At 67.0% G+C, this 718726-nt stretch carries 718 protein-coding genes, 4 tRNA genes, 13 pseudogenes and 2 riboswitches (1 of these 737 running past the window's edge); of the genes and pseudogenes, 299 read left to right on the forward strand and 436 right to left on the reverse strand.

What is annotated here, in order from left to right:
- Together EH231_RS22230 and EH231_RS22235 are read right to left on the reverse strand one after the other, a co-directional pair.
- Positions 1 to 790, reverse strand: the 5' end (the start) of a protein-coding gene (locus EH231_RS22230; RefSeq protein WP_277425613.1) for an ATP-dependent DNA helicase UvrD2. It extends 1334 nt beyond the left edge of the window; only the first 790 of its 2124 coding nucleotides appear in the window; it begins with the start codon at positions 788 to 790; the stop codon falls past the left edge of the window.
- 45 nt (positions 791 to 835) lie between these two features.
- Entirely contained in the window at positions 836 to 1591 is a 756-nt protein-coding gene (locus EH231_RS22235) for an SDR family oxidoreductase (protein WP_124713348.1), read from the reverse strand.
- Between the two features lie 73 nt (positions 1592 to 1664).
- Here EH231_RS22235 and EH231_RS22240 point away from each other — a divergent pair, with 73 nt between their 5' ends.
- On the forward strand, positions 1665 to 2141 hold the full coding sequence (locus EH231_RS22240) for an RrF2 family transcriptional regulator (RefSeq protein ID WP_124713349.1): 477 nt from the start codon (positions 1665 to 1667) through the stop codon (positions 2139 to 2141).
- Here the strand turns inward: EH231_RS22240 and EH231_RS22245 are convergent.
- Together EH231_RS22245 and EH231_RS22250 are read right to left on the reverse strand one after the other, a co-directional pair.
- Positions 2136 to 3014 (reverse strand): dihydrodipicolinate synthase family protein, encoded by an 879-nt coding sequence (locus tag EH231_RS22245; RefSeq protein WP_090432838.1) that lies wholly within the window; start codon positions 3012 to 3014, stop codon positions 2136 to 2138. The genes EH231_RS22240 and EH231_RS22245 overlap by 6 nt on opposite strands.
- A gap of 43 nt (positions 3015 to 3057) precedes the next feature.
- Complete coding sequence (locus tag EH231_RS22250) at positions 3058 to 3843, reverse strand: aldolase (RefSeq protein WP_124713350.1); 786 nt, start codon at positions 3841 to 3843, stop codon at positions 3058 to 3060.
- A gap of 182 nt (positions 3844 to 4025) precedes the next feature.
- On the opposite strand from EH231_RS22250, the gene EH231_RS22255 reads away from it, so the two are divergent.
- The gene (locus tag EH231_RS22255; RefSeq protein WP_124713351.1) at positions 4026 to 4367 is read left to right on the forward strand and encodes a hypothetical protein; all 342 of its coding nucleotides are present in this window, start codon (positions 4026 to 4028) and stop codon (positions 4365 to 4367) included.
- A gap of 33 nt (positions 4368 to 4400) precedes the next feature.
- On the opposite strand, the gene EH231_RS22260 is transcribed toward EH231_RS22255, so the two are convergent.
- From EH231_RS22260 to EH231_RS22270, 3 genes are all read right to left on the reverse strand, one after another.
- Positions 4401 to 4928, reverse strand: coding sequence for a helix-turn-helix domain-containing protein (locus EH231_RS22260; RefSeq protein WP_124713352.1), 528 nt, complete (start codon positions 4926 to 4928; stop codon positions 4401 to 4403).
- Between the two features lie 91 nt (positions 4929 to 5019).
- Positions 5020 to 6033, reverse strand: a complete 1014-nt coding sequence (locus EH231_RS22265) for an acyl-CoA dehydrogenase family protein (protein WP_124714354.1) — start codon at positions 6031 to 6033, stop codon at positions 5020 to 5022.
- A gap of 97 nt (positions 6034 to 6130) precedes the next feature.
- On the reverse strand, positions 6131 to 7273 hold the full coding sequence (locus EH231_RS22270) for an acyl-CoA dehydrogenase family protein (protein WP_124713353.1): 1143 nt from the start codon (positions 7271 to 7273) through the stop codon (positions 6131 to 6133).
- A 94-nt stretch (positions 7274 to 7367) separates the two neighbouring features.
- On the opposite strand from EH231_RS22270, the gene EH231_RS22275 reads away from it, so the two are divergent.
- Positions 7368 to 7616, forward strand: a complete 249-nt coding sequence (locus EH231_RS22275) for a mycoredoxin (RefSeq protein WP_170856455.1) — start codon at positions 7368 to 7370, stop codon at positions 7614 to 7616.
- Positions 7617 to 7619: 3 nt separating this feature from the next.
- On the opposite strand, the gene nudC is transcribed toward EH231_RS22275, so the two are convergent.
- On the reverse strand, positions 7620 to 8567 hold the full coding sequence (gene nudC / locus EH231_RS22280) for an NAD(+) diphosphatase (protein WP_090432826.1): 948 nt from the start codon (positions 8565 to 8567) through the stop codon (positions 7620 to 7622).
- Complete coding sequence (locus EH231_RS22285; RefSeq protein WP_090432824.1) at positions 8564 to 9658, reverse strand: potassium channel family protein; 1095 nt, start codon at positions 9656 to 9658, stop codon at positions 8564 to 8566. The genes nudC and EH231_RS22285 overlap by 4 nt, the downstream gene beginning before the upstream one ends.
- A 75-nt stretch (positions 9659 to 9733) precedes the next feature.
- Here EH231_RS22285 and EH231_RS22290 point away from each other — a divergent pair, with 75 nt between their 5' ends.
- The 3 genes from EH231_RS22290 (at position 9734) to EH231_RS22300 (ending at position 11511) form a co-directional block, all read left to right on the forward strand.
- A complete protein-coding gene (locus EH231_RS22290; RefSeq protein WP_124713354.1) occupies positions 9734 to 10123 on the forward strand; it encodes a DoxX family protein in 390 nt (129 codons plus the stop codon).
- A 147-nt stretch (positions 10124 to 10270) separates the two neighbouring features.
- Entirely contained in the window at positions 10271 to 10984 is a 714-nt protein-coding gene (locus tag EH231_RS22295) for a VIT1/CCC1 transporter family protein (RefSeq protein WP_090432820.1), read from the forward strand.
- 35 nt (positions 10985 to 11019) lie between these two features.
- Complete coding sequence (locus EH231_RS22300; protein WP_090432818.1) at positions 11020 to 11511, forward strand: DUF2231 domain-containing protein; 492 nt, start codon at positions 11020 to 11022, stop codon at positions 11509 to 11511.
- Here the strand turns inward: EH231_RS22300 and EH231_RS22305 are convergent.
- Together EH231_RS22305 and EH231_RS22310 are read right to left on the reverse strand one after the other, a co-directional pair.
- Entirely contained in the window at positions 11508 to 14825 is a 3318-nt protein-coding gene (locus EH231_RS22305) for an ATP-dependent helicase (protein WP_124713355.1), read from the reverse strand. The two genes, EH231_RS22300 and EH231_RS22305, sit on opposite strands and share 4 nt — an antisense overlap.
- On the reverse strand, positions 14822 to 17968 hold the full coding sequence (locus EH231_RS22310) for an ATP-dependent helicase (RefSeq protein WP_124713356.1): 3147 nt from the start codon (positions 17966 to 17968) through the stop codon (positions 14822 to 14824). The genes EH231_RS22305 and EH231_RS22310 overlap by 4 nt, the downstream gene beginning before the upstream one ends.
- Before the next feature lie 64 nt (positions 17969 to 18032).
- Here EH231_RS22310 and EH231_RS22315 point away from each other — a divergent pair, with 64 nt between their 5' ends.
- Together EH231_RS22315 and EH231_RS22320 are read left to right on the forward strand one after the other, a co-directional pair.
- On the forward strand, positions 18033 to 18806 hold the full coding sequence (locus EH231_RS22315; protein ID WP_090432812.1) for an alpha/beta fold hydrolase: 774 nt from the start codon (positions 18033 to 18035) through the stop codon (positions 18804 to 18806).
- Position 18807: 1 nt separating this feature from the next.
- On the forward strand, positions 18808 to 19104 hold the full coding sequence (locus tag EH231_RS22320; protein WP_124713357.1) for an MGMT family protein: 297 nt from the start codon (positions 18808 to 18810) through the stop codon (positions 19102 to 19104).
- A gap of 15 nt (positions 19105 to 19119) precedes the next feature.
- Here EH231_RS22320 and EH231_RS22325 read toward each other — a convergent pair whose 3' ends face one another.
- From EH231_RS22325 to EH231_RS22335, 3 genes are all read right to left on the reverse strand, one after another.
- Positions 19120 to 19974 (reverse strand): TIGR02569 family protein, encoded by an 855-nt coding sequence (locus tag EH231_RS22325; RefSeq protein WP_044516784.1) that lies wholly within the window; start codon positions 19972 to 19974, stop codon positions 19120 to 19122.
- 36 nt (positions 19975 to 20010) lie between these two features.
- Entirely contained in the window at positions 20011 to 21189 is a 1179-nt protein-coding gene (gene moeZ / locus EH231_RS22330) for an adenylyltransferase/sulfurtransferase MoeZ (RefSeq protein WP_124714355.1), read from the reverse strand.
- A 185-nt stretch (positions 21190 to 21374) separates the two neighbouring features.
- A complete protein-coding gene (locus EH231_RS22335) occupies positions 21375 to 22412 on the reverse strand; it encodes a DUF3152 domain-containing protein (RefSeq protein ID WP_090432808.1) in 1038 nt (345 codons plus the stop codon).
- Positions 22413 to 22613: 201 nt separating this feature from the next.
- Here EH231_RS22335 and EH231_RS22340 point away from each other — a divergent pair, with 201 nt between their 5' ends.
- Complete coding sequence (locus EH231_RS22340; RefSeq protein WP_055119841.1) at positions 22614 to 23270, forward strand: HTH-type transcriptional activator FasR; 657 nt, start codon at positions 22614 to 22616, stop codon at positions 23268 to 23270.
- Between the two features lie 2 nt (positions 23271 to 23272).
- Here EH231_RS22340 and EH231_RS22345 read toward each other — a convergent pair whose 3' ends face one another.
- Positions 23273 to 23512 (reverse strand): DUF3107 domain-containing protein, encoded by a 240-nt coding sequence (locus EH231_RS22345; RefSeq protein WP_044516780.1) that lies wholly within the window; start codon positions 23510 to 23512, stop codon positions 23273 to 23275.
- A 230-nt stretch (positions 23513 to 23742) separates the two neighbouring features.
- Here EH231_RS22345 and EH231_RS22350 point away from each other — a divergent pair, with 230 nt between their 5' ends.
- Positions 23743 to 24510, forward strand: coding sequence for a hypothetical protein (locus tag EH231_RS22350; protein ID WP_124713358.1), 768 nt, complete (start codon positions 23743 to 23745; stop codon positions 24508 to 24510).
- Positions 24511 to 24547: 37 nt separating this feature from the next.
- Here the strand turns inward: EH231_RS22350 and EH231_RS22355 are convergent, their stop codons facing one another.
- Positions 24548 to 25246 (reverse strand): ferritin-like fold-containing protein, encoded by a 699-nt coding sequence (locus tag EH231_RS22355; protein ID WP_090432804.1) that lies wholly within the window; start codon positions 25244 to 25246, stop codon positions 24548 to 24550.
- 294 nt (positions 25247 to 25540) lie between these two features.
- On the opposite strand from EH231_RS22355, the gene EH231_RS22360 reads away from it, so the two are divergent.
- On the forward strand, positions 25541 to 27046 hold the full coding sequence (locus tag EH231_RS22360; protein WP_124713359.1) for a DEAD/DEAH box helicase: 1506 nt from the start codon (positions 25541 to 25543) through the stop codon (positions 27044 to 27046).
- A gap of 31 nt (positions 27047 to 27077) precedes the next feature.
- Entirely contained in the window at positions 27078 to 28304 is a 1227-nt protein-coding gene (locus tag EH231_RS22365; protein WP_124713360.1) for an Rv3212 family protein, read from the forward strand.
- Positions 28305 to 28323: 19 nt separating this feature from the next.
- Here the strand turns inward: EH231_RS22365 and EH231_RS22370 are convergent, their stop codons facing one another.
- Complete coding sequence (locus EH231_RS22370; RefSeq protein WP_090432798.1) at positions 28324 to 29400, reverse strand: MerR family transcriptional regulator; 1077 nt, start codon at positions 29398 to 29400, stop codon at positions 28324 to 28326.
- Positions 29401 to 29445: 45 nt separating this feature from the next.
- Positions 29446 to 30273, reverse strand: a complete 828-nt coding sequence (locus tag EH231_RS22375) for a ParA family protein (RefSeq protein WP_044516768.1) — start codon at positions 30271 to 30273, stop codon at positions 29446 to 29448.
- Positions 30274 to 30301: 28 nt separating this feature from the next.
- On the opposite strand from EH231_RS22375, the gene EH231_RS22380 reads away from it, so the two are divergent.
- Genes EH231_RS22380 through EH231_RS22390 form a run of 3 tightly spaced genes read left to right on the forward strand, consistent with a single transcriptional unit; the run spans position 30302 to position 32486 of the window.
- On the forward strand, positions 30302 to 30913 hold the full coding sequence (locus EH231_RS22380; RefSeq protein WP_124713361.1) for an acid phosphatase: 612 nt from the start codon (positions 30302 to 30304) through the stop codon (positions 30911 to 30913).
- Positions 30910 to 31995, forward strand: a complete 1086-nt coding sequence (locus tag EH231_RS22385) for an isochorismate synthase (RefSeq protein ID WP_090432794.1) — start codon at positions 30910 to 30912, stop codon at positions 31993 to 31995. Before EH231_RS22380 ends, EH231_RS22385 begins: the two co-directional genes overlap by 4 nt.
- Positions 31992 to 32486, forward strand: a complete 495-nt coding sequence (locus tag EH231_RS22390) for a GNAT family N-acetyltransferase (RefSeq protein WP_124713362.1) — start codon at positions 31992 to 31994, stop codon at positions 32484 to 32486. Before EH231_RS22385 ends, EH231_RS22390 begins: the two co-directional genes overlap by 4 nt.
- Before the next feature lie 3 nt (positions 32487 to 32489).
- On the opposite strand, the gene ilvD is transcribed toward EH231_RS22390, so the two are convergent.
- On the reverse strand, positions 32490 to 34400 hold the full coding sequence (gene ilvD, locus EH231_RS22395; protein ID WP_124713363.1) for a dihydroxy-acid dehydratase: 1911 nt from the start codon (positions 34398 to 34400) through the stop codon (positions 32490 to 32492).
- A gap of 83 nt (positions 34401 to 34483) precedes the next feature.
- Between ilvD and EH231_RS22400 the strand changes: the two genes are divergently transcribed.
- Positions 34484 to 35323 (forward strand): helix-turn-helix transcriptional regulator, encoded by an 840-nt coding sequence (locus EH231_RS22400; RefSeq protein ID WP_124713364.1) that lies wholly within the window; start codon positions 34484 to 34486, stop codon positions 35321 to 35323.
- Between the two features lie 3 nt (positions 35324 to 35326).
- Here EH231_RS22400 and EH231_RS22405 read toward each other — a convergent pair whose 3' ends face one another.
- The gene (locus tag EH231_RS22405) at positions 35327 to 35704 is read right to left on the reverse strand and encodes a hypothetical protein (RefSeq protein ID WP_164480984.1); all 378 of its coding nucleotides are present in this window, start codon (positions 35702 to 35704) and stop codon (positions 35327 to 35329) included.
- Positions 35701 to 36096, reverse strand: coding sequence for a type II 3-dehydroquinate dehydratase (locus tag EH231_RS22410; protein ID WP_064871854.1), 396 nt, complete (start codon positions 36094 to 36096; stop codon positions 35701 to 35703). The genes EH231_RS22405 and EH231_RS22410 overlap by 4 nt, the downstream gene beginning before the upstream one ends.
- Positions 36097 to 36215: 119 nt before the next feature.
- Here EH231_RS22410 and EH231_RS22415 point away from each other — a divergent pair, with 119 nt between their 5' ends.
- From EH231_RS22415 to whiB1, 3 genes are all read left to right on the forward strand, one after another.
- On the forward strand, positions 36216 to 36605 hold the full coding sequence (locus EH231_RS22415) for a YchJ family protein (protein WP_090432788.1): 390 nt from the start codon (positions 36216 to 36218) through the stop codon (positions 36603 to 36605).
- 35 nt (positions 36606 to 36640) lie between these two features.
- Positions 36641 to 37603 (forward strand): diacylglycerol/lipid kinase family protein, encoded by a 963-nt coding sequence (locus EH231_RS22420; protein ID WP_124713366.1) that lies wholly within the window; start codon positions 36641 to 36643, stop codon positions 37601 to 37603.
- A 259-nt stretch (positions 37604 to 37862) separates the two neighbouring features.
- On the forward strand, positions 37863 to 38117 hold the full coding sequence (whiB1, locus tag EH231_RS22425) for a transcriptional regulator WhiB1 (protein WP_003882795.1): 255 nt from the start codon (positions 37863 to 37865) through the stop codon (positions 38115 to 38117).
- Between the two features lie 186 nt (positions 38118 to 38303).
- Here whiB1 and EH231_RS22430 read toward each other — a convergent pair whose 3' ends face one another.
- On the reverse strand, positions 38304 to 39803 hold the full coding sequence (locus EH231_RS22430) for a two-component system sensor histidine kinase PdtaS (protein WP_090432784.1): 1500 nt from the start codon (positions 39801 to 39803) through the stop codon (positions 38304 to 38306).
- A 46-nt stretch (positions 39804 to 39849) separates the two neighbouring features.
- On the reverse strand, positions 39850 to 40065 hold the full coding sequence (locus EH231_RS22435; RefSeq protein ID WP_003882798.1) for a biotin/lipoyl-binding carrier protein: 216 nt from the start codon (positions 40063 to 40065) through the stop codon (positions 39850 to 39852).
- A gap of 136 nt (positions 40066 to 40201) precedes the next feature.
- On the opposite strand from EH231_RS22435, the gene EH231_RS34845 reads away from it, so the two are divergent.
- Positions 40202 to 40294, forward strand: a complete 93-nt coding sequence (locus EH231_RS34845; protein WP_003882799.1) for a 50S ribosomal protein bL37 — start codon at positions 40202 to 40204, stop codon at positions 40292 to 40294.
- A gap of 82 nt (positions 40295 to 40376) precedes the next feature.
- On the opposite strand, the gene rsrA is transcribed toward EH231_RS34845, so the two are convergent.
- The gene (gene rsrA / locus EH231_RS22445; protein WP_090432782.1) at positions 40377 to 40682 is read right to left on the reverse strand and encodes a mycothiol system anti-sigma-R factor; all 306 of its coding nucleotides are present in this window, start codon (positions 40680 to 40682) and stop codon (positions 40377 to 40379) included.
- The gene (locus tag EH231_RS22450) at positions 40679 to 41323 is read right to left on the reverse strand and encodes a sigma-70 family RNA polymerase sigma factor (RefSeq protein WP_164480985.1); all 645 of its coding nucleotides are present in this window, start codon (positions 41321 to 41323) and stop codon (positions 40679 to 40681) included. The genes rsrA and EH231_RS22450 overlap by 4 nt, the downstream gene beginning before the upstream one ends.
- A 205-nt stretch (positions 41324 to 41528) precedes the next feature.
- On the opposite strand from EH231_RS22450, the gene ybaK reads away from it, so the two are divergent.
- The 6 genes from ybaK (at position 41529) to EH231_RS22480 (ending at position 48434) form a co-directional block, all read left to right on the forward strand.
- Positions 41529 to 42020, forward strand: coding sequence for a Cys-tRNA(Pro) deacylase (ybaK, locus tag EH231_RS22455; RefSeq protein WP_090432951.1), 492 nt, complete (start codon positions 41529 to 41531; stop codon positions 42018 to 42020).
- Between the two features lie 117 nt (positions 42021 to 42137).
- Positions 42138 to 43253 (forward strand): acyl-CoA dehydrogenase family protein, encoded by a 1116-nt coding sequence (locus EH231_RS22460; protein ID WP_124713367.1) that lies wholly within the window; start codon positions 42138 to 42140, stop codon positions 43251 to 43253.
- A 2-nt stretch (positions 43254 to 43255) separates the two neighbouring features.
- Positions 43256 to 44452: an acyl-CoA dehydrogenase family protein gene (locus tag EH231_RS22465; protein WP_124713368.1), complete on the forward strand. Its 1197-nt coding sequence runs from the start codon at positions 43256 to 43258 to the stop codon at positions 44450 to 44452.
- A 5-nt stretch (positions 44453 to 44457) separates the two neighbouring features.
- A complete protein-coding gene (locus tag EH231_RS22470; protein ID WP_124713369.1) occupies positions 44458 to 46878 on the forward strand; it encodes a CaiB/BaiF CoA-transferase family protein in 2421 nt (806 codons plus the stop codon).
- A 70-nt stretch (positions 46879 to 46948) separates the two neighbouring features.
- The gene (locus EH231_RS22475) at positions 46949 to 47869 is read left to right on the forward strand and encodes a LysR family transcriptional regulator (RefSeq protein ID WP_124713370.1); all 921 of its coding nucleotides are present in this window, start codon (positions 46949 to 46951) and stop codon (positions 47867 to 47869) included.
- Positions 47870 to 47888: 19 nt separating this feature from the next.
- Complete coding sequence (locus tag EH231_RS22480; RefSeq protein WP_164481240.1) at positions 47889 to 48434, forward strand: M15 family metallopeptidase; 546 nt, start codon at positions 47889 to 47891, stop codon at positions 48432 to 48434.
- A 1-nt stretch (position 48435) separates the two neighbouring features.
- On the opposite strand, the gene mymT is transcribed toward EH231_RS22480, so the two are convergent.
- Positions 48436 to 48585, reverse strand: a complete 150-nt coding sequence (mymT, locus tag EH231_RS34405; RefSeq protein WP_084621866.1) for a copper-binding metallothionein MymT — start codon at positions 48583 to 48585, stop codon at positions 48436 to 48438.
- A gap of 104 nt (positions 48586 to 48689) precedes the next feature.
- Here mymT and EH231_RS22490 point away from each other — a divergent pair, with 104 nt between their 5' ends.
- Complete coding sequence (locus tag EH231_RS22490; protein ID WP_090432770.1) at positions 48690 to 49538, forward strand: SDR family oxidoreductase; 849 nt, start codon at positions 48690 to 48692, stop codon at positions 49536 to 49538.
- 72 nt (positions 49539 to 49610) lie between these two features.
- On the forward strand, positions 49611 to 51152 hold the full coding sequence (locus EH231_RS22495; protein ID WP_241177790.1) for an HNH endonuclease signature motif containing protein: 1542 nt from the start codon (positions 49611 to 49613) through the stop codon (positions 51150 to 51152).
- Here the strand turns inward: EH231_RS22495 and EH231_RS22500 are convergent.
- Positions 51149 to 52312, reverse strand: coding sequence for an NDMA-dependent alcohol dehydrogenase (locus tag EH231_RS22500; RefSeq protein ID WP_124714357.1), 1164 nt, complete (start codon positions 52310 to 52312; stop codon positions 51149 to 51151). The two genes, EH231_RS22495 and EH231_RS22500, sit on opposite strands and share 4 nt — an antisense overlap.
- 92 nt (positions 52313 to 52404) lie before the next feature.
- On the opposite strand from EH231_RS22500, the gene EH231_RS22505 reads away from it, so the two are divergent.
- Complete coding sequence (locus EH231_RS22505) at positions 52405 to 53193, forward strand: class I SAM-dependent methyltransferase (protein WP_124713371.1); 789 nt, start codon at positions 52405 to 52407, stop codon at positions 53191 to 53193.
- 65 nt (positions 53194 to 53258) lie between these two features.
- Here the strand turns inward: EH231_RS22505 and EH231_RS22510 are convergent, their stop codons facing one another.
- From EH231_RS22510 to EH231_RS22525, 4 genes are all read right to left on the reverse strand, one after another.
- On the reverse strand, positions 53259 to 54104 hold the full coding sequence (locus EH231_RS22510; RefSeq protein ID WP_124713372.1) for an enoyl-CoA hydratase/isomerase family protein: 846 nt from the start codon (positions 54102 to 54104) through the stop codon (positions 53259 to 53261).
- Positions 54104 to 54655 carry a TetR/AcrR family transcriptional regulator gene (locus tag EH231_RS22515; protein WP_170856466.1) on the reverse strand — a complete coding sequence of 184 codons (552 nt, stop codon included), beginning with the start codon at positions 54653 to 54655 and terminating at the stop codon, positions 54104 to 54106. The genes EH231_RS22510 and EH231_RS22515 overlap by 1 nt, the downstream gene beginning before the upstream one ends.
- 81 nt (positions 54656 to 54736) lie before the next feature.
- The gene (locus EH231_RS22520) at positions 54737 to 56251 is read right to left on the reverse strand and encodes a DUF7782 domain-containing protein (RefSeq protein WP_124713373.1); all 1515 of its coding nucleotides are present in this window, start codon (positions 56249 to 56251) and stop codon (positions 54737 to 54739) included.
- Positions 56248 to 57039: an SOS response-associated peptidase gene (locus EH231_RS22525; RefSeq protein WP_206429605.1), complete on the reverse strand. Its 792-nt coding sequence runs from the start codon at positions 57037 to 57039 to the stop codon at positions 56248 to 56250. Before EH231_RS22525 ends, EH231_RS22520 begins: the two co-directional genes overlap by 4 nt.
- A gap of 66 nt (positions 57040 to 57105) precedes the next feature.
- Here EH231_RS22525 and aroA point away from each other — a divergent pair, with 66 nt between their 5' ends.
- The 3 genes from aroA to EH231_RS22540 all read left to right on the forward strand — a co-directional run bounded on the left by aroA (position 57106) and on the right by EH231_RS22540 (position 60272).
- Positions 57106 to 58407 (forward strand): 3-phosphoshikimate 1-carboxyvinyltransferase, encoded by a 1302-nt coding sequence (gene aroA, locus EH231_RS22530; RefSeq protein ID WP_164481241.1) that lies wholly within the window; start codon positions 57106 to 57108, stop codon positions 58405 to 58407.
- Positions 58408 to 58413: 6 nt separating this feature from the next.
- Positions 58414 to 59394: a ribosome small subunit-dependent GTPase A gene (rsgA, locus tag EH231_RS22535; RefSeq protein WP_124713376.1), complete on the forward strand. Its 981-nt coding sequence runs from the start codon at positions 58414 to 58416 to the stop codon at positions 59392 to 59394.
- A 71-nt stretch (positions 59395 to 59465) separates the two neighbouring features.
- The gene (locus EH231_RS22540) at positions 59466 to 60272 is read left to right on the forward strand and encodes an SDR family oxidoreductase (protein WP_124713377.1); all 807 of its coding nucleotides are present in this window, start codon (positions 59466 to 59468) and stop codon (positions 60270 to 60272) included.
- Between the two features lie 9 nt (positions 60273 to 60281).
- On the opposite strand, the gene EH231_RS22545 is transcribed toward EH231_RS22540, so the two are convergent.
- The 8 genes from EH231_RS22545 to EH231_RS22580 form a co-directional block, all read right to left on the reverse strand.
- The gene (locus EH231_RS22545; protein ID WP_090432751.1) at positions 60282 to 60704 is read right to left on the reverse strand and encodes a PASTA domain-containing protein; all 423 of its coding nucleotides are present in this window, start codon (positions 60702 to 60704) and stop codon (positions 60282 to 60284) included.
- A gap of 194 nt (positions 60705 to 60898) precedes the next feature.
- The gene (locus tag EH231_RS22550) at positions 60899 to 62137 is read right to left on the reverse strand and encodes a fatty acid desaturase family protein (protein ID WP_090432749.1); all 1239 of its coding nucleotides are present in this window, start codon (positions 62135 to 62137) and stop codon (positions 60899 to 60901) included.
- Between the two features lie 68 nt (positions 62138 to 62205).
- Positions 62206 to 63354 carry a ferredoxin reductase gene (locus EH231_RS22555; protein ID WP_124713378.1) on the reverse strand — a complete coding sequence of 383 codons (1149 nt, stop codon included), beginning with the start codon at positions 63352 to 63354 and terminating at the stop codon, positions 62206 to 62208.
- Between the two features lie 58 nt (positions 63355 to 63412).
- The gene (locus tag EH231_RS22560; protein WP_090432745.1) at positions 63413 to 64837 is read right to left on the reverse strand and encodes a metal-dependent hydrolase family protein; all 1425 of its coding nucleotides are present in this window, start codon (positions 64835 to 64837) and stop codon (positions 63413 to 63415) included.
- Positions 64838 to 64857: 20 nt separating this feature from the next.
- A complete protein-coding gene (locus tag EH231_RS22565) occupies positions 64858 to 65373 on the reverse strand; it encodes a DUF6912 family protein (RefSeq protein ID WP_124713379.1) in 516 nt (171 codons plus the stop codon).
- 9 nt (positions 65374 to 65382) lie between these two features.
- Entirely contained in the window at positions 65383 to 67188 is a 1806-nt protein-coding gene (locus tag EH231_RS22570; RefSeq protein WP_124713380.1) for a BCCT family transporter, read from the reverse strand.
- 61 nt (positions 67189 to 67249) lie between these two features.
- A complete protein-coding gene (locus tag EH231_RS22575) occupies positions 67250 to 68659 on the reverse strand; it encodes a WS/DGAT/MGAT family O-acyltransferase (RefSeq protein WP_090432739.1) in 1410 nt (469 codons plus the stop codon).
- Between the two features lie 128 nt (positions 68660 to 68787).
- Positions 68788 to 70641 (reverse strand): ABC transporter ATP-binding protein/permease, encoded by a 1854-nt coding sequence (locus tag EH231_RS22580; protein WP_090432737.1) that lies wholly within the window; start codon positions 70639 to 70641, stop codon positions 68788 to 68790.
- A gap of 154 nt (positions 70642 to 70795) precedes the next feature.
- On the opposite strand from EH231_RS22580, the gene EH231_RS22585 reads away from it, so the two are divergent.
- Positions 70796 to 71287 (forward strand): Rv3235 family protein, encoded by a 492-nt coding sequence (locus tag EH231_RS22585; RefSeq protein ID WP_124713381.1) that lies wholly within the window; start codon positions 70796 to 70798, stop codon positions 71285 to 71287.
- On the opposite strand, the gene secA is transcribed toward EH231_RS22585, so the two are convergent.
- The 8 genes from secA to EH231_RS22625 form a co-directional block, all read right to left on the reverse strand.
- Positions 71284 to 74130 carry a preprotein translocase subunit SecA gene (secA, locus tag EH231_RS22590; RefSeq protein ID WP_090432734.1) on the reverse strand — a complete coding sequence of 949 codons (2847 nt, stop codon included), beginning with the start codon at positions 74128 to 74130 and terminating at the stop codon, positions 71284 to 71286. The two genes, EH231_RS22585 and secA, sit on opposite strands and share 4 nt — an antisense overlap.
- Before the next feature lie 172 nt (positions 74131 to 74302).
- On the reverse strand, positions 74303 to 74986 hold the full coding sequence (gene hpf, locus EH231_RS22595; RefSeq protein WP_090432733.1) for a ribosome hibernation-promoting factor, HPF/YfiA family: 684 nt from the start codon (positions 74984 to 74986) through the stop codon (positions 74303 to 74305).
- Positions 74987 to 75282: 296 nt separating this feature from the next.
- A complete protein-coding gene (locus EH231_RS22600) occupies positions 75283 to 75912 on the reverse strand; it encodes a ComF family protein (RefSeq protein WP_124713382.1) in 630 nt (209 codons plus the stop codon).
- Positions 75913 to 75922: 10 nt separating this feature from the next.
- Entirely contained in the window at positions 75923 to 76822 is a 900-nt protein-coding gene (locus EH231_RS22605) for a hypothetical protein (RefSeq protein ID WP_124713383.1), read from the reverse strand.
- A gap of 100 nt (positions 76823 to 76922) precedes the next feature.
- Positions 76923 to 78683, reverse strand: a complete 1761-nt coding sequence (gene lpqB, locus EH231_RS22610; RefSeq protein ID WP_124713384.1) for an MtrAB system accessory lipoprotein LpqB — start codon at positions 78681 to 78683, stop codon at positions 76923 to 76925.
- Positions 78680 to 80341, reverse strand: a complete 1662-nt coding sequence (gene mtrB, locus EH231_RS22615) for an MtrAB system histidine kinase MtrB (protein WP_090432723.1) — start codon at positions 80339 to 80341, stop codon at positions 78680 to 78682. Before mtrB ends, lpqB begins: the two co-directional genes overlap by 4 nt.
- The gene (mtrA, locus tag EH231_RS22620) at positions 80338 to 81024 is read right to left on the reverse strand and encodes a two-component system response regulator MtrA (protein WP_019343547.1); all 687 of its coding nucleotides are present in this window, start codon (positions 81022 to 81024) and stop codon (positions 80338 to 80340) included. Before mtrA ends, mtrB begins: the two co-directional genes overlap by 4 nt.
- A gap of 52 nt (positions 81025 to 81076) precedes the next feature.
- Positions 81077 to 81709 carry a dTMP kinase gene (locus EH231_RS22625; RefSeq protein WP_090432721.1) on the reverse strand — a complete coding sequence of 211 codons (633 nt, stop codon included), beginning with the start codon at positions 81707 to 81709 and terminating at the stop codon, positions 81077 to 81079.
- A gap of 74 nt (positions 81710 to 81783) precedes the next feature.
- Between EH231_RS22625 and EH231_RS22630 the strand changes: the two genes are divergently transcribed.
- Together EH231_RS22630 and EH231_RS22635 are read left to right on the forward strand one after the other, a co-directional pair.
- Positions 81784 to 81993: a hypothetical protein gene (locus EH231_RS22630; protein WP_124713385.1), complete on the forward strand. Its 210-nt coding sequence runs from the start codon at positions 81784 to 81786 to the stop codon at positions 81991 to 81993.
- A gap of 191 nt (positions 81994 to 82184) precedes the next feature.
- Positions 82185 to 83030, forward strand: a complete 846-nt coding sequence (locus EH231_RS22635; protein WP_090432718.1) for a helix-turn-helix transcriptional regulator — start codon at positions 82185 to 82187, stop codon at positions 83028 to 83030.
- On the opposite strand, the gene EH231_RS22640 is transcribed toward EH231_RS22635, so the two are convergent.
- The 7 genes from EH231_RS22640 to EH231_RS22670 all read right to left on the reverse strand — a co-directional run bounded on the left by EH231_RS22640 (position 82985) and on the right by EH231_RS22670 (position 89519).
- Positions 82985 to 83875, reverse strand: a complete 891-nt coding sequence (locus tag EH231_RS22640; RefSeq protein WP_090432716.1) for an LLM class F420-dependent oxidoreductase — start codon at positions 83873 to 83875, stop codon at positions 82985 to 82987. The genes EH231_RS22635 and EH231_RS22640 overlap by 46 nt on opposite strands.
- A gap of 135 nt (positions 83876 to 84010) precedes the next feature.
- A complete protein-coding gene (gene ahcY / locus EH231_RS22645) occupies positions 84011 to 85471 on the reverse strand; it encodes an adenosylhomocysteinase (RefSeq protein ID WP_090432714.1) in 1461 nt (486 codons plus the stop codon).
- A 137-nt stretch (positions 85472 to 85608) separates the two neighbouring features.
- Positions 85609 to 86232 carry a TetR family transcriptional regulator AlkX gene (alkX, locus tag EH231_RS22650; protein ID WP_070187227.1) on the reverse strand — a complete coding sequence of 208 codons (624 nt, stop codon included), beginning with the start codon at positions 86230 to 86232 and terminating at the stop codon, positions 85609 to 85611.
- Between the two features lie 53 nt (positions 86233 to 86285).
- Entirely contained in the window at positions 86286 to 86471 is a 186-nt protein-coding gene (locus EH231_RS22655; protein WP_044516687.1) for a rubredoxin, read from the reverse strand.
- On the reverse strand, positions 86468 to 86641 hold the full coding sequence (locus EH231_RS22660; RefSeq protein WP_090432712.1) for a rubredoxin: 174 nt from the start codon (positions 86639 to 86641) through the stop codon (positions 86468 to 86470). Before EH231_RS22660 ends, EH231_RS22655 begins: the two co-directional genes overlap by 4 nt.
- A complete protein-coding gene (locus EH231_RS22665; RefSeq protein ID WP_234941323.1) occupies positions 86638 to 87801 on the reverse strand; it encodes an alkane 1-monooxygenase in 1164 nt (387 codons plus the stop codon). Before EH231_RS22665 ends, EH231_RS22660 begins: the two co-directional genes overlap by 4 nt.
- Positions 87802 to 88049: 248 nt before the next feature.
- Entirely contained in the window at positions 88050 to 89519 is a 1470-nt protein-coding gene (locus EH231_RS22670; protein ID WP_090432708.1) for an amino acid permease, read from the reverse strand.
- Between the two features lie 155 nt (positions 89520 to 89674).
- Here EH231_RS22670 and EH231_RS22675 point away from each other — a divergent pair, with 155 nt between their 5' ends.
- Complete coding sequence (locus EH231_RS22675) at positions 89675 to 90508, forward strand: class I SAM-dependent methyltransferase (RefSeq protein ID WP_090432706.1); 834 nt, start codon at positions 89675 to 89677, stop codon at positions 90506 to 90508.
- Between the two features lie 95 nt (positions 90509 to 90603).
- Here the strand turns inward: EH231_RS22675 and EH231_RS22680 are convergent, their stop codons facing one another.
- Positions 90604 to 91911 carry an AurF N-oxygenase family protein gene (locus tag EH231_RS22680; protein WP_090432704.1) on the reverse strand — a complete coding sequence of 436 codons (1308 nt, stop codon included), beginning with the start codon at positions 91909 to 91911 and terminating at the stop codon, positions 90604 to 90606.
- A gap of 295 nt (positions 91912 to 92206) precedes the next feature.
- On the opposite strand from EH231_RS22680, the gene EH231_RS22685 reads away from it, so the two are divergent.
- Positions 92207 to 93586 carry an FAD-dependent oxidoreductase gene (locus EH231_RS22685; protein WP_090432702.1) on the forward strand — a complete coding sequence of 460 codons (1380 nt, stop codon included), beginning with the start codon at positions 92207 to 92209 and terminating at the stop codon, positions 93584 to 93586.
- A 10-nt stretch (positions 93587 to 93596) separates the two neighbouring features.
- On the opposite strand, the gene manA is transcribed toward EH231_RS22685, so the two are convergent.
- The 4 genes from manA to EH231_RS22705 form a co-directional block, all read right to left on the reverse strand.
- Positions 93597 to 94823 (reverse strand): mannose-6-phosphate isomerase, class I, encoded by a 1227-nt coding sequence (gene manA, locus EH231_RS22690; protein WP_090432700.1) that lies wholly within the window; start codon positions 94821 to 94823, stop codon positions 93597 to 93599.
- 3 nt (positions 94824 to 94826) lie between these two features.
- Entirely contained in the window at positions 94827 to 95897 is a 1071-nt protein-coding gene (locus tag EH231_RS22695; RefSeq protein WP_090432699.1) for a TobH protein, read from the reverse strand.
- A complete protein-coding gene (locus EH231_RS22700; protein WP_090432697.1) occupies positions 95894 to 97282 on the reverse strand; it encodes a phosphomannomutase/phosphoglucomutase in 1389 nt (462 codons plus the stop codon). The genes EH231_RS22695 and EH231_RS22700 overlap by 4 nt, the downstream gene beginning before the upstream one ends.
- A gap of 96 nt (positions 97283 to 97378) precedes the next feature.
- A complete protein-coding gene (locus EH231_RS22705) occupies positions 97379 to 97798 on the reverse strand; it encodes a DUF3499 domain-containing protein (RefSeq protein WP_090432695.1) in 420 nt (139 codons plus the stop codon).
- Between the two features lie 129 nt (positions 97799 to 97927).
- Here EH231_RS22705 and EH231_RS22710 point away from each other — a divergent pair, with 129 nt between their 5' ends.
- Positions 97928 to 98350, forward strand: coding sequence for a metallopeptidase family protein (locus tag EH231_RS22710; protein WP_090432693.1), 423 nt, complete (start codon positions 97928 to 97930; stop codon positions 98348 to 98350).
- 46 nt (positions 98351 to 98396) lie between these two features.
- On the opposite strand, the gene EH231_RS22715 is transcribed toward EH231_RS22710, so the two are convergent.
- Entirely contained in the window at positions 98397 to 98660 is a 264-nt protein-coding gene (locus EH231_RS22715) for a WhiB family transcriptional regulator (RefSeq protein WP_170856463.1), read from the reverse strand.
- Between the two features lie 420 nt (positions 98661 to 99080).
- Between EH231_RS22715 and cofD the strand changes: the two genes are divergently transcribed.
- Genes cofD through EH231_RS22735 form a run of 4 tightly spaced genes read left to right on the forward strand, consistent with a single transcriptional unit; the run spans position 99081 to position 102807 of the window.
- A complete protein-coding gene (gene cofD, locus EH231_RS22720) occupies positions 99081 to 100064 on the forward strand; it encodes a 2-phospho-L-lactate transferase (RefSeq protein WP_090432689.1) in 984 nt (327 codons plus the stop codon).
- Positions 100061 to 101416 carry a coenzyme F420-0:L-glutamate ligase gene (locus tag EH231_RS22725; RefSeq protein WP_124713386.1) on the forward strand — a complete coding sequence of 452 codons (1356 nt, stop codon included), beginning with the start codon at positions 100061 to 100063 and terminating at the stop codon, positions 101414 to 101416. The genes cofD and EH231_RS22725 overlap by 4 nt, the downstream gene beginning before the upstream one ends.
- A 32-nt stretch (positions 101417 to 101448) precedes the next feature.
- Positions 101449 to 101961 carry an NUDIX hydrolase gene (locus tag EH231_RS22730; RefSeq protein WP_090432945.1) on the forward strand — a complete coding sequence of 171 codons (513 nt, stop codon included), beginning with the start codon at positions 101449 to 101451 and terminating at the stop codon, positions 101959 to 101961.
- Between the two features lie 9 nt (positions 101962 to 101970).
- Positions 101971 to 102807: an SDR family NAD(P)-dependent oxidoreductase gene (locus EH231_RS22735; RefSeq protein ID WP_124713387.1), complete on the forward strand. Its 837-nt coding sequence runs from the start codon at positions 101971 to 101973 to the stop codon at positions 102805 to 102807.
- On the opposite strand, the gene EH231_RS22740 is transcribed toward EH231_RS22735, so the two are convergent.
- The 4 genes from EH231_RS22740 to rfbD form a co-directional block, all read right to left on the reverse strand.
- On the reverse strand, positions 102804 to 103151 hold the full coding sequence (locus EH231_RS22740) for a DUF732 domain-containing protein (protein WP_124713388.1): 348 nt from the start codon (positions 103149 to 103151) through the stop codon (positions 102804 to 102806). The genes EH231_RS22735 and EH231_RS22740 overlap by 4 nt on opposite strands.
- 142 nt (positions 103152 to 103293) lie before the next feature.
- Positions 103294 to 104373: a mannose-1-phosphate guanylyltransferase ManB gene (gene manB / locus EH231_RS22745; RefSeq protein ID WP_090432682.1), complete on the reverse strand. Its 1080-nt coding sequence runs from the start codon at positions 104371 to 104373 to the stop codon at positions 103294 to 103296.
- Between the two features lies 1 nt (position 104374).
- A complete protein-coding gene (locus tag EH231_RS22750) occupies positions 104375 to 105265 on the reverse strand; it encodes a glycosyltransferase family 2 protein (RefSeq protein ID WP_164480986.1) in 891 nt (296 codons plus the stop codon).
- Positions 105262 to 106146: a dTDP-4-dehydrorhamnose reductase gene (gene rfbD / locus EH231_RS22755; RefSeq protein ID WP_124713389.1), complete on the reverse strand. Its 885-nt coding sequence runs from the start codon at positions 106144 to 106146 to the stop codon at positions 105262 to 105264. The genes EH231_RS22750 and rfbD overlap by 4 nt, the downstream gene beginning before the upstream one ends.
- 66 nt (positions 106147 to 106212) lie before the next feature.
- On the opposite strand from rfbD, the gene EH231_RS22760 reads away from it, so the two are divergent.
- Both EH231_RS22760 and EH231_RS22765 read left to right on the forward strand, forming a co-directional pair.
- Positions 106213 to 107694: an LCP family protein gene (locus tag EH231_RS22760; protein ID WP_090432677.1), complete on the forward strand. Its 1482-nt coding sequence runs from the start codon at positions 106213 to 106215 to the stop codon at positions 107692 to 107694.
- A gap of 23 nt (positions 107695 to 107717) precedes the next feature.
- On the forward strand, positions 107718 to 108422 hold the full coding sequence (locus EH231_RS22765) for a TIGR03089 family protein (protein WP_124713390.1): 705 nt from the start codon (positions 107718 to 107720) through the stop codon (positions 108420 to 108422).
- Between the two features lie 73 nt (positions 108423 to 108495).
- On the opposite strand, the gene EH231_RS22770 is transcribed toward EH231_RS22765, so the two are convergent.
- Positions 108496 to 109665, reverse strand: a complete 1170-nt coding sequence (locus tag EH231_RS22770) for an acyl-CoA dehydrogenase (protein ID WP_090432673.1) — start codon at positions 109663 to 109665, stop codon at positions 108496 to 108498.
- A gap of 134 nt (positions 109666 to 109799) precedes the next feature.
- Here EH231_RS22770 and EH231_RS22775 point away from each other — a divergent pair, with 134 nt between their 5' ends.
- Positions 109800 to 110456 (forward strand): TetR/AcrR family transcriptional regulator, encoded by a 657-nt coding sequence (locus EH231_RS22775; RefSeq protein WP_090432671.1) that lies wholly within the window; start codon positions 109800 to 109802, stop codon positions 110454 to 110456.
- 1 nt (position 110457) lies between these two features.
- Here the strand turns inward: EH231_RS22775 and purE are convergent, their stop codons facing one another.
- On the reverse strand, positions 110458 to 110970 hold the full coding sequence (gene purE, locus EH231_RS22780; protein WP_164480987.1) for a 5-(carboxyamino)imidazole ribonucleotide mutase: 513 nt from the start codon (positions 110968 to 110970) through the stop codon (positions 110458 to 110460).
- Complete coding sequence (locus EH231_RS22785; RefSeq protein ID WP_206429606.1) at positions 110957 to 112207, reverse strand: 5-(carboxyamino)imidazole ribonucleotide synthase; 1251 nt, start codon at positions 112205 to 112207, stop codon at positions 110957 to 110959. Before EH231_RS22785 ends, purE begins: the two co-directional genes overlap by 14 nt.
- 72 nt (positions 112208 to 112279) lie before the next feature.
- On the opposite strand from EH231_RS22785, the gene EH231_RS22790 reads away from it, so the two are divergent.
- Positions 112280 to 112942: a GtrA family protein gene (locus tag EH231_RS22790; protein WP_090432669.1), complete on the forward strand. Its 663-nt coding sequence runs from the start codon at positions 112280 to 112282 to the stop codon at positions 112940 to 112942.
- Between the two features lie 250 nt (positions 112943 to 113192).
- Here the strand turns inward: EH231_RS22790 and EH231_RS22795 are convergent, their stop codons facing one another.
- The 12 genes from EH231_RS22795 to EH231_RS22855 form a co-directional block, all read right to left on the reverse strand.
- On the reverse strand, positions 113193 to 113366 hold the full coding sequence (locus tag EH231_RS22795; protein ID WP_124713391.1) for a CsbD family protein: 174 nt from the start codon (positions 113364 to 113366) through the stop codon (positions 113193 to 113195).
- Between the two features lie 289 nt (positions 113367 to 113655).
- Positions 113656 to 114294, reverse strand: coding sequence for an SAM-dependent methyltransferase (locus EH231_RS22800; protein ID WP_241177791.1), 639 nt, complete (start codon positions 114292 to 114294; stop codon positions 113656 to 113658).
- Positions 114291 to 115070 (reverse strand): PIG-L deacetylase family protein, encoded by a 780-nt coding sequence (locus EH231_RS22805; protein ID WP_090432663.1) that lies wholly within the window; start codon positions 115068 to 115070, stop codon positions 114291 to 114293. The genes EH231_RS22800 and EH231_RS22805 overlap by 4 nt, the downstream gene beginning before the upstream one ends.
- On the reverse strand, positions 115067 to 116020 hold the full coding sequence (locus EH231_RS22810; protein WP_090432661.1) for an acyl-CoA dehydrogenase family protein: 954 nt from the start codon (positions 116018 to 116020) through the stop codon (positions 115067 to 115069). Before EH231_RS22810 ends, EH231_RS22805 begins: the two co-directional genes overlap by 4 nt.
- Entirely contained in the window at positions 116017 to 116766 is a 750-nt protein-coding gene (locus EH231_RS22815) for a glycosyltransferase family 2 protein (RefSeq protein ID WP_090432659.1), read from the reverse strand. The genes EH231_RS22810 and EH231_RS22815 overlap by 4 nt, the downstream gene beginning before the upstream one ends.
- Positions 116767 to 116853: 87 nt before the next feature.
- On the reverse strand, positions 116854 to 117372 hold the full coding sequence (locus EH231_RS22825) for a PH domain-containing protein (protein WP_090432657.1): 519 nt from the start codon (positions 117370 to 117372) through the stop codon (positions 116854 to 116856).
- Between the two features lie 9 nt (positions 117373 to 117381).
- Complete coding sequence (locus EH231_RS22830; RefSeq protein WP_124713393.1) at positions 117382 to 118191, reverse strand: biotin--[acetyl-CoA-carboxylase] ligase; 810 nt, start codon at positions 118189 to 118191, stop codon at positions 117382 to 117384.
- A gap of 31 nt (positions 118192 to 118222) precedes the next feature.
- Entirely contained in the window at positions 118223 to 119332 is a 1110-nt protein-coding gene (locus EH231_RS22835; protein WP_090432653.1) for a 3-ketosteroid-9-alpha-monooxygenase, oxygenase component, read from the reverse strand.
- A complete protein-coding gene (locus EH231_RS22840) occupies positions 119329 to 120873 on the reverse strand; it encodes an FAD-binding protein (RefSeq protein WP_090432651.1) in 1545 nt (514 codons plus the stop codon). The genes EH231_RS22835 and EH231_RS22840 overlap by 4 nt, the downstream gene beginning before the upstream one ends.
- A gap of 10 nt (positions 120874 to 120883) precedes the next feature.
- Complete coding sequence (gene casI / locus EH231_RS22845; RefSeq protein WP_124713394.1) at positions 120884 to 122581, reverse strand: steroid-22-oyl-CoA synthetase; 1698 nt, start codon at positions 122579 to 122581, stop codon at positions 120884 to 120886.
- Complete coding sequence (locus EH231_RS22850; protein ID WP_124713395.1) at positions 122574 to 123137, reverse strand: nuclear transport factor 2 family protein; 564 nt, start codon at positions 123135 to 123137, stop codon at positions 122574 to 122576. The genes casI and EH231_RS22850 overlap by 8 nt, the downstream gene beginning before the upstream one ends.
- A 154-nt stretch (positions 123138 to 123291) precedes the next feature.
- Positions 123292 to 124434: a PucR family transcriptional regulator gene (locus EH231_RS22855; protein WP_124713396.1), complete on the reverse strand. Its 1143-nt coding sequence runs from the start codon at positions 124432 to 124434 to the stop codon at positions 123292 to 123294.
- A gap of 126 nt (positions 124435 to 124560) precedes the next feature.
- Here EH231_RS22855 and EH231_RS22860 point away from each other — a divergent pair, with 126 nt between their 5' ends.
- The 4 genes from EH231_RS22860 to EH231_RS22875 all read left to right on the forward strand — a co-directional run bounded on the left by EH231_RS22860 (position 124561) and on the right by EH231_RS22875 (position 127472).
- Positions 124561 to 126189, forward strand: coding sequence for an acyl-CoA carboxylase subunit beta (locus EH231_RS22860; protein ID WP_044516635.1), 1629 nt, complete (start codon positions 124561 to 124563; stop codon positions 126187 to 126189).
- A 23-nt stretch (positions 126190 to 126212) separates the two neighbouring features.
- Positions 126213 to 126503: an acyl-CoA carboxylase subunit epsilon gene (locus tag EH231_RS22865; RefSeq protein WP_124714359.1), complete on the forward strand. Its 291-nt coding sequence runs from the start codon at positions 126213 to 126215 to the stop codon at positions 126501 to 126503.
- Positions 126504 to 127139 (forward strand): Maf family protein, encoded by a 636-nt coding sequence (locus EH231_RS22870; protein ID WP_124713397.1) that lies wholly within the window; start codon positions 126504 to 126506, stop codon positions 127137 to 127139. It abuts the gene before it with no gap.
- Between the two features lie 105 nt (positions 127140 to 127244).
- Positions 127245 to 127472 (forward strand): hypothetical protein, encoded by a 228-nt coding sequence (locus EH231_RS22875; protein ID WP_234927067.1) that lies wholly within the window; start codon positions 127245 to 127247, stop codon positions 127470 to 127472.
- A gap of 1 nt (position 127473) precedes the next feature.
- Here EH231_RS22875 and EH231_RS22880 read toward each other — a convergent pair whose 3' ends face one another.
- On the reverse strand, positions 127474 to 128211 hold the full coding sequence (locus tag EH231_RS22880; protein ID WP_124713398.1) for a DUF6199 family natural product biosynthesis protein: 738 nt from the start codon (positions 128209 to 128211) through the stop codon (positions 127474 to 127476).
- A gap of 104 nt (positions 128212 to 128315) precedes the next feature.
- Here EH231_RS22880 and EH231_RS22885 point away from each other — a divergent pair, with 104 nt between their 5' ends.
- Positions 128316 to 129212 carry a sulfurtransferase gene (locus EH231_RS22885; protein WP_124713399.1) on the forward strand — a complete coding sequence of 299 codons (897 nt, stop codon included), beginning with the start codon at positions 128316 to 128318 and terminating at the stop codon, positions 129210 to 129212.
- Positions 129209 to 129628, forward strand: coding sequence for a SufE family protein (locus tag EH231_RS22890; protein ID WP_164480988.1), 420 nt, complete (start codon positions 129209 to 129211; stop codon positions 129626 to 129628). The genes EH231_RS22885 and EH231_RS22890 overlap by 4 nt, the downstream gene beginning before the upstream one ends.
- Before the next feature lie 977 nt (positions 129629 to 130605).
- Here EH231_RS22890 and EH231_RS34850 read toward each other — a convergent pair.
- A pseudogene (locus EH231_RS34850) lies at positions 130606 to 130717 on the reverse strand (DUF6199 family natural product biosynthesis protein); the annotation flags it as partial.
- A gap of 252 nt (positions 130718 to 130969) precedes the next feature.
- On the opposite strand from EH231_RS34850, the gene EH231_RS22900 reads away from it, so the two are divergent.
- The 4 genes from EH231_RS22900 (at position 130970) to EH231_RS22915 (ending at position 135044) form a co-directional block, all read left to right on the forward strand.
- The gene (locus tag EH231_RS22900) at positions 130970 to 132769 is read left to right on the forward strand and encodes an acetyl-CoA carboxylase biotin carboxylase subunit (protein WP_090432636.1); all 1800 of its coding nucleotides are present in this window, start codon (positions 130970 to 130972) and stop codon (positions 132767 to 132769) included.
- Positions 132770 to 132860: 91 nt separating this feature from the next.
- Positions 132861 to 133193: a hypothetical protein gene (locus EH231_RS22905; protein ID WP_090432635.1), complete on the forward strand. Its 333-nt coding sequence runs from the start codon at positions 132861 to 132863 to the stop codon at positions 133191 to 133193.
- The gene (locus tag EH231_RS22910; RefSeq protein ID WP_090432633.1) at positions 133190 to 134185 is read left to right on the forward strand and encodes a malate dehydrogenase; all 996 of its coding nucleotides are present in this window, start codon (positions 133190 to 133192) and stop codon (positions 134183 to 134185) included. Before EH231_RS22905 ends, EH231_RS22910 begins: the two co-directional genes overlap by 4 nt.
- Positions 134186 to 134294: 109 nt before the next feature.
- Positions 134295 to 135044: an SDR family oxidoreductase gene (locus EH231_RS22915; protein WP_090432631.1), complete on the forward strand. Its 750-nt coding sequence runs from the start codon at positions 134295 to 134297 to the stop codon at positions 135042 to 135044.
- Positions 135045 to 135049: 5 nt separating this feature from the next.
- Here the strand turns inward: EH231_RS22915 and EH231_RS22920 are convergent, their stop codons facing one another.
- On the reverse strand, positions 135050 to 135595 hold the full coding sequence (locus EH231_RS22920) for a nucleotidyltransferase family protein (RefSeq protein ID WP_090432630.1): 546 nt from the start codon (positions 135593 to 135595) through the stop codon (positions 135050 to 135052).
- A 196-nt stretch (positions 135596 to 135791) separates the two neighbouring features.
- On the opposite strand from EH231_RS22920, the gene EH231_RS22925 reads away from it, so the two are divergent.
- A complete protein-coding gene (locus tag EH231_RS22925) occupies positions 135792 to 136214 on the forward strand; it encodes an STAS domain-containing protein (protein WP_090432628.1) in 423 nt (140 codons plus the stop codon).
- Here the strand turns inward: EH231_RS22925 and EH231_RS22930 are convergent.
- Together EH231_RS22930 and EH231_RS22935 are read right to left on the reverse strand one after the other, a co-directional pair.
- Positions 136185 to 136937 carry an RNA polymerase sigma factor SigF gene (locus tag EH231_RS22930; RefSeq protein WP_277425615.1) on the reverse strand — a complete coding sequence of 251 codons (753 nt, stop codon included), beginning with the start codon at positions 136935 to 136937 and terminating at the stop codon, positions 136185 to 136187. The genes EH231_RS22925 and EH231_RS22930 overlap by 30 nt on opposite strands.
- A complete protein-coding gene (locus EH231_RS22935; protein WP_090432625.1) occupies positions 136934 to 137368 on the reverse strand; it encodes an ATP-binding protein in 435 nt (144 codons plus the stop codon). Before EH231_RS22935 ends, EH231_RS22930 begins: the two co-directional genes overlap by 4 nt.
- 167 nt (positions 137369 to 137535) lie before the next feature.
- On the opposite strand from EH231_RS22935, the gene EH231_RS22940 reads away from it, so the two are divergent.
- Positions 137536 to 138081 carry a DUF6328 family protein gene (locus EH231_RS22940; protein WP_090432624.1) on the forward strand — a complete coding sequence of 182 codons (546 nt, stop codon included), beginning with the start codon at positions 137536 to 137538 and terminating at the stop codon, positions 138079 to 138081.
- Here EH231_RS22940 and EH231_RS22945 read toward each other — a convergent pair.
- On the reverse strand, positions 138049 to 139035 hold the full coding sequence (locus tag EH231_RS22945; protein ID WP_164480989.1) for an LLM class F420-dependent oxidoreductase: 987 nt from the start codon (positions 139033 to 139035) through the stop codon (positions 138049 to 138051). The genes EH231_RS22940 and EH231_RS22945 overlap by 33 nt on opposite strands.
- 50 nt (positions 139036 to 139085) lie before the next feature.
- On the opposite strand from EH231_RS22945, the gene EH231_RS22950 reads away from it, so the two are divergent.
- A complete protein-coding gene (locus tag EH231_RS22950) occupies positions 139086 to 139430 on the forward strand; it encodes a hypothetical protein (protein ID WP_090432622.1) in 345 nt (114 codons plus the stop codon).
- 63 nt (positions 139431 to 139493) lie between these two features.
- Here EH231_RS22950 and usfY (EH231_RS22955) read toward each other — a convergent pair whose 3' ends face one another.
- The 4 genes from usfY (EH231_RS22955) to EH231_RS22970 form a co-directional block, all read right to left on the reverse strand.
- Positions 139494 to 139802 (reverse strand): protein UsfY, encoded by a 309-nt coding sequence (gene usfY / locus EH231_RS22955; protein WP_044519284.1) that lies wholly within the window; start codon positions 139800 to 139802, stop codon positions 139494 to 139496.
- A 246-nt stretch (positions 139803 to 140048) separates the two neighbouring features.
- Complete coding sequence (locus EH231_RS22960) at positions 140049 to 140306, reverse strand: DUF7218 family protein (RefSeq protein WP_090432620.1); 258 nt, start codon at positions 140304 to 140306, stop codon at positions 140049 to 140051.
- 18 nt (positions 140307 to 140324) lie between these two features.
- Positions 140325 to 140480, reverse strand: a complete 156-nt coding sequence (locus EH231_RS22965) for a DUF6131 family protein (protein WP_090432618.1) — start codon at positions 140478 to 140480, stop codon at positions 140325 to 140327.
- 7 nt (positions 140481 to 140487) lie between these two features.
- Positions 140488 to 140721: a hypothetical protein gene (locus EH231_RS22970; RefSeq protein ID WP_090432616.1), complete on the reverse strand. Its 234-nt coding sequence runs from the start codon at positions 140719 to 140721 to the stop codon at positions 140488 to 140490.
- Positions 140722 to 140840: 119 nt separating this feature from the next.
- On the opposite strand from EH231_RS22970, the gene EH231_RS22975 reads away from it, so the two are divergent.
- Positions 140841 to 141467, forward strand: coding sequence for a maleylpyruvate isomerase family mycothiol-dependent enzyme (locus EH231_RS22975; RefSeq protein ID WP_124713401.1), 627 nt, complete (start codon positions 140841 to 140843; stop codon positions 141465 to 141467).
- Between the two features lie 305 nt (positions 141468 to 141772).
- Positions 141773 to 142201 carry an STAS domain-containing protein gene (locus EH231_RS22980; protein ID WP_090432612.1) on the forward strand — a complete coding sequence of 143 codons (429 nt, stop codon included), beginning with the start codon at positions 141773 to 141775 and terminating at the stop codon, positions 142199 to 142201.
- On the opposite strand, the gene EH231_RS22985 is transcribed toward EH231_RS22980, so the two are convergent.
- Positions 142198 to 142599 (reverse strand): ATP-binding protein, encoded by a 402-nt coding sequence (locus EH231_RS22985; protein ID WP_241177792.1) that lies wholly within the window; start codon positions 142597 to 142599, stop codon positions 142198 to 142200. The genes EH231_RS22980 and EH231_RS22985 overlap by 4 nt on opposite strands.
- A gap of 171 nt (positions 142600 to 142770) precedes the next feature.
- Here EH231_RS22985 and EH231_RS22990 point away from each other — a divergent pair, with 171 nt between their 5' ends.
- The 4 genes from EH231_RS22990 (at position 142771) to EH231_RS23005 (ending at position 145582) form a co-directional block, all read left to right on the forward strand.
- Positions 142771 to 143790: a DNA topoisomerase IB gene (locus EH231_RS22990; protein WP_090432610.1), complete on the forward strand. Its 1020-nt coding sequence runs from the start codon at positions 142771 to 142773 to the stop codon at positions 143788 to 143790.
- A 49-nt stretch (positions 143791 to 143839) separates the two neighbouring features.
- Positions 143840 to 144064 (forward strand): hypothetical protein, encoded by a 225-nt coding sequence (locus tag EH231_RS22995; protein ID WP_090432608.1) that lies wholly within the window; start codon positions 143840 to 143842, stop codon positions 144062 to 144064.
- Between the two features lie 22 nt (positions 144065 to 144086).
- Positions 144087 to 144299 (forward strand): hypothetical protein, encoded by a 213-nt coding sequence (locus EH231_RS23000; protein ID WP_124713402.1) that lies wholly within the window; start codon positions 144087 to 144089, stop codon positions 144297 to 144299.
- A 260-nt stretch (positions 144300 to 144559) separates the two neighbouring features.
- Entirely contained in the window at positions 144560 to 145582 is a 1023-nt protein-coding gene (locus EH231_RS23005) for an iron-containing redox enzyme family protein (protein ID WP_124713403.1), read from the forward strand.
- On the opposite strand, the gene EH231_RS23010 is transcribed toward EH231_RS23005, so the two are convergent.
- Positions 145559 to 145765: a CDGSH iron-sulfur domain-containing protein gene (locus EH231_RS23010; protein WP_124713404.1), complete on the reverse strand. Its 207-nt coding sequence runs from the start codon at positions 145763 to 145765 to the stop codon at positions 145559 to 145561. The two genes, EH231_RS23005 and EH231_RS23010, sit on opposite strands and share 24 nt — an antisense overlap.
- On the reverse strand, positions 145762 to 146439 hold the full coding sequence (locus EH231_RS23015; RefSeq protein WP_206429607.1) for a HemK2/MTQ2 family protein methyltransferase: 678 nt from the start codon (positions 146437 to 146439) through the stop codon (positions 145762 to 145764). Before EH231_RS23015 ends, EH231_RS23010 begins: the two co-directional genes overlap by 4 nt.
- Positions 146440 to 146618: 179 nt before the next feature.
- Here EH231_RS23015 and mbp1 point away from each other — a divergent pair, with 179 nt between their 5' ends.
- Positions 146619 to 146861, forward strand: coding sequence for a microaggregate-binding protein 1 (mbp1, locus tag EH231_RS23020; protein ID WP_090432602.1), 243 nt, complete (start codon positions 146619 to 146621; stop codon positions 146859 to 146861).
- 68 nt (positions 146862 to 146929) lie between these two features.
- Here mbp1 and usfY (EH231_RS23025) read toward each other — a convergent pair whose 3' ends face one another.
- The 3 genes and pseudogenes from usfY (EH231_RS23025) to EH231_RS23035 all read right to left on the reverse strand — a co-directional run bounded on the left by usfY (EH231_RS23025) (position 146930) and on the right by EH231_RS23035 (position 148277).
- Positions 146930 to 147238, reverse strand: a complete 309-nt coding sequence (gene usfY / locus EH231_RS23025) for a protein UsfY (RefSeq protein WP_164480990.1) — start codon at positions 147236 to 147238, stop codon at positions 146930 to 146932.
- A 37-nt stretch (positions 147239 to 147275) separates the two neighbouring features.
- A pseudogene (locus EH231_RS23030) lies at positions 147276 to 147530 on the reverse strand (flavodoxin); the annotation flags it as partial.
- Between the two features lie 60 nt (positions 147531 to 147590).
- Positions 147591 to 148277 (reverse strand): PAS and ANTAR domain-containing protein, encoded by a 687-nt coding sequence (locus tag EH231_RS23035; protein ID WP_090432599.1) that lies wholly within the window; start codon positions 148275 to 148277, stop codon positions 147591 to 147593.
- Between the two features lie 72 nt (positions 148278 to 148349).
- Here EH231_RS23035 and EH231_RS23040 point away from each other — a divergent pair, with 72 nt between their 5' ends.
- Positions 148350 to 148922: a restriction endonuclease gene (locus tag EH231_RS23040; protein ID WP_164480991.1), complete on the forward strand. Its 573-nt coding sequence runs from the start codon at positions 148350 to 148352 to the stop codon at positions 148920 to 148922.
- Here EH231_RS23040 and lat read toward each other — a convergent pair.
- Together lat and EH231_RS23050 are read right to left on the reverse strand one after the other, a co-directional pair.
- On the reverse strand, positions 148919 to 150250 hold the full coding sequence (gene lat / locus EH231_RS23045; RefSeq protein ID WP_124713405.1) for an L-lysine 6-transaminase: 1332 nt from the start codon (positions 150248 to 150250) through the stop codon (positions 148919 to 148921). The genes EH231_RS23040 and lat overlap by 4 nt on opposite strands.
- Before the next feature lie 52 nt (positions 150251 to 150302).
- Positions 150303 to 150767 carry an Lrp/AsnC family transcriptional regulator gene (locus tag EH231_RS23050; protein ID WP_164480992.1) on the reverse strand — a complete coding sequence of 155 codons (465 nt, stop codon included), beginning with the start codon at positions 150765 to 150767 and terminating at the stop codon, positions 150303 to 150305.
- A gap of 42 nt (positions 150768 to 150809) precedes the next feature.
- Between EH231_RS23050 and amaB the strand changes: the two genes are divergently transcribed.
- Complete coding sequence (gene amaB / locus EH231_RS23055) at positions 150810 to 152360, forward strand: L-piperidine-6-carboxylate dehydrogenase (RefSeq protein WP_124713406.1); 1551 nt, start codon at positions 150810 to 150812, stop codon at positions 152358 to 152360.
- A 14-nt stretch (positions 152361 to 152374) separates the two neighbouring features.
- Here amaB and EH231_RS23060 read toward each other — a convergent pair whose 3' ends face one another.
- From EH231_RS23060 to EH231_RS23070, 3 genes are all read right to left on the reverse strand, one after another.
- Positions 152375 to 152608 carry a hypothetical protein gene (locus EH231_RS23060; RefSeq protein ID WP_234927063.1) on the reverse strand — a complete coding sequence of 78 codons (234 nt, stop codon included), beginning with the start codon at positions 152606 to 152608 and terminating at the stop codon, positions 152375 to 152377.
- Between the two features lie 95 nt (positions 152609 to 152703).
- Positions 152704 to 153408 (reverse strand): Rieske (2Fe-2S) protein, encoded by a 705-nt coding sequence (locus EH231_RS23065; protein WP_124713408.1) that lies wholly within the window; start codon positions 153406 to 153408, stop codon positions 152704 to 152706.
- A complete protein-coding gene (locus EH231_RS23070) occupies positions 153405 to 153941 on the reverse strand; it encodes an RNA polymerase sigma factor (RefSeq protein WP_124713409.1) in 537 nt (178 codons plus the stop codon). Before EH231_RS23070 ends, EH231_RS23065 begins: the two co-directional genes overlap by 4 nt.
- Before the next feature lie 341 nt (positions 153942 to 154282).
- On the opposite strand from EH231_RS23070, the gene EH231_RS23075 reads away from it, so the two are divergent.
- The gene (locus tag EH231_RS23075) at positions 154283 to 154594 is read left to right on the forward strand and encodes a cupredoxin domain-containing protein (RefSeq protein WP_409544232.1); all 312 of its coding nucleotides are present in this window, start codon (positions 154283 to 154285) and stop codon (positions 154592 to 154594) included.
- Complete coding sequence (locus EH231_RS23080; RefSeq protein ID WP_124713411.1) at positions 154591 to 155511, forward strand: metallophosphoesterase family protein; 921 nt, start codon at positions 154591 to 154593, stop codon at positions 155509 to 155511. Before EH231_RS23075 ends, EH231_RS23080 begins: the two co-directional genes overlap by 4 nt.
- Here EH231_RS23080 and EH231_RS23085 read toward each other — a convergent pair.
- Genes EH231_RS23085 through EH231_RS23130 form a run of 10 tightly spaced genes read right to left on the reverse strand, consistent with a single transcriptional unit; the run spans position 155506 to position 164663 of the window.
- Positions 155506 to 156744, reverse strand: a complete 1239-nt coding sequence (locus tag EH231_RS23085) for an amidohydrolase family protein (RefSeq protein WP_124713412.1) — start codon at positions 156742 to 156744, stop codon at positions 155506 to 155508. The genes EH231_RS23080 and EH231_RS23085 overlap by 6 nt on opposite strands.
- A 7-nt stretch (positions 156745 to 156751) precedes the next feature.
- Positions 156752 to 157813 (reverse strand): acetamidase/formamidase family protein, encoded by a 1062-nt coding sequence (locus tag EH231_RS23090; RefSeq protein WP_124713413.1) that lies wholly within the window; start codon positions 157811 to 157813, stop codon positions 156752 to 156754.
- Positions 157813 to 158214 carry an allophanate hydrolase-related protein gene (locus tag EH231_RS23095; protein WP_124713414.1) on the reverse strand — a complete coding sequence of 134 codons (402 nt, stop codon included), beginning with the start codon at positions 158212 to 158214 and terminating at the stop codon, positions 157813 to 157815. The genes EH231_RS23090 and EH231_RS23095 overlap by 1 nt, the downstream gene beginning before the upstream one ends.
- A 41-nt stretch (positions 158215 to 158255) precedes the next feature.
- Positions 158256 to 158921 carry a GntR family transcriptional regulator gene (locus tag EH231_RS23100; protein WP_124713415.1) on the reverse strand — a complete coding sequence of 222 codons (666 nt, stop codon included), beginning with the start codon at positions 158919 to 158921 and terminating at the stop codon, positions 158256 to 158258.
- On the reverse strand, positions 158918 to 159805 hold the full coding sequence (locus tag EH231_RS23105) for a hypothetical protein (RefSeq protein WP_124713416.1): 888 nt from the start codon (positions 159803 to 159805) through the stop codon (positions 158918 to 158920). Before EH231_RS23105 ends, EH231_RS23100 begins: the two co-directional genes overlap by 4 nt.
- Positions 159802 to 161166: an allantoinase AllB gene (gene allB / locus EH231_RS23110; RefSeq protein WP_124713417.1), complete on the reverse strand. Its 1365-nt coding sequence runs from the start codon at positions 161164 to 161166 to the stop codon at positions 159802 to 159804. The genes EH231_RS23105 and allB overlap by 4 nt, the downstream gene beginning before the upstream one ends.
- A 48-nt stretch (positions 161167 to 161214) precedes the next feature.
- Entirely contained in the window at positions 161215 to 162267 is a 1053-nt protein-coding gene (locus EH231_RS23115; RefSeq protein WP_124713418.1) for an ABC transporter substrate-binding protein, read from the reverse strand.
- 34 nt (positions 162268 to 162301) lie between these two features.
- Positions 162302 to 163102 carry an ABC transporter permease gene (locus EH231_RS23120; RefSeq protein WP_124713419.1) on the reverse strand — a complete coding sequence of 267 codons (801 nt, stop codon included), beginning with the start codon at positions 163100 to 163102 and terminating at the stop codon, positions 162302 to 162304.
- Positions 163099 to 163857 (reverse strand): ABC transporter permease, encoded by a 759-nt coding sequence (locus EH231_RS23125; RefSeq protein WP_124713420.1) that lies wholly within the window; start codon positions 163855 to 163857, stop codon positions 163099 to 163101. Before EH231_RS23125 ends, EH231_RS23120 begins: the two co-directional genes overlap by 4 nt.
- The gene (locus EH231_RS23130) at positions 163854 to 164663 is read right to left on the reverse strand and encodes an ABC transporter ATP-binding protein (RefSeq protein ID WP_124713421.1); all 810 of its coding nucleotides are present in this window, start codon (positions 164661 to 164663) and stop codon (positions 163854 to 163856) included. The genes EH231_RS23125 and EH231_RS23130 overlap by 4 nt, the downstream gene beginning before the upstream one ends.
- A 144-nt stretch (positions 164664 to 164807) precedes the next feature.
- Here EH231_RS23130 and EH231_RS23135 point away from each other — a divergent pair, with 144 nt between their 5' ends.
- Positions 164808 to 165611, forward strand: coding sequence for an SDR family NAD(P)-dependent oxidoreductase (locus EH231_RS23135; protein ID WP_124713422.1), 804 nt, complete (start codon positions 164808 to 164810; stop codon positions 165609 to 165611).
- On the opposite strand, the gene EH231_RS23140 is transcribed toward EH231_RS23135, so the two are convergent.
- Together EH231_RS23140 and EH231_RS23145 are read right to left on the reverse strand one after the other, a co-directional pair.
- Positions 165591 to 167042: a lipase maturation factor family protein gene (locus EH231_RS23140; RefSeq protein ID WP_124713423.1), complete on the reverse strand. Its 1452-nt coding sequence runs from the start codon at positions 167040 to 167042 to the stop codon at positions 165591 to 165593. The two genes, EH231_RS23135 and EH231_RS23140, sit on opposite strands and share 21 nt — an antisense overlap.
- Before the next feature lie 79 nt (positions 167043 to 167121).
- The gene (locus EH231_RS23145; RefSeq protein WP_124713424.1) at positions 167122 to 168516 is read right to left on the reverse strand and encodes a cytochrome P450; all 1395 of its coding nucleotides are present in this window, start codon (positions 168514 to 168516) and stop codon (positions 167122 to 167124) included.
- 104 nt (positions 168517 to 168620) lie between these two features.
- Here EH231_RS23145 and EH231_RS23150 point away from each other — a divergent pair, with 104 nt between their 5' ends.
- Genes EH231_RS23150 through nei2 form a run of 4 tightly spaced genes read left to right on the forward strand, consistent with a single transcriptional unit; the run spans position 168621 to position 174805 of the window.
- The gene (locus tag EH231_RS23150; protein ID WP_124713425.1) at positions 168621 to 169274 is read left to right on the forward strand and encodes a TetR/AcrR family transcriptional regulator; all 654 of its coding nucleotides are present in this window, start codon (positions 168621 to 168623) and stop codon (positions 169272 to 169274) included.
- Positions 169275 to 169310: 36 nt separating this feature from the next.
- Entirely contained in the window at positions 169311 to 173828 is a 4518-nt protein-coding gene (locus EH231_RS23155; protein ID WP_124713426.1) for an ATP-dependent helicase, read from the forward strand.
- A gap of 41 nt (positions 173829 to 173869) precedes the next feature.
- A complete protein-coding gene (locus tag EH231_RS23160) occupies positions 173870 to 174049 on the forward strand; it encodes a hypothetical protein (protein WP_321201689.1) in 180 nt (59 codons plus the stop codon).
- Between the two features lie 3 nt (positions 174050 to 174052).
- The gene (gene nei2 / locus EH231_RS23165; RefSeq protein WP_090432554.1) at positions 174053 to 174805 is read left to right on the forward strand and encodes an endonuclease VIII Nei2; all 753 of its coding nucleotides are present in this window, start codon (positions 174053 to 174055) and stop codon (positions 174803 to 174805) included.
- Positions 174806 to 174836: 31 nt separating this feature from the next.
- Here nei2 and EH231_RS23170 read toward each other — a convergent pair whose 3' ends face one another.
- Both EH231_RS23170 and EH231_RS34635 read right to left on the reverse strand, forming a co-directional pair.
- Positions 174837 to 175640, reverse strand: coding sequence for an SDR family NAD(P)-dependent oxidoreductase (locus EH231_RS23170; RefSeq protein ID WP_277425641.1), 804 nt, complete (start codon positions 175638 to 175640; stop codon positions 174837 to 174839).
- On the reverse strand, positions 175553 to 175867 hold the full coding sequence (locus EH231_RS34635) for an FAD-dependent oxidoreductase (RefSeq protein WP_277425616.1): 315 nt from the start codon (positions 175865 to 175867) through the stop codon (positions 175553 to 175555). The genes EH231_RS23170 and EH231_RS34635 overlap by 88 nt, the downstream gene beginning before the upstream one ends.
- Positions 175868 to 175947: 80 nt before the next feature.
- Between EH231_RS34635 and EH231_RS23180 the strand changes: the two genes are divergently transcribed.
- On the forward strand, positions 175948 to 176463 hold the full coding sequence (locus EH231_RS23180; RefSeq protein ID WP_124713428.1) for a GNAT family N-acetyltransferase: 516 nt from the start codon (positions 175948 to 175950) through the stop codon (positions 176461 to 176463).
- Here EH231_RS23180 and EH231_RS23185 read toward each other — a convergent pair.
- Entirely contained in the window at positions 176453 to 177589 is a 1137-nt protein-coding gene (locus EH231_RS23185) for a fatty acid desaturase family protein (protein WP_090432546.1), read from the reverse strand. The two genes, EH231_RS23180 and EH231_RS23185, sit on opposite strands and share 11 nt — an antisense overlap.
- 28 nt (positions 177590 to 177617) lie before the next feature.
- The gene (locus EH231_RS23190; RefSeq protein ID WP_090432544.1) at positions 177618 to 178709 is read right to left on the reverse strand and encodes a ferredoxin reductase; all 1092 of its coding nucleotides are present in this window, start codon (positions 178707 to 178709) and stop codon (positions 177618 to 177620) included.
- Positions 178710 to 178780: 71 nt separating this feature from the next.
- Here EH231_RS23190 and EH231_RS23195 point away from each other — a divergent pair, with 71 nt between their 5' ends.
- Together EH231_RS23195 and EH231_RS23200 are read left to right on the forward strand one after the other, a co-directional pair.
- Positions 178781 to 179458 carry a TetR family transcriptional regulator gene (locus EH231_RS23195; protein WP_090432542.1) on the forward strand — a complete coding sequence of 226 codons (678 nt, stop codon included), beginning with the start codon at positions 178781 to 178783 and terminating at the stop codon, positions 179456 to 179458.
- Positions 179459 to 179467: 9 nt separating this feature from the next.
- A complete protein-coding gene (locus tag EH231_RS23200; protein WP_124713429.1) occupies positions 179468 to 180265 on the forward strand; it encodes an enoyl-CoA hydratase/isomerase family protein in 798 nt (265 codons plus the stop codon).
- On the opposite strand, the gene EH231_RS23205 is transcribed toward EH231_RS23200, so the two are convergent.
- From EH231_RS23205 to EH231_RS23220, 4 genes are read right to left on the reverse strand one after another with little or no spacing between them, the layout of a single operon-like run.
- A complete protein-coding gene (locus EH231_RS23205; RefSeq protein WP_124713430.1) occupies positions 180234 to 181004 on the reverse strand; it encodes an SDR family NAD(P)-dependent oxidoreductase in 771 nt (256 codons plus the stop codon). The genes EH231_RS23200 and EH231_RS23205 overlap by 32 nt on opposite strands.
- 29 nt (positions 181005 to 181033) lie before the next feature.
- Complete coding sequence (locus EH231_RS23210) at positions 181034 to 181876, reverse strand: pseudouridine synthase (protein WP_164480993.1); 843 nt, start codon at positions 181874 to 181876, stop codon at positions 181034 to 181036.
- Positions 181877 to 181929: 53 nt separating this feature from the next.
- Positions 181930 to 183687 (reverse strand): glycerol-3-phosphate dehydrogenase/oxidase, encoded by a 1758-nt coding sequence (locus EH231_RS23215; RefSeq protein WP_090432536.1) that lies wholly within the window; start codon positions 183685 to 183687, stop codon positions 181930 to 181932.
- A gap of 42 nt (positions 183688 to 183729) precedes the next feature.
- Positions 183730 to 185145 (reverse strand): NAD(P)H-quinone dehydrogenase, encoded by a 1416-nt coding sequence (locus EH231_RS23220; RefSeq protein ID WP_090432534.1) that lies wholly within the window; start codon positions 185143 to 185145, stop codon positions 183730 to 183732.
- A 41-nt stretch (positions 185146 to 185186) separates the two neighbouring features.
- Between EH231_RS23220 and EH231_RS23225 the strand changes: the two genes are divergently transcribed.
- Entirely contained in the window at positions 185187 to 185654 is a 468-nt protein-coding gene (locus tag EH231_RS23225) for a gamma-glutamylcyclotransferase family protein (RefSeq protein ID WP_090432532.1), read from the forward strand.
- Positions 185655 to 185724: 70 nt separating this feature from the next.
- Here the strand turns inward: EH231_RS23225 and EH231_RS23230 are convergent, their stop codons facing one another.
- The 3 genes from EH231_RS23230 to EH231_RS23240 form a co-directional block, all read right to left on the reverse strand.
- The gene (locus EH231_RS23230; protein ID WP_124713431.1) at positions 185725 to 186612 is read right to left on the reverse strand and encodes a type IV toxin-antitoxin system AbiEi family antitoxin; all 888 of its coding nucleotides are present in this window, start codon (positions 186610 to 186612) and stop codon (positions 185725 to 185727) included.
- Positions 186613 to 186767: 155 nt separating this feature from the next.
- On the reverse strand, positions 186768 to 187934 hold the full coding sequence (locus EH231_RS23235; protein WP_090432531.1) for a M20 family metallopeptidase: 1167 nt from the start codon (positions 187932 to 187934) through the stop codon (positions 186768 to 186770).
- Complete coding sequence (locus tag EH231_RS23240) at positions 187931 to 189115, reverse strand: M20 family metallopeptidase (protein ID WP_124713432.1); 1185 nt, start codon at positions 189113 to 189115, stop codon at positions 187931 to 187933. Before EH231_RS23240 ends, EH231_RS23235 begins: the two co-directional genes overlap by 4 nt.
- Positions 189116 to 189162: 47 nt before the next feature.
- Between EH231_RS23240 and EH231_RS23245 the strand changes: the two genes are divergently transcribed.
- The gene (locus tag EH231_RS23245) at positions 189163 to 189942 is read left to right on the forward strand and encodes a purine-nucleoside phosphorylase (protein WP_241177793.1); all 780 of its coding nucleotides are present in this window, start codon (positions 189163 to 189165) and stop codon (positions 189940 to 189942) included.
- Here EH231_RS23245 and EH231_RS23250 read toward each other — a convergent pair.
- Entirely contained in the window at positions 189939 to 190484 is a 546-nt protein-coding gene (locus tag EH231_RS23250) for a TetR/AcrR family transcriptional regulator (protein ID WP_090432525.1), read from the reverse strand. The two genes, EH231_RS23245 and EH231_RS23250, sit on opposite strands and share 4 nt — an antisense overlap.
- A 100-nt stretch (positions 190485 to 190584) precedes the next feature.
- On the opposite strand from EH231_RS23250, the gene EH231_RS23255 reads away from it, so the two are divergent.
- On the forward strand, positions 190585 to 191730 hold the full coding sequence (locus tag EH231_RS23255; protein WP_124713434.1) for an FAD-dependent oxidoreductase: 1146 nt from the start codon (positions 190585 to 190587) through the stop codon (positions 191728 to 191730).
- Between the two features lie 15 nt (positions 191731 to 191745).
- On the forward strand, positions 191746 to 191928 hold the full coding sequence (locus tag EH231_RS23260) for a hypothetical protein (protein WP_090432521.1): 183 nt from the start codon (positions 191746 to 191748) through the stop codon (positions 191926 to 191928).
- On the opposite strand, the gene EH231_RS23265 is transcribed toward EH231_RS23260, so the two are convergent.
- Positions 191883 to 193001 carry an AbrB family protein gene (locus EH231_RS23265; protein WP_090432519.1) on the reverse strand — a complete coding sequence of 373 codons (1119 nt, stop codon included), beginning with the start codon at positions 192999 to 193001 and terminating at the stop codon, positions 191883 to 191885. The two genes, EH231_RS23260 and EH231_RS23265, sit on opposite strands and share 46 nt — an antisense overlap.
- A gap of 109 nt (positions 193002 to 193110) precedes the next feature.
- Here EH231_RS23265 and EH231_RS23270 point away from each other — a divergent pair, with 109 nt between their 5' ends.
- Genes EH231_RS23270 through EH231_RS23280 form a run of 3 tightly spaced genes read left to right on the forward strand, consistent with a single transcriptional unit; the run spans position 193111 to position 196691 of the window.
- Complete coding sequence (locus EH231_RS23270; protein WP_090432517.1) at positions 193111 to 193557, forward strand: MarR family winged helix-turn-helix transcriptional regulator; 447 nt, start codon at positions 193111 to 193113, stop codon at positions 193555 to 193557.
- Positions 193554 to 195170 (forward strand): phospho-sugar mutase, encoded by a 1617-nt coding sequence (locus EH231_RS23275; protein ID WP_124713435.1) that lies wholly within the window; start codon positions 193554 to 193556, stop codon positions 195168 to 195170. The genes EH231_RS23270 and EH231_RS23275 overlap by 4 nt, the downstream gene beginning before the upstream one ends.
- A 12-nt stretch (positions 195171 to 195182) precedes the next feature.
- Positions 195183 to 196691 carry a hypothetical protein gene (locus EH231_RS23280; protein ID WP_090432514.1) on the forward strand — a complete coding sequence of 503 codons (1509 nt, stop codon included), beginning with the start codon at positions 195183 to 195185 and terminating at the stop codon, positions 196689 to 196691.
- Here the strand turns inward: EH231_RS23280 and upp are convergent.
- Positions 196673 to 197296 carry a uracil phosphoribosyltransferase gene (gene upp / locus EH231_RS23285; RefSeq protein ID WP_090432512.1) on the reverse strand — a complete coding sequence of 208 codons (624 nt, stop codon included), beginning with the start codon at positions 197294 to 197296 and terminating at the stop codon, positions 196673 to 196675. The two genes, EH231_RS23280 and upp, sit on opposite strands and share 19 nt — an antisense overlap.
- Positions 197297 to 197497: 201 nt before the next feature.
- On the opposite strand from upp, the gene EH231_RS23290 reads away from it, so the two are divergent.
- From EH231_RS23290 to EH231_RS23305, 4 genes are read left to right on the forward strand one after another with little or no spacing between them, the layout of a single operon-like run.
- On the forward strand, positions 197498 to 198124 hold the full coding sequence (locus EH231_RS23290) for a sigma-70 family RNA polymerase sigma factor (protein ID WP_090432510.1): 627 nt from the start codon (positions 197498 to 197500) through the stop codon (positions 198122 to 198124).
- 20 nt (positions 198125 to 198144) lie between these two features.
- On the forward strand, positions 198145 to 198879 hold the full coding sequence (locus tag EH231_RS23295) for an SDR family NAD(P)-dependent oxidoreductase (protein WP_090432921.1): 735 nt from the start codon (positions 198145 to 198147) through the stop codon (positions 198877 to 198879).
- A 46-nt stretch (positions 198880 to 198925) separates the two neighbouring features.
- Complete coding sequence (locus EH231_RS23300; protein WP_234927061.1) at positions 198926 to 199231, forward strand: type VII secretion target; 306 nt, start codon at positions 198926 to 198928, stop codon at positions 199229 to 199231.
- A gap of 2 nt (positions 199232 to 199233) precedes the next feature.
- Positions 199234 to 200301 carry an NlpC/P60 family protein gene (locus EH231_RS23305; RefSeq protein ID WP_090432508.1) on the forward strand — a complete coding sequence of 356 codons (1068 nt, stop codon included), beginning with the start codon at positions 199234 to 199236 and terminating at the stop codon, positions 200299 to 200301.
- Positions 200302 to 200308: 7 nt separating this feature from the next.
- Here EH231_RS23305 and EH231_RS34640 read toward each other — a convergent pair whose 3' ends face one another.
- Together EH231_RS34640 and EH231_RS23310 are read right to left on the reverse strand one after the other, a co-directional pair.
- Positions 200309 to 200443, reverse strand: coding sequence for a hypothetical protein (locus tag EH231_RS34640; protein ID WP_273545835.1), 135 nt, complete (start codon positions 200441 to 200443; stop codon positions 200309 to 200311).
- 139 nt (positions 200444 to 200582) lie between these two features.
- Positions 200583 to 200882 (reverse strand): annotated as a pseudogene (locus tag EH231_RS23310) (zinc ribbon domain-containing protein); the annotation flags it as partial.
- A 126-nt stretch (positions 200883 to 201008) separates the two neighbouring features.
- Here EH231_RS23310 and satS point away from each other — a divergent pair.
- Together satS and EH231_RS23320 are read left to right on the forward strand one after the other, a co-directional pair.
- The gene (gene satS, locus EH231_RS23315; protein WP_090432506.1) at positions 201009 to 202283 is read left to right on the forward strand and encodes a protein export chaperone SatS; all 1275 of its coding nucleotides are present in this window, start codon (positions 201009 to 201011) and stop codon (positions 202281 to 202283) included.
- Between the two features lie 45 nt (positions 202284 to 202328).
- On the forward strand, positions 202329 to 203147 hold the full coding sequence (locus tag EH231_RS23320) for an alpha/beta fold hydrolase (RefSeq protein ID WP_090432504.1): 819 nt from the start codon (positions 202329 to 202331) through the stop codon (positions 203145 to 203147).
- On the opposite strand, the gene EH231_RS23325 is transcribed toward EH231_RS23320, so the two are convergent.
- The 5 genes and pseudogenes from EH231_RS23325 to EH231_RS23345 form a co-directional block, all read right to left on the reverse strand.
- Positions 203144 to 203416, reverse strand: coding sequence for a hypothetical protein (locus EH231_RS23325; protein WP_090432502.1), 273 nt, complete (start codon positions 203414 to 203416; stop codon positions 203144 to 203146). The two genes, EH231_RS23320 and EH231_RS23325, sit on opposite strands and share 4 nt — an antisense overlap.
- 85 nt (positions 203417 to 203501) lie before the next feature.
- The gene (locus EH231_RS23330; RefSeq protein ID WP_090432500.1) at positions 203502 to 204590 is read right to left on the reverse strand and encodes an adenosine deaminase; all 1089 of its coding nucleotides are present in this window, start codon (positions 204588 to 204590) and stop codon (positions 203502 to 203504) included.
- Positions 204591 to 204626: 36 nt separating this feature from the next.
- Positions 204627 to 205088 (reverse strand): annotated as a pseudogene (locus tag EH231_RS23335) (dienelactone hydrolase family protein); the annotation flags it as partial.
- A gap of 125 nt (positions 205089 to 205213) precedes the next feature.
- The gene (locus tag EH231_RS23340) at positions 205214 to 206503 is read right to left on the reverse strand and encodes a thymidine phosphorylase (RefSeq protein WP_124713438.1); all 1290 of its coding nucleotides are present in this window, start codon (positions 206501 to 206503) and stop codon (positions 205214 to 205216) included.
- Between the two features lie 58 nt (positions 206504 to 206561).
- Positions 206562 to 206960 carry a cytidine deaminase gene (locus EH231_RS23345; RefSeq protein ID WP_164480994.1) on the reverse strand — a complete coding sequence of 133 codons (399 nt, stop codon included), beginning with the start codon at positions 206958 to 206960 and terminating at the stop codon, positions 206562 to 206564.
- Between the two features lie 214 nt (positions 206961 to 207174).
- Between EH231_RS23345 and sdhC the strand changes: the two genes are divergently transcribed.
- The 6 genes from sdhC to EH231_RS23375 all read left to right on the forward strand — a co-directional run bounded on the left by sdhC (position 207175) and on the right by EH231_RS23375 (position 212215).
- Complete coding sequence (sdhC, locus tag EH231_RS23350) at positions 207175 to 207591, forward strand: succinate dehydrogenase, cytochrome b556 subunit (protein WP_084621995.1); 417 nt, start codon at positions 207175 to 207177, stop codon at positions 207589 to 207591.
- Between the two features lie 47 nt (positions 207592 to 207638).
- Entirely contained in the window at positions 207639 to 208061 is a 423-nt protein-coding gene (locus EH231_RS23355; RefSeq protein WP_003882378.1) for a succinate dehydrogenase hydrophobic membrane anchor subunit, read from the forward strand.
- Positions 208062 to 208064: 3 nt separating this feature from the next.
- The gene (gene sdhA, locus EH231_RS23360; RefSeq protein WP_090432497.1) at positions 208065 to 209819 is read left to right on the forward strand and encodes a succinate dehydrogenase flavoprotein subunit; all 1755 of its coding nucleotides are present in this window, start codon (positions 208065 to 208067) and stop codon (positions 209817 to 209819) included.
- Positions 209819 to 210604 (forward strand): succinate dehydrogenase iron-sulfur subunit, encoded by a 786-nt coding sequence (locus EH231_RS23365; RefSeq protein ID WP_090432495.1) that lies wholly within the window; start codon positions 209819 to 209821, stop codon positions 210602 to 210604. Before sdhA ends, EH231_RS23365 begins: the two co-directional genes overlap by 1 nt.
- 139 nt (positions 210605 to 210743) lie before the next feature.
- Entirely contained in the window at positions 210744 to 211325 is a 582-nt protein-coding gene (locus EH231_RS23370) for a carboxymuconolactone decarboxylase family protein (protein WP_124713439.1), read from the forward strand.
- Between the two features lie 98 nt (positions 211326 to 211423).
- Positions 211424 to 212215 (forward strand): phosphatidylethanolamine N-methyltransferase family domain-containing protein, encoded by a 792-nt coding sequence (locus tag EH231_RS23375; protein ID WP_124713440.1) that lies wholly within the window; start codon positions 211424 to 211426, stop codon positions 212213 to 212215.
- 12 nt (positions 212216 to 212227) lie between these two features.
- Here the strand turns inward: EH231_RS23375 and EH231_RS23380 are convergent, their stop codons facing one another.
- The 11 genes from EH231_RS23380 to EH231_RS23430 all read right to left on the reverse strand — a co-directional run bounded on the left by EH231_RS23380 (position 212228) and on the right by EH231_RS23430 (position 222940).
- A complete protein-coding gene (locus EH231_RS23380) occupies positions 212228 to 212722 on the reverse strand; it encodes a PPOX class F420-dependent oxidoreductase (protein WP_124713441.1) in 495 nt (164 codons plus the stop codon).
- Positions 212722 to 213633: a sigma-70 family RNA polymerase sigma factor gene (locus tag EH231_RS23385; protein WP_090432488.1), complete on the reverse strand. Its 912-nt coding sequence runs from the start codon at positions 213631 to 213633 to the stop codon at positions 212722 to 212724. The genes EH231_RS23380 and EH231_RS23385 overlap by 1 nt, the downstream gene beginning before the upstream one ends.
- 33 nt (positions 213634 to 213666) lie before the next feature.
- Complete coding sequence (locus tag EH231_RS23390; protein ID WP_124713442.1) at positions 213667 to 214005, reverse strand: cupin domain-containing protein; 339 nt, start codon at positions 214003 to 214005, stop codon at positions 213667 to 213669.
- A gap of 16 nt (positions 214006 to 214021) precedes the next feature.
- Positions 214022 to 215440 carry an NAD(P)/FAD-dependent oxidoreductase gene (locus tag EH231_RS23395; protein WP_124713443.1) on the reverse strand — a complete coding sequence of 473 codons (1419 nt, stop codon included), beginning with the start codon at positions 215438 to 215440 and terminating at the stop codon, positions 214022 to 214024.
- A 30-nt stretch (positions 215441 to 215470) separates the two neighbouring features.
- Positions 215471 to 216559, reverse strand: coding sequence for an ABC transporter ATP-binding protein (locus EH231_RS23400; protein WP_124713444.1), 1089 nt, complete (start codon positions 216557 to 216559; stop codon positions 215471 to 215473).
- Positions 216549 to 217349, reverse strand: coding sequence for an ABC transporter permease (locus EH231_RS23405; protein WP_124713445.1), 801 nt, complete (start codon positions 217347 to 217349; stop codon positions 216549 to 216551). The genes EH231_RS23400 and EH231_RS23405 overlap by 11 nt, the downstream gene beginning before the upstream one ends.
- Positions 217346 to 218233 carry an ABC transporter permease gene (locus EH231_RS23410; protein ID WP_124713446.1) on the reverse strand — a complete coding sequence of 296 codons (888 nt, stop codon included), beginning with the start codon at positions 218231 to 218233 and terminating at the stop codon, positions 217346 to 217348. The genes EH231_RS23405 and EH231_RS23410 overlap by 4 nt, the downstream gene beginning before the upstream one ends.
- A gap of 12 nt (positions 218234 to 218245) precedes the next feature.
- Positions 218246 to 219370, reverse strand: coding sequence for an ABC transporter substrate-binding protein (locus EH231_RS23415; RefSeq protein WP_090432477.1), 1125 nt, complete (start codon positions 219368 to 219370; stop codon positions 218246 to 218248).
- Between the two features lie 74 nt (positions 219371 to 219444).
- On the reverse strand, positions 219445 to 220035 hold the full coding sequence (locus EH231_RS23420) for a type II toxin-antitoxin system RelB family anti-toxin (protein WP_090432475.1): 591 nt from the start codon (positions 220033 to 220035) through the stop codon (positions 219445 to 219447).
- Between the two features lie 238 nt (positions 220036 to 220273).
- Positions 220274 to 221422: an FAD-dependent oxidoreductase gene (locus tag EH231_RS23425; protein ID WP_241178194.1), complete on the reverse strand. Its 1149-nt coding sequence runs from the start codon at positions 221420 to 221422 to the stop codon at positions 220274 to 220276.
- 30 nt (positions 221423 to 221452) lie between these two features.
- Positions 221453 to 222940, reverse strand: coding sequence for a gamma-aminobutyraldehyde dehydrogenase (locus EH231_RS23430; protein ID WP_164480995.1), 1488 nt, complete (start codon positions 222938 to 222940; stop codon positions 221453 to 221455).
- A 123-nt stretch (positions 222941 to 223063) separates the two neighbouring features.
- Here EH231_RS23430 and EH231_RS23440 point away from each other — a divergent pair, with 123 nt between their 5' ends.
- The 3 genes from EH231_RS23440 to EH231_RS23450 all read left to right on the forward strand — a co-directional run bounded on the left by EH231_RS23440 (position 223064) and on the right by EH231_RS23450 (position 226032).
- Positions 223064 to 223576 carry an Lrp/AsnC family transcriptional regulator gene (locus EH231_RS23440; RefSeq protein WP_036440614.1) on the forward strand — a complete coding sequence of 171 codons (513 nt, stop codon included), beginning with the start codon at positions 223064 to 223066 and terminating at the stop codon, positions 223574 to 223576.
- Complete coding sequence (locus EH231_RS23445) at positions 223573 to 224943, forward strand: aspartate aminotransferase family protein (RefSeq protein ID WP_090432471.1); 1371 nt, start codon at positions 223573 to 223575, stop codon at positions 224941 to 224943. The genes EH231_RS23440 and EH231_RS23445 overlap by 4 nt, the downstream gene beginning before the upstream one ends.
- Before the next feature lie 90 nt (positions 224944 to 225033).
- Positions 225034 to 226032, forward strand: coding sequence for an SMP-30/gluconolactonase/LRE family protein (locus EH231_RS23450; RefSeq protein ID WP_124713448.1), 999 nt, complete (start codon positions 225034 to 225036; stop codon positions 226030 to 226032).
- Here EH231_RS23450 and EH231_RS23455 read toward each other — a convergent pair.
- The gene (locus EH231_RS23455) at positions 226029 to 226526 is read right to left on the reverse strand and encodes a MarR family winged helix-turn-helix transcriptional regulator (RefSeq protein ID WP_090432468.1); all 498 of its coding nucleotides are present in this window, start codon (positions 226524 to 226526) and stop codon (positions 226029 to 226031) included. The two genes, EH231_RS23450 and EH231_RS23455, sit on opposite strands and share 4 nt — an antisense overlap.
- 124 nt (positions 226527 to 226650) lie before the next feature.
- Here EH231_RS23455 and EH231_RS23460 point away from each other — a divergent pair, with 124 nt between their 5' ends.
- The 7 genes from EH231_RS23460 (at position 226651) to EH231_RS23490 (ending at position 234130) form a co-directional block, all read left to right on the forward strand.
- Entirely contained in the window at positions 226651 to 227589 is a 939-nt protein-coding gene (locus EH231_RS23460) for a helix-turn-helix transcriptional regulator (protein ID WP_164480996.1), read from the forward strand.
- Between the two features lie 366 nt (positions 227590 to 227955).
- On the forward strand, positions 227956 to 229191 hold the full coding sequence (locus tag EH231_RS23465) for a hypothetical protein (protein ID WP_090432464.1): 1236 nt from the start codon (positions 227956 to 227958) through the stop codon (positions 229189 to 229191).
- Between the two features lie 244 nt (positions 229192 to 229435).
- A complete protein-coding gene (locus EH231_RS23470; RefSeq protein ID WP_090432461.1) occupies positions 229436 to 230650 on the forward strand; it encodes a D-alanyl-D-alanine carboxypeptidase family protein in 1215 nt (404 codons plus the stop codon).
- 93 nt (positions 230651 to 230743) lie between these two features.
- A complete protein-coding gene (locus tag EH231_RS23475) occupies positions 230744 to 231373 on the forward strand; it encodes a TetR/AcrR family transcriptional regulator (RefSeq protein WP_090432459.1) in 630 nt (209 codons plus the stop codon).
- Entirely contained in the window at positions 231370 to 232641 is a 1272-nt protein-coding gene (locus EH231_RS23480; RefSeq protein ID WP_090432457.1) for a glycosyltransferase, read from the forward strand. Before EH231_RS23475 ends, EH231_RS23480 begins: the two co-directional genes overlap by 4 nt.
- The gene (locus EH231_RS23485; protein WP_039378287.1) at positions 232631 to 232879 is read left to right on the forward strand and encodes a F0F1 ATP synthase subunit C; all 249 of its coding nucleotides are present in this window, start codon (positions 232631 to 232633) and stop codon (positions 232877 to 232879) included. Before EH231_RS23480 ends, EH231_RS23485 begins: the two co-directional genes overlap by 11 nt.
- Positions 232880 to 234130, forward strand: a complete 1251-nt coding sequence (locus EH231_RS23490; RefSeq protein ID WP_090432455.1) for a glycosyltransferase — start codon at positions 232880 to 232882, stop codon at positions 234128 to 234130.
- Positions 234131 to 234231: 101 nt separating this feature from the next.
- On the opposite strand, the gene EH231_RS23495 is transcribed toward EH231_RS23490, so the two are convergent.
- Positions 234232 to 235083, reverse strand: a complete 852-nt coding sequence (locus EH231_RS23495) for a nitronate monooxygenase (protein ID WP_241177794.1) — start codon at positions 235081 to 235083, stop codon at positions 234232 to 234234.
- A gap of 31 nt (positions 235084 to 235114) precedes the next feature.
- Positions 235115 to 235179: riboswitch (guanidine-III (ykkC-III) riboswitch) on the forward strand.
- Positions 235180 to 235191: 12 nt separating this feature from the next.
- Between EH231_RS23495 and EH231_RS23500 the strand changes: the two genes are divergently transcribed.
- Complete coding sequence (locus tag EH231_RS23500) at positions 235192 to 235509, forward strand: DMT family transporter (RefSeq protein ID WP_044516464.1); 318 nt, start codon at positions 235192 to 235194, stop codon at positions 235507 to 235509.
- On the opposite strand, the gene yhjD is transcribed toward EH231_RS23500, so the two are convergent.
- From yhjD to EH231_RS23515, 3 genes are read right to left on the reverse strand one after another with little or no spacing between them, the layout of a single operon-like run.
- A complete protein-coding gene (yhjD, locus tag EH231_RS23505) occupies positions 235506 to 236522 on the reverse strand; it encodes an inner membrane protein YhjD (RefSeq protein WP_090432450.1) in 1017 nt (338 codons plus the stop codon). The two genes, EH231_RS23500 and yhjD, sit on opposite strands and share 4 nt — an antisense overlap.
- Positions 236523 to 236542: 20 nt before the next feature.
- On the reverse strand, positions 236543 to 237559 hold the full coding sequence (trpS, locus tag EH231_RS23510) for a tryptophan--tRNA ligase (protein WP_090432448.1): 1017 nt from the start codon (positions 237557 to 237559) through the stop codon (positions 236543 to 236545).
- A 24-nt stretch (positions 237560 to 237583) separates the two neighbouring features.
- Positions 237584 to 238006 carry a MarR family winged helix-turn-helix transcriptional regulator gene (locus EH231_RS23515; protein ID WP_124713450.1) on the reverse strand — a complete coding sequence of 141 codons (423 nt, stop codon included), beginning with the start codon at positions 238004 to 238006 and terminating at the stop codon, positions 237584 to 237586.
- Between the two features lie 51 nt (positions 238007 to 238057).
- Here EH231_RS23515 and EH231_RS23520 point away from each other — a divergent pair, with 51 nt between their 5' ends.
- Positions 238058 to 238675, forward strand: a complete 618-nt coding sequence (locus tag EH231_RS23520; protein ID WP_090432444.1) for a TIGR03086 family metal-binding protein — start codon at positions 238058 to 238060, stop codon at positions 238673 to 238675.
- Here EH231_RS23520 and EH231_RS23525 read toward each other — a convergent pair.
- The gene (locus tag EH231_RS23525; RefSeq protein WP_090432910.1) at positions 238666 to 239457 is read right to left on the reverse strand and encodes an exodeoxyribonuclease III; all 792 of its coding nucleotides are present in this window, start codon (positions 239455 to 239457) and stop codon (positions 238666 to 238668) included. The two genes, EH231_RS23520 and EH231_RS23525, sit on opposite strands and share 10 nt — an antisense overlap.
- A gap of 99 nt (positions 239458 to 239556) precedes the next feature.
- Here EH231_RS23525 and EH231_RS23530 point away from each other — a divergent pair, with 99 nt between their 5' ends.
- Positions 239557 to 240390: an epoxide hydrolase EphH gene (locus tag EH231_RS23530; protein ID WP_090432908.1), complete on the forward strand. Its 834-nt coding sequence runs from the start codon at positions 239557 to 239559 to the stop codon at positions 240388 to 240390.
- 128 nt (positions 240391 to 240518) lie between these two features.
- Here the strand turns inward: EH231_RS23530 and EH231_RS23535 are convergent, their stop codons facing one another.
- The gene (locus tag EH231_RS23535) at positions 240519 to 242756 is read right to left on the reverse strand and encodes an NADP-dependent isocitrate dehydrogenase (protein WP_124713451.1); all 2238 of its coding nucleotides are present in this window, start codon (positions 242754 to 242756) and stop codon (positions 240519 to 240521) included.
- Between the two features lie 277 nt (positions 242757 to 243033).
- Positions 243034 to 243153, forward strand: a riboswitch (SAM riboswitch).
- Between the two features lie 170 nt (positions 243154 to 243323).
- Between EH231_RS23535 and EH231_RS23540 the strand changes: the two genes are divergently transcribed.
- The 3 genes from EH231_RS23540 to EH231_RS23550 are packed head-to-tail and all read left to right on the forward strand — an operon-like array spanning position 243324 to position 246534.
- Complete coding sequence (locus EH231_RS23540) at positions 243324 to 244658, forward strand: bifunctional o-acetylhomoserine/o-acetylserine sulfhydrylase (RefSeq protein ID WP_090432439.1); 1335 nt, start codon at positions 243324 to 243326, stop codon at positions 244656 to 244658.
- Positions 244659 to 244678: 20 nt separating this feature from the next.
- Positions 244679 to 245809 (forward strand): homoserine O-acetyltransferase MetX, encoded by a 1131-nt coding sequence (metX, locus tag EH231_RS23545; protein WP_124713452.1) that lies wholly within the window; start codon positions 244679 to 244681, stop codon positions 245807 to 245809.
- A complete protein-coding gene (locus EH231_RS23550) occupies positions 245806 to 246534 on the forward strand; it encodes a class I SAM-dependent methyltransferase (protein ID WP_090432435.1) in 729 nt (242 codons plus the stop codon). Before metX ends, EH231_RS23550 begins: the two co-directional genes overlap by 4 nt.
- Here the strand turns inward: EH231_RS23550 and EH231_RS23555 are convergent.
- The gene (locus EH231_RS23555) at positions 246531 to 247037 is read right to left on the reverse strand and encodes a winged helix-turn-helix transcriptional regulator (protein WP_124713453.1); all 507 of its coding nucleotides are present in this window, start codon (positions 247035 to 247037) and stop codon (positions 246531 to 246533) included. The two genes, EH231_RS23550 and EH231_RS23555, sit on opposite strands and share 4 nt — an antisense overlap.
- Positions 247038 to 247117: 80 nt before the next feature.
- Between EH231_RS23555 and EH231_RS23560 the strand changes: the two genes are divergently transcribed.
- Positions 247118 to 247537, forward strand: coding sequence for a nuclear transport factor 2 family protein (locus tag EH231_RS23560; RefSeq protein ID WP_124713454.1), 420 nt, complete (start codon positions 247118 to 247120; stop codon positions 247535 to 247537).
- Here EH231_RS23560 and EH231_RS23565 read toward each other — a convergent pair.
- Both EH231_RS23565 and EH231_RS23570 read right to left on the reverse strand, forming a co-directional pair.
- Positions 247527 to 249071, reverse strand: coding sequence for an FAD-dependent monooxygenase (locus tag EH231_RS23565; protein ID WP_124713455.1), 1545 nt, complete (start codon positions 249069 to 249071; stop codon positions 247527 to 247529). The two genes, EH231_RS23560 and EH231_RS23565, sit on opposite strands and share 11 nt — an antisense overlap.
- The gene (locus EH231_RS23570) at positions 249068 to 249691 is read right to left on the reverse strand and encodes a TetR/AcrR family transcriptional regulator (RefSeq protein ID WP_090432427.1); all 624 of its coding nucleotides are present in this window, start codon (positions 249689 to 249691) and stop codon (positions 249068 to 249070) included. The genes EH231_RS23565 and EH231_RS23570 overlap by 4 nt, the downstream gene beginning before the upstream one ends.
- 210 nt (positions 249692 to 249901) lie before the next feature.
- On the opposite strand from EH231_RS23570, the gene erm reads away from it, so the two are divergent.
- A complete protein-coding gene (gene erm / locus EH231_RS23575) occupies positions 249902 to 250642 on the forward strand; it encodes a 23S ribosomal RNA methyltransferase Erm (RefSeq protein ID WP_090432425.1) in 741 nt (246 codons plus the stop codon).
- On the opposite strand, the gene EH231_RS23580 is transcribed toward erm, so the two are convergent.
- Together EH231_RS23580 and EH231_RS23585 are read right to left on the reverse strand one after the other, a co-directional pair.
- Positions 250639 to 250932, reverse strand: coding sequence for a DUF3017 domain-containing protein (locus tag EH231_RS23580; protein ID WP_044516441.1), 294 nt, complete (start codon positions 250930 to 250932; stop codon positions 250639 to 250641). The genes erm and EH231_RS23580 overlap by 4 nt on opposite strands.
- The gene (locus EH231_RS23585) at positions 250929 to 251780 is read right to left on the reverse strand and encodes a bifunctional methylenetetrahydrofolate dehydrogenase/methenyltetrahydrofolate cyclohydrolase (protein ID WP_090432905.1); all 852 of its coding nucleotides are present in this window, start codon (positions 251778 to 251780) and stop codon (positions 250929 to 250931) included. Before EH231_RS23585 ends, EH231_RS23580 begins: the two co-directional genes overlap by 4 nt.
- A gap of 37 nt (positions 251781 to 251817) precedes the next feature.
- Here EH231_RS23585 and EH231_RS23590 point away from each other — a divergent pair, with 37 nt between their 5' ends.
- Together EH231_RS23590 and EH231_RS23595 are read left to right on the forward strand one after the other, a co-directional pair.
- Positions 251818 to 253053, forward strand: coding sequence for an NADH:flavin oxidoreductase (locus EH231_RS23590; protein ID WP_124713456.1), 1236 nt, complete (start codon positions 251818 to 251820; stop codon positions 253051 to 253053).
- Between the two features lie 4 nt (positions 253054 to 253057).
- Positions 253058 to 253963 carry a diphosphate--fructose-6-phosphate 1-phosphotransferase gene (locus EH231_RS23595; RefSeq protein WP_124713457.1) on the forward strand — a complete coding sequence of 302 codons (906 nt, stop codon included), beginning with the start codon at positions 253058 to 253060 and terminating at the stop codon, positions 253961 to 253963.
- A 119-nt stretch (positions 253964 to 254082) separates the two neighbouring features.
- Here EH231_RS23595 and EH231_RS23600 read toward each other — a convergent pair whose 3' ends face one another.
- A complete protein-coding gene (locus tag EH231_RS23600; protein ID WP_124713458.1) occupies positions 254083 to 255852 on the reverse strand; it encodes a BamB-related PQQ repeat family beta-propellar protein in 1770 nt (589 codons plus the stop codon).
- Positions 255853 to 255928: 76 nt separating this feature from the next.
- Here EH231_RS23600 and EH231_RS23605 point away from each other — a divergent pair, with 76 nt between their 5' ends.
- The gene (locus EH231_RS23605; RefSeq protein ID WP_164480997.1) at positions 255929 to 258577 is read left to right on the forward strand and encodes an FHA domain-containing protein; all 2649 of its coding nucleotides are present in this window, start codon (positions 255929 to 255931) and stop codon (positions 258575 to 258577) included.
- A 77-nt stretch (positions 258578 to 258654) separates the two neighbouring features.
- Here EH231_RS23605 and EH231_RS23610 read toward each other — a convergent pair whose 3' ends face one another.
- From EH231_RS23610 to EH231_RS23630, 5 genes are read right to left on the reverse strand one after another with little or no spacing between them, the layout of a single operon-like run.
- Positions 258655 to 259218 carry a pentapeptide repeat-containing protein gene (locus EH231_RS23610; RefSeq protein ID WP_044516432.1) on the reverse strand — a complete coding sequence of 188 codons (564 nt, stop codon included), beginning with the start codon at positions 259216 to 259218 and terminating at the stop codon, positions 258655 to 258657.
- Positions 259219 to 259221: 3 nt separating this feature from the next.
- Positions 259222 to 259833 carry a GTP-binding protein gene (locus tag EH231_RS23615; RefSeq protein ID WP_036388873.1) on the reverse strand — a complete coding sequence of 204 codons (612 nt, stop codon included), beginning with the start codon at positions 259831 to 259833 and terminating at the stop codon, positions 259222 to 259224.
- Positions 259814 to 260179, reverse strand: a complete 366-nt coding sequence (locus EH231_RS23620) for a DUF742 domain-containing protein (protein ID WP_082448780.1) — start codon at positions 260177 to 260179, stop codon at positions 259814 to 259816. The genes EH231_RS23615 and EH231_RS23620 overlap by 20 nt, the downstream gene beginning before the upstream one ends.
- 34 nt (positions 260180 to 260213) lie before the next feature.
- Complete coding sequence (locus EH231_RS23625) at positions 260214 to 260621, reverse strand: roadblock/LC7 domain-containing protein (protein ID WP_029107096.1); 408 nt, start codon at positions 260619 to 260621, stop codon at positions 260214 to 260216.
- Positions 260618 to 263620 carry a HAMP domain-containing sensor histidine kinase gene (locus EH231_RS23630; protein WP_124713459.1) on the reverse strand — a complete coding sequence of 1001 codons (3003 nt, stop codon included), beginning with the start codon at positions 263618 to 263620 and terminating at the stop codon, positions 260618 to 260620. The genes EH231_RS23625 and EH231_RS23630 overlap by 4 nt, the downstream gene beginning before the upstream one ends.
- A 331-nt stretch (positions 263621 to 263951) precedes the next feature.
- Here EH231_RS23630 and EH231_RS23635 point away from each other — a divergent pair, with 331 nt between their 5' ends.
- Positions 263952 to 264416 (forward strand): tRNA (cytidine(34)-2'-O)-methyltransferase, encoded by a 465-nt coding sequence (locus EH231_RS23635; protein ID WP_124713460.1) that lies wholly within the window; start codon positions 263952 to 263954, stop codon positions 264414 to 264416.
- A gap of 113 nt (positions 264417 to 264529) precedes the next feature.
- Here the strand turns inward: EH231_RS23635 and EH231_RS23640 are convergent, their stop codons facing one another.
- Positions 264530 to 265183: a nitroreductase family protein gene (locus EH231_RS23640; RefSeq protein ID WP_090432407.1), complete on the reverse strand. Its 654-nt coding sequence runs from the start codon at positions 265181 to 265183 to the stop codon at positions 264530 to 264532.
- Positions 265184 to 265334: 151 nt separating this feature from the next.
- A complete protein-coding gene (locus EH231_RS23645; RefSeq protein WP_090432405.1) occupies positions 265335 to 265907 on the reverse strand; it encodes a forkhead-associated protein in 573 nt (190 codons plus the stop codon).
- 319 nt (positions 265908 to 266226) lie between these two features.
- Here EH231_RS23645 and EH231_RS23650 point away from each other — a divergent pair, with 319 nt between their 5' ends.
- Positions 266227 to 267138: a F0F1 ATP synthase subunit B family protein gene (locus tag EH231_RS23650; RefSeq protein ID WP_090432403.1), complete on the forward strand. Its 912-nt coding sequence runs from the start codon at positions 266227 to 266229 to the stop codon at positions 267136 to 267138.
- A 395-nt stretch (positions 267139 to 267533) separates the two neighbouring features.
- On the opposite strand, the gene EH231_RS23655 is transcribed toward EH231_RS23650, so the two are convergent.
- The 3 genes from EH231_RS23655 to EH231_RS23665 form a co-directional block, all read right to left on the reverse strand.
- Positions 267534 to 268250 (reverse strand): FadR/GntR family transcriptional regulator, encoded by a 717-nt coding sequence (locus tag EH231_RS23655; protein ID WP_234941146.1) that lies wholly within the window; start codon positions 268248 to 268250, stop codon positions 267534 to 267536.
- Between the two features lie 38 nt (positions 268251 to 268288).
- A complete protein-coding gene (locus EH231_RS23660; RefSeq protein ID WP_321180027.1) occupies positions 268289 to 268543 on the reverse strand; it encodes a Rossmann-fold NAD(P)-binding domain-containing protein in 255 nt (84 codons plus the stop codon).
- A 228-nt stretch (positions 268544 to 268771) separates the two neighbouring features.
- Positions 268772 to 272056, reverse strand: a complete 3285-nt coding sequence (locus EH231_RS23665) for an error-prone DNA polymerase (protein WP_090432897.1) — start codon at positions 272054 to 272056, stop codon at positions 268772 to 268774.
- Between the two features lie 90 nt (positions 272057 to 272146).
- Between EH231_RS23665 and EH231_RS23670 the strand changes: the two genes are divergently transcribed.
- Positions 272147 to 273292 (forward strand): acyltransferase family protein, encoded by a 1146-nt coding sequence (locus EH231_RS23670; RefSeq protein ID WP_090432399.1) that lies wholly within the window; start codon positions 272147 to 272149, stop codon positions 273290 to 273292.
- Here the strand turns inward: EH231_RS23670 and EH231_RS23675 are convergent.
- The gene (locus EH231_RS23675; protein WP_090432397.1) at positions 273205 to 274059 is read right to left on the reverse strand and encodes a helix-turn-helix transcriptional regulator; all 855 of its coding nucleotides are present in this window, start codon (positions 274057 to 274059) and stop codon (positions 273205 to 273207) included. The two genes, EH231_RS23670 and EH231_RS23675, sit on opposite strands and share 88 nt — an antisense overlap.
- Before the next feature lie 85 nt (positions 274060 to 274144).
- On the opposite strand from EH231_RS23675, the gene EH231_RS23680 reads away from it, so the two are divergent.
- From EH231_RS23680 to EH231_RS23695, 4 genes and pseudogenes are all read left to right on the forward strand, one after another.
- Positions 274145 to 274921: an SDR family NAD(P)-dependent oxidoreductase gene (locus tag EH231_RS23680; protein WP_090432395.1), complete on the forward strand. Its 777-nt coding sequence runs from the start codon at positions 274145 to 274147 to the stop codon at positions 274919 to 274921.
- 56 nt (positions 274922 to 274977) lie between these two features.
- Positions 274978 to 275880: a hypothetical protein gene (locus tag EH231_RS23685; RefSeq protein ID WP_090432393.1), complete on the forward strand. Its 903-nt coding sequence runs from the start codon at positions 274978 to 274980 to the stop codon at positions 275878 to 275880.
- Positions 275881 to 275907: 27 nt separating this feature from the next.
- Positions 275908 to 276168: pseudogene (locus tag EH231_RS23690) on the forward strand (3-hydroxyacyl-CoA dehydrogenase family protein); the annotation flags it as partial.
- Positions 276169 to 276178: 10 nt separating this feature from the next.
- A complete protein-coding gene (locus EH231_RS23695; protein ID WP_090432391.1) occupies positions 276179 to 277192 on the forward strand; it encodes a hypothetical protein in 1014 nt (337 codons plus the stop codon).
- A gap of 84 nt (positions 277193 to 277276) precedes the next feature.
- On the opposite strand, the gene EH231_RS23700 is transcribed toward EH231_RS23695, so the two are convergent.
- The 3 genes from EH231_RS23700 to EH231_RS23710 all read right to left on the reverse strand — a co-directional run bounded on the left by EH231_RS23700 (position 277277) and on the right by EH231_RS23710 (position 280708).
- Entirely contained in the window at positions 277277 to 278833 is a 1557-nt protein-coding gene (locus EH231_RS23700) for an APC family permease (protein ID WP_090432389.1), read from the reverse strand.
- Positions 278830 to 279723, reverse strand: coding sequence for a universal stress protein (locus EH231_RS23705; RefSeq protein ID WP_090432895.1), 894 nt, complete (start codon positions 279721 to 279723; stop codon positions 278830 to 278832). The genes EH231_RS23700 and EH231_RS23705 overlap by 4 nt, the downstream gene beginning before the upstream one ends.
- A 115-nt stretch (positions 279724 to 279838) precedes the next feature.
- Positions 279839 to 280708 (reverse strand): MaoC/PaaZ C-terminal domain-containing protein, encoded by an 870-nt coding sequence (locus tag EH231_RS23710; RefSeq protein WP_090432387.1) that lies wholly within the window; start codon positions 280706 to 280708, stop codon positions 279839 to 279841.
- A gap of 69 nt (positions 280709 to 280777) precedes the next feature.
- Here EH231_RS23710 and EH231_RS23715 point away from each other — a divergent pair, with 69 nt between their 5' ends.
- Complete coding sequence (locus EH231_RS23715; protein WP_124713461.1) at positions 280778 to 282805, forward strand: SDR family oxidoreductase; 2028 nt, start codon at positions 280778 to 280780, stop codon at positions 282803 to 282805.
- Between the two features lie 81 nt (positions 282806 to 282886).
- A complete protein-coding gene (locus tag EH231_RS23720) occupies positions 282887 to 283876 on the forward strand; it encodes a nucleoside hydrolase (protein ID WP_234927547.1) in 990 nt (329 codons plus the stop codon).
- A 17-nt stretch (positions 283877 to 283893) separates the two neighbouring features.
- Here the strand turns inward: EH231_RS23720 and EH231_RS23725 are convergent, their stop codons facing one another.
- Positions 283894 to 285447 (reverse strand): DNA polymerase Y family protein, encoded by a 1554-nt coding sequence (locus EH231_RS23725; RefSeq protein WP_205262759.1) that lies wholly within the window; start codon positions 285445 to 285447, stop codon positions 283894 to 283896.
- 39 nt (positions 285448 to 285486) lie between these two features.
- Complete coding sequence (locus tag EH231_RS23730) at positions 285487 to 286194, reverse strand: DnaE2-dependent mutagenesis accessory factor ImuA' (RefSeq protein ID WP_044516406.1); 708 nt, start codon at positions 286192 to 286194, stop codon at positions 285487 to 285489.
- Between the two features lie 292 nt (positions 286195 to 286486).
- Between EH231_RS23730 and EH231_RS23735 the strand changes: the two genes are divergently transcribed.
- From EH231_RS23735 to EH231_RS23785, 11 genes are all read left to right on the forward strand, one after another.
- Positions 286487 to 286768, forward strand: coding sequence for a hypothetical protein (locus EH231_RS23735; RefSeq protein ID WP_090432379.1), 282 nt, complete (start codon positions 286487 to 286489; stop codon positions 286766 to 286768).
- Between the two features lie 42 nt (positions 286769 to 286810).
- Positions 286811 to 288433 carry a S53 family peptidase gene (locus EH231_RS23740; RefSeq protein ID WP_409544236.1) on the forward strand — a complete coding sequence of 541 codons (1623 nt, stop codon included), beginning with the start codon at positions 286811 to 286813 and terminating at the stop codon, positions 288431 to 288433.
- A complete protein-coding gene (locus tag EH231_RS23745) occupies positions 288430 to 289638 on the forward strand; it encodes a zinc ribbon domain-containing protein (RefSeq protein WP_124713463.1) in 1209 nt (402 codons plus the stop codon). The genes EH231_RS23740 and EH231_RS23745 overlap by 4 nt, the downstream gene beginning before the upstream one ends.
- Positions 289635 to 290354 carry a hypothetical protein gene (locus EH231_RS23750; protein ID WP_090432373.1) on the forward strand — a complete coding sequence of 240 codons (720 nt, stop codon included), beginning with the start codon at positions 289635 to 289637 and terminating at the stop codon, positions 290352 to 290354. The genes EH231_RS23745 and EH231_RS23750 overlap by 4 nt, the downstream gene beginning before the upstream one ends.
- Before the next feature lie 142 nt (positions 290355 to 290496).
- Positions 290497 to 290784, forward strand: coding sequence for a hypothetical protein (locus EH231_RS23755; RefSeq protein ID WP_124713464.1), 288 nt, complete (start codon positions 290497 to 290499; stop codon positions 290782 to 290784).
- Positions 290785 to 290826: 42 nt separating this feature from the next.
- Positions 290827 to 292638, forward strand: coding sequence for a zinc ribbon domain-containing protein (locus EH231_RS23760; protein WP_164480998.1), 1812 nt, complete (start codon positions 290827 to 290829; stop codon positions 292636 to 292638).
- A 104-nt stretch (positions 292639 to 292742) separates the two neighbouring features.
- On the forward strand, positions 292743 to 293741 hold the full coding sequence (locus EH231_RS23765; RefSeq protein ID WP_090432372.1) for an alpha/beta hydrolase: 999 nt from the start codon (positions 292743 to 292745) through the stop codon (positions 293739 to 293741).
- Positions 293738 to 294592, forward strand: coding sequence for an SDR family NAD(P)-dependent oxidoreductase (locus EH231_RS23770; protein ID WP_090432370.1), 855 nt, complete (start codon positions 293738 to 293740; stop codon positions 294590 to 294592). The genes EH231_RS23765 and EH231_RS23770 overlap by 4 nt, the downstream gene beginning before the upstream one ends.
- On the forward strand, positions 294592 to 295512 hold the full coding sequence (locus EH231_RS23775; RefSeq protein WP_090432368.1) for a reductase: 921 nt from the start codon (positions 294592 to 294594) through the stop codon (positions 295510 to 295512). Before EH231_RS23770 ends, EH231_RS23775 begins: the two co-directional genes overlap by 1 nt.
- Before the next feature lies 1 nt (position 295513).
- A complete protein-coding gene (locus EH231_RS23780) occupies positions 295514 to 297034 on the forward strand; it encodes a flavin-containing monooxygenase (RefSeq protein WP_090432366.1) in 1521 nt (506 codons plus the stop codon).
- Positions 297034 to 297954, forward strand: a complete 921-nt coding sequence (locus EH231_RS23785) for a MerR family transcriptional regulator (RefSeq protein WP_090432364.1) — start codon at positions 297034 to 297036, stop codon at positions 297952 to 297954. Before EH231_RS23780 ends, EH231_RS23785 begins: the two co-directional genes overlap by 1 nt.
- Before the next feature lie 54 nt (positions 297955 to 298008).
- Here the strand turns inward: EH231_RS23785 and guaA are convergent, their stop codons facing one another.
- On the reverse strand, positions 298009 to 299568 hold the full coding sequence (guaA, locus tag EH231_RS23790; RefSeq protein WP_090432362.1) for a glutamine-hydrolyzing GMP synthase: 1560 nt from the start codon (positions 299566 to 299568) through the stop codon (positions 298009 to 298011).
- A gap of 129 nt (positions 299569 to 299697) precedes the next feature.
- Here guaA and EH231_RS23795 point away from each other — a divergent pair, with 129 nt between their 5' ends.
- The 3 genes from EH231_RS23795 to EH231_RS23805 all read left to right on the forward strand — a co-directional run bounded on the left by EH231_RS23795 (position 299698) and on the right by EH231_RS23805 (position 304413).
- A complete protein-coding gene (locus tag EH231_RS23795) occupies positions 299698 to 300468 on the forward strand; it encodes a beta-phosphoglucomutase family hydrolase (RefSeq protein WP_090432359.1) in 771 nt (256 codons plus the stop codon).
- A gap of 7 nt (positions 300469 to 300475) precedes the next feature.
- The gene (locus tag EH231_RS23800; protein ID WP_090432889.1) at positions 300476 to 302842 is read left to right on the forward strand and encodes a glycoside hydrolase family 65 protein; all 2367 of its coding nucleotides are present in this window, start codon (positions 300476 to 300478) and stop codon (positions 302840 to 302842) included.
- 116 nt (positions 302843 to 302958) lie between these two features.
- Positions 302959 to 304413: a catalase gene (locus tag EH231_RS23805; RefSeq protein ID WP_090432358.1), complete on the forward strand. Its 1455-nt coding sequence runs from the start codon at positions 302959 to 302961 to the stop codon at positions 304411 to 304413.
- Here the strand turns inward: EH231_RS23805 and EH231_RS23810 are convergent, their stop codons facing one another.
- Complete coding sequence (locus EH231_RS23810) at positions 304414 to 304998, reverse strand: TetR/AcrR family transcriptional regulator (RefSeq protein WP_090432356.1); 585 nt, start codon at positions 304996 to 304998, stop codon at positions 304414 to 304416.
- 73 nt (positions 304999 to 305071) lie between these two features.
- Between EH231_RS23810 and EH231_RS23815 the strand changes: the two genes are divergently transcribed.
- Positions 305072 to 305971, forward strand: a complete 900-nt coding sequence (locus tag EH231_RS23815) for a TauD/TfdA dioxygenase family protein (RefSeq protein WP_090432354.1) — start codon at positions 305072 to 305074, stop codon at positions 305969 to 305971.
- A 1-nt stretch (position 305972) separates the two neighbouring features.
- Here the strand turns inward: EH231_RS23815 and EH231_RS23820 are convergent, their stop codons facing one another.
- Both EH231_RS23820 and EH231_RS23825 read right to left on the reverse strand, forming a co-directional pair.
- Positions 305973 to 307877 carry a YhgE/Pip domain-containing protein gene (locus EH231_RS23820; RefSeq protein ID WP_090432887.1) on the reverse strand — a complete coding sequence of 635 codons (1905 nt, stop codon included), beginning with the start codon at positions 307875 to 307877 and terminating at the stop codon, positions 305973 to 305975.
- A 119-nt stretch (positions 307878 to 307996) separates the two neighbouring features.
- Positions 307997 to 308740, reverse strand: a complete 744-nt coding sequence (locus EH231_RS23825) for a P-loop NTPase family protein (RefSeq protein WP_234941285.1) — start codon at positions 308738 to 308740, stop codon at positions 307997 to 307999.
- A gap of 46 nt (positions 308741 to 308786) precedes the next feature.
- Between EH231_RS23825 and EH231_RS23830 the strand changes: the two genes are divergently transcribed.
- Entirely contained in the window at positions 308787 to 309413 is a 627-nt protein-coding gene (locus EH231_RS23830) for a TetR/AcrR family transcriptional regulator (RefSeq protein ID WP_090432352.1), read from the forward strand.
- A 4-nt stretch (positions 309414 to 309417) separates the two neighbouring features.
- Here the strand turns inward: EH231_RS23830 and phoU are convergent, their stop codons facing one another.
- The 4 genes from phoU to guaB form a co-directional block, all read right to left on the reverse strand.
- A complete protein-coding gene (gene phoU / locus EH231_RS23835) occupies positions 309418 to 310077 on the reverse strand; it encodes a phosphate signaling complex protein PhoU (RefSeq protein WP_090432350.1) in 660 nt (219 codons plus the stop codon).
- A gap of 67 nt (positions 310078 to 310144) precedes the next feature.
- Entirely contained in the window at positions 310145 to 311881 is a 1737-nt protein-coding gene (locus tag EH231_RS23840) for a GMC family oxidoreductase (RefSeq protein WP_124713465.1), read from the reverse strand.
- Between the two features lie 66 nt (positions 311882 to 311947).
- Complete coding sequence (locus EH231_RS23845) at positions 311948 to 313084, reverse strand: GuaB3 family IMP dehydrogenase-related protein (protein ID WP_090432346.1); 1137 nt, start codon at positions 313082 to 313084, stop codon at positions 311948 to 311950.
- Positions 313085 to 313113: 29 nt separating this feature from the next.
- Complete coding sequence (gene guaB / locus EH231_RS23850; protein ID WP_090432344.1) at positions 313114 to 314655, reverse strand: IMP dehydrogenase; 1542 nt, start codon at positions 314653 to 314655, stop codon at positions 313114 to 313116.
- A 147-nt stretch (positions 314656 to 314802) separates the two neighbouring features.
- Here guaB and EH231_RS23855 point away from each other — a divergent pair, with 147 nt between their 5' ends.
- Positions 314803 to 315207, forward strand: coding sequence for a DUF5319 domain-containing protein (locus tag EH231_RS23855; protein WP_003882245.1), 405 nt, complete (start codon positions 314803 to 314805; stop codon positions 315205 to 315207).
- Here EH231_RS23855 and EH231_RS23860 read toward each other — a convergent pair.
- The 3 genes from EH231_RS23860 to EH231_RS23870 all read right to left on the reverse strand — a co-directional run bounded on the left by EH231_RS23860 (position 315198) and on the right by EH231_RS23870 (position 317836).
- On the reverse strand, positions 315198 to 316367 hold the full coding sequence (locus EH231_RS23860; protein WP_090432341.1) for an anti-sigma-D factor RsdA: 1170 nt from the start codon (positions 316365 to 316367) through the stop codon (positions 315198 to 315200). The genes EH231_RS23855 and EH231_RS23860 overlap by 10 nt on opposite strands.
- On the reverse strand, positions 316360 to 316938 hold the full coding sequence (locus EH231_RS23865; RefSeq protein WP_090432339.1) for a sigma-70 family RNA polymerase sigma factor: 579 nt from the start codon (positions 316936 to 316938) through the stop codon (positions 316360 to 316362). The genes EH231_RS23860 and EH231_RS23865 overlap by 8 nt, the downstream gene beginning before the upstream one ends.
- A 100-nt stretch (positions 316939 to 317038) precedes the next feature.
- Positions 317039 to 317836, reverse strand: a complete 798-nt coding sequence (locus tag EH231_RS23870) for a hypothetical protein (protein WP_090432337.1) — start codon at positions 317834 to 317836, stop codon at positions 317039 to 317041.
- A gap of 436 nt (positions 317837 to 318272) precedes the next feature.
- Here EH231_RS23870 and EH231_RS23875 point away from each other — a divergent pair, with 436 nt between their 5' ends.
- From EH231_RS23875 to EH231_RS23890, 3 genes are all read left to right on the forward strand, one after another.
- Positions 318273 to 318563: a WhiB family transcriptional regulator gene (locus EH231_RS23875; RefSeq protein ID WP_029107049.1), complete on the forward strand. Its 291-nt coding sequence runs from the start codon at positions 318273 to 318275 to the stop codon at positions 318561 to 318563.
- Between the two features lie 315 nt (positions 318564 to 318878).
- Entirely contained in the window at positions 318879 to 319304 is a 426-nt protein-coding gene (locus tag EH231_RS23885) for an OsmC family protein (RefSeq protein WP_124713466.1), read from the forward strand.
- Between the two features lie 68 nt (positions 319305 to 319372).
- Positions 319373 to 319780: a nitroreductase family deazaflavin-dependent oxidoreductase gene (locus tag EH231_RS23890; protein ID WP_044516362.1), complete on the forward strand. Its 408-nt coding sequence runs from the start codon at positions 319373 to 319375 to the stop codon at positions 319778 to 319780.
- Positions 319781 to 319795: 15 nt separating this feature from the next.
- Here the strand turns inward: EH231_RS23890 and EH231_RS23895 are convergent, their stop codons facing one another.
- Together EH231_RS23895 and EH231_RS23900 are read right to left on the reverse strand one after the other, a co-directional pair.
- Complete coding sequence (locus EH231_RS23895; RefSeq protein ID WP_090432333.1) at positions 319796 to 320155, reverse strand: hypothetical protein; 360 nt, start codon at positions 320153 to 320155, stop codon at positions 319796 to 319798.
- Positions 320156 to 320188: 33 nt separating this feature from the next.
- Positions 320189 to 320737, reverse strand: a complete 549-nt coding sequence (locus EH231_RS23900; RefSeq protein ID WP_090432331.1) for a TetR/AcrR family transcriptional regulator — start codon at positions 320735 to 320737, stop codon at positions 320189 to 320191.
- A 131-nt stretch (positions 320738 to 320868) separates the two neighbouring features.
- Between EH231_RS23900 and EH231_RS23905 the strand changes: the two genes are divergently transcribed.
- Positions 320869 to 321273, forward strand: a complete 405-nt coding sequence (locus tag EH231_RS23905) for a hypothetical protein (RefSeq protein WP_090432329.1) — start codon at positions 320869 to 320871, stop codon at positions 321271 to 321273.
- Between the two features lie 18 nt (positions 321274 to 321291).
- On the opposite strand, the gene EH231_RS23910 is transcribed toward EH231_RS23905, so the two are convergent.
- Both EH231_RS23910 and EH231_RS23915 read right to left on the reverse strand, forming a co-directional pair.
- Positions 321292 to 322074, reverse strand: a complete 783-nt coding sequence (locus tag EH231_RS23910) for an enoyl-CoA hydratase (protein ID WP_124713467.1) — start codon at positions 322072 to 322074, stop codon at positions 321292 to 321294.
- Positions 322071 to 323105 carry a zinc-dependent alcohol dehydrogenase family protein gene (locus tag EH231_RS23915; protein WP_090432883.1) on the reverse strand — a complete coding sequence of 345 codons (1035 nt, stop codon included), beginning with the start codon at positions 323103 to 323105 and terminating at the stop codon, positions 322071 to 322073. The genes EH231_RS23910 and EH231_RS23915 overlap by 4 nt, the downstream gene beginning before the upstream one ends.
- A gap of 136 nt (positions 323106 to 323241) precedes the next feature.
- Here EH231_RS23915 and EH231_RS34410 point away from each other — a divergent pair.
- Positions 323242 to 323746: pseudogene (locus tag EH231_RS34410) on the forward strand (cytochrome P450); the annotation flags it as partial.
- 7 nt (positions 323747 to 323753) lie between these two features.
- On the opposite strand, the gene EH231_RS23925 reads toward EH231_RS34410, so the two are convergent.
- The 3 genes from EH231_RS23925 to EH231_RS23935 are packed head-to-tail and all read right to left on the reverse strand — an operon-like array spanning position 323754 to position 325335.
- The gene (locus tag EH231_RS23925; protein WP_090432325.1) at positions 323754 to 324557 is read right to left on the reverse strand and encodes a bestrophin-like domain; all 804 of its coding nucleotides are present in this window, start codon (positions 324555 to 324557) and stop codon (positions 323754 to 323756) included.
- Between the two features lie 37 nt (positions 324558 to 324594).
- The gene (locus EH231_RS23930; RefSeq protein WP_090432323.1) at positions 324595 to 324957 is read right to left on the reverse strand and encodes a heme-binding protein; all 363 of its coding nucleotides are present in this window, start codon (positions 324955 to 324957) and stop codon (positions 324595 to 324597) included.
- 45 nt (positions 324958 to 325002) lie between these two features.
- The gene (locus EH231_RS23935) at positions 325003 to 325335 is read right to left on the reverse strand and encodes a hypothetical protein (protein ID WP_090432321.1); all 333 of its coding nucleotides are present in this window, start codon (positions 325333 to 325335) and stop codon (positions 325003 to 325005) included.
- Between the two features lie 273 nt (positions 325336 to 325608).
- Here EH231_RS23935 and EH231_RS23940 point away from each other — a divergent pair, with 273 nt between their 5' ends.
- Complete coding sequence (locus EH231_RS23940) at positions 325609 to 327060, forward strand: amidase (RefSeq protein WP_090432319.1); 1452 nt, start codon at positions 325609 to 325611, stop codon at positions 327058 to 327060.
- 3 nt (positions 327061 to 327063) lie between these two features.
- Here EH231_RS23940 and EH231_RS23945 read toward each other — a convergent pair whose 3' ends face one another.
- Both EH231_RS23945 and EH231_RS23950 read right to left on the reverse strand, forming a co-directional pair.
- A complete protein-coding gene (locus EH231_RS23945) occupies positions 327064 to 327651 on the reverse strand; it encodes an HD domain-containing protein (protein WP_234941141.1) in 588 nt (195 codons plus the stop codon).
- Positions 327652 to 327739: 88 nt separating this feature from the next.
- Positions 327740 to 329197 (reverse strand): FAD-dependent oxidoreductase, encoded by a 1458-nt coding sequence (locus EH231_RS23950; RefSeq protein WP_090432317.1) that lies wholly within the window; start codon positions 329195 to 329197, stop codon positions 327740 to 327742.
- 152 nt (positions 329198 to 329349) lie between these two features.
- On the opposite strand from EH231_RS23950, the gene EH231_RS23955 reads away from it, so the two are divergent.
- Entirely contained in the window at positions 329350 to 330015 is a 666-nt protein-coding gene (locus EH231_RS23955) for a DUF6891 domain-containing protein (protein WP_241177795.1), read from the forward strand.
- A 415-nt stretch (positions 330016 to 330430) separates the two neighbouring features.
- Here EH231_RS23955 and EH231_RS23960 read toward each other — a convergent pair whose 3' ends face one another.
- Complete coding sequence (locus tag EH231_RS23960) at positions 330431 to 330913, reverse strand: hypothetical protein (protein ID WP_090432315.1); 483 nt, start codon at positions 330911 to 330913, stop codon at positions 330431 to 330433.
- 10 nt (positions 330914 to 330923) lie between these two features.
- Here EH231_RS23960 and EH231_RS23965 point away from each other — a divergent pair, with 10 nt between their 5' ends.
- Both EH231_RS23965 and EH231_RS23970 read left to right on the forward strand, forming a co-directional pair.
- On the forward strand, positions 330924 to 331526 hold the full coding sequence (locus EH231_RS23965) for a hypothetical protein (protein WP_124713468.1): 603 nt from the start codon (positions 330924 to 330926) through the stop codon (positions 331524 to 331526).
- 157 nt (positions 331527 to 331683) lie between these two features.
- On the forward strand, positions 331684 to 332196 hold the full coding sequence (locus EH231_RS23970) for a hypothetical protein (RefSeq protein WP_234941140.1): 513 nt from the start codon (positions 331684 to 331686) through the stop codon (positions 332194 to 332196).
- A 5-nt stretch (positions 332197 to 332201) separates the two neighbouring features.
- On the opposite strand, the gene EH231_RS23975 is transcribed toward EH231_RS23970, so the two are convergent.
- The 14 genes from EH231_RS23975 to pdxR (EH231_RS24040) all read right to left on the reverse strand — a co-directional run bounded on the left by EH231_RS23975 (position 332202) and on the right by pdxR (EH231_RS24040) (position 346543).
- The gene (locus EH231_RS23975; RefSeq protein WP_090432311.1) at positions 332202 to 332681 is read right to left on the reverse strand and encodes an SRPBCC family protein; all 480 of its coding nucleotides are present in this window, start codon (positions 332679 to 332681) and stop codon (positions 332202 to 332204) included.
- Between the two features lie 121 nt (positions 332682 to 332802).
- Entirely contained in the window at positions 332803 to 334299 is a 1497-nt protein-coding gene (locus EH231_RS23980) for an adenylate/guanylate cyclase domain-containing protein (RefSeq protein WP_090432309.1), read from the reverse strand.
- Between the two features lie 200 nt (positions 334300 to 334499).
- Complete coding sequence (groL, locus tag EH231_RS23985; RefSeq protein WP_090432307.1) at positions 334500 to 336119, reverse strand: chaperonin GroEL; 1620 nt, start codon at positions 336117 to 336119, stop codon at positions 334500 to 334502.
- A 96-nt stretch (positions 336120 to 336215) separates the two neighbouring features.
- Entirely contained in the window at positions 336216 to 336518 is a 303-nt protein-coding gene (groES, locus tag EH231_RS23990) for a co-chaperone GroES (RefSeq protein ID WP_036390082.1), read from the reverse strand.
- A 176-nt stretch (positions 336519 to 336694) separates the two neighbouring features.
- Positions 336695 to 337135, reverse strand: coding sequence for a nuclear transport factor 2 family protein (locus EH231_RS23995; RefSeq protein ID WP_090432305.1), 441 nt, complete (start codon positions 337133 to 337135; stop codon positions 336695 to 336697).
- Between the two features lie 87 nt (positions 337136 to 337222).
- A complete protein-coding gene (gene tsaD / locus EH231_RS24000) occupies positions 337223 to 338245 on the reverse strand; it encodes a tRNA (adenosine(37)-N6)-threonylcarbamoyltransferase complex transferase subunit TsaD (protein WP_090432303.1) in 1023 nt (340 codons plus the stop codon).
- Positions 338242 to 338703: a ribosomal protein S18-alanine N-acetyltransferase gene (rimI, locus tag EH231_RS24005; RefSeq protein WP_124713469.1), complete on the reverse strand. Its 462-nt coding sequence runs from the start codon at positions 338701 to 338703 to the stop codon at positions 338242 to 338244. The genes tsaD and rimI overlap by 4 nt, the downstream gene beginning before the upstream one ends.
- Positions 338700 to 339338: a tRNA (adenosine(37)-N6)-threonylcarbamoyltransferase complex dimerization subunit type 1 TsaB gene (gene tsaB, locus EH231_RS24010; RefSeq protein WP_090432874.1), complete on the reverse strand. Its 639-nt coding sequence runs from the start codon at positions 339336 to 339338 to the stop codon at positions 338700 to 338702. The genes rimI and tsaB overlap by 4 nt, the downstream gene beginning before the upstream one ends.
- Positions 339335 to 339802: a tRNA (adenosine(37)-N6)-threonylcarbamoyltransferase complex ATPase subunit type 1 TsaE gene (tsaE, locus tag EH231_RS24015; RefSeq protein ID WP_090432299.1), complete on the reverse strand. Its 468-nt coding sequence runs from the start codon at positions 339800 to 339802 to the stop codon at positions 339335 to 339337. Before tsaE ends, tsaB begins: the two co-directional genes overlap by 4 nt.
- Complete coding sequence (locus EH231_RS24020; RefSeq protein ID WP_164480999.1) at positions 339795 to 340883, reverse strand: alpha/beta fold hydrolase; 1089 nt, start codon at positions 340881 to 340883, stop codon at positions 339795 to 339797. The genes tsaE and EH231_RS24020 overlap by 8 nt, the downstream gene beginning before the upstream one ends.
- The gene (gene alr, locus EH231_RS24025; RefSeq protein WP_090432297.1) at positions 340880 to 342049 is read right to left on the reverse strand and encodes an alanine racemase; all 1170 of its coding nucleotides are present in this window, start codon (positions 342047 to 342049) and stop codon (positions 340880 to 340882) included. The genes EH231_RS24020 and alr overlap by 4 nt, the downstream gene beginning before the upstream one ends.
- A 69-nt stretch (positions 342050 to 342118) precedes the next feature.
- Entirely contained in the window at positions 342119 to 343501 is a 1383-nt protein-coding gene (gene gad, locus EH231_RS24030; protein WP_090432295.1) for a glutamate decarboxylase, read from the reverse strand.
- A gap of 14 nt (positions 343502 to 343515) precedes the next feature.
- A complete protein-coding gene (locus EH231_RS24035) occupies positions 343516 to 344964 on the reverse strand; it encodes an NAD(P)H-hydrate dehydratase (RefSeq protein WP_090432871.1) in 1449 nt (482 codons plus the stop codon).
- A 166-nt stretch (positions 344965 to 345130) separates the two neighbouring features.
- Complete coding sequence (pdxR, locus tag EH231_RS24040) at positions 345131 to 346543, reverse strand: MocR-like pyridoxine biosynthesis transcription factor PdxR (protein ID WP_090432294.1); 1413 nt, start codon at positions 346541 to 346543, stop codon at positions 345131 to 345133.
- A gap of 99 nt (positions 346544 to 346642) precedes the next feature.
- Between pdxR (EH231_RS24040) and EH231_RS34415 the strand changes: the two are divergent.
- A pseudogene (locus EH231_RS34415) lies at positions 346643 to 347380 on the forward strand (EamA family transporter); the annotation flags it as partial.
- 86 nt (positions 347381 to 347466) lie between these two features.
- On the opposite strand, the gene EH231_RS24050 reads toward EH231_RS34415, so the two are convergent.
- A complete protein-coding gene (locus EH231_RS24050) occupies positions 347467 to 348546 on the reverse strand; it encodes a zinc-dependent dehydrogenase (RefSeq protein ID WP_090432292.1) in 1080 nt (359 codons plus the stop codon).
- A gap of 192 nt (positions 348547 to 348738) precedes the next feature.
- Between EH231_RS24050 and EH231_RS24055 the strand changes: the two genes are divergently transcribed.
- Together EH231_RS24055 and EH231_RS24060 are read left to right on the forward strand one after the other, a co-directional pair.
- Positions 348739 to 350721 carry a PTS mannitol transporter subunit IICBA gene (locus EH231_RS24055; RefSeq protein WP_090432290.1) on the forward strand — a complete coding sequence of 661 codons (1983 nt, stop codon included), beginning with the start codon at positions 348739 to 348741 and terminating at the stop codon, positions 350719 to 350721.
- A 35-nt stretch (positions 350722 to 350756) separates the two neighbouring features.
- A complete protein-coding gene (locus EH231_RS24060; protein ID WP_090432288.1) occupies positions 350757 to 351515 on the forward strand; it encodes a DeoR/GlpR family DNA-binding transcription regulator in 759 nt (252 codons plus the stop codon).
- Here the strand turns inward: EH231_RS24060 and EH231_RS24065 are convergent.
- Together EH231_RS24065 and glmS are read right to left on the reverse strand one after the other, a co-directional pair.
- Positions 351479 to 352432 (reverse strand): alpha/beta fold hydrolase, encoded by a 954-nt coding sequence (locus EH231_RS24065; protein ID WP_090432286.1) that lies wholly within the window; start codon positions 352430 to 352432, stop codon positions 351479 to 351481. The two genes, EH231_RS24060 and EH231_RS24065, sit on opposite strands and share 37 nt — an antisense overlap.
- Positions 352432 to 354309 carry a glutamine--fructose-6-phosphate transaminase (isomerizing) gene (glmS, locus tag EH231_RS24070; protein WP_090432284.1) on the reverse strand — a complete coding sequence of 626 codons (1878 nt, stop codon included), beginning with the start codon at positions 354307 to 354309 and terminating at the stop codon, positions 352432 to 352434. The genes EH231_RS24065 and glmS overlap by 1 nt, the downstream gene beginning before the upstream one ends.
- A 141-nt stretch (positions 354310 to 354450) precedes the next feature.
- Between glmS and EH231_RS24075 the strand changes: the two genes are divergently transcribed.
- The gene (locus EH231_RS24075) at positions 354451 to 355302 is read left to right on the forward strand and encodes a dienelactone hydrolase family protein (RefSeq protein WP_090432282.1); all 852 of its coding nucleotides are present in this window, start codon (positions 354451 to 354453) and stop codon (positions 355300 to 355302) included.
- On the opposite strand, the gene EH231_RS24080 is transcribed toward EH231_RS24075, so the two are convergent.
- The 4 genes from EH231_RS24080 to gabT are packed head-to-tail and all read right to left on the reverse strand — an operon-like array spanning position 355292 to position 360533.
- Positions 355292 to 356431 carry a CaiB/BaiF CoA transferase family protein gene (locus EH231_RS24080; RefSeq protein ID WP_124713471.1) on the reverse strand — a complete coding sequence of 380 codons (1140 nt, stop codon included), beginning with the start codon at positions 356429 to 356431 and terminating at the stop codon, positions 355292 to 355294. The genes EH231_RS24075 and EH231_RS24080 overlap by 11 nt on opposite strands.
- Positions 356428 to 357900, reverse strand: a complete 1473-nt coding sequence (locus EH231_RS24085) for an aldehyde dehydrogenase family protein (protein ID WP_124713472.1) — start codon at positions 357898 to 357900, stop codon at positions 356428 to 356430. The genes EH231_RS24080 and EH231_RS24085 overlap by 4 nt, the downstream gene beginning before the upstream one ends.
- Before the next feature lie 28 nt (positions 357901 to 357928).
- Positions 357929 to 359146 (reverse strand): acyl-CoA dehydrogenase family protein, encoded by a 1218-nt coding sequence (locus EH231_RS24090; protein WP_124713473.1) that lies wholly within the window; start codon positions 359144 to 359146, stop codon positions 357929 to 357931.
- Positions 359147 to 359180: 34 nt separating this feature from the next.
- On the reverse strand, positions 359181 to 360533 hold the full coding sequence (gene gabT, locus EH231_RS24095) for a 4-aminobutyrate--2-oxoglutarate transaminase (RefSeq protein ID WP_090424912.1): 1353 nt from the start codon (positions 360531 to 360533) through the stop codon (positions 359181 to 359183).
- Between the two features lie 182 nt (positions 360534 to 360715).
- Here gabT and EH231_RS24100 point away from each other — a divergent pair, with 182 nt between their 5' ends.
- Entirely contained in the window at positions 360716 to 363856 is a 3141-nt protein-coding gene (locus EH231_RS24100; protein WP_164481001.1) for an NAD-glutamate dehydrogenase domain-containing protein, read from the forward strand.
- Between the two features lie 26 nt (positions 363857 to 363882).
- On the opposite strand, the gene EH231_RS24105 is transcribed toward EH231_RS24100, so the two are convergent.
- Both EH231_RS24105 and EH231_RS24110 read right to left on the reverse strand, forming a co-directional pair.
- Complete coding sequence (locus EH231_RS24105) at positions 363883 to 364638, reverse strand: cache domain-containing protein (protein WP_090424745.1); 756 nt, start codon at positions 364636 to 364638, stop codon at positions 363883 to 363885.
- A gap of 76 nt (positions 364639 to 364714) precedes the next feature.
- Entirely contained in the window at positions 364715 to 365467 is a 753-nt protein-coding gene (locus EH231_RS24110) for a FadR/GntR family transcriptional regulator (protein ID WP_205868559.1), read from the reverse strand.
- A 141-nt stretch (positions 365468 to 365608) separates the two neighbouring features.
- On the opposite strand from EH231_RS24110, the gene EH231_RS24115 reads away from it, so the two are divergent.
- The 10 genes from EH231_RS24115 to EH231_RS34420 all read left to right on the forward strand — a co-directional run bounded on the left by EH231_RS24115 (position 365609) and on the right by EH231_RS34420 (position 376349).
- Positions 365609 to 367117: an APC family permease gene (locus EH231_RS24115; protein WP_090424744.1), complete on the forward strand. Its 1509-nt coding sequence runs from the start codon at positions 365609 to 365611 to the stop codon at positions 367115 to 367117.
- A gap of 38 nt (positions 367118 to 367155) precedes the next feature.
- On the forward strand, positions 367156 to 368367 hold the full coding sequence (locus tag EH231_RS24120) for a cytochrome P450 (RefSeq protein WP_090424743.1): 1212 nt from the start codon (positions 367156 to 367158) through the stop codon (positions 368365 to 368367).
- Positions 368368 to 368416: 49 nt separating this feature from the next.
- A complete protein-coding gene (locus tag EH231_RS24125; RefSeq protein WP_090424742.1) occupies positions 368417 to 369802 on the forward strand; it encodes a glutamine synthetase family protein in 1386 nt (461 codons plus the stop codon).
- Positions 369799 to 370500 (forward strand): substrate-binding periplasmic protein, encoded by a 702-nt coding sequence (locus EH231_RS24130; protein ID WP_090424741.1) that lies wholly within the window; start codon positions 369799 to 369801, stop codon positions 370498 to 370500. The genes EH231_RS24125 and EH231_RS24130 overlap by 4 nt, the downstream gene beginning before the upstream one ends.
- Before the next feature lies 1 nt (position 370501).
- Complete coding sequence (locus EH231_RS24135; protein WP_090424740.1) at positions 370502 to 371218, forward strand: gamma-glutamyl-gamma-aminobutyrate hydrolase family protein; 717 nt, start codon at positions 370502 to 370504, stop codon at positions 371216 to 371218.
- On the forward strand, positions 371215 to 372045 hold the full coding sequence (locus EH231_RS24140) for a gamma-glutamyl-gamma-aminobutyrate hydrolase family protein (protein ID WP_234927026.1): 831 nt from the start codon (positions 371215 to 371217) through the stop codon (positions 372043 to 372045). Before EH231_RS24135 ends, EH231_RS24140 begins: the two co-directional genes overlap by 4 nt.
- Positions 372045 to 373001, forward strand: a complete 957-nt coding sequence (locus EH231_RS24145) for a PDR/VanB family oxidoreductase (protein WP_090424739.1) — start codon at positions 372045 to 372047, stop codon at positions 372999 to 373001. Before EH231_RS24140 ends, EH231_RS24145 begins: the two co-directional genes overlap by 1 nt.
- A gap of 22 nt (positions 373002 to 373023) precedes the next feature.
- Entirely contained in the window at positions 373024 to 374370 is a 1347-nt protein-coding gene (locus EH231_RS24150; protein ID WP_124713476.1) for an NAD-dependent succinate-semialdehyde dehydrogenase, read from the forward strand.
- 197 nt (positions 374371 to 374567) lie between these two features.
- Entirely contained in the window at positions 374568 to 375464 is an 897-nt protein-coding gene (locus EH231_RS24155; RefSeq protein ID WP_090424737.1) for an aminoglycoside phosphotransferase family protein, read from the forward strand.
- A gap of 378 nt (positions 375465 to 375842) precedes the next feature.
- Positions 375843 to 376349 carry a peptidoglycan recognition protein family protein gene (locus EH231_RS34420; RefSeq protein ID WP_241177796.1) on the forward strand — a complete coding sequence of 169 codons (507 nt, stop codon included), beginning with the start codon at positions 375843 to 375845 and terminating at the stop codon, positions 376347 to 376349.
- A 627-nt stretch (positions 376350 to 376976) separates the two neighbouring features.
- Here EH231_RS34420 and EH231_RS24170 read toward each other — a convergent pair.
- The 6 genes and pseudogenes from EH231_RS24170 to EH231_RS24195 all read right to left on the reverse strand — a co-directional run bounded on the left by EH231_RS24170 (position 376977) and on the right by EH231_RS24195 (position 384625).
- A complete protein-coding gene (locus EH231_RS24170; RefSeq protein ID WP_090424735.1) occupies positions 376977 to 377384 on the reverse strand; it encodes a hypothetical protein in 408 nt (135 codons plus the stop codon).
- A 43-nt stretch (positions 377385 to 377427) separates the two neighbouring features.
- The gene (locus tag EH231_RS24175; RefSeq protein ID WP_090424734.1) at positions 377428 to 379173 is read right to left on the reverse strand and encodes a GMC family oxidoreductase; all 1746 of its coding nucleotides are present in this window, start codon (positions 379171 to 379173) and stop codon (positions 377428 to 377430) included.
- Positions 379163 to 379619: pseudogene (locus tag EH231_RS24180) on the reverse strand (DoxX family protein). The gene EH231_RS24175 and the pseudogene EH231_RS24180 overlap by 11 nt, the downstream one beginning before the upstream one ends.
- A 34-nt stretch (positions 379620 to 379653) precedes the next feature.
- The gene (locus tag EH231_RS24185) at positions 379654 to 381207 is read right to left on the reverse strand and encodes a succinic semialdehyde dehydrogenase (RefSeq protein ID WP_090424733.1); all 1554 of its coding nucleotides are present in this window, start codon (positions 381205 to 381207) and stop codon (positions 379654 to 379656) included.
- Positions 381208 to 381369: 162 nt separating this feature from the next.
- Entirely contained in the window at positions 381370 to 383112 is a 1743-nt protein-coding gene (locus EH231_RS24190) for an acyl-CoA dehydrogenase family protein (RefSeq protein WP_170856216.1), read from the reverse strand.
- Positions 383113 to 383374: 262 nt separating this feature from the next.
- The gene (locus EH231_RS24195) at positions 383375 to 384625 is read right to left on the reverse strand and encodes a PucR family transcriptional regulator (RefSeq protein WP_090424732.1); all 1251 of its coding nucleotides are present in this window, start codon (positions 384623 to 384625) and stop codon (positions 383375 to 383377) included.
- Positions 384626 to 384922: 297 nt separating this feature from the next.
- On the opposite strand from EH231_RS24195, the gene EH231_RS24200 reads away from it, so the two are divergent.
- Positions 384923 to 386932, forward strand: coding sequence for a fatty acid desaturase (locus EH231_RS24200; protein ID WP_124713477.1), 2010 nt, complete (start codon positions 384923 to 384925; stop codon positions 386930 to 386932).
- A 235-nt stretch (positions 386933 to 387167) separates the two neighbouring features.
- Here the strand turns inward: EH231_RS24200 and EH231_RS24205 are convergent, their stop codons facing one another.
- On the reverse strand, positions 387168 to 388106 hold the full coding sequence (locus EH231_RS24205; RefSeq protein WP_090424730.1) for a LysR family transcriptional regulator: 939 nt from the start codon (positions 388104 to 388106) through the stop codon (positions 387168 to 387170).
- A 111-nt stretch (positions 388107 to 388217) separates the two neighbouring features.
- Between EH231_RS24205 and kdgD the strand changes: the two genes are divergently transcribed.
- The 9 genes from kdgD (at position 388218) to EH231_RS24250 (ending at position 398252) form a co-directional block, all read left to right on the forward strand.
- A complete protein-coding gene (gene kdgD, locus EH231_RS24210; RefSeq protein ID WP_090424729.1) occupies positions 388218 to 389186 on the forward strand; it encodes a 5-dehydro-4-deoxyglucarate dehydratase in 969 nt (322 codons plus the stop codon).
- Entirely contained in the window at positions 389183 to 390826 is a 1644-nt protein-coding gene (locus tag EH231_RS24215) for an aldehyde dehydrogenase (NADP(+)) (protein WP_090424728.1), read from the forward strand. The genes kdgD and EH231_RS24215 overlap by 4 nt, the downstream gene beginning before the upstream one ends.
- A 3-nt stretch (positions 390827 to 390829) precedes the next feature.
- Complete coding sequence (locus tag EH231_RS24220; RefSeq protein WP_090424727.1) at positions 390830 to 391675, forward strand: ABC transporter permease; 846 nt, start codon at positions 390830 to 390832, stop codon at positions 391673 to 391675.
- A gap of 120 nt (positions 391676 to 391795) precedes the next feature.
- Positions 391796 to 392728 (forward strand): ABC transporter substrate-binding protein, encoded by a 933-nt coding sequence (locus EH231_RS24225; RefSeq protein ID WP_234941138.1) that lies wholly within the window; start codon positions 391796 to 391798, stop codon positions 392726 to 392728.
- Positions 392729 to 392746: 18 nt separating this feature from the next.
- On the forward strand, positions 392747 to 393526 hold the full coding sequence (locus EH231_RS24230) for an ABC transporter ATP-binding protein (RefSeq protein WP_170856188.1): 780 nt from the start codon (positions 392747 to 392749) through the stop codon (positions 393524 to 393526).
- Between the two features lie 45 nt (positions 393527 to 393571).
- Positions 393572 to 395227, forward strand: a complete 1656-nt coding sequence (locus EH231_RS24235) for an aminopeptidase P family N-terminal domain-containing protein (protein WP_124713478.1) — start codon at positions 393572 to 393574, stop codon at positions 395225 to 395227.
- 5 nt (positions 395228 to 395232) lie between these two features.
- Positions 395233 to 395706 (forward strand): RidA family protein, encoded by a 474-nt coding sequence (locus EH231_RS24240; protein WP_164481002.1) that lies wholly within the window; start codon positions 395233 to 395235, stop codon positions 395704 to 395706.
- 232 nt (positions 395707 to 395938) lie between these two features.
- The gene (locus EH231_RS24245; protein WP_090424724.1) at positions 395939 to 396979 is read left to right on the forward strand and encodes an LLM class F420-dependent oxidoreductase; all 1041 of its coding nucleotides are present in this window, start codon (positions 395939 to 395941) and stop codon (positions 396977 to 396979) included.
- 142 nt (positions 396980 to 397121) lie between these two features.
- Positions 397122 to 398252, forward strand: coding sequence for a hypothetical protein (locus tag EH231_RS24250; RefSeq protein ID WP_090424723.1), 1131 nt, complete (start codon positions 397122 to 397124; stop codon positions 398250 to 398252).
- Positions 398253 to 398264: 12 nt separating this feature from the next.
- Here the strand turns inward: EH231_RS24250 and EH231_RS24255 are convergent, their stop codons facing one another.
- Positions 398265 to 398921 (reverse strand): TetR/AcrR family transcriptional regulator, encoded by a 657-nt coding sequence (locus EH231_RS24255; protein ID WP_090424906.1) that lies wholly within the window; start codon positions 398919 to 398921, stop codon positions 398265 to 398267.
- A gap of 79 nt (positions 398922 to 399000) precedes the next feature.
- On the reverse strand, positions 399001 to 399420 hold the full coding sequence (locus tag EH231_RS24260; protein ID WP_090424722.1) for a hypothetical protein: 420 nt from the start codon (positions 399418 to 399420) through the stop codon (positions 399001 to 399003).
- Between the two features lie 29 nt (positions 399421 to 399449).
- Between EH231_RS24260 and pdxR (EH231_RS24265) the strand changes: the two genes are divergently transcribed.
- Positions 399450 to 400871, forward strand: coding sequence for a MocR-like pyridoxine biosynthesis transcription factor PdxR (gene pdxR, locus EH231_RS24265; RefSeq protein WP_090424721.1), 1422 nt, complete (start codon positions 399450 to 399452; stop codon positions 400869 to 400871).
- Here the strand turns inward: pdxR (EH231_RS24265) and EH231_RS24270 are convergent.
- The 18 genes from EH231_RS24270 to EH231_RS24355 all read right to left on the reverse strand — a co-directional run bounded on the left by EH231_RS24270 (position 400864) and on the right by EH231_RS24355 (position 417383).
- Complete coding sequence (locus EH231_RS24270; RefSeq protein ID WP_090424720.1) at positions 400864 to 401055, reverse strand: hypothetical protein; 192 nt, start codon at positions 401053 to 401055, stop codon at positions 400864 to 400866. The two genes, pdxR (EH231_RS24265) and EH231_RS24270, sit on opposite strands and share 8 nt — an antisense overlap.
- 86 nt (positions 401056 to 401141) lie before the next feature.
- Entirely contained in the window at positions 401142 to 402614 is a 1473-nt protein-coding gene (locus EH231_RS24275; RefSeq protein ID WP_090424719.1) for a hypothetical protein, read from the reverse strand.
- Between the two features lie 3 nt (positions 402615 to 402617).
- On the reverse strand, positions 402618 to 402914 hold the full coding sequence (locus EH231_RS24280) for a type VII secretion target (protein ID WP_124713479.1): 297 nt from the start codon (positions 402912 to 402914) through the stop codon (positions 402618 to 402620).
- A 37-nt stretch (positions 402915 to 402951) separates the two neighbouring features.
- Complete coding sequence (gene glmM / locus EH231_RS24285) at positions 402952 to 404292, reverse strand: phosphoglucosamine mutase (protein WP_124713480.1); 1341 nt, start codon at positions 404290 to 404292, stop codon at positions 402952 to 402954.
- A 153-nt stretch (positions 404293 to 404445) separates the two neighbouring features.
- Positions 404446 to 404877 (reverse strand): hypothetical protein, encoded by a 432-nt coding sequence (locus EH231_RS24290; protein WP_234927022.1) that lies wholly within the window; start codon positions 404875 to 404877, stop codon positions 404446 to 404448.
- Positions 404878 to 405192: 315 nt separating this feature from the next.
- A complete protein-coding gene (gene rpsI / locus EH231_RS24295; RefSeq protein WP_409544395.1) occupies positions 405193 to 405657 on the reverse strand; it encodes a 30S ribosomal protein S9 in 465 nt (154 codons plus the stop codon).
- A gap of 8 nt (positions 405658 to 405665) precedes the next feature.
- Positions 405666 to 406109: a 50S ribosomal protein L13 gene (rplM, locus tag EH231_RS24300; RefSeq protein WP_090424717.1), complete on the reverse strand. Its 444-nt coding sequence runs from the start codon at positions 406107 to 406109 to the stop codon at positions 405666 to 405668.
- Between the two features lie 388 nt (positions 406110 to 406497).
- Positions 406498 to 406911, reverse strand: coding sequence for a hypothetical protein (locus tag EH231_RS24305; protein ID WP_124713481.1), 414 nt, complete (start codon positions 406909 to 406911; stop codon positions 406498 to 406500).
- Between the two features lie 15 nt (positions 406912 to 406926).
- A complete protein-coding gene (locus tag EH231_RS24310; RefSeq protein ID WP_124713482.1) occupies positions 406927 to 407184 on the reverse strand; it encodes a hypothetical protein in 258 nt (85 codons plus the stop codon).
- 101 nt (positions 407185 to 407285) lie between these two features.
- Entirely contained in the window at positions 407286 to 408572 is a 1287-nt protein-coding gene (locus EH231_RS24315) for an HAD family hydrolase (RefSeq protein ID WP_124713483.1), read from the reverse strand.
- A gap of 28 nt (positions 408573 to 408600) precedes the next feature.
- Entirely contained in the window at positions 408601 to 409374 is a 774-nt protein-coding gene (eutC, locus tag EH231_RS24320; RefSeq protein WP_206429608.1) for an ethanolamine ammonia-lyase subunit EutC, read from the reverse strand.
- Entirely contained in the window at positions 409371 to 410786 is a 1416-nt protein-coding gene (locus tag EH231_RS24325; RefSeq protein WP_124713484.1) for an ethanolamine ammonia-lyase subunit EutB, read from the reverse strand. Before EH231_RS24325 ends, eutC begins: the two co-directional genes overlap by 4 nt.
- The gene (gene eat, locus EH231_RS24330; RefSeq protein ID WP_090424713.1) at positions 410783 to 412198 is read right to left on the reverse strand and encodes an ethanolamine permease; all 1416 of its coding nucleotides are present in this window, start codon (positions 412196 to 412198) and stop codon (positions 410783 to 410785) included. Before eat ends, EH231_RS24325 begins: the two co-directional genes overlap by 4 nt.
- A gap of 221 nt (positions 412199 to 412419) precedes the next feature.
- Positions 412420 to 412716, reverse strand: coding sequence for a glycerol dehydratase reactivase beta/small subunit family protein (locus tag EH231_RS24335; RefSeq protein WP_241177798.1), 297 nt, complete (start codon positions 412714 to 412716; stop codon positions 412420 to 412422).
- Between the two features lie 52 nt (positions 412717 to 412768).
- The gene (locus tag EH231_RS24340; protein ID WP_124713486.1) at positions 412769 to 414628 is read right to left on the reverse strand and encodes a diol dehydratase reactivase subunit alpha; all 1860 of its coding nucleotides are present in this window, start codon (positions 414626 to 414628) and stop codon (positions 412769 to 412771) included.
- The gene (locus EH231_RS24345; RefSeq protein ID WP_090424710.1) at positions 414628 to 415224 is read right to left on the reverse strand and encodes a propanediol/glycerol family dehydratase medium subunit; all 597 of its coding nucleotides are present in this window, start codon (positions 415222 to 415224) and stop codon (positions 414628 to 414630) included. The genes EH231_RS24340 and EH231_RS24345 overlap by 1 nt, the downstream gene beginning before the upstream one ends.
- A 1-nt stretch (position 415225) precedes the next feature.
- Entirely contained in the window at positions 415226 to 416944 is a 1719-nt protein-coding gene (locus EH231_RS24350; protein WP_090424709.1) for a propanediol/glycerol family dehydratase large subunit, read from the reverse strand.
- A gap of 10 nt (positions 416945 to 416954) precedes the next feature.
- Positions 416955 to 417383, reverse strand: a complete 429-nt coding sequence (locus tag EH231_RS24355) for a diol dehydratase small subunit (protein WP_124713487.1) — start codon at positions 417381 to 417383, stop codon at positions 416955 to 416957.
- A gap of 125 nt (positions 417384 to 417508) precedes the next feature.
- On the opposite strand from EH231_RS24355, the gene EH231_RS24360 reads away from it, so the two are divergent.
- Positions 417509 to 418234: a (2Fe-2S)-binding protein gene (locus tag EH231_RS24360; RefSeq protein WP_090424707.1), complete on the forward strand. Its 726-nt coding sequence runs from the start codon at positions 417509 to 417511 to the stop codon at positions 418232 to 418234.
- Positions 418235 to 418236: 2 nt separating this feature from the next.
- On the opposite strand, the gene EH231_RS24365 is transcribed toward EH231_RS24360, so the two are convergent.
- From EH231_RS24365 to EH231_RS24380, 4 genes are all read right to left on the reverse strand, one after another.
- Positions 418237 to 418635: a GlcG/HbpS family heme-binding protein gene (locus EH231_RS24365; RefSeq protein WP_090424706.1), complete on the reverse strand. Its 399-nt coding sequence runs from the start codon at positions 418633 to 418635 to the stop codon at positions 418237 to 418239.
- Positions 418636 to 418763: 128 nt separating this feature from the next.
- Entirely contained in the window at positions 418764 to 419825 is a 1062-nt protein-coding gene (gene adhP, locus EH231_RS24370; RefSeq protein WP_234927020.1) for an alcohol dehydrogenase AdhP, read from the reverse strand.
- A 151-nt stretch (positions 419826 to 419976) separates the two neighbouring features.
- A complete protein-coding gene (gene adh, locus EH231_RS24375; protein WP_090424899.1) occupies positions 419977 to 421500 on the reverse strand; it encodes an aldehyde dehydrogenase in 1524 nt (507 codons plus the stop codon).
- 115 nt (positions 421501 to 421615) lie between these two features.
- Positions 421616 to 422920, reverse strand: a complete 1305-nt coding sequence (locus tag EH231_RS24380) for a helix-turn-helix domain-containing protein (RefSeq protein WP_170856186.1) — start codon at positions 422918 to 422920, stop codon at positions 421616 to 421618.
- Between the two features lie 282 nt (positions 422921 to 423202).
- Here EH231_RS24380 and EH231_RS24385 point away from each other — a divergent pair, with 282 nt between their 5' ends.
- Positions 423203 to 424609, forward strand: a complete 1407-nt coding sequence (locus EH231_RS24385; RefSeq protein WP_090424704.1) for a DEAD/DEAH box helicase — start codon at positions 423203 to 423205, stop codon at positions 424607 to 424609.
- Positions 424610 to 424675: 66 nt separating this feature from the next.
- Here the strand turns inward: EH231_RS24385 and EH231_RS24390 are convergent, their stop codons facing one another.
- The 4 genes from EH231_RS24390 to eccCa form a co-directional block, all read right to left on the reverse strand.
- Positions 424676 to 424972, reverse strand: coding sequence for a WXG100 family type VII secretion target (locus EH231_RS24390; protein ID WP_090424703.1), 297 nt, complete (start codon positions 424970 to 424972; stop codon positions 424676 to 424678).
- A gap of 12 nt (positions 424973 to 424984) precedes the next feature.
- Positions 424985 to 425308, reverse strand: coding sequence for a WXG100 family type VII secretion target (locus tag EH231_RS24395; protein WP_164481003.1), 324 nt, complete (start codon positions 425306 to 425308; stop codon positions 424985 to 424987).
- 78 nt (positions 425309 to 425386) lie between these two features.
- On the reverse strand, positions 425387 to 426514 hold the full coding sequence (locus EH231_RS24400) for a type VII secretion-associated protein (RefSeq protein WP_241177799.1): 1128 nt from the start codon (positions 426512 to 426514) through the stop codon (positions 425387 to 425389).
- A gap of 26 nt (positions 426515 to 426540) precedes the next feature.
- The gene (eccCa, locus tag EH231_RS24405) at positions 426541 to 430317 is read right to left on the reverse strand and encodes a type VII secretion protein EccCa (RefSeq protein ID WP_124714365.1); all 3777 of its coding nucleotides are present in this window, start codon (positions 430315 to 430317) and stop codon (positions 426541 to 426543) included.
- A gap of 122 nt (positions 430318 to 430439) precedes the next feature.
- Between eccCa and eccD the strand changes: the two genes are divergently transcribed.
- Both eccD and mycP read left to right on the forward strand, forming a co-directional pair.
- Complete coding sequence (eccD, locus tag EH231_RS24410) at positions 430440 to 431786, forward strand: type VII secretion integral membrane protein EccD (protein WP_124713489.1); 1347 nt, start codon at positions 430440 to 430442, stop codon at positions 431784 to 431786.
- Complete coding sequence (gene mycP / locus EH231_RS24415; protein ID WP_124713490.1) at positions 431735 to 433108, forward strand: type VII secretion-associated serine protease mycosin; 1374 nt, start codon at positions 431735 to 431737, stop codon at positions 433106 to 433108. Before eccD ends, mycP begins: the two co-directional genes overlap by 52 nt.
- Here the strand turns inward: mycP and eccB are convergent.
- Both eccB and EH231_RS24425 read right to left on the reverse strand, forming a co-directional pair.
- On the reverse strand, positions 433061 to 434464 hold the full coding sequence (gene eccB / locus EH231_RS24420; protein WP_124713491.1) for a type VII secretion protein EccB: 1404 nt from the start codon (positions 434462 to 434464) through the stop codon (positions 433061 to 433063). The two genes, mycP and eccB, sit on opposite strands and share 48 nt — an antisense overlap.
- 53 nt (positions 434465 to 434517) lie before the next feature.
- Entirely contained in the window at positions 434518 to 435069 is a 552-nt protein-coding gene (locus tag EH231_RS24425) for a CGNR zinc finger domain-containing protein (protein WP_044519240.1), read from the reverse strand.
- Between the two features lie 92 nt (positions 435070 to 435161).
- Here EH231_RS24425 and EH231_RS24430 point away from each other — a divergent pair, with 92 nt between their 5' ends.
- The 6 genes from EH231_RS24430 to EH231_RS24455 all read left to right on the forward strand — a co-directional run bounded on the left by EH231_RS24430 (position 435162) and on the right by EH231_RS24455 (position 440033).
- The gene (locus EH231_RS24430; protein WP_090424697.1) at positions 435162 to 436199 is read left to right on the forward strand and encodes an EamA family transporter; all 1038 of its coding nucleotides are present in this window, start codon (positions 435162 to 435164) and stop codon (positions 436197 to 436199) included.
- Between the two features lie 25 nt (positions 436200 to 436224).
- Positions 436225 to 436893: a cutinase family protein gene (locus EH231_RS24435; RefSeq protein WP_164481247.1), complete on the forward strand. Its 669-nt coding sequence runs from the start codon at positions 436225 to 436227 to the stop codon at positions 436891 to 436893.
- A 25-nt stretch (positions 436894 to 436918) separates the two neighbouring features.
- A complete protein-coding gene (locus EH231_RS24440) occupies positions 436919 to 437599 on the forward strand; it encodes a cutinase family protein (protein WP_124713492.1) in 681 nt (226 codons plus the stop codon).
- A 3-nt stretch (positions 437600 to 437602) separates the two neighbouring features.
- Complete coding sequence (locus EH231_RS24445; protein WP_090424695.1) at positions 437603 to 438328, forward strand: cutinase family protein; 726 nt, start codon at positions 437603 to 437605, stop codon at positions 438326 to 438328.
- Positions 438329 to 438437: 109 nt separating this feature from the next.
- On the forward strand, positions 438438 to 439085 hold the full coding sequence (locus tag EH231_RS24450) for a cutinase family protein (protein ID WP_090424694.1): 648 nt from the start codon (positions 438438 to 438440) through the stop codon (positions 439083 to 439085).
- Positions 439086 to 439148: 63 nt separating this feature from the next.
- A complete protein-coding gene (locus tag EH231_RS24455) occupies positions 439149 to 440033 on the forward strand; it encodes a hypothetical protein (RefSeq protein WP_241177802.1) in 885 nt (294 codons plus the stop codon).
- Positions 440034 to 440205: 172 nt separating this feature from the next.
- On the opposite strand, the gene truA is transcribed toward EH231_RS24455, so the two are convergent.
- From truA to infA, 8 genes are all read right to left on the reverse strand, one after another.
- Positions 440206 to 441075 (reverse strand): tRNA pseudouridine(38-40) synthase TruA, encoded by an 870-nt coding sequence (gene truA, locus EH231_RS24460; protein ID WP_164481248.1) that lies wholly within the window; start codon positions 441073 to 441075, stop codon positions 440206 to 440208.
- Between the two features lie 7 nt (positions 441076 to 441082).
- A complete protein-coding gene (gene rplQ / locus EH231_RS24465; RefSeq protein WP_090424693.1) occupies positions 441083 to 441628 on the reverse strand; it encodes a 50S ribosomal protein L17 in 546 nt (181 codons plus the stop codon).
- Between the two features lie 58 nt (positions 441629 to 441686).
- On the reverse strand, positions 441687 to 442739 hold the full coding sequence (locus EH231_RS24470) for a DNA-directed RNA polymerase subunit alpha (RefSeq protein WP_090424692.1): 1053 nt from the start codon (positions 442737 to 442739) through the stop codon (positions 441687 to 441689).
- 74 nt (positions 442740 to 442813) lie between these two features.
- Positions 442814 to 443419, reverse strand: coding sequence for a 30S ribosomal protein S4 (gene rpsD / locus EH231_RS24475; RefSeq protein ID WP_044516249.1), 606 nt, complete (start codon positions 443417 to 443419; stop codon positions 442814 to 442816).
- 14 nt (positions 443420 to 443433) lie between these two features.
- Positions 443434 to 443847: a 30S ribosomal protein S11 gene (rpsK, locus tag EH231_RS24480; RefSeq protein ID WP_004571524.1), complete on the reverse strand. Its 414-nt coding sequence runs from the start codon at positions 443845 to 443847 to the stop codon at positions 443434 to 443436.
- A gap of 5 nt (positions 443848 to 443852) precedes the next feature.
- The gene (gene rpsM / locus EH231_RS24485; RefSeq protein ID WP_044519236.1) at positions 443853 to 444227 is read right to left on the reverse strand and encodes a 30S ribosomal protein S13; all 375 of its coding nucleotides are present in this window, start codon (positions 444225 to 444227) and stop codon (positions 443853 to 443855) included.
- Between the two features lie 196 nt (positions 444228 to 444423).
- Complete coding sequence (rpmJ, locus tag EH231_RS24490; RefSeq protein ID WP_003879483.1) at positions 444424 to 444537, reverse strand: 50S ribosomal protein L36; 114 nt, start codon at positions 444535 to 444537, stop codon at positions 444424 to 444426.
- 85 nt (positions 444538 to 444622) lie between these two features.
- Positions 444623 to 444844 (reverse strand): translation initiation factor IF-1, encoded by a 222-nt coding sequence (infA, locus tag EH231_RS24495; RefSeq protein ID WP_003418601.1) that lies wholly within the window; start codon positions 444842 to 444844, stop codon positions 444623 to 444625.
- A gap of 331 nt (positions 444845 to 445175) precedes the next feature.
- Here infA and EH231_RS24500 point away from each other — a divergent pair, with 331 nt between their 5' ends.
- From EH231_RS24500 to EH231_RS24540, 9 genes are all read left to right on the forward strand, one after another.
- A complete protein-coding gene (locus EH231_RS24500) occupies positions 445176 to 445670 on the forward strand; it encodes an NfeD family membrane protein (protein ID WP_170856184.1) in 495 nt (164 codons plus the stop codon).
- A gap of 38 nt (positions 445671 to 445708) precedes the next feature.
- On the forward strand, positions 445709 to 447238 hold the full coding sequence (locus EH231_RS24505; RefSeq protein ID WP_090424690.1) for a flotillin family protein: 1530 nt from the start codon (positions 445709 to 445711) through the stop codon (positions 447236 to 447238).
- A 36-nt stretch (positions 447239 to 447274) separates the two neighbouring features.
- Positions 447275 to 448966: an NAD(P)/FAD-dependent oxidoreductase gene (locus EH231_RS24510; protein ID WP_164481004.1), complete on the forward strand. Its 1692-nt coding sequence runs from the start codon at positions 447275 to 447277 to the stop codon at positions 448964 to 448966.
- 33 nt (positions 448967 to 448999) lie between these two features.
- Positions 449000 to 450487, forward strand: a complete 1488-nt coding sequence (locus EH231_RS24515; protein ID WP_090424688.1) for an ATP-binding protein — start codon at positions 449000 to 449002, stop codon at positions 450485 to 450487.
- A gap of 72 nt (positions 450488 to 450559) precedes the next feature.
- Positions 450560 to 451423: an LLM class F420-dependent oxidoreductase gene (locus tag EH231_RS24520; protein WP_124713493.1), complete on the forward strand. Its 864-nt coding sequence runs from the start codon at positions 450560 to 450562 to the stop codon at positions 451421 to 451423.
- 24 nt (positions 451424 to 451447) lie between these two features.
- A complete protein-coding gene (locus EH231_RS24525; RefSeq protein WP_124713494.1) occupies positions 451448 to 452299 on the forward strand; it encodes an LLM class F420-dependent oxidoreductase in 852 nt (283 codons plus the stop codon).
- A gap of 25 nt (positions 452300 to 452324) precedes the next feature.
- On the forward strand, positions 452325 to 453320 hold the full coding sequence (gene rfbB / locus EH231_RS24530) for a dTDP-glucose 4,6-dehydratase (RefSeq protein WP_124713495.1): 996 nt from the start codon (positions 452325 to 452327) through the stop codon (positions 453318 to 453320).
- Complete coding sequence (locus tag EH231_RS24535) at positions 453317 to 453922, forward strand: dTDP-4-dehydrorhamnose 3,5-epimerase family protein (RefSeq protein WP_124713496.1); 606 nt, start codon at positions 453317 to 453319, stop codon at positions 453920 to 453922. Before rfbB ends, EH231_RS24535 begins: the two co-directional genes overlap by 4 nt.
- A gap of 90 nt (positions 453923 to 454012) precedes the next feature.
- A complete protein-coding gene (locus EH231_RS24540; RefSeq protein WP_234941134.1) occupies positions 454013 to 454363 on the forward strand; it encodes a hypothetical protein in 351 nt (116 codons plus the stop codon).
- On the opposite strand, the gene EH231_RS24545 is transcribed toward EH231_RS24540, so the two are convergent.
- Positions 454357 to 455478 carry a DmpA family aminopeptidase gene (locus tag EH231_RS24545; protein WP_090424682.1) on the reverse strand — a complete coding sequence of 374 codons (1122 nt, stop codon included), beginning with the start codon at positions 455476 to 455478 and terminating at the stop codon, positions 454357 to 454359. The genes EH231_RS24540 and EH231_RS24545 overlap by 7 nt on opposite strands.
- A 99-nt stretch (positions 455479 to 455577) precedes the next feature.
- Between EH231_RS24545 and EH231_RS24550 the strand changes: the two genes are divergently transcribed.
- Together EH231_RS24550 and EH231_RS24555 are read left to right on the forward strand one after the other, a co-directional pair.
- A complete protein-coding gene (locus EH231_RS24550; protein ID WP_090424681.1) occupies positions 455578 to 456198 on the forward strand; it encodes a TetR/AcrR family transcriptional regulator in 621 nt (206 codons plus the stop codon).
- A gap of 10 nt (positions 456199 to 456208) precedes the next feature.
- Positions 456209 to 457078: an EamA family transporter gene (locus EH231_RS24555; RefSeq protein WP_124713497.1), complete on the forward strand. Its 870-nt coding sequence runs from the start codon at positions 456209 to 456211 to the stop codon at positions 457076 to 457078.
- Here EH231_RS24555 and EH231_RS24560 read toward each other — a convergent pair.
- Complete coding sequence (locus EH231_RS24560) at positions 457075 to 457770, reverse strand: alpha/beta hydrolase (protein ID WP_090424893.1); 696 nt, start codon at positions 457768 to 457770, stop codon at positions 457075 to 457077. The two genes, EH231_RS24555 and EH231_RS24560, sit on opposite strands and share 4 nt — an antisense overlap.
- A gap of 83 nt (positions 457771 to 457853) precedes the next feature.
- On the opposite strand from EH231_RS24560, the gene EH231_RS24565 reads away from it, so the two are divergent.
- The gene (locus tag EH231_RS24565; protein ID WP_124713498.1) at positions 457854 to 458807 is read left to right on the forward strand and encodes an AraC family transcriptional regulator; all 954 of its coding nucleotides are present in this window, start codon (positions 457854 to 457856) and stop codon (positions 458805 to 458807) included.
- 3 nt (positions 458808 to 458810) lie between these two features.
- Here the strand turns inward: EH231_RS24565 and EH231_RS24570 are convergent, their stop codons facing one another.
- From EH231_RS24570 to EH231_RS24585, 4 genes are all read right to left on the reverse strand, one after another.
- Complete coding sequence (locus EH231_RS24570) at positions 458811 to 459890, reverse strand: AAA family ATPase (protein ID WP_090424678.1); 1080 nt, start codon at positions 459888 to 459890, stop codon at positions 458811 to 458813.
- Positions 459891 to 459901: 11 nt separating this feature from the next.
- On the reverse strand, positions 459902 to 460939 hold the full coding sequence (locus EH231_RS24575) for an aliphatic amidase (RefSeq protein WP_090424677.1): 1038 nt from the start codon (positions 460937 to 460939) through the stop codon (positions 459902 to 459904).
- Between the two features lie 30 nt (positions 460940 to 460969).
- Positions 460970 to 461599 carry an AmiS/UreI family transporter gene (locus EH231_RS24580; protein ID WP_090424676.1) on the reverse strand — a complete coding sequence of 210 codons (630 nt, stop codon included), beginning with the start codon at positions 461597 to 461599 and terminating at the stop codon, positions 460970 to 460972.
- Between the two features lie 83 nt (positions 461600 to 461682).
- Positions 461683 to 462720, reverse strand: a complete 1038-nt coding sequence (locus EH231_RS24585; RefSeq protein WP_090424892.1) for a substrate-binding domain-containing protein — start codon at positions 462718 to 462720, stop codon at positions 461683 to 461685.
- 167 nt (positions 462721 to 462887) lie between these two features.
- Between EH231_RS24585 and EH231_RS24590 the strand changes: the two genes are divergently transcribed.
- Positions 462888 to 463298, forward strand: coding sequence for a MarR family transcriptional regulator (locus EH231_RS24590; protein WP_090424675.1), 411 nt, complete (start codon positions 462888 to 462890; stop codon positions 463296 to 463298).
- 4 nt (positions 463299 to 463302) lie between these two features.
- Here EH231_RS24590 and EH231_RS24595 read toward each other — a convergent pair.
- Positions 463303 to 463640, reverse strand: a pseudogene (locus EH231_RS24595) (ABC transporter permease); the annotation flags it as partial.
- 98 nt (positions 463641 to 463738) lie between these two features.
- On the opposite strand from EH231_RS24595, the gene EH231_RS24600 reads away from it, so the two are divergent.
- The 3 genes from EH231_RS24600 to mmsB are packed head-to-tail and all read left to right on the forward strand — an operon-like array spanning position 463739 to position 467310.
- Positions 463739 to 465259: a CoA-acylating methylmalonate-semialdehyde dehydrogenase gene (locus EH231_RS24600; protein ID WP_124713499.1), complete on the forward strand. Its 1521-nt coding sequence runs from the start codon at positions 463739 to 463741 to the stop codon at positions 465257 to 465259.
- Positions 465260 to 465266: 7 nt separating this feature from the next.
- The gene (locus EH231_RS24605; protein WP_090424673.1) at positions 465267 to 466427 is read left to right on the forward strand and encodes an acyl-CoA dehydrogenase family protein; all 1161 of its coding nucleotides are present in this window, start codon (positions 465267 to 465269) and stop codon (positions 466425 to 466427) included.
- 10 nt (positions 466428 to 466437) lie between these two features.
- Positions 466438 to 467310 (forward strand): 3-hydroxyisobutyrate dehydrogenase, encoded by an 873-nt coding sequence (gene mmsB, locus EH231_RS24610; RefSeq protein WP_090424672.1) that lies wholly within the window; start codon positions 466438 to 466440, stop codon positions 467308 to 467310.
- 88 nt (positions 467311 to 467398) lie between these two features.
- Here the strand turns inward: mmsB and EH231_RS24615 are convergent, their stop codons facing one another.
- The gene (locus EH231_RS24615) at positions 467399 to 468196 is read right to left on the reverse strand and encodes an HAD family hydrolase (RefSeq protein ID WP_124713500.1); all 798 of its coding nucleotides are present in this window, start codon (positions 468194 to 468196) and stop codon (positions 467399 to 467401) included.
- Between the two features lie 104 nt (positions 468197 to 468300).
- Between EH231_RS24615 and EH231_RS24620 the strand changes: the two genes are divergently transcribed.
- Positions 468301 to 468963: a response regulator gene (locus EH231_RS24620; RefSeq protein ID WP_044516225.1), complete on the forward strand. Its 663-nt coding sequence runs from the start codon at positions 468301 to 468303 to the stop codon at positions 468961 to 468963.
- Positions 468960 to 470171, forward strand: coding sequence for a GAF domain-containing sensor histidine kinase (locus EH231_RS24625; protein WP_044516224.1), 1212 nt, complete (start codon positions 468960 to 468962; stop codon positions 470169 to 470171). Before EH231_RS24620 ends, EH231_RS24625 begins: the two co-directional genes overlap by 4 nt.
- Positions 470172 to 470283: 112 nt before the next feature.
- Here the strand turns inward: EH231_RS24625 and EH231_RS24630 are convergent, their stop codons facing one another.
- From EH231_RS24630 to secY, 11 genes are all read right to left on the reverse strand, one after another.
- Complete coding sequence (locus tag EH231_RS24630; protein ID WP_090424671.1) at positions 470284 to 470721, reverse strand: hypothetical protein; 438 nt, start codon at positions 470719 to 470721, stop codon at positions 470284 to 470286.
- Between the two features lie 56 nt (positions 470722 to 470777).
- Positions 470778 to 471281, reverse strand: coding sequence for a MarR family transcriptional regulator (locus tag EH231_RS24635; protein WP_090424670.1), 504 nt, complete (start codon positions 471279 to 471281; stop codon positions 470778 to 470780).
- 57 nt (positions 471282 to 471338) lie between these two features.
- On the reverse strand, positions 471339 to 472370 hold the full coding sequence (locus EH231_RS24640; RefSeq protein WP_090424669.1) for a pyridoxal phosphate-dependent aminotransferase: 1032 nt from the start codon (positions 472368 to 472370) through the stop codon (positions 471339 to 471341).
- Positions 472370 to 473431: a 3-oxoacyl-ACP synthase III family protein gene (locus EH231_RS24645; protein ID WP_090424668.1), complete on the reverse strand. Its 1062-nt coding sequence runs from the start codon at positions 473429 to 473431 to the stop codon at positions 472370 to 472372. Before EH231_RS24645 ends, EH231_RS24640 begins: the two co-directional genes overlap by 1 nt.
- A 9-nt stretch (positions 473432 to 473440) precedes the next feature.
- Positions 473441 to 474121, reverse strand: a complete 681-nt coding sequence (locus EH231_RS24650) for an SRPBCC family protein (RefSeq protein WP_090424667.1) — start codon at positions 474119 to 474121, stop codon at positions 473441 to 473443.
- Entirely contained in the window at positions 474102 to 475859 is a 1758-nt protein-coding gene (locus tag EH231_RS24655) for a thiamine pyrophosphate-binding protein (protein ID WP_164481005.1), read from the reverse strand. The genes EH231_RS24650 and EH231_RS24655 overlap by 20 nt, the downstream gene beginning before the upstream one ends.
- 208 nt (positions 475860 to 476067) lie before the next feature.
- On the reverse strand, positions 476068 to 476802 hold the full coding sequence (locus tag EH231_RS24660) for an anti-sigma factor family protein (RefSeq protein WP_124713501.1): 735 nt from the start codon (positions 476800 to 476802) through the stop codon (positions 476068 to 476070).
- Positions 476799 to 477326, reverse strand: a complete 528-nt coding sequence (locus tag EH231_RS24665) for a sigma-70 family RNA polymerase sigma factor (protein WP_090424665.1) — start codon at positions 477324 to 477326, stop codon at positions 476799 to 476801. Before EH231_RS24665 ends, EH231_RS24660 begins: the two co-directional genes overlap by 4 nt.
- A 114-nt stretch (positions 477327 to 477440) precedes the next feature.
- The gene (gene map / locus EH231_RS24670) at positions 477441 to 478238 is read right to left on the reverse strand and encodes a type I methionyl aminopeptidase (RefSeq protein ID WP_090424664.1); all 798 of its coding nucleotides are present in this window, start codon (positions 478236 to 478238) and stop codon (positions 477441 to 477443) included.
- Positions 478235 to 478780 (reverse strand): adenylate kinase, encoded by a 546-nt coding sequence (locus EH231_RS24675; protein ID WP_090424663.1) that lies wholly within the window; start codon positions 478778 to 478780, stop codon positions 478235 to 478237. Before EH231_RS24675 ends, map begins: the two co-directional genes overlap by 4 nt.
- Entirely contained in the window at positions 478777 to 480102 is a 1326-nt protein-coding gene (gene secY / locus EH231_RS24680; RefSeq protein ID WP_090424662.1) for a preprotein translocase subunit SecY, read from the reverse strand. Before secY ends, EH231_RS24675 begins: the two co-directional genes overlap by 4 nt.
- Before the next feature lie 324 nt (positions 480103 to 480426).
- Here secY and EH231_RS24685 point away from each other — a divergent pair, with 324 nt between their 5' ends.
- Together EH231_RS24685 and EH231_RS34855 are read left to right on the forward strand one after the other, a co-directional pair.
- The gene (locus EH231_RS24685) at positions 480427 to 481341 is read left to right on the forward strand and encodes a class I SAM-dependent methyltransferase (RefSeq protein WP_090424661.1); all 915 of its coding nucleotides are present in this window, start codon (positions 480427 to 480429) and stop codon (positions 481339 to 481341) included.
- A 106-nt stretch (positions 481342 to 481447) separates the two neighbouring features.
- A pseudogene (locus EH231_RS34855) lies at positions 481448 to 481927 on the forward strand (class I SAM-dependent methyltransferase); the annotation flags it as partial.
- On the opposite strand, the gene EH231_RS33975 reads toward EH231_RS34855, so the two are convergent.
- Positions 481881 to 481954: transfer RNA gene (locus EH231_RS33975), tRNA-Met, on the reverse strand. The pseudogene EH231_RS34855 and the gene EH231_RS33975 sit on opposite strands and share 47 nt — an antisense overlap.
- An 84-nt stretch (positions 481955 to 482038) precedes the next feature.
- Between EH231_RS33975 and EH231_RS33980 the strand changes: the two genes are divergently transcribed.
- From EH231_RS33980 to EH231_RS24700, 3 genes are read left to right on the forward strand one after another with little or no spacing between them, the layout of a single operon-like run.
- The gene (locus EH231_RS33980; RefSeq protein WP_164481006.1) at positions 482039 to 482305 is read left to right on the forward strand and encodes a hypothetical protein; all 267 of its coding nucleotides are present in this window, start codon (positions 482039 to 482041) and stop codon (positions 482303 to 482305) included.
- A gap of 8 nt (positions 482306 to 482313) precedes the next feature.
- Entirely contained in the window at positions 482314 to 483219 is a 906-nt protein-coding gene (locus EH231_RS24695; protein ID WP_090424659.1) for a class I SAM-dependent methyltransferase, read from the forward strand.
- 18 nt (positions 483220 to 483237) lie between these two features.
- A complete protein-coding gene (locus EH231_RS24700) occupies positions 483238 to 484158 on the forward strand; it encodes a class I SAM-dependent methyltransferase (protein WP_090424658.1) in 921 nt (306 codons plus the stop codon).
- A 20-nt stretch (positions 484159 to 484178) separates the two neighbouring features.
- On the opposite strand, the gene EH231_RS24705 is transcribed toward EH231_RS24700, so the two are convergent.
- Both EH231_RS24705 and sppA read right to left on the reverse strand, forming a co-directional pair.
- Positions 484179 to 485600, reverse strand: a complete 1422-nt coding sequence (locus EH231_RS24705; RefSeq protein WP_090424657.1) for an MFS transporter — start codon at positions 485598 to 485600, stop codon at positions 484179 to 484181.
- 208 nt (positions 485601 to 485808) lie between these two features.
- Complete coding sequence (gene sppA, locus EH231_RS24710) at positions 485809 to 487593, reverse strand: signal peptide peptidase SppA (RefSeq protein ID WP_124713503.1); 1785 nt, start codon at positions 487591 to 487593, stop codon at positions 485809 to 485811.
- Between the two features lie 85 nt (positions 487594 to 487678).
- Between sppA and EH231_RS24715 the strand changes: the two genes are divergently transcribed.
- Positions 487679 to 488605, forward strand: a complete 927-nt coding sequence (locus EH231_RS24715; RefSeq protein ID WP_090424655.1) for an LLM class flavin-dependent oxidoreductase — start codon at positions 487679 to 487681, stop codon at positions 488603 to 488605.
- 124 nt (positions 488606 to 488729) lie between these two features.
- Here EH231_RS24715 and rplO read toward each other — a convergent pair whose 3' ends face one another.
- The 20 genes from rplO to EH231_RS24815 all read right to left on the reverse strand — a co-directional run bounded on the left by rplO (position 488730) and on the right by EH231_RS24815 (position 502927).
- Complete coding sequence (gene rplO, locus EH231_RS24720; RefSeq protein ID WP_090424654.1) at positions 488730 to 489173, reverse strand: 50S ribosomal protein L15; 444 nt, start codon at positions 489171 to 489173, stop codon at positions 488730 to 488732.
- Entirely contained in the window at positions 489170 to 489352 is a 183-nt protein-coding gene (gene rpmD / locus EH231_RS24725; protein ID WP_044516182.1) for a 50S ribosomal protein L30, read from the reverse strand. Before rpmD ends, rplO begins: the two co-directional genes overlap by 4 nt.
- 2 nt (positions 489353 to 489354) lie before the next feature.
- Positions 489355 to 490011 carry a 30S ribosomal protein S5 gene (gene rpsE / locus EH231_RS24730; protein ID WP_084621991.1) on the reverse strand — a complete coding sequence of 219 codons (657 nt, stop codon included), beginning with the start codon at positions 490009 to 490011 and terminating at the stop codon, positions 489355 to 489357.
- A gap of 25 nt (positions 490012 to 490036) precedes the next feature.
- Positions 490037 to 490444, reverse strand: a complete 408-nt coding sequence (gene rplR, locus EH231_RS24735) for a 50S ribosomal protein L18 (RefSeq protein WP_044516179.1) — start codon at positions 490442 to 490444, stop codon at positions 490037 to 490039.
- A 2-nt stretch (positions 490445 to 490446) separates the two neighbouring features.
- A complete protein-coding gene (gene rplF, locus EH231_RS24740) occupies positions 490447 to 490986 on the reverse strand; it encodes a 50S ribosomal protein L6 (RefSeq protein WP_090424653.1) in 540 nt (179 codons plus the stop codon).
- A gap of 14 nt (positions 490987 to 491000) precedes the next feature.
- Positions 491001 to 491399: a 30S ribosomal protein S8 gene (gene rpsH / locus EH231_RS24745; RefSeq protein WP_090424652.1), complete on the reverse strand. Its 399-nt coding sequence runs from the start codon at positions 491397 to 491399 to the stop codon at positions 491001 to 491003.
- 98 nt (positions 491400 to 491497) lie between these two features.
- Positions 491498 to 491683 carry a type Z 30S ribosomal protein S14 gene (locus EH231_RS24750; protein ID WP_003883429.1) on the reverse strand — a complete coding sequence of 62 codons (186 nt, stop codon included), beginning with the start codon at positions 491681 to 491683 and terminating at the stop codon, positions 491498 to 491500.
- Between the two features lie 4 nt (positions 491684 to 491687).
- Entirely contained in the window at positions 491688 to 492251 is a 564-nt protein-coding gene (rplE, locus tag EH231_RS24755) for a 50S ribosomal protein L5 (RefSeq protein ID WP_044516174.1), read from the reverse strand.
- Positions 492251 to 492568, reverse strand: coding sequence for a 50S ribosomal protein L24 (gene rplX, locus EH231_RS24760; RefSeq protein ID WP_003883431.1), 318 nt, complete (start codon positions 492566 to 492568; stop codon positions 492251 to 492253). The genes rplE and rplX overlap by 1 nt, the downstream gene beginning before the upstream one ends.
- Positions 492569 to 492937 (reverse strand): 50S ribosomal protein L14, encoded by a 369-nt coding sequence (gene rplN / locus EH231_RS24765; protein WP_029106885.1) that lies wholly within the window; start codon positions 492935 to 492937, stop codon positions 492569 to 492571.
- 173 nt (positions 492938 to 493110) lie between these two features.
- A complete protein-coding gene (locus EH231_RS24770; protein WP_124713504.1) occupies positions 493111 to 494505 on the reverse strand; it encodes an amidase in 1395 nt (464 codons plus the stop codon).
- Entirely contained in the window at positions 494502 to 496016 is a 1515-nt protein-coding gene (locus EH231_RS24775; protein ID WP_124713505.1) for a permease, read from the reverse strand. Before EH231_RS24775 ends, EH231_RS24770 begins: the two co-directional genes overlap by 4 nt.
- A gap of 149 nt (positions 496017 to 496165) precedes the next feature.
- Positions 496166 to 496603 (reverse strand): RidA family protein, encoded by a 438-nt coding sequence (locus tag EH231_RS24780; RefSeq protein ID WP_090424650.1) that lies wholly within the window; start codon positions 496601 to 496603, stop codon positions 496166 to 496168.
- The gene (locus EH231_RS24785; protein ID WP_124713506.1) at positions 496593 to 498191 is read right to left on the reverse strand and encodes a gamma-glutamyltransferase family protein; all 1599 of its coding nucleotides are present in this window, start codon (positions 498189 to 498191) and stop codon (positions 496593 to 496595) included. Before EH231_RS24785 ends, EH231_RS24780 begins: the two co-directional genes overlap by 11 nt.
- A complete protein-coding gene (locus EH231_RS24790) occupies positions 498191 to 498544 on the reverse strand; it encodes a Rieske (2Fe-2S) protein (protein WP_036441185.1) in 354 nt (117 codons plus the stop codon). Before EH231_RS24790 ends, EH231_RS24785 begins: the two co-directional genes overlap by 1 nt.
- 12 nt (positions 498545 to 498556) lie before the next feature.
- The gene (locus tag EH231_RS24795) at positions 498557 to 499996 is read right to left on the reverse strand and encodes an aldehyde dehydrogenase family protein (RefSeq protein ID WP_206429609.1); all 1440 of its coding nucleotides are present in this window, start codon (positions 499994 to 499996) and stop codon (positions 498557 to 498559) included.
- Between the two features lie 26 nt (positions 499997 to 500022).
- Entirely contained in the window at positions 500023 to 501249 is a 1227-nt protein-coding gene (locus EH231_RS24800; protein WP_124713508.1) for an NAD(P)/FAD-dependent oxidoreductase, read from the reverse strand.
- On the reverse strand, positions 501246 to 501596 hold the full coding sequence (locus EH231_RS24805; RefSeq protein ID WP_124713509.1) for a Rieske (2Fe-2S) protein: 351 nt from the start codon (positions 501594 to 501596) through the stop codon (positions 501246 to 501248). The genes EH231_RS24800 and EH231_RS24805 overlap by 4 nt, the downstream gene beginning before the upstream one ends.
- 35 nt (positions 501597 to 501631) lie before the next feature.
- Positions 501632 to 502351 (reverse strand): iron-containing redox enzyme family protein, encoded by a 720-nt coding sequence (locus EH231_RS24810; RefSeq protein WP_090424645.1) that lies wholly within the window; start codon positions 502349 to 502351, stop codon positions 501632 to 501634.
- 123 nt (positions 502352 to 502474) lie between these two features.
- Entirely contained in the window at positions 502475 to 502927 is a 453-nt protein-coding gene (locus EH231_RS24815) for a GlcG/HbpS family heme-binding protein (protein ID WP_090424644.1), read from the reverse strand.
- 185 nt (positions 502928 to 503112) lie between these two features.
- On the opposite strand from EH231_RS24815, the gene EH231_RS24820 reads away from it, so the two are divergent.
- Positions 503113 to 504780 (forward strand): PucR family transcriptional regulator, encoded by a 1668-nt coding sequence (locus EH231_RS24820; RefSeq protein WP_090424643.1) that lies wholly within the window; start codon positions 503113 to 503115, stop codon positions 504778 to 504780.
- A gap of 9 nt (positions 504781 to 504789) precedes the next feature.
- On the opposite strand, the gene EH231_RS24825 is transcribed toward EH231_RS24820, so the two are convergent.
- The gene (locus tag EH231_RS24825; RefSeq protein ID WP_124713510.1) at positions 504790 to 506169 is read right to left on the reverse strand and encodes an MFS transporter; all 1380 of its coding nucleotides are present in this window, start codon (positions 506167 to 506169) and stop codon (positions 504790 to 504792) included.
- 429 nt (positions 506170 to 506598) lie between these two features.
- Between EH231_RS24825 and EH231_RS24830 the strand changes: the two genes are divergently transcribed.
- Together EH231_RS24830 and EH231_RS24835 are read left to right on the forward strand one after the other, a co-directional pair.
- On the forward strand, positions 506599 to 508188 hold the full coding sequence (locus tag EH231_RS24830) for a hypothetical protein (RefSeq protein ID WP_090424642.1): 1590 nt from the start codon (positions 506599 to 506601) through the stop codon (positions 508186 to 508188).
- 3 nt (positions 508189 to 508191) lie between these two features.
- Positions 508192 to 508920, forward strand: coding sequence for a YoaK family protein (locus tag EH231_RS24835; RefSeq protein ID WP_090424641.1), 729 nt, complete (start codon positions 508192 to 508194; stop codon positions 508918 to 508920).
- Here the strand turns inward: EH231_RS24835 and EH231_RS24840 are convergent.
- Genes EH231_RS24840 through EH231_RS24850 form a run of 3 tightly spaced genes read right to left on the reverse strand, consistent with a single transcriptional unit; the run spans position 508864 to position 512892 of the window.
- A complete protein-coding gene (locus EH231_RS24840; protein ID WP_090424640.1) occupies positions 508864 to 509745 on the reverse strand; it encodes a formylglycine-generating enzyme family protein in 882 nt (293 codons plus the stop codon). The genes EH231_RS24835 and EH231_RS24840 overlap by 57 nt on opposite strands.
- 36 nt (positions 509746 to 509781) lie before the next feature.
- Complete coding sequence (locus EH231_RS34425; RefSeq protein WP_241177803.1) at positions 509782 to 510483, reverse strand: hypothetical protein; 702 nt, start codon at positions 510481 to 510483, stop codon at positions 509782 to 509784.
- Between the two features lie 21 nt (positions 510484 to 510504).
- A complete protein-coding gene (locus tag EH231_RS24850) occupies positions 510505 to 512892 on the reverse strand; it encodes an arylsulfatase (RefSeq protein WP_090424639.1) in 2388 nt (795 codons plus the stop codon).
- Positions 512893 to 513066: 174 nt separating this feature from the next.
- Between EH231_RS24850 and EH231_RS24855 the strand changes: the two genes are divergently transcribed.
- The 4 genes from EH231_RS24855 to EH231_RS24870 are packed head-to-tail and all read left to right on the forward strand — an operon-like array spanning position 513067 to position 518035.
- Positions 513067 to 513840, forward strand: a complete 774-nt coding sequence (locus EH231_RS24855) for a succinate dehydrogenase cytochrome b subunit (protein WP_090424638.1) — start codon at positions 513067 to 513069, stop codon at positions 513838 to 513840.
- Positions 513837 to 515816 (forward strand): fumarate reductase/succinate dehydrogenase flavoprotein subunit, encoded by a 1980-nt coding sequence (locus EH231_RS24860; RefSeq protein ID WP_090424637.1) that lies wholly within the window; start codon positions 513837 to 513839, stop codon positions 515814 to 515816. The genes EH231_RS24855 and EH231_RS24860 overlap by 4 nt, the downstream gene beginning before the upstream one ends.
- Positions 515813 to 516562: a succinate dehydrogenase/fumarate reductase iron-sulfur subunit gene (locus EH231_RS24865; protein WP_090424636.1), complete on the forward strand. Its 750-nt coding sequence runs from the start codon at positions 515813 to 515815 to the stop codon at positions 516560 to 516562. The genes EH231_RS24860 and EH231_RS24865 overlap by 4 nt, the downstream gene beginning before the upstream one ends.
- Before the next feature lie 21 nt (positions 516563 to 516583).
- Entirely contained in the window at positions 516584 to 518035 is a 1452-nt protein-coding gene (locus tag EH231_RS24870) for an anion permease (protein WP_090424635.1), read from the forward strand.
- Here EH231_RS24870 and EH231_RS24875 read toward each other — a convergent pair.
- Positions 518019 to 519299: an MFS transporter gene (locus tag EH231_RS24875; protein WP_234941130.1), complete on the reverse strand. Its 1281-nt coding sequence runs from the start codon at positions 519297 to 519299 to the stop codon at positions 518019 to 518021. The two genes, EH231_RS24870 and EH231_RS24875, sit on opposite strands and share 17 nt — an antisense overlap.
- A 78-nt stretch (positions 519300 to 519377) precedes the next feature.
- Here EH231_RS24875 and EH231_RS24880 point away from each other — a divergent pair, with 78 nt between their 5' ends.
- Positions 519378 to 519923, forward strand: a complete 546-nt coding sequence (locus EH231_RS24880) for a TetR/AcrR family transcriptional regulator (protein ID WP_090424634.1) — start codon at positions 519378 to 519380, stop codon at positions 519921 to 519923.
- Here the strand turns inward: EH231_RS24880 and EH231_RS24885 are convergent.
- A complete protein-coding gene (locus EH231_RS24885; protein ID WP_090424633.1) occupies positions 519906 to 520577 on the reverse strand; it encodes a DUF2306 domain-containing protein in 672 nt (223 codons plus the stop codon). The genes EH231_RS24880 and EH231_RS24885 overlap by 18 nt on opposite strands.
- Positions 520578 to 520631: 54 nt before the next feature.
- Here EH231_RS24885 and EH231_RS24890 point away from each other — a divergent pair, with 54 nt between their 5' ends.
- Positions 520632 to 521333 (forward strand): TetR/AcrR family transcriptional regulator, encoded by a 702-nt coding sequence (locus EH231_RS24890; protein ID WP_090424632.1) that lies wholly within the window; start codon positions 520632 to 520634, stop codon positions 521331 to 521333.
- 7 nt (positions 521334 to 521340) lie between these two features.
- Here the strand turns inward: EH231_RS24890 and EH231_RS24895 are convergent, their stop codons facing one another.
- From EH231_RS24895 to EH231_RS24925, 7 genes are all read right to left on the reverse strand, one after another.
- Positions 521341 to 521985, reverse strand: coding sequence for a TetR/AcrR family transcriptional regulator (locus tag EH231_RS24895; RefSeq protein ID WP_234927012.1), 645 nt, complete (start codon positions 521983 to 521985; stop codon positions 521341 to 521343).
- A 140-nt stretch (positions 521986 to 522125) separates the two neighbouring features.
- On the reverse strand, positions 522126 to 522455 hold the full coding sequence (locus tag EH231_RS24900; RefSeq protein ID WP_090424630.1) for a cupin domain-containing protein: 330 nt from the start codon (positions 522453 to 522455) through the stop codon (positions 522126 to 522128).
- A complete protein-coding gene (locus EH231_RS24905) occupies positions 522452 to 523876 on the reverse strand; it encodes an NAD(P)/FAD-dependent oxidoreductase (protein WP_090424629.1) in 1425 nt (474 codons plus the stop codon). Before EH231_RS24905 ends, EH231_RS24900 begins: the two co-directional genes overlap by 4 nt.
- A gap of 91 nt (positions 523877 to 523967) precedes the next feature.
- Positions 523968 to 525065, reverse strand: coding sequence for a hypothetical protein (locus tag EH231_RS24910; RefSeq protein WP_206429610.1), 1098 nt, complete (start codon positions 525063 to 525065; stop codon positions 523968 to 523970).
- Positions 525066 to 525247: 182 nt separating this feature from the next.
- Positions 525248 to 525931, reverse strand: coding sequence for an anti-sigma factor (locus EH231_RS24915; RefSeq protein WP_124713511.1), 684 nt, complete (start codon positions 525929 to 525931; stop codon positions 525248 to 525250).
- Positions 525928 to 526491, reverse strand: a complete 564-nt coding sequence (gene sigK / locus EH231_RS24920) for an ECF RNA polymerase sigma factor SigK (RefSeq protein WP_090424882.1) — start codon at positions 526489 to 526491, stop codon at positions 525928 to 525930. The genes EH231_RS24915 and sigK overlap by 4 nt, the downstream gene beginning before the upstream one ends.
- A gap of 42 nt (positions 526492 to 526533) precedes the next feature.
- Positions 526534 to 528249, reverse strand: a complete 1716-nt coding sequence (locus tag EH231_RS24925) for a cytochrome c biogenesis protein DipZ (protein WP_124713512.1) — start codon at positions 528247 to 528249, stop codon at positions 526534 to 526536.
- Positions 528250 to 528382: 133 nt separating this feature from the next.
- Here EH231_RS24925 and EH231_RS24930 point away from each other — a divergent pair, with 133 nt between their 5' ends.
- Positions 528383 to 529027 carry a fasciclin domain-containing protein gene (locus EH231_RS24930; RefSeq protein ID WP_124713513.1) on the forward strand — a complete coding sequence of 215 codons (645 nt, stop codon included), beginning with the start codon at positions 528383 to 528385 and terminating at the stop codon, positions 529025 to 529027.
- 87 nt (positions 529028 to 529114) lie between these two features.
- On the opposite strand, the gene rpsQ is transcribed toward EH231_RS24930, so the two are convergent.
- From rpsQ to rpsJ, 11 genes are read right to left on the reverse strand one after another with little or no spacing between them, the layout of a single operon-like run.
- Positions 529115 to 529411: a 30S ribosomal protein S17 gene (gene rpsQ / locus EH231_RS24935; protein ID WP_044516145.1), complete on the reverse strand. Its 297-nt coding sequence runs from the start codon at positions 529409 to 529411 to the stop codon at positions 529115 to 529117.
- The gene (rpmC, locus tag EH231_RS24940) at positions 529411 to 529644 is read right to left on the reverse strand and encodes a 50S ribosomal protein L29 (protein WP_090424620.1); all 234 of its coding nucleotides are present in this window, start codon (positions 529642 to 529644) and stop codon (positions 529411 to 529413) included. Before rpmC ends, rpsQ begins: the two co-directional genes overlap by 1 nt.
- Positions 529644 to 530060, reverse strand: a complete 417-nt coding sequence (gene rplP / locus EH231_RS24945) for a 50S ribosomal protein L16 (protein ID WP_036441254.1) — start codon at positions 530058 to 530060, stop codon at positions 529644 to 529646. The genes rpmC and rplP overlap by 1 nt, the downstream gene beginning before the upstream one ends.
- Positions 530061 to 530062: 2 nt before the next feature.
- A complete protein-coding gene (gene rpsC / locus EH231_RS24950) occupies positions 530063 to 530896 on the reverse strand; it encodes a 30S ribosomal protein S3 (RefSeq protein WP_090424619.1) in 834 nt (277 codons plus the stop codon).
- Positions 530896 to 531360, reverse strand: a complete 465-nt coding sequence (rplV, locus tag EH231_RS24955; protein WP_044516137.1) for a 50S ribosomal protein L22 — start codon at positions 531358 to 531360, stop codon at positions 530896 to 530898. The genes rpsC and rplV overlap by 1 nt, the downstream gene beginning before the upstream one ends.
- On the reverse strand, positions 531357 to 531638 hold the full coding sequence (rpsS, locus tag EH231_RS24960; protein WP_044516135.1) for a 30S ribosomal protein S19: 282 nt from the start codon (positions 531636 to 531638) through the stop codon (positions 531357 to 531359). Before rpsS ends, rplV begins: the two co-directional genes overlap by 4 nt.
- A 21-nt stretch (positions 531639 to 531659) precedes the next feature.
- Positions 531660 to 532496, reverse strand: a complete 837-nt coding sequence (gene rplB, locus EH231_RS24965) for a 50S ribosomal protein L2 (RefSeq protein WP_044516133.1) — start codon at positions 532494 to 532496, stop codon at positions 531660 to 531662.
- Positions 532497 to 532524: 28 nt separating this feature from the next.
- A complete protein-coding gene (gene rplW, locus EH231_RS24970; protein ID WP_090424618.1) occupies positions 532525 to 532827 on the reverse strand; it encodes a 50S ribosomal protein L23 in 303 nt (100 codons plus the stop codon).
- On the reverse strand, positions 532827 to 533474 hold the full coding sequence (rplD, locus tag EH231_RS24975) for a 50S ribosomal protein L4 (protein WP_090424617.1): 648 nt from the start codon (positions 533472 to 533474) through the stop codon (positions 532827 to 532829). Before rplD ends, rplW begins: the two co-directional genes overlap by 1 nt.
- Positions 533474 to 534124, reverse strand: a complete 651-nt coding sequence (gene rplC, locus EH231_RS24980) for a 50S ribosomal protein L3 (RefSeq protein WP_044516127.1) — start codon at positions 534122 to 534124, stop codon at positions 533474 to 533476. Before rplC ends, rplD begins: the two co-directional genes overlap by 1 nt.
- Before the next feature lie 14 nt (positions 534125 to 534138).
- On the reverse strand, positions 534139 to 534444 hold the full coding sequence (gene rpsJ, locus EH231_RS24985) for a 30S ribosomal protein S10 (RefSeq protein ID WP_003883485.1): 306 nt from the start codon (positions 534442 to 534444) through the stop codon (positions 534139 to 534141).
- Between the two features lie 525 nt (positions 534445 to 534969).
- Here rpsJ and EH231_RS24990 point away from each other — a divergent pair.
- Entirely contained in the window at positions 534970 to 535443 is a 474-nt protein-coding gene (locus EH231_RS24990; RefSeq protein ID WP_090424616.1) for a hotdog fold domain-containing protein, read from the forward strand.
- A gap of 4 nt (positions 535444 to 535447) precedes the next feature.
- Here the strand turns inward: EH231_RS24990 and EH231_RS24995 are convergent, their stop codons facing one another.
- Positions 535448 to 535801, reverse strand: coding sequence for a nuclear transport factor 2 family protein (locus EH231_RS24995; protein ID WP_124713514.1), 354 nt, complete (start codon positions 535799 to 535801; stop codon positions 535448 to 535450).
- 5 nt (positions 535802 to 535806) lie between these two features.
- Positions 535807 to 537420, reverse strand: a complete 1614-nt coding sequence (locus EH231_RS25000) for a carboxylesterase/lipase family protein (protein ID WP_124713515.1) — start codon at positions 537418 to 537420, stop codon at positions 535807 to 535809.
- Positions 537421 to 537528: 108 nt separating this feature from the next.
- Here EH231_RS25000 and EH231_RS25005 point away from each other — a divergent pair, with 108 nt between their 5' ends.
- Positions 537529 to 538782: a cytochrome P450 gene (locus tag EH231_RS25005; protein WP_090424614.1), complete on the forward strand. Its 1254-nt coding sequence runs from the start codon at positions 537529 to 537531 to the stop codon at positions 538780 to 538782.
- On the opposite strand, the gene EH231_RS25010 is transcribed toward EH231_RS25005, so the two are convergent.
- The gene (locus EH231_RS25010; protein ID WP_124713516.1) at positions 538767 to 539399 is read right to left on the reverse strand and encodes a TetR/AcrR family transcriptional regulator; all 633 of its coding nucleotides are present in this window, start codon (positions 539397 to 539399) and stop codon (positions 538767 to 538769) included. The two genes, EH231_RS25005 and EH231_RS25010, sit on opposite strands and share 16 nt — an antisense overlap.
- 86 nt (positions 539400 to 539485) lie before the next feature.
- Between EH231_RS25010 and EH231_RS25015 the strand changes: the two genes are divergently transcribed.
- Positions 539486 to 541117 carry an MFS transporter gene (locus EH231_RS25015; RefSeq protein WP_124713517.1) on the forward strand — a complete coding sequence of 544 codons (1632 nt, stop codon included), beginning with the start codon at positions 539486 to 539488 and terminating at the stop codon, positions 541115 to 541117.
- Here the strand turns inward: EH231_RS25015 and mftG are convergent.
- From mftG to mftA, 7 genes are all read right to left on the reverse strand, one after another.
- Positions 541047 to 542462, reverse strand: coding sequence for a mycofactocin dehydrogenase MftG (gene mftG / locus EH231_RS25020; protein WP_124713518.1), 1416 nt, complete (start codon positions 542460 to 542462; stop codon positions 541047 to 541049). The genes EH231_RS25015 and mftG overlap by 71 nt on opposite strands.
- 6 nt (positions 542463 to 542468) lie before the next feature.
- Positions 542469 to 543881, reverse strand: a complete 1413-nt coding sequence (gene mftF, locus EH231_RS25025) for a mycofactocin biosynthesis glycosyltransferase MftF (RefSeq protein WP_090424611.1) — start codon at positions 543879 to 543881, stop codon at positions 542469 to 542471.
- Complete coding sequence (mftE, locus tag EH231_RS25030) at positions 543878 to 544621, reverse strand: mycofactocin biosynthesis peptidyl-dipeptidase MftE (protein WP_124713519.1); 744 nt, start codon at positions 544619 to 544621, stop codon at positions 543878 to 543880. The genes mftF and mftE overlap by 4 nt, the downstream gene beginning before the upstream one ends.
- Positions 544622 to 544754: 133 nt before the next feature.
- Positions 544755 to 545945: a pre-mycofactocin synthase MftD gene (mftD, locus tag EH231_RS25035; protein WP_090424609.1), complete on the reverse strand. Its 1191-nt coding sequence runs from the start codon at positions 545943 to 545945 to the stop codon at positions 544755 to 544757.
- 3 nt (positions 545946 to 545948) lie between these two features.
- Positions 545949 to 547151, reverse strand: a complete 1203-nt coding sequence (gene mftC, locus EH231_RS25040) for a mycofactocin radical SAM maturase (protein WP_124713520.1) — start codon at positions 547149 to 547151, stop codon at positions 545949 to 545951.
- Positions 547148 to 547462, reverse strand: a complete 315-nt coding sequence (gene mftB / locus EH231_RS25045) for a mycofactocin biosynthesis chaperone MftB (protein WP_090424607.1) — start codon at positions 547460 to 547462, stop codon at positions 547148 to 547150. The genes mftC and mftB overlap by 4 nt, the downstream gene beginning before the upstream one ends.
- Before the next feature lie 2 nt (positions 547463 to 547464).
- The gene (mftA, locus tag EH231_RS25050; RefSeq protein ID WP_019344466.1) at positions 547465 to 547560 is read right to left on the reverse strand and encodes a mycofactocin precursor MftA; all 96 of its coding nucleotides are present in this window, start codon (positions 547558 to 547560) and stop codon (positions 547465 to 547467) included.
- 92 nt (positions 547561 to 547652) lie between these two features.
- Here mftA and mftR point away from each other — a divergent pair, with 92 nt between their 5' ends.
- Positions 547653 to 548258: a mycofactocin system transcriptional regulator MftR gene (gene mftR, locus EH231_RS25055; protein WP_124713521.1), complete on the forward strand. Its 606-nt coding sequence runs from the start codon at positions 547653 to 547655 to the stop codon at positions 548256 to 548258.
- Here mftR and EH231_RS25060 read toward each other — a convergent pair.
- The gene (locus EH231_RS25060) at positions 548244 to 548975 is read right to left on the reverse strand and encodes a phytanoyl-CoA dioxygenase family protein (RefSeq protein WP_170856180.1); all 732 of its coding nucleotides are present in this window, start codon (positions 548973 to 548975) and stop codon (positions 548244 to 548246) included. The two genes, mftR and EH231_RS25060, sit on opposite strands and share 15 nt — an antisense overlap.
- A gap of 106 nt (positions 548976 to 549081) precedes the next feature.
- On the opposite strand from EH231_RS25060, the gene EH231_RS25065 reads away from it, so the two are divergent.
- A complete protein-coding gene (locus EH231_RS25065) occupies positions 549082 to 549594 on the forward strand; it encodes an RNA polymerase sigma factor (RefSeq protein WP_090424604.1) in 513 nt (170 codons plus the stop codon).
- Positions 549591 to 550871 carry a VOC family protein gene (locus EH231_RS25070; RefSeq protein WP_124713522.1) on the forward strand — a complete coding sequence of 427 codons (1281 nt, stop codon included), beginning with the start codon at positions 549591 to 549593 and terminating at the stop codon, positions 550869 to 550871. The genes EH231_RS25065 and EH231_RS25070 overlap by 4 nt, the downstream gene beginning before the upstream one ends.
- Before the next feature lie 61 nt (positions 550872 to 550932).
- Here the strand turns inward: EH231_RS25070 and EH231_RS25075 are convergent, their stop codons facing one another.
- Both EH231_RS25075 and EH231_RS25080 read right to left on the reverse strand, forming a co-directional pair.
- On the reverse strand, positions 550933 to 552120 hold the full coding sequence (locus EH231_RS25075) for an NAD(P)/FAD-dependent oxidoreductase (RefSeq protein WP_090424602.1): 1188 nt from the start codon (positions 552118 to 552120) through the stop codon (positions 550933 to 550935).
- Positions 552121 to 552218: 98 nt separating this feature from the next.
- Entirely contained in the window at positions 552219 to 552665 is a 447-nt protein-coding gene (locus tag EH231_RS25080) for an Rv2324 family transcriptional regulator (RefSeq protein ID WP_090424880.1), read from the reverse strand.
- 206 nt (positions 552666 to 552871) lie between these two features.
- Between EH231_RS25080 and ddaH the strand changes: the two genes are divergently transcribed.
- The 4 genes from ddaH to EH231_RS25100 are packed head-to-tail and all read left to right on the forward strand — an operon-like array spanning position 552872 to position 557306.
- Positions 552872 to 553645: a dimethylargininase gene (gene ddaH, locus EH231_RS25085; protein ID WP_241178196.1), complete on the forward strand. Its 774-nt coding sequence runs from the start codon at positions 552872 to 552874 to the stop codon at positions 553643 to 553645.
- Positions 553642 to 554892, forward strand: coding sequence for an ornithine--oxo-acid transaminase (gene rocD, locus EH231_RS25090; protein ID WP_124713524.1), 1251 nt, complete (start codon positions 553642 to 553644; stop codon positions 554890 to 554892). Before ddaH ends, rocD begins: the two co-directional genes overlap by 4 nt.
- Before the next feature lie 27 nt (positions 554893 to 554919).
- Positions 554920 to 556428: an amino acid permease gene (locus EH231_RS25095; RefSeq protein ID WP_124713525.1), complete on the forward strand. Its 1509-nt coding sequence runs from the start codon at positions 554920 to 554922 to the stop codon at positions 556426 to 556428.
- A complete protein-coding gene (locus tag EH231_RS25100; protein WP_124713526.1) occupies positions 556425 to 557306 on the forward strand; it encodes a universal stress protein in 882 nt (293 codons plus the stop codon). Before EH231_RS25095 ends, EH231_RS25100 begins: the two co-directional genes overlap by 4 nt.
- 14 nt (positions 557307 to 557320) lie before the next feature.
- On the opposite strand, the gene EH231_RS25105 is transcribed toward EH231_RS25100, so the two are convergent.
- The 12 genes from EH231_RS25105 to EH231_RS25160 all read right to left on the reverse strand — a co-directional run bounded on the left by EH231_RS25105 (position 557321) and on the right by EH231_RS25160 (position 569341).
- Positions 557321 to 558175, reverse strand: a complete 855-nt coding sequence (locus EH231_RS25105; protein ID WP_090424597.1) for a mycofactocin-coupled SDR family oxidoreductase — start codon at positions 558173 to 558175, stop codon at positions 557321 to 557323.
- A 65-nt stretch (positions 558176 to 558240) separates the two neighbouring features.
- Complete coding sequence (locus EH231_RS25110) at positions 558241 to 559488, reverse strand: arginine deiminase (RefSeq protein ID WP_090424879.1); 1248 nt, start codon at positions 559486 to 559488, stop codon at positions 558241 to 558243.
- Between the two features lie 25 nt (positions 559489 to 559513).
- A complete protein-coding gene (locus EH231_RS25115; protein ID WP_124713527.1) occupies positions 559514 to 560968 on the reverse strand; it encodes a basic amino acid/polyamine antiporter in 1455 nt (484 codons plus the stop codon).
- Positions 560969 to 561019: 51 nt separating this feature from the next.
- Positions 561020 to 561892 carry an SHOCT domain-containing protein gene (locus EH231_RS25120; protein WP_164481007.1) on the reverse strand — a complete coding sequence of 291 codons (873 nt, stop codon included), beginning with the start codon at positions 561890 to 561892 and terminating at the stop codon, positions 561020 to 561022.
- Between the two features lie 56 nt (positions 561893 to 561948).
- Positions 561949 to 562788: a cutinase family protein gene (locus tag EH231_RS25125; protein WP_090424594.1), complete on the reverse strand. Its 840-nt coding sequence runs from the start codon at positions 562786 to 562788 to the stop codon at positions 561949 to 561951.
- 149 nt (positions 562789 to 562937) lie between these two features.
- Positions 562938 to 564128: an elongation factor Tu gene (gene tuf, locus EH231_RS25130; RefSeq protein ID WP_090424593.1), complete on the reverse strand. Its 1191-nt coding sequence runs from the start codon at positions 564126 to 564128 to the stop codon at positions 562938 to 562940.
- Positions 564129 to 564216: 88 nt separating this feature from the next.
- Positions 564217 to 566268, reverse strand: a complete 2052-nt coding sequence (gene fusA, locus EH231_RS25135) for an elongation factor G (RefSeq protein ID WP_234927544.1) — start codon at positions 566266 to 566268, stop codon at positions 564217 to 564219.
- A 138-nt stretch (positions 566269 to 566406) separates the two neighbouring features.
- Positions 566407 to 566877, reverse strand: a complete 471-nt coding sequence (gene rpsG / locus EH231_RS25140; RefSeq protein WP_003881868.1) for a 30S ribosomal protein S7 — start codon at positions 566875 to 566877, stop codon at positions 566407 to 566409.
- Positions 566877 to 567251, reverse strand: a complete 375-nt coding sequence (gene rpsL, locus EH231_RS25145; RefSeq protein WP_003881867.1) for a 30S ribosomal protein S12 — start codon at positions 567249 to 567251, stop codon at positions 566877 to 566879. The genes rpsG and rpsL overlap by 1 nt, the downstream gene beginning before the upstream one ends.
- A gap of 270 nt (positions 567252 to 567521) precedes the next feature.
- On the reverse strand, positions 567522 to 568145 hold the full coding sequence (locus tag EH231_RS25150) for a TetR/AcrR family transcriptional regulator (RefSeq protein WP_090424591.1): 624 nt from the start codon (positions 568143 to 568145) through the stop codon (positions 567522 to 567524).
- Positions 568146 to 568226: 81 nt separating this feature from the next.
- Entirely contained in the window at positions 568227 to 568733 is a 507-nt protein-coding gene (locus EH231_RS25155; RefSeq protein WP_090424590.1) for a DUF3558 domain-containing protein, read from the reverse strand.
- A gap of 23 nt (positions 568734 to 568756) precedes the next feature.
- The gene (locus tag EH231_RS25160; protein WP_124713529.1) at positions 568757 to 569341 is read right to left on the reverse strand and encodes a DUF3558 domain-containing protein; all 585 of its coding nucleotides are present in this window, start codon (positions 569339 to 569341) and stop codon (positions 568757 to 568759) included.
- A 131-nt stretch (positions 569342 to 569472) separates the two neighbouring features.
- On the opposite strand from EH231_RS25160, the gene EH231_RS25165 reads away from it, so the two are divergent.
- Positions 569473 to 569862 (forward strand): DUF3060 domain-containing protein, encoded by a 390-nt coding sequence (locus tag EH231_RS25165; protein WP_090424588.1) that lies wholly within the window; start codon positions 569473 to 569475, stop codon positions 569860 to 569862.
- 31 nt (positions 569863 to 569893) lie between these two features.
- Entirely contained in the window at positions 569894 to 570310 is a 417-nt protein-coding gene (locus EH231_RS25170; RefSeq protein ID WP_090424587.1) for a DUF3060 domain-containing protein, read from the forward strand.
- Here the strand turns inward: EH231_RS25170 and EH231_RS25175 are convergent.
- From EH231_RS25175 to EH231_RS25205, 7 genes are all read right to left on the reverse strand, one after another.
- Entirely contained in the window at positions 570307 to 571074 is a 768-nt protein-coding gene (locus EH231_RS25175; protein WP_124713530.1) for a crotonase/enoyl-CoA hydratase family protein, read from the reverse strand. The two genes, EH231_RS25170 and EH231_RS25175, sit on opposite strands and share 4 nt — an antisense overlap.
- Positions 571071 to 571784, reverse strand: a complete 714-nt coding sequence (locus EH231_RS25180; protein ID WP_124714369.1) for a PaaX family transcriptional regulator C-terminal domain-containing protein — start codon at positions 571782 to 571784, stop codon at positions 571071 to 571073. Before EH231_RS25180 ends, EH231_RS25175 begins: the two co-directional genes overlap by 4 nt.
- Before the next feature lie 19 nt (positions 571785 to 571803).
- The gene (locus EH231_RS25185; protein WP_090424584.1) at positions 571804 to 572718 is read right to left on the reverse strand and encodes a crotonase/enoyl-CoA hydratase family protein; all 915 of its coding nucleotides are present in this window, start codon (positions 572716 to 572718) and stop codon (positions 571804 to 571806) included.
- Positions 572715 to 574370 carry an acyl-CoA dehydrogenase family protein gene (locus EH231_RS25190; protein WP_090424583.1) on the reverse strand — a complete coding sequence of 552 codons (1656 nt, stop codon included), beginning with the start codon at positions 574368 to 574370 and terminating at the stop codon, positions 572715 to 572717. The genes EH231_RS25185 and EH231_RS25190 overlap by 4 nt, the downstream gene beginning before the upstream one ends.
- Before the next feature lie 56 nt (positions 574371 to 574426).
- Entirely contained in the window at positions 574427 to 575590 is a 1164-nt protein-coding gene (locus EH231_RS25195; protein ID WP_164481009.1) for a hypothetical protein, read from the reverse strand.
- 94 nt (positions 575591 to 575684) lie between these two features.
- Positions 575685 to 576815 (reverse strand): phosphatase PAP2 family protein, encoded by a 1131-nt coding sequence (locus EH231_RS25200; RefSeq protein ID WP_090424582.1) that lies wholly within the window; start codon positions 576813 to 576815, stop codon positions 575685 to 575687.
- A 64-nt stretch (positions 576816 to 576879) separates the two neighbouring features.
- Complete coding sequence (locus tag EH231_RS25205; RefSeq protein WP_090424581.1) at positions 576880 to 577632, reverse strand: deoxyribonuclease IV; 753 nt, start codon at positions 577630 to 577632, stop codon at positions 576880 to 576882.
- 38 nt (positions 577633 to 577670) lie between these two features.
- Between EH231_RS25205 and EH231_RS25210 the strand changes: the two genes are divergently transcribed.
- Entirely contained in the window at positions 577671 to 578330 is a 660-nt protein-coding gene (locus tag EH231_RS25210) for a maleylpyruvate isomerase family mycothiol-dependent enzyme (RefSeq protein ID WP_241177804.1), read from the forward strand.
- Positions 578331 to 578379: 49 nt separating this feature from the next.
- On the opposite strand, the gene EH231_RS25215 is transcribed toward EH231_RS25210, so the two are convergent.
- From EH231_RS25215 to EH231_RS25240, 6 genes are all read right to left on the reverse strand, one after another.
- The gene (locus EH231_RS25215; protein WP_090424579.1) at positions 578380 to 582333 is read right to left on the reverse strand and encodes a DNA-directed RNA polymerase subunit beta'; all 3954 of its coding nucleotides are present in this window, start codon (positions 582331 to 582333) and stop codon (positions 578380 to 578382) included.
- Between the two features lie 35 nt (positions 582334 to 582368).
- Positions 582369 to 585878: a DNA-directed RNA polymerase subunit beta gene (gene rpoB / locus EH231_RS25220; RefSeq protein WP_090424578.1), complete on the reverse strand. Its 3510-nt coding sequence runs from the start codon at positions 585876 to 585878 to the stop codon at positions 582369 to 582371.
- Positions 585879 to 586436: 558 nt separating this feature from the next.
- Positions 586437 to 587522: an ABC transporter ATP-binding protein gene (locus EH231_RS25225; RefSeq protein ID WP_090424577.1), complete on the reverse strand. Its 1086-nt coding sequence runs from the start codon at positions 587520 to 587522 to the stop codon at positions 586437 to 586439.
- Positions 587523 to 587724: 202 nt separating this feature from the next.
- Positions 587725 to 588111: a 50S ribosomal protein L7/L12 gene (gene rplL / locus EH231_RS25230; protein WP_064932920.1), complete on the reverse strand. Its 387-nt coding sequence runs from the start codon at positions 588109 to 588111 to the stop codon at positions 587725 to 587727.
- 82 nt (positions 588112 to 588193) lie between these two features.
- Positions 588194 to 588721 (reverse strand): 50S ribosomal protein L10, encoded by a 528-nt coding sequence (gene rplJ / locus EH231_RS25235; RefSeq protein WP_090424576.1) that lies wholly within the window; start codon positions 588719 to 588721, stop codon positions 588194 to 588196.
- Positions 588722 to 589051: 330 nt separating this feature from the next.
- The gene (locus EH231_RS25240) at positions 589052 to 589507 is read right to left on the reverse strand and encodes an anthrone oxygenase family protein (protein ID WP_124713531.1); all 456 of its coding nucleotides are present in this window, start codon (positions 589505 to 589507) and stop codon (positions 589052 to 589054) included.
- Positions 589508 to 589580: 73 nt separating this feature from the next.
- On the opposite strand from EH231_RS25240, the gene EH231_RS25245 reads away from it, so the two are divergent.
- The gene (locus tag EH231_RS25245; RefSeq protein WP_090424574.1) at positions 589581 to 590015 is read left to right on the forward strand and encodes a winged helix-turn-helix transcriptional regulator; all 435 of its coding nucleotides are present in this window, start codon (positions 589581 to 589583) and stop codon (positions 590013 to 590015) included.
- Here EH231_RS25245 and EH231_RS25250 read toward each other — a convergent pair.
- From EH231_RS25250 to EH231_RS25265, 4 genes are read right to left on the reverse strand one after another with little or no spacing between them, the layout of a single operon-like run.
- Complete coding sequence (locus tag EH231_RS25250) at positions 589916 to 590812, reverse strand: ROK family protein (RefSeq protein WP_124713532.1); 897 nt, start codon at positions 590810 to 590812, stop codon at positions 589916 to 589918. The two genes, EH231_RS25245 and EH231_RS25250, sit on opposite strands and share 100 nt — an antisense overlap.
- 12 nt (positions 590813 to 590824) lie before the next feature.
- Positions 590825 to 591442, reverse strand: coding sequence for a DUF7158 domain-containing protein (locus tag EH231_RS25255; RefSeq protein ID WP_090424572.1), 618 nt, complete (start codon positions 591440 to 591442; stop codon positions 590825 to 590827).
- Positions 591439 to 595566, reverse strand: a complete 4128-nt coding sequence (locus EH231_RS25260) for a glycoside hydrolase family 38 N-terminal domain-containing protein (RefSeq protein ID WP_124713533.1) — start codon at positions 595564 to 595566, stop codon at positions 591439 to 591441. The genes EH231_RS25255 and EH231_RS25260 overlap by 4 nt, the downstream gene beginning before the upstream one ends.
- A gap of 18 nt (positions 595567 to 595584) precedes the next feature.
- A complete protein-coding gene (locus EH231_RS25265) occupies positions 595585 to 596337 on the reverse strand; it encodes an endonuclease/exonuclease/phosphatase family protein (RefSeq protein ID WP_164481010.1) in 753 nt (250 codons plus the stop codon).
- A 65-nt stretch (positions 596338 to 596402) separates the two neighbouring features.
- Between EH231_RS25265 and EH231_RS25270 the strand changes: the two genes are divergently transcribed.
- Entirely contained in the window at positions 596403 to 596951 is a 549-nt protein-coding gene (locus EH231_RS25270) for a hypothetical protein (protein WP_124713534.1), read from the forward strand.
- On the opposite strand, the gene EH231_RS25275 is transcribed toward EH231_RS25270, so the two are convergent.
- Entirely contained in the window at positions 596948 to 597916 is a 969-nt protein-coding gene (locus tag EH231_RS25275) for a helix-turn-helix transcriptional regulator (protein WP_090424569.1), read from the reverse strand. The two genes, EH231_RS25270 and EH231_RS25275, sit on opposite strands and share 4 nt — an antisense overlap.
- A gap of 61 nt (positions 597917 to 597977) precedes the next feature.
- Between EH231_RS25275 and EH231_RS25280 the strand changes: the two genes are divergently transcribed.
- Positions 597978 to 598514 (forward strand): DinB family protein, encoded by a 537-nt coding sequence (locus EH231_RS25280; RefSeq protein WP_090424568.1) that lies wholly within the window; start codon positions 597978 to 597980, stop codon positions 598512 to 598514.
- A 3-nt stretch (positions 598515 to 598517) separates the two neighbouring features.
- The gene (locus tag EH231_RS25285; RefSeq protein WP_090424567.1) at positions 598518 to 599126 is read left to right on the forward strand and encodes a DinB family protein; all 609 of its coding nucleotides are present in this window, start codon (positions 598518 to 598520) and stop codon (positions 599124 to 599126) included.
- Positions 599127 to 599172: 46 nt separating this feature from the next.
- Here EH231_RS25285 and EH231_RS25290 read toward each other — a convergent pair whose 3' ends face one another.
- Entirely contained in the window at positions 599173 to 599784 is a 612-nt protein-coding gene (locus EH231_RS25290; protein ID WP_090424566.1) for a TetR/AcrR family transcriptional regulator, read from the reverse strand.
- A 76-nt stretch (positions 599785 to 599860) separates the two neighbouring features.
- Here EH231_RS25290 and EH231_RS25295 point away from each other — a divergent pair, with 76 nt between their 5' ends.
- The 7 genes from EH231_RS25295 to EH231_RS25325 all read left to right on the forward strand — a co-directional run bounded on the left by EH231_RS25295 (position 599861) and on the right by EH231_RS25325 (position 607341).
- Entirely contained in the window at positions 599861 to 600856 is a 996-nt protein-coding gene (locus EH231_RS25295) for an oxygenase MpaB family protein (protein ID WP_124713535.1), read from the forward strand.
- Positions 600857 to 600908: 52 nt separating this feature from the next.
- On the forward strand, positions 600909 to 602285 hold the full coding sequence (locus tag EH231_RS25300) for an ABC1 kinase family protein (RefSeq protein WP_090424564.1): 1377 nt from the start codon (positions 600909 to 600911) through the stop codon (positions 602283 to 602285).
- A 9-nt stretch (positions 602286 to 602294) separates the two neighbouring features.
- The gene (locus EH231_RS25305) at positions 602295 to 603212 is read left to right on the forward strand and encodes an alpha/beta fold hydrolase (RefSeq protein ID WP_090424876.1); all 918 of its coding nucleotides are present in this window, start codon (positions 602295 to 602297) and stop codon (positions 603210 to 603212) included.
- 161 nt (positions 603213 to 603373) lie between these two features.
- Positions 603374 to 604252 carry a cyclopropane mycolic acid synthase family methyltransferase gene (locus tag EH231_RS25310; RefSeq protein WP_124713536.1) on the forward strand — a complete coding sequence of 293 codons (879 nt, stop codon included), beginning with the start codon at positions 603374 to 603376 and terminating at the stop codon, positions 604250 to 604252.
- 185 nt (positions 604253 to 604437) lie between these two features.
- On the forward strand, positions 604438 to 605298 hold the full coding sequence (locus EH231_RS25315; RefSeq protein WP_124713537.1) for a cyclopropane mycolic acid synthase family methyltransferase: 861 nt from the start codon (positions 604438 to 604440) through the stop codon (positions 605296 to 605298).
- A 114-nt stretch (positions 605299 to 605412) separates the two neighbouring features.
- Complete coding sequence (locus tag EH231_RS25320; RefSeq protein ID WP_090424875.1) at positions 605413 to 606108, forward strand: YciI family protein; 696 nt, start codon at positions 605413 to 605415, stop codon at positions 606106 to 606108.
- A gap of 6 nt (positions 606109 to 606114) precedes the next feature.
- A complete protein-coding gene (locus EH231_RS25325; RefSeq protein ID WP_124713538.1) occupies positions 606115 to 607341 on the forward strand; it encodes an RNA polymerase sigma factor in 1227 nt (408 codons plus the stop codon).
- 129 nt (positions 607342 to 607470) lie between these two features.
- Here the strand turns inward: EH231_RS25325 and rplA are convergent, their stop codons facing one another.
- From rplA to EH231_RS25390, 13 genes are all read right to left on the reverse strand, one after another.
- Complete coding sequence (rplA, locus tag EH231_RS25330; RefSeq protein ID WP_044516013.1) at positions 607471 to 608178, reverse strand: 50S ribosomal protein L1; 708 nt, start codon at positions 608176 to 608178, stop codon at positions 607471 to 607473.
- Between the two features lie 70 nt (positions 608179 to 608248).
- On the reverse strand, positions 608249 to 608677 hold the full coding sequence (rplK, locus tag EH231_RS25335) for a 50S ribosomal protein L11 (protein ID WP_044516011.1): 429 nt from the start codon (positions 608675 to 608677) through the stop codon (positions 608249 to 608251).
- A gap of 69 nt (positions 608678 to 608746) precedes the next feature.
- Complete coding sequence (gene nusG, locus EH231_RS25340) at positions 608747 to 609568, reverse strand: transcription termination/antitermination protein NusG (RefSeq protein ID WP_044516010.1); 822 nt, start codon at positions 609566 to 609568, stop codon at positions 608747 to 608749.
- 27 nt (positions 609569 to 609595) lie between these two features.
- Positions 609596 to 610063, reverse strand: coding sequence for a preprotein translocase subunit SecE (gene secE, locus EH231_RS25345; RefSeq protein ID WP_090424560.1), 468 nt, complete (start codon positions 610061 to 610063; stop codon positions 609596 to 609598).
- 70 nt (positions 610064 to 610133) lie between these two features.
- Positions 610134 to 610206 (reverse strand) — tRNA-Trp (locus EH231_RS25350).
- Between the two features lie 177 nt (positions 610207 to 610383).
- A complete protein-coding gene (gene hadC, locus EH231_RS25355; RefSeq protein WP_090424559.1) occupies positions 610384 to 610893 on the reverse strand; it encodes a (3R)-hydroxyacyl-ACP dehydratase subunit HadC in 510 nt (169 codons plus the stop codon).
- 13 nt (positions 610894 to 610906) lie between these two features.
- A complete protein-coding gene (hadB, locus tag EH231_RS25360) occupies positions 610907 to 611335 on the reverse strand; it encodes a (3R)-hydroxyacyl-ACP dehydratase subunit HadB (RefSeq protein WP_090424558.1) in 429 nt (142 codons plus the stop codon).
- Positions 611335 to 611799 (reverse strand): (3R)-hydroxyacyl-ACP dehydratase subunit HadA, encoded by a 465-nt coding sequence (gene hadA / locus EH231_RS25365; RefSeq protein ID WP_044516003.1) that lies wholly within the window; start codon positions 611797 to 611799, stop codon positions 611335 to 611337. The genes hadB and hadA overlap by 1 nt, the downstream gene beginning before the upstream one ends.
- A 9-nt stretch (positions 611800 to 611808) precedes the next feature.
- Positions 611809 to 611976, reverse strand: a complete 168-nt coding sequence (gene rpmG, locus EH231_RS25370; RefSeq protein ID WP_003881823.1) for a 50S ribosomal protein L33 — start codon at positions 611974 to 611976, stop codon at positions 611809 to 611811.
- 46 nt (positions 611977 to 612022) lie between these two features.
- Positions 612023 to 612096: transfer RNA gene (locus EH231_RS25375), tRNA-Met, on the reverse strand.
- A 39-nt stretch (positions 612097 to 612135) separates the two neighbouring features.
- Positions 612136 to 612208, reverse strand: a tRNA-Thr gene (locus EH231_RS25380).
- A 111-nt stretch (positions 612209 to 612319) separates the two neighbouring features.
- On the reverse strand, positions 612320 to 613555 hold the full coding sequence (locus tag EH231_RS25385) for a globin domain-containing protein (protein ID WP_124713539.1): 1236 nt from the start codon (positions 613553 to 613555) through the stop codon (positions 612320 to 612322).
- Positions 613552 to 614001 (reverse strand): RrF2 family transcriptional regulator, encoded by a 450-nt coding sequence (locus EH231_RS25390; RefSeq protein ID WP_090424556.1) that lies wholly within the window; start codon positions 613999 to 614001, stop codon positions 613552 to 613554. The genes EH231_RS25385 and EH231_RS25390 overlap by 4 nt, the downstream gene beginning before the upstream one ends.
- A 172-nt stretch (positions 614002 to 614173) precedes the next feature.
- Between EH231_RS25390 and EH231_RS25395 the strand changes: the two genes are divergently transcribed.
- From EH231_RS25395 to EH231_RS25410, 4 genes are all read left to right on the forward strand, one after another.
- Positions 614174 to 614899, forward strand: coding sequence for an MBL fold metallo-hydrolase (locus EH231_RS25395; protein WP_090424555.1), 726 nt, complete (start codon positions 614174 to 614176; stop codon positions 614897 to 614899).
- Between the two features lie 240 nt (positions 614900 to 615139).
- Positions 615140 to 616129: a phospholipase effector Tle1 domain-containing protein gene (locus EH231_RS25400; RefSeq protein ID WP_090424554.1), complete on the forward strand. Its 990-nt coding sequence runs from the start codon at positions 615140 to 615142 to the stop codon at positions 616127 to 616129.
- Between the two features lie 73 nt (positions 616130 to 616202).
- On the forward strand, positions 616203 to 617054 hold the full coding sequence (locus EH231_RS25405; RefSeq protein ID WP_124713540.1) for a DUF8453 domain-containing protein: 852 nt from the start codon (positions 616203 to 616205) through the stop codon (positions 617052 to 617054).
- Positions 617055 to 617077: 23 nt separating this feature from the next.
- Complete coding sequence (locus tag EH231_RS25410) at positions 617078 to 617788, forward strand: crotonase/enoyl-CoA hydratase family protein (protein ID WP_124713541.1); 711 nt, start codon at positions 617078 to 617080, stop codon at positions 617786 to 617788.
- A gap of 30 nt (positions 617789 to 617818) precedes the next feature.
- On the opposite strand, the gene EH231_RS25415 is transcribed toward EH231_RS25410, so the two are convergent.
- Complete coding sequence (locus EH231_RS25415) at positions 617819 to 618367, reverse strand: protease inhibitor I42 family protein (RefSeq protein WP_124713542.1); 549 nt, start codon at positions 618365 to 618367, stop codon at positions 617819 to 617821.
- 154 nt (positions 618368 to 618521) lie between these two features.
- Between EH231_RS25415 and EH231_RS25420 the strand changes: the two genes are divergently transcribed.
- Both EH231_RS25420 and EH231_RS25425 read left to right on the forward strand, forming a co-directional pair.
- On the forward strand, positions 618522 to 618998 hold the full coding sequence (locus EH231_RS25420) for a MarR family winged helix-turn-helix transcriptional regulator (RefSeq protein ID WP_164481011.1): 477 nt from the start codon (positions 618522 to 618524) through the stop codon (positions 618996 to 618998).
- Positions 618995 to 620245: an MFS transporter gene (locus tag EH231_RS25425; protein ID WP_090424549.1), complete on the forward strand. Its 1251-nt coding sequence runs from the start codon at positions 618995 to 618997 to the stop codon at positions 620243 to 620245. The genes EH231_RS25420 and EH231_RS25425 overlap by 4 nt, the downstream gene beginning before the upstream one ends.
- Positions 620246 to 620248: 3 nt before the next feature.
- On the opposite strand, the gene EH231_RS25430 is transcribed toward EH231_RS25425, so the two are convergent.
- Both EH231_RS25430 and EH231_RS25435 read right to left on the reverse strand, forming a co-directional pair.
- Positions 620249 to 621961 (reverse strand): PEP-utilizing enzyme, encoded by a 1713-nt coding sequence (locus EH231_RS25430; protein ID WP_124713543.1) that lies wholly within the window; start codon positions 621959 to 621961, stop codon positions 620249 to 620251.
- A 96-nt stretch (positions 621962 to 622057) separates the two neighbouring features.
- Complete coding sequence (locus EH231_RS25435) at positions 622058 to 622441, reverse strand: hypothetical protein (RefSeq protein ID WP_124713544.1); 384 nt, start codon at positions 622439 to 622441, stop codon at positions 622058 to 622060.
- 103 nt (positions 622442 to 622544) lie between these two features.
- On the opposite strand from EH231_RS25435, the gene recC reads away from it, so the two are divergent.
- From recC to recD, 3 genes are read left to right on the forward strand one after another with little or no spacing between them, the layout of a single operon-like run.
- Complete coding sequence (gene recC, locus EH231_RS25440; protein ID WP_124713545.1) at positions 622545 to 625730, forward strand: exodeoxyribonuclease V subunit gamma; 3186 nt, start codon at positions 622545 to 622547, stop codon at positions 625728 to 625730.
- Entirely contained in the window at positions 625727 to 628981 is a 3255-nt protein-coding gene (gene recB / locus EH231_RS25445) for an exodeoxyribonuclease V subunit beta (protein WP_124713546.1), read from the forward strand. Before recC ends, recB begins: the two co-directional genes overlap by 4 nt.
- Positions 628981 to 630642: an exodeoxyribonuclease V subunit alpha gene (gene recD / locus EH231_RS25450; protein WP_124713547.1), complete on the forward strand. Its 1662-nt coding sequence runs from the start codon at positions 628981 to 628983 to the stop codon at positions 630640 to 630642. Before recB ends, recD begins: the two co-directional genes overlap by 1 nt.
- On the opposite strand, the gene EH231_RS25455 is transcribed toward recD, so the two are convergent.
- The 3 genes from EH231_RS25455 to EH231_RS25465 form a co-directional block, all read right to left on the reverse strand.
- Positions 630639 to 630788, reverse strand: coding sequence for a hypothetical protein (locus EH231_RS25455; RefSeq protein ID WP_090424544.1), 150 nt, complete (start codon positions 630786 to 630788; stop codon positions 630639 to 630641). The two genes, recD and EH231_RS25455, sit on opposite strands and share 4 nt — an antisense overlap.
- 160 nt (positions 630789 to 630948) lie before the next feature.
- Positions 630949 to 631368, reverse strand: a complete 420-nt coding sequence (locus EH231_RS25460) for a hypothetical protein (RefSeq protein ID WP_124713548.1) — start codon at positions 631366 to 631368, stop codon at positions 630949 to 630951.
- Positions 631369 to 631441: 73 nt separating this feature from the next.
- Entirely contained in the window at positions 631442 to 633178 is a 1737-nt protein-coding gene (locus tag EH231_RS25465) for an alpha/beta hydrolase family protein (RefSeq protein ID WP_124713549.1), read from the reverse strand.
- A gap of 141 nt (positions 633179 to 633319) precedes the next feature.
- On the opposite strand from EH231_RS25465, the gene EH231_RS25470 reads away from it, so the two are divergent.
- On the forward strand, positions 633320 to 633961 hold the full coding sequence (locus EH231_RS25470) for a TetR/AcrR family transcriptional regulator (RefSeq protein WP_124713550.1): 642 nt from the start codon (positions 633320 to 633322) through the stop codon (positions 633959 to 633961).
- A gap of 10 nt (positions 633962 to 633971) precedes the next feature.
- Here the strand turns inward: EH231_RS25470 and EH231_RS25475 are convergent, their stop codons facing one another.
- Positions 633972 to 634853, reverse strand: coding sequence for an SDR family oxidoreductase (locus EH231_RS25475; protein ID WP_124713551.1), 882 nt, complete (start codon positions 634851 to 634853; stop codon positions 633972 to 633974).
- Positions 634854 to 634929: 76 nt separating this feature from the next.
- On the opposite strand from EH231_RS25475, the gene EH231_RS25480 reads away from it, so the two are divergent.
- On the forward strand, positions 634930 to 635490 hold the full coding sequence (locus EH231_RS25480) for a TetR family transcriptional regulator (RefSeq protein WP_124713552.1): 561 nt from the start codon (positions 634930 to 634932) through the stop codon (positions 635488 to 635490).
- A gap of 10 nt (positions 635491 to 635500) precedes the next feature.
- Here the strand turns inward: EH231_RS25480 and EH231_RS25485 are convergent, their stop codons facing one another.
- From EH231_RS25485 to EH231_RS25495, 3 genes are read right to left on the reverse strand one after another with little or no spacing between them, the layout of a single operon-like run.
- Positions 635501 to 637003: an MlaD family protein gene (locus EH231_RS25485; protein WP_241177805.1), complete on the reverse strand. Its 1503-nt coding sequence runs from the start codon at positions 637001 to 637003 to the stop codon at positions 635501 to 635503.
- The gene (locus EH231_RS25490; RefSeq protein ID WP_090424443.1) at positions 637004 to 637861 is read right to left on the reverse strand and encodes an ABC transporter permease; all 858 of its coding nucleotides are present in this window, start codon (positions 637859 to 637861) and stop codon (positions 637004 to 637006) included.
- 1 nt (position 637862) lies between these two features.
- A complete protein-coding gene (locus EH231_RS25495) occupies positions 637863 to 638732 on the reverse strand; it encodes an MlaE family ABC transporter permease (protein ID WP_044515848.1) in 870 nt (289 codons plus the stop codon).
- A gap of 727 nt (positions 638733 to 639459) precedes the next feature.
- On the opposite strand from EH231_RS25495, the gene EH231_RS25500 reads away from it, so the two are divergent.
- Positions 639460 to 640485, forward strand: a complete 1026-nt coding sequence (locus tag EH231_RS25500; RefSeq protein ID WP_044515846.1) for an NAD(P)H-dependent glycerol-3-phosphate dehydrogenase — start codon at positions 639460 to 639462, stop codon at positions 640483 to 640485.
- Positions 640486 to 640565: 80 nt separating this feature from the next.
- Here the strand turns inward: EH231_RS25500 and EH231_RS25505 are convergent, their stop codons facing one another.
- Positions 640566 to 641171 carry a helix-turn-helix domain-containing protein gene (locus tag EH231_RS25505; protein ID WP_241177806.1) on the reverse strand — a complete coding sequence of 202 codons (606 nt, stop codon included), beginning with the start codon at positions 641169 to 641171 and terminating at the stop codon, positions 640566 to 640568.
- A 117-nt stretch (positions 641172 to 641288) separates the two neighbouring features.
- On the opposite strand from EH231_RS25505, the gene EH231_RS25510 reads away from it, so the two are divergent.
- Both EH231_RS25510 and EH231_RS25515 read left to right on the forward strand, forming a co-directional pair.
- Positions 641289 to 642434 (forward strand): zinc-binding dehydrogenase, encoded by a 1146-nt coding sequence (locus EH231_RS25510; protein ID WP_090424442.1) that lies wholly within the window; start codon positions 641289 to 641291, stop codon positions 642432 to 642434.
- Positions 642435 to 642452: 18 nt separating this feature from the next.
- The gene (locus EH231_RS25515) at positions 642453 to 643892 is read left to right on the forward strand and encodes an APC family permease (protein ID WP_090424441.1); all 1440 of its coding nucleotides are present in this window, start codon (positions 642453 to 642455) and stop codon (positions 643890 to 643892) included.
- Between the two features lie 3 nt (positions 643893 to 643895).
- Here EH231_RS25515 and EH231_RS25520 read toward each other — a convergent pair whose 3' ends face one another.
- The 4 genes from EH231_RS25520 to EH231_RS25535 form a co-directional block, all read right to left on the reverse strand.
- On the reverse strand, positions 643896 to 644411 hold the full coding sequence (locus tag EH231_RS25520) for a hypothetical protein (RefSeq protein WP_090424440.1): 516 nt from the start codon (positions 644409 to 644411) through the stop codon (positions 643896 to 643898).
- A gap of 51 nt (positions 644412 to 644462) precedes the next feature.
- Positions 644463 to 644780, reverse strand: a complete 318-nt coding sequence (locus EH231_RS25525) for a hypothetical protein (RefSeq protein ID WP_044515841.1) — start codon at positions 644778 to 644780, stop codon at positions 644463 to 644465.
- Positions 644781 to 644899: 119 nt separating this feature from the next.
- Positions 644900 to 646420 (reverse strand): sensor histidine kinase, encoded by a 1521-nt coding sequence (locus EH231_RS25530; protein WP_090424439.1) that lies wholly within the window; start codon positions 646418 to 646420, stop codon positions 644900 to 644902.
- Positions 646421 to 646427: 7 nt separating this feature from the next.
- Positions 646428 to 647201 (reverse strand): response regulator transcription factor, encoded by a 774-nt coding sequence (locus tag EH231_RS25535; protein WP_044515838.1) that lies wholly within the window; start codon positions 647199 to 647201, stop codon positions 646428 to 646430.
- A gap of 477 nt (positions 647202 to 647678) precedes the next feature.
- Here EH231_RS25535 and EH231_RS25540 point away from each other — a divergent pair, with 477 nt between their 5' ends.
- Positions 647679 to 649844, forward strand: a complete 2166-nt coding sequence (locus EH231_RS25540; protein ID WP_124713553.1) for a SulP family inorganic anion transporter — start codon at positions 647679 to 647681, stop codon at positions 649842 to 649844.
- Between the two features lie 111 nt (positions 649845 to 649955).
- On the opposite strand, the gene EH231_RS25545 is transcribed toward EH231_RS25540, so the two are convergent.
- Positions 649956 to 650324 (reverse strand): VOC family protein, encoded by a 369-nt coding sequence (locus EH231_RS25545; RefSeq protein ID WP_090424438.1) that lies wholly within the window; start codon positions 650322 to 650324, stop codon positions 649956 to 649958.
- 59 nt (positions 650325 to 650383) lie between these two features.
- Between EH231_RS25545 and EH231_RS25550 the strand changes: the two genes are divergently transcribed.
- Positions 650384 to 650836 (forward strand): MarR family winged helix-turn-helix transcriptional regulator, encoded by a 453-nt coding sequence (locus EH231_RS25550; RefSeq protein WP_124713554.1) that lies wholly within the window; start codon positions 650384 to 650386, stop codon positions 650834 to 650836.
- A gap of 6 nt (positions 650837 to 650842) precedes the next feature.
- On the opposite strand, the gene htpX is transcribed toward EH231_RS25550, so the two are convergent.
- Together htpX and grcC1 are read right to left on the reverse strand one after the other, a co-directional pair.
- Positions 650843 to 651718 (reverse strand): zinc metalloprotease HtpX, encoded by an 876-nt coding sequence (gene htpX / locus EH231_RS25555; RefSeq protein ID WP_090424436.1) that lies wholly within the window; start codon positions 651716 to 651718, stop codon positions 650843 to 650845.
- 74 nt (positions 651719 to 651792) lie between these two features.
- Positions 651793 to 652800 (reverse strand): nonaprenyl/(2E,6E)-farnesyl/geranylgeranyl diphosphat synthase, encoded by a 1008-nt coding sequence (gene grcC1 / locus EH231_RS25560; protein ID WP_164481012.1) that lies wholly within the window; start codon positions 652798 to 652800, stop codon positions 651793 to 651795.
- 21 nt (positions 652801 to 652821) lie between these two features.
- On the opposite strand from grcC1, the gene menJ reads away from it, so the two are divergent.
- Complete coding sequence (gene menJ, locus EH231_RS25565; RefSeq protein WP_090424434.1) at positions 652822 to 654078, forward strand: menaquinone reductase MenJ; 1257 nt, start codon at positions 652822 to 652824, stop codon at positions 654076 to 654078.
- 6 nt (positions 654079 to 654084) lie between these two features.
- On the opposite strand, the gene EH231_RS25570 is transcribed toward menJ, so the two are convergent.
- From EH231_RS25570 to EH231_RS25585, 4 genes are all read right to left on the reverse strand, one after another.
- Positions 654085 to 654567: a TspO/MBR family protein gene (locus EH231_RS25570; RefSeq protein WP_090424433.1), complete on the reverse strand. Its 483-nt coding sequence runs from the start codon at positions 654565 to 654567 to the stop codon at positions 654085 to 654087.
- A gap of 87 nt (positions 654568 to 654654) precedes the next feature.
- The gene (locus tag EH231_RS25575; protein WP_124713555.1) at positions 654655 to 656088 is read right to left on the reverse strand and encodes a purine-cytosine permease family protein; all 1434 of its coding nucleotides are present in this window, start codon (positions 656086 to 656088) and stop codon (positions 654655 to 654657) included.
- A gap of 58 nt (positions 656089 to 656146) precedes the next feature.
- Entirely contained in the window at positions 656147 to 657565 is a 1419-nt protein-coding gene (locus EH231_RS25580) for a C69 family dipeptidase (RefSeq protein ID WP_090424431.1), read from the reverse strand.
- Positions 657562 to 658737, reverse strand: a complete 1176-nt coding sequence (locus tag EH231_RS25585) for a glycerate kinase (protein WP_090424430.1) — start codon at positions 658735 to 658737, stop codon at positions 657562 to 657564. Before EH231_RS25585 ends, EH231_RS25580 begins: the two co-directional genes overlap by 4 nt.
- Before the next feature lie 102 nt (positions 658738 to 658839).
- On the opposite strand from EH231_RS25585, the gene EH231_RS25590 reads away from it, so the two are divergent.
- A complete protein-coding gene (locus tag EH231_RS25590; RefSeq protein ID WP_090424429.1) occupies positions 658840 to 659499 on the forward strand; it encodes a GntR family transcriptional regulator in 660 nt (219 codons plus the stop codon).
- Positions 659500 to 659648: 149 nt separating this feature from the next.
- On the opposite strand, the gene ppnP is transcribed toward EH231_RS25590, so the two are convergent.
- The 4 genes and pseudogenes from ppnP to EH231_RS34430 form a co-directional block, all read right to left on the reverse strand.
- Entirely contained in the window at positions 659649 to 659930 is a 282-nt protein-coding gene (gene ppnP, locus EH231_RS25595) for a pyrimidine/purine nucleoside phosphorylase (protein ID WP_044515825.1), read from the reverse strand.
- A gap of 61 nt (positions 659931 to 659991) precedes the next feature.
- Entirely contained in the window at positions 659992 to 660930 is a 939-nt protein-coding gene (locus tag EH231_RS25600) for a CobW family GTP-binding protein (protein WP_420891976.1), read from the reverse strand.
- 46 nt (positions 660931 to 660976) lie between these two features.
- Complete coding sequence (locus tag EH231_RS25605) at positions 660977 to 662635, reverse strand: hydroxysqualene dehydroxylase (protein ID WP_241177807.1); 1659 nt, start codon at positions 662633 to 662635, stop codon at positions 660977 to 660979.
- Positions 662636 to 662690: 55 nt separating this feature from the next.
- Positions 662691 to 662759: pseudogene (locus EH231_RS34430) on the reverse strand (twin-arginine translocation signal domain-containing protein); the annotation flags it as partial.
- 315 nt (positions 662760 to 663074) lie between these two features.
- On the opposite strand from EH231_RS34430, the gene EH231_RS25610 reads away from it, so the two are divergent.
- The 12 genes from EH231_RS25610 (at position 663075) to EH231_RS25665 (ending at position 674622) form a co-directional block, all read left to right on the forward strand.
- Positions 663075 to 663887 carry an MlaE family ABC transporter permease gene (locus EH231_RS25610; RefSeq protein WP_124713556.1) on the forward strand — a complete coding sequence of 271 codons (813 nt, stop codon included), beginning with the start codon at positions 663075 to 663077 and terminating at the stop codon, positions 663885 to 663887.
- 23 nt (positions 663888 to 663910) lie between these two features.
- Positions 663911 to 664741: an MlaE family ABC transporter permease gene (locus EH231_RS25615; RefSeq protein WP_044519180.1), complete on the forward strand. Its 831-nt coding sequence runs from the start codon at positions 663911 to 663913 to the stop codon at positions 664739 to 664741.
- The gene (locus tag EH231_RS25620; protein ID WP_124713557.1) at positions 664738 to 666165 is read left to right on the forward strand and encodes an MCE family protein; all 1428 of its coding nucleotides are present in this window, start codon (positions 664738 to 664740) and stop codon (positions 666163 to 666165) included. Before EH231_RS25615 ends, EH231_RS25620 begins: the two co-directional genes overlap by 4 nt.
- Positions 666162 to 667214: an MCE family protein gene (locus EH231_RS25625; protein WP_124713558.1), complete on the forward strand. Its 1053-nt coding sequence runs from the start codon at positions 666162 to 666164 to the stop codon at positions 667212 to 667214. Before EH231_RS25620 ends, EH231_RS25625 begins: the two co-directional genes overlap by 4 nt.
- Complete coding sequence (locus EH231_RS25630) at positions 667215 to 668270, forward strand: MCE family protein (RefSeq protein ID WP_124713559.1); 1056 nt, start codon at positions 667215 to 667217, stop codon at positions 668268 to 668270.
- On the forward strand, positions 668267 to 669370 hold the full coding sequence (locus tag EH231_RS25635) for an MCE family protein (protein WP_124713560.1): 1104 nt from the start codon (positions 668267 to 668269) through the stop codon (positions 669368 to 669370). The genes EH231_RS25630 and EH231_RS25635 overlap by 4 nt, the downstream gene beginning before the upstream one ends.
- A 6-nt stretch (positions 669371 to 669376) precedes the next feature.
- Positions 669377 to 670432 carry an MlaD family protein gene (locus tag EH231_RS25640; protein WP_124713561.1) on the forward strand — a complete coding sequence of 352 codons (1056 nt, stop codon included), beginning with the start codon at positions 669377 to 669379 and terminating at the stop codon, positions 670430 to 670432.
- Positions 670429 to 671652, forward strand: a complete 1224-nt coding sequence (locus tag EH231_RS25645; protein WP_124713562.1) for an MlaD family protein — start codon at positions 670429 to 670431, stop codon at positions 671650 to 671652. The genes EH231_RS25640 and EH231_RS25645 overlap by 4 nt, the downstream gene beginning before the upstream one ends.
- Entirely contained in the window at positions 671649 to 672251 is a 603-nt protein-coding gene (locus tag EH231_RS25650; RefSeq protein WP_124713563.1) for an Rv1363c family protein, read from the forward strand. Before EH231_RS25645 ends, EH231_RS25650 begins: the two co-directional genes overlap by 4 nt.
- A gap of 31 nt (positions 672252 to 672282) precedes the next feature.
- The gene (locus EH231_RS25655) at positions 672283 to 673188 is read left to right on the forward strand and encodes an oxygenase MpaB family protein (protein WP_124713564.1); all 906 of its coding nucleotides are present in this window, start codon (positions 672283 to 672285) and stop codon (positions 673186 to 673188) included.
- Positions 673189 to 673289: 101 nt separating this feature from the next.
- A complete protein-coding gene (locus EH231_RS25660) occupies positions 673290 to 673892 on the forward strand; it encodes an oxygenase MpaB family protein (protein WP_241178197.1) in 603 nt (200 codons plus the stop codon).
- Positions 673893 to 673932: 40 nt separating this feature from the next.
- Positions 673933 to 674622 (forward strand): sensor domain-containing protein, encoded by a 690-nt coding sequence (locus tag EH231_RS25665; protein ID WP_124713565.1) that lies wholly within the window; start codon positions 673933 to 673935, stop codon positions 674620 to 674622.
- A gap of 76 nt (positions 674623 to 674698) precedes the next feature.
- On the opposite strand, the gene EH231_RS25670 is transcribed toward EH231_RS25665, so the two are convergent.
- Positions 674699 to 675391: a demethylmenaquinone methyltransferase gene (locus EH231_RS25670; protein WP_124713566.1), complete on the reverse strand. Its 693-nt coding sequence runs from the start codon at positions 675389 to 675391 to the stop codon at positions 674699 to 674701.
- 161 nt (positions 675392 to 675552) lie between these two features.
- Here EH231_RS25670 and EH231_RS25675 point away from each other — a divergent pair, with 161 nt between their 5' ends.
- Together EH231_RS25675 and EH231_RS25680 are read left to right on the forward strand one after the other, a co-directional pair.
- On the forward strand, positions 675553 to 676377 hold the full coding sequence (locus tag EH231_RS25675; RefSeq protein WP_090424858.1) for an SDR family oxidoreductase: 825 nt from the start codon (positions 675553 to 675555) through the stop codon (positions 676375 to 676377).
- A gap of 54 nt (positions 676378 to 676431) precedes the next feature.
- Positions 676432 to 677268 (forward strand): alpha/beta fold hydrolase, encoded by an 837-nt coding sequence (locus EH231_RS25680; RefSeq protein WP_124713567.1) that lies wholly within the window; start codon positions 676432 to 676434, stop codon positions 677266 to 677268.
- A 23-nt stretch (positions 677269 to 677291) separates the two neighbouring features.
- On the opposite strand, the gene EH231_RS25685 is transcribed toward EH231_RS25680, so the two are convergent.
- Entirely contained in the window at positions 677292 to 678419 is a 1128-nt protein-coding gene (locus EH231_RS25685) for a glycosyltransferase family 4 protein (protein ID WP_124713568.1), read from the reverse strand.
- An 89-nt stretch (positions 678420 to 678508) separates the two neighbouring features.
- On the opposite strand from EH231_RS25685, the gene EH231_RS25690 reads away from it, so the two are divergent.
- The gene (locus EH231_RS25690) at positions 678509 to 679201 is read left to right on the forward strand and encodes a DsbA family protein (protein WP_234941111.1); all 693 of its coding nucleotides are present in this window, start codon (positions 678509 to 678511) and stop codon (positions 679199 to 679201) included.
- Here the strand turns inward: EH231_RS25690 and EH231_RS25695 are convergent.
- The 5 genes from EH231_RS25695 to EH231_RS25715 all read right to left on the reverse strand — a co-directional run bounded on the left by EH231_RS25695 (position 679185) and on the right by EH231_RS25715 (position 683948).
- Positions 679185 to 679706, reverse strand: coding sequence for a DUF3592 domain-containing protein (locus tag EH231_RS25695; protein WP_164481014.1), 522 nt, complete (start codon positions 679704 to 679706; stop codon positions 679185 to 679187). The genes EH231_RS25690 and EH231_RS25695 overlap by 17 nt on opposite strands.
- Positions 679703 to 681328 (reverse strand): 2-succinyl-5-enolpyruvyl-6-hydroxy-3-cyclohexene-1-carboxylic-acid synthase, encoded by a 1626-nt coding sequence (gene menD, locus EH231_RS25700; RefSeq protein ID WP_164481015.1) that lies wholly within the window; start codon positions 681326 to 681328, stop codon positions 679703 to 679705. The genes EH231_RS25695 and menD overlap by 4 nt, the downstream gene beginning before the upstream one ends.
- Positions 681329 to 681344: 16 nt before the next feature.
- Positions 681345 to 682127, reverse strand: a complete 783-nt coding sequence (locus tag EH231_RS25705) for an alpha/beta fold hydrolase (protein WP_090424412.1) — start codon at positions 682125 to 682127, stop codon at positions 681345 to 681347.
- Between the two features lie 87 nt (positions 682128 to 682214).
- Positions 682215 to 682940, reverse strand: coding sequence for a DJ-1/PfpI family protein (locus tag EH231_RS25710; RefSeq protein WP_124713569.1), 726 nt, complete (start codon positions 682938 to 682940; stop codon positions 682215 to 682217).
- A 12-nt stretch (positions 682941 to 682952) separates the two neighbouring features.
- Positions 682953 to 683948, reverse strand: coding sequence for a GlxA family transcriptional regulator (locus EH231_RS25715; RefSeq protein ID WP_206429611.1), 996 nt, complete (start codon positions 683946 to 683948; stop codon positions 682953 to 682955).
- 100 nt (positions 683949 to 684048) lie between these two features.
- On the opposite strand from EH231_RS25715, the gene EH231_RS25720 reads away from it, so the two are divergent.
- Positions 684049 to 684396, forward strand: a complete 348-nt coding sequence (locus EH231_RS25720; RefSeq protein ID WP_090424855.1) for a type II toxin-antitoxin system HicB family antitoxin — start codon at positions 684049 to 684051, stop codon at positions 684394 to 684396.
- A gap of 145 nt (positions 684397 to 684541) precedes the next feature.
- Here the strand turns inward: EH231_RS25720 and EH231_RS34435 are convergent.
- From EH231_RS34435 to EH231_RS25745, 5 genes and pseudogenes are all read right to left on the reverse strand, one after another.
- Positions 684542 to 685225: pseudogene (locus EH231_RS34435) on the reverse strand (LLM class flavin-dependent oxidoreductase); the annotation flags it as partial.
- A gap of 45 nt (positions 685226 to 685270) precedes the next feature.
- Positions 685271 to 686239, reverse strand: coding sequence for an o-succinylbenzoate synthase (locus tag EH231_RS25730; RefSeq protein ID WP_420891977.1), 969 nt, complete (start codon positions 686237 to 686239; stop codon positions 685271 to 685273).
- 26 nt (positions 686240 to 686265) lie between these two features.
- Entirely contained in the window at positions 686266 to 687228 is a 963-nt protein-coding gene (locus tag EH231_RS25735; protein ID WP_090424853.1) for an esterase family protein, read from the reverse strand.
- A gap of 87 nt (positions 687229 to 687315) precedes the next feature.
- The gene (locus EH231_RS25740) at positions 687316 to 688881 is read right to left on the reverse strand and encodes a long-chain-fatty-acid--CoA ligase (protein WP_090424410.1); all 1566 of its coding nucleotides are present in this window, start codon (positions 688879 to 688881) and stop codon (positions 687316 to 687318) included.
- 29 nt (positions 688882 to 688910) lie between these two features.
- Entirely contained in the window at positions 688911 to 690530 is a 1620-nt protein-coding gene (locus EH231_RS25745; protein WP_090424409.1) for an amidohydrolase, read from the reverse strand.
- A gap of 169 nt (positions 690531 to 690699) precedes the next feature.
- On the opposite strand from EH231_RS25745, the gene EH231_RS25750 reads away from it, so the two are divergent.
- The 5 genes from EH231_RS25750 to EH231_RS25770 all read left to right on the forward strand — a co-directional run bounded on the left by EH231_RS25750 (position 690700) and on the right by EH231_RS25770 (position 695522).
- Positions 690700 to 691158: a YciI family protein gene (locus EH231_RS25750; RefSeq protein WP_044515782.1), complete on the forward strand. Its 459-nt coding sequence runs from the start codon at positions 690700 to 690702 to the stop codon at positions 691156 to 691158.
- Between the two features lie 205 nt (positions 691159 to 691363).
- A complete protein-coding gene (gene fadD8 / locus EH231_RS25755) occupies positions 691364 to 692974 on the forward strand; it encodes a fatty-acid--CoA ligase FadD8 (RefSeq protein WP_124713571.1) in 1611 nt (536 codons plus the stop codon).
- Between the two features lie 111 nt (positions 692975 to 693085).
- Positions 693086 to 694351 (forward strand): RNA polymerase sigma factor, encoded by a 1266-nt coding sequence (locus tag EH231_RS25760; RefSeq protein ID WP_124713572.1) that lies wholly within the window; start codon positions 693086 to 693088, stop codon positions 694349 to 694351.
- 22 nt (positions 694352 to 694373) lie between these two features.
- On the forward strand, positions 694374 to 695063 hold the full coding sequence (locus EH231_RS25765) for an HAD family hydrolase (RefSeq protein WP_090424406.1): 690 nt from the start codon (positions 694374 to 694376) through the stop codon (positions 695061 to 695063).
- A gap of 9 nt (positions 695064 to 695072) precedes the next feature.
- A complete protein-coding gene (locus EH231_RS25770) occupies positions 695073 to 695522 on the forward strand; it encodes a nitroreductase family deazaflavin-dependent oxidoreductase (protein WP_090424405.1) in 450 nt (149 codons plus the stop codon).
- A gap of 6 nt (positions 695523 to 695528) precedes the next feature.
- Here the strand turns inward: EH231_RS25770 and EH231_RS25775 are convergent, their stop codons facing one another.
- Positions 695529 to 695807 carry a hypothetical protein gene (locus EH231_RS25775; RefSeq protein WP_090424404.1) on the reverse strand — a complete coding sequence of 93 codons (279 nt, stop codon included), beginning with the start codon at positions 695805 to 695807 and terminating at the stop codon, positions 695529 to 695531.
- Between the two features lie 110 nt (positions 695808 to 695917).
- Here EH231_RS25775 and EH231_RS25780 point away from each other — a divergent pair, with 110 nt between their 5' ends.
- Entirely contained in the window at positions 695918 to 696835 is a 918-nt protein-coding gene (locus tag EH231_RS25780) for a 1,4-dihydroxy-2-naphthoyl-CoA synthase (protein ID WP_090424403.1), read from the forward strand.
- A gap of 56 nt (positions 696836 to 696891) precedes the next feature.
- Here EH231_RS25780 and EH231_RS25785 read toward each other — a convergent pair whose 3' ends face one another.
- A complete protein-coding gene (locus EH231_RS25785) occupies positions 696892 to 697386 on the reverse strand; it encodes a pyridoxamine 5'-phosphate oxidase family protein (RefSeq protein ID WP_124713573.1) in 495 nt (164 codons plus the stop codon).
- Positions 697383 to 698336, reverse strand: coding sequence for an AraC family transcriptional regulator (locus EH231_RS25790; protein ID WP_090424401.1), 954 nt, complete (start codon positions 698334 to 698336; stop codon positions 697383 to 697385). The genes EH231_RS25785 and EH231_RS25790 overlap by 4 nt, the downstream gene beginning before the upstream one ends.
- A gap of 73 nt (positions 698337 to 698409) precedes the next feature.
- Here EH231_RS25790 and EH231_RS25795 point away from each other — a divergent pair, with 73 nt between their 5' ends.
- Positions 698410 to 699405 carry an SDR family NAD(P)-dependent oxidoreductase gene (locus EH231_RS25795; RefSeq protein WP_124713574.1) on the forward strand — a complete coding sequence of 332 codons (996 nt, stop codon included), beginning with the start codon at positions 698410 to 698412 and terminating at the stop codon, positions 699403 to 699405.
- A 128-nt stretch (positions 699406 to 699533) separates the two neighbouring features.
- Positions 699534 to 700403 carry an SDR family oxidoreductase gene (locus tag EH231_RS25800; protein WP_124713575.1) on the forward strand — a complete coding sequence of 290 codons (870 nt, stop codon included), beginning with the start codon at positions 699534 to 699536 and terminating at the stop codon, positions 700401 to 700403.
- Here EH231_RS25800 and EH231_RS25805 read toward each other — a convergent pair whose 3' ends face one another.
- The 5 genes from EH231_RS25805 to EH231_RS25825 form a co-directional block, all read right to left on the reverse strand.
- A complete protein-coding gene (locus tag EH231_RS25805) occupies positions 700404 to 701255 on the reverse strand; it encodes a polysaccharide deacetylase family protein (RefSeq protein WP_124713576.1) in 852 nt (283 codons plus the stop codon). It lies immediately after the preceding gene.
- Positions 701248 to 702162: an agmatinase gene (speB, locus tag EH231_RS25810; RefSeq protein ID WP_206429677.1), complete on the reverse strand. Its 915-nt coding sequence runs from the start codon at positions 702160 to 702162 to the stop codon at positions 701248 to 701250. The genes EH231_RS25805 and speB overlap by 8 nt, the downstream gene beginning before the upstream one ends.
- A gap of 79 nt (positions 702163 to 702241) precedes the next feature.
- A complete protein-coding gene (locus tag EH231_RS25815) occupies positions 702242 to 703003 on the reverse strand; it encodes an SDR family NAD(P)-dependent oxidoreductase (RefSeq protein ID WP_090424397.1) in 762 nt (253 codons plus the stop codon).
- Positions 703000 to 703728 (reverse strand): SDR family NAD(P)-dependent oxidoreductase, encoded by a 729-nt coding sequence (locus EH231_RS25820; RefSeq protein ID WP_124713578.1) that lies wholly within the window; start codon positions 703726 to 703728, stop codon positions 703000 to 703002. The genes EH231_RS25815 and EH231_RS25820 overlap by 4 nt, the downstream gene beginning before the upstream one ends.
- The gene (locus EH231_RS25825; protein WP_124713579.1) at positions 703691 to 705187 is read right to left on the reverse strand and encodes an APC family permease; all 1497 of its coding nucleotides are present in this window, start codon (positions 705185 to 705187) and stop codon (positions 703691 to 703693) included. The genes EH231_RS25820 and EH231_RS25825 overlap by 38 nt, the downstream gene beginning before the upstream one ends.
- 166 nt (positions 705188 to 705353) lie before the next feature.
- Between EH231_RS25825 and EH231_RS25830 the strand changes: the two genes are divergently transcribed.
- From EH231_RS25830 to EH231_RS25845, 4 genes are all read left to right on the forward strand, one after another.
- Complete coding sequence (locus EH231_RS25830) at positions 705354 to 706730, forward strand: PucR family transcriptional regulator (protein ID WP_090424394.1); 1377 nt, start codon at positions 705354 to 705356, stop codon at positions 706728 to 706730.
- A 612-nt stretch (positions 706731 to 707342) separates the two neighbouring features.
- Positions 707343 to 707759: a GNAT family N-acetyltransferase gene (locus tag EH231_RS25835; RefSeq protein ID WP_234941110.1), complete on the forward strand. Its 417-nt coding sequence runs from the start codon at positions 707343 to 707345 to the stop codon at positions 707757 to 707759.
- 103 nt (positions 707760 to 707862) lie between these two features.
- On the forward strand, positions 707863 to 708702 hold the full coding sequence (locus EH231_RS25840; RefSeq protein WP_090424392.1) for a nucleotidyltransferase domain-containing protein: 840 nt from the start codon (positions 707863 to 707865) through the stop codon (positions 708700 to 708702).
- Positions 708703 to 708749: 47 nt separating this feature from the next.
- The gene (locus EH231_RS25845; protein ID WP_124713580.1) at positions 708750 to 709133 is read left to right on the forward strand and encodes a VOC family protein; all 384 of its coding nucleotides are present in this window, start codon (positions 708750 to 708752) and stop codon (positions 709131 to 709133) included.
- 47 nt (positions 709134 to 709180) lie between these two features.
- On the opposite strand, the gene EH231_RS25850 is transcribed toward EH231_RS25845, so the two are convergent.
- Genes EH231_RS25850 through EH231_RS25860 form a run of 3 tightly spaced genes read right to left on the reverse strand, consistent with a single transcriptional unit; the run spans position 709181 to position 711064 of the window.
- Positions 709181 to 709489 carry a DUF3349 domain-containing protein gene (locus EH231_RS25850; RefSeq protein ID WP_124713581.1) on the reverse strand — a complete coding sequence of 103 codons (309 nt, stop codon included), beginning with the start codon at positions 709487 to 709489 and terminating at the stop codon, positions 709181 to 709183.
- 8 nt (positions 709490 to 709497) lie between these two features.
- Positions 709498 to 709782 (reverse strand): hypothetical protein, encoded by a 285-nt coding sequence (locus EH231_RS25855; RefSeq protein WP_124713582.1) that lies wholly within the window; start codon positions 709780 to 709782, stop codon positions 709498 to 709500.
- A 25-nt stretch (positions 709783 to 709807) separates the two neighbouring features.
- Positions 709808 to 711064 carry an inorganic phosphate transporter gene (locus tag EH231_RS25860; RefSeq protein WP_124713583.1) on the reverse strand — a complete coding sequence of 419 codons (1257 nt, stop codon included), beginning with the start codon at positions 711062 to 711064 and terminating at the stop codon, positions 709808 to 709810.
- Positions 711065 to 711329: 265 nt separating this feature from the next.
- On the opposite strand from EH231_RS25860, the gene EH231_RS25865 reads away from it, so the two are divergent.
- From EH231_RS25865 to EH231_RS25875, 3 genes are all read left to right on the forward strand, one after another.
- Complete coding sequence (locus tag EH231_RS25865) at positions 711330 to 711692, forward strand: DUF3349 domain-containing protein (RefSeq protein ID WP_090424388.1); 363 nt, start codon at positions 711330 to 711332, stop codon at positions 711690 to 711692.
- 50 nt (positions 711693 to 711742) lie between these two features.
- Positions 711743 to 712828 carry an o-succinylbenzoate--CoA ligase gene (gene menE, locus EH231_RS25870; protein WP_420891934.1) on the forward strand — a complete coding sequence of 362 codons (1086 nt, stop codon included), beginning with the start codon at positions 711743 to 711745 and terminating at the stop codon, positions 712826 to 712828.
- Positions 712829 to 712895: 67 nt separating this feature from the next.
- A complete protein-coding gene (locus tag EH231_RS25875) occupies positions 712896 to 713510 on the forward strand; it encodes a pyridoxamine 5'-phosphate oxidase family protein (RefSeq protein ID WP_090424386.1) in 615 nt (204 codons plus the stop codon).
- On the opposite strand, the gene EH231_RS25880 is transcribed toward EH231_RS25875, so the two are convergent.
- Both EH231_RS25880 and EH231_RS25885 read right to left on the reverse strand, forming a co-directional pair.
- The gene (locus EH231_RS25880) at positions 713504 to 714364 is read right to left on the reverse strand and encodes a GNAT family N-acetyltransferase (RefSeq protein ID WP_124713585.1); all 861 of its coding nucleotides are present in this window, start codon (positions 714362 to 714364) and stop codon (positions 713504 to 713506) included. The two genes, EH231_RS25875 and EH231_RS25880, sit on opposite strands and share 7 nt — an antisense overlap.
- A gap of 52 nt (positions 714365 to 714416) precedes the next feature.
- Positions 714417 to 715079 (reverse strand): TetR/AcrR family transcriptional regulator, encoded by a 663-nt coding sequence (locus tag EH231_RS25885; RefSeq protein WP_090424384.1) that lies wholly within the window; start codon positions 715077 to 715079, stop codon positions 714417 to 714419.
- 190 nt (positions 715080 to 715269) lie between these two features.
- On the opposite strand from EH231_RS25885, the gene EH231_RS25890 reads away from it, so the two are divergent.
- The 3 genes and pseudogenes from EH231_RS25890 to EH231_RS34440 all read left to right on the forward strand — a co-directional run.
- On the forward strand, positions 715270 to 715695 hold the full coding sequence (locus EH231_RS25890; RefSeq protein WP_090424383.1) for an MmpS family transport accessory protein: 426 nt from the start codon (positions 715270 to 715272) through the stop codon (positions 715693 to 715695).
- A complete protein-coding gene (locus EH231_RS25895) occupies positions 715692 to 718595 on the forward strand; it encodes an MMPL/RND family transporter (RefSeq protein ID WP_090424382.1) in 2904 nt (967 codons plus the stop codon). Before EH231_RS25890 ends, EH231_RS25895 begins: the two co-directional genes overlap by 4 nt.
- A pseudogene (locus EH231_RS34440) lies at positions 718595 to 718726 on the forward strand (DUF732 domain-containing protein); the annotation flags it as partial. The gene EH231_RS25895 and the pseudogene EH231_RS34440, both read left to right, overlap by 1 nt.

Consider the following 718726-nt stretch of genomic DNA (forward strand, 5'->3'; position numbering starts at 1 on the left):
CGACAACGGTGAGGTCGTCGCGCTCCCCCAACCAGGCATCGAGCACCCGTTGCTGCAGCGGCGTGACGTCCTGGTACTCGTCGACGACGAAGCAGCGGTAGCGGTCGCGGAATTCCTGGGCGACCGCGGCGTCGTTCTCGATCGCCGCGGCGGTGTGCAGCAGCAGATCGTCGAAATCCAACAGCGCCGAGCCGTCCCTGCGGGCCTTGAGCGCCTCGTACCCCGAATAGACGGCCGCGACCTTGGCCGCATCGAACGGGATGTCGCGCCCAACCTTGGCCACCGCGGTGCTGTAGGCCTCCGGTGTGATCAAAGACGCCTTGGCCCACTCGATTTCACCGGCCAGATCACGGACGTCGTCGGTACTGGTCTGCATGCCGGCGCGGTTCGCGGCCTGCGCGACGACGGCGAACTTGCTGTCGAGCAGCTCCCACCCGGTGTCGCCGACCAGACGCGGCCAGAAGTACTGCAATTGCCGGCGCGCCGCGGCGTGGAACGTCACCGCCTGCACCGCAGCGGTGTTCACCCCGGATTCCTGGCCCAGGACCCGCAACCGGCCCCGCATCTCGCCGGCAGCGCGCGCGGTGAACGTCACCGCGAGCACCTGGCTGGGCGCGACGTGACCGCCGGCGACCAGGTGCGCGATCCGGCGGGTGATGGTGCGGGTCTTGCCGGTACCCGCGCCGGCCAGCACGCACACCGGGCCGCGGGCGGCCAGTACTGCCTCCCGCTGCTCATCGTCCAGATCGCCCAGGGCGGGCGAGGGAGCCTCCAACGGCATGCGGTCCATGATGTCAGGGACCGGTGACAGTCTCGGGCCCGGCGTGGCCCCGGCCTACTGCTGCCGGCTCAGCCACTGTTCGAAGGTGGTGGGCGCGATGCGCGCGCCGTCACCGGGCAGCAGCGCATTGCCCGCCATCTCGACACCGAAGATCGATGACCACGTCGGCACCAGCGTCACCTCCCTGCCACGCACCGCAAGGGTCCGCCGGGCCATGTCGACGAGATCCTGCGTCTGCGGGCCGGCCACGTCGGCATGGCGGCCCTGCGGGTCGCCCACCACGACCTCGGCGAGCACGTCCGCGATGTCGTCCGGATCGATGGGCTGCACCAACAGCGGCGCGATCGGCGCAGTGGCACCGTCGGGGCCGTCCTGTTCGGTCCAGCCCACCACCATCTCGGCGAAATCGTGGAACTGGGTGGCGGGCACGACCGTCCACGGCACCGGCCCCGCCTCGACCAGCCGCTCCTGCTCGCGTTTTCCGGCGTAGTGCGGATTGCCGTCGATGTCGTGGATCCCCACGATCGACAACAGCACATGATGCGCCACCCCCGCCCGGCCCTCGGCGGCGAGCAGGTTGCGGGTGGCAGTGCCCAGGTAATCCACGGTGGTGTCCCGGTCGGTGGGCGGGGCGCTGATCGCGTCGACGACCGCCTGCACCCCGGCCAGGGCCGCGTCCAGACCCTGGCCGGTGGACAGGTCCACCCCGTTCGAGCGGCTGATCGCCACCACCTCGTGTCCTGCGCCCTTCAGGGCGGCGACCACGCGCGCCCCGATGTTTCCCGTCGCGCCTGCCACTGCGATTCGCATGATGTCTCCCGTTCCGTGTGACCACCTATCTCGGACTATATAGGTCCGTAATATCTGTAATAAAGTACGAGTTGTGAAACTCCCCGTGGCCACCGAGTGGGCGCTGCATTGCGCGACGTCACTGGCGCAGCTCGAGCCGGGCGCCACCGCATCGGCCGCCGACCTCGCGGAGTACTTCGACCTGCCCGCCGCCTATCTGTCCAAGCAGCTGCAGGCGCTGACCCGTGCGGGTGTACTGACCGCTACAACCGGTCCCCGCGGTGGCTTCCGGCTGGGCCGGGCACCCACCGACATCACGCTGCTGCACATCGTCGAGGCCGTCGACGGCGCGGCGCCGCCGTACGAATGCCGCGAGATCCGCAGGCAGGGCCGCGGCGCCCTCCCCACGAGCTGGTGCCGCCACGAGTGCATCCTCTCGGTGAAAATGGCTGATGCCCACCAGGCGTGGCGAGCCAGCCTCGACGGCGTCACCCTCGCCGACATCCTCGCCGACATCCCGGCCGCGGCGCCTGCGCGCACCCGAAAGCTGTTGGGCAGGCCGGGCTCATAGCAGCAGCCGGCGCAACTCCTCGCGGCCGCCGTCGTCGAGCGGCAACAACGGGAGACGCGGGTCTCCGACGCCCTGACCCAACAGTTCGAGTCCACCCTTGATGGTGGTGGGCAGGCCGCCGGCCACGATGAACTCCAGAAAGGGCTTGAGTTCGGTGTAGATGGCATCGGCCTTCGTCCAGTCTCCGGCCCGTGCCGCTGCATAGAGATCCAGGCATGGCTGCGGCAGCAGGTTCGGCGCCGCTGTGCACCAGCCCTTGGCCCCGGCCTTGAAGGCCTTGAGAACCATCGGATTACTGCCGTTGTAGAACGGCAGTTGGCCCCCGGTGAGCTCGGACAGCCGCTCCATGCGGGTGATGTCGCCGGTGGATTCCTTGACCATGGCGACGTTGTCGATGTCCTTGAACATCTGAACCAGCAGTTCGGGCCGCATGTCGATGCCGCTGGTAGCCGGGTTGTTGTACACCATGATCGGAATGCCGATCGCGGCGCCGATCGCGGCGTAGTGCTGGGCGATCTCCCGTTCGGACAGTTTCCAGTAGGAAATGGGCAGCACCATCACCGCGTCCGCGCCGGACCGCTCGGCATACCGGGCCCGGCGAATGGTGTTGGCAGTGGTCAGATCCGAGGCGCCGATGATGACGGGCACCCGACGGTCGACCACGCCGATCGTGGTGTCGATGACGGCATCGAACTCGGCCTCGGTGAGATATGCCGACTCACCGGTGCTGCCGAGCGGGACGATCCCGTGGGCTCCGCCGGTCACCAAACGGTCGACCAGCGCGGCAAGCTTGTCCGTGTCGACCTTGTGATCTTCGGTGAAGGGCGTCACCGGATAAGCGAGAATTCCGTGGATCTCGGTGCTGGATGGCATGTTTCGGGTCCTTCTTTCGGAGGGATGGGGGCGGATCTCAGGGTCAGCTGGTCAACGCGTCGGGATGATTGCGGAGCGCGCGTCGGGCGTAATAGGCGAAGTTGGCCTGACTGCGTTTGGGCCGCAGCGTCCAGTCGTGGGCCTCGCGGGCCAGTCGCGGCGGCAGGTCGGCGATCGTCCCCGCTGCCATGGCGGCCAGTTGCAGTTCGGCACCGCGTTCGATCAGCATCGCCAGCGAGCACGACTCCTCGATGCTGGCTCCGGCGATCACGTGACCGTGGTGCGCCAACAGGATGGCCTTCTTGTCTCCCAGCGCCGCACTGATGATCTCGCCCTCTTCATTGCCGACAGGAACTCCCGGCCAGTCGGCAAGAAAGGCGCAATCGTCATACAACGGTGCGATATCCATCTGGGACACCTGCAACGGAACTTCCAGCATCGACAGCGCGGCGACGTGGAACGGATGGGTGTGCACGATGCACTGCACATCCGGCCGCGCGCGGTAGATCCAGGTGTGGAATCGATTGGCGGGGTTTGCCATTCCCCCGCCTTCGAGGACGTTCAGATCCTCGTCGACGAGCAGAAGGTTGTCTTCGGTGATCTCGTCGAAACCCAAACCGAGTCGCTGGGTGTAGTAGGTACCCGGCCTCTCGGCTCGTGCGGTGATCTGGCCGGCCAGGCCTGAGTCGTGGCCCGAGTCGAACAGGGCCCGGCACGTCAGGGCCAGCTTCTGCCGCGTCGTCAGCGTGGACTCCTCGATATGGGTCGACAGACCATCGAGTGCGCGCTGCATCAGAACTTGTTTCGAATCACCAAGCGTGGTGGTCATCTCGGCATACCTTTCACGTTGAGGGACCGGCGACACAATCTCGACGATAGGACACATCGTGTCTTTTCGTCAACACTCGATGCGAGAGCTACGCCCAACGGCACCTTTCAGGGACTCCGCTCCGGCCGCCCCGCCGAACCGGCAAGCATGTTTCCATTAGGACACTTTGTGTCCTATGATTGGTGGACGAAGCGAACGAACAGATGAAGAGGGAGCGAGAAGCCATGAAGCACTTCGCAATATCCACAGCGATTTCCATCGGCGCCGCCGCAGGCTGGCTCACAGCAGGAGCCGCTGTCGCCGCCGCGGCCCCAACCGGACCGTCGGCAGCCGAAACGATCGCGCGCCTACAAGCAGACGGCAAGCGGGTGATCATCAACAAAGTCGGCAGCGGCCCGCTCAGTGAGTGCACGGTGACCGATGTCCGTGCCGTCGTCGTCCGCCCGCAGGCGAAGACGGTCACCATTCACGGCCTGCCGGATTTCGAACCCATCCCGACGGTGCACGTCAACCTCAAATGCTGACGAACCGCGCCTGCGGCGAAAGGACGTCAGCCGTCAGCGGTTGCGGCTGTACTCGGTGTGGGTGATCACCAGAACCTCGCTGGGCGTGCTTCCCCGCTGCCGCAATTGGTGAGGCAAGGAGGCGTCGAAGTACGCGCAATCGCCGGCTTCCAAGGTGACCAACTCGTCCTGGTAGCGCAGCTCCACCACGCCTGCGTGGACGAACACCAACTCCTGCCCGGCGTGTTCTGGATGCGGGTGCTCGGCGAACTTGAGCGTTGGCCGCACGATGAACGGTGACATCGACTTTCCGAGCATGCCGGCGGCCACGGCCTGATACCGGTTGTCCCCCCGCTCGCCGGCGCGGTCGATCGACAACGTCGTGACCGCTGGATCCTCGGAAAACAGCTGTGCGACATCGACCTCGAGTGCACGGGCCACTTTCATCGCCACCGCGATCGACGGGGTGGATCGCTGCCGTTCGACCTTGGACAGGTAGCTCTTGGTCAGTCCGGTCGCCTCGGCGAGTTCCTCGAGGGTCATGCCCCGCTGTTGACGCACAGCACGCAAGAGAGCGCTCATAACACCTCCTGCTCACAACGCCCGCTGTTCCCATGGTCCCATAGGACAGCGGGTGTCATATCGTCGACATCCCGAATCGACGACGAGCCGATCAGTTGCCGGTGGCGGTGACCAACGCCCAGAGACCCTCCGCACCGGCGGCGGTGGCGTAGTCGGTGAGCACCTGGTCCCAGTGCGCGACCGAGCCGTACTCCGAGCGCCAGGACAGCGCGGGCATCGTGAACTCGTGCAACCGGTGTTCAACCGTGGTGCCGATCGCACCGTGCACCTGGTGGCCGTTGCGCACCACGACCGAGGTGGCATGTCCGACGCACGAACGTGCCACAGCGACAAGGAAATCCAGGTGCGGCGAGGACCAATCTGATCGCAGCGCCTCGGCCAGGGCGCCGTCGGTTGCGGCCCGGGCCAGTGCCGATTCGGCGGCGATGTCGGCCACCAGATTCTGCACAGCCTGAAACTTGGCCAGCGGACGGCCGAACTGAGTGCGTTCGCGGACATGCGCCACCGACAGCTCCAGGATCCGGTCCAGCGCGGCGCACACCTGGACGGCACGCACCAGAGCAGCCCGCTGCGTGAACTGTTCGACCACATTGTCGGGCACTGGGTTTCCGGTCAGGGCCCCGAGGTCCGCGCGGACCTCGTCGCGCGGCTCCCCCGCGTTGTTGTGTCCTGCAGTGACCGACAGCGACGCGGTGTCCGCATCGGTCACGCGGTAGCCGGTGCCGTCGCGCCAGAGCAGCACCACCCGCACGGAGTCCGCCGCCCAGGGCACACCACGTGCGACACCGGCGTCGTCGAGCAGACACGCGGTGCGTCGCGCGTCATCGACCCCCAGCCCCGCCGTCTCCAACAGCCAGCAGGCCAGCAGATCATGTTCGGCCAGCGGGATTCTCACCCCGTGCGAGGCAGCCGCGCGCAGCAGCTCGACGGCCTCGGCCCAGCCGGCGCCACTGCCCCCGGACTCCTCGGACCCGGTGAGCCGGACCAGCCCGAGTTCCCCCAGCCGGCCCCACAATTCGGCGATGCCCTCACCGGGCTGATGCTGTTCGCGGTGCGCGGCGAAGACCGCCGACATCATCTCGGCCAGTTCGGCGTCGACACTCATCAGGACCTTCTCTTCTTCGCGCAAGCGCTCATCAGTGCCCATCTCTTCTTCGCGCAAGCGCTCATCAGTGCCCATCTCTTCTTCGCGCAAGCGCTCATCAGCGCAACCCCAGTCCCCGCGCAATCACACCGCGCAGAACCTCGTTGGTACCGCCGCGCAGGGTGAATCCCGGACGTTGGACCACCGCATCAGCCAGCATGGACCGGTACCCCTCGTCATCGGTCTCACCGAGTACGTCGGCGAAATCGGCGATGTCACCTTCGGTGGAGGTGCCCAGCACCTTGACCACGGCCGCCGCGGTATCAGCCGGTTCGTGACGCTCCAGCGCACCGGCGACCGCCATCGACATCTGGTGCAGGCCGGTGATGCGGCCCAGATAGCGCCCCAGGTCGGTATGGCGGGGCAGAGATCCGTCACGCATGTGCGTGGCCATGTCGGCCAGCAGCGGGAACGTCGACAGGAAGCGCTCGGGCCCACTGCGTTCGAAGCTCAGCTCCGAGGTCACCTGCTGCCAGCCGTTGCCGATCGTGCCGAACACCAGGGCGTCGGGCACGAACACCTCATCGAGGATCACCTCATTGAAATGATGCTTGCCGTTCATCGAGATGATCGGCCGGATGTCGACGCCCGGTGCCCGCAGATCGACGATGAACTGGCTCAGGCCCTCGTGCCGGTGCGCAGGATCCACCGGCGCACTGCGGGCCAGGCAGATGAAGGCGTGCGCCAGATGCGCCCCGGACGTCCACACCTTGGCGCCGGTGATCGCCCAACCTCCGTCGACCTGGACCGCCTTGGTGCGCACGCTGGCCAGATCCGATCCGGAATCCGGCTCGCTCATCCCGATACCGAAGTAGCACTCGCCTTTGGCTATGGCGGGCAAGAACTTTCGCCGCTGTTCCTCGGTGCCGTACTTGAGCAACGACGGAACGATCTGACGGTCGGCGATCCAGTGCGCCCCGACCGGAGCCCCGGCGGCCAGCAGTTCCTCGGTGACCACGAACCGCTCCTGGTGACTGCGCCCGTGCCCGCCGTAGGAGACCGGCACCGTCATCCCCAGCCAACCGCGGGCCGCCAGCGCCCGGCTGAAGTCCTCGTCCCAACCGGTCAGCCAACTGTCCGCGTACCGGCCGATCTTGCCGGCCCGCTGCTGCGCGGCGACAAACTCCCGCACCTGCAATCGCAACTCGTCGAGCGCATGCGGGTCGCCGGCTACCGGCGGCACCAACCTGGTCATGTTCAGCTCCGTCCACTGCGGATTAGCAACTTACCGCCGCAGGCCGGAGACCTGCGTCACCGCGGGCATGGGACGGCGGTTCGGCTACGTTGTGTGCACTATGACTGCTACACCGACTGCTCTGACCATGTACACCACCACCTGGTGCGGCTACTGCTCGCGGCTCAAGACCGCGCTGAAGTCCGAGGGCATCTCGTGGACCGAGGTCGACATCGAGCAGGATCCGGCTGCAGCCGAGTTCGTCGGCTCCGTCAACGGCGGCAACCATGTGGTGCCGACCGTGAAGTTCGCCGACGGGTCGACGCTGACCAACCCCACCATCAAGCAGGTCAAGGCCAAGCTCAGCTGATCGTCAGTCCAGGGCCGCCCAGGACTCGATGATCTCGCGGGCAATGGAGATCGATCCGGGCAGCAGCAGCCTCGAAGGTGAATCGCCGTCAGCGGCGCTCCAGTCCCCCTGAGCGAGCGCCTCGCGGATCTCGGCCCGGGTGAACCAGTCGGCCTCGGCGATCTCGCCGTCGTTGAATGAGAACGGCTGTTCCGGGTCGCCGATGGCATGGAAGCCGACCATCAGCGACCGCGGGAACGGCCACGGCTGGCTGCCCAGGTACTGCACATCGGTCACCGTGAGGCCGACCTCCTCGGCGATCTCACGCGCCACACAGGTCTCGAAGGATTCTCCGGCCTCGACGAATCCGGCCAGGATCGAGAACAACCGTTCGGGCCACGCCGTCTGCCGGGCCAGCACCGCACGGTCGTGGCCGTCATGGACCAGACAGATCACCGCCGGATCGATGCGGGGGAACTCCTCGTGCCCGCTGACCGGGTCGACCCGCGACCAGCCGCCTTTCGCCGACCTCGTCGCCGCACCGTCCACCGCACTGAACCGGGCCCGGTCATGCCAGTTCAGCAGCGCGGTGGCGGTCGCCACCAACTGCGCGCTGACGTCGTCGAAGACCTCACCGGCCCGGCGTAGATCGAGCACCTCGGCGGCCGCATCGGGGTCGTCCGGCGCCTCCAGCGCACTGCGGACTCCCCAGACATGCCGCCCATCGCCCAGCCGGCCCAGGAACACCGCGTGTTCCGGCGGCTTGTCCGCACTCAGGCTCGAGGCCTTCCCGAGCACCACCTGGCCACCCGAGATCAGTACCTGGTTGCGTCGGTCGACCCGCAGCAACAGCGCGTCCTGCCAGCCCTCGGTTGCCGCATCGATATCGGTACGCAGCGCATCGGCACGATCGGCACCGACCCGCGAGAGCAGGGGGACGTTGCGCAGGCCGAAGGTGAGGCGTTCGGTCATCGCTCGGTGTCCGCACTGCGGATGTAGAGCAGCCGGTCCCCGGCCTCCAGCGCATCGACCTCCGGCGCATCGACCCGCACCAGACTGCCGTCACGCACCACACCCAGCACGATGTCGTGCAGGTGCCGTGGCGAGCCGCCCTCCTCCTTGGGCGTCACCTCACGTTCGGCGATGGCGAAGCCGGCATCGGGAGTCAGCAGGTCCTCCATCATCTCCACCACGCTGGGGGTCTGCGTCGCGAGACCGAGCAACCGGCCGGCGGTCTCGGAGGACACCACCGTGGAGTCCGCACCTGACTGCTTGAGCAGATGCAGGTTGTCCGATTCCCGCACCGCCGCGATGATCTTGGCCTTGGGCGCCAACTCACGGGCAGTCAGTGTGACCAGTACCGCACTGGCGTCATTGTCCGCCGCCACGATGATCGACTTGGCGTGCTGGGCCCCGGCCAGTCGCAGGACACCGGAATTGGTGGCGTCGCCGTGCACGGTCACCAGCCCGGCGGCCTTGGCGCGTTCCAGCGCGGCCGCGTTCTCGTCGACGACGACGATGTCGGCCGGGGAGACCTCATCGCCGACCATCGCCGCGACCGCTGTGCGGCCCTTGGTGCCGTATCCGACGACGACGGTGTGGTTACGCACTTTGTTCCTCCATCGCTGAATCTTCAGCGCCTGCCGGGATTGGGTGGTCAGGGTTTCCACGGTGGTACCGATGAGAACGATCAGGAAGGCCACCCGCAGCGGCGTGATGACGATGACGTTGACCAGACGCGCCGAATCCGTATACGGCGTGATGTCGCCGTAGCCGGTCGTCGACAGTGACACCGTCGCGTAATAGAGACAGTCCAGGAACGAGAGCGGATTGTTGGCATCCGGGGCGCTGTCGTTGTCCCGGTAACCGTAACGATCCGCGTAGACGATGAGCACCGCCGCGAACAGCGCCCCCAGCGCGTACAGCACCCGCATGAAGATCTTGCGCGCCGGACTGATGAACGGTTCGGGGATGCGCAACACATCCACGAGCGCGGCGTCCGGGCGCGAGGTCAGGTTCGAGTCCATCGCGGCGAGGCGGCGCCGCAGCCTGCCTTTAGCCACGCGACCCCATCATCGAGCAAAGCGCCCCGGGACGCGCCGGGATCAATCTGATCAGACGCACGCCACAATGTAACCATGACCGCACCTCAGCCTCAGCGGATCTCCGCCGCACCCGCCGCCCAACGCATGGCAGCCCTGCTCCTGGGCATGGGCACGCTGCACTTCGTCGCGCCCAAACCGTTCGACTCCATCATCCCGGCCGAGCTGCCGGGCAGCGCCCGCTTCTACACCTATGCCTCCGGGGTGGGTGAGCTGGCCACCGGCGCCTTGCTGGCCGTGCCCCGCACCCGGCGGCTCGGCGCGCTGGCCGCCGTGGCGTTGTTCATCGCCGTGTTCCCCGGGAACGTGAACATGGTCCGGCTGTGGTGGGACAAGCCGTGGCCCATGCGGATCGTGGCGATCGCCCGGTTGCCGCTGCAGATCCCGATGATCACCTGGGCCCTGCAGGTGTACCGCAACTCCTAGTCACCCACTCCTGGCCCACTGTGCGGCCAGAACACCTGGGCGGCAACCAGTTTCGTTGCCCGGATCGGGCCTGAGCCCCGCACAGGGCCAAGTTTGGCAAGGCTATCGTTGCTGGTGGCGTGCGGTTTTCGCCGATATGGTCGGACCGTGACGAATCCCAGCCATCCGTCCGAGCCGCACGTGGGTTCACTGTCGTCGAGACTGAACTGGCTGCGTGCCGGGGTTTTGGGCGCGAACGACGGCATCGTCTCCACGGCAGGCATCGTCGTGGGTGTGGCGGCCGCCACGGTGGAGAAGGCGCCGATCCTGACCGCCGGTATCGCCGGCCTGGCCGCGGGCGCGGTGTCGATGGCGCTGGGTGAGTACGTCTCGGTGAGCACGCAGCGTGACACCGAACGCGCATTGCTACGCAAGGAACGCCGCGAGTTGCGTGACGACCCCGCCGCCGAACTGGACGAGTTGACCGCGCTCTACCAGGCGAAGGGCCTGTCGACGACGACCGCGCGCACCGTGGCCGAGGAACTCACCGACCACGACGCGTTCGCCGCACACGCCGAGGTCGAATTGGGCATCGATCCCAAGGATCTGACGAATCCGTGGCAGGCCGCCGCGTCTTCTGCGCTGTCGTTCACCATCGGTGCGCTGTTGCCGTTGATCGCGATCCTGATTCCGCCAACGACGTGGCGCATCCCGGTGACCGTGGTGGCGGTGCTGCTGGCGCTGATGCTCACCGGGGCGGTGTCGGCCGGGCTGGGTGGAGCACCGAAGGGACGCGCGGTGCTGCGCAACGTGATCGGTGGCGGGCTGGCCCTGGTGATCACCTATCTGATCGGCCTGTTGGTGGGGACCGCCATCACCTGACCACTTCGCATCATCCCGACCAGCCAAGGAGTCCCGTGACAGTCTTCAATGGCCTGCCCGCCCACGTCCTACTCGTGCATGCGCTGGTGGTACTCGTGCCGCTGACCGCGGCGCTGGAGATACTCTGTGCGCTGTGGCCCGCCGCCCGCAGAGGTCACCTGTTGTGGCTCACTCTCGTCCTGGCCGTCGTGACAACGGTTTTGACACCGCTGACGACGTACGCCGGCGAATGGCTCTACGACCTGCGACCCGCTCACGAGGCGGTGCTGGAAGAGCACGCCGAGCGCGGCGACACAATGATCTACTTCTCGCTCGCGCTGCTGGTCGTCGCACTGGCACTGGTGGGATTGCATTTCGCCGAACGGCGCGACGACCGCCGACGGCTGACATACAACAGCGTTGTCGCGGTGATCGCCGTGCTGGTGGGAGTGACCTCGATCGTTCAGATCTACCGAATCGGCGATCTCGGAGCACAGGCGGTCTGGGGATCGGAGATCGCCAACCTGACCTCGGCCGGCGACGGCTAGGACTCCTGCGCGAGATCCGGCGAAGCGGTCGTGGGGTCGGTCAGCAATGCCACGAGCTCGTCCTCGCCGGGCAGCGACTCGGGGCTGACGGTCTGCCCCGAACGTACGTAATGGAACGCGGCCCGCACCGATTCCGGCGGGCACCCGCGCAGTGACGCCCACGCCAGGCGGTAGACCGCGAGCTGAACTGCCGCCTGCGCCATGGCTTCCGGTGTGGCCGGGGGTTCGCCGGTCTTCCAGTCCACCACGGTGGTGGTGCCGTCCTCCTGCGCGAAAACCGCGTCGATGCGGCCACGCACGACGGTGGTCCGGTTGCGCCCGATCGCCATGTCGAACGGCACCTCCACCTCGATCGGGGTGCGTGCGGCCCACGACGACATGACGAAGGCGTCCTGCAGTTCGGACAATTCGGCCGCACTGGCACGCCCGCTGTCGCCGTCCACCGCGCCCGGCAGGTCGTCGAGGTCGAAGAGCCGCTCGGAGTGGAAGAATCGCTGCACCCATTCGTGGAAGGCGGTGCCCAGCAGGGCATGTGGATCCGGGCGTTGGGGCAGCCGCCGGTGCAGCCGCTGCAAGGCGGCCTGCCGGTCGCGGCTGAGTTCCACCAAGGTGCTGACCGACAGCTGGCCGGGCAGTGCGGCCGGGGCGGCCTGCGGCGCGCGATCCCGTTCTGCCAGTAGCGCGTCGACGTCGGCGGCCCAGCCCTCCCCGTCGACCACGTCGTCTTGCGCGCTGCCGTCGTGGCCACCGTCGCCGGCCAGCGCCTGCGCCACCAGCGCCGCGCCCCGGTCGACGTCAGAGGCCCTGGCCGGAGCCGCGGGCCAGATCGCTTCGACAGCCTTGTCCCGCAATGGGTTTATTTCACCGGCCGGCGGATCCGGAGCCCACTGCTCGATCTCACCACACGGGTGTCCCTGCGCGGCGGCATCCTCCACGATGGCCTTGATCTCGCACAGGAATTCCGATGGGCCGCGCGGCTTGCTCTCGGTCGCACCCCAGTGGTGCCCTGAGATCAGCAAGGTGTCCTCGGACCGGGTGATCGCGACGTAGAGCAGCCGACGCTCCTCGTCGACACGACGTTGTTCGAGGCTCCGCTTGTGATCGGAGATCTTGTCCGACAGGATCTTCCGGTCGTTGATGTCCGAGGTGTCGAGGACCGGTACGCCGAGCTCTGATTCCGTCGCGCGATCGCCGCGCAGCAGCGGCGGCAGATCCGACGGGTCCGTGAGCCACGTGCGGGCCGACGCCGTCGACGGGAAGACCCGGCCACTCAGATGCGGAACGGCCACCACCTGCCATTCCAGCCCCTTGGCGGCATGCACGGTGAGGATCTGCACGCGGTCATGTGACACCGTCAATTCGGCAGGGGCCAGACCGTTCTCCACTTCGGCTGCCACATCCAGATAGGCGAGCAGCGCGAGCACCGACCCGCCCGGCCGGCCGGCGAAATCGGCCACGAGGTCACAGAACGTGTCGAGGTTCTCGGTCCCCGTCCAGCCCGCGGCCACGGGGCGCGCCGCGCGAGCCTCGGCGTCCAGGCCGGCGACGCGCCGCACCTCGGCCACCAACTCGGGCAGCGGGTGGCTCAGATGCGCACGCAGAGTGGTCAGCTCGCGCCCGAGTGCCTCGATCCGCCGATGACCGGCCGGCGAATAGTGTTCGGCGGCACCAGGATCGCAGATCGCGTCGGCCAGGCACGCCGAGTCGGCATCCGGGGCGGCCTGTGCCACGATCTCGGCCGGGCTGAGCTCCCCCACCGACCTGTCGTCCAATTCCCTGGCGCGCCGCCACAACGCGGCGATGTCCCGGGCCCCGAACCTCCATCGCGGCCCGGTCAGCACCCGCATCACCGCCGACCCCGCGGCGGGGTCGGCCACCAGCCGCAGCATCGCGACCAGATCGGCCACCTCGGGCACGGCCAGCAGTCCGGCCACCCCGACCACCTCGACCGGTACCCCGCGGGCGCTCAGCGCTTCGGCCATCGGCGCGGCGTCGGCATTGCGTCGCACCAGCACCGCAGCGGTGGGTGTGGCCGCACCCTGAGCCAGTGCGCCGTGATAGGCACGGGCCAGATGGTCTGCCACCCAGTCACGTTCGGTCTCGACATCGGACAGCAGTGCGCACCGGATGGTGCCGGGCTCGGCGTCAGGCCGGGGCCGCAGCTCGTGCACCGTCACCGAACGGCGGCGGGCCTCCGCCGACACCGCATTGGCCAGATGCAGGGCACTCGGCGGGTTGCGCCAGCTGGTCCGCAGTTCCAGGGTGGGGGCCGGCGTGCCGTCGGCGAGCGGAAAGTCCGTGGTGAACCGGGGCAGGTTCGTCGCCGACGCGCCCCGCCAACCGTAGATCGACTGGATCGGATCCCCCACCGCGGTGAGCGCCAGGCCATCGTCGACGCCGCCGCCGAACAGCGAGGACAACGCCACCCGCTGCGCATGCCCGGTGTCCTGGTATTCGTCGAGCAGCACCACCCGGAAACGTTGGCGCAGTTGCTCACCGACCTGAGGGAACTTCGAGGCGAGCCGCGCCGCCGCGGACATCTGCATCCCGAAATCCATCACTTTGTCGCCGCGCATCCGCTGGTGCAGCGCATCGATCAACGGCACCAGTTCGGTGCGCTCCGTCTGGGTGGCCAGCATTTTCAGCAGCCACTGGCTGGGCCCGCTGTCACGTTGATACGGCCCGGCGGGCAGGGTGTGCACCAGGCGCTCCAACTCCACATGGGTGTCACACAGCTGGTCGGTGTCGACCAGATGCTCGGCGAGCGCACCTGACAGGCGCAGAACCATGTCGGTGACGGCGGCCGGCGTCTTCTCGATGGCCAACTCCCCCGGGTGCGCGCACACCACCTCGAACGCCAACTGCCACAGCTCCGTTTCGCTGAGCAGCCGTGTGTCCGGTTCGACCGGGAGCAGCAACCCGTGCTCGCGCAGCAGCGTGCCGGCGAACGCGTGATAGGTGCTGACCGTCGCCGACTCCACCGACTCGTCGCCCGCCCCCTGTACCGGAGCCAGGCCGGCACCGGCGAGCCTGGCCAACCGGGTGCGGACCCGGCGCAACAACTGGCCGGCGGCCTTACGGGTGAAGGTCAACCCCAGCACCTGCGATGGCGTGGCATAGCCGTTGGCCACCAACCAGACCACGCGGGCCGCCATGGTCTCGGTCTTACCGGCGCCCGCGCCGGCGATCACCACAACTGGCCCAGGCGGTGCGGCGATCACAGCGGCCTGTTCCTCGGTCGGCGGGAACAGGCCCAGCGCGGTGGACAATTCGGCCGGGCTGTACCGCACGCCGGCCGGTGCGGTTTCCGTCATGACCGGTCCCCGACAGCCTGGGCCGGGCACGATGAACGCACCGGGCAGTTCGCGCAGCCGTCGTTGATCCGGGCCGCGAACTGCGGCCCGGCCGTTGCGGCCGCCGCATCGGCGACGGTGCCCAACCAGTCGGAACGGGAGTCAGCCGTCATCGGATCCTGTTCGCGTTCGGTGGCGCCGGCCGCCCCCGCCTTGCCCAGGTATACCAACCGGCCCCCGCCCGGCTCGTCGCCGTGCGGCAACAACCCCGCGGCCACCGCGAGCTGGTAGGTGGCCAGCTGGGCGTGCTTCTGCGCGTCGCCCTTGGTGACCGGGCTCTTGCCGGTCTTGAGGTCGACGACGACGAGCCGATCCGCCTGGTCGCGCTCGAGGCGGTCCAGCCGGCCCCGTACCTGAACGCCCGGCCCGTCAGGTCCCGGTTCGACGATCACGCCGTCGACGTCGATCTCGGTGGCGACCTCGGTCAACTGGTCCCGAGAGTCCGTGCGCCAGCGGGTGAAGGTCTCCAGCATCGCCCGGTGTCGCGACAACTCATTGTCCGAATACCACTTCGCCTCGAAAGGCAGGCCTTCCCAGACCTTTTGCAGGTCGTTGACCAGCTGGCTCTCGGTCTTGCCGGAGTCGGAGACCAACGCGTGCAGCAACGACCCGACCGTCGAGCGAACGTCGCGCCCGTCGCTGCCGCCGTGGCGCTCCAACAGCCAACGCAGCGGACAGTCGGTGAGCATCTGCAGCGTCGACGGCGACAGCTTCACCACGTGTTCGGGGTCCGACCACAGCGGCTCCTCGGTGGACAGCGCGGTCATGGTGTGCCACTGCGACGGGTCGGCCCCGGGCACCCCTGCGGCTGCCAGCCTGGCCAATTGAGTTGCCGCAGAAGACCGGGACTCGTCATCGACAGCCCCTTCCGGCGCGCACACCACCGCCCGCAGCCGACCGACCACCGCCGACGGCAGCAATACCCGCGGCGCGGCCAAGGGCGGCAGCGGTACGGATTCGGTCGCCACCTCGGCCAGTTCGGCACAGAACGGTGAGGGCAGCAGTGACTCGTCGCCACCGTCGCTGTCGACCGCGGTCACCAGCAGCCGGGTCCGGGCCCGGCCCATGGCGGCCATCAACAACCGTCGCTCCTCGGCCAGCAGCGGCGCCCGGGTCGACACCGCGCGGTCGTCCGGGGCGGCCACCCCGTCGAGCACATCCACGAGATTCTGCGTGCCCAGGATGCCGCCACGCGGAACAGTGTTGGGCCACAACCCTTCCTGCACGCCGGCGATCACCACGAAGTCCCATTCCCGGCCGAGGGCGGCATGCGCGCTGAGCACCGCGACCGCCTCGGTCTGCGGGCTCGAATCCGAAGCCGACATCGACGTTCCCAACGTCGCCACGTGGTCCACGAGCCCGCGCAGTGACGCCCCCGCGGTGCGGCTCACGTATTGGTCGGCCACATCGAACAATGCCGTCACCGCGTCCAGGTCCCGATCCGCCTGCGCTCCGATGGTGCCGCCCCGCTCGCTGGCGGCCAGCCAGCGCGGCTGCAGCCGGCACGCGTTCCAGGCCTGCCACAGGGTGTACCGCGGATCGGCGCCGTCGCGCCGGCCGCGGCGGGCGGCGGCCAACACCGAGCGGAGCCGGCGCAGCGGCTTGACGTGTTCGGCCGACAAACCGGCCGGCTCCGTGTCGATCGCGGCGACCAGTAGATCGGCGAAATCCCGTGGTGGCGTGGAGCCATCGGCCCGGCGCAGCGCCCGGCGCAACTGCCGCAGGGTCACCGGGTCGACCCGGCCGATCGGACCAGTGAGCAGGCCGATCGCGCTGTCACCGTCCAGGTGCCCGGACGCCGTCACTTCCAACACCGTCAGCAGGGCGGCGACCGCGGGCTGTTGCGCGAGCCCGAGATCGGCGCCCGTCGACTGCACGGGCACGCCTGCCCCGCTCAGCGCCCGCGCCAGCCCCGCACCCACCCGTGGAATCGAGCGCACGACCACAGCCATCTCCGACCACGGCACGCCGTCCATCAGGTGGGCGCGACGCAGGGCATCGGCGATGAAGGCGTTTTCGGCGTGCGGTGTGGCCGCCATCCGCAGCGTCACTTCACCGTGCCCGCGCTCCGGGTTGCCCTCCAGCACGCGGCCTGGCCCGACACCGGGCAGCCGGCGCGCGATACCCGAGATCGCCGACGCCACCGCGGGGGCACAGCGGTGCGAGTGCGTGAGGGTGATCGCCGGGGTGTCCTCGCCGCCGTGATCGCGCAACAACATCGGATCGGCGCCGCGATACCCGAACACCGACTGGTCGGGATCGCCGGCGATGACCGTCAGACCCGACCGGGCGGCCAACACCCGGACCAACAGGGCGGCCTGCGGGTCGAGGTGCTGAGCGTCGTCGACCAGCAGCAGGCTGATCCGCGCGCGCTCGGCGGCCAGCAGGTCGGCGTCGGTTCCGAGCGCTTCCAGCGCCGCACCGACGAGTTCGGCCGCACCCAGTGCCGGCACCGTGGCCTGCGGTGCGGCCATGCCCACCGCCGACCGCAGCAGCATGATCTGCTCATACGCCTGGGCAAACCGGCCCGCCGCCAACCATTCCGGACGCCCGGCCGAGCGGCCCAGCCGTTGCAGGGCACGCGGATCCACACCGCGCTCGGTGCAGCGAGCCAGCAGATCACGCAGTTCGGTGGCGAAACCCGCGGTGCTCAGCGCCGGCCACAGCTGCTCGGGCCAGCCCACGGGCGAGTCAGCACCGTCCTCCAGGTCGCCGGCCAGCAGCTCGCGGATGATGCCGTCCTGTTCGGCGGTGGTGATCAGCCGCGGCGGCGGATCACCGTTGCGCTGGGCCGCCAGCCTCAGCAGCGCGAAGGCATACGAGTGCACGGTGCGCACCAGCGGTTCCCGCACCACACCATGGGTCCCGGCCCCGAGCAGCCGCGCGGTGATGGCGGCCCTGGCCTCTGAGCGCAACCGGGCCGAACCGGTCAACAACAACACCGACTCGGGATCGGTGCCGGCCGCGATGTGCTCGACCGCGGTGCTGACCAACAGCGAGCTCTTCCCGGTGCCCGGGCCGCCCAGCACCCGCACCACACCGTCGCGCCCTGGTACCAGCAGCTCGGTGCCTTCCAGAGCGGGCTGGACGTGGTGTGCGGTCATGGAATGCATGACACCAGAAGGGACCGACAAGTAGCGGAGCGCGAGCTCTGGCAGCATCTATGGAATGTCAGCCGAGAAGTTGCACGTCTACCGCTACGGCCCCGACCAGCCGCCCCGGCTGTTGCTCATCCACGGTTTGACCGGGCATGGCCAACGTTGGAAGACTCTGGCCGAACAGCACCTGCCCGAGCTGGCGGTGCTCGCCCCCGATCTGCTCGGGCACGGCCACTCGTCGTGGGCTGCCCCGTGGACCCTCGACGCCAACGTCGAGGCCCTGGCCTCGCTACTGGACGGCCCCACCCTGGTGGCCGGGCATTCGTTCGGTGGTGCGGTGGCGCTCAATCTCGCTGCCGCACATCCGGATCTGGTCAGCGGACTGGTGTTGCTGGACCCAGCGGTGGAGCTCGACGGCGAATGGATGCGTGAGATCGCCGACAGCATGATTGCCTCGCCCGACTACCCCGACCGCGCCGAGGCACGCGCCGAGAAAGCCAACGGGTCGTGGGGCGAGGTGGCCCCGGAAGAGTTGGAGCGTGACCTCGACGAGCATCTCGTCGCACTTCCCGACGGCCGCTACGGGTGGCGGATCAGCATCCCGGCCATGATGTCCTACTGGAGCGAGTTGGCCCGCCCGGTTGCCCTGCCTCGCAAGGGCACTCCCACGGTCCTGGTCCGCGCCACCCGCACCACTCCGCCGTACGCGAGCGACGGTCTCATCGGCGCGCTGAGCGGGCACCTCGGTTCGGATTTCACTCTGCTGGACTGGGATTGCGACCATATGGTGGCCCAGGCCAAACCAGCCGAGACCGCGAAACTGATCCTCGAGCAATTGGGCTGACATGCCTGCCGTGACCGAGGAACAGGTGGAGACCGTGCGGGCGCTGGTCGCCGCGATCCCGTCCGGCAAGGTGTCGACCTATGGCGACATCGCCGATGCCGCACACCTTTCCAGCCCACGGATCGTCGCCTGGATCATGCGTACCGATTCGTCGGACCTGCCCTGGCACCGGGTGATTCTCGCCTCGGGGCGTCCCGCACCGCACCTGGCGACCAGACAGTTGGAACGATTGCGCGCCGAGGGGGTGCTGGCCGTCGACGGGCGGATACGCCTGTCCGAGTACCGGCACCGGTTCTGACCGCGAGCAGGCGAGTTACAGGATCAGCCGCACGAGCGAGGCGGTACGCGCAAGGCCCGGGAAGGCCGCCGCGGTGGACCGTGGGTGCAGCGCGTGCACGGCCAGCCGGAACATCAACGCCCGCAACAACATCTGCGGCCATTCCGGTAACGACTGCCATCGCTCGATCAAGCCGTCATCGGCATCGCCCCAGGACAACGCGTCGACCACCACCACGCCCGCGGCCCAAGGCGCCGGGCGCCAGTACGGCGTGATGTCGGTGATTCCGGGCGCCGCCGTCCCGGCGAAAAGCACTGTGCCGTAGAGGTCACCGTGAACCAGTTGACTCGCACTCCTGGTCGGCCTGCGCAGACCGGCCAACTGATTGATCAGCTCCACAGAACGTTGGCCGTCAGACGAGCCGGGTGAAACCCTGGCACCGGGCGGCAACGAGTGCAGCGGCCGGTCCTCCCACGCCGCCCGATCCGCGGCGATGAACACGTCGACATCGGCCCACGGTGCGACCGGGGGCTGGGTGAGGAAGCGCGGCCGCTCCAACTTCGCCGTGGCCTCGTGCAATCGCACTGCCGCCGATACCACCTCGTCATGGCGGGGTTCGGGCGTGCCCGCGACGAAGGTGTCCGCCCGCCACCCGGCGACCACGTAACGACCGTCCGTCGAGCGCACCGGGCGGGCGAGCCGCACGCCGTCGATGAACAGCGACTCCCGCACCTTCGCCGACCACGCCGCACGGGCGTGCTCGGGCACCATCGACATCACAACCTCGCCGCAGCGCCAGCCACCCTCCCAGCTAGAGCCGAGCGGTACCGGGCGCACCCCGGACAGGCCGAACGCCGCCAGCACATGTTCCGGCGGCCGTTCCACACTCACAGCCTCAGCCTAAGGTGTTGACCGGCAAACCAGCCGTCAGTACATCACCATGTCGGGCTCGAGTTGCTTGGCCCAGGCCACAATTCCGCCCTGCAGATGCAGCGCGTCGGAAAAACCGGCCTTCTTGACGATGGCGAGCACCTCGGCCGAACGGATCCCGGTCTTGCAGTACAGCACCGGTGTCCGGTCCACCGCGAGTTTGGCCAACGCGTCACCGGACTCGAACGTCGGCTTCGGGATGAGCTCGGCACCCTCGATGTGATTGATATCCCACTCGACGGGTTCGCGGACATCGATCAGCGCCAACGGTTTCCCGGAGTCGATGAGTTCCTTCAGCTCCAGCGGGGTGATCGTGGAGTCGGCCGCAGCGGCCGCGGCCTCGTCGGAGACAACACCACAGAAGGCCTCGTAGTCGATGAGCTCGGTGATCTTCGGAGTGGCCGGATCCTTGCGGATTCGGATGGTCCGGTACGACATCTCCAGTGCGTCGTACACCATGAGGCGGCCGAGCAGCGGTTCGCCGATGCCGGTGATGAGCTTGATGGCCTCGGTGCCCATCACCGACGCGATCGACGCGCAGAGTATGCCGAGCACCCCGCCCTCGGCGCACGAGGGCACCATGCCCGGTGGCGGCGGCTCGGGATAGAGGTCGCGGTAATTGAGGCCCAGCCCGTCGGGCGCGTCCTCCCAGAACACCGACACCTGGCCTTCGAACCGGTAGATCGAGCCCCATACGTAGGGCTTGCCGGCCAGCACCGCAGCGTCGTTCACCAGGTAACGGGTGGCGAAGTTGTCGGTGCCGTCCAGGATCAGGTCGTACTGGCTGAACAGCTCCACCGCATTGTCCGGCTCCAACCGGAACTCATGCAGGTTCACCGTCACCAGCGGGTTGATCTCCAGGACCGATTCCTTGGCGCTCTGCGCCTTGGAACGGCCGATGTCGGACTGGCCGTGGATGATCTGCCGCTGCAGGTTGGACTCGTCGACCACGTCGAACTCGACGATGCCGATGGTGCCCACACCCGCCGCGGCCAGGTACAGCAGGGTCGGCGACCCCAGTCCCCCGGCCCCGATCACCAGGACCTTGGCGTTTTTCAGCCTCTTCTGCCCGATCACGCCGACGTCCGGGATGATCAGGTGCCGGCTGTAGCGCGTGACCTCTTCGCGTGTCAGCTCGGCGGCCGGCTTAACCAACGGCGGTAACGACACGTCCAAATTCGCGGACACCGTATGTCTCCTCAGTTTTCCTGGTCAGTTCATCGTCCCAGCTGCTCGTATCCACAACGGTAATCCGGTGCCCAAGCTTCCCGCCGTCCGGCCACCGCGACCGTGCACAAGACGCTTCGGGCCCGGGTCACGACGTCGGCACAGCGGAGAGGATCGCACCGCAGGCCCGGCGGTTATGCGATCGGGTAGGGCCAGGGATTGAACCGGCAGGTCAGGCCGTCCGCCTTGACGGTTCCCGGGTCGAACTTGGCGGCGTCGTCGTTCGAGGTGGAGAACGTCTGCTGCATCATGATCGGCGCCAGCTTTCCGTTGGCCTCGCAGGCCTCGTGCCGCTGGTAGCCGATGGCGTGACCAACCTCATGGTTGATCAGGTACTGCCGATAGGAGCCGATGTCCCCCTGGAACGGCACCGCGCCGCGGACCCACCGGGCCTCGTTGACGAACACCCTGGGCTGGTTCCCGTCGTAGGACGGGTTGTAGCACGACGATTCCAGCTCGATGTCGTACCCGCAGCCCTCGCGCACCGTCATCGGGGAGGTCAGCGACACCCGGAAATCGGGTTCGACGCCACTGCCTGCATCCAGGCGGGTGAATGCGAACAGCCCGTTGTGCGTCCAGCTCTTCGGGTTGGCCAGGGTCTCACTGACCATGTGGGCGAAACCTTCGTCGCCGCCGAATGCGGTGGTGTCCACGCCGTCCTCGACCTCGACGGTGTAGGTGAAGGATTTCGTGGTGCCTTCACCGATCTTGGGGGTGGTACCCGGCACGATCCGCCAGGTCCGCGCCCCGGCCTCGGTGAACTGACCGCCTGCGGGCAGGATCCCGGTGGGCAGGTTCGCATCGAACTGGGTCAGGCCTTTGGGCGGTGCACCGATGATCGCGGTGCTGGCCACGTCGATGGTGGGCGGGCCCTGCACCGGACCCTCCTCCTCCTGGGCGGAGTGAGGGGCGCTGGTGCCCGTGATGGTCTGGTACATCACCACCACGGTCAGCACGATCAACACCGGCAACGCGTATGCGCGCCAGCCGTAGGTGGACACGAAGCGGCCGATCCACGTCTGCTTACGCCACTGCTGGTGGTCGTCCCGATTGGATCTCGCTCGTCCTGAATCGGCGGCAATCGGATCTCGCTGAGCGCGTAGCGGCTCCCGCCACTCATTGCGTAGCGCCGGGACACGGCCACCCCCGCGACGTCCCGGGTCGTAGGTCACCGGACCAGAATGGCACAGACTCCTGTGGATCGGTTCTCAGCGCAGCTATGCCGTGACCTCGCCGGTGTCATTTCGAAACTCGTGCTCGTTTCTCGAGCGACCGCGCGGCGAAAGTGGACCGCCACGGTAGTAGTGTCGGTGCGATCAGCGGCTCGGCAGAACATGTCCAAGTGCGCCAGAGCAATACAGATTGAGGACCTGATGAGCGATCTCGCCAACACCGCCGAGAGGAGAGGTGACAAGCCGGCGACCGGTGGTCGACGCGGCAACCGTCTGCCTCGTGATGAGCGGCGTGGACAGCTGTTGGCAGCCGCCAGTGAGGTGTTCGTCGAGCGCGGTTACCACGCGGCGGGCATGGATGAGATCGCCGAACGCGCGGGCGTGAGCAAGCCTGTTCTGTATCAACACTTTTCGTCGAAGCTCGAGCTGTACCTCGCGGTGCTGCAGCGTCACGTCGACAATCTCGTCTCCGGTGTGCGCCAGGCGCTGCGCACCACCACCGACAACCGGCAGCGGTTGCGCGCGGCAGTCGAGGCGTTCTTCGATTTCATCGAGCACGACAGCCAGGGCTACCGGCTGATCTTCGAGAACGACTATGTCAGCGAGCCACAGGTGGCGGCGCAGGTGAAGGTCGCCACTGAGGCGTGCACCGACGCGGTGTTCGATCTGATCAGCCGGGATTCCGGTCTGGAGGCGCACCGCGCCAGGATGATCGCGGTCGGATTGGTGGCCATCAGCGTCGACTCGGCGCGGTACTGGCTGACCAATGAGCGACCGATCGACCGGAACACGGCCGTGGATGGCACGGTGCAGTTCGCCTGGGGCGGACTGTCACACGTGCCACTCACCCGGTCCTGATCTCAGGCGGATTCCGCTCCGACCCCGAAACCAACCCGGCGCACATCCGCGGCGCCGATCTCGACGTAGGCGATCCGGCTGTTCTGCACCAGGAATCGCCGCCCCTTCTCATCGGTCAGCGCCAGCACACCCGAATCCTTGGCGAGTGCCTCGGTTACCTGCTGCTCCACCTCGGTGGGTGTCTGCGCGCTGTTGAAGGTGAGCTCGCGCGGGCTGTCCGTGACACCGATTTTGACCTCCACGCTGGACCCTTCTTTCTTTCTCGCGTCGTTTGTCGACTTCCCTGAGCAGGCTAGTGGACGGTGGGGACCCGCCGCCGCCAGCGGTCCGGCCCGGAGGTACGCCGTGCGCGAAACGCAGATACCGAACCGAGTCCGGACCGTGACCGACACGCACCGAGCTCAACCTCATCTGTCACTTCTGCCTCGATAGCATCAGTTCCGATATTGGACGAGACGACTGGGGCACCCGCATGACCAGGCATTATTCGCCGTACGACACCACCCCGACCGAGCGGTACGGGGACCGCCCGTATGAGCCGAGCGGGTACTCCGGCCACACCCCTGACTACAACACGGACTACTCGGCCGACGCCGAGACGGACTACGGGTACGACGCCGACTACGACGACGAGGTCACGTTCTACGAAGACCCCATCGACCGGCGCTGGATCTGGGTGGCCGCCGTGGCCGGCGCGATCCTGCTGGTCGCGGTGATCTGCACCGTGGTGATCCTGGGCGGCGGCGACAGCGGCTCGGTATCGGCCACGCTGACCTCGCCCTCGGCGCAGCCGACCCAGACCACCCAACCGGTCCAGGACGCCACCACGAAGCCGGTCCCGCCGCGGGCAGCGCCGACGGCGCCGCTGTCACCCGAGACCGTCACCACCTTGACGCCGGCACCCAGCGCGACGGCCGCACCCGCGCCCGCCGCGCCGCCCGAGGCGGCACCGCCCGCGGGCATGGCCACCCCGAACGCCGTCACCTACCGGGTGACCGGCAACCGCCAGCTCATCGACCTGGTGACCATCGTCTACACCGACGAACAGGGCGCGCTGCAGACCGACATCAACGTCGCGCTGCCCTGGGCCAAGACGGTGGTGCTCAACCCGGGTGTCACGCTCAAGTCGGTGACCGCGACGAGCGTCGCAGGGCAGCTCAACTGCTCGATCACCGACGCGTCCGGCGCCGTGCTCGTCGCCCAGGCCAACAACACCATGATCACCACCTGCACGCAGTAGCGACCGAACCGAGCAGTGCCGACTGGGTCTGGCGGAACTACGCCAGGCCCAGTTCCTGCATCCGGGACTGGTGGGTGTTCTGCAGCCGGCTGAAGAACTCGGCCAGCTGCGTCAGGCCCTCACCGCTGGACATCACGAGGTCGACGAGTTCGTCGTGATCGGCCAGCACGAACTGGGCCTGGGTGACTGCCTCTCCGAGGAGGCGACGCGCCCACAGTGCGAGCCGGTGCCGCTGACGATCGCTGGCCGTCACCGCGGCACGCACCTCGGCGACCACGAACTGCGAATGTCCGGTTTCGGACAGCACCGCACGCACCACCGTGGCCACCTGCTCGGGCAGTGCGTCGGCGATCTCCAGGTAGAAGTCCGCGGCGAGCGCGTCGCCGATGTAGGTCTTGACCAACGCCTCCAGCCACGTGCTCGGCGTGGTCATCCGGTGATAGTTCTCCAACGCCGAGGCGTACTTCGTCATCGCGGGAACGACGTCAACTCCCCTGTGCTCCAACGCATCCCGCAACAGCTCGTAATGGCCCATCTCAGCGGCGGCCATACTCGCCATGTTGATCCGGCCGCGCAGGTTCGGCGCCATGCGCGCTTCTTCGGTGAGCCGGTAGAACGCGGCGACCTCGCCGTAGGCCAGCACCGCGAACAATTCGTTGACCCCGGGATGATCCGCCGTCACGCCTGAGTCGACCGGTTCGACGATCTGGTCCGCGGCAGGCTGAGGCGAATTCATGAGGCCAACTCTAGACGCCGTCGGGGCACCGTGATCTGCTGGCAAATGGGTCCAGATCCCGCGACCAGCTACAATGGCATCTGGTAACGGCTTCGAGCCGACTGTTTCAGCGCCCGAACCGCTACCAGGAAATGTGCGTGCACGCAGTTGGCCCGCCCTGTGGAGCTGGGCCCAACGGATCGGCAGCGCCGACGGATATGAACCGTATCCGGGCGAACCCGACCGTTTCACCGTCAAACTCGTGTGCGCTGGATGCCCATGAGGTTTGACAGTGAAAGGCCACCTCCTCCAACCATGACTCATGTAAATAAAACGTTTGCCGAGCTCGGCGTCCGCGACGAAATCGTCCGGGCACTCCGCGAAACCGGTATCGAACATCCCTTTGCCATCCAAGAACTGACGCTCCCGCTGGCGCTGGCCGGCGACGACCTGATCGGTCAGGCCCGCACCGGTATGGGCAAGACCTACGCCTTCGGTGTCCCGCTGCTGCATCGCATCTCCACCGACGAAGCCCGCCCGCTCAACGGCACCCCCCGGGCCTTGATCGTCGTGCCCACCCGTGAGCTCTGTATTCAGGTCTATGGCGACCTCGCCGGAGCAGCCAAGTATGTGACCACGGGCGACCGGAAATTCGCGGTGACCTCGATCTACGGCGGACGCCCGTACGAGCCCCAGATCGAAGCGCTGCGCAAGGGCGTCGACGTCGTCGTCGGCACCCCGGGCCGACTGCTTGACCTGGCACAGCAGGGACACCTGCAGCTGGGCGGTCTCTCCGTGCTGGTGCTCGACGAGGCCGACGAGATGCTCGACCTGGGCTTCCTGCCCGACATCGAGCGCATCTTGCGGCTGACCCCCGACGACCGGCAGTCGATGCTGTTCTCGGCCACCATGCCCGACCCGATCATCACGCTGGCCCGCACGTTCATGAACCAGCCGACCCACATCCGGGCCGAGGCCCCGCACTCGGCGGCGACCCACGACACCACCGAGCAGTTCGCCTACCGGGCCCACGCCCTGGACAAGTCGGAGCTAGTCAGTCGCATCCTGCAGGCCGAGGGCCGCGGCGCCACGATGATCTTCACCCGCACCAAGCGCACCGCACAGAAGGTGTCCGACGAGCTCGCCGAGCGTGGGTTCAAGGTCGACGCCGTACACGGTGACCTAGGCCAGGGTGCCCGCGAGAAGGCCCTGAAGTCGTTCCGCACCGGCGCCGTCGACGTCCTGGTCGCAACGGATGTCGCGGCGCGCGGTATCGACATCGACGACGTCACGCACGTCATCAACTACCAGTGCCCCGAGGACGAGCAGGCCTACGTGCACCGCATCGGACGCACCGGCCGCGCCGGCAAGACCGGTGTCGCGATCACCCTCGTCGACTGGGACGAACTGGCCCGGTGGGAAACGATCGACAAGGCGCTGAGCCTGAATTGCCCCGATCCGGCAGAAACCTATTCCAGCTCACCGCACATCTACGAGGAGCTGGGCATCCCGAACGATGCCACCGGCCGGATCGGCGAACCGCTCAAGGCCAAGGCCAAGGCCAAGCGCAGCCCCGACGAGAAGCGCATCTCCTCGACGGACGAGGATCGTCCGGCCAGGACCAGGACCCGCAGCCGCCGGCGTACCCGCGGCGGCGAGTCGGCCACCGGGCATCCGGAGGGCACCACGGCTCCGGCGCAGGACAGCGCCGATGCCGCACCGGTGACCGAGTCGGACGACACCGCGGGCGAAGCGTCGACCGCCGCACGTCGTCGTCGCCGGCGCCGTCCCCGGAAGGCCGAGACCGCCACGGCCGGCTGACGCCGGAAGGAAGACCTGACGGCACCAGTCCATGGTCAAACCCGAACGCCGCACCCGCGGCGACATGGCCGCCGCGGCGGCAATCGTGGCGATCGTCGCGCTGGCGGCCGGCCTGATCTGGTGGACCAGTGATGCACGGGCCACCATCAGCCGGCCCGCCGCATCACCGGTTCCGTACCTGACTCCGGCGCGCGAAGTGCCTGCCGGTCTGCAGGAGCTGTGGACCACCGCAAGTCCGAAGACCACCGAACCCGTGCTCGCCGGCGGGTCGGTGGTGACCGGCGACGGATCCACCGTCGAAGGCCGCGACCCCGTCACCGGAGCGGTGTTGTGGAGCTATGCCCGCGACCTCGAACTGTGCGGTGTGACAGCGGTGTACCAGTACGCCGTCGCGGTGTATCCGGATGTCCGTGGCTGCGGACAGGTCAGCACCGTCGACGGCAAAACCGGCACGCGCGGGCCGGCCCGCACCGCCTACGCAGACCCCGAGGTCCGGCTGTCCTCCGACGGCTCCACAGTGCTCTCTGCCGGGGACAGCCGCCTCGAGCTGTGGCGATCCGACATGGTCCGGATGCTGTCCTACGGCGCGCTGGACGCGCGCATCAAGCCCGACGTACCGGCATCACCGGTGTGCCGCCAGTTGTCGGCGGCGGCGAGTTCCTCAGCGGTGTCGGTGCTGGAATCCTGCCCGAAGAGCAAGTTCATCCGGCTGACGCTGCTGCGCCCGGCCGACGAAGAAGACACTCCCGACGTGCGCTACGTCGAGTTGCAGGACATCACCGACGAATCCGGGGCCCAGGTGGTCGCGGTATCGGGCACCACCACCGCGGTGTACCTGCCCACCCCGAAGCCGATGGTGAACGTCATCGACGAAACCGGTAAGACGCTCGCCAGCCTGCCGCTGGCCAAACCGGCCGCGCCGCAGTCGACCACCACCCGCGCCGGGGACCTGATCAGCTGGTGGACCGGCGACTCGGTACTGGTCTTCAGTACCACCGGGACGGCCGGCCTTCAGTACAAGTTCACCGTGACCCCATCCGGACCGCATTTCCCCGTCGGGCCTGCCACGGTGATGGCCGGGCAGCTCCTGGTTCCGGTCAACGACGGTTATGACGTCTTCGATCAGCAGACCGGCACCGGGCAGCGCCACATCGCACTGCCCCGCACGCCCAGTGTGTCGCCCGTGGTACCGGTGGTGGCCGGAGACACGGTGCTCGAACAGCGCGGCACGCAGCTGGTGGCACTGGGCCCTGAATGAGGCCCGGCCTGGCCCCGGCTCAGCCGATGTCGATCACGATCACGGTCGTGTTGTCGCTGCCGCCGGCATCGTTGGCCACCTGAACCAACCGCCGTGCGGCAACCTCGGGTTCGTCATCGACGGCGGCACCTGCGATGTCGGCGTCCTCGGCTCCGGCGAACAATCCGTCACTGCTGATCAGGAACCGGTCACCGGGACGGCAGTCGAGATCGAACAGATCGGGCCTGATGAAGGGGCCGATGCCCAGCGCCCGGGTCAGCAGGTGACGGTGCGGGTGGAAACGGGCCTCCTCCCGGGTGATCTCACCGGCCCGCACCAGCTCACCCGAGACGCTGTGATCGTCGGTGAGCTGACACATCACCCCGTCGCGAATCCGGTTCAGCGGCGAATCCCCGATGTTGACGGCCATCGGTCCGCCCTGCTCGTCGCCGAAAATCGCCACCACCGTGAGCGTTGCGCCCGAGCTGGTACCCGACGCGCTGACGTGTGCGAAGACCTGCTCGTTGGCCCGCTGCACCGCGCCGATGAGCCCGTCGCGGTCAGGTGCGGCGGCGAATCCGGCGGCCAGTACCTCGACCGCGATCCGGCTCGCGTGCTCGCCGGCGGGCCCGAAACCGTCGGCGACCGCATATAGGATGCCGTCGGCGAGCAGTGAATCCTGGTTGCTCTCCCGTACCGGGCCCTGATCGGTGGCCGTCGCGGACCGTAACACCGAAGCCATCCAGATCGTCCTCTCGTCACTCCGGTGACCCCCTGCCACCAGAGAAGTGTGAGCGAGCAGCGCGCCGCGAGCCATCACGAGGGCCTCACGGCGGTGCGCATATTCATCATCGAGCGCCGTCCGCCAGGCAGCCAGTTGCTGCTCGGTGGGGTCCCGCAGGAATCCGGCGATCTCGGCGACCGGTATCCGGGCTCCACGGAGCAACCCCACCGTCCGAGCCTGAGCAATCTGGCCCCGCGAGTAGTACCGATATCCCGTGAGTTCATCGACTGCGGCCGGCACCAATGCCCCCGACGCCGCATACGAACGCAACATCTTCGCCGACAACCCGGTCCGGGCCGCGAACTCCCCGATGCTCAGCAGGTCTTCGTTCATGTCGTCAGCATCGGGTCTGCCCGTAGGAGAAGGTCAAATAGGGCCCTAGACCACCTCAGGCGTGAAAGTCGGAAGCTTCTTGCCGGACTTCCAGTGCTTGAGCAGGGCCTGGGCCAGCTCGCGGTAGGCCAGCCCGCCCTTGCTCTTACGCCCGGCCAGCACCGAGGACCCCGACGCGCTGGCCTCGGCGAACCGGACCGTACGCGGAATCGGCGGGGCCAAGACCGGCAGCTCGTACCGGTCCGCGACGTCCAGTAGCACGTCACGGCTGTGGGTGGTGCGGGAATCGTAGAGCGTCGGCAGCGCGCCCAGCAGCGCCAGCTCGGGATTGGTGATCTGCTGCACGTCGGTGATGGTGCGCAGGAACTGGCCGACACCGCGGTGCGCCAAGGTCTCGCACTGCAACGGCACGATCACCTCGTCCGCGGCGGTCAGGCCGTTGAGTGTCAGCACGCCGAGCGACGGCGGACAGTCGATGATCACCACGTCGAAATCGGATGCGACCTTGGCCAGGGCCCGCTTGAGCGCATACTCGCGCCCGGCCCGCATCAACAGCATGGCTTCGGAGCCCGCCAGGTCGATGTTGGCCGGCAGCAGCGTCATCCCCTCGGCCGTCTCGACCAGGGCCGCCCCCGGCTCGACGTCGCCGAGCAACACCTCGTGTACCGATACCGGCAGCTTGTCCGGGTCGTGTCCCAATGAAAACGTCAGACAGCCTTGCGGATCCAGATCGACCAGCAGCACCCGCCGCCCCTGCTCGGACATCGCCGCACCCAGCGACGCCACCGTAGTCGTCTTGGCTACCCCACCCTTTTGATTGGCGACCGCTAATACTCGCGTCACACCTTCATCCAAGCACGCTCTCGGCGGCATTGCCGGAACGTGCGGCAGAATCGCCGTTGTGAGCGACCGCCTGCACCGCCTGATCCTGCTCCGCCACGGCGAGACCGAGTGGTCGGCGACCGGCAGGCACACCGGCCGCACCGAACTGGAACTCACCGAGACCGGGCGCGAGCAGGCCGTACTGGCCCGTCCCGCACTTGCCGAGCTGCAGCTGACCGACCCGCTGGTGATCAGCAGCCCGCGGCGCCGCGCGCTGGCCACCGCCGAGCTGGCCGGCCTGCACGTCGATGCGGTCGACCCCGTGCTGTCCGAGTGGGATTACGGCGACTACGAGGGACTGACCACGCAGGAGATCCGGCAGACCGTGCCCGATTGGCTGGTGTGGACGCATGGCTGTCCCGGCGGGGAGACCGTCGCACAGGTCACTGAGCGTGCCGATCGGGCCGTGGCGACGGCGCTGGAGCATGTGCCCGACCGGGATGTGGTGTTCGTCGGGCACGGGCATTTCTCCCGCGCGATGTTGACCCGCTGGGTGGAACTGCCGGTGGCCGAAGGCATCCGGGTATCGATGGTGCCCGCTTCTCTCGCGGTGTGCGGTTTCGAGCACGGTGTACGCCAGATCACCGCGCTGGGTCTGGCCGGTCACCCCAACCCCTGCCTGTCGCAGTGAATCCGTCGTTCGTGTTGGCCGGTCCGTCCGGCGCCATCCTCGCCGAAGGTGTGCGCGCCGGATTCGCCGACATCACCGACGCCCAGGAAGCACTACGCGCTGGAACACCAATTGTGCTGGGCGCCTTGCCATTCGACCTGACATCGCCCGCTGCCCTCTACGAACCCGAGACGGTTCGGTTCACCGAGGCACTGCCGGGCTGGCACGCCAGCCCGCCTCCGGCAGTGGTGGATCGCGAAACCCTGCCGCCCGGCCCGGTGCACCGAGGGCGGGTGGCCGAGGCGATCCGTCAACTGCGCGACCCGCAGATCCCGATCGACAAGGTGGTACTGGCCCGCGCGCTGCGGCTGACAGCGGACGCCCCGTGGGACGTGCGAAGTGTGCTGCGCAGGCTGGCCGACGCCGACCCGGCCGCCACCGTCTACCTGGCGGATCTGTCCGCGGCCGGCGGTGCCCACACCGGCACCGCCCTGGTGGGTGCCAGTCCTGAGCTGTTGGTGGCGCGCGAGGGCGAGAAGGTGATCTGCCAACCGTTCGCCGGGTCGGCACCACGGTCGGCCGATCCGCAGATCGATGCGGCCAACGCGGCCGCGCTCGCCGCATCGGCCAAGAACCGCCATGAGCATCAGTTGGTGGTCGACGTCCTGCGCCAAGCTCTTGATCGGTTGTGCGTGGATCTGCGGATCGCCGAAGAGCCCGAGCTGCACGGCACCGACGCACTGTGGCACCTGAGCACCCCGGTGGTGGGTAGGTTGCGCGAAAAGCAAACCACAGCAATCGATCTGGCGCTCGCGCTGCATCCCACTCCCGCCGTCGGCGGGGTTCCGGCCGACCGCGCCGCGGCCTTGATCGGCGAACTGGAGGGCGATCGCGGGTTCTACGCCGGCGCCGTCGGCTGGTGCGACAGCCAAGGAGACGGGCGCTGGGTGGTCTCGATCCGCTGCGCGGTGTTGTCCGCGGACCGATACACGGCGCTGGCCAGTGCCGGCGGCGGTATCGTCGCCGAATCCGATCCAGATGACGAAGTCGACGAGACCACCACGAAATTCCGAACCATCCTGACTGGACTAGGGGCGACATGAGCGAGTTGATCCGCCGGGCGCGGCCCGGCGACGAGGTCGAGATCACCGCGATGATTCGCGAGCTGGCCGAGTTCGAACGGGCCGCAGACGAGTGCACGGTGACCGAAAAGCAGATGCACACAGCACTTTTCGGTGACCGCCCGGTGGCGTATGCGCACATGGTGGAGATCGACGGGCAGGTTGCCGCGACCGCGGTGTGGTTCCTGAACTTCTCCACCTGGGACGGCGTCGCCGGACTCTACCTGGAGGACCTCTACGTGCGTCCGGCATTCCGGCGTCGCGGACTGGCCCGGAAACTGTTGTCCACGTTGGCCGGTGAATGCATCGAGCAGGGTTACACCCGGATGACCTGGGCGGTGCTGAACTGGAACGTCAACGCCATCGCGCTGTACGACGCCGTCGGCGGCAAGCCGCAGACCGAGTGGACCACCTACCGGGTCTCGGGACCCGAGCTTTCGTCACTGGCCGGAGAGAGTCGCGGGCCGCAGTAGCCCTCAACATTGCGTTGTAGGCGCTCCCGTCGCTGCGAGCCGGACCGGAGCCCCGGCCCGGCTCGCAGCCTCGATCAACGACACGTCCCGCACCGCACCCTGATCCGCCGAGAGAGCCATCGCGGCGTAGGCCCGCAGTGCCGGGGACACCTCGCGGTCCCGGCGCCTGGGCCAATACCCACCGCCCTGCTCCAGCCCGCGTCGGCGCTTGTCGAGTTCAGCCGCGTCGACCTGTAATTCGATGCGGCGGGCCGGGATGTCGATGTCGATGCGGTCCCCGTCCTGCACCAGCGCGATGACGCCACCGGCCGCGGCTTCCGGGGAGATGTGCCCGATCGACAAGCCCGACGATCCGCCGGAGAACCGCCCGTCGGTGATCAACGCACACACCTTGTCGAGGCCCACGCCCTTGAGATACGAGGTGGGATAGAGCATTTCCTGCATTCCCGGCCCTCCCCGCGGGCCTTCGTACCGCACCACGACGACGTCGCCGGGCCGCACCCGGCCGGTCAGGATGACGTCTTGCGCCTCCTCCTGGGATTCGACGACCACCGCGGGCCCGCTGAAGCGCAGGATCGACTCGTCGACGCCGGCCGTCTTGACCACGCACCCGGCCTCGGCGATGTTGCCCCGCAGGATCGCCAGCCCACCGTCCGCGGAATACGCATGCGCGACATCACGGATACAGCCCGACTCCGCATCGAGGTCGAGGCTCTCCCAGCGGCAGGACTGCGAGAACGCCGAACTCGACCGCACCCCACCGGGCGCGGCGTAGAACAGGTCGACGGCGTCGTCCGAGACCGTGGGCGATCGCAGATCCCACTCATCGAGCCACGCGGTGAGCGAACCAGAATGGACCGCATGCACATTGGTATCGAGCAGGCCCGCGCGCAACAGCTCGCCCATCACAGCGGGGATGCCGCCTGCCCGGTGCACGTCCTCCATCAGATACCTGCCGTTGGGCGCGACCTTGCAGATACACGGAATTCGCGTCGAGAGGGCCTCGATGTCGGCGAGGTCGAAGTCAACCTCGGCCTCGCGTGCGGCGGCCAGCAGGTGCAGGATCGTATTCGTCGACCCACCCATGGCGATGTCGACCACCATGGCATTGGAAAAAGCTGCGGCAGAGGCGATGTTGCGCGGCAGAGCGCTCTCGTCGTTCTCGTCGTAGTAGCGCCTGGCCAGTTCCATGACCGTCGCACCGGCATCCTCGTAGAGCCGGCGGCGGGCGGTGTGGGTGGCCAGCGTCGTGCCGTTGCCCGGCAGCGCCAGCCCGATCGCCTCGGTGAGGCAGTTCATGGAGTTCGCGGTGAACATGCCCGAGCACGATCCACAGGTGGGGCACGCCGCGGCCTCAACGCGCTCCAGATCGGCGTCGGAGACTCCGGGAGCGACCGCGTCGGCCATCGCCGAGATCAGGTGCAAGCCGGTGCGCACCGTGCCGTCGACGAGCGTCGCTGTGCCGCCCTCCATGGGTCCACCGGACACGAACACCGTGGGCACGTTCAACCGCAGCGCGGCCATCAGCATGCCGGGAGTGATCTTGTCGCAGTTGGAGATGCAGACCAGTGCGTCCGCCCGGTGGGCATTGACCATGTATTCGATCGAATCGGCGATCAGGTCGCGTGAGGGCAGCGAGTACAACATCCCGCCGTGACCCATGGCGATCCCGTCGTCGACGGCGATCGTGTTGAATTCCCGCGCGATTCCGCCGGCTGCCTGCACAGCCTCGGACACAATGCGCCCTACCGGCTGCAAGTGCGTGTGGCCGGGCACAAACTCGGTGAAACTGTTGGCGATCGCGACGATCGGCTTGCCTATGTCGGCGCCGGACACACCGGCGGCGCGCAGCAAGGCCCGCGCGCCTGCCATGTTCCGGCCGTGGGTGACGGTCCTGGATCTCAATTCGGGCATGGCGCCCATGGTTGTGGATACTGCGCGCCGGGCGAAGACGGTCTTGGCTCTAGTACTGCCACTACCCGTCCTAACATTGAGCGATGTCCAATCAGGCCGCCCGCGCAGAACTGGGCGGGTTCCTGCGGATACGCCGGGAGTCGGTGGACCGCTCTGAGCACGGTCTGCCACCGATCAGGGGCCGCCGCAACGGCTTACGCCGTGAGGAAGTGGCGTTCCTGTCGTCCATCAGCGTCACCTGGTACACCTGGCTGGAACAGGGCCGAGACATCAACCCGTCGCGGCAGGTGCTCGACGCCATCGGGGAAACACTGCGGCTCTCCCCCGCCGATCAGACGTATCTGTTGTCACTGGCCGGGTTTTCGCCGAGTGGCGCACAATCGCCGCCCGACTCCGGCGAACCGCCAGAGCACCTGCACCGGTTGCTCGAGGCGTTCGGCCGTTCGCCGGCCTTCGCCATCGACCCGGATTGGGAGATCACCGCGTGGAACCGCGCATACGCGGCGCTGTATCCGAGGGTGCGCGCGGTGTCTCACGAGGACCGGAATTTGTTGTCACTGGTGTTCACCGATCCGTCGATCAGGGTGCTGATGCCCGATTGGGAGGTGGAGAGTCGACGGTTCGTCTCGGAGTTCCGTATCCAGAATGGCGGCCGACTCGGCGAACCCACCGTCGCCGGCCTGCTCGATCGGCTGCGCACGAGAAGTCCGGAATTCGATCGCATCTGGGATGACCACACCATCGAGGGCTTTCAGACCCGGATCCGGCGCTTCGATCACTCGGTGACCGGCGAAATCGAACTGGAGTATCACCGGCTCACCCCGGCCGACCTGCCGGACCTGAACATCGTCGTCTACACCCCTGCCGACGCTACCGCGGCCGGCCGGCTCGAGCGGCTCGTCGCCGCCGAAGGACAGGCGTGATGCTCAGTCGCGCCGGGTGATCCAGTCCACCGAGGACGGGCTGAACAGCAGACCCAGCGTCACCAGGGCGAGCAATCCGACCAGGACGCCGTACACGACGTGGTGCGAGGTGATCACGTACCAGGCCACGGGCAGCAACAGCAGGTTGGTCAGCACCGCGATCCCCCGGCCCCAGCGCCGAGCGGTGATCAGCGCCCAACCGCCGGCGAGCACCCCGGCACCGATCAGCGCGAACCAGATCGCGGTGCCGTAACCGCTCACGATGTGCTGGTCGGCACCGGCAACCGCGCGCACCAGGAGCACGACCGCCATGATCAGCGCGGCGACCCCTTCGGCGGCGGTCAGAAATCCTGCGTACCGGATGGAGGGAGGCTGGATCACGACTGCCGCTCCGCGAGGTAGCGCACCGCGTATTCGTATCCGGCCGGACCCGCTCCGGCGATCACCACCTGCGCGACGGCCGACACGTACGAGTGGTGCCGGAACGGTTCCCGGGTGTGGATGTTGCTCAGGTGCACTTCCACGACCGGTAGTTCGGCGGCACTCAGCGCGTCGCGGATCGCCACCGAGGTGTGGCTGTAGGCCGCGGGATTGATGATGATGCCCGCGCAGTCACCACGGGCCGCCTGGATCGCGTCGACGAGCACGCCCTCGTGGTTGCTCTGCACCGCGCGGACCTCGAAGCCGAACCCGGCGGCCACCTCGGCCACCCGCTGCTCGATCTGAGCCAGGGTGGTGGACCCGTAGATCTCGGGCTGCCGGGTGCCGAGCATGTTGAGATTCGGTCCGTTGACGAGCAACAGACAAGGCTTCACAGGGCGTTCGGTCACCTCCGTACGGTACCGGCGCAGGGGTCCCCGCAGGCAAGACGCAGGCCTGCCACACTGACCGCGTGTCGAGCGTCAACCTCTGCCCGTGCGGTACCGGCCGCGCCTACACCGACTGCTGCGGGCCGCTGCACGCCGGCGCCCGCCCGGCCCCGACTGCCGTCGCACTGATGCGGTCGCGGTTCAGCGCCTTCGCCGTGGGCGACGTCGACTATCTGCTGACCTCGTGGCATCCCGACACCCGTCCGGCCGATCTGACCCTCGACGGGACCATCACCTGGCGGCGATTACAGATCGTCGACACCGACGCGGGCGACGAGGCCGACGCCACCGGCGTGGTCGAGTTCCGCGCCCAATACGTTCACGGCGACGGCCGGCACATCCTGCATGAACGCAGTCGTTTCGAGCGGGTGAAAGGTGAGTGGCGCTACGTGGACGGAGAGATCTTCGAATAACGGCGGGACACCTCGCCCGGTTAGGCTCATGCCCCGTGCGTGCCGTGCTGATCGTCAACCCGAACGCCACCTCGACCACCCCGGCGGGTCGTGACCTGCTCGCCCATGCGCTGGAAAGCCGGGTGACGCTGACCGTCGAACACACCAACCACCGAGGTCACGCCATCGAGATCGCCAGTGACGCCGCCCGTGACGGGGTGGATGTGCTGATCGTGCACGGCGGCGACGGCACGGTCAACGAGGTGGTCAACGGCGTGCTCGGGGACTGTGGAACCCGCCCCGATGCCGGCCTGGCCCCCGCGGTGGCCGTCGTCCCGGGAGGTTCGGCCAACGTCTTCGCCCGGGCGCTGGGCATCAGCCCCGATCCCATCGAGGCCACCAACCAACTCGTCGACCTGCTCGGCGGCTATCGGATGGGTCGTCCGTGGCGCCGGATCGGCCTGATGGACTGCGGCGAGCGCTGGGGCGTGTTCACCGCGGGCATGGGCGTGGACGGTGATGTGGTGGCGGCCGTCGAGGCCCAGCGCGAGAAGGGACGCAAGGTCACCGCATCGCGCTACATCCGGGTGGCCATACGCGAGTTCCTGGCCAGCGCCCGCAAGGAACCGACCCTGACGCTGCAGCTGCCGGGCGCCGACCCGGTCGGCGGGGTGCACTTCGCGTTCGTATCGAACTCCAGTCCGTGGACGTATGCGAACAGCCGCCCGGTGTGGACGAACCCCGATACGACGTTCGACACCGGCCTGGGCGTGTTCGCGACCACGAGCATGAACGTCTGGGCGAATCTGCGACTGGTCCGGCAGATGGTGGCACGCAATCCGCGCCTGGAGGCCAAGCATCTGATCCGTGACGACAACGTCTCGTCGGTCACCGTGACGAGTAACACGCCTGCCGCGTGCCAGATTGACGGAGATTACATCGGCGAGCGCGAAACCATGACGTTCACGTCGGTCCCCGAGGCGCTGAGCGTCGTCGCACCGACGAAGAAAACTGATTGACCTGCGCAAACACACCGTTTAAGGTGGAATTAGGGCGCAGCTAGTTTGGAAGTGTAGTACACAGGAGCGAGGGGCTGGGACACCGACCCCGCCAGTGACTTTGCCCACGTGTTAACTCAATGCTATTGACATCTGTTCAGCCTGTGAAAGCATCAATGCAACAGTGCAGAAACATTCGTGTGCACGCGTTAACAGCCGAAGAAAATCTAGTGCGCTTCGCCGCGCACGCATGACATGTCTAACGAGGAGTTTGATCATTATGGATTGGCGCCACAAGGCCGTCTGTCGCGACGAAGATCCGGAGCTGTTCTTCCCCGTGGGAAACAGTGGCCCGGCGCTTGCTCAGATCGCTGACGCGAAGCTGGTGTGCAACCGTTGCCCCGTAACCACTGAGTGCCTCACCTGGGCCTTGGACTCCGGCCAGGACGCCGGCGTGTGGGGCGGGATGAGCGAGGACGAGCGTCGTGCGCTCAAGCGTCGCAACGCCCGCACCAAGGCCCGCACCGGAGTCTGACCCTTCGGTCCAGATCCCGACGCAAGCTATGGCCCCGACGAATGTCGGGGCCATAGCTTATTTTGGTGACAATTTCCGTAGCAAATTGCGTAATTGTCGTCACATTTCGTATTGACGCAACTTCGTAATTACTTCAGTGGTACTGACGTCCCACTGTGGAGGTCCTGTGAACCCCGCCGGCCGGCCTCACTGAATCCCGCGTCCGCGCCGCCCGATGGGCACCCGCAGCACCACATCGGTTCCTCCGGAAGCGACGTCGTGCATGCCCAGCGAGCCGTCCAATTCCGCCGTCACCAGCGTGCGCACGATCTGCAGACCCAACCGGTCGGACTTCTCCAGGCTGAACCCGTCGGGCATTCCCCGCCCATCGTCGTGCACCACGACATCGAGCCAGCGGGCCGACCGCTCGGACCTGATCGTCACGCACCCCTGCGGCGTATTGGCGTCGAAGGCGTGCTCGATGGCGTTCTGCACCAATTCGGTGATCACCATGATCAGCGCAGTCGCGCGATCGGCATCGAGCACACCGAGCGCACCGTCGCGGTTGATCCGGATCGGGGTGTCCACCGAGGCGACATCGTTCATGATCGGCAGGATCCGGTCGATCACCTCATCGAGGTTGACCTCCTCGTCGACCGACATCGACAACGCGTCGTGCACCAACGCGATCGAGGACACCCGCCGCACCGATTCGATCAGTGCCTCGCGGGCCTCCAGATTGTTGGTCCGGCGTGCCTGCAGCCGCAGCAGGGCCGCCACAGTCTGCAGATTGTTCTTCACCCGGTGATGGATCTCCCGGATGGTGGCGTCCTTGCTCAGCAACGCGCGGTCACGGCGTTTGACCTCGGTGACGTCGCGGATCAGGACAGCGGCACCGACCGCGTCGCCGTGCACGACCAGCGGCAGGGTCCGCAACAACACCGCCGCACCACCGGCGTCGACCTCCATACGCATGCTGGAACCGCCGGCCAGCGAGTCCCGCACGTGGTTGGCCAGTTCCTGGGCCTCGAACGGGTCGGAGATCAACGGACGGGTAACGGTCACCAGATTGTGCCCGTCGAGTTCGGAGGCCAGCCCCATCCGGTGATAGGCCGAGATGGCGTTGGGGCTGGCGAACACCACGTCGCCGACCCCGTCGAGGCGGATGAACCCGTCGCCCACCCGCGGGCTGGAACGCGACATGGCCAGATCGCCGACATTGGGGAAGGTGCCCTCGGACAGCATGTGCAGCAGGTCGCTCGCACAGTCCAGGTAGGCGCCCTCCAGCGGGCTGGCCATCCGGCGGGTGGCCAACGCGGTCTGGTGGGTCAGCACCGCCACCACGTGATCACGGTGCCGCACCGGCACCGCTTCCACGTTCAGACCGGGCAGATCGGGCGAATGTCGTTGTGTACCACCATTTCCCCGACCGATCGCCCCGGACTCGAAAGCCGTGGTGACGACGGGGAGGTCTGCGGCCGCCGCGAGCGTGCCGACCGAGTCGGCGAGCAATACGGTGGGGGCGGTGTTGGGGCGCACCTGCGCGACACACACCAGGACGCCGTCGTCGCGGCGCACCCACATCAAGTAGTCGGCGAACGACAGGTCGGCCAACAGCTGCCACTCCCCGACCACCGCATGCAGGTGGTCGACCGCGCTGCCGGGCAGCACGGTGTGCTCGGCGAGCAGGTCACCGAGAGTGGACATCAGCCACCGCGCACACGAGGAGCAGAACTGGGCACCGTCTCGCGGGTCAGTCGATCACCGCGATGAGATCGCCGGCCTGGATCACGTCACCCTCGGCGACGTTGACCTTGGTCACAGTGCCCGCGACCTCGGCGAGGACCGGGATCTCCATCTTCATCGACTCGAGCAGCACCAGGGTGTCCCCCGCACCGATCTGATCGCCCTCGTGAACCACGACCTCAAGCACACTGGCCACGATTTCGGCGCGAACGTCCTCGGCCATCTTCACCCCACTTCACTACGGCTGCTAACCCGACTACTTCTGCGGCCTATATCGAACCACAACCCCGGGTGGTCAGCGCCGCCCCCGGGTCATGAGACACTAGGGAGCAAGCTCTTACACCATCTGGAGGATCATCATGGCGAAGCGTGGCCGCAAGAAGCGGGACCGCAAGCACTCGAAGGCGAACCACGGCAAGCGCCCCAACGCCGGTTCGAAGTCAGTGCGCTAGCCACTCAGGCTGACTGTGACCGCCCGACTCCCTTCGGAGATCGGGCGGTTTGTCGTCGGGCCACCCGGGGCTACGCGCCCCGTCAGCCCCGGATGATCGTGGTCTGGCTGATCTGGATGCGCAGCCGCTCCCGCAGCCCCTCAGGGGCCTTCTCACCGCTGCACTTGGACGCGATGAGCCGCTTCACCCGCTCCTCTACCCCGTAATGACGGAGGCAGGCCGGGCATTCTTCGAGGTGATGCTTGAGCTTGTCGCGGCTTTCCGCTGTGCATTCACCGTCGAGCAGCGTCCATACCTCGGCGATCACCGCGGCGCAGTCCGGGTGCTCGGGATCAACGGGACCGATCGGCGGGGTCCAGCGTTCGTCCTCATCGTGCTTCTCGCTCATGACGACACCTCCTCCGGCGCACCAACCTGCTGACCTCGGATGAAGCCGCGATCCCTGGCCACGTCCGCCAGCAGTTCGCGCAGCTGCTTGCGGCCGCGGTGCAGTCGGGACATCACCGTCCCGATGGGAGTATCCATGATCTCGGCGATCTCCTTGTAGGGGAAACCCTCGACGTCGGCGTAGTACACCGCCATCCGGAATTCCTCGGGCAATGCCTGCAACGCCGCCTTGATCTCGGTGTCGGGCAGCGCCTCGAGCGCCTCGACCTCCGCCGATCGCAGACCGGTCGACGAGTGCTCGGCGTTGGCTGCCAGCTGCCAGTCGGTGATCTCGTCGGTCGGGTATTCGGCGGGTTGGCGCTGCTTCTTGCGGTAGCTGTTGATGTAGGTGTTGGTCAGGATGCGGTACAGCCATGCCTTGAGGTTGGTGCCCTCGCGGAATGACCGGAAGCCGGCGTAGGCCTTGACCATGGTTTCCTGCAGCAGATCCTCGGCGTCGGCGGGGTTGCGGGTCATCCGCAGGGCGCCACCGTAGAGCTGGTCCAGCAGCGGGATGGCATCGCGTTCGAACCGGGCCGTCAGCTCGGCATCGGTTTCGGCAGGCTGCGGCGTGTCAGGCTCAGCCTGCTCGACGTCAGTCATCGTGGGAAACACCTTCCCTTCTGTCACGGCGCCACCAAGAGCTCCGGAATACCACTGGGTATCCGGCGACCGTTCCAGGCATACGGTTGGCACCAGAATCCTCCTTACAGATCCTAGAGCGTGCTACCGACAAGTAGCGCTGAGCAGGTGTCGAGACCAATAACAGCATGCGGGGGCCATGATGTTCCCGGCTACGCTGAGCGCCGTGGCACGTGCAGCGACACCCGCGATCGCCGCTCTGGTGGCGGCAGGCATCGACCACGAGGTGGTCTCCTACCAGCACGACCCTCGCAACGAGTCGTTCGGCGACGAGGCCGTGGCCCAGTTGGCGGCCGACGGCATAGTCGCAGAGCAGGTGTTCAAGACGCTCGTCATCGCCCTGCCCAAAGGTTTGGCGGTAGCGGTCGTGCCCGTACCGCAGAAGCTGTCTCTCAAAGCCGCAGCGGCCGCGTTGGGCGTTCCGAAGGCGGAAATGGCCGACCCGGCCGCCGCTCAGCGGTCCACCGGGTACGTCGTGGGCGGGATCTCCCCGCTGGGCCAGCGCAAGCGCCTGCCGACAGTCGTCGACACGTCGGCGCTGGCCTTCGACAAGGTGCTCTGCAGCGCAGGCAAACGCGGCCTGGACGTCGCGCTGTCACCGGAGGACCTGATCAGCGCGACATCGGCGGTGACAGCCGATATCGGCGTTCCCGCCTGAACCGGCGAGACCGCGACATTGGCATGTCGCAATCGGAAACCTGTCGGTGTGCCGATCAGTGATTTACACCACGGCTCTGGCCGGATTGCATGGACCCGACGAGGAAGGCGGGTGCACATGACGATCAGCGTGGCCGAACGGGCGGAACTGGCCGCCGCGGTCTCCGAGTTGCTGCACGGCGAGTGCACCGAGCAGGACGTGCGCCGAGTGATCGGCACCGACGACGGTTTCGACCGCGATCTGTGGCGCAAGCTCGCCGCCCAGGGCGTCACCGGTCTCCTGGTCGACAGCGAGTACGGAGGGGTCGGCCTCGGTGCCCTCGAGCTCGAGGCCGTCGCCGAGGCGACCGGGGCTGCGCTGCTGCCTGCACCGTTCCTGTCCAGCGCGGTCCTGGCGTCGGCACTGATCGAGGCGGCGGGCACCGACGCCGACAAGCAGCGCCTGCTGCCCGGCCTGGTCGAAGGAACCTCGGTGGGGACCGTCGCGGTGACCGGTGCCCGCGGCACCTGGGCGCGGGAGGGCGTCGCGGTACGCGCCGCGGCCGCCGACGCCCCGGGCGACGCCGACTACACGCTGACCGGCAACGCCCACTACGTCATCCACGGACAGGTGGCCGACGTGATCCTGGTGGTGGCCCGCGTCAACGGAGACTTCGGCGTCTTTCAGATCGCACCCGACGCCGACGGCTTCGAGCGCACGGCCGCAACAGTTTTCGACCCGACCGTCCCCCTGTCGACGTACACGTTCGACGCCACCCCGGCCCGCCGGATCGGCACCGCCGGATGGGACGCGGTGCAGCAGGCCCTCGACCTCGCGGTGATCGCGTTGGCCGGCGAACAGGTAGGCGGGGCACGGCAGATCTTCGACATCACCGTGGACTACCTCAAGACCCGGATCCAGTTCGGCCGCCCCATCGGCAGCTTCCAGGCCATCAAGCACATGGCGGCCGACCTGCTCGTGCAGGTGGAATCGGCCACCTCGGCCGCCCAGCACGCCGCGGCCGAGCAGGCGTCCGGTGGCGAAAAGGCCGGCGGTGCAATAGCTCTGGCCGGATTCGCGTGCGCGGAGGCCTACCACACGACGGCCTTGTCGGCGATCCAGATGCACGGCGGTATCGCCTTCACCTGGGAGCACCCGGCACACCTGTTCCTGCGCCGCGCCCGCACCGGCCTGCAACTGCTCGGCGGCTCCGGGCTGCACCGCGAGCGCTACCTCTCGGCGAAAGGCGCCTGAAGATGACCGCCAACGACCTGCCCGGCGCCGACCAACTGCGCACCGAGGTGCGGGACTGGCTTGCCCAGAACTGGTCCGGGCTACCGAAATCCACCAATCCGTGGGTCAGCTCCCCTGAGCGGGTGGCCTGGCTGCAGAAGGTGCTCGACGCGGGCTACGCCGTGCCGACGTACCCCACCCAGTGGTTCGGACGGGAGTACCCGAGTGCACTGGCCGCGGTCATCGAACAGGAATTCCGGGCGGTCAAGGCGCCCGGTGCGCGCCAGGACAAATACAGCATCCCGGCCAACACCGCGCTCAAGTTCGGCACCGAACAGCTCAAGAACGACCTGCTGCGCGACTTCCTGACCGAACAGGCCCGCACCTGTCTGCTCTACAGCGAACCGGGCGCTGGATCGGATCTGGCGGCGGTGCGCACCACCGCGGTCCGCGACGGTGACGAGTGGGTGGTCAACGGCCAGAAGGTGTGGACGTCGGGTGCCACCACGTCGGAGTACGCGCTGCTGATCGCGCGCACCGACTGGGACGTGCCCAAGCACAAAGGCTTGAGCTTCTTCATGATTCCGATGCGTCAGCCCGGTATCGATGTCCGTCCGCTGGTCCAGATCACCGGCGAATCGCACTTCAACGAGGTGTTCATCACCGACGCGCGGGTGTCCGATGCCTACCTCCTGGGCGGCGAGGGCAACGGATGGCGGGTGCTGCAGACCGCGCTGGCCTACGAGCGGTCCATCATGGGCGACGGCGGGCGCGGCTCGCGCAACCGGACCCGGGCCGACGACCTCATCGGCCTGGCCCGCGAGCACGGCCGCCTGGAGGATCCGGCCGTCCGCAAGGAACTGGCGAACGTGATGGCGTTGCGTGAACTCAACTCCCTCAACAACGCCCGCGCCAAAGCCGCAGCGGCACAAGGTACTTCCAGCTCGATCATGTCGCTGGGCAAGCTGGCGATGTCGAACATCCTGCATGCCGAGGCACGTCTCAAGACCGAGATCATCGGTGCGGAAGCACTTTTGGCGGGCCCCGACAACCCCGAAGCCGACGATATCAACTTCCTTACCCTCAACGCGTTCTTCACGTCGATCGGCGGCGGCACCGACCAGATCCAGCGCAACATCATCGGCGAGCGGGTCCTCGGACTGGCCAAGGAACCCGAGGTCGATCGCGACATCCCGTTCCGCCAGGCCCGCCGGAGCTGACACCGATGGCCAACCCCGACGGCTACGACCCACCATTGGCCGAGGTTCGCATCCTCGACCTGTCGCGCGGCCCGATGACGGCGGTGGGACGCCTGCTGGCCGACCTCGGCGCCGCGGTGACCCAGGTGCACCTGCCGGGCGTCACCGACGAACCCGCAGGCCCCATCGCCGAGGGCGCCGGAGTCGATCCCGAATCGGTGGGCGTCGCGATCAACCGACACGGAGTGGACACCGTCGTCGTCGATCTTTCGACCCGAGACGACCAAGGCCGATGGGTGCAACTGCTGGCCGGGGCCGACATCCTGATCGAGGACACCCGGCCCGGCTCGGACGCCGAAAAAGCCCTGGCGGCACGCAACATTCACGCTGAACACCCGGGCCTGGTGATCCTGTCCATCAGCGATTTCGGCCGGGACACCAGCTACCGCGGCTGGCACGCCACCACCCCGGTGCTGCACGCACTCACCAGTGAGCTGTCCCGCTCGGGCATCCCGGGACGCGAGCCCCTGGTGCCGCCCGCCGCGCAACTGCCCTATCACGTGGCGGCGGCGCAGGCCGCGGTATTGACCATGAGCGTGTACCTGGACCGATTGCGCACCGGTGACGGCGATTTCATCGACTTCTCGATCCTCGACGGGGCCATGCAGACTCTCGATCCGCCGTACGGGACGGCAGGCACGGCCTCGGCCGGCGTGGCATTGAGCGCGCAGAGACGCGACTGGAACGCCGAACGCCTGCGGTACCCGATCATCGCGTGCAAGGACGGGCACGTGCGGATCTGTCTGCTGGCAAAACGCCAGTGGCACGGCATGTTCGAGTGGATGGGCCGCCCCGTTCAGTTCGCCGATCCGTCGTTCGACCGGCTACGGGTGCGGTTCAGCTCGCCGGAGCTGATGTCTGAGATCGGGCGCTTCTGCGCCGGGCAGACCCGGGCCGAGCTGGAGGTCGCCGGCCAGCGGCACGGGGTGCCGACAGCGGCGGTGCTGACCCTGGCCGAAACCCTGGGCACCGAACAGGTCGAGAGCCGCGGGTACTTCCACGAGGTCGACCTGTCCCCCGGAATGTCGGCACCGGTGCCGGCGGGTGTCATCGCGATCGACGGGCACCGGGCCAACCCGCTGAACGCGTCCGAACACCCAAGGGGCGGCCACCCCCGCCGCATCGATGTCGCACCGCTGCTCAGCGGTCGTCGACGACGCGACGAGGGCCTTCCGCTGGAAGGTGTGCGCGTGCTGGACCTCGGCGTGATCGTTGTCGGGTCCGACACCGGACGACTGTTCGGCGATCTCGGCGCCGACGTCATCAAGATCGAGAACTCGGCGTTCCCGGACGGTCTGCGCGGCAATCTGGCCTCGATGTCGCAGACCTACGCCGCCGGCCACCGCAACAAGCGCTCGATCGGCATCGACCTGCGGACACCGCAGGGCCGGGCTCTGGCGCACAGGCTGGTCGCCCAGTCCGATGTCGTGCTGACCAACTTCAAACCGGGCGTGGCCGACACGCTGGGAATGGACTTCCGGAGCTTGCGAGAGGTGAATCCGGGCATCGTGGTGGTCGACAGTTCGGCGTTCGGGCCCACCGGGCCGTGGGCGAAGCGGATGGGTTACGGCCCGCTGGTGCGGGCGGCAGCGGGGTTCACGGACCTGTGGGTGTACCCCGGCGAACCGGAATCGTTCTGCGACACGGTCACCGTCTACCCCGATCACGTGGCCGCCCGGATCGGTGCACTGGGCGCGCTGGCCCTGCTGCTGCGCCGTGAACGCACAGGTGCCGGCGGCTCGGTCAGCGTCGCGCAATCGGAGGTGATGCTCAGCCACCTGGCGGGCGAGATCGCGGCCGAGGTCCTGGTGCGGCGCGGGCACGAAGCCTCGATCCGCCCGGTCCACGATGCGCCATGGGGGCTGTTCCCGGCCGCAGGCGAGGACCGGTGGCTCGCCGTGACGGTGCGCGACGACGCCGATTGGCACGCGCTGTGCGAGGTGATCGACCGTCCGGATCTCGGCGCCGATGCACAGCTGGCGACCCGGACCGGACGGGATGTCCACCGCGTCCGCGTCGACGAGGCCGTGCGTGCCTGGACGTCACAGCGCCCGGCGACCGAGGCGATGGATCTGCTGCAGGCGGCCGGTGTTCCGGCCGGTGCCGCTCTGCGTGCCGCCGAGGTCGCCGACTGGGACTACTACGTGCAGCGCCGCGCCTTCCGCGAGGAACTGCACCCGCACGCCGACGAGCCGTTCACGATGGAGAACGTGCAGATCCATTCGGATCGCATCGCCGATCCGCCACTGCTTCAGGCACCGCTGCTCGGTGAGCACACCCGCGAGATCGCCGCCGAATTGCTCGGTATGGACGACGCCGCGATCGATGACCTGATCGCCGCGGGGGTCCTCGAAGTTCCACAGACCGTGCAAGCGGCGGGACGCTGATCACGCGTCTCGTACGATTCGTGGATCACACCCCGTCGAATACCGCCCTCGCACAGCCGGAAATGACCGCATGGACTTCACCAGACTCTCCTATTTCGTGGCGGTCGCCGAGGAACTGCACTTCAAGCGCGCCGCCGACCGGCTGATGATCACGCCGCCGCCGCTGAGCAAGCAGATCAAGCTGCTGGAGAAGGAGCTCGGCGGGCAGCTCTTCGAGCGCAACTACCACGAGGTCCGCCTGACGCCGCTGGGTGCCAAACTGCTCGGTCCCGCCCGTGAGATCCTGCGCCAGGTCGACGAATTGAAGGCCACCGCCGTCCGGCTCACCGAGGGAGCAGCGACGATCCGGGTGGGGGCAACGGCCTATGCACCGTCGGATTTCGTGGCACAGGTCGAGACCGCCGTCGCCGGCCTGGCAGTGCCGACCGAATTCAGCGTCCCCGGCTCGGCCGCGGAGGTGACGGCCAAGCTGGTGTCCGGGCACCTCGACCTCGGGCTGATCCATCTGCCCACCTCCGACAAACGGCTGCAGTACCGCGTGGTGGCCACCTTCCAGGGCGGGGTGGCGGTGCGTTTCGACGATCCGCTGGCCGCCAAGGATCTGGTGTCGATCGAGGAACTGCGTGATCGCGACGTCGTGATCGACTTCGCCCGGCCCAATCCCGTCATGCTGGCCGGCCTGACCCGTGCGCTCAACGCTCGTGGCGTGACCCGCATCGTGCGCACCACCAACCAGTTCGGCGGCGAACTGGAGATGGCCGCCCAGGTGTCCAACCGACACCTCGTCGCGCTGGTGCCCTATGCACCCGAATCGTTGATCGGCAAGATCTTCTCCCCGCCGGATTTCACGCTGGTGCCCATCGACGAGAGCACCTGGTCACCGGCCCGGATCGCGTTGGCCTGGGTGCCCGATCGGCTGAAGAACCCGGCGGAGATCGAGGCGATAGTGGCTGAATTGGCGGTGGTATTGACCCGTGCGCGGGCGCAGTAATGTGGTCCCGGTGATGCCGATGATGGTGGGGGCAAGTGTGGTCTCGAGCGTCGCCGCACTGGCGGCCCTGCTCGGCACGTCGGCACCCGCACCGCAGGTCCGTCTCGTCGACGACACCGTCCCGATGACCCAAGGCGACGGCTCACTGGCAGACGGGCAGGTCCTGACCCCGTTCGACGTGCAGAACCCGGCGATCGGCCGGCTGGATCCGCGGCTGCTGGCCGCCATCCAGAACGCCGCCAATGCCGCGGCTGCCGACGGCGTGACCATGACGATCAACTCGGGGTGGCGGTCGGCCGAATTCCAGCAGGCGCTGCTCGACCAGGGGGTGCAGACGTACGGCAGCCTCGCGGCCGCACGCCAATACGTCCAGACGCCGACTGCGTCCCGGCATGTGACCGGTGAGGCTGTCGACGTCGGCGGTCCGCAGGCCGATCACTGGTTGATCGCCAACGGTGCGCGCTTCGGGCTGTGCCAGATCTATGCCAACGAGTTGTGGCATTTCGAACTCGTCGCCGACCCGGCGGGCAACTGTCCCCCGCTGCAGCCCAACGCCGCGGGCTGACCTATTCGGTGACCGGCACCATATCGGCGCCGCACGTGCACTTGTAGCTGCTTTCCGGGCCTTCGCAATGGCACTCGGTCTCGACGCGGATCCGGCACCCACACCCCTGGTGAGCACAGGTCAGCACCGTCCCTGCCGGGACAACGCTCATGTCTCCTCCAATTTGTCGGCGGCCGGCGGGCTGGTCCCATCGTCCTCGCTTTCCGTGCGGTGAACCGGCGAAATCAATACAAATCGGTCGCATATCGTGTGTCTATGACTCTGTCCGGGAAGACCATGTTCATCTCCGGCGCCAGCCGCGGTATCGGCCTGGCCATCGCCAAGAAGGCCGCTGCCGACGGCGCCAACATCGCGCTGGTCGCCAAGACGGCCGAGCCCCATCCGAAGCTCGAAGGCACCGTCTACACCGCCGCCAAGGAGATCGAGGAGGCCGGCGGGCAGGCCCTGCCGATCGTCGGTGACGTCCGCGACGGCGACTCGGTGGCAGCCGCGGTCGCCAAGGCCGTCGAGCAGTTCGGCGGCATCGACCTCTGCGTCAACAATGCCTCGGCCATCAACCTCGGCTCGATCGAGGAAGTGCCGCTCAAGCGCTTCGACCTGATGAACGGCATCCAGATCCGCGGCACCTACGCGGTGTCGCAGGCGTGTATCCCGCACATGAAGGGCCGTGAGAACCCGCACATCCTCACCCTGTCCCCGCCGATCCGGCTGGAGTCCGAGTGGCTCAAGCCGACCGCCTACATGATGGCGAAGTTCGGAATGACGTTGTGTGCGTTGGGTATCGCCGAAGAGATGCGCGAGGCCGGGATCGCTTCGAACACGCTGTGGCCGCGGACCCTGGTGGCCACCGCAGCGGTGCAGAACCTGCTCGGCGGTGACGAGGCGATGGGCCGGGCCCGCAAGCCCGACGTCTACGCCGATGCCGCCTACACGATCTTCAACAAGCCGGCGCGGGAGTACACCGGGCAGAGCCTGCTCTGTGAGGACGTGCTGCTCGACAACGGCGTGACCGATCTGTCCGTGTACGACTGCGTGCCCGGGTCGGACCTTGGCGTGGACCTGTGGGTGGACACCCCGAACCCGCCGGGATACGTTCAGCCGTAGCCAGGCGCGGCGCCTTCAGCGACCACCTGAAAAACGTTGCTGGCGTGCAGGTTCACGACTATAATCGAACATGTGTTCGAATTGCTCGATCGGCAGGCGCTCGGTGAACTCACCGACGCCGCGCTGATCGATGCTGTCGAGCACCGCACCCGCGCCGAAGCGGTCGAGGCCGCCGGGCGGCTGGCCGTCATCGCCGAGATCGTGGCCCGCCACTGCGACGACGAAGACGACGCGTCCGCCCACCGGACGATCGACGGCTGGGAAACCGCGACCGCCGCTGTCAGCGCGGCCTGCAACCTCAGTCGCGGCGCCGCGTCCGCCCAGATGCGCATCGCCCAGGCATTGCGCGAACGGCTCCCCAAAGTCGCCGCCGTCTTCGCCCGCGGAGACATCTCGGCGAAAGTCGTCTCCACCATCACCTGGCGCACCCAGCTCGTCACCGACGATGACGCATTGGCACTGATCGACACCGCCCTGGCCGGCGCCGCCACCACCTACGGTGCGCTGACCGCGACCAAAGCCGAACAAGCCATCGACGTATGGGTGGAGAAGTTCGACCCCGCCGCCGTGCGGAAAACCCGTACCGCCGCCCGCGAGCGTGACATCCACTTCGGCGACCCTGACGATCCCAACGGCACCGTCTCCATCTGGGGACGGCTGCTGGCCACCGACGCGGCCCTGATCAAAAACCTGCTCAACACCATGACCCGAGGAGTGTGCGACAACGACCCGCGCACCATCGGGCAACGCCGCTCCGACGCACTGGGCGCCATCGGCGCCGGAGCCGATCACCTCACCTGCCAATGCGGCACCCCCGACTGCGAAGCCACCGGCATCGACCCCCGCTCCCGCGCTGTGGTGATCCACCTCCTCGCGGAAGTACTGCCCGAGTCCGCCACCAGCGCCCACAGCGATGAGGAGGCCCAGACACCCGCGGGCCCGGCACAACTACCCCGGGACCCACGCATCCACGGCAGACCCGACCCCAGCGACTACCCCGCCGATCGCACACCAGCCGTATCCGGGAGTCCCGCAGTCATTCTCGGCGGCGGGGTCGTGCCCGTGCCTCTGCTCGCCGAACTGATCGCCACCGGCGCCACCGTCAAACACGTCACCCACCCCGAGGACCTCACCGCCCAACCGCACTACCGGCCCTCGACAAAGCTGGCCACGTTCGTCCAAATGCGCGACCTCGTGTGCATGTTCCCCGGCTGCGGAGTAGCAGCCCACAATTGCGACCTCGACCACACCACTCCCTGGCCTGCCGGAGCCACCCACCCCGGCAACCTCGGACCGAAATGCCGAACCCACCACCTGATCAAGACCTTTGAGACCGGCGAAAACGGCTGGGCCGATGTTCAACACCCTGACGGCAGCCACACCTGGACCGCGCCGACCGGACACACCTACCAGACCACACCCTTCAGCCAGATTCTGTTCCCCGGCAGGACCAGCCACACTCCGTCTCCACCCGCGAAGTCGACCCCCACGCCCACCGTCGACCGGCACATGAGAATGCCGGTCCGTCAACGCACGCGCCAACAATCCCGCACCCAACGCATCAACACCGAACGCCGACTCAACGCCGAGCTCGACAAACCCCCTCCGTACTAGTCGAACTCGATCACCCCGCGGATGTTGCGTCCCTCGCGCATGTCGGTGATCGCGTCGTTGATCTGATCGAGGCGATACCGCCGGGTCACCAGTTCATCGAGCTTCAGGTGGCCGTTGCGGTACATGTCCAGCAGCATGGGCATGCTCGCGCGCGGGTTCATGCCGCCGTAGAGCGCACCCTGAAGCCGCTTGTGCGACAAGGTCATCTCGGCGAGCACCAGGGGTACCATCACCTCGCCATTCGGGACCAGGCCGGTGAGCACGCAGGTCCCCCCCTTGCGGGTCAGCATCATCGCCGGAGCGAGCAGATCGACGTGCACGACGCCGGCGGTGATGATTACCCGATCGGCCATCACACCGCGGGTCAACTCCTGTACCAGCGGGATGGCGGCCTCGACCGATTCGACGGTGTGGGTCGCACCGAATGACGGTGCCGCATCGCGCTTGAACTCGACCGGATCCACACCCACCACGTTCCCGGCACCGACCGCACGAGCACCTTGCAGGGCGTTCATGCCGACGCCGCCGGTGCCGATCACGACGACGGTGTCGCCGGGTTCCGTGCCTGCCGACACCGTGGCTGACCCCCAGCCCGTCGTGACCCCGCACGACACCAGCGACGCGGCGTGGAACGGGATCTCGTCATCGATAGGGATCAGCGATCGTTCGGGGCTGACGATGTATTCGGCAAAGGTGCCGAGTTGGGCAATGGCCATGGGTATTTCGTCGCCGACGTGACGGCGCACCGTGCCGTCGGTGACCATCTCCTTGGCGTATATCGCGGCGCCCTGGTCACACAGATACGTCAGGCCGGACGCGCAGAACCGGCACGTTCCGCACGACGGAATCCATGAAACTCCCACCCGATCACCAGGTTTCAGAGATCGAACACCGGGCCCGACCTCCGCGACCACGCCGGCGCCCTCGTGGCCGCCGATGAGGGGAAAGAAATCGGGCACCGCAATCCCGTTGGCCTCCATCATTGCCACGAACTCCGGGGACGGGACGCTGTCCCCGGACGCGAAATGGTCGTCGGTATGGCAGATCCCCGACGCCGCCATCTTCACCAGGACCTCACCCTCACGGGGTGGATCGAGCGTGACGTCGGTAATCTCCCAGTCCTGGCCGACGCCACGCAAGACTGCGGCCCGGCACGTCATCGGCTTTGTATGCGGCTCGGTCATTCACTCAGCATCCGCCCGCCGCCCGGGGAACGACAGCGTATCCGCATACCCCATCTAGGCTCGTCTGCATGCCTGACCCACAAGTCACCAACTGGGCCGCCGGCCGCTACCAGGCCGTCGCCGAACGCATCGCAGTCATCGCCGATGAGGTCGTCGGCGCAGCAGATGGATTACGGCCGGTGCGTGACACCGCGGTCGTCGACCTGGCCTGCGGTACCGGAAGCGCGGCGCTGGCAGCCGCAGAAGCCGGCGCCCAGGTCACCGGCGTGGATCTCACCGCCGAGTTGATCGCCATCGCCGCCGAGCGGCCCGGTGCTGACGCGGTGCAGTGGGTGGTCGCCGACGCCGCGCACACCGGCCTGCCCGACGGCGGGTTCAGCACGGTGGTGTCGAACATGGGCATCATCTTCGTCGAGCCCACGAGCCTGGTCGCCGAGGTCACCCGGCTGCTGACCCCGGGCGGGGTGTTCGCGTTCTCCACCTGGGTCCGCGATGAGGCGGGCAACCCGTTCTTCACCCCGATCGTCGAGACCCTGGGCCGGCCGCCGGCCGCTGTGTATTCGCCTGATCAGTGGGGCGACCTCGACGTCGTGCGGTCTCGGCTCGCCGCCGGGTTCGACGATGTGCAATTCGAGACCGGTTCACATACCTGGCAATTCGACTCCGTCGAGTCCGCGGCCCGCTTCATCGCAGACGAATCACCGATGCATGTGGACCTGCTGAGTCGGCTGGACGAGCCGATGCGGGGCCGTCTGCTCGACGCGTTCACCGTCGCGCTGGGCGCACAGGCCGACGATGAGGGCCGGGTGTCCTTCGACGCACCGTATGCCGTGGTCACCGCGCGCCGCAAGGCATGAAACATGCTGCATGACAAAGAAACTCTCGGCCGCCTGCGCGACGCACGGGAACGACAACGGAGGGCCTAGCTCGGACGCGTCCCGCCGGACAACATGGTCTCGACACTGTCGGCGAAGGACGCGGTGGTGAAGCAGGTCGGTTCGGCGAACTCCTCGAGCGTGAGCGCATCGTTCCAACTGGCATCGGCCGCTGCGCGCAACAGGGGTTTGGCCATCGCGACCGCGTGCGGCGGCAGCGCAGCGACTCGCGAGCACCACACATCTGCGGTTTCGAGCAGCTTCTCGTGGGCGACGACCTCGTGCACCAGCCCCAGCCGCTGCGCGGTTTCGGCGTCGATGTGCTCACCTTTGAGGTAGTAGGCAAGCGCGCCCTGATAGCCGAGCCGCCGAGTCAGCGCCCAGCTGGTGCCGACCTCCGGGATCAATCCGAGACGCGCGAAGGCGGGCACTATGACTGCCTTCTCACTGGCGATGGTCAGATCGCAGGTGAGCGCCCAGGCCAGCCCGACGCCGGCCGCGGGTCCGTTGAGGGCGGCCACGAAGATGGTGTCCGAACCCGCGATGAGCCGGGCGATGCCACCGAATTCACGCCGTATCCAGCGCCATACGTCCGCGGTGCCCTCCCCCTCATACCGGCTCTCGATGGCTGCCCGCATCATGCGCAGGTCGCCGCCCGCGCTGAAGCCCGGATCGGCGCCCGTCAGCACCACGGCGCGAATGTCGTTGTCGGCAGCCAGATCTTCCAGAGCCCGGCGCAACTGCCGGACCAGTGGTGCGGACAGTACGTTCAGCCGGTCGGGTTCATCGAGAGTCACCACCGCGCGATCACCGCCGCGGTCGACGAGAACCCGTTGTGGAGCGTCCGGGTCGTCCCCGTCGGCCACCATGCTGCGATACAAGGGCTTGTCCATCACGAGACCTCCTCAACTGGTCTGGCCTGCAGTGCTTTCCATGCCGCATCGGCGAATGTCTCGACGACGTCGCTGTCCATGTCGGCGGTATCGCCGGCTACCCAGTAGCGGGCGTACTCCTGTGCGGGACCGAGCCACAGGGCGGCCGTGATACCCGGCCGCATGTCCACCAGCGCCCCGTAGGCGTGGTGCGGGCGCCACCAGTCCCGGATGGTCGCGAAGAAGTTCTGGTTGGCAACGCGCAGCTCCGGGCTGTCCAGCCGATCGCCCAGCAGAAGAGCCGCCTCACCGCGGTGGGCCGCCACCCAGTTCAGATGGTTGCGGACACCGCCACGGATCCCGTCTTCGGCGGTGGCCTGTTCGCGCAGCATGGCCAGGAAACCCACCTGGTACTCGGCCATGAGCTGTGCGTAGACCGCCGCCGCCAATGCGGGCTTGTCGGGGAAGTGATGGTAGAGCGATCCGACGCTCACCTCGGCCTCACGCCGCACCTCATCCAGCGTCGGGGCGATTGTCCCCTCGGCCGCGAAACGTCGACGCGCAACCGATATCAATCGGTCTCGCGCACCTCGGGCCCTGGACGGCGGCACGAGAAATACTCTAGCAAAACCGAGGAATTCTCTAGAACCCCGTCACTCCGCCTGGTAGAGGATTCCGCGACCGATCGCCTCACGGACCTCTGGCAGCGCGGCCTGCGCCAGGGCATCGGAATCCACCCCGTGATGGGCGGCGAGCAGCTCGATCAACGTGCCCAGCGGCACCTCGCCGCGACAACCGGCCAGCAGCGCCCGCAGCACCTCGTCGACCCCGATCACCGCGGCCGGGCCGCCCGGGCGGCGCACCGCGGCCCCGACCTCCTGCCAGCCCTCTGGTCCGGGGAGCGACTGCTCCTCCAGGAAAACCGGCGCCGTGGACAGCCGGGCCGCCAGCAGCGCGTCGTCGGTGGTGTCGCGCAGGTAGGCCCGCCGGGCGAAGAACGCGTCCACCTCCGGGCCGGTGAGCGCCTCGTCGGCGCCGGTGATCTCCTCGAGGATCTGCTCGGGCCGTTCCCCGTCACGCGGGACCCGCAGCGAGATCATGCCCATGCCGATACCGGCGATGCCCTGCTCGGTGAACCAGTCGAGCCATTGCCCGCCCCGCTGCGCCTGCCGTTCGAGATCCTCGCCGGCATCGGCCAGCCACAGCGACACATAGCTGACCGGGTCGGCCAGTTCCCGCTGCACCACCCAGGCGTGCAGGCCGGTGCCGGCCAGCCAGCCAGAAACACGTTGGCGCCAGGTCTGGCCTTCTTTACCGTCCCGCACGATCCAGTTGGCCATGATGTGCGCGGTGCCGCCCGGCGACAGATGATCGCCGACCTGCTCGATGAGGCTCTGGCACAACGCATCCCCGGCAAGACCTGAGTCGCGGTAGATGTAGTCACGCGAACCGGAGCCCACCACGAACGGCGGGTTCGACACGATCAGGTCGAAACGCTCACCGGCCACCGGCTCGAACAGGCTGCCGTGCCGCAGATCCCACGACATGCCGCCCAGCCGCGCGGTCATCGCGGCCAATGCCAGCGCCCGCTCGTTGGTGTCGGTCGCGACGATCTCGTCGCAGTGCGCGTTCAGATGCAGAGCCTGGATACCGCATCCGGTGCCGAGATCGAGCGCGCGGCCGACGGGATTACGCGTGACCGCACGGGCCAGTGACACCGATGCCCCGCCGATACCCAGCACATGATCGTGGCGCAACGGCCCGCGCCGCACGGCGGCGTCCTGATCGGACACCACGTAGAAGTCGCGGACCCCGTCACTGTGCGGGCGGATGTCCAGGGCAGCCCGCACCTTGTCACCGTCGAACTCGAGAACCCCGTTGGCGGCCAGCGTCCGTAGGTCTGTCGACGGGAACGCCGCCTCGACCAGCTGCGGTGTTTCCCCGGTGCCCAACAGCAGCAGACGCACCAACACACCCAGCCGCTGACGACCGGCCGGCGCGGCGTGGGTCGCCCGCAGGGCCGGCCACCACACACCCCGGCTCAGCGCGGCGTTGGCATCGGCGCCCAGGAGTTCGGCCACGCCGTCGGTGGTGAAACCGGCCGAACGAAGGTCGGCACCGATCGCATCGACAAGGCCAGCGTCGACGCCTCCCCCAGTCCCGCTCAAAACAGCCCCATCTCTTCGGGTTCGGCCGGCTCGATGAGCTCCGGGCCGTTGTTGCGGACGCTGTTGACCAAGCGCGACACCTCGCGGACCGCGATCCGGTCCAGATCGCCATGACCGCGCAGCAGGCCCTCGTCGATCGGGGCGTCGGGATCCATCCAGCGGTCCCAGTCCGGCGCGCTGATGGTCAGCGGCATCCGGTCGTGGATCTCGGCGAGCGGGCCCGCGGCGTCGGTGGTGATGATGGTGCAACTGAGCAGCGGCGGGGCGTCCTTCGGCGCACCCTGGGGGCGCCACGTGGTCCACAGTCCGGCCATGAACAGCAGCTCACCGTCGGCGCCGTACATGTAGAACGGGGTCTTGGCAGTCTTCTTTCCGTCGCCACCGGGATTCGGTTTCCACTCGTACCAGCCGTCCATCGGGATCAGGCAGCGCTTGTTCTTCGCGGAGTTGCGGAATGCCGGCGACGTGGTGACCTTCTCGGCGCGCGCATTGATCAACAGCGGGCCCTTGGTGTCCGGGCCGCCGCCCTCGGCGGTTTTCACCCACGGCGGGATCAGTCCCCAGCGCATCGAGCGGACCCGGCGCGTCGACTCGTCCTCGGGTTCGGCGTGCCGTTTGACGACGCTGCTGATGGTCGTGGTGGGTGCCACGTTGTAGTTCGGGGCGGAGTTGCCGCCCGCGACATCCTTGTCCCCAGAGCTCGCCGTGCTCGACGCGCTCTCGTCGATGGCCTGGATTTTCTGCGCCAGCAGCGCCGGATCGGTGGTCACCGCGAAACGTCCACACATAGTGCCCATGGTTGCAGAGTCCGCGGACAAGGCAGGATGTAGAGCGTGAGCGGACGTCAGGAGCAATTGGAGCATTGGCCGGCGCCGTCGGCGACAACCCCGGTCGATGCCACGGTGACGGTGCCCGGTTCGAAGTCTCTGACCAACCGCGCGCTCGTGCTGGCCGCGCTGGCCACCCCGCAGGGCCCCTCGACGGTCCGGGGCGCGTTGCGCAGCCGCGACACCGATCTGATGATCGACGCCATCCGCGGCTTGGGCGTCACCGTGCAACCGGCCGAACACGACGACACCGAGTTGACGGTCAGCGGCGGTATCGCGCCGGCGGCCGATGCCCGGATCGACTGCGGGCTGGCCGGCACGGTGCTGCGGTTCGTACCGCCGGTCGCCGCGCTGAGTACCACCTCGGTGACGTTCGACGGGGACGAGCAGGCCCGGTCCCGGCCCATCGCCCCGCTGCTCGACGCGTTGCGCGGCCTGGGCGTGGATGTCGACGGTGACGCGCTGCCGTTCGCGGTGCGGGGCCGGGGCACCGTGGCCGGCGGCACGGTCGAGATCGACGCGTCGGGTTCGTCCCAGTTCGTCTCCGGGCTGTTGCTGTCCGGTGCGACATTCGCCGACGGGCTCACCATCGTGCACACCGGCACCTCGGTGCCCTCTGCCCCGCATGTGGCGATGACGGTGGCGATGCTGCGCGACGCCGGCGTGCAGGTCGACGACTCGGTCCCCAATCGCTGGCGGGTGTCCCCCGGCCCCGTCGCCGCACGGGACTGGAACATCGAACCGGATCTGTCCAACTCCACGCCGTTTCTGGCTGCCGCGATCGTCACCGGCGGAACGGTGCGGATCGCCGGCTGGCCGACGGTGAGCATCCAGCCGGCCGACACGATCCTCGACCTGCTCGCGAAGGTGAATGCGACTGTCCACCAGCGTGATTCACATCTGGAAGTCAGTGGCGCCGAAGGCTATGACGGGTTTGACGCCGATCTGCACGATGTGGGCGAACTGGCCCCTACGGTCGCGGCACTGGCCGCCCTGGCCCGCGACGGCGCGACATCGCGGCTGCGGGGCATCGCGCATCTGCGCGGGCACGAGACCGACCGGCTGGCGGCGCTGACCACCGAGATCAACGGGCTCGGCGGCGATTGCGCCGAAACCGAGGACGGCCTGCTCATCACGGCGCGGCCGCTGCACGGCGGGACCTGGCGCTCGTATGCCGATCATCGGATGGCCACTGCCGGGGCGATCATCGGTCTGCGGGTGCCCGGTGTGGAGGTGGAGAACGTCGAGACCACCGCCAAGACCCTTCCCGATTTCCCATTGATGTGGGTGCAGATGCTGGCGGGCGACGCCCAGGCGAGGGGGAAGTAAACCACCTTGGGAGCGCGGGAGTACGACGAGTCCGACGTCCGGATCAGGCCGGGTAAAGGCTCGCGCCCGCGCACCAAGACCCGCCCCGACCACGCCGACGCCCAGTCGGCGATGGTGGTGACCGTCGACCGCGGCCGCTGGGGCTGTGCGCTCGACCGCGACCCGCATCACCGCGTGGTCGCGATGCGGGCCCGCGAGCTGGGCCGCACCCCGATCGTGGTCGGCGACGACGTCGACATCGTCGGCGACCTGTCCGGGCGGCCCGATACCCTGGCCCGCATCGTGCGCCGGGGCGAGCGCCGAACCGTGTTGCGCCGCACCGCCGATGACACCGATCCCACCGAACGCGTCGTGGTCGCCAACGCCGATCAGCTGTTGATCGTGGTGGCGCTGGCCGACCCACCCCCGCGCACCGGATTCGTCGAGCGCACCTTGATCGCTGCCTACGCCGGTGGACTGAAACCCATTCTGTGCCTGACGAAGTCGGACCTGGCCGCCCCCGAGCCGTTCGCCGCGCAGTTCGAGGATCTGGACCTGACCATCGTCACCGCCGGCCGGGAAGATCCCCTGGAGGCAGTCGCTCCGCTGCTGAGCGATCAGGTCACCGTGCTCCTCGGCCATTCCGGGGTTGGCAAGTCCACCCTGGTGAATCGTCTTGTCCCAGAAGCAGACCGGGCAACGGGCGAGGTTTCCGGAGTGGGCAAGGGCAAGCACACCTCCACCCAGTCGGTGGCGCTGCCGCTGGACGGATCCGGCTGGGTGATCGATACCCCCGGGATCCGCTCGTTCGGCCTGGCCCACATCCAACCGGACGACGTGATCATGGCGTTCTCGGATCTGGCGGAGACCATCGAAGACTGTCCGCGCGGCTGCGGCCACATGGGGCCGCCCGCCGACCCGGAGTGCGCCCTGGATACGTTGTCCGGCCCGGCGGCCGGCCGCGTCGGCGCGGCTCGCCGCCTGTTGGCGGTCCTGCACGAAAGCTGACCGCCTACCCGCGTACCGCTGGGCGGCACATCGCGTCGTTCGGCGACCGCGCGGCGCTATGGTCGCTGATTGTGGCTACTTATGTTCTCACCGGCAGCGCCTCGGGACTCGGCGCTGCGACCAAGAAGCGGCTGGAGTCCGACGGACATCGGGTGATCGGCGTCGACCTGCGCGATGCCGACGTGAACGTGGACCTGAGCACACCGGACGGGCGCGCCGAGGCGATCGCGAAGGTCACCGAGCTGGCTGACGGCGGTATCGACGGTTTCGTCCCGTTCGCCGGACTGGCCGCCGCGACCGGCCGTCCGGCGCATCTGCTGATCGCCGTCAACTACTTCGCCGCGATCGAGCTGCTGGAAGGCCTGCGCCCGCTTCTGGCCAACCGCGAGAACGCGTCGGTCGTGCTGATCAGCTCGAATTCGACCACCACTCAGCCCAATTGGCCGGCCGAGCTGGCGGACGCGTGCCTGGCCGGCGACGAGGTGGGCGCCAACACCGTCGCCTCCACCTACGGCGACTTCGCGGCACTGCAGGCCTACCCGGCGACGAAGGCCGCGCTGGCGTACTACGCCCGCACCAAGTCCGCGGAGTACATCGCCGAGGGCATCCGGCTCAACGCGATCGCACCGGGGCTCATCGACACTCCGATGACCCAGGAGGGCCGCAAGGACCCGTTGACCGGCGCGGGGATGGAGCAATTCCTCAAGACCATTCCCGCCGGGCGCGGCGGGCGGCCCGAAGAGGTGGCCGCACTGGTGGCATTCCTGCTGGGCCCCGAGGCGAGCTACTTCGTGGGGTCGGTCATCTTCGTCGACGGCGGGATCGACGCAGCGGTCCGCGGCAGGGACTGGCCGAAGGTCTGGGAGCTGAACATGTGACGCGCAGCGTCAGTGCTTGGCCTTGGCCTGATCGGCCTCTGCCTGCTGTTGCTCTTCCTCGGCCTGCTGCTTGGCCGCTGCGATGGCGGCGCGTCCCTCTGGGCTGGCCGCCGAATTACCCGGCGTCTTGGCCGAGGCCACGCCTGCGCTGCAGTTGAGGTTGAGCAGCACGGTGTCGGTGACCGGCGAGAAGTTGTCGCCCTTGAGCCACGGCGCCTTCTCGGAGCTGGTGACGACGCAGTCGTCGTCGGCCTCCGAGTCGCCGGAGCGGGTCGCCACGACACCCTTCATCCCGGCGTCAGCCAATGCCGATTGCGCATCCGAGTACTTCTGCCCGGCGTAGTCGTCAGCCGCCGCGACACCGGTGGCCAACGCCCCGACCGGGACGGCGGAAGCGCCGAGCACCATGGCCGCCGCGAGCAGCTTCCTCATAACAACCTCCGATTCGCCTGTCCCCGCCCTGTGAGCCAGAAGGTTATTGGCGGCGTCTGCGAGGACCCTGGGAGTACGGCGGGTGGTTGCTTGGAATTTGGGCGATCGGGCCATGAACGAATGTGGGCTTGTGTTCTCAGATCTCGGCAGATCCTCGGACACAAGCCCACATTCGTTCGATAACCCAGTTGAAACTACTTGCGGCGCCAGCCTCGCACCGTCTCGATGGCCGTCTTCAGGCCACGACGACGCCCGGTCGCGGGATCGGTGACCCCGTACCCTTCGAGCTCGGTGAACATCCGCTCGCTGCGGGTCTCGGGTGCGTTGTCGGCCGTGTCCTTCAGGAACTTGTCAGGCAGCGACAACTTGGCGATGGTGCGCCACGTCTTGCCGTACTGCACCAGGAACGGTCCCGTGGTGTAGGGCAGGTCGTACTTGGCGCACAGCGCCCGCACCCGGACCGCGATCTCGGCGTACCGATTGCTCGGCAGATCCGGGAACAGGTGATGCTCGATCTGGTAGCTCAGGTTGCCGCTCATGAAGGCCAGCGCCGGACCCGAGTTGAAGTTGGCACTGCCCAGCATCTGCCGCAGGTACCACTGGCCGCGGCTCTCACCGACCATGTCGGTCTTGGTGAATTTCTCTGCGCCATCAGGGAAATGGCCGCAGAAGATCACCGCGTTGGCCCACACGTTGCGGATCACGTTGGCGACCGCATTGGCCTTCAAGGTGGACTTGAAGGTCGCTCCCGGCGACAGCGCCGTCAGCGCCGGCCACACCACGTAGTCCTTGGCCAGCTGATGCCCGGCCTTGACGCCGAACTCGCGCACGCGGACGAGCGTGGCGTTGCGGTCGTCGCGGCCCTTGAAGATCTTGCCGAGCTCCAGGTGCTGCAGCCCCACGCCCCACTCGAAACCGATCGCGAGGAGGGTGTTGAACAGCAGGTTGCCGTAGAGGTTGAACGGCTTCCACCTGGCATCCCGGGTGACGCGGATGACGCCGTAGCCCACGTCGTCGTCCATGCCGAGGATGTTCGTGTACTTGTGGTGCATGAAGTTGTGGGTGAACCGCCAGTGCTTGGACGCCCCGCTCATATCCCACTCCCACGACGAGGAGTGAATCTCGGGATCGTTCATCCAGTCCCACTGGCCGTGCATGACGTTGTGGCCGATCTCCATGTTCTCGATGATCTTGGCCACGCCCAGGGTTACGGTGCCCGCCCACCACGCGGAGCGCTTGGAGCTCGCCGCGAGCATGACGCGGCCGGCTACGTCGAGCGCACGCTGCGCCGCGATGGTGCGGCGGATGTAGCGCGCGTCGCGCTCACCGCGGGAGTCTTCGATGTCCTGCCGGATCGCGTCGAGCTCGATGCCCAGGTTCTCGATATCGGCATCGGTGAGATGCGCGAATGCGGGAACGTCGGTAACTGCCATCGTCAGCCTCCTCTCGATTACCTACGGTAGCGTAACCTACGATCCCGTAGGTTACCAGCCAGTAAAGTTTATACGTCCAGAACACAGTCGCCGGAAGCGGCCGAAACACACGTCTGGATCCGGGTGCCCGGGTCGTGCTCGACGCCGGTGCGCAGATCGCGCACGTGCCCGTCGACCAGGCCCACCACACACGACTGACAGATCCCCATCCGGCAGCCGAACGGCATCCGGATCCCGACCTGCTCCCCCGCGTCCATCAACGGCGTCGCGCCGTCGACCGTGACCTCCTTGCCGCTGCGCTCGAATGTCACCGTGCCCCCGGCGCCGTGCGGGGCAGCCCGCGACACCGCGAACCGTTCCAGGTGCAGGCTGTCGGCGATACCCGCGCCCGCCCACACCCGTTCGGCGTCATCGAGCATGCCTTCCGGCCCGCATGCCCAGGCTTGACGCTCACGCCAATCCGGGACTACGTCGCCGATGTGCGCCAGATCCAGCCTGCCTTCGGTCCGGGTGCTGCGCAACAGCAGCCGGTAGCCGGGATGCTCGTCGTGCAGCGCGGCCAGCTCCTGGCCGAACATCACGTCGGATTCCGTTGGCGCGGAATGCACATGCACGATGTCGGTGATCTGGTCGCGGCGCACCAGGGTACGCAGCATCGACATCACCGGAGTTATCCCCGAACCGGCCGTCACGAACAACACCGTCGCGGGCGCCGGATCGGGCATGACGAAGTTGCCCTGTGGGGCCGCCAACCGCACCACGGTCCCCGGCCGCAGACCATCGACCAGATGCGTCGACAAGAACCCCTCGGGCATCGCCTTGACCGTGATCGCGATGGTGCGCGCACCAGCCGCAGAGGCCTTCTCCGGTGTCGAGGTGAGCGAATACGACCGCCAGCGCCAGCGCCCGTCGATCAGCACCCCGATGCCGACGTACTGGCCGGGTTCGTAGTCGAACGAGAATCCCCAGCCCGGTTTGATCACCAGCGTCGCCGAGTCAGCCGTTTCCCGCCGAACCTCCACCACCCGGCCGCGCAACTCCCGCGCCGACCACAACGGGTTGGCCAGTTTGAGGTAGTCATCGGGCAGCAGCGGGGTGGTCACCTGGCCGACGATTCGGCGGACAACATTCCACGCGGGACGCCGTTCGGCGCCGGCGACGGCGGGACGGAGCGTGTCGGCCACATTGGCCGAGACCTTGATATCGTTCTTGGCCATGAACCTACGGTACCGTAGGTTACTGCCACGTAGCTAGTCGCACGACGGCTGTCGCAGGTCAGGAAGCCAAAGTGTTCTTGAAAGTTTTCCCGTCCTTCATGATCACTTTGAAGTTTCGTTCCGGATCGGCGACCAGGTCCAGCCGTGCCAACGGGTCGCCGTCGACCAGCAGCAGATCCGCGAGCGCACCCTCCTGAACCACACCCAGCTTGCCGGCGTACGGGTTGCGCTTGCCCGACATCGCCAGCAGTTCGGCATTGGTTCCGGTGGCCATCGTCAACGTCTCGGCGGGCGAGAACCACCTGCCGAGCCCCGCCAGCAGCGCCCCCTGTTTCGGTGCCAGCTGCGGCGAGAACAGGATGTCCGTGCCGAAGGCCGTCTTGAGCTTGTACTTGCGGGCCAACTGGTAGACGTTGTTGACGCCGTCGACGATCTCCTTGGCCTTGGCGGCCTCGTCGGAGCCCGGCGGGAACGCACCGATCATCTCGGCCGGGATCGGCTGCGTGCTCAGCCAGATGTTCTTGTCCGCCATCTGCTTTGCCGTCGCCTCGTCCATCAGATGAGCGTGCTCGATACACGTGACGCCGGCGCGGATCGCCTGCTGGATCGTCTGCGGGGTGTAGGCATGCACCGTCACATACGTGCCCCAGTTGCCCGCGGCTTCGGTGGCCGCCCGCAATTCGGACTCGGTGAAGGTGGTGACGTCGAGCGGGCTGTGCGGGGAGGACACCCCGCCCCCTGCGGTCAGCTTGATCTGCGACGCGCCCTGGAACAACTGCTCGCGGGCGCGCACCCGCACCTCGTCGGGGCTGTCGGCGACCATGGCGGCGCCGAGCTCCTCCTGGCGCGACGGCGGGCCACCCGGATTGCGCGGAAGGTCCGCGGGCGTACGGAAGTCACCGTGGCCGCTGGTCACCGTGATGATCGCGCCGGACGGGTAGATGCGCGGTCCGTCGATGACGCCTTCGTCGATGGCCTGCTTGAGACCGAAGCTCGGGCCGCCGAGATCGCGCACCGTGGTGAACCCGCGCATCAGGGTGTCGTTGGCCTCGGCGCCGGCCAGCAGGTTGAGGTACCCCGGATCCAAGGTCGTCAACTGTGTCACCGGCGGCCTCACCAGCATCGTGTGCCAGTGGTTGTCGATCAGGCCCGGCATCAACGTCCGGCCGCCGCCGTCGATCACCGTCGCCCCCGGCTCGTCCGGCAACGCCTCGGTGGAGATCCGCTCGATCCGGTTGCCCTTGACCCGCACGTTCGACGGTGCCGACAGCCGATCACTGTGGCCGTCAAAGATTTTGACGTTGCGGAAGTCCGTGGTGGCCACCCCGTCGGCAGGAGGTGCCGGAGGCGGCGGGGCCTGCGCGGAGTCCGCGGGGCGGCCCGGCTCTGAAGATCCGGCCGATGAGGTGTCTCCGTCACCGGCCGAACACGACACACTGGCCAGGATCACAGCCAACGACGCCAACAGCCCGAATGCGCGCATCAAGATCCTTGTCTGGTCGGTCAGAGCAGTTCGAGCAGGAACGGCAATTCTTGCGGCGCATACCACGCGAGGTCGTGATCCTGGGCGTCGCCCACCGTGAGTTCGGCGTCCTCGTCCCCCAGATCCGCGTCGTCGATGGCGTCGACAGCGGCCAGCACCGCCGGCTCCGCGTCTGCGTTGTCGACGTACACCGCGACGACCGTGTCGATCGGCAACGGCCCCGACAACCGCACTACGGCGTCGTCGAGGTCGGGCCGCACGGTGACTTCGACATCGGCCCCCGTATCGGCCACCACCACGGCACGGCGCGGCGGCAGGCCGGAACCCGGCTGCAGATCCGTACCCCCGAGCAAGCGCAGCGAGGCCAGTGCGGCCTCACGCAACGCCACCTCGGCGAGTTCGTCGTCGTCGCCCTCGGCGTAGGCCTCCCGCAGCGTCGGGGTGACCGCGAAGGCGGTCCCGTTCACGACGAGCAGGTGGCGGTCGGCGACAAGCTGTTGCAGGGCGACCAGAGTCGTCGGGATGTAGACGCGCACACCGCGAGATTAATCGGCTTCGGCGTCCTTTTCGGCGTCGGCCTGTTTCTCGTCGGCTTGCGGGTCCTTCTCCACCGAGATCACGAAGTCGTCGCCGTGCTGGATGACACCGCTGACCACGGCACTGCTCACCGCCTCCACCGCGTACTGCCGACGAACCACCAACGGATCCTGCCGGAGGTCGCGGACCAGTGCCACCGCGAGACCGATCATCACCAGCACGAACGGCACCGCGACGATGATGGTGATCGACTGCAGACCATTGAGGGCGTCGGCACCACCGACCAGCAGCATCACCGCCGCGACCGCACCGGTGGCGACACCCCAGAAGATCACCGTCGGGCGGGTCGGCTTGATGGTGCCGCGCTCGGACAGCGAACCCATCACGATCGACGCGGCGTCGGCGCCCGACACGAAGAAGATGGCCACCAGCACCATCACCACGACGCTGGTGACGGTTGCGATCGGATACTCACCGAGCAGGCTGAACAGCTGTCGCTCCTGGCTGCCCATTCCGGCCAGGTCCACACCGTTCTGCTGCTCGAAGATGGCCGCACCGCCGAACACACAGAACCAGACCAGCGACACCACGCTGGGCACCAGCAGCACCCCGGTCACGAATTGCCGGATGGTGCGGCCCCGCGAGATCCGGGCGATGAACATACCGACGAACGGGGTCCAGGAGATCCACCACGCCCAGTAGAAGATGGTCCAGTCCTGGAGCCAGGCGCTGACCTCGGGACCTTCCGCGCCGGTCCGGGCCGCCATCTGCGGGAGGTCTCCCACGTAACTGCCGATCGCCGTCGGGATCATGTTCAGCATGAACATCGTCGGACCGACCAGGAAGATGAACAAGGCCATCGCCACCGCCAGCACCATGTTGGTGTTGGACAGCCACTGAATCCCGCGTGCGACGCCTGACACCGCCGACAGGACGAACGCGATGGTCAGGACCGTGATGATGATGATCAAGATGGCATTGCCGGTTTCACCGATCCCGGCGACGATGTGCAGCCCGCTGCGGATCTGCAGCGCGCCGAGCCCCAGGGACGCGGCCGACCCGAACAGCGTGGCGAAGATCGCCAGCATGTCGATCACCTTGCCCCACGGCCCGTTGGCACGTTTGCCCAGCAGAGGCTCGAACGCCGCACTGACCAACTGCAACCTGCCCTTGCGGTACACGCCGTAGGCGATGGTCAGGCCGACGACCGCGTAGATCGCCCACGGATGCAGGGTCCAGTGGAACATCGTGGTCGCCATCGCGGTCTGCGCGGCCTCGGGATTGCCGGGTTCGCCGGTGCCCGGTGGCGGGGATGCGTAATGCGACAGCGGCTCGGAGACCCCGAAGAACATCAGACCGATGCCCATGCCGGCGCTGAACATCATCGCCACCCAGGACACCGTGCGGAACTCCGGTTCATCGTCGTCACGACCCAACGGGATGTTGCCGTAACGGCTCATGGCCAGCCAGATCACAAAGACCACGAACCCGGACGCTGTCAGGACGAACAGCCAACCGACATCGGCCATCACCCAACTGAGCGCGTTCGACGACGCCGTGGCGAGCGAATCCGTGCTGACGAATCCCCAGACCAGGAATGCGAGCGCGATGGCGGCGGTGACTCCGAAGACCACCCAGTCAACACCGGCTCGGCGGGTATAGGCCTTCTGCTCCACCGGAATGTCGAGCGCCGGATGGTGCGGCACCACATCGGTGACGCGCGACTTGAGCGCGCCCTGCGTTTTCTTTACTGCGGTTTCGTCGGCTTCTTGCGTGTTCTTGTCAGATCTACTTTTTCGTATCTCAGCTGGCATGATCAATTCATCAGACCGCGAATTGCAGCTCAGGTCAAACACGTCACGCGTTTTGCCAGGTCTACTTGGCGGCCTCGAGCAACTCATCCAGAGATTCACGGAACAGGCTCGGCAGGACGTCGACGTCGCTCATCGCGTCCCGGTCGGCGTTGATCCCGAAATACAACATGCCGTCGTATGACGTGACCCCGATGGCCAGAACCTGGTTCTGCAGCAACGGCGGCACCGCGTAGGTCTCCAGCAACTTGGTGCCCGCGATGTACATCTGTTTCTGGGCCCCGGGCACGTTGGTGATCAACAGATTGAACAGCCGGGCCGAAAACCCTGTCGCCACGCGAATACCCATGGCGTGCAACGTCGGCGGCGCGAACCCGGACAGCGTCACGATGGTGCGCGCGTCGACCAGGCTGGCCGCGGTGGAGTGCGATTCGGTGGCATGGGCGATCTGCGACAGCCGCACCACCGGGTTACCCTCTCCGACCGGGAGATCGACCAGGAACGGCGAAACCTCGCTGATGGCCTGCCCCGGGCCCGAAGAGTCCAGTTCGGCGTCCGGATACACCGACATCGGCGCCATCGCCCGCACAGTGGTGGTCGGGGTCACCGGCTCCCCACGCGACAGCAACCAGTTGCGCAGAGCGCCGGCCACCACGGCCAGCACGACGTCGTTGATGTCGCAGTTGTAGCGGGCCCGCACCAGCCGGTAGTCGTCCAGCCGGTGCTGGTCCACCGAGAACCTGCGGTTGCGCGAGACGGTCGTGTTCAGTGGGCTGCTCGGTGCCGTGCCACGCGCCACCGTGCGCGCCACATCGGCGACCCGCCGGCCCACCGCGGCCAGTTCGGTGGCGCTGGTGGCCACCTCGGTCACCGTGTCCCGCAGTGCGGTCAGCTGGCTGGTCGGCCGGGTGATCCACTCCCCGATCGCGCCGAGCATCAACTGGCGGTCGCTGGGTTCGCGGGCCGGAATCCAGATGTCCTCGCCGAACTCCGGCGGCTTCTGCGCGCGGTCGACGATCACATGCCCGATCTCGAGTGCGGTCATGCCGTTGACCAGAGCCTGGTGGGTCTTGGTGTAGATCGCGAGGCGATTCTTGGTCAGCCCTTCGACCAGGTACATCTCCCACAGCGGCCGGGTCCGGTCCAACGGCCGCGAGCCGAGCCGGGCGATCAGGTCGTGCAGCTGCGCATCGCTGCCCGGAGACGGCAGCGCCGAGCGCCGGATGTGGTACGTGATGTCGAAATCCCGGTCGTCGACCCACACCGGCCGGGCCAAGCCCAGCGTCACCTCACGCACCTTCTGCCGGTAACGCGGAATCTGGGGTAAACGGCGCTCGACGGTCTCCAGCAGGGTCTCGTAGCTCAAGCCGGCACGCGGCTTCCGCAGGATCGACAAAGACCCGACGTACATCGGCGTCGCGGTGTTCTCCAAGTGGTAGAACGCTGCGTCGGACGCCGACAGTCTGTTCACCATGCGGCGCCAACCTCCCCTTCTCGCCCCCCTGAACCCCGTCACGTTAACCGGCGATTCGGCCACCGCGCATCACGGGTGCTGCCGCGCGTCAATTTCGCGCCGGCGTTCATGTCGGAGGTCCCGGGCGTTCATGCCGAAATCGCCGAGAGCTCCCATCGCCCATCGCCCTCCAGGCTCAGCCGGGACCGATGATGACGGTCGATCGTGGACCGGTGTCCCACGCTGACCACCACACACCCGGGTAACCGCTCACGCATCAACTCATACATGGCGTCCTCAAGTCCCTCGTCCAACGCGGACGTCGACTCGTCGAGGAACACCACCCGCGGGCGCACCAACAGCACCCGCGCGATCGAGACCCGCTGTTGTTCGCCCAGCGACAGCACCGATGCCCAGTCGGCCTCCTCCTCCAGCCGTTCCGTCAGATGTCCGAGGGCCACCGCGCGCAACGTGTCCCGGAGTTCGCTGTCGCTCACGTCGGCTATCGGAAGCGGGTACACCACGGCGGCTCGCAGATCGCCGAGCGGCAGGTACGGCAGCTGGGGCAGGAACAGCGTCGCCCATCCGGGCGGATACTCGACCAGTCCGGATGTCCGCGGCCACAACTCGGCAAGGCTTCGCAGCAGGGTGGTCTTGCCGCATCCCGACGGACCCTTCACCACCACACTGTCCCCCGGGTTCAGCATCATCGTGAGGTCGGTGATCAGCGGGCGCCCCCGCAGGTCACCGACCCGCACATCGGTCAGCCCGAGCGAATCTCGCGTGGTGCCCACCGAGATGCGGGGTAGCTCCCTGGCCCGGTGATCGCTGTCGAGCATCTGGTCGACGCGCATCAGGGCGGCCCGGTACACCGTGAACTCGTCATAGCTGTCACGGAAGAACGCCATTGCGGCACAGACATTTCCGAAGGCCGCGACGGTCTGCAGCAGTCCGCCGAGAGTGATCTGGCCGCTGAAGAACCGGGGGGCCTGCACGATGTAGGGGATCATGCCGGTCGTCACGTCACCGACGCCGCGGTTCCAGCCGTTGAGCCGGAGCTGAGCGAACACGATGCGCCACATATTGGCGATCACCTCGGCGAACCGGGAGTGCAGCAGTTGCCGTTCCCGCTCGGAGCCCCGGTAGAAGGCCACTCGTTCGGCGCTGTCCCGCAGCCGCACCAGCGCATACCGGAAACTGGCGCTGAACCGTTCGTTGAGGAAGTTCAGCCGCACCAGCGGGCGGCCGATCCAGAATGCGATGACGGTCACCGTGATCGAGAAGATGAACGCCACGAACACCATGGCCCGCGGAATCACCCAGCCGCCCAACTGCAATGGCCCCGATAGTTGCCACAGCACGCCGGTGAACATCACGATCAGCAGTGACTTGCTCACCGCCCCGATGCTCAGGTCGACCGACTTGGTGGTGAAAGTCTCGACGTCGGTCTGGATGCGCTGATCGGGGTTCTCCACCGGCGGGTCCAGAAAGCGGTTGCGGTAGAACGCATCACCGGCCATCCAGTCGTCAACGAGTCGGGTGTTGAGCCAGACCCGCCAACGGATCGAGAAGACCCGGCGCAGGAACAGGTCGACCACCGTATAGATCACCGTGAGCGCCACCAGGATCCCGCTGATCGCGAACGACGTCATGAACGCGCTGCGCGCGGCATCCAGTTTGGCCGGGTCGTGGGTGGCCAGCGCCTCCGAACCGGCCTGCACCGCGTTCATCAGATCCGCGTACTGGTAGGTGAAGATCACCACCACCCGCGCCGAATACACGGTGTGCCACAGCATGAAGGCCAGCAGCGCCCAGGTGCGCCAACTGCCCCGGCCGCTGAAGAACGGTGCGTTGACCCGCCAGAACTGCCGTCCCCACCGGGTGAACCTCGCGATGAGCACCGCCACGGCGAGAAACACCACGAGGGTGATCACCCATGCCTGCAACGTCCACATCAGCGAGCGCAGCGGCTCCGCCGGCCAATCGATGCTGGGCTGAACCATCTGTCCCCCTGGTTCGACGACTCTCGCCACGCTAACCGGCGAAACTGGGTGCCCGATGATCCGTGCTTCCGGCACGCCGAACCCATGCGATCATGAGGAGGTCTGCACCTCTCCAGCAGATGTCGTCCGCAATGCCGACCGCTGGAGGTTGTCTGTGCCCATCCCGAAACCCGCCGCGCTGACCTCCCCGGTCATCGACTGCGAGCCGCCCGCGCTGCCGCTGGGAATGCCACCGGCTCCAGTTGTCGTGCCGGCCGCCTGCCAGGCACCGACAGTGCTGCACGGGCATACCCCGCGCCGGTCGCGCCTGGTCGGCGCCGAGCCGGAACGGCAAGTGCAGCCCGGTGCCGCGCAGTTCGCCGACATGGCACTGCGCCGGGTCCTCGAGGTCGTCGACCGGCGCAGGCCTCCGGCCCAGCTGAGGTCGTTGATGAGCCAACTGCTGGTCGACGCGGTCGTCGCCGCCGCCGGGGCACGCCACCGGACCACGGCGAGCCTTCGCCGGGTGGGACTACGCCCGGCAGCCTCAGCCGAGGCTGCCGAGCTGTTCGCCACCTACACCCGCGGAGCGCGGGTGCGCGCCATCGCAGGGCGTATCGAATTACGCAGTGGCCGTTGGCAACTCACTGCGCTACAGCTGGGCTAGCTCTTACGGTGCGATTTCGCCGGCCGGCCGGTCTTGGCCTGCTTGCGGGCCGCTTCGCGACGCTCGCGCCGGGTGCCACCGGACGAAGCGGAATGCCGTCCACTTCCGCCCGAGCGCTGCACCTCGGCGGTGCCGTCCTCGGACGGTCCGGTGTAGGTCAGCGGGGGTGCGTCGTTCTCGATGCCCTTGGCACGCAACGCAGGCGCCGGCCGCTCCTTGGTGGCCACCGCACCCGAATCCGCGTCAGCGGCCGTGGCCTCCCCGGCCTTCGCCGCGGCGGCCGCAGCGAACTCGGCCAGACCACTGGGCGCGGCCACCGGTGCGACGGCAGGCGCCGGCGCGGCCTCGACCTGAACGTTGAACAGGAATCCGACCGACTCCTCCTTCAGCGCATCGAGCATGCCGACGAACATGTCGTAGCCCTCGCGCTGGTACTCGACCAGCGGATCGCGCTGCGCCATCGCCCGCAGTCCGATGCCCTCCTTGAGGTAGTCCATCTCGTAGAGGTGCTCGCGCCACTTACGGTCGATCACGTTGAGCAGGACGTTGCGCTCCAACTGACGCATGGCGCCCTCGCCTGCCAGTTCTTCGAGCTGCTTCTCACGCTCGGCGTAGGCGCGGTCGGCATCCTTGATCAACGCGTCGAGCAGTTCCTCACGCGTCAGCTCACCGGGCTCGCCCACCGCATCGGTGTCGACCAGGTCGTGGTGGTCGATACCGACCGGGTACAGCGTCTTGAGCGCCTCCCACAGCTTGGCCAGGTCCCAGTCCTCGGCGTAGCCCTCGGCGGTGGCACCGTCGACGTACGCGGTGATCACGTCGACCAGCATGTCGTGGGCCTGCTCCTGGAGGTTCTCGCCCTCCAGCAGCATCCGCCGTTCCTTGTAGATGACCTTGCGCTGCTGGTTCATCACCTCGTCGTACTTGAGGACGTTCTTGCGGACCTCGAAGTTCTGCTGCTCGACCTGTGTCTGGGCGCTCTTGATGGCGCGGGTGACCATCTTGGCCTCGATCGGCACATCGTCGGGCAGGTTGAGCCTGGTCAGCAGCGACTCCAGCGTCGCGCCGTTGAACCGTCGCATCAACTCGTCGCCCAGCGACAGGTAGAACCGGGACTCGCCCGGGTCGCCCTGGCGGCCGGAGCGGCCGCGCAGCTGGTTGTCGATACGCCGGGACTCGTGGCGTTCGGTGCCCAGCACGTACAGCCCGCCGGCGTCGACGACCTTCTCGGCCTCCTTGCCGGCCTCCTCCTTGATGGTCGTGAGGGTGTCGTCCCAGGCGGCCTCGTACTCCTCGGGGGTCTCCACCGGGTCCAGGCCCTTTTCGCGCAGCCGCTTGTCGGCCAGGAAGTCGGCGTTGCCGCCGAGCACGATGTCCGTACCGCGACCGGCCATGTTGGTGGCGACGGTGATGGCGCCGAGCCGGCCGGCCTCGGCGATGATGTTCGCCTCCTGCTCGTGGTACTTCGCGTTGAGCACGTTGTGCGGAATCTTGCGCTTGGTGAACTGGCGCGACAGGTACTCCGAGCGCTCGACGCTGGTGGTACCGATCAGGACCGGCTGACCCTTTTCATAGCGCTCCGCCACGTCGTCGACGACCGCGATGTACTTGGCTTCCTCGGTCTTGTAGATCAGGTCGGACTGATCCTGGCGGACCATCGGCCGGTTGGTCGGGATCGGCACCACGCCCAGCTTGTAGATCTCGTGCAGCTCGGCGGCCTCGGTCTCGGCCGTACCGGTCATGCCGGAGAGCTTGTTGTAGAGGCGGAAGTAGTTCTGCAGCGTGATGGTGGCCAGAGTCTGGTTCTCGGCCTTGATCTCGACGTGCTCCTTGGCCTCGATGGCCTGGTGCATGCCCTCGTTGTAGCGCCGGCCCAGCAGCACACGGCCGGTGAACTCGTCGACGATGAGCACCTCGCCGTCGCGGACGATGTAGTCCTTGTCGCGCTGGAACAGCTCCTTGGCCTTGATGGCGTTGTTGAGGTAGCTGACCAGCGGCGAGTTGGCGGCCTCGTAGAGGTTCTCGATACCCAGCTGGTCTTCGACGAACTCCACACCCAGCTCGTGCACACCGATGGTGCGCTTGCGGATGTCGACCTCGTAGTGGGTGTCCTTCTCCATCAGCGGGGCCAGCCGGGCGAATTCGCTGTACCAGTTGGACGCTCCGTCGGCGGGGCCCGAGATGATCAGCGGGGTACGGGCCTCGTCGATGAGGATCGAGTCGACCTCGTCCACGATCGCGAAGTTGTGGCCGCGCTGAACCATGTCCTCGACCGAGTGCGCCATGTTGTCACGCAGATAGTCGAAGCCGAACTCGTTGTTGGTGCCGTAGGTGATGTCGGCGGCGTACGCCGCGCGGCGCTCTTCGGGGGTGAGCCCGGACAGGATGACACCCACGTCCAGGCCCAGGAACCGGTGCACGCGGCCCATCCACTCGCTGTCGCGTTTGGCCAGGTAGTCGTTGACCGTGACGACATGCACGCCCTCGCCGCCCAGCGCGTTGAGGTAGGCGGGCAGCACCGCGGTCAGGGTCTTGCCCTCACCGGTCTTCATCTCGGCGACGTTGCCGAAGTGCAGGGCCGCGCCACCCATGATCTGGACCTCGAAGTGCTTCTGGCTCAGCACCCGCCAGGCGGCTTCACGGGCGACGGCGAACGCCTCGGGCAGCAGGTCATCGAGGTCTTCCCCGTCGGCGATCCGCTTCTTGAACTCGTCGGTCTTGGCTCGCAGCTCGGCGTCCGAGAGCTTCTCCATGTCGTCGGACAAGGTGTCGACATAGTCGGCCACCTTCTTGAGGCGCTTGACCATGCGGCCTTCACCGAGACGGAGCAACTTCGACAGCACGCTATTTCCCCTGTGGGTTCGATGGATCCCGTGGGTGGGATCGGTCGGGCTTGTTGGCCTCCATCGTAGGTGACCGGTCGAAGTCGCTGGTTCTGCTGGCGCGAAGAAGCAAAAACGCACCCCGGAATGCTCCGAGGTGCGGTTTTGCTTCTTGGTCTCTGGCCGAGACGCGCTAAGCCAGGCGGATCAGCCCGTAGTCATAGGCGTGGCGGCGATATACCACCGACGGCCGGTCACTCTCCTTGTCGTGGAACAGGAAGAAATCGTGCCCCACCAGCTCCATCTCGTAGAGGGCGTCGTCGACGGTCATCGGCGTCGCCGTGTGTTCCTTGGTCCGCACGATCCGGCCCGGCTCATGGTCGTCGAGGCCGTCGGCCAGTCCGGCGTCGGCCGTCGCCGTCGGCTGGTTCTCGAAAAGCGTCTCGTGTGCGGTCGCTTCGGCCAGCGAGACCGGGGTTTTGTCCCCGTAGTGGATCTTGCGGCGGTCCTTGCTCTTGCGCAGCCTGCTCTCGAGTTTGCCGGCCGCTGACTCCAAAGCGGCGTAGAAGCTGTCGGCGCAGGCCTCGCCGCGCACCACCGGTCCGCGGCCGCGGGCCGTGATCTCGACGTGCTGGCAGTTTTTGCGCTGACGGCGGTTGCGTTCGTGGTCGAGCTCGACGTCGAACAGGTAGATGGTGCGGTCGAACCGCTCCAGGCGCGACAACTTCTCCGAGACGTAGATACGGAAGTGGTCCGGAACTTCGACGTTTCGACCCTTGACCACAACCTCTGCGTTCGGCTCCGGGGTGGCGTCGCCGACCTGCTCGTCGGGGTCGACCACCATGGTGGCGCTTGTTTCCGGGGAATGGGTTGACATACTCGGCAACTCGTTTCTCTCAGTTGTCACACGCATTGTGCGTGCCCTACTTCTCAACGAATCGTGATGGTGCCGATGGGCCGAATAGTTTGCTCCACCCATCGGCGAAAGGTGTCGGGTACTCACCTCCTACCGTTTGGCGGTGAAGTGGCGCTGCGTTGCGGGAGCGCCGCCGTGAGTCATTCACGGGTGGTTGCTGCCGACGGTAGTCCGTGTTCACCCACTCGTGCCACCAATTTCAAATACGTGTTTTCAGTTCTTCATGTGGGTTTGATCCCACCGAAATGACAGACGCGTCAGGCGTGCGAAAGCGCCAGCACAGCAGACACCTGCGCCCCGGCGCGGGTGAGCATCCGCACCGATTCGGCTGCCGTAGCCCCGGTGGTGACGATGTCGTCGACCAACACCACCTCGCCCTCGATCGGTCTGATCAGACGGACCCGGCCGGAGATGTTGCGTTGGCGTGCGGCGCCCGACAGGCCCACCGAATCACGCACCCACGGCCGCAGGCGCAGGGCCGCCACGACGTGGACGCCGGGCAGCCCGGCCGCCGCCGAGGTCGCGATCCGGCCGACCGGATCACCACCGCGACGACGCGCTGCGGCGCGCCGGGTGGGAGCCGGTACGACGGTCACCGGAGTGCCGATGATCCCCCAGGTCAGCAGGTGCCGCAGGCCGGTGTTCAGCGCGCCGGCCAGCGGGGTGATGAGGTCGGTCCGACCGTGCTCCTTGACCGCCACGATGGCGCGCCTGCGGGCACCGGCGTGGCGGCCGAGCGCGAAGACCGGGACTCCCGGATCGGCTCGCGGGGTGAACAGGTGCGGCTCGTCGTCACCGACCCGGAGTTGTCCGGCGCACGACGCGCACCATCTGGTCGAGCGCGCGCCGCAGCCGCCGCACTCCAGCGGCAGGATGAGGTCGAACATGCGACGGTGCTCAGCCCGTCAGTGCGGTGAGCACGTCGCCGAACGCCCCCTGGGCCAGTACCGAGATGGTCTGGGTCTGCGGGTCCAGCGAGGTGATCCGCTGCAGGTCACGGTTCCAGTGGTAGAGGTCGCCGCTGATCGGGCCCGGGTTGCCGGCACTGAGCGTCTGGCACAGGTGCGCCATGGCGTTCACCGCCGCGAGCAGCGGGCCCGCGGCGTGTATCGGATGGACCATGAGCAGGTTTCGCGACGGCGCGCCGACGATCGCGCCGTGCGGCGTCACCGGCAGGTAATCGGGCACCAAGGCCCCGATGTCGAGGATCTTCGAGCCGACGAACACCGATTCGCCTGCCAGGATCGAGAATTCCGCATCATCGTCACTGCGGCGGATGACCTCGTCGATCGGCTCGGCGACGGTGTTGCACCGACCCGCCTCGCGCAACCGGCCGGCGTCCCGGGCGCAGACCTGGTCGGTGTTGAGGTAGGCGACGACGTCCGGGTAGTCGATACACAGCACCTCGGTCAGGCCGTCGGCGACAGGCCATCCGTACGACAGCATGCCCCCTGGTGAGGACTCGACCTGTTCGGTCGACAGCACCCTGGCCCGCACCCGTTCGAGCAGTTCGGAGAAGTCCATGTCCTCGACCCTGGGGCGGTCCCGCGCGGCGAGCATGTCCGCGAAGTGCTTGTCCACCAGTGCGGGCCAATCCTGTTGCCCTGCCTTGCGACACGTGCGGACCAGGTTGTCGAGGCCGTAACTCGACCCGTCCGAACACTTCACCGTGGCGCCGTCCGCGGCGAACACCGCCTCGACCCGACGCGCCGCCAGCACCTGCAGCGTGAGGCGCCGAATATGCGCCATCTCGTCGGCCGTCATTGCCGGATACGCGTTGTCACGATCTTCTGCCATGCCGCCCCCTCGGTCGCCCTCAGCCTATGTCTGACCGTGAGCGGGTAACGACACCTCTTTTTTGCAGAGCCTCAGAGCCTCAGCCGATTTGGCCAATGCCTCAGCCGGGCAGCACGGGCAGCGAGCCGGGAACCATCAGTGGGCGCACCTCGACCCACCCGGGGTTGTCCTCACTGACCGACGCGGACAGCTGCATCACACCGCGTTGGTCGGCGACGTACACCGTCGACGGATTGGCGGCCACCGTGCCCACCGGGGCCACAAGATTTCGGCTGGGCCCGTCCGAATTCACCCCGTCGAGGTTGACGTACGACACCGGGTGCGCCGGATCGGTCCGGCTGACCACGATGTCATCGCCGGTGCGCCAGGACAGCGACACCACGGTGTTGCCCAGGCCGAAGCCGAGGCGCCGCGGGTAGGTCAGCAGGAACTGTCCCTCGGGGGTTCGCTCGACCCCGGCCAGGATCACCTGTCCGCCGATCACCATCGCCGCCCGGGTGCCGTCGCGAGAGAGCTGCAGTTCGGTTATCGGGCCCGGGAAGCGGGTGGCCACCGCGGCCACGTCGACCGGAATGCGGGCCGGCACACCGGATGCGTCACGGATGGCACGCACCACGTTGGCATCGTCGACCACCACCCATACCGCGTCGTCGAGGGACCAGCTCGGCCGGGTCAGGGTTCGGCCCTCGATGGCCATGGCGGTGGGCCCGCCCAGCGGTCCCATCCACAGTGAGGCGGCGGTCGCCTCCGGGGCATCGGGCAGCACGACCACCGACGCCGCGTTCTGACCGTTGCGCGACACCGCAGCCGACTTCTGATTGGGTGCCGAACCGAAGGCCCCGGGCACCCGGCTGGTGCTCTGCCCGTCCAGCGCCACCAGTGAGCCGCCCACCAGCGCATGCAGGCCCGCGGCGGCACCGGGCACCGCGCCCGGATCCGTGGCCGCGACATCGGAGGTTTCCCATCCGTCGGCGAAGCGGTCGTCCAGCGGCGCGCCGTCGGCGTTGATCACGTAGGGCCCGCTGATCCCGGCCCGCGACAGGGTCCAGATGACCTGTGCGGCAAGCAGTTGACGACTGTGCGGATCAGTGGTCGAGAGGTTCTGGAGATCGATCCGGGCACCGCCGTAACCGCGGCCCACCCCGGTCTTGCCACCGTCGGCCCGGGTTACCGGACCGCGTAGCTGCAGCGGCGCTTCGAGCAGGTTGCGCACCGCTCTGGACATCTCCGGACGTGGCCCGGCCACCAGTTTGGAGATCAGTTCGGTGGCCAGCTGGTCGGGGTCGGAGACCGCGACGTAGCGCGGGTCGGGCACGACGGTGGTTCCGGTCGGGTCGACGAAGTAGAGCGTGTTGCGCTTGTAAGTCGACTGAAACTGTTGCCAGTCGAGGAAAACTCCGTTGGGCAGCTTGTCGATGCGCCAGCCGCCCGGGGTCTGGACGAGCTCGATGGGACCGGGGTCGGGCAGTGCCCCCTCCCCTGTCTCGAACACTCCCATATCGGACAGGGACCCGAGGATGTCTGCCCGCATGTTCACCGAAACCCGGTCCGAGCCACGGGTTTCGACGAACACCACCCGGTCGAGCAGCAGCGCGCTGCCGGCGTCGTCCCATGAGCTGGACGCCGACTCGGTGAGGAACTGCCGGGCCGCCAGATGCCGGTTTGCGGGATCGGCAGTGGCCTTGAGGAATTCACGCAGGAGCACGTCGGGGTCCATCCCCGGCGCCGGCTTGGGCAGATTCGGTGGTGCCGGCTTGTCGACCGTGCCGATCGCCTGCGGGGAAGACGAATTCGGAATTCCCGCGCACCCGGACACCAGAACTACCAGACCGACGATCATCACCGTCAGCAGGCGCTTCACACGTTCTCCTCCGCATGCTCCCGGTCACGGTTGGGACGCTGCCGCTGCTTCTGCTGCGGTGCAACGGGTTTGAGTGGCAGCGGGCTGGTGGTCACCTTGTGGCCACGCACCAACGGAAGCGTCAGGCGGAAGCAGGCGCCCTTGCCCGGCTCACCCCAGGCCTCCAACCGGCCCTGGTGCAGGCGCGCATCCTCGATGCTGATGGCCAGGCCGAGCCCGGTGCCACCGGAACGCCGGACCCGCGACGGATCCGACCGCCAGAAGCGGCTGAACACCAGTTTCTCCTCGCCGGGACGCAGGCCGACGCCGTAGTCGCGGACGGTGACCGCGACGGTGTCCTCGTCGGCGGCCATCCGGATTCGGACCGGTTTGCGTTCGGCATGGTCGATGGCGTTGGCGATGAGATTGCGCAGGATCCGTTCCACCCGGCGAGGATCCACCTCGGCGATCACCTCGCCCTCGGGCATGTTGACGTCGAGCTCGACCTCGGCGTCGGCCGCCAAGTGCCCCACGTTGTCCAGCGCGCTCTGCACTGTGGAACGCAGATCGACCGACTCCACCGACAGCTCGGCGACACCGGCATCGTGACGGGAGATCTCCAGCAGATCGGCCAGCAGGGTCTCGAAGCGGTCCAGTTCGTTGACCATCAGTTCGGTGGACCGGCGCAAGGCAGGGTCCAGATCCTCACTGTGGTCGTGGATCAGGTCGGCCGCCATGCGCACCGTGGTCAGCGGGGTGCGCAGTTCGTGGCTGACGTCAGAAGTGAAGCGGCGCTGCAGGTTACCGAATTCCTCGAGCTGCTGGATCTGGCGCGACAAGCTCTCGGCCATGTCGTTGAACGACACCGCCAGCCGGGCCATGTCGTCCTCACCGCGCACCGGCATCCGCTCGGTGAGGTGGCCTTCGGCGAACCGCTCGGCGATCCGCGAGGCCGAGCGCACCGGCTGCACGATCTGCCGGGCCACCACCAGGGCGATGGCGGCCAGCAGACCCAACAGCACCACGCCGCCGGTCGCCATGGTGCCGCGCACCAGCGAGATGGTGCTTTCCTCGTTGTTCAGCGGAAAGATCAGGTACAGCTCAAGATTGGGCACCGACGAGGACGCCGGGCTGCCGACGATCAACGCCGGCCCGGACAACGCATCGGTATGCACCGTGGCGTACTGGTAACTGACCTGCCCGGCCTTGACGAAGTCCCGCAACGCCTTCGGCACCTGCTGCACCGGCCCGGCCGCGGCGGCTTCACGCGGGCCGTCGCCGGGAACGATGAGCACCGCGTCGAACGCCCCCGCCACATCCGCACGGGCGTCGGCCTTGCGATCGATCAGGGTGTTCCGGGCCAACTGCAGGCTGCTGTCGAGCGAGCGGCTCTCCTCACCACCGACGATGCCGCCGACGGTGATGCGGGCGCGCTCGACCTCCTCGGTGGCAGCCTTGACCTTGACCTCGAGAATGCGGTCGGTGATCTGGCTCGTCAGCACGAAACCGAGAACCAGGATGACGGCGAGCGACAGCCCCAGCGTCAGCGTGACCACCCGCAGTTGCAGCGAACGACGCCACACCATGCTCAGCGCTCTGCCGAGCGTCCCCAATCCGCGCAACAGTGGGCCGGAACCTCCCCAGCGACCACGGATGCGCCGTCTGGAGCTGAAGATCACGGGGGTCCGGCCTTGTATCCCACTCCTCGAACGGTCAACACCACCTGCGGGTTCTCCGGGTCTTTCTCAACCTTGGCCCGCAACCGCTGGACATGCACGTTCACCAAACGGGTGTCAGCGGGGTGGCGATATCCCCACACCTGTTCGAGCAGCACATCACGAGTAAACACCTGGCGTGGTTTGCGTGCCAGCGCCACGAGCAGATCGAACTCCAGCGGCGTCAGCGAAATCTGCTCGCCCTGACGGGTCACCTTGTGGGCCGGCACATCGATCTCGACATCGTTGATCGACAGCAGCTCGGCGGGCTCGTCCTCGTTGCGGCGCAGCCGCGCGCGCACGCGGGCGACCAGCTCCTTCGGCTTGAACGGCTTCATCACGTAGTCGTCGGCGCCGGATTCCAGGCCCAGCACCACGTCGACGGTGTCGGTCTTCGCCGTCAGCATCACGATCGGCACGCCGGAGTCGGCACGGAGCACCCGGCACACGTCGATCCCGTTCATGCCGGGCAGCATCAGGTCCAGCAGGACCAGATCGGGCCGTAGTTCGCGGACCGCGGTGAGTGCCTGGCTGCCATCTCCGATGACCGCCGTGTCGAATCCCTCACCACGCAAGACGATGGTGAGCATCTCGGCCAGCGATGGGTCGTCGTCGACGACAAGGATCCTTTGCCTCATAGTGTCCATGGTGTCACCCGATCGCGATAAAACCGGGGTACCACACGCGGGTTTCTCCGCTTTATCTGCTGCTTAGCCGACCCGCGAGGGCGTCCGGGTCCACATCCGGGCCCGCGATGGCCCATCGCCCGCACCAGTCGGCCGCAGCCAGCCCGGCGTAGACCTCACCGGTGCGCTGCTGCAGCCCGCCGTCGCGCTCGTACGCGTCTCTGGCGCGATCGGCCTCGGTGTTGGCCCGGTGCTCGGCGCGCTGCGCGGCCAGCTCGGTCGGGACGTCGAGCAGCACCTGCCAATCCGGCCTGGGCAGTTTGAGGCGGTCGAACTCGAGCTCACGCACCCAGGCCACCACTTCACCGTCGGCACCCTGGTGCGACCGGGCCGCGCTGTAGGCGGCATTCGAGGCGACGTAGCGGTCCAGGATGACGACGTCGTAGGCGCCCTGCAGGTGTTCGATCTCCTCACGCGCGCCGGCCCGGTCGAGCGCGAACAGGGTGGCCATCGCGTAGATCGAATCGGCCAGGTCCCCGTGCGCCCCGTGCAACGCCTCGGCGGCCAGATCGGCGGGCACCGAGTGGTGATAGCGCGGGAACGCCAGGCTGCCGACGGACTTGCGATCGGCCTCGAACGCCGCCCGCAGTCCGTTGGTCAGCGTACGTTTGCCTGCGCCGTCGACACCCTCGATCGCTATGAGCACGCGGGCAGCCTAACGCGGGCGTACGTTCCCGCAAAGATAGCCATGCTTAGCATTTCTTCCGGTACCGTCGCTCGGTGCCCGAGATCGCCGACGGTCGGCGTGCTGCTCGGCAGCGGATGGGACGACTGGGACGGCAAGGCCAATGCCCCGCCCCCAAGCCCCCGCTGTTCGGACTGCACCCGCTCGCGACGGGTGACGCGCTGAGCGTTACCGCACAAAGCGCCGGCGTCACCAAGCTGCGCGGCATGCTCAAGACCGCCGCCGTCAACGACATCGTCAAGTAGCTGCAGGGGTTGACCGCCGGCAGCAAGAGCAAGCACGACGACATGAAGTAGCCAAGCCGGAGTCACGACGGTGGGCCCCGCTCCGGAGGGGCCCACCGCGCGTTCGCACACCTCGTCCGAGCCCGATCCAGGTGGTGACACCACCAGGCCGACGCGCGCGCCGGCCCTGGCGGCACTTCTACGATCGATTTATGAAGCGCGAGCAGCTCAGCGATTTCTTGCGTACCCGGCGTGCCCGGCTCAAGCCGACCGACGTGGGGTTGACGGTCGGCGGCACGCGACGGACCCCGGGACTGCGCCGCGAGGAGGTTGCCCTGCTGGCCGGTGTCGGAACATCCTGGTACACGTGGCTCGAACAGGGCCGCGACATCAACGTGTCGTCGAGCGTGCTGGACGCGATCAGCGCTGCCCTACAGCTCTCGCAACCCGAACGGTCGCACCTGTATTCGCTGTCGGGGTTGAATCCCCCGCCGGCAGGTGAGCGCGCAACCGAAGTCACTCCCGAGCTTCTCCATCTGCTCGAGGCGTGGTCGCCGCGACCGGCCATGCTGCAGGACCGGTACTGGAATCTGCTCGCGGTCAACGAAGCGACCCGGCGGGTGTTCGGCTACGGCGCCACCGATCGCAACTGCCTCGTCACGTTCTTCACCAACAGCCGCTACCGCGACATGTACCTCCACTGGGCAGCGGCGGCGCCGGGGGTGGTGTCCGCGTTCCGCGCCGATGCGGCACGGTATCCCGACGATGTCCGGTTCGCCGAGATCGTCGATGATCTCGGCGCGGTCAGCCCCGAGTTCGTCGAGCTGTGGGAACGGCACGACGTGGGTCACCATTCACAGGCGATCAAGGCCGTGCTGCATCCTCAGGTCGGTGAGCTGGTGTTCGACAAGACAACCCTGGCCGTCACCGACCATCCGGGCCGGCACCTGGTGCTGTACAACCCGAGACCCGGGACCGGCACCGATGAACGGCTCGCTGCCCTGATGCAGGCTCAGTCGCGGAACGGCCTGGTCAGCTCGGCAAGTTCGTCGAGATAGCGCAACGCCTCGGTCTCCGCGGCCGCGGCATCGCGGAAGAACACGCAATGGTCGACGCCGCCGTCGGCCAACACCTCGAGCTCGCGACGGGTCAACGGCGTGATCGTGCTCTGCCGGTCGGGCCCCAGGTAGCCGCGCTGGTCGGCACCGATCAGCGTCACCGGAATCCGGTCACGTCCGCGCTCGCCGGCCCGGCGCCGAAGTTCCTTGACCCGGGTCACCAGCTCCTCAGGTGTGCCAACAAGATTCGGCGCCCACTGGTCACCGTACTCGAGCACCCGTTCCAACACGGTGGGGCCGTTGCCGCCGACCAGCACCGGCAGGTGGGGCCGCCCGACCGGCTTGGGCCATGAGTAGATCGGGTCGAAATCGACGAATTCGCCATGAAATTCGGCTTTCTCAGCGGTCCAGATCTCCTTCATCGCCAGCACCCGCTCGCGCATCAACGCCAGCCGGGTCCTCGGCTCGGTACCGTGATTGCGCATCTCCTCACGCAGCCAACCGGCGCCGACGCCGAGCTGGAAACGACCGCCGGAGAGGTGATCCACACTCGCCGCCTCCTTGGCGAGCGTGATCGGATCCCGTTGCACCACCAACGCAACCCCGGTACCGAGGATCAGTCGATCGGTGACGACGGCGGCCGCCGACAGCGCCACGAAGGGATCCAGCGACCGGTAGTAATCGTGCGGCGGCAGGTCGCCTTCGGGCGGTACCGGCCCAGCCACCGGCAGATGAGTGTGCTCGGCGACGAAAAGTGAGTCCAATCCCCGCTCTTCGAGGGCTATCGCCAGTTTCGTGGGCGCCAGGCCCCGGTCAGTGAGGAATGTGCTGACACCGAACTTCATGCCTCCACCCTGCCGCTCGGTCGCCGAACCGGAAAGGGCGCAGTCAACATGGGACCGGCACCACCACCAATGCAAAAGTCCCCGAAATCCTTGGATCTCGGGGACTTTCGCATCTGCTCGCGCAGAAGGGGTTACTCAGTAACGGTAGTGCTCCGGCTTGTACGGGCCCTCGACGTCGACGCCGATGTACTCGGCCTGCTCCTTGGTGAGCTTGGTCAGCGTGCCGCCGAGTGCCTCGACGTGGATGCGCGCCACCTTCTCGTCGAGGTGCTTGGCCAGGCGGTAGACCTCGTTGTCGTACTCGTCGTTCTTGGTCCACAGCTCGATCTGGGCGATCACCTGGTTCGAGAAGCTGTTGCTCATCACGAACGACGGGTGGCCCGTGGCGTTTCCGAGGTTGAGCAGACGGCCCTCGCTCAGCACGATGATCGACTTGCCCGAGTCACCGAAGGTCCACTGGTCGACCTGCGGCTTGATGTTGAGCCGGGTGGCACCCGACTTCTCCAGCGCCGCCATGTCGATCTCGTTGTCGAAGTGGCCGATGTTGCCCAGGATCGCGTGGTCCTTCATCGCCTTCATGTGGTCGAGCAGGATGATGTCGAAGTTGCCCGTGGCGGTCACCACGATGTCGGCGTTGCCGATCGCCTCCTCGACGGTCACCACGTCGTAACCGTCCATCAGCGCCTGCAGGGCGTTGATGGGGTCGATCTCGGTGACCTGCACGCGCGCGCCCTGACCGGCCAGCGATTCGGCACAGCCCTTGCCCACGTCGCCGTAGCCGCAGATCAGCACCTTCTTGCCGCCGATCAGCGCGTCGGTGCCGCGGTTGATGCCGTCGACCAGCGAGTGCCGGGTGCCGTACTTGTTGTCGAACTTGCTCTTGGTGACCGAGTCGTTGACGTTGATGGCCGGGAACGCCAGCTCACCCGCGGCGGCGAACTGGTACAGCCGCAGCACGCCGGTGGTGGTCTCCTCGGTGACACCCTTGACCGACGCGGCGATCTTGGTCCACTTGTCCTTCTCCGTCTCGAAGCGCTTGCGCACCAGGGACAGGAAGACCTTCCACTCGGCCGAGTCTTCCTCTTCGGCAGGCGGAACCACGCCGGCCTTCTCGTACTCCGCGCCGCGCAGCACGAGCATGGTGGCATCGCCACCGTCGTCGAGGATCATGTTCGCCGGCTCGCCCTCCCAGGTGAGCATCTGCTCGGCGGCCCACCAGTACTCCTCCAGCGTCTCGCCCTTCCAGGCGAAGACCGGGGTGCCCTTGGGATCTTCGGGGGTGCCGTGCGGGCCGACCACCACTGCGGCGGCCGCGTGGTCCTGGGTGGAGAAGATGTTGCAGGAGGCCCAGCGAACCTCGGCGCCGAGAGCCACCAGCGTCTCGATCAGCACCGCGGTCTGCACGGTCATGTGCAGCGAGCCGGAGATGCGTGCACCCTTGAGCGGCTGCACGTCGTGGTACTCACGACGCAGTGCCATCAGGCCTGGCATCTCATGTTCGGCCAGGCGGATCTCCTTGCGGCCGAAATCGGCCAGCGACAGGTCGGCGACCTTGAAGTCGATGCCGCCCCGGCTGTCAGCCTTCAACTCAGTCATGTAGAGCCCTCTTCCATTCGTGATTGCTTGCCAGCGCACGGGCACGCCGAAAAGCGACGCCACGTGCAGATACCTCTAGCCTGCGGGCTCGCGGGACAGGCGCTCATGTGTTTTTGACAGCGGCGGCGCTCTGACAGCTAGGGGGTATCTATGACACCGTAGCGCTCGGCGAATGGCGTCATGAGTCGGGCCAGGTCACCGGCCACGTCGTGGTCTGCTTCGGGCGGCATCGACACGTAGCTCATCGCCAGCCGCACGATCGCCCGGGCCAGTACCCCGGCGTCCTCGTCGCTGGCCTTCATCCAGCTGTTCTGGAAGGTTCCGGTCAGCCGTTGCGAGCAACGGGAGATGATCGGCCCGCTGCCGGTGGTGATGATCTGCAGTAGGTCGGGCTTGGAGGCACCGGTGAGCAACGAGATCACCAGTGGATCGGCGGCGGACTCGAGGAAGAACGCGCGGAAGCCCTCGAGAAACGCCGCGTGCACTTCGCCGACGTTGTTGTTGATGGCCTCGTCGACCGCATCGACGAGGCGGTCCGCCAGGCGCATGGCATATCCCTCGGCCAGGCCCTGGCGTGAACCGAACTCGTTGTAGATCGTCTGACGGCTGATACCCGCGACCTGAGCCACGTGCGAGAGCGTGATGGCCGACCAGTCACGGGTCAGCAGCAGCTCCCGCATGCCGTCGAGAATCGAATCGCGCAACAGCACTCGCGATGCCTCCGCATACGGGATGCGCTGCTTGTCTCGCGGCCGACTCACACGGGCGACAATATCGCTTTCCGGGCCGCTTTCGAGCGCGTCGCACGAAGCCGTCAAGGCCGAACGACCTCGACCATGTCGAAATCGGCTTTCGCCGCGCCGCAGTCCGGGCAGCTCCAGTCCTCGGGAATGTCGTCCCAGCGCGTGCCCGGGGCGATGCCGTCCTCGGGCCAGCCCTTGGCCTCGTCGTACTCGAATCCGCACTGCACGCAGACGAACAGCTTGTATGGCTCGCTCACGTCACTACTCCTATTGCCTCGAAATCGATCTTCTCCCGTACGGCACAGTCGGGGCAGCACCAGTCGTCAGGTACGCCATCCCATGCCGTTCCGGCCGGAAAGCCTTCGCGCGGAGCGCCTTTGGCCTCGTCGTAGATGTAGCCGCACCCGGGGCACCGGTAGGCGCTCATGCCGCGGCGCCCGTGTCGGAAGCCCCGTACCGGGCCAAGACCTTCTCCCGCAACCGCGGCTGGATGTTGACCTTGGTGATGTCGCCGTCGTAGTGCTCCAGCACCCGGTGGTCCATCACCTTGCGCCACAACGGCGGCAGATAGGTGAGCCCGATCAGCGACGCATACCCACTGGGCAGGTTGGGCGCACCGTCGATGCTGCGCAGGGTCTGGTACCGGCGTGTCGGGTTGGCGTGGTGATCGCTGTGGCGCTGCAGGTGATACAGGAACAGGTTGGTCACGATGTGGTCGGAGTTCCAGCTGTGCACCGGCGCGCAGCGTTCGTAGCGGCCGCTGGAGGCCTTCTGCCGCAGCAGTCCGTAGTGCTCGAGGTAGTTCACCGACTCCAACAGGCTGAAGCCGTAGATCGCCTGAATCACCATGAACGGGACCACACCGACGCCGAAGATCGCGATCAGCGCGCCCCAGAACACCACCGACATCGCCCATGCGTTGAGCACATCGTTGGACCAGTGCCACGGCGAGCGGTCCTGCCGGCGCAACCGCTGGGCTTCCAGCTCCCACGACGAGCGCAGGCTGCCGAACACGCTGCGCGGCAGGAATTCCCAGAAGGTCTCGCCGAAACGCGCCGACGCGGGATCCTCGGGAGTGGCCACCCGCACGTGGTGCCCGCGGTTGTGCTCGATGTAGAAGTGGCCGTACCAGGTCTGGGCCAGCGTGATCTTGGACAGCCAGCGCTCCAGCGAGTCACGCTTGTGCCCCATCTCATGTGCGGTGTTGATGCCCACCCCTCCGAGCACACCCACCGACAGTGCGATGCCGATCTTGGCCGGCCAGCCCAGCCCGCCGTCGAACCCGAGCCAACTGAGGTCGGACGCGGTGAACAGGTACGCACCCATCACGACGCTCGCGTACTGGAACGGGATATAGAGGTAGGTGCAGTACCGGTAGTACTTGTCGTTCTCCAGCCGCTCCATCATCTCGTCGGGCGGATTCTGGCCGTCGGGTCCGAACCCCAGGTCCAGCAGCGGCAGCAAAACGTAGAGCAGGATCGGGCCGATCCAGAGCGGCACCTGCGCCGCGGCATGCCAGCCGGCCTGATTGAGCGCCCAGACCAGCGGCAGCATCACGAAGATCGCCGTCGGGGCGATCAGCCCCATGAGCCACAGATGCCGCTTCTTGTCCCGCCACTGCCCGACGTCTGCGACGTCCGGTCCGTTCGAGAGTTCCGCCACCACGATGAGCCTCCTTGTGTGAGAGCTATCACTGCAATGGCTTGACTATATGCGGCAACATGTCGCCTGTCTAGACATTTGCCTATGTTTTGTAAAGAGCTGTGAGTGCGCGGCGTCACAGCCCGGGTACGCGGGTTGTCAATCAGAGTGGTCACGCCGCCCGGCAGGGGCGGTCAAACCGTGGCGACGTCCCGGTTGGCCAGGACCGAATGCCGCCGGCCGTAAGCGAGGTACACCACCACGCCGATCGCCATCCAGAGCAGAAACCGGATCCAGGTCAATCCGGTCAGGTTGAGCATCAACCACAGGCACGCCAGGATCGCCGCGATCGGCAACACCGGCACCCACGGCACGCGGAACCCGCGCGGCAGGTCGGGGCGGGTCCGCCGCAGCACGATGACGCCCGCCGAGACCAGCACGAAGGCGAACAGTGTGCCGATGTTGACCATCTCCTCGAGCCGGCCCATCGGAAACACCGAGGCAGCGATGGCCACCAGCACACCGACGATCACAGTGATGCGGACCGGTGTCCCGTGACTGCCCGTGACGGCCAGTTTGCGCGGCAACAGACCGTCGCGCGACATCGCGAACAGCACCCGGGTCTGTCCGAGCATCAGAACGATCACCACCGTGGTGAGACCTGCGAGCGCTCCGATCGAGATGACCTTCGCGGCCCAGTGCACACCGTTGGCCTCGAAGGCCGTGGCCAGGTTGGCGTGGCCGTCCGGCGCATCGCGCAGCACGGTGTAGGACACCATGCCCGAAAGCACCACCGACACCGCGACATAGAGCACGGTGACGATGCCGAGCGAGGCCAGGATGCCGCGGGGTACGTCGCGCTGCGGATCGCGGGTCTCCTCGGCAGTGGTCGCGACGACGTCGAACCCGATGAACGCGAAGAACACGATCGAGGCGCCGGCCAGCACGCCGTACCAGCCGTAATGACTGCCGGCGGCCCCGGTCAGCAACGAGAACAACGACTGGTCGGCGCCGGTGGCCCCCTCACCGGCCTCGTTCGGCGGGATGAACGGGGTGTAGTTCGCGGCCTTGATGTAGAACGCGCCGACGATCACCACCAACAGCACGACCGACACCTTGATGATCGTGATCACCAGGCTGAAGTGCGCCGACAACTTCGTTCCGACCACCAGCAGGACCGTCACCAGCGCGATGATCACCAACGCGCCCCAGTCGACCGCCAGACCGCCGAAATCCGCGATCCCGCCGCCGAACCCGAACACCGTTCCGAGATAGCTCGACCAGCCCTTGGCCACCACCGCGGACGCGACGGCGAACTCCAGGATCAGATCCCACCCGATGATCCACGCGGCGAATTCGCCGAACGTGGCATAGGAAAAGGTGTAGGCGCTGCCTGCCACCGGCACGGTCGAGGCGAACTCGGCGTAGCACAAGGCGGCCAAACCACAGGCCACGGCGGCGATCACAAAGGCGATCGAGATCGCCGGCCCAGTCAGATTGCCCGCCGTGGATGCGGTGATGGTGAAGATGCCCGCGCCGATCACGACCGAGACCCCGAACACCGTCAAGTCCCACCACGTGAGGTCCTTGCGCAGCCGCGTCGACGGCTCGTCGGTGTCGGCTATCGACTGCTCGACAGATTTCGTTCGCCGAAGGGCAGACATATTCGGTGTTGCCTCTCATCCTGTCCTGGGTCACGCAATGTTCCCACCACGGTGGCGGTGAAACAGGTAGGACTCTCAAACTTCGCCGAACCGTGCCCTGCCGCCCCAGTGGGGTCTACGTCACACTTGGCCCCGATCGTGATACGGTCCCGCGCATGGCTGAGCTCCCCTACTTTGACCTGCTGATCGATGAACGGCAGGACGGCGGCGAAACCGGCCAGCTGTGGGAAAACCAGGTGCACTGGGGCTACTGGGAGGACCCCAGGACCGCCAAGGGCACCCGGGCCGACTACATCGCCGCCATGGAGCAGATGGACCACGTCCTGTTCGCGGCAGGAAAGGTTGCCGACGGGCAGAAGCTGCTGGACGCAGGCTGCGGATTCGGCGGAACCATCCAGCAGATCAACGGCACCTACTCCAACATGGATCTCACGGGCCTGAACATCGATGCGCGCCAGCTCGCGGCCGCCGAGGCCCAGACCAAGCCGGCCAACGGCAACAAGATCGGCTGGGTCGAAGCCGACGCCTGCCAGCTGCCGTTCGAGGACAACTCGTTCGACCGCGTTCTGGCCGTCGAGTGCATCTTCCATTTCCCGTCCCGTGAGAAGTTCCTCGCAGAAGCTGCGCGGGTGCTCAAGCCGGGCGGTTACCTGGCGGTGTCCGACTTCGTCCCGACCCTGATGTTCTTCGGCAAGACACCGATCTGGATGGCGATCCGTCCCAGGATCGCGAAGTCCTACGGAACGCTCGGCAATGTGCCCCTACGAGGCTACAAGTCCATGGGCAAGCGAGCGGGGCTCGAACTCGCGGCGAAGCGCAACATCAGGAAGAACACGTTGCCGACGTATCCGTTCCTGCTCAAGTTCTTCCGTGAGCAGGGGTCGGCGGATGCCCAGAAGACGATGATCGTCGGCACCCGCTGGATGAAATGGCTGTCCAAGCTCGGCCTCATCCAATACCGGGTGTACACGTACCACAAGCCCGCCTGACGGCAGTCAGCTCGAACGAAACCCCTTGACCAGCGGCGCTTGTCGCCGCTTTGTCATGCGTGCGGTCAGCGGTGCGCGAAACGGTTCGGGCAGCGTCAGAGGGTGGGCATGAACTCGGCGAGCGCCAGGATCATGAACACCACCAAAGCGAGCCCGATCAGCCCACCTGCCGGAATCATGGCCACGCACACCGCAACCCACACGAAAAGCCGCGGCCATTCAAAAGGTTGATTGCCCATCACACCGCCACGACGTTCCCGCAGAGCGTGGTAGGCGGCCCACACGCCCGCGCCGGCAGCGGCACACGCGATGATCCGCAGTCCGTCCGGTGTCACCAGCAGGGCGACACCCGCCATGATCGCCACCGCTGTCAGGCGCGCCGTCACAGCGGTGTGAAGCCCGGCCACGCGTGTGATCGCCGAACCCCGATCCGGCTCACCCCGGTAGCGCGGTAACCGCCCCTCGATACCCAACATTCGCCAGATCCAGCGCGACCATGTCGTTCGCAGGCCGAGATCCTCGGCCACCCGCCGAACGTCGGCGGCCGATTCCGCCATCATCTGGCGCGACTGATCACTGCGCCAGAACGCCGCCTTGAAGACCTGGCGCGGAACCCCGAACTGCCGGGCGAAAGTGCGTGGCGGACCGATCATCTCCCCGATCAACCACCGGAGAAAGAATGGGAAAAGAATGGCATACCACGCCCGCTTCAATCGCGTGACGCGTTGCATCCGCTGAGCCAGGAGGTCGTCGGCAAACGAAATGTGGCGAGCTTCCTCGGCCAGATGAATGTAGGTGATCTTGTTCAGAAGCGGCGGTACGTGCGCCGCGCCGCGGTGCTGAAGCGTCTGCTGAAAGTGCAGCGGCTGTTCACCGCACAGCACCCCGATGAAATGGATGATGTTGGCATAACCGCCGATAAAGCCCAGGATCGGTCCAATGAACCGGGAGCCGCGCCGCATTCCTGGCACATCCTCGCCGGTGCGATTGACGAATTCCTGGAACATCTGGATGTGATTGCATTCGTCGATGAGCTCGTGGAGCAGATACTGGAATACCGGTGAACCGTTCGGCATCTTGCCGGCGTAATGCACCACTCCGCGAATCAACATCATTTCGAACTGGAGCGTGACTTTCAGGGTGTTCGCGGTGATCCAGCGGCCCATGTCAATTCGACGCTGCAACGGCTGTTGGGCATACCAGTCCGTCGCCGCGAGCGGGGCACTGTCTGGGTCCAGCTGCCAGCGCGGATCGTGCTCGTCCAACGCGTTCTCGGGTGCGTCCCAGTCGATGTCGACGTAGGGATCGAAGCGCCGACGGACCGTAGCACGAGAGAGGGCCTCCACTCGTTCGAAGTAAAGGTCCCCCGTTGCTGTGCCGTCCGCGTCGCCGACCGTTGTCATTTCCCCATCCGTTGATGTGTGAGTTTCCTTGCAGAGGGTATCAACCTGAGAGCCGTATCACGGCCCTAGCCACGGGATTGTGCCACGAGTTGTTGCAAGTCCGTTAGGTGGGCGGAACCAGCGCTGACGGCGGCATGGGCGCGGACCACCGACGAGAGAGCCGACCGGCGGCGAAGGCGACGCAAGGACCCGCGCGAGGGGCTGCCCGCAGACGATGACAGAAAGGCACACAGAATTGACGTTGCCTCTCATTCGGACCCGGTTCGTGCTCAGTTCGCAGTACCGTAGCCGTCATATGCGCAGGACTCACGAACTTTCGTCGAAACAAGCCGTTGTTGTCGGAGGGAGCATCGCCGGGCTGTGCGCAGCCCGGGTGCTCGCCGACCATTTCGACCGCGTCATCCTCTACGAACGTGACGAGCTGCCGGACCAACCGGTCAATCGCAGCGCCATACCGCAGGGCCAGCATGTCCATCTGCTGATGGCCCGTGGTGCTCAGGAACTGGAAGAGCTGTTCCCCGGATTGCTCCACGACATGGCGGCCTCCGGCGTCCCGGTGATACGCAACCGTCGCGAGTTGATCCACTTCGACGCGGCCGGCCACGTCCTCGAAACCGGACTGGACGACAAGTACGTCGCCTATGTGCCCAGCCGCGGCCACCTCGAATGGCAGATCCGCAAGAGGGTGAGCGCGATGCCCGGCATCGAGATCGCGCACCGAGCCGTCGCACATCCGCAGTACGACCCGGCAGCCGAGCGGGTGACCGGCGTCGTCCTCGACGACGGTGATGTCACGCCGGCCGATCTGGTGGTCGACGCGTCAGGCCGCGGCAGCCGGCTTCCGACGTGGTTGCAGCAGTGGGGATTCGAGCGCCCACGCGAGGATTCGGTACAGGTGGGCGTGACCTACGCCTCGCACCGCGTGAAGATCCCCGACGGCATGATGCCCCAGAAGATGGTCATCGTCGGCGCCACCCGAAACCGCCCACTGGGGATGGGCATGCTGTTCCACGAGGACGGCATCTGGATGGTGACGGCATTCGGGGTGGCCAAGGCCGAACCGCCGCGTGACTTCGCGGAGGTCTGCACGCTGGCCGACGAGCTGCTGCCGCCCGAGATCAGCGCAGCGTTGCGAGCCGGGACTCCCGTCGGCGAAATGAACGTGCACCGGTACCCGACGAGCAAGTGGCGCCGCTACGAGCGGATCAACAAATTTCCCACCGGCATCCTGCCGTTCGGTGACGCCATCGCCAGCCTCAACCCCACGTTCGGGCAGGGCGTGACGATGGCGGCACTGCAGGCCGGCAATCTGCGCCGGGCGCTGGCCCAGGGCATGGACAACGTGATGTGGCGGCTGGCGTTCCGCAACGCCAAGACGATCTGGCCGGTGTGGATGATGAACGGCGCGGCGGACCACACCGAACACGGGGCGCAGGGCGACCGCCCCTGGTGGTACCGGCCGGCGTACGAACTCTTCACTCAGTTTGTCGCCGCAGCCGAGACCGACCCCGTTCTGGCCGAATGGTTCTTGAGCAGAACCAGCTTGCTCGACAGCCTGTATCTGGTGCCGACACCCCGCCTGATCGGCCGTGCGATGCGCAACAACGTCAAGCAGTGGGTCGCCGGGCGCAAGAGCCGAGACGGCGAGGTCAACACCCTCGACACTGTGGCGTGACCGGTACCCGCTAGATCCCGATGGTCACGCGGAACAGTTTCGTCGGCTCGGCGGCGGTCAACCGGATGGGGCCGTCCTCGGCCGCCACCCAGGCCGCCGCGCCGCGCTGCATGGTCAGCTTGTCGTCGTCGGCATAGATCACCGCGGAGCCCTCGGTGCACAGCAGCAGCTGCGGACCATCGTGGTGGGAGTGCACGTCGATCTCGGCACCGATGTGTTCACCGTCGACCGCCAACACGGACACCGCGAACTCCTGTGCGGGCGTCTGATAGATGGTTTCCGCCCCGTCCGTGACGGTTTCCGGACGGAGCCGCTCCTCCGGGGTCGGGGTGAAGTCCAGCACCCGCAGCAGCTCAGGCACATCCACGTGCTTCGGGGTCAGCCCACCGCGCAGCACGTTGTCGGAGTTGGCCATCACCTCGACGCCGACACCGTGCAGGTATGCGTGCAGGTTTCCGGCAGGAAGGTAGATACCCTCCCCGGCGCGCAGGCTGATGCGGTTGAGCAACAGGGAGGCCAGCACGCCGGCATCACCGGGATAACGCTCACCGAGTTCCAGCACCGTCTTGACCTCGGCGGCGAATTTCTTTGCCCCGGAACGGATGTAATGGACCGCTCCGTCGAGAACGGCAGGCACCAGTACGTCGAGGTCAGGCTGCGGCGCGGTGATCCAGGTGGTGAACAGAGCCCGCAACCCGTCGGCGTCGGACTGATCGGAGAGCAGGTTGATGAACGGGTCCAGATCCGAGACCGCAAGTGCGCGCATCAACTCGACCGTGCGGTCCACGGTGCGGAATCCGGCGAGCGCATCGAATTGTCCCAGCGCAACCAGTAATTCGGGTTTGTGGCTCCGGTCGCGGTAATTGCGTACTGGGGAGGACACCGGGATGTCCAGCCGATCCTCGCGGTCGAAGCCCTCCCGGGCCTGCGCGGCGCTGGGATGAGCCTGCAACGACAACGGTTCGTCGGCCGCCAGCACCTTGACCAGGAACGGCAGCGCATCGCCGAATCGGCCGATCGCCACGCTGCCCAACTGACCCTCTGGGTCGTCGTGAACCGCCTGCAGCAGCGACTCTTCACCGTGTTCGGTCTGCAGCCAGGCCGGGTCGCCCGGATGTGCTCCGAGCCACAGTTCAGCCTCCGGATGGATTGTCGGACTGGGCCTTCCGGTGAAATCAGCGATTGCCGTACGCGAACCCCAGGCATAGGTCCGCACCGCGCCCCGTAGCAGATGCACTTCTTATCCTCGAACCAGTTTCAAATATACGGCCGTCATCTCCAAGCGGACAGCCAGAATCGCCAGTTGTTGTTCCGGGCGCCCGGCCGGCAGGGTCGTCTCCGCCGATTCCGGCACATCCTCGGCGCCGATCACCGCGATGTCGTCGAATCCGTTGACGCGTGCCGCCACCGCTTGTCGTTCGGTGTCGGTGATCAATGCGAACGTACGCATGCGGCGCGGCAGCGGTCCGTCGATCTCCTCGTCATGGAACAGCGACCTGGCCCCGGCCGGCCCCACGGCGCCACTGCCTATCGCAGCGAGCACGTCGCCCAGTCCGGCTGCCGCCACCACTTCCCCGGCCAGGCGCAGCATCACGGCTGCCCCGTGCCGGGCCAGCGCCAGGGTGGCCGGATTGTCGCCGGCCAGCACGACCGCGCTGTCCGACATCCGCTCGGCCAGCGTTTTGGCCGGGTTGGTGAACAGCTCTCGCCCGACGCTGTTGCGCAGCGCCTCGGCGTCCAGTTCATCGGCCAGCGCGGACAGATCCACGTGCATCCCCGGATCCACGACATGCAGCGCGGCCAGACCCGCGGCCAGGTACCTGGTCAGCCCGAAGTCGTCGGGCACCCACAGCCGGGGCGCCAGCACCACCGCGCGCCCGGCCGCGATGTCCCGCAACGGCCCCTCGTTGGGCGCCACGATCAGCACCCGGGCACCCCGGCGCACGCCGGTGGCCGCTGCGTTCACCAGGGCCGGATCACCCGGGTCGTCGCCGGCCACGATCAGCACGTCGAGCGCACCGAGCCACGGCGGGGTCTCGGCGGCCACCACGATGGGCGCCGAGATCGACGCGCCCAGTGCGGTGACCAACATGGCCCCGGCATTCTCGGCCGTACCGCGGCCGGCAACCCAAATGACCGTGCGCGGTGGGTAATCGGCGCGCAGCGGGTCGAGCAGACCCTCTGCCAACGCCGCGGCGGTGGCCCGAACCTGGGCTCCCGCCATGGCCGCGGCCCGCAGCAGACCGTTGCGATCGGCGGCGAGAAGTCCGTCGCCGTCGCCTAGATCGACCGTGGCGTCCACGGCGTTCACGGCACCGGCTCGCTCACCCCACGGATCTGTGCCGAAACTCTGTCGACGAGCGCGGCGACGTCCTCGGCGGTACGCGCTTCCACGTTGAGCCGCAACAGTGGCTCGGTGTTCGACGTGCGCAGGTTGAACCAGCTGCCGTCACCGAGATCGACCGTGACCCCGTCGAGGTGGTCGATGGACTGGATCGAGCTGCCGAAGGATCTGAGCACGGCCTCCACGCATGCCGGGGCATCGCTGACGGTGAAGTTGATCTCGCCGGAGGCCTCGTACCGCTGGTAGTCCGCCATGAACTCCGAAAGCGGGCGGTCCTGCTCGCCCAGTGCGGCCAGCACGTGCAGGGCCGCCAGCATGCCGGAATCGGCGCCCCAGAAATCACGGAAGTAGTAGTGCGCCGAGTGTTCCCCACCGAAGATCGCGCCGGTCTCGGCCATCAGCGCCTTGATGTAGGAGTGCCCGACCCGAGACCGCACAGGGGTGCCGCCACGCTCGATCACCAATTCGGGAACGGCGCGCGAGGTGATCAGGTTGTGGATCACCGTGGCACCGATCTCCCGCTTGAGCTCACGGGCGGCCACCAATGCCGTCACTGCCGACGGCGACACGGGACGGCCGAGTTCATCGACAACGAAGCAGCGGTCGGCGTCGCCGTCGAACGCCAGGCCGATGTCGGCACCGGTGGCCAGCACATGGGCCTGCAGGTCGATCAGGTTGGCCGGATTCAGCGGGTTGGCCTCGTGATTGGGGAAGGTGCCGTCGAGTTCGAAGAACAGCGGGAGCACGGTGGCGCCGGGGATCGGCCCGAGAACCGCGGGGGTGGTGTGGCCGGCCATGCCGTTGCCGGCATCGACCGCGATGCGCAGCGGCCGCAGCGTGCTCAGATCGACAAGGGACCGAAGGAAGCTGCCGTAGTCGTCCAGCACATCGCGATCGGAGAGGGCTCCGGCCGGGCCGTCATAGGTGGGCACCCCCGCGATCACCTCGTCGGAGATGACCGACAGTCCGGTGTCCTTGCCCACGGGCTTGGCCCCGGCCCGGCACAGTTTGATCCCGTTGTAGGCGGCGGGGTTGTGGCTCGCGGTGAACATCGCCCCGGGACAATCCAACAGGCCCGAAGCGAAATACAGCTGATCGGTGGAGGCCAGGCCGATGCGGACCACATCCAGGCCCTGGGCGGTGACACCATCGGCGAATGCCGATGCCAGCGTTGGCGAACTCGCCCGCATGTCGTAGCCGATCGCCACCTGCACGGCGCCTTCGCCACGGACCAGACGAGCGAATGCGCCGCCGACCTCGGTCACGAATGCCTCGTCGATCTGACTGCCGACCAGACCTCTGACGTCATAGGCCTTGATGACATCGTGAACAGCCGCCGCTGGCCTAGACATATAGCTCCTTGTGAAACGGAATCGTTGGCGCCAGCCTAACCGTCGGGCGGCGTCGACACGTTCACTACTCTTGGGCCGGTCGTGGTCTGTTCAGGGTTAATCGGTGGGATCCGGCAACACCCGCAGGTGCCCGCGACGACGTCCGTTGGTCTCCGCCGGTCGCGCCTGCGGTGCCATCACCGCGCTGGTACCCAGACCGGTGGCGGGATCGGAGAACCCGGCCACCACCCCACCCCGGGGAACCGCACCGGGCTGGCCTTCGCGGACCGCATCTGCCAACGCCACCAGATCGTCTTCATCGGGATGAGTGGGCAGCGGCCCGGCGTGCCGGACCAGCTCCCAGCCCCGCGGAGCCGTGATACGGCCGGCGTGGCCGACACACAAATCCCAGGAATGAGGCTCAGACACCGTGGCCAAGGGTCCGACCACCGCCGTGGAGTCGGAGTAGACAAAAGTCAGCGTCGCCACGGCATAGTGCGGGCACCCGGGCCGGCAGCAGCGACGGGGAACATTCACGCTCCAGAGATTACTTTGGACGATCGCTGTGCGCCGCCGGACACGCGGCCGTCGGGGCCCCGATCCCGAACCGTTACGATCATCGCCGTGGCCCAGCGGAACCCATGGCGATCGCGCCGCGGCCGCGATATGCGCGGGCCGCTGCTTCCCCGCTCGGTTCCCGGCTGGCGCAGCCGGGCCGAGCGGTTCGACATGGCGGTACTGGAGGCCTACGAGCCGGTCGAACGTCGGTGGGCGTCGCGCCTGCGAGAACTCGACGTCGCTGTCGACGAGATTCCGCGGATGTCTCCGAAAGATCCGGACAGTGTGCAATGGCCACCCGAGGTCATCGCCGACGGACCGATCGCATTGGCGCGGCTGATACCTGCTGGGGTCGACGTCAGAGGAAATGCGACCCGGGCTCGAATTGTCTTGTTCCGCAAGCCCATCGAGCGCCGGGTCAAAGGATCCGATGAGCTCGCGGACCTGCTGCATGAAATCCTGGTGGCCCAAGTGGCCACCTATCTGGGAGTAGAACCGTCAGTCATCGACCCGACGATCGACGACGACTGACACCGAGCGCCACACCCTGCGGTGAGCGCTCCATCGAGCCAGAGCGTCAGATGATGCCGCGTTTGAGCCGGCGACGCTCCCGCTCGGACAGGCCTCCCCAAATACCAAAACGCTCATCGTGCGCGAGCGCGTACTCCAGGCATGCGTCTTTCACTTCGCACCCCAGGCAGATGCGCTTGGCCTCGCGGGTTGACCCGCCCTTCTCCGGGAAGAACGCCTCCGGGTCGGTCTGCGCGCACAGCGCACGTTCCTGCCATTGGTCGTCTTCGGCTTCCGGATCAACATCAATGTGCTCGGGAACCAAACTCAGCTGAGGGCGTCCAGCCTCCCCCAGCGGTGCCGGTGCCGCATTGATGTGCGGTGCGTTGTCCAGTGAGCCGAGTAGCCGGTTGTCGAACCGGACCACACGATCGAAATCGCCGCTCTCATAAGACATTATCCCCCGCCTCCTCACTCGGTCTCGTAGATCCTAAGTGGAGCCCCACTATTGCGATATGCGGTCACCCCATTCGAACAAATGATCGAATCTCGGTCTGCGACACCGGAATCAGTCACCGACCGGGAAATGACACATCTGTGATTACACACGTGTTAGCTGCCGGGGTCAAGCGCCAGGGCGCGAATTCATACCATCTCGTAATGTCAAATCGGCGCGTCGCGACATCGGCGTGTCCTGCCCGTGACGACGTCGTTTCCATCCGCGAGCCTGGAACGCCTAGGGTCGGACGTTGTGAAGATCACCGTTCTGGTCGGCGGCGTCGGAGGCGCCCGGTTTTTGCTGGGGGTGCAGCACCTGTTGGGTCTCGGGCAGTTTGCCGGGAGCGACAGCAAGCACGAACTCACAGCGATCGTGAACGTCGGCGACGACGCCTGGATGCACGGAGTCCGGATCTGCCCGGACCTCGATACCTGCATGTACACCCTGGGCGGCGGTATCGACCCCGAGCGCGGTTGGGGCCACAAGGATGAGACCTGGCACGCCAAGGAAGAACTGGCCGCATACGGTGTGCAACCCGACTGGTTCGGTCTGGGCGACCGGGACCTCGCCACCCATCTGGTCCGCACCCAGATGCTGCGCGCCGGCTACCCGCTGTCGCAGGTCACCGAGGCGCTGTGTAAGCGCTGGTCACCCGGGGCGCAGCTGTTGCCCGTCACCGACGACCGCAGTGAGACCCACGTGGTGATCACCGACCCCGCCGACGGCGAACGCCGAGCCATCCATTTCCAGGAGTGGTGGGTGCGCTACCGCGCGCAGGTGCCCTCGCACAGCTTTGCGTTCGTCGGTGCGGAACAGGCAACCGCGGCGCCGGGCGTCGCCGAGGCCATCGCCGATGCCGACGTGGTGTTGCTGGCGCCGTCAAATCCGGTCGTGAGCATCGGACCGATCCTGCAGATCCCGGGAGTCCGGGGCGCACTGCGCTCGACCGAGGCGCCGGTGATCGGCTACTCCCCTATCATCAACGGAAAACCGTTGCGCGGCATGGCAGATGAGTGCCTCTCCATCATCGGTGTGGAGTCCACCTCACAGGCCGTCGGTCAGCACTTCGGCGCCCGGTCGGGCACCGGCATCCTGGACGGCTGGCTGGTACACGAAGGCGATGACGCCGAGATCGAGGGCGTGAAGGTGCGCGCCGTGCCACTGCTGATGACCGACCCGCCCACCACCGCCGAGATGGTGCGCGCCGGTCTGGATCTCGCAGGAGTCCCGTTGTGACCACCGACGCGAACACCGAGCACGGGTCCGCCGGCCGCGTCGAGATTCTGCCGGTACCAGGTCTTCCCGAGTTCCGGCCCGGGGATGACCTGGCCACCGCGCTGGCCGAGGCCGCGCCATGGCTGCGCGACGGGGACGTACTTGTCATCACCAGCAAGATCGTGTCGAAGTGCGAAGGCCGCATCGTCACCGCCCCTTCCGATCCGGAAGAGCGGGATACCTTGCGGCGCAAGCTTATCGATTCCGAAGCGGTCCGGGTACTGGCTCGCAAGGGCCGGACGCTGATCACCGAGAACGCAATCGGCCTGGTCCAGGCCGCCGCCGGAGTCGACGGGTCGAACGTCGACTCCAATGAATTGGCGCTACTGCCGGTGGATCCCGACGGGAGCGCTCGGGTCCTGCGCGAACGCCTGCGTGAGCGACTCGGCATCAACCTCGCCGTCGTGATCACCGACACCATGGGCCGCGCCTGGCGCAACGGCCAAGCCGATTTCGCGATCGGTGCGTCCGGGCTCACCGTCCTGCACGGATACGCCGGCGCACGCGACCGGCACGGTAACGAACTTCTGGTCACCGAGGTGGCGGTGGCCGACGAGATCGCTGCGGCAGCCGATCTGGTGAAGGGCAAGCTCACCGCGATCCCCGTCGCGGTGGTGCGTGGGCTGGAGCTGACCGACGACGGATCGAACGCCCGCACGCTGCTGCGCTCCGGCGAGGACGACCTGTTCTGGCTCGGTACCGCCGAGGCAATCGAGATGGGGCGCAACCAAGCTCAGCTCCTGCGTCGCTCGGTGCGCACGTTCTCCCACGAGCCGGTGGACCACGCGCTCATCGAAGCTGCCGTCAGCGAGGCACTCACCGCGCCCGCCCCGCATCACACCCGTCCGGTGCGCTTCGTCTGGGTGCAGGACAACGCCACCCGCACCCGGCTGCTGGACCGGATGAAGGATCGGTGGCGGACCGATCTCACCGGGGACGGCCGGGACCCGGAGTCCGTGGAGCGGCGCGTGAACCGCGGTCAGATCCTGTACGACGCTCCGGAACTGGTGATTCCGTTCCTGGTTCCCGACGGCGCCCACAGCTATCCCGACGAGGCCCGTACCCAGGCCGAGCACACCATGTTCACCGTCGCGGTGGGCGCCGCGGTGCAGGCCCTGCTGGTGGCGCTGGCGGTACGCGACGTGGGCAGCTGCTGGATCGGCTCGACCATCTTCGCCGGTGACCTGGTGCGTGCCGAGCTCGACCTTCCCCCCGATTGGGAGCCGTTGGGCGCCATCGCGATCGGTCATGCCGCCGATCCGCAACCGCCGCGCGACCCGGTGCCCACCGACGGCCTGCTGGTCGTGAAGTGAGCGCCGAGAGCCTGCACGCCTCCGCCGTCGAGATGCTGACGCATTGGCAGACGGCCGATCCCGGTCAGGACACCCTGCGGCACGCGGTGCTGTCGTTCCTGGCCGCCCGTCCCGATGCGTGCCTGCGCGCGTGCGTGCCCGGCCACATCACCGCGTCGGCACTGGTCGTCGATCACACCGGGACCCAGACGTTGCTCACCCTGCATCCCCGCTTCGGCCGCTGGCTGCAGCTCGGCGGCCACTGTGAGGAATCGGATTCCGACATGGCTTCGGCGGCACTGCGCGAGGCCACCGAGGAGTCCGGCATCGCCGGATTGACCATCGACCCGCAACTGGCGGCGCTGCACGTACATCCGGTGACCTGCTCACTGGGCGTGCCGACCCGCCACCTCGATATGCAGTTTGTGGTGCGGGCCCCGGCAGGCGCCGAGATCGCCTGCAGTGACGAGTCTTTGGACCTGCGCTGGTGGCCCCTGGATGCGCTGCCCGATGGCACCGACTTCGGCCTTCAACAACTCGCCGACTCTGTCACCGGGACCGTCTAGTCTGGGCCGGTGAACCCGGAGCGCAGGACCATCGTCATCACCGGCGCCAGTGACGGCGTCGGTGCCGCGGCCGCCCGCCAGTTGAGTCGGCGCGGCGACAATGTCGTGGTGGTGGGCCGGTCACCCGGCAAGACCGCGGCGGTGGCCGGTGCGCTGGGCGCCGACTACCTCGTCGCCGACTTCGCCGAACTCGGCCAGGTCCGCGACCTGGCCGCCCACTTGCTGGATCGGTATCCGCGCATCGACGTGCTGGCCAACAACGCCGGCGGCATCATGAGCGGAACCCGGCAGGTGACCGTCGACGGCTTCGAGAAGACCTTCCAGGTCAACCATCTGGCCCCGTTCCTGCTGACCACCCTGCTGCTGGATCGCCTGATCGCGGCCAGGGCATCGGTGATCAACACCTCCAGCGTCGGCAACCGGTTGTTCGGCCACATCGACATCACCGACCTGAACCACGAACGCGGGTTCAAGGCGCAGAAAGCCTACGGCGACGCGAAGCTGGCCAACATCCTGTTCACCAAGGAACTGCACCGCCGTCACCACTCGGACGGGATCTCCACGGCGGCATTCCACCCGGGTTCGGTGGCCTCGAACTTCGGCGCCGAGGCCAACAATCCCGCCCTGGAACTCCTCTACCGCACACCTCTGAAGAAGCTCATCCTGATCAGCCCGGACAAAGGGGCAGATCAGTTGGTATGGCTGGCCACGTCGACCCCGGGCACCGACTGGACCTCCGGACAGTACTACGCCCGGCGCAAGCCTGGTCGGCCGAACAAGCAGGCCAACGATCCTGTTCTGGCACAGCAACTCTGGGACCGCAGCCGGGAGATGGTCGGCGCCTAGCCCGGGGCCTGGGTGCAGTACGCCCGGCGGGCAGCCCGCAGCGCAACCGCGGTCTGCTGCGGTGTGGCCGCGTACTGGCCGGACATCTGGTCGATCACCGCTTGGGCGGGTGTCCCCGTGTAGAGCAGGCGGCACATCTCACGGCCCACCAGCAGCAACTGGTCGTCATCGCCGGGAAAGACCCCGCGCGTGGCCTTGAGGTAATTGGTGTCCTCCGCGGTCAGCGGTATCGGCCAGGCCGCCGCCTGAGGGGCGGTGACCCCAAAAAGCGTCCCCAGCACCATCGCCGCCGCGATCGACGCCGACACATTGCGCCGCAACCCGTTGAACAGTCTGTTGAACATGGCCCCTCCCCTTTCGCCGAATGAAGCCTAAGGCTCGATGGGGGCCGGCAAACACACTTTTATCAACGCCGAGACGACGCCTTTTGACCGCATTTCCGCCAATTCTCGTCAGAAAGCGTAGTTTCGGCGCAGCAGCCGGACCTCAGACGTCGGTGGAGTACCGGATACCGCCATCGGGAATGGTCACCCCGGGCCACACCCTGGCGCCGCGCAACAGCTCGCAGCGGGCACCGATGTCGGCCCCGTCGCCGATCACGCCGTCGCGGATCAGTGCCCGCGGGCCGATGCGGGCGCCGAAGCCGATGATCGAACGTTCAATCACCGCACCGGCTTCCACGCGCACCCCGTCGAAGATCACCGCGCCGTCGAGGCGTGCGCCGGCACCGATCTCGGCGCCGCGGCCCACCACGGTGCCCCCGATCAGCAGGGCACCAGGCGCAACCGCCGCACCTTCGTGGACCAGGGACTCGCCGCGACGGCCGTTGAGCGCCGGCGACGGTGCGATGCCACGGACCAGATCGGCCGACCCGCGCACGAAATCGTCTGGCGTGCCCATGTCCCGCCAGTACGAGGCGTCGACGTACCCGCACATCTTCAGTCCGCGGGAGAGCACCTCGGGGAAGATCTCGCGTTCGACCGACAGGGCCCGGCCGCGCGGGATCTGGTCGATGACGTTGCGGTTGAACACATAACAGCCCGCGTTGATCTGGTCGGTCGGCGGATCCTGGGTCTTCTCCAGGAACGCCGTCACGAGACCGTCGGCATCGGTGGGCACGCAACCGAACGCACGCGGATCACTGACGCGCACCAGGTGCAGCGTGACGTCGGCCTGGTGGGTGTCATGCGATTCGAGCACCGCGCCGAGGTCAGCGGCCGACAGCACGTCGCCGTTGAACACCATGGCCGTGTCGTAGCGCAGCTTGTCCGCCACGTTGGCGATGGCGCCGCCGGTACCGAGTGCCTCGGTCTCGGTGACGTACTCGATCTCGAGCCCGAGATCGGAGCCGTTGCCGAACGCCTCCTCGAAAACCTCGGCCTTGTACGAGGTGCCCATCACCACATGCTTGATGCCGGCAACGGAGATTCGCGCCAGCAGATGGGTCAGGAACGGAACGCCGGCGGTCGGCAGCATCGGCTTGGGCGCCGAGAGGGTCAACGGCCGGAGCCTGGTGCCTCGTCCACCGACGAGGACGACAGCGTCCACCTCCGCGGGATTGATCACGTCAGTGCCCTTTCGCCTGTTTACGTCGAGAACTACCGACCACCAGGCCCGCACGTGCTGCCAGCGCGCCCCGAATTGTCCACCGTAACGGCGCCTGCCAGGGCGCCGAGTATCGATCAGCCAAAAAAGTGTAGGTACTGCGGTGATGGGCGGCCAAGTTGCGCGCCGGATCGCGGCCCGTGGAATGCCCCTTGTCGTGGAGCACCTCAGCCGACGGCACGTAGACGTTCTGCCAGCCGGCCTGGGCGATCCGGTCGCCGAGGTCGACGTCTTCCATATACATGAAGTAGCGCTCGTCGAATCCGCCGACGGCGTCGAAGGCGGCCCGGCGCATCAGCAGGCACGAACCGGACAGCCAGCCGACCTCGCGCTCACTGGGCTCCTGACGGTCCTGGCGGTAGGCCGCGGTCCACGGATTCGATTTCCAGAACGGGCCGACGACGGCGTGCATGCCGCCACGGACCAGGCTGGGCTGATGGCGCGCCGACGGGTAGACCGAACCGTCGGGATCGCGGACCAATGGCCCGAGAGCACCGGCCGCCGGCCACCGCTGGGCCGCGTCGAGCAGCAGGTCGATCGACCCTGGCCCCCATTGCACGTCCGGGTTGGCGACGATAAAAAATTCCGAGCACTCCGCATCCGATATCTGCTCGGCGCCGCGGTTGACCGCGCTGCCGTAACCGAGGTTGCTGCCGGTACGGATCAGGCGCACGTTGGGGTAACGCTTTTCCGCTCGTTCAGGTGCCCCGTCGGTCGATCCGTTGTCGGCCATGATGACGGTCACCGGCCGGTCGGTGGCCAGGGCGAGCGAGGACAGGAAACGGTCCAGATGTGGCCCCGGCGAGTACGTCACCGTCACCACCACGAGCGGGCGGGCCGCATCCTCAGTCACGGCGTAGAGGGTAGCGGGCCGGACGGGCACTCTTTTCCAACCGCTGCCGCCAGGGCTTCTCGCCAATCCCGCAGCGGGGTCAGGCCCGCCTCGGCGGACCGGAGCGCCGACAGCACGGTGTAGGCCGGACGCGGTGCGGGCCGCGGGTGACGGCTGCTGTCGACCGGGCGGACCCGTTGTGGATCGGCACCGACAGCCGCGAAGGTCTCCCGCGCCTGGTCGAACCGGCTGGCCGACCCGGCGTTGGCGGCATGCAAAACGCCGGGCCGCACACCGCCGTCGGCGATCTGCAGCAACGCCGCGACCAGGTCACCGGTATAGGTAGGCGACCCGACCTGGTCGGCGACCACATCGACCGGGCCCTCCCCGGCGGCCAGCCGGCGCATGGTCGCCACGAAGTCGGTTCCGTCTCCGCCGCGGTACACCCAGGCGGTTCGGACGACGTAGGCGTCGGGTTTGGCGGCCAGCACCGCCTGTTCCCCGGCGAGTTTGGTCCGGCCGTAGACGTTGACCGGTCCGGTCTGGTCATCGATCTCATATGGGGTGCGACGTTGCGCGGAGGCGCCGAACACGTAGTCCGTGGAGATGTGCACCAGGCCGGCGCCGGCCTGCGCACACACCGCGGCGAGGTTGCCGGGACCGACGGCGTTGACGGCGCGGGCCCTGTCCTGGTCCGTCTCCGCAGTGTCGACCTGCGTGTATGCCGCGCAGTTGATCACCACGTCGCCGGGCTCGACGAACCCGCGCACCGTGTCAACGTTGGTGATATCACATTCCGCCGAGGTCAGGGCCAGCACGTCACGACCCTCGACACGGGCCTGATCAGCCAATACTCGGCCGACCATGCCGCCACCCCCGGTGATCACAATCCGTTGCGCCATGCGCCGAGTCTGGCACGCCGGTCTGCGTTACCCGGCTCACGTCCGAGCCGCAAGTAGCCTGGGCACGTGCCTTTCCCTGTCCTTCGCTCCCTCGCTGTCGCCACGGCGTCGGCCGTGGTGCTCGGAACCGGGGTGGCCTGGAGCCAGATCCGCTCCTTCGAATCCGGCATCAACCACATCAGCTCGGCGGCCCTCGGTGGTGGCGGCGAGGATGGTGCCATCGACATCCTGCTGGTCGGTATGGACAGTCGTACCGACGCCCACGGCAACCCGTTGTCGGCCGAAGAGTTGGAGACCCTGCGCGCCGGCGACGATGTCTCGACCAATACCGACACCATCATCCTGATCCGCATCCCCAACAACGGGAAGTCGGCCACAGCCATCTCCATCCCCCGCGACTCGTACGTCGAAGCACCGGGCTGGGGAAAGATGAAGATCAACGGCGTGTTCGGCGACGTCAAACTCGACCGGATGAAGCAGCTCGTCGAGGTCGAGGGTGAAGATCCCGCCGTGGCCGAGCCCAAGGCCACCGAGGCGGCCCGCGAGGAGCTGATCCAGACCGTCGCCTCGTTGACCGGCGTCACGGTCGACCACTACGCCGAAATCGGACTCCTCGGCTTCGCGCTGATCACCGACGCCCTGGGCGGCGTCAACGTCTGCCTCAAAGATGCAGTCTACGAACCCCTTTCGGGTGCAGATTTCCCGGCCGGCTGGCAGAAGCTCAACGGCCCGCAGGCGCTGAGCTTCGTTCGGCAACGCCATGACCTGCCGCGCGGGGACCTCGACCGGGTGACCCGCCAGCAGTCGGTGATGGCGTCGCTGGCCCACGAGGTGATCTCCAGCAAGACGCTGTCCAGCCCAGGCACGCTGGGGCGGCTGCAGGATGCCGTGCAGCGCTCCGTGGTGATCTCCGACGGCTGGGACATCATGAATTTCGTCGAGCAGCTGCAGAAGCTGGCGGCCGGCAGCGTCGCGTTCGCCACCATCCCGATCCTGCGCGAGGACGGCTGGAGCGACGACGGTATGCAGAGCGTGGTCCGGGTGGATCCCGACGAGGTCCACCAATGGGTGTCGAGCCTGCTGCAGGACCAGGACGCGGGCAAGACCGAACAGCTCAGCTATTCACCGGAGAACACCACCGTCGAGGTGGTCAACGGCACCGACATCAACGGCCTGGCGGCCGCGGTGTCGCAGGTGCTGAGCAACAAGGGGTTCCTGCCCGGCACCACCGGCAACCATGAGGGTGCCCCGCCGGTGTCCAGCCAGGTGCTGGCCGCCAAGAGCGACGACCTCGGCGCCCAGGCGGTGGCGAAGGACCTCGGCGGATTGCCGGTGAACGAGGATTCGTCGTTGCCGCCCGGCGCGGTGCGGGTGGTCCTGGCGGCGGATTACACCGGACCCGGCTCCGACGGCATGGATCCGTCCGCGGGCATCGTGGATCCGGCTTCGGTCGGCGACACCTACAGCGACACCGGCGAGCAGAGTCCGCCGCCACCGCCGTCGCCGATCCTCAACGCGGGTTCGGACGATCCCAAGTGTGTGAACTGATCGCCCTCGAGTAGAACGAGGCTATGAGCACAGTCAGCGCTGCCGTCCTGGATCCGTTGTTGGCAGCGGACCCGGCCGGGCCACGGATCACCTATTACGACGACGCCACCGGTGAGCGGATCGAGCTGTCGACGGTGACCATGGCCAACTGGGCCGCCAAGACCGCCAACCTCTTGCGCGACGAGATGGGGACCGGCCCGGGCACGCGGGTGGCGGTGCTGCTGCCCGCGCACTGGCAGACCGCGGCGGTGTTGTTCGGAATCTGGTGGATCGGCGCCGAGGTGGTTCTGGACGGGGAGGCCGACACCGCCCTGTGCACCCGGGATCGCCTCGATGAGGCCGACGACGCGGTTTCCGGCGGCGAGGTCGCGGTGCTGTCGCTGGACCCGTTCGGCAAGCCGGCCCCGGACCTGCCCATCGGCGTCACGGACTACGCCACCGCGGTACGGGTGCACGGCGACCAGATCGTGCCCGAGCGTGTTCCCGGCCCGGCCCTGGCCGGGCAGTCGGTCGCCGAAGTGCTGGAAGCTTCCCGGAATGCCGCGGCCGCACAGGGTTTCACCGCCGACGACCGCGTGTTGTCCACCGCGGGCTGGGCCACCCCCGACGAGCTCATCTCGAATCTGGTCGCGGTGTTCGCCGCCGGGGCGTCACTCGTCCAGGTGGCCAATCCCGATGCGGGCGCACAGGAACGGCGTCGCACGACGGAGAAGGTCACCCGCGGCTAGCCTCTTTCGCCGACCAGACAGAAAACTGCCCCTTTTCGCATGAAAAGGGGCAGTTTTCTGTCTGCTCGCGGAACTACTTGAGCAGGGCGCGGCTCATGACCACGCGCTGAATCTGGTTGGTGCCCTCGTAGATCTGGGTGATCTTGGCGTCACGCATCATCCGCTCGACCGGGAAGTCCACGGTGTAGCCCGCGCCACCGAACAGCTGCACCGCGTCGGTGGTGACCTCCATGGCCACATCGGAGGCGAAGCACTTGCTCGCCGCCGAGATGAACCCGAGGTTGGTCTCGCCACGCTCGGCGCGCGCCGCGGCGTGGTAGACCATCAGGCGCGCAGCTTCCAGCTTCATCGCCATGTCGGCCAGCATGAACTGCACGGCCTGGAAATCAGCGATGGCCGTACCGAATTGCTTGCGGTCCTTGGTGTAGGCGATCGCCGCGTCCAGCGCACCCTGGGCAACGCCGACTGCCTGCGCGCCGATGGTCGGGCGGGTGTGATCCAGGGTCGCCAGTGCGGTTTTGAAACCGGTCCCCGGCTCACCGATGATCCGGTCGCCCGGGATCCGGCAGTTCTCGAAGTACAGCTCGGTGGTCGGGCTGCCCTTGATGCCGAGCTTGCGTTCCTTGGGGCCGACGCTGAAGCCCTCGTCGTCCTTGTGCACGATGAACGCCGAGATGCCGTTGGCGCCCTTGTCGGGGTCGGTCACCGCCATCACGGTGTACCAGGTCGACTTGCCGCCGTTGGTGATCCAGCACTTGGTGCCGTTGAGGATCCAGTCATCGCCATCGGCCTTGGCGCGGGTACGCATGCCCGCCGCATCCGAGCCGGCCTCACGCTCGGACAGCGCGTAGGAGGCCATCGCCTCACCGGAGGCCAGCGATGGCAGCACCTGCTTCTTCAGCTCATCGGAGCCGCGCAGGATCAGGCCCATCGTGCCCAGCTTGTTGACCGCCGGGATCAGTGAGGCCGAGCAGTCCACCCGGGCCACTTCCTCGATCACGATGCAGGCCGCGACCGAGTCGGCACCCTGGCCGCCGTACTCCTCGGGGACGTGCACCGCGTTGAAACCCGAGGCGTTCAGCGCCTGCAGGGCTTCCTCCGGGAACCGGGCGTTCTCGTCGACGTCGGCAGCGTGCGGGGCGATTTCCTTCTCCGCCAGCGCCCGGATCGCCGCCCGAAGCTCCTGGTGCTCCTCAGGCAACTGAAACAAATCGAAAGATGGGTTACCGCCCCAGCCAGCCATGATCTTCTCCCTAGCTTTCAGCTCTCGGCTCTCTTGGATCAATCGTTGCGCGGACTGCACATCGAGTACATCGCCCTGCTACTTTTGGTACTCAGTACCATAGCATCGGCACTCAGTCCCACGGAAGGTGCATCATGCCCGACCTGCCAAGCACTCGTGAGCGTCTGGTGAGCGCGGCATTCGAACTGTTCGAAGAACGCGGGTACGAAGCCACCAGCGTCGATGACATCGCGGCACGGGCGCGGGTCGGACGCACCACCGCGTTTCGTCAGTTCGGATCGAAAGAGGCGTTGATCTTTCCCGATCACGAGGCGTTGCTGCGCCGCGCCGACGAGAGATTGTCGGCGGTGCCGCCCGAAACGCTCCCCGCCGAGGTCATCGCGGTGGCGACAACCTCGGTCTTCGAGAACTACCTCGCCGAGGGTGAGCGTGCGCGGACGCGGTATCGGCTCACCCGCTCGGTACCTGCCCTGCGCGACTTCGAAACAGCCGTGGTGTCCCGGTATGTCCGGCTGTTCACCAAACACCTGCGGAGCGCGCCGACCGAGGATTGGACGGCGGACCTGCGCGCCGAACTGTTCGCCAACGCCGTGGTCGTTGCACACAACCATGTTCTGCGCCGGTGGCTGCGCGGCGACGTGGCCAACCCACGGTCCGACCTGGCCCAGGCGCTGGCCGCGACATGGCCGATCTACCGGGGCGGCACTGGCCGCACCGCGGTTGTGGTGATGTCGACCGATGAACCGATCGAGTCGCTGACCCCCCGCATTCGCGAGCTGATCGGCGATTGACTCAGCCGTCGCCCAACAGGCGATCGCGCAGCGCCGCGTCCTTCTTCAACACCATGGTTTCCAGGTCTGCCTGGAATTTCACCATCCGGTCCCGCAACGCGGTATCGGATGAACCGAGGATCCGCACAGCCAGCAGGCCCGCATTACGCGCTCCACCAATGGAAACCGTGGCCACCGGCACCCCGGCGGGCATCTGCACGATCGACAGCAAGGAGTCCATGCCGTCCAACCGGGCCAGCGGTACCGGAACTCCGATGACCGGAAGCGGCGTGGCCGACGCCACCATGCCGGGCAGATGTGCGGCTCCTCCCGCTCCGGCGATGATCACCTCGATACCCCGGTCCGCCGCGGTCTTGGCGTAGTCGAGCATGCGCTGCGGGGTCCGGTGCGCGGAGACCACACCGACCTCGAACGGCACCTCGAACTCGGCGAGCGCGGTGGCCGCATCGGACATCACCGACCAGTCGCTGTCGCTGCCCATGATCAGGCCGACCCTGGCATTAGTTCCCGGCATGCTCATCCCATCCGTCGGTCCACTCGCCGTGTGACAACCAGTGCGCTGCCCGCACCGCACGCTCGCGAAGTTCGTCCATGTCCGTGCCGATGATGTTGACGTGCCCGAGCTTGCGCCCGGCCCGTTCACCCTTGCCGTACAGGTGCACCTTCGCGTCGGGAATCCGAGCGAAGAGGTGGTGCATCCTCTCGTCCATCGACATCGTCGGCGTCTGCGGCGCCCCGAGCACGTTGGCCATCACGGCAGCAGGCGCGATGGCCGAGGTGTCGCCGAGCGGGTAGTCCAGGACCGCCCGCAGATGCTGCTCGAACTGGCTGGTGACCGCGCCGTCCATGGTCCAGTGCCCGGAGTTGTGCGGACGCATGGCCAGCTCGTTGACCAGCAGCTTGCCGTCGGCCGTCTCGAACAGCTCGACCGCGAGCACCCCGACCACGCCCAGCTCGTTGGCCACCCGCAGGCCGAGTTCCTGTGCGGCCGAGCCGAGTTCGTCGGACAGTCCGGGCGCCGGGGCGTACACCTCGACGCAGATGCCGTCGCGCTGCACGGTTTCGACCACAGGCCACGCCGCACCCTGTCCGAACGGCGAGCGGGCCACCAGCGCGGCGAGCTCCCGGCGCATCGCGACGCGCTCCTCGGCCAGCACCGCCACCCCGTCAGCCAGGTAGCCGGCCACCACCTCGCGTGCGGAGTCGAGGTCGTCGGCCATGACCACGCCCTTGCCGTCGTACCCGCCACGCACGGTCTTGATCACCACGGGACCGTCGATCTGCCGCACGAATTCCTCGACGTCGGCGACCGAGGTGATCTCTGCGAAGCGCGGCACCGGGGCACCCAGGCTGTGCAGCTTGCGGCGCATCAGCAGCTTGTCCTGGGCATGCACCAACGCCTGCGGCGGCGGGTTGACCGTGACCCCTTCGGCCACGAGCGTCTCCAGGTGTTCGGTGGGCACGTGCTCGTGGTCGAACGTCAACGCCGTCGCCCCGTCCGCCGCCCGGCGCAGCGCGTCCAGGTCGGTGTGGGAGCCGATGACGACGTCGGGAGTCACCTGTGCGGCGGATTCGTCGGGCCCGGCGGACAGCACCCGCAGGGTCTGCCCGAGCGCGATGGCTGCCTGGTGCGTCATCCTCGCGAGCTGGCCGCCGCCGATCATCGCCACCACAGGAGGTTTCTTGGGAGTTGTCGGCACGCCCTCTATGGTGTCATGCGCGGATTCATGTCCTCGTCGTGACCGACTCATTGACCTGCGGTTAAGGTACGGCGTCCGCAGCGATGCGGCATCGGGCGGCGCATTTACGTACACTGCCTAGCTGTGTCCTTCGCCGATGCGACAATCGCTCGATTGCCGCGATTCGTCCGTCCCTACGCCGAGCGGCATCACGAACTGATCAAGTTCGCGATCGTCGGCGCGACGACGTTTGTCATCGATTCGGCGATCTTCTACACCCTCAAACTCACGGTGCTGGAGCCCAAGCCGGTCACCGCCAAGATCATCGCCGGCATCGTCGCGGTCATCGCCTCCTACATTCTCAACCGGGAATGGAGCTTCCAGAATCGCGGCGGCCGCGAGCGCCACCACGAGGCCCTGCTGTTCTTCGCGTTCAGCGGCGTGGGTGTGATGCTGTCGATGCTGCCGCTGTACTTCTCCAGCTATGTGCTGGGGCTCCGGGTTCCCGAGGTTTCGCTCACAGTCGAGAACATCGCCGACTTCATCTCGGCCTACATCCTCGGCAATCTGCTGCAGATGGCGTTCCGGTTCTGGGCGTTCCGCCGCTGGGTGTTCCCCGACGAGTTCACCGACAAGCCCGATCTGGCTCTCGAGTCCACGCTCACCGGCGGCGGCTTCGCCGAGGCGTTCGAGGATCACGCCGAGCGCAAGGCCGCCAACGTGACGCCGCTACGCCGGCCGAGCCGCCGTTCGAAGGCGCGTCAGCTCGGTGATTCTTCGGACCCCAGGGTGTCGAAGACTTCGTGATACCGCGGGGGTGACCCCACACGAAACGATGGGCCGGTTCAACGACGGTCGAGCCGCGCGAAGCGGGTTTCCGCGCCAGCAGCAAGATGGCTGCGGCGATCGGAATTACCAGTAGTGCACCGACGGTTGGCCGACGGCGTTGTTGTGCGCCGCCCGACCCACCGCCGTTGGTGACGAATCGTTTTCAGGTTCAAGCACCGGAACCTCCAGCACCTAGGCGAAGTGCGCCGTCAGTCCCGCATCGTTCCGGTCAGTTCTTGAAGGCGTCCTTGACCTTCTCGCCGGCCTGCTTGAGATTGCCCTTGGCCTGGTCCTTCTGTCCCTCTGCCTGGGTGTCCCTGTCGCCGGTGGCCTCCCCGACCTTCTCCTTGGCCTTCCCAGCCACTTCTTCGACCTTGTTCTTGGCCTTGTCTACGGCGCTCATGTGTTTCTCCCGTTTTTTGCGCTGGCCGTGCCGCGGACTCGCGACACGTAATGACGCAGCGTGCGAACGTTATTCGTCACGCTGCCACCACGGGATACCCATCCCGGCAATGTCTAACCACACCCTCGGGAGATCGGCGAGGACCATCGCGGTTTCGCGACTGGTCAATGCGGGTATGTCAGGGCGACACGAAGTTGAGCCATGCCGTCGGCGGCCGCAGTCATTAGCACTGGACCGCTACCCCGGCGGCGCACCCAAGTGCATTGGGGGCCAGTCCTATCCGCCTTGGTCAACCGGCACCCGGCACCCCGTCGCGCTCGGCAACGGATGCTGCGCGATGGGTGTCGAAAACCTCGATGACAACATCGCGGTCGCGGTAGCTCCCGATCGAAATGAGCCCCGGCGTCGCCGCGATGACCCTGTTGGCCTGATCACCGGTGTGCGGATAGTCGGCCACCTCGTGACGCCAGTGTGCCGCTATCACGGTCGCACCGCGGGCCAACTGCGGACACTCGCGGCGGAGCAGCCCGGCCAGCAACTCCTCCTCCAGGTAGTACGCCACTTCCGAGAGCACCAGCAGGTCGAAAGGTCCTGGAGGCCAAGGGTCGTCGAGCGATCCACGCACCAGAGTGACACGATCGCGCGGCCCGTCCCGGTCGCCATCGGCACGCAGTCGCACGTCGGCGATGTCCAGAGCGGCCCCCGCCACATCCATCGCGGTGACGTGATCGCAGCGCTCGGCGAGCATCGCCGTGAGAGTGCCGATCGAGCAACCCGGCTCGAAGGCATGCCGATAGCGCCGCTGCGGCAGCATTGCCAGCGTGATCGCGTACTTGCGTTGCTCATACCAGCGGGTGGCCAGTCGCCACGGGTCCGCCGAGGTCGCGTACATACGGTCGAAGTACGAGTCGGGCAGGCGCTCTGTCACCGGAACACCATCTCCCCGACCGCGAGCAGCCGAGGCAACACGAACGGCGGCAGTACCGGGTGCACACCCGGTGCCGATGGAAGGAACTGGCTGCGGAAGCATTGCGCGGCAGCTTGTTTACGCCCCACGGCGGAGGCCGTCAACGGCACCATGAGCGCCCGATCCCAGGGCACCGCGGAGTCTCCGGGCGTCGCCCAGTGCCACATCCAGACCGGGTACTCCAGCAGAACCGCCGCGGTGCGGTGCGCAGCCGCGGCAGCAGCCCGCCCAACCGCCTCGTGATCGGGATGCCCGTCGCCGCGCCACGTCGTTGCACACCAGGTGCCAGGCGGGCACTCCTCGAGTATCCCGGTCAGCAGATCTGCCAGCGAGTCTTGGTGGCCGGCGAGTTCACCGTCGGGCAATGCGAGGCTGATCGGCTCCCCCACACCGAGAATCCTTGCGGCCTTTCTCAACTCGGCGCTTCGGGTGCGCTCCAGCCGGATTCGGTCGAAGGGCGTGAGACCCTCATGGGCGGCCCCGCCGTCACTGACGGACACCACTCGGACCTCGATCCCCCGCTCCGCCAGCAGCGCCATGGTCGCCCCGAAGCCGAGGGTCTCGTCGTCGGGATGCGGTGCGACCACCACCAGGGCGGGACATGTCGTGAGGTCCAGCTCACCGAACGATCGGTCCCAGGTCGTCCAGGCGTGACCCGGGGTGCCACCGCAGCTCAGCGGGCGTGACCCGAACCGCGCTGCGTTGCCGCACGGTTCAGCGGGCTCTGCGGCTGTCATCGGCGCTCCCCCGCCAGTTTGCCGAGCGCGGCGAGGTCGCGCTCGGCATGGCTCTGCCGCACGTAGATCGTCAGATCCGCGACGCGACGTGCGTGTTGGGCATCCTGGCACAGCGGCGCGGGCCCGAGTGCGCGGCCCGTGCGGGTAATCGCCGCATCCACAGCGGTTTCGGCGACGGCGCGGGTTCGCCGGGCGAGTAACTGGGCGGACCGGGAGCGATCGAAAGGGTCAGCGTCGGTCGCCTCGGCCGCCGCGACCAGCATCGCTTCGGCCGCCGCGATCGCGGCGTCGACGGCACCGAGGTGGGCCAGTACGTGCGCATCAGCTGCTCCGCGGGCGGCGCGGTCATACAGCGGTGCGGCGACTGCGCGCGCAGCACCGACCCAACACGCCGCGACGCCGATCGCACCGTGCCAGAACCCGGGGCGATCCAGATAGTCACCGGGACTACCGACGGACACCGCGGGCGCGCCGCTGAATTGGACCGAGCGGGTATCGCTGGCCGCCATGCCCGGATTCCTCCAGGTGCTGGGCAACGGGCGCACCCCTTTGCCGCTCGTCTCCACCGCGTACAGCGCGCGTCGGCCGTCGTCGAGGCGGGCCGTCACCAACGCGTGTGTGCAGAGGCCCGCTCCCGAGCACCACGCCTTGGTGCCCGACAGTTTCACCGTGCCTGTTTCACCGCTTCCGGTGGTGTGCGCATTGAGGACGGCGTTCGGATCTTCGGCGGCCCACACCGCCCACAGCTGGCCTGGCGCAGGCGGTTTGGCACCCAGCTCGTCGAGGATCGCGACGGCGTCGACGTGAGCTTCCGCAAGTCGCCCGGCGACGACGTCGATCTCCGTCAGCTCCGCAAGCCGTTGCCAACGCCGCACCGTCGCACCTGAGCCCGGCAGCGGCAGGTCCAACCGGCCCGACTCCAGCCAGCTCCGAACCAAACCGGCCGTCATGCGGAATCCCTTTCGGCCGAACGAAATACCGACCGCGACACATCGCGGAGGTAGCCTGCGAAGCCGCCGGGCGCCCGGCCGTTTCTGCGCGCTGAGGTGGTCACCGACAGCGTCGAGTCCCGTTCTATCCGGTAGCCGGCGGTCTCGAACCTTTCGACCAACTCGACGTCCTCGCCGGTGGCCAGGGGGCGGAAACCCCCGAGCGTCCAGTACACGTCGGCACGAAAACCCATGTTGGCGCCATGGATGTGGTTGTGCCCCTTGGGTCCCCGCGCACCCGACTCGTAGGAACGCATGTAGTGCCGGACGAGCGCGACGGGGTGATGCCGCCAGTCGGTCACCCGCACCACGCCCAGCACCATGGCGGCCGCCGACGCGGTCTGCCGAAGCAGCCAGTCGGGATCCACCTGGCTGTCGGCGTCGGTGGTGGCGTACCAGGCGCGGGAGTCGTCGACGTGGTTGCACAGCGAGCGTGCATAGGCGAAACCGGCGGCCCGGCTCGCGCCGACGTTGCCCGCCTCCACGCTGACGAAGTGAACGTCGTGACCGAACTCGCCCACCAGCTCGGCGCTGCCGTCGTCACAGGAATCCAGGACGACGACGGTCAGCACCGGCATCGGGCAACAGGCCGCGGCCGTGGTCACCGCACGCAGGCAGCGGGGCAGAAGCGCCGCTTCATTGTGGGCCGGAATGACGATGATTGCCTGATCAAAGGCGGTCGCCAAGTGGTTCACCCGTGCTGTCATGGCTGATAGATAGCCATTTTCACCGGATTTCACACCCGCTGCCGCGGTGAGACCGCTACGCCGGCCGAACCGCCGGGCGCAGGCGCGTCAGCTCGGCGACTCTTCAGACCCCAGGGTGTCGAAGACTTCGTGATACAGCAGTGAATGCACCTGCTCCACGCGCGGAATATCGTGGAATTCCAGAGGATCCTGCGACGCCGATTCGATGATCAGCGTGCCGGTGCGCATCAGCCGGTCGGTCAGCCCGTGGCGGAATTCGACGCTGTTGATCCGCGCGAGCGGGATGTCGATGCCCGAGCGGGTCAGTACCCCGTGCCGGAACATCACCCGCCGGTCGGTGATGACGAAGTGCGTGGTCCACCAGTTGAGGAACGGCCAGACCGTCAGCCAACCGACCACGACTAGCCAAATCGCCCCGATCACGATGAACAGCACGTTCTTGGCGGTGGCCTGCCAGTCCATGGTGTTGACCACGGCGGCGACGAACGCCGATGCCGCGGTCGTCAGGACGAGGACGAGGACCGCACCGATCAGACGTTTCCAGTGCGGATGCCGGTGCAACACCACCTGCTCGTCGTTTGCCAGCACATTCTCCGGGTACCCCACGGCAGCACTCTACGGCGCATCGGGGCGCAGATGCGTGATGTCGCCTGCAGAAACCGTGGCCCGTTCGGCACCGGTGTCGATGATCAGCCGCCCGAGTTCGTCGACGTCGACGGCCATGCCCACCAACGCGTTGTCGCCGGGCAGGATCGCGCGGACCCGGCTGCCGATGGTGACGCTGCGAGCGCGGTAGTCGGCGGCCAGCCCCGGATCGGCATTGCGCCAGCCGGCGAACCGGGCGGCCAGATGCCGGAGCAGCGCCTGAGCCAGCGGGTTGCGGTCCACCGTTCCGGCTCCGAGCTGCGTCAGTGAGGTGGCCCGCGGGTCGGGGGCCTCGTCGGTGGTCATCGTCACGTTCAAGCCGAGCCCGACGACGACGACCGGCGCGGGCGACGCCACCTCAGCGAGGATTCCGGCCAGTTTCCCGCCACCCGGGCCGACCAGGACGTCGTTCGGCCATTTCAGGCCCACGCGTACGCCCGTGACCTCAGCGACGGCGTCGACGACGGCGACCCCGGTGGCCAACGGCAGCCATCCCCAGGTGTCCGCGGGAACCCCTGCCGCGTCGACTCCGACCGACAATGCCAACTGTGACCGTGGCGGCGCCGACCACTGCCTGCCATGCCGTCCGCGCCCCGCGTTCTGGTACTCGGCCAGCAACACCGCACCGGCGATCTCCCCACCGGCGGCCGCCCGCGCGATCAGATCGGCGTTGGTCGATCCGGTCTCGTCGACGACGTCGAGTTGATGCCACGGCGCGCTCAACGACTCCCGCAAAGCGGCGGCATCGAGCGGCGGGCGGTTCGGCTGGCGATCATCCATGGGCCGTCAGCTTATTCGCACCGGTAATGAGCTACCGATTGGCCAGGTTGGCCGCGACCTCCTCGTGCCACAGCTCGTTGGCGTGCGTGGTGTCGACCTCCTGCTCGAAGCGATCGGTCATGTCGGGCGTGACATCGGCGGCATCGACGTAGAACTGCTCGTACCACCGGCGATGGTGGTAGACCGGACCGTCCTCCTCGGTCAGCAATGGATTGTCGATCCGGGCCTTGTGCTTCCAGATCTCGACGTCCTCCATGAAGCCGTCGCCGAAGGTCCGGCTCATGGTCGCGGCGAGCTTCTCGGCCTTGTCCGCCGACAGCGCGGGATTCTGCTGGACCGCGACACCCCACTGCAGCACGAACGAGTCATGCGTCACCGGGTAGTGGCAGTTGATCAGGGCGATCTCCACGGTGAAGTCAGGGGCGAGGTCGTTGTGCAGCCAATTGATCATGTACGCCGGACCGAAATACGTTGCCTCCGAACGCAGGTAGGTGCCGTCCCAGAGCTCTCTGGTGGCGTAGTCCGGACGCGGCTTGGACTCCATGAACTGGCTTGCGGTGTGGCCTTCGATGACGTTCTTGAAGTAAGTCGGGTAGGCGTGGTGAATGTAGAAGAAGTGCGCCATGTCGACGTTGTTGTCGACGATCTCACGGCAGTGCGATCCCTCGATCAGGATCGAATTCCATTGCCACGGTGACCAGATGCCCTCGTCGTAGCCCTCGATCGTGGGCGGGGTCAGCTCGGCGGCCGGCGCGGAGCCTTCCGGGTCATGCCAGACCAGCAGCTGACCGTTGACCTCGGTGGTGGGCCACTTGCGGGTACGCGCCAGCCGCGGAGTGCGCTTGGCGTAGGGCACCAACTTGCACTTTCCGTCGCTGCCCCAGCGCCAGTCGTGGAACGGACACGCCAGGTTGTCGTCCTTGACCGACCCCATCGACAGGTCGCCGCCCATGTGCCTGCAGTACGAATCGAGCACGTGCAGTTCGCCGGCCGAGTCGGAATAGACGACGAGCTTGGTACCGAAGGCCTCGATGCCGTGCGGCTGCCCGTCACGGAATATCTCAGCGAGCCCGACGCAGTGCCAGCCGCGGGCGAACCGCGTCATCTCCGCGCCGGCGTCGATTTCCCGGATGTCACTCATACATCTCGTCCTAACATGTCTTTGACCGCCAGGTGGCTGAACAGCATGCTGGTTCCGATCGGATTTCCGCCGCCCGGATAGGCGGTGCCGCTGGGCGCGGCCATGGTGTTGCCCGCGGCATACAGACCGGCGATCACCTGTCCGTCGACGTCGAGTACCCGGGCCGCGGTATCGGTACGCAACCCGCCCTTGGTGCCGAGGTCGGAGATGCCGAACGCGGCGGCATGGAAGGGACCCTTCTCGATCGCTACGAGCGGGGATGCCCCGCCGGAGAAGGCGCGGTCGTAGGCCTCGTCACCGCGACCGAAATCCTCGTCCGATCCGGCGGCGACGAAGCCGTTGAAGCGTTCCACGGTGGCGGTCAGGTTCTCGGCCGGGACGCCGATCTTGGCCGCCAGCTCCTCCAGGGTGTCGGCGGTGTGCCACAACCCGGCGTCGATGTAGCGCTGTGCGTCGACCATCGAGACGTTCGTCGCCTTGACGGGCGGCACTTCTCCCTCGCGGTCGTCGTAGATCATCCAGTACGGCAACGTCATCGAACCGTCGGCCAGTCGCGGCAGGATCGCCCGGCCGATGCGGTCGTAGGCCGCCGACTCGTTGACGAAGCGCTGCCCGTTCTGGTCGACGAAGATGCCGCCGGTGAACCACAGCGCGAACGCGGAGCGCCCGTCGGGGTGCGTGAGGCCCGGCGACCACCAGGCCTGCTCCATCAGGTCGACGTCGGCGCCGACCGCCATCGCCGCCTGATGCGCGCGGCCCAGGTTCGCCGGCGGTCCCATGGTGTCGCGGGCGACGCCCGGCACGCCGTATTCACGGCGCAGTTCGTCGTTGCCTTCGAAGCCGCCGGCGGCGAGCAGCACGCCGCGCCGAGCCCGGATCGCCTGCCGCTCACCGCCGGATTCGACGATCGCGCCCGTCACGACGCCGTCCTCGACGACCAACTCCACCAGCGGGGTGTTACGCCGCACCGAGGCATTCGGGTACTGCTCAATGGCTTTGAGGAACCGGGCGATCAGCGCCCGGCCGCCGATGAAGTAGTCGTCGGGCTGTTCGGCGCCGAGCCGGTCGGCGTCGAGCGGGCCCCGCACCAGCTCGCGCAGGTGCGGGGCTTTCTCCACCTTGAGCGGCCGGGCCGCGATGTGGCGTTGACCGTCGGTGCGGGCCTTGGGCGCCTTGCCGAAATAGTCGGGCCACGGCATCGGCGCGAACTTCAGATTGTCGTCGGCTTCGAGATACTCGATCAGCCCGGCGCCGCCGCGGACGTAGGTGTCCTGCAGTTCCCGCGGGGTGCGGTCGCCGACGACGGCGTGGTAGTACTCCAGCGCGTCCTCGATGGTGTCGTCGGTGCCGGCCCGCTTGAGCACCGGGTTGCACGGGAACCACACCCCGCCGCCACCGGAATACGCTGTGGTGCCGCCGAATTTGTCGCTGGCCTCCACCAGGATCACCGACAGACCTTCGCGGGCGGCGGTGAAGGCGCCGGTCACGCCGCCACCGCCGGACCCGGCGATCAGCACGTCACATTCGTCTGTCCACTTCATGCGGCCCGCCTCATAGGTAACGCTGCCTCCCGTACTGCGCGAACTCATCGTCCAGCGACTTTTTGTCATCGTCGTCCATGGCCCGGTACACCGGCTCACCGCGTCCCGCCCACCGGTACACCACCTCGTCGGTGTGCCAGCGGTCCCGCTGCAGTTCGCGTTTGAGCACCTTGTTGGACCCGGTGACCGGCAGGTCCTTCGAAACCCGCAGGAACCGCGGAATTCCCTTGGTTCCCAGGTCATCCTGGCCGGCCAGGTAGGACACGAAGGCCGCGGCGTCGAAGCCGTCGGGATCGGCCACCTCGATCGCGGCCATCACCTGATCGCCCGAACGCGGATCGGGGACCGCGTACGCACCGGCTGCCACCACGTCGGGGTGGCGGCGCAGGACCCGCTCGATGTTCAGTGCCGAGGTGTTCTCACCGTCCACCCGGATCCAGTCACCGCGGCGGCCTGCGAAGTAGATGAACCCCGCCTCGTCGAGGTAGCCGAGATCGCCGGTCCAGTACCAGCCGTTGCGGATGCGTTCGGCATTGGCCTCGTCGTTCTTGTAGTAGCCCTCGAACGTGCGGGTGCCGAATTTGTCGACGATCTCGCCCACGGCGTCGTCGGGGTTGAGAACGCGGCCGTGTTCATCGAAAACCGCTGGCACACAGTCGTTCAGCGACTCGGGGTCGATGATCGCCACCCCCTGGTGGGCGGGGCGGCCCAGTGCGCCCGGCGGCATGTCGGGGGCCAGAACCACCGCCCCGCCGCCTTCGCTCGAGCCGTAGCCCTCGAACAGTTCGGCGCCGAAGCGGCGCCGGAACTCGTTCTGGTCGTCGGGTGAGGCCTCGGTGCCGAAGCCGCGGACCAATGGGTTCTCGGCGTCGTCGGGTTGTTCCGCGGTGGCCATCAGGTAGCCGAGCGCCTTGCCCACGTAGGTGAAGAACGTCGCGCCGAAATATCGCACGTCCGGCAGGAATCCGGACGCCGAGAACGCTGGTGTCAGGCACACGGTTGCGCCGACCGACAGCGCCGGAGCCCACAGCGCCATGATCGCGTTGCCGTGGAACAGCGGCATGCAGCAGTACTCGACGTCTTCACGCACGTGGCCGAACTTCTCCGCGGCCGCATAGGCGATGCGGGCCAGCCTGCCCTGGCTGCATTTGACCGCCTTGGACGCACCCGTCGTCCCCGAGGTGAACAGCAGCAACATCAGCGAGTGCTCGTCCACGCCCTCGCCAGCCGCGATTTGTGCACGGTTTTCCGCGCTTACCGCGGACTTTCGTGCACAAATCGCGTCTTGATAGGCCGGATCGTCGACAACGAGGAACCGATCGGGTTGCAGGCCGAGGTCCAGGCCGCCTAGACGCTCGGCACCGGCGGAATCGGTGACGATCAACTGGCAATCGGCATGGCGGATTTCTGCTGCCATCTCAGTGGCACCGCGGGTCGGGTTGATCCCCACGATCGTCGCCCCGGCGAGGGCGGCACCGCCCAGCCAGAACAGGAAATCCGGCACGTTGTCGAGAAGGACGCCGATGTGGAAAGGGCCTTCAATTGGGCATGAGCCGCGGAGCTCCGTCGCGTATGCCCCGCGCGCGGCGGACTCTGCGACCACCTCGTCCCAGGTCCAGTCCCGCTCGCGGGTGCGCAGGCCGAGATGCTGATCGCCGACGCGGTCGAGCAGCATCTCGGCGACCGAGTCGCGCACTGCGTCAGGCATGAGCCTCGGCAGCGGCGCGCTTCTGGTCGATGTAGGCCTGCGGCAGGTCTTCCTGGCTCAGCCTGGTCACGCTGACCGGGCCGGTCTGGTAGGCGTCCTCACCGATGATCAGGCCGTCGGCGTCTATCGGCCAGTTGATGAGCTGACGGAACAGCAGCAGGTAGTCGCCGTCCGGGTCGTCGACCTCGACGCCGATCGCCTGGGCGGCCGCGCCCGGATAGATCATCTTCATCCAGCCTTCCGTCATCACCAGATCATCGTCGACGGCAAGGCGATCGATCTCGAAAACGAGGTGGTTGGCACCACTGGCCACGAACGCCTCGTAATAGGCGCGCACACCCTCGGTGGTCTTGGGGCCCATATCGGCATTGGCGTACCAGAAGTGGTAGTCCGGATTCGGGCTCAGAGTCGCCATGAGCCGGTCCATATCGGGCTCAGCCTCGGCCTTCATGTGCGCGAGAACGACGCCGAGCACCTGCCGGTGCCGCTCGTTGGTGGTGACGGCGAGACGGTCTTCCACGGGGACCCAGGTTCGGGTCGGATCGATGATGGCCATATCGGCCTCCTTGTGTCGGTCGGCTTGCGGTGGCTGTTGTGGGCTGCAACGCAATCCTGGCCAATGACGTGACACCCGTCACCCGCCATACGTCGGTCGATTCGACCAATTCATCCGACAGTTGTCGGGCGGATGGAGCTCCGGAAATCCCCGCCTACAGCAGGTCCGCGTCGGCCAGTTCGGCCGACGAGATCGCGATGCGCCGCACCATGAGCACCAGCGTGCCCAGAAAGCGGTCCACCGGATCCTCGAAATCCCACCCCATCGCGGCCTGCATCCGCGCCAACCGGGCCGCGACCGTGCTGTGGTGCACGTGCAATTCGGCGGCCGTCCGCCGCAGCGAGCCGTAGACGAAGAACGCCTCGGCGGTCCGCACATCGAGGTCCCCGGCGGGCGTTGACGCAATCTCGTTGATACGGGCCACATCTCGGTTGCGTCGCACCCGGTCGATCGGGAGGTCGGCCAGCAGCTCCAGCGAGCTCAGCCGCTCGTAGGCCACCACGCGCCTGCCGAATCCGGTCGACGACGCGAATCGCAAGGCGCGCACGGCTTCGTGCCACGAGGTCGACGCGCTGAATGCGTTGCCCACCGATCCGATTCCGATCCACGGGCCCGACGCCGTGCCGGTGTTCACCACCGCCGGAAACTGTTCGACGATGAGGCGCTCCAGACGGTCCGAGAGCTCCCGCATGTCGAAGGATCCCTGGCACACGACGGCAGTCGCGTTGCCGATCACCGCCGACCGCACCGTCGGCGCGGCCAGTTCACCGGTGATGAGGCGCAGGGTCTCCCGCGGTGAATGCCCCGACGCAGCCAGCACACACGTCGGTCTGGTCTCGTCGAGGCCCAGGAGCCGAATGGCCCGGGCCCGGTCTTCGCGATGTTCCTTGGCCGACAGCACCACCTCGAGCAGCGCGGGATCGCCCAGGTGCGGAGTCCCGCTCACCCCGGTCCGCGCAGCGACGCGACTTATCAGTCGTCGCAGCCGATCGAGGAGCACCTCATCCAAGGGGTGCCCGGACCCGTCACGTTCCACCCAGACGACCGTCTCGTCGCGATCGCATGCCGGCGAGGCGCCGTCGTCGATCGGATCGAGACGTCCGGAGGCGTCGTAACGGACGACCGTGCCGCCCGGCCACCGGACACCCACGGGGCACCCCGCGATCAGCGCGGCAAACCGCACGGCCGCGTCGGCATTGACCTCTTGTTCCTCCAGCGCGTCGAACTGCGCGACGAGCCGCAGCACCGAGGCGGGATCGCTGCCCAGTTCAGAGAGCAGAACCGGCGCCGTGGTCATGATCGAGAGCGTAGGCCCAGAGCCCACCCCGGCGTCGAGCCACAGCACACTGCCCCCACCGGAGTGACGCGCGCCACGCCCACCTCTCTTAGACCAGTCTTAGGGTTACCGATAACATCGGGACCCATGACGAGCGTTACCGAGCCGTCCGCCGAGCACCAGGTGGACATCCACACCACTGCAGGCAAGCTGGCTGATCTCAAGAGGCGGGCCGAGGAGACGCTGCATCCTGTCGGCGAAGCCGCCGTGGACAAGGTGCACGCCAAGGGCAAGCTGACCGCCCGCGAGCGCATCCTGGCCCTGCTCGATGAGGGGTCGTTCGTCGAACTCGACGCGCTGGCCAAGCACCGCAGCACCAACTTCGGCCTGGAGAACAACCGGCCGCTGGGCGACGGGGTGATCACCGGCTACGGCACCATCGACGGCCGCGACGTCTGCATCTTCAGCCAGGACGCCACCGTGTTCGGCGGCAGCCTCGGTGAGGTCTACGGCGAGAAGATCGTCAAGGTCCAGGAGCTGGCCATCAAGACCGGCCGCCCGCTGATCGGCATCAACGACGGCGCCGGCGCCCGCATCCAGGAGGGCGTGGTCTCGCTTGGCCTGTACAGCCGGATCTTCCACAACAACATCAAGGCCTCGGGTGTCATCCCGCAGATCTCGTTGATCATGGGTGCCGCGGCCGGTGGCCACGTCTACTCCCCCGCGCTGACCGACTTCATCGTCATGGTCGACCAGACCAGCCAGATGTTCATCACCGGCCCGGACGTCATCAAGACCGTCACCGGCGAGGACGTCACCATGGAGGAGCTGGGCGGCGCCCACACCCACATGGCTAAGTCCGGCACCGCGCACTACGTCGCCTCCGGCGAGCAGGACGCCTTCGAGTACGTCCGCGACCTGCTTAGCTACCTGCCCCCGAACAACTACGCCGAGCCGCCGCACTACCCGGTGGCCCCGGCGCAGGGCTCGATCGAGGAGACCCTGACCGACGAGGACATCGAGCTCGACACGCTGATCCCGGATTCGCCGAATCAGCCGTACGACATGCACGAGGTCATCACCCGCATCCTCGATGACGACGAGTTCCTCGAGGTGCAGGCCGGTTACGCCGGCAACATCGTGGTCGGCTTCGGCCGGGTCGACGGCCGCCCGGTGGGCATCGTGGCCAACCAGCCCACCCAGTTCGCGGGCTGCCTCGACATCAACGCCTCGGAGAAGGCCGCCCGGTTCATCCGGACCTGCGACTGCTTCAACATCCCGATCGTCCTGCTGGTCGACGTCCCGGGCTTCCTGCCCGGCACCGACCAGGAGTACAACGGCATCATCCGGCGCGGCGCCAAGCTGCTCTACGCCTACGGTGAAGCCACCGTCGCCAAGGTCACCGTCATCACCCGCAAGTCCTACGGCGGCGCGTACTGCGTGATGGGTTCCAAGGACATGGGCGCCGATGTGGTGGTGGCCTGGCCGACGGCTCAGATCGCCGTGATGGGCGCCTCGGGCGCGGTGGGCTTCGTGTACCGCTCCGAGCTGCGCGACGCTGCCAAGAACGGCGAGGACGTCGATGCGCTGCGCCTGGAGCTGCAGCAGACCTACGAGGACACTCTGGTCAACCCCTACATCGCCGCTGAGCGCGGATACGTCGACGCGGTCATCCCCCCGTCGCACACCCGCGGCTACGTGGCCAACGCCCTGCGACTGCTGGAGCGCAAGATCATCCAGATGCCGCCGAAGAAGCACGGGAACATCCCACTGTGAGCGGGGCGAACGATTCAGCCACTGTGAGCGGGGCGAACGATTCAGCCACTGTGAGCGGGGCGAGTGTGGCCGACGAGACTGCGACCGAAGACGTCAAGGCTGACCACCAGGCACACATCAAGGTGCTGCGCGGCCAGCCCACCGATGCGGAGATGGCCGCGCTGATGGCCGTCCTCGGCACCGCCGGTGGCGGCGCTGCCGAACCCGTGGTGCGCGACCGCAACCTGTGGGGGCACCCGGTGGACAAGCTGCGCTACTCGATCTTCAGCTGGCAGCGGGTGACGCTCCTGGAGCGCACCCACATGCGGCGCTAGATGACCCGGGTCGTTCTCGGTTCGGCATCGACAGGCCGGCTTGGCGTTCTTCGCCAGGCCGGCCTCGATCCGTTGGTGGTGGTGTCCGGTGTCGACGAGGACGCCGTCATCGCGTCGTTGGCCGATGCCCCACCCGAGCAGGTGGTGAGCGGACTGGCCGCCGCCAAGGCCGACGAGGTGTTCACCCACCTGCCCGCGGCCGTCGTCGGGGACTGTGTCGTCATCGGCTGTGACTCGATGCTGTTTCTCGACGGGCAGTTGTGCGGCAAGCCCGGAGATGTCGATACCGCGCGCCGGCAATGGCAGTCGATGTCGGGCCGGACAGCTCAGCTGTATTCGGGCCACGCGGTGCTCGTCGTCCGTGACGGGGCCGTCGCCCATCGCATCGCCGATACCGGCATCACCGCAGTGCATTTCGGCTCACCGACCGACGCGGACCTGGAAGCGTATCTCGAAAGCGGCGAACCACTCGGTGTCGCAGGCGGTTTCACGCTCGACGGGTTGGGCGGCTGGTTCGTCGAAGGCATCGACGGCGATCCGTCCAATGTGATCGGGTTGAGCCTGCCGTTGCTGCGCCGGATGCTTGCGACCGCCGGGCTTTCCATCGCGGATCTGTGGGCAAGCCGGCCGGAGTGAGCGGCCGTGGCCCGGACTCCAGAGTGACCAAATTGCAACCTTTTGAATGGCGGCGCGCCGCGCTGATGTCCCGAATAGTCTCAACCACGGGTTGACACTGGGCCGATGCCAGTCGAAGAAACAATGTGGGATGTTCGCGTGGCACGCGACTTCGAGACATGCGACCTGGAGCGGCTGCGCGCCGCATTCGCCGACATCATCTCCAAGCGACTGTCGCCGGGTAAGCGATTGCTGCGTGTGGTGACCTGGTCACAGAACGGCGGCTCACTCTTCCGCGCCAACAACGGCGCCCGCCGTTTCGCCGTGGCCTACGAGGTCGCGTTCACCGCGTGACTCAGCGCCGAGGCGCCGCGTCGAGCTTCGGAATCACATTGCCGGGCTTGGCAGGTACGAGAACTGTTCCGTGTGGGTCGGCTATCGGTGAGTCGGTGATCAGTTCCGTCCCGGGATCGACATAGACGGTTTCCGATTTGATCTCGCTCGACCGCGCGATATCGCGAGTGGTACATGCGTCAGATGCGGCGCTGTCGACCTGCGGCACATCGGGTTCCCAGCTGAGATTGGCTTGCACAGGAACCGGATCGACACCTTGTGGCGCATATTCCGTGACGCGGGTGACGCACTGGTACCAGCCCTTGGGTGTGCCGAGGCTCTTGATATCGCCCGAAAAGATGTTCGGTGGTTGCAGGTAATACACCTCGTAGTCCACCCTGGGCGACTGCCCTTTCGCCTCCTCCACGTAGCCGATGATCGGTAGCGGGCCGCGGTTTTCGGGCGGCGGCGGCTGATACGCCGCGACGGCCTTGTCCCAATCGTCCTTCTTCTTCTGCTCAGCCTCTGCGGCCACCTTGTCACGCTCGGTCGACCACGCCAGCCCGGCGAGGATGACCGCCGCGAGGATGACGAACAGGCCGCCAAGGGCCTGCATTCCGTAGCCGGCCTCGCTGGGTTCGTTGGCTTCGGGGTCCTTGTACTTCCACGATTCGGTGGCCCACCAGATCTTCCTGGGCCGCAGCAGCATGAACAGGCCCAGCGGTATGCCGATCACCAGGCAGAGGATCGCAAGCGCCACGGTAAGCAGCGTAAGGCCGCACGCCGGGCCCCCGATGCGGCAATCTGCGCCGGTCGTGGGCACTGCCACGCCGCGGTTATCCGGACCGACGGTACGCTCTTGGTGTGCCGCTGCCTGCTGATCCCAGCCCCACTCTTGCCGAGTACGCCCATCCGGAGCGCCTGGTCACCGCCGACTGGCTGGCCAGCAATCTGGGCCGGCCCGGTTTGGCCATCGTCGAGTCCGACGAGGATGTCTTGCTCTACGACACCGGCCACATCCCGGGCGCCGTCAAGATCGACTGGCATCTCGACCTCAACGACCCCAACGTGCGTGACTACATCAACGGTGAACAGTTCGCCGAGTTGATGGACCGCAAGGGCATCAGCCGCGACGACACCGTCGTCATCTACGGCGACAAGAGCAACTGGTGGGCGGCCTACGCGCTGTGGGTGTTCACCCTGTTCGGGCACCCCGATGTGCGCCTCCTCGACGGCGGCCGCGACCTGTGGGTCTCCCACGGCCGCGACACCACCCTCGAGGTGCCCACCCGGCAGTCCAGCGGATATCCGGTCGTGGAGCGCAACGACGCCCCGATCCGCGCCTACCGGAACGACGTGCTCGACATCCTCGGCAAGCAGCCGTTGATCGACGTCCGCTCGCCCCAGGAGTACACGGGCGAACGCACCCACATGCCCGACTACCCGGAAGAGGGCGCACTTCGCGGCGGGCACATCCCCACCGCGAAGTCGATCCCGTGGGCCAAGGCCGCCAGGGACAGCGGGCAGTTCCGCAGCCGCGCCGAGCTCGAGGAGCTCTACGGCTTCCTCAACCCCGACGACGAGACGGTGGTGTACTGCCGGATCGGTGAGCGCTCGAGCCACACCTGGTTCGTGCTGACCCACCTGCTCGGCCTGCCCGGTGTGCGCAACTACGACGGCTCGTGGACCGAATGGGGCAATGCCGTGCGCGTGCCGGTCGCCGTCGGCCCGGACCCAGGTGACGCCCCGGGCGCCTCATGAGTTCGATGCCGGCCGCCTTGGCAGAGGTCGTCTCCGACTTCCAGGAGGTGGCCGGCCAGGACAAGTTGCAGCTGTTGTTGGAGTTTGCCAACGAGCTGCCACCCTTGCCGACTCATCTCGAAGAGGCGGCCATGGAACCCGTTCCGGAGTGCCAGTCTCCGTTGTTCCTGGATGTCGACGCGTCCGATCGGGGCAAAGTGCGGCTGTACTTCAGCGCTCCCCCGGAGGCCCCGACGACGCGCGGGTTCGCCGCGATCCTGGCCACCGGTCTCGACGGCCAGTCCGCCGATGACATCCTGGCGGTGCCCGACGACTTCTACACCGCATTGGGCCTGGCCGCCCTGATCAGCCCGCTGCGGTTGCGCGGGATGTCGGCGATGCTGACCCGGATCAAGCGGCGGCTGCGCGGAGCCTGATCAGCGCCGAGGCACCCGGTTCCCAGCCGTCGCGCCGGCAACCTCGGCACCTGTATCGGCCGCGATGGGGCCATCGGTGAGAATCGTTGCGCTGTCGGTGATTTCGCCCCATCGACTGGTCATCACCCGCACCCCCGAGCCTCCGATCCGGCACTCCGCCTCGCCGTTGCCTGGATGCCCACCGGCGTCGGACCAACGCAGCTTCACGTTCACTGTCACGGTGGGGGTGCCCAAGCCGGACACCGCTGGGACCACCTGGCAGCCCCCGGACGGACCACTCGACGAACTCCCGTCGTCAACACGGACGCCCTTAGGGACGAGGTACGACACGTCCAGGTATTGCGCCCCGTTATGGATGCCGCCGCTTGCGGCGCCGATGGCGTAGCCCACGATCGGCAGCACACCACGGTCTGACACGGCCGGAACGGAACCGTTCGCGTTGGGCACTTCGGCGAGCTGGGGAACGACATTGCCTACGGCCGCGGCCACCTCGGTGCCGTCTGCTGCGAGGATCGGGCCGTTGGTGGTGATCACCGGCGTGGCGGCCGGGAACGGACCGAGGAAAACCTTCTCCAGCTTGGCCCAGAGTCCGGTACGACAGGAGTCGTTCTGCTCCATGTCGCGGAGGTTCGCCGGGGCCCAGACGACCTCTACCGAGACGGCAAGTTGCCCGTCATCGCCAGGGGTCTGCTTGGGAACCGAGGTGCACGGATAGCTGAACCGTTCCGCCATCCGCTGGATGTAGTCCGGCACCGACCTGGGCGGAGCCGTGTAGTAGAGGTCCACAGCGACACCCTTGGGCACCTGCCTGGCTACGTAGCCGATCACCGGCAGCTGTCCGCGCTTCTCCGGCGCAGGGACGACAAAGGCGGCCTCAGCCGCCTGCCGCTGTTCCTCCGCTTCGCGGCGGTCCTTCCGCTGGAAGTCACTGTGGATGATCGACGCGCCCAGAAACAGCGCCAGCAGGATCACGAAAACCCCGCCGGCCCGGGTCATTCCGTAGGCCGCGTCGCTCGGTTCATTGGCCTCGGGATTGCGGAACTTCCAAGACTGGGTGGCCCACCAGATGCGCCTTGGTGAGGCTGCCATGACCCCGCCCACCAACACGCCCACGACAATCACCAAAATCCCCGCACCCACCGGCCAACAGTAATAGCGTCGGCCTGTCCGTCGAGACGGCAATTTCGTGCGTCAACAGGACCGATGTGTTCACCGACAGATTTCCGCCAAAACCTACTCGCCGGTAACCGATACCGGATTGGGAAGCCTCAAGGTGCGGCGCATAAACTGCCCGCGATAGATTCTTAAAGACGTTTCTTAGAGAACTGCCGAGGAGGCACCGTGGCCAACCACGCCAGCTCAAAGATCTCCAAGGTGCTGGTCGCCAATCGCGGGGAGATCGCGGTCCGGGTGATCCGTGCCGCCAAAGACGCTGGACTTGCCAGCGTGGCCGTGTATGCCGAGCCTGACGCCGATGCACCGCACGTGCGGCTCGCCGATGAAGCTTTTGCCCTGGGGGGACAGACCTCTGCCGAGTCGTACCTGGTCTTCGAGAAGATCCTGGACGCCGCCGCGAAGTCCGGCGCCAACGCCATCCACCCGGGTTATGGCTTCCTGTCGGAGAACGCCGACTTCGCCCAGGCCGTGCTCGATGCCGGGCTGATCTGGATCGGGCCGAGCCCGCAGTCGATCCGCGATCTCGGTGACAAGGTCACCGCCCGCCACATCGCCGCGCGCGCCCAGGCGCCGCTGGTGCCGGGTACCCCGGACCCGGTGAAGAACGCCGACGAGGTCGTCGCGTTCGCCAAGGAGTTCGGCGTTCCGGTCGCGATCAAGGCCGCCTTCGGCGGCGGCGGTCGCGGCATGAAGGTGGCCCGCACCATCGAGGAGATCCCCGAGCTGTTCGAGTCGGCGACCCGTGAGGCCGTCGCGGCGTTCGGCCGTGGCGAGTGCTTCGTCGAGCGCTACCTGGACAAGCCGCGCCACGTCGAGGCCCAGGTCATCGCCGATACGCACGGCAACGTGGTCGTCGCCGGCACCCGCGACTGCTCGCTGCAGCGCCGCTTCCAGAAGCTGGTCGAGGAGGCCCCGGCCCCGTTCCTGACCGACGCGCAGCGCAAGGAGATCCACGAGTCCGCCAAGCGCATCTGCAAGGAGGCCGGTTACTACGGCGCCGGCACGGTCGAGTACCTGGTCGGCCAGGACGGCCTGATCTCCTTCCTGGAGGTCAACACCCGTCTGCAGGTCGAACACCCGGTCACCGAGGAGACCTCGGGCATCGACCTGGTGCGCCAGCAGTTCAAGATCGCCAACGGCGAGGCCCTGGACATCACCGAGGATCCGACTCCGCGCGGCCACTCGTTCGAGTTCCGCATCAACGGTGAGGACGCCGGTCGCGGCTTCCTGCCCGCTCCCGGCCCGGTCACCAAGTTCGAGGCCCCGACCGGCCCGGGCGTCCGGATGGACTCCGGTGTGGAGAGCGGGTCTGTTATTGGCGGTCAGTTCGACTCGATGCTGGCCAAGCTGATCGTCACCGGCGCCACCCGTCTGGAGGCGCTGGAGCGCTCCCGCCGCGCCCTGGCCGAGTTCAACGTCGAGGGCCTGGCGACTGTCATCCCGTTCCACCGGGCCGTGGTCTCCGACCCCGCCTTCATCGGTGACGACGAGAAGTTCGACGTCCACACGCGCTGGATCGAGACCGAGTGGGACAACACGGTCGAGCCGTTCACCGGTGGCGATCCGATCGAGGAAGAGGACACCGTTCCTCGCCAGACCGTGGTCGTCGAGGTCGGTGGCCGCCGCCTCGAGGTGTCGCTGCCCGGCGATCTGGCGCTCGGCGGTGGCGGGGCAAGCGGAGGCGCCAGCGGCGTCCTTCGCAAGAAGCCCAAGGCCCGCAAGCGCGGTGGCGGCGGCGCCACGGCGGCGTCGGGTGACTCGGTGACCGCACCGATGCAGGGCACCGTGGTCAAGGTGGCCGTCGAGGAGGGCCAGGAAGTGGCCGCGGGCGACCTCGTGGTGGTTCTGGAGGCCATGAAGATGGAGAACCCGGTGACGGCCCACAAGGACGGCGTCATCACCGGCCTGGCCGTCGAGGCCGGTGCCGCCATCACCCAGGGCACCGTGATCGCCGAGATCAAGTAGCGCCCAGTCTTTTCCACGAGGCTGTAGTCACCACACCCGGTGGCTGCAGCCTCGTGGCGTTTCACGCGGCCACCTATGGAACGCTGGTCCTGTGGAACCTGTGGAGATCAACAACGGCCAGTGGTATCTGCGCGGACTGCGCGCCGACGACCGTGTCGACGACCGGCCCGCGCTCGTCGACCTGGGCGAGGACGACCTGGACTATGTTCACGACGCCGCGGACGGCTGGGCCGATGACACCCGGTACACCTGGGCGGTGTGCGAACCGACCAGCGGTGAGCTGCTCGCCGAGGTCATCCTCGATCCCGTCACCGGTTTTCTGAGCAGTCGCGGCCGCCCCGGCTTCGAGGACGCCGCTGCCATCTCGGAGGACACCGTGCGGCGTTATGCGACGCAGGTGCTCGGACTGGAGGTGCACACGTGAGCACGCCCGCGAACCCCAAGATCGTCACGGTGACCGGTGCGGCCGGCCAGATCGGCTACGCCGCGCTGTTCCGCATCGGGGCCGGCGCCCTGCTGGGGCGCGACGTCCCGGTGAAGCTGCGCCTGCTGGAACTGCCCTCAGCGGTCCGGGCGGCCGAAGGCGTGGTCATGGAGCTGGTCGACAGCGCCTTCGATGGGCTGGTCGACATCGAGATTCACGACGACCCGGTGCGGGCCTTCGACGGTGTCGACGTCGCGCTGCTGGTCGGAGCCAGGCCGCGCAGCAAGGGCATGGAACGCGCGGACCTGTTGGCGGCCAACGCCGCGATCTTCGCCGAGTCCGGCAAGGCCCTCAACGCCGGCGCGGCCAATGACGTGCGCGTCGTCGTGGTCGGCAATCCGGCGAACACCAATGCACTGGTGGCCGCGGCCCACGCCCCCGACATCCCGGCTGGGCGATTCACCGCGCTGACCCGACTCGACCACAACCGGGCCGTAGCCGCCCTGGCCACCCACGCGGGTGTTCACGTCACCGACGTGTCCCGGGTGACCGTGTGGGGCAACCACTCCCCGACCATGTACCCCGACATCTTCCACGCGGTGGTCGACGGGCGGCCCGGCTCGGAGTACGCGTCAGACACCGACTGGCTGACCAACGACTTCATCCCGACCGTCGCCACCCGCGGTACCGCGATCATCGAGGCGCGGGGCACCTCGTCGGCGGCGTCGGCCGCCAACGCCGCCATCGACCACGTCCGGGACTGGGTGGACGGCACCGACCCCGATGACTGGACGTCGGTGGCGCTGCCGTCCCCCGGTGTCTACGGGATCCCCGAGGGCGTGGTCGCCTCACTGCCGGTGCGCGCGGTCGACGGCGCGTGGGAGATCGTGGAGGGCCTGGAGATCAACGACTTCTCCCGGGCCCGTATCGACGCATCGGTGGCCGAACTGCTCGACGAGCGCCACGCGGTCGAACGGCTCGGCCTGCTGTAGCCCTTCGGCGGCTTTCACCCATCGTGAATCGTGCGGAATAAGCAGGCCGGCAACCCGAACTGCCCTGTGCGGGCGGCTCGGCCGGCCTGCGCGCTTCTAGCCTCGGCGCATGCCAACTCATCCTTCGGCGCACCCGTTTGCAGGCCGCAACATCGTCCTCGTCGGCGGTGGTTCAGGCATCGGTCTGGCCACCGCCCGCCTGGTCATTGCGGGGAAGGGCACGGTGGTCTTGGGCGGGCGCACGCCCGAGCGGCTGGCCTCGGCCGCGGCAACCCTCGGCCCACAAGCCGGGTGGCATCGGATTGACACCGCTGACCAGGATTCGATCGACGCGTTCTTCGATTTCGTCGGTACCAGGTTCGGCTCCGTCCACGGTCTGTTCACCACCGCCGCCGACTACCTGACCGGTCCGATGGCCCGGCTCAGCGTCGATCAGGCGGCCACGGCGTTCGACTCGAAGTTCTGGGGTCAGTACCGCGTGGTCAAGGCGGCGATTCCGGTGTTGAGCCCTGACGCCGCGATCGTGTTGATGTCGGGCGCCGCCAGCGCCCGCCCGGCAGCGGTCGCACCTGCGTACAGCGCGGCCAACGCGGCGATCGAAGGCCTGGCCCGTGGGTTGGCTGTGGAATTGGCGCCGGTGACCGTCAACGCGATTGCCCCGGGCACGGTCGAGGGGAATCTGTGGAACCAACGCGATCCCGCCATCCGGGAACAGGCGTTCGCGGCTTATCGCGACGCCTCCACCATCGGGCGGTTGGCCGACGAGGATGAGATCGCGCAGTCGGTGGGCTACCTGCTCAGCAGCCGGATCACCACCGGATCCACCCTCTTCCCAGACGGCGGGTACGCCTTCCGCTGACGTGGTCAGCGCTCGTCGATGTCGACACCGGTGGCAAGGTCACCGCATTCCACGGCGATGACGTCGTCGCGGCCACCGAGAAACGCTCGGGCCCCCTGGTCGCCGTGCAACGCGGCGCCGAGCGCCGCAAGGTGCCCGCGGGCCACGACGACGGGGTGACCCGGGCGGCCCTGGTAGATGGCGCGGGCCAGGCCGGAGTGCGAGCCGCGCGCTGCGCCCAGGACCCGGACCACGACGTCGGCGCCGACATCCGGGGTGTCGACGGTGTGCAGCACGACCCACTCGGCCGGGCCGACCGCCTCCAGCCCCTCGCGCACCGACGCGCTCATGCCGTCCGCCCAGCGTGTGGCCACCACCGCGCGAGCGGGCGCGGGGACGTCGACCACAGCGGCGCCGAGCACGACGATCACGTCGTCGCAGCCACCGCCGACGAGCGCGGTCACCGCCCTCGCCAGCCAATCACCACCTTCAGCAAGAACTTTCGGCATTCCGAATCGGCTGCCCGCGCCCGCGGCCAGGAGCACCCCGGCAACGGCGTCGGTGTTCGGCATGCGAACAGTTTGACCTTGAACTATAAGAATCCGCTCAGACAAATTGTCCGGTGACCTTGGTCGCGGTAGGGTCCGCTACAGGTTGAGTTCACAGCCGCAGCGAGCGTCATCGACATACGCGCGGGAACTCGTATCGTTGTCGATCGGCGCCGCACCAACAGTACGAATACACGTATTACGACTGATGGAGCCAAAAATGACCGCCCTCTCGACGAATGCACTGGTCGACCGGACCGGCGAATCGCCCGCGGCGTTTGCGACGCGCTGGCTACCGCCGTCAACAGCAGTGATCAGCGCCCGCGGTGAGATCGATGCCGTCAACGCAGCCGATTTCGCCGATTACGCGTTGCGAAACACCACCAAGGCCGAGCGGGTCGCAGTCGATCTCACCGATGTCGAATTCTTCGGTACCGCGGGATTCTCCGCCCTCATGGCCATCGAAGTGCGTTGCTCGGCAGCCAATATCGACTGGGTGCTGGTGCCCAGCAAGGCAGTAACGCGCCTGCTGCGTATCTGCGACCCGGATTCGGCGTTGCGCACGTGCTACAGCGTGGCTGCGGCACTGTCCAGCCTGAACGGCAAAACCCCGCTACTGCAGCTGGTCACGAAGTCGCGCTAGCGATTTCGCCAGAAGTCTGGATACGTGCATCTGCGAGACCCCGACACGTTCGGCGATCTGCGTCTGCGTCATGGATTCGAAGAATCGCAGCACCAGCACCGTTCGTTCCCGCTCAGGTAATTGGGCGAGCAACGGCCGCAACGTCTCTCGATTTTCGATCTGATCGAGGCCGTCATCCACATCGCCGAGGGTGTCGACGATTGCCGGCGCCTCCTCGTCGCCCCCGCCGCCGCTGTCGATCGACAGCGTGTTGTACGAGCTGCCCGCAACCAGTCCTTCGATCACCTCTTCGCGGTCCATCTCAAGTTCGACGGCAAGCTCAGAGGCCGTCGGGGCACGGCCCAACCGCTGAGAAAGCTCCGCTGTCGCGGCGCCGAGCCGCAGGTGCAGTTCCTTCAGCCGCCGCGGCACCTTCACCGACCAGCTGTTGTCCCGAAAGTGGCGCCGGACCTCCCCCATGATCGTCGGCACCGCGAAGGACACGAAGTCCGATCCGGTCTCGACATCGAATCGGTTGACCGCGTTGACCAGGCCGACCCGCGCCACCTGGATCAGGTCTTCACGCGGCTCACCGCGGCCGTCGAACCGCCGCGCGATGTGATCGGCGAGCGGCAGGCACCGCTGGACAATTCGCTCACGTTGGCGTTCGTAGGCCGACGAGTGCTCGGACAGTCCGGCGAGTTCGCGGAACATGTCGCGAACGTCCGCATATTCCGACGTCACCGCAGCAGGCTCGCTCGCCTCGTCATCAGGGTGATGCCGAATACCTGGCCGGTGTCGGGCCCGTCACCATCGGTGAAGGTCTTGACCTCGTCGGTCAGGGAACTCAACACATGCCAGCTGAAACTGCCCGGCTCGACCACTGCGGCACCCGTGCAGGTGGTGGAGGCGGTGATCACCACCGTCTCGTCACCGGGGTCGACAGTCAAACGCAGGCTCGATTCCGGGACCGCGGCCCGGATCAAGGCGGTGCAGGCCTCGTCAACGGCCAGTCGCAGGTCAGCGACGACGTCAAAGTCAAGGTCCTCGAATGCTGCGATCGCAGCGACCAGCGTTCGCACTACGGCCAGGTTCTCCAGCCTGGCACCGACCCGTATCTCCACCGACCGCTCCGCGCGGCTCAGCGGCTTGGATTGGCCCTGTTCCTCGGCCATCTCACCTCCCGACATCTCGGATCGACAGTATCCCAGTTGGGAGGCCTCGCCTTCGACACCGGCACTCCTTTCCCGCACCCTGACAGGGGCCCGCGTGAGGGCCCCGGCCAGGGATGCCCATCGCGGCGCAACCCGAAACCTGTGATGAACGTGGGATTATCGAAGTTATGGATCCGGACCGTCCCGAGCTGGATCAGCCTTGGGACCAGACCGCCCGCCACGAGACGGAAGCGGAGCGGTTGGATCGCAACTGGAGCAGTCTGCTGCAGGAACTGCGCGTCGTGCAGACCGGTGTTCAGCTGCTCACCGGCCTGCTGCTGACTCTGCCTTTCCAGGAACGGTTCTCGATGCTCGACGAGCCCATGCGGATCGTCTATCTCGTGACCGTCGCCTGTTCGGCCGCTGCCACCGCGCTGCTGGTCGCCCCCGTGGGCATGCATCGCATCCTGTTCCGGAGGCACCGGTTGAACCTGCTGGTCTCCGCCGCGCACCGGTGCGCGTTCATCGGGCTCGTGATGCTCGGACTCGCGATGACCGGGGTGACCGAGTTGATCTTCGACACGGTCGCCGGACGCGAGGCCGGGGTGATCGCCGGGGCGGTCGCCCTTGCGACCTTCACAGGGGTCTGGCTGGCGCTGCCGTTTGCGATGCGTCTGGGTCATCCGATGTCGACCGGACCCTCAGCCGAACTCGGCGCGCAGCGCGGCCAGTAGCGGCTTTGCCGCCTCGTCGAGGAACCGTTGCTGGCCCTGATCACCGACCTGGACTAGGGCGACATCGGTGTATCCCGCATCGACAAACGGAGCCACGGCCGCGACGATCGCATCCAGGTCCGGTCCACACGGGATGGCCGCGGCCACGTCCTCCGGACGTACATACCGGCTTGCCGCGGCGAATCCCGCAGGGGTCGGCAGGTCTGCGTTGACCGCCCAGCCGCCGCCGAACCAGCGGAACTGGTCATGGGCCCGCTCGACTGCCGCATCGCGGTCGGGGTCCCAACACACCGGAACCTGTCCGATGGCCCGCCCCTCGGGCAGCACGCCGGTGGCCTGCCGGCACTGATGCCAACCCTCGACGACCGCCCGGTCGGGTGCGACGTTGATCAGATGATCGGCGGCCACGGCCAGTCTCTCGACAGACTTCTCACCGGTCATCGAGACGGCGATGGTCACCGGGACCTCGGGCACATCCCAGATGCGCGCCGAGCTCACTTCGTAGAACTCGCCCCTGAAGTCGATCAGCTCCCCGCTGAGCAGCTCACGGATCAACTTGATCGCCTCGGCCAGCATGTCGAGGCGACGGTCCACCGTGGGCCAGCCCTGACCCACGACATGCTCGTTGAGGTTCTCACCGCTGCCGAGGCCGAGGGTGAACCGGCCGTCGGCCAGGATCTGCACGGTGGCTGCCTGCTGGGCGACGATCGCCGGGTGATACCTGATCGTCGGGCAGGTCACGTACGAGTACAGCTGCACGGTGTCGGTGGCGTGGGCGACCGCGCCCAGCACGGGCCATGCGTTGGGAGCGTGCCCCTGGCTGGCCAACCATGGGCTGAAGTGGTCACTACTCACCTCGAAGTCGAAGCCGGCCTGCTCTGCCGACACCGCGTAGTCGACGAGCTGCCGTGGGCCGCTCTGCTCGGTCATCAGGGTGTATCCGAATCTGGCCATGCCGCTGGAATACCCGTGCAGAAGTCCCCGAAACTGGGTATGCGGACGCCATGACCGAATCACAGGCTCTGCAGACAGAGCACAACGGCTGGCGCCGGACGCGGATTTCGCTGACCTGGGTACTGGTCCTGTTGACGGTGCCCGCTGCCGTCGCGGTGTACCTGTACGGCATGGCTGCGGTGATGGGCATGGCCGGTTGCACCGGTGAGGGGTGTGCGAGCAAGGGGCCAGGAGAATTCTGGTTCGGGATCCTGTTCTACGGCGCGCCCGTGGTGCCCGTCGTCACCATCGCGGTATCGATCTTCACCTCGCGGCTACGGTACGGCGTAGTGGTCCCAGTGGTCGGATTAGCGCTGCTGGCAATCGATTTCGCGATACTTGCGCTCACCTTCTGAACGCTCTCCGCATCACAAGACACGGACCCGGCCGCAGTGCGGCCGGGTCGGTCGGCTCGGGCCTCAGCTGCTGGGCCGCTGCCGCATCACCCCGGGATGGTCTGTGTACCAGCGATCCTCGATGCGGCGGACCCGCATGTGTTCGAGCGCCAGCCACATCGATCCGATGACGAACCCGGCCGCAGACAAGGTGCCTACGGTCAGGCCGACGTCGGAGTGACCGGTGGCGAACGCCGCCAGGGTACCGACGAACAGCACCAACCCGACGAAGATCAATATCAGCGCGGGCATGATGACGTTGTCCTTCATCGACTCGCCGGCATGCGGCCGGGTTGTCCGGGAATGGTCAACTGGATCTTTTGGGCCGTGCATGGCTGCTCCTTCCCGCCACTTCTAGCCCCACCTGCCGTGCATGGGCTGTCTCCACGGTAGATCTCCTGAGCAGGTCTGGCGAGGAAAACACCATGATCGTCTGCAGCCGACCCGGCCGGGGCCAGGCAAAGCGCCCTGAACAGGGCATACGTTCGCCCTGGATAGCCGGCGGCAGCCTCATCCCATGACACCACGACCCCGCTGCGTTGCAGCGGGGTCGTGGGCGCGCCCTTAGTAGCCTCGTGATCAATGGTTGCGGAGCATCCCTATCAGCTCGCGCTTGTTCTTGTCGGAATACCCTTTTATGCCAAGCTCTTTCGCGCGGCCGCGCAGATCATCGACCGTCCAGTCGTCATACGAACCGGACTCACCGCCCGAGCGTCCGACACTCGAACGCCCTCTGGCGGCGGCGGCGTTGGAGATCCGCGCGGCTTTCTCCTTCGAATTGCCTTCTTCTCGCAACTCCTCGTAGAGCTTCTCGTCCTTGATCGACGGATTCGGCATCAAACACACCTCCCTTGGTCAGTACCAGCTTCGCCGCCCCGCGACCGGCCGGCCGACCGCCCCGAGCAGCCAGAACACCCCTCCGATGACCAGCAGGATCACGCCAACCACCCAAAGCAGGTACACGTTCAAGATCAAGCCGAGGATGAGCAGAATTGCCCCGAGAACAATCATGGCTACCTCACTTCACGGCCGCGATGGAGTCCATCGCGCTGGGTTGCGGCAAACGGCACTCGTCCACCTTCGGATTGACGCCCGCATAGTTGAGCGGACCGGCAAGGACCGTCAGCGCTATGGCACCGGCGGTCGCGCAGTTAGTTGATCCACCATGGAAATAGTCGCGCTGCCAGGCCGCCACCACGCCGATGATCAGCCAGATGAGCACGAGTGTTCCGAACAATCCACCAAGTCTCATGGCATGCGATGTACCCCGCTGACGCGGGGGTCAAACATGGGAAACCGGCGGTCCAGTCCCTCTACCGGGCAGTTGGGAGAGCGTAGAGTTCACGATCAGGGCAGGCGAGGTGATACGCGATGACCGCCGACGAGCCGTCACTGATGAGCTTGGCACGCGATGAGCGAGCCGACCTTGCCGAATTCCTGGCCACCCTGACCCCCGAACAATGGCAGACCGAGTCGCTGTGCACCGGATGGACAGTGAAAGACGTTGTGGCACACGTGATCAGCTACGAAGAGCTCGATCTTGCCGGACTGATCAGGCGATTTGCGAAGGGGCGGGTGGTGCACGCCAACGAGGTCGGGGTGGCTGAATACTCGACCATGTCGACTGATGAACTGCTCGAGTTCCTCAACCGACATCTGCGGCCGCGGGGTTTGACCGCGGGCTTCGGCGGGATGATCGGCCTGGTCGACGGCACCGTCCATCATCAGGACATCCGCCGCGCACTCGGCCGCCCCCGGACCGTGCCGGTGCAGCGCCTGCAACGAATCCTGCCTCGGGTGCCCGGCAACCCACGACTCGGGGCGAGTCGGCGAATCAAAGGACTTCGACTGCGCGCCAACGACATCGAGTGGGAACACGGCAGCGGCCCCGAAGTCACCGGCACCGGCGAGGCGTTGCTGCTGGCCATGACCGGCCGCCGGCAAGCCGCCGAGGAACTGACCGGCACCGGCTCGGCAATCCTGCTCGACCGGCTGTGACGACCGGAGCCGATACCGTTGCCTCCCAAACCCTTCCGTCCAGCAGGCACCCCGCGGATGGCGAATGCGCTACCACTCGGCAGCGGTGTGGCGCATGTGGCCGACGCGACGGGAGGGTCATATGAAGCCCCGTCGTCGATTGTTCGAGCCCGTCGTGGGGGGTAGAGTCCAATGCAGGTTGAGTTCACAGCCGCCCCGGAATCGTCATCGGGTGCAGGGTCGTGACACTCCCTGTATCCAGGGGTTTTGAGCCAACAGAGCCTGAACAGTGACGTGACCACAGTATTTCTACTGAGGAGTCACCAATGTCCATCAATAACGTCGCGAAACGGGCTATGCCGTCGCACAACGACCGCACCCGCGCGCAATTCTGTGCCCAATGGCTGTCGCCGGCCACCGCGGTGATCAGCGTCCACGGCGAGTTGGATGCGTCCAATGCCGGCGAGCTCACGGAGTGCGGAATCCGGCACAGCAGAACGAGCGGGCAACTTGTCCTGGACCTGAGTGCCGTCGAGTTCTTCGGCGCGGGCTGTTTCACCTGCCTGCATACCCTGAACGTGCGGTGTGCCGGTGACAACGTCGACTGGGTGTTGATTCCCAGCACCGCCGTGTCCCGGGTGTTGGGAATCTGCGATCCCGCCTGCGCACTGCCAGTCTCTACCGAGCTTCCGGCTGCCCTGTCGATGCTGCACAATCAGCCACGGCAGCACCAGTTGGCGGAAGTACGTCCCTAACGTCGCGCCGGGGCCCCATGCCGCCAGATGGTCAGTGAAATGCCCAGCGCCGGCCTGGGGCCTCTGGGGTGCTCGACATCGACGTCGTCGACGAAGGTGTCTACGCGGTCGGTGAGCGCCTCCAGGACCCGGCGGCTGAAGCCGCTCAAGAGGGTGCTGCCAGGGTCGCTATGGACACTGTCGCAGACGGTGGACACCCGAACGTTGAGTTCGCGTACACGGGGATCTTCGATCAGCACAAGCGCAGCTCCGGCCGAAGCCATGCCGATCAGCACCGTGCACGCCTCATCTACCGCCAAGGTCAGGTCGGCAGCCGTATCGCTATCCAGTTCTTCATAGTCGGCCAGGGAGCACGTCATCGCTCTCACCACCGACAGCGCGTCGGTCCGGGCGGGCACCCGGAGCTCCACAGCTCGCGGTCCGCGTGTGTGGCCGGGTCGCCAGTGGGGTATTTGCCGACCGTGCAACACGGTGAGCGGCGGACCCGTCGGGAGGTGAGATGACATACCTGTCGCGTACCCACAGTCGTCCGGTCGCCAAACCGAAGGGGCGGACGCAATGAGGACACAATGAGACTGCGTCACAGCGTGGTCGACGGGCCTGGGTTGCGCCGGGTAAGCCGCGGCCGCGGATTCGGCTACCGCGACGAAGACGGTGTCGCCATCGCAGATTCAACGACGCTGCAACGTATCGAGGATCTGGTGATCCCGCCGGCATGGCGGAAAGTCTGGATCTGTCCACATCCCAACGGACACATCCAAGCCGTCGGTACCGATGCCGCGGGCCGGCGGCAGTACATCTATCACTCCCAATGGCAGGAAGACCGCAGCGAGGCGAAATTCGACCGGGTGCTTGAGTTGTCAGCGGTGCTCGCTGATTGGCGTACCGGCATCGCGAGCGATCTGCGCCGCCGCGGGCTGTCCCGCGATCGGGTGCTGGCACTCGGATTACGACTGCTGGACCTCGGGTACTTCCGGGCCGGTGGCGATCAGTACGCCGAGGAGAACAACTCATTCGGAATCGCCACCCTGCTGCGTGACCACATCACCATGCGTTCAGATGCGGTCGAGTTCGACTATCCGGCCAAGAGCGGCGTACGTCGCACACTGCTGGTGGAAGACCCGGCGGTGGTGCGTGCCGTCCGGTCCCTCCAGCGGAGCCGGAGCAACGGCGATCGCTTGCTGGCATTCCGTCAGTCGTCCGAATGGACGGAGGTGCACGCCGAGGATCTCAATCTACGGTTCAAGGAGATGGTCGGCGACGACTACACCGTGAAAGATCTACGAACCTGGCACGGCACGGTTTTGGCGGCCGAGGCGTTCGTCGATGCGGACCCTCCGGTAGACGACAAGGTGGTCAAACGCGTCGAATCCGCGGTGATGCGCGAAGTCGCCGAGGCTCTTGGTAATACACCGGCGGTCGCCCGCAGCGCCTACGTCGATCCACGGGTGGTGGACGCATATCGAGACGGGCTGACCATCGCCGCCGGCGCCCGCCGCGCTTCCCGCGTCCGCAACGGTGACAAACGCCAAGCGATTCTGGAGGCCAGCACGGCCCGGTTGATCCGGAAGGTGGCCAGACAGACATGACCGAACACGCACAGCGTTTGGCCAGGGGGCCACGGGGTATTCCCGCCACATGACACCGGAAGGCGTGCCGGACGACGTACCCGTTGCCGATGCTCTCGAGCAGCAACGTGAGCAGAGCGAACCGGTGCCCGACGCCGAAGTCCCGGTCTCCGACCTGGACATCCCGCCCCTGGAGGCAACCGGTCCCGACTGGCAGGAACAACGTCAGGCGCTCACGGATGACGCCGGCCGCGACGAGTTCGACCGCGAAGACGGCGAGACGCAGCCCGGCTGATCATCCGTCTGCGCCTGAAGTGGTGGGCCTGGTCGTAAGCCCCCGCACCCGCTCGTCCTATCTGGGCTACGAGCGCACCGGCAACAACGCACCAGCCCTCATCGCCGCGATCGCCAGGTGGCGGCATCGGGACACCTTCCTGGCCGCGTGGGGCGATGTGGGACGGATCGCGTCCGACCACATCACGCTGCGTGCTGGCTACAGGCGACACTCTCCGGGCCCGCGAAGCCAGTAACCGCATGTCCCGGGCGGTGCCAAACATATTCGGCAACAGCGAACTCGATCAGTGCGTATCTCCGCTGCCGGTCGATAACCTCGGCGATCCGCTCGAAGACGAGCTCGGACCCGAACCGCTCAGGTTGTGCTACCCCAGCCATGGTTGACCTCGATTCTCACACCCGATTCCGGGGTACCCGCACAGCTGCGAGAAAAACCAGGTGATCTCGCTCCGACCGACGGGTTTACATGCGGCCCGGACGGGAATACCTGATCGCGATGACGACCGTCCCAGCCACGACCCAACCAGGCCTGCCGTACGCCCATGGGCCGATCTCCCGGGCGGTGATCGAGCGCCTGGGCGACCGCGCCCCGGACAACCATCTTGAGCCGGTATGGGTCGCGCTGCGCGACGCCGATCCGCTCGGGCTCGATCTGCAACTGGCCCTGTACGTCTGCTATGAACTGCACTACCGGGGCTTCGCCGGCGTCGACCAGAACTGGGAATGGAACGCCGGTCTGTTGCACTTGCGTTCACAGTTCGAGCGGCTGTTCCTCACGGCGGTCCGCCGCGAAGTCGGCGACATCGGCCCCCATGACACCGCCGAGCGGGAAATGGCGCGGCTGTCGGTCGAACCGGCCGACGGGACCGGCCCGTCCTATCACCTGCGCGACGAGGGCACCTGGACCCAGATGCGCGAATACTTCGTCCACCGGTCGCTGTACCACCTCAAGGAGGGCGATCCGCACGCCTGGCTGATTCCACGACTGAGCGGGCAGGCCAAAGCCTCGTTCGTTGCCGTCGAATTCGACGAATACGGCGCCGGGTCGGGCGCCCGGGTACATCAACGACTGTTCGGCGACCTGATGAGCGCTGCCGGCTTGGACGACAGCTACCTGGGTTACCTGGACGCGGTGCCGGCCGAGGCCCTCGCGTTGGTCAACCTGATGTCGATGTTCGGGCTGCACCGTCGGCTGCGCGGCGCCGCCACCGGGCATTTCGCGGCCACGGAGATCACCTCGCCCCCCGGCTCCCAGCGCATGGTGACCGCATTGCAGCGTCTTGGAGCACCCGAGGCGTGTGTGCGTTTCTACCGCGAGCACGTCGAAGCCGACGCGGTGCACGAACAGGTCGTACGCCACGACGTCGTGGGCGATCTGGTCAGTCGCGAGCCCGAGCTGGACACCGACGTGGTGTTCGGGATCCGAGCCTTCGGCGCGTTGGAGGACCGGTTGGCTGCTCACCTGATGACGAGTTGGCAGGCCGGCCGCAGTTCGCTACGCCGACCGCTGGCCGCCTGATCGCGCGATCTTGCGGTGGCTTGTGTCGCAGAGCGGATACGTCTTGGACCGACGACACGTGCAGATCGCCACCATGAACCGATCCGACTCGACGGTGCTCCCATCGGGCAGTTCGATCCGCACCGGCCCCTCGACGAGGATCGGTCCGCCCTCGACCACCCGCACGGTCCTTCGCTCGCTCACAGCTTGTCCGCCCGAATGACGACCAGCTGTTCCTCGACACGGCCATGCCGCAACCGCCCGCTGTCCCGCAGCCAACGCATCTGCGCGTGCAGCACCGGCCCGAACGGAATTCGTTGATCGGCAACGACTTTTGCGTCCATCCCACTCATTCGCAGCGAGGCCAGCGATTGCTCGATGTCGGCGAATTCGGACTGAACGAGAAACAGTGATCCGCCCTCGGCCAGCATGGCGGCAGCCGAGCGGCACAGCGGGTCCAGCACCGACCGGCCGTCGGGACCGCCATTCCACGAGACCATCGGGCCGGTCGATGCGACCTCTCCCACGGAAGTCTCCGGACCGACCGGAACGTAGGGTGGATTGCACACCACGACATCGAACGGTCCATGTTCCTGCGCCTGGCTCCAGGAGCCGAGCACGACCTCGACATCGACCTGAGCGGCCAGGGCGTTGGCCTGCGTACTGCACACCGCGCTGGGCGAAATATCCAGCGCCGTAACCTCACGCGCCCCCAGCTCGGCGGCAGCAATGGCGACGACTCCGCTCCCGGTACAGAGGTCGACCACGCGGCGACCGGCCACCGCATTGCTGCGCTCAAGTGCTTCGATCAGCAACCACGAGTCGTACTGCGGCCGGTAAACACTCTCGGCGCCAACAGCAATGGTCTCAACTGACAATTCGCCCCCTTCCCGGGAAGTACCTCTAATCGGTACCCATCCATGCGCTCCGCAAACTTCGTGAGCGTCACACCGAAACTCGCCGCGTCACGTTTGGCGATGCCGCATCGGGGAATCCAGGGGGTGCGTGGAGAAGCCGCGTGGAATGACCAATCCACTCCAGTAGCGGAAAGGTAAGTATGACCGAGAAGAACTCAGGACCCGAAGAAGGCATCAAGGGCGTCGTCGAGGACGTCAAGGGCAAGGCGAAGGAAGCTGTCGGAACTGTCACCGGCCGCGACGACCTTGTGCGCGAGGGTAAAGCCCAGCAGGACAAGGCCGAGGCCCAGAAGGACGTCGCCAAGAAGGAGGCCGAAGCCGAATCGGCCCGGGCGGGCGCCAAGGCCGCCGAACAACGTGAGCAGGCCCACCAGCGGCCGTAGCGCGACCTGATTGACGAGATGGCCCAGCCACCCTTGGCTGGGCCATCTCTCGTTCTAAAGCCATCGGATCAACTGTTCGGAGCTTGCCTGATCACATCGGGATGCTCTGCGTACCAACGTTCTTCGATCCGTCGCACACGTAGGTGTGCGATCAAGAGCCACAACCCGCCGCCCACCAGACCGACGGCGGCCAGGATGGCGAGCAACACCCCGGCCCCGGTGTTCCCGGTTGCGAAGCCGACCAGACACGCGACGAACATCACCACGCCCAGTCCGACCAGCACCAGCGCCGGCATGTTGCGGTTGTCCTTCATCGCCTCGCCGGCATGCGGCCGGGTCGTTCTGGTGTGGTCGACAGGATCGTCGGGACCTTTCATCATTTCCTCCCTCTCACTCGTAGCGCGGGTATTGGGTCGCCACCTTGCCCGCCAGCACCGGGCGGCCGACTTCGTCGGTGTGGGACAGTTCGGCGTCGAGTCGTTCCAGGACGCGCTGCGCACTGCTTGATGGGTGGCCGAGCCACACCGGTGTCGAGAGCAGCAGGATGTCGGTTCCGCGCACACCCGGGTTCTCGCGGACCTGATCGGCGATCAGCTCGCTGCTGGAGTCGGCCGGCCGGCCCTTCAGACCGCAGACCAGGGCCAGCGCGGTCAGGGTCGGCGCCGTCATAGATCTGTCTCCCGGTTCGCTTCGGATCAGCGCCGGGAGACTTCCCTCGACGGGGTCGGGCTAAACCTCCGGGCTGACCCGCTGGTGGGCGGTGAGCAGCAATCGGTCCAGGACCGCACGGCTGGGAAGCGTCTCGCTGTAGTCGAGATTCAGGAAGTCTTCTGCCAGCTGTTCGGCCAACAGCCGCAGCTTGGTATTGGTCTCCTGCGACCGCCACCTCAGCAGTTCGAACGCCGCATCGGCATTGATCCGGTAGATCAGCATCAACATGCCCTTGGCCTGCTCGATGGCGCCACGGGCTTCGGCGATCTCGGCAACCGCCTCGGTGACGGCGTCCTCTCGTGCCTGCGTGATGGATGGCGAGACGTCGACGTAGAAACCGTGTGTTCCGATGATCGTGCCGGCGTCGTCGAAGAGCTGATCACCCACCACGACCACGTGGTGGACATCGCCGGCCGTATCGATGATCCGGTGCCGGGTGCTGAACGCGCCCGAAGTACGCCGGATCTCGAGCAGTGTCGCCGCCACCTGCCCGTAGTCCTCGGGGTGCTTGTGCGAGAGCACCAGTTCGGTCGTCGGATGCACGGTGCCCGGTTCGTACCCGTGCATACGCTCCACCTGCGGGGACCACTCCCAGCGTTCGTCGGCGAAGTAGAACCGGAACCAACCGACACGCTGCGCCTCGCCGCCGGCAAACGCATGCTCGATCGGCGACTCAGCGTCTCCGGTGGTGGGGTCACTCGTCACAGTTTGAGATTATCGCGCCCCGCTGATGGTGACTCACCAGATTTGTCACACGCGACATTTACATTCGGTGCCGTGCGACGGCTCAGGATCAAGCTCTTCATCGCTGCGGGCGCGGCGGCCGCGTTCGCGAGTCACCTCGCCGGCGTCGACGCGGCATGGAGCCTGGCCGTCGGTGTCGTGGTGCCACTGGCCCTGGCGGCCACCCCGCGGTTCCTGCTGGGCGCATTCCGGGGCGCGAGCACACCCAGCGCCCGCGAGCAACCGGCGACCGAGATGACCGGGCTGGAATTCGAGGACCACGTGGCCCGTGTGGCCCGAAGCTGTGGGTTGCCGGTGATTATGACGCCGCTCACGGGGGACTGGGGCGTGGATTTGATCGTCGGACACCGGCCGAACCGGATTGCCGTGCAATGTAAACGACTGTCACGGCCGGTGGGCGCGGGTGCCGTGCAGGAGGTTGTCGCAGGCGCACCGATGCAGGATTGCACCAGGACCATGGTGGTCACCAACAACGAATTCACCCCGGCGGCACGTAAACTCGCCGAGCTTCACGGTTGCGATTTGGTGGGCGGAGCCGACCTCCCCAGACTCAGGTCGATCCTGCGCCGCGCGGCGTCTTCAGAACCGGCCACCGACCAGCCCTAGTCCCCCAGCGGTGATCTCAGCGCCTCCCGCACGGCGTCGAGGCATTCGTCGATTTCCTTGCGCGTCACGTTCAGCGCCGGCCGGAACCGCACCGAGTCGGTCCCACTCGGCAGCATGATGACGCGACGGCTCCACAACCGTCGCACCAGTTCGTCGCGCTCGGCGGCGGTGGGCAGGCTGAACGCACACATCAAGCCGCGACCACGTGGAGCGAGCACCGTGTCGGGGAAATCCGTTGCCAGCGCCGACAACTGACCGAGAAGGTAGTCACCCGTCACCGCGGCGCTACGGAACAGGTCCTCGGACTCGATGACTTCGAGGATGCGCCTCGATCGCACCATGTCGACCAGGTTGCCGCCCCAGGTGGAGTTGATCCGCGAGCTCACGGTGAAGACGTTGTCGGCGACGTCGTCCACGCGGCCACCCGCCATCACCCCGCACACCTGCGTCTTCTTTCCGAAGGCGACCACATCCGGGACGACCCCCAATTGCTGGTAGGCCCAGGCGGTTCCGGTGATCCCGCACCCGGTCTGCACCTCGTCGAAGATCAGCAGGGCGTCGAACTCGTCGCAGAGCTCACGCATCGCGGCGAAGAACTGCGGTCGCATGTGCCGGTCACCGCCCTCCCCCTGGATCGGCTCGGCGATGAAGCAGGCGATGTCGTGCGGGTTGGCCTCGAACGCGGCCCTGGCCGCCCGCAGCGAATCAGCTTCGAGTGCAGCGATATCCGCACCGGGCCGCACGTAGGGAGCGTCGATCCGGGGCCAGTCGAACTTCGGGAAGCGAGCTACCTTGACCGGATCGGTGTTGGTCAGCGACATGGTGTAACCGCTGCGGCCGTGGAACGCTCCGCGCAGGTGCAGCACCTTGGTACCCAGCGCGGGGTCGAACCCGCGGGCCTCGTTGTGCCGGCTCTTCCAGTCGAATGCCACCTTGAGCGCGTTCTCGACCGCCAGGGCGCCGCCGTCGACGAAGAACAGATGCGGCAGGTCCGGATCGCCGAGCACGCGGCGGAAGGTGTCGACGAACCGGGCCAGCGGCACGCTGTAGATGTCGGAATTGCTCGGCTTGTTCACCGCGGCCTTGCCCAACTCGGCGCGGAAGTCGTCGTCGGACAACGCCGGGTGGTTCATCCCGAGCGCAGACGAGGCGAAGAACGTGAACATGTCCAGGAAGCGTTCGCCGGTGCGCGCATCCACCAGATAGGACCCCCGGGAGCGCTCCAGGTCGAGGACGAAGTCGAAGCCGTCGGTCAGGATGCTGCGCGCAAGGACCGCTCGCACCCGGTCAGGCGTTACGTGCGGCGTGGTCGTCAGCACTGCGGTCATGGCGCCATACTAACGGAATCTTTACGGTCTCCGCCCAACATGACCGTAACTGTTACGGAACGTAGTCTCGACCGCTGTAAAATGTCTGCAAAATGATGGTGCTTCGCGTCCGGACGTTGGCCGCGGTCCTGATCCGCTGGAGCAGGTCCTCCAAGGCTCGGGCCGAGGCGACCCGGACCAGCAGGACGTAGCTCTCCTCGCCCGCCACCGAGTGGCACGATTCGATTTCGGGGATGTGCTGCAACCGCGCGGGTGCATCATCGGGTTGGGATGGATCGAGAGGAGTGATGGCGACGAACGCCGACAGCATGTTGCCCAGCGCCTCGGGATTGAGCCGCGCGGCGTATCCGGTCACGACACCCCGCGACTCCAACCGGCGCACCCGCGCCTGCACCGCCGACACCGACAGCCCGGCCGCCGATGCCAGCTGCGCCAGCGTCGCCCTACCGTCAGCGGCAAGCGCACGGGCCAGCGTCCGATCGGTCTCGTCCAGCACGTATTCGTCGGCTTCACCCATGGCCCGCACTGTAACTCCTCGGCGACCTCAGAAAGGCACACGATGACCACCACCGAACGGACCGATCTCCCTACCGCAGAGGAACTGCGCCGGCGGGTACGTCAGGCCCTCGATGCCGTCGGCGCGAGGGCGGAACTCGGCGAGCCGGCCGCTCCGGGCAGTGGCCTGCATGCCAGCACACCGATCAGCGGGGATGTCCTTTTCACCCTGCTCGAAGACAGTCTCGAACAGGTCGATGCCGCGGTCTCCGATGCCGCACAAGCCTTCTCGACCTGGCGCACGACCCCGGCACCGGTGCGCGGCGCATTGGTGGCACGCCTGGGCGAGCTGCTCGTCGAACACAAATCAGATCTGGCGACCCTGGTGACGGTGGAGGCGGGCAAGATCACCTCCGAGGCACTGGGCGAGGTGCAGGAGATGATCGACATCTGCCAGTTCGCCGTCGGCCTCTCACGCCAGTTGTACGGCCGCACCATCGCGTCCGAACGTCCCGGACACCGGCTGATGGAGACGTGGCACCCGCTGGGCGTCGTCGGCGTGATCACCGCGTTCAACTTCCCGGTGGCGGTGTGGGCGTGGAACACCGCGGTCGCGCTGGTCTGCGGCGACACCGTGGTGTGGAAACCCTCGGAGCTGACCCCGCTCACCGCGATCGCCTGCCAGGCGCTGATCGAGCGCGCCGCAACCGATGTCGGTGCGCCCGTATCGGTGGCTCGGCTCATCCTCGGTGAGCGCGAACTGGGTGAGCGGCTGGTCGACGATCCACGCGTGGCCCTGGTCAGCGCGACCGGCTCGGTGCGGATGGGCCAGCAGGTGGGCCCGCGGGTGGCCGCGCGGTTCGGCAAGGCACTGCTGGAGCTCGGCGGCAACAACGCCGCGATCGTGACGCCCTCGGCCGATCTGGACCTCGCGGTGCGCGCCATCGTGTTCTCCGCCGCGGGGACCGCCGGACAACGCTGCACCACGCTGCGCCGGTTGATCGTGCACTCCTCTATCGCCGACGACCTGGTGTCCCGGATCGTCTCGGCCTATCAGAGCCTGCCCGTCGGTGACCCGAGCACCGATGGGACCCTGATCGGCCCGCTCATCCACACCCGCGCCTACCGGGACATGGTCGGGGCGCTGGAGCAGGCCCGTGCCGACGGTGGCGAAGTCTTCGGCGGTGAACGTCACGACCTCGGAGACGAGGGTGCGTTCTACGTCGCCCCCGCGGTGGTCCGGATGCCCGCACAGACGGCGGTCGTGCACACCGAGACCTTCGCCCCGATCCTGTATGTGCTGACCTACGACGCCATCGACGACGCGATCGCCCTGAACAACGCAGTACCGCAGGGCCTTTCGTCGGCGATCTTCACCACCGACGTGCGAGAGGCCGAGCGGTTCATGGCAGCCGACGGATCCGACTGCGGTATCGCCAATGTCAACATCGGGACCTCCGGCGCCGAGATCGGCGGCGCGTTCGGTGGAGAGAAGCACACCGGCGGAGGGCGCGAATCCGGGTCGGATGCGTGGAAGGCGTACATGCGCCGCGCAACCAACACGGTCAACTACTCCTCGGAGCTGCCGCTGGCCCAGGGCGTGCATTTCGGGTAGGCGACCAGCCTCAATCACCCGTCTTGTTGACACACGACGTCGACGTACACGGTGGTGAACTGCAGCGCGCTACGCGCCGCGGGCACTCCGTGCACGTCCGTCACCGTGCACAGCGACAACGGAACTCCGTTGTTGCCGTTGATCTGGACGGTGTAGCCGGCAGCGGTCAGGTCCCGCACCACATCCGGGGCTCTGGTACCGCCCGTGGGGGCTGCTGATGCCGGGGCGGCAGCAGCCAGGAGCCCCATCGCAACTGCCACAGCGCATATCGATCGGTTCATGTGGAGGCCCTCCCGCATCCGTAGGTTTTCACCTATCGATACGCACGGTGGTTACACCCGGTTCAGACCGGCCGCGGGGCCAACACCTCGATGTTCCCGTCGCGTTCGCGGACATCGAAGTGCGGCAGCGGTTTCGGAGCGATCGGGAGTTGGTGTGTGAGCACCTGGCCGGCCGGTGAGAACGACGTCACATGGCACGGGCAACGCAGGCTGTCCGCAGCACCGTCGAGCCACAGCTTGCACCCCTGATGAGTGCACACCCCCGACACCGCGTCGACCTTGCCTCCCGCCCGTCGGACGAATCCCGACACGGTGCCGAGGTCGAACGACAGCACCGAACCTTCGTCGAGATCGGCACTCCTCGCCACCGGCAGCCACTCACCGTCGTTGGGCACCAGGTCCGAACCGTCGGCCTGCGCGGGTTCGGCGGGCTGCTCCCGACCGGTGACCACATGGTCGATCGAGACGGCGGCGACGGCCGCGGTCGCCGCTGCTGCGGTACCCACGATGACCTGCCGGCGGGTGGCCGACGGCCCTTGCCGCGCAGGCGCCGGTTGGCCCGAGTCTCCCTGGGAAAGCTGTTGGGCGATACGGTTCTTGAGGTCCTCCACAAACTCGGGCCGTGGCTCGTCCGCGTCGGGCCCGACTGCCCGCAGTTCGATCGCCGTGCGGATCTGGGCAGCGTCGAAATCGTCGGCGGGGAAGGGTTCCGGCCGACGCCCGGCGAGTAGATCGTCGACGTATTTGCGTACCCCTCGCCTGGTCACCGTGACTCTCCCTCGTTGATCTGAGCCGCCAATCGCAACGCCCGGTGTTGCAGCACCTTCGCGTTGGCGACGCTGACTCCCATGTCTTTCGCCGATTCCCGAACCGAACGGCCCTGCAGGAAACGTAGTTCGAGCACCCGGCGGTACTGGGGCGGCAGCTGCGCCAGGACTGCGGCGACGCGTTGCGGGGCCGTACTGGTCTCGGCGTCCGGACCGGGGTCGGGCGCGGCCACGTCGTCGTCGATGACGGTGATCTCGCGTCCCATGGTGGCCCGCCAATGCGCCGCGAGCACGGTACGGGCGGTGGCACGCAGATACGAGCGGACTTCGGCCACGCTCGCCGAGAGCCGCAGCGGCCGAAACGCGGCCAGGAACACCTCGGAGGTGAGGTCCTCGGCGTCGGAACGGCTGCCCAGCCGTGCATAGAGCAACCGGTACACCCACGTCACGTTGTCGTCGTACACGGCTTCCCAGCTCGAGTAACAGCCCTCCGGCACGATTCGCAGTTCGGGGCGCTCACGTCCGGCCGGCATCGAGCATCCCCGCGATCTCCCGCACAGACCCCTGCACCATCACCGACCACCCGCCTTTCAACGCGGGAGCCCTGCGCAGAGCTCCCGCACACCTAGATAGGCCGGCGGGTTACACGCGAACGTCGTCCGCACCTGACCAGCATCCACCCGTGTAACCCGACGCGCTATCTCCTGGTGACTGCTTCGCACCGCTCCCTGACACAACGGAGGTCCCGATGGTCCGACGATTCCCGACATCTGCCGTCGTCGCCCTGGTGGTGACGGCATCCGCGTGCTCGAACACGCCGTCCGCCGCACCGCCGACGGTGGATTTCAGCGCCAATGCCGCCACCTCGGTCGGTATGGCCCCGATGCACGGTATGGCCCCGGCAGCACCGGCGAGCACACCGCAGGCTCCGGTGGCCGGCACTGCGGTGAGCATCGACAACTTCGCCTTCGCGCCCGCCATGCTGACGGTGCACCGCGGCGACACGGTGACCTGGACCAATCACGATGAGGAACCGCACACAGTCGCGGCCGAGGACGGGTCGTTCCGCTCCCCCGGTATGGGCGCCAACGCCACTTTCAGCTTCACCTTCACCAACCCGGGCAGCTACGACTACATCTGCTCGGTCCATCCCGTCATGCACGGCACCGTGGTGGTGACACCATGACCGATCCCCACACCATGACGCGCCGCCAGCTCATCCGGCACGGCGCCTGGTTTGGTGCAGCGGTCGGTCTCGCCGTGGTCGGCGGCGAGGTCATCTCCCACGCGGCCACCTCACGCACCGCCGACGTCGCGCGGCCGACGGTGCGTTTCGCTCAGATCAGTGACAGCCACATAGGATTCACCGGCGCCGCCAACCCCGACGTGGCCGGGTCATTCGGCCGGGCCGTCGAGCAGATCAACTCGCTGGACTACACACCGGATTTCGTGATCCACACCGGCGACCTCACCCACCTGTCGACCCCCGCACAGTTCGACGAGGTCAAGCAGATGATGCAGGGAATCGACACACCGCACGTGTTCACCGTGCCGGGTGAACACGACTCTGTCGACGATGCGGGCCAGAAGTACCGGTCGGTGTTCGGCGCGGGCACCCGCGGAGACGGTTGGTACAGCTTCGACATCGCCGGGGTTCATGTCATCGGGCTGGTCAACACGCTGAATCTGAAGAAACTCGGACACCTCGGTGTCGATCAGCTCGACTTCATCGAGAAGGACGTCGCCCCGTTGTCGTCGGACACGCCGATCGTGGTATTCAGCCACATTCCGTTGTTCGCGATGTACCCGGATTGGGGCTGGAGTACCGACGACGCTGCTCAGGCGCTGAGCCACCTGCGCCGGTTCGCCTCGGTCACCTGCCTCAATGGGCATGTCCACCAGCTGTTCTCGAAGACCGAGGGGAATGTGACGTTCTACAGCGGCACCACCACGGCCTATCCGCTGCCGCATCCCGGCGACGGACCCGCACCGAAACCTCTTATCCTTCCGGCCGGCCGCCTGCACGACGTCCTGGGGATCCGGGAGGTCAGCTATACCAGGGGCACCTCGGCACTGGCCCTCAAGGAGGATCGGCTGCTATGACGTGGCGACGCAGGACCGACTGGTCCGGCTGATCGACACGAACCTGCCGCGGCTCAGCACAATTCGATCCTGTGGTGCCCCGGCCACCGCCTCCTCCAGGCTCGACGACCGGATGGCCAGCAGATCCGCGGACAAGCCGGCAGCCGCCCCTGCCACCGGCAGACCCATGATGTCGCGTGCGCCCTCGCTGACGGCACGGTAGGCCTCGTCGACCGACAGATGCCCGGCCGTCACCAGCAACATCGCGGTCTCCAGCGCATCGCTACGGCCCAGCGGGTTGTACGGGTCACGCACATTATCGGCGCCGCCGGCGACGCGGACACCGGCGTCCAACAGCGCACGGACGGCGGTGAGCCCGCGCGGTGTGGCGACGGGATCGGCCCAGCCCTGCAGGTACAGATTTGTGATCGGGAGGCTGACGATCCCCACATCGCTGTCCTTCACCGCGCGGATCACCCGATCGAGCACGTCGGCTTGCACCATCCCCAGACTGACGCAGTGCCCGGCCGTCACCGGCATCGACTTCGGCCAGTCCCGCACCGAATGGGCGAGTTCTTCCAGCGTCAGCATCATCGGATTGAGTTGTTCGTCGGTATGCATGTCGACACCGACGTTGCGGGATCGCGCAATCGTCAACAATCGCTGCAGGTTTCCGCTCGGATCCGGGGTCTGGTGCGGATGACCGCCGACAAGATCGGCGCCCAGGTCCAGGGCCGCGTGCACGGCCGCGTCCTCGGCGAAGTACGGGGCCATGGCCACGATCTGGATGTCCATGACCGAGGCGAGTTCCGCTCGGACCTCGACCAGCGCACGGATGCCGCGCAGTGGATCGTCTCCGCGCAACAGGTTGACGTGCGACCGCACCGCGGTGGTGCCGTTGCCGAGCAACAGCAGCGCTGCCCTGCGGGCACGCTCCGCGATCCCCTCGACGGTCAGGGTCGGGGTGTGACGTTCCCATGCGGCGATCGCCGCACCCAGATCTCCCATCGGAGGCCGGATCTCGTCGAAGGACAGGGCTTTGTCCAGGTGGGCATGCGGCTCCGCGGGAGCGGTCAGCAGCAGATGTCCCGTGAGGTCGAGTTCGTCTCCGACCGCCAACCGTCCCGCTGCGGGGACCACCTCGCGCACTCTTCCCCGTTCGAGGTGCACGTCGACGACGCGGCCGTCCGGCAGCGTGGCGTTGTGCAGGACCGGCACGGCGCGCCCATGGGCTACCGGCGATGTTTGTTCCATGACACTCCTAGCAGAAGTCACTCTTGCGAATCGCGCAGTGCACACCCTTGACGATGTCGACCACCTGGGTGACCGAGAAGTCCCCGGCCGCACTGAGATAGAGGTAAGCCTCGCTGGGTGTCATCCCGGTGTGCGCCGACAGGAAGTCGACCGACAGTTGAGCACACTGACGCATCGCCTCGTCGAGGCTTTCGTTCATTCCGAGAATGATCCAGTGATCGTCGGTGTCGACGAACGGCATCGGCGCACGGGCCGGTGTCAGCGCGGTCACGACCGTCAGGCGGGCCGTGATCCGCAACGATCCTTCGAGGGCGGTCAGGGCGATTTCACCGTTGCCCTGCGCGAAGTGGGGGTCCCCGAGGTAGAACCCGGCGCCGGGCACCTGGACCGGTAGGTACAGGGAGCTGCCGACCACGATGTCCCGCACATCCATGTTGCCCCCGAACGGACCCGGCGGGATGGTGCTGCGTGCCTCCGGGCCCGCGGGGGTCACGCCGCACAGACCCATGAACGGGCGGACCCCGATTGTGGCTCGGCCACTGCCGAATTCGAACACGGCACGCGTTCGGGTTCCGTCGAGCCGGCAGAACTTGCTGAACACCGCGGGGATGCTGCCGTCGGACTCTCGCGGCAGCCGATCCGGCAGCGCACCGCGTTGATGCCGGCTGGAGACGACGCCGTAGGGGACGCGCGGTCGCAGGTCCAGGAAGTCGACGCGTAGCCAGTCGCCCGGCCGGGCACCGCGAACGTGCACCGGCCCGAGCACGATGTGCGGCGCCTTCGGCGGGACCGGCTTGCGCAGGTCGGACGCTGCCAGATCGATGGCGTCGGCGAGTACGTCGGTGCGCTCGACACCATGGCGGCCGAAGTAGGCGACCGGGTCACGGCCCTGGTCTTCCATCAGCCCTTCCTGCGACACTGTGTCGAAGGTGACGGTCCGGCCGCTGTCCACGGTGAGCACCGGTACCGTCTCGGGTGTGGGAAGCGTTCCCCAACTGATGGTTTCGCTGTTGCACCACAGATAGTGCTCGGCGGTCCGTGGGTCGATCCCGGCCTGCAGGATCGGCATCACCGCGATCCGGCGGGCTCGCCCAGGTGCTGTCGCCACCCACCGGGCGCGGTGATCTCACGTGCCAAGTCATCGCCGGTCGGCACCGAACGGCACACCATGCTCAGTGCACCTCGGCCGTCTTCGAGTTGAATCACCGATAGCTCGAGCTCGGCGGGCTCACGCGGCAACAGATTCTCACGCAGTTCGGCATAGGTCATCTCGTAGATCTCCCCGGGCACCGACCAGCCGCCGTCGCGTACCGGTGCCAGCCCGGGAAATACGTCACCGAAGGAGAAGAACCGGTATGCCGGGGCGGTGCGCACCGGACCGACGAAGCGGGCCGAGGCCAGGGCATCGTTGAGCGGCCCGCCGGTCATGGCCTGGCCGTTGACGAACATCAGGACAGTCTCGTGTGACATGGAAACTCCATCAGGGAAAGTAGGTTCAGCTCACCGTGGTTTCAGCTCAAACTGGTGTTGCCATGGCCGCGTAGCGCGTGCACGCGCATGGCGGTGGCGGCCCGATCGAGGTCGCCACTGGCGAGGTCGTCGAGCAGGGTTCGGTGCTGGGAGATCGGCTCATGGCCCGACTGCTGGACGTAATCGTCGGTCGGATACAGGAATGCCTGACGCTCCAGAAACGACGATGTGATCGGGCAGAAGGCGGCCCGGTTGATGGCCATGTGGAACTCCAGATGCGCCATCGCGTACTGCGGGCTGACAACGCCGTGCTCACGCAGCGCGGCCGCAAGCGGGTCCAGCCCGGCGTACAGCGAATCCCAGTCCACTTGAGCGCATTTGGCAGTGATCAGCTTGGCGGCGACCTGATCGAACGCCACCCGCAGTTCGTGCAGTTCGGCGCGGGCGGCGGCGTCGACCTCAACCACGACGAGCTGACCGCGCCTGACCCGTTCGACGAGTCCTTCACTCGTCAAGCGCTGCAGCGCCTCACGTATCGGCGTGCGGCTGACCCCGAGATCCTCGGCGATCTCCTCCTCGGTCAGCCGGATCCCACCCGCGTATTCACCGGTGGTGATCTGCTGACGGAGGTAGCGGTACACCCGCTCACGCACGCTCAGCGGTTCGCCGGTCGTGGAATCGGCGAGGGCAGTGTCCAAAGGGCTCATCTCATCCTCGCTTTCGACAATGCGGCGCGGCAGGCGTTCGTCGCGCGCTGCATGAAGGTGCCCGACATCACGTTCATACCCGCTTGCAGCGCCGATGTCTGCAAAGCGCTCACCCGGTTGTTCAGGTCGAAGAACTGGTTGCCGGGCGAGGTCAGCCGGCCGAGGTCGAAGGCGAACGGTGCGTCCTCCGAGGCGTCGGTCTCCCCCCAGGTCGTGGTGTTGACGAGCAGCGATGGCGACTCGTCTCCCAGCAGTTCGGCGAGCGCAGCCGGGCTGCTGTGCTCGGCGCCGAATCGCCGCGCCCAGGTGGAAAGTGCCTCGGCGTTGCGTGCCGAACCGATCAGCCGGGCCTGCGGCCAGGCCCGCCGGCAGGCCAGCGCCACCGAGTTCGACGAGCCGCCCGACCCCAGCACCAAAACCGACTCCGGAGTCCTGCCGCCCATCAGGGTTTCCATGGCTGCCTGGGACGCCCAGCTGTTGGTGTTGACTCCGACCGTGCCTTCGGCTCCGCGGACGATGGTGTCGACCACGCCGGTCTGGGCGGCCGACGGGGTCAAAGTCGGTATCGCAGGGGCGACCTCTTGTTTCCACGGGCTGAGTACCAGTGCCAGCGACCAGCGCGAATCACCCAATAGCTCAACAGGACTGTCGAAATGAACGGTGCCGGCCAGGTCGACCTTCTCGGCGAGCAGTGCGTCGTGCAGCAGCCTGCCCTTCAGCGCATGCGCGGCGGTGGTGCCGATTCCCGCGATCACGGTCTGATCCGGCCCCGCCGATCCGGATGACAATCCAGATGAAACGCTTCGTACCTCGTCGATGCACCGCGCCACCGCGGCACCGATCGTGGCCGCGCCGTCGGCCTCCAGGAGCGTCATCCCGGTCATCGCATGACCTCCCGTACCGGCTTCACCTGTCGCCCGGCCGGCGCACCGACCACCTCCCCCTTCTCGTAGACCAACTGGCCGCGCAGATAGGTGGCGACCACACTGCCGGTCAGTTCCCACCCGTGATAGGGCGTGACGTTGTGCTTGGAGTGCAGGCTGGCCTGGTCCAGGACCACCTCTGTGCCGGGATCGACGAGCACGAGGTCGGCATCGAAACCCGGTGCGATCCGGCCCTTGTCGGCCATCGACCAGCGCCGTGCCGGGGTGTAGGAACACAATCGCACGATGTCCTCGACCGTCAGCCTGCCCCGGGCGGCGGCGGTCAGCATCAGTGGGAGCATCGTCTCGACGCCGATGAATCCGCCGTAGGCCTTCCACACGTCGGTCTCGGCCTGTTCGGTGACGGTGTGCGGAGCGTGGTCAGTAGCGACCACGTCGACGTCACCCCGGTCGATGCCCGCCCACAGCGCGGCGACGTCGGTCGCCGGGCGGATCGGCGGGTTCAGCTTGATCAGGTTTCCGTAGGTGTCATAGGCACTTTCGTCGAGGAACAGGTGCGAGACCAGGGCTTCGATGCTGACCCGGTGCCCCTGAGCCCGCATGTCCATGACGCGTTGCAGGCCCGCGGCTGTGGACAGGTGGTGGATGTGCAGCTTGGTCTTGGCTTCGGTGGCCATGGTGATGATCCGGGTGATCGCCTCGACCTCCACGAACGCCGGCCTGCCCTCCAGATGGGCACGGGGATCCCGCCGGCCCTCGGCTTGCAGCCGGTCCCCGAACATCCGCAGCAGGTGGTCGTTCTCGGCGTGGACACCGACAACCAGATCCGCGTCGGCGGCTGCCTCCAGACCACGGAATATCGCGGCGTCGTTGGGGCAGCGGTTGTCGCCCGTCGTCTGTCCCATGAAGAGCTTGAATCCCATGGCGCCCAGCTCGGCCATACCCGCGATCTCGTCTGCGTTGTCGTGATCCAGCATTCCGTAGAGCCCGAAATCCACGTATGCCTTGTTCCGCACCAGATCGAGCTTCTGCTGATAGCGCTCCGCTGTGGCGACCGGCGGTTTCGTGTTGGGCATGTCCACGACGGTGGTCACCCCGCCCGCGGCCGCGGCCGACGTGCCGCTTGCGAAGTCTTCCTTCTCGGTCATGCCCGGTTCGCGGAGGTGCACGTGCACGTCGACCAGGCCGGGAAGCACCAGCAGCCCGGCCGCGTCGACCGTCGGAACCCCTTCCATCGCAAGGTCATCGCCAACGGCGATGACGCGTCCGTCGGCCACGGCGACGTCCTGGCGGCGGCGGCCATCGTGGGACACCACGGTGCCTCCGGTTACGACGAGGTCCGGGGTGGGTGGAGCGGTCATGTGACGACCTTTCTGTTCGGGCGGTCTTTCGATGCGTCGAGGCGCGAGCTAGGTCAGCGCCAGGTCCGGGTTCTGTTCGTAGACTTCGCGAATGGGGCCGAGCTCGAACAGGTCGTCGACGGACAGGTTCAGCCCTCCCGCGGCGATGGCCTCGACGTTCGCGGCCGCGGTTTCGTCGGAGATCGCCAGGATCTGCTGTGAAGACTTGCCATTGCGGATCAGTTCGTTGCCCGCCAGGCAGCAGTCGTAGGTGGCCTCGGGGTTCAGATGCAGGTCTTTGCCGTACTCGTTGACCGTGAGATCCGTTGCCAACTTGGGGTTGTCGAGGACGTCGCGCCACCCGCGAATCTCGGCGTGCAGGAACGCCTTGAGTTTGTCCCGGTTCTTCTCGATGTTCTCCTGGGTGGTGATGTAGGTCTGCCCTACGAGCGGGAATCCGACGTCGGCCAGCAGCATGGTGTTGATGTCGAACCCCTTGTGCCGGAGGTCGACAACCTGGCTGTTGATGAAACCGAGGTAGCCGTCGATCTCGCCGGCGGTCATACCGATGGGATCTCCCTGGACCGGGACCGTGTTGATTCGGGAGGAGTCCAGCTTCAGGGCCGACATGAAGTTCCGCCAGACGGGCTCGCTCGACGACGCACATCCGATTGTCTTGCCGTACAAATCCTCCGGATTCTTGATCGGCTTGTCCGCCATCGACATGATGCAGCCCGCATAGCGGCTGTAGACCGCACCGACGATCTTCAGCGGCGCCCCCTTGGCGACAGCCGATCCGACGATCGGCACCTGCGACACCCCCGCGAAGGTGCGCGACAGCACGTCCGACTCGATCGGTGGGGCGGTCGGTCCGCCGGAGACCAGGTCGGCACCGCTGAAGCCGGCGTCGGTGTAGTAGCCCTTCTTGTCGGCGATGAAGCTCCCGGCGAACTGGGTGTTCTTGATCCACGACAGCCGTTGGGAGGCCACGCCGAATCCGTCGGCAGCTCCGCTTGATTCGCCTGAGACACAGGCGGCCAGCGCCGCCGGTGCGGCCAGCGCGAGGCCGCCGAATGCGATGCCTCTGGTGAGGAACTGGCGCCGACCGAGAAGATTGTTCATCAGATACGTCCGTTCAGGGTGAGTGGTGGCGTGCTCAGCGAGGAGCACTCATGCGGGCGGTGACAGCGGCCTCGATGACGCTGACGATCTGGTAGACGAGGACACAGGCGACCGTGAGTACGACGACCGATGCCCACAGCCGTGCGAACTCGAATTCGTTGGCATCGCGCAGCATCTGACCGCCCAGTCCCTCGCCTGTGGCCAGCCATTCCGCCAAGAGCGCACCGACGACAGAGGTGGTCACCGCGACGCGCGCGGCGGCGAACCAGGTGGGAATCGCGTGGGGCAGGGCAACCTTCCGGAACGCCGACCAGGTGGAGCCGCCGTAGGCGACGATCATCTCGACGTCGGTCCGCGGTGTGCTGCGTATCCCGTGCAGCATGGTGAGCAACGCGGGTACCACGACGATGGCCGCTCCGATGACAGCGGTGCCGAGCGCACCGCGGTCGAAGATCAGCACAAGGATCGGAGCGATGGTCACCATCGGGATCGCATGCAGCGCCGTGACGGCCGGCAGGAACATGCTCTCGACGGTCCTGGAGAAATAGAACAGCAGCGAGACACCCGCCGCCAGAGCGAGTCCGAGGACGAATCCGTACGAGGCGTCGACAGCGGTCCTGGCGAGATTCGTCGCGATACCTGCCCGGTGCGCCGCAGCGTCAGCGTCCGCGAACAAGTAGTTCCAGACGTCGACCGGCGACTTGGCCACATACGAGCTCACATCGGCCAGACCGATGAACACCGTCCACACCGCGAGGATCGCGAGCACCGCGCCGCCCGAGGTCAGCAGCGTGCGTACGGCGCTGCGGGCCATCGGCCTCTGCAGAGTCGTCATGCTCTTCCTCCTGCCATCCCGGCAGCCCACGGCGTGAGGACCTTCTCGACGGTGTTGACGAAAACGAACGCGAGGCCCGCGATGAGACTCGACAGCAGGGTGATGCCCCAGGTCCGGACCACATCACTGGAGGATTGGGCGACCACGAGAGCAGCGCCGAGGCCACGCTCCTGCCCCATGAACTCACCGATGATCGCCCCCAGAATCGCCGCCGGGACAGCGACTTTCAGCGCGGTCAGGATGCTCGGCAACGCGGAGAGCAGCTCGACCTTGCGCAGCACCAGATACCTGCCGCCGCCGTAGGCGCGCACCAGATCCTTGCTGAGCGGATCCGCATGGCGCAGCCCGTTGATCGCCCCCACCAGCGTGGTGAAGAACACGGAGACGGCCGCCATGATGGCCGAGGTGACCATGCCGTCGAAACACGCGGCCAAGATGGGAGCGATCGCGATCAGAGGGATGCACGCCGACGCAATCCCGGCCTGCAGCACCAACTTCTCCAGTGCAGGCACGGTGGTCACGAGCGCGGCGCAGCCGATCGCGGCGAGGTTGCCCCAGAAGTACCCCACGGACGCCGACGCCAGAGTGACAGGTATGTGGATGCCGTAAAAGTCGGCACCGTCGGACAACACCCCTGCCAGGATCTCGGTCGGGGCCACGATTGCGGGTCCGAGAATGCCGGTCATTCCGACGAGTTGCCATACGGACAGCACGATGAGCGAGCCGGCGAGACCGGCATAACGGTTGTGGTTCATCGGCTCACCGGCACCCGTACCTCGGTCTCGTCAGAACGCGAGCCGAACAGGATGGAGGACAGCAGGTCGACGTACTCGTGAAACTCGCTGGTGCGCATCATCTCCGGCAGCCGGGGCCTGGGCAGGTCGATCTGGACCGACTTCACCACCCGGCCGGGCCGGGCGCTCATGACCACGACGGTGTCGGACAGGAACACCGCCTCGGCAATGCCGTGGGTGACCATCAGGGTGGTCGCGGGGCGTTCGGTCCAGATCCGGAGCAGTTCGACGTTGAGCGTCTGGCGGGTCATGTCGTCGAGGGCACCGAACGGCTCGTCGAGCAGTAGCACCCGAGGCTTGACGACGAGGGCCCGCGCGATGGAGACCCGCTGACGCATACCGCCGGACAGCTGGGCGGGCCGTGCCGCCTCGAAGCCGGTCAGTCCGACCAGATCGATGAGTTCCTGGACGAACTCGTCGGATACGGACTGTTTGGACACCTCGAGCGGCAGCCGGATGTTGGATCGGACGGATCGCCAGGGCAGCAGGGCCGAGTCCTGGAACGCGATGCCCAGGTGGTGATGCCTGCGCATGTCCTGCGGGGTTTCGCCGTGGACCAGGGCGGTGCCCGCGTTCTGCACCTCAAGTCCGGCCAGGATGCGCAACACGGTGCTCTTGCCGCATCCGGACGGCCCCAGGAGCGTGACGAACTCGCCTTGGTCGGACTGGATGTCGACTCCGTCGAGTGCGGTGACTACAGATCGGCCCACCTTGAACCGCTTCGTCAGTCCACCTATGTGAATCCCGGGTGCCGTCGGCGCGATCATGTGTTCTCCTCTGATGGGAAGCCGTTCATGTTCGGATCCAAGCTTGGATCCATAACCTAGGGACGCTTTGTTTCCGCTCGATGAACTCCGGACACGGTCGGGTTACAAGTGCGCTCGCCCCCGTTTTTCGGTAGGCAAGGGGCCATGGACATCGAACAGACGGTTGCGGTCATCACCGGCGCCGGATCAGGCATCGGCCGGGCGCTGGCTGAATCCTTCGCGGCGGAAGGCGCCCGCGTGGTGGCAGCCGACCTCGACGCGGAGTCGGCCGAACAGACCGCAGCTCAGATCCGTTCCGGCGGCGGGCAGGCGCTGGGAATCCGGGCCGACGCCGGTGTCACCGCCGACATCGAGGCGCTGACCGCCACTGAGTTCGGCCCCGTCGACATCTACGTCGCCAACGCCGGGATCATCGGCGCGCCGGGTCTCGGCACTGACGAGGACTGGAATTCGATCCTGGACATCAATCTGCGCTCCCACGTCCGGGCGGCGCAAGTGCTTGTCCCGCATTGGTTGTCGCGTGGCGGCGGTTACTTCGTGTCGGTCGCCTCGGCGGCCGGCCTGTTGTCCCAGATCGGCGCCGCCGGATATGCCGTCACCAAACACGCGGCAGTCGGATTCGCCGAATGGCTGGCCATCACGTACGGCGATGACGGCGTCGGGGTCAGCTGCGTGTGCCCGTTGGGGGTGAACACCCCGCTGCTCGACGCCGTGCGTGCTTCGGCGGATCCGGATTCCGCGGCCGGTGCGGCGTCGATCGTGCAGTCGGGCGAGGTGATCAGTGCCCAGGATGTCGCGGCGGCCACCGTGGCGGCCGTGCGGTCCAGCAGCTTTCTCGTCCTACCGCACCCCCAGGTGCTCGACATGTACCGCCACAAGGGCTCCGATTACGACCGCTGGATCGCGGGGATGCGCCGTTACCAACGGTCACTGCGCGCCGGCCGATGAGCGCCCGGCCGAGGGCAGCGTCTGCGGCGGGACGTACACACCGAGCGAGATGCGGTTCCACCAGACGTGATCGCGTCGCAGTTCGGTCCAGGTGCTGAACTCGTACCGGTACAGCCGGGCCCGTACGTAACGCGGCGGTTCGCCGGGGAATGGGTTGCACCGCAGCAGCTTCAGCGTGTCCCGGTCATTCTCCAGCAGCCGGGTCATCAGCATACGCAGCCAGCCGTGGGCATAGGCCGGCGAGATGGCCGCGAACCACATGAGCCAGTCCAGGCGCAGATGGTAGGGCGCGAACTGGCGCGGCCGCCGATGGACATCGCCAGGCTTGCCCTTGAATTCGTACTCCTTCCAGACGGTGTGATCACTCAACAGCGGGTCCGAGGTCCCCTCCAACACCACCTCATCGCGGGTACGGCCGACGGTGCCGAACGCCCCGTAGGAATTCACCAGGTGATAGTGGTTGTAGGAGGCGTTCATCCGCTGCCGTTTGGAGATGAGGTTGCGGGCCGGCCAGTAGCTCAGGCAGGCCACCGCGACGGTGAACCCGAGCACGACGACAACGAACCACACCGGGGTCTGGCTGAATTCGTGCTCAGGTAACGGAAGCAGCACCGCGGCGGTGGGATCCGAGAGGGCGCTGAACGCCAGGACGATGGTGATCCAGTTGAGCCAGGCGAAGTTCCCCGAAGCGACCAACCACAGCTGGGTGACGATTACGACGATCGCCGCCCCGCCGGCCACCGGCTGCGGGGCGAACAAGGCGAACGGTACGACGAGTTGGGCGAAGTGGTTGCCGGCCACCTCGATTCGGTGCAGTGGCTTGGGCAGGTGGTGGAAGAACCAGCTCAGCGGCCCGGGCATGGGCTGCGTCTCGTGGTGGTAGTACAGGCAGGTCAGGTTGCGCCAGCACGGGTCACCGCGCAGCTTGATCAGTCCCGCACCGAACTCGACACGGAACAACAGCCAGCGGGCCAGCCACAGCACCAGGAGCGGGGGCCCGACGTCGTCGTTGCCCAGGAACATCACCAGGAACCCGGCTTCGAGCAGAAGGGATTCCCAACCGAACGAGTACCACGTCTGGCCGACGTTGACGATCGACAGGTACAGCACCCACACCAGCAACCAGGTCAGCATCGCCGCCCACAACGGCACCAGGTCCCCGAAGCCCGCCAACAGGGCCGCGGAGATCACCGCCCCGGCGATACACACCGCGGCGAAAAAGCGGTCCGAGTAGTGGAACTGGAACAGGCTCGGGGCGCGCCGGAACGAGTTGACCGCCAGGAACCGGGGTATCGGGAGCAGCCCCCGCTCACCGAGGAGCCCGCGGAACTGCCGGGCCGCCACGATGAACGCGATCAGGTAGATTGCGGCGGTCCCCCGCTGCAACACCTGTCTGGCCAACCAATATTCGTCTGCGTTGAACCATTCCATACGCGGACCTGCCGACGTTGCGGGTCTGTCCACGATGACGGTACCCCGATTCGGGGCGTTTCACGCCTCGTACGGCGAGCTAGCGCCGTCGCAGACCCAGCCGGAAATTGGACGGCATCATGGTCAGGCGCTCCTGTATCTGCAGGGTGTAGTCCGGGTCAGCGGTCAGGTCATAGCGCCGGATCAGCACCGCCAGCATCAGGACGGCCTCGTGCAGTGCGAATTGCCTTCCGATGCAAGATCTTTCACCGGTACCGAACGGCTTGTACAGGCCGGCGGGTCGGGCCCGCATCTGTTCCGGGGCGAACCGGTCCGGATCGAATGCCTCCGGGTCGGGGCCCCAGCGCGGGTCGCGGTGCAAAGTCGACGTCAGCGCCAAGGCCCAGTCGCCCTTGCGCATCGGATGGATTCCGGCGAGCACCGTGTCCTGGCGGGCAGCGCGGTAGTACGCAGGCACCGTCGGCTGCAACCGCAGCGATTCGTCGAGAACCCGTCGGACGTACCGCAGTTTGGCGATCTTCTCGAACTCCGGCCGTGGGTCCGCGTCCCACACCTCGTCCACCTCGGCGCGGGCGCGGGCGAACACCTCCGGATGTTGCGACAAGAAGTACAGCGCGAATGACAGTGCTCCAGAGGTGGTTTCGTGCCCGGCTATCAGAAAATTGATCAGCTGATAGCGGATGTTCGCGCCGTCGAGATCGGACTCCAGCATGATCTGCAGCAGATCTTCGTGACCGCCGGATGGCTGCGCGCGACGGCGGGCGACGATGTCATCGGCCAGCTCGTGCAGATACCGCGCGTCGCCGCGGGCCCGACGCTCGTACCGCCGGTAGACGAACGCGGGGAGGAAGGTCTCGCGGAGCACCCCGAGGCGGTCGGACGCCAGCAGCGCCGACACCATGTGGGCGACGAACGGATGCAACGCGTCGTCCCGGAAGCACCCGAACGAATACCCGGCCGCGCACCGCCCGATCGTCTCCAACGTCACCCTGGTGGTGTCCGCCGAGACGTCGACGGTGCCGCCCCCGTCGGCCTGCCGATCCCAACGGTCGGTCAGCTCACCGGCGACGTCGAACATCACCCCGTGATAGCGGCGCATCGCGGCCTGGCTGAAGGCCGGCATCAACAGCTGATGGGCCTTGAGCCAGTTCGGTTCGTCGTTGTACGCCGTGAACAACCCGTCGCCGCCGACGATCCGCAGTGCCTCGATGTCGGGCCCGACATGCTTGCAGAACCGGGTCTCGTCGTTGAGGTCGGCTACCGCGTCGGCACCGGTGGCGACGACGTAGCGGGCACCCAGGAACCGGAATTCGCAGATCGGCCCGAGTTCGGCCATGCCCATCGCGTTCTGCATCGACGAGTCGGGCTTCAATCCGAGCACGTCACCGAGCAACGGCACCCGTCGCGGCGGGTGGGGCAGTTTCGGATACTTCACATTCTCGGGATATGAGGTCCGTGCGTCCGCGACGGTCATGACACCAGGATTCCGGCCTTGTTGTACATGTGTCAAGTAAGGGCTCACGGGCCGTCACCGCCGAGCCTCGCCGCGATGAACAGCCGTGAAGTTAAGCTGCACACGTGGGTGCCGAGTCGAGACGCCGGCTGTCCCCCGCCGACAGACGCAACGAGCTGCTGGCGCTGGGATCCGAGGTGTTCGGCCAACGACCGTACGACGAGGTCCGCATCGACGAGATCGCCGAACGCGCCGGGGTGTCACGGGCCCTGATGTACCACTATTTCCCCGACAAGCGAGCCTTCTTCGCCGCCGTGGTCCAGGCCGAGGGCGAGCGCCTGTTCGAGGCCACCAGCACACCTCCCGAGCCTGGCCAGAGCCTGTTCGGCCAGCTGCGCGCAGGCGTGCTGGCCTACCTGCGCTACGACGAGGAGCATCCGCACGGCGCGTGGGCGGCGTACATGGGCCTGGGCCGCACCGACCCGGTGCTGCGCGGCGTCGACGATGTCGACAACGATCGGCAGGCGGACCGGATCATGGGCCGGATCGCCGACGCGGTATCCGAACCGCTGGATGCCAAGGTCGAACGTGATCTGCGGGCCACCGTCTACGGCTGGCTGGCCCTGACCTTCGAGATGTGCCGGCAACGGCTCAAGGATCCGTCGATCGACGCGGGCTTCGTCGCCGACAGCTGTGCGCACGCCCTGCTCGACGCCGTCGGGCGGGTGCCCGGGCTGCCCGCCGAACTGGTCTGCGCTGCCGCTCCCGAACACCGCTGACGCCCACTTGTCGGTGCCGCGCGGCAGTATGGCTAGGTGGCCACCAAGCCCGTCGATCCGCTGGCCCGGTTCAGTGCACTGACCCGGGAGTGGTTCACGGCTGCCTTCCCAGCGCCGACGGCCGCCCAGGCGCAGGCCTGGTCCGCCATCGCCGAGGGGCACAACACCCTGGTCATCGCGCCCACCGGCTCGGGCAAGACCCTCGCCGCGTTCCTGTGGGCCATCGACGAGCTGGCCGGGGCGAGTGCCGAGCCGCGTTCGGGCACGACGGTGCTCTACGTGTCGCCGCTCAAGGCATTGGCCGTCGACGTCGAGCGCAACCTGCGCACCCCGCTGACCGGGATCACCCGGGTCGCCGAGCGGCACGGGGTGGCCGCCCCGTCGATCAGCGTCGGGGTCCGTTCCGGGGACACCACGCCCAGTCAGCGCCGGGCGATGCTGAGCAAGCCGCCCGACATCCTGATCACCACCCCGGAGTCCCTGTTCCTGATGCTGACCTCGGCGGCCCGCGAGACGCTGGCGTCGGTGCGGACCGTGATCGTCGACGAGGTTCACGCCGTGGCCGCCACCAAACGCGGTGCACACCTGGCACTCTCGCTCGAACGGCTGGATCAGCTTCTCGACAAGCCTGCCCAGCGGCTCGGGCTGTCCGCGACAGTGCGTCCGCCCGAGGAGGTGGCCCGGTTCCTGTCCGGGCAGGCTCCCACCACCATCGTGGCCCCGCCTGCCGCCAAGACCTTCGACCTCTCGGTGCAGGTTCCGGTTCCGGACATGGCCAACCTCGACAACAACAGCATCTGGCCCGACGTCGAAGAACGCATCGTGGATCTGATAGAGGCGCACCGGTCCTCGATCGTGTTCGCCAATTCGCGCCGGCTGGCCGAGCGGCTGACCTCGCGACTCAACGAGATTCACGCCGAACGGTCCGGCATCGAGTTGCCGTCCACCCACAATCCCCAGGTCGGGGGCGGTGCCCCGGCCCAGCTCATGGCCAGTGGCCAGGCCAACGGCGCACTGCCGCTGCTGGCCCGGGCCCACCACGGTTCGGTCAGCAAGGAACAGCGTGCCCAGGTTGAGGACGACCTCAAGAGCGGGCGGCTCCGCGCCGTAGTCGCCACCTCCAGCCTGGAGCTGGGCATCGACATGGGTGCCGTCGATCTGGTGATCCAGGTCGAGTCGCCGCCGTCGGTGGCCAGCGGGCTGCAGCGCATCGGGCGCGCCGGGCATCAGGTCGGAGAGATCTCCCAGGGTGTGTTGTTCCCCAAGCACCGCACCGATCTGATCGGCTGCGCGGTGACGGTGCAGCGCATGCGCTCCGGTGACATCGAGACCATGCACGTCCCGGCCAATCCGCTCGACGTGCTGGCCCAGCACACGGTGGCGGTGGCCGCCCTGGAGCCGGTGGATGCCGATGCCTGGTTCGACGCGGTGCGGCGCAGCGCGCCGTTCGCCACGTTGCCGCGCAGCGCCTTCGAGGCGACCCTCGACCTGCTGTCCGGGAAGTATCCGTCCACCGAGTTCGCCGAGCTGCGTCCCCGGCTGGTGTACGACCGCGACCACGGGACCCTGACCGCCCGCCCGGGCGCCCAGCGCCTTGCCGTCACCTCCGGCGGGGCCATCCCCGACCGTGGCCTGTTCACCGTCTACCTGGCCACCGATTCCGAAAAACCGTCCCGGGTAGGCGAACTCGACGAGGAGATGGTGTACGAGTCGCGCCCCGGCGACGTCATCTCCCTGGGTGCCACCAGTTGGCGGATCACCGAGATCACCCATGACCGGGTGCTGGTCATCCCGGCACCGGGCCAGCCCGCCCGATTGCCGTTCTGGCGCGGCGACAGCGTGGGCCGGCCCGCCGAGCTCGGCGCGGCCGTCGGGGCGTTCACCGGCGAACTGGCCGCACTCGGCCGCGCCGAGTTCGACGAGCGCTGCCAGACAATGGGTTTCGCCGGCTTCGCCACCGACAACCTGTATCAGCTGCTGCACGATCAGCGGGAAGCTACCGGTGTGGTCCCCAGCGACAGCACCTTTGTGGTGGAACGTTTCCGCGACGAACTCGGTGACTGGCGGGTGATCCTGCATTCCCCGTACGGGCTGCGGGTCCACGGGCCGCTGGCCCTGGCGGTGGGCCGACGGCTGCGGGAACGCTACGGCATCGACGAGAAGCCGACCGCCTCCGACGACGGCATCATCGTGCGGCTACCCGACAGCGGCGAAAACCCGCCGGGCGCAGACCTGTTCGTGTTCGACGCCGACGAGGTCGAGCCCATCGTCACCGCGGAGGTGGGCGGCTCGGCGCTGTTCGCCTCCCGGTTCCGTGAATGCGCCGCGCGTGCCCTGCTGCTGCCACGCAGGCACCCGGGCAAGCGGTCCCCGTTGTGGCATCAACGGCAGCGCGCCGCTCAACTGCTCGACATCGCCCGCAAGTACCCGGACTTCCCGATCGTGCTGGAAACAGTCCGGGAATGCCTGCAGGACGTCTACGACGTACCCGCCCTGACAGACCTGATGCGGCGGGTGGCTCAGCGCCGGCTGCGGGTGGTCGAGGTCGAAACCGCCACCCCATCGCCGTTCGCGGCCTCACTTCTGTTCGGGTACGTGGGCGCGTTCATGTACGAGGGCGACAGCCCGCTCGCCGAGCGACGGGCCGCGGCACTGGCGCTGGACACCGTGCTGCTGTCCGAACTGCTGGGCCGCGTCGAACTGCGCGAACTCCTGGATCCGGCGGTGGTGGCCTCAACCTCTGCACAGCTACAACACCTTACCGAGGAGCGGGCCGCCAGGGACGCCGAGGCGGTAGCCGACCTGCTGCGGATGCTGGGCCCGCTCACCGAGTCCGAAATCGCCGCACGCGCCACCACCGACACGATCGGCGGCTGGCTCGACGGGCTACACGCCGCCAAGCGCGCACTGCCGGTGACCTATGCCGGGCAGACGTGGTGGGCGGCGGTGGAAGACATCGGCTTGCTGCGCGACGGGGTCGGCGCACCGGTACCCGTCGGGGTGCCCGCGGCGTTCACCGAATCCGTCGACGACCCGCTCGGAGATCTGATCGGCCGCTATGCCCGCACCCATGGACCCTTCACCACCGCGGAGGTGGCCACCCGGTTCGGGCTGGGTCTGCGGGTGACCGCAGATGTGTTGGGCCGCATGGCTGTCGACGGCCGGCTGGTGCGCGGTGAGTTCGTAGACGATCTCCCCGGCGATCAGTGGTGCGACGCCGAGGTTCTCAGGATCCTGCGCCGCCGCTCCCTGGCCGCGCTGCGCGCTCAGGTCGAACCGGTCAGCACCGCGGCCTACGGACGCTTCCTGCCCGCCTGGCAACACGTCGGATCCACCCACAGCGCGGGGATCGACGGGCTGGCCGCGGTGATCGAGCAGTTGGCCGGTGCCCCCATTCCCGCATCGGCGGTCGAGTCGCTCGTCTTCGGTCAACGGGTGCGCGATTACCAACCGGCCATGCTCGACGAGCTGCTGGCCTCCGGTGAAGTCATGTGGTCGGGCGCCGGGCAGATCGGCGGCAGCGACGGCTGGGTGGCATTCCACCTGGCCGAGACCGCGCCGCTGACGCTGCCCGTGCCCGCCGAGATCGAGTTCACCGATACCCACCGGGCGATCATGGAGACGCTGGGACATGGCGGGGCGTACTTCTTCCGCCAGCTCACCGACGAGGCTGCCGAGTCCGAGCTGAAAACCGCGCTGTGGGAGCTGATCTGGGCCGGATGGGTCACCGGCGACACGTTCGCCCCGGTGCGGGCGCTGCTGTCCGGTCCGCGGCGGTCCGGGACCCCGGCGCACCGGCAGCGCCAACGACCGCCCCGGCTCAGCCGCTACAGCGTGGCGCGTCCACACGCCCGAGCGGCCGATCCGATGGTGTCCGGCCGGTGGTCGGCATTGCCTGGTGCAGAGCCGGATTCGACAGTGCGAGCCCACTTCCAGGCGGAGCTGCTGCTCAATCGGCACGGGGTGCTGACGAAGGGGGCGGCAGCAGCCGAGGGGGTGCCCGGCGGGTTCGCCACCCTGTACAAGGTGTTGAGCGCATTCGAGGACGCCGGCCGCTGCCAGCGGGGTTACTTCGTGGAGTCGCTGGGCGGGGCACAGTTCGCGGCGGCCTCGACGGTCGACCGGTTGCGGTCCTACCTCGACGGGGTTGACCCGCAGCGACCCGAGTACCACGCCGTCGTTCTCGCCGCGACGGATCCGGCCAATCCCTACGGGGCGGCACTGGCCTGGCCCGAGCGCGGCGGCGACGACACCCACCGACCCGGCCGGAAGGCCGGAGCCCTGGTCGCGCTGGTCGACGGGCAGTTGGTGTGGTTCCTGGAGCGCGGTGGCCGAACCCTGCTCAGCTTCACCTCGGACGCCGATACCCAGCGGGCCGCCGCGGGTGCTCTGGCCGAGCTCGTGAGCACCGGGCGCATGCCGTCGCTATTGGTCGAGCGGATCAACGGGGTCGAGGTGCTCGATCCCGGCGTCGACGCGGACCGTGCCGCAGTGCAGGACGCGCTGACCGGGGCGGGATTCTCCCGCACCCCGCGCGGCCTGCGGCTTCGCTAGCCGTAGGGAACAGTGCGTGGGCATGCGGTGCCGCCACCTCGGTGCTGCTGGCGGCGTCGCCACTGCTGGAAGGCATCGGCGGACGGTACTTCGACGATTGCAACGAAGCGAGAGTCGTTGATCGCCGCGATGAGTTCGGCATATCCGGTGTCGCCCGCTATGCGCTGGACCCGTCCAACGCGGAACGACTCTGGGAACATTCTCTGGGGCTGGTTGAATAGGGCATGCCCGAAGGCGACACCGTCTTCCACACCGCCACGGCGCTACGTGACGCGCTGGTGGGCAAGACGTTGACCCGCTGCGACATCAGGGTGCCCCGCTATGCCACCGTCGATCTGACCGGGCAGGTGGTCGACGAGGTACTCAGCCGAGGCAAGCACCTCTTCATCCGGGTGGGCCCGGCCAGCATCCACTCCCATCTCAAGATGGAGGGCAGCTGGCGCATCGGGTGGACCAAAGTCGCGCCACACCGCATCCGCGCCGTGCTGGAGACCGCCGACAGCCGGGCCACCGGGATCGACCTCGGCGTTCTCGAAGTCCTGGACCGGGACACGGACATGGCCGCGGTCGAGCACCTCGGACCGGACCTGCTCGGCCCCGACTGGGAGCCCCGCACCGCCGCGACCAATCTGACCGCTGATCCCGACCGTCCGCTGGCGCAGGCCCTGCTGGATCAACGCGTGATGGCCGGCGTCGGCAATGTCTATTGCAATGAACTGTGTTTCGTCTTCGGCCGGCTGCCGACCTCACCCGTCAATACCCTGACCGACCCGCTACGAGTCGTACAGCGCGCCCGGGACATGCTGTGGCTCAACCGGTCCCGTTGGAACCGCACCACCACCGGGGACACCCGGTCCGGCCGCCAGCTGTGGGTGTACGGCCGCGCCGGTGAGCCCTGCCGCCGCTGTGGGACATTGATCGAGACCGACGCCGGCAGCGAGCGGGTGACGTACTGGTGCCCGAGCTGCCAGACCTGATCCGTTTGCGGTCGCGCAGGCGCGCGCCCCACTACGGCCTACGTGGTACGCCGGCAACCCCCGCAATTATGCGATCACGCAGTGCTGCAGGGATATTTGTCATGATCGACGTCGAAAGCCTGCTTCCGAGACCGACCACATATCGAGCTCGTGGTCGACGCGCGGTCAGCGCCGCCTCGACCACCGCCACCACGTTGGAAGTCGGCACCGCCATCTTCTTCGACATAGGGATGAACTTCTTCATCCCGGCAATGTGCTTGTCGTACAGGGCGCGATGCTCCGCAGACATGGAGGTTTCCAGCTCCACCACCATGTCGTCGGCGGTGCGCCACATGTCGGTGTCGGTTTGCGCCGGCTCCACCACAGCCACCCGCACCCCCCACGGTCGTAGCTCGATCCTGAGCGCGTCGGCCGCTGCTTCCAAGGCAAACTTGGACGCCGCATATGCCCCGAGCAGCGGCGATGACAGTTGCCCGTTCACGCTGGAGATGAAGATGGCGCGGCCACGGGAGGCCCGCAACTTCGGCAGTACTGCCCGGGTCACCGCGAATTGGCCAATCACGTTGACGTCCAACTGTTTGCGCCAGTCCTCGGAGCTGAGCGTCTCGATCGGACCGGCCACCACGATGCCCGCGTTGTTCACCACCGCGTCGAGCCGCTGCGGGAGCGCAGCGGGCAACGAGGCGAGATGGTCCGCGTTGGTGACGTCGAGAATCACCGCCGAGATGCGTTGTGGGTTGAGTTCCGTCACCGCGGCACCGTCGGAGTGCGATCTGACTCCCGCGATGACGTCCCACCCGGTGGCGGCCAGATGCTCGACGATAGCCTTGCCGATACCGCGGGCGGCTCCGGTGACAAGAACTGAGGGCATGACGCGAGGGTACGTCCACCCACCAGGAGAAGTCGACGTTGGTCGCGAATGGGCGACAGCGCCTGGGCGACCTCCTGCGCCACGCGGAGGCCGGATTCGATCGCACCTTCGATGTAGCCCGGGTGATCGCTCGTGGTTTCGGTTCCCGTCCAGTGGATGTCGCCGACGTCGGTTGCTTTGGCACAGGCCATCGGAAACCCTCCCTCGACTGAGCGACAGCTCAGGAGAAAGTCAGACAACCGACCGGGTCGACGCCCCTTAGGGTGAAAACATGACCAACGCCGTCGTCCGCCCGTCGTCACCGGATGACCTTGACGCAATCAGCGTCATCTACGCCCACCACGTCGAGACCGGGGTGGCTACGTTCGAACTGATCCCACCGCATCGCGAGGAGTGGGAGCGCCGGCTGGCGACGGCCCGCGAACGCGAATTGCCGTTCCTCACCGCGACACTCGACGACGAGATCGTGGGCTATGCCTACTGCTCGCCGTGGAAGCTGCGCCCGGCCTATCGGCACACTGTGGAGAACTCGATCTACCTCACGCCGCAGTGCGCCGGCCGCGGCATCGGAACCCTATTGCTGCAAGGACTTCTGGACGGCTGCACCGCGGCAGGCGTCCGTGAGGTCATCGCCGTGGTGGTCGATACCGACGAGGCGGCGGCATCCCTTGCCCTGCACCGCAAGCACGGCTTCGCCGAGGCGGGGCGGCTGCGTGCGGTCGGCTACAAGCACGGACGATGGCTGGACACGGTGCTGCTGCAGTGCAGCCTGGGGGTCAGCAGTTGACGAGTTCCGGCTCACAGATCGGCCGCGAAGCCGGTTCCGGTGCAGGCTCATTGACTTCCGGCTCGGGATCCTTGGGAGTGCCGCCCCACGGGAACGCCAGCCGCACGATCTTGCGGACCACCGAGGCGAACTGCTTGTGGATCGGGCCGGTGTTGTAGGGCAGGCCGTAACGCTGGCAGATCTCCTTGACCTCATCGGAGATCTCGGCGTAGCGGTGTGCCGGGATATCCGGGAACAGGTGGTGTTCGATCTGGAACGACAGGTTGCCGCTGAAGATGTGGAACCACTTGCCGCCGGTCAGGTTTGCCGACCCCAGCAACTGGCGGAAGTACCACTGGCCGCGCGTCTCGTCCTGGGTCTCCTCGATGGTGAACTCGTGGGTACCCTCCGGGAAGTGCCCGCAGAAGATGATCGTGTACGACCACACATTGCGCATCAGATTGGCAGTCATGTTGCCCGCGAACACGAATGGCGCGAACGGGCCGGCCAGTAGCGGGAAGGCCACATAGTCCTTGACGGTCTGCTTGCGCACCTTTTCCCACATCTCACGCAGCATGTCCTTCTTGTCCCGCAGCTTGATCTCACCGGTGCGGATCCGCTCGGTCTCCAGCTCGTGCAGAGCCACGCCGTACTGGAAGAACACCATCAACAGGAATGCGTACACCGGGTTGCCCAGGTAGTACGGGCTCCATTTCTGGTCCTCGCTCATTCGCAGGACGCCGTAGCCGATGTCGCGGTCCATGTCGACGATGTTGGTGTAGGTGTGGTGCATGTAGTTGTGGGAGTGCCGCCACTGATTGGACGGGCAGGCCGAATCCCATTCGAAGTTCTGGCCGCGCAACGCCGGATCGCCCATCCAGTCGTACTGGCCGTGCATGACGTTGTGGCCGATCTCCATGTTGTCGAGGATCTTCGACAGTCCGAGCATCACCGTGCCGATCGGCCAGGCCGGCGGCACGAACAGCAGGGCCCGACCACCGATCTCGAGCTTGCGCTGCATCTTGATGATGTCGCGGATGTAGGTGGCATCGCGCTCACCGAGATCCGCGATCGCCTTTTCACGGATGGCGTCGAGTTCGGCGCCGAAGGTCTCGAACTGCTCGGGAGTAAGGGTGTAGTGAGTCATGTCTGAGCCTTTCAGGGGTCAATAGGTCTCAAAGGTCGATGACGACGTCACCGACGGGTGCGGTGACGCAAATTTCGATGTCTTCGCAGTCGGCGGTGGAGATCGCGCCGGTGATCAGGTTGCGGACGGCGCCGCTGGTCTTGAATCGGGTGCAGGTGTGGCAGATGCCCATCCGGCAGCCGCTTTCCGGCGTGAGGCCGGCGGCCTCGGCCTGCGCCAGCAGCGGTTGACCGTCGTCGGTCACCTCCACGTCGCTGTTGGCGAATCGAACGATGCCTCCGGTGGATCCAGCCGGAGCGGTGAACACGGGTGGGACGAAGCTCTCCGAAAGTGCGTCGGGACGCACCTCCCGTACCGCATCGACCAGTGCCTGCGGGCCACAGACGAACACCGCGTCCGGTTGGGCGCCGGGGAAGGCAGCGGCCAGGTGGGCGGGACCGAAGTACCCGTCCAGATCGCCGACGGCCCCGTCGCGGGTGTAGCCGTGCAGCACCCGCACCCGGGCCGAGCGCATGGCCGCCAGCTCAGAGCGGTAACAGGCCTCGTCGGCGCCGCGTGCGTAGTGCAGGAACGCGACCTCTCCGGTGAACGCCTGTGCACGCAATGTGCGCAGCATGGACAGCACCGGGGTGATGCCGCTGCCGCCGGAGACGAAGAGGATGCGCTGCGGCAGCGCCTCGGGCAGGACGAAATCGCCGCCGACCGAGTCGAGCCCCAGCACCATGCCCGGGTACGCGTGGTCACACAGGTAGGTCGAGACCAGCCCGCCGTCGTGGCGTCCGATGGTCAACTCGAGGTGGCCCGCCCTTTCGGCGTTGGCCGGCGAGTAGCACCGGGTGCGGCGCCGACCGTTGATCTCGACGGAGAGGTTGATGTGCTGACCCGCCCGAAATCCGGCGAAGGCCGCGTTCGGTTCCAGGGTCAGCGTGACGCTGCGCGGCGTCTGGCGCCGCACTGCCACCACCTTGGCCCGGGCGTCGCCGCGGGTCCAGGTCGGCTCGACCAGCTCGGTGTAGCGGTCGACTCCGTGGGGGCCGGTAAGCAGGTTCGCGAGAGCACTCATTCGCGGGCCGGACAGTAGCCGCCGGCCAACACCTTCAGCCAATGTTTGAGTGAACATGTGTACACAGTGCGCGTGCACACCCGACGCTGTCAACGATAAAAACCCAGCAAGTGGTAGGGTTCACACCAGTGAACACACGTACGCCCAATTCACGAACGCGACGGACAGAATCGTCGTCGCGGTCGCGGGACACGCTGTCGCGGGAAGAACGCAAGGCAGCCACCCGGCGCGCGATCATCACCGCGGCGCTGACCCTGCTGGAAGACCGCAGCTTCAGCGCGCTGTCCCTGCGGGAGGTCACCCGAGAGGCCGGCATCGTGCCCGCCGCGTTCTACCGGCACTTCGACTCGATGGATGCGCTCGGCCTGGTCCTCATCGATGAGTCGTTCCGATCACTGCGCGACATGCTGCGCGGTGCGCGCGCCGGCAAGCTCGACCCGCATCACGTCATCGAATCCTCGGCCGAGATCCTGATCGGCAGTTTCAACGACCGGCGCGAGTACTGGCGGTTCATCGCCCGCGAACGTTCCAGCGGTGTGTCGGTGCTGCGCTACGCGATTCGCACCGAGATCCGGTTGATCACGTCCGAGCTGGCGATCGACCTGGCCCGCTTCCCCGCCCTCAAGGAGTGGAGCAGCGAAGATCTCAACATCCTGGCCAACCTGTTCGTCAACTCGATGATCTCGATAGCCGAGAGCCTCGAAGATGCAGGGGATGCGGCGGCGGTCGAGGCCATCCACCGCACCGCGGTCAAACAACTACGGATGATCGCCGTTGGCGTCAACGGGTGGCACAGCACGGGCTAGGGTCCGCTCATGCCCCCTGCACAGCCACTCGATCTTGCCTACCCGCGGCCCGAAATCGCCGTCATCACGCTCAATCGTCCCGAGAAACTCAACGCGCTGTCGTATGAACTGGTCGAGGCCCTGCACGCCACCCTGGACGCGATCGCGGCGAACAACGAGTGCCGCGTCGTGGTGCTCACCGGCGCCGGTCGCGGCTTCTGCTCGGGGCTGGATCTGAGCGATCCCAATCCGCCCGAGGCCGGCGGCGGCACCGAGTTTCCTCGTTCGGGCATGCGGTGGCAGGAACGCATCGCGAACCTGACGGTCAGACTGCACCGGCTGCGCCAACCGGTGATCGCCGCGGTCAACGGCGCGGCATACGGTGGCGGCTTCGCCCTGGCGGCGGCCAGCGACATCCGCATCGCCGGACCGTCGGCGAAGTTCTGCACGCAGTTCATCAAGCTGGGCATCGGCGGCTGTGACATCGGGGTGAGCTACACCCTGCCCCGGATCATCGGGGCGGGCCCGGCGTTCGACCTGATCCTCACCGCGCGTGCGGTCGAGGCGCCGGAGGCACTGCGGCTCGGCCTGGTCACCCGCATCGTCGACGACACCGCGAACCTGCTCGACGCGGCCCTCGAAATCGCCGAAACCCTGTGCGGTTACGGGAAATTCGGGTTGGAGTCGACCAAGCAGGTGCTCTGGGCCAACCTCGACGCCGGCTGCCTGGAAACAGCGCTGCACGTGGAGAACCGCAGTCAGGTCCTGTCCGTCGGCACTGGGAGCCTGGCCGAGGTCAGCGAGGTGTCCCGCCACCGTCGACGATGACCACCTGCCCGGTCATGTAACTGCCGGCGTCCGAACACATCAGCAGGGCCGCGCCGACCATCTCGTCGGGCGTGGCCAGCCGCTTCATCAAGGTCCCGCCCTTCATGAGATCGATGGCCTCCTGCGGGTTGTTGCGCATCATGTCGGTGTCGACCGGCCCCGGGGCCATCGCGTTCACCCGGATGCCCAGCGGCGCGAACTCGGCGGCCATCGACCGAGTCACCGACATCAGCGCGGCCTTGCCCGAGGCATAGATGGACAGTGCGGGGGCGAAGTTGAACGCCCCGACCGACACCATGTTCAGTACCGACGCCTTCGGGCTGGCCTTCAGGTGTGGCAATGCGTGCTGCACCAGAAACACCGGCCCACGCAGGTTCACCTCATACGACTTCGCCCAGGCCTCCGGCGTCATCTGTCCCAACGGCTGCGCCAGCGCGTTGGCAGCGTTGTTTACCACCACGTCGATCCCGCCGAACTCGGCGACCGTGCGCTCCACCAGTGCGCCGAGGTCGTCGATGTCGCCGCTGTGCGCCGGAACCCCGATCGCCTGTCCCCCGAGCTCACGCAGATGCTCAGCCGCCCGCTCGCAGGCCTCGGGCTTGCGGCTGGCAACCACCACGCGGGCACCGGCCAGCGTAAAACCCTCGGCGAGAGCCAATCCGATGCCACGGGTGCCACCGGTGACGATCACGGTCCGGTCGGTCATGTCGAACAGATGGTCAAAAGTCTCACGGTTCACCCCGTCAGTAGAACATCACCGCGGTCCGGTCACGCAAGGCTTCGGCCCACTACGCGGGCACTGACGAACTCGCGGTCCTCACCGGTGATCGGGTCGGTGAACGCCAGGCGCTGGGCCAGCAGTTGCAGCGGGTTGCCGAAATCATCGGACGCGACGTCGATCACGTTGGGGTACAAGGAGTCACCGATGATCGGCAGCCCGATCGAGGCCATGTGCACACGCAACTGATGCGTCTGCCCGGTGCGCGGCGACAGCCGGTAGAGCCCGCTCCCCATGTCCTCGACATAGGTCTCGGCATTGGGCTCACCGGGTTCCTCGAAAGCCTGTAACCGACCGCGCTGCTTGATGATCCGGCTGCGCAGCGTGGCGGGTAACGACACCGTGGCCACTCCGTCGGCACGGGCCAGATACGTCTTGCGAACCCCACCCTCGGCGAACAGCCGCTGGTATGGGCCCCGGACCTCGGGGCGCACGGTGAACAGCAGCACGCCCGCGGTCAGCCGGTCCAGCCGATGCGCGGGGCTCAGGTCCGGTAGGTCCAGTTCACGACGCAGACGCACGAGCGCGGTTTGCGCGACGTGGCCACCACGGGGCATGGTGGCCAGGAAGTGTGGCTTGTCGACCACGACGATGTCGTCGTCGCGGTACAGCACCGGGATGTCGAACGGCACCTCCACCTCGTCGACCAGGTCACGGTAGAAGTAGACGTGCGCACCCGCGGGCAGTGTCGTCGTCGCATCGACCGGGGTACCGTCCGGCAGAACCACTTCTCCGGCAAGCACTTTCGCACCGATGCCGAACCGCGCCTGCAACTCGTCGTACACATTGCCGCCCAACAGCCGCAGCCGCGCCGGGCCGAGTCCGTCACGCACCGGCAGCGGCGGCGATGACCGCCTGCGCGAAGAGCGTTGGGAACCGGGCTTTCTCAATTCAACGGCACAGGCTCAAGGATCTCGGCGCGGGCCTCGGGCGCGGCCTGGCGCAGGGCATCGGCGGATTCATCGTCGGGCTGGGTCTGCGAAAGCACCTCGGCCTCCACCCGGGCGATGTAGGTGGCGACCTCGCGGTCGACGTCTTCGGCCGTCCAACCCAGCACGGGCGCAACCACTTCGGCGACCTCCCGGGCGCAATCGACGCCGCGGTGCGGGTACTCGATCGCGATCCGCATCCGGCGAGCCAGGATGTCCTCCAAATGCAGTGCCCCTTCGGCCGCGGCGGCATAGTAGGCCTCGACCTTGAGGTACACCGGGGCATCGGTGATGGGTTCAAGAAGGTCCGGCTTGGCCCCGGTCTCATCGCTGGCCATCTTGAGCACCTCGCCGATCAGCGAGCCGTAACGGTCCAGCAGGTGCCGGACGCGGTACGGGTGCAGCCCGTAGTGCTTCCCGACGAACTCGGTCTGGTTGATCAACGCGAAGTACCCGTCGGCCCCCATCAGCGGGACCTTCTCGGTGATCGACGGCGCCACCCGGGCCGGGATGTACTCCGCGGCAGCATCGATCGCGTCGGCCGCCATCACCCGGTAAGTGGTGTACTTCCCGCCCGCGATGGCCACCAGCCCCGGCGAGGGCACCGCGACGGCGTGCTCACGCGAGAGCTTGGAGGTTTCCTCACTCTCACCGGCCAGCAGCGGACGCAACCCGGCGTAGACGCCGTCGATGTCGTCATGGGTCAGCGGGGTGGCCAGCACGGTGTTGACATGCCCCAGGATGTAGTCGATGTCGGCCTTGGTCGCGGCGGGATGCGCCAGGTCGAGATTCCAGTCCGTGTCGGTGGTGCCGATGATCCAGTGCGTACCCCACGGGATCACGAACAGCACCGATTTCTCGGTGCGCAGGATGATCGCCACCTCGCTGACGACACGGTCGCGCGGCACCACGATGTGCACGCCCTTGGAGGCACGCACCCGGAACCGGCCGCGCTCCTTGGACAGGGCCTGGATCTCGTCGGTCCACACCCCGGTGGCGTTGACCACGACATGGCCGCGCACTTCGGTGATGGCGCCGTCCTCGGAATCACGCAGCGTCACGCCCACGACGCGATCACCCTCGCGCAACAACGCCACCACCTGGCTCGACGAGCGCACCACGGCCCCGTAGTGGGCGGCGGTGCGTGCCACGGTCATGGTGTGCCGGGCGTCGTCGACGACGGTGTCGTAGTAACGGATCCCACCGATGAGCGAGCTGCGCTTGAGCCCCGGAGCCAACCGAAGCGCCCCAGATTTGGTCAGATGTTTTTGCGCGGGAACGGATTTCGCGCCGCCGAGCTGGTCGTAGAGGAAGATTCCGGCCGCCACATAGGGCCGCTCCCACCACCGGTTGGTCAACGGGAACAGGAACGGCAGCGGTTTGACCAGGTGCGGCGCGAGCGTGGTCAGGCTCAGTTCACGCTCGTACAGGGCCTCACGCACCAGCCCGAACTCCAACTGCTCGAGGTAGCGCAGGCCGCCGTGGAACATCTTGGAGCTGCGGCTTGAGGTGCCGGACGCGAAGTCACGGGCCTCGACCAGGGCGACCTTGAGGCCGCGCGTCGCCGCGTCGAGCGCAGCGCCGGCGCCCACGACACCGCCGCCGATCACCACCACGTCGAATTGTTCACTGCCGAGTCGTTGCCAGGCTTGCGCCCTTTGCTGCGGTCCGAGGAAGGTTTGCCCGTCGCCCGGTGCTGAGATCGGGTCAGTCACGATCCCCAGGCTACGTGGACGACGTGGGATCCGCCCGATTCTCTAGTCCAGGTCGTCGTGTTTCATCAATTGGCGCGCCGCCTCGGTGATCGAACCGGACAACGACGGGTACACCGAGAACGTCTGGGCCAGCTCGTCGACCGGGATGCCGTTCTGCACGGCCAACGCGATCGGCAGGATGAGTTCGGAGGCGATCGGCGCCACCACCACACCGCCGATCACCACACCGGTGGCCGGACGACAGAAGATCTTGACGAAGCCCCGGCGCAGGCTGGACATCTTGGCCCGGGCGTTGGTGTTGAGCGGCAGGGTCAGGGTGCGGGCCGGCACGGACCCGTCGTCGATCGCCGCTTGCGGAACTCCCACCGCGGCGATCTCGGGGCGGGTGAACACCGCCGCGGCGACGGTTCGCAGCCGGATCGGGGCCACTGCCTCGCCCAGGGCGTGATACATCGCGATGCGTCCCTGCATGGCCGCCACCGAGGCCAGCGGCAGTAGGCCGGTGCAGTCCCCCGCCGCGTAGATACCGGGCACCGAGGTCCGCGACACGCGGTCGACATTGAGGTAATTGCCCGGCCCGAGTTCGATGCCGACACGCTCAAGCCCGAGACCACTCGTGTTGGGTACCGAACCGACCGTCATCAGCGCATGGCTGCCGTCGACGGTGCGGCCGTCGGCCATGGTGACCCGAACCCCGCTGTCGGTGCGGGTGACCGACTCGGCACGGGCGTTCTTGACGAGCGTGACACCGCGTTCGGAGAACACTTCCTCCAGCACCGCGGCAGCGTCGGAGTCCTCGTGCGGCAGGATCTGGTCGCGGCTGGCCACGACCGTCACCGTCACCCCGAGCTCGGTGTAGGCGTTGACGAACTCGGCGCCGGTGACACCCGACCCCACCACCACGAGGTGTTCGGGAAGCGCATCGAGGTCGTAGAGCTGGCGCCAGTTGAGGATGCGCTCCCCGTCGGGCGCGGCGTTGGGCAGCACCCGCGGGCTGGCACCGGTGGAGATCAGCACCACATCGGCGGTCAGCTGGCTGACCACGCCGTCCGGGCCGGTGACTTTGACCCGGTGCTGGGCCATGCCCGGGACGTCGTCGATCAGTTCGCCACGGCCCGCGATCAACTCGATGCCCTCGCTGCGCAACCGCTCGGCGATGTCGTCGGACTGCGCCGTGGCCAGGTTCTTCACGCGCTCGTTGATCTGCGGCAGGGAGATCTTGGACTGCTCGAAATCGAGCGAATAGCCCAGGTTGGGAGCACGCCGAAGCTCGGTGCGCACACCTGTGGAGGCGATGAACGTCTTGGACGGCACGCAATCCCACAGCACGCACGCGCCGCCGATACCGTCGCAGTCGACGATGGTGACGTGAGCGACCTCCGGGCCGCGGGCAGCGGCGACAAGTGCCGCCTCATAGCCGGCGGGTCCGCCGCCGATGATCACGATGCGGGTAGCCACGGGACTAACCTAACCAACTTCGCCGATTAAGCTGTCTTACCGTGCCGCTGTACGCCGCGTATGGATCGAATATGCACCCGGAGCAAATGCAGGAGCGGGCTCCGCACTCGCCGATGGCGGGTACCGGGTGGCTGCATGGCTGGCGGTTGACGTTCGGCGGTGAGGACATCGGCTGGGAAGGCGCGCTGGCGACCGTCGTCGAAGACCCGCTGTCGAAGGTGTTCGTGGTGCTCTACGACATGACGCCAGCCGACGAGCAGAGCCTGGACCACTGGGAAGGTTCCGAGCTGGGGTTCCACAAGAAGATCCGTTGCCGGGTGGACCGGCTGTCGTCGGACACCACCACCGACCCGGTGCTGGCCTGGCTGTACGTGGTCGACGCCTGGGAGGGCGGTCTGCCCTCGGCCCGCTATCTCGGGGTGATGGCCGACGCCGCGGAGATCGCCGGGGCGCCGGACGAGTATGTGCACGATCTGCGCACCCGCCCCGCCCGCAACATCGGTCCGTAGCTGACTTTTGCCCCGCGAGCGACCGTGTCTGTACGGCGACACGCCGCGTTTTGCGTACCGAAATGGTCGCTCACGCGGCTTGGGCAAGGCGCAGCTGCCGACTGATACGCGCCACCATCTCGCCTTGGCGATGACGAACGTCCTCGAACACGATCGCGATGACGCTCCAGCCGGCATCCATCAGAGCCGCGGTGCGTCGACGGTCCTTCCGCAATGCATCAGGATTGCCATGCCAGTCCACACCGTCATACTCGACAGCCAATTGCTGCTCGGGCCAGGCGAAGTCGAGGCGGCGCACCTGGCCGTTGCCGTCGACGACTTCGTACTGCAATTCCGGCACCGGGAGGCCGCCGTCGATCATGACCAGCCGGGCCTCACTTTCCATCGGCGACTCGGCACGTCCGTCGGCCAGCGCGATCAGATTGCGAACAGCGACGATGCCTCGTCGGCCGGCCTGATCAAGGGCTGCACGCCAAAGATCGGAACGGGCGCAGCTCCCGCTTCGTAACGCGGCGTCCAGTGTTGCCAGGGCGCGCGGACGGCGCAGTGTGCGGGCGACCTCGATCGCCGTCCAACTCGCTGTCGTCACCAGCCGCTCCTGCACGATTTTGAGCGGAGCGCCGTCACGCCGGTGCACCACCAGTCCGTCGCAGGAGCGCAATCGAGATCCGATCGGTTCCAATACATGCACGTCGATCGGCTGCTCGGTGTCGAACCCGTGGATTGCCGCGGCAGTTCCCAGGCATACGGGGACCCGGGCGCCGCAGGACAGGTCCAGGCCACGCAGACGTGTCGGCAAGTCGGGCCCGCCAAGGCAATAGATGCCCTGCCACATTCGTTCCAGCACAACGCAATTCACTGCCGACTGGAGTTGACGTCGGGATATGCGGGACAGGATCTGAGCATTGGTCGCGACGCCCCCCTGTGCCTGGAAGATCGTTTGCAGCTGCTGATCCATGACCACGATCGTGGGCATTCGTCATGGCGGAGCGATAGTCAAAGTTTATGAAGCTGTGGATAAGTGGCTTCGCCACCTGCGCGAGCGACCGCTGCGGTACACAAAATGCGGCGTGTCGCCGTACAGACACGGTCGCTCGCGGTGCAGGGAAACAGCTAGGCAGACGCGGCGATGATGTTGACCATCGTGCGCACGCCGACGCCGAGTGCGCGCTCGTCGATGTCGAACGTGGGTTGGTGCAGATCCAACTGTGGGCCCTGTCCACTCCACACGCCGAGTCGTCCCATCGCACCGGGCACATCTTCGAGGTACCAGGAGAAGTCCTCACCACCGCCGGACTGATGGGTGTCGGCCAGCACGTCGGGGCCGATCGCCTCGATGGCGTGGGTGAGGATGCGGGTGGACACCTCTTCGTTGACCACCGGGGGCACCCCGCGCCGGTAGTTGAGGCTGTGGTCGATGTTGAGCGGCGCCAGCAACGCGGTAACCGCCTCTTCCACAATCGATTCCAGGGTCAGCCAGGTGTCGCGGCTGGCGGTACGGATCGTCCCGGCCAGGGTGCCGATCTGCGGGATGGCGTTGGCGGCCACGCCGGCGTTGACCGCTCCCCACACCATCACGGTGTCGTGGCGCGGGTCGATGCGACGGGACAACACCCCGGGCAACCCGGTGATCAGCGTGCCCAGCCCATAGACCAGGTCACCGGTCAGGTGCGGCCGGGAGGTGTGCCCACCCGGCGAGTGCAGGGTGATCTCGATGGAATCGGCCGCCGAGGTGATCGGACCGGGCTTGGTGGCCACCCGGCCGACGGCCAGCCGCGGATCGCAGTGCAGGGCGAAGATCCGGCTCACCCCGGTCAGCACGCCGGCGTTGATCGCGTCGATCGCACCGCCGGGCATCAGCTCCTCGGCCGCCTGGAACAGCAGCCGCACCCCGACCGGCAACTCCGGAACCGACGACAGGGCCATCGCCGTGCCCAGCAGTATCGCGGTGTGCGCATCGTGCCCGCAGGCGTGCGCGACGTTGGGCACCGTCGAGGCGTAGGACGCGCCGGTCCGGTCGGCCATCGGCAGGGCATCCATGTCGGCACGCAGCGCGATGCGCGGACCGTCCTCGGGCCCGAAGTCACACGTCAACCCGGTGCCGCCGGGCAGCACCTTGGGGTTCAGCCCGGCCTCGGCCAGGTGGCGGGCGACGAACTCGGTGGTGGCGAACTCTTGCCGGCCCAGTTCCGGATGAGCATGCAGATGCCGTCGCCACGACACCATCTCTTCGTAGTTCGCCGACAACCAGCGGGCAGCGGCGTGCTGCAACACGCTCATGCGGCCGCCCTCCGGTGCAGCGCTTCCAACACTCGATCTCGCTCCGCCGGGGTCTCGGCCAACCGAACCACGGTGCGGGCCAACATGATTGCACCCTCCAACACGGCTTTGTCGGCGCTCGGGCCCGCTGCCGCGGCGGTGAACGCCGGCTGGTGGATCGCGGCCCCGCCCGAGTCGATCCCGACCACCGGATGAATGCCGGGCATCACCTGGCTGATGTTGCCCATGTCGGTACTGCCCAGCGGCACACTCGCCTCCACGTTCTCCGGCAACGGGTTACGGCCCAGTCGCAACATCTCGGCACGGATGGTCTCCGAGAGCCACGGGTCAGGCGCCAGCTCGGCGTAGGCCGGGGCGATCTCGGTGACCTGGTGCTCGCAGCCCGTCGCCAGCGCCCCCGCCGAAAAGCACCCGGCCATCCGGTCTTCCAGCTCACGCAGCGCGGACATGTCGGTGGCCCGCATGGTGTAACGCATCTCGGCCCGGCCGGGGATCACGTTGGTGGCCTGCCCGCCGTGAGTGACGATGCCATGCACCATCTGTCCCGGCATGAGCTGCTGGCGCAACAGGCCGATGGCCACCTGCGCGACGGTGACCGCATCGCCGGCGTTGACCCCCAGATAGGGCGCCACGGCCGCATGCGACTCCCGGCCCGTGTAATTGACCGTCACCTCGGACAGCGCCAGCGACCGGGCCGCGGCGATGTCCACCGGCCCGGGGTGCAGCATGACCGTTGCCGCGATGTCGTCGAAAACTCCGGCGTCGAGCAGCAACACTTTTCCGCCGCCGAGTTCCTCGGCCGGGGTACCGACGAGCACCACGGTCAGGCCGAGGACGTCGGCCACGTCGGCCAGGGCCAGCGCGGTGCCGACCGCCGAGGCGGCGATGATGTTGTGCCCGCAGGCATGCCCGATCTCGGGAAGGGCGTCGTACTCGGCGCAGATCCCGACGACGAGCGGGCCGCTGCCGTAGGAGGCCCGGAACGCGGTGTCCAGCCCGCCGGCCGCCTTGGTGATCTCGAATCCGTACTCGGCCACCAGTGCCTGGGTCTTGGCGCAGCTGCGATGCTCGGCGAAGGCCAACTCGGGCTCGGCGTGGATCGAGTGAGAGAGCTCGATGAGGTCGCCACGATGCCGGTTGACGGCTTCCTCGACGCTCAGCGAGGCGGTGGCAGACGGCATCCTCGCAGTATCTCACTGCGTGTTCATGGCCGTTAAGCTCGCCTATCGTGACCGATTCCCTGGCAGCCGCCGCCATCGCAGAACGCACCGGCGTCGAACGCCACGATGTCGCGGTGGTGCTCGGCTCGGGTTGGGCGCCCGCGGTGGCCGAGCTCGGTGACCCGGTCGCATCAGTGCCGATGGCCGACGTCCCGGGCTTCACGCCGCCGAGCGCGGAGGGGCACGGCGGCCAGGTGCACTCGGTGCGCATCGGCGACCATCGGATCCTGGTGCTGGCCGGACGTATCCATGCCTATGAGGGCCACGACCTGCAGCATGTGGTGCATCCGGTGCGGACCGCGGCGGCCGCGGGCGTGTCCACGGTGGTGCTCACCAACGCCGCCGGCGGCCTGCGCGCCGACTACCAGGTCGGCCAGCCGGTCCTGATCAGCGACCACCTCAACCTCACGGCACGGTCTCCGCTGGTCGGGGCGCAGTTCGTCAACCTGGTCGACGCCTACTCCCCCAGGCTGCGGGCTCTGGCGCGGGACATCGACCCTTCTCTGGCCGAGGGCGTCTACGCCGGGTTGCCGGGCCCGCACTACGAGACCCCGGCCGAGATCCGGATGCTGCGCACCCTGGGCGCCGACCTGGTCGGTATGTCGACGGTGCACGAGACGATCGCCGCCAGGGCCGCGGGTCTGCAGGTACTGGGAATCTCGATGGTGACCAACCTGGCCGCCGGGATGACGGGTGAGCCGCTCAGCCACACCGAGGTGCTCGAGGCCGGGCGTCGGTCCGCGACCCGGATGGGTGCGCTCCTGCGTTCGGTGATCGAACAGATCTAGCCGACCAGATACCGCTGCAGCGTGGGCCCGATCCAGTCGACGACCCGCTGCCGGGGCATCGACACCAAGGGCGGGAATTCCAGCACGTAGCGGCACAACGCCATCCCGAGCACCTGCGACGCCGCGAGGCTGGCCCGTACCGGGGTGTCGGGAGCGTTGCCCGTGGTTTCGGCGATGACCGGCGCGAGTTGTGCGGCGAAGATCGTGCGCATCCGTTCCGCGACGGCTTCGTTGGTCACGCCGGCCCGCAGCAGGATCAACAGCGCTTCGTCCCGCTCCCAGCGTTCGAGGAAGTGCGCGGCCAGCGCGGCACCGACCTCTTCGCGCGGCACCCGGGTCAGATCGGGTAGTTCCAGATCGAACTCGGCGGCCGCGGCGAACAGCCGCTCCTTGTTGCCGTAGTAGCGCATCACCATCGACGGATCGATGGCGGCATCCGCTGCGATGGCCCGGATGGTGGCCCGCTCGTACCCGTCGGCGGCAAATCGCTCACGGGCCGCGGCGAGGATGACGGACTTGGTCTCAGCTGCCGGTCGTCGCATGCCAACAAGTGTAGGCCAACAACCGTTGACATCGTGCCGGAAGGCTCCTAAGTTGATGTCAACAGTTGTTGACCAACAGTTGTTGACAAAGGAGTCAGAGATGCAAACGACCACTACAGACGTCCTGATCGACGGAGCCGGGCCCGTCGGCCTGACCGCCGCCATCGTGCTCGTCCAGCGCGGCCACGACGTGACCGTCGTGGACCGCCAAGCCGAGGGCGCCAACACCTCCCGGGCCGCCGTGGTCCACCCCCGGACCCTGGAATTGCTGGAGCCCTACGGTGTGGTCGACGAACTCGCACGGGGCGTCCACACCCCGACCTTCACCATCCGGGACCGAGACGATCTCCTGATCGCGGTGCCGTTTCACGAGCTGCCGACCCGCTACCCGTACACGCTGATGATCTCCCAGGCCGACACCGAGGCGTTCCTGCTCAACCGGCTGGAGGAATTGGGCGGCAAGGTCATCCGCCCCGCGTCGGTGAGCGGGATCCGGCAGACGGCCGAGTACGCGATCGCCACGTTCGCCGCCGGCGAGCAGATCCTGGCCAGGTATCTGGTCGGTGCCGATGGCATGCACAGCACGGTCCGGGACCAGGCCGGTATCGCGTTCAGCGGCGGCACGTACGGCGAATCGTTCGCACTCGCCGATGTCCGCCTGTCCGGCGGTGTGCCGGCCGACGAGGTCATCCTGTACTTCTCGCCGGCCGGGCTGGTGGTGGTCGCACCCTTGCCCGACGGGCTGTACCGCATCGTCGCCACGGTGGACGAGGCGCCGCAGCACCCCGACATCGCGTTCGTGCAGTCACTGCTGGACGAGCGCGGCCCGGTGTCGCGACCGGCGGTGGTCGAGGAAGTCGCCTGGGGATCGCGCTTCCGTGTGCATCACCGGATCGCCGACGCATTCCGCGACAACCGCATCCTGTTGGCGGGCGACGCGGCGCACGTGCACTCGCCCGCCGGCGGACAGGGCATGAACCTCGGTATCGAGGATGCCGTCATCCTGGGCGAACACCTCTCGCAGGTGCTGGACACCGGGGCCGACGAAGCGCTGCTCGACGAGTACGCCGCCACCCGGCGCCGCGCCGCACGCGGCGTGGTCACGATGACCAGCCGGCTCACCGAACTCGCCACCGCATCGGCCCGCCGCCGCCCCATCCGCAATCGCGTCATGCGCATGGCCGGCCAGCTGCCCGCCATCCGCAGGGCGCTGGCCTGGCGGTTGTCCGGCCTGAACCGACGTTGAGCAGAGGAGAAGCTGATGAAGCTCGTCAATGGTCAACTCGCAGTACCGGTCCGGCTCATCCAACCGGCGGACAACGGGCTGTTCCGTCGCACGTTCCGGTCGTTCGTGCTGGCCAATTTCAAGGCCAACGACGTGGCGGCCCAGCCGATCATCTACCGCCGGACGGCGGCGACCGGTTCTTCATCCCGCGGGCCGTGATGCAGGCTGCGCCGCCTGCCCATCCGGGCCATCACCCTGGCCATCAGCGGCGCCGCGAACAGCATCAGCAGGACCCGCAGCACCTGGGCGGCGATGATGAAGGTGACATTGGAACCGGTTTCGACCGCGGTGGCCAACACCGCGTAGACCCCACCGGGGCTGGTTGCGAGGTAGCCCTCGAGTTGGGTCATCCCGGTGACATTGGCCAGCACCACGCCGAGGCCTGCGGTGGCCGCGCCGAGCACCACGATCAGTGTGAGCGCCAGCGGAAGGATCCGCCCGATCGCGCGAAGTGATTCGCGAGTGAAGGCGACGCCGGCCTGCCAGCCGATCACCATGTAGGCCGCCTGCACCAACAGCACCGGGACCGTGAGCCCGAACGACAGACCGGTGAGTTGTAGTGCCACCGTCAGTGCCAGCGGGCCCAGGAGCCCGGCGCCGGGCAGCTTGGCCCAGCGCCCTCCGACGACGCCGACAGCGACGATGGCGGCCAACATCACCAGGCTGAGATACCAAGGTGCCGAATCGGTTTGATTCGGAGACCCGGCCGGGTTGGCTGCCGGATGCGACCGATCGGCATGAAACACCAGGGTCACCACGAGCGGAATGGTCGCGGTGACGAGCGCCACCCGCAGGTACTGGACGACGGAGACGACGCGATCGTCACCGCCGAGTTCGCGGGCGATGGCCACCAGCCCCGACGCGCCACCGGCGACCAGCGCCAGTGACCCGGTCAGCGGGCTGACATCGCGGTGAAAGCCGAGCAATCCACCGGCGAGCACGCTGAGCAGCAACGTGGCCACGGAGATCACGAGCACGATCAGCCAGTCCGAGCGGAGCGCGCCGACGGCGTCCTGATGGACCATCGTGCCGATGTAGACACCCAGCACTCCTTGGGCGATCACCCCGGCAGGCGGCGGCATCCGGTCCGGTGCCAGCGAGGCCAGGGCCAGTGCGACGCCCACCACCAGCCCAGCGAACAGGGCGGCCGAGGGAACGCCGACGAGATCGAGCGGGACGGTGACGGCGACAGTCGCGATGACCAGCAGCACCCACCGCAGAATCCGCGTCATCCCCTTCTGGCACCTCCTATTGAAATAATAAGGGCTACCTTTGCACTTTACGTGCCCGGGGCGGTGATTAGTGGCGCGATATGCGACAATACCAAGGTATAACTTGTCTATGGCTGCAACATCAGCGACTGAACTGCGTGAGTCGATGATGGCGGTGACCCGCCAGATGCGGCGGCACCGTCCAGATCACGGCCTGACCTTGAGCCAGCTGGAGCTTCTCGGCGAGGCCAGTCGCAGCGGAACCACCACTCCAGCCGAGATGGGCGCCCGGTTGCACGTGCGGGCCCAGTCGCTGACCGACAGCATCAACGAACTCGTCCGCCGTGGCCTGATCGCCCGGCGGCCCGACGACAACGACCGTCGCCGTCAGCTCATCGAGATCACCGCAGAAGGTACGGCGTTGCTGCAGGCCGACCGCGCCGAACGGGACGCCTGGCTGCACGCGACCATGCGGGAGAACCTGACGGATCTGGAGTTCGATCTGCTGATGCTGGTGGCACCGGTCCTGCGCAAGCTGGCGTACGCGGACGCCGCTGCGGGCACACTTGGATCATGACCTCCGTCGCGACCGCCGCCGCCGATTGGATCGCACATGACCCCGACCCGCGGACGGCGGCCGAACTGTCCGCCTGCAGTCCCGATGAGCTCGACCGCCGGTTCAGCCATCCGTTGACCTTCGGCACCGCCGGGTTGCGCGGACCCCTACGGGGTGGGCCCGATGCGATGAACCTGGCCGTCGTCCTGCGCACCACATGGGCGCTGGCCCAGGTCCTCAAGGACAGGTGCCTGGGCGGGTCGCACGTGGTGGTCGGCCGCGACGCTCGGCACCAGTCCGACGAATTCGCCCTCGCCGCCGCCGAAGTGCTTGCCGCCGAGGGTTTCGACGTCCTGCTCATGATGGCGTCGGTCCCGACTCCGGTGGTCGCGTACACCGTGCGGCACCTGCCCGCGGCGGCCGGCATCCAGATCACGGCATCGCACAATCCCCCGACGGACAACGGCTACAAGGTGTTTCTCGACGGCGGTATGCAGATCATCTCCCCCGCGGACCGTGAGATCGAGGCCGCAGTGGCCCGGGCTCCGCACGCCGACGAGATCCGCAGGGCCGCAGTGGAAACCAGCGGCCGGAAGCAGATCTACGGCTACCTGGAACGGGCCGCGCGGGTGCGCCGCAGCACCGGTTCCGTGCGGGTCGCCCTGACCCCGCTGCACGGCGTCGGCGGCGAATACGCCCTTGACGCACTGGCCCTGGCCGGTTTCGACGACGTGCATGTGGTCGAGGAACAGTTCAACCCCGACCCGGACTTCCCCACCGTCAGCTTCCCCAACCCCGAGGAACCCGGCGCGGTCGACGCACTGCTGGCCCTGGCCGACGACGTCGACGCCGAGATCGCGATCGCACTGGATCCCGATGCCGACCGGTGCGCCGTCGGGGTTCCGGGACCGGATGGGTGGCGCATGCTCAGCGGCGACGAAACCGGCTGGCTGTTGGGCGATTACATCCTGTCCCAACTCGAGCCCGGGCCGGTCAGCGAAGCGGCCCTGGTGGCGAGCACGGTGGTGTCCTCCCGGATGCTGGCCTCCATCGCCGCGTCGCACGGAGCCCGGCACGCCGAAACCCTCACGGGATTCAAATGGCTGGCCCGCGCCCAAACACCCGGCACCACCCTGGTCTACGCCTACGAAGAGGCGATCGGGCACTGTGTCGACCCCGCCTCGGTACGCGACAAGGACGGGATCACAGCGGCGATCCTGGCCTGCGATCTGGTGGCCGCATTGCGCGATCAGGGCCGCACGATGCTCGATGCCCTCGATTCCCTGGCCAAGGTGCACGGCGTGCACGTCACCGGTGCGGTCAGCCGCCACGTCGACGACGCCGAGACGGCGATGGCGCGCTTGCGCTCCGACCCGCCGACCGAGCTGGCCGGCATCGCCGTCACCGTCGAGGATCTGCTGGAGCGACGCGGGCAGCAGCGCACCGACGCGCTGATCCTCACCGGCAGCGACGCGGGCGCGTCGGTCCGGGTGGTGGTGCGCCCATCGGGGACCGAGCCGAAACTCAAGTCCTACACCGAAGTCCGCTGCGCACCGACCGATGATCTGAATACCGCCCGGGCTCATGCCCAGAAGCTCAGTCAGGACCTCGCCGACGCCGCGGCGCGCTGGTAGCACCGAACCTTCATGCCAGACTGGACTTATCAACCGCTTCGCCCCATCGCGTCCGCGGTCATCGGGGAACGGCGCACCCAGCGCTGGGCGCTGAGACTCCTGGCGATGCTGGTCCAGGCGGGCGGGTACCGCTGGATTCCGCGGGTGTTCGATCACCCACCGGTCCCGGCCGGGTGGGTCGGCCGGTTCGGTGCGGTGGTCCCGCCGTCCGTGGCTCGCGACGCCGTCCTGGTGTTGCCGGTCCAGGGCGCCGGCATCATCGAGATCGCTCCGGTCACAACCGCGGACGTCGAAACCGTCCGGCGGGCCGCAGCGGGTCGGCGCTGCCGGGTCGTCGCCAGGGTGGACTCCGCCACGGTCGGCGAACTGCTTGTCCACGACGTCGACGAGGTGGCCATCGGATCTGCGATCGACACCCGCTATCTGACCGATCCGGACGTGGCCGCCGCCGTCACCGCCCTGCGGGACGGCTCGGGCATCGTGCTGGCGCGGCCCAATGTGCTGCTGGCCACCGGACCTGGCTGGTTCAACCGGGTGATCGAGGCAGCCTCGCAGACGACGACACAGCCACCCAGCCTGGCCGATGTCGGACTCAACCCGTTCCGCTGGCCAGGGTGGCTGTGGGGTGTGCTGGCCGGGCTGGGCTTGATCGTGGCCGGTATGGGCGCGGGCGCCATCACTCTCGGGCCGGTGCTGCTGAGCTATGACCGGTCCTATCTCGGCCTCGGCGTCGATGACCTGCGCCGGATCAACGACAACCTGGTGCATTTCATCCAGCATGACCGGATCAGCATGGCGGGCAACATGATCGGCCTCGGCGTGCTGTACGCCGGATTGTGCTGGGGCGGTATCAGGCGTGGCCAGGTGTGGGCCCGCAATGCCCTGCTGATCTCTGGGCTGGTCGCGTTTCTCACGTTGTTCTATTTCGTCGGAACAGGTTTCGTCGATCCCTTGCACACCCTGGTGGTGGTGACCCTGTTCCCGATGCTGCTCGCCGCGGTGTGGAACCAACCGTCCCCACCCCGATGGCCGTCACTGCCGGACGGTCCGGAGTCGCAGCGCCGGCGCGCGCTGTGGGGCCAGCTTCTGTTCATCGGCCTGGGCGGCGGGCTCGCCGTGGCCGGGGCGACCATCTCGTTCGTCGGCTTGACCGACGTGTTCGTGTCCACCGACCTGGGTTACATGCACACGCACGGCGCGGCACTACGGACCGCCGACCCGCAGCTGGTCAGCTTCATCGCCCATGACCGGGCCGGATTCGGGGGCGCCCTGATCGGCTCGGGGCTTGCCATCGTGTTGATCGCGATGTGGGGATTCCGCAGGGGCGAACGCTGGGTGTGGTGGACGTTGCTGATCGGGTTCGTGACGGGCACGCTGCCGGCGCTGGCCGTGCACTACGCGATCGGCTACACAACGTTCATCCATCTGCTGCCGGTGTACGTGCTCGTGCTCACCACCGCGGCGGCACTGGTGCTGTCCCGGCCCTACCTGACGGCAGCGCCTCAGCGCGGGCCGAACTGACGGTCCCCCGCGTCCCCGAGTCCCGGGACGATGTAGGCAGCTTCGTTGAGGCCTTCGTCGATGGTCGCGGTGATCAGCCGCATTTCGGGGGCGACCTTCTCTATCGCGGCGATCCCCTGCGGCGCGCACACCACACACACCGCGGTGATGTCGACGGCGTTGCGTTCCCGCAGCAGCTCGATGGTGTAGGCCATCGACCCACCGGTCGCCAGCATCGGGTCGAGCACGAACACCGACCGCGCGCTCAGGTCTTCGGGCAGCGAGGCCAGGTACGGCGTCGGCTGATGTGTCGTCTCGTCGCGCGCCATCCCGACGAAACCCACCTGCGCTTCGGGGATCAGGGCGTGCGCCTGGTCGACCATCCCCAGCCCGGCCCGTAGCACCGGGACCAGCAGCGGTGGGTTGGCCAATCGCGAACCGGTGGTGTCCGTCACCGGGGTACGCACCGCGATCTGCTCGGATGCCGCGTCCCGGGTCGCCTCGTACACCAGCATGAGGGTCAGGTCACGCAATGCGGCGCGGAACCCCGCGTTGTCGGTCCGCTCATCCCGCAGCGTGGTCAGCCGCGCGGCGGCCAGGGGGTGGTCGACGACGCGTACATCCATGCGCTGACCTTAACGGTCGGCGCCGCTGCCGTGCAGGTGGATCCGGGCACGGTTCCACGGACCACGGACTACGGGTTTTCAAGGGTCCGCCGCGGAGTTCTACGAACCAGTCTGAAATGACGCTCATTCTTTCCCTGACTCTGGAGATCTGATCATGACGAAAGTCGCAGCCGCCCCGTCGACCGATGTCGCACCCGCCCGATGACCCTCAGCATCGGCGCCGGGGACCTCAGCGCCGAGTCTGACGAGCAACTGGCTGCCAGGTTCGTCCGGGAAGCCATGCCGTTCCACACCGTCCTGTTGCGCACCGCGCGGCGACTGACGCACAGCCATGCCGACGCCGAAGATCTGGTCCAGGACACACTGATGAACGCGTACACCGGATTCCGGGGGTTCGAGCCGGGTACCAACCTGCGGGCCTGGCTGTTCCGCATCCTGCACAACCGGTGGATCAGCGCGCACCGGATGAAGCAGCGCCGTCCGGATACCTTCGCGGTCGCCGAGATCACCGACAGCGACATGTTCGGCAACGCACTCCACTCCACGACCGCGGAGCGTTCCGCCGAGGACCGGGCGCTCGACGTGTTCTGCGACGACCGGATCCGGGATGCGGTGCTGACGCTGCCCGAGGGGTTCCGAACGGTCCTGTACTACGCCGACATCGAGGGCTTCACCTACGCCGAAACCGCTGCACTCATGGAAATCCCGGTGGGAACGGTGATGTCGCGCATCTCTCGCAGCCGCGAACGCCTGAGGGCGGCTTTGAGCGACTTCACCGACGACCTCTCGCCGACACACGAAGGCGACGACACCCGACGCGTCGCATGACCGAACAACGGAAGGACGCAATGGAATCCGGAGCAGAACTCACGGGGTACCGCGCGCTGGTCACCGGAGGCACCGCCGGCATCGGGCTGGCCTGCGCCGACCTGCTGGCCCGGGCGGGCGCAGCGGTGACCATCACCGGAAGGGACGAACAGCGGGGACGTGACGCCGCGGCCGCACTCGGCGGCGACGTCCGATTCATCGGCGCCGACCTCGCCGACCTGGATTCGGTGCAATCGCTTGCCCGGCAATGTGATCAGCTGGACATCCTGGTCAACAACGCAGCCGCCTTTCCCGGCGCACTCACTGTCGACCAGGACGTCGCCTCGTTCGAGCAGACCTTCGACACCAATGTGCGCGGCACCTACTTCCTGGTGGCCCAACTGGTGGGCGGCATGCTCGACCGCGGCCGCGGCAGCATCGTCAACGTCACCTCGATGGTCGCGTCGAAAGGGGTGCCCGGCGCCTCGGCCTACAGCGCCTCCAAGGCGGCCGTCGAATCGCTGACCCGCACCTGGGCCGCCGAATTCGGTTCCGGCGGCGTGCGGGTCAACAGTGTGGCACCGGGGCCGACCCGCACCGAAGGCGTCGAGGCCCAATGGGGTGACACCAACGAGCAACTCGGCCGCGCCCTGCCGCTGGGCCGCACCGCCGCTCCCGAAGAAATCGCCCACGCGGTGCTGTTCCTGTCTTCACCGCGCGCGGCGTTCATCACCGGCTCGACGCTGCACGCGGACGGTGGCGGCACCGCGATCTGAAGACAGATCAGGGGAACCGATCGGGTCCGGCGGGCGTCCTAACCACATGCCCGCCGAAACCCTGCGCGCCGACATGGCGGCCATCCGCACCCTTGGCGATGCCCTCAACGCGCATGCCGCCGATCTCAGCGCCGTGGCCGCTGCTCTGCGGTCGATTCCGTCACCGGGGGCTGCTCTCGGTCCGATAGGCGATCGATTCGCGGCCGCCTTCGCCGAGGCCGTCGGCGCCCACAGCGCTGCGGTCGCGGCGCTGGGTGCCTGTACCGGCGCTGGAGCTGTCAGCGCCGGGAACACCGCCGCCGGCTACGAGGCCGCCGGTCAGCGGGCCGCTCAGCTGTTGCCGCGGGTGTAGCCGTGCCCGCCTCCACCATGGCGCTGGCAGCGCCGCTCTACCAGCTGCGGGATCTGGTCGGTAGCGGCTGGCCGGCCGACAACCCCGCCGCGTCCGCACTGGACGGAGCGCACGCCGCCCTGTCGGATATCGCCGTCGCGCTCGTGCGGTCATGGGACCGCGCCGCGGGCGATTGGTCGGGCACATCGGCGACGGCGGCTGCGGACTTCGCCTCGGACGCCGCGGCGGAAGTCACGGGCCTGGCCTTGCGGGCGGAGACTTTGAGCGCCGCGGCCCGGGACGCGGGTTCGGCTGTGGCGCAGGCCCGGTCCCGGCTGCAGGCGATCATCGACCACTTCGAGGAACGGGCCGCGGCACTGACCCCTCACCTCGATGAACCGGGCGTGGCCCAAGAGTTGCAGGCCGAGGCGCGACGCGCGGTGTCCGAGGCCTCGGCCGTCGTCGACGAACTTCGTGCCGAACTGGACCGTCAGACGGGTGCGGTTGCCGCCCCGGCCGCCGGTTCGCCGGCGGCCGGAATGCGCCCGGCCTCAGCGGGGTTCTCGGCAGGCTCCGGCGGTATCGCGCCGGCCTCGGCCGGGCGGTCTTGGGGTGCGACGGCAGATCTCCCGGCGGCCTCGAGCGGTGATCGCGCCGAAGCCGCGGTCGGGCTACGCGACCCGGGCATGTTCGGCGACGGCGTGGCGGTGCGGCTGCCCGACGGCAGCACGGCCGTGGCACCCAATACCGTGGCGGCCAGCGCGGTACGGCACGCGCTCACCCAGTTGGGGGTGCCCTACCGCTGGGGCGGCACCACACCGGGCGTCGGCCTGGACTGCAGCGGGCTCACCCAGTGGGCCTATCACGAAGCCGGACTGGACATTCCACGGCTTGCCCAAGAGCAGGACATCGGCAAGGCGGTGTCACCCGGAACGCTACGGCCGGGCGATCTGGCGGTATGGGACGGGCACGTCGCGATGATCGTCGGCGCGAACACGATGATCGAAGCCGGCGATCCGGTGAAGCTGTCACCCGTCCGAACCACGAACGCCGGTCAGGGCTTTCAGGGATTCTGGCGGCCCACGGTGTGAGTGAGCGTCACGGCATCGCCGTGGCGAGCGCGATGTGTCCTCCGAAGTCCAGCTGTGTCGCCATCGTGCGATAGCGCTCCCGATAGTCGCCGTAGGTGGCCTCGTCGCCGCGCGCCCTGGCCAGTAGTGCGCGTACCCGCAACAGCCAGATGTCGCGGACCCCAGTGCGTCGTCGGCCGGCGCGGCGGCCAACCGATCGATCACGGCTTCGGCTGCGGCGAGATCGCCCTCGGCCGCACCATCGATCAGTGCCTCCGCGACAACAGCTGTGGTCGGGGTGCCCCATCGCCGGTGAAACTGCCGACGGTGCCGCCGTAGCGGCGCACCACCGCCGCTGACCGCACCACCAAGTCGGTCATGATCTCGCGCAGGCGTTCGGCACCCACCGCGGCAGCGATGTCCATCGAGTGCACGACGTCGGCGAATAACACAGTGACCTGCTTGTACTCGGCCAACTGCGCCGTGCGTACGATCGGCGCACCGCACTGACTGCAGAACTTGGCGGTCGCACCTACCTGAGCGCCGCATGCCCCGCAGGAGAGATCGGCGGCTGCCGGTTCGCGGTCCCCGACCTCGACCACGCCGATATTGTTTCACCGCAGGTCAGCCGTGTCCGCAGATTCGAACTCGGCCCGGCACCACCGAACCGCGCCCCGAAGGGGAGACAACCTGACTGGCGTCCAGGGCACCCCATTAGGCTGTGCCGCATGGCTGCTGACATCGTGCCGGTCCGGCTCGGGCTGACCAAGGGCGACCTTTACACACTGTGGGCTCCGCGTTGGCGGGATGCCGGCGACGAGTGGGAGGCCTTCTTGGGCGAGGGTGACGCCCTCTACGCGTTCGAATCGGTCGCCGACCTGGCGGCCTTCGTCCGCACCAACACCGACAACGACCTGGCCGACCACCCGGCGTGGGACAAGCTGACCGCAGCCAATGCGCACAAGCTGCAGCCGTCGGAGGATCGCGAGTACGACGTCGTCGGGGTGCCCGACCTGGTCGCCGACAAGCCGACCGAGGAGTCCGTCGCGAGCCTGCACCGCACCCTGGTGGTGGTGTCGTCGCTCGGCTCGGTGTGCGAACTGGCGGCCATCAGCAAGTTCTTCAACGGCAACCCCGTCCTCGGCACCGTGGGTGGCGGGCTGGAAGGTTTCACCGGTCGCTCCGGACGCAAGCGCTGGGCCGAGATCGAAGCCGTGGTCGCCCGCGGCTGGGACGGCGTGCTCGACGCCATCGACGAGATCGTCACCATTCCCGAGGAACTCGACGCCGACGCGGTCAAGAAGGCCGAGGCCGAGCTCGAGGAGCCGGCGCCGGAGGAGGACGAGGACGAGGACGCGGTTGACACCGACGCCGCAGAGGGCGACGACGAGGACGACACCGCGGACTCAGTCGAGCCTGTGCGCAGCGCTGCCGACACCGCCGTCCTCGGTGGCGACGAGGACTTCTGGCAGAAGGTCGGTATCGACCCGGTGCGCATCATGACCGGCTCGGGCACCGTCTACACCCTGCGCTGCTACCTCGACGACGATCCGGTCTTCCTCGGCCGCAACGGTCGCATCAGCGTGTTCAGCTCCGAGCGCGCACTGGCCCGCTACCTGGCCGACGAACACGACCACGACCTGTCGGACCTGGCCACCTACGACGACATCAGGACCGCCGCCACCGACGGTTCGCTGCGGGTGGACGTCGCCGAGGAGAACATCTACGTCCTCAGCGGCATCTCCGACGACATCGCCGACGGACCCGACGCGGTCGACCACGACCAGTTGGAGTTGGCCGTCGAGCTGCTGCGCGACGTCAGCGACTACTCCGAGGACAAGACGGTCGACGAGACCCTGGCGGGCACCAAGGCGCTCGGCAAGTTCGTGAACTACGTCCTCGGCGACGAGAACGCCCGCCAGCCCGAGGCCCCCTACGCCGAGGCCGTCGAGCAGTGGGAGGCGCTGGAGCGTTTCGTGGAGTCGCGCCTGCGGGCGGAGTAGCCGTTGGGGCGATGAGTTCTGGCCGCGGAAGCGGTCAGACCACTCATGACCGCATCGACCAGCCTCTCCACTCACACCGTCACGGTTCCCGGCGCCCGCCTGCACTACGAGGTGCGTGGGACCGGCCCGTTGTTGCTGATCCTCGGCGCCCCGATGGCGGCAGCCGAGTTCGCGCCGCTGGCACACGCACTGGCCGGTGACCACACCGTCGTGACCGCCGACCCGCGCGGCGTGGCAGGCAGTCCTCTCGACGATCCCGAGCGGGACTCGACGCCGGAACTGCGGGCCGATGACGTCGCGGCGATCCTCGATGACCTCGACGCTCCCTCAGCCGATGTGTTCGGCTCGTCCGGCGGTGCGGTGACAGGGCTGGCCTTGATGGCCAGACACCCCGACCGGGTGGGCACCCTCGTGGCGCACGAGCCTCCGTTGCTCGAGTTGTTGCCCGATGCCGCCGAGCAGCGTGCCGCCACCGACGACATCATCGCCACGTTCTCCCGCGACGGGATGTTCGCGGCATGGGCGAAGTTCATGGCCAACGCGGGCTTCGACATGCCAAGCGGCAGGCCGGAGATGCCCGCGCCGAGTGATCAGGAGCTGCGCGACGCGGCGCACTTCTTCACCCACGAACTGCGGGCCACCACCCGCTACCTGCCCGACCTCGAGGTGCTGAAGAACGGGCGGGTGCTGCTCGGGCTCGGCGAGGAATCGGGGCACCTGTTGACCCAGCGGACGACGACTGCGCTCGCCGATCTGTTGGGTACGCGTCCGGTGATGTTCCCGGGTGACCACGGTGGATTCATGGTCGCCCCAGGGGCTTTCGCCGACGCGCTACGTGCTGCGCTGCGCGGCGAACCGGTCTAGCAGGGGTCGCCGGGCGGCGTGAAGTAGGGCACGCCCTCGACGGTGTAGCACGGGACCTCTCCGGGCACGTACGGCACGTGTGCCGCCGCGACGGCAGCGCCGGTGGCGACGTCGCCGGCGACGTTCGTGCATCCACCGGCGGAGAAGTGGCGACCGTCGGCCCCGGCACATACGTCGGCACCGGCGTGGGGAGCCACGACGACCGGTAGGAATACCGCGGAGCAGGCCAGAACTGCACCTGACAACACGGTTGTGATGGGTCTGGTCATGGCTACTCCTCGTGGACCACCGCTGTTACCCCTACATCCTGAGCCAATGCCTGCCCCGGCGCGGCGATTTGGCCAACGCGGTGACTCAGCCGACCAGCACCGCGTACCGGGGTTTGATCACCTCGTCGATCAGCGCGAGGCGTTCGTCGAACGGGATGAAGGCGGACTTCATCGCGTTGATGGTGAACCGCTCCAGATCGCTCCAGCCGTAGCCGAATGCCTCGACCAACCGCAGCATCTCCTGGCTCATGGTGGTGTCGCTCATCAGTCGGTTGTCGGTGTTGACCGTCACGCGGAACCGCAGCCGTGCCAGCCGGTCGAACGGGTGCTCGGCGATGCTGGGCGCCGCCCCGGTCTGCACGTTGCTGCTGGGACACATCTCCAGCGGAATTCGCTTGTCGCGCAGGATGGATGCCAGCCGGCCCAGCTGCTGCGTCCCGTCGTCGAGTTCGGTGATGTCGTCGACGATGCGCACCCCGTGCCCGAGCCGGTCCGCCCCGCAGAACGCGATGGCCTCGTGGATCGACGGCAGGCCGAACGCCTCACCGGCGTGAATCGTGAAGCGCGCGTTGTTGCCTCGCATGTACTCGAACGCATCGAGGTGACGCGTGGGCGGGTATCCGGCCTCGGCCCCGGCGATGTCGAAGCCGACAACGCCCTTATCCCGGAACCGGATTGCCAGCTCGGCGATCTCACGGGAGCGGGCGGCATGGCGCATCGCGGTGACCAGGCAGCGCACCGTGATGGTGCGCCCCGCGGCCGAGGCTGCCTTCTCTCCGTCGGCGAAGCCGGCCAGCACGGCGTCGACCACATCGTCCAGCGACAGTCCACGATCGATGTGCAGCTCGGGAGCGAACCGGACCTCCGCATAGACGACGTTGTCCGCGGCCAGATCCTCGACGCACTCGAACGCGACGCGGTGCAGAGCCTCGGGGGTCTGCATGACTCCGACGGTGTGGGCGAACGGCTCCAGGTAGCGCACCAACGAGCCGCTGTGGGCGGCCGTGCGGAAGAACGTGGCCAGCTCGTCGACCTCGGTGGCCGGCAGATCGTCATAGCCCAGCTGACCGGCCAGGTCGAGCACGGTGGACGGTCGCAGTCCGCCGTCCAGGTGGTCGTGCAGCAGGGCCTTGGGAGCGTGCTGGATCTTGTCCAGACTCAGCGGCGTACTCATCACTCCATCATGCGCACAGCGAGCGGTCAGCACCGATCATTCAGGCTGCGACCCGCTCAATAATCGGTGACGAAACAGGTCGAGCACCTGGTCGAGCGCCGCTCGCGTACGTTGCCCGGGCTCATCGATGAGGTGTTCGGTGAGCACTGAGTGCGGCGACATCGTCGCGGCGGGGTTGGCGTCGGCATCGTCGAGTTCGACCGCCATGAATGCGTCACCGAGCTGCTCGCGCAAGAAGCCGAAGCGTTCCTGCGGCACCAACCGACCGCCGGTGAAGCGCAGCCCCAACACCGTCAGGCCGCGGGCGCAGCGTTGCTTGACGACGGCCAGGTCGTCCGCCGAGATGTCGATCGACCCGCGTTGACCGGCGGTCAGCCCGATCGGCGTCGACGGCTGCGACAGCACCGGAGCGAGCAAGACATCGTCGGTCGCCATTGCCAAGGCGTAACCACCGGTGAAGCACATGCCGACGGCGCCGACGCCGGGTCCGCCGCAACGCCGAAATATGGTGCGGGTCTTGGATTGGTGGGTGAACTCTGACCGTTGGAAATCCGAGAGATCGTCGTCGGGCACCATCTGTGCCTGGCAGCTGGGCACCCGATTGGCCAGAGCGTTGTGGATACCTACATGCGGTCGATGATCAACGGCCGCCGGGTGGGCGCGGTATCGCCGACCGTCCAGGCGCCGTCGAGTTCGGCGAGCGCCGCGGGCAGCCGCTCAGCGGTCTCGGTGTACAGGGTGAACAGCGCCTCGCCCGCGGCCACGGGCTCCCCCGGCGTGCGGTGGATCCGCACGCCGGCGCCGAACTGCACCGGTTCGCCCGGCTGAGCACGTCCGGCACCCAACCTCCAGGCCGCCAGCGCCACGCCCATGGCATCGAGATCGCCCATGAAGCCGCTGTGCGGGGCCGTCACGGTCTCGCTGGCCGCCCCGATGGGCAGCTCGCGACTCAGGTCCCCGCCCTGGGCCTCCACCAGCGCACGGAAGCAATCCATCGCACTGCCGTCCCGCAGGGTCTCCGCCGGGTCGGCGCCGTCGATGCCGGCCGCGTCGAGCATCTCCGTCGCCAGCGCCAGCGTCAGCGCGACGACGTCGGACGGCCCGCCGCCGGCCAGGACCTCCAGCGATTCGGCGACCTCCACCGAGTTGCCGACGGTCCGGCCCAGCGGGCAGTTCATGTCGGTCAGAAGGGCCCGGGTCGGGACTCCGTTAGCATTGCCCAGGCCGACCATGGTGGACGCCAGCTCACGCGACTCGGCCTCGGTCTTGAGGAACGCGCCGCGACCGACCTTGACGTCCAGGACCAGTGAGCGCGCGCCCTCGGCCAGTTTCTTACTCATCACCGAACTCGCGATCAGCGGCAACGACTCGGTGGTGCCGGTGACATCGCGTAGCGCGTAGATCTTGCGGTCGGCCGGCGCCAGCTCGCCCGCCGCGAACACCGCCGCACCGATATCCCGAAGTTGTTGCCGGATCTGGGCTTTCGACAGCTCCGCGGTGAATCCCGGGATCGCCTCCAGCTTGTCGAGTGTTCCCCCGGTATGCCCGAGCCCACGCCCGGCCGCCTGCGGAACACTGGCACCGCAGGCCATCACGACCGGCAGCAGCGGAATGGTGATCTTGTCCCCCACCCCACCGGTGGAGTGCTTGTCCACCAGGGCAAGCGGCTTTCCGTCACGACGAAGATCGGTGAAGTCGAAGCGCTCTCCGGAGTCGACCATGGCCGCCGTCCACCGGGCGATCTCGGCCGGTGCCATACCTTTCAGGAAGATCGCCATCAGCAGTGCCGACATCTGCTCGTCGGCGACGCGGCCGTGGGTGTACCCGTCGATCACCCAGTCGATTGCGGCGTCGGACAGCACACCGCCGTCACGCTTGGTCCGGATGACGGTCGGTGCGTCGAGATGAGGCATGGCCGTCAACCTACTCGCCGGTAACTAACGGGGCCCGGAGTTGTTGGACCACTTGGCCTTACCTGCGCATCAGATCATCGGGCCCGAAGGCGTCGGGCAGCAGCTCGCGCAGCGGTCGCGCGCCGCTCGGGTGGTCGATGAGCAGCTCCGGCCCACCGTGTTCGAGCAACACCTGTCGGCAGCGTCCACAAGGCATCAGCAGACCCCCGTCCGGGCCCACACACACCAGCGCGACGAGCCTTCCACCACCCCCGGAATGCAGGGCACAGGCCACAGCGCACTCGGCACAGAGACCTAGGCCATATGAGACATTCTCCACATTGCATCCGGTCACGATCCGGCCGTCGTCAACCAGAGCCGCCGCCCCCACCGGAAAGCCCGAATAAGGCGCATAGGCGCGGGTTGAAACTTCGATTGCCTTGTTACGCAATAGTTTCCAGTCGATGTCGATCGTCATGCGACAACCCCGGACGTAGGCTCTGAATGCATTCCGAAACCCCAATTCCCGACCCGCACATTAAGATAGGTAAGCCTAACTTTTGCGTGTTTAGCGGGTCGAACTGCTCAACCGTAATTCGTTCGCCACTACAAATGGGTTTAGAGTCGCCCCGAGGTTTGGGGCTAATTAACAGGCAGTCCCAGACGTCCCACCGATGGCGTTGGAGGGCCCGATGAGTACTCAGACGGAGGTACCGGCTCCGCAACCCAGGAAAGCACGACGGCGCACCCTTTATCGCGGTGATCCGGGAATGTGGTCCTGGGTGCTGCACCGTATTACCGGTGCCACGATCTTCTTCTTCCTGTTCGTACACGTCCTTGATACCGCGTTGGTCCGGGTGAGCCCGCAGGCCTACAACGAGGTCATCGAGACGTACAAGACCCCCATCGTCGGATTGATGGAGATGGGCTTGGTCGCCGCAGTGCTGTTCCACGCACTGAACGGCATCCGTGTCATCCTCATCGACTTCTGGCAGCAGGGTCCCCGCTACCAGCGGCAGATGCTCGCGGTCGCCGTCGGCGTCTTTGCCGTGGTCCTCATCGCAGCACTAGGAGTTCTCGGTATGCACATGGCGGAGCGGTTCCTGTGAGCGCGCCAGGAGCGGGCGAGTCGCGGTTGGGCCGTCCGGCACCGGTGATGGAACGTGAGCACGACCGGCCGGCCGCGCTGGACCACCCGCGCGCGCCCCGTCGTCCCCGCGGTATCCCCTACTTCGAGAAGTACGCCTGGCTGTTCATGCGGTTCTCGGGTCTCGCGCTCGTCTTTCTGGCGCTGGGCCACCTGTTCATCATGCTGATGTGGCAGGACGGCGTGTACCGCATCGACTTCAACTACGTCGCACAGCGCTGGGCCTCCCCGTTCTGGCAGATCTGGGACATGGCCCTGCTGTGGCTCGCGATGATCCACGGGGCCAACGGCCTGCGCACCATCATCGGCGACTACGCCCGTAAGAACGTCACGAAGTTCTACCTGAATTCGCTGCTTCTGCTGGCGACAGGGTTCACGTTGGTTCTGGGCACCTACGTCCTGGTCACCTTCGACCCGAATATTGGGGGCTAACCAATGATTCAGGAACACCGCTACGACGTCGTCATCGTCGGCGCCGGCGGCGCCGGCATGCGCGCTGCCGTCGAGGCCGGTCCGCGCGTCCGTACCGCCGTGCTGACCAAGCTGTACCCGACGCGATCCCACACCGGCGCAGCCCAGGGCGGCATGTGCGCCGCGCTGGCCAACGTCGAAGAGGACAACTGGGAGTGGCACACCTTCGACACCGTCAAGGGTGGCGACTACCTCGCTGACCAGGACGCCGTCGAGATCATGGCCAAGGAGGCCATCGACGCGGTGCTGGACCTCGAGAAGATGGGCATGCCGTTCAACCGGACGCCCGAGGGCCGCATCGACCAGCGCCGGTTCGGCGGGCACACCCGCGACCACGGCAAGGCCCCGGTGCGCCGGGCCTGTTACGCCGCCGACCGTACCGGCCACATGATCCTGCAGACGCTGTACCAAAACTGCGTCAAGCACGACGTCGAATTCTTCAACGAGTTCTACGCGCTGGACATCGCGCTGACCGACACCCCGACGGGCCCGGTGGCCACCGGCGTCATCGCCTACGAGCTGGCGACCGGTGACATCCACATCTTCCACGCCAAGGCGATCGTCTTCGCCACCGGCGGTTCGGGCCGGATGTACAAGACCACCTCCAACGCCCACACGCTGACCGGCGACGGCCTGGGCATCATCTTCCGCAAGGGACTTCCCTTGGAAGACATGGAGTTCCACCAGTTCCACCCGACAGGCCTGGCCGGCCTGGGCATCCTGATCTCCGAAGCCGTGCGCGGCGAGGGCGGGCGTCTGCTCAACGGTGAGGGTGAGCGCTTCATGGAGCGCTACGCCCCCACCATCGTCGACCTCGCGCCGCGTGACATCGTCGCCCGCTCGATGGTGCTCGAGGTACTCGAAGGCCGCGGCGCCGGACCGAACAAGGACTACGTCTACATCGACGTGCGTCACCTCGGCGAGGACGTCCTGGAAGCCAAGCTGCCCGACATCACCGAGTTCGCCCGCACCTACCTGGGTGTGGACCCGGTGACCGAACTGGTGCCGGTCTACCCGACCTGCCACTACGTCATGGGCGGCATCCCGACCACGATCCACGGCCAGGTGCTGCGCGACAACACCAACGTCATCCCGGGCCTGTACGCCGCCGGTGAATGCGCGTGTGTGTCGGTGCACGGCGCCAACCGCCTCGGCACCAACTCGCTGCTGGACATCAACGTGTTCGGCCGCCGCGCCGGTATCGCCGCCGCGGAGTACGCCGCCAACCACAATCACGTCGACCTGCCGGAGAACCCGGCCGAGATGGTCGTGGGCTGGGTCGGCGACATCCTGTCCGAGCACGGCCACGAGCGCGTCGCCGACATCCGCACCGCCCTGCAGCAGTCGATGGACAACAATGCCGCGGTGTTCCGCACCGAGGAAACGCTCAAGCAGGCGCTGACCGACATCCACGCACTCAAGGAGCGGTACAGCCGAATCACGGTGCACGACAAGGGCAAGCGCTACAACAGCGACCTGCTCGAAGCGATCGAGCTGGGCTTCCTGCTGGAGCTGGCCGAGGTGACGGTGGTCGGTGCGCTCAACCGCAAGGAGTCCCGCGGCGGGCACGCGCGTGAGGACTACCCCGACCGCGACGACACCAACTACATGCGGCACACCATGGCCTACAAGGAGGGCAACGAGCTGCTCTCCGATATCCGGCTGGATTACAAGCCCGTGGTCCAGACCCGCTACGAGCCGATGGAGCGGAAGTACTGATGAGCGCCCCAGTCATCGATAAGCCCGAAGCCGGCGACCCGGAGCTGCCGCCCGTCCCCGATGGCGCGGTCATGGTCACCCTCAAGATCGCCCGGTTCAACCCCGAGAACCCCGACGCCGCGGGCTGGCAGAGCTTCCGGGTTCCCTGCCTGCCCTCGGACCGGCTGCTGAACCTGCTGCTCTACGTAAAGGGCTACCTGGACGGCACGCTGACCTTCCGGCGCTCCTGCGCCCACGGTGTGTGCGGGTCAGACGCCATGCGGATCAACGGCGTGAACCGGCTGGCCTGCAAGGTGCTCATGCGGGACCTGCTGCCCAAGAAGGCGGGCAAGCAGCTCACCATCACCATCGAGCCGATCCGCGGCCTGCCCGTGGAGAAGGACCTCGTGGTGGACATGGAGCCGTTCTTCGACGCCTACCGCGCGGTGAAGCCGTACCTGATCACCAGCGGCAACCCGCCCACCAAGGAGCGCATCCAGAGCGCCACCGACCGGGCCCGCTACGACGACACCACCAAGTGCATCCTGTGTGCGTGCTGCACCACCAGCTGCCCGGTGTACTGGAGCGAGGGGTCGTACTTCGGCCCGGCCGCGATCGTCAACGCACACCGGTTCATCTTCGATTCGCGTGACGAGGCTGCCGCCGAACGGTTGGACATCCTCAACGAGGTCGACGGTGTGTGGCGCTGCCGCACCACCTTCAACTGCACCGAGGCCTGCCCCCGTGGCATCCAGGTGACCCAGGCGATCCAGGAGGTCAAGCGCGCGCTGATGTTCGCGCGCTGATTCTCTCAGGCGTCGACTCTGCTTGGCGGGCGTCGACTCTGCGCTCAGATCGTGTTTTCGAGGGGAATCACGATCTGAGCGCGGAGTCGGCGCCCGTTTTGCACTGTCACACATCGCCGGGCTGCCTCGTCTACCTGTTATGACCGAGACCAAGACACGAATCCCCGCTGTCACCCCCAAACAAGCCGGCCTGCTGACCCGCGCCATGTACTGGTACGCCAAGCGCCAGTTCGGTGAGGTGCCCGAGCCGTTCGCCGTAGCCGCAAACCATCCGCGGCTGCTCGTGGCCAACGGCGTGCACGAGATGCTGCTTCAGGGTGGCTCCAAGAAGCTGCCCGCCACGGTCCGCGAGCTCGCGGTGTTCTGGACCGCCCGCACCGTCGGCTGCTCGTGGTGCGTGGACTTCGGCTCCATGCTCATGCGGCTGGAGAACCTCGACGTCGAGCGGCTCAAGTCGATCGACGACTACGCCACCTCGCCGCTGTTCACCGACGACGAGCGCGCCGCCATCGCCTACGCCCACGCGATGACGACCGACCCGCACACCGTGACCGACGAGCAGGTGGACGACCTACGCCGGCGCTTCGGCGACGACGGCGTGATCGAGTTGACCTACCAGATCGGTGTGGAGAACATGCGGTCCCGGATGTACTCGGCCCTGGGTATCACCGAGCAGGGCTTCAACTCCGGAGATGCGTGCCGCGTTCCGTGGGCCCAGTGACCGTGTCGCTGGCCTGAGGCTGAGGCCGGGTGGTAGAACACGTTACAGAAATAGCGGTTGGCAGCCGCTGAAACCACCCGCTCACCTAGGAATCAGCCATGCACTGGTACACCGGCAACACGTTCTATGACACGGTGCTGACCGCGGCCTTCGCGTTCGCGGCGTTCGTGATCATCGGCGGGTTCTTCGCGCAGAGTTCCTACGGGCGCTTCTCGACGACGAAACTCGGCCTGAACCTCAACCCGAAGCTCGGCTGGTGGCTGATGGAGATCCCCGCGACCGTGGTGTTCTTGATCAGCTACCTGGCCGGGCCGAACCGGTTCGAGCCGACGTCCCTGGTGCTCGCCGGGATCTGGCTGCTGCACTACGCCAACCGCGGCTGGTTCTTCCCGCTCGCGATCCGCCAGGTGCCCGGCAAGCGCGGCACGTTCAACATCTCGGTGATCGTCATGGGCATGCTCGTCACCTCCATGCACGGCTACCTCAACGGAACCCTGTTCAGCCAGGACTTCTTCGGGCAGTACACCACCGGGTGGCTGACCGACCCCCGATTCCTGGTGGGGTTGGTGATCTACCTGGGTGGTTTCGCGCTGCTGGTCAACTCCGAATCGATCGTGCGGAACCTGCGCGACAAGAACAATCCAGGGGCTGCCGAATACCGGATTCCGTTCGGCGGCGGCTTCCGGTTCGTCACCAGCCCGGCCTATCTGGGCGAGATCATCGCCTGGTCCGGCTTCGCGATACTGACCTGGGCCCTGCCCGGGGTTGCCATCCTGTTGATCACCGCGGGCAACCTGATCCCCCGGGCGCTGGGCACCCACGACTGGTATCAGGAGAAGTTTCCCGAGTACCCCACCGACCGCAAGGCGTTGATCCCGTACGTCTTGTGACGCCGGAGTACGTCACGCCTGCGCGGGCGTGATCTCGATGTAAGCCGTTGGCATCCCGGCCAGTTCGCTGCCGTAGTCGAGACTGCGCTCGAACAGCTTCATCGGCGGGCTCCAGTTGGCGGCGATCACCGCCTCGGCATGCGCATGCTCGGCCTCGGGCAGGATGCGCGCCACGCCGGCCACCACGGGACCGCTGGGCTTGCCGCGCAGATTGCTCGCCACCACAAGGACTTTCGGATTGTTGCGGATGCGTTTGACCTTTCCGGTCGACGGATCCGTGCGCACATAGAGCTTTCCGTCGGCGACGCCATGGTTGATGGGGCTGGGCATCGGTTCGCCCGATTTCTTGAACGTCACCAGCACGATCTGCCGGTAGTTCTCGAACCCGGCGAAGGTGGTCCCCGTGGCCGGCCCGATGTCGAAGGCGTCGCGGTGACGCATCTTGTCCATGCCGCGGAACATCATTCGGCTGAACGTATGTGCCAGGGTTCCGGGCTCGTTCGGCATCACTGTGCACCTCCACGAAGAGGAGATCCGGTGAACTTGTCCGGATTGGCGACATCCCACACCGCGCAGACCTTGCCGTCGCGGACGGTGAAGATCGTGACGCGAGGCATCATCTCGGGGTAGCCGTCGCCGGCCGGCGCGCCTGCCGTGTAGGCACCGAGCTGACCGTTGACGAGCGCCAGCTGAGTGCCGGCCAGCCAGTTCGGCCCGTACCGCTTGGCCAGCCCGAGCAGGAACCGGGCCACCTTGTCCGGGCCGTGGATGACGCGGGCCGCGGTCGGGGCGCGGCGGTTCGAGTCGCCGGTGAAGGTGACGTCGGGATGCAGCAGACGCACGATGGCGTCGAGCTCTCCCGAAGCCAGGGCGGCCATCAACTCGCCTGCGACCTGATTGTGCAGGTCGTCGGCCGATGAGGGCGGAGGATTGTCGGCCACCGCCCGGCGCGCCCGCGACGCCAACTGGCGGGCCGAGGCGTCACTGACGCCCAGCACACCGGCGATTTCGGTGAACGGCATGCCGAACCCGTCGTGCAACACGAAGGCCACCCGCTGATCGGGGGTGAGCCGCTCCAGCACCACCATTGCGGCGAACCGAGCGTCTTCCCCCGCCACTACGGTGTTGAGCGGGTCGTTCGCGTCGAACCCGGTCACCACAGGCTCTGGCAGCCATTCTCCGTAATAGGCCTCGCGCCGGTGTGCCGCGGAGCGCAGCCGGTCGAGGCCGAGCCGACTCACCACTGTGGTCAACCAGGCCCGAAGGTCAGCGATCTGCGTGCGGTTGGCGTCCCAGCGGATCCACGCGTCCTGGACGATGTCCTCCGCGTCGGCGAAGGTTCCGGTGAGCCGATAGGCCACGGCCAGCAGATGTGGCCGCAGTTCCTCGAACTCGCCGACCCGAGCGCTCGCGGTCATGGCCCCAGTCTAGGGCGGGGCAGAGGGCACCCGTCAGGCGCCGACCATGACATAAGTCTTGCGGATCGCCTCCTTGACGAACCACGTCCCTCGCCACCCTTTGGGCAGGACCAGCAGCGTGCCGGGCCCGAGGTGAGCGCTGGTTCCGTCCTCGCCGACAACGGTGCCGGAGCCGGAGATGATGTGGCACACCTCGGTCGCGCTCGATCGGTCGGCAGTGAACTCACCCGGGCCGCATTCCCATACCCCGGTGTCGGTCACAGCATCGGCCCACACCCCGAGCGAGGACTCCAGCTGACCGCTGATACTCGTCGGTTTCGGTTGCGGCTCGGGCATTTCGACCGTGGCCGCGTCAACATGAAGCAGGTTCACCCTCGTCTCCATCGCGTCAGCGCCCGGTGATCTTGTTGGCAATACGCGCAAGCCCGCTCGTGCCGGCCAATCCGCGCGTGGACTCCCGGCGGTCAGCGGTCCGGTACAGGGCATACATCGCCTGAACCCCCAGCCACCGCAACGGCTCAGGCTCCCACTTGCGGACCCGGCGCCCCACCCAGGGCAACCGGGTGAGCGCGGTGTCGCGCTTGAGTACGAGATCGGCAAGGGTGTGGCCGGCCAGGTTGGTGGTGGTCAGCCCACTGCCGACATATCCACCCGCGGTGCCGAGCCCGCTCGCCCGGTCGAAGTCCACGGTGGCAGTCCAGTCACGGGGCACCCCGAGCACACCACACCAGGCGTGCTCGATCTGAACGTCGCGGGTCGCCGGGAACATGTCGCGAACCAGCGCCCCGAGAGCATCGATGGTCCACTGCTGGGTGGCTCCGCGATGGTCGAGTGCCGAACCGTACCGATAAGGGATCCCCCTACCGCCCAAGGCAATTCGATTGTCAGCTGTGCGCTGGGCATACATGTAGCCGTGCGCGTAGTCGCCCAGGAGCTCGGCCCCCTTCCAACCGACCTGCTGCAGAACGGAATCGGGAAGAGGTTCGGTCACCACCATCGACGAGTTCATCGGCAACCACGCCCGGCGCTGCCCCGGCATGGTCGCGGTGAAGCCCTCAAGGCAACGCAGGACGACAGGAGCCCGGACATCGCCACGGGCCGTGATGGCACGTCCCGCCTTGATGTCGGTCACTTCGGTCTGCTCGTAGATGGCGACGCCCATGCCCTCGACCACGCGGGCCAGCCCCTGAACGAGCTTGGCCGGCTGCACCCGTGCGCAGTGCGGGGTGAACAGCGCACCCATGGCGCGCTCGACCCGGATGCGGGCATTGGACTCGTCGCCGGTGAGGACCACGAAGTCGTCCTCGGTGGCACCCCAACTCCGCTCGTACTCCAGCGATTCGCGGAGCCGGCCCATCTGTGCCTGGTTGCGCGCCACATGAAGCACGCCGTCCTTGACGATGTCAGCGTCGATGCCTTCGGACTTCGTGACACCGATGACCTCGTCGACGGCACCCCGCATGGCCCTCATGAGTGCGACGACGCCATCGTGGCCGTGCGTGGAGGCATAGGCGTCGCGGGATCCGGCGAGTTCGGCGGACAGCCATCCACCGTTACGGCCGGACGCTCCGAACCCGGCGAACTCCTTCTCCAACATGACTATTCGGAGGTCAGGCTGTTCACGCTTGAGATAATAGGCTGCCCACAAACCGGTCAGCCCCGCTCCGACGATGCAGACGTCGGCTTCCAGCGAACCGGGCAGAGCCGGTCTTGATTCCGGCCAGCCCGCCGCGCGATACCAGAACGACACGCTGCCGTTCACGAAGTCATTGGCGAGACCGCTGGTCGTACGACCGTCGGGGGACATCTTGGTTCTCCTGTACTCGTGGCTGTTTGATTAGTTGTCGGCGGGCAGGATGGTGGCGACCTCGGGATCGAACGTCAACCAAACCTGTTGGCCCGCTTCGGTCGGTGTGATGCTGTCCGCGCTCTCGCGGACCAGTGCGACGGTGCCGTCGGGCAGACTGACCTCGACCTTGCGCGAACTGCCGAGGTAGATCTCCTGAATCACGGTGCCGGGTACCGCATTGACGACCCCGGGCTCGGCGTCACCCGTGACGATGCGGATGCGTTCCGGCCGCACCACGACGGCCACCGAATCACCGCGCGTCGATTCACCCTGGGCGGCCACGATCCGCCGGCCATAGGCGTTCACGATGCACTCGTCCTCGAGCTTTCCGTAGAACAGCGACGACTCGCCGAGGAAGCGGGCCACGAAGATGCTCTGCGGATGCTCGTAAAGCTCGGTCGGCGAGCCGATCTGCTCGATGCGCGCTTTGTTGAACACCGCGATGCGGTCCGACAGGACCAGCGCTTCGTCCTGGTCGTGCGTGACGTAGACGAACGTGGTGCCGAGTTCGCCGTGAATGCGCTTGATCTCGAGTTGCAGCGAATCGCGCAGTTTCTTGTCCAGCGCGCCGAGCGGTTCGTCCATGAGCAGCACGCGCGGTTCGTAGACCATGGCCCGCGCGAAGGCGACACGCTGCTGCTGACCACCGGACAGTTCCTTGGGCATCCGCTTGCCGTAGCCGTCGAGGCCGACCGTGCGCAACGCGGCGGCCACCTTCTCACGGCGCAGCGCCTTGGCCATCTTGCGCTGGCGCAACGGGTATTCGACGTTGTCGATCACCGTCATGTGCGGGAACAGCGCATAGTGCTGGAACACCATGCCGATGTTGCGCCGGTACGGCGGGAGATCAGCGACGGGCCGGCCGTCGATCAGCAGCTCGCCCTCGGTGACGTCGACGAAGCCGGCGATCATGTTCAGCGTGGTGGTCTTACCCGAGCCGCTGGGGCCGAGCAGGGTGAGAAATTCACCCGGCCGCGCATCGAGGTCTATGGCGTCGACAGCCTTTTCCGACCCGTAGGTCTTGGTCAGGCCGCGCAATGTGATCGACGCACCGTGCGGGGTGTTGTCAGCGGACACGATTCCTCCTGCGCGAGTAGATGGCCGCGACGACGGTCAGACATGTCGTCAGGGCGAGGATGAGAGTGGCGGCCGCAGCGATCGTGGGATCGGTGTCGCGCGTGACCGAGGCGTACATCTTTACCGGCAGCGTCTGCAGGTACGGGTTCTGGATGAACAGCGACAGAACGACCTCGTCGAAGCTCGTCGCGAACGCGAACAGCGCGCCCGAGAGCACTCCCGGGGCCACCAGTGGCAGGGTGACGGTCCGGAACGTGGTCCATCGGCCGGCACCGCAGATCGCGGCTGCGTCCTCCAGGCGCCGGTCGAATCCCTGCAGGCTGGCCATCACCGGCACGATGACGAACGGCAGCGCCAACATGGTGTGCGCGACGACAAAGCCGAACAGGGTCCCGAGCAGGTTCAGCCTCAGGAACAACGCGTAGAGGCCGACGGCTACCACGATCACCGGAACAACCATGGGAGCCAACAGGAATGCACGTATGCCCTGCCGCCCCGCCAACCGGGTACGGCTGAGCGCCACCGCCGCGGCCGTGCCGAACAAGGTGGCGAAGACTGCCACCAGGATCCCGACTTCCAGGCTTGCCTTCAGTGCGGCGATCCACGCGGGATCTTCGAAGAACGTGCGGTACCAGCGCGTCGACCATCCGGTCGGCGGGAAGGCGAACGACGGCCGATCGGTGAAGCTCAGCGGCACCACGATCAACGACGGTGCGACCAACCACAAGCCGACCCCCGCACAGAACAACCCGAGCAGGACGTTCCAGAACGTCTTCGCATACCGTGTCATGCCGTGCGCTCCTTACGGTTTCGGCGCAGCAGGTACAGCAGGGCGGCAAGCACCAGGAAGGTGACGAGGAGCAGGACCACTCCCATCGACCCTCCCCTGCCCCAGGCCAACAAGCTGGTGACCTGGACGTAGATCTGCTGACTGATCAGAGCGTCATCAGGAGCGCCGAGCAGCGCGGGTGTCACATAGAAGCCGAGGCTGCTGATGAAAACCATCAGGCAGCCGGCCCCGACGCCGGGGAGCGACAGCGGCACCCAGATCCTGGCAAACGAGATGACCGGTCGCGCACCAAGACTCGACGATGCGAGGACGAGCCGACGGTCGATGCCCGACATCACGGCATACAACGGCAGGACCATGAACGGCAACAGGATCTGACTCATGCCGATGACCACGCCCAGGTTGGTACGCAGTAGCGGCACACTGCCCAGCCCGACGAACGACAGCAGGGTTTGAATCGGCCCGCCGTCCTCCAACAGGATCACCCAGGCAAAGGTGCGCACCATCAGGCTGGTCCAGAACGGAACCAGCACGATGAGGGTCAGCGCGATGCGGACCGCGGGCCCGAATGCGACCATGGCGTAGGCGTAGGGATAGCCGAGCACCAGGCAGATCACCGTGACTTCGAGGCCCGTCGTGAACGTGCGCAACAGGACGCTGCGCTGCACGGAATCGCCCAGGTACCAGGCGAAATTGCCGAAGCCGAGTTCCGGGTCGCTGAATGCCTGCCAGAACATGATGGCCAGCGGCAGTCCGAACACCCCGACGACGAGCAGAATCGACGGCGCCAACAATCCGATGTCGCCCAGCCTCCGGCCGGAGGTGGTGGGGGTGGCCTGGGCCTTGGGTGGTGCTCCGCCCGCCAGAACGTCGACCATCGTCATGGAACGAACCTCCTAGCCCGCGAGCCAGGACGTGTACTTGTTGGCGATGTCTTCCTGGTGTTCGGCCCAGTACCCGAGATCAATTGGGAACCGGTCCTTTTCCCGCTCTGGCGTGGTGGTCAGGTACGACCGCGCCAGGTCGTCGAGTTGCGGCTTGGCATCGACGTTGATCGGGCTGTAGGACGTCAGTTCGGCAAGCTTGGCCTGCTGCTGGGCGCCGAGGTAGAAGTTGATGAGCGCCATGGACGCCTTGGGGTTCTTGGCGCCGACGGGAACGGCGATCGTGTCCGCCTCGGGCATCCACTGGTCCCAGATCGGGGCGAAGGGCGCCCCGTTCTTGACCGCCGAGTACGCGCGACCGCTCCACACCAATGCCATATCGACCTGGCCGGACTCGATGAGCTGTTGGGACTGCGCGCCGGTGGTCCAGAAGACCGTGTCCTTGCGGATGCTGTTCATCTTGGCCAGCGCCCGGTCCATGTCGATCGGGTAGATCGCGTCCGGGGCGACACCGTCGGCGAGCAGCGCACCCTCGAGGACGCCCGGGTCGAGTTCGCCGGGCACGCCTTCGATGGCCCGCTTACCGGGGAACTTCGCGGTGTCGTAGAAATCGGTCCAGTTCTTCGGCGGATTCGCCCCGTACTTCTTGGTGTTGTAGACCACGATCAGCCCGTAACCCATTGCGGGGACCGAACAGTCGTCGGTCTTGGTGCCCGGGGGCAGCTTGCTGATGTCGACGATGCTGGTGTCCAGCGGCATGAACAGCGTGCCGCAGTTCTTGGCGGTGAACACGTTGGTGCTGTCGACCACGTCCCAGGTCACGTTCTTGGAGTCGACCTGGGCCTTGATCTTCGAGTTCTCGGTAGGCCCGTCCTGCAACACCTTTGCGCCGGACTGCGCGGCGAACGGTTCGATCGCCGCCTTCGTCTGCCCGTCCTGGAAGATGCCGCCGTACGACACGAATGTCAGGGTCATGCCCTTGAGAGCGCCCTCTTTGACGGTGCCGGCCTGCGGCGGTCCGCTGCCCAGATCGACGTCGGCCGCTTGGCCGGGACCTGCAGGCGTACACGCGGTTGCCAGTAGGACCCCGGCAGCGATCAAGGCGGACACACTGCGAGCGGCAGGCGACATGTTCATTGTGGATCTCCTTTGGATCTGGGCGGAAAGGTGTTCGCGGACATGGGCACATCCGCAACGGGACGAGCGGCCCGTCAAGTCGGCCAGTCGGTCGGGGGGCTGACAATCCAGATGAGCTCGACTGGCGCGTCACTCAAGTTGTGCACGGTGTGCGGCATGGACGTGCGGTACTCCGCGCTGTCGCCCGGCTCGAGCACGTAGCGCTCACCGTCGAGCTCCAGGGTCGGGGTGCCTGCGATGACGATCAGGATCTCCTGCGCGTCACCGTGCACATAGGCCTCGCCTGCGCTCGACCCGGGTGACAGTTCACCGGCGTAGACCTCGAGGTTTCGCAGCGGCTTTTGCGACAGAAGGTATTTCGAGCTCAGCTCTGACACCTCGATGGTCGGCCGGGCCGCCTTCCTGAGAATGCGGACGTCGGTGACCTCGTCGTCGGTGAACAAGTCCGGGAGCACGATGCCCAGCGACTGAGCCAGGCGACGCAGGGTTCCGACACTCGCGTTGACCTGCCCGCGCTCCACCTGGCTGAGAAAGCCCGGGGAGATACCGGCGCGATCGGCCAACTGGCGAAGAGACATCTTCCGGGCGGCGCGGAACTGCCGGATCCGGGCACCGACCACGGTGTCTGCCGTCCCAGCGGGATCAGGCTCGACAGTCGCACTCATATCGAAACATCCGTTCGTCTCAAAAGAGCAAGAGGATTGTTTTAAGCGAACACTATGTTCGCTCAAGCCGAACTCTATGTCCGTTTAAGGGCGGTCCGCAAGGCTTCGATCACATCACTCACAAATTGTGATGCAGACCACATCTGCGTGGATATCGTCGATCACCCGGGGACAGACCCACGATTCCCGTTGCGGGAATCGCCTCTCACGACTGATCTCGTGGCACCCGTGCGGGCGCTCAATGCCTGCCGAGCACGTGTGGGCCGGTGCGCTCAGGCACGCCGGTCGCGAAGCGCGCCAACGACCACTGGCCGACATCCGGGTCCGGCGTGTGGCCCTCCGCCAGATCGGCGAGCACCTCGCCCATCAGTGCGGAGTATTTGAAACCCTCCCCCGAGTCGCCGCATGCAACGACGATTCCACCCTCAAGCCGGTCGACGATGAACGTGCCATCGGGAGAGTCGGTCCAACTGCAGACCTGAGCGTTGAGCACCGTTGGAACCACCGAACACATATCGGCGCGCACCCGGTCGCGGAGCACAGCAGTCCGCCCGGCATCAGGCGTCCGGTCGACATCGTTGGCCCGGTAGTCCCGCAGCGGTGCGTCCAAACCGACCTTGTAGCCCGCACCGGGCGACGGCATGGCGTAGATGCCCGGACGCTCGTTCGACGGCCCATCGAAAAGGCATGGAAAGTCATCGGAGGCAGCAGGATTCGCCAGATCGCCGAAGTACACCACCTGTTCGAGGTACGGGTGTAGCGACAGGTCGAGCCCGAGTGGCGACAGTAGGCGTCCAGCCCCCGGCCCGGCTGCGATCACCGCGACATCCGCGTCGATCACGTCGCCCTCGGCCAGCACCACCCGGACGCCATTGGCAGATCTCTCCACACTGGCCACATCACGTTCGAGAAGCGTTGCACCGGAGGCGCTCTGGAAGATCTTCAGCTGAGCCTGCAGCGATGCGGCGGCCAGCACGACGCCGGCCACCGGCTGCCAGAGAGCATCCCTCCCGTCGCTGCACAGACCCGGGAAGAACCGATCCACGTCGCCGGGAGCCACGCTCGTGTACGCGACCCCGAGGGCGTCCAGCGTCGACATCACGGCCGGCAGCGACTCGTCGTCGCGCCACAGCAGACCACGGGTGAGGAACACCGGGGTACCGACACGTTCGCCGAGGCGGTGCATCGCGTCGACACCACGCTGCGCCGTCCGCACCCGCAGCGGATCAGGGTCGGCCAGTCGCCACAACCGGGTCGATCCCGCCGATGACGACAGCGCATTGAGCGGGCCGTAGCGGTCGATCAACGTCACCCGGTGCCCGCGGCGGGCGAGTTCCGCCGCGGCGGGCAGACCCCAGGCACCCGCACCGATCACCACGCACGTCATGGTCACGGCTGCATACTTTCGAAGAGAAACTCAGCGCTTGCTGAAAATCGTGCGGTGCCACTCTTTTTCGGCCACGCCGGTGATGTCGCTCATCACGTGCTTGATGGTGAGGTATTCCTCGAACGAGTAGTCGCTCATGTCCTTGCCGAATCCCGACGCACCGACGCCGCCGTGCGGCATCTCGCTGATGATCGGGATGTGGTCGTTGACCCACACGCACCCGGCGTTGATCTCCCGCGAGGCGCGCTGTGCCCGGTATACGTCCCGCGTCCAGGCCGAGGCGGCCAGGCCGTAGACCGTGTCGTTGGCCTGCCGGATCGCGTCGTCGTCGTCGGCGAAGGCCCGCACCGTCAGCACCGGACCGAAGACCTCGTCGCGGTACACCTCGGAGGTCTCGGCGACATCGGCGATCAAGGTGGGCCGGTAGAACGCGCCGGGCAGATCGGGAATCACGCCACCGGTGACCACGCGGCCGCCCTGCTCGGGCGCCCGGGCCACCATGGCGGCCACCTTGTCGCGGTGCGCGAACGAGATCAGCGGGCCCAGGTCGGTGTCGGGATCGTGCGGATCGCCGACGACGATCTTGCTCATCACCTCGGCGACGCCGGCGACGAAGTCGTCGTAGAGGTCGCGCGCCACGATCGCCCTGGTGGCGGCGGTGCAGTCCTGGCCAGTGTTGATCAGGGCACCGGCCACGGCGCCCTGGATGGCGGCGTCCAGATCGGCGTCGTCGAACACCACGAACGGGGCCTTGCCGCCCAGCTCGAGCTGAGTGCGGTGTCCGTGTACCGCGGCGGCGGCCATCACCTTGCGGCCCACCGCGGTGGAGCCGGTGAAGGTCACGACATCGACGTCGCGGTGTCCGGCCAGCGCGGTGCCGACGTCGGCGCCACCACCGGTGACGACGTTGAACACACCGTCGGGCAGGCCGGCCTCGGTGGCCAGCCGCGCCAGGGTGAGGGTGGTCAGCGGGGTGATCTCGGCGGGCTTGATGACGACGGAACAGCCGGCGGCCAAGGCCGGAATGACCTTCCACACCGCCATCTGCAGCGGATAGTTCCACGGCGTGATGGTCGCGACGACGCCGACGGCCTCTCGCCGGATGCTCGAAGTGTGATCACCGGAGTACTCGGCGGTGGCCTTGCCCTCCAGGTGCCGTGCCGCGCCGGCGAAGAAGTCGATGTTGTCGACGCTGCCGGGGACATCGAATTCGGTGGCCAGGCGCACCGGCTTGCCGGTCTGGCTCACCTCTTCGGCGACCAGCTGGTCGGCGTGCTCATCAGCCAGCTTGGCCAGCTTGGCCAGTACCGCCGACCGCTCGGCCGGCGTCGCCCTCGACCAGGCGGGGAACGCCTTGCGGGCGGCATCGACGGCGTTGTCCACGTCCGCCGGAGTGGCCAGCGCGTAGTCGGCGACAGGCCGGCCGGTGGCGGGGTCGATGATTTGATGGGTAGCCCCGGCCGTCGCCACAGGTGCACCGTTGATCCAGCTGCTCGTCACATTCACTGCCACGCTCATGGAGCCCCACGGTAACCGATGGGCGATCCGATCTCTACGCAATCCCGCGCTTAGCCCGGGTTCAAACGAGGGATTTCATCGATTCGGTTGCCCTAAACGACGAATTCCGTGCACAATCGGTGCATGACCAACCCTGATGGTCCCGACCTTCAGGCCGTGCCGCTGCGCGTGAACAATTCTCGCACCGCCTTTCAACTCGATGAACTGTCGAAGGCGATCATCGAGAAGCTGCAGGCCGACGGCCGCCGTTCGTATGCCGGAATCGGCAAGGCCGTTGGCCTGTCCGAGGCCGCGGTGCGCCAGCGCGTCCAGCGCATGGTCGACGCCGGCGTCATGCAGATCGTCGCGGTGACCGATCCGCTGCAACTCGGGTTCGCCCGGCAGGCGATGATCGGCATCCGCTGCACCGGCGACACCCTCAAGTTGGCAGAGAAACTGTCCGCCATCGAGGCCGTGGACTACGTCGTGCTGACGGCCGGGTCCTTCGACGCCATCTGCGAGGTGGTCTGCGAGGACGACGACAGCCTGCTGGAACTTCTCAACACCCAGATCCGATCATTGCCGGGAGTGATAACCACCGAAACCCTCGTTTATCTGAAACTCGTCAAACAGCAATACAATTGGGGAACTCGATGAGCATCACCGAAAAGTCCGATCTAGGAACCAAAGCCAACCGCCACCTGTGGGGGCACTTCGCCCGCCACGGGGAGGGCATCACCCCGCCGATCATCACCCGCGGCGAGGGCGTCCACATCTTCGACGACAAGGGCAAGAGCTACATCGACGGCCTGTCCGGCCTCTTTGTCGTCCAGGTCGGCCACGGCCGCAAGGAACTTGCCGAGGCCGCGGCCAAGCAGGCCGAGAAGCTGTCCTTCTTCCCGCTGTGGTCCTACGCCACCCCGCCGGCCATCGAACTGGCCGAGCGCGTCGCCAACTATGCACCGGGTGACCTGAACCGGGTCTTCTTCACCACCGGCGGCGGCGAGGCAGTCGAGAGCGCATGGAAACTGGCCAAGCAGTACTTCAAGCTCACCGGAAAACCCGGTAAGCACAAGGTGGTTTCGCGTGCCATCGCCTACCACGGCACGCCGCAGGGCGCGTTGGCGATCACCGGAATCCCGGCGTTCAAGGCTCCGTTCGAGCCGCTGACCCCCGGCGGCTTCCGGGCACCGAACACCAACTTCTACCGGGCGCCTGCCGAATACGCGCACGACGAAAAGGTTTTCGGCCGCTACTGCGCCGACCGCATCGCCGAGGCCATCGAGTTCGAGGGCCCCGACACCGTGGCCGCGGTGTTCCTCGAGCCCGTGCAGAACGCCGGTGGCTGCTTCCCGCCGCCGCCCGGATACTTCGAGCGAGTCCGCGAGATCTGCGACGAGTACGACGTACTGCTGGTGTCCGACGAGGTGATCTGCGCGTACGGCCGCATCGGTTCGATGTTCGCATGCGACGATTTCGGCTATGTACCGGACATCATCACCAGCGCCAAGGGCCTGACGTCGGGCTACTCACCGCTGGGCGCGATGGTGGCCAGCGACCGGCTGTTCGAGCCGTTCAACGACGGCAAGACGACCTTCGGGCACGGCTACACCTTTGGCGGACACCCGGTTTCGGCCGCGGTGGCGATGGCCAACCTCGACATCTTCGAGCGCGAGGGCATCAACGCCCACGTCAAGGAAGCCGCTCCGGCGTTCCGGGCAACCTTGGAGAAGCTGTACGACCTGCCGATCGTCGGCGATGTCCGCGGTGAGGGCTTCTTCTACGGAATCGAGCTCGTCAAGGACAAGGCCACCAAGGAGACGTTCAACGACGAAGAGTCCGAACGGCTGCTGCGCGGGTTCCTCACCCCGGCACTGTGGGAGGCCGGCTTGTACTGCCGCGCCGACGACCGTGGCGACCCAGTGATCCAGCTGGCGCCGCCGCTGATCAGCGGCCAGGCCGAGTTCGACGCGATCTACGAGATCCTGCACGGCGTGCTGTCCGAAGCCGGAAAGCTGCTGTAACTCTGGCCTGAAGTCGCTCGAGTCTGCGGTGAGATCGCACTTTGTCGCCAAATGACGATCTCACCGCAGTCTCGGTACGAGAATGACCGGATGCCGCGCAAGCCCCCCATCGATCCGGTCCGTTGGACTCCACCTCCCATCGACCCGCTGCCCGACTTCGGTCCCGCCGAGCTGACCATCGTGCCGATGCCCGGGGAAGGACCCGAGGACGTCGTCGCGGATGCAGCCGGACAGCTGTGGACCGGACTGGTGGACGGGCGAATCGTGCGCGTCTCCCCCGACGGCGCCGCTACAGTCGTCGCCGATACGGGTGGACGCCCGCTCGGCATGCACGTCGCGCGCGACGGAAGGGTCCTGATCTGCGACAGCCTCCGCGGGCTGCTGGCGCTGGACGCGACCACCGGCACGATAACGACGCTTGTCGAGTCAGTCGATGGCAGGAAGCTGAAGTTCTGTTCGAATGTCACCGAAACATCAGACGGCACAATTTATTTCACCGAGTCGACAAGCCACTTTCAGTTCGAGCATTTCTCCGGAGCCATCATGGAGGCCCGCGGGCGGGGCGGCCTGTTCCGGCTGAGTGTCGATGGATCCGTCACCACGCTGCTGGACGGCCTGTACTTCGCCAACGGCCTGACCGTCACCGCTGACGAATCAGCGTTGGTGTTCGCCGAGACCCAGGGCCGCCGGCTGTCGAAGTACTGGCTGGGCGGGCCGCAGGCCGGCACCGCCACTCCGCTGGCAGTACACCTGCCGGGTTACCCGGACAACATCTCCACCGGTGCCGACGGCCGGATCTGGGTCGCGATGGTCTCCCCGCCGAACGCCGCGGCCGAATGGCTCGCGCCCCGGGCGCCGGTGATCCGAAAACTCCTGTGGCATCTGCCTGACCGGCTCCAGCCCAAGATCCGGCCGCAGGTGTGGGTCCTGGCTTTCGACGCCGACTCCGGGGCCGTGGTCGCGGGTGTACAGATGACGCATCCGAACTTCGGCACGGTCACCGGGGTGGTCGAATCCGCGGGCAAGCTCTGGATGTCGACGATCGCATTCCCGGCACTCGCCTACACCGAACTCGCCGCCCTGACTTAGTGCGTCGCGGCGCAGCCACTCTTCAAAGCATGGCTGACACGTCGGGCGCCGTCTCCCAATGCGGTCATCTGCTCCCGATTCAGCGGTGCGAGGTAGAACTGTCGCACCAGCATGGCGTACGTGCGCATCGCCGGGCGTAGGCACTCCTGACCGTGCCGGGTGATCCCCACGACGACGCCTCGCCCGTCTTCGCGGCTGCGAAACCTGCGGACCAGACCGCGTTCCTCCAGCCGACGGACCTGCCACGTCAGCCGGCTCGGCGCGAGAACCAGAGCATCGGCCAGAGCGCCCATTCGCACACGTCGGCGCGCGTTCTCGTTAAGGAGATTGAGTAGCTGCACATCGGGAACCGCGAGACTGTGCCTGGCGACGAGAGCGGCGTTGATCTCCCGGTAGAGCAACTCGGCGGACTCACCAAAGTTCCCCCAGTGCCGCCACTCTTCATCAGTGGCATTCAGTACTCCTCGAGAGTTTGGCGATTCAACTGCCAGCATCGACTCGAACTGCTCCTTTGCCCGGGGCCGCCGCCCCGGCGACCGCTGGGAAGATCACAGCCCAGCCAGAAATATCGGTCTATGCAGAATGGGACAGCCCGGTTGCGTCTTACACTGCCGATCCATGGACGTGCCGTTGGTCCGGACCCGGATCACCCAACTCGAGGACTTACGCAATGCGGTCAACGACGCCGGGCTGAGCGCGTTCCAGATGTCGCGTGAACCGCCGCGCGGCAGTCTGATTCATGCCGCCGACGGTGGAATCGCGTTCAGTTCCGGCCGCTTCGACAGCCGGGTACAGATCCGTGGGCCGTTGTCTGCCGATGGCGTCTCCATCGCCGTCGGCCTGCGGATTCCACCCAGGAACCGGCTGCTGTTGCGGGAAATCGACTCGGGCATCGTCACGATGTTTCGCCCCGGCGATGAGCACGAGGCCTTTCACGACGTCGACTCGCTCTACGCCGTCGTCACCCTGCGCGAGGAAACCCTTGAAAGCGAAGCCGAACGATATGGACTCAGCCTCTCCCCCAACGCTTTCCGGAGCACCGGTATCCACCCGCAACCCCTGGCGCGGACACATCTCGCCGCCATCTCGGCCCACCTGGCTCGCGTGCACCGTGACGGCGACCACGCGCAGCTCGGCTCGGCGGCACTGGCCGACATCGTCGCGGCATTCATCGGTCACTTCGCGCGGCAACCGGCGCCGCTGCCCGCTTTCTCGCTGCGGCAACGTCAGAGAATCGTCGAGGTGACCCGGGCATACATCGACCGGAACCTCGACAAACGTCTCGACATCGAAGGCCTCGCACGGCTCGCCGGGATCTCCCGTCGCACCCTCGCCCGGTCATTCCACGAAACCCTGGGTGAGTCGCCGCAGTCCTACATCGCACGGATGCGCCTGCATCGCATCCGGTCCGATCTCCTCGCCGGCAGTGATCCGGAAGCCACGATCGCCGACGTATCCAACAGGTGGGGCATCAGCGAACTTGGTCGCATGTCCGCCCGATACCGCAGCCTGTTCGGCGAGCTGCCGTCACAAACCCGGATGCGCGGCTCGCGCTGACAAGGCGCCGATTCCCCACTGGAACGGGTTGCAGTTCTGGCCTATAGCAAGGCTCCCGTAGCACCATATTTGAATCTTGAAGGTCTGTTCGCGTTGCTGTAGCGGCGCTAGCAGGACAGTATCTCCAGTTCAGAAAGCATATGAGCACATAGACGTGCGTCGCGATTTGAATTGAACTTTCTCCGACATCGCAGCCTAGAGCCTCTCGTTCCGCTACTTTTCTGGTCGTTCAGCCACGTTCCAGGAAGGATCTCATCGATGCAATTGGCGTTACGGCCATTCACGACGGCCGGTGTAGCACTCGTGGGGGCTGGCGTCATCGCCGTGTCACCGCTTGCGCCACCACCCGCGACAACGTCTACCCATATGTACACGGCGCCGGTCACACTCTCGGCGTCCGCTTCCTTCGTCGACCCGATCGCGTACTGGGGCGACGTACTCGAACTCACGGGCACCAAACTGTCGGCCATCTTCAACGAGGCCTCGGCAAGTCCATTTCCAGGTTTGAGTCAGGTCATCGAAAACCAGACGCGATACGCGAACACGATCGGCACCGCGCTAGCCACTACTGCTCAAAAACTGGAGGTGTATTTCACTTCTGATGCAGTAGGCGATTTCAATTGGGCCACCGCACAGGCCTGGGAGCTGCTAGCGCAAGGTGACGTAGCAGGAGCCACCTCCGCAATCAGCGGCAGCATTACTCGCCTCGGCGTCGCCGCGTACCCATTGCTCCCTATGCTGGCAATTCCCTATCAGATGGGCCAGAACGCGGCGAACATCCTGAAGGCGCTGTCACAGCAAGGTAGTGACTACGGCATCACAGCGAAAGTCGGCTTCGGCCTGCTTGGCGCGGCGCAGCAGGCGGCAGGTGCACTCGCGAACACCGTCCAAACTGTCATCGACGCCACCGAGACTGGCGATCCAATCTCGATCGCCAGCGCGATCGTCAATTCGCCCGCGCAATTCACTGATACTTGGCTGAACGGGCCGGTGATTGTCCTGCCAAACGGGAAGAAGGTGAGGGGAGCAGGATTTTTGAACCTCAGCAGTTACCAGTACGGCCTCAACTGGAATCCTATTAGCGCGCTGATCTTTGTGCCGCGGGCGATCGCTGCGGCGATAACCCCACCGTCGACGGCTCCTGCCACAACCGCCCAGCTCGATAGCTCTTCTGCTACAAGCAAAGTGAAGGTGCCCGCAGAATCGTCAACCGCCGAAGATGCGTCGGCGGCGCATCTGGCCGTTGCGGCTGAGGCCTCATCAACACCAGCGTCCGATCCATCGCCGGCCACCGAGTCGGACACCAGTGCCGCGGCCAACGTCAGTTCTCAAGACGCGACCGAGCTATCGGACGGCACCAAGGCTGGGCCCTCCGGGACCGGCGCCATCGCGTTGCGCCAGGGCCAGAAGCTGAAGGCCTCGCTGAAGAACGCGGCCGGTCAGGCCGAAAAGGGTCGCAACGGGGTGCGCAGCGACCTCGAGAAGACCATCAAGAAGGTCACCGACCGACTCTCGAAGGTCGGCAAGAATAAGCAAGCTGGCGTCACCAGCAGCAGTACCGACTCGTCCAAGAACAAAGACAAAACCGGCAGCGACGACTGAGACGCTCAAAGTACCGGTGACGGGACTTCCTCCGTGTCGGGGGACGCCGGGTAACCGGCAAGCATTCGGGCCCCATCCTCCGGTGGGGCCCGAATGTCTTCTCAGGCCACGTTCTGGCGCACGCTCAATCGTCACCTCTGTCTCGCCAGGGCGAATCGGAGGATTCCCATTTGTCACACAAACCACACACGTCACAGCGTGGCAAACCGGAAATCGGGCGACAATCGCCTAACCTTCGGACACGATGGCGACCTTGCGGAGGACTACCCGGCGCGCCGTGTCAGCGTTCGCGGCACTGGCGATGGTGACGGCACCCCTGATGACAGCCGGTGTGGCCAATGCCGACCCGGCACCCGAGTGCCCCTACAAGGTGACAACCCCGCCGGCCGTCGACGCCTCCGAAGCACCCAAGCCCGGCGAGGTCGCACCCGGCCCGCTACCTGTGCCCACCAAGACGATTGGTGGCGAGGCGCTTTCGGGTTGCGGCGTGATCACCGCGGCGAACACCCCGCCGCTGCCCAATGATGTCTCCGCCGAGGCCTGGCTGGTCGCCGACCTGGACACCGGTGACATCATCGCCGCCAAGGACCCGCACGGCCGCCACCGCCCGGCCAGCATCATCAAGGTGCTCGTGGCCACCGCCGCACTCAACGAACTGAACCTCAACAAGTTGGTCGCGGGCACCCAGGACGACGCCAACTCCGAGGGCACCCGCGTCGGCGTCGGCCCCGGTGGCCGATACACGATCAACGATCTGCTGCACGGACTGCTAATGCACTCCGGCAACGACGCCGCGCACGCACTCGCGGTCCAGCTGGGCGGGATGGACCCCGCACTGCAGAAGCTGAACATCTTGGCGGGCAAGCTCGGTGGCCGCGACACCCGCGCCGCCACCCCATCGGGCCTGGACGGCCCCGGCATGAGCACCTCGGCGTACGACATCGGGCTGTTCTACCGATACGCCTGGCAGAACCCCGCATTCGCCGACATCGTGGCGACCCAGACCTACGACTTCCCCGGGCGCGACGGCAATCCGTCCTATCCGGTGGAGAACGACAACAAGCTGCTCTACAACTATCCGGGCGCGATGGGCGGCAAGACCGGATACACCGATGACGCGGGCCAGACCTTCGTCGGTGCCGCCAACCGTGACGGCCGGCGCCTGGTTGCCATCCTGATGAAGGGCACGCGAGTGCCGATCGCTCCGTGGGAGCAGGCGGCGCACCTGCTCGACTACGGGTTCGCGACCCCACCGGGAACCAAAGTCGGAACCCTCGTCGACCCCGATCCGTCATTGATCACGCCCAAGGCCGACGAGCCGACCGCGGCTCAGGCGGCCTCGGTGCTGCCGCCGGCCGATTCACTGCCGGTGCGGGTCGGTGTGGCCGTCGTCGGTGCCGTGATCGTGTTCCTGTTGATCATGGGTGCGCGGTCGCTGAATCGCCGGCCCGCTCGCTGATCAGCACCTCCCGATAGGCCTCCAACCAGCCGGTATGCGCCGGCTCAGGGCTCCCCCTTGCCGATGTCTGACCGATCGGTCTAATCTCAGACCATGCGGTCAGAGCGGACGAAGACGTTTACCGAACAGGCTCGCCGTCGGCAGATTGTTGAGGGCGCCCTGGAGGTGATCGCCGAACAGGGCTATCCACAGGCGTCGCTGGCGCGCATCGCCGAACACATCGGCATCGCGAAAAGCGCTGTGTTGTATCACTTCACCAACAAGTCCGAAGTGGTCGAGGCGGTCTTCACAGAGATCTTCACCCTTGGCGCCGCGGTGATCGTCCCAGCGGTCGACGCCGAAACCACCGCAGCGGCAAAGCTGTCCGCCTACATCCGGGCCAACATCGCGTTCGTCGTAGCCAACCGGTCGGCGGCCGTGGCGATGCTCGAACTCATCTCCGGATACCGCGACGCGGACGGATTGCGGGTCGACCAGGCCGCGGCCAAGGCCGTCCAGGAGAATCCGCCGACCGGAGACCTGGCCGCTCTCGACCCGCAGAGCATCTTCGCCGCCGGGGTGGAAGCCGGTGAGTTCCGGGAACTCTCACCGCTGTTCATGAAGAACATCCTGCGCGGCGCGCTGGACAGCGCAGCCCAGGAGTACGCCCGCGACCCCGGCTACGACGTCGTCGCCCACGGCGAAGTGCTCGTCGACATCTTCGAGAAGGCCACCGCGCCGTGACCACCATCGTCATCGCGGCCTTCGGCACCCGCGGGGACGTCGCCCCATACACGGGTCTGGCGCAGAAGCTCGCCCAGCAGGGTTATCGCGTCGCCGTCGCCGCCCAGGAGCCGTACCGGGAACTGGTGTCCGGCTGCGGAATTGAATTCCGCTCACTGCCCGGGGATACCGAACGCGCGACCAAAGCCTCACCGGTCGCGCAGGCGTTCGTCGACGGCGCCAGGATGCGGCCGTCCCGGGAAATGCTCGACGAGATGCGCGAGGATCTGCGCCGGCTGGGCCGTGGCCTGATCGAGGCAGCGAAAGACGCTGACCTGCTACTGCTCCCGTCCGTCGCGGCGCTCCTCGGATACCACGTCGCCGAAGGACTCGGCATCCCCAGCGCAGGGGTGTTGCTACAGCCGACCGCACCCACCGGCGACTTCCTGCCGTCGGTGCTCAGCGCGCGATCGCTCGGCCGCTGGGGCAACCGCGTCATCGGCCGGTTGGGCGCGCTCGGCGAGAAGCCGCACCTGGCGCTGATCAACGAGCTACGCACCGAACTCGGGCTGCGCCCGACCACGTTGGCGGGGTATCAAAGCAGACGCGCAGCCACCTGGCCCATCCTGCACGGGTTCAGTGAGCACGTGGTGCCGCGGCCCGCGGACTGGCCGGCGCACTTGCAGGTCACCGGCTATTGGTGGCCGTCGGAGCCCGACAATTGGTCGCCGCCTGCGCAACTGGTCGACTTTCTGCAATCCGGTCCGCCACCGGTGTTCGTCGGTCTCGGCAGCACGGCAACGGCGCGGGGACCCGAGCTGTCCGACACCATCAGCTCAGCGCTGCGTGCCACCGGCACGAGGGCGGTGGTGCAGAGCGGCTGGGCCGGGCTGCACTGCACCGGCGACGACGTGCTCATGGTCGACGAGCTTCCGCATTCATGGCTGTTTCCCCGGGTCGCGGCGGTCGTGCACCACTGCGGTGCGGGCACCACCGCCGCGACGCTCCGGGCCGGTGTCCCGTCCATACCCGTCACCGGAATCATGGATCAACCGTTCTGGGCGAAGCGCCTGCGACTCCTGGGCGTCGCACCTGCCGCCCTTCCGCGCGCCAACGTGACCGCCCTCGAACTCGCCACCGCCCTGCGCGAAGTGTGCGGCGATCCGTCGTATCAGGCACGCGCTCAACAGCTCTCGACACTGCTCGCCGGCGAGGACGGAGCGGGGTCGGCAGCGCACCGCATCACCGAACTGCTCGATCGATCACAGGAGGTACACCATGGCCAGTGACGCACTGATGGGTAACGCCCTGCTGGCCGGGGCAATCGTGCTGGCCGGCGGAGCAATCGGCGCCGGCATCGGCGACGGGCTCGCCGGCTCGCAGTTCATCGCCGGTGTGGCGCGCCAGCCGGAAGCCCAAGCGCGCTTGTACACACCGTTTTTCATCACGGTGAGCCTCGTGGAGGCGACGTTCTTCATCAACATCGCGTTCATGGCGTTGTTCGTCTTCGCCACCCCAGGCGGATAGATGGCGACCATCGCGATCATCGCCATCGGCAGCCACGGCGATGTGGCACCGCTGACCGGGGTCGGTGCGCGATTGCAGCGAGCCGGGCATCGCGTGATCGTGGTGGCGTATCAGGCATTCGCCGAACTCGTCACCGGAAGCGGGCTGGAGTTTCGCGGACTGGCCGACGAACTCGACGGCAACTCAGCCGCTCTGTCGGACGTGTCAGCACGCCAAGCCGCCAAGGCCATGGCGGCATTCCTCTCACCACGCGGCATGCGAGTGCTGGGCGATCGCGTGCTGGCCGCCGTCCGTGACGAACCGGTGGACGCGCTGCTGCTGTCACCGTTCGCGGAGCTGGCCGGCCATCCGCTGGCCGACGCGCTCGCCGTTCCCGGCATCGGCGTTCGGTTGCAGCCTTTCTCGGCGACCGCCGACTATCCACCAGCCGTGCTGGGAGCCTGGTCCGCCGGGCGGTTCGGGAACAGGGCAGCCGCGCGGATCGGCGCGACCACGATCGACGGGCTGTATGGCAGGGCAGTCAACCACTTTCGTGCGCAACTCGGCCTCCCGACCGCCCCGGCCCGGGTGTTGCGACGCCGGCGCACTGATGCTGGTTGGCCGATTCTGTACGGGTACTCGCCCACGATCCTGCCCCGGCCGGCCGATTGGCGGCCAGGTATCGACGTCGTCGGGTACTGGTGGCCGGAGCGCGCGACCGGATGGCAACCGCCCACCGAGCTCGTGGACTTCCTCGACGCCGGCCCGCCACCGATCGTCATCGGCTTCGGCAGCACGGTCAACAGCCGCGCCCAGGCCCAGCAGCTGTCCACGCTTGTCGCACAGGCGATTCGGCGCGCGGGCGCGCGAGCGGTGATCCAGTCCGGCTGGGCGGGGCTCGACTTCGGCGGGGACGACGCGATCGCGGTCGGCGAGGTGCCCCACGACTGGCTGTTCGCGCAGGCGGCGGCCGTTGTGCACCACTGCGGTGCGGGCACTGCCGCGGCCGGACTACGTGCCGGTGTGCCGGCGATCGCGGCACCAGGCCCCTACGGCGACCAACCGTTCTGGGCGCGAAGGCTGTTCGACCTCGGAGTCAGCCCCCAGCCGATCCCGCAACGTCGACTCAGCGCCGACAACCTCAGTGAAGCGATACGCGATGTGTTGTCAGATAACAGCTTCGGAGACCCGGCGGCGAAGACGGCCGCAGCCATCGCTGCCGAGGACGGTGCGGGCGGGGTTCTCGCAGCCGTTGAGAAGCTGCTCGGCTGAGACTCAGCGAATTCGCGGGTTCGACTGACAAAGAATTGCCACTCAAGTTAAATACATCCCGGTCCTGCCAATCCGCCGCCGCTCTCGGCGGGTTGGCAGGCTCACCCATGCCAGCGCCCGAGTAGCTGGTCGGCCCCGTCGGACAGCGATCGGACGATCTCGGCCGCCCCGGCCGGCGTGCGCACCAGCCCCACACCCTGCCCCGCATTGACCGGCGATCCGCGCAGCACGCGCTCGGGGATGGTCTCCGGCCAACGATATCCGGCCGCGACGTCGTATTCGGTGGTCAGCTCGGTCGCCTCCCCCTCGGCGGCCAGTAGGGCGTCGCGCGCCGGCCCGGGCGTCAGCGCCTCGGCGCATGCGGCGAAGGCTGTGCCGACCCAGGCGGCGCCCGCCCCGGCGGCCAGCACTGCAGCGACCGCCCGGGGCGAGGAGATTCCGCCGGCCGCGAGCACGGGAACATCGACGGCGTCGAGCACCTCGGCCAGCAGCGGCAGCGTGCCCATCGCCGGCTCACCGTGGCCGCCGCCTTCGGCTCCGCGTGCCACCAGCACATCGACGCCGGCATCGACCGCGCGTCGGGCCGCGTCGACCGTGGCCACCTGGGTCGTCACCGTCAGGCCCGCATCGTGTGCCCGGCGCACCCAATCCCAGTCCTGCCCGAAACTCACGCTGAGCAACGCGGGCCTGGCGGCCAGCGCGACGTCGAACAGATCCGGCCGATCCTGGGCGACCCAGTGCACCAGGCCAATTCCGAATCGCCGCGCATCGAGCTGCGCCAGTTCGGCGGTCAACTGCTCGGCTGTCGCCGAACTGCCCATCCCGACCATGCCCAGGCCGCCGGCGGCCGAGACCGCGGACGCCAGCCGGCCTCCGGCCGCGCCGCCCATCGGCGCGTTGACGATGGGGACATCGATGCCGATCGACCGCGACCAGGTGGTTGCCAAGCTCACAGCCTGCAATGTTACGTCGTTGTTACAATAGGGATCGCCAGCACATGGCACCGGACGAGGCGCACCCGTACCCGGCCAGCGAAAAGACGGGGTGTTTGGAGGTGTGCCATGGCCTGGTTGATTCTCGTCATCTCAGGTGTCCTCGAAGCCGTATGGGCGACCGCCCTGAGCAAGACCGAGGGCTTCACCCGCCTGGTTCCGTCAGTCGTGTTCTTCGTGGCCCTTGCGTTCTCGATGGTTGGACTGGCCATCGCGATGCGCAGCCTGCCCCCTGGCACCAGCTACGCGATATGGGTGGGCATCGGCGCGGTGCTCACCGTCGGCTACGCAATGATCACCGGCGCCGAATCCGCTTCGGTGATCAAGGTGGTACTCATGCTCGGCGTCGTCGGCTGCATCGTCGGCCTGAAGGCCGTCAGCCACTAACGCCGCAGTAACCGCGAAAGCCCGAGAGCACCAATGGCTCCCATGGCGGCCGCGGCCAAAGCGCCGGACACCCCGATCCCCTCGTGGACCTGCACCCTGGTGACGATCTGCGCGGGGTTCGGTGGTGGCACGGGCGCCTCGGCCAGGCTCTCCGTGGACGTCGCCGCCCAGGCAGTCGCGAACAAGATCAGCCGCGCGGTGACGTAGGCGAACACCATCAGGCCCAGCACCGGGCCGAATGTCGCGCCCGCGGGCCCGCCCAGCACGGACTGCAGGTAGATCGACGCTACCTGCTTGAAGATCTCGAAGCCCACGGCGGCCAGGAGGCCGGCCCGGATCGACCGGCGGAAGGGCACCGGCTCGCGCGGCAATCGGGAGATGATCCAGCTGAACAGGAGCCACGAGATCGAGACCGAGACGACGATCGATATGACACGCAACCCGCCACCGAGCAGGGCGCCGTCGTGAACACCGAGCCAGCGCAACACCTTCCGCATCAACGCTGGGTCGCCGAGCACGGTCAGCCCGATGGTGATCACCATCGCCAGAAACGCCGACACCAGGGCCAGCAGGTCGGAGAGCTTGTTGCCGACAAAGTTGGACTCGGCGCGTTGCTCCCACATCTGGCTCAGCGCCTCGCGCAGGTTCGCCATCCAGCCCAGGCCGGCCCACGCCGCGGTCGCGAGACCGATCACGCCGACCGTGCCGCGCGAGGCAATGGCCGAGTCCATCAGGGTCACCAGTTGCTGGCCGAGATCACCCGACACCGCTTGCCGAATCCGCTGCTCGATCTCTTCGAGCAGATCGGGCCGCCGCGACAGCAGGAAACCGCCGGCAGCGAAGCCGACCATCAGCAGCGGGAACAGCGCGAAGATGGTGAAATACGTGATCCCAGCGGCATAGAAGTTGCCGTTGCAGTCGTTGTAGCGCTCCTGCGCCCGCATCACATGGTCGAACCAGGGAAAGCGCGCGCGCACACGGTCGAGCAGTCCCGGCTTCTCGGGCTCGTCCACCGCCAACCCCTCCCTGGCGCTTATGGTGTTTGCTGGAGAAACCCTATCCTGTCGTAAACCCGAGCGAGTGTCTTCCCGGCCACCTCCCGGGCGTGTTCCGCCCCTGCGGCCAGAACCGACTGGAGTTCGGCCGGGTCATCCAGCAATTCGTCGACGCGGGTCTTGATCGGCGTGACGAACTCCACCACGGCCTCGGCGGTCTCCTTCTTGAGATCGCCATAGCCACGGCCCGCATAACCTTCGACCAACTTGTCGACGTCGGTACCGGTCACCGCGGACTGGATGGTCAGCAGGTTCGAGATGCCCGGCTTGTTCTCCTGATCGAACCGGATCTCCCGCTCGCTGTCGGTCACCGCCGAGCGGATCTTCTTGGCCGTGGCCTTCGGATCGTCGAGCAGGCTGATCAGCCCGGCGTCACTGGCCGCCGACTTGCTCATCTTCGCAGACGGGTCCTGTAGGTCGTAGATCTTGGCGGTGGCCTTGGGGATCATCGCCTCGGGCACCACGAAGGTGTCCGGGAACCGGGCGTTGAATCGCTGCGCGAGGTCCCGGGCCAACTCCAGGTGCTGGCGCTGATCCTCCCCGACCGGGACCAGATCGGTGTCGTAGAGCAGCACGTCGGCGGCCATCAGCACCGGATAGGTGAACAGACCCACCGTGGTGGCGTCCGCGCCCTGCTTCTGCGACTTGTCCTTGAACTGTGTCATCCGCGATGCCTGACCGAAACCGGTGAAACATCCCAGTACCCAAGCCAATTGGCTGTGCTCGGGCACATGGCTCTGAACGAACACGGTGCTGCGCGTCGGGTCGATGCCCAGCGCCAGGTACTGCGCGGCGGTCACCAGCGTGCGCCGGCGCAGGATTTCGGGGTCCTGCGGCACGGTAATGGCGTGCTGGTCGACGACACAGAAGAACGCCTCGTAACCGTCCTGCAGCTGCGCCCAGTGCGTGACGGCACCCAGGGCATTTCCCAGGTGCAGGGAGTCAGAGGTGGGCTGGGCGCCCGAGAACACGACCTGTTTGCTTCCGCTACTCATGATGATCTGATTTTCGCACTGGCGTCATCCGGATTCTTCGCGGGTCAGCTGCTGCAGCACCCGCAGGAACACTTTCCGGTCGTCCGCAGTCAGCTCACCCAGCCAACGCTCCTCCCCGCGCTGGATGTCGCGCTGGACCGCGTCCTTGACCGCACGCCCCGCATCGGTGATGGCCAGCAGCCTCGCACGGCGGTCGTCGGGGTCGGCCTCGCGCTCGATGAAGCCCTGCTGTTGCAGGTCATCGAGGGTGCGGATGATGCGGGTCTTGTCGGCGCCGATCGCGTCGGCCAGGGCCGCCTGCGTCCGCACCGAGGAGCGGTCCAACGTGAGCAGGACGACGTAGCCCCACATCGACAGGCCATGGGCGTCGAGGACCGGCTGTTCGGCGGCGATCATCTCGCGCAACAACGGGGCGAGCATGGCCGCCAGGTCGGGGCGCTTCGACATTCGATCAGCGTAAGCGTTGCCATATGATGTGCTCGCGCTTATCGTAAGCGTATGCCTACTATTGAAACCGATGTACGCCCCCTGCACCGCGTCGCCGTCCTGCGCTCCGTCGATGTCGTCGACGCTGTCCGCACATCCGACCTGGACCGCCCCACCCCCTGCGCGGGGTGGACGCTGGGCGATCTGCTGGCCCACATGACCGTGCAGCATCGCGGGTTCGCCGCCGCTGCCCGCGGACACGGTTCAGATGAAGCGCACTGGAACGTCGAGACAGTGGCCGACGCCGTGCGTGCCGACCCCGTCGGCACATACACCGCGGCCGCGCACGACGTGCTCGACGCCTTCGCCGCCGACGGGATCACCGAGGCGACGTTCGCCCTACCCGAGTTCGGACCGGATGCGACGTTCCCTGGCGCGCTGGCGATCGGATTCCACCTCGTCGACTACGCGGTGCACGGCTGGGATGTCGCGGCCGCCCTCGGTGCGGCCTACGGATTGCCGGACGACGTCGTCGCCGCCGTCCTCCCGTTGGTGATGGCGATCCCCGACGGCGACTTCCGCGACAGTCCGGCCTCACCGTTCGACCGGGCCGTCAATGCCTCGGGGGCAACAGATTTCGACAAGGTCCTGCTACATCTGGGCCGGCGCCCGGACTGGCGTCAGCCGTAACTGACCGTCACCGGTGAGTGATCCGACCATCGCAGTGCGTACAGCTCGGCCCGATCCACCCATGCGGATGTGGCCCTGCCCGCCAGCGTCGGGCTGGCCAGGTGATAGTCGATGCGCCAACCGGCGTCGTTGTCGAAGGCCTTGCCGCGCCACGACCACCAGCTGTAGGGCCCGGCCACATCGGGATGCAGTACCCGCACCACGTCCACCCAGCCCGTTCCGAGCAGCTCGGTGAGCCACGCCCGTTCGCTGGGCAGGAAGCCGGCCTTCTTGACGTTGCCCTTCCAGTTCTTGATGTCGTTCTCGGTGTGCGCGATGTTCCAGTCACCGCACAGCACCGCGTCGCGACCATGCAGCTCGGCCATCCGCGCGGCGATGGTGGCCATGAACCGTTCCTTCTCCAGCTGCCGGTCCGTCTCGGCCTCCCCGGTCGGGACGTACACGCTGGCCACCGTCACCCCCGCGGTATCCACCTCGAGGTAGCGCCCGTGGGCCTCGAACTCGTCGGAGACCAGCAGCCGCGACGCCTCGATGGGATGCCGGGACAACACCGCAACCCCGTTGCGGCCCTTGACATGCGGTTCGGCCGAGGCGACGTTCCAGCCGTCGGCCAGGGCCGGCGCCAAGGCATCGCTGAGCTGCTCGTCGTCGGCGCGGGTCTCCTGCAGACACACGACGTCGGCCTCGGTTTCCTTGAGCCAGGGCAGCAGGCCGAGATTGTCTGTGGACCGCTGCTTGACCGCGGCGCGAATGCCGTTGACGTTGATGGTGCTGACGGTCAGAGGTCCCGGAGATGCCACGGCCAAGACCCTACCGACCGCCGCCGACACCCACCGACACCCTCTTGCGGTACCGGCGGTATCACCTTAATGTCGGGCGGCATGGCTGAACGTGCTCCCATCCACCTCGGCACCCCCGACGGCGACCCGATCCTGCTGCTGCATCCGTTCCTGTTGTCGCAGAGCGTGTGGAAGTACGTCGCACCGCAGCTCGCGCGGACCGGCCGCTACGACGTGTTCGCCCCGACCATGGCCGGCCATCACGGCGGCGCGCACGCGCCGATGCTCCTCGACGTCGCGACGCTGGCCGACGATGTCGAACGCCGGCTCGACGAGCTCGGCTGGACCACCGCGCACATCGTCGGGAACTCGCTGGGCGGCTGGGTGGCCTTCGAACTGGAACGCCGCGGCCGGGCCCGCACACTGACCGGCATCGCCCCCGCGGGCGGCTGGTCGATGTTCACCCTCGCCAAGTACGAGATCATCGCCAAGTTCATGGCAGCCCTGCCGGTGGTGCTGGCCACCGCGGCATTGCGTCAGAAGGTGCTGAAACTTCCGCTGTCCGAGCAGATCTCATACCTGGCCGTCAGCGCCACACCCGAGGTGCTCAACGCCGGTGACCGCCACGACCTGATCGACGACGTCGCGCACTGCCCCGCGTATTTCAAGCTCATGGTGAAGGCACTGACCACCCCGGGGCTGATGGAGATCGGCGATTCTCACACCCCGACCCAGCTGGTGATCTGCGAGAAGGACCGCGTGCTGCCGGCACCACGATTCACCCGGCACTTCACCAGGAGCCTGGCGCCGGACGCGGTGGTGACCACGCTCAAGGGAGTGGGACACGTCCCGATGTTCGAGGCGCCAGACACCATCACCGGGGTGATCACCGAGTTCGTCGACCGGCACATCGGTCAAACGCGCGCAACGGGGTGATCGACCATGCGCGCGGGACATCCAGTCTGCGCACAGATCGAGAATTCGGGCGTTTTGAGGATCTGAGCGCAGGCTCGGGGATCTGAGCGCAGGCTCGGCGCGGACGATTGCCGCGCCGAGCCCCGATCTCAGCCCTCGGAGGCCGCCAGCGTGTCGTTGAGCGTCTTGCTCGGACGCATCACCGCGGCGGTTTTCTCGGGGTCCGGGTAGTAGTAGCCACCGATGTCGGCCGGTTTGCCCTGCGCCGCATTGAGTTCGGCGACGATGGCCTGCTCCTGCTCGCCGAGCGCCTTGGCCAGCGGCGCGAAGTGCGCGGCCAGCTCCTTGTCCTCGGTCTGCTCGGCCAGCGCCTGCGCCCAGTACAGCGCGAGGTAGAACTGGCTGCCGCGGTTGTCCAGCTCACCGGTCTTGCGCGACGGGGACTTGTTCTCGTTCAACAACTCTCCGGTCGCGGTGTCCAGCGTGGCAGCCAGCACCTTGGCCTTCGCGTTGTCAGTCTTGTTGCCCAGATCCTCCAGGCTGGCGCCCAACGCGAGGAACTCGCCCAGCGAATCCCAGCGCAGGTGGTTCTCCTCCACCAGCTGATGGACGTGCTTGGGCGCCGAGCCGCCGGCACCGGTCTCGTACAGCCCGCCACCGGCCATCAACGGCACGATCGAGAGCATCTTGGCGCTAGTGCCCAACTCCAGGATCGGGAACAGGTCGGTCAAGTAGTCACGCAGGATGTTGCCGGTCACCGAGATGGTGTCCTTGCCGCGGATCAGTCGCTCCAGGGTGTAGCGCATGGCCCAGACCTGCGGCAGGATCGTGATCTCCAGGCCCTCGGTGTCCTCTTCCTTGAGGTACGCCTTGACCTTCTTGCGCAGTTCGTTCTCGTGCGGGCGCTCGTCATCGAGCCAGAACACGGCAGGCATTCCGGACAACCGAGCCCGATTGACGGCCAGCTTGACCCAGTCCCGGATCGGGGCATCCTTGACGACCGGCATCCGCCAGATGTCGCCCTCCTCGACCTCCTGGCTCAGCAGCACCTCGCCGGATTCGATGTCGACGATCTTGGCCACACCGGCCTGCGGGATCTCGAAGGTCTTGTCGTGGCTGCCGTACTCCTCGGCCTGCTGTGCCATCAGACCGACGTTGGGCACCGTTCCCATGGTGGTCGGATCGAACTGGCCGTGGGTCTTACAGAAGTTGATCACTTCCTGGTACATCCGGGAGAACGTCGACTCCGGGTTGACGGCCTTGGTGTCCTTGGTGCGGCCGTCGGCGCCGTACATCTTGCCGCCGAGGCGGATCATCGCCGGCATCGACGCGTCGACGATGACGTCGCTGGGCGAGTGGAAGTTCGAGATGCCCTTTGCCGAATCCACCATGGCCAGCTCCGGCCGGTGCTCATGGCAGCGGTGCAGGTCCTCGATGATCTCCTCACGCTGCGAAGCCGGCAGCGCCTCGATCTTGCTGTAGAGGTCCGACAGACCGTTATTGACGTTGACACCGAGCTCGTCGAACAGCTTCTGATGCTTGGCGAAGGCGTCCTTGTAGAAGACCTTGACGGCGTGGCCGAACACGATCGGGTGGCTGACCTTCATCATGGTCGCCTTGACGTGCAGCGAGAACATCACGCCGGTCTTGTAGGCGTCCTCGATCTGCTCCTCGTAGAACTCGATCAGCGCTTTCTTGCTCATGTACATCGAGTCGATGACGTCGCCCGCGTCGAGCTTGACCTCGGGCTTCAGCACGACAGTCTCGCCGGATGCCGTCTCCAGCTCCATGCGTACGTTGCGCGCCTTGTCCAGCGTCATCGACTTCTCACCGTGGTAGAAGTCGCCGGTCTTCATGGTGGCGACATGGGTCCGCGAGGCCTGCGACCACTCACCCATGCTGTGCGGGTGCTTGCGCGCGTACTCCTTGACCGCCTTGGGTGCGCGGCGGTCCGAGTTGCCTTCACGCAGAACGGGGTTGACCGCGCTGCCGAGGATCTTCGAGTAGCGATCGCGGATCGCCTTCTCATCGTCGGTCTTGGGGTCACCCGGGTAGTCGGGAACCGCGTAGCCCTTCTCCTGCAGCTCCTTGACCGCGGCCACGAGCTGCGGGACCGAAGCGCTGATGTTGGGCAGCTTGATGATGTTGGTTTCGGGCAGCTGCGTGAGGCGGCCCAGCTCACCGAGGTTGTCCGGGACCTTCTGGTCCTCGGTCAGATAGTCACCGAATTCGGCCAGGATGCGGGCCGCCACCGAGATGTCACTGGTCTGGATTTCGATACCCGCCGGCTCTGCAAAGGCCCGGATGATCGGCAAGAAGGAGTACGTCGCAAGCAGCGGCGCCTCGTCGGTCAGCGTGTAGATGATGGTCGGCTGCTGGGCAGTCATGGTTGCTCTCCCGGCGTCAGTCTGGGTTGGACGAGGATCACTCGTTGTCACCCGCGGTTTTTCGCTGCTCTGTATCGCGGGCCAGACTACAAGGGCGCGAACGGCCGCGAAGGAGCAGCTTTCATTACTGACCAGTAACTTTCGGTTACGGCGAGCCGTCCGGCGCCTCGGCGCGCCCACCGAACTGAACGTGTTTCAGTCCCGTCGGCGCAGAACCGGCAAACACTCCGAAGAACCGACTGGCACCGCCTCAGCGCGTTGCGATAAGCTGCAGACCGGTCATGAGTGTCAGCATCAAGCCCCGGCTTGCTGGCCGGCAACCCTCCAACCGCGGTGGGGTGCCCCGGGTGATGACCAGGTTGAGCAGTCGTTCGCGGCTGTAAGGCAAGCGCGGGTCCGAAGGTACGGGCCCCCAGACAGACAGGGAAACCTGATGGAGGCCAGCCATGTGTATGTGTCAGTGAACCCAAGGTGTCAGCCCGTCGTGATCGACGACAGGCCCGGCGCCCGGTAGCCGACCGCACTAACTACCTTCTTCATCCCCTTCACGGAGGAGACACCCCAGCCATGACAAACCCCGAAATCGTCGCGAACTGGTCGTTCGAGACCAAGCAGGTCCACGCGGGTCAGAGCCCCGATGCCGCCACGAAGGCCCGGGCCCTGCCGATCTACCAGACCACGTCCTACACCTTCGACAGCACCGACCACGCCGCCGCCCTGTTCGGGCTGGCCGAGCCGGGCAACATCTACACCCGCATCGGTAACCCCACCACCGACGTCGTCGAGCAGCGCATCGCCGCACTCGAAGGCGGCGTCGCCGCGCTGCTGCTGTCCTCGGGCCAGGCCGCCGAGACCTTCGCCATCCTCAACCTGGCCGGCGCCGGCGACCACATCGTGTCCAGCCCCAGGCTCTACGGCGGCACGTACAACCTGTTCCACTACACGCTGCCCAAGCTGGGCATCGAGGTCAGCTTCGTCGAGGACCCCGACAGCCTGGACAGCTGGCGGGCCGCGGTGCGGCCGAACACCAAGGCCTTCTTCGCCGAGACCATCTCCAACCCCCAGATCGACATTCTCGACATCCCGAACGTGTCCGCCGTGGCACACGAGAACGGTGTCCCGCTGATCGTCGACAACACCATCGCCACCCCGTACCTGATCCAGCCGATCGCGCTCGGCGCCGACATCGTCGTGCACTCGGCCACCAAGTACCTCGGTGGCCACGGTTCGGCGATCGCCGGCGTGATCGTCGACAGCGGCAACTTCGACTGGACATCGAGTGGACGCTTCCCTGGGTTTACGACACCGGACCCCAGCTACCACGGCGTGGTGTTCTCCGAGCTCGGTCCGCCCGCCTACGCGCTCAAGGCCCGGGTGCAGCTGCTGCGCGACCTGGGCAGCGCGATCGCCCCCTTCAACGCCTTTTTGATCGCCCAGGGATTGGAAACGCTGTCACTGCGTGTTGAACGCCATGTGGCCAACGCGCAGAAGGTCGCCGAGTTCCTGGCCGGGCACTCCGGCGTCACCTCGGTGAACTACGCCGGACTCCCCACCTCGCCCTGGTACGAGCTGGGCCGGACCATCGCCCCCAAGGGCACCGGCGCCGTGCTCGCCTTCGAGCTGGAGGGCGGGATCGAGGCCGGCAAGGCGTTCGTCAACGCCCTGACCCTGCACAGCCACGTCGCCAACATCGGCGACGTGCGGTCCCTGGTGATCCACCCCGCCTCGACCACCCACGCCCAGCTCTCTCCCGAAGAGCAGCTGTCGACCGGCGTCACCCCCGGCCTGGTGCGGCTGGCCGTCGGCATCGAGGGAATCGACGACATCCTGGCCGACCTGGAACAGGGATTCGCCGCCGCCCGTCCGTTCAGCGGCGTCCCGCAGACTGCGGCGACGGTGTAGGACGGCGAGAGAAGACCGGCATGACGATCACCGAAGAACCAGCCGTGTCCACCCTCCCTCTGCCTGCCGAAGGCGAGATCAGCGTGGTGCACATCGGTGCCCTGACGCTAGAGAACGGCACCGTCCTGCCCGACGTGTCGATCGCCGTGCAGCGCTGGGGTGAACTGTCACCCACACGCGACAACGTGGTGGTGGTGCTACACGCACTGACCGGCGACTCCCACGTCACGGGACCGGCCGGCGACGGACATCCGACCGCAGGTTGGTGGGACGGGGTGGCCGGACCGGGCGCCCCGATCGACACCGACCAGTGGTGCGCGATATCGACCAATGTGCTCGGCGGGTGCCGCGGGTCCACCGGGCCCGGCTCACTCGCCCCCGACGGAAAGCCCTGGGGCTCAAGGTTTCCCCAGATCACGATCCGCGACCAGGTCGAGGCCGACCGGGCCGCACTGGCAGCCTTCGGCATCACCGAGGTGGCTGCAGTGGTCGGCGGGTCGATGGGTGGAGCCCGCGCGCTGGAGTGGCTCGTCGGGCACCCCGACGAAGTCCGGGCCGGACTCGTCCTGGCTGTCGGTGCCCGCGCCACCGCCGATCAGATCGGCACCCAGAGCACCCAGGTGGCCGCGATCAAGGCCGATCCGGATTGGCAGGGCGGCGACTACTACGGCACCGACCGGGCCCCGCTGGCCGGCATGGAGATCGCCCGGCGCTTCGCGCACCTGACCTATCGCGGCGAGGAAGAGCTCGACGAGCGGTTCGGCAACGACGCCCAGGGCGACGAGGATCCGACCACCGGCGGGCGTTACGGAGTGCAGAGCTACCTGGAATACCAGGGCGGCAAACTGGCCCGTCGATTCGACCCGGGTACCTATGTGGCCCTCTCGGACGCGTTGTCCACCCACGATGTGGGCCGTGGCCGCGGCGGAGTCGCCAGTGCGCTGCGCGGTTGTCCCGTGCCCGTCATCGTCGGCGGGATCACGTCCGACCGGCTCTACCCCATCCGGCTACAGCAGGAACTGGCCGAGTTGCTGCCCGGCTGCAACGGCCTGGACGTCGTCGACTCGGCGTATGGCCACGACGGCTTCCTGGTCGAGACGGAAGTGGTGGGCAAGTTGATCCGCCGCACGCTGGAGCTGGCACAGCGGTGAGCTCGCCCAAGCAGCGTTCCCTGTCCTTCGGCTCAGAAGCCGCGGCATACGAACGCGGCCGGCCGTCGTATCCGCCGGAGACGATCGACTGGCTGCTCCCCGAGGGCGCCCAAGATGTGCTGGACCTTGGCGCAGGCACCGGCAAGCTGACCACCCGGCTCGTCGAGCGGGGGCTCGACGTGATCGCCGTCGATCCCATCCCGGAAATGCTTGAGCTGCTGTCGAACTCACTGCCGGACACCCCGGCACTGCTGGGCACGGCCGAGGAGATCCCGCTGGCCGACAACAGCGTCGACGCGGTGCTGGTGGCCCAGGCCTGGCACTGGTTCGACCCCGAGCGGGCCGTCAAGGAGGTCAGCCGGGTGCTGCGCCCCGGCGGCCGGCTGGGCCTGGTGTGGAACACGCGCGACGAAAGGCTGGGCTGGGTCAAGGATCTGGGCCGGATCATCGGCCCCGAACATGATCCGTTCAACAACGAGGTGACGTTGGCCGAGCCGTTCGGAGAGATCGAACGGCATCAGGTGGAGTGGACGAGTTACCTGACACCCCAGGCCCTCATCGATCTGGTGGCCTCTCGCAGCTACTGCATCACCTCACCGGAGAAGGTGCGCACCCGGACGCTGGAGCAGGTCCGCGAACTGCTGGCCACGCACCCGGCGCTGGCCAACTCGTCGGGGCTGGCGTTGCCCTACGTCACGGTGGGCATCCGGGCGACTCTGGCCTAGGCCGTTGAGCGGCCGAGGATGAACTCGCCGATGACGGCGGTGCCGGGGCCCGGCCGGGCGCCGGGGCCTGGGGCGGCCGTTGCCGTCGCCGCGTCGAGTTCGCCTCCGCACTGTGCGCACACGGTCTTGGCCGTAGTGACGCGACCGCATTCGCTGTGGACGATCAGCGCCGGCGGTCCGTCCGCGTCGGCCAGCCACTTGTCTCCCCAGGCGAGCAGTGTCGCGATCACCGGGTACAGATCGCGCCCTTTGTCGGTGAGCAGGTACTCATAGCGCGGCGGCGCACTCTGGTACCGGCGGCGTTCCACCACCCCGTGGCGTTCGAGTTCGTCCAGGCGCGCGGCCAGGATGTTCGACGCGATACCGAGATCGCGCCGGATGTCCTCGAACCGCGTCATCCCCGCGAACAGGTCGCGCAAGACCAGCGGCGTCCACCGCTGCCCCACCACCTCGACAGCACGTGCGATCGAGCACGAGATGTCGCTGAAGGACTGTTTCGGCACCCCTCAACCGTAGTCCATTGCAATTCGCAATGAACTGCGGTTGAGTAGGTTGCAAATCGCAATCCAGGTGAGGACAGGGCATGACAACGACTACCGATTCGGTCGCCGCGTTCTGCGACGCCACCCGCACCAACGACCTCGACGCGCTCGTCGCGACCCTCGCGCCCGATGCGGAGCTGGTCTCACCGCTCTCCGGCCGAATGGTGTTCCGGGGTCACCACGATCTTCGGCAGCTGCTCGCCGCGGTGTACGGCGACCTGCGAGACCTCACCTGGGACGAAGTGATCGGCGACGGTCCGACCCGCGTCGCGATCAGCGAGGGCCGGGTCGCGGGCGTCACCATCACCGATGCGCTGGTGTTCGAACTCGATGGAAGCGGGCGGATCCGACGCCTGCGTCCGCACCTGCGGCCGTGGCTTGCGACCACGGTGTTCGCCATGCGGCTCGGACCGAAACTCGTCCGCCATCCCGGCGTCCTGCGCCGCGCCCTCAGGCGCTGAGCGCGGACACCTCGGTCTCCGGGCCGAACCAGCGCTCCAGAGCCGCACGCAGCCCGTCGTGGTCGAATTCGTCTGCGGCCCAGGCGACGTAGCCGTCAGGCCGGATCAACAGCGCCGCGGCAGGCCGATCAGCAACGGTCGCCTCGACGACGTCGACCCGATCCCGCCAGCCCGAGGCCGCGTCGGCACAGCCGCCGCCGGACAGGTCGAGCAGTACGGGACGTCCGCGGTGCAACAGTTGCGCGATCCGGCGGCCGTCGGACAACGTCAACGCCGGGACGAAGCGCCCGGACAGCCTGTGCCCATCGCCGACGTCGTAGCGGACATCGGAACCGGCAAGCACGCCGGCGATGTGCGCCGAGCCGTCCGGCGTCGCCAGCAGCTCACCGAAAAGCGTTCGGAGCGCCGTGACTTCGGGACCGGCAGCCATCAGGGCAGCCTGAGCCATCGAATGCATCATCACTCGCTGCCCGGCCGGCCAGCGCTCACTGTGATAGCTGTCCAGCAAGCCGTCCGGCGCCCATCCCTGCACGGCGGCTGCGAGTTTCCAGCCCAGGTTCATCGCATCCTGCATGCCCAGGTTAAGGCCGGGCCCGCCCATCGCCGAATGGACGTGGGCGGCATCGCCCACCAGGAAGACATTGCCGGCGCGGTACTGCGAGGCCTGACGGGTGTTCTGACCATTGATCCGCCGCAGGGCGTGCGGCCCCGGCCCGCTCGGCGGTTCCACCGGCAGGTCGGCCCCGACCACCCGCTTCACGCTCTCGCGCAGTTCGTCGATGGTCAACTCAGGAGCGTCCTCGGGCAGGACCGAACCGTATTCGATGGTCCCGAGCATCGATCGGCCCGCTTGGAACTCCGCATAGATCAGCACACCGCCTTCGAACCGGTTGTGACCGAACGGGATTTGCCCGACACCCGGGACGTTCAGCGCACCGTAGCCGGTGCGTAACTCGTCCGGCAGGCTGATGTGGGCCACTCGCGCTATGACATCGGTGGTCAGCCCGGGAAAGTCGATGCCCGCCTTCTTCCTGACCGGACTGCGTCCGCCGTCGGCACCGACGAGGTAGGTGGCCGGCAACCGGTAGTTCCCCTCAGGTGATGAGACATCGAGGACCACGCCGTCGGATCCCTGCTCGAAATCGGTGAGTTCATGTCCCCACCGGATCTGCGCCCCCAGGCCCCGAACCCAGTCCGCCAGTTCGCGCACCACTCGGGGCTGCTGAATCAGCATGCCGTACATGGGGTTGTCCACGACGTCGGTGAACGGCACCTGCATGCCCGCGAAGATGTAGCCGTCCATTGGCTGCGGAGGCTCATCCGATCCACTCAACGTCTGATACAAGCCGCGAAGGTCGAGCACGCGATTGGCCTGTCCGACAATGCCGTTGGCCTTGAGCTCCGGGCTGGGCTCAGCCAGCTGCTCGAGCACCACGGGCCGCAACCCGGCCAGGGCCAACTCCCCCGCCACCAGCAGGCCGTTGGGACCCGCGCCCGAGATGACGACATCTACCTGATCTGTTGTGTGTTTCAATTCTTCCCTCCCGGTTCAGGCAGGCCCGCGGCCACCGCCGCGAACCCTTTGCGCAGCAGTGACGTGAAAGACACTGGTGGATCGGAGTTTCCGTAGACGTCCATCGCGACATCGCCGACCGCCCGTACGATGGCGGCGACGAGTCGCGGGTACATATCGCGCCGCGGATCGGTGCCGGTCCGCTCGGCGATCACCGCCACCCATTCCTCGGCCATCCCCCGGAAGGTGGCGTCGCGAATCTCCGGGATCATCAGCAATTTTCGAACCTCGCCAAGCTGCTGACGGGTCGGCAGTGCGTTCTCCACACCGTAGACGTCGGCCATGTCGGCGTCCAACGGTTTGATCACCGATTCGGTGATGGCCGTCCACAGCGGCTCGTCGGCGGGGCGCGCGCGCAGCATGTCGATACTGCGCCGCATGCGTTCCTGCTGCCGGTAGGCCAGTGCGTCGTATTTGCCGGCGAAGTAGTTGGTGAACGTGCGCAGCGAGACCCCGGCCAGGTTGGCGATGTCCTCGCGGGTGACGTTCTCCAGGCCGCGCTCGAATGCCAGGCTCAGCGCCGCATCGCTCAGCGCCCTGCGGGTATCGAGCTTCTTACGTTCTCGCAGTCCGGGTGCCATGCCTTCACGGTAGACCAAATATTGCCCATTGGGCAATATTGCCTCCTGGGCATTTCCTGTGAAAAATCAGTTGAAGCCGGGCCGCCACCACGCCTACCGTGGCAGCCATGTCAGTGACCTACATCCGCTTGCGCATCACATAGCCGGCGGATCTTCACTTCCTCGGAACATCCGCCGCAGCAGCTTTGTCCCTGCGACTGCGGAGCATCCGTGTCTTCAACCCATCACGGCCGGCATGAGTACGGCCAGAATTTCCTGTGCGACCGTCGAGTGGTCGCCGATATCGTCAAAATCGTCGCGCGCACAACAGGTCCCATTGTCGAGATCGGTGCCGGCGACGGCGCGCTGACCCTGCCGCTGCAACGGCTGGACCGGCCGCTGACCGCCATCGAGATCGACCGCCGGAGGGCCAGACGACTCGCGGACCGAACCTCGGCCGAGGTGGTCAGTACCGACTTCCTGCGGTACCGGCTACCCCAGACGCCGCACGTGGTGGTGGGCAACCTGCCTTTCCACCTGACCACCGCGATCCTGCGGCGGCTGTGGTACGGCCCGGGATGGACCGACGCCGTACTGCTGATGCAGTGGGAGGTGGCCCGGCGGCGGGCCGCCGTCGGCGGGGCCACCATGATGACGGCACAGTGGTGGCCGTGGTTCGAGTTCGGTTTGGCACGAAAGGTTTCCGCTGAGTCCTTTCGACCACGCCCCGGCGTGGACGCCGGGCTGCTGACCATCACGCGCCGTGATGAGCCGTTGATCCCGTGCGCCGAGCGTCGCCGGTATCAGGCGTTGGTACACCAGGTGTTCACCGGGCGGGGCCGCGGCCTGGCGCAGATCCTGAGGCCTCAGGTAGATCGGCGGTGGTTGCAGGCCAATGGAATTCATCCATCGGCGTTGCCAAGGGACTTGTCCGCCCAACAGTGGGCGGCGTTGTTCGCCGCCGTCAGTTAGCTGGTGCCCAGCGGGTCGATGGTCCAGGCGATGTAGAGCACCGCTGCGCTCACCGTCGCGGTGGTGGCGAAGTCGATGGTCCGCGAGCGCACCACGAGCAGACCCGCCCGGTCGTCGGTCAGCGCGAGCCGCAGCGCTGCCGCCACCCCCACCCCGATTCCGATGAACAGTGCGCCGCGGCGCCAATAGCCCGCCACCACCAAGACGAACGCCGCGATGAAGATCAGCCCGACCACCAGGATCGGCCACTGTCCGGCGAACACCTTGCGGACGAACTCGTTCACTGTCACGCCAGTTTCGACTCTTCGAGCTCGACGACATTGCTCAGCAGGAACGCGCGCGTCAGCGGTCCCACCCCACCGGGGTTGGGCGACACATGCCCGGCCACGTCCCAGACGTCGGGCGCGACGTCACCGGTCAGCTTGCCGTCCACCCGGCTCACGCCGACGTCGACGACGGCCGCACCAGGCTTGACCATGTCCGCGGTGACCATGTGCGGCACACCGACAGCGGCGATGATGATGTCGGCCTGACGGGTCAGCGCGGGCAGATCCCGGGTGCCGGTATGGCAGAGCGTGACGGTGGCGTTCTCCGAACGCCGGGTGAGCAGCAGGCCCATCGGCCGGCCGACGGTGACCCCACGTCCGATCACCACGACATGCGCCCCGGCGATCGGCACGTCGAACCGGCGCAGCAGATGCACGATGCCGCGCGGAGTGCAGGGCAGCGGCGCTTCCTTGCCGAGCACCAGCCGACCGAGGTTCGTCGGGTGCAGACCGTCGGCATCCTTGGCCGGATCGATACGCTCCAGCGCGGCGTTCTCGTCCAGATGCTTGGGCAGCGGCAGCTGCACGATGTAGCCCGTGCACTCCGGGTTGGCATTGAGCTCGTCGATCGTCTCGTCGAGCTGGGCCTGCGTGATGTCGGCGGGAAGGTCGCGGCGGATCGAGTTGATCCCGACCTTTGCGCAGTCGGCGTGCTTGCCGCGCACGTAGGCCTGCGACCCGGGGTCGTCACCGACCAGCACGGTCCCGAGACCGGGTGTCCGGCCGGCTTCGGCCAACTTCGCTACACGCTGCTTGAGGTCGACGAAGATCTCGTCGCGCGTCGCCTTACCGTCCAACACAATGGAACCCACGGTCCCCATTGTGTCAGTCGCGTGGCAGGCTCAGCATATGAACACCCAGCCCAATGTGTTCACTGATGTTTTCAGTGAGGCCAAGCTCGGCCCCGTGACGCTGCGCAACCGCATCATCAAGGCCGCCACCTTCGAAGCGTCCACGCCTGATGCGCTGGTCACGGAGGATTTGATCAACTACCACCGGCTGCCCGCGGCCGGCGGTGTCGGCATGACCACCGTCGCCTACTGCGCGGTGGCCCCCGGCGGCCGCACCGACGGCTGGCAGATCTGGATGCGGCCCGAGGCCGTTCCCGGACTGACCAAACTGACCGAGACCATCCATGCCGAGGGCGCCGCCATCAGTGCCCAGATCGGCCATGCCGGGCCGGTCGCCAACTCGCGCACCAACAAGGCCCCCGCACTGGCGCCGGTCCGGTTCTTCAACCCGCTGTCGATGCGGTTTGCCAGGAAGGCCTCGATCGACGACATCCGCGACGTCACCGAAGCGCACGCCAACGCCGCACGGCTGGCCATCGACTCTGGCTTCGACGCGGTCGAGGTACACCTCGGCCACAACTACCTGGCCAGCTCGTTCCTGTCCCCGCTCATCAACCGGCGCACCGACGAGTTCGGCGGATCGCTGGAGAACCGGGCCAAGGTCGCCCGTGGAGTCGTGCGCGCGGTGCGCGACGCCGTCGACAAGCACGGCGACCGGAAGATCGCCGTCATCGCCAAACTGAACATGAGCGACGGTGTCCGCGGCGGCATCCCGATCGACGAGTCGCTGCAGACGGCGAAGTGGCTCGAGGAGGACGGCGGCCTGGACGCCATCGAGCTCACCGCGGGCAGCTCGCTGGTCAACCCGATGTACCTGTTCCGCGGCGGCGCGCCGGTCAAGGAGTTCGCCGCGAACTTCAAACCCCCGATCAGCTGGGGCATCCGGATGAGCGGCAACAAGTTCTTCCGCGAGTACCCGTATCACGAGGCGTATCTGATGCGCGACGCCGAGAAGTTCCGTGCCGAGCTGAGCATGCCGATCATCCTGCTGGGCGGCATCACCAACCGCGAGACGATGGACCGGGCGATGGCGGCGGGCTTCGAGTTCATCGCGATGGGGCGCGCGCTGCTCGCCGAGCCGGATCTGCTCAACCGGATCCAGGCCGAAAAAGACAACGACGGTCAAGGCCGTGTCTTGTCCAAGTGCACGCACTGCAACATGTGCATGCCGACGATCTACAGCCACACTCACTGCGTGGTGACGGGAGCCCCGGACTCACTCGTGAGCGAATAGCTCCATGGTCGGCAACCCCAGCGACACGATGGTCACCTACCGGTACGTGCGGGTAGGCCTGGTCGCGCTGGTGATGTTTCTGTTGACCTCACTGGCGTTGACGTGGGCGCACAGTTGCCCGCAGGGATCGATCAGCGCGTTCTTCTACACCCGTACCCACGCGGTGTTCCTGGCCTCGCTGTGCGCGATCGGCATCTGTCTGATCGCGTACAAGGGCAGCCGGGTGGGTGAGGATGCGCTGTTGAACTACTCCGGCTTCATGGCGTTCATCGTCGCCCTGGTGCCCACCGGCCCCGACGACCTGTGCCGGCCATGGCTTCCCAGCGTGACCGACCCGTTCGGCGGTGTCGCGAACAACGTCGCCGCATTGTTCGTGGCCGTCGTCGTCGGCACCGGGATGTACCTGGCGCTCGGCCGCTGGCGGCGTCCGCAAGAGCCACCTGTCGCGTCGATCCCGTCCTGCGACGAGGCCGCCACCCTGTGGAAGACCATCGCCACCGTGCTGCTTCGGGTCGAAAAATGGCTTCCGGCAGCGCTGTTGGTCATCGCCATCGCCGGCGCCCCGCTGATGTTGTGGGACTGGTTCGCCCAGCACGCTCACGTGATCGCCGCGGTGGCGATGTTCCTGGCCATCACGCTGGTGGCGGTCTACCACGCGTGCTACGCCCGGGCTGCCGTGCGCCAGCACCTGGCCCGGTTCTACGCGACCATCGCCGCGCTCATGCTGACCACCGTGGTGGCCGGCGTCGTGCTGCTGATTCTCGGATGGCACTTCGGCGTGATCACCGTCGAACTCATCCTCATCGTGCTGTTCGCGGTGTTCTGGGCCGTGCAGACCTGGGACGTCTGGGACGCCCAGGACCGCTACCCGGCGGAAGCCGTTCCCACGCTGGCCAACGCCACGCCGTAACCGGCCATACCGTGAGCTAACCCATCGGCGCCAATTCAGGCATCCGTTCCGTGACCAGAAGAAGCAGAAACCCAACCCGGCAACGGAACCGACGTCATCAACGTCCTCATCGACGACCGCTAGGCGGTGTACCCGTCGATCTGCAGCGTCTGCCCGTCGCGCCGCAACACCAGCACCGCACCCGGGGCCGGTATCAGACCCTCTACCGATTCGGCAGGCACCGTCGCGGTCTGAGCGCAGGTCTTCGCGTCGAAACCGCGCAGCGATCCCGCGGCACCCCGGGCGCCGCGGTCGGCAAGAAGCAGGGTGTCAGGGAACGTGACAAAGGCAGGTTGATCGACGCGTAGGCTCGGCACGTTGACCCGAACGGGTTCGACACCGTCGGGAACCTGGCACCGCTGATGCCCGTCGGGTCCGAACAGGGTCAGCCGGGTGGTCCGATCCGTCAGGTACCACACCACGAAATCCTCACTGGGACCGTACGATTCAGCGGGTCGCCCGTCGGCCGGTAACGGGGTCACAGTGCGGTGAACGATGTCGGCATACAGCGCACTGTCCGGCGCACCGGAACCAGCCACTGAAACGAAGACTCCGACACCGTTGGCCGGCCTGGCCCCGAGTTTGAGGTAGCGCTGTTCGATCGGCACCGCCGGGTCGATCTTTCGCTCCGTCAGCACTGTGTCCCAGCCGATTTGCCCGGTTTCGGGATCGAGCACACTCAACCAGACCTTGCCGTCCTGACATTGGACTGTCGACACCACTCCCGCGGTGGTCACGACGGGTTCGACAATGCCGCACCCGGGATGCGGGGCAGGCACGCTCCACAAAGCGCGGCCCGTCCGGCCGTCAAACCGGGTCCAGATGCGCTCGTCGTTCCACCCGACGATGAACGGCCCGGACGCCAAACGAAAACGCCCACGGGCCGCTTCCTGAAGGGCCGCGTCCGCACCCATCCACAACTGCTGCCCGGTGATGGCGTCCAGGCCGACCAGCCCGCCGTCGATGAACGCCAAGACCGTGGCGCCGTTGTCGAGCACCCGCATCCCGGTGACGCCCACATCGCCGGGCCCGGTCCGCGCGTAGTGCCAGCGCTCCTTGCCGTCGGGGCCGTAGGCCGTGATGCGGCCGTCCCGGTACACCGCGAAACCGGCACCAGCAGAACCGATGTCGTATGTCGGGACGCCTTTGTCGACGAACGCGTCGGGCACCGACACCGTGAACGTCCGCTTCCCCAACGCGGTGGGCACCGCCGGCGCATCAGTAGCTGCCGCCGTCGCCGCATCGACGAAGCGCCCGTCATCACCGGCGCGCAACGCCCCCACGGTCACCACCGCGGCAACCACGACGGCGATCGCCGCACCCACAGCCAGCAACTTCACCGCACCGCGGTCCAGCCGAGGGAATGCCCGCGCCGCGAGGAACGTCGCCGCCGCCCCGGCAAGGCACAACCACCACGCCGCCATCCCGGCGGGCAGTGCCGCGGTGACCGGCGAATTGGTCATCGCCGTCCGGTAGAACGCCGGGATGCCCTGCGAGACGTAGGCGATGACCAGCACCGCCGCCACGCCCGCCGCGCCCGCCGGGGTGGCCGCCAGATCACGGCCGGTCTGCCCGCGCCAGACGCTGTAGGCCATGGCTGCGATCGCCACCACCGCGATCACCACGACCACCAGCGCCATGCGGTTGGGCAGGGCCTCGCCCCAGCGGTGCAGGCCGATCACATACCAGGAGCCCTCCCCCGCGCTGCGCGGCGCGACCAGCCGCGCCCATGCACCCAGCGCCGCGGCCCACACCAACAACACCACCGCCGCACCGGCCAGCACCGTGCCGAGTAGACGCAGCACGCCGAGCACCCGGTCGGCCGTCTTCTGCGACCCTTCAGAACCCATGTGAGCCATAGTCACACGCCGCGACACCCCCGCAACGGCCCAGCCCCGGTGAAAAGTACAGATAGAGTTGAGCGCGATGAGCCCTGCGCTGACCGTTCGTTACGACGGATCGACCCGTACCTTTGCCCCGGGCAACGATGTCGTCATCGGCCGAGACCTCCGCGCCGACGTCCGCATCGCCCACCCGCTGATCTCGCGTGCCCACCTGGTGCTGCGCTTCGACCAAGGTCGATGGATCGCGATCGACAACGGCAGCCTCAATGGCATGTACGCCAACGGCCGCCGGGTGCCCTCGATCGACATCCACGACGGCCAGGTCGTCAACATCGGCAACCCGGACGGACCACAGGTGACCTTCGAGGTCGGACGTCACCAGGGCTCCGTCGGCCGGACACCGACCGCGGCGGTACCCATCGGGAACCGGCCCAGCGGTGCGTGGCCCACTCAGGCGGCGGCCCCCGGGCGTCCGCCGTACGGTCAGCCACCGGTGCCCCAGCGTCCCGGTTACTCGTCGGGCCCGCAGCCGCGCTACCCGACCCCGCCGACCGGGTATCCGAGCGGCCCTCAGGGCGGCTACCCGAGCGGACCGCAATCGGGATATCCCAGCGGCCCCCAGGCGTACCAGTCGCAACCGGTCCGTACCCCGGCCCCGGCGAACCCGGCCCAGGCACCGACCACGATGGGACCGGCCGCCACCTCGGACCGCGGCAGCAGTGAGGCCGGCGGCAACATCGCGACCAGCATGATGAAGATCCTGCGGCCCGGGCGCACGGCCCCGGCGCCGGCAGGTGCGGTGAAGATCGGCCGCGCGACCGACAACGACATCGTCATCCCCGACGTGCTGGCCTCACGTCATCACGCCACGTTGATCCCGCTGACCGGCGGCACCGAGATCCGCGACGAGCGCAGCATCAACGGCACCTTCGTCAACGGCGCGCGGGTGGACAGCGCGATCCTGCACGACGGTGACGTGGTCACCATCGGCAATGTCGACCTGGTGTTCAGCGGCGGCACCCTGGTCCGCCGCAGCGAGACCGAGGCCGATACCCGCACCGGCGGCCTCGAGGTGCGCGGCCTGACCTGGACCATCGAGGGCAACAAGACGCTGCTCGACAACATCTCCGTAGCCGCCCGGCCCGGCACGCTCACCGCGGTGATCGGCCCGTCGGGTGCCGGCAAGTCGACGTTCGCCAAACAGGTCGCCGGCTACACACATCCGACCAGCGGCACCATCACCTTCGAGGGCCACGACGTCCACGCCGAGTACGCCTCGCTGCGTTCCCGGATCGGCATGGTCCCGCAGGACGACGTGGTGCACGGTCAGCTCACCGTCCGGCAGGCGCTGATGTACGCCGCCGAACTGCGGCTGCCGCCCGACACCACCAAGGAAGACCGCGAACAGGTCGTCATGCAGGTGCTCGAGGAACTCGAGATGACCAAGCACCTCGACACCCGCGTCGACAAGCTGTCCGGCGGGCAGCGCAAGCGCGCCTCGGTCGCCCTCGAACTGCTGACCGGACCGTCGCTGCTCATCCTCGACGAGCCCACCTCGGGCCTGGATCCGGCGCTCGACCGTCAGGTGATGACGATGCTGCGCCAGCTGGCCGACGCCGGCCGCGTGGTGCTCGTCGTCACGCACTCGCTGACCTACCTCGACGTGTGCGATCAGGTGCTGCTGCTGGCCCCCGGTGGTAAGACCGCCTTCTGCGGTCCGCCCGACCAGATCGGCCCCGAGCTCGGCACCACCAACTGGGCCGACATCTTCAGCACCGTCGCGGGCGATCCGGCCGAGGCCAACCGGCGCTACCTGGCCCGCACCGGCCCGGCACCCGTGGCCGAGCCGTCGTCGGCACAGCCCGGCGATCTGGGCGAGCCGGCCAAGACCAGCTTGTTCCGGCAGCTGTCCACGATCGCCCGCCGACAAGTCCGGCTGATCGTGTCCGACCGCGGCTACACCGCGTTCCTGCTGATGCTGCCGTTCATCATGGGCGTGCTGTCGCTGTCGGTGCCCGGTGATGTCGGGTTCGGTCTACCCGTGCCGGCCGTCCAGGGCGGCGAGGCGCCCAACGAGCCGGGCCAGATCCTGGTGATGCTCAACGTGGGTGCGATCTTCATGGGCACCGCGCTGACCATCCGGGCGCTGATCGGCGAGCAGGCGATCTTCCGTCGCGAGCAGGCGGTCGGCCTGTCGACGACGGCCTACCTGCTGGCGAAGATCGCGGTGTTCGCGGTGTTCGCGGTGGTCCAGTCGGCCATCGTCACGGTGATCACGATCGTCGGAAAGGGCTGGGGCCCGGGCGCTGTCGACAGCGGGGCCTTCATCGGCGGCCGCAACCTGGAGTTGTTCATCGACATCTCCATGACGTGTGTGGCCTCGGCGATGGTGGGCCTGGCCCTGTCGGCGCTGGCCCGCTCGGCCGAACAGATCATGCCGCTGCTGGTGGTGACCGTCATGAGCCAGCTGGTGTTCTCGGGCGGCATGATCCCGGTGACCGACCGCGTCGTGCTCGATCAGCTGTCCTGGATCACCCCGGCACGCTGGGGCTTCGCGGCCTCCGCATCGACCATCGACCTGACCCGTCTGGTGCCGCCGCCGCTGCTGCCCGCAGATTCGCATTGGAAGCACACCCCGACGGTGTGGCTGATCAACATCGGCATCCTGGTGCTGCTCTGCATCATCTACACCGGATTCGTTCGCTGGCGGATCCGCCTCAAGGCCGGCTGAGTCCTCCCGCGAGCAGACATAAAACTGCCCCTTTTCGCAGGAAAAGGGGCAGTTTTATGTCTGCTCGGCAGGAGAATTTATCCGCCGTGGACGTCGAGACCGTGCGCGGCCGAGTAGGCCAGCGCCTGGGCGATGTCGATCTTGGCGCCGCGCAGCTTCGCGGTGGTCCAGAAGGTGGGGTCGACGCGGGCGCCGCGCAGATCGGCCTCGTCGAGCTTGGCGTCCTGCACCCGTGCCCCGGTCAGGTCCGCCTGCCGTAGCACCGCCTTGCGCAGGTCCACCCCGACCAGGCTGGCCTCACGCATCCGGCAGTCCGACAGGTCGACGCCGCGCAGATCGCAGCCGCCGAGCACAGCCAGGGTCAGGTCCGACTCCACGATCTTGATGGGCCGCAGCCGGCACTCGGTGAACACCGATCCCAGCAGGCTGCAGTTGGTGAACGCGCTGTGCCACAGCGTGGCGCGGCGAAACGTGCAGTTGCGGAACGCCGAGCCGAAATGCTGCGACTCGGACATGTCCACACCGCTGAAGTCGCACTCGGTGAACACCACACGCTCGGTGCGCAACCGGCTCAGGTCTTCCTCACGGAAATCGTGACCGGTGAATTCCCTGTCCGCCCAGGCGGTTTCGTCAGCTACCACGCCTCAGCCAGGCAACGCGGAAAGCGTGCTCAGCGAGTACTCGGTGACCGCGATCAGCGCGGCCTTGGCCGAGTTGCGATCGCGGGCATCCACGGCCACCACCGGGATGTGCTCCGGCAGCGCCAGGGCCTTGCGCACCGCCTGAGTGGGATGCTTTGGCGCATCGTCGAACTCGTTGACCGCGACGATGAAGGGCAGCTTGCGTGCCTCGAAGAAGTCGACCGCGGCGAAGCTGTCCTGCAGGCGGCGCACGTCGACCAGGATGATCGCACCGATGGCGCCACGGACCAGGTCGTCCCACATGAACCAGAACCGGCGCTGCCCGGGTGTGCCGAACAGGTACAGCACCAGATCCTCGTCCAGCGTGATCCGGCCGAAGTCCATCGCTACTGTGGTGGTGCGCTTGTCCGGGGTACCGTCCAGGGCGTCGACGCCCTCAGACACGTTGGTGACCAACGCTTCTGTGCGCAGCGGCATGATTTCGGAGACCGCGCCGACGAATGTCGTCTTCCCTGCCCCGAACCCGCCAGAAATGACGATCTTCGTCGAGGCGGCCCCACGTCGGGGGGCGCCACCGCCGGAGGCCGAGCGGGGTTCAGAGTGCTCGTAGGCCACGCAGGGTCCTTCCAATCAATTCGCGGCGTTCGTCGAAGCTAGCCGAGTCATCAAGGGTGGCTTCCACCCGTAGATAACCCTGCGTCACCAAGTCCCCGATCAGCACGCGCGCCACGCCGAGCGGGAGAGATAAATGAGCGGCAATCTCGGCAACCGAAGGACTGCCGGTGCACAACTCTACGATCTGTGCGCGCACATCGTGCCCAGTCCAGCGCGGTTCACGTGTCGTGTCGGTTTTTTGTATCGGTGCTTCCAGCGGAAGGTGCACGCGCGAGTCGGTGCGGCCGGCCGTAAGCGTGTACGGCCGCACCAGACTCGGACGGTCAGTAGTTTCCGGTTCGTCCACAGGCACCTCGCGAAGGGCAGAAGGGGGTGGGGACTCAGGACGGTTGCGGCGTACGGCGCGAAGACTGCACCACCGCGCCGACTCGCTCGACCAAGATGGCCATCTCGTAGCCGACCTGGCCGATGTCACACGACGGGGCGGTCAACGTGGCCAGGTTGGAACCGTCACCCACCCGCATCAACAGCAGGTAGCCGTTCTCCATCTCGACCACCGACTGCATCACGTGGCCGCCGTTGAACAGCTGGGAAGCGCCGGTGGCCAAGCTCGCCAGTCCGGAGGAGACGGCAGCCAACTGGTCGGCCCGCTCGATCGGCATGTGTTCGCTGGCAGCCATCAGCAGTCCGTCGGCCGAAACCAGCACCGCGTGGGACACCCCGGATACCTCGCGGGCGAACTTGGACACGAGCCAGTCCAGGGAGTCGCGCTGCGTCGGACGGGTCATTCGTTATCGGTTCCTCTGGTCTCACGGGCATGCGATCGTCCGGCGTGCACGCCTCCGAAAAGGTTGCTGGTGCTCGTACGGACAGCCTCGGGGTCACGCGGTTTGAACGCCGCGAACATGCCGCTGTCAGGTTCGTCTGCCGATGCTACCGTCTCGACGCTGTCGTCGTTGCGGTGTACTCCGCCGTTGCGGTGACGGCCGTTGGACTCAGGGGCGGATGCCGCGACTGCAGCTGCGATACCACCCGGCACCAGGCGGGCACCCGGCGTACGCATGGGCAGGCCTTCCTCGGTGTGCTGCTCGACGGGTGCATCCTGCGCCGCGGCGGCCACCGACCAGCCCTTCTCCCAGACCGTCTTCCAGTCCAGGTCGGCGCTGCGCACGTGAGTCGTCGGATCGATCTCGAATTCCGAGACCATCGACTGATAGATCGAGTCGCCCTGGACATCGGGGCTTTCGTCCTGCGCCGCGGCGGATTCGACCGGTTCCTCGGGTCCGTGCTCGGCTTGATGAGCCGCACCGTTTAGACCGTTGAGACCATTGACGCCATTGAGGCTGCTGTGACCGTTGAGATCACTTGCCCCGTTGAGGTCGCCGTGACCGTTCAGACCGTTGAGGCCCGAAGCACCGTTGACGCCGTTGGTGGCCGCCTGTCCTCGGGACGCGAAGAACGATGAGGTGTTGGTGGGCGTCTGACGTCCGGCCTCCACATCGTCGGTCGCCTCGTCGGTGGCTGCCGCGTCGGCTGATCCCGCGATTTCGCCCTTGGCCAGGGCCGCACTCTCTTCGGTGTGCACCGGCCACTGCTGCGGCCACTCCCCGACCGGCTCGTCCGCGGGCTCCTCGACCGGCGCCTCGGCGGCCGGTTCCGGTTGCGGGGCGAGCGTGCCCGGCAGCTCCGAGATGCCACTGGCACCGGGACTGCGCTGAGGCAGCAGGTCGAACGGCATCTCGGCACCGTTGAGGTGGGGTTCGTCAGCGCCGGACCCGAACACCGACGCATCGGCAGGGTCGGCATCCAGCGACAGCGCCGCCGCGATCCCGGCATGCGCGTCGACGGGCCTGCCGTACGGAAGGTCGTCGACCGAGTCGCCACCGTCGCGGGCCAGAAGCGTGGCCGGGATGTACACCCCGGCCGTGGTGCCCGAGCTCGGTTCTTCGGCGACGGTGCTGCGCAGCCGCACCACCAGACCGTGCTGGGTGGCCAGCCGCCCGACCACGAACAGACCCATGTGGCGCGCGGTGTAGGGATTGACCTCACCGCCGGACTGCAGGCGGGTGTTGGCGACCCGCAGATCGGCTTCGGTCATGCCGAGGCCGACATCGCTCACCTCGATCACCAACGCGCCCTTGGCCGCGTGCACGGCCGACACCCGCACCTGCGAGATCGGCGGCGAGTAGCGCAGCGCATTGTCGAGCAGCTCGGCCAGGAGATGGATCAGATCGCCCGCAACCGTACCGGTGATCTCGACGTCGGCCACCGAGGCGGTGACGACGCGGGTGTAGTCCTCCACTTCCGAGGCCGCGGCATTGATCACCGTCGCCAACGGCACCGGGCGGCTGTGCTCCCGAGCCAGCTTGGATCCGGAGAGCACCAGCAGGTTCGCGCCGTTCCGGCGCATGCGGGCGGCCAGGTGGTCGAGCCGGAACAGGCTCTCCAGACGTTCCGGGTCGTCCTCGTTGCGCTCCAGCTGATCGATGAGCGACAGCTGCTGGTCGACGAGCGAGCGGCTGCGCCGCGACAGCGTCTCGAACATGTCCGAGACCTGCAACTGCAGCTGAGCCTGTTCCCCGGCGAGGAACACCGCCTGCTCGTGCAGCTCGTCGACGGCATGGGCCACCTGACCGACCTCTTCGGTGGTCTGCACCGGGATCGGGGTGACCGGCACCAGTTCGCCGCCGGCGCGGACCCGTTCGATCTCCTTGGCCAGGTCCTGGTGCGCCACCTTGAGCGCGCTGTCGCGCAGCGTCCGCAGTGGGCGCACCAGTGAGCGGGCCACCAACAACACGATGACCATGGCGCTGACGATCGCGGTCGCCACCAGGATGGCGTCGCGGATCGCGTCGTTGCGGGCATCGTTGGCCTGGGCCTCCACGGCGGCCGGAATGGACGCGGTGGTGTCTTCGACGATCTGCCCGGCGATCTTGTTGGTCGCGTCCAGCGAGGCCAGCATGTCCGGATTGCCGACCAGTGGAATACCGGGATTCGACATCATCGCCATGCGCTTGACCATCTCGGCGCGAAGCGTCGCCGCCTCTTCGGAACCACCTCCGAGCACCTTCGTCAGCGCAGCGACGGTGGACGGCTCGGTACCGGCCATGGTGATCATCGACGTGCGCAGCAGTGGCTCCGGCTCGTCCCCGCCCCGGTTGACCAGCATCCGCTGGATCGCCATCTGCCCGCGGGCACCGACCGCGCGGGCCAGCGCCTCAACCTGGGCCTGAACCGTCTGCTGATTGCTGTGCACCGAGCCGGTGATCGCGGCTTCCCCGGTCAGCAGCAGCGGGCCGTAATCAAGGATGCGCTGACGCAGATCGATCGAATCGGACATCACCGCGTCGACAAGCTGCTGTCCCTTGCCGAGAAGGCCGGTGATGGCCTGGCCGACATCCTCGGACACATTGGTGGCGTCTACCCGTTGCTGCAAATCGGATTTGCGCTCATTGAACGTGGACACCGCAGACTGTCCGTCGCCACCTTCGGTAGCTGCAATGAGGACACCCTCCATCGCCGACATGTAGCGGTCGACGTCGGGAATCACTTCGGCGCGATCGGCCGCCAACCGCAGATCTCCGGCGGCGCTGGCACTGGCATATATGCGCAAGCCACCGAACGTCGCCGCCAGGATCAACGGCACGAGGACAATGGCGAGGACTTTTCGACTGACCGGCCAGTTGGCCGGTGACCAGCGCGAGGGGCGCTTGGCCGGAGCCGATGGTGCTGGGGAGAATTCGACGAGGGTGCCGTCAGCCTGTTTGAGCTGCGTAAAGGCAGTCATCGGCGCCCAACCGCACTACCGGCTGCGTGGCCGCAATTTACTCGTGGGGCGTGATTCATAAGACTTCCTGCTGTTTCCGCCCACGCGGGGGCGGGCGTCAAACGCCTTGGCAATTGCACGAGTATGACAGCAGCTCGCGAGCGTTTCCACAATTCTTACTGAACAGACAGAGTTCGTGACCGAGCCGTAGCGCAGTTGTGTGGTAATCGAGCAAACAGCGCTGTCCTTGCCGAATCGCGTGCCGATTTCCACTTCCTATTCCGAGTGCCGATTCGGACCTCATTTACTTCCCGATTCGCCCCCGGGCGGGCCTTCGTACGATCATCGTCGGATGTTCCGGGTGTTGTTCTTTTCTCCCCGCATCGCACCCAACACCGGCAATGCGATCAGGATGGTGGCAGGTACCGGGTGCGAGCTGCATCTGGTCGAGCCCCTGGGCTTCGATCTGTCCGAACCCAAGCTGCGCCGGGCCGGCCTCGACTACCACGACCTGGCATCGGTGACCGTGCACGTCGATCTGGAGGCCGCGTGGCGCGCGTTGATGCCGGCCCGGGTCTACGCATTCACCGCCCATGCGTCGACCTCGTTCGCCGATATCGCCTACCAGCCGGGAGATGTGCTGATGTTCGGCCCGGAACCCACCGGACTGGACCCACAAACTCTGGCCGACCCGAATATCACCGCGCAGGTACGTATTCCAATGCTCGACGGCAGGCGGTCATTGAATCTGTCCAATGCCGCGGCCGTCGCGGCCTATGAGGCATGGCGCCAACACGGGTTCGCCGGCGGCGTCTAGTTACGCCGCGGGCGTGGGCCGCCACGCGACCCACGCCCGAATCTCACAGAGAGTTCATACACCGGCTTCACAATTGCACCGGAGGGCAACAGCCGCCCCAGAGCCCCCAGGGCTCACCAACTGTCCCAGTGCGAGAACTGCTCGGCCGGAAGGCGCTTGGCCTTCTTGAAGTCGGTGCCCTTGGTGTAGGCGATCGGGAACAGCCCCGCCTGCGCGTACCGATCGAACGGAATGCCCAGCAGTTCGGCGGCCTGCTTCTCGCCGTCACCGAGCAGGTGCAGCGTCGTCCAGGCCGACCCCAGGCCGCGCGAGCGCAGCGCCAGCATGAAGCTCCACACCGCGGGCAGCAGTGAACCCCAGAAGGACGCACCGATCCCGGCGGGTGCGCCATCGGGCCGGCCCTCGAGGCACGGGATCATCAGCACCGGCGCCTTCTCGAAGTTGTCGGTGAGGTACCTGGCGGAGCTCATGACGGCGTCCACCTGCTGATCGCGGATGTCACCGCGCTCGGGTGCCGGCAGGTCGAGGTACGGGTTGGCGTTTGCCCGGTAGATGTCGGCCAGGGCCTTCTTCTTTGCCGGGTCCTCGACGAAAACCCATTGCCAGCCTTGCGCATTCGACCCGGTGGGCGCCTGCAGTGCCAGGTCGAGACACTCCGTGATGACCTCACGCGGAACCGGCTTTTCGAAGTCGAGGCGTTTGCGCACCGAGCGGGTGGTGGTGAGGAGCTCATCAACGGTCAAGTTAAGGGCTGGTTCGGCTGTCATGCCGCGAGACTACAACCGCTCACCGGTGAAATCAGAGAAGCTCCCCAGCAGTTTGCTGGGGAGCTTCCAATCATCGTGCGCCGCAGTGCAACTCAGCTAACCGATGAAGGTTGCGCGCCGTCGCCGAATCGGCGACCGCGCACGGGGTCTATCAGCCGGCGTTCTCGGAGACCAGCACCGGCTCCCAGCCGTTGGCCTGCGGCTCGTCCGATGAGCCGTAGTCGGCCGAGGACGGGACGGCGTGGATGCCGTGATCGTCGCCGGGCAACCCGCCGAGCGCCGCGATGGTGTCCCGGATCTTGGCCGCCTCGGCGTCGGTCGGCGTTGCGCCGGCCTCGAGCTCGTCGAGCAGTCCGTCGCGCAGGCCGGCACCGTTGGCCACTTCCTGCGCCGACAGCTTGGCGTGGATGCGGGTGACGTAGATCTGCTGTCCCAGAGAGGATCCCGGCGCCGAAGCGGCATGGGCCATCAGCGAGTCATACCGCTGACGGACCCCGCTCAGCGCCACGATGACCGCGGGAGACGGCCGGTTGCTGCTGGCAGCCTCGGCCAGGGAGGCACGCAGCTTGCGCAGACCGGACAGGACGACGTCGGCGCGCTTGTGGAACTTCTTGTCCTCGGGGAAGGGCAGTGCATCGATCGCGGCGGAATACATGTGCATCGCCGCCTCCGACAGACTGACGATGACCGCCGAATCACCTTCCAGCGTCGCGTTTTGTCCCATGGGCCCTCAATTCTCAAGCGAAAAGATCAACAGAAAAGTGAGCGGCCGGTTGCCGGACCTGTCGGACCGATCCACCGCCGCTCGCGGTGAGCACGCCGATGACACTAGCGGTTACAGCGCGGCTCGTCATCGCTAGGGGCACTTGAAGAATGACGAAAAACAGAGTATGCGAATGCCGGTGCCACCGGCCGGTAGCGCCCGCTGCCGAGGTTGGCCTTACTCTGAACGCCGGCACGGTGGCAGGCTTGGCCGATGGGAGGTCGACATGGCCGGACTAACTGAATCGACAAGGGTCGCTGAGTCTTCAGGGGGTGCCCCGTTGGATTACAGCCAGATCGGTGACACGACTGAACCGATGCGGGTGGCGGCGGTGGATCGCGACCCGGCCCCCAATGCCTTGTCGATCGACCCCAAGGCCGGCATCGGTTGGCTGGTGTGCGGCGGCCTGAGCAGCCTGGCCATCGTCTGGTATCTGCTGTTCAGCCCGGGCGAGCGCGGAAGCAAGGCCGAGTGGTTCTTCGGTGCCGTCATCTTCGTCGTCGTGATGGTGACGATGTGGCTGACCCTCACCGTCCAACGTCAGGCCAAACACGACATCGCCCAAGCCGACGAGCGTCTGCGCCGTGAGTTGGCGGCCGCCGACGAACGCTCGGCGCTGGAACTCGCACTGACCCAGAAATGGCATCGGGCCCAGATGGAGTCCCAGCAGAAGCTGCACGATGCCGAACTGGTGGCGCAACGGGAACTGGCCCGCATCGAGCGCAACAACCTGCTCGAACAACTACAGAAGCAGGCGATGATCGAGGTGTCACGTGCGGTCGGCGCACACACCCGGATGCTCGCCACGCTGTGGACCGAAGGTGCGACACAACTGCGCAACCCGGACCGCGACGAGCGGGAAACCGTGATGAACGCGCTCTTCGGACAGATCAGCCAGGTGGTCAGCGACGTTTCGGTCGAACTGGACAACGCCCATCTGCTCAGCCAGGACGACCGCCTGCAGGATGCGCTGAACCGGGTCAACGACGCGGTGCTGCTGGCGATCCAGGTTGCCGAGGATCTGCACGCCGACGTGGTCGAGGGACGGACCCCGGAAACCAACCCCATCCCCGCGGTCCAACGCCTGCTGCACGAGCGGGCCACGGACGCGCGGCGGCTGGCGTGGTCGCTGCTGCGGACCGGGCTTGAGGACAGCTCCCAGAGCGCCGTGGATCAGGGCGATACCGTCTGACCCGACTGCAGCGACCGCCGTGCGTGGTCGATCAATCGAGCGGCACTGGCACTTGGCTTTCTGGCGCTGTTCCACACCAACGCCAAGCACCCACGCAGATCCAAGTCTGCGATGTGCGACAGGCTCGATCCTTCCCGATGAATACCCCTGGCCGACAGCATGTTCGATGCGATCGAACGCGGCCCGACCGCCCCAGCCGGTCGGTCGACGAGCTCCAGATCTCCGCCTGAGCACCTTCCAGAGCCTGGACTATCGCAACTCGCGCTTCGAAACTCTGAGCCACGTCGCGGTGGAGTTCACGCCCGGCGCGCTGGATTCGGCAGGCACCAGCTTTCCCGTGAAGAAATCTCGATGCAGTCCGGATCGGGGCCTGATGGATATATCGCCTGGGCCCACTAACGGGTTGACACGCCGGGGACTGTGCACACCATGACGCGGCGGGCCACGAGAGCCGCCGCCCGCGGGTCGCCTCGTTCGATTGCCGAGTAGAGATCCGCGTGCGCCTTCTCATCGCGGCGGACGGTGGCCTCGGACCAATGGTCGCGACTGGAGAAGATCTCTTCGGAAGTGGCCCGGAGCGTCCCGGCGAAGGACTCGTACAGCGTCACGAGCACCGAGTTATGTGTTGCCGCAACGATGGCCGCATGAAAGCGGAGGTCAGCGTCGATGAGATCATTCGTGCTCGACGCCGTTCCCCGCGCTGTCAGGGCTCGCTTGATCTCATCAAGATCCGTGCGGGTACGGCGATGGGCGGCCAGCCGGCTCGCCTCGACCTCCAACAGCAGCCGAACCTCGGTGACGTCGCCGATATCGGATTGCCTGATCTGACGATCGAGTTCTGATACCGGGGTCGCAGAGACCACGAAGGTGCCGGAGCCTTGCCGCGAACTCAGTTGCCCGGAGGCGATCAAGGACCGCACAGCTTCTCTGCTGGTGGACCGGCCGACGCCGAGGAGCCTGGCCAGTTCCTGCTCATTCGGGATACGGGCACCAACCGGCCACTCGCCCTGCTTGATCAGCCGACTCAGTTCGGCGCAGCACTGCACGACAAGCGAATCGCGTTCGACCGCTCGAACCGCCACCCCAGCCTCCTCGTCATCAGGTACCGGCATGGTCCTCTGATGATCTTAGGTGTTGTGGGTCGAGCGGCTCAGCACTTGACGTCGACATACACGGTCTTACCGGTGACCGTGGTGGAGAGGTCGCCACCCGGGACCCCGTGATCGGTGCGCGAGTACGTCTGGCCGTGCCGAACCGCAGTCACCGCGCAGTCCTCGGAGCGTCCTGTGCCGAATCTGTTGACCACGACGGCGTAGCCCTGGGCCTTGAGCTGGCGGACAACCTGATCGACCGACGACGGCCCGGATGGCGCGGCACCGACCACTGGGGCCGGACCGAACAACACGCCTAATAGAGCTGCTCCAGCCCCCAATGACCCGCCCAGTGACACTGGGTGAACTGGTTTGTGAGTACAGCGAAACCGCCTGGTGGACATGCTGTTCATATCGCGATCCCTTTCCACGCTTCGGGCCCTGCGTGACCTCCGGCTAACTCGAAATTGCTCAGGTCCTCTGAGCACTTTGACCATAACACCGCCCCTACGTCGAAGTAAGGGTTACCTAACTCACAGGGCTCAGCGGAAATCTCGTGACCGCGAACCGACCCTCAGCTCGACCGGGCTCATCTGGTCGGCGATCACGGTGACCGCGCCGCTGGCGTTCTGCACGATGCCTCGGACCACCAAGGCCGGCGCCGTCTGCGCCAGCTTGCGGTAGCGCGCCCACACCCCGGGCGCACACAGCACGTTGACCATCCCGGTCTCGTCTTCCAGGTTCATGAACGTCACGCCCTGCGCAGTCGCCGGACGCTGCCGGTGAGTAACCGCCCCGGCAACCAGGATCCGGGTTCCGTCGACGACATCCAGCAACTTGTCGGCAGGAATCACGCCCAGCGCGTCGAGATCGGCGCGCAGGTACTGGGTGGGATAGCTGTCCGGCGAGACACCGGTGGCCCACACGTCCGCGGCCGACAGTTCCAGCGCACTCATCCCCGGCAGCGGCGGGACATGCGAGGACGAGCCCACCCCCGGCAGCCGTTCCGGCCGCTGGCCGGCCGCCGCACCCGCCGCCCACAGCGCCTCACGCCGGCTGATCCCGAAACACCCCAGCGCACCAGCGGTGGCCAGCGCCTCGGTCTGGGGTACCGACAGCTGCACGCGGCCGGTCAGGTCGATCAGGGTTTCGAACGGCCCGTTGGCATTTCGTTCATCCACCAGGCGCCCCGCCAACTCGTCACCGATGTGACGGACACTGCCCAACCCCAGCCGCACATCCATGCCGGCGTTTTCCAGCGTCGCGTGGGCCAGGCTGGCGTTGACATCGGGTCCGTGCACCGCCACCCCGTGCCGGCGCGCGTCGGCGACCAGTGACTGCGGCGAGTAGAACCCCATCGGCTGGGCCCGTAACAGTGCCGCGCAGAACGCCGCCGGGTGATGCAGCTTGAACCACGACGAATAGAAGACCAGCGACGCGAAGCTCAGCGAATGACTTTCCGGGAAACCGAAATTGGCGAACGCCTCCAGCTTCTCGTAGATCCGCTCGGCCACCTCGCCGGTGATCCCGTGCATTTCGGCCATGCCGTCGTAGAACCGGTTGCGCAACCGGCGCATCTTCTCGGTCGAGCGTTTGGAGCCCATCGCCCGGCGTAACTGGTCGGCCTCGGCCGCCGTGAAACCCGCACAGTCGACTGCCAATTGCATGAGCTGCTCCTGGAACAGCGGGATGCCCAGCGTCTTCTTCAGTGCGGATTTCATGGACGGATGGTCGTAGGTGACTTCCTCCAGACCGTTGCGGCGACGGATATAGGGGTGCACCGAACCGCCCTGGATCGGACCCGGACGGATCAGCGCCACCTCCACCACGAGGTCGTAGAACTCCCTCGGCTTGAGCCGGGGAAGGGTGGCCATCTGCGCGCGGGACTCCACCTGGAAAACTCCGACCGAGTCGGCCTTCTGCAACATCTCGTAGACCGCCGGCTCGGACAGGTCCAGCTTGGCCAGGTCGACGGCGATGCCTTTGTGTTCGGCCAGCAGGTCGATCGCGTAGTGCAGCGCCGAGAGCATCCCGAGACCGAGCAGGTCGAACTTGACCAAACCGATTGCCGCACAGTCATCTTTGTCCCATTGCAGCACGCTGCGGTTGGCCATGCGGGCCCACTCCACCGGGCACACGTCGGCGATCGGCCGGTCACAGATCACCATGCCGCCCGAGTGGATGCCGAGGTGCCGCGGCAGGTTGGCGATCTGGGTGGCCAACTCGATCACCGGCTGCGGGATGTCTTCCGCCTCCGGCGAGTCCGGACGCCCGTTCCACCGGCTGAGCTGCTTGCTCCAGGCATCCTGCTGCCCCTGGGAGAAACCCAGCGCCCGGGCCATGTCGCGGACCGCACTCCGGCCGCGATAGGTGATGACGTTGGCGACCTGCGCGGCGTAGTCACGCCCGTAACGCTCGTACACGTACTGAATGACGTTCTCGCGCAGGTCCGATTCGATGTCGATGTCGATGTCGGGAGGGCCGTCTCGAGCCGGGGACAGAAACCGTTCGAACAGCAACTCATTGGCGATCGGGTCGACGTTGGTGACTTTCAGCGCGTAGCAGACCGCCGAGTTGGCCGCCGATCCCCTGCCCTGGCACAGGATGTCGTTGTCCCGGCAGAACCGGGTGATGTCGTGCACCACGAGGAAGTAGCCGGGGAACTTCAGCTGCTCGATGATGCGCAGTTCGTGTTCGATCTGCGCGTAGGCCTTGGCTGCGCTGCCGACGGGCCCGTACCGTTCAGCTGCCCCGGCCATCACCAACTCGCGCAACCAGCTGTCTTCGGTGTGCCCGGCCGGGACGTCGAACGGTGGCAGCTGCGGGGCGATGAGCGCCAGACCGAAGGCGCACTGCTCACCGAGATCTGCTGCGGCCGTGACAATCTCGGTACCGAACCGCCGGGCCATCTCCTCCCCCGAACGCAGGTGAGACCCGCCGAGCGGGGCCAGCCACCCGGCGGCGGTATCCATCGAGTTGCGGGCCCGGATCGCCGCCATCGCCATGGCCAGCCGCCCTCGGTCGGGGGCGGCGAAGTGCGCACCGGTGGTGGCCACCACCGGTATTCCGAACCGCGGGGCCAGCCCGGCCAGGACGGCATTGCGCTCGTCGTCACACGGATGGCCGTGATGGGAGAGTTCCATGCTGACCCGGTCGGCCCCGAAGCGGTCCACCAGATCGGCCAGCGCGGTGGCGGCAGCTTCCGGCCCGCCCCGGGAAAGCGCCTGGCGGACATGACCTTTACGACAGCCCGTCAGGATGTGCCAGTGCCCACCGGCCGCCTCGGTGAGGCCGTCGAAGTCGTAGCGGGGCTTGCCTTTCTCACCACCGGCCAGGTGCGCCTTGGCGATCTCGCGGGACAACCGCCGGTAGCCCTCCGGACCGCGGGCCAGCACCAGCAGATGCGGGCCGGGCGGGTCGGGGTCCTCGGTGCGGGGAATGTTCCCCAGCGACAGCTCGGCGCCGAAGACCGTGGCCACATCCAGCTCTCTGGCCGCCTCGGCGAACCGGACCACACCGTAGAGGCCGTCGTGATCGGTCAGCGCGATCGCCCGCAGGTTCAGCCGGGCCGCCTCCTCGACCAACTCCTCCGGCGTGCTCGCGCCGTCGAGGAAGCTGTACGCCGAATGCGTGTGCAGTTCGGCGTAACGGACCGACGTACGCGGCCGGTCGAGTTCCGGCGGCTGATAGCTACCGCGCTTACGCGACCAGGCGGGGCTGTCGCCGCCGTCGCCCGCGGGCTCCAACGGCATGCCGGAACGGCGCGGCTTGCCGGTAAGTACCCGCTCCATCTCCGACCAGCTCGGCGGCCCGTTGTGCCAACCCACCACGCCATTGTATCGAACACTTGTTCGAAATACTGAAACGTTCACGCAGTTCCGCACTATGCCATTAGCCAATGGCAGTAATATTCGCGAATGGCGTCGCAGCTGCAGGAGCAACGGGCCAAGACACTCGGCGCAGTCTTCGATCCGCACTCCAACGCACTCAACGTCTGGCGGCTCATCTTCGCCTCGATGGTGATCATGCAGCACTCTTGGCCGCTGACAGGCCGCCGGATGAGCGGCCCCTTCACCCAGCTGCTCACCGAAGTGTGGGTCGACGGCTTCTTCGTGATCTCCGGATACCTGATCACCTCGAGTTGGATGCGACGGCCCAAGCTGCGGGAATACCTGGCGGCGCGGCTGTTGCGGATTTTCCCGGGCCTGTGGGTCTGTGTGCTCGTCGTCGCGTTCGTCATCGCGCCTATCGGCGTGCTCGTGCAGCACGGAGAACCGCTGGCGTTCTCATCACAGCTCACCTGGGCACTCAACAACGGTCTGCTGAACGTCTTCCGCGGCGATATCGACGGCACCCCCATGGGAGTGCCATGGCCGGGCGTCTGGGACGGGCCCCTGTGGACGTTGATCTTTGAGCTGATCTGCTACGCCGCCGTCGCCGGGCTCGGAGTAGCCGGGCTGATGAGCAAACGCTGGACGATCCCGACAGCATTCGCGCTCTCACTTATCGGCGCCGCCGCGGTGGGTTACCCCGTACTCGCGGTCGAGACGATTCCACAGATGGTGACCCGTTTCGCGCTGACGTTCAGCGCCGGCGCCCTGCTCTATCAGTTCCGCGACCGGCTTCCGGCGAACTGGCCGCTGGTAGCGCTGAGTGTGGTCCTGGTCGTGGCCGGCGGTCTGCTGCCGAACTACCGCGTCTTTGCGGCACTACCCTTGGCGTACGCCGTCATCGTGTCCGGCGCATTGTTGAAACGGATTCGGCCACAATTGCGTAACGACATCTCGTACGGCATCTACATCTACGGCTGGCCGGTCCAACAGCTACTGGCGATGATGGGCCTGACGTGGTTGCCACCGGGAGTGTTCTTCGTCGTCGCGACCGCGGTCACCATGCCGATGGCGGCGGCGAGTTGGTTCCTCGTCGAGAAGCACGCCATGAAACTCAAGCGGCGGGTACAGACCGAAGAGCCGACTCAGCCGGATACGTCCATGCGCTGGGTGCCGAGCACCGCCAGTAGCCGCATCGCCTCTTCGGCGGGCGAACCCGGCTCCGGGGTGTAGATGTACAGGTGCTGATCGCGATCGGCGATGTCGAGCACATCGCAGTTCACCGCGATCGGCCCGACCGTCGGATGCGCGAACGTCTTGCACAACATCGGCCGGGCGTTGACGTCGTGCGAATCCCACAGTTCGGCGAACTCAGCACTGCCCGAGCGCAATTCGGCGATCAACTCGACCGTCTCCGGATCGTCCGGATAGCGTGCCGCGGTGGCACGCAGGTTCTGGGCGCAGGTTCGAGCGAACACATCGGCGTCGGACACGCCATAGAGCCGTTGCCCGCCCGGGCCCCGCGGGCCCAGGAAAGCCCGCCGTACCAGGTTGCGGTCCCGGCGCGACAGTGCGGAGAAATCCTCCATCAACGCGCAGGCGAGGTCGTTCCAGGCGATCACCTCGTACGTCGCCGACACCACGATCGCCGCGGCCCGCGGCAGCCGCTGCAACAAGTCGAGGATGCTCTGGCGCACCACCCGCGGCGGCCCTGGCGGCCGCTGCGGTTCGACGCCGGCCAGCAGGTAGAGGTGCGCCCGCTCGGCATCCGAGAGCCGTAGCGCCCGAACCAGACCCGACAGCACCTCGCCCGACGGGTGTGGCGCACGGGCCTGCTCCAGGCGCGTGTAGTACTCGGTCGAGATGAACGCCAGGTGCGCGACCTCGTCGCGGCGCAGCCCCGGGGTACGGCGCCGCAGACCGACCGGCAGGCCCACCTCGGCGGGACTGATCCGCTCGCGCCGGCTGCGCAGGAAGGCACCGAGCTCTCGCTTGTCCACGGATCCATTCTCCCGGCCGTCACGGCAGGAGCCAGGTATAGCTGGTACCTGGATTCGAACTCCGGTCCGACGCAGGCTCGTCGGCATGACTTCTCCGACGAAGACCGGCCTGCTGGACGGCAAGATCGCATTCATCTCCGGCGCGGGACGCGGCATCGGCGCCGCCGCCGCGCGGCTGTTCGCCGCCGAAGGTGCGAACGTCCTGCTGGCGGCCAGGACCGAAACCCAACTCAAGACGGTCACCGACGACATCCGGGCGGCCGGCGGCACCGCCGAGTACGTGGACTGCGATCTGGCCGACGGCGACAGCGTGCGCGCCGCCGTACAGCGGGCCGACGAACTCTGGGGCCGTCTCGACGTCGCCTTCAACAACGGCGCGACGATCCAACCGCCTGGACCGCTCGACGAGGTGACCGAGGATGACTTCGACCACGTCTACCGCGTCAACCTCAAAGGGGTGTGGCTGGCATTGAGTGCTGAGGTCGCCGCGATCCGTAGGACCGCGAAAACCGGTGCCATCGTCAACAATTCCAGCATCGGCAGCTTTCACAGCAACCCGGAGCTGCCGGCCTACGGCGCCATGAAGCGGGCCGTCAACAGCCTCACCGAATCGGCCGCGGTCACCTACGGCCCCGAAGGCATCCGGATCAACGGAGTGGCACCCGGCCCGACGTTGACCGACATGATCCAGGAGTGGGACGACGCCAGTCCGGGCGTCCTCGACAGTCTCATCGCCGACACCCCGCTGCGGCGCGCGGCACAGCCCTCCGAAATCGCCGAGGCCGCGGCGTGGTTGCTGAGCGACCGCGCCTCCTACGTCACCGGGGCGACATTGCGTGTCGACGGGGGCAAGTGGGTGTAAACCAGCCGGTCGGCTGATCCGGCTGGTTGCCACCGGCTTCACGTAGCCTGGCAATCGTGTTCCGTGAGCTGATCGCGCTCGGGATCCGCTCGGGGTCGGTGTACCGGGTGGACATCACCGACGGCGCCGCCACCACCCTCTATACGCAGGGCATCGGTCCGTCGCCCGATGGGGTTGTGGTGAGTGACGGCGTCGTCTACTGGACCACAATGGGAGTGCCCCACCGTGATCCAGCTGCGAAAGGCGAAGCAAGCCTGGACTATTCGGCCCCCAACGGGGGCCTTCACGCCATCCCCATCGACGGCGGCGAAGCGCGTGACATCGTTCCGGTCGGCTCATTGACCACCGGCAAGCAGCTGACGACCGACCAATCCGGAACCCTCTACTGGGGAGACCGGGAAGGCTGCCGGGTGAGCTGCGCGCGAACCGACGGCACCGGCCTGACCGACCTCGTCGTCAACACCCGCGACGACAGCTGGTTGCAGGAGTGTGTCGGCGTAGCCGTCACATCCGAGCATCTGTACTGGACCCAGAAGGGCCCGGCCAAGGGCGGACGGGGCCGAATCCTGCGGGCCGGCTTGGCAATTCCCGCGGGCGAGTCCGCGGAGTCCCGGACGGATATCGAGGTGCTGTGGGATCACCTGCCCGAGCCGATCGACCTGGAGATCGTCGGCGGCTGGTTGTACTGGACCGACCGGGGCGCCCCGCCCGCCGGCAACACCCTCAACCGGGCGCCGCTGCCCCCGCCCAGTCAGTCGGGCGCTCAACCGGAGATCCTCGCAGACGGATTCCGTGAGGCCATCGGACTGGCAGTGGACGAGCCGGCCGGTGTGGCCTACGTATCCGACCTGGGCGGCCAGATCCGAGTGGTACCCCTGGCCAGAGGGCGCGCAGACGAAGCCCGCGTACTGGTCGACCTGCATGAGCCGATCTCGGGGATCGCGGGCATCACCGGCTAACAGCGCCGCACTCACGGACCTGGCTGGAACTGGCACATGCTCGTCGGGCCGTTCCAGATGATGGACCAGGTGGGGCTGGACGTCGTACTCGACATCGAGAACCACTATGCCGAGGAGAACCCGCAGCTCCCGGCCGGTCCAGGCGAACTGTTGCACCGCTACGTCGACGCCGGAAAGCTCGGCGTGAAGACCGGTGAGGGCTTCTACTCGTACCCGGTAGATCGGCCTTCGGGCTGCCTGATCGCCGTCGACCCCCTACGATGCCCGTGGGCTGGGGATCGGCTGTGAGAGGACGGCAATGGCGTCAACGAAGTACATCGGCTACGTCGGAGGTGTCGCGGTAGCGGCGGGAGTCGGGGCGGCGATCGCCGTGGCCGGCCAGGGCACCGCACACGCTGATTCGACGGACAAGGCGTCCAAGGACTCGACCAGCAGCACATCGCAGCACGTCAACGCCGGACCCAAACGCGTCGCGGCCAAGACCGGCGACACCAAGCGGGCCAAGCCCCTGTCCACGTTCAAGGACAGCGTCAAGGACAACATCGACAAACAGGCCGACAAGATCGAGAAGGCGGCCGCACACTTCACCAAGGCCGTCCAGGACGCAACGCCCGCCAAGCCGCTGGCGGTCAAGGCCAAGCCGAGGCCCAGCGCCAAGGAGTTCGAGGCCGAGCAGGTCGCCAAGCTCAAGGACCTGTTCACCCCCAAGCAGGCCGCGGCTCCCAAGCCTGCGCCCGTGGTGGAGGACAAGCCGGAGACCGGATCCGTCGCGCAGCCGAAGAGCAAGACCTTGGCCACCCCGAAGGTCGGCGCCGTGCAGACCCAGGCCGATACCGCGGCGGATGGCCCGGCCTGGGATCCCAACCCCTTCCGGGCCGATGACCCCGACCCCAAGGATTTCCCCAAGGCAATAATGGATCTGCGGCAGGCACTGCTCGACGCGTCACCCGACCAACTCGATCCCTTTGTCCGGGAAGCCACCGAGCAGATCTACCGGGGCAGCCAGATCGTGCCGTGGGTCAACGCGGTGATTCCGATCAGCAAGATTCTGCCCAGCCTGGCCCCAGCGCTCGGCGATGACGACGCAGCCCGTGATGCACGTCAGACCATCATCACGGAGCTGATCAAGACCACCCCGCCGGGTTCGGCGCTGTACTACGGCTACGACATCGTCGCCGACTTGATCAACCTGGAAGAGCCGGGTGCTGCCCTCAAGGTCCAGGCGGTTGCAACGGTGTGGGACCTGCTGGATCCGTTCGAGCTGGCGCACAACAAGGGCAACTCCGGAATCGGCGGCGCGGCCGGCAGCTGACCACCTCGCGAAACCGACGCCGTGGTCGTAAAAACCTTGCGGTGACGGCCATTTCGTCGGTTTCGCGGTGCCTGGACGGCGGGACTACTCCACGAGCGACGGTGTGTCGCGCCGCAATGTCTCGCCCCTGAAGAACGCCGGGCTGACCGACCGCCAGACGAACATGAGCACGACGCCGAGCAGCAGGATGCCGAAGCCCATGAAGAACACCAGCCCGATACCGCCGATCGCGGCGCCGCTGCCGTTCTCCGGATCCATGCTCTCCTTGATCGCGAGGGCGAACACCCAGGCCAGCACCAGGCCGCCGATCAACGGGAACAGGAACTTGAACAGCACGTTGTGAATGTTGGCGAACAACTCCCCGCGGAAGTACCACACGCAGGCAAACGCGGTGATGCCGTAATACCAGCAGATCATGATGCCAAGGGCGGCAATGGTATCCAGTAGCGCACTCTCGGACAGCAGACTCACCACGGTGTAGAACACCCCGGTAACCACTCCGGCGACGACAGTGGCGAAGGTGGGCACCAGATAACGCGGGCTGACCTCGGCGAAGCGGGGCGGGAAGGCCTTATAGGCCCCCATCGCCAGCATGGCCCGGGCCGCGGGCAGGAAGGTGGTCTGCAAGCTCGCCACCGACGAAGCCAGGATCGCCAGGAACAGCAGCGGCCCGGCATAGGTGCCCAGCACCGGGTCGGCCAGCGCGGCGAACACGTTCTCCGCATTGTCGGGATTGCCAAGGCCCAGATCGGTTTCACCGACCCCGGCGTACATCATCACCGCGACGGCGATGAGCAGATACGTCGCCAGGATGGACAGCACGCACAACAGACCGGCCCGGCCCGGCACCTTCGTCGGGTCCTTGGACTCCTCCCCCAGCGTCAGGCAGGTGTCCCAGCCCCAGAAGGCGAATATCGACCCGGTCACGCCAACGGCGAAGACGCCGAACGTAAGTCCGGTGAGTGGGTTGAACCAGTCCAGGTCGAAGGACAGCCCGGCCGGCGCGTCGCCTCGACCCACATGCACCAACGCCATCACCGCGAACGCCAGCAGTACCACCATCTGGAACCCGACCAGCACGTACTGCACCCGTTCACTGGTGGTGATACCGCGACTGGCAATGGCGGTGGCAATGGCCAGGAACACCAGCGTGGTGAGGATGTTGATGGCCTTGTTGTCGGCGAGCTCGGCGATCGAGTGGTGGTTGGTGACCCGGGCGATGAACAGGTAGAAGAACTCGACCGCGATGGCGGCGAGGTTGGACAGCACGATGATCGAGGCCATCACCATGCCCCACCCGCACATCCAGCCGACGTATGGGCCAAATGCCTTGGTGGACCACGTGAACGACGCGCCGCAGTCGGGAGCACGCGAGTTCAGTTCGCGATAGGCGTAGGCAGTCAGGAACATCGGGATGAACCCGGCGATGAAGATCGCCGGCATCTTCAGTCCGACGGCCGCGACGATCAACCCGATGCTCGCGGTCAGTGTGTACCCGGGTGCCACACACGAGATCCCGAGGATCGCACCCGAGAACGTGCCGACCTTGCCCGCGGCCAGCCCCTTGGACACCAGCCCCGCGGAGTGTTCGGCGTCCTCAAGCTTCTGATGGGCCGCGGATTCCGATGCGGACTCGGTCATGAGTGGTCCTCGCCGTCTTTCAGTTCATCCCGGGGCACGACCACCATGGGCACGTCCAACACCCGCAGCATCTTGGCCGCGGTGGAACCGAGGAAGATCCGCCGCGGTGCGCTGAGCCGGCTGGATCCGACCATGATGATGTCGCCTTCGTCCCAGCCCAGCTGCTCGACCGCGGCCTCGACGCTGGGCCCGTTCACGATCGTGGAGGTCACCGGAAAGTCGGCAGGCAGTTCATCTCTGGCGGCCTCCAGCGTCCGTTCCGCGTGCGCGAGGGCATGGGCCCGGACCGCCTCGTCGTCGCCGCGAAGCGAGCCGAAGGTCGGATCGAGCGCGACCAGCGACACCAGCCGCAGCGGGATGTCCGCGGCCCGACTGGCCCGTACCGCGGTGGCGAGCAACAGATCCGAACCCTGGCGTTGGCCGATGGCGCAGGTGATTTCGTGCACCCGCTCGATCTTCGAATCGCGGGTTCCCCGCGGCGCCACCGCGACCGGCACGGGCGAGGAGTGCAGCAGTTCGTTGACCACCGATCCCAGTGAATAGCTGCCGACAAGTCCCCCGCCGGCACCGCCGACCACGATGGCGATCGCCCGCAACCGCAGCGCTTCGCGGATCAAGCCGTCGGCGAATGACTCATCGAAGCTCAGATGCGGGTGCGCCACAACGTCGTCGGGCACCAAGGCCAGGGCGTCGTCCAACCAGCCCTGTGCCTGCTCGGCCAGTACTTCCTCGTAGCCGCCACCTTTTGGCACGGTGCCCGGCGGCGCGGTGTCGGGCGGTAGCACGATGCAGATGTTGATCTGGGCGTCCAGGGTTCGGGCGAACCGGACTGCCAAGGCCAACGCATCGGCGCCACCGGGAGTTGCCAGATACCCAACGACCAGGTTCACCTGCGTCATCTGCCACCACCCATCCCGGCACCGCGCCGTGCGACCGTAGTGGGTCGATCCTGTCAACCCACCACGCGACGTGCAGGGGTTCTACGAAATTGCCGGACCGGCTGGATCACTGGGCATACTCGGCGGCGCCGTCCTCGAGGACGAGCCGGGCATCGGCACCGTCGGGTCCGCTGGCTTCGGTTCGGAACACGGCCCGTCCCGGTTCGGTACGCCAGATCGACGTCGTCAGCGTCTCGCCCGGGAACACCGGCGAACTGAACCGCGCCGCCACTGCGTGAACCTTCGTGGCGTCACCGCCGCCGAGCTCGGCGACCAGCGCCCGCCCGGCCACACCGTAGGTGCACAGCCCGTGCAGGATCGGCTTCGGGAACCCGGCGAGGTTCTGCGCGAACCACGGATCGCTGTGCAGCGGGTTGCGGTCCCCGGAGAGCCGGTAGATCAGCGCCTGGTCCTCGCGGGTGGGCAGCACCACCTGAGCATCGGGTTCGCGGTCGGGAATCTGCGGTGCCACGGGACGCTGCCCAGGCTGCCCGCCGAATCCGCCTTCACCCCGAATCACCACGGTGGTAAGGGTTTCCGCGACGATCTCGCCGCTGGCCGGATCGGAACCGATGCCCTTGAGCATGACCACCGCGTTCTTGCCCTCACCCTTGTCCTGGATGTCGGCGACCTCGGAGACCACGGTCAGCTTGCCGGACGGGGGCAGCGGCCGGTGCAGCCGGATCTCCTGGGAGCCGTGCAGCAGCATGCTGAAGTTGAAGGTGCCGATCTTGAGTGCCGCCGGGAAGGCCGAGCACGCGATCACCGCATAGGTCGGTAACACCTGCTGTTCGATCTCGTGGCTGTTCTCGGTGGTGAAGGCAAGGTCATCGGTGCCCGCGCCGACGCCGATGGCGTACAGCAGGGTGTCGCGGTCGGTCCATGCGAACGGAATCGGATCGGTCGTCGCGCCAATGGCGTCCGGATTGAGAGGCATGCGTGCCGACGATAGTTGAGTCGCCCGCCCTTGTTGACGTTTGCCCGATCTAGGGCCACGATGGCTCGCATGCGTTATGTCGTTACCGGCGGTACCGGGTTTATTGGCCGCCGAGTGATCACCCGGATTCTGTCCCGCGATCCCGGCGCCGAGGTGTGGGTGCTGGTGCGCCGTGGGTCGCTGACGCGGTTCGAGCGGCTCGCTCAGGACTGGGACGAGCGGGTGAAACCGCTGGTCGGCGACCTGACCGCGGCTGACCTCGGCTTGAGCGACACCGATATCGCCGAGCTGGGTGACATCTCGCACGTCGTGCACTGTGCGGCCATCTACGACATGACGGTCGGCGAATCCGAGCAACGGGCCGCCAATGTGGACGGCACCCGTGCGGTGATCGAGCTGGCCCGGCGCCTGGACGCCACGTTGCACCACGTGTCCTCGATCGCGGTGGCCGGAAACCATCGGGGGGTGTTCACCGAGGCCGATTTCGACGTCGCACAGGATCTGCCCACGCCGTATCACCAGACCAAGTTCGAGGCCGAACTGCTGGTGCGCTCGGCACCGGGCCTGCGCTACCGGGTGTACCGCCCGGCGGTCGTGGTCGGCGATTCGCAGACCGGTGAGATGGACAAGGTCGACGGCCCGTACTACTTCTTCGGCGTTCTGGCACGGCTGGCCGGCCTGCCCAAGTTCACGCCGATGATGCTGCCCGACAGCGGCCGCACCAACGTCGTCCCGGTGGACTTCGTTGTTGAAGCGGTCGTTCATTTGATGCACGTCGAAGGCAAGGACGGTGAGACGTTCCATCTCACCGCGCCGGAGACCACCGGGCTGCGCGAGATCTACCGCGGGGTCGCCGCGGAGGCAGGGCTGCCGCCGCTGCGCGGATCGCTGCCGCGGGCCACCGCGGCACCGGTGTTGCGGGCACGGGGACGGGTCAAGGCGGTGCGCAACATCGTCGCCACCCAGCTGGGTATCCCCGGCGATGTGCTCGACGTGGTCGAGTTGCGGCCGACCTTCACCGCGGACAACGCCACCGCCGCGCTGCGCGGTACCGGAATCGCGGTCCCCGAATTCTCTTCGTACGCACCGAAACTCTGGCGGTACTGGGCCCAGCACCTCGATCCGGACCGGGCACGGCGCGACGACCCGTCCGGCCCTCTGGTCGGCAGGCACGTCATCATCACCGGCGCTTCCAGCGGCATCGGCCGGGCTTCGGCAGTCGCCGTCGCCGAACGCGGCGGCTGCGTTTTCGCCCTGGCGCGCAATGGCGACGCGCTCGACGACCTGGTCGACGAGATCCGCGCGGCCGGCGGTCAGGCCTATGCATTCACCTGTGACGTCACCGATTCGGCGTCGGTCGAACATACGGTCAAGGACATCCTCGGCCGATTCGGCCACGTCGACTACCTGGTGAACAACGCCGGCCGGTCCATCCGACGCTCCGTGGTGAATTCGACGGACCGGTTGCACGACTACGAGCGGGTGATGGCGGTCAACTACTTCGGCTCGGTCCGGATGGTGCTGGCGCTGCTGCCGCACTGGCGCGAACGCCGGTTCGGCCATGTGGTCAACGTGTCCAGCGCCGGTGTACAGGCCAACAGCCCGAAGTACAGCGCCTACCTACCGACCAAGGCCGCGCTGGATGCGTTCTCCGAGGTGGTCGGCACCGAGACCCTCTCGGATCACATCACCTTCACCAACATCCATATGCCGCTGGTGAAGACGCCGATGATCGCACCGTCGCGCAAGCTGAACCCGGTACCCCCGATCTCCGCCGAGCACGCCGCGGCCATGGTGGTGCGCGGTCTGGTGGAAAAGCCGGCCCGGATCGACACTCCACTGGGCACCGTGGCCGATTTCGGTACCTACCTGACCCCGAAACTGTCCCGCCGCGTTCTGCATCAGCTGTATCTGGGCTACCCGGACTCGGCGGCCGCGCGCGGGCTGGACGGCGACGGCGCCGACAGACCAGACGGCGGTGAGGCACAACGACGCCCGAAGCGCCCGGTCCGCGGCACCCGAAACATTCGGGTCCCGCGTGCGGTGGCGCGCCCGGTCAAGCGGGCAGTACGGTTGGTGCCCGGGGTGCACTGGTAGCCGATCCGGTCATATCGTGGCGTGGTGACCTCTCCCACCGCGCCTGTGTTCGCCGATGTCGATACCGGTGTCGACGACGCCATGGCGCTGGCATATCTGCTCGCCAGCCCCGAAGCCGAGTTGGTCGGTATCGCCTCGACTGCGGGAAATGTTCCGGTGCAACAGGTCTGCGCCAACAATCTGGGCCTGCTGGAACTGTGCGGAGTGACGGGGATACCGGTCTCCAAGGGAGCCGAGCAGCCGCTGAGCGCACCGTTGCGCACCGCCGAGGACACCCATGGGCCACAGGGCCTGGGATACGCGCAGCTGCCCGAGACCGACCGGCTGCTGACCGCACACGATGCCGCCGAGGCCTGGGTACGCGCTGCACGTGCGTACCCGGGTGAATTGATCGGGCTGGCCACCGGCCCCCTGACCAACCTGGCCCTGGCCATGCGCGCCGAACCCACCCTGCCCAAGCTGCTGCGCCGGCTGGTCATCATGGGCGGGGCCTTCGACTACCGGGGCAACACCACGCCTGTGTCGGAGTGGAACATCAGTGTGGATCCCGAGTCCGCCGCCGAGGTATTCGGCGGCTGGACCGCAGCCTGGGGTCTCGACGACGCGACACATGTGCCGATCGTGCTGGGCCTCAACCTCACCGAGAACATCGCGATGACGCCCGCGCTGCTGAACCGGCTGGCGGCCGCGGCCGGATCGCCGTCGGCTCCGATGAGCGTGCTCGACGAACGGGGCACGCGGTCGACGGCGGACAATCCGTTGATCCGCGTGCTCGAGGACTCCATGCGGTTCTACTTCGAGTTCCACTTCGACACCGGCGACGGATACCTGGCGCACCTGCACGATCCCCTCGCCGCCGCGGTCGCACTGGACCCGGAGTTGGTGAATTGCCGGGAAACCACGGTCGATGTCGAGCTGAGGGGCACCCTGACCCGCGGCATGACAGTGGCCGACTGGCGCGGACATTGGGGCCGCCCTCCCAATGCGCTCGTCGGCACGGAGGTCGACCCGACGGCATTCTTCGACCGGTTCATCGGCCGGGTCGGGGAGTTCGCGCAGCGCCTGGGCTGAGCCACCCGCACCCGCCCTCATTCATAGGCGCCCTCCAAATACCAACGGCGCTGCCGGTAACACAGCAACAGAGCCTGATCTCCCCCACCGTCCCTCTCATCGCGTCCCAGCAGCACCTGGACCCGCGCGGTGCGGCCGGCCCCTCGGTTCTCCGGATCCCACCACCGCTCATCGACCGGCCACGGCCCCGCCCACCAGCGCAGCCGGCCGTCACGGCGGCCGGCGCCGGTAAGCTGCGCCGGATCGGCCGAGAACAACCCGCGGCTGGTGACCCGAACCGGGTTTCCTTGTACGTCAAGAAGTTCCACCGGATCGTCGAGCAGTACGGTCGGCGAGGGTTCGGGCAATTGGCCGGGCCACGGCTGTCGCGGATCGGCTCGCGGTACCGGCTCATCCCCCAACGGAGTGAAGGTGATGCGTTCGGCGGGCCCGCGGCCGCCGCTGAGCACCGGCACCTGTACCGCTTCCTGGCCGAGCAGACCCTGGACCCGCAGCAACGCACGCCGGGCCCGCAGCCGGTCCTCCTCCCCGATCCCGCCCCACAGCGGCAACTGCAGCGCCGCGGCCGAGACCACCTCCACCGGTCGCAGGCGCAGCACCGTCACCGGGGCGGTGGGCCGCTCAGAGGTACGTCGGTTCAGCCAGCCGTCCAGCTGCCAACGCACCCGGTCGGCGGTGGCCTCCTCGGTCAGTGGTTCGGCACACCGCCAGACCCGTTCCAGCTCTTCCCCATTGGCGGTGACGGCATGGATGGCCAACCGGGTACAGCCCACCCCGGCCGCCTCCAGATGACGATGCAGATCACTGGCCAGTGACCGTCCCGCGAAGGCCGCGGCATCCACCCGTTCGATCGGCGGGTCACAGTTCATCACGGCATCGAGTTCGGTGGCCGGATCCCGCCCGGAGGGGCCCCGGTCCGGTTCCCCACAGGCGAACCGGTGCGCCGTCACCGCATCGGCCCCGAACCGGGAGGCGACATCGGTGCGGGACAACTCGGCGAACTGCCCCAGGGTTCGGATCCCCATCCGCCACAACAGGTCTGCCAAGTCCTCGCGGCCGGGAGCCGCCAGGGCCGGTTCGGTGGCCAACTGCCGGATCGACAACCCGGAGAGAAACCGGGCGTCGTTCCCGGGTTCGACGATGCAACCCGCCCGAGCGGCGAAGACGGCTGTGGAGAGTTGATCGGCGATACCGACCTGGCATTCGGCCCCCGCCGCTGCGACGGCATCGATCAGTCGTTCTGCCGCAACCGGTTCGGACCCGAAGTATCGCGCCGCACCACGCACCGAGAGCACCAACAGTCCCGGACGCAGCACCTCGGCGCGCGGCACCAGATCGTCGACGGCAAGCGTCACGTTCTCGAAATGGCGCGCGTCCCTGGCCGGATCGGCGGTGACGACGTGCAGTTGCGGGCACCGGGCCTGCGCCTCGCGGCGCCGCAGTCCACGCCGGACCCCGGCCGCACGCGCGGACGCCGAGCAGGCGATCACCCGGTTGGCCAGGGTGACCGCGACCGGCACCGTCGACGTCAATCCTGCGGCCGTCGCCGCGGCCACTGCCGGCCAGTCCATACACCAGAGGGCCAGCACCCTGGATTCCACGGGCACGAGCTACCCGCCTACCGCGCAGGCCGATCCGGTGCCCCGCCCCCGGGCACGCATGGCCAGCCGGACCCGGCTGATCCGGCCGCGCCCGGGCATCGGGGTGTCCCGGCCGGCGCCGGCCACCTCATAGCCGGAGACCCGGGCCTCCAGCCGGGCCGACGCGCCCTGCCAGTCACCATCGGTGATCAGCAGGGTGCAGCCTTTCTGCCGGGCCCGTGCCACCATCACCCGGGCCCGGCTCGGCGGCACCGAACGTCCGCCCAGCCCGAGCACCACCAGATCCATCCCGTCCATCAGCACCGAGGCCACCTCGACGGGGTCGGCGCCCGGGTCGGGGATCACTGCGAGTCGGCTCAGATCGGCGCCCATCTCCACCGCGGCCAACAGTCCGACATCGGGTTGGCCGACGATCACCGCATGCCCACCCGCGGCCGTCACCGCCGCCACCATGCCCAGCGACAGCGACCGGGCACCCGCGGCCACCGCGACCGACCCGCGCGGCAGCATCGTCGGCAGGCCTTCCGGCAACGTCTCAACCAGGGTTTCAGGCTCCGCCAGCAAAGATTCCCGAGCCGGAATCACCGCTGCGGCCCGGGGCATGCCGCGATGCGCCTGGCCAACCTTCCCCGATACCGAGGCAATCTTGCGTCGAAGGTGTTCTACCTGTTCGGAGCGGGTTAGCCGGTGTAAATCGAGCTCCGCCGCAACAGTCACAACAACACCTCCCGCACCATCTGTCCACCATCATTTTCGAATGTATGTTCGATGGCTCGAGTAAACACCTACCCCCCGACAGCGTCAAGCCACGATGGGCGGTCACCAACCCCGGAAGGCAGGGCTGGTCGGAATGGCTCTGCGACCGGCCCTGCCTTAAGTTAGAGTTCCGTTCACCAGAACCCGCTTCGGGATGGGACTGGCCACGACTTGCGTTGCATGTAGTGGGAATCCATTGCGATTCGCCGAAGGCCAAGTTCTGTAAAGCACGGGGGACAGTGAGGACAGCATCATGAAGTCTGGGCAGTTGACTCGTCGGCTCACCGTCATCGCAGGCGGTGCGGCAGTCATCGGGATGATCTCGTTCACCGCGGCGTGCGGTACCGAGGAGAAGGGTCCCGAGACCACCACGCCGACCACTACGACGACGACCACAACCACCCCGCCGGCCACTCCCGCCCCGCCGCCGCCGGTCGAGCCGACCGAAAAGTCGATCAACCCCACCGGTGGCAACCTGTTCACCCCCGGCGTGAAGGCACCCCCGGCCCCGACCGCGATCCCCGGCGACAACTAGGCGACGGGAGTACAGACAGTCGGTTGTTCGCCCATGGCCGGGATGAACATCGCCCCCGGGCGGGTGTTACTGGCGCTGATCCTGTTCAGCGCTCTGCTGGTCTCCGACCTGCGAACCAGCCCCGACACGGGCAATTGGGCGTACGGGCCCACCCAGATCACGGGCCCGTATGCCCAATTACTTTCTGCCTCAACCGATCTCGGGCCAGCCGACAGTGGCTCGGCGCAGTTGACCATGACGCTGCACGGCACCGCCCGGCCCACTGCGCTGCTCGGGTGGGCCGAGGAGCATTCACTGTCGATCCGGTGGCGACCCGGTGATGCCTGGGCGATCGCCGAGGGCCGATCTGCCGCAATGGCATCCGCTTTCGGGGTGGACATCCATGACTACCGGGGCCGGCGCGGTCAGGAGTTCTACGCCTCACCGCAGCAGCCGTCGGTACCCGAGCCGCTGGCCGGGGAGGTCTCCGAAGTCGGCCGCATCCTGGGCTACACGCCGTACCGGATGTCGCTGCCGGACCTGCGGAACCTGCCCACCGATGTTCCGGACCAAGGGCTGACACCGCAGGCGGTGCTCAACACCTACAACCTTGCCGGCCTGGCGAAGCAGGGATTCACCGGCAAGGGCACGACCATCGTGTTCTTCGCGTTCGACGGTTTCGACCAGGCCGATCTGGACACGTTCGCCGCCACATTCGGCCTGCCCAGGTTCACCCCGACAGTGGTCGGCGGCCAACCGAGCGCACCACGTGGTGAGACAACCATGGATCTACAGGTCGCCCATGCCGTCGCCCCTGATGCGCAGAAGGTCGTGGTCAACGCCAGGCCGACAGTGCAGGGTGACGGTGCCTACGAGAAGATCGGGAAGATGCTGGAGTCCGCGGACCAGCAGTTCCCGGGCGCGGTGTGGAGCTTCTCGATCGGCTGGGGCTGTGACAAGTTGATCACCGCTGCCGATCTCGCCCCCGTCCGATCCGCACTGGCCACCGCGCACACCCACGGCACCACGGCATTCAACGCCAGCGGCGACCTCGCCGGCCTGGAATGCAAAGGCGGACAAGACTGGTCGTCCGCACCCGGTAAGGACGACATCGGCCTCGACTCGGTGGCGTCCCTTCCGGAGATCACCGATGTCGGCGGCACGACGCTGTCCACCGACGCCGACGGCGACTGGCTGGCCGAGCAGGCCTGGTTCGACGTTCCGCTGTCGCAGGGCACCGGCGGCGGCGTGTCCGCGCTGTTCGACCGCCCGGACTGGCAGAAGGGGCTGTCCGCCCCGGGCAGCACCGAGGCCGGCGGCGAGCAGAAGCGGCTGACTCCCGACATCTCCGCCGTCGCCGACCCGTTCACCGGAGTGAAAATCGTTCTGAACGGCCAGGTTCTGGTCGGGGGCGGGACCTCGCAGTCCGCACCGCTGTGGGCCGCGATGGCCGCGGTGATGAATCAGTACCTGGTCGCCAACGGCGGCCGCGCGCTCGGCGATTTCAATCCGCTGCTGTACCGCATCGCCAGAGGAGCACCGCTGCCGGCGTTCCGCGACGTCACCCTCGGCGGCAACGCGGTGGCCAGCGCCGCACCCGGCTACGACCTGGTGACCGGGCTGGGCACACCCGACGTGGAAAACCTCGCCAAGAACCTTCTCATCCTTCAGAAGGTGAGCCGATGACCGACGCGCCTGACGACACCGACGTCCCCACCACCGAATGCCGCGTCTGCAAGATCGACGTGCCAGACGGCAAGTACTGCGGCCTGTGCGGGGTGCCGATCGACAAGGAGCGAGGAGACGGACCGGAATGGTTGCGCCTCAGCGCATCCTGCGTCGCCCCCGATGAGCACCTGCTACGCCCGTCGATCGCCAGCTCGCTGTTCCCCCACCTGTCGCACCAGTCCCGCATGCCGTTCCGTATCGCGATGCTGGTCCTGCTGGCCGGGTTGGTGGCGTGTGCGCTGTTGCGGCTGCCCGCGGCCCTGATCGCGGTTGCCGCACTCGGGCTTCCATTGCTTTTCCTGCTCTACCTCTATGAGTCCGACGCGTTCCGCGATCTACACCGCGTCAATCTGGCGGTGACCATCGTGCTGGGAGTCGCGCTGGGCGTGGGCTGGGTGCTTATCACCGGCCACGCCATGGCCAAGTCCTACGGCGTCCCACTCGGTGTGGGGGTGACCGGCTCCCGGATGGTGCGCAACGGCTTGGGTATTCCGCTGGGCGGCGCGGTCCTGATGCTGGTACCTGCCGTCGTGGTCCGGCTCCTGCGCCCGGCGAACCGGGAATCGCTGGACGGCTTCATGATCGGCGCTCTCGGTGCGACGGCATTCACCGCGGCGGCCACCCTGACCCGGCTGGCACCACAGCTCACCACCGGCATGGTGGCCCGCAACCGCCCGATGTCCGGACTGATCGTCGAAGCCGGAATCCGCGGTGTCGCCGTACCTTTGACCGCAGCGGCCATCGGCGGCCTGATCGGTGCGGCATTGTGGTTCACCCGCCCCGCCACCAAGGCCGACAAACACGTCGGCTACGTCCGGCTGGTGATGTTCTCCTGTGCGCTCGCGGTGCTGATCATCTACACCGCGCTGGGCCTTGTCGATGTTGCCCGTATCCCCCAGTGGATCCAGCTGGCGGTGCACATCGGGGTTGCGCTGCTGGCGATCTTGGCACTGCGCGTCGGTCTGCATCTGGCACTGCTGCACGAAGCACAGGACGAGATCGCCTCCGACCAACCCATCTTCTGCCCACGCTGCGGTCACGTCGTGCCCGACATGTCGTTCTGCCCCCACTGCGGTGCCGCCACCCACGCATCGTCACGCACTTCCCGAGCAGAACGCCGCGAGCACCGGCCGGTACGTGATCCGGGGTCCGACGCCGGATGAGCACGTTCTTTCCCGGCTACGCGGTACCCATTTCCACGGGCAGAACCCGAGCCGTCCGCGGGACCTCGGCCTTGAAGCTGCTGGCGATCCTGGGCACCGGAATCGCCCTGGTGGCCGGTGCATTGGTCTGGGTCTCCCATGCCACGAGCAAATCCCCGGCCCGCTACATGTGTCCACCCGACTGTGGGCGGCCCCCGACCGGGCAGGCGGTGGCGATCAATCCGGTGTTCACCGCGCCCGACGGGAGCTTCTCGGTCTCCTATCCGGTGGCTTCCTCGGCGTACAAGGTCACCACGACCCCGACCGGTGTCACCGCCGAATTCCAGGCCGGTGACGGCGGCATGCTGCAGTTGTTCAGCGAGCCGGCCGGCGGCCGCAGTGCCGAGGACATCGCCAATTCCCTGGTCGAAAAGACCTTTCCCGACACCAAGACCGCCTACAACATCCCGAATGCGATGGTCGGTTACCACCCGGGATTCGGACTGGTCGCCGACTGCTGGCCCCAGGGCGCCACAAGTAACTACATGCGGATGCGGGTCCTGGTGTTGGTCGCCGTGAAAGACGACCTCGCTCTCGTCGCATCGGCCGTCGGACCCTACCGGGAGTTCGGCCCTGGCTCCGGCGCCAGTAAACCCTCGGGCGCGAACCTGCAGTTGGCGCTGGACATGGGCAAATACGTCAACAGCTTCCGCTGGCGCGGAGATCCCAACCGCTGAACCCGCTTTTCGATGCGGTGCTGCCGCCGATCGAAAACTCACAATTGACGCCCAGGCCGGGCCGTGCCGGGTTAGAGTTTGCTGGCAATCCGATTCGGGTGCTGTTCCCGAATCGCCAGGCGGGGGACAGTTAGGACTAATCATGAGGTCACGCCCATCAACTCGTCGCCTCGCGGCCGCCGCGGCTTCGGTCGCGATCGTCGGAATGGTCGGGCTCAGCGCTTGCGGTACGGGCGAAAAGGCACCCGAGACCACGAGCCCCACCCCGACCACCACCACGACAACGACGACCCCCACAACGCCGCCGCCCGCGGAACCCACCGAGAAGCAGGTCTCCCCCGGTGGCAACAACAAGTTCACGCCCACCCACGTAGAGCCGGTCGCGCCACCCACCGGACGTCACGGGATCGGCAGCCCCCACCGGCAATAGCGCCGTCGGATACCGGCCGTTGACCGTGCGGCCACCCACGCCATGAGCACCGGAGCCGGCTCCGACAACACCTTGCCCACCATCGAATGCCGGGTATGCCGGGCCGAGGTTCCGGCGGGCACATTCTGCGGCCGATGCGGCGCACATCTGGATTCGCGGCGCGCTGGGCCCGGGTGGCTGCGGGTCCGCGCGTACTGCGCGGGCCGCGAGCACCTGCTGCGGCCGTCGGTGGTCAGTTCGCTGTTCCCCCAACTGCCGCGGCATTCGCGCGCACTGTTCCGGCTGGCGATAGCCGTGCTGGTGGTCGCGGTGGCCGCGTGCGCCCTGCTGCGACTGCCGGCGGCGATGAACGCGCTCGCCGCATTCGGGGTGCCGCTACTGTTCGTCGCATACCTACGCAGATCTGTTGTCTTCCAAGATATTCCGGTGCGTACGATGCTGCTGACCGCCGTCCTGGGCGCCGGGCTGGGCGCCGCCTGGACCCTAATGACCGCAACCGCGGTGGCCCGTGAGTACGACATGCCGATGGGTGTCGACGTCCCGCAGTTCCGGATCATGCGCGACGGCCTCGGTGTCCCGCTCGGCGCGATGCTGCTGATGCTCACCCCGGCGGTGGCGATCCGCCTGTTCGCCCCGCGACCACGAAAATCGCTGGGCGGCTTTGCCATCGGCGCGCTGAGCGCGCTGGCGTTCACCGCGGCCGCCACGCTGAGCCGGCTGGCTCCACAGTTCGACGACGGGATCGTGGACCACGACCGGCCATTGAGCGGGCTGTTGGTGCAGGCCGGTATCCAGGCGGTGGCGGTGCCCTTGACCGCTGGGGCCGCCGGAGCTCTCATCGGTATCGCCTTGTGGTTCACCCCGGCGCCGGACAACCCGCGGCAGAACTCGAAGGCCGTACGTACGGCACTGGCGTTGACGGCCGCAACCGTCCCCGTCTGCTATGCGATGCTCGGCCTGATCGATGTCGCGCCGGTGTCTCAGATGCTGGTGCTGGCAGTGCATCTGGCCGTGATGACGTTGGTGATGCTGGTGCTGCGAATCGGTCTGCAGCTCGCGTTGCTCTATGAAACCCCCGACGCCGCCGTTCATTCAGACGGATCGCGGCTGTGCCCACAATGCGAACACACCGTTGCCGACATGAGGTTCTGCCCGAACTGTGGCGTCGCGATCCGCGCGTTGTCGCCGCCGGCGCATCGGGTCGGCGACCACCGGCTGCTGGGGGCGTGGGGTGCGGGTGTTGCGTTGTTGGCTGCGGCCCTCGTCGGGGTGTCGGCATTGGCCAGCCCCGCTCCCGAACGTTACGTATGCCCGCCGGACTGTGGCCGTCCGCCGACATTCGAGCCGGTGGCGACGAATCCCCGCTTCACCGCCCCCGATGGCGGGTTCTCGGTCGCCTATCCGGCCACAGGCGCCGCTTACACGGTCACCACCGCCGCTAACGGGGTGACGGCGGATCTTCTGGTCGGAGACGGCGGCACCATGCAACTCATCAGCAAGCCCGCGGCCGGAAGGACGCCGAAGGAGATCGCCACAGCCCTGATCGAGGACACCTACCCCGACGCCGACATGGACTACGAGATCCCGAATGCCATGGTCGGCTACCAACCCGGGTACGGGATGGTCCTCGACAGCTGGCCGCAGAACGCGACCGGCGACTACATGCGGTTGCGGGTGGTGATTCTCGCGGCGGTCAAGAACGACCTGGCGCTGATCGCCGTCGCGACGGGCCCGTATCACGCGTACGGCCCCGATTTCGGCCCCGGCATTCCGTCCGGCGCCAACTTGGATCTCGCACTGGATATGGGCAAGTACGTCAACAGTTTTCGGTGGCGCGGAGACCCCGCGCGCTGAGTCTCGGCGGGCCTGAGCTGGACGTGAACCATCGTCAATTGGTGACATTGACAAATGTCATCAATTGCTGGTGTACTCCAGACACGCTTCAACGAGGAGGCCCCATGTCCGGAACCACCGGAATTCACCCGGCCCGACGCGGATCCGTGCGGTCCCGTAGCGCGTCCAAGGTCAGCAGCCTCACCCTGCGCCAGGTCAGTGCGGCTCTGCCGCCGGATACCGGCTGGGGACTGTGGACCTCACGCAGGCTGATCGCACGGATCATGGCCACCTTCGGTCCGCCGCTGTCGGGCACCCGTGTCGAACGCGTCGATGTGCGCATGGCCGACGGCAGACGCGTCGTGGGCGAATGGGTGCGCGGCCCCGGGGTCACCGAAGGCGAACGTGCCATCTACTACCTTCACGGCAGCGGATTCGCGCTGTGCTCACCGCGGACGCACCGGCGGCTCACCGCGTGGCTGTCGCGTCTGACCGGACTGCCCGTGTTCTGCATCGACTACCGGCTGGCTCCCGAGCACCGGTTCCCCGCCGCCGCCAACGATGTCCGCGCCGGCTGGGATTGGTTGTGCACCGAACGCGGACTCCGTCCGGACCGCATCGTGATGGCGGGCGATTCCGCGGGTGGGCACCTCGCCGTGGATCTACTCCTGCAGCCCGACGTCGTCCACCCGGCCGGACTGGTGCTGCTCTCCCCGCTGATCGACCTGACTTTCACCCTCGCCCGCACCCGTGAGAGCCTGCGGCCCGACCCGGCGATTCGCGTGGCCGACGCTGCCCGTCTCGTCGAGTTGTATTGCGGGAAAGTGGATGTCAGCCATCCTCGGCTGAACCTGGACGTCGCCGGCGGGCGACGGTTACCGCGAACCTTGATCCAGGCCGGCGGCGCCGAGATGCTGCTCGCCGATGCCCGCTCGCTCGACGCGGACATCCGGGCCGCGGGCGGCCGTGCCGAACTGCAGGTGTGGCCCGACCAGGTACACGTCTTCCAGGCCTTGCCCCGGCTCAGTCCGGAAGCCGTCCCGGCCATGCAACAAGCGGCAGGCTTCATCTCGGAATCCCTGCGCTGCGACACCAATGAGGAGACCGTCGAGGTGGCCGGATGAACATCTTCGGATCGGGCCGCAAACGCAGCCGGCACGCCGACGCCGTCGTCACCGGCGCGGGCAGCGGCATCGGCGCCGCCTTCGCACGCGAACTGGCCTCCCGCGGCGGCCGGGTGGTGTGCAGCGACATCGACGAGGCCGCGGCCCGCGCCACCGCTGAGGCCATCGTCGCCGACGGCGGACAGGCCACGGCGGTGCGCTGTGACGTCTCGCAGATCGACGAGGTCACCCACCTCGCCGAGGCCGCGCAAACCTGGTTCGACGGGCCACCCTCCCTGGTCGTCAACAACGCGGGCGTCGGCGCGGGCGGGCAGCCGATCGGCGAGGTCCCCCTCGACGACTGGCACTGGGTGCTCGGCATCAACCTCTGGGGGCCGATCCACGGCTGCCACGTGTTCACACCGATTCTGCGTGCCGCACAAGGTGATCAGCCCCGCGGCATCATCAACGTGGCGTCCGCTGCCGCCTTCGGCGCCGCTCCGGGAATGGCCGCCTACAACGTCAGCAAGGCCGGGACACTGTCACTGTCGGAAACCCTCGCCGCCGAGTTGGCCGGCACCGGCATCAACGTCACGGTGCTGTGCCCGACGTTCGTCAAGACCAACATCGTCGAAGCCGGCCGGATCACAGCCCAATCGACGCAGTTGGCCGACCGGCTGATGCGGTGGACCGGGTTCTCCCCCGAACGGGTCGCACGGATGTGTCTGGACACCAACGACCGCGGCGGCCTCTACTGCATGCCCCAACTCGATGCCCGGATCGGTTGGGGCATCAAACGACTCACCCCGACCGTGTACACCCGCGCGGTGGGTTTGACGACCCGCATCACCAGTCACGAGGAGGTTTCGTAATGGCCATGGACATGGAACGAATGCTGGCGAAGATCAAGGACCGGCAATGGGCCCTGGCCGACATCGACTGGGACGCACCGGGGGCCGAGACCATCACCGACGAGATGCGCCCGAAACTCAAGGCGTTCATGGCCGACCTGTGCTGGATCGAGAACGTCGGTGCACGCGGGTTCGCCGCGCTGGCCAAGAAGGCGCCGACCCCGACCATCGCCGAGATCTACCGCTACTTCCACGCCGAAGAGCAGCGGCACGCCAACGCCGAGCTGGCCCTGATGAAGCGCTGGGGCATGCTCGAAGACGGCGAGATGCCCGAACCGAACGTCAACATCCGGTTGGCCATCGAATGGCTGGACACCTTCTCCGACAACATGTCGCTGTCGGTCCTCGGTACCGTGATCCCGATGCTCGAGGTGGCTCTCGACGGAGCACTGTTGAAGTTCCTGCTCGAAGAGGTCGACGACCCTGTGTGTCATCAGGTCTTCGAGAAGATCAACAACGACGAATCCCGCCATATCGCGGTTGATTTCGAAGTGCTCAACATGATCGGCAACTCCACCGCGCGGAGACTGGCGGTCGAATTCGTCGGCAACGTCGCGTCTCCCGGAGTGATCATCGGCACGTTGATGTACGTACCGCTGCTCAACCGGATGCGCAACAACATCGTCGACATGGGCCTGCAACCGGAGAAGCTGTACAAGGCGATGATGCGCTTCAAGGAGATCGGCGGCCGCGGTGAGCACACCTGGCGGGTACCGACCTATCAGCTGCTCAAGCTGCACGGCCGCATGGTCACCAACCCGCGCCACCCCTACCACTGGATCGCCAATCCCATGGTGTGGGCCTCAGACCGCTATCCGAAGACACTGCTGCGGCCGATACCCACCTGGTTCAAAGAGCTCACCCACGAGCCGGCGGCCTGACATGGCGAATCGGACCTACGACACGCTGATCGTCGGTGCCGGATTCACCGGCATCGGCACCGCCATCAAACTCATCGAGGCCGGAATCGATGACTTCGTCATCCTGGACCGTTCGGACCGGGTCGGCGGGACATGGCGCGACAACACCTATCCCGGTGCGGCATGCGATATTCCGTCGCTGCTGTACTCGTTCTCGTTCGTCAAGAACCCGGACTGGTCGCGGGCCTACTCCCCGGCCGCCGAGATCCGTCAGCACATCGAGGGCATGGTCGACTCGTTCGACCTGCGTCGGCGGATCCAGTTCGGTGTAGAGGTCAACGGTCTGTCGTTCGACGAAGCCGAAGGCATCTGGACGGTCAACACCACTGGCCGCTCAGGACCCGATCGCTCCTCACGTGCGCGGCGCTTCCGGGCCCGGACCGTGGTACTGGCCTCCGGTCCCCTGCCCGACCACAAGTGGCCCGACATCCGCGGACTGGACACCTATGAGGGCCACAAGATCCACAGCGCGAACTGGGACCACGACTACGACTTCACCGGCAAGCGCGTCGCCGTCATCGGCACCGGGGCCAGCGCCGTGCAGATCATCCCGGAGCTGGTGAAGACCGCCGGCTTCGTCAAAGTGTTCCAACGCACCCCGGGCTGGGTGATCCCGCGTCTGGATATCGCCACTCCCCCGGCGGCACGCACGCTGTTCACGAAAGTGCCTGCTGTGCAACAGCTCGCCCGCCAGATCCTGTTCTGGGGGCACGAGGCGAGCGCGACCGCGATGGTGTGGGACACCCCGCTGACGGGGCTGGTGGCGCGGGTCGGCAAGGCGCATCTGCGCCGGCAGGTTTCCGATCCGTGGCTGCGCAGGCAGCTGACACCGGATTTCACTCCGGGCTGCAAGCGGATGCTGGTCTCCAGCGATTACTACCCGGCGTTGCAGCGCGACAACTGCAAGCTCATCGACTGGCCGATCGCCACCATGAGCCCGGTGGGCATTCGCACCAGCGACGGCATCGAACATCACCTCGACGCGATCGTGTTCGCCACCGGCTTCGACGTCCACCTGACCGGTCCGCCCTATCCGGTCACCGGTCTCGGAGGCCGGTCTCTGGCCGACGAATGGAGGGGCGGCGCCCAGGCCTACAAGAGCATCAACGCCCACGGGTATCCGAACCTGTTCCTGATGACCGGGCCCAACTCCGGGCCGGGACACAACTCACTGCTCGTCTACGTCGAGGGCCAGATCGACTACGCCGTCACCGGCATCAGCACGATCCTGCGCAAGAATCTTCGCTACCTCGACGTGCGCGCCGACGTGCAGCAGCGGCACAACACCCGCCTTCAGCAGCGACTGACCAAAACCACCTGGATGTCGGGGTGCACCAGCTGGTACCTGACGGCGGACGGATTCAACGCGTCGATGTATCCCGGAACCGCCACCCAGTATCTTCGACAGATGCGGGATTTCCGGCTCGGTGACTACGACGTGACAGCACGCGACGCACGCGTCGCGATCAGCTCCTCGGCCTGATGGCGGCCAAGCAGCCCCGGCAGTCGGCGGGCGCCATCTCGACGATCCTCACCGGTCTGCGCCGGGCCCCACGGCAGATCCGGCGCGGATCGCGCGACGTCATCGAAACGGCGGTGTCCCAGCTCTTCGACGCCGCCGTCCAGCCGCACGGCGCCGCAGCCTCCGGCGAATACCGGATCGAGGAACTCGCGCGGCTGGCCGACACGACCACCCGCAACATTCGGGTGTACCGCGACCGTGGATTGCTACACCCGCCGCTGCGGGTCGGCCGGATCGCGCTGTTCAACGACACGCATCTGACACGGCTGCGGTTGATCACCTCGATGCTGGACCGGGGCTACAACATCGCGCATGTCCACGAGATGCTCAGCGCGTGGGAGCAGGGCAAGGACATCGGCGATGTGCTGGGCCTGGAGGACGCCATCGCGGGCAACTGGGCCACCGAGAAACCCGAGCGGATGCCACTGGCCGAAGCCAAGCGGCTGGTCGATGACGATGCCGGGTTCGACCGGCTGGTCGGCAACGGTGTGATCAAGCTCGAGAAGACCTCAGATGACGCAATCATCGTGCGGCCCAAGCTGATCGAGGCGTTCAATGAAGTCCGGCGGTATGGCGTGCCGATCGACACGCTGATCAACGTGCACGAGCAGGTGGTGCCACTCCTGGACCAGATCAGCTCGATCCTGGTGCGCGCCGGGGTCGATCAGGTATCCGAGAAGATCAAGCCAGGCGAATCCCTGCCCGCGGATACCGAAGTGGCCGAACTGATCACGATGCTGATCCAGTTCCGGACACAGGCCGTCTCCGCGGTGAGCGCGACACTGGCCGCCTCGATCGAGGCGACCATCGAATCGGTCGTCAGTCAGATGCTGACCGAGTACGTCGAGAACGCTGCCACCAACCCTGCCGAGCAGACATAAAACTGCCCCTGTTCGCGTGAAAAGGGGCAGTTTTATGTCTGCTCGCGGGAGTGGTTACTCCCACTCGATGGTGCCCGGCGGCTTGCTGGTGACATCCAGCACCACGCGGTTGACCTCGGGCACCTCGTTGGTGATCCGGGTCGAAATGCGTTCCAGCACTTCGTAGGGCACGCGGGTCCAGTCCGCGGTCATCGCGTCCTCGCTGGACACCGGGCGCAGCACGATCGGGTGACCGTAGGTACGTCCGTCGCCCTGCACGCCCACCGAACGCACGTCGGCCAGCAGCACCACCGGGCACTGCCAGATCTGCTGGTCCAGGCCGGCGGCGGTGAGCTCCTCGCGGGCGATCGCATCCGCGCGGCGCAGGGTGTCGAGCCTGTCGGCCGTCACCTCGCCGACGATGCGGATACCCAGACCCGGACCCGGGAACGGTTGGCGGCCAACGATTTCCTCCGGCAGGCCCAGCTCACGGCCGACCGCGCGCACCTCGTCCTTGAACAGCAGCCGCAGCGGCTCGACGAGCTTGAACTTCAGGTCGTCGGGCAAGCCCCCGACATTGTGGTGGCTCTTGATGTTGGCCGTGCCGGTGCCGCCACCGGATTCCACGACATCGGGGTACAGCGTGCCCTGCACCAGGAACTCGATCTCGCCCTCGCTCGCACCCAAGGTGTCACGAACCACCCGCTCGAACGCCCGGATGAACTCGCGACCGATGATCTTGCGCTTGCCCTCGGGATTGGTCACCCCGGACAGTGCCTCAAGGAAGCGATCGGCGACGTCGAGGGTGACCAGTTTGGCACCGGTCGCCGCGACGAAGTCCCGCTCGACCTGCGCGCGCTCGCCCGCCCGCAGCAGACCGTGGTCGACGAACACACACGTGAGCCGGTCCCCGATGGCTCGTTGCACCAGTGCGGCCGCCACCGCGGAGTCGACACCGCCGGACAACGCGCAGATCGCCTGGCCGTCGCCGATCTGCTCCCGCACCGCCTCGATCAGCTGATCGGCGATATTGGCGGCGGTCCACGTCGCACCGATCCCGGCGAACTCGTGCAGGAACCGGCTCAGCACCTGCTGGCCGTGCGGGGAATGCAGCACCTCGGGGTGGTACTGGACGCCGGCCAGTCGGCGGGCCCGGTTCTCGAAGCCGGCGACGGGAGCCCCTGCGCTCGAGGCGATCACATTGAACCCGTCCGGCGCCGCGGTGACCGCGTCGCCGTGGCTCATCCACACCGGCTGGGTGCCCGGCAGTTCGGCATGCAGATCGCCGCCCGCCACATGCAGCTCGGTGCGCCCATACTCGCTGGTCCCGGTGTGTTCGACCGTCCCGCCCAGCGCCTGGGCCATGGCCTGGAAGCCGTAGCAGATGCCGAACACCGGAATGTCGAGATCGAACAACGCGGGGTCCAGGCGCGGGGCGCCCTCGGCGTAGACACTGGCCGGACCACCCGACAGCACGATGGCCTGCGGATCCTTGGCCTTGATCTCCTCGACCGTGGTGGTGTGCGGGATGACCTCGGAAAACACCCGCGCCTCACGGACCCGGCGAGCGATCAGCTGTGCGTACTGAGCGCCGAAGTCGACGACGAGGACAGGACGGGGAGATGCAGATGTCACCGCAACAGTCTAGGAGGTGACGCGTTTGCCCACCGATACGGGCAAAAATCGTATCGACAGCGCTGAACTGGCCCGCAGCAGTCGCCGCAGAAGGCGTGTTTAAGTCCCCCGCCCGCATGGCGATTACGCATGATGAAGGAGACGTCGGCGAAAGCGAGGTGCCCAGTGCTGGGCCTGCCCGAACAGATCACTGCCTGCCTGTTCGACCTCGACGGCGTGCTCACCGACACCGCCAGCGTGCACAAGAAGGCGTGGAAGACGATGTTCGACGGGTACCTGAAGGCGCGAGCCGAACGCACCGGCGAACCGTTCGTCGCTTTCGACATCGACGCCGACTACCTGAACTACGTCGACGGCAAACGCCGGCAGGACGGTGTCCGCTCGTTCTTGGAAAGCCGCGGGATCGAGTTACCCGAGGGCATACCGGACGACGGCATCGACGCCGAGACCGTCGAGGGTCTGGGCAACCGCAAGAACGCGATGTTCCACCAGACCCTGCAGTCCGAAGGGGTCGAGGTGTTCGAAGGATCCCGGCGCTATCTGCAGGCCGTGGCACGGGCGGGCCTGCGCCGGGCCGTGGTGTCCTCCAGCGCCAACACCGAAGAAGTTCTCAAGATCACCGGGTTGGACACATACATCGAGCAGCGGGTGGACGGGGTGACGATGCGTGACGAGAACCTGCCGGGTAAACCGGCACCGGACAGCTTCCTGCGCGCCGCCGAGCTCCTCGGCGTCTCCCCCGCGCAGGCCGCCGTCTACGAGGACGCGCTGGCCGGGGTCGCGGCCGGCCGGGCCGGAAAGTTCGGTTTCGTGGTCGGCGTGGATCGCGTCGGGCAAGCCGAGCAACTACGCCGCGACGGCGCCGACATCGTGGTCACCGACCTGGCGGAGTTGATGTAGCCCCATGATGATCACCCACGACGCGTACCCGGTGGAACCGTGGCAGGTGCGCGAAACCCGTTTGGACCTCAACCTGCTGGCTCAGTCCGAATCGCTGTTCGCGCTGTCCAACGGCCACATCGGTCTACGCGGCAACCTCGATGAGGGCGAGCCGTACGGCCTACCGGGCACGTACCTGGCCGGGTTCTTCGAGGTGCGCCCGCTGCCCTACGCCGAAGCCGGATTCGGCTATCCCGAGGCCGGGCAGACCGTCGTCGACGTCACCAACGGCAAGCTGCTGCGACTGCTGGTCGATGACGAGCCCTTCGACGTGCGCTACGGCGATCTGATCGACCATGAGCGCATCCTGGACCTGCGCGCCGGCACCCTGACGCGCCTCGCCCACTGGCGCTCCCCGGCGGGAAAGCAGGTCCGGGTGGTCTCCACCCGCCTGGTGTCCTTTGCGCACCGCGGCGTGGCCGCCATCGAGTACATAGTGGAGGCGATCGGCGAATTCACCCGGGTGACAGTGCAATCCGAACTCGTCACCAACGAGGACCAACCCGAGACCACCGGCGACCCCCGGGTGTCGGCGGTGCTCAAACACCCGCTGCACGCCGTGCACCACGAAAATACCGACACCGGTGCGCTTCTGGTGCACCGCACCGTCGGCAGTGGACTGATGATGGCCGCCGCGATGGACCATGACGTCGAGGTGCCGGGGCGGGTCGAGGTGAGCACCGACTCCCGTGACGACCTGGCCCGGACCACCGTCATCTGCGGGCTGCGGGCCGGACAGAAGCTGCGCATCGTCAAGTACCTCGGCTACGGATGGTCCAGCCTGCGGTCCCGGCCCGCGCTGCGCGATCAGGCTGCCGCCGCCATCACCGGCGCCCGCTACAGCGGGTGGCAGGGGCTGCTGGACTCCCAGCGCGCCTACCTCGACGAGTACTGGGACTCCGCCGACGTCGAGGTCGAGGGTGATCCTGATTGCCAGCAAGCGGTGCGGTTCGGGTTGTTCCACGTGCTGCAGGCCAGCGCTCGCGCGGAGCGGCGTGCCATCGCGGGCAAGGGGCTGACCGGCACCGGCTATGACGGCCACGCCTTCTGGGACACCGAGGGTTTCGTGCTGCCGGTGCTGACCTACACCAAGCCTCAGGCCGCGGCCGACGCGCTGCGGTGGCGGGCCTCCACGCTGGATCTCGCCCGCGACCGGGCGGCCCAACTCGATCTGAAGGGCGCCAGTTTCCCGTGGCGCACCATCCGGGGCGAGGAGTGCTCGGCGTACTGGCCTGCGGGCACCGCGGCATGGCACATCAACGCCGACATCGCCGCTGCCTTCGAGCGCTATCGCGTTGTCACCGGGGATGATTCGCTGGAGCAGGAATGCGGACTCGCGGTCCTGGTGGACACCGCCCGGCTGTGGATGTCACTGGGACACCATGACCGCCATGGGATCTGGCATCTGGACGGTGTGACCGGACCCGACGAATACACCGCGGTGGTCCGCGACAACGTATTCACCAATCTGATGGCCGCACACAACCTGCGGGTGGCCGTCGACGCCTGCACGCGCCATCCGGATGCGTCGTACTCGATGGGCGTGACCACCGAGGAGACCGCGGCCTGGCGTGACGCCGCCGACGCCGCCCACATCCCCTACGACGAAGAACTGGGTGTGCACCCGCAGTGCCAAGGCTTCACCACCCTGGCCGAATGGAACTTCTCGGCCAACACCTCCTATCCGCTGCTGCTGAACGAGCCGTACGTCCGGCTCTACCCGGCCCAGGTGCTCAAGCAGGCCGATCTGGTGCTGGCCATGCAGTGGCAGAGCCACGCGTTCACCCCGGAACAGAAGGCGCGCAACGTCGACTACTACGAGCGGCGCACCACCCGGGACTCGTCGCTGTCGGCGTGCACCCAGGCGGTGATGTGCGCGGAGGTCGGCCACCTCGAGCTGGCCCACGACTACGCCTATGAGGCCGCGTTGATCGATCTGCGAGATCTGCACCAGAACACCCGCGACGGCCTGCACATGGCCTCGCTGGCGGGTGCGTGGACGGCATTGGTGGCCGGTTTCGGTGGGCTGCGCGACGACGAGGGCATCCTGTCGCTCGACCCGCACCTGCCCGACGGTATTTCGTGCTTACGTTTCCGGTTGCGCTGGAAGGGGTTCCGGGTGACGGTCGATACGCATCACGAGGCCGTCACCTACACCTTGCGCGACGGACCCGACGGGTCGCTGACCATCCGACACGCCGGGGACGACGTGGTGCTCAGCACCAGTGCACCGACCACCGTCGCGACCGTTCCCCGGCACCCGCTGCTGCCTGCGCCGCCCCAGCCACCCGGCCGGGAGCCGATTCGCCGTCGCACCGGGCACGCAGAACAGTAACGACCCGGCCCGCCGGGTGTGGATTCGAAGGCCACTGGGTACTCAGCGCCCGTACGTCACAGCGGTGGCGCGGCATCGTGCGGTGCTTTCCGCTGAACAGCGAGAGGAGCGACGGGGTGACCGGTACCCAGCGCAAGCCGACAACCACCGACGCCGGAATTCCGGTGTACAGCGACGAACATTCGTTGACGATCGGTCCGGATGGACCGATCTTGCTGCAGGATCACTACCTGATCGAGCAGATGGCGATGTTCAACCGGGAGCGAATCCCGGAGCGCCAGCCGCACGCCAAGGGCGGCGGCGCATTCGGTCACTTCGAGGTGACCAACGACGTCAGCGCCTTCACCAAGGCCGCGCTGTTCCAGCCGGGCGTCAAAACCGAAACGTTGACCCGCTTTTCGACCGTGGCCGGTGAGCGCGGCAGCCCAGACACCTGGCGTGATCCACGTGGGTTCGCCACGAAGTTCTACACCACCGACGGCAACTTCGACATGGTCGGCAACAACACCCCGGTGTTCTTCATGCGCGACCCGTTGAAGTTCCAGCACTTCATCCGCTCGCAGAAGCGGCGCGCGGGCAACAACCTGCGTGATCACGACATGCAGTGGGATTTCTGGACCCTGTCCCCCGAATCGGCCCATCAGGTGACGTGGCTGATGGGCGACCGCGGCATCCCCCGCGATTGGCGGCACATGAACGGCTACTCCAGCCACACGTACAGCTGGGTCAATGCCGCCGGGGAGATCTTCTGGGTCAAGTACCACTTCAAGACCGACCAGGGTGTCGAGTTCCTCACGCAGGAGGAAGGCGACGAGATGGCCGGCATCGACGGCGACGCCCACCAGCGCGATCTGTACGACTCGATCGAGCGCGGCGAGTTCCCGACCTGGTCATTGAAGGTCCAGATCATGCCGTTCGAGGAGGCCAAGGACTATCGGTTCAACCCCTTCGATCTGACCAAGGTGTGGCCGCACGGCGACTATCCGCTGATCGACGTCGGCACTCTGCGGCTGGACCGCAACGTCACCGATTACCACACCGAGATCGAGCAGGCGGCCTTCGAACCGAACAACCGGGTGCCCGGCACGGGCCTGAGCCCGGACAAGATGCTGTTGGCCCGCGACTTCTCGTATGCCGATGCCCATCGCCACCGGTTGGGGACCAACTACAAGCAGATCCCGGTGAACGCGCCGAAGGTCGAGGTCAACAGCTATTCGAAAGACGGCTCGATGCGGATCGAGAACGTCTCCGATCCGGTCTACGCCCCGAATTCGTACGGCGGCCCGCAGGCCGATCCGGCCCGCACGGGTGAATCGCTGTGGCGTGCCGACGGCGACATGGTTCGCGCCGCCTACACGCTGCACGCCGAGGACGACGACTGGGGCCAGGCCGGAACCATGGTGCGCGACGTGCTCGACGACGCGGCGCGGGAACGGCTGGTGTCCAACATCGCCGGCCACCTGTCGAAAGGCGTCTCCGAGCACGTCCTGGAACGAGCCTTCGAGTACTGGAAGAACGTCGACAAACAGCTCGGCGAGAAGGTCGAATCCTCGGTTCGCAACGGCAGCTGATCAACCCGCAGACGAGTCGCCGGGTTCGAGGATCCGGGCGATCTCGGCGTTCACCGCGGCGCGCACGTCGTCGCCGCCGATCGTGTCCAGGCCTGCCGCCGACTTCAGGAACGGTTCGAAGAAGCGCCAGCCCAATTGAAGGGCAACGGCGTTCGCAACGGCAAGCCGTGCGCTGCGCTCGTCATCGAACTGAGGCAGCACCTGCCCGAGCAGCCTGGTGACACCCGGAAACCGAGTCTGTAGTTGGCCGATCGGATAGCCGTCGAGCAGCGCCCGGGCCATCACGCGCATATGCCGGTCCATGTTGTGCTCGATCTCGTCGGCCGGGCCGCCCTCGTCCAACAGCGTGGTGAGCCGGGCACCGAGGTGATCGAGGACCGCGCCGACCAACTGCTCTTTGGTGCCGAAGTGCCGGTAGATCAGCCCGTGGTTGACCTTGGACCTGGCGGCGATGTCACGGATCGATGTGGCCGCCACCCCACGGTCGGCGAACAGTTCGGCCGCCGCGGACAGTGCCGCGGCCACCACCTCGTCACGGCCCACCGGGCTCGCCGGATCTTTCGCCGGTGGCGTCGGTGTAGTCACGTGGTTACACTAGCTCACATGCAGGTGTAGTCACTTGACTACAGTTGTTCCCACCAGCGCAAAGGATGACCCGATGACCGCTTCCACCATCGCTCCCCTCACCGTCAAGAAGCTCGGCAGCCGTATCGGCGCCCGCATCGACGGGGTCCAACTGGGCGGAGATCTCGACAAGAGCACAGTCGCCGAGATCCGGCGCGCGCTGCTGGAGCACAAGGTGATCTTCTTCAGTGGCCAGCACGACCTCACGGACGAAGGGCACCACGCCTTCGCGCGACTGTTGGGCAAGCCCGTCGGCCACCACGCACTCAAGCAGGCCGATGCGCCGATCATCACCCCCCTCGACTCCGAGTACGCCAAGGCCACCCGCTGGCACACCGACGTCACGTTCGTGCCCGACTACCCCGCCATCTCGATCCTGCGCGCGGTGACGCTGCCCGAATACGGCGGATCCACCCTGTGGGCATCGACCGCGGCCGCCTACGACGCGCTCCCCGCGCCACTCAAGCACCTCACCGAGAACCTCTGGGCCGTCCACAGCAACCGCTTCGATTACGCGGCCGCGCCGGTGGCCGCGCTCACCGACGAACAACAGCAGATGCGGGCCGCGTTCGAGAAGCCCGATTTCCGCACCGAGCACCCGGTGGTCCGGGTGCATCCGGAGACCGGCGAGCGCACCCTGGTGGCCGGCGACTTCACCCGCGGCTTCCTCGGCCTGGACAGCCACGAATCCGCGACGCTACTGGAGTTGCTGCAGCGACGGATCACCGTCCCGGAGAACACCATTCGTTGGAACTGGGCACCCGGCGACGTCGCGATCTGGGACAACCGGGCCACCCAGCACCGCGCTGTCGACGACTACGACAACCAGCGCCGGGTGATGCACCGCGTGACGCTTTCCGGTGACGTGCCCGTCGACATCCACGGGCAGCCCAGCCGGCCCCTCGCGGATGCCGCTCTGCTCCAGGCGGTCTGATTCACATCTTGATCGCCGGCATCAGCCGGATGATGTTCCACAGCCGATTGCGCCGAGCCGACAACGACGAGATGGTCAGGGCACCGACCCAGATCACCAGCAACGTGATGATCGCCTGCCAGAGCCGGTGATCGATACCGCCGAGGATGAGCTGACGTAATCCGTTGACACCGTAGGTCATCGGGTCATAGTTGTGGAACGCCTGGAACGGCCGAGATGTGGTCTCCACCGGATACATCCCGCCTGCGCTGACCAACTGGAGCATCAGCAGGGCCATCAGCAGCACCCGACCCACCGCGGGACCGACGAATGCGTTGATCGCCTGCGTCGCCGCGACGAAGGTGCACGAGATCAGCATCATGAAGCCCAGCATCGCGACCGGATGTGCCACCTGCATGCCCAGGGCGAACCGCACCACGCAATACAGGATGATGGCCTGGAATATCCCGATCACCGCGGCGGGCACGTAGCTGGCGAGCACCACTCGGATCGCCAGTACCTCCGCGGCGATCGGGCGGTTCTGCAACGGACGCAACACCATCCACAGCACGAGCGCACCGAAGAACAGGGCGAGCGTGATGAAGAACGGCGCCATCCCGGTGCCGAAGTTGGGCGCGGCGTTCTCGGCTGAGTTCTGTAGGTGGACCGGGCCGCCGATGGTGTCGGCGATCGCCTCCTTCTGCGCGGGTGTCCAGTCGGGCACCTGGCCGGCGCCGTCGGCGAGCTTGGTCGCCAACTCGGCCGATCCAGACCGCAACTGCGTGGTACCGGATTTCAGCTGCCCGGCACCGGTGTCGAGTTTCGCTATGCCACTGGCCAATTCGGCGTTGCCCGAGGCCAGCTGCTGAGCTCCGCTTCGCAGCTGGTTCAGCTTGGCGTTGAGATCGGAGTTCTTGCTGCCGACCTGATCGAGCGCGGAGTTCAGCGGGCTGCCGGGGTTGCGCAACGACGAGGTCATCGAGATCGCCGCATTCTCCGCATCGGTGAGCTGCTGGCGGATCTGCGGCGTGAACTGGTGGTCCCGCAGCTGATCCTGGACGCCGCGCAGTGTTCCGGCCGCGTTGTTGGCGATCGGATCCGGGCTGGCCGAGAGCTGATCGATCACCGAGGTCAGCGCCGTCGCAGCGGAATCCTGCGCCCCGGTGATGGCACCGATCTGGTCATTGGCCTGCCGCAACGCCGCGGTGCCGTCTTCCAGTTTCTGGGTGTCGCCACCGACCTTCGACAGCGCGGACGTCACCGCGACCAGCGGGTCAGTGGCCTTGGTGATCCCGTCGGAGAGCTGCTTGGCGCCGGTGGCCAACTGGGCCGAGCCGGACCGGGCGCTGTGAAGCCCGGTTGCCAGCTGACCGGCGCCGTCATCGACTTTCACCGCCCCGTCGGCGAGTTGGGCCGCACCGTCCGCGGCCTGCTTGATCCCGGCGCCCGAGCTGACCACGACCGAGAGCACCTGGTTGACCGCCTGGCCCGATATCCGCGTCGACACCGCATTGAGCACCTGGTCGATCGCGGTGCGGCCGATGTTCGACGAGATGTAGTTGTTGGCGTCGTTGTAGACCGCATTCAGGTTGGCCTGCTTGGGGTTCCCGGTCAGCGGTGACGCGATCGCCTCGCTGAAATCGGCCGGGAGCTCAAGCATGAAGTAGTACTGGCCGTGCTCGACGCCGCTACGCGCCTCGTCGTCATCCACCACATGCCAGTTCAGGCTCGCATCGTCGGTCAAGCTCTTGGCGATCTCGGCACCGACATTGATGTGCTGACCCGAAACCACCGCGCCCCGATCGGCATTGACGAGTGCCACCGGCATCTTGTCGACCTGGCCGAAGGGGTCCCAGTACGCCCAGAGGTACAACGCGCCGTACACCAGCGGCAGCAGCATCAGCACCACGATCGCGGCGCGGGTCATCCGGCTGCGGCCGAAGCGTTTGATCTCCGAGCCGAAGGCGAGTCCGGCGGCCGGGGCACCGAAGTTGATTCGCGCAAGCGGGGATGAGCCGCTTGCGCGAAGAGAATCGCGAAGAGAATTCAGCACTGTTCGTTCTTTCCGGTCAGGATGCGGTGATCGTGCAGACCGTGGTCGGGGGCTTCGACACCGAGCGGATTGGTCACGCCGACAACGACAGTGCGCTGGGTGGCGATGGCGCCGAGCCGCTCGACTGCAATTGCCCGGCGCGAGTTGTCCCTCACCTGTTCGAGGTCGCCGACCACCAGGATCGGACGGTTCGAGAACAGGGCCAGGGTGACCTTCAGCAGGAACAGGTCGAGATCGGACAGTTCGCTGATGTAGGTGTCGGCCGCCGGCGGCGTCAGTTCTCCGAAGACCTCACGGAGTGCGGACTCGCCGGCCTCGATCGGAACCCGTCGATACCACGGCGCCAGCCATCGGCGCTGCTCGGCGAGCACTGTCTGCACCGTGACCGAGTCCTCCAACTCGTCGATGTCGGCGAACGCCGCGATTGCGCAGTGGCGCCGGATCGCTCGGGGGGCGGTTTCGCCGCAGACCGTCACTGTGCCGCGGGTGGGCTTGAGCCGGCCGGCCAACGTGAGCAACAGTGCGGTCTGACCCCAGCCGCCGGGCATCTGGATGGCGTGGAATCCCGGCGTGAGCTCGAGGTCGATGTTCGAGAACAACGGTCCGTGCTCGCCGTCCACCCCCAACCCGGCCGTGACGATCTGCGGCGCATCCTGCGCGACGCCCTCGTCGGGCGCCTCGGTCGCGTCGTCCCCCTCGGACGCCCGGGTGTCCTCGGCGTCGTCCTGATCTTCCATCTCCGGCCTTTCGATACTCACTGGTATCCATACGATACTAGCGAGTATTGTGTTGGTCATGTCGGCTGTCAAACCCGCCCGCACCCGCCCCACCCGCGACGAGGTGCGCGACCGGATCCTCGACGCAGCGCTGAAGGTTTTCGCGGCCGAAGGGTTCGCCGGCGCCACCATCGACGCCATCGGTCACGCCGCGGGATTCACCAAGGGTGCGGTGTACTCCAACTTCGAATCCAAGGACGAGTTGTTCCTGGCCCTGCTGGACCGACAGTTCGAGAGTCGCGGCGCCCTCATCGCAACCGCTCTCGACAGTGGGCACGGCGACACCGCCGCGATCGCAGCGGCATTGAGCAGGTCAACCCTGGATTCGATACACGATCAGACCGAGTACCAGATCGTGCTGACCGAGTACTGGCTGCGTGCGGTCCGAGATCCCCAGCTGCGCGAACGCCTGGTGGCCCGCCGCCGCGCGGCTGCCGATCAGGCGCTGCGCATCGTCGAACAGGCCGGCACGTCCCTGCCCGGTCACCAGCTGTCGGCGCTCGCCCAACTGGTGGTCACCATCATCTCCGGCATCGCCACCGAGGAGGTGCTGCAACCGGGGACTGTCGATGTCGACACACTCACCCGGCTGTTCACCGCGCTGCTCGAATCCAGCCCAGCTCCCGGCCGGTAGCGGCTCAGGCGAGCTTCTTGTGCACCGGCCGCCCACCGGTCGCCTCGAAGATGACCCGCTTGCCGATCTCGACGGCGTGATCGGCGAATCGCTCGTAGTAGCGACCCAACAGTGCGACATCGACAGCCGAGCACACCCCGTCATCCCACTGACGGTCCAACAGCAGGGTGAACAGGTGACGATGCTCGGCGTCGACGGCGTCGTCCTCGTCGCGCAGGCGCGCGGCGGCGTCGGGATCACGCGACACCAGCACCTCCTGCGCGGTGCGCGCCAACTGCACGGCCTGGGCACCCATCTCGGCAAAACTCGCCCGCACCTCGGCCGGCAGCGCGCATTCGGGATGGCGCAACCGGGAGATGTCGGCGACATGCACCGCGAGCGCGCCCATGCGGTCGATATCGGCGGCGATGTGCATCGAACCGACGACGGTGCGCAGCTCACTGGCGACCGGCTGCTGCAGGACCAACAGCCGGAACGCCGACTCCTCGATGCGGTGGTTGTAGGCGGCGATGTGTTCGTGGTCGGCGATGACCTGCTCGGCCAGCGACAGGTCGGAGTCGAGCAGGGCCTCGTTGGCGCGCTGCATCGCACTGACCGCCAGCGCGCACATCTCGGCGAGTTGAGTGGACAGTGCCGCCAACTCGTCGTGGAACGCCTTCCGCATGCGCCACACCCCTCCCGGCCGGACCTCGCCGCCCGGCGAGGGTTAGGTACCCGGAATGAGGCGGGACCTAACCGCCCGAGTTGACGGGTTCGATCGGCAGCCGCCGCAGTCCGGCAGGCGCCTCGGCCGGCACCACGGGATGCGCGGGTGCGATCGGCGCCAGTTTCCGGTACGGCTCATTCTGCGCCGGACGCTCGTCGTTCTGCCCGTTGTTCGGCCACAACGACGCGGCGCGCTCGGCCTGCGCGGTGATCGACAGCGAGGGGTTCACCCCGAGGTTCGCCGAGATCGCGGCGCCGTCCATGACGTAGAGCGTCGGGTAGTTGTACACGCGCTGATAGGGGTCGATGACACCGTGATCGGCGCTGTCGCCGATGGCCGCCCCACCCAGGAAATGCGCGGTGAGCGGGATGTTGAACAGCTCGCCCCAAGTGCCGCCCGCGACGCCGTCGACCTTCTCCGCCATCCGCCTGGTGAACTCGTTCCCCACCGGGATCCACGTCGGATTCGGCTCGCCGTGGCCCTGTTTGGACGTCATGATCCGCTTGCCCCCGGGCCCACGCTTGGTGAAGGTGGTGATCGAGTTGTCCAGATGCTGCATCACCAGGGCGATGACCGTCCGTTCACTCCAGCGGGCCGGGTTCAGCAACCGGATCAGCTTGCCCGGATCCTGGCGACCCTGTTCGAGGAACTGCCGCCAGCGCGGCACGTCGGTGCCCTGCGGCCCGGTGCCGTCGGTCATCAGCGTCTGCAGTAGCCCCATCGCGTTGGACCCCTTGCCGTAGCGCACCGGCTCGACGTGAGTGTCGGCGGTGGGGTGCACCGAGGAGGTGATGGCCACGCCGTGGGTCAGATCCATGCCGGGTGTCACCGTGAGGGTCTGGGCGCCGACGATGGACTCGGAGTTGGTTCGGGTCAGCACGCCGAGTTTGGCCGAGAGCTTGTTCAGCTTGCCGGTATCGCGCATCTTGAACAGCAGCTTCTGGGTGTTGTACGTCCCGGCCGCCAGGATCAGGTGTGTCGCGGTGAAGGTCTTGCGGCGACGACGCAGCTTGCTGCCGGTGCGGACGGTGGTGACCTCCCAAAGCCCGTCGGCACGCTGCTCGAAACTCGTCACCGTCGTCATCGCATGCACTTGCGCCCCAGCCGATTCCGCCAGTCCCAGGTAGTTCTTGACGAGCGTGTTCTTGGCGCCGTGGCGACAACCGGTCATGCATTCCCCACACTCGATGCAACCGGTGCGGGCCGGTCCGACGCCGCCGAAGAACGGGTCGGGCACAGTCTTGCCCGGTGTCATCTCGCCGTCGAGGCCGAAGAACACCCCAACCGGCGTGGCGACGAAGGTGTCCCCGCAGCCCATGTCGTCGGCGACCTCTTTGACGATGCGGTCCGCGTCGGTGAAGGTCGGGTTCTTGACCACACCGAGCATGCGCTGAGCCTGGTCGTAATGCGGCATCAGCTCGGCACGCCAGTCGGTGATGTCCTTCCACTGCGGATCGTTGAAGAACGGGTCCGGCGGCACGTACAGGGTGTTGGCGTAGTTCAGCGATCCACCGCCCACGCCCGCACCGGCCAGGATCATCACGTTGCGCAGCAAGTGGATGCGCTGGATGCCGTACATGCCCAACTGCGGCGCCCACAGGAACTTGCGCAGGTCCCACGAGGTCTTGGCGAAATCCGGGTCGGCGAACCGTTGGCCGGCTTCGAGTACGCCGACCCGATAGCCCTTCTCAGTCAGCCGCAGCGCACTCACGCTGCCGCCGAACCCCGAACCGATCACCAAGACGTCGTAGTCAGGCTTCATGTGATCAGTATGACGCTACCGACAGGTAACTTCTAGACAGGAGGCCCTAACTTGTAAAGACGAGCATCAGCTCCCGACGGTCAGGCCGACCTTTTGGAACTCCTTGAGATCGCAGTACCCGGCCTTGGCCATCGACCGGCGCAGGCCACCGACCAGGTTCAACGACCCGAACGGATCGTCGGACGGCCCGTTGAGCACCTGTTCCAGGCCGGGACGCTCACCGACCGCCACCTGCAGCAGGGCACCGCGCGGCAACGACGGGTGCGCGGCCGCGGACGGCCAGAACCAGCCGCCGCCCAGCGCCTCCTCTGAGATGGCCAGCGGCGTGCCCAGCACCACGGCGTCGGCGCCGCAGGCGATCGCCTTGGCCAGATCACCGGAGCTGTGGATATCGCCGTCGGCCAGCACATGCACGTAGCGTCCGCCGGTCTCGTCGAGGTATTCACGACGCGCGGCGGCCGCATCGGCGATCGCGGTGGCCATCGGCACGCTGATGCCCAGCACCTCGTCGCTGGTGGTCACACCCGCAGTGGAGCCGTAGCCGACGATCACACCGGCCGCGCCCGTACGCATCAGGTGCAGGGCGGTGCGATGGTCGAGCACACCGCCGGCCACGACCGGCACATCGAGCTCGGAGATGAACGTCTTCAAGTTCAGCGGCTCGCCATCGGACGCCACGCGCTCGGCGGAGATGATGGTGCCCTGGATGACCAGCAGGTCGATCCCGGCGGCCACCAGGGTCGGGGTCAGCGCCTGGGCGTTCTGCGGGCTGACCCGGACCGCCGTGGTCACCCCGGCCTCACGGATGCGGGTCACCGCCGCGCCGAGCAGCTCGGGATCCAGCGGAGCGGCGTGCAGCTGCTGCAGCATCCGGATGGCGGCCGCGTCGTCGGACGCGGTCGCGGCGACATCGCGGACCTGGGCGACCTTCTCCTCGACATCGGCGTGCCGGCCGATCAGACCCTCGCCGTTGAGCACACCGAGCCCGCCGAGCCGGCCCATCTCGATCGCGAACTCCACCGACACCAGCGCATCGGTGGGATGCGCGACGACCGGAACCTCGAAGCGGTAGGCATCGAGCTGCCACGCCGTCGACACATCCTTGGACGAGCGGGTGCGCCGCGAGGGCACGATCGTGATGTCGTCGAGTTCGTAGGTGCGCCGGGCGGTTCTGCCCATGCCGATTTCAACCATGTCGCGCATGACTGCTCTTAGTCTCCTGCCCCACCGATTCAGCGGGTGTAGTAGTTGGGGGCCTCGACAGTCATGGTGATGTCGTGCGGGTGGCTTTCCTTCAACCCGGCCGCCGTGATCTGGACGAACTGCGCCTGCTGCAGCTGTTCGATGGTGCCCGAGCCGGTGTAGCCCATGGCTGCCCGCAACCCGCCGGTCAGCTGGTGGATCACCGAACCCAGCGGACCGCGGAACGGCACACGGCCCTCGATGCCCTCCGGCACCAACTTGTCCTCGGAGAGCACGTCGTCCTGGAAGTAGCGGTCCTTGGAGTAGGACTTGCCACCGCCGCGTCCCTGCATGGCGCCCAGTGAGCCCATGCCGCGGTAACTCTTGAACTGCTTGCCGTTGACGAAGATCAGGTCACCGGGCGACTCGGCAGTGCCGGCCAGCAGCGACCCCAGCATGGCCGTCGACGCGCCGGCGGCCAGCGCCTTGGCGATATCGCCGGAGTACTGCAGACCGCCGTCGGCGATCACCGGCACTCCGTAGGGCTTGCAGGCCGCGACGGCTTCCAGGATGGCGGTGATCTGCGGGGCACCTACACCGGCGACGACGCGGGTCGTGCAGATCGAGCCGGGGCCGACACCGACCTTGACCGCATCGGCACCGGCCTGCACCAGAGCGGCCGCCGCGGCGCGGGTCGCGACATTTCCGCCGATCACCTCGACGCGGTCGCCCACGGTCTTCTTCACCCGCGCCACCATGTCCAGCACGCCCCGGTTGTGCGCGTGAGCGGTGTCGACGACCAGCACGTCGACGCCCGCATCGACCAGCGTCATGGCCCGGGCCCACGCGTCGTCGCCGACGCCGACCGCGGCGCCGACCAGCAGCCGGCCGTCGCTGTCCTTGGTGGCCAACGGGAACTGCTCGGTCTTGACGAAGTCCTTGACCGTGATCAGGCCGGTCAGTTTGCCGTGCCCGTCGACGATCGGCAGCTTCTCGATCTTGTGCCGGCGCAGCAGGCCCAGAGCGGCCTCGGCCGAGACACCCTCCTGCGCGGTGATCAGCGGCGGCTTGGTCATCACCTCGGCGACGGGCTTGTTCTCGTCCACCTCGAAGCGCATGTCGCGGTTGGTGATGATCCCCACGAGCGAGCCGGCGTCGTCGACGACCGGCAGACCGGAGATCCGGAACCGGGCGCACATCGCGTCGACCTCGGCCAGGGTGTTGCTCGGGGAGCAGGTGACCGGGTCGGTGACCATGCCGGCCTCCGACCGCTTCACCGTCTCCACCTGGGCGGCCTGTTCAGCCGCCGGAAGGTTGCGGTGCAGTACCCCCATGCCGCCTGCGCGGGCCATCGCGATGGCCATCCGCGATTCGGTCACAGTGTCCATCGCGGAGCTGACCATCGGCACCCGCAAACGGATGTTGCGGGTCAGCTGGCTCGAGGTGTCAGCGGTGGCGGGGACCACATCGGAGGCCGCAGGCAGCAGCAGCACATCATCAAAGGTGAGACCGAGCATTGCGATCTTGGTGGGGTCATCACCGCCGGTCGGCACCGGTACGGCGATGGGAACGCTGCTTTCAGCGATCGACATGGGTGGGGCCTCCAGTGGCAGGCGTGGGGCGTGTAACCCGATTCTATCGGCTCCGTTATTGACAATGATGTTGCCGCTTCGTTGCACATCACGGTGCACATCGGGACGGCTGGCGCGATACCTGTACGGCTGCGTAGTGTGGGACTCGTGCGTGACCACCTCCCCCCTGGTTTGCCGCCCGATCCGTTTGCCGACGATCCCTGCGATCCGTCGGCTGCGCTGGACGCCATCGAGCCGGGCCAGCCTCTGGACCCCCAGGAACGGACGGCTGTCGAGGCTGATCTCGCCGATCTAGCGGTTTACGAAGCGTTGTTGGCGCACAAGGGAATTCGTGGCCTCGTCGTGTGCTGCGACGAATGCCAGCAGGACCACTACCACGACTGGGACATGCTGCGGGCCAACCTGCTGCAGCTGCTTGTCGACGGCACCGTGCGCCCGCACGAGCCGGCCTACGACCCCGAGCCCGACGCCTACGTGACATGGGATTACTGCCGCGGCTATGCCGACGCTTCCCTCAACGAGGCCACCTCGGACACCGACGGCTACCGCTGACCGCCGCCTAGCCCCGGCAACAGGGGCACCTCGATCACCGGCGCTGCCGGTCCCTCCCCACCACGCCCGCTCGACGGGCCCTCGTGACCTGCGCCACTGCCGGTCTCCACGGGCGCAGCCTGCGTGGTGCGCACCGGCGGCGCCGACGGCACAGACGTGGGCTCCACCGCCGGTGCGACGGTCGTGGTGACCACCGGCGGTTCGGCCGCCGGAGCGGCCGAGGTGGTCGGCGCCGAGGTCGTGTGTGTCGCCGACGGCTGTGAGGCCGGCGACGACGGCGCCGTCGTCGGCTCGGCACTGCTCGACGGCGCCGGCGTGGCGGACGAGGACGACGGTGTCGACGGCGCAGTGGTCGTCGGTTGCGACGTCGAGGTCTCCGACGGCGTGGATGTCGCGGCCGGGTTGGACGTCTCCGAGCCCGGTGTGGTCTCCGTCGGCGAGGTCGAAGGCCCGGTCGTCGGGGTGGACGTCGGAGTCTCCCCGGACGGGCTCTCGGACGGGGACGACGGCGTCACCGTCACCGTCACCTCGGGCAACACGACCGGCGGCGCATCGGGCGGCACGGTCGCGTTCGGGTCGCGGTTCTCGACCTTCACCGACAGCTGCTGCCACTGGTCGACGAGTTCCTGCTTGCGCTGCTCGTCACCGACGGTGGCGACCGTGGTGGTGAGGGTCTGCAGCTTCTGCTGCGCCTGCTCCCACTGCCCCTCGTCGATCAGCTGCTGCACTTGTTTGAGCTCACTCGACGCCAACTCGACGCCCACGTCGCGCGTCACCGGCGCCGATCCGAAGACCAGCCCGCGCACCCCGTAGAGCGGGTCGCCCGGGCCGGAGCCGTACACGGCCGCACCGAACCCGCCGAGGCACAGCACCGCGGCGGCCATCGAACCCACCAGCGCCATCGGGAAGCGCACCCGCCCCTGCCCGGTGGCCTTGTCGAGCGCCGCCACGGCCTCGCGCGGCGTAGCGATACCCGACATCGGGGTGCGTCGTGCGTCGTCGCGCCACCCGGCCAGCAGGACGGCCAGTTCGGCTTCCTCCCGGTCGGTGGCATAGACCTGATGCTCGAGGGAGAGCGCCTCGATGAACTTCTCGGACCGGTTGATCTCGTTGAGAGACGGATCACCACCGTTTGAGGTCCAGCGGCCGAAGTCAGGCATGGTCGCGCCCCGTCGCCATGATCTCGTTCTTGAGCCGCGCCAGGGCACGGTGCTGCGCGACGCGCACCGCGCCGGCGGTGCTGCCGACCGCCTCGGCGGTCTCCTCGGCACTCATGCCGACCACGACACGCAGGATCAGGATCTCGCGCTGTTTTTCGGGCAGCACCGACAGCAGCCTGGCCATCCGTGCAGAAGACTCGCTGTCGAGCGCGGACTGCTCTGGCCCCGCGTCAAGGGAGAACCGCTCGGGCACCACATCCGTGGGCTCGGCACGATTCCTGGCCGCCGCGCGATGCGCGTCAGCAACCTTGTGCGCAGCGATGCCGTAGACAAAGGCCAGGAACGGACGTCCCTGATCCTTGTACCGCGGCAGCGCCGTTATGGCGGCCAAGCAAACCTCCTGCGCAACGTCATCAGCTGAGAGACCACTGCGCTCGGTCGCCCCGACCCTCGCACGGACATACCGAACGACGATCGGCCGAATGATCTCCAGCACTTCCGAGAGCGCGTTCCGATCACCTGCCACTGCCTCAGCAACGACAATGTCGAGACGGTCTCCCGAACTTGTCATCGTGGGCGATCTCTCCAGCGTTACGTTGCACCGACACTCGCGGCGATTGGCTCAGCTAAACAATAACGATCGGGATGTGGTGACCGTGCCGGTGGCGGTTCTAGGCGCCGGCCCACACCCCGCCTCTGCGACGCACTGTATCGGCGCTGAGGTCACGGATCCGGCTTATTTGTGCGGCATCGTGCGCGGCGCTCCCGATGTCGGCAAGTACGCAGGCCGATGCCCAGCGCAGCGGGACCAACCCGGCTTTCTCGGTGGCCAGCAGTGCAGCGTCGGCGACCTCCCGGGCCGCGTCGTACTCGCCGGCGCTACACAGCGCCGCGGCCAGCACGACATCTGATTTGACGACGTGGCGCGTCGAGTTGTGACCGGTTGCCGCCGCGACTCCGCGTCGGGCATGTTCGACCGCCTCCGCACCGTCGCCCCGGACCATCGCCAGTTCGGCGCTCACCCACGACAGCCGGATCCGCCGGCGCGAATCGGCGGGGGTGTCGATTGCGCGCGCCCGGTCGAGCAGTCGGGCCGAGACGCCGAACCGGCCCATCCCGAGGGCATCGGCGGCCAACCCGACGAGCGCGTCGGCGGCTGCCTCGTCATCGTCGCCGCAGCGCGCCCAGGCCCGACCGTCGGCGCCACGCGCACGCGCATGACCGCCCAGCTGGCGAAGGAACGAGGCGCGCGTGCTGTACGCCAGCGACACCAACGAACCGGAGTCCTGGCACCGCAGAATCTCGGAGAGCTCGGCGAGGGCGCAGGCGTAGCGCCCCTGCCCGCCGGCGGCGACGGCCCGCAGCCAGCGTTCGTGCGGGGTGGTCGCCCCGGGCAGCGGCCACCGGCCGGGGTCGGCCCCGAAGGCGGCGTCAGCCAGGGCCGGAGCGGCCGCTGCGAGTGCAGTCATCGGTTCGCGACGCTATCAATACCGAGGGCATTGCAACCCGTCCGGGCAACCCGGTACCGGCGGATACGGGAATTTCACTTTGCTCCGCGATCATTAGTTAACAATTGATGGCTTGAATGTTAATGGCATGTCAACTAACTATCGCCTGCCCGGAATTGCGTGCGACGCCCCGATGAGCCCGAACAGGGGAAACCCGAGGACCCAGGCCAGATCCTTAACACTCATGTCTCAGTCAAGGCTTCACAACGATGAACGTGATGTAAATTCTCGACCTGCGGTTATGCCCTTTAGCACACCGGTGGGCTATTGACGCGCTTTATTCAGTCCCCCTAGTTTGTGTGCACGAGCGGTCATCGGCGACATGAGCTCAGTTCGGTTCCACCGACTCAAACCCGCCCGCGTTGGCGAAATGGGCGAGCAGAGAGGGGTTTTCCATATGCCGCAGCCGCAGCAGCTTCCCGGACCCAATGCGGATATCTGGGATTGGCAAATGCAAGGACTTTGCCGTGGTGTCGATTCGTCGATGTTCTTCCACCCCGATGGTGAACGCGGACGCGCCCGGGCCCAGCGTGAGGTGCGCGCCAAGGAGATGTGCCGCAGCTGCCCGGTGATCACCCAGTGCCGTTCACACGCGCTGGCCGTCGGTGAGCCGTACGGTATCTGGGGTGGCCTGAGCGAGTCGGAGCGCGAGCTCTTGCTCAAGCGGGGCATCCGCCGCAGCGCCTGAGCTACGCAGCAAACTTCACACGCCGAGCTGAAAAGGGCTCCACCCCTCAAGGGGTGGGGCCTTTTCAGTTGGCTCAGCCCGCGACAAAGACTCCCAGTGACAGCACCGCGAGCACGAGGAACGCAGCGGGAAAAGCAATGTTGTAGAACAGATCTGCGATCCGGACCGTTTGGCCTCGGTCGACGTGGCGTTGGCGGACTGACGCCCGGTGGGCGAACGTGGGCCTCCGGCGCGGAATTCGGCGAAATCGCGTACCGATACCCACACTCGGGGCACGATCCGTTCCTGAGTCATTTCACGGCGAAGGAGACCTGCATGACCACCGACGTAACCGTGGCGGAGACCGGCGCGGGGACCTACACCCAGCAGATCACCGCCGGGCGCCACCAACTCATCGCCGACGAACCACTTCCCGTGGGAGGCGATGCCGGCCCCAATCCCTATGACCTGGTGCTGGCCGGCTTGGGCGCGTGTACGTCGATGACAGTGCGGATGTACGCCAACCGCAAGGGCTGGCCGCTTGAGCAAGTACGAGTGATATTGCGGCACTCACGCATTCACGCGAAAGACTGTGCCGACTGTGAGACCACCACGGGCATGCTCGATCACATCGATCGCGAGATCGAGTTGATCGGCGAGCTCGACGACAGTCAACGAGAACGACTGATGGACATCGCCGAACGCTGCCCCGTGCATCAGACGCTGACCTCGTCGGTCCACATCACCACGACCGAGAGGTGAATCGGCGGATTCCCGCGATTTCGTGATCTGCGTGCACCGTCGCGATGGCCAGGCGTAGGAATTAAGCCATGGCAGACAACTGGAATGACAACATCATCGCCGAGTTCCGCGCCAACGGCGGGAAGGTCGGAGGACCGTTCGAAGGTGCGACGCTGCTCCTGCTGCACACCACCGGCGCCAAGAGCGGCAAGGAACGGGTCAATCCGGTGATGGCGTTCGACCTCGACGGAAAGCTCGCCATCGTCGGGTCTTACGCGGGCGCCGACGTCGACCCCGCGTGGTTGCACAACCTGCGCGCACATCCCGATGCCCACATCGAGATCGGCACCGACGCCTACGACGTGCACGCGCGGGAGATGCCGCTGGCCGAGCGCGACGCCGCCTATCCTCGCATCGTCGAGAAGGCCCCGGGATTCGGCGAATACCAAACCAAGACCGACCGCGTCATCCCGGTCATCGAGCTGCAACGCCGCTGAGCGCAGCCGACACCGTCAGCTGACCGCCGTCTGCGACCAGGCCGCCACGGGCAGGGTCAGATAGACGCCGATCTGACAGCCCGCACCGATCGCGGTCTGTGCGGCGGCCAGTACGGCGTCGGCACCGGCCTGCCGATCCTCAGCCCGGTCGGCAAAGAACTTCGACTTGACCTCGATCAGCACATCGAGGTCGAACCGATCGAACGGTCCGGCGTCGTGGAACCGGATCAGTACGTCCCCCGGCTGGAGGTTGCCATCGTAGGGTTCGTCGCCGCATGCGACGGCGATCGAGACCGCCGCCGGTAGCACTTCCGCCAGCTGCGATCGGACACTATCGGTGACCCGTGCCCCGCAGGTCACATCGATCAACGGCACTGGTTCAACCCCCGTCTCTTTTCGTTGGGAAGGCTATTCTTCCGCCCGCACGGCGGGCCAGAAAAGCTTGAACAAACGCTCCTCCCAACCGTCTTCGATGTCACCGATACGGGCGTGCTCGGCGATGTACGCACCGACCACCCCGTCTATCAGCGTCTCGGAATCGACGTCCGCACGGATCGAACCGTCGGCTTTGGCGTCGTCGATCACGGCGGCCAGCGCCGCACGCTGGTCGATCAGGATCCGCCGGAACAGCGTGGTGAATTCGGGGTCATCCTCGGTGAGCAAGGCCGCGAGTCCACCGAGTCCGATGCCGCCCTCGACCGTTGCGATCGCGTGGGTGATGAGCCACCGGAGCCGATCCGGGGCGCTCGCGCGGGGATCGAGTGGGCCAGGTGACGCGAGTCGCGACAGCGCGCCGGCCAACATGTCCCGCCGGTTGGGATGCCGTCGGTAGATCGTCGTCTTCGCGATTCCCGAGTGCGCGGCAACAGCTTCGACGGTCACCGCCCGCGGCCCTCCAGTGCGCAACAGGTACAGCGTCGACTCAGCGATGCCGTCTTCGACCCGCCCTTGCGCCATCGGTCCCCTACCCGGTCCGTCCGTTGGTCGACGGGAATATCTCGGCCCCGCCATGCGCTACGCTATACGTAGCAATCGCTACGCTACGCGTAGCGTAGTTTTACAGGTTCGAGTTCTCGTGAGGTGATCACATGCTGAAAGGCGTGGACCGTATTCCGGTTCCCAACATTGCGTACGTTCTGCTGCTCGTCGGGTTTGTGTCGCTCGGGCTTTTCGTCAGCGCCCTGGCATTGGGCAGTGAGCTTGCGCCGGTCGCCGGCATTGCGCTGATCGCGTGCCTGGGCGGTGCCGTGGCCGGTTTCCGCACCGGCGCCCGCAGACTGGCCCAAGCCCGGCAACCCGATGCCCCCGCCAACAACGTGAGCATCTTCTCCACGCCGCTGCGCCGGGATGAAACGGATCGGTATCTGCGGAACTACCGCGGTGCGGGCGAAGACCGTGCCTCCTCTGACCGCGCAATGGCCGTGGTTCGCGACGACGAATCCAAGGCCGCCGAAGTGTCGTCAGCGCAGGCCGGCCACCGCCGCGCCGCCTGACGAGCGGCGGCTCGGCCGCTACTTCGATGCCACCGACCAGTCCGGCGGGCGCTTGTCGACGAAGGCCTGCACTCCTTCGAGCGCGCTCGGTTCCATCATGTTGCAGGCCATCGTCGTGCCCGCGTCGGTGTAGGCAGACTCGATGTCGACGTCAATCTGCCGGTAGAACAACGCCTTTCCCATCGCGACCGCGACGCGGGGCTTCGCCACGATGCTCGCGATCACGGCCTCGACCTCGTCGTCGAGGGCGTCCTCTGCCACCACCCGGTTGACCAGCCCCAACACCCGGGCCTGCTCGGCAGAGACGAATTCGCCGGTCACGAGCATCTCGAAGGCCGCCTTGCGGGGCACGTTGCGCGACAGTGCCACTCCCGGGGTCGCGCAGAACAACCCGACGTTGACACCGCTGACCGCGAAGCGCGCGTCATCACTTGCCACCGCGAGATCGCACATCGCGACGAGCTGGCAGCCCGCTGCCGTCGCGAGTCCTTGGACCCGCGCGATCACCGGCACCGGCAGCCGCTGAATCGACAGCATCATCGCGGTGCATTGGGCGAACAACCGCTGGTAGTACTCCAGCGACGGCTCAGCCCGCATTTCTTTTAGGTCATGCCCGGCGCAGAACGCCTTGCCGGAAGCCCCGAGGACCACAGCACGCACCATGTCGTCCTGAGCCAGCGCATCGAAGGCGGCACCGAGCGCGGTCAGCATCGCCTCGGACAACGCATTGAAGGCCTGCGGGCGGTTCAATGTCAGCGTGACGACGCCGCGATCGTCGCGATCTTGAAGCAGCAGCGTCATGGCTCGATCAACACCTTGAGGGCCTCGCGGTCAGCCATCGCGCGGTAGCCGTCGGGGGTTTCGTCGAGACCGATGGTGCGGTCGAACACCCGCCCCGGTTCGATGGTGCCGTCGAGAACGTCGGGCATGAGTTCCTCGATGTAGGCACGGGCGGGCGCGACGCCGCCGGTGAGGGTGACGTTGCGGAAGAACGTCCCGAAACCCATTGGCACCTCGGTGTATTGAGATACCCCGAGCCGACTGACGCGGCCACCGGCACGGACCGCGTCAAGAGCGGTGGCTACCGAGGGCTCGGTCCCGACGCATTCGATCACCGCGTGGGTACCGTCACCGCCGGTCAGTTCACGGATCTTCTCGACGGCCTCGTCGCCGCGTTCGGCGACGACGTCGGTGGCGCCGAACTCACGCCCCAGGTCGGTCCGGACCGTGTGGCGACCATTCAGGATGATCTGCTCGGCACCCAACCGCTTGGCAGCCAGCACCGCACACAATCCCACCGCGCCGTCACCGATGACCGTCACCGACGATCCCGGACCCACCCCGGCGGTCACCACGCCGTGATGACCGGTACAGAACACATCCGACAGGGTCAACAGCGAAGGCATGAGCGCCGAATCCGCTGCCACCGGCAGCTTCACCAACGTGCCCTGCGCCTGGGGAACGCGCACGGCCTCGCCCTGGCCGGCATCGACGCCGGGGGCACCCCACCCGCCACCGTGGCGGCACGACGTCTGCAGCCCCTCCTTGCAGAAGTCACACGTGTTGTCCGCCCAGACGAAGGGGGCCACAACCAGATCGCCGCGCCGGAATGCGGAGACATCCGCGCCGACGTCCTCCACGATGCCGATGAACTCATGACCCATCCGGCGGCCACCGTCCTTGTGCGGCATCGACTGGTACGGCCACAGGTCGCTGCCGCAGATGCAGGCACGGGTGACGCGCACGATGGCGTCAGTCGGCTCCTTCACGATGGGGTCGGGCACGTTCTCGACGCGGACGTCGCCGGCCCCATACATCACGGTTGCTCGCATGCTCGGTTCCTTCACTCGTTCGGGTGGCAGTGAGACCCATCGCCTCGAGGCTAGGCCGCTGGGCGTGGTCTCGGGGCCGAAAGGGGACGCGGCGCCAGTGCCCTGGCGCGGAGGTTCAACACCTGACATTTGTTCTGCAGGCCATATAGGGTTCGTGGCAACGAGCATGATCTCCCTGGGAACGGTTGCGTTGCTCCAACATCCAGACGTCTTCGAGCTTCTCGGCAGGACCGACGACACCGCCGTCGTCGCCAACATCGTCGAAGAGCTGATGCGCTATCTCACGATCGTGCACAGCCAGGTGGACCGGGTCGCGACGGAGGACCTGACCCTCGGCGGCGAATTGATCCGCGCCGGCGACTTCCTGTTGATGAACCTTCCCGCCGGGAACTGGGATCCCGCGTTCGTCGACGATCCCGCCCTCCTCGACACCGACCGGAACACTCGTGGGCATTTGGGTTTCGGATTCGGGGTGCATCAGTGCATCGGGGCAGAACCTCGCCCGAGTCGAGATGCAGGTCGCGCTGTCCACGTTGGCCCGTCGACCGCCAGGACTCCGGTTGACCGCCCCTGTTGACGAACTACCGTTTCAGAACCAACAGGAAATCTATGGGATGGAAGAACTTCCGGTCACGTGGTGAGCAACGCCTACTTTCCTTGATCGACCCCGTCGAACTTTCCTTGATCGACCCCGTCGAAGACCTGCACGGCATAGTCGAGCAATGCCGGCGTAACGCCGAGTTGCTGCCCGAACGGATGGTCCAGCCAGAAGATGAGGAACAGCAGAAGACCGAGCAGGATGGCGATCGCGCTCGACAGGATCATGTGACTCACCGTATTGCTGAGGTGAGTGAAGCCGATGAGCCCGATGAGAAGGACCCCCCCGAACAGCAGACCGCTCCACAGCAGCCCCGGAATCCGGGGCTTCGCATCCAGAACTCTCGTGTTCCGTTGCGATGTCAAGACATTGAGCTGATCGCGGATCTCGGCGTTGACCGGATGGGCGTTGGGCGTCTGCTGACCCAGTACGCGGTACATGTCGGTGATCGCCCCCCGCGCCGCATCACTCGCGGCATCGCGTTGCCGTGCATCCCACTCGGCCTGCGCGGCGACAGTGTAGGTGCGCAGCAGTTCCCGCATCCGCACCTGTTCGGGCCCCGGCAGGCTCACCGTCTGCCGGTACATCGTCGCCAGAGTCGATGACTCATTGGTGACGTTCTCCTCTGCCGACGAGAACTGCTCCCACGCGACGACGACGGTGAAACCCAGCAGCGCACCGTAAACGAGGGCGACGGTGGTCAGAAAGGGCGACAGAGTCCCCGTCTGTCTTTTGGCGCCCGGCCGGTACACCGTCTTATTGGCAATCCACACGCTCCCGACAGCCAGTAGGACGGAAGCGACGAGGACCACGGCCAGGAACAACCACAATCCCGGCAGGCTCAAGCCACCCATCGCTCACCTCGGCTCCGGGTCGGCGGACATCAAACCATCAGGGAGTCGCGGGAAGTCCGCAGCGCTGGCGGAAGTCTGCGCCGGGTTGCCTGATGCGCTCGAGATCCTGCTGAATGGCGGGATTGGCCTCCAGGTAGGTGCGGACCTGTTTTCCGATCTGGTCCTTGGGCTGCCCCTTGAGGCTGGTGAAGAAGTCGTTGACGTCGGGGTGGGCGGTCAGATAGTTCGAGGTCTCGAAGGAGACGCCGGACATCACGCGCGCCATCTCGGCGGCCGTGCACGGCGGTGGCACAGGTGGATCCGCCGCGGCCGCCGCGGCACTCATGAGTGTCAGGCCGATGAAGACGCCGGCGCCGATCGCCGCGCCGGCCGCGCGGTGTGTGAGACGAGAGGACGACATGTTGGCTCCTTCAGCAAGTTGTCCACGGTTCATGAACGCAGTTCCTCAGCGCGGTCTGATCCCGCCACCGCCACCCGGACGGCCAGGGCCTCCGGGCCCGCCGGGCCCGCCCGGTCCGCCGGGTCGGCCCGGATCCCAGGCGACGTCGAGATCCCACCCGGTGTCGCAATACCAGTCGTAATCACAGGGGTAGGGCACGACCGGTGTGGCTGCCCGTGGCACTCCATCGGCGCCGCGCACATCGCCCTGTGCACAGACCGTGGCATAGCCCGAGCTTGTGCACTCCGCCTTCGCCGGCGGTGCCATGGTGGTGACGATCCCGAACGGGAGTATCGCCGGTAGCAGTCCCAAAACCAGGTAGCGCTGTGGTGTTCGCACGCCCGCCCCCTTAGATAGTTCGGCCGGGGTCCAGCAACCCATACGTACGGATGTATACCGCACTACCAGCGAGTATGTGGAGTATTGACGCTCTTGCAGGCTATTTTGCCCCGACTCTTGTTGACTCGGAAAGCATTTCGAGCGCGCTTTCTCACGGCGACGAACGCTTTCCGGTCCACAACGCGGATCGTCCATCGGACCGGTCTCGACGGATTTTCCGTTGCGGGAAGCGGGATTTTATGGCTTCGGCGGCGGGTGGTTAGCGTCGGATTCATGGAGTGGAATTTTCGGTCGGCCGGCGAGTTGGCGGTCGCGATGCGCGCTGGTGAGGTGTCCTCGGCGGAGTTGACTGAGGCGGCGATCGCTGGGATCGAGCGGGATGACGGGGCGATCAACGCCGTGTGCGTGCGCGACTTCGAGCGCGCGCGGGAGGCCGCGCGGCGTTCCGACCACGCGCGTGCCCGGGGTGAGGATCGGCCGCTGCTCGGTATTCCGTTGACGGTCAAGGAGTCCTACAACATCGCCGGGCTGCCGACGACCTGGGGCATGCCGCAGTTCCAAGATTTCGTGCCGGCCCAGGACGCGGTACAGGTGTCGCGGCTGAAGTCTGCCGGCGCGGTGGTGCTCGGTAAGACCAACGTGCCGTTCGGGCTGCAAGATGTGCAGAGCTTCAACGAAATCCACGGCACCACGAACAATTCGTGGGATCACAGTCGTACCTCGGGCGGATCTTCGGGCGGATCGGCGGCCGCCCTGGCGTCCGGATTCGGTGCGCTGTCCATCGGTTCCGACCTCGCCGGTTCGCTGCGCACTCCCGCGCATTTCTGCGGCGTCTACGCGCACAAGCCAACACTCGGGCTGACAGCCACGCGCGGCATGACCCCGCCGCCCGCGCCCGCCTTGCCGACCGACGCCGACCTCGCTGTCGTCGGTCCGATGGCGCGCACTGCCCGCGACCTCACCCTCCTGCTCGACGTGATGGCCGGACCGGACCCGCTCACCCTCGGTGTGGCACACAAGATGGCGCTGCCGCCCCCGCGCCACGAGGAACTCGACGCCTTCCGGGTACTGGTGCTCGAGGAGCATCCGTTCATTGCGACCGGTGCCGCCGTGCGCGCCGCCATAAACCGGGTGGCCGACGCCCTTGTCTCCAGCGGTGCCCGCATCGAACGACACAGCCCGTTGCTACCCGACCTCGCCGAAGCCGCAGCGCTGTATACCCAGTTGCTGTTCTCCGGCTCCACGGCACGATTCCCGATCGACTCCTATGAGCAACTGCGGACCCGCGCCGCCGGCCTCGGTCCCGAGGACCAGACCCTCGACGCGGCACGGCTGCGCGGGATGGTGTTGAGCCACCGCGACTGGATCGAACTGAACAACCGTCGCGAGATCCACCGCCAGGGCTGGCGACAACTGTTCGGCGAATTCGATGCTGTCGTCTGTCCGATCACCCCTACGTCCGCGTTCCCCCACGACCACAATCCGGATCTGTTGGCACGTCGGCTCGACATCGACGGCACCGACTACCCATATTTCGACCAGCTCGTCTGGGCCGGTCTGGCCACGATGCCGGGCCTGCCCGCCACCGCCATACCAGCGGGGCAGTCCGCCGAAGGAATGCCGGTGGGTGTGCAGCTCATCGGTCCGATGTTCGAGGACCGCACGCCTTTGCGGCTGGCCGAACTGCTCGAACAGCAGATCGGCGGCTTCCAGGCACCGGCGTAAGACCTAGGTGTCCAGAGGATTTGCCCTGATGCGTTCGGCACCATTGTTGGCCACCGACGCGGCCGCGGCGCCACCCGGTTTGCGTCTCGCCTGATCCTCGAAGCACGTAATGAACTCGGTGCCGAACCCTCGCCTCGGATAGCGAGCGAGTATGTCGGCCCTCACTGCGGTGGGAAACTCCTCTGGTCGTCGTCCGACGACGTCCCAGGCCGTGGCCACCTGCAAGAGGTGTGACTCGGGATCGGCCGCCGCCGAAACGTCGTCGCGCATGTGCAACACGATGATCTCCGTCGCCCTGGCTGACCGGTCGGCAGGCCAGCCGGCCGCCACCCCGAACACCCAGGCCAGATCCCCACCCGCCTCCTCGAACGACACCCGGTGACTGTCGAACGGGTCGGTCAGAGCGATGTCGTGCAGCAACGCCGAGACGTAATAGAGCTCGTCGTCGAAAGCGATGCCGTGTGCCGCTGCGTACGTCGCACCCCACAGATACGAACGGATGCAGTGATTGAGCAACGCGGGCGAGTAGAAGCGCGTTGCCACTGCAAGGGCCGCTGTAGCCGCCGGTGTCCGCGGAGCCATCTCGTCCATCGCGCCTTCTCTCCCAGAGCCCATGATCAAGATAACGCCGCGCGGCGCGCGTTCCGTCCATACGCGGGTGGAACCGAGCACGGCTACGTCAAAAGTTCAGGCCCGAGAACATGATCCGGCCCGGGTCATACTTCTGTCGGGTGGCGGCCAGCCGGGATAGGTTGGCCCCGAAATATCGCGATGCCGGCTGGTTCGCCTCGAGATAGTTGACGTAACCGCCCACCGAATACGGCGCGACCGCTTGGTGGGCGGTGTTGAGCCACTGGGACGCCGCCGCCGGAGAGCCGGAGTTCTCGACGTACCACTGCACCAATGCGGACTGTCGCCGCCACGGAAAGGCGGTGTCCGCCGGCCCCACGGTTGCGAGTGCGCCGTCGAGCGCGTGCATGATCACCAACGGACGGCCGGCTCCACTGGGAAAAGCGTTGAACGCCGCGGCGATCCCCTGGGCGACGGCCGGGGTGATCGACTGGAAAACGTCAGATCCGCCGACATAGCCGAGCGGCGACGGGTTGAGGTTGTTGACGGCCAGGTATTGCACCAGGTCCAGGTAATTGAACGTGTGCCTGTCCACCCCGATGGGTTGCAGCCCGACCGCTTTGGTGACGCCGGCCGCGACGGCGTCACCTGATCCCGCCAGGCAGGTCGCAAGGATGCGGCAGCGCGCGCCTCCCGGGTCGGTGACGGTGTCGGCCAGTGCCCAGGTGCTGCGGTCGGCGGTACGCAGCCAGGCCTGCCAGCCGACCAGAACCTGCGCGAATGACTGCAGCGGGAAGTTGAGGCTCACGGCATCCACGTCGCTGGTCGGGAAGGTGGCGAAGGTCAGCGCCGTCGTCACTCCGAAGTTGCCACCGCCCCCGCCGCGCAACGCCCAGAACAGGTCAGGGTTCTCGTTGGCCGAGGCGGTGACGGCCCCGCCACCGGGTAGCACCACCGTCGCCGACACCAGTTGATCGGACATCAGGCCCGCATGGCGCGACTGGGCGCCCAACCCGCCTCCCAGGGCATGGCCGGCCGCGCCGACCGACGGACAGGTACCTGTCGGGATTCCCCGGCCGGCTCCCGCGAGCGCCTGGTGGATCGCATACAGACCGGTCGCAGGGGTCACGGTGACATACCCGGTACCGGCGTCGTAGTTGATGTCTCCGGGCAATTGGCGCAGGTCAAGGACCATGGTGCCGTTCGCCGTCGACGCGCCCACATACGAGTGCCCACCGCCGCGTGGAGCAACTTTGAGATTGTTGTTGGCCGCGAAGGCCATTGCCCTCTGAACGTCCGCCACCGAACTCGGGGCGACGACTGCCGCGGGCGCCAGGCCATTGAAGTTGGTGTTGAAAACCGCCTTGGCCGAGGCGAATTGCCCACCGCTGTCCGGCAGTATCACCTGCCCCCTGATGGCGGCGGCCAGATCAGCCCAGCCGGAGGCCCTGGGATCGGCACTGGCCCGGGTCGACCCGAACACCGTTCCCACGGCCAATGCCCCGGCGGCGCCCCGAAGGAACGTCTGACGTGAGATACCACGCGGTGACTCCCGCGGTTCCGTCATGTCCGCATTGTGAGTCACTCAGCATCAAAAGCCGCCGTGTAGCAGGGCGTGTCGCGCCGGGAGTCGCACAACCGATTCACCACCGTCCGAGGCTACGATCGCCCCGCGGGCAGATTCGCCCGGTTCCGACAACACATCTGGAGGCCAGCGCCGTGAGCGCACCGTCGAACCCGAACGTGATCCCTGCCTACGCCACGCTCCCCGACCTCCCGTTGGACGACGAAGACCGCGCCACACTCACCTCCGAGATCTGGGGCATGTTGGTCACCGGAAACGACGACGTAGAGGAGTTCCTCGAGATCTACGCCGAGGACTACGAACTCTCCGAGGACCAGCTCACCAACGCCTTCACCGCGTTGCGCGAGGCGAGACTGCGCCAACAGGCCGAGATCGGCGACTACCGGTCGCGGACCCGCGCGGCGTTCGACGAGTTGAACGCCAACGGCGTGATCGCCCGCGCTGACTTCTCCTGCTGCGGCACCTGCGCCTCCGCCGAGATCGGCGACGAGCGCGACGACAGCCGCCACTGGAGCGGCTTCATCTACTTCCACAGCCAGGACACCGACAGGCTGGTCGAGGACGGCAGTACCTACGTCGGCTATGGAGCGTTCGAGCCGGAGAACTTCGACGAGGAGGCGTACAACCAGCTCAGCGATCAGGCGAAGGAGGACCTGTACTTCAGCGACGTCGTCCGGATGCTCGACGAGACCGTGTTCCCCATCGTGCGGCGCCACGGCATCGAGCCGGAGTGGAACCGCGACCTGGGGACGCGGGTGCTGCTCACCAACGCCGACTGGTACGCGCCGATCGAGAGCTGAGGATGTAACCACCCCGTTTTTCGTTGTTGACAGCGTTCTCGATTCGGCTCCAGAATTGAGAACTACTGTTAGCTACGTCACACTTGATCTCCGCTGCCAGTGGCCAAATAAATGACGTCCACTGCAAGGAGACCGCGATTCCCACACGTTTTCACCTGCTTACGGGTGCGTGCCTGGTGGCCGCCGTACTCGTTATCAGCAGCGTGAGCGGTGCGGTCCCTCTGGTGCACGCCGACGGCGATTCTTCGTCAAATTCGAATCAGGGCACCAGCGGCTCGGACAACGACGGCGATACCGCCTCGTCCACGAACAGCAGCGGGTCGACCTCCTCGAACACCCCCGACGCGCCACACAACGCGACCAGCACTTCCGATACCGGCCAGAGCGGCGATCGGCCCCATTCGACCGTCTCCGCTCAAACGAATACCGGGGTCAGCGGGACCACCTCAGAGACCACGTCGAGTTCTTCCGACGACCCGAGTGACACGAAATCCGAGCCCGCGGTGACCGGGACACTCGGGAGTCTCGTTGATTCGACCGACCCGCAGATCCCGACCACCTTGAATCTGGATCCCGTAGTGGTCGATCTCCCGGCACCGTCGGCCTCCGGCGCCGCCCCGACAGAGTCCGAGTCGACATCCGGCTCGGACACCGTCGAAAACTCAGCGCCCGCGGCTGCCCAGAGCACGAGCGAACCGACATCGCACGTCGAGAGCACCAGCACCACCTCAAACTCAGCGACGACCCAGGATGCTGCGTCGAGCGCTGCCCCTGTGAATGCCCCCGACACCGTGGCCGCCACGGATGCTGCGCCTGCCGCAAACCCGGCGGCAACGGCGGCCTTGGCGTCAGAACAGCCGGCTACGCAGACCACGACACCCGAGGTCCGGCATGTCATCGTCTACCTCTTGAGGATGCTGGCGTCGTCGACGGTCGACGCCGTGATTCGACTGGCGACAGCGATCTGCGACATGTTCAGCGTCTCGTGGGCTACGCCCGCTGCCGGCGCCGTGCAGTCACTGACCGCACTTTCGTACAACTCGATCGTCACTCTCCTGAAGAAGATCCTGGCAAGTTCGTCGTCGACAAAAGTCGGATCACCCACACCCGCAGAAGCCCTGGCGTCGGACTTCAGCCTCGACAAGATCATCACTTCGTTGACCTCGATGCTGCAGGTCGCCGCCCCGGCGCTCGCCGATGCATGGCGTCCCTTCAGCGCGAAGGCCACGCCGGCCCAGAAAGCGGTCACTGCCCTTGTGGCCATGTCACTGTGGGCGCTGATCTCCGCGGCGTTGCCCGGGCTCGGCGGCCTGTTCGCCGTGGGGGCGACAGGCGTGCGCATTGGTTACCGTCAGGCGAAAGCGGGAATCACCTTGCGCACAACGGAATTAGCACGTTTCGCCAAGTCTGGACCGATTGGAACGGTGTGTACGGGCTCGCTGGTGTCCGTCCACTCGCGCACCGCAGCCGACCACACTCCCGCGCGCCCGCACCTGCGACTCGTGTCCTGATCCTCGATCCGCGATTTGACCGACGCACCGTAGCCGCGCACCGGCACTGATCTGCAGCTTTACCCGGGCGGGCGGCTTCGGGTAACTCCTGCGGGGTACGCGCCGAAATACAGTTCAGTGGATCGACCCACGCCGAAGCTCGAGGAGGGATACCGCGATGCCGAACAGTTGCCGCCGTGCGATAACCGCCATCGGTGCCGCCACGGCCGCGCTCGTCGTCCCGGCAGTTCTGAATGTCGCGCCGGCCCACGGGGATCCGCTGCCCGGTTTCTGCGTACCGCCCAGCGTTGTCGACAATGTCTGCACAGCCCGGCTGACCTCGGTGACCGCCGATGTCGTCGACGGCACGATCACCGGGACGCCGGATGGTGGCGGGGCTGCTGTCACGCTTGCCGGGCCGGCAGACGCGTACCTGAAATCGGCGGGATTCGGAGACGCACCACCGGAGGCGGTTCAACGCTGGGACGCCGAGATCGACAACGTCAGCAACCTCGACACATCCCCCGCCGACCCCAACTGGTACGGCAATGCCAAGGCCAAGGTGTTCCTGCCCAGGACGCTGAATGAGCTGGCCACCAAGTTTCCGCCCGGCAGTCTCGTCGTCCGATTCACACCCGACGACGCCCGGCCCGACGCGTTCCGGCTGGTGTCGATTCAGCCGACGCGCTAGTCGGACTACGCCCGGCCCTGTGCCAGCCCGGCGAGGTGCTTGAGCGAGTTGTCCAGGTGCTGCCGGTCGAACGGCGGGAACTCGATGTGTTCGCGAGTGGCCGCCGGCACCGCCGACCAGTCGTACGTCAGGGTGACCTCCGTCCGGTCCTCGCCGAGCGGCTTGAGGTCGTAGCGCCAGATCCAGCCGCCGAAGTCGAGGTGGGCGTCGTCAGCGCCCTGGCCCGGCAGCCACGCGATCGCGTGCGGCGGCTCGAATACCTCAACCCGGTTGGCCATCTCGTAGTGCATGCCCCCATAGTTGTCGTGGTACATCGCCATCCGGAAAATCTGGCCGGTGTCGGTCAGCTGCTTGCCGTCGAGCGATTCCCGCACCCAGCCGGTGCCGTCGATCGCCTGATGGGTGGTCGGGTCGGCAAGCACCGCGAACACGGTCTCGGCGGACGCGGCAATGGTGCATGCGGCGCTCATGGTGTCGTCAGTCATACCCGTACCGACCGAAGGCGGCGCACAAACTCATCGAGACTGCGCGTAGATCATCGAGCCTGCGCCCAGATCGCTTTTTCGCCGAAAACCGCGATCTCAGCGCAGACTCGGCACGGTGGGACTACAGGTTGAGGCCGAAAACCTTCACGGCAGCCGACTTTCCTTTCAGCTCGTGCAGCCCCCGGTCGGCGAGTCCGGGTGGGGGCGTATCCAAGGCGTCGACGGTCGGCTGGGTCAGCAGGATCGAGTCACCCGTCATCTTGGTGAGCTGTTCGACACGGGCCGCCACGTTGACGGTGTCACCGATCAAGGTGAACTCAAGCTTGCCTCCGCCGCCGATGGTGCCCGCGATCACCACACCGGTGTTGATGCCGATGCCGATTCGCAGCGCCCCCTCGAAGCGTTCGGCAACCAGTCGCTGCATCAGCATCGCGGCGCTCACCGCGGCATCGGCATGATTCGCAAGGTCGTTCGGCGCCCCGAAGACAGCCAAAGCGCCGTCGCCGAGGAACTTGTTCACATGCCCACCGGCCTCGACCACAGCGGGCACCACGATTTCGAACAGCGCGTTGAGCCGGGCGACGGTGTCTTCGGCGGTGTTCGCCTCGGCGAACGGCGTGAAGTCGCGGATGTCGACGAACATGACCGTCACCTCGCGGCGCTCGCCGGTGAACACATCGTCCCCCTGCTCGAGCAGCCGCGCCGCCAAAGCCGGATCGACATACGTCCCGAACGCGGCCTGAAGCCGTTGCCGCTCAGCCAAACCCGCCTGCATGCGGTTGAAGGAAGCAGATAGGGCACCCAGGTCGTCGTCCTGGACTACGGGCAGGCGCCGGCCGTAGTCACCGTCGGCAACGCGTTCAGTCCCCTGTGCGAGGTCGCGAATCGGTCGCAAGAACGGCGCGGTCACCACGACTGCGAGTTGCCCTGAGACGAGCGCCAATACGCCCCCGATCACGACGGAGACGACGGGATCCTCGCGGGCACGATCGATCATCGCTGCCAGGATCGCGCCCGACGTGGCGAACACGAACGCCACCGCGAGCATGGACATCTTGGACCACGTGGCAAAGGTCGGGCGGGAGCGCGGCAGCGAGTCACCGATACCGGTGTCACCGGCCACGGCAGCCCTCACCGGGCGCATCGCGCCCTCGACGAAACTGTGCATGTTGATCACCCCGACGGCAGCGGCGTACGCGGCACCGAGAACGCCGTACTGGACCAGCCGCCAGCCGGTCGCCCCGGCGATCCCACCGACAACGACGCCGAGCAGCGGGGCCCACATCACATCGGTCACGAGCGTTCGGATAGTCGTCTTCCGCGCGTAGGTGAACGTGGCCTGAAGTGCCGTTGTCGGATCGACCTCGCTGCCCGCCGCCCACTTTTCGATCAGGCGCAACTCCTTCGAGCGCGGAAGGACCAGCACGTAAACCCGCACCAGCACCGCGACAGCGGTGACGATGGCCGCGTCGACGAAACGACCAGACCTTTCGAAAGCGACAACCGTGAACGAATAGCCGAGATAGATGAGCAGCCCTGGCGGGTAGATGAGGGCACAGATCGCCCAGGAGTACGCGGGCCCGTACCGATCCCACACCCACTGAAAGATCCGGTCCATGCCGCGAGGCTAGATGGCCGCACCGGTTGAACTGCGGCTATTGGCGCAGATCCAGCCAGACTGCGCATAGATCATCGAGAGTGCGCATAGAGCGTCATTTCGCCGGGAATCGCGATCTCAGCGCAGACTCGGCGCGCGGTGGGCCAACTCGGACGAAAACACCCCCGGCCCAAGCGGACCGGGGGTGTTTCGTATTACTTCTAGTGAGCGTGGCCGTGGTGGCCGTGCCCGTGATCTTCTTCCTCGGCCGGCTTGTCCACGACGGCCGTTTCGGTCGTCAGGATCATGCGCGCCACGGATGCCGCGTTGAGCACCGCGGAGCGGGTCACCTTGACCGGATCCACGATGCCCTCGGCGACCAGGTCGCCGTAGGACAGCGTGGCGGCGTTGAAGCCATGCCCGTTGGACTGCTCGCTGACCTTGTTCACCACGACCGAACCGTCCAGGCCGGCGTTGGTGGCGATCCAGTACAGCGGGGCCGACAGCGCGGAGGAGAACACGTCGACGCCGAGAGCCTCGTCGCCCTTGAGCTCGCCGCGCAGCTTGTCGAGGGCAGAGCGAGCCTGCACGAGTGCGGCGCCACCACCGGTGACGATGCCCTCCTCGACAGCAGCCTTGGCCGCCGCGACGGCGTCCTCGACCGCTTCCTTGCGCTTCTTCAAGTCGGTCTCGGTGGCCGCGCCGACCTTGATCACCGCGACACCGCCGGACAGCTTGGCCAGCCGCTCCTGCAGCTTCTCCCGATCCCAGTCGGAGTCGGTGGTCTCGATCTCGGCCTTGAGCTGCTTGACGCGGTCGGCGACCGCGTCCTTGGAGCCGCCGCCGTCGACGATCACGGTGCTGTCCTTGGACACCACCACGCGCCGGGCGGAGCCCAGCACGTCCAGCCCGGCCTCACGCAGCACCAGGCCCACGTCGGGGTTGACGACCTGGCCGCCGGTGACGACGGCGAGATCGTCCAGGAACGCCTTGCGACGATCGCCGAAGAACGGCGCCTTGACGGCGACGGCCTTGAGCGTCTTGCGGATGGCGTTGACGACCAGCGTGGACAGGGCCTCGCCCTCGACGTCCTCGGCGACGATCAGCAGCGGCTTGCCACTCTCGGCGACCTTCTCCAGCAGCGGCAGCAGGTCGGGCAGCGAGCTGATCTTGTCGCGGTGCAGCAGCACCACGGCATCCTCGAGCACCGCTTCCTGGGCGTCGAAGTCGTTGACGAAGTAGGCCGAGATGAAGCCCTTGTCGAAGCCGACGCCCTCGGTGACCTCGAGCTCGGTGTTCAGCGTCGAGGACTCCTCGATGGTGACCACACCGTCGTGACCGACCTTGGTCATGGCCTCGCCGACCAGCTCACCGATCTGCTCGTCGCGCGAGGACACCGTGGCGACCTGGGCGATGGCGGTCTTGTCCGACACAGGGGTGGCGGCGGCCAGCAGCGCCTCGGACACCGCGTCGGCGGCCTTGCCGATACCCAGACCCAGAGCGATCGGGTTGGCACCGGCGGCCACGTTGCGCAGGCCGGCCTTGACCAGAGCCTGTGCCAGCACGGTGGCGGTGGTGGTGCCGTCGCCTGCGACGTCGTTGGTCTTGGTGGCCACCGACTTCACCAGCTGGGCGCCGAGGTTCTCGAACGGATCTTCCAGGTCGATCTCGCGGGCGATCGTGACACCGTCGTTGGTGACCTGCGGGCCACCGAAGGCCTTGGCCAGCACCACGTTCCGACCGCGCGGACCCAGCGTCACCTTGACCGCATCGGCGAGCTTGTCTACGCCGGCCTCCATGGCCCGGCGCGCAGTCTCGTTGAACTCAATCTGCTTGCTCATAAGTCTCTTTCATGACTCCTAACGCATACCGCCCCGGAAACCGCCCGTGCTGAACACGGGGATCTCCGGGGCGGTTACACGAGGTCCTTTACGGAACTACTTTGCAACGACAGCCAGCACGTCGCGTGCCGACAGGATCAGGTACTCCTCGCCGTTGTACTTGATCTCGGTGCCGCCGTACTTGCTGTAGATGACGGTGTCGCCCTCGGCAACGTCCAGGGGGATCCGCTTCTCGCCATCCTCATCCCAGCGGCCGGGGCCAACTGCGACGACGGTGCCTTCCTGCGGCTTTTCCTTGGCGGTGTCCGGGATGACCAGACCGGAAGCGGTCGTGGTCTCGGCCGCGTTGGCCTGAACGAGGATCTTGTCCTCGAGTGGCTTGATGTTGACTGCCACGATGGAAGCCCTCCACTTTTCGGGGTTTGGATCCGGGGGGATCCCCAGATGCCGGTTACCAGGTGTTCGGCAAGCGTCCGTGCCCTTGCTCCGTCGTCGCGGGTGCCGGCGCTGGGTTTGGCCGCATGCCACCTAGCACTCTATACATGCGAGTGCTAGCACTCAAGGGTGGCCTCTGATTACCGGCCGAAAGCGCTCGGATCCATCATGAGGTGGTCAGACACGTTCCCGACCATCTCGACCTCGACTTGGCGCTCGGTGAAATACCAGTCGTTTTCGTCACGGGCGAACACATCGGCGTAGCGCCCGACCACGATCGGCTGTAGCGGCACGGTGTCGGTGTTCTGCACGACACAGAACGTCGAGCGAGCGGATGCACGCTCACCGTCGACGTCGACGATCGGGTTGAGCACCAAATGCCTGGTCCGTGGAGTGTTGCCGTGCTCGGGGAACCGGCGCGTCGTCGACGCGAACAGCTTGGCGATCGCCGAGGCTCCTGCCACCCCCATAAACGAGCCGCGTCCGAGCAGCTCCCCGACCCCGTCGAAGTCGCCGGCGTCGATCAGCTCGGCATAGCGGTACAGCAGCTCGGTGACCTCAAGCTTGTCTTCGACTGTCATCCGGCTACCTCTCCTGGCGAACAGACACAAATGTCCCCGACACGCCGCGGCGGAGCGAACATTCGCGTCTGCTCGCGCAAGCTAAGTTCACGCAACCTGCCCCTTGACCACCGGCAGGCCTGGATCGCTGGCCGCATCCAGCGGCGACGGGTCCGCGCCGGCCGCGATCAGGTGCGCGGCGAACGAGGCGATCATCGCGCCGTTGTCGGTGCACAACCGCGGCCGCGGCACCCGCAGGGTCAGCCCTGCCGCCGCGCAGCGTTCCTCGGCGAGTTCACGGAGCCGGGAGTTGGCCGCCACACCGCCCGCGATCAACAGGGTGGACACCCCGAGGTCGGTGGCCGCCCGCACGGCCTTGGCGGTCAGCACGTCGGCGACGGCCTCCTGGAAGCCGGCCGCCACGTCGGCCTGTGAGGCCTCCGGGTGGGCCTCGACGTAGCGGGCCACCGCGGTCTTGAGACCGGAGAAGCTGAACACGTACGGGTCGTCCCGCGGCCCGGTCATCCCGCGCGGGAACACGATGGCGTCGCGATCACCGGTGCGGGCCAACTCGTCGAGCACCCGGCCGCCCGGATATCCGAGTCCGAGGAGTCGGGCCACCTTGTCGTAGGCCTCACCGGCGGCGTCGTCGACGGTGCTGCCCAGCTCGATGATCGGCTCCCCCAGCGACCGGACATGCAGCAGATGAGTGTGCCCGCCCGAGACCAGCAGGCCCACGCTCTCGGGCAGCGGCCCGTGGTCGTACACGTCGGCGGCCAGGTGCCCGCCCAGATGGTTGACCCCGTAGAACGGGACGTCCCACCCGGCCGCGTACGCCTTGGCGGCGGCCACCCCGACCAGCAGCGCGCCGGCCAGCCCGGGTCCTATGGTGGCGGCGACGACGTCGGGCCGCTCGATGCCCGCGGTGTCCAGGGCCCGGCGCATGGTCGGCCCCAGTGCTTCCAGGTGCGCGCGCGAAGCGATCTCGGGAACGACACCGCCGTATCGGGCGTGCTCGTCGACGCTGGAGGCGACTTCGTCGGCGAGCAGCCGCACCGTCCCATCTTCGGCGAGGTCGGCAATGCCGACTCCTGTTTCGTCACAAGAACTTTCGATGGCCAAGATGATCACTTCGGGTCCCCTTGGGGAAGGCGTTGCATGGTGTAGGCGTCGGCCCCGCTGGCACGGTAGTACCGCTTGCGCAGGCCGATGTTGACGAATCCGACGCTCTCGTACAGCGCGATGGCCGGTTCGTTGTCGGTGCGAACCTCCAGGAAAACCGTTCCGCCCGAAGCGAAGTGGAGCAAGTCGTCGAGCAGCCGACGCCCGATCCCCTGCCCCTGGAACTCGGGGTCCACGCCGATGGTGTGAATCTCGTACTCGTACGGGCGCATTCGGCCCAGCCGGGAGATACCGGCATAGCCGACCAGCACCCCCTCGCTACGGGCCGCGATGTAGCGATTGTGCTTGGCGTCGAGTTCGGCCAGGAAGGCGCTTGCCGGCCAGGGATCGTCGCCGACGAACAGCTTGGCTTCCAGCTCCGCGCACCGCGCGGCGTCGGCACGGGTCAGCGCATCGAACACGGTCATTTCCGGGCCGCCACAGAAGGTTTCGCGTCGGGCCGACGCAGATACAGCGGAACCAGCGGCTGCGGGTCATCCCAATCGGCGACGGCGCGCACCAGGCCCGCGGGCGTCGGGTACACCACATCGAGCCGGGGCAGGGTGAACAGTGCGGCGTGCTCGGGCGAACCGGCCACCGCCGCGACTGAGCTCTGCAGCACGGCCGCCACATCGGCGGGTGCGTTGACGGAGGGGCCGTCGACCCGGACTCCGTCGCGGTAGTGCGCCCAGTACACCTCGCGCCGCCGCGCATCGGTGACCACCAAAACGTCGCCGTCGGTGTGGATTCCGATGGCGTCCAGGCTGCACACCCCGTGCACCGGAACGCCCAGCGCATGAGCGAACGCCGCGGCGCTGGCCATCCCCACCCGCAGCCCGGTGAACGGGCCGGGTCCGCAGCCGACGACGACCGCGTCGAGATCGGCAACCGTGATCCCGGCATCGGACACGGCGCCGAGTACGTTCGGCGTGAGCTGTTCGGCGTGGGCGCGGGCGTCCACCGTCACCCGTTCGGCGAGGGGGTCGACCGTGCCGTCCTCGGCACGACGGACCACGCCGGCGCTCACCGCCGGGGTCGCGGTGTCGATGGTCAACACGTTCATGGGGCGCTCCACTGCCAGATCACCGTGCGCGTCTCGGTTTCGGTGTCCCGCTCGATACGGATGTCCAGGTGATGTTCGGATAGACGTTCGGCCAGACCCTCGCCCCACTCGACCACCACCACGGCGTCGTCCAGATCGGTGTCGAGGTCGAGCGCGTCGAGTTCTCCCAGCAGGTCGACGCCGGGATGGTCGAGCAAGCGGTACATGTCCACGTGCACCATCGCCGGACGGCCGGCCTGCCGGGCGCGATGCACGCGGGCCAGCACGAACGTCGGCGAGACCACCGGTCCGTCCACATCCATGGCCTGGGCGATGCCCTTGGCCATCACCGTCTTGCCCGCCCCGAGCGGGCCCGACAACACCACCACGTCACCGGCCTTCAGCCCGGCACCCAGCGTCGCGCCCAGGGCAATGGTGTCCTCGGTGGTGGCCAACTCGGCCGTGCCGGCGCTGCGTTCAGCCACGGAACCGGACCCGGTCGCGGACCCGGCGGGTCAGGGTGACCAGTTTGGAGGGGGTGGCCCGCTCCACCAGACGGACCAGTGCGTCGTCGATCACCACGGGCTCCTCAAGCTGGACCAGATGACCCGCTCCCCCGACGATCACCAGTTCGGAGCGGGGTAGCTGTGCGGCCATGGCCTTTGAGTATTCCATTGGGGTGAGCAGGTCACGGTCACCGCAGGCGATCAGTGTCGGCACTTTCGCCAGCACCCGTAGGGCCCCGGCCTCGTCGTGGACCTCGAGGGCATGCAGGAACTCGACCAGCGTGGTGACCGAGGTTCCGTGCATCATCCGCTGGGAGAACTCGACCACGCTGGGGCTGACCGCCTCGTCGCCGTAGGACGCCGCGCGCAGGACCGGCCCGATCACCGACCGGGCCGCGCCGCGGGTGCGATGCACCGCGCCGGGGGCATAGCGGGCCAGGAACCTCGCCGCCTCCAGCGCCGGGTTGCGCAGGATCTCGCCCAACGGCGAACGGGCCACACCCTCGACTGCCGAGGAGATCACCGCGGCACCGACGATCTGTTTCGGATAGCGGTGCGGGAACTGCCGCGCATGCGAGAGCACCGTCATACCGCCCATCGAATGGCCGACCAGTACCGCGGGCCCACGCGGAACCGTCACAGCCAGAACGGCTTCCAGGTCGCGTCCGAGTTGCTCGACGGTGTAGGTGTCCGGCGACGCGGCCCCGGACTGACCGTGGCCCCGCTGGTCGTAGAACACCATCCGCACCTGCGGACCCCACTGTTCGGCCAGCCGGGTGCGCTGAAAGTAGAAGGCCCCCATGCGCAGACAGAAACCGTGCGCGAACACCACCGTCAGCGGTGCGTCGTTGGGGCCGACCTCACGAACTGCCAGCGGCACCCCGTCCTCGGTCGTCACCACGGAGCTGCGGTCGGCATCGAGGCGCTCGAAATCCTCACCCAGGTAAGGATCCTCGCCGGCCCTGCGGCGGGTCAGCGACCGCGCCACCGACCTGCCCGCCACCGTGCCCACAGCGGTGAGCCCGGCGGCACCGGCCAGCCACTGAGCATTGCGACTCAACGCCCGCGACCTGCCTGCAGATAGGTGCGGGTGATCCGCCCGCGCGGACTGGTGACCACCTCGTAGTTGATGGTGCCGAGCAGTTCGGCCCAGTCCTGGGCGGTCTGTTCGCCCTGGGTGCCGGGGCCGAACAGGATCGCTTCATCACCTTCGGTGACGTCGGTGACGTCCGGGCCGAGGTCGACGACGAACTGGTCCATACAGATCCGTCCGACGGCCGGGCGGCGCCTGTCGTTGATCAGCACCTCGATCTTCCCGCTCAACGAGCGGAAGATGCCGTCGGCGTAGCCCACCGGCAGCAGCGCCAGGGTGGTGTCCCGGTCGGCGATCCACCGGTGGCCGTAGGACACCCCGTCGCCGGCGTGCACCGAACGCACCAGCGCGACAGGGCATTTCAAGGTCATGGCGGGAACCAGCCCCATGTCGCCACGCTCGGGGATGGGGCTAAGGCCGTAGACCGCGATGCCGGGCCGCACCATGTCGAAGGCCAGATCCGGACGGGTCATCGCCGCAGGCGAATTGGACAGGTGGGCCAGCTCGAACACCACGCCCTGGGCGGCGGCCTGCTCACGCATCGTGGTGAGCCGCTTGCCCTGCAGGTCGTTGAACGGATTGTCCGGCTCGTCGCCGTGCACCAGGTGGCTCATGATGCCGCGCACCTGGATGACGCCGTCGGCCTGGGCACGGCCCAGCGCGGCGATCACGTCGGGAAAATCGGCGGGGCTGACACCGTTGCGGCTCAGCCCGGTGTCGACCTTCACGGTCACGGTCGCGGTGCGGCCGGTCTGCCGCGCGGCCGCCACCACATCGCCGAGCTGGCGCACCGAGGACACCGCGATCTGCACATCGGCCTCGAGCGCCGGGGCGAAGTCGGTGCCCGGCGGGTGCAGCCAGCACAGCACGGGAGCGGTGATCCCGCCGGCCCGCAGCGCCACCGCCTCGGCGATGGTCACCACCCCGAGTTCGGCCGCGCCGGCGGCCAGGGCGGCGCGGCCCACCTCGACGGCGCCGTGCCCGTAGCCGTCGGCTTTGACCACCGCCATCACCCTGGCGCCGCCGGCATGTTCGCGCAGCAGGCGGACGTTGTGGCCGATCGCGCCGAGATCCACCATCGCCTGCGGCGATGCGTGCGGGTTCAGCGATGTCTCGAGTTCGGTCGTCTGCATGTCATATCACCGCCGACCATTGTCCCAGAGCCAGGTATCGGGGAAGATCAGCGGACCGGTAGGCGCCTTTTAGTGCGCAAACGGCTGCAGGTCGTTGAATGCGCCGCTCGGCTTGAGCTTGTCGAGTCGCTGGAGCACGGTGATCGTGTCCTCCTTGAGCGCGCGGGCCAGATCGGCCGAGAACCCCTCGCGCACGACGACCCGCAGTACCACGACGTCGGTGGCGCCCTCGGGCATGGTGTAGGCCGGCACCTGCCAGCCGAAGGAGCGCAACCCCTCCGATACATCGAACTCGGTGTAGCCCGGTTTGCCCTTGAGCCGGAAGCTGACGACGGGGATGGCCGAACCATCGGTGATCAGCTCGAAGTGCTCACTGTCGCGCAGCTCGTCCCCCAGCCAGCGCGCCGTCTGCGACAGGCACTGCATCACCTGGGTGTATCCGGCCCGGCCCAGCCGAAGGAAGTTGTAGTACTGGCCCACGACCTGGTTGCCGGGCCGCGAGAAGTTGAGGGTGAACGTCGGCATGTCCCCGCCGAGGTAGTTGACCCGGAACACCAGGTCTTCGGGCAGGTACTCCTTGCTGCGCCACACCACGAACCCGATGCCCGGGTAGGTCAGCCCGTACTTGTGGCCGCTGACGTTGATCGACACCACGCGGGGCAGCCGGAAATCCCACTCCAGGTCGGGGTGCAGGAACGGGACGACGAATCCGCCGCTGGCGGCGTCGACGTGGACCGGAATGTCCAGACCCTTGTCTTGAACGAGCTGGTCGAGCGCCGCGCAGATCTCGGCGATCGGCTCCAGCTCCCCGGTGTAGGTGGTGCCCAGGATCGCGACGACGCCGATGGTGTCCTCGTCGACCGCGTCGAGCACCTGCTCGGGGGTGATGACGTAGCGCCCCTCCTCCATCGGGAGGTAGCGCGGCTCGACATCGAAGTAGCGGCAGAACTTCTCCCACACCACCTGGACGTTGGACCCCATCACGAGGTTGGGGGTCCGCCCCTTCCAGTCCTTACCGACCTTCTCGCGCCACCGCCATTTCATCGCCAGGCCGCCCAGCATCACCGCCTCGCTGGAGCCGATGGTCGAGACTCCGCATGCGGCCGATGAATCCTCGTCGCTCAGGTCCTCGGCGTGGAACAGGTCGGCGACCATGCTGACGCAGCGCGCTTCGATCGCGGCGGTGGCCGGGTACTCGTCCTTGTCGATCATGTTCTTGTCGAACGTCTCGGCCATCAGCTTCTCGGCTTCGGGGTCCATCCACGTGGTGACGAACGTCGCCAGGTTCAACCGCGAGCTGCCGTCGAGCATCAACTCGTCGTGGATGAAGCGATACGCCGCATCGGGATCCATCGACTTGTCAGGCAGGCGCAGCGACGGAACCGGGGACATCGCCAGCCTGCCGGTGTAGGCCGGCGAGATATGCGGGGTGCGAGGGTGCTTGTGCGGCATGGAGATCCTTTTCGTTACAGCGCGGCGATCGCGGCGCGGACATGGGCGAGGATGCGTGACGCCGAAGTCGGCGCCGGGTTGGGACCGGGATCGGCCGCCGACAGGTTGGCGGCGCGGGCATGGACGAAGGCTGCCGCAGCCGCGGCTTCGCCGGCGGGCAGTCCGGCCGCCAGCAGGGCGCCGATGATCCCGGACAGCACATCGCCGGATCCGGCTGTGGCAGCCCAGGATTGGCCGGCCGGGTTGAGATACGTGGTGGTGCCTGATCCCCCGGTCGCTCCGCTCCTGCCCGCCGAACCAGGCGAGGCGATCACGGTGACGTTGCCTTTGAGCAGCACGGTCGCGCCGAGTCGGTCGGCCAGGCCGCGGGTGGCAGCAACGCGGTCGGCGCCCGGTGGGTCACCGGCCAGCCGTTGGTATTCGCCGGCATGCGGGGTGAGCACGGTCGGTGCGCTGCGCCCACTGAGCAGCCCGGGGTCGGCGGCCAGCAGCGTGAGAGCGTCGGCGTCGACGATCACCGGCAGATCGGATTCGAGCGCGAACCGCAGTGCGGCCTTCGCCGTGTCGTCGGTGCCCAGTCCGGGCCCGACCACCCAGGCCTGGACCCGGCCGGCCTCCTGCGGGCTGGGCGCGGCGATCACCTCGGGCCAGTGTGAAAGTACCTGCGGTCCAGCACTTCCCGTATACCGGACCATGCCGGAGGTGGCGGCCACCGCGGCTCCGGTGCTCAACACCGCCGCACCGGGATAGGTCGCCGACCCGGACAGCACACCTGTCACTCCCTGGGTGTACTTGTCGTCGTGCGGGCCCGGGATCGGCCAGCGGGCCCGGACATCGGCCACCTCGAACCCGGCCAGGTCGCTGGGTGCCAGGTCCAGGCCGATGTCGATGAGTTCGACGCGACCGCATTCGCCCAGTGCGTGTACGGGTTTCAGACCGCCGAATGTGACAGTCAGGGCAGCACGCACATGCGGGCCGTCGGCGGCCCCGGTCTGCACGTCGAGGCCGCTGGGGATGTCGACGGCGACGACGGGTGCGGTGTTCGCCTCGAATACCGCCGCGGCGTTGGGACGCAGCGGCCCGCGCCCGGAGATACCGACTACTCCGTCGATCACCAGATCGGTTGCGGCGGCGATACCGGCCACCACGCGGCCCCCGGCGCGCCGGAAGGCGGCCAGGCCCTTGGCGTGAGTCTTGTCCGGATTGAGCAAGACGGCGTCGGCGGCCGCTCCGCGGCGGCGCAGGAACGTCGCCGCCCACAGGGCGTCGCCGCCGTTGTCACCGGAGCCCACCACCGCACATATGCGCCGGCCTGCAACACCACCGGTACGCAGCTTCAGTTCGGTCGCGATCGCTGTCGCCAGCCCGTAGGCGGCGCGGCTCATCAGCACACCGTCGGGCAGCGATGCCAGCAGTGGGGCCTCGGCGGCACGGATCGCATCGGCCGAGTAGTAGTACCGCATCAGCTCCCGTTCCACTCGAGATGTGTTCGACTTTGCCGCGCGCCAACAGGTTACGTGTGTTTGCTCGGCACGGTCACAGATTCGCCCCGACCAGGCCGCTGGTGTTGCCGGGCGGCACCGAAAGTGACGCTGTGGCTGTTACCGACGCGCAGGAACGACCACTGCGTCACTTTCGCGCGATCCGGGCGATGGTGGCTGCGGCTTCGCGCAACCGGTCGGGTGGATGCGATGCGTACCCGAGGACCAGGCCGGGTGGTCCTGGTAGCCGCCGGTGCCACGACACGGGATGCACGAGAACACCGGCTGCACGTAGATCGTCGGCCAGCGCGGCATCGTCGACACTGTCGGGCAGCGTCACGAGCAGGTGCAGACCGGCGGCAACACCGCTCACCTTCGCGGCAGGCATGGCGACCGACAACACGTCCAGCAGCGCGTCGCGCCGGGCCCGGTGCCGCGTGCGCATCAGCCGGACATGCCGGTCGTACTCGCCCGATTCCAGTAACCGGGCGAGCACCAGCTGCGGCAGCGTCGGGCTGCCGAGGTCAGTCGCATGCTTGGCCGCCACCAGGTCCGGGCGGCGCCGCGAGGGCGCGATCACCCAACCCAGGCGCAGCGCGGGCGCCAGGCTCTTCGAGGTGCTGCCGGCATACGCGATGCGATCGGGCGCCGACGGATGCAGGGCCGGCACGGGTGCCCGGTCATAGCGATATTCGGCGTCGTAGTCGTCTTCGATGATCAGCTCCCCGTCCCACTCCAGCAGCTCCCGGCGCCGGTGCGGGCCGAGCACCACGCCCGTCGGGAACTGATGCGCCGGAGTCAGGAAGACCGTGGGTGCGCCGGTGGCGGCAAGCTCCGTGACGCGGATGCCGTCGTCGTCGACGGGGACAGGCACAGGGCGCAGACCCCAGTACTCGAGTTCGTCGACCGCCCCGCGCGAGCCGGGATCCTCGACGGCGATCGCGTCGAGGCCTTCGCCGCACAGCTGCCGGGCGAGAAGGGCGACGGCCTGGGCGACGCCCGCGACCACCAGGATGTCGTCGGGTTCGATCCGCAGGCCGCGGGTCCGGGCCAGCCACGGCGCGAGTGCCGCCCGCAACCGCGGATGACCGCGGGGATCTCCGTAGCCGAGGTCTTCCGGCGAGGTCGCGGCCAGCACCGCGCGCTCGGCGCGCAGCCAGGTGCTGCGCGGGAATGCCGACAGATCGGGCACACCTGGCGAGAGATCGATTCCTTCACCGGCAGGAAGGCGGGGCCGCGGCAGACGCGACACCGCCGACGGCGGCGCCGGGGGTTCTGCCCGGGGCCGCCGGACCGGCTGCGCGAGAACGTGGGTGCCCCCACCCGCGTGCCCGCTGACCAGACCCTCGTCGGCAAGGCGCCGATAGGCCTCGACGACCACACCGCGGGACACCGCGAGTTCGCCGGCCAGCAACCGGGTCGGCGGAAAGCGGGTGCCCGGGGTGAGCCTCCCGTCAGCGATCGCAGTGCGCAGCGCATCCGCGAGCCAGTCGGTGAGTCCGCGCGTCGGGGCGGTCGCCGGGTCGAGCTGCAGAAAGTCTGCGCCTGCAATTTGGTCCATGACAGATGTCCAAACTTGGATCTACTTGTTGGACCATATTGGCGCCAGCATGGGAGCATGTCCAGCCCCACCCGCGCCGGCCTGTCCGGTGCACTCGGCATGACGTTCGTCGGCGGCAGCGTGGCCGTCTCGGGTGCGCTCGCCGACGCGCCACTGCACACCGCGCAGGCACTGCGCTACGCCATTGCGTGCGTGCTGTTACTCGCGTGGGTCCGACTGACCCGCCGGCCCCTGCGTCGCCCGCAGGGCACGGAGTGGCTCTGGCTGCTGGGTGTCACCGTCACCGGCCTGGTGCTGTTCAACGTGGCCCTCGTATACGGATCGCGCCACGCCGAGCCCGCGGTCCTGGCAGTCGCGGTGGCATGCGTGCCGTTGGCACTGGCCGCCCTCGGCCCCCTACTCGAAGGCCACCGCGCCCGGACCCGGGTGCTGACCGCCGCTGTGATCGTCAGCGTCGGGGCGGTCATCGTCGAAGGACTGGGCCGCGCCGACGCCATCGGACTGCTCTGGGCAGTGGTCGTTTTCGGGTGCGAGGCCGGCTTCACGCTGCTGGCTGTACCGGTGCTGTCCTCGCACGGCGCGGCCGGTGTATCGGTGCACACCACCTGGATGGCCGCCGCGATGTTCGGCGTGCTCGCGCTGAGCACCGAAGGGTGGAGAGCGGCAAGCACTTTCGATACCGGCGAGATCCTGGCGATCGGCTACCTGGCCGTGTGCGTCACCGCCGTCGCGTTCGTCCTCTGGTACACCTGCGTGCGCACGCTGGGCGCCGGGCGGGCCGGCCTGCTCACCGGAGTGGCGCCGGTAGCAGCCGCCGTGATCGGCATACCCGTCACCGGCACCCTGCCCGCGGGACCGGTGTGGGCGGGCATCGGCTTGATCGCCGCAGGGCTCGCATCGGGCCTGGGCGACGGACCGCGCCGTCAGACCGACGCTGTGGCAGCGGCAGGCTCGACCGTCACCTTGATGGCCTCACCGTTCTGCACGATCGAGAAGGCGTCGAGCACATCGTCGAGCGGGATATGGCGCGTGATGAGGTCCTTCACGGGCACCTGACCGGTCGAGATGTACTGGAGCGCACGCTTGTTGTGCTCCGGCGCGGAGCCGTTGGCACCGTGGATGTGCAACTGCCGGTAGTGGACCACATTCGAATCGCAGGTGATGGTCGGGTTGGTCTTGGGCAGTCCACCGAAGAACGAGATGCGCCCGTTTCGGGCCGCCATGGCGATGGCCTGCTCCTGGGTGACGTTGGCCGCGGTGGCGGTGATGACGATGTCGGCGCCGCGGCCGCCGGTCAGTTCCATCACCTTCTCGACGACGTCGACCTCCGCCGCGTTGATCACCTCATCGGGATGCACGGCGTCGGCAGAGATCTTGAGCCGGCTGGCGTTGACGTCGACGAGATAGACCGGGCCGCAGTTGTGTACACCGCGCGCGATGCGGATGTGCATGCAGCCGATGGGACCGGCACCGAAAACCATGACGGTGTCGCCCTCTTCGATACCGAGCAGATCCTGCGCGTTGATCGCGCACGCGAACGGTTCGGCCGCCGACGCCTCGTCGTAGCCGACGTTGTCCGGAATCCGGTTCAGCCCATCGACTTTGAGCACTTGGCGCGGAACGATCATGTACTCGGCGAACCCGCCGTCGTACTGATAGCCCATCGATGTCTGGTTCTGACACACGGCCATCCAGCCCTTGCGGCACTCGTGACATTCTCCGCACGGGACCGCCGCGATCACCTGAACTCGGTCACCCTCTGCCCAATCGGTGCCGTAGGAGGAATTCACGTCGGCCCCCACCTCGACGATGTCACCGGCGATCTCATGGCCGATCGTGCGCGGTGGGGTCAGGTTCTGGTGCCCGTTGTGCAGGATCTTGACGTCGGTACCGCAGGTGGAGCAGTTGCGCACCCGGATCTTCACCTCGTCGGGGCCGCACTGCGGCTCCGGCACATCCTCCAGGCGGACGTCCTCTGGGGCGTAGTAGCGCAGGGCTTTCATGGTGGTCCTCTCGACTCACAGGGACTAGGTCACCGGGTTGGTATCAGCACCCTAACGCCAATTCGGTCACAAAACCACAGTTTCTAATGCCCATTTGAGTCCGATTGCTTGCAATAGTGCCCACTTGTGCGGTGTACTGGGTGTGCATGTGACCGGCGTCACCCAGCAGCCGGCAAGATCGGAGGTCGTCAGATGTCCACTGTCGAAGCGCCACGCCCCGGGGTTCGGGTGCACGTGCAGAAGCTGGGCACCTCGCTGTCGAACATGGTGATGCCGAACATCGGCGCCTTCATCGCCTGGGGCCTGATCACGGCCCTGTTCATCGAGCAGGGCTGGCTACAGGCCATCTTCTCCGGGCTCAAGGACCCCGACGGCTGGGTGGCCAGGATCGGCGGCTGGGGCAGCTATGACGGCGCGGGCATCGTCGGCCCGATGATCACCTACCTGCTGCCCGTCCTGATCGGATACACCGGTGGCCGGATGATCCACGGCAACCGCGGCGCCGTCGTCGGCGCGATCGCCACCATGGGGGTGGTCGCCGGCGCCGATGTCCCGATGTTCATGGGCGCGATGATCATGGGGCCCCTGGGCGGCTGGGCGATGAAGAAGGCAGACGCGCTGTGGGAAGGCAAGATCCGGCCCGGCTTCGAGATGCTCGTCGACAACTTCTCCGCGGGCATCCTGGGCATGCTGCTGGCCATCTTCGGCTTCTTCGGTGTCGGACCGATCGTGTCATCGTTCACCCGCGCCGCCGGGAACGCGGTGGACTTCCTGGTCAGAAATGACCTGCTGCCCCTGACCTCATTGCTCATCGAACCGGCGAAGGTGCTGTTCCTCAACAACGCCATCAACCACGGTGTGCTGACACCGCTGGGCACCACCCAGGCATTGGACACCGGCAAGTCGATTCTGTTCCTGCTTGAGACCAACCCCGGTCCCGGCCTGGGAGTCCTGCTGGCGTTCATGGTGTTCGGTCGCGGCGCGGCCCGCGCCTCGGCACCGGGCGCCGCGATCATCCAGTTCTTCGGTGGCATCCACGAGATCTACTTCCCGTACGTGCTGATGAAGCCCAAGCTGATCGCCGCCACCATCCTCGGCGGCATGACCGGCGTCTTCGTCAACGTGCTGTTCGGTTCCGGTTTGCGGGCCCCGGCCGCACCGGGTTCGATCATCGCGATCTACGCGCAGACCGCCGGCGGCAGCTTTCTCGGCGTGACGTTGTCCGTGCTCGGAGCCACCGCCGTCTCGTTCGCCGTCGCCTCACTGCTGCTCAAGACCGATCGTGCCGGTGACGAGCCCGATCTCGCTGCGGCGACCGCCGAGATGGAGGCACTCAAGGGCAAGAAGTCCAGCGTGGCTTCCGCCCTGGTCGGTGCGCCCCGGGGTCCGGTGAGCAGCATCGTGTTCGCCTGTGACGCCGGTATGGGGTCCTCGGCGATGGGAGCCTCGGTGCTGCGCAAGAAGATCCGTTCCGCCGGATTCGGCGACATCGCCGTGACCAACCAATCGATCGCGAATCTCACCGACACCTACGACCTGGTGGTCACACACCGCGACCTGACCGACCGGGCCCGACTGAAAACCGGTTCGGCCGTTCATGTCTCGGTGGAGGACTTCATGAGTTCACCCCGCTACGACGAGATCGTCGAGATGCTCGGTGACACGAACTCCGCTGGGGATGAGCGCTCGCGCGAAGACCAGACGGGTGGAGATGCAGCGGTGGTGGAACAGCCCGTGAGCAAAGCAGACGACGTGCTACCCCTCGAATCGATCGTGCTGGCCGGCACCGCCACCTCAGCGGACACCGCCATCGACGAGGCCGGTGCCCTGTTGGTCGCGGCGGACGCCGTCGAGCCGGCCTACGTGGATGCCATGCACGAGCGGGAGAAGTCGGTGTCGACCTACATGGGCAACGGTCTGGCCATCCCGCACGGCACCAACGAGGCCAAGACCGCGATCCGCCGCACCGGGATCTCGTTCGTGCGCTACCCCGAACCGATCGACTGGAACGGCAAGCCCGCCGAGTTCGTCGTCGGCATCGCCGGGCTGGGCAACGACCACATGGCCCTGCTGACCAAGATCGCGCACGTGTTCCTCGACAAGGACGAGGTGGCCCGGCTGCGGGCGGCGACCAGCGCCGACGACGTGCGCGCAGTGCTTTCCGACAGCAAATAACCGACGCCGCACCCGGGTGCCCCAGAATGGCAAGGGTGGATTCAGATACCCGCCAGAGTCGCATCGTCGAGTTCGCGCGCAGCCGGGGCCGCGTCGATGTGCTGACGCTGGCCGAGGAACTCGACGTCGCGGCCGAGACCATCCGCCGCGACCTCAAGGCACTGGCCGGGAGACGACTGCTCAAACGTGTGCACGGCGGCGCGATCCCACTGGAGACCGCGGCGTTCGAATCCACCGTCGAATACCGCAGCCAGGTAGACCTGGCCCAGAAGCACCGCATCGCTGCCGCGGCGGCACACCTGTTGCACGGCGCCGAAACCGTCTACCTGGACGAGGGTTTCACGCCACGGCTGATCGCCGAACAGCTCGCCGATCAGGAACTGACCGTGGTCACATCATCGCTGCTGGCCGCCGAGGCGCTGGCACACAGCGAGACCGTCACCGTCCTGATGATCGGTGGGCGTATGCGAGGGCGCACCCTGGCCACCGTCGACCAGTGGGCGGTGGAGCGACTCAACAGCCTGGTGATCGACATCGCCTTTCTGGGCACCAACGGGATCACGGTCGAACATGGCCTCACCACACCGGATCCCGCGGTGGCTGCGGTGAAGCAGACAGCGGTCAAGGTCGCGCAACGGTGCGTGTTGGTGGCGGCGCATTCCAAGTTCGGGGAGACGAGTTTCTGCCGGTTCGCGCACGTCTCCGATTTCGAGTCGATCGTCACGGGCACCGAGTTGCCCGCAGAGGAAGCACAGCGCTACGAAGCGCTGGGGCCATCGGTGATCCGCACCTGAAGACCGTCCCAGAACCGGCCCGCCCGTTGGGCAATCTCATCCGGGTATTCGCCGTTGATGGCGTGAGAAGCGTCGGACCAGAGCTCGATCTCACCGTGCACCAACAGCTCTCGCGCCCGCGCGACGGCGCGCGTCGGGTTGAGCATGACGCTGCGGCCCGCGATCAACGCCAGCACCGGCACGTCGATCCCCCGTAGTTGCTCGTCGCTGAACAGCTTCGGCATCGGCGTGCGCAGCGTGAAATCCGTTGAACCGGCGGAGATCAGCGCGGCCTCCATCTCGGCGGCATCCACATCGGCACCCCCGGCAATCCAGCTCTGCACCCGCCTGCGCAAGCGCTCGGGCACGCCCGGCGCGAACAGTGCCACCGAGGCCAGCATCGCCTTGACCGGAATGCCGGTGAAGGTGAACACCGGATCCAACAGGGTGAGCGACGCGATCCGGCCGGTCCGGTGCACCGCACCGTTGGTGGCCGTCCAGCCGCCCATCGACACCCCGAGCAGGTGGGCCTTGTCCAGCCCGAGTCCGGCCAGCGTCTCATCCAGCCACTGCGCCTGATCGCAAGCATCACGAATCACCTTGTGCTGCACCGACAGGCCGGCCTCACCGAGCAGGTCTATGCCGTACACGGTGCGACGCTCCAGCAACGGTCCGAGGTTGGTTTCATACATCGGCGTCGACGCATTGCGGCCCGGAAGCAGCACCACCGGCACACCGGCGTCCGGCCCGGCGAACCGGTAGGCCCGCACCGTGCCGAACGACGTGGGCACGTCGAACAGTTCGAACGGCGGCAAGGCCGCCATCCCGGCCCGGTAGGTGCCCAGGAAATGCTCGAACGCCGCGTCGGAAACGAATGCTCCGAGCGCGTTCCGGTCCCACCGCCCAGCGATGTTGACCGTCGGAACCCGCAGATCCACTATTCGACGGTGACGGACTTGGCCAGGTTGCGCGGCTTGTCGACGTCGTACCCTCGCGCCCGGGCCACCCCGGCCGCGAACACCTGCAGCGGGATGGTCGACAGCAACGGCTGGAACAGCGTTGACACCGCCGGGATCTCGATCAGGTGATCGGCGTACGGCCGCACCGTGTCGTCACCCTCCTCGGCGATCACGATGGTCACCGCGCCGCGGGCCTGGATCTCGCGGATGTTGGACAGCAGCTTGGCGTGCAGCATCTGCGCGTTCTTGGGCGACGGCATCACCACGATGACCGGCAGGTCCTCGTCGATCAGAGCGATCGGACCGTGCTTGAGCTCACCGGCGGCGAAGCCCTCGGCGTGCATGTAAGCCAGCTCCTTGAGCTTGAGCGCGCCCTCGAGCGCCACCGGGTAGCCGACGTGCCGGCCCAGGAACAGGATCGTGGGCGACGTCGCGAACCGCTGCGCCAGCTGGAACACCGGCTCGATCCCGGCCAGTACCCGGCTGACCATGTCCGGCATGGCTTCCAGCTCGCTGTACTCGCGCTCGACCTCGTCGGGGTACTTGGTTCCACGGGCCTGCGCGAGGGCCAGCCCCACCAGGTAGTTCGCGGCGATCTGCGCCAGGAACGTCTTGGTGGCGGCCACACCGATCTCCGGCCCGGCCCGGGTGTAGAGGACCGCGTCGGCTTCGCGCGGGATCTGGCTGCCGTTGGTGTTGCAGATCGCCAGCACCTTGGCCTTCTGCGTCTTGGCGTGCCGCACCGCCTCCAGCGTGTCGGCGGTCTCGCCGGACTGCGAGATGGCGATCACCAACGTGCTGCGGTCCAGCACCGGGTCGCGGTACCGGAACTCGCTGGCCAGCTCGACCTCGACCGGCAACCGGGTCCAGTGCTCGATGGCGTATTTGGCCAGCAGGCCGGAGTGGTACGCGGTGCCGCAGGCGACGATGAAGACCTTGTCGATCTCGCGCAGTTCCTGATCGGAAAGGCGCTGCTCGTCGAGCACGATGCGACCGTCGACGAAATGCCCCAGCAGGGTGTCGGCGACCGCGGCGGGCTGCTCGGCGATCTCCTTGAGCATGAAGTAGTCGTAGCCACCCTTTTCGGCGGCGTCGAGATCCCAGTCGATGTGGAATTCCCGGTAGTCCCGGCCGGCCTGCAGATCGTCCCGGCCGAAGAAGTCGGTGATCCGGTAGCCGTCGGCGGTCAGCACCACCGCCTGGTCCTGGCCGAGCTCCACGGCGTGCCGGGTGTGCTCGATGAACGCCGCCACGTCGGAGCCGACGAACATCTCGTTCTCACCGATGCCGACGACGAGCGGGGTGGACCGGCGAGCGGCCACGATCGTGCCCGGATCGTCGGCGCTGGCGAACACCAGGGTGAAGTGGCCTTCCAGGCGCTGCAGTACGGCCAGGACGGACGCCGGGAAGTCGCCGGCGGTGTCACCGTTGGCGTACTGACGGGCCACCAGGTGGACGGCCACCTCGGAGTCGGTGTCGCTGGCGAACTCGACCCCGTCGGCTTCCAGCTCGGCGCGAAGGCCGGCGAAGTTCTCGATGATGCCGTTGTGGACGACGGCGATCTTGCCCGCGGCGTCGCGGTGCGGGTGCGCGTTGCGGTCGGTGGGCCGTCCGTGGGTGGCCCACCGGGTGTGGCCCAGGCCGGTCGTGCCGGTAAGCACGCCGTCGTCGGTCTCGGCGAGGGCGGCCTCCAGGTTGGCCAGGCGTCCGGCGCGTCGACGTACCGTCAACCCGCCGTTGTCGTCGATCAGCGCGATTCCCGCGGAGTCGTAACCCCGGTATTCCATCCGGCGCAGCGCGTCGACGACGATGCCGCGGGCCGGGCGCGCCCCGACGTAGCCGACGATTCCACACATAGGGTCCCAGGGTAGTGCAGTCGGAGCCCTGGCCCGATTCTGCGCGACGACGTTTGACGGATATCACCGCGAAAGCCCGGGCGCGCCTCAGGCTCAATTGGCGCGCTCACGCGCCGCGGCGCGCTGCGATACGGTCAACGCGTGGCCAGCACAAAGAAGCTCTTCGCAGGGTTGACCCGCCGCGGACCGTATCGGGTTCTGCGCGGTGACCTGGCGTTCGCCGGCATGCCGGGCGTGGTGTACACGCCGGAGTCCGGCCTGAACCTGCCCGGAGTGGTGTTCGGCCACGAGTGGATGACGCAGGCGGACAACTACACGCACACCCTGGAGCACCTGGCCTCCTGGGGCATCGTGGCGGCGGCCCCCAACACCGAGACGGGCCTGGCGCCGTCGGTGCTCAATTTCGCCTTCGACCTGGGCGCGGCCCTCGAGATCATCACCGGGGTGCGGCTGGGGACCGGCAAGATCAGCGTGCACCCGGGCAAGCGGGGTGTGGTCGGGCACGGTTTCGGCGGCTCGGCCGCGGTGTTCGCCGCCGCGGGCATGGGCGGCGATCCGCACCGCCCGAAGGCTGTGGTGTCGCTGTTCCCGACGGTTACCAAGCCGCCGGCCGAGCAACCGGCGTCGACGCTGCAGGTACCCGGCCTGGTCCTGACCGCCCCCGGCGATCCGATGACCCTGCGTTCGAACGCCGTGGAGCTGGCCCGGGCCTGGGAGGGCGCGACGCTACGCACGGTGAGCAAGGCGCAGGCCGGCGGTCTGGTCGAGGGCCGCCGACTGGCCCGGTTCATCGGGCTGCCCGGCGCCGACCGGAGCACCCAGAAGACCGTTCGCGGCCTTCTCACCGGCTACCTGCTGGCCACGTTGACCGGCGACAAGACCTACCGCGCCTTTGCCGACCCCGAGGGCGACCTGCCGCACACCGAGCCGGCCGACCCGAACGCCGATCCGGTCGCTCTCGAGGACAAGGTGGTCGCGCTGCTCAAGCCGTGACGCCGGCGGGGTCGCCGAGCAGGTGCTCTCCCAGTCGGGGCGGTGCACTGCGGTACTGCACCGGCGTCGCCGACAGCGACACCGGATTGGCGACCTGAGGGGTGCTGCTGCCGGGCACCGGGACGGTCGCGGCCAAGCCCAGCTTCTCGGCGAAGGCGAACGCCTCGGCCATGTCGTTGATGGGCCCGGCCGGCACCCCCACAGCAGTGAGGACGCCATACCAGTAATCGGCTCCGTGATTGCTGAACTCGGCCTCCAACAGAGCACACAGCTCATCTCGGTGACGCACGCGTAGCGCGTTCGAGCTGAAGCGTTCGTCGTCGGCGAGCCCGTCGAGCCCAAGCGCGGTGACCAACAACCGGAACTGCTTGTCGTTGCCGACGGCCAGCGCGATGGGCCGATCCGCGGTGTTGAAGGTTTGGTAGGGCGCGATGCTCGGGTGGCGATTTCCCATCATCGTCGGGACGCTGCCGGCGCCCAGGAATCCCGAGGCCTGATTGACCATGGAGGACAACAACACTGACAACAGGTCGGTGTCGACGCGTTGTCCCTGACCGGTGCGGTCGCGGTGAGCCAGTGCCACCAGGATGCCCGTGATGGCGTGCATGCCGGTGAGCACGTCGACCATCGCCACCCCGACCTTCGTTGGGTCGCCGGGTTCGGTTCCGGTGATGCTCATCAGCCCGCCGACGGCTTGGACCAGCAGATCGTAGCCGGGCAGGTCGGCGCCGCCGTCCCGGCCGAATCCGGTGATGGCGCAATAGATCAGGTCTGGTTTGACCTCGCGGAGCGTGTCGTAGCCCAGACCGAGTTTGTCCATGGTTCCGGGCCGGAAGTTCTCGACCACGATGTCGGCGCGGCTGACCAACTCGCGGGCACGGGCGACGTCGCCGGGATCGGTGAGATCGAGCACCAGAGAACGCTTGTTGCGGTTGACGGCGTTGAAATACGTTGCCACGCCGTCCGCGTCATACGGCGGTCCCCACTCGCGGGTGTCGTCCCCGACGCCGGGCCGCTCAATCTTGATGACGTCGGCCCCGAAGTCGCCGAGCATCATGGTGGCGTACGGGCCGGCCAGTACGCGGCTGAAGTCGATGACGGTGATTCCGTCGAGCGCACCGGCGTTCATGCTCTCGCCTGCCCGCCGCGCAGGTACACCGTGGTGGTGTGGGTGAAGAATTCCCTGGCAGCGCCGCCCTGTTCCTTGGGGCCCAGCCCGCTCTTCTTGGCGCCCCCGAACGGCACGTGCGGATCGGCGCCTGCCGACTCGGAGTTCACGTGCAGCACGCCCACGTCGATCTGCTCGACGGCCTGCAGGGCCCGGGTCAGATCCTGGGTGAAAACCGCTGCCGAGAGCCCGAATTCGCTGTCGTTGGCCATGGCGAACGCGGCGTCAGCATCGGCGGCCCGCCGGACGGCCAGGACCGGGCCGAACAGCTCCTCGGTCCACACGTCGGCCGGTGCCCCGTTGAGTTCGACGACGGTCGGCGCGATGAAGTAGCCCTCGGCCAGCGGGCCGTCGGCATATGCCCGTCCGCCGGCCAGGACTGTCGCTCCCTGGGCCCGCGCGGTTTCGACGCCGGTCGTGATCGTCTTGTACGCCGACTCACTGACGACCGGACCCATCTGGGTGGCCTCGTGAACCGGGTCGCCCACGACGAGCGCCTCGGCACGGTCAGCGAGCGCCTCTAGGAAACGGTCGGCGATCTTCTCGGTGAGGATCAACCGGGATGTGGCCGTGCACTTTTGGCCGGTCGAACGGAACGCACCCATCATCACCTGCTCGACCGCCAGGTCCAGATCTGCATCGTCGAGCACGACAGCGGCGTTCTTGCCACCCATCTCGGCTTGCGCCGGAACCCCGCGGGCGGCGGCCATACTCGCGATCCGCCGCCCGATGCCGGTGGAGCCGGTGAATGTGACGGCGTCGACGTCGGGATGGTTGACGATCCCGTCGCCGATGGCCGAGCTCCCGATGAGCAAGTTGAGCACGCCCGCGGGCAGGCCGGCGCTGTCGAGCGCGCGCGCCAGGTGCATCGCCAGCAGCGGCACCGTACTGGCGGGCTTCCACACCACCGAGTTCCCGTAAATCAGGGCCGGAGCGATCTTCCAGGCCGGGATGGCGATGGGAAAGTTGAACGGGGTGATCACCCCGACCACGCCAACCGGCTTGCGGGTGACCAGGATCTGCTCACCGGCCCGCGGCGAGGCATAGATCTCGCCGGCCTGCCGGTCCCCCTCGTTGCCGTAGTAGCGCAGGATCTGGGCCGCGCGACGCACTTCACCGACGCCTTCGGCCAGCGTCTTACCTTCTTCTACCGACAGATCGCGTCCCCACTCGCCGGCCTTGTCGTCGAGGATCTCGGCAGCGGCCAGCAGCACACCACCGCGAGTGGCCATCGGGGTGGCCGCCCATGCGCGAACCGACTCGCCGGCGGCGGCCACCGCCGCCTCGAGATGGTCCGCGCTCGCGGCGCCGCCTTCGGCGACGACCGACTGTGGCCGCGAAGGATCGACACTGCGGACGCCATCACCCTCGCCGGAAATCCATTGCCCGGCAATGAGGTGCTGAAGCCGTGCCGGTGTATGCGTAGTCATCCGATTGCTCCAATCAGGTTGCGGCGGCTCAGCGGAAGGCTGCCTGGCCGGTGAGTGCCTTGCCGATGGACAGTAGATGCATCTCGGAGGTGCCTTCGTAGGTGAGCACGGATTCGAGGTTGTTGGCGTGGCGCAGTGGTGAGTATTCGAGGGTGATTCCGCTGCCGCCCAACAGGGTCCGGCATTCGCGCGCGATGGCCAGGGCTTCGCGGACGTTGTTGAGCTTGCCCAGGCTGATCTGCTCGGGCCGAGCGCCGTCGGCATCCTTGATCCGGCCCAGGTGGATGGCCAGCAGCATTCCCTTACCGAGTTCGACAGTCATGTTGGCCAGCTTCTCCTGGGTGAGCTGGTAGCTGGTCAACGGCTTGTCGAACACCTCACGCGAACCCGCGTAGTCGATCGCGGTCTCCAGGCTGTCGCGGGCCGCACCCAGGGCACCGAACACGATGCCGAACCGGGCCTCGTTCAGGCACGACAGCGGGGCCGACAATCCCTGGGCCAAAGGCAGTTGCGCCGAGGCCGGCAGCCGCACGTTGTCCAGCACGAGCTCGGAGGTCACCGACGCCCGCAGGGACAGCTTGCGATGGATCTCGTTGGCGGTGAACCCAGGGGTGTCGGTGGGCACCACAAAGCCCCGGATGCCGTCATCGGTCTGGGCCCAGACCGTGGCCACATCGGCGAGGTTGCCGTTGGTGATCCACATCTTGGTGCCATTGAGCACCCAGTCCGCGTTTTCTCCGGCGCCGTCGCGGCGGGCCCGGGTGCGCATGCCCGCGGGGTTGGAGCCGAAGTCGGGCTCGGTCAGGCCAAAGCAGCCGATCGCCTCCCCGGCCGCCAGCCGGGGCAGCCACTGGTTCTTCTGTTCCTCAGATCCGTACCGGTAGATCGAGAACATCGACAGCGAGCCCTGCACGGAGACAAAACTGCGGAACCCGCTGTCGCCGGCTTCCAGCTCCATACACGCCAGGCCGTAGCTCACAGCGTTGGTGCCCGCACACCCATAACCCTGCAGATGCATGCCCAACACCCCGAGCTTGCCGAACTCCCTGGCCAACTCTTTGGGCAACGTGGCCTCTTCGAACCACTCGCCGACGTTGGGCCGCAGCCGGGTATCGACGAACTGCCGCACCGTCGCGGCGATGTCACGCTCGTCGTCATCGAGCAACCGATCAGTGTCGAACAGCTCCAGCGGCCGGTAAGCGGACTTCTTGGCAGCCGGTGCGGCGGCGGCGGCGGTCAGCGTCATGAGGTAACTCCTAGGCGAGATTCGGTGAGGTGAATTAGAGCGCGGCAAAGGCATCGCGTACGACGCTCAATGCTTCGACGAGTAGGTCATCCGAGATCGACAGCGGCGGCAGGAAGCGCAGCACATTGCCGAAGGTTCCGGCGGTCAGCGTGAGCACGCCGTTGTCCAGGCAGTGGCGGCTGACGGCGGCCACGGCCTCACGGTTGGGGGTGCGAGTACCGGCGACGACGAGTTCAGCGGCGATCATCGCGCCGCGGCCGCGGATATCACCGAGAATGTCTGTCGCGCTGGCGATCCCGCGCAATTCGCGCACCAGAATGTCTCCGATGGCTTGCGCGCGGTCGAGCAATCGATGCTGCTCGATCTCGTCGAAGACGCCCAGGGCGGCCGCGCAGGCCACCGGATTGCCGCTGTAAGTGCCTCCGATGCCGCCGGGATGCGCGGCGTCCATGACGTCGGCGCGACCGGTGACCGCGGCCAGCGGCATGCCACCGGCCAGCCCCTTGGCGGTGACGACCATGTCAGGCACCAAACCGTCGTGCTCACTCGCGAACCACGTTCCGGTGCGGGCGATTCCGGCCTGCACCTCGTCGGCGATCAGCAGGATGCCGCGGTCGCGGCAAAATTCGGCTACCGCGGGCAGGAATCCTTCGGCGGGAACGATGAATCCGCCTTCGCCCTGGATGGGTTCGACCACGACGCAGGCCACCGCGTCGGCGCCGATCTGGGCGTCGATGAGTTGGGCGAACTGGCCGAACGCTTCGGCGGCGCAATTCTCCGGACCGGACGGCCAGCGGTACGGGTAGGCCATCGGCGCGCGATACACCTCGGGAGCGAACGGCCCGAAACTGTGCTTGTAAGGCTGGTTCTTGGCGGTCATGGTCATCGTCAGCAGCGAACGGCCGTGGAAGGCGTGGTCGAACACCACGACCGCGGGCCGCTTGGTGGCGGCGCGGGCGTACTTCACGGCGTTCTCGACGGCTTCGCTGCCGGTGTTGAACAGTGCGGTGCGCTTGTCGTGCGTTCCGGGGGCGAGCTGGTTGAGCTTTTCGGCCACCTCGATGTACGGCTCGTACGGGGTGGCCAGGAAACAGGTGTGGGTGTAGCGGGCCAGCTGATCGGTTGCGCGCGCGACGACCGCGGGCGCAGCGTTGCCCACGGTGGTGACCGCGATGCCACTACCCATGTCGATGAACGAGTTGCCATCGACATCGACGATCACGCCGCCGCCGGCGCCGGCAGCGTAGATCGGCGCGCCGCTGGACAATCCCGCGGGCAGGGCGCCGGCGCGGCGGGCAGCCAATTCGCGAGAGCGGGGCCCAGGCACCTCAGTAACCAGTCGGCGTTCCTGACGCAGTTCCGGACCGCCGACCACTGTGTCGAGCATCGTCATCTTGCTCGTTCCTTCCGTCGATGTGGGCGCCAGCCTATGAACCACCCCGCGCATCCACCGATGGCCGAGTTGGACAACTTTTTCCTTCCTATTGTCCATATTGGAGATTCCCGATCGTCGGTGAAGTCCTCGACACTGTGGGCCTCGAACAGCAGCACGTATGGAGAGACACTGTGATGACCTGTGACGCCCACACCGCCGGGCGGCTTGACCCCGACACGATCGCCGATGCACTCGACCGGATGCAGTCGTCGGACCTGCCGCCGCGCGAACAGATGATCTTCATCGACTCTGGCGCGGCACGGACACCTCGCGCTGTCGTGGCCTGGGCGGACCCGGTGCCGTTGCTCACGGAGGCCTGTGCCCTGTTCGAGCACTTCGGCCTTCAGGTGGCGGACCAGCATCCAGTCACAACGCCCGGTCATCCGTTGACCGTGTCAGTCTTCGATTTCGTCGCCCCGGACGATTGGCGTGCCGGTAGCGAGAAGAAGCTGGCCGATGCGTTCGCCGCGCGCAGCGCCCATGGTTTCCTGATCGATGACTATGCGCGCCTGGTCATTTCGGCAGGCGTCACGTGGCGCGAGGTTGTTCTGGTGCGATCGGTCAGCCGGTTCGTGCGCCAATCGGGGTTGGCCATGTCGGACAGCTACGTCCTCGACACCTTGACGGACCACTCCGACTTTGTTGCCACCCTGGTCGAACTGTTCGCGGCACGTTTCGACCCCCAACTGTGTGATCGGGAATCACGGGTCGCCGACCTACAGAGCCGGGTGGAGAGCCTCATCGAGGCGACCACGTCGGTCGACGAGGACCGGATCCTGCGGGCGTTCGCCTCCTTCGTGTCGGCAACTTTGCGCACCAACTGGTTTCAGTGCGATCCCGACGGTCGCCCCAAACGTCACGCCTCGTTTCTGATCGACTCCTCGAAGCTCCATCCGCGCGGGCCAATCGTGCCGTTCCGAGAGATCTTCGTCGACAGTGACGACGTCGAGGGGATCCACGCCCGAAGTGGTCCGGTCGCGCGCGGCGGGCTTCGGTTCTCTGACCGCCCTGAGGACTACCGCACCGAGGTCCTGGGGCTGATGAAGACGCAGACCGTCAAGAACTCACCGATCGTTCCGGTCGGCGCCAAAGGCGCGTTCGTGCGCAAGAACCCGAGAGTCAGCGTGGAACAGTGCTACCGCATCTTCGTCGCCGGCCTTCTCGACCTCACCGACAACCTGCTCGACGATCGTGTCTGCCCGCCCGAACATACGGTCACCTACGGTGGAGTCGACACCTACCTGGTGGTGGCCGCCGACAAAGGCACTGCCCGATTCTCTGATGTCGCCAACGAGTTGGCGGTAAACCGCGGATTCTGGTTGGCGGACGCCTTCGCGTCTGGTGGTTCGGCGGGATACGACCACAAGAAGATGGGTATCACCGCCCGCGGAGCATGGGTATCGGTGCGTGCGCACTTCGCCGACCTCGGCCGCGACGCCGACGCCGATCTCATCACCGTGGTGGGTATCGGCGACATGTCGGGCGACGTCTTCGGCAACGGAATGCTGTTGTCGTCCAACCTCAAACTGGTGGCGGCCTTCGATCACCGCCACATCTTCATCGACCCGGATCCCGACCCACGGGCGGGCTATGCCGAGCGAACCCGGCTCGCCACAATGGCGACCAGCAGCTGGGACGACTACGACCGCACTGCCCTGTCCCCAGGTGGTGGGGTCTGGTCGCGCAACCTCAAACGAATCGACTTGCCCTTGATGGCCCGCAAGGCGCTCGGGATCACCGCTGACACGGTTACCCCCAACGACGTCATCCGGGCCATCCTCACCGCGGATGCGGATCTACTGTGGAACGGCGGCATCGGCACCTACGTGAAGTCCGCGCGCGAAAACGACACCGACGCAGCAGATCCAGCCAACGATGCCATCCGCGTCAACGCCGACCAGCTACGGGTGACTGTGATCGGCGAGGGCGGGAACCTCGGACTGACACAACGTGCCCGGATCGACTATGCCTTGGCCGGCGGGCGCGTCAACGCCGACTTCATCGACAACGCCGCGGGCGTGGCCTCCTCCGACCGAGAAGTCAACCTCAAGATCGCCCTCCAATCGGCCCTACGCGCGGACCGCGTCAGCGCTGCCGGACGCGACGAAATGCTGGCCGACTGCCAGGAGGAGGTCGCCACCGCGGTGCTGCGCGGCTGTGAGAACCAGGTGCTGGCCATCGGTCTGGCCGAAGCCCAAGCCTCTCGGCTGCTCAATCGCCACGAACGACTGATCGAGAACCTCGAGCAGGTATCCGGTATCAGCCGCGCCGCCGAAATGCTGCCCAGCAGGGCCGAACTCGTCTCCCGCACCCGTGCCGGCAGCGGATTGACGCGTCCGGAGATCGCGGTGCTGCTGGCGCATTCCAAGAACGTCGTGCGCGACGAGCTGCTGGCCTCCGAGGTACCCGACGATCCGATCTTCTCCACCGCGTTGCGCGATTACTTCCCCACGCCGTTCCGCATCCACCTCGATGCCGATATCGCTTGCCATCGGCTTGCCCGGGAGATCATCGCGACTCAGATCGCCGACGACCTGATCAACCACGTCGGTCCCGGCTTGATCTATCAACTCGACGAACGCCTGGGTGTACCTACCCCTACGGTCGCAGCGGCCTACACCGTGGTGCGGCACCTCTTCGGGATCGATGAGATGTGGCGCGCGGCGCTGGAGCAGACCGCAGGCGGCCCGGCACAGCGCAGGGTGGCGCTTCACTCGGTACAGCACTTCATCGAGCACACCGCGGGGCGCTTGTTGCGCCGACACAGCGGCAACCTCGACATCGGCACCACCATCGCGGCCTACCGGCGACACGTCGACACCCTGCACCACCACCGCCATGACTTCGGCGACCGTTGGCCGCGGCTGCGCCCGGACTCATTGGACCTCAGCCGAACCGCCACCAGAATGGGTGTCGATATCACCGTGGTGGCCGGCGTGTTCCTCGCGATCGATGACCAACTCGACCTGGACTGGATCGAACGCGGACTGCGGGCGCACACCACGTCGACCTGGTGGGACGCCATGGGTACCAGCGCTATCCGCGACCAGTTCGCCGACACCCATCATCAGCTGACGGCCGCGGTGCTGAGTCTGGCCGCCGACCCCGAGGAAGCCCTGCGTGCGTGGCGGAACGGCGCGGCGACGGCGCTGGCGCGATTCGACCAGATGCGGGCCGAACTGGGCCGCGACAGCGTCATCGACGTTGCCCGCGGGGCCAGTGTCCTAGCCGAACTCGCGCTACTCCTTCGCCACACCGACTGCCTGGTCCGCTGAGCCGGCGCAACCGGTCAGCCGGCCACTCACAAAGTGCCGCTCAGCGACACCAACGACCATGGTGTCGCTGAAACCGGCAGCGCCGTGGCAGAACTCGGGTTCTCCAGCTTGGATCCAGCGACGTGCTCGGCGTCGTTGGCGACGATCACCCGGCCCTCCGAGTTGGTGAGCGCCAGCGGCGTGCGATGCGCGGCGAACGTCGGCAACAGTGCGGCGTCCAGTCGGGCCACCGGCACATCGGCCCCTGCCACGCCGATGAATTTCCCACGCTCGGAGGTCACCGGGACGGCGAACGTACACACGTACAGATCGACGCCGGTGTAGTCCAGGTACGGCCCGTACACCCACCGGGTGTCACGGTCGCGGGGCCCGGAATACCACTCCATCGTGGAGTAGTCGTAGAAGTACTCGCTGCCCGGATTGAGATCCAGTTCGAGTCGTTGTGCCTCTCCACCGGTTTTGGGATTTGGCTGCCACCACTCGAGGTACCGAGGGACGTCGGCCAACGCGCCGTCTGCGACGACGAATCCGACCCCGTTCACCAAATGTGCTTGCCGACGCAATTCAGCGATCACCGGGTCGCGGAGCGCCGCGAGGTCAGTCGAGGTCGGCCTGGCACCCGAGTCTTCGATGCGGTCCCACAGTGCGCGGGTTGCGACTGCGACCGTGCTCAGCGAGGCGAAGATGTCCTCGACGAGTGAGGTCACCGCCGCGGACACCAACTCGAGCGCCGCATCGCCGTTCTCGGCGCGAAACGACCCGTCCGTTCCGTTCGCCATCATCTCGAATGCCCTTCCGTCTGTATCGGCGTCAGCCTCGGCACCGGCGCCCGGCAGGATGCCGGATCGATCTGCGGACTCATGCTCTGGCGAGCTCCATCCGCAGGCCGATGAGCCGCCGGATGGTCAGCGCGCCGTACTCCTCTGCCAATGATCGCGCGGCCGCCTCATCCCCGGCCTCGATCGCGTCGACGAGACGGTGATGCGTGGCCGCCTCAACCGCGGGGTCCAACCCCAGCCGCGGCAACCAGACCATCGCCGCCAGTTCAGCCTGAATGTTCACCTCTGCGCGGGTGAGGCGAGCGGATTGCGAGCACACCGCGATCTCGATCTGGAATCGGCTGTCCGCGCGGCGGCTGGCGATCGCGTCCTCGCTGACAGCAAGACGATCCGCCAACGCCCGAAGGCGAGCGACGTCGGCTGCGACGGCACGGCGGGTCGCGAGAACCGCGGTGGCACCGGCGACCGCGAAGTGCTCGTCCCCGAGATCACGCAACCCCTCGACGGTCAGCTCCTGCAGCAGTGCCAACGATCGAGTGTGCACGTCTTCAGCTGAGGCACGCACGAAGCTTCCGCCGCCGCGCCCTCTCTTCGTCACCACCAGCCCCTGCTCGCGCAAGATGGCCAGCGCTTCCCGCAAAGTCATGGTCGATACGCCCAGTTGGGTGGCCAGATCGATCTCGCTCGGAAGCTGCTCCCCGTCGGAGATCACCCCGAGGCCGATCGCGGCAGAGATCCGCGCCACCACGGCATCCGTGCGTGGGCCGCTGCCCGCCAGCGGCGACAACACAGCCCCCACCGCGGTCAGGCCGCGCAACTGTTCGACCGCCACTGTTCCTCCTGCCAGGGCAATTTCGACGATAGTACGCGATAAGGCTTGAACTATGAACTATGGTCCTTTATGTTTTAATTCTATGGCTTGCCTCACAGCCCGCCCCTGAACATGGCCCCTGACACAGAAAGCCGGCCGCCTATGTCGACATCTCCCGACCCGCACGACGAGGACCACGCGCAACTCGCCGCGCTCGGCTTCCAGTCCGAGTTCAAGCGAGACATGAGCCTTTGGGCCAACTTCTCGCTCGGCTTCACCTATCTCTCGCCGGTCGTCGGCATCTACACCGTCTTCGCATTCGCGCTCGCCGCGGCCGGCCCGCCGATGATCTGGAGTCTGTTGATCGCCGGCGTCGGCCAGCTGCTGGTCGCGCTGGTGTTCAGCGAGATCGTCGCCCAATTCCCCGTCGCCGGCGGCGTGTACCCGTGGGCCCGCCGACTGTGGGGCCGCAAATGGGCATGGATGACCGGTTGGGTGTACATCTTCGCGCTGCTGGCCACCATCGCCGGCGTGGCCTACGGCGCAGGACCGTTCGTGGCGACCGTCTTCGGTTTCACCTCAACGGTTTACACCACCGTCGTATGCGCACTGATCGTGCTGGTGCTGGCCACCGTCATCAATCTCACCGGCACCAAGATGCTGAGCTATTTCGCGATCTTCGGCTTCACCGCCGAGCTGATCGGCGCGCTGATCGTCGGCGGGTGGCTGTTGCTCACGCAACGCCACCACGGGTTGGGCGTGCTGTTCGACAGCTTCGGAGCACAGGGCGAGCACAGCTTCCTCTACGCGTTTCTCGCGGCCAGCCTGATCGGCGTCTTCCAGTACTACGGATTCGAGGCCTGCGGTGACGTCGCCGAGGAGGTCCGCAACCCCGGAGTGCAGATCCCGAAGTCGATGCGACGGACGATCTACATCGGCGGCGCCGCAGCCACTTTCGTCTGCCTCAGCCTGGTTCTGTCGGTCGTGGACATCGGCGCCGTGATCCGCGGCGAGGACGTCGATCCGATCTCGACCGTGCTGGCCACGGCCTTCGGCCCGGTCGGATCCAAGATCGTGCTCTGCATCGTGCTGATTTCGTTCGTGTCCTGCGCTCTGAGCCTGCAGGCCGCGGCCAGCCGACTGCTCTACTCGTACGGCCGTGACGGCATGATCGTCGGCTCCAAGCTGTGGGCCCGATTCGACAAGAAACGCCACGTGCCCCCATATGCGTTGCTCGCCGCGGCGGTCGTCCCCGCTGCCCTCATCATCGGATCGATCGTCTCCACCGACGCGCTGACCAAGCTCATCAGCTTCGGCTCGGTCGGCATCTACATCGCTTTCCAGATGGTCGTGTTCGCCGCCTTGCGGGCACGCATCAAAGGATGGAACCCGAGTGGGAAGTACCGCCTCGGCCGATGGGGAATGCTGGTCAACGTTGGCGCCCTGGTCTACGGAGTGGCAGCCATCATCAACATCTGTTGGCCCCGGACGCCCGAAGCGCCCTGGTACGACAACTACATCGTGCTGCTGATGTCAGGCATCGTCATCGGGCTGGGTCTGCTCTACATGGCCATCGTCCGCTCCCATTCCAACGGCACCACGCCACACGCCGACGCGATCCCTGGGCCGGCTAGCTCACCGGATAAACCCGTTGTGGCGCAGCCTGTTTAGCCGACCAGCCAGATTACGATCTCCAAAGGAGAGTCACCATGACTCCGAACACCATCACCGCCAACACTGACACCGAGGCCCCGCGCCTGAACGTGACCGATCCCTCGTTCTCGATCACCTCGGCCCTGGTCCACGAGGCCCGGGAAGTCAGCTGGTTCGCCCATACCGAGTACGGGATCGCCGTCCTGCGTTACGACGAGGTCAGCGAGCTCATGCACCATCCGAGCCTGCGTCAGGGCAGTGTGCACTGGCCGGCCCACAACGGGGTGACAGACGGCCCGTTCCTCGACTGGTGGAACAGCTGGATCCTGAACAAAGAAGGCCAAGAGCACCGGCGGCTGCGTACCCTGCTCAACCCGGCGTTCTCCAAGCGGTTGATCAAGGGCCTGGTACCTCGATTTCAGGCACTGGCAGGCGAACTCATCGACGCCTTCGCCGACAAGGGTGAGTGTGAGTTTATCGGCGAGTTCGCCGACCCGTACGCCGCTCGCGTCATCGCCATCATGCTCGGGCTGCCCGAGTCGGAATGGCAGGTCATCGCCCGCGAGTCCGCCACCATCGGACTGGCGATGGGCATCACGTTCAATCAGGAGCTGCCGCGGATCGAGGCCGCCCTGGCCACGCTTTTCGAGTACGCCGACGCCGTGATCGCCGACCGCGAGGCCAACCCGCGCGATGATTTCACGACGACGCTGGTGCAGGCGAAGAACGATGGTGGGCTGTCCGCCGACGAACTGCGCGATGCCTTCGTCCTGATGATCTTCGGCGGTTACGACACCACCCGTAACCAACTGGGCCTGGCGATGCAGAGCTTCATCGACAACCCAGCTCAGTGGGATCTGCTCGCGCAGAACCCCGCTCTGGGCGGCAAGGCCGTCGAGGAGGTGATGCGGACCAACCCCACGGTCCGCTGGGTCACCCGCGAGGCAACCGAGGACTTCGAATACCAAGGACTGGCGATCAGCGCCGGAACCACCGTCCACCTGTTCAGCGAGTCATCCGGTACCGATCCACGGGTGTTCGGGCCGCCCAGCTTCGACATCGCCGCGGAACGCAAGCCGCACTTCGGGTTCGGTGGCGGGGCGCACCATTGCCTGGGGCACTTCGTCGCCCGGGCCGACATGGCCGAGGCGCTGCCGCTGCTGGCCCGCCGGCTCCGCGACCCGAAGATGCTCGACGGTGCCGACTGGATGCCCGACTCAGGCAACACCGGCGCGAACAAGCTCCCGATCAGCTTCACCCCGGCCTGAGCGGGCCATCCATCCCACCAACCACACTCATCCCGAAAGGTCCGCGTCCATGAGCACAACAGCGCTCGACCAACACCGTGACGCCAATTCCGCACCCGGAGCCCTCGACGCCGCGCTCGCGGCGATCGAGGAATACGGCGTGGAGTTCGTCTACTTCCAGGCCGTCACGATCACCGCGAGAGTGGTCGGAAAGGTCATTCCCGCAGACCAATTCGCCCGGCTGGCGACGCGCGGGGTCATGCAGCACCGCACCGCCATCGCCAACCTGCAGACCACCCGCGAAGGCGTGCTGCTCGGGGGTGGCGTCGGGGCACCCGAGTACTGCGCCGTGCCCGACCTCGATACCTTCTCGGTGCTGCCCTGGGACCACAAGACCGCACGCGTCTTCTGCAGCCTTTACGAGCCCGACCACGTGATGGTCGATCCCGGCGCTCCCCTACCGACCGACACCCGCGGCCTGATGAAGCGACTGCATGCCGCCTTCACCGATCGCACCGGGCTGGAGCTGCGCACTGGGACCGAGCCCGAGATGACCTGGGAAGGACCAGGTTTCACCACGTCGTCGCGGCCGGACTCAAGCCCCGCCTATCACATCGAGCACCTGGAGCGGTATCGCGCGATCTATCAGAAGGTGATCGCCTACGCGAAGTTCATGGGCTTCCAGATGGTCGAAGGTGACTTCGAGGACGCCGGCCAGGTCGAGCTCAACTGGATGTACGACCACAGCGACGCAACGGCCGACCGGCTGATGACCTACCGGCAGATCTGCAAGCAGGTCGCCCGGGAGCTCGGCATTGAGGCGAGCTTCATGCCCAAACCCGGTCAGGGTTACATGGGTAACGGCTGCCACCACAACTTCAGCCTCTGGCGCGGCGACGTCAACATCCTGGCCGACGAAGGTCGCCACGACCTGCACCTCACCGAGGAGGGGCAGTACGCCCTCGGCGGGCTGCTCACCCATACCCCGGGCGCGATGCTGATCATGGGGTCAACGGTCAACTCCTACAAGCGATACTGGGACTCGGGTCAGTTCGCCCCGTCGAAGATCAACTGGGGGCTCGACAACAAGACCTGCACGGTGCGCCTGTCGGCCAACGGCCGGCTCGAGTACAAGCTTCCCGATGCCGCATGCAACCCGTACCTGACCCACGCGGCGATGCTGGCCTCCATCGACGACGGCCTGAAGAACCAGATCAGTCCCGGCGCACCCACTGTCGGCTCGAGCTATGAGTCCACGGAACCCGAATTGTTCGGAGAACTGCCGCTCACCCTCGGCGATGCGCTGGCCGCGTTCAAGGCCGACGACTACCTGATCAATGCGCTGGGCGCTCCGCTGGGGAACCTGTTGCTGGAGTACAAGACCGACGAGTGGGCGCGCTTCAACAGCTCGATCACCGACTGGGAGCGCACGATGTACTGGGAGGACACCCCGTGACCGAGCCGCTGCGACTCGCCTGCATCGACGCCGACGCACCACCGCTGTTCGGGCTCGCGTCGTCCCCCGGCGGCCGGGCCGGATACGAGCCGGCCGTCGCCGAACTCCTTGCGGCCGAACTGGACCGGGAACTCGAATGGGTCATCATGGCATGGGGCGACATGCTGCCCGCCGCCCGCGACCATCAGGTGGACGGCGTCCTGTGCGGCCAGGGCATCATCCCCGCCCGCCTGGAGCAGGCCGATTTCACCCGGCCGTACGGGATCTTCCACGAAGGCATCCTGATGCGCCGTGGCGAGGCGGTTCCCGACCCATCGGGTCTGGCGGGCAAGAGGATCGCCGCGATCCGCGCCTCGGCGAACTACAACCTGGCGTCGTCGTTCACCGGTGCCGAGGTAGTCGAGTTCGAGTCGGAGCACGTCTACGAGGACATGCTCGCCGCACTGCGCTCGGGCGAGGTCGACGCCGTCTGTGACGACGACGTCGTGTTCGTCCCGCTCGGCGACGCCGACCCGGACTTCGAGCTTGCGTTCGTCGTCAAGACGAACAACCCATGGGGCATCGCCGTCGCCAAGGACCGACCCGAAACCCTTGCGGCCCTTGATGGTGCACTGTCGAGGATCATCGCCGACGGGCGGCTGAAGTCCGTGTGGGCGCAATGGCTGCCGACGCTGGACTACCCCTTCGAGGTGAGCTGACATGCGACCACTGATCGCGGTGCCGGGCCGGCGCGCCGCCCGCGTGCCGATCCTGCGCTTCAGCGCGACGCTGGCCGCAGAGGCCATCTGCGAGGCCGTGTGGGCCGGTGGCGGTGAGCCGGTTGTACTGCACGGTCCCGGCGGCAATCCGGCCGCCGAGCTGGCCGACCGGCTGGCCCGGTTCGACGGCATCTGCATGCCCGGAGGGGCAGACATGGACCCGCGTCACTACGGCCAGGCGCCCGTCGCCGAGACCGAAGACCCGGTCGCGCACCAGGATGCGTTCGACATGGCGGTCATGTCTTGCGCATTGAGCCTCGGCATCCCGACCCTGGCGATCTGCCGCGGAATGCAGATCCTCAACGTGGTGCAGGGCGGCGATCTGGTCCAGCACCTCCCGCCGAGCAGCGTCGGACACGGCAACGCCGTACACGACGTGACGGTGGCCGAGGGCAGTCGGCTGATCCAGGTAGTGGGGTCCACTCGGGTCCCGGTGTCGTCGTATCACCATCAGGCGGTCGGTGTCATCGGTGCTAACCTGCGGGTCGCCGCCACCGCAGACGACGGGTGTGTGGAAGCTCTCGAACACACCGGCGGGAATCTGCTTGCCGTGCAATGGCATCCCGAGGATCTCCACGCGTCTTCCTCCAGCGATGCCGCACTCTTCGCCGACCTCTCCGAACGAGCCGCAAAATCCAGGATGGAGGCTTTGGTATGAACAACCCCGTCGTCCTGCGCGACGAGGTCGAACCGTCCGGCACGCGCACCCGGGAGCCAGGACGGCCGCACATCGCCGTGCTGCTGTCCCTCAACTTCCCCGATCTCACCGAGCCGGTGGCGGCACTGCACCGGCGCTTCACCCGCACCGCCCTGACGGCACTGGCGGAGCTCGATGCCAGCTTCGAGCTGGTGGACACCTCCGAACCCGGATCCGTCGACGTGGTCGTCGACGCCGACGGTCTGCTGGTGCTCGGCGGCGGCGACATCGCCGCAGCCTGCTATGGCGGACCGGACGGAGCGGTGCCGAACTCCTACGGGGTCGACGCGGAAGCGGACCGAGTCAGCCTGAAGTTGATCCGGGGCTATGTCGACGCTGGCCGGCCGGTGCTGGGAATCTGCCGCGGCTCACAACTGATCAACGTCTGCTACGGCGGCACGATCATCGGTGACATCACCGACTACCAGCTCCACCGCGGCGGGCCGGGCGAACACCTTTTCATCGACGAGAAGGTCGAAGTACTACCCGAGACCCGGCTGGCCGTCATTCTCGGTGCCGGACCCCTCGTCGTCCGGTCCGGCCACCACCAGGCCGTCGACGACGTGGCAGATGAGCTCGCCGTCGCCGCCCGGGCCCTCGACGGCATCGTCGAAGCCGTTGAGCACCCGACGGACTGGGTGCTGGGTGTGCAGTTCCACCCCGAAGATGACGACGGGCCGCTGGAACCGCTGTACCAGCTGCTCGCCGGCTTCATCGCCGCCGGCCATCGGCCATCGGCCATGCGATCTTCAGCGCCAGCCGACCAGCCTGGACCGGGAGCCCAATGATGGAAAACAGCATCGTGGTCCGTATCGCCGAGATCCAGGTCGAGACACCGGATATCCGAGGTTTGCGCCTGGAGCAGCTCGACGGGTCCCCCTTCAGCGAGTGGCGTTCCGGCGCCCACATCGACGTGACCGGCCCCACCGGTGTGCTTCGCCAGTACTCACTGGCCGGATCACCGAAAGACGATTCGTCGATGTGGGTCGCGGTGAAAAAAGAAGGGTCGAAAGGTGGCTCAGCCGCCATGCACGAACTCAAGGTCGGCGACCACCTCAAGATCAGCAAGCCACGCAACATGCTCGGCATCGCCCCAGAAGCGACCAAGCACATCCTGATCGCCGGCGGTATCGGCCTCACCCCGTTGATGAGCATGGCGTTCGAGCTGTACAGCTGGGGCGCCGACTTCGAGCTGCACTACTTCGCGCGGTCACGAGAGGAGATGGCGTTCGACGACTTCCTCACCGAACGAGTCGAATACCGAGACTTCGTCACTTTGCATATCGGCGTGCCGCGCACCGAGCAACCCGCGCTGTTCCAGCGAATGGCATCGGACACTTCGGCTGATACACACGTATACACCTGCGGCCCTGAGGGTTTCATGGACCAGGTGGTTGCCGCGTTCAGCCCCGCGATCGGCGCGGACCGCATCCACCTGGAGGCGTTCACGCCGAAGGAAGTCGATACTTCCGGCGACCGGGCGTTCACGGTCGAACTGAGTACCGGTGAAGTTTTCGAGATCCCGGCCGACCGCTCGATTCTCGACGTACTCGAGGAAGCCGGGTGCGACGTGTTCAGATCGTGCGGGGAGGGCATCTGCGGATCCTGCGTCTCCGGTGTCGTCGAGGGCATTCCGGATCACCGCGACAACTGCCTGTCGGCAACCGTCAAGGCCAACAACGAGGAAATGGCGCTGTGCGTATCCCGCTCTCTCAGCGAAAAACTCGTCATCGAACTCTACTGACCACACAGACTGGAGAACTCCAATGAGCCTGTATCTCGTGACCGACCCGGCCACCGGCGACATCGTCAAAAAGTACCCGACCGCCACCGACGCCGCGATCGGCAATGCCTTGTCGTATGCAGTGACAGCAAACAAGACGTGGGCACGCGAGACGACCGTAGCCGAGCGCGCGGCCCTCGTCCGTCGCGTCGGCCGGCTGCATGCCGAGCGCGCAGACGAACTCGGCGCGATCATCGTGCGTGAGATGGGCAAACCGCTCGCCGCCGCGATCGGCGAAGTCAAGTTCAGTGCCTCGATCTACGAGTACTACGCCGACAATGCCGAGGTGCTACTGAGCGACCAGCCGATCGAATTGCTCGACGGCACTGGCGAAGCGCTGATCAAGAGCAGTCCCTATGGCGTCCTTCTCGGGATCATGCCGTGGAACTTCCCGGCCTACCAGGTGGCCAGGTTCGCCGGGCCCAACCTGTGTGTCGGCAATACAATCCTGCTCAAACACGCCCCGCAGTGTCCGGAATCGGCCGCCGCTATCCAGCAGATCTTCGACGACGCCGGCTTCCCAGCCGGGGCGTACGTCAACATCTACGCCACCAACGAGCAGGTGGCCAGGCTCATCGAACACCCACGGGTGGCCGGGGTTTCGCTGACCGGTTCCGAGCGGGCCGGCGCGGCCGTCGCCGAAATCGCCGGGCGCAACCTGAAGAAGGTCGTCCTCGAACTGGGTGGTTCCGACCCGTTCATCCTGTTGTCCACGGACGATCTCGATGACACTGTCGCCAAGGCCGCGGCGGCTCGCCTCGACAACACCGGGCAGGCGTGCAACGCGGCGAAGCGGTTCATCGTGGCCGACGAACTCTACGACACGTTCCTGGAGAAGTTCACCGCCGCCGTGCTCTCCGCCGCCGAGGACATCACGCCGCTGTCCTCGATCCTGGCCGCCGACCGGTTGCAGGAGCAGGTCGACAGCGCCGTCGAACAGGGCGCGACGCTGACCAGCGCCGGGGGGCGCAACGGCGCGTACTTCCCGACCGGCGTGCTGACGAACGTGAAACCCGACAACGACGTCTACTACCAAGAACTGTTCGGTCCCATCGCGATGGTCTTCAAGGCCGCGTCGGAAGACGAGGCGCTGGAGCTGGCGAATGACACCCCGTTCGGTCTGGGCTCCTACGTCTTCACCACCGACGCGGAGCAAGCCGCGCGGGTCGCGGCGAAGATTGATGCCGGCATGGTCTTCATCAACGGAGTCCAGGCCGACGGTGTGGAGCTGCCCTTCGGCGGCATCAAGCGTTCCGGCTTCGGCCGCGAGCTCGGCACGCTCGGCATCGGCGAATTCGTCAACAAGAAGCTGATCCGAACGGTCACGTGAGGCGCGGTATGTCACTCCCGGCTTGGGTTGATGGTCGGGAATGCGCCACCGCCGGGCTCCAGCCCGCCGTCGATCAGTAGCTGGGTCACCGCGCCGGCGGTCGCTGTCATGGCAGCAGCGTCGTGACGGGCCGCTCATGTAATCGAGCAATCGATCACATAGGCCCGCTTCGTCCCGCCTCAGTACACTGAATTCCCGTGACCGACAGCGAGATCGAGATCACCGCAGATCTTGTCCGCGACCTGCTGCAGGAGCAACATCCAGACCTCGCAGGGCTGACCATCCGCGAGGTGGCGGGCGGCTGGGGCAACCAAATGTGGCGTCTCGGGGACGAATTGGCCGTACGCATGCAGCACATGGACCGAACCCCGGAACTCCAGCTCAAGGAGCGCCGCTGGTTACCGGTGTTGGCCCCTCGCCTGCCGCTACCCGTACCGACTCCGGTGCGGTTCGGAGAACCCTCCGAGCGCTTCCCTAAGCACTGGACGGTGATGACATGGGTTCCCGGCGAGCCGCTGGACCACGGCACGATCAGCCGCGGCGTCCATGCAGCCGACACGCTGGCGGGCTTTCTCCGGGCGCTCCATGTGGACGCGCCCGCTGAGGCGCCGATCGCGGTAGACCGCGGAACCCATCCGAGGGACTGCACCGCCGGCTTCGAACACTTCTTCCAGGCCGTTGTCCCCGACGACATCGCTGCCGATGTCCGGACCGTCTGGAGTGACGCCGTTGCGGCCCCAGCGTGGGAGGGCCCGCCGGTGTGGGTGCACGGCGACCTCCATCCCGCGAACGCCATCGTCTCGAATGGGACGCTTGCGGGCGTCGTCGACTTCGGTGACATGTACGCCGGCGATCCCGCGTGGGATCTCGCTGCCGCGTGGGTGCTGCTACCCGCGGGCACCGCCTCACGGTTCTTTGACAGGTACGCGCAAGCAGATGAGGCAGCGAGACGACGCGCCCGCGGGCTGGCCGCCATGAAGAGTCTCTTCCTCATGCTCATGGGACAGAACGGAGCTCGGGGCCTCCCCGGCGGCAAGCCGAACTGGGGTCCGATAGGCCGCGCAGCACTTGATCGTGTTCTGACGGTCGATTGACGCGCTCGTTCGAAGGGCCCGCGCCAGGACGGGCAGCTACGTATCGTGACCACGATGGACCCGCAGCCAAGCCGTGGACCAGGGGCGCAGAGTGACGCCCTGACTCGTCGGCGGCTGCTGCAGATCAGTGGCAGCCTCGGGTTGGCCGCGACGCTCGGTGCTTGCGCCGATAACACCGATTCAACTTCGGCGCCCACCGCCCCGTCAACGAACGCCACGCCGGCTCCACTCCCTCAACCGGCCGCCGTCACTGCGCTGCCGCAGGAGCCGGCCCCGGCCACGACGATGGCCAGTGGGCAGCCAATGGTCCAGATCTGCCGACAGGCGTGGGGTGCGGCACCGGCCCGACCCGGCGGACGTCCGCACACCATCACGCGAATGACGTTGCACCACAGCGCTGTTGTTCTCGGCGAGAATCGACTTGCCCCCAGCCGGCTACGGCAGCACCAGCGCTACCACCAGCATGACCATGGGTGGATCGACATCGCCTACCACGTCGGCGTCGATCGCAACGGCAACATCTACGAACTACGCACCCCCGAACTCGCCGGCGACACCGCGACCAACTACGACCCCGCCGGGCACTTCCTCGTCCTATGCGAGGGCGACTTCGACCAAGAACCCGTCACCGACGCCCAACTCACGGGTGCGGCAACAGCATTCGCCTGGGCAGCCCAACAATTTCATCTGGCCAGCGGGACTCTCGGCGGGCACCGGGACTTCGCCGACACCTCCTGCCCCGGCGCCAACCTCTACGCCCATCTCAGCTCGGGTGACCTGCACACACGTATCGATGCCCTCGTCGCCGCCGGGCCCGTCGACCTGCAACGGCTCTGCGGAGAAGAGGCTGCCACCAAAGTCGCGGGCATCGAAGCAGGTGGGTGACACAGCTGGTGTCGAGATGCCCAGCACTTCCTTCGGAAGTCTAGGCATCGATGAGGTGACCAAGATCGGCCATGGACTCGACGATAAGGTGGAGGCACTGTTGCAGTTCCTCGGCGTCGAAGTCTCGATTCGGCCAGCCCTCTGGCGGCCCCGACTATCGGACGCGGGCCCCGTCGTGGCGCGGGATCGATTACGGCGCGCTGTCACCGGAGCTATGCAGCGCACAATCGTGACGCAGCTATTCACACGCCGCCCACGGTGACACTTCTATCCAGACCTCAAGAGGTCCAATCACGAGCGCGCAAGGCGCGAGACCAACTGGAGTCGGGCGCTCAGGCTCACCCGAGGGTTCTGAGAAATCTAGTTGGGACGTAGGAAACCACACCGCTTGGTGCAGAAATGGACACCGAGCACGTTCGTCGCCTTCGATTATCGGGCCAGCACCCACCGTGCAGCTCAGGCACGCCATCTTGGCGACCAATATTGCCCGCGTGCCGCATCACCGCATACACCGCGCAACATCTGGGCACGGTCGCCGGCTGCATATAGGTCGGTCCCACACACCGACTCGTCTCGATTCATAAGCGGCAAGGAGGTCACGCACACATATTTCGTTGATGCATCCGCTCACACGGATGGCCATACGAACAGTCGGGCGTCGCGAACAAGGGTGGACCGAAATCGGACGTGGGCTGTCTTCATTTGCGACAAGACATCGGTTATGCCCAGATCCGTCCGAAGAATCTTGGTGACGCAGAGGGCCTCTTGACTGGTGTCCTGGGCCGGTGCACTGCGGCGCCGCTCAGGCTGTTTGACGTCCCATTCACGCAAATCGACGGCGTACACCGCCAACCCGGAGCGTCCTCCTGGTCCGGAGCAGGCGTGCAGATCCACCGCAACGACAGCCCAGCGCGTCTGGTCCAGTCCCACCAATTCCTCGAACGAAGTCCCGTGCGCAATGTCTTGAAGCATCACCGCTGTACCAGACCAATCGTAGAAGGCCGGCAAACCAGCTATCTCCGTCAGTTCTTCCATCAGTCCCCACTATCGTCACACCACACCAGGTCTGAATGCATCGCTATTTCACAACCCGTAGATTGGGCCCAGAGGCAAGGAGTCGCAAACCCAACACACCCGGCGCGCCGGCGGGCACGGTGGGGCTCTCCGGCTGAATCGGTGCGAGCTGTTTGTAGGGCTGCCCCTGGGCTGGCCGCACGTCGTCCTGCCCCTTATTGGGCCATAGTGACGCCGCCCGTTCGGCCTGCGCGGCGATCGAAAGTGCCGGATTTACCCCGAGATTCGCAGAAATCGCCGCACCGTCCACGACGTAGAGAGTCGGGTAGTTGTACACGCGGTGATAGGGATCGATCACGCCGGTCTCGGCACTGTCACCGATCGCCGCACCACCGAGGAAGTGCGCGGTCAGCGGGATGTTGAACAGCTCGCCCCAGCTGCCGACGGCAATGCCGCCGACCTTCTGCGCCATCTGCCGCGTCGCCTCGTTGCCGACCGGAATCCATGTCGGGTTGGGCCCGCCGTGCCCCTGCTTCGAGGACATGATCCGGATGCCCCCCGGCCCGCGCTTGGTGAACGTGGTGATCGAGTTGTCCAGGTGCTGCATCACCAGGGCGATCAGGGTTCGCTCGCTCCACCGTCTCGGGATCAGCATATTGAGCAGCTCAGCCGGCCGGGCACGGCCTTGGCTCAGAAACTGCTTCCACCGCGGCGCGTCGGTGCCCCCTGGGCCGGCGCCGTCGGTCATCAGCGTCTGCAGCAGGCCCATCGCGTTGGAGCCCTTGCCGTACCGCACGGGTTCGATGTGGGTGTCCGGCGTCGGGTGAATCGACGAGGTGATGGCTACGCCATGTGTGAGATCCATGTCGGTGGGCACCGTCTTGGTCTGCGCACCGACGATCGACTCGGAGTTGGTCCGGGTCAGCACGCCCAGACGATCGGACAGCTTCGTCAGCTTGCCGGTGTCACGAACCTTGAACAACAGTCGCTGAGTGTTGTACGTACCCGCCGCGACGATGAGGTACTTGGCGGTGAAGGTGCGCTTGCCCCGCCTCACCCGGCCGTTGGTCCGATGGGTCGACACCTCCCACAGCCCGTCACACCGCTGCTGAAAGCTGGTCACCGTGGTCATCGAATGTACTTGCACCCCAGCCTTTTCCGCGAGGCCAAGGTAGTTCTTGACGAGAGTGTTCTTGGCGCCGTGCCGGCAGCCGGTCATGCACTGGCCGCATTCGATGCAGCCGGTGCGCGCCGGGCCTGCCCCGCCGAAGTAGGGGTCCGGGACGGTCTTGCCCGGCGCCTTGTCACCGTCGGGCCCGAAAAACACGCCGACCGGCGTTGCGACGAATGTATCCCCGCAGCCCATGTCGTCGGCGACCTCTTTGACGATGCGGTCCGCATCGGTGAAGGTCGGGTTCTTCACCACGCCGAGCATTCGTTGCGCCTGTTCGTAGTGCGGCATCAGCTCGCCACGCCAGTCGGTGATGTCCTTCCACTGCGGATCGTTGAAGAACGGGTCCGGCGGAATGTATAGCGTGTTGGCGTAGTTCAGGGAACCGCCGCCAACGCCCGCACCGGCCAGGATCATCACGTTACGCAACAGGTGGATGCGCTGGATGCCGTACATGCCGAACTTGGCCGCCCACAAGAACTTTCGCAAATCCCAGGAGTTTTTGGCGAAGTCAACGTCTAAATACCGCCGACCTGCCTCCAAAACTCCAACCCGATAACCCTTCTCGGTGAGCCGCAGGGCGCTCACGCTGCCCCCGAATCCCGAACCGATAATGAGCACGTCATAGTCAGGCGTCATGGCAGCCCCCGCAACGATTGGTCGACCGTCGTGCCGTCGGAATGGCGGTTGACCAGAGTGCCCAGGCACTGAGGGCGGGCTGAAACAGCAGGCGGATGAACCGACGACGGTCGGTGTTGAGGACGAATGCGTTCCGCTTGTTGCGGTACTGGGCGATGTTTCCCGGGAACACTGCGATGAAGAACGCGGCGATGATCCGTCCGATCTTCCACCCGATCGTGGGTGAGGACCGCCAGGCCCGCACCGAGCATGAGCTCCACCCCGCCGGAGGCCATCACGACGGCGTCAGGATCCAGGGGTATCGATCTGGGCACTTGCGCCTGGAAGTCCTCGCGGGCCCAGAAGAGGTGGCCCAGTCCGGCAAGGACGAGCACGCCTGACAGGGCCAGACGGGCGACTGTGCGCATCGCCGTGGTGGGGGGTTCGGTCACTTCATCGGATGTCATCAGTTCTCCGTACCGGGTATTTGGCGCCGAGGTATCAGCGGCCTGGAATCCATTGCAGGGCTTTGACGACGGGCGGCAGGATCTTCGCCCACAGCTTCGGCGGCACGCCGCGCGGGCCGCCGAGGTTCAGGATGCGGGTGGTGGCGATGGTCTGCGGTTCGGTGTATTTGGTCAGGCCCTCAGGGCCGTGGCGACGCCCGACCCCCGAAATTCCCATGCCGCCCATCGGCGCGCCGGTGCTTCCCCAAGCGGGGCCGTAGCCTTCGTCGACGTTGACGGTGCCGGCGCGGATCCGGGCAGCGATCGCCTCACCCTGGCTCTTGGTGGCCGCCCACACGCTGGCGTTCAACCCATACTCGGTGTCGTTGGCCTGCTCGACAGCCTCGTCGACGCCTGCGACCGGGTAAATCGAGACGAGCGGTCCGAAGGTCTCGTCACGGTAGCACTCGGCTTCGGCGGGAACGCCGGTGAGCACGGTTGGCTCGTAGAACAATGGGCCGAGATCGGGGCGGGCCTTGCCGCCGGCAATCACGGTGGCCCCCTTGGCGACAGCGTCATCGACGTGTCTGGCCACGGCTTTGAGCTGCTCCTCGGAAATGAGGCTACCCATCTCGATGCCGAACTCGTAGCCCGCACCCAGCGTCATGTTGGTGACCCGTTCCCCGAAGATTCGGGTGAACTCAGGTGCGATCGACTGCTCGACGTAGATGCGTTCGATGGAGACGCACAGCTGGCCAGAGTTCGAGTAGCAGCCGCGCACGGCGGCGTCGGCCACCTCCTGCAGATCGGCCCCGGCCATCACGATCATCGGGTTCTTGCCACCCAGCTCGGCCGAGAAGCCGATGAGACGGGCGCCGGCCTGCTCGGCGAGCAGCCGACCCGTGGCCGTGGACCCGGTGAACATCACAAAGTCGCTGCTCTCCACCAGGGCGGCGCCCACCACAGAACCAGGCCCGGGGACCACGGCGAACAGATCCCGAGCGAGGCCGGCCTGGTAGAGCAGCTCGACGCACGCCAAAGCGCAATACGGGGTCTGGCTATCGGGTTTGAGCACCACAGCGTTGCCGGCAAGTAGGGCCGCGATAGCGTCCGACACCGCCAGCGTCATCGGGTAGTTCCACGGCGAGATCACCCCAACGACGCCCTTGGGCTGATACCGCACCACCGTCTTGGTCAGGCCCGGCAGCATCCCGGCTACGCGCTGCGGCCGCAACAGCTTTGGCGCGACGCGCGCGTAGTACCGAGCGGTCATGGCGATGTCGAGGATCTCTTCCTGGGCGGCGGCGCGTGATTTGCCGGTCTCGGCCTGCGCCATGTCCATCAGGGAGTCGCGGTTCTGCAGCACCAGGTCGTGGTAGCGGTTGAATATGGCAGACCGTTCCACAACCGGCCGGTCGCCCCAGCCGTTCTGGGCAGTCCGGGCGCGGGTGATCGCGTCCTTGGCGTCCTGTGCGGTGCCGACCGGCACGGTGGCCAATTGCTTGCCGGTGAACGCTTCAAGCACTGGGCGTGTCGGACGAGTGGCCGCGTCGGGGACGGCGACCAAGTCGGCGAGCCGCTTGAACGTTGCGGCGGACGGAGCAGGCATTTGTTCCCCTAAAAGGTTGTTGAGTTTCGTGTCTGCCGAGTGGCTAGGGATGTGATGAGGGTGTGCCGCCCAGGACCGAATTTGTTCGCACGGATCTGGTCACTGCCCCGGATGCCTGTCACCGACATCGGCCCAGTTCGGGGCGATCCGCGATCAGTATCCTCAACCATGGTGGGGTTTTGGGTTCATTTCGTAGGCGCCGGACAAGGCGGCGACACGCTGCCAGATACGGTCGAACCGCTCCCCTTCGACTACAGGCCTGCCGATCGCTGCCAGGGTGATCTGTTGTTGGGCCTCGGTGGTGGAGGGTTTGTCGTGCAATCCGACTGCCGCAGCGTTGAAGTCGCGGACCAGTATGTCGAAGATCTGGTCGACCAGGTCGATGTCGAGACCGACGATCTCTGCTTGTTCCAGGATCAGCTGCCCGTACACGACCAGGGTGAACATTTCGGTAAGGGCGAGCCCGAAGTCAAGATCACCCTGCTGAGCGGCATCCGGGGGGGCCTCGCTCAATAGGGTGACCAGATGCTCGGCCTGGGCGGTGAAGCGGGCCACGTTGGCGATGGCCGCCGAGGCGGCGTACACAGCGCGCCAGTCGTGGAACCGGACCTTCGCCAGCCCCCGCGCGGGGCCCTGGCGAAACAGGAATTCGTCGTCTGCGGCATCGAGCCGGGTGGGCACCGGCGGGTAGTGCTGAGGGTCGAACAGGTAGGCGGGCATGAACTTAGCGATCAGCGCCAGGTTCACCGCGACGGTACCCTCGAGTTTGGGCAGCCCGTCGATGTCCCTCTTTGCGAGCAGCAGATACTGGTCGTCCTCGAAACCCTTGGCGGCCACGACATCCGACAACAGCCCGACCACCTTCTGCGCCTCGGTCGTCACCTTCATCTTGGTGATTGGGTTGAACAACAGATACCGGCGGTCGTCGGGGTTCGCGCAGCGGAAGTAGTCCACCGCGCGGTCGGCGAACAGCCGCATCCCGATGAGCCGGGCGTACGCATCGACAAATTCGCGGCGCACGTGCGGGAAATCGGTGACCGGGTGCCCGTACAGAATCCGGTTGTGCGCGTGGGTGATCGTCTCGTACAGGGCGTGAGTCGCCGCGCCGATCCCGCCGAAGCACAGGTTGAACTTGCCAACGTTGACCGTGTTCAACGCCGCGTCAAACGCGTCCTGGCCGGTGTGCAGGATGTGCTGCGCGGCGACTGGATAATCCTGCAGGGTGATCTCGGCGACGAATATCTGCGACGGGACGATGTTCTTGACCACGTGGAACTTCGGGTGCCCGGAGTCAGCGTAGAAGAACACGTACTGATCGGGACCCTCGATGCCGGCGAGGCGCCCGAACACCGACACGGTGCTGGCGCAGTTGCCGTTGCCGATGTAGTACTTCGACCCGTTCGCGCGGAACCCCCCGGCGCCGTCGGAGGTCAAGACCATGTCGGTGGAGTAGATGTCGGCGCCGTGTTCCTTCTCCGAGAGACCGAACGCTGCGACTCCGCCATCGGCAAGGGCGCGCGCTGCCCGGGCACGGGCCGCGTCATTGCCGCTCTGCCACACCGGGCCCAACCCAAGCACGGTGACCTGCCACGGATACCAATAGTTGAACCCGTAGAAGCCCAGGATCTCGGAGAGCGCCGCCACCCGCGCGGTATCCCATCGCTTGTCTGGATCGCCCGCGCCGTCGCGCGCAGGGGTCAGAAACGTCGCGAACAAGCCCTCCTTCGCGACGAACTCCAGAAAATCGGCGTGAAACACCTTGCCGTGATAGTCCTGGATCAGCCGCTGCTTGCCGCGGTGTTCGAACCAGTCGATCGTCGCGCGCAGCAGCCGCCGCGTCTGCGGATCGAAATGCTCCGGGTCATACTTCACCGGATGGAGCAACAACCCATCGGATGCGTGCATCATCAATGTGTCCTCTTCGGTCGAGTCCTGGACCGTGCCGACATGCCCTTGCGTCACGGTTGGTCGGGCATGGGTAGCCGGTGATCAACCGGGCCAGGGCGCGGCGCGAGTAGTCGCGAGTCGATTCGTCGGAATTTCGGTCTATCGAATGGCGTGTACGGGGATGAGACGCCAACCTACGAACGGCCGGTATCGGTCAACAAGGCCATCGCAGCCCACTCCAATGTGCTGCGAGCACATCGGCGAACGCCTCGGCTTCGGGTCAGCGAGACGAAGACCCGCGCAACACCGAGGCCCCCAGCACGTGACAGACAAGCAGGGCCGCATGCAGCTCACCGATGTTGTTCGTTGCGGGCCGGCCCCGGCGCTCCTCGGCGCGCCGTACCCGTTGCAGGACCGTGTTGCGGTGGATTCCCAAGGCGCGTGCTGCGGTCACGAAACTGCCTTGCGCATCGAGTACCGCCAGCAGGGCGGCGCGCTCGTCGCGTGCCTTCGTGTCGGCTCTTGCCAGGTCGCCGAGCTGTGCAGCGACGAAGGATCTCGCTGCATCCAGGTCGCGCGAGATGGCGTCAACCAAAGCGATATCGGCGAACGCGGTGATCGACGGCGCAGCGCGCCGCGACAGTTCGATTACCCGGCGAGTCCGAAGCGCCTCCAGATGGGAGGTGCGAAAGCCTGCAGCGCCTGGATGCGGGGAGCCCACCGCGACGTGCACGCTCTCGACATCGCCGGAAAGCTCCCTCGCCATGCCGGCCAGCGATGACCTCACGTCACCCGTAATCGCCACCCAACCCCACACCGCAAGTGGCCCATCAGCCACCACGAGTGAGTGACTGCCACCGAGCAGCCCGCCCACCTGCCGGGCAATTCCCTCAAGGTCGACGCCGCGCTCGTGGACCCAACACACGAAACCGATCTGCCGACCGGTCAGGCGGTGGCCCATCACCCGTTCGGCCCGGGCGGTGTCGACACGTTCCCCGGCCAGCAGCGCCCGCACGATATCAGCGCGCTCAGCCCTTGCCTGGTTTTGCCGTCGGTCGAGTTCCGCGACGTACTCCGCGGCTACCAGACTGGAGATCCGGTCGATATAGCGAAACCCGTACCGCTCCAAATAGGTGAACGTCCTCAGCGCGACAGCGGGATCCTCGATCCAGTCGGCGATCGAGTGCGAAAGCTTCTCGGTGAAGTACTCGTGACCCAGCCGATAGAACCGCAGCATCACATCCACGCTGTGCCCGCGTGATGCCATGGCTCGGGCATGTTCGAGTGCGGTCACCGGCGCCTCCGCAGCGGTTACGTCGATACCGTGACGAACCATCGACAGCACCGCTTCAAGATTCGACGAACATGATCCCAGCGTCAGGCCGCGAAGCTCCTCATCGGCTCCGATTTCCGGTATCCGCTCGACCAGATACCTGAGCATGTCGTCGGCCAGACCGGGCATATTTGCCAGCAGAGACGTGGCGACGGCCCGTCCCGCCACCGCGCCGTCGGCCGGCTCAAGCACGTCCATACCTGGCACACTAGCGCCGACAAATTCGCCAAAGCCCCCGTTCACGATCGATCTTCGGCAGCACATCCGCGAGCCCGGCCAGCTGCATGGGCCCTTCTGGTCTGCCACGTTGCCGGGTACCTGGGTGTTGCGCGGGTCATCGCCTCGCGCATCCGAGACTCAGGCAATCCCCGATGTGCTCGCAGCACATTGGAGTGGGCTGCGATGGCCTTGTTGACCGACGCCCGCCATTCGTATGTTGCAGAGAATTCACATTCCCTTAGCAACCCACATTCCAAAGCGCAGAGCAGGAATCCGATGTCAATGACGACTGAGCACTCTCAACCGGCAGCAACAGCCTCCCAACGCGTCCTGCCGGATCCCGGCGAGCAGATTCCAACGCTGTCATGGCCAACCGTCGGCATCTTCACCTGCGCGATAACGATCTTCAGCATTTCCACCTGGGCGGCGCTCACCGACGCACTGCCTGCGATCGCCACCATCGCCGCGAGCTCAGCAGCGATCTTCGTTCTTTTCACCGTCCTGCACGACGCCTCCCATTACTCGATCAGTTCACATCGCTGGGTCAACGTCGCCTTTGGTCGCGTCGCAATGCTCTTCGTGTCGCCACTGATCTCCTTCAAGTCGTTCGCGTTCATCCATATCGAGCACCACCGCAACACCAACGACGCTGAGTTCGACCCCGATCACTTCGTCAGCGCCGCACCCTGGTGGCAGCTGCCCTTCCGCTTCCCCGCGATGGACCTGCCATACATCGGCCTCCTGGTACGCAACCTGAGCAAGCGCCCCCGCGCCGAGCTTCTCGAAACCGCGGTCTTGATGACCTTGTCCGTGGCGGTGATCGTGTGGGCGGGCTTCGCCGGACACCTATGGACGCTCGCGCTGATCTACCTGATTCCCGAGCGTATCGGCATGTTCGTACTCGCGTGGTGGTTCGACTGGCTGCCCCACCACGACCTGGAGGACACCCAGCGCGAGAACCGCTATCGCGCCACGCGCAACCGCGTCGGCTCAGAGTGGATCCTGACGCCGCTGCTGTTATCGCAGAACTACCACCTGGTCCACCACTTGCACCCCTCTATCCCCTTCCACCGGTATGTCGCGGCCTGGCGACGCAACGAGGCCGCCTACCTTGAGCGAGATTCCGCAATAAGCACCGTCTTTGGGCAGCAACTCGACGCCGCGCAGTACCACGAGTGGAAACGCCTCAACGGCAAACTGGCTTCACTACTTCCGGTTCGCATGCCGCCCTCTTCGGCGGCGCGCCACGCCAACAGCCATCCGATCTCCGTCAAGAGCGTCGAACCCCTAACCTGCGACAGCGTCAAAGTCACTTTTGACATTCCCGACCACCTGAGCGATCAGTTTCAGTTCCAGGCGGGTCAACATCTGACGGTTCGGCACCGCATCGATGGGAAGGAAGTGCGACGGAACTACTCAATCTGCGCATCGGCCACATCGCGAGAATTGGCGATCGGAGTGCGGCGCGTCGCCGGTGGGATGTTCTCCACCTTCGCTGTCGAAACACTGTGTGCCGGGGACGTCCTGGAACTGATGACGCCCACAGGTAGCTTCGGCGCACCCCTCGATCCACTCGCCCGACGCGCCTACGTAGCGGTAGCGGCCGGCAGCGGCATCACCCCCATCCTGTCGATCATGCGCACCACGATGGAGATCGAAACCGAAAGCCGCTTCACACTCTTCTACGGCAACCGAACCGCAGAGTCGACCATGTTCGCCGCCGAACTCGATGAGCTCGAATCTCGATATGCCGACCGGCTACGCATAGTCCACATCCGCTCAGCCCAGACGCACTACCCCACCCATCTTCGCGGACGTATTGACCTGGCGATGGTCCAACGGCTGCTTGCCGACGATCTCATTTCAATCGACCGATGGTATCTGTGCGGCCCGAGCGACCTCGTCACGACACTGCGCGAAGGTCTCGCATCCGAAGGGGTGTCGACCGAGCGGATGAACATCGAATTGTTCCGCGGTGCAGGCAGATCCGCACCCGTCAACAACGTCCCGAACTCGAAAATCGCCATCAGGCTGTCCGGCACAGAGCACACCGTCGACCTCGCAGCAGGCGAAACTGTCCTCGAATCGGCGCTAAAGAACAACATCGACGCGCCGTACGCCTGCCTTGGCGGAGCGTGTGGCACATGCAAAGCACGGATCACAACAGGAGCCGTATCGATGGAGCAAAATTTCGCGCTCAACAGCGCCGAAGTTGAGGCCGGCTTCGTCCTAACCTGCCAGTCCCATCCGACCACACCAACCGTCACGGTCGACTACGACAGCTGAACCAAACACATGCGGCATTCCTCCACACACAAGACGTATACGTAGGCCAACTCCCGCCATCTCAACCTGCAATCCGCCATCCAACGTTGCAACCAACAACTCGGGTGTGTCGCCGGAGCTTGTCAATCATCGTTGCTTCACGCTTGCCGAACGGGTGAAGCATCGGCGACTTAGCAGCCGGGCGGTACCGAAACTACACGTCGGCGGGCTGAGGCGGCGCGAAATGCAGGGCGAGTCAGGGAAGCCTCACAGCGCACCCTGCATCTGAGGCTTGCCAGGTTAATGATGGGATCGTCTGGCGCACAAGCATTTTGATCGCTTGCGTCGCGGGCTCGTCGTCGCCCGCCCGCCAAGCCAATATCATCTCAGCCGGGCGACTTTCTGCCCCAGCGATCGCCCGCAGGACGACTCCATCGATTCCCATATTGGCGGCGGCCGACGGGACAAGGGCGACACCCAGCCCGGCGCGGACGAGTGCCAGGATGGTGTGCACCTGACTGATGTGCTGTACGTAGCGGGGCGCGATTCCGTTATCCAGGAAGATGCTGACAAGTAACTCGTAAAAGTACCTGGCCTCGGCGGGTGAGTACATGATGAATTCCTCGCCATCCAAGTCCTTGACGTGCGGGTCGATCCGATCGTCGGCCAGACGATGCCGACTGGGCGCGGCTAGCACGAGTGGTTCGCGTTGCAGCAGGCTGGCTTCGACCCCGGCGGAGGGCATGGGTGGTCGAATCAGCACCAGGTCCAGTTCACCGGCGTGCAGTTCTTCCAGCTGGACGCTTGAAACACGTTCGCGCAGAACGAGATCGATGTCGGGCATCTGCTCTCGGGTCGCATTCACTATCGGGTCGAGCACTGAGTGTGCGGATGAACCGGTGAATCCGAGTGCCACCGTCCCGGCTTGCCCGGAAGGGATGCGGCGTACCGACAACGCCGCTTGCTCCGACATGCCGAGTATCCGCCGTGCGTCGGCGAGGAAAGCCCGCCCGGCCGGCGTGAGTTGGACCCCTCTACCGATGCGATCGAACAGCGCTACCCCGAGGTCGCGCTCCAGCTGCTGGATGCGCCGCGACAACGGCGGTTGTGTGATCGCCAGCCGGTCTGCCGCCTGTCCGTAGTGCAGGGTCTCGGCCACGACGACGAAGCTCTTCAACTGGTCGAGGGTGAACATCGATTCAATCTCCGCATCAGTTGATGCCAAATAGGTGTTGGACACGCATCGCTCGGCGATCGTACCGTGACCGGGATCGCAGATCGCTGCAACTGTGACCTAGGAGGTCTCTTGCCCACCTTCACACCCCATGAGCTGGCCCAACACCTCGGTTCCGGACTTCTGTCCTTCCCGGTAACCCACTTCACCGCTGATCTGGCGGTTGACGAGGACGCCTACCGCGCGAACATTGCTCGGCTGGCCGAGCACGATGTCGCCGGCCTGTTCGCCGCCGGTGGCACAGGCGAGTTCTTCTCGCTGACTCCACAGGAGATCGACCTGTTGGTCCGCGCGGCCGTGTCCAGCGCGCCGACAACCACCCCGGTCCTGGCGCCGGCCGGCTTGGGAACCCGGCAAGCCGTCGCGATGGCCCGCGCCGCCGAGGACGCCGGGGCCGACGGCGTATTGCTCTTTCCGCCCTATCTGACCGAGGCGTCACCCTCAGGGCTGGGTGAGTATGTACGGACGATATGCGAGAGCACCTTATTGGGCGTCGTGGTGTACAACCGCGCGAACGCGATCTATCCCGCCCCCGTAATGGCTCAGCTCGCCGAGTCCTGCCCGAATCTGATCGGCTTCAAGGACGGCGTCGGCGATCTGGAAGCGATGACACGCGTACACGCCACGCTCGGTGACCGCTTGGTCTACATCGGCGGACTTCCCACGGCAGAACTGTTCGCGGTGCCCTATCTCGAGCTCGGCGTGACGACCTACAGCTCCGCGATCTTCAACTTCCTACCCGAATTCGCGCTCGCCTTCTACGCTGCGGTGCGGCGGCGCGACGCGGCGACCATCCGCCGGTTCCTCGACGAGATCGTGTTGCCCTATGCAGCCATTCGTGATCGGCAACCGGGGTACGCCGTGAGTATTGTCAAGGCAGGCATGCGCCTGACCGGACACTCCGCCGGACCCGTCCGGCCACCGCTGACCGACCTGGACCAGAACGAGTCCGCCTTGCTCGCCGAAATCATCAACCGCGCAGGCGCTCTCACCGACGATTTGGACCCAGGCCTGACCCGCGTGGCCGGTGCAACGCTATGACCGAGTGCATTCACGATGACCGCCCGCGCTCTTCGGCGGCCACCCCTTCGGGGCGCATGCTCATCGCCGGCACACCGACGGTCGGCGACGGTCCCACGATGTACTCGAGGAATCCCAGCACCGGGACAAACCTCGAACCGGGCTATCCGGCCGCGTCAGCCGGACTCGTCGAGAGCGCCTGTCGACATGCGTCACAAGCCGCGGTGCCGTACCGGAATGTCGCGCCGAGTGAACGCGCCACGTTTCTCGACCGTATCGCCGACGAACTCGAACAGCGCCGGGAGAAGTTGGTCACCCGAGCTCGTTCTGAGACTGCGCTCGGCGTGCAACGCCTGCAAGGAGAGGCGGGCCGGACCGTTGGTCAGCTTCGACTTTTCGCAGCTGAACTGCGCGCGGGCTACTGGACGCAAGTACGGATCGACCCGGCGCAACCGGATCGGGCACCGCAGCCCCGGCCAGATCTCCGCCAGAGACGGATCGGAGTCGGCCCTGTTGCGGTGTTCGGCGCCAGCAACTTTCCCTTGGCCTTCTCCACGGCCGGCGGCGATACGGCCTCGGCACTGGCCGCTGGATGTCCTGTCGTGGTCAAGGCGCACCCGGCGCATCTGGGCACCGCGGAGATCGCGGCCGAAGCGATTGCCGTCGCCGCCCGTGATACGGGAATGCCGCCCGGTGTGTTTTCCCAGATCGTGGGCGAGGGCAACGAAACCGGAGCACTGCTCGTCAGGGACCCGCGGATTCGGGCCGTGGGGTTCACCGGCTCTCGCCGCGGCGGACTGGCACTGTTGGCACTGGCACAGCAACGACCGATACCGATTCCGGTCTATGCCGAAATGAGCAGCGTCAACCCGGTGATACTGCTGCCCGCAGCACTCGCCGCACGGGGATCTGCCCTTGGCGAGCAGTTCGCTGCCTCCCTAACTCTCGGAGCCGGTCAATTCTGTACCAACCCGGGGCTGATCCTGGCGATCGACGGACCGGGACTCAGCCATTTCATCGACTCCGCCGCGACCGCGGTCACCGAAGATCCCGGGGCCACGATGCTCACCACCGCGATCGCGAAGGCGTACCAGACTGGCTCAGGCCGAACCGGAGGCCTCGCCGAGGTCGAGGTGCTCGCCCGCGGTAGCCGCCCAGATACCGCGGCCGGTGCCGCGGCCCAGCTACTGCGTACCGACGCCGGCGCGTTTCTCGGCAATCCGCTCCTGCACAAGGAAGTGTTCGGCGCCGCCTCGACCATCGTCGTCTGCGACGACCTGGTCGAACTGGTCGACGTGCTGGCGGCGATTGAAGGTCAGCTAACGGCAACCGTGCACGCCGACGCGGACGACCAGGCGGCCGCTCGGGCACTGATGCCGATCCTCGAGGACCTTGCGGGCCGGATCATCTTCAACGGCTGGCCGACAGGGGTGGAAGTGGGGCACGCCATGGTTCACGGGGGCCCGTACCCAGCCACCACGGACAGTCGTTCGACATCGGTCGGCACCGCCGCGATCGAACGGTTCCTCCGCCCAGTCGCCTATCAGGATGTGCCCTCAGCGCTGCTTCCCACCGAACTCAGCGCACCCGAATCAGCCGATGTGCCGTGGCGACTCGATGGCCATATGCAACTCCTTGCCCACTCTCGTGAGGACCGATAACCGATGGTCACATCGAATCCCGATACCGCGGCCGGTGCACCGGTGGCGACGATGACGAGCCCCGCCGTCCGAACCCCGCGTGCCATGATCCACCGCGACACACTCATCACCGCTGCGAAAGCGGTTGCCGGCATGGTCGGGCTATTGACCCTGTGGCAACTGGCCGTCCTCGTCGCCAAGCCACCCGAGTTCATCCTGGTCGGCCCGATCGACGCATTCGCCGAATTGGCGAAACGCCCTGAGTACTTCGCCAACAACGCCTACATCACGCTTCAGGAAGCCCTCGCCGGATTCGTTCTCGGCACCGCTCTCGGCGTCGCCTGCGGGGCCTTGCTGCACTACTCACCGACATTGCGGACCTTCCTGTATCCGGCATTGGTCGCAATCGACACGATTCCCAAAGTTGCTCTCGCACCACTGTTCATCGTGTGGTTCGGCTTCGGATTCGAGTCAAAGGCCTTCGTCGCCATGGCCATCGCATTCTTTCCACTGGTGATCAACACCTACGACGGGCTGGCCTCGGTACCGCACGAATTGAAAGAACTGGCCCGGATCAACCGCGCGTCGAGTTTTCAGCGCATGACAAAGATCGAGTTCATCTACGCGCTCCCCTCAGTTTTCTCTGGCGCGAAGATATCGATCTCACTGGCGGTCGGCGGTGCGGTGGTCGGTGAATTCATCGCCGGCTCAAAGGGTCTCGGGTATGTGATCATGCTGGCCAACAGCCAGGTGGATCTGGCGTCGATGTTCGCGGCGTTCATGGTGCTGGCATCGATTGCCCTCATTCTCTTCTTCGTCGTCGACCTGGCCGGCCGGAAACTCATGCCGTGGAAAACCCATGCCAAGTAGGAGCGAAGTGCGGAGACTGCCATGAGCAAGAAAGCCCCCAAGCTCGCCGCGGTGCTGTCAGCTGTTGCAGCCGCCGCTTCCCTGCTGTCGGCCTGCGGCGCCGGTGGCTCGGAGAATTCGATGTCGTTGATGGTCGATGTTGGATATCTGCCCAAACACGCGCCGTTTTTCTCAGCGGTGCGCCGGGGCTTCTTCGCTGCCGAAGGTTTGGATGTGACTGTCATGCCCGGCTCAGGATCAGGCAACACGGTAACCGCGGTGGAAACCGGACGAGTGGATGCCGGATGGGCGGATTTTGGTGTCACCGTGATGAATCAGGGCCGCGGCGCCAAGGTGAAGCAGGTGAACCTGCTTCAGGCAAAGTCTGCCTACGCCGTGGTCAGCATGGACGGCAATGGGATCAACACCTGGGCGGATCTCAAAGGCAAGACCGTAGCAACCGAAGGCGCCGGTGCCATGACTTCGATGTGGCCATACGCGCTGAACCAGCTTGGGCTGCAACAGCGCGATGTCAACGTCGTCCACGCGGCCAGCAGCGCCAAGTTGCCCGGCCTGCTGTCCGGTCAGTGGGATGCCACCCTTGCCTTGTCGGTTTCGGACGCGCCGGCAATCGACGCATTGGGGAAAAACCCGGTGGTCCTGCGGTGGCGAGATCTCGGAATCGACTTGTACGGCAACGGAATCATCTTCTCCGATGAGAGCCTCAAGAACCGGCCAGATCGGGTCAAGAAGTTCAACAACGCACTTCAACGCGCGTTCCTCTGGTCGTGCCAGAACCCGGAATCCTCAGCCGAGGACTTCCATCGCGAGGTCGAGGGTTACGAGACCAAGACCGTGGTCAAGGCACTCGACGAACAATGCTCGCTCAACTGGTCGGACAACAGCCCCAACAGTCAGTTCGGCACCATGTCCGACGCCGGAGTCCAAGAAGTGATCGATATCTGTCACAACTTTCTCGGGCTGGACAAGAACATCACCGTCACCCCCGCGCAGGTGTACAGCGACGCCTTCATCTCTCCCCTGTCCAGGGGCGAACACATCACCGCGCCCTGACCCGATCGGAGCCTTCACGTGAACATTCCGAACGCCATCTCAGTGGATCAGGTTGGAGTCAGCTTCCGATCTCGCGACGGCCAGACCAACACCGTCCTTGAAGGAGTCGACTTCGCCGTCCGCCACGGCGAGTTCGTTTCCATCGTCGGACAATCCGGCAGCGGGAAGACCACGCTGTTGAAGACCATCTCCGGGCTGCAGCAACCGACCGCCGGGCAAGTTCTCGTCAAAGGTCGTCCGATTTCGGACGGCGTGGAGGACATCTCCATGGTGTTCCAGGCGCCGGTGCTGTTGCCCTGGCGCAACAACCTCGACAATGTCCTTCTCCCTTTGGAATTCCGCGGGAAGCGCGATACCGCCGCCAAGCGGTACGCCAAGCAGCTTTTGGAGATGGTCGGGCTGGCCGGTAAAGAGAAGCGCTATTCATACGAGTTGAGCGGCGGGATGCAGCAGCGGGTGGCGATCTGCCGTGCCCTGGTATCCAACCCTGAGTTGCTGCTGATGGACGAACCGTTCGGCGCGTTGGATGCGATGACACGCGATTCGATGAACTTCGAGATCCAGAGGATCTGGCAGCAAGCCGGATGCAGCGTGCTGTTCGTCACCCACAGCATCTCCGAGGCCATCTGGCTCGGAGATCGAGTGGTGGTGGTCGGGGGCAAGCCCGGTCACATCGTCGCCGACATACCCATCGAACTTCCTCGACCGCGGTCGAAGGAACACCGCTACTCCGCCGAATTCGCCGAGTACGTAACCGAAATCGAGTCCCACATCGGAGTCACCGCAGGCATCAGCTGAATTCGCCGGCACCTCCACTTTCCAACTCGTAAGGAACTGATTACCTTGTTGCATCTCACTGCCGATCCGAAGCTCTTGTTGGACGAGTTCAACCTCGACCCCCAGCGAAGCCTGTTGTTCTCGGCGATCCGGTTGGACTCGCATCCGCTGGTGTCACCGCTCATCGCGACCCGGGGAGACAATCGCCTGCTGCTGGTGCGGCAGCAGGAGCAGGGCAACGTGCTCTCCGCAGGTGTCCCGGCTCAGCGGGTCCGCTTCTACGCCCCATGGGTCACCATCGACCCTCGCCCGGTAGCCGATATGCCGGTGGCCGATTCACTCACCGAGCTGGTGGCCGAGCTGGCCCACGCAGAGCAGGTGCGCCTGGCCCACGACGTGGTCTACAGCCATTTCCTCACACTCGCACAGTCGATCGATGTGACGATCGAGCGCCGCGCGCCGCGGCCTGTGCGCATCCACCAGGTCCGCATCGACGATGTCGCCGCCCGGTTCGCAAAGTGGCGCGCACACGGTGCCGAAGTAGCATCCCAGTTGGTTTCGGGCATCGCGCATCTCGACGGAATCGAGTCAGAGTTCGGCGCACCCGACACCCGGTTCCGCGGGCTTGCCTCGATCGCCGCCGAACGATCGATCGGCGCCTGCCTCATCGCCGCACCGCCGAATTTCACCGAGATTACCGGCCTACCCTGCATCCCCGGGGCAGTGGCGCTGTGGCGACCGGAATCCGACGTCGTGCTGGTCTTCAGCATCGATGCGGGCGATACCACTGAACAGGTCTACGGCTCGGCGATCGGTGAATCGGCCTCACTCGCTGACGCGGTCGGCGCCAGCACATCCGATCGACGCGTCGGCATCGAGGAAGAATGGGTGTCGGTCGGCCTGGCGCAGGAGCTGATCGACGCCGGCATCGACCTGGTACCTATATCCGGGGAGCTGGCTCACTGGCGCGACGTACGCGACAACGAAGACCTCCCGTTCCAGCTGATCGCCGCGCGGACAAGCGTTTACGCCATTGAAGAGGCCCTGGATTGGGCCGACCGTCAAATCACCGCGGGGGTTCAGCTGACCGAACTCGACATCTTCGACCGCTACCTTCGTTACGTCGACCAGTTCCGCAACGAGAACAGCATCCCCTTCGACGTGGATCCCTATTTCACCAATCTGCACTCCTCGAACCGCATGCTCTTCCCCGGCCCGCCCATCGACTATCCGATCGACCACAGCACCACATGCATCCAGCTCGACGCCGGGGTTCGGGTCAGCATCGATGGAGTTACCCTTGCGACGTCGGACATGGCCCGGTCACTACCGCGCACCCCCGAAGCGAAAGAGGCGTACGCGTTCTTCTTCACCGTCGTCCGTGACGGGATCATCGGCCAGCTGCGACCCGGCGTGGTGTGCGAGAGCGTCCACGAAGGCACCATGCGCTTCCTCGAGCCGCATCTGCCCCGGATGATCGAGATCGGCATGCTCGGAGACGACATCGACTTCAACACCATCTACCGCAAGCGCAACGTCGGGCACCTGATGGGTAAGCAGGAGTCCTTCGCCAACGAACTCCGGCCCGGCTACAAGCACACCCTCGACGTCGGCTCCTACGGCGCTGCGGAAATCCCGTGGCGGTACAACAACGCGGCCATCGGCACCGAAGACATGTGGTACATCGGCCGCGACCGCACCTACGTGCTCACCAGGCGGTGACAGCGGTGAAGAACACGCTGCATGGCAGCCCATACGATCGACTCACCGCGCAGGGCCTGACGTTGCCGAGCTTGGGCGCACCCGCCTTCACCTACGAGGCGACCACCCAGCATGCAGACCTGCTGTATGTATCCGGTCAGATCTCCCGCAACCATGACGGCGTGATCCTGAGCGGAACGCTTGAACCCGGCCATGCCCCCGAAGCCGGTCTCGTGGCGGCACGTGTCGCCGCGCTGAACCTTCTCGCCAGAATCGATCAGGCGGTCGGGCTCGAGCGGGTGAAGCAGATCCTCAAACTCAATATCTGGGTCTCCAGTTCCCGCAACTTCACCGACCAGCCTGCGATCGCCGAAGGCGCATCGCAACTGCTGATCGATGTGCTCGGGGCCGCAGGCGCCCACGCCAGGACCGCCTTGCCCGCCCAGGTGCTACCCAAAGGCGCCATGATCGAATTGGATGCGATCGTCGCCGTGAAATAGCGGGCATCCGCACCCCAATCGCCTGCAGGGATCCGGCAGTACTCCTCGCCCGACATCGGATGCCAGTTGACGTAGACATCGCAGGTAGAGCCCAAGATCGCGTCGCAACGCGCGAGTTAAATCAGCGTCGCGTTTCGCTAATCTTCGCTGCAAGTCGACAACAACCCTCGATCGCCAATCACCAGGCCGCCTCAATCACCCAACCAACTAGTTGGGTTGCTACACTCCTGCGATGCGCACTGGCATCTTCCTGAGTTATGCCGGCGGCTTCAAAGAAGCTGCCGACCAAGTCGTCGAACTGGAGAAGGTGGGCATCGACATCGCCCTGGTCGCCGAGGCGTACTCCTACGATGCGATCAGCCAGCTCGGCTACCTGGCTGCCAAGACCTCCACCATGGAACTCGGCACAGGCGTGGTCCCGATCTACACCCGCACGCCGGCCCTGATGGCCATGAGCGCGGCCGGAGTCGACTACGTGTCCGACGGACGGTTCCGTCTCGGCATCGGCACCTCCGGCCCGCAGGTGATGGAGGGCTTCCACGGCGTGCCGTTCGACGCGCCGCTGGGCCGCACCCGCGAGGTGGTCGAGATCTGCCGCAAGGTGTGGCGCCGCGAGAACCTGGACTACGACGGCAAGTACTACCAGCTGCCGCTGCCCGCCGACCGCGGCACCGGCCTGGGCAAATCGCTGCACCTGATCAATCACCCTGTCCGTGAGCGCATTCCGATCACCATCGCCGCGCTGGGTCCGAAGAACGTCGAGCTGACCGCCGAGATCGCCGAGGGCTGGCAACCGGTCTTCTACCTCCCGGAGAAGGCCGACGACGTGTGGGGCGACGCCCTGCGGGCCGGGGCCGCCAAGCGCGATCCGTCGCTGGGACCGCTCGACGTCATGGTCAGCGCAAGCCTGGCCATCGGCGACGACGTCGACGACCGCCTCGCCTGGGCGAAACCCCAACTGGCGCTGTACATCGGCGGCATGGGCGCGCGCGGGCAGAACTTCTACCACAAGCTGGCCACCCGGTACGGCTACGGCGAAGTCGCCGACCACATCCAGGACCTGTTCCTGGCCGGCAAGAAGGCCGAGGCCATCGCCGCCGTCCCCGACGACCTGGTGCGCAACGTGTCGCTGGTCGGGCCGAAGGGATTCGTCAAAGAGCGGCTCGCCGCCTACGCCGAAGCCGGTGTCACCACGATGCTGGTGCACCCGCTGGCCACCGATACCGCCGAGACGGTGAAGTTCTGCGAGGAGCTCGTCTCGCTCACCCAGTAGGGCCGGAGCGCGGGGGCGGGTGGGTACGGCCACCCGTCGCAAAATTTGACGGTTCTCAAAATTGCAGTACCCGACTACTCACATCACCTCCCCTGGGACAAGTGACCATCAACGGGTCACACCGCCCCAAGGGAGATGAGAGATGGTTCGTTCGTACCTCGGCGCCAGTGGTGCTGTCGCAAGCGCAGGCATCGTGGCGTTGGTCCTGGTGGTCGTAACCCCATCGGAAGCCCACGCCGCGAGCATCGACATGCGCGCCGTGCGCGTGACGTCCATCGCGTTTCCCTCGGCGCCGGCGACGACAGCAGCCGAACTCCCGGCCACACCGCCCGACCCGGTCGCGTTCCTCACCGAGAACGCCCAGATTCTTTCTGACGGCATCGGGCAGTCGGCCAATCGCGCCACGGTCGCCGTGGTCGGTGAGGTAGTGCTTCCGTTCGTGACCGCGTTTTTGGCCGTGGCGTCACCAGCCCGGATTCCCACGATTCTCCTTCTGGCACAGGAGTCCTCGGAATCCATCTGGACCGGAACACTGAACACCAAATTCGGACTCGACTACGACGAATTCGTCCCCGGCTTCTACATTCCGGCCGACGTCAAGCCCACAGGCAACCCCGGCGACGCCCATGACTACGCATTGCGCCAGATCGTCGACGGCGCCGTTCTGCCCGCGACGATCGTGGCCGTCAACCAGGTGGCCGCCAACCTCACCGAGGCGGGCGCCCCCGAGGTCATCGAGCAACTGCTGCTTTCGTCGGAAAAGCTTGGTGCCACAGCTTTTCAGGTAGCGGCCTATGTCCGCGCCTCGGCGGTATCGGCCGTCCAGGAACCCATCATCGCGGCCACCGAGGGCGGTGACGTCGGTGCCGCCATCCAGGCAGGGGCCACGCAGGTTCAGAAGGCCGTGTTCGGCGACCCGACCGCCGCCGACGCCCACGTCGACCCTTACGACGCAACGAGTCCCACTGCTCCGTCGCTGGCGAAGCTGGGCGCGATCGGCTCGGTGACCACCGTCGCGCGCCAGGAAACCGAAAAGATCGCCGGCGCGCTGGTCCCCTCAAGCAATGTGCGTACTGCGGCCGACGATCAGGTGAGCTTCGGCAACGGACGCACCATCGTCCGCTCCTCGGGCACCGACAGTTCCACTACCAAGAGCACCGCGAACCCGACCAGGAAGAAGCCGGTGCGCGATGCGATCACCAAGGTGCGCAAGGACATCAGCCACGCCGCCACCCAGGTTCGCGACAACCTCAAGACGGCGGTGGGCCAGTAGGTTTCGCGGCTTTCAGGCAGGTGTCTTGGGAGCCGGACGCTTGCCGAGTGTCGCATTCAGGACCAACGATTCGAAAAGTCGGTTCACGCCGTCCATCTCGTCGGGCTCGGTGACCGCCGCCGCGTGCGCGAAGCCGTCGACAATCGCACCGATCACCCGCGCCACCTGGACCGGGTCGTACTCTGCGGAGATCCGCCCGGCCCGCTGGCCCGCCACGACAGAGCGGGCCAGCGCGTCGGTCATCCGCGCGCCCTGCTTCGAGTAACCCGCGATCAGCTCCTGGTGCCGACGGGCGTCGATCGGTGCCGTCGCGACGAAGCCGGCAAGTTCGGGATACTCGCGGTTGATCCGCATCGATTCGGTCAATGCCGCGCGCAGCAGTTCGTCCATCGAGTGCGGCCCGGCCATGGCCGGTGCGGCACTGGCCAGGATCTTGCCGTAGACGTCATCGCAGACCGCCTCGAACAACTTGTTCTTCGTCCCGAAGTGGTAGTAAACCGAGCCCGCCGTCACGCCGGCCATCTCAGCGATCAGATTGTTGGTCGCGGGTCCGTAGCCGAATTGCGCAAAGCATCGACACGCTGCATCGATGACCCGTTGGCGGGTGTCGCCGCTGTCGATCCCGGCGGGCCGTCCCGGTCCGGTTCTGGCGGTCTTGGGCGCGCTCATCGGACCATCTTGACGCAGAGACACGGGGTCCGGGGTGACCACGTCAGTTGTCAGCGGCGCCCCCGACCAACCGCCGCGCCTACTGCCCGATCCACTCCCGGGCCCGCGCGAGGGTGCCCGCCCGATCAAACGTGTCGGCCTCCCAAGTGGTGGACCGGACATCGCCGCGGTCTCCGTAGCGGCGCATGATGTCGACGTGATGCGGCAGACCGATGAACCGCTGCAGTGCTTCTCGGCTCGTCCAGACCGAGATCGACCCGCTGAGACCCGAAGCGGGCAGGCTCCACAACCACAGCCCGACCGCGCCCGGCATGGCATACCAGCCTTCCCTCATCCGCATCCCGTTGTAGGCGACGCCCGGCAGATGCCGCAGAGAATGCGCGGCATATTCGGTCACGCTCACGACGACCGGCCCGTCGTCGGTGGAGGCGGGCCCGGGCATCCAGGAGACGATCAGCGGTCGGACGACGGCTGAGGCGAGGCTGTTGATCGAAGACATGCCATCACGATCGCTCCTAGTATTGGTATATGTCAGGGTCCAATCGTGGAGGCAATCAGCAGACCAATTTTGCTGATGCCGGATTTCCCCCGGATCTTCTGGTCGCCCTGGACCGGACGTCACGCGACGGGCTCGCGATGCAGTTGCAACATCAACTCCGCGTGGGGATACAGCAGGGCCGGCTCGCGGCAGGGTCACTCCTACCGCCGTCCCGCGCGCTGGCAGCACAGCTCGGCGTGGCCCGCAGCGTCGTCGTCGCCGCCTACGAACATCTGGTCGCCGATGGATATCTGTCCGGACGCCAAGGTTCCGGAACCAGGGTCAAACAGGTTGCCCAACAACCATCTCCGCACGTACGTCGAGCGCGGGATCCGGCCGCGCCGTTGGGCGGCGGCCTGCCCGACGCCGCATTGTTTCCGCGTACCGAATGGCTGCGGCACTACCGCAACGCTCTCACCGAGGTGCCCAACGCCCAGCTCGGCTACCCCGGCCCGCTCGGAACTCGCTCGCTGCGCGAAGCCCTCTCCGATTACCTGGCCCGGGTACGCGGAGTTGCGACCACGCCCGACCGGATGATCGTCACATCGGGCCTCACACAGGGAATCGTGCTGCTGGCCCGGTCACTGCGGGCACGGGGATGCCAGACCCTCGCCGTCGAGGACCCATGTTTCGGATTTCACCGCGACGCCATCGCACGCGCCGGGCTGCGCGTGGTGCCGGTACCGGTCGACGAGAACGGGCTCGAGGTCGCGAGATTGGCCGAACTCGACGTCGACGGCGTGCTGGTGACTCCCGCCCACTCGTACCCGACCGGTGTCGTCCTCGCCGCGGACCGCAGGGCAGCGCTGATCGAATGGTCCCGCGACCGGAACACGCTGATCATCGAAGACGACTACGACGCCGAATTCCGTTACGACAGAAGCCCTGTCGGCGCCTTGCAGGGACTCGACCCGGATCACGTAGCCTATGCGGGCTGCGTGAGCAAAACGCTGACTCCCGCCCTACGACTCGGTTGGATGGCACTGCCGCCCTGGCTGATGGAGTCCGTCGCGGCCGAAAAACTGCACGACGACATGGGCAACTCCGCGCTCGAGCAACTGGCCCTGTCCCGGTTCATCGGCACCGGAGGGCTGACTCGCCACCTGCGGCGGGTGCGCCCGGTGTATCGCCGGCGACGCGACGCCATGCTCGCGGCGATCAGCGTCTCGATGCCCCAGACGCAGCCGACCGGCATCGACGCCGGTCTGCACGTCTACCTTCGGCTGCCGGGCAACTCCGACGAGGACACCGTCGTCGCCACCGCCCGGGACCAGGGACTGCGTCTGGACGGTGCCCGCTGGAATTGGTCCGACCCCGATTCAGCACCGCCGGCCCTGGTGATCGGATACGGCGCACTGGGCGAGGCCGCAATCCGCGACAGCATCGGCCGGCTCGGGTCGATCCTCACCTGATCGACGGGGCATCAGAGCCGCTATCCGCGTCCGCCAAGGGCAGCACGCCGTCGATGGCGGCCGCCACGACCGAAGCCGCCATCGCATCGCAGCCGAGGAACAGTCCGCGGTTGCCGTGGCCGGCCAGCGCCTCGGCGTCGCGACGCTGAGGGCACCGCCCGATCTCGCGGTGACTGTGCTTCACGTCACACCATGGTCTAACACTCAGGTGTCCGCTCCGGCGCCGAAAGTCCCACTGGCAGGGATCGAAATCCGATTCGGCAGGGGTGTCTAGCCGCCGACCTGCGGGAGCTCGTCGGCGGCGATCTCGCACGGTGTCTTGTCGGCGGGTGCCACCAATGGCTCGGCCGGCGGGGTCGGGGCAACCGGCGGTGCGACGACGGCCTGCGGTTCGACGTCGTCGGCGGCCGGGTCAGCGGGCACGGGCGCGTCGGGTGAATCCTCCTCGACCGCTTTGCCGTCAGTAGTCGCGTCGGTGTCCTCCTCGGTGGCAGCGTCTTCGGCTGCCGGCGCGTCGCCGTCGTCAGACTCGCGGTCGTCCGCGTCGTCGTCCGACTCGTCGAGATTGTCCGCGTCATCCGCGTCCACGGCATCGACCGCGTCAGATGTCTTCGGTGTGTCGAATTGCCCAGGCAGCCCATTGTCGGCGCCCGACCCCAGCGATCCCTCCGAGGTCGATCCGATCAACCCGCCGAACAAGTCTGCGAGTTGTTGACCGATCCCGGACAACCCGGATCCCCCACCCGACAACCCGGCCCCGGACAGTCCACTGCCGAGCGGCGAACCCCATCCCGATGCGGGATCGGGTGCGGCAGAGTTGGCGGCCGGTGGCGCGGATGGCGGGATCGGATCGGCGGCCGCCGACGCGAAAGGCGGTGCCGCAGCGACGGTCTGCGGGACCGTCTGGGGCATGCCCGCCGAGTCTGCCGGGCCCCACACCGGCGCCGGGCCGGAGGCGGCGGGCGCTACGAATCCGGCGGGAACCGTTCTGGCACTGCTCACCGGCGGGTCCGCTGAAACCGCCGCACCGATACGGGGCGTCCACGAGGGCCCGAGATCACCGGGGATCTCGAACACCGGAGCCGGGCGATCAGTCAGCGCCATGATGGCGGCACTGTACGCGTCGTCCACGGCGGTGGTCGCCGAACGCATCTCCGCCACCCAGTCCGCCCCGATGTCGTTGTCGACGAACGGTTTCACCTGCGCATCGATCAGTTCACTGGCGGCGGCGCGATCTCCGAGGCCGGTCCGCACGGTGCGGGCCGCGGCCAGCCAGGTATCGCGTTGTGCCGCACAGCGCGTCGCGATGCGTTCGGTGGCCGCGACCTTGCTGTCGACGGCCCGGTACAGCTGATCACGCAACGCGGCCATGGTGTCGGCCGCTGCCCGTACGGCGGCAGCGGCCTGCTGCGCCGCCCCACCGTGGCGCAGCAGAAACTCACGCGCTGCCTGCGCGCCGCCGCCCTGCCAGGCCTGGGCGAGTACCGTCAGCTGATCGTCCTGCAGTCGCAGCGCCTGCTCGGCCGAGCCCGCGGCCGCCGCCAAGGCCACACAATCGCTGTCCAGCGTCCCGAGGTCCAGGCCGTCTTCGGTGGCGTACCAGTCGTGCACCTGGCCGACGTGTGCGGTGAGGTCCGGATGCTGATAACCCAGTAGCCCACAGGCCCAGACGAATTCGGCAAAAGTCTCGACCGTGGGCTGTCCCCGGTCCAAACGTGCTGCGACATCCACGGTTTGGGCCACGCCTCAACCCACCCGTGCGGCCGCGGCGGCATCCGCGGCGACGTACCGGTCGGTGGTGCTCCGCAGCACCGCGGCGACCTCACCGGCAGCGCGGGCCCATTGCCGTACGGGCGCGATGCACTCGTCGAGCGCGGCCCGCACCGACTCACCCGAGGCCGTGTGCGCCCGCCCGGCCGTCGCGCCGTCGAATCGCAGACGCATTCGGATGCCGGAATCGACGATCTCGGCGACGGCATCGTACTGCCGTGCCGCCTGCTGCAACGCCGGAACATCGACGCGCGCGGTAGTTACCTCTCCCATGCCCGGTTTAGACGCAGCCGGGAGCCGTGCGGTTCCCTCAGGTTGACTGGCCGCTGACCGAATCGGCCACCCGTACCGCGAGCAGTCGGGCCGTGTTCTCGTCGGCGGCCTCGACCATCACCCGGACCACCTGTTCGGTACCCGAGGGCCGCAACAGGATTCGGCCGGTGTCGCCGAGTTCAGCCTCGGCCTCGGCCACGGCGGACTGCACGGACGGCGCGGTGGCCACCGCGGCCTTGTCGTCGACCGCAACGTTGATCAGCACCTGCGGCAGCGTGCGCATCGGCTCGGCAAGCGCAGCCAAGGTACTGCGGGTCTGGGCCATCCGCGACATCAGCCGCAGGCCCGTGACGATGCCGTCACCGGTGGTGCCCAGTCCGGGCAGCACGATGTGACCCGACTGCTCACCACCGAGCGAGAACTCGCCGGCCCGCAGTTCCTCCAGCACGTAGCGGTCCCCGACACCGGTGGTGCGGACCTCGATACCGGCCGCCCGCATGGCCAGGTGCAAACCGAGATTGCTCATCACCGTGGCCACCAACGTGTCGGAGGCCAGCTCGCCGGCCTCCTGCATGGCCAGCGCCAGCACCACCATGATCGCGTCGCCGTCGATGAGCCGGCCCGAGGCGTCTACCGCCAGGCACCGGTCGGCGTCGCCGTCGTGGGCGAGGCCAAGATCGGCGCCGTGCTCGAGAACCGCGGCCTGCAGCACATCCATGTGGGTGGATCCGCAGCCGTCGTTGATGTTGAGGCCGTTGGGCGCGGCGTTGATCGCGATGACGTTGGCTCCAGCGGCCCGGTATGCGCGCGGAGCAGCCGCCCATGCCGCACCGTGCGCGCAGTCGACGACGACGGTGAGGCCGTCCAGGCGGGTGGTCACGGCCTTGGAGGCGTGGCGCAGGTAGCGGTCCAACGCGTCCTCGGCGTCGAGAACCCGGCCGATGCCGGCACCTGTCGGCCTGTTCCCGGGACCCGCCTGCACGAGTTCCTCGATGCGGTCCTCGGCGGCGTCATCGAGCTTGTGCCCGCCGGGACCGAAGATCTTGATGCCGTTGTCGGGCATCGGGTTGTGCGACGCGGAGATCATCACTCCGAAATTCGCGTCATAAGCGCTGGTCAGATACGCCACCGCGGGCGTCGGCAGGACACCGACGCGCAGGACGTCGACACCCTCGCTGGTGATACCGGCGATCACGGCGGCTTCCAGCATCTCGCCGCTGGCACGCGGATCACGGCCCACCACGGCGACCCGCCGGCCATGTCCCGCGGAACTGCCGAGACGCCGGGCAGCCGCCGAACCGAGTGCTACCGCCAGTTCAGCAGTCAGATCGCGATTGGCGACCCCGCGCACCCCATCGGTGCCGAACAGTCGACCCATGCCCTTAAACTTCTCATAATTGGCTGCCGGAAACACAACCGACGAGGTCAGCGACCATCCCGGGGCCAGATCGATACTCGTTCGTGATCCTCGGATGCACGATCACCGGATCCCTGCCCGCGGCTGACCGCGGACAGGGTCGGTGACGAATCGCTAGCTGCCTTCGCTATCCGACGAGGAGTGGCCGGCCCCAGGAGCCTGAGGCGTCGTCGGCGCCGTCGGCGCGACGCTGCGCGGCGCCGTCCCCTCGGCCGCGTTGCCGGGCCGCTCAGTGGTGCCGTTCTGGCTGAACGAGATGGTCCCCAGGTTGTTGGTGCACACCACGTGGTCGGCGCCGTTCGTGTCGACGCCCTGCACAGCAGTGGTCAGCGATGACGTGTCGGTGTTCTCGCACACCCCCGCCGCGATCTGTGCTGCCGCGGCGGTGTCGACGTTCTCCAGGACCGAGACGTTGCCCAGGGTGAGATTCACCTTGCCGTCGCCGAGCGTGTCAGGCGCGGCGTTGGCGATCCCCAGGCCGACCGTAAACAGCAGCGATCCGCCGAGCATCGCGCCCGCGGTCGCAGTCTTCACGAAGTTCCCCACAATTGCTCCTTCCGATGGAAAGCGGCCCCGGTCCCCCGACGTCGGTACGACGTTTCACCGGTGGCAGGAAGGTCCTGCGGTGCACAACCCTGCTGACACAAAGCGGCCCCCTGCTCTCCGCCCAGAGGGCTTCCCGCCACACCGGTGCTCAAACCCGGAATCAGCAGAAAATTGCCCAACATGGTCGTCTGCCGAGGTCAGCCCCCTGAAATTCGTCCGGAGGCATGCCCTCGACGAGACCCCGGACATAAAACAAACCCGCCGGGTGTGTACATGACACACCCGGCGGGTTCGTTCGGCCGTAAAGGCGACAGATCAGCGCTTGCTGTACTGAGGCGCCTTACGGGCCTTCTTGAGGCCGTACTTCTTGCGCTCGATGGCACGCGGGTCACGGGTCAGGAACCCGGCCTTCTTCAGTGCCGGCCGGTCCTCCGGCTGCACCAGGATCAGCGCCCGGGCGATCGCCAGGCGCAGGGCGCCGGCCTGACCCGAGGGGCCGCCACCATCGAGGTGGGCGTAGATGTCGAAGTGCTCGAGGCGGTCGACGGTGACCAGCGGGGCCTTGATCAGCTGCTGGTGCACCTTGTTCGGGAAGTAGTTCTCCAGGGTGCGGCCGTCCAGGTTGAACTTGCCGGTGCCGGGCACCAGGCGAACTCGCACCACGGCCTCCTTGCGGCGGCCGACGGTCTGGATCGGGCGGTCGATGATGACCGGCTCGCGGTGCTCCTGCTCCACCTCGACGCTCTCGGTCACGGCTTCGACGACGTCGCCGTTCTCAATCGTTTCGGTCACTGGGCCACCTGCTTGATCTCGTACGGAACCGGCTGCTGCGCGGCGTGCGGATGATCCGGACCGGCGTAGACCTTGAGCTTCTTCTGAATCTGACGACCGAGCTTGGTGTGGGGCAGCATGCCGATGATCGCGTTCTCGACGACGCGGGTCGGGTGCTTCTCCAGCAGCTGGCCGATGGTGCGCTTGCGCAGACCGCCCGGGTAACCCGAGTGGCTGTAAGCGAACTTCTTGGTGAGCTTGTCGCCGCTGACGGCGATCTTCTCGGCGTTGATGACGATGACGAAATCGCCACCATCGACATTCGGCGTGAATGTCGGCTTGTGCTTGCCGCGGAGCAGCTTGGCTGCTTCGACGGCGAGCCGGCCGAGCACCACGTCCTGGGCGTCGATGACGAACCACTGACGCGTGGTGTCACCCGCCTTCGGCGTGTACGTAGGCACAGCGCATACCTCTATCTTTATTCGAGCGTTAGCTCGGGTTTCGGACCCCGGAGCGAGCCGGGTGCCGGTCGCGGCGCGTGTACTCGGTTTCCCGGCGACCGACATTGACCCGGGACCCGCTCGCCCCAAAGGGCAGCACACACCAACGGAGCAGCTTACCGGTCGGCGTCGAGGCAGGTCAAAACGCCCTTGTGGGCCCGACGCACAGACTGGGCCGCAAAGCCCCGCCCCACGTCACCCGGCGCTCTGCCGCCCTCCTGGAGAACTCACACCGCGGACGCATCGCAACTCCCAGATTCCGGGCGTGCACTGGGGTGACCGAAGGCGGCGGCATTGCCGTCAGAGGAGGCCGCCCTGCCGTGACGGGTGACCGTTGCCGAGGCCGGGTCTAGTGCTTCTTCTCGGCCTGCGCCTGGTCCTGCGCGGCCTGCTGTTGAGCAGCCTGAATCGCCGCGCGGCCCTCCGGGCTGGCCGCGGAGTTACCGGGTCCGGTGGCCGATGCCACCGACTTGTCGCAGTTGAGGGACACCAGCGTCTGATTGGTGGCCGAGCCCGTGGTGTTGGGCGGTGGCTGCACGGTGCGGTCCTGTTGACGGGTGACGACGCAGTCCGACCAGGATTCGCGGTCACCGACGGTGGTCTCCACCACGGGCGAGTACCCGGCTCCGCTGAGCGTGCCCGATGCGTCGCCGTACTTCTGGCCGACGACATCTGGCGACGATGCGTGTGCGACACCGCTCATGACCAGAGCCGCCAGCGGCGTCGCGAAGGCCGCCGCCACCCCGGGAATGCGCGTTGACATGCGTTCCACCACAACCTATTTCGCAACCGGAGGGGTGGTATCGGTGACCGTGCTACCGAGTTTCATCGGGCCGACCACGGGCTGGGTGAAAACCGTGTTCGTCGGCGCATCACCGGATCCGGCGAGCGGGTTGCCCTGCCCCGCAGGCATTTCCTCGGGATAACCGAACGCGAACGCCGCCATCGCCGAGATGGCGGCGACACCAAGTAACACGCCCGTTACCTGTATCCGACTGTGCCCCTTGAGCTTCAGCTGCCCCTCGTGTGTACTCATGGCGCATATGTGACGCCCGAATTCTGTAGGGCACCCCGCCAGCGGGCTGTGGAATTGCTGAGCCAGGAAACTCCGAGCTTTACGCCAGCATTCTCACGGCGTCAGGACACCCCGTCCTGCTGGTCGGGCACCACGCTTCCGTCCGGACGGTGCAGCGGGCCTTCCTTACCGCTGGGCTCGATGTAGCCCTCCGTCGCGCACTGGTATGCGTCGCCCTGCTTCTTCTTCGGCTCGATGAACATCGGATTTACGACCCAGCGACCGTCGGCGTTGTCGTAGGCCGAGCACATCAACTCGGTCTTGTTGCGGTTGAGCACCAGGCGCAGGGCGGTGGCATCGGTGAGGAACGTGACGTCGGTGTCGGAGTCCCCGGCGCCGAAGGCCGCGCGCTTGGGCTCGGCCTGCTGCTCGAACGCGGCGGGTCCCTTGACCCCGAAGACGTCCTCGTTGACCCGGCACCGCTTGCCCTCCATGTACGGGATGGCCGTCTCGCCCCCGCACGCCACCAACTTCGACGTCAGGACATCACCGTCGCGCTCGGTCCGCACCCCCATCACCTTGTCAGGCGTGAAACCGAGGTCGGCCGCCCACACCCGCACCACCGGCTCCGCCGACGCGGAGATGATGCGCACGTCGAAACCGTTGGCGCGCAAGGTTTCCACCAGATCTCGCATTTGCGGGTAGTACCGCACCCAGCCAGTCTCGTCGCCGCTGCCGACCTTTTGTTCGGTGCCTTCGGCCGCCTCGAGGTTCTCCTTACGGGCCGCCTCGGCGAAACCGGTCAGCTCGGATTCGTGCCAGCCGGCCAGCATCTGCGCCGCCCACGCGTACGACGGTTCGAACCGGCGGGCGTTGAACCCGGCGAACGCCGCCTCGTCGGCCCGCGTCTCCCCGTCGGTGTAGACCGACAGCAGTTCGTCGGCGCACCCGAGGTCGGTGTTGGTGGGCATGGGCTGGCCGGGCGTGGCCGCGGCACACGCCTTGGCCAGAGCCGCCGCGGCTTGCGGGGTGAGGTAGGGGCTCGTGGTCGACCAGTCGCCACCGGCAGGTGCCCGCAGCTTGCCGTTGCGCACCATCCAGAAGAACGTCGCATCGCCGATGTCGTTCTTGACCACGGTGTTGTCCCAGTCGAACAGCGCGAGCGGTGCGCCATCGGCCACCGAGCCGTTGGCCCCGCAGGTCCCCAACTCCGCGAGCATCGCGTTGATCCGGTCCCGGTTGTCGCCGTACCAACCGGGGTTCTCGGCCAACGTGCGACAGGCCGCGGCGGGAGTCTCGGCCGAGGTGCCCGACGACTGCGAAGACTCGGTGCCGGAGCCGCACCCGGCGACAGTCAGCACCGCGGTCACTGCGGCAACGAGTAGGGACAGCGGTGCGCGTGAGGTCATCAAGGGGTTCCCTGTCTGGTGAGTTCGACTAGGTCAGTTCGGCGAGACCCGGTGTGCCGAGCGCCGAGGTCCGTGAGGTGTCCTTCAGGTCGACGCCGGAGCGGCCCAGGGCCAGCGCACCGTCGACCAATCCGGCTGCCACCCGCGCGGCTTCGGCGTATCCCAGGCCGTCGGGCGGGTGGATGTTGGAGATGCAGTTGCGGTCCGCGTCGGTGCGGCCGGGCATCGGCAGGTGGGTGAGGTAGATGCCGAGGCTGTCGGCGACGCTCAGACCTGGCCGCTCCCCGATTATCACGAGCACTGTCCGCATGTGGGCCTGCGCTGCGACGTGGTCACCGAGGGCGACGCGGGCCTGCGTCGCGATCACCGGCGGGGCCAGGGTGTAGCGGTCCCGCAGCTCGGCCACCAACGCCGCGAGCAGCGTCGCACCGTGACGATCCAGTGCGGTCGGCGACAACCCGTCGGCCAGCACGAAGCCGATGTCGGCCGGGGTGTCGGGCACCTGCATGCCCTCGGCGGGCTCACGCCCCAGATCGGGCCGGCGCAGATACTCGTCGCGGGAGGTGGCCTTACTGGTCACCACCGTCGGCTCACCGATGCCCACGTTGCGGACCGCCGTCACCAGTTGATCGGTGTCCAACGGCACGTGCACGGCATCGCGGGCCGCGGCGTGCGCCGCGGCCAATTCCAGCACCCGGCGGGTGGGCAGTGCGTTACCGGCCCGACCCAGCCCGATCCTGGCCTGCGTGGTCTTACGCAGCTCATCCCAGAACTCTTGGACCGCAATCTCATTGGGACTCATGATGTCTCCGCGGAAGTCAGGGACCGCAGCACCGAACGCTCCAGGTCGAACGGCGTCAGCTTGCCGGAGTCGTCGACCATGCCGACGCTGCGCAGCCAAGCCTCGAACTCGGCGGCCGGCCGCAGGCCCAGGGTGCGCCGGGTGGTCAGCACGTCGTGGAACGACAGGCTCTGGTAGCCGAGCATCACGTCGTCGGCGCCCGGCACGGTGATGACGAACGCCACTCCGGCCGCGGCCAACAACGTCAGCAGGTTGTCCATGTCGTTCTGGTCGGCCTCGGCGTGGTTGGTGTAGCAGACGTCCACCCCCATCGGCAGGCCCAGCAGCTTGCCGCAGAAGTGGTCTTCCAGGCCCGCCCGGATGATCTGCTTACCGTCGTAGAGGTACTCCGGCCCGATGAACCCGACGACCGTGTTCACCAGCAACGGCTGCAGGTCGCGGGCCACCGCGTAGGCACGGGCCTCCAGGGTCTGCTGGTCCACCGGCTTGCCGCCGACGCCCAGGTGCGCACCGGAACTGAGCACCGAACCCTGCCCGGTCTCCAGGTACATGACGTTGTCGCCGACGGCGCCGCGGCGCAGGCTGCGCGCCGCCTCGTTGCCCTCCCGCAGCAGCTGCAGGTTCACCCCGAATGCGGAGTTGGCCCCCTCGGTGCCGGCGACGGACTGGAACATCAGGTCCACCGGCGCACCGGCCTCCACCAACCCGATCGTGGTGGTGACATGCGACAGCACGCAGGACTGGGCGGGGATGTCGTAGCGCGTGCGGATCGAATCGAGCAGATACAGCAGGTCCGCGGTGGCCTGCGGCGAGTCGGTGGCCGGGTTGATCCCGATCACCGCGTCGCCGCAGCCCAGCAGCAGCCCGTCGAGCACGGCCGCGGCGATCCCACGAGGGTCATCGGTGGGATGGTTGGGCTGCAGTCGGGTGGCCAGGGTGCCGCGGGCGCCGACGGTGGTCCGGAACGCCGCGGTCACCTCCGCGGCGGCCGACACCGCGATCAGATCCTGGTTGCGCATGATCTTGCTCACCGCCGCAACCATTTCCGGGGTCAGCCCCGGTGCGACGGCGGCCAGTCGCTCGGCGCTGTGATCATGGGCCGCGGTGTCCATCAGCCAATCCCGCAGCCCGCCGACGGTCAGATGCGAGATCTCCGAAAAGGCTTGCCGGTCATGGCTGTCCATGATCAGCCGGGTGACCTCGTCGGTGTCGTACGGCACCAGTTCCTCGTTGAGGAAGGTGTCCAGCGGCAGGTCCGCGAGCACCCAGGCGGCCGCGGCGCGTTCACCGTCGTGCTCGGCCGCGCAGCCGGCGAGCTGATCGCCGGAGCGTAGCGGGGTGGCCTTGGCCATCACCTCGACCAGACCGTCGAAGCTGTAGGTCACCCCCGAAACCTGCTGGTGGTACTTCATTTCAGGGCACTCTCCGCTTCGGCGAGCATCGCGAACTCCTCGTCGGGCGAGTTGGCCACCAGGCGGTGGCGGCTATAGAGCGCGAAGTAGAGCATGAACGCGCAGAACACGGCCAGGCACAGGCCCGCGGCCACCGGGCTGACCACGAAGGTCGCGATCAGCGCCACGACCGCCACGACGAGGGCGAAGCCGGTGGTGACGATGCCGCCCGGAGTGCGGTAAGGGCGCTTCATCTCCGGCTCGCGGACCCGCAGCACGATGTGGCTGATCATCATCAGCACGTAGCTCAGCGCGGCGCCGAAGACCGCCATGTTCAGGATCAGATCACCGTGGCCGGTCAGCGACAGCAGGAAGCCGATGATGCCCGGGACGATCAGCGCGAGCGTCGGGGCCTTGCGCTTGTTGGTCACCGACAGCGAGGTGGGCAGGTAACCGGCCCGCGACAGCGCGAAGGTCTGCCGCGAGTAGGCGTAGATGATCGAGAAGAAGCTCGCGACCAGCCCGGCCAGGCCGATGTAGTTGACCAGCTTGGCCGCCGTGCCGGTACCGCCGAGCGCCTGCACCAGCGGATCGTCCACGGTCGACATCGCGTCGGCACCGCCGGCGCCGGCCGTCAGGAACAGCACCGTCACACAGGTGACGATCAGCACCGTCATCGCGGCGATGATGCCGCGCGGCACGTTGCGCTCCGGGTTCGCCGTCTCCTCGGCGGCCAGTGGGACGCCTTCGACGGCCAGGAAGAACCAGATCGCGAACGGGATGGCGGCCCAGATTCCCAGGTAGCCGTGCGGCAGGAAGCTCGAAGCGCCGAGCGCGGCGGCGTCTGGGGCGATGTCGGTCAGGTTGGCGACGTCGAAGTGGCCGATGGCGCTCACGGCGAAGATGACCAGGCCCAGCAGCGCGATCGCGGTGATGACGAACATCAGGCGCAGCGCCTCACCGACACCCGCGAGGTGGATACCGATGAAGATGACGAACGCGGCCAGGTAGACCCACCAGCCCTTGTGAATGCCGAACAGGCCAAGGGATTCGACGTAGCCGCCGATGAACGTGGCGATCGCCGCCGGGGCGATCGAGTATTCGATCAGGATCGCGGTGCCGGTGGCGAAGCCGCCCCACGGGCCCAGGGCGCGGCGGGCGAAGGTGTAGCCGCCGCCTGCCGCGGGCAGTGCCGAGGACAGTTCGGCCAGGCCCAGCACCATGCAGAAGTACATGGCGGCGATGACCACCACGGCGATCAGCAGGCCCCCGAAGCCGCCCTGTTCGAGGCCGAAGTTCCAGCCCGAGAAATCGCCGGAGATCACGTAGCTGACGCCGAGGCCGGCCAACAGCAGCCACCCCGCGCTTCCGGATTTGAGCTGACGTTTCTTCAGATAGTCAGCGCTCTCCAGGTGTTCTTCCACACCCGCCATTTCAAACTCCTTCATTGACAACGGTTTCGTATGTCTCGTTATGTGATGCCGTCAGCTGATGACGGTCTTGCAGGCGGCGGCCCACCTCTAACCCGGCAACACCGCCGGGCCGACGCCAGATCTCCGGCGGGGCAACCTTCCAAAGGTATGAAACTCAACCTTTAATCGAAGATTATTGCCCCACTATGCGGCGGTGTCTACCCCAACGGCGAATTTCGTTGTCAATAGTTGGGTTTGAGTGGCACTCCGACCACGATCCGCGCCGCATTGTGGCCGAGTACGCGGCGCGCCCCAGCGTCGGATCCTTCACCAGAAGACAGCTCGGGCAACGGATCTGACAATTTGGCGTGCTGCACGCACACCTCGCCGGCGGCTCCGACACCCACCCCGACATTTAGCGGCGATCTGAGTGCCGCGCGGCGCGCCAGTTCCGCCGCCGCCACCCCGGCGTCGCTCGGAACCAACAGATACGGAACACCTTCTTCCTCGATGCCCGCCAGCACGTCCCGTTCGATCACACGGCTGCCCGCACTCAACACCACGATCGCGGGACGATCGGGGTGACCACCGCTATGCACTGGCGCCCACTCCGACCAGTCGAGCGTGTGACGCCACCAGGCCTGTGGCCACCGCATTCCGCGGTCCTTCAGACCCACGCACATTGCCTGTGCCGCAGACAATCCCGAAGGGGGCCAGGGCATCCGCGATGAGCTCGGGGATCTCGAAGTCCAGCGCGCACCCACCGAGCAGCACGACAAACCCGATTTGGCGCAGGTCGCCGGCGGGCGCGACAGCCCGCAGCGCGCGCAGCGCGTTGGCGACGAAGACCCGCTCCTTGGCCGCGCGGCGCACCGACCTGATCCGTTCCATGGAATGCCGGGTGGGGATCGCATTCATTCCGTACTCGGCCAGCGTGACCACCCGCGCGAACGATGTGGCAGGCAACGGCTTCTCGAAGAACATCACGGTGTTGTTCTCCAACCGGACATGAAAGAAGCTCTCCGCCTTGCCCAACGGCGATCGCTTGATGTCTTCGGCCAGTTCCAGATTGTCGAGCCCGAGCTCGGCGTCGATCAGTTTGGTGACCAGATCGCCCGCACCGGCCAGATGCACGGCACTGATACCGGCATCCACTTCGACGAGTGCGGCATCTGTCGACCCGCCACCGAGATCGAGCACCACGAGCGGCTTGTCGGTTCCCGGGGTGGTCAGCGCGCCGAGCGCCGCCATCTCGGCTTCGACACCCCCGACCATCACCTCGACACCTGCGGCCCCGGCAGCCCGCAACCGGCTGCGCACCTCCTCGGCCACCGCACGCATTCCACTTTCACGAGTCCGGACCATGGCGGCCAGCGCTACCGCGTTCTCCAGGGTCACCTCGCCGGCAACTCCACCGCGAACCTCTTGTGGCACAAAGGTATCCACTGCCAGCAGATCTTGAATGCGCACATCAGCGAGGGCGTGACCGGAGAGCTCGGCCATGCTGCGCCGGACGTTGGCTATCATGCCGCCGGCGTTGGTGCCGGACTCCCCCGCCACATCCGCGAGTGGAGCGACCCGCTCGACCGCGCCCATAATCTCCAGTGCACCGCGGGACACGTCGACCGTCGCGCGTTTGTGCACGCCGGACAGCTCGAGCGAGCCCGCCGGGATACTGCGATCCGCGACATCGCCTGCGGGAGTGCGCACCACCACAGCCGAGCGGTTGCCGGTCAGCGCTCGGGCCACCGGCGAGATCACCTTGGTGGCAGCCGCGTCCAGATCGAAGATCGTCGCCAGGCCATAGGCATTGGACAAGGTCCGGATCGAGTTGCCGGGCGCGGCCACCTCGACTGCGGCCAACATGCCCAGAGGCAACGCATCGATGCGCGATACCTCATCGATCACCGGAACCACGGTGTCGAGCCGATTGGCCACCAGCACGGCGTCGTCGTTGGCCAGGATCACCCCGCGTACAGCCAGGCCGCGTGCGGTCGCGGCATTGATCGCGCGGGCCGCTTCCTCGAAGTCCACTCCCCTGGGTACAACGACGATCGCCTCGGTGCCGGAAGGGGTTTGGGCGAGGACGTCGATTGCGACGGTGAAGCCCACACCGAGGCCGCGGCCACCCGGGGTGCGCGGGTCATGGCCGATCATCGTCGACTCGGTGATGATGGTCTCGGTGATGGTTTCCATCGCCATGCCACTGATGACCGGGGTGGCCTCGTTCAGCAAGACGATGTCGAGCTCGGCCAGCTCGATCGCACTCGTCTCCAGCGCACGAACCACCGCCTGGGCCACCCCGTCGACATTGCCTGCAGTGCCCTTGACGCCGGTCGTCGGAGTCAGCGCGGCGCCACGGAACCGGATCGAGCCGTCATTTGCGACAACCGCGGCGCTGGCCTCGGTCGTCGAGTTGCCGATGTCGACACCGACAACGGTCAGTGCCATCAGGTGCCCAGTGCCTCAGGGGTCAGCTCGGCGAACTCCGGCGTCACCTCTACCGGGCGAGCCTGCTTGCGGATCTGCTCGGTCTCCTTCAGATGCAGCAACGCCGCCTTGGCCTGCCAGCGGGGCCGGGCCATCTGATCGTTGAGCGTCGGAACCGGCTCGGGCGACTCACCTTTGGCGTATTGGGCGGCGTTCGAGCCGATGCGGCGATACGTCTCCAACGTCATCAGAGGGCTCTGCGGGAACAGCTCGAGGCTGGACAATCGCGGGAGATCACGCTGATGGATCATCGATGTGCCGCGAGACAGGATGCCGATGCCGATTCCCGATCCGCTCAGCCTGGCCGCCGCGTGCGCGACCACGGCAAGGTCGCTGCTGTGCCGGATCCGGATGCATCGTGCGGCCACCTCCTGCTCCTCGATGCCGGCCAGGATCTGGCGGATCACTTCGGCATGAGACAGGCCGATGATGGTCTGGCTGAAGAAGTCGGCGAACGCCGGCGAAATCGCCAGCACCACTTCATCGGAACGCTTTCCCGGTTCCGCCGGCCGCTCGCCGGTGAACGTCAGGGTGCGGGGCCCGGTCACTGCCGACATGTCACTCGACCTCCAGTTCGGGGTTCTCGGCGCTGGTCACGTGACGCAGCCGCTTCATCTCCTCCCAGCGCGCGCCCGTGGGGCGGTAGCCGGTGCCCGGGCCTGCGTAGTCATTGCGGTCGTTGACCGCCGACAATGGCCGCAGCTCGCGCGTCATGATCGCCGACGTCTGTAGGAGGTCACCCGAAACCCGTTGGCGCAACACGGCCAACAGGTTTTCGGCGATGTCGGAAAACCCGGTGGATTCCAGCGCCTTCACCAGATCCAGACCGGTCACGCCGCGGTCCATCACCTGCTGCGCGCCCTTGAGGTCTTCCAGTACGTCACGCGGGATCAGCTCGCGGCTGCCGTGGGCGTACACCGCGGCCTCGATCTCCGCATCGGTGATAGCGGGCAGATCGAGGTAGGCGAACACCGCCTGCAGCGCCTTACCCGCCCGGCTGCGCGCGGCGAGGATCTCGGACTCGTTGACATGGCGCAACCCGCCGTCGATCTGCAGGTCCCGCTGGATGGTGTTGAAGTCGTCGAAGTCCTCGGCATCGACGTTGGACCCGGCGAACATGTTGTCGTAGTTGGGCGTTGCCGAATACCCGGACGTGATGAAATCGGTACCCGGCATCATCTGGGGCAACAGGCGTGCCGTCCGCCGCATCGGCGAATGCGAGAAGGACTGGTCATTGCCGGACGCACACTCCAGGTCCACCGCGGAGGCAATGAGGTTCTCGGCCGCGACCGCCCGGATGCCCGCCGGTACCGCACCCGGTACGCCGATGCAGGAGATCGAACCGTTCTGCAGGCCTTGTACGCCTGCGCCTTTCGCCACCAGGATGCAGCGGATCTCCAGATACAGCATCGAGCGGCCCTCGGCGTTGCCCATCTGCACCTCGGAACCGGTGCCTGAGGTGAACCGCATCTTGATCCCCCGCGACGCGTAGGCCGCCGCGAGAAATGCCTTCGACCACGGCGTGTCATCGCCGTCGACGAACACCGACTCGGTGCCGTACACCGAAATGGTCTCGGCGTACGCAGTGATCCCGCGCATGCCTAGCTCCAGCTCGGTGGCCTCCTCCAGCGCGCACTGAGTCAGGCGCCCACCACAGCCGACTTGGCTGCCGATCTGCAGCGCCATCGCCACCAGCGGGGCGTAGCGCACCACACCCAAAGTCGTTTCGACTTCCGAGAATCCGCGCAGCGACGCCTCGGCGGCTTCACAGGCCACCTGCAGTGGGTTGTCACGAGCGCTGGTGCAGTGCGCCTGGTTGGCCGTTGTACGACGGGCCCGCATCTTCTGCATCCCCATCATGATCTCGACGATGTTCATCGTCTTGGCGACCTCGAGCAGCTTGGCCGGGGTCAGGCCACCGGTCACCGCGATCACCTCGTCACGGGTCACGTGGGGATCGACCAACATCCGGGCGATCTCGACCGCGGGGATTGCCATGGCCTGTTCCGTGGTGGCCACATCAATGGCATGGTCGGCGATGAACTGGTCGATGAAGTCGAAGTCGGCGCGAGCGCGGCCGTCCATCTCGACGATCACGCCGTCGGCGACCCGCACGCTGGGCGCGGGATCGAATTCACTGTCCAGCGCGACCATGCCCACCTCGGGCCATTCCTCGACGAAGCCGTCGAGGTTGACCGGCCGGTCCTCCAGCACCTTGGTGCGCTCGGACTGCCTGCGCCGGCCGGCCGCGGAATGTTGTGGCGATACTGCCGTCACCGGTGTTCTCCTATTCGCTGGTGGCCAGGATGTCGCGGCGCTCGTAGACTTCGGCGGCCTCGCGGACGAGCCCGGCCAGCAATGTCGCCCCGTATTTCGTGTCCAACTCGTCGGCGATCGCGTCGAGCTCGGCCCTGGTGGAGGCGTTGGGCCGCAACGCGTTGTAGATCTGCAGCACCCGCTCATCGCTGATGGCGGTCATCTCCGCAGCGCGACGCAGGTTCGAGCCGAGCTGCCGGCGTCCCACCTTCTCGGCGATCTGCGCCTGCAGTCGCAGGGTCGGCGGGGTGATGCGTAGGTCCGACGCGACGACCTCACCAGACATCACCGCATCCATGGTGATGTCACCGATCGGCTTGCCGTTGGGGGTGAACAGCAGATCCTCGCGATGGATGCTCAGCGGGTAATCGACTGAAGGATCGAGGATCGGTTCTGTCATTCACTACTCCAACTGACTCGGGGCGGTTCTCCCACCGACGTGCAACACAACGCGGTCCAATTGTGCGCTGCATCACGTTGCATCAAGGTTGCGCCGCAGGTCAGTGCGGCTAATCTGTCCCGACGATGGACGCTGGAAAATCCGACCCGATCGCCGCGCTGGGTGAGTTCTTTGCCCTTCCTGCGGCCGACCCCGTCACCTGGCGGCCGATCGCGTCCCTGTGCGGCGACCAGGCGGCCGTGCACGAATACACGATGCGCACCCGAGCCGCGACCGCATCCGGTTTCGGGATCGACGAAGCCGATGTCCCCGTCAAGGCGGCGGCATCCTCCGTACACCTGTCGATCACCGCCAGACTGGTGTCCCCCGTTGTCGGTGCCGCGGTATGCCTGGGTACCGTCCCGCTCTTGACCTTGGATTCGCTGTTCTGGCAATCTGATTCGTCCCACCGACCGACCCTCGGTACGGCCGGCGCCGAGTCGGTGACCGAGACCGATCCACACCGGGCCGCGGCCGTCATCACCGGTTCTCTGATCGGAAACGTGTTGAGCCTACTGAACGACACCATGCGGTTGGCGGAATCTCTATCGCCCCAGGTGATGTGGGGCAATATCGCCTCGGCGGCCAACGGTGCCGTCACCGTACTGGCCCAGTCCCGTCCCGACGCGCGGGCCCGCGGCCGCGCCCTCATCGACGCGCTGATCGCGACCGAACCGCTGTGCGCCACCGCGGACTTCGCCGGAGGTCGGTTCCGGCGCCGCAACTGCTGCCTGTTCTACCAGGTTCCCGGCGGCGGCTACTGCGGCGACTGCGTTCTTGTCGACAGCGTTCCCGGCGGTGTGACCGGCTGAAGCTACAGGGCCGCGGCCCCTGCGGTGGCCACCGCTACGTCCTGCTCGACGCTGCCGGCGCTGACCCCGACCGCGCCGGTCACGACGCCGTCGGCTTCCAGCGGTATTCCGCCGCCGAACACGACCAATCCGCCCGAGGTCTGCTCCAGGCCATACAGCTCGCCGCCCGGCTGGCAGACGTCCATCAGCGCGCTGGTGGGCAGGTTCATCATGACGGCGGTGCGCGCCTTGCGGATCGAGATGTCGATGCTCGCCTTGATCGCGCCGTCCATGCGCACGAAGGCGACCAGATGCCCTCCGTCATCGACCACTGCGATGTTCATAGGCTGGCCGATCTCCTCAGCCTTGACTATTGCGGCGTCGATCACCTTCTGCGCGGTTGGCAGCGGCAGGGAACCCATGAGTCTCCTCGCGAATCATGTTGATGGACAGTTTTTGTCAAGCAATACCGCGAGTGTGAGGCTGTTACGAGCGTGCGGGTCAGATGTCGCAACAGCTTCACACTCGACGGCAGATCAGGGGACCTCTGCTACCGGTAGTCGATGACGATCCGGCCGTCGATCTGTCCGCGTTCCATCCGGTCGAACACGTCGTTGATCTGATCGAGCGACGTCGTCTCGACAATCGGGTGGATCAGGCCACGGTGGTAGAAATCGAGGGCTTCGACCATGTCCTGGCGCGAACCCACGATCGAGCCGCGGATCGTCAGCCCCTTGAGCACGATGTCGAAGATGGGCGCCGGGAAGTCTCCCGGCGGCAGCCCGACGAACACGATCGTGCCACCCCGGCGAGCCAGCCCGATGGCCTGGCCGAACGCCTGCGGATGCACCGCCGTCACCAGCACGCCGTGCACGCCACCGGTGGCCTTCTGCACCTCGGCCACGACATCGGAAGTCTTGGCGTTCACCGTTACCTCCGCGCCGAGTCGGCCGGCCAGTTCCAGCTTGCTGTCGTCGATGTCGATCGCGACCACCCGCAGACCCATCGCGCGGGCGTACTGCACCGCGACGTGCCCCAGCCCCCCGACCCCGGAGATCGCCACCCATTGACCGGGCCGGGTGTCGGTCACCTTCAGGCCCTTGTAGACCGTCACCCCGGCACACAGAACGGGTGCCACCTCGACCGGGTCGGCGCCGTCCGGGATTCGTGCGGCGTAGGCGGCGTTGACCAGCATGTAGGAGCCGAAGCTGCCGTCGACGCTGTAGCCACCGTTGCGCTGCTGCTCACACAGGGTCTCCCAGCCAGTGCGGCAGTACTCGCACGTGCCGCAGGCCGACCACAGCCAGGCGTTGCCGACCTTGTCGCCAACCTTCAGGTCGGCCACTGCGGGCCCCAGCGCCACCACGGTGCCGTAGCCTTCGTGGCCCGGCACGAACGGCGGGCTCGGCTTCACCGGCCAATCGCCATGCGCGGCATGGAGGTCGGTGTGACACACGCCGGAGGTCTCGAGCTTGACCAGTGCCTCACCCGGTCCGGGTGTCGGCAGGTCGAGCTCGGAAACCTGCAGCGGGGCACCGAATTCGGTGACCACCGCCGCGCGCATCCGGCCGGCACTGTTGGCGCCGACGCTGTCGTCGAGAGTCTGAGTCATGAGTCGTTCCCATCATTGAAAGGTGTTGCTGGCAGCCGATTTTTGTTGTTATTCGGTTATGCGACTCCGCGGGCAGCACCGGCACTCACCGGGCGCTGCCCGCGCGGCAGCATGACGACCTTTCCGGGCCGGACTCGTCGAGCTCGACGGTCTAGAAGAAGCCCTGGGCCTTGTTGGCGTAGCTCACCAGCAAGTTCTTGGTCTGCTGGTAGTGATCGAGCATCATCTTGTGGTTCTCCCGGCCGATGCCGGACTGCTTGTAGCCGCCGAACGCCGCATGCGCGGGGTAGGCGTGATAGCAGTTGGTCCACACCCGGCCGGCCTTGATGTCCCGGCCTGCGCGGTAGGCGGTGTTGCCGTTGCGGCTCCACACGCCGGCACCCAGGCCGTAGAGGGTGTCGTTGGCGATCGAGATGGCGTCGTCGTAATCCTTGAACGACGTCACCGCGACGACCGGGCCGAAGATCTCCTCCTGGAACAGCCGCATCTTGTTGTGCCCGGTGAAGATCGTCGGGGCCACATAGAAGCCGCCGTTGAGATCGCCACCCAGATCGGCCCGCTCGCCACCGGTGATCAGTTGGGCGCCTTCGGATTTCCCGATCTCGATGTAGGACAGGATCTTCTCCAGCTGGTCGTTGGAGGCCTGCGCACCGATCATGGTCTCGGTGTCGAGCGGGTCGCCCTGACGCACTGCCTTGGTGCGGATCGCGGCCAATTCCAGGAACTCGTCGTAGATGTCGGCCTGGATCAGCGACCGCGACGGGCAGGTGCACACCTCACCCTGGTTCAGGGCGAACATGGTGAACCCTTCCAGGGCCTTGTCCTGGAAATCGTCGGCGGCGGCCAGCACATCGGAGAAGAAGATGTTCGGGCTCTTGCCGCCCAGCTCGAGCGTCACCGGGATGAGGTTCTGGCTGGCGTACTGCATGATCAGCCGGCCCGTGGTGGTTTCACCCGTGAAGGCGATCTTGGCGATCCGGTTGCTCGAGGCCAGCGGCTTGCCGCACTCGACACCGAACCCGTTGACCACGTTGACCACACCGGCGGGCAGCAGATCACCGATCACCGACATCAGGTAGAGCACCGAAACCGGGGTCTGCTCAGCGGGTTTGAGCACAACCGCGTTGCCCGCGGCCAGCGCCGGGGCCAGCTTCCACACGGCCATCAGGATCGGGAAGTTCCAGGGGATGATCTGGCCGACCACGCCGAGCGGCTCGTGGAAGTGGTAGGCGACGGTGTCCTCGTCGATCTGCGAGAGCGAGCCTTCCTGGGCACGCAGCACACCGGCGAAGTACCGGAAGTGGTCGACCGCCAGCGGGATGTCGGCGTTCAGCGTCTCGCGGATCGGCTTGCCGTTGTCCCACGACTCGGCCAGCGCGATGGATTCGAGGTTCTCCTCGATCCGGTCGGCGATCTTGTTGAGGATGACGGCGCGCTCGGCCGGCGAGGTCTTGCCCCATGCCGGCGCGGCAGCGTGGGCGGCGTCGAGCGCCTTCTCGACGTCGGCCTCGGTGGAACGGGCCACCTCGCAGAAGACCTGACCGGTGACCGGCGTCGGGTTCTCGAAGTAACGGCCCTCGGCGGGTGCGACCCACTCGCCACCGATGTAGTTGTCGTAGCGGGCCTCGAACGACATCAGGGCGCCTTCGGCACCCGGACGTGCATAAACAGTCATGGCAATCTCCTGCATCGGACACCAGATGTGTCGGTCATCACTAAAGGTAGTCAGCAGTAGGTTGCAGCACAGTTGCACTGATCAAAAGCAACGTTGCACAGGACCGTGGACCGGATCAGCCCAGTTCGGAATCGATTCCCGCCAGGTGGCCGCGGGCCTGGGCGCGGGCCAGCGGGTCGGCCTCGGCGTGGTCGTGCAACACCCGCCAACCCTGCCGGTCGTCGCGGCCGTCGGGCAATGCCAACCAGCGCCGCAGCAGGCTGAGGCTGCCGCCGGCCAGCACCGCTTCGCGCAGGCTGGCGCTCAGTTCGGTGCGCAGCCGCGCGATGGCCGGGGAGACCGATTGCGGCAACAGCGCCCCCGTGTACGCGTCCAGGGCGGCCGAGACGTTCCCGGCCTGCAGCGCGTCGAAGACGTCGCCCATATCGCTGGCCACCGGCATCAGCAGCCGGTACGGCCGCGACTCGATGTAGGTGCTGCCGATGACCCGGCGCAGCCGCGACACCTCGGCCCGCACGGTGACCACGTCTAGGTCCTTGTCGTCGAGCAGGATGGCCAGGTGATCGGCGCTCAGCCCCTCGGGGTGCCGGATCAGCAGGACCAGGATGTCGGCGTGCCGCCCGGTCAGCCCGCTGGATTCGGGCCGGCCCGCGGCGTCGGTCACCTGCCAGCGCGGGCGGTCGGCGCCCAGCACCGTCAACCGTGCCCCCTCGGGGGCGGCAGGTGCAGCGGGTCCGGTGAGCCGTAGCAGGGCCAGCTGGTTCTCGACCGCGACTGCGGTGGCCCTGACCAGTGCCAATGTCTGAGGTGACGCGACCGCGGACCCGCCGGTCAGGTCGATGGCGCCCAGCAGCACCCCGGTGGCCGGGTCGTGAACGGGCACCGCGGTACAGCTCCAGGAGTGCACGGTACGGGAGAAGTGTTCGGACCCGAGGATCTGCAGTTCACGGTCCAGCGCCAGCGCGGTGCCCGGCGCGTTGGTCCCGGCTGCCCGCTCGCTCCAGTCCGACCCGGGCACGAAGTTCATCGCCTCGGCTTTGCGGCGTACGCCGGCGTCTCCCTCGACCCACAGCAGGGTGCCGTCGGCCGCGGTGATCGCCACCACCACTCCGGCACCGACGGCATCGTCGACCAGCAGGCGGCGGATCAGCGGCAGGGTGGGCGCGAGCGGATGCGTGTTGCGCAAATCGGTCAGTGCCGCCGCGGCGGCGGCCGCCCGGGTGCCCAGATCGGGGTCGACGCCGGTGGCCAGGCTGCGCTGCCAGCTCTCCATGATGACGCGGCGCACCGGGGCGGAATCCAGGGAATCGGCGTCGACCTGGCCTTCGATGAACAGGTCGTGGATAGCGCGCACCTTCGCGGGCAGGGCCCGGGCAGACATCCGGCCTCCCGCGTTCCTCGATGCGGCCACGGCGATCATCTCTCCCGGCGTCGGGCCATTGGTATGGCATTCACGCGTAACCGCCAGGATAGTTGACCAGCCCGACCTGTGATGGATACCACCGGGAGGTCGACCAGCAGAAATCGGGGAATCGACCCCGCTACCCGTATAGTTGGGGCACGGCGGCTTGTCTGTTCTGCCTTTGCCGCCTTCTCGATCGTCAAACCGAGCGCCGCGAGATGTCACTCGCGCCGGGCAGGACGACCGCCCTCTATTTTCGGAGCTTTCATTTTGTCTGTCCAAGAGACCCCTGGCACCGCTGTGCCCACATTCGCCGAACTCGGCCTGCCTGCCGAGATCGTCGCGACCCTGGCCTCGAACGGGGTCCAGACCCCGTTCCCGATCCAGGCCGCGACCCTGCCTGATTCACTCAAAGGTCGCGACGTCCTCGGCCGTGGCCGGACCGGCTCCGGCAAGACCTACGCGTTCCTGTTGCCCCTGGTGGCGCGGTTGGCGACCAGCGGCACCCGCCGGGCCCCGAACCGGCCGCGCGCGCTGATCCTGGCGCCCACCCGCGAACTGGTCACCCAGATCGAAGCCTCGCTGGCCCCGTTGGCCGCGGCAACCGGCCTGCGGTCGGTCAACATCTTCGGTGGCGTGGGCGCCAACCCGCAGATCTCCGCGCTGCGGGGCGGCGTGGACATCGTGATCGCCTGCCCCGGCCGGCTCGAAGACCACATGAGGTCCGGCCACGCCGACCTGTCCGCGGTCGAGATCACCGTGCTCGACGAGGCCGACCACATGGCCGACCTCGGCTTCCTGCCCGGCGTGAAGCGACTGCTGGACCGCACCCCGAAAGACTGCCAGCGCCTGCTGTTCTCGGCCACCCTCGATGCCGGGGTCGATGTGCTGGTCAAGCGCTATCTGCACGACCCCGTGGTGCACAGCGTCGATTCGGCGCAGTCCCCGGTGACCGCGATGGTGCACCACGTGCTGCATGTGGACAACGCCGCACGGGTCAACGTGGTCGCCGATCTGGCTGCCGCCCCGGGCCGCACCATCGTCTTCGCTCGCACCAAGCACGGCGCGAAAAACCTGACTCGCCAACTCAATTCGCGCGGCGTGTCAGCAGTTGAGCTGCACGGCAACCTGTCTCAGAATGCTCGCACCCGCAACCTGACCGCGTTCTCCGACGGATCAGCGGCCGTTCTGGTGGCCACCGACATCGCCGCCCGCGGCATCCACGTCGACGACGTCAGCCTCGTGGTACACGCCGACCCGCCGGTCGAGCACAAGGCCTACCTGCACCGGTCCGGGCGCACCGCCCGCGCCGGGAACGAGGGCACCGTGGTGACCCTCATGCACGACGCGCAGGTTTCCGATGTCCGCACCCTGACCAAAAAGGCCGGGGTCAAGCCCACGATCACCCGGGTGAACGGGACCGATCATCCGGTGCTTCGCGAGATCGCCCCCGGAGAGCGCGTTTTCGGTGATCCGATTCGTCCCGAGCCGGTCGCTCAGGCCGCTCCGGCGCCTCGGCGCCAGGGCAACAAGTCCGGGCAGCCGGGCAAGTCGGGCCAGCAGCAACAGCAGCGCCGCCGCCCGAGCGGTTCCTCCCGCAATGGCGGAGCCCCCGCGGCCCGGACCGGGTCCGGCGCCGGCGGACAACAGCGCGGTGGTGGACACCGCCGTCCCCGCCGTTCCAACGACTCCAACTCGAGCCGCTAGATCGGAAGTGTGCGGTCCCGCTCGTCCTCTCCTCCGAACGGGACCGCACCGGCTCTTCCGGGCGCGTCAGACTCCCCACGCGTTGGCAGCACTGCGGTCGGTGGCGGCCACCTCGTCGGCACCGTCGCGCACCGCATTGCCCAGGGAGAACAGGATGTCGTTGAGTGCCGCCGCGGCCTGGTTCCACCGGGCCTGCTCGACGGCATAGGCTTGCGCCGCTTCGCGAGTCCACACCTGCTGCAGAGGCGCGATCTGCGAACGCAATTCGTCGAGGGCGGCGTTGAACCGGCGCGAGGTGGTGTGGATCTCCTGACGGACCGAGTACTCGATCTCGCCGAAGTCGTAGGACAGAACGTGATCCATCGCCGGCCCCGGTCAGATTCCGTCGCCGACGGCGCCGAGCCGCTGCGCGTGGGTGTCGGCAGCGGCGCGCAGGGTGCGCTCGTTGGTCCGGATGGTCTCGGCGATCCGACCCAGTGTGGTGTGCAGGGTCAGCGATTCGCCGTTCCAGCGGTCAACCACATCACGGAACCGCACCGCAGCCACGCCGCCCCATACTGACGGCGGCACACTGCTCATCTTCCCGATGAACGTCTGCAGCATGGCCCGGACGTCGTCGTTGAGGACGTCGATCCGGCCGGCCACGCTCGTCATTACGTCGAAGTCGGTGCCCAACGGCCCCGTCAGTCCTGGTGACATGTCCTCTGGTCCCTCCGGTCTTGTCTTGCGGGATATAACAATTCGACGCAGACCGACCCGCTTTGGTTCCACCCGATTTCAGAACGCTGCGTGCGCTGAGCCGGTGGCGGCCTCACAGGCCACCCGCACCGCCTCCGCTTGCCCCGAGGCACTCTGGCACCCGACCGCGATCCGCACCGCACCATCGACGAACACCGCCCAACGAATTTCCCTCCCGGCGCGTACCTCGCGGTAGCTGACCACCGGACGCGAAGCGACGACCGCGGACGGGTCGAAGTCGACGAAGACCCCGGCGGGCTGCTCCTGCAGAGCCCGCTGCAGGGTGTCCGCGACCGTGCCCTGCGCGACCCCGGATTGCGTCAGATGAATCATCACCTGCGGGTCAGACGGCGAAACCACCTGAACCCGAGCCGATCCCGGCCCGTCGGTGACCCGCCGGACAGACCACCCCGCCGGGATCTGCATGCCGACCCGGCCCTCGACGAGAACCGTCATCGCCGCAGCGTCCGCCGGGCCGCCGTGAGCGGCGAAGGCGATGACGCCCAGCACCGCTGCCAGGGCCGCTGCGGCACCGATCGCCATCCGGCCCGCACGCACGCCGACCTCCCCGGCTGCGGCCGGAACATCCGCGGTACCCGCGGCGACGAGACCGTCGCGCCACGTCCGGAGGTCGGCCCAGGTGACCGTCACGCCGCGACGGCGTAGTCCGGCCGTCACCGCGTTGCCCAACGTCACCGCTCCGGCGACCTCCGCCGGCGCATCCACGACCACCTCGGCCGATGTCCCGGCAATCGCGATCACTGTGCGTACCACCGCCTCCGGGTCCAGATCGTCCTCCGCATGGCGGGCCAATGCGACGCTTCGGGCATCGGAACCCGACACCACGACAATCTCGGCGGCGATCTCCACCACGGCCCAGAACGTACCGGGCAACGCTGCACTCAGGGCCTGAACCCGCTGCATCACAACAACTTCAGCCTCTGAGCGAACCGCGGCGGCCCGCACCCGATCACACTGATCGGCTGTCCACCAGGTCGGGCACACCAGGGTGAGATCCCGAGCCCCGGCACTCGCCGCGGAGAGCACGTCGGCCCACAGCTCCGATACCGCAACCGGTTCGTCATCGACCAGGGCGATCTCGTCGTCGACACTCGCCACTGCCACCGCGGCGAGGTACGAGACCGCTCCGGGTCCGCGCACGGTCACCGGGCCAACCTCGACGACAGCCGGCCTCACCCCGCATCGACCCCGTCGGGCAGCATGACCTGGACCAACTGATCCGGCGCCGAACGGGTGATCAGTGTGCCGCGTCCCGGTGGAAGCCGAACCGGCCGTGCCGATCCCAGCAAGGCACCGTCGTCGGGGTTCGCGCTCATCATCAGGCCCATGCAACCGAGGTCTTTCACTCCTGCCAGGACCGGGTCGAACATCGCCCGCGCCGCACCTCCGGAACGGCGGGCCAGCACCAGGTGCAGTCCGAGGTCACGGGCATGCGGCTGGTAATGCAACAACGGCGAAAGCGGATTCGTCCCGCCGCCGGCCACCAGGTCGTAATCGTCGACCACGACATAGAGTTCCGGTCCGGTCCACCACGAGCGGTCGTGGAGCTGTCGCTGGGTGACCTCGGGCCCGGGCATCCGGTTCCGCAGTGTCTCAAGCACTCTCGGCAGAGCGACGTCCAGCGCCCCGGCAGAGGGCGCGTATCCGGCAAGATGGTCCGATTCGACCGCTCCAAGCAGGGTGCGGCGGAAGTCCACGATGAGCAGTTGCACGCTCGACGGATCGTTCGCCGTCACCAAGTCGCGGCACAGGGTGCGCAGCGCGGTGGACTTGCCGCACCCGTTATCACCGAGGATCACCAGGTCGGGCTGGGCGGCGAAATCGACCAACACCGGCGCGAGTTCGCGTTCGCCAAGACCCAGCAGCACTTCGGTGGCGGGCCGGGCCCGCGGCGTCGGACCCAGCTCGGGCCCGCGCACCCACGTCGGCAACAACCGGACGGCCGGCGCTCGGGCGTCACCGTACTGGGCGCGCAGGGTGTCTCCGATCCGCGTCAGGGACGTGCCGATGCCGGCATCGCTCGGTGTGCCGTCCAACCGGGGTAGCGCGATCAGCAGCTCGCGGCCCTCACGGGTCAGGCCCCGGCCCGGCGCGCTCTGGACGAGCTGCCGGGCGCGTTTGCGGTCCATCTCGGATTCGGCCGGATCGCCGAGCCGCAACTCGATGCGGGTTCCCAACTGGTCCTTGAGCGCCGGACGGAACTCCGCCCACCGCGACGCCGTCACCACGACGTGGACTCCGAGCGAAAGCCCTTGCACTGTAAGCGCGGTGATCGATGGCTCCAGGGAGTCGAGTTCTCCGCGTAACGTCGACCAACCGTCGATGATCAGGAACACATCGCCGAACGGATCATCGAAGTCCCCGCCGTCACGCCGTGTCCGGTATTCAGCCATGGACCCGATGCCGAGGGCGGTGAAACGCGCTTCACGGGCGCTCACCAGAGCATGCAACTCCGCAACGGTGCGCCGGACCAGATCCGTGTCGGCGCGCCCGGCCACCGCACCCACATGTGGCAGCGCCCGCAGTGCATTCAATGTTCCCCCGCCGAAGTCCAGACAATAGATCGCCAGGTCACGGGGATGGTGAGTGGCGGCCAGGGCCACCGCCAATGTCATGGCAGCCGTGGACTTTCCGGACTGGGGACCACCGACGATCGCCACGCTGCCCTCGGCACCGCCCAGCGCCAGCATCAGTCGGTCCCGGCGCTGCTCGAAAGGACGGTCGACCAGACCGATCGCTACCTCCAGTGGCTCCGAATCGGACAACAGCACGTCGCTGAGCGGGACCGCGCGCGGCAGCGGAGGCAGCCACACCTGATGCGCCGGTGTCCCATGGCCGGCCAACCGGTCGACAACCTGCTGCAGCACCGTGATCGTTACCGGTGCCGCAGGGCGAGGATCGATCTCCGCCCAGGTCCCGGTGAATCGCCGCGGCCGCAACGACCCCTGCGGTACGTACGACGGCGGTTCGGGTACCTCGCTTGCGGCCGAGACGAACGCGGTCTGGAACCTGATGATCTCGCCGGACGGTGTCTTGAGAAAGGCCGCCCCCGGGGTGTTGGGCAACTCGTACGCATCGGCGACACCGAGCACCGATCGGGATTCGTTGGGCGAGAAGGTCTTGAGGCACACCCGGTACGCCAGGTGGCTGTCCAGCCCACGAAGTCTGCCCTCGTCGAGGCGCTGGCTGGCCAACAGCAGATGTATCCCCAGCGAGCGCCCGAGCCGTCCGATCGCTACGAACAACTCGGCGAAATCCGGGTGCTGCTGGAGAAGTTCGGAAAACTCATCCACCACGATAAGCAGCGCGGGTAATGCGGGCAGGTCCGTACGCCGCCGGTATTCGGCGATGTTGGACAGATTTCCGGCCGCCCGAAGCAGCTCCTGGCGGCGGGTCATCTCCCCGGCCAGCGCATCGGCCATCCGGGTCACCAGAAACTCCTCCTCGGCCAGATTGGTGATCAGCGCGCTGATGTGGCGGGCCCTCTGCAGGCCGAGAAACGTTGCACCGCCTTTGAAATCCACGAGGACCAGATTCAGCTCCTCGGGTGAATGCGTGGAGATCAGCCCCAGCACCAACGTACGCAGGAACTCCGATTTCCCCGACCCGGTGGCTCCGACACAGAGCCCGTGTGGGCCCATACCGTCATGCGCGGCTTCCTTGAGGTCGAGGTGTAGCGGATCACCATCCGCACACCGGCCGACCGGAACCCGAAGCAACCGCTGAGGATCCGATATCGACCAGTTGTTCGGCGGTTCGATGGCGGCCGGATCGTCGATACCGATCAGCGCCGGCCAACCGGAATCATCGGGTACCGGCACGCACCGGTACCGCGCGAGCCTCCGCGCACATGTGATGGCCTGCTCCTGGCTCATCTGATCGGGCTGTACCGGAGCGGCGCCGCATTGCACCACGTCCGCACCCAGGTCCAGATGCAGATCGGAGCGGGCGATGGCGGCAGCATCGGCTGGACCGACGACGCTCACCAGCGTGACACCCGTACCGGGCGCCGGTGTCGCTGCCGACGCGGTGGCGGAGTCGACGATGACGACGGTGTGCAGCGGGGGCGCCGCGGCAGGCAGGTCGGCAAGTGTGCTCAGCCGCAGCGCAGTGGCCGCGGCGCGACTGTCGGGATACCAATGATGGGCGAGCCATTTCAACCACTCCCAGCCCGCCGTCGTCGATCCGTCGACCACGGCGGCGATGCGGACGTGTCGCGGGCTGTGGGCCATGGCCAGTTGGCAGACCATGGCCCGCAGCAGGGCCCGGGCTGAGGCGCGCGACCCGCTCACGGTCACGTGGGCGAGCCCGCACAGGTTCACCGTCACCGGGGCATCAATGATCATCGACCGACGCCGGATCAGTTGCGCCAGAGCCGATGCCGTCACCGGATCTGAATCGCGCCCCAGATCGGTACCCCCGGCGACCAGCCGGGTGGACAGCGGTCGGTCCCCCACCCCGATCCGCACCTCACAGAACTCAAGGTCACCGGGCCGGCGCTGCCACATCCGCTCGCCACCCGCCAACGTCCACAAGCGTCCCGGAGCGGGGTGACCCGCATGCAGCGCCAGCCACTGTGAGTGGGCGGTTTCTCCGACCGCGGTGTCGATCCCGTCCAGGTACCGCAGGTACTCACAGCGGTCCCGGTGCAGCTGTGGAGCCCGGCCGTTGCCCCTGAAGCTGTAGGCGGCCGTGCCGATCGCCGACACCGCCATCATGATCGGGAACATCATGGACGCCGGGCCCCGCGAGGCAAACGTGCCCGAGGTGGCGTACACCGCGATCATGCCCGCCATCGCAACCACGAGCACCAGCGGCAACAGCCTGGTCAACGGGCTGACCGGAGTGTGTCGAGGCAGTGCGGGCGGCGCATCGATCACCACCTCCCCGGTCGGCGGTTCCGCTGTGGGGAGCGCGCGGGTAGTGGTCGGGGTGCGGATGGGTTCCATCGACGTTTGGACGCGCGCCGGGCCCATCGGGTTCCCTTTCCGCTCCGAAATTTTGGTGCGCGGGGGTGCATGCCGGGTCGGTTAACGTGACAGGCATCGGCGTCTACCGGGGGGGTGATGCGATGCCGGATTCGTTGCGCCACGTATCGATTCACTGCGGGTCTCCGGCCGAAGCCGGAAACGCTGCCACGGTCGACCTGTCCCTGCCCGCTGCGATGACTGTCGGCGAACTGCTGCCATGGATCGTCGATGCACTCGGCGCCGGGGACGGCACACCACGCCGATGGCAGCTGGCACACCTCGGCGGCCGCCGCCTGGATGATGCAGCCTCCTTGGTGCAGAACGATATTCAAGACGGCGATCTGCTGGTGTTGGCCGGCTACTGCGAACAGCCCTCACCCGAGCGGGCGCCGATGGGCGCGCTGACCTTCAGCTCGACCGATGACCGCATCCCCGTCGGACTGCGCGCCGCCGCCTGCTTGTTGGCCTGCGCGCTGGGACTCCTGGCGTTGATGTGGGCCGGGCTCGGCACCGAGGGATTGGATCGTCTCGCCGCCACGGCGGTGGTGACTGTCACCGTGATGGCCATCGCGGTGTCGGCACCGCGCCTGGGTCTGAGTTCGGCCGTGATCGCGACGCTCAACGTCGCGGCGGTGGCGTCCGTTGCGGTTCTGGGATTTCTCGTGGTTCCGGGCGGGCCCGCGCCGGCGAACTTCTTTCTGGCCACGACGGCCGCGGGCTCGGTGGGTGCGGTCCTGATCCGGGCATCCGGTGACAGCAGACAGATCCTGCTCGCGGTCGTGACGGTCGCCGGGTTGCTTGCCCTGCCCACGGGCTTGGCAACGCTGTGGCCGTTGGCCACACCGGCATGGGGTGCGATGGTAGGCGCACTCGGGCTGGGCCTGCTGCCATTTGCCCCACGCTTGTCCATCGCGCTCGCCGGCCTGACGCCTCCGGTGCCGGGGTACCCCGATACGGAGGATGAGGCGCCGGCGGAAGAAGCATCGGACGCCGACGCACGTGCCCTCCACGGGCATCGGAACCTCGTCAGCCTGGTAGCCGGATGTTCGGCCGCGGCGGCACTGGGCACCACGATCCTCGCCCTCACCGGTGCTCAACGGGTCACCGCCGTCGAGGTGGTGTTCGCCGCGGTCGTGGGCGTGGCCCTGCTGCTGCGCTCACGCACCTACGCGTCCGGACACTGCCGCACAGCTACGGTGGTCTGCGGATTTCTCTCGCTCACTGCGGCTTTCGCCCTGATGGTGGCATGGGATCCGACGCGGGGCAGTTGGGCGGGCATCCTGGCCGTGAGCGCCGGCATGGCCGCGCTCTGGCCGGTCACGGTCCAAAGTCCAATGGCAGAGCGGCTCGCCGACGCCGTCGAGTACAGCGCGCTGGCAGCGGTGGTGCCGTTGGCATGTTGGCTCGCCGACGTTTTCGATCTCGTCCGCGACCTGGGATTGCGGTGAAACGCTCGGGCCGGTTGACCGCGGCGTTGGTCGCCGGGTTTCCGCTGCTGTCCGTCGCGCCGGCCGCTGCGGTGGTACCGCCCGCGGTCGATGCCACCCTGCTGCCGCGACCCGCTCCGCCGGCGCCCGTCATACCCACCGAGCAGCGCCGGCCTTGCTACCAATCCGCGGTCGGCCTCACCGGCACAGCGGACAACCCATTGAGTCTGGACGCTGTGTGGCCGCTTACTCGTGGCGAGGGCCAGAAGATCGCCGTGATCGATACCGGAGTCGCCCGGCATCGATTGCTGCCGCGCCTGATCGGCGGCGGCGACTATGTGTCCCGCGGTGACGGCACCGCGGATTGCGATGGTCACGGCACGATCGTCGCCGGAATCGCCGCCGCCGCACCGAGCGCCGGCTTCAGCGGTGTTGCCCCCGATGCCGCCATCCTGTCAATCCGGCAGTCGAGCAACAAGTTCGCCGCAGATGGTGAGGCCACCGGTGTCGGAGACGTCGACACCCTCGCCATGGCGGTCCGCACCGCGGCCGATCTCGGCGCGACCGTCATCAACATCTCGTCTCCTGCCTGCGTACCCGCCACCGAAGCACCCGATGACCGCGCCCTCGGCGCTGCGCTGAGCTACGCCGTCGACGTGCGCAACGTCGTGGTGGTCGTCGCGGCGGGCAACGTCGGCGCGGGCTGCACCCAACAAGACGGTCCGGTCGGGCTGCCCGGCGAACCTGACTGGAACAACGTGCGCTCGGTGTCCAGCCCGGCCTGGTACGACGACCTGGTGTTGTGCGTCGGATCGGTCGGGTCCGGCGGCACCGCGTCGGTTTTCAGCCTGGCCGGTCCATGGGTGGATGTGGCCGCCCCCGGCGAAAACCTCGTGTCGCTGCATCCCGACGGCGAACAGTTGATCCGCACGATCGGACGGGAAGCCCCGATTTCAGGGACCAGTTACGCCGCGCCGGTCGTCGCCGGGGTCGCCGCATTGGTGCGTTCCCGATTCCCTCAGTTGAGCGCACGAGAGGTGATGCGCCGCATCGAGGACACCGCACGCACGCCGGCCGACGGCTGGAATCCGTACGTGGGGCACGGCATGGTCGACGCCCTGGCCGCGGTCAGTGACAGCACAACGCCGCCCGCATCCGCACCGACCGCTCCGGTTTCGGTGGCACCGACTGTCCCGGTGCCCATCGATCCCCTGCCGCGGCGCATCGCCTTCGGCGGCGCGGCCATTTGTGTAGCCGCGACGGTCCTGACCGCATTGATTCTGGCGGCCAACCGGTTACGCCGGCGCCGCCCGGATGCCGGACACGGTGTCACGAACGACTGATGCCGCGTCACGGTTGAGTTCGGGGCCGCGCGGCAGCATGGCCAGCATCGGCCACGGCGCGGGGACAGCGCTGGTGCCCAGACCGAGTTGTTCGGCGGTCTCCCCGTCGCGGATCCCGAACAGCACACCGAGATCGTTCAACAGGTACCGCGGTCCACCGGCGGCCGCCCCGCGGATGACGCTGCCGGCCTCAAGCAACACGCTGCGGCCCGCCGGGATCTGCGTACGATCGATGTTCGGCCCCTCGCCATCAGCCTGTGCGAGCTGCATGCTGCCACCCGGCAGCGAGTCAGCCATGGCCACAGTCGTATTCGTGTCGGGTCCAGGCCGCCTCGGATCCCAGCGGGCGCACACCACCGCTCTTCCACGAGGCAGCACCCGCTCCGGAAACCGGGCCACAGCGAGTCCGGCGGCGACCGGCACGTCGGCCACCACGTCGGCGGGAACGACGGGCGGTTCGTCGTGTGGCTGCGCCACGCCGAAGCGGATGACATCGGCCGCCACCCGGTCGATGCGCTGCAGCCCGTCGGCGAGCACCACGTAGAACTCGGCGGGACCGGCACGCACCACGCGGATCACGGTGCCCACCGTGATTCCTCCCAGCCCGGCCGGTCCGGGAGTGCCCACTCCCGGGATCGTGGGCGCCTGCAGGGCAGGAGCCTCGGGTACGGAGTCGAGAAGGGCTTGCGAAACCGGCTGAGCGGAAACACCTTCCAGGTGCAACGCCCGCACGACGGCGATGTCGCGAAGATCCACCCGCGCCCGCCACCCGTCGGCAAGCAGGTAGGTCGATCCTCCCACCGCGCGTGCTGAGACCAACAGGGCCTGACCGCTGAGCAGTGGCGAGATCTCGGGGCCGGCCCGGCCCGCTACCAGCACGGTCTCGGTGGGTTCGGCGACATCGCAGGTCGCCCAACCTGACTCGTCCAGGTTCAGCGGCCGGTCGATTTGAGTGGGAGCGCCCGGTATCCCGACCAGCGGTCCGCGGCGGAACTTCGCGATCACAGCATCGTCGACCACGACCGGATTCGCCGGTGCGCCGACGATGAGCCGGGCCGAAGCGAGGTTGAGCACGGGATGCACGGTGTCGCCGATGCGCACGTACAGCGCGCCGGTGTCACGCGTCATCAGGATCGGCGCGTCGCCGGGCGCCGAGCCCGGACGCACCAGTGCGAGCGCCGCGCACACCCCGATCGCGACGGCCGCCAGTACGCACCCCGCACCGTAGGCCACCGCTTGTGCGCGCAATGGATCGTCGAGCATGCGGGCGTCACCGCGAACCAGCGCATGAGCCATGCGCCGCAGCAGGAATCGATGTCCGCTGAGCTGTAATCGAGTGGCCGATCGCCGTACCATATGTCCCCCGTGCGCAACCCTAACCCGGCCGGGGACAGCGTGATTACGCCGATTCAGTCCTCGCGCTGGCGTTGACGGTAGGCCGCGACATGCTGGCGGTTGCCGCAGTTGCCGGTGTCGCAGAAGATCCGCGAGCGGTTACGCGACAGGTCGGTCAGCACCGCCTCACAGTCCGGGGCCGCGCAGATCTTGAGACGCCGCAGTTCGCCGCCGCGGATCAGGTCCGCCAGCGCCATCGCCATCTCGGCGCCCATGCGCTGCGCCAGCGGGTCGTCGACCGAGGCCAGGTGCAGGTGCCATTCGGGCATCTCCTTGTGCCGCGTCAGCCACGGTGCCGCCTTGGTGTCGCTGAGCAGGGCGTTGACCCGACGGACCGTCTCCTCCTCGTCGTCGGCCACGGCCCAGATCTCCCCGACGCGCCTGCGCAGCGCGCGCACGGCCTCCAGTTCGGCATCGTCGCGGTCACGCCGGCCGGTCCAGCCGAAGTCATCCAGGTAGGCGTTCAGGTCGGCCTGGTCAGACAGTTGTTCGCCTTCTACCCGATCGGTGTTCACCAACACCATCGCTGCCCGGAGTGTGAGCTCCGTGTCATAGGTAAAAAGCATTTGACTCATGACCCCCTGTCGCCGTAAGTTCTACCCTACTGTCATTACCATAGTCGATTTTACTCATGACATGCCCCAGGGGAGGTGTTCCGATGACTGCCGAAGCCCAGCTCGACCGCACGACCGCCGATAACCACTTCCGGCTCGGCCTCTTGTTCGCCGTCAGCTCCGCGCTCGCCTTCGGCTCGTCGGGCCCGTTCGCCAAAGCCTTGATGGAATCCGGCTGGAGTCCCACCGCCGCCGTCACGGCCCGGCTCGCCGGCGGCGCGCTCATGATGGCCGCGTTCGCCAGCGTCGTCCGGCCCGGCTGGATCCGCGAGGTGCTCGGCCACGCCAAGACCGTCGTCGGCTACGGCCTGATCCCCATCGCCGGCGCGCAACTCTGCTACTACAACGCCGTCGCACACCTTTCGGTCGGCGTGGCCCTGCTTTTGGAGTACACCGCGCCGATCCTGGTCGTCGGCTGGGTCTGGGCCACCACCCGGCACCGCCCCAGCGCCATGACGTTCGGCGGCGTGGGTGTCGCCATCGCCGGCATCGTCCTGGTGCTCGACGTGTTCAGCGGCGCCCAGATCAACCTCGCCGGCGTGACCTGGGGCCTGGCCGCTGCGGTGTGTGCCGCCTGCTACTTCATGATGTCCAACAAGGCCAGCGCCGACGGCGACGGCCTCAGCCCGATCAGCCTGGCAGCCGGCGGTCTGATCGTCGGCACCGCTGCCGTGGCGCTCCTCGGCGTCACCGGCGTGATGCCGCTGATCTTCACCACCAACCCCGTCACCATCGCCGGGCACACCACTGCGTGGTTGGTGCCGGTGATCGCACTGGGCCTGATCCCCACCGCCCTGGCCTACACCCTCGGCATCGTCGGGATCGCCAAACTCAAGCCGCGCTTCGCCTCCCTGGTCGGGCTCTCGGAGGTACTGTTCGCCGTCCTCATCGCCTGGATCATGCTCGGTGAGGCCATGTCGGTGAGCCAGGCGATCGGCGGCGCAGTGGTCCTGGTGGGTCTGGCCGTGGCCCGCCAGGGTGACCGCAGCGAGCAGGCGAACCCTGAGACAGCCACTCAGATCGAGCTTGCGACCTGGCCCGATATGGCGCTGCAGGAGACGTCCGAACGCACAATCGATTAGCCGCGGCTAAGCATTTTGTGTGACTATGTCCCCCGTGAGTCTCCTCCGGAAGTCGGCCCGGGCGGCCGCGATCGTCTCAACCCTGGTCAGCGCAGCTTTCCCGCTGGCGCTCGCCGCACCCGCCGCGGCGGCGCCGTGCTCCGACATCGAGGTCATCTTCGCCCGCGGCACCAACGATCTCCCAGATCTGGGACGTCCCGGGCAGGCCTTCGCCGACGCGCTGCGTTCCCAGGTCGGCGGCCGCACAGTGTCCACGTACGGGGTGAACTATCCCGCCAGCTATGACTTCCTGGCCGCAGCCGACGGCGCCAACGACGCCGCCAACCGCATCGCCACGCTGGCGTCCTCCTGCCCGTCCACGCGGGTCGTGCTCGGTGGCTACTCACAGGGCGCCGCGGTCGTGGACATGCTGGCCGGCATCCCCCCGCTCGGCAACAAGGTCGGAGAAGTCGGATCGGCACCGCCCCTGGCCGGCGAGCTGGTCCCCCAGGTCGCCGCTGCGGTCGTCTTCGGAAACCCCTCGGCCAAATTCGGGATCCCACTCACCTCGTCGATCTTCGGCGGCAAAGCGATCGACCTCTGCAAGGACGGGGACCCGATCTGCTCGCGTGGCCGGAACCCGTTCGCGCACAGCGATTATGTGACGTCAGGCATGGCAGATCAGGCCGCCAACTTCGTCGCGGGAATCGTCTAGTCAACAACTGACGTTAGGATTTGGTGTGGCTATTGATCTTGTTCGTCGCTGCACCGTGTTCCTCGCGGCAGCGCTCACCGCTGCTGCCGCCGTCGTCGCACCGGTTGTGGTGCCCACCTCCACCGCGGGGCTCGGAGCGGCACTCCCCGTGGCCGAGGCCGCGGACTGCCCCGACATCGAGGTGGTCTTCGCCCGCGGCACCAACGACACCGCCGGCCTCGGCCGGATCGGCAATGCGTTCGTCAGTTCGCTGCGCAACAAGGTCGGCGGCCGTTCGGTCGGCGCCTATGCGGTGAACTACCCGGCCAGCTTCGACTTCCTGGCCGCGGCGGGCGGCGCCAACGACGCCTCCGGCCACATCCAGTGGATGGTGGACAACTGCCCCAACACCCGCCTGGTGCTGGGCGGGTACTCCCAGGGCGCCGCGGTCATCGATGTGATCGCCGCCGTCCCGTTCCCGGCCGTCGGTTTCAACGCGCCGTTGCCGCCGAACGTCCCCGAGCACGTCGCCGCGGTCGCCGTCTTCGGCAACCCGTCGGCCAAGCTCGGTTTGCCGCTCACCTCCAGCCCGGTGTACGGAGGCCGCGCGATCGACCTGTGCAACCCGGGCGATCCGATCTGCGGTGACGGCGACAGCGTGCAGGCACACCGGGCGTACGAAGGCCCGGCCAACGACGCCGCGAACTTCGTCGCCGGACTCCTGTAGTCGATGTCCGCTACGATCGCTGAGGTGGTCGAACTTCCTAGCGAAAGTCACGTAGCCCGACTGGTTCGGCGCTGTATCGGTGTGGCAGCCATCATCGCGACGGCATTTGCTGTCCTGCCGATCACCGCGGCTGTCCTGCCCGGTTCACTGGCGGTCGCCAATGCCGCCTCGTGCCCACCGGTCGAGGTCGTCTTCGCCCGCGGCCGCACCGAACCCGCAGGCGTCGGCACCCTCGGGAACGCGTTCGTGAGTTCTCTGCGCTCCAAGGCCAACAAGAACATCGGTGTATATGCCGTGAAGTACCCGGCCGACACCGAAGTCGACATCGGCGCCAACGACATGAGCGGGCACATCCAGTACATGATGGACAACTGCCCGGACACCCGGTTGGTGATCGGGGGTTACTCGCTGGGCGCGGCAGTCGCCGACGTGGTGCTGGCCGTCCCGTTCACCGGGTTCGGCTTCAAGACTCCGCTGCCCGCGGGCGCCGACAGCCACATCGCCGCAGTCGCCCTGTTCGGCAACGGCGCCGCGTGGGTCGGTCCCATCACACGCTTCAGCCCGGTCTATGCCGACCGGACCATCGAGCTGTGCCACGGTGCCGACCCGATCTGCAACCCCGCCGACCCCGACACCTGGAAGAACAACTGGCCCGATCACCTGGCCGGCGCCTACATCGACGGCGGAATGGTGAACCAGGCCACGGATTTCGTGGCGGGGCGCATCTGAGTCGGCCCCGGCCACTCGCCGAGATGAACTTCGTCGCCGGATCGTTGCCGGACCGCCACCTATTCTCGACGGCACCGTAAATACCATCTAACGCGTGATTGGCCATCGAATGTCGGCCGCACTGATCACCGCTTTGACTGCCGTTGTGGTACCAATGACGGTGGCGCCCAGCATGATTGGCGCCGCGAAGGCCGCCACCTGCCCACCGGCGGAGGTGGTGTTCGCCCGCGGCCGCATGGAGCCCCCAGGTCCCGGACAAGTCGGTGCCGCCTTCGTCAACGCACTGCGCACGCTGCGCGGACCGAATGTCGCCCTCTATTCGGTGAGGTACCCGGCCGACACCCAGGCTGACGTGGCCGCCAACGACATGAGCCGCCACGTGCAGTGGATGACCCGCAACTGTCCGAACACCCGGCTCATCCTGGGCGGATACTCGCTCGGCGCCGTCGCGACCGATCTCATTCTGGCGATGCCGATCTCGGCGTTCACCTTCAACAGTCCGCTTCCCAAGGGCACGGACCGGCACGTCGCGGCGGTGGCACTGTTCGGCAACGGCGCCAACTGGGCCGCACCGATCACGCTGTTGAACCCGGCCTATCAGAACCGCACCATCGACTTGTGCCACTCCGATGATCCGATCTGCAATCCGAGCAGCCCGTACAAGTGGCGGGCCGGCTGGCAGGATCACCTGGCGCCCGGCTACATCCGGTCAGGCATGGTGGCCCAGGCGGCCAGGTTCGTCTCCGCCCGCCTCTGAGGGCTGTGGATAACATTCGTCCGGGGCAGGTCGATTGTCGGTAGACCCACCGATGCTGGCCCCGTGGACGAACAACTCCCGGACTCTTCTCCCGGCAGTCGGCCCGGGCCCTTCCTGGGCAGCGACGCAATAGAAGCCGGACTACTCACCGCCCACGATCTGCGTACGAGGTATCGCGCCGTCTACCGCAATGTGTATCTCGCCGATGACGTCGCCCTCACACCGGGATTGCGAGCCCGGGCCACATGGCTGTTCGCCGGTCCCGACGCTGTTCTGTGCGGCATTTCGGCGGCCGCGGTGCACGGCGTCAACTGGTTGGACGTCAACGCGCCGGCCGAGGTCGTACGGGGCAATCGACGCGCGCCGGCCGGGATCCAGGTGCGCTCGTATGCCCTTGCCCCTGAAGATATTTGTGACGTGGACGGGATGCGGGTCACCACCGTGGCGCGGACGGTGTTCGATCTGGGCCGGTTGCTGCCGTGCGCAGATGCCGTCCCGGTGTTGGATGCGTTGATGAACCAGTCCGGAATCGACCGAGAGACGGTGTGGTCGTTGGCCGATGCGATTCCGGGGATTCGAGGTATCGACCGTCTGCGGATGTCGCTGGCGCGGGCCAATGGCGGCGCCGAGTCGCCGCTTGAGTCGCGAACTCGGCTACTGCTACGCCACACGGGGATACCGGGGCTCCAAACTCAGATCCCGTTCTATGACCAGTGGGGTTTGGGGTGGAACCGGGCGGCGATGGGTTGGCCTAGATGGAAGTTGGCCGTCGAGTGCGATGAGGAGAAGGACTCAGCCGGGTGCCGAGCGTGGGTGCACTCGCACACGGCCGAACTCGAATCGTACGGCTGGACCGTGGTCTGGGTGACCGAGTCGATGCTCTCAGGCCAGAACGACATCGTCGAGCGGGTGCGGCGAAAGCTGTTGGCAGCCGCACGGCGTGGGTAGAACACCCACCCAAGCCCTCGACCAGCTACTGTCCAACCCGTCCAACCCAGCTGTTGCGTTAGACCCCTGAACCCAAGGGCCAAAAAACCGCAGCAACATACACATTCGTTGCAGAGCCTGAATCGGGAAGTACGAACCCGGACGTCCGAGCACCGAAGTGCAGGCCAGACGCTCAGTCAGCGGTCCGCACGTCACGGGTGATCAAGTTGCGGGCCTCGAGCTCATCGTCGGCCGGGTAGTCGACCTGCACGAGTGTGAGCCCGCGGGCAGGAGCAGCGGCGAAATCACTCGATCTGCTCGCCTCGCCCAGCAGCCCGGCGGTCCACTCAGGTGACCGCCGACCCTCCCCCACCGCCAGCATCGCGCCGACCAGCGAGCGAACCATGTTCCAGCAGAAGGCATCCGCGGTGACGTACGCCGTTACGTAGAAGCCGTCGCGCACCCACTCCAGCCGCTGCAGATCTCGGATCGTGGTGGCCCCGGGACGGCGGCGACAGAACGCCGCGAAATCGTTGAGCCCCAACAGTTCCCGTGAAGCGGCAGCCATCGCGTCGAGGTCCAGAGGTTTCGACCACGGTGTGATGAACCGCGCTTCGGCCGGCTCGACCCCGTAGGGGGCGAGGCTCAGTCGGTAGGTGTAGTGCCGGCGCAGTGCCGAGAACCTGGCGTCGAAACCCGCAGGTGCCCGGACGATGTCGCGGATCCGGACGTCGGTCGGCAGTAGCCGCGCCAATCGTCGTACCAGCGGGGTGAACTCGGTATCGGCCGGGCGGATGGTCCGCGGGTACGCGTGCGGGAGTGCGTCGGTGGGGATGTCGACGTGAGCGACCTGGCCGGTGGCATGTACCCCGGTGTCGGTTCGGCCCGCGGTGCGCGTCACCACCGGCCTCCGGAACACCGTCGAGAGCGCGTCGTCGATCACGCCGGCGACGGTGCGTTGACCGGCCTGCGTCGCCCAGCCCGCGAAATCGGTGCCGTCGTAGGCGATGTCCAGGCGCAAACGAACATGCCCGCCACCGATTCCGGTGGCGGGCATGTTCATGTTGTCGCTACGACTTGGCAGCGTCATCCTCGGCCGCAGCCTCAGCCGTCTGGGCGTCGGCGATGGCCTCGTCCTCAGCCTCGACCTCGGCAACCGGGGTCTCCTCGGCCTCTTCAGCCTTGGGAGCCTCAGCCTCGGCGGCCTTGGCCTGCGCGGCGGCGGCACGACGAGCGCGGTCAGCCTCGGAGGTCACCGTCTTCTCCCGCACCAGCTCGATGACCGCCATGGGGGCGTTGTCGCCCTTACGGTTCTCGACCTTGATGATGCGGGTGTAGCCACCCTCGCGATCGGCGAAGAAGGGACCGATCTCGGCGAACAGGGCGTGCACGACGTCCTTGTCACGGATCTTCTTCAGCACCTCGCGCCGGTTGTGCAGCTCACCCTTCTTGGCGTGGGTGATCAGCTTCTCGGCGTACGGACGCAACGCCCGGGCCTTCGGCTCGGTCGTCTTGATGCGACCGTGCTCGAACAGCGACGTGGCCAGGTTGGCCAGGATCGCCTTCTGGTGTGAGGACGACCCGCCGAGGCGGGCACCCTTTGTGGGCTTGGGCATTGCGACTATCTCCTAAATGGGGCCGGTCCCCGTATCAGGTAGGACCGGGACGGATTCTTTAAAGCTGCTCGGTCTCGGCGTAGTCCTGGTCAGCATCCAGGTCGTAGCCTGCGTCGCTGGTCCAGGTGCCGGTGGCGGCGTCGTAGCCGGCAACCTCGGACGGATCGAAGGTGGCCGGGCTGTCCTTCAGCGAGAGACCCAGCTGGTGCAGCTTGATCTTCACCTCGTCGATGGACTTCTGACCGAAGTTACGGATGTCCAGCAGGTCGGACTCCGTGCGGGCGACGAGCTCGCCCACCGTGTGCACACCCTCGCGCTTGAGGCAGTTGTACGAACGGACGGTCAGGTCCAGATCGTCGATCGGCAGCGCGAAGCTGGCGATGTGGTCTGCCTCGGCCGGCGACGGGCCGATCTCGATGCCCTCGGCCTCGACGTTGAGTTCCCGTGCCAGACCGAACAGTTCGACCAGGGTCTTGCCTGCCGACGCCAGGGCGTCACGCGGGCTGATCGAATTCTTGGTCTCGACATCGAGGATCAGCTTGTCGAAGTCGGTGCGCTGCTCGACGCGGGTGGCCTCCACCTTGTAGGTGACCTTGAGGACCGGCGAGTAGATGGAATCGACCGGGATACGGCCGATCTCGGCGCCCGACGCCTTGTTCTGCACGGCCGGGACGTAGCCGCGACCGCGCTCGACGACGAGCTCGACCTCCAGCTTGCCCTTGTCGTTCAGGGTGGCGATGTGCATGTCCGGGTTGTGCACCGTGACACCGGCCGGCGGGACGATGTCACCAGCGGTGACCGCACCCGGGCCCTGCTTGCGCAGGTACATGGTGACCGGCTCGTCCTCCTCGGAGGACACGACCAGGCCCTTGAGGTTCAGGATGATGTCGGTGACGTCTTCCTTCACCCCGGGAACGGTGGTGAACTCGTGCAGCACACCGTCGATGCGGATGCTCGTGACCGCTGCGCCCGGAATGGACGACAGCAGCGTGCGCCGCAGCGAGTTACCCAGCGTGTAACCGAAACCGGGCTCCAAGGGCTCGATGACGAACTTGGAGCGGTTGTCGGCGAGGGTTTCCTCGGCCAGTGTGGGTCGCTGAGAGATCAGCATTGTGTTCTTCTCCTTCTCGGCACCCGCTATTTGATGCCGTCTGGGTACTTACCGGCCGGGTGGCCGGTAAGTCATTACTTCGAGTAGAACTCGACGATGAGCTGTTCGGCGAGCGGCACCTGGATCTGCGCACGCTCGGGCAGCTGGTGCACCAGGATCCGCTGACGCTCGCCGACGACCTGCAGCCACGACGGGATCGGACGCTCACCCGCGGTCTGCCGAGAAACCTCGAACGGCAGGGTGTTGAGCGACTTCTCCTTGACGTCGATGATGTCGTACTGCGACACCCGGAAGCTCGGGATGTTCACCTTGACACCGTTGACGGTGAAGTGGCCGTGGCTGACCAGCTGACGGGCCATCCGGCGGGTGCGCGCCAAGCCGGCGCGGTACACCACGTTGTCCAGGCGGCTCTCCAGGATCTGGAGCAGGTTCTCACCCGTCTTGCCCGCCTTGCGGTTGGCCTCTTCGTAGTACTTGCGGAACTGCTTCTCCAGCACGCCGTAGGTGAAGCGAGCCTTCTGCTTCTCCTGCAGCTGAGTGCGGTATTCGCTCTCCTTGATCCGCGCGCGGCCGTGCTGGCCGGGCGGGTAGGGGCGCTTCTCGAACGACTGATCTCCGCCGACCAGGTCGACGCCGAGACGGCGCGACTTGCGGGTGGCGGGTCCGGTATAACGAGCCATTGTTCAGATCCTCCCTAGACCCGGCGCCGCTTGGGCGGACGGCAGCCGTTGTGCGGCTGCGGAGTGACGTCGGAAATCGCGCCCACCTCGAGGCCTGCGGCCTGCAGCGAGCGGATGGCGGTCTCGCGGCCCGAACCCGGACCCTTGACGAACACGTCGACCTTCTTCACGCCGTGCTCCTGCGCCTTGCGGGCGGCATTCTCGGCGGCCAGCTGTGCGGCGAACGGGGTCGACTTACGCGAACCCTTGAAGCCGACGTGACCCGACGACGCCCAGGCGATGACGTTGCCCTGAGGATCGGTGATGGAGACGATCGTGTTGTTGAACGTGCTCTTGATGTGCGCGGCGCCGTGCGGAACGTTCTTCTTTTCCCGGCGACGGGTGGTCTTACCGCGCTTGGCGCCCGCGGCCTTCTTCGGTGGTGCCATCGGGGTTACCTAGCCTTCTTCTTGCCGGCGATGGTGCGCTTGGGGCCCTTGCGGGTACGCGCGTTGGTCTTGGTCCGCTGGCCACGCACCGGCAGGCCACGGCGGTGCCGCAGGCCCTGGTAGCAGCCGATCTCGATCTTGCGGCGAATGTCGGCCTGCACCTCGCGGCGCAGGTCACCCTCAACCTTGAGGTTGCCTTCGATGTAGTCGCGCAGAACGGTCACCTGATCGTCGGTCAGGTCCTTCGTGCGCATGTTCTTGTCAATGCCCGTCGCGGCGAGGATCTCGTTCGAACGGGTACGGCCGATGCCGAAAATGTAAGTCAGCGCGATCTCCATGCGCTTGTCGCGCGGAAGATCGACGCCCACGAGGCGTGCCATGTGGCGGTGTTCCTTCTTCTCTGCGGAGGTCTGGTCCCAGCCCGTTCCCATCAGCCCCTAAGGACTCTCCGGGGTCCGGCCTCCGTACCGGACGTGGATGCTCGCACGAGGCTTGCATCGCAGATGAGCGGCGTATCGCTCAGTGGTGCTGGGAGTTCATCATTCAGTTGTCGTGCGCCGTCCGTGTGTGGACGGTTTAGCCCTGGCGCTGCTTGTGGCGCGGATCGCTGCAGATCACCATGACCCGCCCATGCCGGCGGATCACCCTGCACTTATCGCAGATGGGCTTGACGCTCGGGTTCACCTTCACGGCTTTTCGATCCTTCTGGCTCTGTTGGTGGCGTGCACATGCGCACGTCACCGTTCTCGTCGTTACTGGTCGGGCTTCTATCGGGTCACTTGTACCGGTACACGATGCGGCCCCGGGACAGGTCGTAGGGAGAGAGCTCCACCACTACCCGGTCCTCGGGCAGGATGCGGATGTAGTGCTGCCGCATCTTGCCGCTGATGTGGGCCAGGACCTTGTGTCCGTTCTCCAGCTCAATGCGGAACATCGCATTGGGCAGAGGTTCGACCACGCGACCCTCGACCTCGATGGCACCGTCTTTCTTGGCCATACTCTTCGGCGATCCTTGCTTTCGTTTCGTAGCTTCATCAGTCGCAATGCAGCCCGTCGTGATGCTGCCGGCGACCAACTTCGAAACGTGAGCCGGATCCAGACGAAATTGCAGAAATTCAGCAGTTCCAAGACGGGGCACGCAAAAAGTCGGCACGATAGCCGCACCGTTGGTCCACAATACCCGCTCGACGGCCTGCGCCAAAATCACGGCTGAACAGCTCCGGCCACCCGATACCTCCACCGAAATTTGGTGCGCGGCGAAGCCCCGGATCAAGCGAGAATGGTACGGACTGACCCCGCGCCCGGCGAACGGAGACCACGAGCACGTGATGGCTGTTTACCTGGCCGCGTTCGTCGTCGGCGGCGTCGCTGTACTGGCCGCCCTCCTCCTCGCCGATGTCGGCCACGGGGACGGGATGCCTTTCCTCAGCCTGACCGGCTTGTCGGTCGCCCTGCTCGGCGCCGGGACCGGGGGCATGATCGGCACCTGGCTGGGGCTGGGCACCGTCTGGACCCCGGCGCTGGCGGCGGCCTGCGCCGTCGTCCTGGTGGTCGCCCTCAACGGACTGCTGCTGCCCTACATGCGCCGCCAGCAGTCCAACTCGCACCGGGGCCGGTCCTCCTATGTGGGCCTGCTCGGCACGGTCACCCTCGAGGTTCCGCCGGGCGGCTGGGGTGAGGTCTCCTTCGTCGACGCCGACGGCAACCGCGTGTTCTCCCGCGCCAAGAGCGACGAGACGGCCGCGCTACCCAAGGCCACCCGCGTCTACATCGCCGACATCGACCCCGACTTCGTTCACGTCGTCGCTGTTCCAGAAACCTGAGTCGTACCCGAGCACCAAACCTTCAGAAAGGCACAACCGTGTCCCTGCTGCTCATCGTCGTCCTGGCCGCCATCGCCGCCGTCCTGATCCTGGTGGTCATACCGCTGGTCTACGTCAAGAACTACATCAAGGTGCCGCCCAACGAGGTGGCCGTGTTCACCGGGCGCGGCACGCCCAAGGTGGTGCGCGGCGGCGCCCGGTTCCGGATGCCCGGCATCGAGCGGGTCGACATCATGAGCCTGGAGCCGTTCAACGTCAGCATCAACCTGCAGAACGCGCTGTCCAACAACGGTGTGCCGGTCAACGTCGAGGCGGTCGGGCTGGTCCGCATCGGCTCGGCCGACGAGGCCGTGCAGACCGCGGTCCAACGCTTCCTGACCTCCGACCTCAATGAGCTGCAGCGCCAGATCAACGAGATCCTGGCCGGCAGCCTGCGCGGCATCACCGCGACCATGACCGTCGAGGATCTCAACTCCAACCGCGACAGCCTGGCCCGCAGCGTGGTCGAGGAGGCCGGCGGCGACCTGGCCCGCATCGGCATGGAGGTCGACGTCCTCAAGATCGCCGGTATCTCCGATGCCAACGACTACCTGAAGTCGCTCGGCCAGCGCCGCATCGCCGAGGTCAAGCGGGACGCCACGGTCGGCACCGCCGAGGCCGAGCGCGACGCCCAGATCCAGTCGGCCAAGGCCCGCCAGGAGGGTTCCATCGCCCAGGCCGAGGCCGATACCGCCATCGCCACCGCGAACCAGAAGCGCGACGTCGAGCTGGCCCGCTTGCGCGCGCAGACCGAGGCCGAGAACGCCCAGGCCGACCAGGCCGGGCCGCTGGCCAACGCCCGCGCGCAGAAGGACGTCGGCATCGCCACCGAGCAGGCCGAGGCGGCCCGGGTGCAGGCCCGCATCGAGGTGGAGCAGCGTCGTGCCGAGCAGGCACAGGCCGCTCTGCAGGCCGACGTGATCGCGCCCGCCGAGGCGAGACGCCAGGCGGACATCGCGATGGCCGAAGGTCAGCGCCAGTCCACGATCCTGGCTGCCGAGGCCGCCGCCGAGGCCGAGCGGCGCAAGGGCCAGGCCGAGGCGGATGCCCGCAAGGCCGCCGCCGACGCGCTCCGGGTCGAGAAGCAGGCCGAGGCGGACAGCCTGCAGGCCAAGCTGGTCGCCGAGGCCGCCGGTAAGAAGGAACTGGCCGACGCGCTGCGCGTCGAACAGCAGGCCGAGGCCGCCGGTATCGAGGCCAAACTACTGGCCGAGGCCAACGGTAAGAAGGAGATCGCCGCCGCGCTCAACGGCTACACAGCCGACGCCGCGCGCCTGCTGATGCTGCCCGACGTGCTGGCCTCTGTGGTCAAGGCGACCGAAGCGGCCGCCTCTCCCCTGGCCGAGATCGAGCGGCTGTCGATCATCGGTGGCTCACGCGACACCCAGGACGCGGTCGGCGGCCTGCTCGGTATCAGCCCGCTGGCGGTGGCCAACATCCTGGAGTCGCTCAAGGCCTCGGGCATCGACGTGGCGGCCATGCTCCAGGGGTCCAACGCGAACAACGGGAGCAGCTCGCACCCGAGCTGAGAAAACTGCTGGCGGCGGGGCGCATAATTGGTAGCGATGACTGGCCCCGCCTCCCAGCCCCGTAAACCCGTGATCCTGACCGTCGACGACGATCCCGCGGTTTCGCGTGCCGTCGCCCGCGATCTGCGCCGCCACTACGGCGAGCGCTACCGGATCGTGCGTGCCGAATCCGGCCCGGACGCCCTGGAGACCCTCAACGAGCTGAAGCTGCGCGGCGACACCGTCGCGGTGTTCGTCGCCGACTACCGGATGCCGCAGATGAGCGGCATCGAGTTCCTCGAATCGGCGATGGACCTGTATCCGATGGCCCGGCGCGTGCTGTTGACGGCGTACGCAGACACCACCGCGGCCATCGACGCCATCAACGTCGTCGACCTCGACCACTACCTGCTCAAGCCGTGGGATCCGCCCGAGGAGAAGCTCTACCCGGTGGTCGACGGTCTGCTGGAGGCCTGGCACGCCGTCGGCGACCGGGCCATCCCGCACACCAAGGTGATCGGGCACCAGTGGAGTTCGCGGTCCTGGGAGGTGCGCCAGTTCCTGGCCCGCAACCAGCACACCTTCCGCGCGTTCACCACCGACGAGCCCGTCGGCCGTCAGCTGTTGGACGCCGCGGGCCTGGACGGTCTGCAGTTGCCGGTGGTGATCACCGAGGGCGGCGAGACACTCGTCGAACCCAGTGACGGCGAGCTCGCCGACATGCTGGGGCTCTCGACCACTCCGTCGCTGACCATGTACGACCTCGCGGTGATCGGCGGTGGCCCGGCGGGTCTGGCCGCCGCGGTGTACGGAGCCTCCGAGGGGTTGCGCACGGTGCTGATCGAGGGCACCACGACCGGCGGACAGGCCGGCCGCAGTTCCCGGATCGAGAACTATCTCGGCTTCCCGACCGGGGTGTCTGGCGCCGAACTCGCCACCTCGGCCCGCAGGCAGGCCGAGCGGTTCGGTGCGGAGGTGATCACCACCCGCGAAGCCGTCGCCCTCGACATCGCGGGCGCGGCCCGCACCATCACCTTCGCCGACGGCGAGACCATCGGCGCCCGCGCGGTCATCCTGGCCACCGGTGTCGAGTACCGCCAGCTCCCGGTGCCGGGATGCTTCGCCGATCCCGACAACCCGAACAACTTCGTCGGCCGCGGTGTGTACTACGGCGCCTCGGTGTCGGACGCCTCCGAATGCCGCGGCGAGGACGTGTACATCGTCGGCGGCGCCAACTCTGCCGGGCAGGCCGCGATGTTCATGTCGCGCGAGGCCAAGTCGGTGACGCTGCTGGTGCGCGGCCCGTCGCTGGAAGCGTCGATGTCGTACTACCTGATCCAGCAGATCGAACAGACGCCCAACATCTTCGTGCGCACCTGCACCGAGGTGGTCGGTGCCACCGGTGAGGACGACCATCTGGCGGCACTGGAGTTGGTGAACAGGCAGTCCGGCGAGCACGAGGAGGTGCGTGCTTCACGGCTGTGCTGCTTCATCGGCGCCACCCCGCGCACCGACTGGCTCGACGGCGTGGTGGCCCGCGACGACCACGGGTTCATCCTGGCCGGCCCCGACCTGCGCGACGTGTGCGGCTGGACCCTGGAACGTCCGCCGCATCATCTGGAAACAAGTGTGCCCGGTGTGTTTGTTGCAGGAGATGTGCGTGCCGAGTCCGCCAAGCGGGTGGCTGCCGCCGTCGGCGAAGGGTCGATGGCTGTGATGCTCGTGCACCGATACCTGGCAGAAGCGTGATGGCCGGCGAGGCCTGAGGAGTTGAGGACGGATATGGGCGAGACCTGCGTGCGGGACGAACTACGGACACTGTTCCTGTTCGAGCATCTTTCCGACGCGCAACTCGACACGTTGTGTCAGGCCGGCAGCATCGAGACATTCCCGGCCGGCCCGATCGTCACCGAGGGTGATCCGGCCACGTGCTTCTACGTCATGCTCGATGGCGAGCTGGTGATGTCGAAGCGCTCCGGCGGTGTCGACATCCAGACCAACCGCACCTCGATGCGCGGCGTCTACTTCGGCGCCTGGTCGGCCTACATTCCCGGCGAGGAACACGTCTACGAGGCGTCGGTACGCCTGACGAAGCCGTCGCGGGTGTTCGTGCTGGACGCCAATGCGTTCGCGGGGTTCATGCAGTCCCAGTTCCCGATGGCGGTGCATCTGCTGGAGGGCCACAAGGTCGGCGGCCGGCGCCAGAGCCAGATCATCGGTCAGCGCGAGAAGCTGCTGGCCCTCGGCAACATCACCGCCGGCCTGACCCATCAGCTCAACAACCCGGCGGCCGCCACCGCCCGCGCCGTGGCCGACCTGCGCGAAGGTGTCGGCAAGATGCGGCACAAGCTGGCGATGCTGGCCGATGGCAAGTTCACCCCGCAAGCGCTGCGGATGCTGGTAACCATCCAGGACGAGGTCGCCGAGCAGGTCGCCAAGCACAAGGGGCTGGAGCTCACCGCGCTGGAGACATCCGACCGCGAGGACGAGATGGGCGACTGGCTCGAGGACCACGACATCGTGTTCGCCTGGGACTACGCTCCGACGTTCGTCGAGGCCGGTCTCGACATCGACTGGCTGGAACGCATCTCGGCGTCGGTCGATGACGCGCTCAAGGACGGGGAGGCGTCGGCCACCCTGCAGGCGGCCCTGGGCTGGCTGAAGTACACCATCGACACCGAGCTGCGGATGAACGAGATCGCCGAGGCGAGCAAGCGGATCTCGGCGCTGCTGGCCGGCGCCAAGCAGTACTCCCAGATGGACCGCGGCGATTATCAGAGCGCCGACGTCCACGAACTGCTGCGCAGCACGCTGATGATGTTCGGCGACAAGATCGGTAAGGACAAGCCGGTCAGCCTGTGCAAGGACCTGGACAAGTCACTGCCCGAATTGCATTGCTACCCAGGCGATCTCAATCAAGTGTGGACCAACATCATCGACAACGCCGTCCAGGCGATGGACGGCCACGGCACGCTGACCCTGCGCACCTCCCGGGAGACCGACGAGATGATCCGGGTGGAGATCTGCGACGACGGGCCGGGTATCCCCGCCGAGGACATCAACCGCATCTTCACGCCGTTCTTCACCACCAAGCCGTTCGGCGAGGGCACCGGCCTGGGTCTGGATCTGGCCTGGCGCATCGTGGTGGAAAAGCACCACGGCGATCTGCGGGTGCAGTCCAAGCCCGGCGACACCCGGTTCATCGTGCTGTTGCCCTTGCAGGCCCCCGCGCCCGAAACCCAGGCCGCGGAGACTGAAGCGGCGGAGTAATCGCCCGGCCAGATCCAGAATCAGCGTGATTCACCCGGAATAGCCGCCGCGTGCACCCCCGTTGAGACGTTCATGACCCAGACCACAACGGGCGGCAAGCCCGATCTCGGCACATACGGCGCGTTCGGCCATTACTCGCAGTTCCAGCAACTGTCGCCGCAGCAGCTGCGAGACATCGAAGGACTGGGCTACGGCGCGATCTGGGCCGGCGGGTCGCCACCCGCCGAGCTCGAGTGGATCGATCCGATCCTGGCCGCCACCGATACCTTGCAGCTGGCCACCGGCATCGTGAACATCTGGAGTGCGGCCGCGGGCCCGGTAGCCGAGTCGTTCCACCGCATCGAGACGGCCTACCCGGGCCGGTTCCTGCTCGGCATCGGGGTCGGCCACCGCGAGGCCATCGGCGAGTACCGCAAGCCGCTCGACGCGCTCACCGATTACCTCGACAAGCTCGATGAGTACGGCGTGCCCAAACACCGCCGGGTCGTCGCCGCTCTGGGCCCCAAGGTGCTGCAGCTGTCGGCGGCCCGCTCGGCGGGCGCGCACCCGTACCTGACGACACCGGAACACACCGCGCAGGCGCGCGAGTTGATCGGTCCCGACGCATTTCTGGCTCCCGAGCACAAAGCGGTGCTCACCACCGACACCGAGAAGGCCCGCGCCCTGGGCCGCAAGGCACTCGACATCTATCTCGGTCTGAGCAACTACCTCAACAACTTCAAGCGACTCGGTTTCACCGACGAGGATCTGGCCAAACCGGGCAGTGACCGGTTCATCGACGCCGTCGTCGCGTACGGCACGGTGGACGAGGTGGCCGCCCGGCTGCGGCAGCATCGCGACGCCGGGGCCGACCACGTGCCTGTACAAGTGCTGACCTCACCCGACAAACTGGTACCCGCACTGGCCGAACTCGCCGGGCCGCTCGGCTTGGCTTAGAGGACCACAGACAAGGACTTGTAAATGACCGAATCGCTCTCGCTGAAGCCGGATCTAGGTCGCTACGGGGTGTGGACGTTCGGGGCGGTGCAACCGGAGCAGGCCGTCGAGATCGAGAAGCTCGGTTACGGCGCGCTGTGGGTGGGCGGTTCTCCGGCCGCCGACCTCGCGTTCGCCGAACCCATCCTCGAGCGCACCGAGACGCTTCAGCTGGCCACCGGCATCGTCAACATCTGGACGGCCGACGCCAACGCGGTCGCCGAATCGTTCCACCGCATCGAGGCGGCACACCCCGGCCGGTTCCTGCTCGGCATCGGGGTGGGGCATCCCGAACACACCGGCGAATACCGCAAGCCGTATGAGGCACTGGTCGACTACCTCGACGTGCTGGACGCGGCCAAAGTACCGACCAGCCGTCTGGTGATCGCCGCGCTGGGCGACAAGGTGCTCAAGCTCTCGGCGCAGCGCAGCGCCGGCGCGCACCCCTACCTCACGACGCCCGAGCACACCGCGCATGCCCGTGACGTGATCGGCGAGGCGGTGTTCCTCGCACCCGAGCACAAGGTGGTACTGACCACCGACGGCGTCGCGGCCCGCGCGATCGGACGCGACACGGTCGACTTCTATCTGAATCTGAGCAATTACCTCAACAACTGGCGCCGACTCGGTTTCACCGAAAATGACATCACCAAGCCCGGCAGCGACAAACTGATCGACGCGGTCGTCGCGCATGGCACGGCAGACGCCATCGCGGCGCGTTTGCAGCAACATGTCGCCAATGGCGCCGACCACGTCGCGATCCAGGTACTCGGCGGTCCTGACAAGCTGATCCCGACGTTGACCGAGCTGGCCGGGCCGCTGGGTCTCAAAAGCTGAGGGGTTTGCCCATTAGGGTTGACCCATGCGGCTACTGGTCACCGGCGGCGCCGGGTTCATCGGGGCGAACTTCGTGCATCTCGCCCTTCAGGAGGCACTCACCACGTCGGTGACTGTGCTCGACGCGATGACGTACGCGGGCAGCCAGGAGTCGTTGGCGCCGGTGGCCGACCGGATTCGGCTGGTGCAGGGCGACGTCGCCGACGCCGAGTTGGTGAACAAGTTGGTCGGCGAGGTCGACGCCGTCGTGCACTTCGCCGCCGAGACCCACGTCGACAACTCGGTGGCGAATCCGCAGCCGTTCCTGCACAGCAACGTCATCGGCACCTTCACCGTGCTGGAGGCGGTCCGCGCACATGGGGTCCGGTTGCACCACATCTCCACCGACGAGGTGTACGGCGATCTCGAGCTCGACAGCCCGGCCCGGTTCACCCCGGGAACGCCGTACAACCCGTCGAGCCCGTACTCGTCCACCAAGGCCGCCGCCGACCTGCTGGTGCGGGCCTGGGTGCGCTCTTACGGTGTGCGCGCGACGATTTCGAACTGCTCCAACAACTACGGCCCGTACCAGCACGTGGAGAAATTCATCCCGCGCCAGATCACCAACATCCTCACCGGCCGGCGGCCCAAGCTCTACGGCGCGGGCGCGAATGTCCGTGACTGGATCCATGTCGATGACCACAACCGTGCGGTCTGGCAGATTCTCGCCGACGGCCGCAGCGGGCAGACCTACTTGATCGGCGCCGAGTGCGAGCGCGACAACCTGACGGTGATGCGCACCCTGCTGCGGCTGATGGGCCGCGACCCGGACGACTTCGACCATGTCACCGACCGGGCCGGGCATGATCTGCGCTACGCCATCGACCCGTCGGGCCTGCACGACGAACTGGGCTGGGCCCCCAAGCACACCGATTTCGACGAAGGCCTCGCGGCCACCATCGACTGGTACCGCAACAACGAATCCTGGTGGGGCCCTTTGAAAGATGCGGTAGAAGGCGCGTATGCGGAGCGCGGCCAGTGACCGCACGCGAACTGACCATCCCCGGCGCGTGGGAGATCACACCCAAGCTGCACGGCGACGCGCGCGGGCTGTTCTTCGAATGGTTCACCGACGCCGGATTCACCGAGATGACCGGGCACCGCTTCGACCTGCGGCAGGCCAATTGCTCGGTGTCGGCGGCCGGGGTGCTGCGCGGTGTCCACTTCGCCGAACTACCGCCCAGCCAGGCCAAGTACGTGACGTGTGTGCGCGGGGCCGTGCTCGACGTGGTGGTCGACATCCGGGTGGGCTCCCCGACTTTCGGGCAGTGGGATTCCGTGCTGCTCGACGACCACGACCGGCGTTCGGTGTACCTGTCCGAGGGGCTCGGTCACGCCTTCCTGTCGCTGCAGGACGGCTCGACGGTGATGTACCTGTGTTCGGCGCCGTACAGCCCGGATCGGGAGCACACCGTCTTGGCCACCGGCCTGGGGATCGACTGGCCGATCGAGGGCGAGCCGGTGCTGTCCGACCGGGACGCGGCCGCCCCGACGCTGGAGCAGGTGCGGGCTGCGGGGCTGTTGCCGACGTGGGACGACACCCGCGCGTTCGCCGACGAGTTGCGCGCCCGCGTGCAGGGCTGAATGAGGTAGTCCGCTACTGCATACGGGGCCGTCCGGCGGGGCGACGATGGGCGCATCAGCGTGACACGCGCCCGACGAAACGAGACCGCCATGAACCGAGCCTGGAAGTTTGCGACGACGATGCTCGTGTCCGGCGGCCTGGCCCTGGCCGGCCTGGCATTCGGGAGTGGTGCCGCCCATGCCGGCGGCCCGTACCAATGGTGTCCCGGCGATGAACCGGGCGGGTACGGCGGCGGGTTCAACACGCCTGCGGATGCCCGGCCGAACTGGGACTGGAACGTCTGCCACAGCTACCACTACGTCAACGCCGGTCAGGGCAACGTCTCGTCCACGGTGTGGGAAGGTGACAACCCACCGCCGCCGTATCCCTGGCAGCCTCCGAACATGTGTTGGTCGCTGTTCCTCCCCCGGCCGTGCGGACCCGCCGACCTAGGTCAATGACCTTCCAGCACCAGCGCCGAGTGCAGCAGCTTGTGGTCGAGCGCGTGGGCGGTCAACCCGCCGCGGCCGGTCATGGTCTCGGCGGCCACCAAGGCATTGACGATGGCCTCCTCGGTGGCCTCGATGGCCAGGTCGAACAGGCGGGTCATCAACTGTGGCGCCACCATGCGCACCGCGATCTCGGGGCGGTTGGCGTCGGGGTTCTCGTCCCACCCGTATGGCGGGATTCCCCGGTTGCCGGTGGAGAAGGCCAGCATCAGGTCGCCGCTGTACTGCTCACCCGTCCCGCCGACCCGGCCGACGGCCAGGGCCGAGCGTTGCGCGAGCCGGGTGCACTGGTGTGGCAGCAGCGGGGCGTCGGTGGCGATCACGACGATGATCGAGCCGGACCCCGCCGGGTACGGCATCGGAAGGTCGGGGGTCGGCACCAGCTCGGCACTGACCATCTCCCCGACGGGCACTCCGTTGACCCGAAGGCGTTCCCGCCGACCGTGATTCGCCTGCACGAGCACGCCGACGGTGTACGGCCCGGCCACGGTCTCGGTGACCCGAGACGCGGTTCCGATCCCACCCTTGAAGCCGTGGCAGATCATGCCGGTCCCGCCGCCGACGTTGCCCTCGGCGACCGGGCCGCCCGTGGCGTCGGCCAGTGCGGCGCCCACGTGTTCGGGGCGGACGTGGTGCCCGTTGATGTCGTTGAGCAGCCCGTCGTAGGTCTCCCCCACGACTGGCAGGGACCAGTAGAGCCCGTCGCCGCGGGCCTGCACCTGGGCCTGGACCAGCGTGTCGCGCACGACACCGACGCTGTGGGTGTTGGTCAGGCCGATGGGTGTGGTCAGTTCGCCGGACTCGCGGATCCACTCCAGTCCGGTGAGCTCGCCGCTGCCGTTGAGCCGGTGCGCGCCGGCGAACACCGGCTCGGTGAAGATCTCGGGGTGGGGGATCACGACGGTGACGCCGGTGTTGACCGGGTTGGGTCCGGGCCGCTGGATCGTGGTGTGCCCGACGCGTACGCCGGCCACATCGGTGATGGCGTTGTTCAGCCCCGTGGGGTGCTCACCGATCACAACCCCGATGTCGCGGGCGCGCGGACGCCGCGAGGAGCAGTCCAGCATGCGTCCTCCGGAAAGTTGTGGCCAAATTCTTTTCAGGATTGGAAAATAATGGCGGCGGGTAACCACCGGCGTCAACTCAACGTGACGAAGTCGTGAAGGATGGGACCCGTGGGACGGCCGAATCGACAGGCTCAACGACGTGAGGAGATCCTCGACGCCACGATCGCTTTGATCGAGCGCAACGATCTGACCACGTTCCGGATCGCCGACGTCGCCGCTGAGCTCAATCTGACGCCCAACGCCGTGCGCTACTACTTCCGGGAGATGGACCAACTGCTGTCGGCCCTCGCCCAGCGCTCGGACAGCAAGTTCTACGACGACCGGCTCGCGGTCGTGGAGCGCACCGAGGATGCCCGGGATCAGATCGCGTTCATGATCGCCGCCGGGTTGCCGTCCGGGCCGGAGGACGTCGAGTGGCGGTCGATCTGGCGGGCCGTCATGGCCGCCGGCTTCGTGCTCGATCAGCGCCACGACATTCAGCACATCTATCACCGACAGGTGGGCCTCTACGCTCAGATCCTCGAAACAGGCTCTACCGCGGGCATTTTCACACTGACCGCACCCGCACGCGATATCGCCATGACATTGATGTCCATGGAGGACTATCTCGGGTACCGCATCGTGGCACGGGACCCGGACCTCGACCGCGCCACCGCGCTACGGCTGATGCGGGGCTACGCCGAACTGGCGACGGGGGCCCGCCTTCCGGTGACGGTGTGACGGTGGCGGTGTGACCACGCGCGCCCCACTCGGGGCTGCGCTGTTGGTGGTGATCGCCGCGATCAGCCAGGAGGTGGGCGCGGCATTCGCGGTCGGCCTGTTCGCCGCGGTCGGCACCGTGGGGGCCTTGTTCGCCCGCTTCGCGGTCGCCGGCGTCATCCTGTGCGCGGCGGTCCGCCCATCGGTGCGGGGCCTGACGCGGCAGGCCTGGGGCGCGGCGATCGCACTGGCCGCGACGCTGGGCACGATGAACTTCTGCTTCTACTTCGCCATCGATCGCATTCCGCTCGGCGTCGCGGTGACCATCGAAGCCCTTGGCCCGCTGATCCTTTCGGTGGTGACGAGTACGCGTTGGGCCGCGTGGCTGTGGGCCGTGCTGGCCTTCGCCGGGGTCGCGATGCTGGGCCTGCCACACGGGGGCGGCGGGCACTTCGAGGCCACCGGATTCGCCTTCGCGGCTGCCGCGGGGGTGGCCTGGGCCGGCTACATCCTGGCCTCTGCACGGACCGCCGCAGAGTTCCGTCGCGTCGACGGCCTGGCACTGGCCACGGCCATGGGCGCCCTCGTCGTCGCCCCGTTCGCGGTGACCTCGGTGCACCTGGACGCACTCGACTGGCGCGTGCTCGGAGTGGGCGCGGCGGTCGGGGTGTTGTCCTCGGTGATCCCGTACTCGTTGGAGTTGATATCCCTGCGCCGTCTCACGCCTGCCACCTTCGCCGTGCTGACCTGCCTGTCACCGGTCACCGCCGCGCTGGCCGGGCTCGCGGTGCTCGGCCAGCAGATCGGATTGCTCGGCTATCTGGGCGTCGCCCTGGTCACCGTCGCGAGCATCGGCGCGGTGCGCTCCGCGCATGCGGGCCCGGTCGAGCCGCTCGGCTAGCCGCCGAGTTCGGCCACCGCCTCGTCGATCAGATCCGCGATCGCGGTGGGCTGGGACGCCAACGACGCGTGGCTGGCGTCGAGTTCGATGATCTTGCGGGGGTTCATCCGCTGCGCCATCCGGCGCTCGTTGTCCGGGTGGATCATCCGGTCCGCGGTCGACACCTGATACCAGACGGGCTTGCTCTTCCAGGCCGGGCTCGACACGGCGTCACCGAAGGTCGAACCGAGCGGCGCCTTCTGGGTCACCGCCATCACCAGGGTCTCGTCGTCGGGCAGATCCTGGGCGAAGCTCTCGGAGAATTTGTCCTGCTTGATCCACAGGTAGCCATCCGAGTCCGGCGCGATGTTCTCGAACGCCGCCGGGGGCTGTTGCTCACTGATCTGGCCGGGGCTCTCCCCCGCGTCGGGCGCGAAAGCCGCGACGTAGACCAGGCCGACGACGTTGGGCAGATCCCCCGCTTCCGTGATGACCGCGCCACCGTACGAATGGCCGACCAGCAGCACAGGCCCGTCGACCTGCTTGACCATCTGCTGCGTGCGGTGCGCGTCGTCCCGCAGGGACGTGAGCGGGTTCTCCACGGCATACAGCTTTTCGTAGCCGCGCTGGCGCAGTTCCACGATCACCTTCGCCCAGTGCGCCGCCCCACCCCAAAACCCGTGCACCAGAACGATTGCCGGCTTGTCGGTCATATTCGGCCCCTCCTCGGTCTCGGACTCCCAGGCGTTGACCACCCGCGATCGTTCCACCATATTTGGAGGATGAGGCAACAGCCATGACCGATTCGCCGGGAAAATTAGCCGATCCTCTGGCGCTGATGCCGGCGAGCCCAACCGGTTCGGACGCCCTGTCGGAGATCCTGCGCACCGTGCGCCTCCGTGGGGACGCCGTGACGCGGTGGTCGCCGACCGCGCCCTTCCACGTGACCATTCCGGCCGCAGCCCGAGTACTGCACGTCGCCGAGACCGACGGACTCACCCTGCACATCGGCGATCAGACCCTGTCGATGGATGCCGGCGACATGGCACTGCTGGCCCGCGGCGACGCCCACAGCATCTCCCACGGCGTTCCCGCCGGCCCCCGCACACTGTCGGGAAGCGACCGGAATTCTGGCGCCGAGCAAGAGGATTCGGGCTCGCCACGGTGGCTCAGCGGAATCTTCGCCGTCGACAGCGCGGTTGCCGACCCACTGTTGTCCGTGCTGCCGCCGGCCATCATGATCCGGGCCGACGCGCCGGGCCACGAGTGGCTGCCGCTGAGCCTGCAGCTGTTGCTGGCCGAGACCACAGAACCCCGGCCGGGCGCGAGAGTGATGATCTCCCGCATTCTGGATCTGTTGTTCATCCACGCCCTGCGTGAGTGGTCCAGGTCCGCCGATGCGACTCCAGGGTGGCTCACCGCGGCGATGGACCCTCAACTGGGTCCGGTGCTCACCGCTGTGCACAACGATCCGGCACATCCGTGGTCGGTCACCGAACTCGCCGACCTTGCCCGGCATTCGCGGTCCACGTTCGCCGAACGGTTCACCCGCCTGTTCGGGCAGTCCCCGGCCGCCTACGTCACGGAGCGCCGGCTCGACCGCGCCGCGGACCTGCTCCGGTCCACCACCACCTCGGTCAGCAGGATCGGGCAGGCCGTCGGCTACACATCCGATTCCGCGTTCAGCCGTGCGTTCCAGCGCCGGTACGGCGAGCCGCCCTTGCGCTGGCGCAACGGGCTGAGCTCCTGAACCTCACGGCCGGCTGTCTGTCGGCTCGGCATCGACGACGGAGATGAACACCAGTTCTCTCTCGACAAGGTGCGCCCTCAGGGCGAGCGGACCCGACGGCGACGCGCGGTGGGTGAGGACGGCACGTGCGACGGGTTCGGCCAGCTCCGAGCGAATGGCCCGCCGCAGACCCCGGGCCCCGTACACCGGATCGAATCCCTTGCGCCGAACGAAATCGACGACATCGTCGTCCACGTCGAGCGCCACCCCGCGACGCTTGAGCCTGCCGATCAGGTCATAGATCTCCTTGCGTGTCACGCCTTCTGCCGTGCCATCGTCAAACGCGTCGAACACAACGGTCTCGTCGATGCGGTTGAAGAACTCTGGATCGAAGAATGACTCAACTGCTTCGCGGACCAGTTCGGTGGCCCTGACCGCCGGCCGCCCGATGCGTCGCCATCGTTTCCGCCTGGACCGCTGCAGCGCGGCAGCTTCCAAAGAGCCGAGGTTGGAAGTCAGAAAGATGTAGCTGTTGCGAAAGGAGATCTTCTGCTGGCCGTTGGCCAACCGCAGTTCACCGGTATCCAGCACGTGCAGCAGGGCCCGCAGTACGGTGGCGTCGGCCTTTTCGACTTCGTCGAACAACACGATGCCCGGCAGATACGGTCCGCCCTCGATCTTGGCCTTGTCGAACAGAGTGAACGATTCCTTGCTGCCCGCGTAGCCCGGGGGCGCACCCGACAGCGATGCGGCGTAGTGCTCTTGGGCCAGTGCACTCATGTCGATGCGGCACATGTCGTCCGGGCCGGTCCGCAGAGCTGCCGCGACCTGACGCACCAGTTCGGTCTTCCCGACCCCGGTCGGCCCAGCCAGCAGCACGCTGGACAGAGGCCGGCCGGGGTCGGTCACACCGATGTGCGCGATCGAGACCGCGCGCACCACAGCGTCGACCGCGGAACGTTGTCCCAGAATTGCCGCGTTCAACTTCCGCGACAGCACTTCGGGATCGAAACCTCCGGAGTAACCCGCCTGGGCGGCGGGCTCTTCGGCCACCCGCGCCGAGTTGCGGTTCTGCTCGTGGTACATGTCGGTGAGGTATGGCAACGCGTGCCCCTTCAGGCTTCGATGGTCTGCTCGACCGGCAGTGAACCGACTCGGCAGTCGGCGACTCCGACCGTGGTCCTGGTGATCGACTCCACCCGCTCCTGGGCCTTCTGCGCGTCGGTCACCCACAGCTTGTAGAACTCGAACGGGCAGTCGGCGACGCCCTTGTCGCCGTCGCCGGCGGCATGCACGCCGGAATAGCCGCGATGCAGCAGCTTGAACAGGTGATTCTGGGACTGATCGTTTTCCCGCGCATCACGGATCGCGGCCAAAGACAGCTGCGCGTACTGAATCCCGTACTCTTCCTCGCCGGTCTCGCCGAGCGTACGCCCGTCGAAACCGATGATCGCCGAATGGCCGAAGTAGGAGTAGACCCCGTCGAAGCCAGCCGCATTGGCAACTGCCACATAGCAATTGTTCGCCCAGGCCATGGCCTTGGCCATCAACACCTGTTGCTCCTTGGCCGGGTACATGTAGCCCTGGCAGCGCACGATCAGCTCGGCTCCCTTCATCGCGCAGTCCCGCCAGATCTCCGGGTAATTCCCGTCGTCGCAGATGATCAGGGAGATCTTGAGACCCTTCGGGCCGTCGGTGACGTAAGTGGTGTCGCCCGGGTACCAACCCTCGATCGGGCACCACGGCAGGATCTTGCGGTACTTCTGGACGATGTCGCCCTTGTCGTCGATCAGCACGAGGGTGTTGTACGGGGGCTTGTTCGGGTGGTCCTCATGGCGCTCACCGGTGATCGAGAAGACACCCCACGTTCCGGCTTCCCGGCAGGCGGCCGAGAAGATGGCGGTCTCGTCGCCCGGGACGGTGGCCGCCGTGTCGTACATCTCCTGTTCGTCGTACATGATTCCCTGAGTCGAGTATTCGGGGAACACAACGAGATCCATGCCGGGAAGACCCGACTTCATGCCGATCAGCATGTCCGCGATCTTGCGGGCGTTGTCGAGCACTTCGGCCCGGCTGTGCAACCGGGGCATCTTGTAGTTCACCACGGCGACGCCGACGGTGTCGTTGCTGGACGAGATATCTCCGTGCCTCATTGACTACTCCTTGATGGGGGTGGTGATGATTCAGCTGTAAGCGGGTTCGTTTGCAGCCGTGCGTGCTTGATGCGACCGGTGAGAACTGAGCGCCTTCGCGACGAAGACCAGGGCGGCGAGCCCTACCGCCCAGATCGCCGCGATGCCCGGCGAGGTGTGATAGTTGCCGCTGAGCATCAGGAATGCGGGAAGCGTGCAGGTCGGCTGGCTTAGCAACACCACCGACCAGCCGGTGAAGCGGGCCAGCCGGTCCCGGTGCAGCCCGAGCACCAGGAAGAACAGCAGCCACAGCGCTGCCCAAGCGAGCCAGATGACGCCGAACACGGGATCGTTCACCACGGTGAACGACAGGGCGGAGTAGACCACCGCTCCGCCCGCGACGAATAGCGAAAACCAGCCGATGCCTTCAGGTTCCAGCCCGGCCAGGTTGACGATCCCGACGTACAGGTAGGTGAATCCGAACAGGTACAGACCCGATGCCGCCAGGGTGGCGGCCGGGTCCCCGGCGGCCATGACCAACATGACGGTCGGCAGCACACACTGCAGGGCACCGACGAACAGGTTGAGCACCGCCGCTGACCGGGCCGGCACCACGTCCAACAACATCAACCCGTTGACGAAAAGCACTGCACCGACATAAAGCAGACCGACGTTGCCCATCAAGGCACCTCAATTACTTCCAGATGGAATATGTCCAAATGAAAGTAAGTGACGGCTGCCACACTGTCAACAGATGGCGCGGATCAGTCACACAAATGCGCGGGCAGCGTCGTGACAATCTCGAAATCGACTCCGTCGGCAACCGCAAGGTGAACCGGCTGGCGCGTGTGGTGTCCGCTGAACTCGACCGTGCCGCGCGGACTGTCGTAGGCGGCCCCGTCGGCGACCGCCTCGATATCCACCCTGTCACCAGACCGACGGATCATCTCGGCCAGGAAATACGCTCCCTCATAACAGGATTCGGCCGCGTTCCCCAGCGCGGGAGCGCCCGACCCGTTCACCGCCAGATATCGGTCGAGCAGTTCCATCGAGTTACGTCCCACCATCGAGCGAAAGTAGGACGCCGCGACGAACAGTCCCTGGGTCGCATCGTGCCCGCTCGCGATCAACATGTTCTCGTCCATCAGCGGACTGAACCGCAGCAGTTCCTCGTGCAGCCCACGTTGCGCGAACGCCCGATTGAAATCGACGGCATCCTGACCGACCAACAGCATCAGCACGGCCTCACACCGCGACCGGGCGACTTTGTCGACGAGTCGGGCGATATCCCCCTGGCCGAGCGCCACGAACGAACCGCCGACCAGATCCAGGGACAGCTCCTGGACATACCGGCGGACCTCGGACAACGACGTCCGCGGCCACACGTAGTCATCGCCGACGACGAACCACTTCCGGATGCCGAGGTTGTCGCGCATCCAGCGCAGCGCAGGCGCGATCTGCTGGTCGGGTGTCTCGCCGCAGCAATAGATCCCCCGCCGACGCTCACCGCCTTCGTACAGGGCGGGATACGAGTACGGCACCCGGCCGGCCACCACCGGCGCCAGGGCATGGCGCACTGACGAGATGTGCCATCCGCTCACGGCGTCGACATGCCCACCGTCGATCAGCCGCCGCACTTCGGCCGCCACCGCCGACGGAGGCGCGCCCCCGTCGACCACCTCGATGTGGACTTCGCGGCCCATCACCCCTCCGGCCGCGTTGAGGTCATGCGCGACCAGGTCTCCGACCGCTTCGCAGGCCGGCCCGAAGATCCCGGCGGGCCCTTGCAGCGGCACCACCATCGCCAGCCGCCATTCGGCATCGCGGCCGACGGTGCGTACTCGTACGTTCACCCCCGCAGTCCAATCCTCGTTACCGGGTAGACGAGATGGTCGGCTAGAATCATTCCAATTGGAAGTATCCTCGCGTAGGCGGTGCGAGGCAATCGCCAGTTGGGAGGGCGGACGCGATGACAGACGTGCTCCCATCGGACGGCCCCGCCACGCCGACCAGCAGCGAGGTCCTTCGGGCGGCACGCATGCTCGGCGCCGTCATCGAACGCCAGGTGAGCGGCGAAGACCTGACGCTCGACGACTGGCTGGTCTTGACGGCGCTGGCCGATTCCCCGGGCCTGACGATGGCGGAGTTACGCGCCCAGACCCAGGCCGCCGCGCCCACATTGACCCGCGTGGTCGACCGGTTGGCCGGTCGGGCCCTGGTGTTCCGCGAGGTCGACGCCGACGACCGCCGGAAGGTGCGGGTGAATCTGAGCAAGCGGGGCACCGCACTGCATGCCCGTCTGCTCACCACGGTCCGCCCGGCCGAACAGGCCTGGTTCGACGAGTACGGCGTCAGCCCGTGGATGCGAGCCAGCGGCTGACCCGTCAGCTGTTCTTGGCCAGGAATCGGCGGAACAACGGCCCGGCGATCGCCAGGTTGTACACCACACCACCCACCAGATACGGCCACCAGGTGCCGTGTGCGGTGGCGACCCAGAACGCCTTGGCCGCCCAATAGGGCGGCAGCACGCCGAAGGCCAGATTCCACGGCGAGTCGATGAACCAGGGCAGGCACGGCAGCCCGGCGATGAGCATGCCCAGCGGATCTTGTTTCCTGCCAGCGCGATTATCAACAGCACTGTCACGACGGCGGACAGCCCGGCAACCACCCCGATCGGTATCAGTGCCGTAAAGAAAGACCGCGTACCCGGAAGCCCGTCGCAAACCCTTGCCAAACACTCCGACCAATTACTAGGATATGCAAGTATCTCGGGTATGCCCCGAGCCACATAACTGCGCATCTCTCTTGGGACGGAACGCCATGACCACTCAGATCCCCCACTTCATCAACGGCAAGCGCACCACCGCCGGGTCGACCCGCACCGCCGACGTGCTCAACCCCAGCACCGGCCAGGTGCAGGCACAGGTGGTCCTGGCCTCAGTCGCCGACGTCGACGCCGCGGTGGCCGGCGCCGTCGAGGCCCAGAAAGAATGGGCCGCCTACAACCCGCAGCGCCGCGCCCGCGTACTGATGAAGTTCATCGAGCTGGTGAACCAGAATTCCGATGAACTCGCCGAGCTGCTCTCCCTGGAACACGGCAAGACCGTCGCCGACTCACTGGGCGACATCCAGCGCGGACTTGAGGTCATCGAGTTCTCGGTCGGTATCCCCCACCTGCTCAAGGGTGAGTTCACCGAGGGCGCGGGCACCGGCATCGACGTGTACTCCATCCGCCAGCCGCTGGGCGTGGTCGCGGGCATCACCCCCTTCAACTTCCCGGCGATGATCCCCCTGTGGAAGGCCGGCCCGGCGCTGGCGTGCGGAAATGCGTTCGTGCTCAAGCCGTCCGAGCGTGATCCCTCGGTTCCGCTTCGGCTGGCCGAGCTGTTCATCGAGGCCGGTCTGCCGGCCGGCGTGTTCCAGGTGGTGCAGGGCGACAAGGAAGCCGTCGACGCGATCCTCGAGCACCCCGAGATCAAGGCGGTCGGCTTCGTCGGCAGCTCCGACATCGCGCAGTACATCTACGCGGGCGCGGCCGCACACGGCAAGCGCGCACAGTGCTTCGGCGGCGCCAAGAACCACATGATCGTGATGCCCGACGCCGACCTGGATCAGGCCGTCGACGCGTTGATCGGCGCCGGCTACGGCAGCGCAGGCGAGCGCTGCATGGCCATCAGCGTCGCGGTGCCGGTCGGCGAAGACACCGCGAACCGGTTGCGCGCCAGGCTCGTCGAGCGGATCAACCAGCTGCGGGTCGGGCACAGCCTCGATCCCAAGGCCGACTACGGACCGCTGGTCACCGGCGCGGCTCTCGAGCGGGTGCGCGACTACATCGGCCAGGGTGTCGAGGCCGGCGCCGAACTCGTGGTCGACGGCCGCGAGCGCGCGAGCAACGAGCTGACCTTCGGCGACGCCAGCCTCGAGAGCGGCTACTTCATCGGCCCCACGCTGTTCGACAACGTCACCACCGACATGTCGATCTATACCGACGAGATCTTCGGTCCGGTGCTGTGCATCGTCCGGGCCCACGACTACGAGGAAGCGCTCAAGCTGCCATCCGAGCACGAGTACGGCAACGGCGTCGCGATCTTCACCCGTGACGGGGATGCCGCGCGCGACTTCGTCTCCCGCGTGCAGGTCGGCATGGTCGGCGTCAACGTGCCGATCCCGGTTCCGGTGGCCTACCACACCTTCGGTGGCTGGAAGCGGTCCGGATTCGGCGATCTCAACCAGCACGGGCCGCATTCGATCCTGTTCTACACCAAGACCAAGACCGTCACGGAGCGGTGGCCGTCGGGCATCAAGGATGGCGCCGAGTTCGTCATCCCGACCATGAAGTAGCACACCTGTGAATCTGCACGACCTGGACGAAGACGAACGCGTGATCGCCGAGACGGCGGCCGCGTTCGCCGAAAAGCGCATCGCGCCATACGCGTTGGAATGGGATGAGACCCATCACTTCCCCACCGACGTGTTGCGCGAGGCGGCCGAACTCGGCATGGGCGCCATCTACTGCGGTGAGGACGCGGGCGGCAGCGGGCTGCGCCGGCTGGATGCGGTGCGCATCTTCGAGGCGCTCGCCGCGGCCGACCCCACCCTGGCGGCGTTCCTGTCCATCCACAACATGTGCGCGTGGATGGTGGACAGCTTCGGCACCGAGGAGCAGCGCAAGACCTGGGTACCCAGGCTGGCGTCGATGGAGGCCATCGCCAGCTACTGCCTCACCGAACCGGGTGCCGGCTCGGACGCCGCGGCGCTGCGGACCAGAGCGGTCCGCGACGGCAGCGACTACGTCCTCGACGGGGTCAAGCAGTTCATCTCCGGCGCAGGCAGTTCCGATGTGTACGTGGTGATGGCCCGCACCGGTGCCGACGGCCCGAAGGGCATTTCCGCGTTCGTCGTCGAAAAGGACGCGGCGGGGCTGAGTTTCGGCGCACAGGAGCAGAAGATGGGCTGGAATGCCCAGCCCACCGCTCAGGTGATCTTCGAAGGTGTCCGGGTTCCGGCCGAGGCGCTGCTGGGCAGCACCGAGGGCACCGGTTTCGGGATCGCGATGAACGGACTGAACGGCGGCCGGATCAACATCGCCGCCTGCTCGCTCGGCGGAGCGCAGGCCGCCTACGACAAGGCACTGGGCTATCTGGCCGACCGCCAGGCGTTCGGCGGGGCCCTGCTCGACGAGCCGACCATCCGGTTCACCCTCGCCGATATGGCCACCGGCCTGGAGACGTCACGAAACATGTTGTGGCGGGCGGCCTCCGCGCTGGACGCCAACCATCCCGACAAGGTCACGCTGTGCGCGATGGCCAAGCTGTATGTCACCGACAAGTGCTTCGAGGTGGCCGATCAGGCGCTGCAGTTGCACGGCGGCTACGGGTATCTGCGCGAGTACGGTCTGGAGAAAATCGTCCGGGATCTGCGGGTGCACCGCATTCTTGAGGGAACCAACGAAATCATGCGCGTGGTCATCGGCCGATCCGAATCGGCCCGGGCCCGCGCCACCGGATAGGGAGACTTGAGTGAGCACGATCGCGTTCTTGGGGCTGGGCAACATGGGCGGGCCGATGGCCGCCAACCTGGTGACCGCCGGGCACACCGTGCGCGGCTTCGATCCGGTTCCCGCCGCACAGGAGGCGGCAAAGACCAACGGCGTCAACGTGTTCGGCACCGGCGCGGAGGCTGTTGCCGGCGCTGACGTGGTGATCACCATGCTGCCCAACGGCGCGTTGGTGAAGAGCTGTTACGCCGAGGTGCTGCCTGCCGCCGCCGACGGGGCACTGTTCATCGACAGCTCGACGATCTCGGTCGACGATGCCCGCGAGGTGCACAAGCTTGCGCTCGATCACGGCTTCGCCCAGCTCGACGCCCCGGTTTCCGGTGGTGTCAAGGGCGCGGTGGCCGGGACGCTGGCCTTCATGGTGGGTGGCGAGGACGAGGCGGTCGAGCGTGGCCGCACGGTGCTGGAACCCATGGCGGGCAAGATCATTCACTGCGGTGCCACCGGGGCGGGCCAGGCCGCCAAGGTGTGCAACAACATGGTGCTGGCGGTGCAGCAGATCGCCGTCGGCGAGGCGTTCGTGCTGGCCGAGAAATTGGGCCTGGACAAGCAGGCGCTGTTCGACGTGATCACGGGCGCGACCGGCAACTGCTGGGCCGTGCACACGAACTGCCCGGTTCCCGGCCCGGTGCCCACCTCCCCGGCGAACAACGATTTCAAGCCGGGGTTCGCCACCGCGCTGATGAACAAGGACCTGGGCCTGGCGATGGCCGCCGTCGAGTCCACGGGTTCGTCGGCCCCGCTGGGCACGCACGCCGCCGAGATCTATGCGAAGTTCGCCGTCGACCATGCGGACAAGGATTTCAGCGCGGTCATCGAGACGCTGCGCAGCTGATTCGTCCTCACGTTCGTAACGGCCACGGCGGACGAATGCGCCCGCGTTTCGCCGCCACCACGTTACGAACGCGGATGCGCGCCGAGATCTACGCGGCTGACGGGCTGCGCTGAGCCCACCACTGGCTGTGCAGGCGCTGGCATACCGGCAGGCGCAGCGGGTCGGCGCCGGTGAAGTCCGGCCGCACCGCCACCGCGGCGAATACACCGGCACCGGCATCGGGGTCGATGAGAACGCTGGCCATCCCGGCGCCGTTGGCGGCACGCAGACCCGCGGCCGAGCCGGCCATGGCCAACGCGTCGTGGCCCGCCACTCCCAGTTCGGCCAGGGCGTGCCGGTACAGCTCGGCCCCGGTGGCGCTCACGTCATCGGTGGTGACGACCGTTTCCACCAGGCCGTCACCGACGAGCTGGCGCACCAGGGGCTCGGCCCAGCGCCGACGGCCTGCGGCGACGACCGCGACCGGCAGACCGGCCAGGAACGCGTCATTCACCAGATCATCGAGGCCAGGCCGTGGCGTCAGGCCGGCCTCGAGGATCATCTCGTCGAACATCATGTCCTTGGTCATGCAGATCTCGTCGGCGAGCACCTCGGTGAGTACATCGCACTCCGTGCCGACGCACCGCTTACGCAGTTCGGCGGTGACCCGCTGACGCTCGTCGTGCAGCGCGAGAAGCTGCTGATAGCGGCCGACGCTCCACTGGATGGGCAGACCGTGCGCAGCGAAGGCCGCGTTGAAGACGACGCGATGCCCCTCCAGGTCGAGGTCCGACAGTGCATCGAGGTCGAAGACCACCGCACGCAGCGGATGGACAGGAGCTTCGGTCTGCGGACAGTCCCACCAGAACCGTCCGGCACGCCATGACTTCTCTTGTAGTGAGGGCACCACATGAGAGTGGCCTACGTCACACAGGTGGCGCGTCCCCCGTAGGGGGGATTGGGCCGGTCAAGTTGATCTACCCACTGCGTCACCACCTCTAGGGTGATGCCATGGCGCCCTCCAATCCAGTGCGCCTTGTGCTGGTCGACGACCATGAGATGGTCATCGAGGGTCTCAAGGCCATGCTTGCTGCGTTCAACGACCGGGTCGAGGTGGTCGGCCAGGCCGTAGGCGCCGAGCGTGCCCTGAGCGTGATCGAGACGCTCAACCCCGACATCGTGCTGTGTGACGTGCGGATGGAGGGTTCCAGCGGGCTGGACCTGTGCCGGGTGCTGCGGGAGCGGGATCCCGACCGCAAGGTGGTCATGTTGTCGGTCTACGACGACGAGCAGTACCTGTTCCAGGCGCTGCGGGTGGGCGCCTCCGGATATCTGCTCAAGAGCATCAGCAGTGACGAACTGGTGCGTCAGCTCGAATTCGCCCACAGCGGCCAGACCGCGATCGATCCGGGCATGGCGGCTCGCGCGGCCGGTACCGCGGCCCGACTGCAGCGCGACGAGTTCTGGCCGGGAGTCCGGCAGGGGCTGACCCAGCGTGAGAGCGAGATCCTGTCCTTCGTCGTCGCAGGCTTGTCCAACCGTGGGATCGCCAACAAGCTGGTGATCGGCGAGGAGACCGTGAAGACCCACCTGCGCTCCATCTATCGCAAGCTCGGGGTCAGCGACCGGGCCGGCGCGGTGGCGACAGCACTGCGTGAAGGCATCTACCAATGACCGACAAACCGGCACGTGAACTCGGCCCGATCGACCTCACCGCCGACCGTGAACTGGCCCTGCTGCGCGAACTCATCCGGGCCGCGTCGAGCGGCCCGGGTGTGGAGCCGCTGGCCGCCGCGGCGGCCCGGATGATCACCGAGGCCACCGCCACCGACGTGTGCTTCGTACACGTGCTCGATGATTCGGAACGCGCCCTGACCCTGGCCGGGGCCACGCCGCCGTTCGATGCCGAGATCGGCAAGATCCGGCTCCCGCTCGGGCAGGGCATCTCCGGTTGGGTGGCCGACCACCGCCAGCCCGTGGTGATCAGCCACGACAAGGAATCCGATCCCCGCTACAAGCCGTTCGAGTCGCTACGCGGGCGTGATTTCACCTCGATGGTGTCGGTCCCGATGGAGACCGGGCCCGGCGGGCTCGTCGGCGTGCTCAACGTGCACACCGTCGACCGCCGCGAGTTCACCCCGCGCGACGTGGAGTTGCTGCTGGTCATCGGCAGGCTGATCGCCGGAGCCTTGCACCAGGCCCGGCTGCACCGCCAGCTGGTGGCTCGTGAGCGGGCGCACGAGAATTTCGTCGAGCAGGTGATCGAGGCGCAGGAACTCGAGCGGCGCCGGTTGGCCGGCGACATTCACGACGGCATCTCCCAGCGGTTGGTGACGCTGTCCTACCGGCTCGACGCCGCGGCCCGCGCGGTCGAGCCGCAGGCGGTGGCCGAGCAGTTGGCCGCCGCGCGCGAACTGGTCGCCCTTACGCTGCAGGAGGCGCGGGCCGCGATCAGCGGGCTGCGTCCGCCCGTTCTCGACGACCTCGGCTTGTCTGGCGGGCTGGCCAGCCTGGCCCGGTCGATCCCGCGCGTGGAGATCGATGTCGACCTCGCGGAGACCCGGGTGCCCGACCACATCGAGCTGGCCCTTTACCGGATCGCCCAGGAATGCCTGCAGAACGTGGTCAAACACGCCGAGGCGGACCGGGCCCGGCTCACCTTCGCCGTCGACGACGGTGTGGCCCGGCTCGAAATCGTCGACGACGGCAAGGGGTTCGACACGTTCGAGCATCCGCTGGGCAGTGACGAGATGGGCGGCTACGGGTTGCTGTCGATGGCCGAGCGGGCCGAGATCGTCGGCGGCCGGCTGCACATCCGGTCGCGGCCCGGTGCGGGCACCACGGTGACCGCGGTCATCCCCCTGCCGTCGGTGAGCGAGTAGGACGGAGTCCTCAGGCGTCCTCACCCAGGTACACGCGCACCGCGGGCACCGCGCGGGCGATCAGCTCCTCGGCGGACCGGGGCGGCGGATTCCTCAGCCTGAAGTTCGCGGACTAACCGCCGAGTTTCCCGGCGAGTTCGGGGCACTCGTACTTGAGCGCCACGTTCACGATGGTCGTGAGCGAGTCGGGCGGCAGTTTGCTGCCCATCTGGATCAGCACGTTGACGACATCCTGCTTGGTTTTGTTGAAGCTGCCGGCCGCCATGATGCAGGCCATCATCAACTGGTTTCCGATCGCGCGGTCCGAACCTTCGATGCCGGCGGCGCGCACCTCGGCGAACGCCTCGGGCGGCAACCCCGCCGAACCACGCGGCGACCCCGCGGTCGGCGGCGGACTCTTCGGAGCAGTTCGCTTGGGCGCCTTCGACTCCGACGTGAACGGTATGACGTCATCCGGAGCAGTCGCTGTCCCGGTGGTCGTGGCGCTACAGGCCGCCGTCAACACGACGACGACGGAGCCCAGCGCCGCGGCTACCCGCTTGGCTTGCATGCTCGCTCCCCTCAACTACGTTCGAGGGTAGTGGGGTTCCCGCACGGAAACCCGCCTCAGAAATCCCCGGAGTGTCGGCGCAGCGTCTCGATCGACGCCACCAGGGCCTGGGACTGTTCATCCGACATCCCGACGTCGGCGAACACCTGCTCGTTCAGGGTCACGGTGGCGTCCTCGACCGTCGAGCGCCCGAGCTTCGTGATCTGCACGAGCGTGGTGCGCCCGTCAGTGGGGTGCGGGATGCGCTCCACCAGACCGTTGGCCTCCAAGCGCCGGATGGCGTGCGTGACGCTGGTGACGTGTACCTGGAGGCGGTCGGAGGCCTTCGTGATCGGCAGCGCGCCGGACCGGCTGAAGGCCAGCAGCCGCAGCAGTTCGAATCGCGAGAAGCTCAGATCGTAAGGCCGCAGCGCGGACTCCACCCGGGCCAGCAGAATCTGGTGGGCCCGCATCACCGACGTCACCGCGACCATCCCGCCGGCCACATCGCCCCAGCCGGCGGCCTCCCAGTTCGCGCGGGCCTGCGCGATGGGGTCACGTTTGTCTGGTGGCGAGGGCACGCCTCTTCTTACCGCATCACCGCGCGGGCACCACGCATTCCGCGCGCATTCTGTGGTTCAGGCGGCCGCTGTCACCGCACCCAGCACCGCACGGGTGGACTGCCGCGATCCGATGGTGATCCGCACCCCGCCGTCGGCATAGTGACGGAGCTGAAGTCCGGTGCCATCGAACACCTCCGGCCACGGCAGGGACCCGCCGGGCAGGTACACGAAGTTGGCCTGCCCGTCCGTGCTGTAGACACCCAGTGCCCGCAAACGCGTCTGCAGGTAGCGCCGTTCAGCGGCGATCATCCGGATGCGTTGGCGCAGCTGATCTTCCGCATCGTACGAGGCGGCGACGGCCACCTGGGCGCTGAGCCCGATTCCGAACGGCAGCTGCATCCGCCACAGCTGACGACCGAGATCGGGGGCGCAGAACCCGTAGCCGATCCGCAGCCCGGCCAGTCCGTAGGCCTTCGAAAAGGTGCGCACCACCACGACATTTCCGAACCGGGCCACCAGGTTCGGCCCGTCGATGCGCTGTCCGGCGGCCAGGAACTCCACGTATGCCTCGTCCAGCAGCACGACGGTGTCCTCGGGAAGCCGGGTCAGGAGGCGCTCGATCTCGATCGCCGGTTCGATGGTGCCCGTCGGGTTGTGCGGCCTGCAGACCACCACGACCCTCGCGCCCTTCCCGGCCTCGGCCATCGCGTCCAGATCATGGTGGCCGTGCGCGTCGAGCGGAATCGTCACCGTCCGCAACCGTGCCATCTGCGCAAAGATCGGATACCCGTCGAACGTGGGCTCCGCCATCACCATGGTGTCGCCCGGACTGGTCACCGCATGCAGTACCTGCATGATGACCCCGGTGGCGCCGGCACCGACGATCACCTGTTCCTCGGCCATCCCGTCGTGATCGGCGATCAGCGAGCGCAACCGCTGCGGCAGGAATTCCGGATACCGATTGGCTGCCTCATCGCACGCACGCAGCGCTGAGCGCACCGCTGGCAGCGGCGGAAACGGGCATTCGTTGAGCGACAGCGCCAACGGATTGACCGCCTGCGGCAGCGCGCCGACGACGTCGGACAGCGCGGTGCGGGGTGCCACCATCACCCGTTCCCCAGCTCGCCGCCGGTGCCGGGGCGGCCGCCCCACCGCACCGCGGCCGCCCCGGCGAAGTCACCGGCGTGGGCGAAGGCGGCCATCAGCACGGTATCGCCGGCCTTCACCCGCCCGTCGGTGACGGCCCGGTCGAAATTGACGGGAATGCCTGCGGCGAAAAGGTTTCCGCAGTCATCGAAAGTATCGACGTGGCGTTCGGGGGGCAGCTCCAGCGCCTCGCGCCAGTTGCGCAGGAACACCCGGTTGGGCTGATTGGTGACCAACAGGTCGATGTCCTTGGGCTGCACACCGATCCGGTCGCAGACCGCATAGGACACCTCGGGAACCTGCCGGTTGCCCCGGGCCAGCACCTTGGTGATCTTGCTCTCGGTGAAGCCGATGGAAGCCTCCCCGGTACGGGCCTGCCACCACTTGGCCGGCGGGTCGATCGCGAGGGTCATATCACCCGCGTACTCGCCGTACGTGCGGCATTCGATGTCGAGGATGGGCGAGGAGTCCGACAGCGTCACCAGCGCGACCGCCGCGCCGTCACCGGGGACCGAGGCCTGGGATTTGCGCCGGACGGTCGGCTGGTCGAAGACCGTGCCCGCGGCGTTCTGGGCGATCGCGATCACCGCGGTCCGGCCCTCCCCCGCGCTCAACAGCGTGCGGGCCACCTTGAGCCCGAGCACGAAAGCCGCGCACCCACCGTTGTGCAGGTCGATCACCCAGTCGGGTTTCATCCCCAGCCGGTGCGCCATGCCGCCACCGCCACCGTAGAACGGCATGTCGGGCAGCTGAGTGTGTGTGATCAGCACATCGGCCGCGGTGATGACGTCGGAACCGTGCCGCTCGATCAACCCGGCAGCGGCCCGCTCGACCATGTCGATCGCGGTTTCCTCCGGCGCCACATGATGACGGAACTTCGGCGCGCGGAACATCACGTTCTCGGCCAACTCATCTGTTTCGGCGAACCCGGCGTAGTAGTCGGCACCGATCGGATCACCGGGCAGGTACGTGGACACGTCGATGAGGCTGACGGGGCTCTTCGCGGACGTATTCGCAGTCATGGCCGAACCTCACTTCATCCATGCCGGCGTGACCGGCAGGCCGTTGCGGTGCCGGTATTCGGCGATTGCCTTGAGGTTTCGCAATTCCAGCAGGTGGCCGGGACCGAACATGTCCCAGAAGTCGCCCACCCAGACCGGTCGCGCCGGGGGCGCTGTCTCCGGGTACGGGTTCTCGTCGTAGAACGGATGGTGGCAATTCGTCCACAGCACAACCGATCCCGGCTTGTCCAAGACCACCTGCGCATCGACGATCCGCATCAGGTAGATCATCCACAGATGCTTGCCCTGATCCCAGGCGCAGTGATAGTCCACGGTGAGCGCGTCGCGGTTGGCCACGGTGCGGGTGTAGATCGCGCTGCCCGGCCCCGACGGCCCGGCGCCGAGCCGGTCATGGGCAAGCCACAACCCGGGCTCTTCGGTCGGGGTGAAACCGCGCAGGCTGTAGGTCCACTCCTCCAGGCAGCGGGTGTCGGACAGGTAGTCGAACAACTCGTCGGGTGGACACTCGATGTAGTCGTTGACCGTGCAGTACTGACCGAATACCTGGTCATGCGGGTAGACCGACCGCATCATGTCCATGATGATCGGCGTGGCCTGTTCCTTGGGTGAGGTCTCGATCCGGATCAGTCCGTCGAGCGGGGTGCGGGTGGCCCGATGGGCCGTGATGTCTTCAAGCGCGGGCAGTGACATGGGACCTGTTCTCCTGTGCAATGGAAGGTGTGCTGTCGGTTGTGGTCAGAAATGCTGCGAACGGCGGGATTTCGTCGGCTGAACATTCGATGCTGAGCACCGACGGACCGTCGGTGTCCAGTGCCATGCCAAGCGCCCGGGGCAGTTGGCGGAGCTCGGTGACGTCGTATGCCGGCAGGCCCGGGAACATCGCCGCCAGACCGGCACCCAGCCGGCTCGGGCCGAACCTGTTGTAGGAGTAGCGATCGTCGTAGAACAGCTGTTCGCGGGTGACGCACATGGCGTGGGCGTGATTGTCGAACAGCACGAACGTGATCGGCAGCCGGTACTGCAGCGCGGTGTGAATCTCCATGCCGTGCATGAAGAATGAGCCGTCACCGGCGATCACGGCCGTACGCCGGTCGGTCACGGCGCCGGTGGCAGAGGCCCGGTGAAACGTCATCCCGATGCCCGCGCCGAAGCTGTAGCCCATCCCGCCCATGCCCAGCGCCACCATGAAGCGGCCGTCACGCCGGGCCGGCAGATAGTGGATGGCCGATGCCCCGACGTTGCCCGCGTCGACGACGATGTCGGTGCCGTCGGGCAGGGCCTCGTCGAGCACCGCCATCGCGTCGCGGTACCGGATACCCGGGCCGTCGTGGGACGGTGGCCTCAGTTCGGTACGCGGCACCAGATCCGGCACCCGCACCTGAACCGGCCGGCCGGGACCTGAAAGCGCGCGGGCAAGCATCGTCAGCGACTGGCGCAGGTCATCGGAGTGGACATGCGTGCACGCCGGGAACGGCACCTGCGAGCCGATCGAGTACGTCGCCACCTGACCCAGCGCCTCGTCGAGACCGGCCCGGGCGGTCACCGTCATGCGGGTGCCGACCAGCAGGCACATCGCGCTCTGGGCGGCGGCAGCGGACACCCCGGGATGACCCATCACACCGGCTACCCCCAACGCGGAGGACGAGCCGAGCCCCGGGGTGCCTGCCACGTCTTTGGCGTCGGGCACCGTGGCCACCCTCGCACGCAGCGTGGCCCGCAGTCGTTCCAGTTCGGCGCGGGCGTCGTCACGTGCCACCTGTTCACCGGCGATGATCGTGATCGGGCCGTCGACGCCGCGCAGGGCCCGCTCGAGCGGTCCCAGATCGGAATGGCGCGGCTCCGTCCCGATGCTGCCCCCGGCGCGGCCATTGCCGCTGCCATCGGCCTTACCGTTCACCCTCAGCTCGGCCTGCTGAATGTTCTTGGGCAGCAACAACACCGCGGGCCCACCGGTGCGAGCGGCGGCCAGCGCCTCCGGAAGCGCGGTGAGGATGTCGGCGGGTGTCAACACCCTGCGGCAGTACACCGAGACCGCCGAGAACAATGCATGCCCGTCCAGGCTGCCGTTGTCCCCACTGGTGTCCTGGAACGCGCCGTGGCCGTCGAGCGTCGTCGGCGCCTGGCCGATCAGGGCCAGCACGGGAACCCGGCTGGCCAGCGATTCTGCCAGTCCGGGCACGGTGTTGAGGCAACCACCACCCGATGTTGCCGCCACCACGCCGATTCCGGCGCCGCTGCGGCTGTACCCGTCCGCCATTGTGGCAGCGGAGAATTCGTGTTTCGCCAGCACCGCGGTGATGTCGTCACGAAAGTACGCCGCGTCATAGAGGTCCTCGATGTTGGCACCGTCCACGCCGAAGATGTGCGAGACCCCATTCGCGGCCAGATAGCCGACGATGTGGTCCACCACCCTGTGCGTCTCGACCATGTGTCACCTACTTCCGTGCTCTGCCAATGACACGACCCGTGGGCGGCGTAGGTTCACCGGATAACGGATTTGTGCAAACTCCCCGCGATATCGCAGGACATCCCAAGGTCGTAGCCATGCCAAAAAGTCACGCCGAGGTGACCCTCGGGTCCGAGGGTCACTCCAGCGTGACGACGCCGCGCCTGATCGGTCGGCAGAGCCGGATGGCTCAGAGCTGCTTTTCCAGCAGAACCTTGCCGTCGGGGGACGTAACCAGTTGCACCGCAGCGATATCCGCCTTCGGCATCTGGGTATTGCCACTGGGCAGCGCGGTGGCGCCGGACAGCCCGAGCCACGTCGCGATCTCGTTGCGGCTGCCGTCCCGGCCGATCACCACCATGCCCAGGTTCTGCGGGGGCGCATCCTGCTTGCCCCAGCTCCCGTAACTGCAGGCCATGTCGATCCGGGTGCCCCAGGAGTAACTGGTCATCGCGATGCTGGCATTGATGGGCGTTTCGGAGACCTTGCTCATCGCCAGCATCTCCGAGGTCTGTTGTTCGGTGCCGCTGTGCAGGCCGAAAACTTCCGGCCGGACACCGACCACCACACCGATCGCCAGCAGTGCCGCGGCCACGCCCACCGCCGCCGTAGTCACCCACCGCGAACGGCGCCGTCCCCAGCTGACCTTGGCCAGCACGGACTGCAGCACCTCGGGGGGCAGCGGCGGATCGGGCTGTTCGGATTCGAGGGCAAGCACGTCGTCGAGGTCGAGCATGGCCAGCAGCGCGGGCATTCCGGTCAACTCGGCCACCGCGGAACGGCACCGCTCGCAGCCCTCCAGATGAGCCTCGTACTCGCGTCGCTCGCTGCTTTCCAGCGATCCCAGCACGTAGGCCGCATCCCAGGTCCGGTAACGATCGAATTCGACCGGATCAGGAATGTGGGGTACACCGAACTGTGTCATCGTGTCACCCCCATCTCTTGCAGGTTCAGTCGTAACGCACGTACCGCGTAGTGCAGCCGTGATTTCACGGTGCCCTCAGGTATCTGCAGGTCGTCGGCAATCTGCCCAGTGGTCCAGCCCTGGTAGTACGCCCGGCGGACCACGGCCCGGTGTTCGTCGGAAAGTTGGCTCAGCGCCGTGCTCAGCAAGATTCGATCCAACGCGTTGTCCACTTGGTCGGGAGTTGCAACAGTCCCGGCATGGTCTGCCACCTGTTCCGGGTCGGGTACACCGGTTTCGTTTCGGAACCGGGCACTCCGACGTTCATCGATGATCATATTGCGGGCCACGGTGAACAACCAGGCGCGTGCTGATCGATCGGTGTCGGCTGTGACGTCAGGGTGACGCCATGCACGCAGCAGTGTCTCCTGCACCACGTCCTCGGCGCGGGCACGGTCGCCCGTGAGCCGAAGCGCGTAGCGCCAAAGCGCGGCAGCATGCTCGTCGTAGAGCACCCGCATCATGGCGGCCTCCGGATCATCCATTCCCTACCTCCGTCTGTGATACGACGTTGGTGGCGATCCGGTTCAATTACTACCTTTGCGCGCGGCTGTACACCAGCGCGGGCGCGCGGTTGGGGTAGTGATTGCTGGCGTTAATTACTGGGTGAGGATTCGCGGGCCGTCTTCGGTGACGGCGACGGTGTGCTCCCAGTGCGCCGCGCGGGTCCCGTCGACGGTGACGACGGTCCAGTCGTCATCGAGGATCTTCGTCTCGGTGGTACCCAGGGTGAGCATGGGTTCGATGGCGAGTACCGAGCCGGGCTCCAGGTACGGGCCGCGCCCCGGTGATCCCTCGTTGGGCAGGAACGGGTCCATGTGCATCTGCCGGCCGATGCCGTGGCCGCCGTAGCCGTCGACGATGCCGTACTTGCGGTCGTGACGCGCCTCGGCGGCGTGGGTCTCGACCTCGATCGCGTGCGAGACGTCGGTGAGCCGATTTCCCGGCAGCATCGCGGCGATGCCGGCCTCCATGGCCGATTTCGTTGCCGCAGAAAGAGCTTCGTCGGCCGCGATGAGCGCACCGATCCCGAAGGTGACCGCAGAGTCGCCGTGCCAGCCGTCGACGATCGCGCCGCAGTCGATGGACACCAGGTCTCCGGCGGCCAGTTTCTCGCCGGCCGACGGAATGCCATGCACCACACGGTCATTGACGGATGCGCAGATGCTGGCCGGGAACCCGTGGTAGCCCAGGAACGACGGGGTGCCACCACCGTCACGGATGACGGACTCGGCGATCTGATCCAGCTCGAGTGTGGACATGCCCGGGGCGGCGGCGGCGCGCACCGCGCGCAGCGCCGAGGCGACCAGCGCCCCGGCCACAGCCATCGCGTCCAACTCTCCGGCGCTGCGCTGCGCAACGACCTTGCGCTTGCGCAACCCCGGCAATCTGATCACTTACCCAGTGCCTGCAACGCGCGGGCGAACACCTCGTCGAGGGCGCCCACCGCATCCACGGTCTTCAGGTCGTCGCGGTAGTACTCCAGCAGCGGCTCGGTCTCGTCGCGGTAGACCTTCATGCGGTTGCGGATGACCTCGTCGGTGTCGTCGGCGCGGCCACGGCCCTTCAGGCGGGTCAGCAGCTCGTCCTCGGACACCTGGAACTCGACCACCGCGTCGAGCTTGGTGTTGCGGGCGGCAAGCATGTCCTTGAGGGCACCGGCCTGCTCGACCGAGCGGGGGTAGCCGTCCAGGATGAACCCGTCGGCGGCGTCGGCCTGATCGATGCGGTCCTCCACCAGACGGTTCGTCAGCTCGGCGGGCACCAGGTCACCGGCGTCCAGGTAGCGCTTGGCCTCCAGGCCGAGCGGGGTGCCGTCACCGATGTTCTTGCGGAACAGGTCCCCGGTGGAGATTTGCGGGATGCCGAGCTTCTCGGACAGCTTTTCCGCCTGCGTGCCTTTGCCCGCGCCGGGCGGTCCGAGTAGAACGACTCTCACTTCAGGAACCCTTCGTAGTTGCGTTGCATGAGCTGGCTCTCGATCTGTTTGACGGTATCCAAACCGACACCGATCATGATGAGAACCGCGGTTCCGCCGAACGGCAGATTCTGTACCGAGCCGGTGTTCCCGATCTGCAGGAACACGTTGGGCAGAACGGCGATCACACCGAGGTAGATCGAGCCGGGCAGGGTGATCCGGCTGAGCACGTACCGCAGGTAGTCCGCGGTCGGCTTGCCGGGCCGGATGCCCGGGATGAATCCGCCGAACTTCTTCATCTCGTCGGCACGCTCGTCCGGGTTGAACGTGATCGACACGTAGAAGTACGTGAAGAAGATGATCAGGCCGAAGTAGATCGCGATATAGACCGGATCCGCCGGATTCGTCAGATAGTCGGCGACGAACTTGTCCCACCAACCCGTGCCCGGGTTCGAGCTGCCGCTCTGGATCAGCTGGGTGATCAGGTGCGGGATGTAGATCAGCGACGACGCGAAGATCACCGGGATGACGCCGGCCTGGTTGACCTTGAGCGGCAGGTAGGTGGAGGTGCCGCCGTACATCTTGCGGCCCACCATGCGCTTGGCGTACTGCACCGGGATGCGGCGCTGGCCCTGCTCGACGAACACCACGCCGACGATGATGAGCAGCGTCGCGGCGACCACCGCGGTGAACACCAGGCCGCCGCGGCTCTCCAGGATGGTCTGGCCTTCGGACGGGATGCGGGCCGCGATGCCGGCGAAGATCAGCAGGGACATGCCGTTGCCGATACCGCGTTCGGTGACGAGCTCACCCATCCACATCACCAGCGCTGCGCCCGCGGTCATCACCAGCACGATGGTGATGAGGCCGAAGATCGAGCTGTCCTGGATGATGTCGAGGCTGCAGCCCTGCAGCAGCCCGCCGTTGGCGGCCAGCGCCACGATGCTGGTGGCCTGCAGGATGGCCAGCGCGATCGACAGATAACGCGTGTACTGCGTCATCTTGGCCTGACCGGCCTGGCCTTCCTTCTGCAGTTGCTCGAAGCGTGGGATCACCACGACCAACAGCTGCACGATGATGCTGGCGGTGATGTAGGGCATGACGCCCACCGCGAAGATCGTCAGCTGCAGCAGTGCGCCGCCTGAGAACAAGTTGATCAATGAGTAGATCTGCGCCGAATCGCCGCCGCTGACCTGCTCGATGCACTTCTGGACGTTCGGGTAGTTAACCCCCGGAGACGGGATCGACGCGCCGGCCCGGTACAGGATCACCAGGCCCAACGTGAACAGGATCTTGCGTCTGAGGTCGGCCGTCCGCAGTGATGAGATGAAAGCCGAAAGCACTCTTCCTCCTGCGCAGCCGACTTCTCAGCGCGGCGTGCCAAATGGGGCTGGTGGAGCCAGCGTCAATGGTCAAGTCATGTCCGACCGCCCTGCAGGCGCGCAGCCTGCGGACTCAGCCGTCAAATCAGTCTACGAGAGTAACAGCTGCCCTGGAGAGCACCCCTGCGCGCACCCGGCATACACCGACGTCGACCCTCCCGATCCGTCCGAGGTACAGCCGCGCTGCGGAGCAGAGCTTCTCTTCAGAATCGGGGCGTACAGTCGGCGACAGCTCATTACATCACCTAACTAACACGTTGATTTCGACTGAACAAAGGGGAATTCATGGCCCGGACTGCTGACGACTCGTGGGATCTCGCCTCCAGCGTCGGTGCCACGGCGACGATGGTCGCGGCAGCGCGCGCGATGGCCACGAACGCCGATGATCCGGTGATCGACGACCCCTTCGCCGCTCCCCTGGTTCGCGCCGTGGGGATGGATTTCTTCAGCAAGCTCGCCGACGAGGACTTCACCACCGAAGGTCTCGACGAAGAGGCGGCGACCGGCCTGATCCGTTTCGCCAACGGCATGGCCGCCCGAACCCGCTTCTTCGACGACTTCTTCCTGAGCGCCTGCCGCGCCGGCATCCGGCAGGCGGTCATCCTGGCGGCCGGGTTGGACTCACGGGCCTACCGGCTGCCGTGGCCCGACGGCACCGTCGTCTACGAGGTCGATCAGCCCGAGGTGATCGAGTTCAAGAGCGCCACCCTGGCCGCTCTGGGCGCGGTACCGACGACCGAGCGCCGGACGGTGGCCATCGACCTGCGCTTCGACTGGCCCGCCGCGCTGACCGAGGCGGGGTTCGACCCGTCGGCTCCGACGGCGTGGATCGCCGAGGGGTTGCTGGGTTACCTACCTGGGGATGCCCAGGACCGTTTGCTCGACCAGATCACCGCGCTGAGCGCGCCGGGAAGCCGCTTCGGTGTCGAGGGCGTGCCCGCGACCGAGTCCAACGACGAGGAGACCATCCGGGCCCGGATGCAGGAGTTCACCGACCGCTGGCGGGCACACGGCCTCGATATGGACCTCAACGAGCTGATCTTTCTCGGCGACCGTGCCGACGTGACGACGTATCTGGAAGGCCACTCGTGGCAGACCACCGGCATCTCGTCGAACGATCTGCTGATCCGCACCGGCCTGCCGCCGGTCGAGGATGAGGCCCACGCGGCATCGGTGCTCTACATCGCCGCCGAGAAATAGCAGCCGAGCTGTAACGCCGATAAGTCGAGAAGTCAGGAGAACCCGAATGACCCGGTCCGACACCGACACCTGGGATCTGGCCTCCAGCGTGGGTGCCACGGCGACGATGGTCGCCGCGGCCCGCGCCATCGCCAGCGCCGAACCCGATCCGCTGATCAACGACCCGTACGCCGCGGACCTGGTGCGCGCCGTGGGGGTGGAGTTCTTCACCAAGCTCGCCGACGGCGAGGTCGACCTCGACGGTCAGCTGGCCGAGGGCGCCGCGCTGATGACCGGAATCATGGCGGTGCGGACGAAGTTCTTCGACGACTTCTTCACCGCGGCAGGCGACGCCGGTATCCGGCAGGCGGTGATCCTGGCCTCCGGTCTGGACTCCCGCGCCTACCGGCTGCCCTGGCCCGACGGCACCGTGGTCTACGAGATCGACCAGCCCGCGGTGATCGGAGCCAAGACGGCCACCATGACCCAGATCGGGGCCACGCCCACGGCCGAGCGTCGCACCGTGGCCATCGATCTGCGCGAGGACTGGCCGGCGGCGCTGCGCGGGGCCGGATTCGATCCGACGGCACCGAGCGCATGGAGCGCCGAGGGCCTGCTGGCCTACCTTCCGCCCGAGGCCCAGGACCGGCTGTTCGACAACATCACCGCACTCAGCGCCCCGGGCAGCCGGCTGGCCACCGAGTACCACCTCCCCGGCATGGCGGCGAGCATCCGCGAGCGCGGTCAGGTCCTCAGCGAGCAGTGGCGCCAGCACGGCCTCGATCTCGATCTGGCCAACCTCTGGTACGACGGCGAGCGCAACTCGGTGGTCGAGTACCTCACCGACCGGGGATGGTCGGTGACCGCACGACGGCGGCCCGAGCTGTTCGCCGACTACGGCCGCGAGTTCCCCGCCGGCGAAGCCGCCGAGCCGCAACGCAATTCACAGGCCGTCATCGCAATACGAGACGCCGGACAAGATTAGGAACACCAATGGCACGCACCGACGGAGACAACTGGGATCTGGCTACGAGTGTCGGGGCGACCGCGACCGGTGTCGCGGCCTCCCGCGCGCTGGCCACCAAGCAACCCGACCCGCTCATCAATGACCCGTTCGCCGACGCGCTGGTGCGCGCGGTGGGTCTCGAACACAGCATCCGGCTCGCCGACGGCGAGGTGTGCGTCGAGGGCGACCTGATGCTCGACAGGCAGCGGATGTGCGAACAGATCGCCGTCCGCACCCGGTTTTTCGACGACTTCTTTCTCGCGGCCGCGGACGCCGGGATCCGCCAGGCGGTGATCCTGGCGTCCGGCCTGGACACCCGCGCCTACCGGCTGGCCTGGCCTGACGGCAGCGTGGTGTTCGAGGTGGACCAGCCGGCGGTGCTGGAGTTCAAGACCCGCACGCTGACCGACCTCGGGGCGGCGCCGGCCGCCGAGCTGCACACCGTGCCGGTCGATCTGCGCGACGACTGGCCGGCAGCCCTGCGTGACAACGGTTTCGATCCGCAGCTCCCGACGGCCTGGATTGCCGAAGGTCTGCTGATCTACCTGCCGCCGGAAGCCCAGGACCGGCTGTTCGACAACATCACCGCGCTCAGCGCACCGGGCAGCCGGCTGGCCACCGAACACATGGACGCCGCCTTGCTCACGGAGAAGTGGTCCGAGCGGGTCAGCGAATGGTCCAAGAAGGTCGGGTCCGATGTGGATCTGATGGACCTGTTCTACTCGGGTGAGCGGACATCGGCCCGCGATCACCTCACCGCCTCGGGCTGGGACGCCACTGTGCAACCCACCCGGGCGGCCTACGAGTCGCACGGTTTCCCCTATCCCGAGGAGCTCGACGATCTCGCGGGCGATTCTGGTTACCTGTCAGCGACACTGAAGACACCGAACTAGACAACCGGGAGGCGCACGATGGCACGCACCGATGGCGACAGCTGGGATCTGGCCTCCAGCGTCGGCGCAACGGCAACGTTGGTGGCGACCGGGCGGGCGATCGCCAGCCGGGATGTGCACGGGCTGATCGACGATCCGTTCGCCGCGCCGTTGGTCCGCGCGGTGGGCATCGAGGTGTTCACCAAGATGGTCGACGGTGAGCTGGACCTGGCTACTCTGACCGCCTTCGCACCCGACGCCGCCGACCGGGCCCGCGCCAACATCGACGAGATGGCCGTGCGCACACGGTTCTTCGACGACTTCTTCATCGCCGCAGGCAAGGCAGGCGTCCGGCAGGCGGTGATCCTGGCCTCCGGTCTGGACTCCCGCGCCTACCGGCTGCCCTGGCCCGAGGGCACCGTGGTCTACGAGATCGACCAGCCCGAGGTGATCGAGTTCAAGACCCGCACGCTCGCGGACCTGGGGGCGGCACCGACGGCCGAACGACGGACGGTACCGATCGACCTGCGTGAAGACTGGCCTGCCGCCCTGAAGGCAGCGGGATTCGATCCGGCCGCGCCGACCGCGTGGTGTGCCGAGGGTCTGCTGATCTACCTGCCGCCGGAGGCGCAGGACCGGCTGTTCGACAACATCGCCGCACTGAGCGCACCGGGCAGCGCGGTGGCCACCGAGTTCGTACCCGGGCTCAAGGATTTCGACCCGGAGAAGGCCCGCGCCGCCACCGCGGCGTTCAGCCAGATGGGGTTGAACATGGACATGCCTTCGCTGATCTACCACGGCGAAAGGCATTCGGCCGCTGACTATTTGAGCGCCAAGGGCTGGCAGATGACCGGCGTGGTCCGGTCGGAGCTGTTCGTCCGCCACGGCCTGCCGGTTCCCGACCGCGACGAGAACGACCCAATGGGCGAAATCGTCTACATCAGCGGCACTCTGAGCTGAGGACCGGTCAGGACGCCCGGCTACCGGCCTGTTGACGCGGACGACGTGCCGGCGTCGGCCTCGATCTCGTAATCCAGCTGGGGCGGTGCTTCGGGAGTTCCGGGTATCTCGGTGCCGCCGATCGGACACCGGGCGGTCTCGGGCACCTTGATCAGCGCGATCATCCCGATCACGCAGGCGACCATCATGTAGTAGGCCGGGACCAGGTGGTCGCCGGTCTTGTTCACCAGCCAGTCGTTGATCGCCGGTGCGGTGCCGCCGAACAACGACGTCGACACGTTGTAGGCGATGGCGAAACCTGCGTAACGGACCTGGGTGGGGAACATCGCCGGGAACGTCGCCGAGATGGTGGACAGCTGCGGCACATACAGCAGCCCCAGCACGGCGAACCCGATGATCGCACCGACCATGTTCGTCGACATCAGCAGGAACATCGGCACCCCGGCGATGAACAGTCCGATCAACGACAACCACCACATCGGTTTGCGACCCACCCGGTCCGAGATGTGGCCGCTCAACGGCAGAAAGACCATCATCGACAACATCCCGATGACAGGAACGATCAATGAGTGACTGCTCGACAGACCGATGGTCCGTTCCAGATAGGTCGGCATGTAGGTGAGCAGCGTGTAGTTCACCACGTTGAGCGCGACGACCAGGCCCACCAGGCGCAGGATCGGGGCCCAGTACTCCGACAGCAGGTCCTTGAACTGGCTGACGGCGCCCTGTTCGGTCTCGCCGGACTCCTCGAGCTCGCGGAAGATCGGGGTGTCCTCCAGTCGCGAACGCAGGTAGACGCCCACCAGTCCGAGCGGGGCCGCGACCAGGAACGGCAATCGCCAACCCCATTGCCCCATCTGCTCGTCACTGAGCACCACCGAGCACGTCAGCATCAGGATGGCGCCGAGGGAGAACCCGGCCAAGGTGCCGAACTCCAGAAAGCTGCCGAGAAGACCGCGCCGGCGGGAGGGCGCGTATTCCGCCATAAACGTTGCCGCGCCGCCGTATTCGCCGCCGGTGGAGAAACCCTGGATCATTCGCAACGCCACCATGATCGCCGGGGCCCACATACCGATCGAGGCGTACGACGGAATCAGCCCGACGCAGAAGGTTGCACCGGCCATCAGCACGATGGTGATCGCCAGAACGTGTTTGCGGCCCAGTCGGTCTCCGAGCGGCCCCCAGACGAATCCGCCGAGCGGACGGACCAGGAACGAAACCGCGAACGTGGCGAGCGCCAACTGCGTCGCGCCCTTGGCATCGCCGGGAAAAATCGCCGCCGAGATATAACCCACGCCGTATGCGTAGATGCCGTAGTCGAACCATTCTGTGGCGTTTCCGATCGCCGATGCGGCGATCGCCCTCTTCAATACGCCGGAGTCCGGCGGATTCTCGGCGGGTTCGCGGTAGTCGATCTCCGGTTTGTCTCCAAAGCCCCTCATCGGGCTTTTATGCGCGGGCACGAGTCCTCCATGTGTCTGACGACACCGTTCCCCGCCGCGCGTTCTGTTACGGCTGCTCTGACTGGGTTGAACACCGCAGGGCCAGGCCGTCGTTTCGTCGACAATTCATCAGTTGCCAAGGTCTGACGTTACAGTCCCCCAGCAGCCGACGCACCGCCGCGTCACCGCGCCGCAATTGTCAACTGCGTCAAAACCTGTGTTCTCCCAACCAAAGTGCGTTGACCCCGGTCATCGTGCGCCCGGCATTCTCGAGAACTCCGACCACCGACTGCCCGAGCAGGTTGCCGACCGCCTGCGGCAACGACGCCGCGGCCGGTTGTGAGGAAGGCTTGGGCCGCAACATGTCCAACCAGGACGAACCGGGATAGCTCAGCACCCGCACCTTGGTGTCCGGATCCAGCCCGGCCAGAACCTTGGCCCGGGTGATCGCGGTCCGCAGCCCGCCGAGTTCGTCGACCAGACCGCGGTCCTTGGCGTCGGCGCCGGTCCATATCCGGCCTCGGGCCACCTCGTGGACCTGCTCGACCGACAAGTTGCGCCCATCGGCCACCCGCGAGATGAAATCGGCGTAGAACAGCTCGGTCTCGGCTTCGACGTGGGCGTGCTGCTCGTCGGTGAACGGCGCGTTGGAAGACCAGGCATCGGCGTTGAGGTTGGTGCGCAAGGAATCCGAACCGACCCCGAGTTTGTCCTTGAGCTCGCGCGAGACCAGCTTGCCGGTGATCACGCCGATGGATCCGGTGATCGTACCGGCGTTGGCCACGATCTCGTCGGCCGCCATCGACACGTAGTAACCGCCCGACGCGGCGACCGCACCCATCGAGGCGACGACGGGCTTGCCCCGCTCGCGGGCCCGAACCACCTCGCGCCAAATGGTTTCCGACCCGGTGACCGAGCCACCGGGGCTGTCCACACGCAGCACGATCGCCGACACCTCGTCGTCGGCGGCCGCCTCCCGCAGGGCCGCGCCGATGGTGTCCCCGCCTGCGCTGGAGTTGCCCAGCGGCAGCACCTGTGGCCCGCCCCGCCCGCTGACGATGGGCCCGTGCAGCGTCACCACCGCGATGGTGGGCTTGGATTTGCGTCCCGGTATCTGTGGCGAAGGCACCTTCGGAGACGTCCGCGCGTAACGCGAAAGATACAGTCGCGGTAGGGCATCCGGGTGATTGTCGGCATCCGCATTGGCCTCGACCGGGCCGCCGGACAGTTCACCGATCCGCGAATACGCCTCGTCCCGGAACCCGATCCGGTCGATCAGACCGGCGGTCACCGCGTCATCACGCAGCACCGGCGCCCTGTCGGCCAGTGCGTTGATGGCCTCCGTGGTCAGTTGCCGCGATTCGGCGATGGCCTGCCACGCCTGCGCCTGCAGGCTCTCGATCATCCGGCCGTCGGCCTCGCGCTGCGCGTCGGTGTAGCGGTCTTCGGTGAAAACGTTTGCCGCCGATTTGTATTCACCGCGCGCGACGAACTGGGCCTCGATACCCACCTTGTCGAGCGCATCGCGCAGGAACGTGGCGTTGGTGGCGAAACCGACCAGTCCGACCGTGCCTGACGGCTGCATCCACACCTCGCGGAACGCCGATGCCAGGTAGTAGGACAGCGTGCCGGGGTAGGTCTCCGCCCATGCCAACGAAGGTTTGACATCGCTGAACGCCGCAATGGCCTCGCGCAACTCCTGCACCGGTCCGGGTGCGGCGGCGGGCAGCTGCACCCGCGCGATCAGCCCGGCCACCCGGTCATCCTTGGCCGCGCGGTGGATCGCCGCGACGGTCTGCCGGAGCACCATCGGGCGCCCCCCGCCCGCGATCACGGCCAGCGGGTCGAAGCCGCTGGTCTCAGGCGGTATCGACAGCAGGTCCAACTCCAAGACACAGCCGCCGGGAACTCCGTTGTGCCGGGCGGTGTCGACGCGCCTGACCCATGTCTTGAGTTCGTCCTTGCCGGGAATCCCTGGGAGAAAAGCGAACATGAATCCGAGCCTACCGATCCGCGGGTTCTGCGCGCGTCGACGAGAACTCGCCGCCCACCGGACCTACCGTCGTAGCGTGAGACGGGTGACGTTTTCCATCTCGCTTCCGCAGCTCGACCACGACGGCTTCGACGACACGGGTTTCAAGGCGTATCTGGCTCGCGCCGAGGAACTCGGCTTCGAGGGTGGTTGGACCATCGAGCAGACCGTGGGCCCGGCACCGACCATCGCCCCGCTGGAGCTGCTGTCGTATGCCGCGGCGGTCACCACGACACTGAGGTTGGGTGTGGCGGTCCTGGTCACCTCCCTGCACGACCCGCTGCAGCTGGCTTCCTCGATCACCGCGGTGGACCGGCTCAGTCACGGCCGCCTCGACGTCGGGGTGGCGCCCGGCGGGGGTTTCCGGCAGTTCCCGGCCTTCGGGGTGGACTCCTCGACGTTCATCTCCAGCTTCACCGAGGGCCTTGAGCTGATGAAGGCCGCCTGGTCGGACGAACCCCGGATCACCTTTCACGGCCGGTTCCGCGACGTCGACGACCTGGCCATCAGCCCCAAACCCGTGCAGCGTCCGCACCCGCCGATCTGGTTCGGTGCCAACGCCCCGGCCGCGCTGGCCCGCGCGGTTCGCCACGGCGATGCGTTTCTCGGGGCCGGGTCCTCGACCACCGCGGCCTTCGCCGAGGCCGTGCGCACGGTGCGCCGGGAGATAGACGAGCAGGGCAAGGACCCGGACACCTTCCGGATCGGCAAGCGGGTGTACCTGATCGTCGACGACGACAGCGCCCGCGCGCGAGAGCGGGTGGACGCGGGCTTGGGACGGATCTACGGGGACAGGTCCGGTCTGGGAGATGTGGCAGTGGCCGGCACGGCGGACGAGGTGGCGCGGGGCCTGCGGGAGGTTCTCGATGCGGGCGCGCAGACCATCGTGCTCAACCCGACGGGGGCAAGCGTCGCCGAGGACCGCGAGCAGTTGGAGCGGCTGGCCGCCGACGTGATCCCGCAGCTCACCTAGGTTCCGCGAGCAGACACAAAAGTGCCCCTTTTCAAGAGAAAAGGGGCACCTTTGTGTCTGCTCGCGCAGAGAAACTACAGCACGGCGGCGGGCCGCCAATCACAGCACGGCGGCGGGCCGCCAATTACAGCTCGGTGGCCGAACCGCCGGCAGCGGTGATCGCCTCGCGGGCGCTACCACTGAACTTGTTGGCGGTCACGTCGACCTTGACGGTCAGCTTGCCGTCGCCGAGCACCTTCACCAGGCTGTTCTTGCGAACCAGGCCCTTGGCCACCAACTCGTCGACACCGATGGTGCCGCCCTGCGGGAAGGCCTTGGTGATGTCGCCGACGTTGACGACCTCGTACTCGGTCCGGAAGCGGTTCTTGAAGCCCTTGAGCTTCGGCAGCCGCATGTGGATCGGCATCTGGCCACCCTCGAACGTCGCGGGGACGTTCTTGCGGGCCTTGGTGCCCTTGGTACCACGACCGGCGGTCTTACCCTTGGAGCCCTCACCACGACCAACGCGGGTCTTGGCCTTCTTCTCGCCGGGAGCGGGCTTCAGGTCGTGCAGTTTGATAACGCTCATTTGACTTCCTCCACCTCGATGAGGTGATGAACGGCCTTGATCAGACCGCGGGTCTGCGCGTTGTCCTCACGAACCACGGACTGACGAATCTTCTTCAGCCCCAGGGTCCGCAGGCTTTCGCGCTGCTTCCAGCGTGCGCCGATGGTTCCGCGCACCTGGGTGATCTTCAGCTCTGCCATGGTTATGCCGATCCCTCACGCGCTGCTGCGGCAGCCAGCGCTTCGCTCTCGCGCCGGGCCTTCAGCATGCCGGCCGGCGCCACGTCCTCGAGCGGCAGACCGCGACGGGCCGCCACCTCTTCGGGACGCTGGATCATCTTCAGCGCGGCAACGGTGGCGTGCACCACGTTGATCGCGTTGTCGCTGCCCAGCGACTTGGCCAGGATGTCGTGCACCCCGGCGCATTCCAGTACGGCACGGGCCGCACCACCGGCGATGACACCGGTACCGGGGCTCGCCGGACGCAGCATGACCACACCGGCGGCAGCCTCACCCTGGACCGGGTGGACGATGGTGCCACCGATCAGCGGCACGCGGAAGAAGCTCTTGCGAGCCTCCTCGACGCCCTTGGCGATGGCGGCCGGAACTTCCTTGGCCTTGCCGTAGCCGACACCGACCATGCCCTTGCCGTCACCGACGATGACCAGCGCGGTGAAGCTGAAGCGCCGACCACCCTTGACCACCTTGGAGACGCGGTTGATGGTCACCACGCGCTCGATGTAGTTGCTCTTCTCACCGCTGTCGCGGCCACCACGGCCACCACGGTCGTCGCGGCGGCCGCGGCCACCACGGTTGTCGGAAGCGCCTGGGCCGCCGGCACCAGTTGCCTGCTCGGCCATCATGCAGTCCTCTCGTTGACAGTCATCAGAATTTCAGCCCGCCCTCGCGCGCGGCATCCGCCAGCGCGGCGATCCGGCCGCCATAGGTGTAGCCACCACGGTCGAACACGACAGTGTCGACACCGGCAGCCTTGGCGCGCTCGGCGATCAGCTGACCGACCCGAACGCTGTGTGCCTTCTTGTCGCCCTCGACCGCGCGCACGTCGGCCTCGATCGACGAGGCAGCCGCCAAGGTGACGCCTTCCAGGTCATCGACGAGCTGCACGTGGATGTGCCGTGCCGAACGGTTGACCACCAGACGCGGGGTCTGTGCGGTGCCGGCGACCTTCTTGCGCAGCCGGGCGTGGCGACGCAGCCGTGAGTTGCGGCGGGTCTCAGAGATGTTCTGCCCGACCGGCTTGCGGACGGCGGCAGCTTCAGTCTTCGCAGCCATGTTTACTTACCTGTCTTTCCGACCTTGCGGCGGATCTGCTCACCCTCGTAACGCACACCCTTGCCCTTGTACGGGTCGGGGCGGCGCAGGCGGCGGATGACCGCGGAGATCTGACCGACCTTCTGCTTGTCGATACCTGTGACCGAGAACTTCGTGGGCGTCTCGACGGCGAACGTGATGCCCTCGGGCGCCTCGATCACCACGGGGTGGCTGTAACCGAGCGCGAACTCCAGGTTGGAACCCTTGAGCTGGACGCGGTAGCCGACGCCGAAGATCTCCATCTTGCGGGTGTAGCCCTCGGTGACACCGGTGACCAGGTTGGCCACCAGGGTGCGGGACAACCCATGCAGGGAGCGGCTGCGCCGCTCGTCATCGGGACGGCTGACCACGATGGCGCCGTCGTCGTTGCGCTCGACGGTGATCGGCTCGGCGACGTCGAGGGTCAGGGTGCCCTTGGGGCCCTTGACCGAGACGTTGCGGCCGTCGATCGTCACATCGACCCCGGCGGGAACCAGGACCGGCTGCTTACCAATACGCGACATGTTCTACTTCCCCCTCACCACACGTAGGCGAGGACTTCGCCGCCCACGCCGGATCGTGCTGCCTGACGGTCGGTCAGCAGGCCTGAGGAAGTGGAGATGATCGCCACACCCAGGCCGCCGAGCACGCGCGGCAGATTGGTGGATTTCGCGTAGACCCGCAGACCGGGCTTGGACACCCGTCGCAGGCCGGCGATGCTGCGCTCACGGCTGGGGCCGTACTTCAGCTGCACCACCAGCGACTTGCCGACCCGAGCATCCTCGGTGCGGTAATCGTTGATGTAGCCCTCTTTCTTGAGGATCTCGGCGATGTTCGCCTTGATCTTCGAGTGGGGCAGAGTCACCTCGTCGTGATACGCCGAGTTGGCGTTGCGCAGACGTGTCAAAAAGTCTGCGATCGGGTCAGTCATCGTCATGACAACCGGCTCACCTTCCTCGCGGCGGTTCCCTGGTGAGGGCCTTCCGCAACCTGTTGGATTGGTCTGTGTGGTCTACTGCGCAGATGTCTGCTGGATTACCAGCTGGACTTCTGCACGCCGGGCAGTTCACCCGCGTGCGCCATCTCGCGCAGGCAGATACGGCACAGCCCGAACTTGCGGTAGACCGAGTGCGGGCGACCGCACTTGTTGCACCGCGTGTACGCGCGAACCGCGAACTTGGGCTTCTTGTTGGCCTTGTGGATCAACGCCTTCTTTGCCATGTGCTCAGTTCTCCTTGAAGGGGAAGCCCAGCGCCTTCAGCAGCGCACGGCCTTCGTCGTCGTTGGTCGCCGAGGTGACCACGGTGATGTCCATGCCGCGGGGACGGTCGATGGAATCGACGTCGATCTCGTGGAACATCGACTGCTCGTTGAGGCCGAAGGTGTAGTTACCGGTGCCGTCGAACTGCTTGCCGTTCAGGCCGCGGAAGTCGCGGATACGGGGCAGGGCGATGGAGATCAGCCGGTCCAGGAACTCCCACATCCGGTCGCCGCGCAGCGTGACGCGCGCGCCGATGGGCATGCCCTCACGCAGCTTGAACTGTGCGATGGACTTGCGGGCCTTGCGGATCTCCGGCTTCTGGCCGGTGATCAGGGCCAGATCGGCGACCGCGCCGTTGATCAGCTTGGCGTCACGGGCGGCGTCGCCGACGCCCATGTTGACGACAACCTTGACGACGCCCGGGATCTGCATGACGTTGTCGAACTCGAACTGCTTGTTCAGCGACTCACGGATCTCTTCGCGGTAGCGCTGCTTGAGCCGGGGCTGAACCTTCTCAGGTGCGGTCATCAGATGTCCTTGCCATTGGTCTTGGCGATGCGGACCTTCTTGCCGGTCTCTTCATCGACGCGGTAACCCACACGAGTCGGCTTGCCGTCGGAATCGACGACCATCACGTTGGACACGTGGATCGCGGCTTCCTGGGTGACGATGCCGCCCGACGATGCGCCGCGCTCGTTCTGTGACTGCGCGGTGTGCTTCTTGATCCGGTTGACGCCCTCGACCAGAACCTTGTCGCGGGTCGGGTAGGCCTCGATGACCTTGCCCTTCGCGCCCTTGTCCTTGCCCGAGACCACCAGCACGGTGTCGCCCTTGTGGACCTTCATTTACAAAACCTCCGGAGCCAGCGAGACGATCTTCATGAACTTCTTCTCGCGCAGTTCGCGACCGACCGGCCCGAAGATGCGGGTACCACGGGGGTCGTTGTCGGCCTTGATGATGACGGCGGCGTTCTCGTCGAACTTGATGTAGCTGCCGTCGGCGCGGCGACGCTCCTTGACGGTGCGCACCACGACGGCCTTGACGACATCGCCACGCTTGACGTTGCCGCCCGGGATGGCGTCCTTGACAGTCGCGACGATGATGTCGCCGATGCCGGCATAGCGTCGCGATGAGCCACCGAGCACGCGGATGCACAAGATTTCCTTGGCGCCCGTGTTGTCGGCGACCTTCAACCGCGATTCTTGCTGAATCACTCGATCTCCTGACCTGGGTTTGTATGCACGCCAGATACCGACCTGGACGTGCGCGGTCTTTGTTTCCGAAGGGCACGCGGGGCTGACTCAGAACAGCAGTCAACCGAGGTCTGCCCAAGGCAACCCCTACATACTAGGTGAGCACGGCGAATGCGCCAAATCGCCGCAGATCGTCAGCTGGGGGTTCCGGACTGGACGCCCTCTACCTGCGCGGCGGCCGCCAGGACCAGGGCGTCGGCGTGACGACGCCCGACGATCTGCAGCCCGATCGGTGCGCCGCCCACGGTACCGGCAGGCACCGAGATGGCCGGCTGCCCGGTCAGATTGAACGGGAACGTGACGGCCAGCGCGCCCCAATGGTCCACCGGCCGTCCTGCGATCTCGGTCGGCATCGGCCCGGTCGCTGGAAATGCCGGGACCTGGGTGGCCGGTGTGATCAGCAGGTCGAAGCTCTCGAAGGCCTCAGCCGTGGCGGCGACCAACCGAGCGCGCACCTCGTGCGCGGTGGCCAGGGCGTCGGCGTCTATCCCGCTGGCAGCATCGAGATACCCACGCAGGGTGGGGTGGACGGTGCGGCCCGGTGGTGCGTCGCGCACCTGGGAGTAGACGTCGGGGGCCGACAGGATCCGATAGGCCGCGCCGCAGGCCGGGTCCACGCGCAAGCAAGCAGTCACCTGAACCGCCCCGGATTCGGCGATGAATCTCTCGGCCGCCCCATGGGCGACCTCGGCCACCGCCGGGTCGCACGGTGCGTTGCCGAGGTCAGGGGCGAATGCAACGCGCAGCCCGCGCAGGTCGATGTTCAGCCGGTTCTCGAAGCTGCCGGGTGCCGGCAGCGACGACCGATCGTAGGGATCCAGCCCGCATACACAGTCCAGGAATCGGGCGGTATCGCGGACGGTGCGGGTGAGCGCGCCGTAGTGGTCGTTGTCGGCGGCGCCGCGGTGGCGAGGACCGCGCGGAACCAGACCGTAAGTGGTCTTGAATCCAACCAGCGCACAGTACGAGGCCGGGATCCGCAGGGAACCGGCTCCGTCGGTGCCGGTGGCGACCGGCACCATGCCCGCAGCCACCGCGGCTGCCGATCCTCCGCTCGATCCTCCTGGGGTGAGGCGCGGATTCCACGGGTTGCGCGTCACGCCGTGCAGTTCGGATGCGGTAAAGGACGCTCGGCCGAACTCGGGTGAGGCCGTCAAGCCGATCGGCACGGCTCCGGCTGCCACGGCACGGTTCACCAGAGTGCAGGTGTGGTCGGCGACCCGGTCGGCATACAGCGCGCTGCCCATGGCGAAAGGCCAACCGGCCACCGGGTGAAGTTCCTTGACGCCCAAGGGAACTCCGGCAAGAGGGCCGGGATCGACGCCGCGGGATACCAGCCGGTCCAACTCCTCGGCCCGCGCGAGCGCACCCTCGACGTCGACGTGTACGAATGCACCGATCTCATCGTCGTGAGACTCGATCCGGCCCAATGCCGCGCAGACCGTATCGACGACCGAGGTCTCCCCCGCCCTGACCGCGTCCGCGATGTCGACGGCCGTGCGCCCCTTTGCCGTCAGCGGGGAACTCACAGCATGACCGCCGCGGCGATGGCAGTGGCCACCACCAGTCCCGTCACCACCGGGATGAACAACCGACGGGCCAGGTCGACGACCGGAACCCCGGTCAGGCCGGCGACCACGATCAGCGACGACCAGATCACCAGCGTGCCGCCGCCGGTCCAGCTGGCGCCGTTCTGCGCGATGGCGGCGAGAGTGGCCACATCGGTACTGTCACCCCCGAGCGCCCCGGCCATCGATCCGGTGAACGGCAAGCCTGGCCACCCGTTTCCGTCCAGCCCGATCAGCATGCCGATCAGCAGCATCGCGAAGGCCGCGAACACCGGCACCTGCGGAATGTGCGGTTGCACCAGCTCGACGGCGTCGAACAGGAATGCCGGTGCATCTGCGCCTTCGGGCAGACCCAGAATTCCCGCGGAGTAGTCGGCCAGCCCGATGTAGACGAAGCCGGCCACCGGAATCACCATCCCCATGGTTCGAAACGAGAAGGTGATGCCGTCGGTGAAGTGGGTACCGACCTCACCGAGCCAGTCGTTTCGCTTGGCGATCAAGGCGATTGCCACCAACGCGAGCGCGGCGGTGCCGCCAACCAGGGGTGCACCCAATCCCTCGTCGATGTCGGGAATCAGCGAGGTGAACCGGCCGAGCAGCATGAAAACCAGCAGGGCGCCGAACAACGCCGGCACGCACGCCGCCACGATCAGCGCCGTCGACGAGGGCCGGCCGGAATCGGCGGTGACAGTTTCGGAAGCCGGGGCGGCGGCCAAGGTTGCAGTGGCGCCTCGGTTCGCGGAGCCGTGCCCGGTCGACACCGCTTCAGCGGCGGCCGGCGCGCCCGGGCCGGGGCCGGGGCCCGGCGTCGGTGCGCGACCGGCACTCGATCCGGCCTGGCCGGACATCTTCGTCCGTACGTCGCGGAGGTAGGCCACCGCCAACGCCACCACCCCGGCGATCAGGGCGATGACGGTGGCCCGGTCGGCGATCATCCGGGCCGAGACGTGGGCACCTTCGGCGGACAGCGCCGGGGCCACCCCCATGATGTAGTCCGAGCTGAGCGCCATCCCCTGTCCAGCGATGGCGATCGCCAAAGCCGCGCCCAACGGTGACAGGCCGGCCCGGAGCGCGGCGGGAAGCAGGATCGCAGCGATAAGTGGCAGCACGGGAGTGGGCCAGAACGCCAGCGACAGCAGGAAGGTCACGACCGCGAGCAGCACATAGGAGATGTGGCCGTTTCGGAAGAATCCGCTCAACGGGCGGATCATCAGGACGTCCGCACCGAGTGCGCGCATCGCCCCGAGCATTGCGGTCACCAGCGCGATGATGATGAAAACCGGTAACAGCTCCCGGGTCCCGGCGATGGCAGCGTTGAAGACCGAGCTCAACCCCGTGGTGAAACTGCCCCGATAGACCAGGCCGGTGAGGAAGGTGGCGATGATGGCCGGGGCGATCACGTTCTTCTTGGCCACCACGGTCGCTATCAGTACAGCGAGACCGATCAGGTAGACCCAGTGTGCCGCAGACAAGGGCACCACCATCCAATCCACGTAGTCCTTCGGGCTGTTTCGTAACACTCTGGTGTTCAGTCGATTTCACTTCATCGGCTGTACCGAAAACTCATACAATCAATAGCGCACATTCTCCCGCGCCGCGCGCCTTCCGGCCCGATTGCTCCTCACATTCCTGAAACCGCTGCGATCAAGTCGATTTCGACCGGTGCGCCGGACGGGAGGGCCTGCACCCCGATGGCTGCGCGCACCGGCAGCGCAGCCTTCCCGAGTTCGGACCGGATCTGCGCCGAGGCGCCGTCGGCGACTGCCGAGAGGTCGTGAAACGTTGGCGCACAGGCGATGTAGACCGTCATCCGCAGACAGCGGATACCATCGGCCTCGGCCGGCAGAACTGACCGCATCGCTGCCAGGGCATTGGCCGCGGCGACGCCGGCCGCGTCGCGGGCCTGTTGCGCCGACAGCGTTTCCCCGACCACACCGCGCACCCTCAGCGCACCGTCCACCCGCGGCGTCATGCCCGCGGTATAGACCACACCGTCGTGCAGAACCGCGGACCGGTAGTCCCCCTGTGGGGCGGGTGCACCCACCTGCTCAGTCGACACCGATCGCCACCCCTTCCTGCCGCGGGTCGGCAGCCCCGCGCAGCACCCCGTGATCGTCGCGACAGATCACCTGGGCGCTGCCACCGGCGCCGTAGGGCGCTTGCACCACAACCCGGTGACCGTTGGCGCGCAACCGTTCCCGGGTCTGCTCATCGATCCGGTCCTCGACGCGCAGCTCGGCTGGTTGATCGATCACCTCGGCGTCTGACCCGGGGAACACGGTGAACCGCGGCGCGGCCACCGCGGCAGCCGGGTCCAGCCCGTGGTCGAACAGATGTGACAGCAGCTGCATGTTCCATTGCACCTGCCCATCCCCGCCGGGAATGCTGCCAAGAGCCAGCAGCTCCTCGCGCGCTCCGGTGGCGATCCAGGCGTTGAGGGTATTGAGCGGTTTGCGTCGCGGCGCGACTTCGTTTGGGTGGCCTGGGATCAAGTAGGCTCCGCGGCCCAGCCGGTTGTTGAGCACCACCCCGGTACCGGGCACGGTGAGAGTCGCACCGAAGGTGAAACCCAGCGAGTGGATGAATGACACCGCGCGACCGTCGGCATCCACGGCAACGGTGCAGGTGGTGTCCCCGCCGCGCACCGAAAACGCCAACCGGTCCTCGTTGGCGTCCGCCAGGTCCTGGCGTTGGCGCGCAATCCGGTTGGGGTCCAGAACATCACGCCAACCGGTGTTATCGCTGCCGCACAGCGCCAGGCGGTCGGCGAAGGCCAGGCGTGCGGCGCGGGCCATCCGGTCGATGGCACCGGCACCCAGCCAGGGTTGGCTCCCGAGGCTGCCGTCGCACAGCGCGGCCTGCTGCAGCACCATCCAACCGGGTGTGGGCAACGGGGTTTGGTGGATCGTGGCACCGGCGTAGGACCCGGTGATGGCAGTCTCGGGTTCGGCGACCTCCGCCGCCGCCCATTCGGCGCCGCTGAACGGCGCACCGGCAGCGGACAACATCGTGACGGCACGTTCGGCGAATTCGCCGGTGTAGAAGTCGGTCGGGTCGTAGGCGAGCTGACGGATGGTGCGGGCCAGATCGGGTTGCGTGATCCGGTCCCCCACCCGGGCCGCGCCCCCGTCGGGTGCATAGACCGCCGCCAGGCCGGGATCGTGGCGGATGGCGGTGAGTGCCTCACATACGTCGGCGGCAGTCTTAGCCGAGCAGGCCAGGCCGGTTTCGGCGATCCGGGCCGCGGGCTCCCACAGTTCGGGCAGCCCGCGGCTCGCCCCGTGGGTGTGCAGGGCCGCCAGCGCCGCAGGTGCACCGGGGACGGCGACACCCAGCGCCCCATACAGCGGGATGGTGCTCAGCCCCTGGTCGCGATAGAACGGGGTGGTCCCGCCGTCCGGGCCGAATCCCGATCCGCCGATCGTCCACACCCGGCCGTCGGGTTCGCGCACCACCGCGAATGCGTCACCGCCGATTCCGCATTGGCCGGGCAGCACTAGCCAGGTGAGTGCGGCCATGGCCAGGGTGGCGTCGACGGCATTGCCGCCCGCCGCCAGTACCTGGGCCCCGGCGAAGCTGGCCGCGGGATGGCTGGAGCTGACCATGCCACCCAGCGACAGCGCCGACGGGCGCGCTTCGGGGTCCATCAGGCACCCTTGCGCCGGCGGCGCGGACCGACCGGGATCTCGCCGGGTTCCACACCGACGAAGATCTCCCCGTCACGTTCCTGGACCGGGTAGGTCTTGATCGCGACGGTGGCGGGCGGGCAGATCGGTTCACCGGTCTCCAGGTCGAATGCGCTTCCGTGGCAGGAGCATCCGATCCCGTCGTCGACGAGCTTGCCCGAGGACAACATGCAGTCCAGGTGGGTGCAGTAGTTGGAGGTGGCGTAGGCCTTGCCGTTGAGACGAGCCACCGCGAACTCGTGCTCGCCGGCGAAGAACCGCCGCACGATGCCTTCGGGCACCTGCCCGGACCGGGCGACTCGGGTGAATTCCATTGCAGCTCCTGTTCAAACGGACGGGGTCAGGTAGACGGTCTTCTCCAGCGTGTAGAACTCCATGAGCGTGGCTCCGGCCTGTTCCTTGTAGGTCTGGGTGCTGGAGGCCTTGTAACCGCCGAACGGGGCGTTCATCGCCATGCCGGTGGTGGGCTGGTTGACCTTGACCAGGCCCGTCCTGGACCGGTGCGCGAACCGGGTGGCGGTGGCGAGGTCGCCGGTGACGATCGCCGCGCTGAGCCCGAACTCGGTAGCGTTCGCCAGGTCCACCGCCTCGTCCAGCGAGCCGGCCCGCTGGAAGGCGATCAACGGCCCGAAGACCTCCTCGGTGACGATTCGCATGGTGGGTAGCGCATCGGCGAAAACGGTGGGACGGACAAAGAATCCGTGATCACCGACGGTGGTGCCCCCGCAGCGCAGGCTGGCACCCTCTGCCACACCGGTCTGCACGTAGTGCAAGAACTTGTCGAGTTGGGCAGCGCTGGCCAGCGGGCCCATGTTCACCCCGGGCTGGTCCCCTGGGCCCACCCGAAGCGCTTCGGCCTTCGCCACCACCCGGTCCAGCAGCGCGTCGTGGACGGCGTCCACCGCGATCACCCGGCTGGTGCCGGTGCAGGCCTGTCCGCTGAGCCCGAAGGCGCCCTTGACGATCAGCGCTGCGGCGCCGTCGAGGTCGGCGTCCTCGGCGACCACCACCGGGTTCTTCCCACCCATCTCCAACTGCACGCGACGCTGAGGTCCGACGACGCGATGGATGGCCCGGCCGACCTGGGTGGAACCGGTGAATGTGACGGCCGCGACGCGGGATTCAGCAGCGACCGCAGCCCCCGCGGCGCCCTCGCCCTGCACCAGTGCGATGACGCCCGGCGGCAAGCCGCCGTCCAGCAGTGCCTCGACCAGGCGCTGCCCCATCAGCGGGGTCATCTCGGAGGGTTTGAACAACACCGGGTTACCGGCGGCCAGCGCTGGTCCGATCTTGCGCGACGGGATGTTGAACGGGAAATTCCACGGGGTGATCGCGCCGACGATGCCGACGGGTTCTCGCAGGGTGTAGACCAGTCCGTCGCCGGCCGCGGGATAGGTGCTGCCGGTCATCCGGGTGGCCTCCCCGGCGTAGAAGCGCAGGTTGGCCGGGGTCCGGCTGACCTCCATGGTGGCCTCGGCAGTGGTCTTTCCCTCCTCCCGGATCAGCTCGGCGATCAGCTCCGGTGCACGCGATTCCAACTGCGCGGCAGCCGATTCCAGAATCGCGGCGCGGTGTTCGGGTGCGGTGGCCGCCCATTCCGGGCTGGCCTTCTCCAGTGCGTCGACCGCGGCACTCACATCGGTGGCCTCCGATGCCGGGAAGACCCCGATCACGTCGTCGGGGTCGGCGGGATTGCACCGCTGGAAGGTCCGGCCGGACACCGCGGGCACCCACTGGCCGTCGATGAAATTCGTTCCTTCGATCACTGTTTCGCTCCTCGCGTGCGCGGGCATCACGACACCGCTTCCTCGGTTTCCACTAGGTCCCACAGGTCGGTGTCCTCGTCGGCGAGCACCGCCCGTTCGATGTGGCGCCCGAGCAATTCCCGGCCCACCATCACGTCCTCGCCCCGATCGGCGGTGAACACTCCGCGCAGCAGGTCGCCGTCGAGGTAGAAGGCGGTGAAGTCGTTCGCATCGGGATCGCCGCGGATCACCAGGTCGGTGGTGGCCTCGCCGAGCAGTTGCAGGTTGTGGTCGTACTGGTCCGACCAGAACCACGGGGCGTCGTCGCTGACCGCATCGCGACCGAGCATGGCGTTGGCCACCGCGGCACCCTGCCGGTTGGCGTTGTCGAAGTGTTCGAACCGGACGTGACCACCGGCCCGAGCCGAGTAGCGTTGCGCCACATCACCTGCGGCGTAGATGTGCGGAGTCGAGGTTCGGCCCTGCGCGTCGACCACGATGCCGTCGCGCACCTGCAGGCCCGAGGCCGCGGCCACCTCGGTGTTGGGGACGATGCCGATGCCGATCAGCACCGCATCGGCTTCCAATCGACCGCCGTCCGCGCAGTCCACCACCACGCCCTCGGCGGTGGTGTGCAACTGCTCGACCGTGACGCCGGTGCGCACGTCGACGCCGTGGTCACGGTGGATGCGCACCAGTTCAGCACCGAGACGGGCGCCGATGACGTTGGCCAGCGGCACCGGCGCGGCCTCCAGCACGGTCACCTCGGTACCCAGACTCCGTGCGGTGGCGGCTGTTTCCAGCCCCACGAAACCCGCACCGATGATGGCCAACCGACTGCCGGGGGTGAGTGACCGTTGCAGCGCGATCGCATCGTCGACGGTACGCAGATAGTGCACCAGTTCCGGGCGGGGGCCGGGCACCTGCAGGCGGCGGGCCCGGCCGCCGGTGGCCAACAACACCGCGTCTGCCTCGATCGGCGCCCCCGAGGCCAGCTCCACCCGGCGCCCGGCCGCGTCGACCCGGGTCACCTCTGCGCGGGTGCGGATCTGGACATCGTTGTCGGCCCGCCACTTCTCGGGCAGGATCTCCATCGACTCGAAACTGTCGGCGCCGGAAAGGAATTCCTTGGACAGTGGGGGTCGCTGATAGGGCAGGTGCGGCTCGTCGCCCACCAGCACGATGCGCCCGTCGAAACCGCGCCGGCGCAGGGTACGGGCGGCCACCGCGGCCGCCTGCCCCGCCCCGACGGTCACGAAAGTCCGGCCGGTCATGCCTGTGCTTCCCTTCCCGCGGTCACGGCGCCCAGCGGGGCCGTTGGGTTGACGTAGATGGTTTCTCCCTCGACCCGGACCGGGTACGTGGGCTGGCAGCGGTCCTGGCTCTCCTCGTACCCGGTCTCCAGGTCGAACTGCCACTGATGGCCCGGGCAGATCACCTTGCCGTGCAGCAGGGTGCCTTTGGCCAGGGACCGGTCTTGATGAATACAGGTGTCGGCGAACGCATATACCCGTCCCGCCGCCCCGAACAGTGCGATGGCCAGCCCGTCGACCTCGATCCGGAGCTTGCGGCGGCGGGTGAGGTCCTTGGTGCTCGCCACCGCGATCCACTGCGTGGTCATGGCGTTGCCTTTCTGTCGAGGCGGCGGATCGGGAATCAGGCGGAAACGGATTCGAGATCGGGCGCGACGTAGTAGTCGTAGAGACCCTTGGTGTAGGAGAAGCGCATCTCGGCGCCCCAGCGCACCAGCTGCAGGCAGCGCTGCTGCAACTGCGCGGTGTCAGCGTGATCGAGCACGATCTGGTAGCCGCGCTCACCATGCACCACATCAGAGGTGATGTGCAGATCGAAGAACTCGATCTCGTCCTCACTGAACCCGTACACCTCACGCAGCGGCACGATCTGCTTGGTGTAGATACTGGGTACCTGCGATTCCAGGCCGACCACCAGGGCTGCTGTGGCCACCACAAAGTGCTCGCGCTGTGACACCGCGTAGCACCAGGCCTGCAACCCGCGGGTGATCGCGTTCATGTTCGCCGGATCCTCGATGCGTTCCTTGGTGGTCCCGCAGGCCTCGCCGAACTTGATCAGCAGATCGGTGTGCCGAATGTCGGCCAGCTCCTCCTCGTACATGTTCTGCAGCGTGAAATCCTTTGCGCCGGTGAACTCGTCGGGGGTATTGGAGTAGATGTTGGCCAGGTAGTCGGCGAACGGACCGACGTAGTGGTAATGGTTCTCGGCCCACCGGGCGAAGTGCTCCTTGCTGAGTTTGCCCTCAGCCCAGGCTTTGGAGAACGACGCGTTCTTGGCTTCCCGGCCTTTGATCGCATTCTCGAGTTCGGCGCGAAACTCGTCACGTCCTAGGAGTTGGGTCATGATTCGTCCTTTCTTGAATTAGCTTGGGTGCCAAGGAGATTAACTAGGGCGATCGGACCAGGCCATGGTCACAATCACCGGCGCTCAGCTCCCGGGCGGGTCAGGGTGCACACCGGCCGGGTGTCAGGCCCGGGCCACCGAGGCGGTCAGTGCCTCGAACTCGGCCAGGATCGCCGCACCCACAGCCTTGTCCTGTTCACCGTTGCCGCCGCTGATCCCCACGCCACCGACGATCTGACCCTCGAAGACCAGGGGGAATCCGCCCACGAAGATGGCGAACTTGCCGGGCAGCATGTGACTGATGCCGAAGGCCTCGTTCCCGGGCAGGGCCGGCCCGTTGGGCGGTTCGTTGAACAGGTGGGTGGCGCGCTCGTGGCCGGCCGCGGTGAACGCCTTGGCGATGGCGATGTCCACCCCGGTGAGCCGGGCGCCCGGCAACCGGTGCAGCGCAAGGACGTTGCCGCCGTCATCGCAAACGCACAGCGTTTGCTTGACGCCGATCTCCTCGGCCTTTGCCCGGCCCGCGGCCAACAGCGGCAACGCGTCATCAAGGGTGATGCGGTGAATTCGGTGCATTGATAGCTCGCTCTCTTGCGGCAGTCGGTATCGGCTGACGCTGGAATGTCTATCAACGCGCGCTTCTGGGCGGGATGGTCAACATGGCCTGAACTGCTGGCAGATTCGGGTTAAATTGCACATAACCGCTGGGCGGCCGAATCCGGTAATCGATACAGGAGCATCCACAGAGCACGGGGTTTCACATGAGCGCACCACCGGCCGACACCAGGCGGATGACCATTCAGGGCCTTCTCGACGAAGCCTTGATGTCCGGCGCCAGGATCATCGCTGGCACTGACCGCCTCGATCTGGAGCTGAGCTGGGTCCTGCCACTCAACGAGGTTCTCTCCCAGCATGATCCGCTGGACGCGGTAGCCATCTACGTCCGACCGGAATCACTGGCCGCCAGCACTGCCGCGCTTTCGGCCGTGGCCGCGCGGGGTGCCACGACACTGTTGGTGGACGGGGTGGTGCCACCTGACCTGGGCCCGGTACCCGAGCAGCTGGTGATCGTCGAGCTGGGCATACCGGTCGGTTTTGCCGCGCTGAACCGCCTGCTGGCCGAGCGCGCGCTCAGCCAGGAAGTGCACGTGATGCGGTACTCGACGCAGGTGCACGCGTCACTGGCCGGGCTGTTCCACCGCGGCGCCGGATTGCAGATCCTGATCCGCGAGGTCTCCAATCTGGCCTGCAATCCGGCGGTCGCGCTCGACGCCCGCGGGCAGGTGGTGGCCCACAATGGGCTGGCTCCGGAAATGCTTGCTCCGCTGTCGGATTCGATCGTCGAGATGGTGAACGCCGACGTCCCCGCTGCCGAACGGCGGTCCGACGGTCACGACACCCGGATCCAGCCGATCATCGGGCCGCACGAGAGCACCTGGACCTGTGTGGCCAGCGCCATTCGGCTGGGCAAGTCTTTCGAGGGCTGGGTGGCCGTCCTGGTCGCGGATCCGGCGCCGGGCACCCATGACCTGGCTCGATACCAGGTGCTGACCGACCAGGCCACCGCCATCGTGGGGTCGGAGATGCTGCGCCAACGCAGCGTCGACGAGGCCGAGGAACGGGCTCGCGGCGACTTCGTCCAGGCCCTGGTGCACGGCAGTTTCTCCAGCGAGCACGATATGCGCGCCCGCGCCGAGCACCACGACATCGAACTCGACGCCCGGTTCGCGGTGTTCGTCGCTCCCGGGGTACTGCCTCGGCGGGTGGACAACCCCACGGCGGGCATGGTGCGACTGGCCCGCTACGCGGCCGGTCTGGCTCCGCACCCGTCGGTGCACGCCTACGTCACCGTGATCGGCGATGTCCTGGTGGTGGTGCGCACGCTGCGGGCCGAGGAGCCCGCCGATATGCGTAAGGAGATGGCCGAGTACGCCGAGGCCATGTCACTGGAGCTGGAACGGCGTCGGGGCATGCGCGCCCCGGTGGCCTACGGTCGCCCCGCGTGCGGCGCCAGTGAGGTCCGGGAGAGCTACCGGGAGGCCCGCGTCGCCCTCGGTATCGCCCGCCGGCTGCACCGCACCGGGGCCACCTGCTACCAGGAACTGCGCGGTTTCACCGTGCTGGCCCAGGTGGCCGAGGCCGAACAAAGCCGCCAGCTGGTGCGAGAGGTGCTGGGGCCGTTGCGGTCCGGCCCCGACCTGTTGGAGACCCTGGGCGCCTACCTGGCCGAGGGCGGCAACGTGAATGCCACCGCGCGGGTGCTCAACGTGCACCGCAACACCATGCTGGCCAAGCTGGACCGGATCTCGCGGCTGCTCGGGATGGACATCCGGGTGCCGGAGAACCAGTTCACGGTGTGGCTGGCGATCCGGCTCGACCTGCTCGACGAGGTGCACTCGGCGATCGACCGGGAGGCCAGCTTCCGCTGATCACGCCGGCTACGGGTCGGGGCCGACGAACGAGCCGGCCAGACCCAGCGCCACGACCACAGCGCAGGCGATGAAGACGGTCGGGTAGCCGGCCAGGTCGAGGGCCACCGCAACCCATGCCGCGCCGCAGGCCGATCCACCGAAGCGCAGCAGGTTGAACAATCCCAGCCCGGTCCCCTGTTCGCCGGCCGGCGAACGGGTAGCGCCGGTGGCGGCCGGGGTCTGCACCAGGGAGATCCCCACACCCCCGATCACCAGCACGGCGATCAGTGCGCCGAGCACCAACCGGTCCTGGCTCACCGTGACAGTCATGCCGACCTGGGCGATCAGCAGCAACAACAGGCCGCTGCGCAGCACCCGCCGCGGCCCTAACCGGTCCTGCCAGCGTCCCACCAGCGGACCGAGCACCGCCATCGTCGCCGGCACCGCGAACAGCATCATCCCGGCGGCCGAGATCGACACCGACTGCCCCACCAGGTAAAGCGGTATCGCCAACAACGTGGCTCCCAGGCAGAACATCTGGGCGAACGCCGCCAGACAGCTGCGGACGAACCGCGATTCGGTGACCAGCCGGACGTCGACGAACGCGTTCGGGGTCCGGGCGCAATGCCACACGAACCAGGCCAGTGCGCTGACCGCGACCGTCACCGCGGCGGCCACGAGCCAGCCGGGCATATCGGGTTGGGATACCAGGGCCAGGCCGAGCATCAGCATTGCCGAGCCGATCGTCAGTGCCGCCGCACCCGCAAGGTCGAAGGGCATCCGCATCCCCGGGAAGCGCGGTACGTATCGCAACGTTCCGACGAATCCGGCCAACGCCACCGGCACCAGCGGGACGAACACCCAGCGCCAGCCCCAGTTGTCGGCGACCAGGCCGCCCAGGCTGGGACCGACGGCCTGCCCGATGCCGTTGACCGAGGCCCAGGCCCCCATCGCACGGCCCCGCCGCGGACCGGAGAACATCCAGGCGATCAACCCCATGACGGCTGGGGCGAATGCGGCGGCGGCCACCCCACCCAGGGACCGCCAGGCGATCAACAACGGCAGTGACGGCGCCGTCGCCGCCCCTACCGCGCAGACCGCCGTTGCCAGCAGCGCCGCGCAGTAGATGCGCCTTCGGCCAAACCGGTCACCGAACCAGCCGGCCAGCGGTATCGTCGCGGCGAAGCAGACCAGGAAGCCGACCACGACGAATACTCCGTTGCCCAGTGGGGCGTCGAACTCGTCGATGATGGCGCCGAGTGGCACATTCACGACATTGTTGCTGACGGTCCCCACCAGTGTGCCCGCCAGCAGCGCAGCCAGCCCGAGCGGCGTCCCGATGCGATCGTCGCTGCCGTCTTCCAGGCGCACGGCCGGCTGTTGAGCGCTGCCACGAACATCGGTCATGTCGCGCTCAACCATCCTCATCGTCCGGCGAATCCCGTTGCGGATTCCTCTGTTTGCTGAATCACCTGGGCAACGCACCTGTTCCGGACGCGATCTCGTGATGCGCGGCCACACGTACGTTCCGAGAACACTGTCTCACCGTCACGCCCCGACTCGGCCGGTCACAACGGCACACGCTGCACAGCGGCTATGGGCGACGAATGTGCAAGGTGCACAAAAGTACTGCTCACGGAGACGACGAGTCCGACGTCACAGCAAGAAGTTACGCCGCGGAAACCGTGGGCCATGCCGCCGACAAATCTCGAGCATATTGCACATGGTGGGGCAGTCACCGATGTGCACTGTTGTCGTTGACCCCGGTCACAGTCGCGCCGAACATTCCAACATCAGACTGCACAGCCCACCAGCAGTTCAACGAGAGGTCCCACTTTGGACACCCCACTGACCGCGGCACACTGGATCTATCTGGCCGGCATCTTCGTCATCTTGGCCACAATGGCGGTCCGCAAGAACATCGTCGTCCCAGCGGTCACCGCCACCCTGCTCACCGCCTGGGCGTTCTCCGGCAGCGTCATCACCGGGCTGTCATCGATATTCAACGCCAGCCTCACCGCGGCCAAGGAACTGTTCAACATCTTCCTGATCATCGCGATCGTCACGGCCATGCTGGGCGCGCTGCGCCAGATGGGCGCCGACCGGATGATGGTCGCGCCATTCCGCCGGGTGATGCGAACGGGCACAAGCAGCTTCGTCGTCCTGGCGATCGTGACGTACGTGATCTCACTCTTCTTCTGGCCCACGCCGGCAGTCCCGCTGGTCGGCGCGGTTCTCATACCGGTGGCCATCCGGGCCGGTCTGGCCCCGATCTCGGTCGGCATGGTGGTGGCGATCTGCGGACAGGGGATGGCCCTGTCGGCTGACTACATCATCAAAGTCGCCCCTGGTATCTCAGCGAAAGCCGCTGGAGTGGGCCCCGACGCGGTGGCCGACAAGGCGATGGTGCTCTCGCTGATCGTCGGGCTGACGGCCCTGGCCATCACCTATGTCACGCAGCGACATACCTGGCGGACCCCTTCCCCGGACCTGTTACAGGAGTGGGAGAACGAGGCCGACCGACGTCCGACCGACTTGCCGGCGGACTCTGAGTCCGGACCGGACACAGGTTCGGACGTGGGCACTACCGCCGACGGCGTTACTCCCAAACCCCTCGCCATGCCGTCTACCAACGGCGGCTCCGCCACCGCGACCGTCGTCGCCACCCCCACCACGGTCCTGCCCGGGCCGGTGGACGAATCTGAACCGGCCCGAAAGATGTTCTCGGCCAAAGTATTCGCGCTGCTGGTACCACTCGTCTACCTGTGTTTCATCGTGTACCTGATGCTGGGTAAGTTCACCGACATCGTGCCCGGGCTCAAAGGCGGGGACGCGGCAGCCATCGTCGGCGGCCTGGCCGCTCTCCTGCTGTTCGCCGCATCGGCCACCAACGACAAGCGCAACTTCCTGGAAACCTCCTCGGAGCACGTGGTCGATGGGCTGGTGTTCGCGTTCAAGGCGATGGGGATCGTGCTGCCGATCGCCGGGTTCTTTTTCATCGGCAATGGTGACTTCTCGGCCGCGATCCTCGGCCTGCCTTCCGGGTCCCCCGGACCGGCCTTCCTGTTCGACCTCATCACCGCCGCCCAGTCACATCTGTCTCCGAACCCCGTTGTCACCGCGTTCTCGGTGCTGTTCGTCGGCCTCATCGCTGGTTTGGAAGGTTCAGGCTTCAGCGGACTGCCATTGACCGGATCGTTGTCGGGTGCGCTGGCCCCGGTGGTCGACATGGATCCCTCGACGCTGGCCGCGATAGGGCAAATGGGCAACATCTGGTCTGGCGGCGGAACGCTGGTCGCCTGGTCCTCGCTGGTGGCAGTAGCAGGCTTCGCCCGGGTGCCGGTGCTGAGCCTGGCCCGCAAGTGCTTCTTACCCGTGATGTCCGGGTTGATCCTGGCCACCGCCGTCGCAATCGTCATCTTCTAGAAGATGCGCCAATTAGATCGGGCCCGCCTCGGGCTGCTCGCGACCATCACGCTGACTTTCGTCACCGGCATCGTCGACGCGGTCGGCTACCTCGGACTGGACCGCGTGTTCACCGGCAACATGACCGGAAACATCGTCATCCTCGGGATGGGGGTGGCCGGCGCCGACGACCTGCCGGTACTGGGCCCGGCGGTCGCGCTGGCCGGTTTCACTGCGGGTGCCTTCGCCGCGGGTCTGGCGTTGCGGGGCCGACCGGCTGCGGGTTGGGACACCCGGATCACCGTCCTGCTCGGCATTGGGGCACTGACGCTGGTGGCAATCACCGCCGCCGTTGTTTTCGCCGGGGACAGTCCTGCTGCCACCGGCCAGGTGATCATCGCGACCGCCGTCGCCGCGGTGATGGGACAGCAAGCCATGGTGGCCCGCGCCCTTGCCGTCAAGGACATGACCACCGTGGTGGTGACCTCGACGCTGGCCAGCCTGGCCGGGGAGACTTGGCCCGGCGGTGTGCGCGGGGCGCTGTGCAACCGCCGGCTGGTCGCCATTCTGGCTATCTTCCTCGGCGCGGTGGCCGGTGCGGTGCTGTTGCGATTGCACATCGCGGTTCCGATCGGTCTGGCCGCCGTGCTCACCTGTTTCGTGGTCGTCGCCGGCCACCTACGGCTGCATCGAGGTTCAGCCCAAATCGGCGACGCAGCGAAATCCGATGTGGGTGGTCGCGCTGTCCTGTGACTGCGGTGACCGTGCCGCCGGACGGTAGCGGTGACAGTACTCCGGCGCGCACAGGTGTGAACCCCCCTTGAGCGCGTGGTTCACCGTGGGATCCGCGGTGGCCGGCGGCGGGCAGCACGCCGGCGCATCGGCCTGCGACCGGTGCTGGCCGGTGAACCGCGTCGTGGTCCATTCCCATACGTTGCCGATCATGTCCGAGAGGCCGAACGCGTTCGCCGGGAAGCTTCCGACCGGCGAAGTGCCGCGCCAGCCGAGCGCGCCGTCGTTGCGGTACGGGAACCGTCCCTGCCAGGTATTGGCCATCAACTGGCCTCCGGGGGTCACCTCGTCGCCCCAGGCATAGATGCCCTCGACTCCCCCTCGTGCCGCGTACTCCCACTCGGCTTCGGTGGGCAACCGGCGCCCGGCCCAAGCCGCGTAGGCCGCCGCATCCGGGTAGGCCACCTGTACGACGGGGTGGTCGGGGGCGGCCGGGTCCCGGTCGGGTCCGAACGGGCGGCGCCAGTTGGCGCCGGGCGCCCAGTCCCACCATTGCCGCCAGTCCCGCAGGTCGACGGGGCCGTTCGTGGGCATGAACACCAGGGCGCCGGGCACCAGATCGGCCTCGTCCACCCCGGGATACAGCGCCGGGTCCATCGGCTGTTCGGCGATCGTGACGTATCCGGTGGCCTCGACGAACTCGCCGAACTGGGCGGTGGTCACTGGATGCTTCTCGATGGCGAATGCGGCGACGGTCGCGGAGTGGACCGGGGCCTCCTCGGGGTAGAACGCCGTCGAACCCATCTGGAAGGTCCCGCCGGGAAGCTCGATGAGTTCGGTGACCACGGCACCGAGGCTAGTCGGGTCCGGCCGTCGGCCGATTCAGCCCGGCATGGCGATTCCGAAGTCGGCGAGCATCGCCGAACTCGCTTCGTCGAATCCCGGCGTCTCACTCGGGGCTTCGAGGCGCACGACGGCCAGGAAGGCGCCTTGATTGGTCCACACGTGCACGATCCGGTCGGCATATTCGATGCCCTTTCCCGGCCGCTCCGCCAGGATGCCCATCAGCTTCTGCCCGCTGTAGCCGCACAGGTCACCGGGCAGCACGCTGACGCTGTTGATCGGGTACTTCGCGACGCGGTCGTCGGCGTATCGCTGGAAATCCGCCCGGGCGGTCCGCGTCGTCGGGGTGAGCGTGATCTCGGCGGTCATCCCCGCCGGGCCGGTCAGCCGCACCGCTGCCGCATGCGGTGTCACCTCGGTGAACCCTTCGGGCACGGCGACGGTGAGCGTCGGCGAGCCGGGCGCTTGGCTGCCTGCGGTGACGGTCGGGCCGGCCGGGGGCGGGCAGGTGACCTCGCCTGGGGCCAGCACCCTCGTGGTGGTCGGCTCGACCCCGTAAGCCGGCACGGCGAACTCCGACGGACGTTCCCGCTGAGGCGTTGTCACGGGCAGCGTCGTGACCGGCGCCGCCGCCGTCGTGGTTTCGGCGAGTGGATCCGCGATGTGGACGCCGCCCCCGCAGCCCGGCAGTGCCAGCAGCGTCATCGCACACGCCCCCACCCAGATGGCGTTCGCTCTCATCGATCAGCCCCCTCAGTCCCCTCAGTCCTTGGAGAACGCGACAGCGAGCTCCCCCTCGAGGTCCCGGTACGGCTCGCCCGACAGGTCAACGGTGACCTGCCCGATGGTGCCGCCGCCGAACGCGAACGGTGCCCGGTATTGCTGCGACACCGCCGATCCGGTGTTGCGGCCGATGCAGATGCCACCCCCGGCGAGCGCGAACATGCCGGGGTGGGTTTGCATCCCGTCCAGCGTGGCCACCGCGGCGTCGTCGACATACAGGGTCGTGTCCCCCAGCGGGGTATGGCTGCCCTCGACAGTGCCGGTCCGCTGGTACTGCACACCGAAGATGTGCCGCCCCAACGGGATCGGATCGGGCGAGACCAGAGACTGCTCGTGTTCACCGAGGAAGTTGTAGACGTAGTGCAGCCGCCCGCCTGCGATGAACAGGACGTGACCGCCGTGCGCGCCACCCTGTTTGAACAACACGCCTTGCGTGTCATCGCCGTCCACGGTGACGTCGGCAAGCACGGTGAACGACTGCCCGCGCAGTTCGGCGGCCGCACCCAGGCCGACTTCCGAGGTGTTCGGGTAGTAGGTGTAGCGGGACCGCTCCCCGACCAGATAGGGCCGCCACCGGGTCATCGTCTCGAGGATGTTGAGGTCGGCCAGCGGCAGGCCGTTGTACTTGTCGGCCTCGCTGAACCACAGCTTTTGGAGTTCGGCGAGCTTGTCCGGCTGTTCGGCGGCCAGGTCGTGGCACTGGCCGCGGTCGGCCTCGATGTGGAACAGCTCCCAGCGGTCGGCATCGAAATGCGACCACCCCGAGGGGGTGGCGGCGTGCACGGTGTTGGCGAACCAGCCCCTGTGCCAGATGCCGCGGGTGCCCAGCATGGTGTAGAACTGGGTCTCCTTGCCCGTCGGTGCATCCGGATTATCCAGTGCCACTTTGAAACTCATGCCATCGAGCGGCTTCTGCGGAACCCCGCGCACGCTCGCCGGGGGCGTGATGTCGAGCAGGTCGTAGACGGTCGGCGTGATGTCGCAGACGTTGATGTAGTTGTCGCGCACCGCGCCGTGTGACCCAATACCGTTGGGCCAGGAGATGATCGCGGTGTCGGCGATTCCACCCTCATGAGAGGCGTAGCGCTTGAACAGCTTGTAGGGCGTGTTGAACGCCATCGCCCACCCGATCGGGTAGTGGTTGTAGGTCTCCGGCGAGCCCAACCGGTCGATGAACTTGAGCCCTTCCTCGGCGGTGTCGATGTAGCCGTTGAAGAACTTCGTCTCGTTGACCGACCCGTTCGGCCCACCCTCGCCGCTGGCGCCGTTGTCGGAGATCACCACGATGATCGTGTTGTCGAGCTGCCCTGTCTCTTCCAGGAAGTCCAGCACCCGGCCGATCTGGGCGTCGGTGTAGGACAGGAAGCCGGCAAACACCTCGGCCATCCGGGCGAACAGCCGCTTCTCGTCGTCGCTCAAGGTGTCCCACGGCCGCACGGTGTCCTGGGCGGGCCAAGGTTCGCCGTTGGGCCCCTGGACATCCGCATAGGGATTGACCGGTGACAGCTCGGTGTCGGGCGGAACGATGCCCAGCCGTTTCTGGTTCTCCAGCACGATGTCGCGGTAGGCCTCGTAGCCCATGTCGAACCGCCCCGCATACCGGTCGGCCCACTCCTTGAACACATGATGCGGGGCGTGGCCGGCACCCGGGCACAGGTAGGTGAACCATGGTTTGTCCGGGGCGATCACCTTGGCGTCCCGGATGAACTCGATGGTCTTGTCGGCCAGGTCCCGCGAGAGGTGATACCCCTCTTCGGGTGTGCCCGGCGGGTCGACCGGATGGTTGTCGTACACCAGGTCCGGGTACCACTGATCGGTCTCGCCACCCATGAATCCGTAGAACCGTTCGAACCCCCGCGAGCAAGGCCAATGCCGTTTGGTCGCAGCGAGGTTGGACTCTTCCAACGGAGTCAGATGCCACTTGCCCACGCAGTACGTGTTGTAGCCGTTTTCGGCGAGCACCTCCGGGAGCAGGGCGGTCTCGAGTGGAATTCGCCCGTTGCAGTTGGGGAATCCGTCGGTGAACTCCTCGATGGTGGCCATCCCGACCGTGGTGGCGTTGCGTCCGGTGAGCAGTGACGCACGGGTGGGCGAGCACAGTGCCGTGGTGTGGAACTGCGACAGCCGAACTCCGCGCTCGGCGATCCGGCTCATCGCGGGCATGTCCACCAAGCCGCCGAAACAGTCCCACGTGGCGATGCCGGTGTCGTCCCACACCAGATACAGGACATTCGGGGCGTTCTCGACAGCGGTGGGTGCCGCGTATGGGCCCCAGTCCGGTTCGGAATCCCTGATGTCCAGTTCGATCTTGCCGTTGAATGCTGAATTGGACGCTGAGCTGAACGCTGAATTGATCCCGGAGGCCATGGGCTTACCTTCCTCCCGGTTGGCGATTCGGCACCGGTAAGACTGACCGCCCGGAGATTACACCTGTTCAGGGCGTGATAGGCCGGAACCGATTTCCTATCGGCCAGGGTGCCAATTGGCCTGCGCCCTCATCGGCGGCCCGGTAGCGTCGCAGCCGCAGGAGGTCTGCATGCGATGACTGCCAACGCCGAGACCGTTTCCGATGCCGACGCCGGGCATGAAGTACCCCGGGGTCCCGTTATCGCTCGCCCGCATTGGGCCTGGCGCGTCCAGCCTTCCTCGGTCACCCTCAAACTCGTCATGGCCGGCACCGGGATCGTCTTCGCCCTCTTTGTCCTCGTGCACATGATCGGCAACCTCAAGGTGTACACGGGTGCGCAACATTTCGACGACTACGCGGTCTGGTTGCGCACGCTGCTCGAACCGCTGCTGCCCTACGAGGGGGCACTGTGGATCTTCCGGGTGGTGCTGGCCGGGTGCTTGATCGCCCACGTCGGCTGTGCGGTGCTGCTGACCCGCCGGGCGCACGTGGCGCGGGGACGGTTCCGCAGGAGAGGGCTGGGACTGCGGTCGTTCACGGCACGCACCATGCTGGTCAGCGGGCTGGTCCTGTTGCTGTTCATCGTGTTCCACATCCTCGACCTCACCGTGGGAACCCGGCCCTTCGCCAGCGCGTCCTTCGCCGGCGCCACCGAGTCCACCAGTCATGCCTACGACAATCTGATCGCGAGCTTCAGCCGGCCCGGTGTCGCGGTGTTCTATCTCCTGGCGATGGCGGTTCTGGGCGCCCATCTGTTGCACGGATTGTGGACCGCGGTCAACGATCTCGGGGTCACCGGAGCGCGGGCCCGCCAGGTGGGCGTGGTGGTCGGGGGTGCACTCGCACTGGCAGTGATGGTGGGCAACATGACGATTCCGGTCGCCGTGTGGACCGGACTGGTGTCATGACCAGGGGGGAAACGGAAACCGGTTCGCGCGCGGACCCGGTCGCGGGGCTGCGCACCGTCGGCGGCCCGATCAGCGGTGGTGTACCCGACGGTGACCCCGCCCTGGCCTGGCAGCGGCGCACCCTGGACTACCGGCTGGTCAGCCCGCTGAACCGGCGCAAGTTCACGGTCATCGTTGTGGGCACCGGCCTGGCCGGCGCGGGCTGCGCCGCAGCGCTCGGTGAACTCGGTTATCACGTCGAATGTTTCACCTTCCACGATGCACCCCGCCGGGCGCACAGCGTGGCGGCTCAGGGCGGCATCAACGCGGCCCGGGCCCGCAAGGTCGACAACGACAGTGTGGAGCGGTTCGTCAAGGACACCGTGAAGGGCGGTGATTTTCGGGCCCGCGAGGCGGATTGCTTCCGTCTGGCACGTGAATCCGCCCGCGTCATCGACCACATGAACGCCATCGGGGCACCGTTCGCGCGTGAGTACGGCGGCAGTCTGGCCACCCGCTCGTTCGGCGGCGTACAGGTGTCACGCACCTACTACACCCGCGGACAGACGGGCCAGCAACTTCAGATCGCGTCCAGTCAGGCACTGCTGCGACAGGTTGCGGCCGGCACTGTCACTCTGCACACCCGCGCCGAGATGCTCGATGTCATCGTCGATGACGGCCGCGCCCGCGGGATCGTCACCCGCAATCTCGTGACCGGGGAGATCCGCGCCACCACCGGTCATGCGGTGGTGCTGGCTACCGGCGGCTACGGCAACGTCTTCTTCCGCTCGACCCTGGCCCGTAACTCCAATGCGAGCGCGACGTGGCGGGCCCACCTACGGGGTGCATTGTTCGCCTCCCCCGCGTTCATCCAGTTCCATCCGACGGCGCTGCCGGTGAACTCCGAGTGGCAGTCGAAAACCATTCTGATGAGTGAGTCGCTGCGCAACGACGGCCGAATCTGGGTGCCGGTGCGCGCCGGTGACGACCGCGCCCCCAACGACATCCCCGAGGACGAGCGGGACTACTACCTCGAGCGGATGTACCCGTCGTACGGCAACCTCTCCCCGCGCGACGTCTCGTCGCGGGCCGCCCGCACCCAGATCGAAGCCGGGCGCGGCGTCGGCCCGTTGAAGAACAGCGTCTACCTGGATTTCCGAGATGCGCTGGCCCGTCTGGGTTCCGACAAGATCGCCGAGCGCTACGGCAACCTGTTCTCGATGTACCGCGACGCCACCGGCGAGGACCCGTATCAGGTGCCGATGCGGATCGCCCCGGGCGCCCACTTCTCGATGGGTGGCCTCTGGAACAATTTCGACCAGATGACTTCCATCCCAGGTCTTTTCGTCGCGGGCGAGGCCGGCTGGGGATACCACGGCGCCAACCGCCTCGGTGCGAACTCGCTGCTGTCGGCCTGCGTCGACGGCTGGTTCACCTTGCCGTACTCGGTGCCCGACTACCTGGCCGGCCTGCTCGGCACGGCACCGCCCGCCGCCGACGATCCGGCGGTGACCCGCACGCTGGACGAGGTGAGCCAACGCGTCGAGCGTCTACTGGCGGTGGGTGGCAGCCAGGGACCCGACCGGTTCCACCGCAAGCTCGGCGACGTGCTCTACACCGGCTGTGGAGTGTCCCGATCGGCACAGGGGCTGACCGACGCGATCGCCGCCATCGACGAGCTGACCGCGCAATTCTGGTCCGACCTGCGAGTGGCCGGGTCAGGCGCACAATTCAACCAGGAACTCGAAAAGGCCGGGCGGGTGGCCGATTTCCTCGGCCTGGCCCGGCTGATGTGCATCGACGCGCTCGACCGTGACGAATCGTGTGGCGCGCACTTCCGTGTCGAACACCAGACCCCCGACGGTGAGGCCGAACGCGACGACGACAGGTGGTGTTTCGTCTCGGCCTGGGAGCATCGCCCGGACAGTCCGCCGGTCCGTCACGACGAGGCTCTGACGTTCGCGGCCGTTCCACTGCAGACGAGGAACTACGTATGAGGCTGACGTTGCAGATCTGGCGCCAACCCGACACCGCCTCGGAGGGCCGATTCGAGGACTACACCGTCGACGACGCGACGCCCGAGATGTCGCTGCTGGAGCTGCTGGACCGGCTCAACGACACCCTGGTGGCCGACGGCCGGGACCCGGTGGCCTTCGATTCCGACTGCCGCGAGGGCGTTTGTGGATCCTGCGGGATCACCGTCGACGGACGACCGCACGGGCCCGTGCCCAAGACGCCCGCCTGCCGACAGCACGTCCGGTCCTACCGCGACGGCGCGCGCATCCGCATCGAGCCGTTCCGTTCGGCGGCCTATCCGGTGGTGCGCGATCTGGTGGTGGACCGCTCGGCACTGGACCGGATGATCGCCGCGGGCGGGCACATCGCCGTCGACGCGGGCACGGCCGCCGACGCCGATGCCGAGCCGCTGCCGCACGACGACTCCGAGTACGCCTTGGATTTCGCGGCCTGCATCGGGTGCGGGGCATGTGTGGCGGCCTGCCCCAACGGAGCGGCGCACCTGTTCGCGGGGGCCAAGCTGTTGCATCTGGGCACCGTCACCCGGGGCCGGCAGGAACGGTCGCGCCGGGCCACCACTCTTGTCGGGCAGATGGAGCGCGAATTCGGGCCGTGCTCCAGTTACGGCGAATGCTCCGAAGTCTGCCCCGAGGGCATCCCGCTCACCGCCGTCGCAGCGGTAAATCGCGAAGTGGTGCGGGCCCGCCTGCGCGGCCCCAGGAACTGAATCAGCGAGGGGACTGCGCCGATGACCACCACCGCAGAGGCCGCCACGGGGTCCAAGACCCCACGGTGGGTGCCCTACCTGTGGAAGGCCGGCATCCCGATTCTGGTGGCGGCGGTGGTGTATTTCCTGCCGGTGCCCGCGGGCGTGGAGCCCACCGGCATGCGGATGTTCGGGATCTTCCTCGGCACGATCCTGGCGCTGATCCTGCAGCCCCTGCCCACCGGGGCGGTGGCGCTGATCGGCATGACCGCGGCGATGCTGACCAAGACCGAGACGGCAGCACGTGCCCTGTCGGGATTCGCCAACACGACGGTGTGGCTCATCGTCGCGGCGTTCTTCATCGCCGAGGGGTTCCTGATCACGGGACTCGGACGGCGCATCGCGCTGATGTTCGTCACCAGGCTGGGCCGCTCCACCCTCGGCCTGTCGTATGGGATGGCGTTGACGGACCTGATTCTCGCGCCGGCGACTCCGTCGAACACCGCCCGCTGCGGCGGAGTGGTGTTCCCCATCGTCGCCTCGCTGAGCCATCTCGAGGATTCGCATCCCGAACCGGAGGAGTCGCGCAAACGCCTCGGCGCCTACCTGACGCTCACCGCGTTGCAGGTCAACGTCATCACCTCGGCGATGTTCGTCACCGCGATGGCGGGCAACCCCGTCGCGCAGGAGGCCGCGGGAAAGCTGGGAGTCGAAATCTCCTGGGGCAAGTGGGCGCTGGCGGCGATAGTCCCCGGCGTGGTGAGCCTGGTGGCAGTGCCCTGGGTGATGTCCAAGGTGTATCCGCCGACGGTCACCAAGACCCCTGATGCGCCGCAGCAGGCACGTGATCAGTTGCGCGAGGCAGGTCCGATGTCGCACAAGGAATGGATCATGGCGGCAACCTTCATCCTGCTGCTGGTGCTGTGGTGCCTCACCGATCTGCTCCGGGTCGACGCGACGACGGCGGCCTTCACCGGTATCGCCATCCTGCTGATCACCGGCGTGTTGTCGTGGAAGGACCTCGCGGACAACACCTCTGCCTGGAGCACCCTGGTGTTCTTCGGCGTACTCGTCGGAATGGCCAACGAACTCAACGAACTCGGCGTGATCGACTGGATCGGCGACTCGGTCGCCGGGGCGGTGGGTTCCCTGCCGTGGCTCGTCGCGTTCGCGATCTTGACCCTGGTCTACTTCTACTCGCACTACCTGTTCGCCTCGAACACGGCGCATGTCGTCGCGATGTACGCGGTGTTCGTCGGCGCGGCGATCGCCACCGGCGCTCCACCCTTGTTCTCGGCCTTGGTGTTCGGCTTCATCGGCAACTTGTTCGGCGGTCTGGCCCACTACTCGTCCGGCCCGGCCGGCGTCATCTACGGCTCCGGGTACGTCAAGACCAGCGAGCTGTTCCGGATCGGGTTCCTGATGAGCATCGTGATCATCCTGATCTGGACGCTCATCGGCGGCGGTTGGATGAAACTCATCGGCATCTGGTGACCTGATCTGGGCGGGCGCATTCCAGATCCGCTCCACCGCCGCACGTCGGGTCCGGCCCGTGGACGGCATGGACATCGGTGGCCTCCGGTTGATCGCTGAGACCTCTCAGCGGACCGGCCATCCGGGCCACGATCGGGCTGCATGCGGCCAGGGTGGCCAGCACCGCCGCCACCACGACGGCACCGGATGCACCGTGCCCGTCGGCCGCCACGCCCGCGAGGGCGGTACCCGTCGCCCCGCCCACGAGTGCTGCACTGTTGAGCCAACCGAACGCCTCTGCCGCCGAGTGTTCTTCGATCTCCCGCGACACCATGAGATACAACGCGGACATCGCCGGGGCGAAACCCAGTCCCGACACGAACAATGCGCAGAACTGCAGGGCGAGATTGTCGACGAGGCTGAATACGGTGGTACCGACAGCCACGATTCCCAGCGCGGCCACGAGGCCGGCGAGCCCGAATCGCCGGTGTCCGAACGCCAGGCCTCCGACCAGGGACCCCACACTGGCCACCGCGATCGCCAGACCGGCGGTGACACCGGTGCGTCCGAGGGCGGCGACGATGCCGACTTCGAGTGCCATGAACGACGCGACCAGCGCGAGGCTGGCGACCATCGCGAGGATTACGGCCCGGTTGGCGATCACACGGCCGAAGGCCGACGCGGCCTTGCCCGTGTGCGGCCGAAGATGCCTGGCGCCCAGCAGAAACCACCCGGTGCCGACCACCGTGACGCCCGCGGAGACCACCAGCGGTATCGCGGTCGACAGCGCGGAGGCGAGGAAGGTCGTGGCCACCGGACCGACAACCCAGATCAGTTCCTGTGCGGTGGTGTCGAACGCGAACAACGCGCGGACCCCGTCGCTCGGCACCAATTGCGGATACAGCGCCCGAACCACCGGCATCAGCGGCGGCACGGATGCGCCGATGAGCACCCCGAGCATCAACAGCAGCGGCCCGGAGGCACCGGCGAAGGCCAGCGCCAGCATGGCGACGCCGTTGGTCAGGGCCGCGACGATCAGGGTGATCACCATGGCGCGCCCGGCGATGCGGGCGGTGACGGGCATCGCCAGCGCTTCCCCGATGCTGACGCATGCCACCGCGGCGCCGGCCAATGCGTAGGAACCGGTCTTGGACTGGACGTGCATGAGGATCGCCAGGTTGAGCATGCCCAGCGGCAGGCGGGCGAACAGCTGGGAGGCAGTCACGTTCAGTACGCCGGGAGTCCGGAGCACGTCGCGATACACCCGCATGACCAGCTTCTCCATGTGACTCGACCGACGTGACCGGCCCAATCTATACCGTCCAGACGGTACAGTTCCACTGAATTGTCGTAAGCTCTCGGAATGGCTTCGTCCCGGGACCGCATCCTCGACGCCTACGAGGATGTCCTGGCCGTCGAAGGCGAGCGCTACGCCACCCTCGACGCGGTGGCCGCCAAAGCGGGCGTATCGAAAGGCGGTCTGCTCTACCACTTTCCGTCCAAGGACCGGCTCGCCGCCGCACTGTGCGACCGGCTGCTGACACTGGCGGCCGAGGATGTGCAGGCGATGCGGACCGCCCCGGAGGGACCCGCGCGCTACTACATCCGGTCCTCGCACTACGCGGGCACGCCGCTGGATCGGGCCCTGGTGGCGGTGTCCCGGTTGCAGCAGGCGGGTGACGGTCACGCACGGACGGTCATCGAGACCGTTTCGGCCGACTGGCTGAACGTCCTGCACGATGCACTCGGCGACCTCGACGTGGCCCGCGCGGTGAAGCTCATGGGCGACGGCCTGTACTACAGCGCTCTGCACCGCGCACTCGGCGGCCACGTCGCAAAGGCCGACCAGGACGACGGCTTGCTGGCGGTGATCGATCGGATCACCGCCACGTCAGACCCCGCTCAATGACGGTGGCCGAGCCCTGGCGCGTGCGGCCTGCCAACTCAACCACAGCTGCAGCCCCAGGAGCGGAATCGTCCAGCCCAACCAGGCACCCGCACCCGCGACCACCCAGAGATACTTCTCCTCGTCCCCGCCGAAGACGCTGTCGCGCAACGGGTCGAAGGTCAGGTACAGCACGGGCGTCCAGATCCTGTTGGTGATGATCGACAGCGCCAGCGTCGCACTCCGCAGCATCTGGCGGCGGTGTACGCCGAACCTGCGGTGGCGCGCCGCAACGAATCCGTCGACCGTGAACCAGAGCCACAGCGCCCCCAGCGCGACGTCGCTGACCCGCAGTATCGGACCGAACGGTGTGGCCGCCCCGATCACCATTGCGCAGACCGCAGCCGGAATCGCCGTGGCGACGTAGACGCGTCCGGTACGCCGATGCAGCGCCGGGTGACGATGCCGCAAACCCGGCCAGATCTGCGCGACCGCGCACACCATCGCCACGCTCGCGAGAAGAACGTGGGCGACCAGCAGCGGGTAGTGCAGCCCGAATGTGGGCGGCACCCGGGTGCCGCCGGTGAGGTACGGCGGTAGCGAATACGCCAGGAACACCACGACGATCACCGCGATCGCCGCGGCCGGCCGTGGCGATCGCCCCGATGCGTATGGCATACGCAAAAGGGTATGGCATACGCATCGAGTTGTCACTGGCTACTCTGAGCGGTGATGTCCGGCCCCGATGAACCGCTCCCCCGCGCGTTGCGCCTGCTCTGGCAACAAGACCCGGCGCCGAGTCGGTCGCGTGGCCTGACGCGGGAGGCAATCGTCGCGGCGGCCGTCGAACTCGCCGATACCGACGGGCTCGCCGCCCTGTCGATGGCACGCCTGGCCGAACGTCTCGGGTGCGGCACCATGTCCCTTTACCGGCACGTGGCCAACAAGGACGAGCTGGTGACGTTCATGCTCGCCACCGGACCCGGCCCGCCGCCGCCGACGCCCGAGGGATCGGATTGGCGTGGAGCACTATCGAACTGGGCTGATGAGCTGTGGGCCGTCTACCACCGCCATCCGTGGATCCTGCAGGCCGCATCAGCCGGCCTGCCCGCAGATCCCGGTCAGCTGGCCTGGCTCGACGCCGGCCTGGCCGCCCTGTCCGGCACTTGGCTGACCGAGCGCGAGAAGCTGACCGCGGTCATCGCCGTGCTGGTTTTCACCCGGGGTTCGGCCGCGTTGGCCATCGAGGCGCGCGACGTGGACGACCGGCAGTACCCAGCGCTACTGCGACGACTGGTCCGACCGGACCGGTTCCCCGCATTGGCGGCCGCCATCGGCGCCGGGGTGTTCGATCAGACCGACGACGACCCCCTGACCGAATTCCGTTCCGGCCTGGGTCAACTGCTCGACGGCATCGCAGCGAAGGCAAGGTGAGCGTCGGCTACGGTCGGCGGGCATCCAGCCGGGCGGCCACGCCGTCGAGCAGCAGATCCAGAGCCGATTGACATGCGCTGCGCCGCATCGACTCGTCGAGCAGACCGCTGGTGGCCGCGATGTTCGGATGACTCTCGGCGGGTAGCTGTGCGTAGGTGTCGCGCCACCTGTCGTCATCGCGCTTCTGGTGTTCCGCGGGCAGGGCTTCGAAGGCGGCGTCCAGCGCGGCGAACCCCAGCATCTGGTCGATGAAGGCGTGATATACCTCGACCGCCTCCCGCTCGGGGAAACCCGCCGACCGCAGTGAACCCAAAACCGTCTCGATGATCTGGATCTCGTGGGCGCCGCCGGTCACCCGACTCGCGGCCAGTACCCCGGCCTGCGGGTGCTCGACGTAGACGCGGTGCAGGCGCAGCCCGAGTTCCCGCATGTCCTCCCGCCAGTGACCGGTCGGCTCCCACCCCTCGACCACTCGTCGCAACAGCTCGTCGGTGATGGCCAGCACCACGTCCTCGATGCCGCGGAAGTAGCGGTACAGGGCGGTCGGGTCGGCCCCGAGTGCGACACCGAGGCGTCTGACACTCAGGCCGGCGGCTCCGTGATACTGCAACACCCGCAGCGCAGCCTCGACGATGAGCTGCTCGGACAGCACGACGCCCTGCTTCGTCTGTCGCCGTCGTCGCCGCGGCGATTCGGACTTCAATGTTCGGCCCATCCGCATTGCCTCCCGGCGCTTACGTCAACGCCTTCAACCCATTGTGCGGCCCGGCCGCGCCCCTGCGCACAGAAACGCTATGCGATGAAAACCTTTCGCAGTGTCTCCCGCACCGTCCAGGTGGTGCGCTGCCCGGCGTGCAGGCGAACGAGGCTGCCGGGCCGGAGATCGATCGTCGGAGTGCCGTCGTCGAACGCGATACTGGCGTCCCCGCCCAGGACGACGAACACCTCGTCCGACTCCACGTCCCGGGAAACGCCGGGGGTATGTTCCCAGACGCCCACCGTCACGTCGGCCAACGAGGTCACGTCACGATGCCCCGTCGTCGGCGCTCCGTCCACCACCGACTCATCGGGAAGCGGCGTGTGGTCGAGCTGCAAACTCACGGCGTTGACACATGTGCTCACGAGTCGAACCCCAGCCCGACCGAGTCGAGTGCCTTCAGCAGGACGTTGCGCCGGCCCTCCCGATGGTCGGCGCGGTCGAGTGACCAGCGGGTCGCCTGAATCCCCGCCGAGGCCAACGGTTCCGGCGGGAACGGTGCCGGTATGGACTTGACCATCTCGAGTTCGGTGCGAACCGTCGGCGTGCCTGCGAAACGGTCGAGCATCACCTCAGCGGCGAAACGCGTGGCCGCCACGCCGAGCCCGGTGAACCCGGCGGCATATCCGACCCGGTCACCGTACGCGGACCCGAAGAACGCGCAGAACCGCGTCGAAGTGTCGATCACGCCGGCCCAGCGGTGGCTGAAGCTGACGTCCTCGAGTTGCGGGAACGTGGTGAAGAAGTGACCGGCGAGCCGGCGGTAGGTGGCATCACGGTCTTCGTACTGAGGCCGGATCCGGCCGCCGAAGTGATAGATCGCGTCGTACCCGCCCCAGAGGATGCGATTGTCTTTCGACAACCGGTAATAGTGGAACTGGTTCGACATGTCACTGATGCCTTGCCGGTTGTCCCAACCGATCTCGGCCAGCTGGGTATCGGTCAGCGGCTCGGTCATCAAGGCGTAGTCGTACACCGGCACCGTGTGGTAGCGGTATCGCTTCAGCAGCGACGGAAAGCCGTTGGTCGCCAGAATCACTCGGTCGGCGTGCGCGGTCACCCGCTCGGTGCGCACCGACAGCGGCCCGCCCCGATGGTCCTGGCCCAGACCCAGAACCTTGCTGTTCTCGTAGATCTCGACACCTAGTTCACTTGCGGCGCGGGCGAGTTCACTCGCGAGTTTCGCCGGATGAACCAGCGCGGCAGCGTCCTTGGACCACACTCCGGCAAGGTAGGTGGGCGAGTTCACCTCGGCGCGGATCGCCTGCTGGTCGAAGTAGACCTGATCCGGCCGCAGCGCCGCGGTAGCCAGTTCTGCTGCCTGGTAGGGCTCGACCGCCACCGAGATCGAGCCGGTCCGCTCGAAATCGCAATCAAGGCCCAGCGAATCGACGGTCTTCTCGATACCGTCAAGGTTCTCCAACCCCAGCCGGTCGAGAGCGTCGATCTCGTCCGGCCAGCGGCTGCGGCCGTTCTCGGTGCCGTGGGTGAGCGACGCCTCGACGAAGCCGCCGTTACGGCCCGAGGCCGCCCACCCGATCGTCTGCCCCTCGACGAGGGCGACCCGCATACCCGGGTCGCGCTGCTTTGCCATCAAGGCAGACCACAGACCGGTGTACCCGCCGCCGACCACGATGAGGTCGTAGCGCGACGACGGCTTGGTCAACCCCGGGTAACGGGGGTGACCAGGGATGTCGTCGAGCCAGAAGGGCTGAAGCGCGGTCGCGGCCAACGAGCGGTCGACGAGGCTGGTTGCGGGGGTATTTCGTTCGAAAACGGTTTGCACGGGTATCTTCCTGGACAGTGAGGTACTACCCAGTAAGACGCATCCCCTGCGCTACCTCAAGGGTGTTGACGTAAGCGCAGCAGCTGCGGGATCAGCACCCGGGTGTCGGGCACGAACGCCCAGGCCGGGTCTCCTGGCCGGCGATGCTGGCAGGCAGCGGGGTGTACGCGCCCTGCAGATGAACCCGGACATCGTGGACCGCGCGGCCCAGCCGGGTCTGATCCAACGGAACCGTGACGCGGGGATTTACCAGGGCCGTGGCGTTGACACCGGGCTGGCCGAGCTGACGGATCGTGGTGTGGTCACTCGGCAACTGCGGAGTGTTGGACAGCGGCCCCACAACAGCCTTGGACTGCACCGCGAGCTTCGAGATGTCACTGGACAGCAACCGGGCCTGGTTGGTGACCTCTCCGGCAGGACCCGAAATAAGCAGGGCTGGAACAGCATTGGGGCCCAGCAGGCTCAATCCTGGCGCCTCCCCCTCACGCACGATCACCTGCCGCTCCAGCGGCTGCGGCGACGCAACCGGACCGCCATCGGTCGTCACGATGTCGACGGAGGGACGTTGCAGGCCGTACCGGGCAACCACCGCCGTGGCGATCCGGATCGCGGCATCGGATTCCGATTGCGACGGATTCGGTGGGACGAACAGGGTGAGCTTGCTCAGTACCGGCGGCAGGAAGTCGGCGATCACCGTCGGCGGTTGTTCCAGACCGGTGAATCGAACGTCGCTGTCCATCAGCCGTAGCGGGTTCGTCGGGTCGTACGCGCAATACCCGTCGGGCATCGTCAGGTAGCTGTTCAACTGCACGGTCACTGCGTTTTCCACCACCCGGGCACCGGTCAGCGGGACGGTGATCGGTGCCTGATCGGGCGGCAGGGGAACCCGCGACAGCACACGTTGGTCCTGTGTCACCTCGAGGGTGCCACCGCGGGTGTTGACCGGCAGTTGCACCATCGCGACCAGCTCAGCGGGAATCAGTCCGCGCGGCACCGGAATTGTCAGGGTCTGCGAGCCCTGAATTCCGTACAACGCGATATCCGGATTCGCACCGAGCGTCCGTAGATTCAGCGTCGGGGAATTCACCAGTGAGATTTCATCTTCTGGAGCGGCACTCGCTACTGCAGGCAGGGCAGTTCCGGCAACGATCATCGCGGCGGCGAGCAGCGGCAATATCCGTGCAGTCACTCGATGCAGCTTATGCGGCTGTTGCCGACATGGCGGGGCGAACTGAAATAGTAATGCGACGCGCGTCCTCGAGGCGAAATAATCAAGATCGAATGAATTTGCCGGCACTTCGAGTTTCGGGAATGCACGGTCAACAGCTGCCCGATCTCGTCAGGGTGCTCTGTCGCCCGTCAGAGGAAAAATCACGTCAACGTAAGTCGGGCCACCATTTCCCCCGTCGGCTGCGGCGATCCACCGGCCGGCTCCATGGTGAACGCCAACGCGGTGGAATCCCCGAGATCCCGCACCATGGCCGTGGTCGACGGCGACATGGTCGACATCATCCCCGCGGACTTCGGCCCCTGATCGGTCATGAGCCACATCTGGTAGACCATCCCGGGAGGTGCCGGCGCCGCGTTGTTCATCACCAAGACGCCGGTCCGCTCATCGCGCGAGTACACGAACGTCGCGGTGCCACCGGCATTGAGCTGTCCGGTGGCCGTGCGGACATCGTCTGCCGAGAACACCTGCTCGGCTGAGGTCGGGGCGCTCGGGCGGAATGCCAGCCCCGCACCGAAGCCGCCCGCGGCGACCACCAGGGCCGCGGCGGCCGCCACCAACCCTGTGCGCCAACGGAAGCGGTCACGGTGAGGATCGCGGGACACCGCGAGTGCCCGTCGGCGTAGCGACGCCGGCGGAGTCGTCGCCGTCGTCGACGACGCGATCGCCATCGACTCGCGCACCGCACGCACCTCGGCACGGAATGCCTCGGCGACCTCAGCGGGGGCATCGGCCAGCCGGCGTTCGATGTCGACGCGCTCTGCGTCGGAAACCGCGTCCAACGCGTATGCCGTCGCCAGGCCCGGCAGCTCGGAATCGCTGGTCATGTCACCCCCAGGCAATCACGTAGCCTGCGCAGTCCGTCGCGCATCCGGGTCTTGACGGTGCCCAGACTGGTCGACAGCCGTTCGGACACCTGCGGGTAGGTCAGGCCGTCGTAATACGCCAGTTCGATGGCTTGCCGTTGCAGGTCGGTCAGCGATCCCAGGCAGTCGGCCACCTGGCGCTGCTCGTCGGAGCGGATCGCCGAGTCGGCGACCACATCGGTGTCGGGCTCGACGCTCACCGCGACGTAACGCGCCTCGCGCCGGCTGGAGGCCACCTCGGCCCGCACCCGATCCACCGCACGGCGATGCGCCAGGGTCATGAGCCACGCCAGCGCCGAACCTTGCTCCGGGTCATAGTCCGCGGCACAACGCCACACCTGGGCGTAGACGTCCTGCGTGGTCTCCTCGCTGTAACCGGGATCGCGCAGGATCCGGATGACCAATCCGTATATGCGGGCGCTGGTGGCGTCGTACAGCCCGGCGAACGCCTCGGCGTCGCCGCGGGCCACCCGGCGCAGCTGAGCGTCGAGTACGTTGCTCACCTCCGGCATACGTGCCATCGATCGGTAGCCTAACGCCGAGTCGGCAGTGCTCATCGCCGATCACCCGTAGGTGAACGAGAAGGCCTGCAGCCCTTGGCTCAACCGCACCTCGACCTCACCACGATGCACGTCGCGATCGCTGACGATCTGACGCAGGGTGGGCGGTCCGCTCACCGGCACGCTCGTTGTCTCACCACCGCGCAGCACGGTCACGGTACCGGTGCCACCTACAACGAGATAGACCTGCCCGGCCCGGTAATTGAGCTTGATCGCCGAACCGGAGCCCTGAGCGGTCGCGCCCTGGTAGTCCAGGTGCCACGGACCGCGCAGCGCGAACGAGTCGGCAGGCAGGCTCCTCGGATAGTCGAACACCGTGTCGCCCTCGTCGTACGTCCCGCCACCGGCGTAGTTGATCTCCTTACCGACTCCGAGGTAGGTCTCCGGCGTGAGTGCCGATGTCGGTGTCATGTCGGGCGCGTTCACCGGGGCCGGCAACGCGGCGTTCTTGGCGTCCACGAGCAATTCGCGAATCAACCGTTCCGTCGTGTCGTAGCCGCCCTCGCCGAACTTCACATGCCGCACAACGCCGTTCGCATCGATCAGATACTCGGCCGGCCAGTACCGGTTCTCATAATTCGTCCAGGTGGAGTACGAGTTGTCCAGGGCGACCGGATAGGTGACGCCGAGGTCGGCCGCACCTTTGGCCACGTTGCCGGGAACCCGCTCGAACGCGTACTCGGGTGTGTGCACACCGATCACGGTCAGTCCGGACTCCTTGTATCTGCCGTACCAGTCGACGACGTGGGGAATCGCGCGCTGGCAGTTGATGCACGAGTACGCCCAGAAGTCGACGAGCACCACCCGGCCGCGCAGCGACTTGAGGTCGACGGGATCGCCGTCAGGGGTGTTGAGCCAGCCGGCGATACCGGTGATGTCCGGTGCGGGACCGCAGTTCTGGAGTTCCTCCGCGCCTTCTGGACAATCCGACAACTCCCCGCTGCCGGTCGGGCTCAGTCGGTCCTGGACCTCGCCCGCGCCGGCCACCCGGTCCTGTAACCCGCTGGTGTAATCCGGGATGGCCCGCTGCAGCTTCGCCGGCACGTTGGCGGCCAACGCCACTGCGAAGACCAGCATCACGACTCCTCCGATCAGCCGGATCTTGCGCTGCTGACGGCGGAATGCGTTGACCCGCTCGACAACCCGACGCCCCGCGAGGGCGAAAACGAGTAGGGGAAGCGCGGCGCCGATGGCGAACGACAGGGTCAGTGCAACGGTGTTGGCACCTATCGAACCGGTTGCGCCCGCGACGACGATCGCCGCGAGAACCGGACCCGCGCACGGCACATAGAGCACGCCCAGCGCCAGCCCCAGTCCGAAACCGCTGCTCCCAGAGCCGAACTGCTTCTGCGGAATACGGCTGAACGGCTTCTCCAGCAGCTGCTCGAAGCGCGGGAAGATCAGGCCCAACCCGATCAGGGTCAGCGCCAGAAGTCCCGCCCAGCGAAGCGCGTCCTGAGGTAGGTGCAACAGCTGCAACAGTGCTGAGCCCGCGAGGGTCACCACGCTGAAACTCAGCACCAGGCCTGCGATCACCCGATAGGGACGTAGTGTCTCGGCCAGTGTCGGTTTCGTCGCAACGATCGTCGTGCCGTTCGACTCCGTGACGCGCGCGCTCTGCGCTCCAGAGAAGAAGATCACGGGCAGTACCGGCAGGATGCACGGCGAGACGCCGGTGATGAGTCCGCCGAGGAATCCGATGAGCACCAAGGTGTACATGCCGGGTATTCGGCACCGAGGTGCTGCCGGATTGGTCGAAATCGGCACCCATCCGGACTCGGGTTGGCTCCGAATACCCATCGACCGAGAAAGTGACGGCGGTCACCGTCAATCACTCACAGGGAGTCGGAAAATGTCGATCCTTCACTACAAGATGGCCGCGGTGGCGGGACTGTCGGCCGCGGCCATGTTCGCGCTGCCCGCCTGCTCGAACGACACCGCACGGTCCGCACCCGTCACGCCGGAGGCCACCAGTGCGCCGGCGATGGCCGCCGACCCGGCGTCGGACCTGGTGGGCCCGGGCTGCGCGTCCTACGCGGAAAAGGTGCCGTCCGGCCCGGGGTCGGTGGTCGGGATGGCACAGGATCCGGTCACCGTCGCCGCGTCGAACAACCCCCTGCTGACGACGCTGACCGCGGCCGTCTCCGGAAAGCTGAATCCGAACGTGAACCTGGTGGACACCCTCAACGGGGGTGAGTTCACCGTATTCGCGCCCACTGACGACGCATTCGCCAAGATCGACCCGGCCACCATCGAGATGCTGAAGACGGACTCAGCGATGCTGACCAAGATCCTGACCTATCACGTCGTGCCCGGACAGGCCAGCCCGGCCAAGGTGGTCGGCACCTGGCCGACCGTGCAGGGTGCATCCGTCGCGGTGACCGGCTCGGGTGACGCGCTGAAGGTCAACGACGCATCGGTGGTGTGCGGCGGGGTCCACACCGCCAATGCCACCGTCTATCTCATCGACACGGTGCTCATGCCGCCCACCGGCTAGCCCGATACACGAAAGTGCCCCAAACCCGAAGGTTTGGGGCACTTTTCAGTCTGCTCGCGCGGAGCGGAAGAAGGGAAGGAGCCTTCGCTACTTCGCCTTTTCCAGAACCTCGACCAGTCGCCACCGCTTGGAGGCCGACAGGGGCCGGGTCTCCATCAGCGAGACGCGGTCGCCGATACCGGCATCGCCGTTCTCGTCGTGCGCCTTGACCTTCTTGGTGGTCCGGATGATCTTGCCGTAGAGCGGGTGGCTCTTACGATCTTCCAGCTCGACCACGATGGTCTTCTGCATCTTGTCGCTGACCACGTAGCCGATGGCGGTCTTGCGACGGCCGCGCGGCGTCTCGGTGGCCGGGGTGTGCTTGGGGCCCTTGGTATCTGCCATTACGAATCCTCACCAACGGGTCCGGAAGCCAGACCCAACTCACGTTCACGCAGCACGGTGTAGACCCGTGCGATCTCCTGACGCACAATGCGCAGCCGACGGTTGTTGGCCAGCTGACCGGTCGCCATCTGGAAGCGCAGGTTGAACAGCTCTTCCTTCGACTCGCGCAGCTTGTCCTTCAACTCGGTGTCGGACAGTTCGCGCAGTTCACCAGGCGTAGTTCCCACTGCCATCAGAACTGCTCCTCTCGACTCACGATGCGTGCCTTGATCGGCAACTTGTGGATTGCGCGAGTCAGAGCTTCCTTGGCGATCTTCTCGTCCGGGTAGCTGATCTCGAACAAAATGCGTCCGGGCTTGACGTTGGCGATCCACCACTCCGGCGAACCCTTACCGGAACCCATGCGGGTCTCGGCGGGCTTCTTGGTCAGCGGGCGGTCCGGGAAGATGTTGATCCACACCTTGCCGCCACGCTTGATGTGCCGGTTGATGGCGATACGAGCGGACTCGATCTGCCGGTTGGTGATGTAGGCGTGACCGAGGGCCTGGATGCCGTAGTCACCGAAGCTCACCGACGTGCCGCCGCTGGCGATGCCACGCTGGCGTGGGTGGTGCTGCTTACGGTGCTTGACCTTGCGGGGAATCAGCATGATTAGTTCTCCGTGCTCTCAGCTGCGGGCGCCGAAGCGGCCACGGCCTCGGTTGCGGCCGGTGCATCGTCTCCGGTCGCGGCGCGGCCGGCTTCGGTGCTCGTCGCCGTGGTGCCCGACGCACCGCTACGACGCGGCCGGGTGCCCGACGGACGCTCACGACGCGGCCGGTCACTGGCCGGCGCGGCGGCGGTGAGCTCACGCTTGCCACCGACGATGTCGCCCTTGTAAATCCAGACCTTCACGCCGATACGGCCGAAGGTGGTCTTGGCCTCGTAGAGGCCGTAGTCGATATCCGCGCGCAGCGTGTGCAGCGGAACCCGACCTTCGCGGTAGAACTCCGAGCGGCTCATCTCAGCACCGCCGAGGCGGCCCGAGCACTGCACCCGGATGCCCTTGACGTTGGGCTGACGCATGGCCGACTGGATCGCCTTGCGCATCGCGCGACGGAACGCCACGCGGTTGCTCAGCTGCTCCGCGACACCCTGGGCGACGAGCTGAGCCTGCGACTCAGGGTTCTTCACCTCGAGGATGTTGAGCTGAACCTGCTTGCCGGTCAGCTTCTCCAGGTCGGCGCGGATGCGGTCGGCCTCGGTGCCACGGCGACCGATGACGATGCCGGGACGCGCGGTGTGGATATCAACGCGGACCCGGTCCCGGGTGCGCTCGATCTCCACGTCGGCGATGCCGGCGCGCTCAAGACCAGTGGCCAGCAGACGCCGGATGGCGACGTCTTCCTTCACGTAGTCCTTGTACTGCTTGTCGGCGTACCACCGGGACTTCCACTCGGTGGTGATACCGAGGCGGAAACCGTGGGGATTGATCTTCTGGCCCACTACTCCGAGCCTCCCTTCGTCTCGGCCGTGCCCTTCGCGGCGGCGGCCTTGCTGCCCTGGGCACGACGGCTACGCGCGGAACCCGCGGACGCACCCTTCTGCTTGGGCGGACGGCTCTCCACGATCACGGTGATGTGGCTGGTGCGCTTGCGGATCCGGAACGCACGCCCCTGGGCACGCGGACGGATGCGCTTGGCGGTCGGGCCCTCGTCGGCGGTGATGGTCGCGACCACCAGCGTCGTCGGGTCCAGGCCCTCGTTGTTCTGCGCGTTGGCCGCAGCGCTGGCGATCACCTTGGCGACCGGCTCGCTGGCGCCCTGCGGCGCCCACCGCAGGATGTCGAGGGCTTCCTCGACACTCTTGCCGCGGACCAGGTCGATGACGCGGCGGGCCTTGCTCGCCGAGACGCGCACGAAGCGCGCCTTCGCCTGTGCGGACGGGTATTCAGTGACTGTGGTACTCATCGCCGCTTGCTCTTCCGGTCGTCCTTGATGTGACCCTTGAAGGTGCGCGTCGGGGCGAATTCGCCGAGCTTGTGCCCGACCATCGCCTCGGTGACAAACACCGGGACATGCTTGCGGCCGTCATGCACCGCAAAGGTGTGCCCGATGAAGTCGGGGAGGATGGTCGACCGACGCGACCAGGTCTTGATGACCTGTTTGGTGTTCTTGTCGTTCTGAACGTCGACCTTCTTGAGCAGATGGTCGTCGACGAACGGACCCTTTTTGAGACTACGAGGCATCGCTGCTACTCCTTCCGCGGCCTAGCGCTTCTTGCCGGTGCGCCGGCGACGGACAATGAGCTTGTCGCTCGGCTTGTTGGGCTTGCGGGTGCGGCCCTCGGGCTTGCCCCACGGGCTCACCGGGTGGCGGCCACCGGAGGTCTTGCCTTCACCACCACCATGCGGGTGGTCGACCGGGTTCATCACGACACCACGGACGGTCGGGCGCTTGCCCTTCCACCGCATACGGCCGGCCTTGCCCCAGTTGATGTTGGCCTGCTCGGCGTTGCCCACCTCGCCGACGGTGGCGCGGCAGCGCACGTCGACGCGACGGATTTCACCGGACGGCATACGCAGCGAGGCGTAAGTGCCTTCCTTACCCAGCAGCTGGATGCTCACACCGGCCGAACGGGCCAGCTTGGCACCGCCACCGGGCCGCAACTCCACAGCGTGGATCACGGTGCCGGCGGGGATGTTGCGCAGCGGCAGGTTGTTGCCGGGCTTGATGTCGGCGTTCGGCCCCTGCTCGATGACGTCGCCCTGCTTCAGTCCCTGGGGCGCGATGATGTAGCGCTTCTCGCCATCCAGGTAGTGCAGCAGCGCGATGTTAGCGGTGCGGTTCGGGTCGTACTCGATGTGAGCGACCTTGGCGTTGACGCCGTCCTTGTCGTGGCGACGGAAGTCGATGAGGCGGTATGCGCGCTTGTGGCCGCCACCCTTGTGCCGGGTGGTGATGCGGCCGTGCGCGTTACGCCCACCGGTGCCGTGCAGCGGACGGATGAGCGACTTCTCCGGAGTCGAGCGAGTGATCTCGGCGAAATCGGAGACGCTCGAACCGCGACGACCCGGGGTCGTCGGCTTGTACTTGCGAATTCCCATATCAGTTAAATCCTCTTAGTTCCCGGCGTTACGCCGGGGCTCCGAAAAGTTCGATCGGCTTGCTGCCGGCAGCCAGGGTGACGATGGCGCGCTTGGTGTCCTTGCGCTTACCGAAACCCGAGCGGGTGCGCTTGCGCTTGCCCTGCCGGTTGGCCGTGTTCACCGAGCTCACCTTGACGTCGAAGATCTTCTCGATGGCGATCTTGATCTGCGTCTTGTTGGAGTCCGGGTGCACGACGAACGTGTACACGTTGTCCTCGATCAGCCCGTACGACTTCTCCGAGATGACCGGGGCCAGGATGATGTCGCGGGGGTCGGTCACGTTAGCCATCAGGCCGACACCTCCTCTTTGGTATTCGCCGAGATGTACGCGTTCAGCGCCTCGACGCTGAACACCAGGTCGTCGGCATTGAGCACGTCGTAGGTGTTGAGCTGATCCGGGGAGATCACGTGCACACCGGGCAGGTTGCGGACGCTCTTGAGCCCGACCTCATCGGTGCGACCGATGACGATGAGAACCTTCTTGTTCTCGGTCAGCGTGCTCAGGAACGCCTTGGCGCTCTTGGTCGACGGGTTCTGACCCTCGACCAGCTCGGTGATCGCGTGGATCCGCTCGTTGCGGGCCCGGTCCGAGAGCGCTCCGCGCAGGGCGGCGGCGATCATCTTCTTCGGGGTCCGCTGGCTGTAGTCGCGCGGCTGCGGGCCGTGCACGACGCCACCACCGGTGAACTGCGGCGCGCGGGTCGAGCCCTGACGAGCCCGGCCGGTGCCCTTCTGGCGGTACGGCTTCTTGCCGCCACCCGAGACCTGCGCGCGAGTCTTCGTCGCGTGGGTGCCCTGGCGCTTGGCGGCCAACTGTGCGTTGACCACCTGGTGCATCAGAGCGATGTTCGGCTCGACGTCGAACAGTGCGGCGGGCAGCTCGACGGAACCATCCGTCTTTCCGGCCGGCGTCTTAACGTCAATCTTCAAAGTCATTACTTCTCGCCTCGCTTGATTGCGCTGCGGACAACCACCAGACCACCGTTGCGTCCGGGGATGGCGCCCTTGATAAGCAGCACGCCGTTCTCGGCATCGACCTTGTGAACCTTGAGGTTCTGCGTGGTCACCCGGTCGTGGCCCATACGGCCCGACATCCGGGTGCCCTTGAACACGCGGCCCGGGGTGGCGCAGCCACCGATCGAGCCGGGGCGACGGTGCACCGCCTGGGCGCCGTGCGAGGCGCCCTGGCCGGCGAAGCCGTGACGCTTCATGGTGCCGGCGAAGCCCTTGCCCTTGCTGGTGCCGGTCACGTCGACGTAAGCACCGTCGGCGAAGATCTCGGCGGTCAGCTCCTGGCCCACCTCGTACTCGGCGGCAGCAGCCTCGTCGACCCGCAGCTCAGCCAGGTGGCGGCGCGGGTTGACACCCGCGGCGGCGTACTGGCCGGTGACGGGCTTGTTGACCTTGCGCGGGCTGATCTCGCCATAGGCGAGCTGCACGGCGCTGTAGCCGTCGCGCTCGGGGGTACGGATAAGGGTCACCACGTTGGGGCCGGCCTTGACGACCGTCACCGGGACGACTTTGTTGTTCTCGTCGAACACCTGCGTCATGCCCAGCTTGGTGCCCAAAATGCCTTTTCTAGCCATTTTTCTCGGGTCTCCTACTGGATGTTGACGTCGACACTGGCCGGCAGATCGATGCGCATGAGCGCGTCAACCGTCTTCGGCGTCGGGTCGAGGATGTCGATCAGTCGCTTGTGGGTGCGCATTTCGAAATGCTCCCGCGAGTCCTTGTACTTGTGCGGCGACCGAATGACGCAGTACACGTTCTTCTCGGTCGGCAGCGGCACAGGGCCGACCACGCTGGCACCGGTACGGGTGACCGTCTCGACGATCTTGCGCGCCGAGGCATCAATGGCCTCATGGTCGTAGGCCTTGAGCCTGATGCGGATCTTCTGTCCCGCCACGCTTCTCCTACCTCTACTTCGTACATCGGCCGGCCGTATCGAAGTACCGATGGGGAATCCCATCGAAGCTCCGTCGGGCCTGGTGCCCGGCGCGGGTTGCGCCGAGAGTTGCCGCCGCTGTTTACCTGTCTGTGGTCCACCGGCCCCCGCGGTCGGGCGTGTCGCCTTCGCGCACACTTTCTCGCCCTGAAATTCAGCCGCGATCTAGTGTTGGGACCGGATGCGCCCGTGGGGGCGCGGGTCGGATGCCCGGCCAGGAATACCCGGCGCAAGGCAACCCGAACAGTATGCCTTAGATCCGGGCGTCCTCCAAATCCGCGATGGAGCAGGTCGGGGCCTGTCGACGGCGCCGGGAAAAACGGCGTCCGGCTTCCGGATTTCCAGGCAATATCCCTGCGCTCCGGCCACGGGGATCCGCGTACGGGACGCCACGGCGGAAAAGTCGCCCGCGGCCGCCACCACATTACGAGCGCGGCGCGGACCCGGCCCCCCGCGCCGAACTTACTCTTGAGTAAGGTTTGGCGCATGACGCAGCCCAGCCCGACCTATAGAGCATGGAAGAAGTTGTCACCGCTACCCGGCGGCAGCTGGGCGTTCTCCGCCGCGGCCATGGCCCGGGTGCCCTACTTCGCGTCGATCCTGCCGCACGTGGTGCGCATGGAACCGGGGCTGGCCGAGGTGACGGTCCCCAAGTGGTTCTACGTCTACAACCACCTGCACACCGTGCACGCCATCGCGTCGTGCAACGCCGCCGAGATGGCCATGGGCATGTTGATGGAGGCCACCGTGCCGACGACGCACCGCTGGATCCCCAAAGCGATGAACGTGCAGTACCTCGCCAAAGCCACTACTTCGCTGCGCGCCACCGCGGAGCTCGCACCGCCGGATTTCGCCACGATCACCGAGGGCACCGACGTCGTGGTCCCCGTCAGCATCACCGACCGTCACGGCGTGGAAGTGGTGCACGCCGACATCACCACCTGGGTGACGCCGGCCTGACGCTCTAGTCCAGGTAGGTGCCGTGACCTTCGCGCACCAGGGCGCCGTCGAACAGCAGCACCTCGTTGACCAGTCCGCCGCGCTGATTGCGGTAGTGGATCACCAGAGCCGATTCGCCGCGATAGGCGCCCAGCACCTCGAAATGCAGCTCCGGCATACCGGCCAGGGCCGTCGTCCAGTAATGACGTAACGCGTCCTTGCCCCGCACCACACCGCCCGTCTCGGGCAGCACGCGCGCCGCGACCGGTGAACTGAACATCACATCGTCGTGAAAATGGGCCAGCACCGCCTCGACGTCATGTGCGTTCCACGCATTCACCCACTCTTCGGCGAATGCCTGCGGATCCGGTGTCGCCATCGAGTTCACTTCTCCCTCAGCCCCGCCCAGAACGGGCATTGATGAACGTGCGCATAGCCATTGTCGACGCGACTGCCGTCGGCCTGCAACGACATTCGGGTGGGCGTCCCCGAGCCGTCGAACTCCGGCCAGCCCGGTTGGCCGTCGACCGCGGGATCACCGGCACGCACGAAGGCACTCCAGTAGTCGATCATCTGATCCGAGAGCTGTTGCTGGGCCGGGTTCAACGGGGGCGCCCCGCCGACGTCGAACAGATAGCGAAGCTCCAGCGAGTGACTGGCCCCGACCGGGAAGGGCAGCGTCCGCATGACCTCCGGTGCAGGCGCTGAGCGGTCGTTGAACTCGTAGGCGTAGACCGGACCGGTACGGGACAGCTCACCGGCCATCCGGTCCGACACACAGGCGAAGGCACCGTCGGTGACAGCCGCCGAATATGCCTGCGCCACACCGCCGTAGCGATCAATCGGATAGTGCGCACCGACGGCCGCGGCATCGGCACCGAAGGTGTCGGCCAGCAACCGCGGGTAATCCCCGGTCATGTAACGCTGCCCCTGCCGCAGATAACGCAACGCCACGAAGAGCGTGAACTCATCGCGCGTGGTGCCGATCAACACCGGCACCCGTTCAGCCCGGTCGGTGCCGAACGCCGCCAGCGGCGGTTGGGGAATCAGTGCCGATCCGGTGACCGGACCGGTCAGCTCGTCACTGCCGATATTGAAGTACCAGACCGGCTTTCGCAGAGCATCCACCGGGAGCGCGCGCAAGCAGGCGCCGGCGGTCGCGGGGTCGGGACATCCGGCAGCGGCCGCGTAATCGAGGGACCGGGGGGTCGCGGCGGCGAGACCGGCCTGGGCCTGGCACGGGGCGCTCATCAGGATCGCGGCGCGGAACAACCCCGCCGAACCCGGCGACACCAGGTGGTCACACACCGACATTCCGCCCGCGGATTCACCGGCGACAGTGACCTTTTCCGGGTCGCCACCGAAATCGGCGATGTTGTCCCGCACCCATCGCAGCGCCGCCTGCTGATCGGCCAGACCGTAGTTGCCGACGTCCCCACCGGCCCCCAGCGCCGGATGGGCGAGGAAGCCCAGGGTGCCGAGCCGGTAGTTGACCGTGACCACGACAACGCCGCCGCGCGCGGCCAGTCGCCCCGCGTCGTAGATGTCACCGCTGCCGCCTGCGAATGCGCCGCCGTGGATCCACACCATGACGGGCCGCTTCTCCGCCGAGACCGGCGGTGTCCAGACGTTCAGGCTCAGGCAGTCCTCGGCCGAGTTGGCTCCGCGTTCGGGATCCGAATCGGGGTCCTGGATGCACCGCGGACCGGGGCGGGTGGCGTCGCGCTCCCCCGGCCATCCCGGTGCCGGCGCCGGTGCGGCGAACCGCAGCGCTCCCACGGGTGCCGCGGCATACGGAATGCCGGCGAACAACCGGTGGTCGGATACCACTGCGCCGCGCAGGGTTCCGGCTGCGATCTGGACCAGGGCCGGGTCCGGCCCCTGGGCGTGCCCCGGCGGATGGCCGGGCGTCACCGCCTCACCGCCACCACGCACACAGCCCGCAACCAGCATCGCCAGCATTGCCAGCAACGCGACACCGCGCCGCCCCGACCGCATGGCTGCGAGCGTACGGGTCGGATCGCAAGAATCGCCTCCCTTACGTGTCGCCGATCACATATGGTTGTAATTGACACCCGTCAAGTACCGGTCATGTGAGGAGTCCGTATGAGTGCGCCGACGATGGATGACGCCGCGAAGGTGCTCGCCGACCCGACGGCTTACGCCGACGACGTACGGCTGCACACCGCGCTGACCCATCTGCGCGCGAACGATCCGGTGGCCTGGGTGGACAACGCGCCCTACCGCCCCTTCTGGGCGATCACCAAACACGCCGACATCATGGCCGTCGAGCGGGACAACGACCTGTTCATCAGCGAGCCACGACCCCTGCTGGCCACCGCGGCGGCCGACGACCTCGCGAAGCAACAGCTCGAGGCCGGCATGGGCCTGCGCACGCTGATCCACATGGACGATCCACACCACCGCAAGGTTCGAGCCATCGGCGCAGACTGGTTCCGCCCCAAGGCAATGCGCGATCTCAAGGTCCGGGTCGACGAGCTCGCCAAGCGCTACGTCGACAAGATGCGCGACATCGGTCCCGAGTGCGATTTCGTCACCGCGATCGCCGTCGACTTCCCGCTCTACGTGATCATGTCGCTGCTCGGGCTGCCCGAAGAGGACTTCACGCGCATGCACATGCTGACCCAGGAGATGTTCGGCGGCGACGACGACGAGTACAAGCGCGACGGTGGCTCACTGGAGGACCAGCTCGCGGTACTGATGGACTTCTTCGCCTACTTCTCGACACTGACCGCGTCGCGCCGGGCCAACCCGACCGCGGACCTCGCGTCGGCCATCGCCAACGGCACCATCGACGGGGAACCGCTGTCCGACGTCGACACCGCGTCCTACTACGTCATCGTCGCCAGTGCGGGACACGACACCACCAAGGACGCGATCTCCGGCGGACTGCACGCGCTGATCGAGAACCCGGACCAGTTGGCCAGGCTGAAGGCGCAACCGGACTTGATGGGCACGGCGGTCGAGGAGATGATCCGGTGGTCCACCCCGGTCAAAGAGTTCATGCGCACCGCCACGGCCGACACCACCGTGCGCGGCGTACCGATCGCCAAGGGCGACTCCGTCTACCTGGCCTACGTTTCCGGCAACCGTGACGAGGACGTGTTCGACGACCCGCACCGCTTCGACGTCGGTCGGGATCCGAACAAGCACCTTGCGTTCGGATACGGCGTGCACTTCTGCCTCGGCGCGGCCCTGGCCCGGATGGAGATGAACAGCTTGTTCACCGAGCTGCTCGGCCGGCTGGACTCCATCGAATTGGCGGGGACGCCAGAGCTTTCCGCAACCACGTTCGTCGGCGGCCTCAAGCACCTGCCGATTCGCTACTCGCTGCGCTGAACGTCCGGCGCGGGTCTGCGGTGGGTGGCGAGAAAGCCGTCCACCGCGGCCCGCACGCACGCGGCGTAGTCGAACTCCGCCAACGTGCTGAGCTTGCCCAGCACGATCGGGCCCAGCAGTAGGGCGGCGGCCTGCGTGCGATCCACCTCGCCGAGCTCGGCAATGGCCTCGGGGCTGTCGAAGATCGCTTCGAACGGCACCGCATAGTGCTCGGCCACCCGCTCACGAAGGGTCCGCACCTCGGCGCTGTCGCCCGAACGCCAGGGCAGTTGCTCCATGTCGCCGCCCAGCGCCAGCCATGACATCGCGGTGATACTGATCGGCGCCTCGGCGATCGAGTCGGCCTGCGCCTGAACCAGCGCGATCAGCCGGTCGCGCAGCGTGCCCTCCTCCGGCGGCATCGGCGCTGCCGGGATGAGGGCGCGAAATGCCGCTGCCAGCAAGTCGTTTCCGCTCGGAAAGTGCCGGTACAACGTCGCCCTGGCCACGTTGGCGGCCCGGGTCACCGCGTCGACGGTGACCGCACTGGGCCCGCCCGACCGCAACAGCGCCGTCGCCGCCTCCAGCAGCCGGGCCCGGGATCGGGCCGGGCGCGGGTCACCGCTCTCCGGTGTCATTCGCCGTCACACCTCCAAAAAACAGACTTACCGTCTCGCTCCAAGACTGCTAGTCTCAAAACTCTGCCGACGAAGGAGGGCACAGCATGTCCGCCACCCTCGTCGAGTCCAGCCAGGATATCGACCCGGGCATGGCCTATCTGTCGATCCGGCAGCGGTACTGGCTGCTCACGGTGGCCTGCATGGACGTCTCCATCGTGATCGCATCGATGGTGGCGCTGAATGCCGCGCTGCCCGACATAGCCCGCCAGACCGCGGCCACCCAAGCCCAACTCACCTGGGTGGTCGACGGATACACCCTGGTGCTGGCGTGCCTGCTGCTGCCGGCCGGGGCAATCGGCGACCGCTATGGCCGACGCGGCGCCCTGCTGACGGGGCTCGCCGTGTTCGTCCTGGCCTCGGTGGCACCGATGATGTTCGACGACCCGGTCCACCTGATCGTCGCACGTGCGGTCGCCGGAGCCGGCGCGGCCTTCATCATGCCGGCCACCCTGTCACTGTTGACGGCAGCGGTACCGAAATCCGAGCGCAACAAGGCAATTGGGATCTGGGCTGGCGTCGTCGGATCGGGGGCCGTGTTCGGATTCCTGATCACCGGTGGGCTGCTGCACTTCTGGGGATGGCAGTCCATCTTCGCGACCTTCGCGATCGCCGGAGCGGGGTTGTTCATCCTGACCTGCACCGTGCGCTCCTCGCGGGACGCGGACGCCGCACCGCTGGACTGGATCGGCGCGATCCTGATCGGCGCTGCAGTGGCGGTGTTCGTGCTCGGGGTGGTCGAGGCTCCGGTGCGCGGTTGGACGCACCCGTTCGTGTGGGGTTGCATGACGGGCGGCGTCGCCCTGGCCGCCGCATTCGCCGTCGTGCAACTCAACCGCCGACACCCACTGCTGGATATCCGACTGTTCAGAAAACCCGATTTCGCCACCGGGGCGGTGGGCGTGACATTCCTGTTCTTCGCGAACTTCGGCTACTTCTTCGTCAGCATGCAGTACATCCAGCTGGTCATGGGCTACAGCCCGATCCAAACCGCAATCGCCCTGTGCCCGTTGATGCTTCCCGTGCTGGCCCTCGGCGCCACCACACACTGGTACCTGCCCCGGCTGGGCCTGCGACTGTGCGTGTCGATGGGCCTGCTGGTGATCGCGGCGGGGCTGATGTGTATGCGCCTGCTCGAGCTCGACTCCGGCTACCTCGACTTCACCTGGCCGCTAATCATCATCAGCACCGGCATCGGCCTGTGCACCGCGCCGACGACATCGGCCATCATGGGAGCCGTTCCGGACGAGAAGCAGGGGGTGGCCTCCGCGGTCAACGACACCACCCGGGAGGTCGGCGCCGCCCTCGGCATCGCGGTGGCCGGCTCGATCCTGGCCGCCAACTACCAGAATCACCTGGGGCCCAAGCTGACCGGACTGCCCGCCGAGGTGCGCGAGCCAATCCTGAGCTCATTGGCCGAAGCCCTCGCCGTGGCCGCGCAGTCGGGTCCGCAAGGAACAGCCATCGCCGAGTTGGCCAAACAGGCGTTCCTGGATGCGACGAATTCGGCGCTGCTCGTGATGGCGGTGGTGCTGGGAGTGGCCGCGGCGTTCGTCGGCATCTGGGCGCCCGGCCGCGACAGTCGGCAGCTACCCGTCATCCGGCGGCTCAGATCGAGAGGAACTCCGCGGCCCGATGACCGATCATGGCAATGGTCGCGTGCGGGCCGCGGCTGGTGATGGCGGGCATGATCGACCCGTCCACGACCCACAGGCCCTCGACCCCCAGCACCCGGCAGGTCGGATCGAGTACCGCGTCGGGCCCGGTTCCCATCGGCGCGGTGCCGGCCAGATGCTGCGACGTCGACCAGAACGCGTCACCGACTTCAGCTGTGTGACTGACCAATTCACGAGCCAGCTCGGCACCCCGGCGCAGCGCGTCGACGTCCTCGGCCACGGTGTCGTACCGGTGCTCGATCACCGGTGCCACCGCCGGATCCACCGAGGCCAACCGGACCCGGCCGCGGGAGTGCGGTCGCATCAGCGCCACACCGAGGTGTGGAAGCTCGGCGGGATCATGTCCAGGTCCGTGCACCATGGCGGCGAAACCCGCAGTGTAGGGGCGCACCTCGATACCCTCGGCCGTGGTGAGAACGGCCTCCAACGGCGGCAGGTCATGGGTCGGCACCCAGGAGACCGGGAGCACCCACTCCGGATGATCCACGGTGCGCATTCCGACAGGCAGGCCGGCCACCACCTCGACGCCGAGCGCCTCAAGGTCGGCCGGTGGCCCGACACCCGACAGCAGCAACAGATGAGCAGATCCAATCGCACCGGAACACAGCACAATTCGATCAGAATGCAGAACCGCACCGTCATCGCAGCGCACCCCGACGGCGCGGTTCTCGCGGAACAACACCTGATGAACTCGCGTGTCGGTCAGCACCTCCAGATTGGGCCGCTCCAGCGCCGGCTTCAGATAGGCACCCCCTGGCCCAACCCTGTTGCGGCCGTTGATATTCAACGGAACCGCACCAACGCCGGCGGGCAGCACCGCGCCCACATCCGAGCCGTTCAGGTCATCGATCCAGCCGAACCCCGACCGGGTTGCGGCGTTGACGAATGATGCTGTGCAACCGTCGAATTCGCGCACCCGACGCACCGTGATCGGACCACTGTCGCCATGGAGCGCGGTGCTGAAATCCAGGTCGGTCTCGATGGCACGGAAATGCGGCAGCACATCCTGCCAGCCCCAGCCCGGCACCGCCCAGGTGTCGAAGTCGGTGGGCAATCCCCGGCAGAAGTAGCCGCCGTTCACCGCCCCTGAGCCACCCACCACCGAGCCGCGGATGATCTCGGTGTGCCGGGGCGGATTCTCGGTCAGCACCGACGGGTAATGGCGCACCACAGAGCTGGCGGCCCCGATCGGCAGCCGCAGGCCGTCGGTGATCTGTGCCTCCACCCGCGGGTCACTCGGCGCCGGACCGGCCTCGACCACCGTGACAGTACAGCCAGGATCGCTGGAAAGCCGTTCAGCCAGAATTGATCCGGCGCTTCCGGCACCGATGATCAGGACATCACTCAACTGGGTTTAGCTCCGCAGCTGCGGCTTGAGCGCGCCAAGCTGGCGTTCCCGCACCACCCCGGTCCACAAGCCGATCCCGTAGGCCAGGTCGTCCAGACGCTTGAGCAGGATATGGGCCAGCAGGCCCACCGGTTTGGTGTCGTCGTCGGCGTTGCCGCGCCGGCTCGCCCAGTCGACCACACCGTCGAGCACCGCGGCCACCAGCACCGCGTGCCTGGCCCGCCGGAACAGCAGGGCGGCGATCAGGGCCACCGGCCAGTAGTGCCGACAGATCGCCGAACACAGCTGCAAGGCCGCCGACCACAATCCGCGCGCAGTCACCGCGGCGACCTCGGTGGGCTCCGTGTCGACGGTGCTGAGCGAGCGGGCGATGCGGCGGCCGGTGATGATCGCGATCACCACGGAGCCCAGATACCCGACGTATGACCCCATGGCCAGGAACAGCCACACCATCAACGTCCATCCGGAGATCACCACAGGGGCGGTCTTGCCCGGGTGCCGGACGCTCAACGGTGCCGCAGATGTGCCGTAGAAAGCCTTGCGGTTGAACCACTCTCGCAGATCTGTCCGATGGTCGTGGGCCACCAGCGCGATCGGCTCGTACCGCAGCCGGGCGCCGGACTCGACCAGGCGCCAGCAAAGGTCTACGTCCTCACCGGACTGCATGGTCTCGTCGAACCCGCCCACCGCGGCCAGTGCCGACCGCCGGCAGATGATGGCCGCGCTCGGGACGTAGGACACCGGGCCGTAGGGCACGACCGGTGCCTCGCGCACCCCGAGGTCCAACGACGAACGAACGGCCTCGTACCGGGCGACCACATTGTCGGCGGTGTGCAACCCGACGATGCGCGGCGCGACCAGCGCCACCGCCGGGTCGCAGAAGTGTCCGAGCAATGCCTCGAGCCATCCGCGCCGCGGCACCACATCGGAGTCGAGGAACGCCACGAAGTCGGTCTCCGACGCGGCCAGCCCGGTGTTGCGGGCGGCCGCCGGACCGTTGCTGCGGAGGTGGCGGAGCACCTGCACGTCGCAGTGCATTGCGGCGAACTCTGATTGCGCGACGGGAACCGCCGAGCCGTCGTCGACCACGATCACCCGCAGGCCCCGCAATGCCGCGATCAGCCGGTGCAGTCCGGATACATTGTCGCGCACCGGAATAACGACCGTCACGTCGCGGTGCGACGGCCCGCTGGGCGGACGGGGATGGGCGACCGTGGCGTCGAGCAAAGTCCGTGCCAGTTGCGCGCTCTGCGCGTCGTGCACCTCCAAGCGGCCACCGTTGAGCATGGTCTGCGCCGTCGGCGCCAGCCGCAGCAACCGGGTCGGCGACCCGCCGAGGAGGGCCGCGCCGGCCCCGAGCACCTTGACACGGCGATCCACCTGCACGGCAAAACCGTCGGGCAGCCTCGGTCCGGTCATGTCAGCAATCCGTTCCGGTCCGGCTGCCACCGCCGTATCCGGCCGGCGCAGCCGTTGACCATTTCAGCAAAGATACGCTCCCCCTCGGCAGCCGTGGCGGTTGTCGGGTCGCCGAGGACACCGACTTCGCTGACTGCCGCGATCCCGCCGCTGCGCATCGCGGGCATCAGCTCGGCCAGCGGGGCTGTGTTCCCCGCAGTCAGGTCGTCGGTCCAGACATCGCCGGGCGAAATATGTAGCAATACAGATGTTTCGGTATGCCCCGCATGCGCGTCGGCGCCCGCGGCGACGCACGGGGCCCAGCCAACATCGCGGCTCTCCCGGCGCAGCAGGGCCACGGCGCCCGCCAGCGCCTCCACATTCCCACCGTGACCATTGACGAAGACGAGTTTCGAGGCCCAGCTCGATGCGGACCTTCCGTACTCGACCAGCAACGACTGCAAAGCGGCGGTGCCGATGGACACCGTGCCGGGGAAGCCCTCGTGCTCGCCGCTGGCGCCGTAGTAGACGGGCGGCGCGACCATCCAGTCGCCGGCCGGACCGCCCTCGAGATGCTCGAGGACCCCGTGGGCGACGGCCGTGGCGATACGCGTGTCGGTGTCCAGGGGCAGGTGCGGGCCATGTTGCTCGGTAGAGCCCACCGGGATGATCAACATTGGCGACACGCTGCGTAGCTGTCTCGACGTTGAGTTCCCGAGCCCGCTGGGGAAAGCCACGTGCCGATCGTAGGCCGAATTCACCTACTGTGCGCCAATTGTTGGAGCACGGGCAGCAATTGATTTGCCTTAGCTTTCCCCACACCGGCCGTGAGCATCACGTACGTCTCTCCTGCCACCCCTGTCACGCCGCACCCCGACGCGCCCGGGGCAACCGTCAGGCGTCGGCGCGCGGAACGCCGAGGGTCCGGGTGAACCCTTCCGGAATCAGGATGTCGTCCGGCGTCAGGTCGTGGATCGAGGACTTGCCCAACCCGCGCAGCGCGGAGTCGATGCCACCGCTGAGGATGTCCAACACGTTCTCGACGCCCGCCTGGCCGTTGGCGGCCAGGCCCCACAGATACGCACGTCCGATCATGACGGCCCTGGCGCCGAGCGCCACGGCCTTGACGACGTCGCTGCCGCGGCGGATCCCGCCGTCCAGCAAAACCTCGACCTGGTCGCCCACCGCGTCGGCGATGGCAGGCAGGCAACGGATCGCCGCCGGGGTGCCGTCCAGGTTGTTACCACCGTGGTTGGACACCGTGATCGCCGAAACACCCGCATCCACCGCACGTTTGGCGTCATCGACGCGCACCATGCCCTTGAGCAGGAACGGTCCGCCCCACTGCTCACGCAGCCAGGCGATGTCCTCCCAGGTCGGAGGCGGGGTGCCCATCCACTGCCCGTAGGCCTCGAAGAACGTCGGCCCGGGCTCGCCGCGGCGGCCCTGGTTGGGCACGCGCAGGTCCGGCGGACGCAAGTGCTTGCCGAAGCTCCACAGCCAGCGGGGCTTCGTGAGCACCTCCGGGGACATCCGCAGCATCGTGCGCAGGTCCATTCGCTCCGGGATCTTCGGGCTACCCCAGTCCCGGCCGTGGCTGAAGCTCCAGTCCGTCGTGGCGATGAGCCCGACCGCCCCGGCGTCCTTGGCCCGCTGCACGCGCTCGGCGATCTCGTCGCGGGACCCGAGCCAGTAGATCTGGAAGAAGATCTTGTCGTTGACCGCGGTGACTTCTTCCATCGGCTTGCTGGCGAACGACGACAGCCCCATGGCGGTCCCGCGCGCCGCGGCGGCGCGGGCAACGGCGACCTCACCGTCGGGGTCCACCGCCTGAACGCCGGTCGGCGAGATGATCACCGGCATCGAAATGTCTTGCCCCATCACGGTTGTCGACATCTCACGCTTTTCGGTGGCACCCACCACGTGCGGCGCGAAGCCGAGCTCGGCGAACGACTCCACGTTGTCGGAGACCGTCACGCCCTTCTCGCTCGCAGAGATCAGCGACGAGTAGGCGGACTTGGGCAGCCGCTTCTTCGCCCGTTGCTGGGCAATGGCGACGGTCTCGAACCAGGTATCACGGGCCATGGCTTACACCGGACTTTCGTTACAGATTCGGGCGGGGGGCTTGGTCAGCAGCTTGAGTGCCACCGGCCCCTGCTTGGTACCGCGGGAGTGGTCACCGCTGGGCTTGGGTTTGGTGCGCTCCTGCGCCAGGGCCGGCTCGCCCCAGCCTTCGACGCACTCGGGGTCCGGCCCGTCCATCGGCAGACCGGTGAAGAACTTGGCCGCCATGCAGCCGCCGCGGCAGGCGTCGTAGTGCCCGCAGCCGCTGCAGGCGCCGGCCGACTGGGGCTCGCGCAGCTCGCGGAACAACGGGGAGTTCTGCCAGACGTTCTGGAATCCGGCCCCAAAACCGGCGTCTTCCAGGATGTTTCCGGCCAGGAACTTGTCGTGGATGGCGAACGGGCAGGCGTAGACATCGCCCACCGGGTCGATCAGGCACACCACCCGGCCGGCACCGCACAGGTTCAGCCCGGCCAGCGCACCGGGCTCACCCAGGCCCGACAGGTGGAAGAACGAGTCACCCGTGAGCACGCGCTCACCATGGGAGACCAGCCAGTTGTACAGCTGGCGCTGCTGGTCCGGGGTCGGGTGCAGCTCGTCCCAGACATCGGCGCCGCGGCCGGACGGGCGCAGCCGGGTGATCCGCAGCGTGGCGCCGTAGCGGTCGGCCAGCGCCTTGAACTCGTCGAGCTGGTCGACGTTGTGGCGGGTGACCACCACCGAGATCTTGGCATCGGAAAAGCCTGCGGCGGCAAGGTTTTCCAGCGCACGCACGGCCATGTCGAACGAGCCCTTGCCGCGCACCGCGTCGTTGACCTCGGCGTTGGCGCCGTCCAGGGAGATCTGCACGTCGACGTAGTCGCTGGCGGCGAGCTTCGCGGCGACCTCGGGCGTGATGCGCACGCCGTTGGTGGAGAACTTGACCCCGACGTGGTGCTCGGTCGCGTAGTCGACCAGTTCCCAGAAGTCCGGGCGCACAGTGGGTTCCCCACCGCCGATGTTCACGTAGAACACCTGCATGCGCTCCAGCTCGTCGATGATGTCCTTGCACTGCTGGGTGGACAGCTCGCGCGGATCCCGCTTGCCCGAGGAGGACAGGCAGTGCACGCACGCCAGGTTGCAGGCGTAGGTGAGTTCCCAGGTCAGGCAGATCGGGGCGTCGAGTCCGCTTTCGAACTGGTCGACGAGCCGTGGGACGGGCGTGCGCGCAGGCGCGGCAGAAGTCATTGTGAGTTCCCGGGGATGAGCATCTTCGAGGACACCAGCACGCTCAGCGCGTGCAGGTAGGGGCCTTGGTCGGAGTCGGCGATACCGGCCGCGCGGCACGCGGACCGGGCGTCGGGGTGATCAGCCAGAGAGTTGACCACCTCGACGACCGTCCGGTTCTTCAGAAACGACAGCTTGCGGGTTCCGAAGTGATACAGCAGGGCACCGAACGGCTCCGGCCGCACCGCCACCTGGTGGTGCAACCGCCAGCTGACATCCGGGTCGAATACGACGCCAGTGCGCCCAGCCGTATCGGCAACCTCTGCGGACACCGTCAGTAAACCCCGCACATACCGTCGATCGAGACCTCTTCGACGAGCGTCTCGGTGACGAGCTGGGTTTCGGTTTCAACCTGCGGGTTCTGATCCATGAATCGCACCTTTCCTGCAACTGTGGGTCTCGACAATTGTGACCTGAGTCGCAAGAATATGGCATCGAGTGCACAAATGGAAGGGCGGGTTTATGCGGCAGGCATCCGGGCCCCGGGTCGGTCGGCGCCCGTCCACCACGCAGGACCACATCACCGACGTCGCCCTGGCGCTGTTCGCCAGCCGGGGCTTCGACGAGGTCAGCGTCGACGACGTGGCCAAGGCGGCCGGCATCGCCCGGCGCACGCTGTTCCGCTACTACGCCTCCAAGAACGCCATCCCCTGGGGAGACTTCGACGCCCACCTGCAGCACCTGCGTGACCTGCTCAGCTCCCTGAGCACCGAGATCCCGTTGGCCGAGGCCCTGCGCGAGGCCCTGCTGTCGTTCAACACCTACGACGACCAGGAGATGGCCCAACACCGCCGGCGCATGCGGGTGATCCTGGAAACCGCTGAACTGCAGGCATATTCGATGACGATGTACGCCGGTTGGCGCGAGGTCATCGCGGCCTACGTGGCGCAGCGGATCGGAGCGGCACCCGCCGACCTGATGCCCCAGACCGTGGGCTGGCTCATGCTGGGCGTCGCGCTGTCGGCGTACGAGCACTGGCTCGCCGACGAGTCCGTCGCCCTGGCAGACGCCATCGGCGAGGCGTTCGAGGTGGCCCGGCCCGGGCTTGAGGCGCTAGCCCCGCGCTAGCTCGTCCCACACACAGGCCAGCGCCTCCGGACCTCGCGGGCCGAGCGGTTCGGCGAGAATGACGGGCGCCTGCGACATGAAACGCGGTGTGCCACCGCGATGTACGTCCGCCGCATGAGCCGTGAAGGGATGAAGCACATAGATGTCACCGGGCCGTCCGGTGGCGTGGGCCACCGGGCGGGCCCGGCTCGCCTCGTCCACCAGAGCACCGGCTTCGACGAAGTCGACCGGCTCCGGCCCGAGCACCCCGGCCACGTCGCGGTGCGAACCCACCCGGACACGCGTCGGCGCATCGTCGGGCCCCACCTCAGACAGCAGGGTGAGCACCAGAACGGTGTGCGGCCGGCCGCTGACCGCCCACTGACCTCCGGGCAGCGGGGTGTTGGCATCGACGTGCCAGCCCCGGTCCCGCGCGGGCGGATCTACGGGAAACCGGACCGGGACGTTGCCCAGCGAGCCCCGCGGCAGCCAACCGCCGGTTCCGCAGATCCCGTTCAGGGCGTCGGCCAGCGGGGCGCTGCCCACAACCTGCCCGAACGCGCCCGCGCCGGTCAGATCCGCCGTCCACACCACCGGGGCGGTCCACGATGCCGGGTCGTCCGCGGACAGCCCGATCTGCGTCCAGAGCAGATGCCTGGCCGCATCGGCGATTTCGGCGGGGACGGCCCCCTCGATCTTGACGAACCCGTCCCGCTTGAATGCGTCGACGTTCACCACGCCGACCACCATGACGCACGCGGCCCGACCGGGGCCAATGATTTTCCGGCGAAATTTGTTGGCCCAACCCCGTCGGAGTTCGGCCCCCGGCGGCGACGATAAGGGTGTGAGCGCCGAAACTGACGCTCCGCGGATACTGCTGAGGTGCTACGACGAGGCCCTGCCAGTGGTGTACGGCTACTTCGTACGACGCTGCGGTGACCGCGGAACCGCCGAGGACCTGACGTCGGAGACGTTCCTGGCCGCAATGGACGCGGCCCGCAGACCGTCGCCGCCGCCGATCTCGGTGCCTTGGTTGATCGGGGTGGCCAGGCACAAACTCGCCGACCATTACCGTCGGCGTCACGACCGGTTCACCGTGCCGGTGGCCGAGCTGCCCGAACCGGTGGATCCGGCGGATGACTGGGACGCCGAACTGGATCGAATTGTGGCCGAATCGGTTCTGGCCCGGCTACCCGAACAGCACCGCACGGTCCTCGTCCTGCGCTACCTCGATGACTGCTCGGTGCCCGAATGCGCCGAGCTGATCGGCCGCACGGTGCACGCCACCGAGGCCCTGCTGGTGCGGGCCCGCCGCGCCTTCAGGTCCCAGTACCCGACGGAGGGAGGGACGTCGTGATCAACAGCCACGATCCGCTGACCGTGCTGAACGGCAACGACCACCCGGTCTCCCCCGATCCGGCGTTCGCGGCCCGGCTGCGCGCGCGGCTGGAATCGGCCCTCACCCTGCCCACGCACGCCCAAGGAGTTGACATGAGCGGAACCGACACTGCCATCGCCGAACTGAACGAGCCCCCGGCCACCCCGGCTCCCCCGCGGCCCGCTGCGATCCCGTATCTGGCCGTACCCGACGCCCGCGCCGCCATCGCCTGGTACATCGAAGCCCTCGGGGCCGTACAGATCGGCGAACCGGTGGTGATGGACGACGGCCGTATCGGCCACGCCGAGCTCGAGCTGGGCGACGGGGTGTTCTACCTGGCCGACGAGTACCCGGAGTTGGGCCTGAAGGCGCCTGCACCACAGGCCAATTCGGTCAGCCTGATGCTGGCCGTGCCCGACACCGACGCGGTGCTGGAACGCGCCAGGAACCTGGGGGCACTCGTACAGCGCGAGCCCTACGAGAGCTACGGCACCCGCAATGCGGCGATCATCGACCCGTCCGGCCACCGCTGGATGCTGACCGGGGCGGCGACCGGAGCCGTCACCCCCATCCAGCACGGCGACGTCGGCTACGTCTCGGTCTGGGCACCCGATATCGCGCGTGCCGCCCGGTTCTACGGCCACGTGCTGGGCTGGACCTTTGACCCGGCCACCCGGCAGGTCACCAACACCGAACAGCACATCGGCATCTTCAACGCCGACGGTCCGCCCACCCTCTTCTGCTGCTACGCGGTGACCGATCTGGACGGGGCCCGCCAGGCCATCCTGGCAGGCGGCGGCCAACCCGGAGAGACCCAGGAGTTCGACTTCGGCACCGTGCTGGACGCCACCGACCCGGCCGGAACCGCCTTCGCGGTGTTCCAGCCGACCTCCGTCATCCCCCGCCCCAAGCTCAATGGTGCTGGGCCGGGCGAGCTTTCGTACATCACCTATGAAGTGCCCGACTCGACGGCGTTCAAGGCGTTCTACAGCCGGCTGTTCTTCTGGACCTTCGAATCCGGCCGGATCGACGACGGCTGGGGGGTACAGGGCAGCCAGCCGATGTCAGGGATGGCCGGCGGCGCCGCACAGGCTGTGACCGTGCCGATGTGGACGGTCGCCGATATCGATGCCGCGGTCAGCCGCGTCGGCGAGGCCGGCGGCACCGTGTTGCAGCAGCCGTCACGACAGGACTACGGGCTGATGGCCGAGTGCACCGACGACCAGGGCGGCCGGTTCTACCTCGGCCAGTTCTAGAGCGAGTTGGGTGCGTTCAGCGGCGCCCACCGCCGCCAAACGCACCCAAATCGCAGGAAAGTCAGCCCAGGACGTCGGAGATGGGGGCGCCTGCGGCGATCTTGCCGCGGGCCTTCATCACCTTGCCGGGCATGCCGCCGCCGACCACACCGACCACGACACCGTCGCGCTCGTAGAAGGCCAGGAACTTGCGGCCGTCGTCCTCGACCACGTGCACGACATCGTCGGCCTCGGGCTCGCCCAGGCACTGGATCTTGACGTCGTACTGATCGCTCCAGAAGTACGGCACCGACACGACGGGTGAGGCCTCCTGGCCCAGGATCGCCGGCACCATGGCGCGCGCCTGATCCGCGACGTTGCTCCAATGCTCAACGCGCGCTTGGTCACCCACGTGATCGCGCCACGATGCGACATCTCCGATGGCCCACACTCCCGCCGCACTGGACCGGCCGACCTCGTCGCACACCACGCCGTTGTCGAGCTCGATCCCGCTGCCCTCGAGCCACTCGACCGCCGGGTGCGAACCGATACCGACCACCACAAGATCGGCGTCGAGCTCGGTGCCGTCACCGAGCACCACCTGCTCGACCTTGTCGGTGCCGCGTACCTCGGACACCCCGACACCACAGCGCACGTCGACGCCTTCGGCCTGGTGCAGCCGGGTCACCAGGGCGCCGATCTGCTCGCCCAGCACCGAGGCCAGCGGTGTCGGCTGAGGCTCCACCAGCGCCACCTCGACACCCAGCTTGCGCAGGCTCGCGGCCACCTCGCAGCCAATGAAGCCCGCTCCGACCACCACGGCGCGCTGGGCCTTGCCGGCGTGTTCGCGCAGGGCCATGCTCTCGTCGTAGGACCGCAGCACGTGGATGCCGGCCAGATCGCCGAAGGACCGGATGCGCTTGGGCACCAGTCCGGTGGCGATGACGAGCTCGTCGTAGGCCACGTCGCTGCCGTCGGCCAGCTTCAATGTCTTGGCGGCGGTGTCCACCGATTGCGCGGCAGAGCCGAGCCGCAGCGTGATGTCGTTCTCGGCGTAGAACTCGGCCGGCTTGAGCGTGACGTCGTCGGTCTCGGCACGCAGCACTTCCTTGGAGAGTGGCGGCCGGTCGTAAGGGAGATGGTCCTCGTCGCTGACGATCGTGATGGGCCCGGCGTACTCCGACCGGCGCAGCTGTTCGGCCGTCCGGGCCGCAGCCAAGCCGCCGCCGACGATGACGATGCCCGCCGCTGATCCCGTTGAAGTAGTCACGTGGGGTTTTTACACGATCGGGGTTAAGCGTTGTAGGGCACCCTACGTTTGCGCAGGCCGATGACCTACCGCCGATTCTGCTCCTCGCGTGCGCGGCGTCACGACCGGCCCCGGTCTATGACGTTGGTGAGCACCACGATGCTCTCGCTGCGCTCGATTCGAGCTGTTGAGCGGATGCGTTCCAGGGCCTCTTCGAGGTGGCGCATGTCGCGCGCCAGCACGTGCAGGATGGCGTCGGCGGTACCGGTCACCGTAGCCGCACTGACCACCTCTGGGATGTCGATCCAGGCCGCGCGCAACTGATCCGGCGAGATGGTGCCCTGGCAGAACACCTGCACATATGCCTCGGTACTCCAGCCGAGCACATTGCGGTCGACCACTGTGGTGAAGCCGCGGATCACCCCGTCGGCGACCATGCGGTCCACCCGCCTCTTGACCGCGGGCGCCGACAGGTTCACCCGCTGCCCGATCTCGGCGAATGTCGCCCTGGCGTGCTCGGTGAGTTCGGCCAGAATCCGCTCGTCTGTGTCGTCCAGACGTTCCACATCGACCTCCACGCAACAAAACGTCGTCAGCTCACGGTTTCTGCAATATATCCCTGCATATCACGCAACAAGAAGCGATTGATTGCGCTGTCGGCACTTCATATCGTCGATTCATGACGATTTTCGACGAAGTCGTGCACGACACCGTGCCCCAAACCGGCGGCGCGCCAGCGCCCACACGGACCGCGACGAACCGCCACTACGCCATGACCGCTCCCGAGTACTTCACCGTCGAATACGCCATCAACCCGTGGATGGACACCTCCACGCCCGTGGACACCGCGCTCGCACTGGACCAGTGGGACACGCTGCGCCGGGTGTACGCCGAGCTCGGCCACACCGTCGAGCTGGTGACACCGCTCGACGGCCTGCCCGACATGGTCTACGCCGCCAACGGAGGTTTCCTGGTCGGGGACACCGCAGTGGTGGCCCGCTTCGCCTACCCGCAACGGGCCGGCGAGGCCGATGCCTACGCCGAATGGATGGCGGCGGCCGGATATCGGACGGCCCGCACCGACCACGTCAACGAAGGCCAGGGCGACCTGCTGCTCGTCGGGTCGAACCTGTTGGCCGGATACGGTTTTCGCACCGACCGGCGCGCCCACGACGAGATCGCGGCCATCACCGGTCTGGACGTGACCAGCCTGGAACTCGTCGACCCCCGCTTCTATCACCTCGATACCGCACTGGCCGTGCTCGACGACTCGACGATCGCCTACTATCCCCCGGCCTTCAGCGACAACGCCCGCCGGCGAATCGGCGAACTGTTCGGCGACGCCATCGAAGTGGGCTCGGCCGACGCCTACGTCCTCGGTCTGAACGTGGTGTCCGACGGCCGCCACGTCGTCATGCCCGCGGCCGCCACCGGATTCGCGGGCCAACTGCGCCGGGCCGGATTCGAGCCGATCGGTGTCGATCTGTCCGAACTCCTCAAAGGCGGCGGATCCGTCAAATGCTGCACCCTGGAGCGGCATCCATGACCATGCTGGACAGTGTGGACAATCAGGCCACCCCGGATTCCGCGACCGAATCGGCGATCGCACTCGACGATCGCTATGTCGCCCACAACTACTCACCGCTGCCGGTCGTCGCGGAAACCGCAGAGGGGGCGTGGATCACCGATGTGACCGGCCGGCGCTACCTCGATTGCCTCGCCGCCTATTCGGCCGTCAACTTCGGCCACCGCAATCCCGAGATCATCGCCGCCGCGCACGCCCAACTGGACCGGCTGACCCTGGTGAGCCGCGCCTTCCACTCCGACCGGCTCGGTCCGTTCGCGCAGGCATTGGCCGAATTGTGCGGCAAAGACATGGTGCTTCCGATGAACAGCGGCGCCGAGGCTGTCGAGAGCGGCATCAAGGTGGCCCGCAAATGGGGAGCCGACGTCAAGGGCGTGCCCGCCGGAGAAACGAATATCGTCGTGGCGCAGAACAACTTCCATGGTCGCACCACCACGATCATCAGTTTCTCCGATGACGAGTCCGCGCGCCGGGGCTTCGGCCCCTACACACCCGGGTTCCGCTCGGTGCCGTTCGGCGACCACCGGGCGCTCGCCGACGCGATCGACGCGAACACCGCCGCGGTGCTGATCGAGCCGATCCAGGGAGAGGCGGGCATCATCGTCCCGCCCGCGGACTTCCTGCCCCGGGTCCGCGAGATCTGTACCCGCAACAACGTGCTGATGATCGCCGACGAGATCCAGTCCGGCCTGGCCCGCACCGGACGCACCTTCGCCTGCGAACACTGGGATGTGGTTCCCGACGTGTACCTGCTCGGCAAGGCTCTGGGCGGTGGCGTGGTACCGCTGTCCGCGGTGGTGGCCGACCGCGACGTACTCGGCGTGCTGCACCCCGGCGAGCACGGCTCCACCTTCGGCGGCAACCCGCTGGCCACGGCCATCGGCACCACGGTCGTCGGCATGCTGCGCCGTGGCGAATTCCAGCTCCGTTCAACCCAACTCGGGGAGCATCTGCACGACCGGCTCACCGGGTTGATCGGGCACGGGGTGACCGCCGTGCGAGGCATGGGCCTGTGGGCGGGGGTGGACATCGACCCGGATCTGGGCACCGGCAAGCAGCTCGGCCTCGCGTTGGCCGATCGCGGTGTGCTGGTCAAGGACACCCACGGCTCGACCCTGCGGTTCGCCCCGCCCCTGGTGGTGACCGCCGACGAGCTCGACTGGGCCGTTGACCAATTCGCTGACACCCTGACCGAGGCGCACCGATAATCGGTTGATCGGCACCAAGGAGGCACCATGTCCGCCCCAGCCAACAGCTTGACCGGCCAGATGTTGCGACGAAGGCCCGTTCTCGGTGCTCCGGTCGCGCACGGCGCCTCCGACCACCTCCGACGAAGTATCGGCACGTTCCAGCTGACGCTGTTCGGCGTCGGCGCGACGGTCGGCACCGGCATCTTCATCGTGCTGCAGCAGGCCGTGCCCAAAGCCGGTCCCGCAGTGCTGGTGTCGTTCGTGGTGGCCGGCATCGCCGCCGGGTTGTCGGCGATCTGCTATGCCGAAATGGCGGCGGCCGTACCGGTTTCGGGCTCCACCTACTCCTACGCCTACACCACGATGGGCGAATTCATCGCGATGGGCGTCGCGGCCTGCCTGCTGCTGGAGTACGGCGTGTCCATGTCTGCGACCGCGATCGGCTGGAGCGGCTACCTCAATCAGCTGCTGGACAACTGGTTCGGTTGGCGGTTGCCGCACGCACTGTCCGCGGCACCGTGGGGCGACAACCCCGGCCTGATCAACCTGCCCGCAACGGTCCTGATCATCATGTGCGCCCTGCTGCTGATCCGCGGCGCCAGCGAGTCCGCGGCGGTCAACACCGTCATGGTGATCCTCAAGCTCGCCGTGCTCGGCATGTTCGTGGCCATCGCGTTCACCGCATTCACCACCGACCATTTCGCCGGGTTCTGGGAAAAGGGATTCGCCGGGATCACCGCCGCCGCCAGCACCATCTTCTTCACATTCATCGGCCTGGACGCCGTGTCCACCGCCGGCGACGAGGTGAAGAACCCGCAGAAGACCATGCCGCGGGCGATCCTCGGGGCCCTGGTGGTCGTCACCAGCATCTACATCCTGGTCGCGTTCGCCGGCCTGGGCACCCAATCCGCCGACGAATTCGGTTCCGACGAGCAGTCCGAAGCCGGACTGTCGGTGATGCTCACCAACATCCTGCACGGGCAGACGTGGGCCAGCAGCATCCTCGCTTTCGGCGCGGTGATCTCGATCTTCTCGGTGACCCTGGTGGTGATGTACGGCCAGACCCGCATCCTGTTCGCCATGGGCCGCGACGGCCTGCTGCCGCCGATGTTCGCAAAGGTGAACCCGCGCACCATGACTCCGGTGAACAACACCATCGTCGTCGCGGCGGTGACCGGCACCCTGGCCGGGTTCGTGCCGCTGGACTATCTGTGGGATCTGGTCTCGATCGGCACGCTGGTGGCGTTCATCGTGGTGTCCATCGGCGTGATCCTCCTGCGGGTGCGGGAGCCGGACCTGCCGCGTTCCTTCAAGGTTCCCGGCTACCCGGTGACGCCGGTCCTGTCCGTGTTGGCCTGCCTGTTCGTGCTGTACGGCCTTCCGCGCATCACCTGGCTGTGGTTCAGCATCTGGGTCGCGCTCGTCCTCGCGTTCTACCTGCTGTGGAGCCGGCATCACAGTGCTCTCAACGACGGCGGCGACGGATACATCCCCGGTGCGGCGGCCGGTGAGGACGACGTGATGACCACCCCCGGCGCCGAGGAGACCCGATGACCGTCGTCGTCGGGTATCTGGCCGGAAAGGGCGGGGCATCGGCACTGCACCTCGCGGTCGGTGCGGCCCGCACCCTGAACACCTCGCTGGCGGTGGCCACCGTCGTCCCGCGTCCATGGCTGAACCCGTCACCGGCGCGCGTCGACGCCGAATATGCCGAGTACGCAGCACAGTTGGCAGCATCCTCGGCCGAACAGGCACGGCAGCACGTGTCCGCACTCGACGATCGCCTCGACGTCAGCTTCCACAAGTTCGCGCACCGCTCGGTATCCGGCGGACTGCTCGAAGCCGTTCACGAACTCGGCGCGGAGGTCCTCGTTCTCGGCTCGGCATCAGACGGCCAATTGGGCCAGGTGGTGGCGGGCTCGACCGCGGATCGGCTGCTGCACTCCTGCCCGGTCCCGTTGGCGATCAGCCCGCGCGGCTACCGCAGGCCGAAATCCGGTGCGCTGGCACGCATCACCTGCGCCTACCCGGGCTCTCCCGAAGCGGTGGCGGTGGTGCGGCAGGTGACCGACCTGAGCCGAAGACTGGATACACCGCTGCGCGTGGTCACCTTCGCGGTCCGGGGACGCAACATGTACCCGCCGACCGTCGGGCTGCACGCCGAGGACGCGATCCTGCAGGAATGGACGAAACAGGCCCAGCAGGCACTGACCCGGTTGAAGGACGAAAAGGTCATCGGCGACGACGTCGAACTGCAGGTCGTCACCGGCAACGACTGGAGTGACGCACTCGATGCCATCGACTGGCTCGAGGGTGAGATCCTGGCGATCGGAACCTCACCAGGCGGCGCGGTCGCCCGGGTTTTCCTGGGCTCGCATGGATCGAAGATCCTGCGGCACAGCCCGGTTCCGGTTCTCGTCCTCCCGGGCTGACCGCTCCGGAACCGTCAGTACTTGAGCACACCCCGGTCGACGGCGATCTGGCTGCCCGACAGGGTTGCCGAGTTGTCACCGGCCAGGAATGCCACCACGTCGGCGACCTCCTCTGGCGCCATGAACGCCGCGAGTCCCTCGTTCTTGCCGTCCGTCACCTTGTGATAGGGCATCGGCGCGAAACTGTGCAGGTAGCTCGGGTACTTGGAAAAGACCTCGGCCATTGCCTCCGGTTCGATCATCGGAGTGTCGATCGAGTACGGATGGATCGAGTTGACCCGAATTCCGAACTCCCCCACCTCAAGTGCCAGAGCGTTGGTCAACGCGACCAGCCCGTGCTTCGAGGCAGAGTAGTGGCCGTTGCCCGGCGTGGCCTTGAGCCCGGCCGAGGAGCTGACGATGATGATCGAGCCGCCGTTGCCGGCCTCGATCATGGCGGGCACCGCGGCCCGGATGGTCCGCCAGGTGCCGTTCAGGTTGACATCGATGATGGTGTCGAACTGCTCGGGCGACATCTCGAACAGCCGTCCCCAGCTGAGCACCCCGGCATTGGCGACCACGATGTCGAGCCGGCCGAACTGCTCGACGCCATCGGCCACCACCTGCTGCTGGGCGGCCAGATCGCGGATGTCGACCTCGCGCGCGAGCACCTTGCGGCCCGCGGCCTCCACGGCCGAGACCGTCTCTGCCAGATCCTCCGATGTCGCGGCCGGGTAGGTGATCGAGTCGTCGACGGGCCGGCAGACATCGATCGCGATGATGTCGGCACCCTCGTTGGCCAACCGCACCGCGTGCGCGCGCCCCTGGCCGCGTGCAGCGCCGGTGACGAATGCCACCCGGCCTTCCAGTGTTGCGTTACCTGCAGCCATGCCAGGGTCCTTTCAGTGAGTCTGGCCACAGGCTAACAGCAGAAGTAGAACGTGTTCCTGGACTCCTACCACTCAATGGGATCCCGGATGATCGGGCAGGTCATGCAATGCCCGCCACCTCGGCCGCGACCCAGCTCAGCACCGACGATCGTGATCACCTCTACGCCCGCCTTGCGCAGCAGAGAGTTGGTGTGGGTGTTGCGGTCGTAGGCGAACACCACCCCCGGTTCGACAGCCACCAGGTTGTTTCCGCTGTCCCACTGCTGACGTTCCGAGTCGTAGGCGGTGCCGCCGGTCTCGACGACCCGGAGCTTCGGCAGGCCCAGCGCGGCCGCCACCACGTCGATGAACGGTTTGGATTCCGGCACCACCTCGACACCCGGCTCGGTATCGCTGGGCAGCAGGGTGAACGCGACGATGCCGTTGACGATCTCCGGGTAGATGGTCACCACATCGCGGTCAGCGAAGGTGAACACCGTGTCCAGGTGCATCGCCGAACGCAGCTTGGGCATGCCGGCGACGATCACCTTCTCGGCCGCACCGCCGGCGAAGAGTTCGGCGGCGACCTGGGTGATCGCCTGCCGCGAGGAGCGTTCACTCATGCCGATCAGCACCACGCCCTTGCCCGGAATCAGCACATCACCGCCCTCGAGAGTGGCTTGGCCCCAGGACTTCTCCGGGTCGCCCCACCACACCGTCGAACCCACGTAGTCGGGATGGAACTGGTAGATCGCCTTCATCAACAAGGTTTCGTCGTGCCGAGCCGGCCAGAACAACGGGTTGAGCGTCAGTCCGCCGTAGATCCAGCAGGTGGTGTCGCGGGTGTAGAGCGTGTTGGGCAGCGGCGGCATCAGATATTCGTTGACGCCGGTGTCCTCGCGGGCCAGGGCCAGGTATCCGGAGCGGACCTCGGCGGGCAGATCCCGGGTGGACAGCCCACCTATGAGGAATTCGGTGAGCCGGCGCTCCGGAAGCGAGTCAAGGAACCCACGGGTGTCGTCGACCAGCCCGACGCCCACCTCGTTGGCCACGATCTTGCGGTCAAGCAGCCACGCCTTTGCCTCGGGGATCTCGATCGTCTCGGTCAGCAGGTTGTGGAGTTCGACGACCTCGACCCCCCGATCGCGCATCTTGTCCATGAAGTCGAAGTGGTCGCGGCGCGCGTTCTGCACCCACAGCACATCGTCGAACAACAGGTCGTCGCAGTTGGTCGGGGTGAGCCGTTCATGGGCCAGCCCCGGCGAGCACACCAACACCTTGCGCAGCTGCCCGACCTCGGAGTGCACGCCATACGTGGCAGACGGATTCGGCATCATCTTCCTTTCACGATGTGTGGCACTAAATCTGAATCTGACCGGTGACCAGACCCGCTATTCCGGCCACCGCGCCGAGCAGGATGACCACGAACAGCACCGCCTCCGGCGGCGAGAACACCCTTAGGCTGCGCTCACGGCGGGCCATCACATACAGAACGGCACCGGCCGCGTACAGGATGCAGGACAACAGAAGGTGATCGAACCCGGCCGCGTACACCAGGAACAGCGTGTAGAACGTGGCCAGCCCCGCCACCACACCGTCGGCGAGCAGGGATTTGCGGTCCTCGTACGTCTCGCGGGTCACGACCAGTTTCAGCGCGTAGCCGGCCGCCAAGAAGTAGGGAATCAGAGCGAGAGCCGCGGTGAGGTCCAACATGAAATCCAGTGCCTCGGAGGTGAACAGCAGCAGGATGAGCAGCAGCTGCACCAGGCCGCCGGCCATCACCAGTGCCGTCACGGGCGCACCGTGGTTGTTGGTCCGTGCCAGGAAGCGTGGCATGTCCGCGGATTTGGCCGGGATGTAGAGAATCTCGGCAGCCATCAGCGTCCAGGCCAGATACGCCCCCAACACCGAGAGCACGACACCTACCCGGATGAACACCGAACCCCATGGACCGACAATGGATTCGAGCACCGAGGCCATTGACGGCTGGTTGACGGCGGCGAGTTCAGACTGCGGCAAGACGCCGTAGGACACCAAGGTGACCAAGGCGAAAACCGCGAGTACGGACAGAAATCCGATGACCGTCGCCCGGCCGACGTCCTCGCGCTTCTTCGCGTACCGCGAATACACGCTGGCTCCCTCGATGCCCATGAACACGAACACCGTGATGAGCATCGTGCCCTTGGCCTGTTCGAACACCGAGGCCGACGGACCGCCCTCCGCCTTCCAACCGCCCCAGAAGTTGTCGGCGAACACCCCGGCCTTGAACGCGACGAGTGCGATCACGATGAACACCAGGATCGGAACGACCTTGGCAACCGTCGCAATCCGATTGATCACCGCCGCTTCCTTGACGCCGCGCAGGATCAGGTAGCAGAACAGCCACACCCCCACCGACGAGACCAACACCGCCAGCACGGTGCTGCCATCGCCCAGTTGCGGGAACAACGCACTGGTGGTGGCCATGATGAGCACCCAGTACGACGCGTTGCCCGCACACGCCGATGCCCAGAATCCGAACGCCGAGTTGAAGCCGACGTAGTCGCCGAACCCGGCCTTGGCGTACGCGAAGATTCCGGCGTCCAGTTCGGGCTTGCGGGTAGCCAACCGCTGGAATACGAACGCCAGCATCAGCATTCCCGTACCGGCGATGGCCCAGGCGATGATCGCGCCCAGCACCCCGGACTCCGCGCCGAACCGCCGGGGCAGCAGAAACACCCCCGAGCCGACCATCGATCCGACCACCATCGCGGTCAAGGTCGGCAGGCTGACCTTCTCGCTCACCCCACCGGTCTTCGGTTCAGTCGCTGTCATGTCTCGTCTTTCGCTGTCTGCTGGACGGAGCCTGGACGATCGTGAATCCGGTCAGAGATCGGCGATGATCTGCTGTCGCTTCGCCGTGTACTCGTCTTCGCTGATGGCGCCCGTCGCACGCAGCGTTTCCAGTTCCTGAAGGCGTTGCGCGGTCGACGGCGCGGGCGGTGCGAGGAAAGGCGCCGAAGGCGCGCCTGGATCCGATGCGGCCACCGACGTGGTCGGCGCCTGCTGCGCGGCCGATGAGCGCTCGCGCGAAGAGTATGTCGCCGCGCGCCGCACCACCGCCTGGACCTGTTCGCGGACGGCGGGATTGGCCCGCAGGTCGATCATGTTGTTGATGCCGATGCCGTGTGCCTTGAGGATCTGCAGGATCTCCATCAGCGGGCCGGACTGACCGGTGAGGTCGTAGGTCTTGTTGTCCTCGGCGATGGTGAACGTCGCAGGCATCAGACCGCTGACCAGACTGCTTCTCTCCCAATCGATCCGGTATTCGTTGGTGGTCGGGTCCACCAGGGCGACCAACTTGCGGTTGGTGATCATCGGCAGCCGCGACACCGAGGCGAGCACACGGTCCTGACTCGCGAACGGCGCGATTCCGGGCCCCGAGATCTGCAGATCCAGCTTCACCAGCGGCTGCTCATTGATGCGGGTGTTGGTCTCGTGAATGCCGGCGACCTGGGCCAGGGCCAGCACCCCGACCTGTTCGAGCTTCTCGTTCTGCGCCGCCGACTTCGTCCCGGCCGCGGTGAGCCCCAGTGCGATCAGGACATCGATCGCGGTGATCAACAGCCCTACCCAGAACATCCACTTCATCATCGGATCACCGCCGCTGACGAAGTAGATGGTCAGGAAGATCGGACCGACGATGCCACACAACAGCACGAAGGACTGAATGCGCACGTACCGCCAGAATGTGGACACCGCAGGCTCCTGTCGTCGGTTGGGCGCCATCAGATTAACGCCCGAGACCACTCAAATCAGGAGTGAACGACTCCATCCGCCGAGCCACCCGTCGGCACCACCTGCTGCTGCATCGGTGACGGGCCGAGCATCCGGTACAACGGCCACGTCCACCGGTATCCCCCAGCGGCCGATCGGGCGTAACTGGTGTGCACAGCGATCGCGGTGGCGGTCACCTCATCGGCGTCCTCGTCGTAGTCGCAGACCGCATCGCCGCGATCGCACACGCTGATCGTGCGACTGCCGACCGATACCGGCAGCGGGGCCGGAGCGTGGGCCAGGATCGGCCAGTCCTGCGCGACGCCCTTACCGGTTCCCGGCAACGCGGTCGCGGTGCCCAGGTTGACTGTGGGGTCGGCGGGCAACCGGTCGCCGTCGGCGACCAACAGCGCGGCGGCCAGATTGGGGCTCGTCGACAACGCGGCCAGGTTGCGGTGGACCACCATCGCGCCCTGCGAGTAGCCGGCCAGGACGACCTCGCTGGCCGGGCACTGCTGGGTGAAGGCCGCGTACTGGTTCGCCAGCGCCGCCACCCCGGCGTCGACACTGCTCATGAAGCCGCCCCAGCCCAGCAGGTCCCCGTCGGCCGGTACCGGCGCCGCGGGGTAGACCACGGCCTCGGCGGTCATGGTTCGGCCGTCCTGCTGCACCCACCTGGACAGGTCGCTCAGGGAGTTGTAGACCACGCGGCCCATTCCGGCGTCGACGCTCGGATCGTCCCGCTCACCCGAACCGGCGACACCGATCCAATGCACGTCGGGGCAGCCGGGACTGGCCTGCGCCGATCCCGCCGCAAATCCGACCGCCGTGCCGGCAAGCACGGCCGCTGAAGCCAGCGCCCATATCCGTCGCACCATGTTTGTCCCCAACCCGTGTAGCTCACCTATGCAATAAAGATCGTCTCAGCTACCACAGGCGTTACAGCAGACCCAGCAAGAACACGCCGGAAAACAAAAACGGCGCTCACCCGGAGGTGAGCGCCGCTTTCGCGTGCTAGGTCAGATCGTCACTTGACGATCTTGGTGACCCGGCCGGCGCCGACGGTACGGCCGCCCTCGCGGATCGCGAAGCGCAGGCCCTCGTCCATGGCGACGGGCTGGATCAGCTTGACGGAGATGTCGGTGTTGTCACCGGGCATCACCATCTCGGTGCCCTCGGGGAGGGTAACCACGCCGGTCACGTCCGTGGTACGGAAGTAGAACTGCGGGCGGTAGTTGTTGAAGAACGGCGTGTGGCGGCCGCCCTCGTCCTTGGACAGGATGTAGACGCTGCCCTCGAACTCGGTGTGCGGGGTGGTGGTGCCGGGCTTGACCACAACCTGGCCACGCTCGACGTCCTCGCGCTTGATGCCACGAACCAGCAGACCGACGTTGTCGCCGGCCTGGCCCTGGTCGAGCAGCTTGCGGAACATTTCCACACCGGTGACGGTGGTCTTGGTCGTGGTCGGGCGGATGCCGACGATCTCGACCTCTTCGTTGACGTTGATCACGCCACGCTCGACACGACCGGTCACCACGGTGCCACGACCGGTGATGGTGAAGACGTCCTCAACGGGCATCAGGAACGGCTTGTCGGTCTCGCGAACCGGATCCGGGATCGACTCGTCGACCGCGTCCATCAGGTCCTCAACCGACTTGACCCACTTCGGGTCGCCCTCCAGCGCCTTCAGCGCGGAGACCCGGATGACCGGGGCGTCCTCGTCGAAGTCCTGGGCGGCCAGCAGTTCGCGGACCTCCATCTCGACGAGCTCGATGAGCTCCTCGTCGTCCACGGCATCCGACTTGTTCAGGGCCACCAGGATGTAGGGCACACCCACCTGGCGGGCCAGCAGAACGTGCTCGCGGGTCTGCGGCATCGGGCCGTCGGTCGCGGCGACCACCAGGATCGCGCCGTCCATCTGGGCGGCACCGGTGATCATGTTCTTGATGTAGTCGGCGTGACCGGGGGCGTCCACGTGGGCGTAGTGCCGCTTCTCGGTCTGGTACTCCACATGGGAGATGTTGATCGTGATGCCGCGCTGACGCTCTTCCGGCGCATTGTCGATCTGGTCGAATGCGCGCGACTCGTTCAACTCGGGGTACTTGTCGTGCAGAACCTTGGTGATTGCTGCAGTAAGCGTCGTCTTGCCGTGGTCAACGTGACCGATGGTCCCGATGTTGACGTGCGGCTTCGTCCGCTCGAACTTCGCCTTCGCCACTGTGGTGTCCTCCTGGACTTGTTGGTGCTTTTACTTAAAGCAATGTTGATGTGTTCAGTTGTGAGCCGCGACAGTTGCCGCGACGAGCTTACTGACCCGTCGCCTTCGCGATGATCTCCTTCGACACGTTCGCCGGAACTTCGGCGTACGAGTCGAACACCATGGAGTAGTTCGCCCGGCCCTGGGTCTTCGACCGAAGGTCGCCGACGTAGCCGAACATCTCCGACAGCGGCACCTGCGCCTTGACGACACGCGCACCGCTGCGCTCCTCCATGGCCTGGATCTGACCACGGCGGGAGTTCAAGTCGCCGATCACTTCACCCATGTAGTCCTCGGGTGTGATGACCTCGACAGCCATGATGGGCTCCAGGATGACCGGCTGAGCCGCCTGCGCGGCCTTCTTCAGCACCTGCGAACCCGCCACCTTGAACGCCATTTCCGAGGAGTCGACCTCGTGGTAGGCGCCGTCGAGCAGCGTCACCTTCACGTTCACCAGCGGGTAGCCGGCCAACACGCCGTACTGCATGGCGTCCTGCGCACCGGCATCCACCGACGGGATGTACTCGCGCGGGATGCGGCCACCGGTGACCTTGTTCTCGAACTCGTAGGTGGCACCGTCCTCGCCGCTGAACGGCTCGAGGTCGATGAGCACCTTCGCGAACTGGCCGGAGCCACCCGTCTGCTTCTTGTGGGTGAACTCGACCTTCTCCACCTTGCGGCGGATGGTCTCGCGGTACGCCACCTGGGGCTTACCGACGTTGGCCTCAACCTTGAACTCGCGACGCATGCGGTCCACCAGGATGTCCAGGTGCAGCTCGCCCATACCGCCGATGACGGTCTGGCCGGTCTCCTGGTCCAGGTGCACCTTGAAGGTCGGGTCCTCTTCGGCGAGCTTCTGGATCGCGGTGCCCAGCTTCTCCTGGTCACTCTTGGTCTTGGGCTCGATGGCCACCTCGATCACCGGATCGGGGAAGGTCATCGACTCGAGCACGACCTGCTGGTTCGGATCGCACAGGGTGTCACCAGTGGTGGTGTCCTTCAGACCGATCACGGCGTAGATGTGACCGGCGGAAGCCGACTCGACCGGGTTCTCCTTGTTCGCGTGCATCTGGAACAGCTTGCCCAGACGCTCCTTCTTGCCCTTGGTCGCGTTGACGACCTGGGCGCCGGACTCGACCTTGCCCGAGTACACGCGGACGTAGGTGAGCTTGCCGAAGAAGGGGTGCACGGCGATCTTGAAAGCCAGCGCGGCGAACGGCTCGTCGACCGACGGCTTGCGCAGAACCTCTTCGTCCTCCTTGCCGGGAACGTGGCCCTTGACGGACTCGACATCCAGCGGCGAGGGGAGGTAGTCGATCACGGCGTCCAGCATCGGCTGCACACCCTTGTTCTTGAACGCACTGCCGCACAGCACCGGGTACAGCTCGCTGTTCACGGTCAGCTTGCGGATCGCGCCCTTGATCTCATCGATCGTGAGCTCTTCGCCGCCGAGGTACTTCTCCAGAAGCGCCTCGTCGGTTTCGGCGACGGTGTCCATCAGCTCGCTGCGGTACTCGGCGGCCTTGTCGGCCAGATCCGCGGGGATCTCGACGGTCTCGTAGCTCTCACCGAGCTTGGTCTCGCCACGCCACACCTTGGCGTTCATCTCGACCAGGTCGATGATGCCCTCGAAGTCGTTCTCGGCACCGATCGGCAACTGGATCACCAGCGGCTTGGCGCCGAGGCGGTCCTTGATGGTCTGCACGGTGAAGTAGAAGTCCGCACCGAGCTTGTCCATCTTGTTGACGAAGCAGATCCGCGGCACGTCGTACTTGTCGGCCTGACGCCACACCTGCTCGGACTGGGGCTCAACACCCTCTTTGCCGTCGAAGACGGCAACGGCACCATCGAGCACACGCAGGCTGCGCTCCACCTCGACGGTGAAGTCGACGTGCCCGGGGGTGTCGATGATGTTGATCTGGTTGTTGTTCCAGAAGCAGGTGACGGCTGCGGAGGTGATGGTGATACCACGCTCCTGCTCCTGCTCCATCCAGTCGGTGGTGGAGGCACCGTCGTGCGTCTCACCGATCTTGTAGTTGACGCCGGTGTAATAGAGGATGCGCTCTGTCGTCGTCGTCTTGCCGGCGTCGATGTGCGCCATGATGCCGATGTTGCGGACCTTGTTCAGGTCTGTCAGCACGTCCTGTGCCACGGAAGTCTTCCCAACTCTTTCGCTTGCTTGATTAGGTGTTCGATTGCGCGCTTACCGGCACCCGACGCTGGATGCCGGGCGCGGGTATCACCAGCGGTAGTGCGCGAAAGCCCGGTTCGCTTCAGCCATCTTGTGAGTGTCCTCACGACGCTTCACAGCGGCACCCAGGCCGTTGCTGGCGTCCAGGATCTCGTTGGCGAGGCGCTCGATCATGGTCTTCTCACGACGAGCCTTGGAGAAGCTGACCAGCCAGCGCAGAGCCAGGGTGGTGGAGCGATCGGGGCGAACCTCGACCGGAACCTGGTAGGTGGCACCACCGACGCGGCGGCTACGCACCTCGAGGGCGGGCTTGACGTTGTCGAGCGCACGCTTGAGGGTGACGACCGGATCGGTGCCGGTCTTGTCGCGAGCCTGCTCCAGCGCACCGTAGACAATGCGCTCGGCCAGTGACTTCTTGCCGTCCAGCAGAACCTTGTTGACCAGCTGGGTGACCAGCTGCGACCCGTAGACCGGATCGTTGACCAACGGACGCTTCGGCGCGGGACCCTTGCGCGGCATCAGCTCTTCTCCTTCTTGGCGCCGTAGCGGCTACGGGCCTGCTTGCGGTTCTTGACACCCTGGGTGTCGAGCGACCCGCGGATGATCTTGTAACGGACACCGGGGAGGTCCTTCACACGACCGCCGCGCACCAGCACCATCGAGTGCTCCTGCAGGTTGTGACCCTCACCGGGGATGTAGGCGGTGACCTCAACGCCACTGGTCAGCTTCACGCGGGCAACCTTGCGAAGCGCCGAGTTCGGCTTCTTCGGGGTGGTGGTGTACACGCGGGTGCACACGCCGCGGCGCTGCGGGCTGCCCTTGAGAGCCGCCGTCTTCACCTTGGCGACCTTGTCGCGGCGACCCTTGCGGACCAGCTGGTTGATGGTTGGCATGTACCGGCTTTCTCTGTGTTGCTCTTTGCTGTTCTAAGTCTCTGTACTGCAGTTATCCCCCGGCCGCGTACCCCGCGTCCGGGCGTGTCGCACGTTCTTACACCGGTGGAATTCCGATGCGTGTTAGACATGCAAATTGGCCCGGCGTGCGGGCACGCTTGCGAAACACTCAGCCGCATGCGCCTTCCGGCCAGGCACGATCTACCACGATACCAGGGCTGGCCGCGCCGAACCAAACCCGCTAACGAGAACCTAATCCCAGGTCAGACGCTACGACTCTCGTTGCCCCATACCTGCGGCCAGTCGTCGCAGCATATCGGTGAACACCGCATCGGTGTCGATGTCGTCCATCACACCCGTCATTTCGAGCAGGACGAAGCCGTGCAGAGCCGACCAGAACTGCAGTGCGGCATAGAAGGCATCCTCGCCTTCCAACCCATAGGAAGTCAGCACTTCGATGACCGGACCGGCCGCCGCCCTGGTGGCTGCCGAGTACTCGGGATCGTCTCCGCCGAAAGGCATCCGGGTGAACGCCGAGTAGCGACCGGGATGGTGATGGGCGTAGCTGCGGTAGGCGCTGGCCATCACAGCCACCGCATCGTCACGGGTGCGGCCGGAACCCACGGTGTTGAGCATCTCGATGATGTCGTCGATCACCCGCATCCGGACCGTGCGACGCAGGTCGTCAAGGCTCTGCACATGGTTGTAGAGCGACGGGCCCTTGGTACCGAGCTGGCCGGCCAGAGCATTGATCGTCAGGGCATCCCAGCCCTCGCGGTCCAGGAACGTCAGCGCGGCGTTGACGATGGCGTCACGGCTGAGCTTGGTGGTCCGAGCCGGCCGCGACTGGGAACGTCGGGCGCTGGCCACCTGTGGCTCCGGCCGAGCTGACATTTACGCACTGCCTTCGAATCGAAGTGATTGACGTCCCCCGTTGGGGTCGCCGTGAAACTGTAGCCCCTCTGACAGCGCAGATCAGTTCATCCGGCCCTGACTGAGCCGGGCGAGTTTCTCGGTGACCTGACACAGATCCGGCAGCGTGGCCGGGTTCATGGTCTGAATCGACCAGGTGATCACATCCTCACCCTTGGCCACATAGATACTGCACACATTCGCGTCCGCGGCGCGGAATCCCTGATTGCCGTCGATGGACAGTTCGGTGAGGGTGCGTCCGGCCCGGGTCTCCAGGGTCCGCTCGGTGTCCATGTCACTCCCCCGGTACCACCAGGTGGAGATGCCCATCCCGGCACCGAAGGTGCCCAGGACCGAGTTCTCCTGCCAGAAACACCCGGTATCGCTGACCACGGCCTTGGTGAACATCGAGGAGCCGACGGCATCGGCGATGTCGGCGTCGGTGACACCGTTGCAGTCCGCGCCGTGAAAACCGCCGCCGGCGGGAGCCGACTCCGGAGCCGGCGGGGCGTCCGTCGATCCACACGCCGTCAGCAGCGCCGCGGCGGCGACGCCGGTCAGACACCTCATTGCGAGGTAGCGGTGCGCCACGGTCAGAGTTCCGATTGAAGCGTGGCCGACAGCAGCTTCTTCGCGTCCTGGCACGGATCGCCCTTGGCGGCTTGTCCGGCAGCACCCGCACCGCGGAACTGCACCCACCAACTGATCACGCCCGACCCGGCCGACGCGGTCGCCCAGCAGGCCGCGCCCGTCACGTCGCGGCGCGCCACGAACGCCTGGTGCCGCTCGACCACGACGTCGGTGATCTGCGCATCCCGGCTGCGGGCCACCGCCCGCTCGCGCTCCAGCGAGCCCTTCTCGAACCAGGAGAAGATCACGTCGAGCATCGCGGGCGAGCCCGCATTCGGCTCGGCACCGGGCTGGGTCTTGCGCGACAGCACGTACTGGCAGACCGCACCGCTGTACGGGCGCACCACGTTGTCGGCGGCCAGGATCTCCTGGATCGTGCTGTCGACGAGCAGCCCGCACCGGTCGTCGACGTATCCGAAACTGCGGTCGGGGTCGGCGGTACCGGCCGACGCGCGCTGGGCAGCCCCGTCGATGGTGTGCGAACACCCCGCGACGGTCACCACGGCTGTGACCGCCACGGCAGCAGCCTGAACAACACACCGACGCATTGCTGAACACGGTACCCAGCACCGAGACAGCACGCGACCCGTCGGCGAACGCCCGACAAACTCGTCAACACTTGCCGCGACGAGAAGTGCGCCACGTACTCTTCTCGCAGCGGATCGGAAGGGGATTCACCGTGAATTGGACAGCTGTGAGCCGGAGGACGATTGTCGGGCTGGCGGCCGGCACGCTCGCGTTGCCGCTGGCGCTCACCGTCGGTGCGCCCGGCGCCGCAGCCAAGAACGGTGACACCACCGTCACCGGCCAGGGCATCGAACAAACCATTGACTGCAACAACGCCACACTGTTCGTCAACGGAACCGATATCCGGATCACCGCGTTGGGCACCTGCTGGGCGGTCGCCGTGCAGGGGTCGTCCAACGTCGTGGTCGCCGACAACGTCATCAACGACGTCACCGTGTACGGCTACGACCAGACCGTGTTCTTCAAGAACGGCGATCCGATACTCGTCGACCGCGGCCGCGAACTGGGGATGACCAACCAGATCAGTCGCGTCCCCGCCTGATCAAGCCCGAGGCAGAAAGCAGAGACTTACCGTGTTCACCCGTTTCCCCCACACCCAGTTGATTCTCGGGATCGGCGCCGCGGCAGCGGCGCTCACCCTCGCGGCCTGTGGTTCCGAAAGCTCGGACACCACCACCCCGAGTGCCACCGCGGGACAGTCCGGGGTCAACGTCGAGGTCGGCAACACCATCAACTACATGTCGGTCGGCACCACGACCGACATCGACTGCGCCGACGGCAAGTCGCTCACTGTCGGTGGCACCAACAACACGCTGACGGTCAAGGGCACGTGCGCCAACGTGAACATCGGCGGATCCGACAACAAGATCACCTTCGAGCGGATCGACAAGGGACTGACCATTATCGGGCTGAACAACACCGTCACCTACGCGGCGGGCGACCCGAAGGTCACCAACACCGGCAGCAACAACAAGGTCAACAAGGGCTAATCGGCGCTGGCGCCGTGCCGGCCCGCTCCCCCGGCGAACCGACCGGCGCCATGCGCGGCCTCTTCCGCGACGCGGGCGATGCTGGCGAATTCGAATTCCATTGCCGCCTGCTCGGATTCGCCCCACTGGTGCAGTGCTGACATGCGGTCGGCCCGCAGGCACTGCTGAGGCAGCCGGGACAGTTCGCCGGCCAGTTCCTCTGCCGCCGCGCGGGCTTGCCCTGTGGGCACCACCCGGTTGGCCAGGCCGATCGCGTGGGCTTCGGCCGCGTCGACGGCGCGTCCGGTCAGGATCAGGTCCATGGCGCGGCTCTGCCCGATCAGCCGCGGCAGCCGCACGGTGCCGCCGTCGATCAGCGGCACTCCCCAGCGGCGGCAGAACACCCCCAGCACGGCATCCTCCTCGACGACGCGCAGGTCACACCACAACGCCAGTTCCAACCCGCCGGCCACCGCATGGCCGCCGATCGCAGCGATCACAGGCTTGGACAACACCATGCGGCTCGGCCCCATGGGACCGGGCCCGGCGGGGTCGAGCCGGTTCATCTCCGGCGTGCCGAATGCTTTGAGATCCGCACCGGCACAGAATGTTCCACCGGCGCCGGTCAATACCGCGACGGCGGCATCCTCGTCAGCGTCGAATTGCTCGAACGCCGCGTACAGCGCCGCGGCAGTGGGGCCGTCGACCGCGTTGCGGGCATGCGGCCGGTCGATGATGACCGTGGTCACCGGTCCGTTGCGTTCGACCCGGACAGCTTCGGTCACGTCGCCTCCATCAGTTCAGTACGGTCGCGCCTCACGACGAGTTCGGCAGCAAAGTCGTTGTACGCCTTACGCAGTTCGGCACCCGGCCACTCACCCGACAGTAACTCGTCCGGCAGCACCGGGTCCGCCAGCAGGTGGCGCACGATGCCCGCGGCCGCGACGAACCGGCCCGGAACGTCGGTCGCGGCGGCCATCTCCTCCAGTAGTTGCTCGCCCGTGCGCCGCCAGCCGGGCAGATCCCACAGCGTGGCGGCCAGGCCGGCCGGATCCTCGTCCCGGGCGTGCAGCAGCCGCACCCGGCCGGTGATCTCCCGGGGCAACACCTGGTCCAGATTGTCCGGGCGCATCCACACACCCTCGCGCAGTTCGCCGAACCGGTACTGCTGCAGGGTATTCCGCAGCGCAGCGCGGGTGCGGGCGTCGGTGCCGACACTGGTGATGACCAGTGTCTGCCACTGTCCGTCGTAGTCCCGCAGTTTCGGGTCGATCGCGTCGTCCTGGCGCCGCTGACGGTTCAGCAGACGGTCCGACAGCCGGTAGCCGTCCTCCGAACGGATCAGGTCACCGGCGCCGACCATGCGGGTCAACGCCACCCGGAGGGTTGGTTCCTTGATGTCGAAATCGGCTGTCAACCTGACCAGTTCGGCGGCACGCGCCCAGGCCGGGTGGGCACCGAGCAGCACGCTCAGCACCACCGACCGGGCCGTCATCCGAGTGAGCGCGGGCACGTCAGACCTCGGAAGACCTGCGCCCGTGGTCGCCCATCGGCTCGTCGCGATGGCGCACCGCTTCGCGGAAGCCGTGTTCAACTGCGTCGGCCACGAAGGCATGCCCTTCGGGAGTATGCCGGGCGATGCCGTCGAACACCGTGCTCACCATCCGGCTGGTCGCCACCCCCTGCTGCAACAGCGCGGAGTTGCAGGCCAGCTTGGCCATGATGAGCTGATTGACGGGCATGGCGGCGATGCGTCCGACGAGGCGCTCGGTGCGCTCATCGAGGTCTCCCGGTTCGGGCGCCTCGACGGCCAGGCCCCATTCGGCGGCCTGCGCGCCGGTGATGCAATCCCCGGTGAACAGAAGACGTTTGGCGCGTTGATCCCCCAACCGGTGCGCCCACAGGCCGGCGGCCGGAACGCCCCACACCCGCATGGGCGGGTAGCCGATCTTCGCGTCGGACGCGGCGATCACCTGGTCGGCGTGCAGCGCGATGTCGGTGCCACCGGCCACGCAGTAGCCGTGAATCTTGACCACGGTCGGCTTGTCGGCGTGCATCAGGCTGGAGAAGCCGCGGACGAACCGGCTCATCATCTGATAGTCGACCATCGGATCCCACGGTTGGTCCGGAAGATGGTTGACGGCCTGCGTTTTCCCCGACAGCACGGTCCCGTCGTAGCGGCCACCCCCGGCCTCGCCGGTCCCGTCGGCGTAAGCGGACAGGTCGAATCCGGCACAGAAGCCCTCACCTCGACCGGACACCAGGATCACGTGCACGTTCGGGTCCAGGTCGGCCCGCTCGACCAGGGCCTGCAGTTCCAGCGGGGTGTCCGCGACGATCGAATTGCCTTTTTCGGGGCGGTTGAAGGTGATTCGCGCTATCCGATCGGTGACCTCGTAGGTCATCGTTTTCAGCGTGTCGACTGTCATCCCTTGACCAGGGCACGCTCAAGGATCGGCGCCAGATCCAGCCCGGTCGGCAAGGTGCCGAAGGCCTGGCCCCACTGCCCGCCGAGCCTGCTGGCCAGGAAGGCCTCGGCCACGGCCGGGTGTCCGTGACGCACCAGCAGCGCGCCCTGCAGGGCCAGCGAAATGTCCTCGGCGACCTTGCGGCCCCGGTAGGTGATGGTCTCCAGATCCTGCAGATCGTTCTGCAGCGTGGTGACGTGGCGGTCCAGCCGCGGGTCCTGCCCGGCGGTCTTGGAGAGTTCGTCGAAGAGCACCTCGATGCTCTCCGGCCGGGTTGCCATGGCACGCAAGGTGTCCAGCGCGCTGACGTTGCCCGAGCCTTCCCAGATACCCATCAGCGGGGCCTCCCGGTACAGCCGGGGCATGCCCGAGTCCTCGACGTAGCCGTTGCCACCCAGGCATTCCATCGCCTCGGCGGCATGCGGGGTGGCCCGCTTGCAGACCCAGTACTTGCCGGCGGCCAGGCCGATACGGCGCAGCAGCGCCTCGCGCTCGTCACCTCGGACCGCCTTGTCGGTGGCACCGGCCATCCGCATCGCCAGCATGGTCGCCGCCTCGGCCTCCACGGCCAGGTCGGCGAGCACGTTGCGCATCAACGGCTGATCGATCAGATAGGCGCCGAACGCCTTTCGGTGCTGGGCGTGGTGCACGGCACGGGTCAGGCCGTTGCGCATGCTCGTGGCGCTGCCCAGCGTGCAGTCGAGCCGGGTGAGGTTGACCATCTCGATGATGGTCGGCACGCCGCGGCCCTCCTCGCCCACCAGCCAGGCGGTGGCGCCGTCGTACTCGACCTCGCTCGAGGCATTGGCGTGGTTGCCCAGCTTGTCCTTGAGCCGCTGCAGGAACATCCGGTTGCGGCTGCCGTCGGGCAGGATGCGCGGCAGGAAGAAACAGCTCAGACCGCCCGGCGCCTGGGCGAGCACCAGGAAGATGTCGCACATCGGCGCCGAGGTGAACCACTTGTGGCCGCGCAATGAGTAGGTGCCGTCGCCGTTGGGCGTGGCTTCGGTGGTGCCGGCGCGAACGTCGGAGCCGCCCTGCTTCTCGGTCATCGACATGCCCGCCGTGATACCGGCCTTCGTCGTCGCGAGCTTCAGTTCGGGGTCGTACACCCGGCTGGTCAGCAGCGGCTCGTAGATCGCGGCCAGTTCGGGGTTGAACCGCAGCGCGGGTACGACGGCGTAGGTCATCGAGATCGGGCAGACGTGCCCGGGTTCGACGGTCCACACCGAGGTCTTGGCCGCGCGCACGACGTGGGAGCCCTCGCGGTCGTCGGCCCACGGGGCGCCGTGCAGACCGTGGGTGACGGCCACATTCATCAGCTCGTGGTAGGCCGGGTCGTATTCGACCTCGTCGATCCGGAACCCGTAGCGGTCATGGGTGTGCAGCACCGGACGGTTGCGGTCGGCCAGTTCACCCCATCGCTGGGCCTGGGCGCTTCCGTTGATCGCGCCGAGTTCGTGCACCTCGTCAACGCCCCACTCTCCGCCTTCACGGATGAGGGCCTCGGCGAGCACCGGGGAGGTGGCGGGGTTGTAGTCCTCCAGCGTGGGGACCTGATTGGTGACGACGTGCGTGCCCGCGGACGCGAGGAGCGAAGAATCTGCAGCCATTCACTCAGTGTTACAAATTCTCGACAACCGCACAATAGTTGTAATGCCTCGACTGCTCAGGCGGCAACGGTCTTGCGCGGCGGCGGTACGTTGTCGGCCCCACGGACGGCATTCAGCACGGACTGCCCCTGCTGATCGATGAGCCTGGTGAACAGCTGCTGCGCGTATCCGAAGACCAGACCCCAGGCCAGGATCTGGGCCGAGGTATCCAGCGCATTCAGGCCGGGGACAAACCCGCCGCGCATCAGCAGCAGTCCCAGGAACGCCGTCAGCGCTCCGGTCGGCAGCTTCAGCGCTGCCAGCGCCACAGGTATGCCATAACGCTCGGACGAGCCGCGGACATGGCTGATCGCGGCGGCAGCCGCGATCGCCGCGGCGACCAGCCCGACCAACTCGATCACGATCACGTCCGTCTTCCTGACGGTCTCTGTCAGCACGTCGCCGAATTCCCGAGGGCTGTCCATCTTGTCTGCGCCGGGGCGAACGGGCGTGAAGGGCACAGACTCGTCGGTCGGGCACACCATCGTCAGTTGGGAGGCTTCCTGCGGCGCGAAACACATCGGGATCAACGTCGGCTTGAGGTAGCCGATCACGCCGAGAACGACAACCAGCATCGACAGCAGCACCGTGGTGCTCACGACGATATTGCGGAAACTGCGCAGCCGGATGTTCTCCCGCAGGGCCGCAGAACTGGCCGCCCGCACGGTGGCCACAATCTGATCGCGAGCGGCATCGACCTTGTCCAGTGCCGACCCGCGATCGTTGTTGATGTTCCGCACCAGCCGTTCGAACTCCTGCCGCCCAGGATCACTCGAGCGCAGATGACGCTGCACGTGCCGCAGAAGTGACGGCACCTGCCCCAGCAGATAGTCGCTCGGTGCGAGGTTGAGCAACTGCGCCTCGGCGGCGTCGAGGTTGCTCATCGCGCGCTCGAGCAGCGGACCGTTGCGGGACAGCCTGATTCGCATGCCGAGTTCCGGCTTCTTGCCCGACGCCGCGTCCCTGGCCGCACTGAGGTGGCATTTGATCGCTTTCGACAACGCCGAATCGAAGTCACGCGAACTGTTCTGAGCCAAGAAGTCCGTCAACGTCTCCAGCTCGAAAGCCCGGGTCAGGGTGCTTTCGCGCCAGGCGACCCACACCGGGCCCCCGACGGGCCGGACGGCATCGATGCGGGGCAGCGGGTTCGGCGCGGCAGGCGGCGCCTTCGTGATGATCACGATTACCTCCTCACCTGGTTCGGTGATGGTGATGACCGTAAATTCCACCGATCGCATTCAGCACGCGTAGTCGACTACTCGATAAACGCCGGATTCACGAGCGGGAAGGGTCTGCGACCTCCAGATCGGGGTCCGGCACCGGGTCCACGCCCGCGACCGCAGGTTCGGACCCGCAGGCACGCGTCTGGCGCGCTTCGTAGCGATTGAGCGCGAACAGCACCACTCCCGCCAAGGCCCAGCCGAGCAGGATGTCGACCACGTAGTGCTCGGCGGTGTACACCAGCGTGAAGGCCATGATCAGCGGGTAGGCCACCAACACCGGCCGCCATCCTCGGTTCACCCGGTTCCACAAGAACACCGCGACCGCGGCGGTGAGCCCCGCATGCAGGGACGGTATCGCCGCGACCAGGTTTACGCTGGCCTGTCCCTGATCGATCAATGCCGTTGCGGTATGCAGATTCAGCTTGCCCCAGCCACGGGTGACGATCCGTTCGATCCACTCGTGAGCGCCGTCGCGACCGCCCTGCATGACGCCGAGCAGTCCTCCGTCGACGGCTTCGCGCGCCGATCGGAACATGCATCCGGGCCCGGATGGGCCACCGTCGACGTCATCGGCACTGCACCGCGCCGCCGCCCACGGCGGAGCCGCGGGCAGCAGCGCATAGATGATCAGGGCCGCGAACGACAGCCCGACGAACAACCGTACGAACCGCTTCCACTCCTCACGGTCGCGCAGCCACAACACACCCGCGACGACGTAGGGCAGGATGAAAAACGACATGTACACCGTGCTGATCACGACTTCCCACCACGGCGGGTGCAGCAGTTTCAACCGTTCCTGCAACCACACCGTGGGCACCGTGCCGAAGAACAGCCAGCGATCCGCGTCGACCTGCCAGTGCCACATGGTGGGACGGCCGACCAGGGTGGCCGCGCCGCGGCTCAGATCGTAGGCGGCCAGCACCACGGCGAACGGCAGCCAGTCCCGGATCACGTAGAGCATCCGCCGGCCCTGCCCGATGCTCGCGGCCAGCAAACCGGTGGCGATATAGAGCAGCAACAGCTCGCGGTTGAATGCGAAACCGTCGGTGGCGGTGCGGTAGACGACCACGGACGCCCACACGAGGATCGCGACGTACCGCAGAATTCGCAGTCGACGGGCACGGTTGGTGGTGCCCCATTCCGCTGGGGCTTCTTCCGTTACCGAGTCATCAACCGCGGTCACAGAGGTGACGTTAGTTCACCTTTGCTTCACGATGCCGTTGAAAACGGTTCAGGTCGCGAACGTGTCAGCCGGCGTGCTCGCGCAGAAACGCGATGTCGTCCTTGCGTCCCTCTTCTGCGGTCTCACAGATCACCGGCGCATCGGCTGCCTTGACCACCGCGGCCAGCAACTGCGGATCGATCTGCCCAGCACCGAAATTCGCGTGGCGGTCGGCACCGGAACCGGCCGCATCGCGTGAATCGTTGCAGTGCACCAGGTCGATGCGCCCGGTGATGGCCTTTATCCGGTCGACGGCGTCGATCAACGCCTCCCCCGCCGCCCACGCGTGGCACGTGTCGAGGCAGAAGCCAATTCCTTTGTCCCCGATGCGATCCCACAACCTGGAGATGGTGTCGAAATGCCGCGCCATGGCGTGATCACCGCCCGCGGTGTTCTCCAGGTACACCGGCACATCGGTGTTCAGCGCGTCCAGGGCCTTGACCCAACGCTCGAACCCGGCCTCCATGTCATTGTCATCGGCGTGGCCGCCGTGCACGATCACCGCGGTGGCGCCGATCTCGGCCGCGGCGTCGCACGTGTCCTGCAGGATCTTGCGGGACGGAATCCGGACGCGGTTGTTGGCCGACGCGACGTTGATCAGGTACGGCGCATGCACGTACAGCGGGACCGTCGACGCCTTGAGCAGCTCAGCATCCTCACGGGGCTTGGGCTTCTTCCAGCTCTGCGGGTTGCCGAGGAAGAACTGCACGACGTCGGCGCCGTCCGCGGCGGCTGCGGCCAATGGGTCGGTGTTGTCTACATGCGAACCGATGAGCACGCCGCCAAGTCTAGGTGCGCGGGCCGACACGAATCACGATGAGTTCCGTCGACGCTGAGGGTCTACTCGGCATGGGCAACGATGTGTGGCCGATGGTGCATGCCGAGCGGGCGGCGCTGATCGCCGACCTCGGACAACTCGGCGACGACCGATGGGAAACGCCGTCACTGTGCGCGGGATGGACCGTTCACGACGTGATGGCCCACCTGGTCGATGTCGCGCTGACCACCAGGATCGGTTTCGTGGTCGACATGGTGGCGGCGCGGTTGGACTTCGACCGGCAGAACGCCCGTGGAGTGCGGCGCGCACGCGGCGCATCTCCTCAAGAGACCTTTGCGCGACTTCGTCAGCTGGCGTCGAGAACGTCCACCCCGCCGGCGCCGCTGGACACCCGCCTCGTCGAGGAGGTCGTCCATGGTGAGGACATCCGTCGGCCCCTCGGTCTCACGCGCTCCTACCCCGAGGAGGCGGTGCGCCGGTCCCTGCTTCAGCAAGCCGCCACGTCGGCGAAGTTCGGCGGCGCCAAGGAGCTGCTGACGCAGGTCCGGTTTACGGCGACCGATGCCGACCTGTCGATCGGCGATGGACCCGAGGTGCGCGGAACCATGTTGGCGTTGCTCCTGGCCGCGTCGGGCAGGAAGATCGCGCTCGACGAACTCGGCGGGCCCGGGCTTCGCGCGGTCCGTCAAGTTTCTTGACGCCCAACGAAAAAGCCCCCGCACGGGGCGGGGGCTTTTCCGTGAACTACTAGCGGTAGTCCGAGTATCCGTAATCGTCCAGCGGCACCGCAGCACCGGTGGCCTGGCCGAAGTCCGGGCTGTAGTACTGATCCTCGTAGGACGGGATCGTGTACGCAGCAGCGCGGGCCTCTTCGGTCGGTTGCACCTGGATGTCGCGGTAACGGGCGATGCCGGTACCGGCCGGGATCAGCTTGCCGATGATCACGTTTTCCTTCAGACCCTGCAGCTTGTCGCTGCGGCAGTTGATCGCCGCATCGGTGAGCACGCGCGTGGTCTCCTGGAACGACGCCGCCGACAGCCACGAATCCGTGGCCAGCGATGCCTTGGTGATACCCATCAGCACCGGACGGCCGGCCGCGGGCTCGCCGCCCTCGGCCACGACCCGACGGTTCTCGGTCTCGAACTCGGCGCGCTCGGTGAGCGAGCCGGGCAGGAACTCCGTGGCACCCGAATCGATGATCGTGACGCGACGCAGCATCTGCCGGACGATGACCTCGATGTGCTTGTCGTGGATCGACACGCCCTGGGCCCGGTAGACCTCCTGGACCTCCTTGACGAGGTGGATCTGCACCTCGCGGGGGCCCTGGACACGCAGAACCTCGTGCGGATCCGCGGAGCCTTCCATGAGCTGGTCGCCGACCTCGACGTGGTCACCGTCGGACAGCACGCCTTCGGAGCCGTCCTCGTGGGTGATCACGCGCAGACGCTGACGCTTGGAGAGCTTGTCGTAGACAACTTCCTCACCGCCATCGTCGGGGACGATGGTGATCTTGAAGAACTTGTCGCTCTCCTCCAGCCGGACCCGGCCCGCGACGTCGGCGATGGGCGCCTTGTTCCGCGGAATACGGGCCTCGAACAGCTCCTGCACGCGAGGCAGACCACCGACGATGTCGGCGCCACCGGTAACACCACCCTGGTGGAAGGTACGCATGGTCAGCTGAGTACCGGGCTCACCGATGGACTGGGCGGCGACGATGCCGACGGCCTCGCCGATGTCGACCAGCTTGCCGGTGGCCATCGAGCGGCCGTAGCACTTGGCACACACACCGGCGGCCGAGGCACAGGTCAGCACGGAGCGGACCTTCACCTGCGTGATGCCGGCAGCCAGCAGCGCGTCGATGGCCGGGTCACCCAGGTCATGGCCGCGCTCGATGACGACGTTGCCGTCGGCGTCGACCGCGTCAGTGGCCAGGGTCCGGGCGAACGCCGAGGTCTCGACGTGCGCATCACGGATCAGCGAGCCGTCAGCGGCACGCTCGGCCAGGTGCACGATGATGCCGCGCTCGGTCTCACAGTCGGTCTCGCGAACGATGACGTCCTGCGACACGTCCACCAGACGACGGGTCAGGTAACCCGAGTCGGCGGTACGCAGAGCGGTGTCGGCCAGACCCTTACGAGCACCGTGGGTGTTGATGAAGTACTCCAACACCGTCAGGCCCTCACGGAACGAGGACTTGATCGGGCGCGGGATGAACTCACCCTTCGGGTTGGTCACCAGACCCTTCATGCCTGCCAGGGTGCGGGTCTGGGTGAGGTTACCCGTGGCGCCCGACTTCACGATCGTGATGATCGGGTTGTCGGCCGGGTAGTACTCCTCCAGCGCCTTACCCACCTCTTCGGTGGCGTCCTGCCAGATCTTGACCAGGGACTCGTTGCGCTCGTTGTGGTTCAGCGCGCCGCGCTGGTACTTGCGCTCGATCGCCTCGGCCTCGGCCTCGTGCCGCTCCAGGATCTCCTGCTTCTGCGGCGGCACCAGAACGTCGGCCATCGAGACCGTGACACCCGAACGGGTGGCCCAGTGGAAACCGGCGTCCTTGAGCTTGTCGACGGTCTGCGCCACCACGATCATCGGGAAGCGCTCGGCCAGATCGTTGATGATCCGGGCCTGGACCTTCTTGTGCATCTGCTCGTTGACGAACGGGTAGCTCTTGGGCAGCAGCTCGTTGAAGAGCACGCGGCCCAGCGTGGTGTCCGCGGTCCAGGCATCGCCGGGCTTCCAGCCGTTCTCGAACAGCTCGGCCTCGACGTTGGCCGGCGGACGCGCGTCGGTCAACCGCACCTTGATCTTGGCGCGAACCGACAGGGCTCCGCGATCCAGGGCCATGATGGCCTCGGCGGGCGAGCTGTACACGCCCTGCTCCGGCTGGTCCTTGGCGGCCGGCACGTACTCGCCGACATCACCCGCGACCTCGGTGGTCAGGAAGTACAGACCGGTCACCATGTCCAGACGCGGCATGGCCAGCGGCTTACCCGACGCCGGGGACAGGATGTTGTTCGAGGACAGCATCAGGATGCGGGCCTCGGCCTGGGCCTCTGCCGACAGCGGCAGGTGCACGGCCATCTGGTCACCGTCGAAGTCGGCGTTGAACGCCTCACACACCAGCGGGTGCAGCTGGATGGCCTTGCCTTCCACCAGCTGCGGCTCGAAGGCCTGGATACCCAGGCGGTGCAGCGTAGGTGCACGGTTCAGCAAAACAGGATGCTCTGCAATTACTTCCTCAAGGACATCCCAAACCTGGGGACGCTGACGCTCGACCATGCGCTTGGCGCTCTTGATGTTCTGCGCGTGGTTCAGGTCGACCAGACGCTTCATCACGAACGGCTTGAACAGCTCGAGAGCCATCAGCTTCGGCAGACCGCACTGGTGCAGCTTCAGCTGGGGACCGACCACGATGACCGAACGGCCCGAGTAGTCGACGCGCTTACCGAGCAGGTTCTGACGGAAGCGGCCCTGCTTGCCCTTGAGCAGATCGGACAGCGACTTGAGCGGACGGTTGCCCGGCCCGGTGACGGGCCGGCCGCGACGGCCGTTGTCGAACAGCGCGTCCACCGACTCCTGGAGCATGCGCTTCTCGTTGTTGACGATGATCTCGGGGGCACCGAGGTCGATCAGTCGCTTGAGCCGGTTGTTGCGGTTGATCACGCGGCGGTACAGGTCGTTCAGGTCGGAGGTGGCGAAGCGGCCACCGTCGAGCTGAACCATCGGACGAAGCTCCGGCGGGATCACCGGGACGGCGTCCAGCACCATGCCCAGCGGGGAGTTACCCGACTGCTGGAAGGCCGCGACGACCTTCAGGCGCTTGAGGGCGCGCAGCTTCTTCTGACCCTTGCCGCTGCGGATGGTCTCGCGCAGGTTCTCGGCCTCGGCCTCGATGTCGAAGTTCTCGATGAGCTTCTTGATCGACTCCGCGCCCATGGCACCGGTGAAGTACTCGCCGTAGCGGTCCTGCAGCTCGCGGTACAGAACCTCGTCGACGATGAGCTGCTTGGGAGCCAGCTTGGTGAAGGTGGTCCAGATCTCGTCGAGCCGGTCCAGCTCACGCTGGGCCCGGTCACGGAGCTGACGCATCTCACGCTCGCCGCCGTCGCGCACCTTGCGGCGCACGTCGGACTTGGCACCCTCGGCCTCGAGCTCGGCCAGGTCGGCCTCGAGCTTCTGGGCGCGGGCCTCCAGGTCGGAGTCACGCTGGTCCTCGACGGCCTTGCGCTCGACGGCCATCTCGGCCTCGAGCGTGGACAGCTCGTTGTGGCGCATCTCGTCGTCGACCGAGGTGATCACGTAGGCCGCGAAGTAGATGATCTTTTCCAGATCCTTCGGGGCCAGGTCGAGCAGGTAGCCCAACCGCGACGGAACACCCTTGAAGTACCAGATGTGCGTGACGGGTGCGGCCAGCTCGATGTGGCCCATCCGCTCACGACGCACCTTGGCGCGGGTCACCTCGACGCCGCAGCGCTCACAGATGATGCCCTTGAAGCGGACACGCTTGTACTTGCCGCAGTAGCACTCCCAGTCGCGAGTAGGTCCGAAGATCTTCTCGCAGAACAGGCCGTCCTTCTCAGGCTTCAGCGTGCGGTAGTTGATGGTCTCCGGCTTCTTGACCTCGCCGAAGGACCAGTTACGGATGTCGTCCGCGGTGGCGAGGCCGATGCGGAGTTCATCGAAGAAGTTGACGTCTAGCACGTAACTCCCTTTCCCCTTTCGGGACTAGAAACAACTCAGGCGAGATCTTCGACAGAGGCGGACTCGTTGCGTGACAGGTTGATGCCGAGGTTGGCAGCAGCGCGCTCCAGGTCCTCGTCGTCACCGTCACGCATTTCGATCGCCGCGCCGTCGCTGGAGAGCACCTCAACGTTGAGGCACAGCGACTGCAGCTCCTTGAGAAGCACCTTGAACGACTCGGGGATACCGGGTTCAGGGATGTTCTCGCCCTTGACGATGGCCTCGTACACCTTCACGCGGCCGACCGTGTCGTCGGACTTGATGGTCAGCAGCTCCTGCAGGGTGTAGGCAGCGCCGTACGCCTGCATGGCCCAACATTCCATCTCACCGAATCGCTGACCACCGAACTGCGCCTTACCACCGAGCGGCTGCTGGGTGATCATCGAGTACGGGCCGGTGGAGCGGGCGTGAATCTTGTCGTCCACCAGGTGGTGCAGCTTGAGGATGTACATGTAACCGACCGTCACCGGGTACGGGAACGGTTCGCCACTGCGGCCGTCGAACAACGTCGCCTTGCCGTCGGCATTCACCATGACGTCGCCGTCACGGTTGGGCAGCGTCGAGCCGAGCAGGCCGGCCAGCTCCTCTTCGCGGGCACCGTCGAACACCGGGGTGCTCACGATGCTGTCGACCGGGGCCGAGTGCAGACCATCAGGCAGCCTGCTCGCCCATTCCGGCGTTCCGTCGGCCACATCGATGTTCCAGCCGGCCTTGGCCACCCACCCGAGGTGGGTTTCCAGGATCTGGCCGATGTTCATACGACGCGGCACACCGTGGGTGTTCAGGATGATGTCCACCGGGGTGCCATCGGGCATGAACGGCATGTCCTCGACGGGCAGGATCTTGCCGATGACGCCCTTGTTGCCGTGACGTCCGGCGAGCTTGTCGCCGTCGGAGATCTTGCGCTTCTGGGCCACGTAGACGCGGACCAGCTCGTTGACACCGGCGGGCAGTTCGTCGTCATCCTCACGCGAGAACACGCGGATGCCGATGACCTTGCCGGACTCACCGTGGGGCACCTTCAGCGACGTGTCGCGAACCTCGCGGGCCTTCTCACCGAAGATGGCACGCAGCAGGCGCTCCTCCGGGGTCAGCTCGGTCTCACCCTTCGGGGTGACCTTGCCGACCAGGATGTCGCCGTCGCGGACCTCGGCGCCGATGCGGACGATGCCGCGCTCGTCGAGATCGGCCAGCACCTCATCGGAGACGTTCGGGATGTCCCGGGTGATCTCCTCGGCGCCCAGCTTGGTGTCGCGGGCATCGATCTCGTGCTCTTCGATGTGAATCGAGGTGAGCACGTCCTCTTCGACCAGGCGGTTCGAGAGGATGATCGCGTCCTCGTAGTTGTGACCCTCCCACGGCATGATCGCCACGAGCAGGTTCTTGCCCAGGGCCATCTCACCGTTCTCGGTGCACGGACCGTCGGCGACGACCTGGCCGGCCTCGACACGCTGCCCGGCGTCCACGATCGGACGCTGGTTGGCACAGGTGCCGTGGTTGGACCGGGCGAACTTGCGCATCCGGTAGGTGTGCCGGGAGCCGTCGTCGGCCATCACGGTGATGTAGTCCGCCGAGACCTCCTCGACGACGCCCGCCTTCTCCGAGACGATGACATCGCCGGCGTCGATCGCGGCACGCAACTCCATGCCGGTACCGACCAGCGGGGCCTCGCTGCGCACCAGCGGAACCGCCTGGCGCTGCATGTTGGCACCCATCAGGGCGCGGTTGGCGTCGTCGTGCTCGAGGAACGGGATCATCGCGGTCGCGACAGACACCATCTGGCGCGGCGAGACGTCCATGTAGTCGACGTCGGACGGGGCCACGTTCTCGACCTCGCCACCCTTACGGCGAACCATCACGCGGTCCTCGGTGAAGCTGCCGTCCGCGTCGATCGGCGAGTTGGCCTGCGCCACGACGTGGCGGTCCTCCTCGTCGGCGGTCAGGTAGTCGATCTGGTCGGAGACCACACCGTCGATGACCTTGCGGTACGGCGTCTCGATGAAGCCGAACGGGTTGACCCGGGCGTACACCGAAAGCGAGCCGATCAGACCGATGTTCGGACCCTCAGGGGTCTCGATCGGGCACATGCGGCCGTAGTGGCTGGAGTGCACGTCGCGGACCTCAAGGCCGGCACGCTCACGGGACAGACCGCCGGGGCCCAGCGCCGACAGACGACGCTTGTGGGTCAGACCCGACAGCGGGTTGTTCTGGTCCATGAACTGCGACAGCTGGCTGGTGCCGAAGAACTCCTTGATCGCCGCCACGACGGGACGGATGTTGATCAGGGTCTGCGGCGTGATCGCCTCGACGTCCTGGGTGGTCATGCGCTCACGCACGACGCGCTCCATACGGGAGAGGCCGACCCGGATCTGGTTCTGGATCAGCTCACCGACGGTGCGCAGACGACGGTTACCGAAGTGGTCGATGTCGTCCACCTCGACCGGAACCTCGACGCCGCCGGGGACGGTCATCGTGGTCTGGCCTTCGTGCAGACGCACCAGGTACTCGATGGTCGCGACGACGTCTTCCTCGGTGAGGGTCGACGACGTGATCGGCTGGCCGGCGTTCAGGCCCAGCTTCTTGTTGACCTTGTAGCGACCCACGCGGGCCAGGTCGTAGCGCTTCTCCTTGAAGAACAGGTTCTCCAGCAGGGTCTGCGCGGACTCCTTGGTCGGCGGCTCGCCCGGACGCAGCTTGCGGTAGATGTCCAGCAGCGCCTCGTCGGGACCAGCGGTGCTGTCCTTCTCGAGGGTGCCCATCATGATCTCGGAGAAGCCGAAGCGCTCCACGATCTGCTCGTTCGTCCAGCCCAGTGCCTTCAGGAGCACGGTGACCGGCTGACGACGCTTGCGGTCGATGCGGACACCGACGGTGTCGCGCTTGTCGACGTCGAACTCCAGCCACGCACCGCGGCCGGGGATCACCTTGACGCTGTGCAGCGTCTTCTCGGTGGACTTGTCGATGCTGTCGTCGAAGTACACGCCGGGAGAACGCACGAGCTGGGACACCACGACACGCTCGGTGCCGTTGATGATGAAGGTGCCCTTCTCGGTCATCATCGGGAAGTCACCCATGAAGACCGTCTGGCTCTTGATCTCACCGGTGTTGTTGTTGATGAACTCGGCCGTGACGAACAGCGGAGCCGCGTACGTCATGTCCTTGTCTTTGCACTCGTCGACGGGAGCCTTGACCTCGTCGAAGCGCGGGTCGGAGAAGCTCAACGACATCGAGCCCGAGAAGTCCTCGATCGGCGAGAGCTCTTCGAGCACCTCCTCGAGACCGCCCTTGGGGTCGGTCTCGCCGCGATCGATGGCCTTCTGGCGCCATCCGTCCGCTCCGACGAGCCAGTCGAAGGAATCGGTCTGAACGTCGAGTAGCCCCGGAACCTCAAGCGGTTCACGGAGCTTTGCAAATGAAACTCGGTTCGGTGCTCCTGGGACGGAGTTATTGGTGTTAGCGTTCGCTGTGCTCTGGCTAGAGACTGCCAAGATGCATCCTTCCAGCACCTCATGCGACTTTCCGGAGAGCTGGTACGCCGGTCCGTTGGCCGCGATTCTGCGTCGGTTCGGCTGACTGTTTCCCACTTCAGCTCGTCCAAAACCCCATACGCACGGCACTAAGGACTAGATGCTGAGCAACGCTCAGGCTAGAACTACGATGTGCAGGTCAGGTGAGATGGGCAGGATGCAGCCAGCGCAACGTCCAACAATAGCGCAGAACGGCGCATTCCTCAACCACCACATATCCACTGCATGAATTGGGTCACCCGGCGCTGGCTGGCGTCCCTCAACCCTTCACACATGCTGCCCAACAGATTGGCCTGTCCATGGCCGTCCGTCAAGAGGTGACGCGCGGTTTGGTGCGCCGAACTCTGCCCCGGGCGGCAACTCCGGCAAACTGCCTGCCGAGCTCGGTCTACGCCGTACCCAACCCAGGTGCAGGACCCCGCGCCGTGAGGCGAAACGCGGGGTCGGCGTGCTTGATGGGCAGGCCCGCTGTGCGGATCACTGCCCACGAAACAAGTCAGGCCGGGCCCGTGGGCCCGGCCTGACTTGTTTCGAAACTCAGCTCTGGTGAGGAACCTCGATGGCTCCCGTCGGTGCGTCGTCCTCGACCGGGCGGTGGTGGCGCGCGGTGGGCTCGTCGCCGAACTGGTGCACCGGCAGCTTGTGCGTGCCCTCGAGGTCGTCGAGGATCGCGGCCTGCGCGGCGGGCGGCAGGGTGTGCAGGATCTCGCGCACGCGGGCCTGGCGCCGCGCCACGGCCTTGCGTTCGGGCATACCGGGGGTCGCCATCAGCTGCGGCGGCACACCCTCGATCTCCTCGACACCGCCGTCGTGCTGGCCGGCCTCCATCATGGCCTGCTCGGCGGCTGCGGTCGCCTCGTCCTTCTCCTCCGACATACCGATCGGCCCGATACGGCGACCGTTGAGGAACTGCTTGACCACGGGCTCCTCGCTGGTCAGCAGCACCTCGCGGGGGCCGAACATGACCAGCTGCTTGCGGAACAGCATGCCGATGTTGTCGGGCACGGTCCGGGCGATGTTGATGTTGTGCGTCACGATCAGCACCGTGGCGTCGATCTGCGCGTTGATGTCGATCAGCAGCTGGGACAGGTAGGCGGTACGGACGGGGTCCAGACCGGAGTCCGGCTCGTCGCACAGGATGATCTTCGGGTCGAGCACCAGGGCCCGGGCCAGGCCGGCGCGCTTGCGCATACCACCGGAGATCTCACCGGGGAACTTGTGGCCGTCATTGGGCATACCGACCAGGTCGAGCTTCTCCATGACGATGTTGCGGATTTCGCTCTCGCTCTTCTTCGTGTGCTCGCGCAACGGGAAGGCGGTGTTGTCATAGATGTTCATCGAGCCGAACAGCGCGCCGTCCTGGAACAGCACACCGAACAGGGTGCGGATCTCGTAGAGCTCCTTGGCCGAGCACTCCAAGATGTTGGTGCCGTCGATGACGATCGAGCCACGCTCGGGGCGCAGCAGGCCGATCAGGGACTTCAGGAACACCGATTTACCGGTACCCGACGGGCCCAGCAACACGCTGACCTCGCCCTCGGGAACCGTCAATGTGACGTCTTCCCAAATCTTTGACGATCCGAAAGATTTGCTCAGTCCCGTCACATCGATCTGGACGCCCATAAAGATCCTTCCGCCTACGGCTCACCCCGCCACCTGCTGCGGCCTGTGGCTTGAGTCACCATAGCGCACGGGGCACCGCCCACACATGCTTGTCTCCCAATAACCGGGAGTACCCGGACCCTGGGCGAACCAATCCTGCTCATACAAGCAAAGAACCCCCGAATCCGTAGGGATTCGGGGGTTCTTGCGGTCCAGTTTTGGACTACTTGACGGTGACGCTGGCGCCGGCGGCCTCGAGCTTGGCCTTGGCGTCCTCGGCGGCCTCCTTGCTGACCTTCTCCAGCAGCGGCTTGGGAGCGCCGTCGACCAGATCCTTGGCTTCCTTCAGGCCCAGGCCGGAGACGATCTCGCGGACGACCTTGATGACGCCGATCTTCTTGTCGCCGGCACCCTCGAGGATGACGTCGAATTCCGACTGCTCCTCGGCGGCCTCGGCGGCGGCCGGGGCGGCACCGGCGGCGGCAACGGCGACCGGAGCAGCAGCGGTGACCTCGAAGACCTCTTCGAACTGCTTCACGAACTCAGAGAGCTCCAGCAGGGTCATTTCCTTGAAAGCGTCGAGCAGTTCGTCGGTGGACAGCTTGGCCATGTTTATGGTCCTTCCTGAATTTTTCTTACAGATGTTGGGTGGTTTGTGCGGTTGCGGTTGAGCAGTTCAACCGAAGCAGCTACTAGGCAGCTTCGGTGGCAGCCTTCTTCTCCTGCAGCGCCGCGGCGAGGCGGGCAACCTGAGAAGCGGGCGCGTTGAACAGGCCTGCGGCCTTGGACAGGTTGCCCTTCATGGCACCTGCCAGCTTGGCGAGCAGAACCTCGCGCGACTCGAGGTCGGCGATCTTCTCGACCTCGGCGACGGACAGCGCTTTGCCGTCCATGTAGCCGCCCTTGATGATGAGCGCCTTGTTGTCCTTGGCGAACTTCTTGATCGCCTTGGCGGCGTCAACGGGCTCGCCCTTGACGAACGCGATCGCCGTGGGACCGGCGAACAGCTCGTCGAGACCTTCAATGCCGGCTTCGGACGCGGCGCGCTTCACCAGAGTGTTCTTGGCGACGGTGTACGAGGCGGAGTCGCCGAGGGAACGACGCAGATCAGCCAGGTTCGCCACAGTCAGCCCGCGGTACTCGGTGACGACGGTGGCCGTCGACGCCTTGAACTGCTCAGCAATGTCGGCAACCGCCGTGGCTTTATCAGCCTTGGCCATGCATGCCTCCTTGTGGTGGGTATCGGGCGCTCCACCAACTTGGGGCCGTGAAATGACGAACGCCCCGACGCAGACAGGTCGGGGCGCAGAGATATCCAGTACGAAACTGGTCTAGCCTCGTCCTCCTGCGTGGGCCGCCGGGACATTTCCCGGACCTTCAACCGATTGCTCGGTGACCGACGGTCTTCGGTGGAACCCGACCAGAGTAGCCGAGCACCCGCCAATCAGCCAAAACGAGCACGTTCCCCCCTCCGGCTCTGCACCGCGAGCGACCGTGTCTGTACGCCGACACGCCGCAAATCGCGTACCTGAGCGGTCGCTCGCGGTGCGTCACACCCCGCTGCCGGCCAGCACCAACAGCACGAACGCTCCCGCGAGCAGTCCCACCCTCACCCAGTGCAGACGGTCCCAGCGTCCGACCAGTTCGTGGAACTGTTCGGGGTCCTCGCCACCGTCCCCGTCGCCGCCGAATCCCGCCGCGACCCGGTTGTTGATCGGCACCAGCGTGGTCAGGGTGATCAGCATGACCAGTCCCATCAGCACCACTGCGGTGATGAGCAGCGGCCCGGGGCTCCACAGCGTGGCGGCGATCAGCAGTGCCACCGCACCGATGTACCAGAACGGCATCGCCATCCCGAGGATCCGGCCGCCGGTGCTGCGGGCCTGGCGATAGGCGGCATCGGGCAATCGCTGCAGGATCGGGTTGGTGAACGCGGCGACTCCGAACTCGACGCCGAGCAGCGGGCCGGTGATGATGATGGCGAGAATCTGAACGATTTCCTTCACACCATCGAGCCTGGTCAGTACGCTGACAAAAAACAATGTACTGACAAATTAGTCAGCATTCGAAGGGCCGGGTATGGCTGTTTCCAAGAAAGAGGTCGGCGAGTGCCCGATCGACGCGACGCTGTCGGTTATCGACGGCCGCTGGAAGGGCACCATCCTGTGGCGGTTGGCCGACGGGCCGATGCGCACCGCTGAACTGCGCCGCAGCATTCCCGACATCACCGAACGCATGCTCATCCGGCATCTGCACGATCTGGTCGACGCCGGGATCATCGACCGCCACGATGCGGGCACGGTGCCACCGTGCGTGCACTATTCGATCTCCGAGTACGGCAAGACGCTGGCGCCGGTACTGGGCGCATTGTGCGAATGGGGCCGTACCCACATGGAGATTCAGAAGCGGAAGCCTCAGCCACGCGCCAGGGCGGCCGCGCCGACCAGGCCGGCGTCCCCGCCGAGTTCGGCCGGCACCACCCGCAGCCCGCGCAGGAAGTCCAGCCCGGCGTAGTCCGCCAGCGCCGCACGGACCGGGTCGAACAGCAATGCCCCGGACTTGGCCACTCCCCCACCGATCACCACCAGGTCCAGGTCGCACACCGCGCCCACCGACGCGACCATGGCCGCGACCGCGCGGGCGCCGCGCTGAAACGCCTTGATGGCCAGATCATCTCCTCGATTTGCCGCATCGCCCAGCGCCTTGGCGTCGGTACCGTCCCAGCCCTGCCTGCGGGCCCACCGCACCATGCTCGGCCCCGACGCGATGGTTTCGACGCAGCCGTGCCCGCCGCACGTACACAGCTCACCGCCGTCGGGGGCGACGACGACGTGGCCGACGTGCCCGGCGTTACCGGTGCGGCCGTCGTACGGTGCGCCGTCGAGCACGAGGCCTCCACCGACCCCGGTCGACACCACCATGCCGAGCAGGAACTGCGCGCCCCGGCCCGCACCGCACCATTGCTCACCCAGTGCCATGCACAGCCCGTCGCCACCGAGCCGCACCGGCAACCTGGTGACACCTGAAACCCGGTCCACGATCGGAAACTGTTGCCACTCGGTGATATTGATCGGACTGACGGTGCCATTGGGCAGGTCGATCGGGCCGGCCGAGGCCACGCCGACGCCGGTCGCGGCTCCGTCCGCGGCCTGCACGGTCTCGGCGAGCAGCTTCTCGACGACAGCCCACACCGCCTCGGCATCACCGTCGGGGGTCGGCAGCTGGGCCCGATGGACCAGCTTCCCGTCGGGATCCACCAGGCCGGCGGCGATCTTGGTGCCGCCGATGTCGAGCGCCAGGGTCAGTGGCATCGGAAGGTCCCCTTAGTGCTTGTGGGTGTTGTCCGGTTGGCGGGGATCGCCGGGATGTTCGTATCCGGGCGCCAGCTGCACCAGAGCCGCGCAACGCGCATCGAGCCACTGCCGGAAGGCCTGCCTGCGCGCGGCTCCCCGCAAATGGGCGGCGATCTGATCGCGAACCTCATCGAGGGACGGCACGACAGGCCGCGTGCGCCATCCGTGCGGCCCGGCCGGCGTCTCGGCGAAGCGCAGCGGATTGCGTGCGTGGTACGCGGCCACCTCCTCATCCGAGACATCCACCGCAGCAGTGACATCGGCGAACACCGCCCGGGCCGAAGGTGCACCCAGCGTGGCGGCGGCGACACTGCCGATCTGCAGCCGGGCCGAGGTATCGGGCAGTACCTCGTCCAGGGTGGGAGCATCTTCATCGGACAGTTCGCACGCCAGGGCCTCGTCGTCGACCACCCGTTCGGCAACCACCAATTGGGTGAGCCAGCGACGCAGCTGACGCCCCTCGCTGGTTCCGGGGCGGGGCAGCGCCGACGCCCGGTTCCCCGCCCGCAACGCTGCCTCCCGGTCGTCGATCTCCTTGATCGACACCGGTTTTCCGGCCACCCGGGCCGCCCAAGTCACCTGGTTCATCGCACCATGACCTTTACGGCCGGTGAGTAGATCAGCCGTCCGGCACAACCCACCCGGATCAACGCCCACCATTCCCCAGGTTCGACCCACGACGGTGGTGCGACATCGAATCCGATCTGCGCCGTACCGCCCGCGGGCACTTCGACCCCCGCCGCGGCCGGCCCCATCCATTCCCACGTTCCCCACGGGCTGATGAGGTGCGCCTCGGCGGTCAGGTCGGCGAGTGCGTCGGTGCCGATCGTGACGGACAGCCGCGCGGTCTCACCTGCCTTGACGTCGACAGCATCCGGCTCGGACACCAGTTTGAGCACTTGGGCACTGGGCTCACCGATCGTGACGACGCAGACGTCCTCGACCACCTGCCGCCACGACGGCGGCAGGGCCGCACCTCCGCCGGTCACCGCGAGTTCGGCGCGCACCGGGTACAGCCCGGGTTGGGCCCCGGCCGGGATGCTCAGCACCACATCGGTTTCCAGATGCTCCCCGGGTGGCAGCACGTAGGACAGATCCGCGGGTTGCACCTCCCACCCCGGCGGAGCGGACAGTCTGACCCTGCCGTGCAGCGCCGCGTCGGTGCAATCGCTGGCCGCGGTGAGCCGGACGATCACTTCGGTATCGGGTTGCCCGGCAATGCTCTCCGGATGCAGATACGCCACGGCGGGCAGGCCGCCCAACGGGGCCGGGCCGCGATTGTGCAGCCAGTACCGGGCGTACAGCGGCTGAGCCGCCTCGGCCTCGGGTGCCAGCTGCCGGTGCTCGGCGCGCAGCATCCTGGGCAGGTTGAGCTGGGTGGACACCGTGGCGATCTGGTAGCCGTGCAGCCTCAGATCCGAAGGTTGCTCGGGCAGCGGCTCCTCCAGCAGGTTCAGGTTCGCGGCGGCCGAGACCGCGCGCAGGCCGGAGCGGATGGTGACCTCTGCGGCGCCGCCGGTGATCTCGACCAGCCGCGCCGTGACCCCATCGGCCGGGTCGGTGCTGCGTGCGCTGCCCGACGCCAGCGGATTGCCGGCGGCCTTGAGCGCGCCGAGTTGCACCGACCCGGCGGGCTCGATCTCCAGCAGTGATCCCCACGCCGGCAGCCCGCCGGCGGCGTCCGAGTCGACGACCACCGGCTGCAGCGGGCGGTTGAACTCCGCGGCGCTGGGGGCGACTCGCGCGGTCCGCCAGTCACCGGCGCCGCTGACCAGTGCGTAGTCGAATGTGTGTGTCCAGTGCTGCAATTGGAAGTTGGATCCGTCCGGTGCCGTGCGCCGCGGCGGGTCGATCCAGGTGCCGGACGGCCAGCCGGTGCAGGACCGCATGAGCGACGTGTGCAGGGTGCCGTCCGGCTCGACCGCGAAGCTCGGCACACCGCGGTTCAGCAGTGCCACCGTGCGGGCCTCGAACGGCTCGGCCGCCGCGAAGGCTCGTTGGGTGACAACGATCTCGGCGTGGCCCAGCTCATCGACCACCGCGTCGAGGTCGCCGGCCAGGATCAGCACCGGCAGGGTGCGTACCCCGCGCAGATCGGCGCCGGGCACCCAGTGTTCGATCAACGGCGCGGCAGCGGGCACCCACACCCGAGCCGATCCGGTTGCGTCGATCTGACGCTTGAGTTCGTCGGCGTAGGCGACGTCGGCCTCGGCGAGAACAGCTGCGGTGAAGGGGTTTTCATCCGGGCCGCCGAGCGCGAACCGGGTGTCGGGCAGGTTGGAGTCCACGCTGAGATCGCCGTAGCGCGGCTTGTCGGCGGCGCTGCAGGTGGCGGTGACGCCGGCCCGCACCAGGGCCACCATCAGATCGCGGGGGCTCACCCCGTCGGGAGCGACCACCTCGGCCACCGAGACCGCCCGGACCGCCGACCCGATGCGCACCCGTACCGCCGAGGACAGCCCGAACCAACCGTAGGCCGGGTTGTCCAGCGTCCACGGGTGTTGCGCGGCATCCACGGCGTGATGATCCGAACCGTCGTGCAGCAGCCCGAATCCGCGCCCGATCACCGCGTCGCCGACCTCGCTCACCGGCAACGCGCCGGGCACCGGGCAGGGCCACCGCAGCCGGACCAGGCGGTCCGCACCGACGAATTCGTCGATGACCGTGCGGCAGTCGACGCGGTCCACACCCGACCAGAGCGTGATGATCTGGGTGTAGCGCAACAGGCCTGGGATGCGGCCCCGCACGATCACCCGCTGCCCGAGCGGGCTCTGATAGCACTGCACGTCGTCGGCCGGGCCGGCCGAGGAGCACACCACCGGCCCCGTCGGCAGCAGGTGCCAGGGCCCTTCCCCGGCTTGGGGGTGGGCCGAATACTCCTCGTAGACGGCCAGTTCGTTGCCGACGCCGCCGTCGGCGATGAGCTCGCGCCCGTCGTCCACGAGCGAGCACACCGCACCGCCGCGGGCGGCATCGACGCGCAGCCGGTACCGGTCGTTGGCGATCTCGTCCCCGGCCAGCGATTTCCAGCCGCCCGCCGCCCCGGAGACGAAACGGTAGGACCGCCAGCCCAGCGACGGCACGTCACGGGCCAGCCAGCTGACCGTGGCTCCGTCATGCTCGACGAGTACGGGCACCTCGTTGCCGTCGCTGTCGAGCACCGCACCGGAGAACGGCGTGTCCAGGTGCACCGTGACGATGTCGGTCCGGTTGTGCGCCACGGCATTCCACACGATCACTGATCCATCGACCGCCTCGGACAACAGGCCCAGCGCGTTGTCCCGGGCGGTGACGCCCAGCTCCCACGCGTCGCGCCAGCCGGTCAGCAGGTCGAGGTAGACCTGATCGGACTCCGATCCGGTGATGGCGTCGTGATGCGCACCGTAGGCCAGCTGCACCCAGGCCTTGGCCATTGCGGCCTGCGGATAGTCCGCGCCGCCGAGCAACCCGGCGAACACCGAGAACCGCTCCGCGTCGAGCACCGCATCCTCGGCGGCCCGGTTGGCCTGTTTGGTGTCGATGTAGGAGACGTCCTTGCCGGTGTAGATCGGGTTCATGTCGCGGGTCTGCGGGGACGGCGCGATCCCGCGCTCGTCGACTTCGGCCCGCACCGCGGTGAAGAATTCGGACGGCAGGGCGCACACGAACTTCGGCCAGGCGTACCGCGAGTTCCAGTCGCGGTGGATCTGGGTGACCCATTTGTTGGGCGGGGTGTAGTCGGTGCCGACCGGCAGGAGCACGTTGCGGGTCAACGCAACTCGCTTGAGTTTGGTGAACAGGGTGTAGGCGGATTCCTCGGCCTCGGCCAGTGAGGCAGCGGAGTCCATCCACCATCCGGCCGAATAGTGCGCAGGCATGTAGTGGGTGAGAAGCCCGCGGCCCGAGGGCGCGATCCACTCGAACTCGCTCGCGAACTGCATGCGCTCCGGGTCGCCGTCGTTCTGCATCGGGCCCCACTGGTGGTGCGGCCCACGCGCCCACGAACTCGAGGTCAGGCCGACGTCGGCCGCCATCCCGGGAAACTGCGGATCGTGCCCGAACACGTCGAGCTGCCAGGCGGTGGCGGGGTCAGCACCCAGCACGTCACGCTGAAAACCCATGCCCGACACGAAATTCCGGATCGCGGTCTCTGGGCTGGTGAGGTTGGTGTTGGGTTCGTTGTAGGTGCCGCCCATGATCTCGACGCGCCCCTGCGCGATGAACCGGCGCAGATCGGCCCGGTCTTCGGGACGGGCATCCCAGTACGGCTTGAGGTAGTCCACCTCGGCCAGCACGAACTTGTATTCGGGTTCGCGCCGGGCTATTTCCAGGTGTGCGTGCACCAGGTCGAAGCCGTTGGTCTGGCGGCACTGCCCGGGCGGGTCCTCGGTCCACACGCTGGTATAGGCGGCCTGGGTGTTCCACCAGACGGGGTCGTAGTGGAAGTGGCTGATCATGTACATCGTCCAGCCCGGTTCGGCGACGGTGAACTCGAAGTCGATCGAGCCGACCCGCGCCCGCCGGATCTCGCCGGGCACGCCGCGCTCGACGTCCACCGGCACCTCGACGGTTCCGTCTCCGGCTGCGGCGATCGCCTCACCGGAGAGCCCGTCCCCGCTGACCCGCACGGGCGTCGGCGCGGCGCAGGCCTCGTATCGCACCCGCACCAGCTGCCGAGGGGCATCCTCCGGCCCGGCAAACAGCTCCGTCGTCTCCACTGACGTGACGTGCATCTGGAAAACCCTACGACTTCAAGGCACCGAAATGTCGACGACCAGTGCCCGATGATCCGAAATCGGCAGGTGCGGTGCGGCGTATGCGGTGGCGGCCAGCGTGGGGTCGTCGGTGAGGATGTGGTCGAGTTGCGTCGTCGGCGTGTCGGCAGGGAAGGTCGGGGCGGCGCCGAGCGGACGCCAGCGCTCCGGGGCGCCCGAGTTCAGGTCTCCCATGAGAATCCTCGGGCCCGGAAAGCCGCTCAGATCCCGCAGCAGATGCCGCAGTTGCACCCGGTTCCACCCCGGCACGAACGACAGGTGGGTATTGGCCACCGAGATCGGACCGAGCGGCGTATCGACGCGGGCCACCATCGCGGCCCTGGGCTCCTCGTGAACGATCCGGAACCGGCGGATCCCCGAGACGTACATCGGGAACCGAACCGGTATCCGCGGGAGCCGCAACACTTGCCAGTTCTCGACCGGATAGCGGGTGAGCAGGGCGATGCCGTAAGCGGCGGTTCCGGGTTGTTCACGTCCGGTCGCGGCCATCCAGGTGGCACCGGGCGTTCCGGAGATCGCGGCGACGAACCGGTGGTGCACGGCGTTCATCGCGTCGGCGGCCACGGCGGTGAGGTCGGCCTTTCCCGAGCGCGGCTGATCCAGGTCGACTTCCTGCAGCGCGAGGATGTCGGCGTCGAGTTCGGCCACCGCAGCGGCCAGTCTGCCCAGGTCGACATCGCCGTCGTGGACACTGCGCCCGTGCAGGATGTTGAAAGTGGCCAGCCGCATGGGTACTCAGTACCCACAACGGCATCGGCTCCATCATCCGAAGCCCCACAGACCTTGGATCGCGCATGCTCGACCGCAACGACGCACTCCGTGACGCGCTGAAACGCGCCGCGTCGGCGTTCAAGGCGCACGGACCGCGGTTCGCCCTGGCCGGCAGCTACGCGCTGTGGGCCTACGGTGCACCCGAACCGGTGCACGACGTCGACTTCGTGGTCGCAGAGGCCGACGCCGAGGCGGCCGAGGTGACGTTGCGCAAGGCCGGATTCCAGATCGTGCACGTCCCCGAGGACTGGTTGTTCAAGGCCTATCCCGACGACGACGTCCTGGTCGACGTGCTCTACCAACTCAACGGGGCGTCGGTGGATGTGACCACCCTCGGATCCGCCGAGGTGCTCGACGTCCTGGCGATCCGGATGCCGGTCCTGCCGCCGACAGTGGTGGTGTCGGAAAGGCTGCGGTCACTCAACGAGCACCACTGCGACTTCGCGGCGCTGCTGCCCGCCGCCCGTGCGGTGCGCGAGCAGGTCGACTGGGATGCGGTGCGGGTCGCGACCGCCGACAACGACTTCGCCGCCGCGTTCCTGATGCTCATCGACCGGCTCGGCATCAGCTAGTTCCCCTGAGCGGCGGCGTGCAGGCGTGCGGCCACGACTCCGACGGCAGCCGCCACCTCGGGCGGTTCCAGCACCTCGAAGTCGTAGCCCACGGTGGCGAAGTACAGCACCATACGTTCGGGGTCGTCGGCGCCGGCGGTGACGATGCAGGCGTCGGGCCCGTCCGCCTCGACTGTGGCCGACGCTGGTGGAAACTTCTGTGCCACAACTGCTTGCGGCGCCTGGTACCGCACCCGGGCGCTGTAGCGGTAAGGCGAGGAGCTGATCGAGCGGCGCACATAGTCGGCCGCGTCCGGGGCCTCCCGCGGCGTGAACGTGCTGCCTCGCGCCACGACCGCCGACATCCGGTCCAGCCGCAGGCTCCGCCAGTCTTCGCGGTCACGGTCATAGGTCATCAGGTACCAGCGCCGTCCGGTGGTCACCAGTTGATAGGGCTCCAACCGTCGCTGGGTGTGGTTGCCCCGGATATCGGTGTAGTCGGCGCTGACGTGTTCATGGTCGCGGCAGGCCCGGGCCAGGGTCATCAGCACGTCGGGCTCCACCGGTGCGTCCGACGAGTTCGGGGCCAGGGTGACGGTCGCGTCGTGCACCGCCGAGACCTGCGAACGCAACCGCGCGGGCATGACCTGGTCGAGCTTGGACAGCGCCCGGAGGGCGGATTCCCCGACGCCCGCGACGCTTCCGCCTGCGGCCAACCGCAGGCAGACGGCCATCGCGACGGCCTCGTCGGGGTCGAGCAGCAGCGGTGGCAGCGCCGCGCCGGCACCGAGCTGGTAGCCGCCGCCCTGCCCCTTGCTGGCGTGGACGGGATACCCGAGTTCCCGCAACCGCTCGATGTCGCGACGGACGCTGCGCGTGGTGACGTCGAGCCGTTCGGCCAACTCCTCACCCGTCCACACCCGGCGCGACTGCAGCAGTCCGAGGAGTTGCAGCACCCGGCCGGTGGTTTCGCTGCTCACGGCCATGCAACAAGTGTGCCGCACTTTTAGGACCGAGACTGTCCTATATGCATGAGACGGTATTCCTATGTGGACAAACCTCCTGGCCGACCAACTGGACTTCCACTGGACCCATCAATTGAGGCCGCGATTGGACGGCCTGACCGACGACGAGTACTTCTGGCAGCCGGTGAAAGACTGCTGGACCGTTCACCCCGACGGCGCCATCGACTTCAGTTATCCACCGCCACAACCGGAACCGTTCACCACCATCGCGTGGCGACTGGCGCACGTGATCGTCGGTGTGTTCGCGATGCGCAACCACTCACACTTCGGCGGACCGCCGGCCGATTACGAGTCCTGGCCGTATGCCACTGATGCGGCCAGTGCCCTGAAACAACTCGACGACACATACCGACATTGGATCGACGGGGTCCGAAGCCTCGACGAAAACGACCTGCAGAAGCCGTGCGGGCCCGCCGAAGGGCCGTACGGTGATGAGCCGATGGCCGTGCTGGTCCTGCACATCAACCGGGAGGTAATCCACCACGGCGCCGAAATCGCTTGTATCCGTGACCTTTACGTGCACTCCAACCAAACAGCCCACAACAGCAAGGAGAACTGAGCCATGCCAGGAATGCCCCCGCCGGCCACCGACGAACGTCAGACCCTGATCGAGTTCGTCGCCTTTCAGCAGAACGCCTTCCTCGCGGTCGCGCACGGCCTGACCGATGAGCAGGCCCGATCCACCCCGTCGGTGAGCGCGCTGTCGATCGGTGGGCTGATCAAACACGTCACCGGGATGCAGCAGGCGTGGACCGCGCGCGCCGAGCACGCGCCGCAGTTTCCGCCGCCGGACCCCCGCCCGTTCGAGAAACAGATGGCCGATTACGCCGACCAGTACGTGATGCGCGACGACGAGTCGCTTGCCGGACTACTCGAGGCGTTCAAGGCCCAAAACGCCGAGACGCTGCGAATTTTCGCCGAGCGGGACCTCGACACCGCCGTTCCGGTGCCCCGCGATGTGCCGTGGTTCCCGCAGGACGTCGACAACTGGTCGGTGCGGTGGGTGGCCATGCACGTGATCGAGGAACTCAGCCGGCACGCCGGCCATGCCGACATCATCCGCGAATCCATCGACCGCGCCACGATGTACGAGTTGCTGGCGGCCGAGGAGCAATGGCCCGAGACTGAGTGGATCAAGCGCTGGCGGCCCGCCGAACACCGTCCGGCCTAATTGGCGGCACCGCCGCTTCGCCTATTTGGCGGCACCGCCGCTTCGCCTATTTGGCGGCACCGCCGCCGAGCACCAGGCGTAGCGCGTAATCCACCACGACCCCAAGGTCGTCGCCCAGGTTCCCGCCCAGCCACTGCTGGGCAAGCTCGGCCATCGCCCCCGTGTACATGGCCGCGCCGACCTGGGCGGCGACCGGGTCCGAGCCCGGATTGAGCCGACCGCCCTCGGACAGCACGGCCTCGCGCAACAGGTCCTGGGTCGCCGCGCGCCGCGCGGCCAAGACGGGGTTGGCCCTGGCGTCGGTGAACAGCACCCGGCCCCGCCGCGGGTCGGCCGAACTGAAGCCCAGCACGGCGGCGATTCCGGCGCGGGTTCGGGCCCGCAGGGAGTCCCCGGCCCCGGTCATCGCCGCATCGACATCGGCCGCCAGGGCCGCACTCACCTGGTCGTACACCGCGCCGAGCAGATCGTCGGTGTCGGCGAAGCTCTCGTAGAAGTAGCGGGTGTTGAGACCGCATTCTCGGCAGACCGAACGCACCGACGTCGCGGCTTCCCCACCGTCCCCGAACAGCCGGAACGCCGCATCGACGAGCAGCGCGCGGCGTTCGGCGCGGCGGTCCGTCAGCGGAACGCCGGCCCATCGAGTCGGGCTGGACATTCCTCCAGACTAGATCTGGTCACACCCGTACCCAAAATGTATTCTGGCTACAGACGTAACCAGAAGGGGGTTCACGGTGAACATGCCGCACCAGGTGCTCGAGCAGATGCTGCAGCGGAAGTTCGACAAGGACATTCGTCAGCACTACTTCCGCGGCATGGAGTTCGCCGGGCCGGCGGGCGATCCGGGATGGTTCGGTCCGGGCAGTGCTGTCTGGCATGTCCACTCCCACACCGAGGCACTGATCTTCGGCCTGCAGTGCGCGGCTTTCATCGAACGCCTCGATCCGTCGATCTATTGGATGGGCATGCACCATTCGCGGCTGGTCAAGCGCGACGAGAACGGCACCGCCATTCCGGTCATCGACCCGCAGGGCGCAGCCGTCCGGCTGGGCCACTCCATCGCGTTCTTCATCGGCACCGCCTACGGCAACACCGAGACCGCCGAACGGGTGGCCAAGACCGTGCGCGCCATGCACCACACCATCAAGGGCACCCGCCCCGACGGCGCGGCCTACGACGCCGACGATCCGGACTGGCTGCGCTGGAACTATGCGACCGTGGTGTGGGGGCTGGCCACCGCGCACGAGATCTACCATCCGAACCCGTTGCGGGGTAAGAAACTTGACCGCTACTACGGGGAGTTCATCCGCGTCGGACATGCCTTGGGTGGCACCGACCTGCCGGAAACCAAGGCCGAGACGCTGGATTGCCTGCACTCCTACCTGCCCAAGCTGGCGCTCACTCATGGGGCCGCCATGGCCACCGGCCCCAACCTGCCGATGCCGCAGAGCGCCGTGGACTGGGCGATTCGCGACACCATGCCGACGTGGGCCAAGCAGCTGATCGGGCACACCGATCCGAACCCGATCGAGCGGGCGGGCCGGCGGGCTCTGGTGTGGTCGATCATCAACGGACTGCACACCGCGGCGGGCACCACCCTGGAGTTCCGGGCAGCGCAAAAGCGGGTCGCCGGCGGCACCACCGTGTCGCACACCGAGCCCTCCTACGTGCCCGGCAGCGACCCGATTCTCAGCCGCGAAGCGGTCGAAGAGAGTTTCGCATCGGTGTGACTCACGGCACAGATGTTTTTGGCCGCACCGTGGCCTTTGAGACACTGCAGCTATGAGCACTACGCCGCCGAAAACCAAGCACCGCGAGGTCGCCAGGCTGAGTCGGGTGCCGTTGCCTGTGGAGGCCGCCCGTATCGGCGCCACCGGATGGCAGATCACCCGCACCGGGGTCCGCGTCGCCGCCAACATGTTCGGCAAAGGGTCCCTGCAGCACAAGATCATCAAGCAGGTGCCGCAGACGTTCTCCGATCTGGGTCCCACCTACGTCAAGTTCGGCCAGATCATCGCGTCGAGCCCCGGCGCCTTCGGTGAGCCGCTGAGCCGCGAATTCCGCAGCCTGCTCGACCGGGTGCCGCCGGCCGACACTGACGAGGTGCACAAGCTATTCGTCGAGGAACTCGGCGACGAGCCCACGAACCTGTTCAAGAGCTTCGACGAGAAGCCGTTCGCCTCGGCCTCGATCGCGCAGGTGCACTACGCCACGTTGCACAGCGGCGAGGAGGTGGTGGTCAAGATCCAGCGTCCCGGAATCCGTCGCCGCGTCGCCGCCGACCTGCAGATCCTCAAGCGAGGCGCGCAGCTCGTGGAGCTCGCCAAGCTGGGCCGGCGGCTGTCCGCTCAGGATGTGGTCGCCGACTTCGCCGACAATCTGGCCGAGGAGCTCGACTTCCGGCTGGAAGCCCAGTCGATGGACGCGTGGGTGTCGCACATGCACTCCTCCCCACTCGGCGAGAACATCCGGGTACCCCAGGTGTACTGGGACCTGACCAGCCAGCGGGTACTGACGATGGAACGGGTCACCGGGGTGCGTATCGACGACGTGGCCGCGATCCGCAAGAAGGGCTTCGACGGCACCGCGCTGGTCAAGGCTTTGCTGTTCAGCGTGTTCGAGGGCGGCCTGAAGCACGGCCTGTTCCACGGGGACCTGCATGCTGGCAATCTGTACGTCGACGACGGCGGCAAGATCGTGTTCTTCGACTTCGGCATCATGGGCCGCATCGACCCGCGGACCCGGTGGCTGTTGCGCGAGCTCGTGTATGCGCTGCTGGTCAAGAAGGACCATGCGGCCGCGGGCAAGATCGTGGTGCTGATGGGGGCCGTGGGGACGGTGAAACCCGAGGCGCAGGCCGCCAAGGATCTGGAAAAGTTCGCTACCCCGCTGACCATGAAGTCGCTCGGGGATATGTCCTACGCCGAAATCGGCAAGCAACTCTCGGCACTGGCCGATGCCTACGACGTCAAACTGCCCCGCGAACTGGTGTTGATCGGCAAGCAGTTCCTCTACGTCGAGCGCTACATGAAGCTGCTGGCACCGCAGTGGCAGATGATGAACGACCCTCAGCTCACCGGGTACTTCGCCAACTTCATGGTGGACATCAGCCGCGAACACAAAGATTCAGACGGGCCCGACGACGGGATCGAGGCCTGAGTGGCCGGCATGAAGGTGCGGTCCGGATTCGCCAAGTCGTCCGCGGAACCCGGCGATGTCGACCTCTACTACGAGGACATGGGTGACCCGAACGATCCGGCCGTGCTGCTGATCATGGGCCTGGGCGCGCAGATGCTGTTGTGGCGCACCGGTTTCTGCGAAAAGCTGGTGAGCCAGGGATTGCGGGTCATCCGGTACGACAACCGGGACGTGGGCCTGTCCACGAAGTTGTCCGGCCGGCGAGTGGACTCCCCGCTGCCGGTGCGGATGGCCCGGTCATTTCTGGGCCTGCGCAGCCCGTCGGTCTACACGCTCGAAGACGTCGCCGATGACGCGGCCGCCCTGCTCGACCACCTCAACATCGATAACGCTCACATCGTCGGCGGCTCGATGGGCGGCATGATCGCCCAGGTGTTCGCGGCCCGGCACGCGCAGCGCACCAAGTCGCTGGCGGTGATCTTCTCCAGCAACAACCAGCCGCTGCTGCCGCCGCCCGGCATCAAGCAGCTGCTGTCGGTGATCACCGGCCCGCCGGCGAATTCGTCGCGAGAAGCCATCATCGACAACGCTGTTCGGATCAGCAGGATCAACGGCAGCCCCGGCTACCCCACTCCCGAGGATGAGATCCGGGCCCAGGCCGCCGAGCTGTACGACCGCGCCTACTACCCAGCCGGCATCGCCCGGCATTTCGACGCCATTCTCGGCAGCGGCAGCCTGCGCCACCACGACAAGCGGATCAGTGTGCCCACCGTGGTGATCCACGGTCGCTCCGACCGGCTGATGCGCCCGTTCGGGGGCCGTGCGGTGGCCCGCGCGATCGCCGGTGCCCGGCTCGTGTTGATCGACGGAATGGGCCATGAGCTCCCCGAACCCGTGTGGGACGAAATCGTCGGCGAGCTCAAGACGAACTTCGCCATTGCCACCTGATCTCTGCATCTGCAACGTTAATTCCTTTGCCAGGCACCGAAAAGCTCGGTAGCTGGCCGAACTGCCTCTACGCTTCATTGCAAGCAGCCTGGGGGGGCGGCTAGGTCAAGAAGTGGCATAGCGCAGCTCTCGCCGGCGGGTCTCCTCTCGATAGGCGCTGCATGGCAAAACAACCAGAGCAACTCAAACCCCATTTCGACGACGTACAAGCCCATTACGACCTGTCCGACGATTTCTTCGCGCTGTTCCTGGATCCGACCAGGACCTACAGCTGCGCGTACTTCGAACGCGACGACATGTCGCTGCAGGAAGCCCAGTTGGCGAAGATCGACCTTGCGTTGGGCAAGCTCGGCCTACAACCGGGGATGACCTTGCTCGATGTCGGATGTGGTTGGGGTGCAACGGTTATGCGTGCGATCGAACGCTACGACGTCAACGTCGTCGGCCTCACGCTCAGCCGCAACCAAGCCGCCCATGTGCAGCGGAGGTTCGACGAGTCCGACAGCCCCCGCTCCAAGCGGGTGCAGCTGGCCGGCTGGGAACAGTTCGACGAGCCGGTGGATCGCATCGTCTCTATCGGTGCGTTCGAACATTTCGGCCACGACCGCTATGACGACTTCTTCCGCTTCGCCCACGATGCCCTGCCCGCCGACGGCGTGATGCTCTTGCACACGATCACGGGCTTGAAGCCGCAGCAGATCATCGATCGCGGGATGCCGTTGTCGTTCGAGTTCGCCCGGTTCGTCAAGTTCATGGTGACCGAGATTTTCCCTGGTGGGCGACTGCCGTCGATCGAGATGGTCGAGGAGCACTCCGCCCGGGCCGCGTTCACCCTGACCCGGCGGCAGTCCCTGCAGTCGCACTATGCACGCACCCTCGACATCTGGGCCGCCAACCTGCAGGAACACCGCGATGAGGCCATCGCGATCCAGTCGCAGGAGGTCTACGACCGGTACATGCGCTACCTGACGGGTTGCGCCAGCAGCTTCCGGACCGGGTACATCGACGTCAATCAGTTCACCCTGCATGTCGCGGGTTGATTTCCTTCGCCAACGAGGCACCACCCGAAGCATCTCCGCAGGCAAAACCGGACAAATTGTCGTGCGGCGGGAGAAATTTGTTTGCCGACGAAATTCGTTGACGGTAGCGGCAACAGGCCCGTGGCTGATGGCTGCGGTACCCTGAGATTCGCGGGGAGAACTCTACAGCTTGGAGCATATCGAATATGTCCAAATTGACACCGAAATATGAAGAACTGCAGTCGATCTACGACATTTCCAACGAATTCTATGAACTGTTTCTAGGCCCGACAATGGGTTATACGTGCGGCTATTTCGAGCGCGACGACATGACCGGTGACGAGGCCCAGATCGCGAAGTTCGATCTGGCACTGGGCAAGCTGGGCCTCGAACCGGGGATGACGCTGCTGGACATCGGCTGCGGCTGGGGCGCGTGCATGGCGCGGGCAATCGAGAAGTACGACGTCAATGTCATCGGCCTGACGCTGAGTGGCGAGCAGCGGGAATACGCCATCGAAAAGCTCTCCAAGGTGCCCACCGAGCGCAATGTCGAGGTCCGGCTGCAGGGCTGGGAAGAATTCAACGACGAGGTCGACCGCATCGTGTCGATCGGCGCCTTCGAGCATTTCGGATTCGAGCGGTATCCGGCGTTTTTCGAGACGGCCTACAACGCGCTGCCCGACGACGGCACCATGCTGCTGCACAACATCACGGGATTCGACCTGCGGCAGGGCCAGAAGCTCGGCCTGCACATGACGTTCGAAGACGCCCGGTTCGCCCGGTTCATCATGACCGAGATCTTCCCCGGCGGCCGGCTGCCGTCGGTGACGATGGAGGAGGAAAAGGCGACCGAAGCCGGGTTCAAGGTGACCCAGCTGCAGGAGATCGGCCCGCACTACGTTCGGACCCTCAAGATCTGGGCCGACGCGCTCGAGGCCCACAAGGACGAGGCCATCGCGATCCAGGGCCAGGAGGTCTACGACCGCTACGACAAGTACCTCAACGGCTGCCAGAAATACTTCGCCTCGGGCCACATCAGCGTGCATCAGTTCACGCTGCAGAAGTAGCGAGAAGTAGCCAGAAGCAATCTCGCGCGGTCTGTCGGATCCCGGCACCGTCGTTCGTCGGATAGGTAGAGAGTGGAACAGAGGGTTCTCACTCGCTGACGCCGGGAGATGACGATGCATTACTTCGCTTTACTGATCAGCCGCGACGTGGAACTCGCCCCCGACGAGGCAGCCGAGGGCATGGCTGCCTTCCAGGCTTTCCACGCCAAGGCGGCGTCGGCGATCCGGGCGGGCGACGCGCTGGACAAGTCCGCCGCCGCCACCCGCATCGCCGGTGGGCCGGACAACCCGACGATCACCGACGGGCCGTTCGCCGAGGGTGCCGAGGTGGCGTGCGGTTACTACGTGTTCGAGGCCGACAATCTCGATGACGCCCTTGCATTGGCCCGCGATATCCCGGTCGCCCATTTCGGTGCGGTCGAGGTGTGGCCGATGGTCCACTGGCAGGCCCCCGAGCAGCCGCTGGGCAATGACTGGCTGGCCCTGCTGCTGGAGCCGCCTGAGGACGTCAACACGCCGGGAACCGACGAGTGGAATGCGCAGGCGGCCAAGCACGGTGAACTCGCCAAGACCATCGGCGACAGGACGCTGGCGGGCGCGCCGCTGCATCCGCCGACCACCGCGACGACGGTGCGCGTGCGCGACGGCAAGGTGCTGCTGACCGACGGGCCCTACATCGAAGGGGCCGAGGTGGCCAACGGCTTCTACGTGCTGCGTGCCTCCGATCGCGAGGAGGCGGTCAAACTGGCGTCGATGATTCCCGCATCGGCCATCGAGGTCCGCCAGTTGGCGGGCGTCTCGGGCCTGTAGTCCTCGGTGACCCAGCTGGACGGCGTCTTTCGGCGCGAGTGGGGCCCGGTGGTGGCCACCATCGCCCGCTGGTCGGGTGATCTCTCCGTGGCCGAGGACGCCGTCCAGGAGGCCTGTGCGCACGCGCTGCAGACATGGCCCGCCGAGGGTGTGCCCGCCAATCCCGGTGCGTGGTTGATCACCGTGGCACGCAACCGCGCCCTGGACCGGCTGCGGCGTGAATCTGCCCGTCCCGGAAAGGAACTCGCAGCGGTGTACGAGCAGGTGAACGCGTCGGGCGGTGATGCCGAGCTGCACCCGGTGCGCGATGACGAGCTGCGGATGATGTTCACCTGCGCTCACCCTGCGCTGGACCGCAGTTCGCAGCTGGCCCTCACGCTGCGGCTGATCTCGGGGCTCACCGTCACCGAGATCGCCCGCGCCCTGCTGCAGTCCGACGCCGCGGTCGGGCAGCGGATCACCCGGGCCAAGAACAAGATTCGGCAGGCCAACATCCCGCTGCGGGTGCCGCCACCGGAGCTTCTGGAGGAGCGCACGCCACACGTGCTCGGCTGTATCTATTCGGTGTTCACCGAGGGCTATTGGTCGACAGGTGGCCCGTCGGCCATCCGCGACGAACTGTGCGACGAGGGTGTCCGGCTCTCGGGTGAACTGTGTGCGTTGATGCCGGGCAACCAGGATGCGCACGCGCTCGCAGCGCTTGTGCTGCTGCATGATTCGCGCCGTCGCACCAGGGTGGACGAGGGCGGTGCGCTGATACCGCTGGACGAGCAGGACCGTAGCCATTGGGATCGGGGACGTATCGCGCGGGGCCTGGAGCAGTTGCGGTTGGCCGAGGGCGCACCCGGCACCTATCTCCCGCAAGCGGTGATCGCGGCGCTGCACGCCACCGCGCCTACCTGGCAGCACACCGACTGGGCCACCATCTGCCTGGCCTACGACCGGCTGGCCGCGATGACGGACTCCCCTGTCGTGCGCGCCAATCGCGCACTCGCCGTTGGCTTTCGCGACGGCTTCGCGGCCGGCCTGGCCGCACTCGACGAAGTGGCCGACGATCCGCGGCTGGCCCGGACCAATGCGGTGGCGCCGATCCGCGCGGATCTTCTGCGGCGGGCCCGCCGCTTCGACGAGGCCCGGAGCTGGTACCGCATCGCACTTGAGGGCGAAGGCTCTGGGTCCGAGCCGGCCCGGGCCTTCCTGCGACGCCGGCTCGCCGAATGCGCCACCTCTTGATTGCCGAGCAGTCCCCCGCAAGCGGGAGGGGCCCCAACAAAAGTGCCCCAAATCCGTAGATTTGGGGCACTTTTGTGTCTGCTCGCGCAGAGAAAATTACGCCTCGGTGCCGATGGTCGGCTCCGCGAGCTACGCCTCGGTGAAGTTCCGGGTCACCGACGGGTCGACCGGGATACCCGGGCCCGTGGTGGTGGAGACGGTCACCTTCTTGAGGTAACGCCCCTTCGAGGACGACGGCTTGGCACGCAGCACCTCGTCGAGGGCGGCACCGTAGTTCTCGGCCAGCTTGGCCTCGTCGAAGGACGCCTTGCCGATCACGAAGTGCAGGTTGGCCTGCTTGTCGACGCGGAAGTTGATCTTGCCGCCCTTGATGTCGGCCACAGCCTTGGTGACATCGGGAGTGACGGTGCCGGTCTTGGGGTTCGGCATCAGACCGCGCGGGCCCAGCACGCGGGCGATCCGACCGACCTTGGCCATCTGATCCGGGGTGGCGATCGCGGCGTCGAAGTCCAGGAAACCGCCCTGGATCTTCTCGATCAGGTCGTCGCTGCCGACGACGTCGGCGCCGGCGGCCAGTGCCTGCTCGGCCTTCTCGCCGACGGCGAACACGGCGACGCGGGCGGTCTTACCGGTGCCGTGGGGCAGGTTGACGGTGCCGCGGACCATCTGGTCAGCCTTGCGGGGGTCGACGCCGAGGCGGATGGCGACCTCGACGGTGGCGTCCTGCTTCTTGGAGGAGGTCTCCTTGGCCAGCTTCGCGGCCTCAAGCGGGGTGTAGAGCTTGTCCCGGTCGACCTTCTCCGCGGCTTCGCGGTATGCCTTGCTGTTCTTGCTCATTGTGAATCCAATCGTGTCTGTTGGAGTCGTGGTCCTGCGGGCCGATGCCAGCCCTGCCACGCGTTCCGAGTTATTCGACGGTGATGCCCATGGAGCGGGCGGTGCCGGCGATGATCTTCGCCGCGGCGTCGATGTCGTTGGCGTTGAGATCGGCCTTCTTGGTCTCAGCGATCTCGCGCACCTGGTCCCAGGTCACCTTGGCGACCTTGGTCTTGTGCGGCTCGCCCGAACCCTTGGGCACACCGGCGGCCTTGAGCAGCAGCCTGGCGGCGGGCGGGGTCTTCAGTGCGAAAGTGAAGCTGCGGTCCTCGTAGACGGTGATCTCCACGGGGATGACGTTTCCGCGCTGCGACTCGGTCGCGGCGTTGTACGCCTTGCAGAACTCCATGATGTTGACGCCGTGCTGGCCAAGTGCAGGACCGACCGGCGGGGCGGGGTTGGCCTGCCCGGCCTGGATCTGCAGCTTGATGAGCCCGGCGACCTTTTTCTTCGGGGCCATGCTTCTGGTGTTCCTTTACTTGCTCATCCAAGGGCGTGAAACGCCCGTTGTTTCTAGCCGCTGTGGCGACTAAATCTTTGAGACCTGGTTGAAGGTCAGTTCGACAGGTGTCTCGCGGCCGAAGATGGACACCAACACCTTGAGCTTCTGCTGCTCGGCGTTGACCTCGCTGATGGAGGCGGGCAGCGTCGCGAACGGGCCGTCCATGACGGTGACGGACTCGCCGACCTCGAAATCGACCAGGATCTCGGGACGTTCCAAGGTGGCCTCGGTGCTGGCACCGGCCGCGGCGGCGGCGCTGGACTTGGCGGGCTTCTTGGCCGCGCCCTGCGGCAGCAGGAACTTCACCACGTCGTTCAGCGACAGCGGGGACGGCCGCGAGGTGGCGCCGACGAAACCGGTGACACCCGGGGTGTTGCGCACTGCGCCCCACGACTCGTCGTTGAGCTCCATGCGCACCAGGATGTAGCCCGGCAGCACCTTGCGGTTGACCTGCTTGCGCTGGCCGTTCTTGATCTCGGTGACCTCTTCGGTGGGCACCTCGACCTGGAAGATGTAATCGCCGACGTCAAGGTTCTGCACGCGGGTCTCGAGGTTGGCTTTCACCTTGTTCTCGTAACCGGCGTAAGAGTGGATGACGTACCAGTCACCCGGCTTGAGCCGCAGTTCCTTCTTGAGCGCGACTGCCGGGTCCTCGTCTTCGTCGGCTTCGTCCGCGGCAGGTGCCTCAGCCGCCTCTTCGGCGACCTCGGCTTCTGGCGTTTCGGTTTCGTCGACCGTTGCGGCCTCGACGGCCTCCTGGCCCTCGGCCGAATCGTCGGTCTGCGACTCGACGCCGTCGACGTCAACGGTCTCGTCGGCGACCGTCTCGTCGCCGTCGAACGTGGTCACGTTGTCAGTCCTCTCTCAAATTCCGGATCAGGTGCCGAACACAAGCGACACCAGCCGCGCCAGTCCAAGGTCGGCGCCGGAGATCAGCGCAACCATGAACACCAGGAAGACCAGCACCACCGTGGTGTAGCTGACCATCTGCTTGCGGTTCGGCCAGATCACCTTGCGGAGCTCGGCAACGACCTGCCGCAGGTAGTTGACGACGAACATGATCGGGTTCCGCGACGGCCCGGCCTTCGTGGCCTTCGCGTTCTTCTTGGCCTTCTTCGACTTGCCGGAGTCGGCCTCGACATCGTCGCTCGACGCGTCGCCCGCGGCGGCCTCGTCACCGTCGGCCTCAGCAGCCACGCCACGACGGGTCCGCTTGCCGGTCGGGCGCAGCGGCCGGGTCACCACAGCGGTCTGGCCGTGGGTGGTGTCCGTTGCCCCGGTGTCGGTGCCAGCGTCGGTTCCAGTGTCGTCTGCGGAGCCGGCACCTTCGCGCTCGTCGCTCACCGCATGCCTTTCATCCTGGTTTGTGTGTTCACCTTCCAGTGTCCACACGTTGTCGAGTATTCAGTTTGAGCAGGGGCGACAGGACTTGAACCTGCAACCTGCGGTTTTGGAGACCGCTGCTCTGCCAGTTGAGCTACGCCCCTCTGTTGGTGACTTTCTGGCACTTTCGTCACCGTACTGCGTCGAGGCTTACACAATTCGCGCGCTCCCCGATCGCTCGATGGTCAAGCAGACGGACAGCGCGCTGAAATGGGAAAAACCCCGGTTTCCGAGTGTACCCGGCGTGGGCGCCAGAAACTAATCGCACCCACTGATGACGACTACTCCCCGGCGGCCTTCCGCACGACCTTGCCGGTTTCCGGATCCCACTTCACCTGGATGGAATCGTCGGCGTCGTGACCCATCATGGTGGTGATGGCCTCCAGGACCACCGCACCCTCGTCATCGGTGCAGACGTTGTGGGTGACGACGATGTCGGCGCCGAAGCGCTCCTCTACGGAGGTGACCTCCATGACGGCGTGCAGCTGATCGCCGGCCTTGAGCGGCTTGCGGTACACGAACTTCTGGTCCACCTGGACGATCTGCTTGGTTTCCATGCCGATGTCGACGTTCTGGAAGAAGTGTTCCTGCACCAGCAGCGCCAGCGTGGAGGCGAAAGTCAGCGGAGCGACCAGGGCGTCATGGCCGAGTTCGGCTGCAGCGGCCTCGTCGTGGCTGGCCGGGTCCATGGCCTTGACGGCCTTGGCGTACTGACGGATCTGCTCGCGGCCGATCAGGAACGGGTACGGATACTTCCAGACCATTCCCCGGATATCAGCCTTGAGTGCCATGGCCCAGAACTCCTTACGCCAGTTTCGCGGTCGCTATGGCCCGCCCGAAGATCTTCTTCCCGCCTGCGGTCGCCGAGATGGCGATGGTGACCAGTTTCGCTTCGGGATCCACGGACTTCACGCGGCCGTTGAAGACGATCTCGGCTCCGACACCGTCGTTGGGAACCGGCACGACGGCGGTGAACCGGACGTTGTACTCGGTCACGGCAGCCGGGTCGCCGACCCATTCGGTGACGTAGCCGCCGCCGACGCCCATGGTCAGCATGCCGTGGGCGATCGCGGTGTCGAGGCCGACCTGCTTGGCGATCTCGTCGTCCCAGTGGATCGGGTTGAGGTCACCGGATACGCCGGCGTAGTTGACCAGATCTCCACGGGTCAGCGGGATCACCCGCTCCGGGAGCGTGTCGCCGACCTTGACCGAACTGAACTCGCGCAGCGCCATCAGTTAAAACCCTCTTCTCCGTCACCCGCACGCCCCGCGAGGGTCGTGTAGGCCTCCTGGACCACCTCACCGTTGTCATTGGTGATGATGTTCTTGGTCACGATGATGTCGGTGCCGTGCGCCTTGCGCACGGAGTGCACGTAGACGTCGCAGTACAGCTTGTCACCGGCCTTGACCGGCTTGTGGAACTTCAGCTCCTGATCGACCTGGACGATCTGAGCATCCTGGATGCCGATCTCGGCCCATTCGAAGAAGGCCCACTGCGCCTGGTAACCGAAAATGCAGATAAAGGTCAGCGGCGCCAGCACCGAGTCGTATCCGAGCTCGGCCGCGGCAGCCTCGTCGTGGTAGAACGCACCATCGTTCTTGACCGCGATCGCGTGCTCGCGGATCTTCTCGCGCCCGACCTCGTAGTGCTCAGGATGCCGGTAGTGCATCCCGACGATGCTGGTCGAAAGAGCCACAGCGAATGGCTACCGCGACTCTTTGTGCGGCTGGTGGGTGCCGCAGTTAGGGCAGAACTTCTTGATCTCGAGCCGGTCGGGATCGTTGCGGCGGTTCTTCTTGGTGATGTAGTTGCGGTGCTTGCACACCTCGCACGCCAAAGTGATCTTCGGCCGTACGTCGGTACTCGACGCCACGTCAGTTCTCCCTGCTCAAAATCACGCTCTGCTTTTGATGTTCCTGTAGCGGTGGGGAGGCTCGATCTCCCGACCTCACGATTATGAGTCGTGCGCTCTAACCAGCTGAGCTACACCGCCCCGATCGACGCGGGCGGGGCTCCGCCCGGGCGTCCACCGAGCCCCCTAACGGAATCGAACCGTTGACCTTTTCCTTACCATGGAAACGCTCTGCCGACTGAGCTAAGGGGGCTTGTCCCCGCGGCGTTGCGGCTGCGGGGCCTTAAAGAGGGTACAACCTCCCCGGCAGCCGCACCAAACCGCAGGTCAATGCGGCCGCCGAGGAGCTGTTTTCCCTGGTCGGCTAGTCCAGGAGCCAATCGTTGGGTGCGAACAGCTCGCAATGCACCCGCTCGATGGCGACCCCTCGCCCGCTCAGCTGGGTGCGGACCGCCTCGACGAAGCCGGCCCCGCCGCACAGGTAGTAGGCGGCGTCGGCGGGCAGTTCGATGCCGTCGAGCTTGAGCAGGCCGGCGTGCACGCCGGGGGCACCACCGGTGACGCCGTCCTCGTACCAGAGGTCGAGGCTCGCGTTGGGCAGTGCGTCGATCAGCTCTTGCTGACGCTCCCGCAGTGGGTGACCGTTGTCGCTGCGGTCGGCGTGCAGGACCCGCACGTGGGTCTCGGGCGCCTCGGCGGCCAGGAACTCCAGGATGCCGACCATCGGGGTGACCCCGATCCCAGCCGACACCAGCACCAGCGGGCCGTCGGGCCGGCCGCCGTTGTACAGGTCACCGAAGGGCACCGTGACGTCGAGCAGATCGCCGACACAGAGGTTGGCCCGGATCCACGACGACACCTCGCCCGCGGGCTGGTCCGCGACGGCGTCGACCGGCTTGACCGCAAACGTCAGATCGGTGGACCCGGGTGCGCCGACCAGGCTGTACTGCCGTAGCTGACGGGCACCGTCGGGCAGGGTCACGCCGACCGATACGTACTGTCCGGCAGCGAAGTTGACGGGCTCGGCGGCACGGACCGTCACGAGCACCGCACCGGACGGGTCGTCGACGCGGGAGACGACGCGCAGGCGCCGGAAGACGTCACCGGGTTCGACGCCGGCACCCGCGTACAGATCCCGCTCCAGCGCGATCAGGGTGTCGGCCATGATCCAGTAGACCCGGTCCCAGGCCTCGGCCACCTCGGCGGTCACGGTATCCGCACCCAGCACCTCCACGATCGCGGCGAACAGGTTGTCGTGCACGATCGGGTACTGGCCGGCGGTGATGCCGAGCGAGGCGTGCTTGTGACCGATGCGCGCCAGCAGGGCCGACGGGTGCGGCAGGTCCGGGTTGACCAGATGGGTCGCGAACGTGGCGATCGAAGCCGCCAGTGCGCGCTGCTGGGCGCCCTGGGCCTGGTTGCCACGGTTGAACAGGTTGCGCAGCAACTCTGGGTGGTTGGCAAACAGTCGCCGGTAGAACTCCGAAGTGATTTCGTCGATGTGCGCGCCGATGAGAGGCAGTGTCGCCGAGACGATTTCGGCGTGGTGCGGCTCCAGTTCGTCGCGTACCGCAGACGGCTCGGGGCTGGTGACGGTCATCGGAGATTCCCTTCGGTTGTGAGTTGTAAAACAATCGGCAGGCGGTTGTCTGCCGTCAGGTCTGTCACGGTGTAGCGGTCGAGCTCGCGGTAGAACGCCTCCTTGGCGTCGGCCAGAACGCGGCGGAGCCGGCAGGCCGCGATGAGCGGACACGGGGAATCCCCGCCGCATTCGATGACCTCGCGGTCGCCTTCGAGTTCGCGCACCAGCCAGCCGATCGAGGCGTTGCGCCCGGCGTCGGTGAGCACCAGTCCCCCGACCCGGCCCCGCCGGGCGTGCACCATGCCCAGCTCGGACAGCTTGGACACCGCCTTGGCGACGTGATGCTCGGACGCGTTGGCCCCCGAGGCGATGGTGCGGGTGGTGATGCGGCGGGACTCGGACTCACCCGAGGCCAGCAGCATCAGCGTGCGCAGTCCTAGGTCGGTGAACCGGGTGAGGTGCATACCGATGACGCTAGTAATTCCGCATTTTCGATGCGAGTTTTATTGGATGTGGGGTCAAACACGTCATGACGTGCGGTTTTTAGACCTGCGCGGATGCCGGTCCCCGGTGATCCAGGGCACCGGGCACCACGTCGGCCCTGGGCCGCACACCGGCCACCCATAGTCTTGACGGATGTCCGAGCCCCAGGTTGATGACCGCTTGTACTTCCGGCAGTTGTTGTCAGGTCGCGACTACGCGGCCGGCGACGTGATCGCCCAGCAGATGCGCAACTTCTCGTACCTGATCGGCGACCGCGAGACCGGCGATGCCGTGGTCGTCGACCCTGCGTATGCGGCCAACGATCTGGTCGACGCGCTCGAGAACGACGGCATGCACCTGTCCGGCGTGCTGGTCACCCATCACCACCCCGACCACGTCGGCGGCACGATGGCGGGCTTCTCCCTCAAGGGCCTCGCCGAGCTGCTGGAACGCCAGAGCGTGCCGGTCCACGTCAACACCCACGAGGCCAACTGGGTTTCCCAGGTCACCGGGATCGCGCAGAGCGAGCTGACCGAGCACGTGCACGGCGACAAGGTTTCGGTCGGCGCGGTGGAGATCGAGCTACTCCACACTCCCGGCCATACCCCGGGTAGCCAGTGCTTCCTGCTGGGCGGCCGACTGGTCGCCGGGGACACGTTGTTCCTCGACGGATGCGGGCGCACCGACTTTCCCGGCGGCAATGTCGACGACATGTTCCGCAGTCTTCAGGCGCTGGCCAAGCTGCCCGGAGACCCGACCGTCTTCCCCGGGCACTGGTACTCGGAGGAACCGAGCGCTCCGCTCGATGAGGTCAAACGCAGCAACTACGTGTATCGGGCGTCAAACCTCGACCAATGGCGCATGTTGATGGGCGGCTGATGAACCGTTCCAGTCGGGCCAAATACGGAATCCGCTGAATTAACGCCGCCGCAACGGGGCTATTCCGCCTTGCTACCGGCTATCTGCCACGGATTTCGTTGCCAAAACGGTTGCAATAGGAACTAAGCACCGGTTTCCGCGATTCGAGTAGTGCAATACTCAGGACATCAGGCTGCAGACCCGGCAAAGTAACTGTCAGCAATAGTTGAGCAGTAGTTGACAGTCCCGCCGGGGGTCACCGTGAAGAACATCGTGCTGTGCTTCGACCACACAGATGAACATCCCGGACTCCGTGACGCGTCGAATACCGAGATGCTGTTTCGGTTGCTGGACGACACCGATCAGTTGACCTGGTATCACAGCGGCACGGCCATACGACACGGCCGAAGAATCGCGCCGGGCCGCCGCGGAGATGCCGTCAGCGAAGCCCGAGCCGCCATCGTCGAGGCGTACCGATTCCTCGGCGACGCCTGGGATCCAGGCGACCGGATCTTCGTGTTCGGCGGGGGCGAAGGCGGGCATCGCGCCGGTGAGCTGGCCACCCTGCTCGGCACGGTCGGCCTGTTGCCGGCGCACTCCGACGACGTGCTCGACTACGCACTCGCCACCTACGTACTGCCCCGCACTCCGCGCACGCCTCAGGATTGGCGGCAGATCAGGGTGCTGGCGGCGCAACTCGTCGGCGATCGCGACCCTGCGGTGCCGGTGCGGTTCGTCGGGCTGTGGAACGCGACGGCCACTCCGGGCACCAAACAGCGGATGGGTCCGCTGCCGACCGTGGAATCGGGCCGGCATGCGGTGGGCGTGGACGGCGGGCGCCGGACCGTGCGGTACTGCGAGCGCCTCGACGAAGTCTGGTTCCGGGGAGCCCGCTGCGATGTCACCGGTGGCACGGGTGCCTGCTGGCCGCTGGCCGATATCGCCCTGGACTGGATGCTGGACGGGGCCATCGCCGCCGGGCTACACGTTGTCGACAACACAGCCTGCCCCACCGACCTCGACGCGCTGGCCGGGACCGCATCGGCGATCGGTCGGTGCCGGGCACCGCTGGACGCGCGGGTGCACGCCAGCGTCGAGGTGTACCTGCGTTCGCACCCGCACTATTGGCGGCGGCTGCCCGCGCGCATCGAATGGGCCGATACCGAGTGGCTGGCCCGTGGTGAGCGGTTGGTGCACAGGCCGGTGACCCCGACCGTGCAGCGCGACATCCTCACCGCCATCGCCTCGTGAGCCGGCCGGTTTTGGCCAAAGTTTGCTGAGCCGGACCGCTGCCCGCGCCTGATGTCCGTGATATACCCACTTGGTGGGGATCATCGATTCAGTCACGGAGCGGGGGCGTGAGTTGGCTAGTTTCGAACCGGGTGCGTGGACTGCGCTCGCAGCATGGGTGGCGATCGTCGTCGTCGTCATCGCGCTGATCTATGCGTGGCGGCAGTACCTGAAGGCCAAGGAGCGGCAGGCCGAGCTGACTCAGCCCAACGTGTCGATGTTCATGGAGCCCAGCAGTGCCGATTGGCATCTGGTCGAACTGGTCGTCCGCAACTACGGGCAACGGCCGGCCTACGGTTTGCGGTTCGAGTTCGCGAACCCGCCGACGGTCGGCAAATACGAAAGCTCCTACGACGACAACTTCGTCGACATCGTGCCGTTGAACCTGCCCGCCGAGATCCCGTACCTGGCGCCGTCGCAGGAGTGGCGCATCGTGTGGGATTCGGCCCTGGACCGCAAGCAATTGGGTGAGGCCATCGCGTCCCGCTTCGACGGCGCAGTCACCTACTACGACGAGCCGGGCTCCCCCGGCAAGCCCAGCGGGCGCAAGCTGCGCAACACCGCGGTGCTGGATTGGGCGACGCTGCCACCGGTGGACCGCATGGAGCTGCTGACCACCCATGACCAGGCGCGCCGGGAGAAGCAGAAGCTCGAGTTGTTGCGCGGTGTGCTGACGTATTTCCAGTACGCGGCCAAGGAGTCCGACGAGCAGACGCTGCGGAACGAGATCAACCGCATCAATGCCCTGGGCGCCGAGGTGCGGTCCCGCTGGCGCGACCGGTACGAGGCCAGCCATGACGATGACGACGACGATTACGACGATGACGACCCCGAGACCGACCTGATCAAACCGGCGGCAACCTCTGGCAGGCGTCATCGGGCCTGAGGCCACTCGCTAGCATCAGTGCGATGAGCAGCCTGGTGAGCTACGAGCTCAACGATGCCGTCGCCACGATCACGATGGACGACGGCAAAGTCAACGCACTGTCGCCTGCGATGCAGGCCGAGATCAACGCGGCGCTGGATCAGGCGGCCGCAGGCGCGGCTGCCGGCGAGGTGAAAGCCGTGGTGCTGGCGGGCAATTCGAAGGTGTTCAGCGGCGGGTTCGACCTGAGCGTGTTCTCGGCCGGCGATGCGGCGGCGACCCTGGCCATGCTCGCCGGCGGCTTCGAGCTGTCGGTGCGGTGTCTGACCTTCCCGGTGCCGGTGATCATGGCCGCGACCGGACATGCCATCGCGATGGGCTCGTTCCTGCTGCTGTCGGGTGATCATCGGGTCGGCTCGGTGACGTCGCGGTGCCAGGCCAACGAGGTGAAGATCGGGATGACGCTGCCGATCTCGGCCATCGAGATCATGCGGATGCGCTTGACCCGCGCCGCCTTTCAACGCGGAGTCTCCATGGCCGCGGTGTTCACCGGTGACGTGGCCATCGCGGGCGGCTGGCTCGATGAGGTCGTCGAGGCCGACGCGGTGCTGTCCCGCGCCCAGGAGGTGGCCGCCGAAGCTGCGGCAACCTTGAACACCGGTGCACACGTGGCTAGCAAGCTCAAGGCCCGCGCCGAGGCCATCACCGCGATTCGCGCCGGAATCGACGGGCTGGCAAAGGAATTCGCGGGTTAGACGCCTTCCGGTCGGCCCTGCTCGACAGGGTCACCCACGCAGGCGCCGCACCAGCAGGTACACCAGGCGCCCGACCAACCCGAACACCGTCACCAGGACCACCACCGCGGCCACGTACGGCAGAGCGGACTCGGCGCCGGAGGCGATACCGTCCCACCAGGTCGGTGGGCCCACCGTGACGGTCACCGCGTAGCGCCGGCACACCCGGTCACCGTTGTCGGACTCGACCAGGCTGACCTGCGCAGTTCCCGTCTGCCGCGCTCGGTATCTCATGGTGTTGGTGCCATTGCCGTTTCCCGCAGGCGGCGGCTTCCGGGCAGGCTGGTAGAGCTGGCCCAGATATTCCGCGACGTCGGGGGCGGAGTTGTCTTCCTTGCGCCACTGGCAACCGGTTTGGTCGTAATCGTCGGCGAGCACGATGTCGAAGAGCTGGCCGCTCCGGACTTGGACGTGACCGCCATTGTCATCGTCGGTTGCGATCACATCCGGCTGCGGCGCACAGCCACCCGCCATCAGCACCAGCGAGCACAGAAGCGAAAGGGCCAGCCAACGCACGGGCCGGCCCCATCCCTCTGACATCAAACAATCGTATGGGCCGGCTACCACCGTGGTTGACGGCAATCTCGCGCCCTAGCGACGGGGCGGTCCCCTCGCGTTCGTAACGCCACGGCGTCAAACGCGGAGCGACGGGCGACGACTCCGCGCCCGCACCGCCGATCGCACCAATACATGTATGTGCTATGCACATATAGTGCCTCGCTACAACCAACTCGATGAGCTCCTCGTGCGCATTCACACCGTCCGGCAGCGCCCTGGGTGGCGGCGCCGGCTGATCGACGCATCGGGCAGTGTCCCGTCGCTGTCGACGCTGCGGGTGTTGCGCGCCGTCGAGCAGCGGGAGAAGGCCGGGCAGAGCGCATCGATCGGCGAGGTGGCCGAGAACATGGCCGTCGAGCACTCCACCGCCAGCCGCACCGTCGCCAATGTCGTCGCCGCCGGGCTGCTGACCAAGAGCCAAGACGTCGATGATCAGCGCCGGTGGGTGCTCACCCTCACCGACGCGGGACGCCGGGCCCTCGCCGACGTCACCGAACGGCGGCGCGAAATGGTCGCCGAGACCGTGGCCGAGTGGCCCGAGTCCGACGTCGACAAACTCGTCGACCTGCTGGAGCAGCTGGTGACCGATTTCGAGCGGGGGATCTGTTCGTGACGGCCCAGACCACTGCCCGCCCGCAGCCGCGCGGCGCCCTGCGGCTGATGTTCGACCCGGTCTTCGGCGCCTTGTTCTGGGGCAAGATGTTCTCCGTCGTCGCGGTGTGGACGCACGGCATCGTGGCGGCCATCGTGATCTTCGACGCCACCGGCTCGGCGGTGATGGTGGGCATGGTCGGCGTCGCCCAGTTCCTCCCCCAGCTCATCCTGAGCCCGACCAGCGGCAAGTGGGCCGACGTCGGCAACCCGGCCCGCCAGATCCTGTGGGGCCGGGTCTTGTGCATCATCGGCTCCGGCTCGACCGCACTCTGGCTGTACCTGTCCCCCGACCTGCAGGGCACGGCCGCGGCGGTCCCGGTACTCGTCGGCTCCACCCTCGTGGGCTTCGGATTCGTCATCGGCGGCCCGGCCATGCAGTCGGTCGTGCCGAGTCTCATCCGCGACGGCGAACTGCCGACGGCCATGGCGCTCAACAGCATTCCGATGACCATCGGCCGCATCCTGGGTCCGGCCATCGGCGCGTTCCTGGCCGCCCGTCTCGGCGCGGCGCCGGGTTTCGCGATCAGCGCGGGCCTGCACATGGTGTTCGCGATCTTCCTGCTGCTGGTCACCTTCCCGGCCCGGCCCGAGCGCAGCCCGGACGGCGACTACCGGGTGCGCGCGGCGCTGGCCTACGTCTGGCGGGACCGTCCGCTGCTGCTGGCGCTGCTGGCCGTGACGACGGTGGGCTTCGCCTCCGATCCGTCCATCACGCTCACCCCGTCGATGGCCGAGGATCTCGGCGGCGGCGCCCATCTGGTGGGTGCGCTGTCGGCGGCGTTCGGCATCGGCGCGGCCGTCGGCATGGTGGTGCTGGCTTCTTTGCGTGGGCGGGTGCCCGCGGCCCTGGTATCGGCGATCGGGCTGTGGATGTTGGTCGCCGGGTCGGGCCTGCTGGCGCTGAGTACCGTGACGGCCTTGGCCCTGGCGGGTTTCGCGATCGCGGGGCTGGGTTTCGGCTGGGCGATGACGGGTCTGAGCACCGTCGTGCAGGAGCGGGCCCCCGAGGAACTGCGGGGCCGCATCATGGCGTTGTGGCTCGTCGGCTTCCTCGGGTCGCGCCCGTTCGCGGCGGCACTGCTGGGCGGTGCGGCCGACGTGTTCAACGTGCGGGTGGCGTTCATGATCGCCGGTGCGGTGACGCTGGCGGTGACCCTGGCCGCCCGCCCGGCCGCGTTGTCGGCACCAAACCCCGTGGCGGCCTGACGCTCAGGCCACCCGCACAATGCGTCCGGCCGCCCCGTCGACCTCGACGATATGGCCGGTGCGCAGTACCCGGCTGGCGGTCTTCGATCCGACCACGCACGGGATGCCGAACTCCCGGGCGATGATCGCCGCATGCGACATCGTGGCCCCGGTGCTCAGGACCACCGCGGCCGCATAGGTGAAGTACGGCGTCCAGCCGACGTCGATGCTGTCGGCGACCAGGATTTCGCCGGGGCTCAGTTGGTGCAGCGATTCCACGGTCACCACCCGGACGCGGCCCGTGACGGAGCCGACAGACGCCGGTATCCCGGAAAGCGCTTCGCCACATCCGATTTCGGGGACCGTCTCGGGACTCGGCGTCCAAGTCCCGACGAAGTCCAGCGGTGGCCGTTCGCGCTCCAGACGCGCCCGTTCGGCCCGCCGGCGCAACACCAGGTACCGGACGTCCAGCGGAGGCCACAGCAGTTCGTCGAGCACGAGGTAGAACACGTCGTCGGGGTCGACGATGACGCCCTGCTCCACCAGCCGCGCGCCCAGTTCTCGGGCAGCGAGTCGATATTCGTGGGTGAGGCGGATCGCGGCGTCGCGGCCGCGTTCCCTGGACCGCTGGAACCACGCCCCGACCCAGGTCAGCAACCGCACCCACGGCGACATCGCCGGCTCGGGCACTCGATGCTGGGCAGCGCCCGCGAGCTTGCCGACCACCTCGAGCAACACTGCCGGGTCGTCGGCGAAGACCGGGTTGGCCAGCTCACTCTCCCCCGGTCCCCGGTGTCCCCATGCGGCGACCACGGCATCGAGCCGTGCAACGAACTCCGGGTGCTGCGTCCTCAGCAGTTCGATGGCCGGCCCGGTTCGGTGTTCCCTGAGGACGGCCGCGATCGCGGGGTCCGAGGCGACATCGGCGGCCAGCGCACGGGTGGCCATGGTCAGACCCGCGCTCGCCAATTTCTCCATCCCGCCGAAGAATTCGGTGGACAGTGAGCGGCGGGCCAGGATCTCGAGAACGCCGGTGAACGACACCGAAGCCAGGGTAATGAGTGCGGCCGTGCCCCAGGCGTCGACGACTTCGTCATGCAGACAACGCAATTCGTCGCGCAGTCGCACGTCGGACCGGCCGGCGTAATACGCGGCACCGCGCTGCCGGCTGCGCGCGTCGACATCCATCCGCTTGGTTTCGGTACCGGAGGACGCCACGAACACCAGCAGCCGCGGCAACCGGCGCGCCTTGGCCCACAGCCCCGCCCGCGCGGTCTCGGAGCCGTCGTCGTCATGGTCGGCGCCGAACAGCTTGTCGCGCCAGCCCGCAGGCCCGGCGGCGGGAAGTACGGCGCCCGCCGCGAACAGCACCGTCAGGTTGGCGTAGATCCGGTGGCCGAAGGCCCCGGTCTGCTCCTCGATGACCGCGCGGCGCAACTCACCGTCCACGCTCATCGCTTCGACCGCGTGGACCCCCATGACCCGCATGCCGTCGAGCGAAAGCTCCAGCGACAACGGCGTCATCGGCCCCGGGAACGCCTCGGTGGTGTTCACCGCGGTGTATGCGGGCCAGCGCGGGTCGACGTCGGTGTCGAATTCGCCGCGGGCATCGCTCGCCGGATATCGGAGCGCCGGCGCGCGGGTGGGCACCCGCACCCACGGGTAACGCCACGGCAGCCGAATCTGCCTACCGCGCACGACGATGTGGGCCCGGTTGGCTGTGGCGAAGTCCCGCACGCAGTCTGACGCCGACCACGCGGGGTGGAATCCGAGGGCACTCAGCCGGGCGGTGTCCAGCTCGGGGTCGACCTCGCCGGCCCGCTCGAAGTACGGCTAGCCCAGCAGCGCGGCCACCTGCCGCAACGGCAGTGAGTCGGCGGCCAGGCCCACCACACCGGCCCAGTCCGGGTTGTCGACGGCGTCGGCTATGAAGCGCGCGACGTCATCGGGGTGAACGAATTGCACCGGGTTGGGCCGGTTCCTGGCCCCGACGATGACGGGTGCGGCGTAGCGCAGGCGTGTCGCACCGGCCGCATCCCGGCCCAGCACCGGGGCCAGCTCGACGCGCAGTTCGGCGTCCCGCGTCACCGTGATGACGCGGGATTCCAGCCGCACGACGACACTGCCGGCCTCGGACAGCTGGTGTCCCCTGCGCCGCAGTTCCGCCCGGATAGCGGCGTCGGCGCCGTCGCAGGTACCGCTGACCACAACGCGCATCCCAATCAGTGTGCGGCGGCCGCGGGCGGGCTGTCAGTCGATTTGCTCAGGATCGTCGGCCTGGGGTTTTCGGTGTCGGCCCGCGGTCCTATCGTGTGTATCGATGGCACTGCACCTGCACCGGGCCGAGCGCACCGATCTGCTCGCCGACGGACTGGCTGGTCTGCTGTCGCAACCTCCGTCCGATCCGTTCGCCCAGGAGCTCGTGCTGGTCCCGGCCAAGGGCGTGGAGCGCTGGCTGAGCCAGCGGCTGTCGAACCGGCTCGGGGTGTGCGCGGCGGTCGAGTTCCGCAACCCGCGTTCGCTGATCGCCGAGCTGACCGGGACCGCCGAGGAGGATCCCTGGTCGGCGGACTCGATGGCCTGGCCCCTGCTGGCGGTCATCGACGACAACCTGGACCAGCCGTGGTGCCGGCCGGTGGCCACGCACCTCGGTCACTTCGAGACCGGTGACGAGTACGAGCTGCGTCAGGGCCGGCGCTACGCGGTGGCCCGCCGGTTGGCCGGACTGTTCGCCTCCTATGCCCGGCAGCGCCCGCAACTTCTGGTCGACTGGGACGGCCTGCCCGACGACCTGTCCTGGCAGGCTCCGCTGTGGCAGGCGCTGACCGAACGGATCGACGCCGAGCCGCCGCACATCCGGCACGCGAAAGCCCTTGCCCGGCTGGCTGAATCACCGAGTGACCTACCCGAGCGGCTGTCGCTGTTCGGGCACACCCGGCTGCCGGTCACCGAGATCGAACTGCTCACCGCGCTGGCCACTCATCACGATCTGCATCTGTGGCTGCCGCACCCCAGTGACGACCTGTGGCAGTCGCTGACCGCGCACACCGGCCCGCTCCCCCGCCGTGAGGACAGCAGTCACCGCGATGTCGGCCATCCGCTGCTGGCCACCCTCGGCCGGGACCTGCGCGAGTTGCAGCGCAGCCTGCCGGCCGCAGACACCGACGAATATCTCAGTGGCACGGGCTATCCGGATACGGTGCTGGGTTGGTTGCAGTCCGACATCGCCGCCAACGCGGTTCGCCCCACCGGGCGGGTACCTCGGCCTGAGGACCGCTCGGTGCAGGTGCACAGCTGCCACGGCCCGGCCCGGCAGATCGAGGTGCTGCGCGAGGTGCTGCTGGGCCTGCTCGCCGACGATCCCACCCTCGAACCACGCGACATCCTGGTGATGTGCCCCGACATCGAGACCTATGCGCCGCTGATCACGGCCGGTTTCGGGTTGGGCGATGTGGTGCGCGGCGCCCATCCGGCGCACAAGCTGCGGGTCCGGCTGGCCGATCGTGCCCTGGTGCAGACGAATCCGCTGCTGTCGGTGGCAGCCTCGGTGCTGACCCTGGCCGGCGGGCGGGCCACCGCGAGTGAGGTGCTCAACCTGGCCGAGTCGGATCCGGTGCGGGCCCGGTTCGGTTTCACTGATGACGACCTGGAGGCCATCACCGCCTGGGTGCGGGAGGCCAACATCCGGTGGGGTTTCGATCAGGAGCACCGCAGCCCGTACGGCGTCGAATTCCTGCACAACACCTGGCGTTTCGGTATCGACCGGGTGTTGGCCGGGGTGGCGATGTCCGACGATTCGCACGCCTGGCTGGGCACCACGCTGCCGCTCGACGACGTCAGCAGCAACCGGGTCGAGCTGGCCGGCCGGTTCGCCGACTTCGTGGAGAAGCTCAGGCACGCCGTCGATCAGCTCAGCGGGGTTCGCCCCCTCGGTGAGTGGCTGTCGGCGCTGAGCACCGGGATCGAGGCGCTCGCCTACTCCGATGAGGAGTGGACTGCCGCCCAGGTACAGCGCGAGTTCGCCGAGATCACCGAGGCCGCGGGCGCGCCCGCTACGCCCATGCGGCTCAGCGATGTTCGCGCACTGCTGGATCGGCATCTGGCCGGGCGGCCGACGCGGGCCAATTTCCGCACCGGCACTTTGACGGTGTGCACCATGGTGCCGATGCGCTCGGTGCCGCACCGGGTGGTGTGCCTGGTCGGGTTGGACGACGGCGTCTTCCCCCGGCTGGGTGCCGTCGACGGCGACGACGCGCTGGCCCGCGACCCGCGTACCGGCGAACGCGACATCCGTTCCGAGGACCGCCAGCTGCTGCTCGACGCGATCGGCGCGGCCACCCAGACCCTCGTCGTCACCTATACCGGCGCCAACGAATACTCCGGTCAGGCCCGCCCGCCGGCGGTGCCGCTGGCCGAGCTGCTCGACACACTGAAGGTCACCGCCGAGCAACCCGTGGACGTGGTGACCGCACACCCGTTGCAGCCCTTCGACATCCGCAACGTCACCCCGGGCGCGCTGCGACCCGACGGCCCGTTCACATTCGACCCCACGGTGCTCACCGCGGCCCAGGCCAGCGCCGGACAGCGGGCCGAGCGGCCGCCGTTCTTCGCCCACCCGCTGCCGCCACCCCCGGCCGGGGACGTCGCGCTGGAGGATCTCGTCACGTTCTTCAAGGATCCGGTGAAGGGCTTCTTCCGCGCGCTGGAGTACACGCTGCCCTGGGATGTGGACGGGGTGTCGGACGTGATGCCGGTCGACATCGACGCACTGGAGGAATGGACCGTCGGCGATCGCATGCTGAACGACATCCTGCGCGGCATGACCCCGGCCGACGCCCAGCAGGCCGAGTGGCGTCGCGGCACCCTGCCGCCGGGCCAGTTGGGTTGGCGCCGCGCGATCGCGCTGCGCGATCAGTGCGCGCTGCTGGCCGCCGAGGCATTGCGGCACCGCAGCACCGATCCACAGGCCTACGACGTCGACATCGATCTGGGCAACGGGCGCCGGCTGACCGGTACGGTCTCCCCGGCGTTCGGTGACCGGCTGGTGTCGGTCACCTATTCGAAGCTCGACGGCAAGCACCTGCTGCAATCCTGGATTCCGTTGTTGGCGTTGGCCGCCGGGCACCCGGGGCGGGACTGGTCTGCGGTGTGTATCGGGCGCCCCCGGCGCGGCGACAACCCGCGCGTCGAAGGGTTGGGCCGCCCGGACGATCCGGTCGCGCTGCTGGCCGATCTGGTGGCCATCTACGACGCGGGCCGCCGGGAGCCGTTGCCGCTGCCCATCAAGACCTCGTATGCCTGGGCGGCCGCGCGGCACGCAGGTGACGACCCGGAGCGGGAAGCGGGATTCCGTTGGCGCAGTTCCAGATTCCCCGGTGAGGACGAGGCGCCCGCCCATGTGCGGGCGTGGGGCCGCGGCGTGCCGTTGAGTCGGCTGGCCGGGCTGGGTGAGTATTCCGAGCGGTTGTGGCTTCCGATGCTGCGGGCCGAGAGGTCGCCGTCGTGAACGTCTTCGACCTCCTCGGTCCGCTGCCGCAGAAGAACAGCACCACGGTGCTGGAGGCCAGTGCGGGCACCGGCAAGACGTTCGCGCTGGCGGGGTTGGTGACCCGGCTGGTGGCCGAGGGTGCGGCGACGCTGGATCAGATGCTGCTCATCACGTTCGGCCGGGCCGCCAGTCAGGAGTTGCGCGAGCGGGTCCGCGCCCAGATCGTCGGCGCGCTGGTGGCGTTGGAGGATCCCTCGCGTGCCGACAACGATCTGCTGCGGCATCTGATCGCCGAGGACCAGCAGGCCCGCGGGCAGCGGCTGCGCGACGCTCTGGCCGGCTTCGATGCGGCGACCATCGCCACGACGCATCAGTTCTGCCAGATCGTGCTGAAGTCCCTCGGCGTGGCCGGGGACAGTGATTCGGGTGTGACGCTGGTCGAGAGTCTTGACGAGCTGGTGTGCGAGATCGTGGACGATCTGTATCTCGCCCACTTCGGTGCTCAGCGGGATGTCCCGGAGCTGGGGTATGCCGAGGCGCTGCGGCTGGCCCGGGTGGTGGTGTCCAATCCGGCGACCGAGCTGCGGCCGCTGGATCCCGAGCCAGAGTCCCCGGCGGGGATTCGGCTCGGTTTCGCGCGGGCAGTGCTGGCGGAGTTGGAGATTCGCAAACGCCGCCGCGGCGTGCTGGGCTATGACGATCTGCTGACCCGGCTGGCCGGAGCGCTGGCGGCGGAGGGCTCGGCGGCGCGGGTGCGCATGGCACAGCGCTGGCCGATCGTGATGGTCGACGAGTTCCAGGACACCGATCCGGTGCAGTGGCAGGTGATCGAGCGGGCCTTCTCCGGGCGGTCGACGCTGATCCTGATCGGTGATCCCAAGCAGGCGATCTACGCGTTCCGCGGCGGGGACATCGACACCTATCTGCGGGCCGCGGCCACCGCCGGTGACAAGCAGACACTGGGCACCAACTGGCGCAGCGACAGCGTTCTGGTGGACCGCCTTCAGGCGGTCCTGCGCGGCGCCGAACTCGGCGGGCCGGACATCGTGGTGCACGACGTGCAGGCCAACCACCAGGGCCACCGGCTGGTCGGGGCGCCGCACAACGATCCGTTCCGGCTGCGCGTGGTGACGCGGAACCGCGCCGGCACCAAGGTGATTCCGATCGCCGATCTGCGCGACCACATCGGCAAGGACCTGGCCGCCGACATCGGTGCGCTGCTGACCAGCGGCGCCACCTTCGACGGCGACAGACTGCAGGCCCGCGACATCGCGGTGATCGTCGAGACCCACAAGGACGCCCGGGCCTGCCACACCGCGCTGCTGGACGCCGGCATCCCCGCGGTCTACACCGGGGATTCGGATGTGTTCAATTCCGAGGCCGCCGAGGACTGGCTGTATCTGCTGGAGGCCTTCGACCAGCCGCACCGCCCAGGGTTGGTGCGGGCCGCGGCGGCCACGATGTTCTTCGGGGAGACCGCGGAAACCCTTGCCGCCGGCGGTGATGCACTGACCGACCGGGTCGCCGACACGCTGCGCACCTGGGCCGGCCATGCCCGCGAACGTGGGGTGGCGGCGATCTTCGAGGCCGCGCAGCTGGCCGGTATGGGCAAGCGCGTGCTGTCCTGGCAGGGCGGCGAGCGGTTGATGACCGACCTGTCCCACGTGACCCAACTGCTCGGCGACACCGCCCACCGCGAGGGGTTCGGGCTGGCCGCGCTGCGGGACTGGCTGCGCACCCAGCGCTCCGAGGGCGGCGGCACGTCCGAACGCAACCGTCGCCTCGACAGCGACGCGGCCGCGGTGCAGATCATGACGGTGTGGGTCAGCAAGGGCCTGCAGTTCCCGATCGTGTACCTACCGTTCGCATTCAATCGGTATGTGCCGGAGCCGGATCTGGTGCTGTTCCACGACGAGGGCGTGCGCTGCCTGCAGATCGGCGGCCCGGATCCGGCGGTGACCCGGGCCGGTCGGGCCGAGGCGGCCGCCGATGACAGCCGCCTGACCTACGTGGCGATGACGCGGGCCCAGTCACAGGTGGTGGCGTGGTGGGCGCCGTCGAATGACGAGCCGAACGGCGGCCTGTCTCGGCTGCTGCGCGGGCGCGCTCCCGGCCAGGACGCGGTGCCCGACCGATGCGCACCGGCCAAGGTCTCCGATGACGATGCGCTGGCCCGGTTGCGGGCGTGGGAGGCCGTGGGTGGTCCGGCGCTGGAGGAGTCGGTGATCTGCCCGGCCACGCCCGTGCCCCCTCTCGCAGTACCGGATGATCTGGCGGCGCGCCATTTTCACCGTTCCATCGACACCGCATGGCGGCGCACGTCGTACTCGGGGCTGCTGCGGGCCGCCGAAGAGGACGGCCACTCCGGGGTGTCCAGCGAGCCCGAGGTCGCCGAGCTCGACGACGAGTCGACCGACATCACCGTCGTCGCCCCGGCCCAAGGCGCCGACGTGCCGTCCCCGATGGCCTCGTTGCCCACCGGGGCCGCGTTCGGCTCACTCGTGCATGCGGTGCTCGAGACCACCGACCCGCTGGCCGCGGACCTGACGGCCGAGCTGCGGACCGAGGTGGGCCGCCATGCGGCCCGCTGGCCGGTCGAGGTCTCTGTCGATGAGTTGGCGGCGGCGCTGGTGCCGATGCACGACACCCCGCTGGGCCCGTTGGCACCCGGCGTGACGTTGCGCCAAATCGGGCTGCGGGACCGGTTGTGCGAGCTGGATTTCGAGTTCCCGATGGCCGGCGGTGACCTGCGCGGCGGCGAGTTCGCGCGGCTGGCCGACGTCGGAGCGCTGCTCGACGAAAATCTGCCGGCCGATGATCCGATGGCCGTCTATGCCGACCGGTTGTCGACGGGGCTGCTGGGCCGCCAGCCGCTGCGCGGGTATCTGTCCGGTTCGGTGGACGTGGTGCTGCGAATCGGGCAGCGCTTCGTCGTCGTCGACTACAAGACCAACTGGCTGGGCACCGGTGACGCGACGCTCACCGCGGCCGATTACGGGCGGGACCGGATGGTCGAGGCCATGCTGCACTCGGACTACCCGCTGCAAGCGTTGCTGTACAGCGTTGTGCTGCACCGGTTCCTGAGGTGGCGGCTGCCCGACTACGACCCGGCCACCCATCTGGGCGGCGTGATGTACCTGTTCGTGCGCGGGATGTGCGGGGCGCAGACGCCCGTCGTCGGCGGGCACCCGGCCGGCGTGTTCAGCTGGGAGCCGCCCGCGGCGCTGGTGATCGCGCTGTCGGAGCTACTGGATCAGGGAGCCTCGTGATGCTGGATGCTTTCGCCGAGATCCTCGAACCCGCCGATGCGCAAGTGGGCAGGAGGTTGAGCACGCTGGCCGACGAGACCGACCCCTTCGTCACCCTGGCCCTGGCGCTGGCGGTGCGGGCCCTGCGCGGCGGCTCGGTGTGCGTGGACCTGCGTACGGTGGCCGAGCAGGCCCAGTTGCCCGAGCTGCCGTGGCCCCGGCCCGACGAGTGGCTGGCCGCGGTGGCGGCCAGCCCGCTGACAGGCACTCCCCCGGTGCTGCGGTTGTTCGGCGATCTGCTGTACCTGGACCGGTACTGGCTGGAGGAACAGCAGGTCTGCGACGACGTGCTGACCCTGGTGGGCACCCCGCCAGGCGGTTCGGCGCCCGATGTGGCAAGGCTGTTCCCGCCGGGTTTCGAGGAACAGCGGGCCGCGGCGAAAGTGGCGTTGTCGCAGGGGTTGACGGTGTTGACGGGTGGGCCGGGCACCGGCAAGACCACCACGGTGGCGCGGCTGTTGGCGCTGCTGGCCGAGCAGGCGGCGCTGGCCGGTCGCCCGTCCCTGCGGATCGCGCTGGCCGCGCCGACTGGTAAGGCCGCCGCCCGGCTGCAGGAAGCCGTGCAGCTCGAGGTGAACCGACTCGATGCCGTGGACCGTGAGCGGATCTCGGGCCTGCAGGCCACGACGCTGCACCGGCTGCTGGGGTCACGCCCGGACACGTCGTCACGGTTCCGCCATCACCGGGCGAATCGGTTACCGCACGACGTGATCGTCGTCGACGAGACCTCGATGGTGTCGCTGACCATGATGGCCCGGTTGTTGGAAGCGGTGCGGCCGCAAACCCGCCTGCTACTGGTCGGCGATCCCGATCAGCTCGCCTCGGTGGAAGCCGGCGCGGTGTTGGCCGACCTTGTGGAGGGGCTTGGGTCGCGTGGGGTGGCGGCGCTGCAAACCTCGCACCGGTTCGGTGAGTCGATCGGCGCGCTGGCGTCAGCAATCCGGGCCGGGGACGCCTCGGGCGCGGTGGAGGTGCTGGCGGCCGGTGGTGAGCACGTCGAGTGGGTGTTCGCCGAGCCGACCGAGCGGCTGCGGGAAGTGCTTGTGCCGCATGCCCTTGCGCTGCGACAGGCCGCGATCCTGGGGGATGCGAGCGCGGCGCTGACCATCCTCGACGAGCATCGGTTGTTGTGCGCGCATCGGCACGGTCCGTTCGGCGTCGCGCAGTGGAACCGTCAGGTGCAGCGGTGGCTGGCCGAGGCGACCGGCGAGCCCACGTGGGCCTCCTGGTACGTGGGAAGGCCAATCCTGGTGACGGCCAACGACTATGGGCTCAAGCTCTACAACGGCGATACCGGGGTCACGGTCGCCACCCCGGACGGACTGCGGGCCATCGTGGGTGGAACGGTGGGCGGGTCCGCGTCATTCGCGACGGGCCGGCTCACCGAGGTGGAGACCATGCACGCCATGACGATCCACAAGTCCCAGGGCAGCCAGGCCGACGAGGTCACCGTGCTGCTACCGCCGGTAGATTCCCGGTTGTTGACGAGGGAGCTGTTCTATACCGCGGTCACCCGGGCCAAGACGCGGGTACGCGTCGTGGGTTCCGAAGCGGAAATCCGCGCGGCCATCGCCCGGCAGGCGGTCCGAGCGACCGGCCTGCGAAAGCGGCTGAAGCTCTAAACGGCGCGTCCGGCGAAAAATGCGCCGGAGATGAGGCCGATCACGATGGCCAGGGTGGGCAAGCCCATCGCCACAGCCGTCACGACGCCGGCGACCGCACCGATGCCGAGCACCAGCAGGAGTACGCCTACAACTGCACCGAACATTGCACGCCCTTTCTTATGACAGCGATCACAATGTACATCCTCCGTAAGCTGAATCACATACGGATCGCGCACCAATTCGGTTAACGATTGGGCGGCAAAATGTATAGCTGAGCTTGGTATATGCCTTGTTCAGCGCGCGCCAGCGAACTCGGGCGCGGAACTATCCGGCGCCCGAGATGCTCAGCGCCCAGAACACCAGTGCGTTGAGGGCCACGAGGGTCAGCAACGAGATCGCGAAAGCGCGGCCCCACCGGTGTCTGGGTGCGGCGAACGGCAACACCAGGGCCCAGAAAAGGCTCAGCGGCACGGAGATGAGAACCCCGAAGACGATCCCGTAGCCGTGCGGATCGGTGGCCGGGTTCGTGTCGAAGGCCGAACTCAGCATCACGAACACGACCAGAGCCCAGAGCACCACGGCGCCGCCGCCGATGATCCCCACGAGGCAGCGGATGGCGAGCATGACTTGGTAGTTCCGTTTGGCCTCAGACGGCGGCTGGAGATAAGCCTGTGGCGCGTACGCCCGGGGCCCGTACCGGTCCACCCATTCGTGTGGGTATTCCTCTGGCGGTGTCTCCCCCACGGCAACCCCTCGGTTCGGCGTTCTCACCAGAATATGGGCCGAATCATGGGGTGACACGCACCGATTTCAACGGTCAGACGGACACCAGAACAGACTGGCCGGCCAGCGGTTCGTACACCGCGTACGGGAACAGGGCATCCAGGATCGGCCCGACCAGCCCGTCCCACGGGGTCGCCTGCACCGGCTCCGTCGAAGTGAATGGCAGAACCACCGCGGTCGCGGTGCCCGACGGGGTGGGAATCTCGATGCTCTGCTGCGGCTCGCCGTAGACACCGGTGTCGGTGCCGTCGTACATGTCGTTGATCCAGCCGGCCGAGATCGCCTTCACCGCATCGACGTTCTGCGGTTGGGAGAATCCGGCGATGAGGTATTCGGCGAACTGCAAGATGGGATTGGCGCCCTGCAGACCGTCGATGTGCCGCCCACCGACCATCATGACGCCGTTGAACTGCCCGGGCCGGGCGGCCTGTAGTTCGTCTCCGACGGTGCCGTTGCGATTCCACACATACCGTTCGGATGAAATGAGCAGCACCGGGCGGTAATTGGCGCCGCTCAGGTCATCCAGCGCCTCGGGCATGTCGTTGTGGGTGTCCACCGCGTCGAGCAGAACCACTCCGGCCAGATCGTCGACCGCACCGTTGCCGACCATGCGTCCGGCGGCGCCGGTCACCAGCATGCCGCCCAGGGAGTGGCCGACCAGAACGAACTTCGATGGCAGCGCGACCGGATGGCCGGCCGCGGCACTGGCGCTCGCGGTCAGCTCGGCCCGATCGCCGGCGAACAGGTCGGCGACGGATTGCTGCATCGGCTCGCCGCCGATCCATTCACCGCTGGGGTCGAACAGGTTTGACGATAACGTCGGCACGACCACGATGCTGTTGGTCTCCTCGGCCAGGTATGCCGCGGTGTAGCTGTACATCGGCCCGGTGGCCATGAAGCCGTGCTGCAGGTAGATGACACCGGTCGCCGAGTCCGGGTCTTCCGGGAAGTACCAGTCGGCCCGCACCGTCTGGTTGGTGCCCGGCATGTCCAGCGTCGAACTGCGGACGGTGACGTTGCTGCCCGGCGGGAGCACCGGCGGGCCCGAGAACACCTGCAGCGCAGCGCCGACCACGTTGAACACCAACGAGCCGACGATGTTGACCAGCGGGACCGATCTCTGCTCGGCTGCGGGAGTGCTGACGGCCGCGGCCAGTTGGGCGATCGGTCGCGAGGCCTGAGCGGTCGACACCCGGTCGGCGATGCGGTCGGCGACCGTGTTCACCTGCGCGAGCGGCGCCTTCGCATCAACGGGGTGGGTAATGGCGTCGATCGCGTCGGCGATGTCTGGCGCGGCTTTCTCGACCGCAGTGGTGTCGGCGAGTTCGGAAATCTCTGGCGCGGCACGTTTCGTCGTGGCTTTGGACCTCGGAAGTGATTGCACGGTCCGGAGGTTCGGCGTGCGTTCGGCAAGGTCGGTCAGCACGGTCCGGGTTCTGGTCTCGATGTCGTCGACCGCCTTGGAGAGCGGTTTCGGCAGAGACAGACGCGGACGCTGACGCGGCGATGCGTCGTCAGCCTGCGCGCTGTCCGCCTTCGCGTCGACAACCCGGCGCAGCTTGTCTTTGCGCGGGCCGAAGCGTGCGGGTTTGTCCCGCCGCGCCGACGATTTGTCAGAGTCGTTGGCGGACTGCGTAGTTGATTTGCCACCACCGGGGTCGGCGTGTGCCGTCGTCACCGTGGTCGCGATCAACCCCATCCACAGGGCGACCACCAGCACGCCCCACCCCATCGCCAGCACCGCTTTGATTGCACTCCCCCGTTTGATCACGCAGGCACGCTAACCGGCGGCATCTACCGCCCGCAGGAAAATGAAACAAATTGCCGAAAATGCTTCTTTAATGCTGCAGAAGCTGCGCCGCCCCGTCCGGCATACTGAAACCCCAATTACACCGCCGATCAGGACAGTCGATTGTCAGCACCAGCACGCCGACCCCGTGGGCGCCCGGTGGGCGGCGGCAACAGCGCCGAGCAGGCTCGCGAAGTGTTGATGGATGCCGCCGAGCACCTGTTCACCACCCGCGGCTACCGGGGCTCGACCATGGAGGTCATCGCCCACGAGGCCGGCTATTCGCGTACCGCCATCTACCGTCAGTTCGCCAACCGCAACGAGCTGATCGCGGCGATGGTGCAGCGCACCACACAGCGGCACATGGCCTCGATCCTGACGCGCATCCCCGAGAACGCCGGCCCCATCGAGCTTCTGGTCGAGAGCATGGTCATCGTGGCCACCGAGTTGGTCGCCGATCCGCTCCTCAACACCATCGCCGATCAAACCCCCGACGGCACGATCGCGTCGTTGATCGCCAAGGACTCGGAGCTGACTGAAATGGTGACCGTCACCGTCGAGGGCATCATCGCCGACGACGCCACCCAGTTCCGGCCCGGCGTACACCCGAACGATCTGGCGCAGTTCATCATTGCGACCGCGCTCGGCTTCCTGGTGAACGCCGTGCCGGTCCGCAACGACCCGGCGGTGGCGCGGCGCTACATCGAGACGTTCATCCTGCCGGCCATCGTGAAGAAGCCACCGCCGCCACGTCGGGTGTTCTGATTAGCGCCGGTCATTCGAAGTAGTGCCCGCGGTCGAGATCCTCGAGCAGTCCCGCTCCGGACGGCTGCCAGCCGAACCGCTGCCGGGTCAACGCGCTCGACGTCGGGACGTCGAGCGCGAACATCCCGCCGATCCACCCGAAGTGCTCGAAGGCTTGGTCGACCGGGACCGTGGTCACCGGCACTCCCAGATGGCGACCGATAGAGGTGGCGATGTCACGGCCGGCGATACCCTCCTCGGCCACCGCGTGCAGAACCGTCCCGGACGGCGCCTGCTCCACGGCCAGCCGGAACAGCGGGGCGGCGTCGACGCGGTGCACCGCCGGCCAGCGGTTGGTCCCTTCACCGATGTAGGCCGAGACACCTTTCTCCCGGGCGACCTGGATCAGCCGTGGCACGAACCCGTGATCACCCTCTCCATGCGTCGTCGGTGACAGCCGCACGATCGAGGCGCGCACTCCCTTGTCGGCGAAACCGAGCACCGCGGGCTCGGAGTGCCGGGGCAGCCCGGGTTGGAACGGGTCGTTCTCGGTCAGTACCCGACCGGCACTGTGCCCGGCCACGCCGGAGGTGACAACCAGCGGACGGTCCGAGCCGGCAAGGGTCGTACCGAGGACCTCGATGGCCTGACGGTCCAGCTCTCCGGCGTCGGCGAAGTTGTCGAAGTCGTGATGAAAGGCCAGGTGGATGACGCCATCGCTGGCGTCGGCCGCGGTACGCAGGCTGTCGTGATCGTTCAGATCGCCGCGATGGACGCGGGCGCCGGCCGCACCGATCGCGTCGGCCGAGGCGTCGGAGCGAGCCAGTCCGACGACGTCGTGACCGTGGGCAACCAGATCACGAACCACCGCAGTGCCCACAAAACCCGACGCACCCGTGACGAAAACCTTCATGGAATCCTCCCGATGTCAGTAACTGTCATCACTGCCAACACGATGACAGCCACTGACATTCCCTAGGATCACATCCATGAGCCGCTGGGAGCCCAACGCGAGCGACCGCCTGCAGGAGGCGGCCCTGCAGCTGTATCTCGAGCGCGGGTTCGACCAGACCACGGTCGCCGAGATCGCCGAGCGGGCCGGGCTGACCGAGCGCACCTACTTCCGGTACTTCGCCGACAAGCGCGAGGCACTCTTCGGCGGACAGACCATGCTCACCGAGCTCTTGACCGGCGCGATCGCCGACGCCCCGGCCGGCGCGCCGCCACTCGATGTGGTCGGTGTCGCTTTGACCGCACTCGGCCCGGTGTTCGACGGGCGGCGCGACCATGCCCTGCGCCGGCAGTCCGTCGTCGACGCCAACCCCGCGCTGCAGGAGCGCGAGCTGATCAAGCTCGCCACTCTGTCCGAAGAGATGGCCGAGGCGCTGCGTGCCCGCGGCATCGACGATGCGGCCGCGCGGCTGGCCGCCGAAACCGGCATGGCCGTGTTCAAGGTCGCGTTCGTTCGATGGGTGCACGACAGCACCGACGGCGGGCTGGCCGAGATCGTCACATCGACGATGAACGACTTGAAGGCGTTAACCGCCTAGCGACGCCGGGCTACTCGCGCTCGCCGCCGTAGGCGCTGGAATCCTCCAGGATGGCTTGCAGCTTGCTCTCCGGGCCCGACCCGACACCTTCGCGCTCACTGAGATGGAGGTCCGGGGCACTGGTGTTCTTGTCTCCCAACGGCAGACCGTCGGGCCCAACCGGTCCGAGGATCTGCGCCGGGTTCGGCGCGCCGGGGTCGGCCATCTGCAGTGGGCCATCGCCGGGGCCGCCGGGTGCCGGTTGCTGACCCGGCGGTGGTGGCGGTGCCGCCGGCAAGTTCTCCCCCGGCAGCGACGGCAACGGCGGAGTCTCCGTTGACGATTGACCGCCACCGGGCGCGAGCGGCGGTAGTTCGGGCGCCCCGCCCTGTCCGAGTGGCGGCAGCGCCGGCGCCTGACCCGGGCCCTGCGGTGGAGGAGGTGGACCTTGGCCCTGGCCGGGTACCTGTTGTTGGCCCGGAGCCTGGCCCGGGCCTTGGCCAGGGGCCCGGGTGTAGGCGTAGCTCGGCGTCAGCGACAGGTTCACCCGCATGTTGCCGAAGTCATGCTCGGGGATCCAGACGTGGTCGAAGAACTTGCCCGACAGCTGATTCAGCTTGACGAAGGCCGGAACCCAGTTGTTGGAGGTGTCTGCCAGCACACCCAGGACCGGTGTCAGGTTGGAGGTGGTCTTGACCAGCTGATCGGTGTGGTTGTCCAGCGCGGTATGGGTCGTACCCACGGTGTTGATCCCGCCGTTGATCATCGTGTTCAGCTGTGAGCGCTGCTGGACCAGGGTCTGCATCGGCTGCACGGCCTTGTGCAGGGCATCGAGCAGATCCGGCGCGGTCTGCTGCAGCCCGTGGGTCGCGTCGATCAGGGCGGAGACCGTGGTCTCGCCGGGCTCGGTGGCCACCACCGAGTCGAGCTGATCGATCAGCCGGTTCAATTGCGCTCCGCTGGTGAGCAATTCGGTACGGCGGTTCTCGGTCGCGGCGTTCACCGCGGCCAGGATGCCCACCGTCTTGTCCTCACGACCGCGCCCGGTGGCGGCCAGCACGTCGCGCAGCTTGCTGATCGTGGTCTGGAACAGCACCGTCGGCAGTTCGGTGTCCTCGGGAATCTGAGCACCCGCGGAAATAGGCGCGCCCGGGCCCCTGTCGACGAGTTGCACCGACGACACCGCGAACACATTGCTGGGCACCACGCGTGCGGTCACCGTGTTGGGGATGGAGCCCGCGTATTCGGGTTTGAGGTCGATGTGGACGAAGTTGGGGTCGCCGTTGGCGGCCGGGACGACATCGTCGACCATCCCGACGAGTACGCCGTGATACTTGACGTCGGACCGCTGCGGCAAGCCGTCGCCGACATTGACCAGGGCGGCCACCACCGGCACCCGGGCATCCAGCCGCCCGGTGGCCTTCACCAGAAGGAACGTCGAAACCAGTGCTGCCACAACGAGTACCGCGGCACCGCAGGCGAGCAGTTGACGGTCGGTCGGGCCGCGCCCGTCCATTTCCAGCGAGTTGCCCATCTAGCCGCCGAACCTCGCTCCTGAATCGACCGTCCACAGCGCCATGGTGAGCAGCATGTTCACGATGACCACCACGGTGATGCTGGCCCGCATGGCATGGCCGGCGGCCACTCCCACGCCCACCGGTCCGCCCGAGGCGTAGAACCCGTAATAGCACTGCACGGTGGAGGCGATCCACACGAAGATGACCGCCTTGAGCACCGAGTAGAGGATGTCCTGCCCGGACAGCATGAGGCTGAAGTAGTGCAGGTAGGAGCCGCTCGAGCCGCCGCTGATCAGGAAAACCACGACCTGGGTGGTCAGGTAGCTCACCGCCAGACAGAGCGCGTAGAGCGGGATGACCGCGATCACCGCGGCCATCAGCCGCGTGGTGACCAGGTACGGGATCGGCCGGATGGCAATGGAATCGAGCGCGTCGATCTCCTCGGCGATGCGCATCGACCCGAGCTGCGCGGTGAACCGGCAACCGGCCTGGGTGGCGAAGGCCAGTGATGCGGCGATCGGCGCCAGCTCACGAGTGTTCACCAATGACGAGATGATGCCGGTGGCCGGGCCGAGCCCGAGGAGGTCGAGGAAGTTGTATCCCTCGATGCCGACGAGCGCCCCCATGGTGATGCCCAACACCACCGCCACCCCGATGGTGCCGCCACCGACCACGAGTGAGCCATTGCCCCAGGCGATGTCGGAGAGCAGCCGGACGAATTCACTGCGGTAGTGCCGCAGCACGATCGGCACCGCGGTCAGTGCCCGGACGAAGAACACCATCATGTGGCCCAGCCGCATGACCGGCTTGGAGGCCCGTCTGTACAGCCGCACCCAGGGCGCGAGTATCGGTGGGACGAACGTCGAGGCTGTCATGTCACAGCCCCACTCTGGGGAACAACATGATGTAGAGCTGGCTGATCGCCACGTTGACCACCATCAGCAGCAGGATCGACTCCACCACCGCCGCGTTCACCGAGTTCGCCACGCCGGTGGGACCGCCCTTGGTGGACAAACCCTTCTGGCACGACACCACGGCGACGATGGCGCCGAAGATCACCGCCTTCACCAGGGCCACGATCATGTCGCCGGTGGTAGCGAACGAGGCGAAGGTTGCCACGAAGCTGCCGGGGGCGCCGTTCTGGAAGTAGACGTTGAACAGAAAGCTCGCCAGGAAGCCGACGAAGCACACCACCCCGGTGAGCGCGACGCCGATCATGATCGCGGCGACGAAGCGCGGCACGACCAGCCGCTGAATCACCGAGACGCCCATGACCTCCATGGCATCGGTTTCCTCACGCATGGTCCGCGAACCCAGGTCGGCGGTGATCGCCGACCCGACCGCGGCGGCCATCAGAACGGCGGCGACCAACGACGCGGCCTGCCGGATCACGGCCAGCCCACTGGCCGCACCGGCCAGCGACGTCGCGCCGACCTGCCCGGCCAGCAGGGCGAACTGAATCGAGAGGGTGACGCCGATCGGCAGGGCCACCAGCACGGTGGGAAGCACGGCCGTACCAGCCATGAAGGCACCCTGGCGGACGAACTCCTGCCATTGGAAGCGACCCGTCAGAAGGTCGAGGAAGAGAATCTGGACGGTCCGGACTCCGAGGACGAACTGGTCCCCGACCGTGGTGAGCGACGCCAGCGGATGACGCCTGGCATAGCCGGTGGCCCAGTTCTCGATGGCGTCGATTCCGCGTTCCGGTTCGACCCCATCAGCCACACTCTCAGGCGGCGCCGTCATCCTCTCTCATTAAGAAGCAGAACGAACACAGACAATCCCTCCCCAGGCCGAGATATGGCCACCGCCGGCCGGATAACTCGCAGTGGTTGGCACCGTAACGTCGGCGCTCATCCCTCGTCAATGTTTTGCCGAATTATCATTCACTTAGCGAGGTTGGCTCATCAATTTCCGGCAAATCCGTAGCCACCCTCAGCGCATCGCCACTTCCACTCCGACGCACGGGCGAGTGCTTGTCACTTCCTGTATCACCTGTAAATACAGTGCATTCAGGCCCCAGCGGACGCCCTTCGCATTGACGCCGACGTAAGGGGCGCACCCCGATCGGTCACGGATACGCGCTCCGCGGACGAACTCACCACGGAATCAGTGCCCCGCATGCCCGTTAACTTTGCCGATCATGTCGAAACCGCGCGAAAAGTTCCCGGAATTTTGCCGGCGGGTGGCGCCCGGTGCCAGGCTCGCCGCTGCGCCGAAGTCTACTGACTACAGGCGATGTCAGTCGGGTTTCGGCGGATCTCATGCGCGCACCGACAGCAGCTGCATCCAGGCCATGACCATACTTTAAAGTATGGTCATGGTGAGCGGAAGAGGGATCACAGGTCCAGCGGAGCAGATGGCCTCGATCATGGCGATCGACGGAAGATGCGAACGGCGGCGAACCGTCACCGGCTGACCCAGTTCGACAACTTGGGCTCAGCAACGGCGTCTCGGCAATACTCTGATCGCCATGGCACCAGCGCAACGCGAACCCAACGTCGTCGTCCTCGGCGGAGGATCCTGGGGCACCACCGTGGCCTCCATCTGCGCTCGGCGCGGGCCGACGTTGCAGTGGGTGCGCTCGGAGGAGACCGCCAAGGACATCAACGACAACCACCGCAACACGCGCTACCTGGGCAACGAAGTCGCACTCCCCCAAAGCCTCAAGGCCACAAATGATTTCAGCGAGGCCGCCAACTGCGCCGATGTGATCGTGATGGGCGTGCCGTCACACGGCTTCCGCGGGGTGCTGACCGAACTGGCCCGCGAACTGCGGCCATGGGTCCCGGTGGTCTCCCTGGTCAAGGGCCTCGAGCAGGGCACCAATCGGCGGATGAGCGAGATCGTCGACGAGGTGCTGCCCGGACATCCGGCAGGCATCCTGGCCGGGCCGAACATCGCCCGCGAGGTGGCCGAAGGCTATGCCGCCGCCGCCGTGCTGGCCATGCCCGATCAGCACCTGGCGGCCAACCTGGCACAGCTGTTCCGCACCAAGCGATTTCGCACCTACACCACCGACGACGTGATCGGGGTGGAGATGGCCGGGGCACTCAAGAACGTCTACGCCATCGCCGTCGGCATGGGCTATTCACTGGGCATCGGCGAGAACACCCGCGCGATGGTGATGGCCCGCGCGGTCCGGGAGATGTCCAAACTCGGCGAGGCGATGGGCGGGCACCGCGACACCTTCGCCGGCCTGGCAGGCATGGGAGACCTCATCGTCACCTGCACCAGCCAGCGCAGCCGCAACCGCCATGTCGGCGAGCAACTGGGTGCCGGCAAGACGGTCGACGAGATCATCGCCTCGATGAATCAGGTCGCCGAGGGCGTCAAGGCCGCGAGCGTGATCATGGAGTTCGCCGACAAGTACGGGCTCAACATGCCCATCGCCCGCGAGGTGGACAGCGTGATCAACCACGGCGCGAAGGTGGAGGACGCGTACTACGGACTGATGGTCGAGAAGCCCGGCCACGAGGTGCACGGCTCGGGATTCTGAGTTGTCTGCGCCGAGAGTGACGCCATGGTCGTTGCGCCTCGCTGACGACGACCACTACGTCACTTTCGCGGACCCTGCCGTCAGGCGCCGCGCACCGCGGCGCGGAAGTCCTCGGCCCCGACCGGCGGCGCGATGGTCCAGAGCACCTCGGCCTCCCCTTCGGTCGGGTTGTGCCAGTCATGCAGTTGGGTCGCTCCGAAGGTCATGCTGTCGCCGGTGTCCAGCAACGTGGTCTGCCCCTCGACGGTGATGCTGAGCCCGCCCTTGAGCACGTAGACGAAAATCGTCGCGGCATCGAGCCGGTAGGCCCCGCCGGAACCACCGCCCGGCCGCATGACGGTGTGCATCACCTGCACGTGGTGTTCGGACTTCGGGGTCAGCAATTCTTCCCGGACCCCGTGGCCGCCCATCTCCAGCGGCGCCCCGGCCCCGCTGCGCACCACCGGCGCCGACGGGTACTCGAACAGGTCACCTACGCCGATCTCCAGGGCGTCGCAGATCCGCATCAACACCGGGACCGAGACGTTGGTCATCCCCCGCTCGGCCAGGCTCAGGAAACCCTTGGTCACCTCGGCCCGGGCGGCCACCTCGGTCAGGCTCAATCCACGCTGACCACGGAATTCGCGCAGCCGCGCCCCGGCCCGCCCCATGCCGGTCTCCGTGCCGGTCTGCTGGCCGTCCCCCACTGCAGCTGCCCCTTCCTGTTGACGCCCGTTCGTTTAGTGGTGTAAAACACGTTCCATCGTTTTATGGCATTGAACCCTACACGTGGCGGTGCCCCCCGAAGCACAGAAAGGCACGCGGTGTCTGCACCTGCAACCGAACCCAACGGCGAGTCGACGCGAATTCAGGCCGCCGTACTCGACGGCAACGGAACCATCAGCATCGAGCACGTCGACCTCGCCGCCCCCGGCCCGGGCGAGGTCCGGGTCGAGATCGCCGCCGCCGGCGTCTGCCACTCCGACCTGCACGTCACCACCGGAGCCTGGGACGTCCCGGCGCCGGTGGTGCTGGGACACGAAGGATCGGGCGTGGTCACCGCGGTCGGCCCCGGCGTCGACGACCTCGAACCCGGCGACCACGTGGTGCTCAGCTGGGTACCCGGCTGCGGCGAATGCCGCGCCTGCCAGGCCGGCCGGCCGGCCCAGTGCGCGCTGGTCGCGTCGGTCGTGGCAACCGGCGGCACCCTGTACGACGGCACCACCCGGCTGTCCAACGAACGCGGCCAGATCCACCACTATCTCGGGGTGTCCTCCTACGCCGAGCAGGTCGTGGTTCCCCGCAGCGGCGCGATCAAGGTCCGCAAGGACGCACCTCTGGAAGACATCGCGATCGTGGGCTGCGCGATCGCCACCGGTGTGGGCGCGGTGCGAAATACCGCAGGCGTACAACCCGGTTCCACCGTCGCGGTGATCGGCTGCGGCGGGGTGGGCCTGGCCTGTGTGCAGGGCGCCCGCCTGGCCGGTGCCTCGCGCATCGTGGCGGTGGACGTCGTCGCCGAAAAGCTCAACCTGGCAAGCAAACTCGGGGCCACCGACACCGTCGACGCCTCGGCGGTCGAGGACGTGGTGGCCGCCCTGCGGGAGGTGCTGCCTGACGGGTACGACTACATCTTCGATGCCATCGGCAAGATCGCCACCACCGAGCAGGCCATCGCCGGGCTGGGCCTCGGCGGGGCCGCCGTCATCGTCGGTCTGCCGCCGGCCGGCGAACGCGCCAGCTTCGACCCGCTCGCGCTGGCCGAGGCCGATCAACGGATCCTGGGCTCCAATTACGGCTCGGCGGTGCCCGAGCGTGACATCCCGCAACTGGTCGACGAGGTCATGGCGGGCAACCTCGACCTGGCCTCGATGATCTCCGCCCGGCGGCCACTGGCCGAAGCCGCGGCTGCCCTCGACGACCTGGCCGCCGGCCACGCATTGCGTCAACTACTCGTCCCCAACGCCTGACAAGAATCGAGATCCCAAGTGACTGAAGATCTTCAGACCCGGGCCGAGACCCCGGGCGGGGATGCCGGGCTGCGCCGCGGGGTGATGGGTGGCGGAGAACTCGCCGCGCAGGCCATCGCCAACATCGCGCCGAGCGCCGTCATCGCGTTCACCGCCGCCGCCATCTACACCACGGCCAGTAACGGCACGTGGATCTCGTTCGCGCTGGCCACCGTCGTCATTCTGTCGGTGGGTTACTGCATCTCGCAGTTCGCCAAGCGCCGCTCGAGTGCGGGCTCGCTGTACAGCTATGCCGCGACCGCACTGGGACCGTTCGGCGCCTACCTGACCGGCGTCAGCCTGATCATCGGATGCTTCGGGATCGCCGCAGGTTCGCTGAGCGGCTCGGTGGCCTATACCGCCACCCTGCTCAACCAACTCGGCATTCCGGTCCACGGGGTGGCCGCACAGATCGTGCTGGCCGTCATCCTCGGCGCGCTGGCCACCTTGTTCACCATCCGCGGCATCCGGCTCTCCGCACGGGTTTCCCTGGTGCTGGAACTGATCTCGGTGTCCATCATCACCTTGCTGCTGGTCTTCACCCTGGTGCACCTGGGAGCGAACGCCTTCGACGCCGACCAGTTCGACCTGACCGGCGCCAAGCCGTCGGGAATCGCGGTGGGCATGGTGCTGGCGATCCTGGGCTTCGTCGGATTCTCCAGCGCCGACGCCCTGGCCCGGGAGGCCAAGGATCCCTACCGCGCGGTGCCGCGGGCGATCATGTGGAGCGCCGCGGGCGTGGGTGTGCTGTACGTCTTCGCGGCCTACACCCAGGTGGCCGCGCTGGGACCCGACCTCGGCGAATCCGCCCAGCCGCTCAACGATCTCGCGACGCTGGTCGGCATGCCGGGCTGGTTCAACCCGATCCTCAACTTCGGTATCGCCGCATCGTTCTTCGCCGTGGTGGTCGCACCGATGAACGTCATCGGACGCATCCTGTACGTGATGGGCAAAGAGGGTGTGGTTCCGTCGGCGATCGGCCGGACCCACCCGACCCACCTGACCCCGCACCGCGCCCTGATCTCGGTCAGTCCCCTGGTGATCGCGGTGCCCGTGGTCCTGTACCTGGGCGGCGTCGATGCGATGGATGTCGTGACCTGGGTGGACACCTACGGGACCTACGGTTACATGGTGGCCTACGCCGCTGCCGCGATCGCGGCCGTCGTCTTCCTGCGCAGTATCAAGGTCCGCGTCCCGCTGGTCTGGCCCGCCGCCGCGTTGGCCATCGGGTCAATGGCATATGTGTTCTACGCCAACGTGTATCCGGTTCCGGCCTACCCGCTCAACGTGATCCCATGGCTGTTCCTGGCCACGGTTGCCGCCGCGCTGGCCTGGTACTGGATTCTCAGGCGCCGGTCACCGGAAGTGATCGCGAAGATCGGGACCAGCGACATGGAGACGCTCGAAGGAATCGGCTGAGCGTCAGCCGATCTGGAAGGTGGGTTTGAAGTCCGATTCCTGCTTGCCGATGACGAAGCTGCCCGCCGGGCTGATCACGAAACCGGACTGATTGCGCCCGTCGATGCATGACGTCGACACACCGTCGGTGCCGCAGCTGATCGTCTGGTAGCTGATCCGCGAGTTCGGCGGCAACGGCTTGGGGTTCTCCACGACGCCGAACACCGGGGCCGGCGAGCTGGCGAACCCGGGAACCCCGGGGCCGCCGCTGACCAGGTTGGCACCGTTGGGTGCGGCGGGGATCGGGCCGCTGCAGCCGTAGGTGCCGCTGCGCTGCACCACGCAGGTGATGCCCTCGGGGATGCTGAAGGCGTACCAGTTGTTGTCCATCACCGCATATTCAGAGGTCTTGACCGGCGGATACGCGTTGACGTTGGGGGCGGCCGGCCCGGGTTCCGGCTCTGCGGCCGCCACGCCGGGCACGCTCATCACTGCCGCCCCCGCGACGCTCACCAGGCCAATCACCACTCTGCTCAACACGCGGCCACCCTAACCCGGGGCGGTAGTGCGGTCCACCGCTCCGGGTTTCGGCTACTTGCCGCCGCAGGCGAGGTCGACGTACACCGTGGTGTAGCGGACCCGCTCCTCGGTGTTGCCCCGAGGCGCCGCCTTGAGTTCGGTGATGTCACGACCCGGACGGACCGCCTTGACGTTGCAGTCGTTGATCGAGCCGCTGCCGACGCGGGACAAGATGACGCGGTAGCCCTCGTCCTCCAACTGCTTGATGGTCTGCTGGGCCGACCCTGTCCCGCTCGGTGCCGCAGCAGCCGGGCCGGCCAGTGCGAGCGCACCCACGGCCAAGCCGGTTCCGATGGTGGCGACAACGGTGTTTTTGACGGTGTTCCTCATTGAACTACCTGCCTTCCTTGCTGAATTGATTTCAGCCTATGCAGGTAATTCGCCCGCGTCCATCAACTCATATTGAACGCATACGAAGGAACGCATATGAATTGCCGGGCATTGAATATTCATGCGGGATTCATATTTTTCAGGTGCCCGGCAGCGGCGTCCGGAGCGGACTCACCGGCCAGTGGGATACGCACAGTGAACACTGTCTCACCTGGCTTCGAGGCTACGGCGACGGTGCCCTGGTGAGCCTCGACAATCGTCGCGACGATGGCCAGGCCCAGCCCGGTGCTACCCAATTCCCGCGACCGCGATTTGTCGGCCCTGACAAATCTTCCGAATAGATTCGGCAACAATTCCGCATCTATTCCCGGACCGTCGTCGGTAACCGTTAATTCCGCGAATTCTTTGGCCTCGGTCAATGCAATGGTGACCGTCACACCGGGCGGTGTGTGCACCCGGGCATTCGTCAACAAATTGCTGACCACTTGATGCAGCCGGGCGAGGTCGCCGCGCACCCACAATGGATCGTCGGGCAATTCGGCCACCCAGTGATGTTCGGGTGCGCCCACCGCAACGTCGTTGACCGCATCGACCACCAGATCGCTCAGGTCGATGTCGTCGGTCTCCAGGTCCTGCCCCTCGCTCAGCCGGGACAACAGCAACAGGTCACTGACCAACCCGGTCATCCGCCGCGCCTCGGCCTCGATACGGGCCAGCGCGTACTCGGTGGTCGGCGGCAGGGTCGCGCTGTCCTGCCGGGTGAGCTCGGCATAACCCTGGATCGCCGCCAGCGGGGTGCGCAGCTCATGGCTGGCATCGGTGAGGAACTGCCGCGTGCGCCGATCGGAGGCGGCCAGCTCGGCCAGCGCACTGTCGACGTTGGCCAGCAGCTGGTTGAGCGTCTCCCCGACGATTCCGACCTCGTTGTCCGGATCGGTGTCCTTGTCACGCACCCGCGCCGTGATGCGGTGATCGCCACCGTCCAACCGCAGTGTCGCCACCTTGGCCGCTGTGGCCGCGACCCGGCGCAACGGCCGCAGGGCGATACGCACGACCGCAACCGTGCCCAGCGCGGTGACGATCAAGGCGACGACGATCATCACCGCGACCGTCACCGTCTTGCGGGCGATCACCAGGTTCGCGCTCTCCATGGACACCCCGGACACCAGCACATCGCCGTCGCCCGCCGGCTGGCTGGCCAGCCGGTACGAGCCGAGCACCGGGAGCTTGACCGTGCGCGGGTGCTCGTCGGTCCAGGCGTACTGGTCGAGGGCGCGCGTCACCGAGACCGGAGCCGGGTGCGGCTCACCATCGGAGAACACCGCCGACTGGATCACCTCGCCGTCGTGCAGCACCGCGATCAGGTTGCCGGGCGCCTGTCCGACGAACGCGGTGAGCGCCTCGGCGTCGGCGGTGAGCACGTGCCCGGCCTGCCCTTCACGCCACTTCTCATAGGAGTGGCTGAACGCCGCCAACGACCGCGTCACCTCGGCATCGCTCATCGTCGACACATAGGTGTGCAGGCTGTACACCGACAACGCGCCGACCGCGGCCAGCGCCACCGTGACGATCGCGCTGACACCCAGCACCAATTGGCGGCGTAGCGAGCGCGGCCACCACCACTTGGTTTTGGGCGGCATCAGCGGGTCACGACGCCGGCCGCAACATGTAACCCACCCCGCGCACGGTGTGGATCATCGGCTCGCGGTCGGTGTCGACCTTCTTGCGCAAATAGGAGATGTAGAGGTCCACGATGCTGGACTTCCCGCCGAAGCCGTAGTTCCACACCCGGTCGAGGATCTCGGCCCGGCTCAGCGCCCGGCGCGGATTGCGCATCAGGTAGCGCAACAGCTCGAACTCCGTCACCGTGAGGTTGATCGGCTCACCGGCCCGGGTGACCTCACGGCTGGCGCCGTCGAGCACCATGTCCCCGACCTTGAGGGTTTCGTCGGCCGGCGGCGTGGTGTGGCTGGACCGGCGCAACAGCCCGCGCAGCCGGGCCACCAGCTCCTCGAGGCTGAACGGCTTGGTCATGTAGTCGTCGGCCCCCGCGGTCAGACCGGACACCCGGTCCAGCACCGAATCCCTGGCCGTCAGAAACAGCGTCGGCGTGTAACCGTCGGCCTCACGCATCCGCTGCAGGATCTGCAGCCCGTCGATATCGGGCAGCATGATGTCCAAGACCACCACATCCGGTTCGATCTCGTCGAACTTTGCTACCGCGTCGTGGCCGTTGTGCGCCACATCGACTTCCCAGCCCTCATAGTGCAGGGCCATCTTGACCAGGTTGGTCAGCGCCGGCTCGTCATCGACCAGCAACACCCGGATAGCTGATCCGTCGGCGCGGTGGATCTTCGGCAACTGTCCGAGGATGGCCTGGCGGGGTTGCTGGGCTCGGGGGGATACGGACATCGTCGTCATGCTTCCATTGTGCGGAGCACACAGAGTGTTGTCACGGAGTTCATATGGAGTTCTAAGGGAATGCCGTTTCTATGATTCTTCTATGACCTCCGTCACCTTTGTGACCAGTGGTGACCTGGCTCAAAAATATTGCGATACATACAGTTTCAAACGAGTAGATGAACAATTGGTGCCGCCGATCGCCATTTGTTGAATGATTTCCCCTGCGCACCAGGCATATTCACTGGGTGCGATACCCCACCGAAACATTTGGGTTCTCTATGCATGGCCCAAACTTCCTTGCACGGGCTCACAGCGATAAATACGCTCGCCCACAGCAATTGGGTGTTGCCCAGCTACATATGAGCCGTAAGTCGACTTGTGTCGCACTGTGCTCCAACACCTTTCGCAGTTGTTACCGACAACGGCGTCAATAACTTTGTGCGGACTCGCAACGAGGCGGGTCCGCGCATCACCAACTCCAGACGGAGGCGCGTCATGCAGCAAACCACCCAACTCGCCGAACGGGCCCGGGCCGTTCTGCGATACGACCTGCCCGCCTCACTGGTGGTGTTCCTTGTCGCCCTGCCGTTGTCGCTGGGTATCGCCGTCGCCTCCGGCGCTCCGGTACTGGCCGGCATCATCGCCGCCATCGTCGGCGGCATCGTCGCGGGCGCCCTGGGCGGATCACCGCTACAGGTCAGCGGACCCGCGGCCGGCCTGACCGTCGTGGTGGCCAGCATGATTTCGCAGTTCGGCTGGGCGGTCACCTGCGCCATCACCGTGTGCGCCGGCATCCTGCAGGTGCTGTTCGGACTGAGCCGGGTGGCGCGCGCCGCCCTGGCCATCTCTCCCGTCGTGGTGCACGCGATGCTGGCCGGCATCGGCATCACCATCGCGCTGCAGCAGATCCACGTGCTGCTGGGCGGCAGCTCCAACAGCTCGGCCTGGGCCAACGTCGCCGAACTGCCGGGCCAGCTGATCAACGCCCATGGCCACGGCGTCATCCTCGGTGCGCTGGTGATCGCGATCCTGGTGGCATGGCGCTGGGCTCCCAAAGCCGTGAAGAAGGTGCCCGGTCCGCTGGTGGCCATCGTCGGTGTCACCGCGCTGTCGCTGCTGGCCCCGTTCGGCGACGTCACCCGCATCCAGATCAACGGCTCGCTGATCGACGCGCTGGCCCTGCCGTCCTTGCCCCAGGGCAACTGGGGCGCGTTCGCCGCCGGTGTACTCACCGTCGCGCTGATCGCCAGCGTCGAGAGCCTGCTGTCGGCGGTGTCCGTGGACCGGATGCACACCGGCCCGCGCACCAACTTCGACCGCGAGATGATCGGCCAGGGCGCTGCCAACATCGCCTCGGGCGCCATCGGCGGCCTGCCCGTCACCGGCGTGATCGTGCGCAGCTCCACCAACGTCGCGGCCGGGGCCCGCACCCGGGCGGCCGCGATCCTGCACGGCGTGTGGATCCTGATCTTCGCCGTGCCGTTCGCCGGCCTGGCCCAGATGATCCCCACCGCCGCCCTGGCCGGCCTGCTGATCGTCATCGGCTGCCAGCTGGTCAAGCGTGCCCACATCGAAACCGCCAAGCGCACAGGCGATCTCGCGGTCTACGCGGTCACAGTGGTCGGCGTGGTGTTCCTCAACCTGCTCGAAGGCGTGCTGATCGGACTCGCACTGGCGGTCGCACTGACCGTGTGGCGAGTGGTGCGCACCAACATCGTCTCCGAGCCCACGGGTGAGGACACCTGGCGCGTCGCCATCGAGGGCTCCTGCACCTTCCTGTCCCTGCCGACCCTCACCAGCGCGCTGGCGCGGGTGCCGTCGGGCGCCTCGGTGACCGTGGAACTGTCGGTCGACTTCATCGACCACGCCGCCCACGAGACCATCGAAGAGTGGCAGCGCCAGCACGTGGCCACCGGTGGCACAGTCGACATCCACGACGTCGGTGTGGTCGAGATGAGCAGTGCCGTCGCCGGCCCGCCGATGCGTGGCTTCACACCGTTCGACAAGCGCTCCGGCGTGGTGCCGTGGAGCTCCTGGCAGGGCGAGGAGTCGGCGTCCGTGCTGCACGGCCTGGCCGCCTACCACCGTCGCACCGCCCCGGTGCTGCGGCCGCACATGCAGGAACTCGCGCATGCGCAGCGGCCCGAGACGCTGTTCCTCACTTGTGCCGATTCGCGGGTGGTGCCCAACGTCATCACCAGCAGCGGTCCGGGAGACCTGTTCACGGTGCGCAACGTCGGCAACATGGTGCCCGCCGGTCAGGCCGATGCCTCGATCGAGGCGGCCATCGCATTCGCGGTCGACAAGCTCAACGTCTCCTCGATCGTGGTGTGCGGGCATTCGAGCTGCGGCGCGATGACCGCGATGCTGGGCAAGACCGACGCGGGCGACGAGCATCTGGAATCCTGGCTGGCCCATGGCAATCCGTCCATCGCGGCGTTCGACGACGGCCGCCATCCGGTGGCCCGGTCAGCGGCCGAAGCCGGCTTCGGGATGGTCGATCAGCTGTCGATGGTCAACATCGCGGTGCAGGTGCAGACCCTGCAGGCCCACCCATTGGCGCGGCGGGTCAACGTGATCGGCCTGTTCTACGACATCGCCAGCGCCGGCGTGCTGCGGGTGACGCCGACGCACGTCGAGACCCTCGCCGACGCCGCGTAGGTTCGCTCTTCGCACGGCTTGCACCGCGAGCGTGCGTGTCTGGTGCCCGACACACTGTGTTTCGGCAGCAGTTCACGCACGCTCGCGGTGTCTTGTCGGTCCTCCGGTCGCTCAGGCACGGTCGTGGAGAGTGACCTGATAGCCGTCAGGGTCGGCGAAGGTGAACGTCCGGCCGAAGGGTCCGTCGATCGGCGCGGAGACGATGGGGTGCCCGTCGGCGGCGAGAGCATCGTGAATGGCCTGGACATCCGTGGCGTGGAGCCAGATCGCGGCACCGATACCGGGCTGAGCGACGGACGCGAGGTCGGTTCCGGGAATCACCTCGCGGAGTGCGAACGCGATCGGCCTGGTCTCGAAGACGACGGCGTGCGGAGGTCCGGCCTGCGAGCGGACGAGACCGAGGTATCTCTCGTAGAACGCCTGCGAAGCGTCGAGGTCGCGCGCTTGGAGCGAGATGAAGTCGGGGCCGGTGGCGGGCATGATGATGCTCCTTTCGTGTCAGTTTTCTGACATGATTGAACCTATGTCAGAATGCTGACATGAGTCAAGACGGCGTCGACCTTCAGACGTCACTGGGCTACCTCTTGAAAGAGGCGTCGAGTGTCCTGCGCGCTGCCATGGAGGAGGCGCTGCGGCCGCTCGGGATGAACGTGACGCGCTACGCCTGCCTCGAGCTGCTGGCTCAACGACCGGGCCTGTCGAACTCCGAGCTCGCGCGGGGCGCCTTTGTGACCCGGCAGTCGATGAACGTGCTGCTCCAGGCCCTCGAACGAGAGGGCTATGTGACCCGGCCCGCGGAGGCACCCGTCGGGAAGGTTCTTCCCACCCGGCTCACACCGCGCGGCCGGCGCAGCCTCGACAAGGCGACCGTGGCGGTCCGGTCCGTCGAGGTCAGAATGCTGGCCGGAATGACCGAGACCGAGCAGTCAGACGCGTTCCGGATCCTGCAGAGCATGATCCGCTCGCTGCGCGACGGCAACGACGGCGCGTAGCTCGGATCAGTAGTGGCCGGGACCGCGGCCGGCCATGTCCTCCAGGCGGCGGATCCGGTCGTCGATCGGCGGGTGCGTCGAGAACAGCTTGCCGATGCGCTCGCCGGCCCGGAACGGGCTGGCGATCATCAGGTGCGCCTGATCGGCCAACTGGGGCTGCGGGGGCAGCGGCGCCGCCTCGACCCCACCGGAGATCTTGCGCAGGGCCGAGGCCAATGCCAGTGGGTCACCGGTCAATTCGGCACCGGACTGATCGGCCTGGTATTCCCGCGAGCGCGACACCGCCAGCCGCACCACGGTGGCCGCGATGGGACCCAGCAGCGAAACCAGCAGCATGGCAAGCGGATTGCTGCCCTCACGGTTGCCGCCGAACATTCCCGCGAACATGGCCATGTTGGCCAGGGCGGTGATCACCGACGCCATCGCGCCTGCCACACACGAGATCAGGATGTCGCGGTTGTAGACGTGTGAGAGCTCATGGCCGAGAACCGCTCTCAGTTCACGCTCATTGAGGAGCTGCAGGATGCCGGTGGTACAGCACACCGCGGCATTGCGCGGATTCCGACCGGTGGCGAACGCATTCGGGTTGGCGGTATCGGAGATGTACAGGCGTGGCATCGGCTGATGCGCCGTGGTGGCCAACTCCCGCACAATCCGGTAGATCTCGGGCGCCTGCACCTCGGTGATCGGCTGAGCGTGCATCGCGCGCAGCGCCATCTTGTCGCTGTTGAAGTACACGTAGGCGTTCATGCCGACGGCGAACAGCACGGCCAGGTACATCACGTTGCGGCCGAACAACGAACCGACGAACACGATGAACGCCGACATTCCGACCAGCAGGAAGAATGTCTTGATCCGGTTCGCGTGCGGGTTCCACGTCATCGCAGTTTCCTCCTAGGCAACTACTCGGCAACCATCGCTGATTAAACGCTCAGTTACCGTCCGTGGTTCCGGAATCAGCCGTGGCGATTGACCGTGTAGTCCACGAGAGTGGCCAGCGCGTCACGCCCCGGCCCGGCCGGAAGGCCTGCCAACTCCTCGCGCGCCTGCGCCGCATACTCGGCCACCATCTCCTTGGCACGTGCCATACCCGCCGATCGCCGCAGCAGCGTCAGCGCCTCGGCGACGTCCTCGTCGCGCTCGACCGGGCCCGCCAGCAACTCGCGCAACCGCTCGGAATCCGGGCCTGACTCGCGCAACGCGTAGAGGACCGGCAGGGTGTGCACGCCCTCGCGCAGGTCAGTGCCCGGGACCTTGCCCGATTCGTCGGGATCGCTGTCGATGTCGATGATGTCGTCGGAGATCTGGAAGGCGGTGCCCACGATGCCGCCCAGCCGGTGCAGCCGGTCGATCTGGTCGGCGTCGGCGCCCGAGAACGTGGCACCGAACCGGCCCGAGGCGGCGATCAGGCATGCGGTCTTCTCGTAGACCACCTTGAGGTAATGGTCGACGGAGTCGACATGCTCGGCCGCACCGCGGGTCTCGCGCATCTGGCCGGTAACCAGCTGGGCGAATGTGTCTGCAATCACACGGACCGCGTCGGGTCCGAGCAGCGAAACCAGCCGCGAGGCCGTGGCGAACAGGTAGTCGCCGGCCAGGATGGCGATGTTGTTGCCCCACCGGGCGTTGGCGCTCGGCGCCCCGCGCCGCATCTGGGCCTCGTCCATCACGTCGTCGTGATACAGCGTGGCCAGGTGCACCAGCTCGATCACCGCACCGGCGATCGCGACCTCAGGATCGTCGGGCCGGGGGCCCAGGGACGCCGAGAGCACGGTGAACAGCGGGCGGAACCGTTTCCCGCCGGCCTGAAACAGGTGCTGGACCGCCTCGGCCATGAGCTCGTCGGCTTTGCCCAGCTCATCAGACATCAGTTGTTCGATCCTGGCGACGCTGTCCCGGACGTCGGCGGCGAACGCCGCGTCCCCGAAATCAACGCCTGCCACCACAGTCGCTGGTGTCCTCATTCGTCCAACATACTGGGGGACATGGATGCACCGGCGGGCAGGAGCGCAGCGACCCGGGGATATACACAGGCAGACGTGGTCGTCGTCGGCGCGGGACCGGCCGGGTCGGCGGCTGCCGCATGGGCGGCTCGAGCCGGTCGTGACGTGCAGGTGGTCGACGCGGCGCAGTTCCCGCGGGACAAGTCCTGCGGCGACGGACTGACGCCGCGCGCGGTTGCCGAGCTGGAACGGCTCGGCATGGGCCCGTGGCTCGACACCCGGATCCGGCACCACGGCCTGCGGATGTCGGGATTCGGCGCCGACGTCGAGGTGCGCTGGCCCGGTCCGTCGTTCCCGTCCACCGGAAGTGCGGTCCCGCGCACCGAACTCGACGACCGGATCCGCTCGGTCGCCGCCGACGACGGCGCCAAGATGCGCTTGGGCGCCAAAGTCGTTGGGGTCGAATACGACTCCCGTGGGCGGGTCGAATCCGTCCAGCTCGACGACGGCGCAACCATCGGCTGCAACCACCTGATCGTGGCCGACGGAGCCCGTTCCACTCTGGGCCGCGTGCTGGGCCGCACGTGGCACAAGGACACCGTCTACGGCACCGCCATCCGCGGCTACATCGCGACACCGCGCGCCAACGAGCCGTGGATCACCTCGCATCTGGAGCTGCGCTCCCCCGAAGGCCAGGTGCTGCCGGGCTACGGCTGGATCTTCCCGCTGGGCAACGGTGAGGTGAACATCGGTGTGGGCGCCCTGGCGACGGCCAAGCGCCCCGCCAACGCCGCCCTGCGGCCGCTGCTCTCGTACTACACCCAGCTGCGCCGCGAGGAATGGGGATTCTCCGGGGAGCCACGGGCCGCACTGTCAGCGCTGTTGCCGATGGGCGGCGCGGTGTCCGGCGTGGCCGGGCCCAACTGGATGCTGGTCGGCGACGCGGCGGCGTGCATCAACCCGCTCAACGGCGAAGGCATCGACTACGGGCTGGAAACCGGCCGGTTGGCGGCCGAACTGCTGGGTTCCGGCGACTATTCACACGCCTGGCCCGCCCTGCTGCAGGACCACTACGCCCAGGGATTCTCGATCGCCCGAAGGCTGGCCCTGCTACTCACGCTGCCCCGGTTCCTGCCGGCCTCCGGCCCGCTCGCGGTCCGCTCGTCGTTCCTGATGAACATCGCCGTGCGGGTGATGGGCAACCTGGTCACCGACGAGGACGACGACTGGGTCGCGCGGGTGTGGCGCACGGCCGGGCTGGCCTCGCGCCGGCTGGATCAGCGCAAGCCCTTCAGCTGATCGCGGTCAACGGCGGTTGAGCATCCAGATCCGGGTGGACAGCGCCGTCGCGAAGGCACACCACAGCGGATAGGGCGCCAGTGCCGCGCCGGGGGCGCCCTGCGCCTGCACCGCCCGACGCGTCAGATCGGCGCTGCTGCCGGTCAGCACGGCGGCGGTGACGGCGGCGGCCCCGAGTTGGCGGCGGGAGAAGAACACCCACGACCATGCGGCGTTGACGGCGAGGTTGCCGGCCAGCGCCACTGTGTAGGCGCGGGCCTGGTCCTGGCGACCGTCGGCATGCAGCCGGTCGATCGTGCGGGCCGACACCACCGCGATGCCGGCGTACAGGATCGGCCAGACGATCGGAAAGGCTTGTCGCGGAGGCTGAAACGACGGCTTGCGCAAGGACTCGTACCAGCTCGACTGCGCGGGCCTGCTGGCCAGCCCGCCGACGAGCGCAGTGGTCAGTGCCGCGGTGGCCGTCTTGGCCAGGGTGATCGGTCGCATGCCGGGTTACATACCCCGACTCTTGACCTTCGACACCTCGGCCGCGGCGTGTCCCCGATACCTCCGGGGACGCACCGGCCTTGCAGATCAGCGATCTCGGGATGCCGTCTGACTTTCGTCCCGGGTGCCGGCATCCCTCGGTACCGGGGTATAGAACCGGCCCTTGGTCGCCAAGGTCATAGCAACGTGGATGATCGGTCCGACAACCATCGCCAGGAATGATGCGTAGGCCACCGGATAGACCTCGAGGATGCCGAGCGCTCCGACGAACACCGCGACGGCCAACGAGGTCAGACCACACGGATTCCATTCGCGGACTTCGCCTTCGCGGTACTCGATATTGTCGGTGCGGCCCAGCTTGAGCCACCGGCGGCAGATGAAATAGTCGGACAGGATAATCAGCACCCAGGTATTGGTGAGTACACCGGTGATCGCGAGGAATGTCCCCAAGTGATTGATCACATTGGTGGCATAGAACACCACGCCGAACAACCACACCGCGAACATCCACCACGGGCGCCCGGGCCTGAAGTGCGCGACGACATCGAAACCGCTCGACAGCGTGATCGAACCGCCGTACAGGTTCATCACGTTGATCCGGATCTGGGTGACCAGCACGAAGACAACACCCGCCAGACCCATGAGGTGCACGAACACGAAGCCGGGATCCTGTGCCTTTTCCGTACCGAACTCACCGACCAGCGATGCACCCAACATGGCACCCAGGAAAATGACGGCGAACATCGGGACGAGTTCGAGCAGCATGATCGACGCGGTGCCGCGGTAGCGGATCGTGCGCTTGGCGAACCGCCCGTAATCGGTTGCCATCAAGCCCTGGAAGATCATCTGCCCGTTGGCAAAACTCATCGCGGTCCACAAGGCCGCGCCACCGGACATCCCGGTGGCCTCCCAGCCACTGGGGCCCACCACAGTGTGTTTGGAACCCAACGAGATCAGCGCCCACACCAACAGACCCACGAAAATCGGGAAACCCCAGGTTTGCAGGGCTGACATCGCATACATGCCCCGCCACACGAAACCGATTGTGACCAAGCCGATCAGCGCGAATATCGCCACGCCTGCCAGTGAGCCGATCGGGATGTCGAAGTAGAACGCCAGCGCGTGGGACACGATGGTGCCCTCGAACAGGAAGTAGTACACGAAGTTGATCGCATAGATGAACGAGGTGACTGCCGCACCGCGGCTGCCGAATCCGAGTCCACGGGAAATCAGGCTCTGCGACAGTCCTTCTCGGCTCGCCATGCGCATGGTCAGCGCACCGATGAGGATCGCTCCGAAGAAGAAGTAGCCGATCGGAATCAACATCATCGGCCATCCGACCAGGAAGGTCTGCTGCGCGCCGAACGAGAAGAAGAACATCGCCGTGGCGTTACCCAACAGGACGAGGCTGATCGCCGGGATCGGCCATCGCTTGTTGTCGGGCACGCGGTCGATGGCGTAGCTCTCGATCTGATCGTCGATCGAGGCCTCTGGGCCGCGGAACGCGCTGCGTAGGGACATCACACTCCTTGTTTTCAAGGCGCCGTGAGCGCCGTGGTGCAGTCGACTGGATAGCCGGCTAGACGGTGACCGGTTTCGCCCACCTGTGGTCAACCGCCCGGTGGGCATCGGCACCGAAGCGTTCTATCAACTCCGTAGCGGTGCGGGTCGCCAGTCCAAGGCAGTCGTCGGTGAACGCGGTGAGACGATCAGGGTCGACGGTCAGATCGGCGACGGCCGATAGCCATTGACGTTCCAGCACATCGAATTCCCTGCGGATGGCAGCGGCACGGCCGGCGAAGTCACGGGCTGTCGGGTCCTTCGCCACGTCGAGCAACTGCTGCCACCGCCACCACGAAGACACGGGATCGTAGGCAGCCGCATGGTGGTTACGCGGATCCCAAGACGCCGCGGTGGGCGCCGGCCGTTGCACGTTGTCGGGCAGTCGGCCCGATTCGACGAAATACGGGACGTAGATGCCGGTACACGGGGTGGCCGGGCACCACCACAGCGCCACCGGGCGATCCGGGTCGGCGTGCAGTTCGACGACGAGCGAGGCCGCGGTATTGCCCCAGGTGAACCCCGAAGGGTGCTCGTGCATGCACAGGGTGAGGAAGTCCGGACGGGATGCATCGAATGTCGGGCCGCCGAGGAATGTGCCTTCCAGGTGATCCCGCAGGATGCCGAATGCCTGGGGCACATCGAGGCCGCCATTGGCTGCGGCAATCTGGAGGAGCTCGTCAGCCCGCCGCCGCCGAATGTGGGACACCTGCAGTGGGGTGCCCGGGTCGGTGTAAGCGTCGGCCACGTCGAAGGTTCGTTCGGCGGGGTACCAACCGGCATCGAGTGCCCTTCGTCGAAGGCCGTCGCTCATCAGATCAGAGTCGGTGCGGATCGAGAGCTCGTTGCTGATCGCGTATGAACCACCGCGTACGCGCCGGGCCGCCCAGTCCGACCCTGCCGTCTCCAGGATCCAGGCCTCGGTCGGGTCCGCGATCAGATATGCGTTGTCGTAGGCGCCCGGTCCGTGATCCTTCCCCACGATCGCCGAACCCCATTGCCCGTACCGTTCGAGCAGCCGGGTCATCACCGTCAGCGCTTGCTGCGCGGTCGCGCCGCGCTCGAGGCCGAGGCGCACGAGTTCCATGCCCAACAGGCCGGGTTGTGGCCCATGCCCAGCGCCCTCGGCGGCGACTGCCGTCGCCCACGTGCGGGTGAAGACGGCTTCGTTGCCAATGGCCACTCGATGCTCATTGACTCCAATCTCGTAGCCCCAGCACCAGAACGGCGCGGAACCGACATGCGCATAGGCGTCCGCGTCGGCGATCGTGACGTACGCGAGCTGTAACGGAGCTCCCGCCACGCGGGCCGGACTGTGCCGCAACGGTTGTGCTTCGCCGGCCGGCCGGTCGCTGTTCTTGCCGAAGATGGTCGCTCCGCTACGGGTCGCATCAGCCGACGCGACGAACGTGTCACAGCTCCACGGCCGCTGGATCATCGGGTGACTCCTTCAAATTCGACGCCGGACGACGTGAGATGTCTTGTCACGAGATCGGCGGTGACTTGACGCAACAGTGACCCGGTGAGAGCTGGGTCGTCGACACACCGTGGGTTAATCCGATCGAGGGCGACCACCTCAGCGAACGGGAAGCCCCTCCTACCGGAGGCCAGCCGGTTGGACCCCACCACCGCGACACTGGGCACCCCCAACTCCGCAGCCAGCGCGGCCACCCCGACTGGGGCTTTGCCGCGCAGGCTTTGCCCGTCGAGGCTGCCCTCGCCGGTGATGACAAGGCCAGCGCCGGTGATGCGTTCGCGGGCCCCGAGCATCGCCAGGAACAGCTCTGCACCGGAACATAATTCGGCGCCGAGCAGCAGTAGGGCCCACGCAAGGCCGCCGGCCGCACCCGAACCCGGTGAGCAATGAAGCCCGACCCGACCCACGACTGGTTCGACCAAGGCCGCCAGGTGTGAGAGTGCGGCCGACAGCATGCCGATGGCTTCGTCGTCAGCCCCCTTCTGCCGGGCGAAGACCTCAGCCGAGCCGTCGATTCCGATCATCGGGTTGTCCACGTCGCAGGCGATCGTCAGGCGCGCCGAGGCGAGCCGGGGATGCAGGCCGGCGATATCGACGTCGGCCAGGGATAGCAACCTGATTCCGGTCGGCTCGATTGATGCACCGGCGGCATCCCGGAGCTGCACACCGAGCGCCCCGAGCATCCCCGCGCCGCCGTCTGTGGTCGCCGAGCCGCCGAGACCGACTGTGATGTCATCGAATCCGTCATCGAGCAGTGCCGCGATGACGAGGCCGACACCGAAACTGGACGCCGTCAGGGCGTGCTGCGGAGTGAGACGCAATCCCCCCATGCCGCAGATCGAGGCAACCTCGATGATGGCCCGCCTTCCCTCGACTGCGACCGTCGTGGCGGCCACCCGGCCCCAAGCGTCGGCGGTCGCCACCCGGCGCGCAGACCAGCCCGACCGTAGTGCGGCATCCACGCTCCCATCACCACCGTCGGCGATCGCAAGCGGCACATAACGATCCTGCAGCCCGAGATCGGCGCACCCGAGAGCCATCGACTCCACCACGTCGGCGGCGCTCAGACTGCCCTTGAACTTGTCGGGCGCGAGCACAATCCGCGATTCGGGCTTCAACGTGTCCTCCGTCACTCAAATATTGTTCGTCAAGTTAGCACAACGAGCAGTTTGGTTGTCTGGCTAGTGGACAGGAGACGGATACACTGAGGTCCTCACAGTGGAGGGTCTGCCGGTATGCCGTTCGAGCTCAGTACGCGGTCCGTGGGAGAAGCGTTGGTGGTATCGCTTCGCGAACGGATCCTCACCGAAGACATTCCCGCCGGACGTCCGGTCACGGAAGCACTGGTAGCCAGTGATTACGGCGTCGCACGCCAGACGGCGAAAGCGGCGATCGAGCACTTGGTCGCCGAGGGGCTGCTCAAACGCACCGCTCACCGCAGTGCGCGCGTGCCGATTCTCGACATCGCGGAGGTACAGGATCTGTACTTCGCCCGCCGATTCATCGAGAGCCAGGCATACGGCCTGTTGGCACGTCAGCGCACCTACTCGGACGCCGCACGCCAGGCGCACGAGGCGTTTCGATCAGCCGTTGTCGGCGAAGACTTGGTCACGGTGGTCGAGGCAGACATCCGCCTACACACCGAGTTGGTGCACAGCTTGGGTAGCCCCCACCTGGACCGGGCACATCGGTTGGTCGTCAACGAGATGCGCCTGTGCTTGGCCCAGGTCCAGAGTCATCACCTGCTCGATCCGGCGGTGATCCACGAGGAGCACAGCGGCATCTTGACCGCGATCGCCGAGGGCGACCACGACCTTGCCCTACAGCTGGGAGACCAGCACTTGGCGAACGCCGAGCAACGCCTGCTCGAGCACCTTGGGAACCGGCCGCGGTAGACGCCGGGAACAGCGCTGCCCACCTCCAAAGCAACTGCTGTACCGACGATTCCACGCCTACGATTACCCGGCGAAGCCCGCGGCGCCGCTCAAAACTAGGCACTCAGGTGGCGCGCACCCGCAGAGCGCACGCGCCGACAATACTCAGGTCAGCGGTACTCGCACAGGTAGGCGGTCTCGGTCTCGACGCGCAGCTGGAACTTGCTGTCGGCGGGCACGGTGAATTGTGTGCCGGCCGCGAAGGTCTCCCACTCCTGGCTGCCGGGCAGCTTGACGGTGAGCGCTCCGGAAACCACCCGCATGATCTCGAGCTGGGTGGTGCCGAACTCGTACTCGCCGACGGCCATGACGCCCACGGTCGCAGGTCCCTCCGGCGTCGTGAAGCCGATCGATGCGACGTCGCCACCGAAGTACTCGTTGACCTTGAACAATGCGGCTCCTTGAAGTCGGGTGAGCGGTCAGGATACCCGGGCGAAATACAGCCGCGACCAGCTACACCACGTACTTGAGCACCCCGAGCATCGCGTTCTCGTCGGTCGGCTCACCGGCGCACCGCTCCAGCTCGGCCCGCACCGCCGAGGTGTCCATCCCGGTGCCGATCAGGACCAATTCGGTGGTCCCCGAACGCCGCTTCTCGAAGCGCAGCGAGCTGCCGACCAGCTGCAGCAGGAAGCGCTGAGCGCCGAAGTCGACGAAACCCTTGGCGCGGTAGAGCCCAGCGGGGCGATCCCGCAGAAACTCCATGAACAAGCGCGGGTTCACCGCGGCGTCGGTGCGGAACTCGATGCTCTGATACTCGGGATGGGCATGATCATGCTCGTCGTGCAGCAGCTCGTCGAAGGACATCTGGGCCTGCGGCGTCCGCTGCGGCGGGTCGATCAGCATCTCGGGGTCGATGCGGGCAAAGTCGGTGGGCAGCACCGGAACCCGAGGACTGAGCTCGCGGATCCGGGCGAGCAGTCCGTCGACGTCGCTGCACGCGGAGGCCTTGTTGAGCACCACCAGATCGGCGACCGGCAGCCCGTGACTCAGGTCCGGTTGCAGGCCGTCGACGACCAGGGCCAGGCCGGCGTAGTGGAAGCGGGGATCGTCGAGGGTGATGACGGTGCGGGCCAGGGAGGCCGGTTCGGCCACACCGCTGGCCTCCACCACGATCAGATCCAGCCGGGGTTTGACGGCCGCGAGCTTGCCGAGCATCTCGCCCACTTCCTCGCCGTCGACCGCACAGCAGATGCACCCGTTCGACAGCGACGCCATCGCGTCGACCTGACCCGCGACGAGCATCGCGTCGATGTTGACCGCGCCGAAGTCGTTGACCAGCGCACCGATGCGGACCCCACGGCTGTTGCGCAGCAGGTGGTTCAGCAGTGTGGTCTTGCCTGCGCCCAGGTGCCCGGCGACCGCGAGCACGGGTACTGATCCGGTGGACACCACCGGGCCATCGTAGGGTTATTGGGAATTGTTTTCACTAAGCGGGTCAGGTTGGCCAGCGGGTGTCGACGATGTCCAGCGCATTGGGCAGCTTGGCCCGGTACCGCGCCTTGTCGGCAGCCTTGAACGGACCCCACCACGGCGCCTGGAACAGCTCGACGATCTTGACCTTCGGCCCCTGGTAGCCCGACGCCATCAGAACCCCGTTGGCGGCGTAGCGGCCGCCCTCGTTCGCGCCCTCCATCGTCGTGACGTTCTGGTCGGTCTTGATCCACTCGCCGGCCAGGAAGAGATTGTCGATCCCGGTCGTCGCTTCGGGCCGGCGCGCCCACGACCCCGGATCCTGGATGAACAGCGGCTCGTCGTTGCGCACATCGGGGGTGCCCGAGTCGATGATCGACGGATCAAGGAACCACGAATGCACCATCTGGTCCGTGACCACGATGCTGGTGTCGTTGAGATGGGCTTTGATCTGCGCCCAGGCCTCGGCCGCGATCTGCGGTGGCGTGCACTGCCGGGCACTGAGCCGGTTGAAGTTCCCCGGGGTGCTCCAGTCCGAGATGATCGCCGACAGGCAGTCCCTGACAGTTCCGTCGCCGTACGACGTCAGCGGCCGCTTCCAGAACTGCGCCTCGCTGATCGAGGTGAGCCCCCACCCGGAGTCGACGTAGTTGACGTGCCCCTTGGTGACGTCGACGCGTTCCCGCAGGAAGAACATCAGGCCGTTCATCCACTCGGTGCGCAGCGCGGCCACCGAGGCCAGCTTGGGATCGGCAGCGATCACGTCGGGTGTCAACACCGCTGCCAGCTTCTCGCAGGGCACCGCGGAGATGTACCAGTCGGCCACCACCGGTTGAGCCACCCCGTTGCCGTCGACCACCGTCGCCGAAGCGATGTGGCGGCCGTTGGGAGTCAGCCGGGCCAGCGCCTGCCCGAGCCGAAAGGTCACGCCCAGTGACTGCAGGTGCGCCACCCAGGGGTCGATCCATTGCAGGCTGGTGGGCCCGTTGAGCACCCTGTCGAATCCCTTGTTGTCGATGTCGTTGCCCAACAGCAGGATCGACCACACCGAGGCCTCACCGACCAGCCCGATCGAATGGGCGCTGGCATCTTTGGATTTGGAGGCAGCGAGATTCCGGATGATGCCGTCGGCCAGATACCGGTTGTACTCGGCCGACTTCTTGTCCGCCCCGATGTATCTCTCCCACGTCATGTTGTCCCACTGGCCGAGCTTGCGCTCGTCGCAACTGGTGACGTAGACCGCGAGTTTCTGTGCGGCGTACACCGCTTCCAGGGGCGGCAACCGGAACAACGTCTGGAACACCGCGGCCACCGACTCGATGAAGGCCTTCGGGGTGATGGGGTTGGGCAGCGTCGGGATCGGAAACGGCAGCGGGATGGTCAGATCCGCCCGCCCGAGCCCCGAGTGCAGATAGGACGTGGCCCGGGTCAGGTTCTGCCAGACCCCGAAGGTGTTGCCGGCGTACGGGATGCGTCGCATGGTGTCGGTGACGTTGCGATAGAAGCCCGGGAAGAACCGGAATCCGTGTTCGGCCGGTAGCGGGCTGCCCGTCGCGCTCGGCGCCGGAATGGACCGCGCCTTGCCGCCCAGCGCTTTCCGTTCGAACACCGTGACGCGGTACCCGCGCTCGGCCAGTTCGTGCGCGGCGGTCAGGCCGGCCACCCCGGCTCCGAATATCGCCACCGTCGATCCCGGCGCCGCGCGCGGTTCCCGGCCCGCTCAGCGCGGCCGCGGCCACCCCTGCCGTGGCAGTGCCGGCCAGAAACGACCGCCGTGAAATATGACGCTCCCCAACCCCACCCGACATACCGACACCACCTCAGTTCGGCAACCCCTGTGGGCGTTAAGTTAATGGCGATTCTCCAACGGGCAGGCCCGACACGCCGACCTGAATCCAGCCAATCGTGAACCTATCGATTGATCACATCGATAGGTATTGAACCACTACAGACCGCGCAAGACCGGTACGGCAACTCGAGAATAGTCATTCACTTAATTGTTGCGGTGACGTCATGAAATGTGACATGCTCCACAGGCGACCGGGGGGTCGAAACAGTGCTCAGCACAGCCGGCGCCACCGGCCGGCCCCGCGCATGCAACGACACAGCGCGGAAGGAACTCGATGACCTACGAGCTACCGGCGTCCAAGGGCCCTGTACGGGATGTCCTGGTCCAGGGCGGTTACGTGCTCGGCTTCTCGGTGCAGGCGCTCGTCAGCGTCGTCACCGCGGTGGTCAGCCGGCGCCTGGTGCTCGACGAGGTCGTCAACCAGACCCTGTTCATCGGCCGGGTGTGCACCGGACCGGCCCTGCTGCTGATGATGCCCATCGGCGTGTTCATCGCGGTGTCGGTCGGTGAGCTGGCCGGACGCATCGGGGCCGGGGGCTACTCGGGAGCAGTGGTGGCCTTCATCATCGTCGGCCAGGCCGCGGCCCTGGTGTGCGCGTTGATGATGGCCGGCGTGGCCGGTTCGGCGATCTGCACCGACCTGGGATCACGCACCATCCGCGAGGAGATCGATGCGATGGAGGTCATGGGCCTGGACGTGATCGAGCGTCTCGTTGCACCCCGCCTGGTCGCCGCCGTCATCGTGGCACTGGCCCTGTGCTCGATCGTCACCTTCGGCGGCGTGGTGGCCTGCTACCTCTACCACATCAGCGTGCAGCACCTGCCCGCCGGAACGTTCCTGGCTACCTTCAGTCAGTACGGACAGGTGTCGGATTTCGTTATGGCACTGATCAAGTCGGCAGTGTTCGGGCTGACAGCGACCCTGGTCGCCACCTTCAAGGGCCTGCACACCAAGGGCGGGGCCGGCGGTGTGGCCAACGCGGTGAACGAGGCCGTGGTGCTGGCCTTCGCCCTCGTCTTCATCCTCAACACCACAATGTCGGCGCTGTATACCGTGGTGGTTCCGGCCGTGGGCAGTTACCGGTGACCGCTATCACCAGCAGCGCTGCCCTGCACCGGATTTCGCGGCCCGCCGTCGCCGGGTACGACGCACTCGCCGTCGCCGGCCAGCACGTGACGTTCTACGCCAAGGTCCTGGGGTCCCTGCCCTACGCCCTGGTGCGCTACCGCAAACACACCCTGGGGCAGATCGGCGAGGTCACCTTCGGCACCAGCTCGCTGCTGTCCGGCGGCGGAACCATCGGCATCGTGTTCGCCATGTCGCTGGCCGCGGCCATGATGCTGGGCGTCGAGACCCAGCGCGGCCTGGACCTGGTCGGGATGAACACGCTCTCGGGCATGCTCGCCGCGATCGCCAACACCCGCGAACTGGCGCCCGTGGTGGTCGCAATCGCGTTGGCCGCCAAGGTCGGAACGGGATTCACCGCCCAGATCGGGGCCATGCGGATCTCCGACGAGATCGACGCACTCGACGCCATGGCGCTGCGCTCGATCCCCTATCTGGTCGGCACCCGCGTGCTGGCCTCGGTGGTCTGCGTCATCCCGATCTACATGATCGGACTGCTGGCCAGCTACCTGTCCACCCGCACCGTGGTGGTGATCTTCAACGGCGCCTCCCCCGGCACCTACGACTACTTCTTCCACCTGGCCCTCGGCCCGAGAGACCTGCTCTACTCCGGGATCAAGGCCATCGTCTTCGCGATCGTGGTCGCGCTGGTGCACTGCACCTACGGCTACTTCGCCTCGGGCGGTCCCGCCGGGGTGGGGCAGGCCGCGGGCCGCGCGCTGCGCACCGCGATCCTCGCGGTCGGCATCCTCGACGTGCTGCTGACCTTCGCGCTGTGGGGCCTGGTCCCCGAGATCCCCGGGATGGGAATGTGAAGCGCCTCAGACGATTCGGCAGACGCCGCAGGTCTTCGGAACCCAGCCGGGCGAAACTGGCCCTGCGCGGCCTGGCCGCGGCCGCCGTGGCGATGGCCGTGGCATCCGTGCTGGTGGCCCGGGCCTCGGGACATCTCGAACGCAGCGCCGACGTCTTCGTGGGGGTGCCGGTGTCGGCCGGGCTGATCACCGGCGGATCCCCGGTCCGCTACCACGGTGTCAATGTCGGGCGCATCGCCGACATCGAGTCGGGCACCCGCACGTCCCGGGTCCGGCTGGCGATCGAACCCGACAGCCTGGGCATCATCCCGTCCTCGGCGGTCGCGCGGATCGTGCCCCGCACCTTCTTCGGCGACATCTATCTGCAACTCGTCGACCCGCAAGGCAACCGGTCGGCCACAGGGCTGAAGCCGGGAGACACCGTGGCCATCGATGACAGCCCCGACGCGATGGCGCTCTACGACGTGTTCACCAAGATCGTCGAACTGTTCTCGCAGATCAAACCCGAACGCATGCAGACCGCCCTCACCGCGATCAGCCAGTCCCTGCGCAACCGCGGCACCGAGCTGGGCACCACGATCGACAACCTGAGCGCCAGCGCACAGGTGCTCACGCCGTCGCTGGTGCGATTCCTCGACACCACACCTCAGTTCCGGGATGTGATGGCCTCGCTGAACACCGCGACCCCCGACATCATCTCGACGCTGTCGGCGGCGACCTCGGTGTCCAACCGGATGGTCGACGACCAGAAGAAGTTCGCCTCGGCCATCGACGGTTTCGCCCGGTTCTCCTCGGTGCTCACCTCGTTCATGTCCGATCACCGCGAGCAGCTGATCACCGTGGTCGACTCGGCCGGGAAGATCATGGCGACCACGGCCGCCCAGCCCCTGGGGCTGGTCGACACCCTGGCCGGCGCACAGTCGTTCGGTGAGGCCGGCGCCAAGGTGTTCGCGACGGGCAAGTTCAACATCACCGCCGTGGCGACCTTCGCCGGGCCGATGCCGTACTCGCTTCAGGACTGTCCGGTCTACGGGAACACCCAGGGCGCCCGCTGCGCCGAATCCGCACCGTCGGGTGAGGTGCCGGATCAGGCCGGGGACGTGCTGGCCCGCCCGGCCGCCGACCTGCCCGTCACGCCGTTCACCGCCCCGGCCCCGCACCTGCCCACGAATTCGTTCCTGCCGCCCGGGCCCGGGCTGCCACAGTCGGCGCCGATCCCCACGGAACCGCTTCCGGCCGAGGCGGTCCCATCCTCAGCCGCCCCGGCCTCCGCCGTCGTCGACGCCGACCGCCAGGCCCATGCCCTGGCGGTCCTGCAGGACGAACTGGTTCCCCCGGCCGGCGCCCCCTCGACCCAACCGAACATCGCCACGGTGCTCATGCTGGGCCCGCTCGTGCGCGGCACGGAGGTGCAGGTCTCATGAACCGCAACGGTCGGTGGCAGTCGTGGGCCAAGCTGGGTGCCTTCGGCACGGCCGGGATGCTCAGCGCGGTGCTGGTGATCAACACCCTGTCGGTGCCGGTGCGCGGTAGCACCGTCACCTACCAGGCGCAGTTCACCAGCGTCGAGGGTCTCAACGTCGGAAACCCGGTGACCATGAACGGTATTCGGATCGGCCGGGTGGATTCGATCCGGTTCGCCCCCAACGCCGACGGCACCAGCCGGGCCGACGTCGACATCGAGGTCAACTCCGACTTCACCCTGACGGGCAACGTCACCGCGGCAGTGCGCTACGGCGACATGCTCGGCGCCCGCTATGTCGCCCTGTCCGACCCGGGCGGCGCCATCATGGACGTCTCCACCGACGAACCACCGGCCAGGCTGGCTGCCGGCGGCGTCATCCCCCTGGCCCAGACCTCGCCGGCGGTGGATCTGACCGCATTGCTCAACGGGTTCAAGCCGCTTTTCGACGCGCTGGCCCCCGAGCAGGTCAACACCCTCACGCGGGGATTCGTCGAGACCTTCAGCGGCCAGGCGCAGACCCTGACGACGCTGCTCACCCAGATCGCCGCCATGACATCGAGTTTGACCAACAACGCGGACATCTTCACCCAGCTGATCGACAACATGTCGGCACTCATGCGCACCATGAACACCCGTCAGCCGCAACTGGAGCAGATGCTGCACGGGCTCAACCGGCTCAGCGCCGCGGTGACCTCCGGTGACCGGCAGTTCGAGACGCTCATCGACCAGGGCAACGCCGTGCTGGCCACTCTGGCCAACACGGTCAACAACTCCAGCGCCGCCTACGGAGACACCATCACCAATCTCAACTCCATGCTGCAGACCTGGCAGCCCAACACCGAGCAGTTCACCACTCTGTTGGCCCGGCTGCCGGAGTTCGGCGACGCGATCAACCGGACCTCCAGCTACGGCGGGTTCGTCAGCCTTTACCTGTGCAACTTCACCCTCAAGATTCGCAGCCACGAAGCCAACATCTTCGGCAGCAGACATTCCGAGGTGTGTTTGTAGATGTTTCTCGTCAAACTGATCGACCTCTTCGTCGGCGCGGTGATCTTCCTCTTCGTGAAGGATCAGCGCAAGCACAACCCGTCAATCCCCTTGGCACTGGGCATGATCGGCACCATCACCCTGGTCGCCATCATGGTCGTGTCGATCGGGATTCCCCGCACGGTCTACCACGTGCGGACCAACGCCTATATCGCCGAGCTGGCCAATGCCAGCGGACTGTCCGGCGGCGACCCGGTGTATATCGCCGGGGTGCCCGCCGGGCGGGTGGAGGACGTCGCGCTGGCCGGCGACCGAGTTCGCATCGGCTTCCGGCTGGACAAGGCCCAGGCGCTCGGGAACCGCACCACGGTCACCGTGCGGCTGCGGACCGTGCTGGGCAAGCGGTTCCTCGACGTGATGCCGGCGGGAACCGTCAACGGACTGGACTCCAACGTGATTCCGTTGTCGCGCACCACGGTTCCCTACAGCCTCGACGAGGTGGGGCGTAAGGCCGCCGACACCGCCGAGCACGTCGACCAGCAGCCGTTGACGGCGATGATGAACACCCTGGCCGAGACGATGCCGGGCAACAGCACCGAGCTCGGCCAGGCACTGGCCGGGATCAGCGCGGCCAGTTCGGCGTTCGCCGACAACGGCGACAAGATCGACGAGATCCTGCGGATCAGCCGGTCCATGACCGAAATGCTGTCCCACCAGACGGATTCACTGGCCGACACCGCGGCCAACGCGCAGTACATCGTTTCTTCACTGGCGGCGCGCCGTCAGGCACTGACGGACATCGTTCACAATCTGACCGCGATCATGCGGCACCTGGCCGCGATCTACACCGAGAAGCAGGCAGATTTCGGCAGTTTGATCGCCGGCCTCACCGTGGTCACCGGAACCTTGAAAGCCAACGTGGACAAGATCGACCAGACCCTGCAGAAGATGCCCCCGGCGATCCGCGCGGTCACCAACGCCACCGGCAACGGCAACTGGGCCGACGTCAACTCACCGTCCGTGGTGATGCCCGACAACCTGTTGTGCTTTCTCAACGTTCAGCGGGAGTGCCGATGACTAGACGGGTCGCCTTCGCGCTCATCATCACCCTCGTCGTGGGCGCCGGTGGCTGGTACGTGTTCGGCCGCACCGACCGGGCCCGGACCGTGCACGCCGACTTCGGCTACATCAACGGCATCTACCCGGGCAGCAAGGTCACCGTGCTCGGGGTACCGGTGGGACGCGTCACCGCGGTGACGCCGCAGGGCACCACGGTGCGGGTCACCATGACACTGCCCGACGACGTCGTGCTGCCCGCCGAACCGGACGCCTACGTGGTGAGCCCCGCACTGATCAGCGACCGCAGCGTCGAACTCGGCCCGGCCTACAGCGGAACCGGGCCCACCCTGACCGACGGGCATGTGATCGGAGCCGACCACAGCCATTCCCCGATCACCTTCGACAGCATGCTCGGCAGCCTGAGCACGCTCACCTCGGCCATCGGCCCGCAACAGGGCGACATCGGTGCCGTGCTGACCCGCGGCGCCGAGCAGTGGCACGACCAGGGCAAGCTGTTCAACTCCGCGATGCGCAACCTCAGTGCCGCCAGCGGCGTGCTCGGGGCGCGGGCCGAGGACATCGGAGCGGTGGTGGACAACCTCAGCACGCTGATGGCCGCGTTCAACCAGCGCCAGGTCTCGCTGAACCAGATGGTCGACGAACTCGGTCAGGTCGGCGGCAGCTGGGCCGACGCCAATGTCGACATCGCCCAGCCCATGGCCGATCTCAAGGTCGTACTCGATCAGGTCGACACCTTTGTCGCCCAGCACGGTGACGAGCTGGGCACCATCGCGGCCAACCTGAACGCCGTCGGCGACGTGCTGACCGCCAAGCAGCCGCAGCTGGCCGAATTCATGGACCTGGTACCGCTGATGATGCAGAACCTGTCCAACACCGTCGGCCAGGACCGGCGCGGCCGGATCCGGCTGAACGTGTCCACGGTGCTCACCCAGTTCGCCGCGGCCCAGAACTTCTGCGACCGCAACATGCTGCCGATGTGCGTGGGCGCCGGGATCACCAACCCGATCTCCTACCCGATCAGCCGGTCGGACCCGCTGGGCATCGTCACCGCGGTCACCGGCAACACCCCGCCGCCGAACCCGAAGTACCCGAGGTGAACGGTCATGTCTAGATCCCTGGCTCGCCTCTCGACCGGCTGTGCGGTGATCGTGGCCGCCGCAGGCGTATGGGCATTGAGCGATGTCGGAATTCAGGATCTTCCCCTGGGCCGCACCTCCCCCACCGACACCATGGCCGTCACGGTGGTGCTGCCGACCGCCGACGGCATCACCATCGGCGCCGACGTCCGCAACGGGCAGAAGGTGGTGGGCCGGGTCAGCGGGATGAACCTGGCCGCCTCGGGAGCCTCGGTGCAGCTGAGCCTGGCCGACGCAGACGGCCTCGACTCCGGGACCGTCGCCAGCGTGGAACTCCCCTCGGCCCTTGGCAATCCGTTCGTCCGGCTCAGCAGCGCACAGCTGGCACCCCAGCGTGCGCTGCGCGACGGCGACGTGATCCCGCCCAGCCACACCGAGCTCGGACCGCAGATCGAAAGTGCGCTGGCCACCTTCGGGGCGCTGTTGTCCCGCAGCGGTGTCGACCAGCTCGCCACCATCGTCACCGAATTGGACAAGGCGTTCGGGGGCCGGGCCGACAAGGTACGCGGGCTGATCGACTCGATGTCGCTGCTGGCGGCCAAGGCCTCCGAGCACCAGGGCGAGTTCGATCAGGCGATGAGCCTGGCCGCCAACATCACCGGCCAGTTCGACCACGAGCAGAAGACCGTGACCGGCTACCTGGACGCGGTGCCCAAGGTGGTGGCGATGCTCGATGTGCAGCGAGCCAAGCTGCAGACGCTGTTCTCCTCGACCACCGCACTGGCCGCCACGGCCAACAACGTGCTGTCGTCGACCGACCTGAACGCCATGGTGACCGACGCGGGCACCGTCGTCGGCATGATGGGCACCTTCAACGACCGGCTCGGCGGGATGCTCACCGCGATGAACACCTTCCTGGAGAAGTTCGGTGACTCGGTCCACGGCGACTACCTGATGTTCGATGGCGCCCTGGACATTCCGGGCACCATCGACAAACTGCTGACCGGAGGGTTGATCGTCAACGGCACCCCGATCACCGGGGACGTGGCCCTGGAGGGGTTCTTGTCGGGAGGTCTGAATTGAGACGCCTGGTAGTGGTTCAGCTGGCGATCTTCGCGGCGATCGCCACGATCGTCATCCCATTCGGAATCCGCTATGTGGCGGGGCCGCAAGGCTTCCGGACTCCGATGACCCTGACCGCGACGATGACCGACGCGTTCGGCCTGACCGCGGGGACCAGTGTCACCGTGCGCGGCGTGCAGGTCGGCACGGTCGACGACGTGTGGCTGACCCCCGACGGGACCGCGATGGTGCGGCTCGCGATCGACCCGGACACCCGGATCCCGCGCGACGCGATCCTGACCGTCGGGATGGGCACAGCGGCGGGCATTCAGAGCGTCGACATCATGCCGCAATCCGACGCCGGGCCGTACCTGGCCTCCGGGGACACCATCGCCGCACCGGCCGACCGGCAACCGATCCAGATGGACCGCATCATGGGCGACACCGCGCAACTGGTGAAAGGCATTGACACCCGGGCGGTTCAGTCGGTCGGAACGGAACTGTCGAACGCGTTCGACGGGCTGGGCCCCGATCTCGCCATGCTGATCGACAACGCGTCGGACATGTCCACCCGCATCCACAACCAGACCGGTCAGCTGCAGCCTCTCATCGACGGCACAGCGGAACTGGTCACCACCATGGCCGGCCAGGGCGATCCCTTCGTGCGCGGCATGGGCGCCAGCGCACAGCTGGCCAATCAGCTGGACGGCAGCGGCCCGGCGTTCCTGTACATGACCGACCGCTCGCCGGCTGCGCTGAGTTCCCTTCAGCGGGTTCTGGACACCTATCAGGGCACGTTCGGCGCCACCCTGGCCAACCTGGCCACCGTCACCCCGATCATCGGGGACCGCACCGACTCACTGCAGACGGGGCTCGCGACGATCCCCAAGGGCCTGCAGGATCTGACCTCCATCGTGAAGTTGGACGCCACCGGCCAGACCCGCGCCGACTTCTCGTTGATCGCCACCCAGGGGCCGGTGTGCAACTACGACGTCGACCGCCGGGCCATCGGCGATGTCAGCGCGAAAGAACCCAACCTGGTCATGTATTGCCCGCCCGCACCCGACATGCTGATGCGGGGCGCGGTCAACGCACCCCGACCCAACGATCTCGGCCTGCAGAACTCCCAGACCCCTGGGTATCCGATCGGGCCCGAGGTGGTCAACGACCCGGTCAAGATCCCGACCCTGGCCCAGCTGGCCTACAAATGGCGCAGCATCCTGAAAGGTGGCCCGCAGTGAGCAATTCCGACGATGACTCCGTCGACGACCACGGTGAATCGGTGCTGACGTTGGAGGATCCCGCAGAAGACACAGCAAACGACGTCGAGCCCGAGCCTGACGAAACCGTCACGGCCGGCCGGCTCAGGCGCCGCCTCGTGGCGGGACTTCTCGCACTGGGGGCCGTCGCCGCCACGGCCGCGTTGGTGGTCTTGTCGATCAGTGAGTACCACCACCGCCAGGACGAATCGCTGCGCGCCGGGGCCGTGCAGACGTCGCGCGACTATCTGGTGGCCATGGCCGCGTTCGACTACCAGAAGATGGACGCCAACCGCGAGCACATCGTCGCCAACTCCACGCCTGGGTTCGCGGCCAAGTACGACGAGATGGTCAAGGCGCTTCGCGACATCGTGGTGACCAGCAAGGGCGTCGCGACCGCCACGGCCGATCACGTCGTCGTCGACTCGCTCGACGGCGACACCGCGACGGTCGTCGCGTTCGTCGACCAACACGTCACCAATGTGACTGCACCACAGGGCAGTAATCAGAAGTACCGGATGGTGGTCAAGCTCGTGCGCAGCGGCGACCGCTGGATCGTCGACGACGTGCAGACCGTGTAACCCCGCCGTTTCACCCCCCGAGAGGAGCCCCATGCCAGCGACATACGTGGATCTGGCCGCCGAGCCGCGGTTGACCACTGCCGAGACCCGCATCACCGTCACTCAGCGGGTGCCGCGGTGGATCAGGAAGAAGGACGTCGACCTGTCCGACGCGCTCGACTTCTGGTCCGCGGCCGGGGCGGCGGCCAACGTCATCATGCAGATGAGCTGGCCGGAGGTCGGCTACGGCGTCTCCGAAAGCCGGGTGGAATCAGGCAGTTTGGTGCATCACCCGTGGAAGCGGCTGCGCACCACCGCGCAGTACCTGACCGTCGCGATCCTCGGCACCGACGAGGAGAAGAACGCCTATCGCGAGGCAGTCAACGTCGCGCACCGGCAGGTCCGCTCCACCGAGGACAGTCCGGTCAAGTACAACGCGTTCAACCGCGAACTGCAGTTGTGGGTGGCGGCATGCCTTTTCATCTTCTACGAGGACACCCATCAGCTGCTCTACGGCAAGATGACCGAGGAGCAGGCCGAAGGCTTCTACCAGAGCGCCATGACGATCGGCACCACTCTGCAGGTGCTCGAGGAGATGTGGCCTGCCACCAGGGCCGACTTCGACGCCTACTGGAACACCGCGTGCGAACGCGTCGAGATGACCCCGTTCGTGCGGGATTACCTCATGGTTCTGGTGGAGCTGCGGATGATCAACTGGCCGATGCGGATGATGCTGGCACCGCTGTTGCGGTTCTTGACCATCGGCTTCCTGGCGCCGGTGTTCCGCGACGCCATGGAACTGGAGTGGACCGAGACCGACCGGCGCCGCTTCGAGCATCTCTTTCTGTTCGTGGCGTTCGTCAACCGGTTCCTGCCGAAGGCCCTGCGCACGGGCAACTATGCGGTGCTGTTGAAGGATCTGCGCCGCCGGATCCGTCGCAAGAAGGCCCTGATCTGAGCAAGGCGGCCACCCAACCGGTCCCGGGCACGCCGCTGTCGCAGTATCTCCGGGACCGGCGGTTCCTGTTCGTCCTACCGAGGGCGGTCTGCCTGCAGTCCCTGCATCCGACGATCGCCACCGGGATCTCGCAGCACGCACTGCTGCACCGGCGAGTCTGGTTGCACCACAAACGCACGGTGACCCAGGCGATCAGGATCGCCTTCGCCGACGTCGACATGCGGCCCTACATCCGGTTCGCACACGAAGAGGTCAAGGGCCGCGACCCGGCCGGGCAGAAGTACCACGCGCTCAACCCCGAGGTCTTCCACTTCCAGCACGCCACCTACGTGGAAAGCCTTGTGATGATGGTCAATACCTTCATCCGGAAGCTGGATGAGCGTGAGCACGAGCAGCTCTACCAGGAGTGCTGCTCGTGGTACCGCCGCTACGGCATCTCCACGCGACCGATGCCGGCGAGCTGGCCCGAGTTTTGCGAGTACTTCCAGCATGAGTGCCGTACCCGGTTGTCCGCGGGTGAGCACTTCGAGCCGTTCCGCCGGCAGATGTTCGCGCCGACGGACTGGTGGCCGCGGGCCGTGCCGCGGCGGGCGATCCGGGCCATGCAGCATCCGCGGGCTGCCGAGTTGACGGGGGTCGAGGTCAGCGCTCGCGACCGGCGCTCGCTGCGGCGATTCGCCGTGGTCAGCCAGGTTCTGTCCTGAGGGTTGACGGACCGCACTCGTGGTCGGCGAGAATCACCGGGTGCCCAGAACTCGAGCGTGGTGTGTGATCGTCGCGGCAGCAGCACTGGCCGGCCTCACCGGTTGCACGAGCATCGTGTCCGGCACCGCACTGAAGAGGGCTCCGTCACCCGAGGAGAACAAGCTCGAGCAGGTCATGTTGCCGATCGAGGAACTCAAGGCGATCGTCGGAGCCAACAACCTGATGTTCACCAGCAAGACCGCGGACATGAACAACAACTTCTGGAAGATCCGCGACGAAAAGTGCCTGGGCGCACTGTTTCCCGCCGAGGATCTCGTCTACCTGTTCAGCTACTGGGACGCGGTACGCACCCAGGTGGCCCAGGACCCAGACTCCGACCATCGCCACTGGGTACAACAGGCCGCCGTACTCTTCGCGTCAGAGGACGACGCCCGATTCACGCTCGAAAGCTCCAAGAAGTGGTGGGGGAAATGTGCGGGATCCGCGATCCCGCTCCGGGAGAAGCTGGGTGACGAGACCAGCGACCGCATCTGGCACATCGGCGATCTCGTCGTCGACGACGATCTGATCACCCAGACAACCACCCGGAGCGGAAGCGACGGATGGGCATGCCAACGTGCCCAGTCAGTGGTGGCCGCGACGTCCTTCGATGCCAAGGTGTGTGGCTACCAGATCCACGATCAGGCAGCCACCATCGTCAACAAGCTGGTCGCCAACGCCCACCGCTGAAATTTGGCAGGCCGAAAGACCGTCGCGGTGCGCGATTTGCGGCGTGTCAACGTACAGACACGGTCGCTCGCGGTGCCTACAGGGCGGGCTTGGTCGCCGCGTGCAGTGCCACGATGCCGCCGGTCAGGTTGCGCCACTTGACTTGTGACCAGCCCGCCTCGCCGATGCGGCGGGCCAGCTCGGCCTGATCCGGCCAGGCGCGGATCGACTCGGCCAGGTAGACGTAGGCGTCCGGGTTGCTCGACACGGCGGTGGCCATCCGCGGCAGCGCCTGCATCAGGTACTCCTTGTAGAGCGTGGCGAACGCACCGTTGGTCGGCGTCGAGAACTCGCACACCACCAGCCGGCCGCCAGGCCGGGTCACCCGGGCCATCTCGCGAAGGCCTGCCACATGGTCGACCACGTTGCGCAGCCCGAAGCTGATGGTGACCGCGTCGAACACTCCGTCGGCGAACGGTAGCCGGGTGGCGTCTGCGCCGACCTTGGGCACCGGGCGGGACGCCCCCGCGGCAAGCATCCCCACCGAGAAATCAGCAGCCACACACCAGGCACCCGAGGTCGCCAACTCGACCGTCGACACCGCGGTGCCTGCGGCCAGGTCCAGCACCTTGTCGCCGGGGCCGATCCCCAGCGCCGCACGCGTCTGCCGGCGCCAGAACCGGTCGTGCCCGAGCGACAGCACCGTGTTGGTCAGGTCGTAGCGTCGCGCCACCGCATCGAACATCGATGCCACTTCGTGGGGGTTCTTCTCCAGGCTCGCTCGACTCACAGTGCTGACGCTACCGGGCGGCGCTCAATACATTGACAGTGACCGAAACCCTGGCGCCCCGTCGCCACTGCCTGTGGACTCCCTGCGAGTCGGATGGTGCGGGAATGGGCGGGACGGCCGACGCCTTGAACCGCAGGGAACGAAAAGTCGAAGGGTTGATCATGAGCGAAAAAGTGTGGTTCATCACCGGTGCATCGAGGGGTTTCGGGCGGGAATGGGCGATCGCGGCCCTGGACCGGGGTGACAAGGTCGCCGCCACCGCGCGCGATACCGCGACGCTCGCCGACCTGGCCGACAAGTACGGCGACGCGCTGCTGCCGATCCGGCTGGACGTGACCGACCGCGAGGCGGACTTCGCCGCCGTGAAAGAGGCCCACGACCGGTTCGGCCGGCTGGACATCGTCGTCAACAACGCGGGCTACGGCCAGTTCGGGTTCATCGAGGAGTTGTCGGAGGCCGACGCCCGCGATCAGATCGAAACGAACGTATTCGGCGCGCTGTGGGTCACCCAGGCCGCGCTGCCGTACCTGCGCGCCCAGGGCAGCGGGCACATCATCCAGGTGTCCTCGATCGGCGGCATCACCGCATTCCCCCTGGTCGGCATCTACCACGCGTCAAAGTGGGCGCTGGAAGGGTTCTCGCAGTCACTGGCCGCCGAAGTCGCACCGTTCGGCATCCGTGTGACGCTGATCGAGCCGGGCGGGTTCTCCACCGACTGGGCCGGATCCTCGGCCAGACATGCTGCCCCGCTGCCGGATTACGACGAGGCCCGCGCCGCCGCGCAACGCGCCCGGGCACAGCGCAGCGCCAAGCCCGGTGATCCCAAAGCCTCGGCCGAGGCGGTGCTCAAGATCGTCGACGCCGAAAACCCGCCGCTGCGAGTGTTTTTCGGCGAGCTGCCGCTGCAGCTGGCCAAAGCCGACTACGAAAGCCGGCTGGCGACCTGGGAGCAGTGGCAGCCGGTGTCGGTCCTGGCGCAGGGCTGAATTTCTTCGCGAGATCCGGTCTGCAGCAACGCTGACCAGCGTACGGTTGAAAACATGCCCACGATCACGACTTCTGACAATGTCGAGATTTTCTACCGGGACTGGGGCTCGGGCCAGCCGATCGTGTTCAGCCATGGCTGGCCGTTGTCCGCCGACGACTGGGACACGTTCATGCTGTTCTTCCTGCAGCACGGCTACCGTGTCGTCGCCCATGACCGGCGCGGTCACGGGCGCTCCTCGCATGTGGCCGACGGCCACGACATGGATCACTACGCCGACGACCTCGCCGCCGTGGTCCAGCACCTGGACCTGCACGACGCGATCCACGTCGGGCACTCGACCGGCGGCGGTGAGCTGGTGCGCTACCTGGCCCGGCACGGGCTGGAGCGGGCAGCGCATGCGGTCCTGATCAGTTCGGTGCCGCCGCTGATGGTCAAGACCGATGCCAACCCGGGCGGCCTGCCCAAGTCGGTGTTCGACGATCTGCAGGCGCAGTTGGCAGCGAACCGCTCGGTGTTCTACCGTGCGCTGCCGTCAGGTCCGTTCTACGGCTTCAACCGGGAACAGGAGAAGACCCCGCAGCCTGCCCGTGAGGCGATCATCGCCAATTGGTGGCGCCAGGGCATGATGGGCGACCCCAAGGCCCACTACGACGGCATCGTGGCGTTCTCCCAGACGGATTTCACCGAGGATCTCAAGACGATCACCCTGCCGTCACTGGTGATGCACGGCGAAGACGACCAGATCGTGCCGTACGCGGATTCCGGTCCGCTCTCGGCAAAGTTGCTGCCCAACGGGACGCTCAAGAGCTACCCCGATTTCCCGCACGGCATGCCGACCACCCAGGCCGAGACGATCATGGCCGATCTGCTGGAGTGGCTGCGTTCCTGAAACCGGTTACGTCCGAAGGGTGATCAGGCAGCGCGCAACTGCCGCAGGCCCTGCACGGCCTCGTAGTGCCCGATCAGCTCATCGCAGATCGCGGGCCAGGTGCGGCTCAGCACGCTGCGACGCGCGGCCACCGAGTAGCGCGACCGCTCGGCGATCAGATGCTCCACGGCAGCGGGCAGGGCGGACTCGAATTCCTCGACGGGCAGCAACAACCCGGTGCGGTACGGCGCCACCAGATCCCTGGGGCCGCCCGCGTCGGGGGCGATCACCGGCAGGCCGGAGGCCATCGCCTCCTGCACGGCCTGGCAGAATGTCTCGTGCTCACCGGGGTGGACGAAGACGTCCATGCTGGCGTAGGCCGCGGCCAGCTCAGGGCCGTGCAGTTCTCCCGTGAAAACGGCTGTGGGCAAGACTGTTCGGAGTTTGGCGCGGTCCACGCCGTCGCCCACCACCACCAGCTGAAGGTCGTCCCGCCCAGCGAGTGCGGCCAGCCGCTCCACGTGCTTCTCCGGCGCGAGCCGCCCGACGAACCCTACGATCGGCCTGCACTCGGGAGACCACGTCGCCCGCAGCTGCTCATCGCGGGCCGACGGAGCGAAACCCGTGATGTCGACCCCGCGACCCCACTTGAACACCCGGGGAATCCGGTGGGCTTCAAGGTTTTCCATCGCCGAGGTGGACGGGGCCAGGGTGCGGTCGGCCTTGCTGTGCAGGCGACGCGTCCACGCCCACGAGGCACGCGAGAGGACACCGACGCCGTAGCTCTCGGCGAAACCGGCGACATCGGTCTGGAACACCGCCACCGTCGGCACACCCAGGTGGCGGGCGGCATGGACACCGCCCCAGCCGAGCAGTGCCGGCGATGCGAGATGCACGACGTCGGGGTCAAAGCCGCGCAGCACGTTCACCATCCGGAAACGCGGCACGCCCAGCGGCAGTGAGGTCACTTTGGGAAACATCCGCGAGGGCACCCGGTGCACCCGCACACCGTCGTGCACACGGTCGGCGGGCGGCTGACCCCGCGGGGTGTCCGGGGCGATGACGAGTACCTCGTGGCCGGTGCGGCGGAGATGCTCGATCACCCGAAGCACCGAGTTGGTGACGCCGTTGACATTCGGGAGGAAGGACTCTGCAACGATCGCAACGCGCACCACCGAATGGTCGCAGCGGCACCTGTCCCCGAGGTAGCGTCCGGGGATACGACACGCTAAAACCTGATGCGCGGGTCTAATGTTGCGACATGCGATTGTCGCGCGTTGCTGCAGCGATGCTGGCCGTCCTGGCCTTGGCTGTCGCCGGGTCCACCACCGGGTGCACCCGGCTGATCGACGGTGCCGCGCAGGCCAGCGGCGACAAGCCCGGCAGCGAGATCACCGAGGACGGCTCGGGAATCCAGATCGGCTATCCGGATGCGCCCGCCCAGATCGAGTTCTTCACCGAACCGCAGTGCCCGGCGTGTGCGCACCTGCAACATGAGGCCGGCGACGCCATCGCGGCCGCTGTCGGCCAGGGCCGGCTCGCGGTGACGTACCGGCCGCTGACCTTCCTGGACAGCTTGGGCACCGAGTATTCGGCGCACGTCGCCAATGCCATGTTCCTGGCCGCGGGCCCGAACACCACGGGGACTGCGTTCCAGGCGTTCGTGCAGGACCTGTGGGGCCACCAGGACCCTGAGGGTTCGCCCGGCCCGACCAACGACGCCATCGCCGCCATGGCCTCGGAGAGCGGCGTCGGCGCCGAGCAGACCGACAAGATCGCCGCCGGCGAGCAGATCATCGATTCCCAAGAGCTCAACGACGCCAACGCCGAACTGCTCAGCGAAACCCAGTACGAGGTGTCCACCCCGGCGATCTACGACCTCGTCGGCGAGCAGGTGATCGACACCAGCGACCCTGACTGGCTGGCCAAACTGCTGGCTACGCCGCAGAACTGATCCGGCTGGGCCGTCGCTGCAGGAACGCCAGCAGCGCCAGCGCCGCGGCCGCCACCAGCCAGCCCACCACCGCGATCGACCCGGCCGGGATGATCGCCAGTGACGCATCGCGATCACGGACCCGCACCAGGTCGGGATTGTTCTTGTCGTACTCGACGTAGATCCGCATCCCGGTGTCGAGTTCGGAGGGGTACAGCACACCCAACTCGGGTCGATAGGTCACCCGGTCGGGCGTGACGAACTCGATCGTCGAGCGCCGTGGCCCGGCACTGAGCACCTCGGCCGCGGCCACCCCCATGTTGCTCTCGATCTGCTGGTCGTTGCGCCAGGCGCCCACCACCAGCAGCACCGACTGCAGCGTGACCAGGCAGGCGGCGATCACCACGCCGATCCGCACCCGCCGGATGATCCGCTGCGACCGAGTCTCCCCCGGTTCGCCGTAAAGATGCGGGATCAGCGGCTGCACCCACGCCCGCAACCGCGCGGCGATCTGCGTGGGCCTCACAGGGCAGCCTTGATCGACGCGTGCAGCGCCCGCAGCGACGACCGGTCGGCCTTCACCTCCAGCACCCGCATCCCGTCGAAGGGTTCGGCCAATGCGGCACCGAGCGCGTCGGCCTCCACCTGGCCGCATTCGACGTGATAGGCGCGGCACAGTGCCGCGACGTCCACATCGTGCGGGGTACCGAAGATCCGCGACGATACGTCGGAGAACCGCGGATCACCCTGCTCCAGCAGCTCGAAGATGCCGCCGCCGTTGTCGTTGGACACCACGATGGTCAGATTGCGCGGCGTCGGCTCGGTGGGCCCGACCAGCAGGCCCGAGCTGTCGTGCACGAAGGTCAGATCCCCGATCAGGGCAATGGTCCGGCCGTCGTGTGCCAGCGCGGCGCCGATCGCCGTCGACACCGTGCCGTCGATACCGGCCACACCACGGTTGGACCGCACCTTGATGCCCTCGGTGCCCAGCCCGACCAGGGCGGCGTCACGCACCGGGTTGGAGGCCCCGAGCACCAGCTGGTCGCCTGGGCGCAGCGCGTCGGAAACGGCGGCGGCCACGTGCAGACCGGTGGTCAGTGGGTGCGACGCGAGTTGTTGGCGCACCGCCGCCAAGGCATGCCGGTTGAGCTCGGCGCAGCGGGCCAGCCAGGCCGGGTCCGGGGTCCCGGTCGTTACCGCCCGGGTGCCGGTGGCCATCGAATTGCCCGAGACGTCGGGCCAGCGCGGACCGGTGGTCAGCGCGTACACCGGCACCGCCGGATCGGCCAGCAGTGCCGACACCGGCCGGTGCAGGGTGGGCCGACCCAGCATGATGACCTGCTTGGGGTGCACGAGACGCAGTGCCAGAGGATGCAGCGGGTTCCCCGGAAGCGGTGCGGTGGGCTCGGCCACCGTCGGCAACCCGGCCAGGTTGGGGTGCACGCCGGCGCCGTGTCCGGCGATCACCACGGTGTCCGGCGTGAGGTCGATCTCCAGCGGCTGATCGAAGCTCACCGGCGGGGTGTAGGTCCACGGCTTGCCGTCCGGGCGGCCCGCCGGAAACGAGGAGTCCCCGTGTGCGTTGTCGGGGACCAGCGGTTCGCGCAGCGGGATGTCGAACTGCACCGGGCCGGCGTTGGCGGTGCGCGATCCGGTGGCCGCCGCGAGCACCCGGCAGGTCGCCGAACGCCACTGAGCGTTGAGCGAATCGAGCTTTTCCGGTGACTCCTCAGCCAGACCCACACTGATGTTGGCCCGCACCTGGGTACCGAAATAGCCCAGCTGCTCGAAGGTCTGGTTGGCGCCGGTGCCCAACATCTCATAGGGGCGGTTGGCGCTCAGCACGATCAGCGGCACCCGGGCGTAGTTGGCCTCGACGACAGCGGGGCCGAGGTTGGCCACCGCCGTGCCGGAGGTCATCGCGATGCAGACCGGCGCTCGTTCCGCGACCGCGAGCCCGATGGCCAGGTAGCCGGCCGTTCGTTCGTCGATGCGGACGTGCAGGCGGATCCGTCCGGCGCGGTCGGCGTCGGACAGCGCGAACGCCAGCGGGGCGTTACGCGAGCCCGGGCACAGCACAACGTCGCGGACGCCGCCGCGGATGAGTTCGTCGACGACTACGCGCGCCTGTGCCGTCGAGGGGTTCACCACTCCACCTTATTCGTCAGTTCTGACCGGCCAAGAACTCGAGCAGCGCGGCGTTGACGACATCGGGCTTCTCGATGAAGCCGAGATGACCGGTGTCGGGGATCTCCAGGTAGCGCGCCTTCGGGATTGCGTCGGCCACCTCACGGCCCAGGTGGGGCGGCAGCACGACGTCGTCGGCGAACCCGATGACCAGCACCGGAGCCGTGATGGACCGGTAAGCAGGCAGCCGGTTGCCCACCGGAGCAGCGTCAGACTGGGCGAGCAGCCCCGGAGTCTGCTTGGTGGGCCACATGGTGAACATCTCACTCCAGTCGCGCACCTGGGCGTCGTCGTTGAGGGTCTTGGGCGAGAAGCTCTCCAACATCCGGAGCTTGGCATCGAACGTCGGCGGCAGTTGAATGCCCGAGGCCGCAAGGTCGCGTTCGGCGGTACGGAAGAACTCGCGGGCCCGGTCGTGGCGGCCGCGGGTGGCCATCAAGACTGCCGAACGCACCAGATCCGGACGGGCCAGCATCAGTTCCTGGGCGATGAACGAACCCATCGACACACCCACGATGTGCGCCGGAGCAGCATCCAGCTTCTCGATCAGCTCGGCGGTATCGGCCACCATCTGTTCGGTGCCGAACCCGTCGGCGTTCTCGGTCGCGCCGATCCCGCGGTTGTCGAAAGTGATGACGCGGTAACCGGCCCGCTGCAGCGCCGGGACCTGATGCAGATGCCAGGTGCGGCCAGCGCCTCCCCGTCCGGCGATGAACACCACGGGGACGCCCTTGCCTCGCTCGTCATAAGCCAAGTTCATCCGGCCGACGCTACTTCATGACGCTCAGTGCAACAGCTCACGCGCTGCGGCGGTCTGAGCGCTCACGCGCTGCGGCCGTCTGAGCGCTCACGCGCTGCGGCGCCCACGCACCCTTCGGACTGCCTGATCCCAGGCCAGCAATACCCCGGCCTTGAGCGGTTCGGGCTTGATCATGTCCTTGCCCAGTAGCGCGGTGGCACTGGCCTTGGTGGCCGCGCTCGCCTTCGACATGTGCCCGGAATCGAACGGCGGCTGCGGGTCGTACTCGATCATCAGCTGAATGGCCTTGGCCTTCGCCTCGCCGCCGATCTGACCGGCCAACCACATCGCCAGGTCGATCCCCGCCGAGACGCCCGCCGCCGTGATCACCTTGCCGTCAGGGTCGGCGCGCACGATGCGCTGATCCCCCACCGGTGTCGCGCCCATCAGCTTCAACGCGCTCAGCACCGACCAGTGCGAGGTGGCAGGCTTCCCGTCCAGCAGGCCAGCCGCGGCCAGCACCACTGACCCCGAACACACCGATGCCATCCAGGTGGCCCCCGGATACACCTGACGCAGCCAGTCGAGCACCTTTTCGTCGCGGGCCACCATCGTGGTACCCGGCCCGCCGGGCACCAGCACCACGTCGGGCGAAGGGGTTTCGTCGAAACTGTGGGTGGCCCCCACCATCAGCACACCGGAGTCGGCGGTGACGGGCCCCGGCTCGTGCCAGACGAACCGCACTTCCGTGTCGGGCAGGTGGCGCAGCACCTCGTAGGGCCCGATGAAGTCGAGCGCGGTGAAGCTGGGGTACAACACGATTGCGATCTGCATGGCTGGTTCCTCTCAAGCGGTTAGATCTGCGCTTCTCGCGTGCGCGGACGTCTTGCGGTACTGGTCAGGAGAAATACCCAGGCGTCGAACGAAATTGCGCCGCATGGTCTCGGCGGTGCCGAACCCGCAGCGGGCGGCGATGACGGTGACGGTGTCGTCGGATTCCTCAAGCTGGCGGCGCGCCGCATCGGTGCGAATGCGTTCCACGTAGGCGCCCGGCGCCTCCCCGACCTCGTCGGTGAACACCCGGGTGAAATGCCGCGGGCTCATCGCCGCACGCCGGGCCAGATCGGAAATGCTGTGCGCTCCACCGGGTTCGACCTCGATCAGCTCCTGCACCTCGCGGATGGGAGCGCGTTTGGCCCGTGGCATCCACACGGGCGCGGCGAACTGGGTCTGGCCGCCGGGCCGGCGCAGGTAGAGCACCAGGTACCGGGCCACAGTCTGGGCGACGTCGGTGCCGTAATCATCCTCGACCAGCGACAACGCCAGGTCGATACCTGCCGTCACCCCGGCGGCCGTCCACACCCGCTCGGAGCTCCTCACGAAGATCGGATCGGGATTGACTGCCACCGAAGGAAATTCGTCGGCCATCCGACGCGCCGAGGACCAGTGGGTGGTGGCGGTGCAGCCGTCGAGCAGTCCGGCCTGTGCGGCCAGGAACGATCCGGTGCACACGCTGACGACGCGACGGGCGTGGCGGGCGGCGGTGCTGATCCAGTCGACGACGGCCGGGTTGGCCCGGGCGGCGTCGGCACCGATTCCGCCGGGTATGACGATGGTGTCGATCGGCTTGTTGGGGTCGGGCAGCGGAGCGGCGACGAACTCCAACCCGGTGAGCGTGGCGACAGGCTGGCCGTCCACGGCGGTGAGGGTGACGGCATAGCCGTCGTCGGATCTGCCCTGGCCGACCAGGGCCAGCGTGGCGGTGGAGAACACGTCGAACGGCCCGGCCAGGTCCAAGGCCTGCACCCCGGCATAGCCCAGGATCACCACCGATCGCGTCACCTCTCCAGTGTTCGCGACCTCGGCGATGGCGTCTACGCCATGCACCCCACAAATCAGGACATGGGCTTGATTGTCGGATGGCATCGCGATGATCGGCGACATGACGGAGTACACCTACCGCGCTCAATGGTCGTACGAGGATCGCTGGTATCGAGGGTTGTGTCTTGAGTTCCCGAACCTGTCGGCGAATGGCCTCACGGCGCACGAAGCGATCGCGGCCGTCGAGAAGTTGGTCACCGAAGAGTTGGCGATGATCCGGGCCGCCGACGACACCCCGCCGCAATCGTTGACCGACCATCGCTACAGCGGCAAGTTCATGGTGCGGGTCTCGCCGTCGCTGCACGCCAGGCTCGTTGTAGAGGCCGCCGAACAGGGAGTGTCGCTGAACCAGTGGGTGGTTCAGAAACTTGTCGGTCGACCTTCGGTGTCGCTGGCTGATCTGTACTAGTCGCCGTCGGGTCCGGTCGCGAAGGCATAGCCGATCTCGAAACCTGGTATCGCCGGCGGTACCAGGTTTCGGGAGCACACATCATGCGGCCGAGCGGTACCGATGTGACGGATGTGGCCTCGGAGCCCTACAGCTTGTTGATCCCGCGCACCACGTCCAACCGCTGGGCATAGCCCTGGGGCGAGTGCGGGAAAGCGGGAAAGAACCCGTCGCCGTAGCGCGATACGCAACATCCTGGGGCCGTGCGCGGCGACCCTGATCGGCGGCCACTTGCCCCCGGTAGGGCGGCAAGTCGAAGATCGCGTTGCGCAGCGGGAAGAAGGGCGAATCACGATTGACCAGTTCACCGTTCGAGTTCCACAGCGCACGGATCGTGGCCATCGCCTCTTCGAACCGGGCCACCGGTTTCGCCCAATCCACACCATAGGGTTCATTGCCCTCGCGCTCCCCGGGGCCGATACCGAAAATGAAGCGGCCCTTGGTCAGCAGCTGCATGGTCGCCGCCACCTGCGCGCTGACAAGCCGGGTTCGGCGCCCGGCGTCGGTGACACAGATGCCCAGCGGCACCGCGCGAATCGGTTGCGCGCCGCGATCTTTCCCAGCATCGTCGACGGTTCCATGCAGGCGTCGACCGAAGGAGTCAATTTCGCTGCTGCGCAGCACTTCTCCTGCCACAGCGCGCGGGGAAATATCGCGTTGAGATGACCGGGTACCCAGAAGGAGTCAACCGGGTGGCGACGGCCGACAGATAGTTGGCCCGGGTAAAGGTGTCCACCGCCGGACGCGCGGCGATCGTGGGATCCATGAGGCCGACGCGGAATCGAGTCATTCAGGGAGTGTCGAACGCGCAGGCCAAGTTCCCTAGAGTAGGCACCTACCCCAATATCAGCGGGTAGCACTCCCGCACCCGATCGATCCACCATTGCTGCCGCTCCAGCGTAGCGGCGAGCGTGGCCAGCCGGGCGGGGTCCGGCACCACCGCCTCGACGGGCAGGTACCCGTCGACCGGCGCGCACACCTCGGCGACGTCCTCCACGAAGAATCCGCCCGTGCCCAGCCCGCAGGCGTGCGCCAACTCGGGCAGTGCCGCGGCGGCCAGCAGTCCGCGCCCGATGCCGACCGCTGAATCCAGCGCACTGGACACCACGATCGGGATATCGATCTGTGCGGCGATCTCAAGCATCCGGGACACCCCGCCCAGCGGGGCCACCTTGAGCACCGCGACGTCAGCGGCGCGGGCCCGCACCACCCGCAGCGGATCAGACGCCTTCCGGATCGACTCGTCAGCCGCGATCGGCACCGCCACCTGCCGGCGCAGTGCTGCCAACTCTTCGACCGTCGCACACGGCTGCTCCAGATACTCCAGGGGTCCGTCGGCAGTCAGCGCCGACGCGGCGGCGACCGCCTGCGGCAGCGTCCAGCCGCCATTGGCGTCGACCCGTACCACCGGAACCTGCGCCCGCACGGCGTTCACCCGCGCGACGTCGTCCGCCAGCGTCTGCCCCGGCTCGGCGACCTTGACCTTCGCCGTGCGCGCACCGGGAAACCGCGCCAGTACCTCGGGCACCTGGGCGGCCGGCACCGCGGGAACGGTGGCGTTGATGGGGACACGCTCGCGGTGCACCGGGGGTGCCGGTTGATACGCGGCCTCGATCCCGGAGGCCAGCCAGGCCGCGGCCTCGGGCGGTTCGTATTCGAGGAACGCGCCGAACTCGCCCCAGCCGGCCGGGCCGTCGATCAGTGCCACCTCACGAACCGTGATGCCACGGAAGCGAACCCGCATCGGCAGGGACACGACGTGAAGGCGTTCCAAGATGTCGTCCAGCGCCGGCGCCGCGTCAATCACGCCGTCAATGATGCCCAAACCGGTCAGCCGGCGCCCAATGTCCGCTGGATGTCGGGTTTCATCTGGTTGAGCTGCGCACCCCAGTAGCCCCAAGTGTGGGTGCCGGTGGGCGGGAAGTTGAACACCGCGTTGTGCCCGCCCGCCGCGACGTACTGGTCGCGGAAGTTGAAGTTGCTCTGCAGCGCCGTGTTTTCGAGGAAGGTCGAGGCGACGTCGTTACCGCCCAACTCCCCCGGCGTCCCGGAACCGCAGTAGACCCAGATGCGAGTGTTGTTCGCCACCAATCGCCCCACCTGCAGCGTCGGATCGTTGCGCGCCCACGCCGGATCGCCGGGCGGGCCCCACATGGCCGCGGCCGAGAAACCACCGGAGTCGCCCATCGCCAGCCCGATCAGCCCGGGCCACGGGCCGGCCGACGGATTCAGGAACGCCGACAACGACCCCGCGTAGCGGAACTGCTGCGGGTAGTAGGCGGCGAGGATCAGCGCGGAGCTGCCCGACATCGACAGTCCGACCACCGCGTTGCCCGACGAGGACACCCGCTTGTTGGCCGCCAGCCACTGCGGTAACTCACTGGTCAGGAACGTCTCCCACTTGTACGTCCACACCCCGCCGTTGCCCGCGGCGGGCTGGTACCAGTCGGTGTAGAAGCTCGACATTCCACCGACCGGCATGACCACGGACAGCCCGGATTGGTAGAACCACTCGAACGCCGGGGTCTCGATGTCCCACCCGTTGAAATCATCCCGGGCCCGCAAGCCGTCCAACAGATAGACCGCGTGAGACCCGCCGCCCTGGAACTGCACCTTGACGTCGCGGCCCATGGCCCCGGACGGCACCGAGAGCATCTCGACCGGCAAACCCGCCCGTGACCAGGCACTTGCCGTCGGCGGTGGTCCGAGCAGTCCGCCGGCTACCGCGACGACCAGGGCGATCAGGATCCCCAAGCCGCGGAAGAACTTCCGCAATCCATGCGCATCTGCCATGTCCGCACCCCACATCTCCGCGCACACGTATGCGCCCGAAACTACTCCGCTCGGAACGGGAAATGAAGAGCAGCGGGCGACCGATTCTCACACCGTGGCGCGGTCGCGGCCCTCCCAGTACGGCTTGCGCAGGTCCTTTTTGAGGATCTTGCCGGTGGGATTGCGGGGCAACTCGTCGACGAAATCGACCGACTTGGGACACTTGTAGGCCGCCAGATGTTCCCGGGCGAACGCGATCAGGTCCCGTTCGGTGACGTCCCCGTCCAGTGTCACAACGGCTTTCACCGACTCGCCCCATTTTTCGTCGGGCACGCCGATCACCGCGACCTCGGTGACCGCGGGATGTTCGGCCAGCACGCGCTCGACCTCGATCGAGTAGATGTTCTCCCCACCCGAGATGATCATGTCCTTGAGCCGGTCCTCGACGAAGATGTATCCGCCGTCGTCGACGCGGCCGATGTCGCCGGTGCGGAACCAGCCATCAGGCGTGATGGACTCCGCCGTGGCGTCCGGCCGGTTGAGATACCCCTTCATCAATTGCGGTGAGCGGAACCACAATTCGCCCTGCTCGCCGACAGGAACGTCGGCACCGGTGTCAGGGTCGACCACCCTGACCTCGCTGCCGGGGACGACGGTGCCCGCACTCATGAGCCGCGCTTCACTCGCCCCGCGGTGATCGTCGGGCCCCAATCGGCTGATCGCGCCGGACACCTCCGTGAGCCCGTAGACCTGGATGAACTCCGTTTCCGGCCACGCCTGCAGCGCAGAACGCAACAGCGGCAAGGGCATTGGAGATGCACCGTAGGCGAAGGTCTTCAACGCTCCGAACAGCTTCACCGCGTCCTCGCCGGTGTCGAACACCTTGGCCAGCACGGCGGGTACGAGGAAGGTGCGATTGGCCCCGGCGAGAATGCCGCCGGCCAACGCCATGCCGTCGACATCACGCGTCATATAGGACGGCGCCCCGTGGTGCAGCCCCCATTGCACGTAGGACGACCCACCGACATGGAACAGCGGCATGGCGACCAGGCTCTTGTCCCCGGCGCTGAGCGTCCAGCCCTCGAATGCGTTGAGGGTGTGGGAGATGACGTTGGTGTGGGTCAGCGCGATGCCCTTGGGCCGGCCGGTGGTGCCCGAGGAGTACATGATGATGCACGTGTCGTCGGGCTGCGCGTCCGGCGAATGGCCGACCGGCGACGCCCCGGCGAGCAGCGCCTCGTACTCGTCCCCGTCGCCGCCCTCGGGAGTCACCGTAACGATGTGCTCGACGGACGTGAGCCGATCGGCGATCGCGTCGATGCCCGGCCGGAGCTCCTCGCCGACCACCAACACCTTGGCGCCGCAGTCGTTGAGCACATAGTCCAACTCGTCAGCGGCGAGCCGGAAGTTGATGATGGCGTTGGCCGCGCCCAGCGACGCGGCCGCGAGTGTCATCTCCACGCACGCCGGGTGGTTCTTGTCGAGGAATGCGACGACGTCACCATGGCCGACGCCCCACGCGCTCAGCGCGCCGGTCAGCCGCTGAATGCGGTCGTACCACTGCGACCAGGTCCAGGAGCGGCTGAGGTAGGTGATCGCCTCCTCGTCAGGTTTGGTCGCCGCCCAGTGGGCGACACGTTCGTCGAGAAACTGCGGAACCGGCAAATCTGACATTCCCAGAGCGTGCCACGGCGCGCGAGCCGTCAACCGGCTTTCGGATAAACCTGCCGCCCGGCCAGGAACGTGGCCCGTACCTCCAGGTCGGCGATGCTCTCCGGGGCTGTCACGCGGGGGTCGGCCGAGATGATCACCAGGTCGGCGTACTTGCCGACCTCGAGTGATCCGATCACGTTGTCGGCGAACAACTGCCACGCCGCGTCGATCGTCTGCGCCCGGATCCCCTGCTCGACGGTCAGCCGCTCTTCGGGCGCCAGGACACGGCCGCTCGGCGCGGTCCGCGTGACGGCCACGCTGATGTTGCGCAGCGGCTCCTCCGGAGTGACCGGCGGATCGTTGTGCAGCGAGATCCGCATGCCCGTGGCGACAGCCGACCCGGCCGGCATCCACCGTCCGCCGTGCTCGGGCCCGAACAGCCCGTCGACGAGCACGTCGCCCCAGTAGTGCAGGTGGTCGACGAACAGACTGCAGGTGACGCCGAGGGCGTGCGCGCGCTGCAACTGCTCGGGCGTGATGGCACCGACGTGTTCCAGCCGCAGCCGGTGATCATCCCGGGGATGGGCGCGCAGAACCTCTTCGTAGACATCCAGGATGGTGTCCACCCCGGCGTCGCCGTGCACGTGGCAGGCCAGCTGCCAGCCCTGCGGAAAGAACGTGCCGACGATCTCGGAGAGTTGCTCTTTGGTGTAGTTGGCGTGCCCGCAGGAGCCGGGCACCACGCCGATGGTCCGGGTGGCGTCGGTATCCAGGTACGGGAACGTCAGGTCGATGTTGCCGATCCACGGCGACCCGTCGACCCAGATCTTGATGCCGACCTGGCGGACGATGTCGTCGCCCTCGGATGGGCTGGCCTCGGTGTGCAGGTCCGCGGTGGACATCTCGTAGGTCCGCAGCCGCACCGTCAGCTGATCGTGCAGCTGCGCGAGCAGCGGGCGGAACATCGGATCGAACGCCATCTCCGAGCAGGTGGTCAGCCCCGCGCGGTTCAGCCGCGCACATTCGGCGGCCAGCATCGCCGGATAGTCGGTCACCGAGATGGCATCGCCCATCAGCGGGAACACCGCTCCGGTCTCCTCGGCCGTGCCGTCGAGGTTGCCGTCGGCGTCACGGCCGTACTTGGCGCCCTTGGGATCCGGAGTGTCTCTCGTCAGGCCGGCCCGGCGCGCCGCCGCGGTGTTGAAGTAGGCCTTGTGGCCCGAGTTGTGCACGATCACCAGCGGGGTGTCGGGCGCGACGGTGTCCAGCCAGGACAGGGTGGGCTCGGGCAACCCGTGCTGCAGCAGCGGATCCCAGCCGTTAAGGAACGCACCGTCGGCCCCGCGTCTTGCCACCTCGGCGTCGACCGCGCCGAGCACCTCATCGGCACTCGCCAGGGTGACCGGGCGGATGTCGACGATGCGACCGGACAACGCCACTGCCTCCATCAACGGATGACCGTGCGCCTCAACGAAACCCGGCATGACGCAGCCGTCGACCTCGCGGACGTCGGTGTCGGGGCCGACCCAGGCGGCCGCCTCGGACCGGGACCCGACCGCGGCGATGCGACCGCCCGACACCGCGATCGCCTCCGCGGTGGGTTGGCTGGGGTCGACGGTGAGGATGGTTCCGTAGAGGACGAGATCAGCTGGCACAGCAGGGCTGGTCATGCTCGGATGCTAGAGCGTGGTGCGGTTTGCCCGGGTACGTCCCCGAAAGAACTTCGAAAAGTTTTCCGGCGCCGTGTCGATTTTGGTGGGGTGCCGTTCGACGTAGTAACGAAGGCCGCCGCTCAACAAGAATGGACGGGCCCTTCCCGACACCAGAAGGAGACACACAATGTCGCGCTACATGCTGATCATGCGGTCCACCCCCGAGGCCGAGACCGCGATGGCCGAGCAGAACATCGACTTCGACGAGATCATCGCGTCGATGGGCCGGTACAACGAAGAGCTCATCAAGGCCGGCGTGCTGCTGGCCGGCGAGGGATTGACCGACCCCGACGAAGGCTTCGTCGTCGATTTCAACGCCGATCCCCCGGTGGTCACCGACGGGCCCTACACCGAGGCCAAGGAACTGTTCAACGGGTTCTGGATCCTGGACGTGTCCTCCAAGGAGGAGGCCAAGCAGTGGGCGCGGAAATGCCCGCTGGGCTGCGGCGTGAAGCTGGAGGTCCGCCGGGTCAGCGAAACCGATGAGTTCCCGCAGGACAACGAGTGGGTCCAGAAGGAGATCCAGTGGAAGGCCGAGCTGGCCGAGAAGCTGGCCCAGCAGGCGCGTGCGGCCGCCAATCGCTGATCGGGGCACAGGCCCCGGCGGTCCCTAACCCGCCGGGGCCCGGCTCCCACCCCCACACCTGCACGTTAGGCAGCGCCGGCAGGGTCGACACGAGTACTGCGCTACCTGTATTTCGACCCGTATATCGGCCGTCGGTGACCTCGTGTTACACCGACATCGGGGGATCGGCTCCACGGTTTCTGGAACACGTTCTAATCTGGACCCCATGAGTGATGCGCTGCTGCACCATCCCATCCATTCCGGCCACCTCACGGTCGGCGCGCTCAAGCGCAACAAAGACAAGCCTGTGCTGTTCCTCGGCGACACCACCCTGACCGGTGGCGAGCTCGCGGAACGCATCAGCCAGTACATTCAGGCCTTCGAAGCCCTCGGCGCAGGCACCGGCGAAGGCGTCGGCCTGCTGTCGCTGAACCGCCCCGAGGTGCTGATGATCATCGGCGCCGGCCAGACCCAGGGGTACCGTCGCACCGCACTACACCCTCTCGGTTCGCTGGACGACCACGCCTACGTGCTGTCCGACGCCGAGGTGACGACCCTCATCATCGACCCCACGCCTGCGTTCGTGGAGCGGGCCATGGGGTTGCTGGAGAAGGTGCCGTCGCTCCGGCAGGTGCTGACCATCGGCCCGGTGCCCGAGGCCCTGGCCGCCTCCAGCGCGTCGGTCTCCGACCTCACGGCCGAGGCCGCCAAGTACTCCCCGGTGCCCCTGGTGGCCGCCGAACTCGCTCCCGAGCACGTCGGCGGGCTGACCTACACCGGCGGCACCACCGGGAAGCCCAAGGGCGTGATGGGCACGGTGCGCTCGATCTCCACCATGACGACCATTCAGCTCGCCGAGTGGGAGTGGCCCGAGAACCCGCGCTTCCTGATGTGCACCCCGCTGTCGCATGCCGGCGCGGCCTTCTTCACACCGACCATCGTCAAGGGCGGCGAACTGGTGGTGCTGACCAAGTTCGACCCGGCCGAGGTGCTGCGGGTGATCGAGGAACAGCGCATCACCGCGACCATGCTGGTGCCGTCGATGATCTACGCGCTGATGGACCACCCGGATTCACACACCCGCGACCTGTCCTCGCTGGAGACCGTGTACTACGGCGCCTCCGCGATGAACCCCGTGCGACTGGCCGAGGCGCTCAAGCGCTTCGGGCCGATCTTCGCGCAGTACTACGGCCAGTCCGAGGCGCCGATGGTGATCTCGTACCTCGGCAAGAAGGACCACGACGAGAAGCGGCTGACCTCCTGCGGCCGGCCCACGCTGTTCGCCCGGACCGCGCTGCTGGACGGCGAGGGCAACCCGGTACCCCGGGGCGAGGTCGGCGAGATCTGCGTGTCCGGACCGCTGCTGGCCGGCGGCTACTGGAAGCTGCCCGAGGCCACCGCCGACACCTTCAAGGACGGCTGGCTGCACACCGGCGACATGGCCCGCGAGGACGAGGACGGCTACTGGTTCATCGTCGACCGGGTCAAGGACATGATCGTCACCGGCGGGTTCAACGTGTTCCCGCGTGAGGTGGAAGACGTTGTGGCCGAACATCCCTCGGTGGCACAGGTGTGCGTGATCGGCACTCCGGACGAGAAGTGGGGCGAGGCTGTGACCGCGGTGATCGTGCTGCGCCCCGACGCCGCGTCCGACGACGAGGCGGTGGCCAAGGTGACCGCCGAGATCCAGTCGGCCGTCAAGGACCGCAAGGGCTCGGTGCAGTCGCCCAAGCAGGTGATCGTCGTCGACTCCGTTCCGGTGACCGCACTCGGCAAGCCCGACAAGAAGGCCGTCCGGGCCCAGTTCTGGGAGGGCGCTGCCCGCGCGATCGGCTGAGTTTCCCCGCCGAGTTCTCACCCGCGAGCAGTCCCCCGCAAGCGGGAGGGGCCCCCAGCGGAGGTACCCGGATCCACGTGATGTGGGGTACCTCCGCGTCTGCTCGGCACAATGGGTGGGGTGCCCGACAACCCGGCTACCGCTGCCGACCTGCAGAAGACGCTCGACGCGGTGTGGCGGATGGAGGCGGCCAAGATCCTGGCCACGCTGACTCGCACGGTCGGCGATGTGGCCCTGGCCGAGGATCTGGCATCCGAAGCCCTGCTCGACGCGCTCACGCAATGGCCGCAGACCGGTGTGCCGCGCAACCCCGGAGCCTGGCTGACCACGGTGGCCAAACGCAAGGCCATCGATCACTGGCGGCGCGCGGAAAACCTCGATGCCAAGTACGCCGTGCTGGCCCGCGATCTGGCCGACCACGTCGAGGAAGCCTGGGATCCCGACCGGATCGATGACGATGTGCTGCGGCTGATCTTCATCGCCGCCCACCCGGTGTTGTCCCGCGAGGCCCAGATCGCGCTGACGCTGCGCATGGTCGGCGGGTTGAGCACCGACGAGATCGCCCGGGCCTTCCTCATCTCGACCGCCACCGCCGCCGCCCGCATCACCCGAGCCAAAAAGACTCTGGCCCAGGCCAACCCGCCGTTCGAGATGCCGCCCCGCGACGAGTACCCGCAGCGGCTGTCGGCCGTGCTGGCGGTCATCTACCTGATCTACAACGAGGGCTACTCGGCGTCCTTCGGGCAACGCTGGATCCGTGACGAATTGTGCACCGAAGCACTGCGATTGGGTCGCGTGCTGGCCGCGCTGGTGCCCGACGAACCCGAGGTCCACGGTCTGCTGGCGCTCATGGAGTTCCAGTCCTCGCGCTTTGCCGCCCGCACCGACGCCGAGGGCCGGCCCATCCTGCTCGAAGACCAGAACCGGGCCCGCTGGGACCGTGCGCAGATCCAGCGCGGCGTCGCCGCCCTCGAGCGCTCCAGTGCCGCACGGCAGCAACGAGGTTGGGGCCCATATGCGCTACAGGCCGCGCTCGCCGAGTGCCACGCGGTGGCCCCGACGGCAACCGACACCGACTGGAGCCGCATCGTCGCGCTCTATGACGCCTTGCTCCAGATCGCGCCGTCGGCGGTGGTGCAGCTCAACCGCGCGGTGGCCGTCGCGATGCGCTCGGGCCCGCAGGAGGCCCTGACGCTCGTCGACGGGATCGAGGGCCTGGACGGCTCCTATCTACTGCCCAGTGTCCGCGGCGAACTGTTGTCCCGACTCGGCCGACACCTCGACGCCGCCGAGCAGTTCGACCGGGCCGCGGCCCTGTCCGACAACGAGCGCGAGCGACAGGTACTGGTGGACAAGGCAATCCGTGAACGCAGCTGATACCGGCCGGCCTCATGGCACCATGGCGGGCATGGTGTCAGCCGTATTGTTCGATTACTCCGGGACCCTGTTCCGCCTCGAGGAGGACGACAGCTGGTTCGCCGGGATGGCCGTCGACGAACGCGCGGTCGACGGCCACGTGCAGGCCGAGTTGATGCGCCGGCTCACCGCCCCGACCGGCCGGTCCGTGTCGATGACCGACGAACAGTACCGGGCCTGGGCCAACCGCGACCTGGCCCCGCACCTGCACCGGGAGGCCTACCTGCATGTGTTGCGGGAGTCCGGGCTGGCCGACCACCACGCCCAGGCGTTGTACGACCGGGTGATCGATCCGGCCAGCTGGACCGCCTATCCCGACACCGCACGCGTCTTCGAAAACCTTCACGCGCAAGGGATCCGGACCGCCGTCGTCTCCAACATCGCGTTCGACGTGCGGCCGGCGTTCACGGCGATCGGCGCCGCCGAGCACGTCGACGAGTTCGTGCTGTCCTTCGAGGTCGGCGCGATCAAGCCCGACCCGGCGATCTTCACCGCCGCACTCGACCGCCTTGGAGTGGCTGCCCAGGATGCACTGATGGTCGGCGACAGCGAGGAGGCCGACGGCGGCGCCCGCACAGTGGGTTGCCAGTTCGCGCTCGTCGACCCGCTGCCCACCGCCGAGCGCCCCGACGGACTGATCGCGGCCCTGCGGAGCGTCGGCATCCGCGCCTAGGGTGGAGCCATGGCTGACGACCGCATCCGGCCGCCGTGGTGGCTGAAGTACGTCAACAAGGTGATGATCGGGCTGAACAAGCTCGGCGTCGGCGGCGACAAGGGACCCGTGGTGCTGACGGTGCCCGGGCGCAAGTCCGGGAAACCCCGCTCGACGCCGGTCACCCCGATGACCGTCGACGGCCACCGCTACATCGTGGCCGGGCTGCCCGGCGGCGACTGGGCGGCCAACGCCCGCGCCGCCGGGCAGGCCACGGTGCACCAGGGCCGCAGCGACCAGCGGGTGCGCGTGGTGGAGATCCCGGTCGAACAGGCCCGGCCGCTGCTACGCCAGTTCCCGGTCCTGGTCCCCACCGGTGTGGGTTTCATGCGCAACGCCGGGCTGGTGACCGGGCCCCATCCCGACGAATTCGAGGCCCTGGCCGGACGCTGCCCGGTGTTCCGGCTGGACCCGATCTAGCCGCACTCAGCTCAGGTGCGGGGCTTCCTTGATCTTGGAGTCCTGCTTGCCGACCGTCTGGCAGAAGGTCTGCACCGCCAACCGGGTTCCGGTGATCTCCAGCTGTGCGGCATCGGTGCCCTTTTCGTCCTTGAGCATCTTGGACACCGCTTCGTTCTGCGTCTTCTCGTCCTGCCCGATGAAGTCCTTGCACTTGGTGTCACCACCGGTGATCGCAGGCGAGCATCCGACGAGCACCAAGCCCGTAGCCAGTCCCGACAACAACACACTCACTGAGCGCTTCATCGTGGTCCCCTCTGATCTGGTGATGCGAGGTACGCATCATCGCGCCGGGTTTCGTACCCAGCGACGGTACCTGTGAAACCTCTGGATTCGTTCGCTCTACAGTCGAGCACGTGAGTGCAGACAACCCGTTCGACCCGACAGTCTGGGAGCCGGTGCCCGGCTTCGACGATCTGACCGACATCACGTACCACCGCCACGTCGCAGACGGCGCGCGGCAGCCCACGGTCCGGGTGGCGTTCGACCGGCCCGAGGTGCGCAACGCCTTCCGGCCCCACACCGTCGACGAGCTGTACCGCGTCCTCGACCACGCCCGGATGTCCCCCGACGTCGGCGTGGTGCTGCTGACCGGCAACGGTCCGTCGGCCAAGGACGGTGGCTGGGCGTTCTGCTCCGGTGGTGACCAGCGCATCCGCGGCAGGTCCGGCTATCAGTACGCGGCGGGCGAAACCGCCGAGACGGTCGATCCGGCGCGGGCCGGAAGGCTGCACATCCTCGAGGTGCAGCGGCTCATCCGGTTCATGCCGAAGGTGGTGATCTGTCTGGTCAACGGTTGGGCGGCCGGCGGCGGACACAGCCTGCACGTCACGTGTGACCTGACCCTGGCCAGCCGCCAGCACGCCCGGTTCAAGCAGACCGACGCCGACGTGGGCAGCTTCGACGGCGGATTCGGCAGCGCATACCTGGCCCGCCAGACGGGGCAGAAGTTCGCCCGCGAGATCTTCTTCCTGGGCCGCGCCTACGACGCGGAGACCATGTATCAGATGGGCGCGGTGAACGACGTCGTCGACCACGCCGAACTGGAGTCCGTCGGCCTCCAGTGGGCCGCCGAGATCAACGGCAAGTCACCCCAGGCGATCCGGATGCTCAAGTTCTCGTTCAACCTGATCGACGACGGCCTGGTGGGCCAGCAGGTGTTCGCCGGGGAGGCCACCCGGTTGGCCTACATGACCGACGAGGCCGTCGAGGGCCGCGACGCGTTCCTCCAGAAGCGCGATCCGGACTGGAGCGGTTTCCCGCGCTACTTCTAGTGATTTGTGCACGTTTACCCGCGCTGACCGCCGGTAAACGTGCACAAATCGCCGGGTTAAAAACGAAAACCGGTCTGGCCGTGCGGCGACTTCGCGAACGCGATCACCTTGGCCGGGGTGACCTCGTAGACGATCGCGGCCTCGCCCTGCGGGTCGAAAACCTCGTCGTCGCAAACGAAATCCCAGTCGTCGCCGTACTTGTTCCGGTAGGCGCCGGCCAATGCGGTCAGCCGCTGCAGGCCGGTCACCCGCGCAGCGGTGCCCTCGAGGACGACGTCGAGGCCGGCGTTCCAGGTGTTGGTTCCGGTCGTGACGACGACGGCCGCTCCCGCCTGCAGATTGCGCGCCTTCTGCTCGGAGGACCCGGTGCAGAACACGAACACACCATCGGTCCACACCCCGACCAACGGGGTGACGTGCGGGCGCCCGTCGCCGCGCACGGTCGTGAGCCAGTACAGCCCGGCAGCATCGAGGACTGCCGCGGCGGACTCCCAACTCGTCGCTTCGGTCGCTTCGCTGAAGCGCTGGTCGAGCTTGCCGGTGATCGTCATACCGATACCGACCGGTCAGCGGCCGCCGATTCATCGCGGACATGCGCCCGGTAGCGCAGTGGAGACATACCTACCTCGCGTTTGAATGCGTTGGAGAACGCACCTTCGGAGGAGTAACCCAGCGTGACCGCCAGTGCGCCGACCCGGGTGTCGTCATCGCGGAGGGCACGCTGCGCCAGCAGCATTCGCCAGTTGTTCAGGTAGGTCAACGGCGGTACCCCGGCCACCGCACGGAACCGTTCAGCGAACGATGTCCGTGACATCGCTGCTGCACGAGCCAGCTCATCCAACCGCCAGGACTTCGCGGGTTGGTCGTGCATCACGGCAAGGGCGGGGCGCAACCGCTCATCTGTCAGCACCCGCAGCCAGCCCGGCGGCAGGTGTTCACCCTGATCGATGTACGCCCGTAGCACCTCAAGCAGCAGCAGCTGGCCATGCTGGCGAATGGCGAACGCCGCTCCTATCCGGTCACCGGTCACCTCGTCCACCAGTCGGTCGAGCAGCCCGTGCAGGCTGCCCGCCTGTGCTGATGCGGCACGGACGTGTCCCACCGACGGCAGCGCATGCAGCAGCAGCGCCTCACCGGCAGGGTTGACGTCGACGTGCCCGCCGATGATCACGTCGGCGTCGCCGCAATCGGCGCCGTCGATGCGGACGAACGGATCGGATTCGCGCAAGACGATCTCGGTCGGCGGCCCCGTTCCCGGCCCACCCTCCAACGCGACCCATTTGCGGCTGTTGAGAATCGCCACATCACCGGCGAGCAACTCGATGGGCTGATCCATGCCGTCGGTGATGAGCCGGACACGACCGCACACCACGGCGGTCAGCTTGAGTGGGTACCTGATCGGCGCGTGGGCCCGCCAGTCTCCGCGCACGGCGAACCCGCCGGAGATCAGGCCACGGACCTCGACGAGGTCAAAGACATCGGAGAGCTGATCACGAACCATCTCCGAACTATCGCGCAAAAAATATGGACTCACAACCATTCAAAGTCCGGCCGAGCGGAGACATCGTGGAGGCATGACACAGAACCAACGTCCCATCGGATCGGGATTCACCGCGGCCTCGACGGCAGCGGACGTGCTCGCAGGCATCGACCTGTCTGGACGCAACGTCATCGTCACCGCCGGTCATGTCGGACTCGGGCTCGAGACCACCCGGGCTCTCAGCCAGGCCGGAGCCTCGGTGGTGGTCGGCGCGCGCTCCCCAGAACGGGCGGCACACGCGTTGGCCGGCATCGACCGCGTCGAGGTACACCCGCTCGACCTGATGGACCCACGATCGATCGACACGTTCGCAGTCAGATACCTCGACTCGGGTCAGCCGCTGCACATCCTGGTGAACAACGCCGGCATCATGGGCGGCGAACTGGTCCGCGACGCCCGCGGCTACGAATCACAGTTCGCCACCAATCACCTCGGCCATTTCCAACTGACCCTGGGTCTGCTCCCCGCATTGCGCGGGGCTTCGGGCGCCCGTGTGGTGGAGGTTTCATCCTGGGGACACCATCTGTCCGACATCCATTGGGACGACCCGCATTTCGACACCGGCGAGTTCGACGGCACGGTGGCATACGGTCAATCGAAGACGGCCAATGTGCTGTTCGCAGTGGAACTCGACCGCCGCTTCGCCGGCGATGGAATCCGCGGTTACGCGCTACACCCCGGCGGGATCGTGAGTACCAACCTCGCACCGTGGCTCGGCGAAGACGGCTGGCGCGCCATGGGCCTGGTCGACGACGACGGACAGCCGGTGATCGATCCGGAACGGGATCGCAAAACTCCGGAACAAGGTGCGTCGACCAGCGTTTGGGCAGCCACCAGCCCGCAGCTCGACGACCTCGGTGGCGTGTACCTGCAGAACAACGACGTCGCCCCGCTTGAAGACATCACCGAACCGTTGACGCTCGACATCACCGCCGGACCGATGGAGACGACGGTCGGCGTCACGCGGTACGCGGTCGACCCGGAATCCGCGCAGAGGCTGTGGGAACTCAGTGAGAAATTGACCGCCTGACGCGTCGGCTCACGGCACGCAGAACATTTCTCCCCGGCGAGCGGACGCAGCGGGGCATGAGAATGCCAGGTCACGGCTGCCGCGACGTCCGCTCGCCGGGGAAAATCTAGGTCTCCTAAACTCGGCGCATGAGCAAGAACCCGCTGCGCCGAATCTCCGAGCAGCTGCTGCTGACCAGCATGCGTCCGCCGCTGACCGAACGGCTGCAGGCCCGCGGCGACATCGACGTCGCAGGCAAGCGGATCCTGCTGACCGGCGCGTCATCGGGCATCGGTGAGGCCGCGGCCGAGAAGTTCGCCGCGAAGGGAGCCACCGTCATCGCGGTGGCTCGCCGTCAGGAACTGCTCGACGACCTGGTCGGGCGGATCACCGACAAGGGCGGCGACGCCCGCGCCCACGCGGTGGACCTCTCCGACATGGACGCCATCGACGAACTGGTCGCCACCGTGGAACGCGATCTGGGCGGTGTCGACATCCTGATCAACAACGCCGGCCGGTCGATCCGGCGCCCCCTGGCCGAATCGCTGGACCGCTGGCACGACGTCGAGCGCACCATGACGCTCAACTACTACTCGCCGCTACGGCTCATCCGCGGATTGGCGCCGGGCATGCGCGAGCGTCGCGAGGGGCACATCATCAACGTCGCCACCTGGGGCGTGATGAACGAATCCTCGCCGCTGTTCGCGGTGTACAACGCCTCCAAGGCCGCCCTGGCCGCGGTCAGCCGGGTCATCGAAACCGAGTGGGCCGCCGTCGGCGTGCATTCCACGACGCTGTACTACCCGTTGGTGAAGACCCCGATGATCGCCCCCACCCGGGCTTACGACGGGCTGCCCGGACTGTCGGCAGCCGAGGCCGCCGACTGGATGCTGACCGCGGCGCGCACCCGCCCGGTGCAGATCGCCCCACGCATGGCCGTGACCGCCAAGGCGCTCAACACCGTGGCCCCCGGGCTGGTCGACGCCGTGATGAAACGGCAACGGGTCCAGCCGGTCTGATCACGGCTTGGTGATGCTCCGCGGCGGGAGCCCGAGTGAGCGCACATGCTCGGCGATGGCCCCGAGATTCGTGGTCCACACATCGGAGTGCTCAAGCACATAACGCATGAGATCGTCGAGTTCGGCTGCCCGCGAAGCCCGTCCGGTCAGGAAGGGGTGATTGGTGAGTACCCAGCAGGCCCCCACGCGGCGCAGCGCGTCGAACTCCAGCTGCCAGAGTTCCCTTGCCTTGCGCGGGCTTTCGATCAGACCAGATCCGGAGATGTCGGGCAGATAGCAGTACTGCTCCCAGTCGTCGAGGGCCCACTGGATCGGGATCTCGACCAGCGAGCCGTCACCGACAGACAGCTCATAGGGGCAGTCGGCGTCCATCAGGCTGGAGTCGTAAAGGAATCCACGTTCGGCCAGCAGCGCCGGGGTGTGCCAGGACAGGTCCCACATGGGCGCGCGGTAGCCGATCGGCCGTACACCGGCCACCTCGGCCAGCGCCTCCAGACCGCGGTCCAGCGCGTCGATCTCCTCCTGCAGCGTCAGTGCCGTCGGTTGCTCGTGCAGGTAACCGTGGTGGGCGATCTCGTGCCCGGCCGCGACGATCGCGCGCACCGCCTCGGGGTACCGGTGCGCGGTGTGACCCGGGACGAAGAATGTCGACGGAATCTGGTGGCGTTCCAGTAGTTCCAGGATCCGGGGAATTCCCACCAGCGGCCCGTAGGCCTGGTGAGACATCACGCTCATGCGAGCGGAGACGCCGACTTCGCTCTTGTCGCCCCACAGCACCGCCGACTCGGCATCCACATCGAAGGTGAACGCCGCCGCCGCGGTTTTGCCTTCCGGCCAGGAGAACTCAGGCATTGTCAGCCATCAGCGTAACCAGCTCATAGGCCAGATTGGCGCCCGCCACCGCGGTGACGTCACCGCTGTCGTAGGCCGGAGCGACCTCCACCACGTCGGCACCGACGATCTGCAACCCGCGCATGGCGCGCAGCACCGCCACCAACTCACGACTCGTCATCCCACCGATCTCGGGTGTTCCCGTGCCCGGCGCGAATGCCGGGTCCAGCACGTCGATGTCGATCGACACGTACACCGGGTGGTCCCCCACCCGGTCACGGATCCGCTCGATGACCCCGTCGACACCGATGCGGTCGATATCGCGGCAGTGGACCACCGTGAAGCCCAATGATTCGTCGTCGAGCAGGTCGGCGCGGTCGTAGAGCGAGCCGCGGATCCCGACGTGCGCCGAGTGGCCCTTGACGATCAGGCCCTGTTCGGAAGCCCGGCGGAACGGGGTGCCGTGCGTGCAGGGCGCACCGAAGTAGGTGTCCCAGGTGTCGAGGTGAGCGTCGAAGTGCACCAGCGCCACCGGCCCGTGGACCGCATGCATCGCCTGCAGTGCCGGCAGCGCGATGGTGTGGTCCCCGCCGAGAAGCACCACCCGCTGTCGCGGCGTGGTCAGCAGGTCGGCGATGCCGTCGCGCACCTGCTCCACCGCCGCCTCGATGTCGAACGGATTGGCCGCGATGTCGCCGGCGTCGACCACCTGTGCCTGCGCGAACGGGCTCACGTCCAGCGCCGGATGGTAGGGCTTGAGCAGACGTGAAGCCTGCCGGATCGCGGCCGGGCCGAACCGGGCACCCGGCCGGTAGGTGACACCGGTGTCGAACGGCACCCCGACCACCGCGATGTCGTAGTCGGAGACCTCGTGGCGTTGCGGCAGCCGGGCAAAGGTGGCGATGCCCGCATACCGCGGCACCGCCATCGCATCGACCTGACCGACATTTCCCGACTCCGACCGCACATACGGCTGGCTTGCCACCTGATTCCCTTCCTTCACCACGTCATGCCCTCGCCCGAGTCGCCCCGCCGTTACAGGCGATCACCTGCCCGACGACCGCCGACATCTCGAAGTCGGCCAGGAATTGCACCGCGGCCGCGATCTCATCGACGGAACCGATGCGGCCCAACGGAATCGACTCGGCGTAACGCTTGTGCATATCCGTCAGTGCGATCCCGGCGGCGTCGGCGTCGACCTGCAGCTGCGGGGTGTCGGTCACTCCGGGCGCCACCGCGTTGACGATGATCCCCTCCGGCGCCAACTCCCGCCCCAGCGTCTTGACCAACGAGATCAGCCCGGCCTTGGACGCCGCGTAGGCCGTCGCCTCGGGCCAGCCGGTGACACCCCACTCGCTGGAAACCACGACGATGCGCCCCGCGCCGAGCCGGCGCATGTGCGGCAGCACCGCCTGCACCAGATGGAACGTCCCGCCCAGATTGGTGTCGACGACCCGCCACCAGTCCGCCTCGTCGTGCTCCAGCAGCGGCGCCATGGTCATGTAGGCATGATTGGCTACCAGCACGTCGAGCCTGCCCGCCGCGGCCACCACCGCATCTGCGATCTCGACACAGATGGCAGGGTCACTGACGTCGCCGGGCACAGCCGGGCCGCCGATCTCGGCAGCCAGCGCATCCAGCGCAGCGCCGGCGCGAATGTCGTTGACCGCGACCGTCGCTCCCGCGGCGGCCAGCCGACGCGCGTGGGCGGCACCCATGCCCTGAGCGGCCCCCGTGACCAGCACGACTCGCCCCTGCAATGAGCTCATATCACCGCTCCCGCGTTGACGTTGACGACATCACCGGTGCTGAAGGTGGCATCGCACACCAGGTACTGCACACAACGCGCCACCTCAGCGGGCGTGACCAGTCGCCGCAACGGCAGAGTTTCCAGATAATCTGCTGCGCGCCAAGGGGAATCAACGGCGAGCAGCGGTGTGTCGGTCGGCCCGGGAGCCACCGCATTCACGCGCACACCGCGATCGGCGACCTCGGCGGCCAGGCTGCGCACCAGACCGAGGATGGCGCCCTTGGCCGCGGCGTAATGGGCGTCATGGTCGCCCCCACCGACGGCGAGTTCACTGGCCACCGCGACGACCGCACCCGAGCCCCGTTCGAGCATGTCGGGCAGACACGCCCGGGCGGCGTGGAACAGCCCGCCCACGTGCACCCGCAGCATGCGCTGCCAGGCCTGGGCACTGATCTGGCTCACCGGAGCCATCTCGTAGTACCCGGCCGAGGTCACCAACGCGGCGATCGGACCGAGCTCGGCCCGGATCTCTGCGACCGCGCCGGCAACAGCGGCGCCGTCGGAAACGTCAGCCGCGACAGCGTGGTCCGCCCGGGTTTCACCGGACAGGTCGATCGTTCCGATGGTGTGGCCGCGGTCGCGCAGCGCGGTGACGACCGCCGCACCGATTCCGCTGGCCCCGCCCGTGACGACGGCGACAGGAGCCTCAGTCACCGGCCACCGCCTTGACGTCGGCGCGCTCATCGAGGAGCTCGGCCCCGTCGATCACCGCGGCGCTGACGATCCGCTTGCGCACACTGAGCAGGATCCCCAGACCGATCACACCCAGCACCGCGAGCCCGATCCACACCGACCAGTCCAGGTAGCGCTGCTCGAAAACCGGCCTCGGCCAAGCGATGTTGAGGGTCTGGAGGATCGCCCAAACCGCGGCCACGGCGGCGACGGGAACCGTGGCCCGGCCCAGGCTGAACGCACCATCCGTCCAGCCGCGGCGGGCCAGGACCACCACGAACCCGATCAACGGGAACAGGAAGGCCAGGTAGAAGCCGCCTGCGGTGAAATTGACCATGAGCGAATAGATGTCGCCGGCCACGATGCTGAGCAGGAACAGTGCCCCGCCGACGACCGTGGTGACCAGAATCGCCACCACCGGGATCCGGGCCCTGCCGCGCAGCCGGGCCAGCGCGGCCGCGGCCGGCAGTGCACCGTCCCGGGCGTAGGCCCAGATCACGCGTGAGGCCGAAGTCTGCAGGGCCAGGAAGCTGGCCAGGAAGCCGATCACGAAGAGCGCCTCGACCGGTTTGGCGATGCCGTGTCCCAGTGCCGCCGTAAGAGTTTCGTACACCGGGTCGGCCACCGAACCCGACACCACCGCATCGAGATCCGGGATCGCCAGGATGATCGCCAAGCTCGAGTAGGCCACCACCAACGCGATGAACCCCAGCGAGAAGATCACCGCCTTGGGCAGATCCCGCCGCGGCTCATGCACCTCCTCGGCGATCGCGCCCGCGCTTTCGAACCCGACGAACGAGAACCCGATGAAGGCCACCGCGATCAGGAACGGCCCGCTCAGGTAGCTCCAGGTATCCAGCCCGGGACCGCCTCCGTCGAACAGCACCGACAACGAGTTGTTGCGGTGGAACACCAGCAGCCAGGTGCCCAGCCCGATGGAACCGATCACTTCGGCCACGATGCTGGCGGTCATGAACACCTTGAGCGCGCCACGGCCGATCAGATTGATCGCAGTCCCGCCGAGCAGAATCATCAGCGCGATGACGGCCCGCAGGCCCCCGGACGGAGATTCCACCCCGGCGATGTTGGCCACGAACCCGGCCGCGCCGAGCGCCACCGTCGCCATCGCGATCACCAGCGTCCACATGTACACCCAGCCGGCGAACCAGCCGTAGGACGTGCCCAGCAGCCGCCGCGACCACTGATATATGGAACCCTCCAACGGCCAACGGGACACCAGCATCGCGAAGACCAGGGCCACCAGCAGCTGGCCGCCGAACACCAGCGCGAAGCCCCACCAGAAGCTCGGGCCTGCCGCGGCCAGGGCCAGACCGAAGATTCCGTAGAGCGCGACGATCGGCGAGATGAACGCGAAAGCGAAGGCAAACGCCGACCACAGCGAGAATTCGCGCCGTAGAACATGGGGCCCGTCGGGGTCGTGCGCGGGCGCCGAGATCGGCGATGCAGTCATCGTGTGCTCCCTCTGACGTGGTTGCAGGAACTATCACGCCGCGGTGGTGCAACCGCCAAGCAATCGCGGCGAACACGCTGCAAACCCACTGTTGCCCCACGGCGGCATTGGAGGATCCGACAATGCCTGCCGACACGGGTGTGACGTCGGCGTTACGCTCACCCCCATGTCGGACCGCAGCGACGTCATACCGACACTGCGCGATCTCCTCGAATCACACCGGGGGCTGCTCACCCCCGACGAACCCACCGGCGACCTGGACCGCCGGATCAGCTGGGTGCACACCACCGAGCTGCGGGACCCGTCGCGGTATCTGCACGGTGGCGAGCTGGTCTGCACAGTGGGCATCAGCCTGCAGACCGCACAGGACTGCGCGGCATTCGTCGAGTCGTTGACCCGGGCCGGGGCCGCCGGCCTGTGCTTCGGCATCGGCGATGTGCACGACACCGTCCCCGGCGCGCTGATCACCTCGGCCGCCCGCGACGGCCTGCCGATCCTCATCGCCCCTCCCAATGTGCCGTTCTCGTCGGTGAGCCGCTATGTCGCCGACTTCCAGGTCGGCGGTGAGATATCCGTCGCACGCGCCACCAATTCGCTGATGCCCGAACTGCTTTCGTCACAACGGCGGCGCGAGTCGGTGAGGCAGCTGTTGGACCGCGCAGGTGAGGTGCTGGGCGGCTACCTCCTGCTGGATCCTGATGAGGCACCCGAGGACACCGGCACCACCACCGCCGTCGACGGGTTGGGCACCCTGGCCTGGGTGGGCAGCGGCGACCCGCCCGAAACCGCTGTGCTGCAGCTGATCGCGCGATTCGCCCAGGCTGCCCAAGGTGATCGCGACATCGAATCCGCGCTGACCCGCGAACGGGTCGGACAGTTGCTGTCGTTGATCGAGCGTCGCATGCTGCTGCCCGACGCCCTCAATCAGCTGTTGGACTGGGCGGGGCTGAGCTCACCGGAACTGACCTGCTCGGCCTGGCCGGCCGGGGCCGGCGCCGTGCTGTCGATGGCGTTTCCGGATGCCCTGGTCGGCGATGCGCCCGAGGTTTGTCTGGTTCTTGAGGCCGGCGCCCGCGCTCAGGCCGCCACCGAACTCTCGATGCCGTCGGGGCACGCCGCAGCCGTACCGCTCGCCGAACTGGGGGCGGCGATCACCCAAGCCCGCATCGCCCTCGACCTGGCCCAGCAGCACGGCGGAAGCATCGGACCCGATCAACTGAGCACCTTCGACAGCCTGCTCGAGGGCTTGCCCCTGAGCCGGCTGGCCCCGTTCAAGAACCAACTCATCGACCCACTCGAGCGCCTGGACAACGACCGGGGCACCCAGCACGTGCGTACTCTTCGGGCCTTCCTGGCCACCAACGGGTCGCTCATCGACACCGCCCGCGAACTGTTCCTGCACACCAACACCGTTCGTCACCGGCTGAGTCGTATCCACGAGATCACCGGACGTAACCCGATGAGTTTCGAGGACCAGGCCGCGTTCGCCATCGGATTGCGCGCCAGCGATCGCGCCCGCCGGATGCCCGGACGGCCGGAGTGACTCCCGTGGGATCGGGCCTACTCTCCTAGGCCCGACCGGACAAGACCCTCGCAGCACACGGCATTCCTCGGCACGTAGGCCGGGTAGCTTTCGCCCGAAGGCACAGGCATGCGCCGAACGGTCAAAGTTCAGACCCCCAAGGACATTTCAATGTCGCAGCTGAAGCGCGTGCGGAATTCTTTCGGTGTCTCGTGGTGAAGCGATCCACCCCCGGCACGCGGGCGAATAATCGTTTGCCAAGCTCTTGGAATTTGGTAAATACTCAGCGCAGCACGAGGTCTGGCTGCCATCGCGAACGGCACGCCTCGGCGCCCACGAGGCCTCCGGTTGGCTGTGCGCTGGCGTGGGCGAGCACGCGGTAGTTATTTCGTGAGTCGCTCCCGTGGGCCCGATGACCACAGCTGATGAGGAAGTTGCCGACGTGATGGAGCGATGCCGTATGACCCGTGAACCGCGGGTGGGCCGCATCTTGCGGCATTGTTCGATCGCGAGACGCATGTCGACACGATGTGAGTGCGCCCGACGTGGTCGTTGTCGGCGCCCGCGTCATCGGCGCGTGTGATGGACCCGGAATCGGCTCAGCGCAACGCGAATCGGTTTCACGTACGCCCGATGGTGCGCTCGGATTGGCATTGGATATGTGGTTGGTTTCGCGACCCGGAGCTTGATCGCCGGTTGGGGCCGATCGATGAAGAGTGGCTGGAGCATGTTCTCTCTGAGCACGACGGGGTGCAACTCGTCCTGGAGGACCACAAAGGGCGGGCCGCGGCGCTGGTCGGATGTGTGTGGGATCCAACGGGCGGCGAGCATGCGATCACCGATCTCGCGGTTGCCCCTCAACTTCGGCGTTCGGGGATCGGGCGTGAGGCGGTCGCGGCGACGGTGGCCTGGGCTGGGCATCCGGCGGCGAAACGTTGGATCGCGTTCGTCGAGGTGGACAATCCCAGCGCGTTCAAATTCTTCCCCGCGATCGGCTGGTGCCACGAGGGCATCGAGGACGGCATGCATCGGTTCTGCCGTGAGATGTGAGGACACCTTCGCGACACAGGAGCGTCGCCGTCGAGATAGGACGTTGGACGCGGCGCCTCCTGGCCGAACCCTCTGGTCGAACAGTTTCTGATAGGAGTTGTCCATGCTCGAGTCCGCCCAGCACGCGTCGTGCGATCCGGCAATCGAGGCTGTCCTCGGACGCGCGGTCGAACGCATTCGACGCGACTACCCAGACACCCGGGCGATCCTCCTCAAGGGCAGCCTGGTCCGCGGCGACGCCGGCCCGTACAGCGATATCGATCTGGACGTTCTGGTGAGTGGAGCCGACGAGAGCAGTTATGCCGCATGGTTCGACAGCGAAGGTGGTCGCTTGCACCACGTTTCGCTCGCGGTTCATTCTCGGGACGGATGGTGGGACGAGGCCGAGGATCCGGCGGAATGGTCGTTCGGTTTCGCTGCTCTTGAGGTGTTTCGATTGCTCTGGGTGGACGATCCGGAGGAGGCGGCACGGTATAGCGGGCCCGGACTCCCCCGTCCAGCCGGGGAACCCGAACTGGAGGACTTCTTTTCCGACCTTGGCAAGCTCCGCAATGCGCGCAGATCCGGCGACGAGTTGGGCGTCCGGCTTGCCGCCCGAGCGGCCGCACTTCTTTGCCCCTCGGTACTGGCGACCGTCAATCCCGGCCATCCGGCCGATCCGATAACCAGCGCCCGGGCAGCCCTCGACGCCGCCCTGTCATTTCCGGTCGCACCACAGGGTTATCGGGAGGATTTCCTGCGTTGTCTCGGCCTCTCGGGCGAGGCCTCGGACACCGACGACATCGCGGCTGCCGCCGAACGTCTGGTGCTCGGCACCGTCTCGCTACTGGAAGCCCACCAAGCGTGGTCGACCGACGCTGACAAACCTCGCTTCGAGCTCGGCCTGGACGACGCGCTGGCAACTCGGAGCCTTAGCGCCTACCTGCGCCAATCCCAGGACTGACCGTGTCGCGGATTCGCCGGGACACCGCGCGGTGGTAGACAAGGGACATGGAAATCCTGGCCAGCCGGATGCTGATCCGGCCGGTCGACTACCCGGCATCCGTGGAGTTCTACCGCGACGGGATCGGCCTGGCCATCGCCCGCGAATACGGTGCGGGCACAGTCTTTTACGCGGGGCAGTCACTGATCGAGCTGGCCGGTCACCACAGCCCCACCGAGTCCGGGACCTTCCCCGGTGCGCTGTGGTTGCAAGTGCGCGACGTCTACGCCACCCAGGCCGAACTCGAAGGCCGGGGCGTGGCGATCGCCCGGGCCGCAACGCAGGAGCCGTGGGGTCTGCACGAGATGCACGTGACCGACCCCGACGGCATCACGCTGATCTTCGTCCAGGTGCCCGACACCCATCCGCTGCGCCGCGACACCCGGCAATGAAAATCCCCGGCCCCATGTGAACTGGGCCGGGGATTTCTCGGGTGAAGTCAGCGCGCCGGTGTGGCCAACGGCCAGCCGACCGAAGCCAGGCGCGAGGCCACCTGCTGGATCTCTTCGGGATTCGGTTCCTTCTCGATGATCGACTGGACCGCGTCGCGAATCTCACCCTCGGTCACCGGGGTATCACCGTCGTTGGCCCGCAGGATCGCCTGTGCGGCCTGAATCACCTCGTCCTCGGACAGTGAACGCTTGAGCAGCGCCAACAGTGCGAAGTAGTCCTTCGGCGGCACGCCCTCGGGGTAACCCTTGTGCAGCCACGTGAGCACGTTCTCCATGTAGCCGGCAGATTCGGTCATGTGTCAGCTCACTTACCCGGGACGAAGGGGACGGGGTTGAATCCGAAATGGTGAATGATCGTGGTCTTGGTGATCCAGAGGATCGCGATCACGATCACCGCCGCGACGATGGCGAACAGCAGCAGACCGAGGGCCTTGAGCGCGGGGTTGGGCGCCACCACGGTGCCGTCCTCGTGCGTTCCACCGGCGCCGTTGGAGAAGGCCACCAGACCCGTGGCGAACACCGCAGGCAGGCCGGCGCCGAGGATCAACCCCACGACCAGCACCTTGAAGATGGATTCCAGATAAATCATCAGCAGATTCCTTAGTCAGATCCGGTCAGACCGCGGCTTTGTCGGTGCTGGGCTTGGCGGGCTTGGCAGCCTCGCGGATTTCCGCGGGCACAACCGAGTTGGTGGAGGAATCCCAATCGGCGTTGACGTTCTTGTGGTCGACCTTCTGCTGCTGGGCGCGCCACCACATGTAGCCGGACAGGGCGATCAGGATCAGGAAGATCAGGCCGTCGCCGGCCAGCGCCGCGCCGGTGAGCGCCTCGACCCCGTGCGAGAGCCAGAAGGCCAGCGCGCCGACGAGGCCGGCGGCGGGGAGGGTGATCAGCCATGCCATCGCCATGCGGCCGGCAACCGCCCAGCGCACCTCCGCGCCCGGCTTACCGACGCCGCTGCCGAGGATCGAGCCCGTGGCGACGTGGGTGGTGGACAGGGCCATACCGGCGGCGCTGGAGCTGAGGATGATTGCGGCCGAGGATGCTTCAGCCGCCAGGCCCTGCGGGGACTCGATCTCGACCAGACCCTTGCCCAGGGTGCGGATGACGCGCCATCCGCCGATGTAGGTGCCCAGGCCGATAGCAAGGGCGCAAGAGGCGATGATCCAGAACGGCAGGCCGTTCTCCTTCACATCGCCGGTGAGGTGGCCGGTGGTGATGAGCGCGAGCGCGATGACACCCATGGTCTTCTGAGCGTCATTCGTGCCGTGTGACAGGGCGACCAGTGAGGCGGTGGCGATCTGGCCCCAGCGGAAACCCTGCTCACGACGCTGCTTGAGCACGTTGCGGGTGATGCGGTAGACCAGCCAGGTTCCAGCGGCCGCGACGAGGCAGGCGATGAACGGAGCGGCGATCGCGGGGATGAGCACCTTCTGAACGACGCCGGACCAGTTGACCCCGGCCAACCCGATGGCAGCCAGGCCGGCACCGATCAGCCCGCCGAAGAGCGCATGCGACGAGCTGGAAGGGATGCCGAAGAGCCAGGTCAGGAGGTTCCAGAGGATGCCGCCGATGAGGCCGGCGAAGATGATGGTGAGGCCGGTCGAGGCATCGATACCCGATACCAGCGACCCCGTCTTGCTGTCCTGAATCTTGAGCACCGACGTGGTCACGGTCACGGCGACCTCGACCGAGAGGAACGCGCCGACCAGGTTGAGGACACCCGCAAGGATCACGGCGGTCTTCGGCTTCAACGCCCCGGTGGCGATCGATGTCGCCATCGCGTTTCCGGTGTCGTGAAAGCCGTTTGTGAAATCGAAGGCCAATGCTGTTGCTATCAGCAACACCAGAATGATCAGCTCAGCGCTCATGGCGGTAATTCTGTAGGACCATTGGCGATTTTGACCAGCCGGAAACTCCGCGCTGACCTGGGAATTCGGATACGCTACGGATGAGTTCACCCAGTGTTCATCTAGCCAACCCGGTTTGTTCGCCGGGCGGGTTTGCCGTTCCCTGCGCGGCCGATAAATTCACTGCGAGCCAGAGTCGGCTGGCACTACTACCATCAATGCGGTCTTCCGGCTCAAACTCGTATGGCCGGAGGAACCTCGCTCGGGTGCATCAGGAGTAGGCACAGTGAACGCTTTTCTCGCGAAGATCGCGGCCTGGCTGAATGCCGGGTACCCGGAGGGGGTGCCCGGACCAGACCGGGTGCCGCTGTTGGCGCTGCTGGCGCGGCGCCTGACCAACGACGAAGTCAAGGCGGTCGCACGGGATCTCATCGATCGCGGTGACTTCGATCACATCGACATCGGTGTGCTGATCACCCAGATCACCGATGAACTGCCCCGCGCCGAAGACGTCGAGCGGGTACGCGAGCGACTGGCGGCCAAGGGATGGCCGTTGGACGATCCGCGCGATGCCGAGGATGCCGGCGACGCCGACCATCCCACCGGTAACAACGGGGACGACCCGAAAGAGCCAGGGGGCCCGGCATAGCCGTCCTCCGCCCCGTCACCGTCGGATCCACGACGGATACGTTGCTGGCAGTGCTCGATGACGTACTGACCGGACGCGCGTCGGCGATCCTGCCCGTCCCCGCCGACGACGAGCGTCAGAGTTCGTTGCTGACAACCACTTTGCGCGCCGGGGAAGAAATCGACGACGACGTCGCCGTGGTGATCTCGACCTCGGGCACCACCGGCAAACCCAAGGGCGCGCTGCTGACGGCCGATGCGCTGCGGGCCAGTGCCGCCGCCACCCACGCGCGGCTGGGCGGTGACGGGCGGTGGCTGCTCGCCCTGCCCGCCTATCACATCGCAGGGCTGCAGGTTCTGGTGCGCAGCGCGCTGGCCGGCACCGCGCCCGTCGGCGTCGCGGCCTCCTTCGATCCGGGCGATTTGCCTTCTGCGGTGGCCGCTTTGGGCAGTGGCCGCCGCTATGCGTCACTGGTGGCGGTGCAGTTGGACAAGTCCCTGCGCCACCCGGCCGCCGCGGAGGCGCTGGCCGACCTCGACGCCGTCCTGATCGGCGGTGGGCCGATGCCGGCCGGGGTGGCCGAACGCGCGGAGGCGGCAGGGGTGAACGTGGTGCGCACCTACGGGATGAGCGAGACCGCGGGTGGCTGTGTGTACGACGGCGTGGCGCTCGACGGGGTGAAGGTGCGCGTCGATAACGCCCGCATCCTGCTGGGCGGCGCCACCGTGGCCCGGGGCTATCGCAACCCGATCAGCCCCGACCCGTTCGCCGAGCCCGGCTGGTTCCGCACCGACGACCTTGGCACCGTGGATGATTCGAGTGTGTTACGGGTTCTGGGCCGGGTCGACGACGCGGTCAGCACCGGCGGGTTGACGGTGCTGCCACAACTGGTCGAATCGGCGCTGGCCGGCCATCCGGCGATCGCCGAGTGCGCGGTCTTCGGGGTCCCCGACGAGCGTCTCGGTCAGCGAGTGGTGGCCGCGCTGGTACTCACCCCAGGTTCATCGGCCCCCGATGTGGCCCAGTTGCGCGACCACGTGGCGCAGACCCTCGATGCCACCGCGGCGCCACGAGAGGTGCACGTCGTCGACGAGTTGCCCCGTCGCGGCATCGGCAAGCTCGACCGGCGCACGCTCGCCGCCCGTTACACGGGCTGAGCTCGGGCGCCGGCCGCCGAACCCTTCGGCACGACAATTCAGTCGCCGGCTTGGGCATGATGGAGATATGCGCCGAGAAGTGACCTCCGCGGATGAGCTGCGTGCCATCGTCGGGCAACCCACCGCAGCCGTCGCCAAGAAGGTGACCGACCGACTGTCGGAAGCCCAGCAGATCTGGCTCAAGCAGTCGCCGCTGGGCTTCGTGGCGACCACCGATGCCCACGGCCGCGTCGACGTCTCCCCCAAGGGGGATCCGCCGGGTTTCGTCCAGATCATCGACGACACCACGATCGCGATCCCGGAGCGGCCCGGCAACCGGCGCGTCGACGGCTTCCTCAACGTGCTGCAGCGCCCGCACGTGGGCACGGTGTTCGTCATTCCCGGTCGCGGTGACACGCTGCGAATCAACGGCACTGCCCGGATACTTTCCGACGCAGACTATTTCGATGCCATGGCGGTGGACGGCAAGCGTCCGATCCTGGCATTGGAAATCGCGATCGAAGAGGTGTTCTTCCACTGCCCAAAGGCATTCCTGCGCTCTGAGACCTGGAAGCCCGAGAGCTGGAATCCGACGGCGGTGCCCTCGGTGGCGCAGATGGCGAAAGCTTTCAAGCCCGATCAGAGCCAGGAGGAACTCGACGCGTATTACAGCGAGGACAACCTGCGCAAGATCCTCTACTGAGCCGCCTCAGCCGGCTTCACCAGGATCGCCCGCGTGTAGAGCAGCTGGAAACCCCGGCGCTGGACGTTGTGCTGGGACTTGGAGCCGGGCGCCGTTGTCACCACGGCGATCTCGCATCCGGCGTCGGCAGCCTCGGCCAGCCGCGCCGCCAACAGCGCGGCCTGCACCCCGCGGCGGCGGTAGGCAGGCGCCGTCGCGGCTCCGGCCAGTTGAGCGATCGCGCCGGTCAACCGCATCATCCCGCCACCGGCGACGACTCCGTCGCACAGCGCGATATACGCGGTCGCCCCGGCCTTTTCCATGTCCCGCTCGGCCCGCTCGATGATGTCGGCGGGGAAATGCTCATGGCTGACCGGGCCCTCACCGTCGGGATGGGCGAAGCCCTCCACCACGACGTTCACCCATGCGGTGAGGTCGTCGGCCCGACGCACCTGCACATCGGTCACCGGCGGGCGCTCGTCGTGAATCGGCCTGCCCAGCACGTTCTCGAACTCGACGAGGCCGTAGCCGCGGCCGGACAACAACGCGGTGATCTCGGGGTCGGCCAGGTTGGACAGTTCGACCCGGGTGGAACTGCCCCTGGCCGCGAAGGCCCGCTCGATCTCACCCAGCACCGCTTCATCGGGCAACCCGTCGAAGCCGAGGCCGACCACCTTGTTCATCGGCGATTCCGCCTCGGCGAAACAGGCGTACCCGCCGGCGACGGGCAGGACCAGCCCGTCGGCGCCACGGTGCCCGGCAGCGTGCGTCGCCGCCGCGATCAGGTCCGCCTCGGCCTTCTCGATACGCCGGGCCAGTTCGACACCGCAGAACAATGGATCCGAGCCCGGGTCTGAGTCACCTTTGATAGCCACGTCGATATTGTGCCCGCACAGGCTTTTCCGAAACGTGGGGTACCAGCGTCGGTCAGCGGGGCGGCCCTGCGGGTTCCCACGTCTGCATCGCCGTATCGAGCTCGTCGCTGTCGAGTGCCTTCACCGGAATCGGCGCCTGGTCATCGTGCCGGCGCATTCCGTCCAGAAGCATGGCCACATAACGGCGCCACAAGTCGGCGTCGACATGGCCGGCGAACTCACTCACGGTGCCGGACAGAAGCCCGAACAGCGGCATGTCCGTGGACGACACCTCCGGACGCAGATAGCCGTCGTTCTGCGCCCGCTCGACCAGTTTGGTCAACACCGGGACGAGGCGCTCCTGGCATGCCTTGACCCGGTCGCACCCGTAGGCCTTGCTGAACGCGATTTCCCGAAGGCCGCGGTCGGTGGCCGTGATCTCGCACATGCTCTCGACGTACCACGCGAACCCCTGCCATGAATCTTCGTGCTGCAGCGCGGATTCAGCCAGCGCGGTGAGCTGTTCCATACCGTCCACGAAGATGGCCCCGATCAGCTCTTCCTTCGTGGCGAAGCGCCGGTACACCGTGCCCACCCCGACATTGGCGTAGCGCGCCACGTCGTTCAGCGTCGCCTCAAGACCTTTCTCGGCAAACAGCTCCCTCGCAGCGTCGAGCACCCGCTGCCGGTTGCGCTCTGCGTCCTTGCGCAGCGCGGGTCTTGTTTCCTCGGTCATAGCTCTCAGTCCAAGTGATCGGCGTCATAAGTGGATTGATCCTATCCACTTATTCGGCTAACTTTACCCCTCGAAGTGCGTAGGCCACCTAATAGCAGGGTTGTCGCGATCGCATCGAAATGTCGGGAGGCCCACCAGTGACACCTGTCATCGATATGCCCGCTGCGGGCCTCCCCTCGGGGCAACCGAAATGCTGAGGGCCATCCGCCGAATCTGGCTCCCGGTACTGATCGTCATCGCCATGGGGGCCGGCGTGCTGATCGTGATGAACGTCCGCAAGGTCTTCGGCGCACATCCGGTCATCATCACCGACACCACGTCGGACAACGCCGAAGACTTCAATCCCAAGTTCGTGAAGTACGAGATCTTCGGTAACGGCGGCACAGCCGTCATCAACTACATGGACCTCGAAGGCAAACCCCAGCGCACGGGAACCGTGCCGCTGCCTTGGACTTTGACGCTGCAAACCACGTTGCCATCGGTGCAGCCCAACATCATGGCCCAAGGCGACGGGGACAGCATCAGTTGCCGAGTCACCGTCGATGACCAGGTCAAAGAAGAGAGAACGGCTACTGGATTGAACGCACAAACCTTCTGCTTTGTGAAGGCAGCATGAGCGCGCCCACGGACGACACCCCGACCGACGCCATCGCAACCGGCCGCCACGCGGCACCTCCGCGGCCGGCGATCCCACGATTCATCCGGACGCTCGCCCTGCCGATCATCCTGGCGTGGATCGTGATCGTCGCACTGCTCAACACCGTCGTGCCGCAGCTCGAGGTCGTCGGAAAGATGCGCGCGGTGTCGATGAGTCCCAACGACGCGCCGTCGATGATCGCCATCAAAGAGGTCGGCAAGAAGTTCCAGGAGTACGACACCAGTAGCTCGGTGATGGTCGTGCTCGAAGGCGACAAGCCGCTGGGCGTCGAAGCGCACGTGTTCTACGACCAGATGGTCCGTGACCTGCGCGCCGATACCACCCACGTGCAGCATGTGCAGGACTTCTGGGGCGACACCCTGACCGCCAAGGGCGCCCAGAGCCGCGACGGCAAGGCCGCCTACGTGCAGGTCTACATCGCCGGCGACCAGGGCGAGACGCTGGCCAACGAATCGGTCGAGGCGGTGCGGCGCATCGCCACCGAAAGCCCCGCGCCCGATGGCGTGAAGGCGTATGTGACGGGATCGGCAGCCTCCAGCACCGACCAGAACATCGTCGGCGACGAGAGCATGCAGATGATCGAGCTCGTCACCTTCGGCGTCATCGCGGTGATGCTGCTGGGGGTCTACCGGTCGATCATCACCACGTTGATCGTGCTGGTGATGGTCGTACTCGAATTGTCCGGCGCCCGTGGCCTGGTCGCGTTACTGGGCTATCACAACTTCTTCGGTCTCACCACGTTCGCGACCAACATGCTGGTGACCTTGGCCATCGCCGCGGCGACCGACTACGCGATCTTCCTGATCGGCCGATATCAGGAAGCACGAAGAGCCGGCGAGGACAAAGAAGCGGCCTACTACGACATGTTCCACGGCACGGCTCACGTCGTGCTCGCGTCCGGCCTGACCATCGCCGGTGCGACGTTCTGCCTGCACTTCACCCGCCTGCCGTACTTCCAGACCATGGGTATCCCACTGGCGATCGGAATGACCATGGTGGTCGCCATGGCGCTGACCTTGGGGCCGGCCGTCATCTCGGTGGCCAGCCGGTTCGGCAAGATCCTTGAGCCCAAGCGGTTTTCGAAGTCCCGTGGATGGCACCGGATCGGCACTGCCACCGTCCGCTGGCCGGGCGCAATCCTGGTGTGCGCCATCGTCGCAGCGTTGGTCGGCCTGCTCGCCCTGCCCGGCTATCACACCACCTACAACGACCGCATCTTCCTGCCCAAGGACGTCGGGACGAACGTCGGATACGACGCCGCGTTCCGGCACTTCTCGCAGGCCAAGATGAACCCGGACCTGATGATGATCGAGTCCGACCGGGATCTGCGGAACCCAGCGGATTTCCTGGTGATCGACAAGATCGCCAAGGCCCTCAAGGGCGTGCACGGTATCGCCCAGGTGCAGACCATCACCCGTCCCGACGGCGAGCCGATCAAGCACTCGACGATCCCGTACACGCTGGGCCAGAGCGGCACGACCCAGCTGATGAACAACGACTACCTGCAGAGCAATCTGGACAACATCCTCAAACAGGCCAACGATCTGCAGAACAGCATCGACTCGATGACCGAGATGATGAGCATCCAAACGGATCTCGCGGCGGTGTCGCAGCGCATGGCCGACAAGATGAAGACCACGTCGGGCGACATGTCCGACGTCCGGGACCACCTGGCGGACTTCGACGACCAGTTCCGGCCGTTGCGCAACTACCTCTACTGGGAGCCGCACTGCTTCGACATTCCGATGTGCTGGTCCATGAGGTCGATCTTCGACGCACTCGACGGCATCAACACGATGTCCGACGACTTCCAGGACCTGGTTCCCGAGATGCAGCGGATGGCCGACCTGATGCCCCGGATGGTCGCCGTGTTGCCTGCGCAGATCCAGACCATGAAGAACCAGAAGCAGATCCTGCTGAACCAGTACCAGGTGCAGAAGGCCCAACAGGACCAGACGATGGCGATGCAGAACACCGCCACCGCCATGAGCGAAGCGTTCGATACGGCCAAGAACGACGATTCGTTCTACCTGCCACCGGAGGCGTTCGGGACCGACGACTTCCAGCGCGGCCTCAAGCTGTTCATGTCGCCTGACGGACATGCGGTGCGGTTCACCATCATTCACCAGGGTGATCCGCTGACTCCCGAAGGCACCGCACGTATCGCACCGCTCAAGATCGCAGCGGCCGACGCCATCAAGGGGACCCCGCTCGAGGGATCCAAGATCTACCTCGGCGGCAGCTCGGCGACCTACAACGACATGCAGCAGGGCGCCGACTACGACCTGATCATCGTCGCCGCGGCGGCACTGATCCTGATTTTCATCATCATGTTGGTGCTCACCCGTGCCGTGGTGGCCTCGGCGGTGATCGTCGGCACGGTGGTGCTGAGTCTGGCCTCGGCCTTCGGGCTGTCGGTACTGCTCTGGCAGCACATCGTGGGAATCCCCTTGCACTGGATGGTGATGCCGATGTCGGTCATCGTCCTGCTGGCCGTGGGCGCGGACTACAACCTGCTGCTCGTCTCACGAATAAAGGAGGAGATCCACGCCGGGCTGAAGACCGGGATCATCCGGGCCATGGTCGGCACCGGTGCCGTGGTGACCTCCGCAGGCTTGGTCTTCGCATTCACCATGGCGTCGATGGCAGTCAGCAGCCTGATCGTCATCGGTCAGGTCGGCACGACCATCGGCCTGGGCCTACTATTCGACACCCTCGTCGTCAGATCGCTGATGACACCGTCCATCGCCACGCTGCTCGGGCGCTGGTTCTGGTGGCCGCAACGCGTCCGTCAGCGTCCGGTGCCCCAGCCCTGGCCGAAGCCCATTCAGCGCGAACCCGAGGAGGCCCTGGTCTGATGAAACGTATGCTGATCGCCCTGTCGTTCTGCGCGGCAACCAGTCTCGCGCTCTCAGCGCCGGCTCATGCCGATCCGGACACGGAGTTCGCCAACGAGTTGCACACCTTCGGGATCTACGGGCAGAAGGAC

The organism is Mycolicibacterium nivoides (genome assembly GCF_003855255.1).
In the GTDB taxonomy this organism is placed as follows: Bacteria; Actinomycetota; Actinomycetes; order Mycobacteriales; family Mycobacteriaceae; genus Mycobacterium; species Mycobacterium nivoides.

Coding starts and splice junctions, on each gene's coding strand:
- EH231_RS25570 (WP_090424433.1), bottom strand. CDS start 654,567: ATGCGACCGATCACCCTGGCCAAGACGGCCACCGCGGCACTGACCACT.
- EH231_RS23890 (WP_044516362.1), top strand. CDS start 319,373: ATGGCAGACAACTGGAATGACAACATCATCGCCGAGTTCCGCGCCAAC.
- mftD (WP_090424609.1), bottom strand. CDS start 545,945: ATGGCCCGTGATACCTGGTTCGAGACCGTCGCCATTGCCCAGCAACGG.
- EH231_RS24325 (WP_124713484.1), bottom strand. CDS start 410,786: ATGAAGTACCACCAGCAGGTTTCGGGGGTGACCTACAGCTTCGACGGT.
- EH231_RS25790 (WP_090424401.1), bottom strand. CDS start 698,336: ATGGTTCGTGATCAGCTCTCCGATGTCTTTGACCTCGTCGAGGTCCGT.
- EH231_RS23260 (WP_090432521.1), top strand. CDS start 191,746: ATGAAGCTCGTCAATGGTCAACTCGCAGTACCGGTCCGGCTCATCCAA.
- EH231_RS25290 (WP_090424566.1), bottom strand. CDS start 599,784: ATGTCCAGCCCGACTCGATGGGCCGGCGTTCCGCTGACGGACCGCCGC.
- EH231_RS24305 (WP_124713481.1), bottom strand. CDS start 406,911: ATGTCAACGCGCATTCCCGGGGTGGCGGCGGCCTTCGCGACGCCGCTG.
- EH231_RS23385 (WP_090432488.1), bottom strand. CDS start 213,633: ATGACCGCGAGCGCTCGGGTCGGCGAGTTCGAGGAACTGCGGCCACAT.
- EH231_RS25480 (WP_124713552.1), top strand. CDS start 634,930: ATGAGCCGCTGGGAGCCCAACGCGAGCGACCGCCTGCAGGAGGCGGCC.
- EH231_RS23345 (WP_164480994.1), bottom strand. CDS start 206,960: ATGACGATCGACATCGACTGGAAACTATTGCGTAACAAGGCAATCGAA.
- rplJ (WP_090424576.1), bottom strand. CDS start 588,721: ATGGCCAAGGCTGATAAAGCCACGGCGGTTGCCGACATTGCTGAGCAG.
- EH231_RS24445 (WP_090424695.1), top strand. CDS start 437,603: ATGTCCGCTACGATCGCTGAGGTGGTCGAACTTCCTAGCGAAAGTCAC.
- EH231_RS23135 (WP_124713422.1), top strand. CDS start 164,808: ATGGACATCGAACAGACGGTTGCGGTCATCACCGGCGCCGGATCAGGC.
- EH231_RS25895 (WP_090424382.1), top strand. CDS start 715,692: ATGAGCGCGCCCACGGACGACACCCCGACCGACGCCATCGCAACCGGC.
- EH231_RS22675 (WP_090432706.1), top strand. CDS start 89,675: ATGGCTGAGCTCCCCTACTTTGACCTGCTGATCGATGAACGGCAGGAC.
- EH231_RS23825 (WP_234941285.1), bottom strand. CDS start 308,740: ATGGAAGATCAGGACGACGCCGAGGACACCCGGGCGTCCGAGGGGGAC.
- EH231_RS24630 (WP_090424671.1), bottom strand. CDS start 470,721: ATGCAAGCCAAGCGGGTAGCCGCGGCGCTGGGCTCCGTCGTCGTCGTG.
- EH231_RS25765 (WP_090424406.1), top strand. CDS start 694,374: ATGGCGGGCATGGTGTCAGCCGTATTGTTCGATTACTCCGGGACCCTG.
- EH231_RS22970 (WP_090432616.1), bottom strand. CDS start 140,721: ATGAGACTTGGTGGATTGTTCGGAACACTCGTGCTCATCTGGCTGATC.
- rplL (WP_064932920.1), bottom strand. CDS start 588,111: ATGGCCAAGCTGTCCACCGACGAACTGCTCGACGCTTTCAAGGAAATG.
- EH231_RS23925 (WP_090432325.1), bottom strand. CDS start 324,557: ATGGGTGGCTTGAGCCTGCCGGGATTGTGGTTGTTCCTGGCCGTGGTC.
- EH231_RS22375 (WP_044516768.1), bottom strand. CDS start 30,273: ATGCCGCCGAGAGCGTGCTTGGATGAAGGTGTGACGCGAGTATTAGCG.
- EH231_RS23500 (WP_044516464.1), top strand. CDS start 235,192: ATGGCCTGGTTGATTCTCGTCATCTCAGGTGTCCTCGAAGCCGTATGG.
- EH231_RS22890 (WP_164480988.1), top strand. CDS start 129,209: ATGAGTTCGATGCCGGCCGCCTTGGCAGAGGTCGTCTCCGACTTCCAG.
- EH231_RS23295 (WP_090432921.1), top strand. CDS start 198,145: ATGGAATCCGGAGCAGAACTCACGGGGTACCGCGCGCTGGTCACCGGA.
- EH231_RS25745 (WP_090424409.1), bottom strand. CDS start 690,530: ATGACCAGCCCTGCTGTGCCAGCTGATCTCGTCCTCTACGGAACCATC.
- EH231_RS22830 (WP_124713393.1), bottom strand. CDS start 118,191: ATGGATGATCGCCAGCCGAACCGCCCGCCGCTCGATGCCGCCGCTTTG.
- EH231_RS23415 (WP_090432477.1), bottom strand. CDS start 219,370: ATGAACATGTCGCCTGCCGCTCGCAGTGTGTCCGCCTTGATCGCTGCC.
- EH231_RS24875 (WP_234941130.1), bottom strand. CDS start 519,299: ATGGAGAAGCTGGTCATGCGGGTGTATCGCGACGTGCTCCGGACTCCC.
- EH231_RS23840 (WP_124713465.1), bottom strand. CDS start 311,881: ATGAAGCCTGACTACGACGTCTTGGTGATCGGTTCGGGGTTCGGCGGC.
- EH231_RS25210 (WP_241177804.1), top strand. CDS start 577,671: ATGAGTTCCGTCGACGCTGAGGGTCTACTCGGCATGGGCAACGATGTG.
- mycP (WP_124713490.1), top strand. CDS start 431,735: ATGTTGGCTCGCCGACGTTTTCGATCTCGTCCGCGACCTGGGATTGCG.
- EH231_RS24035 (WP_090432871.1), bottom strand. CDS start 344,964: ATGCGGTACTACTACTCGGCCGATGCGATCCGTGCCGCCGAGGCCCCA.
- EH231_RS22815 (WP_090432659.1), bottom strand. CDS start 116,766: ATGACAGCACGGGTGAACCACTTGGCGACCGCCTTTGATCAGGCAATC.
- EH231_RS22670 (WP_090432708.1), bottom strand. CDS start 89,519: ATGTCTGCCCTTCGGCGAACGAAATCTGTCGAGCAGTCGATAGCCGAC.
- adh (WP_090424899.1), bottom strand. CDS start 421,500: ATGACTGTTTATGCACGTCCGGGTGCCGAAGGCGCCCTGATGTCGTTC.
- EH231_RS23640 (WP_090432407.1), bottom strand. CDS start 265,183: ATGACAGCCGAACCAGCCCTTAACTTGACCGTTGATGAGCTCCTCACC.
- EH231_RS25890 (WP_090424383.1), top strand. CDS start 715,270: ATGCTGAGGGCCATCCGCCGAATCTGGCTCCCGGTACTGATCGTCATC.
- EH231_RS24520 (WP_124713493.1), top strand. CDS start 450,560: ATGACCCAGACCACAACGGGCGGCAAGCCCGATCTCGGCACATACGGC.
- EH231_RS22710 (WP_090432693.1), top strand. CDS start 97,928: ATGCGCGGGCCGCTGCTTCCCCGCTCGGTTCCCGGCTGGCGCAGCCGG.
- EH231_RS24695 (WP_090424659.1), top strand. CDS start 482,314: ATGGCACGCACCGACGGAGACAACTGGGATCTGGCTACGAGTGTCGGG.
- EH231_RS23820 (WP_090432887.1), bottom strand. CDS start 307,877: ATGACCCGCGCCGCGATCGTGGTGCTGATGCTGCTGCCGCTGGTGTAC.
- phoU (WP_090432350.1), bottom strand. CDS start 310,077: ATGCGGAAGGCGTTCCACGACGAGTTGGCGGCACTGTCCACTCAACTC.
- rsrA (WP_090432782.1), bottom strand. CDS start 40,682: ATGAGCGAGAAGCACGATGAGGACGAACGCTGGACCCCGCCGATCGGT.
- EH231_RS23475 (WP_090432459.1), top strand. CDS start 230,744: ATGCGGTCAGAGCGGACGAAGACGTTTACCGAACAGGCTCGCCGTCGG.
- rplC (WP_044516127.1), bottom strand. CDS start 534,124: ATGGCTAGAAAAGGCATTTTGGGCACCAAGCTGGGCATGACGCAGGTG.
- EH231_RS22500 (WP_124714357.1), bottom strand. CDS start 52,312: ATGACGTGCCGGGCCGCAGTCTTGCGTGGCGTCGGCCAGGACTGGGAG.
- sigK (WP_090424882.1), bottom strand. CDS start 526,491: ATGGCACGTATGCCGGAGGTGAGCAACGTACTCGACGCTCAGCTGCGC.
- EH231_RS24390 (WP_090424703.1), bottom strand. CDS start 424,972: ATGGATCACGTTCTGTCCTACGACTTCGGCGAGATCGAGTACTCGGTC.
- EH231_RS23070 (WP_124713409.1), bottom strand. CDS start 153,941: ATGCCGGCCGGACGTGAGCGCCCCGAACTGCGAATCGTGCCGGAGGGC.
- EH231_RS24565 (WP_124713498.1), top strand. CDS start 457,854: ATGACCGATTCGCCGGGAAAATTAGCCGATCCTCTGGCGCTGATGCCG.
- EH231_RS24090 (WP_124713473.1), bottom strand. CDS start 359,146: ATGACGCTGACCGCCGCCGCCGCCGCACCGGCTGCCAAGAAGTCCGCT.
- EH231_RS23460 (WP_164480996.1), top strand. CDS start 226,651: ATGGACGTGCCGTTGGTCCGGACCCGGATCACCCAACTCGAGGACTTA.
- mftR (WP_124713521.1), top strand. CDS start 547,653: ATGCGGCAGGCATCCGGGCCCCGGGTCGGTCGGCGCCCGTCCACCACG.
- EH231_RS25535 (WP_044515838.1), bottom strand. CDS start 647,201: ATGACGACGATGTCCGTATCCCCCCGAGCCCAGCAACCCCGCCAGGCC.
- EH231_RS24815 (WP_090424644.1), bottom strand. CDS start 502,927: ATGCACCGAATTCACCGCATCACCCTTGATGACGCGTTGCCGCTGTTG.
- EH231_RS22235 (WP_124713348.1), bottom strand. CDS start 1,591: ATGCGAATCGCAGTGGCAGGCGCGACGGGAAACATCGGGGCGCGCGTG.
- EH231_RS23405 (WP_124713445.1), bottom strand. CDS start 217,349: ATGACACGGTATGCGAAGACGTTCTGGAACGTCCTGCTCGGGTTGTTC.
- ahcY (WP_090432714.1), bottom strand. CDS start 85,471: ATGACTGAGTTGAAGGCTGACAGCCGGGGCGGCATCGACTTCAAGGTC.
- EH231_RS24655 (WP_164481005.1), bottom strand. CDS start 475,859: ATGGTCGAGACGCACAGGGTGGTGGACCACATCGTCGGCTATCTGGCC.
- EH231_RS24805 (WP_124713509.1), bottom strand. CDS start 501,596: ATGACCACGCAGTGGATCGCGGTGGCGAGCACCAAGGACCTCACCCGC.
- EH231_RS25720 (WP_090424855.1), top strand. CDS start 684,049: ATGACGGAGTACACCTACCGCGCTCAATGGTCGTACGAGGATCGCTGG.
- EH231_RS23590 (WP_124713456.1), top strand. CDS start 251,818: ATGAACACCCAGCCCAATGTGTTCACTGATGTTTTCAGTGAGGCCAAG.
- EH231_RS24685 (WP_090424661.1), top strand. CDS start 480,427: ATGGCCCGGACTGCTGACGACTCGTGGGATCTCGCCTCCAGCGTCGGT.
- EH231_RS25805 (WP_124713576.1), bottom strand. CDS start 701,255: ATGCCTGAGTTCTCCTGGCCGGAAGGCAAAACCGCGGCGGCGGCGTTC.
- rpsK (WP_004571524.1), bottom strand. CDS start 443,847: ATGGCACCACCGAAGAAGGCCGCGGGCGCCAAGCGCGGTAAGACCACC.
- EH231_RS24665 (WP_090424665.1), bottom strand. CDS start 477,326: ATGGATGATCCGGAGGCCGCCATGATGCGGGTGCTCTACGACGAGCAT.
- EH231_RS23860 (WP_090432341.1), bottom strand. CDS start 316,367: ATGCCTGACTTCGGCCGCTGGACCTCAAACGGTGGTGATCCGTCTCTC.
- EH231_RS22275 (WP_170856455.1), top strand. CDS start 7,368: ATGACTGCTACACCGACTGCTCTGACCATGTACACCACCACCTGGTGC.
- alr (WP_090432297.1), bottom strand. CDS start 342,049: ATGCAGACGACCGAACTCGAGACATCGCTGAACCCGCACGCATCGCCG.
- EH231_RS24640 (WP_090424669.1), bottom strand. CDS start 472,370: ATGGTGGCACCCCGCACCGCGCTGTCCGACGTCGTCGGCGCGCTGCCG.
- EH231_RS22360 (WP_124713359.1), top strand. CDS start 25,541: ATGACTCATGTAAATAAAACGTTTGCCGAGCTCGGCGTCCGCGACGAA.
- EH231_RS22575 (WP_090432739.1), bottom strand. CDS start 68,659: ATGGTGAACAGACTGTCGGCGTCCGACGCAGCGTTCTACCACTTGGAG.
- EH231_RS23465 (WP_090432464.1), top strand. CDS start 227,956: ATGTACACGGCGCCGGTCACACTCTCGGCGTCCGCTTCCTTCGTCGAC.
- EH231_RS25795 (WP_124713574.1), top strand. CDS start 698,410: ATGACACAGAACCAACGTCCCATCGGATCGGGATTCACCGCGGCCTCG.
- purE (WP_164480987.1), bottom strand. CDS start 110,970: ATGCCGGGAACTAATGCCAGGGTCGGCCTGATCATGGGCAGCGACAGC.
- EH231_RS23370 (WP_124713439.1), top strand. CDS start 210,744: ATGACCGAGACCAAGACACGAATCCCCGCTGTCACCCCCAAACAAGCC.
- sppA (WP_124713503.1), bottom strand. CDS start 487,593: ATGTTCGCTTTTCTCCCAGGGATTCCCGGCAAGGACGAACTCAAGACA.
- EH231_RS24435 (WP_164481247.1), top strand. CDS start 436,225: ATGTCCCCCGTGAGTCTCCTCCGGAAGTCGGCCCGGGCGGCCGCGATC.
- EH231_RS22560 (WP_090432745.1), bottom strand. CDS start 64,837: ATGCGCGCATTCGGGCTGTTGGCGTCGTTGGCTGTGATCCTGGCCAGT.
- EH231_RS23815 (WP_090432354.1), top strand. CDS start 305,072: ATGACCGCTTCCACCATCGCTCCCCTCACCGTCAAGAAGCTCGGCAGC.
- EH231_RS23680 (WP_090432395.1), top strand. CDS start 274,145: ATGACTTCTCCGACGAAGACCGGCCTGCTGGACGGCAAGATCGCATTC.
- EH231_RS24705 (WP_090424657.1), bottom strand. CDS start 485,600: ATGAGGGGCTTTGGAGACAAACCGGAGATCGACTACCGCGAACCCGCC.
- EH231_RS23185 (WP_090432546.1), bottom strand. CDS start 177,589: ATGACTCACTACACCCTTACTCCCGAGCAGTTCGAGACCTTCGGCGCC.
- pdxR (WP_090432294.1), bottom strand. CDS start 346,543: ATGGACCAAATTGCAGGCGCAGACTTTCTGCAGCTCGACCCGGCGACC.
- EH231_RS24750 (WP_003883429.1), bottom strand. CDS start 491,683: ATGGCAAAGAAGGCGTTGATCCACAAGGCCAACAAGAAGCCCAAGTTC.
- EH231_RS23975 (WP_090432311.1), bottom strand. CDS start 332,681: ATGACTGACGACACCATGAGCGCCGCATGCACCATTGCCGCGTCCGCC.
- EH231_RS23255 (WP_124713434.1), top strand. CDS start 190,585: ATGCAAACGACCACTACAGACGTCCTGATCGACGGAGCCGGGCCCGTC.
- tsaB (WP_090432874.1), bottom strand. CDS start 339,338: ATGAACGTGTTGACCATCGACACCGCGACCCCGGCGGTGAGCGCCGGC.
- trpS (WP_090432448.1), bottom strand. CDS start 237,559: ATGAGTAGCGGAAGCAAACAGGTCGTGTTCTCGGGCGCCCAGCCCACC.
- EH231_RS24055 (WP_090432290.1), top strand. CDS start 348,739: ATGTCCACTGTCGAAGCGCCACGCCCCGGGGTTCGGGTGCACGTGCAG.
- EH231_RS22545 (WP_090432751.1), bottom strand. CDS start 60,704: ATGAGGAAGCTGCTCGCGGCGGCCATGGTGCTCGGCGCTTCCGCCGTC.
- EH231_RS22555 (WP_124713378.1), bottom strand. CDS start 63,354: ATGGCCAAGAACGATATCAAGGTCTCGGCCAATGTGGCCGACACGCTC.
- mftA (WP_019344466.1), bottom strand. CDS start 547,560: ATGGATCAGAACCCGCAGGTTGAAACCGAAACCCAGCTCGTCACCGAG.
- EH231_RS23800 (WP_090432889.1), top strand. CDS start 300,476: ATGATCACCCACGACGCGTACCCGGTGGAACCGTGGCAGGTGCGCGAA.
- EH231_RS23395 (WP_124713443.1), bottom strand. CDS start 215,440: ATGTCCCCCGACGGTCGTACGACCAGCGGTCTCGCCAATGACTTCGTG.
- rpsE (WP_084621991.1), bottom strand. CDS start 490,011: ATGGCCGAGCAGGCAACTGGTGCCGGCGGCCCAGGCGCTTCCGACAAC.
- ilvD (WP_124713363.1), bottom strand. CDS start 34,400: ATGCCCGAATTGAGATCCAGGACCGTCACCCACGGCCGGAACATGGCA.
- EH231_RS22730 (WP_090432945.1), top strand. CDS start 101,449: ATGCTGACGCATTGGCAGACGGCCGATCCCGGTCAGGACACCCTGCGG.
- EH231_RS24865 (WP_090424636.1), top strand. CDS start 515,813: ATGAGGCTGACGTTGCAGATCTGGCGCCAACCCGACACCGCCTCGGAG.
- EH231_RS24120 (WP_090424743.1), top strand. CDS start 367,156: ATGACTCCGAACACCATCACCGCCAACACTGACACCGAGGCCCCGCGC.
- EH231_RS22450 (WP_164480985.1), bottom strand. CDS start 41,323: ATGACTGACGTCGAGCAGGCTGAGCCTGACACGCCGCAGCCTGCCGAA.
- adhP (WP_234927020.1), bottom strand. CDS start 419,825: ATGACTCAGACTCTCGACGACAGCGTCGGCGCCAACAGTGCCGGCCGG.
- EH231_RS24260 (WP_090424722.1), bottom strand. CDS start 399,420: ATGTCTTCGATCAACAGCCTCGCCTCAGCCGTCGTCCGACCGCTGATC.
- EH231_RS25740 (WP_090424410.1), bottom strand. CDS start 688,881: ATGTCAGATTTGCCGGTTCCGCAGTTTCTCGACGAACGTGTCGCCCAC.
- EH231_RS25485 (WP_241177805.1), bottom strand. CDS start 637,003: ATGGGCAACTCGCTGGAAATGGACGGGCGCGGCCCGACCGACCGTCAA.
- EH231_RS24625 (WP_044516224.1), top strand. CDS start 468,960: ATGACCGACAAACCGGCACGTGAACTCGGCCCGATCGACCTCACCGCC.
- rpsL (WP_003881867.1), bottom strand. CDS start 567,251: ATGCCAACCATCAACCAGCTGGTCCGCAAGGGTCGCCGCGACAAGGTC.
- EH231_RS24515 (WP_090424688.1), top strand. CDS start 449,000: ATGGGCGAGACCTGCGTGCGGGACGAACTACGGACACTGTTCCTGTTC.
- EH231_RS25180 (WP_124714369.1), bottom strand. CDS start 571,784: ATGACGGCCCGGTCGGTGGTGCTGAGCGTGCTGCTCGGTGCCCACCCG.
- EH231_RS24620 (WP_044516225.1), top strand. CDS start 468,301: ATGGCGCCCTCCAATCCAGTGCGCCTTGTGCTGGTCGACGACCATGAG.
- EH231_RS23670 (WP_090432399.1), top strand. CDS start 272,147: ATGGCGTCGCAGCTGCAGGAGCAACGGGCCAAGACACTCGGCGCAGTC.
- EH231_RS22860 (WP_044516635.1), top strand. CDS start 124,561: ATGACGAGCGTTACCGAGCCGTCCGCCGAGCACCAGGTGGACATCCAC.
- EH231_RS25590 (WP_090424429.1), top strand. CDS start 658,840: ATGCCGTTCGAGCTCAGTACGCGGTCCGTGGGAGAAGCGTTGGTGGTA.
- EH231_RS24190 (WP_170856216.1), bottom strand. CDS start 383,112: ATGCACGCATCCGATGGGTTGTTGCTCCATCCGGTGAAGTATGACCCG.
- EH231_RS24580 (WP_090424676.1), bottom strand. CDS start 461,599: ATGGGCAACGTCGGTCTGCTTTATGTCGGTGCAGTGCTTTTCGTCAAC.
- EH231_RS23325 (WP_090432502.1), bottom strand. CDS start 203,416: ATGACCAGACCCATCACAACCGTGTTGTCAGGTGCAGTTCTGGCCTGC.
- EH231_RS25775 (WP_090424404.1), bottom strand. CDS start 695,807: ATGAAGCGCTCAGTGAGTGTGTTGTTGTCGGGACTGGCTACGGGCTTG.
- EH231_RS24525 (WP_124713494.1), top strand. CDS start 451,448: ATGACCGAATCGCTCTCGCTGAAGCCGGATCTAGGTCGCTACGGGGTG.
- EH231_RS22260 (WP_124713352.1), bottom strand. CDS start 4,928: ATGAGCGCTCTCTTGCGTGCTGTGCGTCAACAGCGGGGCATGACCCTC.
- EH231_RS24080 (WP_124713471.1), bottom strand. CDS start 356,431: ATGAACGCCGGTGCGCTCGACGGAATCACCGTCATCGACTTCAGCCGC.
- EH231_RS25395 (WP_090424555.1), top strand. CDS start 614,174: ATGTCCGAGCCCCAGGTTGATGACCGCTTGTACTTCCGGCAGTTGTTG.
- EH231_RS24225 (WP_234941138.1), top strand. CDS start 391,796: ATGTCGTTGATGGTCGATGTTGGATATCTGCCCAAACACGCGCCGTTT.
- usfY (WP_164480990.1), bottom strand. CDS start 147,238: ATGAAAGGTCCCGACGATCCTGTCGACCACACCAGAACGACCCGGCCG.
- EH231_RS22460 (WP_124713367.1), top strand. CDS start 42,138: ATGACGATCAGCGTGGCCGAACGGGCGGAACTGGCCGCCGCGGTCTCC.
- EH231_RS25625 (WP_124713558.1), top strand. CDS start 666,162: ATGAACCGCAACGGTCGGTGGCAGTCGTGGGCCAAGCTGGGTGCCTTC.
- rpsH (WP_090424652.1), bottom strand. CDS start 491,399: ATGACGATGACTGACCCGATCGCAGACTTTTTGACACGTCTGCGCAAC.
- EH231_RS24855 (WP_090424638.1), top strand. CDS start 513,067: ATGACTGCCAACGCCGAGACCGTTTCCGATGCCGACGCCGGGCATGAA.
- EH231_RS25265 (WP_164481010.1), bottom strand. CDS start 596,337: ATGCGGCTGGCCACTTTCAACATCCTGCACGGGCGCAGTGTCCACGAC.
- EH231_RS25845 (WP_124713580.1), top strand. CDS start 708,750: ATGGAAATCCTGGCCAGCCGGATGCTGATCCGGCCGGTCGACTACCCG.
- sdhA (WP_090432497.1), top strand. CDS start 208,065: ATGATTCAGGAACACCGCTACGACGTCGTCATCGTCGGCGCCGGCGGC.
- EH231_RS23940 (WP_090432319.1), top strand. CDS start 325,609: ATGGAGTGGAATTTTCGGTCGGCCGGCGAGTTGGCGGTCGCGATGCGC.
- EH231_RS25495 (WP_044515848.1), bottom strand. CDS start 638,732: ATGACGGCGCCGCCTGAGAGTGTGGCTGATGGGGTCGAACCGGAACGC.
- EH231_RS23145 (WP_124713424.1), bottom strand. CDS start 168,516: ATGACCGTCGCGGACGCACGGACCTCATATCCCGAGAATGTGAAGTAT.
- speB (WP_206429677.1), bottom strand. CDS start 702,162: ATGGCGGTGCCGCGGTATGCGGGCATCGCCACCTTTGCCCGGCTGCCG.
- EH231_RS22475 (WP_124713370.1), top strand. CDS start 46,949: ATGGACTTCACCAGACTCTCCTATTTCGTGGCGGTCGCCGAGGAACTG.
- EH231_RS25655 (WP_124713564.1), top strand. CDS start 672,283: ATGCCAGCGACATACGTGGATCTGGCCGCCGAGCCGCGGTTGACCACT.
- EH231_RS23635 (WP_124713460.1), top strand. CDS start 263,952: ATGTTCCGGGTGTTGTTCTTTTCTCCCCGCATCGCACCCAACACCGGC.
- EH231_RS23265 (WP_090432519.1), bottom strand. CDS start 193,001: ATGACGCGGATTCTGCGGTGGGTGCTGCTGGTCATCGCGACTGTCGCC.
- EH231_RS23625 (WP_029107096.1), bottom strand. CDS start 260,621: ATGACCCGTCCGACGCAGCGCGACTCCCTGGACTGGCTCGTGTCCAAG.
- EH231_RS22570 (WP_124713380.1), bottom strand. CDS start 67,188: ATGCCAGCTGAGATACGAAAAAGTAGATCTGACAAGAACACGCAAGAA.
- EH231_RS22920 (WP_090432630.1), bottom strand. CDS start 135,595: ATGCCGAACACCGACGCCGTTGCCGGGGTGCTCCTGGCCGCGGGCGCG.
- EH231_RS22680 (WP_090432704.1), bottom strand. CDS start 91,911: ATGACAACGGTCGGCGACGCGGACGGCACAGCAACGGGGGACCTTTAC.
- EH231_RS33980 (WP_164481006.1), top strand. CDS start 482,039: ATGGCGGCGAGCATCCGCGAGCGCGGTCAGGTCCTCAGCGAGCAGTGG.
- EH231_RS24585 (WP_090424892.1), bottom strand. CDS start 462,720: ATGGTGGTGCCGCTGCAAGGGCCCGCCGGGATCTTCGGGCCGGCCTGC.
- EH231_RS22605 (WP_124713383.1), bottom strand. CDS start 76,822: ATGGCAGAAGATCGTGACAACGCGTATCCGGCAATGACGGCCGACGAG.
- EH231_RS23420 (WP_090432475.1), bottom strand. CDS start 220,035: ATGAGTGCGACTGTCGAGCCTGATCCCGCTGGGACGGCAGACACCGTG.
- EH231_RS24995 (WP_124713514.1), bottom strand. CDS start 535,801: ATGGCGACACCGGATCCGCAGGCATTCGCCGAAGAGTGGGTGAATGCG.
- EH231_RS22980 (WP_090432612.1), top strand. CDS start 141,773: ATGTCCATCAATAACGTCGCGAAACGGGCTATGCCGTCGCACAACGAC.
- EH231_RS24915 (WP_124713511.1), bottom strand. CDS start 525,931: ATGACCAGCGATTCCGAGCTGCCGGGCCTGGCGACGGCATACGCGTTG.
- EH231_RS23140 (WP_124713423.1), bottom strand. CDS start 167,042: ATGGAATGGTTCAACGCAGACGAATATTGGTTGGCCAGACAGGTGTTG.
- EH231_RS23250 (WP_090432525.1), bottom strand. CDS start 190,484: ATGCGACGACCGGCAGCTGAGACCAAGTCCGTCATCCTCGCCGCGGCC.
- EH231_RS25100 (WP_124713526.1), top strand. CDS start 556,425: ATGACCGTCGTCGTCGGGTATCTGGCCGGAAAGGGCGGGGCATCGGCA.
- EH231_RS23235 (WP_090432531.1), bottom strand. CDS start 187,934: ATGAGCGTGTTGCAGCACGCCGCTGCCCGCTGGTTGTCGGCGAACTAC.
- EH231_RS24205 (WP_090424730.1), bottom strand. CDS start 388,106: ATGTTCACCCTCGACCAGTTGAAGAGCTTCGTCGTCGTGGCCGAGACC.
- rpsS (WP_044516135.1), bottom strand. CDS start 531,638: ATGCCTCGTAGTCTCAAAAAGGGTCCGTTCGTCGACGACCATCTGCTC.
- EH231_RS23270 (WP_090432517.1), top strand. CDS start 193,111: ATGGCTGCAACATCAGCGACTGAACTGCGTGAGTCGATGATGGCGGTG.
- EH231_RS25630 (WP_124713559.1), top strand. CDS start 667,215: ATGTTTCTCGTCAAACTGATCGACCTCTTCGTCGGCGCGGTGATCTTC.
- EH231_RS24175 (WP_090424734.1), bottom strand. CDS start 379,173: ATGACGCCTGACTATGACGTGCTCATTATCGGTTCGGGATTCGGGGGC.
- EH231_RS24200 (WP_124713477.1), top strand. CDS start 384,923: ATGTCAATGACGACTGAGCACTCTCAACCGGCAGCAACAGCCTCCCAA.
- EH231_RS23980 (WP_090432309.1), bottom strand. CDS start 334,299: ATGGACCGGATCTTTCAGTGGGTGTGGGATCGGTACGGGCCCGCGTAC.
- EH231_RS23080 (WP_124713411.1), top strand. CDS start 154,591: ATGACCGATCCCCACACCATGACGCGCCGCCAGCTCATCCGGCACGGC.
- EH231_RS24700 (WP_090424658.1), top strand. CDS start 483,238: ATGGCACGCACCGATGGCGACAGCTGGGATCTGGCCTCCAGCGTCGGC.
- EH231_RS23960 (WP_090432315.1), bottom strand. CDS start 330,913: ATGACATGCCGGACCTCGGGTGTCGTGGTCTGCGTAGCCGGCTGTTCT.
- EH231_RS25275 (WP_090424569.1), bottom strand. CDS start 597,916: ATGGCCGTGAGCAGCGAAACCACCGGCCGGGTGCTGCAACTCCTCGGA.
- EH231_RS24540 (WP_234941134.1), top strand. CDS start 454,013: ATGAACCGAGCCTGGAAGTTTGCGACGACGATGCTCGTGTCCGGCGGC.
- EH231_RS22960 (WP_090432620.1), bottom strand. CDS start 140,306: ATGCCGAATCCGTCGATCAAGGACGAGAAGCTCTACGAGGAGTTGCGA.
- EH231_RS22995 (WP_090432608.1), top strand. CDS start 143,840: ATGACACCGGAAGGCGTGCCGGACGACGTACCCGTTGCCGATGCTCTC.
- EH231_RS23540 (WP_090432439.1), top strand. CDS start 243,324: ATGACAAACCCCGAAATCGTCGCGAACTGGTCGTTCGAGACCAAGCAG.
- EH231_RS24450 (WP_090424694.1), top strand. CDS start 438,438: ATGTCGGCCGCACTGATCACCGCTTTGACTGCCGTTGTGGTACCAATG.
- EH231_RS25575 (WP_124713555.1), bottom strand. CDS start 656,088: ATGTCCCTACGCAGCGCGTTCCGCGGCCCAGAGGCCTCGATCGACGAT.
- EH231_RS25680 (WP_124713567.1), top strand. CDS start 676,432: ATGCCCACGATCACGACTTCTGACAATGTCGAGATTTTCTACCGGGAC.
- rpmD (WP_044516182.1), bottom strand. CDS start 489,352: ATGGCAGAGCTGAAGATCACCCAGGTGCGCGGAACCATCGGCGCACGC.
- EH231_RS25300 (WP_090424564.1), top strand. CDS start 600,909: ATGAGCACTACGCCGCCGAAAACCAAGCACCGCGAGGTCGCCAGGCTG.
- EH231_RS24355 (WP_124713487.1), bottom strand. CDS start 417,383: ATGACAGAACCGATCCTCGATCCTTCAGTCGATTACCCGCTGAGCATC.
- rpsG (WP_003881868.1), bottom strand. CDS start 566,877: ATGCCGCGCAAGGGTCCCGCGCCGAAGCGTCCGTTGGTCAACGATCCG.
- EH231_RS22305 (WP_124713355.1), bottom strand. CDS start 14,825: ATGACGGAAACCGCACCGGCCGGCGTGCGGTACAGCCCGGCCGAATTG.
- EH231_RS23885 (WP_124713466.1), top strand. CDS start 318,879: ATGACCACCGACGTAACCGTGGCGGAGACCGGCGCGGGGACCTACACC.
- EH231_RS24050 (WP_090432292.1), bottom strand. CDS start 348,546: ATGAAAGCCCTGCGCTACTACGCCCCAGAGGACGTCCGCCTGGAGGAT.
- EH231_RS25675 (WP_090424858.1), top strand. CDS start 675,553: ATGAGCGAAAAAGTGTGGTTCATCACCGGTGCATCGAGGGGTTTCGGG.
- pdxR (WP_090424721.1), top strand. CDS start 399,450: ATGTCAGGGTCCAATCGTGGAGGCAATCAGCAGACCAATTTTGCTGAT.
- EH231_RS24575 (WP_090424677.1), bottom strand. CDS start 460,939: ATGAGGCACGGAGATATCTCGTCCAGCAACGACACCGTCGGCGTCGCC.
- eccB (WP_124713491.1), bottom strand. CDS start 434,464: ATGGTACGGCGATCGGCCACTCGATTACAGCTCAGCGGACATCGATTC.
- EH231_RS22770 (WP_090432673.1), bottom strand. CDS start 109,665: ATGGCTGGCTGGGGCGGTAACCCATCTTTCGATTTGTTTCAGTTGCCT.
- EH231_RS23375 (WP_124713440.1), top strand. CDS start 211,424: ATGCACTGGTACACCGGCAACACGTTCTATGACACGGTGCTGACCGCG.
- EH231_RS24105 (WP_090424745.1), bottom strand. CDS start 364,638: ATGATGGCGAACGGAACGGACGGGTCGTTTCGCGCCGAGAACGGCGAT.
- EH231_RS22410 (WP_064871854.1), bottom strand. CDS start 36,096: ATGCTCGGCACCCGGCAGCCCGAGATCTACGGGTCCACCACCCTGGCT.
- EH231_RS22315 (WP_090432812.1), top strand. CDS start 18,033: ATGTCAGCCGAGAAGTTGCACGTCTACCGCTACGGCCCCGACCAGCCG.
- EH231_RS25270 (WP_124713534.1), top strand. CDS start 596,403: ATGCTCGACCGCAACGACGCACTCCGTGACGCGCTGAAACGCGCCGCG.
- EH231_RS25005 (WP_090424614.1), top strand. CDS start 537,529: ATGAGTGCGCCGACGATGGATGACGCCGCGAAGGTGCTCGCCGACCCG.
- recD (WP_124713547.1), top strand. CDS start 628,981: ATGCTGGATGCTTTCGCCGAGATCCTCGAACCCGCCGATGCGCAAGTG.
- EH231_RS23330 (WP_090432500.1), bottom strand. CDS start 204,590: ATGAGTACGCCGCTGAGTCTGGACAAGATCCAGCACGCTCCCAAGGCC.
- EH231_RS25885 (WP_090424384.1), bottom strand. CDS start 715,079: ATGACCGAGGAAACAAGACCCGCGCTGCGCAAGGACGCAGAGCGCAAC.
- EH231_RS25000 (WP_124713515.1), bottom strand. CDS start 537,420: ATGCGGTCGGGGCGGCGCGGTGTCGCGTTGCTGGCAATGCTGGCGATG.
- EH231_RS23320 (WP_090432504.1), top strand. CDS start 202,329: ATGACCGCATCGACCAGCCTCTCCACTCACACCGTCACGGTTCCCGGC.
- EH231_RS24645 (WP_090424668.1), bottom strand. CDS start 473,431: ATGACTGCGAATACGTCCGCGAAGAGCCCCGTCAGCCTCATCGACGTG.
- EH231_RS25010 (WP_124713516.1), bottom strand. CDS start 539,399: ATGACACCGGAGAGCGGTGACCCGCGCCCGGCCCGATCCCGGGCCCGG.
- mtrA (WP_019343547.1), bottom strand. CDS start 81,024: ATGGACACTATGAGGCAAAGGATCCTTGTCGTCGACGACGACCCATCG.
- EH231_RS25635 (WP_124713560.1), top strand. CDS start 668,267: ATGACTAGACGGGTCGCCTTCGCGCTCATCATCACCCTCGTCGTGGGC.
- EH231_RS23770 (WP_090432370.1), top strand. CDS start 293,738: ATGAACATCTTCGGATCGGGCCGCAAACGCAGCCGGCACGCCGACGCC.
- EH231_RS25710 (WP_124713569.1), bottom strand. CDS start 682,940: ATGCAGATCGCAATCGTGTTGTACCCCAGCTTCACCGCGCTCGACTTC.
- EH231_RS24100 (WP_164481001.1), top strand. CDS start 360,716: ATGACCTGTGACGCCCACACCGCCGGGCGGCTTGACCCCGACACGATC.
- EH231_RS24550 (WP_090424681.1), top strand. CDS start 455,578: ATGGGACCCGTGGGACGGCCGAATCGACAGGCTCAACGACGTGAGGAG.
- recC (WP_124713545.1), top strand. CDS start 622,545: ATGGCACTGCACCTGCACCGGGCCGAGCGCACCGATCTGCTCGCCGAC.
- satS (WP_090432506.1), top strand. CDS start 201,009: ATGGCTGCTGACATCGTGCCGGTCCGGCTCGGGCTGACCAAGGGCGAC.
- EH231_RS22795 (WP_124713391.1), bottom strand. CDS start 113,366: ATGAGCGCCGTAGACAAGGCCAAGAACAAGGTCGAAGAAGTGGCTGGG.
- EH231_RS23300 (WP_234927061.1), top strand. CDS start 198,926: ATGCCCGCCGAAACCCTGCGCGCCGACATGGCGGCCATCCGCACCCTT.
- usfY (WP_044519284.1), bottom strand. CDS start 139,802: ATGCACGGCCCAAAAGATCCAGTTGACCATTCCCGGACAACCCGGCCG.
- EH231_RS23655 (WP_234941146.1), bottom strand. CDS start 268,250: ATGCCGGTACCTGATGACGAGGAGGCTGGGGTGGCGGTTCGAGCGGTC.
- EH231_RS25835 (WP_234941110.1), top strand. CDS start 707,343: ATGGTGCGCTCGGATTGGCATTGGATATGTGGTTGGTTTCGCGACCCG.
- eccCa (WP_124714365.1), bottom strand. CDS start 430,317: ATGGAACCCATCCGCACCCCGACCACTACCCGCGCGCTCCCCACAGCG.
- EH231_RS22310 (WP_124713356.1), bottom strand. CDS start 17,968: ATGACCGCACACCACGTCCAGCCCGCTCTGGAAGGCACCGAGCTGCTG.
- EH231_RS22365 (WP_124713360.1), top strand. CDS start 27,078: ATGGTCAAACCCGAACGCCGCACCCGCGGCGACATGGCCGCCGCGGCG.
- EH231_RS22510 (WP_124713372.1), bottom strand. CDS start 54,104: ATGGACAAGCCCTTGTATCGCAGCATGGTGGCCGACGGGGACGACCCG.
- EH231_RS25785 (WP_124713573.1), bottom strand. CDS start 697,386: ATGACGATCACCGGCAAGCTCGACCAGCGCTTCAGCGAAGCGACCGAA.
- EH231_RS24250 (WP_090424723.1), top strand. CDS start 397,122: ATGGTTCGTTCGTACCTCGGCGCCAGTGGTGCTGTCGCAAGCGCAGGC.
- EH231_RS23735 (WP_090432379.1), top strand. CDS start 286,487: ATGAAGTCTGGGCAGTTGACTCGTCGGCTCACCGTCATCGCAGGCGGT.
- rfbD (WP_124713389.1), bottom strand. CDS start 106,146: ATGGCGCAACGGATTGTGATCACCGGGGGTGGCGGCATGGTCGGCCGA.
- EH231_RS23440 (WP_036440614.1), top strand. CDS start 223,064: ATGACCAACCCTGATGGTCCCGACCTTCAGGCCGTGCCGCTGCGCGTG.
- menJ (WP_090424434.1), top strand. CDS start 652,822: ATGGATGCACCGGCGGGCAGGAGCGCAGCGACCCGGGGATATACACAG.
- EH231_RS22785 (WP_206429606.1), bottom strand. CDS start 112,207: ATGAGTCGGTCACGACGAGGACATGAATCCGCGCATGACACCATAGAG.
- whiB1 (WP_003882795.1), top strand. CDS start 37,863: ATGGATTGGCGCCACAAGGCCGTCTGTCGCGACGAAGATCCGGAGCTG.
- groL (WP_090432307.1), bottom strand. CDS start 336,119: ATGAGCAAGCAGATTGAGTTCAACGAGACTGCGCGCCGGGCCATGGAG.
- EH231_RS25690 (WP_234941111.1), top strand. CDS start 678,509: ATGCGATTGTCGCGCGTTGCTGCAGCGATGCTGGCCGTCCTGGCCTTG.
- EH231_RS23445 (WP_090432471.1), top strand. CDS start 223,573: ATGAGCATCACCGAAAAGTCCGATCTAGGAACCAAAGCCAACCGCCAC.
- rocD (WP_124713524.1), top strand. CDS start 553,642: ATGACCATGCTGGACAGTGTGGACAATCAGGCCACCCCGGATTCCGCG.
- EH231_RS23060 (WP_234927063.1), bottom strand. CDS start 152,608: ATGGGGCTCCTGGCTGCTGCCGCCCCGGCATCAGCAGCCCCCACGGGC.
- EH231_RS24890 (WP_090424632.1), top strand. CDS start 520,632: ATGTCCGGCCCCGATGAACCGCTCCCCCGCGCGTTGCGCCTGCTCTGG.
- EH231_RS25530 (WP_090424439.1), bottom strand. CDS start 646,420: ATGCCGCCCAAAACCAAGTGGTGGTGGCCGCGCTCGCTACGCCGCCAA.
- EH231_RS25110 (WP_090424879.1), bottom strand. CDS start 559,488: ATGCCGAATCCGTCTGCCACGTATGGCGTGCACTCCGAGGTCGGGCAG.
- EH231_RS22465 (WP_124713368.1), top strand. CDS start 43,256: ATGACCGCCAACGACCTGCCCGGCGCCGACCAACTGCGCACCGAGGTG.
- EH231_RS23455 (WP_090432468.1), bottom strand. CDS start 226,526: ATGCTGGCAGTTGAATCGCCAAACTCTCGAGGAGTACTGAATGCCACT.
- rplP (WP_036441254.1), bottom strand. CDS start 530,060: ATGCTGATTCCCCGCAAGGTCAAGCACCGTAAGCAGCACCACCCACGC.
- EH231_RS22245 (WP_090432838.1), bottom strand. CDS start 3,014: ATGCCATCCAGCACCGAGATCCACGGAATTCTCGCTTATCCGGTGACG.
- EH231_RS25820 (WP_124713578.1), bottom strand. CDS start 703,728: ATGAGCGCGCCGACGTCAAGGCGGTGGCCGGTGACTGAGGCTCCTGTC.
- EH231_RS25415 (WP_124713542.1), bottom strand. CDS start 618,367: ATGTCAGAGGGATGGGGCCGGCCCGTGCGTTGGCTGGCCCTTTCGCTT.
- EH231_RS23595 (WP_124713457.1), top strand. CDS start 253,058: ATGGTCGGCAACCCCAGCGACACGATGGTCACCTACCGGTACGTGCGG.
- hadC (WP_090424559.1), bottom strand. CDS start 610,893: ATGGCACTCAAGGCTGATATCCGGGGAATGGTCTGGAAGTATCCGTAC.
- EH231_RS23090 (WP_124713413.1), bottom strand. CDS start 157,813: ATGCCGATCCTGCAGGCCGGGATCGACCCACGGACCGCCGAGCACTAT.
- EH231_RS22950 (WP_090432622.1), top strand. CDS start 139,086: ATGACCGAATCACAGGCTCTGCAGACAGAGCACAACGGCTGGCGCCGG.
- EH231_RS24340 (WP_124713486.1), bottom strand. CDS start 414,628: ATGGCACTGACCGTTGTCGGTGTCGACATCGGCAACTCGACGACCGAG.
- rpsQ (WP_044516145.1), bottom strand. CDS start 529,411: ATGGCAGATACCAAGGGCCCCAAGCACACCCCGGCCACCGAGACGCCG.
- sdhC (WP_084621995.1), top strand. CDS start 207,175: ATGAGTACTCAGACGGAGGTACCGGCTCCGCAACCCAGGAAAGCACGA.
- gabT (WP_090424912.1), bottom strand. CDS start 360,533: ATGCTCGACACAGTGGTCGGCGGTCCGGAACTGCGTCAGGAACGCCGA.
- EH231_RS25420 (WP_164481011.1), top strand. CDS start 618,522: ATGTGCTATGCACATATAGTGCCTCGCTACAACCAACTCGATGAGCTC.
- EH231_RS24870 (WP_090424635.1), top strand. CDS start 516,584: ATGACCACCACCGCAGAGGCCGCCACGGGGTCCAAGACCCCACGGTGG.
- EH231_RS25105 (WP_090424597.1), bottom strand. CDS start 558,175: ATGGCTGCAGGTAACGCAACACTGGAAGGCCGGGTGGCATTCGTCACC.
- EH231_RS23630 (WP_124713459.1), bottom strand. CDS start 263,620: ATGACTGCCTTTACGCAGCTCAAACAGGCTGACGGCACCCTCGTCGAA.
- EH231_RS25770 (WP_090424405.1), top strand. CDS start 695,073: ATGGCTGACGACCGCATCCGGCCGCCGTGGTGGCTGAAGTACGTCAAC.
- rpsD (WP_044516249.1), bottom strand. CDS start 443,419: ATGGCTCGTTATACCGGACCCGCCACCCGCAAGTCGCGCCGTCTCGGC.
- EH231_RS25225 (WP_090424577.1), bottom strand. CDS start 587,522: ATGGGCGTCCAGATCGATGTGACGGGACTGAGCAAATCTTTCGGATCG.
- rplK (WP_044516011.1), bottom strand. CDS start 608,677: ATGGCCCCGAAGAAAAAGGTCGCCGGGCTCATCAAGCTGCAGATCCAG.
- rplB (WP_044516133.1), bottom strand. CDS start 532,496: ATGGGAATTCGCAAGTACAAGCCGACGACCCCGGGTCGTCGCGGTTCG.
- EH231_RS25245 (WP_090424574.1), top strand. CDS start 589,581: ATGGCTGTTTCCAAGAAAGAGGTCGGCGAGTGCCCGATCGACGCGACG.
- EH231_RS34425 (WP_241177803.1), bottom strand. CDS start 510,483: ATGAGAGCGAACGCCATCTGGGTGGGGGCGTGTGCGATGACGCTGCTG.
- EH231_RS22855 (WP_124713396.1), bottom strand. CDS start 124,434: ATGACCACGGCGCCGGTTCTGCTCTCTGAACTGGGCAGCGATCCCGCC.
- EH231_RS25315 (WP_124713537.1), top strand. CDS start 604,438: ATGTCCAAATTGACACCGAAATATGAAGAACTGCAGTCGATCTACGAC.
- EH231_RS24085 (WP_124713472.1), bottom strand. CDS start 357,900: ATGACTACGCATACACCGGCACGGCTTCAGCACCTCATTGCCGGGCAA.
- EH231_RS22320 (WP_124713357.1), top strand. CDS start 18,808: ATGCCTGCCGTGACCGAGGAACAGGTGGAGACCGTGCGGGCGCTGGTC.
- EH231_RS24850 (WP_090424639.1), bottom strand. CDS start 512,892: ATGGCCTCCGGGATCAATTCAGCGTTCAGCTCAGCGTCCAATTCAGCA.
- EH231_RS22480 (WP_164481240.1), top strand. CDS start 47,889: ATGATGGTGGGGGCAAGTGTGGTCTCGAGCGTCGCCGCACTGGCGGCC.
- guaB (WP_090432344.1), bottom strand. CDS start 314,655: ATGTCGATCGCTGAAAGCAGCGTTCCCATCGCCGTACCGGTGCCGACC.
- EH231_RS22840 (WP_090432651.1), bottom strand. CDS start 120,873: ATGAAGTGGACAGACGAATGTGACGTGCTGATCGCCGGGTCCGGCGGT.
- mbp1 (WP_090432602.1), top strand. CDS start 146,619: ATGACCGAGAAGAACTCAGGACCCGAAGAAGGCATCAAGGGCGTCGTC.
- EH231_RS22355 (WP_090432804.1), bottom strand. CDS start 25,246: ATGAATTCGCCTCAGCCTGCCGCGGACCAGATCGTCGAACCGGTCGAC.
- EH231_RS24930 (WP_124713513.1), top strand. CDS start 528,383: ATGTCGATCCTTCACTACAAGATGGCCGCGGTGGCGGGACTGTCGGCC.
- EH231_RS23905 (WP_090432329.1), top strand. CDS start 320,869: ATGCTGAAAGGCGTGGACCGTATTCCGGTTCCCAACATTGCGTACGTT.
- EH231_RS23750 (WP_090432373.1), top strand. CDS start 289,635: ATGAGCACGTTCTTTCCCGGCTACGCGGTACCCATTTCCACGGGCAGA.
- grcC1 (WP_164481012.1), bottom strand. CDS start 652,800: ATGAGGACACCAGCGACTGTGGTGGCAGGCGTTGATTTCGGGGACGCG.
- EH231_RS25435 (WP_124713544.1), bottom strand. CDS start 622,441: ATGCGCGTTGTGGTCAGCGGTACCTGCGACGGCGCCGACGCCGCTATC.
- EH231_RS23095 (WP_124713414.1), bottom strand. CDS start 158,214: ATGTCACACGAGACTGTCCTGATGTTCGTCAACGGCCAGGCCATGACC.
- EH231_RS25455 (WP_090424544.1), bottom strand. CDS start 630,788: ATGTTCGGTGCAGTTGTAGGCGTACTCCTGCTGGTGCTCGGCATCGGT.
- nei2 (WP_090432554.1), top strand. CDS start 174,053: ATGCCCGAAGGCGACACCGTCTTCCACACCGCCACGGCGCTACGTGAC.
- EH231_RS23200 (WP_124713429.1), top strand. CDS start 179,468: ATGCCCCCTGCACAGCCACTCGATCTTGCCTACCCGCGGCCCGAAATC.
- EH231_RS23930 (WP_090432323.1), bottom strand. CDS start 324,957: ATGTCGTCCTCTCGTCTCACACACCGCGCGGCCGGCGCGGCGATCGGC.
- EH231_RS25015 (WP_124713517.1), top strand. CDS start 539,486: ATGTCCGCCACCCTCGTCGAGTCCAGCCAGGATATCGACCCGGGCATG.
- EH231_RS24660 (WP_124713501.1), bottom strand. CDS start 476,802: ATGACACAGTTCGGTGTACCCCACATTCCTGATCCGGTCGAATTCGAT.
- casI (WP_124713394.1), bottom strand. CDS start 122,581: ATGCCTGACGCAGTGCGCGACTCGGTCGCCGAGATGCTGCTCGACCGC.
- hadB (WP_090424558.1), bottom strand. CDS start 611,335: ATGGCGCTGCGCGAGTTCAGTTCGGTCAAGGTCGGCGACACGCTCCCG.
- EH231_RS23740 (WP_409544236.1), top strand. CDS start 286,811: ATGAACATCGCCCCCGGGCGGGTGTTACTGGCGCTGATCCTGTTCAGC.
- EH231_RS25640 (WP_124713561.1), top strand. CDS start 669,377: ATGTCTAGATCCCTGGCTCGCCTCTCGACCGGCTGTGCGGTGATCGTG.
- EH231_RS25545 (WP_090424438.1), bottom strand. CDS start 650,324: ATGCCCGCCACCGGCCCCGACTTCATCTCGCTCCAAGCGCGCGACCTC.
- EH231_RS24590 (WP_090424675.1), top strand. CDS start 462,888: ATGACAGACGTGCTCCCATCGGACGGCCCCGCCACGCCGACCAGCAGC.
- truA (WP_164481248.1), bottom strand. CDS start 441,075: ATGAACATGCCCGCCACCGGAATCGGTGGCGGGCATGTTCGTTTGCGC.
- EH231_RS23995 (WP_090432305.1), bottom strand. CDS start 337,135: ATGACAGTCGAAGACAAGCTTGAGGTCACCGAGCTGCTGTACCGCTAT.
- EH231_RS22400 (WP_124713364.1), top strand. CDS start 34,484: ATGTCCAATCAGGCCGCCCGCGCAGAACTGGGCGGGTTCCTGCGGATA.
- EH231_RS23875 (WP_029107049.1), top strand. CDS start 318,273: ATGCCGCAGCCGCAGCAGCTTCCCGGACCCAATGCGGATATCTGGGAT.
- EH231_RS23290 (WP_090432510.1), top strand. CDS start 197,498: ATGACCCTCAGCATCGGCGCCGGGGACCTCAGCGCCGAGTCTGACGAG.
- EH231_RS24885 (WP_090424633.1), bottom strand. CDS start 520,577: ATGCCATACGCATCGGGGCGATCGCCACGGCCGGCCGCGGCGATCGCG.
- EH231_RS22940 (WP_090432624.1), top strand. CDS start 137,536: ATGGATCCGGACCGTCCCGAGCTGGATCAGCCTTGGGACCAGACCGCC.
- EH231_RS23100 (WP_124713415.1), bottom strand. CDS start 158,921: ATGAGCCCTTTGGACACTGCCCTCGCCGATTCCACGACCGGCGAACCG.
- glmM (WP_124713480.1), bottom strand. CDS start 404,292: ATGGGTCGACTGTTCGGCACCGATGGGGTGCGCGGGGTCGCCAATCGC.
- EH231_RS24835 (WP_090424641.1), top strand. CDS start 508,192: ATGCGCCAATTAGATCGGGCCCGCCTCGGGCTGCTCGCGACCATCACG.
- ddaH (WP_241178196.1), top strand. CDS start 552,872: ATGACCGCTCCCGAGTACTTCACCGTCGAATACGCCATCAACCCGTGG.
- EH231_RS24125 (WP_090424742.1), top strand. CDS start 368,417: ATGAGCACAACAGCGCTCGACCAACACCGTGACGCCAATTCCGCACCC.
- EH231_RS23795 (WP_090432359.1), top strand. CDS start 299,698: ATGATGAAGGAGACGTCGGCGAAAGCGAGGTGCCCAGTGCTGGGCCTG.
- EH231_RS22925 (WP_090432628.1), top strand. CDS start 135,792: ATGACCGCCCTCTCGACGAATGCACTGGTCGACCGGACCGGCGAATCG.
- EH231_RS22700 (WP_090432697.1), bottom strand. CDS start 97,282: ATGTCTAGGCCAGCGGCGGCTGTTCACGATGTCATCAAGGCCTATGAC.
- EH231_RS25825 (WP_124713579.1), bottom strand. CDS start 705,187: ATGACTGCATCGCCGATCTCGGCGCCCGCGCACGACCCCGACGGGCCC.
- EH231_RS22250 (WP_124713350.1), bottom strand. CDS start 3,843: ATGACCACCACGCTTGGTGATTCGAAACAAGTTCTGATGCAGCGCGCA.
- EH231_RS24510 (WP_164481004.1), top strand. CDS start 447,275: ATGACTGGCCCCGCCTCCCAGCCCCGTAAACCCGTGATCCTGACCGTC.
- EH231_RS25610 (WP_124713556.1), top strand. CDS start 663,075: ATGACCTACGAGCTACCGGCGTCCAAGGGCCCTGTACGGGATGTCCTG.
- EH231_RS23945 (WP_234941141.1), bottom strand. CDS start 327,651: ATGGACGAGATGGCTCCGCGGACACCGGCGGCTACAGCGGCCCTTGCA.
- EH231_RS23535 (WP_124713451.1), bottom strand. CDS start 242,756: ATGACTGCCCAGCAGCCGACCATCATCTACACGCTGACCGACGAGGCG.
- EH231_RS23430 (WP_164480995.1), bottom strand. CDS start 222,940: ATGAGCGTGGCAGTGAATGTGACGAGCAGCTGGATCAACGGTGCACCT.
- EH231_RS23280 (WP_090432514.1), top strand. CDS start 195,183: ATGCCAGACTGGACTTATCAACCGCTTCGCCCCATCGCGTCCGCGGTC.
- hpf (WP_090432733.1), bottom strand. CDS start 74,986: ATGTCAACCCATTCCCCGGAAACAAGCGCCACCATGGTGGTCGACCCC.
- rplA (WP_044516013.1), bottom strand. CDS start 608,178: ATGAGCAAGAACAGCAAGGCATACCGCGAAGCCGCGGAGAAGGTCGAC.
- EH231_RS22435 (WP_003882798.1), bottom strand. CDS start 40,065: ATGGCCGAGGACGTTCGCGCCGAAATCGTGGCCAGTGTGCTTGAGGTC.
- EH231_RS23760 (WP_164480998.1), top strand. CDS start 290,827: ATGAGCACCGGAGCCGGCTCCGACAACACCTTGCCCACCATCGAATGC.
- rplW (WP_090424618.1), bottom strand. CDS start 532,827: ATGGCTAACGTGACCGACCCCCGCGACATCATCCTGGCCCCGGTCATC.
- EH231_RS22470 (WP_124713369.1), top strand. CDS start 44,458: ATGGCCAACCCCGACGGCTACGACCCACCATTGGCCGAGGTTCGCATC.
- EH231_RS23520 (WP_090432444.1), top strand. CDS start 238,058: ATGCCTACTATTGAAACCGATGTACGCCCCCTGCACCGCGTCGCCGTC.
- EH231_RS22945 (WP_164480989.1), bottom strand. CDS start 139,035: ATGGCCAGATTCGGATACACCCTGATGACCGAGCAGAGCGGCCCACGG.
- EH231_RS22765 (WP_124713390.1), top strand. CDS start 107,718: ATGAGCACAGTCAGCGCTGCCGTCCTGGATCCGTTGTTGGCAGCGGAC.
- EH231_RS24820 (WP_090424643.1), top strand. CDS start 503,113: ATGAGCGCACCACCGGCCGACACCAGGCGGATGACCATTCAGGGCCTT.
- EH231_RS23745 (WP_124713463.1), top strand. CDS start 288,430: ATGACCGACGCGCCTGACGACACCGACGTCCCCACCACCGAATGCCGC.
- EH231_RS24310 (WP_124713482.1), bottom strand. CDS start 407,184: ATGAGTACACACGAGGGGCAGCTGAAGCTCAAGGGGCACAGTCGGATA.
- EH231_RS25760 (WP_124713572.1), top strand. CDS start 693,086: ATGGGTGGGGTGCCCGACAACCCGGCTACCGCTGCCGACCTGCAGAAG.
- EH231_RS24255 (WP_090424906.1), bottom strand. CDS start 398,921: ATGAGCGCGCCCAAGACCGCCAGAACCGGACCGGGACGGCCCGCCGGG.
- EH231_RS23530 (WP_090432908.1), top strand. CDS start 239,557: ATGGCTGAACGTGCTCCCATCCACCTCGGCACCCCCGACGGCGACCCG.
- EH231_RS23485 (WP_039378287.1), top strand. CDS start 232,631: ATGGCCAGTGACGCACTGATGGGTAACGCCCTGCTGGCCGGGGCAATC.
- EH231_RS25490 (WP_090424443.1), bottom strand. CDS start 637,861: ATGACAGCCTCGACGTTCGTCCCACCGATACTCGCGCCCTGGGTGCGG.
- EH231_RS24170 (WP_090424735.1), bottom strand. CDS start 377,384: ATGGAAGAACTGACGGAGATAGCTGGTTTGCCGGCCTTCTACGATTGG.
- EH231_RS24360 (WP_090424707.1), top strand. CDS start 417,509: ATGGACGCTGGAAAATCCGACCCGATCGCCGCGCTGGGTGAGTTCTTT.
- EH231_RS23450 (WP_124713448.1), top strand. CDS start 225,034: ATGCCGCGCAAGCCCCCCATCGATCCGGTCCGTTGGACTCCACCTCCC.
- rpmC (WP_090424620.1), bottom strand. CDS start 529,644: ATGGCAGTGGGAACTACGCCTGGTGAACTGCGCGAACTGTCCGACACC.
- EH231_RS22850 (WP_124713395.1), bottom strand. CDS start 123,137: ATGGCCATCATCGATCCGACCCGAACCTGGGTCCCCGTGGAAGACCGT.
- EH231_RS24140 (WP_234927026.1), top strand. CDS start 371,215: ATGAACAACCCCGTCGTCCTGCGCGACGAGGTCGAACCGTCCGGCACG.
- EH231_RS24430 (WP_090424697.1), top strand. CDS start 435,162: ATGACTGCCGAAGCCCAGCTCGACCGCACGACCGCCGATAACCACTTC.
- EH231_RS25475 (WP_124713551.1), bottom strand. CDS start 634,853: ATGAAGGTTTTCGTCACGGGTGCGTCGGGTTTTGTGGGCACTGCGGTG.
- EH231_RS25155 (WP_090424590.1), bottom strand. CDS start 568,733: ATGAGGTGTCTGACCGGCGTCGCCGCCGCGGCGCTGCTGACGGCGTGT.
- EH231_RS23180 (WP_124713428.1), top strand. CDS start 175,948: ATGACCAACGCCGTCGTCCGCCCGTCGTCACCGGATGACCTTGACGCA.
- EH231_RS24135 (WP_090424740.1), top strand. CDS start 370,502: ATGCGACCACTGATCGCGGTGCCGGGCCGGCGCGCCGCCCGCGTGCCG.
- mftC (WP_124713520.1), bottom strand. CDS start 547,151: ATGACTTCTGCCGCGCCTGCGCGCACGCCCGTCCCACGGCTCGTCGAC.
- EH231_RS22340 (WP_055119841.1), top strand. CDS start 22,614: ATGAGCGATCTCGCCAACACCGCCGAGAGGAGAGGTGACAAGCCGGCG.
- eccD (WP_124713489.1), top strand. CDS start 430,440: ATGCCGGATTCGTTGCGCCACGTATCGATTCACTGCGGGTCTCCGGCC.
- EH231_RS25150 (WP_090424591.1), bottom strand. CDS start 568,145: ATGTCAGCTCGGCCGGAGCCACAGGTGGCCAGCGCCCGACGTTCCCAG.
- EH231_RS23275 (WP_124713435.1), top strand. CDS start 193,554: ATGACCTCCGTCGCGACCGCCGCCGCCGATTGGATCGCACATGACCCC.
- EH231_RS25800 (WP_124713575.1), top strand. CDS start 699,534: ATGAGCAAGAACCCGCTGCGCCGAATCTCCGAGCAGCTGCTGCTGACC.
- EH231_RS23915 (WP_090432883.1), bottom strand. CDS start 323,105: ATGCGAGCAACCGTGATGTATGGGGCCGGCGACGTCCGCGTCGAGAAC.
- EH231_RS24650 (WP_090424667.1), bottom strand. CDS start 474,121: ATGTCACTGCCCGCGCTTGAAGACATCACGGCCCATCGGGCCACCCGC.
- EH231_RS22265 (WP_124714354.1), bottom strand. CDS start 6,033: ATGAGTGTCGACGCCGAACTGGCCGAGATGATGTCGGCGGTCTTCGCC.
- rimI (WP_124713469.1), bottom strand. CDS start 338,703: ATGACCGTGTTCGATGCGCTGACCCGTGCCGACGCCGCGCGGTGCGCG.
- EH231_RS25260 (WP_124713533.1), bottom strand. CDS start 595,566: ATGCACGTCACGTCAGTGGAGACGACGGAGCTGTTTGCCGGGCCGGAG.
- EH231_RS24220 (WP_090424727.1), top strand. CDS start 390,830: ATGGTCACATCGAATCCCGATACCGCGGCCGGTGCACCGGTGGCGACG.
- EH231_RS23600 (WP_124713458.1), bottom strand. CDS start 255,852: ATGGGTTCTGAAGGGTCGCAGAAGACGGCCGACCGGGTGCTCGGCGTG.
- EH231_RS23870 (WP_090432337.1), bottom strand. CDS start 317,836: ATGACTGCACTCGCAGCGGCCGCTCCGGCCCTGGCTGACGCCGCCTTC.
- EH231_RS25385 (WP_124713539.1), bottom strand. CDS start 613,555: ATGACCGTCACCAGCCCCGAGCCGTCTGCGGTACGCGACGAACTGGAG.
- EH231_RS34845 (WP_003882799.1), top strand. CDS start 40,202: ATGGCGAAGCGTGGCCGCAAGAAGCGGGACCGCAAGCACTCGAAGGCG.
- EH231_RS25320 (WP_090424875.1), top strand. CDS start 605,413: ATGCATTACTTCGCTTTACTGATCAGCCGCGACGTGGAACTCGCCCCC.
- EH231_RS24790 (WP_036441185.1), bottom strand. CDS start 498,544: ATGGAATTCACCCGAGTCGCCCGGTCCGGGCAGGTGCCCGAAGGCATC.
- EH231_RS24115 (WP_090424744.1), top strand. CDS start 365,609: ATGTCGACATCTCCCGACCCGCACGACGAGGACCACGCGCAACTCGCC.
- EH231_RS24365 (WP_090424706.1), bottom strand. CDS start 418,635: ATGGGTTCCCTGCCGCTGCCAACCGCGCAGAAGGTGATCGACGCCGCA.
- EH231_RS23190 (WP_090432544.1), bottom strand. CDS start 178,709: ATGTTCACTCAAACATTGGCTGAAGGTGTTGGCCGGCGGCTACTGTCC.
- glmS (WP_090432284.1), bottom strand. CDS start 354,309: ATGTGTGGAATCGTCGGCTACGTCGGGGCGCGCCCGGCCCGCGGCATC.
- EH231_RS25540 (WP_124713553.1), top strand. CDS start 647,679: ATGCAGCAAACCACCCAACTCGCCGAACGGGCCCGGGCCGTTCTGCGA.
- EH231_RS25840 (WP_090424392.1), top strand. CDS start 707,863: ATGCTCGAGTCCGCCCAGCACGCGTCGTGCGATCCGGCAATCGAGGCT.
- EH231_RS23005 (WP_124713403.1), top strand. CDS start 144,560: ATGACGACCGTCCCAGCCACGACCCAACCAGGCCTGCCGTACGCCCAT.
- EH231_RS22805 (WP_090432663.1), bottom strand. CDS start 115,070: ATGACAGCCGCAGAGCCCGCTGAACCGTGCGGCAACGCAGCGCGGTTC.
- EH231_RS25190 (WP_090424583.1), bottom strand. CDS start 574,370: ATGGCTGCAGATTCTTCGCTCCTCGCGTCCGCGGGCACGCACGTCGTC.
- EH231_RS24560 (WP_090424893.1), bottom strand. CDS start 457,770: ATGACCGACAAGCCGGCAATCGTTCTGGTGCACGGGTTTTGGGGTGGG.
- EH231_RS24315 (WP_124713483.1), bottom strand. CDS start 408,572: ATGACCTCACGCGCACCGCTGTCCCTACTCGTTGCCGCAGTGACCGCG.
- infA (WP_003418601.1), bottom strand. CDS start 444,844: ATGGCCAAGAAAGACGGTGCCATCGAGGTCGAGGGTCGCGTGGTCGAA.
- EH231_RS25160 (WP_124713529.1), bottom strand. CDS start 569,341: ATGCGTCGGTGTGTTGTTCAGGCTGCTGCCGTGGCGGTCACAGCCGTG.
- upp (WP_090432512.1), bottom strand. CDS start 197,296: ATGGATGTACGCGTCGTCGACCACCCCCTGGCCGCCGCGCGGCTGACC.
- nudC (WP_090432826.1), bottom strand. CDS start 8,567: ATGACCGAACGCCTCACCTTCGGCCTGCGCAACGTCCCCCTGCTCTCG.
- EH231_RS25390 (WP_090424556.1), bottom strand. CDS start 614,001: ATGCACCTCACCCGGTTCACCGACCTAGGACTGCGCACGCTGATGCTG.
- EH231_RS23755 (WP_124713464.1), top strand. CDS start 290,497: ATGAGGTCACGCCCATCAACTCGTCGCCTCGCGGCCGCCGCGGCTTCG.
- EH231_RS22935 (WP_090432625.1), bottom strand. CDS start 137,368: ATGGCCGAGGAACAGGGCCAATCCAAGCCGCTGAGCCGCGCGGAGCGG.
- EH231_RS22740 (WP_124713388.1), bottom strand. CDS start 103,151: ATGTTCAACAGACTGTTCAACGGGTTGCGGCGCAATGTGTCGGCGTCG.
- EH231_RS24785 (WP_124713506.1), bottom strand. CDS start 498,191: ATGGACCCCGAAGCGCGCCCGTCGGCGCTGTCGCTGGGTGGCATGGTC.
- EH231_RS24470 (WP_090424692.1), bottom strand. CDS start 442,739: ATGCTGATCTCTCAGCGACCCACACTGGCCGAGGAAACCCTCGCCGAC.
- EH231_RS23085 (WP_124713412.1), bottom strand. CDS start 156,744: ATGGAACAAACATCGCCGGTAGCCCATGGGCGCGCCGTGCCGGTCCTG.
- EH231_RS22390 (WP_124713362.1), top strand. CDS start 31,992: ATGAGCGAGTTGATCCGCCGGGCGCGGCCCGGCGACGAGGTCGAGATC.
- EH231_RS23365 (WP_090432495.1), top strand. CDS start 209,819: ATGAGCGCCCCAGTCATCGATAAGCCCGAAGCCGGCGACCCGGAGCTG.
- EH231_RS22870 (WP_124713397.1), top strand. CDS start 126,504: ATGACCCGGGTCGTTCTCGGTTCGGCATCGACAGGCCGGCTTGGCGTT.
- EH231_RS34420 (WP_241177796.1), top strand. CDS start 375,843: ATGACGTTGCACCACAGCGCTGTTGTTCTCGGCGAGAATCGACTTGCC.
- EH231_RS23700 (WP_090432389.1), bottom strand. CDS start 278,833: ATGACCGAGTCCGCATCGGAATCCGCGGCCCATCAGAAGCTTGAGGAC.
- EH231_RS24425 (WP_044519240.1), bottom strand. CDS start 435,069: ATGCTTTTTACCTATGACACGGAGCTCACACTCCGGGCAGCGATGGTG.
- EH231_RS23470 (WP_090432461.1), top strand. CDS start 229,436: ATGGCGACCTTGCGGAGGACTACCCGGCGCGCCGTGTCAGCGTTCGCG.
- rpsM (WP_044519236.1), bottom strand. CDS start 444,227: ATGGCACGCCTCGTGGGCGTCGATCTTCCGCGCGACAAGCGCATGGAG.
- EH231_RS23910 (WP_124713467.1), bottom strand. CDS start 322,074: ATGACGCTGCTGCTTCAAGATCGCGACGATCGCGGCGTCGTCACGCTG.
- EH231_RS24380 (WP_170856186.1), bottom strand. CDS start 422,920: ATGATCGCCGTGGCCGCATCGAGGAACGCGGGAGGCCGGATGTCTGCC.
- EH231_RS24545 (WP_090424682.1), bottom strand. CDS start 455,478: ATGCTGGACTGCTCCTCGCGGCGTCCGCGCGCCCGCGACATCGGGGTT.
- EH231_RS24825 (WP_124713510.1), bottom strand. CDS start 506,169: ATGACCGATGTTCGTGGCAGCGCTCAACAGCCGGCCGTGCGCCTGGAA.
- EH231_RS23950 (WP_090432317.1), bottom strand. CDS start 329,197: ATGACGGAACCGCGGGAGTCACCGCGTGGTATCTCACGTCAGACGTTC.
- EH231_RS23075 (WP_409544232.1), top strand. CDS start 154,283: ATGGCCCCGATGCACGGTATGGCCCCGGCAGCACCGGCGAGCACACCG.
- EH231_RS23515 (WP_124713450.1), bottom strand. CDS start 238,006: ATGTCGAAGCGCCCCGACCTGGCGGCCATGCTCGCCCCGTTGTTGCGC.
- rplV (WP_044516137.1), bottom strand. CDS start 531,360: ATGAGTACCACAGTCACTGAATACCCGTCCGCACAGGCGAAGGCGCGC.
- rplO (WP_090424654.1), bottom strand. CDS start 489,173: ATGAGCGTTATCAAACTGCACGACCTGAAGCCCGCTCCCGGCGAGAAG.
- rplR (WP_044516179.1), bottom strand. CDS start 490,444: ATGGCTGCGAAGACTGAAGCTGCCGCCGTCCGCAAGCCGGTCGGGCAG.
- htpX (WP_090424436.1), bottom strand. CDS start 651,718: ATGACGTGGAACCCGCACGCGAACCGGATCAAGACATTCTTCCTGCTG.
- EH231_RS24800 (WP_124713508.1), bottom strand. CDS start 501,249: ATGACCGGCCGGACTTTCGTGACCGTCGGGGCGGGGCAGGCGGCCGCG.
- rplX (WP_003883431.1), bottom strand. CDS start 492,568: ATGAAGGTCCACAAGGGCGACACCGTGCTGGTGGTCTCGGGCAAGGAC.
- EH231_RS22430 (WP_090432784.1), bottom strand. CDS start 39,803: ATGTCCACTCTCGGTGACCTGCTCGCCGAGCACACCGTGCTGCCCGGC.
- EH231_RS23570 (WP_090432427.1), bottom strand. CDS start 249,691: ATGGCACCCGGACTGCGAGAACGTAAGAAGCTCGATACCCGCAGGGCG.
- amaB (WP_124713406.1), top strand. CDS start 150,810: ATGACCACCACCGAACGGACCGATCTCCCTACCGCAGAGGAACTGCGC.
- EH231_RS23115 (WP_124713418.1), bottom strand. CDS start 162,267: ATGAACAATCTTCTCGGTCGGCGCCAGTTCCTCACCAGAGGCATCGCA.
- EH231_RS23490 (WP_090432455.1), top strand. CDS start 232,880: ATGGCGACCATCGCGATCATCGCCATCGGCAGCCACGGCGATGTGGCA.
- EH231_RS24145 (WP_090424739.1), top strand. CDS start 372,045: ATGGAAAACAGCATCGTGGTCCGTATCGCCGAGATCCAGGTCGAGACA.
- EH231_RS22640 (WP_090432716.1), bottom strand. CDS start 83,875: ATGAAGTTCGGTGTCAGCACATTCCTCACTGACCGGGGCCTGGCGCCC.
- EH231_RS25310 (WP_124713536.1), top strand. CDS start 603,374: ATGGCAAAACAACCAGAGCAACTCAAACCCCATTTCGACGACGTACAA.
- EH231_RS22635 (WP_090432718.1), top strand. CDS start 82,185: ATGAAGCGCGAGCAGCTCAGCGATTTCTTGCGTACCCGGCGTGCCCGG.
- EH231_RS24500 (WP_170856184.1), top strand. CDS start 445,176: ATGGCTGTTTACCTGGCCGCGTTCGTCGTCGGCGGCGTCGCTGTACTG.
- EH231_RS22580 (WP_090432737.1), bottom strand. CDS start 70,641: ATGGTTCAGCCCAGCATCGATTGGCCGGCGGAGCCGCTGCGCTCGCTG.
- eutC (WP_206429608.1), bottom strand. CDS start 409,374: ATGAGTCCCAATGAGATTGCGGTCCAAGAGTTCTGGGATGAGCTGCGT.
- EH231_RS22835 (WP_090432653.1), bottom strand. CDS start 119,332: ATGAGTGACATCCGGGAAATCGACGCCGGCGCGGAGATGACGCGGTTC.
- fadD8 (WP_124713571.1), top strand. CDS start 691,364: ATGAGTGATGCGCTGCTGCACCATCCCATCCATTCCGGCCACCTCACG.
- EH231_RS22810 (WP_090432661.1), bottom strand. CDS start 116,020: ATGACGGCCGGTTTGGTTCGGAGCTGGCTGGAGTCGGGCCGGTTGGAC.
- EH231_RS25305 (WP_090424876.1), top strand. CDS start 602,295: ATGAAGGTGCGGTCCGGATTCGCCAAGTCGTCCGCGGAACCCGGCGAT.
- EH231_RS25550 (WP_124713554.1), top strand. CDS start 650,384: ATGAGTCAAGACGGCGTCGACCTTCAGACGTCACTGGGCTACCTCTTG.
- EH231_RS23765 (WP_090432372.1), top strand. CDS start 292,743: ATGTCCGGAACCACCGGAATTCACCCGGCCCGACGCGGATCCGTGCGG.
- EH231_RS23725 (WP_205262759.1), bottom strand. CDS start 285,447: ATGGACTGGCCGGCAGTGGCCGCGGCGACGGCCGCAGGATTGACGTCG.
- EH231_RS22490 (WP_090432770.1), top strand. CDS start 48,690: ATGACTCTGTCCGGGAAGACCATGTTCATCTCCGGCGCCAGCCGCGGT.
- EH231_RS22660 (WP_090432712.1), bottom strand. CDS start 86,641: ATGAGCGCCTACCGGTGCCCCGGGTGCGGCTACATCTACGACGAGGCC.
- EH231_RS24925 (WP_124713512.1), bottom strand. CDS start 528,249: ATGTACACCTTGGTGCTCATCGGATTCCTCGGCGGACTCATCACCGGC.
- EH231_RS25750 (WP_044515782.1), top strand. CDS start 690,700: ATGTCGCGCTACATGCTGATCATGCGGTCCACCCCCGAGGCCGAGACC.
- EH231_RS25285 (WP_090424567.1), top strand. CDS start 598,518: ATGCCAGGAATGCCCCCGCCGGCCACCGACGAACGTCAGACCCTGATC.
- EH231_RS25255 (WP_090424572.1), bottom strand. CDS start 591,442: ATGAACCAGGTGACTTGGGCGGCCCGGGTGGCCGGAAAACCGGTGTCG.
- EH231_RS22685 (WP_090432702.1), top strand. CDS start 92,207: ATGCGCAGGACTCACGAACTTTCGTCGAAACAAGCCGTTGTTGTCGGA.
- EH231_RS25500 (WP_044515846.1), top strand. CDS start 639,460: ATGGCACCAGCGCAACGCGAACCCAACGTCGTCGTCCTCGGCGGAGGA.
- EH231_RS24395 (WP_164481003.1), bottom strand. CDS start 425,308: ATGTCACCAGGACTGACGGGGCCGTTGGGCACCGACTTCGACGTAATG.
- rplE (WP_044516174.1), bottom strand. CDS start 492,251: ATGACCGCACCTGAGAAGGTTCAGCCCCGGCTCAAGCAGCGCTACCGC.
- gad (WP_090432295.1), bottom strand. CDS start 343,501: ATGCCGCACAAGCACCCTCGCACCCCGCATATCTCGCCGGCCTACACC.
- EH231_RS24185 (WP_090424733.1), bottom strand. CDS start 381,207: ATGCCTGCTCCGTCCGCCGCAACGTTCAAGCGGCTCGCCGACTTGGTC.
- EH231_RS24150 (WP_124713476.1), top strand. CDS start 373,024: ATGAGCCTGTATCTCGTGACCGACCCGGCCACCGGCGACATCGTCAAA.
- EH231_RS22915 (WP_090432631.1), top strand. CDS start 134,295: ATGCCAACTCATCCTTCGGCGCACCCGTTTGCAGGCCGCAACATCGTC.
- EH231_RS25855 (WP_124713582.1), bottom strand. CDS start 709,782: ATGATTTATCTGGAATCCATCTTCAAGGTGCTGGTCGTGGGGTTGATC.
- EH231_RS23605 (WP_164480997.1), top strand. CDS start 255,929: ATGAGCCCTGCGCTGACCGTTCGTTACGACGGATCGACCCGTACCTTT.
- EH231_RS22550 (WP_090432749.1), bottom strand. CDS start 62,137: ATGGCAGTTACCGACGTTCCCGCATTCGCGCATCTCACCGATGCCGAT.
- EH231_RS25525 (WP_044515841.1), bottom strand. CDS start 644,780: ATGAGGAACACCGTCAAAAACACCGTTGTCGCCACCATCGGAACCGGC.
- EH231_RS22505 (WP_124713371.1), top strand. CDS start 52,405: ATGCCTGACCCACAAGTCACCAACTGGGCCGCCGGCCGCTACCAGGCC.
- EH231_RS25250 (WP_124713532.1), bottom strand. CDS start 590,812: ATGCCACTGACCCTGGCGCTCGACATCGGCGGCACCAAGATCGCCGCC.
- EH231_RS25850 (WP_124713581.1), bottom strand. CDS start 709,489: ATGACCGAATCTGCCGGCTACATGGAGAACGTGCTCACGTGGCTGCAC.
- EH231_RS25185 (WP_090424584.1), bottom strand. CDS start 572,718: ATGACAGTCGACACGCTGAAAACGATGACCTACGAGGTCACCGATCGG.
- EH231_RS25705 (WP_090424412.1), bottom strand. CDS start 682,127: ATGAACTTGGCTTATGACGAGCGAGGCAAGGGCGTCCCCGTGGTGTTC.
- EH231_RS25095 (WP_124713525.1), top strand. CDS start 554,920: ATGTCCGCCCCAGCCAACAGCTTGACCGGCCAGATGTTGCGACGAAGG.
- EH231_RS23230 (WP_124713431.1), bottom strand. CDS start 186,612: ATGGATCAGCAGCTGCAAACGATCTTCCAGGCACAGGGGGGCGTCGCG.
- EH231_RS25875 (WP_090424386.1), top strand. CDS start 712,896: ATGCGCCGAGAAGTGACCTCCGCGGATGAGCTGCGTGCCATCGTCGGG.
- EH231_RS23125 (WP_124713420.1), bottom strand. CDS start 163,857: ATGAACCACAACCGTTATGCCGGTCTCGCCGGCTCGCTCATCGTGCTG.
- EH231_RS22370 (WP_090432798.1), bottom strand. CDS start 29,400: ATGAACGAAGACCTGCTGAGCATCGGGGAGTTCGCGGCCCGGACCGGG.
- EH231_RS23720 (WP_234927547.1), top strand. CDS start 282,887: ATGGCGCTGGCATATCTGCTCGCCAGCCCCGAAGCCGAGTTGGTCGGT.
- EH231_RS24215 (WP_090424728.1), top strand. CDS start 389,183: ATGACCGAGTGCATTCACGATGACCGCCCGCGCTCTTCGGCGGCCACC.
- fusA (WP_234927544.1), bottom strand. CDS start 566,268: ATGGCGCACATCGACGCCGGCAAGACGACGACGACAGAGCGCATCCTC.
- EH231_RS23240 (WP_124713432.1), bottom strand. CDS start 189,115: ATGCCGTCTGCCACCGCCTCGCTGAGCGTCGAGGAAGCCGTCAACCGG.
- EH231_RS22875 (WP_234927067.1), top strand. CDS start 127,245: ATGCCAGTCGAAGAAACAATGTGGGATGTTCGCGTGGCACGCGACTTC.
- EH231_RS23900 (WP_090432331.1), bottom strand. CDS start 320,737: ATGGCGCAAGGGCGGGTCGAAGACGGCATCGCTGAGTCGACGCTGTAC.
- EH231_RS24990 (WP_090424616.1), top strand. CDS start 534,970: ATGACGCAGCCCAGCCCGACCTATAGAGCATGGAAGAAGTTGTCACCG.
- EH231_RS25280 (WP_090424568.1), top strand. CDS start 597,978: ATGTGGACAAACCTCCTGGCCGACCAACTGGACTTCCACTGGACCCAT.
- EH231_RS24195 (WP_090424732.1), bottom strand. CDS start 384,625: ATGGACGTGCTTGAGCCGGCCGACGGCGCGGTGGCGGGACGGGCCGTC.
- EH231_RS23645 (WP_090432405.1), bottom strand. CDS start 265,907: ATGGGACAAAACGCGACGCTGGAAGGTGATTCGGCGGTCATCGTCAGT.
- EH231_RS22665 (WP_234941323.1), bottom strand. CDS start 87,801: ATGGGGCTGATCGCCCCGACGGCGATCTTCGTGATGCTGCCGCTGGTC.
- EH231_RS24345 (WP_090424710.1), bottom strand. CDS start 415,224: ATGTCGGCAGTGACCGGGCCCCGCACCCTGACGTTCACCGGCGAGCGG.
- lat (WP_124713405.1), bottom strand. CDS start 150,250: ATGACCGCAGTGCTGACGACCACGCCGCACGTAACGCCTGACCGGGTG.
- EH231_RS23120 (WP_124713419.1), bottom strand. CDS start 163,102: ATGACGACTCTGCAGAGGCCGATGGCCCGCAGCGCCGTACGCACGCTG.
- EH231_RS22990 (WP_090432610.1), top strand. CDS start 142,771: ATGAGACTGCGTCACAGCGTGGTCGACGGGCCTGGGTTGCGCCGGGTA.
- rplD (WP_090424617.1), bottom strand. CDS start 533,474: ATGACTTTGAAGATTGACGTTAAGACGCCGGCCGGAAAGACGGATGGT.
- EH231_RS25735 (WP_090424853.1), bottom strand. CDS start 687,228: ATGGCAGATGCGCATGGATTGCGGAAGTTCTTCCGCGGCTTGGGGATC.
- EH231_RS22965 (WP_090432618.1), bottom strand. CDS start 140,480: ATGATTGTTCTCGGGGCAATTCTGCTCATCCTCGGCTTGATCTTGAAC.
- EH231_RS22350 (WP_124713358.1), top strand. CDS start 23,743: ATGACCAGGCATTATTCGCCGTACGACACCACCCCGACCGAGCGGTAC.
- mftF (WP_090424611.1), bottom strand. CDS start 543,881: ATGACCGGACCGAGGCTGCCCGACGGTTTTGCCGTGCAGGTGGATCGC.
- EH231_RS23780 (WP_090432366.1), top strand. CDS start 295,514: ATGGCGAATCGGACCTACGACACGCTGATCGTCGGTGCCGGATTCACC.
- EH231_RS24860 (WP_090424637.1), top strand. CDS start 513,837: ATGACCAGGGGGGAAACGGAAACCGGTTCGCGCGCGGACCCGGTCGCG.
- EH231_RS22600 (WP_124713382.1), bottom strand. CDS start 75,912: ATGTTCGACCTCATCCTGCCGCTGGAGTGCGGCGGCTGCGGCGCGCGC.
- rfbB (WP_124713495.1), top strand. CDS start 452,325: ATGCGGCTACTGGTCACCGGCGGCGCCGGGTTCATCGGGGCGAACTTC.
- mymT (WP_084621866.1), bottom strand. CDS start 48,585: ATGAGCGTTGTCCCGGCAGGGACGGTGCTGACCTGTGCTCACCAGGGG.
- EH231_RS24600 (WP_124713499.1), top strand. CDS start 463,739: ATGACCACTCAGATCCCCCACTTCATCAACGGCAAGCGCACCACCGCC.
- EH231_RS24280 (WP_124713479.1), bottom strand. CDS start 402,914: ATGGGAGAGGTAACTACCGCGCGCGTCGATGTTCCGGCGTTGCAGCAG.
- EH231_RS25830 (WP_090424394.1), top strand. CDS start 705,354: ATGTCGGACCGCAGCGACGTCATACCGACACTGCGCGATCTCCTCGAA.
- EH231_RS25115 (WP_124713527.1), bottom strand. CDS start 560,968: ATGACAGCGACTGAACCGAAGACCGGTGGGGTGAGCGAGAAGGTCAGC.
- EH231_RS34635 (WP_277425616.1), bottom strand. CDS start 175,867: ATGGCCTGTGCCAAAGCAACCGACGTCGGCGACATCCACTGGACGGGA.
- EH231_RS23050 (WP_164480992.1), bottom strand. CDS start 150,767: ATGGGTGAAGCCGACGAATACGTGCTGGACGAGACCGATCGGACGCTG.
- EH231_RS22775 (WP_090432671.1), top strand. CDS start 109,800: ATGCCCGACCTGCCAAGCACTCGTGAGCGTCTGGTGAGCGCGGCATTC.
- EH231_RS24245 (WP_090424724.1), top strand. CDS start 395,939: ATGCGCACTGGCATCTTCCTGAGTTATGCCGGCGGCTTCAAAGAAGCT.
- EH231_RS23355 (WP_003882378.1), top strand. CDS start 207,639: ATGGAACGTGAGCACGACCGGCCGGCCGCGCTGGACCACCCGCGCGCG.
- EH231_RS24880 (WP_090424634.1), top strand. CDS start 519,378: ATGGCTTCGTCCCGGGACCGCATCCTCGACGCCTACGAGGATGTCCTG.
- EH231_RS25125 (WP_090424594.1), bottom strand. CDS start 562,788: ATGGTGCGACGGATATGGGCGCTGGCTTCAGCGGCCGTGCTTGCCGGC.
- EH231_RS25815 (WP_090424397.1), bottom strand. CDS start 703,003: ATGAGCTCATTGCAGGGGCGAGTCGTGCTGGTCACGGGGGCCGCTCAG.
- EH231_RS23845 (WP_090432346.1), bottom strand. CDS start 313,084: ATGCGCGACATGGTTGAAATCGGCATGGGCAGAACCGCCCGGCGCACC.
- EH231_RS23710 (WP_090432387.1), bottom strand. CDS start 280,708: ATGCCTCTCAATCCGGACGCCATTGGCGCGACGACCGATCCGATTCCG.
- EH231_RS25410 (WP_124713541.1), top strand. CDS start 617,078: ATGAGCAGCCTGGTGAGCTACGAGCTCAACGATGCCGTCGCCACGATC.
- EH231_RS23775 (WP_090432368.1), top strand. CDS start 294,592: ATGGCCATGGACATGGAACGAATGCTGGCGAAGATCAAGGACCGGCAA.
- EH231_RS23410 (WP_124713446.1), bottom strand. CDS start 218,233: ATGACGATGGTCGACGTTCTGGCGGGCGGAGCACCACCCAAGGCCCAG.
- EH231_RS23380 (WP_124713441.1), bottom strand. CDS start 212,722: ATGCCGAACGAGCCCGGAACCCTGGCACATACGTTCAGCCGAATGATG.
- EH231_RS24810 (WP_090424645.1), bottom strand. CDS start 502,351: ATGACCCAACTCCTAGGACGTGACGAGTTTCGCGCCGAACTCGAGAAT.
- eat (WP_090424713.1), bottom strand. CDS start 412,198: ATGGCGGGTGTGGAAGAACACCTGGAGAGCGCTGACTATCTGAAGAAA.
- EH231_RS23105 (WP_124713416.1), bottom strand. CDS start 159,805: ATGACCGGGATGACGCTCCTGGAGGCCGACGGCGCGGCCACGATCGGT.
- EH231_RS23560 (WP_124713454.1), top strand. CDS start 247,118: ATGACAACGACTACCGATTCGGTCGCCGCGTTCTGCGACGCCACCCGC.
- EH231_RS22290 (WP_124713354.1), top strand. CDS start 9,734: ATGACCGCACCTCAGCCTCAGCGGATCTCCGCCGCACCCGCCGCCCAA.
- EH231_RS23865 (WP_090432339.1), bottom strand. CDS start 316,938: ATGACAAGTTCGGGAGACCGTCTCGACATTGTCGTTGCTGAGGCAGTG.
- metX (WP_124713452.1), top strand. CDS start 244,679: ATGACGATCACCGAAGAACCAGCCGTGTCCACCCTCCCTCTGCCTGCC.
- EH231_RS25860 (WP_124713583.1), bottom strand. CDS start 711,064: ATGAGCGCTGAGCTGATCATTCTGGTGTTGCTGATAGCAACAGCATTG.
- EH231_RS23970 (WP_234941140.1), top strand. CDS start 331,684: ATGCCGAACAGTTGCCGCCGTGCGATAACCGCCATCGGTGCCGCCACG.
- allB (WP_124713417.1), bottom strand. CDS start 161,166: ATGACCGCTCCACCCACCCCGGACCTCGTCGTAACCGGAGGCACCGTG.
- EH231_RS23130 (WP_124713421.1), bottom strand. CDS start 164,663: ATGATCGCGCCGACGGCACCCGGGATTCACATAGGTGGACTGACGAAG.
- EH231_RS23425 (WP_241178194.1), bottom strand. CDS start 221,422: ATGACGTGCGTGGTGATCGGTGCGGGTGCCTGGGGTCTGCCCGCCGCG.
- EH231_RS23715 (WP_124713461.1), top strand. CDS start 280,778: ATGCGTTATGTCGTTACCGGCGGTACCGGGTTTATTGGCCGCCGAGTG.
- EH231_RS23785 (WP_090432364.1), top strand. CDS start 297,034: ATGGCGGCCAAGCAGCCCCGGCAGTCGGCGGGCGCCATCTCGACGATC.
- EH231_RS23695 (WP_090432391.1), top strand. CDS start 276,179: ATGGCGTCAACGAAGTACATCGGCTACGTCGGAGGTGTCGCGGTAGCG.
- rplF (WP_090424653.1), bottom strand. CDS start 490,986: ATGTCGCGTATTGGTAAGCAGCCGGTCCTGGTTCCCGCCGGGGTCGAT.
- EH231_RS23340 (WP_124713438.1), bottom strand. CDS start 206,503: ATGCCTCATCTCGACGCACCGACCGTCATCCGGACCAAGCGTGACGGC.
- EH231_RS22975 (WP_124713401.1), top strand. CDS start 140,841: ATGACCGCCGACGAGCCGTCACTGATGAGCTTGGCACGCGATGAGCGA.
- EH231_RS25580 (WP_090424431.1), bottom strand. CDS start 657,565: ATGATCCAGCGGCCGTGGAGCTGTGACACGTTCGTCGCGTCGGCTGAT.
- EH231_RS22525 (WP_206429605.1), bottom strand. CDS start 57,039: ATGTGTGGACGTTTCGCGGTGACCACCGATCCGGCGCTGCTGGCGCAG.
- rplQ (WP_090424693.1), bottom strand. CDS start 441,628: ATGCCCAAGCCCACAAAGGGTGCCCGCCTCGGCGGGTCGTCCTCACAC.